This is a genomic window from Hydrogenophilus thermoluteolus, from assembly GCF_003574215.1.
Lineage (GTDB): Bacteria > Pseudomonadota > Gammaproteobacteria > Burkholderiales > Rhodocyclaceae > Hydrogenophilus > Hydrogenophilus thermoluteolus.
In genome coordinates, this window is sequence record NZ_AP018558.1 from 390,917 (window position 1) to 1,090,000 (window position 699,084).

Sequence of the window (699,084 nt, forward strand, 5' to 3'; positions counted from 1 at the left end):
AGTACGAGCACGCGAAGCGCCGCGGGGCGAAGATCTACGCGGAGTTGGTCGGTTACGGCATGAGCGCGGACGCGTTCCACATGACCGCGCCGTGTGAGGATGGCAACGGGGCGATGCGCTGCATGCAAAATGCCCTGCGGGATGCGCGCCTCGACCCAGACGAAATCGATTACATCAACGCGCATGGTACCTCGACGCCGTTGGGTGACGTCGCCGAAACGTTGGCAGTGAAGCGCGCGTTCGGCGACCATGCGAAGCGGCTGATCATGAGTTCGACCAAGTCGATGACGGGGCATCTGCTGGGGGCCGCAGGCGGCGTGGAGGCGATCTTTACGATCCTTGCGCTACACCATCAGATTGCACCGCCCACCATCAACCTCGACGAACCGGGTGAAGGGTGCGATCTCGATTACTGTCCGCACACGGCGCGGGCGACGAAAATTCGCGCGGCGCTCTCTAATTCGTTCGGATTCGGTGGCACCAACGCAACGCTCGTCTTCAAGCGGATTTGAAGCAGCGCGCGTTGGCGCGGCAACGGAAACGGGCGTGGAACACCCCACCGAGCGCGCTCCCGAAACCGTGCATGCTGCTTCCGAAGTAATCTTTTTCCCGCCCCCCACCCAGACGTTCGCGCTGCTTTTTGGCGCTCATGCGCTCGTGGCGGGGGTTGCGTTTACTTCCCTTGTCGGCAAGGCGCTCGCGCTGGCGGCGGTTGCGCTTGCCCTATCGGCGCTCGGGACGGCGTGGCGATGGCAGAAACACCGTTGCGCGGGGTACCTGCTCGAAGGGGACCGGTTGCGGAGGGTGCGGCGTCCGACGGGACCGCATGGCGCAACCCTGACCACCCAGTTCGCAGACAACACCGCACGGCTCGTTGCGCTTCAGCGCGTGGGGTTGTGGTGGCGACTCACCGCCCGTACGGTCAAGGGAGCCCATTTCACCATTTGGATCGAATGGTGGCGGCTCTCCGCTGCCGATGACTGGCGTCTTGCGGTTCGCGCGCACGGTTGGATCGGGGACGCTGCGCAACCGCTGGCTTGACGGGACGATGCGCCGAAAACGGGATCAAAGGATCGTTTTCAGCGGGGCCGCCGTGGGCGAAGCACCGTATTGCGCGCTTTCGGTAACGGTTCGGAGTAGTCACGTGAATAGTGCAGCCCTCGGCTCTCCTTGCGGCGCATCGCCGAACGGACGATCAGTTCGGCGACGAGCACGAGGTTGCGTAACTCGATGAGGTCGTTGTTCACGCGAAAGTGGGCATAGAACTCGTCGATTTCCCGTTTCAAGAGACGGATGCGGTGCATCGCGCGCAACAACCGTTTGTCGCTGCGCACGATACCGACGTAGTCCCACATGAAGCGGCGCAGCTCATCCCAGTTGTGGGAGATCACCACCTCTTCGTCCGGGTCGGTAACCTGGCTCTCATCCCATTCGGGGAGGACACAAGCAGGAAAGACCGGCTGCGCGAGGATGTCGTTCGCAGCCGCTTCGCCAAATACCACGCATTCCAAAAGGGAATTGCTGGCCAAGCGATTGGCACCGTGCAGCCCCGTACATGAGGTTTCGCCTACTGCATAGAGGTTGGGAAGGTCGGTGCGAGCGCGGAGATCGACCACGACGCCGCCGCAGGTGTAATGGGCCGCCGGTACCACGGGGATCGGCTCGCGCGTGATGTCGATCCCGAGCTCGAGACAGCGCTGCGTGATGGTGGGGAAATGGCTGCGAATCCATTCGGCGGGTTTGTGGCTGATGTCGAGATAGACGCAATCGAGCCCGTGTTTTTTCATTTCGAAGTCGATGGCCCGCGCGACGATGTCGCGTGGCGCAAGCTCCGCACGCGGATCGTGGCGCGGCATGAAACGCTCGCCGTTCGGAAGTTTGAGGATGCCGCCTTCGCCGCGCACCGCTTCGCTGATCAAGAAAGATTTGGCGTGCGGGTGGTAGAGGCAGGTGGGATGGAACTGGATGAACTCCATGTTCGCGACGCGACAGCCGGCGCGCCACGCCATCGCGATCCCGTCACCCGTTGCGATATCGGGGTTGGTCGAGTAGAGGTAGACCTTCCCGGCGCCACCAGTGGCAAGCACAGTGTGCGACGCTGCGACCGTTTTCACCCGGCCGGTGGTGCGGTCGAAGAGGTACGCGCCCACGCACCCCCGCTCCGGCATTCCCGCCCGCGCGCCGGTGATGAGATCGAGCGCGAGGTGATTCTCCCAAATGGTGATGTTGGGGTGGGCACGCACTTTCGCAGTGAGGGTCTCTTGGACCGCAGCGCCGGTGGCGTCGGCCGAATGGTAGATGCGCCGCTCGGAATGGCCCCCTTCGCGCGTCAGGTGGTAACTGCCGTCGGCGTCGCGCGTAAAGGGCACACCTTGCGCGATCAACCATTCGATCGCGCGGTGGCCGTGTTCGACGACGAAACGAACCGTTTCGACGTTACAAAGCCCGGCGCCGGCGATCAGCGTGTCTTGAATGTGCGACGCGATTCCTTCGGGGGTGTCGAGCGCAGCGGCGATGCCGCCTTGTGCCCATTGGGTGGCCGTGTCGGTGAGTGACCGTTTGGCAACAAGCAAGACGCGGCGCTGGTCGGCAAGACGAAGTGCTACCGATTGTCCGGCAAGACCTGAGCCAATCACCAAGACTTCGAAGCAATGCGCGGTCACAGCCTTTCCCCTAGCGAATTGCGCGCACCAATCCTAGCATATTCCGGAACATTTCCTGCGATCCATGGTCAGTACCCAGGGCAATCGCATGAATGCCACTGTCGTGGACTGCTGAAATAGTCGTTCACAATCAATGGGTTGCCAAGGGGGCTATACACAGTGTCTTGATTTGTGTAGTTTTCTGTCTTTTTGGGGTGGCCCATGGAGACGGGGAACAGGCTGCGGTTGGCGGATGTATTCGTATCGATCCGTGATCCGAGGCAAGCGGGCAAGGTCAAACACGACCTGGTCGAACTGTTGGTAGTGGCGGTCAATGCGGTGCTGGTTGGCGCCGACACCTTCGTCGAGATCGAGCTGTGGGCAAAGGAGAAGCTGGAGTGGCTGCGCCGCTACCTCAGGCTGGAGGCCGGCATTCCCTCGCACGACACCTTCGGACGGCTGTTTGGTCTGATCGATCCGACGGAATTCGAAGCGGCGTTCCGGCGCTGGGTCGGTGCGATCCTGCCGGCTCTGGGCGCAGACACGGTGGTGGCAGTCGACGGCAAGACCAGCCGACGCACGGGCAAGGTGGATGCCACGCCACTGCACCTGGTCAGCGCGTTTGCCGCAGGTGCGGGCTTGGTGCTGGGGCAGCGGGCAACAGCGGCGAAATCGAACGAGAAGACGGCGATTCCCGAACTGCTGGCCACGCTGGCGCTGGAAGGCTGCATCGTCACCATCGATGCGATGGGCACCCAGGCCAACATTGCCCAAACCATCCGGGATCGTGGTGCAGACTATGTTCTGGCGGTAAAGGATAATCAGCCGACGTTGGTCGCTTCGATACGAGACTTCTTTGCCCAATTCCAGGCACACCCGACACTTACCCCGCACACGGCGGCCGAAACGGTCGAGAAGGATCATGGCCGCCTGGAAACGCGCCGTTGCTATGCCTTTGATCAACTGGACTGCCTGGCCAGACCCGAGCAATGGCCGGACCTGAAATCCTTCGCAGTGATCGAGACGGAACGCTGTATCAACGGCAAGACCTCGCTTGAACACCGCTTCTACATCAGCAGCCTGCCTGCCGATGCCCACCGCCTGGCTCGGGCGGTACGCGCACATTGGGCCGTGGAGAACCGCCTGCATTGGTGTATGGATGTTGCCTTTGCCGATGATCAGATGCGCGTTCGCACCGGCCATGCTGCTCACAATCTCGCCGTCTTGAAGCACATCACCCTGAATCTCATCCGCCTCGATCCCGTCAAACGCAAGGGCGGTATCAAGGCCAGACGCCTCATCGCCGCTACCTCCGACATCTACCGCGCTCAGCTCCTCGGCCTGCAGTGAGCCGTTCATGCGATTGCCCTGGGTCAGTACCAGAGCACGGCGCGCCGCGTATAATGCGCGCATGGCGGCAAATACTTCGAAAACGGATCGCGGCGTGCAGGATACGCCTCGGGCGCTTACCGATGCAGCGTTGGTGGCACGCGTGCAGGCGGGCGACCAGGCAGCGTTTGGGTTGTTGGTGGAAAAATACCGCCGCCGGGTGGAGCGTTTGATCTCGCGGTTGGTGCACGATCCCGCTGAGGTAGAAGATTTGGCGCAGGAAGCATTTATCAAAGCGTACCGCGCCATCAATGCGTTTCGCGGCGAAAGCGCGTTTTATACCTGGCTCTACCGGATTGCGCTCAATACCGCGAAGAACCATCTGGTGAGCGCGAAACGCGAGGTGACTACGGCAAGCACGACCCAGGCCAACGACGAAGGAGAGTCGTTCGACCTTCTGGATGGACAGGGAACGGACGAGACGCCGGAACGGTTGCTGCTTTCGCAGGAGATCGCGCGGACGGTGGAGGCAGCGATGGCCGAGCTCCCGGAAGAATTGCGCACGGCAATCCAATTACGGGAGCTCGAAGGGTTGAGTTACGAAGCGATCGCAGAGGCGATGGGGTGCCCGATCGGAACGGTGCGGTCCCGCATTTTTCGGGCGCGGGAAGCGATTGCTCGCCGATTGCGCCCCCTTCTGGAAACCCCGCCCGATCGACGCTGGTAGTTCGGGGATTGCGATAACGACAAGGCAGACGAGGCGAAGATGGATCGGTTGAATGGCAACGAGGAAGTGCTCTCCGCGTGGTTCGACGACGAGTACGCGGAACCGGCAACGGATCTCGATCTCGAAGCGATCCTGCGCGACCCCAACACACGAAGCACCTGGGGAACCTACGCGCTGATCGGTGCAGCGCTGCGTGGCGAACCGCTCGCAACACCGTCGGACGGTTTCGTCGCTGCGGTGCTGCAGCGCATCGCAGAGCCCGGCTCCGAAGCACCCCCGCAAAGGGCACTGGCTCGCTTGGCAGACGCTGCAGGAGGGGACGGAACGACGCCCGTTACCGCAGCAAACGACGCGTGGTGGCGCTGGAGCGCGGTGGCTGCCACGCTCGTTGCGGTGGTGGTAACGGGCGTTTTGGCGTTGCAGTCGCCCCGTGAAGCGGGCGTGCGCGTTGCAGAACGGGAAATGGCGCTTCGCGCCGAGTCGGTGGCTTTCGCCCCTGCGGCAATGGGCGGGCAGCGGCGCTTGCCGACGCTGCCGATGGGCGTGCGTTCGGTCGTCGTGGCAGCAGACGCGGGGGTACAACCGGTACGATTCACTTCAGCCCCGTTTTACATGTTGGCGCACAACCCGGCGCAGCCCATGGGCGGCGTGACTGTGCGCGCCCTTGCCACGCCGCCGCGCGTTTCGACGAACGCCCGATGAGGGGAGGAAAGGGGGCGATGGGGCGCGCGCAGCGGCTGCTTGCGTTCCTCCTCTTGGTAGTTGGTCCGTCGTCATGGGGGATCGCGGCGGAGGCGAACGAAGCAGCGCAAACCGTACCGACGGCCACTTTCTCCGGGGTCGCGGTGTGGGTGCGTGACGAAACGCCCGTCGTCGTTCGGGTCGATTCGGGGCAAACGCCGCTTGGAGCCTATTATTGGACGACGGTCGAAGGACCGAACGAGCGGGTTACGTTGTGCTGGCGCAATCGCTGCCGAACCGAATTGGCTGCCGAACAGGTCGTGTTGGAAGCCGATTGGGACGTGCGCCATCAGAGCGTTCCCGCCCTGAGCCGTTCGCTCCGCGAATTGGCGCAGTGGTACGAAGTGACCCCGCTTCCCGAGCAAAGCTGGCAAGGCCACCCGGCTAACGGTTGGCTCTTGCAGCCGCGAGATGCCTGGCGCTACCCGCAGCGCTGGTGGCTGGACGCCGCTACCGGGGTGACACTGGAACGGACGATATTCGACGACGCGATGACCCCGCTCGAACGGTTTGCGTTCGTTCGATTCGAACGGCACGCCCAAGCCGATCTCACCGAAGTGCGCCAAGCGTGGAGCAGTTTGGGGCAGAGCGATAGGGTCGATTTCCGTCTCCATACCGTCGCCCCGGACGCGATGCCGTGGCGTCTCGATGATCTCCCGCCGGGGTTTGCGTTGCGCGCTTCAGGGTGGCGGCAAGGCCCCTCCGGCTCCCGCGTATGGCAATGGGCTCTGAGTGACGGCGCTGCGTCGGTCTCCCTGTTTGTCGAACAGGCGCCGTCGCAGCACGCGAGGGACACGGAAACAGAAACGGAGCGTCCGGGCGCAGCGATCGCGGAGTCTGCAGAACGTGGCTCTGCGCAGCGTTGGGGCGCAACCTTGATCGTGCGGCGAAACCGCAACGGGTGGCTGCAGACCGCTGTCGGTGAGGTTCCCGCGGCGACCCTCCACCGTTTATTGGATGGAATGCGGTATGTCGATGAGTAAGGTACACGTGGCTTCTTCGCCGTGCCCCGTATCGGATCGCGTCGCGGCGGTGGTCGAAGCCGTCGATGCAGCGGGGGCGTGGATCACGATCGTCGAACCGCGTGGCGGCTGTGGGCGCTGTCATGAGTCTGGGGGTTGCGGTGGGGTTTCGCTCGTCAATTGGCAGGGCACGAAACGGTTTTGGTTCCCCCGCGCACAGTGGGAAACCCCATTGGAAGCCGGGCAACCGGTTTGGGTCGTCACGGCTTCTGGGGCGCCGCTCGCCGCGGCGTGGCGGGTTTATGGGCAACCGCTCGTGATCGGTGTGGCGCTTGCCGCAGTCGGTCATGCGCTCCTTGCTCCCTTCTCTTCCTTCGTCGCCGATGGGGGAGCGGTTGCATTGCTCGTCGGTACCATGCTCTTCGTCTGGCGGCAAGCGGCGCGGCGCATTCGACCGGTCGTGCGCATCGTGGCACGCTAAACCGTTGCGGTTTCGGTACAATAGCCCTTTTCGCGGATCCCCCTGTGGGGCTTTTTTCTTTGGTGACCATGGACCACATCCGTAACTTTTCGATCATCGCCCATATCGACCACGGGAAATCGACGCTCGCAGACCGCCTGATCCAATTTTGCGGCGGGCTTCAAGACCGCGAGATGCAGGATCGGGTGCTCGATTCGATGGATATCGAGCGCGAACGCGGCATTACGATCAAGGCGCAAACCGCTACGTTGCAGTACCGAGCCAAAGATGGCAAGGTCTATGAGCTCAACCTGATCGATACTCCGGGGCACGTCGATTTTTCCTACGAGGTGAGCCGGTCGCTTTCGGCGTGCGAAGGGGCGCTGTTGGTCGTCGATGCGTCGCAGGGGGTCGAAGCGCAGACGGTCGCGAACTGTTACCTGGCGATCGATCTTGGCGTCGAGGTGGTTCCGGTGCTCAACAAGATCGATTTGCCGCAGGCTGAGCCGGAACGGGTGAAAGAAGAGATCGAAGAGGTGATCGGCATCCCGGCGTCCGATGCGATCGCCGCGTCCGCGAAAAACGGGATCGGAATCGAAGCGATCCTGGAGGCGGTGGTCGCGCGCGTGCCTCCGCCGCGGGGCAATCCGGAAGCGCCGACCCGGGCGCTCGTGATCGACTCGTGGTTCGACAATTACGTCGGCGTGGTGATGCTGGTGCGCGTTGTCGACGGCCGTTTGGCGCGGGGCGACACGATCCGCTTGATGGCCACAGGCGCCGAGCACGAAATCGACAAGGTGGGGGTTTTTACGCCGAAAGGGGTCGAGCGGGAATCGCTCGAGTGCGGTGAAGTGGGGTTCGTGATCGCTGGCATCAAGCTCCTTTCCGAAGCCAAAGTGGGCGATACGGTTACGCTAGCCGCTCGTCCGGCGGCGGAGCCGTTGCCCGGTTTTCGTGAAATTAAGCCGCAGGTGTTCGCTGGACTTTACCCGGTGGAATCGAGTGAATACGATCAGTTGCGCGAGGCGCTCGAAAAGCTCAAGCTCAACGACGCGGCGCTGCAGTTCGAACCGGAGACGTCGCAGGCGCTCGGCTTTGGTTTCCGTTGCGGATTCCTGGGACTGCTCCACATGGAGATCGTCCAGGAGCGGCTCGAGCGCGAATTCGACCAAGAGCTTATCACCACCGCACCCTCGGTGGTCTATGAGGTGGTCACGAAGAAAGGGGAGGTGTTGCGAATCGAAAACCCTGCCAAGCTTCCCGATCCGGGGCAGATCGAAGCAATTCGCGAGCCGATCATCACCGCGACCATTTTCGTGCCGCAGGACTACTTGGGGCCGGTCTTGACGCTCTGCAATCAGAAGCGTGGCGTGCAACAGGACATGCGTTACCACGGACGGCAAGTGGAGGTGCGTTTCGATCTGCCGCTCAACGAGGTGGTGCTCGACTTCTTCGATAAGCTCAAGTCGGTCTCCCGCGGCTACGCGTCGCTCGACTACGAATTCAAAGAGTACCGCACCGCCGATCTCGTCAAATTGGACATCTTGGTCAATGGCGAGCGGGTCGATGCGTTGTCGTTGATCGTCCATCGCAGTTCGGCGCAGCAGCGTGGACGTGAGCTCGCGGTGAAACTGCGGCAGTTGATTCCGCGGCAGATGTTTGACGTGCCGATTCAAGCGGCGATCGGTTCGCACATCATCGCACGGGAAACGATCAAAGCGCTGCGCAAGAATGTGTTGGCGAAGTGTTACGGGGGTGACATCACCCGCAAGAAAAAATTGCTCGAGAAACAGAAGGCGGGGAAAAAGCGGATGAAGCAGGTGGGGAGCGTCGAGATCCCGCAAGAGGCGTTCCTTGCCGTGTTGCGTACCGACGAAGGGTGACGGCGATGGATTTCGAGTTGTTCTTGTTTCTCTTGACGCTGGTCACCGGAATGCTTTGGGGGTTTGACCGCTGGTACGCGCGCCGTCGGCGGCCTGCGGGGGCGCCCGACCCGTGGTGGGTCGAATACGGCGCAAGCTTTTTCGGTGTGTTCGCTGCGGTTTTTCTCTTGCGGTCGTTTCTGGTCGAGCCGTTCAAGATTCCGTCGGGGTCGATGATTCCCACGTTGTTGCCCGGTGACTTCATTTTGGTGAATAAATTTGCGTACGGCATTCGCTTGCCGGTCGTGAAGACCAAAGTCATCGATTTGGGGAAACCTCAGCGTGGCGACGTCGTGGTCTTCCGCTACCCGGTCGATCCGTCGCTCGACTATATCAAGCGGGTGGTGGGGTTGCCGGGTGACTACGTCGAATACATCGACAAACGGCTGCGTATCAACGGCGTGACCGTACCGCTCGAACGCTTGCCGGATTACGTGATGCCAGATCGGCGTGCGTACCGAATTCAGTGGCGCGAGCAGCTGGGGAAACACACTCATGCGATCATCTGGGACGAAAGCGCACCGCCGTACGTCAGCCACCGCATGGATTTTCCGTATCGTGAGCTCTGTACCTACCACCGCCGCGGCTTCAGCTGCTCCGTTCCCGAGGGACACTATCTGGTGCTGGGCGACAACCGCGACGGCAGCAGTGATTCGCGCGTTTGGGGGTTCGTCCCGGACGAAAACTTGGTGGGTAAAGCCTTCTTGATCTGGTTCAATTTCGACGATCTGTCGCGCATCGGCGGATTCGAGTAAGCGGGGTGGCGAAAATGGGTACAAACGGCAGCAAGAGGCAGCAGGTGCGGGCAATCGCAGGCTTTTCACTTCTGGGGGTACTCTTTTGGGGGGCAATTGCTGGGATCGCGATCATTCTGGCGATGCGCGTCGTTCCGTTTTACACCGAATTCGCTGCGGTCAAGCGGGCGCTGGTTGCAGCCGCGGCCGAAGGGGAACCGCAGGCGATTCGGCAAGCGTTCGACCGCCGGGCGAGCGCCGACTACATCACCTCGGTTTCGGCGCGGGATCTCGAAATTCGCAAAGATGGGGAGCACGGGTACGTCGTCCGCGTCGCTTACGAGAAGGTGTTGCCCTTGGTCGCGAACGTCAGTCTCCTCTTTACTTTCGAGGCCAGCGCCCCCTGATGCGTCCGAACGGTTTTGCAGCGATCTTGTCGCAGGTGGAATCGGTGCTTGGGCACCGCTTTACGCAACCCGCGTTGGTGCGCCAAGCGCTCACGCACCGTTCCGCTGGAGAGCAGCACAACGAGCGGCTGGAGTTCTTGGGGGACGCGGTGTTGGGTTGTGCGGTGGCGTCGCTTCTCTACCGTCGGTTCCCGGATGCGAGCGAAGGGGACCTCTCGCGGGCACGTGCCCGGTTGGTGCGGCAAGAGACGTTGGCGGCACTCGCGGAACGCTTGGGCGTTCCCGATTGGTTGATCCTGGGCGAAGGTGAGCGTCGGGGTGCCGGGCATCGCCGCCCGTCGATCCTTTCCGACGCGCTGGAGGCGCTCATCGGTGCGCTCTTTCTCGACGCTGGTTTTACTACCGCGGCGGCTTGTGTCGAAGCGTGGTTCGCCCCGGAACTGGACAGAATCGGCGACCTGACAACCCTCAAAGACCCGAAAACCGCTTTGCAAGAGTGGTTGCAGGCGCGCCACCTGCCGCCACCGCGCTACGATTTGATCGAAGCGAAAGGGCCTGCGCATGCGCAACATTTTCGCGTCCGGGTGGTGAGCGAAGCGTTGAACGCGACTGCCGAAGGGGAAGGGGCGAGCCGCCGCCGTGCGGAACAAGCCGCAGCCTCCGTTCTGCTTGCGGGGTTGCGCCAAGCAAACGAAGGGGGAGGCTGATGCACACGAGCGAATCGCAAGTCGATAGCACAAAACCGTCTTTCCGCGCCGGGTACGTCGCCGTCGTCGGGCGACCGAACGTCGGCAAATCGACACTTACGAACGCGCTCGTCGGCGCGAAGGTGAGTATCGTCTCGAAAAAACAGCAGACGACGCGCCATCGCGTCCACGGCATCGTCACCACCGACGACGGGCAGATCGTACTTGTCGATACCCCGGGGTTCCAAACCCGCCACAAGCGGCTGCTCAACCAAGCGATGAACCGGGTCGTGACCCAAGCCCTCGCCGATGTTGATCTGGTCCTCTTCGTGATCGAAGCCGGAAAATGGACCGCGGACGATCAGAAAGTGATGCGCCTCTTACCGCAAGGGGTTCCGGTTTTTCTCGTGATCAACAAAGTCGATCGTTTGCCGCGCAAGGATCTCCTCTTGCCGTTCATCGCCGAACGCGCCAACGACTTTCCCTACGCGGAAATCGTCCCGATCTCCGCGGAAAAAAAACGCAATCTCGACGATCTGATCCAGACGATTGTGCGCTATCTGCCCGAATCGGAACCGATCTTCGATCCGGATACGATCACCGACCGCAGCGAGCGGTTTCTCGCGGCCGAGTACCTACGAGAAAAGGTGTTTCGGTTCTTGGGCGACGAGCTCCCCTACGGCACTGCGGTCGAAATCCGCCGCTACGAGGAGGAGGGGCGACTGCGGCGGATCTGGGCCGAGATCATCGTCGAGCGCGACGCGCACAAACCGATCGTGATCGGCGAAGGGGGGGAGCGGATCAAACGGATCGCGTCGGAAGCGCGCAAAGAATTGGAGGCGCTGCTTGACGCCACGGTCTATCTCGACGTCTGGGTCAAGGTCCGTGGCGGTTGGGCCGACGATCCGCGCGCGTTGCGCGAACTGGGGCTCGACGGGTGATTCGTTGCGCTGGCAATGAGTGAGACGCGGCGTGGCGGCAGCGATCGCGGGTTTCTCCTCCACGCGGAACCGTGGCGCGAAACCAGCCTCTTGGTCGATGCCTGGACCCGAGCGCATGGGCGGCTGTGGTTGGTGGCCAAAGGGGCGAAGCGGCCGCACTCGGCGTTGCGTTCGGTGCTGCTGCCGTTCCAACCGCTCCATCTGCGCTGGTCCGGGAAAGGCGAACGGCTGACCCTGACCGGGGCCGAATGGTTGGGCGGAATGCCGCTGCTTTCGGGCGAAGCGCTCTGGTGCGGGTATTATCTCAACGAATTGATCCTGCGGCTTGCGCCGCGTGAAGTCCCCCATCCGGAGTGGTTCGGCGCGTACGAAACTGCAGTGCGCGCGCTCGCATCGGGCGAGCCGGTTGCGCCGGTATTGCGCGCGTTCGAATGGGCGTCGCTTCAGGCAACCGGTCATGCGCCGCAGTGGCCGGAGACCGGACCGGTTGCGGTGCCGCTTTCGGCCGAAGCGTATGCGGCGATCACGCAAGGCGCATGGTCGGCGCCGATCGTCGCGCGCGAGGTCAAGCCGTGGTTGCGTGCGCTCATCGACCATTGCCTGGAGGGGCGGCCGCTGCGCACCCGCGCGTTCATGAAAGAGTGGGTTACGAACGGGAAGGGATGAACGATGTGCGAATTGGGTGTCAATATCGACCATGTGGCGACCGTTCGGCAGGCGCGCCGGACCTATGAGCCCGATCCCGTCTGGGCTGCAACCGTGGCGCAGCTTGCCGGCGCAGAGATCATCACGGTTCATCTGCGCGAAGACCGTCGCCATATTCAGGATCGCGACGTCTGGCTGTTGCGGGAATCGGTTCAAGTGCGCCTCAATTTGGAGATGGCGGCTACCGACGAGATGGTCGCGATCGCGTGTCGGCTGCGGCCCGAAATGGTGACGCTCGTTCCCGAAGGACGGCAGGAGATCACCACCGAAGGGGGGCTCGACGTCGTCGCGGAGCGGGCGCGGCTCAAAACGGTGGTCGCGAAACTTTCTGAAGCCGGTATTCGGGTCAGCCTCTTCGTCGATCCCGATCTGAAGCAGATCGAAGCCGCCGCCGAAGTGGGTGCAACGGTGTGCGAAGTCCATACCGGCCCGTACGCGCACGCCTTTTGGACGCATGGTCGCCGTGCCGACCATCCCGAAACCCGTGCGGCGATCGCGGCGGTGCGCCAGGCCGGGGAAGCGATCCGTGCCGCGGGGATGCAGTTCAACGCCGGGCACGCGCTCAACTACGCCAACGTTGCACCGATCGCTGCGCTGCCGGGCATTGCGGAACTGCACATCGGTCACGCGATCATCAGCCGAGCGCTCTTCGTCGGGCTCGAACAAGCGGTTCGGGAAATGAAGGCGTTGATCGCGGATGCAGCGCAACGCAACGGTTAGCGCTCCGGTTACATCTCTACGTGCGATGATTTTGGGGATCGGCGTCGACTTGGTGGCGGTGGCTCGGGTCGAACAAGTCTGGGGCCGACATCGCGATCGCTTGGCGTGTCGCATTTTGCAGCCAACCGAACAGGAGGTGTTCTTTACCCGGCTCGCCGCATGTGCGCCTCTGGAGCGAGACCGCTTCGCGGCGCGGTTCCTCGCCAAACGGTTCGCTGCGAAAGAGGCGTTCGCGAAAGCGTGGGGAAGTGGCATCGGCGCCGAGGTGGGGTTTCACGACATCGCAATCGCCCACCAACCCAGCGGGCAACCGGTGTGGCGTTTTTCCGCGTCGTTCGCGCAGCGCTTTGCCGATCGCGGCGCAACGGCAGCCCATCTCTCTCTGAGTGACGAAGAGACGCACGTCGTCGCCTTCGTCGTGATCGAAGGAGGAACCCGTGTCTGAGCGGTTTACGATCGCAGCGCCCCGGTGGTGGATCGGCGTCGAGGGTCCTGCGCTTACGGCGCGCGATCGGACGCGCCTCGTCCATCCGGCGGTGGGTGGCGTGGTCCTCTTTGCCCGCAATTGGCAGACGAGCGCGCAACTGCGCCGTTTGACCGAAGCGATTCGCAGCGTGCGCGACGACCTTCGGATCGCGGTCGACCACGAAGGCGGACGTGTACAGCGTTTCCAAGGCGAAGGTTTTACGCAGCTCCCGCCGATGCGCCATTTAGGCGTCCAGTGGACGACCGATCCAGAGGCGGCCGTGCAGACGGCGCGGCGTTGGGGGGCGCTCGCCGGTAGGGAGCTCGCCGCACATGGGATCGACGTCGATTTTGCGCCGGTGGTCGATCTCGACGACGGCCGGTCACGGGTGATCGGTGATCGCGCCTTTTCCGCCGACCCCCACATCACAGCGACGTTGGCGTTGGCCTTTGCCGATGGGCTCGCGCGTGCCGGCGTGTGCCCAGTGTTCAAACATTTCCCTGGGCACGGTGGTGTGGTCGAAGATTCCCACCTCGAACTGCCCACGGACTCCCGATCTTGGGATGCCCTCTGGGCTGCCGATTTGGTTCCTTATCGGCAGTTGGTGCGGGCAGTGGCAACGGACGGCGCGTTGTTGTCGGGCTGTGGCGTGATGGCGGCGCTCGTTCGTTTTCCCCATTGTGACGATGCGCCCGCTGCGTTTTCCCCGTTTTGGTTGCAGACCGTGCTGCGTGAACGGCTGCAGTTCGCCGGCTGGATCGCGTCCGACGACTTAGGCATGGCCGCGGCGAACTGGGCGGGCGCCACGCTCGCCGAACGGGGGCGCGCCTTTTTCGCCGCAGGGGGCGACGTGGCGTTGGCGTGTAACGACTTTGCTGCGATCGATCGCATGTTGGACGCCTGGTGACGATGTCGGCCGCGTTTGACGCCAAACGGTTCCTCGCTACCGCACCAGAAGCGCCGGGTGTTTATCGCATGCTCGGTGCAGAGGGGCAAGTGCTCTATGTAGGCAAGGCGAAAAACCTCAAAAAACGGCTCGCGAGCTACTTTCGCACGCAACTGCCGAGCCCACGCATCGCGCGGATGGTCGCACAGATCGCCGCGATCGAAGTCACCGTCGTGCGCAGCGAAGCCGAAGCGCTCATCCTCGAAAACCACCTGATCAAAACGCTGCAGCCGAAGTACAACATCCTCTTTCGCGACGACAAAACCTACCCCTACCTTCGGATCAGCGGAGGCGACTTTCCCGGCATCTACTACTACCGCGGCCCGTTGAAGAACAGTGACCGCTATTTTGGCCCTTACCCCAACGCGCTCGCGGCGCGGGAAAGCATCCAGTGGATCCAGAAAATCTTTCAGCTTCGCACCTGCGAAGACACGGTCTTTGCCCACCGCACGCGCCCCTGTCTGCTGCACCAGATCCACCGCTGTACCGCGCCGTGCGTCGGAGCGGTTTCGGTTGCCGACTACCAGGCTCAGGTGCGGGCGGCCGTGCAGTTCCTCTCGGGCAAAAGCTCGGAACTGATTTCGGAACTGACCGAAGCGATGCAGGCGGCGAGCGACGCGTGGCAGTTCGAACGCGCCGCGCAGTTGCGCGATCAGATCCGTCAGCTTCAGGAATTGCGCACGACGCAAGCGATCGACAGCCGCCGCGAAGAGAACGTCGATATCTTCGTCGCGGTGGTCACGGGCACCGACGCCGCGGTGAGTTGGGCCGCGGTGCGCGGCGGACGCCATCTGGGCGATCGCACCCTCTTTCTCGAGCGGACGGCGACGACGAGCGACGAACGCGCTGCGGCCGAGGATCTGCTCGCAGCTTGCCTCGAGCGCCATTACGCCGAACAGCCGGTACCCGACCGCATCCTCATCGCGCCCGCATCGCCCGCGTCGCTTCAGTGGTTGCGGGAGAGCCTCGAAGCGGTTGCTGAGGTGCCGCGCGTGGTGGTTGCGGCGCCCAAAAGCGAAATCGAGCGGGCATGGGTCGAGATCGCAGAAAAAAATGCCCGTTTGGCGTTGGTGGCGCGGCAAAACGATACCTTGCGTCAGGCGGCACGTGCCAAGGCCCTCCATGAAGCGCTGCGCGATTGGCTTCCCCTCGAGCGACCCCCCGAATGGATCGAAGCGTTCGACGTGAGCCACCTGGGCGGTGAAGCCACGGTCGCGAGCTGTGTCGTCTGGGCGAATGGTGCGCTGCAACCCAAGCGCTACCGCCGCTTCGCAATCCGCGACGTGAAACCGGGCGACGACACCGCCGCGATCGGACAAGCGGTCCGCCGCCGCTACACGCGTTTGTCGCAAGAGGGCGAACCGCTTCCCGATCTGATCTTGATCGACGGCGGCCTCGGCCAGGTGCGCGCGGCTGCCGAAGCGCTCGCTGATCTGGGTATGGGGTGCGAACGGTTGCTTGGGGTGGCGAAAGGCCCCGAACGCCGCCCCGGGGAGGAGCGGTTGGTGCGGCCCGACGGGGCCGAGCGGGTGCTGGGCGCGACGAGCGCGGCGCTGCATCTCATTCAAGAGATTCGGGACGAGGCGCATCGCTTTGCGGTGACCGGGAATCGCGTGCGTCGTGCGGCAGCGCGTGCCCGTACCCGGCTCGAAGAGATCCCCGGCATTGGACCGAAACGGCGGCGGGCGCTGTTGGCCGCTTTTGGTAGCCTCGAAGGCGTGCGCGCCGCGCCGCTCGAAGCCCTGTTGCGGGTGCCAGGAATCGACCGCAAGATCGCCACGATCCTCTATAATGCATTGCACGGGGAAAACCCGGACGGGGAAGGGGGTGCGCGATGACGTGGGCGCCGTTGCTGTGGTGGCATTGGGTGGTGATCGGGATCGTCTTGATGGCGCTCGAGCTCGTGATTCCATCGTTCGTCGTGATCTGGTTCGGTATTGCGGGCGTGGTGGTTGGCATCGCCGAAGCGATCGTGCCGATGACCCTCTTTGCGCAACTCGGGCTCTGGTTGGCGGTGGCGATCGCACTCTTGGTGCTGTGGTTCGCGGTGTGGCGGCCGCATGATCGCCGCACCGCAGCCGATTCCGTCACCGATGCGCAGAGTGTCGTGGGAGAGGTCGGCATCCTTACTCGGGCGGTCGCGCCGTTTCAACGCGGGGAAGTGTTGCTGCAAAAACCGGTACTGGGGAGTGATCGCTGGCCGTGTCGCTCGGAAAGCGCGATCGCGGTCGGAGAGCGGGTTGTCGTCGTCGCGTTCGACGGCGCTGAATTTACGGTTGCCCCGGCAAAAGCCCAACCTGGGAGGAAGTGAGATGGATCCGCAACTCATCGTGCTTATCGTCGCCATCGTCTTCGTCGTCATCACGCTCGCCAAAGGGATCCGGACCGTACCGCAAGGGGAGGAGTGGGTCGTCGAGCGTCTGGGTAAGTACCACAAGACGCTGACGCCCGGTCTCAATTTCATCATTCCCTATCTCGACGACGTGGCGTACCGCTTGGTCACCAAGGACATCATCCTCGACGTCCAGGAGCAGGAGGTGATCACCCGCGACAACGCGGTGATCCGTACCAACGCGGTGGCGTTCGTCAAAGTGACCGATCCCGTTCGGGCCGCGTATGGCGTGGTCGATTTCGCCGTGGCGATCCGCAATTTGGTGATGACTACGTTGCGCTCGATCATCGGCGAGATGTCGCTCGACGAGGCACTCTCCAACCGGGAAAAGATCAAGGTGCGCCTCAGGGAGTCAATCGCCGACGAAGCGGTCGACTGGGGGGTCACGGTGAAGACGGTCGAAATCCAGGACATCAACCCGTCCCCGTCGATGCAACAAGCGATGGAGATGCAAGCAGCGGCGGAACGGGAACGCAAGGCGACGGTGACCCGCGCCGAAGGGGCGAAGCAAGCAGCGATCTTGGAGGCGGAAGCGCGGCTCGAAGCGGCGAAACGCGACGCGCAGGCCCAAGTGACGCTCGCCGCGGCTTCCGCAGAAGCGATCCGGCGGGTTGCCGAGGCGGCTGCAGCCAACGACATCGCGATTCGCTACCTGCTGGGCGAAAAATATGTCACCGCGCTCGCAACCCTTGCCGAATCGCAGAGCGCCAAAACGGTCGTCCTTCCGGGCGATCTCCAAGAGGCGGTTCGCGGTCTCTTCGGTCGACAAGGGCGTTAGCGAAAAACAGGCGGAGCGCGGGCGCGATGCGCTGGAACTGGCCCAACCTACTGACCTGGCTGAGGATCGCGGCGATCCCGCTCCTCGTCCTCTTGTTCTACCTGCCCACTGCCTGGGTCACGGGCCATTTCGTCAATCTGGCGGCAACCGTGCTCTTCGTCGCCGCCAGTGTGACCGACTGGCTCGATGGTTACCTGGCACGCAAGCTCCAGCAGCAGTCGGCATTCGGGGCGTTTCTCGACCCGGTGGCGGACAAACTGATGGTCGCCGCCGCGCTCGTCGTGTTGGTCGATCTCGGGCGCGCGGATGCCGTCGCCGCACTCATCATCATCGGGCGCGAGATTACCGTTTCGGCGCTCCGGGAGTGGATGGCATTGGTTGGTGAGGCGCAAACCGTTGCCGTTGCGTTCGTCGGCAAACTCAAAACGGCCACGCAAATGGTCGCGATCCCCTTCCTCCTCTATGCCGACCCGCTCGGTACTTTCGAACCCCTCCTATGGGGGCGGTGGCTGCTGTGGCTCGCGGCGGTGTTGACGATCGTTTCGATGATTCACTACCTGCGCGCGGCGTGGCCGGTGTTGCGCAAAAATGGTTGATCCGATAAAATGTTAGGTTCCTTGCCTTACCCAGCTCGGGAAGGCTGTGGTCAACACATCCAGAAGGAGTCTTCATGCGTCATTATGAAATCGTCTTCATGGTCCATCCCGACCAGTCGGAAAACGTGCCGGTGATGGTCGAGCGTTATCGGAAATTGATCACCGAACGCGGCGGCAAAATTTATCGGTTGGAAGACTGGGGGCGTAAACACCTGGCGTACCAGATCCAAAAGATTCACAAGGCGCACTACATTTTGATGAACATCGAGTGCGACTTGGAAACCTTGCAAGAGCTCGAAACGGCGTTCCGCTTCAATGATGCGATCCTGCGTCATTTGACGATTCGCATGGAAGGGCCGGTGACCGAACCCTCTCCGATGATGAAAGGGGAAAAGGCGCGCTCGCTGCTCGACCCCAGCACCACCGCGGGGGCTGATCAGATCGTTGCGCCAGCGGCAGCCGAACCTGCAGCTTCCGCTGAGACCGCAACCGACGCGTAAGCGCGGGATCGACTGCATCGCGATGGGCGCCAATCGCTGTCGCCTCACTTTTGATGTCACTGCGCGTGATGCGTTGCGTTATACCCCTGCGGGGTTGGCAGTGAGCGAAGGGGAAGGGTGGCACCGCTCGATGCAGTGCGAAGTTGGACGTACACGCGAAGTCGATTTTCGATTCCATTGGGTTGCGATGGGGGAAGTGGCAACCGTGATGGATGCGCTGCCGATGGGTGCGGAAGTGACCGGGGAAGGTTTTTTCGCGGCACGACGCAAAGGCGGTCGGCAGTTGCAGCTCCACCTCACCGCAGTGCAATGGCATCAGGATGAAGAAAGGAAAGCACAATGAGTTTCGCTAAAGGTGGCCGCAACGCGCGGCGTCGTAAGTTCTGCCGCTTCACGGCGGAAGGGGTCGAGACCATCGACTACAAAGATATCGATACCCTGAAAGAATACATCATGGAAACGGGCAAAATCATGCCGGCGCGGATCACCGGGACTTCGTCGCGCTTTCAGCGCCAGTTGGCATTGGCGATCAAGCGCGCGCGATTCTTGGCGCTGCTGCCCTACACCGATCAGCACAAATAATCGGGAGCCCAACCATGCAAGTCATTCTGCTGGACAAAGTGCCAAATCTGGGGAATCTGGGCGATGTCGTCACCGTCAAGGATGGGTACGCGCGCAACTATCTGATCCCGCAAGGGAAGGCAAAGCGGGCAACTCCGGAAAACATCGCCGAGTTCGAAACCCGTCGCGCCGAGCTCGAACGGCAGGCTGCGGAGCGCTTGGCGCAAGCGCAGGCGCTTGGTAGTCAGATCGAAGGGATTACCCTTCAGATCGTGCGCAAAGCCGGTGTCGATGGCCGTCTCTTCGGGTCGGTCACCCATATCGACATCGCCGACGAGCTCAACCGGATGGGTTTTGCCGTATCCAAAGGACAAGTGCTCATGCCCGAAGGGCCGATCAAAGCGATCGGCGAAGTCGAAATCGAAATTTACCTGCACACCGACGTGCGGCCGAAAATCCATGTCGCAGTCTTGGGTGAGTAAGCGCCGTTTGCGAATCGGTCGCGAAGAAGGCAGCTTCGGCTGCCTTTTTCGTTTCGGGAGGTAAAAGATGACGTCGGAAGCGCTCGGGTATGAGACTGCGGCGCTACGCCTGCCGCCCCACTCGCTCGAAGCCGAACAGTCGTTGATCGGGGGGCTTTTGCTCGACAACGACGCGTGGGAGCGTGTCGCAGACATCGTCGCTGCGGAAGATTTCTATCGAGACGACCACCGCAGGATCTTTCGCCACATCACCGCGCTCATCCAGCAAGGAAAACCGGCGGACATCGTCACCGTTCATGAATCTTTGCAAAAGAGTGGGGAAGACGAAGCGGCGGGTGGGATCGCCTATCTTGCGGAGCTTGCGAACCAGACCCCTTCCGCTGCGAACGTGCGCCGTTACGCGGAGATCATTCGCGAGCGGGCGATCCTGCGCAAATTGATCAGTGTCGCCGACGAGATCGCCGCAAGCGCGCTCGCGCCGATGGGTAGGGACGCCAAAACGATCCTCGACGAAGCCGAGGCGAAAATTTTCGAAATCGCCGAAGCAGGCGCACGCGCCGTTACGGGCTTCGTCTCGATCGGTACCGCATTGAAACAGGTCGTCGACCGCGTTCAGGAACTCTATGATCGCAATGCAAGCAACGATGTTACCGGTGTGCCGACCGGTTACCTCGATTTGGACGAAAAGACGGCAGGGTTGCAACCCAGTGACCTCATCATCGTCGCGGGGCGTCCCGCGATGGGTAAGACTACCTTTGCCCTCAATATCGCCGAGCATGTGGCACTCCATCAAAAACTTCCGGTGGCGATCTTTTCGATGGAGATGCCAGCCACTCAGCTGGCGATGCGTTTCCTTGCCTCAGTGGGGCGCATCGATTTGCAGAAACTGCGTCGCGGCAAACTGACCGACGACGACTGGGCGCGGCTCTCGGCCGCGATGGGCAAACTCTACGATGCGCCGATCTTCATCGATGAGACCGGCGGGCTCAACCCGATCGATCTGCGCGCCCGTGCGCGGCGTCTGGCGCGGCAGTTCGGGGGTCGTTTGGGACTCGTCGTGATCGACTACCTCCAGTTGATGGTCGGCGCCAAGGAGAGCGACAACCGCGCGAATGAGCTTTCGGAGATCTCGCGCTCGGTGAAGACGCTTGCGAAGGAGCTCAACACCCCGATCATCGCGCTATCGCAGCTCAACCGCAGTCTTGAACAGCGACCGAACAAGCGACCCGTCATGTCCGACCTGCGGGAATCGGGCGCGATCGAACAAGATGCCGACATCATCATGTTCATCTACCGCGACGAGGTCTATCACCCGGACAGCCCCGACAAGGGGACCGCCGAGATCATCATCGCGAAGCACCGTAACGGCCCCACCGGAACGATCCGGCTTGCATTCTTTGGTGAATACACGCGCTTCGAAAACTATAGTGCGGGCGGTGACTTTTAGCGCGATTGTGCGTGATCGAAAAAATGGACGGCAGGAACGCAGAGCGGTAGAAAGGGAGTAAAGGTGTTGACCGTGTCTGTGAAATCCGGCATAATGCCGATTCTCTCGGAGGGGTACCCAAGCGGTCAACGGGAGCAGACTGTAAATCTGCCGGCTCAGCCTTCGTAGGTTCGAATCCTACCCCCTCCACCAGGTTTCAGGCTGGACAGGTTGCGGGTTTGAGCGGGTGTAGCTCAATGGTAGAGCAGAAGCCTTCCAAGCTTAAGACGGGGGTTCGATTCCCCTCACCCGCTCCAGTCGAAGGGTAAAGTGCCCATGTAGCTCAGTGGTAGAGCACTCCCTTGGTAAGGGAGAGGTCACGTGTTCGATCCACGTCATGGGCACCATGTTCTCTCGCACGCGGCAACGAAAAAGGGGAAGCAGATGGCCAAGGCAAAATTCGAGCGGACGAAGCCGCACGTCAATGTGGGGACGATTGGGCACGTGGACCACGGCAAGACGACGCTGACGGCGGCGATCACCACGGTGCTGGCGAAGCACTTTGGTGGTGAAGCGAAGAAATACGACGACATCGACGCGGCGCCGGAAGAAAAAGCGCGTGGGATCACGATCAACACCGCGCACGTCGAATACGAAACCGCGAACCGTCACTACGCGCACGTCGACTGCCCGGGGCACGCCGACTACGTCAAGAACATGATCACGGGTGCCGCGCAGATGGACGGCGCGATCCTGGTGGTCTCGGCTGCTGACGGCCCGATGCCGCAAACGCGCGAACACATCCTGTTGGCGCGTCAGGTTGGTGTGCCCTACATCATCGTCTTCCTCAACAAATGCGACATGGTGGACGACCCGGAACTTCTCGAACTCGTCGAAATGGAAGTTCGGGACCTGCTCAACCAGTACGGCTTTCCGGGCGACGACACCCCGATCGTCAAAGGCTCGGCGCTCAAAGCGCTCGAAGGCGACCAAAGCGAACTCGGCGAACCGGCGATTCTCAAACTGGCAGAGACGCTCGACAGCTACATCCCGACGCCGGAGCGCGACATCGACAAACCGTTCCTGCTCCCGATCGAAGACGTCTTTTCGATCTCGGGTCGCGGAACCGTCGTGACCGGCCGCGTTGAGCGTGGTACCGTGAAAGTCGGCGACGAAGTCGAAATCGTCGGCCTGCGTCCGACGCAAAAGACCACCGTCACGGGCGTCGAAATGTTCCGCAAACTGCTCGACGAAGGGCGTGCGGGTGACAACGTCGGGGTGCTGCTGCGCGGGACCAAACGCGAAGAAGTCGAACGGGGTCAAGTGCTCGCCAAGCCCGGCACCATCACCCCGCACACCCACTTCGAATGCGAAGTGTACGTGCTCACCAAAGAAGAAGGGGGCCGTCACACCCCGTTCTTCTCCAACTACCGTCCGCAGTTCTACTTCCGTACCACCGACGTCACAGGCTCGATCGAACTGCCGGAAGGGGTAGAAATGGTGATGCCGGGTGACAACGTCAAACTCACGGTGAAACTCATCGCACCGATCGCGATGGAAGAAGGTCTGCGCTTTGCGATCCGCGAAGGCGGCCGTACCGTGGGTGCCGGCGTCGTCTCCAAAATCATCGAGTGATGGTGCGGTAATCTCAGTTTGAAGTGGCGCCAGCGTTGCTGGCGCCGTAGGGGCATAGCTCAACTGGCAGAGCGTCGGTCTCCAAAACCGAAGGTTGGGGGTTCGATTCCCTCTGCCCCTGCCAACCATAAGACGCCAATGAACATCCTTTTCTATCTGCTCTCTGCACTTTTGTTGGCTGGCGGGATCGCTGGCTTTTATTATTTTGCGGACTGGCCAGGTCTGGCGCGCGCTGCGCTCGTCGTGCTGGGGGTCGTTGCCGCAGGGGGTGTGCTGCTCCTCTCTGAGCCAGGAAAGGCTTTCGTTGCGTTCGTTCGCGCTGCTGTTGCCGAAGTGCGCAAAGTCGTTTGGCCGAACCGCAAAGAGACGACTCAGGCAACTTTGGTCGTCTTTGCGTTCGTGGTGACGCTGGCCATTTTCATGTGGCTGGTCGACAAGACATTGGAGTGGGTGTTGTACGGATTGTTGCTGGGGTGGAAGTGATGGCCAAGCGTTGGTATGTCGTGCAAGCGCACTCCGGGTTCGAAAAGCAGGTGCAAAAAGCACTGCAAGAGCGGATCAAATTGGCCGGGATGGAAGACCAATTCGGTCAGATTCTCGTTCCGGTCGAAAAAGTGATCGAGCTGCGCGGCGGTGCGAAAAAAGAGACCGAGCGTAAGTTCTTTCCGGGCTACCTCCTCGTCGAGATGGAGATGAACGACGATACGTGGCACCTGGTCAATTCGTTGCCGCGTGTCTCTGGTTTCGTCGGCGGAAGTCCCACGAAGCCGGCTCCGCTTTCGGAGCGGGAAGTGCAGGCGTTGTTGGCGCAGATTCAGGAAGGGGGCGAGAAGCCGAAACCGCGCGTGGTCTATGAGATCGGAGAGACGGTCCGGGTCAAAGAGGGGCCGTTTGCCGACTTCATGGGGACGGTAGAGGCGGTCGATTACGAAAAGAGCCGGTTGTCGGTCGCGGTTTCGATTTTTGGCCGCTCGACACCGGTGCAATTGGAGTTTTCTCAGGTCGAAAAGGTCTGAGCAATCGAGGAGCGGCATTTGCCGCGTTAGCACTCACTAGGAGCAGTCATGGCCAAGAAAATCGTCGGCTACATCAAACTGCAGATTCCTGCAGGGAAAGCAAACCCGAGCCCTCCGGTCGGTCCGGCGCTCGGTCAGCGCGGCTTGAACATCATGCAGTTCTGCAAGGAGTTCAACGCCAAGACGCAAAATATGGAGCCCGGCTTGCCGATTCCGGTGATCATCACCGCCTATTCTGACAAGTCGTTTACCTTCGAGTTGAAGACGCCGCCGGCAACCGTCCTCATCAAGAAGGCGTTGAAGATCGAGAAAGGCTCTTCCAAACCCCACCTCGACAAAGTGGGCAAGATCACACGCGCGCAGCTCGAGGAGATCGCCAAGATCAAGATGCCGGACCTCACCGCGGCCGATATGGACGCAGCGGTGCGGACGATCGCCGGTTCCGCGCGGTCGATGGGCGTGGATGTCGAGGGGGTGTAAGATGGCAAAACTGAGCAAACGGATGCAAGCGTTGCGGCAAAAAGTCGACCGCAACCGCGTCTATTCCTTGGATGAGGCGCTGGCGCTCGCGAAAGAGACTGCGCAAGCCAAATTCGACGAGTCGATCGATATCGCCGTGAATCTTGGGGTCGATCCGCGGAAGTCGGATCAAGTCGTTCGTGGCGCAGTCGTGTTGCCGGCCGGGACTGGGAAAAAGGTCCGGGTCGCTGTCTTTGCGCAAGGGGCGAAAGCGGACGAAGCCCGTGAAGCCGGTGCCGATATCGTCGGTTTCGAAGATCTGGCCGAAACGATCAAAGCGGGGAATATCGATTTCGACGTGCTCATCGCCACACCCGACGCGATGCGTCTCGTGGGGCAGTTGGGGCAAATCCTGGGGCCGCGTGGCCTCATGCCCAACCCCAAGGTGGGAACGGTGACGATGGACGTCGCTACGGCGGTGAAGAACGCAAAGGCGGGGCAGGTCCAGTACCGCACCGACAAGAACGGGATCATCCACGCGTCGATCGGTCGCGCGTCGTTCCCCGTCGAAGCGTTGAAGCAGAATGCGCAGGCGCTCATCGAGGCGCTGCAACGCGCGAAGCCGCAGGCTGCGAAGGGAACCTATTTCAAAAAGATCGCGGTTTCCAGCACGATGGGGGTCGGAATCAAGGTCGATCCACAAAGTGCGCTGCCGCAGCAGGCGTAACGAACTTTGGGCCGTCGCGCCCGTTATCGAACGGCGCGGCGGGTTATCAAAGACCGTTGGGGGGCAACCTTAAATGCGGTAAAACCGCGCCCAACGTAGATGGCGTCACCCGAAGCAGGAGCACGCTCCTGATTGAAGGCCGCCAAAGCTGCCCTGGAAACAGGGTGTCCTAATTGGAGGTGAACCTTGGCACTCAAGCTTGAAAGCAAGCAGGCAATCGTCGCCGAAGTCTCCGCTCAAGTGGCTGAGGCAGGGGCGATCGTTTTTGCCGAGTACCGTGGTCTCACCGTCGCGGAGATGACCGAGCTGCGCCGCAAGGCGCGCGAAGCCGGCGTCTATTTGCATGTCATCAAGAACACCTTGGTCCATCGCGCAGTCGATGGGACCCCGTTTGCGTGCATCCAGTCGCAACTCGTGGGCCCGCTGATCTTCGCGATTGCCGCCGATCCGGTGGCACCAGCCAAGGTGCTTGTCGACTTTGCAAAAAGCGCCGAAAAATTGGTCGTCAAAGGGGGGGCAATGCCCGGTTCGCTCCTTGACGTCGAAGGCGTCAAGGCGCTGGCGAGCATGCCAAACCGCGACGAACTGTTGGCCACTTTGGTGGGGACGTTGCAGGCCCCGATCGCCAAGTTCGTGCGCACCCTCAACGAGGTGCCGGGCAAATTCGTCCGCACGCTTGCTGCCGTTCGCGACGCGAAAGAGGCTGCGTAATTTATTTCCGTTTCACAGGCATTCATTCAGGAGTCAAACATGTCGATGACCAAAGAGCAAATTCTGGACGCAATCGCCAATATGACCGTGCTCGAGCTCTCTGAGCTCATCAAGGCGATGGAAGAGAAATTCGGGGTTTCTGCTGCGGCAGCGGTTGCAGTAGCGGCAGCTCCGGCAGCTGGCGGTGCGGCGGCACCGGCGGCGGAAGAGAAGACCGAATTCGACGTCGTGCTGGTCGAAGCCGGTGCGAAGAAGGTCGAAGTGATCAAGGTGGTCCGTGCTGCTACGGGTCTCGGCCTCAAGGAGGCCAAGGATCTCGTCGACGGTGCGCCCAAGACGATCAAAGAGGGCGTCTCCAAAGACGAAGCCGAGAAGCTCAAGAAAGACCTCGAAGCGGCTGGCGCGAAGGTCGAGCTCAAATAATTTCCTTGCGGAATGTGGCGGGAGGCTGGTGCTTATGGCGCCGGCCTTTCGCCATTGGTAGTAGGCAGGGGGTCAACACCCAAAGGCTTGCGAGAACCCACAAGCTTTTGCGTCTTGATTCCTTTCGCGCGACATTAGCCTGGAGCACACATGGCGTACTCATACACTGAACGCAAGCGCTTGCGCAAGAACTTTGCCAAGCGCAAACCCGTTCTCGACGTTCCTTTCCTCCTTGCCACGCAGCTAGACTCCTACCGCGAATTCCTTCAACTCGACACGCCACCGATGGAGCGGAAAAATGTCGGGTTGCAAGCGGCGTTCAACGCGATTTTCCCCATCGTCTCTGTCAATAACAACGCGCGGCTCGAATTTCTCTACTATACCGTCGGTGAGCCGCAATTCGACGTGCGTGAATGCCAGTTGCGCGGGCTCACCTACTGTGCACCGGTGCGGGCGCGTGTCCGCTTGGTGATCCTCGACAAAGCCACCGGATATCAGACGGTCAAAGAGGTTCGGGAGCAAGAGGTCTTCATGGGGGAGATCCCCTTGATGACCGAAAAAGGCTCGTTCATCATCAACGGAACGGAGCGGGTGATCGTTTCGCAGTTGCACCGTTCTCCCGGTGTCTTCTTCGAGCACGACAAAGGCAAGACCCACTCCTCAGGAAAACTGCTCTTCTCGGCGCGGATCATTCCGTACCGCGGTTCGTGGATCGACTTCGAATTCGACCCGAAGGATTGCCTCTTCTTCCGGATCGACCGGCGGCGCAAGATGCCGGTGACGATCCTGTTGCGTGCGCTTGGGATGAGCAACGAAGAGATGCTGACCTTCTTCCACGATCTCGAAACGTTCGAGAAACGGGACGGTCAGTTCGTCTTCCGCTTCGACCCCGAGCGCCTGAAAGGGGAGGTCTCGCGGCTGGAAATTCGCGATGCCGCAGGCAAAGTCATCGTTGCGAAAGAGAAGCGGATCACCGCACGCCACGTGCGCGAGCTCAAGCAGGCGGGGATCGACCATGTGGTCGTCGACGATGATTTTCTGCTCGGGCGGATCATCGCGCGTGACCTCATCGATCCCGAAACTGGAGAGGTGATCGCCAAAGCAAACGACGAGATCACCGAAACGGTATTGGAGCGTCTGCGTGAATCGGCGATTACTCGATTCGAAACCCTGTTCGTGAACGAACTCGACCGTGGTGCATACCTCTCGCAGACGCTGCGACTCGATGACACGCAAGATGCCTGGCAAGCCAAGGTCGCGATCTATCGCATGATGCGCCCGGGTGAGCCGCCTACGGAACAGGCGGTCGAGCAACTTTGGGAGGGACTTTTCCGTTCGCCGGATCGCTACGATCTCTCTGCGGTGGGGCGGATGAAGTTCAACAGCCGCGCCTATCCGCCGCTTGAATCGCTCGACCCGGCGTCCCCCGAATGGATCAAGCGCTTTTTCGCGCAAGTGGGGCCGAAAGGGGAAGAGGGGCCGATGACGCTCACCGACGAGGATCTGCTCGCGGTGATCGCGATCCTCATCGAATTGCGCAACGGCCACGGTGAAGTCGACGACATCGACCATTTGGGCAACCGTCGGGTACGCAGCGTCGGGGAACTCACCGAAAACCAATTCCGTGCGGGGTTGGCGCGGGTCGAGCGTGCGGTCAAAGAGCGCTTGGTCCATGCCGAAAGCGAAAACCTCATGCCGCACGACCTGATCAACGCCAAACCGATTTCGGCGGCGATCAAGGAATTCTTCGGCTCGAGCCAGTTGTCGCAGTTCATGGACCAAACCAACCCGCTCTCGGAAATCACCCACAAGCGGCGGGTCTCTGCGCTGGGTCCCGGCGGGTTGACGCGCGACCGCGCGGGTTTCGAGGTGCGCGACGTCCACCCCACCCACTACGGTCGCGTCTGTCCGATCGAAACGCCGGAAGGGCCGAACATCGGGTTGATCAATTCGCTTGCCGTCTATGCGCGTACCAACCGCTACGGCTTCATCGAAACGCCGTATCGCAAGGTGGTCGACGGTCGTGTGACCGACGAAGTGGTCTACATGTCGGCAATCGAAGAAGCCAAATACGTGATCGCGCAGGCGAACTCCGAAGTGGGGCCGGACGGCAAACTTCTGGGTTCGCTCATTTCGTGCCGTCAAAAAGGGGAATTCGTCCTCGTTCCGCCCGAAGCGGTGCAATATATGGACGTGGCGCCGCAGCAGATCATTTCGGTCGCGGCCTCTCTCATTCCGTTCTTGGAGCACGACGACGCCAACCGCGCGCTCATGGGAGCGAACATGCAGCGCCAGGCGGTGCCCTGCCTGCGCCCGGAAAAGCCGCTCGTCGGTACCGGAATGGAGCGCATCGCTGCTAAGGACTCGGGAACGGTGGTCGTCGCGAAGCGCGGCGGGGTCGTCGACTACGTCGACGCGAAGCGCATCGTCGTGAAGGTCAACGACGACGAAACCCAGCCCGGCGAAGTTGGCGTCGATATCTACAATCTGGTGAAATTCCAGCGCTCCAACCAAAACACCAACATCAGCCAGCGGCCGATCGTCAAAAAAGGGGACGTGATCACTGCGGGTGACGTGATCGCCGACGGCGCATCGACCGACCTTGGGGAGTTGGCGCTCGGGCAGAACGTCCTCGTGGCGTTCATGCCGTGGAACGGGTACAACTTCGAAGACTCGATCCTCATTTCGGAACGGCTGGTCGCCGAGGACCGCTACACCTCGATCCACATCGAAGAGCTTACGGTCGTTGCGCGCGACACCAAACTGGGGCCCGAAGAGATCACGCGCGACATCGCGTCGCTGGGTGAAGCGCAACTGGCGCGTCTCGACGAGTGTGGGATCATCCACATCGGCGCCGAGGTCAAAGCCGGTGACGTTCTGGTCGGTAAGGTAACCCCTAAGGGCGAAGCGCAGCTTACCCCAGAGGAGAAACTGTTGCGCGCGATCTTCGGGGAAAAAGCGTCCGACGTCAAAGACACGTCGTTGCGCGTGCCCACCGGAATGAGCGGTACCGTGATCGACGTGCTGGTGTTTACCCGTGAGGGAATCGAGCGGGACAAGCGGGCGCAGTCGATCATCGACGAACAGTTGCGTGGCTACCGCAAGGACCTCAACGACCAGTTGCGCATCTTCGAACGGGATGCGTTCGAACGCTTGCGCCGCCTTCTCGTTGGGCAAACCGCTGCCGGCGGACCGAAGCGGCTCGCGAAAGGTTCGGAAATCACCGAGGCGTACCTCGATTCCCTCGAACCGTACCAATGGTTCGATATTCGTGTCGAGAACGACGCGGTGGCGCAGCAACTCGAAGCGGTCCGTGATGGGTTGGAAAAGACGCGCAAAGCGTTCGATGAGGCGTTCGAACACAAGCGCAAGAAGCTCACCCAAGGGGACGAGCTCCCGCCGGGCGTGCTAAAAATGGTCAAAGTCTACCTCGCGGTGAAGCGGCGGCTGCAGCCCGGGGACAAAATGGCGGGGCGCCACGGGAACAAAGGGGTGGTTTCGAAGATCGCGCCGGTGGAAGACATGCCCTTCATGGCCGACGGTACCCCGGTCGATATCGTCTTGAACCCGTTGGGCGTACCGTCACGGATGAATATCGGGCAAATTCTCGAAACCCACCTCGGGCGCGCCGCGCGTGCGTTGGGGGACCGCATTGCCGAGATGTTGCGGCGGCAAGCGAACATCGCGGAATTGCGGGAATTCCTCGAGAAGATCTACAACCAGCGCGGACAGAAAGAAGATCTGGCGGCGCTCTCGGACGACGAGATCCGGGAAATGGCGCAGAACCTCACCAAAGGGGTGCCGTTTGCGTCGCCTGCGTTCGAAGGAGCAAGCGAAGACGACATCGCCGAAATGTTCCGCCTCGCGGGTATCGAAGGCACCGAGCAGGTGACGCTCTACGACGGTCAGACGGGTGAGCCGTTCGATCGTCCGGTGACGGTGGGGTACAAGCATATGCTCAAGCTCCACCACCTGGTCGACGACAAGATGCACGCGCGCTCCACCGGCCCCTACTCGCTTGTGACGCAGCAGCCGCTCGGTGGGAAGGCACAGTTCGGTGGTCAGCGTTTTGGTGAGATGGAGGTTTGGGCGCTCGAGGCGTACGGCGCGGCCTATACGCTGCAAGAGATGCTCACGGTCAAGTCCGACGACGTCACGGGGCGGACCAAGATGTACGAGAGCATCGTGCGTGGCGACTACCGTTTCGTCGCGGGTATGCCCGAATCGTTCAACGTCCTCTTGAAAGAGATCCGGTCGCTGGCGATCGACATCGACCTCGAGCGGGACTAACCGATCGCGAATCATGCGCATGGAGTTGCTATGAACAATTTACTCGCCAACCTCTTTCGGCAAAGCGTCGACAACCCCACGGAGTTCGACGCGATCACGATCGGTCTTGCGTCGCCGGAGAAGATCCGCAGCTGGTCTTACGGCGAAGTGAAAAAACCGGAGACGATCAACTATCGGACGTTCAAACCGGAGCGCGATGGTCTTTTTTGTGCCAAGATCTTCGGCCCGGTCAAAGACTACGAGTGCCTCTGCGGCAAATACAAGCGGCTGAAATATCGGGGCGTGATCTGCGAAAAGTGCGGCGTCGAGGTGACCGTCTCCCGTGTTCGCCGCGAACGGATGGGGCACATCGAGCTCGCAGCGCCGGTATCGCACATCTGGTTCTTGAAGAGCTTGCCGAGCCGGCTTGGGCTCGTGCTCGATATGACGCTGCGCGACATCGAGCGGGTGCTCTACTACGAAGCCTACGTCGTGATCGACCCAGGGCTTACCCCGCTCCAGCGCGGGCAGATCATGTCGGAAGAGAGCTACCACCAGGCGTTCGAAGAGTACGCGGGGGACTTCCACGCGATGATGGGGGCCGAAGGGATCCGCGAACTCCTGCGCACCCTCGACCTCAAGCGCGAAATCGAAAAACTGCGGGGCGAACTCGAAACCACCGGGTCGGACGCCAAGATCAAGAAGATCAGTAAGCGCCTGAAAGTGCTCGAAGCCTTCTACCGCTCCGGAATGAAGCCGGAGTGGATGATCATGGACGTGATCCCGGTGCTGCCGCCCGATCTGCGTCCGCTCGTACCGCTCGACGGAGGGCGCTTCGCTACCTCCGACCTCAACGACCTCTACCGTCGGGTGATCAACCGCAACAACCGTTTGCGGCGGCTGCTTGAGCTCAAAGCGCCGGAAATCATCGTCCGTAACGAAAAACGGATGTTGCAAGAGGCGGTCGATTCGCTCTTTGACAACGGGCGCCGCGGCAAGGCGATGACCGGTCCCAACAAGCGGCCGCTGAAATCGCTCGCTGACATGATCAAAGGGAAAGGCGGTCGATTCCGTCAAAATCTCCTTGGAAAGCGGGTCGACTACTCGGGCCGTTCGGTGATCGTGGTGGGGCCGCAATTGAAGCTCCATCAGTGCGGATTGCCGAAACTGATGGCGCTCGAACTCTTCAAGCCGTTCATCTACCACAAACTCGAAACGCTCGGTTACTGCACCACCATCAAGCAAGCGAAGAAGATGGTGGAAAACCAAGAGCCGGTGGTGTGGGACATCCTCGAAGAGGTGATCCACGAACATCCGGTGCTTCTCAACCGCGCACCGACGTTGCACCGCTTGGGGATCCAGGCGTTCGAACCGGTCCTGATCGAAGGCAAAGCGATTCAGCTCCACCCGCTCGTCTGTACCGCGTTCAACGCCGACTTCGACGGTGACCAGATGGCGGTGCACGTGCCGCTTTCGCTCGAAGCGCAGGTCGAAGCGCGCACGTTGATGATGAGCTCGAACAACATCCTCTCGCCCGCGAACGGGGACCCGATCATCGTGCCGTCGCAGGACATCGTCTTGGGGCTCTACTACGCTACTCGCGAAGCGGTCGGCGCCAAGGGCGAAGGGATGATCTTTGCCGACGTCGCCGAAGCACGGCGCGCCTGGGAGCAGGGCATTGCAAGCCTCCATGCTCGCGTCACGGTGCGCATCACCGAATACGAATTCGACGAAAACGGTGAGCCGACCATCGCGAAGACCACACGACGGGAAACGACCGTCGGGCGGGCGATCCTCTCGGAGATCTTGCCGAAAGGCTTGCCGTTCGAACTGATCGACCGGCCGCTGAAGAAAAAAGCGATCTCGCAGCTCATCAACCAGTCCTACCGCAAGTGTGGGCTCAAAGCCACCGTGATCTTCGCCGACCAGTTGATGAACTGGGGTTACAAGCTCTCCACGCGCGGCGGACTTTCGATTGCGGTCAAAGACATGCTGATCCCACCGCAGAAAGAGGCGATCATCGCCCAAGCGGAAGAAGAGGTCAAAGAGATCGCGCAACAGTACGCCTCCGGTCTCGTCACCGCCACCGAGCGCTACAACAAGGTGGTCGATATCTGGGGACGGGCATCGGACCAAGTGGCGAAAGCGCTGATGGACCAATTGTCCAAAGAGCGCGTCACGCTGCCCAACGGCGAAGTGGTCGAGCAAGAGTCGTTCAACTCGATCTACATGATGGCGGACTCTGGCGCACGGGGTTCGGCGGCGCAGATCCGCCAGCTCGCCGGGATGCGGGGGTTGATGGCGAAGCCCGATGGCTCGATCATCGAGACGCCGATTACCACCAACTTCCGCGAAGGGCTGAACGTCCTGCAGTACTTCATTTCGACCCACGGGGCGCGGAAAGGGCTTGCCGACACCGCGTTGAAGACCGCAAACTCGGGTTACCTGACCCGCCGTTTGGTTGACGTCACACAAGACCTGGTGATCACCGAAAGCGACTGCGGCACCAGTAACGGCTTCTATATGAAAGCGCTCATCGAGGGCGGTGAGGTGATCGAAGCGCTGCGTGATCGGATCCTCGGTCGCGTGGTCGCCGAAGATGTCGTCGACCCCGATACGCGGGAAACACTCATCCCGGCGGGAACGCTGCTCGATGAACCCCTGGTCGAACTCATCGACGAGAAAGGGGTGGACGAAGTCAAGGTGCGCAGCCCCTTGACCTGTGAAACGCACTATGGCGTCTGTGCGAAGTGCTACGGTCGCGACCTGGCGCGCGGCGGCCTCGTGAACGTCGGCGAGGCGATCGGGGTGATCGCCGCGCAGTCGATCGGTGAGCCGGGGACGCAGCTCACCATGCGGACCTTCCACGTTGGGGGTGCTGCATCGCGGGCGGTCGCGCAGAGCGGGATCGAAGCGAAGGTTGGCGGTACGATCCGCTTTTCCCCCAACATGCGGTTCATCACCCGGTCGGACGGCGAGAAGATCGTCACCGCGCGGGCTGCTGAGGTCCAAGTGGTCGACGAGTCGGGGCGCGAACGCGAACGGCACAAAGTTCCCTATGGTGCGATTCTGCACGTCGACGAAGGGCAGCAGGTCGCAGCGGGGGTCAAATTGGCCAGCTGGGATCCGCATACCCGTCCGATCATCAGCGAATATGGCGGTACCGTGCGCTTCGACAACGTCGTCGAGGGGGTGACCGTCGCGAAGCAGGTCGACGAAATCACCGGGCTCTCCACGCTCGTGGTGATCGACGCGAAGCAGCGCGGCGCGTCGAAGGTGGGGCGTCCGTCGGTCCATCTGATCGGTCCAGACGGCGACTCGGTGAAGATTCCCGGGACCGAAACGCCGTTCCTCATCACCTTCCCGGTTGGCGCAATCATTACTGTGCGCGAAGGGCAAGAGGTGGCAGCAGGCGACGTCCTGGCACGGATACCGCAAGAATCGGCGAAGACCCGCGACATCACGGGGGGGCTGCCTCGGGTTGCCGAGCTCTTCGAAGCGCGCGAACCCAAAGATGCCGGGATGCTCGCAGAGGTCACCGGCACGGTTTCGTTCGGTAAAGAGACCAAAGGCAAACACCGCTTGATCCTGACCGAACCCGACGGGACGACGCACGAATTCCTGATCCCGAAAGAGAAGCACCTCTTGGTGCACGACGGGCAGGTCGTGAACCGCGGCGAACTGATCGTTGATGGGCCGGTGAACCCACACGATATCCTGCGCTTGCAGGGGATCGAAGCGCTCGCGCGCTACATCATCGACGAAGTGCAGGACGTCTATCGCCTCCAGGGGGTTCGGATCAACGACAAGCACATCGAAGTGGTCGTGCGGCAGATGCTGCGTCGCGTGGTGATTACCGACCCCGGTGACTCGCGTTTCCTTCCCGAGGAGCAGGTCGAGCGTGCCGAGGTGTTGATCGAGAATGCGCGCCTCGAGAAAGAGGGGAAAGTCCCGGCGAAATACGAGAACCTGCTGCTTGGGATCACCAAGGCGTCGCTCTCCACCGACTCCTTCATCTCCGCGGCATCGTTCCAGGAGACCACCCGGGTGCTCACCGAAGCGGCGATCATGGGCAAGCGCGACGAGTTGCGTGGCCTCAAAGAGAACGTGATCGTTGGCCGCCTCATCCCGGCGGGGACGGGGTTGGCGCATCACCGCGCGCGACGGCGCCGCAGTCGCATCGAGCAAGCGGAAGAGACTTGGAATGCAATCACCTCCGATGCGTCGTAAGGGAAACGTCCTGCGCTTGACGCGCAGGACTTTACAAGGTATGATTGCGCGTTTTATTGTCGGGCCAATCGTAGTCTGACTCGGATCTATTGGAGAACAGAAGATGCCAACCATCAACCAGTTGGTGCGTCGTCCGCGGAAAACGGCGCCCGAAAAGAGCAAAGTGCCGGCGTTGCAGGGATGTCCGCAAAAACGAGGCGTGTGTACGCGCGTCTATACCACGACGCCGAAAAAGCCGAACTCGGCCCTTCGTAAGGTCGCGAAAGTGCGTTTGACCAACGGTTACGAGGTGATTTCGTACATCGGCGGCGAAGGGCACAATCTGCAAGAACACTCGGTGGTGCTGATTCGTGGCGGCCGGGTGAAAGACCTGCCGGGTGTGCGTTACCACATCGTGCGCGGTTCGCTCGACTTGCAAGGGGTCAAGGACCGTAAGCAAGGGCGTTCCAAGTACGGGGCGAAGCGTCCGAAGCCGGGCGCCGCTGCGGGCAAGAAATAACCATTTTTGAAGGGAAACGGATATGCCGCGTCGTCGCGAAGTACCCAAGCGTGAGATTTTGCCGGATCCGAAGTTCGGCAACGTCAATGTCTCGAAGTTCGTCAATGTGATCATGGTCTCCGGCAAGAAGTCGGTGGCCGAGCGTATCGTCTATGGCGCTTTCGAGATCATCGCCAGCAAGACCAACAAAGATCCGCTCGAAGTCTTTTCGGCGGCGATCGAAAACGCCAAGCCGCTTGTCGAAGTGAAGTCGCGCCGGGTTGGCGGGGCGAACTATCAAGTTCCGGTCGAAGTGCGCCCGTCGCGCCAGCTGGCATTGTCGATGCGTTGGTTGCGGGAAGCGGCGCGCAAGCGGTCGGAAAAGACGATGGCGCAGCGTTTGGCGGCCGAATTGATGGAAGCGGCGGAAGGGCGCGGCGGCGCGATGAAGAAGCGCGACGAAGTGCATCGTATGGCCGAGGCCAACAAGGCGTTTGCCCATTTCCGCTTCTGATTGTCGATAAGATTACGTAAGCCCTCGGGTGAGGGCTTGAGTTGTTGTTCGTTCAAAGGATAGAACCGTGGCACGGAAAACGCCCATCGAACGCTACCGGAATATCGGGATCTCGGCGCACATCGACGCCGGGAAAACCACGACGACCGAGCGAATTCTCTTTTATACCGGCGTGAACCACAAGATCGGTGAGGTTCACGACGGTGCTGCAACGATGGACTGGATGGAGCAGGAACAAGAGCGCGGGATCACGATCACCTCGGCGGCAACGACCTGCTTCTGGCGCGGGATGGACATGCAATTCCCGGAATACCGGTTCAACATCATCGATACCCCGGGGCACGTCGATTTCACGATCGAAGTCGAGCGCTCGATGCGCGTGCTCGACGGTGCGTGTATGGTTTACTGTGCGGTCGGTGGCGTGCAGCCGCAGTCGGAAACGGTATGGCGGCAGGCGGAAAAATACCGTGTGCCTCGTCTCGCGTTCGTCAACAAGATGGACCGGCAAGGAGCCAACTTCTTCCGTGTCTATGAGCAGATGCGGGAGCGGCTCAAAGCCAACCCGATACCTATCGTCATTCCGATCGGTGCCGAAGAGAACTTCGTCGGGGTCGTCGACCTCATCAAGATGAAAGCAATTCACTGGGATGAGGCGTCGCAAGGGACGAAGTTCGAGTATTACGATATCCCAGCTGAGTTGCGCGACCAAGCCGAAGAGTGGCGGGAAAAGATGATCGAAGCCGCCGCCGAAGCGAACGAAGAGTTGATGAACGCGTACCTCGAAAACGGGACGCTGAGTGAGGAGCAGATCGTCGCTGGGTTGCGTCAGCGGACCATTGCGTGCGAAATCCAACCGATGCTCTGCGGCTCTGCGTTCAAGAACAAAGGCGTTCAGCGCATGCTCGACGCCGTGGTCGAATTTCTCCCCTCTCCGGTGGATATCCCGCCGGTGCAAGGGACCGACCTGGACGGCAATCCGGCTGAGCGTCGCGCCAGTGACGATGAGAAATTCTGTGCGCTCGCGTTCAAATTGATGACCGACCCCTACGTCGGGCAGCTCACCTTCTTGCGCGTCTATTCGGGGGTTTTGAGCTCCGGCGATACGGTCCTCAACTCGAACAAAAACAAAAAAGAGCGCATCGGTCGCCTCTTGCAAATGCACGCGAACAACCGAAATGAGATCAAAGAGGTGCGTGCGGGCGACATTGCGGCCGCAGTCGGGCTCAAAGAGGTGATCACTGGGGAAACCCTGTGCGATCCGGCCGCGCCGATCAAGCTGGAATCGATGCAGTTCCCTGAGCCGGTGATTCACGTCGCGGTCGAACCCAAATCGAAGGCCGACCAAGAAAAAATGGGGATCGCACTGCAGCGCCTTGCGATGGAAGACCCGTCGTTCCGAGTGCGTACCGATGAAGAGTCGGGGCAGACGATCATCTCCGGGATGGGCGAGCTCCACCTCGAGATCATCGTCGACCGGATGCGCCGTGAGTTCAACGTCGAAGCGAACGTCGGTGCGCCGCAAGTAGCGTATCGTGAAGCGATTCGCAAGACGGTCGAGCAAGAGGGCAAATTCGTCAAGCAGACCGGTGGGCGCGGTCAGTACGGTCACGTCTGGATTCGCCTCGAACCGAACGAACCCGGCAAAGGGTACGAATTCATCGACGCGATCAAAGGCGGTGTGGTGCCGCGTGAATACATCCCGGCGGTCGACAAAGGGATCCAGGAGGCGATGCAATCGGGCGTACTTGCGGGGTACCCGGTCGTCGACTTCAAAGTGACCCTCTTCGACGGTTCGTACCACGAGGTGGACTCGAACGAAAACGCGTTCCGGATGGCAGCGTCCATCGCATTCAAAGAGGCGATGAAGAAGGCCGATCCGGTGTTGCTCGAGCCGATGATGGCGGTCGAAGTCGAAACACCGGAAGAGTTCATGGGTAACGTGATGGGTGACCTTTCGGCACGCCGGGGCATCGTCCAAGGGATGGACGATTTGCCGGGTGGGATGAAGGTGATCCGCGCCGAGGTGCCGCTTGCCGAAATGTTCGGCTACGCAACGCAACTGCGGTCGCTCACCCAAGGTCGTGCTACCTACTCGATGGAGTTCAAGCATTACGCTGAAGCACCGCGTAACGTTGCCGAAGCGGTGATCAATGCGCGCAAATGATCGATGGTGACCATCTTTTGAAGGAGTGAAACGAAATGGCCAAGGCAAAATTCGAGCGGACGAAGCCGCACGTCAATGTGGGGACGATTGGGCACGTGGACCACGGCAAGACGACGCTGACGGCGGCGATCACCACGGTGCTGGCGAAGCACTTTGGTGGTGAAGCGAAGAAATACGACGACATCGACGCGGCGCCGGAAGAAAAAGCGCGTGGGATCACGATCAACACCGCGCACGTCGAATACGAAACCGCGAACCGTCACTACGCGCACGTCGACTGCCCGGGGCACGCCGACTACGTCAAGAACATGATCACGGGTGCGGCGCAGATGGACGGCGCGATTCTCGTGGTCTCGGCTGCTGACGGCCCGATGCCGCAAACGCGCGAACACATCCTGTTGGCGCGTCAGGTCGGTGTACCCTACATCATCGTCTTCCTCAACAAATGCGACATGGTGGACGACCCGGAACTTCTCGAACTCGTCGAAATGGAAGTTCGGGACCTGCTCAATCAGTACGGCTTTCCGGGTGACGACACCCCGATCATCAAAGGCTCGGCGCTCAAAGCGCTCGAAGGCGACCAGAGCGAAATCGGCGAGCCGGCGATCCTCAAACTGGCTGAGACGCTCGACAGCTACATCCCGACGCCGGAGCGCGACATCGACAAACCGTTCCTGCTCCCGATCGAAGACGTCTTCTCGATCTCGGGTCGCGGAACCGTCGTGACCGGCCGTGTCGAACGCGGCACCGTCAAAGTCGGCGACGAAGTCGAAATCGTCGGCCTGCGTCCGACGCAAAAGACCACCGTCACGGGCGTCGAAATGTTCCGCAAACTGCTCGACGAAGGGCGTGCGGGTGACAACGTCGGGGTGCTGCTGCGCGGAACCAAACGCGAAGAAGTCGAACGGGGTCAAGTGCTCGCCAAACCGGGCACCATCACCCCGCACACCCACTTCGAATGCGAAGTGTACGTGCTCACCAAAGAAGAAGGGGGCCGTCACACCCCGTTCTTCTCCAACTACCGTCCGCAGTTCTACTTCCGTACCACCGACGTCACGGGGTCGATCGAACTGCCGGAAGGGGTGGAAATGGTGATGCCGGGTGACAACGTCAAACTCACGGTGAAACTCATTGCACCGATCGCGATGGAAGAAGGTCTGCGCTTTGCGATCCGCGAAGGCGGCCGTACCGTGGGTGCCGGCGTCGTCTCCAAAATCATCGAGTGATCGATTTGTGATATGATTCGTGCCCTCGCATCTGCGAGGGCCTTTCTTTTGTTCTTTGAGGATATCGAGATGAAAACGCAAAAGATCCGGATTCGCCTCAAGGCGTTCGATTACCGGTTGATCGACCTTTCCGCGGCGCAAATCGTCGATGCGGTCAAGCGCACGGGCGCGGTCGTTCGTGGTCCCGTTCCGCTGCCAACCAAAATCGAACGCTACAACGTGTTGCGCTCTCCGCACGTCAATAAAAAGTCGATGGATCAGTTCGAGATTCGTACCCACCATCGCTTGCTCGATATCGTAGACCCAACGGACAAGACCGTCGACGCGCTTTCGAAGCTCGACCTTCCTGCCGGGGTTGACGTCGATATCAAATTGCTCTAAGCATAACCATTTTTGTGCTACAATGCTGCGTTCATCCGACGCAGCTTTTGTGTTTTGGTAACCTCCGGTCAATCGTAACCGGAATAGGAGATAAAAATGAGTCTTGGCCTTGTTGCACGCAAGGTCGGCATGACCCGCATTTTTACCGAGGACGGGCAGAGTATTCCCGTAACGGTATTGGCGGCTGCCGGCAATCGCGTTGTTCAGATCAAGTCTCCCGAAACCGACGGCTATGCAGCCGTGCAAGTGGGTTTCGGGGAGCGTCGCCCCATTCGGGTCACGAAACCGCTCGCAGGTCATTTTGCCAAGGCGGGTGTCACTCCGGCTAAGGTACTCCGCGAATTTCGTGTCGACCCGGCTGAACTCGAGCAGTTCAAGCCCGGTGACACCCTTTCGGTCGAACGCTTCCAGGTCGGGCAAAAGGTCGATGTTACCGGCCGCTCGATCGGGAAAGGGTTTGCAGGTGCGATCAAGCGACACAACTTCAGTTCGAACCGCGCGTCGCACGGCAACTCGATTACCACCAATGCACCGGGTTCGATCGGTATGGCGCAAGACCCGGGTCGCGTCTTCCCGGGTAAGCGGATGGCGGGGCATCTGGGTGACGAAACCGTCACGGTGCAAAACCTGGAAGTGGTGCGGGTCGATGCCGAGCGTCAACTCATCTGGGTCAAGGGGGCGGTCCCTGGCGCGAAAGGTCGCGAGGTGATCGTTCGTCCCGCAGTGAAGGCCAAAGGCTAAGCGAGGCGACGATGGAATTGAAACTACTCGATACGAATGGTCAAGAGGCAGGCGCAGTGACCGTCTCGGACCAGCTTTTTGGTCGCGAATTCAACGAGCCGCTCGTCCATCAGGTCGTGGTGGCGTACATGGCCAATGCGCGTCGGGGCACGCGGGCGCAAAAAGACCGTTCGCAAGTGAAACACTCCACACGCAAGCCCTGGCGGCAAAAGGGTACCGGCCGTGCGCGTGCCGGGATGACCTCGAGCCCGTTGTGGCGTGGAGGTGGGAAGGTTTTCCCGAGTACTCCGGACGAAAATTTTTCTCATAAAGTCAACCGGAAGATGTACCGCGCTGCGATGGCGTCGATTTTGTCGGAATTGGCGCGCCAGGGGCGGCTTGCGGTTGTCGATGGTTTCGATGTCTCGGCTCCGAAGACCAAGCTGGTCGTCGAAAAGCTCAGGGCGATGGGGGTCTATGATCGCAATGTCCTCCTTGTCACCGAACAGCTCAGCGAAAACCTGCTGTTGGGTAGCCGTAATTTGAAGAACGTGTTGGCGCTGGAAGCGCACGAGGTCGATCCGGTCGCGCTGGTTCATTTCGACTTGGTGTTGGTGACCAAGGGCGCCCTCGAAAAATTCCAGGAGATGTGGCAATGAGTGCGCTCAAGGAACGCCATTATCAGGTACTGCTGGCACCGGTGATTTCCGAAAAATCGACGATGCTGGCTGAGACGCGCAATACCGTCGTCTTTCGGGTAGCGCCTGATGCAGAAAAGCACGAAATCAAAGCGGCTGTGGAAGGCCTCTTCAACGTTCGGGTGCAAGGGGTGCGCGTCGTCAATGTGAAAGGCAAGGTGAAGCGTTTCGGCCGTTTTGCTGGTCGCCGCGCCAATGTTCGTAAGGCTTACGTGACGCTCGAGCCCGGTCAAGAGCTCGATTTCGTCATGGGTGGGAGTGCGTAATCATGCCGATCGTCAAGCTGAAACCAACCTCTCCGGGTCGGCGCCACGTCGTCAAAGTGGTCCATCCGCATCTGCACAAAGGTGAGCCGTACGCACCGCTCGTCGAAGCACAAACACGCAAAGCGGGCCGCAACAATGTCGGTCGCATCACCACCCGGCACAAAGGGGGTGGTCACAAACGCCATTATCGGATCATCGATTTCCGTCGCAATAAAGACGGCATTCCTGCCAAAGTCGAACGGATCGAATACGATCCCAACCGTACGGCGCACATTGCACTGATTTGTTACACCGACGGCGAACGTCGCTACATTCTCGCCCCCAAGGGACTCGAAGCGGGGATGGTGGTCGAAAGTGGCCCGCAGGCCCCGATTCGTGTCGGAAATGCGCTCCCGTTGCGTTCGATCCCAGTTGGGACCACGATTCACAACATCGAACTTCAGCCCGGTAAGGGTGGGCAGTTGGCCCGCGCTGCGGGCGCTTCCGCGATGCTGGTCGGTCGCGACGGTGGCTATGCTCAGATCCGCCTCCGTTCCGGTGAAGTGCGTCGCGTCCCGATGGAGTGCCGTGCCACGATCGGCGAGGTCTCCAACAGTGAGCACAACCTGGAGAAACTGGGCAAAGCCGGGGCCTCGCGCTGGCGCGGGATCCGTCCGACCGTCCGTGGTGTTGCGATGAACCCGATCGATCACCCGCATGGTGGTGGTGAAGGCCGTACGGGTACGGGTGGGCCTCCCGTCAGCCCATGGGGTTGGCAGACCAAAGGGTATCGGACGCGTAAGAACAAGCGTACGGACGGCATGATCATTCAAAGCCGTCATAAACGGTAAGGGGTAAGCAATGGCACGTTCAGTGAAGAAAGGGCCTTTCGTCGACGCCCACCTCCTCAAAAAGGTCGAGGCGGCGCGCGCGAAAAGCGACAAGCGGCCGATCAAAACCTGGTCGCGTCGCTCGACGATCCTGCCGGAATTCATCGGGTTGACCTTTGCGGTGCATAACGGTCGGCAACACGTTCCGGTTTTCGTCACCGAAGCGATGGTCGGCCACAAGTTGGGTGAATTCTCCTTCACCCGTACCTTCAAAGGGCACGCAGCCGGTAAGAAGGCGAAACGGTAAGGAGCGAAGCGATGAAAACCACACGAGCAGTGATTCGCGGCGTGCGCCTTTCGCCACAAAAAGGCCGCCTGGTTGCCGACGTGATTCGCGGCAAGCCCGTTGCCGAGGCGCTCAACATCCTCGAGTTCATGCCTCAGAAAGGGGCGAAGATCATCAAAAAAGCGTTGCTTTCGGCGATTGCCAACGCCGAGCACAACGATGGCGCCGACATCGACGCCCTCAAAGTGGTCCGCATCCACGTCGAGAAAGGCTTTGTGTTGAAGCGCTTCGCTGCGCGCGCCAAAGGGCGCGGGACTCGGATCTTGAAGCCGACGTCGCATATCTATGTGACCGTGGGCGAGTAAGGAGAAGCATCGATGGGACAGAAGATTCATCCAACCGGCTTTCGCCTCGCGGTCACGCGCGATTGGGTCTCGCGTTGGTATGCGCCGAGTAAAGCGTTTGCACCGACGCTCCAAGCCGACGTCGCGCTGCGCCGCTATCTCAAAGAGCGTCTCAAGCATGCGGCAGTGAGCCGGATCGTGATCGAGCGCCCGGCCAAAGCGGCAAAAATCACGATTCATACCGCTCGCCCAGGGGTTGTGATCGGCAAGAAAGGCGAGGACATCGAAAAGCTGCGTCAAGAGGTTTCCGAACGCTTGGGTATTCCTGCCCAGGTCTCGATCGAAGAGGTGCGCAAGCCGGAACTCGACGCGCAATTGGTCGCCGAGTCGATCGCCAATCAGCTCGAAAAGAGGATCCAGTTCCGCCGAGCGATGAAGCGCGCGATGCAAAGCGCGATGCGCTTGGGCGCCAAGGGGATCAAGGTGATGACCTCGGGGCGACTGAACGGGGCGGAGATTGCCCGTTCGGAATGGTATCGCGAGGGTCGTGTGCCGCTGCACACGTTGCGCGCCGACATCGATTACGGATTTGCGGAAGCGCGTACCACCTATGGGGTGATTGGCGTCAAGGTATGGATTTACAAAGGGGACGTGCTCAATCGTAACCAGTCGCCCGTTGCGGCGTCCTCTGAAGAACCGCGCAAATCGCGCCGTGCTACACGGGAAAACACGCGTCGTGCTCGGGCTGGCCGCGCGTCGGCAAAATCGGGAGTGAACCATGCTGCAACCGAAACGAACTAAGTATCGTAAGGTCCAGAAAGGGCGCAACAAAGGGATCGCTACGCGCGGGACCGAGGTCTCGTTCGGAGAGTTCGGTTTGAAAGCCGTTGGGCGTGGTCGCCTTACGGCACGTCAGATCGAAGCGGCACGTCGCGCGATGACCCGCCACATCAAACGGGGTGGTCGCATCTGGATCCGAGTCTTTCCGGACAAGCCAATCACGCAAAAACCGGCAGAGGTTCGGATGGGTAGCGGTAAAGGGAACCCCGAGTATTGGGTTGCGGAGATCCAACCGGGCAAAGTCCTCTATGAGATGGCCGGGGTCAGTGAAGAGTTGGCGCGTGAAGCGTTTCGCCTTGCCGCAGCGAAGTTGCCGTTCCGGACGATCGTCGTAACCCGACGGTTGGGGAGCTAAACATGAAAGCAAAGGATTTGAGAGAGAAATCGGTAGCCGAATTGAAAGAGGAGTTGCTGTCGTTGCGTAAAGCGCAATTCTCTTTGCGGATGCAGCTTGCAACACAGCAGCTCAGCAATACGGCGCAGATGCGCGCAGTGAAACGGGATATCGCGCGCGTCAAAACCGTGCTGGCAGAGAAAGGGGTACGGACATGACCGGGAATCAAGGGGAAAAAAACCGTCGCCGGTTGCAAGGGAAGGTGATTTCCACGGCCAGGCAGAAGACGGTGACGGTGTTGGTCGAACGCCGTGAAGCGCACCCGCTCTATGGCAAATATGTGACCAAATCGCGCAAGTTTCACGCCCATTGTGAAGATCCCAACGTGGCGCTGAACGATGTCGTCGAAATCGTCGAATCGCGCCCAATCTCCAAAACCAAGAGTTGGGTTGTTTCGCGAATCGTCACGAAAGCGGGTTTGGTGTAAGGTCTTGGCAAAATTCCGCAGCGACAGTATAATTGATGATTCTGGTTGTGCGCCCCGCGTGAGCGGGGCGTCTTGTTCCCAGTCCAATACTGTCCGCATTGCGGTATAAGTTGGAGTCAAAGATGATTCAAATGCAGACCCTTCTCGAGGTCGCCGACAACAGTGGCGCGCGCAAGGTGATGTGCATCAAGGTTTTGGGTGGTTCGAAGCGCCGCTATGCCAACGTGGGCGACATTATCAAAGTCTCGGTCAAAGACGCGGCGCCACGTGGTCGTGTGAAAAAAGGCGACGTGTATAACGCTGTGGTCGTGCGCACGGCAAAAGGGGTTCGCCGTCCGGACGGTTCGCTCGTCAAGTTCGACGAAAACGCAGCTGTGCTCCTGAACAATAAATTGGAGCCGATCGGAACGCGTATCTTCGGCCCGGTGACGCGTGAATTGCGTACCGAGCAGTTCATGAAAATCGTTTCGTTGGCTCCCGAAGTGATCTGAGGTGTGCCATGCAGAAGATTCGGAAAGGTGACGAAGTCATCGTCATCGCAGGAAAAGACAAGGGACGCCGTGGCGTGGTCCAGAAGCGCGTCGGTGCAGACCGTGTCGTCGTCGCAGGCATCAATGTCGTCAAAAAACATGTGCGCCCAAATCCGTTGAAAGGTGAGCCGGGCGGGATCGTACCGAAAGAGATGCCCATCCATATCTCGAACGTGATGCTGTTCAATCCCAAAACTCAGAAAGGGGATCGGGTTGGCATCAAGATTCTGGAAGATGGTCGTAAGGTGCGGTTTTTCAAGAGCACCGGTGACCTGGTAGAAGCGTGAGGACACGACGATGGCACGGTTGTTGAAGCAATATCAAGAAGAGGTGGTTCCCGCGCTGATGGCCCGCTTTGGCTATCGCTCGGTGATGGAGGTGCCGCGCATCGTGAAGATCACCCTCAATATGGGGGTAGGTGAAGCGGTTGCCGACAAGAAGGTGCTCGAAAACGCGATGAACGATCTGGCGAAGATCGCCGGGCAAAAGCCGGTGATCACGCGGGCGCGGAAGTCCGTGGCTGGCTTCAAGATTCGCGAAGGCTATCCCATTGGCTGTAAGGTCACCTTGCGCGGTGTGCGCGCGTACGAATTCCTGGATCGGCTGATTACGATCGCGCTCCCGCGCGTACGCGACTTCCGCGGAGTCGGCGGCAAAGGGTTCGACGGTCGTGGCAATTTCAACCTTGGGGTTCGTGAGCAGATCATTTTCCCTGAAATCGAATACGACAAGGTGGACGCCGTTCGTGGTCTGAACATCACGATCACGACGACCGCAAAGACCGATGAAGAGGGCCGGGCGCTTTTGGAAGCGTTCCGTTTCCCGTTCCGGACGTAAGGGTACGAGTATGGCTAAGAAATCGATGATCAACCGCGAAAAGAAGCGGGAAGCGCTGGTGGCGAAATACGCGAAGAAGCGCGCGGAATTGTTGGCGATCATTAACGATCAGTCATTGCCCCTCGAGGAGCGTATGGCTGCGCGTCTGAAGTTGCAGCAGTTGCCGCGTAACGCCAGTCCGGTACGTTTGCGCAATCGTTGTGCGTTGACGGGTCGCCCGCGTGGGACGTTCCGTAAATTCGGGTTGTGCCGTAATCAGTTGCGTGAACTGGCGTTCACGGGTCAGATTCCGGGCATGACCAAGTCGAGCTGGTAAGGAGAGCGCGATGAGTATGACCGATCCCATCGCCGATATGCTGACGCGTATCCGCAATGCGCAAATGGTGCAAAAAAGTCATGTCGAAGTGCCGCATTCCAAATTGAAAGAGGCGGTGGCGAAGGTGTTGCACGACGAAGGCTATATCGCTGGATACGAAGTCCTGCGCAATGGTCCGAAAGCAACCTTGAAAGTGGCGCTGAAGTACTATGCAGGCCGCCCGGTGATCGATCGCATCGAGCGCGTTTCCCGCCCCGGTTTGCGGATCTATCGCGGCGCCGATGAATTGCCGAAGGTTCAGAATGGCTTGGGTATCGCGATCGTTTCGACGCCCAAGGGCGTGATGAGCGACCGTGAAGCACGCAAAGCGCGCGTTGGCGGTGAAGTGCTCTGCATCGTCGCTTAACGGGGGAAGAGAAGATGTCTCGAATCGCGAAACAACCGGTCGTATTGCCCAAAGGTGTGGAAGTCACCGTGAGCGGTGACCTGGTGCGGGCCAAAGGTCCTCTGGGGCAACTGGAGATGAAAGTGCATCCTGCGGTGGCGATCGAAGTCGCCGACGGGGTTGCGCGGGTGCAGCCGAAAACCGATGTCGTTCGCAGCGCCATGTACGCAGGGACGATGCGTGCGCTTCTGGCCAATATGGTCAAAGGGGTTTCTGAAGGCTTCGAACGCCGTTTGCAACTCGTCGGGGTTGGGTACCGAGCACAAGCGCAAGGCAAACAGATCCAATTGTCGCTCGGGTTTTCTCATCCTGTGATCCACGCTTTGCCCGACGGGGTCAAGGCTGAGACGCCTTCACAAACGGAAATCGTCCTCAAAGGGATCGACAAGCAGTTGGTGGGTCAGGAAGCGGCCAAAATCCGTGCTTACCGTCCGCCAGAGCCCTATAAGGGCAAAGGGGTTCGCTATGCTGGCGAACAGGTGATCCTGAAAGAGACGAAGAAGAAATAAGGTGGTTAGACCATGAACAAGAGACTTGCACGTTTGCGCCGCGCCCGCAAAACCCGGGCCAAAATTGCGCAACTGAAGAAAATTCGTCTGGTAGTCTATCGCTCCAACGCGCACATGTATGCCCAGATCACCACGCCGGATGGAGCGAAGGTGCTCGCTGCCGCTTCGACGCTCTCGAAAGCGCTGCGTGAACAAGTAAAGAACGGCGGGAACGTCGCAGCCGCTGCATTGGTCGGCAAAGCGATTGCTGAAAAAGCCAAGGCGCTCGGTATCGAAGAGGTGGCTTTCGACCGTTCCGGGTATTTGTACCATGGGCGTGTCAAAGCGCTGGCCGAAGCCGCCCGCGAGGCCGGCCTGAAATTCTGACGGGGTGAAGCGATGAGCAGAAAAGCGAACAAAGGGCGCGATTACGAAGCGCAGGAAGAGTTGATCGAAAAGTTGGTCGCGGTCAATCGCGTCAGTAAGACCGTGAAAGGTGGGCGGATTTTGAGCTTTGCCGCACTCACGGTCGTCGGGGATGGCGATGGCCGTGTTGCGATCGGCAAAGGTAAAGCGCGCGAAGTTCCGGTGGCGGTCCAGAAAGCCATGCAGTACGCGCGCCGCAACCTGGTCGAAATTCCGCTGCGCAATGGCACCCTTCAGCACGAAATCATCGGAAAGCATGGCGCGAGCCGCGTGATCATGAAGCCGGCCCCTGCCGGTACCGGGATCATTGCGGGGGGTGCGATGCGTCTGTTGTTCGAAGCCCTTGGTGTCAAAGACGTCATTTGTAAGTCCTTGGGCTCGCGCAATCCGCACAACGTGCTGCGCGCCGCGATGAAGGGGCTCACCCGGATGCAAACACCGGCCGAAATTGCCGCGAAACGCGGGAAGTCGGTCGAAGAGATCCTGGAGTAAGCAAAATGAGCGCACAAACGATCCGCGTGACACTGGTCCGCTCCTTGATTGGCACGCGCCAGGACCACCGGGCAACCGTCCGGGGTTTGGGGTTGCGCCGCCTGAACCATACCGTTGAGTTACCCGATACGCCGCAGGTGCGGGGCATGATCCGCAAAGTAGGCTATCTATTGAAAGTCGAGGGGTAAGTGATGCGCTTGAATCAACTTCAACCCGCAGAAGGGGCCAAAAAACCGCGCCGTCGCGTTGGCCGCGGTATCGGTTCCGGTTTGGGGAAAACCTGTGGCCGCGGTCACAAAGGGCAAAAGTCTCGGGCTGGCGGTTTTCATAAAGTCGGTTTCGAAGGCGGGCAAATGCCATTGCAGCGGCGCTTGCCCAAGCGAGGCTTCACGTCTCCCAACAAAGGGCTCGTCCATGAACTGCGCTTGAACGACCTCGAGCGTCTGCCTGTCGATGAGATCGATTTGATCGTCCTGAAACAGGCCGGCCTCTTGCCAAACAACGCGATCGGCGCCAAGGTGATCGCATCGGGTTCGCTTTCCCGCCGCGTCGTGCTGCGCGGGATCAAGGCGACGCGTGGTGCGCGCGCAGCGATCGAGGCTGCGGGCGGTTCGGTCGAAACGGAGTGATCCCGCTGTGGCGACGATGACCGCCCCTGGCTTCGCGCTCGGTAAATTCGCCGACTTGAAACGGCGCCTGTGGTTTCTCGTCGGCGCGTTGATCGTATACCGGATCGGCGCGCATATTCCCGTTCCGGGGATCGACCCGGTGCAGCTCGCGAAGCTCTTCGAAACGCAACAAGGCGGGATCTTGGGGGTGCTCAACCTCTTTTCCGGTGGAGCACTCTCGCGTTTCACGATCTTTGCTCTTGGTGTGATGCCGTACATTTCGGCGTCGATCGTAATGCAGTTGATGACTTATGCATTCCCGCCCCTCGAGCAACTGCGCAAGGAAGGGGAAGCCGGGCGGCGCAAAATCGCGCAATACACGCGTTACGGTACCGTCGCTTTGGCCTTCGTGCAGTCGCTGGGGATTGCTGTGGCGCTGGAGAACCAGCCCGGATTGGTCCTCGAGCCCGGGTTCATCTTCCGGATGACGACGGTGGTTACCCTCGTCACGGGTACGATGTTCCTGATGTGGCTGGGCGAGCAAATTACCGAGCGCGGTATCGGTAACGGGATTTCGCTGATCATTTTTGCCGGTATCGTGGCGGGCTTGCCGACTGCGCTTGCGGGTACGTTTGAGCTTGTCTCGACGGGGTCGCTGCATCCCTTGGCAGCACTGCTTATCGTCATGCTCGTGATCGCCGTCACGGCGTTCGTGGTCTTCGTTGAGAAAGCGCTGCGCAAGATCCCCATTACCTACGCGAAGCGGCAAGTGGGAAATCGCCTCTATGGCGGTCAAAGCTCGCATTTGCCATTGAAGCTCAATATGGCTGGGGTGATTCCGCCGATCTTTGCGTCGTCGATCATTCTTTTTCCTGCGACTGCGGCGCAATGGTTCGGCGCATCAGAATCTCTCGAATGGCTGCGCAATATGGCCGCGGCGCTTTCGCCTGGGCAGCCCATCTATATCTTGCTCTATGCGCTTGCGATCATTTTCTTTGCTTTCTTCTATACCGCGTTGGTCTTCAACGCGAAAGAGACTGCGGAAAACCTCAAGAAAAGCGGCGCGTTCGTTCCTGGGATTCGCCCGGGTGATCAGACCGCACGGTATCTCGATCGGGTACTGACGCGATTGACGCTGGCCGGTGCGCTTTACGTGACATTGGTCTGTCTGATTCCTGAATTCCTCATTTTGGAGTGGAACGTTCCCTTCTATTTCGGTGGGACGTCGCTCCTGATCATCGTCGTCGTGACGATGGATCTGATGAATCAGGTGCAATCGCACATCATGTCCCATCAGTACGAGAGCCTCCTGAAAAAAGCGAACTTGCGCAGCGGTCGGACGAGGGGTTGACGCGATGGCCAAAGAAGATGTGATCGAGATGCAGGGAGAAGTGATCGAGAATCTGCCGAACACGACGTTTCGGGTTCGGTTGGAGAACGGTCACGAAATTTTGGGTTATATCTCCGGCAAGATGCGGATGAACTACATCCGGATTTTGCCCGGTGACAAGGTGACGGTGCAATTGACGCCCTACGATCTCACGCGCGGGCGGATCGTCTTTCGCAGCAAATAATTTTGGAGAGAAACGATGCGAGTACAACCTTCTGTCAAGCGGATCTGTCGCCACTGCCGGATCATCCGCCGCCATGGGGTCGTGCGGGTGATCTGTAAAGAGGCACGGCACAAACAGCGCCAAGGTTGATCCTGGTGCATCTTTCCGCTAGAATTGCATGTTTTTCATTGGGGTGAGTGGATATGGCCCGAATTGCTGGGGTAAACGTACCCAACCATAAACACGCCGAGATTGCGCTGACCCACATCTTCGGGATCGGTCGTTCGCGCGCGCGCAAAATTTGTGACGCGGCGGGAGTCTCACGGCAAGCGAAGATCAAAGATCTCACGGACGCCGAAATCGAGCGCTTGCGCGAAGAGGTGGCTAAGTATAAGGTCGAAGGGGATCTGCGCCGCGAAATCACGATGAACATCAAGCGGCTGATGGACCTCGGGTGCTACCGTGGGATGCGCCATCGTCGCGGTCTGCCGGTTCGTGGTCAACGGACGCGGACCAATGCCAGGACGCGTAAGGGGCCGCGCAAGACGATCGCGGGCAAGAAGAAGTAATGTGAGGGTCAAGTAGCATGGCGAAGAGTGGAGTCAAGGCGCGTCGTCGCGTCAAAAAGAACGTTTCCGACGGGATTGCCCATATTCAGGCAACCTTCAACAATACCATCGTAACCATCACCGACCGGCAAGGGAACGCGCTGGCGTGGGCTTCCGCAGGCTCCTCTGGGTTCAAGGGGTCGCGCAAGAGCACGCCTTTCGCAGCGCAGGTTGCTGCCGACGCTGCCGGAAAAGCTGCGATGGAGTGTGGTATCAAAAATCTGGAAGTCCGCGTGCAAGGGCCGGGACCGGGGCGCGAATCGACCATTCGTGCCCTTGCTGCGTTGGGTATCAAAATCACCGGGATCGCCGACGTGACGCCGATTCCGCACAATGGATGCCGTCCGCCCAAGAAACGTCGGGTTTGATGAGGAGAATGATCAGTGGCACGTAATCGTGATCCAAAATGCCGTCAGTGTCGGCGTGAAGGTGAAAAACTCTTCCTGAAAGGGGAGAAGTGTTTCACCGACAAATGTGCGTTCGAGCGCCGTTCCTATGCGCCTGGTCAACACGGGCAGAACTCGGGGCGTCGTCTCTCGGGTTACGGTCAGCAGTTGCGCGCGAAGCAAAAAATCCGTCGGATCTATGGCGTACTGGAAAACCAATTCCGGCGGATTTATGCAGAAGCCGAACGGCGCAAAGGGCAAACCGGTGAAAACCTGTTGCAACTGCTCGAAGGTCGCCTTGATTCGGTCGCCTACCGCATGGGGTTCGGTGCCTCTCGCGCCGAAGCGCGGCAACTGGTGCGTCACAATGGGGTATTGGTCAACGGCAAACGCGTGAATATCCCCTCCTATCTCGTACGCCCCGGTGACGTGATCGAACTCACCGAGCGTGCCCGCAAGCAGCTGCGCGTGCAAGCGGCGCTCAAAAGCGCGCAAGAGCGCGGTTTCCCTGAGTGGGTCGAGGTCAACGTCGAGGAAGGCAAAGGGGTCTTCAAGGCCTATCCGATGCGTTCGGAACTTTCGCCGACGCTCAACGAGCAGGTGGTGGTCGAGCTCTATTCGCGTTAACCTGACGAGAGGACAGCGCAATGCCGTTTGAATCTTATTTGACCCCGCGTTCGGTTCAGATCGAGATGCTGTCGCCGGTGACGACACGCATCACGTTGGAACCGTTCGAGCGCGGTTTTGGCCATACGCTGGGAAATGCGCTGCGCCGTGTTCTGCTCTCTTCTCTGCGCGGTTTTGCGCCGACCGAGGTGCGCATCACGGGTGTCCTCCATGAGTACAGCGCGCTCGAAGGTGTGCGTGAGGACGTCGTCGATCTGTTGCTCAACCTCAAAGGGGTGGTTTTTTGCCTTCACGACCGGGACGAAGCGATCGTCCGTTTGGAAGTGGTTGGCCCCGCAGTGGTGAAAGCAGGCGACTTTGCGTTGCCCCATGGCGTCGAGGTGATCAATGAAGAGCATGTGATCGCCCACGTCGAAGAAGGGGGGCGCCTGGAAATGGAAGTGGTCGTCGAGGCGGGCCGTGGGTACGTACCGTCAAGCAGCCGTGACAGTAAGGTGATCGGCGGTATTGCGATGGATGCTTCCTTTTCGCCGGTGCGCCGTGTCGCGTACGCGGTGGAAAGTGCCCGTGTCGAGCAGCGCACCGACCTGGATCGCCTGGTGCTGGAGGTCGAAACCAACGGTGCGGTCGATGGGGTCGAGTTGGTGCGTCAAGCCGCGAAGGTATTGATCGAGCAATTCCAGGTTTTTGCCAACCTCGAGGGACAAGAAGAAGCGGCAGCAGCGGAAGCGGAAGCGACGATCGATCCGATTTTGCTCCGTCCGATCGACGAGCTCGAACTGACCGTGCGTTCTGCCAATTGCCTCAAAGCCGAAAACATCTACTATGTGGGTGACTTGATCCAGAAGACGGAGCAAGAGCTGCTCAAGACCCCCAATTTGGGTCGGAAGTCGCTCAACGAAATCAAATCGGTACTTGCGGCGCACGGGCTCTCCTTGGGGATGAAGCTGGACAATTGGCCGCCTGCTGGGCTTGTGCGTGCGGATGCCGACAAACAGAAGGAAGTGTGATCATGCGACACAAAAAGGGTTACCGTAAACTCAACCGAACCTCGAGCCACCGTCAGGCGCTGTTGCGTAACCTCGCCAGCGCGTTGATCCGCGAAGAGCAGATCGTTACGACGTTGCCGAAAGCGAAAGAGTTGCGTCGCTATGTCGAGCCACTCATCACCCTCGCGAAGAAACCCACGGTGGCGAATCGTCGTCTTGCTTTTGCGCGCCTTCGTGACCGCGCCGCAGTGGTCAAGCTCTTCGACGATTTGGGACAGCGGTCCCTGAACCGCCCGGGCGGATATACGCGCGTGCTGAAGTTCGGCTATCGGGATGGCGACAACGCGCCGATGGCGATCATCGAACTGGTCGATCGTCAAACGGCAACCGAAAGCGGCGAGGCAACCGCCGCGCAATAAGCGCCGATGCGTCGCTTGGGCGATCGTGAAAGAGCCGGTAGCCTGTGCCACCGGCTCTTTTCTTTTGCCGTCACAAGAGAGGGGGTTAGCGATGAAAGTCGGTTTGGCGTTGGGATCGGGTTCCGCACGGGGATGGGCCCATTTTGGGGTCATCCGCGAATTGCGCGCGTTGGGTGTGTCGATCGATATCGTCTGCGGAACGTCGGTGGGTGCGCTGGTCGGCGCTGCGCTCGCTTCCGGAAACGAAGAAGCGATGGCGGAATGGGTGGCGCGCCTGGGTTGGACCGATGTCGTCGCGCTGATGGATGTGTCGTTGCGCGGCGGTGCGTTGCAGGGCGACAAGGTGGTCGAGTATTGTGCGGAACACTTTTTCGCCGACCGTTTCGAGGCGCTCCAACTGCCGTTTGCCTGCGTTGCGACCGAATTGAGTAGCGGGCGTGAGGTCTGGTTGCGCGAAGGGCTGCTCGCGCCGGCGTTGCGCGCGTCGATCGCGTTGCCGGGAATGTTTCAGCCGCAACGCTTGGGGGGGCATTGGTTGGTCGATGGCGGATTGGTGAACCCGGTGCCGGTCTCGCTCTGTCGCGCGCTTGGCGCGGACGTGGTGATCGCGGTCGAGCTCGGAGCGGGGAGAGCGACGCGCCACATGCGCAAAGCGCCACCCTTTCGGGAAAAGCCGGTCGAACCCGAGCGCAGTGGTTGGACCGAGCAGATGAAGGAGCGTTTTCTCTCTTGGGTTGGCGCCTCGTCACTCTTCGATTGGGTCGACGCGCGCGAAGCCGCCGACGAGATCCCCACGCTGGGTGCCGTCTTGGCAACGTCGATCAATATCATGCAGACGCGGATTGCGCGGGCGCGCTTGGCGGGTGACCCCCCCGACGTCCTCATTCAGCCGCGATTGACCGAATTTTCGATTCTCGACTTCCATCGCGGCAAAGAGGCGATCGAAGAGGGAGTCGCGGCTACCCGCCGAGTCCGGGCGCAAATCGAGGCGGTGCTCGATGGTTTCTGAACAGAAAAAGGAGCTCGTCGCCGCGCTGCTGGCAGAACTGCCTGAGGGTCGTGTCGTGGCGCCGGACGAACAGTCTGCGCTTCTGACCGATTGGCGCGGCCGCTATCAGGGTGACGCGATCGCGGTCGTTTTTCCGCGCACGACTGCTGAAGTGGCTGCTGTGGTCGCCTGGTGTCGTGCGCATCAGGTAACGATCACGCCACAAGGGGGTAACACCGGTTTGTGTGGCGGCGCAACTCCTTTGGGTGGGGAGCGGCCGCGGCTACTCCTCAATCTTCAGCGTCTCGACCGCATCCGTTCGCTCGACCCGTTGGGCGGTTTTCTGGTCGCAGAAGCCGGCGTGACCGTTGCCGCACTGCAAGCAGCGGCCGCCGAAGCGAATCGCCTTTTCGCGCTCTCGTTGGCTTCCGAAGGGAGTGCGACGTTGGGGGGCGTATTGAGCACCAACGCGGGCGGCGTCCATGTGGTGCGGTATGGGACGATGCGCGCGCAAGTATTGGGCGTCGAGGCCGTGTTGGCGGATGGTTCGGTGGTGGCGAACCTCTCGGGGCTGCGCAAGGACAATACGGGATACGATTGGCGGGATCTGTTGATCGGCGCAGAAGGAACGCTCGGGATCATCACTGCGGCCGCGGTGCGACTCTTCCCGCGGCCGCGGTGGCAGCAAACGGTTTGGGTGGCGCTTGCCGATCTCGACGCAGCTGCGGCACTCTTCGTCGCGTTGCACGAGACCTTTGGGGACAAGTTGACCGCGTTCGAATTGATGGGGCGGACGGTGTTCGAATTGGTGCTGCGCCATATTCCCGACGCGCGTGCTCCGTGGCAAGCAGAAGGTGTGCCGGAGTGGGCGGCGCTCGTGGAATTGAGCGATACGGCACCCGCTTCGGGGCTCGATGCGCTGACCGAATCGTTCTGGGGCGAAACGTTTGCGAACGGGTGGGTGCGTGACGCGGCGGTCGCGCTGAGCGAACAGCAGCGGGTGCGCTTCTGGCAGTTGCGCGAGTCGGCTTCGGAAGCGCAGCAGCGTGAAGGGGTGAGCATCAAGCACGACATCGCGTTGCCGCTTGCGCAGATCGTGCCGTTCATTCGCGCTGGTGAAGCCCATTTACCTGCCCGTTTTCCCGGTGTGCGCATCGCCTGCTTTGGCCATTTTGGCGACGGCAATCTCCATTACAATTGCTTTTTGCCGTCTGGGTTGGATCGTGCGGACCGTGCGGCCGCCGCAGCGGAGGTGACGCGCTGGATTCACGATGAGGTGGTGCGCCGTGGCGGTTCATTTTCTGCCGAACATGGCATCGGTCTGCTCAAGGTCAAGGAGATGGCGCGGTACAAGTCGGATGCCGAATTGGCTTTGATGCGACGGATCAAAGCGGCGCTCGATCCCGACGGTCTGTTCAACCCAGGAAAAGTGCTTCCCGAAGTAGGGTAAGGAGAAAAGATGGCTGCTGCTCTGCCGTTCTTGACCCCGGTGCGCGAGGCGTTTCGTGCGCTCGACGAAACGATCCGCGAGCAACTCCACTCCGATGTGGCGTTGGTGCGCACGATCGCCGATTATCTGATCGCCGCGGGTGGCAAACGGTTGCGGCCAGCGGTCCATCTCTTGGCGGCGGGGGCGTGCGGCTATGAAGGGCAGGATCGGGTCACGTTGGCCGCGGTGATCGAGTTCATCCATTCGGCAACGCTTTTGCACGACGACGTCGTCGATGAGTCCGATTTGCGCCGCGGTCGGCGGACCGCAAACGCGGTGTTCGGTAATGCTGCGTCGGTATTGGTGGGGGATTTTCTCTACTCCCGTTCGTTCGAGCTGATGGTTTCCGTTGGGCGGATGCGGGTGATGGAGATTTTGGCGAAGACCACGAATGCGATCGCCGAAGGGGAGGTGCTGCAGTTGATGAACTGCGGGAACCCCGAGGTGACCTGGGACGATTACTTCCGGGTGATCGACTACAAGACGGCAAAACTGTTCGAAGCGTCGGCGCAGCTCGGGGCGGTGGTGGCCGATGCCCCGCCTGCGGTGGAATCGGCTTTGGCGACCTATGGCCGCCATTTGGGGATCGCATTCCAGATCGCGGACGATGTGCTCGATTACACTGCGGACGAAGCGCAATTGGGGAAACACCTGGGCGACGATTTGGCCGAAGGGAAGCCCACTTACCCATTGCTCTACGTGCTCGAACAGGGGAATGATGCGCAAAAAAGACTCGTTCGCGAGGTGATCGAGACAGGGGCGCGTGAGCGACTCGATGCGGTGGTGGCTGCGGTAGAGGCGTGCGGGGCGATCGCGGCCAGTTACGACGCAGCACGTTGCCATGCCGAAACGGCCAAGAAGGCGTTGACAGCGCTTCCCTCTTCCCCTTGCCGGGAAAGTTTGCTACAATTAGCGGACTTCGCCGTTGAGCGAACGTTTTGACGATCGGGGAATAGCTCAGCCTGGTAGAGCACTGCGTTCGGGACGCAGGGGTCGGAGGTTCGAATCCTCTTTCCCCGACCAATCGAAATCGACGTAACAAAAAACCCACCGGATTCTCGGTGGGTTTTTTGTTGGGTTTTGAGTGCCGTGCCACCGCTGGCCGAGCACGGCCAGCGGCGAAACCGATTACGAAACCCGGCGTTTGTATTCGAACGTGTTGGTGTCGATTTCGATCTTGTCGCCGATCTCGACGAACGCCGGCACTTGGATTTCGAAGCCGGTCGGTTTGATACGCGCCGGTTTCATCACTTTTCCTGACGTGTCGCCGCGCACCGCCGGTTCGGTGTATTCCACTTCCCGAACGACCGAGGCGGGGAGTTCGACGCCGATGGGCTTACCTTGGAAGAAGACCAGCTCGGCGGTCATGCCGTCCTCGAGGAACGGCAAGACGTTCTCCATGTTCTCTTTTTCCACCTCGTATTGGTTGAACTCTTCGTCCATGAAGACGTACATCGGGTCGGCAAAGTAGCTATAGGTGCATTCTTTACGCTCGAGAATCACCGTTTCGAACTTCTCGTCCGCCTTATAGACGGTTTCGGAGACGTTGCCGGTGAAGAGGTTTTTGAGCTTGAGCTTCATCACCGCAGCGTTGCGCCCCGATTTGTTGTATTCGCCTTTGAGCACGATGTAGGGTTCGTCCTTGATCAAGACGACGTTACCGTGACGCAGTTCTTGCGCTTGCTTCATCATAGGGATTTCGCCTCTTTCCAAGCAAAAACAAAACGCTATTATCGCACGGTCGGTGAAATCATTCCAAGTACGGTTTGTCCAAGCTCTGGTAACTGCAGCAGCGTTTCGCGCCATGCGGCCGCATGGTTCGCCCAAGCCTCCCATTCGGTGAGCGCAAGACGCCAGTCGTGCGCGTCGGTAATCCGCGTTTCGGTATCGGTCAGTGGCCAGTGGCCGCCAAAGCGGGTGCGAAATGCTTCGGCGAATTGTACGTGTGCGCCGTCGGCACGCCGGTAGGGACTCCAGACGAACGGACGTGCGGCCCATTGCGCGCGTACGAACGAATCTTCTCCGCGTACCCAGTTGAGATGGCACAGCGTGAGGAGTCGATCGTAGTCGTCTGGGGCCAGGAAGGGGATGGGTTGCCAGACGTGTGGGGTACCCGGCCAGGCTTGCGGTGATTCGTCGAGCGCGATTCCGGCGGCGGCAAGCGCCTGCCGTGGCGCACCAGGTGGAACGAAGAGGAGCGTCGGTGTTGGGTCCGCAGCAAGTGTAGCAAGTAGCCCCGAGAGCGGCGCATCGGCGTAACAAAAGAGCGAGACGCGACGATAGCTCAGGGCAGACAGCGGGGTGAGGCGCGTGAAAAATACGGCTGCCTCTGTGTCGGACCATTCGGCAAAACGGGATAGGAGATCGGGTTCGCGCAAAAGCCCTCCGCATCTCGGTTCGAATCCGGGAATGCACCATTGGGCGTCGAGCGGCAGTCTCGGGTGGGGACTGCTGAGCCCGTGGACGCTGCCAGCCCAGGGCTCGGTAACCAGATGGTCGAGGACGATCCATCGTGGGGGGTGCGGGCGGCGTGCTGCGAATGCCGCTAGCCACGGGTCGCTGAATCCGCACGCAAACGCTTCGATCATCGCGTCGACTTGGGACACCTGGTCGCGATCTTCTGCCGTTGGCGCCGAACGGTGCCAACGGCGCACGGTGAGCGTGGGCGGACAGGAGATTCGCGCTACGAAAGATTGTGCCGCCTGCCAGTCGTCAATCCACCAGACAACCTCGTGTCCCTCTTGTGCGCAATATCTGGCCACACGCCAGGTGACGCCGATGTCGCCCCAGTTGTCGATGCGTGCGCAAAAAATAGCGATTTTTTTTCGGGAAATCAAAAGGGTGTCGATTGGTTGTTCCGGCAAGGAATGGGTGTATTATAGAAAAGATAAAGTTCAACAGGAGTGGTTCCAATGGTTCGAAAAGTGGGGATTGGGTGCGCCTTGTGGCTCATCGCGGCCCAGTGGGCTTACGGATCGGCTCAGAACGAGTCGGGCGAATTCACGCAACTCGATTTGCGCTTACCCACAGGGGTCTATCGCTGCGCCTACGGGGAACCTTTGGTGGGGATCGAGCGAAGCAGCGAACTCAACGAAAGGGTCAAAGTTCACTATCAAGGGCGAGTGCATGAGTTGCGGCGGGAGGTCTCGAAGTCAGGGTTGCCACGCTTTTCCGATGAAACGACGGGGCTTTTGTGGATCGATTTGCCGTGGAAGAGTGTGCTTTTGAATCTCAAGAACGAGCGCCCCATTGCCAACGACTGTACCTTTGCACCGGAGCTGGCCCTAGCGCAACTCGATAAGAGGGGTGCGGCAGAGCGTTTGCATCAAGAGAAGCGCGTCAAGAAGGTTGCGAAAAAACACTGATTCTCCTTTTGGCGTTGCTGCGAAAAGCGCCCGAGCGGCGGGCAGGGAGACAGCGGGTTCTCTTTTACCTCCTGGCGTACGGGTACGTTATAATCGCACTTTTTTGTGGAGAAGGAAGCATGGCAATCGAACGCACGCTCTCGATCATCAAACCCGACGCCGTCGCGAAGAATGTGATTGGCAAAATCTACCAGCGTTTCGAAGACGCCGGGTTGAAAATCGTTGCGGCGAAAATGGTGTGGCTTTCGGAGAAAGAAGCGGCGGCCTTCTACGCCGTTCACAAAGAACGCCCTTTCTTCAATGACCTGGTTCGCTTCATGACCTCCGGGCCGGTGATGGTCCAGGTGCTGGAAGGGGAAAACGCGATCGCGAAAAACCGCGAATTGATGGGGGCAACGGATCCGAAGAAGGCTGCGCCAGGGACGATTCGTGCCGATTTCGCCGAATCGATCGATGCGAATGCCGTCCATGGTTCCGACGGTCCCGATACGGCACGTACCGAAATCGCTTTCTTCTTCCCGGAAATGGCGATCTATTCGCGCTGACCGCCGAATGAAAGAGACCGAAGCTGCCGTGGCTGACGCGGTGCCGACCAATCTCTTGGAGCTGACGCGTGAGGAGCTCGAAGCCTGGTTCGTCGCGCAAGGAGAGAAGCCCTTTCGCGCGCGCCAGGTCTATCGCTGGATTCACCGCATGGGCGTTGCAGAGTTTGCCGCGATGACCGATGTCGCGAAAACCTTGCGGGCGCAGCTGGCGGAAACCGCGTCGATCACGCCGCCTCGGGTGATTTCGGACCGCGTCTCGAGCGACGGGACGCGGAAATGGCTCTTGGACGTCGGTCAGGGCAATGCGGTGGAGACCGTCTTCATCCCGGAACGCAGTCGGGGAACGCTCTGCATCTCGACCCAAGCAGGCTGCGCGCTCGAGTGCGCGTTCTGCGCCACCGGCAAGCAAGGTTTCAACCGCAATTTGACGACCGGCGAAATCCTAGGGCAATTGTGGCTGGCCAACCATGTGTTGGGGCCAGCGTACGAGCACGCTCGGCTCGACGACGGCGATTGGACCGACAACGGGCGCGTGGTGACCAACGTCGTGATGATGGGGATGGGGGAGCCGCTTGCCAATTACGATGCGGTGGTGCGCGCGCTCAAAGTGATGCTCGACGATTTCGGCTATGGACTGTCACGGCGCCGGGTGACGGTATCGACCTCAGGGTTGGTGCCGGCGATGGATCGGTTGCGCGTTGAATGTCCCGTGGCATTGGCCGTTTCGCTGCACGCGCCCAACGACCGTTTGCGCGACGAATTGGTTCCGATCAACAAAAAGTATCCGCTCAAAGAACTGATCGCGGCGTGCGAACGGTATCTCACCGCGTCGCCCCGCGATTTCATCATGTTCGAATATGTGTTGCTCGACGGGGTGAACGACAACCCGCGCGATGCGCAGGAGTTGGTCGAGCTGACCCGCGGCCTTTCGTGCAAATTCAACTTGATCCCGTTCAACCCCTTCCCGGGAAGTCCGTTCCGACGCCCAGCGCCGGAGCGTGTCCGTGCGTTTGCCGAGCGGCTGATGGCGGCAGGGCGCCTGACGACGATCCGTCGCACCCGTGGTGACGACGTCGCAGCGGCGTGCGGCCAATTGGCGGGACAAGTCCAAGATCGGACCCGTCGTTCGCTGCGCCTGGTTGCCGCGGAGGGGTGAATGAAGTGGAGACAGGTCGTTTGTGGGGTCGCAGCAGCGTTCGCGCTTGCGGGGTGCGCTTCCGTTGCGACGCCACCGCGCGCGGGAATCGCAGAGGGGGCTTATCCCGCCCCCCTCTTGGACCAAACGGCAGAGCGCCCTCAGGATAAGGAGCGCAAAGCCCGCATTGATCTCGCGCTTGCTTATCTCGAACTGGGGCGAGTCGATGTCGCACTCGACGAAATCGCAAAAGCGCGCGCGCTCGACGCCTCTGACCCGCTGGTGCCCTATGCATGGGGGTTGGCCCATCTGGCGTTGGGGGATCGTGCAACCGCAGAAAAGAGCCTAGAAGAAGCGCAGCGACTCGCGCCCAACGATCCGGACATTCTGCATGCGCTCGGCTCGCTCCGTTGTTCCGCAGGCCGTTTCGAGGAGGGGTTGGCGTTGCTGCACCAGGCGGCGATGAATCCCTACTATCCGCGGCGCGCCCGTTCGCTTGCGAACCATGCGTGGTGCGCTTGGCGTGCTGGCGATGAATCTGCGGTTCAGAACGAGATCGACATGGCGCTCGCGCTGCAACCCGACGATTTCCTCGTCCAGGTTCGTGCGTTGCAATGGGCGGCGCGTAAACGGCAGTGGGCGATTGCGGATCGCCATTTGGAACGGCTCGTCCAGCGCGCGCCCGACGACCCGATGGTCTGGTGGCTCGCGGCCAATCTTGCGCACGCCAAAGGCGATCGTCTGAACGAAGCGCGCTGGGCCGAACGGTTGCGCCAAGAGGCGCCCAACCGCTTGGAGACGCGCAAATTGGAGCGAGGAGAGTGGGAGTCATGGTGACAGAAGAACGCGGCGCTTCACCAGAGGCGGTTGGCGAAGCGATTCGTCAGCTCCGGGAGGCTTCTGGTTGGTCGCGTGAAGCGCTTGCCGCCGAGCTGAAGATCGCTGTCCGGCAATTGGCCGCGCTGGAAGCGGGTCAGTGGCGCGAACTCCCCAACGCGATTTTCGTGCGCGGCGTGCTCAAAGGGATCGCGCGCTGGGGGAATCGCGATCCGCAGCCCTGGTTGGAGGTGGCGCAAGCCTGTTTCGCCGAATCGACCGTTCGCCTGACGCCGCCCAGCAACGCTGAGGGCGAAATCGTCGTGCGTCGCCCTTTTTGGCGTCATCCGGTCGTGCGCTTCGCAGGCGGTGTCGTCGTGGTTGGTCTGCTGCTCGTCGGATATCTGCAGTGGTTCGGGGTTTGGGAATCGGATTCGTCGATGACCGACGGCGTATCGTTACGCACGCCGCTCGTTACACCCAACGGCGAGACCAACTCGGCAGTCGTGGTCCTGCCGCCTACCACGACACCGGGCGGCACGCATGCGCCCACGGCCGAGACCCCGCCCGACTCCGGCACCGAAAAAGCGGTCTCGTCCGGCGTCGCATCGCGATCCGACGCAGACGGAGCCGAGGCAGCCAGCAAGCCTGACACGGCCAATGCCAATGCGCGCGCACGCGAAACGGCAACCGGGGGTTCCGCAGACAGCGCCAAAATGAACGAACCAACTGCGGCGCATGGCCAAGCCAATCCGGTGCCGGCTCAGCAAACCGCGACGGCAGTGGAGACGCCGCGTGCAGCGAGCGACCAGGGGGCGGCAAGCGCAGCCAATGTAGCGCCTGGGGAAGCGGCTCAGCCGAAGCCAACCCCGTCGCCGCAGCAGGCTTCGGGGTTAGCAATCCGTGCGGAAACAGGGGACTCTTGGATGCGGATCACCGCCAAGGATGGAACGAAAGTCTATGACGGCATCCTCCGGCAAGGCGATAGCCGCACCTTTCCAACCGACGGCGCACCGTATGCGCTTCACCTGGGGAACGCCCAGGCGCTGGTGATCGAATGGAATGGCACCACCGTCGAACCCCCCAGCCGCGGGGTGGTTCGCTTGCATGTCCCGGCACAACCATGAGCGACGCGATGCTCAGACCGGAGCCGTTCGTTGCGCCGATGCCGTTTGGACCGGCAGCGCGCCGCCCCACCCATCAGGTCCGAGTTGGCCGGGTGACGATCGGTTCGAGCGCGCCGGTGGTGATCCAGTCGATGACCAATACCGACACCGCCGACGTGGCCGCGACGGCCCGGCAAGTCGCGGCGTTGGCGCATGCGGGTTCTGAAATCGTTCGCGTTACGGTGAACAGCGAAGCCGCGGCGAAAGCCGTCCCGGAAATCGTCGATCGTCTGCTGGCATGGGGTGTCGACGTTCCGCTGGTCGGCGACTTTCACTACAACGGCCACCGTCTGTTGCGTGACACGCCAGCCTGTGCCGAGGCGTTGGCGAAATGGCGAGTCAATCCCGGTAATGTCGGGTTTGGAGCGAAACGCGACGCGCAATTCGCTGCGATCGTCGAACTGGCGTGCCGTTTCGACAAACCTCTGCGGATCGGGGTCAATTGGGGCAGTCTCGACCAGTCGGTCTTGGCGCGGCTGATGGACGAAAACGCCCGCCGTAGCGAACCCTGGCCTGCAGACGCGGTGATGCGGGAAGCGCTCGTCACCTCGGCGTTGGAGTCTGCGGCGGAAGCGGAGCGCCTGGGGTTGGCGCCGGACCGGATCGTTTTGTCGGCGAAGGTCTCGAGTGTGCAAGACCTGATCGCGGTCTATCGTGCGTTGGCTGCACGCTGCCGTTATCCGCTCCATCTTGGTTTGACCGAAGCGGGAATGGGCAGCAAAGGGATCGTCGCGAGTACCGCGGCGTTGGCGGTATTGCTGCAAGAGGGGATCGGCGATACGATTCGCGTCTCGCTCACCCCCGCGCCTGGGGAACCGCGCACGCAAGAGGTGGTGGTTGCGCAACAGATCGTGCAGTCCTTGGGTCTGCGGGCGTTTGCCCCGACGGTGACGGCGTGTCCGGGGTGCGGCCGCACGACGTCGACCTTTTTCCAAGAGTTGGCGCAGCGTACCGAAGCGTTTTTGCGCGAGCGCATGCCCGAATGGCGACAGCAGTTCGACGGGGTGGAACAACTGAGCGTTGCGGTGATGGGGTGCGTCGTCAATGGTCCGGGAGAGTCGCGGCACGCCCATATCGGCATTTCGCTGCCCGGCACCGGTGAGGCCCCAGCAGCGCCCGTTTTCATGGACGGAGAGAAGGTGGCCACGTTGCGCGGCGACCGGATCGCCGAAGAATTTTTGGCGCTGATCGAGCACTACGTGACCACCCGTTTTGTGAAGAAAGGATGAGATGAGCCAGAAAGGGATCCGCGGTGTTCGCGGCATGAACGACATCCTGCCGCCCGAATCGTTGCTTTGGAACGAATTCGAGGCGCTGGTGCACTCATGGGCGGCAGCCTACGGCTATCGGCCGCTGCGCACGCCGATCGTCGAGCAGACGGCACTCTTCAAGCGGGCGATCGGCGAGGTGACCGATATCGTCGAAAAAGAGATGTACGCCTTCGAGGATGCACTCAACGGCGAGCACCTCACGTTACGGCCGGAGGGAACCGCGGGGTGCGTGCGCGCCGCGATCGAACACAATCTGTTGCACCAGGGGCCGCAGCGCCTGTACTACTGGGGCCCGATGTTTCGCCATGAACGGCCGCAGAAAGGGCGCTACCGGCAGTTTCACCAGATCGGCGTCGAAGCGTTGGGCTTTGCCGACCCCGAGATCGATGCGGAATTGATCGTGATGGGGGCGCGGCTTTGGGACGATTTGGGAATCACCGACGTTCGGCTCGAAATCAACTCGCTAGGGGATCCGGAAGAGCGCGCGGCGCACCGCGAAGCGCTGGTCGCCTATTTCACCGCGCACCAGGACGAATTGGACGAGGATTCCCGTCGTCGGCTCTCTCGCAACCCGCTGCGCATTCTGGACAGTAAAAACCCCGCGATGCAGCCCCTCATCGAAGAGGCGCCGCGGTTGTTGGACTATCTGGGGGCCGAGACGCGCGCCCATTTCGACGCGGTGTTGGCGCTGATCGAAGCGGCGGGTATTCCCTACCGGATCAACCCGCGGCTGGTTCGTGGCCTCGACTACTATAACCGTACCGTATTCGAGTGGGTGACGCCGAAACTCGGCGCCCAGGGAACGATCTGTGCCGGAGGGCGTTACGACGGGCTTTTCGCCCAGCTGGGGGGGAAACCGGCTCCCGCAGCCGGGTTTGCGCTCGGAGTCGAGCGGGTGCTGGCGCTCTGGGAGGCGTGTGGGGGGGAGCCGCCGCAACCGGAACTCGACGTCTATCTCGTCCATCAGGGCGAAGGAAGCGCGCCCGCGGCGTTTCGACTCGCCGAAGCGTTGCGCTCGAGCGGCTTTTCGGTGATCGTCCATGCTGGCGGAGGCAGTTTCAAGAGCCAGATGAAGCGTGCCGACGCCAGCGGCGCCGAGGTGGCGGTGATCCTGGGCGAATCGGAGCTTGCCAGTGAGACGGCCACGGTGAAACCGCTGCGGCGACCAGGCGCACAACGGCAAGTGCCGTGGACGCAGCTCGAGGAGGTCGTGGCGCACATCCAATTGGGATCGGAGGAAAGCGATGGCGCTGGTACTCTCGCATGAAGAGCTGGAGCAGCTTGACGCGCTCAAAGCATGGTGGCGGGCAAACGGCCGTTTGCTCATCGTCGCGGTGAGCGCGGCGCTCGTTTTTTCGCTCGGTTGGAACGGTTGGCAGTGGTGGCGGAGCGAACAGGTCCAAGCGGCGGCGCAGGCGTTCGAAGCGATCGATCAAGCCTTGGAAAAGCAGGCTTGGGCAGAAGCGCGCGCCGCGTGGGAGCGTCTCAAAGCTGTTCCGTGGGTTGGGAAAGCGCAGGCGGCTTATGCGGCGCTTGCGATCGCGGACCAGGCGGCAGCCAAGAATGCGGCCGCCGAGGCGATTCCCGTGGTGCGTGAGGCGGGGACGCTCGGGGTCGACGACGACGCGGTGCAACCGCTTCTGGCGTTCACGTTGGCGGAACTCCATCTGGCGCAAGGGGAATACGACGCGGCGGCGAAAGCCTTGCCGCAAGCGGTGCCGGCACCCTATCAGCCGCGATTGTGGGCACTCAAAGGCGATATCGCGCTCGCGCAAGGTGAGGCGCAACAGGCGGTTTCCCATTATGACAAAGCGCTTGCCGAGGTGCGCGGCGACCCCTCGTGGCAGATGGTGTTGCGCGCAAAGCGCGAGCAAGCGGCGATCGCGTCCGATCCCGTCAAGGAGCCTACCCAATGAAACGTTTCGCGCTTGTACGGCGTTGGCTGGTGTGCGCTGCGCTGGTGGTTGGGATTTCGGGGTGCGCCTCGCTCGACGCGATCAACCCGTTTGCCGCTTCGGGCCCAAAGCCGGCACCGTTGCCGGAGCTTCGTGACGCGCTCTCCCTCCCGGTGCGTTACACCGAACGGCTCTCCGCTGGCGAGCGCCGCTATCTCACGCCGGCGCCTGTTGCCGACGGAGTGGTCGCCGCGGGAGGTAAAGGGGAAGTGGTCTTGATCGACGCCAACGGCAAGGAGCAGTGGCGAACCGAGGTAGGCGCGCCGATCCTGGCCGGGGTGGGGAGCGATGGTCGGTTGGCAGCGGTGGTGACCGAACAGGGGGACGTGGTCGCGATCAACGTCAGTGACGGCTCCATCCGGTGGCGTCAAGCCGCTGCGCTGCCAGCGGTAACGCCGCCGCTGGTGCACGACGGGTTGGTGGTCGTTCGTGCTGCGGACCATCGGCTGATGGCGTTCGATGCGTTCGATGGCAAAACGCGCTGGCGGTACGAGCGGCCGCTGCCGCCGCTTTCGTTGCGGCAGAGTGCACCGCTCGTTGCCGCCGGTGGCGCGATTTTCGTCGGCTATCCCGGCGGAATCGTCGCGGCGCTCGATCCCAACCGGGGGCAGCCCTTCTTCGAGTTGACGGTCGCGCCACCCAAAGGGACGACCGAAATCGAACGGTTGACCGATATCGTGGGGCCCGTGGTGCTGGACAACCAAGAACTCTGCGCGGCAGCCTACCAAAGCCGTATCGCCTGTTTCGACCTGAACACCGGGCGGGAAGTGGTGACGAGTGCGATCGCGACGCGAGTCGGGATCGATCGCGATTTGCGTTCCGTGATCACCGTCGACGAAGTCGACCGGATCGTCGCGATCGACCTGTTCAACGGACAACCGCGCTGGCAAAACGATTCGCTCGTCTACCGACAGCTGACGCGTCCGGTGGTCTTTGGCGACGTTGCGCTGGTCGGGGACGCGCAAGGGTATCTCCACGCCGTCGATCTCAGTGACGGCCAGGTCCGCGCTCGCACCCGCATCGGCAGTGGCGCGATCGTCGTGGCCCCGCAGCGCCTTGCCGATGGTGCGGTTGTGGTCCAGAATCAAGACGGCACGGTAGCGGTGGTGGAGCGCGCACGGTGAGCGAGCGGCTGCCGACACTCGTTTTGGTCGGTCGTCCCAATGTGGGCAAATCGACCCTCTTCAACCGATTGACGCGGTCGCGTGACGCACTGGTTGCGAACGTTCCCGGTTTGACGCGCGACCGTCGCTATGGCCGCGGCAAAGTGGGGGGGCGCCCCTATCTGGTCGTCGATACGGCGGGATTCGATCCAACGGCGAAAGAGGGGCTGACCGCCGAAATGGTCCGGCAAGCGGAGCTTGCGATCCGCGAAGCCGATCTCGTGCTCTTCGTCGTCGACGGTCGCGCGGGCTTGACGCCACACGACGAAGCGATCGCGGACTATCTGCGCGCGCTGGGGGTAGCAGTACGCGTGCTGGTGAACAAAACCGAAGGGTTGGACCGCGCGATCGCGCGCGCCGATTTCTATGCGCTGGGGTTTGGCGAACCGTTGTCGATTTCGGCGTCGCACGGTGACGGCGTGCGTGAGATGATTCACGAGGTGTTGGCACCCTTCCCAAAGCCGAAGCCGAATAAAGACCCGCTGGCCGAAAGGGAAACTGAGGAGACGGAACGCGAAGGGATTCGCGTTGCGGTGCTCGGACGTCCGAACGTCGGTAAATCGACGCTCATCAATGCGCTGATCGGGGAAGAACGCCTGATCGCGTACGACATGCCGGGAACCACCCGCGACGCGATCGACGTGCCGTTCGAACACAACGGTCGCCCCTACACGTTGGTCGACACCGCGGGCGTGCGCAAAAAGGGGCGGGTGACCGACACCATCGAGAAGTTTTCGGTGATCAAGGCGTTGCAAGCGGTAGAAAACGCCAACGTCGCGATCCTGACGCTGGATGCGACGCAAGAGGTGGGGGAGCAGGATGCCCATTTGGGCGGTTTCATTTTGGAGACTGGGCGGGCGCTGGTGATCGCCGTGAACAAGTGGGATGCTGCCGACGCCTACCAGCGGCAGCGGATCAAGACGCAGCTTGCGCACAAACTCGCGTTCCTCTCGTTCGCGCCAGTGGTCTTTTTGTCGGCGAAAACTGGAAAAGGGCTCGACGCGCTGATGCGCGCAGTCGACCAGGCATACGCTGCAGCGATGAAAAAACTGCCGACGCCACAACTGACGCGGGTGTTGCAAGAACTGGTGAAGCGTCAGGCACCGCCGCGCCACGGTCTCTTTCGCCCCAAACCGCGCTATGCCCACCAGGGCGGGAGCAATCCGCCGATCATCGTGATCCACGGCAATGCCCTCGAACACCTGCCGAAGTCGTACCTCCGCTACCTGGAGCATGGGTTCACCGAAGCGTTCGGGTTGAAGGGTACGCCGTTGCGGCTCGAACTGCGCACGAGTCACAACCCATACGCCGAAAAGGGATAGTCGCGCCAAGGTGCACCACCCGTTGCGCAACTCGCGTACAATATCAGGTTCCGATCACACACCATCAGAGTCGAGAACGATGAGCAACAAAGCCCTCCAACTGCAAGACCCTTTCCTCAACCTGCTGCGCCGTGAGCGCGTGCCGGTTTCCATTTACCTCGTCAACGGGATCAAATTGCAAGGTCAGATCGAGTCGTTCGATCAGTACGTGGTGCTCCTCAAGAACACCGTGACCCAAATGGTCTATAAACACGCGATCTCCACGGTCGTGCCGTCGCGCCCGGTGACCTTGCGCGAAGTTCACGGGGAAAGCGAAGAAGCCTGATGTTCGAACGCCCGCGTTTCGGCGAGCGGGCCTGGCTCGTCCAAATCGATTTCGGCGAAGGGCGCGTTGCCGAGCGGCTGGAAGAGTTGCGCCAGCTCGTCGTGAGTGCCGGCGCGGAAATCGTCGGCGCACTGACCGTGCGTCGCGCCAAACCCGATCCCGCCACCTTCCTCGGTTCGGGTAAAGTCACCGAGTTGGCTGCGCTGGTGCGCGAACACGGGGCCGATCTCGTCGTCTTCAACCATGCGCTCTCACCGGCGCAACAGCGCAATCTCGAGCAAGCGCTCGCGTGCCGGGTGGTCGATCGCAATACCTTGATCCTGGACATTTTCGCGTTGCGCGCCAAAAGCGCCGAAGGGAAGCTGCAAGTCGAACTCGCACAGCTCGAATACCTGAGCACCCGGTTGGTCCGCGGTTGGACCCACTTGGAGCGGCAACGTGGGGGGATCGGCTTGCGCGGCCCTGGCGAGACGGAGCTCGAGACCGACCGGCGGTTGATCGGCGCGCGGGTGAATCGGCTCAAAGCGCGATTGCAACGGCTGGAAAAACAGCGGGCGACCCGCCGCCGCGGCCGGCAGCGATACGGCGTGCCACAGGTGTCGCTCGTCGGCTACACCAACGCGGGCAAATCGACCCTCTTCAACGCGCTCACCAAAGCGCAAACGTACGCGGCAGACCAACTTTTTGCCACACTCGACACCACCTCGCGGCGGATCTGGCTGCCGCAAACGGGTAACGTGGTGCTCTCCGATACCGTGGGCTTCATCCGCGATCTGCCGCACGACCTCGTTGCCGCGTTTCATGCGACGCTCGAAGAGGTGAAAGAGGCCGATCTGCTGCTGGTGGTGAGCGATCTCGCCAGCCCCGACAACGACGCGCAGCGCGAGGCGGTGACCGAAACGCTGCGGCAGATCGGTGCCGAGTCGGTTCCCGTCTTGGAAGTGGGGAACAAAATCGATCTCCTCGATCAAAGCCCAGAGGTGGTCCGTGACGGCTGTGGTACGATTCGGCGCGTCACCGTGAGTGCGGCAACCGGCGCTGGGCTCGAGCTGCTGCGCGCCGCGATCGACGAGCGGTTGCATACGGCTACCAACGCTTCGTCCGGCGAAAAGAACACCGAGACGAACAGCGCATCAACACAGGATCACACCGAACCATTCTGGGAACCGCTTGAGAGGGAAGTATCACCATGTCCTTGAACGATCCGCGTTGGGGCGATGACGATCCGCGGCAACGCCCCGAAGACGCATCGCACGGGCCGCAACAGCGGCCGTCTGGGCAACGGCCCGATGATGGACCGCCTGACCTCGACGAAGTGTGGCGCGAGTTCAACGAACGGCTGAACGCGTTGTTCGGAGGCAAAGGGGGTGGTCGTCGTCCGCGCGGTCCCCTAGCTGGCGGTAGTGGCGGCGATCCGCGCCGCGTCTCCCTGTTCATCGGGTTGCTGGCGGTCGCAGCGCTTGCCCTGTGGCTCGCTTCCGGTTTTTACAAAGTGGAAGCGAACGAGCGCGCCGTAGTATTGCGCTTCGGAAAATATGTCGAAACCACCGAGCCTGGGTTGCGCTGGCGGTTGCCGTGGCCGATCGAATCGCACCAACTGGTCGATTTCACCGGAGTGCGCACCGTCGAAGTCGGTTATCGGGGAAGTGAACGCAACAAAAATCTGCGCGAAGCGTTGATGCTCACCGACGACGAAAATATCGTCACGATCTTCTTTGCGGTGCAGTACCGCTTGAAATCGCCTGAAGACTACCTCTTCCGCGACCGGGCGCCGGACGAGACCGTGAAACAGGTTGCTGAAAGCGCGATGCGCGAGATCGTCGGGAAGAGCAAGATGGACTTCGTCCTCTACGAAGGGCGGGAAGAGATCGCGGTGCGCACCCAAGCGTTGATGCAACAGATGCTCGACCGCTATCAAACCGGAATTCAAATCGTGCGGGTGACGTTGCAAAACGCACAACCGCCCGAGCAGGTGCAAGCCGCGTTCGACGACGCGGTGAAGGCGGGGCAAGACCGTGAACGGTTGCGCAACGAAGGCGAAGCGTACGCCAACGCCGTGATTCCGCGCGCCCGCGGGACGGCGTCGCGGATGATCGAAGAGGCGCAGGCCTATAAATCGCGCGTGATCGCGCAAGCCGAAGGGGACACGCAGCGCTTCTTGAGCCTCTATGAGCAGTACCGGCAGGCACCGGCGCTCACCCGCGAGCGGCTCTACCTCGAGACGATGCAACAGGTCTTTACCCACACGAGCAAAGTGCTGGTCGACGTCGAATCGTCCAACAACCTGTTGATGTTGCCGCTTGCGGAGATCCTGGGGCAGCAGCGCGGTGCGGGCAGAGCCGCACCCGCCAGCGACGCCAGTCAATCTCCTGAGGATCTGTTGCGTGACGCCGTCTCAGGTGCGGTTTCGCCCCAAAGCAGCGGCGTCGCGTCCCCCTCGACGGGTTTGCTCGACCGCGCCCGAGACGCGGTCCGAACCTTGACGCGTGACCGGGAGAGCCGCCCATGAACCCAAGAGCCACGCTTTTGATTGGAGTGACGCTGATCGTTGCGGTATTGGCGTCGATGAGCCTCTTCGTGGTCGACGAGCGCCGTTATGCGATCGTGACGCAATTCGGTGAAGTGCGGCAGGTGATCGATCAACCCGGGCTCCATTTCAAGATGCCGCTGATCCAAAATGTCCGTTTTTTCGACAAGCGGCTTTTGACGATCGATACGCCCGATCCGGAGCGCTTTATCACCTCGGAGAAGAAAAACGTGTTGGTCGACCATTTCGTCAAATGGCGGATCGTCGATCCGAAGCAGTATTTCATTTCGCTGGCGGGTGATGAGCTACGAGCGCGCACCCGCATCATGCAAACGGTAAACGCCACGTTGCGTGAAGAGTTCGGTCTGCGCACTGTTCATGACGTCGTCTCTGGAGAACGGGACCGAGTGATGGAGGAGGTGCGGCAAAAAACCGACAAGGATGCGCGCACCTTTGGGGTTGCAATCGTCGATGTCCGGCTCAAACGCGTCGACTTGCCGGTAGAGGTTTCCGAATCGGTCTATCGCCGCATGGAGGCCGAACGCAAACGGGTGGCGAACAACCTGCGCTCCGAAGGGGCGGCGGATGCCGAACGGATCCGCGCCGAAGCCGACCGCGAACGTGAGGTGATCATCGCAAAGGCGTACCGCGAAGCACAGAAGATTCGTGGTGAGGGGGACGCCGAAGCGGCAAGGATTTTCAACGAGGCGTTTGGACGCGACCCTGAATTCTTCCGCTTCTACAGAAGCCTCGAAGCGTACCGCGCGAGCTTTGCCCGCCGCGACGACGTGCTCGTGCTCGATGCCACGAGCGAATTCTTCCGCCATTTCCGCGGCGACACCGCAGCGACCGAGGGGGCGCGATGACGCTGTGGACGGTGCCCGACCATTTCCGCGACGAACTACCGCCTGCGGCGGAGCGGCTCGAGTCGTTGCGGCGGCAATGGCTCGACCGACTGCGGGTGCACGGTTATCAGTTGGTGGCACCGCCCCTTATCGAGTATCTGGATGCGCTCACTGTCGGTTCCGGGCGGGACCTTGCCGAACGGACCTTTCAGGTGGTCGATCCGCTCACTGGCAAGCCGGTCGCGGTGCGTCCCGATATGACCCCGCAGATTGCGCGAATCGACGCCCATCTGTTGAACCGCAGCGGGGTGACCCGTTTGTGCTATGCCGGTCCGGTCGCCCACGCGCGCCCAGCCAATCTCCTTGCATTGCGTGAACCGTGGCAGTTGGGTGCGGAGCTCTACGGGCACGCGGGCGTCGAAGCCGACTGCGAAGTGGCGTGTTTGCTGCTTCGTCTCCTAGCGGAAGCCGGACTGCGGCACGTTCGTCTGGAGTGTGCGCACATGGCGATCTTCCGTGCGCTCACGCGGGGTTGGAGCGAAGCCGACGCGGAGACGCTCTTCACCCTGTTGCGCGCGAAAGATCGCGCCGATCTGCAACGTTTCCTCGCGGGACAGGAACTGCCTGCCGAGGTACGGGCAGCACTGCTCTGGCTGCCACACGCCTACGGTGGCGAGGAGGTCTTAGCCGAGGCGCGCCGCCGCTTGCCCGATTGGCCCGAGATCGCCGCAGCGCGCACGCAACTCACCGCGCTCGCTAAGGCGCTTGCAGCGGAAGGAGCTGCGGTGGGGTTCGATCTGGCCGATTTGCGCGGCTACTACTACCACACGGGCGTGATGTTCGCTGCATTCGCACCGGGAAGCGCCGCTGCGGTGGCGTTGGGTGGGCGCTACGACGGCATGGGCGCTGCGTTCGGACGGGCGCGGCCTGCTACCGGCTTTTCGATCGACTTGCGTGCGGTGGTGACGCTCTTACCGCTTTCTCCGCTCCCCGGCGCGATCCTTGCACCCGCGTTGGGTGCGGACGCCCCGGCAAAGCAGCGCACCGCGCTTGTGGAGCGGGTCGCTGCGCTGCGCGCAGCGGGAGAGGTGGTGGTCGACGAATTGCCTGGACACCCCCGCGAAAGTTGGTTTGAGGCGGGGTGCACGCGCCAGCTGGTTTGGGAAAGAGGCGCCTGGCACGTGGTGCCTTTTGCGGAATGAATCGAGTCGAGGAGTAGGGAGCGGTAGCGATGGCCAAAAACGTGGTCGTGGTGGGAACGCAGTGGGGCGATGAAGGGAAAGGGAAAATCGTCGACTGGCTCACCGATTCCGCACACGGGGTCGTTCGGTTCCAAGGCGGTCACAACGCCGGACATACGTTGGTGATCGGCGACCAGACCTTCAAGCTCAATCTGGTTCCTTCCGGGATCGTTCGTCCCAACGTGGCCTGTTTCATCGGCAACGGCGTGGTGCTGGACATCCACCACCTCTGCGAAGAGATTGCGACGCTCGAAGCGGGGGGGATCGAGGTGCGTTCCCGCCTCAAGGTGAGCCCCGGCTGTCCGCTGATCCTGCCTTATCACGTGGCGCTCGACCGCGCACGGGAAGCGGCGCGCACCGGTAACAGTAAGATCGGCACCACTGGGAAAGGGATCGGCCCGGCTTATGAGGACAAGGTGGCGCGGCGCGCGGTGCGTGTCTATGACCTCTTCGACCCGGTGCGGCTGCGCGATCGAATCGAAGCCAACCTGGCGTTGGTGAACCATCTGCTCACCACGGTGCTCGACGCCGAACCGGTGACGCTCGAATCGTTCTGGGAGCAACTCCTTGCCGACGCCGAAACGGTCAAGCCGTTGGTCGCCGACGTCTCTGCGGAACTCTACCGCATCAACAAAGCGGGCGGAAACCTGCTCTTCGAAGGGGCGCAAGGCACGCTCCTCGATATCGACCACGGAACCTATCCGTTCGTGACGTCGAGCAACTGTGTCGCGGGTGCCGCAGCAGCGGGCGCCGGGGTCGGTCCGGGGCGGTTGCACTATGTGCTCGGAATCACCAAAGCCTACTGTACGCGTGTCGGGGGTGGCCCATTCCCGACCGAGCTCGACATCGAAACCGAAGGGACGCCGGGTTGGCAGATGTCGACCAAAGGGCGTGAATTCGGCACCGTCACCGGGCGTAAACGGCGCTGCGGTTGGCTCGACCTCGCGGCGCTCAAGCGTTCGCTCATCATCAACGGGGTCACGGGACTCTGCATCACGAAACTCGACGTGCTCGACGGGCTCAAGGAGCTCAAACTCTGTGTCGGGTACGAAATCGACGGCAAGCGCGTCGATCTGCTGCCGATGGGGGCCGACGAAGTGGCCCGGTGCCGACCCATTTACGAGTCCTGGTCGGGGTGGCAGGCGAGCACCTACGGCGCGAAGCGGTGGGAGGAGCTGCCCGCAGCGGCGCGCGCCTATCTGCACCGCATCGAAGAGTTCTGTGAGGTGCCGATCGACGTGATCTCCACCGGCCCCGAACGGAGCGAGACGATCCTGCGTCAGCACCCGTTCGGCGCCTAGGTAAGCGGGGAGCGCTTACCTCACGGGTGCGCAAGCGCGCGGCCGCCGATCGTAGCAAAAGAGCGGGAAAGCGGCTTTGACCCAGGTCAACGTTGGTGCGCCTGGGCCATCGCTGCGATCTGCGCTTCACGCACCGTGTTCCAATAGCGTTGCGCCAAACGTTGCCAGGTGGTGCGGTCGTTTGCAGCGAGCAAACGGTCGATCGTCTGCTCGGTGGTTTCACCCGGTTGCGCTTCAGGAGCGAAGAATGCGGCGACTGGTGAGAGGTCCACTCCGTTTTCGCGCTGCCAGCGCCAGTAGTGGGCGAAGAGTTCGATCAAGCGGGGGGTCTCCCAAAAACGACTCGCTGCTTCTTCGGCAGCGAAGAGCTCTTGGGCGAGGCGCTTCACCCGTTCGTTGTAGTCGGCGGGAAGCCCGCGGTGGTTCGCCAAGAGTTGTTCGGCCATCGGTTCGCCCCAGGCGCGATGGAAGCGGCACATCCCGGCGTTGTCGGAGATGAGCTCGCCGATCATCCGTGCGACGTTCCATTGCCCGAGCGCTTCCGGCGAAAGGAGATCGTAGCCGTAGAAGACGTAGTATTTGCCCATGATCGGCATCGGGCTGAACATCCCTGGAACGAAATATTGGTTGGGGACGAGCGCGCCGCGTTCGCCGTGCGCGAGGTAAACCGCGCGGTCGCCCGGCCGCGTGTGCGGGTAGCGGGCGTTGAGGGTCTTCGCTGCAACGCGGATCCCTTCGCGCAGCGGGGCGGCGCGCTCATCCCAGAGGATCGCGTCGATCGTGCGCAGGGCGTAGTCGGCGTTCGCGGCGCTGTCGGCGACGAGGTCGAACTGCGCCGGGTCGGCGGTGAAGCCGCGAAAGCGCAGTTGGTGTGCTGGGGGGAGCCCGAGTTCAGTGGGGTCGAAATCACCCGCGGTGATCGCTTCGAAGAGCCAACCCAGGGTGCCGCCGAGCTGGATCGCGTCGAATCCCATTGCGTCGGCGACGTCATTGACCCGTTCAGCGGCGCGCTGGTCGAAGATCCCGATCTGCGGGCCCAGCGTATGGTACGGCTCGTAATCCTTTTTGTGCGGTCCGTTCATCTTTTTGCATGCGACCGAGCAGGGTTCGCCGCAGTGTTCGAACTGCTTGTTCGCGATGGTCTCTTCTTGGAACTGTTTCCAGTAGTGGCCGCGGACGAACCGTTCCATCTGCGCGAGACGCTCTGGTTTGGGGGCGAAAACGCTCTGGTAGTGGAACGAGAGGATCTTGTCGCCCATCGCGGCGTAGTTCGAACCGAAGGTGCCGCCGGTACCCGTCTTGGGGTCGAACGAGTATTTTACGGTGGTGCGCTGCTCGACTTTGACGTAGCGATCGCCAAATCGTGCTTCGAAATCGGGGTCGTATGCTTTCGTCGACTCTTTCGCAGGCTCCCATGCGCCGCCCACGAGAAGCGCCGCGATGTTGAAATCGCGGAACAGCGTCGACCCCATCCCGCCGCGGCCACAGAATTCGGTGACCCAGGTGATCGCCCCTTTTTCGACCGGGTTCGAGACGATCGTTCCCTCCCACGTGACTGCCGCAGCCGGACCGACCGCGAGCGCTCGCACCTGTTTCGGCGGAAATGCCACGCCGAAGCGGTCGAGCATCGCTTGCTGAACGGCGAGTGCGCCAGTGAGCTGGGCGCCGTCGCTGGCGCGCCGATACCCGTCGCGCCAAAGTGACTCGAGATCGGGGATCGGCTCCAGAGTGACGGTGGCTGCGTTGCCGTCGTGACGCAAGATCAGCACCGACGGTTGCGCCGCGCGTCCGACGAGCGTCACCCAGGGGATGCCGAAATGTTTGAAGGTGTACGCGACGCCGCCCGCGGAGGAGAGATAAAAGCTTTCCCATTGGTGGCTGTAGCCGCAGACGAAGAGACGGCGTGCGCCCGCAAGGGGCGAATCGGCAAGCCGCCCGATGCCGAACGTAAAGGCGTTGCGCCCATGCTGTTGGTAGGCGCGCCAACCGTATTCGATCGGTCCGGTGATCGCGTCCGAATGGTGTTCGGTCCGGGTGACGCTGCCGTCGTCGAGCGCGACGGTGAGGCTGTGCGCAGGAAGCCAGGATGACGGTTGGTGCAATTGCAGGGGTTGGGGTGCGTTCATGGTTTTTCCTCGTACGGTTTTTTATTGTCCATAATGATATGCTGAAATAGCCGTGCTGTCTTTGCGCTAGATCAATGTCACGGCGATCGCGCGCGTCTCCGCATGCGTTGTTTTTGCCAACGGTTTTTTGTTATAATTTCTTTCTGCGCCGTTGTAGCTCAGCTGGTAGAGCAACTGATTCGTAATCAGTAGGTCGGCGGTTCGAGTCCGCCCAACGGCACCATAGCACAGCCTATGGGATGCGGAGAGGTACCGAAGTGGTCATAACGGCGCCGACTCGAAATCGGATGGTCGGGTAAAACCGGCACGCGGGTTCGAATCCCGCCCTCTCCGCCAATCTTTCCGCTTGCCAATTGCGATGAGCAATGCAAAAGCTCCTATTCTGGCTGGGTGTTGCGCTCATTCTGCTTGCGCTCCTATATCCGTGGCTGAGTAAATTGCCCTTCGGGCGTTTGCCGGGGGATATCGTAGTCGAGAAGGAGCATTTCACCTTCTACTTTCCGATCACTACGAGCATCGTGGTGTCGCTCCTCCTTTCGCTCCTCTTCTGGTGGTGGCGCAAGTAAATGCGGGTTAGAATCGCGGGCGTTTCGGGTCACGGAAGGTTGTGATGCGCCTCTTTTCTTCCTGGTACGCGCGCGTGATGCAGTGGGTGCGCCACCGCCGTGCGCCGTGGTTTCTGGCGTTACTCGCTTTTGCCGAATCGTCTTTCTTTCCTATTCCTCCGGACGTGATGCTCGCGCCGATGGCGATGGCGCAGCCGCAGCGGGCGTGGCGCTTGGCACTGTTGACAACGGTGACCTCGGTATTGGGCGGATTGTTCGGCTACGCGATCGGGTGGGGGGCATTTGGCTTGATCGAGCCGTGGCTGCAAACCTCTCGCTATTGGGAGGCGTATCAGACGGCACACCGCTGGTTCGCGGAGTGGGGCGTCTGGGCGGTCTTCATCGCAGGGTTTTCGCCGATTCCTTATAAAGTTTTTACGATCGCCGCCGGGGTGCTGCAGATGGCGCTCATGCCGTTCACGATCGCGTCGTTCGTGGGCCGCGGGGCGCGCTTTTTCCTCGTTGCCGGGCTCATGGCGTGGGGCGGTCCCCGTTTGGAGGCGACGCTGCACCGTTGGGTCGACCGCATCGGCTGGGCAATGGTCGGGTTGGTCGCCGTCGGTCTCGGGTGGTGGTATTGGACGAAGGGGTGACCTGGGTCGGGAGGGTGCCTTGCCTCCGTTCCCGGTGAGGCTTGGTGTGCGGGGGTGACACTGCGGCGCGGTGGATCTTTGCCACCTATTGGCCTCGTAAGAAGAGGGCGTCCAGTGCGGCGAGCGGCAGTTCGATCCAAGTGGGGCGCCCGTGGTTGCACTGGCCGCCCCGTTCGGTCGCTTCCAGATCGCGCAACAGCGCGTTCATCTCTTCTTGCGTGAGCGCGCGGTTTGCTCGCACTGCGCCATGACAGGCTACGCGAGCAAGGAGCGCGTCCCGCCGCGCGGTGACCGCGTTGCTGGTGGGGGCATCGCGCAAGGTTTCGAGGAGTTCGGCAACGAGCGCGGGGATTTCCCGCGGCGCGACGAATGGCGGATGGGTGCGCACGGCGATCGTCTCGGTATCGAGCAGCGATGCTTCGAGCCCCAGCTGTGCCAACGTGACGCGGTGTTCGGTGAAGGTGGCGAGCGCCGCGCCGTTCAGCCGAACGGGGACGGGGTGCAGGAGCGGTTGCGCGGGAAGCGCCGCTTCGTCGTAGTGACGTTTCAGCCGTTCGTAGAGGATGCGTTCGTGTGCGGCGTGCATATCGACGAGCACGAGCCCGCGGCGGTTTTGCGCCAAAATGTAGATGCCATGCAGTTGCGCAAGCGCGTAACCCAGCGGGGGCTCCGTCGCAGACGGTTCGACGGGGGGCGGTGAGGGGGCTGCCACCTCAGGCGCCGCGTGCTCGTGCGCAGGGGCGAGCGGGGGAAGCGCGCCGGGCGGAGTCGTGGGTGCGGGGGTGGCGGTTTCCGATCGCGCGGTGTTTGCGTCTACAAAGGCGTGCGCGGCAAAAGCCAGGTAGCGGGCGTTGGCGCTGTCGCGCACGGTCGATGTGCCAAACGGCAGCCGTTGCTGGGCGGCCGGGGACGAAACGATGGCGCGGGTCGCGGGCGCTGTTGCGCGCTCCGTAGCAAGCGGAGGTTGCGTTTTACCAGCAGCTTCGGTGGTCTCGGTGCCGAGTGGCTGCGGGAATACCACCGTTGGTGCCAGCGCTTGCGCAATCGCACCGTTTACCAAGCGGAAGATGGCGTTGGGGTCGCGAAAGCGCACTTCGCTTTTTGCCGGATGGACATTGACGTCGACGAGTTCGGGCGCGACGGTGAGAAAGAGCACGTAGCTCGGTTGGCGGTGGCCGTGCAAGACATCGTGGTAGGCTTGGCGCACGGCTTGGGCGAGCAGCCGGTCGCGAACCGCTCGACCATTCACGAAGAGGTATTGAAGCGCCTGGCGCGCGCTTTCCCGGGCGAAGCGGGGCTCGATCACCCAACCCAGGAGTTGCGCGGCGGGGGTTTCGGCGTGTGCCAAGCGCCATTCGGCGGGGTCAGTGTGAAAAAGCGCCAAAAAGCGGGCTTCAGCAGATTGGGGCGCAAGCCGCCACACCAGTTTGTCGTTGTGGGTGACTTGCCAAGCGACCTGTGGGTGCGCAAGCGCCAGCCGCCGCGCGGCTTCGATCGCGTGGTGCGCTTCGGTCTGCGGCGTTTTCAAAAATTTGCGCCGCGCGGGGACCGTATCGAACAGGGCGCGGCAGTCCACCTCGGTCCCAGGAGCCATCGCATATGGAGTGAGCTCGCCACTGCGGGCATCGAGCTTCATGCCGTGCGGCGCTTCGCGGGGGCGGGACGCGATCGTGAGGTGGGTGACCGCTGCGATCGCCGCAAGCGCTTCGCCGCGAAACCCTTTGGTGGTGACGGAGAGGAGCGCCTTGAGCGAATCGATCTTGCTCGTAGCGTGGCGAGCTACCGCGAGCGGGAGTTCCGAAGCGGGAATCCCACAGCCGTCGTCACGGACGCAGACCCGTTCGATACCGCCCGCTTCGAGGTGGATCGCGATTTCGGTGGCGCCCGCGTCGAGGCTGTTTTCTGCGAGTTCTTTGACGATCGACGCCGGCCGTTCGACCACTTCGCCTGCGGCGATCTGGTTGATGAGGGTGTCGGGCAGAAGCTGGATCGGCATCGCCTGATTGTACGACAGGTGTACAATCGAGCGAAGCACGGACGATGAGGAGCGGCAATGGCTGCGGAGAAGCGCTTGGTGATCTTGATTTCGGGGCGGGGGAGCAACATGGAGGCGATCGTGCGGGCGCAGATTCCCGGCGCGACGGTTGCTGCGGTGATCAGCAACCGGCCCGACGCCGCGGGGTTGCGCTTCGCACAACAGCATGGCATCGCCACCGAGGTGGTCGATCACAAGGCGTTCCCGACGCGCGATGCGTTCGATAAGATGCTTGCCGAGCGCATCGACCACTATCGGCCCGATCTGGTGGTGCTCGCGGGGTTCATGCGCATTTTGGGCGAAGCGTTCGTTCGCCGCTACGAAGGGCGAATGATGAATATCCACCCGTCGCTCCTTCCAGCGTTTCCCGGCTTGCACACCCACGAGCGCGCGATTGCCGAAGGGTGTCGGGTGCATGGCGCAACGGTCCATTTCGTCACGCCGGCGCTCGATCATGGCCCGATCATCGTTCAAGCGGCGGTGCCGGTGTTGCCCGAGGATACGCCAGAGACGCTCGCCGCACGGGTGTTGCGCGAAGAGCACCGTATCTATCCGCAAGCGATCCGCTGGTTCGTCGAAGGTCGGATCTCGCTGACCCCGGAGGGACGAGTCGTGGTGGCGCAGGCGCGCTTTCCCGACACCGCCTTGCATGTGCCAGCAACGACGGAACGCGAGGAAGCACACATATGACGATCGGGTGGCGTGGGCATGGCCGGTGGGTGGCGCGTTTAGTGGCGCGGTTGGTGATGTTGCTCTGTGCGGTGGTCGCATTCGGAAATGCGGCACACGCGGCGTTCGTTCTGCCCAGCGAGGGGCGCGCCCAGTACGCGGTCAAGAAAGGGGGGATGACCCTGGGTATGGCGCAACTGGAATGGCACGTTGCGCCGGACGGCCGCTATCGCGTCGCCCTTTCGTCACAGACTACCGGGTTGGCTGCGCTCTTGAGTAACTATTCGGAAACCCGGGTGAGCGAAGGGCGCGTGGTGTCTGGGTGGTGGGTGCCCGAGCGGTCTTTGCGCGAGCGGCCAGGAAAGGACGATGAGGTGATCGCGCGTGCCGGGGACGCGGTCGTGGTTACCCGGAAAGGACGTACGCTGCGCTACGCAGCACCAGAGACGGCTCAGGATTTTTTGAGCCTTCTTTTGTCGTTACCCGCGCGCGCCGCAGCGGGAAAACCACACGGCAAGACGGTACTGCTTGGGGTCAAGCGCGCCAAAACCATCACCTACCGCGTCGCGGAAACGCAATCGGTGACGTTGCCGGACGGGCGGACGGTTCCTGGGTTGGCGTTCCAAGCTGAAACCGAAAATAAGGATTGGCAGGTGACCGTCGAGTGGCAGGTCGCACCGATCGTCCGTTTGGTGCGCCTGAACATTCACGGGGAAGAGGGTGATTTTGCCTATGAACTTACGCGCTGAATGGCATCCGCAACGGGTGCAGGCCGTGGTTCAGGCGCTATCGGAAGCGCTGACCTTTGCGGCACCGGCAGACAAGGTGCTTTCGGCGTTTTTGCGCGCCTGGCCCCGGTTGGGGCAGCGCGATCGCGCATGGGTTGCCGAAACCTATTACGGCGTGATTCGCCACTATCGCCGCCTCACCGTCTGGGCCGAGAGTACCGCGCCGCGCCATCTCCTGCTGGCATGGTTGGTGGTGGGACGAGGCGTTTCGGTGGCGCAACTGGCGCCGCTCCTCCGGCGAGAAGAGGGGGAGTGGTTGGCGCAGCGCAAAGCGGCGATTGCGGGCTACGCCTGGCGTGACGCCGAACGGCTGAGCATGCCCGATTGGTTGTGGGCACGGCTCGTGACCGCGTATGGGGTGGAGGAAACGCAGCGCATCGCGTCGAGTATGCTCCAGCCAGCGCCGCTCGATCTGCGGGTCAACACCCTCAAAGCGAAGCGCAGCGACGTGATGGCTACGTTCATGGCCGAAGGGCTCGAGGCGCACGAAACGCCTTGGTCGCCGTGGGGCGTGCGCCTGGCTGAAAAGGTGGCCTTGCAACGCCATCCGTTGTACCGCGACGGTATCGTCGAGGTGCAGGACGAAGGGAGTCAGTTGGTCACCCGGTTGGTCGCACCCAAGCGGCGACAGACGGTGGTCGATTTCTGCGCGGGCGCCGGCGGCAAGACGCTGGTGTTGGCCGCGCTGATGGTCAATAGCGGCCAGATTTACGCGTGCGATGCGATCGCAAAGCGCCTCGCGGGTTTGCATCCCCGTTTGGCGCGTGCAGGCGCAACGAACGTCCAACCGATGGCGATCGCCGATGAGCACGACCCAAAGCTTGCCCGGCTGGCAGGAAAAGCCGACCGCGTCTTGGTCGATGTGCCGTGCTCCGGGATCGGAACATTACGCCGTAATCCCGATTTCAAATGGCGCCAAACGGAAGCCACGGTGGCGGCGCTCACCGCGCAGCAAGCGAGCATCCTAGCGGCGGCGGCCCGGTTGGTGAAGCCAGGCGGGCGGCTGATCTATGTCACCTGTAGCATCCTGCCCGAAGAGAACGACCGCGTGGTGCAGACTTTTCTCGCGGCGCACCCTGCGTTCGCGCCGCTGCCATGGAACGAATTGACCGCGGATTGGCAGCACGGTACGCACGGCACCGCGTTCGTCAATGGCCCGTGTCCAACCGATGGTGTGCCCGAAGCGGTACGGCTTTTCCCCCATGTTCATGGTTGTGACGGCTTTTTCGCGGTGGTGCTCGAGCGCCGTTCCGTCTAGAATAGACAAGGTTTCGAGCCATTCTTTTGTTGACACACAGAGGAGTAGTGTGATGAGTGAGACCTTTACCGCATTGATGATTCGGGAAAACCCGGAAGGGGGGGTGCGCGCCGCGTTGGAGTCGGTGCCGTTTTCAATGCTCGACCCCGGTGAGGTGCTCATTCGGGTTCACTATTCGAGCATCAACTACAAGGATGCGTTGGCGGCAACCGGTAAAGGGAAGATCATTCGGCGTTTTCCCTGTATCGGCGGGATCGATCTCGCCGGAACGGTGGTCGAGTCGAGCGACGACCGTTTTCGGCCCGGTGATGCGGTGATCGCGACGAGCTACGACATCGGGGTGTCGCACCACGGGGGCTATGCCGAGTATGCCCGGATTCCCGCGAAGTGGATCGTGCCGTTGCCTGCAGGCCTCGATCTCTTCGAAGCGATGGCGTTGGGTACCGCGGGCTACACCGCAGCACTGGCGGTCGAGCGGATGGAACACGAAGGTTTGAAGCCGGATGCGGGACCCGTGGTGGTGAGCGGCGCGTCGGGTGGTGTCGGGATGTTGGTGATCCAGATGCTGGCGGGCCGGGGGTATCACGTGGTTGCGCTCACGGGTAAACCCGAAGAGGCCGAGCAATTGAAAACGCTGGGGGCAGCGGAGGTGCTCGATCGCAACACGATCGATTTCGCGGCGACGCGGCCGCTCGAAAAAAGCCGCTGGGCGGGTGCGGTCGACAACGTCGGCGGCCCGATCCTCCACTGGATGTTGGCGACGATGAAACAGGCAGGTACGGTGGCGTCGATCGGTAACGCCGCGTCGCCCAAGCTCGAAACCACGGTCTTCCCCTTCATCTTGCGCGGTGTGAGTCTCTTGGGGGTCGATTCGGCCTACACCGACTTCCCATTGCGCGGTAAGGTGTGGGAGCGGTTGGCGACCGACCTCAAACCGAAACACCTCAAAGCGATCACGCGCGAAGTGCCGCTCACGGCGCTACCCAAGATTTTCGACGAATTCATTTCCGGGAAGGCGAAAGGACGCACGGTGGTTCGTATCGGTGATGAATGATGCATAATTATGGCTAGTCTTGTTGTGCGTTCGAGGGAGGGAAGCCATGGGGGCATACGAAGCGTTTTACCGCCGTTCGATCGAGGAACCCGACGCTTTTTGGGCGGAGGAGGCGAAGCGGATCTACTGGCACAAAGCGCCGGAAGTGATCTGCGACTATTCGCGGCCGCCGTTCGTCAAATGGTTCAAAGGGGGGGAGACCAACCTCTGCTACAACGCGGTCGATCGCCACGCCGCAGAGCGCCCGAACGACACGGCGCTGATCACCGTTTCCACGGAAACGAACGAAGAGAAGCGCTATACCTTCGCGGAACTACAGCGCGAGGTGGAGCGCATGGCTGCGATCTACCTCAGCCTGGGCGTTCGGAAAGGGGATCGGGTGCTCATCTACATGCCGATGATTCCCGAAGCGGCGTTTGCGATGCTCGCGGCGGTGCGCATCGGTGCGATCCATTCGGTGGTCTTCGGTGGTTTTGCGTCGGCGTCGCTCGCCACCCGCATCGACGACGCGCAACCGAAGATCATGGTCACAGCCGACGCCGGAATGCGCAATGGCAAAGCGGTTCCCTATAAGCATCTGGTGGACGAGGCGTGTGCGTTGGCCAAAACGCCGCCCGAGAAGGTGGTGATCGTCGACCGTGGGCTCGACAAAGGGTTTCCGCGGATCGAAGGGCGCGACCTCGATTACGCGACCCTGCGCGCGCAGCATCTCGATGCTTCCGTGCCGGTGGCGTGGGTCGAATCGACCCATCCCAGCTACATTCTCTATACCTCCGGCACTACCGGTAAGCCCAAAGGGGTGCAGCGTGACACGGGCGGTTACGCGGTGGCGCTCGCGGCGTCGATGGACTACATCTTCTGCGGCAAAGCCGGCGAAACGATGTTCGCCACTTCCGACATCGGCTGGGTGGTCGGCCACAGTTACATCATCTACGGGCCGCTTCTGGCGGGCATGGCGACGATCCTGTACGAAGGGACACCGTTGCGCCCAGACCCGGGAATCTGGTGGCGGATGGTCGAGCAATACCGTGTCACTGTGATGTTCTCCGCCCCCACCGCGATTCGGGTGCTCAAAAAGCAGGATCCGAAGTATTTGAAATGTGCCGATCTCTCCAGCCTCAAGCATCTGTTCCTCGCTGGCGAGCCGCTCGATGAAACCACCCACCGCTGGATCCACGAAGCGCTGGGCAAGCCGGTGATCGACAACTACTGGCAAACCGAAACCGGTTGGCCGATGCTCGCGATCTGCCGCGGGATCGAAGAAAAGCCCATCAAGTACGGTTCGCCGGGGTTTCCGGTCTATGGCTACAACCTAAAGATCTTCCGCGAAGACGGCACCGAGTGTGGGCCAAACGAGAAAGGAATTGTCGGTGTCTTGCCACCGCTGCCGCCGGGGTGTCTGAGTTCGGTGTGGGGAGACGAAGCGCGCTTCATCAGCTCCTACTTCAGCCTCTTCAAAGAGCCGCTCGTCTATTCGTCGGCCGATTGGGGCATCAAGGACGAAGCGGGTTACCACTTCATCCTGGGGCGCACCGACGACGTGATCAACGTGGCGGGGCATCGTTTGGGAACGCGCGAAATCGAGGAGGCGGTGCAATCACATACCGCGATTGCCGAAGTGGCGGTAGTTGGCGTACATGACGAAGTGAAGGGACAACTGCCGGTTGCGTTTGCGGTGGTCAAAGACCCGACGCTGGTGGAAACCACGCAAGCGCGACAGAAGCTCGAAGCGGAAGTGAAGCAAAAAGTGGACGAACTCTTGGGCGCGATTGCTCGACCGCACCGCGTCTATTTCGTCTCCGGTTTGCCCAAGACCCGCTCCGGCAAGATGTTGCGCCGTTCGATCCAAGCGCTCGCCGAAGGGCGCGATACCGGCGACCTCACGACGATCGAAGACCGTTCCGCGCTCGACCAGATTGCGGAAGCGCTCAAGACGCAGTGAGCGGCGCGCGCTCGGCGCCGCGTTGAGTCGCGTCCGGTAACGCGCACCGCTTGGGGCTGAAGCCACAAGCGGTGCGTTCTTTTTCGAGGGGGCGATAAGCGGATCGGTTGGGTATTCGCGCTTGCCGCGCTAAAATGCCCGTTTTGGGGAACCCAGAGTTGGGGTTCCCTCTTTTCGTTGGGGAAGGAATGGCAATGACCCATCTGATGAACACCTACGCCCGCTTGCCTGTGGCGTTCGCGCACGGGGAGGGGGTCTGGCTCACCGACGAAGCCGGGAACCGCTATCTCGACGCCCTTGCGGGCATCGCGGTCTCGACCTTAGGGCACGCCCATCCGCGCCTTGCCGAAGCGATTTGCGCCCAAGCCAAAAAGGTGCTCCACACCTCGAACCTCTATCGCATTCCCGCGCAGGAGGCCCTCGCGGAACGGCTGTGCGCGTTGAGCGCGATGGAAGAGGTCTTCTTCGCCAATTCGGGCGCGGAAGCCAACGAAGGGGCGATCAAACTGGCCCGCCTCTATGGCCATCGGCGCGGCATTGCGCGGCCGAAGATCGTCGTGATGGAGCAGGCGTTTCACGGACGGACGCTCGCCGCGCTTTCGGCAACCGGTAACGTGAAAGCCCAGCAGGGTTTCGAGCCGCTCGTCGAAGGGTTCGTCCGGGTCCCGTTCGGTGATCTCACTGCGCTGACGGCTGCACTCGCCGATTCCGACGTCGTCGCGGTGCTCTTCGAAGTGATCCAGGGAGAAGGCGGGATTCGCCTCGCCGCGCCCGAGGTCGTGCGGGCGATCCGGGAGATCACCGCGGCGCGGGGCGTGTTGATGATGTGCGACGAGGTGCAGTGTGGCGTTGGGCGCACCGGCCATTGGTTCGGTTGGCAGTGGGCCGCTGCGGCGCTGGGGGTGGCGCCGGAGGCGCTGGCACCGGACGTGATGACGCTCGCAAAAGGGCTCGGTTCCGGCGTACCCCTAGGTGCGCTCCTGGCACGGGGGCCTGCCGCTGGGGTTTTCGGTCCGGGAAATCATGGATCGACGTTTGGCGGCAATCCCTTGGCGTGCGTCGCCGGGCTCACCACGCTCGCGGTGATCGAGGAAGAGGGATTGCTCGCGAACGCGGCGGCACGCGGCGCGCAACTCAAGAACGCACTGCAACAGGCGTTTGCTGACCTTCCCGCGGTTCAGGAGGTGCGCGGGGAAGGACTGATGATCGGAGTGGTGCTCGACCGCCCCTGTGGTGCCTTGGTGCGGACCGCGCTCGAGGAGGCGCGGTTACTGATCAACGTGACCGCCGAGCGGGTGATACGCCTTTTGCCGCCGCTCGTCATTTCGGAAGCTGAGACGGAGGAGATCGCCGCGCGGCTGGTGCCGTTGGTGCGGCGATTCGTGAGGGGAGGGGAATAGACGATGCCAGCGGTCCAACACTATTTGCAATTCCGCGATTTTTCCGCGGACGAATATCGTTACCTCTTCGATCGTGCGGCGTGGATCAAGCGTAAGTTCAAGCAGTACGAACCGTGGCATCCGCTCTTCGATCGCACGCTGGTGATGATCTTCGAAAAAGCGAGCACCCGCACCCGCCTTTCGTTCGAAGCGGGGATTCAGCAGTTGGGTGGCTTCGCCGTCTATCTCAATACCCGTGACTCACAGCTTGGCCGCGGCGAACCGGTCGAGGACGCGGCGGAGGTGATCTCCCGGATGAGCGATCTGGTGATGATCCGTACCTTCGAGCAGGCGATCGTCGAGCGCTTCGCGGCGCGTTCGCGGGTGCCGGTGATCAACGGGCTCACCAACGAATTCCACCCGTGCCAGGTGATGGCCGATATCTTCACTTTCATCGAGCACCGCGGTGCGATCCAAGGCAAGACCGTGGCGTGGATCGGGGATGCGAACAATATGTGCAACACCTGGTTACAGGCGGCGGAAGTGCTCGACTTCAAAGTGAACGTCTCGACCCCGCCCGGCTATGCGGTCGATCCGGCGGTCGCGCAAGTCACTCCGAACGGCCACTATGAGTGTTTTGCCGATCCGATGGACGCGGCGCGTAACGCCGACCTGATTACCACCGACGTCTGGACGTCGATGGGGTTCGAAGAGGAGTCCGAAGCGCGGCTCCAGGCGTTCCGCGACTGGCAGGTCGACGCCGAAATGATGGCTGTCGCCAAACCCGACGCGCTTTTCATGCACTGCTTGCCCGCGCACCGCGGCGAAGAGGTCACCGCCGAGGTGATCGATGGCCCGCAGTCGGTGGTCTGGGACGAAGCGGAAAACCGGCTGCACGTGCAGAAGGCGCTGATGGAGTACCTGGTGCTGGGACGGATGGAAGGGTAGGGTCAGCACGGTGTTACCGATTTCGCCGCCGAAGGGGGAAGTTGCGCCCGCCAGTGGGCCAGAAGCGCAAGCATCGCATCCGCGGCGGCGACCGTTGCTTCCCACACGGCCCAGCGCGCCTCGGGGTGATCCGGGTATTCGTGGGTGATGCGGTTGCACAAAGCGCGCCAGGTCAGCCAGGTATCGGCCTCCAGAAACCCGAGCTTCTCTAAGCGGTTGAGGCGGTCGCGCATTGCCATCGTCTCGATGGGTTCCGCAAGTACCTCGAGCGTGGCTGGGATCAAGCGTTCGCCCACTGCGTCTTGGAGTTTCAGGAATCGAAAAAGGATCTGATCAAGAAGGCGAAGCCGCTGCGCGTCACTTTCGACAACCTCGGGTTGGCGTTCACAGGCGGGAAGCGCAGACCAGTCGGCGAGCGCTGCTTTGAGCACTGCGGCCTGCCGATCGATTTCAGCCCATGCGGCGGTTAACCGCAGCTGGGGCAACGCGTAGGGGTCCTTTATAACCGACACAACTCGATTCCTTCTTCGGCAATGCGTCGCAGTATTGGAGACGAAGGGGTCTCTGGGGTAACGATCACGATATCGATTTTTTGTTCGTCAAGGATGGCTGCCAATCGTGCCCAGAAGCGGTTGGCAAGCGCTACCCGTTCCGAATGGCTCAGACGCACGGGTACGTGCAAGCAAAGGTCGATGTCTCCGCCGCGTCTCCCTGGGTCGGTGCGCGATCCGAAGAGTATGACACGGCTTGCTGGCGGCAAGAGTTGTGCCGCTGCGGTAAGAATCGCACGCCGCTCGGCTGGACTCAGGCGCGGTAAATCCTGTTTCGCAGGATGCGCCCGTAAGGCGCCATCCCGCGCAGAAGATTGGGTGGTTTGAGCGAATGTCATGCGCCAATGATAGAATAATTACCCTTACTTGACAATTTTCCCTTTTGGTTGCAACGACAGGAAAACACCCAAAAATGAGCGACGTGCGCAAAGTGGTGCTCGCCTACTCCGGTGGGCTCGATACCTCGGTGATTCTCAAATGGTTGCAGGATACCTATCGCTGTGAAGTGGTGACATTCACCGCCGACCTTGGGCAGGGTGAAGAGTTGGAACCTGCGCGGCAAAAAGCGTTGGCGTTGGGGATCAAGCCGGAAAATATTTTCATCGACGATCTGCGCGAAACGTTCGTGCGCGATTTCGTCTTCCCAATGTTTCGCGCCAATGCCATTTATGAAGGCGAATACCTGTTGGGGACCTCGATTGCCCGTCCGCTGATCGCCAAGCGCCAGATCGAGATCGCGCGAGCGACCGGAGCCGACGCGGTTGCGCATGGCGCGACGGGCAAAGGGAACGACCAAGTACGTTTCGAGTTGGGGTACTACGCGCTGATGCCCGAGATCAAAGTGATCGCGCCGTGGCGCGAGTGGGATCTCAACTCGCGGGAAAAATTGCTCGCGTATGCCGAAAAGCACGGGATCCCGATCGAACAGAAACACCGCGAAGGAGGTGCCCCTTATTCGATGGACGCGAACCTGCTCCATATCTCGTACGAAGGCCGCCACCTCGAAGATCCGACCGCGGAACCGGAAGCGTCGATGTGGCGTTGGACGGTCGCGCCTGAAGAGGCACCGGACACGCCTGAGTACGTCGAACTGACTTTCGAAAAGGGCGATCTGGTCGCGATCGACGGCGAACGGATGCGACCGCACGAACTGCTCGCGAAGCTCAACGAATTGGGCGGTAAACACGGTGTGGGGCGGCTCGATCTGGTGGAGAACCGCTACGTCGGGATGAAGAGCCGCGGCTGCTATGAAACTCCGGGCGGGACGATCCTGCTGAAAGCCCACCGCGCGATCGAGTCGATCACGCTCGACCGCGAAGTGGCGCACCTCAAAGACGATTTGATGCCGCGCTACGCCGCGCTTATCTACAACGGCTACTGGTTCAGCCCCGAGCGGCAAGCGTTGCAGGCGCTCATCGACTTCACGCAGCAGACGGTGAATGGTTGGGTGCGGGTGAAGCTCTACAAAGGGAGCGTGATGGTGGTGGCGCGCGACTCCGCAACCGATTCGCTCTTCGATCCGACGATCGCGACCTTCGAAGACGACCGCGGCGCGTACAACCAGAAGGACGCCGAAGGGTTCATCCGGCTCAACTCGTTGCGGTTGCGCATCGCAGCGAAATTGGCGGCAAAACGGCGTCGCTGACTGCCAACGCGAGTAGCGGCCCCCGGTGCATCGACAACATGAGGTCATGAAGCGCGAGAAACGGCGATGGGTGAGGACCTGATTCTGGGGCTGACGTTCGAAGAGTGGGAGGAGTGGGCGCTGCGCATCCTCATTCCAGCGTTCATTCTCTACATGATCTTCATCATCGGTAACCTGGCGTGGAAGTCGAAAGCCGGCAAATACGGGACCTTGTGGCTCTTCGTCGCGCTCGGTGTCGGGTTCATCGGGTTCATCGCCAAGGGGATCATCGAATGGTTCATGACCCATTAGCGGACGAGGGACCGCTCCACGCGCTCTTGGTGGACCCAGGCGAGGCGTCGGGAAAGTTCCTTGCGCGCACCCTGGACCGATTCGGATTGCGAATCCACCGCGCTTATGACGGTACGAGCGCACTCAGAATGGCCGGTGAGATCCGGTTTGATGTGGTGCTCACCACCTATGTGTTGCCCGACGACGATGGGATTTCGCTGGCGGCGAAACTCCGCCCGTGGCTCAAGGAAGCGGCGCCGGTGGTGATGGTTACCTCCGAGAATGACCAGGTGTTGCTGGAGCGCGCCTTTCGCAATGGGGTCACCGACGTCTTCACGCGCGACGACTTGGCGCAACTGGAAAACTTCCTCAACTATTTCCTCGCCCACCGCACCGATATGCTCGCGGGCGCGTCGCTGTTGTTGGTCGAAGATTCGCCGTTGCAGCAGCGCAGCCTGCAGGCGATCCTTGAGCGGCGGCGCTATCGGGTGGAAACGGTGGGCAGTGTCGCAGCCGCACGTGCGGCAATGACGCAGAACGAATACGAACTGTTCGTGATCGACCTCGTGCTCGCCGATGGCGAGAGCGGCTTGTCCCTCATTCGGCAGCTGCGTCGCCGTCCGGAAGATTTCGTCCTCAATCCAATCATCGTTTTGACGGGCTTTCACGATACCGCGCGCAAGAACGAACTCTACCGCTTGGGGGTGAACGATTACGTGGTCAAACCCCCGCACGACGTCGAGCTCTTGGCACGGGTCCACAATTTGGTCCTGATGCGCCGCCTCTACCTCCAGGCGCGCGAACGCGAACGGCTACTGCAGGTGATGGCGGTGACCGACAAACTCACCGGTATTCCCAACCGTCACGCGTACGAAGACGTGGCGCGCCGCTATTTCGAACGCGCAAAGCGCGATGGCAAGCCGCTTACGCTTCTGGTCGTCGATATCGACCGTTTCAAGCGGATCAACGATACCTTCGGACATGCTTACGGCGACAAGATCCTTATTGAGGTAGCACAGCGCATTGCCAAATCGGTGCGCGCAAGCGATTTCCTCGCCCGTTTCGGCGGGGAGGAGTTCGTCGTTTTGCTGCCCAACTGCGATCTTGCCCATGCGGCGAAGAAAGCGGAACGGATCCGGCGGGATATCGAGCAGCACGTGCGCGACAAAACGGGCGAATCCGTTACGGTGAGTATTGGCGTAGCGGAACTCGCGCCCCAAAAAGAAACGTTCGACGAAGGGTTTGCGCGTGCTGACGCCGCGCTCTATGCAGCAAAGGTGCAGGGGCGCAACCGCGTCGCGGTCGCTGCCCCGGCTACCCACTGATCGCTCTCCCTTTTCGGGTGACGGTTTTTCAGGCTGAGAGCATCGCGTCGGCAGGTGCGGTTGCGGGTAGGGCTTGCCCGAAGAAGCCTTCGGTGTGGATGCGTGCCTCGGGGGCGCCCAACGCCAGCGCCGCTGCCCGGCAATCGGCAACGAATTCGGGGCTTCCCGCGATGAAGACCGAATAGGCGGAAAGGTCGGGGAAGTACTGGGGTAGGAGCGCAGGGATCCGTCCGTGCCAGTAACCTTCGGCGGTTTCGCGGGTGAGTGTTGCCTTGTAGGTGAAGTTGCGGTGTTTCGTTTCCCAGTACGCCATCATCCCCAGTGCATAGCAATCGGCGCGCGTGCGGCCGGAGTGGATCAACGTCACCGGTTTGCGGTAGCCGCGTCGCAACGCCGCTTCGGTGAGCGCGAGCACCGGCGCGAGCCCCGTGCCCGCAGTGAGACACAGGACCGGCGTTTCTGCAGAAGGGTCGCCGATGAAGGTGCCGTAGGGGCCGTCGATCTTGACGATTTCGCCAACTTGAAGCTGCTCTGTAGCCCAGACGCTGGTGACGCCCCCGTCGATCTTTGCGATTTGCAATGCCAATTCCCCGTCGGGGCGCGGTGCATTCGCAATCGAATACGAGCGCGCTGGGTATTCGCCCCGCAGGTCGGAGAGCATCACGTACTGCCCAGGCCAGTACCGCATCGGTTGACCGACGGGGCGGAGGCGCAGTTCGACGACACGGGGCGTGCGCACGATCCGGTCGACGACGACAAAGCGTTGGTTTTCCCGCGGGGGAAAGAGTTTGGGTTTGGCGTCCGCGGTGCCCCATTCGATCACCAGGACTTTGGAAAGCGGTTTCGCCATACACATCAGGCCGTACCCTTCCCGGCGCTCGTCTGGCGAAAGCGCCATGTCGAGCACGACCCCTTGATCGAACTGCCCTTCCCGCACTTTGACTTTGCATTCGCCGCAAGCGCCAGCGCGGCAGTTGTTGGGCAGCGCATAGCCCGCCTTTTCCAGCGCGGTGAGGACGGTGTCGCCCGGTGCGCAGACCACCTCGCGGTTGGACGGGTAGAGACGAATGACCGTGGGTTCCATCGTGGGCTCTCCTGGGACGACGGGCGCCACCGGGCGCCCGGACGCAATGGTTTGTGGTTATTGGTGCGGATCAAAAGACTGGGATGATCGACGCCATGTCGACCTCGCTCACCTCTTCGCCCGAGATACCGACCTCCGGGATCGCGGGGAAGGGGATCCCGTAGCGGTCGAGCACCCCTTTGAGGTTGAGGATCGCGTTGCGCCAGTTCTCTTTCTTCGCCTCATAGGTGGGGATGCCGAATCCAGCTTGGCGCGCGACCTCTTCGGCTTCGCGCTGCGTCGGGATGAAGTCTTCGGGCAGATCCCAGAACTCCATCGGCGGTTCGAAGAGGACCGCCGAGAGGAAGAGGTACCCAGCGCGGATCTGTTTGGTGACGAGCGCTTTGTCCTCGACGGGGAGTTTCGGGTAGTCGCGCTCCATCAACGCCATGCAGATCGCCATGTGGCGCCCTTCGTCGCGGCCGATGTTGCGGAACGCCTCTTTGAAGACCAGTTCGCGGCTGTTGTCGTGCATCTGTTTGAAGATGGTCGCCGCAGCGATTTCGCCCATCAGGAACGAAGAGAAGAGCACCGCGAGCGAATACTTCGGCACCGCGTTCTTGTACCCGTTCCAGTAGCGGCCACCGTTGTAGTAGAGCCATTTCGCGTTTTTCTGTAGCCGTTTGCCGAGTTCCGTCTTGGGTTGATAGGTGAGCGGGTCGTGGTGATCGAGGAACTTCTTGATCGCCAGACCGCACATCTGCTCGTGGTTCTGTTCGTCACGGGTGATCGAGAAGAAGCAACGGCGGACCGGATCTTCTTCGTGCTCTTCGTAGGTCTTGATGAGCGCCGACGCAAAGACGGGCGGTGCCGAGGCGTCGAAAACCGAAAGGAGCGTCCACCAGTAGCCGATCGCTTCGCGCTCTTCCCAGCTGTAGGAGTCGACGTCGAGGGTATCCCACGGCAATTTTTTCGGATCCCAGTTTTCGCGTTGCGCGGCGTCCCAGATCTCTTCGAGCTTCATCGTCTGGGCGTGCCACGACAGCGGATAGACGTTGGGTTGTGGGGTTTGCGGCGGAAACTCCATTTTCAGCGCGAGTTTTTCGTTGTGTGCCATCGGACTTCCTCCTTGTGTGTGGGTTGTGCGGGTTCAAAAATCGCAAACTGATTTGCGTGTGTTGAATTTTATGCCGATGCGCCCAATTTTTCTTTGATCTAAATCAAAAAACATGCAAATAATCCGACCGGTCGGTCAAAAATAAGCGTAAGCGGTGACGGTGGGGGGAATGCTATACTGCGGAAACCCAAGCAAAGTGGGACGAATAGGGTGCAATGAGCGATCCAGAGCGGCAATCCGGGCAGGGTGGAATTGGCGATACGGAGCAGGGTGGAGCCGGGTGGACGCCCGAAGCGATCCGATCCGCGTTGCGTCTGCCACACACGTTTCCGGGGCCCTACGGTGATGATGGGGCGCGGGCCGAGCGTTGGCTCGCTGCGGTATTGGCCGTATTGACCCCACACCCCGAGCAGGGCGTTTCGGTGCTGCTGACGCGGCGCACCCCCCATCTCTACCACCACCCGGGGCAGATCAGTTTTCCTGGGGGCCGAGTGGAGAGGGGGGAGTCACCGGAACAGGCCGCGTTGCGCGAAGCGCAAGAGGAGGTCGGGCTTGCCCCCGAACGGGTGACAATCCTAGGTGCGCTTCCAGACTATGTGACCGTAACCGGTTACCGGGTGACGCCCTTGATCGCGTGGAGCGATGCGCTGGGACCGCTCGCACCCGATCCGTTCGAAGTGGCGGAGGTTTTTTTCACGCCACTTGCCCATTTCGCAGACCCCAACCGCTATCTGCGCCTGAGTCTCATCTATGACGGCCAACCGCGTTACTACTGGGCTGCGCCGTGGCGCCACTATTTCATCTGGGGCGCCACCGCGGCCATGTTGCGCCAGTTGGCGTTGCGGCTGGCTGCTTGTCGGGCGGGCGCGTCGGGTTCCCTTTCTCAAGATCGCGCTTCGGGTTCCTCTTCCGGATAAGGTCCTGCACCCAAACCGATGGGGGGCGGAGCATGCCGGACCAGTTTGTCGAAGATCGCTTGCCACTCGTCGCGCGTCGTGGTTCCGACCATAGGATCGCTGCCGCCTTGACGCCACCCTTCGGCGACCCATGCCCAGTCTTCAGGGGTGAAGTGGCGTTCGGCAATCGGTAACACCTCGCGCTCCTCGGTCATCATGTGCTGACGGTAGAAGTGGGCGTAGCGGTCGAATACGTCACGGAAACGGTCGAAACCGCCCGGTTCACGGCTTGCGAAGGCGTGCAGCGCCGCCTCGAGCTCGGCGATGCGCTGTTCCGCTGCGGCGTGCTCTTTTTCGAGACGGGCGATCACCGCATCCGCTTCGCTCGTTTTTTCTTTGAGCCGGGCGAAGAGGTAGCGATCTTCGTTGGGGTGGTGGCGCCGTTCGGGGTATTCGGTAAGGTAATAAAGCATCGCGCGCAGGAGGCGAAAGTCCGGTTCGATCCGGCCAGCGCCGATTTCGTCGAGCAGGAAACGGAGCGCGTGCAATACCGCGGCAAGCGCCTGGTGTTCGTCTTCGATGAGCCGCCACGCGCCATGAAAGCGCTGTGCAGCGTCGGCGTTCACGTTTTTCGCGTTCATCGGCAGATCCTTTTGCTTACACCGCAGCCAGTTTTTCTTGACGTTTGCTCATGCCCAGGTAGGTTTCGATCACCTGCGGGTCGTTCGCCAGCCGCTCTGCAGGCCCTTCCAGGGTCATTTCACCGGTTTCCAGCACATAGCCGTAGTCGGCAACCTGCAGCGCGGCGCGGGCATTCTGTTCGACCAGAAGGATCGATACGCCTTGTTCGCGCAGCCGCGCGATGGTGCGGAAGATCTCGCGGATGATGAGCGGCGCGAGCCCCAGAGAGGGCTCGTCGAGCATCAGGAGCTTCGGTTTGGCCATCAACGCACGCCCCACCGCCAGCATCTGCCGTTCGCCCCCCGAAAGTGTCGTCGCCAGTTGATTCCGGCGCTCTTTGAGGCGGGGGAAGAGTTGGTAGACTTCGTCGAGCGTTTCGGGGATCGAGCGATCCCCTTTACGATAGCGCTGGAACGCACCCAGAATGAGGTTGTCTTCGACGCTCATTTCACCGAAGAGTTCGCGCTTTTCGGGAACGAGTGCCATGCCGCGCTGCACCAAGTGTTCGACGTCGGGCACAGGGACAGCTGCTCCCGCGAAATGGATCGTTCCTTGGCTGGGCAGTAGCCCCATGATCGCGGAGAGCAGGGTCGTTTTTCCGGCACCGTTGGGACCAATCACGGTGACGATCGACCCGGCGGGAACAGTAATCGAGACCCCGTGCAGCGCTTCGACCTTGCCGTAGCGCACGTGGAGGTTTTCGACCGAGAGGATGGTGTCGTTCATCGCAGGCACTCCTTACTGCACGCCGCCCAGGTAAGCTTCGAGCACACGGGGGTCTTGCTGGACTTCGTCCGGTAACCCTTCGGCGATCTTGCGTCCGAACTCCATCACGACGACACGGTCGGCCAGGTTCATCACGAAGTCCATGTCGTGTTCGACCAAGAGAATGCCGATGCCTTCGGCACGCAGCGCTTTGAGGAGCTCCGCGAGCGCGGCCTTTTCTTTATGGCGCAGCCCTGCGGCCGGTTCGTCGAGAAGCAGCAACGACGGATCGCTCATCAGCGCGCGGGCGATTTCGACGATCCGCTGTTGGCCAAGCGCCAACGCGCCGGCTTCGGTGTGGAGGTACGCTCCTAAGCCGACCCGTTCGATCTGCCGCCGCGCTTCCGCGAGAATCCGCGCCTCTTCCCTCCGTTCCAGATGGAGCATCGCGGGGAGGACTCCCGCGTGGGTGCGCAGATGGGCGCCGATTGCGACGTTGTCGAGTACCGAAAGGTTGGGGAGTAGCCGAACGTGCTGGAAGGTGCGGCTCATTCCCAGCGCGGCGATTTCACGCGACGGTTTGCCGGTGATGTCGACGCCGCGGAAGGTGATCTTTCCTTCCGTTGGGGTATCGACGCCCGAAATCTGGTTGAAGAAGGTCGATTTGCCGGCGCCGTTCGGGCCGATGAGCGCGAGGATCTCTCCCGCATGGATGGTCAGCGACATCTTGTCGTTCGCTACCAGCCCTCCGAAACGGCGGGTGACCTGGTCCGCTACCAGCAATACCTCGCCGCGTTGCGGTTTGGCTTGGCTGGGAAGCGCCTCGGCCGTTTCAGGCATCCAGCGCGGCGTCGCTTTCACGGGGGCGTAGCGCCGCAGGATCGGCCAGATGCCGTCACGCGCTTGCTGCAGCACTACCACCATCACCAGGCCGAAGACGATGAGTTCGAAGTTGCCGCTCTGCCCAAGGAGCTGCGGCAGAATGTCCTGCAGCCACTGTTTGGTCAGGGTGATGATTACCGCCCCCAAGAGCGCGCCCCAGAGGTAGCCCGCACCGCCGACGACCGCCATGAAGAGGTATTCGATGCCGATCTGCAGCCCGAACGGAGTGGGGTTGACAAAGCGCTGCATGTGGGCGTAGAGCCACCCCGAGAGCGCCGCAAGGAGAGCGGCAAGAAGGAATGCGGTCCGTTTGTAATGGGCGGTGTCGACCCCCATCGCTTCGGCCATCACCACGCCCCCTTTGAGCGCCCGGATCGCGCGCCCGGGGCGGGAATCGAGCAGGTTTGCGGTGGCCCACATCGCCAGCAGGAGCAGTGCCCAGATGAGGGGATAGATCGCTTCGGGTTCGGCAAGCGTCCATGGGCCCACCGTGATCGGCGGGATGCCGCGCATTCCGGTGTGACCGCCCAGGAATTCCAAGTTACCGAAGAGGAAATAGAGGCTCAAACCCCAAGCGATCGTGCCCAGCGGCAGATAGTGCCCGGAGAGTTTCAGCGTGATCGCGCCGATCAGCAGCGCCGCGGCAGCGGTAAGGAGCAAGCCTAGGACGAGCCCCGTCCAGGGCGAAGGAGGGAGCCACGCGAACCATTCGGGGAGCTGCCCCGCGCTCACCACCGCGGTGGTGTAGGCACCCAGCCCGACAAAAGCGGCTTGCCCGAAGCTCGTGAGGCCCGCTACGCCTGTGAGCAACACGAGCCCAAGTGCCACCATCGCATAGAGCGCGATGTAGTTCATCAGAGTGACGTGATAGGTGCCCAAAAGGAACGGCGCGGCGGCTACGAGCACTAGGAACGCGATCAATACCGCCCGCGCGGGGATCGCCCCTTGGGGCGCGAGCGACGGCTTGTCCGGATGGTGAGCGGATAACGAGTTGGGCGCAGACATCACTCTTCCTCCACGTGGTGGGTGGTGAGCGAGCGCCAGAAAAGCACAGGGATGATCAAGGTGAAGACGATCACCTCTTTATAGGCGCTGGCCCAGAAGGAGCTGAAGGCTTCGATGAGACCGACGGCAAGCGCGCCGAGCGCCGCGATCGGGTAGCTCGCCAGCCCACCGATGATCGCAGCGACGAACCCTTTGAGCCCGATGAGAAAACCGGAGTCGTAGTAGAGGGTGGTGATGGGGCTCACCAGCACCCCCGAGATCGCGCCGATCGCAGCGGCAAGGAGCAGCGTCAGCCGTCCTGCTAAATTGGGGGAGATGCCCATCAGGCGCGCACCGTTGCGATTGACCGCGGTGGCGCGAAGCGCTTTACCGTAGAGCGTGCGGCTGAAAAACCACGCGAGGAGTGCGATCAAAACGAGCGAAGCGCCGATCACCCAAAGGGCCTGCCCAGGAATCAGCAGCGGGCCGACCGAAAAGCGATCGTCCCAGAGCGGTTCGGTCCGATACCCTTCGGCGCCGAAGATCAAAAGCCCCAAGCCGACCAGTGCGAGATGCACCGCGACCGAGACGATGAGAAGCACCAGCACCGGTGCTTCGGCAATCGGCTGGTAGAAGATCCGGTAGGTGATCGGTCCCATTGCGGCAATCAGCGTGACGGTGAGGAGAATTCGCGCCCATTGCGGCGTGGTTTGCCAGTCGAACGCATACGCGAATGCCAGGGTGAGCAAAGGCAGGGCGGCATACCAGAAGAGCGCTTCACGCCACGGAACGCTCCGGCCGCGAAAATGGGCGAATGCCTCCATCGCCAGCGCAACGGCACCACCGGCGACGAGCAACCAGACGGTGGCCGGGGTTTTGCCCAGTTCGAGCATCGCAAGCGTCAAGGCTCCGTACGAGACGTATTCGCCTTGTGGGATGAAAATGATGCGCGTGACGGCGAAGACCAGCACTAGGGCGAGTGCCAAAAGGGCGTAGATCGCTGCATTCACGACGCCGTCTTGCGTGAGGATGAGCGCGATTGACCAGTCCATCGCGGCGGTTCTCCTTGAGCGGGCGCAGACAACCACCGCGTTGCCCTAGTGGGGCGACGCGGCGATCGCAGTTCAATTTACCGAGCGGCTGATGCGCGCTTTTATTTGACGTATTTCCAGGTGCCGTTCTGGATCTGGACCATGACGCGCGCGCGCTGATCGAGCCCGAGGTGGTCGTCTTTGCTCATATTGAAGATTCCGTGTGCGCCGGCAACGTTCTTGACGTTTTCGAGCGCGTCACGCAGCGCGACGCGGAATTCCGGCGTACCCGGCTTCGCCTTCTTGAGCGCTTCCGGCAATGCCGCGGCCAGGAGTTTCCCCGCGTCCCAGGCGTGCCCGCCAAAGGTCGAAACCGACCCTTTGCCGTACTTCGATTCGTAGGCTTGGACGTACTCCATTGCTGAAGCTTTCACCGGGTGGTCTGCAGGCAGTTGCTCGGCAACGAGCACCGGCCCGGCAGGCAAGAAGGTGCCTTCACAATCTTTGCCGCAGACCCGGAGGAACGCGTTGTTCGCAACCCCGTGGGTTTGGTAGATCTTACCGCGATAGCCGCGCTCCTTGAGCGTTTTTTGCGGCAGCGCCGCGGGGGTGCCGGAGCCAGCGATCAGGATCGCGTCTGGGTTGGCCTGAACGAGCTTCAACACCTGACCGGTTACCGAGGTGTCGGTACGGTTGTAGCGCTCGTTGGCAATGATCTTGAGCCCACGGGCTTCTGCTACTTTACTGAAGTTTTCGAACCATCCCTCGCCGTACGCGTCGGCAAAACCGATGAACCCGACGGTTTTCACGCCGGAATCGACCATGTGTTCGACGATTGCCGTCGACATCTGGTGGTCGTTTTGCGGCGTTTTGAAGACCCAGTAGCGTTTGGCGTCGACCGGTTCGACGATCCGGTTGCTCGCAGCAAACGAGATCATCGGCACTTTCGCTTCCGCAACGACGTCGATCATCGCGAGCGAGTTGGGTGAAGTGGTCGAACCCATCACCAAGTCGACGTTGTCTTCGGTGATGAATTTGCGGGTGTTCTTCACCGCAGTGGTGGTGTCCGACGCGTCGTCGAGCACGATATAGGTGATTTGTTCACCCGCGATCTCTTTGGGCATCAGTTCGATAGTGTTTTTTTCCGGGATGCCGAGCGACGCGGCGGGCCCAGTGGCCGAAACGGTCACGCCCACTTTGACTTCGGCCCAGGCAGCACCTGCGGCGAACGCAACGCCCAATGCAACGGTCAGCGATTTGAGCACCGGTTTTTTCATGACACGTCTCCTCATTGCCTCCAAGTTGCCCGCACTGACCCGGCGGGGATGGGGTGGCTCTAAATTACCACATATCAAATAAATTTGACAATATCTAACTCAGACTTTTTCGAGCATCATCGCGATGCCTTGCCCGACGCCGATGCACATCGTCGCGACCGCCCAACGGCCGTCGCGGGCGTGAAGGGCGCGCGCCGCAGTGAGCGCGAGGCGCGCGCCCGAGGCGCCAAGCGGGTGACCGAGCGCGATCGCGCCACCGTGGGGGTTGACGTGTTCGGCGTCGTCCGGTAGTCCCAGTTGGCGCAACACCGCAAGTGCCTGCGCCGCGAACGCTTCGTTGAGTTCGATCACGTCGATTTCACTCAGTCGCATACCGGTACGCGCAAGGAGCTTTTGCGTGGCCGGCGCGGGACCGATGCCCATGATCCGCGGCGGCACACCTGCTGTGGCCATCGCGTGGATGCGGGCAAGCGGTGTGAGGCCGTAACGTTCCACCGCAGTGGCGCTGGCAATCAGGCATGCGACCGCGCCGTCATTGACGCCGGAGGCGTTCCCGGCGGTCACCGTACCGTCGGGGCGTACCACCCCTTTGAGTTTGGCAAGCGTTTCCAATGTCGTATCGGGGCGGGGATGTTCGTCGATCGCAACGGTCTGCGTTTCGTCTTTCTTGCCGGTCGGGGCGTCGATCGGAACGATTTCACCCGCGAAATAGCCCGCTTGTTGCGCCGCAGCGGTTCGTTGTTGGCTACGGTAGGCGAACGCGTCTTGGTCGGCGCGGGCAATGCCGAATTCGGCTGCGACGTTCTCGGCGGTTTCGGGCATCGAGTCGGTGCCGTAGCGCTCTGCCATCAACGGATTGATGAACCGCCAGCCGATGGTGGTGTCCTCGATCTTCGCGCTGCGGGAAAACGCGCTCGTGGCTTTCCCCATCACGAACGGTGCGCGGGTCATGCTTTCGACGCCACCCGCGATCATGAGCTCGGCATCGCCCGCGACGATCGCGCGTGCCGCGGTGCCGATCGCATCGAGCCCCGAGCCGCAGAGGCGGTTGATCGTGCTGCCCGGCACTTCGACGGGCAACCCCGCTAGGAGCGCCGCCATGCGGGCGACGTTGCGGTTGTCTTCACCTGCTTGGTTCGCGCAACCGAAAGAGACGTCGTCAAGCGTGGCCCAATCGATTTGGGGGTGACGGGCAACGAGTGCCCGGATGACGTGCGCGGCCATGTCGTCGGGGCGGACATGCGCGAGCGCCCCCCCGTAGCGCCCGAAAGGGGTTCGTACGCCGTCGACGAGATAGACAGGTTCTTTCATCGTGGATCTCCAACCAAATGGGTCACGGGATCAGGGGAAAGGGGATGTTGCGAAGACAACGCAGCGGAAACGGCAGAATTGGCCGTGTGGGCGTGCGCGGCTGCGGGGACGCCGCGCAAAAAAAGCTCGATGACGAGCGGGGCAAGGTCACGATGGGTGAGCGGCCCGTCCGGTCGCAGCCAGGTGAAGGTCCAGTTGATCATCCCGAAGAGGGTCATGGTGAGTGCCGAGACGGTGGTAGGGGAGGTATCGTGCGGGACGAGCGCTGCGATCACCCGTTCGAAGCCGTGCACCACCTGACGCTGTTTGGTGCGGATGACTTCGGCAAGCTCCGTGGGGAGGTGTTTCACGTCCTGCACCAGCACGATGTGGCGGTGCTGCGCATGAGCGTACTCGTCGAGAAACGCGGTGATGAGGGCAACGAGTGCCGCTTCGGCTTCTTGGGGTGTGGAGAGCGACCGGTTGGCCAGCGTCTCACGCACGAGCGTGCAGAGCCGTTCGACGTGGGCGTCGGCAACGTCGAAAAGGATGTGCTCTTTGTCCCGGTAATAGTGGTAGAGGAGCGCCTTGGAAACCCCGCACGCTTTGGCGAGCGTCGCCATCGAAGCCGCGTGAAAGCCCATGCGGGCAAAGAGCATCGCGGCTTTTTCGAGGATCGCTTCTCGCTGCTCTTCGAAGTTGGGGCTGCGCGTGCGGGCCATGGTGTCGGTATGACTCCTTCGTTTAGCGTTCGTCGAAACTGAGTGTCACCTGCTCGGTGAGCGGGTGTGCCTGGCAGGTGAGGACGAACCCTGCTTCGAGGTCTTCGCTTTCGAGCGAGTAGTTTTTGTCCATGCGGACCCGTCCCGCCACCACCTTGGCGCGACAGGCGCAGCAGACTCCATTTTTGCACGAATAGGGGAGCGCGATGCCTGCGGCCAACGCGGCGTCGAGGATCGGGGTGGCACCGCCGGGGTAGGGGAATTCGCGTGTGATGCCATCGACGATCACGCGGATGGTGGCGGAGGTAGCGTCTTGCGGTTCGGCGTGGGTGGGGGGCGCACTTTCGGGCGCGCCAAAACGCTCGTGGTGGATGCGATCCCGCGCGACCCCGTGCGCGAGGAGCGCCGCTTCGACGCCGTCGATCATCGCATTGGGGCCGCAGAGATAGACGATGTCGATCGCTTCGGGCTCCGGGAAAAAGGCGGAAAGGAGCGTGCGGGTTTTGGCTTCGTCGAGCCGACCTTCGAACAGGGGAAACTCTTGCGGCTCGCGGGAGAAGAGCGGAATGAGCAGAAAGCGGTCTGGGTAGCGGTTTTTCAGGTCTTCGATCGTTTCCAGGAACATCGCGCTCGCGCGGGTGCGGTTGCCGTAAAAAAGTGAGACGCGGCTCTGCGGCTCTTCCGCGAGCGCCGTCGCGACGATGGAGAGGATCGGGGTGATACCGCTTCCCGCGGCAAACGCGACGAGGTGGCGTTTTGCGTCCGGGTCAGGTCGAAACTGGAATCGCCCTTGCGGCGGCAGCGCTTCCACGGTCATGCCGGGGGCAAGTTGCTGATTCGCCCAGGTGGAGAAGCGGCCATTGGGGATTTTGCGGATCCCGACGATCCAGCGACCGCTGCCCGGGGTGCTCGCCAGCGAGTAGCTGCGGCGCACCTCTTCGCCGTCGAAGGTGTGGCGCAGGATCAGGTGTTGCCCGGCGGTGAAGGCAAACGCGGCCCGTTGGGATTCCGGTACGTCGAATTCGACCGCAACCGCGTCGGGTGCCAGGCGTTCGATCTGTTTGACGGTGAGGGGGACGAAGGATTCCATGGTGGGTTCAAATCGGTTTGAAGTATTCGAAGGGTTCGCCACAGGCGCGGCAGCGTAGGAGCGCTTTGCAGGCAGTGCTGCTGAATTCGCTCAGTGGTTCCGTATTGCGACTGCCGCAGTGGGGACACGGGATCGTAGGGTGGTAGGTGAGTGGTGCCGCGGTTGCGCGCTTGTCGTCTGATCCCGCGCCACCGCATGAAGGCGGCGCGATGCCCGCCGCTTCGAGTTTGGCGCGGCCTTCGGCGGTGATGCGGTCGCTCGACCACGCGGGGCTCAGCACGAAGCGGACCACCGCGTCGGGATACCCCGCTTGGGCGAGGGCGCGGCGGGTTGCTGCCGCGATCGCTTCGGTTGCGGGGCAGCCCGAATAGGTGGGGAGCAGCTCGATGAGCGGTGCGCCGTTTTCGGCAACGGTGACGCGATGCACCATCCCGAGGTCGACGATCGACAGGTTCGGGATTTCCGGATCGGGGACGGTGGCGAGCACCGCGTGGATCGCGTCTGGTGCGGTCACCATTTGCCTCCAGGATAGGCGCGCTGCAGGTATTGCATTTCAGGTAGCAGGTGGCCCATGTGTTCGCTGTGCCGCCCCCAACGGCCGTGGCTGCGAAAGGGGCTTTCAGGCGGAATGCGCAGTTGCGCTTCGGCAAGGGTCGGTGTCACCGTTTCGCGCCAAGGCGCGGCGAGTTCGCTCGGATGGGGAGCGATGCCAGCTTGCGCCAAGCGGGCGTCGTCTTCGTCGCCTTCGAACCACTCGGCGGTGTACGGCCAGAGGTCGTCGAGTGCCGCCTCGGTTTTGTCGTGGGAAAGCGCGGTGCCGTCGCCCAAACGTACGATCCACCCGCCGGCGTGGCGCTGGTGGTAACGCGCCTCTTTGACCGCTTTGCCAGCGATCGCCGCGAGGTGCGGGTCGGCGCTCGATTGGAGCCGCGCCCAGAGGAGCACCATCCAGCTGGCGAAGAGGAAATGGCGCACCATGGTTCGGGCAAAGTCGCCGTTGGGAAGTTCGGTCATGGTGACGTTGCGGTATTCGTGCTCATAGCGCAGGAACGCGAGCGTATCTTCGTCGCGCCCTTTTCCTTCAAGCGCACCGGCGTAGGTCAGCAGCATCCGCGCTTGGCCGATCAGGTCGAGTCCGAAATTGGCAAGCGCCATCTCTTCTTCGAGTACCGGCGCGTGGCCGCACCATTCGCTGGTGCGTTGCCCCAGGATCAACACGCTGTCGCCGAGCCGAAGGAGGTAGCGAAAGAGCGCCGCTTGCGTTTCGGGATCATAGTCCGGAAGCGTGAGCGCGGTTTCCGCGGCAGGATCTGGTGTGGTTTGCAGCAGTTCGGTGACGAGCATCGCTAACCCCTCACATGTGGTCGACTTCGGCTGGGAGCCGATAGAAGGTGGGGTGGCGATAGATCTTGTCGGCGCTTGGGTCGAAGAGTTCGGGTTTGGCGTCCGGGTCGGAGGCGACGATCTGGTCGGAGCGCACCACCCAGATCGAGACGCCCTCTTGCCGTCGGGTGTAGAGGTCCCGTGCGAGTTCGAGCGCCATGCGGGCGTCGACCGCATGGACGCTGCCGCAGTGTTTGTGTTCGAGCCCGTTCTTGGCGCGGACGAAGACTTCCCACAGCGGCCATTCGTCGCGACGTGGGGTGTCGGTTGGAGTTTGTGTCATCGGAACGACTCCTTTTTGTATCGTTCAGGCAGCGGTGGGGTGGGTGGTAGCCCGCCGGTTTGCTTTTTCGGCATACGCTTCGGCGGCTTCACGCACCCATGCGCCTTCTTCCCAAGCGCGGCGGCGTGCGGCCATTCGGTCGCGGTTGCACGGTCCGTGGCCGTTGATCACGTCCCAGAACGCTTTCCAGTTGATCGGGCCAAAGTCGTAATGTCCACGCTCCGGGTTCCATTTGAGGTGGGGGTCGGGAAGCGTCACCCCCAGCACTTCCGCTTGTGGCACGGTGGCATCGACGAATTTCTGTCGCAATTCGTCGTTCGAGACCCGTTTGATGCCCCAGCGCATCGATTGGGGGCTGTGCACGCTTTCGCTGTCGGGGGGGCCGAACATCATCAGAGCGGGCCACCACCAGCGGTTCACCGCGTCTTGGACCATCGCTTTCTGTTCCGGCGTCCCTTCGCGCATCATCACCAGGAGCGATTCGTATCCCTGGCGTTGGTGGAACGACTCCTCTTTGCAGATGCGTACCATCGCGCGCGCGTAGGGGCCGTAGCTACATTTGCAGAGCGGAATCTGGTTCATGATCGCTGCGCCGTCTACCAGCCAGCCGATCACGCCGACGTCGGCCCAGGTGAGCGTTGGGTAGTTGAAGATCGAGGAGTACTTCGCTTTCCCAGATAGGAGCGCTTCGATGAGTTCGGTGCGGCTGACCCCCAAGGTCTCTGCCGCTGCGTAGAGGTAGAGACCGTGCCCCCCTTCGTCTTGGACTTTCGCAAGCAGGATCGCTTTGCGTTTGAGCGTCGGAGCGCGGGTGATCCAGTTCCCTTCGGGGAGCATGCCGACTACTTCGGAGTGTGCGTGTTGGCTGATCTGGCGAATGAGCGTCTTACGGTAGCCTTCCGGCATCCAGTCTTTCGGTTCGATGAAGTCGCCGCGGTCGATCTTCGCGTCGAATTCGCGCTGGTAGGCTTCCGGCTCTGCCGCGGCGGGGGTAGCGGTTTTCGCCTCTTTCGCCATCAGGTCCATCGCTTGCGTGTACATCGTGGGCTCCTTGTCTCTGCAGGTTAGGCGAACAGAGATTCGCCTGTTCCAGCGTTGGTGATTCTCGTGTTTATTCTTTGGGTCGCTTGTCGATCACCCGGCGCGCCTTCCCGACGGTGACCCGTTCGATCGCAAACGGGTCGCCCACTTCGATCTTCGCGGAGATGCCAACAAAAGTCTTGATGAGGTAGGCAAGCTGTTTGGCCGCCTCTTCGCGAAGATGCTCCTTGCGCCCAACGCCCGCCTCGGGGTTGAGTTCCACTTTGACGGTGAGTTTGTCGAGGTGCCCCTCTTTTTCGACCACCAGCACGTAGTGCGGCGCCAGTTGCGGCACCCGCAGGATGAGCTCTTCGATCTGGGTAGGGAAGACGTTGACGCCGCGGATGATCAACATATCATCGGTGCGGCCGGTGATCTTCGCCATGCGGCGCATGCTGCGGGCGGTAGGGGGGAGCAGGCGCGTGAGGTCACGGGTGCGGTAGCGGATCATCGGCAGCCCCTCTTTGGTGAGGGTGGTGAAGACCAGTTCGCCCTCTTCGCCGTCTGGGAGGGGTTGGCCGGTGATCGGGTCGATGATTTCGGGGTAGAAGTGGTCTTCCCAGATCGTCGGGCCGTCTTTCGTTTCGATACATTCGTTCGCGACGCCAGGCCCCATGATTTCCGAAAGGCCGTAGATATCGACCGCGTCCATATTGGTGCGCGATTCGATGTTCCGGCGAATCGCCTCAGTCCAGGGTTCGGCACCGAAAATCCCGACTTTTAGAGAGATCGAATGGGTGTCGATTCCCTGGCGCGCCATTTCGTCGAGCAGGGTGAGGAAGTAGGAGGGGGTGACCATGATGATGTCGGGTTTGAAGTCGAGAATCAGTTGGATCTGTTTCTCGGTTTGCCCGCCCGACATCGGGACGACCGTGCACCCGAGCCGTTCGGCACCGTAATGGGCGCCCAGCCCGCCGGTGAAGAGACCATAGCCGTACGCGACGTGGACCATGTCACCGGGACGGCCACCCGCGGCGCGGATCGAACGGGCCACCAGATTCGCCCAGGTGTCGATGTCTTTTGCGGTATAGCCGACGACGGTGGGTTTGCCGGTGGTGCCGCTCGAAGCGTGGATCCGCACGATTTTTTCCCGTGGGACCGCAAAGAGTCCGAACGGGTAATGGTCGCGCAGGTCTTGTTTCGTGGTGAACGGGAATTTGGCGAGATCTTCGAGCGTCTTGAGGTCGTCGGGGTGCACGCCCTGCGCTTCACATTTCGCACGGTAGGGGGCGACGTTCTCATACGCGTGGCGAACGCTCCATTTGAGGCGTTCGAGTTGGAGCGCGCGCAGCTCATCGATGCTCGCGGTTTCGATCGGTTCGAGATCACCGGGTTGCGGTTTTTTCACGGGCATGGTGGTTTCCTCCTCATGGGTGTGGTTTCGATTCGACGGGACAGATCGGGTGACCTTTGCGGCGGTACGATTTGCCGCGCATCACCGCGATCAGTTTGCCGTGCTGATTGGTGACCGTGACATCATAAACGCCGGTACGTCCCGCTTCGCCAACGACGCGACATTCGGCGGTGAGCTGATCGCCTTCGTGCGCGGGCGCCAAGAATTCGGTGGCGATGCCTGCCGCAACGGTCATTTCGTTGCCGCTGTTGCAGGCGTAAGCAAACGCGGTGTCGGCCAGTGTGGTGAGGATGCCGCCATGCAGGATCGCAAAACCGTTCAACATCTCACGGCGCACGGTCATCGTCATGCGCGCGTAGTTGGGGGCGATCGCCTCGAGCGTGATGCCCAGGTGCTGGGCGCAATAGTCGCGCGCGTACATCGCTTCCCCGACCGCATTGGCGACGGTTTGTGGGTCAGGCGCAAACGTGGTCGAGCCGTGAGGCGTGTTCGTGTTCATCGTGGCTCATCCCAAGTGGCGCGGAGCCCGGTTGAGGGCCGCCTCTGCCGCGCGCAGCTGAAGGTAGGGGGAGACGCGATAGCGCGGGTCGCCCGTGAACTGGTGGAGATGGCGCAGCAGTTGGGTGACTTGGATGACGCCCACCCGTTCCGCCCACGCCAGAGGCCCTTCTGGGTAGTTGGTGCCGTAGCGCATCGCCAGATCGATCTCTTCGGCACTGGCTACGCCTTGATGGACGGCGTCCGCTGCTTCGTTGGCGAGCATCGCCTGCGTGCGGGCAAAAACGAGCCCTGCGGTGTCGGCGATCACCGCGGCCCGCAACCCGGCTGCTTGCAGGAGGGCGATCGCCTGCGCGCGCGCCGCGTCCGGTGTGGTTGCGGCGAACGCCACCGCGATGCGCGTCGCGCTCTTCCAGTCACGCACCCAGTCGAGAACGGCAAGCGACGGGTTTTGTTCTGCCAACGCGCGGAGCGTTGCAGGGCGACCGTCGGTCAGGACGATCCGCACGCCGTGGGTTTCGATGCAGGGTTCGGACGGGACGGTTGCCCGTTTGACCGCAACGCCGCCGTTGTGTAACCGGGTAGCCATGGCGTCGAGCGCGGGATGGTCGCCGATGAGCGAAGCGTTCGGGTCGGCGAGCGGGTGCGGTTCGGCTTCTTGTGGTGCCGGGTTGTGCGCCCCTTCACGGTAGTCGTAAAAACCCCGCCCGCTTTTGCGGCCAAGGTGTCCGGCACGGACCAACTCTTCTTGGATGAGGCTCGGTTGGAAACGGGGGTCGTAACCGTAGGCTTCCCAGACCGAGCGGGTCACCGCGGCATTGACGTCGTGGCCGATGAGGTCCATCAATTCGAACGGCCCCATACGGAAGTTACCGGCGTCGCGCAGGATCGCGTCGATGGTGGCGGTGTCGCTCGTCTGTTCGAGGAGTAGCCGCAGCGCCTCACCGTAGAAGGGGCGGGCGACGCGGTTGACGATGAAGCCGGGTGTCGATTTCGCGCGTACCGCAATCTTGCCCCACGCGCGCGCGGTGGCTTGGACGGTTTCCGCAACCGCAGGGTCGGTTTGTAGGCCGCTCACCACTTCGACCAATTTCATGTGGGTGGCGGGGTTGAAGAAGTGCATCCCGACCACCCGTTCGGGGTGGGTGAGCGGTGCTGCGATCGCGGTGATCGAGAGCGACGAAGTGTTGCTGGCCAGGATCGTGTGCGGCGCAACGAGCGCTTCGAGGTCGCGAAAGAGGGTTTTCTTGACCTCCAGGTTTTCGACGATCGCTTCGATTACCAGCGCAGCCAGCGGTGCCGTTTCGCGAAAGTCTTGGGTGTACGTCAGTCGCGCCTGCGTTGCTTCGGCAGCTTTAGCGGGGATCTTGCCTTTTGCGACGCCGCTGGCGAGGTCCCGCTCGATCGCAGCTTTCGCAGCGTCGAGTTGCGCTGCGTCGAGGTCGTAGAGGGTGACGGGGTGGCCCGCCGTGGCGGCAACCTGGGCAATTCCGCGGCCCATCGCGCCCGCGCCGATGACAAGTACCGGCGCGCTGGGCGGAAGGGCTTGGGATGGGGTTTCGGTGGCTTGGGTCATCGGAGAACTCCCTCCGCAGTGCGTTCAGCGGCCAAGATAACGGGGAGGACGTTTTTCCAAGAAGGCGCGAACGCCCTCTTGATAGTCGTGCGTTTGCCCACACGCGCGCATTGCGTCGCGTTCGCGGTCGAGCTGCTGCGCCAGGGCGTATTCGAAACTGGTCCAGATGAGTTTTTTGGTTTGGGCGTAGCCGTATGTGGGGCCCGCGGCAAGCTGTTCGGCAACCGCTGTGACCGTGGGGATGAGGGCATCATCGTCAACGCATTTCCAGATCAACCCCCACCGTTCAGCCTCTTCCGCCGAAAGTTTCTCACCCAAGAGCGCCAGCCCGAGCGCCCGCGCCGGACCCACCAGCCGCGGCAGCGTCCAGCTCCCGCCGGTATCGGGAACAAGACCAAGCTTCGCGAACGACTGAATGAAGCTCGCCGAGCGTGCCGCAAAGACCAGGTCACACGCCAGCGCCAGATTGGCCCCCGCTCCCGCAGCAACGCCATTGACCGCGGCGATCACGGGCAAATCGAGCTGTCGCAACGCGAGGACGAGCGGTTTGTAGTTTTTTTCGATCGATTCACCCAGATCCGGTGCGGCTTCACCCGGCGCGACTGCGCGATCGTTGAGGTCTTGACCCGCGCAAAAGCCGCGCCCCGCGCCGGTGAGCACCAGCGCGCGCACCGTACCGGCTTTCCGCTGTGTCGCAACGCGCGCCAGAGCTTCGCGCACTTCGGCGTGCATTTCGGTCGTGAAACTGTTGAGGCGCTCTGGGCGGTTGAGGGTTAGCCACGCCACGCCGTTTGCTTCACGATACAGAATCGTGCGCCAGGCCGTCTCCATCTGAGGTCTCCTCCGTCCTTTCGTGTGGGTTGTGCACTTGTTTGACCGACCGTTCGATAAATACTATACTTGACCTGCATCAAAGTCAACCGCTTTTTTCGATATTTTCTAACCGGTTTGTCTATGTTAAAGTTTGTTGCCACATATCCTGAAGGAGGAGATACCGTGTCTCAAGAATGGTTTACGCGCCATCAAGCGCTGCTCGAAGAGGCGGTGCGTGCGATTCACACGCGTGGCTACTGGACTCCGTTCCCCGAAATGCCCAGTCCGAAAGTCTACGGGGAAAATGCGATGGCCGAAGGCAAAGCGGCAGCGCTTGCCTACCACGACCGCGAATTCCCTTTGCAGGATCAAGGTACGCCCGAGCGGTGGGTCGCAACCGAGCGGTCGCCTTACGGGGTGGAATTGACGCCGAAGTACCCGGTCTTTGCGGTCGAAACCCTGGTCCGCCAGGCAGAAAACGCGATGCCCGCGTGGCAGCGTCTTGGCCCCGAAGGGCGGGTGGGCGTGCTGCTCGAAGCGTTGGTCCGTTTGAACCAGCGCAGTATGGAAGTGGCGCACGCAGTGATGTATACCACCGGCCAAGGGTGGATGATGGCGTTCCAAGCAGGGGGGCCGCACGCGCAGGACCGTGGGCTCGAGGCGGTTGCGTATGCGTGGGACGAAATGAGCCGGATCCCCAAAGCGGCGGTCTGGGAAAAACCCCAGGGCAAAAATCCCCCGATCAAGATGGAGAAGCGCTATGAGATCGTCGGCCGCGGCGTCGGCGTGGTGATCGGTTGCGGAACCTTCCCCACGTGGAATACCTATCCGGGGCTCTTTGCGGCGTTGGCAACTGGCAACCCGGTGATCGTCAAACCCCACAGCAACGCAGTGTTGCCTGCGGCGATCACGGTACGGGTGCTGCGCGACGTATTGACCGAGGCCGGGTGCGACCCGAACGTGGTGCAATTGGCGGTGTTCGACGATCGCCAGGCTACCCAGCAGCTCGTCCAGCACCCGGCGGTGAAGTCGATCGATTTCACCGGCGGCTGCGCGTTCGGGCAATGGCTCATCGACAACTGCCGCCAGGCGCAGGTCTATGCAGAACTGGCCGGGGTCAATACCGTCGTGATCGAATCGACGGACGACTACGCTGGCCTGTTGAAAAACCTGGCGTTTACGCTTTCCCTCTATTCCGGTCAGATGTGCACCACGACGCAGGCGATTTTGGTTCCCGCGCAAGGGGTACAGACACCCGACGGCGTGAAGCCGTACGAGACCGTGGTTGCCGACCTGGCCGCGGCAATCGACGCGTTCTTGTCCGATCCGCGGGTGGCGTTCGCGGTGCTGGGCGCGGTGCAGTCCGACGAGACGATGGCGCGCATCGATGCGGCGAACCGGGGCGATTTCGGTGCCGTGGCACTGGCGAGCAAAGCGCTCACCCACCCCGAGTATCCCAATGCCCGCGTGCAAACGCCGGTGCTCATCACCTGTGACGAAAACGACGAAGCGGCCTATCTGGAGGAGCGTTTCGGGCCGATCGCGTTCGTCGTGCGTTGCGCCGACCGCGACGCGGCGCTGGCGCGCGCCGAGCGGATCGTACGCGAACACGGCGCATTGACGTTGGGGTGCTACTCGATCGATCCCGCGTACCAGGAGCGGATGGTCGATGCGAGCCTGCGTGCCGGTGTCGCGCTTTCGTTCAATTTGACCGACGGCGTCTACGTGAACCAGTCGGCAGCGTTTTCCGACTACCACGGTACCGGTCTCAACCCGGCGGCGAACGCCAGCTACTGTGACGCAGCGTTCGTCGCGCGCCGTTTCGCTGTCGTGCAGCGCCGTTGGCATGTGAAGGAGTAACGCTGTGCCCTTTTACGAGATCGATGGGCTCAAGCCCGTGGTCCATCCCACCGCGTTCGTCCATCCGGACGCGGTGGTGATCGGGGACGTGTTTATCGGCGAAGGGTGTTACGTGGCGCCGCTCGCGAGTTTGCGTGGTGATTTCGGCCGCATCATCCTCGAAGCCGGGAGTAACGTCCAGGATTGCTGCGTGCTGCACGGCTTTCCCGGCTGCGACACGGTGGTCGGGGTCAATGGCCACATCGGGCACGGCGCGATTCTGCACGGCTGCCGAATCGGTGAAGACGCCCTGGTGGGCATGAACGCGGTGGTGATGGACGAGGCCGAAATCGGTGCGGGGTCGATCGTCGCTGCGCACGCGTTCGTCAAAGCCGGGTTCGTCGCACCGCCCCGTTCGCTCGTCGTCGGGGCGCCAGCGAAGATCGTGCGCCAGGTCACCGATGAAGAGCTGGCGTGGAAGCAGGAGGGGACGCGCACCTACCAAGATTTGACGCGCCGTTCCCTCGCGACGCTGCGCCCTTGTACACCACTGGCTCAAGCCGAACCGGGACGGAAGCGCTTCGAGATGCCGGGGGTGGTTCCGTTGGTGGCGAAGCGGCGGGAAGGGAGCTGAAGCGCGGGTTTGTACCACGCATTGGGGGCACTATGGCGTGGGAAATGGTGCGCCCCAGCCGTGTTCTGTTTGTCAACATACGTGTGTCTGGTTAGGTGATCGGTTGGCGTACGCTATAATTTTTTCATGATGAACCGACAACCGCCTTCTCGTGTTTTGGGGATGTTTTGCGCTGCGGTCGCGGCGTTGCTCCTTTCCGCCTGTCAGCCAGAGCCGCAAGACACCAAACCGGGGCAACCCGTCGCGACGCGGCAGAAGCTGTTCAAAGCGATGCTGCGCGAATTCGAGCCGATGGGGGTGATGTTGCGCGAAGGGCCGTTCGACGCCGCGCGCTTCGAAGGCCATTTCCGTCGCTTCCTCGATTTGGCCGAAAAGCCCTGGCCCTATTTCCGCGAGGACACCTGCTACCCGCCCGCAAAGGTCAAGCCCCAGACGTGTACCGACCTTGCCGGGTTCGAACGCCGAAAAGAGGCTTTCCTGGGAGCGGTTGCTGGGCTCAACACCGCGGTGCAAAAGGAGTTGGGCACACTCGCACCGCAAGGAAGTGCCAGAGCCGAAACGCAGGCGCGTGCGGCACTCAAAGCGGCGTACGACCGCGTCTATGACACGTGCCAAGATTGCCACCGTGACTACCGCAAAAAGTGATCCCGCGCAAACCGATTCGGAACGTGCCGCATGGGCGCAGGGGATCGCGCATGACCCGTGGCCGCAGCGGATCGTCTGCTTGACCGAGGAGAGCGTCGAAACACTCTACCTTTTGGGCGAGGAGCGGCGTATCGTCGGGATTTCGGGTTTTACCGTGCGGCCGCCGCAAGCACGGAAGGAAAAGCCAAAGGTCTCGGCGTTCACGAGTGCCAAGATCGACGAAATCCTGAAGCTCGAACCCGATCTGGTGATCGGCTTTTCCGACATGCAAGCGGAGATCGCCGCGACCCTGATTCGCGCCGGGGTCGAGGTCTGGGTGAGCAACCACCGGTCGGTGGCGGGGATCCTCGCCTACATTCGGCGCCTGGGGGCGTGGGTTGGCGCGTCGGAACGAACGGAGGCGCTCGTCGCGCAACTGACCGCGGGGTTGCACGCCGTGGCCGAGGCCGCGAACCGCCTGCCCGTGCGGCCCAAGGTCTATTTCGAAGAGTGGGACGAGCCGATGATCAGCGGCATCCTCTGGGTGCATGAGCTGATCGCGCTGGCGGGCGGTGAACCCCTTTTCCCGGAGCGGGCGCAGGCGCCGTTGGCGCGTGACCGGATCATCGCCGACCCGGCGGAGGTGGTGCGTGCCGCGCCCGATCTGATCATCGGTTCGTGGTGTGGCAAGAAGTTCCGCCCGGAGCAGGTGGCGGCGCGCCCGGGGTGGGGCGCGATCCCCGCGGTGGCGCGCGGGCAGCTCGTCGAGATCAAATCGCCGCTCATCCTGCAACCGGGACCCGCGGCGCTCACCGATGGGCTGCAAGCGCTGGCGCAGGCGATCGAGCGGGCGGCGCAGGCAGCTGCGCAATCTCGACCCGGTTGCGACCGGACCGTTTAGCGCGGTAGCGCGCTTGGTCAGCAACGCGAAGGATCTCTTATTATCGCGCGTCGGGCTGCGTCGCAGGTGCTGCTTTCTGAAACGCTGGGAGTTTCTGGCAAGCCGCTTCGATTGCGGTGAGTCGTGGATAGGGCGTGAGATCGCATTCGAACCGCCGCGCGTTGAAGAGTTGCGGCACGATGCAACAGTCGGCCAGCGTGGGGGAATCGCCCCAAGCAAAGGGGCCGCCCGGGTTTTCGGCTGCGGTGACCATCGCTTCGAGCGCTGCGAGCCCTTCGGCGATCCAGTGGCGATACCACGCCAATTTGTTCGCTTCGTCGACCCCAAGCGTCCCGGTGAGGTAGTTGAGAACCCGCAGGTTGTTGACTGGGTGGATTTCGCACGCGACGAGCTGTGCCAGCGCGCGAACCTGGGCGCGTGCGAACGGATCTGCGGGAAGCAGCGGAGGGGTGGGATGAATTTCGTCCAGGTATTCGATGATCGCGAGCGATTGGGTGAACCGCTGCGTATGGCCATCCGCTGTGGTCACTTCCAGTACCGGGACGAGCCCCGCAGGGTGGCGCGCTTTGTGGGTTTCGCGTTTTTGTTCGCCCTGAAGGAGGTTCACCGGCACGATTTCGTAGGGAATCCCTTTGAGTTCAAGTGCGATGCGGACACGGTACGCGGCGGAGCTGCGGAAGTAGCTGTAGAGGCGGTACATCGTCACCCCTCCGGCAGCGCTTCGACCCGGTTTTCGATTCGGCCAAAGATGTCGTTTCCGGCGTCGTCGGTCATCCAGATGGTGACGGTGTCGCCATCTTGCATGAAGGGGGTTTGCGGTTTACCGGTCTCGATGATTTCGAGCATGCGTACTTCGGCGATACAGCAGTAGCCGACGCCGCCATTTTCGACCTTCGAACCGTAGAGGCCCCCTTGTTTGTTCGAGACGGTGCCGGAACCGATGATCGAGCCAGCTTCGAGTTCGCGCGTCGTCGCCGCGTGGGCGATCAGGCGGCCAAAATCGAACTGCATGTCGACCCCGGCGTTGGGAAAACCGAAGGGCTTGCCGTTGAGGTTCACCCGCAGCGGCAGATGGACTTTGCCGTCCCGCCACGCGTCACCCAGTTCGTCCGGGGTCACCGCAACCGGTGAGAAGCTGCTTGCCGGTTTCGATTGGAAAAAGCCAAACCCTTTCGCGAGTTCGTTTGGGATCAGGTTCCGAAGACTGACGTCATTGACCAGCATCACCAGCGCGATGTGGTTGCGCGCGGCAACGGGGTCGATGCCCATCGGCACGTCGGTGGTGACGACGGTGACCTCCGCTTCGAAGTCGATGCCCCACGACACTTTGGCGCGGATGGGGTCGTACGGAGCGATGAAGCTGTCCGAGCCACCCTGGTACATCAGGGGGTCGTCGTAAAAAGCGGGGGGCATTTCGGCGCCGCGTGCTTTGCGCACCAGCTCGACGTGGTTGAGGTACGCGGAACCGTCCGCCCATTGGTACGCTCGGGGTAGGGGTGAGGCGCAGGTACGCGGGTCGAACGGTTGGGCGTGGCGGGCGGCGCCTGCGTTGAGGGCCTCATAGACCGCGGCGAGTTGCGGGGCGACGTTCGCCCAGTCATCCAACGCTTTTTGTAGGGTGGGAGCGATTTCGGGGACCGGTTGGCAGCGGGTCAGGTCGCGAGAAACGACGACCAGCGTGCCATCCCGGCCACCCGCTTTGAGGGTGGCCAACTTCATCGGCGGTTCTCTCCTTTATTGGCTTTCTGGGAACATCGTTTTGTAACGGCCGTCGTGCATCCAACGGGCGTGTTGCGGTGCCCGCTTCGTCTGCCGCCACGCTTCGAGCATCTCCCATTTCACTTTGTCCAGTGCTTCGAGCATGCCGGGGCGAAGGGTGTTTGCAGCGAGTTCAATGCGGTGGCCGTTGGGGTCGAAAAAGTAGATCGATTGGAAGAGCGCGTGGTCGGTGGGGCCGACCACTTCGATCCCTTCGGCTTCGAGTCGCGCTTTGGTTTCGAGAAGCACGTCCATCGATTCCACTTCGAACGCGATGTGCTGCGTCCACGCCGGGGTGTTGGGGTCGCGCCCCATCGGCGGACGGGTGGGGAGTTCGAAGAACGCCAGGATGTTGCCGTTCCCGGCGTCGAGAAAGATGTGCATGTAGGGGTCTGGCTCTTTGGTCGACGGGACCTCGTCTTCGGCGATCGACAAGATCAATTTCATCCCCAGGTGCTTTTCGTACCATTTGGCCGTCTCATAGGCGTCGTGGCACCGATACGCAACGTGGTGGATCTTTTTGATGAGGCTCATGATGGGTCTCCTCTTCGGTGGTGGGTGGTCACAAGTCGGCTTTTGCTGCGGTGATCGCTTCTTCGAGGATGCGCAGATCCCCGATGTGGTTTGCCAGGAGCAGTACCAGCCGCGCGTTGAGGAGCGCACTTTGCTCGTCGCTCAGGTCACGGTGCGCTTCGATCAACATCGCGTAGAAGTCGTCACCGGGGGAATAGTCGTAGAAAGTGTGTTTTTCCGGGTTGTGGAAGTTGGATTGGGTGTTGAGTGACATGATCGGCTCCTTTCCGAACGGCGCTTGGGTTCAGTCCGCCCAACGGTCGCGATAGGTGGCACGGGCAAGCGCGGCGTCGATCGCGTCTGGGTCGAGCGTACGCCAGCGTGCCGCGACGTGTTGATCCGGGCGCAGCAGATAGACCGAGCCGGGGGTGAGGTCGTAGCGCTCACGAACGCGCCCATTGCCGTCGTGCAGGGTTGCGATGTTGTCCGGCGCGGTGCCCTGAGTTGCGATCACGAGGGGTTCGATTGGCACCGGCGCAATCGCCCAGCGGGTGAGCGTTGCTGCGGTGGCGGGGTCGATCGTGCTGGCATCCTCGGTGTAATAGAGGAGTTGGAAGCGGTTGCCCATGTGGTTGAGTAGCCAACCCGGCGTGCCGGCCGGTGTGGTGACGGGCGCATCGTCCATCGGGGCGCCCGGCACCATGCGGCCGTTGAACGCGTCGCAGTCCGGCGTGTTGAGCGACGAGTCGACGTAGAAGCTGGGGACCGAGAGGCGGCCGGAGTTCACGAGTTTGCGCGCAAAGGGGTGGTGCCGCGCAAGCGTCAAAACGGCTTTACGCAGCGTTTTGCTCGCGTTGCCTTTTGGGGTGATGAAGTCGGTGCTGCGCGTCGAATTCATGATGTTTTCGTCCGCCGCGTAGCAGCGCTCTTCGCTGTAGGTATCCAGCAGCGTCGCCGGGGCTTTCCCTTCCAGCACCAGGTTGAGTTTCCAGATGAGGTTGTCGGTATCCTGGATTCCGGAGTTCGCGCCACGGGCACCAAACGGGGAGACTTGGTGCGCCGCATCGCCGACGAAGAGGACGCGCCCGTGGTTGAAGCGGTTCATCCGGCGGCATTGGAAGGTGTAGACGCTCACCCATTCGAGTTCGAATTCGCGATCGTCCCCCAGCATCGCCTGGATGCGGGGGATGACCCGTTCCGGACGTTTTTCCAGTTCCGGGTCGGCGTCCCATCCGAGCTGAAAGTCGATCCGCCAGACGTTGTCGGCCTGTTTGTGCAGCAAGACCGATTGGCCCGGATGAAACGGTGGGTCGAACCAGAACCAGCGCTCAGCAGGGAAATCGGCCTTCATCACCACGTCGGCGATCAAAAACCGGTCCATGAAGATCTTGCCTTCGATGTCGAGGCCAAGCATGTGGCGGATGGGGCTCCTCGCGCCGTCGGCGACGATCAGCCAATCACAGGTGAGCGAATAGGCCCCTTCCGGCGTTTCGACCCGCAACGCGACTACTGTCTCACTCGGCGTGACTGCGATCACCTTGTTTTTCCAGCGCATCTCGAGCCCTGGGGTGGCGCGGCACGCGTCGACCAGGTACTCTTCCAGGTAGTATTGCTGGAGATTGACCATGCCGGGGCGGTGGTGGTCGGGTTCGGGGACGAGGTTGAACGAAAAGACTTCGTCGTTGCGGTAGAAGGTTCGACCGACGTTCCAGGATACCCCTTTTTGGACGACCCGTTCGCCTACGCCCAAGCGGTCGAGGATCTCGAGCGCCCGTTTGGCGTAGCAGACGCCGCGCGAACCAATCGAAACCGTGTCGTCGTCGTCGAGGAGCAACACGGGTTTCCCCTTTTGCGCCAGGTCGAGCGCGGCACACATCCCCACGGGCCCGGCACCGACGACGACCACCGGGACGTGGCGCGTCTGCTCGGGGTGGTCGAGTTCGGCCGGTCGGACGAAGGGATATTTCGGATATTGGTACGTTTTGAGCATACGAATTACCTCCTCTGGGTGGGTCAGGATATGCAGCGCGCGGAGGCGGTTGGGTCTTCTGCTCTCTGCGTTAGTTATGCTTCTTCTTGGAGGGCGTGCCACATCTCCTGGTCGCGTTCCGCGGTCCAGATGCGGGGATCGCGAATGCCGCTCGCTTCGTCGTACGCGCGCGTGACGTCGAACGGCAAGCAGTGTTCGTAGATGAAGACGTGACCGAATTTCGGGTCCATCCGTTCGCGGGCGATGCGCATCGCCCCTTTGAGGTCGAGCCCTTGCGCCACCGCCGCTTTCGCCGAATCGAACAGCGTGGTGACGAAATCGTGCGTATAGGCGAAGGCGTTGCGGATCGATTCCGGTGTGGTCAGCGCCGGTCCGCGCCCCGGAACCACTTTTTCCGCGCCCAGCGCTTCGAGCCGCGCGAGGGTCTCCGGCCAGTCGCTGAGGTAGGCGTCGCCGGTATAGCACGCCGCCTCGGCTTCGAGCAGGTCACCGGCAAAGAGCACTTTTTCTTGCGGGAGCCAGACCACCGTGTCGCCTTTGGTGTGGCCGCGTCCGGGGTGCCAAATGCGGACTTCGAGATCGCCCATCCACAGGGTGATCTCCTCTTTGAAGGTCAGCGTGGGCCAGGTGAGACCGGGAATGCTGTCGACCGCGCGAAAGAGGCGCGGAAAGCGGCCGATCTCCGATTTCATGTCGGCTTCCCCACGTTCGCAGATCAATTCGTAGGTGGGGTAGCTGGCGATGATCTGCTCGAGTCCCTCCCCTTTGTAGCCCGACGCGCCAAGGACCCGAACGGCGTGGTAGTGGGTGAGGGTGACGTATTTGATGGGCTTATTGGTCACTTCGCGCACCTTGCCGATCACCTGCTGCGCCATCACGGGGGTTGCGGTGGCGTCGATGATCATCACGGCGTCGTCACCGATCACCACGCCGGTGTTGGGGTCCCCTTCCGCAGTGAAGGCCCAGGCGTGTTCCGAGAGTTGCACGAACGAGACCGCTTTCTCTTCCAGATCGGCAACGGAAGCAAAGGCTTTTTGTGTCATGATTCGTTCCTTTCCCGTATGATTGCAAACAGCTTAGCGCGCGATTCAACTATTGTCAATAGATTTGTTATTATCGAATTATCGCCGCAACGAACGTCGAGGTGACCATGTCAGGAGAACGGCGGGGCATTCAATCGGTCGAAGTGGGTGGGCAATTGCTGCGGGCGCTTGCCGATGCGGGCGTGCCGATGATGTTGAAAGAGCTGGCGGCCGCAGCGGGGATGACGCCGGCGAAAGCGCACCCCTATCTGGTCAGCTTTGGGAAGTTGGGGTTGGTCGAGCAAGACCCGTTGACCGGCCGCTACAAGTTGGGCGCGTTTGCGTTGCGCATGGGCCTAGCGGCGTTGCACGCGCTCAATCCGGTACGGGTCGCCAACGAAGTGGCGGCGCAGCTTGCCGACGAAGTGGGGCAAAACGTCGCGATCGCGGTGTGGGGGAACCTGGGAGCGACGGTCGTCGATGTCGAAGAGTGCCAACGCGCGATCCACGTCAATATGCGCCCCGGTACGGTGATGGGGCTCTTGACCACCGCAACGGGGCGGGTTTTCGCGGCGTATTTGCCGCCGCGGCTCATCGAACCGCTGATCGAACGCGAGTTGCAGCGGCTCGCGGTGGGCAGTCAGCGTTTGCGCATTTCGCGCCGTTTCGTCGAGGAGCAGGTAGCAGAGGTCCGGCGCCACGCGATGGCGCGGGTAGTCGGGCAGCCGATTCCCGGTATCAACGCCTTTTCCGCTCCGGTGTTCGACCACAACGGCCATCTGGCTTTGGCGCTCACGGTGCTGGGGCCGGAGGACAGTTTCGATCCGGATTGGGATGGGCCGATGGCGCAAGCGGTGCGTCGTGCGGCGCAAACGGTCACCGAGCGCGTCGGGGGCGACCCAAAGAAGCTCGTGCCGGACACTGCAGAGAAGGAGCCGGTTCCTGACGCGCTCGAGCCAACGCAGGGCGGCGCGCAGCCGTCGTCGACCGATCCGATCATTTCGTGGTAAATTGGCCCTATCTTTTGACCCAGGGAGGGAAAAATGGCACGTGAAGTCGTGGTTTTGAGTGCGGTACGTTCGGCGATTGGGACGTTCGGTGGGACGCTTTCGGTGATGGAGCCAGCCGACCTTGGCGGGATCGTGATGAAAGCGGCGATCGAACGCGCGCAGGTCGATCCGCAGACGATCGAGTACATCACGGTGGGCAACTGCATTCCCACCGAATCGCGCTACGCCTACACGCCGCGGGTTGCGTCGATTCAAGCGGGTTGTTCGATGAATTCGGTGGCGATGCAGGTGAACCGTTTGTGCGGTTCCGGGTTGCAAGCGATCGTTACCTCGGCGCAACAGATCTTGCTGGGTGACGTCGATCTGGCGATCGGCGGCGGGGTCGAAGTGATGTCGCGCGGCGCGTATCTGTTGCCAGCGCTGCGGAACGGCGCCCGGATGGGCGACACGCAAGCGATCGATGCGATGGTGGCAGTGCTCACCGACCCGTTCGGCGTGGGGCATATGGGTGTGACCGCAGAAAACCTTGCGGCGAAGTGGGGCATCACTCGCGAAGAGCAGGATGCGTTTGCGCTCGAATCGCAACGGCGCGCGGCCCGCGCGATCGCCGAAGGGCGCTTCAAGGATCAGATCGTCCCGGTGACGATCAAGAGCCGCAAAGGGGAGATCGTCTTCGATACCGACGAACATCCCAAACCGAACACGACGATGGAAAGCTTGGCGAAACTCAAGCCCGTGTTCAAGAAGGACGGGACGGTGACCGCTGGGAACGCCTCTGGGATCAACGACGCGGCGTCGTTCCTGGTGTTGGCCGATGCCAAACAGGCAGAGAAAGCGGGCGCCAAACCGCTTGCCCGGCTGGTTGCCTATGCGGTGGCCGGGGTGCCGAACGACGTGATGGGGGAGGGCCCCATTCCGGCGACCCAAGTGGCGCTGAAGAAGGCGGGATTGACGCTCGACGACATCGACGTGATCGAGTCGAACGAAGCGTTCGCGGTGCAGGCGCTGACCGTGCTCAAGCAGTGTGGCTTCGACCCTGAGAAGACCAACCCGAATGGCGGCGCGATCGCGTTGGGTCACCCGGTGGGGGCGACCGGCGCGATTCTCGCCACCAAACTCATCTATGAGCTCCATCGCATCCAGGGGCGCTATGGACTGGTGACGATGTGTATCGGTGGTGGGCAAGGGATTACCGCCATTTTCGAACGGCTCTGAGTTCCAACCGGATCGTTCGATAGTGCTGCCAACGCTCGGCAGCGATCGCTCCGTCGGCTACCGCCGCGGCGATCGCGCAGCCGGGCGTTTTTTCGTCGTGCGTGCAGTCGCGAAAGCGGCATTGCCCCAGGAAGGGCCGAAATTCCGGGAAATAGGTAGCGAGCGCCGTTTCCGCAACGTGCGCCAACCCAAAGCGCTGTAACCCTGGGCTGTCGATGATCCAGCCGTCGCGCAGCGGATAGAGGCGGGTAAAGGTGGTGGTGTGGCGACCGGAATTCAAAGCGCGGGAAATTGCCCCAGTTCGCGCCTGCGCTTCGGGCACCAGGGCGTTCACGATCGTCGATTTGCCCATGCCCGATTGCCCAACCAGCACCGAATGGCGTGCTGTCAAACGTTCGGCAAGGGGAGCGACCGATTCGTGCGCGGTCAAGGTAATCACCGGATAACCGGCCCGCGCGAACGGCATGAGTCGCGCCAGGGCGTCGTCGCGCTCCGGCAGGTCCCATTTGTTGAGTACGATGAGGGCGTCGATCCCTTGCGATTCGGCGGCCACCAGACAGCGGGTGAGCACTTCGGGAGAAAAGCTCGGTTGGGGTGCGGTCACGATCACTGTCAGATCGACGTTCGCGGCGATGAGCTTTTCCCGTACCGTATCGGCGCGATAAAGGAGCGTCGTGCGCGGCTCGAGTCCTTCGATCACGGCCTCGTCGGCAGCGATGCGGCGAAACGCGACGCGGTCGCCGCACGCGTAGTCGTTGCGTTTTCCTCGGGTCAGCGCGTGAATGAGTGGCGCGGTGAAATTGGGCGTTTCTTGGAGGCAAAAATGGCGGCCGTGCGCCGCCACGACGAGCCCCGATTCCAGCGGGGGCGTTGGATGCTTGGGCGGTGTCATTCAAGACCGAAACGGTAGAAACGTTGGTTGAGGTACCCGGCGATGTGGTATTCGTCCTCGGGAAAGAGATCAAGGCCCAGGTTGGTGGTACAGGCGGTCAGCATTTGGGTGAGCGCCTCTGGCCGATGCACTCGGCGATTCTCGCGCAGGTAAGCCCCGGAACCCTCGTCACCACCAAAACGGCGGGTGTGGCACGCGACGCACAGTTTCTCGTGATAAGCTTTTCCCTGTTCGAGGTCCGCATCGGGAAAAGGGTTGGCAAGCGCGGCGGGGGCGGTGGCAAAGCCTCCGAGAATACTCAGAGCAATGGCGCACGCGGCAGCGAAACGGTTCATCTTGCGAGCTCCTTTGGGCGGACGGATGATTTTATCTTAGCGTGTCGTGTGTCCAACAGCAAGAAAGGAAATAGGATGGGTACGAAAGAGCCGGTGAGTCCCTATCTCATCTGGATCGACATGGAGATGACAGGGCTCGATCCCGACACAGACCGGATATTGGAAGTGGCGCTGGTGGCCACCGACAACGATTTGAACGTCGTGGGCGTTTTGGAGCCAATCGCGGTGCATCAGTCCGACGCGGTGTTGGCCGCGATGGATGCGTGGTGCCAGAAGACCCACGGCGCCTCAGGGCTGATCGACCGGGTGCGCGCCTCGACCGTCACCGAAGCAGAAGCCGAAGCGCAGCTCGTTGCGTTCATGGCGCAGTATGTTCAACCGCGACAAAGCCCGATGTGCGGCAACTCGATCTGCCAAGACCGCCGCTTTCTCTACCGCTACATGCCGAAAGCGGAGCACTATTTCCACTACCGCAACCTCGACGTCTCTACGATCAAAGAGTTGGCCAAACGGTGGGCGCCAGAAGTGTTCGAAGGGTACGAGAAAGAGAGTGCGCACACGGCGCTGGCCGACATCATGGAGTCGATCGAGGAGTTGCGCCGCTATCGCGCGGCCTTTTTCAGCCAGGTGAGGAGCTGAGCGGTCGAAGGATCGTGTGGCGCGTCGCACCGTGTTTCGATTTGGCGCGCCATCTGTTTGCCCAATTCGACGCCGAACTGATCGAACGGGTTGACGCCCCAAAGCCAACCGCGCACGAAGGTCGCGTGCTCATAGAGCGCGAGCAGCTGCCCGAGCGTCTCGGGTCTCTGGCGGGACGCCAGTAGAAAGGAGCTGGGGCGGTTACCCGGGATCGCCAGAAAGGGCGCAAGCGCACGCGCGTCAGCTTCCGTCCGCCCCTGAGCGCGCACTTGTGTGAACGCTTCGGCTTCGCTGCGGCCGAGCAGCAGCGCTTCGGCTTGCGCAACCGCGTTGGCTGCCAGCGCCGCTTCGGCATCGGCTCGGGCACGGAGCAACGGATCGTCGTCTGCTGCAGCAGGTTCGGGTGCAAACGCGACGAACTCGATAGGAATGGGTTGCGTTCCCTGGTAGAACCACTGATGGAAAGCGTGCTGGCCCAGTGTGCCGGCCATTCCCCAGACGGCCATCGCGGTGGGATAGGGTGCGGTGGAACCGTCGAAACGCACCCGTTTGCCGTTGCTCTCCATTTCGAGTTGTTGGTACCAGGCTGGGAGCAGTTGCAGCCCGTGGGCGTAGGGGAGCACGGCCATCTGTTGCTGCGCCAGGTAGGTAGCGAGCCAGACGCTCAGGAGCCCGAGGAGCACCGGTACGTTCGCCTCGAGCGGCGCACTCTGAAAATGGCGGTCGATCTCGGCTGCGCCCGAGCGCAGCGCCGCAAAAGTTTCCCACCCGTACGCCAGCGCGATCGGTAACCCCACCGCCGACCAGAGTGAGTAGCGCCCGCCGACCCATTCGGGGAGCCAAAAAATCCGGTTGGAATCGAACCCGTGTGCTTCGGCCTTCTCGACCGCGTTCGTCACCGCGACGAAGTGGCCGTTGAGACGCGGATCGTCCGGCGTGACGCCGAAATGGCGCGCGAGCCACAATCGCGCCAGACGCGTGTTCGACAAGGTCTCCGCCGTGGAAAAGCTCTTCGAGGTGACGAGAAAGAGCGTACGCGCCGGATCGAGCTCCGCAGTGGTCGTTACGAAATCGCTCGGGTCGAGGTTCGCGACGAAGCGGACCGTGCCGTGGCGCGCGATGCCCCAATGGGCGAACGCCTCGCAGACGAGGCGCGGCCCAAGGTCGGAGCCACCGATGCCGATATTGACCACGGTGTCGAGGGGGGCGCCGCTGAACCCTTCGAGCGCACCACTACGGTACGCCGCAACGAAAGCAGCAAGGCGCGTTTCCTCGCTGACAAAACGGTCGCGCTGCGCGGCTGGGGGTTGCGCGCTTCCCCGGTACGCCATGTGCAATGCGGCGCGCCGTTCGGTGAGGTTCACAGGCTCCCCCGCAAAGAGTGCCGCGATCGCTTGGGGAAGCGCGGTGGCGTGTGTGAGGTCCAGTAATGCCTGCAAGACAGAGACGTCCCATGCCTGCTTACTGAGGTCGAGATGCCAGTCGCCGACGTGCCAGGTCAACGCCGAGACGCGCTGCCGGTCGTGTTGGAGTTGCTCGCGGATCGGAAATGCACGCCAGCGGGTCGCGTGTTCGCGCAACGTGCCGTGCGCCGCGGTCTGTTCTATGGGTTGCCAACCCAAAGCGAACGGTAATGCTTGCGCGCGTTGTGTCGCCATGGTGCGCTTCTCCTTCTTTTATTGATCACTCAGGGTGGCCAAGGGCGTGGCGCCGCGCGGTACCACCACCCACCATTCGGCGAGTTTACCGCGACCGCGCGTCGCATCCGCGAGCACCCACCGCCGCCATTCGGCCAACGCCTGCGGGGTGTGTTCCCGAACCCGCAAGCGAAGGGCGACCAACGGACAATCTGGTGCAACCGTTGCCGTGGGTGGAGCCGTGTATTGGAGTGCGGCGACGAGATCGGCGCCCATGCGCGGGCCGGGCGCCAGACAGCGGTGCGCGGCCACCACGGGGTTGTGCCATAGCGTGCGCACGGCTGGTACGAGATTGCGGGCGGCGTCGAGCCAGGGATAGAGAAGCGAAACGGTGAGCCACCAGAGGAGCACGACGCTCAACAGCCAATGCGCTGCGGCGCGCACGGCCTGGCGCGGGAGTCGCCAGACGAGTACGGCCCAAAGGAGCAGTCCGAATGCGGCGGTGGCCAGACGCATTGGCGCCGCGTCCAGAGCGAATTCGGGCGTGGCACGGGCGATGTGGCGCGCCAACCCAGGAGGCCAGGAGAAGAGTTGGGCGCTGAGCATCGCTGCAACCAGTACAACGAGCACGACGGTCATCGCGAGCGTGAACCACGCAAACGCTGCGGTGGTACTTGGCCCAAAGCGCAACAGGCGTAACGTGGCCACGTACGCCAGCGGCGGAGACAAAACCAGGAACGTGCTTTCGCCCACCGGAAAGCAGGTGAGCGTCACCGCAATCATCCAGAGTAGCCAAAGGAAGACTGGACGAATTTCGGGGACGCGCCACAATTCGTAGCAGCGAATGGGCCAAAACGCTACCAGCCACAAGGGCCATAGCGTCCACCCGCCTCGGCTGAACAGTCCCTCAAATTCTGGGGTAGTGGAAAATGACTGCAGCGTGGTTCGTGCCCACGCCTGAACCGAAGGGTTCCAAAGGAAGATTCCAACGGTGGCGATTCCAGCAAGGAGTGCGGCACCCGTCCAGAAGCGAAACAGCGCCCCCAAGGGAGCGGAACGTGGCGCGGTGTGGCTCGGTGCTGCGTCGGGTGGAGCGAAAAGGAAAGTCCATGCCTCGCGCTGTTCGGTGGTGCCGCGCGAGTACGCCAGCGGCAGTGCGCCGAGCGCCAAGACGACACCAGGCAGTCCACTGCTCCAAAAAAGCAAGAGTGTGCCGACGGTCCAACCGGTCAAACGGTCGCGCCGTGGTGCGCATACGGTAGTAGCCCAAAGGAGCACAGCGACGGAGGCGCTCGCTGCGGCAACGCTCGTGTGGACGTGGGCGAAAACCAACCAACCCAAAGGCGAAAGTGCTGCGATCGCGGCGACGATTGCGCCGGATTTGCCTTGTAGCCGTTTCACGGCGTTCGCGAGTAATCCGGTCTGAAGTGCCAACCACAGCGGCGTGGCCAGACGGCTGCCGTCATGGAACGGCAAGCCAAGTGCTTGGGCGACACTGCCCAGTATCGCGGCGCTCCAGGCGTAGAGCGGACCCCAAGGGGTCAGATCAGGATGGGAAAGGGACGCTGGGACGATCTGCCCTTGGAATACCATCCATGTAGGGAGAAAATGGCGCAGATCTTCTCCGAGCCAAGGGGCATGGAATTGGCCCAAGAGCAGATAGACCGTGATCAGCAGGACGATGCCGGCGGTGCCGAAAAGGTGCCGCACCCAGAGCGCAGGTTCGCGATATGGGGGCGGGTCGAAAAACATGGGTGGAGAAAGCAACTGGGCAGCCGAAGAGGAGCTGCCCAGCGTGTGACGTGCAGAAAAAACGGTTACCGTGCCATTTGCCCGTATTTCTGACGGAACCGTTCAACGCGCCCGGCGGTGTCGACGATCTTCTGTTTGCCGGTGTAGAACGGGTGGCAGTTCGAACAGACTTCGACGTGCAGCGTGGGTTTCCCGTATGTGGAACGGGTGACAAAGGTGTTGCCGCACGAGCAGGTGACGGTGACTTCGTGATAGTCAGGGTGGATACCTTCTTTCATGGGGTTACCTCGCAATAGGCCGACGGCGATTGTGGCCGCCGTTTGATGATGGAAAACCGGAATTATCACCAAAAAACGGAAAAAAAGCAATAAAATCGCGCCCCATGAGTTATGGCACATCACGTATTCCACAGAGCGCCCAACAGGGGGTTCATGAGCACCTGGTGGCGGTGGTCGATCGCCATCTCGCATCCCCGTTCCGAAAGCCCATTGCGCCCTACAACCAAGCGGCTTTCGAGCAGTTTTGCGCCCGTTGGGACGGGGCGCAACCGGTGATCCTCGATTCGGGGTGTGGGGTTGGGTGGTCGACGCTGCGCCTTGCGCAATCGCACCCGAAGGCGCTGGTGGTCGGCATCGACCAATCAGAGGTGCGCCTCATGCGCCGCAAACCGTTGCCACCCGCGCTCTGGCCAGAGAATCTCCTCTTTTTGCGTGCCGACGTGATCGACTTCTGGCGCTTGTTGGCGGCGCACGGCGTTCGCGTCGCGGCGCATTGGTGGCTCTATCCCAACCCGTGGCCCAAGATCGGTCATTTGAAACGTCGCTGGTATGCCCACCCTGTTTGGCCAACGGTGCTCACACTTGGCGGGCGCTTCGAATGCCGAACCAACTGGGCGATTTTCGCCGAAGAACTGGTCGTCGCGTTCGCGCGTAGCAGTATCGCGGCGCAGAAAAGCGTATGGGTGCCAGATGGTGAGCCGATGACCCCATTCGAGCGCAAATACCACGATTCGGGGCAAACGCTCTACCGGGTTACGGCCGATCTCACAAGGTGGTCGCCAGACCCCGTGCGTGGCCAACCCGGAGCAACGGAACCCCGGAACGCATGATGACGGCAAAGAAGTCATTGCCCGGGCGCAAACAAGCCGAGGGGCAGAATGCCTGTACGCGGTGTGGTGCGTGCTGCGCCGCGTTTCGTGTCGATTTTCACGTGAGCGAAGCGGCAACACTGAGCGAATGGATCGTGCCGGTGACGAAGCGGCTCGTCCGGATGCGCGGTACTGATGCGGCGCCACCGCGGTGCGCTGCGCTCATCGGCGAAATTGGCACCGCGGTGCGGTGTGCCGTGTACGAGCACCGTCCGTCGCCGTGTCGGGAATTCGCGCCGCTGGCGCCGCTTGGCATCGGCGACGAGGCGTGTGCCCGTGCGCGCCGCCGTCACGGATTACCCCCTTTGACGACGATGAGCAAGGAACCATGAGCACCCCGATTCTCGAATTTGCCACGGACGCCAACAATCCCTGCATGCACTGCGGTGTCTGTTGTACCCATTTTCGCATCTCTTTCTACTGGGCAGAGGCGGACGACGCGCCGAGCGGCTGGGTTCCCGCGTCGCTCACCGAACCGCTCAATCCGTGGCTGCGTTGCATGAAAGGGACGAACGGGAAAACGCGACGCTGCATTGCGCTTACCGGAACGGTCGGGCAAGCGGTGCGGTGTGCGATCTATTCCCAGCGCCCGTCGCCCTGTCGCGAATTTCCAGTCTATCTCGAAGACGGGCGTCCAAATCCCAAATGCAACGAATTGCGTGCCCAGGTGGGGTTGCCGCCGCTACCGGAACTGCCGATAGCGCCCGCAAACGACCCCGATGGGACGCCAACCGAACCGCCTACGGAACCGCCTGCCGCAGCCTGACCGCCCAGGACATCGCCCACCACCCCAATGCGATGCCGATTGCGTCGGCGAGCCAGTCGGCCCACTCCGCTTGGCGCGTGGGGGTCAGCGCTTGTGCCGTTTCGATCGCGCCGCCGTACCCCAAAAGCGCCACTGCAAGCAGCCCCCGAGTGTCGGGGTACGCCGTCGCGCCCAGACACCAAAGTGCGGTGAAGACAAGCGCATGTTGGGCTTTATCTGAGAGCGAAAAGGCAAGCGGAGGGAGTTCGGCAAGCGGCAGGAGTGCCAGACCGAAAACCGCGATGAGCGCGCCCCAAAAAAGGGCGCGCCAGACCGGTAAACCGACGCGCGCCATCTATTAGACCTTTGCGAGGATTTGCCGCAGCACGTAGGGAAGAATCCCGCCGTGGCGATAGTACTCGACCTCGATCGCGGTGTCGATCCGCGAGCGTACCGGTACGCGGACCACCTCGCCGTTTGCGCGGGTGATCGTCAGAGTCAGCTGTTGCTGCGGCGAAATCGTCTCCATGCCTTCGATCGTGAAGGTTTCGTCGCCGGTAATCTCCAGTTTTTCCCAAGAGTCGTCACCGAGGAACTGTAGCGGCAAGACGCCCATTCCGACGAGGTTGGCACGATGGATCCGTTCGAAACTGCGCGCCACCACCGCGCGTACCCCAAGGAGCGCAGTTCCTTTGGCTGCCCAGTCGCGCGACGAGCCGGTGCCGTACTCTTCGCCCGCGAAAACCAGGGTAGGGATCCCTTGGCGCTGGTAATGCATCGCAGCGTCGTAAACGGGGACGATTTCACCGTTCAGGAGGGTGTACCCCCCTTCGACGCGGCTTCCGTCCGGGCGAGGCGGGATCATCAAGTTCTTGATGCGAACGTTGGCAAAGGTGCCACGGATCATCACCTCATGATGACCGCGCCGCGCGCCGTAGCTGTTGAACTCCGCTTTCGGGACGCCGTGCGCAAGGAGCCACTGCCCGGCCGGAGACGACTCGGGGATCGACCCAGCGGGTGAGATGTGGTCGGTCGTCACCGAATCGCCCAAGAGGAGCAGCGCCCGAGCGTTCGTGATCGGAGGCACCGGCGCCGGGGTGAGGGAGAAATTACTGAAGAACGGCGGTTCGGCAATGTAGGTCGATGGCGGCCAGTCGTAGACGTCGCCGCTCGCCGCTTCGACGGCGTTCCAGAGGTCGTGGTGCGCGGTGAAATCTTGGTAGAGGCGTTGGAAGACCTCGGGGTCGAGCGCGAAGGGAAGCGCTGCGTGGATCTCTTCGCTCGTCGGCCAGAGGTCGCGCAGAAAGACCGGTTGCCCGGCGCGATCCGTGCCAATCGGCTCGCTGGTGAGGTCGATGTCGACGCGCCCGGCAAGCGCAAACGCAACCACGAGGGGCGGTGAAGCCAGGAAGTTGGCCCGAATGTTGGGGTGGATGCGCGCTTCGAAATTGCGGTTGCCAGAGAGCACCGCAGCGACCACCAAGTTTTCTTTCTGGATCGCTTCGTTGAGTTCCGGGGCCAAGTCTCCTGCGTTCCCGATACAGGTGGTGCAACCGTAACCCACCACCGCGAACCCAAGTTGCGCAAGCGGCGCCAGAAGTCCCGCTTTCTCCAGGTATTCGGTGACGACACGCGATCCGGGCGCAAGCGACGTTTTGACCTTGGGCGACACGGTCAAGCCCCGTTCGACTGCTTTCTTCGCGACCAGGCCCGCAGCGATCAAAACGGCGGGGTTGCTGGTGTTGGTGCAGGAGGTGATCGCGGCGATCAGCACATCCCCGTGACCGACCGTGGTTTCAAGGGTTTTGTCGCTCGGGGCGTCGCCTTCGAGTCGTCCCGCATGCGCGAGCGGCAGCGTCACCGGAACCCGTTTGGCGCGCGCTTGCGCGTCGAGGCCATACCCGTTTTGCTCGCGGGGCGCCGCAAGGAGCGATTCGAACTGCGCTTTCATCGCCTTGAGCGCGATCCGGTCTTGCGGCCGTTTTGGACCGGCAAGCGACGGCTCGACCGTGCGCAAGTCGAGCTGGAGTGTGCGGGTATAGGCGATTTCGCCCGCACGTGGCATGCCGAAGAGCCCTTGCGCTTTGAAATATTCGGCGAACGCTTCGACCTCCTCGGCGGTGCGCCCGGTGCGCGCCAGGTATTCGACCGTCTTGTCGTCGACGGGGAAGTACCCCATCGTTGCGCCGTATTCGGGTGCCATATTGGCGATGGTCGCCCGGTCGGGAACCGAGAGCGTGGCTGCCCCATCGCCGAAAAATTCGACGAATTTGCCGACCACCTTTTCCCGGCGCAGCATCTCGGTGATCGTGAGCACCAAATCGGTTGCGGTGACCCCTTCGGGCAACTGCCCCGTGAGTTCGACACCGATCACGTCGGGGGTGAGGAAATAGACCGGTTGCCCGAGCATCGCCGCTTCCGCTTCGATGCCACCGACACCCCAACCCACGACGCCGACCCCGTTGATCATCGTCGTGTGGCTGTCGGTTCCCACCAGCGTATCGGGAAAGAGCGTGGGGGTGCCATCCGTGTCTTGACCCCGGCGCACGCCGCGGAACAGATACTCCAGATTGACCTGGTGGACGATCCCGATGCCGGGTGGGACAACGCCGAACGTGTCGAACGCTTGCATGCCCCACTTGATGAATTGGTAGCGCTCACGGTTGCGCGCGAATTCCAGCTCCATGTTTTTACGCAGCGCAGCGGGGCTACCGAAGGTATCGACTTGTACCGAATGGTCGACGACCAGGTCGACCGGCACGATCGGTTCGATCGCTTGGGGCGATTTCTGTAACCGAGCTGCGGCGCTGCGCATCGCGGCCAAATCGCACAGAAGCGGTACGCCGGTGAAATCTTGTAAGACGACCCGTGCGACGACGAATGGGATCTCGCTTGTGCGTTCGGCGTTGGGTTGCCAATTGGCGAGCGCCGTGACCTGTTCTGGGGTGACACGCATGCCGTCGCAATGGCGCACCAGTGCTTCCAGAACCACGCGGATCGAGACGGGCAGTTGGCTGATCGGGCCGATGCCCGCTTTTTCCAGTGCGGAAAGGTCGAAAATGCGAAACCGTTTGCCCGATGGCAAGGTGATCTCACGTCGCGCCAGTTGTTTGGGGTCCATTGTCTGCTCCTTCGCGTCACATAGTGGGATCCATTCCAATATAGCGCAAAAGCGGGTGAATCGCGAGTGCATCCGGCAATCGCACTTTTTGTTCAGAAGGTATTGCCTTGCGGCGCAGAACTTCGTATAATTCGCACTCCACAGGCGCGTAGCTCAGTTGGTTAGAGCACCACCTTGACATGGTGGGGGTCGTTGGTTCGAGTCCAATCGCGCCTACCAGGATTCGATGAAATGCGGCCCATGGGCCGCATTTTTTGTTTGGGGGGTACGATGGTTGCAGTGACTTTGCCGGATGGCTCGGTGAAAGCGTTCGAAGGGGTTGTCACCCCGCTTCAAGTCGCAGAGGCGATCGGTCCGGGGTTGGCAAAAGCCGCGGTGGCCGCGAAGGTCAATGGCCGTTTGGTCGATCTGACCTATCCGATCACCGAAGATGCCAACGTCGCGATCGTCACCGAGCGCGACCCGGAAGGGCTGGAGGTAATCCGCCATTCGACCGCGCACCTATTGGCGCACGCCGTGAAGGAGCTCTACCCGGAAGCGCAGGTGACCATCGGCCCCGTGATCGAGAACGGGTTCTATTACGACTTTGCCTTTCCGCGCCCATTTACGCCCGAGGATCTGGAACGCATCGAGGAGCGGATGAAGGCGCTCGCGGCGCAACAGATCCCAGTCGTGCGCGAAGAGTGGGATCGAGACGAGGCGATTCGCTTTTTCCGTGATCAAGGCGAATACTACAAGGCGGAAATCATCGCGTCGATCCCGGAAGGGGAGACCATCTCCCTCTACCGGCAAGGCAATTTCATCGATTTGTGCCGCGGGCCGCACGTTCCCGATACCGGAAAACTCAAAGCGTTCAAATTGACCAAGGTAGCTGGAGCGTATTGGCGTGGCGATGCACGCAACGAACAGTTGCAGCGCATCTACGGAACGGCGTGGCCCGACAAAAAGGCGCTCAACGCGTACCTCAAGCAATTGGAAGAGGCAGAAAAGCGCGATCATCGCCGCTTGGGGGTTCAGCTCGACCTCTTCCATTTCGAGGACGTGGCGCCCGGTTCGGTCTTCTGGCATCCGAAAGGGTGGCGCATCTTCCAAAAGCTCATCAACTACATGCGCGAGCGGCAGCTCGAAGCGGGCTATATCGAGATCAACACGCCGGACGTGATGGACCGAACGCTGTGGGAACGTTCTGGCCATTGGCAGAACTACCACGATCACATGTTCGTGACCCAAACCGAAGACGAGCGGGTCTTTGCATTGAAACCGATGAACTGCCCCGGTGCGTGCACCTGGTACAAACATGGGTTGCACAGCTATCGGGATTTGCCGCTTCGCGTCGCCGAGTTCGGCAAGGTGCATCGGTACGAACCTTCGGGGGCGTTGCACGGCCTATTGCGGGTGCGCCACTTTACGCAGGACGACGCGCATATCTTCTGCACGCCGGAGCAGATGACGGCCGAATGTGCCGAAGTCGTGCGGTTGATCCTCGACATTTATCGTGAATTCGGATTCGAGCAGGTGCGCATCAAGCTCTCGACACGCCCGGAAAACCGGATCGGCAGCGATGCGGTCTGGGATCAACTCGAAGCGGCGCTTGCCGACGCGGTGACCGGGCTCGGACTGGAATACGAGCTCTTCCCAGGAGAAGGGGCGTTCTACGGACCCAAGCTCGAGTTTGTCCTGCGCGACGCGATCGGTCGGGACTGGCAGTGCGGAACCCTGCAGGTCGATATGAACCTGCCGGAGCGCTTCGATATCGAGTACGTCGCCGAAGACAATTCGCGTCGCCGTCCGGTGATGCTGCACCGGGCGCTCTTTGGTTCGCTCGAGCGCTTCCTGGGAATTCTCATCGAACACCATGCCGGGGCGTTGCCGCTCTGGCTCGCCCCCGTGCAAGCGGTGGTGTTGCCGATCAGCGAACGGCATGCCGACTACGCCGTCTCCGTGCAGAAGCAGCTGCGTGCCGCAGGGCTTTGGTGCGAAACCGATTTGCGCAATGAAAAAATTACCTATAAAATTCGCGAGCACAGTCTGCAAAAGGTCCCTTACCTGTTGGTAGTGGGGGACCAAGAAGCAGCCAGTGGCCAGGTTGCGGTGCGGGCCCGCGGCGGTGTCGACCTCGGAGCGATGCCGGTGGCGGCGTTCCTAGCGCGCGCCCAGGAACGGATAGCCAGTCGCAGCACCGAATGTTGAGGTTTTCATAGGGAGAAGACAGCCATCGCTCAGGAAAAGAAGGTGCGCGTCAATGACGAGATCGACGCGCCGCAGGTACGATTGATCGGCCCGGATGGGCAGCAGGTCGGGATCGTTTCGTTGCGCGAAGCGTTTGCTGCAGCGGACGAAGCGGGGTTGGATCTGGTGGAGATCGCGCCAATGGCCAATCCGCCGGTCTGCAAAATCATGGATTACGGAAAATACAAATACCAGGAACAGAAAAAGGCGCAGGAAGCGCGCGCCAAACAAAAACAGATCCAGGTCAAAGAGATCAAAATCCGTCCGGGTACCGACGAAAACGACTACCAAATCAAATTGCGCAATTTGCGCCGTTTTTTGACCGACGGGGACAAAGCCAAGGTGACCTTGCGGTTCCGCGGACGGGAGATGGCCCACCAAGAGCTTGGGCTACGCCAGTTGGAGCGAATCCAACAAGATTTGGCGGATATCGGCGTCGTCGAACAGATGCCCAAGCTCGAAGGCCGGCAAATGGTGATGGTGATCGCACCGATCAAAAAAAAGGTAAAATAGCGGGTCTTGCCCCTTGCGCGGGCAAGCGATTCGTTGAACAAGTGGCCGTCGGGCTCTCAAGCATCCGGTGCGATGCGCCTGGTGCCACATCGGAAAGGAGCAGAAACAATGCCCAAAATGAAGACGAAAAAAGGAGCCGCGAAGCGCTTCAAAGTGCGGGGTAGCGGTAGCATCAAGCGTTCCCAAGCGTTCAAGCGCCACATCCTGACCAAGAAAAGTCCGGACCGCAAGCGGCGGTTGCGTGGGATGGTCGAGGTTCATCCCAGTGACATGGGCTTGGTCAAACAGATGTTGCCGTACGCATAAGGGAGAAGCAAGATGCCTCGGGTAAAACGTGGGGTAACGGCGCGCGCTCGCCACAAAAAAGTTCTGAAGCTCGCGAAAGGGTACCGCGGTCGCCGCAAGAACGTCTATCGGGTAGCCAAACAGGCGGTGATGAAGGCGTTGCAATACGCCTACCGTGACCGCCGTCAGCGCAAACGCCAGTTCCGTGCGCTCTGGATCACTCGGATCAACGCGGCTGCGCGCGAACACGGCATGACCTACAGCGAATTCATCAACGGTTTGAAGAAAGCGCAAGTGGACGTCGACCGTAAAGTGTTGGCCGATCTTGCCGTCTTCGACAAACCCGCGTTTGGTGCGTTGGTGGAAAAAGCGCGCGCGCACCTGACTGCTTGATTGTGTTGCGCCATCGGAGGACGCGCAAGTCGCTAGCGACTGCGGTGGCGCGAAACGAAAAAGGGAGGCGCGCCTCCCTTTTTTTGTTGGTGAGGAACGAAGATGGGTAGCGAATGGGTTCGGGAGGCAGAAGCCGCATTTGCTGCGGCGACGACAGTCGCGGCGCTGGAAGACGCCAAAGCGCGTTTTCTAGGGAAAAACGGCGTCATCACGAATGCGTTGAAAGGCTTAGGTAAGCTCCCGCCAGAGGAGCGCAAAGCGCAAGGGGCGGCAATCAACGCGGCCAAAGCCGAGATCGAAGCGTTGCTCGAAGCGGCGCGGGCGCGTCTGGAAGCAGAACAGTTGGCACGGTCACTTGCCGCGCAAGCCATCGACGTCACGCTACCGGGACGCCGCCGTTCGGTCGGTGCCCCGCACCCGGTTTGGCGCACGCTCGAGCGGGTCGAGGCTCTCTTCGCGTCGTTGGGGTTTTCGGTTGCCGACGGTCCTGAGATCGAAGACGACTGGCACAATTTCACCGCGCTCAATACGCCGGAAGATCACCCCGCGCGCTCGATGCACGACACGTTTTACCTCGAAGGGCGCACGGACGTGGTGCTCCGCACGCATACCAGTCCCGTTCAGATCCGGGCGATGCGTGCTCATGTTGCGGCGCATGGTGCCGCGTCGGAGTTGCGTATCATCGCGCCGGGGCGGGTCTATCGCGTCGATTCGGACGCAACCCATTCGCCGATGTTCCATCAGTTGGAAGGGCTCTGGGTTGGGCCGACCATCGCCTTTACCCACCTCAAAGGGGTTGTGCAAGCGTTTCTGCACGCCTTTTTCGAAACCGACGCGCTCGAAGTGCGTTTTCGGCCTTCGTTCTTCCCATTCACCGAACCGTCGGCTGAGATCGACGTCCGGTTCATGAGCGGCGCGCTCAAAGGGAAGTGGTTGGAGATCGCTGGCTGCGGCATGGTTCATCCTACGGTGCTTGCCAACGGTGGCTTCGATCCCGAACAGGTCCGTGGTTTTGCGTTCGGTTTCGGTCTCGACCGGTTGGCGATGTTGCAGTACGGGATCAACGACCTCAGGCTCTTCTTCGAGAACGACGTGCGCTTCTTGGCGCAGTTCGCGTAGGGAATCGACGATGAAAATTCTGGTGAGTTGGCTGGAATCGTGGGTGAAGCACGCCGCGCCGCTCGACGTGGCGACGCTTGCGGAGCGGTTGACGATGGCAGGGCTCGAAGTAGAAAGTGTCGAGCCGGTTGCACCGCCCTTCACTGGCGTGGTCGTCGGCGAGATTGTCGAAGTGGCGCCGCATCCCAACGCGGACAAGCTGCGTCTCTGTACGGTCGATGTCGGGCAAGGCGAGCCGCTTGCGATCGTTTGCGGCGCACCGAACGCTCGCGTGGGGCTCAAAGCGCCGTGCGCGCTCGTCGGTGCGCAGCTGCCGGGCGGCTTGACCATTCGCCAAGCCAAATTGCGCGGGGTGGCGTCGTTCGGGATGCTCTGTTCGGCGCGGGAGTTGGGCATTTCCGACGACCACGCCGGGTTGATGGAACTCCCTGCCGACGCGCCGGTTGGTGCCGATATTCGCCGCTACCTGCAACTCGACGATGCGGTAATCGAGCTCAAGATGACCCCAAACCGCGCCGATTGCCTCAGTGTCTTGGGCGTTGCGCGCGAAGTGGCGGCACTTACGAATACGTCTGTGACCCCGCCGTGGGCGCCGGGCACGGTAACCGAGCGCGACCATCCCTTGTCGCCGCAAGCACCACTCGTGCCGTCTGCAGGCTTTACCGCCGGGCGAGCGGTGCGTCTCGACGCGCCAGAAGCGTGTCCCCGTTATCTCGGGCGCTGGATCCGCGGCGTCGACCCCACGCGGCCAACGCCCGAATGGATCGAACGGCGTCTGCGCGCTGCGGGTTTGCGCCCAATCCATTTTCTGGTCGATGTCACCAACTACGTGATGCTCGAATTGGGCCAGCCACTGCACGCGTTCGACGCGCAGCAGTTGGCAGGCGACATCACCGTGCGCTGGGCTCGAGACGGCGAGCGACTGACGGTGCTGACCGGTGACGAGGTGACGCTCGACGCCGCGACCCTCGTGATCGCCGACGCCCAAGGCCCGGTGGCGTTGGCCGGTCTGATGGGCGGGCTCGAAAGTGGCGTGCGCACGACGACGACCGAGATTTTTCTGGAAAGTGCCCATTTCACTCCCAGCGCAATCGCTGGGCGCGCCCGACGTTACGGGCTGAATTCGGACGCGGCGCACCGCTTCGAACGCGGTGTCGATCCAGAAGGGTGCCGCCGTGCGCTGGAACGGGCAACCGCGTTGATCCTTGAGATTGCTGGGGGCGAAGCGAGCGAAGTGGTCGTTGCCGAAACGCCCGCTCATTTACCGGTGCGGTCGGCGATCACCGTCACCGCGTCGCGGCTTGCCGCCCACTTGGGGGTTCCCGTGAACGCAGACGATGCCGCGCGGTGGCTCGAACGCGAAGGGGTGGCCACTCAGGTGGTCGGTGAGACGATCACCGCGGTGCCACCAAGCTGGCGCTTCGATCTGGCGATTCCGGAAGATTTGGCCGAAGAGGTGGCGCGGTTGATCGGCTATGACGCGATCCCAGCGCAAATGCCGGAGATCTCCGCAGTGATGGGGCAATCGCCCGAAACCCGCCGTGCGCGCCATGCGGTCCGCCATTTCTTGTGCACGCGTGGCTACAGTGAAGCGATCACCTACGCGTTCGTCGAGAAGCGTTGGGAGACCGAGGTGCTGGGCAACGCACAGCCGATCGCGTTGGCGAACCCCATCGCTGCGCCGCTTGCGGTGATGCGCTCTTCCCTCATTCCCGGGTTGGTGGAGGCGGTTGCGGCAAACCGCAAACGGCAAGTCGAAAGCGTGCGGCTCTTCGAAATCGGACGCTGCTTTCTTTCGGCAGAGCCGATTACTGCGGTGACCCAAGACGCGCTCGATGCCGCGCTCGCCCATCACCAGCCGCTGAAATTGGCGGCGATCGCTTGGGGAACCGCGGAGCCGGGGTGGACGGAGGCGGGGCACCGTGCGGTCGACTTCTTCGATCTCAAAGGGGATCTCGAAGCGCTCTTCACACCGGAAACGCTCGCGTTCGAACGGGTCGAACACCCGGCGCTCCATCCGGGGCGTTCGGCGTCGGTTTGGTTGGTTCAGGGCAAGGAGCGAACCCAGATCGGGGTGATCGGAGAGCTCCACCCGAAATGGGCACGCCACTGGGAGCTGAAACCGGCGCCGGTGGTTTTCGAGATCGAGCTGGAATGGGCGCTCGCGCGCCGCAAACCCGAATACCAACCGCTCTCGAAGCAACCGATGGTGACACGCGATCTGGCGTTCTTGGTGCCCGAAGGGCGCTCTGCCGCCGAACTGATCGCCGTGGCGCGTGCCGCTGCGCCGCAAGCGCTGCAATCGGTCTGGGTGTTCGACGTCTACCAAGGAAAAGGGTTGCCGGAAGGGATGAAGAGCGTGGCGTTGCGATTCCGCTGGCAGCATCCGGAGCGAACACTTACCGACGCCGAGATCGACGAAGCGGTGGTGCAGATCGTCGACGCGCTTGCCGCCCAATGTGCCGCAACCCTGCGTCAGTGATCGCGAATGCGTTGGAGCGACAGAGGATACGATGGCAGCAGAATTGACGAAAGCAGAACTGACCGAGGTACTGGTCGAGCAGGTGGGGATTCCCCGTGCCGAGGCCAAACAATTGGTCGAGTGTTTTTTCGAGACGATCACCGAACGGCTGGTTGCCGGGGAAACGGTGAAACTTTCCGGGTTTGGCGTTTTCGAGGTTCGGGACAAGCCGCAGCGCCCGGGGCGTAACCCGCGAACGGGAGAGGTCGTTCCGATCGAACCGAGGCGTGTGGTAACCTTTCACGCCAGCAACAAACTCAAAGAGGCAGTCGCCCACCATGACCTCGTCGAACGAAACCCGGAACGTGAACCCGCAGTGGTCTGATTTGCCGGAAGTGCCCGCCAAACCGTTTTTCACGCGGCAAGAGGCAGCCGAGCTCGTCGGCGTACCGGAGCGGCTCTTACGGCAGTGGGAACGGGAGTTTGCAGTGGACCACCCGCGCGGGCGGACGCGGCGTTTTTTTCGCCGCAGCGAAATCCTCTTGTTGCGGCGCATCCGGCGGCTGCTTTTGGGGGAGGGCAGGTCGCATGACGAGGTGCGACAATTGCTCGGGCTCAGCGCACTGGCGGATGAGGCGGTGAGTGAGCAACTGGCGAGCTGGTGCGGAGCGCTTGCCGAAGTCGAGCATGCGCTTGCGGCGGTGGTTCGGTATCTAAATGCCGTGCTGGAAAAAACCCCGACTCAACAACCTTGATCCTTGGTGAACTCGACTTCACCTGTTCCCGGCGTGCTGGGGAATGATGCTGCGTCACAGAAAGTGTGTAAAATACAATCGATCTCATTCGCAATGTAATTTTTGGTACAAGCACGGATATGGTGGTAAATCGTACTGATGAGCGATGCCGCTCGTGGATGCAAACGCTGCTGCCCAACAGCTCAAAGTGATCGGAACGTACATGGTCGGCCAAGGGGGAAGATGCTCGAGAAGAACAGTTCGCTCTCTCAGGCGGACGAACGGTACCGGTACGCGCGGCAAAACAGCTTTGACCATGACTCGTTGTGGCCGCGTCTTCGCAATGAAGTCGTAGTTGAATTGGCAGCCATACTTCGCGAAGTGACGCTATTCCGTAATGAAAGCGCATACCCCAGGAGACTGATCCGCTTTGGGTAGATGTCAGTATTCTGGTGGGAAGTTTGGCAGTTGGCGCGGTTGCTTGCGGTGTTGTTGTGTGGAAACAAAAGAGGAGACATAACCCCATTCGTTTTGGTGTTGACGATAACAATTCTCATTATCTATAATATTGACACTAACAATAAAGAGTACGCCATCATGATGCGGCACAGTGGATCAGGGGGCGCCGAACAGTAGATGATCGCTGGATCGAAGTTGGAACAGAGGTGCAGGATCGTACCGTTGAATCGTGCGTTGGAGTGCAGTCGATGCAGCAGAGGCTCCTTGGGCAGAAACGTGCGACTTCTCCTGTGGGCAGTTCTTCAATGAGCGAATGGCTCAATTGTGAATGGTTGCTAGTGAACACTTTGTGTGCAAAGGAGATAACGGTTTGGAAGATAGGCAACGGCGTTTGCATGAGCAGGTCGAAAGCGCGAAAAAATGGCAACGCCATCGAATATGGAATAAAAAAATGACAATGAACTGGATTATTGGAATTGTAGTAACTGCAGTACATGTAGCGGCGATACTTTTTATGATGTCGAAGACAACAGTGGCGATAGCAAATAATGTTGAAAAATCGCCAAAAATTGTGAACGTAACATTGATGAGTGTTGCCAAACATAATGATGTTGAAAAAAAGGCAGAGGTAGCAGAATTAAATGATAATAGCTTAATCAGTAATGAAAAAGATGTAAAAATAGATAATACCAGTAAAGATCAGGTAAAGAAAAAGGAAAGAAAGATCGAAAAAAAGACGAATAAGAAAAGAACCGAGAAAAAAAACGTGTTGAATAAAATGAATAAAAAAATTGAAGATAATGTTTCAAGTCAAAACGAATCTAATTTCGAAAGTAAAGTAAATGGTAGCGAAGTCAACGAAATTAAAAAAGAGTTCATGGTAGAACAGGCAGAAAATGCAATGCCAATAGTGGAGCAACCGTCGGCTTACGCAGCTTATCTCAATAATCCACCGCCAGATTATCCAACAGCCTCACGTCGTCTGGGTGAAGAGGGGACTGTGATCATTCGGGCGTTAATCGAGGAGGATGGGCACGCATCGATTGTTCAGGTAGAAAAATCGAGTGGTTACTTACGATTAGATCGTGCAGCAGAGGAGGCAGTAAAGAAATGGAAGTTTAAGCCTGGGAAGAAAAATGGGATTCCTGTCGCCATGTGGCATCTGATACCTATTAAGTTTGAGCTCAAATGATTGGGGAGAAAAAGTTGGAAGGTATGGTTAGCAAATTTGGAATCGAACATCTTTGGTGGCAAGGTGACGAAATCATTCGAGGCATAGCCATCGTCTTGCTGCTGATGTCCATTGCAAGCTGGATCGTTATTCTAATAAAATTGATAGAAATTGGTAGAGTAAAATTACAAAATAGGCGTGTAGATGTTTTTTGGCACTCTGAAGATGTTATTGAAGGAATAGAAAAGCTAGGCAACGAAAATGACAACCCGTTTGCAATGATTGCGCGAAATGCACATATAGCCGCTAATCATTTGCAGGGTGATAATAGTGCCGATAATAAAAAAACCCAACTTCATGACAAACTAGACCCAAGTGAATGGATTGGGCGAGCAATAAACCAAGCAATAGATAGATCAGTATTCAAGTTGCAATCTGGCTTGTGGATATTGGCATCGGTGGCATCGACGGCTCCATTCGTTGGGTTGTTTGGAACTGTTTGGAGTATCTATCACGCATTGATGAACATAAGTACTAATGGATCGGCATCTCTCGACCAAGTTGCTGGCCCAATTGGTGAGGCTTTGATCATGACCGCTCTAGGTTTGGCTGTAGCAATACCAGCGGCTTTGGGGTATAACGCAATAGTTCGCGGGCAAAAAATCGCGGTCCATATGATAAACCGCTTTGCGCATGAAATTCATTCCTATTATTTATCCGGTATGCGTTGGAAAAAGTGATATAACGCAATGCATGTGATGATAGAGGTAGCAATAGGTAAAAAGTGAATGGGGGATTAAATATGTCGCACGGGATAATAGATGAAAACGGGGGTGATCTTAACTCAGAAATTAATATGATTCCGCTTATCGATGTTATGCTGGTTTTGTTGATCGTATTCATCGTAACGATACCTGTTATCAGGCATTCTATATCCGTTTCATTGCCCAAGGCGACGATGGATGCTGATAAGACTGAAGAGCCTGTAAAAATTGTAGTGGCTAGTGATGGAACGTATTTTTGGAATAACGACGTGGTCGACCTTCAAGAGCTGGAAGCCCGTTTGGAAGACATCTCGAGTAAGTCTGATATTCCTGGAGTTCAAGTGCTGGGAGATAGATCTGTTTCGTACGAAAAGGTTGTTCAGCTATTGGCGCTAGTTTCTAGAAGTGGAATTCAATCTGTGGGGTTGGTAACCGAACCGGAGGTGAAATGATATCTTGAAATATGTTTTCTCATTTGTTGTTGTTAAAAAATTTTTTAATAAATAAAGGAGAGCCAGAGATGAAATCTGAGAAGAAAGTGTCGCCGAAATTTCTTTTAGGGTCAATTTTGTTTGCAACAAATACATACGCAATTGCTCAGGAAGGTATTGTCGATAATGAAGCAGTATTGGGAACAGTCAATGTCATTGCTGACTCGATTCCTGAAGAGATTGAGTCAAAAAATTCTCTTAAGGTCGATACTACTAGAATAGGAAAAGGGGTGCAAGCAATCCGTGATATTCCACAAAATGTTACAGTTATGACCGAAAAGCTTCTTAACGATCGGGAGTTGGACGATTTTCGAGATGTGCTCAAGTTTACGTCAGGTGTTACATTCCAAGCAGGCGAAACTGGAGAAGAAGATGTTCTGATGAGGGGTTTTTCTCTTGGGCAAGCAGGAGATATTTTACGAGATGGAATGAGGGAGGCCTCTCTGATCACGAGAGATACGTTTGCAACGGATCGAGTTGAGGTGATCAAGGGATCTGCATCGATGCTGTTCGGGAAAGGGTCGACTGGTGGTGTTGTGAACCAAGTTAGTAAAAGAGCCTTTTTTGCTGATTACTATCAGTTGGAGGCTAAGATTGGTGATGGACGTTTTGGCCGGTTGCAGGCTGACTTGAACAAAGATTTTGGAAAAAATGGTGCGGTACGTTTGAATTTGATGACCCAAAGTGCGGATCAATGGGGTTCAAAAGACAACAGAAATGGTGTAGCTTTGAATTGGCGAAACTTGCTCGGTAACGGTCACGAATTGATGGTCGATTTGTACCATCTAAAAACCGATCAACGTCCAATCTACAACCATCCATGGCTGCTCACGGGCAACAATGGAGAACTCAATAGGAAAATTGTTCCTGTTCTCGACTCGAAGAATTTTTATGGATTCAGAAGCGATTACAATCAGACCGAACAAACCGTTGTCACCGTTGGCCACACTGTAAAATTTTCAGTCGATGAGGAACTGAAAACCACGTTACGATATGGTAAATACGAACGTGACTTGTGGGCATCGGTAGTCCGTTTTGCTAATGCGTCGTTACAACCAGATGGAAAAGCAGTAAGTTTGGATAATATGCCAACCGACGCAACGGTTTTGACTAGGAATAGCTTCAAGGGGAGAAGAGGTATTAGTGATATCTTTCAATTGCAAAGTGATTATAGCAACAAATTCGAGTTAGGTGGGTTCAAACATCATCTAATGGCGGGTGTCGATATCACACATGAAAATGCAAAAAGAAACAATAATAATAGTGGCGGATCGTTGGCCTTAAGTGATCCTTTGGCGACAACCACCGTTGGTAATCCAAACGATGGAGCTTATCGTGCTGATACTCGGACGTGGATCTATAATGAATTCGAGTCCCAATCGATTGGTGTTTATCTACAAGATATCGTTTCGCTCTCTAAACAATGGAAAGTTGTAGCGGGCGTTCGTTTCGATCGATTCAATGCGGATTATTACGATTATGTGTCCACCAACAGTGGGTCGCGTGCCGATAATCTTTTTAGTCCTCGGTTTGGCTTAATTTTCGAGCCGAACACGTCTTCTTCTTATTATGTCTCTTATGGTGAGTCTTATAATACTTCTGGAGATACCTATCAGTTTTCTCTTGGGAATTTTGCTCCCGGTAGCAACAATGAAAAAGCTGCAAACACTCCCCCAGAAAAAAGCCGTAACTTGGAAGTTGGCGGAAAGTGGGAGCTATTCAATCAGAGAGCGCTTGTTGGTTTAGCCTTATTTAGGAGTGAGAAGTACAACGAGCGCAATACCGATCCTGATACTGCAGCCACTCAAATGCTGCTCTCTGGTAAACGGCATGCAACTGGAGTCGAGCTAAGCTTTGCAGGCCAGATTACGCCGCGATGGGAGTTTTTCTACAATCATACCTGGATTCCAGATGCTGAAATCGATGAATGCAATGAATCCACTTGCACCGGCAATGCTCAGAGGGAAGGCGACCGGCCGGGGTTGACTCCTCGAAACAGTGCCAGTGCATGGACGACCTATCGCATCGACAACAAATGGCGCGTCGGTCTGGGTATGACCCACCGAAGCAAACAAAGTCCGGTTGGGAACAGAAGCGTGGTTGCCTCGTCCTTCACCACTTGGGATGCGATGGTTGAATATCAACTTCATCCGAATACGGCGCTCAAGTTGACAGTGACGAACTTGACTGATGAGCTCTACGCCGATGCCCTATACCGTGGATTTTACAGCCCTGGGGAGCCGCGTAGGGTATATTTGAGCATCAATTCCGTTTTCTGATCCGTAGATGTTGTGTCGGGCGTAATGAGGAGTGCCAGATGATTATTCACCTGAAAGAAGTGATTAGCAAGGACGAACTCCAGTCGATGCGCACTATCCTCGAGTCGCCCGGCACGCCCTGGATCGAAGGCAAAAAAACTGCTGGCACCCAGGCTCAATTGGTGAAGAACAATGAACAACTTCAGTCTGGGAGCGAACAGGCAAAACGTTTGCGGAAAATAGTTCTTGATGCGTTAAAGAGAAATCCAATTTTTTTTGCAGCTGCTTTGCCTAAAAAAATCTTCAATCCAATGTTCAATAGATATCGCCCTGAGGCACCCACATATGGCCCACATATCGATGGGGCAATCTTGTATTCCCATGATGATAGTTTTTGGGTTAGGGGAGATATTTCGTGTACTTTGTTTTTGTCTGATCCTGACGAGTATGATGGCGGTGAACTTATTGTTCATGACGTTTCTGGTATAAATCGATTAAAGCTACCGGCTGGCGATGCCATTCTTTACCCAGGTGGATCTCTTCATTCTGTTTCACCTGTTGTTAGAGGGGTGAGGTTGGCAAGCTTTTTTTGGATTGAAAGCATGGTAAGAAATGTTGAGCAGCGCAAGATCTTGTTTGAGCTGGATAAGAATATTTTGAGTCTCAGAAGTGCTATTGGTGAGTGCGAGCAAACGGTTGCACTCACAGGAATTTATCATAATCTTCTCCGCCTATGGGGAGATACTCTATGAGCACAACGTATCAAAATTTGAAAGATATTCTTTCATCAGGAATTTATGAATATTTTTTTTCTGGTGCGGACGATTCTGTTACTTTGAGAGAAAATGAGCTGTCATGGAAAAGGTTTCAGATTGTACCTCGAGTGATGTCATCGCCAAGATCGGTCTCACTGGAGATCGATTTTTTTGAAAAAAAGTGGCCATCCCCTTTTTTGGTTGCTCCAATGGCATATCTTGGCATGGTCCATGAACATGGTGACCTTGGGGTTGCATTGGCTTCTGCTGCACAGCAATTCGGTTTTATACTCTCTTGTCATGCAACCACTCCGCTAGAACTTATTTCTAGTCATTTTTTACGCGAAGAACTTAGAGGCCCTCTTTGGTTTCAGTTTTACCCTTATGGATCTCACGCAGAGTGGCTGTCTTTGATCTCGCGAGTTCAGCGAGCTGGCTATGAGGCTCTGGTCGTTACTGTCGATGCGCCGGTCAAGTGGACACCTAAAGCGGCTATTGATGCTGGTTTTTCCGTTCCGGCAAACTGCCCGCAGCCTAATCTTTCCGGTGTTCCGCCTCGGGGGTCTCTTACTGATGTTCTGAAACAGGCATTTTCATGGAATGATCTCAAGTGGTTGCGTGAAAAATGTTCGCTGCCCATTGTCATAAAAGGGGTTCTCAATCCTGAAGATGCCTCTCGTCTCTGCGATGAATCATTGTGTGATGCAATTATTGTGTCGAATCATGGTGGACGTGTCATCGATCGAGTGATTCCAACTGCATATGTACTGAAAGAGATTGTCGCATCTGTGGCTAATCGTGTGAAAGTTTTGGTGGATAGCGGTATTCGCAGTGCTCACGATGTTGCGGTTGCACTGGCGTTGGGTGCAGATGCGGTTTTGATTGGACGGCCTGTTGTTGCAGCGCTTGCTGAAGGCGGTGCCCAAGGTGTTGCCCATCTCTTTTCCCGCTGGCGAGATGAGCTTTCTGCTATTATGGCTGTCTGCGGTTTTTCCACTATTTCTGATTTCAAACTAAATATCGATATTAGGTGGCCCAAAGAGCATTTAATTTGACTTGATTAGATTGCGAGGATAATGAAATTGATTTGTGTCAGCTTAGCTTGTAAATGACAGAAAAATACCGGTTTGAGACGTACTCCCTACGAAGCTGGGGCATCCTTGTGTTGTGTCAAGACGCAAGGAGTGCGTCATACTCAACCGAGCGGTCTTCCTCATGATACGCGAAACGCGACAAAAGGGGTGTTATCTCCATGAGATTGTTGAAGAGGTGTGATGCTTGCAGCGAACCGTGCGTCGTGCGCTGCGGCGCGTTGGGCCACCGAACTGTCGACGGCCATGTAAAAATGACCCACCTTGGCCATCGAAATTGACCCACCTTCGTTACCCTGCCTCTACAAGGGCACTGCATTCGTGCGATTGCCCGCATGACGTGGCACTCCCGCAATACCGTGTGCGCTATCCTGCGTCGGGATGAGCGGCAAAGCGAAGCGGTGCAACGTCGGGCAAGAGCGACGTTGATCAACCCCTATGCCGACTATGTCAAGCGGCGCATGGCGCAACTCCCTGGCATTTTTGCCAGCGTGCTCTATCGCGAGGTCGTGTAGCTTGGCTATGGCGGCAGCGCGCGCTCAAGGCGCTCAGCGTGCTTGAAACCCGTTTGTGCGCTTGCTTCTCCGTCAAGAGACCCAGTATCCCATGCTCAGCTGGTGTTCTAGACAAAAACCGCTGAATGTGACTCCGATTGCTACGCTTCCCTTCTAAGTCTTAGTCCGAGGGTGCAAATGCGATAGCCCTGACTGAACGAATACAAAACTATTGTGTGACCAGCGTGCTATGCTATAATTCGCAAGGTGTCGGGGCGTAGCGCAGCCTGGTAGCGCACCTGCATGGGGTGCAGGGGGTCGCGAGTTCAAATCCCGCCGCCCCGACCATCTTCTCTCAGTGGTAGAGAGAATCGATCAGTGTCCCAAGCGGGACTTTTTTTGGCGGCGGAGTATTAGAAAATGATAATACTCAGAAACGTTGTGATGCTGGGTGTGGTCGGTTTTTTGGCAGCGGGCGCTTGGGCGCAAACCGCGCCAGAGGCGGCGCAGGATGATGCGGCGCTTGCGGTCGGTGTCGTCGAACGGCAACAGGTTCGCGAACGCATCGTTGCCGAAGGGGTGATCGAAGCGGTCTTGCAGGCGCGGGTGGCGCCCGAGGTTGCTGGGCGCATCGTCGAGGTGCGCGTCGACGCGGGCACGAAAGTCAAAGCGGGCGATCTCCTTTTCGTGCTCGACGACACGGCGGTGCGCCAAGAGGTGGCTGCGGCCCGTGCGCGCTTGGCGCAGGCCGAAGCGAACCTGGCGCAGGCGCGTGCCGAATGGGAACGGGCGAAAAACCTCTTTGCCCAAAAATTCATCAGTGAATCGCGTCTCGATTCGGCGCGCACCGCACTCGATGCGGCCCAAGCGGAACGCAACGCGGCGCAAGCACAGCTGGCGCGCGCCGAAGCGGCGCTCGCCTATACCCAAGTGAAGGCGCCGTTCGATGGGATAGTCGCGGAGCGCTACGGGAACCAGGGCGATATGGCGCAGCCCGGGCAGCCGCTCCTCTTGCTCTACCAGCCGGGCGCGTTGCGCGCCGTGGCGCAAGTGCCGCAAGAGCGGATTCGCGCGTTGGGGCAGCCTCTTGCTGCCCGCGTCGAAGTCCCCGGGCAAGCGCGTGCTTGGAACGCTACCGCGGTGACGGTGCTGCCCGCGGTCGACCCGAAGACGCAGACGCAGACCGTGCGTGCCGATCTTCCGCCAGACGCAGGTGATGGGCTGGTTCCCGGGACGTTTGCCCGAATGGAGATCTCCGCAGCGGGTGGGGAACGGCTCGTCGTGCCGACGCAAGCGATCCTACGGCGTGGCGAATTGACCGCAGTCTATGTCGAAACCGCCAACGGTTGGCGCTTGCGCCAGGTTCGCCTGGGGGATCGCGTCGATGAGGCGCACGTTCAGGTTCTGGCTGGGCTCGCAGCTGGGGACCGTGTTGCGCTCGACCCGGTGAAAGCGGGGTTGATCGCTGCCGAAACGGCGCGTGACAGCGGTGATCGGTCGTGAGGAGCTTGGGATGAGTGCACCGATCTTACCTGGTGAAACCACGGGCAATCCGCTTGGCATTTCTGGGCGCACTGCGGCCACGTTTCAGCGCAATGCGATCACACCACTCCTTGCGCTCGTCCTTTTCTTGGTCGGGCTTTTCGCGATCGTCATCACGCCGAAAGAGGAAGAGCCGCAGATCGACGTGACGATGGCCAACGTCCTGGTGCCCTGGCCCGGCGCGTCGGCGAAAGACGTCGAAGCGATCATCGCGCGGCCCGCGGAACTGGTGTTGTCGCGCATCGCCGGCGTCGATCACGTCTATAGCGTTTCGCGTCCTGGGATTGCGGTGATCACGGTGCAGTTCCAGGTGGGCGTGAAGAACGAGACCGCGCTCGTGCGCCTCTACGACACTGTGATGTCGAACCGCGATTGGCTCAGCCCCAACCTGGGTGTCGGCGAACCGATCGTCAAGCCGAAAGGGATCGACGACGTTCCCGTCGCGGCATTCACGCTCTTTACGCGCGATCCCGAACGAGCCGGGTACGACTTGGAGCGGGTTGCGCACGCGCTGGAGCTCGAACTCAAACGGGTTGAAGGAACACGTGACGTGCGCACGATTGGCGGCCCGGGGCAGGTGGTGCGTGTGGTGTTCGACCCGGTGCGGTTGAACGCCTACAACCTCACCGTCGATGAGCTCAAAACGGCACTGTCGCTTACCAACGTCTCGCTGCCTGCCGGGATGCTCACGCAGGACAACCGCGAAGTGCTCGTGCGCACGGGGTTGTATTTCGATTCGGTCGAAGATGTCGCCAATATCGTCGTCGGCGTCGTCGAAGGGCGACCGGTCTATCTTCGCGATGTTGCCGAGGTGGCGCTCGGTCCAGACGAGCCACGCCGTTACGTCTGGTTTGGCGCCGGGCAAGCCGGGGCGGAGACGTTGGGCATGCCCGCGGGCGCGTCGCAGCCTGCGGTGACGATCTGGGTCTCGAAAAAACCGGGTGCGAACGCCGCAACCGTGGTCAATGCACTGGTCGAACGGATGCAGCTTCTGGAAAACCAGATCATTCCCGAAGGGATCGCCTGGCAGGTGACGCGGGACTATGGCGCTACCGCGACCGACAAAGCCAATACGTTGATCGGTAAACTGATTTTTGCCACCGGTGCGGTGGTGCTGCTGGTGCTCGTAACGCTAGGATGGCGCGAAGCGGTGATTGTCGGCGTTGCGGTGACCCTCACCCTCATGGCTACGCTCTTCGCCTCCTGGGCGTACGGTTTCACCCTGAACCGCGTTTCGCTCTTTGCCCTCATCTTCTCGATCGGGATTCTGGTCGATGACGCGATCGTCGTCGTCGAGAACATCCACCGCTGGCACCACCTCAAGCCCGGGGAACCGCTGTGGCGCGTGATTCCACATGCGGTCGACGAGGTGGGTGGGCCGACGATCCTCGCCACCTTCACCGTGATCGCGGCCCTCTTGCCGATGGCGTTCGTCACCGGCCTGATGGGGCCCTATATGAGCCCGATTCCGATCAATGCGTCGATGGGGATGTTCCTTTCGCTCCTTGTTGCGTTCATCGTCACCCCGTGGCTCGCGGGCAAATTGCTCCCCGGCGGGTTGGGGAACGTCGGTGCGTCAGCCGGTGACGCCCACCCGCACGAAACGAAGGACGATCGCATCACCGCGGCGCTCGACCGGCTCTTTCGTCGCATCTTCAACCCGATCATGCATCCGAAATACGGGGCGTGGGTCCGTTTCACCTGGGGCCTTGCGGTGATGGCGCTCATTGCGGTGGCGCTGGCGCTACCGGTGCTGCAAGCGGTGATCCTCAAGATGCTGCCGTTCGACAACAAGAGCGAATTCCAGGTGGTGGTCGATATGCCACTCGGCACCCCGCCGGAGATGACCAGCCGCGCGCTGCAAGAGATGGGTGAAGCGCTGGCGGCGGCGATCCCCGAGGTGCGCGATTGGCAAGCGTACGCGGGTACCGCGAGCCCGATCAATTTCAACGGGTTGGTGCGGCAGTACTATCTGCGGCAGATGCCGGAGATGGGCGACCTGCAGATCAACCTGGTCGACCGCCGCGATCGCCACCGCAAGAGCCACGAGATCGCGATGGCTGCGCGCCCGATCGTGCAGAGAATCGCGGCGCGCTACGGGGCGACCGCCAAAGTGGTCGAAGTCCCGCCGGGGCCGCCGGTACTTTCGCCGATCGTCGCTGAGATCTACGGGCCGAGCTATGAAGGGCAGATCGCGGTGGCGCGGCAAGTTCGGCAGGTGCTGGAGACGACGCCCGACGTGGTCGACGTCGACGACACTATCGAAGAGGTCGCGCCAGAACTGGTGCTGGTGGTCAATCAGGCGAAAGCGGCGCAACACGGCGTGGCGCAAGCGCAGATCGTTTCGACCATTCGGGTCGCCCTTTCGGGAGATTCGGCCACGTCGCTCTTTGGGGGCAACAACCAGTACGAAGTGCCGGTGCGCATCCAGATGAACGCGGCGCAAAAAGACCGCATCGAGCGGGTGCTGGCGCTCAAGGTCCGTTCGCGCGAAGGGCAGTTGGTGCCGATCGGCGAGCTGGTCGATCTGGTCGAGCGGCCGCGTGAGCAGGTGATCTACCGCAAAGACCTGCTGCCTGTCGTCTATGTGACCGCCGACGTCGCCGGTCGCACCGATTCGCCGCTTTACGGGATGTTTGCCGCGCGTGCGGCGCTCGATGGGCTGGCGTTCTCCGGCCCCGGTCTCTTCGGCAAGCTGAATGAATGGTTCATCCAGCAACCGAAGAATCCGTACGCGGAATACGCGGTGAAGTGGGATGGTGAGTGGCAGGTCACCTACGAGACCTTCCGCGATATGGGCGCCGCGTACGCCGTCGGGTTGGTGTTGATCTATCTCTTGGTGGTCGCGCACTTCAAGAGCTACGGAACGCCCCTCATTATCATGGCGCCCATTCCGCTCACGATCATCGGGGTGATGCCCGGTCATGCACTCCTCGGGGCGCAGTTTACCGCTACCTCGATGATTGGGATGATCGCGCTGGCGGGGATCATTGTGCGCAACTCGATTCTGCTCGTCGATTTCGTGATCCAGCAGGTTCGCCAGGGAATGGCGTTCGAAGAGGCGATCATCCGTTCCGCCGCGGTGCGCGCGAAACCGATCGCACTTACCGCGCTCGCCGCGATGATCGGGGCGTTCTTCATCCTCGACGATCCGATCTTCCAGGGGTTGGCGATCAGTTTGATCTTTGGCGTCTTCGTCTCAACTTTGTTGACGCTGGTGGTGATTCCGATGCTGTTTTACGCGGCGAAACGCAAACGAGTCGCTGAACTTGCCGCTGTTGCGGAATGATCCGTGATTGCGTAGCGTAACCGGTAACAAAATGGCGTTGGTCGTTGGGACAAAGGTTGGTTCAAAAACAAGGAGGCTGCAATGAAGCAAATGACCATCAATCAGTGGGTTCGCGCATTTGCCGGGTTTTTCGTGCTGTTGTCGTTGGCGCTCGGCGTGGAAGGTTCGCCCCTTTTCGTCAGCAAAAACTTTTTGTGGTTCACAGCGTTCGTGGGTGCGAACCTCTTCCAGAGTGCGTTCACTGGGCTCTGCCCGCTGGAGAACATCCTGCGCAAACTCGGAGTGCCCGAAAGCGCAGGAGGCTGCCGCTAAGAGACTTCTTGGGACACACTGATTTATTCGCAGATCGATGGGCCGAACTCATCCCTGACATGCGACAATTGAAGTACTGACATTTGATAGGCACTTGACGATGCAAGCGAGCTTTTCCGAACTTGAATATGCGAGCAAGAAGAAAGTGACGCGGCGCGACCGGTTTCTTGCCGAAATCGATGCGGTAACGCCTTGGTCGGCGCTGGTGGCTGAGATCGAACCGTTCTACCCGAAGGGAACCGGACGAGGCCGGCCGCCGATTGGCGTGGAACGCATGCTGCGCATGTATATTGCCCACCAGTGCTTCGGATTGTCCGATGAAGGGATCGAAGACGCCATCTACGACAGCCAGGCCATCCGGCGCTTCGTTGGCATCGACCTGTCGCGGGAGTCTGCGCCCGATGCCACCACCCTGCTCAAGTTTCGCCGCCTGCTGGAAAAGCACCATCTGACCGAGCGCATCTTTGCTGCCATCAATACCGTGCTGGCGCAGAAGGGTTTGATCCTCAAGGAAGGCACGGTCGTTGATGCCACGATCATCGCCGCACCGTCCTCGACCAAGAACCGAAGCGGCAAGCGCGATCCGGAAATGCATCAAACCAAGAAGGGCAATCAGTGGTACTTTGGCATGAAAGCCCACATTGGCGTCGATGCCGAAACCGGCATCACCCACACGCTGGTGACCACCCCGGCCAACACCAATGATGTCACCCAAGCCCATGCCCTGCTGCATGGAGAAGAGAAAGTGGCCTTTGGCGATGCGGGCTACCAGGGCGTCGAGAAGCGGCAAGAGAACCGCAACGGCAAGGTTCGATGGGAAGTCGCGATGCGTCCGGGCAAACGCAAGGCGCTGCCGAAGACGGCGATGGGCAGATTGATCGACAAGATCGAGCAACTCAAGGCAAGCGTGCGTGCCAAGGTCGAGCACCCGTTTCACATCGTCAAGAACCTCTTCGGCATGAAGAAGGTACGCTACAAGGGATTGGCGAAGAACACTGCGCAGCTCTACACGCTCTTTGGGTTGGCGAATCTGCTGATCGCCAAGCGGCAATTGTTTGCACTCAACGCCCAAGGTGCGTCCTGAGAGGGGCGAAATGAGGAAATTCGCCGAGAAACGGGGCGAAAGCCAGCCGAAAATGGCGGCAAAAAAGACATTTCTTGCCCACCGAGGTGTGAATGTCGAAGGGATGCGGTCACTCTCGCTCATTTCCAGTAAAATGCTGATTTGTTCAGCGTGTCCCTAGCCAGGTCAAGACGCTGGAGAAGGTGTTGCGCGCGCCGTTTTCCGACAAGGAACATCAGCGCCTGATCCAACTGGCTGCCAACTGGCGTTCGCTGCTGGCCTTTGACGACGGCGCCCCGAAACTGGCCGATGCGCTGGAGGTGTTCATCGCCGCCTACCGGCAGCGCTCACCCGACCAGGAGAGGCTGCACGACGAGGTGGTCTTCCAAGCCGGCGTCTACCGCATGGGCCATTGGGCGCTGGTCAAGCACTTCATCCCCGGCGTCACCGATTGCCTGGACAACTTCGGCAGCGTCCTGCCCAAGTACCGCGAAGCCTTCAAACGCCGATACGAGGCCGAGGGCAACCTGTCGGTCGAGGCGCAGTCGCAACTGCTCAAGGCCCAGTACGCCATGATCCCCAACCGCCGTGATCCGTACCGGCACGAGGAGATGAAACGCCGAGGGTTGGTTACCGCCGACGGCATCGTGCCGATGGGCGTGAAGGAAGCGCTGGCGTTGATTGAGCGCGAGGAGGCGCAGGCCGAGACACTCTTCACCATTCGCTGGGCCGTCGTCTGACGAAGCGACGCGCCCGCCAACGATTCAACAGGACCACCACGCAATGAGCCAGAAATACGAAAAACTGAAAACCCTGCTCAAGGAGCTGTTCCAGCTCGACCAGCCGGAGCTGGACTTCGGCATCTACCGCATCCTGCATGCACGGAACGCGGAGGTGACGCAGTTCCTGGACGAGGACCTGCTGCCGCAGGTGAAGCAAGCCTTCGCCCAGTACCACACCGCCGACAAGGCCGAACTGGACATGGACACCGGGGCGCTGGAAGCCGAGGTCTACGACCATCTCTACAGTTTCTTTCGCCGCTACTACTCGGAGGGCGACTTCCTCAGCAAGCGCGTCTACAAGCCCGGCGTCTACGCCATCCCCTACGAAGGCGAGGAGGTCAAGCTCCACTGGGCCAACGCGGACCAGTACTACATCAAGACCAGCGAATATTTGCGGGACTACGCCTTCCGCCTTCGCCCGGAGGATGAAGCCAACCCGATGCGCGTCCACTTCAAGCTGGCGGACGCCGCCGAGGGCGAGCACGGCAACGTCAAGGAACAGGCCGGCAAGGAGCGCCGCTTCCGGCTGGCCCCCGCGCCCTTTGCGGCCATCGAGGATGGCGAGCTGGTGATCCGCTTCACCTACAAGCCCGATCCGGCCAAGCAGAAGGACCTGAACGCCGAGGCCGAGGCCGCGATCCTGGCCCTCGACGACCCGGCGCTGGCCGACTGGATCAAGGCCCTGGGCGCGCAGCACGTGCGCGCCGACGGCACGGTCTCGGAGAACACCCGCCTGCGCGTGCATCTGGACCGCTACACCGCCCGCAACACCTTCGACTATTTCATCCACAAGGACCTGGGCGGCTTCCTGCGGCGCGAACTGGACTTCTACATCAAGAACGAGGTCATGCACCTCGACGACGTGGAAAGCGAAACCGCCCCGCGCGTCGAGCAGTACCTGTCCAAGATCAAGGTCATCCGACGTATCGCGCACAAGATCATCGACTTCCTGGCGCAGCTGGAAGAATTCCAGAAGAAGCTGTGGCTGAAGAAGAAGTTTGTCGTCGAGACCCGCTATTGCATCCGGCTGGGTGTGATTCCGGAGGAGTTCTATCCGGAGATAGCCGCGAACGACGCGCAGCGGGAGGAATGGGTACGGTTATGTGCGATAGACGAGATCAAAGGAGACTTGGCAACCCCCGAATACAGTTCGCCTCTCACGGTGGATTTCCTCAAGGCAAACCCTGCACTGGCAATTGACACCAGGCATTTTGATGCGCGCTTCACGGCACGCCTGCTCGAGCAGCTTGCGGATGTGGCGTCTCTGACAGACGGAGTACTGATTAACAGCGAAAACTTTCAGGCACTGTCGCTTATTCAGCGCACCTACAAATCCTCTATCAACACGATAACCATTGACCCACCCTACAACCGCCAGGGTGACGGCTTCCCCTACAAGGACAACTACAAGCACGCCTCTTGGCTCACGATGATGAATGACCGCGTGCAATTGGCGCACCAACTTCTGGCCACAAACGGCGCCTTGTTCTCGAACATCGACGAGAACGAGCGGGATTCGCTGCAGGCCGTCCTGGATCTCAACTTTGGGCGAGAGAACCGGATCGAGGAACTGATCTGGGCGCAAAACACGACGCACAGCCAGTCACCACTGTATTCAACCAACCATGAGTACGTGGAAGTTTATGCCCGTGACCGCGCCTCAGCCGAGCAGGCCCCGGACCTATTTCGCGAACCCAAGCCCGGGTATCGCGAGATGATGGAGCTTATCAATAGGCTCAATCCGCACTATCCGTCTATTGAGGACGTTGAGCAGGCAATCCAAGAGCTGTTTCAGCAGCACATTGCCGAATACAAGGCGGAACTTCAGGAACTGGGCCTTGAGTACAATGAAGAAACCAAGAAACAGGATCCGTGGCGCGGCATCTATAACTATTGCCATGCTGAGTATCGAGATATGCACGGGCAATTGGTACCCGAGAGCGAAGCGCGGATTCGAGATGCGCGGCTGGTAGTTTGGCAAGAAGCCGATGCGTCAGCGCCGGCTCAGAAGCAATCACCAAGCACACGGGATCCAGAAGACCCGAATTATCGCTTTTATAAACCATTACATCCAAAGACTGGCAAGCCGTGCCCTTCCCCAAAAACCGGGTGGCGGTGGCCATATTCATGGCCAACTAACAACCGAGATAGCTTTGAAGCCCTTGATCGCCAAGGAAGAATTGCGTGGGGTGACGACGAAACAAAGATACCCCGATACAAGCGTTTTCTTCACGAAGTAGAAACAAATGTAGCCAAGTCATTCTTTCACGACTATACGGACGGAGAAAAACAGATTGCCGCGCTTTTTGGGGCGACAGGGCTTTTCCCAACCCCCAAACCTACTACCTTGCCCGCCCGCTTCATATCGCAGACCGCGGGCCGGATTGGGGTAATTCTTGACTTCTTTGCCGGTTCTGGAACCGCTGGCCACGCCACCATCAACCTCAATCGCGAAGATGGTGGACGCCGCAAGTTCATTCTCATCGAACAAGCCGGATACTTCGATACCGTTCTGCTCCCCCGTCTGAAGAAGGTGACGTTCACCCCGGAGTGGCGCGATGGCAAGCCCGCACGTCTTCCCACCACCGAAGAAGCCGAACGCAGCCCCCGAATCATGAAAGTGATCCGCCTCGAATCCTACGAGGACACGCTCAACAACCTGGAGCTCAAGCGCACCGAGGCACAGCAAAGCCTGCTCGACAGCCCGCAGGCCCAGGGGGCGGACGGTTTCCGGGAGCAATACCTGCTGCGTTACATGCTGGACGTGGAAACGCGCGGCAGCCAGTCGCTGCTGAACGTGTCCGCCTTCATGGACCCCACGGCCTACAGGCTGAAGGTCAAGCGCCCGGGCTCGGACGAGTCCCGCGAGGTGAATGTCGACCTGCTGGAGACCTTCACCTGGCTGATCGGCCTCAAGGTGGACCACATCGCCGCGCCGCGCGCCTACAGCGCCGCGTTCCGCCGCGACGACGACCCGGACCTGCCGGCGGACGCGCCGCGCCGGTTGCTGCTGGACGGACGCCTGAAGGAGGACCCGGACGGCCCGTGGTGGTTCCGCACCGTCACCGGCACCACGCCGGACGGCCGCCGCACCCTCGTCATCTGGCGCAAGCGCCCGGGCGGGGAGGATCCGGAAGGCATCGAGCGCGACAACCTGGTGCTGGACGAATGGTTCCGCAAGCAGGGCTACTCCAGCAAGGACAGCGAATTCGACCTGATCTACGTCAACGGCGACAACAACCTGGAAAACCTCAAGGCCCCGGATGACACCTGGAAGGTGCGCCTGATCGAGGAGGACTTCTTCCGGCTGATGTTCGAAATGGAGGGGGTGTAATGGCTCCGGTCCATTACCACGAGGGCCGGTTCCCCCCGCGGGAGCTGGACTGGCCGCGGCTTATCCCGCTGATCGGTCCGGCGGCCGCGGCAGTCGCCCGTTATGATGGCATGCTGGCCGCCGTGCCGAACCCGGACATCCTGCTCTCGCCGCTGACCACCCAGGAAGCGGTGCTCTCGTCGCGTATCGAAGGTACCCAGGCCACGATGGGCGAGGTGCTGGAGTTCGAGGCGGGCCGGGAGGACATTTCCCCCGAGCGCCGCGAGGACATCCGCGAAGTACTGAACTACCGTGCGGCAATGCGCGAGGCCGAGCGACTCCTGGCAGAGTTGCCCCTGTCCCAGCGGGTGATCCGCGAGATGCACCGGGTGCTGCTAGACGGGGTGCGGGGCCAAAATAAGGCGCCGGGGGAGTACAGGCGCATTCCCAACTGGATTGGCCCAAGCGGCTGCGCCATCGAGCAGGCGAGGTTCGTCCCCATCGGCGCCGACAAGCTACCCGATGCCATGAGCGCCTGGGAGAGATACCTGCACGAGGAGGCGCCAGACCGGCTGATCCAGCTTGCCATCCTCCACGCAGAGTTCGAGGCCCTGCACCCGTTCCTGGACGGCAACGGCCGGCTGGGGCGTATGCTGGTGCCCCTCTTCCTGTGGCAGAAGGGCCTGATTCGGCGGCCCATGTTCTACCTCAGCGCCTGGCTGGAGGCACACCGGGACGAGTACTACGAACGGCTGCTGGCCGTCTCCCGGGACGACGACTGGACGGGATGGTGCGGCTTCTTCCTGGAAGCCGTGCGGACCCAGGCTGAGGAGAACCTGCGTCGTACGCAGGCCATCCTCGAACTGCATGGGAGCCTCAAACTCCGCCTGCCGGAGATGACCCGCTCCCAGTACGCGGTCCACGCCCTGGAGTGGCTGTTTGCCCGCCCCATCTTCAGCGCCTCGGACTTCGTCCAGATGGCCGGCATCCCGGCGCCGACCGCCCGGCGGTTTCTGGGCGTCCTCAAAAAACACAAGATTATCAAAGAGTTAATGGAGTCCAGCGGGCGCCGCTCAGCGGTGCTGGTCTTTCCGGCGCTGCTCAACATCGCCGAAGGCAGGGAGGTGTTTTGATGCTCACCCATTCACAACAAGGCGCCTTGTCGATCACTTTGTTATCAAAAATGATCAACAAACGCCGTAGCTGCTATCCAGTGAGCGACAAGCGGAAGGAGGCTGCCTGATGCCGCGCGGACGTCCTCGCAAGAACGATGCAGCTTCGCCCAAGGCGTCTGCGCGCGACCGGGCCGCCGCGGCCCGCGCGTCGTTGCCGTTCAACCGCAAGCTCGCCCTCAACCAGTGGCTGCTCGGCCTGTTCGGGGTCGAGCGTTTCGACCAGCTTGCCGTCCATTTGAAGGATGAGTCGCTGGAAGGACTGGACGCGGACAACATCCACCGCTTCCACCAGGCCCTTTGCCTGCATCTGCCCCCGGAGAACAGGCCGGAGCTGACGGACGAGCAGCTGCTGGAGTACGACCAGGCCATCGTTTCGGTCACGCAACACCTCAACGACCGGCGCATCACCCGGGGCGAAGAACCGATCGTCTGGAAGTACTTCCAGTACCTGGCGCTGCTGTTCACGGAGATCTACCTCGACCGCTACTTCCGCGACCCCGCCGGCCTGCGGCAGGCGCTCAACGCGCGCATTGCGGCGCTGAACGAGACGCTCCCGGAAGCGGACCGGATCACGGCACTGGAGGAGTCCGAGGATCCCCGTCTCCAGCTCAACAAGATCGCCTTCTGGATGGCCACCGGCAGCGGCAAGACGCTGCTCATGCATGCCAACATCCTCCAGTACCAGCGGTTTCTGGAAACACATGGTCTTTCGCGCGAGCTGAACCGGATCATCCTGCTCACGCCCAATGAGGGGCTGTCGCAGCAGCATCTGCGCGAGTTCCAGAAGTCGGGTATCGAGGCGGAGATCTTCAACAAGGACGGACGCGGCCTGTTCGCCGGTCGTGCGGTGGAAATCCTGGAGGTCACCAAGCTGAAGGAGGAGACGGGCGAGAAGACAGTGGCGGTGGATGCCTTCGAGGGCAACAACCTTGTCCTCGTCGATGAAGGGCACCGCGGTGCTTCGGCAGGCGGCGACGGGGCCTGGATGAAGTTCCGCAACGCGCTGTGCGAAAAGGGCTTCTCGTTCGAATATTCCGCCACCTTCGGCCAGGCCGTGGCCGGAAACCGACAGCTGACCGACCTCTACGCGCGCAGCACGCTGTTCGACTATTCCTATCGCTGGTTCTACGGCGACGGTTTCGGCAAGGACTATCACATCCTCAACCTGGAGGACGATCGCAACGAGGAATGGATGAGGACCTACCTCACCGCCTGCCTGCTGTCGTTCTTCCAGCAGCAGCGGCTGTACCGGGAACAGGAAGCGAGCCTGCGCCCGTTCAACATCGAAAAGCCGTTGTGGGTCTTCGTGGGCGGCAGCGTCAACGCCGTACGCAAGGAGGACAAGAAGGATGTGTCCGACGTCGTGGCCATCCTGAAGTTCCTGGCCACCTACGTGGCGAATCGCAAGGACAGCACCGAGCGCATCCGACGCGTGCTGAAGGAGGGGTTGGTGACGGCCACCGGCAAGAAACTGTTCACGGGCCGTTTCGCCTACCTGAACACCTGCGGTCTGTCGCCCGAACAGATCTTCGACGAAACACTGGCGACCCTGTTCAACGCTCCCGCAGGCGGCCTGCTGCACGTCGAGAACCTGAAGGGTGCCGCCGGCGAAATCGGCGTGCGCGTGGGCGACAACGCGTTCTTTGGCGTCATCAACGTCGGTGACGACACCAAGCTGGTGAAGCTGTGCGAAACCAGCGGCTTGCATGTCGCCGAGCGGGAATTCTCCGGATCGTTGTTCCACGAGCTGGACAAGCCGCACTCCGCCATCAACGTGCTCATTGGTTCGAAGAAGTTCACCGAGGGCTGGAGCAGCTGGCGTGTGAGCACCATGGGACTGATGAACGTTGGGCGCAGCGAGGGCGCGCAGATCATCCAGCTCTTCGGCCGCGGTGTGCGGTTGAAGGGTTACGGCATGAGCCTCAAGCGCAGCGTGCGTGCAACCCTCCCCGCGGCGCTGAAACGGCCCAGGTACATCGACCTGCTCGAAACGCTGCATATCTTCGGCGTCCGTGCCGACTACATGGAACAGTTCCGGAAGTTCCTGGAAGATGAAGGATTACCCGCCAACGAAGAACGCATCGAATTCATCCTGCCGGTCATCCGGAACCTGGGCACGAAGCCGCTCAAGACGATCCGTCTCAAGAAAGAGATCAACGGCGTCAAGACCGAATTTGGCGACGCCTTCCGCAAGCTGGGGCCGGTTCCGACCCTCCAGCCCCCGCGCCCCGACCTTGAGCCCGCCACGGCCTATCTGCAGAAGAACCAGGTGGTGCTGAACTGGTACCCGAAGATCCAGGCCATGAAGTCCGACGGGGTATCGGGCAGCGAGGACGAAGGCGCCCCCAATGAGGCGCACCTGACGAAGCAGCACATCGCCTTCCTGGACCTCGACCAGCTGTACTTCGACCTCGAACGTTTCAAGGCCGAGCGTGGCTGGTACAACCTCAACCTGCCCCGTTCCGGCATCGCTGCTTTGCTGATGGACACCAGCTGGTACCGGCTGCTGATCCCCGCGTCGGAGCTGGCCTTCGACGCGTTCGAAAAGGTGCGCGTATGGCAGGAGATCGCCCAGGCCCTGCTGCGCAAGTACGTGGAGCGCTACTACACCTTCCGCAAGCGCGAATGGGAACTTCCGCACCTGGAGTACCGTGAACTCACCGAGGACGATCCCAACTTCCCATCCATCCTGAGTGAAGATGGCGCCGAATGCGGCTATCGGATCCTGATCGAGGAATCGAAGCAGGAAATCGTCGCAAAACTGAAAGAGCTGAAAGAGGCCATCGAGCAAGGGAATCTGAAGGACTGGGAGTTCCGTGGCCTCAAAGCGATCTGGTTCGAGCGACACCTCTACCAGCCGTTGCTGTTCCTGGACGGCAGTGTAGTGGAAATCTCACCCGCCCCGCTCAACAAGGGCGAGCGCCGGTTCATCGAGGACCTGAAGGCGTTCCACGACGCCAACCCCGACTATTTTGCAGAACGGGAGCTCTACCTGCTGCGCAACCTGAGCAAGGGCCGTGGCGTCGGCTTCTTCGAGGCTGGCAACTTCCACCCGGACTTCATCATCTGGCAGGTCGAAGAGCAGCCCGAAGGCGAGCGGCAGCGCGTGACCTTTGTGGACCCCAAAGGCATCCGCAACGTCGGCCTCCAGGATCCCAAGATCAGCTTCTACGAAACGGTCAAGGAGATCGAGAAGCGGCTGGGGCAGCCTGATGTTGTGCTCGAGTCCTTCATCGTCTCGAACACGCCCTCGCATGAAATGAGCAAGCTTTGGGGCATCACGAAAGACGAAATGCAGAAAAAACACATCCTGTTTCAGGAGGAAGACAGGGAGACGTACATCCGCGAATTGCTCGAGCCGGTAATCCCCCCGCAAAACCAGTGCGCTGAGAAGTAGAGAGTCTCGAAGGAGAATCTCTACGATGAAGAAATCGCGTTTCACTGACAGCCAGATCATCGACGCGCTCAAGCGGGCGGAGGCTGGTCTGAGCGTGCCCGATCTGTGCCGCGAACTGGGCATCAGCTCGGCGACCTTCTACAAGTGGCGGGCCAAGTACGGCGGCATGGACGCCTCGCTCATGGCGCGCATGAAGGAGTTGGAGGAGGAGAACCGGCGGCTGCGCAAGATGTACGTCGAGGAAAAGCTCAAGGCCGAGGTCGTGGCGGAGGCTCTTGCAAAAAAGTGGTGAAGCCATCTCGCCGGCGCGAGATGGCACAACGAGCCGTGCAGCAGCGCGGGCTGTCGATCCGGGCGGCTTGTCAAGCCTTTCGGATCAGCCAGGCCTGCTACCGCTACGAGGCCCGGCGCGACACCGAAGACGAGGAGATCGCCAACCGTATCCTTGCCATCGACTACGACAATTTCAAAAACAGTGTCGAGATCATGACCTGCACGCAGCGTACGCGCGCGTCTGGGGGATCATGTACGCGTTGCAGCAAGGTTCATAAGTTCGATCTCATCATGCTCGCACTTACGTGGAGCGGCAAAGTATCGGAATGGAGTTGGCGAGTTTGGCGCATGAAGGAAGTTTTCTATTTGTGCGAAAATGGTCGCAACAGGCGGCTTGCAGGAAACGACCATGACCAGTAGCGCGGCCTCCCTTGTGCGTCGCAAACTCCCCATCGGGATCCAAACCTTTCGCGAAATCCGCGAAGAGGGCTACTACTACGTCGACAAAACGGCGTACGCCTGGCGGCTTGTCAGTGAAGGGAAATACTACTTCCTCTCCCGTCCGCGACGCTTCGGCAAAAGCCTCTTTCTCGACACGCTCGCCGAACTGTTTGCTGGCAACGAACCACTCTTTCGCGGGCTCTTTGTTCACGACCGCTGGAATTGGAACGTCCGCTACCCGGTGGTGCGGCTGAGCTTCGCCGAAGGACGGCTGCAAACGGCCACCGCGCTCGACGAACACATCCACGTGCTTTTGAGCGACAACGCCGACCGGCTGGGCGTAACCATCGAACCGCCCCCGATGGACACCCACCTGCGCTTCAAGCGGCTCATCGAACGCGTCGCGGAAAAAGCGGGCCGGCGCGTCGTGGTGCTGGTTGACGAATACGACAAACCGATCCTCGACAATCTCACCACGCCTGAGGTTGCCCGTGCGATGCGCGAAGGGCTACGCAACCTCTACTCGGTGATCAAAGGGCAAGACGCCCACATCCGCTTTGCGTTCCTCACCGGTGTTTCCAAATTCAGCAAAGTCTCGATCTTTTCGGGCCTCAACAACCTTGCCGACATTACCCTAAGCGTACCCTTTGCCACGATCTGCGGCTACACCGAAGCAGACCTCGACACCGTCTTCGCCCCCGAATTTGCCGCTGCTGCAGCCGAAGGGAAACCCCTTTCCCGGGAAGCGGTGCGCAGTTGGTACAACGGCTACTCCTGGGGCGGCAACGAACGAGTCTATAACCCCTTCGACGTACTGCAGCTATTCTTCTTTCGCGAATTTCGCGCCTGGTGGTTTGAAACGGGCACCCCCACCTTCCTCATCGATCTGCTCAAAGCGCGGCGCTTCTTCACCCCACAATTGGAAGGGCTCTATGCCACCGAGGAGCTCTTGTCGGCGTTCGACGTCGACGGGATCGAACCCGAAGCGATCCTGTGGCAGACGGGCTACCTGACGATTGGCGCCGTACACGTCACCGCAGGCGTTACCGAATACGAACTCAAGCTACCCAACCGCGAAGTGCGCATGGCGTTGAACCGGGCGCTTACGGCAGCGCTCATACCCACGCGCCCCACGGCAAGCGTCACAGCGCTCATCAACCTGATGCGCGCAGGCGACCTGGAACGGCTGCGTGACCACTTCCAGCGCCTCTACACCAGCATCCCGCACGACTGGTACCGCAAAAACCCCATCACCCACTACGAAGGGTACTGGGCCAGCGTCTTCTATAGCCACCTCGCGGCGCTGGGGCTGGAACTCATTGCTGAGGACGTCACCCACCACGGCTGCATCGACCTTACCGTGAAGCTTCCGGAGCGGATCTACCTCTTCGAATTCAAAGTGGTCGCGGACGAACCCGAAGGAGCGGCGCTTGCGCAACTTCGTGCCAAAGGCTACGCCGAAAAGTACCGCGGCCAGGGAGTACCGGTGCATCTTGTCGGCGTCGAATTCAGCAAACGCCAGCGGAACGTCGTTGCGGTGGCATGCGAGACATGCTAAGCGCACACCGTTTCGTCCGTCGTGACCGCGAGGCACGCCCAGGGGGCTTGTGCTTATGACTCGTGCTACCATCTGCGTATAATGGGTGCACCGTTTTCTTCGGGGAGTATTCGCAATGCCCCTTTCGCACGCAGAACGACGCCGAGACCGCCGTATCCCCGTGCCTGGAGGTGGGCTCAAGGCGCACCTCATCACGGCGCATGGCGAACGTCATGAGGCCACCTGTACGGAGCTATCGGTAGGCGGCCTGACGTTGCGCTGCAATTACGTTCCGGCGCTTCACGAAGTGCTGGCCGTTCAGGTCGATCAGCCACCGGCTACGCCCGGGGCTGACAGTCGGCCGCTGCGGGTGCGGCTCGAAGTGCGGCGTTGCGAAGCGTTGCCCAGCACGGAAGGGGAGGCTGCGCAATACCGCTACGAGCTGGGCGGCAAGATCGTGGAAGTGCTCTCGTAACTCCTTTCTTCGATGGTGGCTCCTGACCTTACGCAGGCGCCTAGCCGTAAGCGCGTGCCCGGAGTACCTATTCGGATAAGTGCTCTCCGGTAGTACGCGGCTGTTGCCCGTAGCTGCGAAAGGCGTCGAGCACGTCTGCCATCTCTGCGTCGCTCAACCAGACCGGTTCGCCGAGCGCGTGCGCGAAGAGGTATTGTTTGCAGAGCGTTTCCAGCGCTTCGGCCAGATGAAGCGCCTGCGCGAGGTCACGACCTACAGCGACTAGGCCATGGTTGGCCAAGAGACACGCCAGACGGTCTTCGAGCGCTTCGACGATCGCATCGGCAAGCGCTTCACTGCCAAAACGCGCATAGCGGGCGCAGCGCACCGTCTGCCCACCAAATTCCGCGATCATGTAATGGAAAGGAGGAATCTCGCGGCGGTGGCACGCGAGCGCCGTCGCTGCGAGCGAATGGCAATGGACCACCGCGCCGACGTCGGGCCGAGCGCGGTAGATCGCCAGATGGAAGTGCCATTCGCTCGAAGGGCGCCACGCGCCGTGCGCCTGCCCTGTGGCATCGACCCAGACGATCTGCTGGGGCGTGAGCGTCTCGGCAGAGATACCAGTGGGGGTAATCCACATGCCACTTTCGGGGTGGCGGGCGCTGGCGTTGCCCGCGGCGCCGACGTTGAGTCCGTGCGTGCGCATCGCTTGCATCGTCGCAACGAGCGCCGAGGCTATGGTGTTCTCGGAAGTTTCAGTTTGGGTCATCGTGCGTCTCACTACCATCTTCCGTTTTGGACGAAATCGGGCGCTTAGGCACGCCGTGGCGCCGTGGCCAGCGGCTTCGGGTCAGCGCGCGCCGTAATTGTCGCAGATCGCGCGCCAATTGCTGCGCCGTTTCATCGGCTGCGCCGAAGCGGTACGCCAAGTAGCGCTGCGCAAGCTGAGTAAAGCGCGCCGCCAGCGGTGGTGGCAGTGCGTCGCCAATTCGCGCCACGTACGCCAGCGGCGCTTCACCCGCGCGCGGCGCAAGATCGCGGCGCGTGAGCGTCGCGGTGAGCCGGGCCCAAGCGCGTTGCGCGGGGTCACGCGGTTTTTCTGGAAGGCGAACGAAGAGAAGGAGTGCCGTCGCTGCTGCGACGAGCACCGCGCCGCCTGCCGCCCAGCGCCAATCGCCGCTTTCCCACCCCAGACGGGCGAGCAGCGCGCGCTGCCGCACCGCGTCGAAACCGACCACCCACAAATCCCACTGCCGTTGCCACGCCCAGAGCTGTTGGCGCAGCGTTGCAAGCCACGGTTGATCGAGCCAGGCGGCGCGCACCAGTGGCAGTTCGCTGCGCAACGCGGCGTCGCTGCCCAGCGTGATGCGTGCGGGCGCGGCCCAGCGGGTGGGGTCGACGCGCCGCCATTCGCCGTCGAGCCATACTTCGGCCCAGGCGTGGGCGTCGGCGTGGCGCACCACCCAACTGCGATCCACCGGATTGAAGGTCGCTCCTTGGTAACCGGCAACGAGGCGCGTCGGCAGTCCTGCAGCACGGGCGACTACCGCGAACGCGTTCGCGAAATGTTCGCAAAAACCGGCTTGGGCGTCGAAAAGCGTCTGGTCCGCAGCGTTTTCCGTCATGAGGGGCGGGTAGAGGGTGTAGCGCAGGTTCACGGCGCGAAACGCGGCTTCGATCGCCGCAAGCCGCGCCGCGGGGCTTGCGTGGTCGGTGGCGATCTGCCGTCCGAGCGCTTGCGCCCGTGGGTTGTGGTTCGGAGGAAGCGCGGTGAGTTGCCGCGCCTGGGTTGCGGTCAGGGGCTCTGGCCAACGGTCGGTCAGTTGCGCTTCGCCAGACCAGAGGGTCCGTTCGATGAGGGGGTGGGCGCTCAACCACCGGCCGTCGCGCCAGGGGAGCGCGACCGAGGCTCCGCGAAGCGCCACCGTCCGTTCGGGGGCGGGAAGCCAAGGGATCGGCTGCGGGGCGAGCAGCAGCGCAAAGTGGCGGGTGGCCGAGGGCGCTTCGCCGCGGGCGCTGCGCTCGGCAACGGTTGCTGCCGCGGGGCCTTGGGACTCGAGGGCGGAAGTGAAGGATTCGCGAACGGCTTTGGGGGGTTCTTCCACTGCGGCAGGGGCGGTGCGGGCGCGCTGTTGCGCGATTTCGCGTTCGAGCGTCTCTTCGGGTGCGGGGCGCCACGTCGTACCGTCGTAATGGGTGAGGACCACGGCGCGAAAGTAGAGCTCAGAAGGGGCCGGGGCCGCTCCTTCCCAGGTCAGGGTGAACGCGACGGCGTCCGATAGCGCCAACGCGCTGACTGCACCGGGTGCGATCGTCTCAGATAGGCCGCTGCGCGCCTGCGCGGCGTCCTGCGGCACACCCCAGAGCGGGCGATCGAGCCGGGGCACGAGCACGAAGAGAAGGAGCACGAGCGGTAGACTTGCCACCAACGTCAGCGCGGTATGACGCGCCAACATGGGCAGCTGGCCCAAGGTCGTCGCCAACCCCCATTCCACCCGCGCCGCTTGCGCCCAGCCGACCACGACCACGAGCCAGCCGGTGAGCACCGCAACCGCATAAAAGGGTGATTGGCTGCGCAGAAACGCCGCAGCCAGGAGAAAGAGCGCGGTGAGCCCCCATGCGCGCAGGTCGCGCGCAGTCGTGGCTTCCCACCCTTTGAGCCAAAAAGCGGCAAAGAGGAGCGCCAGACCGGTCTCTTGCCCGAATCCGTACCCATAGATCGGTCGAATCGCGGCAAGCGCCGCCAGAGCAACCACGGTGGGCAGCCAGCGCGGCCAGCGTACGGCAAGCAGAAAGCGCGCCAGCGCCCCCGCCATCAGGAGCGCTACCACGGCGTTCCATAGAAGCGGCAGCGCCGTGGCGTGTAAACCCCATGCCAGGGTGCCCGCGGCAACGCACGGCAACCAGGCGGCGAATGGGAACGCGGGCGGCGCAAGTATGCCACCAAGGAGCCGCCACCGCTGGCGAATACGAAAACTTCCGCGGCTACTTTGCCCGCTCATCGCGGCTCCTGATATTGAGCCAACTGGATGAGTGCAGCCGTTTTGTGCGCCGCGCCGCGTTGAGGAGCCAGGGAAAAGCCGGGCAACGCCAACCCATACCGAAGCCCAAGCGCGTCGGCGTGCAGCACCCATGCCACAAGGCACGCCAACTTTTCCTCGAGGTTCGCACCGGCTGCCGCTTCGAACCGCAGCCAAACCGTGTCGTCGCTGGGCGCGGTAGGGGCGGTCGTTTCCGCGAGCCATAGGTTACCCCGGCGCGCCAACTGCCGCATGTGCACGCGGCGCAGGGGTTCGCCGGGCTGCGCGGCACGCCAATCGCCCCAATCCACCCCTTCGCCCGGCTGCTCGCGCCCGAGTGCCAAAGCGGTGGCGCGCGGCGTGAACGTGCGGGGCAGCGGTGGAGCGTCGGGCAACGGTCGTGGTACCGCCCATGCGGTAAGCGGCGGGTGCCAAACCGCCCAGGCACGAAAAAGCCCCCACGGTAAGGTCGTCGAAAGGGCGAAGCAGGGCGCCGGGTACGCACCGCGGCGGTGCGTAGGGAGCGCCAACGTCACGGCCCCTGCGGCGCCGTCGAAGAGCACCCGGCGGGCAACTACGTGACCGTCTGGCGTTACCGCACTCACGGTCAAGGCGCTTCCTTGCGCGTCGAGCGGGGCGTGCCAGTGCAGGGTCCAGGTGACGGGGTCGCCGGCGAAGACCCATTCGGGCGGTTGTGCCGTGAACGTGACACCGTGCGCGACGCGCACCGTCTGCACCGCAGCGGTGACCCCGAACGCCGAGGTGACGAAGAGGAGGAGATAGGCAAGCGACAACTGGTAGTTCGCCGCAAAAAGAAAGAGCGCAACGAGCGCACCGCCGTAGACCCAGCCAAACGGGGTGGGCAGCAGGAACACCTGCCATGCGTTCCACTGCCAGCGCGTACCGCGGTGGCGGCGGCGTACCCAGCGCGGCCAGTGGATCCAGCGGGGTGGCAAAGGCGATGCGGGGGCAACCGTGTCGGCAGAAGGCATCACAGGGTCTTGCTGATCACAAGGTTCGCTGGGTGGGCGTCAATGGGGTACCGGCGTGGTCGTGAGCAACTCGACGGCAACCGCTTCGGGCGTCTGGGCCGCGTCAGCCTTGGCCCACAGGCGATGGGCAGTGGCGGCACGAAAGACGGCCTGCAGGTCGTCGGGCAACACGAACGTCCGTTCACTGAGAAAGGCCCAAGCACGGGAAAGTTCCAGCAGTTGCACCACCGCGCGGGGACTCAACCCCAGCTTCAGCGCGGGATGACGGCGCGAAGCCGCCGCGAGATCGAGCGCGTAGTCGATGAGCGCCTCGCGAACGGTGACCGTGCGTACCTGCGCGCGCCACGCCAAAAACGTCTCCCGGGTCACATGCGCTGGTGGTGTGGCAACCGCTTCGCTGCAGTCCAACGCGTGGCGGACGAGTTGCCGCTCCGCGGCGCGCGGCGGGTAGCCGAGCGTCAGCCGCACCGCAAAGCGGTCGAGCTGCCCTTCGGGTAGCGGGTTTGCGCCGATCTGCGACAGCGGGTTTTGCGTCGCGATGAGCAGAAACGGATCGGGAAGCGGGTGGATTTGCCCTTCGATACTCACCTGCCGCTCCTGCATCGCCTCGAGGAGCGCGCTCTGCGTCTTGGGGTTGGCGCGGTTGAGCTCGTCGAAGAGCACCACTTCGCTGAAAATGGGTCCGGGGACGAAACGCAGTTCGGCTTTCGCCGCGTCCCAGACGAGTCCCCCGGTGATGTCGGCAGGCAACAAGTCTGGTGTCCCTTGGAGCCGCTGCCAAGAAAAGCCAAACGCGGTCGCGAGCGCCCGCGCCAGCGTCGTTTTCCCCACGCCGGGCAGATCTTCGATCAACACGTGCCCATCGGCAAGCCAAGCCGCGAGCGCTAAGCGCAGCGCTGCTCCTTTGCCAAAGAGCGTGGTTTCCAGCTGCGCGCACAGGGCTGCTGGGGTGGCAATGGTGGGCGTCTTCGAACCTGCGGCGGAGGTGTGGGGGGGTGCGCGCATGGTCGTCACCGTTGCTCCCCGTTTCGGCTCAATTGCGCCAGCGCCGCGGCGTCCCAGCGCAGCCGTCCTTTGCGCCGAGTGACGCCGGAAACGTTGGCGAGCGCCGCGGCGGCAAGCGGATGGCGGCTCTGGTGGGCATGGCAGATCGCGCAGGCAAGCGCGTCCGCGGCGTCGGGTGGTGGCGGTTCGGCAAGCGCCAAAAGCCGCCGCACCATCTCCTGCACTTGCACTTTCTGCGCTTTACCGTAGCCGACCACCGCCTGTTTCACTTGCAATGCGGTGTATTCCGCGACTGGCGCGCCGCTGCGGGTCGCTGCGGCAAGGAGCGCCCCCCGCGCCTGTCCCAAGAGGAGTGTGGCTTGCGCGTTGGTATTGACGAAGACCTGTTCGACCGCGATCGCGTCGGGGGCGTATTTGGTAATGAGCGCGGTGAGCGCATCGAAGAGCGCCGCGAGCCGCTCCGGGAGTGGTGCCGCGGTGGGGGCGGTGATCACGCCGTGCGCAAGGTGGGCAAGCTGCGCGCCGTCGCACCGAATCACGCCATAACCGGTGCGGCGCAACCCCGGATCGACACCCAAGAGCGTTTGCCCGCGCGTCATTCGCTTTCGTCGAAAACCGCCGAGGTATAGACGGCTTGCACGTCGTCCAGACTTTCGAGCGCATCCAGGAGCTTGCGCATCTTCGCGGCGTCGTCACCCGTGAGCTCGATCTCGTTCTGCGCTTTCCATACCACCTCGGCGGCAGCGGGCTCGAGCCCAGCCGCGACGAGCGCGGCTTTCACCTTGTCGAGCTCGTACGGCGGAGTGATCACCTCGATCGAACCGTCTTCATGGGTGAGCACGTCGTCTGCGCCTGCTTCCAGCGCCACTTCCAACACCTTGTCTTCGGGTGTCTCTGGCGGCAGGATGATTTGACCACAATGGGTGAACTGAAACGCCACACACCCTTCGGTACCCAGGTTGCCGCCATGTTTGGCGAAGGCGTGGCGCACTTCGGCCACGGTGCGGGTACGGTTGTCGGTCATGCAGTCGACGATCACCGCCGCGCCGCCCGGGCCGTACCCTTCGTAGCGCACCTCTTCGTAGCTGACCCCTTCGAGTTCCCCCGTCCCGCGCTTGATCGCCCGCTCGATGTTCTCCGCCGGCATGTTGTGCTCTTTCGCTTTTTCGATCGCTGCACGCAGCCGCGGGTTGAACTCCGGGTCACCGCCGCCGTTGCGCGCCGCGACGGTGATTTCCCGGATCAGCCGGGTGAAAATCTGTCCGCGCTTGGCGTCTTGGCGCTCTTTACGAAAGCGGATATTTGCCCATTTGGAGTGTCCAGCCATGACTCAAGCCTCCATTTCGCTCGTTGTCTTTGCGCTACCGCCCGATTATACTTCCCCTTTTGGCGCGCACTGCGAACGATCATGGCTGGCGAGCTTGGGCATCTGGTTCATCTCTTCCTGCACGGCCCTCAGGCGCAACAACCCAAAAAAGGGGCGAGCGCATCGCCACGTCCGGCGCGTGAATCGCTTGCGTTCGCGCAGCTTGAGCGCATTGCCGAAGCGCAGACCGAACCGCCAACCGACGGCGAACGGCTGGTCTTCGACGTCGACGTAATTCACCACGAAGTGCGCTGGAGCGCGTGGCGCACCCGGGCGCACAAACGCGACGCGCACCGCCTCATCCGCGGTACCGCGGTGAGTTGGGAGGCGCGTCATCTGCTCGTTGGCTTGGAGGGCCATCTGACCCTGGCCGATCTCTACGGCCTGCTCTTTGCCGAAGCAACCCAAGTAAGTGCGATGCTTTCCGTGCCGCAGTGGCTGGGTGAGGCGCTCAAAGCGATCGTCGCAAGCGGCCGCGCCTATTGGGGCGACCACACCTACGGCCTGCCCCTGACCTGGAGCGAAACGCAACCCGTCCTGGGTTGGCAATGGCGGGAAGACGCGCGCGGCCGCTTCTGCGGCGCGTACCGCATCCCGGACGAACTGGAAGGCTGCTTGCTGATCACCAACACCTGGCCGTGGCACTACCTCTGCCCCCGCACGCGCCGCGTCGGAGCGTTTGCGCTCCCCGAAGGAGTCTCATGGGCGCAATTTGCGCAGTTGCAGACGTTGCCCGCGATCCCGCCCGAGGTGGTCGATCCATTCGCGCGCCGCTGGCGCGAGGTGTTGCCCGCCGAACTGCCGCCCCCCAAACCGGTAGCGCAGATCTCGGTGCCCGACGCGCCGCGTTTTCTTCTGCATCTCACCACCAGCGACGGGGGGCAGCGGCAGATCGAACCGCAAGTGGTCTATGGCCCGGTGACGGTGTTCGCGGACGGAACGCTCAGCCACCCCTTTGGCGAAGCGGTTTTGACCGTCCCAAAACGGCGCCGCGACCGCGAACGGGTTTGGTTCGACGCGGTGGCGCTCTTTGCCGGCGAACCGCGCGCCGTGGCAACGGAGTACCGGCGCCTTACGCCGCGCTGGTCTGCTGCGCAGTGGCTCGAACTGCGTGACCAACCACCCGCTGCGTTGGCCGAGTTTGATCCCAGTATCGTCTCGGAACCCGATTTTTGGCCCGAAACGGTAGAAGCGCGCTTCACCGAAGTGAAACTCATGCCGCTTGTCGACGAACCGGACTGGTTCGAATGGCAAGGCAACGTCATCCTGGACGAATCGACGCGTGTGCCGGTGGAGACGATCGCCGCTGAGGTTTTCGCGCGCTACGGCGCAGACGGTTGGCCCGAAGCGCTCATCTTCGATCTCCCCGGGACAACCAACCGCTGCGCGCGCGTGCCGCTCGCGCCGCTCGAACCGGTGTTGCGCGTCGCGGCGGAGTTGCTGAGCCGCGAACCCCACCGCAAAGGGCGGGCGCGCGTTTCCCGCTTCGACGTGGCGCTGCTCGAAGCGATTCCCGAACCCCTCTGGCCCGAAAAACCGCCGGCATTCGCTTCGATGCTCGACGAGCTGCACACCCACGGTGGCCCCGCGCCGGTCGAGATCCCCGCGACGCTCACCGTGGCGCTGCGTCCCTATCAGCACCAGGGTGTGGCCTGGCTGCAATTCTGGCGGCGCCATCGGCTGCACGGAATTTTGGCCGACGACATGGGGCTGGGGAAGACGCTCCAGGCGCTCACCCATCTGGAGATCGAGCGGCTTGCGGGGCGGCTCACCGCGCCGGCGCTCGTCGTCGCCCCCACGAGCCTCATCGGCAACTGGCTGCGCGAAACGGCGCGCTTTGCCCCCGAACTGCGCGTCGCGGCGTGGCACGGCGCCGAGCGCGACAACACCCTAGCTACGCTCGGGGCGCACCACCTGGTGGTCACCTCATACGCCTTGTTGTGGCGCGACATCGAGCGGTTGCGCGCGCAGCGCTGGTCGGTGGTGATCCTCGACGAAGCGCAGGCGATCAAGAACCCGCGTGCACGGGTGGCGCAATGTGCGCGGCAGCTCTTCGCAGAACAGCGGTTGTGCCTCACCGGCACCCCGATGGAAAACCACCTGGGCGAACTCTGGGCGCTTTTCGATTTCCTCATGCCCGGTTTCTTGGGGCCGCGCGAATCGTTCACCCGCCACTACCGCACCCCGATCGAAAAACACCACGACACGGAGCGCTTGGCGCTTCTGCGTCGCCGCATCCGGCCTTTTCTCCTGCGCCGCACCAAAGCGGAAGTGGCGCAGGAACTGCCGCCCAAGAGCGAAATCGTCGAAAGCGTGATCCTGGGAGAAAAACAGGCCAAAATCTATGAGGCGATCCGCATCGCGATGGAGGCGCGTGTGCGTCAGGCCCTTGCCGAAAAGGGGCTTGCGAAAAGCCAGATCACGGTACTCGACGCGCTTTTGAAACTGCGCCAGTGCTGCTGTGACCCGACACTCGTTGACGCGCCGCAGGCGAAACGGGTGGATGAGTCGGCGAAACTCGATTGGCTCGACGCCACGCTCCCAGAACTGGTGGAAGAGGGGCGCAAAGTGCTCATCTTTTCGCAATTCGTGCAGCTCCTCAAACGGGTGGAAGCGCGCCTCGCCGCGCAGGGTATCCCCTACGCGATGCTCACCGGCACCACCCGCCGCCGCGACGAGGTAGTTGCCCGCTTTCAACGCGGCGAAGTGCCCGTCTTCCTCATCAGCCTCAAGGCAGGCGGCACCGGGCTCAACCTCACCGAGGCTGACACCGTGATCCTCCTGGATCCGTGGTGGAACCCCGCGGTGGAAGCGCAAGCGATCGACCGCGCCCACCGCATCGGCCAGGACAAACCGGTCTTCATCTACAAACTCATCTGCGCCAACACCGTGGAAGAGCAGATCCTGAAACTGCAAGCGCAGAAAGCGGCGCTCGCGGCCGCTGCAACCGGAAGCGAAGGGCAGGGCGGCTGGACGCTCACCGAAGCGGAGATCGCCGCGCTCTTTGCGGTGACGCCGGTGGGGGGGAGAGAGGCACGGTAGTGAAACGGCAGGGCACACCCTCAAAGACTATCTCACCCACGAAGGGATCACCGAACTGGTGGGCGCACGCAGCACCTTGCGCGAAGCGTTCCAACTGGGACTGATCGATGACGGCGAAGGGTGGCTGGCGATGGTCGACGCCCGCAACCGCACCAGCCACACCTACGACGAGGCGCTTGCCCACGCGATCGCCGACGCGGTGATCACCCGCTTTTATCCCCTCTTCCTGGTGCTTCAAGAGACACTTGCTGCGCGATGAAACCGACCGCCTCTGGAACCGCACCGCCCCTTGGCGGCTTCTCTCCGGGAACGCTCGAGATGCTGCGGGCAATCCTGGCAACGGAACCGTGCGTCGTGCGCGCGATTCTTTTCGGTTCCCGCGCCAAAGGCACCCACCGCCCCGGTTCCGACATCGACTTGGCGCTCGAAGCGCCAACGCTCGACCTCTTCGCGCTGGGGCGACTCGCACGTGCGTTCGAAGAGTCCCCCTTACCGTACCAAGTCGACCTCTGCTGGCTCGACGCGGTGACGAACCCCGACCTGCGCGCCCATATAGCGCGGGTGGGGAAGGTGGTCTATGAGCGGGATGCTGTTAACAAAAGTGCGCAGGATTGTTAACACGCACGACGCCTCCGCCACGCACAACACGGACGCCACCAAGCGGTACAAAACAAAAAATCTTTTTGCAAGAAGCAATTGGCTGTTATTGCCGCTAAGCATTCGTGTTTGGCACGGTTATTGCTTTACTCTAGGTGCGGACGCATGGGGCGTTCCGAACTGTTCTAACGCATAGGAGGTAATCATGAAACGGGTACAACAGGGTTTTACCCTTATTGAGCTGATGATTGTCGTTGCGATCATCGGGATTTTGGCGGCGGTGGCGATTCCCCAATATAGGTCTTATACGAAAAAATCAGCGGAAAATGCCTGTTTGGCGGAAGCAAAGGGCTACGCCAATGCGATTGTGGCGGCGATAGCAAATAACGATTCGTCGCTTCTACCTAATTCAGGTACACTACCAAATACTGGTGCTTGCCAATCGTGGAACCCGACAACAGTGACGCTCAGTGACACAACGCTCACCGGAACCCCAAGAAGCCCTGGAACAAAAACCGCGGTCTGTCAGCTTAATTCCGGTAACTGTAGCTTGAGTGGAACGTAACCGGATTTCCCCAAGAGCTCTTCACCTGCAGGGTGCCGGTAGGCACCCTGTTTTTTCTTGGTAATCAGCCATGATCGACCTAAAACGGCTTTTCTGCTTGTTTGCTGTTGCCGGGGCTGTGCTGCTGCTAGGACTCGCGTTCGTCTTCCCGCTCCACCTCGCGCCATGGACAACATTCCACAACGAATTTCTTTTCGCTGCCGCGGTACTGCTGCTGGCATCGGTTCACCTGGATCACGCCCCACGTATCGATATTGCCTTCCATAGTATTTGTGCAGTTATTATACTGATGGCAGCCATGCACACGATCTGGGGGGAATCGCCGCTGGATCAGGCGTGGATATTGGGGGTATATGTTTTTATCGCGCTGCTGTCATTCCATATTGGCGCGCAGCGGAAGGATGCCAGTCATATGGACGGCATTTTTTGGGCAGTAGCGTTATCCGCGGCTCTTTCCGCGCTGATTGCGTTTTTGCAATGGGTGGGCGTTTTTGCCAAAGGGGACTGGGATCCGGCATTTTTCTTTCCCAGCCCTGGCGGGGGGCGCACTGCTTCCAATATTGCCCAAGCCAACAATTTTGGCACGCTACTGATTCTCGGTCTCTGGAGTTGTTTGTTCTTGCTTCAGCGGGCGTATGAGCGACCGCACATGCGTCGGTTGGCGGAGTGGGCCACCGGAGGAACTCTGGTATTGCTGGTACTGGGTATATACCTGAGCGGCTCACGCACTGCAATGCTCAATTTGATTCTTGCCCCCATCTTCGTGGCAGGGTGGCTATGGATACGACAGCGCTCCATTCGATCTAAGCTACTGATTTGGACGATCGCGCCTATCGTTTTGTTGTTGGTATTGCAGGTGCTAATGCCGCCGTTGTCAGAGTGGCTTGGGTTGCCACAACCTCCTGAGGATCGATCCCTCACCAGCGATAGTTCTCGACTGCGGTTGTGGGCGATGGTCTGGGCCAGCATTCTGGATTCCCCTTGGTGGGGGCATGGCCTAACCGCGATGGCCGAGACGCATCTGCGTCTTAGCCCCATCTACGGTGCCTTCGACTATCGAATTGCGGCACACGCCCACAACACAGTGCTTGATTTGCTGCTCATGTTTGGTATTCCTGTGGGCGGAGCAGTTGCTGTCGGTGTGGTATGGCTGTGGTGGCGGGCATGGCGAGCGGCCCGAGAGCCGGCCCAACTGTTTGCATGGCTGATGTGCTCGGCCATGTTCGTACACGCTTTGTTGGAATATCCGTTGCACTACGGTTTTTTTCTGTGGTTGTTGTGCCTGCTTCTTGGATATCTAGTCGGTAAGTCGGGGCAGCCGGTGACGTTGCGCCGCTCTGTGCTGACTGGCGTGATGTGGTTGGTGTTGGTTGGTACAGTTGCGTACCCCTTTTGGCGGGGGTATGTGGAGGTAGAAAAGCTCTACACCCTGCTGCGTCAGCAAGGCCCTACGGCGGTTCAGGCGGTGTTGCCGCAAGCGCACCCGTTTTCTCGTACGCTGTATCCGGGGTTGCTGGATCGGCTTAACTGGATCAGCCGTCCAAGTGCCGATATGTCTTCACTGACTGACGAGGAATTGACCGCTTTGGTCCAGGCTACACGCCGCTATCCGCTACCTGGTTTACTTTGGCGCGCAGTCCTGGCTTATGCGTACCGGGGCGATGCCGAACAGGCTGCATGGTACGGCCAACGCCTGTGCAGCATGTTCCATCCTGGTCTGTGCGAAAAGGCTGCCGAAGAATGGCCAGAACTAGGGAAAGGCCGCATAGATTGGCCGGATCTGCCATGGCATGCATGGAGGGATGCTCAGGTATCCAGACGGGATAGCAGATGAAGGGCTTATTTAGGTACCGCCAGCATGCCAAACGAAACATTATTCGCCGGTATTTTGAAAGGGTTTGTGTTATGGGTTGCAGGTGCCGGTGGTAGAGTGGTTACTAGCTGATTACCCAAAACAAGAGGTCTTGCCAAAGCTGCCGCTATCTCGTTTAATCAATGAGACGACCCAAAAGTGATGTTACTAGGCCTTGCCGAACCAAGTAAAGTAGGGATGCTCGCCACCGGATCCATGTGCTCAATCACCGGTTTGATTGGTCAGTGCAAAGTCGTCGCAGTCGATGTGGTGTCCATGTAAGGATCCACTTTGGCGTAGGGTCGCATTCAGGAAGCAGGCGCGGCAGAATCTGGGTCGTTAGGCTGGTGAGCCAACAAGTACGCGGCAATCAAACCGTTTGCCAAGCCAAAGAGCGTCGCTGTGGCCAGAAACACCGGTAGCAGCCACCAGAGTCCGTCGTGGGGGACGAGCCAGAGGCGAGCCAGGATCAGTTGCCCCCAGATGTGCGCCCACGCCATGAGGAGCGATGCGGTGACTGGGCCAAAGAGACGCCGCGGAAGCCGCAGCGCGACGGCAAGCGTCGCAAGGCTTGCGATCGCGCCAGCCAGCGCGAGGAAGAACCCCGGCGCGAAAAGCTGCCCCAACGCGATGCTCGCGGCGAAGACGCGCAAAAGGCTCACCCATGCCGCCGCTTGCCAGCCGTGACGCCAGCCGACCCAGAGCACGACGATGTTCGCAAGCCCCGGTTTGACTCCGGGAATAGGCAGCGGAATCGCGGCCTCCGCAATGGAAAGCGCAATTGCCGCGGTGCTCCAGCGCGCGATGCGGCGGTCTTCCGCGGTGGGGGTGAGGTGAGCGTGTGTGGCCAAGCGTTTGGGTTTGCTATAGAATGGTTTCTGTCAAACTGTCAGTCGTAATGATAGCAATGTCCCTGCGTCTTTCCGACCATTATCGGGCAACCATCCGCGCAACCGTCAGTGAAGTGTTTGGGGCGGGGGTTCGGGTCTGGCTTTTTGGTTCTCGGGTTGACCCCACTGCGCGAGGGGGTGATATCGATTTGCTGGTGGAGTCGGCAACGCCCATTGCCGATCGCGAACGCAAGGCGTTGCGTTGTTTGGCCCGGTTGCAGATGCGGCTAGGGGAGCAACCGATCGATCTTTTGGTGCTCGATCCCTCGGTTGATCGCCTCCCGATTCATGCCGAGGCTTTACGAACAGGGAAGCTGTTGTGAGTGTGGCGTTGTTGCCGGTTGATCGCTTGGTTGCTACGCTCACGATTGTTTGGCGAGAAGGGGGGCATCTTGCCTTTAGCTGGAAGCGGCTCTTCCAAGATCCGATCACTGTCGATTGGGTCAGGGGATTAGCGGACGATTGGGAGCGAGCGGAACGGTTGGAAGCGTTCGTCTCGCGCTTTGGTCGGATGCAGGATACCATAGCCACGAAATTACTCCCCCGCTGGCTGTTGGCGATTGCCGAGACGCCAGGGAGTCAGATCGAGGTGCTCAACCGCGCCGAGCGGCTGGGGGTTTTGCCCAGTGCCGAGCAGTGGCTCGAGGTGCGTTTGTTGCGCAACCGGCTGGTTCATGAATATCTGGTCGATCCTGCGGCGTTTGCCGACGATTTGCTGCTGGCTCGCGAAGGTACGCTGCTACTCTTTGCGGTCTTCAACGCGGTTCGGGGGTTTGCCGAAACGCGCATGGGGATTGAACACACACTTTTGCCCCCATTGCTGGAGCTACCCCACGAATCACAGGGCGCGGGTTCAGAAAATACCCCATTTCCGTAAGCGGTAGCGCAGTTGGCTCAGCGTGATGCCCAACTGCTGCGCCGCGCGCGATTGGTTGCCGCCACACGCTGCCAACGCGGCACGCAGCCGTTCGGGGGTGAGCGGTGGCTCGTCGGCCTGAGGGGGCTGTTCCACAGGTTGGGGCTGTGCCGCAGGGTGCGCGCGGGTGCATTGGGTGAGGCACTGTGGCGTGATCGCGCCGTCACTGAGCGCGAGCGCACGGGCGAGTACGTTTTCCAGTTCGCGGACGTTGCCGGGCCAGGGTTGCTGCTGCAGCCACGCCAGCGCTTCCGGGGTGATGGGCGCCGGGGGGAGCTGGTCCCGTTCCGCGATGCGCTGGATCAGGTGTTCGGCCAAGAGCGGAATGTCCTCACGGCGCGCGGTCAGTGGCGGAAGATCGACCACCAGGACCGCCAGGCGGTAGTAGAGGTCTTCACGAAAGCGCCCTTCGGCCACTGCGGCAGCCAGATCGACGTGCGTTGCGGCAACGAATCGGACGTCCACAGGGATCTCTTCGGTGCCGCCAAGCGGGCGGATGGTGCGCTCTTGGAGCACCCTCAGGAGTTTGGGTTGGAGCGGCAGCGGCAATTCGGCCACTTCGTCCAGGAAGAGGGTGCCGCCCGCTGCGCTGGCGATGAGCCCGGTGCGGTCGCGGTGGGCGCCGGTATAGGCCCCTTTTTTGACGCCGAAGAGTTCCGCTTCGATGAGTTCTGCGGGGATCGCGCCACAGTTGACGGCAACGAACGGCCCGTGGCGGCGCGGGGAGAGGGCGTGCAGGAGGCGCGCGGTGCGCTCTTTGCCGGAACCCGAAGGCCCTTGGATGAGGACCGGCGCCAGGCTCTTCGCGAAACGGGTGATTTGTGCACGCACTGCGGTGATTGCTGCACTGGTGCCGATCAGTTGCGTCTGAGGGTCGGCCTCGTGCGATGGGGGGGGCGCTGTCGGCGCGGGTACTGCGTCGAGCAGTTTGGCCAACCGTTCACGCGCGACCGGTTTGGTGAGGAAGTCGATCGCGCCGAGCTTGGTCGCGCGCACCGCGGTGTCGATGTCGCCGTATGCCGTGATCACGGCAACGGGAAGCTCCGGTTTTTCTTGGCTCAGTGCTTCGACAAGCTTGATCCCGTTGCCGTCGGGCAGGCGCAGGTCGGTGAGCACCAGGTCGAAGGGTTCACGGCGCGCGCGTTCGAGCCCCTCGGTGCAGGTGGCGGCGGTGGCGGCCTCCCACCCCAAGCGGGCGAGCAACCCCTTCAGGGTGAGGCGCAGATCCGGTTCGTCGTCGATGATGAGCGCACGCATGGCGCTATTGTGCCCGATTTTGGCGCGATGGGCTCTATGCGATAATGGACCGTACCACCCGTGGATACGGCAGATGCAGGAGGGGATCACGATGGCAAAACAAAAAGTGGGATTTATCGGTCTGGGGCTGATGGGGCGGCCGATGGCGCTGAACTTGCTGAAGGCTGGGTTCGAAGTCCATGTCTGGGCGCGGCGTTCGGAGTCGATGCAGCCGTTGCTCGATGCAGGCGCGCACGGAGCCGCGTCGCCTGCGGCGTTGGCCGAAGCGGTGCCGGTGACGATTTCGATGGTGGCCGATGCGCCGGACGTTGCTGAGGTGACGTTGGGGCCGAACGGTGTCGTGCAAGGAGCGCGAGCGGGCCATATCCACGTCGATATGAGCACGATCGCGCCGGGTGCGGCGAAGGAGATCGCCGCGCAGCTTGCGGAACGAGGGGTGCGGATGCTCGATGCGCCGGTGTCCGGGGGCGAGGTGGGCGCGATCGAAGGCACGCTCACGATCATGGTGGGCGGCGACGAGGTAGCGTTTCAGGAGGCGTTGCCCTTTTTCGAAGCGATGGGCAAGAGGGTGACCTACGTGGGCGCGAGTGGCGCCGGGCAGGTTGCGAAAGCGTGCAATCAGGTGCTCACTGGGGTCACGGTGGTCGCGGTAGCGGAAGCGCTCAACTTGGCGCGCGCGGCAGGGGTCGATCCCGAGCGGGTTCGCGAGGCGCTCTTGGGGGGCTCGGCCTATTCCAAGGTACTCGAAAACCATGGCGCGCGGATGTTGGCGCGCAACTTCCGGCCCGGGTTCAAGGCGTGGATGCACCAGAAGGATATGAGAATCGTGCTCGACGAGGCGCACCGCTTGAACGTGCCGACGCTTACCTCTGCGGTGGCGGCGCAGCTCTTCAACGCGGTGGTGGGGTCGGGCAAAGGGGAAGAGGATTCGATCGCGGTGCTGCAAATCTTGGAGGCGATGAGTGGTGCCAATCCCGAAACCTGAACAGAGCGGTGCGCGGCTTACCGCATCGGTGACGCCGCGCAGTAAGCTCCCCGAGGTGGGTACGACCATCTTCACCGTGATGAGCGCACTCGCGCAGGCGCATGGGGCGATCAACCTGTCGCAGGGGTTTCCCGATTTCGACCCCGACCCGGCGCTGTTGGAGCGGGTGGCGTATTGGATGGGTGCGGGTAAGAATCAATATCCGCCAATGGCTGGGGTGCCGGCATTGCGTGAGGCGATCGCGGCGAAGCTCGCCCGCTGTTATGGGTTGAGCGTGGACCCTGAGAGTGAAATCACGGTGACCGCCGGGGCGACGCAGGCGCTCTTTTCGGCAATCCACGCCTTGGTTCATCCGGGCGACGAGGTGATCCTCTTCGAACCCGCGTACGACTCCTACGCGCCTGCGGTGCGTCTCGCGGGTGGTGTGGTGCGCTACGTGTCGCTGCTTCCCCCTACCTATACACCCGATTGGGGGACGTTCGATCGCTGCTTCTCCGCGCGGACACGCCTTGTGGTGGTGAATACGCCGCACAACCCCACGGGCGCAATCTGGCGCGAAGCCGATTGGGCGGCGCTCGCCGAGCGGCTCGACGGCAGTGACGCGATGGTGCTTGCCGACGAAGTCTATGAACACATCGTCTTCGATGGAGCGCGACACGAGAGCGTGTTGCGGCAACCGGGGCTTGCGGGGCGGGCGCTGGCGGTATTCAGTTTTGGCAAGACGTTTCACGTCACCGGTTGGAAGATCGGGTACGTGGTGGGCGCGGCACCGCTGATGGCGGAATTTCGCCGGGTGCATCAGTTCGACGTCTTTACGGTGAGTCACGCGGAGCAGTGGGCCTTGGCCGACTATCTGGCCGAACCGGCGCACTATGAGGGGTTGGCGGCGTTTTACCAGCAAAAACGGGATCGTTTGCGGGGTTGGCTGACGCAAGCGGGGTTCACCCTGCTGCCCGCACAGGGAACCTACTTTCAGTTGGCGCACCATCCCGATTTCCGGCACGAACCCGATACGGCGTTCGTCCGCTGGCTGACCGAGACGGTAGGGGTTGCGGCGATCCCGGTTTCGGCGTTTTACCACGACCACCGCGACGACGGCGTCATCCGATTTTGTTTCGCGAAGCGCGATGAAACGCTCGATGCCGCGGGGCAGCGGTTGGTTGCCGGTTGTGGCCGGAAAGGCAAGGAAGCGTGATGAAATACTTGGTTTTGCTTGTGGTGGTGGCGGGCGTACTCTGGTGGATCCAACGCCGTTGGCAGGCGCCGCAAGCGCCGAGGCAGGAGCGCCCATGGGGCTGGCGGTGGGGTCGGACGCAAGAACCCCCTGCTGCAGCGGACGCGCCGGAAAATGCGGTGCGGGAAGATGCGTTGGTGGCGTGCGCCCGTTGTGGTGTGCTGATCCCCAAGAGCGAAGCCAAGACGCGGGACGGGCGTTACTTCTGTTGTGATGAACACCGCCAACTTGGATCCCGGTGACGGCACTGCTCTGTCGCGTTCCGGGACGTTGAAACGCGCCAGCGACGCGCTGCGGTTGGTCATTGCCGGGTTGCTCTTGGTCGGTGGCCCGACGATGGGGTTGGGGCGGGAGGCGCCTTCGCTCTTTTTCTTCACCGCGGCGTGTTATCTGGCCGTTGCGGTGGCACTGACGGTCTGGCCCAGTGCGACACTCGCTGGCGCGCACAAGGCGGTGGCGGCCGCGGTGGTCGATGCCCTTGCGTTTGCGGTGTTGTTGGCTACGAGCGGCGGCTATGCGTCCGGGTTGCCGACGCTGTTGTTCGTGCTGGTTGTGGTAGCGGCACTCGAAGCGGTGCCGAAAATCGCGCTCTTTCATGCCGCGGTCGCGGCGCTCGCTTTGCTCGGGGAGAACCTGTGGCGGCTCTGGCAAGGGTGGGCGGCAACCGATCCGTTTTTGGTCGGTGCGGCCGGCGGTGCGCTTTTCGTTGCGGCGTGGTTGGCGCAGCGGTTGGGGACGCGGCTGCGGCAAACCGAGGCGGCGCACCAGGCGCAACAGGCGTTGCTCGCGTGGCAGCGTACGGTAAACGATCGCATCGTTCAGGAGCTCGCGGACGGAGTGTTGTGGGTCGATGCGCAGGGGGTGGTCCGCTACGCCTCCCCCCGCGTCGTGGCGTGGTTGGGGGAAGACCCGAGTGACAAGCCGCTTACCGAAGTCCTGCCTGAGCCGATTCATCCTGGTGAGGAGCGGTGGTGGCGCCAGAACGGGCGTTTGTGGCGACTGAAAGGCGGGATGCCGGATCGCAACGGGGTGTGGTTGCTCTTTCTCTCCGATTTTGCCGGAGTGCAGCGCGCGTTCCGGCAGGAGCGGCTGGCGTCGCTGGGTTTGCTGCTTGCTGGGGTGGCGCATGAGGTGCGCAACCCTCTGGCCGGGGTGATGCAGGCGCTCGACCTCTTGCGCGATGCCGCAACGAGCAGCGAGCGCGGGGAGCTGGTTGCGTTGGCCGAGCGCAACGCGGCGCGCATCGCCCATCTGATCGACGAGGTGCTGCTGCTGGGAAGACAGCAGCCCCCAAACCCTGAGGCGGTTCCGTTGGTAGCGTGGCTACGCCGTTGGTGTTCGGAGTTGCCCCAGCCGGAGCAAACGCGCGTTTCGGTGCAGGGCAGCGACGCGATCGCGGCGTGGGTGGATGTGCGCCATCTCCAGACGATCGTCGACAACTTGGTTCGCAACGCGTTGGCCTTTGCCTCGGCGCAACCGGGCGCGGTGCAGGTGACCGTCTCGGCAGCGAACGAGCAGGTGTGCCTCACGGTGGCCGATGACGGACCTGGTGTAGCCGACGAGCTTGCCGAGCGGCTGTTCGAGCCGTTCGTCTCCGGCCGCGCCAACGGGACCGGGCTTGGGCTCTACCTGGTGCATGAGCTGGTGCGCGTAAACGGCGGTGAAGTTCGCTATCGACGTGGCCCCAAAGGGGGGGCCGTCTTTACCGTGCTGTTGCCGCAAGCGGCGCGTTGCGGGTAACCGGCGGATTGGCGCCCCGGGGCCAAAGCAGCCACCAGGTGGCGTCTGCTTTGGTGCGTCCCGCGCGTGCGCCCGCCGCGTGCCCACTCCCCCAGTAGAAGTCGCCGCGCAGAGGCCCTTGGATCGCGCCGCCGGTGTCGAGCGCGACGACCAATTGCGCGAGCGGTTGGGGCGCGTTCGGGGCGTAGAGCCACAGCGGTGCGCCAAGCGGCAGGAACCGCGGGTCGACCGCGACGCTGCGTTGCGCAACGAGCGGCACACCGAGCGCGCCTACGGGACCGTCGGCGGGGTCGCTACTTGGGGGCGGAAGTTCGCGGAAAAAGACGTAGCTGGGGTTTTCCGCTAGGAGCGCATCGCGCGCGTGCGGGTGGGTTTCGAGCCACGCGCGGATTCCAGTCAATGACGCGCGTTCGAGGGGCAGTTCGCCGCGCGCGACCAAGAGCCGTCCGATCGAACGGTAGGGGTGGCCGTTGTGGTCGGCATAGCCGATGCGCGCTTCGCCTCCTTCCGCCAAGCGCAGGCGCCCCGAGCCTTGGATGTGGAGGAAGAAGAGGTCGAGCGGGTCTTTCGCCCAAAAGAGGACGGGAGCAGGAAACCGTGTGCCCATCGCGATGATTTCGCCGCGACTGTAGTACGGCACGACGCGGTTGCCGACCAGCCGCCCTTTGAGACGAAGGTGGCGGGTCTCGGGTACGACGCTTTCGAGCGCGACGGTGACCAGGTCCGGCGGCGGAGCGTGGATCGGAAAGGGGTAGTCCGGGCGTGGCGTGCGGCTTGCGGCGATCACCGGTTCGAAATAGCCGGTCAGGAGTCCCGTCGTGCGCTGGCCATCGGCGGTGTGGGCTGTGAGTTGCCACGGTTGCAGGTTGGTCTGGAGCCACGCCCGCTGCTCGGGTAACGGGGCGTTCGTGGGCAAACCCGCGCACAGAGGCTGCCATTCGCGGTACCGGTTGCTGAGGGTGGGGCAGGCGCGGGCCAACGCGGTGAGTGCGCCTTCTAGGGTGTCGTGCGCGGTGCCGGGAAGTTCCGCCCAGTCGCTGGGCTGTGCGGTGAGCGTGCCCGGAACCGGTTTGGGTGCCGCAGGCTGCTCGATCGGTGCGTGCGCCGTTTCGGGGAGGCAAAGCGGTGGCTGTTGAGCCGTTTGACAGCCGGTGAGCGCCGTCGCGACAAAGAGGAGGGGCGCAAGGAAGCGGCGTGCACGCGGAAAGCGCTGGGGCGGGAAACGGCGAATGCGTAGGCGAAAAGGCCCCTTTTGCGGTTCGATTGCGCGGCGTCGTATCACGGTTCGGGTTCCCAAACGGTTGGGTTTGTGGCGTATGATCGGGGCAGTATAAACGAACGCGGGGAGGATTGTGCGATGTGGGTGGCTGGGATCGAGTTGCTCGTGGTCGCGGTGCTGGTTGGGATCGTGTGGTGGGCGACGCGGCGGCGGCCGTAGCGCGTCACACGCGCCGGGATCGGTACAATGCGGCGTGTTCGTGTGGAGGAACGCAATGGTTTTCGATCGCAACATGATGGCATGGGAAGCGATGGTTCCCATTTTGGAGCGGATTGCGGTGGCGCTCGAAGCGACGAACCCTGGGGCCCCGCTCGTAGCGCCCGACTGGGCCGCTGCCGACGCTTTTTGGTTGCGGAGGGTTGGGGTTCGGGTGAGCTTGGAGCCCGTGCGCCATCCACACCGACTCCGTTTGGCCGATCTGCGTGAGATCGACGCGCAAAAAGCGCGTGTGGTGGCGAACACCGAGCAGTTTTTGCGCGGGTTGCCTGCGAACAACGTGTTGCTGACCGGAGCGCGCGGGTGCGGCAAGTCGTCGCTTGTCAAAGCGCTCTTGACCGAATATGCCGCGCAGGGGTTGCGCTTGATCGAGATCGAAAAAGGGGATCTCGTCGAACTGCCCCGTCTGTTGGAGCGGGTTGCAGACGCCCCGTGGCGCTTCGTGCTCTTCATCGACGATCTGTCGTTCGAGCCGGGAGAGGCAGCGTACAAGACGTTGAAGAGCGTGCTCGACGGTTCGGTTTGGGCGCAGCCCGAGAATGTGCTGATTTACGCGACGTCGAACCGCCGCCACCTGATGCCGGAGTATTTCAGCGAAAACGAAGCGACCCGACACGTAGGCGGCGAGGTGCATCCCGCCGAGGCAACGGAAGAGAAGATTTCGCTTTCGGAGCGCTTCGGGCTCTGGGTGTCGTTCTATCCCTTTTCCCAAGCGGCATACTTGGAGATCGTGGCGACCTGGTTGCGCCATTTTGGTGCGAGCGACGCCCAGATCGCGGCGGCACGGCAAGAGGCGCTGGTCTGGGCGATCGAGCGCGGGTCGCGTTCTGGCCGGGTGGCGTGGCAATTCGCGCGCGATTGGGCGGGACGGCATGGACTGGGTGCAGAGCGCACCGAAGGGCACGAGCGATGAAGCGCGTGGCGGTTGCCGCGGCCGTGCTGTGGAACGAGTCGGGTTCGGTGCTCCTCGGGCAACGTGCGCCGGACACCTTCTATCCCGGTTATTGGGAGTTTCCTGGCGGGAAAATCGAAGCGGGGGAAACGCCGCGTGAGGCGCTCATTCGCGAACTGCGCGAAGAGTTGGGGCTTGAGCTAACCGCAGCGCGCATCGCCCCCTGGTTGTGTCGCCGCCACCGCTACGCGCACGCCGATGTGACCTTGCACTTTTTCCAGGTCTGGGGGTGGCGTGGTACGCCGCAACCGCACGTCCATGCGGCGCTGACGTGGCAGACGCCCGGCGCGTGGTCGGTGGCGCCGATGCTTCCGGCGAACACGCCGGTAGCCGAGGCGCTTGTGCTGCCGCGGTTGATGGTGGTCTCTCAGGTTACGGCCGCATCGAGAGGCGCGCCGGTGGGTTCGCCGGCGTGGCACGACGCTGCGGCGCGATGGGCGGCGTCGATTCAGGCGGCGCGTACCCACGGCGCGGTGATCGCGCAAATTCGGGAAAAGCGGCTCGATCCGGGGGCGGAGGCGGGTGGTGACGCAGCGACAGCGTGCGCCCGGTTGGGAATCGAGCAGTTGGTGGCGATCGCACGCGAAGCGGGTGCGGAACGGATCGTCGTCAATGGGCCGCCCGAATGGGCGGAAGCGGTGGGTGCCGATGGGTGCCACCTCTCGGCGCAGGCGGCGCGGGCGCTTCTGGCATGCGGTGCGGGGCGGCCCGTAGCGCAGGACGGGATGCTTTTAGGCGTTTCGGTCCATGATGCCTCGGAACGGGCGGTGGCGGAAGCGCTGGACGCCGACTATTGGGTGGTGGGGCCAGTCGCTGCGACCCAGACCCATCCGGAGTGTTCACCGTTGGGGTGGTCGCGCTTTGCCCAGTTGATCGCGGCGCCCCCCGTGCCCGTTTTTGCGATCGGGGGGCTCACGGCAGCCGATTTGCCGCAGGCGCACATGCAGGGGGCACACGGGATTGCGGCGATCCGCGGTTGGTTGCGGGGTCAATAGCAGAGGGTGAGCGCGAAGGGAAAAGTTTGGGTGCTCACCGCTTCCGTGCCGATGCCGCCTTCGTCGGTCACGGGGATGAAGTGGAGGTTGAACTGGTATTTGTTCGCGGAAACCTTGGGAACGACGCGATGCGCGGCGTCGATCCACACTTGGATGAGGCGGGGGAGTCTCCCGTCGAGTGGTTGCTGGTAGCAGCCGTTGGCTGCGGTATGGGTCTGCGGCGTGCTTTGTGCCCGCAGGTGCGCCAAGACGCAGGCAATCGCGTCCAGGAGGGGGTGCAGCGGTTGCGCCCAGGCGTCGAGATCGGCGCGCCGTTTTTCGGCGCTCTGGTTGAGCCAGAAGTGGTAGGTCGGGAGGTCGAACGCGCAGACGCCGCCTGAGACGTGCGCGCGGGTGCGCAGCGCGTTCAAAAGCGGCTGCGCGCGCATCACGTGGTCGATCCGTCCGGGTTGCTGGCGCAACGCGTCGATCAGTGCCAACGCCTGGGCAACCGGTTCGTGCAGCGCGATGCGGCGCGGCCGTTGGCTCGTCGTTTCCTGAGCGGTCGGTGCGGCACAGAGGGCCTCCAACGCGGCGATGAGGTGCCGCTTGAGGTCGCTGCGTCCGGCGATATCGACGCATTCGAAGAGCGCCATCAGGGCGGCGTGGTGGTCGTCCGGGGTGTTCGCCTGAGCGAAGTGGCGCCAACGGCTCCACGTGGCCTCCAGTCGCAACCAGGTGCGTACCTGTTCGGTGAGCGGGAATTCGAAACGGATCATCGTACGGCTCCCCGCGTAGCGCCTTCTGCTGCTACGCCGCCTGGCGCTGCGCCTTCTGCCACAGTACCTCCCGCTGCAGCGAGGTATTGCCGGTGCAGCGCTTCGATCTGCGCTTCGAGGTAGGCGCGGTCGCCGCTATTGTCGATCACATCGTGCGCCGCGGCCAGCCGCTCGGCGCGCGAGGCTTGTGCCGCCAAAATTGCGGCGATCTGTTCCTCAGGTAACCCCGAACGCGCTTTGACCCGGCTGATCTGCTGTTCCTGCGGGCAATCGACCACCAGAAGGCGGTCGATGAGCGTTTGGTACGCCCCGGTTTCGACAAGAAGCGGCACGACCAAGATGAGATACGGGTGGTGGGGCGCCAGCGCGCTGATCCGGTGGGTGACGATATCGCGGATCATCGGGTGGAGAATCGCCTCCAGCCGTTTGCGTGCTGCCGGGTCGGAGAAGGCGAGTGCGCGCATCGCCGCTCGGTCCAACGCACCGGTTGGGGTGAGCACCTGGGTGCCGAACGCCTTACGAATCGCGGGGATCGCCGCGCCATTTGCGGCGGTGAGTTCGTGGGCGATCGCGTCGGTGTCGATCACACCCGCGCCCAGGTGCGCAAAGTGTTCGGCTGCCGTGCTTTTACCGGAGCCGATGCCGCCGGTGAGCCCGACGAGGTAGGGTTTTGGGGTCATCGGCACGCCTCCCAGTTGTGGCGGGGTAACCGGGCCTGCGCTCGACCCAAGAAGCGTTCCAGGGCCGGTTCGGGCCCTTTGGCCAGAATCGTGAAGTGCTCCGATTGGGTTCGGGGCAGAATCTCGATCTCGCTCACCCCTTTTTGCCGCAGCAGCCGCACCAGATTTTCGGCGCGATCACGGGTGCGGAAAATACCCAAGGAGATGCGCCACTGATGGGGGCCGGGGTCCCGCACGATGAAGAGATCGGTTACCCCTTTTTGCCGCAGGGTTTCCGCTTGTTGTCGGGCCCGTTTTTCATTGGCCGCTTTCGGAGTAGCCACCCACCACGATTCGACCACCGGTTCCGCCGTTGCGGTGAGTTGCACACCGGGTACGGTCTGGGCCAGTTCGTCCAAGATGCGGCGTTCGTCCGCAGTGGCGTCCGTTCGGCGGCAAAGCAGCACGGGCGTTTTGACTGTTGGTGTTGTTGGCGGTTGTGGTGCCACAGTGTTGGAAGCTGGATGCGTTTCGTGCGCGGCGTGCTCAGGCAAAGGGGATGCGGGCTGAGTCGGCGTGGATGGTGGTTGCGGTGCCGAAGCGGCGGCAGGTTCCTGTGCCGGCGCTACCGCTTCCAGAGAGGGTTGAGGCTTGTCTTGCGCGATCGTATCGTGCGTAATGACCGCTGGAGGGGGGGGTGCGGTAGGGGCCACCAGTGCGGCTGCTTCGGTTTCCGGCGCTGCGCCGGCCAGTGCCGCAGTGACCGGGTCGGCGGGGCGCGCAGCCACTTCCGATCGTGCAGTAGCGGGGGGCGTTTGGGGGGGTGTTATTGGCGATTGGGCTGCCGCTACTGCGTCGCGGTGGGTATGCGCGCCATCCGGCGTGTATTCGACTACGGTTGCGGCAACGAGTTGGAGCGCGTCGCTGCGCAGGGGTTGCGGCAGCGGTTGCGGCCGCGGCGGTTCAGGAAGCGAGACGAGGCCGCTTTGCGCGGCGAAAAGCAGCGCGTTGATCACCAAGAGGAGCGCGATCGCGAACCGCATTGCTTGCGACTGCCGCAACTGCGGTCACGCGGTCGGCGCAGCGACTTTGGGGAGATGCGCCAGCGACGCTTCGATGGCTTCGGCGGGGTATTCGAAGTCTTCGAGTTCGCCGCGCAGATATTTGTCGTACGCGGAGAGGTCGAAGTGGCCGTGTCCGGTGAGGTTGAAGAGGATCACCTTTGGTTCGCCGCTCTCTTTGCACGCCAGCGCTTCGTCGATCGCAGCGCGAATCGCGTGGCACGACTCCGGCGCGGGGAGGATCCCTTCGGTGCGGGCGAAGAGGACGCCCGCTTCGAATGTCGCGACTTGCGGCACCGCACGTGCCTCCAGCAACCCTTCGTGGTAGAGCTGGGAGACGAGGGGCGAATCGCCGTGGTAGCGAAGACCGCCCGCGTGGATGCCAGGGGGCATGAAGTCGTGTCCCAGCGTGTACATCTGCATGAGCGGCGTGAATCCCGACGCGTCACCGAAATCGTACGCATAGACCCCTTTCGTGAGGGTGGGGCAGGAGGCGGGTTCGACCGCGACACAGTGCAGTTGCTCCGCCCGTTTGTCACCCGCGATTTTGTCGGCCAAGAACGGGAAGGCGATGCCGCCGAAGCTCGAACCGCCGCCGCACGGACCAAAGATCACGTCGGGGTAAAGCCCCAGCAGTTCGAACTGTTTTTTGGCTTCTAGTCCGATCACGGTTTGGTGCAGCAGCACGTGGTTGAGGACCGACCCCAAGGTGTAGTTGGTGTCAGCGCGGCTCGCGGCTTCTTCCACTGCTTCGGAGATTGCGATGCCGAGCGAACCGGGATTGTCGGGTTCGCGTTCGAGGATCGCTCGCCCCGTCTGCGTGTGGGGCGATGGGCTGGGGAAGACCTCGGCGCCCCAGGTCTGCATGAGGATGCGGCGGTAGGGTTTTTGCTCGTAACTCACTTTCACCATATAGACCCGCACTTCGAGACCGAATTTTTGGCCGGCGAACGCGATCGAGCTGCCCCATTGACCGGCACCGGTCTCGGTCGTGAGCCGCTTGATGCCGACCAGTTGGTTGTAGTAGGCCTGAGGAACCGCGGAGTTGGGTTTGTGCGAACCAGAGGGCGAGACGCCTTCGTACTTGAAGAAAAGCTTGGCCGGGGTGTTCAGCGCTTGTTCGAGCCGGACCGCGCGCACGAGCGGCGAAGGACGCCAGATGCGGTAAGCGTCTCGCACCGCGTCCGGGATCGGGATCCACCGTTCGCTGCTCATCTCCTGCGCAAGGAGCGGTTCGGGAAAGATTGCACCCATCTGTTCGGGCGTCACCGGCTTGCCATCTGGCCCAAGCGGTGGTGCGGGGGGGTTGGGCATGTCGGCGACGATGTTGTACCAGTGAGTCGGGATCTCGTTTTCGGGGAGCAGGATGCGGGTGGGTTCGGTCATGATGTCTCCTCGTTGTGTGTTGACGGTGCAGAGGGGCCGGTCGGTGGTTCGGGCGGTGTCTGAGGGGGGTGCGACTCCGGCTGCGCGCACGCAAGCGCGGCAAGGCCCAGGAAAAGTAAATTATCGCGCACCTCATGCGGGATGTCTACGTGGGGGGAGAGGAGCGGTGCCGCGCCGCCGTGCAGGATCACGCGCGGCAGGATCGAAGTCTGTTTGGCTACCTGCGCCGTGAATGCCGCGATCGCCCCCTTTTGCGCCAGCCAGACACCGGTGGCGATCGCGGTTTCGGTATCGGTGGGGGGAAACGGAGCCGTCGCGATCTGGTCGACGGCGCGGCGCGGGTCGAGCTGTGGGAGTCGCGCGGTGCGGGCTGCGAGCGCAGCGAACATCGCGTCGATGCCAGGCAGAATCGCGCCACCGCGAAACGCGCCGGTTTCGTCGAGCCAGTCGAGCGTGGTCGCGGTGCCACAACCGACGATCACCGCTGGCGCCAACCCAGCGTGCCATGCTCCAACCGCGGTGACCCAGCGATCGGCGCCCAGCTGTTGGGGATTGCGGTACTGGTTAAGGACGCCCGCACCGTGCTGGCTCGGCGCGATCCAATGGCATGGGATGCGATGCGCGGCAAAGCGGGCAGTGATCGCCTGGGTACGGGACGGTGTGGTGACGCTGACACCGACGACGCACGGAATCGTGGACAGCAACGGGGTGAGCTGCTGCCACCATGCTTCGAGTGCCGTGTCGTCGTACGCAAACGCCCCTTGCGCGTCGTCCCGCCAATACCATTTGCCGCGACTGTTTCCCAGATCGAGGAGGAGCGGCACAGGGCGAATGCGCGCGGCGGCGGAGGTCAGCGTCTGGTGTGCCCCTGCCGCAGTGGTGACCTGGAGTTCCCCCCGGGCGTTGACGCCGCTCAAGCGGACGAGATGCGGTTCTGTCGTTTCGTGCGCGGGCAGCAGTTGCAACCAACGGTCGCGCCACGCCGCACGGGCCCACCACGCCGCTTGCCAAGGGGTGAAGCCTGCGCCGCAGCGGAAGTCTTCGAGTACGGCAACCACTGCGCCGACCAGCGTCTGCAGCAGGGTTTCAGCAGGGGGAACGAGCGTGAGGTGCTCGGCAAGCGCGGTGGGGGGCAATGTCCAGGGATCTCGGTCGTCGAGTCGTGGTGCCGCACGATGGTTCAGACCGACGCCGACGACGACGATCGGCGGCGCTTGCCCCCGCCATTGCGCTTCGACGAGGATCCCGCCGAGTTTGCGCTCCGCAACGAGCAGATCGTTCGGCCATTTGAGGCGAACGGGGAGGTCGAGCAGTTCCAATCGTTCGGCAAGCGCCGCGCCCACCGCAAGCGAAAGGCCTTCGAGGTTCGTCTGGGGCGGGAGGCGGGTTGCCACCGAGAATGCGATTCCGGCACCCTCCGGCATCGTCCAGCGTCGGCCGCTTTGTCCGCGGCCAGCGGTCTGCCGTTGGGCAGTGACGGCCAGGTAATGGCCGGGAGCGAGCGATTCGGCCTGCTGTGCGGCAATGTCGTTGGTCGAGGTGCACGCGTCAAGCGCAAGCCAGTGCAGCGTGGGTGCGGTTGGCATGGGGTTTGCTATTTGTTCGAACGGATGGGAACAGGAGATAGCGATGAAACAGATTGCGATTGTACGCTTTTCCCCGATCGAAGGGCCGGGAACCTTTGCCGATTTCGTCGCAGCGCAAGGAGGAGAAACGCACCTCATCGCGATCGATCAAGGGGCACCGCTTCCGAGGGATCCGGAACAGTATGACGGTTGGTGCTTGATGGGTGGGCCGATGAGCGTCAATGATCCGTTGCCGTGGATCGAGCCGCTCTTGGTTTTGTTGCGCCGCGCGATCGCGGTCGGCGTGCCGGTGATCGGCCATTGCCTGGGGGGGCAACTGTTGGCGAAAGCGCTGGGTGCGAAGGTCACGCGCAACCCGACGAAGGAGATCGGTTGGGGCGAGGTGTGGGTGACCGACCCGACCATGGGGGCGCGGTGGCTGGGAGCACGCGAGCGGTTCGTCGCGTTTCACTGGCACGGCGAGACCTTTGCGATTCCCGAAGGGGCAACTGGGTGGCTTGCGAGCGCGCATTGTGCGCGGCAGGCTTTTGCGATCGGTCCCCATCTGGCGTTGCAATGCCACGTGGAGATGACCGAGGAGATGATTCACCGCTGGTGTGCCGATTGGGCGAAAGAGGGAGTTGGGGCAAGCGCATCGGTGCAGACGCCCGAGGCGATCGTCGCGGCGATCCCCGACCATTTACCGCAGCTCACCGAGACGGCGATGCGGCTTTACCGGGAATGGTGGCGGGGGGTGTCCGATGTCCGCGCATGAGATGACACTCACCAGTGTCGCGCAACCGATTTGGAGTGTGCCCCACGGTCGCGTGGTGGGGTGGGAGGCGCTGCTACGTGTGCAGGACGGAACGCGTGTCGTTTCCCCGTCCATCTATCTTGCCGCGGAGGGAGACGACGAAGCGGCATGGGCGCGGGAACGGGCGGCCCGCTTACGTCATCTTGGGGTCTGGTCGCGGTTGCGCTTCGAGGCAACTTGGCTCTTTCTCAACGTCTCACCACATGCGATCCGGCACGACGTGGTCGATCCGGACCACTTCGCAGCCCTGCTACGCCAACTGGCGATTCCGCCCGAAACGCTGGTTCTCGAACTGTTGGAAGCGGCGATCGCCGATCTGACCGTGGTGCAGCAGGCAGTCGCTCAGTATCATGCGTTGGGGTGTCTGGTTGCGCTCGACGATTTCGGCGCGGGCGACTCGAATCTCGAACGTTTGTTCGTGCTCGAACCCGATATCGTTAAGATCGACCGTTCCCTCTTCGTCCGGGCAGGGGAGCGACGGTCCCTGCAACGGAGTTTGCGCCATCTCGTCGGTTTCATCCATGCAGCAGGGGCGTTGGCGCTGGCCGAGGGGGTGGAGCACTCCGACGAAGCGCAACGTGCGCTCGATGCGGGCGTCGATTTGGTGCAAGGGTATCGCTATGGGGTTCCGGCGCCGTGGGAACATTGGCTGTGCGAAGGCGCTGCGCGCGAACAGGAGTGGCTGCTCAGCGACCGGGACCGCCTGCCCGATCCGGTCGTGCCCCCCTCCCTTTTCGATTGGTTTGCCGAGATTGTGACGCGGTGGGCGAGGGGCGAACCGCTGGGGGCTTGGGTGTGTCACTCGGCGCCAGAGCCGCTCTTGCGCCTTTATTGCCTCAATCGGCACGGGATGCAGCTTGGAGCGACGATCCATTGCCGCTGGCGGCGACCGCTGGATCCTGTGCGCTACGCTCCGCTTGAAGCGGGTGAAGGGGCGTCGTGGGCGCATCGCAGCTATTTTCGCAGCGCGATCGCGCGACCGGGTCAAATCGTTGCTTCCGAACCCTATCTGGCGTTGCCCGACCGGGATTGGGAGGTGACACTGGCCTGTGCCCGCCGTGATGGCAGCGCCGTGTTGTGTGCCGACGTCGCGGTTGATGAGTCCTAACGCGTGTGTTGGTGCAGTGTGTGCATTTTTTTGGCGCACGGATTCTCGTCATGCACCGTTTTGGTGCAATGGTGCATCGCAATAAAACGGTGCGCTTCAATGGCGCGCACTCTGTGGCGAAATTCGTTGATTTCTCATCATTTTTTTCTTTGGCACGCCACTTGCTCACCTAAGGTTGCGATTGGTGCAACTGAGGAGAAAACCATGAAAGCGAAGGCTTTGGTTCTGGGATGCGGTGCCGTCGCGGTGGCCGCAGCGCTGTTTTCCCATGGTGCGGCGGCGCAAAGCGCGGTCACCGGCAATGTGGCGTTGGTGAGCGATTACGTCTACCGTGGCTTTTCGCAGACCAACGAGAAAGTGGCGTTGCAAGCCGGCGTCGATTGGACGGGTGCCGACGGTTGGTACGTTGGTCTTTGGGGATCGAACGTTTCCTGGCTCTCTGATGCGGCGCCGGGCAGTTCCAACAGCGTCGAGCTCGATCTCTACGGCGGCAAGCGCTGGTCGATGGGGGACCTTGCTTTCGACGTCGGCCTGCTCCAGTACTACTACCCGGGAAGTTACTCGGTGGCGTGGAAAGCAGCCTCTGGGCTCAAGACGCCTCATACCACCGAGGTCTATGGGGCAATGGGATACGGCCCGGCGACCTTCAAAATCTCTTATGCGCTCACCGATCTCTTCGGCGCGCCCAATTCCGACGGCAGTCAATATTACGACCTCACCGTGGCGCCTGAGGTAATGCCTGGCGTGAAATTGTTGGCCCACGTCGGACGGCAGGTGGTTCGCGGCACCGGCAACGCCGACTACACCGACTGGAAGGTAGGGGTGAGTGCCAGCTACGGCGGATTCGATTGGGGGCTTTATTACGTCGACACCAACGTCAGCGGTTCGAAACTTGCCGATTCGCGCGTGGTGTTCAGTGTTGGCAAAACTTTTTGAGAGGAGCGGATCATGAAAATGGTCAGCGCGATCATCAAGCCGTTCAAGCTCGACGAAGTGCGTGAAGCGTTGAACGAGGCGGGCATTACCGGACTGACGGTCACCGAAGTGAAGGGGTTCGGTCGGCAAAAAGGGCATACCGAGCTCTACCGCGGCGCCGAGTACGTGGTCGATTTCTTGCCCAAGGTCCGGGTGGATGTCGCAGTTATGGACGAGCAGCTCGATCAGGTGGTCGATGCGATCGTCCAGGCGGCGCGAACGGGAAAGGTGGGCGACGGCAAGATTTTCGTCATGCCGCTCGAGCAGGTCGTTCGGATTCGTACGGGCGAGACCGACGCCTCAGCATTGTGAGGAATGGATAGGAGCGAAACGATGGAAATGGTGAACAAAGGGGATGTGGCGTGGATGCTCACGTCGACGCTTCTGGTGTTGATGATGGTGATGCCTGGGCTCGCACTCTTTTATGGCGGGATGGTGCGGGCGAAAAATGTCCTTTCGGTGCTGATGCAGGTGATGACCACCTTTGCCCTTGCAGTGGTGCTGTGGGCCATTTATGGCTATTCGCTCGCTTTCACCGAAGGTAACCCGTATTTTGGGTCGTTCGCGAAACTCTTTTTGAGCGGCGTTACGCTCGAAAGCCTAGCGGATACCTTCAGCGAGGGGGTGAAGCTGCCGGAGATGGCCTTCATCGCGTTTCAAGGAACGTTCGCGGGCATTACCGCGGCGCTGATCGTCGGCGGGTTTGCGGAACGGATGCGTTTTTCCGCGGTGCTCGTCTTCACGGCGATCTGGCTTACTTTTGCCTATCTGCCGATCGCCCACATGGTGTGGGGACCAGGTGGTTGGTTGCTGGGCGACGGTGCGCTCGATTTCGCGGGGGGTACGGTCGTGCATATCAACGCGGGGATCGCCGGTTTGGTCGGCGCGTATCTCGTGGGTAAGCGCATTGGGTATGGCCGTGAGGCGCTGACGCCCCACTCTTTGCCCCTGACGATGGTCGGCGCTTCGCTGCTTTGGGTGGGTTGGTTCGGGTTCAACGCTGGTTCGGCGCTGGAGGCGAACAGCACCGCAGCGCTCGCGTTCCTGAACACCCTGTTTGCAACCGCAGCGGCAATTCTCCTCTGGTTGGCGGGTGAGGCGCTCCTCAAGGGGAAACCCTCGATGTTGGGCGGCGCTTCGGGCGCGGTGGCTGGGTTGGTGGCGATCACACCCGCGGCGGGCACCGTTGGCCCGATGGGCGCACTCGTCATCGGTGCGACAGCCGGCGTGGTGGGGCTCTGGGGCGTCAACCAGCTGAAGCGGTGGTTGGGTGTTGACGACGCGCTGGACGTCTTCGGTGTGCATGGGGTTTGTGGGATCGTCGGTGCATTACTCACAGGGGTGTTTACCGCACCGTCGCTGGGTGGTACCGGTAGCGCCGATTTTTCGATTGCGTCGCAACTCGTAATCCAGGCCAAAGGGGTAATCGTCACATTGGTTTGGTCCGGCGTGGTCTCGTTCGTTGCGTACAAAATCGCGGCGGCGCTTACGGGTGGTTTGCGCGTCGCGGAAGAAGAGGAGCGCGAAGGGCTCGATATCGTGGCGCACGGGGAAAGCGGCTACCGCTTCTGATTCCTCCTCTGCAGCGAGCAGAGTTCATTCTCGTTGCGTTTGCCCCTTGCGGGATTCCCCGCAAGGGGCTTTTTCGTGGAGCGCACGGTGGCGGACCAGTACCCGTGCCGATGGGATGAACCGGGCGGCCAAGCGTTCGACGAGGTAAACCGAGCGGTGTTGTCCCCCGGTGCACCCGATCGCGACGGTGAGATAGCTGCGCTGTTCTGCGGTGTAATGGGGAAGCCAGCGGGTGATGAAATCCGCAATATCCGCTTCCATCCGGGTGACCAAAGGCTGCGCGGCAAGAAACGCCTGAACCGGTGCATCGCACCCCGTGAGCGGGCGCAGTGTCGGATCGTAATAGGGGTTGGGGAGACAGCGGGCGTCGAAGAGCAGATCGGCGTCGAGCGGCACGCCTTGTTTGAACGCGAACGATTCGAAGGTAAGGGTGATCGGCGCGCGCGGGGCGCCGTCGGGGAGTAGCCATTCCCGCAGATATCGGCGCAACTGTTGCGCGGAGAGGTGACTGGTGTCGAGGCGTTGGGCGGCTTGCGCGATGGGTTCCAGACGATGCCGTTCGCGTGCGATCGCTTCTTCGACGGTCATCGTGCCCGTGGCGAGCGGATGGGCACGGCGGGTTTCCGAAAAGCGGGCAAGCAACACGTCGTCGCGTGCGTCGAGAAAGAGCGCGTCTGGGGCGATACCGGTGCGCTGCGTCAGTTCGGCGAGCGCTTCGGGGAGCGCGTCGAGGTTGCCGCTCCGGATGTCGACCGCGACTGCGATCCCTTCCCGCCGCTCCGCCGAAGGGGTAGCGAGCGCGTGGTGGAGGATGTGGGTCACCACCGGAACGAGGAACGGAACCGGCAAGTTGTCGAGCGCGATGAAACCGCTGTCTTCCAGCGCGCGCAGCGCCACCGTCTTGCCGGCACCGGAGACGCCGCTCACGACGACGATACGCGGTGGCCGCGGCGCCGTGGTCGCGGCTAAGCCGTTTGCTGAAACATTCACTGCGGTTCGCGCCATTTGATCGAGCAGCCGATCGATGGGGTCTGGTCACGCGGCCCTTGACCGGTCTGGGCGATCTGGACCATCGCTTCGAAGAGTTCGCGGCGCGCATCGGGTGGTGCGGGTTGCCGCCCCGAGGCGTCGAGTCGTCCGCGGTATTGCAGTTCGAGGTCTTTGTTGAAGCCGAAAAAGTCCGGGGTGCAGACCGCGCCGTAGGATTTTGCCACTTCCTGCGTTTCGTCCCAGAGATAGGGAAACGGGAAATTCTTTTCCCGGGCGATGCGTTGCATGTTTTCGAACGAGTCCTCCGGGTAGTCGGCCGGGTCGTTGCTCATGATCGCCACCGAACCGATGCCGTAGGCCTGGAGCTCGCGTGCGTCTCGGATGATCCGGTCGAGCACCGCTTTGACGTAGGGACAGTGGTTGCAGATAAACATCACGAGCAGACCGTTTTCGCCGCGCACGTCGGCCAGCGTGTAGCGTTTGCCGTCGACGCCGATGAGGTCGAAATCGACCGCTTTCCAGCCAAAATCACAGACGGGGGTGTTGAGCGCGACCATTGCTCTCTCCTTGGGTGGGGGATGGGATACTGTGATGTCGCCAGATTTTATTGTAGCGAACCGCAAGGAAAAGTGACGCGTACCCGGGTGCCGCGCCCGAAGGGTGGCTCGGTGATCGTGATCGTGGCTTGGTGCTGTTCGGCGATTTCGCGTGCGATCGCAAGGCCCAAGCCAGAACCCTCGCCCAATCGCTCCGAATCCAGAAGCCGGACGAAAGGTTCGAAGACGCGCGCGCGCGCCTCCGGTGGGATGCCCGGGCCGGTGTCGTCGACGGCGACGTGGATCGTTGCGCCCTCCTGCCAGACGCGGATCGTCACGTCGCCGCCGGGTGGCGTATAGGTGATCGCGTTGTCGATCACGTTCTTGAAGAGCTCCCCGAGCATGAGCGCATTGGCGTCGATGGTGCACGGGGTCTGTCCTTCTTCCAGCGCCAATGCGATCCGTTTGCGGTGCGCTTTCGGGTAGAGATCGGCAACGACCTCACGCAGCAACGCCACCAAGTCGGTGGGCTGGAAGCGGTGGACCTGTTCCGAGCTCGATTCGGTGCGGGCAAGCGTCAGCAATTGGTTGATGAGGGGGGCGGTGCGCTCCGCAGCGGCGATGATCTTTTCGAGGTCGGCACGCAGCTCTTCCGGGGTTTCGGCTTCCCGGGCGAGTTCGGCTTGCATTTTGAGCCCCGTGATCGGGGTCCGCATTTGGTGCGCCGCATCGGCAATGAAGCGGCGTTGCGCCGCCAAGTTTTCCTCGAGGCGCGCCATCAGGCGGTTGAACGCTTCGATGAGCGGGCGAATCTCTTCGGGTACCCGCTCCAGGTCGATCGGCGAAAGGTCCGTTGGGCGACGTCGGGTCAGGTGTGCCTGCAGGCGCCTGAGCGGTGCGAGTCCTTTGGTGAGGCCGAACCACACCAGCACGACGGCGATCGGGATCACGATGAATTGCGGCATCATCACGCCGGTGATCACCTCGGTGACGAGCGCCTGGCGCTGTTTTACCGTTTCCGCGACCTGTACCGCGACGAGTGTCTGCCCGCCGTCGTGGTGTTTGCGTTCTACCAAGGTGGCCAGCCGCAACGGTTCGCCGTGGTAGTCGATGTCTTGGAAGCGCACGTCGATGTCGGCCAGCCACGAGGGGGTAGGCAGTTGCGCGTTGCCCGCAAGGCGGGCTTCCGGGGTACGGACTTCGTAGTAGAGCGTGGCGTTGGTGCCCGCATGCAAGATCCATTGCGCCGGTGCTGGCAAGGTGAAACTGGGTTTTCCGTCGGCAAAGAGGACGAAACGCATCAAGAAACGGGCGCGTTCGGCAAGGGCCTGATCGTACGGCCGGTGGGCGATCTCCGTGGCGATCTGATAGGTGATGAAGATGGTGATCGGCCACAAGAGGAGCAGCGTCGCGAGCATCCAGTCGAGAATCTCACCGAAGAGCGAGTTGGGTTCGGCGCGTCGTTTAGGAATCAGAAACGGCATGGTCGCTGTCGAGACAATAGCCAACGCCGCGTACGGTCCGGATCACCGCACCGCTGCCGTCGATCTTTTTGCGCAACCGATGGAGGTAGACTTCGATCGCGTTGGTCGAGACCTCTTCGTGCCAGCCGCAGAGGTGCTCCAGGAGCTGCTCTTTGCTAACCAACCGCCCGGGACGCAACAGGAGGTATTCCAGAATCGCCAGCTCTCGTGCCGAGAGTTCGAGCGGTTCGTCGTCGAGATAGGCGCGGCGGGCGCCGGTGTCGAACGTGAGCCGCCCCACTTTGACTCGGGTGGGTGCCGCGGCGCCGCGGCGCGTGAGCGCACGCACGCGCGCTTCGAGTTCGCGCAGGTCGAACGGTTTCGTGAGGTAGTCGTCGGCGCCCGCGTCGAGCCCGCGTACGCGGTCTTCGATGCCGTCTTGGGCGGTCAGGATGAGGACCGGGGTGGTGTTTTGCCGCGCGCGCAACCGTTTGAGGACCTCGATTCCGGGTAATTTCGGCAATCCGAGGTCGAGGATCACGCAATCGAATTCGGTCGCGGCCAGGGCAGCGTCGGCAGCGGAGCCGTCGGCGACGAGGTCGATGGCGTATCCCGCGCGTTTGAGTGCCCGCGCCAACCCTTCGGCGATCACCGGGTCGTCTTCGACGATCAAAATGCGCATGAACCGATTGTAATGGGGTTGTCGGGTTCGAACAACGGGAGCCGCTTGGCGATTCGCTATAATGCGCCCCATGCCCTTTTTCGCGATTGGCCTCAACCACCACTCTGCGCCGGTGCCGGTGCGTGAACAACTTGCGGTTGCTCCGTCCGAGCTACCCGAGCTTTTGCGCGCGCTCGTCGCTGCGGGGATCGGCGTTCACGAAGCGGCGCTCTTGTCGACGTGCAACCGAACCGAATGTTACGTCGCGGCGAGCGACCCGCACGCGGTCTTCGCGTGGCTCTGTGCCCACCGCCACGCCGATCTGGCGCAGGTCACACCCCACCTCTTCATTCATCGGGATAGCGAAGGGGTGCGACACCTCTTTCGTGTCGCTTCGGGCCTCGATTCGATGGTCCTGGGCGAGACCCAGATCGTCGGGCAATTCAAAGAGGCGCTGCGTCTTGCGAAAGCGGCGGGGACGCTCGGCAAGCACGTCCAGACCGTGATGCAGATGGCGCTTTCGGTCGCGAAAGAGGTGCGCAGCCAAACCGCGATCGGTGCCAACGTCGTCTCGATGGCCGCCGCCGCTGTTCGCCTTTCCCAACGGGTTTTCGGGCCGGTGGCGGAGCAGCGGGTGCTCTTCGTCGGTGCAGGGGAGATGATCGAAACGTGCGTCGCCCATTTCGCCGCAGGGCAGCCGCAGCGGATCGCGATCGTGAACCGGACGGTGGCGCGGGCCGAGCAACTGGCTGCTCGTTTTGCCGCCGAGGCGCATCCGCTCGATCGGTTGCCCGAACTGTTGCCGGAGTTCGATACGGTCGTCGCCAGTACCGCCAGCCCGTTGCCGTTGATCGGGTTGGGGATGGTCGAGCGGGCGCTCAAGCAGCGGCGCCACCGTCCATTCGTGATGGTCGACCTTGCCGTGCCGCGCGACATCGAGCCGGAAGTGGGCGCGCTGCAGGACGTCTTCCTCTACGCGGTCGACGATCTGGCGCAAATCGTGCAGGAGGGACGGGAAAGCCGCGCGCAGGCGGTTCGGGACGCCGAAGCGATCATCGACGCCCGCCTGGCCGAGTTTGCCCAGTGGGTGAGCGCGCAAGAGATGGTGCCGCTCATTCGCCAGTTGCGCACCCACGCAGAGACGATCGCCACCGCAGAACGCGAGCGGGCATTGGCGAAATTGCGGGCGGGCGGGGATCCGGAAGCGGTGATCGCGGCGCTCACCCACGCGCTGACGAACAAATGGTTGCATGCGCCAACCACCTTTTTTCGTCAAGCCCCGCCGGAAGCACGTCAGGCGTTGAGCCGCTGGGCGCCACAACTCTTTGGTTGGGAGAAGACGCAACGATGAAGGCGTCGTGGATCGAACGCTTCCAACGCATAGCTGATGCGCTCGACGAGCTCGACCGGGCGTTGAGCGATCCGGAAACCGCGGCCAATCCCGAGCGGCTCCGCGCGCTCATGCAACAGCGGGCGCAGTTGGCGGAACCGGTGGCGTTGTGGCAACGCTACCAGGCGCTTCGTGATGAGATCGCCACGACGGAAAAGTTGGCCGCAAGCGGCGACGACCCGGAGCTTGCCGCGCTGGCGCGAGAAGAGTTGGCCGCGCTCAACGCGGAGCGCGAACGGCTCGAAGCGCAGCTAGCCGAAGCGTTGGTGCCCGTGGATCCCCTCGATGCGCGCGACGTCTACCTCGAGATTCGCGCGGGAACAGGGGGTGAGGAGGCCGCACTCTTTGCTGCCGATCTTTTCCGAATGTACGCCCGCTACGCGGAAGCGCAAGGCTGGCAGGTCGAGATCGTCTCGGCGAGCGAATCGGATCTGGGGGGATACAAGGAGCTCATCGCCCACGTTCGCGGCGAAGGGGTCTATGGGCGGTTGAAGTTCGAATCGGGCGGGCATCGCGTGCAGCGCGTGCCGGTGACCGAAAGCCAGGGGCGGATTCATACCTCAGCGTGCACGGTCGCGGTGTTGCCGGAGGAGGATCCCGAAGCGGTTGCCGAAATCGACCCGAAAGAGCTGCGCATCGACGTCTTTCGCGCTTCTGGCGCGGGCGGACAGCACGTGAACCGGACCGAGTCGGCGGTGCGTATCACCCACCTGCCTACCGGGATCGTGGTCGAATGCCAAGACGATCGCTCGCAACACCGCAACAAGGCGAAGGCGCTCGCGGTACTCGCGGCGCGGTTGGCTGAGCGGCGTCGTGCCGAACAACAAGCGGCCACCGCAGCGGTGCGGCGGCAGCTCGTCGGCAGTGGCGATCGCTCCGACCGGATCCGCACCTACAACTTTCCGCAGGGACGGGTGACCGACCACCGGATCGATTTGACCCTCTACCAATTGCCGCAGATTCTCGACGGTGCGCTCGATCTGGTGATCGAGCCGCTGCGCCGTGAGGCGCGTGCCGAAGCGCTCGCGGCCTGGGAAGCGAACGAAAATGGCTGACGCGGCGCACGATATTGCGTTGCCCACGTTGGGCGAGGCGTTGGCGTGGGCGCGGCAACGGATCGATCCGCTGGACGCACGCATACTCCTTGCGCATGCGGCGCGGGTGCGTACCGCGACGCTATTGGCCTATCCGGAACGGACGCTTCCGGAAGAGGCATGGCGCCGCTTTCGCGATCTGGTGACCCGCCGTGCCGCTGGAGAGCCGGTGGCCTATTTGACGGGCGAGCGAGAATTCTACGGCCGCACCTTTCACGTTTCGCCCGCAGTGTTGATTCCGCGTCCGGACACCGAAACCCTGGTCGATGTTGCGCTTGCGGTCGCCGATCAACGTGCCGGTGCCGCGTTGCGCATCCTTGACCTGGGCACCGGCAGCGGTTGTATTGCGATCACCCTGGCGTTGGAGCTGCCCCACGTGGAGGTGGTTGCGGTCGATCGCTCGCGTGCGGCGCTTCTCATCGCGTTGCACAATGCGCAGCGGTTGGGTGCGAGCGTCTCGTTCGTCGAAAGCGACTGGTTTTCTCGGCTGGGGGATGAGCATTTCGACCTCATCGTCGCCAATCCCCCCTACCTGGCCGAGGATGACCCCCACCTCAACGAAGGCGATCTGCGTTTCGAGCCGCGGCAGGCGTTGGTGGAGCAGCACGAAGGCCTTGCGGCGATCGCCCGGATCGTTGCAGAAGCGCCGCGTTATCTGGCGCCCGGCGGGTGGTTGTTGTGCGAACACGGCTATACCCAAGGATACGCGGTTCGTGGCCGACTTCTCGATGCCGGATTGTTGCACGTCCAGACGTGGCGCGACCTGGCAGGCCACGAGCGGGTCAGCGGCGGACGTAAACGGTGTCCGAACGAGTAAAATAGGTCGTTGGTTCAGAACAGGAACCGTCTGTTTTTCGATGCAAACCCCAATGGAGAACACGATGAGCGACGTACAAGAGACCATCCGCCAACAGATCGCTTCGCACCCGGTGGTGCTCTACATGAAAGGAACGCCGCAATTTCCGATGTGCGGTTTTTCCGCGACGGTCGTCCATATCCTCGACCTCTGTGGCGTCAAGGACTATTTTGCCGTGAATGTCCTCGAGGATGAGGCGATCCGGCAAGGGATCAAAGAGTACTCCAATTGGCCGACGATTCCGCAGCTCTATATCAATGGCGAATTCATCGGCGGCTGTGACATCACGCGCGAGCTCTACCAAAGCGGCGAATTGCAAAAACTGTTGCAAGAGGCGGGTGTGGTCGCCACCTGAGCCGCAACGCGCCGCTCCCGGAGGGTGTCGACGCGCCGTTCATCAGCCACCGGTGAGCCGCGCGATCAACCGCTCCGCCTCACGAGCGTACCCGCTGCCAAAGAGGTTGAAGTGGTTGAGGATGTGGTAGAGCGTGTAAAGCGGTTTTCGCCGTTCGTAGTCGCGGTGAAGCCCCGAAAGTTTTCGATAAGCGGCGTAAAACGCGGGCGGGAACCCGCCGAAGAGCTCCATCATCGCCAATTCGCTTTCGTGGTCGCCTTGATGGACCGCCGGGTCGATCAGCACCACCTCACCTGTGGCGCTCTCGGCGATGTTGCCGTACCACAGGTCGCCGTGCAGGAGCGCCGCTCGAGGGGCATATTCGAGAAAGAGTGCCGGCAGCCCCTCCAGCGCTTCTTCGAGGCGCGCCGCTGCGTCCCGGGAAAAGCCGTTGCGTTTGGCCCAGGAAAGCTGCGGTTTGATGCGCCGCGTTACGAAAAAGTGGGCCCAATTGGGTTCCCAACCGTTTTGCTGCGGCGTTGCCCCTAAATAATTGTCCCGATGCCAGCCGAAGCGGTCGGGAAAAGGGGCTGCTTCGTGCAACGCCACCAACGCCCGTGCCGCCGCTTCGGCGCGCGCTGCGGAAAGCGGCCGAAGGTCGAGCCACGTCAGGATCAAGTACGCCGTATCGCTGTCGGCATCGACTCCGTGCGCAATCACCTCCGGCACCCGCACCGCACCGGTTTGCGCGAGTGCCGAGAGACCATCGGCTTCGGCGGCAAAGCGGTCGGCCGCCGCCGCAGGGGCCGTTTTGGCGAACCACCGCGTTCCGTCCTGAAGGGTCAGGCGCCAATGGCGGTCGAACTGCCCGCCAAGCGCAGTGGCTTCGGCGACTTGGGTGGCGTGGCCGAACAGGGCCGGAAGGTATGTGGACCAGTCGATCATGACGGCTTGCCGTTTCTTCTCCCGAGCCCAATCGCGGGCTACCCGCGTTGCGCGATTCGTGCCCGCGCGTGCGCGATCGCCGCTTGCACCGCCTCGGGTGCGGTGCCACCGATATGGGCGCGTGCTGCAAGCGACCCTTCGATGGTGAGCACCTCGTACACGTCCTCTTCGATCTGGGGACAAAACTGCTGCAGTGTGGTGAGCGGGAGCTCGGCAAGGTCGATCCCCTGCCGTTCCGCGGCGCGCACGGCGCGCGCGACGATTTCGTGGGCATCGCGAAACGGCACCCCTTTTTTCACCAGGTAGTCCGCAAGATCGGTTGCGGTGGCGAACCCTTCTTGGAGCGCGGCGCGCATCGCTTCGGGCTTCACCCGGATACCCGCGACCATCTCGGCGTAGATCGCGAGCGTATCGTTCAGCGTATCCACGGCGTCGAAGAGCGGCTCCTTGTCCTCTTGGTTGTCTTTGTTGTACGCGAGCGGCTGCCCCTTCATCAGCGTGAGCATCGCGACGAGGTGGCCATAGACGCGTCCGGTTTTGCCCCGCACCAGTTCGGGAACGTCTGGGTTCTTCTTCTGCGGCATGATCGAGCTGCCGGTGCAGAAGCGGTCCGCCAAGTCGATGAAACCGAAGCGGGGCGTCATCCACAGGATCAATTCTTCGGAAAAGCGCGAGAGGTGCATCATCACCAGACTGGCCGCACTCAAGAATTCGATCGCGAAGTCGCGGTCGCTCACCGCATCGAGCGAATTGCGACACAACTCTTCGAACCCAAGCGTTTCGGCAACGGCCCACCGATCGATCGGGTAGGTGGTGCCGGCAAGTGCGGCAGCGCCCAGCGGCAAGCGGTTGGTGCGGCGGCGGCAATCGGTGAGCCGCTCCCAGTCGCGCTCCAGCATCTCCACGTAGGCCATGAGGTGGTGGCCGAAGGTGACCGGTTGTGCCACCTGCAGATGGGTGAATCCGGGCATCGGCGTTGCCGCATGCTGTTCGGCAAGGCCCAAGAGTGCCGTTTGCAGCGTGCGAATGCGGCTGCGGATCTCGTCGATCGCGTCGCGCAACCAGAGACGGATGTCGGTCGCCACCTGGTCGTTGCGGCTGCGGCCAGTATGAAGCCGTTTACCCGCATCCCCCACCAACGCGGTCAAGCGCCGTTCGATGTTGAGGTGGATGTCTTCGTCGTCGAGCGACCATTCGAACGCACCGCTTTCGATCTCTTGCGCGATTTGCGCCATACCGCGTTCGATCGCGGCAAGATCCTCGGTGCTGATGATCCCTTGCTTGGCGAGCATCCTCGCGTGCGCGAGCGACCCTTGGATGTCGTGGCGCCACAAGCGCCAGTCAAACGGGATGCTTGCCGTGTACCGTTTGACCCGTTCCGAAACCGGTTCGTCGAACCGGCCCGACCAGGTCTTGTGCGTTGCGTCGTTTGTCATCACGGTTTCCTTGCGCTTCTCTGCTCAGCCATAAGTCTACCGTAGCGGAACCCCTTCACGCTGGTTGCAACGTCCATTCTAACGCTACCCCTGGCACCGAGCCGCTTTTACCGCAACGCGGCATGCTAGAATAGTTCGAATCAAAACTGCGCATAGGGAGAACGCGATGGCGCGCAATTTCGCAGCCACTTTGGGGTACGACATCGCCGATTTGCAACCCGGAATGGTTGCCGAAATCGGCCGTACCGTTTCGGAAGCCGATATCTTGGCTTTCGCAGGGGTCTCTGGGGATACCAACCCGGTGCATCTCGACGCGGAGTTCGCGGCGCAAACCCAATTCAAAGAGCGGATCGCGCACGGGATGCTCTCGGCGGCCTTCATTTCTGCGGTATTGGGCACCAAGCTTCCAGGGCCCGGGGCGATCTACCTCAGTCAATCGCTGCGTTTCCGCGCGCCGGTCCATGTGGGCGATACCGTCGTCGCCCGGGTCACCGTGAAAGAGGTGGTGCCTGAAAAGCGCCGCGTCGTCCTCGAAACGCTCTGTCTGGTTGGTGAGACGGTTGTGGTCGAAGGAGAGGCGACGATCTATATCCCGCCGCGGCAGGGGTGAGTCACTCATGAGCGAGATGAAGCGGGTCTTTCTCGAATTCGAACGCCCGGTGGTCGAACTGGAAGAGCGCATCGGGGAATTGCGCCGTACCCAGGAGGGGAGTGCGGTCGACCTCAGCGAAGAGATCGAGAAGCTGGAAAAGAAGGCGCGCAAACTCCTCGAAGATCTCTACCGCAAGCTCGACGCGTGGCAAACGACCCAAGTGGCACGCCATCCCCTTAGGCCCTATACGCTCGATTACGTTGCGGCGCTCTTTACCGATTTCGTCGAGCTCAAAGGGGATCGCCACGTCGCCGACGATCCGGCGATCGTGGGGGGGCTGGCGCGCTTTCGAGGGCAGCCGTGTGTCGTGATCGGTCATCAGAAAGGGCGGGACACGAAAGAGAAGATTCGGCGCAATTTCGGGATGCCGCGCCCGGAAGGGTACCGCAAGGCGGTTCGCCTGATGAAATTGGCGGAGAAGTTTCGCTTGCCGCTTTTCACCTTCGTCGATACGCCGGGCGCCTTTCCGGGAATCGACGCGGAAGAGCGCAACCAATCGGAAGCGATCGGGCGCGCGATCTACGAGATGGCGCAGCTCGCAACCCCGACGATCGTCACGGTGATCGGTGAAGGGGGCTCGGGCGGGGCGCTCGCGATCGCGGTGGGGGATCACGTCGCGATGCTGGCGCACAGCATCTATTCGGTGATCTCCCCCGAAGGGTGTGCCTCGATCCTTTGGAAGAGCGCCGAAAAGGCGTCCGACGCAGCGGAGATCCTGGGCATCACCGCGCCACGGCTCAAAGAGTTGGGGTTGATCGACGCGGTGGTGCCCGAACCAGTTGGCGGCGCGCACCGCTACCCCGAAGAGATGTACGCGACGCTGGGCGCGCACCTGGCGCAGACGTTGTCCGAACTCCAGGCCCTTTCGCGCGAAGCCTTGTTGGCGCGCCGTCAAGAACGGCTAGCCGCGTATGGGCGCTTCCAGGTCGCCGCGTAGGCGCACCTCCCGGTTGCCGCCGTGGGCGGCGCTCGATACCGCGCAGCAAGAAAGCGACGCGTTCTTGGTCGCGTTTTCCGGGGGTGCAGACAGTACCGCGTTGCTGCATGGTCTCCTAGCAGCGCGACGCGCCGGTAAACCGCCGTTTCAGCGCCGGGCGGTGCCGCTTGCCGCTGCGCACGTCCATCACGGGCTGCAAGCGCAAGCGGACGCGTGGTTGGCCCATTGCGCCGAGCAGTGCGCCGCATGGGGGGTCCCTTTCTTTGCCGCGCGCGTCACGGTCGATGCGTACCTGTGCTCCCGTTTGGGGTTGGAGGCAGCGGCGCGGCGTGCGCGCTATCGGGCGCTCGCAACACTCGCGCACGATTGGGCAGCCGAGCTGGCGCGCTCCGAAAACCGGCTGACGCCGTTGCGCATCACCGTCGTCACTGCGCACCACCGCGACGATCAAGTGGAAACCTTCTGGTTCCGTCTGCTGCGTGGCAGCGGCGTTCTGGGGTTGGGCGCAATGCGCCCATGGGGGCCGTTTCCGCTGGTGTGTTCAGAACCTGAGTCCCGTGTGGCGTGCGACCCGTGCCTTGCGGCGTATGACGGTCGCACGGTTCGTCTCAATCTGTGGCGCCCGTTGCTGACCACTCCTAAAAGCGCACTCGTTGCCTATCTGCGCGAACAGAGAATCACCTGGCACGAAGATCCCACCAACCAGACGTTCGACACGAAGGCCCACGGCGGGATGCGTCGTAACGCGCTGCGGCATGCGTTGTTGCCCGCATTGCGCCGTACCTGGCCAGGGCTCGACGCCGTTAGCGAGCGTACCGCGCGCGTGATGCAAGAGGCGCACGCGTGCCTCATGGACCTGGCCGAAATCGACGCCGCGGCGATTGTGGACGGTGCGGGGCGGTGGCGACTCGATTCCTTTAGTGCCCTTCCGGCGCATCGCCAGCGCAATCTGCTGCGCTGGGCGCTACAGGCAAACGGTTGGCAGCCACCGCCTGAGGCGCGCCTTGACGAAGCGCTGCGGCAGCTCGCTGCGCACCGCAGTGCGCGAAAGCACGCTTGCTGGACGTTCAGGCTGACGGCGCAGGCGCTGCTGTGTGCGGATCGGCAGGGGGTGTGGTTGACGCCACCTCGTCCAACGCCGTGACCGCCTCAGGCGCAAGCAGAGCAACCACCGTCCAGCCAGCGCCCGGTTTGAGTGCGAAATGATCGTCCACCACCTTGAGGAGTCCCGACGGTGTCACCGTCAGGAGCACGACGCCGCGCGTTCCCAGGCGTTTTTGGTACGCTGCCCAGTCGAAGGTCTCGGTCAATTTGGTCGTCGAGATCTTGCCACCACCTTCTACCCATGAAAGTAGCTGCTCCAGCGTCACCGTTTCGCCAAAGAGCCGACGGCCCAACACCTCTTCGGTGAGACGCGCTTTCGCAGAACCGCTGCGTTCCCCTTCGGTTTGCAAAACGAAGACGTTACCGGTGCCGAACTCACGCTCATAGCGCAGGACTGCCAATGCGTTGAGCTCCGGCGAAGGGGAGAGCGCCAACAGGAAATTGATGTCGCTGAGGTCGAGTTTGCGGTCTGCCGCTTCGGAAACGGGGTTGCCGAAAAAGGTTTCCAGCCCAGACATTCGGGCCTGGCGGATCGCCAGGTAATCGGTATCGGCCAGGATCACGCGGTACCCAAGTTTCACCAGCACCTGAGCCAGCGCACGCGCAAACGCATGCGCACCGACAATCAACACCCCTTTCGGTTCGGGTTCGGCTACGCCCAGACGACGCGCGAGCGGCGCAGCGGTGAGGCTTGCGATCAATACCGTCCCGACGATTACGATGAAGGTGAGCGGCACGATCGTTTCCGCACCAGCGATCCCTTCGGCTTGTAGGCGAAACGCGAAAAGTCCCGAAATCGCCGCGGCGACGATCCCGCGCGGCCCGATCCAGGCGATCAACAGTTTTTCTTGCCAGCGCAAGGGGCTGCCGATGGCACTCACCCAAACTTTCAAGGGCTGCGCAACGAACTGGATCGCCGCGAGCACAAGGAGCGCGCCAAAACCGACGGCGCCCATCGTCGCGAAGTCGATCCGCGCCGCCAGTACGATGAAGAGCACCGAGATGAAGAGGATCGTGAGTGTCTCTTTGAAGTCGAGCACGTTGTCGAGCGGCACGCCGCGCATGTTCGCCAGACGGATCCCCATCACGGTGACCGCCAACAACCCCGATTCGTGCGCCAGCACATTGGAGATCGTGAAAACCGTTACGACCAGCGCCAAAACCACAGCGTTGATGAGGTATTCAGGCAGCAGATGGCGGCGCAGCAATTGCCCGAGGAATTGACCGCCGATGAACCCGAGGAGCGCGCCCGCTGCCACTACTTTGGCAAAGAGCCAGAAGATGTCGGTCCACGGTGCGCCTTGCGCGCGTGCGCTCATCACCAGAAATTCGAAGACGAGCACCGCGAGCAGCGCCCCGATGGGGTCGATCACGATCCCTTCCCAGCGCAGGATCGTGGCGATGGCGCGTTTCGGGCGCACCGACCTCAGAAGCGGTACGATCACCGTCGGCCCGGTCACGACGACCAATGCGCCGAAGAGTGCTGCCAAGCCGGGGCTCAGGTCGACGAACAGATACGCCGCGCCGCTCGCAACCGCCCAGGTGACGAGCATCCCCACCGAAACGAGCCGCCAGATCACGTGGCTCAACCCGCGGACTTCGGCAAAGCGCAGCGTGAGACTCCCTTCGAAGAGGATCACCGCGACCGCCAACGACACCATCGGAAAGAGCAGGTCACCGAAAAGTGCGTCAGGATCGAGAATGCCGGTGATTGGGCCGGCAACGATACCGAGCAACAAGAGAAACAGGATCGCGGGGATGTTGGTCCGCCACGCCAGCCACTGCGCAAAGATGCCGCTGGCGACGATGCCCGAAAGGGTGAGGAAGACGGTTTCGTTCATAAGAATAGGATGAAGTTTTAGTCAGACAATTGTACACATCGTGCACGCAAAAACCCCCACCCGGAGGGTGAGGGTTTCGGTGTGAATCGAATCGAGATGGGTCGATCAGTTCTTGCTCTGGTCGACCAAGCGGTGCTGCACCAACCACGGCATCATCGCGCGCAGCTTCGCCCCCACCTGTTCGATGGGGTGTTCGGCGTTGAGCCGCCGCCGAGCGGTCATCGCCGGATAGTTGAGCTGCCCCTCCTGGATGAACATCTTCGCATAATCGCCGGTCTGGATCCGTTTCAACGCGTTGCGCATCGCTTCGCGCGACTGCGCGTTGATCACTTCGGGGCCGGTGACGTACTCGCCGAACTCGGCGTTGTTCGAGATCGAATAGTTGAGGTTTGCGATCCCGCCTTCGTACATCAGATCGACGATGAGTTTCAGTTCGTGCAGACACTCGAAATAGGCCATTTCGGGGGCGTACCCCGCTTCGACCAGGGTTTCGAACCCTGCTTTGACGAGCTCGACGAGCCCACCGCAGAGCACCGCTTGCTCGCCGAAGAGGTCGGTTTCGGTCTCTTCACGGAACGTGGTTTCGATCACTCCGGCGCGCGCCCCGCCGATCGCCGCGGCATAGGAGAGGGCAAGATCGCGCGCTTTGCCGCTTTGGTCCTGATGCACCGCGATGAGGCACGGCACGCCACCGCCACGGAGGTATTCGGCACGAACGGTGTGCCCCGGACCTTTCGGCGCGATCATGATCACGTCGAGATCGGCGCGCGGTACGATCTGGTTGTAGTGGATGTTGAAGCCGTGCGCAAACGCGACCGCCGCGCCCTGCTTCAGGTTCGCTTCGATGTCACGGCGGTACACCGCGGGTTGCGCTTCGTCGGGAAGCAGAATCATCACCAGGTCGGCCTGTTTGACCGCGTCGGCGACCTCCATCACCGTGAGCCCCGCCGCTTCTGCTTTGCCCCACGAGGCGCCGCCGCGGCGCAACCCGACGATCACTTTCACCCCCGACTCATGGAGGTTCAGCGCATGGGCGTGGCCCTGGCTGCCGTAGCCGATGATCGCAACGGTCTTGCCTTTGATGAGCGAGAGATCGGCGTCTTTTTCGTAATAGACTTTCATGGTTACCCCTTTTGATTAGGAACAGCGAAAAAACGGTCAGGCTTTCAACATACGCTCGCCACGGGCAATGCCGCAGACGCCGCTACGCACCGTCTCCAAGATGAGACTGGGCGAGATCGCCGCCAGAAACGCGTTGAGCTTCTGCTGGTTGCCGGTGAGTTCGATCACGTAGGTGGTGTCGGTGACGTCGATGATCCGGGCGCGGAAGATGTCGGCCAGGCGTTTGAGCTCTTCGCGGTCTGATCCCACGGCACGGACCTTCACCATCATCAGTTCGCGCTCGATGTGCGCGGATTCGGAGAGGTCGACCACTTTGACCGTATCGATCAGTTTGTTGAGCTGCTTGGTGATCTGTTCGATCACGTCGTCCGAACCGGTGGTGACGATCGTCATCCGCGACAGGCTCTCGTCTTCGGTCGGTGCGACGGTGAGCGATTCGATGTTGTAGCCACGCGCCGAAAAGAGCCCGGCGATGCGCGACAACGCGCCCGATTCGTTTTCCACCAGCAGTGCAATCACGTGTCTCATGGTCTGATCCTCACAATTCTTCCGAACCGAGAATCATCTCGGTGAGCCCTTTCCCGCCCTGAATCATCGGGTAGACATTCTCCCGCGGGTCGACTTGGATGTCGAGGAAGACGAGTTCGTCTTTGTGGGTGGTGAACGCCGCTTCGAGTGCCGGGGCGACCGCTTCGGGGCGGTCGACACGAATCCCGACATGGCCGTAACTGCGGGCGAGCGCCGCAAAATCGGGGAGCGAATCCATGTACGATTCGCTGTAGCGGCCGCTATAAAAGAGCTCTTGCCACTGCCGAACCATCCCCAAATAGCGGTTGTTGAGGTTGACGATCTTGATCGGCAGCCGGAATTGCTTGCAGGTGGACAGTTCTTGGATACACATCTGGATCGACGCTTCGCCGGTGACGCAGACCACAGGCATCTCCGGAAATGCCAGTTTCGCACCCATCGCGTACGGCAACCCGACGCCCATCGTCCCCAGCCCCCCGGAGTTGAGCCAGCGACGCGGTTCGTCGAAACGGTAGTACTGCGCAGCCCACATCTGGTGTTGGCCCACGTCGGAGGTGACGATCGCTTCGCCTTTCGTGACTTCCCAGAGCTTTTCGATCACGAATTGCGGTTTGATCACGGTGTCGCTTGGCGTGTACGCGAGACAGTTGCGCGCGCGCCACGCTTCGATCTGTTGCCACCACGCGGTAAGCGCTGCCTCGTCCGGGCGACGATCGAGCGCTTCGAGCGCCGCGAGGAGATCACTCAGCACCACTTTGACGTCGCCGACGATCGGGATGTCGACCGGAACCCGTTTACTGATCGAGCTGGGGTCGACGTCGATGTGGATGATGGTGCGCGGTTCTTGCAGGAAATGGGGGACGTTACCGACCACGCGGTCGTCGAAGCGTGCGCCAACCGCCAAGAGGACGTCGCAGTGGTGCAGCGCCATGTTCGCCTCATAAGTGCCGTGCATCCCGGGCATCCCCAGGAACTGCTTGTCGCTTCCGGGGAACGCGCCCAACCCCATCAGCGTCTGGGTGATCGGGTAGCCGAGCTTCTTCACCAACGCGCGCAGCTCGGGTGCCGCGTTGCCCAGAACGACACCGCCGCCGGTGTAGATCATCGGCCGTTTCGCGGCAAGGAGCGCGTGCGCCGCTTTGCGAATTTGGCCCGGATGACCTTTCACCACCGGGTTGTACGAACGCATCGCGACCGTTTTCGGATAGTGGAATTCCGCCAATTGCGCGGTGATGTCTTTCGGAATGTCGACGAGCACCGGGCCGGGGCGTCCCGTGCGGGCGATGTGAAACGCCTTCTTGATCGTTTCGGCCAGTTGGTTGACGTCCTTGACCAGAAAGTTGTGTTTCACACACGGACGGGTGATCCCGACGGTATCGACCTCTTGGAACGCGTCTTCTCCGATCACCGGGGTGGGTACCTGACCCGAAAGGATCACGACCGGGATCGAGTCCATGTACGCGGTGGCAATCCCCGTCACCGCGTTGGTTGCGCCAGGCCCCGACGTGACGAGCGCAACCCCCACTTCGCCCGTCGCCCGTGCGTAGCCGTCCGCAGCATGGACTGCGGCTTGTTCGTGACGCACGAGCACGTGGCGGATCTCCCGCTCCGGTTCGGCTTGATTGATCTGAAAGAGCGCGTCATAGATATGCAGCACCGCGCCGCCGGGGTAACCAAAGACGAAACGCACCCCTTCTTCTTGGAGGCTGCGGATCACGATCTCTGCGCCGGTGAGTTGCATGGAACGATCCCTTGCTGATATGGATACGGGTAAACCCGTAACCATAACGGTTCCGCGTCGTTTGGTCAATCCCTGAAGGTTGCGGCATAATCGGTCGGTTGCGTTCGCAAGAAATGATCGTGCCCGAGCCTATCACTCAAGAAGCGGTGCTGGCGTCGCGTAGCCGGCGCATCGCCGCGATGCTCTATGAGCTGCTGCTTTTGATCGGTGTGGTCGGTGGTGGCGTGTTGTTGCCATGGATCGTCGTGGGCGTGGTGCGCCACGTTACGCCACCGGGCTGGCTCCTCTGGGTGCACCTCTTTGCGGTGCTCGCGCTCTATTTCGTCTGGCATTGGCGGCGGCGCGGTGCGACGCTCGCGATGAAGACCTGGAAATTACGCATCCTCTCGGCCGACGGACACCCGCCGTCCTGGGGGCAGTGCTGGCTCCGTTTTCTCTTGGCGTGGCCCAGCGTCGGCACCGGTGTGGGGATTCTCTGGTCGTGGTTCGATCCGGACGGGCTCTTTCTCCACGACCGCTTGGCAAAGACGCGGATCGTCCAGTGGGACTGGAAGGTGGGGTGAATGGCGATGACAGCAAGCGATAGCGACAAGGGGCTCGCGAACGTCGACACCCAGGCTGGCGTGGTTCGGCTCGAGGATTACCAGCCGCCGGCGTGGCGGGTCCGCGAGGTGGTGCTCGATTTTCGTCTCGACGCAAAAGCGACCGAGGTCCGTGCGTGGCTCGCGTGCGAGCGGGTCGCGTCGGATCCGAGCGCTTCGTTGCGCCTCGATTGCGATTTTTCGGCAGTGACCCTGGCTGAATTGACGGTTTGGCCAGCCGACCGTGTCGCCGTGCGTGACTTTGCGCGCCACGCATTGGCCGACACGCAGCCCGTGGGTTTGGTGAACCGGGTGCAAGACGCCATCGAGATCACCGGCACGTTGCCCGACCGGGTTTGGGTGGAAACGCGTGTGCAGTTGAATCCTTCGGAAAACAGCGCGCTCTCGGGGCTATACCAGTCGGCGAGCGGCCTCTTTACGCAGTGTGAGCCGGAAGGATTTCGGCGTATCGTTCCGTTCATCGACCGTCCCGATGTGCTGGCGCGCTACCAAGTGCGGCTCTGCGCGGAAAAGGCACGTTATCCGGTGTTGCTCGCCAACGGCAATTTGGTCGCGACGGGTGATCTCGAAAACGGGTGGCATTTTGCCGTTTGGCATGATCCGTTTCCCAAACCGAGCTACCTCTTCGCCCTTGTTGCTGCGGATCTGGTCGCGACGGAAAAAACGGTGGTGCGGGCCGATGGGCGCCCTGCGCTCCTTCAGGTGTGGACCGCAGCGGCGCACCGTGACCGTGCCAAGTGGGCGCTCGATTCGCTCGAAGCGGCGTTGCGCTGGGACGAACGGCGTTTTGGCCGGGTGCTCGACCTCGACCGCTATATGATCGTGGCGGTCGAAGACTTCAATATGGGCGCGATGGAAAACAAGGGGCTCAACCTCTTCAATGCCAAATATGTCTTGGTGACGCCAGAGACCGCGACCGATGCCGATTACGCCAACGTCGAAGCAATCGTGGGGCATGAGTATTTCCACAACTGGACCGGTAACCGGGTCACCTGTCGGGATTGGTTCCAATTGACCCTGAAAGAGGGGCTTACCGTCTTTCGGGATCAGGAGTTTTCCGCGGATCGGCTCGCCGAAGCAGCGGCGACGCCAGAAGCGGCGGCGAGTGCGCGGGCGGTGAAGCGCATCGACGACGTCGCGGTGTTGAAAGCGGTGCAATTTCCCGAAGACGACGGCCCGATGCGCCATCCCGTGCGGCCGCGGGCCTACCGCGCGATCGACAACTTTTATACCGCTACCGTCTACGAAAAAGGGGCGGAAGTGGTGCGGATGCTCCATACGCTGGTGGGGGAGGCAGGTTTTCGCCGCGGGTTGGACACCTATTTCGAACGGCATGACGGACAAGCGGTGACGTGTGAAGATTTCGTCGCCGCGATCGCGGATGCGAACGGCCGAGACTTGTCGCAATTCTTGCACTGGTACGACGCGGCTGGGACGCCGGAAGTGGTCGCGCATTGGCGCTGGGTCGAGACCGAGGGAGCGGCTGAGACGCCTGAGCCGTTGCACCACGGTGCCGAAAAGCGCGTGGTGTTGGAACTGACGCTCGAACAACGGCTCGCGGGGTGGGACGTTGCCGCGAAGCCGCTCGTGATTCCCGTACGCATGGGTTGGATCGATCGCAGCGGCAGGGCGTTGCCGTTTACTGCCGAAAGTCCGGGCGAAGCATCGCTTGCCGCTTCGGGACGCGACGCAAGCGCCGTGTTGGTGCTCGATCGCCCGCGCAAGCAGTGGCGCATCGTGGGGCCCATGCCAGAGGATGACCCAGTGCCGTCGTTGCTGCGCGGCTTTTCGGCGCCCGTGCGGGTACGCTGGGCGGAAACGGCCGACGGTCGGGAACCGATTGCGTGGCTGCTGCGTCGTTTTGCCCACGACCCCGACCCCTTCAACCGCTGGCAAGCCGGTGAGGTGCTGCACCTGGCGGCGCAGGGTGCGATCGACGACCATGGCCGTTTCTCCGCCGAGTGGGGCAGCTCGTTCCTCAACGCCTGGCACGCGGCGCTATGCGACGCGTCACTGGACGCCAATTACCGTGTGCGCCTCTTGACGCCACCCAGTGAAGCGGTGGTTCGGGACGAAACGCCACGGCCAGTCGATCCGGTGGCCGTCCGCGCGCGGCTCCTTGCGTGGTGGCGAATCCTGGCGCAGGCCATCCCCGCGGAGACGTTGTGGGCGCTTCTCGAACGCCAGGACACGACGGGACCCTACCGCTTTGAGCCGCAAGCGGCAGGCCGTCGTGCGTTGGTGGCGTTCGTGCTCAAATTGTTGGCGATTCGCAGTGGCAGCCCGATGGCGAGCGCGGCGGATGGTGCCGCGAGTGCCGTCGCCGCGCACCTTTCGGCGCGATGGCACGCGGCAACGAATTTGAGCGATCGGCTCGCCGTGCTCGACGCCGCACTGGCGCACCCCGACGAAGCGGTGGCCGAGAGCATCCTCGCGGCATTTGCCAAGCACTATGAGGACGATGCGATCGTCTTCGACAAATGGTTGCAGCGGCACGCGACGCGCTGGGCGTGGCAAGGGCAGTCGCCCGAAACCCTCTTTGCGCGCGTCCGGGACTTGACCCACCACCCGCGTTTTCGGTGGAGCAACCCCAACAAGGTCTATGCGTTGGTTTTGGCGTTTTTTGCGCACAACTTGCCGGTATGTGCCGCGACGGGCGAGGCGGCTTGGGCTTGGTGGACGGACGTGGTGCGCACGCTCGATGCGCGCAACCCGCTCGTTGCCGCGCGCATTGCGCGGACGCTCGAACACGCCGCAACCTGGTGCGAACCGTACCGGAGCGCCGCACTTGCCGCGGTGCAGCATGTTGCCCCCATGGTCCGCTCGAACGAAGTGCGCGAAGTCCTCGAACGGATCTTAGCGACGGCGCGGTAACGTCTTTTGCGGTAGGGAAGCGGTGTCGGTCGCTTCCCGGACCGGCGCCAGTTCCGCGCGTGCGCCGTAGCCCGCGATCACCGTTGCGTCTGACGGTGTGGTGCTGATGGACAGACCACGTTTTCGTTGGTGAGCGCGGCGCGCGTTCGCGCGTCGGGCCAACCGCTCGCGGCGGGATCGCCTAAGCATTCGAGTTGGAAACGGCGCAGGGCTTCGCGTGTGGTGGCGCCCATTACGCCGTCGACTGGTCCGGGATCGTACCCAAGGGCGGTCAATCGGGATTGGATCGTTTCGGTTTCGCTTCGCGTCAATGGGGGTTCGTCCGTCGGCCATGGCGTCCGAAACGGCTGCTTGGGGTCGAAATGGGCGGCTCGCGCTGGATCGCGCAGCGCGTCGAAGAGTAACCCTACCGCCAAGGTATAGCTTTCGGCCGCATTGTAGCGGTAAAGCACGTCGTAATTGGGAAAAACGAGGATCGCTGGACCGTTGCTGCCCGCGGGAAGGAGGAGTGCGGCGCGTTCCGGGAGCGTCGTGGGATCCCACGGCTTGCCGTCGGCACGGGTGAGCCCCAGCTCCAGCCATTCGCGTGTGGTGCGTTTCACTCGGCGACCGGTCGCCGTGCTCTGCCAGTGGGGAGGCAAACGCACTTCGATGCCCCATGGTTCCCCGTACCGCCATCCGGAGCGTTTGAGGAAGTTGGCGGTAGAGGCAAAGACGTCGGCAAGCGAGCCGTAGAGATCGCGGATGCCATCGCCGTCCCCGTCCACGGCATACACCGCGAAAGTGCTCGGCATGAACTGCGTGTGGCCAAACGCGCCCGCCCAAGAGCCCCGCGGCGGTAACGACGTGATGTCACCGCGCGCGATGATCTCGGTCAGCGTCACGAATTCACCGCGAAAGTACGCTTGCCGTCGCCCGAAGCACGCCAGTGTGGCAAGCGACTGGATGAGGTCGTAACGCCCCAAATTGCGTCCGAAATTGCTCTCGACGGCCCAAAACGCGACGATCAACTCCGCTTCGACCCCGAAGCGCTGTTCGATTTGCCGCAGGAGCGGCCCGTTTGCCGCAAGGGCCTCCTGCGCCTCGCCAATGCGTCGGCGGTCGACCAGGTTCGCCAAGTACTGCCAGATCGGCGTGACGAACTCGGGCTGGCGATCGAGGAGCGCCAGTACACGTGGATCGGGCTCCAACCGGGCAGTGAGGCGGTCGAAGAGCGCCGCGGGAATCCCACGCGCTGCTGCGGTCGGTTTGAGGTCGGCAAGGCACTGCTGAAAAGCGCTCTGCGAAGGTGCGTCAGGCGCCCCTTGGGCAGCCGCACCGGGTGTCGCCACCAGAGCAGCTATGTACGTCAGCGCGGCAAGTCGCATGTGGTGGCGCCGGGGGCGGGTTGTGTTCCAGGGGTGAAAGGGAATCATCGCTTGGACTCCGGAACAAACCACGCCGCGATCGTTTCCGGCAGGGGGACCCCAACCTGATGGGCCCGCGCAAGCACCATCCAGTAGTAGCGGTACGAGGCGCGGTCGTGCAAACGGCCCCGGTCGCGGATCGGGCCCCAATCGGCTGCAGCGGCGGCGAGCAAGATTCGTTCGGCGTCGCGGATCGCCTCGGCGTCCGGTGTGAAGGCGTCGACGATCGGTCCGATCTGACTGGGATGAATGCTCCACATCCGCGTGAATCCGAATTCGTCACGTGCGCGGCGGGCATCTTGGTAGGCGAGGTTGGGGTCGTCGAGTGCGACGCAGACGTTGTGCGCGGGCACTTTGCCAGCCGCGTGCGCCGCTGCCGCCACCGTGGTTTTCGCGCGCCGAATCAGCGGGTGTTCGAATTGCAACGGGGTGCGCATCGCGTCGGCGGGAATCGCGCCCAGGTGTTCGGAGACGAAATCCATCAACCCGAAGTCGAGACATTCGACGAGCGGATGCGCGGCGATTCGATAGGCGTCTCTGAGCGCCCCATGGGTTTCGATGAGTACGTGGAGTGGCGGGGTGCGTGCCGCATTGCGGCACAGGAAAGCGATGGCGTCAGCGACGACCGCAACGTCCTCATAGGCGCGCGCTTTGGGAAGCGTCACGAAAGCGATCCGTTCGGCGGTTACTGGGAGCAGCGTCGTCAAGTCACGCCACCAATGGGGATGGGTGCGATCGTGGATGCGTACGCCGACGCGACCAAAACGGTTCGTTTCACTCATCACGTATTCGACCGCGCGCGCGGCGTGCGCCGCTTCGTCGCCTGCGGGCGCGCCATCTTCGAGATCGAACGTGATGTCGAAGCGCGGTCCTTCTTGCGCTTGTAACGCGAGCGCCTTCTCCATGAAACGGGGTTGGCCACAATAGTGGACCACAGGGGGGATGAGTTGTGGTCGGCGGGTGGCGCCAAAGAGGATCGTGACGGGATTGGTGTATGGGGTCATCGCTGTCGCTTGCGGTCGACGGTTCTGCCGTCAATAGGGAAAAAATCCTACCATAGGGTGCCGTGAACGAAAAAAGCAGAAGGGAACTCCCTTCTGCTTTTTTCTATTCGGAAACGCCCCGATCAGCGCAAGAGGTCTTTTACGCCATTACGCTCTTCTTCGAGTTCGGCCAGGGTCTTGTTGATCCGCTCTTGCGAGAACTCGTCGATCGGCAACCCTTGCACGATTTGGTATTCGCCGTTTTCGCAGACGCAGGGGAAGCCAAAGACGATGCCTTCCGGAATCCCGTACGAACCGTCCGAAGGAACGCCCATGGTCACCCATTCCCCGTTCGAACCCAGCCACCAGTCACGAACGTGGTCGATTGCAGCGTTCGCAGCCGACGCTGCCGAAGAGAGGCCACGCGCTTCGATGATCGCGGCACCGCGCTTGCCCACGGTGGGGATGAAGACGTCGCGGTTCCACGCTTCGTCGTTGATGAGGTCTTTCACCGATTCGCCGTTCGACGTGCAGAAGCGATAATCGGGGTACATCGTTGGCGAATGGTTACCCCAGACGGCCAGGTGTTTGAACGAGTCGACCGGACGCCCCGTTTTTTTCGCCAACTGCGCCAGCGCCCGGTTGTGGTCGAGGCGCAGCATCGCAGTGAAGTTTTTCGCCGGCACCCGACCATATTTTTCTGCGGTTTTCATCGCGATGTAGGCATTGGTGTTGCACGGGTTGCCCACCACCAGCACTTTGCAGTTCGGGTCGGCGTACTGCCCGATCGCAGCGCCTTGAACGGTGAAGATTTTGGCGTTTTCCGAGAGCAGGTCTTTGCGTTCCATCCCAGGGCCACGCGGTTTCGCGCCAACGAGCAGGGCCACTTGGGCGTCTTTGAACGCCACGTTCGGGTCGTCGGTGGCGATCATCTCCTTGAGAAGCGGGAATGCGCAGTCCTCGAGCTCCATCATCACCCCTTGGACCGCTTTCTGTGCTTGCGGAAGGTCGAGGAGCTGCAAAATCACCGGTTGGTCGCGACCGAGCATTTCGCCGGCAGCGATGCGAAACAACAGGCTGTAACCGATTTGACCGGCTGCGCCGGTGACGGCGACACGAACAGGGGCTTTGGCCATGGTCTACTCCCTTTTTGCGTGGACAGAATGGAACGAAAACGGTGAAGCTGCGCTATGATAGGCAGAAGGGGTACTGATGTCAATTGTAACTTATGTCTTATATAAGACACAAGACATAGTAGACAACGCGTTTTTTTTGTGGTCCAATTCGCGCTATGGCACCGTCACCCGCATTCAGTCCGCTCTATCGCCAGATCAAGGCGCTCCTTTTGAAGTCGCTCGAAGCGCGCGAGTGGCGTCCCGGCGAAGCCATTCCCAGCGAGCAGGAGCTCGCGGCGCGGTTTGGTGTGTCACAAGGTACGGTGCGCAAAGCGATCGATGAGCTTGTTGCCGAAAATTTACTTGTGCGCAAGCAGGGAAAGGGGACGTTCGTCGTCTCGCACAGCGACCCCCGGCAGTTTTATCGTTTTCTGCGTTTGCGGCGCGACGATGGCGAATGGGTGCAGGCAACGAGCGTCCCCATCGACTGTTGGCGCGCCAAAGCGGGGCAGGAGGCTTCCCGAATCTTGCAGATTCCATTGGGGTCACCGATCGTGATCTTCCGGCGGGTATTGCGCTTTGCCCAAAAGCCGCTCGTTTTGGACGAGATCTACCTGCCGGGAGACCTCTTTGCGGCGTTTTCGTTGGATGCCCTCAAGGAGTGGCGCGGTTCGCTCTACAGCTTTTTCGAGAACCGTTTCGGTGTGCGCATGGTGCGTGCCGAAGAGCGGTTGAAGGCGGTCGCGGCGGATCGAGTGACCGCCGAAATGCTGGGTGTCGCGGAGCGCTCGCCGCTCCTTTTTGTCGAGCGGGTGACCTATACTTATAACGATCGACCCGTCGAGTGGCGCAAGGGTTTTTATGCAACCGAGTCGTATCACTACTACAATGAGCTGACGTGAGTGGTTTTGGGGGGCGCTCGAGTGAGCGCTCGAGTTGTGCAACCTGGGGAGTGACGATGATGCAGACCCAAGTGAAGAACCGGCCAAAGTTTCTCGATCTTCGAGAAATCCGGCTGCCGTTGCCCGGGATCGTTTCGATCCTGCACCGCATCAGCGGGGGCGGTCTCTTTCTCTTTTTGCCGTTCCTGATCTATCTCTTCGACCTGAGTTTGACCTCGCCGGAAACGTTCGCCACCTATAAGGCGATCGTCGGGCACTGGTTCGTGAAATTGATCTTGTTTGGGCTTCTCTGGGCCTATCTGCACCACTTTTGCGCCGGGGTTCGCTTCTTGCTCCTCGATCTGCACAAAGGCATCGAGCTGGAGCCGGCACGGCAGAGTGCCCGCGTGGTCTTGATGGTGAGCTTGGCGCTCACCGTGATTTTGGGAGTCTGGCTATGGTGAAGCGACTGGTGGTGGGTGCCCATTACGGCATCAAGGATTGGCTGATCCAGCGGATCACGGCCGCTTATATGGCGTTTTATACCGTGATTTTCGCGTTTGCCGCGCTGACGTTGCCAGCGATGACCTATGAACACTGGCATGCGCTCTTTTCGGGCCGTCTGATGCAGTTCCTCACCTTCCTCTTTTTCGCGTCGTTGTGCTACCACGCGTGGATCGGCGTGCGCGACATCTGGATGGACTACATCAAGCCACTCGGAATCCGGATCGCACTGCATGTGGCAACCGCATTGGTACTCATCGGCTATCTGGCATGGGTGGCCCGCGTGCTTTGGAGGCTGTAAACGATGAACGTCGAAAAGTATACGTTTGATGCCGTGATCGTCGGCGCGGGTGGCGCGGGGCTTCGTGCGGCGTTGCAACTCGCTGAAGCGGGGTTGCGCACCGCGGTGCTGACCAAAGTCTTTCCCACACGGTCCCATACGGTTGCCGCGCAAGGGGGGGTTGCCGCGTCGCTCGGCAACTCGACCCCCGACCACTGGCATTGGCACATGTACGATACCGTGAAGGGGTCCGACTGGCTCGGCGACCAGGATGCGATCGAGTTCATGTGCCGTAAGGCGAACGAAGTGGTGATCGAACTCGAGCACTACGGGATGCCGTTCGACCGCACCGACGAAGGGAAGATCTACCAGCGGCCGTTCGGTGGCCATTCGATGAATTACGGCGAAGCGCCGGTGATGCGCTCCTGCGCTGCGGCGGACCGCACTGGTCACGCGATGTTGCACGCGCTCTATCAGCGCAACGTGCGCGCGCATACTCAGTTCTTCGTCGAATGGATGGCGCTCGATCTCATCCGTGACCAGGACGGTGATGTGCTTGGCGTCACGGCGATGGAGATGGAGACCGGCAAAGTCGCGATCTTCCACGCGAAAGCGACCATTTTTGCGACCGGTGGCGCAGGACGGATCTATTACTCCTCGACCAACGCGTTCATCAACACGGGTGACGGGTTGGGCATGGCCGCGCGTGCGGGAATTCCGCTCGAAGACATGGAATTCTGGCAGTTCCACCCCACTGGTGTCGCGGGCGCAGGCGTGCTCATCACCGAAGGGGTGCGGGGGGAAGGTGGCATCCTGCGCAACTGTAACGGCGAGCGGTTCATGGAGCGCTACGCGCCGAACCTCAAGGATCTGGCGAGTCGCGACGTCGTTTCGCGTGCGATGGTGACCGAGATCAACGAAGGGCGTGGCTGCGGTCCGAACAAAGACTACGTGCTCTTGGACATCACCCATCTGCCGCCGGAAACGATCATGAAACGGTTGCCGGGGATTCGCGAAATCGCGATTCAGTTCGCGGGGGTCGACCCGATCAACGAACCGATCCCGGTGGTGCCGACGGTGCATTACCAGATGGGGGGGATTCCCACCAACTACAAGGGGCAAGTGGTGGTGCCCAAGGGGGACGATCCCGAAGTGCCGGTCGTCGGCTTTTATGCTGCAGGAGAATGCGCGTGTGCCTCGGTTCACGGCGCGAACCGGCTTGGGACCAACTCGCTCCTGGACCTCTTGGTCTTCGGCAAAGCGTCGGGTGAGACCGTGATCGAAGACATCCAAAGCGGCAACCTGCGTCTGAAGCCGTTGCCGAAAGATGCGGCCGATCTGTCGCTTGCGCGGATCAATCGCCTCAACACCGCAACGAGCGGCGAGCCAGTGGCCGACGTGTTGCTCGACATGCAGCGGACGATGCAAAAGCATGCGGGCGTTTTCCGCTTCGCGAATCTCCTCAAGGAGGGGGTCGAACGCATCCTGCAGGTCGAGGAACGGGTCAAGCACACCTTCATCAACGACAAGTCGATGGTGTGGAACACCGCGCGCATCGAGGCGCTCGAGCTCGAAAACATGATCGAGGTCGCGAAAGCGACGATGGTCTCGGCCGAGGCGCGCAAAGAGTCGCGTGGCGCACACGTGCGCGACGACTGCCCCGATACGCCGGAATTTCCGAACGGCCGCAACGACAAAGAGTGGCTCAAGCACACGCTGTGGTATCGCGAAGGGAATCGTTTGACTTACAAACCGGTGCATCTCAAGCCGTTGCACCCCGATACCCAGCCGATTGCGCTCGCGAAACGCACCTACTGATTGCGAAGGAGCCTTAGCCATGACCAACCGTGTGGTCCATTTCCGCATCTATCGCTACGACCCGGACAAGGACGAAAAACCGTACATGCAGGACATCTCGGTCGAAATCGAACCGACCGACAAAAAACTCCTGCAAGCGCTGGTGAAAGTGAAAGCCAAAGACGATTCGCTGGCGTTTCGGCGCTCCTGCCGCGAAGGGGTCTGCGGGTCGGACGCGATGAACATCAATGGCAAGAATGGCTTGGCGTGTCTCACGGACCTCGATTCGCTCGAACAGCCGATCGTCCTGCGTCCGCTGCCTGGTTTGCCGGTGATCCGCGACCTCATCGTCGACATGACGCAGTTCTTCAAGCAGTATCACTCGATTACACCGTACCTCATCAACAACGATCCGCCACCCGAGCGCGAACGGTTGCAGTCGCCGCAGGATCGCGAAGAGTTGAACGGCTTGTACGAGTGCATCCTCTGCGCTTGTTGTTCGACTTCGTGCCCGTCGTTCTGGTGGAACCCGGACAAATTCGTCGGGCCGGCAGGGTTACTCGCGGCATACCGCTTCATCGCCGATACCCGCGACCAGGCAACCAACGAGCGGCTGGACAATTTGAACGATCCGTATCGGTTGTTCCGCTGCCACACGATCATGAACTGTGTCGATGTCTGTCCGAAACACCTCAATCCGACGAAGGCGATCGGCAAGATCAAAGACCTGATGGTCTCGCGGATGGTGTGAGGTGCCGGCGATGGAGAAAGGGCGAATTCGATGGCGGTGCCGCAGGGCGTTGCTCGAGCTCGACCTCGTTTTTCGCCCCTTTCTTGCCGAAGGCTTCGACCAGCTGAGCGATGCCGAGTTGGCGGCGCTGGACGAAATGCTCGCGCTCGAAGACCACGACCTCTGGCCGATGGTCCATGGCACCAAACCCGCGCCGCGTAGCGATTGGCAAGCGCTGATCGCGAAGATTCAGGCGGCACATCGTCGCCAAACGCAGGAGCTCCTGGGGACACCAGGGGGTGAGACAAACGCATAAAGGAGTGAAGAATCATGACGCAACAACGCACCGCAACGGTGACCATCGACGGTAAGAGCTACGAGTTCCCGATCATGACCCCGACCTACGGGAACGAAGTGATCGACATCCGTAAGCTCGGTTCCGAAGCGAAGGTGTTCACCTATGACCCGGGGTTCCTCTCGACCGCGAGCTGTCGCTCGACCATCACCTATATCGACGGAGAAAAGGGTGAGTTGCTCTACCGCGGCTATCCCATCGAACAGTTGGCCGAACAGTGCTCGTTCCTGGAAGTCGCCTATCTCCTGAAGAAAGGGGAGCTGCCGAAGGCTGACGAACTCGCGAAATTCGAGCGCGACGTGATGCAGCACACGATGCTGCACGACCAGATGAACCACTTCTTCCGGGGCTTCCGGCGCGATGCCCACCCGATGGCCGTGATGGTCGGTGTCGTAGGGGCGCTTTCGGCGTTCTATCACGACGTGATGGACTTCTCCGATCAAGAGCACCGCGATCTTTCGTTCATCCGCCTGATCGCGAAGATGCCGACGATCGTTGCGATGGCCTACAAATACAACATCGGCCATCCCTTCATGTACCCGCGCAACGACCTCGGCTATACCGCGAACTTCCTCCACATGATGTTCGGCACGCCGTGCGAGAAGTACGAGCCGAATCCGGTATTGGTGCGCGCGATGGACGTGATTTTCACGCTGCATGCTGACCACGAGCAGAACGCATCGACCTCGACGGTGCGCCTTGCGGGCTCCTCCGGCGCGAACCCCTTTGCGTGTATCTCGGCCGGGATCGCCTGCTTGTGGGGCCCGGCGCATGGTGGGGCGAACGAAGCGTGTTTGCGCATGCTCGAAGAGATCGGCGACGTCTCGCGCGTTGGCGAATACATCAAGCGCGCGAAAGACAAGAGCGATCCGTTCAAGCTCATGGGCTTCGGTCATCGCGTTTACAAGAACTACGATCCGCGCGCGAAACTGATGCGTAAGATCTGCCACGAAGTGCTGGGCGAACTGGGGCTCGAAAACGACCGGCTCTTCAAATTGGCGATGGCGCTCGAGAAAATCGCGCTCGAGGACGAATACTTCGTCGAGAAGAAACTCTACCCCAACGTCGACTTTTACTCTGGGATCGTGCAGCGTGCGATCGGTATCCCCACTTCGATGTTTACCTGCATCTTCGCGCTCGCGCGTGCGGTGGGCTGGTTCGTTCAGTGGGAAGAGATGATCACCGACCCCGAATACAAGATCGGACGTCCGCGGCAGCTCTACGTCGGTTCGCCGCGCCGCGACGTCGTTCCGATGAGTGAGCGGTGATGCCAGACGAACCCAGGAGAAGAACGCCGTTTGACGGTTGACGACAAGGCGCCGCCCGCTGGGGGGCGCCTTGTGCCTTTTGTGTAACCAGGGAAGTGACGCAACGAGAGAGACCTGCCATGTATCGTGATTTTTTGGCGAACTCCGCCCTTTTTGGCAGCAACGCCCCGTTCGTGGAAGCGCTCTACGAACATTTCCTCGCCGACCCGATGTCGGTTCCGGAAGCGTGGCGCGCCTATTTCGAACAGATTCGTGCCCAAGGACCGCAAGTGGAAGAGCGGCCCCATTCGCCGATCGTCGCCGCGTTCGAGCAGCTCGGGCGGATGGGCCCGGTCCGCTTCGTCAAAACGGGCTCGGATGATGGGCAGTACCAGGTGGCGACGCTCCAACTCATCAACGCCCACCGCTTCATGGGGCACCGCATCGCCGATCTCGACCCGCTGAAGCGCTTCGAAAAACCGGCGGTTGCCGAGCTCGAACCTTCGACCTATGGCTTTACCGAAGCGGACCTCAACCGCGAATTCAACGTCGGTTCGTTCCAGGGGTTGGGGAAACAGACCGGGACGCTGCGTGAGATCCTCGACGCGCTGCGGCAGACCTACTGCAGCACCATCGGCGTCGAATATATGTACCTCACCAGCACCGCAGAAAAACGGTGGCTGCAGGCGCGTATGGAGCCGATCCGCAACCGGCCGAAGTTCGACGCCGACCAGAAGAAGCGGATCTTGGAGCGGTTGACCGCGGCAGAGACCTTGGAGCGTTACCTCCACACCCGTTATGTCGGTCAGAAACGGTTTTCCCTCGAAGGGGGCGAATCGGCGATCGTCGCGCTCGACGAAGCCATTCGTACTGCCGGGCGGAACGGGGCGCAAGAGATCGTGATCGGGATGGCCCACCGGGGGCGGCTCAACGTACTCGTTAATGTGCTCGGGAAGTCTCCAAAAATGCTCTTCGACGAGTTCGAAGGGAAGAAGGCCTCCGACCTCTCATCGGGTGACGTCAAATACCACATGGGTTTTTCGAGCGACGTCTTGACCCCGGGTGGTCCGGTCCATCTCTCGTTGGCGTTCAACCCGTCGCACCTCGAAATCGTGAACCCTGTGGTCTTGGGGTCGGTCTATGCGCGGCAAGTGCGGCGTGGCACTCGGACTGCGAAAGACGAAGTGTTGCCGATCCTCATCCATGGAGACGCTGCGGTTGCGGGGCAAGGGGTCAACCAAGAGGTGCTCAACTTCTCGCAAACGCGGGGTTATGGGGTCGGCGGCACGGTCCATATCGTGATCAACAACCAGATCGGGTTTACCACCTCGGACCCACGCGATTTGCGATCGACCACCTACTGCACCGACGTCTTCAAGATGGTCGAAGCGCCGATCTTCCACGTCAATGGCGATGACCCGGAAGCGGTCGCGTTCGTCACGCAACTCGCGCTCGAATTTCGCAAGGAGTTCAAGAAAGATGTCGTGATCGACATCGTCTGCTTCCGGAAACTCGGTCACAACGAGCAGGATGAACCGGCGGTGACGCAACCGCTGATGTACCGCAAGGTACGGCAGCATCCGGGTACACGCGCACGCTATGCCGAAAAACTGGTGCAAGAGGGGGTGATCCCGCAAGACGAACCCGACGCGTTCATCGCCCGCTATCGCGACGCACTCGATCGTGGTGAATTGTTGTACAACCCAGTGGTCAATAACGTCGTGCGCAAACACGCGGTCGATTGGACGCCGTTCCTAGGCCAGCCCTATACCGACGAGTGCGACACCGCAATCCCCGTTTCCGAAGTCGAACGTCTTGCGGAACGACTGACGGCCATTCCTGAAGGGTTTGCACTCCACCCGCGGGTGCAGAAGATCATCGAAGACCGCAAAGCCATGGGGCGGGGCGAAATTCCGGCCGACTGGGGGTTTGGGGAAAACCTGGCGTACGCGTCGCTCGTCGCGCAAGGATTTGGCATTCGCCTCTCCGGGGAAGACGTGGGGCGCGGCACCTTCTTTCACCGCCATGCGGTGTTGCACGACCAGAATCGCGAGCGCTGGGACGCCGGTACCTATGTGCCGCTGCAGAATATCCAGGAGGGGCAAGGGCCGTTTTACGTGTTCGATTCCACCCTCTCGGAAGAAGGGACGCTCGGTTTCGATTACGGCTATTCGCTCACCGAACCGAACCAACTGACGATCTGGGAAGCGCAGTTCGGGGATTTCGCCAACGGCGCGCAGGTCGTGATCGACCAGTTCATCTCTTCGGCCGAATCGAAGTGGGGACGACTGAGCGGCATCACCCTGTTGTTGCCACACGGCTACGAAGGGCAGGGGCCGGAGCACTCCTCGGCGCGCATCGAGCGCTACCTCCAGCTTTCGGCCGAGCTCAACTGGCAGGTGTGCCAACCCACCACCGCAGCGCAAATCTTCCATCTGCTGCGTCGGCAGATGCTGCGCCGGCTCCGCAAACCGTTGGTCGTTTTCACGCCGAAGTCGCTATTGCGCTTGAAAGAAGCGGCGTCGCCGCGTGAGGCCTTCACCCAAGGGGGCTTTCAGACGGTGATCGGCGAGGTCGAAGACCTCAATCCGAAGAAGGTGAAACGGGTACTCTTCTGTTCGGGTAAGGTCTATTACGAACTCGCCGCGTATCGCCGAGAGAAAGGGATCGAGGACGTCGCGATCATTCGGCTCGAGCAGTTCTATCCCTTCCCGGCGAAAGCGCTCGAGGCGGTGCTCGCGCCCTTTACCCAGTTGAAAGAGTACGTCTGGGTGCAAGAGGAGCCCCGCAACCAGGGCGCGTGGTACTGGCTGCTGTCGCGTCAGCATCTCGACAACATGCTCGGGAAAGGCAAGCGGCTGCTCCTCGTGGCACGGCCGGCTTCGTCGTCGCCCGCGGTCGGGTACCTCGCCAAACACGTCCAGCAACAGAAAGCCCTCATCGAAAACGCCTTTGGACCCATCGACGCCTAATAAAAGAGGAGAGTCACCATGTTGATCGAAGTGAAAGTTCCGCAATTGTCCGAATCGGTTTCCGAAGCCTCCCTCGTCACCTGGCACAAGAAGGAGGGGGAAGCGGTCAAGCGCGACGAAAACCTGGTCGATATCGAAACCGACAAAGTGGTGCTCGAAACGCCAGCTCCTGCTGATGGCGTGCTGGTGCGCATCATCAAAAAAGATGGTGAGGCGGTGACCTCGGGTGAGGTGATTGCCGAAATCGACACCGAAGCACAAGCAGCAGCCACGACGAACGCTGCTTCGGCTGAGCCCGCAGCAGCACCCGCTGCGGCGCCTGCTCCATCAGAACCGGCGGCCGAGCCTGCGGCAGCTGCGCCTGCTGCCGCTGCGCCTGCTGCCGCGGGTGTTGCCAGTCCTGCCGCGCGCAAGATCCTCGAAGAGAAGGGGCTCTCGGCGACCGACGTGACCGGAACGGGCCGTGGGGGGCGTGTCACCAAAGAGGACGCGCTTCAAGCTGCGCCGAAGGCAGCAGCGGCGGCGCCTGTAGCGGCGCCGGTCGCGGCGATGCCGGCGGGCGAGCGTCCTGAGCAGCGGGTTCCGATGACCAAGATCCGCAAGCGGATCGCGGAGCGCTTGCTGCAGTCGAAACAAGAGACCGCGATGCTCACCACCTTCAACGAAGTGAACATGTTGCCGGTGATCGAACTGCGCAAAAAGTACGGTGAGCAGTTCGAGAAAGAGTACGGCGTGCGGCTGGGTTTCATGAGCTTCTTCGTGAAAGCGGCGTGCGCAGCGCTCAAAAAATTCCCGATCCTCAACGCGTCGGTCGACGGCGACGACATCATCTACCACGGTTATATCGACATCGGTATCGCGGTGGGGTCGCCACGCGGATTGGTCGTGCCGATTCTCCGTGACGCGGATCAGATGAGTTTTGCCGAAATCGAAAAGAAAATCGCCGAATTCGGGCAACGGGCGAAAGATGGACGGCTCACCGTGGAAGAGCTCACCGGCGGTACCTTCTCGATCTCCAACGGAGGGGTTTTCGGTTCGATGCTCTCGACACCGATCATCAACCCGCCGCAGTCGGCGATCCTGGGGATTCACGCCACCAAGGATCGCCCAGTGGTCGAGAACGGCCAGATCGTGATTCGCCCGATCAACTACTTGGCGCTTTCGTACGACCACCGCATCATCGACGGGCGCGAAGCCGTACTCGGGCTCAGAACCATCAAAGAGGCGCTGGAAGATCCAGCACGCCTCCTTCTCAACCTCTAAAAGCCAGCGGGGCCAACACCAAGACAGGGAGTGAACAACAATGAGCCAACCATCAGAGCAGTATGACGTGCTTGTGATCGGCGGTGGGCCAGGCGGTTACGTGGCCGCGATTCGTGCGGCGCAGCTCGGCTTCAAGACCGCGTGCTGTGAGTCGAACCCGTACGACGACCCGAAAGGGGAACCGCGCCTTGGGGGGACGTGCCTCAACGTCGGTTGCATTCCGTCGAAGGCGCTCCTACACACCTCGCATCTTTTTGAACTCGCGGCGCACGACTTCAGCGCCCAAGGGATCGAAGTCGGCGCGCCAAAAATCGACGTCCCGAAGATGATCGCACGTAAAGACGCGATCGTCACGCAACTCACGCAGGGGATCAAAGGGCTTTTCCGCAAGAACAAGGTGACGCTGCTCCCTGGTCACGGTCGATTCGTCGGCCGTGAAGGCGACACATGGCGCGTCGCGGTGGGTGAAAAAACCGTCGCAGCAACCCACGTGATCGTCGCAACGGGTTCGAAAGCGCGCCATCTGCCCAACATCCCCGTGGATAACCAGGTGATTTGCGACAACGTCGGGGCGCTGAAGCTCCAGGCCGTGCCGAAGAAGCTCGCGATCATCGGTGCCGGTGTGATCGGTCTCGAGATGGGGTCGGTGTGGCGGCGTCTCGGCTCGGAGGTGACGATCCTCGAAGCGGCACCGCAGTTTCTTGCCGCCGCCGACCCAGAGATCGCGAAAGAGGCGCAGAAATTGCTCACCAAGCAGGGGCTCTCGTTCGCGTTCGGGGTCACGATCGACAGCGCCGAAGTCGAAGGCGACGGCGTGCTGATCCGCTACCGCACCGCCGACGGTGCAGAACAGCGGCTCGCAGCCGATCGGCTGATCGTCTCGGTGGGGCGGGTTCCGAACACCGACGGGCTCGACGCCGACAAAGTGGGTTTGACGGTCAATGAACGGGGACAGATCGTCGTCGATGACCATTGCCGCACCAATTTGCCCAACGTCTGGGCGATCGGGGACGTCGTCCGTGGGCCGATGCTCGCCCACAAGGCGATGGAAGAAGGGGTGATGGTCGCGGAGCGGATCGCTGGGCAGGCGGGTCACGTCAATTACGACGCGATTCCTTGGGTGATCTACACCGAACCCGAAATCGCCTGGGTCGGGAAGACCGAAACGGAACTCAAAGCGGCGGGCGTCGACTACCGCGCTGGGAAAATTCCCTTCTTGGCGAACGGCCGCGCGCTGGGTATGGGGGCCGGATATGGGTTCGTCAAGATGCTCGCCGACGCCAAAACCGACCGCATCTTGGGGGTGCATATCATCGGCCCGAATGCCTCCGAACTGATCGCCGAAGCGGTGGTCGCGCTCGAGTTTGCCGCAGCAGCCGAAGATCTGGCGCGGATCTGCCATGCCCACCCGACCCTCTCCGAGGTGGTGCATGAAGCGGCGCTTGCCGTCGACAAGCGACCGCTCCACTTCTAAATGGAGATGCCAACCGTTCAACCCCGCACCGCGACCGGTGCGGGGGCAGGGCCGCTTCTTGCCGCGTACGACGCGGCGATCGCTACCCGCGGCTACCAACCAGACCCAGCGCAGAAAGCAGCGCTCTTCAGGCTACAGCAATTGGCCGACGCGTTGCTTGCGCGCTCGGCGCAAGACGACGATCGGGTAGCATCCGGGCAGCAAACGCCGGGTGGTGCGGCGGCGCGTGCGTCGGGCATCAAGCGGCTCATGGGCAAACTCTTTGGGCGTAGCGGGACGGCGGAGTCCCTTGCGCCCGCCCCGGTGGCAGCGAACCAAACCCCCAAGAGCGTCTATCTCTGGGGTGGCGTCGGGCGGGGGAAGAGCTTCCTGATGGATCTCTTCTACGCCAACGTTCCCTTGGTGCGCAAACGGCGGGTCCATTTCCACGCCTTCATGCAAGAAACGCATGAACGGCTGAAACGGCACAAAAAGCAACCCGATCCGTTGCGTCTGGTCGCGGCAGAAATCCTCGAGACGGCGCAGTTGCTCTGTTTCGACGAATTTCACGTCAGTGACATCGCCGACGCGATGATCCTTGGGCGGCTCCTCGATGCGCTCTGGGCGCAGGGCGCCGTGCTCGTGATGACCAGCAATTACCACCCAGACGGGCTCTATCCCAATGGTCTGATGCGGGTCAATTTTCTCCCGACGATCGAGCGCATCAAAGCGATGTGCGACGTGATCGAAGTCGATAGCGGGACCGACTACCGGTTGCGGACGCTCGAAAACGTCGATCTCTATCTGACGCCGCTGACACCGGAAAACGACGCGAAACTCGCTGCCGACTTTCAAGCGTTGACCGGAGTATTGCCGCAACCCGGAACGATCACCCTGTTCGAGCGGACAATCCCCACGCGCGGCAATGCCGCAGGGGTGATCTGGTTCGATTTTGCCGCGCTCTGTGACGGGCCGCGCGGACAAGCCGACTATCTCGCGATTGCCAACGAGTACCATACGGTGATCCTCTCGAACGTTCCGGCGATGTCCCCGGCGCAGGCCGAAGCGGCGCGCCGCTTTACGTGGCTCATCGACGTTCTGTACGACCACCGAGTGAAATTGATCGTCTCCGCGGCGGTCGAACCGTACGACCTCTATCCGGAAGGGCGAAACGCGAACGAGTTCGCGCGCACCGTCTCGCGCCTCTTGGAGATGCGTACCCGAGCGTACCTCGAAGCGGCGCACGCCAGCGACTGATCGCGCAGGGTCTCTTCTGGCACAATACCGGGCATGGTGCCGGAAAAAGCCCTGCCGGAAATCGATTCGCCCACCACAGGCGCGCATGCCCCAGCCACCGACGCGTGGGTCGAGGCGGTGCGTGACCTTTTTGCGCCTTCGGGTCGGCTTGCGCAGAAACTGCGCGATTTCACTCAGCGCGCAGCACAACAAGAGATGGCGGTGGCGGTCGCGCACGCGATCGCCACACGCGCCATCCTGGTTGCCGAAGCGGGCACCGGTACCGGCAAGACCTTCGCCTATTTGGCCCCGGCTCTCCTTTCCGGCAAGCGAACCTTGGTGTCGACGGGTACCCGTACTTTGCAAGATCAGCTCTTTCACCGTGACCTGCCGCGGCTCACCGCGGCGCTCGGCGTACCTGTCAAACGCGCCCTCCTCAAAGGGCGCAATAACTATGTCTGTTGGTTTCATCTCGAGCGCAATCTCGAAGAAGGGCGCTTCCTAGAGCCGGAAACCGGTGGCTGGTTGCGCGAAATCCGCCGCTTTGCGCGGCACAGCCAAAGCGGGGACAAGAGCGAATGTGCTACGGTGCCCGAAAATGCGCCGGCTTGGTCCTACGCCACCTCGACGCGCGACAACTGCGTCGGCAGCGAATGCCCCCATTTCGACGACTGCTTCGTCTTCCGCGCACGCCGCGAAGCGCTCGATGCCGAATTGGTCGTCGTCAACCACCACCTCTTTTTCTCCGATCAGCAGATCAAAGAGGAGGGTGTTGCCGGGCTTTTGCCAGCGTGTGACGTGGTGATCTTCGACGAAGCGCACCAGCTTCCCGACCTGCTCCCCCATTACTACGGCGAGTCGGTGTCGACCTTCGAAGCATTGCGTCTCGCCCACGATGCGCGCGTTGAGTTGTCGACGCTGGGCGGTGATTTCCGTGACGGCGTGGCGGTGGTCGACCGCTTCGAAAAGACGACCCGGGACGTGCGTTTGGCGTTGCCACTCACTGGGACGCTGCGAGGGACGATCGCCGATCTGCCACAGAGCGCCCCTTTCGTCGCAGCGCTCGTCACTTGGCAAGCGGCGGCGTCGGCGGTGCATCAGGCGCTTGCGGCGGTTGCCGAACGCACCGAACTGTTGGCGAAGCTCGCGGAGAAGGCCAAACGGTTCGCCCGCGCGCTCGACACCTGGCAACAGGCCGCACCGACAGGAAACGGTGAAGAGGTGTTCTGGTTCGACGCCAGCGCGCACCATCTGACGCTCAACCGCACACCTCTTACTGCAACCGAAGCGGTGCGGGATCTGATCGCCGCGTCGCCCGCGGCGTGGATCTTCACCTCGGCTACCCTCACCGTCGGGGGGCGGTTCGACCATTTCCGGCATCAGATGGGGCTTACCCGCATCACCGAAAAACCGAGCACGGCGGCGCGGTGGGAAAGCCCGTTCGACTACCGAAGGCAGGCGCTCTTGATCGTTCCCGACGCGATTCCCGAACCGAACGCAGCCGGGCATCGCGAAGCGGTCGCTCAGGTGGCGCGGCGGCTTGCCACCGCTGCGAACGGACGGACGCTCGTGTTGTGCACGGCGCTTGCCGCGATGCGCGCGGTGGCCGAAACGCTGCGCACCCAGGGCGGGACCGACGACGCACCGTTCGTGGTGCTCACCCAAGGAGACGCCCCCAAAGAGACGCTGCTCGCGCGCTTTACCACGACGCCACGCGCTGTGCTCGTCGCCAGCCACAGTTTTTGGGAAGGGGTCGATGTCGTGGGCGAAGCACTCTCGGTGGTGGTGATCGACCGCTTGCCGTTCGCACCGCCCAACGAGCCGCTCCTAGCGGCCCAGATTGCGCGGATGAAACGCGCGGGCAGTGACCCCTTTCTCACCATCCAAGTGCCGCGCGCCGCGACGCTCTTGCAGCAGGGAGCGGGGCGGTTGGTCCGCAGCGAACGGGACCATGGCGTACTTTGCATTTGTGATGTGCGTCTGGCAACCCGTGGTTATGGCAAGGTTCTGTGGTCGAGCCTGCCCCCGTTCCGCCGCAGTCGCTCGCTCGCGGTCGCGGAAAATTTCTTGCGCACCCTGTTCCCGGAGCCGCGTGAAACGGCGGCACCAAGCGGCGTTCACTCCGACGGCGCGCCCTGAGCGCCTTCCCGCTGCCTCCTTTTTCCGCTATCCTTATCGCTTCATGAATTCGGATGAGGGGAATGCGCGTCATCGGTATCGCCGGCTGGTCCGGATCAGGAAAAACGACCTTGATCGAACGCATGATCCCGGTGTGGTGCGCCCAGGGGTTGCGCGTCGCGACGATCAAACATGCGCACCACGGCTTCGACCTCGATACCCCAGGGAAGGACTCGTGGCGTCACCGCGAAGCCGGAGCCAGCAAAGTGTTGATGCTTTCCGACGCGCGTTGGGTTTTGATGAGCGAATTGCGCGGTGCGCCGGAGCCCCCCTTCGCCGAGCAGCTGCGGTTGCTGGCGCCGTGCGATCTCGTCGTCGTCGAAGGCTTCAAACGGGCGCCGATCCCGAAAGTGGAAGTGTACCGCCCGGAAGTGGGCAAACCGCCGATCTGGCCAGAAGAGCCGATGATCCGTGCCGTGGCGACCCCGGGTGGCGAGCAAGCACGGTCGGCGCTTCCTGAGGAGTGCCTGTTGCCCTTGCTCGATCTGGACCACCCAGAAGCCGTTGCCGAAGCGGCGCTCGAATTGGCCTACAGTGCCGAGCAATGGGAAGAAGAGGAGATCGAGGACAACCATGAGTGACTTGATGCCGTTTGAGGCGGCTCGCGCCCAACTGTTGGCTGCAGTCCGACCGGTTTCCGAATACGAAGTCGTCGCGCTTGCGGCAGCGCGCAATCGCGTTTTGGCCGAGCCGATCCATTCGCCGATCGCGATTCCCGAGCGTGATACCTCGGCGATGGATGGTTATGCGGTACGCGCGGCCGATGTTGCCGAACCGGGCGTGACGCTCCCGGTGACGCAGCGCATCCCGGCCGGTTCCGTTGGTGTGCCGTTGCAGCCTGGGGGTGCGGCGCGCATCTTCACCGGTGCGCCGCTTCCCGAAGGCGCCGACGCGGTGGTGATGCAGGAGATGACCGAAGCGCACGGTGGCCACGTGACCTTCCACCACGCGCCCCGACCAGGGGAAGCGGTGCGGCGCGCCGGGAGCGAAGTGGCGCACGGCGCGCGGGTACTGGAAGCGGGAACCCGCTTGCGGCCGCAAGAGATCGCGATGGCGGCAAGCGTGGGCTGTGCGCACCTGCCGGTCTTTCGCCGGGTCAAGGTTGCGCTCTTGGCAACCGGGGACGAGCTGGTCGCTCCGGGTGAGCCGTTGCCGCCAGGAGGCGTCTACAACTCCAACCGCTATCAATTGATTGCGCTTCTTGAAGCGCTGGGTTGTCTGGTCACCCATTTGGGGGCGATTCCCGATACGCTCGAGGCCACTTGTGACGCATTGGCGCGTGCTGCCGAAGACGCCGACCTCATCCTCTCCACTGGGGGCGTTTCGGTGGGAGAAGCGGACCACGTGAAACCCGCGGTCGAACGGCTTGGGCGGCTGGACCTGTGGCGACTGCGGATCAAACCGGGGAAGCCGCTGGCGTTCGGTCACGTCGGCGCGACCCATTTCGTCGGCTTGCCCGGTAACCCCGTTTCGAGTTTCGTCACCTTTTTGCTGTTGGTCCGGCCGCTGCTGCTCCGACTCATGGGGGTCGATGACGTCTTACCGCACGTGATCGAAGTGCCGGCAGCATTCGCGTGGACGCGCCCGGACAAACGGCGGGAGTTCCTGCGCGCCCGGTTGAATGGGGACGGAGCCGCTGAAATCTTCCCCGATCAGGGTTCGGCAACGATCGCCTCGCTCGTCTGGGCGCAGGGGTTGGTCGAAGTGCCCGAAGGGACGCCGATCGCTCCGGGTGACCGCGTGCGCTTTTGGCCGATGAGTGAATTATTGGCGTAAGGAGCATCCCATGGCGCTTTCCATCAAATACTTTGCGCGCGTGCGCGACGCGCTGGGAACGAGCGGGGAAACACTCGCTTGGAACGCAACGTGGCAAACCGTCGACGATCTGCGTCAAGCGCTGTGCGCACGGGGTGGGGCGTGGGCCGAGACGTTGAGCCGCGAGGAGATCCACTGCGCGCGCAATCAGCAGATCGCCGCGTGGAACGACCCGATCGCCGATGGCGACGAGATCGCTTTCTTCCCCCCTGTGACGGGAGGCTGAGCGATGGCCAAGGACGCAGTGACGATCCGCGTTCAAAGCGAAGATTTCGACCCGGGGGTCGAAACGCAGCACCTTCACGAAGCCGACCCGACCGTGGGCGCTGTCGCCACCTTTCTGGGGCTCGTGCGGGCGCACCCGCAAGAGGATGGCGCGGTGACGACGATGACGCTGGAACACTACCCAGGTATGACCGAAAAGGCGCTCGCGGCGATCGTCGACGAGGCGCGGCGCCGTTGGCCGCTTACCGCGGTGACGGTGATTCACCGCGTCGGGCCACTTGCGGTGGGGGACCGCATCGTCTTCGTCGGCTGCGCCAGTAGCCACCGCGCCGCCGCGTTTGCTGCGTGTGAATTTCTGATGGATTATCTGAAAACCCGCGCGCCCTTCTGGAAAAAGGAGGCAACCGCGTCGGGCGAAACGCGCTGGGTCGACGCGCGTGCAAGCGACGAAGAACGCGCCTCGCGCTGGTGAGCGCGAGCGCCAGCGAACACTACCGCCCTGGGGCGGTGTTGCGCTTTAGCGGCGCGTGTTGTTCCGCCGCGGGGCGTTTTCAGCAACCGCGGCGCGTCCCCCCTTATTGCTGGGGCTTTTCGGATTGACCGATCCCTGCCATTTTTTGCCACATTTCTGTGGTCATCCGTGTGGCTTCTTGCATCGCTTCGAGCGTCTTGCTGGGGTCGGGCCAGAGCGGCTGGCCAGCCTGGGTAATTCCCCACGGGAAGGGCGAGACAGCACCTTTCTGTTCTGCGCTTCCCTGCTGCCACCACCGCTGCCAGAGTGCGCCGCTCGTTTCGAGTGACCGGGTAAGAAACTGATTCATCTCCGCTTGGCTCTTCACGGTGAGCTGCGTCACTTCGTTCATTGCCGCGATCACCTGTTGGGTGACGCGCTGCGCGAACGCTTGTTGCTGCTGCTGTTGCGCCGAAGGGTCACTGGTATCCGCGAGCGCTTGCGACGCGCGGATACTCTCCTCGAAAAGCGTCCGAGCCAACTCGTTTTGCAACGCGACGAGCCGCTGCGTCTGCGCCATCGCGCTTTGCGTCAGCGCAAGCCATTCGTTCATCATCGCTGCCCACGGTTCGTCCGTCGGGCTGGGCTTCGTGGTGGTTTTCTTGCTGCTCATGATCATCCCTCCCATTGATGGCCGCGCCTTTGCCGTTCAGTATAGCGAGCACCCACGGAATATACAAATCGCCCTTGAAATCGATTTTTTTGCCCCCACACTGTGAGATAGCTCTATTTCCGAACGAAAGGGAACGAACCATGCGTTTCGACAAACTCACCACCAAATTCCAGCAAGCGCTCCAGGAGGCGCAAAGCATCGCGGTTGGGAACGACAACCAGTTCATCGAACCGCAACACCTTCTGTTGGCGCTGATCGATCAAGAAGATGGTTCCACGCGGTCGCTGTTGCAACGGGCCGGGGTCAATGTTCCCGGCCTGCGCGCCGCGTTGCAAAAAGCGATCGAAGCGTTGCCGCAGGTCACGGGCACGGGCGGCGAAGTGCAAATCGGCCGTGATCTCGCGAATCTTTTGAACCTCACCGACCGCGAGGCGCAGAAGTGGGGCGATCCGTTCATCGCAAGCGAAATGTTCCTGCTCGCCCTCACCGAAGACAAGGGTGAAACGGGGCGGCTCGCCAAAGAGTATGGACTTTCGCGCAAAGCGCTCGAAGCGGCGATCCAACAGGTACGAGGCGGACAAAAGGTCGACAATCCTGAGGCCGAAGCGCAGCGCGAAGCACTCAGCAAATACACCATCGACCTTACCGAACGCGCGCGCCAAGGGAAGCTCGACCCGGTGATCGGCCGCGACGACGAAATCCGCCGTACCATTCAGATTCTCCAGCGCCGCACCAAGAACAACCCGGTGCTGATCGGCGAGCCCGGGGTAGGGAAGACCGCGATCGTCGAAGGGCTCGCGCAACGAATCGTGAACGGCGAGGTTCCGGAGACGCTGCGCGACAAACGGGTCTTGGCGCTCGACATGGCGGCGCTGATCGCTGGCGCGAAATATCGCGGCGAATTCGAAGAGCGGCTGAAAGCGGTGCTCAAAGAGATCGCGCAGGATGGCCGCGTGATCCTCTTCATTGACGAAATCCACACGATGGTGGGTGCCGGTAAGGCCGAAGGGGCGATGGACGCCGGCAATATGCTGAAACCGGCGCTCGCGCGTGGTGAGCTCCACTGCATCGGCGCGACTACGCTCGACGAGTACCGCAAATACATCGAAAAGGACGCTGCGCTCGAACGGCGCTTCCAAAAAGTGCTCGTCGAAGAACCGACGGTGGAACAGACGATCGCGATCCTGCGGGGGTTGCAAGAGAAGTACGAAATCCACCACGGTGTCGAGATCACCGACCCGGCGATCGTCGCGGCAGCCGAGCTTTCGCACCGCTACATCACCGACCGCTTCTTGCCCGACAAGGCGATCGACCTGATCGACGAGGCAGCGGCGCGGATCAAAATGGAGATCGACTCGAAGCCCGAGGCGATGGATCGGCTCGAACGCCGCATCATCCAGCTCAAGATCGAGCGGGAAGCGGTGCGCAAAGAGAAAGACGAGGCAAGCCAGAAGCGGTTGAAGCTGATCGAGGAAGAGCTCGAAAAACTGCAGCGCGAGTACAGTGAACTCGAAGAGATCTGGAAGGCGGAAAAAGCGCGGATCGAAGGCACGAAGCATCTCAAGGAGCGGATCGATCAGTTACGCGCACAGATTGCTGATCTGCAGCGTAAAGGGCAATGGGACAAGGTTGCCGAATTGCAGTATGGTGAGCTGCCGAAGTTGGAAGCGCAGCTCAAGCAAGCGGAAGAGGCGGAGCAAAGCGGCGCTCCGTTCAAACTCCTGCGCACGCAGGTGGGGGCGGAAGAGATCGCCGAAGTGGTTTCGCGCATGACCGGTATCCCGGTCTCGAAGATGATGCAGAGCGAACGCGAAAAACTCCTCAAAATGGAGGCGTATCTGCATCGTCGGGTCGTCGGTCAGGACGAAGCGGTGCGGCTCGTCTCCGACGCGATCCGCCGCTCGCGCGCCGGGTTGGGCGACGAAAACCGCCCCTACGGTTCGTTCCTCTTCCTGGGGCCGACCGGTGTCGGGAAGACCGAACTGTGCAAGGCGCTCGCGGAATTCCTCTTCGATTCGGAGGATCATCTGATCCGGATCGACATGAGCGAATTCATGGAGAAACACTCCGTGGCGCGGCTCATCGGCGCGCCGCCGGGGTACGTCGGTTACGAAGAAGGGGGGTACCTCACCGAGCAGGTGCGGCGCAAACCCTACAGCGTGATCCTGTTCGACGAAGTTGAGAAAGCGCACCCCGACGTCTTCAACGTCCTGTTGCAGGTGCTCGACGACGGCCGGATGACCGATGGGCAAGGGCGTACCGTCGACTTCAAGAACACCGTGATCGTGATGACGTCGAACCTGGGGAGTCAACGCATCCAACAGCTTGCGGACGAAGGGGACTACCAGGTACTGAAACTCGCGGTGATGGCCGAAGTGAAGAACTTCTTCCGCCCCGAGTTCATCAACCGGATCGACGAGGTGGTCGTGTTCCATCCGCTCAAAGACGAGCACATCGCCGGTATCGCGCGGATTCAGCTCGAGCGGTTGGAAAAACGGCTGGCGCGTCACGACATGGCGCTCAAGGTCACCGATGCGGCGCTCATGGAGATCGCCAAGGTCGGCTACGACCCGGTCTATGGCGCGCGGCCGCTCAAGCGGGCGATTCAAGAGCACATCGAAAACCCGCTGGCGAAGTACCTGCTCGAAGGACGATTCGGCCCGAAAGATACCATCGTGGTCGATGTGCGTGGTGGGCAGTTCGTGTTCGAAAAAGGCTGATTGCTGCGCGAACACTCTCCTTTCAGGGTGGTTGGGTTGGTAACGAAAGGCATCGAGCTGTGTTGAGATCCTGCACCTATGCGTGGGTACGGTTCCACCTGGTGTGGGCCGGTGCGCTCTTCTTTTGCCTTCTGGGCGTAGTGGGGACGCGCGCGGTGGCCCAACCGATCCAAGTCATCGACGACACCGGGCAGTCGGTGGCGGTCGCTACCCCGGCACAACGGATCGTGAGTCTGGCGCCACACGTCACGGAAAACCTCTTTGCCGCGGGGGTCGGCGACCGGGTCGTTGCGGCGGTCGACTATAGCGACACCCCGCCCGACGCGGCGCAGTTGCCGCGCGTAGGCGGTTATTCGCGATTGGATCTCGAGCGGATTTTGGCGTTTCAACCCGATCTGGTCGTCGCATGGGCAAGCGGTAATCCCGCGGACGTCGTGGCGCGCATCGAAGCGCTCGGTATCCCGGTCTATCGCTCCCAGCCCAACCGGCTCGACGACATCGCCAAGACCCTGCGCAATCTCGCCTACCTCGCGGGTAATCCCGCTGCGGGTGAACGGGCCGCACAGGCATTCTTGGCGCGTCGTGACGCGTTGGCTGCGCGGTATGCGGGGCGTGCCCCAGTCCGGATCTTTTACCAAATCTGGGATCGCCCGCTGCGCACGATTGGCGGGCAGCAGATCCTTACCGACGTGATGCGCCTCTGTGGTGGTGTGAACGTCTTCGGAGCGCTTGATGCGCTGGCGCCCACCGTTTCGGTCGAAGCCGTGCTCGCAGCGGACCCCGAGGTGATCGTCGCAAGCGGCATGGGGGAAGAACGCCCTGATTGGCTCGACGCGTGGCGCGCGTGGCCGCAACTCACCGCAGTTCGTGCGGACAATCTGGTTTTCATCCCCCCGGCACTCTTGCAACGTCCGACGCCGCGGCTACTCGATGGGGCGGAGCAGCTCTGTACGGCGCTCGAAGCGGCGCGCAGCCACCTAGCGGCGCTGCGTCACGAGCCCCTTTCAGCGGGGATGAAATGACGCAGGGGCGGATTGCCGCACGCAGCAAGCGAAAGGCCATAGAGCTGGCTCAACCGTTCCGCGGTCAAGAGGGTGGCGGCTTCGCCCACTGCGGTGTCGCCATCAGGGGAGAGCAGAACTGCATGGGTTGCGTAACGCGCCGCCCAGTTGAGATCGTGCAGTGCGGTGATCACTGCGGCTCCGGCGCGACAGCGTGCGGCAAACTGTTCGAGCACCTGGCGTTGGTGGCGCAGGTCGAGGTGGTTGGTCGGTTCATCGAGCAGATAGACGCGCGGTTGTTGCGCCAGGACGGTCGCGATCGCAACGCGCTGTTTTTCGCCGCCGGATAGGGTATGCAAACGGCGCGCTTCGAAATCTGCCAGATCGACCGCCGCGAGCGCCTCGCGGGCGATCGCGATGTCTGTCGCCGTTTCCCAACCCCAGCGTCCCAAATAGGGGTGACGACCGACGAGCACCGCTTCGAGCACCGTCGCTTCGCCCGGGAAAAAAGGGGTCTGCGCAAGCCATCCGCGCCATTGCGCTTGCTCGCGGACAGACCATTGCGTCAAGGGGCGACCCGCAAGCGTGATCGTTCCGGCGGTAGCCCCACGCAATCCGGCCAACGTCGCCAACAAGGTCGATTTGCCAACGCCGTTGGGGCCGAGCACGACCCACCATTCACCCGCATGGACGGAGAGGGAGAGGCCACGGCACAACGTGCGTTGCCCCAGCGTGAGCGTGAGGGCGTCGGCGGTGAGGAGCGGTGGGGTGGGCATCGCGCGTTTTTCGTCTTCGTTAGGTGCGCGCGCGCACCAGAAGCCACAAAAAGAACGGGACACCGAGGAGCGCCGTCACGATGCCCACGGGCAATTGCAACGGTGCCCATAGCGTTCGCGCTGCGGTATCGGCCACCATCAGGAGCGTACCGCCAGCAAAGATGCAGCAGGGAATCAGCCAGCGGTGATCGTTGCCGATCATGATGCGCACGGCGTGCGGCACGATCAGTCCGACGAAACCCACCGATCCGACGAGGGTTACCGCGGTTGCGGTCAGGAGCGACGCCAGCACGTAGAGTCCCCACCGCAACCGCGCAACGGGGACGCCGACTGCCTGCGCGGTCGCTTCCCCGTAGGCAAGCGCGTTGAGGTCGCGCCCCCAAGTGACGAGCAAAAGCGAAACCGCGATGAGCATCACCATCGGCCACGGCGAAAAGGTCGTGCTTGCTGCGTCACCCATCAGCCAAAAGAGCATCGAATGGAGTCGCTGCTCCGGCGCCAACGTAAGCAGCAGCGCGACCACGGCGCTTGCGCCCGACGCGACGATCACGCCGGTGAGGATGAGCCGCGTCGCCGACCAAGGGCCAGCACCGTGTGCGAGCGCGAAGACGAGCGCCATCACGACGATCGCGCCCGCAAAGGCTGCAGCGGCAACACCCAGCCCTGCCGCGCCGAGCACGATCGCCGCAAGTGCTCCCACCGCCGCGCCACTCGAAACGCCGAGCACGTAGGGGTCAGCCAAAGGGTTGCGCAATAGCGTCTGCATGAGGAGCCCGGCGAGTGCCAGCAGCGCGCCGGCACTCCACACCGCGGCAGCGCGGGCGCCGCGCAGCCCCCATACGACGGGAAACGCGGGATGGTCGTGATGCCACAATGCTGCCCAGACGGTTGTGACGGGGAGCGGCAGCGAGCCGACGCCAAGCGCCAAGAAAAAACTTGCACCGGTCAAACCCACGAGCAGGAGCAGTAGGGCGACACGGCGTTGCGCGAACGGCATCGGCGCACGAAGGCTTTAGTCGCGGTACCGCAAACCGACAAAGAACGTCCGCCCCGGTTGACGATAGGTGGCGGCAGTCTCGTAGGTTTGATCGAACAGGTTGCGGATTTCCGCTTCCAATCGCCACGACCGCGTCAGCGCGTAATGCCACCAGAGGTCGGTTCGGCCGTAGCCGTCGAGTCGTGTGGTATTGGCGACATCGTCCCAGCGGGCGCGTTGGGCGTTGAAGTCGATCCCCGCCTGCCACCGTTTCGCGTCGTAGATGAGCGCGGCAGAAAGCGCGGCAGGAGCGCGACGGGGCAACCGCTTACCTGTGGCTTCGTCGGTGGCGTTGAGCCAATCGGCGTTGATACGGAAATGCCACGCGCCGAATTGACTTGCATACGTCAGCTCCGCCCCCTTGATCCGGGCGCGTGCGACGTTTTCGGGCGGCCAGCCCGCGATGAGGTTTTTGACCCGTGCATCGAAGAGCGTCAGCTCCGCAGCGGTGACGCCACGCTGCCAGCGGATCCCCACCTCTTTTTGGTAGGCCGTCTCGGGTTTCAGGTCGGGGTTGCCACCGCCGAAACCGGTGTCTGGCCAATAGAGTTGATTGAAGGTCGGCGCTTTGAACGCGCTGCTCACGGCTACGCGACCTTGCCATTCCGGTGTGAATTGGTAGCGATAGGCGGCTTGGCCCGTGGTTTTACCTCCGAACTGGCTGTCGTCGTCGTGACGTGCGGTCAGCTGCCAACCGTGACGACCCTGTTCTGCTTGCCAGCCCAAGAGGTAGCCACGAACGATTCGGCTGGTCCGAGTGTATTGGGTTGTGGCGTCCACCTCAGTCGCGGTGAGATCGAACGCGGCAAGCAGTACCCCGAGCGGTAATGCCACCTCGTTCTGCCAGCTGAGTTGGCGTTGTGCCGTCGCGAAGCGACTCACGTTGCTGGCGCTCGCAAGCGCTTTCGACGTATCGCGGGTTTCGCCCAAGCGCAGCGTGGAGAGCCATGCTTCCGTGAGCGGCAGGCGGGTGGTGACTTGGTTGCTGGTCAGATCTTTGTGCAGTAACGCATTGAACGTTCCCGCACCCCAGGCGTCGTATTCGTTGCGGCCACGGGTCGCGAAACTGGCGAGCGCGATTTCGCCGCCATTGGCGAGCGACCAGGAGAGATTGGCGCTGGCGAAGCGGTTACGCCAACCGTCGCGGTCGGGTTGGTGGCTGAAATTGGCAGGTGTGGTCGCTTCGATCCCCTGGGTTCCTTCGGCACCCAGGTCGAGTGCGTACCGAAACGCGGGGTTACCCCCTGAGACGCCGACGCTCGTTTGGTATTGTTCGTGACTGCCCAGGCCGACGAACGCGCGGCGCTGGGTGGTTTCGGTCCCTTTGCGGGTAAAGATTTGAATCACGCCGCCAATCGCGTCCGATCCGTACAAAGCGCTTGCCGGTCCGCGAACGATCTCGATCCGCTCGATCAGCTCAAGCGGAATCGCTTCAAGCGTTGCGGTCCCCAAGGTTGCCGAACCGATCCGCATTCCGTCGATGAGCACCAGTGTATGACGCGCTTCTGCACCGCGCAGATAGAGTGATGCCGACGCTCCGGATCCGCCGTTTTGCACGATCCGTACCCCTGGGGTCTGACTCAATAAGTCGACAAGGGTGCGCGCACCGCTTTGTTCGATCGCGTCACGGGTGAGCACGGTGACCGCAGAGAGCGACGCCTCGGTACGCGTGGGGATACGGCTTGCGGTGACGGCGATCGTCGGCAGTACCGGGTCGAACGCCGACGATTGGGCAACGGCAAGTGGGTTTGTCGCGACGAATCCAAGGATCAAAAGCAGATGACGCCCCTTTTTCGGGCGCAAAAGAGCGATTGCCGACATGAACGAACACTCCCAACTCCAGCCATTCCCCCGTGGCTGTGGCGGTGGAACCCGTTCGCGGCCGGTCTCCGGGCTCGGGCGATTTTCCGCACCGCCTTCCCGGTCAGGCCACCCGATCCGAGCAGTGCTGCCAGTGGCGTGATGGTGCGGACGAAACCCTTACCGTTGCGGGGGCAGCAGCGGCTTTGCACCGGGGGCACCGGTGCGCACCGCTTTCCCGTTTCACCGCATCGACCAGAGGGGTGGATGCGGCACCGCGAACACGAATGGTATAAAAGAATGAAGTATACGATTCAGCGATTGCTCAGGTCAATATCGACCGCTTTCGCCGCACGCGCACCGCTTGCGAGCGCCGAGACGACATTGGGGAAATCGCGTTCGACGAGATCGCCTGCGGCGTAGAGTCGCAGCAGCGGCGTTCGCCCCCAACGGTCGGTGATGAGGTAGCCCGCCTCGTCGCGGGCAAGCGCCGTTGCGGTGTCGCCCAGCGCGGTGGCCAACCATTCGCTGTTAGGCGCGTAGCCGATCAAGACATGGAGGCGATCGACCGCTGCGGCTTCCGCTTTGTCGGGAGCGGTCTGCCATTGCGCAACGAGTTTCCCCGCTTCCCGACGAACGGCACGGAGGGTGGCGTGCATAACCACCCGTATCCGGTCGGCGAAGCGTTCGACCGCTTCGTGCAGTTGCCGTTGCGCGCGCGGACGGGATCGGCAGAGGATGATCGCGCACCCGCCCAGCTCGGCGACCATCTTGGCGTTTTCAAAGGCGTTGTCGCCGCCACCAACGATCAGGACGGTCTTGCCTTGGCAGAGATCGAGATCGCGGAACGCAAAGGGGCCATAAGCGAGTTCCGATGCGGACAACTGCCCAATCCCAGCAACGGTTGCGAGTGCCTCAGGTCTGCGGTAGCGCAAACCGGTGGCGACGATCACAGCGGCGGCATGTCGCGGTGTGCCGTCGTGAAGAAACAGGCGCCACCCGTTTGGGACCGGAACCAATCGTTGTACGCTGCTCGTGCATGCGATCGGGATCCCTGCCGCTTCGGCGTGAGCGACGAAGCGGGCACTCATCTCGGTGCCGGTCAGCCCGTGTTGCCCCAATACCCACTCGTTGGCCAAAAAATTGAAGCGTAGGATTCCACCCGGCGCTTCAGCCGCTTCGAGTACGAAAGGCGCATAACCCAGCTGCTTGAGCCACAAGGCCGCCGAAAGTCCGGCAGGGCCCGCGCCAACGATTGCGACACTCAGAGGATCTGACATGCCTCGTCGAACGTAAGACGGGGGTTGCGCGGAAATAGCTTACTCGGGTCACCGATGCCCAAGTTGACGAGAAAGAGGGAGCGGATCGTCGTGCCGGCAAAAAAGAGTTCATCGGCGCGCGCTTTGTCGAACCCGGCCATAGGGCCGCAATCGAGCCCTAGAGCGCGCGCGGCGAGGATCAGATAAGCGCCTTGCAGCGCAGCATCACGAAATGCGGTTTCGCGGGCGAGCGCCTCGTTGTTTGCGAACCAGGCGCGGGCGTCGGTATGGGGGAAGAGTTTCGGCAGCTCTTCGTAGAAGGCGAGGTCGTAGCCGATCAATACGGTGACCGGTGCCGCCATGGTTTTCTCGACGTTTCCGGGGTCCAGGGTCTCTTTGAGTTTGGCTTTCGCTTCGGGCGACTTGATGAAGCGAAAGCGGGCTGGGCACCCGTTCGCGGCCGTTGGCCCCCACTTGAGCAGATCGTAGAGCGCGCGTAACGTTTCATCTGGGATGGGGTTTGGCAGGAAACCGTTGTGGGTCCGCGCTTCGGTAAAGAGTTGCGCTAATGCCGCGTCAGGTAATGTGGGTTTCATCATGTGGCTCCTTTGGGCGCTTCGGTGCAGGATTGTGAAAAGGCTTGTCAGTTTTTGCCGGCAACCCATCGATCCCACGCTGCGCCATTGCGCAACACCGAGCGCGCACGGGCAGCGCCTTCGGCCAGCGATCCGGCTTTTCCGGTGTGCCAGAGCGCGATCGCCGCACCATAGACCAGCGCATCCGCGGTCGGGCCTGGCGCGCCTTGGAGCGCGGCGATTCCGGTTTGCGCCGCATAATGGGCGGCGTCGCGTTGCCAATCGGGCGAATCAGTGGGATCAGGCATGGCACGAGGCCATTCGGGGGCGCGGACTGCATGCTGGATTGCGAGCGCACCCGGATCGATCGATTCCGTGGTGTCCCCCTCGGTCGGCATGCGGACGACCACACTGGTCTTGTTCAACGGGGGAAGAAAGCCCCCTTCGACACCTTTCGTGATCGCGGCCGAGGTAAAACCGGCAGCGCGCGCCAGCAGGGCATAGAGGCGGGCATACGGGGAATGGACATATCCCGAGAGGTGATGGGTTTCGCGCTTGCCGAGCAACGGTTTGGCCAAGGTTTCGAGCGTGTTGAGCGCGGTGCGTTTGACGATTTCGTTGCGAAGCGGCACGAGCGCGGCGATTCGCGGTGCGTACTGGTGTTGATCGCAATAACTCCAGCCGCAATGCTCGACGGCTGCCGCGGCTTCCTGCGGTGTCCGCGCGACGGGGATCTCCGCGGCACTCAGAATCTGGGCGTGGGTCACTCCGTATTTGGGGCCCAAACGGGGCAGTCCAATCGCTAAAGTGGGAAGGCCGCAGGCTGCCAAGACCGCGGGGAGAAAGGGGGAAGCGGGCATCGAGCGCGCAAAGCCATCGAATGGATCGGCCAAAATCGCCAACGATTCGACCGCAACCGTGATCGGGTTCGTTTCACTGATGAGCGCATCAAGTAGCCCGAGAAATTCGTCGTCGGTCTCCCGTTTCATCCGCAGCGCGATCAGGAAAACGCCGATCTGCGCGGGCGTGGCATGTCCCGATAGGATCGCCGCGAATGCTTCGCGGGCTTCGTCACGAGTCAGTGGTTTGGAAAGGTGCGGCCCCGTGGCGATCTTTTCGATGGCTGTGCGAATGGCGTGCTGGGGTGTGTCAGAGGTCACGCATCATTCTCCAATAAAGCCACTTCATGGTGAGCGCGCTACCCGCGACGATACTGACGAGGGACAAAAATGACCCGACGGCAAGCGTCGAAACGCCGGTGATCCCTTGTCCGAACGTGCAGCCCATCGCCAGAATGCCGCCCACACCCATCAAAAACGCTCCGACTAGGTGGTTGAGCAGGTCGCTGCGGTCCGCAAACCACTCGATTCGAAACGAGCGTGTGACCAAAGCGTGGAGGAACGAACCCAGCGTGACGCCGACGAGCACCAGGATTCCAACGTTCAAGCGGTTCCAAGCGCTGGGCGCTTGCAAGTAATAGGCGAGATCGCCCAACGGCGCGATGAAGGTCATCGACTGGGTATTGACTCGGCTCAATTGCTCATCGGCAAAATCGGCAAAGTCACGCCACGCACTGCCCGTCGTTTCGCTACCGGTGAGCCACCACAAGAAGGTGACCACCAGGCCAATCACGATGCCCGCTCGGACAAGCTGACGGCTGGCGCGAAACGCGGCGTCCCGGAAGGCAAAAAGGAGCAAAGCGACCGCAAGGAGGAGGCCGATCACGTAGTGGGCCAATGGACTATCGCTGCCGGTCACGACACGCGCGAGTTCTTGCGGACCATCGAGGGAAATCGCTGTGGCAGCCAGCCACGGATAGAAAAGGGTGCCGTAGCCACCCAGCCAGTTGAGAGAGTAGGCGGTTACCGCAATGATCGCCAAGACGAGCAACGATTTGAGGTTTCCACCGCCCAGTCGGATCACATTTTTGTTTGCGCATCCCCCCGCAAGCGTCATTCCGACGCCGAAGAGCAGGCCGCCCAATACGTGGCGCAACCAGATCAGTTCGCTGCTCCGGTAGGGGGGGAAGGTGTCCGAGTCGAGATCGAGCCCTTGTGTGGCTTCCAGCGTCATCGTCCCCAAGATGGCTACTGCGATCGCCACGAACCACGAACGCAAACGCGAAAGATCCCCGATGTTGATCCAGTCGGAGATCGCACCCATCGTGCAGAAGTGGCTGCGCGCCGCAACGAAACCAACGATGCCGCCTGCGCCCAACGCGCTCAGCAAAATGGTGTGGTGGATCGTCCAGTCCAAGGCGTGCCCTCCGGGTGGGTTGCAGAAAAGCGATGCAACTGCGCCAATGGTAATCAAAGTAAAACGAGATTGTCACGATGAATCAATTCGGGCTCATCGATATAACCCAGCAGACTTTCGATCCGCTGGCTGGGTTGTCCTGCGATGCGGCGGGTTTCGTGCGCGGCGTAATTGACGAGCCCGCGCGCCACTTCGCGCCCGTCTGGCGCGCGGCACGAAACCACCGAGCCGCGCGGGAAATCTCCGTCACACCGCGTGACGCCAACCGGCAACAAGCTTCTGCCTGCTTTGAGCGCTGCCACCGCGCCTTCGTCGAGCCAGAGGATTCCAGCGGTTTTGAGGTGGTCGGCGAGCCACTGTTTACGGGCGGCAAGCGGCGTGGCGCGCGCTTTCAACCAGGTGCCGATCGGTTCGCCAGTGGCCAGGCGCACGATGACGTTCGGTTCGCGACCCGAGGCGATCACGGTGTGCGCGCCGCTGCGGCTCGCACGTTCTGCCGCACGGACCTTGGTGATCATGCCCCCTTTACTGATCCCGGTACCGGCGCCACCTGCCATCAACGCCAGCGCCGGATCGTCGGCGTTCGCTTCGGAGACCAACGTGGCTTTGGGATCTTTGCGCGGGTCGGCGGTAAAGAGCCCCGCCTGGTCGGTGAGGATGAAGAGTGCGTCGGCGTCGATCGCGTTCGCAACCAGAGCGCCCAGCGTGTCGTTGTCCCCAAATTTGATTTCGTCGGTGACGATCGTGTCGTTCTCATTGACGATCGGCACGATGCCAAGGGTGAGGAGCGTGGTGAGCGTGCTGCGGGCGTTGAGGTAACGGGTGCGGTCCGCCAGGTCTTCGTGGGTAAGGAGGATTTGCGCGGTGTGGCGGTGGTGCGGGCGAAACGCCTGTTCCCACGCTTCGACGAGCGCCGCTTGGCCGACAGCGGCGGCCGCTTGCAACAGGTTCAACGCCTTGGGCCGTTTGTGCCACCCCAGCCGGCGCATCCCGCACGCGATTGCGCCGGAGGAGACCACGCACACCTCTTTGCCTTGCGCAACGAGGTTGGCGATTTGTCCCGACCACTCCGAGAGTCGCTGTGTGTCCAATCCCGCGCCATCGTTGGTGACCAGGGCGCTCCCGACCTTGACGACCAGGCGGCGGGCTTGCGCGAGCGCAGCGCGTGGGGTCGTCAGACTGCCGGAGACGTCACGCGCGGGATGTCCGGTCATCGATCGTATCCCCGTTCATCGATTCGCGCGCCATCGGATCCGAATCCGCGTCGTCTGCTTCGGGGGGTGTCTGGTGTGCTTTCGCGGCGTCCACCGCGTCTTGAATCGCATAGACGAGCGCTTGGCACCCTTCTCCCGTTGCCGCGCTGATCGCAAACCAACGGTCGACGGAGCCGAACCGGTCGAGGAACGCGCGATAGCGCTCGGCACGTTCTGCTTCCGGGATCAGGTCGATCTTGTTGAAGACGAGCCAGCGCGGTTTCCGATAGAGCGTTTCGTCGTAACGGCGCAGCTCTTCGACGATCGCTTGTGCGTCGCGAACCGGATCCGCTTCCGGGTCGATCGGGGCGAGGTCGACCAAGTGCAGTAACAGCGCGGTTCGCTGCAGGTGGCGCAAGAAGCGGTGTCCCAGCCCGGCGCCTTCGCTCGCTCCTTCGATCAATCCCGGAATGTCGGCGACGACGAAGCTGCGATCGACGTCGGTGCGGACCACGCCCAGATTGGGGTAGAGGGTGGTGAAGGGGTAGTCGGCCACTTTCGGACGGGCCGCGGAAATTTGTCGGATCAAGGTCGATTTGCCGGCGTTGGGTAACCCCAGCAGACCGACGTCGGCGATCACCCGCAATTCGAGTTCGAGCCGTTTGTGTTCCCCGGGTTCACCTCGGGTGAATTGGCGCGGAGCACGGTTGGTGCTCGATTTGAAGTGGAGGTTGCCCAAGCCTCCGCGGCCTCCGCGCGCGATCAGCGCACGTTGCCCTGGGCGCGCCAAATCGGCGATGATTTCGCCCGTGTCGGCGTCGCGCACCACGGTGCCCACAGGGACGCGGACGATGAGATCGTCACCGGCCGCACCGTACTGATCACGTCCTCGGCCCGGCTCTCCGTTTTGCGCGCGAAAGATGCGGGTGTAACGGAAATCGATGAGTGTGTTGAGGTTGGGGTCGGCTTCGAAATAGATGCTGCCGCCACGGCCGCCGTCGCCGCCGCTTGGCCCCCCTTTGGGAACGTACTTTTCACGCCGAAAGGCGGCACATCCGTCGCCGCCTTTCCCTGCGATCACTTCGATGCGCGCTTCGTCGAAAAACTTCATGGCTACCTCTTACGCGGGGCGACGAAGCGCACCCGATCCGTACCGATCAGGCGTTGTCTTGCACCGGCCGGATGTTGACGAAACGGCGCTGCTTCGGCCCTTTCACGACGAATTCGACAACCCCGTCGGTCAGCGCAAAGAGGGTGTAGTCTTTGCCGCAGCCGACGTTTTCACCGGGGTGAAACTGCGTTCCCCGCTGACGCACGATGATGTTGCCCGCACGGACGAACTGCCCGCCGTAGCGTTTTACGCCAAGGCGTTTCGACTCGGAATCGCGACCGTTACGGGAACTCCCACCAGCTTTTTTGTGTGCCATTGCTTACTCCTTGCAAGAACCGGAAATCCGATCAACCTTCGATCGCGTCGATGCGGATTTCGGTGTAATTCTGCCGATGCCCTTGCCGTTTCATGTAGTGCTTACGGCGACGCAATTTGAAAATCCGGACCTTGGGGTGGCGTCCGTGCGCGACCACAGTGGCTTTGACAACGGCGCCGTCCACCAACGGGGTTCCGACTTTGACCGTGTCACCGCTACCGACCATCAAAACGTCGGTCAGCGAGAGCTCTGTGCCCACTTCTGCCGGTATCTGTTCTACTTTGATCTTTTCGCCGACGGATACGCGATACTGCTTGCCGCCGGTTTTTATGACCGCATACATGGCGCTGCTCCAGTCTATTCAATCTAAGGAATGAAGAACGCGCAATTCTATTGCTTTGTCGTTGTTTCGTCAATGGTTTGGTCTCGTCCTGGCATCTGGACGCAACAATGCCCGCCATTCGGTCCCCCTTCTGGCCCCAGCTCGATCAGCCAGTCGGCGTGGCGCAAAAAATCGGGGTCGTGTTCGGCAGCGATCAGCGTGTGTCCCGCGTCGCGCAACAGAAAGAGTGCGGTGAGCAGTTTTTCGATATCGGCGAAATGCAGCCCCGTGGTGGGTTCGTCCAGGAGGTAGAGCGTCGGTGAGGGGGCGGGTTTAGCGAGTTCGCGCGCCAATTTGAGCCGTTGCGCTTCGCCGCCGGAAAGGGTGGGTGCCGGCTGCCCCAACGGGAGGTAACCGAGCCCCAGCTGGACGAGCGTCGTCAAGACCCGGCGGATCTGAGGATGGTTGTCGAAAAGCTTCAGCGCGTCTTGTGCCGAAAGCGTGAGCGCCTCGCTGATCGTCACCCCCCGGTAGCGAATTTCCAAGGTTTCGCGGTTATAGCGAGCACCGTGGCATGCTGGGCAGGGTTCGATCACCGGTGGAAGGAACTGCATCTCGATTTTTCGCCACCCTTCGCCCTGACACACTTCGCACCGTCCACCCCGGACGTTGTAGGAAAATCGACTTGCGGTATACCCGCGGGCGCGTGCTTCTGGTGTCTGCGCAAAGCATTCGCGCAGCGCGGTCATGATGCCGGTGAATGTCGCGGGGGTGGAACGCGCGTTGTGCCCGATGGGCTGCTGGTCGACGGTGATGATGCGCTGCCAAGGCAGTGGTCCATCGCTCGTCGCGTCGGAACTGGGCGGTGCGGCACAGGTGCCGAGCATGAGTCGGCCCCATACAGGATCGCGGGGATGGTTGTCGAGTACGGCGCGAACGTAGGGTTCGAGCGCGTCGAAAAGCAGTGACGATTTTCCCGCGCCGGAAACTCCGCACACAGCGATCAGGGCGCCTACCGGGTAGGCGATGGGGTCGCCTTTGAGATTGTGCACGCGGACGCCGAGATGCCACACGGCGGGGTGCTCTGGCGCGATCGGTTTGCGGTGCGCGGAGAGATCGATCGGTTTGCGCAGAAAGTGGCCCGTGGGGGTGTTCGCGGCGGTGAGACCGCGATAATCGCCTTGATAGACCACTTCTCCGCCGTGTGCTCCGGCACCCGGACCGATTTCGATCAGGTGGTCGGCAGCGTGCATCGTCGTTGCGTCGTGTTCGACGACGACAACGGTATTGCCCGCGTCGCGTAACTGCTCGAGCGCGGTGAGCACTTTCCGGATGTCCCGCGGATGGAGTCCGCTCGTGGGTTCGTCGAGGACGAAGAGCACGCCCGAAAGCGCGTTACTCAGTTGGGTGGCGAGTCGCACCCGCTGCCGTTCGCCCCCGGAAAGGGTGGGGGTGCGTCGGGCCAAAGTCAGGTAGCCCAACCCCAACGCAACCATCTGTCGGAGGCGCACCTCGATCAACTGAAGGATCGGTTGCGCAACCGGATGGGTGTGGTAGTGCGCTGACCATTCGCGAACGGCAGAATGCAACGCTTCGAGAGGCAGCGCTTCGAGTTCCGGTAAGGTTGCGCCCTCGAATCGGACCGCGCGAGCGGCGGGGTTGAGACGGGTACCAAGACAATCGGGGCACAGGTGGGTGTGGTCCGCTGGTGGGGGGTCGGCTGGTGCCGTTTGGGGTGGCTGGGCGCGCTCGATCATGCCTAGGCCATGACACGTGGGGCAGGCACCTGCGGGGTGATTGAACGACAAATGGTGTGGCTCGAGTTCGGCCGCAGTGAAACCGCACCGCGGACAGGTGGGGTGGGTATCGAAGCGTAGCGTTGCGCTCTGGTCGAGGTCACAAACCAGCGCGGTTCCGGAACCGAGCGTCAAAGCGTGTTCCAGGCTGTCAGTGAGCCGCGCGCTCTGCTCGGGGCGAACTTTCAGACGGTCGATCACCACCGCCGCGTTTTCGGGGATGGGGCCGAAGCACGATTCGAGCTCGACCGTTTGCTGGTCATGCCAGAGACGTGCGTAACCAGCAGCGCGCAATGCCTCAAAGGTGGTGAGGTGGTTGGGAAGCGCGCGTTTCGGAACCAGCAGCGCAATCCGCGCTCCTTCCCAGCGGTTCAGTACGGTATCCCGGATTTCGGCCAGCGAATGACGGGCCAGGGGTTCGTCGGGATGGTGGGGGCAGTGCGGCGTTCCCAGCCGCGCGAACAGCAAACGCAACGCGTCAAGCACCTCGCTCATCGTGCCGACCGTCGAACGGGGGGAAGCGTTGAGGGTCTGTTGCGTCAGGGCGATCGCTGGGCGTAATCCGCTGATCCAGTCGACGTCGGGCCGTGGCAGTTGGTCGAGCCACTGTCTGGCGGAAAGCGAAAGGGCATCGAGGTAACGCCGCTGCCCCTCGGCAAAGAGGGTATCGAACGCCAGGGATGATTTCCCGGAACCGGATACGCCGGTGATCACCGTTATCTGGTTGTCGGGAATCGTGAGGGAGATATTTTTGAGGTTGTGGGTGCGAGCACCGCGAATGGTGATCATGGAACGTGACTTTGCTGGTGGGTCGTGCAGGATTCGAACCTGCGACCAACGGATTAAAAGTCCGCTGCTCTACCAGCTGAGCTAACGACCCACTCTGGTTTGCCCGGCGTTGCACCGTACGAAGAGCCGCTATGGTACGGATTTTTGTTTCGCGTGTCAACCCATTCCTGAAAGAGAGGCGCTGTGGAACAATAACACGTAACGAAAAGTTGAGGTATTCGCGATGCTCGATCGTGAGGGTTATCGCCCAAACGTGTGCATCGTCTTGGTCAATGCGCGTAATCAGGTTTTTTGGGGAAAACGGATCCGTGAGCATTCGTGGCAGTTTCCACAAGGGGGGATCAAGCAGGGGGAGACCCCTGTGGAAGCGATGTACCGCGAGCTCCATGAAGAGATCGGTCTCAGACCCGAACATGTGGAGATTCTCGGCCATACGCGCGATTGGCTCAAGTACGATGTGCCCCGCCGTTGGATCAAGCGCCAATGGCGAGACAGCTACCGTGGGCAGAAACAGTTGTGGTTTCTCCTGCGCTTCGTCGGACGGGATTTCCAGGTCAGCTTGCGCGCCACGCACCACCCCGAGTTCGACGCGTGGCGCTGGGCTTATTACTGGGTTCCGTTGGGTGGGGTGATCGCGTTCAAACGCCCCGTTTACCAGCAAGCGCTGGTCGAATTGGCCCGTTTCCTGCCCGTACCGCCCCCGCCGCAGCGTTCGGACTATGCCCAGTTGTGGCGCAAGCAAGCGGGGGATCGTGCTGAGCAGCAGCAGGAGGCGTTGCTGCCCATCTCGCAAGAACCGGTTTTTTGCTGATCACGTTTCGTCGATGATCTCCCACGTGTGCTCGATCTGCGCGGTCTTGCCGAGCATGATCGACGCGGAGCAATATTTTTCCGCGGAGAGTTCAACGGCACGCTTGACTTTGTTGGGGTCGAGGTTACGCCCCTTCACCAGGTAGTGGAATCGGATTCGGGTAAAGACTTTGGGGTCCTTCTCTGCGCGCTCCGCGGAGAGCGTGACCGTGCAGCCGGTCACCGGTTGCCGTCCTTTTTCCAGAATGGCGACGACGTCGAATGCCGTGCATCCCCCGGCACCAGCAAGCAGCAGCTCCATGGGCCGCGGGGCCAAGTTGCGCCCACCAGCCTCTGGCGCCCCGTCCATCACGACCGTGTGTCCCGAGCCGGTCTCTGCGAGAAACGTCTTTGCCGTTACCCAACGAACCGTACATTCCATGCTTTTCTCCTCTTTGATCCATGTTGCCGATTGTAACCAACGTGCTACCCCTCGCGTCTGCGATCGGGAATAAGCGATAGCTAATGATCAATAAAAATTATTATTGTGCAATGCACAAAAAAAGCTTGCATTCTGGCCCGCGGTTCAGTATAGTAACGCCTGAGCGCAACGGAAACGGTTTTTCCGGTGTGCATGGGTGTCTCCTCCACCTCCTCCTTTGGTGTGGATTGTGCGCCGCCACATTCAAGTGGCGGCGTTTTTTTTGCATAAAATGGGTGTGGGGCGCAATGGTGCGCACGGTGATCCATGCGCGTGGTCGAAAAAAACCCGCTTACCCAGTGGGCAAGCGGGTCGAACGGGGGGGAGAAGTCCCTAGGAAGGGTGAAAAAGCTTACCGGTGCTTCGGTTTGCGGTGTTCGCCCCGTTTCGGCATGAACTCCTGGTCGAAAATGCGTTTTTGCGCATCTGTGAGCTGATCGTAGAACGATTCGACGATCTGGCGCTCTTTGCGCGCATCTTCGATCATCTCTTGGAGCATCGTTTCGCGCAGTTTCAAGCGCTCCAGTACCTTATCTGTCTCCTGGAACGCATCTTGTTTCGCACGATGCGCTTCGAACCGTTTTTCGTGCAGCGCTTGCCATTCTTTGCGAAACGCTTGCCAAGCCGGTTTCTGCGCCTCGGTGAGTTGCAGGAGAACCTCCAGGCGGTCGAGTTTTGCCGCTTGCCGTTCCGCCATCCGCTCTTTCCACGCTTCGGGGTCGGCAGGCATGCGCGGCCCCATCTCTTTGGGCGCCATCATGCCGGGACCATGAGGCATTTCGTCCATCGGGGAACGTGCCCAGCTGGTCATTGCGGTGGCGACAAGGCCAGAAACCAGAAGGGATGTCAGAGTCGTACGTGCGATTTGCTTGCGTGCCATTTTGCGTTCTCCTGAAAAAGGTTATGGGGTTCGATCGGTCGGGTTAGTCCCGACGGTTGTCATTAGACCATTGGGCGGCAACAGAACGATTGCGCCGTTACGTCAAAACGTAACAAAACGTAACAGCGGCGATGCGTCGCGGAATTCTTTGTACACTTCGGGAAGTTCACGGACGAAAAGGAGCACGGATGGGGTTGCCCTCGGTCTTGGTCGTGGATGACGACCCGGAGTTGCGAACGCTTCTCGTTGCCGATCTCAATCGGCGCGGTTTCGCAGCGCATGCGGTGCGAGACGGTGCAGCGCTCGACGGGGTGTTGGCGCAAGGGCTGCCCGATATCCTCGTGCTCGACTGGATGTTACCCGAAGAGGACGGTCCGACCATTTTGCGACGGCTCCGTGCCAATCCCGCCACTGCCCACTTGCCGGTTTTGATGCTGACGGCGCGCGCCGACGATTTCGATCGGATTGCCGGCTTGGAGATGGGGGCCGATGACTATTTGACCAAACCGTTTCTTCCGCGGGAACTGGAAGCGCGGTTACGAGCGATTCTGCGCCGTACCCGTGGGCTGGGTGGGGGAGCAGCTGCAACGCCGCACGGGTTGGCGCCAACTGCTTGGCGGATTGGGCCGTGGCGTTTCGATGTGGCGCGTCGCTGTCTGGTTGCCGTAGATGGGACGATCCAGCCGCTCACCGGGAGTGATTTCGCGTTGCTCTCTTTGTTCGTGCACCATCCGGGTGAGGTGCTCCATCGCGACTACCTCATGCGCGCAACCCGGGGGCGTGAATCGGACGTTTTCGATCGTGCGATCGACGTTGCGGTGAGTCGGTTGCGGGCGAAGCTCGGGCACGATCGTGACGGGATGCCCCTTTTGCGCGCCGTTCGCGGACAAGGGTACGTGTTGAGCGCATCCGTAGCGGCGGAGGATTCGTGAGCAACGACTGGCAGCAGGCGTGGCGACGACTGCAGATCCGTTTGGTCGCGACGTTGACCCTCCTCATCGTGGTCTTGGTCGCTACCTCGTGGGGATTTTGGGTGACGATGATCGCCCAAGAACGGCAGGCCCACGTTGCCGAGCAGGTCAAAAACGCATTGACCCAAGCGGCCGAGTTGCTGGCAAACGGTGGATGGCTGTACGAAGGGGCGACGCCGTTCCCGCCCTTGCTCGTCTGGCAAGGGCTGCCCCCGCCGGGAAGCCAGGTGCAGCCGCTTCGCGATCCGTGGCCGGAGACGTTACCGGGAATCGGTGCACCTGTCGCGTGGGTGAGCGCTGAGCAGGAGGGGGTGACCGTACTGCTTCCGGACGGTCGCCCCCTTTCGGCGACGCTCTTGCTGCCCCCGCCGCCGTCCCGAGAAGGGATGGGCTGGGCGCTTTTGGCCTTGCTGGTCGTTGCAGCCGGAAGTGGTGCATTGGCCTATTGGGGTTTGCGTCAGGTCATGCAGCCGCTACTGTCCGCAATTTCGGTGGTGGCGCAGGGAACTGTGGCAGCCAACGACGATGCTGCCGCGCACGGTGGCGTTCCCAGGCACCGCGGGGCAACCGCCGCCACCATCGCCTGGTTGGAAGCACAGATCGAACGCCTGGTACGCGAACGCACCTTGCTGATCTCTGGTATCGCACACGATTTGCGGACGCCGCTTGCGCGGTTGCGCTTGCGCGCGGAATTGTTGCCTGAAGACGAGGTTCGGCAGGGAATCGTGCGCGACCTCGACGAGCTGACCTACCTTGCCGATCAAGCGAACGCCTACCTCCATTCGCTCGCACCGCCGCTTGCGGTGGAATGTCACGATCTGGTGCAGTGGCTGAAAACCCGCTATGGTGATTGGCCAGCGGTGACGCTTGTGGTACCACCATCCGCCCCGCTTGCCACTGACTTCGGTTTGTTGGCGCGCCTCATGGACAATCTGGTCGAAAATGGCCTTGCCCATGCGCAGCGGGTGTGGATTTCACTCGCTCCGGAATCCAACGAGTGGGTCGTGCAGGTCGACGATGATGGCCCCGGTATCCCGGAAGCCGAGCGCGAGCGGGTCTTTGCTCCGTTCGTCCGCCTTGACGCAGCGCGTAGCCGGGAAGCGGGGCGGGGTGTCGGGTTGGGGCTGGCGATCGTGCGCAATTTGGCCGAACGGTTAGGTGACGGGTTGGTGTTGTCGGAATCGCCTTATGGCGGTTTGCAGGTGCGTATTCGTTTGCGACAGTTGCGCGTACCGAACGATCCGGCATCGCTATCTCAGAGCGGAGGAAGCAGAGCGTGAGCAACAGAACGTGGCTGTTATGGTCGGTAGGTGCCGGTTTGCTGGGGGGGCTCGTTGCCCTCTTCGTTCGTCACCCTTTTCCCATCGATGAAACCCGCTACCTGGCCGTTGCCTGGGAGATGCACTGGCGTGATGTGTGGCTCATGCCTCTTCTCGAAGGGGAACCGTACGTGCAAAAGCCACCGCTTCTCTTCTGGTTGATCCGTCTGGGGTGGCTCGTTTTCGACGTCAATGCATGGTGGCCACGTTTGCTCATTGTGTTTTTTGCATTGGGGGTGCTGTGGGCGGTGGCGGCGCTGATGCGCCGTTTGACGGTGCGCTCGTCCGAAAAGCTTGAGCAGGGTGTGCCCAAAGTGCCTGCCGTGCCCTGGGGGGAACCGTTGCGTACCGCTCCTGCGCCGTGGTTGGCTGCTGCGGCACTGAGTGGTTTCATCGCGTGGCCGGCGTGGAGCAGTGCGCTCTATTTCGACGTGCCGCTGACCTTTTTTGTCGTGCTGGGCGCGTTGATGTTGCTGCGGCTGGCGGAAACGGGGCGTGGAGGGGGTTGGCTGGCGCTCGCGGCCGGATTAGGCGCACTGATGAAAGGGCCGCTCGTTGCCGTTCCCTTCGTCGGCCTCGTTCTGGGGCTGCCTTGGTGGGCCAGTCATTTGCCCTGGCGCGACCGGTGGCGCACCGTGGCGCGCGCCGTAGGGTGGGGTATGGTGGGCGCATTGTTGCCCCTGGCGTGGCTTGCGGCGGTCTACTGGCGCAATGGGGCAGAGACGTTTTGGGCGGTATTGGAAGCGCAAGGGATCGGACGGCTGGGCGCGGGTGCGGACCACGCAGCGCCGTGGTGGTGGTATCTGCCGGTGATCATCGCGATGGTCTGGCCTTTGGGATGGCGTGGCGTTCTTTGGAAGGGTGCCACGAGGGCATCGCGTCAGTGGGGGCTGCGGTTCGTGGTGGCGGCGCTGGCGCCCGGTGTGGTGCTGCTTAGTTTGATCGCGGGTAAGCGCGCGCAATATGTGCTGCCCTTTTTGCCGTTTCTTGCGGTAGCGTTCGCCTTTGCTGCGCATGCGGTCCAGCATGAAACGAACGAACGGGAAAAACGCGACGCTGCCTTCGCGGCTATTCGCCATTTCGTTTTGGTCTTGCCACTTGCCGCTGCCGCGCTCGTTTTGATGGTTGCTCCCTGGGTGCCCCGCTGGGAAGAGACGGTTGCGTGGCTGACCCCGCGTTGGGTCGTGGTCGGCGCGGGTCTGGGCGGGATCGCACTGAGTTACTTCTGGTGGTTGCGACGCAGCGAAACGAAAGCAAACGTTTCTGCTGCCGTAATCGCCGCGCTGATGGTGGCGTGGTGCGTGGTGGTTTGGCTGAGCGCCACCGCATCCTGGGCCAGTCAAGGGGCGTTCGATCCTCAGCCGATTGCTACCCGGATCACAGCGCTGCGCGACGCGGGGCGTCCGGTGGTCTTCGTCGATGGAAGGCACCATGGCGCGTGGCATTTCGCAGCGCGGCTCGAGGAGCCGTTGCCGCGCATCCGTGCCGAAGAGCTGTCGGATTGGTTCGCTGCGCACCCCGATGGGGTGGCGCTTGTCGTGGTGGATCATAAACGGCTGCGCCACGGCGAATGCTTGCCATGGCGCAGCGATTGGGTCTGTTATCGAATGGCCCACCAGGCACCTAAGCCAGCTGCCAGCAGCAGCGGGAAAAGTCCCCAGCCGTAAGCGGCTGTGATCGCCTCATCGGGGGTGGCCAGTTTTTTGCCGGTGATCATCGCCTTGGGAAGCGATTCGCGATGCGCAATACTCCCGACCGCAACGCCTGCCAGATGGATCGCGATCACGGCAAGGAAAAGGTTGGCCACCGCTTCATGGAGTTCTTCGAAAAACTCCCCACCGATTTCGTTGAAGGTGAACCAACCTGTGAGCGGTGTGACGATTGCGAACGCCAGTAACGCGAGCACCGCATAACCGCCAGCCGGGTTGTGGCTGGTGTAGTGTGGGACATTCCCAGTGGTCCAACCGGTGCTGAGCGTCTTCAGGTACGCGATCGCTTCGCTGGGCGGGCGGACGAACGCGCTAAACCGGGCAGGCGGGGAACCGATGAACCCCCAGACGATTCGGAAGAGGGCAATTCCCAACGCGGTGCCGCCAATAGCCGCGTGCCACAGACGGAAGGTTTCGCTCTCACCCGTTATCCAAGCCAATGCGACCGAGCCGGCCAACAGCCAGTGGCCTACGCGAACAGGCAGATCCCAAATCGGTACGGTCAATCGTTCTCGCGCCATTTTTCAACTCCTGATAGTTTGATCGTTTCGTCGTCAAAAATTCCTTGATCCGCTTGTTGGTGACAAGCGCCGCAATTGACTGGCGAGCGCACGTCGCTGCGCGACCAGATGGCGCGCGGGATTTTTCGGTGCTCTTTTTGAAAATAGCGTGTCTGGGTGAGTCTGGGCGGGTTACCGGGGGGCGAGCCTACTTTGCGCTCCGGTCCGGCCCAACGGACGAGGTACGCAGTGATGGCCTGCGCGGTATCGGCAGGAATTTCGGCGTTGTCGCCGTAGTGACGATCGAGCTGGGCCATTACCGCTTTCCATGCGTCAGCCGACAAGAGTTGTGGCGGGAACGGGATATGACAGCTGCCGCACTCCTGCTGGTATTGCGTTGGCGCTTGGGCGATCCAATTGCCCCGAATATCCGCATTCGCTACCGTGGTTGTCACGGTGGCTGCAAGAGCGAGTGGGATCGAGAGAAGATGCGTCGAACGGCTCATGGCTTTTGCTCCTTTACGTTCCTAAAAGAAACGCGATGAAATCGGCCCTTTCTGCCGCAGTGCATTCACGACCGACGACCTCTGTGCAGTTACGGTGAAACCATTTGGCTACTTTGCGCGGGTTCGTGAACCGTTCCGGGTTGGCGCGCGGGGCAAGCGGTGCGATCGTCTTACCCGTGATGACGTGCCTGCCCTCTTGAACGGGGTTTTCAGTATGGCAGGAGCTGCACGATGGCATGCGGTCGTTCTGAGCAAATCGTTTGCGAAAGAAAGCGCCGCCCCTTTGGGGATCCGGACGGAATTGCGGGTCTTGGCGCTGCGCCTCGGCGGTGAACGCGGTGAGAAAATCGCTCGGCGTCTGTAGCTCTTGGCCATAAGATCCGAAGCCGTTCGCCAGAAGCGCGATCATGGCGACAACATGTTTGGGTTTCATATGCTTCTCCCAGAAGACAGACGCTCGAATTGTGGAGGGACAAACTGAACGCGGGCTGAACGCCCTGTTCAGGTAGTGTTCACCCGTTGCGGCATACTATCGGCGTGTGTTCAACGAAAAGGAGAGAGGAAAAACCATGCGCAGTCGTTATCTTTTGGGCGCAATCGCTGTGGCAGTGCTCTCTGTTGGCATGACCCAGTGGAACAGCGACGGGTTGGGAGTCACGCTTGCTTACGCTTCCAAAAAAGCCGAACGGGTGCAGATGCTCGAGGCGATTCAACGCGGCGAGCTGATGCCGTTCGAAACGATCCTCACCAAGGTGCGGGAAGAGCTCGGCGGCCATCTCGTCGAAGTGGAGCTCGAAGACCAAGGCTGGTCACCGTCTGGCTGGGTCTATGAGGTGAAATGGCTGACTACCGACGGGCAGCTCATCAAGCGCTACTATGACGCCCAAAGTGGGGCGTTGCTCCGCGATAAGACCAAGTCCGTCAGAAAGGAATGGAAGCGCAGTGAAGAATGGAAGCACGATGCGCAGCGTCAATGAGCTAGGTAACCAAGATGCGCGTTTTGGTGGTCGAGGACGAACCCAGTTTGCGGGCACAGCTGGTCAAAACGTTACACGAGGCGTCGTTCGACGTCGATGGCGCGGCAACGGCAAACGAAGCGGACCTCTGGGTGCGGCAAGGGATACACGACCTGATCGTGCTCGATTTGGGCTTACCCGGCCGCGATGGACTCACGCTTCTCAAGGGGTGGCGCGCTGCGGGGGTGATGCTGCCAGTGCTGATTCTGACCGCGCGTGATGCCTGGTACGAAAAAGTGGATGGGATCGAAGCTGGTGCCGATGATTACCTTACCAAACCGTATCATCCCGCTGAACTGGTGGCGCGGGTGCGCGCCTTGTTGCGGCGCGCCACCGGCGAGGCCAGAGGGGTGATTCGGTGTGGCGATCTGGCGATCGATCTCATCGCCGGCCAAGTGACCCGAAACGGAACACCGATCGGCTTGACTGCGAAAGAGTGGTCGCTCCTCGAAGGGTTGGTGACTCGTGCTGGGCGTATCGTCAGCAAGGATTTTCTCCGGGAACGGCTTTACAGCGACGGCGAGGATCCCGAATCGAACACCGTCGAGGTCTTTGTCGCGCGGTTGCGACGAAAATTACCCGAACTGCCAATCGTCACCGAACGGGGAATGGGTTACCGGGTCACCTTGCCCAAGGGTGATCCGGAAAAGGGAGTGTGACCAACGTGACCATGTTGCGGTCGTTGCGCTGGCAGTGGTTTGTGGTGGCGATGGTCGTCACTGGGGTGACGATCGCCATGCTGGCCAAGTGGCTCCAGTATGAATTCCATGACCATTTGGAGGAACAGCAAGTCGCCGAATTGACCTTCCAGCTCGATGCCGTTACAGCCAATTTGCCCGAATTGGCGAAAAGCGCCCCGCTTGACCTTCCGGAACGGGTTGCCGAACGACTTGCCGACCCACGCTGGCGTCGCCCCTATTCGGGATGGTATTGGCAAGTCGAGCGGCTGGATCGAACGGACGCCGTGTGGTCGTCGCGGTCGCTGTGGGATTTCCGTCTGGCGTTCCCTGAGCGGGCTGACTGGGGGAAAGGGTCCCCGGTACTGTTGCGGGATCTCGCTGGCCCAGACGGACAAAAGCTTTTGGCACTGGTTCGTGTGGTTCGCTGGGAGGAGGAAGCGGGCCAGTTGTGGCGGGTGACCGTTGCTCGGGATCAGGCGCAGCTTCAAGCGATCGACGAGGAGTTTCGACAAGAGTTGTGGACGATTCTGGCTGGTGTCGTGGTGGTCTTGCTTGCCGGTGGCTTGGTGCAATGGGGGTTAGGGGTGCGACCATTGCGGCGGCTCGAACGCGCGCTCACTGCAGTAGAACGGGGCGAAGCGCACTTCGTTGCGGGGTCGTACCCCACGGAGCTCGCGTCCGTGGTCGCGACGTTCAACGCGTTGCTTCGGACCTTACGCGAGCAGAGTGAGACCGGGCGTCGCCAGACTGGGCAGTTGGCGCACGCGTTGAAGACGCCGTTGGCGGCGATCTTGCAGATTGCTCGGCAAGAGGCAAAACAGCCGTGGGCAGACGAAATCGTGGCGCAGGCAGAGTTGGCGCACGCCCACGTCCGCCATTATCTCGCGCTTGCCCGGGCGGAAGCGAGCCGCGGCGCATTGGGCAAGCGGTGCGATCTGGCCGAAGTACTCGAACGGATCGTAGCGGCGATGACGACGATTTTTGCGGAAAAAGCGCTGCAGTGGTCTTGCGATTGGCCTGCCCATTGCCAGGTAGTGGGCGATGCGCGTGACGTGACAGAGCTACTGGGAAATCTCTTGGAGAACGCGGCACGGCACGCCCGAGCCCGAGTCGGGGTTCGCGTCGTTCCAGAGGTCGTGCAGGGGCATTCGGGCTGGCGGATCGAGATCGAAGACGACGGCCCAGGCTTCGAGGGTGCGCACGAATCGTCAGGGTCGATGGGAGCCTGCGCGTCGGTGGAAGCAGCGAACGCGTCTGACGCGTCGTTGTTGCCGCAAGCCGGTCTGGGTTTGCACGTTGCGCAAACCATCGTCCGCGCCTTGGGAGGGTCGATCGCGTGGCTCGGCAGTGAGCGCTATGGGGGCGCACGGGTTTCGCTCTTCCTTCCCAGTCGATTCGTCGCCGAAAGCCATTGACAGCACAGCACCTTTTCCGTTATGATCTCGCTCTTTCTAGAAGAGGCTGCGCCCGCGGCCAAACAAGAGACAGTCAGAGGATGCACATGAAAACCTTTTCCGCCAAACCGCATGAAGTGAAGCGCGACTGGTACGTCGTGGATGCGTCCGGCAAGGTTTTGGGGCGTTTGGCCTCGGAAATCGCACGGCGCCTTCGCGGCAAGCACAAGTCGATCTATACCCCGCACGTCGATACCGGTGACTATATCGTCGTGGTGAACGTCGATAAGATCCGCGTCACGGGGAACAAGGCAAAAGACAAGAAGTACTATCGCCATTCGGGCTACCCCGGTGGGCTGTACGAAACCACGTTCGAAAAGCTTCTGGCCAAGCATCCGGAGCGGGTGCTGGAAAAAGCGGTCAAAGGGATGTTGCCAAAAGGGCCGCTTGGGTACCGGATGATCAAAAAGTTGAAGTGCTACGCAGGGCCGGAGCATCCGCACGCTGCGCAGCAACCGAAACCGCTCGATATCTGAGGAGCGCATGATGGCGGTCAATCAAAATTACGGAACCGGGCGTCGCAAAGAAGCAGTGGCGCGCGTCTTTCTGAAGCCGGGTAAAGGCAGCATCGTCGTGAACGGTAAGCCGGTCGATAGCTACTTCTCGCGGGAAACCGCGCGCATGATCGTGCGTCAGCCGCTCGAGCTCTTGGGCGTTACCGAGCAGTTCGATTTCACCATCACCGTGAAAGGTGGCGGTGAGTCGGGGCAAGCCGGTGCGGTGCGTCATGGGATCACCCGCGCGTTGATCGACTACAATCCGGAGTGGAAAGCGCAATTGCGCGCAGCCGGGTTCGTGACCCGCGACGCTCGTGAGGTCGAACGCAAGAAAGTGGGTCTCAAGAAAGCCCGCCGCGCCGAGCAGTACTCGAAGCGGTAAGCAAAAGATCTTTTCCAGACGAAAAAGCCACCTTGCGGTGGCTTTTTTGTTATCCTGTCACCAGACAATCAAGCAAGGAGTGACGATGATTCGCGTCGGTATCGTGGGGGGAACCGGTTACACGGGAGTCGAACTGCTGCGGCTGCTGGTTGGTCATCCGAATGTCACGTTGCATGCGATCACTTCGCGCGGCGAAGCGGGAACCCCGGTGGCGCAGCTCTTTCCGTCGCTGCGCGGACGGGTCGATCTGGCGTTTTCCCACCCGGACGAAGCACCGCTCGATGCCTGTGACGTCGTGTTTTTTGCGACGCCGAACGGAATCGCGATGCACGAGGCGCCAAAGCTCCTCGCGAAAGGGGTTCGGGTGATCGATCTCGCTGCGGACTTTCGCTTACGTGACGTCGCGGTTTGGGAACGCTGGTACGGGATGCGGCACGCTTCACCTGAATGGGTGGCGAAAGCGGTCTATGGGCTACCTGAGCTCTTCCGTGACGAAATTCGTACCGCACAGCTCGTGGCCAATCCTGGCTGTTATCCCACTGCGGTGCAGCTTGGCCTTGCCCCGCTCGTCAAAGCGCAGGTGGTGCGCTGCGAAGGGTTGATCGCCGATTGCAAATCGGGCGTTTCGGGCGCCGGACGTAAAGCGGAGGTGCATACCCTTTTTGCGGAAGCCAGTGACAATTTCAAAGCCTACGGTGTTGCCGGGCATCGCCACCAACCCGAAATCGTCCAGGGGTTGGCCCGTCTGGCCGGAACAGATGTCGAGCTCACGTTCGTGCCCCATCTCACCCCGATGATTCGCGGCATCCATGCCACCCTCTACGCGGAACTCACTACGGAAGTCGACCTCCAGGCGCTGTACGAAACGTTCTATCGCGAAGAGCCGTTTGTCGACGTTCTGCCCAGTGGGGCGCATCCCGAAACCCGTTCCGTACGCGCGGCGAACCTCTGCCGCATCGCGGTCCATCGCCCCGGTAACGGTCGCCGCGTGGTGGTTCTCTCAGTGATCGACAATTTGGTGAAAGGGGCCGCGGGGCAAGCGGTACAGAACATGAATCTGATGTTCGGTTTGCCGGAGACGACGGGGCTCATGCAGGTGCCGGTCAGCCCGTAAGGGGGTTGCAATTTTCCGACTAAAACGCTAAGTTATTGCTATCGGTACGAACAAGGAGTGACCCAATGAGCGAAGCAGTCGTCGACGATGTTCTGGTATTTACGGATGCCGCTGCCGCAAAAGTGCGCGAGCTGATCGAAGAGGAAGGTAACCCCAATCTGAAGTTACGCGTATTCATCACCGGTGGCGGGTGTTCCGGTTTTCAGTATGGATTCACCTTCGACGAGGAAGTGGCGGACGACGATACGGTGGTCGAAAAAGGCGGCGTGACGTTGCTGATCGACTCGATGAGCTACCAATATCTGGTGGGTGCCGAAATCGACTACGTCGAAGACATCAACGGTGCGCAATTCGTGATTCGCAACCCCAACGCGGTGACGACCTGCGGCTGTGGGTCGTCGTTTTCTGTCTGAATCGCGAGACCGCCGAACAGTGAACCGCCCCAAAGGGGCGGTTTTTTTGTGGTACGATGTGACGTTGACGTTAACGTAACAAAGGAGGAGCCGATGTTGATTTCGGATCGCGTTTTCGTGATCACCGGTGCCGCGTCGGGGTTGGGCGCAGCGACGGCCCAAGCCGCGGTGGCGCAGGGCGCCAAAGTGGTGTTGCTCGATCGCGATGCGAAAAAAGGGGCGGCGGTTGCCGGGCAACTGGGTGCCGCTGCGCGCTTTTGCCCGTGTGACGTCACCGACGAAACCTCGGTGCGGGAGGCGCTCGAGGCGGGCGTGGCAGCGTTTGGACGCATCGATGTCTTGGTGAACTGCGCCGGGGTTGCACCGGCGGAAAAATTGGTGGGTCGCGAAGGACCACACGCGCTCGTTTCTTTCGAACGCACGATTGCGATCAACCTGACCGGTACCTTCAACACGATGCGGCTTGCGGCAGCGCGGATGATCGGCAACGAGCCCAACGAACACGGCGAGCGCGGGGTGATCGTCAATACGGCGTCGATCGCAGCGTTCGAAGGGCAGATCGGTCAAATTGCGTATGCCGCGTCGAAAGGAGGGATCGTTGCGATGACATTGCCGGCAGCGCGGGAGTTGGCGCGGCACGGGGTGCGGGTGATGACCATTGCGCCCGGGATCATGGAGACCCCAATGCTCCTGGGGATGCCGCAAGAGGTGCAGCAGTCGCTGCACGCGATGGTCCCTTTCCCGCAGCGCATGGGCAAACCGGCCGAATATGCCGCGCTGGTGTTGCACATCGTGAGCAATCCGTATCTCAACGGTGAGACCATTCGCCTCGACGGCGCAATCCGGATGAGCGCGAAGTAAGGTGTGACCGGGGCGCGCCGATCCTACCGGCTGCGGAGTGCCCGGTGCAGGTGCCCGCAGCAAGGACGGGTCATCGGGTACAATCGCCACTTACGCCCGCGCGTGTGGCGCAATCCCGTCCGTTCATGAACGAAACCGCTAAAACCCAAGAGACCTGTTACCACTGTGGTTTGCCGATTCCCCCGGAAAGTCATTACTGGGTGACGATCGACGGCACGCCCCGGCGGATGTGCTGCGCCGGGTGTGAAGCCGTTGCCAACGCGATCGTTGCGGCGGGATTGACCAACTACTATCGCCATCGGGACGCGATGCCGGAGCCGGTGCGCGAAGCGTTGCCGGATGTCCTGAAAACCTTGGAGACGTTCGACGCGCCGGAGCTGGTCGAACAGCTTTCCCGTCCCGCGTCCCCTCATGAGCGCGAAGTTTCACTGATTCTCGAAGGGATTACCTGCGCCGCGTGTGTCTGGCTCAACGAACAGCATCTGCGGCGCCAAAAAGGGGTGACGCACGTCGAGATCAACTACGCAACCCGACGCGCGCTCGTGCGCTGGAACCCGGATGAGACGTCGCTTTCGCGGATTCTGCAGGCGGTTGCAGAGATCGGCTACCGCGCCTATCCATTCGATCCCCAAACGAGCGAAGCGGTAGCCCAGCGCGAGCGACGTGCGATGCTCTGGCGGGTTTTCGTGGCGGGCTTCGCGTCGATGCAGGTGATGATGTATCTGGTGCCCACCTACCTCGCAGGCGACGGCGAGATGGATCCCAGCTACCGTCAGCTCTTTTATTGGGCTTCGTTCCTGCTGACCCTTCCCGTAATGTTCTACTCGTGCGGCCCCTTTTATCGCAACGCGTGGCGTGATCTCAAGCAGCGTCGCATCGGAATGGACGTACCGGTCGCGCTCGGGCTGCTGATCGCGTTCGGCGCCAGTGTTTTCGGGATGCTCACGGGCTATGCCGACGTCTATTTCGATTCGGTGAGCATGTTCGCCTTTTTCTTGCTAACGGGCCGCTATTTCGAAATGGCGGCGCGCCAGCGTGCGGTCCGCGGGCTCGATGAACTGGCGCGCGCGCTGCCTGCGGTGGCCGAGCGGTGGAACGCCGAAACGCAAACGTTCGAGGTCGTGCCGGCGGTCCGCCTCACCGCTGGGGATCGTATCCGCGTCAAACCGGGCGAAGTCTTTCCCGCGGATGGCGTGATGGTCGAAGGAGAAAGTGACGCCATCGAGGCGATTCTGACCGGGGAGAGCCGTCCCGTGCCGAAACGGGTCGGGGACGAAGTAATCGGCGGCAGCGTCAATGGCAGCGGCGTGGTCGTGGTCGAAGTGACCCATGTCGGCGAAGCGTCCCGTCTGGCGAGTATTCGTCGGTTGGTCGAACGGGCGCAAAGCGAACGCCCCCGCATCGCGTCCGAAGCCGATCGACTTGCGGGACGTTTCGTGGGTACCGTGTTGGCGTTGGCCGTGGCCACTGCGCTCTTTTGGGCCTGGTGGGCGCCAGAAAAGATCGTACCCACGGTGGTTGCCGTGTTGATCGTGGCATGTCCCTGCGCGTTGGCGTTGGCGACACCGGCTGCAGTCACCGCTGCAACCGATGCGCTGTTGCGGCGTGGCGTTTTGGTCACGCGTGGTCATGTTTTGGAGACCGCAGCGCGTATGACCGACTGCATCTTCGACAAAACGGGGACGCTCACCGAAGGAGAGCCCGCGCTACGATCGGTGCGGTTGTTGGATCCTGCCCGCTGCGATGAAACGCAGGCACTTGCGTTGGCGGTCGCACTCGAAGCGGGAAGCAACCACCCGATCGCGCGTGCGTTGCGGCGCGCAGTTCCGGCTGACGTGGAAACAAAGCAACGGCACGCTGTGGTCGCGTTGCGGCACGAAACTGGCGGTGGGCTCTCCGCGTCGATCGGCGGGCGGCAGGTTGCGCTGGGTCGGCCGGCATGGGTCGAAGCGACGTTGGGGATCGCCCCGTTGTCGTCTTACGCTCAGGAATGGGCGGATGGGCAGACGTCAGAGACCGTCGTCGCGCTTGCCGACGAAGCCGGTTGGCTCGCCCTCTTTTTCCTCGAAGACCGGTTGCGACCGGAGGCGCCTAAGGTGATCTCCCGGTTCGTCCAGGCGGGGGTGACGCCCCACCTCTATTCGGGGGACCGTGCACCGGCGGTAGCTGCGGTCGCGCAAGCGGTCGGAATTGCCGATGCCGAGGGGGATCTTTTGCCGGAAACCAAACACGAACGCCTGCTTGCGCTGCGTGCGCAGGGGGCGGTCGTCGGGATGGTCGGAGACGGTGTCAATGACGCGCCGGTGCTTGCCGCAGCCGATGTCGGTATCGCGATGGGAAGCGGCGCCGATCTGACCCGCCATCATGCCGACGTGATTCTGGTGCGGGATTCGCTTTGGGGTGTGTGGCTGCTTTATCGGCAGGCGAAACGAACGCTTGCGATCATTCGGCAAAATTTGCGCTGGTCGTTCGGGTACAATCTCGTGGCGATACCGCTGGCGATGGCGGGCTGGGTGACCCCGTGGCTTGCGGGAATCGGCATGGCGGTCAGTTCTTTGCTCGTCGTGCTCAATGCACTGCGCCTACAGCGGCTTCCGGTCGATCCGGAACAAGGGGTGTGAGGTGGAACTCGAAATCTTGTACCTGTTGATCCCGCTTTCGCTGGTTTTGGTGGTGGTCATCGGAGGGGTCTTCTGGTGGGCGGTAAAACGTGGCCAGTTCGACGACCTCGAGGGGCCGGCCTACCAAATCCTTTTCGACGAGGAACCCACCAAACCGGAAAGCCGTCCAGACGCAGCGGCGCGCGAGACGAAAAAATGAACCTCTGTTGACCTGCGTCAAAGAACCGCAAAGGCGTTACGGATATAATGTTTCTGCGGTTCGCGCAACGTGGCGGCCGTTGGGTTTCTTGTCTCTCTGTTGGGGTTGGGGGTGCGAACGATTCGCACCCTTTTTTTTATCTGGAGTTTCAAATTCCCTGAAGGCAACACCCGAATCGCTTTGTTACAATCAGAACGCTTTGTTGATTTAGGTCAAAACTTCTTTTTGCAATCGGTGTATCCTAATGGGTGGCGGCATTGACGCCGGTGTTTTGGGTATCTCTGGATAGGAGAGGTCTTATGGAAGCGCAAACGACTTATAACTACAAAGTCGTGCGCCAGTTCGCCATCATGGCGGTGATCTGGGGCATCGTGGGGATGGCTGTGGGGGTGCTTATCGCCTCCCAGCTCGTTTGGCCGCAGCTCAACTTTACCGAGCTCGGTGAGTGGTTCCACTTCGGTCGCTTGCGGCCGTTGCATACCAACGCCGTGATCTTCGCTTTCGGCGGGTGTGCGCTCTTTGCTACGTCGTACTACGTGGTGCAGCGTACCTGCCATACGTCGCTTTTCGCGCCCGCGTTGGCCACCTTTACCTTCTGGGGCTGGCAAGTGGTCATTCTGCTTGCGGCGATCACTTTGCCGCTCGGGATCACCACAGGTAAGGAGTACGCCGAACTCGAATGGCCAATCGACATTCTAATCACGTTGATTTGGGTCGCGTACGCGATCGTCTTCTTTGGAACCATTGCGAAGCGCAAGACCAGCCACATCTATGTCGCGAACTGGTTCTACGGCGCGTTCATCATCGCGGTCGCGTTGCTCCACATCGTCAATAGCGGCGAAATGCCAGTGTCGCTGTGGAAATCCTATTCGTTCTATGCGGGTGCGCAGGACGCGATGGTGCAATGGTGGTACGGCCACAACGCCGTGGGCTTCTACCTCACCGCGGCGTTCCTTGGGATGATGTACTACTTCGTCCCGAAACAGGCGGGTCGTCCGGTCTATTCGTACCGCCTTTCGGTGGTGCACTTCTGGGCGCTCATCTTTACCTATATGTGGGCCGGTCCGCACCACCTTCACTACACCGCGTTGCCGGATTGGACTCAGTCGCTGGGGATGCTCTTCTCGTTGATTCTCCTGGCACCGTCCTGGGGCGGGATGATCAACGGGATCATGACCCTCTCGGGTGTCTGGTACAAATTGCGTGACGACCCGATCCTCAAGTTCCTGATCGTTTCGCTCTCGTTCTACGGGATGAGCACGTTCGAAGGGCCGATGATGTCGGTGAAGACGGTGAATGCACTTTCGCACTACACCGACTGGACCGTCGGTCACGTCCACTCCGGCGCGCTCGGCTGGGTGGGGATGGTCTCGATCGGCTCGCTCTACTACCTGATCCCGCGGCTCTACGGCAAGACCGAAATGTGGTCGAAAGAGCTCGTCACGCTCCACTTCTGGATCGCGACGATCGGGATCGTGCTCTACATCGCGTCGATGTGGATCTCCGGCGTGATGCAGGGGTTGATGTGGCGCGCGACCAACGCCGACGGTACGCTCACGTACGCGTTCATCGAATCGGTGAAAGCCTCTTATCCGTTCTGGGCGATTCGTGCGTTGGGTGGTCTTCTCTATGTCACTGGCATGGTGATCATGCTCTACAACGTGGTGAAGACGATTGCCGGTGCCCAGCCGGTGGAAGAGCGCATCCTGCCGGCCCCTGCTGCAGCGCACTGATCGGTTGAGGAGAAAAAAATGGCTCATTCGAAACACGACATCATCGAGCGCAGTCTGCCGCTTCTGATCATCTTCACGTTGATCGCGGTAAGTATCGGCGGTTTGGTTGAGATCGTGCCGCTCTTCTTCCAGCACTCGACCACCAAGCCGATTGACCGGGACGGCAAACCGCTCGACGTCAAACCTTATGACGCGTTGCGGCTCACTGGGCGCGATATCTACATCCGCGAAGGGTGCTACAACTGCCATTCGCAGATGGTGCGTCCGTTCCGTGCCGAAACCGAACGGTATGGCCACTATTCGGTCGCGGGCGAGTACATCTATGACCGCCCGTTCCAATGGGGTTCGAAGCGGACGGGCCCCGACCTGCATCGCGTTGGCGGGCGCTATTCGGATGAATGGCACCGCGCCCACCTCAACAACCCGCGGGACGTCGTGCCCGAATCGAACATGCCGGCGTTTCCGTGGCTGAACCGCCCGATCAAGCAGAGCGACATCGACACGATCCAAGCGAAGATGCGGGCGCTGCAAAAGCTCGGGCATCCTTACACGGAAGAGGAGATTGCCAACGCGCCGAAGATGCTCGAAGGCAAGACCGAAATGGACGCGGTGATCGCCTACCTCCAAGGGTTGGGTCGGGCGCTCTCCAACTTCCAATGACGGCAATGAGGCAAGGGAGCTGAGCCGATGGATCTCAATGATTGGCGCGCGTTGGTGACCGTATTGGCGTTCGTCTGCTTCTTGGCGATCGTCGCGTGGGCGTACAGTAGTCGCGCCAAAAAGGGGTTCGACGAAGCGGCTCAGATCCCTTTCCTCGACGAACCGGGTGAACGTCATAACGAGAGAGGATCGAATCATGGCTGATTTCATCAGTCCCTTCTGGGATATGTACGTGAAGGTGCTGGTGGCGCTGTCGCTGCTCTTCTGCGTCTTCGTGATCGCAACGAACATGCGCGCTACCGGCAAGGTTGGGGAATTGCAACCCCATAGCTGGGACGAAAACCTGCAAGAGTGGAACAATCCGCTCCCGCGCTGGTGGATGTATCTCTTCTGGTTGACGGTGATCTTCGCGATCGTCTATCTGGTGATCTACCCGGGTTTTGGGAGCTTCAAGGGGATCGCGGGGTGGAGTTCCGTCGGCCAGTGGGAAAAAGAGATGAAGGCAGCAGAAGAAAAGTATGGCCCGCTCTATGCCAAGTATCGCAATATGGACGTTAAAGCGATTGCGGCTGACCCTGAAGCGATGGGGATGGGTAAGCGCCTGTTCCAGACCTACTGCATGCAGTGCCACGGGGCCGACGCACGCGGCGCGAAAGGTTTCCCCAACCTCACCGACAACGACTGGTTGGGTGGTGACGGCTCTCCTGATTACATCAAGGCGACCATTACCAATGGCCGTATGGGGGTGATGCCGCCGTTCCCGCAGTTGGGTGAGGAGGGGGCGAAAAATGTCGCGCACTATGTCCGCTCCCTCTCGGGGCTTGCGCACGACGCGACTCGTGCGCAACTAGGGTCGAAAATTTTTGCCGAAAACTGCGCTGCGTGTCATGGTCCCGACGGGAAAGGTAACCCTGTGATCGGTGCGCCCAACTTGACCGACAATATCTGGCTCTACAGCTCGTCCGAAACGCAGATCATGAGCAACGTGATGAACGGTCTGAACAACCGGATGCCGGCTTTCGGCGAATTCCTCGGACAAGACAAAGTCCACCTCTTGACGGCGTACGTCTGGAGCCTCAGCCACAAGTGATCCTGCTGGGCGCTGCCTCCGGGCAGCGCCGGCAGGTGCATTGTTTCCAACCCCAAGGTTTTACTGCGATTTCGGTCGCAGTTAGAGAAAATAAGTAAAGAAGGAAATAATGATGGGTCTAGAAACGGAAAACCCGCAAACCGGGGAACCTCGCTCGACCTCAAGCAAAGCGCCTACCGCGCAAGCAGGTGGCTCTGCTTCATCTTACCCACAACCTGCGCGCAACGATCAACGCGCACAGACAGAAAACGAAGCGCAATCGCTCTACGCGAAACACAAAAAACTCTATGTCCGCTCGACGAGCGGCACATTCCAAAAGTGGCGGTGGTTCTTCGTTTTCCTCACGCAGGCGATCTTCTACGGCTTACCGTGGCTGGACTGGAATGGCCGTCAGGCGGTGCTTTTTCACCTGGTCGAACGGAAGTTTTACCTCTTCGGCTGGGTTTTTTGGCCGCAAGACGTCTTCTTCTTGGCCATTATCTTGATCCTTTCGGCGTATGCGCTTTTTTTCTTCACGACGATCGCCGGGCGGCTTTGGTGTGGTTACACCTGTCCGCAGACGGTCTACACCGAAATCTTCATGTGGTTCGAAGAGAGAATCGAAGGGGACCACATCAAACGGGGCAAACTCGACCAGGCTCCGTGGAACGCCGAAAAGATCCTTCGGCGCGGTGCGAAATATCTGATTTGGATTCTCTTTTCGTTATGGACGGGCTTTACGCTCGTGATGTACTTCACACCGCGTCAAGAGCTGTTGGCAGAGCTGGCAACACTCAGTTTTGGTCCGTGGGAGTGGTTCTGGATCTTTTTCTACGCCGGGTTCACCTATTTGCTCGCGGGCGTGCTGCGGGAACAAGTCTGTAAATATATGTGTCCATACGCCCGTTTCCAGGGCGTGATGTTCGATCCCGATACGTTGATCATCACTTACGATGAAGAGCGGGGTGAGCCACGCGGCCCACGGAAGAAGGGGGTCGATCCTCGATCGATCGGTAAGGGAGACTGTATCGACTGCGGGATTTGCGTCCAGGTTTGCCCAACGGGTATCGATATCCGCAATGGTCTGCAATATGAGTGCATCGGATGCGCCGCGTGCATCGACGCGTGCAACGAGGTGATGGACAAGATGGGGTATCCGCGCGGTTTGATTCGGTACAGTACCGAAAACGCCATGATCCACCACTGGAGCCGGGAGCAGGCGTGGCGTCGGGTTTTGCGGCCTCGCGTGCTGGTTTACGGTGTTTTGCTCGCGCTCTTTACGGGTATCCTGTTCTATAAGATCGCGACCCGCCCGGATGTTCGGGTAGACGTGCTGCGTGACCGTGCGGCGCTTTCGCGCGAGTTGCCGGGAGGGTGGATCGAGAACGTCTACACGCTGCGGTTGATGAACATGGCCGAGCGGCCACGGCAGTACACCATTTCGGTGAGTGGAATTCCGGGCATGAAACTGGAAGGCCCCACAACGGTCGCGATGCCCGCTGCGGCGACCGAATCGATCGTTGTTTCGGTGCAGGTGCCTGCGCAAGCGGTGAAACCGGGTCGTTACGATATCCTGTTCGAAATCCGTGTGGCGGACGAACCCGAAAATGTCACGCGTGAGCACGCAACCTTCTTGGTGACGGAGTAACGCTGCAATGAGCCGACCTGACACCAAAGGAACGCCTTGGTACAAGCAACGGTGGCCGTGGTTGCTGATGGCGCCACCGCTCGTGGCTGTCATCGCAGGGTTTTACACCTTGAAATTGGCGATCCAGAGTTGGGACGGATTGGTGTCGGACGATTACTACAAAGAAGGGTTGGCGATTCAACAGCGGATCGATCGTACTGCAAAGGCGGCTGAACTGGGTCTTGCCGCGTGGGTGCAATGGAACGATGGGCGTTTGACCCTATGGTTCGACCCGGCGCGTCTCAAGATCGATCCGCCGCATCTCATTACCGTGCGTTTCGTTCATCCGACGCAGAGCGGGAAAGACCAGCAGCTCAACCTGGTGCTCGATCAGGGACGCTACTGGGCCCCGCTCGCGTTGCCGACGATGGGGCGTTGGCACGTGATCATCGAAGACGAGTCCCGCCAGTGGCGACTGAGCGGAACCATTGTTGTCCCGACAGAGAGAGAGGAGCTCATCCAACCCATTGTTCCCAAAGAGTAAAGGAGGGTATCATGTCTGACGCACTGCGGGAGTTCTTCACCACCGATATCGGGTTGTTGAGCCTCTTTACGATAAGTTTTGTAATTGTGATGGCGAGCTTCATCTATCGTTTCGTCAAGCGGCATATGAACGACAAACCGGAAGCGTAACGAAAGACAAGCTGAGTCACGGACGCACGTACCGTGCACTACAAGGCCTTCCTTGTTCCGCAAGGAAGGCCTTGTTTTCGAGCGGATCCAGCGCGATCTGTTGCTGGTTAGCGATAGACCAGTACCGGCAGTTTGGTGTGCGAGAGGACCTTGTTCGTGACGCTCCCCAGAAGCAGTCGAGCGATGCCGCTGCGGCCATGGGACGCGATGAAGATGAGGTCGCAACCGTGCCGTTCCGCTGCGTCGATGATCGCATCGGCAGGGGCGTCGCTCACCACGGTATCGGTGTCTGCTTCGACTCCGGCCTCACTGGCCTTTTCCTTCGCTGAGTTGAGGATGGTGTTCGCTTCTTCTTGCGCGGCTTTACGAAACTGTTCGGGCGTGGTGGGGTCGATCAACGCCCCCTCGCCATAGACCGGAAGGGGAAAATCGGGTTGCGCATAGAAAAAGGTGATGCGGGCGTTGAGGGCTTTTGCGAACGCAACTGCCCGTTCGACCGCAGCAAGCGAGAGTTCGGAACCATCGGTGGGGACGAGAAGATGGCGAAACATGGCAAGGCTCCTTCCATTTGTGTTAGATTGAGCCATTATAGCCGAATGGTGAAAAGGGAAAGGGGAGTGCGGTGAAGACGCTCCAGTCGACGCCAGAACGGATGGCCGAAGTGCTCCACCACATGGCGGAGGAGAGTTGGGATCCGATCGGAATGAGCGCGCCGCTCCTTCATGCGCTGTTTGCTTGGGGTGCGCATCCGCTCGAGGCCAACGCGTTGTGGTGGCGCGCCGCCGAAGATAGCGCGCGGTGGCAGCAGTTCGTGTGGCAGCGTGTGCTTGGGGAAGCCGATGCGCCCCCACCGTTTCCGCCGGTTGCCGATGATACCCGCTGGGATCATCCCGCGTGGCAGACTCATCCATTCTGGGCTGGCTGGCAGCAGGCCTATTTGGGCGCAACGCGTCTCATGCAGGATGCCCTCTACGCGACACCGGGACTGAGCGAAAAGGAGCGCCGCCGAGCGGCGTTCTGGCATCGCACCTTTGCCAACGCGCTGGCGCCGACGAACTTTTTCTGGAGCAACCCAGAGGCGCAACGTCGCGCGTTGGCAACTAGCGGCGCATCGCTTTGGCAAGGCATGAAAAATTTCTGGGCCGATGTCGCTGCGGGACAGGTCCGGATGTCACGCACCGACGATTTTCGTGTCGGCGAGAACCTGGCGACCACCCCGGGGCAGGTGGTGGCCCGGAACGCGTTGGCCGAGGTGATTCGCTACCATCCGGCAACGCCCAATCAATACGCGCGGCCGCTCGTGATCGTTCCGCCGTGGATCAACAAGTTCTACATACTCGATTTGACACCGCAAAAAAGCCTGGTGCGCTTTTTGCGCGATGCGGGTTTCGACCTCTTCATCATCAGTTGGCGAAACCCCACTGCCGAAATGGCGGCGACCACTTTCGAGGAGTATTTGCGCTTGGGGATCGATTGTGCGGTGGAGACGGCACGGACCTTGAGTGGCAGCGACAAGGTCCAGGCAGTCGGCTATTGTCTGGGAGGAACGGCGCTGGCCAGTTACGCGGCCGCCAAGGGGGCGGAGCAGGGAAGCGAAACGCCGCTTGCCAGCGCGACGTTCTTTACGACCCTGGTCGATTTTTCTGCACCAGGGGATATCGAGGTATTCGTCGATCCCGGAACGGTACGCTATCTGTGCCACAAGATGCGGCTGACGGGGTATCTCGACGGCGCGGAGATGGCAGCAGCGTTTCGGTTGTTGCGCGCCAATTCGCTGATTTGGCATTACGTCGTGCACGGGTGGCTCTATGGCGAGGAGCCGTCGCCGTTCGACGTTCTTTACTGGAACATGGATACCACACGGATGCCAGCGGCGATGCACTGCTGGTATCTGCGCGAACTCTACCTGAAAAACCGCTTGGTACGTCCCGGTGCGTTGCAGTTGATGGGGCAGCCGATCGACCTACGGGCGATCACCGTGCCGGTCTACGCCGTGGGTGCGGAAGACGATCACATCGCGCCGTGGCGCCAGACCTATCAGTTGCTCAAACACGTGCGGGGCCCCAAACGGTACGTTTTGTCGAGTTCGGGGCATATCCTCGGTATCGTGAATCCGCCGAAGGATCCCCCCAAGCGCCACTACCGAGTGAGCGACTTTGCCATGCTCGTGCCGAAGGCCGAGGAGTGGTTTGCGGCGACCGACCCGCAGCCCAACAGTTGGTGGTCCGACTGGGTCCTTTGGTTACAACGGGAAGCTGGGGAGCGGAAAACGGCGGCGGATCCGGAAACCTGGCCCAACTTGGGTGCTGCGCCTGGGCGGTACGTCCATGAGTGACGAGGTGCATTCACCCACAAACGGGCGGGGACTTCCTTAGGGCGCGGTTGCGTTTGCCGGATCTGTGCGCTCTGGATAGAGGAGTTGGCGTAACCCTTCGCGATCCAACAGCACGATTTCGCGGCGATCCACGCGCAAATAGCCCGCTTCTTGAAACGCGGAAAGCGTACGCGAGACGGTCTCGAGTTTGAGCCCGAGGTACGATCCGATCTCTTCGCGGGTCATCCGAAGGCGAAACTGGTTGGGCGAGAACCCGCGGGTAGCGAAGCGCTGCGAGAGGTTGAGCAGAAACGCCGCAAGGCGCTCTTCGGCGCGCATCGAGCCCAGAAGGGTCATCACGCCCTGTTCGCGCACGATTTCGCGCGACAGCACTTTGTGGAACTGGGTCATCAACGCGGGAATCTCTTGCGCGAGCGCTTCGAGCTGCGCGTATTCGATCACGCAGACTTCACTGTCTTCGAGCGCAATCGCGGTGACCGCGTGGCGTCCGCTGCCGATGCCGTCGAGCCCGAGGAGCTCCCCGGTCATCTGAAACCCGGTGACCTGTTCGCGGCCGTCCGTGAGGGTGAGGACGGTTTTGAACGAGCCAAGGCGCACGGCATAGAGCGCTTCGAACGGGGCTTGGCTTTCGAACAGGGCTTGGTGGCGTTTCACCCGTTTGCGTACCGAGACCAGGGTGTCGAGCTTTTTGAGGTCGTTTGCCGGTAGCCCGACGGGTAGACAGAGCTCGACGAGGTTACATTGCGCGCAGGCGATGCGCAATTGTTCGGGTAGCGCCGCGGGTCGCATCGCGTTCTCCAGGGGTTGGGGTTTGTGGCCGCTCATTGAGGTGTGTCAAAGACAGTCGCACTTTTTTGTGCCATAGTATCGGATTGTGATCGAGTCCGCAAGGAGCGTGACCGTGAGCCAGTTTTCGCAAGCGGTGGTGTTCGACCCGGAGTTGATTCGCCGTTTCGACATCGCTGGGCCGCGTTACACCTCTTATCCGACTGCAGACCGTTTCGTCGAGGCGTTTGGCCCGGAGGCTTATGGGGAAGCATTGGCGAGTCGGGCCGTTGCCGGCGTACAGCGGCCGCTGTCGCTCTACGTCCATATTCCGTACTGCAACACCATCTGCTACTACTGTGCGTGCAACAAGATCATCACCAAAGACCATTCCCGCTCGTCGCGTTATCTCGATTACTTGGAACGGGAGATGGCGCTCGTCGACGAAAAACTCACGGGAAGCCGCACGGTTGCTCAGTTGCACTTCGGCGGCGGTACGCCAACCTTTTTGCACGAATCGGAAATGCGTCGGCTGTGGGCAGCGATCCGGCGCACCTTCACCTTGATCGAGCACGGGGAGTATTCGATCGAGGTCGACCCCCGAAAAGTGGGCCGTGAGCAGGTCTTTCTGTTACGCGAACTGGGGTTCAACCGCATGAGCATCGGGGTGCAGGATTTCGACCCGGTGGTGCAACGTGCGGTGAACCGCGTGCAGTCGCTCGAGGAGACGCAAGGGGTGCTCGAGGCTGCGCGTGCGGCGGGATTTCATTCGGTGAGTTTCGATCTGATCTATGGGTTACCGCATCAATCGGTCGCGCGCTTTGCGAAAACGCTCGACGCGGTGATCGCACTTGCGCCGGATCGGCTGTCGCTCTACAGTTACGCCCATCTGCCACGGCTCTTCATGCCGCAGCGCCGAATCGACGAAGCGACGTTACCCAGCGCAGCGGAAAAGTTGGCGATTCTCAAGATGGCGATCGAACGGCTGACCGACGCGGGGTATGTCTATATCGGGATGGATCACTTCGCGAAACCGGAAGACGAGTTGGCAGTGGCGCAGCGCGAAGGGCGGCTGCACCGCAATTTTCAGGGTTATTCGACGCACGCCGAATGCGATTTGGTCGCACTGGGAATTTCGGCGATCAGTAAGATCGGTCCGTACTACGCGCAAAACCACAAAACGGAAGAGCCTTATTACGACGCGCTCGACCGGGGTGAGTTGCCGACGTTGCGCGGGGTGGCGATGAGCCCGGACGATGTGTTGCGCCGTTCCATCATTCAAGCGTTGATGTGCCACTTCGAGCTTTCGATCGACGCGGTCGAAGAGGCGAATCTGATCGACTTCGCGCACTACTTTGCGCCGGAGTTGGCGGATTTGCGGGAAATGGAAGCAGCCGGCTTGGTGACGGTGAGCGACCGTTGGATTACCGTATTGCCGAAAGGGCGCCTTTTGGTGCGGGCGATCGCAATGGTCTTCGACCGGTACCTGCGCGCCGACCGCGAACGGACCCGTTATTCGAAAGTGATCTGAGCGGGGGGTGTGTTGGGTTCGGTCGGCGGTTATTTGGCGGTTTTTCTCATCGGCCTGTTGGGCGGTGTTCACTGCTTCGGCATGTGCGGCGGGATCGTCGGGGCGTTGTCGCTGCAGACGAACCCGGCCGCGGGTAGTGGCCCTGCGCGGTGGCTTTTGCACCTGACCTACAATCTGGCGCGGATCGCTACCTATACCGTGTTGGGTGCGGTGCTCGGCGGTTTGGGCGCGATTGCGACCGTACTCGAATCGGTGTTGCCCGTTCAATTGGGGCTCTACGTCGTGGCCAACTTGTTGTTGGTGGCGATGGGGCTCTATCTGTTGGGGCAGCCGCAGTGGTTGGCTCCGGTCGAACGGGTTGGGCAAGTTCTGTGGGTCCGGGTGCAGCCGCTCACCCACCGCCTCTTACCGGTCCGTTCCATTCCGCAGGCGGCGCTCCTTGGTGGGCTGTGGGGGTTTCTCCCCTGTGGCTTGGTCTATAGCGTGCTCGCTACAGCGTTGATGAGCGGTAGTGCCGAGCGTGGCGCGTTGGTGATGTTGGCGTTTGGGCTTGGGACGTTGCCCAATCTGCTGCTGGCTGGCTTGATGTTGCACCGTTTTCGGGGTTGGGTGCAGCATCCGTGGGCGCGGTGGGGCGCGGGGTTGGTCGTGGTCGCATTCGGGTTGTGGGGGCTGTGGCGGGCGCCGGAACTGGGCGGCGCGATCTGGCAAGGGGTGGTCTGCCATACGCCGTGATGAAACCGTTCGTGCGCTGCGCACGATCGGTGGCTGGGTTCGGACGGCTTTGCCCGTATAATTGCACACGGTTTTTTTAGCCACTAGGGAGTGATGTCATGGCGTTTGAACGCGTTTCCGCTGGCAAAGACGTGCCGAACGATGTCAATGTGATCATCGAAATTCCGGCGCAGGCCGACCCGATCAAGTTCGAAATCGACAAAGATAGCGACGCGATCTTCGTCGATCGCTTCATGGGGACGTCGATGCGGTATCCCCTCAACTATGGGTATATTCCCCATACCCTCTCTGACGACGGGGATCCGGTCGATGTGCTGGTGATGACGCCGTTTCCGGTTCCGCCGGGGGTGGTGATTCGCTGCCGCCCTGTCGGGATTCTGAAGATGGAGGATGAAAGCGGGGTCGATGCGAAGGTGATCGCGGTACCGGTAAGTAAATTGACGCCGCTCTACGACGCGATCCAGTCGCTCGATGATTTTCCCAAATTGATCCTTGAGCAGGTGAAGCACTTCTTCGAGCACTACAAGGATCTCGAACCGGGCAAGTGGGTGAAGGTCACGGGCTGGGGTGGCGTCGATGAGGCGAAAGCCGAGATCTTGAACGGCGTGAAAAACGCGGCGAAGTAAGGCGCATGAGCGGTCCCTTGCGGATTGCCGTCGCCCAATGCGATCCGGTCGTCGGCGATTTCGATGCGAACGTCGACCGGATCGTCGCCGCGGCTGAGGAGGCCGCGCAACAGGGCGCACACCTGCTGGTGACGCCGGAGTTGGCGCTGAGCGGTTACCCGCCGGAAGACCATCTGCTGCTGCCCGATTTCGCGCGGGCATGCGAACGGGCTTTCGCGACGCTCTGCGCGCGGCTACCGCGTTCCCTCGATGTGCTGGTCGGTTTGCCGCGCTGGCGCGAAAAGGGGTGCGAAAACGCAGCGGCGTGGATCCATGACGGTGCGTTGCTGGGATGGTACGCGAAACACCGCTTGCCCAATTCGTCGGTGTTCGACGAACACCGTTATTTCGTCCCGGGGGACGCGCCGCTTGTCGTCACCTGCCAAGGGGTTCGGGTTGCCGTCGCGATCTGCGAAGATCTCTGGCATCCCGAGCCACTCGCGGTGGCACAGCCGTTGGGTGTCGATCTGGTGGTGGCGTTGAACGCCTCTCCGTTCCACCTGGGCAAAGAGAAAGAGCGGGAGGCAGTGGCGCGCGCACGCGCCGAATCGTGTGGTGCAGGGGTCCTCTACGTCAATAGTGTAGGGGGGCAGGACGAACTGGTGTTCGACGGCGCGTCGTTCGCAGTTGCTGCCGACGGTTCTGTTGTCTGGCGCGCCCCGCAATTCGAGACGGTAACGGCGCTCTTGACCTGGGCGTCTGGCGGTTGGCAAACGGTTCCCGATTCGGCACCCCAGCTTGATGACGAGGATGTGCTCTATCGTGCGCTGACCAGTGCCGTGCGCGACTATGTGAGCAAAAATCGCTTCCGTGGCGCGGTCATCGGTCTTTCTGGCGGGATCGATTCTGCGCTGGTTGCTTGTTTGGCGGTGGGCGCGTTGGGCGCAGAACGGGTGCGGACGGTGATGATGCCGTCGCCCTATACGGCGGCAATGAGCTTGGAGGATGCGGCGCAACTCGCTCAGAATTTGGGGGTTCGGCATGAGGTGATTCCCATCGAACCCGCGATGGCAACGTTTGGTGCGTCGCTTGCGCCGCTCTTTGCCGGTTTGCCTGCGGATACCACTGAAGAGAACGTCCAGGCACGGATTCGCGGGTTGTTGTTGATGGCCATTTCCAACAAAACCGGTTCATTGGTGCTCACCACCGGAAACAAGAGCGAAATCGCAACGGGTTACTGCACGCTCTACGGCGATATGGCTGGGGGCTTTGCGGTACTCAAAGATGTCTACAAAACGTGGGTCTATCGTCTGGCGCGCTGGATCAACCGGGAACAGGAGGTGATCCCGTCGCGGATCATCGAGCGCCCACCATCCGCCGAACTGCGTCCGAACCAGGTGGACGAGGAGCGCTTGCCGCCTTACGCGGTACTGGACGCCATATTGACACGTTTCATCGAGGAGCGGCAGTCGGTAGCGGAGATCGTTGCTGCGGGTTTTGCGCCAGAGGTGGTCGATTCCGTGTTGCAGTTGCTGTTTACCAGCGAATACAAACGGCAGCAGGCACCTTTGGGGCCGCGGGTGACTCGGTGTGCGTTCGGTCGCGACTGGCGGCACCCGGTTACGTCCCATTTTCGGCCCCGAGCGGCCCAACCGTGATAAGGAGCAAGCGATGAAGAAGGTAGAGGCGGTGATCAAGCCGTTCAAGCTCGACGAGGTGCGCGAGGCGCTCTCCGAGGTGGGGGTGAACGGTTTGACGGTGACCGAAGTCAAGGGATTCGGGCGGCAAAAGGGGCACACCGAGCTTTATCGGGGTGCCGAATATGTGGTCGATTTCTTGCCGAAGGTGAAAGTCGAGGTGGTGGTGCCCGATGAGATGGTGGAGGCGGTGGTCGACGCGATCGTCAAAGCCGCGCGGACTGGCAAAATCGGCGATGGCAAGGTCTTTGTTTCCCCGGTGGAGCAAGTGATTCGGATTCGCACCGGCGAACTCAACGAATCGGCGATTTGATCGCGCGAGGTGGTGCGGTGCTACTCGGTGGCAGTGGGCGCGAAGTGGGTTTACCCGTCACGAAGTAAGCTTACCGGTTGGCGCTGGGGGCACGCAGGAGCACCAGCAACGCGCCACTTCCCCCTTGTCGGGGAGCCGCTTCGCAAAAAGCTAGGATCTCTTCGCGCCGGGTGAGCCATTGCCGCGAGAGGTGCTTCAAAACGCTCACGCCACCGGGTGAGCCGTACCCTTTTCCGTGAATGATCCGCACGCAGCGCTCCCCAGCGCGTAACGCCTCGGCAAGGAATGCGCTCATTGCAGTGCGCGCCTCTTCGCGGGTGAGGCCATGGAGGTCGAGCTGACGCCGAATGGTCCAACGGCCCCGCCGCATCTCCGTAATCATGCGCCGGGGAACCCCTGGCCGGAGGAAGAAGGTTTCGCTGTCGTGATCGAGCCAGTCGTCGAGCGTCAACGGCGACAAGAGCTCGGTTTTGATCTGCGCTTCGTCGCGTTCGCGTTGCCGCGGGGTCGGCGGCGGAAGCGGGCGCTCGAGCGTGACGCGATCTTGCGGCGGCAACGGCGCGACGCCGGTTTCGCGTAACCAGCGCTGCCACAGCCGGGCTTCAGCGGGCGAAAGCGCTGGGGATGGGGTTTGATCGGGCGCGGCCGTCGCTGCAGAATCCGCAGGGGAATTTTTGGCTTGTTGTGCTTGCGTGTTTTTGGTCGCTGCACGCGCGATCGCCGCTTGGGCCTTTTGGCGCCAGTAGCGGCGACGATCGGCGGGGGGCAGCGTGCCCGCTTCGACGAGCTGCTTCAGTTGATCCCGCCAATCACGCTTCGGTGGGGTCGCTCTGCTCATTTCCCAGTGGCGAGTGCGTCCAGGTACCGTTCGGCGTCGAGCGCGGCCATGCAACCAGTCCCCGCGCTGGTGATCGCTTGCCGGTAGACGTGGTCTTGAACGTCCCCAGCGGCAAAAACTCCTTCGATGCTGGTTGCGGTGGCATTCCCGTCACGACCGCCGCGCGTGACGATATAGCCATTTTCCATTTCGAGCTGCCCTTCGAAGAGCTGCGTGTTGGGTTGGTGGCCGATCGCCACGAAGACACCGTGGACGGCGAGTTCCTGCGTAGCGCCGCTGTCGCGGTGTTTGACACGGATTCCTGTGACTCCGGTGTCGTCGCCCAAGATTTCGTCGACGACATGGTTGAGCACCAATTCCACTTTTCCTTCGTCGACCCGTTTCATCAAGCGGTCGACGAGGATCTTTTCCGCTCGGAACTGGTCGCGTCGGTGGATCAAATAGACTTTGTTCGCAATATTGGCGAGGTAGAGCGCTTCTTCCACTGCGGTGTTGCCGCCGCCGATCACGCAGACGTCTTGCCCTTTGTAGAAGAAGCCGTCACAGGTGGCGCACGCGGAGACCCCGCGGCCTTTGAACGCTTCTTCCGAAGGCAGCCCCAGGTATTTCGCCGAGGCACCGGTGGCGATGATCAGCGCGTCACAGGTGTATGCACCGGCGTCACCAACGAGCCGGAACGGGCGTTCGGTGAGCACGGCGGTGTGGATGTGGTCGAAGACGATTTCGGTACCGAAGCGCCGAGCGTGCGCTTCGAAACGGGCCATCAGTTCCGGCCCTTGCACCCCGTCTGGGTCTGCGGGCCAGTTTTCGACGTCCGTGGTGGTCATCAGTTGTCCGCCCTGTTCGAGACCGGTGATCAACATCGGTTCGAGATTGGCGCGCGCGGCATAGATCGCTGCGGTGTATCCAGCGGGTCCCGATCCAAGGATGATCAAACGGCGGTGTTGTGCAGACATGGCGTACTCCTATTCGGTTGTGGTGAAGGGGATTTCGCTCATCGGCGGAGTGGGTTCGACGGCACGCGGCCCGACGTTCGCTTCGGCAACGGTGAGCGCCGTCATATTGACGATGCGCCGCACCGTCGAGGTGGCAGTAAGGATATGGACCGGCTTAAGCACCCCGAGCAACATCGGTCCGATTGCGATGCCGTTCCCAGCAGCGGTCTTGAGGAGATTGTACGCGATATTCGCGGCATCGATGTTGGGCAGCACCAAAAGGTTGGCTTCGCCGGTGAGTGTGGAGCGCGGCATGAGTTCCGCGCGCATCGTGGGGTCGAGTGCCAGGTCGCCGTGCATTTCCCCGTCCGCTTCCAGCCACGGCGCGATCTCGCGCAAGATTTTGAGGGCTTCGCGCATTTTCACGGCGCTTGCCGCGTCTGAAGAACCAAAGTTGGAGTGGGAGAGGAGCGCCGCTTTGGGTGTGATGCCGAAACGCATCATCTTGCGCGCGGCCATGCGGGTGATCGCGGCGATCTGTTCCGCGGTGGGGTCGTTGTTGATATGGGTATCCACCAAAAAGAGCTGGCGGTTCGGCAACAAAATGGCGTTCATCGCGGCGTAACAAGTGGCGCCGGGGCGTTTGCCGATCACTTGGTCGATGTAGTTGAGGTGCATCGTGGGCACGCCCCACGTACCGCAAATGAGTCCATGGACTTCCCAATGGCGCAGAAGCATCGCGCCGATCAGCGTATGCCGTCGCCGCATTTCGATCTTCGCCAATTGGGGTGTGACGCCGCGCCGCTCCATGATCTGGTGGTACTCTTGCCAGAGCGCGCGATAGCGCGGATCGTTTTCGACGTTGACCACTTCGTAGTCGACCCCTTCGCGCAGGCGCAGACCGAAGCGTTCGATGCGCTGCGCGATCACCGCGGGGCGGCCAATGAGCACCGGTCGCGCAATGCCTTCGTCGACCACCACTTGCGCGGCGCGCAACACGCGTTCTTCTTCGCCTTCGGCGTAGGCAATTTTCTTGAATTTCGCGCGTTTCGCGATCGCATAGACCGGTTTCATCAAGGTACCGGAGGCATAGACGAAGTTCTGGAGCCGTTCGCGATACGCGTCGAAATCCTCGATCGGGCGGGTCGCCACGCCGCTTGCGATCGCGGCTTGCGCGACCGCCGGGGCGATGGTGAGCATCAAACGGGGGTCGAACGGTTTGGGGATGAGGTAGTCGGGGCCGAAACGGAGTTTTTCCCCAGCGTAGGCCGCAGCGACCACTTCGTTCTCTTCGGCTTGCGCCAGTGCCGCGATCGCTTGGACCGCTGCGATCTCCATTTCGTCGGTGATCGTGGTTGCGCCGACGTCGAGCGCGCCGCGGAAGAGGTAGGGAAAGCAGAGGACATTATTGACCTGGTTGGGATAGTCGCTACGGCCGGTGGCGAGAATCGCGTCCGGTCGAACCGCTTTCGCGGCTTCCGGCAGGATTTCTGGGGTTGGGTTGGCCAGCGCGAAGATGATCGGTTTTTCCGCCATCTTCGCCACCATCTCGGGCTTGAGGACGCCACCTGCGGAAAGCCCCAGGAAAATGTCGGCCCCTTCGATGACTTCGGCAAGGGTGCGCGCCACGGTTTTTTGGGCGAACTGCGCTTTATCGGGGTCCATCAGTTCGGTACGGCCTTCATAGACCACGCCTGCGATGTCGGTTACCCAGATGTTGGCTTTCGGAAGACCCAGTTTGACGAGCAGGTTGAGGCACGCAAGCGCCGCAGCGCCCGCCCCGGCAGTGACCAATTTGACCGCGTCGATCTTTTTTCCGGTCAGGGTGAGCGCGTTCAACAGCGCCGCCGCGACGACGATCGCGGTACCGTGCTGGTCGTCGTGAAAGACAGGGATTTTCAGACGTTCGCGCAGCCTACGTTCGACGAGGAAGCAGTCCGGAGCTTTGATGTCTTCGAGGTTGATCCCCCCGAAAGACGGTTCCAGCGCGGCGATGACTTCGACCAATTTTTCCGGGTCTTTTTCGTTGATTTCGAGATCGATCGCGTCGATGCCGGCAAATTTTTTGAACAGGACCGCTTTGCCCTCCATCACCGGTTTCGCGGCAAGCGGCCCGATGTCGCCAAGTCCCAGGACCGCGGTGCCGTTGGTGATGATCGCAACGAGGTTGCTGCGGTTGGTATATCGTGCGGCGGCGCTCGGGTCTTCGACGATCGCTTCGCACGGCGCGGCGACGCCGGGTGAATAGGCGAGCGCCAGATCGCGCTGGTTCGACAGCGCTTTGGTCGGGACGATCGCCCATTTACCCGGGGTGGGATGTTCGTGGTAGTCGAGCGCAGCGCGTTTCAATTCTTCCCGCGCTTCCTGCACGGCTTCGGGGCCTTTGGTCGATTGCGTCACAATGTCACTCCCTGAGTTCCCGAGGTGGCGAAATAAGCGATTTTAGTACGAGTGGTTTGGCTGCGCGCGGATGCGCCAGTTCGTACCTTATTGCTCGGTATAATAGCCTGCTGTTGTGCGATCGACGAAATGGCGCGGTTTTGACGAAGAGACGTTTCGCCCGCTTGCTCCATGAGGGGAGTTGGCTGCTCCTGGCAGCGGTGGGTGCCTATTTCGCGCTCGTTTTGCTGGGGTACCACCCGGAAGATCCGGGGTGGTCGAAAAGCGGGACGGCGCTCACGGTCCAGAATCCGGGTGGGCGGCTCGGTGCCTGGATTGCCGATCTGTGGTTTTTCACCTTCGGTTGGTCGGCGCTGTGGTGGATCGGACTCTTCGTCCGTGGCGTCGTGGGGTGGTGGCGCGCCTTCACCCATCGCGCGTTGGAACCGGGCGACGCGCATCCGGATGGTTCGCTGGCCAACTGGTGGCAGTGGCGATGGTCGTGGGCGGGTACCACACTCGGTTTCCTGCTGTTGCAGGTGAGTTCCAGTGCGCTGGAATATTTGCGCTTTCATCGCTTTGGCGACAGCCTGCCGCAAGGGGCGGGGGGGGTGCTCGGGCATGCACTGGGTGAGTTCGTTGCGCTGCGGTTGGGGTTCGTGGGCGGAACGTTGCTCCTCCTGGCGCTTTTTCTCGTTGGGTTCAGCCTGACTTGGGGGGTGAGTTGGGGCGAAGTCACGGAGGCCATCGGGCGGTGGCTGGAGGCGCGTTGGCAACGCTGGCGGGAAGGCAAAGCGGGGCCGATAGTGGCCCCGTCGACGGATGCGCGGACGGGCAACGCCGATTCTCAGGGCGTGTGGCGACAGGGGTTGCAATCTCTGCAAATGGCGGCTTTTAGGGCCTATCGTGCGCTGCGTGCGTTGTGGTTGCGCTGGACGCAGCGCGCCAAACGATCGGCGCAACCGACACCGGCGTTCGGACCGATCGAGGAGCCGCGCTGGGCGGCGGAGCCCTCGCTCGACCCCTCCGGTGCGGACGCGGTGCCGCACGACGTTGAACCGATACCGACGGGTGCCCATGAACCGGATCGTTCAGAACCCGAACCAGACGCGAAACCGGAAGTGCACGCTGCATCTGCTGCGCCCGAAACGTCCGTCGCCTCGGACAGGATGCCTGTCGAAACCCACGCAGTTCGCGTTCAGGGGGCTGTAGAAAAAGGGGCACGCCTGGCGCCGAAACCGGGAGATTCCCCGATTCCACCGCTGGCGTTGCTCGACCAGCCCAAACCCCAACCCAGCTCGGTCACGCCGGAACGGATCGCGGAGACCTCGCAGCTGATCGAGTCGAAATTGGCCGAGTTCGGCGTGCGCGTCACGGTGGTGGGCGCAATCCCTGGCCCTGTGGTCACCCGCTACGAGATCGAGCCGGCCACTGGCGTGAAAGGGGCGCAGATCGTCAATCTGGCGAAGGATTTGGCACGCGCGCTTTCGCTGGTTTCGATTCGCGTGGTCGAGATCGTTCCCGGTAAGAGCTGCATGGCGCTCGAGGTGCCGAACCCCACGCGGCAGATCGTTCGGCTGCGGGAGGTACTCGACGCTTCGGTTTATCGCAATGCCAAATCGCCTCTGACCGTCTGTTTGGGCAAAGACATCGGTGGCGCACCGGTGGTCGCCGATCTGGCGAAGATGCCGCACTTGCTGGTGGCGGGAACGACCGGATCGGGCAAATCGGTCGGGATCAACGCGATGATTTTGTCGCTGCTCTACAAATCGGGACCCGAAGCGGTGCGGTTGATCATGATCGACCCGAAGATGCTCGAATTGTCGATCTACGAAGGGATTCCGCATCTTCTGGCGCCGGTGGTGACCGACATGCGGTTGGCGGCGCAGGCGCTCAACTGGTGTGTCGGCGAGATGGAGCGGCGCTATAAGCTGATGGCCGCGTTGGGCGTGCGCAACATCGCTGGGTTCAACGCACTGATTGCCGAAGCGGCTGCGAACGAGCAGTACGTCCCCAACCCCTTCTCGCTTTCGCCAGAGCATCCCGAACCGCTCGAGAAGCTGCCGTATATCGTGGTCATCGTCGATGAACTCGCCGACTTGATGATGGTGGCTGGAAAGAAGATCGAAGAGCTGATCGCCCGCTTGGCACAAAAGGCGCGCGCCGCGGGGATTCACCTCATTCTTGCGACACAGCGCCCGTCGGTCGATGTGATTACGGGTCTGATCAAGGCGAACATCCCCACCCGCATCGCGTTCCAAGTTTCGTCCAAAGTGGACTCGCGAACCATCCTCGACCAGATGGGTGCCGAAACGCTGTTGGGGATGGGCGATATGCTCTTTCTGGCGCCCGGGATGGGAACGCCGCAGCGGGTGCATGGGGCATTCGTCGCAGACGACGAGGTGCATCGCGTGGTGAATTACCTCAAATCCTTCGGGCCTCCGGAGTATGTCGAAGCGATCACCGCCGATGACGACGAAGTGCCAGGGTCGGAGTGGGGCGATGGCGCGGGGGATGCCGAGCGTGATCCCCTTTATGATCAGGCGGTCGAGATCGTTTTGCGGACGCGACGCCCTTCGATCTCGTTGGTACAGCGCCATTTGCGTATCGGGTATAACCGGGCGGCGCGCCTCATCGAAGCGATGGAGCAGGCAGGATTGGTTTCGCCGCCGGAAGCGAATGGCAACCGCAAGGTGTTGGTACCGGAGCAAAACGGATGAAGGCGTGTGGCGCAAAACGGTTTTTGAGGGGGTGGGTTGCGTTGCTTCTCTTTTCATTCGTGCTCATACCCCTAAGTGAGGCGCAATCGGCAGCGGACGAGCAGACGCAAAAGGCGTGGGCAACGCTCATCGCTTGGGGAGAAGGGGTTACCTCTGCAGAGGGGGTGTTTCGCCAGATCGAGCGCCGGAGTGACGGGCGGCGGCGGGAGTTGGAAGGGGTATTCGCATTCGTCAAACCGTTACGTTTTCGTTGGACGATCGAGCGCCCTTTCGTGCAGGTGACCGTGAGTGACGGCACGACCCTCACCGTATGGGATCCAGAACTTCGCCAAGCCACGGTGCAGCCACTCGATCCTGCTGCGTTACGCGCCGGGCCACTCGCTTTTTTTCTGGCACCCGAGACGCTGCCCGAGAGATTCACCTTGGAACGTTTTACCCAAGCAGGCGGGGTGCTTCGCTGGTCGTTACGGGCGCGAACCGATGACGCGGTGGTACGCCGCGTCGAGGTCACCATCGCAGACGAGCGTCTGCGTGCGCTCACGATCGAAGACGCGTTGGGTCAGACGAGCGAATTGCTGTTTACCCGCTTCGAACGCACAATGCCGCAACCGGAAGCGTTCCAACTCACGTTGCCTCCGGACGCCGTCGTGTTGCGCACCCCGCAGGGTGCTGCTGCTGCGGAGACGCCGCGGTGAGCCGTACGACAACGCCCCCCATCCAAACCGTTCCGTTGGCGGAACGGATGCGGCCGCAGCGGCTCGAGGAGGTGGTGGGACAGTCCCATCTCGTGGGGCCTGGAAAACCGCTCACGCTTGCTGCCGCGCGCCGACAGCTCTTTTCCATGCTCTTCTGGGGGCCGCCCGGCGTGGGCAAAACGACCCTTGCGCAGTTGGTGGCACGCAGTTGCGACGCGCAGTTCATTGCCCTTTCCGCAGTGACCGCAGGGGTGAAAGAGCTGCGCGAGGTGGTGGCGCTTGCCGAAGCGGCGCGGCAGAGCGGGCAAGCCACGGTGCTCTTTCTCGACGAGATCCACCGTTTCAACAAGGGGCAGCAAGACGCCCTGTTACCCCATGTCGAAAGTGGGGTGGTGACGCTGATCGGCGCAACGACAGAGAACCCCTCGTTCGAAGTGAATGCGGCGCTCTTGTCCCGCCTGACGGTGTTCCGGCTCGAACCCCTTTCGCCAGACGCATTGCGGCAGTTGCTCGACCGAGCGACGGCGCGCTTTCCAGACGAAGCGGTACCGCTCGACGACGCGGTCCGCGAGATGCTGGTTGCCCAGGCCGACGGCGACGCGCGGCGGCTTTTGAACGATCTGGCCTGGCTTTGGGCCGCCGCGAAAGCGCGCAGGATCGCCACAATCGACTGCGAGTTTGCCACCGAGACGCTCGGTGCGCGTCTGCGTCGTTTCGACAAGGGGGGCGATGCGTTTTACGACCTGATTTCCGCGCTGCACAAAGCGGTGCGCGGTTCCGATCCCGATGCGTCGCTCTACTGGTTTTGTCGGATGCTCGATGGCGGTGCCGACCCCCGCTATCTGGCGCGGCGCTTGGTACGAATTGCAAGCGAAGACGTGGGTTTGGCTGACCCGCGCGCGCTTTCGCTGACTGTGGCCGCGGCAGAGGCGTATGAGCGTTTGGGCTCGCCGGAAGGGGAGTTGGCGCTTGCCGAAGCGGTTGTCTATCTGGCGTGCGCGCCGAAATCGAATGCGCTCTATCGCGCTTTCAACTCCGTGCGCGCGTTCGTTGCGCAGGATGGTTCGCGTCCGGTTCCGATGCATCTGCGCAACGCGCCGACGCGCTTGCTCAAAGCGATCGGGGCGGGAAAAGGGTATCGCTATCCCCATGATGAACCCGGCGCGTTTGCGCCGGGAGTCGATTATCTGCCCGAGGGGATGCCCAAAACCCATTGGTACGAACCCACGGATCGAGGGTTGGAGCAGAAAATCGCAGAAAAATTGGCTCGGTTGCGCGCGCTCGATGCCGCGTGGCGCAACGAACACCATCAGTAACCGTAACGAAGATCAGGAAGGAAATCATGCTCGACATCCAATTGTTGCGACAAGACTGGGAAACCGTTCAGAAAGCGCTCGCTCGGCGCGGCGGGACGATCGACTGGTCCCGTTTCGAGACGCTCGAAGCGGAACGCAAAGCATTGCAAGCCGAAACGCAGACGTTGCAAGCGCAGCGCAACCGGTTGTCGAAAGCGGTGGGGCAGTGTAAAGCGAAAGGGGAGGATGCGTCGGAACTGCTGCGCGAGGTCGCCGAAGTGAAAGCGGCGCTCGAACGCAACGAAACGCGCTTGAATGCCTTGTTGGCAGAACTCGACGCGTTCTTGGCGCAATTGCCGAACGTGCCGCACCCCTTGGTGCCGGACGGCGCCAGCGACGCGGACAATCTCGAGGTTTCGCGCTGGGGGACGCCGCGTTCGTTCGACTTTCCGGTTCGCGACCATGTCGAGATCGCCGAAGGGCTGGGGGGATTGGAAAACGAGATCGCCGCGGCGCTTTCGGGGAGCCGTTTTGCGCTTTTGCGCGGGGACGTCGCGCGGCTCCATCGCGCGCTGGCGCAGTTCATGCTCGACGTCCACACCCGCGAACATGGCTACGAAGAGGTGGCGCCGCCGTTTCTCGTGCTGCCACGCACCCTGTTCGGAACGGGGCAGTTGCCGAAATTTGCCGAAGACCTCTTTCAGGTGCCACGCTCCGACGCCGAATCGCTTTACCTCATCCCCACCGCGGAAGTGCCGGTGACCAATATCGTTCGCGACCGCATCCTCGACGAAGCCGATCTTCCCCTCAAATTCGTTGCCTGGACGCCCTGTTTTCGCGCCGAGGCGGGTTCGCATGGCCGTGATGTACGCGGGCTGATCCGGCAGCACCAATTCGAAAAGGTCGAATTGGTTCGGATCGAACACCCAGACTGTTCGTACGACGCGTTGGAGGCGCTCACCGCGCATGCCGAAGCGATTTTGATTAAATTGGGCTTACCCTATCGTAAAGTGAAATTATGCGCTGGGGACTTGGGCTTCAGTGCCGCGATGACGTATGATTTGGAGGTCTGGTTGCCCGCTCAAAACACCTACCGGGAAATCTCCTCCTGCTCGAATACGGAAGCATTCCAGGCGCGGCGGATGCAGGCCCGCTTTCGGCCCGCAGGGGGCGGGAAACCGCAACCGGTGCATACGCTCAACGGTTCGGGGCTGGCGGTAGGGCGCACGTTGGTCGCGGTGCTGGAAAACTACCAGCAAGCCGACGGCAGTGTGGTGGTTCCCGAGGCGTTGCGCCCGTGGATGGGTGGGCAAGAGGTATTGGAGCCTCGCGCGCGCCGGTGACGCAAAAAGCGCGGCGCGGTCGGCGAGGTTTGGCTTCCCAGAAAGGAGTCATGCATGGTATGGACGCTGGGCATCGCCACCGCGCCCGTTCCCGAAGAACGGCGACTGGCGCTCACCCCGGAGCTGGTCGCGAAGTATGAGCAGTTGGGCGCCAGCATTGTGCTCGCGAAAGGGGCGGGGCTTCGCGCCCACTGGCCCGATGCGGCCTTTGAAGGTGTCACGTGGGTCGATTCTCCACAGGCGGTTTTCGCTCGCGCCGATGTCGTGGCGTGCGTGATGCCGCCGACACTCGACGAAATCGCAGCGATGCGTCCCGGTTCGGTGTTGGTGGGGGCGTTACGGCCTTGGGCGTCAGCGCAGCAGATCGACGCGCTCTGTGCGCAGCGGGTCACCGCATTCGCGCTCGAATTGCTGCCGCGGATCACCCGTGCGCAGCCAATGGATATCCTGTCGTCGCAAGCTACTGTTGCGGGTTACGAGGCTGCGTTGATCGCGGCCGACCATGCGCCGAAATTCTTTCCGATGCTGACCTTTGCGGCTGGGACGATCCGTCCCGCGAAGGTCTTCGTGATCGGTTGCGGTGTTGCGGGGTTGCAAGCGATCGCTACGGCCCGCCGCTTGGGGGCGATGGTCGAAGCGTACGATGTCCGTCCCGAAACGCGAGAACAGGTTGCGTCACTCGGCGCGAAATTCGTCGATACCGGAGTCGTCGCGGTGGGTGCAGGCGGTTATGCGCGCGAACTCACTGAAGCGGAGCAGGCGCAACAGACCGCGGTGCTCAGCAAAGCGGTTGCCGCTGCCGACGTGGTGATCACCACGGCTTCGGTTCCGGGGCGTCCCGCGCCCAAAATCGTCACGCAGGAGATGCTGGCAGCGATGCGACCGGGTGCGGTCGTCGTTGACCTCGCCGCTGAACAAGGCGGAAACGTCGAAGGGACGGTGTTGGGAGAAAAACGGTGGATCGGTGACGTGCTGGTGATTGGACCGGCCTTCATCCAGAGCCGCATGCCGGTGCACGCCTCCGAAATGTTCGCCAAAAACGTCTGGCATTTTCTTGCCCCGCACGTTCAGGATGGTGCGCTCGCGTGGCAGTGGGAAGACGAGATCGTGACTGCGACGTGTATCACCCGCGATGGCGCGCTCGTCAATGAGCGCGTCCGGGAATGGTTGGGGGGGTAGCAGCGAATGGATGGCATCTCTGCGCTCTTTATTTTCATGCTGGCAGCCGTCGCTGGGTACGAAATCATTGCCCGCGTGCCGGTGATCCTCCACACGCCGTTGATGTCCGGTTCGAACTTCGTCCACGGCATCGTCCTCGTCGGAGCGATGGTGGTGTTGGGCCACGCCGAAGGGGCGCTCGAGACCGCGATCGGCGTACTCGCGGTAGCGCTGGGTGCGGCGAACGCCGTCGGGGGGTATGTCGTGACCGATCGCATGCTTGCGATGTTCCAGAAAAAGGGGGACAAGCAGTGATCGAAATGATCTATTTCCTGGCGACGTTCGCGTTCATCATGGGGTTGCGGGCGATGAGCGCCCCCGCGACAGCGGTGCAGGGGATGCGCATCGCTGGGGTGGCGATGGTGGTCGCGGTGGGGGCAACCTTTTTCACCCCGGGGTTGCATAACCTGGGTTGGATGGTCGCAGCGATCGCTGTCGGGGGTGGTTTGGCTTGGATCTGGGCGCGTCGGGTGGCGATGACCGAAATGCCCCAGATGGTGGCGATCTATAATGGCCTGGGCGGGGGCGCTGCTGCGGCGATCGCGGCGGTGGAATTGCTCGGTGCTCAGACTGGTCTCCCGACTTCGGTGGGCGTTCTCGCTATTCTGGGCGCGGTGATCGGCGCAGTCGCGTTTTCCGGCAGCCTCGTTGCGTGGGCGAAACTCGACGGCCGCGTCCGCAAGGTGTGGCGGCTCAAACGTGGCCACAACGACGTCGTGCTGCTCTTGGCGATCCTGACTCTGGGGATCGGTTTGACTTTGGGGGTCAGTGGTGCGCCCAGCGCTGGCGGATTGCTGCTCTTCTTCGTGCTGGCGCTCGCGCTCGGTGCGCTTGTGACATTGCCGATCGGTGGCGCCGATATGCCAGTGGTGATCTCGTTGCTCAACGCCTTTACCGGGCTGGCGGTCGGCTTCGAAGGGTACGTGCTCGCGAACCCGATGTTGATCGTTGCCGGCATCGTCGTCGGGGCGTCGGGAACCCTCTTGACGCTCTTGATGGCCAAAGCGATGAATCGCCCAATCCGCAACGTCCTCTTTGCCCCGATCACCGGCGAAGCTGCGGAGCACGAGCCTGGTAGCGTCACGGGACGGTTGAAGACGTACGCCCCCACCGACGCCGCTGCGGCGCTCCGTTACGCGCAACAGGTGGTGATCGTGCCGGGTTACGGTATGGCGGTTGCCGGTGCGCAACACAAAGTCTGGGAGATGGCACAACTTCTCGAAGAAGCGGGGGTTACGGTGAAGTTTGCGATCCACCCGGTTGCCGGCCGCATGCCGGGCCATATGAATGTATTGCTTGCCGAAGCCGGGGTGCCCTACGAAAAGATTTTCGATTTGGACGAGATCAACGGGGAGTTTCCGCAAACCGACGTCGTGCTCGTGATCGGCGCCAACGACGTCGTGAATCCAGCCGCGCGCACCAACCCGTCGAGTCCGATCTACGGGATGCCGATCCTCGATGTCGATCGGGCGCGCGAAGTGATCGTGATCAAACGCGGACAGGGACGGGGGTATTCCGGAATCGAAAACGAACTCTTCTACCGTGACCATTGCCATTTGGTCTATGGCAACGCGCACGAGGTGGTTGCCGATATCATCGCGGAGTTGAAAACGATGGGATGAGGGGGTGGATTCGCATGCGGTACCGGTGGTTCGGGGCGGTCCTCGTGTGGTCGCTGCTTACTGCGCCGGTGTACGCGCAAAGCGATCCCCGCGGTGAACAGGTGCCTTTTATCGGTGACGAGCGCGCGCAAGTGATGCGCAATGCGCCGTTTGAGGGTGTCGCGCAAACAAGCTCGGCACTGCAACGGCTGGCGCTCGATATGCAACTTTTCGATTATTGCCAGAATCCGTTGCTCAGCGAGGAGACATTGGCGCCTCTCTTGGCGGAAGCAGCCCGGTTGACCGGGGACGAACCCACCTGTACCGCGGTGATGGCACGGCTCGGCTATCTCCAGCGTTCGCGTACGCGGCGCTGACCTCTGTGAGCTCAGAGTGTGCGCGTGGAAGTCGCACAGGGGCTCACAGCCGATGGGATGCTTGCGGGCTCGCGGTTTGCTTGAGGGTCAGTGGCTGTGTGCTCTCTTGCCAAGGACCGAATATCGGACCTTGTTGGAAACGGCAGCCGAGCGCGGCCAGGAAATCGCGTTGCGCAGCGGTCGCAACGCCTTCGGCGATCACCGTAAAGCCCATCGCGTTGCCGAATTGCAGTAAGCCGTCGAGCAGTTTTTCTACCCGTTCGTCGCGGCCAATCTGAGTGACCCACGTCGCGGCGAGCTTTATCGCATGAACGGGAAGGTGAGCGAGCAGACCAAAGTTGCTGGTGCCTTGTCCAACGTGATCGACGACGATCCGAACCCCCTTTTCCCCCATTTCGAGTAGCTGCGCACACTGATGCGTATCGAGCGCAGAAAATGCGGTTTCGTCGATTTCCAACATGAGCAGCGACCAAGGGAGCGACGCGGTCCGCCATGCGGTTTTGATCTGCGTGAGGGTTTCGCGATGCCGCAATTGCCGCGCGTCGAGGTTGAGCGCAAGCGGCGTCTGCCATCGGCGCGCCCAGCGGGTTGCATGCGTGAGCCATGCGGTCAGCCAGGCTCGGTTCGCGGTAGGATCGAGCAGGAGCGGTGCGACGGTTTCCGCATCGACCGAACCGCGATGCGGAGCGTGCCATCGTAAGACCCCTTCGGCGCCAACGAGCATGCCGGTAGCGACATCGACGCACGGGGAAAGCCACAGGGTGAAGTCCTCGGGGGTCGCAGCCGCCAATTGCTCCGTAATCGAATGCGATCCTGGCGCGCTTTTCGAGGACGCGGAAACGGTATCGGTTGCATACCGTCGCGGAGGATGTCGGTGTGGGGTAAACAACAACACACGCCAACCCGGGTTGGGACCGTTCAGGATACGCGCCCGCAACGGGTAGCGTCCGATGCCTTCGATCAGGGCCACCGGCGGTTCGTCTGCTTCCGGCCAATGCACCGTCACCGCTTCGGTGATCGGTTGGTGCAACAGAGGCTGCCATGCCGGCCAGCGCGCGCGTGCCGCGGCATTGACCGCGACCAGCCGCTCAGTTTCGTCGAGGACCCAGATCGGTTCAGTGCTCGCAGCGGCGAGTTGGATCCAAAACGTTTCGGCAAGCGACGTACTGCGGTACTGTTCGTGAAGCAAGTCCGGTGCGATGAGGATCGCGTGCATCCCCGGACGGATGCGTGCCGCTGCGGTGAAGCGAAATACCTTTTTGCGTCCGTGCGGCAACGCCAACGTGATGCTTCCTTTGGTTTCATTTTGAATGAACCAACGTGCCCGGGCGTGCAAAAAAGCTTGGGGGGAGGGAAACAGGGATTCCAGAGGCGCTTGGATCAATTCACGGTAATTGCGTTCGAGCCACCGGCACGCGGCGCTGTTGACTTCCAAGATACGCTCATCGCTGACGATCAACAAACCTTCGTCGATGAGTTCCAGGAGCGCCAAATAGACGCCGATTTCGACCCCTTCGGAAAAATCGGGGCGGAACGGTTCGTTCGTTTCGGGCAGCGACACCATCGGGGAAAGGTCCAGGAACGACACGGACAGCATACCCGACAGAGCCGGAAATCGAAACGAAGAAAAACGGGTTTTTCTCAGGCGATTTTTGCAGCGACTCAAGCTTCGGCCGACTCACGGCGACCAGAGCCCCCGAGCAAAACCGGGACGGGGTCGCGGCGGCGTCCCCCCCAGAGCGCTTCCATCGTCTGCCAGTCGAAAGGTTGCGTAGGGTCTCCTGCATCCGTTCGTTGTTGAGCCCCTCGCCACGTTGCTGGAATTTCGTCGCGGACCACCGTTGGCATCGCGTCGCTTTCCACCGCCATTTGGGCCTTCGGGGAACGGCGGTCTCGCACCCGTTCCCGTTTTTCGGGACGCGCCGGGGCTGCAGGGGACTCCCATTTCTCTCCTGGGATTTTCTGTTTCAGAAGCTTTTCGATCGCTTCCAATCGCTCCTCTTCGCTGGGGTCGACCAGCGAGATCGCGATTCCCGTGTGACCAGCACGGCCGGTTCGGCCAACCCGGTGGATGTAATCTTCTGGATTGGGCGGAAGCGCAAAATTGACGACGAACGGCAGCCCTTCGATGTCGAGCCCGCGCGCGGCGACATCGGTCGCGACCAAGACGCGCAATTTGCCGTCACGAAACGCTTCGAGGGTTTCCAGACGTTGCTGCTGGCTCTTGTCGCCGTGGATCGCTTGGGCGTTGACTTTGTTGCGCTGTAAGAATGCCGTGAGTCTGCCGCACGCCACTTTGGTGTCGACGAAAACCAGTACTTGGCCCTCCCGGTCGTGCAACAGCTGCAGGAGCGCGTGGCGTTTTTGCTCTTGGGCGACCCAGAAGACCTTGTGTTCGATGGTTTCGCTCACCGTATTGCGGCGGGCGACCTCGACGGTAACGGGGTCGTGGAGCCACTGTTCCGCCAATTTGCGGATCGCGGGTGAAAAGGTGGCAGAAAAAAGGGCTGTTTGGCGGGTTGCGGGCAGATGCTCGACGATGCGGCGAATATCGGGGAGAAATCCCATGTCGAGCATGCGGTCTGCTTCGTCGAACACCAGGAACGCCACCTGATTGAGGCGAACCGTTTTCTGTTCCAGATGGTCGAGGAGTCGTCCCGGCGTGGCGATCACGATCTCCACCCCTTGGCGCAGCGCTTCGACTTGCGCCTTGAAGTCGACGCCTCCGAAAATCGCGGTGCTTCTGAGCGGCAGGTATTTTCCGTACTGGGCAACCGCTTCGGCAACCTGAAGGACCAGCTCTCGCGTGGGCGCCAGTATGAGCGCGCGGGTCGGGTGGCGCGCCGGGCTGGGTGAGCGATTGGCGAAGGGTGCACGGCGCTCCAAAATGGGCAGTGTGAAGCTTGCTGTTTTGCCCGTTCCCGTTTGGGCGGCGCCCAGCAAGTCGCGCCCCGCGAGCAACACCGGGATCGCTTTCGCTTGGATTGGCGTGGGTTCTTCGTAGCCCAATTCTTCAACTGCGCGCAGCAGTTCGGGTCTCAGCCCCAAGTCAGCAAAACGCATGCAAGCAGCCGCTCCTTCGCAGCGAGCCAATGTCCAGTTGCCATTATACCGATAAGGTACAATCGTTCATGACAATACGGTAACGAAAAGAGGGATTCAAGATGGAATACCGCCAGTTGGGCAACAGCGACCTCACCGTTTCGGCCATTTGTCTCGGGACGATGACCTTTGGCGAGCAAAACGACGAAAAAGAAGCGCACGCGCAGCTCGATTGGGCGCTCGCGCACGGGATCAACTTCATCGATACCGCGGAGATGTACCCCGTGCCGCCGCGGGCTGAAACGTACGGAGAGACGGAGCGAATCATCGGCAACTGGTTGAAACGGCAAGATCGCAGCAAAGTGGTGCTCGCGACCAAAGCCGCCGGGCCTGCGCGAAGCCTCAACTGGATTCGCGGAGGTCCCAAGGCGTTCGACGAAGCGAATCTTCAGGCGGCGATCGACGGTAGTCTCAAACGGTTGCAAACCGACTATATCGATCTCTACCAGTTGCATTGGCCCGAACGCAACCAACCGATGTTTGGCGAATGGCGGTTCGACCCGAAGAAGGAGCGGCCTTTCACGCCGCTCATGAAGCAACTGGAAGCGCTCGCCAAATTGGTCGAAGCCGGAAAGGTGCGCTATGTCGGCGTTTCGAACGAGCACCCGTGGGGGGTGATGACGTTCGTTCAGCTGGCACAACAGTTCGGGTTGCCGCGGATCGTCTCGATCCAAAATGCGTTCAGCCTGCTCAACCGCACCTTCGAAGGGGGCTTAGCGGAGGTGTGTTGGCGCGAATCGGTGTCGCTGCTTGCCTATTCGCCGCTCGCTTTTGGCCACCTCACTGGGAAGTACCTCAAAGATCCCAATGCGTCCGGGCGGCTGACCCGTTTCCCCAATTTTGGACAACGATATACCAAACCCAACGTCCGCCCGGCGGTGGAAGCGTACGCTGCGCTTGCCGAAGCGTGGGGGATGAGCCCGGCAACGCTTGCGCTCAGTTGGTGTTACCACCATCCGCTCGTCACCAGCACGATCATCGGCGCCACGTCGCTTGCGCAACTGGAAGCGAACGTCCGCGCTTGGGAGACCAAACTCACGGACGAACAGCTGAGCGCGATCGACGCGGTGCATTTGCGTTACACCAACCCCGCGCCGTAAGCGGACGTCGTCAATGCCCGCCGCCTGCAGCGGCAGGGGCGGGTGCAGACGCGTTCTGTCCGTTTGCAGGGCGCGCAAGCGATGGGATCAATGGCTCGTTGCGTTCCAAAGGCTTGGCGGTGACTTGCGGCTCGTTCGGGACGAGTTGTGCCGGAACGGTAGGGAGCTCTTTTTCCAGCAAATATTCGTTCATCTCCCGCCATCCCTCGTAGATCGCGGCTTTCTCCAAGTCGGGGTGCAGGTAGTAGCAATCTTCGAGCGAACGTCCGGAATGACGGCATGCCGCGCCAATCGCTTTCGCCTCGGCCTTGGCTTTGTTGGGGTTGGGAATTTCCAGCGCGTCGTAGAGGGCGTCGCAGCCACTCACAAGCGCAACGAATGCGAAGAGGAGGAGGCGCTTTGCGGACATGAAAAAACCTCCGGAACCGATCTGGTTGGGAGGTTATCATAAAAATTGTGGTGCCCAGGAGAGGACTCGAACCTCCACGCCTTGCGGCACTAGAACCTGAATCTAGCGCGTCTACCAATTCCGCCACCTGGGCAGGCAACGAAGTACGCTATTATACGAAGTGTAGGCCAGCTGTCAAGGCGCTGGCATGCAGTGACAAATTGTGGATACGAATGAGTAAACGATGACCGAGAAAAGAAAAAAAACTTCGCTTTCGCGACGTTCCCGTAACCGAAAAGCGCGTGACAACGGGGTGAAACCGTCCCGCACGCCTGAACGTACCCGTGATGGCCGTGATGCTCAGGCTCTTCATCGAACAAAACGGCTTGCGGCAACCCAAGAAGCGGCGCGCGCGGCACCGCTTGACGTCGACCGTTTGGCCGAGATTGCCGCAGCACTTCCCCCAATACGGCGTGCAGACCCGTTTTTGGCACGCGAAGTGTTGCGCTACGGGGACAATCCGCTACCCAGTCGCGAATACATCATCGAGACGCTGGAGCGTGCCGGGCGTCCGCTCAAAATGAGCGAGTTGGCGAGTGCGCTCGAAATTCGCCCCTTTGAACTCGCGCTCTTCGAACGCCGCGTCACGGCGATGGAGCGCGACGGCCAAATCTTGACCAACCGCCGTGGTGCACTGATTTTGCCGGAGAAAGCGGCGCTCATCCGCGGCCGTGTCCAGGGCCATCCCGACGGATTCGGTTTCGTGATCCCGGATGACGGTGGTCCCGACATCTTCTTGGGGCCCAAGGAGATGCGTGAGGTCTTGCACGGCGATCGTGTCATGGTGCGGGTCACGGGTCGTGACCCACGGGGGCGGCCCGAAGGCAAAATCGTCGAGGTGCTCGAACGGCGAACCACGCGGGTCGTAGGGCGCGTGATCGTCGAGCACGGCGTGATGCTGGTAGCGCCAGAGGATAAGCGCATCGCGCAAGATATTTTGATCGCGCCCGAAGCCGGTCGGCGATCGCGAAAACCCAAAGCAGCACCGGGAGACGTCGTCGTTGTCGAGATTGTCGAACCTCCCAGCAAATACGCGCAACCAATCGGCAAGATCGTCGAGGTGTTGGGGCGATACGACGATCCGGGAATGGAGATCGAGATCGCACTGCGCAAATTCGATCTGCCTTTCGTCTGGAGTTCGGCGGCCAAGGCGCAGACGCGGCGATTGCCCGATGCGGTTCGTCCCCATGACCAGAAAGGCCGTGAGGATTTGCGCCATCTGCCGTTCGTCACGATCGACGGCGAAAACGCCAAAGACTTCGACGACGCGGTCTTCTGCGAACGGGTGGGGAGAGGGTTTCGGCTCCTGGTTGCGATCGCCGACGTCGCGCACTATGTGAAACCGGAAACGCCGCTTGACCAAGAGGCTTACGAGCGAGGGAATTCGGTCTATTTTCCTCGTCGCGTAATTCCGATGTTGCCAGAAAAGCTCAGCAATGGGCTCTGTTCGTTGGTGCCGCGCGAAGACCGATTGGCAATGGTCTGCGAGATGTTCGTGTCGCCACGTGGCAAAGTGGAGCGCTACCGCTTCTTCCCTGCGGTGATCCATTCGCATGCCCGCTTGACCTACACGATCGTTGCCAAAGCGCTTTACGAAGGGGACAAAACGGCGCGCGAAACGGTCGCCGATTTGCTGCCCCATTTGGAAACGCTCGACGCGGTCTTTCGGGTACTGCTTGCAGCGCGCAAGCGGCGCGGTGCGATCGAATTCGAAACCACCGAAGTGGAGTTTCTCTTCGACGACAACGGCAAGATTCGTGGCGTCAAACCGGTGGTGCGTAACGACGCGCACCGGCTCATCGAAGAGTGTATGCTCGCCGCGAACGTCTGTGCGTCACAATTCTTGGCCGAGCACGAACACCCCACGCTCTATCGCGTCCATGAACCGCCAGACCCAGAAAAAATTGCCAAACTGCGTGAATTTCTGGCGGGATTTGGCATCGAGCTTCCGGGCGGGGACGAGCCGTCACCGAAAGACTTTACCCGGGTACTGGAAAAGATCGAAGGCCGGCCGGATGCGCCGCTCTTGCAGATGGTGATGCTGCGTTCGCTCAAACAGGCGCGTTATGCACCGGACAATGCCGGCCATTTCGGCTTGGCTTATCCCTGCTATACCCACTTCACTTCGCCGATTCGCCGCTACCCCGATCTGCTCGTGCACCGCGCGATCAAAGCAGTGCTTGCGGGCAGCCAATACACCCCAAGTCGACCGTGGGAAGAGATCGGTGCGCATTGCTCGATGACCGAACGGCGTGCGGACGAGGCAACGCGCGAGGTGATGAACTGGCTCAAGTGCTACTACATGCAGGAGCACATCGGGGAGGTTTATACCGGTACCGTTTCGGCTGTCGTTCCGTTCGGGCTCTTCGTCACACTGGACGAAGTCTTCGTCGAAGGGTTGGTCCATATTTCCGATCTTGGCGCCGACTACTTCCAGTACGACGAAGTGGGTCATGCGCTCGTTGGCGAACGGACGAAGGTTCGCTACCGTTTGGCCGATCGCGTCAAAGTGCAGGTGGCACGGGCCGATCTGGCGACGAGCAAAATCGATTTTCACCTCATCGAGCGACTGGAGGGCGACGCGTGAAGGCGCGCAGCGATCGGGAAACTGCGCTGGCGTACGGCTGGCACAGCGTGACGACGATGCTGCGTGTCGCGCCGCAACGCATCGTGCAACTCCATGTGGCAGTGGAGCGCAAAAGCGATGCGCGTGTGCAAGGCCTGATCCAGAAAGCCGAGGCAGCTTGCGTACCAGTGGCGTGGGTGGATCGCGCGTCGTTGACGAAGTTGGCGGGGCATGGCCACCATCAAGGCATAGTGGCGACCCTTGATCCGGACGTCCAGACGATCACGCTCGACGCCGTGCTACCCAATAGTGCGGATTACCCGAATCCGGTGGGGCGTCAGTTGCTCACGCCCCCCCTCTACCTGGTGCTCGATGGCGTGACCGACCCACACAACCTGGGGGCATGTTTGCGTACTGCGGACGCCGCTGGCGTACGTGCGGTGATCGTCCCCAAGGACCGTTCGGTGGGGATCACGCCGGTGGTACGTAAAGTCGCAAGTGGTGCGGCCGAAACCGTACCCGTCGTCTTCGTCACCAATCTGGCGCGGGCACTCGAGCAGCTCAAAGCGTCGGGCATTTGGGTCGTCGGCTTAGCGGGTGAGGGTGACCAGTGGCTCTTGGCGTGCGATCTTTCCGGCCCTTTAGCGCTCGTCTTGGGTGCCGAAGGGGAGGGGCTTCGTCAATTGACGCGTGAACGTTGCGATTTGCTGGCACGCCTGCCGATGCTCGGCGTCGTCGAGAGTCTCAATGTTTCCGTCGCCGCGGGGGTCGCCCTCTACGAAGTGGTTCGCCGACGTTTCCCTGTGCGCTAGGGTATTGCGCTTCTACTCAATACAGCATCGGTATGGCCGTCGAACGATGGCCATTTTTTCCGGGTATTGACAATAATGATTCTCATTATCTATAATGTTCTCGAATCAAGGAACAGGGAGTGGTCGCAGTGGCAAACCGAGCGCGGACCGGTGCCGAACGGGTTTCACAATGGGTCACCCTGATTGCAGCGGTGGTTGCGGTAACGCTGTCTGTGTTGGATTGGCTCTACTGGGGGCGCTAGTGACCTATAGCGGGTGCGTAGAAGGAGCGACAGGGAAGCGGATGGGGCAAACTGCATCGGCGCTTGGCCCAGATTTTGCACCAGAGGTTCTGTTCGCTGCGGTAATCGAGGGTGTGCCTGCGGTCGAATATCAACCCATTGTTCGTGTCGAAGATGGTGCAATCATTGGATACGAAGCATTGGCACGTTTTTCAGCATGGGGTCGGGCGATTCCGCCAGATCAGCTTTTTGCGGCGCTACATTGCAATCCAATGCTGCTTCACTACGCCGAATGGAAGTGCAAGGCGATTCAATTGGCGTTGGCACCCAAGAAAGGGCTTCTGTTCCTCAATTTGGAGCCCGACGCGTGGCATCAAGGTCAATGCGGAAATTGGGTGGACCCCTATCTCGAATTGTTTGCTGCGGCACGCGAACGGTTGGTGGTCGAAATTGACGAAAGTTGCCATCTTCATGCTGCAACCATCTCCGGAACCCTTGCCGAACGGTTGGCTGAACGGGGCATTGCGGTTGCCATTGACGATTTGACCCCAACGCACGGCATCGCATTGCGATCGCTATACCAATACGCGGCATTTCTCAAATTTGATCGCGCCTTTCTGAGAGAGGGGAGCAAACACAACCCCTTTTTCGAACATCTTTTCGCTGTGGCAAAAGAGAGTGGTGCCACTTTGGTATTGGAAGGCGTCGAGCGGGCGGAAGACCTTGCGTTCGCGGAAGCGCTCGGCTTCGATTGCGTCCAAGGGTTCTATTTCGCCGATCGGATCGTTCGAAAACAAGGGACGACACAGCTTTGGCGACGTTTGTGGCGTGAGCGCCGCGCGTGCACGGGCTGTCAGATGACGTGTGCTGTATGTGATGAGGAGGTGATAGATGGATAGATCCACTGCGTCCCTGCCGATGAGCAGCGTCATGGTCGGAGTACGAAAAGGGCGCAAACGGCTCTGGGAGTTGGAGGAAAAGCTCCTTTGTCCCGTGATTGGTTCCTGCCTGACCGTGGCCGAGGTGGCAAAGCTGTTGAAACGTTTTGGCTACGTCAGTGGCAAAACGCATGCATTCGAAGTGCATGTGACGGCGGTTGGTCTTGCGAAGACGCGTAACGAGGTCAGTGAACGATTGCACCGGCGGCTGGACGAGAAATGGCGTGTTGCGCTGACTCAGATTGCCCAAATCAAAAATGACGAAGCATTGTGCTCGTACTGGACCGAATCGTTTGCGCGCGGAGAAGTGGCGGGCGCTTTCTGGGCCGTGGTGACGCATCCCTCGGTTACGCCTGAGTTGGCCCACCGTTGTTACGAAGACCTTCATATGCTCTCGCACCAAATCGGTGCTGGGCTAGCTGCAGATGTGCGCAGACTCAAATGGCTCGAGGAAGAACGGACCCGTCTTGTGCAAGAGAACCAAAAACTTCAGACGCGTGTCCATGACCTTTCCCAACAGCTGGGCGAGCGGGCTCAAGCTTTACTGAACCTCAAAGCACAGGTCGACCGCGCAGAAGAAGCGCGGGAGCGGTTGATACAGAAGTGGCGGGCTGAATGTGAAATGCTTCGTGATGCGGCAGCAGAAGGCGGCAAGGCTTTGGCGCGAATCGAATCGCTCAAAGCCCGTGTCGACACCTTAGAAGCTGAACTGGTCACGGTATTGCGGGATCGGGATTTTTGGCGCGAAGAGGCAGAGACGATACGCCAGGAACACGCGGTGCTCGAACAGATATTGGTATCGCAACAAACCGGATCGGTTTCGACAAGTTTTTGCGCGAACGAAGCGGAATGTGACGCATGTCAATATCGGTACCGGTGCGTATTGTGTGTCGGCGGGCGCACAAATTTGACCCCGCATCTTCGTGATTTGGCAAAACGCTTTGGGCTGGAGGTCCGGTTCCATGACGGCGGATTAGAAGATGCGCTTCAGCGCTTACCGGAGCAACTGAAAGGGGTCGACGCGGTCATGGTCACCGTTGGCGCCGTGTCCCACCAAGCTTATTACCGTGTCAAGCATTTTTGCAAACAGTTGGGGAAACCGTGCCTTTTGGTTCGAAATGCAAGCGTGGGTAGCTTTGCTGTTGCGATTCATTCTCTTCTGTATGGAGACATCGACCAGGCGACCCAAGGCTTGCCTGCAGTCAAGCGGCTGACGAATTGAGGAGAGTACCATGTACGCTTGCATCTGTTTCGCAGTCAAGGAGCGCGATGTGCGGGAAGCCGTCTCTGGCGGACCAGTACGCATGAGCGATTTGTGCGCCAATTTGGGCGTGGGGACAAAATGTGGTCGCTGCGTCTCTGCGCTGCGTGATATCCTTCGCCAAGCGACACAGGAGTCGCAACTGCGTGCGGTCAATTGCGAGGTCTATGACCAGAATTTTTGCCGGGAAGCTTAATTTGACTGTGTCACAAAATTTTTCTTCACCCTCTACCTACGCGCTCTCCCGCAGCAGGGACACCTCAGAAGCTGCCGGGCGATGTGTTGGGCAATCCAATAGCGAATCGTTGCGATCGAGTCGGGTACGTGGCGTTGTGCTCTTGGGGCTACCCCGGGGGATATACCCTTGGGGTAAGGGAGGCGCTTTGCTGAGCGCACGGTTTTTTTTGTCAGGGTCTTTGAGTCGTTGCAGGAGCAAAAAGCCGTAGGCGGCAATCGTGAGCGTAGCATGGTGGTGAAACCCGCGCCAGTTGCGCCCTTCGTAGTGGCCAAGCCCTACTTCCTGTTTGAGTTCGCGGTAATCGCGCTCGATGCGCCAGCGCATCTTGACGGTATGAACCAGCTGCGTCAATGAGTAGGTCTCGGGAAGCGTGCTCAGAAAGTAGTGGCTCGGTTCGCTTTCCGTTTCCGGCCATTCGATGAGCAGCCACTCGGGTTCGCGAAGGGTGGATCGCCAATAGTCACGGTGCGCGGCTCGTACCCGCACCGCCGCAAAGCGTGAGCGCAACACCCCATTGCTGCCTTCGCGCCAGGTGACCGTCCGGTAGGCGCTCTGCGGAAGGCTCAGTGCCAGCGCCTTGACCGATACCGGTTCGTGCCCAGGGCTACGACGCAGGTTTTTGGCCGGTCGCCCCCGTCCTGTGTACGGTTCCGGTTGTAAGGGTTCGACCCCAGGCGGCCACACGGTGGTCGCTTCCCGTACCGCTACCGCGTAGCGAAGACCCCACGCGGTGAGTTGATCGCGAAAATGGGTGGTGTCGCCATAAACCGCATCGGCAAGTACGACCCCAGGGGGAACGCCTGCGGCAAGCGCCTCCGAGATCTGACTGAGTGCGATTTCGGGTTTCGTCGCAAACGTCACCGTTTCCGGCACCCCCGCTTTGTTGCGCCGCTCGGGGTCATTGGCCCACGCTTCGGGTAGGTAGAGACGAAAGGCAATCGGTAGGCTTCCTTTCTCGCTTGCCAAAGAGAGCGACACAGCGACCTGGCAGTTTTCGTTTTTACCCACCTGCCCGCAGTATTGCCGGGCAACGCCCACCGAGTGGCGACCCTGTTTGGGAATGCCGGTCTCATCGACGATCCAGTAGCACGCCTCATCGAGTGCCAGGTGCGGAGCGACGATTTCGCGCACTTTGCGCAATACCGCTTCGTCCGACCACGGAGATTTCGCCACGAAGTGGTGTAGCGCCTGATGCTTGGCCTGAACCCGCTCAGGGTCAAGGTGCGCGGCAATCGGTTCGATGCTTTTGCGCGCAATCGGCAAAAGAAGCCCCCGGCAGTAGTCCTTGAGCCCCGCATGTCGATCGGCGTGGCCCAGCACCTCAGTAAGCTCTGTGAGGTAGCACTCCAGTTCATCGATTGGTGTCATCGGGGGGCTCCTTCGGAAGGGGTCAAGATAGGAAGAGTCTAGCATCTTTTTTGACACAGTCAAATTAACAGGATGTTGAACAAATGCTCTGTGCGCACCTGACCGCTCCCTTTTCTGGGAGTTTTTGCCAGCCGCTGGCAGGTGGCTCCTGCTCAGCTTGCCATGTTACCGGTGATCAGGGCCGAATGGCGTCGGAATTTCGCGCCAATCGGTCGCTTTTCCCATGCACAACACACACGTTCCTCTCTTTTCCCTCATGTTGCCTTGAGCGGCCAGCCGCTCAGCTTCGCAAGTCGTACGAGGTTGTAGGCGGCAAAAGCGATGAGCGCCTGGACTTTGACTTTGGCCAGTCCCACAAAGCGCGCTTTGCGCAACCCGCCCACGGTTTTGACCCAACCAAAGATCTCTTCGATGCGTTTGCGCACTTTGAGACTCGTTCGGTACGCTTCGCTTTGGGTGAGTGCCTCGGGGATGTTGCTGCCCACTTTCTTGCACGCAATATGCGGGGTGATTCCTTTGCGTCGAAGCACATCGAGAAACCGCGCCGCGTCGTATTTGCGGTCGGCCGCAAGCGTGGCGTTGGCCGGCACCGAGCGTTCGACCATCACTTCGGCCGCTTCGTATTCGGCAGTACCAGTAGCGAGCGTCACTTCGGCATCGACCACGAGCCCGTTTCGGTTTTCCATGAGCACATGACCGGCGTAACAAAGGTGCGCTTTGTCCCCGGCGCTTTTGCGAAAGAGCCGCGCATCCGGATCGGTCGTCGAGCGGTGGGTGGCGTTGCTGCGCTTTTCACCGGTGAAATCGACCGTCGGGTTTTTGCCTTGCCCCTGGTGCGGCCCCGTATCTTCGTCGATCGGGGCAAGACTTTTGTGCGAAGCCCACGCGTCGATCAGGGTGCCGTCGACCGAGAAGTGTTCGTGACTGAGCACCGCGCGCAATTCGGCGTAGTCACGCACCTGACGAAAGAATGCCTGCACGATCTCTTGATTGAGCAACCGCTCACGGTTTGCCGAAAAGGTGGAGTGGTCCCACACCGGTTCGTCCAAGCCCAAACCCACGAACCAGCGGTAAAGGAGGTTATATTCAATCGCTTCGACCAGACGCCGCTCCGAAGGAATCGAGTAGATCGCTTGCAAAAGAAGCGCACGCAGCAGCCGATGCGGTGGGATCGAGGGACGCCCACGCTTGGCGTAACAGGCGTCGATTCTGTCGTCCATTTGCCGCAGCAGGGCATCGACCACCGCCCGAAGCTTGCGGATCGGGTGGTCGGCAGGGATACGATCCTCGAGCGAAACGTAACTGAAGAGCGTCTCCGGGCGTTCCACTCCGCGCATGGCTGCCTCGCAATGCTTCCAGAACGAGATGGCGTTATTGTATCATAGAAATTGTGGATTTTTGAGGGATTTTTCAACGCCCTGTTAATTTGACTGTGTCAAAAAAGATGCTAGACTCTTCCTATCTTGACCCCTTCCGAAGGAGCCCCCCGATGACACCAATCGATGAACTGGAGTGCTACCTCACAGAGCTTACTGAGGTGCTGGGCCACGCCGATCGACATGCGGGGCTCAAGGACTACTGCCGGGGGCTTCTTTTGCCGATTGCGCGCAAAAGCATCGAACCGATTGCCGCGCACCTTGACCCTGAGCGGGTTCAGGCCAAGCATCAGGCGCTACACCACTTCGTGGCGAAATCTCCGTGGTCGGACGAAGCGGTATTGCGCAAAGTGCGCGAAATCGTCGCTCCGCACCTGGCACTCGATGAGGCGTGCTACTGGATCGTCGATGAGACCGGCATTCCCAAACAGGGTCGCCACTCGGTGGGCGTTGCCCGGCAATACTGCGGGCAGGTGGGTAAAAACGAAAACTGCCAGGTCGCTGTGTCGCTCTCTTTGGCAAGCGAGAAAGGAAGCCTACCGATTGCCTTTCGTCTCTACCTACCCGAAGCGTGGGCCAATGACCCCGAGCGGCGCAACAAAGCGGGGGTGCCGGAAACGGTGACGTTTGCGACGAAACCCGAAATCGCACTCAGTCAGATCTCGGAGGCGCTTGCCGCAGGCGTTCCCCCTGGGGTCGTACTTGCCGATGCGGTTTATGGCGACACCACCCATTTTCGCGATCAACTCACCGCGTGGGGTCTTCGCTACGCGGTAGCGGTACGGGAAGCGACCACCGTGTGGCCGCCTGGGGTCGAACCCTTACAACCGGAACCGTACACAGGACGGGGGCGACCGGCCAAAAACCTGCGTCGTAGCCCTGGGCACGAACCGGTATCGGTCAAGGCGCTGGCACTGAGCCTTCCGCAGAGCGCCTACCGGACGGTCACCTGGCGCGAAGGCAGCAATGGGGTGTTGCGCTCACGCTTTGCGGCGGTGCGGGTACGAGCCGCGCACCGTGACTATTGGCGATCCACCCTTCGCGAACCCGAGTGGCTGCTCATCGAATGGCCGGAAACGGAAAGCGAACCGAGCCACTACTTTCTGAGCACGCTTCCCGAGACCTACTCATTGACGCAGCTGGTTCATACCGTCAAGATGCGCTGGCGCATCGAGCGCGATTACCGCGAACTCAAACAGGAAGTAGGGCTTGGCCACTACGAAGGGCGCAACTGGCGCGGGTTTCACCACCATGCTACGCTCACGATTGCCGCCTACGGCTTTTTGCTCCTGCAACGACTCAAAGACCCTGACAAAAAAAACCGTGCGCTCAGCAAAGCGCCTCCCTTACCCCAAGGGTATATCCCCCGGGGTAGCCCCAAGAGCACAACGCCACGTACCCGACTCGATCGCAACGATTCGCTATTGGATTGCCCAACACATCGCCCGGCAGCTTCTGAGGTGTCCCTGCTGCGGGAGAGCGCGTAGGTAGAGGGTGAAGAAAAATTTTGTGACACAGTCAAATTAAGAGTGGTCATGGCTGTTTGGTAAAATGACCAACGCCCATTTCTCGGTGTGATTGAAAAAAGGAGCTCCATCATGAAAAGCGATCCTAAAGTGCTTCAGCTCCTCAATGAGGCGTTGAAAAACGAATTGACAGCCGTCAATCAATACTTTCTTCATGCGCGAATGTACCAGAACTGGGGTTACCATGCGTTGGCGCAAGTAGAGTACCGCGAATCGATCGAAGAGATGAAGCACGCTGATCGATTGATTCAGCGCATTCTCTTTTTGGAAGGGCTGCCCAATTTGCAAGATCTGGGTCGGCTGCGGATAGGTGAAAACGTTCCTGAATGCTTTGAAGCGGATCGTGCGCTGGAGCAAGACGCCATTGCGCAATTGCGTGATGCGATCGTTTATTGTGAATCGGTGCGTGATTTCGTTTCTCGCGATCTTTTGTGCGAACTGCTCGATGACTCAGAGGAGCATTACGATTGGGCTGATACACAGCTCGAATTGATCGAAGCACTTGGTTTGCAGAACTATCTGCAGAGCGCAATGGGAAAAATTGATTCCTAATTTTTTTGTGATATAGTTTAAATGATCTCGATAATCGTTATTGTTTTTATGTCAAAGTGAGGGTGATATCATGAAAAGTCGTCTGGCTGTCTTGTTTCTTGGTGTAAGCTTGGCATTCAATGGGATCGCCGTTCAGGCGTCTGAATCCGAAGGGCGAACTGCGCACCGTGAGGTGTCGATGCCGAGCTCGGCAGCAGAAGCGTGGGAAAATTTGCGCAAAGACGGAGCCGCGTTGCAGCGTTATCTCAAGAAGCAGACGTTGACCCCGATGGATCTCCATGAGGTTCATATGCTTTCCTACTCATTGGAAGTTGCAGTGCACCGTTTGCGGTCCGAATGGGAAACGATCGCGAACGACTTGGAAGAGATGCACCTCAATAGCGAATCGGGTAATGCCGAGAAGACGCGGCAACACGGTCAGGCTTTCCTGGACGCCGTTGCGCGCGTAAAAGGGTGTAAAAAGTAACAGCTGTGATTTTTCCTTTTCAAGGAAGAGATGAATGAACGGTTCACTATGGCAGCGTGTGGCCTTTGCGGCCGGTTTGATCGCCACTGGCTTGGCGTTTGCAGAAGCCCCAATGAGCGTTGACGATGCTGGCACGATGGATGCTGGCGGAAAGAAGGTCGAAGCGGGGTGGAGCAAAGCGGGAGATGTGCGTGCGTGGGAAGTCGCGGCGGGTTTCTCGCCAGCAGAACATTGGGAGATTGGTGTCGCGTGGGATCGGGAAAAGGATCACGCATCGCGGGAGCGGGATCGCGGTGGATCGCTTTCGGTGAAATGGGTGCCTGTCCAAACCGACACGGGATGGTCGGTCGGCGCGCTCTTCGAGCTGGGGCACCGGCAGTGGCGTTCGCACGCAACAGACGAAAAGGATACCTATCAAACGATGAGTGCATTGGGGTTGGCAACGTACCGTACCAACGCCCACGTCATCCATCTCAATGTTGGCGTGGCTCGGGATACGCAAAGCGACGAGAATACTGCGGTTTGGGGGTTGGGGTACGAATACGAACTCGCCGAGACCGTAGCGCTGCTCGCGCAATATTACGGGGAAGAGGGAAGTAGCCCTGTGCGTGGCGTTGGGGTGCGCTGGACCGTTGCCGAAGGGATGAAGGTCGGTGTAATGGTCGATCGTACCACTGGGCGCGACCGCGAAACGGCGGTCGCGCTCAGCTGGGCATGGGAATTCTAGGCGAAGCCAAAAGCTGTCTTCAAGACGGCGCGGTGGGGGATGAGGGAATTCCCCGCAGCGCCGCAAGCGCTTCTGGAGCCACCGAACGCAGGTGAAGATCTCGTTGCGGAAACGGTATTTCAATTCCGTTTTCGCGAAACGCTTTGTCGATCGCCAGCGCCAGCTCGGTGTGCGTCTGCACCCGAACGCCGATATCCGCAACGAAACAGCGCAGTTCGAAGTCGATGCTGCTTGCGCCGTATTGGATGAACGCGACGCTGGGTTCCGGATCTTTGAGGATGTTCGGATGCGCGTGCGCGACCTCTAGCAGCACGTGACGCACCTTGTCGAGATCACTGCCATATGCAACCCCAACCGGAATGACGATGCGCGATTGCAGGTCAGAAAGCGTCCAGTTGGTGACGTTCCCTGTGATGATCGCCTTGTTGGGAATGAGCACTTCCTGTTTGTCCCACGTCTCGATCACAGTGGCGCGAATCGTCATCCGTTTCACCTTGCCGCTGATCCCTTCGACCGTGACGATGTCCCCGACTCGGATGGGGCGCTCAAAGAGAATGATCAATCCAGAGACGAAGTTCGCGACGATCTCTTGCAAACCAAACCCCAGACCGACTGACAACGCGGCAACCAGCCATTGGAGTTTCGACCAGGGCATTCCCAGCCGACTCAGAATCCACACCATACCAACGGTGATGAGGAGGTAGCGGAAAAGGGTAACGATCGCGTATTTGGCGCCGTCGTCGAGTCGACGGGTTTGCGCTAGGAGCAATTCGAGCAGCGTGGGGGCGTTGCGGGTGAGCAGCGTGAGGACAAAGAGTGCCACCAAAGTAAAAAGCAAATCGGCAACCGTTACGGTGAGGGTCAACGTCTCGTTGCCACTCACTTCTTGATAACGCCACAACACCCACTCATCGAGCTGCGTCAATGCCGGTAACAGCGGCGCCCAGAACCAAAGGAGAAGCGCGCCCAGGGTGAGCCAAGCGCTCCAGCGGACGATCCGCTGCAATTGACGACTGCCGTTTTCGATCTCCTGGTTCGTTTCCGCCAGACGTTTTTGTTGCTCTTGCGCCGAGAGGGGTTCGGCAGTGGTGTCGGTCCGTGCTTCGCTCATTTTGCGCCGCGCAACGGTGCGCCAGCGGTCATCGAGAACGCCGCGGACGAGGTCGTAGCCCAGCGCGACACTCAAAAGCGCCCACATTGAACGCCAGTAGGCGATGAGAACGGCCTCGGCGGTATAGAGATAACCGATCACCAGCAATAGGGTGCTCGCCAACGGCGGCAGCAAAAGGACGAGCCACAGCATTCGTCGACCGAACGGGGGAAGCCGAGGAAAGAGGTCTGCGCGTTTCGTGGGATGGAAAAACCAGGCGAAAAAGAGCGTCAGCCACAGGGTTTCAATCAGGAGTGCCGATCGCAACGGTGTGCCCGATTCCTCATGAGGGGGAAGCGCATAGAGGTATGTGACGAGCGTGGCGATGAGTGCGGTTACCCATACGAAGAGAAGCAGGTTGCGTCGTATCCGTAAAGCATTGGTTTCCGGAATGCGATAGCGGTATTGCAGTAGCCCTCCGTGGTCGGTGAGCACGATGCGCCAAAAGTGCAAATTCCACCAGAGGAACGCGGTTTGGGTGAGCGCTTCGCCCAACGCGGGAAGGGAAGTACCCGGTGCGTGGCGCACCAGTTGCGCTAGGAAGAGAAGAAAGAGCGGAAAGCCTGCCGCTTGGAGCGCGGAGAGCAGCAGCAACGCAACCGTGGCGCGGCTTCCGGAGGCGTTTCTGGGGAACGTTTTGGGTAGGATCTGGGTGCATTGTCGCTTCAACGAGCGCAGAGAAAACCACCAGACCAACCACAGGACGAAAGGGATCGCTGCGGCGAATAATCCGTCCTGCCACGAGGAGGCCAGCTTAGGGAGTTCTTTGAGAAGCGGCAGCGTGAGCGTGACGATCGCACCCAGTTCATTTTGGGCTACCGACCACCACGGAAGGGCCGATTTCGCCCACAAGAGAAACCCTTGAAGGGTGGCGAGTGCCTCTTGGCTGAAGCGATCTGCCGCGGCTGTGGTCGCTTCCAGGTCGGAAGCCGTTTGGGTGATGGTGTTGCGCAACGCCGCAATCCGTGCCAGCGTCGCCTGCCGTGCCTCAAGGAGACGCTGAAAAGCTTGTCGCGCAGCGTTTTGCTCTTCTGGCGGCAACTGCGCAATGCGCGCTTCGACCGCTTGCGCAAAAGTGGTATGGCGTTGCTGCGCCTGTACCAGTTCGATCTCGATCTGCTGCCATTCGTTGAGGGCGTCGTTCGCCGTGCGGGCCATCTGTGCCAATTCATTGCGCCACTCGGTGAGCGCATTGCGCAGTTCGATCAGTTGAAAACCCAGAAGCGGTGTCAAACCGTGTGTTTTGGCGCGGGTTTCCAATCGCTTCAGTTGCTGCTGGAATGCTTCCAGTTTTTTTTGCGTTTGCTCTTGAGACTGTTTGAGCGCGTCGATTTTTTGGTTGATCTGTGTCAGGATTGCTTTCAAAGCGTCGTTGCGCTCGGCAATCTGTTGCCAGAGGGGATCGTTTTGCCAGCGTGCTTGCGCTTCGCTCGATTTGGGCCGCAAACGGTCGATTTCGGCAAGCGCGGCTGTGGCGATTTCAAGCTGTTTCTCAACGATCTGAAGCCGCAGGGATCGGGCTTGGGTTTCCAACTTTTGAACCGTCTGCCACAACTGTTGCGCTTTTTCCCAACGCAATTGGAGCAGCTGGGCAATGGTTTGCACCGCTTGCGCGGTTCCCGGCGGCGGGTCGATTGGGCGGGTGAGTTCTGCGGGCGGATCGTTGGTCTGTCGCTCAAGCGCCGCTATCTCGTTTTCCCAACGCGATTTCTCGTTGAGCCACTTCTCTTCTGTGCGTTGTAACCACTCTGCGGCGGCTTCAGGTTGCTTTTGAACCACTTCGCGGTATTGTTGCGTCAGGTTAGGCGTGCTGGTGTGACGCAGCGTGGCCCATTGTTCGCGTGACGCAGCGATGCTTTGCTCCGCGATCTGCTGCCGCAATTGCAGATCCATTTCCAGTTTTTGCAGCGCGATCGCGCGATCCCGCAATTTCAGGAGGAGATCCTTCGCTCGATTCGAAGCGGCGTCGCTTTGCAAGGCGCGGTCGATGAGCGAGATGGGGTCGCTGCCCTCCGCTGTGGTCGACGCGGTCGGCTGTGGATTATTGCCATTTTCTGCCGCGGTGCTCGGTAGTGCTGGAACGCCTAAGAGCAGGATCGAGAAAAGCAAGAGCGGTGCGGTTTGGTACCAAGGGGAACGCATATAATTTCAGGGTAGTCAGATCGTGAATGGTCTGGAATACTTTATCACAAGCAGCAACTTTCTCTGCGAATGCTGTTTTTCTCCAGCAACAGCTGCGTATCTCGAGAGGCTGGAGACGCCAAAGCGGTTGGCATGGGTGGCCTGAGGGCACATGCCCGGAGTGCAGGATGAAAAAGGTGACGGAAGGTACCAAGATGCCGCAGTGGTACATGATGACCAGCAAAGCGGTGGCGGAATACCTTGGCAGCGACCCAGAACGTGGCTTGCCTTTCGAAAGGGTTGCGGAGCGGCTGCGCCAATACGGCCTCAACCAGCTCGATCCCGGAAAACGAGAAGGGTGGTGGGCGCGATTGACGCGGCAGCTCAAAAATCCGCTTCTTTTCGTCCTGCTGGTTGCTGCGGTGGTTGCGTTTGCACTGGGGGAGCGCGTAGACGCGGCAGTGATTGTCGCCGTTGTTTTGCTTTCGGTGGCAATCGGGCTCTACCAAGAGGGGAAGGCACAACGCGCGCTCGACGCAGTTGCCGAATTGCTCGCTCCGCAAGCGATCGTGATCCGCGATGGGGTACGGCATGAGATCCCTGCGCGCGATCTCGTGCCGGGTGACCTTATCTGGGTCGAAGCGGGAATGAGGGTTCCCGCGGACGCGCGACTGGTGGTGGCGAACCGTCTGGCCGTGGATGAAAGCATTCTTACGGGCGAATCGGTTCCTGTGGAGAAACGGGCAGAACCGCTCTCTATTCCAGATCTACCCTTGGCAGATCAGGACAACTGCCTGTGGTCTGGAACCCTCGTTGTCCGTGGGCAAGCGACTGCGCTCGTCTTTGCGACGGGCAAAAACAGCCAGTTGGGAAGGCTGGGACTGATGGTGGGACGGGCAAAGCGAGCAGAGACGCCGTTGATGGAGCGCTTCTCCCGCTTCTCATGGCAGGTTGCTCTTGCCATTTTGTCGGTTTCAACGCTGCTTTTTGCTTTGGCCGTCTGGGGGCCGGCTCAGGTGCGCTTAGAGGACGCCTTCATGGCGACGGTGGGTATCGCGGTTGCCGCGATTCCTGAAGGGCTTCCCGCGCTGGTGTTGGTCATTTTGGCAATTGGCGCGGAGCGCCTGGCCAAGGTCCGTGCGCTGGTGCGCAAGCTTCCTGCGGTGGAGACGTTGGGCGCGGTGACCGTGATCGGATCCGACAAAACGGGGACGCTCACCAAAAACGAGATGACCATTACCGATGTGGCTACGCCAAAAGGGTTCTTCAAAAGTAGCGGCGTAGGCTACGCACCCGAGGGTCGATGGCAGCGCAGCGACGATCTCCAGGAAGGTTCTCTGCCGATTGCCCTTTTTGAAGCGGGCGTGCTCTGTAACGACAGCGCGCTCCAAGTAACACCGGACGGTTCTTTCCGTCCCGTAGGGGATCCACTTGAAGCGGCAATGATCACCGCGGCGATCAAAGCGGGAATCGTTCCGGAATCGGTCCAGCTCGAATGGCGGCGGGTTGATTCGCTCCCTTTCGATCCAGAGAAACGCTATATGGTGACGTTGCATCGTCATCGCAACGGCGATACGCTTCTACTCGTCAAAGGGGCGGTAGAGGTGATTGCGCCCCGTTGTCGCGGTGTGTGTCGCGCGTCGACGTTGGCGGAAATTTCTCGGAGAGCCGATGCACAGCCATTCTCTGATGACCATTGGTTGGCGGTTGCTGAATCGTTCGCGTCAAGAGGGTTACGCGTCATTGCACTGGCTTGTCGGCAATTGCCTAAACCTGAAGGGGATGAGGTACTCGACGAGCGCGTACTCACCGATCTTCTTTGGCTGGGGTTGGTTGGGGTACAAGATCCGCCACGGCCTGAGGCGACGCTTGCGGTTGCCGAATGCCTCCGTGCTGGTGTCCGGGTGGTGATGATTACGGGCGACCATCCCAAAACGGCGCAAGCCGTTGCGCAGTCGTTGGGGCTTGCGCGTGCGAAAGGGAGGCCGCTTATGGGAAGTGAAATCGACCAGCTCGACGATGCCGCACTTGCTGCGCGACTCAAAGAGACCGACGTGGTGTCCCGTGCAACGCCCGAACACAAGTTGCGACTGGTGAACCTTTGGGTACGAACTGGCGAAATCGTCGCGATGACCGGCGATGGGGCCAACGATGCACCTGCGCTTGCTGCAGCCCACGTAGGTATCGCAATGGGGCAACGGGGAACCGATGCAGCGCGTGCAGCGGCAAGTGTGGTGCTTGCCGATGACAACTTTGCGACGATCGTACGTGCGTTGCGCTGGGGTCGAATTGCTTACGACAATGTGAAAAAAACGCTCCTTTTCATCCTGCCAACCAACTTTGCACAGGCATTGGTGGTCGGGGTGGCGTTGGTTTTGGGGGAGACATTGCCGATTTCGGCGACGCAGATTCTGTGGGTGAACCTGGTTACCACCGTATTGCTGGCGACTCCGCTTGCGTTCGAAAAAGGGGAGCGTCGCGTCATGGAGCGCCCACCGCGCCCCCCCAACGAACCGCTCATCACGCGTTTGATCGCCTGGCGCGTTGCTGTGATCGGGATTCTCTTTGCGGCGGTCACCCATCAGGCATTTTTTTGGGCATTGCCTCTGTGGGGAGAGGAGGTGGCCCGCACATTTGCGGTCAATACCCTTGTCGCGATGCAGGTTGCTTACCTTTTTTCGTGTCGAACGTTCGTGGACAACCGGTGGCGAACCCTTTTGGTCGAAGCGCATCCCATAATGTATCTCGCAGTGACGGGAATCGTTCTGCTGCAAGGAGTTTTCACTTATGCGCCTCCGCTCCAGGCCCTTTTTGCGACGAACGCGCTTCCGATCCCGTTGCTGTTGCTGCTCATGCTGATTACCGTGGTTACATTTTTCGTGACAGAAAGTGAGAAGTGGGTGATGCGTCGCATAGGAGTCACCGTACTATGATCGAACTGCCAATCCGCTATGTCGAACCCGTCTTTCGTCCGCCATCAGAGGCGAATTCGCTGATTCTTCCCGTTACCGATGGCTGCTCGTGGAATCGGTGCACTTTTTGTGAGATGTACACGGCGCCACAGAAGAAGTTCCGGGCGCGCAGCGAGGATGAGGTATTGGAAACGATTCGCCGCTGTAGCGAGACGCTCGGGCCGTACGTCCGTCGTGTCTTCTTGGCCGATGGCGACGCGATGGTGCTACCTACCCGTCGGTTGGTTGCAATCCTGGACGAGCTGAACGCCGCGTTCCCCAATCTACAACGCGTTTCCAGCTACTGCCTACCCCGCAACCTGCGCAAAAAATCGGTTGCGGAACTCAAATGGCTCGCGGAACGCAAATTGACACTCGTCTATGTCGGCGCCGAATCGGGTGACGATACGGTGTTGAAACGGGTCCAGAAAGGAGAAACCTTCGCGACTACCGAAGATGCGCTGCTCAAGCTTGCCGAAGCCGGCATACGTCGCTCGGTGATGTTTCTTTTAGGGCTGGGTGGCAAGCAACTTTGGGCGCAGCATATCGCGGCAAGCGCGGCGCTAGCGAACCGGACGCAGCCGGAATATCTTGCGACGCTGGTCGTCTCGTTCCCGCTGGGTAAGGACCGGTTTTTGGCGGCATGGCCCGATTGGGAAGAGCAGGATCTGGTGGGTTTGCTCAAAGAGATGCGGGCGCTTTTACAGCAACTCGAGCTCAAGCAGACGATCTTTCGTTCCGACCACGCGTCGAATTGGCTCGTGCTCAAGGGAACACTCAACAAGGACAAAGCGAAATTGCTGCAACAGGTCGAAGCGGCGCTTGCCGATCCCGCGCATGCGCCGCTGCGGCCAGCGTGGGCAAGAGGGCTGTGATCGAAAAGCGAAGCAGCGGCACCGGGCGACGGACCCGTATCCTCAGGTAACTTGCCAAAATCCGGTGACGGTGGGTGAAAAGAAAAATGCGCGAGGAAATGGTGGTGAGGGAGGGAATCGAACCCTCGACCTACGGGTTATGAATCCGTCGCTCTAACCGCCTGAGCTACCTCACCACCGTAGGGGATGCGGCGCATCCGAGAGTCTGATAATATAGCGGGTTCTTGCAGTTGTTGTCAACCCTTGGAGCGTCACCACTCATGAAAAGCGTCTTTATCCGAACCTTCGGTTGCCAGATGAACGAATACGACACCGAAAAGATGCTCGAACTGATGCGAGCCCAGTTCGGTGCGGAGGTCACGGATGATCCCGCGCAAGCCGATCTGATTTTGTTCAATACGTGCTCGGTGCGCGAGAAGGCGCAGGAGAAGGTTTTTCATGAGTTGGGGCGCGTCAAAGCCCTGAAAAAACAGAAGCCGGGGTTGCTCATCGGGGTAGGCGGTTGCGTCGCCAGCCAGGAGGGAGAGGCGATCATCGCCCGTGCCCCATACGTCGATCTGGTCTTTGGCCCTCAGACGCTCCACCGCTTGCCCGAACTGATCGCGCGCCGCCAACAGGAAGGGAAGCCGCAGGTCGATGTTTCGTTTCCCGAACAGGAAAAGTTCGACGCGCTTCCCGAGGCCAAGCGGCACGGCCCAACGGCGTTCGTTTCGATCATGGAAGGGTGCTCGAAGTATTGCACCTATTGCATCGTGCCCTATACCCGGGGGGACGAGTTTTACCGACCGCTCGAGGAGATCCTGACCGAAGTGGCGACCCTTGCCGAACAAGGGGTGAAAGAGGTGACGCTCTTGGGGCAAAACGTCAATGCCTGGCACGCGCCGATCGCAGCCGGTAGCCGCGAGATCGCCGATTTTGCGTTTCTGCTCGAGTGCGTTGCGGAGATTCCGGGTATCGAACGGATTCGCTATACCACGTCACACCCTCGGGAAATGTCTCCCCGTTTGATTGCAGCGTATGAACGGATTCCCAAACTGGTCAGCCACTTGCATTTGCCGCTTCAAGCCGGTTCGGACCGTGTGCTCGCGGCGATGAAGCGCGGCTATACCGTTCTCGAATACAAGTCGATCGTGCGCAAACTGCGTGCTGTGCGGCCCGACCTTTCCCTTTCGTCCGATTTTATCGTCGGTTTTCCTGGCGAAACCGAGGCGGAGTTTCGCAAGACGCTTGCGATCGTCGAGGAGTTGGCGTTCGACACTTCGTTCAGCTTCGTCTTCAGTCCTCGGCCCGGTACGCCAGCGGCGGAAATGCCCGATCCCGTTCCGCTCGAAGTCAAACAAGGGTGGTTGCGTGAATTGCAAGCGAAAATCGACGCACAGGCCCGCGCCTACAGTGAAGCGATGGTAGGAACCGTGCAGCGGGTGCTCGTCGAAGGGCCATCGAAGAAGGATCCGAACGAACTTTCTGGGCGGACCGACAACAACCGTGTGGTCAATTTCCCTGCGCCGGCTCGTCTCATCGGGCAGTTCGTCGATGTCCGGATCACGCAGGCGCTACCCCACAGCTTGCGGGGTGAAGTGTTGGTGCGGGAGTCGGTTGCGTGATGGTCGAGCTCCATTGGCAGGCGCAGCCAGAGGACAACGTCCGACTCTCGAATCTCTGTGGAACGCTCGATGCCAACCTCCGTCAATTGGAGACGGCGTTCGACGTGGTCATCCTGCGCCGCAGTCACGACTTTCGCGTTCAGGGCAATGCCGAGACGGTACGGCTCGTCCGTACGGCGCTCGAACGGCTGTGGCAACGTGCCGGAAAAGCATTGACTTTGGACGACGTGCAACTGGCTTACGTCGAGACGCTCAACTGGCCGGATGAGGCGGAACCCCAAAGTGCGCCAACGCGCTGGACGCAAGCGGCGCCACGCGCCGAATCGGTGGAGCCCCCAACGGATTTTCCTCCGGAACGGACGGGCGAAGCCCCCGTACTGCGTAGCCGCAAAGGGCGCGTCATCGCGCGCACGCCACGTCAAGCGGCATATATCGAGGCGATACGTACGCACGACATCACCTTTGGCATTGGGCCCGCGGGTACCGGCAAAACCTTCCTGGCGGTGGCATGCGCGGTGGATGCGTTCGAACGCGAACAGGTCGAACGGATCATTTTGACGCGGCCTGCAGTGGAGGCTGGGGAGCGGTTGGGTTTTTTGCCCGGTGATTTGACCCAAAAGGTGGATCCCTACCTGCGGCCGCTTTACGATGCGCTCTACGATCTCATGGGATCGGAACGCGTTGCGAAGCTCTTTGAACGGGGTGCGATCGAGATCGCGCCGCTGGCGTTCATGCGGGGGCGCACGCTCAATCATGCCTTTGTCATTCTGGACGAAGCGCAGAACACTACGCCGGAACAGATGAAGATGTTTCTGACTCGCATCGGTATCGGGTCGAAAGCGGTGGTGACTGGCGACCTCACGCAGGTCGATTTGCCGCGTGGGGCCAAAAGTGGGCTTGCTGAGGCAGTCGAAGTGTTGGCCAACGTGCGCGGTTTGGCGTTTCAGCGGTTCGTGCGCGAAGATGTGGTGCGCCATCCGCTGGTGGCGCGCATCGTCGATGCGTACGAAGCGTTCGACGCGGCACGGCAGAGCGAAGCGCTTGGGGTGACGCGGTGAGAAAGCGCCTTTATCTTTCCTACCAGCGCGCAACCGAATGGCCGGTGCCGCCCCGGGCTTCGGTGTTGCGCTGGGCGCGCGCAGCGCTCCTATCGGGTACGATGCGGGTCACGGTGCGGTTCGTCGACGAAGCAGAAGGGCGGGCGTTGAACGCTGCGTACCGTCACAAGGACTATGCGACCAACGTGTTGTCGTTTCCCTACGATCCCGTTCCTGACGAAGCGCTGGGGATGACCATCGCGCACGGTGATTTGGTGTTGTGCGCGCCGGTACTTCATCGCGAAGCAGTGTCCCAGGGAAAAACCGTGGACGCCCATTGTGCCCATCTGGTCGTTCATGGTATGCTGCACTTGCAAGGATTCGACCACGAAACGGACGAGGAGGCCGAAGCGATGGAAGCGCTGGAGCGCCGCGTCCTTGCCCTTTTGGGGTTTCCCAATCCCTATCGCGACGTGAAATCATCGGTATGAGTGACTCGACTGAACCTTCGTCTACCAAGGGCCTTTGGGCCCGTCTCACGCACTTGTTTTCCTCCGAACCTGAAACCCGAGAAGAATTGCTGGAATTGTTGCGCTCCGCCTGCGAGCGCAATCTGCTCGACGCCGAAGCGCTTGCGATCATCGAGGGGGCGCTTGCGCTCTCCAACCTGACCGTGCGCGACGTGATGGTGCCGCGCAGCCAAATGGACGTGATCCGCGTCGACGACTCGATCGAAGCGATCACGCGGTTGGTGGTAGAGACCAACCATTCCCGCTTCCCTGTGGTTGGGGAAGACAAAGACGACGTCTTGGGGATTTTCCTGGCCAAAGAGTTGTTGCGCTATTACGCGGGGGAGCCGTTCGACCTACGCGACAGCCTTCGGCCTGCGGTTTTCGTCCCGGAGTCGAAGCGGCTGGATATTTTGTTGCGCGAATTTCGCGTTCGTCGTAACCACATGGCGATCGTTGCCGACGAATATGGCGGCGTCGCAGGGTTGGTCACCATCGAAGACGTTTTGGAGCAGATCGTCGGCGAAATCGACGACGAATACGACTTCGAAGCAGAAGAGGATGCGATCGTCGCGGAACAGGACGGCTCGTTCCGAGTTCGTGCGGACTTGGAGTTGGCCGACTTCGATGAGGCGTTTGCCACGCGGTTCGACGAAACCGAAGAAGCCGATACCGTGGGAGGGTTGCTGATCCACCACTTGGGCCGTCTCCCCCACATCCATGAGACGATCACCTTGAACGGGTGGCGTTTCGAAGTGGTGCGCGCCGATGGTCGCCGCGTCTATTGGGTACGGGTGCACAAGCTTCAGGCACCGGAAGCCGAATCTGCTCAAGATGCGTAGCGTCTATCCCCTAACCCCTTGTGTGACTCCGTGAACCGTTCGTTCGCCATCCCCGCAGCGCTCTTGCACCGCCCATGGGTGCTTTGGCTGGTGTGCTGGAGTGTGGGGGGCGGCGTTGCGCTCTTTTCGTTTGCGCCGTTTGGCTGGTGGCCGTTGTTGATGGTGGGGCTCGCGTGGCTCTTCCGCACACTCGCACGCGCCGCGTACCTCCGGGACGCGGCTGCGGCAAGTGGGTTTTTCGCACACGGATATTTTACCGTCGGCCTTTCGTGGCTCGCTGTGGCGCTGGCGCGTTACGGCGGTTTGCCTTGGGGCGTTGCTGCGGTTGCGGTCGCGCTCCTAGCTGCCTATTTGGCGCTATGGTGGGCAATCGCAGGCGGTATTACCCATTGGTTGTGGCGTCGTCTGGGGACTGTGCGCGCGCTCGTTCCTGCCGCGTTGTGGACACTCGCCGAATGGGGGCGGGGCGGGTTGCTGACCGGATTCCCCTGGCTCATGCCGGGATTTGCCGCAGCGCACGACGCCGGACCGTTGGCGCTTTTCAACGGTTGGTTTCCGATCGTCGGTGCGCTCGGTGTGACCTTTCTGATGGTTGCGCTCGCCGCTGCTTGGGGAAACGCACCCCGGCGGCTGCAGACCTGGGGCATTACCTTTGGGGTTTGTGTAGCGGGGTGGGGTTTGGGGCAGATCGCATGGAGCGAACCGGCTGCGCCACCCGTCACCGTGAGTGTGATCCAGACGGTAGTGGCGCAAGACGAAAAGTGGGATACGCGGCGCTGGCAGACCCATTTCACGGAACTGACCCGCAAGGTTGCGCGGGCGAAGGGGGCGGTGGTCGTCACGCCGGAAACGGTGTTGCCCCTTTTCGAAAGCGACTTGCCGCAAACCTGGCGAGCGGCGCTTGCGGCTGCGTTCGCACAAGGTAACGACGCGCACGCACCGGATGCGTCGAACCGAACGTTGTTGCTCGGGCTCTTTCGCCGCGACGCTACGGGAATCCACAATGCACTGACCACGCTCGACGGTCGGTGGCACTACGACAAGCGGCAGCTGGTACCCTTTGGCGAATTCGTCCCGCCAGGGTTTCACTGGTTTGTCCGCTGGCTGGCGATCCCGTTCGCCGACCAGGTGCCGGGTGTTGCGAATCCGTCGCTGGGGGCTTGGCAGCGGGCGCACTGGGCGGCGAACATTTGCTACGAAAGCGCGTTTGCCCGATGGGTGGTGCGTGATGTGCGCCGGGGGGCACAGATCTTAGTGAATGCCTCGAATTTTGCGTGGTACGGAAAAACCCACGGCCAATGGCAGCACGCACAGATTGGTCGCGCCCGTGCGCTCGAAACCGCACGCCCCTGGATTCAAGCGGTCAATGCGGGCGTGAGTGCCGTATTCGACGCACAGGGACGTACGGTGGCGATCGCGGCGCCGTGGCGCGACGCGGTGCTCGATGCGGTGATCGTCCCACAACAGGGTTTGACTCCGTTCGTGCGCTGGGGGGGAGAGGCGAGCGTGGTGTTTTTGGCGTTGGCGCTCTTGGGGGCTGTGCTGTCGCGTCGCGGGCGTAACCGGGTTCGGTGCTAAAATTGCCAGATTACGTACTGGATTGCACCGAGACCGTGATGAACGTCCCGACATTTCAAGAGATCATCCTGCGGCTGCAGACCTTCTGGGCCAACGAAGGGTGTGTGTTGCTGCAACCCTACGATTTGGAAGTGGGCGCGGGAACGTCACACACCGCGACCTTCTTGCGCGCGATCGGGCCGGAGCCGTGGTACGCGGCGTACGTCCAGCCTTCGCGCCGTCCCAAGGATGGTCGCTATGGCGAAAACCCGAACCGGTTGCAGCACTATTACCAGTTTCAGGTCGTTCTCAAACCCAGCCCGCTCGATATCCAAGAGCGTTACTTGAGGAGCCTGGTAGCGCTTGGAATCGACCTGAAGCAGCACGATGTGCGCTTCGTCGAAGACGACTGGGAAAACCCGACGCTCGGTGCGTGGGGATTGGGTTGGGAAGTCTGGCTCGACGGGATGGAGGTGACCCAATTCACCTACTTCCAGCAGGTCGGCGGACTGGACTGCAAGCCGGTCCTGGGCGAGATCACCTACGGTATCGAGCGTTTGGCGATGTACCTTCAGGGTGTGGAAAACGTCTACGATCTCCTCTGGTCGGTGACGCCGGATGGGCAGCGGATCACCTACGGCGACGTCTTTCACCAGAACGAGGTGGAGCAGTCCCGCTACAATTTCGAAGCGGCTAATGTGCCGTTGCTCTTCGAGTTTTTCAACCATTTCGAAGCAGAGGCGAAACGGCTGATGGAAGCGTCGCTTCCCTTGCCCGCGTACGAAATGGTGCTCAAAGCCGCACATACGTTCAACTTGCTCGATGCCCGCGGGGCGATTTCCGTCACAGAACGGGCGGGGTATATCGGCCGGATTCGGGCGCTGGCGCGTGCCGTGGCACAAGCCTATTACCAGAGCCGCGAAGCGCTCGGATTCCCGTTGCTTGCGAAGGAGACGCCCCATGCAGCGTAACGCATTGCTCGTCGAATTGGTCACCGAGGAGTTGCCGCCGAAGGCGCTCGCCAAACTCGGCGAAATGTTCGCCCGTGGGGTCGTCGAACGGTTGCGCACCGCGGATCTGGTCACTGAAGATGCGGCATGGCGGTGGTTCGCCTCGCCGCGGCGGCTTGCGGTTTGGGTGGAAGCGGTTGCGGCAAAGGGTGCGGACCGCGAACAGCAAGTGCGCTTGATGCCCGTCACGGTCGCGTACGACAGCGACGGGCAACCCACCACTGCGCTCGTCAAACGGCTTGCCGCAAAAGGTCTGACCCCGGGTGAGGCACCGCTCTTTCGTGCCCATGACGGCAAACAAGAACAACTCTTTTTGCGGGAGACGGTGCCGGGAGCAGACCTGTTTGCGCAACTGGCCGAATGGGTGCATGCTGCGCTCGATGCCCTCCCGATCCCGAAACGGATGCGCTGGGGTTCGGGAGACGAGACATTCGTTCGTCCCGTACACCGTCTGGTGATGTTGTGGGGCGATCAAGTGGTTCCGGGAACCGTACTGGGGCTGGAGAGCGGTCGCGAAACGCTGGGCCACCGCTTCCTCAGTCGCGGCGCGATCCCCCTCGCGCACGCCGATGCGTACGAACCCACCTTGTTGGCCGAAGGAAAAGTGATCCCCGATTTTGCCGCACGGCGCGAGGCGATCGCGAAGATGTTGGCAGAAGCGGCACAGAAGGCGGGGGCGCATCTGCGCGACGACCCGGATCTTTTGGACGAAGTGACAGCACTCGTCGAATACCCCGCGGTTTATCTCGGCACATTCCCTGAAGCGTTTCTGGCCGTGCCGCCCGAATGCCTGATCCTCACGATGCGGGCCAATCAGAAATATTTCCCGCTCTTCGATGCGGCAGACCGATTGACGAACCGTTTCCTGATCGTCTCGAACATGCGGATCGCGGACCCGAGCGCGATCATCCACGGTAACGAACGGGTGGTGCGCCCCCGTTTGGCCGATGCGCAGTTCTTCTTCGAACAAGACCGCAAAACGACGTTGGAGCGTCGCCTGCCTCGGCTTGCGGAGATCGTCTATCACAACCGCATCGGGACACTGGCGGAGCGGGTGGCACGTATCGAATCCCTGGCGGGCGAAATCGCCCATCGTTTGGGCGTCGATCCCGTTTTGCCGCAACGCGCGGCGCGGCTCGCCAAGTGCGACCTCGTCACCGAAATGGTGGGCGAATTCCCCGAATTGCAAGGGGTGATGGGGCGGTACTACGCATTGGCCGACGGCGAACCCCAGGAAGTAGCCGAAGCGATCGAAGATCACTACAAACCGCGTTTCGCTGGCGATGCGCTGCCGCGCCATCTGACCGGTACGATCGTCGCGCTCGCGGACAAACTCGACGCCCTTGCCGGCCTCTTTGCGTTGGGTGAAACCCCTACGGGCGAAAAAGATCCCTTTGCGTTGCGGCGCGCAGCACTTGGGATCTTGCGCATGGTGATCGAGCACCCCGTACCTTTGCCGTTCGATCCGCTTCTCGACGCGGCGTTCCAGCTGCAGCCGGAGGCAGTGCGCCGTGCGGCTGGGCAGCGCGACGTGGTCGCGGAAATGCGCGCATTCTGCGACGAGCGCTTGCGCCATTGGTTGCGGGAAAGGGGCCACGCACCGCTCATGGTCGACGCGGTGCTTGCGGTCACCCCACAACGTATCGATACGGTACCCGCGCGGTTGTCCGCTTTGACAGCATTTGCCGAGCGCCCAGAGGCGCAGCGGTTGGCGGCGGCGCGCAAGCGCGTGGTCAATCTGCTGAAGAAAGCGGAGCTTGCCCACGTCGACGTCGATGTCGCGCTCTTTGCCGAACCGGCCGAAAAAGCGCTCTTCGAAGCGCTCGTGCGGGTCGAACCGTACCTGGCGTCACACATCGACAACGAAGCGTTCGACGCGGCACTCACCACGCTGGTCGCATTGGCTGAACCGATCGATGCGTTCTTCGATTCCGTGATGGTGCTTACCGACGAACCGTTGCTGCGGATGAATCGGCTGGCGCTCTTGGCCCGTTTGCGTCGGGCGCTCGATCAGGTAGCAGATCTTTCGGTGCTTGCGGCATGAAGGTGATCGTGCTCGACCGGGATGGGGTGATCAACGAGCCGCGCAAACCCTTCTTGCGCGGCCCAGAGGACTGGGTGCCGCTTCCTGGGGCGATCGAGGCGATTTCGCTTTTGACCCAGTGGGGCTGGCGAGTGGTGCTCGCGATCAATCAATCGGTGATTGGCCGCGGCCTCATCACGGTCGACACGATGAACGCGATCCATGAACGGTTGATCAAACAGGCGGCGACCGAAGGGGGGCGGATTCACGCCATCTTCTTCTGTCCGCACGCAGCAGACGCCGACTGTGCCTGTCGGAAGCCCAAACCGGGGATGTTGCGCACGATCGCGCAACGTTTTGGTGTCGATATGGCGAAGGTGCCGGTGGTGGGGGACCGTCTGCGTGACCTCCGAGCGGCTGCGGCGATCGGGGCACAACCCTGGCTGGTGCGCACCGGCTTTGGCGCGGAAACGGAACGGGAAGCTGCGTCCGAACTGCCGCCCGGCACCCAGGTCGTCGATGATCTGCTCGCTGTCGCCAAAATGCTGATTGCCCAAGCATCGTCGCGGTAAAGGAAAGTCATGCGGTTCTCCTCCGTACCACGCCGCTTTCACTATCGTGCTCAGCCTGCGCCGCCGCCGCCCGATTTTCGCCCGGGGCGGCGCTCCTGCCCCAAATGGTGGGCAGCAGTGCGCTCCGCTTTTTTTCTCCTCTATCTTGCTGCGGTGACCGCGCCCTATTCGCTTTTTGCGCTGCTGGTTCGGCCGCTTTCGCCACAATGGCGCTACTACCTGATTTCCCGTTGGGCGGTGGTCATCAGCTGGGGCATTCGGTGGATACTGGGCATTCGCTGGCATTACGAAGGGCTTGCGCACTTCCCGCAGCAGCCCGCGGTGATCCTGACCAAACACCAGTCGGCGCTCGAAACGATCGTCCTGCCCGCAAAGCTCGCGCCGATGGTCTTCGTCTTCAAAAAAGAGTTGTTGCGCATCCCATTTTTTGGTTGGGGAATCGGCAGTTGCCCGATGATCCCAATCGACCGCAACGCCGGGCGCGACGCCATCAAGCAGGTCGTTTCGATTGGTAAAGAACGGCTACGTCAGGGGTTCTACGTGACACTCTTTCCCGAAGGCACGCGGGTGGCGGTGGGGGCGACGCGACGCTACAAAGCCGGGGGGGCGAAACTCGCGGTCGAAGCGGGGGTGCCCGTGGTTCCGATCGCGCACAATGCTGGTGAGATGTGGGCACGCAACGCGTTCGTGCGCTACCCGGGTGACGTGCTCTTCGTGATCGGGCCAACCATCGAAACGGCCGGGAAAGACCCCGATACGGTCATCGCTGAGACCGAATCGTGGATCGAAAGCGAGATGCACCGCCGTTTCCCTTGGCACTACCCCTCCTGATCGTGCTCGCTTGGCAAAGCGGACGAATTGTGCGATGATTGGAACGTTTGTTTGAAACGGACCATGCTCATGGCCAAAAACACCCGTGGATCGCAGCGTGCTCAAGCGGTATCGGGAGAGGTCGATACGCGTGAACGCATCCTCAACGTCGCGGAAGCCCTTTTTGCCGAACACGGTTTCGACGGGGCGTCGATGCGGATGATCACCGCCGCGGCGGGCGTCAATTTGGCTGCGGTCAATTACCATTTCGGCAGCAAAGAGAAATTGATCGAGGAGATTTTTCGCCGTCGTCTGGTTTGGCTCAACGAGTTGCGTCGGCAGCGCCTCGACCAGCTGCAGCTAGAGGCGGAAAAGCTCGGCAAGAGCGTTCGCCCCAGCCGCATCCTCGAAGCCTTTTTCGGTTCCCTTTTCGATTTGGCGCGTGAGCCGGGCGGCGAAGCGTTCCTTCGCCTATTGGGGCGCACGCTCACCGACCCGTCGTCGTTCGTGCGCCGCGTGCTTGCTGCCGAATATGGTGACGTACTTGAGCGGTATCTCCAAGCGCTCTACGCAAGCGTTCCGGATGTGCCGCACGAAGAGATCCTCTGGCGCTTTCACTTCATGCTGGGGGCGGTATCGTACGCGATCGCGGGTGTCGATGCGCTGCAACTCTTTGCTGGCGAACATTTTGACGACCGCAACCTCGATCACCTACGCGAACGGTTGATCAGCTTCCTGATCGGTGGGCTGCGCGCGCCGCTGCCGCAATTTTCCGATTGAAATTCAGTCATTCAAGGGGTGGCCGCTCTGCGATCGTGACGGCCACCGTAAGCGGCTTGCCGTTGCGTTCCAACGTGAGCGTCACCTGTTCTCCGGGCGGAAGCGTCGCTACGGCGTCCAGCGCTTCGGCAATCGCATGGACCGGCCGGTTGCCCACGGCGCGTAGGATGTCCCCTTTCGTGATCCCCGCTCGTTGTGCGGGCGAATCGGGTAGGACCTCAGTGATCAAAACCCCACCTCGCGCAGCTTCTTGGTCAGTCGCATCGATCCCTTCGGATAACGGTTCCAATTGAACCCCCAGCCAACCGCGGCGCACGCGGCCGTCGCGCACGAGCGCCGCAACAACCGGGCGCACCACGCGGCCGGGGATTGCGAATCCAATGCCGATGTTGCCGCCGGATTGCGAAAAGATCGCCGTATTGATCCCAACGAGTCGCCCCGCGGTATCGACCAAGGCACCGCCCGAATTGCCGGGGTTGATCGCCGCATCGGTTTGGATGAAATGTTCGAACGTCGAAATCCCCAATTCGGTCCGATCCAGCGCCGAGATGATCCCCATCGTTACGCTTTGGCCGACGCCGAACGGGTGGCCGATCGCCAGCACGATGTCGCCCACCGCATAACTGTCGTCGGGAGCGAATGGGAGGGGATGGAGCGGGATCGCGGAAAGCGCACGCAACCGCAATACGGCAAGGTCGGTTTCCGGGTCTTTCCCGATCACTCGAGCCGAAGCAGCCGTTCCGTCAGCGAAACGGACGCGCACGCGTTCTGCTTTCCCCACGACGTGGGCGTTGGTGACGATCAAACCGTCCGCACTGATCACCACACCCGAACCGATCTCACTGGGGAGCGGTTGGGGCAACGGGATCTGCGGGTGGTTGGGAGGGAGGGGTTTTGCGGTGGCGGACTGGGTTTGATCGGGCAAGACCGCAACGACCGCTGCCATCCCGGCGCGCGCCGCGGCCCGGAAATCTTTTTCGGTTTGCGGCGTTGCGGTGGCTGACGGCGCGGTACGTTCGACGACCACCACCGATTCGCGTGCCAACCACCACTCAGGTTTGAGGTGGGCGAGGACGAAACCCACGATCGCGACAGCAAGCACGGTGTACGCGATAATGTCCAACAAGCGACGACCGTTCATCTGAAAGGAATCCGGAATGCATTTGTGGGAACTCACGGCGACGCTCGACGAGTGGCTCGCGCCGCACCTTTTTCGCGATTATTGCCCAAATGGCCTGCAGGTGGAAGGGCGAAGCGAAGTGCGCCGCATCATGACCGCGGTGACGGCAAACCGCACCACGATCGAAGCGGCAGTCGCGGCCGAGGTGGATCTGCTGCTCGTGCATCACGGACTCTTTTGGAAAGGGGACGATCCGTGTGTCGTGGGTTTGAAACGCCGCCGCTTGCGCCTGCTTCTTACCGCAGAGATTTCGCTCGTTGCCTACCATTTGCCGCTCGACGCCCATCCCGAAGTCGGGAACAACGCGGTCTGGGCGCAGGCGATGGGGTGGGTGACGCTCGAGCGTTTTGGGGATCAGTCCCTCGGCTGTCTGGGAGAGTGGGGCAACGAAACGGATCGTGACTGTCCGCCCACCGTTGCGGTACTTGCGAATCGGCTGCAGGCAACCCTTGGCCACACCCCGCTCGTGGTGGGCGACCCGGATCGACCGGTGCGCCGTTTGGCGTGGTGCAGTGGCGCAGCCCAGAGTTTTTTTCTCGAGGCAGTGGCCAAAAGGGTAGATGCGTTCGTCACCGGGGAAATCTCCGAACCGTACGTTCATTTGGCGCGTGAAAGTGGCGTTGCTTTTCTTGCCGCAGGCCACCATGCAACCGAGCGCTTCGGTGTTCAGGCGCTCGGGGCGCGTCTTGCGCAACGTTACGGCATCACGGTCACTTTCTTCGACGACCCCAGTCCGGTTTGAACGCCGTCACCAACTTGCCTATAATGGCGGCATCGCAACCATACGGTACCGTATGTCTTATGAGCGAACAGACGAATCTGCCCAAGCAATCCGTAACCCGGCGGCGCATTCACCGCCGCACGATTACCATCGACGGCTTCGAACGCAGCGACGGTCTGTGGGAGCTCGAAGCGACGCTCACCGACGTCAAAGACGTCGACTATCCCATCTCGTCGGGTATGCGTCCAGCAGGAACTCCAGTACATGAGATGACGGTGCGCATCGCGTACGACAACACGTTCACGATTCGCGAAGCGCACGCGGAGAGTCGCTGGGTGCCCTTTTTCGGGGTGTGCGAAACCATTACCTATGCGTATAAGCAACTTGTCGGCCTGAATCTGCTCAAAGGGTTTCGTTTGGCGGTCAATGACCGTTTTCGTGGGGTTCGCGGGTGCACGCATATCACAGAGCTGCTCTATGCCCTGCCCACCGCGGCGGTCCAAACCTTTGCGACCTTTCGCCGCGACAACGAGGAGAGCGACGAAAAGCCGTTTCATCTCGATCAGTGCCACGCGCTCGACACCGACTCCTCACCGGTGGTCGCGCAGTATTACCCGAAATGGTTCCGGAACAAAGCGGTATAATTATCGCGGCGGCCGCGCGTGCGTGCTGTCAAAGACCAGGGAGCGGAGGGCGTGCCGTCAGGACGTCCCCGTAGCGATGCGTTTGGAACAGTGTCAAAAGGGCAACCATGAAGATTCACGAGTATCAAGCCAAAGAGATCCTGCGCCAATTTGGAATCCGGACGCCGCGGGGCGAACCGGCATTTTCGGTAGCAGAGGCAGTCGAGGTCGCCAAGCGGTTGGGTGGCCCGGTTTGGGTGGTCAAAGCGCAGATTCATGCCGGTGGGCGCGGCAAAGGGGGCGGGGTGAAACTGGCCCGCTCGCTCGAAGCCGTCGAAACCCTTGCCGGACAGATTCTCGGGATGCGTCTGGTTACCCACCAAACGGGGCCAGAAGGGCAGATCGTGCGGCGGCTCCTGATCGAAGAAGGGGCGGATATCCGCCACGAATACTATGTTTCGGTGCTCACCGACCGCAAGACGCAGCTGGTTGCGATGCTCGCTTCCAGCGAAGGCGGGATGGACATCGAAGAGGTGGCGGCCAAGACACCCGAGAAAATCATCAAAGTGTTCATCAACCCGCTCGATGGGATCTCTGACGAGCAAGCGCTGACCCTGGCCAAAGGGATCGGCATTCCCGAAGGGTCGATCCCCGCTGCGGTCGATACCTTCAAGAAACTCTACCACTGCTACATGGAGACCGATGCGTCCCTGGCAGAGATCAACCCGCTCATCCTCGAAGGGGACGGTGGCATCAAAGCGCTCGACGCCAAATTCAATTTCGACGACAACGCGCTCTTTCGTCATCCCGAAATCGTCGCCTACCGCGACCTCGACGAAGAAGATCCCGACGAAGTCGAAGCGTCGAAGTATGACCTTTCGTACATCTCGCTCGACGGCAACATCGGTTGCCTGGTCAATGGGGCGGGTCTCGCGATGGCGACGATGGATACCATCAAGCTTTTCGGGGGCGAACCGGCCAACTTCCTCGACGTTGGCGGTGGCGCAACCACGGAAAAGGTGACCGCTGCGTTCAAAATCATGCTGAAAAACCCGCGCGTGCAAGCCATCCTGGTCAATATCTTCGGAGGGATCATGCGCTGTGACACCATCGCGGAAGGGATCGTCACCGCCGCGCGCGAGGTGAGTCTGAACGTTCCGCTGGTCGTCCGGATGAAAGGCACCAACGAAGATATCGGTAAGAAAATTTTGGCCGAATCGGGGTTGCCGATCATCTCCGCCGAAACGATGGCCGAAGCCGCGGAAAAAGTGGTTGCCGCAGCGAAAGGCGCAGCCGCCTGACGAAACTCGAGCAGCAGAGGATAACCGCTATGTCGATTCTGATCAACAAAGAGACGAAAGTCATCACTCAGGGGATCACCGGGAAAACCGGTCAATTCCACACGCAAAAATGTATCGAATACGCGTTTGGACGCGACTGCTTCGTTGCGGGCGTGAACCCGCGCAAAGCGGGGGAAAAGATTTTCGATATCCCCATCTATGCCACGGTGAAAGAGGCGAAAGAAGCCACGGGAGCGACCGTTTCGGTGATCTACGTCCCGCCGGCTGGGGCAGCCGATGCGATCTGGGAAGCGGTCGAAGCCGATCTCGACCTCGTGATCTGTATCACCGAAGGGATTCCGGTGCGCGACATGCTGATGGTGCGCAACAAAATGAAGCGCAAAGTCGAGCAAGGCGGCAAAGAGACCCTATTGCTCGGCCCGAACTGCCCAGGCATCATCACGCCGGACGAACTCAAGATCGGGATCATGCCTGGCCACATCCATAAAAAAGGGCGCGTTGGCGTGGTCTCCCGCTCGGGAACCCTGACCTACGAAGCGGTGGCGCAATTGACCGAATTGGGGTTGGGGCAGTCGACCGCGGTGGGGATCGGCGGCGACCCGATCAACGGCCTCAAGCACCTGGATGTGATGAAGATGTTCAACGACGACCCCGACACCGACGCCGTGATCCTGATCGGTGAAATCGGCGGTTCGGACGAAGTGGATGCCGCGCTCTGGTGCAAAGCGCATTTCAAGAAACCGGTCGTGGGCTTCGTTGCCGGCGTCACTGCCCCTCCGGGGAAGCGCATGGGGCACGCCGGTGCGCTCATCTCCTCTGGCGCGGACACCGCAGAGGCAAAACTCGCAATTATGGAAGAGTGCGGTTTCAAGGTGACGCGCAACCCCTCTGAGATGGGTAAATTGATGAAACAGTTGCTCGGCTAAGCGTTACGCAACGGGTTCGAAACAGCACGCTTCAAAGCCAGTGAACTTCGGTTCACTGGCTTTTCATTTACAGTCACGGTGCGTTACGATACGATTGACGCAACTCGGAGGATCTGGGATGACACGTTTTCTCACCGAAGCGGATGTCCAGCAGTGCCTGACGATCTCGGAGGCAATCGAAGCTGTCGAATGGGTGATGGGGCAGCACGCGGAAGGGGCGGTCGTGGATCTCCCCCGGCAACGGGTACGACTGCCAGGATCGATCACCCATCTGCTGCAAGGCGCGGTACCGGCGCTTGATCTCACGGGGTTCAAGGTCTATACCTCCACACGTGAAGGCACGCGCTTTTGGGTACACCTCTATCGGATCTCGACCGGTGAACCGGTTGCCGTGCTTGCTGCCGATTGGTTGGGGATGATGCGCACCGGGGCGACGGGCGGCGTCGCGATTCGCCATTTGGCGCGTTCGGACGCCCAAGTGCTCACGCTTTTCGGTTCCGGTTGGCAAGCCGAAGGGCAGGTTCGGGCAGCTGCGGCGGTCCGCGCATGGCAAGCCATTCGTGTCGTCTCACGGCGGTTCGAAAACGCGCAACAGTTTTGTGCCCGGCTCGAAAAAGAGCTGAGCGTCCCAATGGTTCCTTTCGCTCCTGAGTCTGCTGCGGAAGCGCTTGCCGGGGCGGACGTCGTGGTCACTGCCACCACCTCCGCAACGCCCGTATTCGATGCCGCGTGGATCCGCCCGGGGATGCACATCAACGCGATCGGTTCCAACAGTTTGGCGCGGCAGGAGATTCCGGAAAAAACGGTCGTTGCCGCCGATCGTATCGTCGTCGACAGTCGCGCGGTGGCGCTCAAAGAGGCGGGTGATCTGTTACCCGCACGCGAAAAGGGGCGTACCCGGCCTGAACTGTGGGTGGAGCTGGGTGAGGTGCTCGCCGGGATCCGTCCGGGACGGCGGGGGCCTGACGCGATCACCCTTTTCGAATCACAGGGGATGGCGATTCAGGATATCGCGGTCGCCGCGCGCGTTCTCGAGCGTGCAACGGCTCTGGGGCTGGGTTCGGAACTCCCGTACTGAGGGCGTCTCGATTCGTGGGTACGACATCGCGCCTCGCTGATCTCCTCCGCTCTGCCCCCTCCGGCGGGTTGCAGCTCTCCTATCGGGAAACGTTCCTGTGGCAACTACCCCTGGTCTTGCCCCTTTATCGGGTGGGGCGTGACGAGCGCAACGACATTCGCTTGGATGACGCGACGGTGAGTGCGCGCCACGCCCTGCTTACCCCTTTCTTTCAAGAACTTTTGGTCGAAGATCTGGGGAGTAAAAACGGCGTCTGGTACCAAAACCAGCGCGTGACGCGGGCGCGCCTCAAACCGGGCGAAACCGTCCGGATCGGCCATTTCTGCTTGCGTTTCGTCGCTTCACCGCCCAACACCTTGTCGTGGGACGCGCCGGAGCAGTCGCCTACGAGCCCGCCGGTCCCGATCGCCCAACCGCGCTTGGTGGTGGAGCCGGGTGGCAAAGCGCTGCTTCTTTCGCGGCGCGTGACACGGTTGGGCAGTGACCCCAATCGCGATCCGATGCTCATTCGTGACGGCTACCGTGTTTTGCTCTTCGTTCCGGAAACGACGGAGGTCCGGCTGAACGGAGCGGTCACGTCTGGGCTGCAACTGCTGCGTCTTGGCGATCACTTCGAATGGCGTGATCGCATCTTCTCCTTGGACGCCGATTCGGTTTCTCATTAGCTCTCGAGGATGTGACGTGATGCAACGCTCCTACTTGCTCGCTCCCAGTATCCTATCTGCCGATTTCGCCCGCTTGGGCGACGAGGTGCAGAAGGTCTCCGCTGCCGGGGCCGACTGGATCCATTTCGACGTGATGGACAACCATTACGTTCCGAACCTCACCGTCGGGCCGCTTGTCTGTCAGGCGATTCGGCCGTATACCGAGAGACCGATCGATGTCCATTTGATGGTCAAACCGGTTGATGCTTTGATACCCGAATTCGCAAAAGCGGGCGCAGACATCATTTCGTTTCACCCGGAAGCATCGGAGCACATCGACCGTACGCTTTCGCTCATCCGCGACTGCGGTTGCCAAGCTGGTCTCGTTTTCAACCCCGCAACACCGCTGGTTTGGCTCGAACATGTGCTCGACAAAGTCGACCTGGTGCTCTTGATGAGCGTGAACCCAGGGTTTGGCGGTCAGAAATTCATTCCCTCGACCTTGCCGAAATTGCGCCAAGCGCGTGCGCTGCTCGATCGCTACGAAGCGGAGACGGGGCGCCACATCTGGTTGGAGGTCGATGGTGGCGTGAAGGTCGACAATATCGCTGCGGTGGCCGAGGCGGGCGCTGACGTCTTCGTTGCCGGTTCGGCCGTCTTTGGTGCGGCGAACGCGCACGACCCGAACCGGTACGACTCCGTGATCGCGCAGTTTCGCGCCGAGCTTGCGCGTATCGACCGGGAGGGTGCCTGATGCCAGAACGGTACGCGGCCGAAGTAGTCCTGTTCGACCTCGATGGCACGCTCGTGGATACCCTGCCCGATTTGACCGAGGCAGCGAACCGAACGCTCGTCGAACTGGGGTTGCCGCCCCGGACCCAGGGAGAGATCGCCACCTTCGTCGGGCAGGGGATCGGCGAACTCGTGCGGCGCGCGTTGGGCGCTGCGGTCGCGGCCGATTCGGCACGGCTCGAAACGGCGTTGCAGGTTTTTCGTCGCCACTATGCCCAGGTCAATGGCAACGATAGCCGCCTCTATCCCGGCGCGTTGGAAACGCTCGAAACGCTGCGTGACGCGGGGCGTAAGCTTGCCGTGGTGACCAACAAAGCGAGCCAATTCACGTTGCCCTTGTTGGAGCGGATGGGCATCCTGTCCTATTTTGCCGCTGTGGTAAGTGGCGACACGCTGCCGGTGAAAAAACCGGATCCCGCGATGCTGCGTTACGCGCTCACCCAACTGGGCGCCAGTAGCCCTATCGCCGCTGTGATGGTAGGCGATTCGCGCAACGACGCGTTGGCGGCGCGCGCGCTCGAAATGCCGGTGTTCTTGGTCACGTACGGCTACAGTGAAGGACAGCCCATTCACGAAGTTCCTTGTACCGCCTACCTCGAGTCGCTGCCGGAAGTGCTAAACTTCCTTGCTTAGCAACGGCGCAAGGGTAGGTACGGTGACTTTGAGCGAACAGGAATTCGACGCACTCGCAGAAGCTGGGTACAACCGGATCCCGGTAACGCGTACTACGTTCTGTGATCTCGATACACCACTTTCCATCTACCTGAAACTCGCCAACGAACCCTGGACCTACCTGCTGGAATCGGTTCAGGGGGGCGAGCGATTCGGCCGTTATTCGTTCATTGGGTTGGCGTCCCCCAGCCGCATCGAGGTCTATGGGCGCTCGGTGTTGTTGCTCACTGGGAACCGCTTGGTCGAGCGGCGCGACTACGGGGATCCGCTCAATTTCATCGCCGAGTACCTCAACCGAATCAAAATTCCGCCGCGCGAAGGGCTGCCGCGTTTCATCGGGGGGCTGGTCGGCTATTTCGGGTTCGACACCATCCGCTTTATCGAACCGCGGCTGGCGCGCAGCCCCCATGCCAAACCGGATCCGCTTCAGACCCCCGACATTCTGCTCCTCGTTTCCGAGGAGCTTGCGATCGTCGATAACCTCACCGGAAAACTGACGTTGGTCGTCTATGCCGACCCGGGGGTGCCCGGCGCCTACCGTCGGGCCGTCAAGCGGCTCGACGAACTGCAACGTAAATTGCGGCAACCGATCAGTTGGCCGGAAAGTCTGGAACGGACCGGTGCTGCTGCCGCGCAAGCAGGCTCAGCACCGACCGAAGACGAAGCGCTCGCGTTCGGTTTTCCGGAGGAGGCGTTCAAAGCTGCGGTGGCAAAAGCGCAACGGTACATCGTCGACGGCGACATCATGCAGGTGGTGCTCTCACAGCGGATGAGTCAGCCGTTTGCGGGTGCGCCACTGGCGCTCTATCGTGCGATCCGCTCGCTCAATCCGTCGCCCTACCTCTTCTATTTCGACTTCGAGTCGTTCCAGGTGGTTGGCGCCTCTCCGGAGATCCTCACGCGTGTCGAGGACGACGGCGAAGCCAAAAAAGTGATCGTGCGTCCCATTGCGGGGACGCGCCCAAGGGGGGCAACCCCGGCAGAAGATGCCGCGTTGGAAAAAGAGCTTCTGGCAGACGAAAAAGAGCGCAGCGAACATCTGCAATTGCTCGACTTGGGGCGTAATGACGTCGGGCGCGTGGCGCGGACCGGCAGCGTGAAGGTCACCGAGGCGTTCGCGATCGAACGCTACTCCCATGTGATGCACATCGTTTCGAACGTCGAAGGGGTGTTGAAAGAAGGCGAGTCGATGCTCTCGGTGCTCCGCGCTACCTTTCCTGCAGGAACCGTTTCCGGCGCGCCGAAGGTGCGGGCGCTCGAAATCATCGACGAATTGGAACCGCACGGCCGCGGCATTTATGCCGGTGCAGTCGGTTATCTGGGTTTCCACCAAGAGATGGACTTGGCGATTGCGATTCGCACTGCGGTGATCAAAGACGGCCAAGTCCATGTGCAGGCGGGGGCGGGAATCGTAGCCGATTCCCAACCCGACGCCGAGTGGCAAGAGACGCGTAACAAAGCGCTGGCGATGCTCAAAGCGGCACAATCGGTGAAAAGCGGCGCGTTCGACGAGTAACCCGCTGAAGTTGTCAGCCGGATTACCCGCCGGTCCGTTTACCAGCCGCTATTCCCCCAACCGGAATCGCCGCCGGTGGTGGCACCGCCACCACTCGTGCCGCTGCCTGCATCGCCCCAATCGCCTGCTTCACCGCCTTCGAACGGAATCTGAATGGTGTCGAGATCCACTTTTTTCTGCACGTCGAGGTTCGCGGTGATGATCCCTGGCCAGATGAGGACTGCGGCGACCATCAGTATCTGCAGTACGATGAAGGGAATCACCCCTTTGTAGATGTCAAACGTCGTCACCGGCGCGATCTGTTGCTTCGTGACCGGGTCTTCGTAATGTTTCACCGGTGCGACGCTGCGCAGATAGAAGAGCGCGAAACCAAACGGTGGCGTCAAGAACGACGTCTGCATGTTGATCGCGATAAGAACCCCGAACCAGACAAGATCGATCCCCAGATGTTCGGCAACCGGTGCGAGCAACGGCAGCACGATGAACGAAATCTCGAAGAAGTCGAGGAACATCCCCAAAATGAAAATGAGGGTGTTCACGAAGATCAAGAAGCCAAGTTCCTCGCCGGGTAATTGCGCAAAGAGCTCTTTCACCCACTCCTGTCCATTCGCGGAGACGAAGACGAAGCTGAAGACCGTCGAACCCAGAAGGATCGCTAGGACGAAGATCGACAGTTTCGTTGCTCCCTCCAGCGCCTCGCGCAACATCGCCATCGAGAATCGTTTGCGCAGTGCAGCCACCGCGATCGCACCGATCGCCCCCATCGCGCCCCCTTCGGTGGGCGTCGCGACGCCGATGAAGATCGTGCCCAAGACCAAAAAGATGAGTACGAGCGGCGGGATCATCACGAAAATGACACGATGCGTCATCTGGGAAAGGAAACGGCGGCCCAGCGCGGAGTCGATCGCCGCGAGCACCAGTGCGACGAACGCACCAAACGTGGTGGCCATCACCACTTTCTCGTCGGTTGGCGCGGTGACCGCTTCGCCTTTCCATTGCGTCAAAAGCGCGTCATAGTTCGCGGCGAAGAGGGTAGCGGCGGCCAGCACCCCCAAAAAGGTGAAGAGGAGCGAGCGGTAGCCACTACCCCCGTTGGGCTCATGAAACGTGCGCGCTGATTCCGGTAGTGCAGGGACCCATTTGGGGCGGATGAGCGCAATCGCGATCACGTAAAGGAAATAGACCGCAATCAACCCCAACGCCGGGATCAGCGCGCCTTTGTACATGTCACCGACGCTGCGGCCCAATTGGTCTGCGATTACGATCAGCACCAACGACGGCGGAACGATCTGCGCGAGCGTACCGGACGCCGTGATCACGCCGGAAATGAGCCCACGATGGTACCCATAGCGCAACATCACGGGGAGCGAGATCAACCCCATCGAAATCACCGATGCGGCAACGACCCCGGTCGTTGCGGCAAGCAGCGCCCCGACGACGATCACCGAAATCGCGAGCCCACCGCGGATCGGGCCGAAGACTTGGCCTGCCGTTTCCAGAAGGTCTTCCGCCATTCCGGACCGCTGCAAGATGAGGCCCATCAGGGTGAAGAAGGGGATCGCCAACAGGGTCTCGTTCTGCATGATCCCGAAAACCCGCAGCGGCAACGCGTGAAAGAGGGTTTCCGGAAAAATACCGAAATGAATCCCCAAAAAACCAAAAAGCAGCCCCGCTGACGCGAGCGAAAATGCAACGGGAAAGCCGGAAAGCAGAAAGATGACCAACCCCAGGAACATCAGCTGCGGGAAGTTGGCAGCAAGGAATTCGGCCATGAAGCGCTCCTCAGCCTCGCAAAATGGGTGAATTAGTGGGGGTTCGCTTGCTTCAGCGGGTCGGGGCCGTGACCCAGCAAGAATGCGATGCGCTTGATCAATTCAGAGAAGGCCTGAATGGCCAACAAGCCGTATCCGGCAGGCACCAGCGCATAGAGTGGCCAGCGGATCAAACCGCCCGCGTTCGACGACATTTCCCCCGTGGTATAGGCTTGGACGACGATCGGCCACGCGAAATTCGCCATGAAGTAGCACAGGGGAAAGACGAAGACGACGATGCCGATGGCGTCGATCAAATTGCGCGTCCGGGCACTCAGGCGGTTGGCGACGACGTCGATGCGGACATGGGCGTTTTCCAAAAAGCCGTAACCCAGCCCCAGCATGAAGACTGCAGCGAAGAGGTACCACTGGATCTCCAAAAAGGCGTTGGAGCTGGTATCGAAGAGTTTGCGCACCAATGCGTTCGCGGCGCTGATCGCAGTGGCTGCGAGCGTGAACCAGAAAAAGAGCCGCCCGAGTGAGCGGTTGAGCGTATCGATTACCGCACAGATTCTAAGGAGCGGTTGCATCGTCGTGACGCCTCATCAACAGGGTTGTAATCGGGGGGGTGAAAGAGAAGAACCCCCGCATGTTTCGGGGGTTTTCGATTTTAGAGTTTGACGGAAGCCATGTACTGGTCGAAACTCAGGTCCGCCAGGCGGAACCACGCGTACTGGTCACGCAGGAATTTTTCGAACTCGGTGTAGATTTTCTTCCAATCCGGGTTGGTGTCGTTGAGTTCGGCGTAGACTTCGTTGCGCGCTTTGAACGCTGCGTCCATGACGTCTTTCGGGAAGCGGTGCACCTGCGCCCCGTTTGCGATGAGCTGCTTCAACGCCTGCGGGTTGCGCGCGTCGTACTTCGCTTGCATGGTCACGTGGGCGTGCGACGCCGCAGCACGGATCATCTCTTGGTACTCTTTCGGGAGCGCCGCGAACTTCTCTTTGTTGATGTACAGCGTCAGCTGCGCACCACCTTCCCACCAGCCCGGATAGTAGTAGTGAGGCGCCACTTTGTAGAAACCGAGCTTGAGATCGTCGTACGGGCCAACCCATTCGGTGGCGTCGATCGTTCCCTTTTCGAGCGCTTGGTAGATTTCACCGCCCGGGATACTTTGCGGAACGCCACCGAGTTTTGTCAGTACTCGGCCCGCAAAACCAGAAATGCGGATCTTCAACCCCTTGATGTCGTCAACCGACTTGATCTCTTTGCGGTACCAACCCCCCATCTGCGTGCCGGTATTCCCCATCGGCAGGCTGACGATGTTGTATTTCGCATAGAATTCGTTCATCAGCTGGTTGCCGCCGCCGTCGTACATCCATGCGGTGAGCATCCGCGAGTTGAGGCCAAACGGTACCGCGCAGTCGAACGCGAACGCTTCGTTCTTGCCGAAGAAGTAGTAGGGCGCGGTATGGGCCAATTCGATGGTGCCTTGCTGAACGGCGTCCAACACCCCGAAAGCGGGCACCAGTTCGCCGCCAGCGAAGACCTGGACTTCGAATTTACCGCCGGACATCTGGTTGATGGCGTTCGCGAAGTCTTCCGCCGCGCCGTAGATGGTGTCGAGCGCTTTCGGGAAGCTCGACGCCAACCGCCAACGGATTACTTCTTGTGCATGGATGATCGCAGGCGCCGTGCCGGCAGCCAGAATGCCGGCAAGGCCGGCGCCTTTGAGGAAACGACGACGTTCCATAATCACCTCCTTGGATACGGGTTTGTTATGCGAACTGAACGGTTCAGTTGGCGGCGTTTATGATAACGCAAAAATTATTGACCCGCTATTTGCACTGCAGCAATCGCGGTGCTGCCCAACCGAAAGCGGCGGTCGGGGCGGGCGTCGTCGGCAACGCCGATCAACCCGGCAAAAAGCTCTGGGAGCGTGCCCGAGACCGTGATTTCATGCACCGGATAGGCGATCGCACCGTTTTCGAACCAGAATCCGGCCGCGCCGCGCGAGTATTCGCCGGTAACCGTATTGACCCCATGACCCAAGAGTTCGGTGATCAATAGCCCGTGATCGACCGTGGCCAGAAGCGCAGCGAGCGAATCGTGGGTGGTGGTGGGCAACAGGTTGTGCGCGCCGCCTGCATTACCGGTGCTGACCAACCCGAGTTTGCGCGCGGTGTAGCTGGACAAAAAGCGTCCGACCCATCGGCCCTGGTCGATCACAAGGCGTGGCGCCACGCGCACCCCTTCGGCGTCAAATGGGCAGGAGCCAAAACCTTGGGGCAGCCACGGATCCTCTTGGACCGAAAACCATTCGGGAAAAAGCTGCGTTTCGAACCGTTCCAGCAAAAACGTGGCACGGCGGTAGAGCGCGCCGCCACTTGCCGCGGCGACGAAGTGACTCAAAAGCGACGGCGCCACTTCGGGGCTGAAGACGACCTCATAGCGTCCCGTGGCGAGTTTGCGCGCGTTGCGGCGCTGCAATGTCCGCGTCGCGGCTTCAACACCAATCGCTTCGGGATCGGGCAATTGGTCGGCTACGCGGCGGCTTGCCCAGGCACCGTCGCGCACCAGCGAGCCGTCGTCACTTTGTGCCAGCAATACGCAAGAATAGGAATGGGCTGTTTCGGCGGTGACCCCTGAAAAACCGAGGGTATTCGCGATCGCACTCAGTTCCACTTCGGTGGTGCAGGTGGCTCCTTCGGAATTGACGATCCCCGTTTGCGCCGTTCCGGCCGCTTCGAGGCGCTGGGTAAGCGCGATCAACGTTTCAGGAGTCACCGACCAAGGGTGGTAGCAGCCGAGGTCAGGCGCGGCACTGGGGTCGGCAAGCCATGAAGGATCGGGAAGCCCGGCGGCAGGATCGGGTTCGGTGTGGCGCGCGATCGCCACTGCGGCTTGCACGGTTGCTTCGATCGCGCGCGGAGAAAGGTCACTCGTGGCGGCGTGCCCGGTACGCCCGTCGAGGTAAACGGTCACCGAGAGGGTGCGTTCGCGGTGGTGCTCGATGGTTTCGACTTCGCCGTGGCGTACCGTGATGGAGCGTCCCACTCGTTCCGAAACCCCTGTTTGTGCTGTTGCGCCAAGAAGGCGTGCCCGTTCGGCGGCATGTTCCGCAACGCGTTGGAGTTGCTGTTGCCAGTGCGGCAATGAAGGCAAGCCAGGGTTCATGCGTGATCCTCAGGGAAAATTTGCGATAATTCTATAATGGAACCGCAAGAACTCTCGAAAACCAAGCGCAAAGCGCGCATGCACCAACTGCAAGCGGTAGGGGAAGCGCTGTTGGCGCTGCCGGTGGAGCGGTTGCGCTGGTTGGCGCTCCCGCGCGATCTCGCGCAGGCGCTCGCGGAAGCGAGACGGCTATCTGGTCACTTCGAGGCCTACCGGCGCCAGATGCAGTATGTGGGGCGTCTTCTGCAACCGTACGAACTGGAACCGCTGCAGGCGCTGGTTGCTTCCCTGTGTCCCGGTGGGGCGGTCGATGCGCAGTGTCAACGGGAAGCGGAACGCCTTGCCGCCGAATTTCTTGCCGATGAGTCGGTGGTGGGGGAACTGTTGTCCCGCTTTCCCGAGTTCGACGTGCCCTATTGGCGGCAAATGCGACGCGCTGCGTTGAAAGGCTTGGCGGCAGAACCGCAAGACCTCTTGCCGCGCCGTCGCTTGGTGGCAGCGCTTAGGCACGCGATCGAGGCGACATTGGTACTGACGCTCCCGGAACGGAGCGCAGTGGAGACGGATCACGACGAGGAGACCGACGATGAGTGAACCCGAGGTGGTCATTGGGTTGGTGTCGATCAGCGACCGCGCATCGAGCGGCGCCTACGAAGACAAAGGAATTCCTGCGTTGGAGTCGTGGCTCAACCGCGCGCTCGTTACCCCTTGGCGGGCGGAAAAGAGGCTGATCGCCGATGAGCAGCCGGTGATCGAGGAGACGCTCAGAACGCTAGCCGACACGTGCGGTTGTTGCCTGATTCTGACCACGGGAGGAACGGGTCCTGCACCGCGCGATGTCACGCCCGAGGCGACGCTCGCGGTGGCCGATCGCGTCCTGCCCGGTTTTGGCGAAGAGATGCGGCGCATCAGTCTCAATTTCGTACCTACCGCGATCCTTTCACGCCAAGTGGCGGTCGTGCGCGGAAAAACCTTGATCGTCAATCTGCCTGGCCAACCGAAATCGATCGTGGAAACTCTGGAGGGGCTCCGTCATGAAGACGGCAGTTGGCGGCACAAAGGGATTTTCGCCGCGATTCCCTACTGTATCGACTTGATCGGCGGCCCGTATATTGAAACGGATCCCGACGTGATCCCCGCGTTTCGGCCGAAAAGCGCGCAACGTCCCACAACCAAGAAGGTCTCATAGCCATGAACCCTAGAAGTTCCGTTCGGTTTCATATCGACGACACTCGGATTCGCGACATCCAAGAGTTGGTTCCGCCCATCCATGTGCTGCGGGAATTCCCGGCGACACCGGCTTCGGCGCAAACTACGTTCGAAGCCCGACAGGCGATCCACCGTATTCTCCACGGTGCGGATGAGCGCTTGGTCGTCGTGGTGGGACCCTGTTCGATTCACGATCCGGACGCGGCGATCGAATACGCCACGCGCCTCAAAAAAGAGGCTGAGCGTCTTGCGAACGAGCTGTTGATCGTCATGCGGGTCTATTTCGAAAAACCCCGAACCACTGTGGGCTGGAAGGGGTTGATCAACGATCCGTACTTGGACGGTACCTATTGCATCAATGATGGCATTCGCATCGCGCGCAAACTCCTCTGCGAGATCACGGAGATGGGGCTCCCGGCTGGAACCGAATTCCTCGACATGATCACGCCGCAATACATCGCCGACTTGATCGCGTGGGGGGCAATCGGTGCCCGCACCACGGAAAGCCAAGTCCATCGTGAATTGGCCTCTGGGCTCTCCTGCCCGGTGGGTTTCAAGAACGGTACCGACGGCAACGTCAAGATCGCAATCGACGCGATCAAAGCGGCGCAGGCACCGCACCACTTCCTTTCGGTGACCAAGGCGGGCCATTCGGCGATCGTGAGTACCGCGGGGAACGAAGATTGTCATATTATTTTACGCGGCGGCAAAGCGCCTAACTACGACGCGGCAAGCGTGCAAGCGGCGTGCCAGGAGATGGCGAACGCCGGTTTGCCGGCGCGTATCATGGTCGATTGTTCCCATGGGAACAGCCGGAAAGATCACCGTCGTCAAGCAGAAGTGGCGCAAGCGGTAATGGATCAACTGGCGCAAGGGGAGGAGCGCATCATCGGCGTGATGATCGAATCCCACCTCAAAGAGGGGCGCCAGGATCTGATTCCGGGGCAACCGCTCGAATACGGCAAAAGCATCACGGATGCCTGCATCGGTTGGGAAGATACCGTCCATATCCTGGACGGTTTGGCGCATGCCGTGCAGTTGCGACGGGCGGTGCTGGCGCAACGCGGCGACTGACCGGTAGCCGCCCCGTCAGCGGGATTTCGGGGCGTCGAGCCGCTTCTGCCACAAGACATCCGGGGTACCGCTTCGCGCGTTGAGGGTGCGCGCCAGCACGAACAAGAGGTCTGAGAGGCGGTTGAGATAGCGCGCAACAACCGGACGCAGCCGCTCTTGGGGCTCCACACGTGCCAAGCGTACCACTTCCCGTTCCGCGCGGCGGCAGACGGTGCGCGCCAAATGCGCAAGCGCGGCGGCGCGCGTGCCACCTGGCAAAATGAAATCCTTGAGCGGCGGCAGCGTTTCGTTGAGCCGATCGAGCGCTTGCTCCAATTCATCGACCCGGCTTTCGGCAAAGAGCGCCATACCCGGTAGGCACAATTCTCCGCCCAGATCGAAGAGCTCGTGTTGGAGGCGGACGATCAGCGCAGCAAGATCCTCCGGAAGGGGTTCGCAAGCCAGTAGCCCCAAAATGGCGTTGAGTTCGTCTACGGTGCCGATGGCTTCGATGCGCGGATCGTCCTTGCCGGTGCGTTCGCCCGAACCCAAGCCGGTGGTGCCGTTGTCGCCGGTTCGTGTGTAGATTTTGCTGAGGCGATGTCCCATCGCGCTTCCTTCCCGAGTGGTCTGTACGCGGCGATTGTACCGGAAAGCCGATCGCGCAGCTTGGTGAAAACGACTGGCGTTGTGCTACAATTTCCCGCTCACGCGGAGAGGTGGGTGAGTGGTTTAAACCGCACGCCTGGAGAGCGTGTTCAGGGTGATACCCTGACGCGGGTTCGAATCCCGCCCTCTCCGCCAGCGCGAACGAAAAAGGGGTTTACAACAGACGATCGCGCCAGTATAATTCGCTTTCTCTGCTGTGGGGGTATAGCTCAGTTGGTAGAGCACTTGCATGGCATGCAAGGGGTCAGCGGTTCGAATCCGCTTACCTCCACCAGAATGGTTTGAGGCAGCGTCCCTATCGTCTAGAGGCCTAGGACACCGCCCTTTCACGGCGGTAACGGGGGTTCGAATCCCCCTAGGGACGCCAAAGGTTGAACGCGGAGCGGTAGTTCAGTCGGTTAGAATACCGGCCTGTCACGCCGGGGGTCGCGGGTTCGAGTCCCGTCCGCTCCGCCAGTTTTGGGCAGCGTCCCTATCGTCTAGAGGCCTAGGACACCGCCCTTTCACGGCGGTAACGGGGGTTCGAATCCCCCTAGGGACGCCAAAGGTTAAACGCGGAGCGGTAGTTCAGTCGGTTAGAATACCGGCCTGTCACGCCGGGGGTCGCGGGTTCGAGTCCCGTCCGCTCCGCCACCCACTCAGTGTCATGCAAAGAAAAAAGCCACCGGTCGGTGGCTTTTTTCTTTTGCGAAGCGTCGCATCGACGGTCACAGCCGATCGCCGCGTGCGAAAAAGGGGCCATTGCCGCTACGCTTGCTGCATGAAGCAACGCCGCGGCTGCACTGGCCACGGCCTGCAAAAGCGCCGCGGCATACTATGGCTATGCCCGCTGAAGCGCTACGGCCGCTACGCCCGCCGCATCGATTCGAAAAACTCGGCGTTGTTCTTCGTGGCTTTGATCTTGTCGAGCAAAAATTCGGTGGCCTCGAGATCGTCCATGCCGTACAGGAGTTTGCGCAGCACCCATATTTTCGGCAGGACCGAGGGGTCCAGAAGCAGCTCTTCGCGGCGGGTGCCTGAGCGGTTCACGTTGATCGCCGGATAGACCCGTTTTTCCGCCATGCGGCGATCCAGGTGCAGTTCCATGTTGCCGGTGCCTTTGAACTCTTCGTAGATCACGTCATCCATTCGGCTGCCGGTGTCGATCAGCGCCGTGGCGATGATCGTCAGACTTCCCCCTTCTTCGATATTGCGCGCGGCACCAAAGAAGCGTTTGGGCTTTTGCAGCGCGTTGGCGTCGACCCCACCCGTGAGCACTTTTCCGGACGCCGGCACGACCGTGTTATACGCCCGCGCCAAGCGCGTCAGCGAATCGAGCAGAATTACCACGTCCTTTTTGTGTTCGGTGAGGCGTTTTGCTTTTTCGATCACCATTTCGGCTACCTGCACGTGGCGCGTTGCGGGTTCGTCGAACGTCGATGCGATCACTTCTCCGCGCACGGAACGCTGCATTTCGGTGACCTCTTCCGGGCGCTCGTCGATCAAAAGCACCATGAGCACCGCTTCGGGATGGTTCGACGCGATCGCGTGCGCGATGTGTTGCAGCATCACGGTCTTGCCGCTTTTGGGGGGCGCAACGATGAGACCGCGCTGTCCTTTGCCGATGGGGGCAATGATGTCGATCACGCGGCCGGTGAGGTTCTCTTCGCCGCGGATATCGCGTTCCAGGCGAAAGGGTTCGTTGGGGTGCAGCGGCGTGAGGTTCTCGAAGAGGATCTTGCGCTTGCAGACTTCGGGCGGATCGCCGTTGATGTGGTCGATCTTGGTTAGCGCAAAGTAGCGTTCGCTATCTTTAGGGGTGCGAATCTCCCCTTCGATCGTGTCGCCGGTATGGAGGTTATAGCGGCGGATTTGCGAAGGGGAGACATAGATGTCGTCGGGGCTTGCGAGGTACGAAGTGTCCGGCGAGCGAAGAAAACCGAAACCATCCGGGAGAATCTCTAGGACGCCACCACCGTAGATCGGTTCTCCCCGTTTGGCGCGTTGTTTGAGAATCGCAAACACCAATTCGTGCTTGCGCAAACGGTTCGCGTTTTCGATCCCGGTTTCGCTGGCCAAGGTCAACAGTTCACTGACGTGAAGCGTTTTGAGTTCGGAGAGATGCATGATGGTTCGCTATCGGATACTCAAACTGAACAGTGAGGAACCCGAACACCACGGGTCCTGAACGATCAAAAAGTGAGCGGTTGGGGGAAAGCGAAGGCTGCCCGAACGAGGGTCGAGCAGCGCGTGTAAAATTTTAGAGGTGGCTATCGATGAACGCGGTCAGTTGCGACTTGGAAAGCGCGCCCACGCGGGTTGCTTCCACGTTGCCGTTTTTGAAGAGCATGAGCGTGGGGATACCGCGCACGCCGAACTTACTGGGCGTTTCCGGATTGTCGTCGATGTTGAGCTTGCAGACTTTGAGTTTGCCTGCATACGCTTCAGCGATTTCGTCCAGGATCGGCGCGATCATTTTACAGGGACCACACCATTCTGCCCAGAAATCGAGCAGCACCGGCATTTCGGATTTGACCACTTCCTGTTCGAACGTGGCGTCGCTCACGTGATGGATGTGTTCGCTCATGAGACACTCGAATCCAATGGGGTTGAGGAGGAATAAAAAGACGTGCCCGAACGATACGTCAGCGTGCGCGCTTTGTCAATGGTTGTATGCCCTCAGAAGCATAGAACGAAGGGGTGGGATGTGGCATCATGTGCACACCGTGTTCAAACAAGGAGCGTGCCATGACCTATGTCGTCACTGAAGCCTGCATCAAATGCAAATATACCGATTGCGTCGATGTCTGCCCGGTGGATTGTTTCCGTGAAGGGCCCAATTTTTTGGTGATCGACCCGGACGAGTGCATCGACTGTTCGTTGTGTGTCCCCGAGTGCCCGGTTGAGGCGATCTACGCCGAAGACGATGTGCCCGAGGATCAGCGCGAGTTCATTGCGCTCAATGCGGAATTGGCCAAACAGTGGCCGCCGATCGTCGAGCGCCATGAGCCGCTTCCTGACGCCGACCAGTGGGCGGGTGTGAAGGAGAAAAAACATCTGTTGCAGCGATAATCGGTTTCGATTATAATGAGTTCAAACGTTTGTTTGAACCTTCTTATTTAGGAGAAGGTGATGAAAGTTCGCGAAATTTTGGCGGTCAAAGGCAACGCATTGTTTACGGTCTCCCCGGCGGCGACGCTCAAAGAGGCGGTGGCAACCATGGTGCAAGAGGATATCGGCTCCTTGGTCGTTTTCGATGGGGGGCGCCTGGTCGGTTTATTGACCTTCCGGGAAGCGCTCAAAGCGATTGCCCAAGCCGGTGCGGCCTGGGAGCAGCGCCCCGTGCGGGAGACGATGCTTGCGGCGCCGATGACCGTTTCGCCGGACACCGAAGTCGAGCCGTTGCGTGAACAGATGGTGCGCGTGCACCAGCGCTATTTCCCCGTGATGGATGGGGAGACGTTGCTGGGTGTGGTGTCGTTTCACGACGTCGCGAAAGCGGTTCTCGAAGAGCAAAGTTTCGAAAATCGAGCGCTCAAGGCGTTCATCAAAGGGATTCAAGACGAAGAAGCCTCCCGCTGACGGGGACGTTGCTTGCGATACGGACGGCAGGGCGGCTTCGGTGTGCGTCTGAAACGAGTCGTTGTACCGGAGGAGAAACCCATGGAGAAAATCTGGCTCAAAAGCTATCCGGAAGGCGTGCCTGCCGAAATCGGACCACTTCCTTATTCATCGCTGGGTGACCTGTTTGCGCAATCGGTAGCCCGCTACGCCGATCGCCCTGCCGCGGCGTGTATGGGGCAGGTGCTGACCTATCGTGAGCTGGACGAGCAGTCGCGCGCTTTTGCCGCGTACCTGCAGCAAGTGATTCAATTGCCGAAAGGGGCGCGGGTCGCCCTCATGATGCCCAACGTCCTGCAATACATGGTTGCGCTCTTTGGCGTGCTGCGCGCGGGCTATGTGGTGGTGAACGTCAACCCGCTCTATACCCCGCGGGAGCTCGAGCACCAGTTGAAAGACTCCGGCGCAGAGGCGATCGTCATCCTAGAGAACTTTGCCCATACCTTGGAAGCGGCAATTGCGCATGGTGTTCGAGTGCCCCACATCATCGTCACGTCGTTGGGGGATCTTTTCCCAGGGCTGAAAGGGGCGATCACCAACTTTGTCGTCCGGTATGTGAAAAAGATGGTCCCAGCTTGGCGCCTGCCTCAGGTAACCCGCTGGCAGGAAGCGCTGGCGGCGGGTGCCAAAACCACGTTGCAGCCGGTTGCGGTTGGCCCCGAGGACATTGCGTTTCTGCAATACACCGGTGGCACCACCGGGGTTGCGAAGGGGGCGGTGCTACTCCATCGCAATATCCTTTCGAACGTCGCGCAGGCCACCGCATGGATTCGCGAGGCGGTCAAGGAAGGGGAAGAGATCGTCATCACGGCGCTGCCGCTCTACCATATCTTTGCGCTGACCGCAAACTGCATGACCTTTACTGCGCTGGGTGGCCTCAATGTGCTGATTCCCAATCCTCGGGACATTCCGGGGTTCGTCAAAGAGCTCGGCAAGTGGCGCTTCACGGTAATGACCGGGGTCAATACGCTCTTCAACGCGCTCTTGAACCACCCCGAGTTTGCCAAACTCGATTTTTCGGCGTTCAAAGTCACACTGGGCGGGGGCATGGCGGTGCAAGAAGCCGTCGCGAAACGGTGGAAGCAGGTGACCGGCAAACCCCTTTTGGAGGCCTATGGTCTGACGGAAACTTCGCCGGCGGTGACGATCAACCCGATGACGCTTCAAGAGTACAACCACTCGATTGGCCTGCCGCTGCCCTCGACTGAGATCTCCATCCGCTCGGATGCTGGAGCCGAATTGCCCGTTGGTGCCGAAGGGGAACTCTGTGTGCGTGGTCCGCAGGTGATGAAAGAATATTGGAACCGTCCAGACGAAACGGCGAAAGTGTTTACCGAAGATGGGTTCTTGCGGACGGGTGACGTGGCCAAAATCGATGAAAACGGCTTTGTCTATCTGGTCGACCGCAAAAAGGACATGATCCTGGTCTCCGGTTTCAACGTCTATCCCAACGAGGTCGAGGACGTGATTGCGCTCCATCCGGGCGTGCTCGAAGTTGCGGTGATCGGGGTGCCGGACGAAAAGAGCGGTGAAGTGGTGAAGGCGTTCGTGGTGAAGAAAGACCCGGCGCTTACCGAAGAAGCGATCATCGCATGGTGCCGCGAGCGGCTCACGGGGTACAAAGTGCCGAAACGCGTCGAATTCCGCGATGAGCTGCCGAAGACCAACGTCGGCAAAATTCTGCGCCGCGCGCTGCGGGAGAAACGGGCAGAAAAAGTCGCCAAGGGGCAATAACGGGATGGGGGCTCGTCCCCAACTCAGCACGTGCGGTTCGGCCAAAGGGCGAAATGCGATACCAGTGGGGTTTTCCCTACTATCGCACTCGCCCTTTTTTTCTTTATCCTTCGATTGCCCAACAGTTGTTGGGATGGAAACCTTGGAGGATAGGTGATGAAGCAAAAAACCCTTTTGGCAGCGGTTGGCGCTGCATTGGCGGTTGCGGCGGTGGCACCCGCACAAGCCGGCGAAACCATGGACGCGATCAAAGCGCGCGGCGAGATCCGTTGCGGCGTGAGCGACGGGCTCCCTGGCTTTTCGTACACCGATCAAAAAGGTGTGGTCCGTGGGATCGACGCCGACTTCTGCCGTGCGCTCGCAGCCGCGGTCTTCGGTGATGCGAACAAAGTGAAATTTACGCCGCTCACTGCCAAAGAGCGGTTCACAGCGCTGCAGTCCGGTGAAATCGATGTGCTCAGTCGCAATACCACCTGGACGATGTCGCGCGACACCGGCATGGGGATGGTCTTCCCGGCTGCGGTCGTTTACTACGATGGTCAAGGCTTCTTGGTGAACAAGAAGCTGGGCGTGAAGAGCGCGAAAGAGCTCGACGGCGCTACAGTCTGCATCCAGGCAGGGACGACCACCGAACTCAACCTGGCCGACTACTTCCGCACCCACAAGATGCAATATACGCCGATCACCTACGACAAATCGGACGAATCGGCGAAAGGGCTTGAAGCGGGCCGCTGCGACGTGCTGACCTCGGACCAGTCGCAGCTCTACGCGCAGCGGATCAAGATGGCGAATCCGGACCAATACGTCGTCCTGCCGGAAGTGATCTCGAAAGAGCCGTTGGGCCCCGTGGTGCGTCCGGGTGATCACGAATGGTTCAGCACCGTGCGCTGGACCCACTACGCGATGCTCATCGCCGAAGAGCTCGGCGTGACCTCGAAGAACGTCGATGAGATGAAGAAATCGAACAACCCTGAAATCCGCCGTCTCCTTGGCGTCGACGCCGATTTCGGCAAAGCGATCGGATTGCCGCAAGACTGGGCATACCAAGTGATCAAACAAGTGGGTAACTACGGCGAATCGTTCGAGCGTAACGTCGGCAAAGGAAGCCCGCTGAAGATCGAGCGTGGCCTCAACGCGTTGTGGACGCAGGGTGGCCTGCAGTATGCGCCGCCGATTCGCTGATTGCGATCGTTTGACCCTCTTCTGAGTGCGGACCCCCTGTCGGAATGGGCAGGGGGTTCCTTTTCGTTCCAGCCGCGAGAATGGCCATGAAACCTTCACGCAGTGCGTTTCTTTCCTGGATCTACGATCCCAAAATCCGAGGAATCATCGCGCAGGTCGTCACCCTCATCGTTTTAGGGCTTTTGGTTGGTTGGCTTGCGCACAACGCGATCGTGAACCTCGCTGCGCGCGGGATCGCATCGGGTTTCGATTTCCTGAACGACCCGGCCGGATTCGGCATTCTGCAAACCCTGATCCCGTACACGGAATCGGACACCTACGCGCGGGTTTTCGTCATCGGACTGTTGAACACCTTACTGGTTTCCGCGCTGGGGATCGTCGCCGCGACGATTCTGGGCTTCATCATGGGGGTGGCGCGCCTTTCGAAAAACGCGTTGGTTTCGGCGCTGGCAACCGTCTATATCGAAACCTTTCGCAACATCCCTCCGCTTTTGCAGATTTTCTTCTGGTATTTCGCAGTGTTGCAAGCGATGCCGTCTCCACGGCAGAGCTTGGGATGGTTCGATGCCGTTTTCCTCAATATTCGCGGTCTCTATCTGCCGCGCCCCATACCTACAGAAGCGGTCACCGCGTTTGTCGTTGCGGTGGTGCTGGCGTTCGTCCTCTGGTGGGTGATCGCACGCTGGGCCAAACGCCGTCAGGACGAGACGGGACAACCGTTCCCGGTTTTTTGGACCGGACTGGGGTTGGTGGTGCTCCTGCCGTACCTGGCTAGCCTCATCTTCGGTTCGCCGTTTACCTGGGAAGTCCCGCGCCTGCGTGGCTTCAACTTCGTGGGCGGCTGGGTAATGATCCCTGAGCTCGTGGCGTTGTGGGTGGCGTTGTCGATCTATACCTCCGCATTCATCGCGGAGATCGTGCGCGCAGGGATCTTGGCGGTGCCGCACGGGCAAACGGAAGCGGCGATGGCGCTGGGGCTGACGTCGCAGCAGCGGTTGCGGTTGGTAATCCTGCCGCAAGCGATGCGGGTGATCATTCCGCCGCTTACCAGCCAATACCTCAATTTGACGAAAAACTCGTCGCTGGCAGCAGCGATCGGCTACCCGGACATCGTCGGGCTATTTGCCGGTACGGTACTCAACCAGACCGGGCAGGCGATCGAAACCATCGCGATGGCGATGGCGGTCTATTTGACGATCAGCATCACGATTTCGCTGTTCATGAACTGGTACAACAAGCGCATGGCGCTGGTGGAGCGATAAGGAGCGACTGGGCTTATGACACACGAAACCGCATCCTCGCTGCAACCACCCAAAGTGATCTTTTCTCCCATCGGGTGGATGCGCGAACACCTCTTTTCCAGCGTCTGGAACTCAATCCTCACCCTGATCACCCTCTATATCCTATGGTTGCTGGTGCCGCCGGTGATCGAATGGGCGTTCCTCAAAGCCTCCTGGGTGGGGACATCCCGAGACGATTGCACACCTGGCGGCGCGTGCTGGGTCTTCATCGCGCAGCGCTGGTCGCAGTTCATGTACGGGTTCTACCCAGAGGCGTTGCGTTGGCGCGTCGACCTTGCCGGGATCTTGGCCGTGCTCTGGGGTGGGCCGCTCCTTTTCCAGCGCTTTCCTTGGAAAAAGCTGTTTGGCTTCTCATTCCTGATTGGGTACCCGCTGATTGCCTGGTGGCTGCTCTACGGCGGTGACCTTTTCGGCATGACTACGGTTCCCACCGATCAGTGGGGCGGCTTGATGCTGACCCTGGTGATCGCCGCTGTGGGGATCGCAGGCGCGATGCCGTTGGGCATTCTCTTTGCGTTGGGGCGGCGCTCCGAGCTGCCCGTGATCAAAGCGGTGTCGATCGCGTTCATCGAGTTTTGGCGCGGGGTACCGCTCATTTCGGTGCTCTTCATGTCCTCGGTGATGCTGCCGCTCTTCCTGCCGGAGGGGATGAACTTCGACAAACTGGTGCGTGCGCTCATCGCGGTGGTGCTCTTTCAGGCTGCCTACATCGCCGAAGTGGTGCGCGGCGGTTTGCAGGCCATTCCGAAAGGGCAGTATGAAGCGGCGCAGGCGCTGGGACTCAACTACTGGCAGATGATGGGGTTGATCATCCTGCCCCAGGCGCTCAAATTGGTGATCCCAGGAATCGTAAACACCTTCATCGCGCTCTTCAAAGATACCAGTCTGGTGATCATCATCGGCCTTTCCGACTTCTTCATGATCATTCACCGCGCCACTGTCGATCCGGCCTGGCTTGGCTTCGCCACGGAAGGGTACGTCTTCGCCGCAGCGGTCTACTGGATTTTCTGCTTCGGCATGTCGCGCTATTCGATTGCGCTGGAAAAACGGCTCAATACCGACCATCGTCGGTAATGGACGCAAGAGGAGAGTTCCAGATGAACGAAACGGCAACCGCCACTACGACGCCCAACCGGATCGCTTCGCACAAAACCGCGGAGGCGATGATCGTCATGGAGCACGTGAACAAGTGGTACGGTGACTTCCACGTGCTCAAAGACATCAACCTCACCGTTGCCCGCGGGGAACGGATCGTGCTCTGCGGCCCTTCCGGTTCGGGAAAATCGACCACCATTCGCTGCATCAACCGGCTGGAAGCGCACCAAAGCGGACGCATCGTCGTCGATGGCATCGAGCTTTCGGACGACGTGCGCCAAATCGAAGCCATCCGCAAAGAGGTGGGGATGGTGTTCCAGCACTTCAACCTTTTTCCCCACCTCACCGTGTTGGAAAACTGCACCCTGGCCCCCATTTGGGTGAAAAAGATGCCCAAAAAAGAGGCGGAAGCCATTGCGATGCACTTCTTGGAACGGGTGCGCATTCCCGATCAAGCGAACAAATATCCCGGTCAACTCTCAGGGGGGCAACAGCAGCGGGTTGCGATTGCCAGGGCGCTGTGCATGAAGCCGAAGGTGATGCTCTTTGACGAGCCCACCTCTGCGCTCGACCCTGAGATGGTGAAAGAGGTGCTCGACACCATGATCGAACTCGCGGAAGAGGGAATGACGATGCTGTGCGTCACCCACGAAATGGGCTTTGCGCGCACGGTGGCTGACCGGGTGATCTTCATGGACAAGGGCGAAATCGTCGAAGAAGCGCCGCCCGAAGTCTTCTTCACCAATCCGCAAAACGAACGGACCAAGCAGTTCCTGGGCCAGATCCTCAACCACTGATCCCCTCGAGCGCCACAAGCTTGTGGCGCTTGCCTTCTGTGAAGACGCGCCTACACTGTCCGCTATGGACAAAGGGCGCGATCGTTACTTGGTTGCCTACGACATTTGCGACCCTCGCCGGTTGGCCCGTGTCCACCGTTACCTCAATGGCTACAAGGTGGGCGGGCAAAAATCGGTCTATGAGGTGTGGGCAACGCCTGCAGAAATTGCCACGATCATTACCACCTTGCGCAAACTGATCGACGCAGAGGTCGATCGCGTGCATCTTTTTCGCCTTGACCCCCGGATGTCGATGCATGCCTACGGCATCCCAGTCGAGAGTTTTCCCAGCTACTTCGTGGTGGCATAAGGAGCAGAAGCATGAGTAGCCTCATCGTCGATCGCCGCGGCGTGCATTTGGCATTGGACGGCAATGCCATCGTCATCCGTGAAGACGAAGAACGGTTGGCAACCATCCCCATACAGCCGCTTTCCCGCGTTTTTCTCAAAGGGGATGTATCCGTCTCCGCAAACCTTCTGGGCAAATTGGGCGAGGCAGGCGTGGGGGTGATCATCCTAGCGGGAAGAAGGGGGAAACCCGCGTTGATGTTGGCGCGACCCCACAATGACGCGCGAAGACGCGTCGCGCAAATCCTCAAAGCGTTCGACGAACCCTTTGCGCTCGAATTTTCCCGAGCGCTTGTCCACCGAAAGTGTGAGGGGCAGCGCTACTTTTTGTTGGAACTGCGTCAGCGGTACCCAGGCGTGCGCCTGGAACTTACCCATGCCATCCGGCAAATCGAAAAAGCGGCAGTGGATGCACAAAGTGCCCAATCTATTGCCGCATTACGGGGCATCGAAGGGCACGCTGCGCGGTACTACTTTTCCGGGCTCAAAGCGGTTGTGCCGGATAGCTGGGGGTTTCATGGGCGGAACCGAAGACCACCGCGGGATCCGTTCAATGCGCTGCTCTCCCTCACCTATACCCTGATGCATGCCGAAATTGCTCTGTCTCTATTTGGTGCGGGGTTCGACCCATTCGTTGGGTTTTACCATGCGCTGTCGTTTGGCCGCGAATCGCTCGCTTCGGATCTACTGGAGCCCTTGCGCGTGGTTTGTGACCGCTTCTGTCTCGAGTTGATCCGGAACGAAACCGTTCGCAAAGAACATTTCAGCCAGACCGAAAGCGGGTGCCTTCTGGGTAAGGCGGGGCGGCAACATTTTTACGGTGCGTATGAACACGCTGGCAACGACTTGCGTTCAGCTATTGAGCAAGAGGTAGAATGGCTTTCCGATTGGCTCAAAGCCGCCGAAGAACCTTTGGCTGCAGCAGAGGAAGCTTGGGAGGCATTTGCTTCAGCAAGCGACAGTTCGGTAGCTTCAGACCCGCTCGAGTGAGTGGTTCACGATGGCAACTTTTCTGATCTGCTACGATATCACGGACCCCAAGCGGCTGGCACGGACGCACCGCTATTTCACACGCGTGGCTACCCCCATCCAGTACTCCGTCTTTATTTACCAAGGCGATGAACGGAGTTTGCGTAGAATCATGGAACGCGCCGTTTGCCTGATCAACCCCAAAAAAGATGATCTGCGGTGCTACCCATTACCCGCGGGAGGATGGCGTAAGCGAATCGGTCGGGCCGTGTTGCCGGAAGGGATCCATCTCAGTGTACTGCCACCAGATCTCTGAAGTACAATTAATTTTGTTTGCTCCTTGACAATTTGGTTTATCCAATGTCGCACAACCAACTGTACAAAACACACGTAGTCAAAGTGGTTAATTTTTTGGGAACAGTGGTTGTAACCCATTGTTCCAAAAAGCAGAAAAATGTGGATGCTGTTGGAATCATGCCCTGATTGAGAAGGGATTAAGACCCGCTCTCCAGGGCGAAGGTAATACTGCGTCTCTGGTTGGAATCATGCCCTGATTGAGAAGGGATTAAGACACAAGGACGGGAAGAAACTGGTGCGCTTGTTCTGCGTTGGAATCATGCCCTGATTGAGAAGGGATTAAGACGGTTCCATCCTCACTCAAACCACCGATACGCGCAGTGTTGGAATCATGCCCTGATTGAGAAGGGATTAAGACGTCAATCCCTTTCCATTCCTCATGTTTTTCCATGTTGGAATCATGCCCTGATTGAGAAGGGATTAAGACGGCCGTTGCCTTGCGGATGACGTCCACAGATGCAGGGTTGGAATCATGCCCTGATTGAGAAGGGATTAAGACAGCGCGCTAACGGGAATTATCACGCAAACCTCGTGGTTGGAATCATGCCCTGATTGAGAAGGGATTAAGACGCGATTCGACAAAGCATGTGCGTGCGTTTTCAAGTTGGAATCATGCCCTAATTGAGAAGGGATTAATTTGATTGTGTCAAAAAAACGCTATACTTTTTTTTCCGATTTGATTTCTGAAGGGACATTCCGATGACCCTCGCCGGCGAACTCGAATCCTACCTCACCCGGATTGCCAAGGTGCTGGGACACGCCGATCGTCATGCGGGGTTCAAGGACTACTGCCGCGGGCTCCTTTTGCCGATTGCGCGCAAAAGCATCGAACCGATTGCCGCGCAGATCGACCCCGAGCGGGTTCAAGCCAAGCATCAGGCGCTACACCACTTCGTGGCGAAATCTCCGTGGTCGGACGAAGCGGTATTGCGCAAAGTGCGCGAAATCGTCTCTCCGTACCTGCACTTGATGAGGCGTGCTACTGGATCGTCGATGAGACTGGGATCCCCAAACAGGGTCGCCACTCGGTGGGCGTTGCCCGGCAATACTGCGGGCAAGTGGGCAAGACCGAGAACTGCCAGGTTGCCGTGTCGCTCTCTGTGGCAAGCGAGAAAGGAAGCCTACCGATTGCTTTTCGTCTTTACCTGCCGGAATCGTGGGCCAATGACCCTGAGCGACGCAAAAAGGCGGGGGTACCGGAAACGGTGACCTTTGCCACGAAGCCTGAGATTGCGCTTGCACAAATTGCGGATGCGCTTTCAGCAGGCGTTACCCCTGGGGTGGTGCTTGCCGATGCAGCCTATGGTGACAGCACGGCGTTTCGCGACCGACTCACCGAGTGGGGTCTTCGCTACGCGGTGGCGGTGCGGGAAGCGACCACCGTCTGGCCACCTGGGGTAGAACCCTTACAACCGGAACCGTACACAGGACGGGGGCGGCCGGCCAGAAACCTGCGTCGTAGCCCCGGGCACGAACCGGTATCGGTCAAGCGGCTTGCCGAGAGCCTACCGCAGAGCGCCTACCGGACGGTCACCTGGCGCGAAGGCAGCAATGGGGTGTTGCGCTCACGCTTTGCGGCGGTGCGGGTACGAGCCGTGCACCGCGACTATTGGCGCGCTACCCTTCGCGAACCCGAGTGGCTGCTCATCGAATGGCCGGAAACGGAAAGCGAACCGAGTCACTACTTTCTGAGCACCCTTCCTCAGAGCTACTCATTGACGCAGCTGGTTCATACCGTCAAGATGCGCTGGCGCATCGAGCGCGATTACCGCGAACTCAAACAGGAAGTGGGGCTTGGCCACTACGAAGGGCGCAACTGGCGTGGGTTTCACCACCACGCCACGCTCACGATCGCCGCCTACGGCTTTTTGCTCCTGCAACGACTCAAAGGCTGGGATAAAAAAAACGGTCTTTTCCCACAAGCGCCTGCCTTACCCCACTGGTACGTCCCCCGGGGAAGCCCCAAGAGCACAACGCCACGTACCCGACTCGATCGCAACGATTCGTCATCGGATCACCCAAGCCATCGCCCGAGGACTCCTGCGATGTCCGTGCTGTGGGAGAACGTGTAGGTAGGAGGTGTGAGAGTGAAAGGTTTTTGTGACACAGTCAAATTAAGAGGGTGATGAAGAAAAATTTTTTGACACAGTCAAACTAAATTGAGGGCATAAAACAAAAAAACACCTGTTTGAACAGGTGTTTTTTTGTTTGGCTGTTTTTTTGTTATGTTTCGTTCGAAATTGCGCCAGGGCATTTCTTCTGTATTGCTACCTGTTGAAGCGCTTCGTACTCACCTCTGAGTCTAGCATATTCAGTTTCTTGTTCTTTGGTTCCACCCAGAGCAAACAATGCTGGCCAAAAAAGAATCAGTCCCACGCCTGTGAGAATTTTGTCGTTTTGCGCTGCTTCGTCCAAACGCCCAGCTAGCTGTAAAGCTCGGTTTTGTACGCGCTGCATTTCTGCCGTGATCTGTTCACAGTCGAATTGTTGATATTGTAGCGGTGAAACCTTTTGCCCATACGTGATAGCGCTTGTTGATACCACAAGCTTGTGCTAGCTGGCTGTGAACAGGCATGAAGAGGGTTGATGCTTTCTTTTTGCTTTTCTTTTGAACGAGGAGGAAGAATGGAGTTGTGCCTTTATTGGGAATGTGGCTTGTTCGGGAATTACGAATGCGCAAGCGTCAGGTGGTATTTTCCTAGACCAAAGGTGGCTTCTTTACCCACATGAACCCACTGCCCCAAATGAAGGAAAGGAGCAAAAGGGGTGAGGTCGCCCATGAGTTTCCATGTGCCCACTACGCCGCCTAGCGCCATGTGTTTTTTCTGTCGGGTGGAGTAGCGCGTCCAATCGTGCCAGCGTAATTGGGTTTCGCTGGTGATGAGGTTCGCTTGGTTTGCTAGTGCTTTGAGGTCGAGCACGAATGGTTCGTTTCCGTGGTAGGCGTTGAGCAGAGCAATGCGACGAATTAAAGCGGTAAGGAGTTTGCGTGCGGTGTGCTCTTCCCGAGTAGCTCGTCGACCGTTGGTCTGCAATCGCAGCGGTGTGTGAAACTGCAACGTGACCGTCCCGCGCAGATCGGGTGTTTTCGGAATGGCGGGATCATGCGGTTTGAGAGCCTTGCCCGGTGCTTCGAGCACGATGGTTTCGGTTTCGCCCATATGGATGGCTCGCAAAAGTTCCGCCGTACCGTCACCGCTGCCAACGCCGCGCCGGAACGCTTTGACATAGGCCCACAGGATGAGAGAGAGATGTTCCAGTGCGCGACCAACGAGTACGATATGAAAGGAGAAGCGTTCGCCCGGTATATAACTGCGTTTGCCCATTTGCGGAGGCTCGATCACGTAGGGGCGTGGCACGTGTGTGAAATTCTGCAAAAAGGATGCGCGGCGCTGATGCGGGCGCGTCTCGAAGATCGCTGCATAAGGGCAGGTATCGAGCAGCGGGCAGTTGTCACATACAGGTAAGCGCGTCATGCAGCAGATTGCGCGCAGTGCGCTCCCCCATGCGCCGCGAAGCGTGGAGCCAGCGTAGGCTGGCAGGTGCAAGTCCTTCGTGACTTCGAACTCGAGGCGGTAGCGCGCCACGGGAAGGGCGATGTCTGGAGCGTTCATGGGGTGTTGGTCAGTCGATTCAAGGTTGCTTCAAGCTCACGCGCAAGTTGCTGCGGGTTGCGCAAAAGCTGGGCGTGGCGGGCGTGGCTTGGCGGTGTGCCATGGGCACAGGAATTGCGCACATTTTTGAGCAGCCAAAAAGCTTCCCGTTTCCAATCAGGGTGCAAACCGTCCCGTGCTTGTTCTTGAAACCGTTCGTCGGCAGCTTTTCGCTGTGCGAAGTCAAGAGGGTCACCATCAGCGGTTTCCACTTCACGGGCAAGGAACGCTTCTAACCCAAAGATGCTGGCTCTTAGGGTGTCGCCGCGCTTCAGACTCTGAAGGGCAAGTCGGCGTAATTTTTCCGAAAGGGTGCTTTCTTGACTCCAGCGCAGCGCTTTAAGTAGGCGTGCCCGGAAAAGTTCTGATGCGCCCGAAAGCGGCTCGCCAAGCTGCTTTAGCACAGGTTGTAGGCTTTTGGCCGCATCATTGACGTTAGTGACCATGAGCAATTGCCACGCACGTTCGAGCGCATCCGCTGCCGTGCGGGGGAAGCCATCTTGGACCAGCAGCGGCGCGAAGCGGGAGAAGTCGCCGCTGGCTTCATAGGCTTCGAATGCCTCGGCCCATTCTTGTAGGTGTGCCAGCCCGTCGAGTGTGACCACGGGTGTGACGCCATTGTGCGTCATGTCGAGGGCGCCGTAGTAGAGTCCGTGCACGGTAACGCTGCGCGCGTGGACAAGATAGCGGGCTGCGGCAAAGCCCAACATCGCCAAGTGGCGAAAACCGTGGGTAAGGTCCAGCACGACGCACTCACCTTGATGGAGATGATCGGCCAGCCGGGTAAGGACTTCCTGCTGTTCTGCGAAAGTGGCACAGGACGGAATGAGCAGACTGGCAACGGGTCGTCCGAGCTGTGCCGCCATCGAAGGCGCAACGTCATCGAGTAGGGACTGGGTGACGCGACTTTCCTTCACGGCATCGAACAGTTCCAGACGGAGTTCATCCGCGGCGTGGTCACCTGCGACGTTTTCCACCAGCAGGTCCCACATGCTCGATTCGGTGCCCAGCAGGATGACGCGCTCGGCTGCAAGATGCTCGGCCAGTGCCAGGCCTAAGTAGGCGGTTTCGTGAATGGTGCCGTCCGGCATGCGGTAGCGGGCAGTGCGGTATCCGGTTTTGCTGTCGAGTTGGCTTTTGCCGAGAAAGGAGATCAGGGTGGTCATGATTGCGGTCACTCCTGCGCGATGTGATAGGCCTCTAAGCGGGCACCGTAGCGTTCGAGGTCGTCGGCGGAAAGTTCCAGGCCGCGTGCTTCAGGTGGTAAATCGAGTGATAAGTGGAGATAGCGCGCTTTACGTGCACAGACCTGTGCGGCCAAATGTACGGGCAGGGTGCCGATCACGGTGTCGCCTGCCTGGACCTCATCCGGATCGAGATGCGCCACTTGCCGATCTACCTTCAACCCTTGTCGCGCAGCCCATGCTACCGCACCGGGGTGACGGGAAACGAACCAGATCGTGCCTTCTGAAGTTTCCGGTTTGGTTGCTAGTTGGGCCTGTTCGAAGGTGTCGAGAAAACGTTGCAGTTTTTCCCTGATCGTTTGCGGCGGCAAGGGTTGCTGACGAAACCCTGCGTGTTCGATATCGTTGCGTAGGCCAGCAAGTTCCCGTTCGGTATTGCCCGCCAAACTCATGCGTTTTTCGGCTTTCTCACGTTCTTGCTTGTCGAACGATTGGCCAGGGCAAGTGGCTTGCGATGTGGCATAGAGATTCACCCACCCTTCACGCAGTACGATGCCGGTTTCGGCATAGCGGCCAAGGGAGAGATACAGCCGGGCAAGGCTGGCCATGAGCGCTTTTCCTTCGTCTCCGGTAAGATCCGTCCGCTCAGGGGTAAGTGGTTCCACCATGGCGCGCATTGCATCGAGCACCCGTGCAACCGGGGGTAAATGCTGGGTGAGGTCGGCCTTGGCTTCGTCGATGGCTTGAAGGAGTTGCGCCGCTTTGGACGGTTTTCGACCATTTGACAGGAGTATCTGTCCGACCCGGACCGTGGTGAGCGATTCACTGAATTCACGAAGTGCCTTGGCGAAATTGTCGAGCTTCGGGCGTGGCCCTTGTTTGGTGCGCGCCCATTCGCAGGCCAGCTTACGCCCGAGTTCTTCGATGTGGGCTGCCAAATTCTCTGCCTGACCAGATTGCAGGAAGATGTGGATGTTTTGGGTGATGTCCAACAGTTCGACGAATGGGGTCAAATCCCAAACAGGTGTTTGGTTGTTTGCGTCACGGGCTTCGAAGGCACCGTAGACGACGCGCACAGATGACGTTTTGTTGCGGATGGTGCGCAAGAACGCGACCACCGCCCCAGCGAAAAACGGCTGAGAACGAAATCCGTGGGTGATATCGAGGAGTGCGGGCTCTTCAGTGTCGAGCAGGTCGGTCAGGATGGAAAAGTTGTCCCACAGCTCATCTGGGGATTGGCCATTCCGGATGCGCTTGAATTGACAGTCAATGGCTGCGTTGGCAAAAGCGTCTGCCAACGCTTGACCATGGGTTTGTTCCGCTCCCTCTGTGGCGAGTATGACGGCGGAAGTGACATTGCTCAGACGTGCCAGCGCTTCAGCAACGAAACGTGATTCGTAGCGCTTGCCTTCCCAATGGTAGCAAACGCTTTCGTATTTGCCAGTACCGAGGAAACTGATGAGCTTCATTCGGCGATACCTTTCAATTCGAAATGGTTTCCTTGTTTGCGCACAATGACCGATACGTTGGCAAGCTTTTGTTTTTTCTTGAGCCGGTTGCGCCGTTCTTCACCAAGCTGATCCAGGAACTCCTGTGCCGCCTTTTGGCGCAGAGGAGCGGTTTTCTGGTTTTGGAAGGTTGCCATTACCTCTTGGGTGTTGGGTTTGTACTCGAGTGTGGCCTGTTTCCAGGTTTCGTTTGTTTTAGGGGCCACGTTACGGAACACTGACTGCTGCGTATTGTTCGTTGCTTCTTCGTCTGGTTTTGCTGTCATCGCGCCATAGCCAAGAGCGGTCTTGGCGCCAAAACCAAGCCATTCGAAGGCATGCTCGAAGGCGGTCTGCAGCAGTTGCTGCCAAAGGGGGCGGCCATCGCTTGTGGCAAGCAGATCTGGCGCGCCGTCCAGTTTGTGCGCCGTCAGACGCTTGAGGTGCGCAGTATCGCAGACGACGTAGAACTTAAACTCCGAGCCCGGCGGCACGGTGAGAAAGAAAATGGGTTTCGGCTGGCCACTGTCGTGGGGCGTGGTGCTGTTGCCGCTCTTCCGCTCCGTTTTTTGCTGGTAGTAATGCGACTGGTGCGGTGTCATGACCTCGACCATGAGGCTGTCGCCAGCAATAAGCGGGATTACGTCCCAAAACGAAAGTGCCCCGCGCACGGCGTTGGAGTCACCCGAAGGCGGTTCGCGGCCAAAGAGCACGTCGAGCACGGAAAGTTGGATGCGCGTCCTTTCTTTGCCGCTTTTCACTTCGATTTCATAACCTGGTTCCAGGCTCCAGCCGCGGGTATCACCCCATAGCCCCTCGGCGAGCTCTTGCGCTGCTCGGCGCACTACCCCTTTGACGCCACTACCCGGCAAGTAGGGAAGGCCATACGGCCAGAGAAAAGAAAAACCATTTTCCAGCGGGTGTTCGTTGCCCAAGCCCGTGACGAAGGGGGCGGTGGCTTTTGCTTCCAGAGAGAATCCGCGCGCCTTTCCACCCAAGGTCTCCTGACGCTGGGCGAGAGCCTGCATGAGTGCTTTATCCGCTTGTGAGAGTTTTTTGATGGCATCCCACGCTTTTCGGGCGGCATGATCGTTTTTTTCCCAGAGGCCGGGAAGCCGCTTTTGTCCGCACAGGTCGGCAATGGTTGCGTCCATGCCTTGCCTGCGTAGCAGTTCTCTCAATTCCTGGCCTTCTCTACTTTGGGCCTCAGCGCGCTTTTTGACTTGTGCTTCCTGGTCAGGTCGATCCGTCCAAATTGCAAGGTACATGCCAAAACGCATGCCCGGTGAGGCGTTCTTGAACTCCTGTCCCATATAGGCGGGTACCGCGGCGATCGGCATGAGAGAGCTCCTGTGTTAAGATGTCTTACAGTTGTCCCTGAGGTGATGAACCATGTCCACGACGCTGACCATCCGTCTCGACGAAACCCTCGATCGCGAGCTCAACCGCCTGGCCCGCGCGCTACACCGACCGAAGAGCGATCTGGCGCGTGAGTTCATCCGGCGGCAGCTGGCGCTGGCCCAATTTGAGCGCGCACGCACGCTGATCGAACCCGCCGCCGAACAGGCCGGATTCCTCACCGACGAAGACATCTTCCGCGAGGTTTCGTGAGGCTGTTTTTCGATACCAACGTCTGGATCAGTGCCTTTGCCGCCAAGGGCTTGTGTCGGGACCTGGTGCGGCTGGCGCTGGCGTTGCATGGTGGAACACGGGTGACACTTGTAACTAGCGGCTGTGTTGCGGCAGAAACCGCGCGCATTCTGGGCGATAAATTCAACTTGCACGGTGAGTCCGTCGATGCGGCGTTGCAGGTGCTGGCGTTGTGTGAGCAGGCTCAGGATGGAGCGATCTGGCAGCCACCAGAGAACTTCCCCGATGCGGACGATGTGGCGATCATTGCCGCCGCTCTCGCCGCACAGGCGGACTTGTTCATCACCGGCGACAAGGCGCTGCTTGCGCTCGGTGCAGTCGAGGGTATGCCCATCCTTGAGCCCCGCGCCGCCTACTTGCGTCTGCGCGGGCTGGGGTGAAATCGGTCCCATCGCGTGCTTCATTACCTTGTGTTGCGGGCGCTGGCCATCTGCCGCAGCCACTTGAGCCAGGCGAACGCTTCGGTGGTGGCCATCTGGTACTGGCGTGGTCCGGCCAGTAGCAGCATTTCCATGAAAACCTCGAAGCCCGGATCTTTATCCACGCCATTGAACCGACGGTTGAGCCAGTGGCGTAAATCCTGGGCGATCTCTTCGTGTTCGCCCCCTTTTTCGTGGCAAAAGGCGAGTACCTGCATCAGGCCCGAGTTCATGATGAGTGCCGGCATGCTTTTGGCGAAATTGCGGTGTTTGTCGGTATAGCGTGCGGATTTGTTCCAGGCATCCTGCGCGCGCTGTTGTTCTAACGTGAGTCGAGTGTGCTGGTTTTGGTGAGTTTGGGTGTGGGTGTGGGTGTGCGCACTCATCGTCATCCCTCCACCACTTTGGCAACCACAAGCCCCCGGCCGGTGGTGGCGTCGCCGCCGATCTGCAGCAGCTTGCCGTCGATTACCCCCTTGATGTGACCCATCACCGCTTCCGGCGCGATGTCGTCCTTACCCGAGCGGGTTCGGCTGACTAGGAGCGGCGCAACGAGCAGCGACTCCGGCGGCAGGTTTTCCGTGTAGAAGAGGCCGCCGTCATCGGCGGTACCGGTGGCGTCATTGATACGCACGTGGGGCTCCACAAGCGTAGCGTGTTCGCTGAAATAGGCAAAATCGGTGTCGGAGAGCACCACGAGGTCGCTGGCGATTTTGCTCCGGAAATATTCAAACGCTTCGTCCTTGCCGTTTTGTTGTGGCAGAGCATTGTCTTTGAGCCAATTACCGATGCTCTCGAGCGCTTCGCACTTCTCTTCTTTTACGACGTACTCGAAGGCTTCAAGGTGTAGCACGGACGCCTGCTTTCCGTTTTCCGTGCGTTTCGTGGTCAGAGCCGGGTTGGCAAGCAGGCATTCTCCCTCGTTCAAATCGGGCAGCGGCGGCCAGGTGACCTGCACGCCGATCAGGCTGAGCAGCCGCCGGGCACGCTCCAGTGCGGTCGGGCAGGTGGCATAGACGTAGCCACCCTTGAGGGAGCGCACGGGAAAGGCGACGAGCTGGGCATCCCCTACGCTTACCGCGCCGGCGTGCAGATCGCTTTTACCCGCCTCTGGCCCGAACAGTCGGTCGAGAAGCGATTTGTCGTCGCTGAGCGCTGCGAATCCGTGCCGCAGCGCACCCTTGATGCCGGATCCGGCAAAACAGGGATGGTTGGTGTGGCGCTCGCGCTGGATGGGGTTGTCGATGACGCCGATGGCCTGCCCGGCGCCCATGTGCACGGGGCTGACGGCGTAAAGAAAAAGGGCGGCGTGTTTCTGGAACATGATGTTTCTCCCGGGAGTCAGTATTTGGCCCAAATCAAGCGGTTGAATCCTTCCGCACGGCGCGGATCGCGCTCATAAGCGTCGTCCGTCCACAGCCCGCGCGCCACAAGCTTGCAGAGCGCCTCGGGCGTGGCCTCCAGGTCTTCGATCCAGTAAACGCTGCCAGCCGGCGCGGCGCGCTGCGCGGTTTTGGGCCGCCAGCGCGCGAGATCGAAGCCGGATACCACCTGTGAGCGCGGCACGGCCGCGCAAACGATGCGCCCGCGCACGCCGTTGAGCGCGAAGGGCGCGCCGCGGGTGGGGTCCGCCTCGCCTGCGCCGGTGGGCAGCCAGCCACGCTCGAAGATGCCTGGGCTGGTGAGCAGAAGCCGCGCGCGGCGCGCTTTGGAAATCGCCTCGTAATCGGGTTCGGGCCAGTCCACGCTGGCGGCCGTCAGGCATGCCCCGCGCCCGTCCCCGCCGAAGCGCAGGAGGCCGGCCGGCACTTCCGCACCGAGCACGCGCACGGCGAATCCCACGCCGGGCTTGAGGTGGATGGCCTGCAGGGAAAAGAGCTTGCCGTCGTCGGCGCGCCGCTTGTGCGCATCAAGCCCCACCCCTACGCGGGCTTCCAGATTCCACAGCTCGCTGCTCTCAACGAGGTGCTCATTGGGTTCGATGGCACGGCCCGCCAGCCAGGCGCGCAGTCCGCCGGAGGTGAGCCAGAGTCCACCCACCGGCTTGCTGCGCTCCGCTCCTTCCGCGAGCGCCGGCCAGCGCGGCAGCGGCGCGCTGCCCTTGAGCGCCGCGTCCACCCGCGTTGCTTGCAGTGAAACGACCCTGCGCTCGCCTTCCTTTTCGTGCACCACGAGATCGGCCGGAACCGGGTAGAGGGGCTCGATACGTCCGTCGGCCTGCCGGCGGGCGAGCTGGAAGGCAGCCAGGGTGAAGGGCCCCGGCTTGTCTGGCGAGCCGACCTGCGGGTCACTCACTGCTCCTTTGGCAAAGTCAGCGAGATCAACGCCGCGGTGGACAAGCAGGTGTGAGCGCAGGGCGCCGGCGGCGACCGACGGCGGGGGCGGCATCCACGCTTCGCCCCAGCTGCCCGGATCGCCGAAGAGTTTGTTGCCGCGCAGGCTCAGCACATCGAGCGCTTCGATGAAGGCATCGGTGGCAGTCATGCTTCCTCCCTTAGGCGCACATGGCGCTCTTCTCGCGCAAGGAATTCGGCAGCGAGCATGAAATCGGCCAGCCATGCCAGCGGTTCGACTTTATGTGGACGCTGGGTGTCGTCGAAAGCCAGTCCCACCAGCCGTGGCACGAGTTCTGCGACCTGCTGCTGGGCCTGGGTCGAATCGCACTGCCGCTGCATCTGGTAGGCAAGCAGGGACTTGACCATCTCGGGCTGGTCCGGCGGCACATCGTCGAGCCAATCCACCAGATGATAGGCCGCTCGGCGAGAGACGTCCTCGCGCGTGAGCAGCCTGCGCAGCGCGTCGAAAAGGTTCAGCGGCTCACCCCATCGGGCGGTGACAAAGAGCGCACCGCCGCCGCGCTTGAGGACCGTGAGACTCCAGGCATTTTTGCCTGGCAGTTGCTTGGCCCGCCGCTCCGCCGCGCGAAGTTCCCGCAGCACTGCGCCCAGTGGCGCCTGGTGATGCGCGATGACGAGGCCGGCGGAGGCCGTCGCCCGTTCCCCCATCAGCCGCAGCACCTTGCTGCCGAACTGCGCCCAGCCGTTGTCAAGGCGCTGCAAACGAACGGTGTCGGCCGCCGTGCCGCCCGCTGCGGTCAGTTCCTGACCGGAATAGGCCGCGCGCAGAGCTGCCGCCGCGGGCAGCAGGTCAGAGGCAGCAAGCATCGCCAGCACGTCGTCACCACCGGCGTAGATAAGGCGACCAAGATAGGCGCGCTCGACGATCTCCGGCACGAGGTGCAGCGCGAACTGGTTGAGCGCCTCGGAAATCGCCATGTGCCAGGCGGGGTTGGGCGCGCGGAGCTCATTCGCGTATGCGACGAAATTCGAATCGCCGTCAAAGCGCGTGTCGAGCCGCTGCTTCAGGGTAGGGTGAAAGCTCGTCTTCAACGGCAGGGTCTTGTCGGCGCCGGCGGACAGCCACGCCCCCATCTCGTCGCCGTCCATGAGGAGCAGCCCGTAGTAGGTGTCGGGTTTCGCGCCCAGAATGCGGGCTAGGCGCTGGCGCGCCGCCTCGCCCGCGCCTTCCTCGTCACGCTCCATCTGCGCTTCCAGCCAGCCGGGCACGCGGCGCCAGCCGTCGACTGCCTGGGAGCGGCGCAGTTTTTCATCGAGGCGTCGTGGCAGGGCCACGCGTTCGCCTTGGGTCATGTCGGGCTCCGGCTGCTTGCCCGCTTCGATGGCGCGCTCGATGGCGGAGGCGAGCGCCAGGGTGTGGGTGGAGACGACAAAGCGCTCGATGCCGCCCGCCTTGATCAGATCACGCACTTCTTCGATGTAGAGCGTGGGCCACAGGCGCTTGAGCATGGGCAACGCCGAGAGGTGCTCGCCCGCCTTGACCAAGCTGCGCCGCTTTGCACTCACCTTGGCCCAGAGTGTGTCGCTCTGCTGGCGGTAGGAGGTTTGAAGCTGGTTGGCGTCGGTGGTGATCCACTCCCCTTCGCCGGTCAGCGCGCAGCGCCAGCCTTTTTCCTCGGTCTGCCCGAAGCGGCGCGTGGCCTTGACCGCGGCCAGCGCCCGCTCCAAGAGTTCGTGCAGAGCGGGATAGAGCGCGCCGGGGTTGGGGCGGTAGAACCAGCCCTGTTCGAGCTCGAGTCCGCCCGAAAGGAGCTGCCAGGCCCGGCTGCCCAGCCAGCCCGGCTTACCCTCACCCGTGAAAAACGGCCGCATGGCCTCGGCCAGTTTCTCGTCGGAGGCGAGCACGCGGCCTTTTTCATCCTTCGCGCTGCTGGCAAGCGACCAAGGGACGGCCGCCCAGTGCACCTCGGGAAAGCCGTCGAGCTGGCGCTCGATCTGCCTGTAGCCGTAAAGCTCATCGCGGTCTTCGATCCCGGTTACCTGCAGCAGATGGCGGAAGGCCGCCTTGGTCTTTTCCAGGGCATAGGCGCGCACGGTGCTCTCGATACGGGCTGCGATTTTGCTTGCCTGGGAAGCCGGCACGAGGGCGGTGAAGCGGTTGGGGAGCGCCGCAGCAAACAGGGGGTTGGCGTCGGTGCTGCGCTTGCGCCATTCGCAACCATTGAAGTGCTCGACCGGCAGGCCGCACTCGCGCACGAGCCACACGTCCACCTGGGGCACGCCGCGCAGGCGTGGGAAGAGGATGGCCTCGGGGCCGAGCGCCTTGCAGATCACACGCATGGCCTCCCAAGAGAGGCGCGCGAGCAGATGGGAGCCCGCCCACAGGTCGGAGGTGGAACGGGCGGCGGCGATGAAGTCCTGCACCGGGCCGATGGACACGGCCAAGAGCGCGGGCTCCCCGTTGGGGTCGGCGGCAAACGCCCCGGCGAAGGCCGCGGTGAGGTCGAGATGGTCATGGATGGTGTGGTCGGGCACGCGGCTGTCGGCGGGCAGAAGCTTCCACACTTCAGCGAGATCTCCCGCAAGCTCGGGTGTGAAGCGCCACAGGGCAAGCGCGCTGCGGCGAAAGTCGATCTTGCCCTCCGCGTCCCGCTGCAGGAGCTCGCGTTGCTGCTCCGTGCCCAGGGCCTGGGCCTCGGCGGCGCTCACGTCGTCGGAAAACGGTTGCAGCCGGTGCGCCTCACCGGTGAGCGGATGGATCAGCACCGGGTCGTTCACGAAGACCACCTGTTGCCAGGCCGGGTAGCGCTCGTCACCTTCCCGGTTGGGGAAGGCCGCGCGGTCGGCGGCGGCTGCCCAGTGGTCGGCCTGTTTGGTAAGGCGCGCGATCTCCTCGGGCACGCCTTGCGGGAATATTTCCTGCAGTAGTGTCGCCACCGTGCCACCCTCATGGCCCTCGCGGGTGCGCAGCAGCACCAGCGCCTTCTCGGGTGGGTCGTGCAGGCGCGCGGCGAGTTTGGTTTGCCAAAGCTTTTCATCTTGCATGATTCACTCCGGAACACACTGCAGTCTGAGGCCAGACTGTGTCAGCGATTGCTTTTCGTCAATCAAGGCGATACGCATGGGCGTCTTCTCTGACATAACGGCTAAGGCGCTGGTCCAAAGCGCTTATGATCTTTTTCCAGGCAGCTTCAAGTTGTCGATCATCCATTCGCTCACCACTATCCGCAGGCAGCGCATGAGGAAAGGCGGCCACCTGTAGGCGAAATGATTCTCCTTCTTGCAGGACCTTCCAACGCAGCGGGCTCGGCATGCGTCCTCTGCCGGCGAACCCCAACGCCTTGCGCAGATCCGGCTGGCCTTTCAATGCGGTCCGGATCTCGCGCCTGATCCGTGCGCTCTGGGCTATAGCCTTGTCCCAGCTCGTGAAGGAGTTGCTGCTGTGCCAAACGCAGAGTTTTCCCTCATGGTCTTGAGCCAGTGATGCTGCCCATTCGCGTTTTAAACACTTTCCGATGGGCTGCGCGTAGTGCTCCAGCTCTGACGCCGTCAGCGGCGCTAGCCCCTCCAGATGCACCGACCCCCAGCCACTGCGGCTGCGACTGCCCAACGTGGCAAAGGTGTGGATTAGACGCAGCGCGTCGTGCAAGACTTTTTTGTGCTCATCAGGAAAAGCCAGCACGAGCACTCGTTCCTCCCTGGGCTCCAGCCGATTGCGATCCGGAAGGTTGGCTCCGCGCTTGATCAGCCCGAACCAGGCGTAACTGGTATCCAGCCCGGGATCAAGGGGTTTCACGCCATTGCTTGTCTTCCCCTGCCAGACGTCTTTCGGTTTAATACCCCCGGGCCCCAACAACCGCAGCCGAACTTGGCTCTTGCGGGCAGTGGTCTTCTCGCGACGGCCATTCTTTATGTAGTAATCGTCATCAAGCCACGCATGCCCAAACAACAACCCCTCCTCGCGCCGCATCTCGGACACATTGACGCGAAAGCCATGGTCCGCAGCATAAGCAACCCGCCACCAGTGGCGCAGTTCGTGCTTGATGGGTGGGGTACGCCAGCGGGCGTTCTGGTTGGCGTCGCCCAGGAAGGCCGGGGTGATGAACGTAAGGGTGTAGGTAGCGGTGTGCATCATCTTCTATTCCTCGCTCGATGGTGCAAGAGTAGCGCAATGGTTCGGAGTGATCGGGTGCTCACAAGCTTGTGGTTGGTGGTGGTTCTGCTTCGCTATTTCGATTTGTTGGGAGTCGAGGGGTAGCCCATTCATGCTGCCGGGTGGGATCTGATAGCGCTTTGCCGCGTGCGGGCCAAGCGCTTGTGCAATGGCGGCGTTGATACGCGATTTGTGCGGTTGAAAATATTCCGCGATGAGTTTTCCGTCGTTGCGATATCGGAACGCCTCTTCAATCCGTTGGTACTCGGTGCTCATCGGATGAAAGAGCGTTTTCGCGATATTGAGGTATTCGTCGCGCGCCTCTGTCGTCTTCCAGTCGATTGGCGGGTCGCCATGGCGCGCACGCTGTGCGAGCCAATAGAGGACGGCAAATTCGGTAGGCGTCAAATCGAGCGCGAGATCGTCCGCCCATGCGGTCCGTTTTTCAGGATCCAAGACCAACCGAGGCGGTTGTTGCGCCCGCTCTGCCGCGGCAACCACTTCGCTCATCGCGGCTTCGCCGGTGAGTAGGCGGGGCGGCAGGCCGTCACGCAGCCGCACGAACGGAATTTCGGCAAGGGTGACGGTTGCGTCCCGGCAGTCGACCAGTTTGCCGTCCCGCGTCTGGATGATCCGTTCGTACGGGGTGGGGTAGAAGAAGTCCCACGTCGATTCGAAGGGTTCTGAGACCAGGACGTGGGAAAGGCGATCTTGCGGACGGCCGTAGAGCGAAAGGGCGTACCCCAGGTAGTAGCCCATGGTTTTGCGACCACCGGCAATCGAGACGTGAAGGGCGCTTTCCGGGTCGGCAGTGAGGGTGCGGACCCAGGCAAGGATCTGATCCGCCGCAAGCCGGTTGTCCTCCGGTGTTCGGATATCTTCCAGCGGTTGTCCGGATGGGTGGGAGAGCACGTGGAGGCTGCGTTCGTCGAAATCGACGGGCGGCAGCGCATGGTCTTGGCAGAAGCGACGGAACCAACCGGGTTCTTGGGAAAACAGGGCAAGCCTGGCCCGTTTGGCGCCCTCGACGGTAGTGATGAGGTGGATTTCGGTTGGGATGAAGGGCTGCGGCTGATGGATCAGCGCGTAAAGGGTTTCGGTGACGATCTGAGGCGTGAGACCGCTTACCGCCAGCAAGATGCGTCGCGAAAAGGCTTGGGGTGCTTGGCTCGGCACCGGAATCCCCCTGTTGTGATGGCGTATTGTTTGTGATGGCGTATTGTTATTTTCGCTATCGGATCACAGTGGGGAGATTACCACAAGCTTGTGGGGAGAAGGTCTGGGATGTATCGACCTGAGATTGGCATGGTGCCGGGGAGGGGACTCGAACCCCCAAGGCTTTTGATCGCCGGCGGATTTTAAGTCCGCTGTGTTTACCGATTTCACCACCCCGGCATCGCACCGCAATTATACGCAAACCTGGCAGGGCCCGAACGAATGAACCCATGCGTCGACTTGTTATTTCGTCGGCTTTGTGGTGAAATTATGACTTGTTGGTCATTATCTGGTTACGAGCATGGACGTGACGCAGAACGAAGCGGTAACGATGCCAACCAAGCGGCGGCGGCGGAAAGAGGCGCGACCGCAGGAGTTGTTGGAAGCGGCGATGGCGCTCTTCATCGAGCGCGGGTACGCGGCAACGCGCTTGGAAGACGTGGCAAAGCGCGCCGGGGTGGTGAAGGGAACGATCTATCTCTACTACGCGGACAAATTGGCGCTTTTCACGGCTGTGGTGGAACAAGTGATTGCGCCGCTCTTGGGGGAAGACGAACAGTGGCTCACCGAAGGGGTGCCTGCCGACGCAGCCCCGTTTGATCGGTTGTGGATGTTGCTGCAACGGTGGGGGGAACGCATTTTTCACACGCCGTTGGGGGGACTCGCGAAGCTAGTGATGTCGGAAGCAAGCAATTTTCCGGAGATGGCCACCGTTTACCACGATCGGGTGATTCACCCCGCGATGGCGTTGGTGGAACGGGTGATCATCGACGGTCAGAAGCGGGGCGATTTTCCGGTGACGTTGCAGCCGAAAGCCACTGCGCGGTTGGTGGTGGCGCCGCTTTTGCAGCGTTCGTTGTGGCTTTCTTCATTTGCGGTGGTCTGTTCCGAAGCCTCCGAAGCGCTGGATGAGGCGGTCTTCTGGGCCAATTATCGGTTGCTGCTCAGAGACGGTTTGTTGCGGCGTGTGGAGTGATCGGGATTTTTGGAGCGCGCGACGATGACGACGAAATGGGTGATGGTGGGACCCCGATGGTTGCTGGCGGTGGTGCTGATCATGAGCGCTGCCGTGGCTAGGGGGGCAGAAGCGGGTGTGCGATCGGAGCCGCTTGCCCTTCCCATCGCAACGGTGCGGGCGGTTGCGGCGCCAGCGCGCACGTTTGCGGCAACAGTACGCGCGCGGTATGAGGTGGGCGTGGCGTTCCAGACAAGCGGCCGCTTGCTTGCCCGTACGGTGGAAGCGGGGGCTTCGGTCAAGAAAGGGGCGGTACTGGCGCGGCTCGATACGCGCGATCTCGAAGCGGCGTTGGACGCCGCGAAGGCACAGGCGCAACAGGCAAAAACGCAGTGGCAGTTGGCGCAGAATGAGCGCAAGCGCGTTGCTGCGCTCTTTGCGAAGGGGTTTGTGGGTGAGCAGCAGTGGGATCGCGCCAAAGCCAGCGAACAAGCCGCTTTCGAAGCAATGCAGGCGGCCGAAGCGCAGGTGCGTAGCGCCCGTTTGATGGTGGCGCACGCCGAGCTCAAAGCGCCGCAAGATGGGGTGGTGTTGTCGTGGTTGGCCGAACCGGGGCAAGTGGTGGCCGCGGGGCAGCCGGTGGTACAAATGGCGCTGGGTGCGGAGCGGGAACTGGAGGTGGCACTCCCGGAATCGTTCGCGCACCATCCCCCCAAGGAAGGGACGGCGGAATCGCCTTCCGGTGCGCGGTTTCCCGTGGTTTGGCGTGAGCAGGATGGGGCGCTCGATCCCCTGTCGCGGACGGTGCGGGCGCGCTATCGTTTCGCTGCTTCGCTGCCAGAAGACAACGCGTTGGTCTTGGGGGCGGTATGGCGGCTAACCTTGCCGTTTGCGGAAGCGGACGCGCAACGGGTGTGGCAGGTACCGGCTGCGGCGCTCGATGAACGGGGCAGTGGCGCGCGAGTCTGGCGCGTGGCACCGGATGGGCAAGTGACGCCTGTGCCGGTGACGGTGGTCCATTATGGGCGCCACGATGCGGTGGTGGCGGGCTCGCTCCAAGAAGGCGAACGGATCGTTTCCGGGGGAACCCACCGCTTGGTCCCGGGGGTTTCGGTGGTGGAGGCGAGGTAGATGGCTTTCCCCAATCTTTCCTCGTTGGCGGTCCGCGAACGCGCCGTGACCCTCTTTTTCTTGATTTTGGCGTTGGCAGGCGGTGCGTTCGCGTTTTTGCAATTGGGGCGCGCCGAAGACCCGGCTTTCACGGTACGGGTGTTGATGGTTTCTGCCGTGTGGCCGGGAGCGAGTGCGGAGGCGGTCGAAGCGCAGATCACGAAACGGTTGGAAAAGCGCCTGCAAGAGGTGCCCAACCTCTACCGGCTGGATGCGACGGTTCGCCCGGGGCGGACCGATATCAAGGTGGAATTTCACGATTACGTGCCGGAGCGCGAACTGCCGCAGCTCTTTTACGAGGTGCGTAAGCGCATGTGGGATGAGACGCGGTCGATGCCCGCGGGAGCGATCGGGCCGATCGTGAACGACGACTTTTCCGACGTCTATTTCGCGCTCCTTGCGCTTACGGGGCCTACCAAGACCCACCGGGAACTGGTCGAAATCGGCGAGGAGATTCGTGACCGGTTGCAGCGCTTGCCCGGTGTGCATAAGGCGCAATTGCTGGGTGAGCGGCCGCAGACGGTCTATCTGGAATTCGATTGGCCGCGGTTGCAGCGCTTGGGTGTTTCGCCGTTGCAGGTGATGCAGGCGATTCAGGCCTACAACGAAATGGCCCCTGCCGGGTTCGTCGAAACCGACGCGGCGCGGCTCTATGTGCGGTTGCCTGCGGCGGATCTGGCTGAGCTCGATCGTCTGGAAGCGTTGCCGTTGCGGATCGGTTCGCGGGTGGTGCCTTTGGGGGAAGTGGCGCGCGTCCATCTGCAGGAGGAGGATCCGCCCAGCTATCTGGTTCGTTCTCGTGGCGACGATGCGTTGTTGCTCGGGGTGGTGATGCAGCGCGGGGAAAACGGTCTGGCGTTGGGCAAGCGGCTCGAGTCGTTCTTGGCCGATGCGCAAAAGCGGCTTCCTGCGGGGGTGCATCTGGAGGTGCTCACCAACCAGGCCGAGGCGATTTCGGCTGCGGTCGACCGTTTCCAGGTGAAGTTTTTCATGGCGGTGGCGGTGGTGACGGTCGTGACCCTGTTGGCGCTGGGGTGGCGCGCGGGGGTGGTGACCGCGATCGCGATTCCGCTGACACTGAGTATCGTCTTCCTGATCATGCTCGCGCGTGGGATCAGTCTGGACCGCGTTTCGCTGGGTGCGTTGATCCTGGCGTTGGGGCTGTTGGTGGATGATGCGATCATCGTGATCGAGATGATGGTGGTCAAGCTCGAGGAAGGGTGGGATCGGGCGCATGCGGCGACCCACGCTTGGCACGCCACCGCGGCACCGATGCTCTTTGGGACGCTGGTGACGGCGGCGGGTTTTTTGCCGATCGGGTTTGCCAAATCGGGCGTGGGGGAGTATGCGGGCAACATCTTCTGGGTGTTGGCATACGCATTGGTGGTTTCGTGGTTTGTCGCAGTGCTCTTTACGCCCTACTTGGGCTTCAAGTTGTTGCCGCATTACCGAAAGATCGAGGGGGGAATCGATGCGATCTACGGCACGCCCGCGTATCAGCGGTTGCGGTGGCTCATCAGCGCGTGCGTGCGCTACCGTAAGAGCGTGGTGGCGGTGACGCTGGCGTTGCTGGTCGCGGCAGGAGTCGGCATGGCAAAAGCAGTGCCGAAGCAGTTTTTCCCGAGCTCCGACCGGCCCGAAGTGTTGATCGACATCCAGATGCCGGCGGGAACCAGCATCGCGACAACCGACGCACTCACCCGGCGCATCGAGGCGATGCTGGCACCGATGCCCGAGGTGAAGTCGATGATGGCGCATGTGGGGCGGGGTGCGCCGCGCTTTTTCATCTCGGCAAGTCCCGAACCACCCGATACGGCGTTTGCGAAAATCGTGGCGGTCACGCACGACGTTGCGGCTCGGGAACGGGTGATCGCCGCGGTGCAGCAGGCGGTGGATCGGGGCGAGTTTGCCGAGGGGCGGGTGCGCGTGCATCGGTTGCTCTACGGGCCGCCCGTGGCGTGGCCGATCGAGTTCCGGGTGATGGGACCCGATCTCAATGAGGTGCGTCGCATTGCGCATGAGGTGCGTGCGGTGATGGCGCAACACACGAACGTGGTCGATCCGCACCTCAATTATGACGAACGAACCCCGGTGTTGCAGTTGACTTTTCTGCCCGAGCGGTTGGCCAGTTACGGGTTGACACCGCTCGAGGTCAAGCAGCAGTTGCAATTCGCGCTCACGGGGGTTCCGGTGACCGAATTGCGGCGCGGCGATCGTACGGTGGCGCTGATTGCTCGCGGGGCAGACGCCTGGTTGCGCGATCCTGCTGCGTTGGCCACAGTGGAAGTTCGCAATGCGGCCGGGGCACGGATTCCGTTGCAATCTGTGGCGAAAATCGTGGTTGCTTACGAGGATCAGGTGATCAAACGGTACAACCGCGAGCGCTACATCGCAGTGCAGAGCGAAGTCGAAGGGGCACAGCCGCCTGATGTCACCAAAGCGCTCTGGCAAGCGCTTGAACCGCTTCGTGCGACGTTGCCGCCGGGGTACCATCTGGAGGTTGGCGGCACGGTCGAGGCCTCTGGTAAGGCGGATGCGTCGATCCAGAAATTGCAACCGATCATGGTGGCGGTGACGCTCATTTTCATCATGTTGCAGATGCGGGAGTTTGCCGGAACTTTCATGACCGTGGCCACGGCGCCGTTGGGGTTGATCGGCGCTACGGTGGCGCTGCTGCTTACGCAACGACCGTTCGGTTTCGTCGCGCTCTTGGGGCTCATCGGTTTGGGCGGGATTCTGATGCGCAACACGCTGATCCTGACCCAGCAGGTTCGTGACTTTCAAGAGCAAGGGTGGTCACCCGCAGAGGCGGTGATCGAAGCGGCGGTGCGGCGGGCGCGGCCGGTGGTACTCACCGCGTTGGCAGCCGCTTTGGCGTTTCTGCCGCTTGCTACCGACACCTTCTGGGGGCCGTTGGCGATCGTGTTGATCGGCGGCGTGGTGGTGGGAACGGCGATCACGCTCCTTTTCGTGCCGGCGCTCTACGCGATCTGGTATCGGTTGCCGAAAACGGTCGGGGTATAATCTTCATCAATATTTGCTAATAATCAGGAGGATCCGATGGATTGGGAAAAGGCGCGGTTCAACATGGTCGAGCAACAGGTGCGCACCTGGGAGGTGTTCGATTTGCGGGTGCTCGATACGCTGATGACGGTAAAGCGTGAGCGGTTCGTTCCGCCGCAACATTGCGCGTTGGCGTTTGCCGATGTCGAGATTCCGTTGCCGGAAGGGGAGCAGATGCTGCGTCCGGTGGTCGAGGCGAAAGCGCTTCAGGCGTTGATGATCCAACCCGACGCGCGCATCCTGGAAGTGGGGACCGGTTCTGGGTTCTTTGCCGCGTGTTTGGCCCACTTGGGCGGTTCCGTGGTGACCGTCGAGCGCAAAGGGGTGTTGGCCGAGTACGCGGCTCAGGCGCTTCAGGACCAGGGCGTGCGCAATGTCGAGGTGATGGTTGGCGACGCGCTGGTGGCAGACGACAGTGCCAAGTGGTGGCGCGAGGGGCCGTACGACGTCATCGTGCTTTCGGGTGGTCTTCGGCAGCGTCCTGACCATTTGCTGCGTTACCTGAAGGTAGGGGGTCGGCTGTTGGCATTCGTCGGAACGGCGCCGGTGATGGAGGCGGTCCGTTTCGTCTGCACGGCGCCGGGCGCGTATCGTGAAGAGGGGGTTTTCGAAACCGTAGTGCCGATGTTGGTGGAACCTTCGCCAGCGCTGGCGCAGGCCGCATGAGGAGCGTGCGATGTGGCAGACCATCCAAGAATGGACGGTTGCGCAGTTGCAGAAGGCGCTTGCGGAAGAAACGGAGACGTTGCGTCCCGAGGTGATCGATGTGCGGGAGGCGTGGGAGGTGGCGCAGATGCCGTTTCCGGGAGCGCGCCATCTTCCGATGCATCTGATTCCGTTGTCCTTGGATACGTTGCCGCGCGACCGGCCGATCGTTGTCGTCTGCCACAGTGGGGCGCGCAGCGCACAGGTAGTCTATTTCTTGCAGCAGAACGGTTTTGACGCGGTCTACAACTTGCAAGGCGGTATGGTGGCGTGGGTGCGTGAAGTCGGCGCCACGCAACCGGTAGCGCAGGGGGAATCACGATGAAGGCGAAGCGGTGGGTGCCGCTGCTAGTGAGCAGCGTTTGTGCAGGGTGGTTGGTTTCAGCGCATGCCGAACCGTTGGGAACGGTATTGCGCTGGGCGGAAGAGAACGATCCGGTGATTGCGGCGGCACGCGCAGCGCGCGAGGCAGGCAAAGAGAAGGAGGTGCAAGGGCGGGCGCTCTTGCTGCCCTCCTTGGGTGCTTCTGCGGATACCTTTTGGAACCGCGTCGAAATCGGGGGGTTCGAAAAACATTACAACACCAATCAGTGGGGTGTGAAGCTCACGCAACCACTTTATCGCCCCCAGAATTGGGCACAGGCAAAGCAGGCCGAACTGCAGTCGGAATTGGCTGAGTTGCAGTGGCGGGACGCGGAGCAGCAGTTGGTGTTGCGGGTGGCGAAAGCGTGGTTCGATGTCTTGAGCGCGCGGGCGGGCCTGCAAGCGGCAGAGGAGTTGCGCGCCGCGGCAGAGGGGCAATTGAAGCTGGCGAAGGCGAGTTTCGAGGTCGGTACCGTCACGGTGGTGGACGTCTATGAGGCGCAATCGCGGTATGACCTTGCCGAAGCCCAGGTGGTTGCGGCGAAGAACGGGGTAGCGGTGGCTGAAGCCGCGCTGGTCTCGATCACGGGCCAGGCTCCGCAGCGTTATCCGCGCTTGAAAATGGACGTGAAGCTGCTTCCTCCGGAGCCCGCAGAGTTGTCCGCTTGGGAAGCCGCCTCGCGCGCCGACAATCTGGCGGTGTTGCAAGCGCAGGTGGCAGAGCGAATTGCGAAAGAGGAGTTGGCGCGGCGGCGCGCTGGCCACCAACCGACGGTCGATCTGGAAGCGATGGTGGGCAATCAGCGGCTCTTTAACCAGTCGCGTTTCGCCGCTGTGGACGCCGATGCCGCACAGATCGGGGTGCGGGTGACGATTCCGCTCTATGCAGGCGGCGCGATCACGTCGCAGGTGCGCGAAGGGGTTGCGTTGCTGACTCAAGCCGAGCGCAACCGTGAAGCGGCCGAGAGGCAGGCATCGCTGGCGGCAAAACAGGCCTATCTGAACGTGACCAACGGGCTCACCCGGGTGAAAGCGCTCGAAGCGGCGCTTGCTTCGTCGCTCAAAAATTTGGAAGCGACGAAAACGGGGTTCGAGGTTGGGGTGCGCATCAATCTGGACGTGTTGAACGCGCAGGCGCAAGTGGCCGATGCGCGGACACAACTGGCGCAAGCGCGCTTCGATACGTTGCTGGCGCTGTTGCAACTCAAGGCCGCGGCGGGGCAGCTGGCGGCGTCCGATTTGACGCAGGTGGATGCGCTGTTCGAGGAAGAGTAAATGGGGTGACTCCGTCCACCGCTGAGTCGCGCTCTGCGGCGGAGGGGGTGAGGAGCGGCGCTACGATGGCCATCGTTCGATCGGTGGCGCCGCGGTGCGCCGCAAGGAAAAGTGCCCCTTGGGCGACGTGCTCTGCGTGAAGTTCCGCGCTGTGCAGTAGCCGCAATGCGTAACGAAGCCCCGCTTCCGGATCGGGGCATTGGACGATCGCACGGGAACGACGGCCCGTGGCAACCAAGTCTTCAAAGTGGAAGACGTGGGGACCGACTACCGGTGGGCAGCCGGCAGCAATCGCTTCCAGGGGGTTTTGTCCGCCGAAGGGTTTCCAACTGCCGCCGATGAGTGCGGCGCGTGCCATCGTATAGTAAGCGGTCATTTCGCCCAGGCTATCTCCCAACCAGACGTCCAGCCCTGGGTGGGGGAGCGCTTCGCTTCGTCTGGCCCACTGATAGCGGCGTTGGGTTAGGAGCGCCCCAACCGCGTCACACCGTTCGGAATGACGGGGAACGATCACCAAGAGCGGGGCGCGCCATTGCGGGGGAAAGGTTTCGAGGAGCCGTTCCCACGCGTCGAGCAGCAGTTTCTCTTCGCCGTCGCGGGTGCTTGCCCAGACCAACGCCGCCCGGTTGCCCAAGTGGCGTTGCCAGCTTTTGCCCAGCGCGACCAGTTCGGGGTTGGGCGTCTGGTCGAATTTGAGGTTGCCGGTGACCACCACGTGCTTTGCCCCCAGTTCGCGGAAACGTTCTGCGTCATCCGCGGTTTGCGCAGCAATCAGGGTGAGCGCTTCCCACGCAAGCGGTAGCCAACGCTGCCAGCGGCGGTAGCGGCGGAACGACCGTTTGGAGAGGCGGGCGTTGATGAGCGCAATCGGTATCGCCGTTTCCTGCGCGACGCGCAACCAGTTGGGCCACAGTTCCGTTTCCATCAAGAGGAGGGCGCGCGGGCGGGTGGCGGCAACGAACGCGGCGACCCATGCTGTGTGGTCATAGGGTGCCCAGGCTTGGCGCACCAGTGGGTCGCCGCTCCACGCGCTTGCGCCGGTTTCGCGGCCGGTAGGGGTCATGTGGGTGAGGAGTACCGGCAGCGAGGGGTACTGGCGGCGAAGCGCCGCGATGAGCGGTTGCGCCGCACGCGTTTCGCCAACGGAAACCGCGTGCACCCAAACGGGACGCGCCAGGGTCTCGGGCCACGTGACGACGCCGAATCGTTCCGCTATCCCTTCGGCGTAACCAGGGTGGCGCGACTCGGCAAGCCGTTTGAGCCGCTTTTCCAGCAACGGGCGCGCCCAGTGCCACAGGCGATCGTAGATATGGTAGGTTCGCACAGTTGTCAGTATAGCGCGAAGGGAGGGTTCGTGCGATGGCCACCTGGGTGGTGGGCGATGTCCAAGGGTGTTGTGCCGCGTTGGAGCGATTGTTGGCGTTGTGTCAATTCGACCCGCAGCGCGATCGTTTGTGGTTGGTCGGTGATTTGGTGAATCGCGGGCCGCAGTCGCTCGAGGTGCTGCGGTTGCTCACCTCGTTGCCCGAAAAGGCGGTGACCGCGGTGTTGGGCAACCACGATCTCTATGCGTTGATGCGCGCGGCGGGGCTCAAAAAAAGCGCGAAAGACGACACGCTCGATTCCCTTTTTTCCGCGTCGGGCCGCGACCGCTTGCTCGATTGGTTGCGGGCGCGGCCGCTGTTGGTCTGGGACGAGGCGTTGGGGTGGGCGATGGCGCACGCCGGCGTTCCACCGGTGTGGGATTGGGAAACCGCAGTAGCGGCCAACGCCGAAGTGATTGCGAAATTGCAGCACGACTTGGGCTGGTTGCGCCAACTCAAAGGGGGAGAATCGGTCTGGCACCCCGCATTGGAGGGGATGGCACGGATTCGCTACATCGTGAATGGTTTCACACGCATGCGTTTCGTCGATGCAATGAGCGGGGCCCTGGAGCTCAAAGCGAAAGGGCCGCCGACGAACGCGCCCAAGGGAACCGTTCCCTGGTTTCGCTATGCCAAACGGGTGGCGTTGCCGTATCGGGTGGTTTTCGGTCACTGGTCGCTGTTGGGGTTTTATGCCGACGCGGCGGTGATGGCGGTCGATACGAGTTGCGTCTATGGTGGACGGTTGACCGCGGTGCGACTGGAAGATCAGGCGGTGGTTTCGGTGGCGTGTACCGATTGTGGCGGCACGAAGGGGTGAGCGCTGGCACGCTCGGTGCACGGGCTACGCGGCTTCTTCCTGCGCGTGCGCCAAAGCCGCGCGGATCGCCTGTTCGGCGTTGCGGGTGAGCGTTTTGCGGTCGTTTCCGGTAAGGGGGGAAAGGAGTTGCACGCGGGCGGTGAGCGGTCGGGCCGCAAGGAGGTTTTCGAGGGTATCCCAGAAGGTCATTGCGCCGACGAACGCGGCCGCGGTGGTTGGGGTACCGTCTGCGCGGTGGTAACTGAGCGCGACCGGTTGCACGGGTGCGTTGGCGTGCACGGCGCTACTCAGTAACGCGCTGTGAAACGACCGCAGGGTGGTGCCGTCGGTTGTCGTTCCTTCGGGAAACAAGGCGACGGTTTCGCCGTTTTGGAGCGCCGCGGTGAGGGTTTTGCCGATGGTCGCAGCGTGGTGCTTGGAGCCGCGCGCAAGGAAAATCGTGCCGTGCTGAGCGGCGAGCCAACCCAACACGGGCCAGCGCCGTACCTCACTTTTGGCGACGAACCGCATGGGAGCCACGGCCATGAGGACTGGGATGTCGAGCCAGGAGATGTGGTTTGCGACGACGAGCGCACCTGGGTGGATGGCGCCGGTGACGACGAGCTCGACGTCGAGTGCGGCCAGAATCCGCCGTGCCCAGAAGGATCGGAGGCGCGCTCGTTGGCTTGGGCGAAGCCACGGGAAGAGGGCGATCGTGGCGAGTAGCCCGAAGAGGAGCCAGCCAAAGAGCCGCAGTTTGCACCACCACGCGGTGCGGTAGCGTTGGGCGGTAGTAGCGTTTTCGAAGGTCAAAGGCGGCAGCGCTTTACCCAGGCAAGGTTCGAAGCGATCAAGCGTAGCAGATGTGGGGGCAGACGCCAAGCGGTACCTGCTTGGGGTGGGCGTCGGGCGGTGCGGTGCAACCATCGTGTGCGCCACCGGTCACGCGTGACTCAACGATTCGCTACGAAGCGCATTTCGGGAGAAGTGTCGGCGGTAGCGCGGGGCGAGCCGTTCTCCGTCGAGTAGCACGGGAAAGTCGACGCAGTGGAAATCGGGGTCGATCGTCGGGTCGCCTGCAATCCAAGCACCTGCGGCCAAGTAGGCCAAGATGAGCGAGGGACAAGGCGCGGGTTCGACGCCGTCGAGCGGCATCGGTTCGATGCGGCGCCACGGGGTGACATGAAATTCGATCGGCGCTTCGTACTTTTGCCGCAGGGTCCGGTATTGCGCGAGCACGGCGTCGAGGCCGCCATGGTAGGGGAACGACGCCAGACCGAAAAGGTACCGGACACGAAAGCGCGCAAGGTACGTGGCAAGACCGCGAAAAAGCAGTCCGATCACCGCGCCAGTGCGGTGTTCGGGGGCGATACAGGCGCGCGACAGTTCGACGAAATCGAGCCGTTTGATGCGGGTGAGATCGTATTCGGCTTCGGCGCACCGTTCGCCGACGACCCGTGCGCTGCGGGACGGCAGCAGACGGTAGCAACCGACCACCGAATCGTCACTCTTGTCGAGCACGAGCAGATGGTGGCAGAAGGGGTCGAAAAGGTCGTGATCAAGGCCCGGCTTGCGGGTTTTGAGGCGAGCGCCCCACTCGCCTGCAAAGACACGGTAGCGCAGCCGCTGTGCGGCGAGCAGTTGCGCGTCGTCGTGGGCGAGGATGAGGCGATAGCGCGGGGTTTCGGCAAAACAGAGGGTGGGGTCGGTCGCGGTCATGGCTTGCTCCCTGTGTGACGGGGTTTCCCAGCTGCCCGCAGCCACTCAGGGGTGCGGGCAGGGGGTTGTGGCGTTGGCGTTCAGGCAGCGCCGAAGATCGGAGCGCCATCTTCCCGTTCGATCACGAGCGTGGCGCTGCGGGGCCGGCCACCGGTGATTTCCGGGAATTGGCTGTGTGGCCAGTCGGAAAAGAGCGTGGGTTGTTGGTTGAGCACTGTGTTAAGCATTTCAGCCGGAAAACCGGGGGCGCGCGGATGCCCTTCCGCTTCACCTGGGTGTTGGATGTTGATGAACATCGTGCGACCGTCTGGGCTGAAGGTGATGCCGGTGATTTCGCAACCCGACGGCCCGACGAGAAAGCGGCGGATTTCGCCGGTATTCGGGTCGGCAACCAACATCTGGTTGTTGCCTTGCCCCGCGAATTCGCCACGATTGCTGTAATTGCCGTCGGTCTGGATCCAGAGCCGCCCCATGCGGTCGAACGCGAGCCCATCGGGGGAGTTGAACATGTTTTCGCGAGTGACGTTGATCGAGCCGGCGCGGGGATCCGTTTCCGGGTAGACTGCCGGGTTGCCGGCTATGACGAAGAAATCCCACGCGAACTCGGTTGCAGCGGCGTCGTTTCCTGCCTCTTGCCAGCGGACGATCTGCCCCCAGAAGTTGGGCGCGCGCGGGTTCGCGGCGTCGACGGCATCGGCTTGACGTTTGCTGTTGTTGGTGAGGGTGACGAAGACTTCGCCGCTCGTTGGGTGGATCGCGATCCATTCGGGCCGATCCATTTTGGTCGCGCCTGCAACGTCTGCCGCGGCACGGGTGAAAATGAGGACCTCGGCGTCCGTGGGGAACCGGGGGTCTGATGCGATTTTCGGATTGGCGCGGGAAAGGAGATGCCAACGCCCGAGCAGGCGGCCGTTGCCCGTGTCGTTGCTCGTGAATTCCGCAACGAAGAGGTCACCGTCGTCCAAAAGATCACGGTTCGCCTCCGGATTGGTCGGGTCGAACGGTTTTCGGCTGACGAATTTGTAGAGGTATTCGAACCGTTCGTCGTCGCCCATATAGACGACCACCCGTCCATCTTTTGCGAGCGTCACCGCGGCGTTTTCGTGTTTGAAACGCCCAAGCGCGGTGCGTTTTTTCGGTGTGCTTTCCGGATCGAACGGGTCGATTTCGACCACCCAACCGAAACGGTTGGGTTCGTTCGGGGTGCGCGCCACGTCGAAACGGGGGATCGCTTCATGCCAGCGGTAACCGAAACCATTTGCGATGCCGTAGCGTTTGTGCATCGGATCGTTGGGGTTGCCATTACCGAAGTAGCCGTTGAAGTTTTCTTCGCAGGTGAGGTAGGTACCCCACGGGGTGACGCCGTGTGCACAGTTGTTGAGCGTTCCCAGGACGAGTCGGCCGCTGGGGTCGTCTTGCGTTTGCAGGAGCGGGTGACCTGCAGCGGGGCCGGTGAGCGCGCACGGGGTGGCGCCAGTGATGCGGCGGTGGTAGCGACTTTCCGGCACTTTGTCCCAGCCGTTTGGCCCGCGTCGCAGATGGATGATCGAGACACCGTGCGCCGCGATCGCTTTGTTCGCTTTTTCCTCACTCAGCGTCGCTTGGGGTAGGAAATCGGCGGGATAGAGGTATTCCAGATTGGTGTATTCGTGGTTGAGCGCAAGGAGTCCTTCGTCGCTTTTTCCGGGAAATGGAAAGAGGTGCATCCCGTCGTGGTTGTCACCGATCTGCTGCGCTTGCTCGGCGGCGGTGTTGCTGCCATCCGGTTTGAAATGGGCGTTGGGATGGGTCAGCGGGTCGCCCCAGGGGAGGATCGCGCGGATCTTGAAACCAGGCATCACGGTGACACGATCTTCGGAGTGTGTCGGGATGCTGGGGCCAAAAGGGGCAAGCAGCGTGCTGGTATTCGACACGCGTTGCGGTGCACCGGGCAGTGCTGCGGCGGTACCACGGGCGGTGGCGGCGTTCGTCCAGGGCGCAAAGAGGGCCAAAAGCGCACTACCAACCGCTCCTTTGAGGAGTGCTCGCCGCTTTTCCATCACGCACGCGGCAATTTCGTGGAACGTTGGATTGGTGCTGTCGTTGCTCAGCGGTTCGTCGTATGCTTTCATCGTTGCGCTCCTGTCGTGCAGACACGGGTAGCTTAGCGAATCGGTGTGACAACTTGATGACAGGATCTGATTGACCGGGGGGTGCCTTACCGCTAGAATGGCCCGGATTTTGGGCTTTGCTAAGGGGGAACCGTGTCTTTTCCGATTGCGGTGTGTGGGTCGATGGCCTACGATACGATCATGGTCTTTCCCGATCGTTTCCGCAACCACATCTTGCCGGAACAGATCCATATCTTGAACGTGGCGTTCCACGTTCCCGAATTGCGGCGAGAATTCGGTGGGTGCGCCGGAAACATCGCGTATGGGTTGCGGTTGCTGGGGATGGATCCGATCATTGTCGCGACGATGGGGCAGGATGCCGGGCCCTATTTGGAACGGTTGCGCCAGTTGGGGATCCGCGACGAGGGGATCCGTCTCTTCGCGGAAGAGATGACGGCGCAGGCTTATATCATCACCGACCTCGACGACAACCAGATCACGGCGTTTCATCCGGGTGCGATGCTGCGTTCGCACGCCGCATCGATCGAGCCGGGGTGGGGCGCTGTATGGGGGATCGTCGCGCCCGACGGGCGCGAAGGGATGTTGGTCCACTGCGAAACCTTTCACGAACTGGCGGTGCCGTTCGTTTTCGATCCGGGGCAGGGGTTGCCGCTCTTGACCGGCGCGGAGTTGGTGCGCTGCCTGGAATTGGCGCAGGTCGCGGTGGTCAACGACTACGAAGCGAAGCTGTTGGAGGAGCGCACGGGGTTGCGGCTGCCGCAGTTGGCGGAGAGGGTCGAGGCGCTGATCGTGACCCGAGGCGGAGAAGGCGCGGATCTTTTCTGTGATGGGCGGTGCGAACGGATCGAGGCTGTGCCGCCGCGAGCGGTGGTCGATCCGACGGGGTGCGGCGACGCGTTTCGCGCCGGACTCTTGTGTGCGAAAGCGCTCGGGGCCGATTGGGGCGATGCGGTACGGCTCGGGTCGGTGATGGGTTCGGAAAAGATCGCGGTGAGCGGCGCGCAGAACTATGCCCTTACCTTTTCTGAAGCGGTGGCGCGGTTGCGCACCCACTACAGGGTCGGGGCAGCATGGGCTAAAATGCCGTAGTCGGTACGTCGTGACAATGGTGGATCGGAAACGCGCAGCAGCAGGAGGTTTCGATGAACAAACGGTTTTTGACGGTGATCGTCGGGGTGGCTGGTAGCGCGCTGCTGGTGACCGGGTGTGCGCCCAGTTTGGGGAGCAGCGCCTACGCCCGTACTGAGGCGCGGCGGGTGATGGAGGTCAAATACGGGGTGATCGAAGCGATCCGTCCGGTGCAGCTCGAAGGGACGGAATCGGGCGCTGGAACGCTCACGGGTGCGCTTTTGGGGGGGCTTGCGGGGAACACCTTGGGTGGCGGACGTGGCCGAATTGCCACCACCGCGGTGGGGGCGGTTGCGGGTGCCGTGGCCGGTCAAGCCGTGGAGGGTGCCGTGACCGCTCGCCCAGGGGTAGAGATCACGGTGCGCCTCGACAATGGCCGCGTCTTGGCGGTGACCCAAGAGGATGAAGGTGAAGGGTTCCGCGTTGGCGAACGGGTTCGGCTTTTGACCGACCGTTACGGCAACGCGCGCGTTGCCCGTTGATGGCGCGGGTTACGGGCGGTTACGGGTAAAACGGGACGACTTCGAAACCGACGATCCCGCTTTCGACGATTTGTAGCGAAAGCGTGACCGCGATGCGGCGGTGGGGGGCAAACGGCGTCGTCTGCGGTGCCCCCCAATCGGCAGGCAGAAGGTTTTTGCGCACGAGTGCTCGGCCGAGTCCGTCGGTCAGGGTGAGGGCCAGGTGGGGCCACGGCATCGGGTAGTCGGCGCGGTTCGTCATGGTCAATTCGAGGGTATAACGCGCAGGGTCGGCTTCTTTGATGAGGCGGGCGTCATCGATCTGTATCCGTTCGGAGTCCGCTGGCGGTGTGAGCGTGCAGCCCAGCGCTTGGCAGATCGTTTCCCCGATGGGGTAGAGTTCGGGGAAGATGCGGATCAGTGTGGGGTGCGCAACCCATGCTGCTTGCCCAAGCGCGGTAAGGAAAAGGAGGAGCGCCAAAAGCAACGCGATCGCGTGCGCAAGCGGGTTGCGGGCTGCTGGCGGGGTGGGGGGGTCGCGATCCAGTGCGGCAGGGTTGCGATAGGCGGCCGTTACCGCGCTCGGGCTGAGCGATTCCGCGTCTGCGTGTTCGAACGGGGAGGGGCTGGGTTCGACGCGGTTTTCGGTTTCGTTTGGGGCTGCGGGCGGGGGTGCCGGTTCGTCCGAAGGCTTCAGGGCACGTTCTTCCGGGGGGAGTTCGGAAACGGTAGCACGGAGCGCGTTGAACGGTTCGAAACATTCGCCGCACAGTGCCCATCCCTGGGCTTTTGCCAGAACCCGGTCACTGGTGGCGAAGGTGGCACCGCAATGGGGACAACGGACGATGCGTTTGCCGCTGAACGGTTCATCACGCAGGCACCGATCGTCGGCTGTGGTCATGATCGGGTTCCCTCTAGCCGTACCCAGCCCTCCCGTTCGGCAGCGATTTCGAGCCGAATCCATGGGGCGTACGCAGCGATGACGGCATCGGCCTGTTCGGCAAGAATCCCTGCAAGCGCGATTTTGCCTTGCGATGCGACGCGTGTTGCCAAGGTCGGTGCCAGGACGATGAGCGGTCTGGTGAGGATGTTCGCAACCACCAAGTCGAACGTTTGGTTAAGGGGCGCATCGGCGGGCAGCACAGTGAGATCGACGCTGTTTGCTTCGGCGTTGGCGCAGGTGGCAGTGCGTGCGTCGGCGTCGATGTCGACCGCAGTGACTGCACTGGCGCCCAGCTTGGCTGCGGCGATCGCCAGAATACCCGATCCACACCCGTAGTCGAGTACCGAAGCGCCAGCGGTGACTTCGCGTACAAGCCATTCCAGGCAGAGGTGGGTGGTGGGGTGGCTACCGGTGCCAAAAGCCAATCCCGGGTCAAGACGGATTACGGGTGCCGTAGTGGCGGGGGGTTCGTGCCAGCTGGGTACGATCCAGAGCGCGCCGTCGGCAACCGCGATCGGCGGGAATTGGTTTTGGGTTTGCCGCACCCAATCGGTTTCGGCGATCGGCACGAGTTCGGGTTCGTCGGGGAGTGTGACCTGCGCGGCGCGGGCCATTTCGGCCAGACGTTGCGACCACGGGGCGTCGCTGTCGAAGAGGAGCGCGACGACGGATCGCCGCCACAAGGTGGCCGGGGCTTCGCCGGGTTCGCCGAATTGGGGGGTTTCGTCCGGGGTTCCGGCGTCGGCGTCTTCCAGGGTTGCCGAAAGGGCGCCGTGGTCGAGTGCGACTTCAGCGAGCCGTTCCGCGTCCTCGGCCGGTAGGACGATCCGGACTTCGAGCCAGCGTGCGGCGCTATTTTTTGCCGCGGGCATCGAGCCACTGCTCCAGGTAGTGGATCGAGACGCCCCCTTCGCCGAACGCAGCGTCGTTCATGAGTTGCAGGTGCAGCGGGGCGTTGGTCTGAATCCCCGTGACGACGAGCTCTTGCAACGCGCCGCGCATCTTGGCGATGGCTTGGCGACGGGTAGAGGCATGAACGATGAGTTTACCGATCATCGAGTCGTAGTGGGGGGGCACGGTGTAGCCGGAATAGACGTGGGAGTCGACCCGTACTCCCGGACCGCCAGGGGCGTGCCACTGTTCGACGCGTCCCGGTGAAGGGGTGAAGCGGTAAGGGTCTTCGGCGTTGATGCGGCATTCGATCGCATGACCGCGAAGGGAAACCGCTTGTTGGGGGAACCACAGCGGTTCGCCTGCCGCGATGCGGATTTGCGCCTGCACGAGGTCGATTCCGGTGATGAGTTCGGTCACTGGGTGTTCGACCTGGATGCGGGTGTTCATTTCGATGAAGTAGAAGCGCCCGTTTTCGTAGAGAAACTCGAAGGTACCTGCACCGCGGTAGCCGATACGACGACAGGCTTCGGCGCACGCTTCGCCGATTTCGGCAATCGCCGCGCGGTCGATGCCGGGCGCCGGGGCCTCTTCGATGATTTTTTGGTGGCGGCGCTGCATCGAGCAGTCCCGTTCGCCGAGCCAGACGGCGTTGCCGTGGGCGTCGGCGAGTACCTGGATTTCGATGTGCCGCGGTTGTTGTAAGAATTTTTCGAGGTAGACCGCGGCGTTGCCAAACGCGGCGCGCGCTTCGTTGCGTGTGGTTTCGACTGCGGAAAGGAGCGCGGCTTCGGTGTGCACGACCCGCATGCCGCGACCACCCCCGCCGCCAGCGGCTTTGATGATCACGGGAAAACCGATCTCGCGCGCGATGCGCACGATTTCGTCGGGGTCGTCCGGTAGCGCGCCGTCGGAGCCGGGGACGCAAGGTACGCCGGCATCGAGCATGGCGCGTTTCGCAGCGACCTTGTCCCCCATCATCGCGATCGTCTCTGGGCGCGGACCGATGAAGGTGAATCCGCACGCTTCGACGCGTTGCGCAAATTCGGCGTTTTCGGAGAGGAAGCCGTAGCCGGGGTGGATCGCTTCGGCGTCGGTCACTTCGGCGGCAGCGATGATCGCGGGGATGTTGAGGTAGCTTTTCCCCGCTGGGGCAGGGCCGATGCACACCGCTTCGTCGGCAAGACGAACGGGTTTGCTATCACGGTCGGCTTCGGAATAGACCATCACCGTGGCGATGTCGAGTTCGCGGCACGCGCGTAGGATCCGGAGCGCGATTTCACCCCGGTTGGCGATCAGGATTTTGTTGAACGGGGGACGTTCGGGCGCTGCGTCCAGCGTGGGTTGGATCGTGTGACTCATGGCCGGATCATCCGATCACGAAGAGGGGTTGGCCATATTCGACCGGCTGGCCGTTTTCGACGAGGATTGCTTTGACGACACCTGCGACGTCGGCTTCGATTTCGTTCATCAGTTTCATCGCTTCGATGATACAGAGCCGGTCGCCCACTGTGACATGGCTGCCCACTTCGACGAAGGGGGGCGCGGTGGGTGAAGGGGCGCGGTAGAAGGTGCCCACCATCGGCGATTTCACGACGTGGCCCGGGGGCAATCCCGGGTCGGCTGGGGCAGCGGTTTCGTTGGTGGGGGTGCTCACTGCGGGTGTGGCTTGTGGGGCGGTGGGTACCGGTGTGGCGTGGACGGTTGCGCCCGCGGGGTATGGGGCAGTGACCGACGGGAGGGTGACCGGCGGTTGCTTGGCGATACGAACTTTCTCTTCGCCTTCGGTGATCTCGATTTCGGCAATCCCGGACGCTTCGACGAGTTCGATCAATTTCTTGAGTTTGCGTAGGTCCATCGATCGGATTCCTTAAGAGGTTGCACGGTTAGGGTTCGTTTCACGCTCGAGCCAGTCCATCGCCGCTTCGAGCGCCGCCTCATAGCCAAAAGCGCCCAATCCTGCAATGACGCCCACGGCTTTGTCGGAAAGGTAGGAATGGCGCCGAAATGGCTCGCGCGCGTGAATGTTGGAGAGGTGGATTTCGATGAAGGGAATTTGCACCGCGGCGAGCGCATCGCGAATCGCGACGCTGGTATGGGTGTAGGCGCCTGGGTTGATGAGGATGAAATCGACGCCCTCTTCCATTGCCGCCTGGATTCGGTCGACAAGCGCCCCTTCGTGGTTGCTCTGATAGCTCTCGATGATCGCCCTTGCGCCAGCGCGGGCCGTCAACGCAGTGTGGATGTCGGAGAGCGTGGTGCGACCGTAGATTTCCGGTTCGCGCACGCCCAAGAGGTTGAGGTTCGGGCCGTGGAGTACCAAAATGCGCCACGGTTGGGCAGGGGAAGCAGCCATCGGGTCGTTCCTTTGCAGCGTTTCGCGGTGCAAAGCTGCAAGTTTGCCGCATTTCGCCGCTTTTGGCTAGAGGGCGACACCGATGCGATTCATCGATGGAGCGCTTCGGTGATGAGCGTTTCGAGCCGCTCGCGGGTGATCAGACCGACATGGTGCGCGACGGGTTGTCCGTTTGCGTCGAGAACCAAGGTAAAGGGCATGCCGCGGTTGGGGTTGCCGAGTTTCGTGGTCTGCCCCAGGGCAAAGCCGCCTGCGACCAGGGTGGGGTAGGGCAGGTCGAATTCGCGCGCAAACGCAAGGAGGTTGTCGCGTTCGTCGAGCCCCAAGCCTACGAAATGGACACGCCCAGCGTAGTGGCGGGCAGCCGCGGCGAAATCGGGGAGCTCTTTTTTGCACGGTGGGCACCAAGTGGCCCAAAAGTTGATGACCAACGGTTTGCCACGCCACTCGTTCAGGGTTCGTGGGCTACCCGTGTCGATATCCGGCATTTGAGCGGTGATGAGTTGCTGAAGGGCACGGGCGTCATAGCCCGAGAAGGTGGATTCGGTTGGGGTTTGAGTGGAAACCGTTTGACTGAAAAAGAGCCACAAGACGCCCGCGGTAAGGAGCCCGGCAATGACCCAATGGACGAGGGTTCGACGCGACGACGCACGAGCAGGCGTCGGGTTCGGCGCTTGGGGGGTGGAGTTTGGGGAGTTGAGTGGGTCGTTCATCACGCCTCCTGCAAGAGTTGTTCGAGCATCGCAAGGGTAAGGCCGCGCTCCGTTTTTTTCCGCCGCCGTTCGTCGACCGCGGGCCAGACGCGCAGCCGGACAGGATAGGGTGTGTCCTCGAGAATCAATTCGGTTTCTGGGCGGCGCGCGGCACTGGCTTTCGGCGTATGGACCCGGAAATGGCGATGTTCGTTGAGGAGAAAAATTTCGACCTCTTTACCGGATTCGGCAAAGAGGTCGATTTCGATTTCGCTTAGTGGACCAGCGGTGCCCTGGGCAACGGCGCCAACCAAATAGGCAGGCCACGGAAGCCACGCAAGCGTGTGCGCAGCTTCGCGACGCATCGCGGTGAGTCGTTCTGGAAGGTTTTCGATCTCGCCATATTCGGCGACGAATTCTGCCAGTGCCGCTTCGACCGCTTCGTTGCTGGGCAGCATCGTGCGCGGTGGCAACCCGAGTTGCTTCGCAGCCTTGCGCTTGGCAAACGCAAGGTCACGAATGCCTTCGTCGAAGATGAGCCGCGCAGCAACATGGGCGATCTCGTCGCGGTAGTCGATCGCCTCGTAAGTTTTGCGTTTCATGGGGATTGGGTATGCGAGAATTCGCCCTATTGTACCAACGGGACGGTTTCGCACGATGCATCTGCACATTTTGGGTATGGGCGGGGTGTTCATGGCCGGGGTGGCGATTCTGGCGAAAGCGCTCGGCTACCGGGTGACGGGGTGTGATGGGCCCCTCTATCCTCCGATGAGCGACGTGTTGGCAGCGCATGGGTTGACGCCGATCGAAGGGTATGACGCCGATCAGATTCGTTTGGGCGCCGATTGTTACGTGGTCGGGAATGCGATTTCGCGCGGCAACCCGTTGCTGGAGGCGATCCTGGACGCCGGTTTGCCTTTCGTCTCGGGCCCACAGTGGTTGGCCGAGACGGTGCTGCGCGGGCGGTGGGTGATCGCGGTGAGCGGTACCCACGGCAAGACGACCACTACGGCGATGACGGCGCATATTTTGCGCACGGCGGGGTTCAACCCTGGGTATCTCATCGGCGGCGCGGTGCCGGGGTTCGAAGCGCCGGCGGCGTTGGGGGATTCTCCATTTTTCGTGATCGAAGCCGACGAGTACGACACCGCTTTTTCGGACAAGCGGGCGAAATTCCTCCATTACCGCCCGCGGACGTTGGTGATCAACCATTTGGAGTACGACCACGCCGATATCTACCCCGATCTGGCTGCGATCGAGACGCAATTCCACCATTTGATCCGAACGATGCCGCGAAGCGGGGCGATTTTCGCGCGTGCGGGAATCCCGGCGATCGATCGGGTATTGGCGCGGGGGGTATGGTCGGAAGTGGCCCGTTTTGGGTTAGCAGAATCGTATCTAGGTGGACATAATGCCCAAGCAGACGACCGGGTGGAAGTGCCGCGCTGGCAGGTGCAGGTGGCAGGGGATCGGGCGCACTACGCGTTCGATGGGCGAGCGATCGGAAGTGTGACCCTTCCGTTGCCGGGAGTCCATAATGCGCTCAACGGGCTTGCCGCGGTAGCGGCGGCAAGCCACGCCGGGGTGCTTCCCGAGCAGGCGGTCGAGGCGCTGGCCAGCTTTCCGGGGGTGAAGCGGCGTCTCGAAAAGGTGGGGGAGGCGGCTGGGGTGACGGTCTTCGACGACTTTGCCCACCATCCGACCGCGATTGCCGCAACGCTCGATGCGCTGCGACCCCGGGTGACGGGGCGATTGATCGCGCTTTTCGAACCGCGGTCGAACACGATGAAGCGCGGGGTGATGCAAGCGGAGTTGCCCGCAGCCTTTGCACGCGCGGATCGTGTCTTCGGGTACGCGAAAGGGCTGTCTTGGGATCTGGCGGCAGCGCTGGCGCCGCTCGGTGCGAAGGCCGAGGTGGCAACTGAGATCGATTCGTTGGTGGCGCGCATCGTTGCCTACGCAGCGCCGGGTGACGCGGTGGTGGTGATGAGTAATGGGGCATTCGAAGGGGTGCAGCGCACCTTGCTGGCGGCACTGATGGCAAAGGAGCGACGCGTTGGTGTGTGATCCGGGCCCCGAAGCGTGGGTTCGTCCACCCTATTGGGAAACGGCGTGCGCCGAACTCAGGGCGCGAGACCCCAAAATGGCCGAACTGATCGCGCAGTATGATGGGGAGCTGCTGGGGTCACATGGCGATCCCTTCGTGACACTTGCGCGCGCGATCGTCGGACAGCAGGTATCGGTGGTGGCAGCCGATCGGTTGTGGGAACGGTTTACCGCGGCGGTGGATGGCGTGGTGTCACCCGAACGGGTTTGGGCGGTCGAACCTGAAGTGTTGCGCGGCGCGGGCCTTTCGGCGCGAAAAGTGGAATACCTGCGTGATTTGGCGCGACACGCGCAGGAGGGTTCGCTCGACCCGGAACGCTGGGCGGAGATGTCTGACGAGGCGATCATCGGCGCACTTACTGCGGTGCGGGGCATCGGGCGGTGGACGGCAGAGATGTTTCTTATTTTTCATCTGCTGCGCCCCGACGTCTGGCCAGCGGACGACTTGGGGTTGCGTAAAGCGTTGGTTGCGCGTTATGGGCTGCCGGCAAAGCAGCCCCTTGCGGCATGGCGCAGCGCTGGGGAGCGTTTCCGCCCGTGGCGCACCGTTGCCACCTGGTATCTGTGGCGTAGCCTCGACCCGGTGGCGGTGGCTTATTGAACGACGCGCGCTTCTAAGGTGATTTTCCGGATCTCTGGCAGGCAAGAGCCGCACACGGTGCCGCATCCGAGTTCCGCTTGTAGCCGTTCGAGGTCGGCGCCAGCCGCAACGGCACTGCGTATGGCCGTTTCACTGACCATACGACAGTTGCAGACGATACGGCTGGATGTGAGGTCGGCAAGTGGCGGTTCCGCCAACGGAGCGAAGAGCCAGCGGTGGAATGTATCGGTTTGGGTCCCGTTCTTGATCGCTTCGCAGAGCCAATGTGCCGCCGCGGTTTCTCCGCTCAGCAGGATACCGGTCAGTTGCCGCTCAGCGATGCGCGCCCGTTTGAGGATGTGGTTGCTGCGGTCTTCGTATTGCAGAAGCTCCGGCCCGCTGAGTGCGAGGAGCGATGCCAACCGTTCCAGGAGCTCGTCTTCGGGAGGAGTGCTATGGGCGAGGGTGACGCGCAGGATCGGCCAGCGTCCTTCGTCGAGGGTCAACGCCGCGTAAGGGAATTCGGCCACCAGGGGGCACAACGCTGCTTGCCATTGCAGCAGGGGTTCGATCGGGTCATCTGGGTGATCGCTTCGGCGCAGGATGACGGTTCGCCACGGCAGGTGGCATTTTTCGACGCGCACCGCTGCGTGTTTCAGGTGGGGCTGTCTGGAGAGGGGATCGGTGGCGGCCAAAGTGAGCGCGTTGCTCCCTTCGCCCGCAAGTGAACGCCTGCCCCAGTGCATGGCAAGGAACAGGTGGCCGCTGCGGACTTCGTCTGCGGTGGCTACCGGCAGGATAAGTTCGCCGCGTCGGCTGCGCAGACGCAACAGATCCCCTTCACGCCAACCGCGCCGTTCGAGGTCGGTGCGGTTCATGCGCACAACCGGTTCAGGGTCGTGGCGGAAGAGTTGCGGAATGCGTCCTGTGCGGCTCATCCCGTGCCACTGGTCGCGCAACCGCCCGGTGATGAGCAGAAAAGGGTGGCGCGCGTCGATTGGCTCGGGGAGACGGCTGCGATCGAGCGTTTGGAATCTGGCTTTGCCGTCGGGATAGGAAAAACGGTGATCGGAGAAGGGGCGCGCTTGACTTTGACCGGAGGTAAAGGGCCACTGTTGCGGCCCAAGCTGGTCGAGCGTGGCGTAGGTGAGCGTTTCGATGGCGATGTCGGTGCCTGCAGTGGTTCGGGCGTAATCGAGAAAGATCGCTTCCTCGGTGGGGAAGAAGAAGAGGCGCTCGGCCCGTTCCGATATGCCGAGGGCTTTGCCGAGATGCCGGGCGAAAGCCTGGACGATCCACCAGTCGGGTTTGGCCTCACCAGGAGGGGGTACGGCGGCGCGCACGCGGCTGATTCGCCGTTCCGAGTTGGTCATCGTTCCCTCTTTTTCACCCCAGGTGGCAGCGGGGAGAAGAAGATCAGCAAACGGAGCGGTTTCGGTATCCTGCCAGGCGTCCTGGAGGACGACCCATTCGGCGCGGCGCAAGGCTTCGGTAGCGCGTTCCAGGTGGGGGAACGAATGGGCCGGGTTGGTGCAGGCGATCCAGATGGCCTTGATCGTGCCCTCGGCAAGAGCGTCGAAGATTTCGACCGCGGTTTTTCCTGGACGCTCGGGCAGGGAGGGGATGCCCCAGAGGTGAGCGAGTTCGCTTCGGTCTTTCTCCGAGTTGGGGTCGCGGTGGCCGGGGAGCAAGGTGGCCATGGTGCCGGTTTCGCGGCCGCCCATCGCGTTGGGCTGACCGGTGAGCGAGAAGGGCCCCATGCCCGGTCGCCCGATCTTACCGGTGGCCAAGTGCAGGTGGATGAGCGCCACACCGTTGCTGGTCCCGTGGATCGATTGGTTCAGTCCCTGGCACCAGAAGGAGAGGGGGGCCTGCGCGTTTCCGAAGCGTCGCGCCGCGTCGACGATGGTTTCTGGGCTGAGGCCGCAGATCGGCGAGACGGCGCCGGGGGTGAGCTCGGCGAGTTCACGGCGCAGGGCTTCGAACCCTTCGGTGTGCGTGGCGATGAACGCCTCGTCGATCAGCCGTTCCCAGACGAGCACGTGGAGCATCGCCGCGAAGAGAAACGTGTCGGTCCCCGGTTGGATCGCCAGGTGCAGGTCGGCGTATGCGGCGGTTTCACTGCGGCGCGGGTCGATGACGAGGATTTGGCGTTCAGGATGGCGGTTTTTGGCCACCTCGATCCGGCGAAAGAGGATGGGGTGGGTGATCGCGGCATTGCTGCCCGCAAGGAGGTATAGGTCAGCGAGATCGATGTCTTCATAGCAGCAGGGAACCGTGTCACTACCCAAGGTGGTCTTGTAGGCGGTAACAGCCGAGGACATGCAGAGGCGCGAGTTGGAGTCGATGTTGTTGGTGCCCACCAGCCCCCGCGCCAGTTTGTTGAAGAGATAGTAGTCTTCGGTGAGGAGTTGCCCGGAGACGTAGAAGGCAACCGCATCCGGGCCGTGGGTGGCGATGATCTGCGCGAAGCGTTCGGCGTTGAGGCGCAGCGCCGTGTCCCAGTCGGTGGGCTGGAACGCGGCGCCCCGCTTTGGGCGTATCAGAGGCCGCGTGGCCCTGCCGGTGCGTACGTGCGCTGCTGCAAGGGTTTGCCCTTTGATGCAAAGCTGTCCGCGGTTCACGGGATGGTCGGGATCGCCGCGGACGTTGAGAAGGTGGACACCGTCGGTTTCGATGACCACCCCGCAGCCGGTGCCGCAGTAGCAGCAGACGCTCTTCACTTCGGTGATTTTGCGCCGATTCGTTACAGCGCGATCCATACCCACTCCTCTTCGACTTTGGTGGGGTAGCGTGTTACGCATCCCTTGTCAGGAGAAACCGCTTCACCGGTGGTGAGGTCGATCCGCCAACCGTGCAACGGACAGGTGACTTCATGGCCGGCGACGATTCCCTGCGAGAGCGGACCACCCTTGTGGGGACAGCGGTCGGTGACCGCGAAGAGCTGGTCGTCCCGTGTGCGAAAGAGGGCGATTGCGCCTTTGGGGGTCTCGATCCGCATTGCCCCGAGGCGTGGGATCTGCTCGAGCGGACAAACTTTTTTCCAAAGGTTCATTCGGTCATCTCCATGATGGCGTATTCTCGGTCTTGGGTTGCAACGGCTTTCTGCCAGGGATCTTCCACGCCCTGGAGCGAGTAGAGGAGCCGTTCGTAAAGTGCCTGCCTTTTCTCAGGGTTGTCGACGATCTGCGCTTTGACGTAGTCGAGGCCGACGCGGGCCAAGTAGTGGCAGGTGCGTTCGAGGTAGAAACCCTCTTCACGATAGAGTTGTAAAAAGGCCCCCACGTATTCGATGACCTCTTCTTCACTATTGACCTTGCAGAGGAATTGAGCCACTTCGGTTTTGATCCCGCCGTTGCCGCCGATGTAGATTTCGAAACCGGAGTCGACACCGATGATGCCCACATCCTTGATTCCCGATTCGGCGCAGTTGCGCGGACATCCCGAGACGGCCAGTTTGACCTTGTGTGGCGACCACATGCCGAAGAGCGCTTTTTCCAGACGAATGCCGAGTCCCATCGATTTCTGCGTGCCAAAACGGCAATGTTCGGCTCCAACGCATGTCTTTACGGTGCGCAACGATTTGCCATAGGCGTGGCCGGAAACGAGTCCAGCCTTACCCAATTCGGCCCAGATCTTCGGCAGGTCGCTCTTCTTGACGCCAAGCAAGTCGATGCGCTGCCCGCCGGTGAGTTTGATCGTTGGGACTCGGAATTTTTCTGCCACATCGGCAATCGCTCGCAGCTCCGTCGGGTTGGTCAGACCGCCCCACATCCGGGGAACCACGCTGAAGGTGCCATCTTTCTGGATGTTGGCATGCGCCCGTTCGTTGATGAAGCGGGACTGGGGGTCGTCTTGCGCTTCGTGGGGCCAGGTGGAGATCAGATAGTAGTTGAGGGCGGGGCGACAAGTGGCGCAACCGTCTGGGGTGCGCCAACCGAGCGTCTCCATCACCTGCGGAATCGAGAGGAGCTTCTGCTCACGGATTGCTTGCCGAACTTCGGCATGGGTGAGCTCAGTGCAGTCGCAGATCGGTTTTTCGCGGGTATTGCTCGGCTGGTAAACGCTGCCGAGTACATTGGCCAGGATCTGTTCTACCAAGCCGGTGCAAGAACCGCAACTTGAGGAGGCTTTGGTGTGTTTGCGCACATCTTCCAAGGTGAAGAGGCCGTGTGCCTTGATTGCCGCGACGATCGCCCCTTTGGTGACGCCGTTACAGCCGCAGACCTCGGCGTCGTCGGGCATGGCTGCGGCGCGGTTTTCACCGCTGTGACCTGTATTTCCGAGGTGATGGGGGCCGAACATCAGTTGGTGGCGGATTTCTGTGATCTTCTGCCGGTCTTTGATGAGCTGGAAGTACCAAGCACCATCGACGGTGTCGCCGTAGAGAACAGCGCCGACCAAGTGGTCGCCTTCGATCACCAGTTTCTTGTAAACGCCAGCTGACGGGTCGGTGAAGGTGATGAAATCGCTCTGTGGCGAGCCCATGAAGTTGCCCGCCGAGAAGAGGTCGATGCCGGTGACCTTGAGTTTGGTCGAGGTGACAGAGCCGGTGTATCGGGCGATGCCGAACTCTGCGAGATGGTTGGCGCAGACCTTGGCTTGTTCGAAGAGGGGGGCTACCAGCCCGTAGGTGACGCCACGGTGTTCGACACACTCGCCAACTGCGTAGATCTTCGGGTCGTAGGTCTGGAGGGTGTCATTGACGACGATGCCGCGACGGCAGTAGAGACCGGCGCGCTGCGCCAGTTCGATGTTCGGCCGGATGCCTACGGCCATGACGACGAGGTCAGCTTCCACTCGGGAGCCGTCGGCGAACTCGACGCTATGCACCCGCCCATCGGGACCTGGGTGAAGCGCTCGAGTTTCGGTCTGAAGCATGAAACGCAACCCTTTTGCTTCCAGCGATTTTTGCAGCAGTTCCCCGGCATAGCGGTCGAGCTGGCGCTCGAGCAACCATGCTCCGATATGGACCACCGTTACCGTCATGCCGCGCAGCGCCAGTCCGTTGGCTGCTTCCAGGCCGAGAAGCCCCCCACCGATGACGACCGCATGGCGGTAGTTTCGGCTGGCTTCGATCATCGCTTCGGTGTCGGCGATGTCACGCCAGCAGATCACGCCGGGAAGGTCGTTTCCAGGAACCGGCAGGATGGCTGGTGACGATCCGGTGGCAAGGAGTAGGCGGTCGTATTCGGCGCTCGTGCCGTCTTCGGCGACGACCCGTTGGGCAATGCGGTCGATTTCGACGACTCGCTTCCCGAGGTGCAGTCGGATGCCATGGGTTTCGTACCAGTTGGGGTCGTTGAGGATCGTCTCGTCGAACAATGTCTCTCCAGCAAGAACCGACGAGAGGAGGATGCGGTTGTAGTTGGGGTGGGGTTCGGCGCCGAACACGGTAATGTCGTAGCGGTCCGGCGCCAATTTCAGCAACTCTTCCAGGGTTCGGCAGCCGGCCATGCCGTTGCCGACCACGACAAGACGTGGTTTTTTCATGCGAGGACTCCTTCTTCGAAACGGCGAGCCTGTTTGGCGTAGAGAAAGTCGAGGACCTGCGCGCGCAGGGCGGCGTAGGTGGGATCTTTGGAAAGTGTCAGACGGTTGCGCGGCCGCGGTAAGTTGATGGGGAGAATTTCGCCGATGGTCGCCTCAGGTCCATTGGTCATCATGACGATGCGGTCGGAGAGCAGAACCGCCTCGTCTACGTCGTGTGTGATCATGATCACAGTGTTTTTGAGCGTTTCCTGAATTTCCATCAGCGAATCCTGGAGGTGGGCGCGGGTAAGGGCGTCGAGTGCGCCGAACGGTTCGTCCATCAGCAAGACCTCCGGTTGCATGGCTAGTGCACGGGCGATACCCACCCGTTGCTTCATCCCTCCCGAGATCTCGGCCGGATACTTGTGGCGGGCGTGGTCCATATGGACGAGTTTCAAGTTGTGCTCGATCCACTCCTTTTTCCATGAGGAGGGTTTGTCGTGAAACACTTGGTCGACGGCCAGTTTGACGTTTTCATAGACGTTCAACCAGGGCAGGAGGGAGTGGTTCTGGAAGACCACAGCGCGTTCGGGACCGGGTTCGCGCACCTCCTTGTTGTTGAGCAGGACCACCCCTTCGGTGAGCTGATAGAGACCGGCGATGATGTTGAGCACGGTCGATTTGCCACAGCCCGAGTGGCCGATGAGCGAGAGGAACTCGCCCTTGGCGATCTTGAGGTTGATGTCGCGCAACGCCCGGAATGGGCCTTTCGACGTGGGAAATTCGATGCTGACTTGACAGAGTTCGAGGTGGGGGCGAGGGGAATTCATGCGTGCCGCTCCTTTTCAGCGCAGTGTGGCCGTTTTGTCCCAGGAGACCCACCGTTGGGCGAGCAGCATCAACCGGTCGAGGAGGAAACCGATGATGCCGATGGTGACCACAGCCACCATGATCCGAGCCAGAGATTGGGAACTTCCGTTCTGGAATTCGTCCCAGACGAATTTGCCGAGCCCCGGGTTCTGGGCGAGCATCTCCGCAGCGATGAGCACCATCCAGGCGATTCCGAGCGAGATGCGCAGCCCTGTGAACATGCTGGGGATGGTGCAAGGCAGGACGATCTTGCGCAGATGGGTCAGGGGGCTCAGACGCAACACGCGGCTGACGTTCTGCATGTCACGGGTGACGCTGCCGACACCGGCCGCGGTGTTGATGATGGTGGGCCAGAGGCTGCAGAGCATTACGACGAACATCGAGGTGAGGTACGCTTTGTCGAACAGGGGCGATTCGCTCTCATAGACGGCCGAGATCACGATGGTCACCAATGGCAGCCAGGCGAGCGGTGAGATCGGTTTCAACACCTGGATGATCGGGTTGATCGCCGAATAGGCGGTTTTGCTGATTCCGATGAGCAACCCGACCGGTATGGCGATCAGCGAACCCAGCAGGAAGCCGGAGGCGACGGTGATGAGGCTGCGCTGAATTTTGTCGAGATAGGTCGGCATTCCTCTGTATTCGCGCCAGACGATTTTGGCATTCGGGTTTTCCTGCAGCTTTTTCTCGTTGCGAATGCGCTGCTGCTCGTAAAACTTTTGTTCACGAACCTTTTCCTGCTGGTACTCTTCGATCAGGTTGGTGAACTGTTGCCAAGTTTCGATCGGGCCAGGAAATTTCCCTAGCGAGGTATCGATTTGGCTGGCAACGCCTTGCCAAACGGCCAGAAATAGAGTGAGGCCGATTAGCGGAGCGAGCAGGGAACGCAGGGGGGGCAAGCGAAATGGGACCATATCGTTCCTCATGTGTCTTTTCTCTTTTCAGGCGTTACGCCTTTTCGTTTCCTTTGAGCCCAATCGGCAACGAATCGATGTAGCGGTTGGGAAACCTTCCGTCGTACGGGATTCCATCGATGAATCCCCGCTGGACAGGGCGAAAACCGTCGCTTTTCCAGACTTCTTCCGGAAAATCGGATTCATTCATGATCCCTTCTGCAATCAGGGATTCGGCTGCAGCTTTGTATAAGTCTGGGCGATAGACCTTTTTCGCCGTTTCGAAATACCAGTCGTCCGGCCGTTGTTCCGGTATCTGGCCCCATCGCCGCATCTGAGTCAAATACCAAATGGCGTCGGAGTAGTAGGGGTACGGAGCGTTGTAACGGAAGAAGACGTTGAAGTCGTGGGCCGCTCTTCTGTCTCCCCGCTCGTATTCGAAGAATCCGGTCATCGAGTTGGCGATCACGTCGTAGTCGGCACCAACATAGTAGGGGCGGGAGAGGATCTTGACCGCTTCCGGTCGGTTCTTGTTGTTTTCCTGATCGAGCCAGTATTGGGCACGGATCAGTGCGCGTACGATGCGAATGGTGGTATTCGGGAATTTTTCGGCAAATTCGCGGCGAACACCGAAGACTTTTTCGGGATTGTTCTTCCAGATCTCATAGTCGGTGATGACGGCTACGCCGATGCCGCGCATCACCGCTTGCTGGTTCCACGGTTCTCCGACACAGTAGCCGTCGATCGTTCCTGCCTCCAGAGTGGCCGGCATTTGGGGCGGTGGGGTGACCGAGAGGTGGACTTGCGCTTGAATGGTACCGGCGGTGTCCCCCCGTTGTGGGGCATAGTATCCAGGATGGAGTCCTCCGGCCGCCAACCAGTAACGCAATTCGTAGTTGTGGGTGGAGACCGGAAAGACCATCCCCATCTTGAACAACTTTCCCGCTTTCCGGTATTGTTCGACGACCGGCTTGAGGTATTCGGCGCCTATCGGGTGCTTCGGCTTGCCGTTTTCTTTGGGGATCGATGGTTTCATCATCTCCCACACCGCATTGGAAACGGTAATCCCGTTTCCGTTGAGATCCAGCGAGATTGGCGTGATGATGTCTGCCTGGGTGCCATAGCCGATGGTTGCGGCAATGGGTTGTCCAGCCAGCATGTGGGCGCCATCCAGTTGGCCATCGATCACCCGATCGAGCAAAACTTTCCAGTTGGCCTGTGCCTCGAGCTCGACGTAGAGCCCTTCTTCTTCGAAATAGCCGAGCTCTTTGGCGATGGCTAAAGGCGCCATATCGGTAAGCTTGATGAAGCCGAATTTCAGATCCGCTTTTTCGGGTTCCCCCAGCTTTGCCGAGGCCTGTGCCGGTGTGCGCACGAGCCCAGCGGAAAGGCCAAAGAGCGTTGCAGCCACGGCGGCCCCTCTTTTCATGAAGGTTCTCCGGCCGATCAGAGTGGTCAATTTCCCGTCTTGCTTGCTGCGCATTTTTCGCTGCTCCTCTTCATGGGTTTTGACTGGTTCCAACCACCTTTACAGCAAATACCGTGCCATTTATTGAGGACGTTGAAAAATCGATTTTTTTCGAGATTCGGGCGAATATTGCACCGCAGCAGTGCGTGATTGCGATGATTTCGTGCACCGGGTCACCATTTTGTTGCAGGGCGATTGTTCGTTGCTTACTGGTGCAACATGGGGTGGGTCAAAATCAGTACCAGCAGACAAAAAAAGAGAATGAATGAGACGGTTTTCCAAAAGAGGAGCGGGTCGCGGTCGTGGAACGATCGGTTATGCAGGGGGACGAAGTCGGGATTGGGGTGGCGCAAATCGTGGATAAATTCGGAGAGGCTCTCGTACCGTTTTTCCGCTCGGGGGTGGACGGCTTTTCGAATCGCTGCGTCGACCCAGAAAGGGACGGCGGCGCCCCGCTCGCGCAGTGAACGGTAGCGCAATCCGTAAAGCTCCTCTTTGCTCACGATCTTGGCGGCGTCAGTGCCATAGGGAAGGTGGCCACCGCTCAACATTTGGTAAGCGATGACGCCGAGCGAGTAGAGGTCGGATCGTTTCGAGCCCCGTTCCCCAAGGCGGTACTCTGGGGCTAGGTAGGGAACGGCGCCGGGTGGGACAGATTCGTCCTTGGGTATCTCTTCAACCCAACCTGCGATCTGCGCCGAGCCGAAGTCGATCACTTTGACGTTACCGTTGGGTTCGATGAGGATGTTCTGAGGACGAAGGTCGCGGTGAATGATCTCTTGCCGGTGGAGCGCCCGAAGCCCTTTGGCGATCTGTTCGACGATCACACGGACCGTTTCGAGATCGGGTGTGGGGTTGTCTTTCATCCACTGGTCGAGTGTCTGTCCATCGATGTAGGTAAAAACCGAATAGAGTGCGGTGGGTAGGGTGGTGCGTTCGGCGGCCTTGACCAGGTGGGGGCTGTCGATACGGCGAGCGATCCACTCTTCCATCAGGAAGCGTTCGAGGTAGTCGAGGTTGTGGGCGAATTCGGTTGCTGGCGCCTTGATGACGACTCGAGCGTCACTCCCGTCCTGCTGTGCGAGGTATAGGTGGCTGCGGGGGCCACGGTTTAGCTCGCGGATGATGCGGTAACCATCGAGCTCGCTCTGAGGGCGAAGCTCTCCTGGCAGTGGCAGACGAGCCGCCTCCTCGCTCAGCTCATCCTGCTCGGGGGGAGGAAGTTGCTCGATGCGTATGATTTGGATGGTGAGGTTATCGTCGCTGCCGCGATCGAGCGCTGCTGCAACGATCCGTTTTGCAGCCAGGTCGAGGTCGTTTGGGTTTTCCCGGATGAGCCGGGCGATTTCGGCGTCGGGAAGGTGCTCGTAGACGCCGTCGGTCATCAGGATCAGGATGGCACCCACCTCTACGGTGTAGCGCTGATAGTCCATCTCCAGTTGTTCGCGCATCCCGAGGGCACGAGTGAGGTAGCTCTTCTCTCCTTCCCAGACGCGATGTGCTTCGCTAAGGTGGACCAACTGGTCGCCGACGAGGTGGCAGATCCGCGTGTCGCCGATGTGAAACAGGTGCGCGGAGCGCGATTTGAGTACGATCGCGCTGAAGGTGCAGACGTATCCCTGGTCGAGGTCGAAGCGGCCTGGCCGATGGCGCGACTGGGCGTACAGCCAGGAATTGGTGGCCGCCATGACCCGACGCATGGCGTTTTTCACTGACCAAGCTTCCGAAGTGTCGTAATAGTCTGTGAGAAGACTTTTTACCGCCGTTTCTGCCGCGATATGGCTCACCGCACTACTGCTGATGCCATCGGCGATGGCCGCGGCGATCCCTTTCGTCCGGAGAAGATGGCGAGGGGGGCAAAGGTAACCGTGGAAATCTTGGTTGACCGCTTTGCGCCCCTTGTCCGAATACTGCCCGACACTGACCTGCAACATGTTCGCGTTCCGCCAAGGGGCCTCGTCCCCAGGTAGGGGGGCGAGGCGTGAGGAACTCAGAGGCTTGCCTTCAGCGTCTCTGCGTGCCGAGGGAGGGAGCTGCTGGGTTCGCGATCGCTTTTGCCAGCGTTCCGGCCATTCTTGAGCAGTCGCTCTGGGCTGGTCCGAACGTGGGTGTAGTAGAGCGGAAGTCCGACGAGGAGAAATCCGCCCACGAGGTTGCCCAGCGCGGTTGGGATTTCGTTCCAGATGAAATAGTCGGCAAGGGTGAAGCCGCCCCCCATGATCATAGAGAAGGGGAAGAGGAACATGTTGACGATCGAATGTTCGAATCCCATGTAGAAGAAGAGCATGATCGGCATCCACATCGCGGCCATCTTGCCGGTGGCGGAGGTCGAGATCATCGCGCCGACTACGCCCATGGAGACCATCCAGTTACATAGCATGCCCCGGATGAAGATGGTGAACCATCCTTCGATGCCATGTGCCTTGTAACCGAGCGTCCGCCCTTCGCCGATATGCCCCACTTTCTCGGCAATCACCCCACCATCGGTGGAGTAACCATAGGTGAGGATGAAGGACATCAGGAAGGCAACGAAGAGCGCACCGGCGAAATTGCCGATGAAGACCAGTCCCCAGTTGCGGAGTACTTCAGAAACGGTGACTCCAGGACGCTTGTCGAGCAGCGCAAGCGGCACCAGCGTGAACACCCCAGTGAGGAGGTCGAACTTCATCAGGTAGAGCATGATGAAGCCGACCGGAAAGAGGATCGCACCGAGTAACGGCGATCCCGTGTTGACAGTGACGGTGATCGCAAATATCGCGGCCAGCCCGAGGATGGCACCCGCCATGAAGGCGCGGATGAGCGTATCCTTGGTGGACATGTACACCTTGGATTCGCCCTGATCGACCATCTTGGTGACGAATTCGCTGGGTTCGAGATACGACATGGTGAAACCTCCTTCAATCCTTGTGAAACTGTGTCATTTCGGTGCGTACCCGTGGGCGGTTGGCCGACCTTAGGCCAAGTCTGCCCGAGTGTTTTTCAGCAAAATTGATGCCTAAGATGTATGTTATTGAAATAAAACAACAAAAAAATCGCGAGGTTGCGCTTTATAGGGGGGCGTTGTTGAAGTTTGGTGCACTGCACCAAAATCGTGCATGAAAGAAGCGCGGACGCGCACCTGAAAGTGGCCTGCTGGAGTCCGTTTATGGCTCCGGCAGGTCGCTTCGGTTGGCAACGATGAGAATCGAAAAGGGGCTGCGCCCAAAGCGCGTCCCCCTTTGCCGGGCGAAGGGGGGCGGTTGGCTTATTCCGGTGGATGAGGGAGGGAAGCGGTCGCCGTCAGCGCCCGTTTTGCGACTGCTTCGCTGCGTGATCGAGCCGTTTCGCCTCTGCCTCGCTGATGAATTCGAAGACGCGCACCACCCGCTTCACCCCCGAGGTGGTGCGAGCGACATAGGTGGCGGCGTCGCCTTCCCGACGCGTCACGAGCCCCATCAGGTAGACGACCCCCCCTTCGGTGACCACCTTGACGAGGTGGGCGGGGACATCACGGTTGCCGACCAACCGCGCTTTGACTTGCGTGGTGAGCGATGCGTCGTTGGCGCGTGACGCCAGAGACGACGGCGCAGCGATGATCAGTTCATTGACGACGGCGCGGACGTTTTCGGTTTGTTTGGCGAGCGTTTCCGCGCGTTGTTTGGCCGCTTCGTCGGGGACTTCGCCCGTCAGCAGCACGATGCGGTTGTAGGAGGTGACATTGACATGGGCGCGATCGCCGAGCGCTTTTTGGATTGCGCTACTGATCTTCCATTCCAGTTGTTCGTCTTCGACGACCGCGCCGGCAGTTCGCCGGTCCGCGGCAACCGCTGCGGTTGCCGCGACACCGGTGGCAATGGCAGGGAAGCAGCCCGACAACGTGGGGGTGAGCACCGCCAACCCCAGGGTGAGCAACAGGGTCGTTTTTTTCATACCAGTTCTCCAAACAAGAGTTGTTCCCAGGTTTCGGTCAGGGCGTTGAGCAGGAAAAGGAGCAGTTCGTCCTGCTGTGCGGGGGGAAGTTCCGGCAGCGCCACAGGAACGTCGCCACCGCGCAGTTGCGACCAGATGTGTTCGTCCGGGTCATGGCCGATCACGATCAAGGGAGATCCCGCTTCGAGTGCGGTGCGCATCGCGGCGCGTATGGTTTCGCTGGGTTCATGACCGAGCAGGATCATGACGCAGTCGCCCGGTTGCGCCAAAACGTCCAGCGGCTGTCCGTGCGGCGGCGTTGTAGCGGCGGGCAGGTGAACCGCGGCAAAAGGGGGGCGCTCGCGTTCGAGTCCGTACCAAAGCCGTTCGGTGAAATGGGCAGCAAGGTAGTGGGTCCCTGGGCCGCTCACGATCCACAGTCGGTGGCCGCTCAAGACCGTTTGCGCCAGAATTTCCGCTGCGGCAGCAAGCGGGGGCGCCAAGGCGTCGACGGTCTCCCGGTAGAGGCTTTGCTGAAACGCAAAGCGGTCGCTTAGGGCTTCGATCAGATCCATACGGCGCAGTTTACCAGGGGGAAGGGGCAAATGCGTTGGGGATCCACTCAGGCGTCTCAAGGGTCCCGGTAAATGCCAAAAGGTCGCAACGCATCGCGCGATGGGCATGCTGACGCCCTTCACGGCCGTTTAGCCAGTAGCGAATCGCGGCGGTCAGGCGTTGCTGCTTGGTAGGGGTGACGCTCTCTACTGCCGAGCCATAACGGGCGGAGCGGCGATGGCGGACTTCGATGAAAACCAGTGTTGCCCCATCCAGGGCAATGATGTCGATCTCGCCGCGTCGGCACCGGACGTTGCGGGCAATGACCGTCCAGCCGCGGTCATAGCACCATTGCGCCGCTCGGTTTTCGAAATGGGCGCCGGTGGTGCGGGAATCCGAAGAGAGGCGGGTGGCAGATGTGCGAGAATCGGACAATGGCATATGGGGAGGTGAAGATGCAAGCGGATTGGCGTGCGTTGGCGGAGGAGGCCTCATGGCGGTTGCCGACGGCTGCATTGTACGTAGTCGCAACCCCGCTTGGCAACCGGTTCGACCTCTCTGTGCGCGCATTGGCGGTGCTTTCGGGGGTGGCCGGGATTGCGGCAGAAGATACGCGCGTCACGGCGCGGTTGTTGGAAAGTTGGGGGATTCGCACGCCGCTTGTCGCGCTCCACGCCCACAACGAGCGCAGCGCCGCAGAGGTGTTGTGTGCGCGTCTCGCAGCTGGCGAGCACTGGGCGTTGGTGAGTGACGCGGGGACCCCTGCCGTTTCCGATCCCGGTGTCAAAGTGGTCGCCATGGTGCGCGAGCAGGGGTTCCCGGTGGTGGCGATCCCTGGGCCGAGCGCAGTGACCGCGGCGATTTCGATTTCGGGATGGGGAGAGTCGGGTTTTGCTTTTCGGGGTTTTTTGCCGGCAAAAGCGGCGCAACGCCGTGCAGCGATCCGCGAAGCAGCCGCAGGGGATTTGCCTACGGTCTGGTTCGAAACGCCACACCGGATCGACGAAGCGCTGGCCGATTTCGCTGCCACGCTGGGGACGAATCATCCCGTGTTCGTCGCGCGGGAGATGACGAAGCGTTTCGAAGAGAGTTTTCGCGGAACCGTAACCGAGGCCCAAGCGTGGCTGGCGGCACGGCGTGAGCGCAAGCATGGTGAATTCGTTTTGGTCGTTCCACCGGCGAACGACGACTCCGAACGTACGGCAAGGGCAAAGGCCTGGTGCGAACGGTTCATCGCAGCGGGGGTGGCTCGTTCGGAAGCGGTTCGCTGGGCTGCGGAGCTTTTCCAGATTTCCAAGAACCGGTTGTATGATTGGGTGGTTGCGCACGAAAGGATTCGCGATGACAGTTGAGCGGTTTGCTTTGCCCCGGCCTGACGATTGGCATTTGCATGTTCGCGACGGCGCAGCGCTTGCCGCGGTGGTGCCCCATACCGCGGCGGTTTTTGGTCGCGCGCTGATCATGCCCAATTTGAAACCCCCCGTGACCACGGTTGCCGCTGCGCTTGCCTATCGTGAGCGGATCCTTTCCGTGGTTCGTGCCCTATCCGGAGCGGCAGCGCGCTTCGAGCCGATCATGACGCTCTATTTGACCGAAACGACAACAGTGACCGAAATCGACCGCGCAGCAGCAACGCAGGGGCGCGTTCGCGCCGTGAAGCTCTATCCGGCTGGGGCAACGACCAATGCCGAGAGCGGCGTTCGGTGCATCGAGCGGGTCTATCCCGTTCTGGAACGGATGGAAGCGCGCGGGATCGTGCTCTGCGTGCATGGTGAAGTCACCGATCCGGAAATCGACCTGTTCGATCGTGAAGCAGTTTTCATCGAACGGGTGCTGGATCCGATCGTGCGCCGTTTCCCGGGGCTCAAAGTGGTGCTCGAACATATCACGACGGCCGATGCGGTGGCGTTCGTCGAAGCGGCGCCAGAAAACGTTGCCGCGACGATCACTGCGCACCACCTGCTTTATAACCGCAACGCGATTTTCCAAGGCGGGATACGTCCCCACTACTACTGCTTGCCGGTGCTCAAGCGGGAGCAGCATCGGCAGGCGCTCGTTCGAGCGGCTACGAGTGGCAACCCCAAATTCTTTTTGGGTACCGATTCGGCACCCCATGCGCGCAGTACGAAAGAGGCCGTCTGTGGGTGCGCAGGCTGTTACACGGCGTACGCCGCGTTGCCGCTGTACGCACAAGCGTTTGCGTCCGTCGGGGCGCTCGATCGGTTACCCGATTTCGCGGCACGCTTCGGCGCCGCATTCTACGGTTTCCCGCAGGCAACCGAGCAGGTGACGTTGGTGCGATGCCCCTGGACGGTACCGCAAACGTTTCCCTATCTTCCCGACGATCCTTTGGTGCCGCTCTGTGCAGGCGAAGCGCTCGAATGGCAGGTGGAGGTGAGTGATGGTGAGGAAAGCGAATGATCTGCGCGTGCGGTTGCTGACACCTTTCCTTCTGGGGGCAGCGGCGCTCGTTCTGACCGGTTGCGAGAATTCGGCGACGGCGTACCAGATCGAAGGGCGCGAGCACGCGTTGATCTTGGTGCGCGAGCAGCGGCTGCCGTTCGCGGCGATCGAACAGTTCGTTGTGGTGAGTCGTTTGCCGGTCTGTCAGCGCCGTTGGCGCATCCAAGAGGATGGCACGCCGATGACGCCGATGCGGGTCTATCACGCCGGTGATCTCCTTTGGGCGCTCGAGCAAAAGGGCCGTTGGTATTTGGCGACGACAGAAGATTGCAAGGTACAGCGTTGGCCAAACCCCAATCCGCAATCGTTGGGGCCGTTGGTGGGAACGTTTCAAGAAAAAGACGGTCAAGTGGTCTTTGTCGCGGCACAGTAAGCCCTTATAATACTTTCGGAAGTCCGCCAAGGCAGTCGCCGCCGTCGCAAGGACGGGGGAGGAAAGTCCGGGCTCCACAGAGCAGGATGCCGGTTAACGGCCGGGCGCCGTGAGGCGACGGAAAGTGCCACAGAGAACAGACCGCCGATGGCCCGTTTCTACGGGATCAGGCAAGGGTGAAACGGTGGGGTAAGAGCCCACCGCGGTCCGGGTAACCGGACCGGCACGGTAAACCCCATCCGGAGCAAGGCCGAATAGGGAAGCAACGGCGTGGCTCGCGCCGCTTCCGGGTTGGCCGCTCGAGCCTGGCGGTGACGTCAGGCCTAGAGGAATGACTGCCCCAGGCGGTGTTGCCGCCTGCGACAGAACCCGGCTTACTGGCGGGCTTCCACTCTCGCTTTTTTGTCTCTCCTTCCTCTTCAGTTGTACGCATGTGATTCCGCCCCGATTCGGCTAACCGGGGCGCGCACATGGTTCGTCGAATCTTTTTCGCTGGTGTGGATAGCGCCCCGCTGTTTCGTGCAGCGGGGTTTTTCGTTTGGTTGGTAGGATTTGTAAATTTGTTCAGTAGTTTTATGTGGGAACAAGTGGTAAAAAGTGGGGTAAAAGGGGTTTGGGTGGAGCAAGATGTTTCAAGGCGCGGTGGCGCTCACGCTGGATGCGAAAGGGCGGATGACGGTCCCGCAGCGGCACCGCGAACTGCTCTGTCCAGACGGGGCACCACTGGTGCTGACCGCGCATCCCCACCGCTGTGTCGTGCTCTATCCGCAATCCGTTTGGCAGCCGATCCGCGACGAGATCGTTCGCATGCCTGGGCTCGATCCGCGTGCCGCAGCGTTGAAGCGGCTCTTGGTCGGGTTTGCCGAAGAGCAGACGCTCGATGGCGCGGGTCGGGTGTTGTTGGCGCCATCGTTGCGGCAATGGGCCGAGTTGGAAAAGAACGTGTGGTTGGTGGGGCAAGGGAGTCATCTCGAGCTCTGGTCTGAAACCGGCTGGGCGAAACAGCAAGAGGCGATGCGGTCGATCTCCTTTGCCGACCTGCCCGAACCGTTCCAAGGGTTGGCTTTATGAACGTGCAGGGAGCGCACCAACCCGTAATGCTCGGCGAAGCCCTGGAAGCGCTGGCGGTGCGTCCGGACGGGTGTTATCTCGACGCCACCTTTGGCCGAGGGGGGCACAGCCGCGCCATCTTGGCGCGCTTGGGGGCGAATGGACGCGTGGTGGCGCTGGATCGCGATCCTGAAGCAGTGGCCGCAGGCATCGCATTGGCGAAAGTGGACCCTCGGTTTTCGATTGCCCACCGCCCCTTTTCGGAGCTGGGGCAGGCGCTGGATGCGTGGGGCCTTGCCGCGGTCGATGGGGTGCTGTTCGATTTTGGCGTTTCGTCGCCACAACTCGATACCCCGGAGCGGGGAATGAGTTTTCGTTTGGACGCTCCGCTCGACATGCGCATGGATCCGACGCGGGGTGAGCCGGTTCGGGTGTGGTTGGCGACAGCGGAACGCGACGCGATCAAGGAGGTGATCAAACAGTATGGCGAAGAGCGGTTTGCTCATGCGATTGCAAAGGCGATTGTCGCCGCGCGCACCAGAGCGCCCATTGTTTCCACGCGGCAGTTGGCCGAGATCGTGGCAAAAGCGGTCCCGCGCCGTGAGCCGGGGCAACACCCAGCGACGCGCACCTTCCAAGCGCTTCGGATTTTTGTGAACCGCGAACTGGAAGAGATCGAACGCGCACTGCCGCAAGCGGTCGCGCGGTTAGCCCCACGGGGGCGTCTCGTGGCGATCAGCTTTCACTCGCTCGAGGATCGGATCGTCAAACGGTTCATGCGCGCGCAGTGCGAACCGCCGCCGCTTCCGCCAGGTGTGGCGATTCGTGAGGACGAACGGCCCGAGCCCGCGATGCGCTGGGTGGTCAAACGCCTTTCACCGGCTGAAGCGGAATGTGCACAAAACCCGCGCGCGCGGTCGGCAGTGCTGCGGGCAGTGGAGAAGCGATGAGCGCAGGCTGGTGGGACGGCGTGTTGCTGGGGGCGGCGATCGGTTCGGCGATCGCGGTGGTCACCATGCACCACGAAGTACGGGGTTTGGTCCGGGCGGTCGAAGCAGAAAAAGCGACGACGGCACGGATCGAAAGTGAGTGGCGGCGTTTAGAGGTGGCGCGTGCAGCCGCAGAACGGCCGGAGCGGCTGAAAGCGGTCGCGGCGCAAATGGGGTTGGCGCCCCCTGCCGTGGCACGTATCCGGCGCTGGGAGGAGCAGAAACCATGACACACGATTTGGCGGTTGGAACGTTTCGTTTGGCGGTACCGTTGCCCCGCTTGGTTTTCGTTCTGAGCCTTTTCGGGTTGTGCGTCGCATTGGTGGTCGGGCGCGCCGGGTGGTTGGTCGCGGCCGAGCGTCAGTTTCTGCAAGCGCAAGCAGAGCAACGCTATGAGCGGGTGGTCACGGTACCAGCAGCGCGCGGCCGCTTGCTCGATCGCAATGGGACGATCCTGGCGCAATCGGTCGAAACCCATTCGATCTGGGTCGATCCCCAGTTGTGGCAAGCCGCTTCGTCCGAGCAGGTCGAAGCGCTTGCTCGACTGTTGGGAACGACACCCGATGCGATCGAAGCGCAGATCGCCCGGGGCGGAAGCCGTTTCGCCTATTTGAAACGGCATCTCGATCGTCGAACCGCTGAGGCCGTATTGGCGCTCAAAATCCCCGGTGTTTCGGCGCTTCAGGAGCCAAAGCGCGTCTACCCTTACCGCGAGCTCGTCGCGACCGTCGTTGGTATCACCGATATCGACGGAAACGGACTGGAAGGGTTGGAACGCGGTTTTGACAACCGGTTGCAGGGGCATCCTGGCAAGAAGGTGTTGGTGCAGGATCGCCAAGGGCGACCGGTTCGCGAGGGGGAATGGCTGGTGCCGGTTCAGTCCGGGGAAGATCTCATTCTCTCCCTCGACCTCCGCATTCAGGCAGCGGCGTTGAACGCGGTGAAAGACACCGTGACGCAATTTCAAGCAAAGGGCGGCGCGGCAGTGGTGCTCGACGCCAAGAGCGGTGAAGTGTTGGCGATGGCCAACTGGCCCACGTTCGATCCGGAAGCTAGGACGGAACTCGATTGGAACTTGGTGCGGAACCGCGCGATCACCGACAGTTACGAGCCGGGATCGGTGGTCAAGCCGATTCTCGTCGCGCTCGGGTTGGAGCAGAACGTGGTTCGTCCGGAGACACCGATCGACGTGCGTGGTGGGGTGATCAAAGTCTCCGGTTTTTCGATTCGCGACGCCCACGCAAGCGACAGGGTGTTGACCGTCTCGGAAGTGATCCAAAAATCGTCGAACGTCGGCGTGGTCAAAATCGCGCAGAAACTGGACCCCCAAGCGCTGTGGCAACACTATCGGCGCTTTGGTTTCGGCGAACGGCCTAAAATTCCCTTGAAGGGGGCAACGGCAGGTCACTTGTTCCCACCGCAGCACTTGAAACCGATCGAAGTGGCGACGATGGCCTTCGGTCATGGGATGTCGGCGTCGCTCCTGCAGGTGGCAGGCGCCTACCAGGCATTGGCGAACGATGGGTGTCGCTTGCCGATCACCTTCGTTCGGTTAGAATCACTCCCTTCGTGTTCGCAACACCAGCGCGTCGTCTCGGCACGTACGGCACGCACCGTGCGTGCGATGCTGGAGAAGGTGACGGACGTGGGGGGAACGGGAACGCGCGCGCAGGTTGCCGGCTATACGACTGCGGGGAAAACGGGGACGGCGCGTAAAGTGGAAAATGGGCAGTATGTGCAGAAGTATGTCGCGTCGTTCGTCGGTTATGCGCCAGCGACCGACCCGCGAATCGTCGTCGCGGTGATGATCGATGAGCCAAACGTGCAGAAAGGGTATTACGGAGGGACCGTTGCCGCACCCGCTTTTGCTGAGATCGTTCGCCAAGCGCTCCCCGCATTGGGTGTTTTGCCCGACCAACCCGTACAGGTGGTGGCCGAGTCGCGTGCTCCACGTGGGTGATTCTGGTCGATGAATGTTTCGACGATCTATCCGTGGCCCGATTGGCTCGAAGCGGTTTTTCGCGCGTGCCGTAACCGTTTTCCCAACGCATCGCTTGCGAGCGACTCGCGTCGGATCCAACCCGGTGACCTCTTTTTGGCGTTTCGCCACGACGGCCGAAACGGCTGGGACTATGTGGCCGATGCCATTCAGCGGGGTGCCGCGGCCGTCATTGCCGATCGCGATAGGGCAGGGAGCACCGAAGGAGAGATGGGCGCAGAGGGTACACCGGCTGACGCACCCGAAATCCTGGCCGGTCATGCGGGAGAAAAGTCGCTGTTGTGGCGCATCCCGGGTTTCCAGAACTGGGCGGGTGAGTGGGCCCACCGCTGGTACGATGCACCTTCGGAACACCTCTCGGTTTGGGGGGTTACCGGCACCAATGGCAAAACGACGGTGAGTCAGTGGTTGGCGCAGACGTTGGAACGGCTTGGACATGCAACCGGAGTGGTCGGGACTCTGGGCGCGGGACGGTTGGGCGCGCTCGATGCCACCGGGTTCACCACACCGTCTGCGGTGTTGCTACACACGTTGTTTGCCCGCTTTCGTGATGCCGGATGTCGCGTGGCAAGCCTCGAAGTTTCGTCGATCGGCGTCTGTGAGGGGCGCATCGACGGCGTACGGTTCCACGGGGCGATTTTCACCAACCTTTCGCGCGACCATCTGGATTACCACGGGTCGCTTGCGGCGTACGCCGAAGCGAAACGCCGTTTCCTTTTTCGCCCGGAGCTTGCCCATCAAATTTTCTGGGTCGATGATCCCTATGGAGCGCAATGGGGAAGCGCTGCGGCGCAAGAAGCCGAACGCACGGGGGACATACGCCAGCGTACGGTTTGGTGGGTCGGAACCGAAACGACCATTCGCCACCTGCAGAGAAGTGGCGCTGCTGCGCACGGTAGCGGTGTTGCTACGGTTGCGTTGACGGCGAAACCGCAGTGGATAGACGGGCGTTGGACCGTGCCGGTCACCATTCGCCTCCCTGAAACGGGGCATTTTGTCGGGAGAACGCAACCGCTGCAGGCGGGAACGCTCGAGGTGCCGGCAGCAGGGGCGTTTCAAATCGCAAACGGCGCGCTCGTCCTGGCCGCTTTGTTGGCGGAGGGCATCGCGTTGCCCGATGCGCTCGCCGCTTTGGCGCACGTGGTGTCGCCGCCTGGGCGGATGGAGGTGGTGGCGGATCGTCCGATGGTGGTCGTCGATTACGCGCATACGCCGGACGCGCTGGCACAAGCGCTCGAGAGCCTCCGCCCGATTGCCGCTGCGCGTGGCGGTGCGCTCTGGGTGGTCTTTGGGGCGGGCGGCAATCGCGATGCCGGGAAACGCCCGGAGATGGGACGGGCGGCGGCAGCGTGCGCCGATCGGCTGGTGGTGACGAGCGACAATCCCCGCTGGGAGTCGCCGGATGCGATCGCTGCCGCGATTCTGCGTGGGGTTCCTGCTGGCACTGACGTCACCGTGCAGTTGGATCGCGGCGAAGCGATCCGGTACGCGGTCGTTTCTGCCGCGGCTGACGATGTGATTTTGCTAGCTGGCAAGGGGCACGAGGGGTATCAGGAGATTGCCGGCGAGAAAATCCCCTTTTCCGATCACGAATGCGCGCGCGCTGCGTTGATGGCGCGTGATGCCAAGACGCCGTGCGCCGCGTCTTTTTCGCTTCAGGATCAACGATGAACACATCTTTGGCTGAAATCGCCGCGGCAATCGGGGTGCCGATGCCGCCAGAGGCTCAGGATCGGCGAATCGATGGTGTCACCACCGATTCGCGCGCAGCGTGTTCTGGGAAACTCTTCGTGGCCTTGACGGGGACGCGTTTTGACGGCCACGATTTCGTTGCGGCGGCGCTCACGCAAGGCGCCGTCGCGGCGATGGTTTCGGCAGCGCAATGGGCGCACCACCGAGACCGCACGTCGGTGCCTGCCGATCGCGTTTTACCGGTACCCGACACCTTGGCGGCATTGGGCGCAATCGGACAATGGTGGCGGCGGCAGTGGGGCGGCGCGGTGACCGCGGTGACTGGCAGCGCGGGCAAGACGACGACCAAAACCTTGCTCGCGTCCGCATTGGCTGCGATCTGGGGCGAAAGCCAAGTCTGGGCGACGCCCGGGAACTGGAACAACGCGATTGGCGTGCCACTCACGCTCTGTGGGATCGAAAGAAAGCATCGGGGTGTGGTCGTAGAAGTGGCGATGAATCAACCCGGGGAGATCGTTGCGTTGGGGCGGTTGGCCGAACCCAACGTCGCGGTGGTGTTGAACGCGCTGCGCGCCCACTTGGCCGGGCTGGGTAGCGTCGATGCGGTGGCGGCAGAGAAAGGGTCGCTCGTCACCACGCTCGCATCAGACGGGGTCGCCGTGCTGCCTGCCGATTCCCCTTTTTTCGCCGAATGGCGGGAGCGGGCGCAACCGCGCCAGATCGTGACGTTCGGGCGCGCGCCAGCGGCTATGGTGCGGTTGTGTCATGAGGTTGCCGATGCCGAAGGCATCCGCTGCGAGGTGGTCAGCGACCGGCAAGAAGCCACCGTGCGCCTGCCGTGGGTCGGGCGCCACTTCGCCGAATTGGCCTGTGCCGCGTTGGCGGTGCTCGATGCGCTGCAATTGCCGTGGGAGCCAGCGGTCGCTGCCTGGCAGGCTCTACCCCCCGTGGCGGGTCGGCTGCGGCGGCTGCAGACGCCCACCGGAACGGTCGTTCTCGACGACACGTATAATGCCAACCCCGACGCGATGCGCGCCGCGATCGACGCCCTGATGACATTGCCGCAGCCGCGCAAAGTGGTCGTGATGGGTGAGATGGCGGAACTGGGGGCGCATGGCAGCGAGCTGCACGAGGAGGTTGGCCGCTATGCCAAAGCGGCAGGTGTGACCCATTTTTTGACTTTGGGACCGAACGCCGAAGCGGCGGCTTCAGGGTTCGGCGACGGCGCAATGGCGTTCTCGGCTTTGCCGCGATTGTTGGACGCGCTGTTGCCGCTTCTCGATGCGCAGACAGCCGTTTTGGTGAAAGGTTCGCGCTCGAGTCGCATGGAGCGGGTCGTTACAGCGATCGCCCCATCGGCTGAGTGAGCGCGCAAGGAGAAGGGCATGTTGCTGGAATTGGCGCAATGGTTGGCGCACGAGGTGCGGGCATTCAACGTCTTTACCTACATCACGCTGCGCACGATGCTTGCGGCGCTCACCGCGCTCGTGGTCTCTTTCCTTCTGGGACCTGGTGTGATCCGCTGGTTGGCGGCAAAAAAGTTTGGGCAAGCGGTGCGCCAAGACGGACCGCAGAGCCATTTGATCAAGAGTGGGACGCCGACGATGGGCGGGGTGTTGATCCTGCTCTCCATGACGCTTGCAGTTCTACTCTGGGGGGATTTGCGCAACGCGTACGTTTGGGTGGTGCTTTGGGTCACGCTGGGTTTCGGTCTGGTGGGTTGGGTCGATGACTGGCGCAAAGTGGTGCACCGGGATCCGAAGGGGTTGCCGGCGCGGTGGAAGTACCTTTGGACTTCGGTGATCGCTTTAGCGGCTACCGGTTATCTGGCGTGGCAGGCAACGCTTCCGGTACATACCACGCTGATCGTTCCCTTCTTCAAAGAGGTATCGATTCCGTTGGGCACCGTTGGGTTGGTGGTGCTTGGCTATTTCGTGATCAACGGGGCAAGCCATGCCGTCAATCTCACCGACGGGTTGGACGGTCTGGCGGTGATGCCGGTGGTACTCGTCACCGGGGCGTTGGCGATTTTTGCCTATGTCGCCGGGCACGCGGTTTTTGCACGTTACCTGGGCGTCCCCTATGTGCCGGGAGCAGGCGAATTGGCGGTGGTTTGTGGCGCAATCTGTGGCGCTGGGCTTGGGTTCCTTTGGTTCAACGCGCATCCGGCGCAGGTGTTCATGGGCGATGTCGGTGCGCTGGCGCTGGGCGCAGCGATGGGGGCGATCGCGTTGATCGTCCGGCAAGAGATCGTCTTTTTCATCATGAGTGGGCTTTTCGTCGTCGAAGCGCTGTCGGTGATGCTCCAAGTGGGGTTTTTCAAATACAGCGGGGGAAAGCGGATTTTGCGGATGGCCCCGTTGCACCACCATTTCGAATTGGGTGGCTGGAAAGAGACGCAGGTGGTGGTGCGCTTTTGGATCATCACGATTATTCTGGTGCTGATCGGGTTGTCGACATTGAAACTGCGGTAGGTGGCGATGGATTTGGTCTTGGGCCTTGGGTTGAGCGGTGCGGCGATGGTGCGCTGGTTGGTGGCGCACGGTCTTTCTGTACGCGCTGCCGATACCCGCGCAGCGCCCCCAGAGAAGGAAGCGCTCATCGCCGAATGCCCAGGGGTCGAGTGGCGCTTCGGATGTGTGATGGACGCAGCGCTCCTCGATGGGGTCGATCGGGTCTGGGTGTCGCCGGGGCTGCCCACAGACCTCCCGTGCTTGGTCGCCGCCCGCGCGTGCGGTCTCTCGACTGGCGGGGAACTCGCGCTCTTTGCCGAAGTGCGGCGTGCCCGTGGCGATCGCGCGCCGATTCTGGCGATCACCGGCACCAACGGAAAAAGTACGACGACTGCGCTCGTTTCTCATCTGTTGACCGCGTTGGGGTGGGACGCGCCGCCGCTCGGCAATATCGGCAAACCGCTCCTAGCGGAGGCGTTGGAGCGGGAGCGAACGGGTCGTCCCTGGCCACAGGTATGGGTGGTCGAGCTCTCAAGCTTTCAGCTCGAGGCAGCTGGCACCTTTGCTGCGGATGCGGCGACGATTCTGAATGTGACCGAGGATCACCTCGATCGGCACGGCTCGATGGCCGCGTATGTGCGTGCCAAGGCGCGGATTCTCGAAGGGGCGGCGTGCGCCGTGTTACCGCGCGACGACGCAACGCTCTGGCAATGGCTCGGCGATGCCGCGCAACGCGTGCGAACCGTTACGTTCGGTCTCGACCAGCCGCCAACTGACGAAGACTGGGGCGTTGTTGAATCTGAGGGGCGTTCCTGGTTGGCGTGGGGGGATCGGCTGCTCGTGCCAACCGACCGTTTGCCGCTTCTGGGGCGTCACAACCAGCGCAATGTGTTGGCGGCGCTCGCGCTGGTGGTTCATCTTACGGGGTGGGACGATCGGTTGGCGGCAGCGGTGACCTCTTTCCGCGGGTTACCCCACCGCATGGTGTTGGTCGCGACGCGCAGCGACGGCGTTCGTTTCGTCGAAGATTCGAAAGGAACCAACGTAGGCGCGACGGTTGCGGCGATCACGTCGCTGGATGCGCCGATTCGCTTGCTGGCAGGTGGCGATGGCAAAGGGCAATCGTTCGTGCCCCTTGCTGAAGCGGCGCGGGGACGCGTCCGCTGTGCGTACCTGTACGGCCGCGATCGCACTGCGTTGGCCGAGGCGTTCACGGCAGCGGGTGTCGCGGTCCATTGTTGTGAAAGTCTTGAGGAGGCGACGGCACGGGCCGCCCGCGACGCAGAGCCCGGCGATATCGTGCTGCTGTCTCCTGCGTGTGCCAGTTGGGATCAGTTTCGGGATTACCGCGCACGCGCTGCGTGTTTCGTTGCTGCCGTCGAGCGCCATTTGACCACGGAGCAGATACCGTGATGAAGGTCTGGACCGCGTTGTGGCCTCGAGAACGCCAAGCGGTGGAAACGAAGCTGCCCACTCACGTTTGGCTCCCGGCGCAGTTGCGCCCCTACTTCGACCGGCCTGGCGCACCTGACCCGTTGCTGCTCTGGCCAACGCTTTTGCTTGTCAGTTGGGGCCTGGTGATGGTCTATTCGGCAAGCATCGCGGTGGCTGCGGAACAGTACGGGACCCCCTATTTCTTCTTGATTCGGCAGCTAGTCTTCGTTGCGATCGGTTTGGGCGTGGCGTGGTGGACCTATCGCTTGCCGTTGCGCTGGTGGGAAAGGAATAGTCGCTGGCTTTTTGCGGCGTCGCTCGTCTTGCTTGTCCTGGTGCTGATCCCTGGGATCGGGAAAACGGTCAATGGGGCGCAGCGATGGATTGCGCTGGGGCCGCTCAATCTCCAACCTGCAGAGATCGTCAAATTCACGATCGCGCTTTTTGCCGCCAACTACACCGTGCACCATTTCCATGCGATGGAGCGCTTCTTTGCCGGGTTTTTCCCGTTTTTGCTCATGGTCGCGGCGGTCGGTTCGTTGCTGCTTTGGCAACCCGATTTCGGCTCGCTCGTGGTGGTGAGCGCAGTGGCGTTTGGCATCCTTTTCATGGGCGGGCTCAGTTGGCGAATCGTCGGGTTACTCATAGCCGCGGCGCTTTTGTTGTTTGCCGCGTTGGTCGTCGTCTCCCCCTACCGGATGCAGCGATTCGTGGCGTTTCTTGATCCGTGGTCGGACCCGTTGGGGAAAGGGTATCAATTGACCCATGCCCTGATCGCCTTCGGTCGTGGGGAATGGTTGGGGGTTGGCTTGGGCGGCAGCATCGAAAAACTCTTCTATTTGCCCGAAGCGCACACCGATTTCATTCTGGCCGTGATCGGTGAGGAGTTGGGCTGGTTGGGGGTTGTGACCGTGGTGCTCCTGTTTGCGGTCTTGGTTTGGCGTATGGTGGACGTGGGGCGACGGCTGGTGCAGGTGGAGGCCTATTTCGCCGGTTTGGCCGTGATCGGCGTGGCGCTCGGCGTTGGTGTGCAGGCAGCGATCAACATGGGGGTCAATGTCGGATTGTTGCCGACGAAAGGGCTCGCGCTGCCGTTCATGAGTTACGGCGGTTCGGCACTGGTGATGAACCTGCTCGCGGTGGCGTTCGTGATGCGGGCAGAATGGGAGTTGCGATCGTTATGTCGTCGGAACCCCGTGTAGCTGCGCTTGCCGCCGGCGGGACAGGCGGACACATCTTTCCGGCACTTGCGGTCGCGCACGCGCTCGAACGCCGCGGCTGGACCGTGGTTTGGCTGGGGAATTCGGCTGGGCTGGAAGCGAAAATTGCGGCGGAAAACGGGATTGCGTTTTATGACGTGGCGTTCGGTCAGGTGCGGGGTAAAGGGTGGCGCCGTTGGTTGTCGTTGCCCGTGGCGCTTGGTAAAGCAACGGGGCGGGCAGTTCGGGGGTTGCGCGCCCATCGGGTTTCTGCGGTCGCAACGTTCGGAGGATACGTCTCGGTTCCCGCTGCGCTCGCGGCCAAACGGTTGCGGTTGCCACTGGTGATCCATGAGCAGAACGCGCGCGCGGGGCTGGCCAACCGGGTGCTCGCGCCACTTGCCAGCCGCGTGTTGACCGCGTTTTCCAATGGGTTGCGCCGCGCAGAAGTGGTGGGAAACCCGGTCCGCGATGCGATCGTCGCGCAACCGGAGCCATCGCTGCGCTATCGTGACCGGGAAGGGCCGTTGCGCCTTTTGGTGTTGGGCGGTAGCCTGGGGGCGCAGCGGCTCAACCGACTGGTTCCGGTTGCGCTTCGGTTGCTGGCGCCCTCGGAACGCCCGTTGGTGCGCCACCAAACGGGGGAACGCGATTACGAGGCAACGCTGGCTGCCTACCGCGATGCGGGTGTGACCGCACAGTGCGAACCGTTCATCGTCGAGATGGGGGCGGCGTTGGCGGGAAGCGACTGGGTTGTGTGTCGTGCGGGTGCGATGACGGTCTCTGAAGTGGCGGCGGTTGGGGTTGCGGCCCATTTTGTTCCCTATCCGTACGCCGTCGATGATCATCAATACGCGAACGCCCAATGGCTGGTGGCGCAGGATGCGGCGCTGGTAACGCGCGAGGCCGATTTGACGCCGGAGCGGTTGGCCGATTGGTTGCGTCACGCTTCGCGAGCCGACGCGGCCCGCATCGCGCAGCGAGCCTACGCGTTGGGTATCCGTGACGCCCAAGTGCGTATCGCTCAAGTGATCGAGGAGATAACCGACCGATGAAACATCGGGTACGAAAAGTTCATTTCGTAGGCATCGGCGGTGTTGGCATGAGCGGCATCGCGGAGGTTTTGGTCCAGATGGGGTTTGCGGTGAGCGGCTCCGATCTGACGCTCAGTCCAACGGTCGAACGGTTGCGCCAAATGGGGGTGACCGTGTTCCTCGGACACGACGCAGCGCACCTTCAGGATGCCGACGCGGTGGTCGTCTCTTCCGCAATCACGCCCGACAACCCCGAGTGGGTCGAGGCGCGAAAGCGGCGGATTCCGGTCGTGCCGCGTGCCGAAATGTTGGCCGAGCTGATGCGCTTTCGCCAAGGTATTGCGATTGCCGGCACGCACGGCAAGACGACCACGACCTCGCTCGTCGCTACCTTGTTGGCCGAAGCCGGACTCGATCCTACTTTCGTGATCGGTGGGCGGCTGTTGGCTGCGGGCAGTAACGCCAAATTGGGTTCAGGTGCTTATCTCGTCGCGGAAGCGGACGAATCGGACGCCTCTTTCTTGCACCTTTCCCCCGTGATCGCGGTGGTGACCAACATCGACGCCGATCATATGGCCACCTACGGCCACGATTTCGAGCGGTTGAAGGCGCACTTTCTGGAGTTTCTCCACCGCCTGCCGTTTTGGGGGGTCGCGGTCCTGTGTTGGGACGAAGCGCCGGTGCGCGAAATTGCCCAGCGGTGTAGCCGCGTGGTACTCTCGTATGGGTTCCATCCGGAGGCGATGGTCCAGGCAGAAGACGTGGTGGTGCGTGACGGCAAAACCCATTTCACGCTGGTGCGCCGCAACGGTCAGGCGCGGCGCACCGCAGTGACGATGTCGCTTCTGGGAACGCACAACGTGCGCAACGCGCTCGCGGCGGCTGCGGTGGCGAGTGAATTGGGGGTCGATGACGAAACCATCGCGCGGGGGCTTGCGACGTTTCAGGGAGTTGCCCGCCGGTTCGAACGCCATGGGTGGTTCGTGCTGACGAATCCAACTGGTGCGCGTGTGCGGTTCGAACTGGTCGACGACTACGGCCACCATCCGCGGGAGCTCGCCGCAACGATCGAGGCTGCTCGTTTGGCCTATCCAAACCGGCGTCTGATCCTTGTCTTTCAACCCCATCGCTATACCCGCACGCGCGACTGTTTCGACGACTTCGCCCAGGTGCTTTCCGAGGTAGATGGTTTGGTCTTGACCGAAGTCTATCCGGCGGGCGAAGAGCCGATCCCGGCAGCCGACGGCCGAGCGCTCGCTCGTGCCGTTCGGTTGCGCGGACGGGTCGAACCGGTTTTCGTCGATGCGATCGACGGGATTCCTGAGGCGCTTGCCGCGGTGGTCCAAGACCACGATCTCGTGCTCAGTATGGGGGCGGGGTCGATCGGGACGTTGCCCCGCTTGCTGGCACCTTACGCGGAGCAGGCATGATGCGCGAACGGATAGCCGTTTTGATGGGCGGGGCGTCCGCGGAACGGACGATTTCGCTCCGCTCCGGAAATGCCGTGTGTGCGGCGCTTACCCGAGCGGGGTTTGACGTGGTCCCGTTCGATCCCAAACTGCGCGACTGGCCGGAGTTGACGCAGGAAGGGGTTACCAAGGCGTTCGTCGTCCTGCACGGACGGGGGGGCGAAGATGGGACCGCGCAAGCGATACTCGAGTGGTTGCGCATTCCCTATACGGGAAGTGGTGTGTTAGCAAGCGCGCTGGCCATGGACAAATGGCGGACCAAGCTCGTTTGGCAGGCGGTGGGATTGCCGGTGATTCCTGGGATTCGCGTGACACGGGATGCGTGGCAGCGAGATGCCGACGCCGTGCTCGACACGGTGCGGGAAGCGGTTCCGGCACCGTGGTTCGTCAAGCCGGTCCATGAGGGTTCGAGCGTTGGGGCGGGGGCTGCTGCGAATCGGGACGCACTGGTTACGCGCATCGAAGCGGCGTTGGCGTACGACGACGACGTGCTCGTCGAGCAGCAGGTGCGGGGTCGGGAATTGACCGTGGCGTTCCTCGGCGATGAGGTCTTGCCTGTGATCGAGATCGAAGCGCCCGAAGGCAATTACGATTTTCACCACAAATATGAGAGTAGCGATACGCGCTACCATTGCCCGGCACCCCTTCCGGAGTCGATCTTGCGGGGATTGGAAACGCTCGTTGTGCAGGCGCGCGACGCATTGGGTTGTGAAGGATGGGGCCGTGTCGATCTTCTCTGGGACGGGAGCGAGGCGAAATTGCTCGAAATGAATACGGCGCCCGGTATGACCGACCATTCGTTGGTCCCGATGGCGGCGCGTGCCGTGTGTCTGGATTTCGACCAACTCTGTGTGCGCATTCTCGAAACGGCGCGGCTCAAAGGGGGCTTTTCGTGCGCGCACGGTTGAGTGGCGTGCAACGGTGGCGGTTGGGCGCGAAAGTTGCGTTCGCAGGGGCGTTGCTCGTCTGGGGGCTTGGCTTGTTGGCTCTGGTGCGGGAGCGGCTCTTCGTGCCGGTTCGAGAGGTTGCGCTGATGGTGGCCGAAGGGTCGGTTGCCCAGATCGATCCGGAACAGGTGGTCGAGACGGTGACGCAGCAGGTGCGCGGGCAGGCGCTCTGGGAAGTCGATCTGATCCGCATCGAGCGGCAATTGAAGGCGTTTCCCGTCGTCGATCGGGTTCGGGTGGAGCGCGTTTGGCCGGACCGACTGGTGATCGAGTTGGCGTTGCGCAAACCGGTATTGCGCTGGCGCAATTTGGATGACGGCACATGGCGCTGGATCGACGCGCAAGGGCGCCCATTCCAAGATCGGCTTTCCCCCGAAAATGGCGAAGAGATTTGGCTTGCCGCACACGAGGCGCAATTGGTCGACGCGTTTCGCAACCTTCGAGTGGTTGCACCAGTCTTGCCCGATACGTTACACCTCAGCGGAATCACGCTGTCCCCATTGGGTGCGATCACGGTGACCTTCGTCGAACCCGTCGAATGGTTCCTGGGAACCGTCGCCTCACCTGCAGCAGCGAAACAGCGGGTGGCGTGGCTGAGCCAGCGTTGGCCGCAGTTGGTCAGCCGTTTGGGGGCGATGCCAACCCGCGTCGACTTGCGCCACGATCAGGCTTTCGCGGTCTCGTTACCCCCTGCGCCCGCAGCCGAACAGGATAGACACGGATGAGCGAACGGACAGCCCCTTTTCTTGCCCTCGATATCGGTACCGCGAAAACCGTAGCGGTCGTAGCACGCCGACGCCCCGAGGGGGGCGTCGACGTCTTGCACCTGGTCGAAGTGCCCACAGGGATGGGGTTGCGGCACGGCATGGTCGTCAATATCGACGCCACGTTGGCCGTGGTTGCTCGCGTTGCCGAAACGTTGCAAGAGAAAATCGAAACGAACTTTTCGGAGGTACGCGCGACGATCAGCGGCGCACACCTCGCTTGCTTGGACAACGAAGGGATCGTGCCCGTGCACGGTGCGGAAGTCTCCGAACAGGATGTCGCGCGCGTCTTGGAGGCCGCCAAACAGCTGCCGCTTGCCGAAGATCGCCAATTGTTGCACGCGCTGGTGCAGGAGTTCGTACTCGACGATCTGGGCGGAATCGCGAACCCGGTGGGGATGAGCGGACGAAAACTGGCGGTACGGGTGCATGTCGTCACCGGATTGAAGAGCGCAACGCACAATTTGGTGAAATGTATTCGTCGCGCGGGGTTGAATTTGACCACGTTGATGGTGCAAGGGCTGGCTGCGGCGCAAGCGGTGCTTACCGAAGACGAAAAAGCGCTGGGCGTGTTGCTCCTCGATATCGGCGCCGGGACGACCGATATGGTGGTCTATGCGCAAGGAGCGGTTCGGTATTGCACCGCGTTGCCGCTGGGTGGGGATCGCATCACCCATGACATCGCGATGGCGCTGCGCACCCCCGCTGCCGACGCGGAACGGCTCAAATGTGCGTACGGCGCGGCATCCTACGACTGGGTGGCGATGGATGAGTTCGTCGATGCCCCGGCGATTGGCGACCGCCCCCCGCGGCGTTTGGCGCGGCAGCGGCTCGTCGACGTGATCCACCCGCGCGTCGAGGAGATTTTCGAAATGGCGTTGGAAACGCTGCGCGAGCAGGGGCTCGAAGAGCAGATCAGCGCCGGCGTAGTCCTGACCGGGGGAAGCGCGAAATTGAGCGGCATTTCGGATCTGGCGGAAGCCGTTTTCGGAGCACCGGCGCGAGTGGGAATTCCCTATTTGAGCAATGAAGCCGAAAAGTGGGAGGATCCTGCGTATGCTGCGGTCAGTGGTCTGCTGCACGCACAATGGGGGGATGCTGCGGTTTGGACCAAACGGCGGTCCGGGTGGTTCGCGCAGTTGCTGCGTTGGTTTTTTGGCACAGAAAATCGTTGATTGGCGATAAATCGGTTAGAATCGAACAAAGTCAGGGAGAAGGGTCATGGCACTGCACGCATTGGAAGAGGTGGTCGAATCGGCAGAGGCGAAAACAGTCATTCGTGTTTTGGGCGTCGGCGGGGCCGGGTGTAACGCGGTCGATCACATGATCCGTGAGGGGGTAGCTGGCGTCGAGTTCGTCGCGATCAACACCGACGCGCAAGCGCTCTCCCGTGCGCTCGCGCCAACCAAAGTCCAATTGGGACGCAGTGGTCTCGGTGCCGGGTCGAAACCGGAAGCGGGGCGGGAAGCGGCGTTCGAAAGTCGAGACCAAATCGCCGAAGCGCTCGACGGTGCGCACATGATTTTCATCACCGCCGGGATGGGTGGGGGAACAGGAACCGGTGCGGCGCCTGTGATCGCTGAGATCGCGAAAGAGATGGGGATCCTCACCGTTGCGGTGGTCACCAAACCGTTCGAATTCGAAAATCGCGACCGCGTTGCTGAAAGCGGGATCGAAGAGCTCACGCGCCACGTCGATTCGTTGATTGTGGTCTTGAACGATCGGCTGCTGGAAGTGTTCGGCGACGATGCCCCGTTCGAAGCGTGCTTCAAAGCCGCCGACGATGTCCTCAAAAACGCAGTTGCCGGGATCGCCGAAATCATCAATGTTCCCGGTATGGTGAACGTCGACTTCCAAGACGTGCGCACCGCGATGGCGGAGATGGGACGGGCGATGATGGGTTCGGCAGAGGCAAGCGGAGTCGATCGGGCCCGCGTCGCCGCCGAACAGGCAGCGGTGAGCCCGCTCCTTGAGGGGACCGAACTCTCTGGCGCTCGGTGTGTCTTGATCAACATCACCGCAAGCCGCAGCTCGCTCAAGATGAGCGAAGTGCGTGACGCCGTGCGGGCGATTCAGGGTTATGCCGCGCCGGAGGCGTTCGTCAAATACGGCACCGTTTTCGACGACGCGATGGAAGACCGAATTCGGGTCACTGTCGTCGCGACAGGACTGGGGGCGGGGCGTCGTCAGACTACGTCCGACCTTTGGGAAGAGGCCCGTGCGACGGGTACCTATGGTGCTGCGGCTACGCATGCCGTAGCGCCGAATGGTCGTTCCGCGAGCGCAGCGGCAGCGGAAGCGAGCAAAGTGATCCGCTCGTCACGTGCCACCGGGCGCAAACCGGTCCGCTCGTTCGCCGAGCAGTTGGCGAGCAAGGGCATGGACAAACTCGACATCCCTGCGTTCCTGCGCAAACAAAACGACTGAACGGGGCGCGTCCGTGATCCCGCAACGAACGCTCGCTCGTCCCGTCCAGACCGTTGGCGTGGGATTGCACAGTGGAGCCAAGGTCGCGTTGCGTCTGCTCCCGGCTCCCCCAGATGCCGGAATTCGATTCGTACGGATCGACCATTCCCCCGCGGTGGAGATCCCCATTTCCGCCGACGCGGTGGCGGAGACCCGTCTCTGCACCGGAATTCGTCGCGGGGATGTCGGGGTGGGAACGATCGAGCACCTCCTCTCTGCGCTTGCAGGGGTGGGTGTCGACAATGTTACGATCAAACTCGATGGCCCCGAAGTGCCGATCATGGATGGCAGCGCGGCGCCGTTCGTCTTGTTGCTTCTGGAGGCAGGGACGGTCGCACAATCGGTACCACGCCGTTTTGTCCGCGTGAAGCGTCCGGTTGTGGTCGAGGATGGCGACAAATGGGCGCGGTTGGAGCCGTTCGACGGGTTCCGGCTTTCGTTTCAGATCGAATTCGACCATCCAGCGATCGCCGCGTCGAAGACGGAAGCGGTCGTCGATTTTGCCGAAGAGAGCTACTTGCGCGCGGTGGCGCGTGCCCGTACGTTCGGTTTCGTCCATGAGGTCGAGCAGTTGCGCCAGATGGGGCTTGCGCGCGGTGGCAGCCTGGAGAACGCCGTGGTGCTCGACGAATTTCGGGTGCTCAATCCCGGCGGCCTACGGAGTCCCGATGAGTTCGTCCGCCACAAGATCCTCGACGCGATTGGGGATCTCTACGTGCTGGGGCACCCGCTGCTTGCCCATTACCGCGCGTACAAATCGGGGCATGCGCTCAACAACCGGCTTTTGCGCGCGCTTCTGGCCGACCAAACTGCGTGGGAGTGGGTGACCTTTACCGATTCCAGCTCCGCGGGTCATCGCGTTGGCTGGCCCCATCGCCGCCCCTCCCTCCTGCCGATACCTGACGCCGTTCCGGTTTCTTGACGGTGATTGCGTTTCGTATCGTCCTCGTCCTCACCGTTTTGGCTGTGCTCGTGGCGCTTGCTGCCTATTTCGTGACCGGTGAGCGGCGGTGGGTGCGCTGGGCGCTGCGCGGCGCGAGCGTAGGCGGCGCGATCCTGCTTCTCTACTTACTGCTTTTTCTGCTCGAGCGGCTCGTCGCGCTGTGACTGGGGGCTCGCAGCGGGCGCGTTTTCGGTCGCGCGGCGAAGCCACGCGGTGAGCGATTGTGCCAAGGGGTCGTCTGCGGGAAGTTGCGCGCGCAGCTCGGTGAGCGCCGCGATCGCAGCTTGGCTCAACCCGCGTGGCGCATGTGCCGGCGCTTGCGGGCGTTGCGCGAGCGTCTGCACGAGCTCTGGCCGCACCCGCCAGCGGATCGCCGTGACGGCAAAGCCGCGGCGACCCAGTTCCGCGATGAGCGTTGGGGTCATCTGTTTCAATTTCGCGACGACGAGTGCGGACGGACTCATCACCGTCAATTGTCCCCCCTCGAAGCGGCCGACGCTCAATTGCGCGCACCACTCGGGCGGCAGGATTTCGCTCAGCGCCTGCTGCACTTGCCACAACCATAACCCTTGACGCTGCAATTCGCGCAGACGCGATTCGCCCGCGAACGCCTCCGGAAGACGCTGAAAGGACATGATACACTTCACCTTTGACGCGTAATCGCCTTGGAATGTAGCATGATCGCGAAGCTTTTGAAAAAGATCTTTGGCAGCCGCAACGACCGGTTGATCAAACAGTACCGCGGAATCGTCGCGCGGATCAACGCCCTCGAAGAAGCAACCGCCCGTCTCTCCGATACCGAATTGCAAAACAAAACCACGGAATTCAAACAGCGCTTCGCCAACGGCGAATCGCTCGACACGCTGCTGCCTGAAGCGTTTGCAGTGGTCCGTGAAGCGGGCAAGCGCGTGCTGGGGATGCGCCATTTCGACGTCCAGTTGATCGGCGGCATTGCGCTGCACCAAGGGAAAATCGCCGAAATGCGCACCGGTGAGGGGAAGACTTTGGTCGCGACCCTTCCCGCCTATCTCAATGCGCTTACCGGCAAAGGGGTGCACGTCGTTACGGTGAACGACTACTTGGCCAAACGGGACGCCGAATGGATGGGGCAATTGCACCGTTTCCTGGGGCTGACCGTGGGTGTCAATCTGCCAGGGATCGACCACGCGGCGAAGCAGGCGGCCTATGCGTGCGACATCACCTACGGGACCAACAACGAATTCGGGTTCGATTTCTTGCGCGACAACATGGTCTATCGCCCCGAGGATCGAGTGCAGCGGGGGCTCCATTACGCGATCGTCGACGAAGTCGATTCGATCTTGATCGACGAAGCGCGAACCCCGCTCATCATTTCGGGACAGGCCGACGACAATACCGAACTCTACGTCAAAGTGAACGCCATCATCCCGCTGCTCTCGGAGCAGAAAATGGAAGGGGATGAGATCGTAACGCCGGGTGACTACACCGTCGACCTCAAAGCACGCCAGGTGCTCCTCACCGAACAAGGGTATGAAAAGGTCGAGCGCATCCTCACCGAACAGGGGCTGTTGTCGGAAGGGACGAGTCTTTACGATCCGCGCAACATCACCCTGATGCACCACGTCTTTGCCGCGCTGCGCGCACATGCGCTCTTTCATCGTGACCAACACTACGTCGTTCAGGATGGTGAGATCATCATCGTCGATGAATTCACCGGTCGTTTGATGCCCGGTCGCCGCTGGTCGGAAGGGTTGCATCAGGCGGTCGAAGCCAAGGAAGGGGTCCCGATTCGCGCCGAGAATCAGACGCTCGCGTCGATCACCTTCCAAAACTACTTCCGGATGTACGAAAAATTGGCGGGAATGACGGGGACCGCCGACACCGAAGCCTACGAGTTCCAGCAAATCTACGGCCTTGAAACGGTGATCATCCCAACCAACCGGCCGATGATCCGCAAGGACGAAAACGACCGGATCTACCGCACCGCAAAAGAGAAGTGGCAAGCGGTGATCGAAGACATCGAAGAGTGCCGCAAACGCGGTCAGCCGGTGCTGGTCGGGACGACCTCGATCGAAGTGAACGAATTCCTCTCTGGGCTCCTCAAAAAAAGGGGGATCCCACATCAGGTGCTCAACGCGAAGCAGCATGCGCGAGAAGCGGAGATCATCGCTCAGGCGGGGCGCCCGGGGATGGTGACGATCGCGACCAACATGGCAGGTCGGGGTACCGACATCATCTTGGGCGGGAATATCAAACCTCAGGTCGAAGCGATCCGCAACGACCCCAACCTTTCCGAAAGCGAAAAAGCAGCGAAGATCGAAGCGCTCGAGAAGGAGTGGGAAGAGAACCATCGCTGGGTGATCGAAGCCGGGGGGCTACGCATCATCGGGACCGAGCGGCACGAGTCGCGCCGTATCGACAACCAATTGCGCGGTCGCGCCGGTCGTCAGGGCGACCCCGGCTCGTCGCGTTTCTACCTCTCGCTCGAAGACCCGCTCCTCAAGATCTTTGCGGGCGACCGACTCAATGCGTTGATGGTGCGGCTCAAAATGCCCGAGGGGGAGGCGATCGAACATCCGATGGTGACGCGGGCATTGGAGACCGCGCAGCGGCGGGTCGAGCAGCACAACTTCGATATCCGCAAGCAACTGTTGGAGTACGACGACGTCGCGAACGAACAGCGCAAGGTGCTCTATGCGCTGCGTAACGAAGTGGTCGACGCCGCGAGCGTCGCGGAGATGATCGACGAGATGCGCGCGGGGGTTTTGCGCGACACGTTCCGTACCTTCGTACCGCACGACAGTATCGTCGAGCAGTGGGATCTTACCGGACTCGAGCAGACGCTTGCCAGCGAATTCGCATTGCCGCTCCCGGTCAAAGCGTGGCTCGAAGCGGAACCGGAACTGAGTGACGAAGCGATGCTGGCGCGGATCCTGGAAGCCGCAGATCACGCCTACGCCGAAAAGAAAGCACTCGTCGAGCCTGAAGCGTGGGCGCAGTTCGAACGTTCGCTGCTCCTGCAAAGCATCGACCAGCACTGGCGCGAACATCTTGCAGCGCTCGACCATCTGCGCCAAGGCATCCACCTGCGCGGATACGCGCAGAAGAACCCGAAACAGGAGTACAAGCGGGAGGCGTTCGAGCTTTTCGAAACGATGCTTGAGGCGATTCGCCGCGACGTCACACAAATCCTGATGACGGTTCGGATTCAAGCGCCGGAAGCGGTCGAGGCGGTGGCCCAACAGGAACCGGAACTCAAAGCGCTCCATTTCGAACATCCCGACGCGGGTGTTGCGACCGCAGCAGAATCGGAAAGCGACGGGCAACGCGCTGGCCAAGCGGAAACCAAGGGCGAACCGTTCCGCCATGCGCTTCCCAAGGTGGGGCGGAACGACCCGTGCCCGTGCGGATCGGGGAAGAAATACAAACACTGTCACGGCCGTTTGGTGTGAACCGCTCTGGGCAAGCGGTTGGATAGGAAAGGGTAAAGAGTGGCTGTTGGTCTGACGTTTCAACCAGAAATTTTGCAGGCGGTCCCGGGGGTTCGATTGGGGGTGACCGAAGCGGGGATTCGCAAAGCAAACCGCCGCGACCTCACGGTGATCGCGCTCGATCCGGGCAGTATCGCTGCCGGGGTGTTTACGCAAAACCGTTTCTGCGCCGCGCCGGTCCGGGTGTGCCGCGAACATCTTGCGGCAACGGGTGGAAAAGTGCGTGCGCTTGTGATCAACACCGGGGTGGCCAACGCGGGCACCGGAGCGCAGGGGCTTGCCGACGCGCGGACCACCTGTGCCGCGGTCGCAGAAGCGCTGGGCGTTACCGCAACCGAAGTCTTGCCGTTCTCCACCGGCGTGATTCTGGAACCGCTGCCGATCGCGAAAGTGCTCGCCGGGATCCCCGACGCGGTCGCAACCCTCAGCCCCACCGGCTGGGCGCACGCAGCGGAAGCGATCATGACCACCGACACCGTGCCGAAAGCGGCCAGCCGAACCGTGACACTCTCCGACGGCAGCACGGTGACGCTTACCGGCATCAGCAAAGGGGCCGGGATGATCCGGCCCAACATGGCGACGATGCTCGGGTTCATCGCCACCGACGCCCGGGTCGATCCCCACTGGCTCGAGGCATTGGTTCGCGAAGTCGCCGACGAGTCGTTCAACGCGATCACGGTCGATGGCGATACCTCGACCAACGATTCATTCGTCGTGATCGCGACGCAGCGCACCGGGCCACTCCTTCGGGGGAATGCGACCTGCACCGATTCGCGCCGCTTTCGCGAAGCGCTCCTGGCGCTGGCCCAATGGCTCGCGCAAGCGATCGTGCGTGACGGTGAAGGCGCGACCAAATTCGTCGCGGTCTCGGTAACTGGCGGCAAGGATCGTGGCGAGTGCCGTCAGGTGGGCTATGCGGTGGCCCAGTCGCCACTCGTCAAAACGGCACTCTTCGCTTCCGACCCCAACCTGGGCCGGATCCTCGCGGCGATCGGCTACGCTGGGATTGCCGATCTCGACGTCACTGGCGTACGGGTTTGGTTGGCGAATGCCGAAGAAGAGACGCTCGTCGCCGAACAGGGTGGTCGGGCTGCCTCGTACCAAGAGGCCGACGGCGTGCGGATCATGAAAGCCGACGCGCTCACGATTCGAATCGACCTGGGGCGCGGCGACGCCGCAGCAACCGTCTGGACCTGCGACTTTTCCTACGACTACGTGAAGATCAACGCCGAGTATCGCTCCTGAGGACTACGACGATGACCGAAACGACGTGCCCAACCGTTTCTCTTTTTCCCAACCCTGAGGTGCAGGAATCGCTGTCGCCGCACGCTGCGCTCTTCGCGCTTTCACCGCTCGACGGTCGTTACGCTGAAAAACTCGACGCGCTGCGGCCGATCTTCTCTGAATTCGGTTTGATGCACGCGCGCGTCTGCGTCGAGGTGGCTTGGCTCCTCCATTTGGCAGCGACGCCCGAGATCGCCGAAGTGCCACCGCTCGACGCGGCGACACGCGCCGAGGTCGAGCGGCTCGCGCGTGAATTTTCGGCCGCAGACGCCGCCCGCATCAAAGCGATCGAGCGCGAGACCAACCACGACGTCAAAGCGGTGGAATATTGGCTCAAAGAACGTTTGGCCGCGTTGCCCGCGCTTGCCAAGGCCAAGGAGTTCGTCCATTTTGCGTGCACCAGTGAAGACATCAACAACGTCGCGCATGCGTTGATGCTGGCGTCTGGCCGCAACGTCGTATTGGCGCGCCTTGATGCCGTGATCGAAGCGCTGCGCGCGATGGCACACACGCACGCCGATCTGGCGATGCTGTCGCGCACCCATGGCCAACCCGCTAGCCCGACGACGCTCGGAAAAGAGTTTGCGAATATCGTCGCGCGGCTCGAAAAAGGGCGCGCTGCGATCGCCGCGGTGACGCTTACCGCAAAATTCAACGGCGCGGTGGGGAACTACAACGCCCATACCGCCGCGTATCCGGAGCTCGATTGGGAAGCGATCAACCGCCGCTTCATCGAATCGTTGGGGCTCACGTTCAACCCCTACACCATCCAAATCGAACCGCATGACGCGATCGCCGAACTCTGCGACGCAGTTGCTCGCGTCAATACGGTCGTGATCGACGCTGCGCGCGACATCTGGACCTACATTTCGCTGGGTTATTTCCGCCAGCGGCTCAAAGCGGGTGAGGTGGGATCATCGACGATGCCCCACAAGGTCAATCCGATCGATTTCGAAAACGCCGAAGGAAACCTAGGGGTTGCGAACGCGCTCTTGCGCCATTTCGCGGAAAAACTGCCGATTTCGCGTCTGCAGCGCGACCTGACCGACTCCACCGTGTTGCGCAACCTCGGGGTGGCGTTTGGCCACACCCTCTTGGCGCTCGACAGTTTCGCGCGTGGCCTTGGGAAACTCGACGTCGATGCGAACGTGATCGTTGCCGATCTCGACGACGCCTGGGAACTTTTGGGCGAAGCGGTGCAAACCGTGATGCGGCGCTATGGCTTGCCCAATCCGTACGAACAGCTCAAAGCGCTCACCCGGGGACAGAAAATTACCGCGGAACGGCTGCGTGCGTTCATCGCGGACTTGCCGTTGCCGGAGCCGGTCAAAAACCGTCTGCTGGCGATGACCCCGCACGACTACACCGGTAAAGCGAGCGAACTCGCGCGGCGGATCTGAGCAGGACGCGTGCTTGCGGTCATGATGCTTCGATTTCCGCCCGCAGGTGGGGCGGCATCTGCGCTGCAAGTTCGAGCGCACTTTTTACCCCCAATTTTTCGAAAAGATGCCCGCGGTGCACCTCGACGGTACGCACCGCGATCCCCAAGCGATCGGCGATCGTTTTGGTGGGAAGTCCCTGTAGCGTCAGCCGCAATACCTCGCGTTCGCGTTCGGTCAGTTTGGCCAGCCCTTCTGCCCACTGTGCTTCACGCTGCCGTTCGGACCAGAGCTTCGCTTCGAACGCCAGCGCTTCCTGGATTCGGGCAACCAGGGCCTGGCCTTCGACCGGCTTTTCCAAAAAGTCGAACGCACCTTGTTTGAGCGCGACCACTGCACTGGGGACATCGCCATGGGCAGTGAGAAAAAGGATCGGGAGTTGAAAGCCCCGTTGCCGCAACAAGGCCTGGCCGTCCAGCCCGTCGATCTCGGGCATGCGCAGATCCATCACGATCACGCCGCGCGCTTGCGGCGTGACCGCGGCCAAAAAGTCGGCGACCGAAGCAAAGGTGGCGACGCAAAAGCGATGGGCGCGCAACAGCCACGAGAGGGCTTGGCGCACATCGGGGTCGTCGTCGATGAGGAATACGGTGATTTCAGACGTCATCACGGCTCCCTAATGCGCGGCAGCGGGTTGAGGAGAGGCGCTACGCGCGGCGTGGGTGGCTTGGCGCGGAAAGCGCAACATGACCTCGGTACCGCCGTCTGGGTGGCGGCGGATCGTCAGTCGTCCGCGATGGGCTTCGACCACCGAGCGGGTCACCCATAACCCCAAACCGAGCCCGTCGGGTTTGTGGGTGATGAACGCTTCGTCGAGGCGTTGCCATGCCGTTTCCGCAATCCCCGGCCCCCAGTCGCGGAGCACGATTGCGAATTGATCCCCATCCACTTGCCAGGTGAGCGCGACTCGCCGCGCCCGTGCTTCGGGCTCCGCGGCGGCTTCGATGCCGTTGATCAAGACGTTCGCAACCGCTTGTTGGAGCAAAATCGCATCGACCTCGACCGTGATCTCCGGTCCAGGGGTCACCTGAATGTGGACGCCGGATCGCTTCGCGAGCGGCTCGACCAGTTGAACGACTTCGGTCATCAGTTTCCCGATCGCATGGGGCGCGTAGAGGGGTTCGCGGTGGCGGCTGAATTGACGAATCCGCTGCACGACTTCGCCCGCGCGTAACGCTTGGCGTTCGATCGCCGTGAGCGCGTCGCTGAGCGCAGCGCCCGTTGGGTTGTCCCCAGCAGTGCCTCTGTTTGCGTCCTGCTGCAGCAGATGGCGCGCGCCACTGGCGTAGCTCGCGATCGCCAACAGCGGCTGGTTGAGTTCGTGCGCGATCGCTGCTGCCATCTCACCGAGAGTAACGAGTCGTGCTTGGGCGGCCAGGCGGTTGCGCTGCCATTCGATCTCGCGCTCCTTTTGCCGTTGCTCGGTGACGTCGATGATCGAAGCCATCCACCCGATCTGCTTACCTTCACCATCGACGAGCGGTGCCTCGAAAACCAACGCTTCCAAAGGTCGTCCATCCTTGCGACGAAACCCGATCTCGAAACCTGCCGTAGGGCCTTCGCCGGCAAGGATCTTACGGTGCAACGCCTCGGTCTCTTCTTGCTTCTGGGGGTCCCAATAGGGCATGGGCGGCGAACGGCCGATCAGTTCCCGTGCCGTAAAGCCGGTCATCGCGCAAAACGCGTCGTTGACGTAGAGGATCTTGCCTTCACGGTCGCGCGCGCGGAGCCCCACGCGCAACGAATTCTCCATCGCGCGGCGAAACGCCACTTCGTCTTTGAGCGCTTTGAGGGCCTGCAGACGGGCATTCGCCGCGCGGGCTGCAAACCCGATCGCGACGATCGCGGCCAACCCCAAGATGAAGCTTGCAGTGAGCAGGAGCCGCTGCGCAAAGGGCGTGACCGGCGGGTCACCAGCCAGCTCCACCATCCATTCGACCCCAGGGAGCGTGACGACGGTGCGATAGCGCGACTCCGGCGCCTCGGTAGTGGGTGCGCCGCTTAGCGCGAGCAGTTCGCCTTGCGCATCGTAAAGCGCTGCGTGGTAGTGCTGCAGCACCCACCACGGCGCTTGCGCCAAGAAGGTGGCAAGGTCGATGTGCGCAATGAGCGCCAGTCCGTCGGCAAGGGGGTGGCACCAAACCAGTTCGCTTTTTCCCGGGTCGGAGGCAACGAACGACCACGGTTGCTCAGCTTGGCAACGTAAAGCGCGCGATGCGTGTGGAACGATCTCGAGCGCCGTGAGCTCACGGTGCTGGCGAAAGAGCAAAGTTTTCGAAGCCGTAAACGAAATGGCTCCGTCGGGGGAACTGATCGCCTCGACAGTGCCTTTCAGCTTGGCAGCGAGGTCGTCGAGTTGAAACGTCAGATATTGCCGCAACCAGAGCGTATCTTGAATGCGCTGTTGGGTGCGTTGCGCTTCGAGACTCAGCCATTGGTACCCTGCGGTTGCCGCGAGCGCGAGCATCAGGGTCAGTACAGCGATGAGCGGGGGCCAAAAGAGTGGGTTGTGCTGAGCGAAGCGGCGCATAGTGGAATTCCACGATAGCGTTTCGCGGACGATTGTCGCACAATGCGCCGCATCTCTGGTCTGTTGGGGCATGACGATGCGTTTCCGGCAAATCCTGAACCACCTCGAAGAGTGGCTGATCGGTTTTCTTCTGGCATTGACGACCGGGGTGATTTTCGTCGCGGTTGTCCATCGCTATCTGAGCGGTGTGCCCATCCCTTATCTGCAAGATTGGCTGCTTGCGCGCGATTTGGGGTGGGCGCAGGAGTTCGCGCTCATCTGTGCCGCGTGGATGGCCAAAATCGGCGCGGCGTATGGGGTGCGGACGGGAATTCACGTCGGCGTCGATATTGTCACGGAGCGGGCTACGGGCAAGACGCGCGCGCTCCTCGTGACGTTGGGGCTTGGTGCCGGGATCCTCTTCAGTGCGTTGACAGCCTGGTTCGGGGCGTTGTTCGTGTGGGAGAACGGTTTGGCCTACGCTTTTTACGACACGTTGGGTTGGGACACGGGGCCCTATTTCGAAGGCTCGGTGACACCCGATCTCGAATGGCCGTCTTGGGCGGTCTATCTGATCATCCCCATCGGGGGAATGCTCATGGGGTGGCGGTTTTTGGAGGTGCTGATCCGTTTCTGGCGTACGGGTGAGTTGCCGCGCCACCAGGTCGCTCACGTTGCTGGGTTGGAGGAGTCGTAAATGAACGCGGCGATTCTTTTCGGTTTGCTTTTTCTCTTGATGGTTGTCGGGATGCCGATCGGGGTCGCGCTTGGCCTCACCGTCTTCCTCTTCATGGGGGTTTTGGCCAATGTGCCGCTCGAATCGGTCACCCTCAAAATGATGTCGGCGGTGGAAAAATTCGAGCTGCTCGCAATCCCGTTCTTCATTCTGGCCGGTAACTTTCTCACCAGCGGGGGGGTTGCGCGCCGGATGATCCGCTTTGCGAACGTGATGGTCGGTCACATCACCGGTGGATTGGGGATGACCGCGGTTGCCGCGTGCGCACTCTTTGCGGCCGTTTCGGGCTCCTCTCCGGCCACGGTGTTGGCGATCGGTTCGATCCTCATCCCTGCGATGCTCAAGCAGGGCTTTTCCCAGCGCTTTGCGATCGGTACGGTCGCATCCGCAGGTGGGTTGGGCATCCTCATTCCGCCGTCGATCGTGATGGTGATGTACGCGGTGACCACGAACTCTTCGATCGGTGCGCTCTTCATGGCGGGGGTCGTTCCCGGGATCGTGCTCACCCTGATGCTTGCCGCGACCACCTGGTGGCAGGCGAAGAAAAACCATTTCCCCAAGCAGCCGAAAGCGAGCTGGCGAGAGCGCTGGGAGGCCTTTCGCGACGCCATTTGGGGGTTGATGCTGATCCTGATCGTGATGGGTGGGATCTACGCGGGCATTTTCACCGCGACCGAGGCTGCGGCAATGAGCGCCGTCTATGCCGCGTTCATCGCACTCTACGTCTATCGCGACCTCACTTGGCGCGACGTGCCGCGGGTGTTCATCGAATCGGCGAACATGGCGTCGATGCTCTTTTTCATCATCTCGGGCGCGGTGGTTTTTTCGTTCATCCTCACCAGTGAGCAGATCCCGCAAATGCTGGCGCAGGCGATCATCGACATGGGGCTGGGTCAAATCGGCTTTTTGTTGATCGTCAATATCCTGTTGTTGGTTGCCGGTAATTTGATGGAGCCGAGCTCGATCATCTTGATCCTTGCGCCGATCCTTTTTCCGGTCGCGGTAGCGCTTGGGATCGATCCGATCCATTTCGGTGTGGTCGTTACCGTCAATATGGAGATCGGCATGATCACGCCACCGGTGGGACTCAACCTCTTTGTCGCAAGCGGCATCACCCGTGCGGGGCTCACCGAGGTGAGCGTCTCGGTGTTGCCGTGGCTCTTCACGATGCTGCTCTTTTTGATTTTGGTGACTTACTGGCCCACGCTCTCGCTTTGGCTGCCGCGAGCGCTGGGGATGATGTAAAGGCAGCCTTGTACAGGAGGTGACTATGAAACTGAAGACCGTTGTGTTTGCATTGGCTGCGATCGGCGTGATGGGCGCGGCGCAAGCGGCCGAACCGATCGTGATCAAATTCAGCCACGTGGTGGCAGATGACACCCCGAAGGGGAAGGGGGCGCTCAAGTTCAAAGAGTTGGCGGAAAAATATACCAACGGTGCGGTGAAGGTCGAGGTCTATCCCAACAGCACGCTCTACAAAGACAAAGAGGAGCTCGAAGCGTTGCAGTTGGGCGCGGTGCAGATCATCGCCCCGTCACTCGCCAAGTTCGGGCCACTTGGGGTCCGGCAGTTCGAGGTCTTTGACCTCCCCTACATTTTCGACGGCTACGAAGATCTGCACAAAGTGACCTATGGGCCGGTGGGTAAGAAACTGCTCGCTGCGCTCGAACCGAAAGGGATCAAAGGGCTGGCGTATTGGGACAACGGCTTCAAGGTCTTTTCGGCCAACAAGCCGCTACGCAAGCCGGAAGACTTCAAAGGGTTGAAGATGCGGATCCAGTCCTCGAAAGTGCTCGAAGCGCAGATGCGGGCGCTCGGGGCGCTGCCGCAGGTGATGGCGTTCTCCGAAGTCTATCAGGCGTTGCAAACCGGTGTGGTCGATGGCACCGAAAATCCGCCGTCCAATCTTTATACCCAGAAGATGCACGAAGTGCAGAAATATGTGACGCTGTCGAACCACGGGTACTTGGGCTATGCGGTGATCGCCAACAAACGCTTCTGGGATGGGTTGCCGGATACGATCCGTACCCAGCTCGAAAAAGCGATGAAAGAGGCGACGGAGTACGTCAACGACATCGCCAAGGAAGAGAACGAAAAAGCGCTTGAAGCGGTGCGGAAAGCGGGAACGAGCGAGATCATCGAATTGACGCCGGAAGAGAAATTGGCGCTCAAGAAAGCGCTCATCCCCGTGCATGAAGAGATGGCGCCGCGCATCGGTAAGAAAGTGATCGAAATGGTGTACGAAGGTACCGGCTTCGATCCGAAGAAATTGCGCTGATCACCGAGCAGGTTGCGTTGTTGCGTCATTGGGGTCGCTGCATGGGCAGCGACCTTTTTTTGCGCGGTTCAGACGACCGCTTCTTCTTTCTTGCGTTCCGGCTTGATGAGGCTTTCGCGAGTGACACCGAACCACATCAGGAGAGCCGACGAGACGAAGATCGACGAATAGATTCCGAAGAGAATGCCGATCGTCAATGCCAGCGCAAAATAGTAGAGCGTCTCTCCGCCGAAGAGAAGGATCGAGAGCACCATCGCCAAGGTGCTGCCGTGGGTGATCACGGTGCGGGACATCGTCGAGGTGATCGCATGGTCAAGGAGCGACGCGGTAGAGACCTTGCCGCGGCTTGCGCGCATCTTTTCCCGCACGCGGTCGAAGATCACCACGGTTTCGTTGACGGAATAGCCGAGCACGGCAAGTACCGCAGCCAGTACCGGCAACGAAAACTCCCATTGGAAGAGCGCAAAGAAACCAAGAATGATCACCACGTCGTGCAGGTTGGCGATGATCGCCGCTACAGAAAAGCGCCACTCGAAGCGGATCGCCAAATAGATCATGATCCCGATCACGACCAAGACGAGCGCGATTGCGCCGTTTTCCGCAAGTTCACGTCCTACTTGGGGGCCGACGAATTCCACGCGGGTAACTGTGATCTCAGGCAGGTGCTTGGCAAAAAGGGCGCGTAGGTTGTCTGCGACTTCATCAGGGGGGAGCTCATCGTGTCGCGCCAAGCGCACGATCGCTGCTTTCGTCGAGCCGAAATGTTGCACCTGCGCTTCGGGAAAACCGTTTTGCACAAGGGTTTCACGCAGCGGCGGCAGTGTGATCGACTGTTCGCTATGGATTTCGACCAACGTCCCCCCAGTCAATTCGATCGAGAGGTTGAGGCCGCGGACGATCAAACTGCCCACCGCAACCAGGAAAAAGAGGAGCGAAATGGCGTTGAAAATGGGCGCAAAGCGCATGAAGGGGATGTCGGCACGAGGACGAAAGAGTTCCATGGTCGAGACCTTTCAACCGATTCGAATACGCGAAATGCGTTTGTTGCCGCCGTAGATCAGATTGACCAGCCAGCGTGAGACCAGAACGGCGCTGAAGATCGAGGTGAGGATACCCAGGACATGGACCACTGCGAATCCACGTACCGGACCCCAGCCGAAAATCAGGAGCGCCAGACCGGCGATCAGCGAGGTGACGTTCGAGTCCAAAATGGTATCGAACGCGCGATCATACCCCGCGGCAATCGCCAATTGCGGGGAGACACCCGCGCGCAGCTCTTCACGAATCCGCTCGTTGATCAGCACGTTGGCGTCGATCGCCATCCCCAGCGTGAGCGCCACGGCTGCGATACCCGGTAGGGTCAGCGTGGCTTGAAGTAGCGAAAGGAGCGCGATCAGCAACACCAGGTTCACAAAGAGCGCGACCACCGAAACGATACCGATCACCTCATAGTAGACGATCATGAAAAGGGCGATCGCCAGGAAACCGTAGAGCGTGGCATTGACCCCGCGTTCGATGTTCTCTTTCCCTAGGCTCGGCCCGATCGTGCGCTCTTCGACGATCCGCATCGGGGCGGCAAGACTCCCCGCACGCAACAACAACGCGATGTCACGCGCTTCTGCCGTCGTCATCGCGCCCGAGATCTGCACGCGACCTCCGCCGATCTCCGTTCGGATCACCGGGGCGGTGACCACTTCGGCAACCCCGCGGTCGATCAAAAGGATCGCCATGCGTTTGCCGACATTTTCACGGGTGACGTCGCGAAAGATCCGGGCGCCAGCCGCATCGAGTGTGAGGTGGACCGCCGGTTCTTGCGTCTGGCTGTCGAACCCGGGTTGTGCATCGGTCAGCCGCTCACCCGTGAGAACCACGTCGCGCTTGACGAGAATGGGACGACCGTTGCGCTCGGTGAGCAGCTCCGTTCCCGGCGGAACACGACCCGCGAGTGCCGCTTCGAGCGCGCCGGGGGTGTCGTCGACCAGGCGCACTTCCAAGGTCGCGGTGCGGCCCAGAATGTCTTTCGCTTTGGCCACGTCTTGCACGCCCGGAAGTTGCACGACGATGCGGTTCGCCCCTTGCTGTTGAATCACCGGTTCGGCAACGCCCAGTTCGTTGATGCGGTTGTGCAACGTGGTGATGTTTTGTTTCAAAGCGAATTCGCGGATTTTCTGTTCCGCGCTGGGTGTCAGCCGCGCGATGAGGCGCGTTTCGTCGCCGTTTTCTTGGCGGTCGATGGCGAGCTCGGGAAACGTTTTCGTCAGTACCGTGCGCGCCTGTTGCGCAGTGGTGGGGTCCGAGAAACGGGCAACGATCGTATTGCCTTGGCGGGCGATACCCAGTGACCGAATCCGCTCGGAGCGTAGCGTGGACCGGATGTCCGCAGCGAGCGCGTCGAGCCGCTGCGCAATCGCCCCTGCCATATCGACTTCCAAGAGAAAGTGGACGCCGCCCCTAAGGTCGAGCCCTAGGTACATCGGTTTCGCGCCGATCGCCAATAACCACTTCGGTGCGCCGGGCAGGAGGTTCAGCGCTACGATGTAGCGCGGTTTTTTGGGATCGGGATTGAGCGCTGCGTCGATGAGGTCACGCGCTTTGAGTTGCGTTTCGGTTTCGGCGAAAAGGATCCGAAGTCCATCGGGGTCCCGTTCGAATCCGGTGGCTTCGAGGTGCGCGGAAGCGAGCGTTTCCCGAATGCGCGCCTCTACGGGCGCGGCGTCCCACGGAGCGCCCGCTTTGATCGGCGCAACCTGGACCGCGGGGATTTCACCAAATAGGTTGGGGAGCGCGTAAATTGTCCCAACGATCACCACGAGGACGATCAGGACACTTTTCCACAGCGGATAGCGGTTCATAGACGCAGCGCTTTCACGATCAGAGGTGTTTGACGGTGCCTTTGACGAGGACGGCGAGGATCGTCGGTTTTTGCACCACCACTTCGACCCCTTTGGCGATCTCGACCGTGACGAACTGGTCGTCGATCGCCCGGACGATCCCGATGATCCCACCTTGGGTGAGTACCTCATCGCCGACTTTGAGCGCTTCGAGCATCTGTTTGTGCTCTTTGGCGCGTTTCATCTGGGGACGGATCATCAGAAACCAGATGACCACGAACATCAAGATGAGCGGAAGCAGCTGCATCAACCCACCGGTGGGGTCGGCGGTAGCGCCTGGGGCTTGCGCGTAAGCGTTAGTGATCCACATCAGAACAACTCCTACGAAAAAAGCCCATTGTATCACTGCATGCGGTTCGGGTTGGCAGACGACCGCGGTGGCCTGTTTACCGGTGGACGAGCGCAAGCGGTAGTTCCGTGGTCTCTTTGACGCCTTGGAGACGGATGTGGGTTTCGATTCGCGCCACGCCGGGTAGGCGCAAAACCGATTCCCGGACGAAGCGACCCAAGGTTTCCAGGTCGGGGACGACGATTTTCAACCAGTAGTCGGCACTGCCGGTAATCGCGTGGCATTCGACGATGGGGGGTAGCAGCGCGACGGCGCGTTCGAACGCTTCAGGCCGGGTGGCGCTGTGGCGCTCCAGCCAGAGCGACGCGAACGCAACCACCCCAAACCCCAACCGCGCCCCATCGAGAATCGCTGGGGTCGCTTTGATGAAACCGCGTCGTTCGAGTTGTTGTTTGCGCCGGGCGACTTGCGACGGCGAAAGCCCGACCGCCTCCCCGATCGCAGCCAGCGCGTGCGTCGCGTCGCGTTGCAGGAGGCGCAAGATTTCCCAATCGACGGGGTCGAGCAATTCTTTTGCGTTCATATTGGGGAAAACAAAAATTTTGTGCGAATTTTAGCCCGATATTGTCGATCATGCGAATTTTTTGTCCGACGATTGCGCGATAATGACGCACCACATCCAAAAGGAGGCCACTGCGATGAACCTCACCACAGCGTTACTGCACGCACTCAAAGCCAATGGCGCCAAACAGATCTTCGGGATTCCGGGCGATTTTGCCTTACCCTATTTCAAGATCATCGAAGAGACCGGCATTTTGCCCCTCTATACCTTTTCTCACGAACCGGGCGTCGGTTTCGCTGCCGACGCAGCCGCGCGGTACCACGGCGGGTTGGGCGTTGCTGCGGTGACCTACGGCGCGGGGGCGCTCAACATGGTCAATGCCGTTGCGTCGGCGTATGCGGAAAAATCGCCGGTTGTCGTAATCTCCGGTGCGCCGGGGGCGCATGAAGCCAGTTCTGGGCTCTTTCTCCACCATCAGGCAAAGACGCTCGATTCGCAATACCGAATCTATCAAGAGATCACCTGCGACCAGGTGCGTCTGGACGATCCCGGAACGGCCCCCAAACAGATCGCGCGGGTGTTGGCCAATTGCAAACGCCATTCGCGCCCCGTTTATATCGAGATACCCCGCGATCTTGTCGCGGCGCCGTGCGAACCCGTTCCGGCGTTGCCCGAGGCGACGGTCGACCCCGAAGCGATCGCTGCGTGTGCCGACGAAGTATTGGCGCGACTCAAACAGGCCAAGCAGCCGGTTTTGCTGGTAGGTGTCGAAGTGCGGCGCTACGGTGTCGAGCAAGCGGTTGCGAAACTTGCCGCCCGCTTGGGCATTCCCGTCGTGACCAGCTTCATGGGGCGCGGCTTGTTGGCCGACGCCAATGCGCCCCTTTTGGGGACCTACATGGGGATCGCCGGGGATCCCGAGATCACCCAGTTGGTCGAGGAGAGCGATGGCCTGTTGTTGTTGGGCGTGATACTTTCGGACACCAATTTCGCCGTTTCGCAGAAACGGATCGATTGGCGGCGAACGATCCATGCCTTCGACGGTGCCGTTCGGGTGGGGCACCATCACTACCCCAACATTCCGCTCGATCGCCTGATCGATGCGTTGCTCGCACGTACGCCGGATCATGGGAATCGCTTTCAGCCGGCCAAACGGCAATATCCGACTGGGCTCAGCGCCGACGACGGCGAGATCACCCCGCAGGCGATCGCAACGGCGGTGAACGATTTGATGACCACCCATGGGAAGGTGCCCCTTGCTGCAGACACGGGCGATTGCCTCTTTACCGCGATGGATATCGTCCACACCGCGATGGTTGCGCCAGGTTATTACGCGACGATGGGGTTTGGGGTTCCGGCCGGGCTTGGGATTTGTGCCTGCGGCGAACGGCCGATCATTCTGGTCGGGGATGGCGCGTTCCAGATGACCGGATGGGAGTTGGGGAACTGCCGCCGTTACGGCTGGGATCCCATCGTGATCGTGCTCAACAACGCCAGTTGGGAGATGTTGCGGGCGTTTCAGCCGGAGTCGCACTTCAACGATCTCGACGACTGGAACTTCGCGGCAATGGCGGCAGGGATGGGCGGCGATGGCATGCGGGTGCGCTCCCGGCGCGAACTGAAAGCGGCGTTGGATCGCGCGTGGCGGACACGTGGGCGCTTCCAATTGATCGAGGCGATGATTCCCCGCGGCGTGATGTCGCCGACGTTGGCCCGTTTCGTCGCGGGCGTCAAGCGCCTGAGCATGCCGAAGAGCGCAACGTAGCCGAGCAGAGCGCAGGCACGGCGGGGTTGCCGTTTACTCGGATCGTCGCATTCCTTGTCGCTCGGTCGGTTGCGGTACAATTTCCCCTTTCCGAAGGGGAAACGGGCAATGACGATTTTGGTCACGGGTGGCGCGGGCTTCATCGGCAGCAATTTTGTCTTGGATTGGCTGGCAGAGCGGGATGAGCCCGTGGTGACGCTCGATGCGCTGACCTACGCGGGCAATCTCGAGAACCTCGCGCCCGTCCTCGACGATCCGCGCCATACTTTCGTAAAAGGGGATATTGGCGAATCGGCGCTGCTCCAACAGCTTTTGGCCTCACACCGGGTTCGCGCGATCGTCCATTTTGCCGCCGAATCGCACGTCGACCGCAGCATTCTTGGGCCAGAGGCGTTCGTCCAGACGAACGTCGTGGGCACTTTTCGCCTCCTCGAAGCAGCGCGCCACTATTGGCAGCAACTGCCTCTTTCGGAGCAGGAAGCGTTTCGTTTCCTCCACGTCTCCACCGACGAAGTCTATGGCACGCTCGAACCAGACGACCCGCCCTTTACCGAGACAACCCCTTATGCACCCAATTCCCCCTACGCGGCGAGCAAAGCGGGGTCCGACCATCTGGTGCGGGCCTACCACCACACCTACGGATTGCCGACGCTCACCACCAACTGCTCGAACAACTACGGGCCGCGGCAGTTTCCCGAAAAGCTGATCCCGCTTTGTCTTTTGCGCGCGCTTGCGGGCGAGCCGCTTCCGATCTACGGCGATGGGCAACAGATCCGAGACTGGCTCTACGTCGGTGACCATTGCGCCGCGGTGCGGCGCGTGCTCGATGCCGGTACGCCAGGTGAGACCTACAACATCGGCGGGTGGAACGAGCAGACCAACCTTGCGGTGGTCACCGAGCTCTGCACTTTGCTGGATCGCCTGGCCCCGCGTGGGGATGGCCGCTCCTATCGCGATCAAATCACCTTTGTTGCCGATCGGCCCGGTCATGACCGCCGCTATGCGATCGACGCGCGCAAAATCGCATGCGAACTCGGTTGGCAACCGGCGGAATCGTTCGCAACCGGCCTCGAAAAAACGGTGCGCTGGTATCTTGCCCATCGCGATTGGGTCGAGCGGGTGCAAAGTGGCGCCTACCGCGATTGGGTTCGCACGCAATACGGCGCGCGGCTATCCCAGGAGGGGCGATGAGCCGTTTGCGTGTACTGCTTTTGGGTGCCAACGGCCAGGTCGGTTGGGCGTTGCGACCTCGGTTGGCGCTCGACTACGATCTGGTCGCGCTCGACCGGCAGGCGCTCGATCTGAGCGACCTCGACGCGCTGCAAGCGCGCCTTGACGCCGAGCGTCCTGCCGCGATCGTCAATGCCGCGGCGTATACGGCAGTCGACCGTGCCGAACGCGAGCCCGAACTGGCGTATCGTTTGAACGCGGCGGTGCCAGAACGGTTGGCGCGCTGGTGCGCGGCAAACCACGCGGCGCTCTTGCACTATTCCACCGACTACGTCTTCGACGGGTGCCATGACCGCCCCTATCGCGAGACGGATACGCCGTCGCCACTCAATACCTATGGGGCCAGCAAACTGGCGGGGGAGCAGGCGGTGTTGGGCAGTGGTGCTCGTGCCGTCGTTTTGCGTGTTTCCTGGGTCTATGGCGTGCACGGCAACAACTTTCTCAAAACGATGCTGCGCTTAGCGCGGACCCGTGACCAATTGGCCGTGGTTGATGACCAAATCGGCGCGCCGACGAGTGCGGAATTGATCGCCGCAGTCAGCGAACGGTTGCTGACTCGGTTGCTCACAGTCGGTGATCGCGCCGCTCATGCGCCGTCGCCGTCACCCGATCGCGTGCCACCGCTGCTGCACCTCGCGCCGAAAGGGGCGGTGAGCTGGTTTGGTTACGCGCGCTTTCTACTGAAATGCGCAGCGCAATATGGGTGGCCGCTGCGGGTGCACCCGGACGCCATTCGCGCCATTCCGAGCACCGACTACCCGACACCAGCACCGCGCCCGCGCAATTCGCGGCTCGCCACCGATTTGCTCGAACAGACCCTGGGGGTGACGCTTCCCAGCTGGGAGACGGACGTTGCCCGCACCGTCGAAGCGCTGGTGCAATGCTGCTCCCTCAGTGGATGACCTGAAGGAACGAGACGATGACATTTTCCGTACCAACCGATTCGGCTGCCACTGTTGCGGTGGGGTTGCCGTATGCGTTCGAGCGGCGAACCAGCCAACGCAAAGGGATCGTCCTGGCGGGGGGGTCCGGAACGCGACTCTACCCCAGCACGTTGGCGGTTTCCAAACAGCTGTTGCCGCTTTACGACAAACCGATGGTCTACTATCCCCTCTCGACGCTGATGTTGGCGGGAATACGCGAAATACTCCTCATTTCGACGCCGCAAGACACGCCGCGCTTTGCGCAACTCTTGGGCGATGGCAGTCAGTGGGGGATCGCGTTGCATTACCACGTTCAGCCGAAACCGGAAGGGATCGCGCAGGCGCTGCTGTTGGCCGAAGCGTTCCTTGCAGGTGCGCCTTGTGCGTTGGTGCTCGGTGACAACGTCTTCTACGGGCACGATCTGCAAACGCTCCTCTTTTCTGCCGATATGCGTGAAACGGGTGCTACGGTCTTCGCGTACCACGTCACCGACCCGCAACGCTACGGCGTCGTGGCGTTCGACCAAGCGGGGCGCGCGATCGATATCGAAGAAAAACCGGCGCGGCCGAAATCGTCTTACGCCGTGACCGGGCTCTATTTTTACGATGGGTCGGCGAGTGAGCGCGCCAAAAGGCTTCGTCCCTCGCCGCGTGGGGAGCTCGAAATCACCGATCTCAACCGCAGTTATCTTGCCGATGGCACGCTGCACGTCGAGGTGATGGGGCGCGGGTATGCGTGGCTCGATACCGGAACGCACGATTCGCTGCTCGACGCCGGCCAGTTCATCGCCACCATCGAACGGCGACAAGGTCTCAAGATCTCTTGCCCGGAAGAGATCGCCTGGCGGCAAGGGTGGATCGATGAGGAGGCGCTCTTGGCGCAAGCCGAGCGGCTCGGCAAAAGTGGCTACGGCGCGTACCTGCGCCGGTTGCTGCAGCGATTGTGAACGGACACAAGGAGTTTGGGATGCGCATCGTTCCCACCGCACTTCCCGAGGTGCTGCTGATCGAACCCGTCGTGCATGGCGACGAACGGGGGTACTTCTTCGAAGCGTTTCATCAGGCCCGTTTCGAAGCGGCGCTGGGGTATCGGGTGACCTTCGTCCAAGACAACGAATCCCGTTCGAAGCGCGGGGTGCTGCGGGGGCTCCATTATCAGTTGCCGCCGCACGCGCAGGGTAAGTTGGTTCGATGCGCAGAAGGGGCAATCTACGATGTGGCCGTCGATATTCGCAAAAGCTCGCCCACGTTTGGTCAGTGGGTGGGGGTGGAATTGTCGGACACCAACAAGCGGCAGTTGTGGATTCCACCGGGTTTTGCCCACGGTTTTCTCACGCTTACGGACTTTGCGCGCTTGCTCTACAAGGCGACCGATTACTACGCGCCGGAATACGACCGCGCAATCGCTTGGAACGATCCCCAGTTGGCGATCGCGTGGCCCGAACTCGACGTCCCGTTGATTATCTCAGAAAAGGATCGCCGAGCGCCACGCTTTGCCGATGCCGAACGGTTCGACTGAGCGCGCGTGATCATCCCTTTGGTTGGGATGGCTGCGCTCGCTGTTGCGTTGCAACCAATTCGGGGCGGCGCGCAACCGCTGCCAGTTGGGTCAGCGTGGATCGCGTCTGCTCGAGAAACCGCGCCAACTCCGCTTTCGGTAGCGGCTCGGGTCCAGGGAGGCGAACGGTTTGGGGGTTGTAGGGTTTACCGCCGATGCGTACCTCATAGTGGAGATGCGGACCCGTGACGCGCCCCGTCGCGCCCGAGTACGCGATCACTTGGCCCTGTTGCACTTTCTGTCCAGGTGTAAGCCCCTTGGCATACGCGGAGAGGTGCCCGTAACGGGTCTCGTAGCCGTTGCGGTGCGCGAGGATCACCAGATTCCCGTATCCGCCTTTCCAACCGAGGAATGTGACGCGCCCGTCCGACGCGGCCAAAACAGGCGTTCCGGTCGCGGCAGCCAAATCGACGCCATAATGGTTTTTCATGCCGCCGGTTACTGGATGTTCCCGCAGACCAAATTGAGAGGTGACCCGGGTGAATTTGAGGGGGTAGCGCAAGAAACCGCTCCCCAGCGCTTTGCCGTCGGGGGTATAAAAGCCTGTTTCACCGTCTCGGTTGGTGTAGCGAAGAACCCGGTAGGTTTTACCCTGATTGGTGAATTCGGCGGCGACGATATCACCGACAGTTTTGTTTCCCAACGCGTCGATCGACGTCTCGTAGAGCACGACGAACGCGTCGCCTACACGCAAGTCGCGGGAAAAATCGATTTCGGTCCCGAAGACTTCCGCCAAACGGCTCGCGATTTCGTAGGGCAGCCCGATTTCGTCGGCAGTGGCGAAAAGAGACGACGAGATCACGCCTTCCCGTGCTTCAAGGAACGTGGTCGTGTCGCTGGAGTCGGCGTTATTTTTGACCGCAAAACGGTCACCGTCGCGTTCGATGGTCACCCGTTCACCGTGGGTGAGCGGAAGTTGTAGCGCAAAGACTTTGCCGGTTGGGTCCAGTTTGAGCGTGACCGTTCCGTTGCCCAAAAGGCGGCGATGGATCGGCTGGGCTTCCGGTGCCGCCAGCGCGTAATCGATCAATTCGGGGTCGTTCGCGCCGATTCGTTCCAACAATTCACTGAGTGTCTCTCCTTGTTGAACGCGGTCTCGGATCACAACCGGGGGGAGGGATGGCTCAGCGGCCGGGTGGAGAGAAATCGGGGGTAGCGAGGCGATGACCTCTTGCGGTGAGGGTGCCGTGCGGTTGGGATCGATTGCCGCAACGGCAAGACCCAAAGTGACGAATGCACCGGAAAGGGCGAACCAAAAAGGGGGGCGCAGCCAAATCGTTCGTTTCATCGCCTCCTCCGTTTTTCCTTTGCGCAGAATGCATCGAATTGTAGCGCATTTTTTTGTTGACATTGTGCGGGAAAGCGCGTATCGTGGAACCCGTGCTGCCGTGTTGCAGCACAAGCGAAGAGGGCTCTGCCCTGATTGATTGATGTTTGTAAGGAAGTAAAGCAATGGCAACAGGTACGGTTAAGTGGTTCAATGATTCCAAAGGCTTCGGGTTCATTACCCCGGACGAGGGCGGAGATGACCTCTTTGCGCATTTCTCCTCGATCAACATGCCCGGGTTCAAGACCCTCAAAGAGGGTGATCGCGTGCGCTTCGAGGTGACGCAAGGCCCCAAAGGTAAGCAGGCGTCGAATATTCAGAAAATCTGAGTTCGATACTGCCCTGGGCAGCAAAAAACCACCCGCAAGGGTGGTTTTTTTATGCTGTCCCGATCGCTGAAATGCCGACCGGGAGGCAAAGTACCGAAATGATTACTTCAACTTGGTCTCTTTGAACAGCACGTGTTTCCGGGCTTTCGGATCGTATTTTTTCAATTCCATTTTGCCCGGGGTGTTCTTTTTGTTCTTCGTCGTGGTGTAGAAATAGCCGGTACCGGCTGTGGATTCCAGTTTGATTTTTTCGCGGGCAGCTTTTGCCATGATGCGCTCCTAATCAGATCTTTTCGCCACGGGCGCGCAGTTCGGCAAGAACCGCATCGATCCCTTTCTTGTCGATCGTGCGCAGCGCCGCGTTGGAAACGCGCAGGCGTACCCAGCGGTTTTCCGCTTCGCTCCAGAAACGACGGTAGTGCAGGTTCGGCAAGAAGCGCCGTTTGGTTTTGATGTTGGAGTGGGAGACGTTGTGTCCCACCATCGGGCGCTTACCCGTCACTTGACAGACTCGAGCCATTGCTTTTGCTCCTCGAATTCCGATGAAATGCGGAATGTACCATAATTGCGCGTTTTTTTGCAAGAATCAGGTGGGGTCGAGCCATCCATGCTCGGCAAACGAAACGGCAGTGTCGCGGGTGACTAGGAAATGGTCGAGCAAGCGAACGTCGATCAACCGCAACGCGTTCTGGAGCCGCTGCGTCACCGCGATGTCGTCTCGACTGGGCACCGCGTGGCCGCTTGGGTGGTTGTGTGCGACGATCACGGCACTGGCGTTGAGCGTAAGCGCCAATTTCGCGACTTCACGGGGATAGACCGCCGCTTCGGCTACCGTGCCCCGAAAAAGGGTTTCGCTCTTGAGCAAGCGGTGACGCTGATCCAGTAGCAGTACCAGAAAGGATTCGTGGGGGAGCCCCCCGATTTGTAACCGCAGCCAATCCTTGACGGCTTGCGGCCGCTCGAAAGCTGGGACGGCTTGGGCTTCCTGCCACAACGCCCGGCGCGCCAGTTCCAGTGCCGCGAGCAGTTGCGCCGTTTTCGCCGGGCCGATACCTGGCATCTGGGCAAGCTGTTGGGGTTCGCAGTGAATGAGCCGAGCGATGCCGCCGAACGCGGCGATCAAGTCGCGCGCCAAATCCACGGCACTCTTGCCGCGTACGCCAACCCGTAGGAAAATCGCCAACAGTTCGGCATCGCTCAGAGCCTGCGCACCACGCGTCAAGAGTTTTTCGCGCGGGCGTTCCGCTTCGGGCCAATCGCTGATCGACATCGACAAGAGGAGCGAATTTCGACGATGGACAATCTTACCGCAAATGAAGGGCGCAACAGGGCGAAACCGCCGTTTGTGAACGGACAGCGGATCGTATTGGCGGTGACCGGTGGGATCGCCGTATACAAAATTGCCGAAGTGGTCCGCCGGCTCGTCGACCGTGGCGCAACGGTCGACGTGGTCATGAGCGACGCGGCAACCCGGTTCGTCACACCGCTCACTTTTCAAGCGCTTTCTGGGCGGACGGTTTGGACCGATTTGTGGGACGGACGCGCCGAAGACGCGATGGCGCATATCGATCTGACGCGTGGTGCTGCGCTGATGGTCGTTGCGCCTGCTACCGCCGACCATTTGGGGCGCTTCGCCCAAGGTCGTGCCGACGATTTGGTGAGCACTTTGGCGCTGGCGCGCACCTGTCCGCTTGCGGTAGTGCCCGCGATGAACCAGGCGATGTGGCACCACCCCGCTACCCAACGCAACGTGGCGCAACTGCAAGCGGACGGAGTTGCCATTTGGGGGCCAGCTGTTGGCGCCCAGGCGTGCGGAGAGGTCGGTGCCGGGCGGATGATCGAACCGCACGAAATCCTTGCGCGAATCGAAGCGGCACTCGCGCCCAAGTGGTTTCAGGGCAAGCGCGTCGTGCTCACGGCCGGGCCTACGTACGAGCCGATCGATCCGGTTCGCGTCCTCACCAATCTGAGTTCAGGCAAGATGGGCTTCGCGTTGGCCGAAGCCTTTGCAATGGCGGGCGCCGAGGTGACGGTGATCGCCGGTCCAACGGCGTTGCCGACCCCATGGGGGGTGACGCGTGTCGACGTCGTGACCGCGCAACAGATGCGTTCCGCTGCGCACGAGTATGCCCCTAGTGCGGATCTATTCGTTGGGGTGGCGGCGGTAGCCGACTACCGGCCGGAAACCCCGCAGGAACACAAGATCAAGAAGTCCGCGTCGACGCTGACCCTCACACTCGTCAAAAATCCCGATATCTTGGCCGAAATCGCTGCGTTGCCCCACGGGCCACTCTGTGTCGGGTTTGCCGCGGAAAGCCGCGATTTGGACCACTACGCCGAGTGCAAACGCCGTGAGAAAGGGTTGTCGTTGGTGGTGGGAAATCTTGCGCAGGAAGCGCTGGGACAAGATGAGACGCGTGTCGTCCTCTATGACGATTTTGGACGCCATCCCGTGCCGGCCGGGAACAAGTCCGAAGTGGCGTGGGCGATTCTTGCCCACCTCAAACGCATGATCTCGGTTCGTGATGAGGGAGCTACCTGTGAAACCACACCGTCGTAAAGTCGCGATTCGTTATCTCGACGAACGGATCCGGGAAAACCCGCCCCATTACGCTTCTGAAGGCGCCGCAGGCCTCGATCTTCGTGCTGCGATCGCCGCACCGCTCATTCTGGCATCCGGAGCGAGCGAGCTCGTTCCTACGGGAATCGCGATCCATCTGGCAGATCCCGGTTTGGCGGCGATGATTCTACCGCGCTCCGGGTTGGGGCACAAGCAGGGACTGGTCTTGGGAAATTTGGTGGGTTTGATCGACTCCGACTACCAAGGAGAGATTTTCGTTTCGGTCTGGAATCGCGGGCAACAGCCAGTCGTGATCGAACCGTTGATGCGCATCGCGCAGCTTGTCGTCGTCCCGGTGGTGCAAGTCGAATGGGACGAAGTCGATGCCTTTTCCCCGTCGCACCGCGGCGCCGACGGGTTCGGCAGCACAGGAAGCCAATGATGAAAGGTGGCGCGCTTGGGGGTGCCCGAGGCATCCCGACAGCGGTACAGGTGCTGCTCCTGAACCCGAAAAAAGAGGTGCTCTTTCAACTGCGGCGTGGAACCGGTTTTTTCGACGGTTACTGGAGTTTACCGGGGGGACACGTCGAACCCGACGAATCGTTAGGTGCCGCAGCGTGTCGTGAGCTGGCCGAGGAGCTGGGCATTACGGTGCAAGCGTGTGATCTGCACCCAATCGGCGTGATTCACCGCCGCTCCGATACCAACCGCATCGAATTCCTGTTTTCTCTTGTGCGCTGGCAAGGAACACCTCTTCTTTGTGAACCGCATCGAGCGCACGCTCTACAATGGGCGCCGCAGGATACCCCGCCTGCCCCATTGGTCCCTTACCTAGAGGCCATCTGGACAAAATTAGGGAAGCAGTGGTTCTTCGAATTGGGTTGGTAATCTTTTGCGGCGCAGCAAAAGAGTGCGCCTCCATTGCTTGACTTTGCCTCGTTTCTTTATACAATCATAACTATTAGATCATAACCTGACTCTATATTTAGGTATCGCGATGAAGAAGTGGGTTTTAGGGGTCGTGATTTTTGCCGCGGGTGCCGTTGCGGTGGGTGCCGTGAATGCCTTCTTCGAATACACGAACACCACGGAGTTCTGCACCTCGTGTCATACGATGCAGTGGAGCAAAGCAGAGTGGATGGAGACTGTCCACTATAAAAATCGGGTGGGAGTGAAAGCCGAGTACGCCGATTGCCACGTACCCAAGGAATTTTTCCCGAAGGTCGCAGCGAAGATCATCGCGGTGAAAGATATCTACCACCACTTGATCGGTACCATCGATACCAAAGAGAAATTCGAAGCGCACCGCTGGACCATGGCCAACCGCGTGTGGGAAAAGATGAAAGCAACCGATTCGCGCGAATGCCGCACCTGTCACGAATTCGCCGATATGGACCTCACGGAGCAGGTGCGCTCAGCGCGGCGTAAGCACGAAGCGGCGGCGATGGAAGGGAAAACTTGTATCGAATGTCATCAGGGAATCGCGCACAGCTTGCCCAAAGAACCCGAGTCGTGAGATTCTTACAAGTATCGGTAAGAGATTGGAAAGGAGCAAGAGCCATGAGGCGCTGGGTGACGCGAATCGCGATGGGGCTGTTGTTCTGTGCGATCACACCAGCGCTTCAGGCGTTGTCGAACGAAGAGAAGGCGCTCTTCGACGCTGCGCAGTTGGGTGACGCGGGCGCGGTGAAGCGCCTATTGGCTGCGGGGGTTTCGGCAAAAACCCAAGGCGCGTTCGGGGTGACCCCCTTGATGTACGCGGCAGAAAGCGGCGATTTGGAAACCGTCAAAATCCTTCTCGACGCGGGTGCCGACCTCCACGCCCGCTGCACGGTTGGGCGGACGGCACTTTTTTATGCGATCGAATCGGGGCGTATCGAAACCGCTGCGTTTCTCATCGAAGCGGGCGCGAAAGTGAATGTCAAATCCCGGAGTGGCGCCACCCCCTTGAGCCTTGCCACGGCACGGGGTTACCACCAACTGATTGGTCTGTTGCTCGCGCGCGGTGCCAACCCCGACAGCGCCGATCGGCACGGGGTCACACCGTTGATGCGCGCGGCGGAAAATGGGGATCTCAAAGCGGTCGAACTCCTGGTGAATGCTGGCGCCGATCTCGACTTGCGGGATCGTCACGGGATGTCCGCACTCCACTATGCGGCGCAAGCGGGGCGGCTGCACGTCGTGCATTGGCTGCTCGACCATGGGGCGCGTGTCGATGTCGTCGATGACGCGGGGCAGACGCCGCTCATCCTCGCTGCGGCGAAGGGGCATCTTCATACCGCCGAAGTGCTGCTCGACCGCGGTGCCGATATCAACCATCAGGACATCGACGGTCGAACGCCGTTGATCGCTGCAACCGAAAGCGGTCGGCTCGAAACGGTTCAATGGCTGGCGTCACGCGGTGCCGCGGTTTCGGTGCGGGACCGTAACGGAATGGACGCGCTTGCGATCGCCAAAAAGCGGGGCTATGAGGAACTCGCCCGCTGGCTGCAAGCGCAATAAGGGTTTATCGCGGCGAACTGGGGTTCGACGCGGTGAAGTAAGGGTCCCGTAACGGGGACGTTGGGCAACGAGAGGAGACCAAGATGAAGCAGTTCAAACCATTCGTATACGGGGCGGCTGCGGCACTGGCGTTCGCGCTGACGCCGCAAGCCCATGCCGTCGAAGTCGATTACGCGCAAGTCCTGGCCAATACCTGCGCCGGATGCCATGGCCCAGATGGCGCCAGCCGCGGACCAGCAGCGCCGACCATTGCGGGGATGAACCCTGAAATCTTCATCGAGGCGATGCAGGACTACCGTGAAGACAAGCGTCCGGGCACGATCATGCCTCGGATTGCGAAAGGGTACACCGACGAACAGATCAAACTGATGGCGGAATATTTTGCGAAACAGCCGTTTTTGCGGTTCGCGCAACCGCACGATGCCCAATTGGCGGCGAAAGGCGCGAAATTGCATGACCGTTACTGCGAAAAATGCCATGAAGATGGTGGGAAAGCCAGTGCGGTGGCGGGTGTGCTTGCCGGACAGTGGATGCCATACCTCCACTATCAGTTGGAAGATTATTTGGCAGAAAAACGTGAATACAAAGAGAAGAACATGAAGAAACGGCTCACGGAACTCGTCGAAAAAGAGGGGCAACAGGGGCTTGAAGCAGTGCTCCATTTCTATGCCAGTCAGAAATAACCGAGGAGGAAGGAAGATGAATCGGATGGATCGTCGGATATTCTTGCAAGGCCTGGGCGCGACCGTTGCAGTCGGAGCCGTGGGTGCACCGTCGCTCGCGTTGGGTGCAGCGAAGAAAGTGGTGATCGTGGGCGGTGGTACGGGTGGGGCAACCGCCGCGCACTACTTGCGCCGCTACGACCCCTCGATCGAGGTGACCTTGATCGAACCGAACAAAGAATATTACACCTGTTTTTTCAGTAATCTGGTGATCGGTGGGTTGCGCCCTCTTGACTCGATTCGCCATACCTACGACGGCTTAGCGAAGCGGGGTGTCAAAGTGGTGCATGACACCGTCACCGCCATCGACGGGGCGGCGAAACATGTCGTTACCGCAAGCGGTCAGAAATTCGCCTACGATCGCTGCATCGTCTCGCCTGGGATCGAGCTCGTCTATGGCGGCGTCGAGGGCTACAGCGCTGACGCAGAAAAAGCGATTCCGCACGCCTGGAAAGCGGGTGAGCAAACCGCGATCCTGGCCAAACAGCTCCAAGAGATGCCGGACGGTGGCTTAGTGGTGATGGTCGCGCCGCCCAACCCGTTCCGCTGCCCGCCCGGTCCCTATGAGCGTGCTTCGCTGATCGCGAATTACCTCAAGCAGCATAAACCGAAATCGAAGTTGATCATCCTCGATCCAAAAGAAAAATTTTCGAAGCAAGGGCTTTTCACCGCGGCGTGGAAGAAACATTACAGCGGCATCATCGAACGGTTGGGACCGGATTTCGCGGGCACCAAATTCACCGTCGATGTCAAGACGAAAACCGTGAAGTGCGACGCCGGGGAATTCAAAGCCGACGTCCTGAACATCATCCCACCGCAACGTGCCGGCAAAATCGCGCAGGTGGCCAGCCTTACCGACGAAAAAGGGTGGTGCCCGGTCGACCAGCACACCTTCGAATCGAAGTTGGTGCCTGGGGTGCATGTGATTGGCGATGCGTCGATCGCCGGGAAGATGCCGAAGTCCGGCTACGCGGCAAACAGCCAGGCGAAAGTGTGTGCGATGGCAATTGCGCTGTTGCTCAATGGCAAAGATCCGCTCAAACCGGCTTATACCAATACCTGCTACAGCTTCGTAGCCCCGGATCAGGCGGTGTCGGTTGCCGCGGTCTATGAACTCAAGAACGGAACCATTGAGGAAGTTGCAGGTGGATTGACGCCGGCCGATGCCTCTGAAGCGATCCTGCGTCGCGAAGCGGAGTACGCGAAGTCTTGGTACAACAACATCACCGCCGATATGTTCGGTTGATTCCTGCGAGGCGCATTGCCTCTGTGCAGCGCTAACAAAGAAGGGGCGTAAGCCCCTTTTTTTTTGCACTGCAGCACATGATGTTGTTGACGGTTTAGTAATAAGTATATAAACTCATAAGAGTATTGATCTACATCAATTTGCCCAAATTGGTTGGGAGGTATTTGGCAATGACCGAAGAACTGCGAAACCGAATCGGCCTGATTCGTAAGGCGCCGGAGAATTTTTTGACGCCGGAAGAGATCGAGGCCATCAAGAAGGGGCGGCGCGATTTCATTCGCAAAGCGTTTGCCACGGCAACCGCGTTGGCCGCGAGCGGACCGGTGATCAACGCCTACGGAGAAACGGTCGATCCCGGTAAAGGGGATCCCAACATCCTCAATCTTCCCGAATGGAGTACGACGCTCGGGATGCCGGTGGCAACGCGCGGCTATGGGATGCCTTCGAAATACGAAGCAGGTCTGATCCGCCGCCAGAGCCCGGGGCTGACGCAAACCGCGGCGGCGTCGGTCTCATTTTCCCCGCTACAGGGGATGTTTGGCATCATCACGGCGTCCGGGCTTCACTTCGAGCGCCACCACCAAGGGTGGCACGACATCGACCCCACCAAGCACCGTTTCATGATCAACGGACTGGTGAAGACCCCGATGGTCTTCACGATGGATGATCTGATGCGTCTGCCATCGGTTTCGCGAATCCATTTCATCGAGTGTGGCGCCAACACCGGGATGGAGTGGGCCAACGTCGCGGTGCCCACGGTGCAATACACCCATGGGATGCTCTCCTGTTCGGAATTCACCGGGGTGCGGTTGATCGACCTGCTGGAAATGTGCGGCGCCGATCTCAAGAAAGGGCGGTATTTGCTGGCAGAAGGCGCCGACGGTTCGTCGATGACCCGAACCATCCCGATGGAGCTGGTCGAATCCGGCGAAGTGCTCGTCGCCTACGGGATGAACGGCGAGATGATCCGACCTGAAAACGGCTACCCGCTGCGCCTGGTGGTGCCTGGTGTGCAAGGGGTCAGCTGGGTGAAGTGGCTGCGGCGTGTCGAAGTAGGGGACAAGCCCTATGGAACCAAAGACGAAGCGGTCCATTACATCGATCTGATGCCGGACGGGATGCACCGTCAATATACCTCGTTGCAAGAGGTGAAATCGGTGATCACGACCCCTTCGGGTGGGCAAATTCTGCTCGACAAAGGGTTTTACAACATTACCGGGTTGGCGTGGTCTGGGCGCGGCAAGATCGTTCGGGTTGACGTCTCGACCGACGGGGGCGTCAATTGGCGGCAGGCGCGTCTCGAGCAGCCCGTGCTGCCCAAAGCGCTGACGCGCTTCAATATCGACTGGGTATGGGACGGAAAACCGGCGATCCTGCAGTCACGTGCGGTGGACGAAACCGGGCATATTCAACCCTCCTACGGGCAACTGCGCAAAGTTCGTGGTACCCGTTCGATCTACCACAACAACGCGATCCAGTCGTGGTTGGTGAATGAAAATGGCGAGGTGAGCAATGTCCAAGTTCTCTAAAACGCTGATCGCGGTGGCGACCGCGGTGGTGTGTAGCGCAGCGGTCGCAGCGCGATACGAAGGGATCGGTCGGCCAGCAACGCCTGCAGAGGTCAAAGCGTGGGATATCGACGTGCGGCCAGACTTCGTCGGGCTTCCGCCCGGACGAGGAACACCAGAAGAGGGGGAAGCGATCTGGTTGCAGAAGTGTGCGATGTGCCACGGAGACTTCGCTGAATCGAACGAAGTCTTTACTCCGATCATCGGCGGAACGACACAAGAGGACATCCAAACCGGTCGCGTGAAAGCGTTGGTGACCGGTAGCGTGCCACAGCGCACCACGATCATGAAAGTCCCCACGGTTTCGACGCTTTGGGACTATATCCACCGGGCAATGCCGTGGACGAGCCCCAAATCGCTGACCAACGACGAGGTCTACGCGTTGGTGGCGTACCTGCTCAACCTGGCCGAGATCATCCCGTACGACTTCGAGCTCAACCAAGAGACGATCAAAGAGGTGCAAAACCGGATGCCCAACCGCAACGGGATGACTTGGGATCATGGGATGTGGCCGTGGGGACCGGGGGTCAAAGCGGGTGGTATCGGCAATGGCGGCAAACCCGACGTGCAGGGCAGCGACTGCATGAAAAATTGCAAAAAAGAGGTGGTCATCGCCTCGAACCTGCCAGAGTACGCCTGGGATGCGCACGGCAATTTGAAGGAGCAGAACCGCGTCATTGGCCCCGTGCGCGGCAAAGAGATCTCGGAGGCGGCTAAAGCAGAGGCGCAAACCGCTACTGGCAAGCAGCAATCGATGCTCGAATTGGCCAAGCTGAAAGGGTGTACGGCGTGTCACGGGATCGACAAGAAGATCGTCGGGCCCGCTTATAAAGATGTCGCCACCAAATATGCCGGTAAGCCTGATGCAGTTGACTATCTGGCGCAGAAAATTAAAAATGGGGGTGCCGGTGTGTGGGGCAACGTACCCATGCCTCCGCATCCCGCACTCTCTGAAGAAGAGCTCCGGTCGCTCGCGCAGTGGATCGTGAATGGAGCCGCGGTAGAGTAACTTTTTGTTCGCAAAGGAGAAGTGCTATGCAACGTCGTGAAGTGTTGAAAGCGGGTGTCGGTTTGGGCGTCTTCGGCGCCTTGGTGGGGAGCGGTTTCCTGCAGCCGCGTACCGTACATGCCGCGCGGCAAATGGAAAACGCGTTCCAAGCGAAGAAACTGGAGGAAGCGCTGCAAGCGCTCGGTGCCGCGAATGCCGCAGAAAGCGGTGATGTGGTCCTCACCGCGCCCGATATTGCGGAAAACGGGGCAGTGGTGCCGATGGAGATCGAAAGCAAACTGCCCAACACCGAAGCGATCGCGCTCTTCATCGAAAAGAACCCCAACCCGCTCGCTGCGGTATTTCACCTTACCCCGGACGCCCTGCCGCGTGTGAAGACCCGGGTGAAGATGGGGCAAAGCTCCGACGTGGTTGCTGTGGTGAAAGCAGGTGGCAAGTACTACATGACCAAGAAAGAGGTCAAGGTCACCCTTGGCGGCTGTGGCGGTTGATGGATCGTAGAGATCGAAAAGGATCAAGGTAATCAAGCGGGACAGAAAGGACGAAAGGAGTACGAAAAATGGCTGGACCGATGCGGATTCGTGCACAAGTAAACGGTGATGAGGTCAATGTTCGCGCATTGATGGCGCACCCGATGGAGACCGGGTTTCGCAAAGATTCGTCGGGTAATCCGATCCCGGCGCATTACATCACCGAAGTGATCGCGAGTGTGAACGGCAAAACCGTACTCACCGCGGAGTGGAGCGGCGCAATCTCCACCAACCCCTACTTTGAATTCGACGTCAAAGCAAAGAAAGGGGACAAGATCACTTTGAAATGGATCGACAACAAAGGGGAATCGAAAGAGGAAACCGTCGAGGTGAAGTGATCGTCATCAGGGATGGAGGTGGCGGCGCGGTCGCCACTGCTCATAGCTTGTAAAGGAGGGACCCAACGATGAAGAAAACCGTCACAGCTGTTGCGCTTCTCTGTGCGCTGAGCAGCACGGCGATTGCCCCAACGTTTGCTGCCGACGATGACGAAGCGGCCCGCTTGAAGGCGATCGAAGAATACCGCAAGCAGATCGCCGATGGTAACCCGTCTGACCTATTGGCGATGGAAGGTGAGGAGCTTTGGCGAACGCCGTATGGTCCAAAAAACCAATCGCTGGAGCAATGCGATCTTGGCTTGGGTCCAGGGGTAGTCAAAGGAGCAGCGGCCAAGTTGCCGCGCTATTTCCCAGACACTGGAAAAGTTGAAGACCTTGAATCGCGCTTGATGACCTGCATGGAACGGTTGCAAGGGGTTGAACGCCAAAAAGTGATCGATTCTCCTTGGCGCAAGGGCGAGAAACTTCGCATGGATAAGATCGTTGCGTACATCGTCACCGAAAGCAACGGGGAAAAAATCGACGTCGATATGTCGCACCCCAAGATGAAAGAGATGTACGAACTGGGTAAGCGGATGTTCTTTTACCGCACGGGTCCCTTCGATTTTTCCTGCGCCACCTGCCACGGCAAAGATGGCCAGCGGATCCGACTTCAAGAGCTCCCCAACCTTACCAAGCACGAGGGTGCTGCGGCAGGCTGGGGGTCATGGCCGGCTTATCGGGTTTCCAACAGCCAGTTCTGGACGATGCAAATGCGTCTGAACGACTGCTTCCGCCAGCAGCGCACGGCAGAACCCATTTACGGCTCCGACGCGACGATCGCGCTTTCGGTCTATATGGCGGCCAATGGAAACGGTGGGGTGATGCTCACCCCCGGCATCAAGCGCTGAGCAAGGAGGAGGTCTCATGAAAAAGGTAACGTTCGCGCTCGCTGGTGTGATGGGGTTTTCGGCTACCCTGGCATGGGCAGGCACTGCGGATCTGGACGCAAAATTCAAAGAGATGATCGACCGCTCGTTCAAAACGACGGGAATCGCGCAAAAAGAGCGGATGATTCAGCTCGATTTTCAAAAGGTCTGTTCGGCGCTCGAAGCAGGCGAAAAGGTCGACCCGAAAACAATCGAGCAGTTGCGGCAGGCCCAGGAGCAGACGGTCCGTTGGCCCTCCGACGGAAAGTTTTTGGGTAACTGGAAGGAGGGTGAAAAGATCGCACAAAGTGGGCGCGGGTTGACCTGGATCGACAAGCCCGATACGGTCAATGGGGGTGGCTGCTACAACTGCCATCAGCTCGACCCCAAAGAGCTTTCGTACGGCAATATCGGACCGTCGTTGGCTGGGTACGGCAAACTGCGCGGCAACTCGGAAGAGGTGCTCAAATACGCCTGGCGGCAGATTTGGAACAGTAAGAGCGTCAACCTCTGCTCCAGCATGCCGCGCTTTGGCGACGCGGGTATTCTTACCGAGCAACAGATCAAGGACGTGATGGCCTATCTCTTCGACCCTGAGTCGCCCGTAAACAAAAACCACAAATAATCCGAAGCGGTTGTTGAAACAGCTCACTCCGAGGTTATTCCGAGGTTATCCCTATGGCAATGAATCGACGTGAATTCCTGCAAGTGCTGGCGGTTGCGGCGGCTGGCGGCTGGAGTCTGACCAGCAACGCCGAGCAAGCGGCGAAAGAGGCCGAGCAGCTCTACAACTTGCCACCGTTTGGCAACGTGAGTTTGTTGCACATCACCGATTGCCATGCGCAGTTACGCCCCATCTATTTTCGTGAGCCGCAGGTAAACCTCGGGGTGGGGTCGATGGCGGGGCAGGTGCCCCATTTGGTCGGGGAACATTTCCTCAAGCACTACGGGATTCCCCGTGGCAGCATCGAAGCACACGCCTTCACTTATCTTGATTTTGTCGAAAAAGCAAAGCTCTACGGCAAAGTGGGGGGGTTTGCGCATCTGCGCACGCTCGTGAAGCGGCTCAAAGCGTCGCGTCCCGGTGCGCTGTTGCTCGACGGCGGTGATACTTGGCAAGGCTCTGGGTTGTCGCTCTGGACCAACGCGCAAGACATGGTCGACGCCTGCAAGCTTTTGGGTGTCGATGTGATGACGTTGCATTGGGAAGCCACGTTTGGTGCCGAGCGGGTCAAAGAGGTCGAAGCGAAGGATTTCGCGGGCCAGATCGACATCGTTGCGCAAAACGTCCATACCACCGATTTCGAAGACCCGGTCTTCAAACCCTATGTGATCAAAAATATCAACGGGGTGCCGGTGGCGATCGTCGGGCAAGCGTTCCCCTATACGCCGGTGGCGAACCCCCGTTGGCTCGTTCCCGAATGGAGCTACGGGATCAAGGATCAGCAACTGCAAGCGGCTGTCGACCAGGCACGCGCTGAAGGGGCGCAGGTGGTCGTGGTGCTCTCGCACAATGGGATGGACGTCGACCTCAAAATGGCGTCGCGCGTGACCGGTGTCGACGTGATTTTCGGCGGGCATACCCATGACGGGGTCTATCAACCGGTGGTGGTCGAAAATGCGGGGGGTAAGACGCTCGTCACCAATGCCGGTTCGAACGGCAAATTCCTGGGGGTGATGGACCTCGACGTGAAAAACGGGAAGATTCAAGGGTATCGCTACCGTCTGATCCCGATCTTCGCCAATCTCTTGCCGGCGGACCCCGAAATGGAAGCGTACATCGCGAAGGTGCGTGCGCCGTACGAAAGCAAACTGGCAGAGCCGCTTGCCGTTGCGGAAGGGTTGCTCTATCGCCGAGGGAACTTCAACGGAACGTGGGATCAGGTGATTTGCGACGCGCTCATTGCTGTGCGCGGTGCGGATATCGCGTTTTCGCCCGGGTTCCGTTGGGGAACGACGATCCTACCGGGGCAAACGATCACGATGGAGCATCTGCTCGACCAGACCGCGATCACCTACCCGTGGAGCACGCTCACCGAAATGACCGGGGCGCAGATCAAAAATGTGCTGGAAGACGTTGCCGACAACCTCTTCAATCCCGATCCCTATTATCAGCAAGGTGGGGACATGGTGCGCGTGGGGGGGCTCAAATACGCGATCGACCCGAACGCGCCCATGGGTCAGCGCATCCAAGAGATGACGCTCAACGGCAAACCGCTTGACCCGAACAAAAAGTACAAAGTGGCGGGCTGGGCCCCGGTTGCCGAAGAGAGCCGTGAGGCTGGGCCGCCGGTGTGGGAGATCGTCGCCGAATATCTGCGGGCACAGAAAACGGTCCGGATCAAAGAGCTCAACGTGCCGCGAATCATCGGTATGGAAGGGAACCCAGGGCTTGGTCTGTGATGCGGGACGTTTCTCCCCGCGTGGATCGGAGGGCGTTATGAAACGCGACAGCGGTTCGATCGATTGGCGTCGCCGTCGGCTGATCAAAGGAGCGGTTGCTGCTTCGCTCCTGGCAGGCGTTGGCGGTTATTGGCACGAGGAAATCCGTGCGTTTGCCAAAGACGCCGAACTCTTCATAAAAGGGCCGCCTGTTCCCGACATTGCGCCGGAACAGCTGAGCGACCACGTGTGGATGATCTACGCGAAAGACGGTTTTCCGACACCGGAAAACCGCGGGATGATGTCGAACATCACCTTCGTCGTCACCGACGACGGGGTGGTGATCTTGGACGGTGGCGGGTCGGTGCAGATCGGCGAGATGGCGATCCGCATGATCCGTACCGTCACCGACAAACCGGTGGTCGCGATTTTCGCAAGCCATTACCATGGCGACCACTACTTAGCCGCGCACGCCTATTTCGAAGCGTTCGGTGACCTTCCCTTCTATGCGCACCCGTTTACCAAAGAGGCGATTGCAAAGAAAGAGGGGAATTTGTGGCTGAACCTACTCGAGCGGTGGACCAATGGCGCGACTGCTGGAACGAAATTGATTCCACCCAACCGAGAAGCGAACCACGGTGACACGTTCCGCTTTGGCAATGTGACGATCCGTTGCCACCATTACAGTCGTGCCCATACGCCCGGTGATCTCTGCTTCGAAGTGGTCGAAGACAAAGTGACCCATGTCGGTGACGTCGCAATGGATCGCCGCATCGCCAACATGGACGATGGTTCTTACCCGGGGTCCCTGCATTTCATTGATGCGCTCAAAGCAGCTTGTCCCGGTCACCTTTGGGTCCCCGGACATGGCCGGCCGAGTCACACGGTGCTCGATTGGCAACGCGAACTTTTTGCCGGGATCTGGGAAAACGCGGTCAAAGCATTCGACGAAGGGCTCGACCCATCTGAGGCGAAAGCACTGGTGCTCAAAGATCCGCGGGTTGCGAGCAAATCGGCCGAGACCAAAGGGTGGCAAAACAACATCGGCAAATACGTGAGCCTGGCGGTGCTCGAAGCGGAACGCTTGGCGCTCGAAGGTAAGCTCGACTGACGTCCTTCCCTCACAATGGCTTTGCGGACCATTCGTCAGCTTTGGTTCTGCTGGATGGTCAGGGGCAGCTTTCGCAGATTGCTTGATCCCAATGTTTCGACAGGCGGATTGCGCATTGCACGATACCCGCCATGCTGTAGGTTTGCACGAAGTTGCCCCACAGTTCTCCCGTTTCGGTGTCGGCATCTTCCGAAAGCAGCCCCAAGGGGTTTCGCAGCGCGAGAATGCGTTCGAAGTGTGCGCGCGCTTCCTCTTTTCGGCCCATTGCGGTGAGCGCATTGATGTACCAGAAGGTACAGACGAGAAACGCCGTTTGCGGTGTGCCGAAATCGTCGGCTTCGGTATAGCGGAAGATGAAGTCACCACGACGCAATTCGCGCTCGATCGCTGCAACGGTTGCGACGAAGCGGGGGTCATCCGCGGGAAGAAAACCGAGTTCAGCGATCAACAGCAGGCTGGCATCCAGCGACTCGCCCTCGAAAGCGGCGGTGAAGGCCTGTTTCGGCTCATTCCAACCCCGTCTCAGGATCACGCTTTTGATGGTATCGGCGTGGTGGTGCCAATAGGCGGCCCGTTCGGTTCGCCCCAGATGGGTGGCAATGTGCGCCAAACGGTTACACGCCGCCCAGCACATGATCGCGGAAAAGGTATGGACGCGCTGGTGGTTGCGTAATTCCCAAAGTCCGGCATCGGGTTGGTCGTAAAGGGCCACGGCGCGCTCACCCAGCGGTTCGAGTTGCTCGAAGAGCGCAACGTCACCGCGACGCCGCAGGCGCTTGTCGAAAAAGGCGTGGGCAACGGCCAAAATCGCCGCACCGTAAACGTCGTTCTGGCGCTGAACAAACGCTTGATTGCCCACCCGAACCGGGCCCATGCCGCGATAACCGGACAGCGTATCGAAGGTTCGCTCAGTGAGGTCGGCGCGGCCGTCGATCCCATAGACGGGTTGCAGTTCGTGGTGGTGCGCGTTCGCGGTGACGCTCAGCAGGTAGCCCAAGTAGTGTTCGAGTGTGGTCGTCTGTCCCAAGCGGTTCAGGGTGTTGAGCACGAAATAGGCGTCGCGCAGCCAACAGTAGCGGTAGTCCCAGTTGCGGACGGTGTTCGGTGCTTCCGGGATCGAGGTGGTCATCGCAGCGATGATCGCTCCGGTATCTTCGAATTCGTTGAGCTTGAGCGCGATCGCCGCGCGGATGACCGCTTCTTGCCATTCGAACGGAATGGCCAGATGGCGCACCCAGTCACGCCAGTATTCGACGGTATTGTGGTAAAAGCGGTTGGCCGTTTCGCGCAGATCGTCTTGGAGCGATTCGTCTGGCCCCAAGAGGAGCACGATCCGGTCGTTGAGAAAGAAGGGGAGCTCTTCGGCAACCGCGGTGATCGGTGCGTTGGTCGTGAGGCGCACGACCAGGTTGGGTCCGATATAGCGGATGTGGTGGCTGCCGTAGGTACGCTCCGAGTCCGTCGCGCCATAATCCCAAACCGGCCGGATCCGGATGCGAATACGGGGGGATCCCGCAAGGGGTTTGACCATCCGGACGAGCATCATCGGGCGGAAGAGGCGGCCGAATTGCAGGAAGCGCGGACAGAAATCGGTGATTTCGATGGCGCCGCCGTGGGTATCGAAGAGCCGGGTGACCAAGACGGCAGTGTTTTCCAGGTAGTGTTGTTCCGAACGCACGCAGTCGACCAGTTCGATGCGGTAAAACCCCTGTTGGCGTGATGCCACCGCGTCACCGTCGTGGCTCAGGAGTGAACAGAAGATCGGATCACCGTCGAAGCGCGGAAAGCAGCTCCAGACGACTTCACCCAGGGGGTCGATCAGCGCGCTGATCGAACAGTTGCCGACAAGGCCAAGATTGAGCGTGTGCATGATGGAAAAAATTCAATGGGTGAGTGATTGTAACCAAGTAAGCGCCGCTTCGATATTTGGGAGACGATAACGGGCAAGGGTTTGTCCGGGGCCCACCTTGATGCTGAGGCCACCCAGCTGGTTGATGCGCTCGAAACCGTATTCGTCGGTCACGTCGTCGCCCAGAAAGACGGGTGTTCGTCCGCAAAAAGGAGGTATTCTCATGAACGCGGCGATCGCTTCGCCTTTGTTCGCAACGTGGGGTTTGAGCTCGAAGACGTATTTTCCTTTGAGTACGGTGAGTTCGGGAAAAGGGGCAACGAGGCGTTTGATCGTATGCGACAGGTAGCCTCCCAGCCGCGGGGCCTGTCGGTAGTGGAGTGCCAGTGCGATCCCTTTGTCTTCGAGCAGCAGTCCGGGGAAACGGGCAGCCAACGCTGAGAGCGCCGGTAAGAGCTGTTCTCGTCCGGGCAGGCGATCGATCACGCGTTGGTAGGTGCCGTCCGGATCCCGGCGTTCTAGGCCGTGGAGTCCAGCGGCGGGGAGAAACGGGAGGTGAAAAAGTGCGTCGATCGATGCCAACGAACGACCGCTCACGAGAGCCACCGCCCCGTGGGTTACGCAAAAGAGCTGTTGTAAGACGTGGCGTGCCTCTTCGCGGACTTCTACTGCGTCTGGATGCTTTGCAAACGCTACGAGGGTGCCATCGATGTCACAAAAATAGGCCCAGTCGGCTTTGGGGGTAGGCGGACGCGCAAGCATCATCTTTTCGGCAGACGGCGATTCGCGATCAAGTCGTCGAAAGGGGAAGTTCCGGCAAGCGACTGCGTTGACGCATGATCGCCGCATCGAGCAGCATCCGTCCCGCCCAGCGATAGACGTTGAATTCACTGATGAGCCGCCGCATCAGGCGCATGCGCAACGCTTGTTCTTCCGCGGGCATCGTGAGCGCCAAATGGAGCGCCGCGGCGCACTGATCGGCATTGTAGGGGTTGATGATCAAAGCTTCGGGCATTTCGCGCGCGGCGCCTGCGAATTGCGAGAGGATGAGCACCCCTTGTTCGTCGTCGCGTGCGGCGACGAACTCTTTCGCGACCAAGTTCATGCCATCGTGCAAACTGCTGACGAAACAGAGATCGGCGGCGCGGTAGTAGCGATAGACTGCTTCTGGGGGATGGTGCTCGATTTTGAGGATGATCGGGGGTGGTCCGGAACGTCCGGAGGGGCAGAAGCGTTCATTGATCCGGGTGGCCAATGCGCGCACTTGCGCTTCATAACTCTGGTATTCGTCCAAACGCGACCGGCTTGGCGCAGAAATTTGGACGAAGGAGAAGCGGCCGATCCATTCCGGGTTGAGTTCGAGCAGGCGCTCGATGGCGCGAAAGCGTTCGATGATGCCTTTGGTGTAATCGAGGCGATCGACCCCGACGCCCAAGCGGCAATCCAGCGGGAGATTGTTTTCCGCACGAATTTCCCGATGGCAGACCTCGACCGGATGCGCCGTCATCGCCGCAGCCGGAGGCCATTCGATCGAAATCGGGTAACGGCGCACCGCGGTGGTGTGCTGATCATGGGTGACTTCGTACGTTTCACGGTCGACACGGGCTTCGAGCAAGCGATCCACCGTATCCATGAAGTTGAGGCAGTGGGCTTGGGTGTGGAAACCGAGGATGCTCGATCCAAGTAGCCCTTCGACCAGTTCGGTAGCCCAGGGACTGATCGTGAAGACTTCAGGGTTTGGCCATGGGATATGCCAGAACGTGATGATCGTCGCTTTGGGTAAGCGCTTGCGAATCATGCGCGGCAGCAAGGCGAAATGGTAGTCCTGCACCAGTACGATGGGGTCGTTCGTCTTTGCTTCTTCGACGACGGCGTCGGCAAACCGTTGATTGACGGCCAGGTACTGCTCCCAGTCCGAGTTACGGAAGGTGGGGCGAACGTGCGCGATGTGGCACAGGGGCCACAACCCTTCGTTGGCAAAACCGTAATAAAACCCTTCCTCTTCCAACGGGGAAAGCCAGATCCGGCGCAGTTCATAAGCAGGGTTATCCGGCGGGACAGCCACATGGTCGCGCGCATCGACGACATCCCGGTCGGCAGAGCCACTTCCGTGCGCGATCCAAACACCAGAACAGGCCCGCATCACCGGTTCGAGTGCAGTCACTAAGCCGCTTGCGGGACGGTTGACGACGATGGTGTCACCGCGTCGTTGGTGGACATAAGGTTCGCGGTTGGAGACGACCAAAACCTCTTCACCGCGGAGTTCGCCGCGCAAAACCGATTTGAGGGTGGCCGCGGTCCAGGTGGTTTGGCTTTCGTCACGTGCGCGCTGGCGAAGTTCTTCTTCGAGATCAGCGACCAACCGTTTCAGGTCACGTTGCGGCGGGCGAAAGGTGTCCCCGGATGGGTTCGTCGCGGATGCCCCCGATGATTCCGTTTGTTTCGCTTGAGTGGGGGGAAGTGGTGTGGCGGGCAGCCGATCGACGATGAAGCGTGAGGTGACTTCCGCGGCGACTGCGACCCCCACAAAAACCAGGGCGAACGTCCATAACGCCAGGATGAGCCGACCGTGAAGGGGGGAGTCTTGATCCGCCAAGAGGAGATGGGCAAACGAAAAGGCAAAAAACGCCGTGACCAGAGCAAAGCCGATCGCCAAAGGGAGTACCCGGCGGCGAAGGGTCTTGTGCAGGAGTTGCCGTAGGGGTTCCACGCGGATCACTCCTTGTTTATACCCAGATTGGCATTGTACCGTTGGTAAGCGGCGGTCACCAAAAGGTGTGCCGCGATCGGGATGCTAAGTCGGAGCGGATAGACATCGCGTTTATGATCAAAAGACATAAAAACCAAATCTTTAGTAGCTTAAATTGTCTAAGCTCGATCGCTACACTTGCCATAACCTCATTCGAAAAAGGCAAGGGCACCGATGTACCGTTACGATACGTATGACCGACAACTGGTTGCTGAACGTGTGGCGCAATATCGCGATCAGTTGGCGCGTTACCTGTCAGGCGCGCTGCGCGACGAAGAGTTTTTGCCGCTTCGTCTCCAAAATGGACTCTACATTCAACGGCATGCGCCGATGTTGCGGGTGGCGATCCCTTATGGGCTCCTTTCCGCGGATCAGTTGCGCGCATTGGCAACCGTTGCCGAACGCTGGGATCGAGGCTACGGGCACTTCACGACCCGTCAGAACATCCAGTTCAATTGGGTTCGGCTTGAGGAAACCGCTGAGATTTTGGCGTTTTTGGCCGAACACGATCTGCACGCCATTCAAACCTCGGGCAACTGCATTCGGAACATCACCACCGATGCGTTGGCTGGGGTTGCCGCTGACGAACGGGTCGATCCCCGGCCGTGGTGCGAATTCATCCGCCAATGGGCGACGTTTCATCCGGAGTTTGCTTTTCTGCCGCGGAAATTCAAGATCGCAGTAAATGGCGCCAAGGAAGATCGTGCTGCGATCCGAGCGCATGACATCGGCTTGGACCTGTACCCAACCGATGATCCGTTGGCGCCCGAGTTCGACGTCTACGTGGGCGGCGGTTTGGGTAGAACCCCGATGGTGGGGCAGCGCCTCTACGCGCGTGTCCCCGCGGCAGAGCTCATTCCAACGTTGGAAGCGATTCTTCGGGTCTATAACCGTTTTGGCCGCCGCGACAACAAGTATAAAGCGCGCATCAAAATTTTGCTGCAGGCGTTGGGTGTCGAGGCATTTCGTGCCGCGGTCGATGCCGAGCGGGCGCGTGGCGACACGGTGGTCGCAGCATACCGCGACGGCTGGCGGGATGAGGTTGCGCGTATCGCAGCCCATTTCGCAGAGGACGACGAACGGGCGGCGCGCACGGCGTCGAAATGGCGCGCGGAGCAAGCACAACCTACGCTCCGCGATGCTGGTGAGGAACGGGCGTTCGCACGCTGGCGGAGTCGCAACGTCCTACCGCATCGGGTGCTGGGATTCGTCGCGGTGGCTCTGGTGACGAAACGGCATGAGCGTGCTCCGGGTGATGTGACCGCTGAAGAGATGCGTGCGATCGCCGATTGGAGTGAGCGCTATGCCGACGGTGAAATTCGGGTAACGCACGAACAAAATTTGGTATTGGCGTGGGTTCCGGAAGCGGCGCTCCCGGCGTTGTGGCGGGAAGTCCGCGCGTTGGGGTTTGGCCGACCCACGTTCCGGTTGGCAACCGACGTGATTTCGTGCCCGGGGGGGGATTACTGCGCGTTGGCGAACGCCCGTTCGATTCCGGTTGCGCAAACGGTGATCGCGCAGTTGGATCGGGATCCGAAACGTTTGGCAGCGCTCGGCAAAGTGGCGATCAACCTTTCCGGTTGCATGAACGCGTGTGGACACCACCATCTGGGTGCGATTGGTGTCCTCGGTGTCGACAAAAAGGGGGAAGAGTGGTATCAGATCACGATCGGCGGTCAAGAGGGGAACGATTTGCGTTTGGGACAGGTGATCGGGCCGTCGGTGCGCGCAGAGGCGGTCGCGCCGGCGATCGAGCGGTTGCTCGATACCTACCTGGCGTTGCGGCGTCCCGAAGAACGGTTTGCCGAGACGGTGGCCCGTGTCGGGGTCGAACCGTTCAAAACGGCGGTTTATGGTGGCGAATCTGGCTTTTCCCCGCAACAGAATCAGGAGCACGACCATGTGGTGGCTTGATCTCGAGGGTGCGGTACATCCCTTCGACCGCGAACGTTTCAAACCGATGACCGAACCGAGCGCGGCGGTGTGGATGACCGTCGAGGACGATCCCGCATGGCTTCCCGACGAAGCGTTGGCGCACGTGGAAGCGATCGCGATCGAATTCCCCAAATTCACCGACGGACGACCGTTTTCTCTCGCGACAATCTTGCGCGCGCGGGGTTGGCACGGACCACTCTTTGCCGTTGGCCATTTTCTGCTCGATCAACTCGATTACCTCCGTCGCTGCGGATTTACCGGTTTTGCGCCGGATCCGGAACGCTATCCGTACGAAACGTTATGCGAACTGGGGCCCCGCTTGCTGCGAGTCTTTACCGAACCCTATCAGGCGAGCAGCGCCGTACCGCAACCCCTGTGGTTACGCGTGCGTCGTGATCGAGCCGAGCAACCCGTTTCTGAAATCGAGGTGTGACGATGAGTCATCCGTACATGCATCCCAATCTGGACGATCCCCAATTGCGCGAACAGGTGCGAGCAAAGCGCGCCAGTGCCCTTCGCTTGCTCGAAGAGGCGGTTGCCGAGTGGGGAAACGTCGTTTTTGCTTCCAGTTTGGGCGCAGAAGATCAGGTCGTGATCGATTTGGTGGCGAAAAGTCCTTTCCGCGATCAAGTTGCACCGTTCGTTTTGGATACCGGGCGGCTTCCGGAAGAGACCTACGCGACGTTGGCGAAGACCGAGGCCCACTATGGGCTGCGTTTCGCCGTTTATGCGCCCGAAGCCGCCGATGTGGAACGGGTGGTGCGCCGCTACGGAATCAATGGTTTTTACCACAGCCTGGAAGCCCGCCACGCGTGCTGTGAAGCCCGTAAGGTGTTGCCGCTCAAACGTGCGCTTGCCGGGCAAAAGGCGTGGGTCACTGGGTTGCGGCGGCAACAAAACGTGACACGCGCGCAGCTCGAACCCAAAGCGTGGGACGAAGCGCACGGTTTGTGGAAAATCAGCCCCCTTTGGGATTGGACCCACGAGGAGGTTTGGGCCTATATCCGGCTCTATCAGGTTCCCTACCATCCTTTGCACGACGCGTTCTATCCCAGCATCGGCTGTGCGCCGTGCACGCGTGCCGTCGCGGTGGGTGAAGACCCGCGCGCGGGGCGCTGGTGGTGGGAGCACGCGGAAACGCGAGAGTGTGGCTTACACCGTCGCGATCCCGTCGCGGTGGTCGAACGGTAAGCGAGACGAAAGGACAACCATGAGTGAAACAACCATGACGCGAACCCATCAGACGGCTACAGAGCCCCAGCTTTGGGACGACGAAACGTTGGATTGGTTGGAAGCAGAAGCGATTTATATTTTGCGGGAAGTGGCTGCGCAATTTCAGCGTCCGGCGCTTCTCTTTTCCGGGGGCAAAGATTCGGTCTGCCTGTTGCGCTTGGCAGAAAAGGCCTTTCGACCCGCGCGTTTTCCCTTTCCCCTGTTGCACATCGATACCGGCCACAACTATCCGGAGGTGATCGCGTTTCGCGACGCGCGTGCGAAGGAGCTCGGTGAGCGGTTGATCGTGCGCTCGGTCGAGGACTCGATCCGCCGAGGTACGGTGCGTCTTGCGCATCCGTTGGAATCTCGCAACCGCCACCAGTCGGTGACGCTTTTGGAAGCGATCGAGGAGTTCGGTTTCGACTGCTTGATCGGGGGCGCCAGACGTGACGAAGAGAAAGCGCGGGCAAAAGAACGGGTTTTCAGCCTGCGCGACGAGTTTGGACAGTGGGACCCGAAGGCGCAGCGCCCGGAATTGTGGAATCTGTACAACGGGCATATTCCACCGGGATGGCATGTGCGCGCGTTTCCGATCAGCAACTGGACCGAACTCGACGTTTGGCGGTACATCGCGCGTGAACGGCTCGCGTTGCCATCGATCTATTTTGCGCATGAGCGTCCCTGTGTTCGCCGCGGACGTTTGTTGGCGCCCGTGACGCCGCTCACCCCGCCCAAAGAGGGAGAAGTGGTCGAGCCGGTTTGGGTCCGTTTCCGCACTGTAGGTGACATGACGTGTACCGCGCCGGTGGAAAGTCGGGCGACCACGGTGGAAGCGATCATTCGCGAGACGGCCGAGACGATGATTTCGGAACGGGGCGCGACGCGGCTCGACGATCAAACCCATGAGGCATCGATGGAACAACGCAAACGCGAGGGGTATTTCTGATGAGTGACGTATTGCGGTTCATGACGTGCGGGAGCGTCGATGATGGCAAGAGCACGTTGATTGGGCGGCTGCTCTACGATACGCGAGCCGTCTTGGTCGATACGTTGGAAGGGGTGAGTCATGCCAGCGAACGGAGGGGGTTGTCGCGGATCGATTTGTCGCTCCTCACGGATGGGTTGATCGCGGAGCGGGAGCAGGGCATCACCATCGACGTGGCGTACCGCTATTTCAGTACGGGACGACGCAATTTCATCATCGCCGACGCACCGGGTCACGAACAATACACGCGAAATATGGTCACCGCAGCCAGTACGGCTGAGCTGGCCGTGTTGATGGTCGACGTGCGTCAGGGATTGACGACGCAAACGCGGCGGCACGCGTTGTTGTGCGAGCTGATGGGAATTCCCCATCTGGTGATCGCCGTGAACAAGATGGATTTGGTCGGTTACGACCCCGAACCGTTCGCCGCGGTGCAAGCGGCGTTCGAAACCTTTGCGGTGCAGGCGCAATTGCGGGCCGATCGACGCTATCTGCCGATTTCGGCGCTCGAAGGGGACATGGTAGTCGAACGGGGGGAGCGGATGCCTTGGTATCACGGCCCCACCCTGCTCGAAGTGCTGGAGTCGGTCCCTTCTGCCCACACGGGCAAAGCAGAGTCTTTTCGATTCCCTGTGCAATGGGTGTGCCGACCCCAAGCCGCGGACGATCCCACACTGCACGATTACCGGGGCTATGCGGGAATGGTGGCTTCCGGTTCGGTTGCCGTAGGGGATGCGGTGACTGTGTTGCCAGCAGGGTTAGCGACGACGGTGCTCGCGATCGAATTGGGGGGACGGTCCTTGACGGCTGCACGGGCGGGCCAGTCGGTGATGCTCCGGCTGCAAGACGATTTGGATGTTTCGCGCGGCGACATGATCGTGCGCAGCGACGAACCCCTGCCGGCGGTAACGCGCACGTTGGTAGCCGATCTGGCGTGGCTTGCGAATGGTCCGCTCGATCCACGTCGCGTTTACGGGTTGCGGCAAACGACCCGTGAGGTGAAAGCGAAGATCGATTCGATCGAATATCGCTGGGACGTGGCGTCGATGCGGCGTGAGGATGTCGATACGCTCACCGCGAACGACATCGGGCGGGTGCGCGTGAAGCTTTCGGCGCCGATCGTCGCGGAACGTTACGAACAAGACCGCGCTTTGGGGGCGTTCATCCTTTTCGATCCCGCAACGGGCGACACGGTCGCAGGCGGTGTGATTCGTGAATGGGCGTGAACGAAAAAAAGCCCCGCTTTCGTGAGCGGGGCCAACACCAGGGAGTGATCGGTTATTTGACGCCGTAGTAGTAGCGAGCGGCTTCTTTGAGTGGCATCGGTTTGATCTTGTCGGCCATGCCAGTGCACCCGAACGCTTGGTAGCGCGCCACGCAAATTGCTTTCGCGGCGGCGCGGGCGGGTTTCAAATATTCGCGTGGGTCGAACTTCGACGGATTTTCGGCAAGAAAACGACGAATCGCAGCGGTCATCGCCAAACGAATATCGGTATCGATATTGACCTTGCGAACGCCGTATTTGATTGCCGTTTGGATCTCTTCGACCGGCACGCCGTAGGTCTCTTTCATCTCGCCGCCGAACTGGCGAATCTCTTCGAGCAGTTCCTGCGGGACGCTCGAAGAGCCGTGCATCACGAGGTGGGTGTTGGGGATCTTGGCATGAATTGCTTTGACCCGGTCGATCGCGAGGATATCCCCGGTGGGTTTGCGGCTGAATTTGTACGCGCCGTGGCTGGTGCCGATCGCGATCGCAAGCGCATCCACACCCGTCTGGTCGACGAAATCTTTTGCTTGGTCGGGGTCCGTCAGCAGCATCGAGTGGTCCAGCGTCCCTTCTGCGCCGACACCATCCTCTTTCCCCGCCTGGCCGGTTTCGAGCGAACCCAGGCAGCCAAGCTCGCCTTCGACCGAGACGCCCACCGAGTGGGCGATTTCCGATACTTTGCGGGTGACCTCGACGTTGTATTCGTAGGAGGAGGGGGTTTTCTGGTCTTCAAGGAGGGAGCCGTCCATCATCACACTGGAAAAGCCCAAGCGAATCGCCTGCACGCAGACGGCAGGGGAGGCGCCGTGGTCTTGATGCATGCAGACCGGGATATCGGGGTAGGCTTCGATCGCCGCCGTGACGAGGTGCGCAAGGAACGTCTCACCGGCGTATTTGCGCGCACCGGCCGAGGCTTGCAGGATCACGGGGCTGCGGGTTTCTGCGGCCGCTTCCATGATCGCCTGAACCTGTTCGAGGTTGTTCACGTTGAACGCGGGAACGCCGTAGCCGTGTTCGGCGGCGTGGTCGAGCAGTTGTCGCAACGAGATGAGTGCCATCGGGTACCTCCTTAGCTTGAAACGGAGCCCGCACGATGCGAGCGCCCTTGGGTGAAAACCGGTCAGTCCACAGCGCGTTTGGCGAGGATTTCGATCGCGGGCAGCACTTTGCCTTCGAGCATCTCCAAAAAGGCGCCACCGCCGGTCGAGATGTAATCCACTTGGTCAGCAATCCCGAATTTTTCGATCGCAGCGATCGTGTCGCCACCGCCGGCGAGGGTGAAACCGGGGCAGGCAGCGATCGCGCGCGCGAGCCGTTCGGTGCCTTTCGCGAACGCGTCGAACTCGAACACCCCGAGCGGTCCGTTCCAGACGACCGCGCCGGTGCACGCTTCGATGGTTTGCGCAACTCGCTCAGCGAATTGCGGGCCGACATCAAGGATCATCTCGTCGGCAGCGACGGCGTCTGTGGGTTTGACCGTCGCGGGGGCGTCGGCACGGAACTCCGGAGCGACGACGACATCTTCGGGTAGCGGCACATCCGCGCCGCGCGCCGCCATCTTCTCTTGGACGGCTTTCGCTTCGCCGACGAGATCGGGTTCGACAAGGCTCTTCCCGACCGGTTTTCCGGCCGCCATCAGGAAGGTGTTGAGAATGCCGCCACCGACGATCAGGGTATCGACCTTTTCGGCCAGGTTTTGCAGTACGGTGAGTTTGGTCGAAACCTTGGAGCCAGCAACGATCGCGATCAAAGGCCGCGGTGGATTTGCGACCACTTTTTCGATCGCTTCGACCTCTTGCACCAAGAGTGGCCCGGCGCACGCAACGGGTGCGTATTCGAAGACGCCGTAGGTGGTCGCTTCGGCGCGATGCGCGGTGCCAAACGCGTCATGGACGAAGATATCGGCCAGTTTGGCGATTCTCTGCGCAAGTTCCGGGTTGTTTTTCTTTTCGCCGACGTTCACCCGGCAGTTCTCGAGCAGCACTACTTCGCCGGGTGCCGTGGTGAATTGGCCGTCGACCCAATCGGTGACGAGGCGCACGGGGCGGCCAAGGAGTTCCGCCATTCGGGCCGCGACCGGTGCCAGTGAGTCTTTGGCTTGGGGCTCCCCCTCTTTGGGGCGACCCAGGTGGGAAGTGACCAACACCGCTGCGGCGCCGCCTTCGAGCGCCATTCGGATCGCTGGAAGGCTAGCGCGGATGCGGGTGTCGTCCGCGACCGTGCCATTTTCGGCAAGCGGCACGTTGAGGTCGGCGCGGATGAAGACGCGCTTACCCCGTACTGCCCCTTGGGCCACCAATTCCGCAAATTTTTTCGCTTTCATGATCCATTCCTCTCCCTCTTTGCCCCGCGCACTCGCAGTGGGTGCGCAGGGTGCAGCCGCTCAGTGGTTCGTCGCGTGCGGCTCAGTTCTGTGCGACGTGACGGACGAAGCGGAGCATGTTGCAGGTGTAGCCGTATTCGTTGTCGTACCAGGAGACCACCTTGACGAAAGTGGGGTCGAGCATGATGCCCGCTTTCGCGTCGAAGATTGACGGCTGCGGGCAGCCCCGGAAGTCGGTGGCGACCACCGCGTCTTCGGTATAACCGAGCACGCCTTTGAGTTCGCCTTCACTTGCGGCTTTCATTGCCGCACAGATCGCCTCATAGGTGGTCTCTTTTTCGAGTTGAACGGTGAGATCGACCACCGAAACGTCGGAGGTGGGAACCCGGAACGCCATTCCGGTAAGCTTCTTGTTGAGCGACGGAATCACTTTTCCGACCGCTTTCGCTGCACCGGTGGAGGAGGGGATGATGTTTTCGAGAATGCCGCGACCGCCGCGCCAATCTTTTGCCGACGGACCATCCACCGTCTTCTGCGTGGCGGTTGCCGCATGCACGGTGCTCATCAGCCCGCGCACGATGCCGAACTGGTCGTGGAGCACTTTCGCGACCGGTGCCAGGCAGTTGGTGGTGCAGCTCGCGGCCGAGACGATCGTTTGTCCGGCGTAAGAGGTGTGGTTGACGCCATAGACGAACATCGGGGTGTCGTCTTTCGACGGTGCCGATTGCACCACTTTCTTCGCGCCCGCGTCGAGGTGCTTCTGACACGTTTCGCCGGTGAGGAAGAGCCCAGTCGATTCGACGACGACATCGACGCCAACCTCGCCCCACGCCAGTTGTGCGGGGTCTTTGTGCGCAGTGACACGGATGGTTTTGCCAGCGACGACGAGGTTCCCGTTTTGCACTTCAACGGTGACAGGCAACCGGCCATGCACCGAATCGTATTTGAGCATATATGCAAGGTAGTCAGGTTCGAGCAGGTCATTGACCGCTACGACCTCGATGTCTTGAAACTCTGCTTCTTTGACCACGGCGCGCAATACCATGCGGCCGATTCGGCCAAAGCCATTGATACCAATGCGAATCGTCATGACGGACTCCTTCACAATACAAGAATACAAGAATAAAAACGCCCTGGTTGTTTGGTCTCTCAGCGGCCAAGAAGCGCTTGTGCGGTTGCCACCACGCGCTCGACCGTAAAGCCGAAGTGCGCAAAGAGTTCGTTGGCAGGTGCCGATTCACCGAAGCGGTCGATACCGATCACGGCACCGTTCGCTCCCACCCAGCGGTACCAAAGGTCGGGGTGTGCCGCTTCGATCGCCACCTTCGGCAACCCTTCGGGCAGGATACTCGCCCGGTAGTGTTCGGGTTGCGCCGCAAAGCGTTCGACACACGGTATTGAGACCACGCGCGATCCTACCATCATTTCCGCGAGCCGTTCGGCAGCTTGGAGCGCCAGACTGACTTCAGAACCGGTGGCAATGAATACGATTTGGGGGGTACCGTGTTCGGCGACGACGTAGCCGCCGCAAGCGATTTCGCTGGCTTTGCCCGGATCCGTGTGGATCTTGGGCAGGTTCTGCCGAGAGAGGACAAGCGCGGTGGGACCGTCCGCCCGTTCGATCGCTGCGGTCCACGCGACTGCGGTTTCGAGCGCGTCAGCCGGGCGCCACACATCCAGGTTGGGGATGAGCCGAAGGCTCGGGATGTGTTCCACCGGTTGGTGGGTCGGGCCATCTTCGCCCAGACCGATCGAATCGTGCGTGAGCACGTGCACCACCCGCTGCTGCATCAACGCCGCCATGCGGATCGCGTTGCGGGCGTAGTCGGAGAAGACGAGGAAGGTGCCGCCGTAGGGGATGAGTCCTTTGTGCAGTGCGATCCCGTTCATGATCGCAGCCATCGCGAATTCGCGAACGCCGTACGAGAGGTGGCGCCCGAACTGGTCGCGGCGCACCGGCGTTGCCCCTTTGAAGTCAGTGAGGTTCGAGTGGGTGAGGTCTGCCGACCCGCCGAAGAGTTCGGGTACTGCTGGCCCCAGCACATTGAGTGCGTTTTGGCTCGCCTTGCGGGTGGCCGGGTTGCCTTCGTCCGCTGCCGCAGCCGCGAAAAGCCGCGCTTTGATGTCCTTCCAGTCCGCCGGGAGTTCTCCAGCGAGTCGCCGCTTGAGTTCCGACCCTTTTTCCGGGTAGGCGGCGCAGTAGGCGGCCAGTTGTGCTTCCCACTCGGCAACGAGCGTTTCACCTTGTGCCCGTTTGTCCCACGCCGCGTAAATCGCTTCGGGAATCTCGAACGGGGCGTAGGGCCAGCCGAGCGCCTCGCGCATTTTCGCTGCAGCTTCCGTGCCGATCGGTGCGCCGTGGATGTCGCAGGTGCCTTCCTTGACCGGGGAACCTTTGCCGATCGTGGTGCGGCAGATGATCAGCGTCGGTTTTCCGTCTGGGGTTGCCGCTTGCGCTTTGGCTTGCGCGATCGCGGCGGAGACCGCGGCGACGTCATGCCCGTCGATCGGGCCGATCACGTTCCAGTGGTACGCAGCGAAGCGCTGCGCGGTGTCGTCGCTGAACCAATCGCTGACCGCACCGTCGATCGAGATCCCGTTGTCGTCATAGAGGCAAATCAGTTTCGACAACCGAAGCGTTCCGGCAAGCGACGCCGCTTCGTGGCTGATCCCCTCCATCAGGCAGCCGTCCCCCAAAAAGACGTAGGTGAAGTGGTCGATGAGGGGGTGTTCGGGCGTGTTGAACTCCGCCGCAAGCAGCTTTTCGGCCAGTGCCATACCCACCGCGTTGGCAAAGCCTTGTCCAAGCGGGCCGGTCGTGGTTTCGACACCGGGCGTGTGGCCGTATTCGGGGTGACCGGCGGTTTTGCTGCCCAGCTGGCGAAAGCGCTTGAGTTCGTCGAGCGGCAGGTCGAACCCGGTGAGGTGCAGCAGCGCGTAGATCAACATCGACGCGTGGCCGTTCGAGAGGACGAAACGGTCCCGGTTGGGCCAGGTTGGGGCTTGTGGTGCGACGCGCAGGTGGTCCCGCCACAGCGCCACCGCCATTTCGGCCATGCCAAGGGGCGCACCAGGGTGCCCCGAGTTTGCAGCGTTCGTGGCGTCGACGGCCAAGAAGCGCAATGCGTTGGCCATCTGGGTTTGGATCGGTTCGGTCACGAGACACTCTCCCCAAGTCAAAAGGTGAATTTTACGCGATTCCCAATGCGCGCTTGCGCCGTTCCATGAAGCGCCAGACAAATGGCGTGAAGATGAGTTGCATCGCCAGCTCCATCTTGCCACCCGGAACGACGATGGTGTTGGCGCGGCTCATGAACGAGCCGTTGATCATGTTCAAGAGGTACGGGAAGTCGATCCCTTTGGGGTTGGCGAAACGGATGATCACAAGGCTTTCGTCGGCGGTGGGGATGTCACGGGCGATGAAGGGATTGGAGGTGTCGACCACCGGCACGCGCTGGAAATTGACGTGCGTGCGCCCAAACTGCGGCACGATGTAATGGACGTAATCGGGCATGCGGCGCAAAATGGTATCGGTCACTGCTTCGGTGGAGTAGCCGCGCTCTTTACGGTCGCGCCACAGCTTTTGGATCCATTCGAGGTTGATCACCGGAACGACCCCGATCAAAAGGTCCGGGTACTGCGCGATGTTGTGTTCGGGGGTCACCACCGCGCCGTGCAGCCCTTCATAGAAGAGCAGATCGGTGTCTTCGGGAATCTCTTCCCAATCGGTGAAGCAGCCGGGAGCAACGCCGTACTGTTTGGCTTCCTCTTCATTATGAACGTAGTGGCGAATGCGGCCGCGGCCCGTTTCGCTATAGGTTTTGAAGAGGTTTTCCAGCTCACCGAAGAGGTTCGCCTCCGGGCCGAAATGGCTGAAATGGCGGTTGCCCTTGGCCTCTTCTTCGGCCATTTTCTGCCGCATCGCGGCGCGGTCGTACGCGTGGAACGAATCGCCCTCGACGAGTACGGCTTTGACCCCTTCACGGCGGAAGATATTGACGAAGGTGCGCATCACGGTGCTTGTGCCAGCACCGGACGAGCCGGTGATTGCGATGATCGGGTGTTTTGCGGACATCGTTTGCTCCCAATGGTGAAAATGCGGCGGTGTTAGAGGGTTTCGTCGCGAAAGAGGGTTCGTTCGGCAAAGAGCGGCAGATCGACCGGGCTCGCGTCCGGGTCGTTGTGGTACTGTTCGATCCGTTCGACCTCTTCGCGGGAACCGAAGACGAAACCGATGCGCTGATGGAGTTCGGTGGGCTGCACTTCGAGCACCGGACCGTAACCGGTCGAGGCGCGTCCGCCAGCCTGTTCGACGATCATCCCGATCGGGTTGCATTCGTAGAGAAGCCGCAGCCGCCCCGGTTTCTTGGGTTCCTTGTTGTCGCGCGGGTAGAGAAAGACCCCACCCCGGGAGAGGATCCGGTGCGTTTCCGCAACAAGCGACGCGACCCAGCGCATGTTGAAGTCTTTGCCGCGGGGGCCGGTTTTCCCTTTGAGGCACTCATCGACGTAGCGCTTCACCGGTGGTTCCCAGAAGCGGGCGTTGGAGGTGTTGATCGCGAACTCCTTGGTGCTTTCGGGAATCCGAATGTTCGGGTGGGTAAGCATGAATTCGCCGAAATCGGGGTCGAGCGTGAAGCCGACGACCCCCCGCCCGACGGTGAGAACGAGCATCGTCGTCGGGCCGTAGATCGCGTACCCGGCCGCCACCTGTTGTGTGCCGGGTTGCAGGAAGTCGTCGACGGTGATCTCCGTTTTGCCTTCTGGGGCGCGCAGGACCGAGAAGATCGATCCCACCGAGACGTTGACGTCGATGTTGGACGAACCGTCGAGCGGATCGAAGAGGAGGAGATAGCGCCCGCGCGGATATTGTTCCGGAATGAGGTAGGGTTCGTCCATCTCTTCCGAGGCCATCGCGGCGAGGTACCCCCCCCACTCGGTGAGACGCATGAAGCATTCGTTGCTGATCACGTCGAGCGGTTTTTGTTCTTCGCCCTGCACGTTGATGGTGGTGGTCACGGCATGGTTGGACTTGGCGAGCGCCCCGTAGGCCACTTGCCGCGCGATCGCTTTGCAGGCGCGCGCCATGTCGAGAATCAACGCGTTGAAGTCGCCGCTTGCTTGTGGGTAGCGGCGCCGCTCCTCGATCAGGTATTGCGTGAGCGTTGGCGTGTGGGCCCAAGACATGGAACAACTCCTCTCCGCTATTGTCATTGCTGCGAAGATAAAATAAACTTGTGATAAAGTGAAGTTGAATTTTTTTATTTTTTCTTCAGGAGAAATTAATGAAACACGTGACGATGCGTCAGTTGCGCATCTTCGTGACGGTCGCCAAGGAGGGGTCGATCACCAAAGCGGCGGAGCGTCTGTTTTTGACGCCACCCGCGGTATCGATGCAGATCAAGGAGTTGGAGACCCAGTTGGGGATGGTGCTCTTCGAGCGTAACGCGCGGCGTTTCGAATTGACGACGGTGGGGGAGTATTTTCTTCTGTATGCCAAAAAAATTCTTGATCTGGTGACCGAAGCCGAAGAGCTCGCGAAACGGTTGCAAGAAGGTGCGGTGGGCGAGCTGAAGATCGGGATGGTGAGTACCGCGCAATATTTCGTCCCGCAAATGCTCGGGGATTTCCGTCGCGAGCACCCGGGTATCTCGTTGTCGTTGCGGGTGGGCAACCGCGCGCAAGTGGTGGCGATGTTGGAGTCGCGCGAAATCGACATCGCGGTGATGGGGCGTCCCCCAGAAGGGTTTGCGGTGCGCGCCGAAGCGTTCGCGGGTCATCCGAGTGGGTTCGTTGCCCCGCCCGACCATCCGTTGGCGGATGAAACGCGTTCGATCGACCCCAAGGTTATCCGCCGCGAACCGTTGATCGTGCGCGAGGCGGGGTCGGGAACCCGGGCCGCGATGGATCTCTTTTTCGCCGAGCGGCGGGTGACACCGACGGTCGCGATGCAGATGGAGAGCAACGAAGCGATCAAGCAGGCGGTGATCGCCGGCTTGGGGGTCGCGTTTCTCTCCTTGCATACGGTGGGGGGCGAATTGGCGCGGGGTGAACTCAAGGTGATCCCGGTGCGCGGCACACCGGTGGTGCGCTCTTGGTATGTCGTGCACCGCACGAGTCAGTTCGTTGCGCCCACCGTCGAAGCGTTTCGCTATTTTCTGCTCGAGCGGGGGCAGAGCTTTTTGCAGCAGCACTTTCCCCACGTTGCCGCGATTTGCGAAAGGTTGGGGGCGGCCTAGGGCACAAAAAAGCAAGCGGTACGCTACCGCCCCAGACTGTAGAACTCGTCGTTCGGCCGCATCGCGCTCATGTTCGCCAAGCGGTTGCTCATCGCAAAAAAGGCGGCAATCGCACCGATTTCCCAAATGTCGTCTTGGGTGAACCCGTGGGCGATGAGCGGCTCCCAGTCGGCTTCGGTGATGCGCGCGGAGTCGAGCGCCACTTTCATCGCGTAGTCGAGCATCGCCCGCTGCCGTGGGGTGATCTCGGCACGACGGTAGTTGGTGGCGATCTGCTCCGAAAGGCGCGGATTTTTGCTGCGCACGCGCAGGATCGCACCGTGGGCGACCACGCAATAGAGGCAGTCGTTCGCCGCGGAGGTGGCGACGACGATCATCTCTTTTTCCGCTTTGCTGAGGTTCGAGGGGCGCTCCATCAGCGCATCGTGGTAGGCGAAGAAGGCGCGAAATTCTTCGGGACGCGCCGCCAGCGCCAAGAAGACGTTGGGGATGAAGCCCGATTTTTCCGCGACCTTTTCGATCCGTTCGCGGATATCGGCAGGGAGCGCGTCGAGGGTTTCGGGGACGGGGAAGCGGCTGATCGGGTTTTGTTGTTGCGCTGACACGGTTTTTCCTCCTCCTGGTACGATTGGAATCTTGCCCAATGCTACCATCCCCGTATCCCTCAGGCTAGAGGGTAACGATCTTCAACGTGTTGCTGCCGCCGGGTTGTCCCATCGGTTCGCCGAAAGTGACCGCGATCGTTTCCCCTGGTGCAGCCCAGCCGTTCGACACAAGGAGCGTGCGTATCTGTGTGAGGAGCATTGCCGGGTCGGACGCGGGGTTCAGGTCGAAGCGAACTGGCGTGACTTGGCGGAAGAGGGTGAGGTGGCCGAAGGTCACCGGGTCGGGGGTGAGGGCGTAGATGGGGAGAATGCTTGCGATGCGGCTCATCCAGAGTGCGGTCGCGCCCGATTGGGTGAGCGCGACGATCGCTTTCACCCCTAGGTGGTAGCCCGACCAGACGGCGGAGACCGCGATCGCTTCGTCGACGCGGTGAAAACGCCGCCCCAGGAGCTCCTGGTCGAGGTGGGCGTCGTTCGACGCGTCGGCTTCGGCGCAGACGCGCGCCATCGCTTCGACTGCCTCGACCGGGTACTGGCCCGCTGCGGTTTCGGCCGAGAGCATCACCGCGTCGGTGCCGTCGAGCACCGCGTTCGCGACGTCGGAGACCTCGGCCCGGGTCGGGACGGGGCTATGCACCATCGATTCCATCATTTGGGTGGCGGTGATCGACAGGCGGTTCATTTCCCGTGCGCGGCGCAAAATGCGCTTTTGTAACGCCGGCACAGCAGCATCGCCCACCTCGACCGCGAGATCCCCACGCGCGACCATCACGCCGTCGCTCGCCTCCAGAATCGCGTCGAGGTTAGCGATCGCTTCGACCCGTTCGATTTTGGCGATCAAACGGGCGCGGCTCCCGGCAGCGCGCGCCAAGTGCCGCGCTTCGTGCATCTCTTCGGCGTGCTTGACGAAAGAGACCGCGAGGTAATCGACGCCGATTTCGGCAGCGAGCGCGATATCGGCACGGTCTTTCGCAGTGAGCGCTGGCGCCGAAAGCCCGCCACCCAGTTTGTTGATCCCTTTGTGGTTCGAGAGGGTGCCGCCAACAAGCACCTGCGTGATGAGCGCGTCTGCGCACTTTTCGACGATCTGCAAGCGAATTTTGCCGTCGTCGAGGAGCAAGATGTCGCCGACCTCGACGTCGTCGATCAGTTCCGGGTAGTCGAGCCCAACCCGGGTGGCGTCACCCGGGGCGAGGTCGCAGTCGAGCCGAAAGCGTTGCCCTTTGCTCAGAGTAACAGCGTTGGTGGTGAACCGGCCGATGCGGATTTTCGGTCCTTGGAGGTCGCCCAGGATGCCAACGGGGCGTTGGGTCTGCTGTGCGAGCGCACGCACGAGCGACGCCCGGGCGCGGTGCTCGTCCGCGGTTCCGTGCGAAAAGTTGAGGCGAACGACGTCGACGCCGGCAAGGAGCAGCCGTTCGAGCGTGGCGGGATCGCTCGAAGCGGGGCCTAGCGTCGCGACGATTTTGGTGTGGCGCATCTTCCGTTTCCGTAAGTGAGATGAAAGTCGATGGTGATCCGTTCCGATGCAAACGGGCGAAAACGACTGTCGGCGAAACGTTGGTGTTCGGGGTGGGTGCGGAAATGGGCGAGTGCCTCTGGGGTGGCAAACGTCATCGCCCAGAGGTAAGGATAGGGGGCGTTGGGGGTTTCGGCAACCCCGGCAGCGATGCGCCGCACTCCGGGGAGCGCCCCGAGCGTTGCGACCCCCTCTGCCTGCATCGCGGCGACGTCCGATACGTCCGATGACCAGCAGTGAAAGATCACATGTTCGACCGGTGTGACCATGGGCGCGACATCGAGCACGGCATTGGCGTGCCCCGCCGCACCCCAGACGCGGCAGGTGCGTTCCACTTCAGCGGCGATCGCCTCCCGCGCAGCAAGGCGCTGTTCGTCCCAGCGCCGATAGTCGATAGCCGCTGCTGCTGCCGTTTCGACCAGTGCGGTATAGTAATTGATCTTGTTCGCGCCCGCGGCAACGAGCGCACGAAACTGTTCGTCCGAAAGGCCGGTGCCGCCATGGATCACGAGTGGCGTTCTGGGCAACCGGGCGCGGATTGCAGCAAGCCGTTCCAAGTCGAGTTGCGGTTCGCCACGAAAGCGGCCATGCACGGTGCCGATCGAAACGGCGAGCCAGTCGCAACCGGTCTCGGTGACGAACGCTTCGGCCTCGTCCGGTTCCGTATAGCGGATGGCACCCGGGTGGAGTTCGGCGTCCTTCCCCTCTTCCCCAGGAACATAACCGATTTCACCCTCCAACGGGAAGCCGACGGCATGGGCAAGCGCGGCGGCGCGGCGGGTGAGCGCAACGTTTTCTGCCCATTCGAGGTGCGAACCGTCGATCATCAAACTGGTGTATCCGAGTTGCGTCGCGCGAACCAGACGGTCGAGCGTCGTGCCGTGGTCGTAGTGGATCGCAACCGGTACCGGGGCGGCAGCAGCGGCTTCGACGACGGCCGCAAGCAGGGTCGCTTCGTCGAATTGGTCGGTGTGGACCTCGGCGATGCTGATCAGCACGGGTGCTTCAGCACGTTGGGCACCCAGGAGGACGCCTTCGAGCATCGTGGTGTCGAGGATGTCGTACGCGCCGATCGCATACCGGTTCGCGACGGCGTGTTGCAAAAGGGCGCTGGCTGCGACGAGCACGGTGTTGGACTCCTCTTCGGTATGCTTCTCCGTCAGGCTGTGGTTGGTGGGACGGCGCTCGCGGCCCAGCGCGTCAGCAAGGCCCAGGTGACGACCCCTTCGCCGCGCCCCTGGGGGGTGCGGAGCCAACGCGCCGGAAGGTCAGGTTCCCCGAGGTGGTCGACCACCGCAAAGGCGCCGGGATACTCCGGCGCTTTGCCGTATTCGCTTTCGGTGACGAGTACCGGGATTCCCGCGGCGGCAGCGGCTTGTGCGCCGTGTGCGGTGTCTTCGATCGCGATCGCCTCACTGGGCGCAATGTCCAAGCGTGCAAGGGCGACGTGGTAGGCTTGCGGATCGGGTTTTTTCTGCGGCGCTTCGCGCGCGGTGATGATTGCGGCAAAGGGGGGCGCGTCGTCCGGCCACAACGCCGCGAGCAGTGCGGCGACGTTTTCCGGGCTGGTGGTGGTGACGATCGCAACGCGCGCACCGCTTGCGGCGGCTTCCTGCGCCAAGCGAACGACGCCGGGGCGCAACGGCAGCGCGCCCTGCGCGAGCATCTGCGCATAGCGCACGTTCTTGTCGCGGTGGATCGTCGCGATCGCATCGGGGTCGAGCACGATCCCAGCGGCTTCGTGCGGATAGGCGCTTTGAAAGTGGGCGATTCGCTCGCGCCCGCCCGCAACGCGCAGAAGCTCGGCGTAGCGCTGCGGCGTCCACCGCCAGGGAAGCCCTGCTGCGGCGAAGGCTTCGTTGAAGGCGCGGCGGTGGAGCGCTTCGGTTTCAGCGAGGGTACCGTCGACGTCGAAGAGTAGGGCTTTGACCATAAGAAGTCCTTGTCAGCGAGTCAGCGCCGCAAAAAGCCGCGGCAACCGTTCGGGAAGTTTGTCCACCCGGTCGATCACGGTGTAGTGTTTGCCGAAGATCTGCGCGACGTAACGGTCGGCTCCGGGGTCGAGGGTGAGGCAGTAGGTATAGACGCCGTTTCCCCAGAGTTCATCGACGGCACGGCGCGCGTCTCGCCGCAGGTGGTTGGGGTCCCGTTCGTCGATGTCGGCCGGCTCTCCGTCGGTGACGAGCAAAAGGAGCTTGCGCTTTTGCGGTTGCTGCTTGAGCAACGTTCCGGCGTGGCGCAACGCCGCGCCCATCCGCGTGGAAAACGCGCCGTTGATCCCTGCAAGCCGTTTTTTCGCGTTTTCGCCCCACCGTTCGCCGAACCGTTTGATCGGGTAGAGGCGCACGTCTTCCCGCCCGTCGGAATGGAAACCCAGAATCGCAAGCGGATCGCCGATGCGTTCGATCGCTTCGGCCAGAAGCAGCGTCGCGGCGCGGGACGCGTCGAGTACCGAGTGGTGCGCACCGTGCGGCGTCTCGTTCGTCGACGCCGAGAGGTCGAGGAGCAGGCAGACCGCGATGTCGCGTTTAAGCAGCTTATGGCGCAACGTGATCCGTGGGTCGAAGGGTAGCCCCGCGCGGGCGTGGACCATTGCGTCGATCGCCGGGGTGAGGTCGAGTTCGTCGCCATCTTCGAGTTTGCGCTCGCGCTGTACCCCTTGCGGGCGCAGCCGTTCGACGATTTTCCGTAGCCGCTTCACTACCGGCAGGTGTTCACGGTAGAGGGCGTCGAGCGGTTCGAGTTCGCCCAACGGCGCAGGGTATTCGAAGCAACTGACCCAGTCCGGTCGATAGCATTGGGCGCGCTCGTCCCATTCGTCGTAGAAGAAGGGGCCAGCGATGCGCGGGCTGCCGTATTTTTCCTGAAAGGTGATGCCGTCGTCGTCGTAGATTGGGGTGGCGGGAACCCAGATTTCGTCGGGGGTGTCGCTCTGGGTTTCGGTGTCGACCTCGTTGATGAATTCCATCAGCGGAACGATGCGCCGCAGCGGCTGGCGCCGCATCGCGTGGAGTTTCCGGGTCAGCGACTCAGCGTCGAAGTGCCAGACGATCCGGTTGTCGTCGCGGTAACCCAGCGGGAGCGCTTCGACGTCGCGCGCCATCGGGGTGCCGGCGTCGGTGGCTTCGAGCGCGGCGCGCAGGGGTTCGAGCAGCATCCGCACGTGCTTTCGGCTCGCTTCTGCAGGGCAGGCGATCGCATCGACGATGCGCTCGGCACACGCGGCAAGCGGTTCCGGTAGCGGCGCGTCGACGGGGTCGGTACGCCAGCCCCAGCGGTGGTAACAGTGGTCGATGAGGGTAAGGAGCCACTGCGCCGCAGGATGGCGGTTTGGGGGTGGGGCGCTGTGGCGGGCGAGTTCGGCCCACGCGTGGCCAAGGCCAGGGAAGGCCTGGGCGGCGGCATATTCGACGCGCAGATCTTCGAGGAACCCGTAGAGCGCACGCTCGAGCGAACCCAAGCCGCGCGGGTCGTGCGCACCACCTCCATAGACGAGGTGCGCCGCCATGTGGGCGGCGATCGCGCGATAGACGGCGGCCCCATCCAGCGCGCCGACGCGATCGACGGCGTCTGGAAGGTGCAGGACGAAGTCGTCGATATAGGGGCGAAATTCGTTGCGGTCGGCTTGGTTCGGTTTGAGCCAGAAGTCGCGCCCCCAGAGCGCCCGCAGGTAGGCGTTGAGTTTGCGATGGATATCGACGAAGAGGGTGCCGCGTCGCTCCTCCTGCAGCTTCGCTTTCGCTTCGGCGCTTTCGAGCGAGAAATAGGCGGTGAGTGCTGCGGTATCCTGACGGTGGAGTTCGGCGCCGAAGAGCGCCCAGCGGCGCAAACCCCCAAGCGTCAAGGTATCCAGAAGCGGTTCGAGATGGGCAAAGAGCGGGCGCAACGCGCGTGGGGCAAGGCTCGCCAATTGGTGGACGAAGGTGAGGTAGTTGGTGAACAGGTCGGCGTCGCCAAGCCGCCGTGCAACCAACGGGAGGGTAGCCAGAAAGCGCTCGATCACTTCGCCTGAGGTCATCGAAGCTAATTTCGCCGCTTCACGCCGAGCTGCTTCCGCCGCGTCTTCGCCAACTTCCCGCGCGATCGCAGGTGCGGCTTCCAGGTAGGCGAGCGCAAGTTTTTCGCCCCGCCCGAGGTTGAGGAGTGCTTCCACCCCGCGGCGGTAGTATTCGCAACCCGCCGGAGAGAAGTGCTTGGGCGCTTCCAGCGCAAAGCGCACGACCAGTTCGCGGTGGGGTTCGGCAAAGCGCGCGACGAGCGCTTCCCATTCGGTGGGCGGTTGCATCGCTTCGCTCCTTGGGTTTCCGTTCAGGCAAAGAGCGTTTGCGCGGCGGCGCGCAGCGCGTCACGCAGGTCGGGGTCGTCGGTGATCGGGCAGATGAGCGCCATTTCGCACGCGATGAGGGGCGCGATCCCTTTGGTGATCAGCGACCCGGCATAGACGAGGAGCCGTGTGGAGATCCCTTCGTCGAGCCCATGCCCTTTGAGGTGGCGCGACCGGATCGCCACTTCGACGAGCTTTTTCGCAGTGGCCGCATCGACGCCCGATTCGTGCGCGACGATCTCGCTCTCCACTTCCGGCGCGGGATAGTCGAAGTCCATCGCCGCGAAGCGCTGTTTGGTCGAGGTTTTGAGGTCCTTCATCGCCGATTGGTACCCGGGGTTATAAGAGATCACGATCTGAAAGTCCGGGTGGGCTTCGACCACTTCCCCTTTTTTGTCGAGCGGCAGGATGCGGCGATGGTCGGTGAGCGGGTGGATCACCACGGTGGTGTCTTGCCGCGCTTCGACCACTTCGTCGAGGTAGCAGATCGCTCCGATGCGCGCCGCGGTGGTGAGTGGTCCGTCTTGCCAGCGGGTGCCCTCTTTGTCGAGGAGAAAACGGCCGACGAGGTCGGCAGCGGTCATGTCTTCGTTGCACGCGACCGTGATGAGGGGTTTGCCGAGCTTCCACGCCATGTATTCGACGAAGCGTGATTTGCCACAGCCAGTGGGGCCTTTCAGCATCATCGGGATGCGGTTCGCGTACGCGGCTTCGAATCGTTCGATTTCGTCACCGACCGCATGGTAATAGGGTTCAGAACGGACGAGGTACTGGTTGCGAAGGTCCATAGCAGGCCTCCTCTCAGCAATGCAGCAAGTAACGCCCCGGGGCACGCGAGCGACCCGGGGCAGCTTTCGATTACTGCGCCGGACGGTAGACGAGCATCGCGGTGCCCTGCGTCTGGCGAATGTTGTCGTAGCCGATCAATTTGATCAGATGGTTCGGGTTGGAGCGTTTGCACGCTTCGATTTCGGCGATGATCTTGTCGACGTCGGTTTCACCGAACATCGGCAATTTCCACATGTACCAGTAGTGGAGTATCGCGTTTTCCGGCTCGCAATGTTCGATTGCCGGGTTCCACCCTTTACTGACGATGTATTCGATCTGCTTGCGGATCTCCTCAGCGCTCATCTGCGGCAGGTAGGAGAAGGTCTCGAAGCGTTTGCTCTTCGGGTCGTTCAAGCGGCTGGGGTAGTCTTGCACGTCCCGGATCATATCTTGTGTTTCGCTCATCGTTGGCTCCTTTAGCGGTGTTGCACGTCGAGTTTATCGACGGTGTCGAAATCGAATTTGACCTCTTTCCAGGTCTCCATCGCAACCTTGAGCTCCGGACACGATTTCGCGGCTTCGGTGAGGATCTCGCGCCCCATCTTCTCGATCGGCAAGCCTTCGTTGCGGGCTTTGACGCACGCTTCGAGCGCGACGCGGTTCGCGCACGCACCGGCGGCGTTGCCCCACGGGTGGCCGATCGTGCCACCACCGAATTGCAGCACCGAGTCGTCACCGAAGATCGAAACGAGCGCGGGCATGTGCCAGACGTGGATCCCGCCGGAAGCGACCGGGAACATCCCCGGCATCTGCCCCCAGTCTTGGTCGAAGAAGATGCCGCGGCTTCGGTCGGCCTTGACGTAGCGGTCGCGCATCAGGTCGATCCAGCCGAGGGTCGCGGCGCGGTCACCTTCGAGCTTGCCGACTACGGTACCGGAGTGGAGGTGATCGCCGCCGATGAGCCGCATGATTTTTGCGAGCACGCGGAAGTTGATCCCGTGTTTCGGGTTGCGGTCGATCACCGCGTGCATCGCACGGTGGACGTGGAGCAACATCCCGTTGTCGCGGCACCATTTCGACAAGCTTTGCGTCGCGGCCCAGCCGACGGTGAGGTAGTCGATCATGATGATCGGGGTGCCGATCTCTTTCGCGAATTCGGCGCGCTTGTAGATCTCTTCCATCGTCGGGCCGGTCACGTTCATGTAGTGGCCCTTGCGCTCGCCGGTTTCCGCTTGCGCCTTCTCGATCGCTTCCTGGCAGAAGAGGAAGCGGTCGCGCCAACGCATGAAGGGTTGCGAGTTGACGTTTTCGTCGTCTTTGGTGAAGTCGAGTCCACCGCGCAGACACTCATAGACCGCACGGCCGTAGTTCTTCGCCGAAAGGCCGAGTTTCGGTTTGATGGTGCAGCCCAAAAGCGGACGGCCGTATTTGTTGAGTTTGTCACGCTCCACATAGATGCCATGGGGTGGCCCAGGGCAGGTGGTGACGAACCAGAGGGGGATCCGAACGTCTTCAAGGCGCAGGCTGCGCACCGCTTTGAAGCCGAAGACGTTGCCGACGAGCGACGTGAAGACGTTCACCACCGATCCCTCTTCGAAGAGTCCCATCGGGTAGGCGATGAACGCGTAGAAGGCTTCGTCGTCGCCAGGAACGTCTTCGATCGCGTAGGCGCGCCCTTTGTAGTAGTAAAGGTCGGTCAACAGGTCGGTCCAGACGGTGGTCCAGGTGGCGGTGGAGGATTCCGCAGCGACCGCAGCCGCAGCCTCTTCGCGCGGAACGCCCGGTTGCGGCACGATCTTGAACACGGCAAGGAAATCGGAATCTTTGGGAACGTAGGTCGGTTCCCAATAGGTTTCGCGGTACTCTTTTACCCCCGCTTCGTAACGTTTGGGTTGGCTCATCGGTAACCTCCTGACTGGTGGATCGTTCATGCGCCGTGGGGCGCTGAGAAGAACTATACGGCAGAATGTTTTTTTTGTAAATTTTATTGTTTTGTCTATTTTTTTAATTTTTACTGAATAATGGCCCATTCGATGTGGTGCGCGGAGCGGGTGGCTGCTTCCTAAAAGTGGTGTCGTCTGCGGGACGATCGCCACGCCGTTATAATTGCAGCCACATTATGGGAGTGTTGGCTATGAGCGAACGGTGGCGCCCCGGTTTGACGGTGGCGGCGGTGATCGAACGCGAAGGGCAGTTTCTGCTGGTTGAGGAAGAGACGCCAGAAGGGGTGCGCTTCAACCAACCCGCTGGCCATGTCGAACCGGGTGAGACGTTGGTCGCGGCGGTGGTCCGTGAGACATTGGAAGAGACGCGATTTCATTTCACCCCGAAAGCGGTGGTGGGGGTCTACTTGTGGCAAAAGCCCGGGTCCGAGACCGCGTATCTGCGTTTCGCGTTCAGTGGTCAGTTGGGGACTGAGGAGCCGAACCGCGCGCTCGACTCCGGGATCATTCGCCCGGTGTGGTTGTCGCGCGACGAGGTCGCAGCGCTCGCGCAAGCCGGGCGAACCCGCAGTCCGTTGGTTTTGGCAGTGATCGACGATTGGCTTGCGGGGCGTCGCTACAGCCTCGATGTGGTTCGGTTGTGGCGGGACGGAGTTGGGTTGGTCGTGTGACGGTGTGCGGATCGCCGCAGCCTGTTGGATGCGCCTGTTCGTTGCGAATTGCTGGATAACGGAGTATCGAGGAACACGATGACGCAAGAACACGGGGCCACGGTGGTGGCCGAGTTGGGATTGACCGAAGCGTGGCAGACGATTCCCGAGGGGGAGGGTCGCCATGTGGTCGTGGGGCTTTCCGGTGGCGTCGATTCGGCGGTCACCGCCTGGTTGCTCAAAACGCGCGGTTGGCGTGTCACCGGCGTCTTCATGAAAAATTGGGAGGACGACGATACCGAAACCCATTGCACGAGCCGTGCCGACTGGATCGACGTGGTGAGCGTCGCTGATCGGTTGGCGATCGAGGTCGAGCACGTCAATTTTGCGGCGCAATACCGCGAACGGGTCTTTCAGGAATTCCTCGACGAGTATGCGGCAGGGCGTACGCCGAATCCCGACATCCTCTGCAATTCGGAGATCAAATTCGCCGCGTTTTTGGATTACGCATTGGGGTTGGGTGCCGAGGCGATCGCGACCGGCCACTACGCGGCGGTTCGTCCGTGGCGCAATGAGGATGGTTCGGTGACCTATCAGCTCCTGAAAGGAACCGATAGCACCAAGGATCAGAGTTACTTCCTGTACCGCCTCAATCAGGCGCAACTCAGCAAAGCGCTCTTTCCCTTAGGGGCGTTCTACAAACGGGACGTGCGTAGGCTGGCGAAAGCGATCGGTTTGCCGGTCGCGGAGAAAAAGGACTCGACCGGGATCTGCTTCATCGGGGAGCGGTCGATGCGGACCTTCTTGAGCCGCTATTTGGCAGCGCAACCCGGGGAGATTCGTGACCTGGAAACGGGCCAGGTCCTGGGGCAGCACGCAGGGTTGATCTACTACACGCTGGGGCAGCGTCAAGGGTTGGGCATTGGGGGCGTCAAGGGGCGCGACACGGACGGGAACCACCAACCATGGTTCGTCGCGAAGAAAGATTTGGCGAACAATGTGCTCTATGTGGTCCGCGGTCACGACCATCCGGCGCTTTTCGCCGATCGCTTGCGTGCGGTTCGTTGCCATTGGATCAGTGGTCGTTTACCGCATACCCATTGGGTCTACAGCGCGAAACCGCGTTACCGAACGCCCGATGCGCCGTGCGAGATCGAAGCCGTTTCGGAGGCCGGCGAGATGACGCTGGCGTTTGCCACACCGCAGTGGGCATTGACGCCCGGGCAGAGCGTCGTCGTCTATGAGTCGCGGGTCTGTTTAGGCGGTGGCGTGATCGACAGTGCCAGGTCCGCCGAGGGGTGAGCCCACCGAAGCAGTTACTGCCGAAGCCGGTTGCGGGACGGCTGCGAGGGAGAACGGGGCGGTTGCGCGGTCGCCAACGATCAGATGGTGGGTGGTGATCTGCAGCTGCCCGGACGCGAAGTGTTCGCACCGCTCCAAGAATTGTTCGGTGCTCTTCGGCATCGGGGTGCGCGCGCGGGTGATGTGCGAGATGAGCGCCTGACCGTCGCGAACGAGCCGCTCCCCGTCGGCGATCAAGAGCAGTTCGTCACGAGACGGGGGATGGTTGAGTCGCGGTTTGTAGTGGAGCACGTTTTCACTGGCTACGACGAATTCGGACCAGACTTCGAAAATCTCGGGGTCGGTTCGTAGCGTCTCGACTTTGACTTTGGCAGCGGTGGCCAACCGGTGCAGATGCGCAGTCAACCCCTGGAAAAAGGGGTGGGTGCCGATGGTTCGTACCATGGTGTCGACGATGCGGTCGATATCGCGCATCGTCCAGGCGATTTTGAGGTAGCGCGTTTCATAGAAATCGGCAATCGGCACCGAAAAGGCGCGAAACGGTTCGCCCCACAGTTCGTCGATCCCCTCTTCGCCGCTGCGGTGTAACACAAGGCGGCCGAGCGCAAGCGCTTCTCTGAGGCAATTGCCGCATTCGCGCATCAGTTCGTTCGACGAGCTGATCTGGACGCCCTGTTCCTGGAGTTCGACCAGATGGGTGAAGATGTCGGTGGCGCGGTTGAAGAGCGCACCTGCGAGCATCGCGCCTTTGACCCGCTTCTTTTGCGGGTCGGTTTCGCTTTCGAATGCGGCACGCGCCTCCTCCAGCCGTTTGCCCGGGACGTTGAGGCCATGTTCGACGTGGTTGAAGAGTCGCCGGGTCAGGTCGCGAATCAGCGTCTTTCGTGCCCACAGTTCATCTTTCGGGATCGGGTAGGTCTTGACCCAATACCCGTCGTAATAGACCCGTTCGACGCCGTCGATGACGCGGCGAGTACCGTTTTCTACCAGGGACATGGCGGTTTCGGTCCATTCGCTGTGATGGAACGAGTGTACTCCGGTTGATGCTGCGCTGCAATATGTCCCTGCCCCCTCATTCTGCAAGGTCCGGATGGATCACCGCGCGCAATTGGACTGGCCGCGGGTGGAAGGGGCGGACGCGGAACCACCAAAGGCTGGCCCGAGGGAAAGCCCAGGGTAGGGGCGATTCGGTCAAGAGATACGCTGCAGTCTGCCCGATCCCGGGTTGGTGACCGACCAAGAGCAGTGACCGTTGCGGTGCTGGCCATCCCAGTACGTCGAGGACACGGCTCACTGGCGAACCCGGCGCGATCGCGGGTTCGGTGGTGAAATGCGCAGCGAAGTGTTGCAGGGTTTCTTGCGCGCGCCGCGCGGGGGAGGCAAGCAGCGCCAGATTTTTCGGCGCATGGCGTTGCAACCAGTGCGCGACGCGCTTCGCCTGTGTGTGTCCTTCCGGTGTCAGGGGGCGAGCCAAGTCGTCGTCGAATCCCGCTTCGGCTTCGGCGTGGCGCCAAAGCAACAGGTCGATCACGGTGGTCATTTCGTCGTTTCCTCCCAAGATTCGTGAAACCAGGTGCGCAAATCGTTTCTGAGCGTTTCGCATGGCAATACCGAGCGCGCATGGTGCCACGCGAGCACCGCGGCAGCGCCAACCGCCAGCCGGTCGCTGCGGCGCAGATAGGGGGCGAGCTGGTGCTGCGCGCCCTCCCAGTCTTGGGCGGCGCCAAGGAGATCGAGCGCATGTTTGACGCGCGCCATTTCCCGCCGGTAGGCCCGTTTGGGAAGGAGCGCGCGGCTCCATTCCAGCAGGTAGCGCCACGATTTGAGCGCGATGCGAACCCGATGGCGGCGCTCGGAAGTGGGATCGGCTTCCCACTGGTCGATACGGTGACGGACGCGGCGGCGGGTTCGGTGCCAGAGGGTGCGTACGAACGGTTCCAGGGGGTCGGAAGAGAAGCTCGATGGTTTTGCGGCAAGAAGGCGCAGGCTCGTGTCAAGCCAGAGCTGTCCGAGTGCGCGGTAGGGAAGCGCAGCGGCACGGTGGCAGGGTGGATGGAGGACTTCGGCCAGGCACGCGATCTCCTGCTGTGCCACCGGGCACGCAGTGTGTGCCGGGCGGATGATCGCATCGACGAGCACGTCACGATCACGCCGTGTGCCCAATGGGCGCGCCACGGATGCGATGTACGCGCGCAGCGCATCGGCAAGTGGCGCGCCAAGCCACGGTGCGAAATGGGCGAGCAGCGTGCGGCTGCGCCGCAGCGCAATGCGCAGTTGATGCAGCGCTTCTGGGTCGTGGTGTTGGGCGTACAAGGTCATGTTGGCGCCACCATGGGCGACGCAGGACCACCACGCGGTGAAAAAAGCGTCCGCGATCGACATCTCGGCAGACCACCGGGGCGGTTTGGTTTTGAATGCGGTTGCGGCGTCGCCTGTAAGGAGCGCAAAGCCCCGGGCCGCTTTGGAACGAGGTTCCGGCCAGAGCGCCACCGTTTCGGCAAGGGTTCGCGCGAATTCCAAAAGGGAGGGGAATGGTGCAGTGGGGCTTTCGATTTCGAGCTCGCACAGTGGCACCGTTTGAGTGCCGGTGGTGATCACGCCGCGGTCGAATGCCACTTCCGCTTCGCCGCCTACCAATGCGATCGGCCAGGTGGTGCGGCGAAAGCGGGTCGACAGGATGGGGCGGAGCTGAAGAGCGGTGTGATGCAGAAGGTCACGAATGGCCCGTGGGGCGACCCGTTCGAAGAGCGGTTCCAGCCAGGGCGGGAAAGCGGAAAGCTCCGCAGGTTCCGCAAGTGCCGCTTCGGCGAGCGGAGCGGGTATCGCGCATTCCCACTCCCCCCGTTCGGTAAAGCCGCTTTGGTCCGCGCTTTCGGTTTTCACCGTCGCAGAATAGTGGTCCTCGATGCGACGCAGCCGCACCGCGACGCCAGCACGAGCGAGTTGGTGGTCACCGGTGTCGAAGTAGTGGGTTTCGATCTGCCGGGTGGTGGCGGGTGCCGCGGCAAGCAGCGGATGGTTTTTGAGTTTGCCCGCGTCGCGCGGCAAAAGGGAGAGCTTCAATTCACGTTCGGTCGCCATCGATGGCTTTCTCCCAGTGCACCGCTTCAGGGTTACGGTAGGTCCGTTTCGCTGCGCCCAATTTGGACGCAGGCACGGTATGTGCGAAGAGATGGTGCCAAAGTGCTCGGACTGGTTCGGTTCGGTCGGTGATGTTTTCGGCAGGGACGACCGCCGGTTTTTCGTCGAGGCGCAAGCGGTGTTGTTCTCGCCGCAAATGGCGGTAGGTTTCGGCAACCGCTTCGGCGAGGGCCGTGGGGATCAAATGGTGTTTGGCTGCACGCAAAAGCAGCGCGATGTTCCCAGCGTTTTCGGCAAGTTCCGGATCGTGGGGCGCATGGGCAAGTACCAGGTATTGCACCAGGAATTCGACATCGATGAGGCCGCCAAAGTCGTGCTTGAGGTTGAATTGACCCGCTTTGGCCGGGTGTTCGGCGCGTATCTTTTCCCGCATCGCAACGATTTCGCCCGCCAAGCGGGTTGTGTCCCGTTCGATCGCCAAGATGAAACGGCGCAGCGCTTCGAAGTGCTTTCCCAGTGCCGGGTCGCCAGCGGCAAAGCGGGCGCGGGTGAGTGCCTGATGCTCCCAGGTCCATGCCGATTCGATGAGGTAATCGACCATGCGAGCGAACGGGGTTGCTGGCAATCCGGATTCGCCGTCGGGGCGGAGCCGCAGGTCGATCTCGAACAGCTCCCCTGCTGCGGTGCGGGTGCTCCACCAGGTGGCGAGCCGCTGCGCGAACCGGCAGTAGCTGTCGAGCGCGTCGGGGTGGTCGTCGTCGAAGAGATAGACCAGATCGAGGTCGCTGGCGTAGCCGAGCTCTTTGCCGCCCAATTTTCCATAGGCGATCACCGCGAAGTGTGGGGTTTCGGTATGGCGACGGCGAAGCGTTTTCCAAACGAAAGGCAGACTTGCGTCGAGCACCGCATCGGCAAGTGCCGAGAGGTGGTCACTGAGCCGTTCGACGGTCAGTCGCCCTGCCAGGTCTTTGAGGAGCAAGCGAAAAAGTTGCGCGTGGTGCGCTTCGCGCAACCAGTTCATCTGCGCTTCGGTATCGTCTGCGCGCAACACGAGTTGCTCCGTGAGGGCGCGTTGAAATTCGGCCCAATTGGGTACCTCGTCCAACGCACGGGCGTCCAACGCTTCGTCGATCAAGATCGGATGGCGGGCCAAATAGGTGGCGGCCCAGCGGCTGCTCGCAACGATCTTGGCGATCTGCTCGAGCGCTTGCGGGTATTCGTCGAGGAGCGCAAAATAGCTGGTGCGTCCGCCAATGGCTTCGAACAGGTCGATGAGGCGCGCGAGGACCGTATCGGGTGCTGGAAACTGCGCGGCCGCGGTGAGTGCGTGCGCCACGATTTGATCGCGGCGGCGGCGCGAAGCGGGTGAGATCGCCTGCAGTCGCGGATGGTTTTTGAGCGCTTCCAAGCGAAGTGCGAGGGGGCGGGGGTCGGCATAACCCAGCGCTTCCAGAGCCTGAGCGTATTCCGCCTGGTCACCCGCGGCGAACCAAGCGCCGTCGTATGCCTGCTCCGTCTCTTCTTTGCCAAAGAGTGCATCGAACGCTTGGCTGACGAATTCCCGATGTTGATCGAGCGCAGCACGAAACGCATCCCAATCCGCAAACCCCATCGCTTCGGCAAGCAGGGTTTGACGTTCGGTTTCTTTGGGGAGTTCGTGCGTCTGCGCGTCGTGCCAATATTGCAAACGGTGTTCCACACGGCGCAGAAAGCAATATGCGGCATCCAAACCGGCTTGGGTTTCGGGAGTGATCAGCCCGCGTTCGGCAAGCAGGCGCAACACGGTACGCGTCGGCCGAACCTGAAGCGCCGGATCGCGGCCGCCTCGGATGAGCTGATGCACCTGGGCGATGAATTCGATTTCGCGAATGCCCCCGCGCCCCAGTTTGATGTGGTCTTGGCGGTCTTTGCGCGCCACTTCACGGCGGATTTGAGCGTGGAGGTCGCGCACCGCTTCGATCGCGCCGAAGTCGAGATATTTTCGGTAGACGAACGGCCGCGTGAGATTTTCCAACTCCTGCCAACGCTCACCGGTGATCGCTCGGGCTTTGATCCACGCGTACCGCTCCCAGGTACGGCCTTGGGTCATCAGGTAGTCTTCGAGCATCTCGAACGAAACGACGAGTGGGCCGGAGTCCCCATGAGGGCGCAGGCGCATATCGACGCGAAACACCCACCCGTCTCCTGTGGGCTCAGCAAGGGTTTGGATGAGGCGCCGCCCCAATTTGGTGAAAAATTCGGCGTTGCTGATGATCCTGGGGCCAGCCGTTTCCCCCTCTTCGGGATAGACGAACACCAGATCGATGTCGGAAGAGACGTTGAGTTCGCCGCCCCCCAACTTCCCCATCCCTACGATCAGGAGCTCTTGTTCCCACCCCCCTTCCGATTGCGGGCGGCCGGTGCGCTCGGCGAGCGCGGCGTAGTGGTGCTCGTACGCGTGGCGAATGGCACATTCGGCGAAGTGGGTCATTGCGCCGGTGATCTCTTCGAGCGGCGCAGCCAACGCCAGATCGCGTATGGCACAGTGGGAAAAAACCGCGGCGCGCATCTGTCTGAGGCGCGCATCGAGAGGGATTTCGGAAGCATTCGGCGCAAAAGGAGGGTTTTGCAGAAAATCCTCTAGGATTGCGGTCGTCAGCGGATGCATGACGGTTTTTTCAAGCCACTCTTCAAGCCAAGACCGGGCCGAAAGGAGGTGCGCCAGGTGCGGGGAATAGCGGACGGCTGTCGACAGCCAGCTGGAAAAAGCAACGGTCACGGTCGTTACGTCTCATCCCAAGGGAGTGCGCCCATTATAATGGGTAGCAGCGCTACAAGGATGACAGCAAGGAGGATCGACGCATGACGGAAGTGCGCACGTGGCACGGTGCGTGGCGCCCATTCGCGCTTGCTTTTGCAACGGTCGGCGTGGTGGCGCTGCTTGCGCTTGCCGGTGTGCGCTGGGTGGTGTGGCCCAATCTCGACTGGTTTCGTCCCGCAATCGAAGCGTGGTTGCGCGCAACGGTGGGGGTGCCCATCGCGCTCGAGGGGGTGCAAGGAGAGTGGCACGCGTGGGCGTCGCCTCAGTGGCGCATTGCGCGCTGGCAGATGCGGGACGACGCAGGTGACAAACCGTTTCTCTGGGGAAGCGCTGAAGGGCGTTGGTCTTGGCAGGAGGGATGGCGGATCGCATTTACCGCGCAAGGGGTCGGACTAGAAAAACTTTCCGGAACGCTCCACCTCTTCGATCGGCAATGGCGGGTGCAATGGCATGCGGTTGGGGTCACGGGGCGCGCGTGGCAGCCGTTCTTGGCGACCTGGACGAAAAGCCGAGCGGGGGAAACCGGCCACGCACCAGAGGCGTTCGTCCTACCCAATTTCGTGGAATTGGCAGGGACGGTGCGGGGTGCTGAGCGCACGATCACGCAGGTGGCGCTGCAATTTTCCGAATTGTCACTGCCCGCTACGCCGGAATTCCCTGGTGTGAGCGGGATCTCCGGTGCGTTGCGCGGTAGTCGCGCAGAAGGCGTTTTTTCCGTTCGTGCGGCGAAAAGCGTGTGGCGGTGGCCCGAAGGGTGGTTTGCCGAAACCGAGCAAACGTTTACCGACGTGGTTTGGCAGGGGCGCTGGCACTATGATTCCGCTACCGGGTATACCGTGCAAACCGAACATTTCCATGCGGTTACCCCGGAAGGTCGTGTCACCGCAAGTGGCGTGCTCGATGCACTCGAGCGCCCTGCCGCGCGGCGGGTTGCGATGCACGCGGTGATCGAAGCGGTCGACCTGGCACGGTTTACCCGCTATTTTCCTCCCGCTGCGGTGGGGCAGACCACCGTCGATTGGTTGGGTCGCGCTTTTGTCCAAGGGAAGATCCCTGCAGCTCATTTGGCGATCGAAGGGCCGTTGGCCGCGTTCCCCTTTCGTCATGGCAGGGGGGTGTTTCTGGTCGAAATTCCGGTGCAAGGGGTTACTTTGCAGTTCGATTCCCGTTGGCCTGCAGTGACGATCGAACGTGCCATGGTGCGTTTCCGCAACGAAGCGCTTCATATCGAAGTCCATGACGCGCGCGCGGAGAAACTGCGCTTTGCACCCGTTGTCGCGACGATCCCGGACCTGGGGGCAGATGCGCCGGTGCTCATGGTGCAGGGAACGGTCGAAGGGCGCTGGTCAAACGTGTTGCGTTACCTCGTGCAATCGCCGCTTGCCAATGACCTCCCTCTCGCGCAGCTCCTATCATGGCAAGCGCAAGGGGATGCGCACCTCGACCTTGCGCTCACGATCCCGCTTTCCGAAGGTGCCGTGGGCGTTGCGGGAACCTTGGTGTTGGATCGCTTTTCCGTACCGGCTGCGGTCGCTGCTTGGCCATTGACCCAGGGCAAGGCGACGATCCGTTTCGACGCAAACGGCGTTCGCTCCGCGGAAGGTACTGGCGTGTGGGGTGAGATCCCGATTCAGATCACTTGGCCGGACGGTGCCCGTTCCGAAGTGGCAGTCACGGCAATGCTGAGTGGCAAAACGTTGGCCCAGCAGCTGGGCTTGCCATCGGCTGCATTGCAAGGCACGACGCCGGTGCGCGCACACGTGACCTGGACACCGGAGGGAGTGATTCGCTGGCGTGTAACGAGTAGGGCCGATGGGTTGGCGCTGGCGTTTCCTGCGCCGTTTGCAAAGACAGAAAGCGAACAGTGGCCGCTGCAGGCGGACGGGGTGTTGACGAAAACCGGGTGGCAGGCATCGGTGGCACTGGGCGATCGGTTGCGTTGGCAACGAACGCAAACGGGCGCGTGGGCTTTGGCGATTGGCCAAGTAGCGCTTCCGCCGGCAACACCCAACGGTGCGATCGCGGTTGCGCTGGAACGACTCGATCTCGACGCGTGGGATGCGTTGTTGGACGAAATGGGGCAAGCGCAGCAGGCAGTTTGGCCGTCGCTCACACTTTCTGTCGACCAATTGACCGCGATGCAGCGCGAGTGGCATCAAGTCCGGTTCACGGGGCGTGCGCACGCCACGCAGTGGAATTTCCAAGTTCGTGCAGCGGAGGTAATCGGCAGTGGTACGGTGACGCAGCGTGGGGATCGGATCGACCGTTTCGAAGCCGAATTCGACCGCTTGTGGGTTGCGCCGCAGCAGAAGAGATCCCAGAACGATTCGCGCGCTTCCTCGGGAAACGCAACGCACGATTCCAACCGGATCGCGGCTCTAGATCCCAGTCGCTGGCCTACGGCGCGCGTCACGGTTGCCGATTTGCGCGTTGCCGATGCTCCGTTGGGGCGGTTCGCGCTGGTTGCGGCGCAAGATGGCGCTACCTGGCGGGTTCAGGACGCGCTTTTGGTGCAACCCGGTCGCTATCGGCTTCGCGGGCGTGGTTCCTGGCGGCCGCATGCATCGGGTGGTCAGACACGTACGCGCAGCACTTGGCATATCGAAGCCCAGATCGGCGATTTTGGCGCCACGTTGGCAACCCTGTGGCAATTGCCTGGGATTGAGAAGGGACAGGGCACCATCGACGCGACGCTTTCTTGGCCAGGGAGCCCGCTCGACTTTACCTGGCGCACATTGGAAGGTACCGGGTCGATTGCTCTTGAAAAAGGCGTATTTTCCGAAATCGAGCCCGGTGCCGGAAAGTTGCTCACCGTTTTCAGTTTGCCGATGCTCTTTCGTCGCTTGCAGCTCGATTTCCGCGATCTCACCCAAAAAGGGTTGGCGTACGACCGCTTGATGGGCAGTTTCGCCGTCGCGAACGGTTATCTGACCACATCGGATCTCACGATCGATGCGCCGGTGGCATTGACCCAGCTTGCCGGCAGCATCGATCTCGATGCCGAGACGCAAGAATTGGAGATCCGTGTGGTGCCGCGCCTGGGCAACACTGCTGCGACGGCGATCGCGTTTGTCAATCCCGTAGCGGGGTTGCTCACGTTCCTGGGGCAACAGATTCTAGGCGACCCGTTGGGTCAGATCCTTGTGCAACGCTATCGGGTCAGCGGCTCATGGCGTGCACCGCAAGTGACCGCTTTGCGGGACAATCCACCCAACGAGCGATGAGGAGTCACGCGATGTCATCCGATTTGGCAACCTTGCAGGTGGCGGTGGTGCAAATGGTGAGCACCCCCCGGGTCGAGGAGAATGTGGCAACCGCGGAGCGGCTGGTTGCCAGTGCCGCCCAAGCCGGCGCGGACGTTGTCGTATTGCCGGAGTACTGGCCGATCATCCATCGCGAAATGGCGGTGCGGCTTGCGCTTCGCGAACGCTGGGGCGATGGGCCGTTGCAGGCTGCGATGGCACGATGGGCGCAAACGTATGGCGTTTGGTTGATCGGCGGCACGATTCCGCTCGAAGCGAACGACCCGGATCGAATGCGCAACAGCTGCCTCGTGTTCGATCGCTCTGGAAACGTGCATGCCCGTTACGACAAGGTCCATCTCTTCCGTTTTCAAAAAGGGGCGGAATCGTACGACGAAGCGCGGGAAATCGAAGCGGGCACGGAAGGGGTGACCTTTCTTCTCGAAGGGTGGCGTTTTACCCTTGGCGTTTGTTACGACCTACGGTTTCCCGAATTTTTCCGCCGCGTGGCACCGGTTGATGCGATCGTTTTGCCCGCTGCGTTTACCCACACCACCGGTCAGGCGCACTGGGAAGTGTTGCTGCGCGCACGGGCGATCGAAAACCTCTGCTATGTCGCGGCGAGTGCGCAAGGGGGGCGGCATGAGAGCAGTCGGCGCACCTGGGGCCACTCGATGCTGATCGATCCCTGGGGGACTGTCCAAGCGCTCTATGCCGAAGGCACGGGTTGGGTGATGGCTGAGTGGCGCCGTGACGTGCTCGACGCGGTGCGTGCGCAACTGCCAGCGCTCACGCACCGGGTGTTCTGACGCGGGTACGCACGCGCCCGTGCCCGTCGAAACGTCAGGAGGACAAAACCTCTGGATTCAACAGGTTGGGGGGACGGCGCCCTGCCAATGCCGCCAGCAGATTGTCGGCAGCCAGCGAGGCCATCGCGAAACGGGTTGCCCGTGTCGATGAGCCGATGTGGGGCGTGAGGACGACGTTCTCTAACGCGAAAAAGCGGGGATCGACGTGCGGCTCGTTTTCGAAAACGTCGAGTGCTGCTCCTGCGATCCGGTTGTGTTGCAGCGCTTCGATGAGTGCAGCCTCATCGACGATCCCTCCGCGTGCCACGTTGATGAGGTGCGCGGTGGGTTTCATGCGCGCAAACGCTTCGACGTCGATGAGATGGTGCACGGCCGGCGAGTACGGAATCATCACGACCAAAAAATCGCTTTGCGCCAGCAGTTCGTCGAACGCTACCCACTGCGCTCCAGCTTCCGACTCAGGCGGTAGGCGATGGCGGTTGTGATAGAGCACCCGCATCGCAAATCCACTGGCGCGTCGCGCAACCGCGCGTCCGATGCGCCCCATGCCCAAGATACCGAGTGTCGCGTGGTGAACGTCCTGTCCATACCACGGATCGTGGAACTGCCAACCTTTCCAATTTCCTGCCCGTACCCATTTGTCAGCGGCAACCACACGACGGGCACTGGCCAACAGCAAGGCCCAAACCGTGTCGGCAGTAGTCTCCGTCAGCACGTCGGGCGTATTGGTCGCCATCACGCCAGCGCGCGTCAGCGCGTCCAAGTCGAAATTGTTGTAGCCAACCGCGACGTTGCTCACCACTTTCAAGCGCTTGGCGTGTGCAAGGACAGTGCCATCGATGCGATCGGTGAGAAAGGTGATGGCACCGTCTTTGTCAGCGAGGCGATCCGCCAACGTTTCTGGGGGAAGCGCGGTGTCTTGGTCATGAAAGTCGACCACGCACGACGCGGCAAGCCGTTCGATGATTTCGGGAAAAATCCAGCGGGTAACCAGGATCTTCTTTTTCATCGCTGCCATTCTTTGTCGCGCTAGGCAATCATAACCAATCACCGTCGCTTTGCGAAGATTATGGCCGGAGATCGTAGCGGTCTGCGTTCATCACCTTGGTCCAGGCCCGCACGAAGTCGCGAACGAACTTTTCGTGCGCGTCGTCTTGCGCGTACACCTCCGCATAGGCGCGCAAAATCGAATTGGAGCCAAAGACCAGATCGACGCGAGTTGCCGTGAATCGCGTTTCTCCGCTTTCCCGGTCGATCAGCGCATACCGGTTGTCAGCAAGCGGCGCCCAACGGTATCTCATGTCGGTGAGATGAACGAAGAAGTCGGTGCTCAGGGTACCAACGCGATCCGTGAAGACCCCTTCGGGCGCGTTTTTGTAATTGGCACCCAACACACGCAAGCCACCGACCAATACGGTCATCTCGGGAGCGGTCAAACCCAGCAAATGGGCTCGGTCGATGAGCAATTCTTCCGGCCGTTGTCGCGTCGGAAGTCGATGGTATTGTGGGCTCAAATAATTGCGAAAACCATCGGCGAGCGGTCGCAACCATTCGAACGAATCGACATCGGTCCATTCTTGCGTGGCGTCGCCACGACCAGGCGCGAAGGGGACTTCGATCGCATAACCGGCGCGTTCGGCGGCCATTTCGATGGCCACGTTGCCGCCCAGTACGATCACGTCCGCGACACTGGCACCATAGTGGTGCGCGATGGGCTCCAGGACAGCAAGGACCTTTTCCAGCCGTTCCGGCTCATTGGCTTCCCAGCGGCGCTGTGGTTCGAGGCGAATGCGCGCACCGTTTGCTCCACCACGGTAATCGGAGCAGCGGAACGTTCGCGCGCTGTCCCAAGCGGTGGCGATCAGCTCTGGCACGGTGAGGCCGCTGGCGCGAATCGCCCGTTTCACCGCTCCTACGTCGTAGTCGCGTGGTCCGGGTGGGACAGGGTCTTGCCATAGGAGGTCTTCTTGCGGCGCTTCCGGGCCGATATAGCGTGTCCGCGGCCCCATGTCGCGATGTAGGAGTTTGAACCAGGCTCGGGCAAAGACCTGGCTGAAATACTCCGGATCACGCCAGAAGCGCTCGGCGATCGGGCGATAGATTGGATCTACCTTGAGCGCCATGTCCGCGTCCGTCATCATCGGCATGGTCCGCTTGCTGGGATCTTCCGGGTCTGGCGGCATATGCTCCGGACGAATGCCGATTGGCTGCCACTGCCACGCTCCTGCCGGGCTTTTGGTCAGTTCCCACTCGTAGCCGAAAAGCAGTTCGAAGTAACTGCTGTCCCATTGCGTCGGCGTTGGGGTCCAGGCGCCTTCGAGTCCGCTCGTCACGGTATCACGGCCGACGCCTCGTGTGGTTTTGTTGAGCCAGCCCAATCCTTGGTCTTCGATTTCGGCGCCTTCGGGGGCAGGACCAAGGTGCGCGGGGTTGCCGTTACCGTGCGCTTTTCCGACAGTGTGTCCGCCAGCGGTGAGCGCAACGGTTTCTTCGTCGTTCATCCCCATGCGCGCAAAAGTGATGCGAACGTGCTGCGCGGTTTTGCTCGGGTCGGGTTGGCCATTGACCCCTTCGGGGTTGACGTATATCAGACCCATCTGCACCGCGGCCAGTGGATTCTCGAGCGATTCCGGGTTGTCGAGATCCACGTAGCGCTGGTCGCTCGGCGCAAGCCACTCCTGTTCCGATCCCCAATAGACATCCTTTTCTGGCTGCCAGATGTCTTCGCGCCCAAAGGCGAAACCGTACGTTTTGAGTCCCATCGACTCGTACGCGACGTTTCCTGCCAGCACGATGAGATCGGCCCACGAAATTTTGTTGCCATATTTCTTTTTGATCGGCCACAAAAGCCGCCGCGCTTTGTCCAAGTTGGCATTGTCCGGCCAGGAATTGAGCGGAGCAAAACGCTGATTACCGGTGTTGGCGCCACCGCGTCCGTCCGCAGCGCGGTAAGAGCCAGCCGCATGCCATGCCATGCGGATGAATAACCCACCGTAATGTCCATAATCGGCAGGCCACCAGGGCTGACTCTCGGTCATCAGCTTGCGCAGATCGGCTTTGAGCGCTTCGACGTCCAAGGTCCGAACCGCTTCGCGGTAGTTGAATCCCGGTAAGGGGTTGCTTTTCGTGTCGTGCTGGTGGAGTATTTCGACGTTGAGCGCCGAAGGCCACCAGGCGTAGGGATCGTTTTTGGGATCGGCTGTGGTTGCCGCGCCGGTATGAAAGGGGCAGCCGCTTGCCTTTTCGGTATCACGCATCTTCTTTCTCCTGTCCACGTTGATTCGGTTTTGAGGTACAGCCAGGGCATCAGCAATGGCCTTGGGGCAGTATAGAAAAGGGTCGATGAAAATCCAATCGATTTTGGCAATCGTTCCGATAGGGTACGGACAGTCCGATAGCACGCTCCTCTCGGGTTGTGGCTGTTGGATCTCTTCGTGGATCGTGCTACCCAGCGATTGACAATCCGTCGGTGATTCAGTAATATCTCGGTCTTCCGGGGTGTAGCGCAGTCTGGTAGCGCGCTTGCTTTGGGAGCAAGATGTCGGGGGTTCGAATCCCTCCACCCCGACCAGACTGCCTGCCGTCGTTCCGACGGGGAAGAGCTTCGGTGATCTGCCCGTAGCTCAACTGGATAGAGCACCGGCCTTCTAAGCCGGGGGTTACAGGTTCGATCCCTGTCGGGCAGGCCACGGACAAGGTTTCTGGATTGTGGCGGCATTAGCTCAGTTGGTAGAGCACTGGATTGTGGCTCCAGGTGTCACCGGTTCGAATCCGGTATGTCGCCCCACCGAATTGCGCAAGGCCGGATTTGCCGGCCTATTTTTTTGAGGAAAAGCGATGATCCTCGACGGCAAAGCGCTTGCGGCGCGCGTTCGCGCCGAACTCAAAACCTCCGTTGCCCGATTGACCGCTCAAGGCGTGAAACCCACGCTGGCGGTGATCCTGGTCGGTGACGACCCCGCCTCTCAAGTCTATGTGCGCAACAAGATCGCTGCTTGCGGCGACGTCGGCATCGAATCCCGAGCTTTTCGCTTTCCTGCCGATTGTGCGCCGGCAGAGGTCTTTGCGGCGATTGACGCGTTGAACGCCGACCCAACGGTGCATGGCATTCTGGTACAACTGCCGCTTCCGCCGCAGTTCGACGAAACCGAGGTGATCGAACGAATTGCGCTGGCCAAAGACGTCGACGGGTTCCACGCCGAAAACCTCGGACGGCTTTGGCAGGGTCGTCCCTGTTTTGCGCCCTGCACCCCGGCTGGGGTGATGCGGCTTTTGGCCGAAGCCAACGTCGATCTCGTCGGTGCGGAAGCGGTGATCGTTGGGCGCTCGAATATCGTCGGCAAACCGATGGCGGCGTTGTTGCTGCAAGCAGGTGCTACGGTGACCCTCGCGCATTCGCGAACGCGTGACCTCGCCGCTGTAACGCAGCGCGCCGACGTGCTGGTGGTGGCTGTGGGGCGCCCCGGTTTGATCACCGGTGCGATGATCAAACCGGGGGCGGTGGTGATCGACGTCGGGATCAATCGCCTGGACGATGGTCGGCTCGTTGGGGATGTCGATTTCGCCTCGGCCCAACCCGTTGCCAAAGCGATCACGCCGGTGCCGGGCGGTGTGGGGCCGATGACGATCGCGATGTTGTTGGCCAATACCGTCACCGCAGCGGAACGTCAATTGCAATCCCAGGATGCATCGTGATGGGCGCAATCGCTTCCGAAGTTAACGACGCGCACAACGTGGCTTTGCCCGAAACGTTGCGTGCCGTACTGCGCGACGAACGGGTAAAGCGTTTTGGTGCAAACCCGCTTGTGGGTATCGTGATGGGTTCGGAATCGGACTGGCCGACGATGCGCGCTGCGGCCGCGGTATTGGAACGTTTCGCAGTGGCTTTCGAAGCGTTGGTGGTCTCGGCACACCGAACCCCGGACTGGATGTTCGCCTATGCGGAGACCGCGGCGGTGCGTGGCTTGCGGGCCATCATTGCGGGAGCTGGCGGCGCCGCCCATTTGCCGGGGATGGTCGCGGCGAAGACGACCCTTCCCGTTTTGGGAGTGCCGGTGCAGAGCCGTGCGCTTTCCGGGGTCGATTCGCTCTATTCGATCGTGCAGATGCCCAAAGGGGTTCCCGTTGCAACGTTCGCGATCGGCGAAGCGGGCGCGGCGAATGCGGCGCTCTTTGCCGTGGCGATGTTGGCGACCACCGACAACGGACTTGCCGAAAAACTGGCGGCGTTCCGGAACGAGCAGGTGGCCGCAGTAGATGCGATGACGTTGGTGGATCGCTGAACGAAGATGGACGCGAAGGGTAAGCCGCAACCAATCGTTCCGCCAGCAACGCTGGCGGTGTTGGGGGGTGGGCAGTTGGGCCGCTTTTTCGTGCGCGCCGCGCAGGAGCTCGGTTTTCGCGTCTGGGTGCTCGATCCGGATCCGAACGCACCGGCGGGGCGGATCGCCGACCGTCATCTGGTTGCGCCGTACGACGATGCCGACGCGCTTGCCGAAATTGCACGACATTGCGCTGCGGCCACCACGGAATTCGAAAACGTTCCGGCTGAAGCGTTGCGTGCGTTGGCGCGCGCGATTCCGGTGCGTCCGGGGGCGGATGCGGTCGAAGTGTGTCAAGATCGTCGTAAGGAAAAACGGTTCCTTGCGGCCAATGGCTTGCCTTATGGTCCGTTCTGGGTGATCGAGTCGGCTGACGATTGCGCTGCGGTACCGCCGTCGGCTTATCCTGCGATTTTGAAGACGGCTCGGCTGGGGTACGACGGTAAAGGGCAGCGCTCGGTCCAGACCTCTGATGCGCTCCTTTCCGCTTGGGAATCGCTGGGTCGCGTTCCGTGCGTGCTCGAAAAGCGGTTGGGGTTGGCAGCCGAGCTCTCTGTTGTCTTGGCCCGTGGTGTCGATGGGACTGCCGAGGCGTTTCCGCCCGGGGAAAACGTTCATCGCAACGGCATCCTCGATACGACGACCGCGCCGGCTTCTTTGCCGGAAGCGATCCGAGTACATGCGCTCGATGTGGCGTTGCGTCTCGCTGCGGCGCTCGACTACGTTGGGGTGTTGGGCGTCGAGTTTTTTTATACGGACGACGGGCTCCTCACGGTCAATGAGATGGCGCCGCGCCCGCACAACAGTGGGCACCATACGATCGACGCCTGTTCCGTTTCGCAGTTCGAGCAACAGGTGCGCGCGCTTTGTGCGCTGCCGCTTGCCCCGGTTCGGACCCACTCCCTCGCAGTGATGAACAACCTCTTGGGGGATCTTTGGTTCGCCGCCGATGGAACCCGGCGGGAACCCGAGTGGGAGCGGCTCCTGGCGTTGCCCGGAGTGGCGCTGCACCTCTACGGCAAGCACGAACCTAGGCCTGGGCGCAAAATGGGGCACTTCACCGTTACAGGTTCCTCATGGGAAGCAGTTCGGCAAACGGTGTGTGCCGCGCGCCAACAACTGGGATTGCCGACGAACGGGTGGGCGTGAGGGGCGCATGGTGCATCCTGATCGGCCCACCCTGATACCGGCAACTGCGGATCGCGTCGATGCGGTTGCGTCCCGTTTGGCCTCAGGCGCTCTGGTCGCGCTGCCTACGGAAACGGTCTATGGTCTTGCCGCAGATGCCGAGCATCGGGCCGCGGTTCGAGCGGTCTTTGCCGCGAAGGGTCGCCCGGCGGATCATCCTCTGATCGTCCATTTGGCCTCAGCTGCGATGGCAGCACGCTATGCGGCCGTTTGGCCACGTGCTGCGGCGGTGCTCGCAGAGCGTTTCTGGCCGGGGCCGCTGACGCTGGTCGTGCCGGCACAGTCGACGGTACTGCGTGAGGTGACCGGAGGGCAACCAACCGTCGCGCTTCGCGTTCCGCAACAACCCTTCACGCTGGCGGTGATCGAAAAGCTTGGCCGAGGCGTCGTGGCCCCTTCGGCCAACCGCTTTGGTCGGGTCTCGCCGACTGCGGCGCAACACGTCGTGGAAGAATTTCCGACGCTTGAGCTTTGGGTTGCCGATGCGGGTCCGACGCCGGTCGGGGTCGAGTCGACGATCGTCGATTTGAGCCGTCTTGCATCGGTCGGTGCCGTGGTGCTACGACCCGGTGCTGCGAGTGCGGACGAGATCGCGCAGACGTTACAGGCGGCCGGGCTATCGATCACGGTGCGCGCTCCTGTGCATGAGAGCGTGAAACCGGCGGTTGTCGGTTCTGAGCGCGCGGACGATCCGCGCGTTCCTGGGGCGTTGCCTTCGCACTATGCACCAACGACGCCGCTGCGTCTGTGGTGTCGGGAAGCGTATCGACGCTTTGTGGAAACGGCAACAGGTGCTGAAGCGGTCGCGCACGCGGTTTGGTTTCCTCCCGATTGGCCTCAAACGCCTGGAGAGACGTTACGCCTACCCCAACCCGAAGCGGACGCGGCGATCGCGCAGCAGCTCTACCAGGCGCTGCGCACCCTGGATGCAAGCGGAGCGCAGGAGCTGTGGGTTGCGCTCCCTGAAGGCGATAGCCCGTTGCTCACCGCGGTGCGAGACCGGCTTCGCCGTGCGGCCAGCCGCTGACGAGACGTAAGGAGAGACGATGAGCGTTCGAACCCGTTTTGCGCCCAGTCCGACTGGCTATCTTCATCTCGGGGGTGCGCGTACCGCGCTCTTCAATTGGGCCTACGCGCGCCACCACAAAGGACAGTTCATCCTGCGGATCGAAGACACCGATCGCGAGCGTTCGACGCCGCAAGCCGTTCAGGCGATCCTCGACGGGATCCATTGGCTCGGCCTTGATTACGACGAAGGGCCGTTTTATCAAACGCAGCGTATGGACCGCTATCGGGAAGTGATCCAGCGGTTGCTGAACGAAGGGAAAGCCTATTACTGCTATGCTACGCCCGAAGAGCTCGAAGCGATGCGCGAGGCGCAGCGGGCGCAGGGACTGAAACCCAAATACGATGGGCGCTGGCGTCCCGAACCGGGCAAAGTGCTTCCTCCGCCTCCCGACGGCGTTCCCCCGGTGGTGCGTTTCAAAGCGCCCACGAGTGGTAAGGTGGGGTGGCACGACCTGGTCAAAGGGTGGATCGAATTCGACAACAGCGAACTCGACGACTTCGTGATCGCGCGCGCCGACGGTACACCTACCTACAATTTCTGTGTGGTGGTCGATGATTGGGACATGGCGATTACCCATGTGATCCGGGGTGACGACCACGTCAACAACACGCCGCGGCAAATCCATCTCTATCATGCGCTGGGGGCAACGCTGCCGCACTTTGCCCACCTCTCGATGATTCTGGGACCCGACGGACAGAAATTGTCGAAACGCCACGGCGCCGTTTCGGTGATGCAATACCATGCGGACGGGTATCTGCCCGAGGCGATGGTCAATTACTTGGCGCGCCTCGGTTGGAGCCACGGCGACGACGAACTGTTCACCCGCGAGCAACTGGTTGCGTGGTTCGATCTCGACCACATCACACCTTCCGCGGCGCGTTTCGATTTCGACAAATTGCGTTGGGTCAATGCCCATTACATCAAAGAGACCCCGATTGCGCGGCTGGCAAGCGAGGTGGCGGAGCGCTTGGCGCGCCGCGGGGTCGATCCCGAGCATGGCCCTCAGCTTGAAACGGTGGTCGCACTCTACCGCGACCGTGCCGACACACTGGAGGTCCTCACCGATTTGGTCCTACCGTTCTACCAGCCGGTGCATCCTCCTGCCGAACTGGTTGCGGCGCAGGTAGATGACCTAGCGCGAACGGTGTTGCGTGATTTTCGCGCCCGATTGGAAACACTGCCCGAAACGGATTGGACGCCCGAAACGATCGCCGCGGCCATGAAAGCGACGTTGGCTGCGTGTGGTGTGAAAATGCCCAAATTGGGCATCCCATTGCGGGTGGTGTTGCTGGGGACGAAACAGTCGCCTGCGATCGATCAGGTGGTGGCGGTATTGGGCAAACGGGAGACTCTGGCGCGTCTTGATCGGCTGGTGTGAGCGGACAATGCGCGACTGGCGCTGGGTCGATGGCGCGGCGTTTTCAGAACGCTTCGGTGACGTTTACCATACCCGTGCTGGCGCGCTGGGGCAAGCCGAAACGGTTTTCTTGCGCGGCGTCGGATTGCCCGAGCGGTGGCGGGGTCGTCGTCATTTCGCGCTACTGGAAAATGGGTTCGGTTTCGGCGTCAATTTTTTCGTGACCTGGCGCGCGTGGCAGCACGATCCCGGACGATGCGCCGCGCTCGACTACGTTGCGATCGACGCCTTCCCGCGCGATCGTGAGGAGATGGGCGCATTTTGGCGTCAGTACGAAAACGACCCGCGCTGGCGACCGCTCGTTGCCGAACTGCTCGAACAGTATCCGTTACCGATTCCCGGGTTTCACCGCTTGTGGCTGGATGGCGGCCGCGTGCGGCTGACGTTGGTCTGGCATGAGGCCATGACGGCAGTCGAGGCACTTGCCGGTCGCTTCGATGCGCTCTATCTCGATGGCTTTTCGCCAGCAAAGAATCCCGAGATGTGGTCGGAGTTCCTTTTGGGCGCGTTCGCGAAACGGCTTGCCTCGGGCGCGCGGGTCGCGTCGTGGTGTACGGCGGGACGTGTGCGCCGTGCGCTTGCCGCGAATCGGCTCGAAGTGCGGCGGTGCCCCGGGTTCGGAGGAAAACGGGAGCGGCTCGAAGCAGTAGCGCCAGCATACGGACCACCACCGCGCACCGTGCCCAAGCAGGTTGCGGTCGTCGGTGGTGGGCTTGCCGGGGCGAGCGTTGCCGTTGCGCTTGCCGAACGCGGAATCGCGGTGACCCTGTTCGACGCACACGCTGCGCCCGCCCAAGGTGCGTCTGGGAATTGCGCAGGGGCCGCGCGTTGGTTGCCCAGTTTCGACGACAACCTTTGGGCGCAATGGACGCGAACGGGGCTCCTCACTTTGCGCAGCCGCTGGCCGCGGTGGGCGGCACTCGGCGCGATCGGGCGGTGGTGTGGCGCGCTTCAGATCGCGAAATCGGAAGCGCACGAGGCGCGGATGCGCGCGGTCGTTGCGCAACTGGCGTTGCCCGAATCGCTGCTCACTTGGGTGACACAATCCGAGGCGAGCGCCCGCGCAGGCGTCACGACCCGTTTCGGCGGTTGGTGGTTTCCGTGTGGCGGCTGGGTGACCCCACCCGCATTGGTGGCTGCGTGGTTGCGTGCTTATCCGCTTGCGACGATCTGGTCGGCACAGGTCACGGCGATTACTCCTACCGAGAACGGTTGGCGGGTCGCGTGGCGGCCCGCGTCTGCGGCAGACACCCAGGGCGCATCGGTTCGCTCCATGGATTGCGACGCAGTGGTGTTGGCTACGGGGGCAGGTGCGGTTCCATCCTGGCCACGGTCTTTTGTTCAGGACGGGATGATGTGGGGTGCGATGCCCGCGTATCCGGGCGCACCGCTTCCGCTGCATGCGGTCCGAGGGCAAGTGAGTTGTCTGCCCCATCCGCGCGAAGCGCGCCCACGCGTGGTCGTGACGGGAAGCGGTTATCTCATCCCGCCCGAACGGGGTTTCCTGCTCTTCGGTGCGACGGCGACACCGGACGATTGGCATCCTACCCTGCGCCAAAGCGACCACGAAGCCAATTGGCAGCGCCTGCAGGCGATGGTCGATTGGCAACCTACGGACCTCGCGATGCGGAACGCTGGCTTGGCCGGTCGAGTCGCCTGGCGCGCCGCAACGCAGGATCATCTGCCGATCGTCGGCGCGCTCGCGCCGAGTGGCCGTTGGGACGATCCGAAGCGGTGGCACAGCGGCCTGTGGGTGTTCAACGGCTTGGGTGCACGGGGAATTGCGATCGCGGCACTCGCTGGCGAGCTCCTTGCGTCACAAATCGCCGACGAGCCGTGGCCGGTGAGTCGTCGCTTGGCAGCGGCAGTCGATCCCGCCCGTTTTGTGCGCCGCCGCAATTTGTTACACTCACCGTTTTCCGATTCCTAAAGGGTAGGGGCTTGACATGGCGTTGATCGTCCAAAAATATGGCGGGACGTCGGTGGGTTCGGTCGAACGGATCCAGAACGTTGCCCGTCGGGTTGCGCAGTACCACCGCGAGGGTCACCGGGTGGTGGTCGTCGTTTCCGCGATGAGCGGGGAAACCAACCGTTTGGTGGCTTTGACCCAAGCACTTTCCGAAAATCCTGACCCGCGTGAGGTCGATCAAGTGATCGCAACCGGTGAGCAAGTCACGATCGGTCTTCTGGCGATCGCGCTGCAAGAGATCGGGGTGCCTGCAAAGAGCTTCACCGGTTGGCAGGTGCCGATCCATACCGACAGCGCGCACACCAAAGCGCGCATCCTTTCGATCGAGCGCGAGGCGATCGAACGGGAGCTCGACGCCGGGAAAGTGGTGATCGTTGCGGGCTTCCAAGGGATCGACGTCGAGGGGGACGTGACGACGTTGGGCCGCGGCGGTTCGGACACGACTGCAGTGGCGGTTGCCGCGGCGCTTCAGGCCGACGAGTGCCAAATCTACACCGATGTCGATGGGGTCTATACCACCGACCCGCGGATCGTTCCGGAAGCGCGCAAACTCGACTGCATCACGTTCGAGGAGATGCTCGAAATGGCGAGCATGGGCTCGAAGGTGCTGCAGATCCGCTCGGTCGAGTTCGCCGGCAAATACAAAGTGAAATTGCGGGTCCTCTCGAGTTTCGAGGAGGGCGGTGAAGGGACTTTGATTACCGTTGAGGAAGGACAATCCATGGAACAGCCGATCATCTCTGGAATCGCGTTCAACCGCGACGAAGCGAAAGTAACCCTTTTGGGTGTGCCCGACAAACCGGGGGTGGCGTACCAAATCCTTGGCCCGATCGCTGAGGCGAACATCGACGTCGATATGATCGTGCAAAACGTCGGTCACGACGGAACGACCGATTTCAGTTTCACGGTTTCGAAAAACGATCTCAAAAAAGCGTTGGGTATTCTCGAAGAGGTGAAGCGCGCGCTCGGCGCGCGCGCGGTCGAAGGGGATCGCAGCGTCTGTAAAGTGTCGATCGTCGGCGTGGGGATGCGCTCGCATCCCGGGGTTGCGGCGAAGATGTTCAAAGTGCTGGCCGACGAAGGGATCAATATCCAGATGATTTCGACTTCCGAGATCAAGATTTCGGTGGTGATCGACGAAAAATACCTCGAGCTTGCGGTCCGTGCGCTGCACAAAGCGTTCGATCTCGACGCACCGCAAGAGTAATCCTGGCCTCGTGGTATAATTCGGCGCCCCTTCTTTCGGAAGGGGCAAATCCACACGCCCGTGTCGCACAAGGGTCTCAGGTTACTGAGCGGCTGTGCGGGCGGAGGTTCAACCCTTGTCAAGGAGTCTTTCATGAACGTTTCGATGCGTCAATTGTTGGAAGCCGGTGTCCATTTCGGTCACCAAACCCGTTTCTGGAACCCGAAGATGGCGCCGTTCATCTTCGGTGAACGCAACAAAATCCATATCATCAACCTCGAACATACTGTCGAGCGGTTGCGCCGCGCTACCGAATTCGTGCGTCGGCTCGCGCAAAACCGGGGTACGATCCTCTTTGTTGCAACCAAACGGCAAGCAAAAGAGATCATCGCCGAAGAGGCCGAGCGTTGCGGCATGCCCTACGTCAATGAGCGCTGGCTCGGTGGAATGCTCACCAACTTCAAGACCGTCCGCCAGTCGATCAAGCGGTTGAACGAACTCGAACAGATGTTCGAAGACGGTACCGTCGCACAGCTTTCGAAGCGCGAGCAACTCGGGCTGGAGCGGGAGATCGCCAAGCTCGAAAAGAGCCTTGGTGGTATTCGTGAAATGGAACATCTGCCGGATGCGATCTTCGTGATCGACGTCGGCCACCATAAGATCGCGGTCTCCGAAGCGAACAAACTGGGGATTCCGGTGGTTGGGGTGGTCGACACCAATCATTCGCCCGACGGTATCGATTACGTGATTCCGGGTAACGACGACTCGGCTCGCGCCGTGCGCCTCTACGCGCGTGCGATCGCCGACGCGGTGCTCGAAGGGCGCGCGATGGCGCTCGAAGAGGTGGTCACTGCGGTCTCGGACGACTTCGTCGAAGTGGAAGAAGAGACGGTCGTCGAAGAGGGGATTGAAGAAACGTTCGATGACGAGGCGTAACGTCCACAACCTTGCCCCCGATCAAAAACCCATTGCGGATATAAGAGAATTCAAGGAGTCGAAATGACAGCGATTACAGCGCAAATGGTGAAAGAGCTGCGTGAGCGCACCGACGCGCCGATGATGGAGTGCAAAAAGGCGCTCACTGAGGCCAACGGCGATCTGGCGAAGGCCGAAGAGATTCTGCGGGTGCGCTTGGGGAATAAAGCAGCGAAAGCGTCGACGCGGATCACCGCGGAAGGGGTCGTTGCGACCTACCTCTCCGAAGACGGCAAATTGGCTGCGATGGTCGAACTCAACTGCGAAACCGATTTCGTCGCGAAGAACGAAGACTTCCAAGCGTTTGCGAAGCAGGTCGCGGAGCTGGTCGCCCGGCACAACCCGGCCGACCTCGACGCGTTGGCACAATTGCCGCTCGAGGGCAAAACGGTCGACGAGGTGCGTCGCGAGTTGATCGGCAAGATCGGGGAGAACATCACCATTCGCCGCTTCGTTCGCATCGAGGCCGAAGGGAAGGTCTTCCCCTACATCCACGGCGGCAGCAAGATCGGCGTGCTGCTCGACCTCGTCGGTGGCGACGACGAGCTGGGGAAAGACTTGGCGATGCACGTTGCCGCGTTCAAGCCCAAAGCGCTCGACGCCACCAGTGTGCCGAGTGAGCTGATCGAATCGGAACGTCGTGTTGCGGCGGAAAAGGCGCAGCAGTCCGGAAAACCGGCCAACATCGTCGAAAAGATGGTCGAAGGCGCAGTGCAGAAATTCCTCAAAGAGGTCACCCTTTTGGGGCAGGGCTTCGTCAAGGACGACAAGACCACTGTCGAGCAGTTGTTGAAGAGCCGCGGGGCACGGGTCGCGACCTTTGCGCTCTACATCGTCGGCGAAGGGATCGAGAAGAAGAGCACCGACTTCGCGGCCGAAGTCGCCGCGCAAGCCGCTGCCGCCAAATCGTAACCCGAGCTGGAGTGCGCCGATGACCGCCGTTGCCGCCTACCGCCGAATTCTCCTCAAACTCTCTGGCGAAGCTCTGATGGGAGAGCGGAGCTACGGGATCGACGAAGCCGTCGTGGCGCGCATCGTCAAGGAGATCGGCGAGGTCACGGCGTTGGGTGTCCAGGTAGGGGTGGTCATCGGGGGCGGCAACATTTTTCGCGGGATGCAGGGGGCTGCCGGTGGCATGGACCGTGCCACCGCCGACTACATGGGGATGCTCGCCACCGTGATGAACGCGATGGCGCTTGCCGACGCGTTCGCGCGCACGGGGATTGCGGCGCGGGTGCAGTCGGCGCTGCGCATCGACCAGGTGGTCGAACCCTACATCCGTGCCCGTGCGATCCGCCACTTGGAAGAGGGGCGGGTCGTGATCTTTGCCGCGGGTACCGGAAACCCGTTTTTCACAACCGATACCGCGGCGGCACTTCGGGGCGCCGAGATCGGCGCCCAAATCGTGTTGAAGGCGACCAAAGTCGATGGCATCTATTCCGCCGATCCCACCAAGAACCCGGACGCACAGCGTTTCGCGCGGATCTCGTTCGACGAGGCGATCGGACGCAACCTTCAGGTGATGGATGCCACCGCCTTTGCGCTGTGTCGTGACATCAAACTGCCGATCAACGTCTTTTCGATCTTCAAGCCCGGCGCACTGTTGCGCGTGGTGTGTGGCGAAGACGAGGGAACGCTCGTGCATTCCTGAAGAGGAGAACGATCGATGAGCGTAGCAGAGTTGAAAAAGGATGCCGAACGACGGATGCAAAAAGCCGTCGAGACGCTCAAGGAAGAGTTGACCAAAATTCGTACCGGTCGTGCCCACACGGGGATCCTCGACCATGTGATGGTCGAATACTATGGGACGATGGTGCCCATTCCCCAGGTGGCGAACGTGACGCTCTTGGATGCGCGTACCCTTGGCGTGCAGCCGTGGGAAAAGAGCATGATGAGCAAGGTGGAGAAGGCGATTCGCGAAAGCGATTTGGGTCTCAACCCGGCGAACATGGGGGAGATCATCCGTGTGCCGATGCCGCCGCTCACCGAAGAGCGTCGTCGCGAGCTGACCAAAGTGGTTCGCCACGAAGGCGAGCAGGCGCGCGTTGCGGTGCGCAACGTCCGCCGCGACATCAACCAAGCGCTCAAAGAGCTGCAGAAGAAAAAAGAGATCACGGAAGACGAACTGCGTCGCGCCGAAGAAGAGGTGCAGAAACTGACCGACCGGTTCGTCAAGGTCATCGACGAGACGATCGAGAAAAAAGAAGCCGAATTGATGCAGATCTGATCCCGTGCACACCTCTTCGACCTTAGCGATACCGGAAGTCGGCGAGATTCCTCGCCATATCGCGATCATCATGGACGGCAATGGCCGCTGGGCAAAGACGCGAGGGCTGCCCCGAATCGAAGGGCATCGGCGCGGGGTCGAAGCAGTGCGAACGGTCGTTCAACACTGTGCCGAATTGGGGGTTGAACACCTCACCCTTTTCGCGTTCAGTTCCGAAAATTGGCGCCGTCCGCCGGAAGAGGTCCATTTTTTGATGGGGCTCTTTCGTTTGATGCTCAAGCGCGAGGTCGCTCGGCTCGACAAAAATGGCATCCGGTTGCGGATCATCGGCAACCGTGACGGGTTGAGCGATGAGCTTCGCGCGCTGATCGAAGCGGCAGAAACGAAAACGGCGTGCCATACGCGGCTCACCCTCAACGTTGCGGTCAATTATGGCGGGCGCTGGGACCTCCTCAACGCGTTCAACCGCTTGCTGAGTGACCGCCCGGAATTGGCGGGAAGGGTGAGCGAAAGCGATCTTTGGCCTTACTTGGCGCTCGGCGACGCGCCAGAGCCCGATCTTTTCATCCGAACCGGCGGCGAACAGCGGATCAGCAATTTCCTGATTTGGCAGTTGGCCTATACCGAACTCTATTTCACACCGGTCTTCTGGCCCGATTTCGACGCCGCGGCGCTCGATGCGGCGATCCAATGGTACCGCGAACGGGAGCGGCGCTTCGGGCGGACGAGTGAACAGCTTACGACAACACAAGGGGGTGAGTGATGAACGAATTGCTAGTACGTACGGCGACAGCCGTGGTTGCTCTGGTCGTTTTCTTGTTGCTGACATTCTTTGCGCCGGACTGGCTCTGGGCGCTCTTCATCGCGAGCGTGATCGGCGCAGCTGCGTGGGAGTGGGGGCGACTCGTCAAGCTGACGTCGATCGAAGCAATCGGTTACGCTGGTGTCACCGTTGCGCTCCTGGCAGTCCTGTGGCGGGTAACGGGCATCGCCACCGGTGCGATCCATGCGCCCGTTGCTGCGGCTGCAGTGATCCCTGCGCTCTTTTTCTGGGTCGCGCTCGCGCCGGTGATGGTGCAGTTCCAAATTCCCCTTTGTTCTCGCTTGATTGGTCTCGTTTTGGGGTGGGTGACGCTGTTGGGCGCTGGGATCGCTGCGTTGGGGCTACGCGAGGTCTCGAGCGGGTTTTTGTTGGCTGCGGTGACACTGGTATGGATTGCGGATACCGCGGCTTTCTTCGTCGGCCGCCGTTATGGGTCGCGCAAACTTCTTGAAGCGGTGAGCCCCGGGAAAACGTGGGCGGGTTTTTGGGGCGCGTTGGGTGCTGTCGCCGCGTACGGTGCGGTACTCTATCCTGTGATGGGGGTCGGGCAGGGTGTGTTTGGTTGGGTGCTCGCGTTCGTTGGCGTAGCGCTCCTTGCCGTCACGGGCGATCTCTTCGAATCGTGGTTGAAACGCAACGCTGGGGTCAAAGATTCGGGCGGGATCCTTCCGGGGCACGGTGGCGTGCTCGATCGTATCGACGCCCTCTTGGCGGTTTTACCGATTACCGCATTGTGGTGGCTCCATTGGTGAGGCGTATGCCCGTTGGCGTTTGGTGATATGGCGCACGGTAGCGTGATGCCGCAAAGCGTCGCCGTCTTTGGCGCAACCGGGTCGATTGGTGCAAGCGCCTTGGCGGTGATTCGCCGTCATCCCGAACGTTTTACCGTCGTCGCGGTCTCTGCGCATCGCCGCTGGGCGCCGCTTCTCGAGATCTGTCAGACGTTCCGACCGCGCTGGGCGGTCGTCGTCGATCCCGATGCGGCGAATGCGTTGCGTGCCCACCTTGCGGCAGAGGATCTGCCGACCGAGGTGCTCTCCGGTGCCGACGCGCTCGTGACGGTTGCGCAAGCAAGCGACGTCGACACCGTGATTGCAGGGGTAGTCGGTGGGGCGGGGCTTCCGAGTACCTACGCGGCGGTTGCCGCGGGTAAGCGCGTGTTGTTGGCCAACAAAGAGGCGCTGGTAATGACCGGGGCGCTGCTCACCGAAACGGCGCGCCGATCGGGGGCCGTGCTGTTGCCGATCGACTCGGAACACAACGCGCTGTTCCAATGTTTGGGTTCGCTCGTCGTCACCACCGAATCGGGGGGGTGGCAACTCAAAGACGCGCAGCAGATGATCCGGCGCCTTGTGCTTACCGCCTCTGGCGGCCCCTTTCGGACGCGTGACCCGGGCACGTTCGCGTCGATTACCCCCGAAGAGGCGTGTGCGCATCCCACCTGGTCGATGGGGCAAAAGATCTCCGTCGATTCGGCAACGATGATGAACAAAGGCCTCGAAGTGATCGAGGCGATGTGGCTCTTTGGCTTGCCGCTCGAGCGAATCGAGGTGTTGATCCATCCGCAAAGCATCGTGCATGCGCTCGTCGAGTATTGCGATGGCTCGGTGCTTGCCCATCTTTCGGAACCCGACATGCGGGTGCCGATCGCGCACGCGCTGGCGTGGCCGAGGCGCATCACCTCAGGGGCTTCGTGGTTGGCGCTGGTCGTTCGGGAAACGCTCACCTTTGCGGCACCCGACTTCGACCGTTTCCCCTGTCTGCGTCTGGCCTTCGAAGCGGCACGAACGGGCGATTGTGCACCCACGGTGCTCAATGCCGCGAACGAAGTGGCGGTTGCGGCGTTTTTGGAGCGGCGTTTGGCGTTCGATCGCATCCCCGCGGTAATTGCCGAAACGCTAGCGGAAATCCCTGTGACGGCTGTGACCAGCGTCGAGGCGGCGCTTGCGATCGATCAGGCAGCGCGGGAAAAAGCGCGCAGGTGGGTCTCCCGCTGGAGCATTGGATGAGCGTTTTGCATACGGTCGTGGCCTTTGTGCTCGCGCTGGGGATTCTGATTTGGTTCCATGAGCTGGGCCACTACGGGGTTGCGCGCGCGTTTGGCGTGCGGGTCCTTCGCTTTTCCGTGGGGTTTGGCAAACCGCTATTGAGCTGGCGTGATCGTCGTGGTACCGAATGGGTCGTTGCGGGTATCCCGCTGGGGGGGTACGTCAAGATGCTCGATTCCCGGGAAGCGCCCGTCCCGGAATCGGAAAAACCCTACGCGTTCGACAGTCAACCGCCGCTTGTGCGGATCGCGATCGTCGCGGCGGGGCCGCTTGCGAATTTCGTTCTGGCGATCCTTTTTTACGCCTGGGTGGCGGTGATCGGGGTCGAAGAGCCGCTCGCGTTCGTCGATCCCCCTGAAGCCTCGCTCGCGGCATCGGTTGGAATCCCTCCCCGGGCACAGATCGTCGCGGTGAATCAGACGCCTGCCGATACTTGGCCGCAGGTTCGTTGGACAGTGTTGCAGGCGATCGCCGATGGTCAGGATGTGGTGACGCTCACCCTCCGCGATCAAGCCGCAGCGACCTACGAGGTGGTCTTGCCGCTCTCCCAAGTCGAACTCGACCCCGATCGTGGCGACCCGTTGCACCAACTGGGGCTGGTGGCTGCGCGTCCCCAGTTGCCGCCGGTGATCGGTGCCGTGGCGCCAGATAGTCCAGCGGCCGCCGCCGGCCTCCGCGCGGGGGACGAGATCGTTGCATTGGCGAACACCCCGATCACCGATTGGGATACGCTTGCCGAAACGGTACGGCGTCATCCAGGGGAAACCGTCGCGATCGAATGGCTCCGCGCGGGTCAGCGGATGCGCGCCCAGGTGACTTTGGAAGTGGTGCCAGAGCGGGATGGGCGCCGCTTTGGGCGTTTGGGGGTTCAGGCGCGTGCGCCCGATCGTGACGCGTTCGTCCGTCGCGTCGTCTATGCGCCAACGGAAGCGCTCCTCTATGGATGGGAACAAACGCTCGAGATGGCGGGGTTGACCCTCAAATTGATCGGTAAGATGCTCGTCGGCGAAGCGTCGGTGAAAAACCTCTCTGGGCCATTGACGATAGCGACCGTCGCGGGACAGAGCGCGGAACTGGGCTGGGCGCACTACCTCAGTTTTTTGGCGCTGGTCAGTGTGAGCCTGGGCGTGCTTAACCTCCTGCCGATTCCGATTCTCGACGGGGGGCATTTGCTGTATTATTCGATCGAGTGGTTGCGCGGGCGGCCATTGTCCGACACGGCGCAAATCCTCGGACAGCGCATCGGAATGGCGCTTTTGGTCTTTCTGATGGGGTTGGCGCTCCTCAATGATTTTTTACGTTGGTTGAGCTGATTTATGAGCAGGGTCTCTCTTTTGCTGCGTGCGCGATCGATCCAGCGTCATGCGCTTGTTGCGGGCGCGCTTGCGTGTTGGGCATTGCCCGGTTGGGCGCTGGAGCCGTTCGTCGTCCGCGATATCCGCGTCGAAGGGATTCAGCGTGTCGAGCCGGGTACCGTTTTCAGCTATTTGCCGGTCCGTATCGGTGATCGGATCACGCCCGAGTTGGCCGACGAAGCGGTGCGGCGCCTCTTCGAAACCGGTTTTTTCCGTAACGTCTCCGTCGAACGCGACGGCGACGTCCTGGTCGTCGTCGTCGATGAACGTCCCGCAATCGGTGAAATCCTTTTCAGCGGGATGAAAGAGTTCGAACCGGACCAGATCAAAAAAGCGCTGCGCGCCATTGGGATCGCTGAGGCACGTATCTACGATCCTGCGCTGGTACGGCAGGCGGAACAAGAGTTGAAACGCCAATATCTGGCGAAAGGGAAATACGCCGCGCAAGTGCGCGCGGAAGTGGTCCCGCTTCCCCGGAACCGCGTCGCACTGCGTTTCGAGATCAACGAAGGGGAAGTCGCAAAGATTCGCGAAATCAAGATCGTGGGTGCGCGCGCCTTTGCCGAAGACGATCTCCTCGATCAGTTCCAACTGACGACACCCGGGTGGTTCACCTGGTACACCAAGGCGGATCAATATTCGCGCGAAAAGCTTTCGCAGGATCTCGAAAACCTGCGCGCGTTCTATATGAACCAAGGGTATCTCGATTTTCGTATCGAATCGGCGAACGTCGCGATCTCACCCGACAAGCGCGACATCTTCATCACGATCGCGATCCACGAAGGCAAACCCTACCGGGTGAGCGGCGTCAAGCTCACGGGTGAATTCCCTGTGCCGGCGGAGGAATTGGTCGAGCGGGTGCAGCTCAAACCGGGTGACACCTATTCGCGGGAAAAACTGGAGCAGTCGATTCAGGGAATCACCGAGCGTTTGGGTGAGGAGGGGTATGCGTTCGCCAACGTCACGCCGGTTCCGCAAATCGACCGAGAAAAACAGACCGTGGCCTTTGCCCTTGCCGTTGACCCGGGACGGCGAATGTACGTGCGCCGCATCGAAATCGCTGGCAACAGCAAAACGCGCGATGAGGTGATTCGGCGTGAACTCCGGCAATTGGAAGGGGAATGGTACAACGTCGCGAAACTGAAGAAGTCGAAAGAGCGGGTGGAGCGGTTGGGCTATTTCGACGAGGTGCGCGTCGACACCCAGCCTGCGCCGGAGGTGAGCGACCAGCTCGACGTCAAGGTTCAGGTGAAGGAGCGCCCAACGGGGAACTTGATGATCGGTGCCGGTTTTTCGAGTGCGGAAAAATTGGTTCTCTCAGGTTCGATCTCGCAAGAAAATTTCCTGGGCACAGGCAAATCGGTGTCGCTCGGTCTTGATACCAGTAAAGCAAGCCGCACCTTTTCGCTCTCTTTTACCGATCCCTACTATACGATCGATGGGGTATCCGTCGGCTACGACCTCTATCATCGCACGTACGATCCCTCGAACGTGAGTTCGCTTTACGTTTCGAGCTACAAGACCAAATCGCTCGGCGCGGGGATACGGGTTGGCTGGCCGATTGCCGAAGAGGATCGCATCAACTTCGGCCTTTCGGTCGACCGCACCGAGATCGTCACCTACGACACGAGTCCGCAACGCTACATCGATTTTTGTACCCCCGGCTTGAGCGAATACGATTGTGGGGGGATTTTGACCCTTGCCGCTACCGCAGGTTGGGCACGCGATACGCGCGATTCCCGGTTATTGCCGACCAAGGGGATCTACCAGCGGCTGGTGGGCGAAATTGACCTCCCGCCGGGTGACGTCAAATTGTGGCGGATCACCGCGCAACACCAACACTGGTTCCCGGTGACCCGTAAAACCGCACTGATGCTCAACGCTGAGTTCAGTTACCAGAAAGCGTACGGCGGTAAAGCGGTACCGTTTTACCGCAACTTCTACGCCGGTGGCATTACCACCGTGCGCGGTTTTGCTGCTTCGTCGCTCGGGTTGAAAGACGAATACGGGGACGCGTACGGCGGGACGCGTCGCCTCATCCTCAACGCCGAATACTTCTTCCCGATGCCCGGGAGCGGCAGCGACCAATCGTTCCGTTGGTCGGTCTTCGTCGATTCGGGGTATGTCTGGGGTGAAGAAGAGAAGATGCGTTTGCAGGATTTGCGCGTGAGCGCTGGGGTTGGATTGACCTGGGTGTCGCCGATCGGTCCGTTGCGGTTCGCAGTAGCGGTACCGGTGCGGAAAGACATCAACGGGGTGCCGGACAAAACCGAGCGCTTCCAGTTCCAGTTGGGTGCGGTATTCTAAGATCTGTAGATGTATCACAACCACGAAAAAGGAGCATCATGAAACGTCGTTGGCAGCAAGCCGTAATGGCGGTGGCATTTTCGCTCGCGAGCCTTTCGGTGATGGCGCAAGCCAAAATCGGCTTCGTCAATTCGGAACGCCTGATCAAAGAGGCGGCGCCTGCGGTAGCAGCACAGAAGCGGCTCGAAAAAGAGTTCGAACCGCGCGACCGCGAGCTGAAGCGGATGGCGCAAGAGTTGCAGCAGCTACAACAGGAGCTCGACACCAAAGGCGCGTCGATGAGTGAGAACGAACGGCAACGCAAAGAACGGGCGTTTGCCGAGCTCAGTCGGGAATTCCAGCGCAAACAGCGCGAATTCCGCGAGGATCTCAACCAGCGCCGCAACGAAGAGTTGGTGCAGGTGCTTGATCTCGCGAACCAAGCGATCAAGCGCGTTGCGGAAAAGAAAGATCTCGATATCGTTTTCCAAGACGCGGTTTATGCCAACCCGCGGATCGATATCACGGATGACGTGATCAAAGCGCTGGAAAACGTCCGCTGAGCGAGACGGATGGCATTGACCGCAGCGGATTTGGCGACACGGCTCGGTGCCGTTCTCAACGGGGACGGTGCCGTAGCGGTGGAGCGAATCGCACCCCCTGACCGCGCCGATGCGCGGTCGTTGGCATTCATCGCCAACCCCCGTTACCTGGCGCAAGCGGCGACCACGCACGCGGCGATTCTGATCCTGCCCGAAGGGGTCGAAGCGCATGTTTCGCCGAACGTGCAAGCGGTGCTCTACTGTAGCGACCCATATCTGGCGTATGCCCGCGTCGCGCAGTGGCTCTATCCGTCACCGGAATTTCCGCCTCGAATCCACCCGACCGCCGTGGTGGAAGGGAAAGTGGCCGCAAGCGCCCATATCGGCCCGCAGGTTTATGTGGCCGCGGGCGCGGTGGTCGAAGACGATGTCGTGCTGGAAGCGGGCGTCAAAGTGGGAGCAGAAGCGACGATCGGTGCCGGAAGCTGGTTGGGTGCAAACGTCGTCGTCGGTGCACGGTGTCGACTGGGCGCACGGTGCCGAGTGCACCCCGGCGCGGTGATCGGTGCGGATGGTTTCGGTTTTGCCTGGGACCGAACCCACGCGCGGTGGGAGAAGATCCCGCAAGTGGGCCGGGTGGTGATCGGTGATGACGTCGAAATCGGCGCGAATACGACGATCGACCGTGGCGCGCTGGAAGATACCGTGATCGAAAGCGGTGTGAAGATCGACAACCTGGTGCAGATCGCGCACAACTGTCGAATCGGGCGCGCCACCGCGATCGCCGGGTGTGCTGGGTTGGCGGGAAGTACCGTGGTTGGCGCGCGGTGTCGGATCGGTGGCCAAGCCGGATTGGCGGGGCATCTCTCGATCGGTGACGATGTGACGATCGGTGCGGCGACGCTGGTGACGAGTTCGCTTCCCGACGGTGGCTTTTACGCGGGGCATCTCCCGGCGTTGCCGTACCGGGAATGGCAGAAGAACGCCGCGTGGTGGAAACGGTTGGCGGAAATCGGCAAATGGTGGCAGCGGAACAAGGACAAGCGATGATCGATATTCAGGAGATTCTGACCTATCTTCCCCATCGATACCCCTTTTTGTTGGTCGATCGGGTGCTCGAGTTGGACAAAGGGAAACGGATCGTCGCGCTCAAAAACGTGACCGTGAACGAACCCTTTTTTCCGGGCCATTTCCCCAACCAGCCGATTCTACCCGGTGTCTTGATCCTCGAGGCGCTCGCGCAAGCTGCAGCCGTGCTCTCTTTTGTGACGATGGAGCGCAAACCGACGCCCGACTCCGTCGTCTATTATGCCGGTATCGACAACGCGCGCTTCAAGCGGCCGGTGGTGCCAGGCGACCAACTGTTGCTCGAAGTGGAAATCCTGCGAACGATGCGCCACATCTGGCGCTACGCCGCCCGCGCACGGGTCGGCGAGGCATTGGCCGCAGAAGCGGAGATCCTCTGTGCCCTCAAAGAAGGGAAATGAGGCGCGTTCCGTGGGCGTTTCGATTCATCCCACCGCGATCGTCGACCCGAAAGCCGAACTGGGGCGTGGCGTTACCGTCGGTCCCTATGCAGTGATCGGCCCCCATGTCGTGTTGGGGGAGGAGTGTCACGTCGGCGCGCACTGTGTAATCGACGGCCATACGACGGTCGGCGCGCGCAACCGTTTCTTTCCGTTCTGCGCGATCGGGCTCGAACCGCAGGACAAGAAGTACCGCGGTGAGCCTACCCGCGTGGAGATCGGCAACGACAATACCTTCCGGGAATACTGCACCGTCAATAGCGGGACGGTGCAAGACCGCGGCGTGACGACGATCGGCGATGACAACTGGATCATGGCGTACGTTCATATTGCGCACGATTGCGTCGTTGGCTCGCACACGATCTTTGCCAACAACGCGACGCTCGGTGGTCACGTTCAGGTGGGGGATTGGGCGATCCTCGGGGGGTTCACGGGGGTGCATCAGTTCGTGCGCGTCGGTGCCCACAGCTTCTGCGGCGTGGGGACGGTACTGACGCAAGACCTGCCTCCGTACGTCACGGTAGCCGGGAATCCAGCGGTACCGCACGGCATCAACAGCGAAGGTCTGAGGCGGCGCGGTTTTTCGCCCGAGGCGGTTCGGGCGATCAAGCGTGCGTACAAGACGCTCTACCGTCAGGGGTTGTCTCTGAACGAAGCGATCGCGCAGATAGCGGCAGCGAGCGCCGAGTTCCCGGAACTCGAACCGCTCGTCGCATTTCTGCGCACACCGGGACGGGGTATCGTGCGCGGATGAGGGTTCCGTCGCCTCGCGTGGCGTTGGTTGCGGGCGAAGCGTCGGGTGATGCGATCGCGGCACCCGTGGTCCGTGCGTTGCGCGCCCAATTCCCCAAGATTTCCCTGTTTGGCGTAGGTGGTGAGCAACTCGCGGCTGCCGGCTGTGCCGTTCGCTGGTCGTATGAGCCGCTCGCGGTTCATGGTTTCGTCGATGCGATCCGACGGCTCCCTCAATTGTTGGCGTTCCGCCAGCAGCTTGCGCACACCTTCGCAGCGCAAGCGACCCATTTCCTGGGCGTCGACGCGCCCGATTTCAATTTGGGACTGGCTGAGCGGTTGCGCGCCCAAGGGGTGCGCACGGCACAGCTCGTGAGCCCTTCCGTTTGGGCGTGGCGGCGCGGACGCATTTCCAAGATCGTCCGGGCAGTCGAACTGCTCTTTTGTCTCTTTCCCTTCGAACCCAAGTGTTATGCCGGCACGGCGCTGCGCGCCGAATATGTGGGTCATCCATTGGCCGATCTCATTCCTCTGGAGCCCGATCGGAGTGCCGCGCGGCAACAGCTCGGGGTGGCCGATTCAGCACCGCTCTTGGCGTTACTGCCTGGCAGCCGCGAAGGGGAGTGGACACGTCTGGGGGCGATCTTCTTCGCGGCGGCGGAACGGGTGGCGCACGCGCTTCCCGGGCTTCAGGTGGTGGTGCCCACCGCGAACCCGCTCGGTGATCGGTACGCGGAAGCGCTGGCAGCGCGCTGGTCGGGGCGGGCACCGCTCAAGATCGTTCCGCGGCAAGCACATGCGGCGCTTGCCGCGGCCGATGTCGTATTGGTCGCGAGCGGCACCGCGACGTTGGAAGCAGCGCTCTTCAAGCGACCGATGGTGATTGCGTACCGTGTTTCCCCATGGCAGTATCGCTGGATGAAGCGCATGGCCTATTTGCCGTGGATCGGCCTACCCAATATCTTGTGCAACGAAACCGTGGTGCCGGAATTGATCCAAGACGCAGCCACTCCAGAGCGGCTAGCGAACGCCGTGCTTGCCTGGTTCGACGAACCCGAGCGCCAAACCGAGCTGCGTGCGCGGTTCATGGCGCTGCATGTGCAGCTGCGTCGCCAGATGGCCGAGCGTACCGCGGCGCTGCTCTCCGAGTGGGTCGCAGAAGGAGGGCACGGCGCCTCACGGGGTGGCCGATGATGGAGGCCAAGGGGATGGGATGTTTCTGCAATCCGTGGCAGATCGGTGTCGACGAGGTGGGGCGTGGCCCTTGGGCCGGACCGGTCTGTGCCGCCGCGGTAGTTTTGGGGGAACGGGGCTGCGCGCTTACTGGGTTGGTCGATTCGAAGCGTCTGAGCGCTCCCCGTCGGGAAGCATTGGCGGCAGCGATCGAGGCGGAGGCGCTAGCGGTCACGCGGGGCTGGGCAACCGTCGCCGAGATCGATACGTTGGGCATTTGGCCGGCGACGGCGTTGGCGATGACGCGTGCCGTTTCCGCGCTTTGGCACGCCCTCGACGCCTCCCCCGAACACAAGGCACAGGTTGCGCATTATCCGATCGCTGTCGATGGCAACCGCTTGCCGCAGTGGTCGTATCGTGCCGAGGCGGTGGTGCGCGGTGATGCGACGGTGGCAGCGATCGCTGCCGCGTCGATCGTCGCAAAAGTGGCGCGCGACCGACTGATGGTGGCGCTCGACGCCGACTACCCTGGCTATGGTTTTGCGCAGCACAAAGGGTATGGAACGGCGCAGCACCGCGAGGCGTTGCGCCGCTTGGGGGTGACGCCGGAGCATCGCCGGTCGTTCCAACCGGTAGCCGCGTTCCTGCAGGGCGAAGCGCCGTGAGAGACGACGCGGCGGTTCTGATCACGTCGCGGCATAACCCGCGTGTCAAGCGGTGGCGGGCCTGGCTCGAAAAAGGGAGCGTTCGCCGCATTGCCGATTGGGTCCTCTTGGAAGGCCCGCACCTCATCGAGGCTGCGCTCGCCGCAGGGTGGTGCATCCGCGAAGTGTGGTATGACGAGACGGGTGCCACCCGTCACGCAAGCCTGCTCGATCGGCTTCGCGCGCAGCATGTCGCACTGGTGCGCGTCACTGCCGCGGTGCTTACCGCAGTGAGCGACACGACCACACCGCAGGGGCTCATTGCCGAGGTGGCGAAACCGCAGTGGGACGTGGTGCATTGGGGTGACGGGGATCTCGTTATTATCGACGGCGTGCAAGAACCGGGCAATGTCGGCGCATTGCTGCGCGTTGCGGCGGCCGCTGGGTGCGCTGCGGCGTGGCTCGCACCCGGTTCGGCGCACGCGTGGTCGCCGAAGGTGTTGCGCGCAGCGATGGGGGCGCACATGGTCCTGCCCATCTTCGAAGGAGAGGTGCCCGACGCGGTCTGGCAGCCGTACGCGCGCCACCGCATGCTTTTTGCCACTGTGTTGTCGCCTGAGAGCCGCTCGCTCTATACACTCGATCTCACTGCCCCCGCCGCGTGGGTGTTCGGCAACGAAGGGGCAGGGGTGCGCTCGATCTGGCACGAACGAAGGGCAACCCCGGTGATTTTGCCGCTGGCGCCAGGCATCGAGTCACTCAATGTGGCTACCGCTGCTGCCGTTTTCCTCTTCGAAGCACGTCGGCAACGCACCGCACGCCGCGATTCTGTGGATCGGTCCCATTCGCCTCGTTCTCGTGATCGCTGAATTGGAGGAGAAACCCCGATGTTGATCGTCATTTCCCCTGCGAAAGCGCTCGATTTCGAAACCCAGGCGCCAATGCCTGCGCGGCAAGCCCCTGCGTTCGTCGATCGCGCCGCGATTTTGATCGAACGGTTACGGGCGCTCACCCCGCAGGAGGTGGCGCGGTTGATGGATCTTTCGGATGCACTTACCGCGCTCAACGTCGCACGATACCGGGCGTGGCAACCCGAGCATACGCCCGAAAACAGCGCGCCGGCGCTCTTTGCCTTCAACGGTGACGTCTATGAGGGATTGGCGGCGCGGACCTTGCCACCGGATGCGATCGAGTGGCTCGAAGACCACCTGCGAATCCTCTCGGGGCTCTATGGGGTGTTGCGACCGCTCGACGCGATGCAGCCCTACCGTCTGGAAATGGGCAGCCGTCTGGAGAATCCGGAAGGGAAGGATCTCTACGCGTTTTGGCGTACGACGGTGACGGAAAACCTGAAGCGCACGCTCGCCGCAATGGCCGCTACCGGAGAACCAGCGGTGCTCGTCAATTTGGCGTCGCAAGAGTATTTCAAAGCGGTCGACCCCAAGACGCTAGGCTTTCCAGTAATCACGCCGCAATTCGAAGACGAAAAGGGCGGGCAGTACCGGGTGATCAGCTTCTATGCGAAACGGGCGCGCGGTTTGATGGTACGTCACTTGGCCGAGTGTGCGCTCGCGCAGGGCCGTCTCGAACCGGAAGCGATCCTGCGTTTCGCCAAAGCGGGATACCATTACGTTCCAGAAATCTCTCGTCCGGATGCGCCGGTGTTTCGCCGTGAGGAAAAAGCAAGGAGCGTCGGCGATGCGTAAAAAACTGCCGATCGGTATCCAGAGTTTCCCTCAGATCCGCCGTGAAGGGTACTACTACGTCGATAAGACCCCTTTTTTGGCACGCATGGTCGAAAGCGGCGGCAAGTACTATTTTCTCTCCCGTCCGCGGCGCTTTGGCAAGTCGTTGCTGCTTGACACGATCGCGTGCGCCTTTTCCGGGCAGCGCGAACTCTTTGCGGCGCATGATGGGCGTGACGGCAGCGCGCCGCGCGAAGCGCTCTACCTGGCGGACCATTGGGACTGGAACCAACGCTACCCAGTGGTTCGGCTCTCGTTCGTCGAGGGGCCTTTGAACGACGAAGCGGAGCTAATCGAAGCGATCACACTGCAACTGAGCGAAAACGCACGGCGGTTGCAGGTACCGTTCGAGCCGACCCTACACCATTTCCGCAGCCAATTCGATCAGCTCCTCTGCCGCACCGCGGAGCACTACAACCAACCGGTGGTGGTGCTGGTGGACGAATACGACAAACCGATCCTCGACCATCTCACCAACCCCGAAGTCGCCTCCGTGATGCGCAACGCACTGCGCAACCTCTATAGTGTCCTCAAAGCGCGCAGCGACTGTCTGCGCTTCGTCTTCCTCACCGGAGTCTCCAAATTCAGCCAGGTGTCGCTCTTTTCCGGGCTCAACAACCTCAACGACATCACGGTCGATGACGACTTTGCGGCGATCTGTGGGTACACCGATACCGACCTCGACACCGTCTTTGCGCCGGAGTTTGCTGCGGCGGCGGCAGACGGGAAGCCGCTCGATCGCGAACGGGTGCGCTTCTGGTACAACGGCTACTGGTGGGGTGGTGTGGAGCGGGTCTATAACCCGTTCGACGTGCTCCTTTGCTTGGCCAAGCGCGAATATCGCCCGTGGTGGTTCGAAACCGCAACGCCGACCTTTTTGATCGAGCTCCTCAAAGCGCGTGGCTTTTTCACACCGCAACTGGAGCGCACCTACGCCACCCACCAACTGCTGGGCAGCTTCGACGTCGGGACGATGCCAAGCGAGACGCTCTTGTGGCAGACTGGGTACCTGACGATACGCAGCAAAGAGCAAGACCCAGCCGGCGAGACGACTTACTGGCTGGGGCTACCCAACCACGAAGTACGCAAAGCGCTCAACGAAGCGCTGGTCAATGCGCTGCTGCCTGAACCGCCCTATGCGCTTGCGCGCGACGTGGCGCGGGCGCTCTTCGAAGGGGATAGTGACACGCTCCAGGCACACATGAACCACCTCTTTGCCAGTATTCCCAGCTACTGGTACGACAAAGCAGGGAACTACGAAGGGTATTACGCAAGCGTTTTCTACAGCTTTCTGGCAAGCACCGGAGTGGCGCTTACCGCGGAAGCGGTGAAAGCGAAAACGCGGATCGACCTGGTGGTTCAAGCGGGTGCGACTGTCTGGGTGATCGAGTTCAAGGTCATCGAGGGCGATGAGGCCACCGGCGCGGCGCTTGCGCAGCTACATGCGCGCGACTACGCCGCTGCGTATCGCAACGCGCCGGGCGTGACGCGGGTGATCGAACTTGCGGTGGAGTTCAGCAAAACCACGCGGCAGATCGTGGGGTGGGAGGCACGTTAGCGGCAAAGCCACAGCGGGAGCGCTAGGCCGGCGGTCATCGAGATCAGGTTGAGTTCGGGCAGCAGCACCGCTTTCGGACGGTAACCAAGGCGAAGTCCCGCTTCCTGGAGCATCAAAAGGTCGTTCGCGCCGTCCCCTGCGGCAAGGATAGCGTCCGAGGTGCAGCCGAGCTTCGCCTGTGCGGCTTGGAGTGCCGATCGTTTCGCGGCAGCGTCGATGATTGGGCCGCGCAACCGTCCGGTGAGGCGTCCTTCAGGATCCACCTCCAGTTGGTTCGCTACATGGGCGTCGAAACCGAGCTCCGCTGCGATCGGCGCAGTGAAGTGGGTGAAGCCACCGGAGACCAGAAGGCAATAGACGCCCTGGGCTTTGAGCGCCGCGATGAGTTCCCGTGCCCCAGGTGTGTAGCGAACAGACTGGTGAAAAATGGGCGTGAGCGCTGCTTCGGGTAAGCCTCGTAAAAGAGCAACCCGAGCCGTGAGCGCTTCGCGAAAGTCGAGCTTCCCCTCCATTGCCGCTTCGGTGATTCGCGCCACTTCGGCTTTTTTGCCCACCGCTTCGGCGATTTCGTCGATGCACTCGACGGTGATGAGTGTCGAATCCATATCGGTGACGAAAAGGCGCAGCGCAGCAAAGTTCCACGAGGGAGACCACCAGCCCCAATCGCAGCGCGCTGCCGCGAGTTCATGGTCGAGCGCATGGGTTCGTGGAAGCGGCGCCGTGACTTCCAGTACGGCAGCGGGTTGCGGCAGCGGGGCAGCCGTGTGCGCGGTCGGAGTGCGATCCAGCGTTTGGTTCCCGAGATCGGGCGTAACGGGCAACCGGCGGTAGGGGAAACCTCGGGCGGTGAGCCACGCGGTTGCCGCGGGGGTTTCGAGGAGTCGCAGCTGTTGCGTCACGATACCGATCCGTTCCGTTTCCGTTCCGGCAGGACGTGCTGCAAGACCTCGTGTGCCGAGCGGATCATCGTCTCGGTGGTCGCCCAATCGACGCACGGGTCGGTGATCGAGCAGCCGTATTTCAGCGCTTCGCGCGGGCGCAGCGGTTGGTTGCCGGCCTCCAAGAAGCTTTCCACCATGAAACCGACGATCGAACCGTTCCCTTCCCGGATCTGATGGACGATATCTTTGAGCACAAGCGGTTGATACTCGGGTTTTTTCCACGAGTTGGCGTGCGAACAGTCGATCACGATGTTCGCCGGAAGCCTCGCTTTGGTGAGCGCTTGTTCGGCAAGGGAGACCGAGACCGAATCGTAGTTGGGGCGTCCGCCGCCACCGCGCAAAACGAGGTGGCCGTAGCGGTTGCCTTTGGTGCGGACGATCGCGGTGCGGCCGCTTTCGTCGATGCCCAAAAAGGCGTGGCGGTGCGAGGCGGAGAGGATCGCGTTGATCGCAACCTCGAGGCTACCGTCGGTGCTGTTTTTGAAGCCCACGGGGGTGGAGAGGCCAGAAGCCATTTCGCGGTGGGTTTGCGATTCGACCGTACGGGCGCCGATCGCCGTCCAACTGACCAGGTCACCATAGTACTGCGGTCCGATCGGGTCGAGCGCTTCGGTGGCCGCAGGAAGCCCCAGTTCGTTCACCGCCAAGAGGAACGCGCGCGCGCGCTTCATCCCGACGTCGATGCGAAACGAATCGTCTAGGAAAGGATCGTTGATGAACCCTTTCCAGCCGACGCTGGTGCGGGGTTTTTCGAAATAGACGCGCATCACCAGAACGATCGTCTCAGCGACTTCGTCGGCCAGCGCTTTGAGTTTGCGTGCGTAATCGAGACCGGCTTCGGGGTCGTGAATCGAACAGGGGCCAACGACCGCGAAGAGGCGACGGTCGGTTCCGTCGAGGATCGCGGTAAGCGTTTGTCGCGCGGTGGCAACGGTGGTTGCGGCGCGTTCCGTGAGCGGCAATGCGGTTTTGATCTCCGCAGGCGTCGGCATCGGCTCGAACGCCTCGATGTTGGTGTTTTCCAATAGGAATTGGATCATGGTCGCTCCCTGGTGGATGATTTTTGGCGTGGCACGGCAAAAGGGCAATTTTACGCAATTGTGGCGTGATTGGTTTGGGCCATTACCGATTGCACCAGGCGCTCAACGGCCGCGGCGCGCTCGGCATGCGTGGGAAACGTGCCGGTTCGGACCAAGGTGTCGCTGCCTTTGATCTGCACCGTTCGGTCGCTTTGGATGAGCGCGACCACTTTGGTCGGGTCTACGGGGGCATCGGTGGCGAATCGCACCAGGATCCGTTGCGCGTTGGCGTCGACGCGGGCTACCCGATACGGGAGCAACCGAATGCGCAGCCGATGGGTCGCGATGAGCGCAACGGCTTGCGGTGGCAGCGGCCCGAAGCGGTCGATCAGTTCGCTTTTGAGCGCATCGACCGCCTCGTCGTCGGCAGCGTCGGCGAGCCGTTTGTAGAGGTCGAGGCGCACCGCGATATCGGGACAATAGGTTTCGGGAAGCAACGCCGGTTCGCCCAAGGTGATTTCAGTGGTTACCGCAAACGCAGCAAGGAGCGACTCTGAGGCAGACGCATCGCTCTGTGCCGCTTTACCGGGCGCTTCTGACGTCGCGTTCTGCGCTTTGAGGCGACGAACCGCGTTTTGCAGCATCTGGGTAAAGAGCGCGAATCCGACCGATTCGATCGCGCCCGATTGCGCTTCGCCCAAGATTTCCCCTGCGCCGCGAATCTCCAGATCGTGCATCGCCAGGGTGAAACCGCCGCCGAGCGATTCCGCTTGCGCGATCGCCTCCAACCGCCGCGCACCGGCAGCGGTCGGCTTGATGTGTGGGTCGAGCATCAGATAGGCGAACGCTTGGTGGTGGCTGCGACCGACCCGCCCCCGCAATTGGTGCAGTTGCGCCAGTCCAAAGCGGTCGGCGCGTTCGATCAGGATGGTGTTCGCGTTGGGGATGTCGATACCGGTTTCGATGATGGTGGTGCAAAGAAGCACCTGCAACCGCTGGTGGATGAAGTCGCGCATCACCCGTTCGAGCTCGATTTCGCTCATTTGGCCGTGCACGACGCCGATCCGGACGTTGGGCAGCAATTTTTGCAACGCTTCGAGCGCATTGCCGATGGTGCGCACCTCGTTGTGCACATAGAAGACTTGACCGCCACGCCGCAATTCACGCGCAACGGCTTCGCGAATGAGCGCGTCGCTCTTTTTGACGACGAACGTTTTGACCGCAAGCCGTTTCGCCGGGGGGGTGGCAATTACCGAAAAGTCGCGCACCCCTTCGAGCGCCATCCCGAGCGTGCGGGGAATCGGTGTGGCCGAAAGGGAAAGGGTATGGACGTGCGCGCAGAAGGTACGCAGCGCCTCTTTCTGGCGCACGCCGAAGCGATGCTCTTCGTCGATGATCACCAAGCCGAGCCGCGCAAAGCGCACGTCGGGCTGAATGAGGCGATGAGTGCCGATGACGATGTCGACGGTACCATCGGCAAGCGCCGCCAACGTCGCTTTCTGGTTTTTGCTGCTGGTAAAGCGCGAGAGCTCGGCAATTTGGAGCGGCCAACCGGCAAAGCGGTTGCGAAAGGTTTGGGTGTGCTGTTCGGCCAACAGGGTAGTTGGCGTGAGGATCGCCACCTGGCGCCCGTTCATCGCGGCAAGGAACGCGGCGCGAAGCGCCACTTCGGTTTTCCCGAAACCGACGTCGCCGCACACCAACCGATCCATCACTTTGCCAGAGGTGAGGTCGGCGATCACCGCGTCGATCGCGGCTTGTTGGTCGGGCGTGGTTTCGAACGGAAAACCGGCGGCGAACGCTTCATAGCTGGCGGCGTCGAATGCGAACCGTTCGCCACCGCGCGCGGCCCGCTCAGCATAGAGCGCCAGGAGCTCTGCCGCGGTATCGTGCGCTTTTTCCGCCGCTTTGCGTTTCTCTTTTTCCCACTGACCGGAACCGAGTTCGTGAAGCGGCACCGTTTCGGGGTCGGTTCCCAGGTAGCGGCCAATGAGCGCCAGTTGGGTCACCGGGACGTAGAGCGCGGCGCCCCCCGCATATTCGAGGTGGAGGAATTCCGCTTCACCCTCAGGGCCGGCAAGGCGCACGAGGCCTCGGTAGCGTCCGATTCCGTGTTCGAGGTGCACGACAGGGGCACCGGGGGTGAGTTCGGTGAGGTCGCGAATCCACGCCTCGGGATCGTGTGCGGCGTGTTTGCGTTTCGTTCCCCCTTTGCGCCGCACCAGATGCGCGAAGAGCTCCGCTTCACCGAAAAAGGCGAGGCGCCGTTCCGCGTCGAGAAAGCCGTTTTCCACGGGCGCGACCGTGAGCGCAAGTGGCGGTCTTTCTGCCAGGAAGGTTTCCCACTCGCGCACGTCGCTCGGTTCCCAGCCCACCGCGCGCAATTTTTCGCGCACCGTTTCGCGACGTCCTTCGCTGGAAACGGCAAGGAGCACGGTCCAGTCGCGGTGGGTGTCGAGCCATGCGGCCAATGCAGCAGCCGGTTGTTCGGCGCGCGCATCGAGGGCGATGGGGGGGAGTTCGTCCTCAGCGTGTTCGGGAAGCGCGAGGTCGATCCGCGCACAGGCAGAGAGCCGTCCGTGAAATGCCTCGGGCGGCGCCATCCAGGCGTCTGGTGGCAGCAGCGGGCGATCCGGGTCGGTGTTGAGCAGCCGGTAGCGGTCGAGCGCTTCTTGCCAATCGGCCGTGACGGTTTCGGCAACGGGGCCCAAGGTAACCCACAACGCGTCGGGCAGATAGTCGAAGAGCGTGGCGGTCTTGTCGAAAAAGAGCGGCAGATAGTATTCGATCCCAGCGGGCAGCAACCCCTGACTGACCTGTTTGTAGAGGGCCACTTTGCTGGGATCGCCCTCGAAGGTTTCGCGAAAACGGCGGCGGAAGGTCGTGCGGCCGTCGTCGTCGGTCGGGAATTCGCGTGCCGGCAAGAGTTCGATCGCCTCCACCGGGTAGAGCGTGCGCTGGGTGTCGGGGTCGAACGTTTTGATCGTTTCGATCTCGTCGTCGAAGAGTTCGAGCCGATAAGGAAGCGCTGCGCCCATCGGGTAGAGGTCGATGATCCCGCCTCGGATCGCGAACTCTCCTGGGCGAAGCACCTGGGCCGCCGGTTCGTATCCGGCCAGGGTCAGTTGGGCTTTGAACGCCGCAAGGTCGAGCGTTTCCCCCTTGCGGATGCGGAACATGCGGCCGGCGACAAACGCCGGTGGCGTGAGCCGCGGCAGCGCAGCGGCCACCGAAGTGACGACGACGTCGACCCCCTGCTGCGTGATGGCAAAGAGCGTCGCCAGCCGTTCGGAGATCAGGTCTTGGTGTGGGGAAAAGGGATCGTAGGGTAGCGTTTCCCAGTCGGGAAAGTGGCAAACGCGGAGCATCGGTGCAAAAAAGGTGAGTTCGGCTTGGATCCGGAGCGTCTCGGCGGCATTTGCCGCCAGCAGAACGAGCGGTGCGCGTGTGCGGCGCTTCAATTCCGCAAGGTAGGGAGCAGCGAGTCCAGAGTAGGGGAGCGGCAGTTTCGCCCGTTGCCCCGCTTTTGGGAGATGAAAGGAGTCAGGAATCATGGGCGGGGATTATACCGCCCAGCCATTCGGAGACGACGGTGACGACGCGATCCGCGACTGCCGGTGAGACCATTTCGGGATCCGTATCTGTCTCGATTTCCGTCCATACCTTTTGTTGGGCAGGGATCAATGCCCAGGCACTCTGATTGGGTAGGTTGAGGTTGCTGTTCGCTGCGGTAACGAGCTGAATCGGCAAATCCCACTGACGCAAGACCGACGCGCCCGCAAGATCGAGTCGCCCAAAGGGGGCCGAGAGCGCGCGAAAGCGCGCCGGGGCGTGATCGATGAGCCGCATCGCTGCTGCGGCAGCAGTGCCCCAACCGACTGCGACCAGAAGGTCGGCAATCGGAGCCAGGAAGGGTTGGTGGTCGAGCCATTCCAAGGTCTTATGGCACCGTTCGGTAAGTTCAGCGATCTGAAAACTGCGCTCTTCGCTGTGTTCGGCCTCGATCGTAGGAATGAGCGCAACCGTGAGCGTTGCCCATCCTTGTGCTTTGAGGGGTTCGACCAAGGGAGTGAGAGGCAGGTCGATCAACCGCGGAACGACGGTTGGGTCGAAAAGAAGCGCCAAGCCGTGGCATTCATCGTGATAGGCAAGCTCGGCATCGAGCCAGAGTCCGCGCTCGATCTTGATCCCAACGGCGAGGTGGCGGTGTCGTTTCATCGCGGTTTCCAAAGAAAACGGGGGTTTCTGAGTCGCTTGCTTACGCCGTCAGCCGGATGGGGATGCGCCGATTGCCGAAGTGCCCCGGTGCGCGGGGGAAACGCCCTTCCAAGGGTCGGTGACAGTCGGGACAGTCTCCTTCGGGGGTGAGGCGATAGGCGGAGATCGCGTAGCCGTCGCGCGTGATCAACGCAGCGCCGCACCCGGGACAGAAGGTCGTACTGCCTTCGCGATCCCAGATGTTCCCGGTATAGACGTGCCACAATCCTTCTGCTTTGGCAATCGCTTGAGCGCGTAGGAGCGTTTGTGGCGGGGTGGGCGGAAGGTCGCGCAATTTGAAATCGGGGTGGAACGCGGTGAGGTGGAGCGGAACGTAGGGTGTCAGCGCGTCGCGGATCCAACGGGCGAGCGCGCGGATTTCGTCGTCGCTGTCGTTGAGCGTGGGTATGATGAGTGTGGTGACCTCGACCCAGACCGTGGTGTGATGGACCAGGTATTTCAAGGTCTCTTTGACCGGTTCGATGTGGCCGCCGCAATAGCGTTGGTAAAAGTGTTCCGTGAATGCCTTGAGATCGACGTTCGCGGCATCCATGACACTGAAGAACGGAGCATACGCTTCGGGCTCGATATAGCCGTTCGTCACCGCAACGGTGTAGAGCCCCACTTCGTGTGCGGCACGCGCGCAATCGATCGCATATTCTGCAAAAATGATCGGGTCGTTGTAGGTAAAGGCGATGCCCGCGGCGCCCGTGGCTTTCGCTGCGGCGACGATGGTTTCTGGGGTGCCTTCGTCGCCAATCGTCGCGTCGAGCGCTTTCGCAGCGGAAATCGACCAGTTCTGACAGTATTTGCATGCCAGGTTACAGCCCGCGGTGCCGAAAGAGAGCACGGCGGTACCGGGGTAGAAGTGGTTGAGGGGTTTTTTCTCGATCGGGTCGAGACAAAAACCGGTAGAGCGGCCGTAGGTGGTGAGCACCATGCGTCCGGCGTCGTTTGCGCGCACCAGACATGCGCCGTGTTGCCCCGGGCGCAGTTTACACCGCCGTGGGCAGAGGGTGCATTCCAGACGACCGTCGGCAAGCAGGCGCCAAAATTGTGCCGGGTAGCTCATTGTGGTGCTCCTTTTGGTGACGCCCCATTGGGCTGAGCGGGTTCGTGCCACGCGGTCACGGAGTAGCGCCACGCCTTCAGTCCCGGAACGGGACGAAAGGGGTCGAGCCCAGCCTTCTGTTTGAGCGCAGCCAGAAAGGCTTCTGGATCCGGGAGTTGCTTCCAGACTTGGGGGAGAAAGGTGGCGCGGTAGGGACCAGCCGCGAGGATCAATCCGTCCTGGTGGGGGCGCAGTTGCGCAATCAGCGCCGTTTCGTCGGTGAATGTGAGGGGTTCTGGCGGAGAGAGTAGGGACACTTCCAGCGTGATCGACGGCCATTCGTGGCGCGAGAGGGGCGGAAAGCGGGGATCTTCGAACGCGGCAGCGAGCGCGTTGGCGCGCACGTCTTCGCGAAGGGGGCGGTAGGCTTCCAGAGAACCGATGCACCCTCGGAGTTGGTGGTTCTGAGTGAGCGTGACGAAGGTCGCGCCAGGAGTGTCGAGTCGTGGGTCTTCCGGCACGCTCAGTGATTCGCCCGTCAGTGCGTGATGGATCGCGGCACGCGCATGCGCAAGCAGCGCATACCCGAGTGAGTCGTCGATGGTGGGGGCGTCGGCGATTGGCTTCGCGGTCATTTTTTCCTCAATGCAGGTGCGTGGCGGCGCCGTGTGCGGGAAACCACGCGACACTGGCGTAACCGACGACGCGGTCGAGTGGCCCTTCCGTGTCGGCACTCGTGCCGTACGCGATCAGTTCCGGGGTGAGACCGTGCTGCTTGGCAGCGATCAGCAGTGCGTCGATCGCGGTCGAACCGCAGGCGTCGTCGGGTTCCAACGTCGGATCGAACGCCAAGATGCGTTGCAGTGTTCGTTGATCGAGCGCACGCGCCTCGGCGTCGGGGTGGTAATGGGAGAGGTCGGAACTCACCACGATCAGGGTTTCCGGCCCGCCCCACAACTGCGTCATCACCTCAGCCACTTTGTGCGGTTCAACCCAGCCGACGACGAACGGGACGATCGCGAAATCGTCGAGGATTTGCTGCAGGAACGGGAGTTGGACCTCGAGCGCGTGTTCCAGCAGGTGCGCGCGCTCGCTCCGTTCGACGTCGGGATGCTGCAGCGCAACAGCGGAGGCTGCGACATCGACTGGAACGTCACCGAGTGGCGTTCGGAAAGCCGAAGTTTCCGGTAGCGCCAGACCCAACACGGGGACCCGGTGGGCTGGACCGAAGAGCACCACGCGCCGGATGCGATCCGAAAACGGGATGAGTAATCGATAGGCTTGCGCTGCGATCGGCCCCGAATAGACGTAACCGGCGTGGGGGACGATCAAAGCCTTGGGCGGAACGTCGGACCGTGGAACGGGAGGGGTTCGCCGCAAAAACGCGGCAATTTGCGCTGCGAGCGTCGTCGGGTCGGAAGGGTAGAAGAGCCCGCTCACAGCAGGTTGCCGGGTCGTTGCTCTTTGATGCATCGCGCTTCGTATCCTAAGGCTGGGATACGAATCAATATAGTGCTAATGCGCGCCGATTTCCAGCGGATAATCGGCCCAGCAGTTGGGGGTTTCGTACAGGCGGACGCGCGCCAGACGCAAATGGCGGCCGTAACGCGCGCGGAAATGGGGTGCTAGGGTAGTGAATGCAATGCGCGCCAGGTTCTCTGCGGTCGGGATCACATCGAGACGCACGGTGCGGTGGTTTGGCAATACCGCATCAATTGCGTCGGCAACCGGGTCTTCGTTCCACACCAGGAACGCATGGTCCCAGTGGCCGACGAGTTGCTCCCACGCGATTCGCTTGACGTCGCCGAAATCCATCACCATTCCCCGTTCGGGAGACCCCGGCGTTTGGTCGGGCATGCCGACGAGCGTCAATTCGAGGACGTACCGGTGGCCATGGACGTGGCGGCAGAGGCTCCTGTGGTCTGGAATCCGGTGGCCAGCGTCGAACTCGAGCCGCCGGGTGATCGCAAATTCGGCTTCAACGCCAGGGGGCAGATCCGGTTGCCGTTCAAGTGTCACGATGCAGTCCCTTCAGCCATGCGCTTCCGGCCGCATCGCGGGGAAGAGGATCACGTCGCGAATGTTCGGCGAATCGGTGAGCAGCATCACCAGACGGTCGATTCCTACCCCGCAACCGCCCGTGGGGGGAAGGCCATACTCGAGCGCGCGGATATAGTCGGCGTCGAAATACATCGCTTCGTCGTCCCCCGCCTCTTTGGCGCGCACTTGGGCGCGAAAGCGTTCGGCTTGGTCGTCGGGGTCGTTGAGTTCCGAAAAACCATTGGCGATCTCGCGCCCGGCGATGAAGAGTTCGAACCGTTCTGCGATCTCTGGGTTGGTGTCGCTGCGTCGCGCCAGCGGTGAGACTTCAGCGGGGTAGTCGACGATGAAGGTGGGGTCGAAGAGTTCGCTTTCGGTGGTCTCTTCGAAAAGCGCCAGTTGCAGCGCGCCCACCCCTTGCTCGGGGCGGGTTTCGACTCCCAATTCGTGGAGTTTTGCGCGTAACCAGTCGGGGTCGTTGAGCTGAGCCAGCGACCAACCGGGATGGACGTGGTGAATGGCTTCGACGATCGTCATGCGCGCAAAGGGGCGAGAAAGGTCGAGGGTGCGCCCCTGATAGACGAACGTTTCGCTGCCGAGTGCCACCCGCGCGGCGTGGCGCAGCAACCCTTCGGTAAAGTCCATGATTTTGCGGTAGTCGGCGTACGCTTCGTAGAACTCCATCATCGTGAATTCCGGGTTGTGGCGCGGGCTCAACCCTTCGTTGCGGAAGTTGCGGTTGATTTCGAAGACCTTCTCGAAGCCGCCCACGACCAACCGTTTGAGGTAGAGCTCTGGCGCGATGCGCAGGTACATCGCCATATCGAGCGCGTTGTGGTGGGTGACGAACGGGCGCGCGTTCGCGCCACCGGGGATCGGGTGGAGCATCGGTGTCTCCACTTCGAGGAACCCATATTCGACCATGTAGTTGCGGATGGCCTGGATGAGGCGACTGCGCGCAACGAACCGCAGCCGCGTCTCTTCGCTCATGATGAGGTCGACGTAGCGTTGCCGATATTTGAGTTCTTGATCGGCGATCCCATGGTACTTGTCGGGAAGCGGGCGCAGGTTTTTCGTCAGCAACCGGATCGATTCGGCGTGGATGGTCAGTTCCCCGGTGCGCGTTTTGAAGAGCGTCCCCGAAACGCCGACGATGTCGCCGATGTCCCAATGTTTGAAGTCTGCATAGCAGTCTGCACCGACCGAATCCCGTGCGACATAGACCTGGATGCGGCCCGACATGTCCTGAAGGGTGATGAAACTGGCTTTGCCCATCACCCGTTTGAGCATGATGCGGCCGGCAACGACTGCCGAAACGCGCAATTGCTCGAGTTCTTCCTGGCTTTTTTCCTCGTAGGCCTCCGCCAGTTTTGCGGCATAATGAAGACGTTCGAAATCGTTGGGGTAGGCAATGCCCTGTTCACGCAACGCAGCCAGTTTGCGCCGGCGCTCTTCCATCACGGTGTTGAGTTCGTGTTGAGCGGTGGATTCGTTCATCGTGCCAACCATTCCGGGAAAAGAGACCGACGCGAATTGTCGCACGCGGCGCCCCTTTGCGCAAAGTGAGGTGTGAGATGGAACTCTTTTGGCGTCTCTATCGCTGGGTTGAGGCAACCTTCTTCAATACGCTCACCAAAAAGCTCGCGAGCATCGTTTCGGTTGCCCTCTTTGCGGGTGGGTTTTGGTGGTTGTTTACCGCGCTGGAGTCTCGTTTGGTTGCGGCGGGTGTCGAAGCCGCGCAGGTATCGCAAATCTTTGCCGAGGTCACGCCGTGGTTCTGGGGGCTTTGGGGCGCACTCCTGCTGTACGCCGTTTTTCTGGTCTGGTACCTGCGCTATCTCATCGTGCGTCCGGTGCGTACGATGACGCACATCTTCGAGACGTTGGGCAACGACCGGCGTCTCGGAGATCTTTCGATCGATTTGCCCGAATTGTCGCAAGACGAACTCAGCGAACTCGCGCGCGCGTACAACGCGTTCGCCAAGCGGATGCGGCAGATGATCGTCGAGCTGCGTGCGTCGGGGCTCGAAACCGGTCAAGCGGCAGTGGTTACCGAAAACGAAATCGAAACGGCGGCGAAACGGGTAGAGGCACAGCGCAACGCAGCAGCCGATGCGCAACGGGCAAGCGAAGCGATCGTTTCGGCGAACCGTTCGGTCTTGGCGAAGACGGAACATCTCGACGAAATGATGCATCGCAATTTGGATCGGGTTGCCGAGGCGGTCGAAGCGCTGCGTGGTTCCGTGGCGAAGGTGAAGGTGGCGCGCGAAGGCGTGGCCGCGTTCAATGGGCAAGTGGAAGAGATCATGGCGCGTGCCAAGGAAGTTCGCGGAATCGCCGACCTGATCCGCGACATCGCGGATCAGACGAACCTATTGGCGCTCAATGCGTCGATCGAAGCGGCACGTGCCGGGGAGATGGGGCGTGGCTTTGCGGTGGTCGCCGATGAGGTGCGCAAACTCGCCGAGCGGGTCAATGTCGCGACGAGCGACATCTACCGCGATCTCGATTTAATGCTTACCGAGGTGCAGAAGACGCAAGCTCAGGGGGAGACGATCGTCGATCGTGTCCGTCAGACCGAAGCGGACATCGAAGCGACCAATACGCTTTTCGAATCGATGGCAGCGGAGTTGAACGCGAGTCGCGTTGCCCTCGACGAGATCGTCGACGCCTCGAAGACGATGAGCGTGGCCAACGAGGACGCCGCGAAACAGGTGAAGGAAATCGTGCAGGCGAGCGAAGCAGTCACCCAAGTGATCGACACAAGCCGCCAGCATATGGAGCAGCTGGAAGCACGAACGGAGCAAACGCTCGAACTGCTTTCTCGCTACCGGATCGGCTTTGGACGGCTCGACCACGCAGTGACCGAAACGCGGCGCTTCCGCGATCGTGTCCAAGACATTCTGACGGAAATGGCGACAGAGGGCATCGACATTTTCGATCGCAACTACCAACCCTACCTCAATTGCGAACCGCCCAAATTCAAATTGGCTTGGAGTGACGAGTTCGTGCGACGGGCGCAAGGGTTGCTCGATGAGACGCTACTGCGCATCCCGAACGCAGTATTTGCCGTTGCGGTCAATACCGATGGCTATCTTTCTGCGCACAACAAGAAGTTCAGCCAGCCGCTCACCGGTGACCCAGCCAAAGACCTGGTGGGAAACCGGACATATCGCAAGTTTACCAACCACCACGAGTTGCGGGCAGCGCAAAACGAACGGCCGATCCTGTTGCAGACGTACCGGCGCGACACGGGCGAAATCCTTGCCGACATCGCGATGCCGATTTACGTCAATGGTCGTTTGTGGGGCAACGTTCGGGTCGGTCTCCCCATCCCCGTACTGCTGGAACAATGAAACCGCATTGCGGCTTGAGCCATCGGAGGGCCTTCTCCGCGTCTTAACCGCTCTTTTGCCATAACTTTCTTGCGCGTATGCTGTTTCCTACTATAATGGAAAAATGATGAGACGATAATGGCAATAGGCCATGGCCGAAGCGACTGACCAAAACGGCTCGACAACACCGGTTCCCATTTTGCGCCAGGTTTTCGCAGTAGTTCTTGCTGGAGGGGAGGGGAATCGCCTGAAGCACCTCACGCGCTGGCGCGCCAAGCCTGCGGTTCCTTTTGGCGGAAAGTACCGAATCATCGATTTCCCATTGTCGAATTGCGTCAATTCCGGGATTGCGCGCGTTGCGGTTCTCACACAGTACAAGGCGCAATCGCTGATTCGCCACCTTCAGCGGGCGTGGAATTTTCTCCGCCACGAAGTCGGGGAGTTCATCGAGATCGTTCCTGCGCAGCAACGGATGGGGAAGGAGTGGTATCTGGGCACCGCTGACGCGGTGGCACAAAATCTCGACCTGCTGCGCCGCCACCGTCCGCGTTATATCCTCATTCTGGCCGGCGATCACGTCTATACGATGGACTACGCGCGGATGCTTGCCAGCCACGTCGAACGACGTGCGGAAATCACCATCGCGTGCATTCCCGTGCCGCTTGCACAAGCCTCCCATTTCGGGGTGATGGCGGTGGATGAGGAGAACCGGGTGGTCCGCTTCGTGGAAAAGCCATCGCAGCCGGAGCCGATCCCAGGCCAACCCGAGATGGCGTTGGCGTCGATGGGTATCTATCTCTTCGACGCGGAATATCTCTATGCGCTTCTTCTCGAAGATCGCGACCGTGCCGATTCCACCCACGATTTCGGGCGCGATCTCATCCCGCACGCGTTGCAGCGGGGCGATCGCCTTTTTGCCTACCGTTTCGTCAATGAAGCGGGAAAACCCGACTACTGGCGCGACGTGGGGACGATCGAATCGTACTGGCGAGCCAACATGGATCTCTGCGCGATCGAGCCGCCGCTCAACCTCTACGATCGCAACTGGCCGATTTGGACCTACCAGGCGCAGCGGCCGCCAGCGAAATTCGCATTCGACGACGAGGGGCGGCGTGGCATGGCGGTGGACTCCCTCGTCTCCGCCGGTTGCATCCTCTCCGGCGCGGTCGCGCGCCGCTCGATCCTCTTTACCAATACCTTCTTGCACAGTTACTCGACGGTGGAGGAATCGGTGCTGTTGCCCAATGTCGAAGTGGGGCGGAATGCGAAGATTCGCCGCGCGATCATCGACAAACATTGCCGCATCCCGCCGGGGATGGAGATCGGTTTCGATCGGGAAGCCGATCGCGAACGATTCTACTGCTGCCCCCAATCGGGTCTGGTCGTCGTCACGCCGGAAATGCTTGGTCAGTCGTTTCGCCACTACGATCCGCAGGAGGATTTCTGATGGGCAATCGGTTGGGGGTGGCACTGCTCTGGCATCTGCATCAGCCCTATTACAAAGAGCCGGACGGGCGCTACCGTTTGCCATGGGTCTACCTCCATGCCATCAAGGACTACGCCGAGATGGCGGCGCATCTCGAAGCGCACCCGGCGGCGAAAGCGACGGTCAATTGGACGCCGACCCTCTTGACGCAGTTGTCCGATTACGCTGTGCGCCTTGCCCGTTTTCTCGACCATGGCGAACCGGTCGGTGACCGCCTGCTCGACTGGCTGAGCGGTGCTGTCCCGCTTCCCGAGGATCTCGAAGGCAGACGTCAAGTAGTTCAAGCGTGCCGCCGCGCCAATCCACCGACGATGGTCCATCCCCATCCCCACTTCCACCACCTCCTGGCTTGGGTCGAGGAGGGGGGGTTCGGTTGCTGTTGCGAACGGTTGCGCTACCTCAACGATCAGTTCCTCTACGATCTCCTCACTTGGTACCACCTGGCGTGGTGCGGGGTGTCGCTGCGGCAAAAGGAGCCGACGCTGCAAAGGCTCGCCGCGCAAGCCGCTGCTTTTTCTGGGGAAGATCGGCGTGCGTTGGTGCGCGTCATCGCCGAGACGATCGCAACGCTCCCCGAGCGCTATCGGCGACTTGCCGAACGCGGACAGATCGAGCTTTCTTTGACCCCTTACGGCCATCCGATCGCGCCGCTGCTCCTCGATTTTGCCGCGGCGCACGAAAGCCGCCCGCAAGATCCGCTCCCTGAAAAGAATTATCCGGGAGGAGCGGAACGCCTGCGCTGGCATCTGGATGCCGGTTTCGCGCTGTTCGAGGAGCTGTTTGGCTTCAGACCGAACGGTCTTTGGCCAGCCGAAGGGGCGATTTGCGAGCGTTCGCTCGCGCTTTTTGCCGAATACGGCGTACAGTGGTGCGCAAGTGGCGAAAAGGTATGGTTCGCATCGGCGCAGGCAAGCGGCTGGGACACCGACTATCTTGCGAGCAAACACGGGCTCTTTGCGCCGATCGCCTGGCGCGATCAACCGCTCCGCCTTTTCTTCCGCGACGACGGTCTGTCCGACATGATCGGATTCACCTACCAGCATTGGCGCGCCGAAGACGCGGTAGAACACCTGGTTGCCGCGCTCGAGCGAATTGCTGCCAGCTATGGCGCGGAAGCGGGCGAGCATACGGTCCTCATCGCGCTCGATGGGGAAAATGCCTGGGAGTACTACCCGAACAACGGCTGGGATTTCCTCACGCTCCTTTATGAGCGGCTAAGCCACCACCCGAAACTTGTGATGCGTACCGTCAGCGAGGCGGTCGCGGCACGGCACGAACCGAATCGCCTGGAACGGGTCCGCGCAGGCAGCTGGGTTCAGGGCAACCTGGCCACGTGGATCGGCAGCGACGCGAAAAATCGTGCGTGGGCTGCGCTGGTTGCGCTCAAAGAGGCGATCGACGCCCGGTGGGCGACGTGGGACGAAGCGCGACGTGCGGTGGTTGCCCAGCAGCTTGCTTATTGTGAGGCGTCGGATTGGTTCTGGTGGTTTGCTGACCACAATCCCTTGGAGGCGGTCACCGAGTTCGATTTCCTTTTCCGCGCGCATCTTGCCGAGGCGTACCGTTTGCTCGGTTCGGCGCCGCCGGAAGCGCTCGCGCAGCCATTTGCGACCGGAGGGGGGGCTGCGGAGCTGGGAGGGACGATGCAGCGCGCACAATGACGATTCGCCAAAAAAGGGGGGGAGGATGGTCCGGGAATGGCTGGAGCGGCGCGCAGCGGGGGTGCTGCTGCACCCCACAGCGCTTGCGGGGGACGACGGACTCACCGAAGCGCGGGTGCGCGCGTTCGTTGCGTGGATGGCGCAGGCGGGGCTGCGGTTGTGGCAGATCCTGCCGATCCATCCGCCGCGTCATGTCTCTCCTTACGAGTGCGTGACCAGTTTCGCGGTGAATGAGCGGCTTTTTGCCGCCGAGTGGTTGCAGCGCACCTTGCCGCCGCAGGAGACGGTGGAATCGGCGCTGCAGGGCGAGGTGTGGCTGAGCGGAGAGAGCGGTCTGGCCTCGCCGGGGCTTGCCCCTTTTGCGCCGGTAATCGCGCGTGAGCGGGTGAAATACGCGCTCTTTTGTTATTATGCGCACCAATTCCCGGATCGCCCATTCTGGGCATGGCCGCCTGATCTGGCGCTGTTTCGGGAGGACGAACAGCTCCCCCCCGAAGCGCGCGGTTGGTTGACGGCGAAAATGGCGCGGCTCCTTGCTGCCGAGCGCGCATGGCAGCAGGTCCTGGCGCTGGTTCATGAGGCGGGCATCTGGGTAGTTGGTGATCTCCCTTTTTTCGTCGCAGCCAATAGCGCCGACGTCTGGGGCAACCGCGCTTACTTCTTGCTGCAATCCGACGGCTCCCCCGCTTTTGTTGCCGGGGTTCCGCCAGACTATTTCAGCGCCAGCGGTCAGCGCTGGGGGAATCCCCAGTACGACTGGGGCATGCTGCGCGAGACCGAATTTGGCTGGTGGCGCGCCCGGCTCGCCGCTCAACTGTCGTGGTGCGACGGGGTACGGTTGGACCATTTTCGCGGTTACCAAGCGGTCTGGTCGATCCCGGAAGACGCGCCGACAGCCGAGACGGGCTGCTGGGTGCCGGTTCCGGGTGACGCGCTCTTTGCGCGCGTTCGCACCGATTGCGGCGGCGAACCGCTGCCGTTCATCGCCGAGGACCTCGGGATCATCACCGACGAGGTGCGCGCGCTCCAAGCGGCATTCCATCTCCCCGGCATTTCGGTGTTGCAGTTCGGCTTCGACGGTCTGCCGGGTAATCCCCATGCGCCGCACGCGATTCCCGAATGGCAGTGGGTGATGACCGGGACGCACGACAACGCGACGACGCTCGAGTGGTGGAACGGGATCGAGGATGGGGGCTATCGCGAGTGGATCCTGGCGCAGTTGCCTCATAGCGACGATCCGATGCCGTGGCCGATGATCGACGCGGCGCTGGCAAGCCGCGCACGCTGGGCGGTGATCCCGATTGCCGATTGGCTCGGTTTGGGGGCTGAGGCGCGCTTCAACGTTCCGGGCACGGTGAATGAGCGCAATTGGCGTTGGCGGGTTCCGGAAGGGGCGTTGCGTGTCGAACTGGCACAGCGCATCCGCGACCGCGTCGAACGCTTTGCGCGCGGCTGAGCAGGGAGGGGGGTGTTGAGCGAACTGGAGCCCGTTTGGCAGGCATTGAACGCTGGAACGGTACACGACCCTTTCCGCGGGTTGGGGTGGCGCATCGAAGAAGGGGATCACTGGGCGCTTTACGAGTGGCTGCCAACGGCAACCGCGGTCGAGGTGGGGGGTAAGCGGTTGGCAATGGTCGCGCCAGGGGTGTGGCGCGCTCGTTTCACGGCAGACGAGCGGAAAACGCTGTTGCCCCACCATACGGTGCGCTGGCAAGAGGGCGACGAAATGTGGCACAGCGTCGTTTCGCCCTGGACTTTTCCCACGTTGCTTGGCGCGTTGGACTGTTACCTCATCGGGATCGGCGAGCATTGGCGGTGGTGGGAGAAGTTGGGGGCGCACTGCGTCGAGATCGACGGTGTGGCGGGTGTCCATTTTGCCGTTTGGGCGCCCAACGCCGAACGGGTTTCGGTGGTTGGGGACTTCAACCAATGGCACGGGTTGCGCCATCCGATGCGCGTATTGGGCAGCAGCGGAATCTGGTCGCTTTTCATTCCAGGTCTTACTGTTGGGGATCGCTATCGATTCGAGATCCGCACCCGTTCGGGAGCGATCGTCACCAAGAGCGACCCATCGGGACAGTGGTTCGAACTGCGGCCGCAAAATGGTTCGAAGGTGTGGCGCAGCCGTTATACCTGGGGCGATGAAGCGTGGTTGGCCGCGCGAAACGCCTGGGATCCCTACCACGAGCCGATCGCGATCTACGAGGTCCACGCCGGTTCCTGGATGCGACACGCCGACGGACGTTTCTACAGTTACCGCGAACTGGCCGAGCGGCTGATCCCATACGTGCAGTCGTTGGGATTCACCCATATCGAACTCCTGCCCCTTGCCGAGCATCCGCTCGACGAGTCGTGGGGGTACCAGGTGACCGGCTTTTACGCCCCAACCAGTCGCTACGGCACCCCGGACGATCTCAAAGCGTTCGTCGATGCGGCGCATCAGGCAGGAATCGGCGTGATCCTCGACTGGACGCCCGCCCATTTCCCGAAAGACGAATGGGCGCTTGCCCGCTTCGACGGTACGGCGCTCTTCGAGCATGAGGATCCCCGCCTGGGCGAACATCCCGACTGGGGGAGTCTGATTTTCAATTATGGTCGCCATGAGGTGCGCAATTTTCTGATCGCCAACGCCCTCTTTTGGCTCGTCGAATACCACTTCGACGCGTTGCGGGTCGATGCGGTAGCCTCGATGCTCTACCTGGACTATTCGCGTCGCCCTGGGGAGTGGTTGCCCAATCATTATGGTGGGCGTGAAAATCTCGAAGCGATCGAATTCTTGCGTCGTTTGAACACGCTGATCCACGCCGAGGTTCCTGGTGCGCTGGTGTTCGCCGAAGAGTCCACTGCCTGGCCGATGGTGTCGCGTCCAGTATGGATGGGGGGGCTTGGCTTTTCGTTCAAGTGGAACATGGGGTGGATGCACGACACGTTCACTTATTTCGCGCACGATCCCCTCTTTCGCCGTTACCATCAGGATAAGCTTACCTTCTCTCAGTGGTATGCCTACAGCGAGAATTTCGTCCTTCCGCTCTCGCACGACGAAGTGGTGCACGGCAAAGGATCGCTCGTGGCGAAAATGCCCGGCGATGCCGATGCGAAACGGGCACAGGTGCGTCTTTTGCTGGCGTGGCAGTGGTGGCACCCTGGCAAAAAACTCCTCTTCATGGGGGGGGAGTTTGCGCAGTGGCGTGAGTGGAGCGAACGGCGCGAACTCGATTGGGGGTTGCTCGCCGAGGCGGGGCACCGTGGCGTGCAACGGTGGGTTGCCGATCTCAACGCGACCTACCGTGCGCTGGGCGCGCTGCATGACTTCGATTGTGACGCAGAGGGCTTTGAGTGGGTCGATTGTCACGACGCGGAACAGTCGGTGATCGCTTTCTTGCGTAAGGGAAGAAAAGGTGAAGTTGTGTTGGCGGTGCTCCATTTCACGCCGTTGACGCGAACGAACTATCGGGTGGGGGTACCGTTTGGCGGTCTCTGGCGCGAGCGGCTGAACAGCGACAGCCGCTTCTACGGAGGGAGTGACGTCGGCAATTGCGGCGCTGTACGGGCCGAAGCGGTTCCGTGGCACGGCTTTCCGTACAGCGTCGCGCTGACGCTTCCGCCGTTCGGCGCGCTTCTGCTGCAACCGGTTGGAAGAGAAGAGGAGGGGTAGCGTGCGAATCGTTCAGGTCGCTTCCGAATGTCATCCGTTCGTCAAGACGGGGGGACTTGCCGATGCAGTTCAGGGTTTGAGCGCAGCGCTCGCTGCACGTGGTCACGAGGTGCGCGTCGTGCTTCCTGCGTTTCGAGGCGCACTTCCGGATGGGGCGAGACGGTTGGGGACGCTCGCGGTAGCAGGTGCGGGCCGGACATGGGAAGCGACGATCTGGGAGGCGGCGCCCTTCTGGTGCGAGGCCGATACTTTTCCGTCGCCCCTGCCGCAACGCGGCCGCCGGTGGGGAAAGGCTCCACCATCGTCCTGCGACGAGGAGCGTTCGTCACTATCGGAACAGACCTGCCGGGTCTGGTTTGTCGCGATCCCACCGCTCTACGATCGAGACGGCTCTCCTTATTTCGATCGCGACGGACGGGCGTGGTGGGACAACGGCGAGCGCTTTGCCGTCTTCTCCCGCGCCGCAGCGATGTTGGCGCTCGGGTTGGGCCCGGGCGCGATCGCCGGTTGGCGCGCCGCGGTAGTCCATGGCCACGACTGGCACGCAGGTCTTACGTCGGCGTTTCTTCGGCTTGGCGCGGAAAAGGAGGGGATCGCGGTGCCGCGAACCGTTTTTACCATCCACAACGCGGCGTTCCAGGGTTGGTTTCCCTACTCGCTCTTTCGCGCGCTCGATCTTCCCGATCGCTGGTGGGACTTTCGCTTTCTCGAAGCGTGGGGGGAGCTCAATTTCCTCAAGGCGGGAGTGACGCTCAGCGACGTAGTGACGACCGTCAGCAACGGCTATGCTCAAGAACTCCTTGCAGGAAAAGGGGATTACGGCTTGCAGGGCGCGTTGGCGCAGCGGGCGGCCGAGAAGGCGTTCCTCGGTATCGTAAACGGTATCGATCCGGTGGCGTGGAATCCGTTGCGCGATTCCCACCTTGCGTCCCCGATCGTCCCGGGTCGCGGTTTTACTGCGGCGAAGCGATCCAACCGCGCAGCGCTGTTGGCGCGTTACGGTTTGGGCGATACGCTGGAGGGCAACCGAGCGCTGCTTGTCGGTTTCGTCGGGCGCTTGAGCGAACAGAAAGGGGTCGATTGGCTGCTTGCTGCGCTACCGGAGACGTTCGAGCGCACGCCGATGCGCGTCGTCCTCTTGGGTAGCGGCGACCCGTTGCTCGAACGGCAGGCGCAAACGCTTGCGGCGCGCTACCCGCAACGGCTCTTGGTGACGATCGGTTACGACGAATCGCTCGCGCATCTGATCTATGGTGGTTGCGATCTTTTCGTGATGCCTTCCCGATTCGAACCGTGCGGTCTGGCGCAACTCTACGCGATGCGTTATGGCGCGGTGCCGGTGGTGCGTGCAGTCGGGGGGCTGCGCGACACGGTGATCGACGAGTCGCTCGGTGCTAGCGCAAATGGGTTTCTTTTTACCGGTGACGGGCCGCAGGCGCTCGGAGCGGCGTTGCTGCGGGCGTTTCACTGTTGGCGCGATCGTCCGCGTCGTTGGCGCACGCTCGTGAAAAACGCGATGGAAGGTGACTACTCCTGGGCGTCGCGGGTTGCGGCATACGAAGCGCTATATCGGAGTGAAGGAGGCGAACGTGGGGGTGAAACTTGAAGCGATCTTGGCAGAACTCACGGAGCAGACGGGAAACGATGCGGAGCGGCTCGCACGGGACATCGCACACTATCTGTTCAAGACGCAAGGGCGGACGCTCGCCGCTCCGGTCGAATACCTCTTCGAGGCGGTGGCGTGGGCGGTGCGCGACCGGGTAATGCCAGACTGGCACGCGACGTGGCAACGCCTCAAACGGCAACCCACCCGGCGCCTCTATTATCTGTCGATGGAGTTTCTGATCGGCCGTTCGCTGGCGGCGATCGCGTTCAATCTCGATCTTGCCGAGCCGTTGCGCGAAGCGCTGCTGGTACTGGGAAAGGAAATCGAGGCGATCGAAGAGGCGGAGCGTGATGCGGGGTTGGGCAATGGCGGTCTGGGCCGGCTTGCCGCCTGTTTTCTCGAAAGCGCCGCGACGCTCGCGTTACCAGTGATGGGGTACGGGCTGCGTTACGAATATGGGATGTTTCGCCAAGCGATCCGTAACGGCTACCAAGTGGAAGAGCCGGAGCGGTGGCTGCGCCAACCCGCGTTCCCATGGGAGTTGGAGCGGCGGGAATATACCCGAAAAATCCGATTCGGCGGACGGACGCACCACTACATCGACCCGGAGACGGGGCGGTTCTACGTCCATTGGGATCATGCAGAGGTAGTTCTGGCGGTACCGTACGATATTCCGGTTCCCGGATACCGCAACGGGGTGGTCAATACATTGCGGCTGTGGTCGGCGCAGGCACCCAACGAGTTCAACCTGGACAAATTCAACGAAGGAGACTATTTCGAGGCGGTCGATGCGCGAATCGCTGCGGAAAACCTCACACTTGTACTTTACCCCAACGACGCGAGCGTCTTGGGCAAAGAGCTTCGGTTGCGGCAGCAATATTTCCTCGTTGCGGCGTCGTTGCAGGATGCCGTGACGCAGTGGCTCGACCACTGTGGCCCCGAGTGGCACCGTTTTGCCGAACTTCACTGTTTTCAGCTCAACGATACCCATCCCGCGCTGGCAGTGGCTGAACTGATGCGGATTCTGATCGATGAGCACCATTTCGGTTGGGACGAGGCGTGGCGTCTCACGACGCGGGTGACGGCCTATACCAACCACACACTGCTTCCCGAAGCGCTCGAAACGTGGCCGGGCGAGATGGTGCGGCGTATTCTGCCCCGCCATTGGGAGATCATCGTCGAGATCGATCGCCGTTTCCGGTTCTCGATCCAGTTGCGCTGGCCCGATGAACCGAGCCGCCAGGAACGGCTGGCAATTGTCAGCAGCGATCGGGTGCGGATGGCGCACCTTGCGGTGCACGGCAGTTTTGCGGTCAATGGTGTTTCCCGTCTCCATACCGATCTGCTCGTCACGACCCTCTTCCCTGATTTCGCCGAACTCTCTCCTGGGAAGTTCACAGCGATCACCAACGGAGTGACGCCCCGGCGCTGGCTTGCCCTTTGTAACCCTGGTCTCAAAACGCTGCTCGACGAGGCGGTGGGTAGCGGTTGGGTTACCGACCTCGATCGCCTCACAGCGCTGCTTCCCTTATCGCAAGACGCGGCGTTTCGCGAACGGTTCGCCGCGGTAAAACGGGAAAACAAAGTGAAGCTGGCGCAGCAAATCGCGCATGAAGGGGGAATCAAGGTAGATCCCGCGGCGCTCTTCGACGTGCAGGTCAAGCGCATCCACGAATACAAACGGCAGCTTTTGAACGCCCTGCACGTGATCCACCTTTACGATCGGATCAAGCATGGCGAGACCGACGGCTGGACGCCGCGCGTGGTCATTTTCGGCGGCAAAGCCGCTCCGGGGTATGCGTTCGCCAAACTGATCGTCAAATTCTTGAACAACGTCGCCGAGGTGATCACTAAAGATCCGCAAACGGAAGGGTTGTTGCAGGTGGTCTTTTTGCCGGATTACCGGGTGAGCGCAATGGAAAAGATCGCGCCCGCAGCCGACCTTTCGGAGCAGATCTCTACCGCGGGTGCCGAGGCTTCCGGTACCGGCAATATGAAATTGATGATGAATGGAGCGATCACGATCGGTACCTACGACGGCGCAAACATCGAGATTCTGGAAGCGGTCGGGGAGGCGCACTTTTTCCGCTTCGGGCTGCTTGCCGACGAAGTGCAAGCGCGCCGCACCGATTACGATCCAATAGCGATCGTCCAGCAAGATGGGGCGCTCGCGCGCGTGATCGGCTATCTGCAACGGGAGTTTTTCAATCCCTTCGAGCCGGGAATCTTTCAGCCAATCCTCGATCGCCTTTTCTCACCCAACGACCCGTGGCTGGTGCTGGCCGATTTTGCGTCGTACCGTGCTGCGCAGGAGGCGGCAGCGGCGCACTATCGCGCCCCGGCGCGTTGGTTCGAAAGCGCCGTGCGCAACGTCGCCATGAGCGGCCGTTTCTCTTCCGACCGAACGCTGATCGAGTACAACCAGCGGATCTGGCACTTGGCGGCGATCGGTGAGCCAGCGCGAAGCGCGACGTGATCGCCTGCGGCGGTAATCGCTGCGCAGGCACCTGGTCACGGTGCTTGAAACGTGTCTGCGCGGATAAACTTCAGGGGGAGAAGGATCTCCCCGGTCAGCCGCTACCCGTGCGTTCGTTGAGTGTGATATTGACTTCGAGCATCTCGACGTTTTCCTTGCGCTCGAGATGGACCTTGATCGCGTCGGCGTCAACCGGGTAGTATTTTGCGACGACTGCCAGGATCTCTTCCTGAAGTTGTTGCAGGCGCGCGCTTTCTTCAGGAGAGCTCGCTTGTCCTTCGGGCAGCTCCCGCATCAAAACCATGGTGAGCCGCTCTTTGGCGATGCTTGCGGTCGAGCGCGGTTTGCGCCCCAACCAGCGGTCGAGCAGAGACAACCCAGCCATTTCAACCACCTCCCAGTAGGCGCTTCAATAGCCCCGGTTTTTCGTAGGTGGTGAAGCGCAGCGGTCGGTTCTCCCCGAGGAAACGACCGACGACGTCGTCGTAGGCCTGAGCCGCCTTGTCCTCTTTGATGAGGATCACCGGTTCGCCCTGGTTGGAAGCGTGCAGCACCCCTTCCGATTCGGGAATCACACCGATCAAGGGGACGCGCAGAAGCTCCAAAATGTCTTTGTAAGAGAGCATTTCGCCCTCTTCGACCCGTTTCGGGTTGTACCGGGTGATCAAAAGGTGCTCTTTGATCGGTTCCCGGCCTTCGATCGCGCGCCGTGTCTTCGACTGCAACAATCCCAGGATGCGGTCGGAGTCGCGCACCGAAGAGACCTCCGGGTTGGTCACGACGATCGCTTCGTCGGCAAACATCATCGCCATCAACGCGCCATGCTCGATTCCGGCGGGCGAGTCGCAGACGACAAAATCGAAGCCCATCTGCTGCAATTCGTGCATCACCGCTTCGACGCCCGCTTCGGTGAGCGCTTCTTTGTCCTTGGTCTGCGAAGCGGGTAGGATATAGAGCGATTCGACCCGTTTGTCTTTGATCAGCGCTTGGTGGAGCTTCGCGTCTCCTTGGATGACGTTCACGAAATCATAGACGACGCGGCGTTCGCAACCCATGATGAGGTCGAGATTACGCAACCCGACGTCGAAATCGATCACGGCCGTTTTGTACCCGCGCAACGCCAAGCCGGTAGCGAACGCGGCGCTGGTGGTGGTTTTTCCTACGCCCCCTTTCCCCGAGGTCACGACGACGATGCGCATGATGTTCGATCCGTAAATTCAATTTCAGGGTTCGATGATTTCGAATTGTAACCGCATTTCCGTTTTTTCTGATTGGGGTTCCAAGCGGACCTGTACGGGCTTACCCGAAAAGGCAGAAGGGACACCCTGTTCGAAGGTTTTGAAGATCCCCGCGATCGCGACGAGCTCGGGTTGGAAGCGCTGCGCGAAGATACGTGCCGATTCCAAGCCATACGCGCCTGCGATCGCTCGCCCGGCAAGGGGCCCCCAGCAAATGATGTGCCCTCCTGCGATCACTTCGCCACCGGGATTGACTCCGTTCATGAGGATCACGTCGCCGTCGGGATGATGGATCTGCTGCCCGGAGCGAACGGGACGGTCGATGATACGCGTGGCGCTCGTGGGCGATTCGCTGGGTTCTGCTTTCGCTCCCTCAGGCGTTGCCGCAAGCGGGCCATTCCATTCGGGTGTGACCGCTCTAGTGGCTTGTGGCATTGGGGAGGCGGTACGCTCCGCAGGAATGGCATCGAGCAGCGCCAGGTTGGTGCGCGCAAGCGCCGTATGAAACGATTCCGGAACACTGCGCACCCCAACCGGTTGCAGACCGATGCGGCGCATCAACGCAGCGATTCCCGCCCAATCGACCTGAGTGGGCCACTCGGGCACTTCGCTAAAATCGAGCACCGCCACTTCGCCAGCAAAGTAGCGGTTGGCGCCAGCGAACACCTTGTGGAGTTCGTCTGCCAAACGGGCGGGGCTGGTTGCGGCGAGTGTCACGACGAAACCGGCAAGGTTCGTCGGAGTGAAGCGGACGATCGGTTCCGGCATCGCAATACCTCAATGAATGCGAGGGGAAGAGGGAAGGTCGTTCGCGAACGCGGCAAGCGCTTCGTTGCGCTCGAGCCGGTAGGTGTGTCCTGAGAGTTCGTCGTGGATCTCCACGACACCCTGTTCAGCCAACATCGCCTCCACTTCGTCACGTCCGATCAAACGCAAGAGCCGTTGGATCCGTTCGGGTTCGACCCGGTCGTACGGCAGGATCGGCACCGAGGGGAATGCGCGAATGGTCTCTTCGGCAAAGAGCCGCGTCAAAAGGGTGCTGGCGTCGAGTTGCACGAGTTCCGTTTCGCGCAAGGTTTCGGCTAAAAGAACGGTACGCCGCCAACCATCGGGGTCTTTTTCGTCTGCGGTGGGCAATTTCTGGATCATCAGGCCGGCTGCGGTCTGGTCGTCGGCGCTCAGCCAAAGTCGCGTGGGCTGTTGATCCGATTGCGCAAGGAACGCTTCCAGGGCGTCGTTGAGGGTCGTCCCTTCCCACGGGACGATACTGATATACGGGGTATGCGTCGCGGGCAGTTCCATGATCAGAGCGAGTTGCGCCGCTTCGCCCAACAGTTCGCGGAGTTCCGCGTCGTCGGCGATCGGGATCGCTTCGTCGCGCCGTTGCGCGACGGCACGCAGCTCGCGTTCGAGCGAAAGATCGACGACCACGAGCGGAACGAGCCCTTTTCCCTGCGCCTGCAATGTGATCCGCGTGGGGGTTTTGAGGCGTGCCGATAGGAGCGCCGCAAAAGCGGTGAGTTGCCCAAGGGCGCGCCGAATCGCCGGAGGGTAACGACGGTGCGCCAAAACGCGCTGCCACACCTGGGTCAGTCGCACATGGGCGCCACGGATGTCCGTATTTTCGAGTAGGAAAGGGGTCACGCAATCGGTCGATTCTGGGGTCATCGCGCGGATTTCTCCTGTTGCGCGCGGGCAAGGGCCAGCGCGAGCGCCGTTACCGGTTCTTGGGGTCGAGTGGGGTTGTGTTTGGCAGGTGTGGCGGTACGGGAACGGTTGTGCGCGCCGTTGTGCGCTGTTACGGTCGTGCCGGAGGGGACACTGTTGGGTTTCCCGCTACGTTCGTGTTGGGCACGCATCGAGAGCGCAATGCGCTGCCGTGCTTTGTCCACAGAGAGCACCCGTACGCGAACGATTTGCCCCGGTTTGACGACGGTCAACGGATCTTTGACGAAGCGGTCGGCAAGTTCGGAGACATGTACCAACCCGTCTTGATGCACGCCGATATCGACGAATGCGCCGAAATGGGTGACGTTGGTGACCACCCCTTCGAGCCACTGCCCTTCTTGGAGGTCGTCGAGCGATTCGACCCCTTCGGCGTAGCGGACGGTGCGAAACTCGCCGCGTGGATCGCGCCCCGGTTTTGCCAGCTCTTCGAGCACGTCCTGCACGGTAAAGAGGCCGAATTGCGCGTCGGTGAATTCGTTGGGGTCGATCGCGTCACGCCAGTCGCTTCGCCCCATCACCTCTTTCACCGTTTTCTGGATGCGCGCGAGTATCCGTTCCACCAGCGGATAGGCTTCGGGGTGGACGGCAGAGGCATCGAGCGGTTCGTCTCCGTCGCGAATGCGTAAGAAACCAGCACACTGTTCGAAGGTTTTTGGGCCCAGCCGGGGCACTTCGAGGAGTTGCGCGCGGCTGCGAAAGGGGCCGTGCTGGGTGCGCCACGCGACGATCTCCCGCGCTAGCGTGCGATTGAGCCCGGAGACGTAGGCGAGGAGCGCGGGCGAGGCGGTGTTGAGATCTACCCCTACGGCATTGACGCAGTCCTGAACGACCGCGTCGAGCATCCGCGCGAGTTCCACTTGATCGACGTCGTGTTGGTATTGCCCGACACCGATCGATTTCGGGTCGATCTTCACCAACTCTGCCAGGGGATCCTGCACGCGGCGGGCGATCGAGACCGCGCCTCTGAGGCTGACATCGAGTTCCGGGAGCTCTTCACTGGCGAGTTCGCTGGCCGAATAGATCGAAGCGCCCGCTTCCGAAACGATCAACTTCATGGGGCGTGCGTCGTGGGGCAAACGCGCAAGGAGTGTGTCGATCAGCTTTTCGGTTTCCCGGCTCGCGGTGCCGTTGCCGACTGCGATGAGTTGCACTCGGTGTGTCGTTACCAATTCGGCGAGGCGCGCAAGTGTTGGCTCGACGTGGCGTTTCGGTTCGAACGGGTAGCAGGTTTCCGTGGCGACGACGGCGCCGGTGGCGTCGATCACCGCGATTTTGATCCCGGTGCGAATGCCTGGGTCGATTCCCATCACGACCTGGTTGCCGGCAGGCGGCGCAAGGAGCAGCTCCTTGAGGTTCGCCGCAAAGATGCGGATCGCTTCCCGTTCCGCGTTTTCACGCATCTGGTTGAGCGCGTCGCGTTCGAGTTGCGGGTGGAGTTTGGTGCGCCAGATGCGCGCAAGGGTCTGGGTCCGCCACGCTGCTGCCGGGTCGTCGAGTCGATCCCACCCGATCCGACGGGCGATCCACGCCAGGAAGGGATGGGGCTGGTCTTCCGCGGTAGGGATATCGACGGCAAGGTGCAGCACCCCCTCGTTGCGCCCGCGTAGGAGCGCCAATGCGCGGTGTGAGGGAATAGAGCGGATCGGCTCTTCGAACGCGAACCAGTCGCGAAATTTTGCGGCGTTCGGGGCGTTGGAATCGAGCACCTGCGACCGGATCACCGCCTCGCTCCAGAACCGTTCGCGCAACGGTTGCAACAAAGCGGCGTCTTCGCTGAGGCGTTCGCTCAAGATCGCGCGGGCCCCTTCGAGCGCCGCAGCGGCGTCGGCAAACCCTTTTTCCGGAGCGACGAACGGTGCGGCAAGCACCTCCGGCGGCGCTTCGACACGGCTCATGAGCTGTTCGGCAAGCGGTTCTAAACCCGCTTCGCGGGCAATACTCGCTTTGGTCCGACGTTTGGGTCGGTACGGCAGGTAGAGGTCTTCGAGCGCCTGTCGTGTCTCAGCCGACCGTACGGCCTGTTCGAGTTCGGCCGTGAGATGTCCCGCCTCACGGAGGGTGTTGAGGATCGTTTCCCGTCGTGCTTCGAGCGCGCGCAGTGCAAGCAGCAGGGTTTCGATTTCGCGCAGTTGAGCGTCGCTCAGCCCCCCAGTCGCTTCTTTGCGGTAGCGCGCGATGAAGGGAACCGTTGCCCCTTCGTCCATCAGCCGCACCGCGGAGATCACTTGGTGCGGCGAAACGCCAATCCGCTCGGCGATACGGGCTTCGATCGAAGGCAAGTGTGTCGTCGTCATGGTATTCGGTTCGATCCAGGCAAGGGGCGATTATAGCGAGGGAAGGGCGACGAGCGACTGTCGTCCCGCCCATTCGGCTCGGGGGTCAAGGGTGATCGGTGCGGTGAGTTGCGCCGCTTCGACGCAAAGGAAACGCCGAAACCCATCTGCGGGCAGATCGGCCAGGTTGTGGTGTTCCCCGGGGTTCCAGACGACGAGATTGGCAAAGCCCGCTTGGTCGATGCCCGTGGCCACTTTGCCACTTTTCCAGAGCAGCGCGCGCGTAGGCGCTGGATAGACGCGGTTCACCGCGCGATCGACGACCAGTTCGGGCGCGGTCTCTTTGACCGCTTGCCATTGGGCATTGGCGTCCTGGTAGGTGAGCCCGTACAAACCGGAGAGTTGGGAAAGTTCGAGTTCCGGAGTGGCCAGATAGGTATGCAATCCACCGGTGAAAGAGAGGGGGGTGCTTCCGTCGTTTCCTACCGCCAACTCGACATCCAAGCGGTCGGGGGAGAGCATTACGGTAACTTCCGCCCACCAGCCTGAGGGGATTTCGTCACGATAGGACGCAGGGAGCGCGTCCGGCGTGAGCCGCCACGTTGCGAAGACGAACGCTGGGTCTTGTTTCTGTTCTGTCATCTGCCACAGGACGCGCCGCGCAAACCCGTGGCGTGTGCGGGGGCCCTGGTCGGCCCACTGCGGAAAGATCACTGGGATGCCGCCGCGAATGGGGGTAACGCCATCCCCTGGGTTTTTGGGGCTCAGGTAGAGCCGTTCGATGCCGTCGGTGGGGATCCAGGAAAGCACGTGCGCGCCCCAGTGGCTCACCGTGACCTGAGCACCGCCAATCTGAAGCCGCACGACGTCGAGCCCGCACCAGCGGTCGGTGGTGATTGCGGTCGGAGTCATCTTCGATTGCCTCAATGCAGCGGTTGCAAGGGAAGGACACCGTGCTTGATCGTTCGATCTTCGGGGTCGTCGGAGAGGGTGAAACCGAGACTCGCGACGAACCGCAGCATCCGTTCGTTGTTTGCGAGAAAGACACCGCGCATCTCTTTGAGGCCTCGGTTGCGTGCCGTTTCGATCAGCACCTGCATCAGTTTGCGCGCAAGCCCCCGGTGCTGCCACGCATCGGCAACGACGATCGCGAATTCGCACGTTTCGCCGTCGGGGTTTACCGCGTACCGCGCCACCCCCAGTTCGATCTCTTTGCCGTTTTGTGTCGTGACCGCGATGAACGCCATTTCGCGGTCGTAGTCGATTTGGGTGAGGCGCGCGAGCATCGCGGGCGGCAGCTCGTTGAGCGTGGTCATGAAACGGAAGTACTTCGTCTGTGGCGAGAGGTTGCGGACGAACTCCGCTTCCAGTTCGGCGTCTTCCGGCCGGATGGGGCGGATCAGCACGTCGGTGCCGTCAGGCAGCGTCCAATGTTGGACGAGGTGAGACGGGTAGGGGTGGATCGCCATGTGCGCGTAGCGATCCTGTGACGGGTTCGTAGGGGTGAGCGAAATTTTGGCGTCGAGCGCGATCGCGTCGTGTTCGTCGACGATCAGCGGGTTGATGCTCAGATATTCGATCCACGGCAATTCGCAGACCATTTCTGAAACCCGCAGCAGGACGTATTCCAGCCGTTCGAGCGCTACCGCGGGCATGTTGCGCCACTCCTGCAGCATCGGATAGATGCGGCTCGACCGAACCAGGTCGTGCGCCAGGTATTTGTTGAACGGCGGCAGCGCAACCGACATGTCCGCTTCGGGAACGGCCCGTTTGCCCCCTTCGCCGAAGTAGATCACCGGCCCGAAGACGGGGTCGCGTTTGACGCGGATCATCACCTCGCGGCCGTAACGACGAATCACCATCGGTTCGATCACTACCCCTTCGATTTCCGCTTCAGGCGCATTTTTTTGCACTTCGGCGACGATCTCCTGAAACGCGGTGCGTACCGCCGCCATGGTGGTGAGGTTGAGTCGCACTCCGCCGCTGTCGGCTTTGTCGATGACGTTTTTCGCCTGAATTTTCATCGCCACCGGCAGTCCAATCTCTTCGGCGAGCACGATCGCTTCGGTGACGGTGCGCGCCAGCATCGCTTGGGCAATCGGGATGCGAAACGCAGAAAGGACCGCTTTGGCCTCCATCTCGTTGAGGCGTAGCCGCCGTTCGGTGAGCGCGGCTTCGATGATCAGTTCGGCGCTCTCGATGCGCGGCGCTTCGAAATGGGTGAGCGGCGGGGGGGTCTGCGCCAGCAGTTTTTGGTTTCGGTAGTACGACGAGACGTGCGAGAAGAGCTCGACCGCAGGTTCCGGCGCACGGAAGGTGGGGATCCCCGCCGCTTGGAATTTTTGCCGCGCTTCCTGGACGTGCGCCTCTCCCATCCAGCAGGTGACGACCGGTTTGTCGGCTTTCGCTTCGAGTGCGATGATCCGGTCTGCGACCGCGGTGGGGTCGGTCATCGCCTGGGGCGTGAGAATCACCAGGATCCCGTCGACCTCTTTCGCAGCCAGAAGGGTTTGAAACGCAGCGCCGTAGCGTTCGGCGTCGGCGTCGCCCAAAATATCGACCGGGTTGGCGTGGGACCAGTTCTGGGGCAGCAGTTTGTCGAGTGCTTCGCGGGTGGTATCCCCGAGTTCCGCAAGCGGAATGCCCAGGTCCGCGGCGCGGTCGGCAGCCATCGCGCCGATTCCGCCGCCGTTCGTGAGGATCGCCAAGCGGTTGCCGCGCGGACGAAGTCGGGCAAAAAGCGCGGAGAGCGCGGCGTAGAGCTGCGAGATGTTATAAAGACGAATCACGCCACTACGCCGCAAGGCCGCGTCGAACACTTTGTCGTCACCCGGTTGATGGGCAGCGTGGAGATGAATCGTGCGCATCACCTCGGGGTGACGCCCTGCTTTGAGCACCAAAACCGGTTTGACGCGCGCCGCGGCGCGTAGCGCACTCATGAAGCGGCGGGCATTCTTGATCCCTTCGATGTAGAGCACGATCGCTTCGGTGCGGTAGTCTTGCGCCAGGAAGTCGAGCACTTCGGCAAAATCGATATCGACGCTTGCGCCAAGCGAGACCACTGCCGAAAACCCGACCCCCGCCGGTTTTGCCCAGTCGAGTACCGCGGAACAGAGCGCACCGGAGTGGGAGATGAACCCGATCGACCCTTTGAGCGGAGCAGTCAGGGCAAATGAAGCGTTGAGCCCGATCTGCGGGCGCATCACGCCCAGGCAGTTTGGGCCCAAAAGGCGCATCCGGTAGCGGCGTGCGGTTTCGATCAGTTGCCGCTCCAACCGTTCACCGCGAGCACCCGTTTCGGCAAAACCGGCAGAGAGTACCGCAACCATCTTGACGCCAGCCCTGCCGCACCCTTCGACCACACCGATCACCTTTTCCGCCGCGACGCAGATCACCGCAAGATCGATGCGGTGGGGAACCTCTTCGATCGACGGATAAGAGGGGAGATCGAAGATTTTTTTATGTTTGGGGTTGACCGCAAAGAGGCGGCCGGTGTACCCACTGTCGATCAGGTTGCGGATCACGGTTCGACCCAATGACCCGGCACGTTCGGAAGCACCGATCACGGCGACCGAGCGCGGTTCGATCAACGGTTGCAAGTAGTGGTTCTCCTGCACGGCGAAACTCTCCTAGGGCATTGCGGCGAAGTGTACCGCATCGCACCGACTCTGTGCGCGTACAATCCCACTTATTCGCAAACGATTCGTTCGAACGACCAGGGAGATGACGATGCACGAATGGCTGAACCACTTGACGCAAACCCGGTGTTGGCAAACGAACGCCTATTGGGGTGGTGCGTGGCATCCGGGATCGGGCCGATTTCCAGTGCGGAACCCCGCAACCGGAGAGGTGATTGCCGAAGTGGCCGACTGTGGGCGCAACGAGACCGAAGCGGCGATCGCCGCGGCGGCGCAAGCCTTCCCCGCCTGGAAAAATGCCCTCGCGAAAGAGCGTTCGGCGCTGTTGCGCCAATGGCATGCGCGCATCATCGAAAACGCCGAACCCCTGGCGCAATTGATCACGCTCGAGTGTGGCAAACCGCTTGCGGAATCGCGGGGTGAAATCGCCTATGCGGCGTCGTTCGTCGAGTGGTTCGCCGAAGAGGCGAAACGGGTTTATGGCGATCTCATCCCAACCCCGCAGGCGGATCGGCGACTCATGGCGTGGAAACAGCCCGTTGGGGTGTGCGCGGCGATCACACCGTGGAATTTTCCCGCCGCGATGATCACCCGTAAGGTGGCTCCGGCGCTTGCGGTGGGGTGCACGGTGGTGGTGAAGCCGGCGGAGCAAACCCCGCTCACGGCTCTGGCTTTGGCGGCGCTGGCAGAAGCCGCTGGTTTTCCCACCGGGGTGTTCAATGTGATCACCGGCAGTCGGCCGGATGTGATCGGCGAGACGCTCACCGCGAGCCCGATCGTGCGCAAACTCTCCTTTACCGGCTCGACCGAAGTCGGTCGCCTCTTGATGGCGCAATGCGCACCGACGTTGAAGCGCCTCTCGTTTGAACTGGGTGGCAACGCCCCGTTCATCGTGTTCGACGATGCTGACCTGGACGCGGCAGTGGCCGGGGCGCTGGCGTCGAAATACCGGAACGCCGGGCAGACGTGTGTCTGCGCCAACCGGTTGATCGTCCAAGAGGGGATCTACGACGCTTTTGCGGAACGGTTCGCTGCGGAAGTGGCCAAGTTGCGCGTCGGTCCCGGGTGGGAAGCGGGGGTCGCGGTGGGGCCGCTCATCGATGCTGCGGCAGTCGCCAAAGTGACGCGCTTGGTCGAAGAGGCGGTGTCTCGCGGGGCGCAAGTACGTTGCGGCGGGCATCTGCTCACGGAATTGGGCAACCAGTTCTACGCCCCCACGGTGCTCACGAACGTCACCGCGGAGATGGCGATCGCCAGTGAAGAGATCTTTGGCCCCGTCGCGCCCATCTACCGTTTTCGTACCGACGACGAAGCCGTCGTGCTTGCGAACGCGACCGAATATGGCCTTGCAGCCTACTTCTACGCGCGCGACGTGGGGCGCGTCTGGCGGGTAGCCGAGCAGCTCGACTACGGGATGATCGGGATCAACACCGGGATCATCTCGAGCGAGGTTTTCCCCTTTGGCGGCGTCAAACAGTCGGGGTTTGGCCGCGAAGGGTCGAAGTACGGGGTCGACGAATACCTAGAGGTGAAGGCGATCTGTCTTGCCGGCGTGTGATCGTTGTAGAACCCGAGTAAGGGAGGAACCATGAGGGAAAGGAGCCGTAATGTGGGGTGTGGATCGGTCGGTTCGAGCAGAGGCAGTGCTTGGCGCGACCTTTGGGTGGGCGCGCTCGTTTTGACCCTGTTCTCAGGGGGTGTCACCGCATCGGGTCTTGAGCCCTCGACGCGCGGCGCTGCGCCGCTTGCTGAGGGTTCCGCGACCCTGTCTGCCGAAGCTGCGGCGGAATGGGAGGGGCGGCAAACGGTTACCGAAGCCGAAGTCGAGGCGGCGATCGCGACCCTTCGTTGCGGGCAAACCCCGTTCTTTTGGTGTGCCGGTGGGATCGGCTTGGAGGAGCGGGTGGCGTTACAACGGCTCAGAGACCGTTTTACGGTCTGCGTCGAGTGGGCGCAAAAGGAGCGCCCTTACCTTGCTGAAGCGACCTTGACCCTCGAAAACGACTCCGGCGCGGTGGTTTGGCAAGGCGGCGGGTTGGGGCCGCTTTGGTGTGCGCAGTTGCCAACAGGGCGTTATCGGTTGGTCGCCTCTGCGCTCCCAGTCGTCGAATATCCCCCTCAGGATCGCTGGGTCGAGGTGACGCCGCAAGCACCCCTTAGGCGCGTGACGTTTCTCTGGTAACAGTCGCCACTGGTCGGAAAGAGGCGGCGATGGCGATGAGCTGCGCGGCCAAATCGGCGAACGTCGCCTCAGAGAGCGTGGAAAAGGAAAAGTGCGCCACGATCGGGCCCGACCAGGTGGCAAGCCCTTTGCGGTAACGGGGGTCGTAGTGGCGCACCATCAGGTCACGGTAGAGCGCGGCGAAATCGCCCCGATCGATCCATTGCTGCCAGTGCGCGAGCACGGCGTTCGGGACCACCCCTTTGAGGCGGAGCAACTGCGCCTTGAGGGTTTCGCGGTCGTGGCGCCAGAATCCGTACTCGGCCAAGACCAGCGACAGGCGTGCATCAAGCGGGGCTTCCAACGTGACGCGCGGCGCTGCGCGCATCTGCTGCCACAGCGTCTCAGGCAGGTGGCAGGTGCCGATGCGGCGATTCTCCGCTTCCACGAAAACCGGTTGGGTGGGATCGAAGCGGCGCAGTGCGGACCAGAGCGCCGTCTCGAACGCTTTCTGGGTCGGTTGTGGCGCGCCGTCCGGCGCTCGCCCCAACAGCGAACCGCGATGGCGCGCCAACGCTTCCAAGTCCAACACCTGTGCGCCCAGTTGTGCCAGAGTGTGCAGCAGCTTCGTCTTGCCACAACCCGTAGGACCTGCGAGCACGAAAAGCCGCAACCGAGTCGGCAACGTATCGAGTTGCGCTAGGACATGACGGCGAAACGCCTTGTACCCGCCTTCGAGCTGCGCGGCGTCCCAACCAATCAACCGCAGCCAGGTGACGAACGCGCCGCTTCGCTGCCCGCCGCGCCAACAATAAACCAACGGGCGCCACGAACGCGGTTTGTCCTGAAACTGGTTTTCGATGTGGTGCGCGATATTTTTCGCCACCCACGCCCCCCCGATTCGCCGCGCTTCGAACGGGGACTGCTGTTTGTAGATCGTACCGACGATCGCCCGTTCCCGGTCGTCCAGCACCGGGCAACTGATCGCGCCGGGAATGTGGTCTTCGGCGTATTCGGCGGGACTACGGGCGTCGATCACCGTATCGAACGCGTCGATCTCCGCTACCGAAACGAGGGGGGCAGTTTCGCGGGGCATTGGCGAACCATGGAGTGGACTCGGGTACTATTATCGCGCAATTCGAACGGGTGTTTTCAAGGAGCGAGCTGGGAATGACAGCAGCGGTACGGTTGACAGCGCTCGCGCACGGTGGCGGCTGCGGGTGCAAGATTGCGCCCGGCGTACTCGAACGGCTCTTGCGGGAGATTCCAACGGGGTGCGTTCCCCCTGAGCTCTTGGTGGGTTATGACAAAACCGACGACGCTGCGGTATGGCGATTGAACGAGACGCAGGCGCTCATCGCCACCACCGACTTTTTCCTTCCCGTCGTCGATGATCCGTTCGACTTCGGCGCGATCGCTGCGACCAATGCGCTTTCCGACGTCTATGCGATGGGGGGACGCCCGATCCTGGCGCTTGCGGTCGTCGGGATGCCCGTCGGAAAACTGCCCGAGGCGGTGATCGCGCAGATTTTCGCGGGCGGCGCTTCGGTGTGCCGCGAAGCAGGGGTGGCGCTTGCCGGGGGCCATTCGATCGACTGCGTCGAGCCGTTTTACGGCCTGGTCGCGCTGGGGCTGGCACACCCCCGGGAGATCAAGACCAACGCCGGGGCGCGGCCGGGCGACCAGTTGATCCTGACCAAACCGCTTGGGATTGGCATCCTCTCCGCGGCGCTCAAGAAGGGATTGCTGACTCCAGACGAATATGCGGAAATGCGGCGGTGGACCACCTGTCTCAACCAGGTGGGAGCCCGTTTGGCCGCCGACCCGGAGGTGCATGCGCTCACCGACGTCACCGGTTTCGGCCTGGCGGGACACGGATGGGAGATGGCGCGTGCAAGCGGTGTGGTGGTGCGTTTCCACGCAGCGGCGCTGCCGGTGTTGCCCGCAGCGCTCCGTTACCTTCGCGAAGGGATCAGCACGGGCGCTGCAACGCGCAACTGGCAAAGCTACGGCAACGCGATCGACCTCTCTGCGCTGCCGGAAGCAAAGCGCGCCTGGTGGCAAGCGGTCGTCACCGATCCGCAAACGAGCGGTGGTCTTTTGATTGCGTGCGCCCCTTCTGCGGTGGAGCGGGTGTTGCGCGCGATCTCGGAGACGCAAGGCGGAGGTGGGGTGGTGATCGGTTCGGTAGTCGCCGGAACGCCAAAAGTTGAGGTATTGCCGTGAACGGATCGGCGCATCGGGCGGTAACCGGTTGGGGGCGTCGCGCGCTGCTGTTAGCAACCCCGATCGTTCTGCTCTGGGGAACTGTCCTCTCCCTCAAACTCACGCCCGCCTTTTTTGCGGGTGTGCTCACCTTTGGTGCCTCTCAGGCGATGACCCAGCGTTTTGCTCGCTCGCCCGCTTTTGCCCGCCATGCGCGTCTCTATTCTGCCGCGGTGGTGGCCGTGGTGACGCTCCTTTTGATCGTCGGATTGGTCGAGTTCGTCTTGTGGGCGCCGCAAGCGATCCCAAAGCTCTTCAAACAGTTGGCGACCACGCTCGAACAGTTACGGGTTCTGCTGCCCGCCTGGGCGAGCTATCTGCCCGATTCGGTTGATACCGTGCGCCGCGAGGTGATCGTATGGCTCAAAGCGAACGCAGCGGCGGTGCAGAGTTGGGGGCTGCACACCGCACGGGGGATAGGGTACGTGATCCTGGGGCTCGTCATCGGTGGGCTGGCGGCCGTTCAGGTTGCCTGGTCTAGCAGCGATGCCCCCAATCCCAAACCGCTTCCCCCTTTGGCGCAGGCCATTTTCGACTACACGCGCGAGCTCGTCGCCAGTTTTACCCAGGTCGTTTTTGCCCAGGTGAAGATCTCTCTGGTGAACACCGCGCTCACCGCCGTTTTTTTGGTGGGGATTTTGCCACTTCTAGGGCGAACGTTGCCGCTCACCCCAGTCCTGCTGGTCGTCACTTTTGTGGCGGGGCTGCTTCCTGTGGTGGGTAATCTCATCTCGAACACCATCACCACGTTGGTGGCGTTGAGCGTCTCGGTGATCGACGCGGTACTGGCCCTGGGTTGGCTCGTTTTCATCCACAAACTGGAGTACTTTTTGAACGCCCACATCATCGGCAACCGCATCCGCTCCCACGCGTGGGAGATTTTGACGATGATGGTGGTGCTGGAGGCGGCATTTGGGGTGGCTGGGGTGGTGAGCGCCCCCGTTTTCTTCGCGCAACTCAAATCGACCCTGCGGCGCGAGGGGCTGCTGTGACAACAGACGCCCATCCGTCACCGCGACCCGGTGCGGCGCGAAAGTTCCTGACAGGGGATGAGCGGCGCGAGAGCAGGCCAGACCGTTTCGAGAAGGAGCGGCTGCGCTTCCGCGGTGGGATGGAGCCCATCGGCTTGGAACGCGTCACGGTTGAGCGCAATGGGCGCCAAAAGGAACGGAACGAAACCGGCGACCCGTTTTTCCGCTGCCAATTCCGCAAAGGTCGCGGCGAACGCTTCGCTGTAGTCGGGGCCAAGGTTTGGCGGGATCTGCATGCCAACGAGTACCACTTGCGCGCCAGCACCGTGCGCTGCGTCGATCATCGCAGCCAGGTTTTCCCGCATCGCCGTGAGTGACAGACCGCGCAATCCGTCGTTTGCGCCAAGTTCAAGGATCACCAACCGGGGCCGTTCGCGGGCGAGCAGTTTCGGTAGCCGCACCCGACCGCCGTGGGTCGTCTCTCCCGAAACGCTGGCGTTGACCACGCGCCACTGCGGCGCGCAGGCGCGCAATCGTTCGGCAAGGAGATCGACCCAACCGTTACCGGCGCGCAGACCATAGCCTGCCGAAAGGCTGTCGCCGAAGACGAGGAGCGTAGGTGCCTCGTTACGCGGCGCTGAAGCACTGGTCGTGGTCGCCGGGTCGGGGTTGGCCAGCGCCAGACTGTTCGATAACCGGTTGAGGAACCCAACCGTTATCATCGCACTCAAGAGACGACGACGATTAAGAGAGCAACGCGACATATGATCGAAGCCATCCATCTCACGAAAACGGTCACCCTGCCGAGCGGAACCACCTTGACCTTGCTCGATGCGGTAGACTGTACCATCAACGACGGCGAGGCGGTCGCGATCGTGGGCGCCTCCGGTTCCGGCAAGACGACGCTCCTTGGCCTGCTCGCCGGGCTCGACCTGCCTACGAGCGGAAAGATCGTCGTCGATCGCGCCGATATCGCCACGTGGGACGAAGAGGCGCGCGCCCGTTGGCGGCAGCAAGCGGTTGGGTTCGTCTTCCAGGATTTCCAGCTCCTCTCCCACCTCACCGCGTGGGAGAACGTAGCGCTACCACTCTGGCTCAAGGGCGACGGGAATGCGGAAAAGCAAGCCAAAGCGTGGCTCGCTCGTGTCGGTTTGGCCGAACGGCTCAGTCATCGCCCGGAGACGCTCTCCGGTGGCGAACAGCAACGCGTCGCGTTGGCGCGCGCTTTTGCGTGCAACCCGCGCTATCTCTTTGCCGACGAACCCACGGGAAACCTCGACGCCGCTACGGGCGAAACCGTGATCGAACTTCTCTTTTCTCTGCAGCAAGAGAGCGGGGCGACGCTCGTTCTGGTCACCCACGATCCGGCATTGGCCGCGCGCTGTCAGCGGGTATTGACCTTACAGCGGGGCAGACTCGTCGCGAACGACCATCCTTCACTGGGATGAGAGCGCGGCGCGTACCGCGCGCGCGGTGGTCCAGCCACTAGCCACCGCGCTTTCCAGCCCGGGAAGCGCGCCGATGGGGGGCAACCAGTCGCCGGCAAGCCACAAATGGCTGGCGATGCGAACCGGTTTGGCAACCATCTGCGGAAGCGCCCGTGCGCTACCCCAGCGCAGAACCTGCGGCCACTGGTGCAGCCGCGCCGCTGTTCGGCCCAATTCAGCGGGCAAAAGCGGCGCTGCGTCCTGCGGTTCGGTTGCCACGACTACCGCTGCTGCGGTGAAGTGCAGTTGCCCGACCGTGGTCACCCGCCACCCCGAATCGCCGTGTGGGGTGAGCGTCATTACTGGGGACGCGATCTGTACCACCTGTCCGAACAGACCGATCCGCCGCGCGAGCGCCACCGCAAACCATTCGCTGGCAGCTTCCGCTACCTGCCACGCATGTCTTTGCGGCGCCGAAAAACGCATGATGGCGCGAAGCAGCGGCGCGAGACGTGGCCAGGTCAGGGTTGTGACTGACTCTCCACACCATTGGGCAGCCAATTGTGTGAGCGCAGCGCTGAGCGGCGCGGGCGGAGTGGCGATACGGAACCAGGCATCGAGCGGCGTATCCGGATGGCGACGCCCCCACGCCCGCAACCGCCAAAGCCAAAAGAGGGGGTGGGGAACGGGCGTTCCCTCGATTTTGGGCCAACCGGTTGCGGGGATTGACCACTGCTGCGTTCCGGCGTCATCCCCCCAGGTGAACGGAAGCGAACGGAGCGGTTGCAGGGAAAGCACACCCGTACGCATGAGTTGTTTCAACGTCGGAGCGGCGGCTGGGAAACGAAGCGCATTTTCTGCCAGTTCGGCGAGCGCCCCGCCCAGTTGCGCACGCTTTTCCAGTACGATCACGGAATACCCCCAACGCGCCAACCGCCAACCAGCGGTCAGTCCCGCTGCGCCCGCCCCGATCACGACGATTCGTTTCACTGCGCTCCTTTTCGAGGGGTGATCGTTCCTGCCACACGGTGGTATGATCGCACGCATCGTTCGCATTCGACAAGGAGCCGCGCGACATGGCGATCACACAAGAGGCTGTTCGAAAGGTCCTCGCGCAAACCCTCGACCCCAATCGCGGAAAAGATTACGTGACCACCGGTGCTGTTCGGCAAATCGCGGTCGACGGCGACGCCGTTTCGGTCCAGATCGCGCTCGATTACCCCGCAAAGAGTCAATGGGTAGCGATCCAGCAGCAGATCGAAACCGCGCTTCGTGACGCGTTGCACCCTTCGGCGCTTTTTGTCGAAGTGACCAGCCAAATCGGCATCCACAAGGTGCCGCCCGGGTTACGGCCGCTGCCCGGTGTCGCGAACATCGTCGCGGTCGCGTCGGGTAAAGGGGGTGTGGGGAAGAGCACCACCGCGGTCAATCTCGCGCTCGCGTTGGCGGCAGAAGGGGCGAAGGTCGGGATTTTGGATGCCGACATCTATGGCCCCTCGATTCCGCAAATGCTCGGGCTTGGCCATCACAATCCGGTCTCGGAAGACGGGAAGAAGATGCAGCCGCTCACCGCGTATGGGATCGAAGCGATGTCGATCGGCTTCATGGTGGACGTCGAAACGCCGATGATTTGGCGCGGCCCGATGGCTTCGCAGGCGCTGGTGCAACTCCTCACCGAAACCGCGTGGCACGACTTGGACTACCTCATCGTCGATATGCCACCGGGAACGGGGGATATCCATCTCTCGCTCGCGCAGAAAGCGCCGCTCACCGGCGCGGTGATCGTCACGACCCCGCAGGAGATCGCGCTGTTGGACGCGCGCAAAGGGCTCAAGATGTTCGAAAAAGTCCAAGTCCCCGTTTTGGGGGTGATCGAAAACATGAGCCTGCATATCTGCTCGCACTGCGGTCACGTCGAACCGATCTTCGGCGAAGGGGGGGGCAAGAAGTTGTGCGCCGACTACGGCGTGCCCTTTTTGGGGGCGTTGCCCTTGGATCGTCGCATCCGGGAAGAGACCGACGGCGGCAAGCCCACCGTGGTCGCCGAACCCGATGGCCCGATCGCCGAAAAATATCGAGAAATCGCCCGGCAGGTGGCGATCGCGATCGCCGACCGCGGCAAAGATTTCACCCACAAAATGCCCACGATCGTGGTCAAGAACGACTGAACGCAACGATGAGCATCAAATCGGACCGCTGGATACGCCGCATGGCAGAAGCGTATGGGATGATCGAACCGTTCGAACCCGAACTCGTGCGGCAAGTCGACGGCGCGCGCGTCGTCTCGTTCGGCACCTCGAGCTACGGCTACGACGTGCGCTGCGCCAACGAATTCAAAATCTTCACCAACATCAATTCGACGATCGTCGACCCCAAGAATTTCGATGAACGCAGTTTCGTCGACTTCGTCGGTGACGTCTGCATCATCCCGCCCAACTCGTTTGCGTTGGCGCGCACCGTCGAATACTTTCGCATTCCGCGCAACGTACTCACGGTCTGCCTTGGGAAGAGCACCTACGCGCGCTGCGGCATCATCGTCAACGTCACACCGCTTGAACCGGAGTGGGAAGGGCATGTGACGCTCGAATTCTCCAACACCACGCCGCTGCCAGCCAAGATTTATGCCAACGAGGGTGTGGCGCAGATGCTCTTCTTCGAATCGGACGAGGTGTGTGAAACGAGCTACCGCGACCGGGGCGGTAAGTATTTGGGGCAACGCGGCGTGACCCTGCCGCGCATGTGAAGCGACAACGACAAAGGGCGACGCGATGCGTTTTCATTTTCCGATCGTCATCATCGACGAGGATTTCCGTTCGGAAAACGCCTCCGGCTTGGGGATTCGAGCGCTCGCGCAGGCGATCGAAGCCGAAGGAATGGAGGTGCTGGGGGTGACGAGTTACGGCGACCTCACCTCGTTTGCCCAGCAACAGAGCCGGGCGTCGGCGTTCATCGTCTCGATCGACGACGAGCAGCTGCAAGACCCGCTGCAGGCGGCTGAGGTGATCGAACAGATTCGCAATTTCGTCGCCGAGATCCGTTTTCGTAACGCCGACATTCCGATCTTCCTCTACGGGGAGACCCGCACCAGCCGCCACATCCCCAACGACGTGTTGCGCGAACTCCACGGCTTCATCCATATGTTCGAGGATACCCCGGAATTCATCGCGCGATACGTGGTGCGCGAGGCGCGCAACTACCTCGACAGCCTCGCTCCCCCCTTCTTTCGGGCGCTTACCCATTACGCTGCCGATGGATCCTACTCATGGCACTGCCCGGGGCATTCGGGTGGGGTGGCATTCCTCAAAAGCCCCGTCGGTCAGATGTTCCACCAGTTCTTCGGCGAAAATCTCCTGCGCGCCGACGTCTGCAACGCCGTAGAAGAGCTGGGGCAGTTGCTCGATCACACCGGGCCCGTTGCGGCGAGCGAACGCAACGCCGCGCGCATTTTCCACTGTGACCATCTGTTTTTCGTCACCAACGGAACCAGCACCTCGAACAAGATGGTCTGGCACTACACCGTTGCGCCGAACGATATCGTCGTGGTCGATCGCAACTGCCACAAATCGGTGCTGCACGCGATCATCATGACCGGCGCGATTCCGGTCTTTCTCACCCCGACGCGCAACCACTACGGGATCATCGGCCCGATCCCGGAACGCGAATTCGCGCCAGAAGCGATCCAGGCGAAGATCGACGCACACCCGTTCGCCCAACTGGCAAACGACCGACAACCCCGCATCCTCACGCTGACGCAATCGACCTACGACGGCATCCTCTACAACGTCGAACGGATCAAAGCAGAGCTCGACGGCTACATTCCGACGCTGCATTTCGACGAAGCGTGGCTACCGCACGCCGCTTTTCACGACTTTTACGGCGACTACCATGCAATTGGCGCAGACCGCCCGCGCTGCGAAACTTCGCTTATCTTCTCCACCCAATCGACCCACAAACTGCTTGCGGGGCTGTCGCAGGCGTCGCAAATCCTGGTTCAAGAGGCGAAACAGGGTGGGTTTGACCGGGACCTCTTCAACGAAGCGTACTTGATGCATACCTCGACCTCGCCGCAATACGCGATCATCGCCAGTTGCGACGTTGCCGCGGCGATGATGGAACCGCCTGGGGGTACCGCGCTCGTCGAAGAATCCTTGATGGAAGCCGCCGAATTCCGCCGTGCGATGCGCGAAGTGGCGCGCGACTATCCCGATTGGTGGTTCCGCGTCTGGGGGCCGGATCGGCTCGCGGAAGAGGGGATCGGTTCGCCCGAAGACTGGATGCTGAGACCGAACGAACGGTGGCACGGTTTTGGCGAAATCAGCGAAGGGTTCAACATGTTGGACCCGATCAAAGCGACGATCATCACCCCAGGGCTCGACGTCGATGGCGATTTCCACGACTGGGGTATCCCGGCCGGGGTCGTGACCCGCTACCTTGCGGAACACGGCATCGTCGTCGAAAAAACTGGGCTTTACTCGTTCTTCATCATGTTCACCATCGGCATCACCAAAGGGCGGTGGAACACGATGGTGACCGAATTGCAGCAGTTCAAGGACGATTTCGACCGCAACCAACCTCTGTGGCGGGTGATGCCGGAGTTCATCGCGAAGCACCCGAGATACGAAAAATGGGGGCTACGCGACCTGTGTCAGCGCATTCACGCGTTTTACAAAGCACACGACGTGGCGCGCCTTACCACGCAGATGTACCTTTCGGAGATGGAACCGGCGCTGCGCCCTGCGGACGCCTGGGCCAAACTGGCGCATCGCGAAATCGACCGCGTCCCCATCGACGCGCTCGAAGGGCGGATCACCGCGATGCTCGTCACCCCGTACCCACCGGGAATCCCGCTTTTGATTCCGGGCGAGCGCTTCAACGCAACGATCGTCCACTACCTGCAGTTTGCCCGCGCGTTCAACCGGGCGTTCCCGGGGTTCGAGACCGACGTGCACGGCCTCGTCAAAGGCGAGGATGGGGAATACTACGTCGATTGCGTGCGCGATTGAACGCGGCGGTAGGTGACGAACGCAAACGGATAGGGGTGGTTCGCGTCCGCCGGGTGTCGCGTGCGTGCAACTTCGACGAATTCCGTTTTGGGCCAAGGCGGAAAGAACGCGTCGGCAGAGACTTCGGCGTCGACCTCGGTGAGCTCCAAGCGGTCCGCAAAGGGAAGTGCCGCGGCGTAGAGCTGCGCGCCGCCGATCACGAACACGGTGGGCGCCTTCGCCAATGCCGCCAATGCCGCCTCGAGCGTTGGAAAGCATAGCACCCCAGAGGGAAGCGTCGATTCCGGTTCTCTTTCGGTGGGCGCGGCGTCCGTTTGCGATCGCGCAAGCGTTCGACTCACCACCACATTGGTGCGCCCCGGCAGCGGCCTCCCAAGAGAGTGCCACGTGTTGCGCCCCATCACCACCGGCGCCCCCAGCGTGAGCTGCTTGAAGCGTTTGAGGTCGTCCGGCAGATGCCACGGAAGCGCATTGCGGTACCCCAGTTCCCCATTTCGCCCCATTGCGGCGATGATCACGATTTCGCTCATACCGCCACCGGCGCCGGAATATGGGGATGGGGGTCGTACCCCTCCAGGGTGAAGTGCTCGTAGCGAAAATCCTCGAGCCGTGTGACCGTCGGGTCGAGCCGCATCCGCGGCAACGGGCGTGGCGTGCGGGTGAGCTGCAGACGCGCTTGTTCGATGTGGTTGCGGTACAAGTGGCAATCGCCGCCCGTCCAGATGAACTCGTGCGCGGTGTAGCCGCAAACCTGCGCCACCATCATCGTCAGGAGTGCATAGGAGGCAATGTTGAACGGAACCCCCAAAAAGACGTCGGCGCTGCGCTGATAGAGTTGGCACGAAAGCCGCCCATTCGCGACGTAAAACTGAAAAAGTGCGTGACAGGGCGGAAGCGCCATCTTGTCGACATCGGCGGGGTTCCACGCCACGACCAGGTGGCGTCGCGAGTCTGGATTGTTCTTGAGCGATTCCACCACCTGCGCGATCTGGTCGATCACCCGCCCGTCTGGTGCCTCCCAGCGCCGCCACTGTTTGCCGTAGATCGGCCCCAAGTCACCATTTGCGTCGGCCCATTCGTCCCAGATCGTCACCTTGTTTTCATGAAGGTAGCGAATGTTGGTGTCGCCGCGCAAAAACCAGAGCAGCTCATGAATGATCGAGCGCACATGGAGCTTTTTCGTGGTGAGGAGCGGAAAGGTCTCCCCGCCGTTGAGTGGAAACCGCATCTGATAGCCGAAGACCGACAGCGTGCCGACGCCGGTGCGGTCGCGTTTTTCCACGCCGTAGGTGAGGATGTGGTCGAGAAGCGCCAGATAGGTCTGCATACAAAAACTCGCCGGTTTTTTGATCCAGGTCAAAGAAGCCCGTGAATAACTATGGTAATGTGAAAAATACCACACGTGCCATGGGGTGGCGTATGCGCAATCTAGAACTATACCGCGATTCGAACCACCTGTGCGTGCTTTTGCACGAAACCGAAGGGAATGAAGAGGAAGGCATTCACTCGAATCAGTATCTCATTTTGCACCGGGAGGAGGGGGTATTGCTCGACCCCGGCGGTTTCGGCGTGATGCCCGACGTGCTCGAAGCGATGCTCGACTACTGCACGCCGGAGCAGATCAAGGCGATCATCCTTTCGCACCAGGACCCGGACATCGTCGGCGGGTTAGCTTCCTGGCTCGAGATCACACAAGCTCAGGTGTGGATTTCGCGTTTGTGGACCCGCTTCATTCCCCATTATGGTCTCCCACCCAAGGCGGTCGAGCGCCTTATCGCGATTCCCGACGAAGGGGCACGCTTCACCTGGAACGACGGTACGGAACTGGAGCTCCTGCCGGCTCATTTCCTCCATTCCGAAGGCAATTTCCACGTCTATGACCCCACCAGCCAGATCCTCTTTTCAGGCGACCTCGGTGCAGCGGAGATGAGCAGTGCGGCACTCAGCCCATTTGTCGATGACTTCCCCGCTCACGTTTGCCAAATTGCCGGATTTCACCGTCGCTACATGGTGAGTCACCGTGCGGTTGCCGTATGGCGCGCGACCCTGGGGGATCGACCGCTCTCGATGATCGCCCCGCAGCACGGAGCGATCTACCGTGGTCGTGCGATCACTGATTTCCTTGCCTGGATCGACGAACTGCCTTGCGGCGTCGATTGCCTACAGCCAGGCGGGAGATTCCTTCCGTGAACCGTTTCGTCCCCAGTAATCTGGTCGTTTTGCGCCGTGACGTGCTTCGCGCCGCGAGCGCGCTCCTGGAAGAGCAGGTTCGGGCTAGCCAGGCCTTCTCGGCAATCGCCAAGACGCTTCACCGCGTTCACGGAGAACTGGCCAATTCGCTTGCGGAATTGGCTGGGAGAGCCGATGCGGACCTTACCGTTCGGCAATTGGCCAGACGGTGCCAAACGCTGAGAACGACTCTTGCGCTCGTCGAGCAACACTATCAGGCCGATGTCGTCCGGCAGCGCGATGCGTTGCGCGCCCTTCTTGCGGCGTTCAACGAAAGCAGCAAAGTGCTGGCGCAGACGTTGGTAGAAAAGGATCTTCTCGATCGCCACCGGATGGTGCTCGAGCGGGTTGTCCTCTCCTACGAACGGGTGATCAACTGGCTGCCCTTCATCGAAGAGGTGCTCAAGGAGTTTCACGCGATTTTTCCGTTCGACCTCTTTTTCGTCGCGTTTGCGGAAAAGCATGGGTTGACCGCGCACCTCTTCTACCCAGGGCGACCCACAGCGGCACAGCGATCCGATCTGGAACCACAACTCGTGCGCGAACTCCTTGCGCGTTTGAACCAACCGTTTGATGCCGCTGTCGACCTGGCGGTCCATTACCTGGATTGGACGCCGTGGTTTGGGATCGCGACAGCGCAATGCTATCAATTGCTCACCGAGAAGGTGCCCGATCATCGCTCAGGACTGGCCGGTATTCTTGGTGTTGGCTTTGGCACCGCGCAACCGCTCAGCGCGCAAGAGCAAACCGTGATCCGCTCGCTCTTGGCAATCCTGGTGATCGTCGTCGGGTCTAGCCGGGCGCTTTCAGACACGCTGCGCGAGCTTGAGTATTTTTCGATGCACGATCCGCTCACCCACCTCTACAACCGCCGCCATTTTCTCCACATGCTCGAGTACGAGATCGGTCGCAGCGAACGGCACCAGCATGCGTTTAGCCTCATCATGATCGATCTCGACGATTTCAAGGAGATCAACGACACCTACGGTCACCCCGCAGGTGACCTGGCGCTCACAGAGCTTGCGAACGTGCTCCAGGCGCAAGTTCGGCAAGGCGACCTCGCTTGCCGGATTGGCGGCGATGAGTTCATCTTGTTGCTTCCCGAAACGCCGCTGGAGGGTGCTAAGGCGCTCGCGCGCAAACTCTGTGATCGGTTGCGCGCCCATCGTTATTTCTATCAAGGGACCTCATTTCATGTGACCTGTTCACTGGGCATTGTGAGCTACCCGCAAGACGGAAAGTCGGTCCATGAACTCCTAGCGCACGCCGATCTGGCTGCCTATGAGGCAAAACGGCGAGGAAAAGACGAAATCTGCGCTTATGACGACCTCAAAACGCGCCGGACGGGCGGCGCTTTGACGCGTGACTCCCTTGCCGAGCAGCGCAGCGAGGTGGAAGCGCTTCGCGAAGCGCTCGCCGAGCGACGCATTGTTCCGTTTTTTCAACCGATCGTCGATATGGCAAGCGGTCAGGTGGTTGCGTTCGAGGTGCTCGCCCGCCTCATCCCGTCGGTAGGCGACCCGATCCCAGCAGGACGGTTCATCACGGTAATCGAAAAATATGGTTTGGGACGCGAACTCGACCGCCAGATCATTGCAGCAGCGCTCGCGGCGTTGCGTGACTTTCCAGGGGAAAAACCCACCCTTTTTCTCAACCTATCGGTACAGGAGATCCAAAACCGCAACGTGCTCGGTTTTGCGGCACGCCTTTGCCACCAGTGGGGGCTGGATCCCGGCCGCATCGTCTTCGAGCTCTTGGAGCGGCACGCCGTCGACGATCTCGAGAAGTTGCGCCAGTTCATCCGGCAATTGCGCAAAAGAGGGTTCCGGTTTGCGCTCGACGACTTTGGCAGCGGCTACAACAGCTTGCACTATCTGCGGGAACTGGAGCTCGATTTCGTCAAGATCGACGGCGCGTTCGTGCGGGGCATGCAAACGTCGCGCATCGACGAGGCGCTGGTGCGTAACCTCTCCAATCTCTGTGCGGATCTCGGCATGCAGACGGTAGCGGAATTCGTCGAAAATGACGAAATGTTTGCCATGTTGCAGAAGATGGGGATCACCCATGCGCAGGGCTACTACCTCGGTTTGCCGCTGCCTCGCCTGCCGGTGGTAGAATCGCTACCGCGCACTAGCTCCCCGTAGTTCAATGGACAGAACGAGCGCCTCCTAAGCGCTAGATCCAGGTTCGATTCCTGGCGGGGGGACGAAAGTGGCTATGAAAAAACATCAAAAAACCCCTCAACTTTTCCCACCGTGTGTCGATAACCCAATTAGAATTGCAAAATTCGGGCATCCAACCAAAGGGGGAAACGATGCGCATCAACCAGCCTGTGACCCAGCGTGAATACCCGGTGCGCGACGACTGCGCGATCATCAGCCATACCGACGAGAAGGGTCGCATCACCTATTTCAACAAAGATTTTCTGGAGTATTCCGGCTTTGCGCCCGAAGAGCTGATGGGGCAGCCGCACAACATCATCCGCCATCCGGATATGCCGCCCGAAGCGTTTCGCGACCTCTGGGCCACCCTCAAAGCGGGACGTCCTTGGCAGGGCATGGTGAAAAACCGGCGCAAGGATGGTGACCATTACTGGGTCAAGGCCACCGCAACCCCGAAACCGGGGGGCGGTTATATGAGCGTGCGGATGAAGCCCACGCGCGAAGAGGTTCAAGCCGCGGATGAACTCTACGCGCGGATGCGCGCCGGGGAAAAGATCGCACTCGAAGGGGGTAAAGTCCGCGCAGGCGCCATCACCCGCTTTTTGCGGCGCATTACCCTCAAGCAGCGGGTCGTACTCCTCATGCTCTTTCCGGTGATCGGTTTTGGGTTGTTGTTGGGTCTGGAGTGGTATGAATACGGGCAACCGTCGCTGCTTTCTTTTCTATTCACGCTCCTTGGTGTGGTCGTGACGCTGACGGTCGGTGGGTGGACGGTCAGCCGCCTCTCGCACGGTTTTGCCGAAGCGCTGCGCATCGCCCGTGCGGTGGCAAACGGCGAAATCAAAGTCGAGTTCGACGACATGGGGCGGGACGAGCTCGGCGAACTCTTCGACGCGCTTCAGATCATGCGCAACCGCCTCTTCGAATTGGTCTTTACGCTCCAGCAACAGCTCAAAGCGGTGCAGGAAGCGCAGCACGCGGCAGAGTCCTCTGCGCAAGCGATTGCCGCCAGCGCGCACCAACAGGCCGAAAATACCCAGGCGATTGCTGCTTCGGTCTCGCAGAATACCGCTTCCGCTCAAAAAATTGCCGAACACGCTACCGTTACGGCCAAAGCGGCCGTTGCGGCGCAGCAGGCGGTCGACACCGGCGCGCGAGTCGTTCACCGTGCCGCCGACGAGATCGCGCGTATCGCCCTTTCCGTCCGAACGTCGGCAGCGAATCTCACTAAGCTCGAAGGCATTGCAGGTGAAATCGGCCAGATCATCCAGACGATCCGTGAGATTGCCGACCAAACCAACCTCTTGGCGTTGAACGCCGCGATCGAAGCGGCGCGCGCAGGCGAACAGGGGCGCGGTTTTGCGGTAGTCGCCGACGAGGTGCGGAAACTGGCCGAGCGCACCGCGAAAGCAACGCTCGAAATCGGGACGATGATCGAACGCATTCAGGAAGAGACGCGCGTCTCGGTAACCAGCATGCAGGAGGGGGTGGCGCTCGTTGAAAAAGGGGCGGAGAGTGCCCACGAAGCGGGGAACTCGGTCGAGGAGATCAAGCGGGAAGCCGAAAAGGTGATCTCCGCTGCGCAGGAGATTCAGCGGGCGATGCACGAGGAGCTCGAAGCGCTGCGCGAAATCGAAACGCACGCCAAGCAGATTGCCGAAGACAGTCAACTGGTCGAGGAAAAAGCGCAAACCGTCGTTGCAGCCGCAGGCCAGGTGGGGCGTGCGACGCAGCAAGTCATCAACACCGCGTCGCTCTTCAAGACGTAGACAGCATCCCGAAACGCGTTTGCCACCGTTGCCAAAAGGCGTCGGGTACCGGCGCCTTTTCCCGTTTCGCGTAATCGAAGGTGACAACGCCGTGTTTGCCCCGCGCCACTTCGCGCCCGCTTGATGATTCCGTCAATTGCCAAACCAGGTCGAAACCGTAGCGGTGGAGGTCCGCGATGCCCATCGCGCAAAGCAGCCGTTCGCCATGAAAAGCTTCGCTGCGGTACTGTGCCGCCACGTCCGCGAGGATGATCCCTGCGCCGCCAATGTCTACCTGGGAAAAGCCCAATTCGGCCAAAAGCCTGCAGCGCGCTTCCGCGACCAGCCCCAAGAGCCGCGCATTGTCGAGGTGCTGCCCTTCGTTGATGTGTTCGATGTAGATCATGAGTTCGGTGACGAACGGCAGATGTTCGGGTAGAGCGATCTTGATGCGTGCCATGATGTGTGTAACCCATTCGTATCGGAACCTGGAAAGCCGATGATGATAACAGGAAAGCGCTGTACCACTTTTCCTTGCCGCACAGGCCGGCCGCGCTATAATGGATGTGGTGCTAACCCCAATCGAACCGGTGTCCATGCCGAAAACGATCGCGCTCCTGCGAAACGTCCCGCTTTTCTCGTTGCTCGAGGATGAGACTCTGACCCAGGTGGCCGAGGCTGCGCAGCCCGTGGTCCTGGAACGAGATCAAGTGCTTTTTTTCCGCGGCGACGCTTCGCGGGGGTTCTACGTGGTCGTGCAAGGGCGGATCAAACTCTATATCGACGGGCCGAATGGCGTGGAAAAGGTGATCGAAACGGTAGGGCCCGGCGGTACCTTCGGCGAAGCGGTGATGTTTCTGCGCCAGCCTTACCCAGTAAACACCGCCGCGCTGACACCGGCAGAAGTGCTTTTCATCCCGCGCGATGTGATCGAACGGTTGCTCGACGCGAATCGCGATTTCTGCCAACGGATGCTCGCCGGGATGGCGATGCGGTTGCGATCCCTCATCCACGATATCGAAACCTATTCGGTCTGTTCGGCAACCCAGCGCGTGATCGGTTACCTCCTGCAATTACTGCCGGAAGCAGGGGTGGCGACCAACGATGGCCCCATCTTGCTCGAATTGCCGGTGCAAAAATATGTGTTGGCCTCTCGCCTCAACCTGAAGCCAGAGACGCTCTCAAGGGTCTTTTCCGACCTTGCAGCCGAAGGTCTGTTACGCACCAGCGGGCGAAAAGTGTGGATTTTGGATTTGGAAGGACTGCGCGCCTTTGCGCCCCAAGAGGCGTTCTTGCCGCCTTGCCGCTGACTCTGATGACGCCAAAGTTCTGCCAGCGGTGTCCATTGGTCACCCAAGAGGTCTTGCACACTGCGCGCGACACTGGACGGATCGAAAAGTGTCCCATAAGCGTCGAAAACACACGCAGCAATTCCGTGCAGGCGTTTGGGGGGCATGGCGTTCGTCTCCTTGAGCGATCGTTCAAGGAGATTTTACACAACCAACGCGACTAGGAAGAAAAACGCAAAAATACCGTCGATCTTCTGCGTCAAGCTTCCAGGGATGCGCTGTAGCAACGACATGCGGGTCAAAGTAAGGAGGGCGAACGCGCCGATTGTGGCCGCTTATAAACCTTCGGTCAAGAGGGCGTAGATTTTCGGAAGCCGTTCGGCAAGCGTCGCCATGCGGGGGATGAGCAGATAGCCAGATTGGCCGAAGAGATAAGGGAGGTAGTCCGAAGCGTCTTTGTCGATGGTGAGGCAGAATGGGCGTACGCCCGCACGTTTGGCCTCACTGATCGCCATGCGGCAATCTTCGATTGCATAACGCCCTTCGTAACCGTCGAGGTCGTTCGGTTTTCCGTCGGAAAGGATCAACAGCAGGCGCAAACTGTGGGGTTGCTGTTCCAGCTGCCGAACAGCGGCACGTATCGCCGCGCCCATTCGCGTGTAGTAACCGGGTGTGATCGCTGCGATGCGCGCACGTACCGAGTCGGTTCGTCGTTCAGAAAAGCGTTTGAGCCAATGGAACAAGATCTCCGAGCGGCGGCGCGAAGAAAACGTGGCGATCGCGTAATCGTCGCCCGTGGCCGCGATCGCTTCGGAAAAGACCCACAGGGTGTCGCGGATGAGGTCGATTACCCGAAGGTCGTCGGACGCATGGGCATCGGTAGAAAGGGAGGTATCGGCCAAAAGCAGCGTCGCGATATCCCGGTGGTGGGCGCGCTTAGCCAGATAGAGACCGCGGTCGGCTTCCGCAAACCCTGCGATCCGATCCGCGCGAAAACGGACGAACCGTTCCAGATCGAGTTCGTCACCGTCGGGTTGGTCTGTCAAGGTGACGCGAATGGGAGCAAGCAGTTCGAGCTGCGCGCGTAGACGGCGAATCATGCGCCGAAGATGTTCCGGGATCTCGGCCGTAGCGTTGTCACTGGGTGGGGTTGTCATCACGACACGGCAAAAATTTTCCCGGTAGGATTGGGTGCGGTAATCCCATTCGGAAAGCAGCAGTTCGCCGTGCAGTGTCTCGTCCGATTCGGTGCCTGGTGCGGTTTCGACTTCCATGCGAACCCGCGCGGCAACCCGTTCGTCGTCGTCGGCGAAATGGAGCGTGTCGAGCGTCTCTGTGACGCGGCTGGGGTCCGCTTCCGGCTCGTCGTCCTGCGATCGATTGACTTTGACGTATTCGGCCCAAGAAAGAAGACTTTCTGCCCGGAATACGAGTAGCATTCCGTGCTCTTCTTTTGGCGCGTCGGTGCGTTCCGCGCGCAGGGTTCTCTGCTCCGTTTCCGTGTCGCGCGCTTTCGCATCAGAAGCGGCGTCGCGATGCTTTTTCGCTTCGGGCGGTGCCGCAGGATCTTCCAGAAACCAGAGCCACACCGGAAATGGTGCCTTTTTGCTACGATTGGGCTCTGGAAACGAGGTGAGTGCCCCGGGAGTGGTGAGCGCGAGCCGAATGGCGTTTTCCACTTCCGCTTCGGCAGGGGGAAGTCGTGCCGGATCGGGTCGGTATGCGATCAGAGCATGGACCAGTCGCCGATAGCGCGCTTCCCACGCCGGGAAGCGCGCAAGGGCAACGACCGTAGCACGCTGATTGGCAAGCCATAAGGGTTCGCCTTTCGGGACATAATGGGCAGCCGCCAGGGCCAGCCAGAAATAGGCGTCGCGGTTGAGCCTCGGATCGGGAAACCAGTCGATCGTCGCCGGGAGGTAGCACGCGTCTTGACCGATCATCGGCAGGGTATAGCGATCGCCGACACCCGCGATCCGTTCGACGAGGCTTCGCCGGTGATGACTTTGGCGCCGCACCGCCGGTTTAAGGACGCGCGCAGGGATTCCGCCGCAACCCCGATAAAAAACCGCAAGCGGGCGCACCCAATCGCTGAGCGCGACCGTCGCTTCCGGATGGTTGTGCTCGGCGACCCGCGTGATCCAGCGATCCCAGAGTGCACCGATCCACTCTTCCATCGCGACCGCTATCCTTCGAAAACGGAACGGACGATCTCTTCCAACCCGAGTGCGACTTCACGTTCATCGGTGAGCGCTTCGATGATCGCGGCATGGCACGCAAGCAACGGTTCGACGCCGCTGGCGATCAAGCGGGCGGCATAGACGAGCATGCGTGTCGAGATCACCTCTTCCAAATCGATTTGCTTGAGACCACGGATCGCTTGCGCCAAATGGACCAGTTTTTGTGCGACCCAAGGTTCGCAACCCGTCTCGGCAATGAGGATCTCACGCTCTTTTTCGGGTACGGGAAAATCGAAGCGCAGCGCGACGAAGCGTTGTCGGGTAGAGGGCTTCAGCCCTTTGAGAAAATTTTGATATCCAGGGTTATAGGAGACCACCAGCATGAACGTTGGTGGCGCCGTCAGATGCTCTCCGGTGCGTTCCAAGAAGAGTTCACGGCGATGGTCGGCGAGCGGATGGAGCACCACGGTGACGTCCTTACGCGCTTCGACCACTTCGTCCAGATAGCAGATCCCCCCTTCGCGAACCGCGCGGGTCAATGGACCGTCTTGCCAGACCGTTTCGTCGCCACGAATGAGGAAGCGGCCCACCAGGTCGGCAGCGGTGAGGTCGTCGTGACACGCTACGGTATAGAGCGGGACGCCCAAGCGTTCCGCCATATAAGCGACGAAGCGGGTTTTGCCCACACCGGTTGGTCCTTTGATCAGCACGGGGAGCTGGTTCGCGAACGCCTTTTCAAAGAGGGCGATTTCGTTGCCTTGGGGGTGGTAGTGGATGCTCATCGGCTAACCTTGTCCGCGGTTTGTGTTGTGTGGCTGGGGTTCGTCTCTTTTGGGGCAGCACTGGCAAACGGGCGCATCGCTTCAAGTCCTTGCGCCACCCGAATCACTTCGCCAACGACGATGAGCGCAGGGGGGTGGACTTCAGCTGCTTTCGCGATTGCGGGGAGCGTTGCCAACGAACCGACGATGCGCCGTTCCTGCGGCGTGGTGGCGGCTTCGATGATCGCTGCCGGTGTTTCCGGCGCACGCCCATGTGCGATGAGTTGCGCGCAGAGCTCAGGCAACGTGGAAACGCCCATGTAGAAAACGACGGTCTGTTTGGGGCGAGCCAATGCGGGCCAGTCGAGGTTGAGCTTACCGTTTTGCAAGTGGCCGGTGACGAAGAGGCAGGCTTGTGCCACACCGCGATGCGTCAGCGGCAGTGCGTTGCTCGCGGCCATGCCACAGGCCGCAGTGATGCCAGGAACGATCTCGAACGGCACGCCGGCCGCGGCAAGTGCCCATGCTTCCTCACCGCCGCGACCGAAAATCAATGGATCGCCACCCTTGAGACGGATGATGCGCCGCGGCGTTTCTTGCCACAGACGAACGAGCAGTTGGTTGATCTCTTCTTGAGGCAAGGTGTGATTTCCGGCGCTCTTGCCAACGAAGATGCGTTCGGCTGTGGGGGAGATCAGCGCCAGGACGCCATCGGAGACGAGGTTGTCATAGACGACCACGTCGGCGTGCTGCAAGAGCTTTGCTGCGCGCAGCGTCAGCAACTCGGGGTCGCCTGGCCCGGCGCCAACCAGATAGACTTGCGGTGTGGGGAGATCGCTCATCGGAGAACCCTCGTTTTTCTCTCATATCGGTGTTGTACCACTGTGGTGGTTGATTCGCTATGACCTACGTCAATTTGTTCATGTTTCTATCCCGGGCGACCATCTGGGCGGGGACGGATCAGGCGCGGGATGAAGCGGGTGAGGTAGAGCACGAAAGCACTGGCAAAAAAGAGTGCTGAAAGCCGTAAGCTCCAACCGGCCCATGACACAGGGGCTGCGGCAAAGAGGCGGGTAGCGGTTGCGGCGCCGATGAGGAAGAAAGCAAAACGCAAACCGCGGGGTGCGCGGTTGGGGTTCCCGCCGGTGTGTCCCAACGCGGTGCGGGTGATCATGCCCAGGATCATCCAACCCATGCCGCCGACGGTGATCAGATGGAGCACTGCGCTCCGCCAGCCCGATTCGCTCCAAACCGCCAAACCGAACGCGAGAATACCCAGACCGGTTGCGGCAAAGCCAAGATGAAGCACCCAAACCATCGGGTTTTCCCAAATGCGCGGGTGGTACCAGCGGACAGAGCGTTCGAGATAGGCGACTCCGGTGGCGACGCTGAGCACAAGCACCACAAAGCGTGGCGCGTCGAAGAGGAGCGCGCAGGCGAGCGCTTCCGCGCCGAGCACGGTCAGTCCAAGCGAATAAGCAGGTGTCGGTACTTGCTCCAGCGACAATGCTCGGCTGGTAAAAAAGGAGATGACCCGCAACCCCATGAACGCGATGATCGCCGCGATCGCAAATACGCCCGCTTCCAGAAAAGCGAGCGGGTTGCTCCATACGGATTGATCCCCGATTGAAGCGAGGAACCCCAACTCCAGTGCCCCGAGCACGAGGACCAAAAGCGGAACGGGGTAGTTACGCACTTGCTGTCGCTTCCAGACGCGAAACCAAAGCGTTTCAGCCGCAGCCAACCAGAAGAGCGCCGCGGGAATTGCGATCCCCAACAGAGACGGGGAGAACGTGGCGGCAACTCGGGTGATGAGCCAGAGTAGAACCAGCGCTCCCAAACGGATCCCGGCTAAAGGGGGTAACCCCGTCCAGTTGGTGACCGCGGTATGTAAGAAGCCGACGACGATCGCGCCGCCAAAACCCCAGACCATTTCGTGGCCGTGCCAAAAAAGGCTGGTTAGGAGGGGATCGACGCGCAGCGTGGTCCCGCCAAAAGGAGGAGCGATGCCCCAACCCCACAGCAAGACATTGACCACGACAAGTAGGCTGCCCAAGAGGTAAAACGGGCGAAAGGCCATCGCGAGCCATGCCGAGACGCTGGGCGCGAGTTGGGTGTGCATACGGTTCGGATCCATGCGCGTCCTTTGCAAAGATTTGGTTGTTCCCCAATTATGACGCAGGCGTTCTGTCCCTGCCTTGAGCTGCAACAGTTTTACCAAAACCTGAAAAATTGACAGGGATCAAGGCAAAGCAGACGCAGAAGCGCTAAAGTGCCCCATGCCATACCTTCATTGGGAAGGTGGCTTTCGTGGAATTAGGGGAGTAATGACCATGAGGATGAAGACCTTGACATTGGCACTGCTGGCGCTGCCTTGGGCAACCAGTGTCGCGTTTGCGCAGCATAAGGATGTATCGAAACCGGAAGTGAACTACCAAGCGGGCGGCTCTTCGTTGCAAGGCGTCGAGATGCACCAGGACATCAATCCGAAGGCGCCGCCAATGACGAAGGCGGAGTTCGAAAAAGCGCGTAAGATCTATTTCGAGCGCTGCGCCGGTTGCCACGGCGTGCTGCGCAAAGGGGCGACCGGGAAACCGCTGACACCCGACATCACCCTCGAAAAGGGAATACCTTATCTGGAAACGTTCATCAAATATGGGTCACCCGCCGGGATGCCCAACTGGGGAACGTCGGGTGAGCTCACCGACGAAGAGGTCAATCTCATGGCGCGTTACATCCAGCAGACCCCGCCGCAACCGCCGGAGTTTGGCCTCGCTGAGATGAAAGCGACCTGGAAAGTGATCGTTCCGCCCGAGAAGCGGCCAACGAAGAAGATGAACAACTACAATCTGGACAACCTCTTCTCGGTGACGTTGCGTGACGTTGGGAGGGTGGCGCTCATCGACGGGGATACCAAGAAGATCATCAACATCGTCCCCACGGGCTACGCGGTACATATCTCGCGCCTTTCCGCCTCGGGTCGGTACCTCTACGTAATCGGGCGCGACGCCAAGATCAACATGATCGACCTGTGGATGGAGAAGCCCGACAACGTCGCAGAGATTCGCATCGGTCTGGAGGCGCGTTCGGTCGAAACCTCCAAGTTCAAAGGGTATGAAGACAAGTACGCAATTGCGGGCTCCTACTGGCCGCCGCAATACGTGATCATGGACGCGGATACCTTGGAACCCCTCAAGATCGTCTCGACGCGCGGGATGACGGTCGACACGCAAGAGTATCATCCCGAACCGCGCGTTGCGTCGATCGTCGCGAGCCACTTCCGGCCGGAGTTCGTCGTCAATATCAAAGAGACCGGGAAGACCCACCTGGTCGACTATTCCGATATCGACAACCTGAAGATCACCGAGATTCCGCTCGCGCGATTCTTGCATGACGGTGGTTGGGACGCCTCGAAGCGCTACTTCCTCGTCGCGGCGAACAAGTCGAACAAGATCGCGGTAATCGACGCGAAAGAGGGTAAGCGCGTCGCGCTGATCGATGTCGGCAATATCCCGCACCCGGGCCGTGGCGCGAACTTCGTCGATCCGAAGTACGGACCGGTATGGGCAACGGGACATTTGGGTGACGAAACGATCGCGGTGATCGGTACCGACCCCGAGAAACACCCGCAGTATGCGTGGAAGGTGGTGCGCACCCTCAAGGGGCAAGGCGGGGGGAACCTCTTCATCAAGACCCATCCGAAGTCGAAGCACCTCTACGTCGATACGCCGCTCAACCCCGATCCGAAGGTATCGCAGTCGGTTGCGGTTTTCGATCTCACCAACCTCGACGCGCCGCCGAAGATTTTGCCGATCGCCGAATGGGCCGGTTTGGATGACGATGGAGCCAAACGTGTGGTTCAGCCGGAATTCAACAAAGATGGCGACGAAGTGTGGTTCTCGGTCTGGTCGGCGAAAGACAAGAAATCGGCAATCGTCGTGGTCGACGACAAAACGCTGCAACCGAAAGCGGTGATCCAAGATCCGGCATTGATCACACCGACGGGCCACTTCAACGTCTACAATACGCAACACGACATCTACTGAGCGGTATGCGCGATGGTGGCGAAGCAAAGCAATTTGGCTATCGTGCATTTTGCTGCGCAGGCCATCGCGCTGCTCGCACTGCCTATTGCACACGCTGGTGCGGGCGATGTGATCTCGCCCGCGCCCACATCTGAGCGCCAGCGCGCGATCGTCCATCTGGTGCGCCAGGACTGTGGCGCGTGTCACGGAATGACCCTGCAGGGCGGGTTAGGGCCGCCGTTGACGCCCGAAGCGTTGGCGGAAAAGCCGACGGAGAGTTTGGTGGCGACGATCTGCCAAGGTCGCGCTGGAACGCCAATGCCCCCTTTTGCCCCTTTTCTTTCTGAGGATGAAGCAAGATGGATCGTCGAACGCCTGAAGCAGGGCTTTCCCAGCGAATGAAACGGGTTGCCCTACTCCTGCAAGCAACCCTTTTGTTTTTCGGGGGTGCGCTTGGGACACACGCGCACGAATCTGGTGGGCACGATATGCTCGGCGCCTCGGTTTTGGCGTTACCCACTGGGGATCTTGGCGTCGTGATCGAACGTGCAACCGGCAGTGTATTGTTGGTGGCGCATTCACAACCCCGCATCATCAAGCGTCTGGAAGGATTGGGCGATCTTTCGCACGCTTCGGTGGTCTTCTCCCGTGATCAACGCTATGCCTATCTTTTTGGCCGTGACGGTGCGCTCACGCAGATCGACTTGCTGACGCAGCAGGTCAAGAAACGGGTTGCGCAGGCGACGAACAGCATCGGCGGTGCGGTTTCCAGTGACGGCAAACTTGTGGTGGCGCAAAATTACGCGCCGGGAGGTATCAAAGCGTTCGACGCCGAGACGCTGGCGTTGGTCGCCGATATTCCTGCGCAACCCGGCGCAACGGGAGCACCTTCGAAAGTCGTTGGGTTGGCCGACTTGCCGGGGCGGCGTTTTGCCTACGCGCTCTTCGATGCCAACGCGCTCTGTTTGACCGATCTCTCCAATCTGGCGCAACCGAAAACCGAATGCCACCTCGCTGGAAAACAGCCTTACGACGGCTTGGTCTCCAACGACGGCCGGTTCTACCTGGCGGGCCTGTTTGGTGAAGACGGCATCGCATTCTACGACGATCTCTACCCGGAACGGGGGGTGCAAAAGATCCTTGCGGGGTATGGCCGCGGCGAACAGCCGTTACCGGTATATAAGATGCCCCATCTCCGCGGTTGGGCGGTCGCCGGAGATTTTGCGTTCTTGCCGGCGATCGGTCGGCACGAAGTGTTGGTGGTCGATACCCGCACCTGGCAGGAAGTCGGTCGCGTGCCGGTCAAAGGGCAACCCGTTTTCGCGGTTGCGCGTCCTGATGGGCGTGAAGTTTGGGTCAATTTCGCTTTCCCTGATAACGGTTGGGTGCAGGTGATCGACCGCAAGACGCTTGCGGTGACCCATACCTTTTCACCGGGAGAGGCGGTGCTCCATCTCGAGTTTACGCCAAAGGGTGATCAAGTTTGGGTCTCGGCACGCGACAGCAACGCGGTGGTGGTTTATGACACCTCGACCAAAACGGAGGTTGCGCGGCTTCCTGCCCGTGCTCCGAGCGGGATCTTTTTTACCTATCTCGCTGCGCTGTTCGGTCGGTGAGGGGAAAGGCGTGACCAGTTATCTCAGTGCGGACCGAAGTGTGCAGATCCTTCTCTCCTCCGGGTGTAACCCCTCGGCAGATGACCTCGTATCGACTTGGACGCTTCACCTCGTCAATGCGTGGCAGCGTGGTTTTCCGCTGGTTTCGCGGCCATTTGCCGAAATCGCGAAAGCGCACGGCGCATCGGAAGCCGAAGTTCGATCTGCTTTTTGCAGCGCCAAAGCGAACGGATGGATCGATCGGATCGGCCCGGTTTGGGCGCCGCGGACCGTCGGATGGAGCACTCTTGCTGCTGCCCCCGTCCCCGCGGAGCGGCTGCACGAAGCGGGTTCGATCATCGCGCGCTACCCGGAAATCAACCACAACTATGCCCGTAGCGGCGCCGAACTCAACTTGTGGTTCGTACTGACCGCCCCCACCGAAAACGCGGGTCGATCGCTTTTGGTAACCCTCAGTCAGGAAATCGGCGCCCCGATCTACCTTTTTCCGCTGGTACGCGAATACCACATCGACCTAGGGTTCGACTTCGTCCAAGGGGGCAAGGCGCAAGCGCGCGAACGCGTGCCGAAGACACCGTGCGACCGCTGGCGTACACAGGCGTTGTCCAAACGGGAACAGCAATTATTTGCGATTCTGAGTGAGGGATTGCCGCTCGTTCCCCAACCGTATCGGCAGATCGCCGAGCAATGCGGTTGCGTGGAAAGCGACGTGGTGCAGCAGATTGCGCACTGGCTCGCCGAAGGGACGATGCGCCGTTTCGGTGCCGTGGTTCGTCATCGGGCGTTGGGATGGACGGCCAATGCGATGGCGGTCTGGGCCGTGCCGCCGGCATTGGTGGACGAACTGGGGGTGCAACTGGCTGCAGAGCCGGAGGTGCATCTCTGCTATCGACGCGAACCGGTGCCCGAAGTCTGGCCTTATACACTCTATGCGATGGTCCACGGCAGCGATTCGACCCACGTTGCGCAAGTGGTCTCAGCGATCCAGCGCCGCTTGGCACTCGACCGTTTTTCCCATCGACTGCTCTTTAGTACCCACTGCTTCAAACAGACCGGAGCGCGCTATGTCCGTTCCCGCGCCGCATGAGCTGTGCGAACGTGAGCGACTCCTCCTTTGGGCGCTTCAAGATCATCTGCCTTTGGCAACGCGCCCGTTTGCGCGTTGGGCTGAATGGCTCGGGATGCCTGAAAGGGCGATTGCCGCGCAGATTGCCCAATGGTTGCAGGAGGGGTTGATTACCCGGTTTGGTCCGTTCATTCAAGTCGAGCGCAGCGGTGGCGCGTTCGTCCTCGCGGCGGTTGCTGCGCCTGAATCGGCGCTGGAGCAGACGATTGCGGCGATCAATGCGTTTCCCGAAGTGGCCCACCACTATCTGCGCACCCATTTGCTCAACTGTTGGTTTGTGATCGCTTGTGAAAACGAGCGCGCGGTGACGGGGGTTGCGCGGGTGATAGAGCAGGCAACCGGATATCGGGTTTGGCTCTTCCCCAAAGAGCGTGAATATTTCGTCCGTTTGCGTTTGCTGCCGTGGACGCCGCAAACGGCCCCTGACGAGGTTACATTGGCGGACTGGTCGGGACTCCTGGCGCAAACGCGGCCGACAGAACCCTCGGAAACGTCCCAAACGGAAGGGATGGTGCCGCGCCCTTTGTCGGCGCGCGAACGGGCGTTGCTCATCGCGACGCAAGCCGGGTTACCGTGTGTCGTCGAACCGTTTCGCACCGTCGCAGACCACCTGGGGTGGCGGGAAAACGAGGTGATCGATACCTTTTCCGCGCTGATTGCACGCGGCGTGGTTCGTCGTCTGGGCATCGCGGTCAATCATTACGCATTGGGTTATCGTGCGAATGCGATGTGCGTCTGGGATGTCGCCGACGAAGCAGTGGACGCGGTCGGATCCTGGCTGGCGGCAACCGGTGCGGTCAGTCATTGTTACCGGCGACCGCGCCATCTGCCCCATTGGCGCTTCAATCTCTTTGCGATGTTGCACGGTCGCACGCGGGATGAAGTGGAAGCGCAACGTGCGCGGCTGATCGAGGCCTGTCACCAGCGCTTTCCCCAGGCGCTCACGGCACACGATGCGCTCTATTCGACACGGATTCTGAAAAAAAGCGGCGTTCGCCTGCGCCCAACAGCGATCGCGTAAATAGTCCCCCAAGGAGCCCAAAAATGTTTCGCATTTCCGCTTTCATTGCTGAACTCTTCGAACCGACACCCGTTCGGGAGCGCCGTCGCTTGCCTGGGCCCGTCGTGATCTGGAACCTCATTCGCCGCTGTAATTTGCTGTGTGCCCACTGTTATTCGCTTTCCGCCGACACCGATTTTCGCGGCGAACTGACCACGGAAGAGGCGCTTGCGGTGATCGATGACTTGGCCGCGATGCGTGTGCCGGCGTTGATCCTTTCCGGCGGGGAGCCGCTTTTGCGTCCCGATCTCTTTCTCCTGGCCGATTACGCCAAGGAGAAAGGACTTTACACAGCGCTTTCCACCAACGGGACGTTGATCGACGACGCGATGGCCGAGCGGATTGCCGCGACCCATTTCGACTATGTCGGCATCAGCCTCGATGGCCTCGGGGAAACGCATGACCGTTTTCGGCGCAAAGCAGGAGCGTTCGATGCGTCCCAACGAGCGCTCTTGGCTTTACGTGACCTGGGGGTGAAGGTGGGGGTGCGCTACACGATGACCGAGGACAACGCGCACGATTTCGTACCCCTGCTCGATTGGGTTGCCGAGGCAGAGATTCCGCGCTTTTATTTCTCACACCTCAATTACGCCGGGCGGGGCAAAAAAAATCGCGGGCGTGATGCGGTTGCCCAAACGACGCGCCGCGCCCTTACGACCCTTTTCGAACGGGCGCTTGCCGATTATCGTGCTGGAACGGGCCGGGAATACACCACAGGCAACCACGATGCCGACGGTCCGTTCTTTCTCTTGTGGGTGCAGGCCAATTTCCCTGAGCGTGCCGAGCATATCGCTGCGAAGCTGCGTCAATGGGGGGGCAACGCCAGTGGCGAAAACATTGCCAATATCGACAACTTAGGGAACGTTCATCCCGATACGATGTGGTGGCATGTCACGCTGGGCAACGTGCGCCACCGCCCATTCTCGGCGATTTGGCGCGATGAAACCCATCCGTTGCTTGCGGCATTGCGTCGCTATCCACGTGCGATCAGCGGGCGTTGTGGTGCGTGTCGTTATTTGTCGCTCTGCAACGGCAGCTCTCGGGTTCGCGCCGAAATGGCCGCCGGTGACCTGTGGAGCGAAGACCCCGCATGCTATCTGAGCGACGAAGAGGTGGGGGTGACTCCGAGTTCGGGCGGCGTTGCTGCGCAGTCCAAAACCGCTGAGCTTGTGACGCACTAAGGGGCGAATCCGATGACGCTGCGAACGAAAAAGAAAGCGGTAGCGATCGTGCTGGCATTATGGGTTTTTGGCCATCCCCCGTCGCTTTTCGCGCAAGGGCCAGAAGCCCTGTATCGTGATCTGTGTGCGCAGTGTCATGGTCGTGACCGTACCGGTGGCTTGGGTCCTGCGCTGTTGCCCGAGAGTGTGGAGCGGCTGCGGTTGCCGAACGTGGTCGATGTGATCGCGAAGGGGCGCTTGGCAACGCAAATGCCAGCATTTGCTGGGCAACTGACGCCGGAGCAGATCACGTCGCTGGCCCAATGGCTGAAGACCGCCCCAGCCGAGATCCCGGAATTTACGTTGGCAACGATGCGGGCAACCCACTGGTCGAAACCGGTGTTGCCGCTCGACGGCCCGAAGGATGGGGGAGACCGTTGGAACCGTTTCGTGGTGGTCGAGCAAGGTGACCACCATTTGACGGTGCTCGATGGAGAACGATTCCAGGTCTTGGCTCGGCTACGTACCCACTACGCCGTGCATGGTGGACCCAAATTTTCACCGGATGGGCGTTTCGTCACGGTTGCCTCTCGAGACGGCTGGGTCGAGAAATTCGACCTCTGGGCGTTGGAGAAGGTGGCAGAGATCCGCGTCGCGGTCAATACCCGCAACGTCGCGGTCTCCAGCGATGGTTGTTATGTCGCGGTGGCAAACACCCTGCCCGAAACCCTCGTGATCTTGGACAGCAACCTGGCACCGATCAAAATCCTGCCTGGGCAAAGTCTTGACCGCAAAGAGCATTCGCGGCTTTCCGCAGTCTATGACGCGCCGCCACGCAAGAGTTTCATCGTCGCCTTCAAAGAGATGCCCGAGTTGTGGGAAGTGAGTTACGATGAGGCAGCCGAACCGGTTTTCGACGGCTTGGTCCATGATCACAAAATGGCGGAAGGCTTGGCCGTGCCGGGGTTTCTCCATCCGAAGCGGACCCGTCTTCCCGCGGTACTGGATGACTTCTTCTTTGCGCCGGGGTACCGCAATCTGATCGGCGCGTCCCGAAGCGGGGAGAGTTTCGTGGTCAATCTCGATGTTCGGCAGGCGATTGCGTCACTGCCACTCGAAGGCATGCCCCATTTGGGGTCGGGCATTACGTTCGAGTACGCCGGTCGGCGGGTCATGGCAACCACCAATTTGCGCCGTGCCGAACTTTCGGTGATCGACCTCGATCGGTGGGCGTTGGTGAAATCGGTACCGCTTTGTGGTCCGGGCTTTTTCGTCCGAAGCCATGAAAAGAGCCGGTATCTCTTCGTCGATTCGATGATGGCGCCGAACTGTCGCGATACCCTCACCGTGATCGACAAAACCACACTAGAAGTCGTCAAAACACTACGCCCGAAACCCGGTAAGACGTTTGCCCACGTGGAATTTACCGCTGATGGACGCTATGCGCTGGCGAGTGTGATGGAACCGGCGCCGGATGGCGCGCTTTTGGTGATCGACACCGAGTCGCTCGAGGTGGTGCGTGAGATTCCGGCGCACAAGCCGATCGGGAAATACAACGCCTGGAACAAGGTGCATCGTTCCGAAGGAACCAGTTGGTGACTGGGGAACAACCCGTCGCAACGCAAAAGGCCCTCTATCCGCCGGGTGACTTGGCGATCTGGTTCTTCATTTTTGCCGAGTTGAGCGCGTTTTTTGCCCTTTTCGTCACCTATGCGGCGAGTTATCGCGGTCACTATGAACTCTTTGCGACGATGCAACAAACCCTGGATCCGGAGTGGGGGCGGTGAATACGGTTTTGCTTCTGGTGGGCAGTTGGGCGGTTGCCCGGGGCGTGGTGGCAGCAGAGTCGTTGCCGCAACAAAAAGCAGCGCGCCCGGTGGGCGCATGGTTGCTTGTCGCGACCCTCTGTGGGGTGGGATTCCTGGTCAGCAAAGGGGTGGAATATGCCGCGAAATATCGCGCCGGGATCGACCTCGACACCAACCTCTTTTATACCTTCTACTATTCGCTGACCGCTTTTCACGCTATGCATGTGGTGTTGGGGGTCGTGATCTTGACGATCGTCACGGTGAAAGCAGCGCGTGGGGCGTACCACATGGGCGCAACGGTGGGGATCGAGACCGCAGCCAGTTATTGGCATATGGTTGATCTGGTATGGCTTATCCTCTTTCCGCTCCTTTACCTTCTGGCGATTCCGGCATGAAAAACGCGAAGAAAAACCCTGCAGTAGCAAAGCGCAGTCGCCTGATCGATGTCACCGCGCTGGTCTTACTTGTCGCCACGGTGGGAGCTGCCGCCCTGAGCGAATGGGGGCGGCATCAGGTTGCTGGCGAATGGCTCTCGCACCTCCTCTTACTCTTGGCGGTGGGTAAAGGGTTGGCGGTGGTCGATGTCTTCATGGACCTTCGTTCGGTAGTGTGGCGTTGGCGGGGACTGATCTGGGCATGGGTAGCCGGTGTCGTCGCCATTTGCGGCGTACTGATCCTGGGCAAAAGCTGAGAGCGTTTGTGTATTGTGTGTTGTAGGAGGAACCCATGTTTGAGTTTCTTTTCAGGAGAAAGAGTGCGGGTCAGATGCAGCCTAAGCAATCCGAACCGCAGCTGCATCAAGGGACAGCGCCAGGTACTCATCTGCACTACGATCCCAGCCTCGTGCCGTCACTGATGGCCGATCACCGCAAGTTATTCGAAATCTTCGGGTGTGCATAAAAAAAGCCCCGGTCGGCAGTGCCAGCCGGGGTCAATTCCCACGATAGGAGAGCCCAACTCGGTTATGCCGACGCCTCTTGGGCGAGCGGTCGATATTCGGGTGAACCTTCCACGCCTTTGAAGAAGCTGGTGATGTAGGCGAGCAGGCCGGCGAAGAACGCGACGCCCGCGATCACGCGCAACCAGTAGAAGAGCGCGAGTTGCTCTTGCACCTCCATGAAGGGGAGCGGATTCGCGCCCATGCGTTGCAGCCACACTTGGAGGATCCCCGCGGCGGTGAGGAAGAGCGCGATGAAGGTCATCGAGATGGTCATCACCCAGAATCCCCACATCTCGAGCACTTGCGAACGGTTGCCGTTGGCTTCGCGACCGTTCAATTTCGGCCAGACGTAGGAGATCATGGTCAGCACCACCATCGCGTACGCCCCGTAGAAAGCCAGGTGACCGTGCGACGGGGTGATTTGTGTGCCGTGGGTGTAGTAATTGACGGGTGAGAGGGTATGGAGGAATCCCCAAACACCCGCGCCCAGGAAGGCCATCACACCCGTTCCCAGCGCCCAGAGCGTAGCGGCGCGGTTGGGATGGTTCCGCCGCCGACGGTTGACCATGTTGAACGCAAAGAGGGTCATCGCGAAGAACGGAATCGGTTCGAGCGCGGAGAAGACCGAGCCCCACACTTGCCAGTAGCCCGGTGTGCCGATCCAATAGTAGTGGTGCCCCGTTCCGATGATGCCGGTGACCAGGGTCAGGGTGATGATCACGTAGAGCCACTTGTCGATCACCTCGCGGTCGACCCCGGTCACTTTGATCAGGACGAACGCCAGGATCGCACCCATGATCAATTCCCAGACCCCTTCGACCCAAAGGTGCACGACCCACCACCAGTAGAATTTGTCACGGACGAGGTTATCCGGGTTGACGAAGGAGAAAAGGAAGAAGATCGCCAGCCCCCAAAGCCCGAGCAGCAGCACCGAGCTGATCGCGGTTTTACGTCCTTTGAGGAAGGTCATGCTGAGGTTATATAGGAACGAAAGCGCGACCAAGACGATCCCGATCTTGGTGATCGTCGGTTGCTCCAGGAATTCACGCCCCATCGTCGGCAGGACGTCGTTGCCGGTCATCTCGGCCAGCTTCGCGTACGGAACCAGCAGATAGCCCAATACGGTGAGTGCGGCTGCGACGAGGAAGATCCAGAAGGTGGCGATCGCCAGCTTCGGAGCATGCAGTTCGCGTTCCGCCTCTTCAGGGACGAGGTAGTAGGCGGCACCCATGAACCCCATCAACAACCAGACGATCAGCGCGTTGGTATGGACCATGCGCGCCACGTTGAAGGGAATTGCCGGGAAGAGAAAATCGCCGACGACGTACTGAATGCCCATGATCAGGCCAAAGAGCACCTGCGCGACGAAGAGCGCGATCGCCGCGACGAAGTAGGGCTTGGCCACCGCTTGTGATTGGTACTTCATGAGAAGGTCCTCCTGATGGATTCGTTATCGGCAAAAGAACGGATCGTCAACCCTCGATGTTGGGCGGCCAGCCGTTGGTATCGATCTCCGAGGCGTAACGGAGGAATTCCACCAACGCGTCGAGCTCTTCCTCGGTGAGGTTGAACTGCGGCATTTGGCGCCGCCCCGGTGTGCCGGTCGGTTGTGCCTTGATCCAAGCCTTGATGAACTCAGGACCCCGCCGTTTGTAGACGTTGCCGAGTTCCGGCGCGAAGTAGGCGCCTTCCCCCAAAAGCGTGTGGCAGCCGATGCAGTTGTTTTCTTCCCAAACCCGTTTGCCTACGGCTACTTGGGGGTTGGCTTCGAGCAACGCACGGGCGTCACGCTGCGGCAACGCGCTTTCGGTATGGAACGTCAGCGCGAGAAAGAGCAAAAAAGAAAAAAGGGCGCCGCCATAGAAAATATTGCGGGCCGTTGTCGTGGAAAAGGTACTACTCATCATTTGGCTCCTTGTCACAAAACCCGACAATGGGTTGGCAAGGAGCAGTCTAATGATTCGTGCGGAAAGATGCCTTGACCCGCGTCAATTTATGGCAAAGCGTGGTGTCAGCCAACTGAGTGGGTGGTGGTAGATTGCAGTGCCGACGAGCATCGCAACGCACACCAACGCCACGACGCATGCACACCACTGTCCGCGACGTGTCTGCGCGCGTTTGAGCGCAAAGTGCCCTGCGATGATGTAGGCGAGTAACCAAAAGAATTTCGCCGTCAACCACGGGGTGATGAAGGGGTATTGGCCGATCATCGCTGCCATTCCGAGCCCAGAAGTCAGCAGTAGGGTGTCGTTGATGTGGGGAAGGACGCGGGCGAGCGGCGTGTGCAGCCAAGGATGGGAGCGAAGCCTCCAGGTAAAGCGAAGGAGAAACCCTACGATCGTGAGCGTAACGGTGGTGAGATGCAGGTGTTTGAGCAGAATGTAACTCATGACGTAGCGATTTGAGCGGATTCTGTGGGGTCGAGATGTTTCCGTTCCCATTCGTTGAAGAGTTGCCACGCGTGCCAGAGGATGCGCGCGAGTTGCACTGCCGTGGCAATCACCGCGATGCCCGCAACGCGGCTCATCGGTTCCGGCAGGAAAACGGCGGCGAAAAGAAGCAAAAGCGTTGCCAGCCAGAGCCAACGCAACCGTTCGCCTTCCTTTTCCGGGGTGATCTTGAGCATCGTCGGCGGAAAACCTTTGCGGTTGGGCATCTGTTGGATGTTGAGCCAGGTAAGGAAGGGAATGATCTTGATCCACATCGCGCAGATCACCCCGGCGAATCCGCCCCAGAAGACCATGATGCCGACAAGGAATGGAGAAAACTCAGGCAAAGTGGCACTGGCAAAGGCCATCGCCACGGCAAGACATAGGGCGATCATCGCGCTCCGCCAAAGGTGCCCTGTGGTCTCCCGTTTTTTGCGTTTGCTGCGATCTTGCAGGGCGAGCGTTTGTGCCGCGAATGCCCACGCCAACCAGCCAACGCCAAGGACTACCCAGAGCGGTGTCTTTTCCGGATGGATGACGCTGAAGATGAATGTGATGAGTGCGGCTCCCCAGAGCGCAGTGGTGAAGCGCCGGCGCGTGGTGGGGGGATAAACCGGCGTGAGTTGAAACATCGGGACGACGACGAACCCCACCGTGGCAACCAGCGCCAAGCCCCACAGCCCCCACGCCGCGCTCAGATGCAGCGTAACCCATTGCAGATGGTCGAAAGCGAAATGGTCTGGGGCGATGCGCTGAAGGAGGAGCAGTGCACCGAGTGTCAGCGTGAGGCCAAGCCCCGCGGCAACCCAGCGCAGATCGCGGATGCTGTCGGAAAGCGAGGGGATGCGCAGCAGCAACCACAGGGTGAGGAACGCAACTGGAGCCAGTGCGGCAAGCAGCAACGCGAGCGCAACGCCAGCGAGCGCGTGGGCGACGCTGAGCGAACCGGTCCAGAGGAAGTGCGCAGCCAACGCCAAGACCCCACCAGCAAAAGCGGCACGCGGCCAGCGGCTTCGACGCCATCGTGGGGGCCAGCTGTGCCCGGAGAGCACGGGGATGACCTGCATCAATGCGCCGACCATCACCGAACCCATGAAACCGAGCGCAAAAAGGTGGGTGAGCGCCAACGCAGCAGGATGCCAGCGACTCAAAAAGAGCTCAGATCCTTCGCTGAGGAGCAAAACGCCCGCAAGTACCAGAAAAAAAGGCGCAAGCGCAAACCAACGCATCGGCATCCGGTACGCGGGTGCGGCTTCGATACGCAGATCGGCGGTCTTCACGGAAGGGGTTTCCAGATATGTATTTCAACCGTGCCGTCGCCGTGGTCGTGGCAGGAATAGCGCCAACCCCATTCGTCCAACGCGTCGAAGAGCGGGAGAGGATGGCGATAGAGCAACAAGCGGATCCACTGGTCAGGGTGCAGCGTCTCTAACGTCTCGATGGTCCGGTTGAAGGGTTCCGGTGGCAGCCAAGTGCGGGCGTCGATCGTGACACATCCGACTTCGGTAAAGCCGGGCGGAGGTTCCGCCCAAGGCTTGTCGTGCGCTACCGCGGGATCACTCATACGGTCTCCTGAAGTTGGGTGACGAATTCGGTGCCCAAGAGTTGGTCACACATCGGGTAGAGCACGTTTTCCTCTTTGAGGTTGTGCTGCTGATTCATGATGAGTAACGTCTCGACCACACCGCGCAAATTTTCTGCATCGTGTTCGGCGACTGCGGCGTCACCTTCTGCCAGCAGTTCGCGCATCTGATCGTGTTCCATGCGCATCACGCGGGTGGGACCTTGCGTGATTCCGCTTTTCGCTTCGAACGCGGGAAAGAGGGTTTCTTCCTCCACCGCAAAGTGGCGTAAGAGTTCATCGGCGAGCGCCCGCCACGCGGTCGTGATCGCGTCCCAGTCCTCGTTGTCCAGGACGTTTTCCAACTGGGAAAAGAGCGTATCACAATGGCGGTGTTCCGCGGTGAGGTGTTCTGCGATCGACATCTTTTGGCTCCTTGAGAGAGAGCAACATCCTTGAATCGATTTTACAGGGCAAAACCGCGTTCGACTATGATTTGCATCAAGAAAGCGGAGGGAGTTGGGCGCGATTGGCGTGCGTGCCGGGTAGAATCGCAACAGGATAAAAAAAGGAGAATCGAATGAAGCTCGCAGTGATCGGAACGGGGTACGTGGGATTGGTGACGGGTGCCTGTTTTGCCGAAATGGGCAACTCGGTTTGGTGCGTCGATATCGACGCAGAGAAGATCGAGGGGTTGAAGGCGGGGCGGTTGCCGATTTACGAACCCGGACTTGATGAGATCGTCGAGCGCAATGCGCGGGAAGGTAGGTTGCACTTCACCACCCAGCTTGCGGATGCTGCCAGCGCGTGTGACCTCTTTTTCATTGCGGTAGGCACGCCGCCGCAAGAAGACGGTTCGGCCGACCTGCACCATGTGCTCGCGGTGGCGCGGCAGATCGGCGCGGTGATCGAACGCGATGCGATCGTCGTCGACAAATCGACCGTCCCAGTGGGCACTGCCGAACTCGTGAAAGCGGAGGTGGAGGCGGCGCTCGCCGCGCGCGGCAAATCGTTGGCGGTTGCGGTGGTCTCCAACCCTGAGTTCCTCAAAGAGGGTGCGGCGATCGAGGATTTCATGCGTCCCGACCGCATCGTGGTGGGCACCGACGACGAGCGGGCGCGCTCGGTGATGGCAGAGCTCTACGCGCCGTTCAACCGCAGCCATCAGCGCGTGATCTATATGGGGGTGCGCGACGCCGAAATGACCAAATACGCGGCCAATGCGATGCTCGCCACCAAAATCAGCTTCATGAACGAGATCGCGACGCTCTGTGAGCAGTACGATGTCGACGTCGAAAAGGTGCGTATCGGGATCGGGTCTGATTCGCGCATCGGCTACCATTTCATCTACCCAGGCGCGGGTTACGGCGGCTCGTGCTTCCCCAAGGATGTCAAAGCGCTCGTGCAGATGGCACGGCGCGTCGGAGTAGAACCGCTCGTGCTCGACGCGGTGGAAGCGCGCAATGCGGCGCAAAAACAGACGTTACTCAACAAGATCGTCGCGCGTTTCGGTGAATCGCTTGCTGGGCGCACGTTTGGTGTTTGGGGGCTGGCATTCAAGCCGGGCACCGACGACATGCGCGAAGCGCCGTCGATTCCGCTCATCACGGGGCTCATCGAACGGGGCGCGTGTGTGAAGGCCTACGATCCGGTGGCGATTGCGAACGCTCAGAAGGTATTTCCGCAGGATTGGCAAACCGAAGAACGGCTCATTTTCACGACGCACCAGTATGGCGCACTCGAAGGGGCGGATGCGATGGTGCTCGTCACCGAATGGAAGCCGTTCCGCCACCCTGACTTCGAGGCGGTGAAGCGGTTGCTGAAATCGCCGGCGGTGATCTTTGACGGCCGCAACCAGTACGATCCGGAGGCGCTTGCGCGCGAAGGGATCGTCTATTACGGAATCGGACGGCGCAACCGCCTTGCCCAGTGAGGTGCGTCCCGAATAGGCCGCTGGTTGTGTGCAAAGTCCGGTAAGCGGTCGTGGTGATGCCCCTTTTGGCTGCGCACGCAGCCAAAAGGGGGTGACGGTCTGAAAGCGCCGTTACGCAGCGGCAAGGGCTTGATCGAGGTCTTCGATCAGGTCGTCGACGTGTTCGATCCCGATCGAAAGCCGGATCATGTCCTCACTGACACCTGCTTTTTCGAGCTCTTCCGGTGCCAGCTGACGGTGGGTGGTCGATGCCGGGTGGCACGCGAGCGACTTGCAGTCGCCGATATTGACCAGCCGCGTGAAGAGTTTGAGCGCGTCTTGAAAGCGGGCGCCCGCTTCTCGTCCCCCTTTGACGCCGAAATTGAGGATGCCCGAAGCGCGCCCGTTCATGTATTTCTGCACGAGCGGATAGCTGGGGTGGTCGGGAAGCCCGGCGTAGTTGACCCACGCCACTTTCGGGTGGTTTTTCAGGAATTCGGCAATCTGAACGGCGTTTTCGCAGATGCGGTCCATTCGCACGGCGAGCGTTTCGATGCCTTGCAGGATGAGGAACGCGTTGAACGGGCTGATTGCCGCGCCCATATTGCGCAGCGGCACCACGCGCGTGCGCCCGATATAGGCGGCCGGCCCCAGCGCTTCGGTATAGACCACGCCGTGGTAGGAGACGTCCGGTTCGTTGAGGCGGCGGAACTTCTCCGGGTAGTCGGCCCAGGGGAATTTGCCGCTATCGACGATGATGCCACCGAGCGTCGTTCCGTGTCCGCCCAGGTACTTGGTGAGGGCATGGACGACGATATCGGCACCATACTCGAACGGACGGCAGAGGTAAGGGGTGGGAACGGTGTTGTCGACGATCAGGGGAATCCCGTGGCGGTGCGCGATCTCTGCGAGCTGTTCGAAATCGGTGACGTTGCCGAGCGGGTTGCCGACCGATTCGCAGAAGAGCGCTTTGGTTTTGGCATCGATCAACCGTTCGAACGACGCGGGGTCACGGTAGTCGGCAAAGCGGACTTCGATGCCGAACTGCGGCAACGTGTGCGCAAAGAGGTTGTACGTACCGCCGTAGAGCGTCGAACTCGTCACGATGTTGTCGCCATTTTCGGCGATCGTGAGGATCGCGTAGGTGATCGCGGCCATCCCCGAAGCGAGCGCAAGCGCGCCAACGCCCCCTTCGAGCGCTGCAACCCGCGCTTCGAGCACCGCTTGGGTCGGGTTCATGATGCGGGTGTAGATGTTGCCTTCGACCTTGAGATCGAAAAGGTCGGCGCCGTGCTGGGTGTTGTCGAACGCATACGAGGTGGTTTGATAGATGGGTACCGCGACCGCTTTCGTCGTGGGATCGGGGGAATAGCCGGCGTGGATCAATTGCGTTTCGAGCCGCATACGTCTCTCCTCTTGACTGGTATTTCGGTGGTTGATACTTTATCATGGGAAAAAAGCGTCATGTCTTGGACGGCATCACGTGTGATAAGCATATCCCCCACGCGACCACGAAAGGAGCGCCCATGGAGGAGAAAGCGTTAGCGGTTCGAACGGTGGGCATCGACGCCCCGCTGCGTTGGTTACGGAAAGGGTGGGAGGATCTCCGCTACGATCCCCTTTCGTCGTTGGGTTTTGGCGTGGTGTTTGCGATCGGCGGTGGGCTGATCGTCTTGGCTACCCTTCGCGCGCCGCACCTGATGGCGGTTGCGTTTTCCGGGTTTTTTCTGCTTGCGCCGCTCTTGGCGGCAGGACTCTACGCGTTGAGTCGGTTGCGGGGCACGGTCGAGCGGCCAGCCTTTTTCGACGCGCTGGCGTTGGTCAAAGCGAAAAAAGCGAGTCTGGCCCAAGTGGGGCTGGGGTTGCTCTTGGTGATGTTGGTCTGGGAGCGTTTCACCGCGATGCTCTTTGCGGTTTTCGCTTCACCGGAAACCGCGTCGCCGACCATCGCGGCGTTGATCGTTTCGGGAGAGGAGTGGCCGCTCGTCGTCGCGTGGTTCGTGACCGGCGGGTTGGTTGCTGCGGGGATATTTACCGTGACCGTGGTTTCCGTTCCGCTGCTTTTGGATCGCGACGTCGATCTTTTTACTGCGGTCGCGACCAGTGTCCAAGTGGTGCGCACGAACCCTTGGCCGATGGCGGTCTGGGCGGCTTGGATCGTAGGCTTGACATTGCTGGGGTACGCGCTGGTGCTCTTTGGTTTGGCGGTAACCCTGCCGCTTCTTGGTCACGCCACTTGGCACGCTTATCGCGAGTTGGTGGGTGACGCGTCGTCCCAAACAGCAGGCAGCAACCCATGAAGGGCGTTTCCCAGGTAGAGCTGTTCGGCGCGCGTGAGGTCGGCGGGGGTGAGGGGTCGCTCGACTGCGTCCCCTTCCGCAAGGAGTTTTGCCCGTAAGACCCCAGCTAGACAACCGGTTGCCAAGGGCGGGGTTGCGAGCTTCGGTTCACCCGGAAATTGCACGAAAAGCGTGGTGCGGCACCCTTCGACGAGTTCGCCACGGGTATTCGTCACCAGGTAATCGAAACAGCCGTGGGCGAGGGCCTCGGCAAGTAGGCGGTCATAATGCGCGCGGCGTGTCGTTTTGTGGCGCTGCAAGGGATCGCTGGGGTTGATAGCAGGTTCGCGCGCGATGCGGAAGCGAACGGGCGTTGCGGGCTGTTGCCAATGCGTTGCGGTTGCGCGCACCGTTCCGTCGGGGGCGAGTTCCGCTCGGATGCGCAACGGGTGGTTGCCGTCGGGGTCTTCTTGTGCGGCGGTTGTGACCGCATGGGCAAACTGGGCTTCGTCGAAAGGGATGCCCAACGCTTTGGCGCTGGCACGGATCCGCGCAATGTGGTACGGCCAAAGCACGCAGCCGTCCGCCGGTTCCCAGCGCAAAGTCTCGATGAGACCGACCATCGCGGGAAGTCCCTGGACGAACCGTCCCTTGAGGAGACACTCTTGCCATTCGGAGGCGGGCTTGGAATCGATCACGATCCCGCTGCCAACCGAGTAGGTGGCGCCGCCGTTCCGGTCGATCGTCAGGGTGCGGATCGGGACGACGGCTTCGACGTCGCCGCCAGGCAGAATATACCCGATTGCGCCGCAGTAGATCCCGCGCGGGTGGGGTTCCAATTCGGCGATGATCTCCATCGCGCGGCGTTTGGGGGCGCCCGTAACCGAACCGCACGGAAAGAGCGCCGCCAGAATTGCCCATAGCGGGGCGTCGACGCCTTCGGCGACGATCGTCGAGGTGAGTTGGGTGACCGTCGCGTAGCGCTCTTCCTGGAAGAGGTTGGGAACCTGGACGCCGCCAGCGGGTGAGAGGCGGCTGAGGTCATTGCGGATCAGGTCGACGATCATCACGTTTTCGGCGCGGGTTTTGTCGTCGATCCATCCGGAGGCATTGGGTGGTGCGGTTCCTTTCATGGGGCGGCAGGAGATCCGTCTGCCACGACGCAGGAAGAAGCGCTCCGGTGAGCGACAGAGGATCGCGCCGCCGTTTGGGAACGGTAAGTAGGCGCCATGGGGCACCGGCTGCTGCGCGTGCAAACGGAGGTAGAGGGCAAGGGGGTCGCCATAGGTCTCCGCGTACCAGGGAAAGGTGAGGTTGACTTGGTAGCTGTCGCCTTCGCGCAGGTAGTGGAGGATCCGTTCGACAGCTTGGTAATAGTGGGTTTGATCCCACGCGCAGCGCCAATTCAAAAGTCCCGCGATGGGGTCAGAGACGCGACTGTGCGCGCTTTGCGTCGCGACTCGGTCTGACAGGGTCTGGTAACGTGCAAAGCGCCAGAGGCGAAGGCGCCCGGCGGGGCGCGCCGTGAACGCCGAGGAAAACGCGTGGTCGAACCACGGGGCGCATTCGTAGTCAAGCGCAAACGCCCAAAAGGGGCCGTCGGATGAGGCAGGGGATTGCTTCGCCTCGTCTTCGGCTGTGGTAAGGAGGGTGCGCGCGGCAGCGGCGTCGCTCGTTTCGTGAAACGCAGTGAGCGGTTCTGCCCACAGCGCGCGGCGTTGGACGTTTCCGTTTTCGGCAGGAAGGTCAAACCACGCGAACACTTGAGTCTTTGGCAATAACCGAGAGGGTGGAGTATACCGAGGGTTGCACCCAAAGCAATTTTTTCGTATCATTCAAACAAACGTTCGATCCATTCGGATAGGAGATGGTCATGGCTTGGCTCTTGTTGCTCTTCCTCCCTCCCTTGGTGGTCGCGCTCGCCTACGGGCGAGCGCCTCTTTTTCTCTGGGGTGGAGCGATCCTGGTTTGGTGGTTGGCGTTGGCCATCACCGCAGCGTTTCCGGTATGGGTCACGGTTGTCGTGGCGCTTGCCTGGTGTGGCGTGGTCTTTTTGTTGGGGCATCGGCCGACGCGCAAACGTCTGATCACGGTGCCCATTTTCAAAGCGTTTGCGAAAGCGCTGCCGCAAATGTCGCAGACGGAGCGGGATGCGCTTGAGGCGGGCACCGTTTGGTGGGAAGGGGAGCTCTTTCGTGGGAACCCGGATTGGCAAAAATTCCTGAGCTACCCGTGGCCGAAACTGACGCCGGAAGAGCAAGCGTTCCTCGAAAACGAAACCGAGGAGCTCTGCCGCATGGTCGACGATTGGGAGTGCAGCCTCAAGAAGGACATGCCCGATGCCGTCTGGCAGTTCATCAAGGAAAAGGGGTTCCTCGGGATGATCATCCCGAAAGAGTATGGCGGGAAAGGTTTTTCCGCGTACGCCCATTCGCAGGTGATCACCAAACTCTCGACCCGTTCGAGCGCTCCGGCAGTGACCGTGATGGTGCCCAATTCGTTGGGGCCTGCAGAGCTGCTGCTCCACTATGGGACGCCGGAACAGAAAGCCTACTACTTGCCGCGCCTGGCGCGCGGGGAAGAGATTCCCGCATTTGCGCTCACCAGTCCTTGGGCCGGTTCGGACGCCGCGTCGATTCCCGATGCCGGTGTCGTCTGCCGCGGCGAATACCAGGGCAAAGAGGTGATCGGTATTCGCGTGAGCTTCAACAAGCGCTATATCACGCTCGCGCCGGTGTGTACGGTCTTCGGGCTGGCGTTCCAGCTTTTTGACCCGGAAAACTTGTTGGGTAGAGGGAAAGAGATCGGGATTACGCTCGCGCTCATTCCGGCAAACCATCCGGGCGTCGAAATCGGGCGTCGGCACCTTCCACTCGACGCGGTGTGGATGAACGGACCGATCCGCGGGGAAGAGGTCTTCATTCCGCTCGATTTCGTGATCGGTGGTGAGGCGATGGTGGGCAAAGGGTGGCGGATGCTGATGGAGTGCCTGGCGGCTGGGCGCTCGATCTCGTTGCCCGGCTCCAACACTGGGATGCAGCAGGTCACGGCGCGCGCGGTCGGTGCGTACGCGCGGATCCGATACCAATTCAAGACGCAGATCGGTCGCTTCGAAGGGGTGGAAGAGGCGCTCGCGCGCATCGGTGGCAACACCTACCTGTGTGACGCTGCGCGGGTATTTACTGCTGGCGCGGTCGATCTCGGTGAGAAGCCGTCGGTGGTTTCGGCGATCGTCAAATACCACGTGACCGAACGGGCACGCCAGACCGTCAACGACGGGATGGACGTGGTCGGTGGTAAAGGAATCTGTTTGGGTCCGCAAAACTTCCTGGGGCGGGCGTACGAGCAGATTCCCGTGGGGATCACCGTCGAAGGGGCGAACATCCTCACCCGCAGCCTCATCGTTTTCGGGCAAGGGGCGGTTCGGTGCCATCCCTACGTGCTCGAAGAGATGCGTGCTGCGCAAAACGGTGACCTCGATGCGTTCGACCGCGCGTTCTGGAGTCACATCGCCTATACGCTCAACAACGGTGCCCGTGCGCTGGTGATGGGGCTTACTGGGGCCCGTTTCGTGAAGGTGCCAGCAAACGTTGCGCCGGAGTGCCGTCGCTATTACCAACAGCTGACCCGTTTTTCCGCAGCGTTCGCGTTCTTGGCCGATGTCTCGATGGGCGTGTTGGGGGGTGCGCTGAAACGTAAAGAGCGGCTCTCTGCCCGTTTGGGTGACATTTTGTCGCAGCTCTACTTGGCGAGCGCTACGCTCAAGCGCTTCGAAGTCGACGGCCGCCCCGCTGGTGATGCGCCGTTCCTGCACTGGGCGATCTGGGATGCGTTTTTCCGCGCTCAAGTGGCCTTTACTGGCGTGATCGACAATTTCCCATTCGCGCCGGCGCGGGCGCTGGCGCGGTTCGTCACCTTCCCGCTGGGTCGTCCGTTCCGTACGCCGGACGATCGTCTTGGACATCGGGTGGCGATGGGTCTGATGGAGCCCGGTGCAACCCGTGACCGTTTGACCTCGCTCGTCTATTTGCCCCAATCGCTCGACGAGCCGCTGGGGGCGTTGGAAGCAGCACTCTTGGCCACCCAAGCGTGTGAGCCGATCGAAGCGAAATTGCGCGACGCGCAGAAAGCGGGACGCTTTGCACCGAGCATCGAAGCACTCACCAGCGGCAGTGTCGATGCGATTTGGGATGAAGCGTATGCGCAAGGGGTGATCACCGAGGCCGAATACCGCAAAGTGATCCAGCGCAATCGGCTGCGTGACCTGGTGATCCGTGTCGATGACTTCCCCTACGATTTTGGGGTCAAGGCGGCCGCGCAGGCGATTCCGGACGATCGTATCGCGCGCACCGCGGCCATTCCGCCCGCGATGCGTCCGTGGCCGGAAAAGCGGCGCGTCGGAGGGGATGTGGCGGTGCAGGATGCGCCAGCGGTTTCGGCTTCGACCGTCGATGCGTAAGCGTGCGCACACCGGGAGCATAGCGTGGCGGATCGAGCAGTCTATCTGGTAGATGGCGTACGGACGCCGTTTCTCAAAGCGAAGAACGAGCCGGGGCCATTTCGTGCATCCGACTTGGCGACCCGGGCGTTGCAGATGTTGCTGATGCGTCAGCGCCTTGACCCCGCGGTGCTCGACGAGGTGATTCTGGGTTGCGCCGCACCGCGCGCGGACGAGGTCAATATCGGTCGCGTGGTCGCGCTTCGCGCCGGCTGTGGGCGCAAGGTTCCCGGCTGGACGGTGATGCGCAATTGCGCCTCGGGCATGCAGGCGATCGATTCGGCAGCGGCACAGATCCTTTCGGGGCGGGCCGATCTGATCGCTGCGGGTGGGGTGGATGCCCTCAGCCACGCCCCAGTGCTCTTCTCCGACGAATTCGTCCGTTTTCTCGGTCGTTTCGCTGCAGCCAAATCTCCGGCTCAGAAGCTCGCAGCGCTGCGCCAGTTGCGCTTGCGCGACCTCAAGCCGGTGATCGGACTGATGAAAGGGTTGACCGACCCTGTGGTGAAGCAGTTGATGGGGCAAACGGTAGAGGTGAAAAGATTAGATGTGACATAGACGATGCGACAAAATAGCGGGAAGAAGCGGGACGAAGCGGGAAATATCGCAACCAAGTCGTTGAAAAGACAAGAAAAACTGAGAAAAAACGGCCGCAACGACAAAAAACCAGCAGTGCGCACATTACGTGCGACAAAAAACATCCTTACGACTGCTCCTGAAGGGTTTTTTTCGAGCGACGTACGATCTTGTTCTTGCGAGTTCTTCGTTCGTAAGATCGGCGAGCGATTTCTTTCCAAAACGCGCGATATATGGCATGTAGGCGAACGCGTCGCCGAGATCGTTCTTGCAGTGAGCCTTGATGTAGGCTATCTGGCGAGCACGCCAGGATGGATCACGTGCCGCGGCGGACTTCATGCTATCGATCTTGGCGCGTTGCTGCTGAAGCCAACGGACGGCTTCAGCGTAGCGCGCAATTGGCAGCAAATGGTAGCTCGTGACAGAAAATTTCCTTTGAAATGAAGCCCATGCGGCGGCATGAGTGAGCGGCTTGGCGCGCGTGCGGACAGTGTTGTGGACGGTAACCCATTCGTTGATCAGTTCGCGCAGGCGCAGTTTTTGTGCCTCGGACAGCTCGCTGGCGCGTGGATCGATGGTGTTGCGCGGGCGAACGGTTTTGGCATGAATGACGATGTTGCCGTCTCCCACGATGTTGTGGCTGCCCTCGATGCGCACAGCAAGTGAAGACTGGGCAGGCTTGCGGCGAGACGTATTCCCGGATGCGCCGCGCACGATTTCGATGAGTTTTTGTTTTTTGTCTTCCATCGGGTACTCCCCTTGCCGGTTGATGAAAGGTGGAAAGTTCGGCGGAAAAACTCTCCACCGATAACTCTCCACTTTTGCGAAACTCTCCACCGATAACTCTCCACTGCTCAGGCCGAACTCTCCACTGCTCAGGCCGAACTCTCCACTGCTCAGGCCGAACTCTCCACTGTTCACGCCACGCGGCGAATGAGCTCGATGACTGTGGCGCGGGTGGCGGTAGGCTCTGCAAGCAACTCGTAGGCGAGCAAAATAGCTTCAGCCTTCTTGTCTGGCGGCAGGCGCTTGTCGCCTAGCCCCTCTTCGATGACTTCGATGGCGGCCTTGAGCCGTGCCCTGTCGGTCAGTTCCGAAGCCGGACGCTCGCGGCGGCCGGTGAGGATGTAGGTGACGTCCGCGCCTACGGAAGCGATTGCTTCGAGGTATCTCGCGCTTGGTTCTCGTTCATCTTGTTCATAGCGAATCTGTGCGCGCCGCTGGACACCTGCTATGCGTGCGAAATCTTCTTGACTCAAACCAAGACGCAGTCTCTCGTCTCTTAGACGTGATCCTATAGACACACAACCCCCTTGACATGTGTCCATTTGGGCACTATACTTCACACCATCACATCACAACATGCACGAGGTGAAGTATGGCAGAAACGGTTCGGATTGATAAGGGGCGGGCTGCCCGCGCTCGAGCAGCACTGGAGCGGCTTGGTGTTGGCAAAACGACGCTTGCGCGGATGCTGGGGGTGCACCCCAGCATCGTAAATGAGGTGCTGCGCGGGCGGCTCATTGGCGTGCGCGGCGACGCGCACAAGGTTGCCGTGGCGCTTGGGTTGAAAGATGGAGACATCTTGCCGCCCGGGGCTTCTTCTGATGAGGTCATCGCCAGGCTGCGGCAGGCGGCGAAGGGAAGCGACGCATGAAACGCCGCATTTTGCGCTATCCGTGTGCGCGCCCCTGTGATATCGGCGGCCCTGCCCTGCCGCACATCCAAGTGGCCGATGCCGACGATCCGGCTGGCGAAACGGCAATGATCCCCATCGGACTCGCTGCGGAGGCGCACGATGAGTGAGCTTGTCGATTTGGCCACCATCGCCGAGGCGGTTGAGGTCGATTACAGAACAGTGAGAGAGAAGTGGGCCACCTCCCCCGACTGGCCGCCACACTACGACCGGGCTGGACTGGGCGGCGCGAAGCGCTGGCGGGTGGCGGATCTGCCCACCGCATTCGTGCGGCGGGGCAGAAAGATCGATGTGCGCGCAGCGGTGGAGCGGCTTTTGGCTGTTCAGGCCGCGAAAAGCCTTGACAGGATCGCAAGCGCCCAGGCCGGGGGCGCGATCAAATACCCGGCCACATCCCAATTCGCCCCCGGCGGCGAGCTCATCCCGGCGGGGCGTTGCCCTCTCCCTGCCGACACCAGCCCGGCGGCCACCGGCGCGGGTGGGCTCACCGGCGGGGGTGGCGCTGGATGCGCCTTGGTATCACGGGACGTGGGCTCGCGTCGCCGTGACGGCACCGGTGGCAGAGCAGGCGACGGCCTGCCGAGCGCTGGCAAAGGGCAGCTAACCCTGGGGGCCGGTTCGATTCCGGCCACCCCCGCCACCGATATGGACGACGCGATCCTCGTCGGCCAGCTGATGGGCGCGTCGCCGCGCGACGATGCCGAGGAGCGGCTGGCGCGGGCGCGGCTGATCATGGCGGCGATCCGGCCGCTCATCGATCTTCCGGAGCGTCACCGGGGGCGGCGGACGATGGCCGAGCAGATCGCGAAAGATCTGGGCTGCTCGTTCCAGCACGTCTATCGGCTGGTGGACAAGGCGCGCGAGGGCGGCGTGATGGCGCTCGCGCGCATGGGCGAGCGGCGCGACCGGGGGCAGGCGCGCACGCTGATTTCCGGGCAGTGGCTTGAGTGGGCGCAGCGGGTGGCCGAGGCGTGGCCGCAGACGGATGTGGCGCAGCTTGCGGACAGGACGCGGCAGTTGGTGCGCGCGGCCTGGGTGGGCGGCGCGCCCAGTGCGTTGCAGTGCTGGCTCAAGGCCACGGCGGCGGTGGCGCGGGAGTTGATCGACGCTGGATGCCCATCGGATCTTGCCGCGTCGCTTCTTTCGGTGCGCTGCCCGCGGCGGTTCGTCGAGGCCGAAGGCAAGCATTTTCGGGTTGCAGGCCGGGCGCTGCGCGACGGCAAGGGGGTGTATGACCACCACATCACGCCGGTGCGTCGCACCGCGGCGGGGTTGAAGCCGGGCGACCTGGTGTGCGGGGATATCACCCCGCTCGATATCCCGGTGCTCAGAGACGATGGCAGCGTGGCCTATGCGCGGCTCATTTCCTGGCACGACGTGGCTACCAACTGGTTGTGGGTGGATATGGTGGTGCTGCCAAAGGGCCAGGGCATCCGCCGCGACGACGTGGCGGCTTCTTTTGTGCGCATGGCCGAGCAGGCGCCGTTTGGGATGCCGCGCTGTCTGTATTTGGATAACGGCTCGGAATACAAATGGGACGAGATGCTCGTTGCCTGCAAGCACCTGGCGGACCTGACCGGTCAGCAGTTCGCGGCGGACGAAGCGGAGACGGCTCCCGCGGAACGGCGGGTGGTGCGCTCGATTCCGTTTCACCCGCGCGGCAAGCGCATCGAGGGGGCGTTCGGGCGGCTCTCCCACTGGCTGGCCTGGTGGTTTGGCTATGTGGGCGGCAACCGGATGACGAAGAAGGTGGCGACGCTCGGCAAGGGGGTGCAGCCATCGCCTGAGGCTGAGGTGCGCGCGTGGCTGGCGCGCACGCTGGCGGACTACCACGTGACGCCGCAGCCACGCGCCGAGCACATGGGCGGGATGAGCCCGAAGGATCGGCTTACCTGGCACATGCAGGCCGGGTGGCAGCCATGGCGGGTGGATCGGCTGGTGCTGGCGCTGGCGTTTGCTGACCGGCACGTGCGCAAGGTGACGCGCGGCGCGGTGAGCGTGGATGGCGTGACCTACACCGCGGATTTCTTGATGCACGTCGATGGGCGGGTGACGGTTGCGGTGCCGCGGATTTTGTTGGGCAGCCCGGTGCGGTGCGTCTATGTGCTCGATGGCGTGCGGGTGCTGGGCGTTGCGGTCGAGGAACAGGCCTATGCGCTGCTCGATACCGCAGGCGCGAAGGAGGCGGCGCGGAGACGGCGGGTGTTCCGGATGCTGACGAGCGAGCGGGTGGCTGCCGTTGGTGGTCCGCTCGACGAGGCGAAGTTGGCAGGGACGCGGGCGGAACTGCTCGGTTTAGAGGCGACGCTGGACGCCGCGGATGCGGCAGCGCAGCAGGTGACGCTTTCGGAAGAGGGTCAGCGGCTGGTAGCAGGCTATCTGGCTGCCCAGGAGCGCGCCATTGCCGAGATCAACCGGCGGCGCGAAGTAGCGCTTTCGGCGGAAAAGCTCACCCGCTGGGCCGATGAGGACGAGGAAACGAAACAGGCCCGCGCCATGGGGTTATGACGCGGGCCACAAGGGCGCCCGGCGGCAAACCGGGCAGTGTGCCATTGAATGGTGGCAACTGAAAGGAGCGGCAATTATGACACGAAAAGGCGAAATTCGTGAAATTCGTGAGACGAAAACCGTAAAAGAGGCTCTGGCGCTTGCTGAACAGGTGCTCGATGCCGAGTGGCCGATCGGCGAGATTACGGGGCCGGCGGGTACGGGTAAGAGCGTTGCGGGCTGGGCGGTTGTCAACCGGCTCGGCGCGGTGCGCGTTGCGGCCTGGGACGGGATCACCCGCCACCAGATGCTGGTGGCGGTGGCACGCAGCTTGGGGATGGACGGCGCAGGGGTTGCCGAACGGCTGCTCACGCGTGGGCCTGGCGCCGAGCGGCGGCTGCTGGTGGTCGATGAGGCGAACAAGCTCAGCTGGCGGGTGCTGGAGACGCTGCGCTATCTGGCCGATGAGTGCGGCATTGCGGTGATCCTCATAGGCACCGAGCTCTATTCGCGCAAGTTTTCCGAGGCGAGGACGCGCCCGCTGCTGTTGCAGTTGGGTAGCCGCATCGGGGCGAAGCGCATCTCGACCCGGCATCTGGATCGCGCCGAGACGTATGCGCACGTGATCCGGCCTATCTTCGGTGAAATCGCGGACAAGGACCTGATCACGGCGTTTTGGACGGGCTGCCGCAAGGGGAATTTCCGCGAGGCGATGGAGCTTGCTGGCGAGTGCCGCCGGATCATGGAGACCAACGCCTTGCAGACGCTCACGCCCGCGGTGTTGGAGGCGGCGGTGAGGTGGATGGCGAACCGCTATGCCGTTGATGCGGTTGCGTGACGGTTCCGTTGAGGGAGCATTGCAGTGAGTCGGGATTATCTGGTTTCGCGCGCGGAGGCTGCGCGCATCCTGGGCGTGTCGGACGCCGCAGTGGGCCGTATCCGCGCAGGAAATTATCCGGACGGGGCGTTGACGGAGCGTTACCGGTTGCTGGTTGCGGTGTTGCAGCGGGCCGCAAGCAAAGTGGAGACCGAACAGATTTGCGCCTCTTGCCCCCGTGAGGAGTGCACGGGGTGCCGGATTGCGGAATTGGATTGACGGAACGACGAGAGGGCTTACACCGCCTTGGCCGAGGCGGATTTGGGAGTCGATCATGGTAGCAGTAGCGAAGAAAGTGAAGCAGGATGAGGTTGTGGTGAAAAAAACCGGGCAGCCAGCCGGTGAGAGAATCGTGCGCGACACCGGCGAGGTCGTGCCGCTTTCGCCTGCCGAGATCCAGTTGGTGATGCAGGGTTGGGCGCTCAAAAAACAGATCGACGAGCTCGAAGCGCAGCTCAAGGAGATCAGCGCAAAGCTCATCGAGGCGCACGGCGTGGGCGCGTCACTGGTGGTGCATGGGGTGTGCCGCGCCAGCATCACTGAGCGCGAGGCGGTAAAAATCCAGGACGCCGAGCGGCTCAAGAAGGTTTTGGGAGCGCGCTTTTCCGATTTGGTGCAGGTTGTTGTGACCTACAAGCCGGAACCCAGGCTCGTCGAAATGGCATGCGACGGTGACGAGCCGTTGCAGCCAGCGATCAGAGCGTGCCTGACGGTGGGCAAAAGCGCCGCCGTTTCGTGGAGGGCGGAGAAATGACGGCGTCGGGCATCGTCGAGCGCATCGCGCAGGGTAAAACGACCGTGGGCGATGCGATGCTGGTGGCGTTCATCATTCGCGAGCGGGATCGGTTCGAGGCGGCGTTGCGGCAAATTGCCGCGCACGGTGACGACGGCGCGGCGATGTTGGCGTCCGTGGTGTTGGCCAGGGACGTCGTTCTGGGCCAGACCGCGGCGTGACCCAGCCCATGCCTGTCCGTTCGGGCGGGCATGCACGGGGTCATGTTCGGAAACGAGGAGAAGGAGCGACTATGGGGATGAGTTTGAGCGCAGACCGCCGCCGGGCGCTGCTTGGCTTGGCGCACAAGGCGGCGATCGATCTCGGCATGGATGAGCAGACTCGGCGCATGGCCCAGGCGGCGTTTGCGGGGCATGAGAGTTTGCGGGATTTTTCCGATGAGCAACTCGTGGCGTGGTGTTGGGAGTTGAAGCGCCGCGGCGCGGATATCGGCATCCCTGCCCCTGCGCCACTTGGCGGCTCTGGGTTTGGTCGTCCCACCCCAGCGCAGTGGGCGACGATCGAGCGGTTGGTGGCGTCGCTTGGCCTGTCCGATGATGGGTTTCGTTCGTTCGTCAAACGGACCACTGGTCTGGATTTGCCCCGGTTCATGACGCGCGCCGATGCGTCGAAGGTGATCACGGGCCTTGAGCGCTGGGCACGCAGTCGAGGCGTGGATACGCGCAGCAAAACCAGGCAGGCGATCGAGGCGCTGATGGGAGACGGCGATGTCTGACCAATCGCATGCACCTTTGTGGTTTGAGCGGCGTATCCGCCGGGGGCTTGCGGCGCTCATGACGTTGCGCATGGAGGGGCATCCGCCGGCCGACACAGTACAGGCTACTGCGCTGGTTTGGGTTCAGGCATTGTGGCCGGGCCGGGCGTGGGACGAGACGCTGGACGCGCAGCGCATTGGTGAGGCGTTCCGGTTGATCGCGCTCTACGAAACCCGTTGGCCTACGCCCGCGGTCTTTTTGCGTTATCTGCCGGCGCGTGCGCCGCAAAAGCGTTTGCCGGCTCCCCCTCTCACCGATGAGGAAAAGCAGCGGGCGCGTGAGGTTTTGGCTAAAATCCAGGAGATGCTGAAGGGTAAGCGGTTCGGTCCTTCTGTAAGGAGCAGCGATGGCGCTGGCAGACACGACGTTACTGACTGAGCTGATCGGCCACGAGGCGGTCGTTCTTTTGGTGCGTGCCGCTGGCGGGCTTTCGGTGTATGTGCCCAAAAGCCCGCCGTTTTCTGGGCCGCTTAGTGTCTTGCCGCCTGAAGCGCAGAAGCGGTTGGCGAGTTACGCCGGAGGGGATTTGTTGTATATTCCCAAATGCGATGGGGCGCTACGCGCGGCTCGCGACGCAGAGATCCGTGCCGCGTACGACGCCGGCGCGCGTGTCTCTGAGATCGCCCGTCGTTGGGGGCTTTCTGAGCGCTGGGTTTATGAGATTCTGGGGCGGCCAGAGGTGCGCCAGCCAGAACTCTTTTGATGCGATCCTGAACTGATTCAAGCTGCCGCAAATCGGCAACTCTTTTCATACTCGCGGCATGAAGCCGCGTCTTTTGCCTCTTTATCTTGTCGTTTCTGCTGCCGCAGTCGCTGGTATCGCCAGTTTCGAGGGGTACCGCTCGCGCGCGTACGATGACGGGGCGGGCGTTCAGACGGTCGGGTTCGGCACGACCCGCCGTGATGACGGCAGTCCGATCCGGGCAGGTGACACCATCACCCCGCAACGCGCCGTGGTGCGACTGGCTCAGGATGCCGACCGCATCGGGCGCGAGATCGCTTCCTGCATTGGAAGTGTGCCGCTCTATCAGCACGAGTTCGACGCGTTCGTGAGTCTGGCCTACAACATCGGCAGCACGGCGTTTTGCCGATCTACTCTGGTCAGGAAGCTCAAGGAGACCCCACCGGACTATGCCGGGGCTTGCCGCGAAATCCTGCGCTGGACGCGCGCAGGCGGCGTCGAACTGGCCGGGCTCAAGAGGCGCCGCGAGGCGGAATACCGGCAGTGCATCGGGGAGGAGACGCCGTGAGGCCGCAGCGTTGTTTATTGGCCGTACGGCAGCGGGATTTGCGGTTCGCCCATGCGGTGCTCCAGAACTTTGAGCACCGTGTAATCGGTGCGCAAGCCGCCCGATGCAGTATGCCAATGCTGCACGCGAGTTTTGGCGATCAGGATATCGCCTTTGGCGAAACGCTCCAGGTTGCGGTGCACTCGTTCGAGAAATTCTTGGTCGGCCATTGTCACGAACACCGTGGCCTGCCCGTCGTACATTCGCCACTTGTTGTCATCACGGAAGGAGAGCGAGACGATCGAGAATGGAATCAGGCGTGTTTCTTCCTGGATCAGCACGTCCTCGGCTTGCGGGGCGCGGAAAAAAGCCGCTTCCCGTCGTTCGATGACAACAAGCACAGTCTCGTCGCTGCCAAAGGCTACACGCTCGATCCCATCACGCTCGATTGGGTCGATCACGCGTTGCAAACTTTCGCGCACCTGGCGATTTTGCAGCAGCACGACTACGCGTTCTTCGACGTCCACAGCGTCGTCGTCTTCCGTAATGACGCGGCGACCGTTGGCGGTGGTCTCGACGCGCTTGATACGCCGGTTCCTGAGCCAGCGCAACAGCCCGATCAGGCTAAGCGAGCCGCCACTGGTAACGCCGATGAGTTCAAGCACTGCTTTGGCGTTGGCTGCCGCGGTGGCGCCATCACCTGTGAGCCAATCGATGATCTGCTGCGTCAGTTGCTGCACTACGGAGAGATCGATGCCGAAACTCCCAGTGCGAAAGCTTGCCTTGACCTCCACGCGCAGTGCGAAAGTGTCACCGAAGATGGCTCGCCCCGCTTCTTCGCACAGGTCGCCAAATGCCAGCAATGCCGGCGCAAGTTGGCGCACGTCCATCGTGTGGTTGGCGAGCGCGGGTCCGTCGTAGGTGATGCGCACATGCTCAGTCATGCAAAGCATCATACCACGAAAGGAACGGCATGATCCAAGGGTTCTCTGTCCTGGCGGCTGCGCTCGTCTGCGTGGGTGCTGGATTTGCAAGCGGTTATGCGTTCAAGGGGCGGCTCGATGAGGGAAGAATCGCCCGCGCCGAGGCCGCCGTCGTCCAGTGCCAGCGCGACCGTGAGGCCGATGCCAGACACGCTGCCGAGGAGGCGGCCCGCAGGCTCGCTGCCGCGCAAGAGGCCGAACGCGCCGCCGTGCACGCATTGCAGGCGACGAAAGCGCGTCTTGCCGCCACCGAAAAACGTCTCAAGGAGTCCCTCTATGCCCTGCCGACCGCTCAGTCTTGCGGCCTGTCTGGCGCTGCTCGCGGGCTGCTCAACGCCCGGATTGCCGCCAGCGACCTGCCCGCGGGTGCCGCCGAGTTTGATCGAGCCCATACCGAATCTGCCGCCGATTCCGGCAGCCGCGCAGGCGTGGACGAAGCCGCGCTCGGCGGATGGATTGCCGACGCCATCAGCGCCTACGACGCGTGCCGCGCCCGCATCGACGCGATCCGAGCGTGGGACGAGGTGACCCATGGAAGGTGATGTTTTGCTCTCGCAGGCCTGGCCGATCCTAGTGGCCGTCGGCGGCGCGGTGGTTGGCGGGGTGTTCGCACTCTTGAAATGGTTTGCCGCACGCATGCTCGAAGAGATCGAGCAGCGCTTGAAGCGCATCGACGACCTGGAGAGCCGCTTCGAGCGGCTGATCGCCGAGCTGCCGCTGCACTATCAGCGGCGCGAGGATTTCGTGCGCGAGATGCAGCAGGCCGACGGCCGCTACCAGCGCATCGTCGAGAGCGTGATCGACGCCATGCGCGAGGAGGTCGCCTTGCATCGCAGGCGCATCGAAGAGCTGGAGAAGCAGCGCGAGACGGACGTGATGCGCTACCAGCTGCGCGACGACGCCATCCGCGAATACACCAGCCTCAACGCGAAGATCGACCGCGTTTATGAGGTGCTCATGGAGATGAAGCATGACCGATAAACGGCTCGATGCGCTGATCGACACGGCGCGCGCCGAGCGCGAGTTTTTGCGCTGGGTGATTCTGTCTGCGCTTTGGCACGCACGGCCCTACGGCACCACCGAGGCGGTGATCATGGGTGCGTGCCGGGACATTCCGTTACGGGTAACGGCTGACCAGGTGCGCGCTGAGTTGAAGAGCTTGGCCAAGCGCGGGCTCGTCGACCTGGTGGATGATCTGCCCATTTGGTCGGCCGAGCTGACCCCAGAGGGTGAGGCCGTGGTGGACTACCGCGCCGATTGCCCGCCGGACATCGCTCGCCCGCCGAGGTGGTGAGCCATGCGCCGCGATTGGGACAAAGTCCGCCTCATCCTGGAGGCTCTGGACGAGCAGATCAAGGATGAAGCCAAGCGGCGTGGCGTGGCGCTCACGCTCGATGCGATCGCGCAGATCGCGCGCTCCCTGATCGCCGGAGGCGGATGATGGCGCGCCGCAGCAAGGTAGATGCCCTCCCCCCTGCGCTCAAGGCCGAGCTGGAGCGCCTCTTGGCCGACCGCACCCACGGCGGCTATGAGGCACTGGCCGCGTGGCTCAAGGAGCAGGGCTACGAGATCAGCAAGAGCAGCCTGCACCGCTACGACCAGCGGGTGCAGGCGGTGATGCTGCGCATCAAGGCCAGCACAGAGGCCGCGCGCCTGCTGGCGCAGGCCGCGCCGGATGAGGCCGACGAGCACTCGGCCGCCGTGCTGCGCATGGTGCAGTCGGCGCTGTTCGACGCCATGGCGCGGGTGACGGAGGCCGCCGAGGAGGCCGACCCCGAACGGCAGGTCAAGGTGCTGGCCCAAGCCGCGCGCGCCATTGCCGAAGCGAGCCGCGCGTCCATCGGGCAGAAGAAGTGGGCCGATGAGGTGCGGCAAAAGCTCGACGAGGTGGAACGCGTCGCACGCAATGCGGGCAAAGCGCTGGACGCCGAGACGCTCAAGACCATCCGGGAGGGGTTGTACGGTGGGTGATGCCACCATACGCATCGCTGCGCCCGTCCTCTACCCCTACCAGCGCCGCTACCTGGCGGACAAAAGCCGCTGGAAGGCCGCGTGCTGGAGCCGGCAGACCGGCAAGACCTTCACGACGACCCTCGAGGCGGTGCTCGACTGCCTCACCGCCGAGGCCGAAGGGCGCATCGCGCGCTGGACGATCCTGTCGATCTCCCGTGACCGCGCGATCGATGCCATCCGCACCGGCGCTGCTTTGCACGCCCAGGCGATTGGCGCGGTCTACGAGCTGCTGATGGACGACAGCTTGGGCATCGAGCAGCAGGCGGCGATGGTGAAATTCCCCGGCGGCTCCTACGTGCGGGCGATCGCCGCGCGGCCCGAGACGGCGCGCGGCATGAGCGACAACCTGATCCTCGATGAGTTCGCCCACCACAAGGACAACCGGGCGCTGTGGCGGGCGCTCGTTCCCGTGGTCTCCAAGCCCAGCCTGAAGATTCGCGTCATTTCCACCCCGAACGGGGTTGGCGACATGTTCCACGAGATCATGACCGCCGACGATGGCCTGTGGAGCCGCCATGTGGTGACCATCCACGACGCGGTGGCCGACGGTCTGCCGCGCGACATCAATGAATTGCGCCGCGCCGCCCGCGACCCGGACACCTGGGCGCAGGAGTTCGAGTGCGTGTTTCTGGATCGCGCGGGCCGGGAGTGGCTCACCTATGAGGAAATCCTCGCCGCGCTGGAAGCGCAGCCGCTGCCGCCCTACGACGGGCGGCCTGTCTATGTGGGCATGGACATCGCTGCGCGGGGCGACCTGTCGGTGATCGCGGTGCTCGAAGACGTGGGCGCGGGCGTCTTGGCGCTACGCGAGATGCAGGTGATGCGGGGCGAATCGTTCGCCGCGCAGCTCGCCCGGCTCGATGGCGTTTTCCGCGCCTACCGGGTGGCGCGCTGCTGCATCGACCAGACCGGCATGGGCGAAATGCCGGTGCAGGAGGCGCAGCGGCGGCATGGGCAGTATCGCGTCGCCGGGGTGCTGTTCACCGCCCCGGTGAAGCTCGACCTGGCGGTGGCGCTCAAGGACCGCATGCAGGCGCGGCGGCTGCTCTTGCCGCCGGGTGCGCTCGCTGAGCCGAAAGAGGCGCTGATCGACGACCTCAGGGCCGTGCGCATGGAGCCGGGCGCGGGCGGCGTGCCAAAGCTTCTGGCCGACCGGGATGGCGCGGGCCATGCCGACCGCTTCTGGGCGCTGGCGCTTGCCGTTGCGGCGGCTGGCGAAGGTGTGCCGGTGTATGGGTATGAGAGTGTCGCGCGGCGAACCTTCGCGCCGCGTTTCGATGATCTGGATGGCGCTCGAGGCGCCTGGGAGTGGGCAGGATGGTGACCCCGAAAAAACAGGATTTGACCGGCGAGATCGCCCGCCCGTCGCAAACGGGCCTGCGCTCCGTCTGGCAATGGCGGCCGCTGGCCTCGATGACACCGGCGATGGTCGCGGACATCTTGCGCCGCGCCGCGATGGGCGATGCACACGACTTCTTGCTCGCCGCAGACGACATCGCGGAAAAAGACCTCCACTACCGCGCCGTGCTACAGACGCGCACGCTGGCGGTGGCCGGGCTGCCCATCGACATCCAGCCATGGGACGATTCGCCCGCCGCGAGGCGCGCCGCCGAGCTGGTGCAGGATGCCGTGCGCGAAAGCGACCTTGCGGTGCTCATCACGCATCTCATGGACGCGGTAGCCAAGGGCTATGCGGTGGCCGAGATCGTGTGGGAGACCTCCGGCGATGTGTGGTACCCGAAGCAGATCCTCCGGCGCGAAGCGCACTGGTTCACGTGGGATCGCGACACCGGGCGGATCTTGCGCCTGGTAGATGGCAGCGCGGAAGGCGCGGAGATTCCGCCGTACCGTATGATCGTGCACGCCCCGCCGGTGGCCGCGGGCATTCCGCTTTTTGGCGGGGTGGCGCGAAGCGCGCTGTGGGCCTGGGTGTTCAAGTCGTATGCAATGAGGGACTGGGCGCGGTTTTGCGAACTCTTCGGTCAGCCGATCCGCGTGGGCAAATACCACCAGGGCGCGAGCCCCGAGGATGTGGCCGTGCTCAAGCAGGCCGCCTTCTCGCTCGGCTCGGATGCCGCCGCCGTGATCCCGCAGGAGATGGCGCTGGAGTTGATCGAGTCCGGCTCCAAGTCGGCCAGCGCCGACCTGTATCACAGGCTGATCGACTACCTGGACCGGCAGGTGAGCAAAGCCGTGCTCGGGCAGACGATGACCACCGACGACGGGTCGAGTCTCGCGCAAGCGAAGGTGCACGCCGAAGTTCGCGCCGACATCATGCGCGCCGACGCGCGGGCCCTCGAGGCCACGCTCATGCGCGACCTCATCGCGCCGATCGTGCGGCTCAACCTGGGCGACGACGCGCCGCTGCCGATCCTGCGGCTCATCGTCGAGGAGCCGGAGGACATGGCGGCGCTTGCCGACCAGGTGGTCAAGCTCTCTGCTGCCGGGATGCCGATTCCGCAATCCTGGGTGCGGGAGAAGTTCGGTATCCCGGAGGTAGCCGAGGGCGAGGCGGTGCTCAGTCCGGCTCAACCGGGTCAAACTGGGCCAAACCAGAATGGCGAACCCATGGCGAACCGAATCGCGGACCGCGCCGAAACTTCGGGTTCGTCTGTCGCCGTGCACGCATTGCATGCGACAAGCCACGCGGCCGAGGCCGCCCAGGACGACCCGATGGATATCGACGTGGCCGGCCTCATGGCCGACCGGATGGAGGTCGAGGCCGAGCCAGCCTGGCGCGCGATCATGGCCGAGGTGCAACGAATCGTCGATGAGGCCGAGAGCCTGCCCCAGCTTCGCGACGCGCTGCTTTCGGCTTACGGTAACTTGCCCACCGAGGAGCTGGCGCAGGTGATGGCGCTGGGCTTTGCCGCGGCGGAGCTGGCCGGGCGCTTCATGGTGCGGGAGGAGTCGGCCTGATGGACATCGCAGACATTGCGGACGAGGTCATCCGCATACAGCTAGAGGCGACGCTGCGCCAGCGCTACCCTGCGGGACCATCCCCGACCGGACGGTGCCTGTGGTGCGGCGAGCCGCTACCCGAGCCGCTGCGTTGGTGCGATGCGGCCTGCCGCGATGACTGGGAGCGCCACTATGCCCGCCGCGCCTGATCTTTCCGCCGTCCTCCGCCAGCCATTCGCCGAGCAGGCCGCATTCTTCCGCGGCAAGCTGGGCAACCTTGTGCCCACGGCCAAATGGGACGACCTGTGGAAAAGCCAGCACGACCGTGCGTTTATGGTCGCGGGGGCGGCCAAGGCGGATTTGCTCGCCGATCTGGCCGAGGCGGTGGACAAGGCCATTGCCGATGGCGAGACGCTGGATAAGTTTCGCCAGCGCTTTGGCGAGATCGTGCAAAAGCACGGCTGGCACGGCTGGACCGGCGAAGACAGCAAGGCCGGGCGCGCTTGGCGCACGCGCATCATCTACCAGACGAACCTGGCCACCAGCTACGCCGCCGGGCGGCTGGCGCAATTGCGCCAGGCCGGGTTCAAGTACTGGGTGTATAAACACTCCGGCGCCGAGCATCCGCGCCTGCAACACAAAGCCTGGCACGGCCTGACATTGCCCGCCGATCACCCCTTCTGGCAGGCGCACTATCCGCCCAATGGCTGGGGCTGCGGCTGTCGGGTGGTGGGGGCCAACGGCCCGGCGGGCGCGAAGCTACTGGGCGGAGATCCATCCTACGATACCCCGCCACCCGGATGGGATGCCATCGACCGAAGGACCGGAGAGCCGCCCGGCATCGACAAGGGCTGGGGGTATATGCCGGGCGCGACGGCGGCCGACCGCCTGCACGGGCTGGTGCCGCGCATGGCAGACAATCCGCCTGCTGGCCGCCCGGTGTTGCCGCCGATCTGCCCGGATTCCGGCGCGCACGCCAAGGGCGAGTGCCCTGGGCCGCTGCCGCGCCCGCGCCCGTTCGATCCCGGCCTGCTGCTGCCGGACGGCAAGCCGGAGCGCTACTACATCGACGCCTTCCTGGAGGTTTTCGGCCTGCGCTTCGGTGAGGACAAGATCATCGAGGACGTGACCGGCGAGCGGCTCGTCATCGGCACATCGCTATTCATCGACCGGGCAAAGTCGGCCAGGAAAGGGGAGCCGGTCTACAAGGTGTTCAAGGACGGCATCCGCCGCCGCCACATGCGCATGCTGGCCGAGACGATCCTGCATCCGCAGGAAATCTGGGAGCAGTGGGAGTGGATCGCGGCGCGGGAGTGGATGGGGGCGCGCGAAGCCATGGCGCTGCGCCGCCGCTACATCGCGCTGTGGGATGTGGGCGGGCGGGATCGCCCGGCGCTGTCGGTGTTCGAGTTCAGCCCCAAGCGCTGGTGGACTGGGGTGACGACGTTTGTGCCGAGAGACAGGCCGACTATGACCGCTGACGAGTACATCGCGCAGCAGCGCACCGGGAAGCGGCGATGGCCGAAATGAAAACGCCACGGCGCGGCGTCACCGTGGCGTGCCCGGCAGTCCTTGGGGGCGCTCGCCGCGCAGTGGCTGCCGATGGCTGTTTGCAGTATACCCTACCCCGCCAGCGCATCAAAGCGCGCCGTCTGGCTAAGGAGGCCCATTGAAAAAGAGTGAGGCGGCACCTGGACCGCCTCGTGGGGCTGGCGCGCCGGACTCCCGCGCCCGGCGACGACACCTTTGGGCCCCAGGTCTGCCCTCACCAAATGGAGGGAGATTTTGCCGCCAGCCCTTACAGGCCAGTATAGCCTGTCCCGTCAGTGCAGCAAGCAGGAGGTTGCATGATCAAAATCGAGGTCGACGATAAAGCCGTGCGCCGGGCGCTCGATGACCTTTCGCGCCGCCTGGACGATATAACCCCTGCCATGCACGCCATCGGCCAGGCGCTGGCGGAGGGCAGCCGCGAGCGCATCCTTTCCGGGCGCGACTGGACCGGCACGCCGTTTGCCCCCAACAGCCCCGTGACCCTTGCCCGCAAGAAAGGGGAAAAGCCCCTCATCGACAGCAAGAGCTTCGTCACCACGCGGCTCCACTACGAGGCCGGGCGCGACTCGGTGGCCGTGGGCAGCTCGGCGGCGCAGGCCGCGGTGCTCCAGTTCGGCGCGAAAAAAGGCGCGTTCGGCAAGACCAAACGCGGCGCATCCATCCCCTGGGGCGACATCCCGGCGCGGCGCTATCTACCGGTGACCCAGGATGGGCAGCTCGATGCTGCCGCCCGCAGCCTCATCCTCGACACGCTCACCGACTACCTTGCCGAGGCGCTTTGAGCAAAACCGCGTAAAACGCGCGTAGCGCGATTTTCTGGGTTAGGTAGCTACCTACCTATGGGCATCGGGTAGAAAAACGATTGGGCGAGGCTTTATCCCCTCGATAACAGGGGGATAACAGGCACGCCGTCAGAAATAGATTACTGCGTGGTCCGTTTTCAGCGGGCGTCGCACCCAAAATATGAACCCGTTCAGGCTATGCGGCACCATCCGAATGCGGGATGATGCCAGGCATGAACGCTCCACATCAAGCCCAGCCGATCGAGATGCGCATTGCGCGCTTGGCCGAGCGCCGAGCCTCCCATGTGGTTTCATTGCCGCTTCCTCCTACCCCCGACTTGGAACCGCCGGAATGGGTCGAACTCGTTCCGGCGGGGACTTTTTCCGGGCGGGACGGACGCGGGCCGTTCATTTTGGATATAGACGCCGTGCTCGCGGCGTTCGTCAAGGGTGGCATCGACCTGCCCATCGACTACGACCATCAGACGCTTGATGCCGACGCCAAGGCCGGTCCGGTGCCCGCCGCGGGCTGGATCAAGGAACTGCAGGCGCGCGATGGCGCGCTGTGGGGGCGCGTCGAATGGACGCCGCGCGCCGCAGAGCTGATCGCCAATAAAGAATACCGCTACCTGTCCCCGGTTTTTCGCCATGACAAAAGGGGGAGAGTGCTCGCGCTCGAGGGCGCGGGGCTTACCCACTATCCGAACCTCTATCTGCAACCCGTCGCGCACACGAAAGGAGACACGATGGACATTACGCTGCTTGCCGAAGCGCTGGGCGCAGCGCCCGACGCCGACCTCGATGCGCTGGTGGCGCACGCTAAGACCCTCAAGGAGGCCGCCAGCCGTCAGCCCAACCCCGCCGAGTGGGTGCCAATGAGCCAGCACAAAGCGGTGGCTGAAGAACTTGCCAGGCTACAAGCCGAAATCGCCGCCGAAAAAGCCGAGGCCGCGGTGCGCGCCGCGATGAGCGCTGGCAAGCTCGCCCCGGCGATGAAAGAGTGGGCGCTTGAGTATGCCAAGCGCGACCCGGCAGGCTTTGCCGCCTTCGTCGAGAAAGCCCCGGTGATCGTCTCTGCGGATGCGCCCGTCGCGGCGCATTCTGTCGCCCCGAATGCGGACGCGCTCAGCGACGAGGAGCGCTACGTATGCGCCGCTCTGGGTATCAGTGAGTCCGATTTTGCCGCGCACAAGCGCGCCGTCGTCAAGGAGTAACGTAAATGGCCATCATCACCCCGCAATTGATCACCGCGCTGCGCACCGGCTACAGCAAGGCGTTCCAGGACGCGCTTGCGGCCACGCCCACCGACTGGCAGAAGGTCGCCACGCGCGTGCCGTCCTCTAACACCAGCAACACCTACGGCTGGCTCGGGCAGTTCCCGAAGCTGCGCGAATGGATCGGCGACCGTGTGATCAAGGGCATGGCCGCGCAGGGCTACCAGATCACCAACAAATTGTTCGAAGCGACGGTCGCCGTCAAACGCACCGACATCGAGGACGACAACGTTGGCATCTATACGCCGCTCTTTGCTGAGATGGGTCGCGCGGCAGCGGCACACCCGGACGAGCTGGTGTTCGGCTTGTTGGCCGCCGGTGAATCGTCGGCCTGCTACGATGGGCAGAATTTCTTCGACACGGACCACCCGGTCTATCCGAACGTCGATGGCACCGGCACGGCAGCGACGGTTTCGAACTTCGTTGCCGGCACCGCTGGGCAACCGTGGTACCTGCTCGACTGCTCGCGCTCGCTCAAGCCGTTGATTTTCCAAGAGCGCTCGCGCCCAGAGATCGAGAGCCTCACGAGCACGCAGGACGAAGGCGTGTTCATGCGCGACGAGTACCGCTTCGGCATTCGCTACCGCTGTAACGCCGGTTTTGGTTTCTGGCAGATGGCGTTCAAGTCCACCGACACGCTCGATGCGGCGAACTTCAACGCGGCAGTTGCGATGATGATGAGCATCAAAGCGGACGGTGGCCGCCCGCTCGGAATCCGGCCCACCCATCTCGTGGTGCCGCCCGCTCTGCGCGCCGCGGCGCTCGAGATCGTCGAGGCGCAGCTCATCAACGGCGGTAACTCGAACCCGAACTATAAGGCTGTCGAGGTGATCGTCAGCCCGTGGGTGGCGTAACCGATGGCGCGCGCGCGCAAGGCTACCGACTCTGCTGCCACTGACCGCGTGCGTCTTTCTGTGCGCACCGTGGCGTCGATGGGTGATCGGCGCCGCTACCGCGCCGGGCTTGGGCCATTTACCCGCGAGGCTCAGGTGGTCGAAGCCACCCAAGAGCAGGCCGAGGCTTTGCGCGCCGATCCGATGTTGGAGGTTGTCGAGGCGAAGGAGTGACGCATGGGCTACGCGACGGCGGCTGAGCTGGCGACGCGCTACGGCGCGGATCGGCTGATCGATCTGACCGACCGCGACGGCGATGGCATCGGCGATGACCCGATGATCGCGCAGGCGCTCGCCGACGCCGACGCCGAGATCGACGGCTATTTGGCCAGCCGCTACCGGCTGCCGCTGCCGACCGTGCCGGCGCTCTTGACTCGCATTGCGTGTGACATCGCCATCTACCGGCTGCTGTCCCTGCGCCGCATGGGCGATATCGAGGACGCTCGCCGCCGCTACGAGGACGCACGGCGGCTTCTGGAGGCGATCGCAAAAGGCCATGCAAGCCTGGGGCTGCCCGCCAGTCTGCCGCTAGACGAGCAGCCTGCGCTGTCGCTTGCCGCGGCTAAATCTGGCCCCGCGCCAGTGTTTGGCCCAGACCAAATGGGGAGCTACTGATGTTGCTAGCGGCCGAGCGCGCGATCGTCGAGCGTCTCAAGACTGCACTCGACCCGCTCCCAGTGGAGGCATTGCCTGCCCGTGGCTACCGCTTCAGCCATGCAAAGGGCGCCGCGGTCGTTGCTGCTGTGGAACTTAGCGCCGGTGGCGTCGAGGATACGGGCGCGTCTGCGCAGAGCGCGACAGCGACGTTCGAGGTTGCGCTCTTTTCCCGTAGCTTACGCGATGGCGCGGGCGTGTGGGAACTGTTCAATGCCGCACGTTTGGCGCTGCTCTCGTTTACACCAGTTCCCGGCGCAACGCCGCTTCGGTTGCATTCAGCGCGGCTTGCGGATGTTGATGCTGACACGTGGGCGCTTGTGACGCGCTGGCAATGTTTGCTGCCGCTCATTCCTGATTTGGACTACGACGGCGGGCCGCTTTTGACCCGCGTCACTTTCGAGGAGGTTTGACATGCTTTACCGCTATACCGGCCCGCTGACGGCCATGACCATGCCCGATGGGCGCGAGATGATCTTAGCCGACGGCCAGACGGTGGACGCGCCAGAGGACAACCCGGTGATCCAGACGCTTGCGGCGCTTGGGCGCCTGACGCCAGAGCCGCAGCCGAAAGCAAAGACCAAAGACATGCAACCGAAGGAGTAAGCCATGCCTGCAAACTTCCTGCACGGCGTCGAGACCATCGAGATCGACCGTGGGCCGCGCCCCATTCGCACCGTGAAGACCGCCGTTGTCGGCCTGGTTGGCACCGCGCCGTCCGGCCCCGTCAACACGCCCACCATCGTGCTGTCCGCCAAGGATGCCGCGCAGTTTGGCGACATCACCGACCCAAGCAGCGCCGGGCACACCATCCCGCAGGCGCTCGATGCAATCTTCGACCACGGCGCGGGCACGGTGATCGTGGTCAATGTGTTTGATCCGTCCATCCACACCGTGACGGGCGAGTCGGGCAAGACGCCGATTGCCGCCAGCCACATCATCGGCACCGTCACCGCCGGCGGCGCGCGCACCGGCCTGAAGGCGCTCGAGGACACCTATAACCTTTTTGGCTTTAATGCCAAGCTGCTCATCGCGCCAGGCTATGCGACGCTGACCTCGGTCACCACCGAGCTGATCGCGCTCGCCGGGAAACTCCGCGCGATGGCGATCATCGACGCGCCGGCCGGCATCACCGTGCAGCAAGCGATAAATGGCCGCGGGCCGTCCGGGGCCATCAACTTCAACACCAGCAGCGAGCGGGCGATCCTGTGCTACCCGCACCTGAAGGTGTATGACCCGCGCACCAACGCCGAGCGCCTGGAGCCGATGAGCGCGCGACTGGCTGGGCTGATCTGCGCCACTGATGTGGAACGCGGCTACTGGTGGAGCCCGTCGAACCAGGAGTTCAAAGGCGTGGTGGGCGCAGAGCGGCCCATCACCGCTCGGGTCAACGACCCGCAAAGCGAGGCCAATCTGCTCAACGAAAACGGCATCGTCACCGTGTTCAACTCGTTCGGCACCGGCTACCGCGCCTGGGGCAACCGTTCCGCCGCGTGGCCTTCCGTGAGTCACCCGAAGAACTTCATCAACGTGCGCCGCACCGCAGACGTGCTGCATGAGTCGGTGGAGTACGCGATGCTGCAGTTCATCGACCGGCCGATCAATGACGCGCTGATCGACGACATCAAGGGCTCGGTCAACGCCTTCATCCGCACACTGATCGGGCGCGGCGCGCTCATCGACGGGGCCTGCACCTACGACCCGGCGAAGAACCCGCCGACGGAGCTCGCGCTTGGGCATCTGACCTTCGACATCAGCTTCATGCCGCCCACACCGGCCGAGCGCATCAGCTTCGAGAGCTTCATCGACATCAACCTGCTGGCCACGCTGGGCGGCGGGCAATAAGGAGTAAGCCATGGCGAAGATCGAAATCCACCGCATCACCAACGCCAACGTCTATTTGGACGGGCAGAGCCTGCTCGGGCGCGCCGAGAGCGTCGATCTGCCGCAGATCAAGGCCAAGATGGCCGAGCACAAGGCGCTCGGCATGGTCGGCACCATCGAGGCATTCGCGGGCTTCGAGAAGCTCGAAGGCAAGATCAAGTGGGCGAGCTACTACGCCGACGTGCTGAAAAAAGTCGCCAACCCTTTCAAGGCGGTGCAGTTGCAGGTGCGCGGCTCGATGCCGATCATCGTCGGCGGCTCGGTCAACCGCGAAGCGCCGATCGTGGCGATGCTGACCGTTGTGTTCAAGAGCCTGCCCGGCGGCGCGTTCCAGCAGCATGAGAACGTGGAGCTGGAGACGGACTTCACCGCCTATTACATGAAGCTCACTGTGGACGGCCAGGATGTGGCCGAGATCGACGTGCTGGAAAACATCTACAAGGCTGGCGGTGTCGATCTGCTGGCGCAGTACCGCAGCAACATCGGAGGCTGATGAATGGACATCACGCTCAAGCACCCGGTAAAGCTGGCCACCGGCCAGACCATAGGCAAGGTCACGCTGCGCCGCCCCAAGGTGAAAGACCTCAAGGCCGCGCAGCGCGTCTCGGACAAGGCCGAGGAGCAGGAACTGGCGCTGATCGCCCTGCTCGCGGGGCTGACGCCCGAGGACATCGAGGAGCTGGATCTCGCCGATTACAAGGCGATCGCCGAGTCCTTTCGCGCCATGCTGGATACCCAAGGCTGAGCTGTGGGAGGCGGCGGCGCTGCTGGCGCGGTGGTTTCGGTTTCCGCCATCGGAGATTGACGGGCTGGAGGTGGAGGAGCTGCTCGCCTGGGTGAGAGCGGCGCAGCGGCAGATCAGGGACGAAGGGCGCGCCGGATGAGTTCGATGCCCACCGCCAGCGCGGGCGCGAGCAGCAGGACGGCGGCGCCGACGATGGGCGCGGCCCACCACGGCGCGGCCATGGCGACGGCGGCGGCGATGACGAGCGCAGCGATGACGGCGGCGGTATCCATGTAGGTCATTATGGCACAAGAATTCTTCCTTGGCATCAAGCTCGGCGTGACCGGCGCGTCAGCCATCGGCGCGGCGCTTGGCTCCGTGCAGTCGTCGCTCAAGGGGCTGGGCGATGCGGCGCGTCGCCTGCAATCCGAGCAGGATCGGCTGGGCGAGGCCATCCGTCGCCACATGGGCACGCTCGCGCCGCAGACGCTGGCCGCGCTCAATCGCGACTACGAGCGGCTTGGGCGCACCATCGAGGCCGTCACCAGGCGGCAGGAGGCGCTCTCCCGCGCCATGCAGCGCCGCGCCGATCTGGCCGCCGAACGGCAGCGCATCGGCGGCGAGATCATGGGCGCCTACGCCACGACGCTGGCCGTGGGCGCGCCGGTCATGGGCGCGGTGCGCGAGGCGGCAGGCTTTGGCGATGCGGTCAAGGACATCGCCATCGTCGGCGAATTGACGCGCGACGAGGAGCGCAAGCTCGGCGCGAGCCTGCGCGCGGTGGCGCGCGAGGTGAACCAGACCGCCGCCGACATGGCGCGCGGCGTGGGGATGCTCATCGCCAACGGCATGGAGGCGAAGAAAGCCGCCGAGCAGGCGGCGCTGCTGGGGCGCTTCACCACCGCCACGCGCGCGAGCTTCGACGACGCGGCGAAGATGATGGTGAGCTTCGATCTGCTTGGCGTCTCGGCCAAGGACATGGAACTGGCCTTCAGCCAGGCGGCCAAGGCGGGCAAGCTCGGCAGCTTCGAAGTGCGCGACATGGCCAAGTGGTTCCCGCAGCTCGGCGGCTACCTCAAGGCCATCGGCGTCACCGGAAACGAAGCCGTGGTCAACATGGCGAGCCGCCTGCAAATCGCCATGAAGACGGCGGGCTCTACCGACGAGGCGGCCAACAACTTCCGCAACTTCCTCGCCAAGCTCACCAGCCCGGATACGGCCAAGGACTTCGAGAAGCTCGGCATCGACCTGCAAGGATCGATGCTGCGCATGGCGCGCCAGGGGCTGGACCCCATCGAGGGCGCGGTCAGCGTCATCATGGGGCAGATGGCCAAGACCTCGCCTAAGGTGGCGGCGGAGCTTCAGGCGCTCTCGAAGGAGATTGCGGCGATCCAAGATCCGGCCGAGCGCGCCGCAGAGCTCGAACGCCGCCGCGCGATGATCGAGGCGCTGGGGGCGAGCGCGGGCCTTGGACAAATGTTCCAGGACATGCAGGCGGTGGGCTATTTGCTCGCCGAAATCCAGAACCGCGACGAGCTCCAGCGCATCCGCGCGGAGACCGCCAGCGGCCGCAACGCCGATGGGCAAATGAGCCTGGACGCGGATTTTGCCAAGCGCATGGAGTCGCCACTGGAGCAATTCAAGCGGCTCAAGATCGAGGTACAGGAACTGGGCATGAGCGTGGGCGAAGCGCTCTTGCCCGCGCTGCTCGACATCGTGCAGGCCATCCGTCCTGTGGTGACCGGCTTTGCTGCCTGGGCACGGGAGAACCCGGCCCTCATCAAGGGCGCGGTGGGCTTCGCGCTCGGGCTGGCGACTGTCAAGGCGGGCGTGTTGTCGCTCGGCTGGCTCATCAACTTCTTCGTCAAGTCCCCGGCGGCCACGCTCATGACCGCGTGGCATTCCATTGGCGCGCGCATCCTCATCGCCCGCGCGGCCATGGCCGCTGGCGGCACCGGCTTGCAGGCCATCGCGGCGGCGGCTGGCCTGTCGGGCGGCGCGGTTGCGCGGCTTGGTGCGCTGCTTGTCTGGTTCAGGGGCGCTGCAACCGCTGCGCTCATGGCGGTTGGCCGCGCGGTGCTGTGGCTGGGCCGCGCGGTGCTGCTCAATCCCATCGGCCTGGTGTTGACCGCCATCGCGGGCGCGGCCTACCTGGTGTGGCGCAACTGGGATCGCATCGGCCCGGCCCTGGGCAAGGCGTGGGCAGCGCTCAAGGCTGGCGCTGCGGCGGCGCTCGATGGGCTCAAGGCGCTGCCAGGCCGCCTGCTCAGCATCGGCCAGCAGCTCGTTCAGGGGCTGATCGACGGCATCAAGGCCAAGCTCGGCGCGGCGGGCGAGGCCATCAAGGGGCTTGGGCAGTCGGTGGTGTCGGGCCTCAAGAACCTGCTGGGCATCCGCTCGCCGTCGCGCGTGTTTGCCGAGCTCGGCGGCTTCGTCGGCGATGGCTTCGCGCAGGGCATGGGCGCAAGCATGGGCGCTGTGCACAAGGCGGCGATGGGGCTATCGGCTGCAGCGATGATCGCCACGCCAGCGGTGCAGGCGCGTCAACCGTCGGTGTTGCCGCAGGTGATGCCCATCGTGCGGCAGACGGTCGATCCGATGGTGCAGCCCGTCGCGCTGCCGCAGATCGCCGACGCCCCGCGCGCCATTCGCCAGACGGTCGAGCCCGTCGCGCTGCCGCAGATCGCCGACGCCACGCGCACCATTCGCCAGACGGTCGAGCCCGTCGCGCTGCCGCAGATCGCCGACGCCACGCGCACCATTCGCCAGACGGTCGAGCCCGTCGCGCTGCCGCAGATCGCCGACGCCACGCGCACCATTCGCCAGACGGTCGAGCCCGTCGCGCTGCCGCAGATCGCCGACGCCACGCGCACCATTCGCCAGACGGTCGAGCCCGTCGCGCTGCCGCAGATCGCCGACGCCACGCGCACCATTCGCCAGACGGTCGAGCCCGTCGCGCTGCCGCAGATCGCCGACGCCACGCGCACCATTCGCCAGACGGTCGAGCCCGTCGCGCTGCCGCAGATCGCCGACGCCACGCGCACCATTCGCCAGACGGTCGAGCCCGTCGCGCTGCCGCAGATCGCCGACGCCACGCGCACCATTCGCCAGACGGTCGAGCCCGTCGCGCTGCCGCAGATCGCCGACGTCAGCGACGCCGTGCAGACCATCCGGCAGGCCACGGCGCAGGCCGCGCCCGCATTCGGCGCGACAAAACCCGGCGCTGGCGGCACGGCAGGCGGCATGACCATCACCTTCGCGCCGGTGATCCACGTCGCCGCAGGCGCGCAGGCAGGCGAGGTGCGCGAGGCGGCGCAGCAGGCGGTACAGCTGAGCTTTGCCGAGTTCGAACGGCTGATGCGCCGCTACGAGGCTGAACGCAAGAGGATCGCGCCATGAGTCTGTACGCGGTGCTCGACGACATCGAGCTGGAGATCATCACCTGGCTCGACGGTCTGGAGATGCGCTACGGCGCGTCCTATGCCGAGCAAGGGCTCATTGGCCGCAAGAGCATCATTCAGCACACAGGCTACGCGCCGGATGAGGTGACGATCGACGCGCTGCTGCATGCCTCGTGGTGTAACCCAGCGGATGAGGTGGCGCGGCTGCGCGACGCTATGAACGAGGCCAGGCCGCTCGCCTTCGTGCTCGGCACCGGCGAATACCGTGGCGTGTTCGTGATCGAGTCGCTCGAAGTCACCACGCGCCAAACCGACGGCTATGGCGCAGTGCTGGCGTTCGAGTGCCGCATCCGGCTCAAAGAGTACATCGGCGACCCGGCCGAGCCGCTGCCGCCAGGAGTGATCCGCGAGGGTTTCCGAATCCCCATTGCCGCCGAAGGCGCGGCCGACTGGACGGTGGCGGATATGGCCCTGCGCTGGCCGGAGGATGGCGGCGGCTCGCCGCTGGCGTCGGTGGCACGCACGGTTTCTAGCGCAGTGTCGGCGATTGGCCAGGTCACGCAGGCAGCAGCAGGCGTGGCCATGCTTGCGCGCATCGCAGGATCAGACACAGCATCCGCCATGCTGATGCTGCCTGGCGTTTCGTCCAGCGTGAACGCAGCGGCATCCGCCCTGCCCATTGCCGGTATGGATGCGCTGGCCGATGTGGCGTCCCTTGCTGCCGACGCAGTGCAGGCGGCATCGGCGATGCGCTCGGCGCAAAGCCTGCTTGCTGGCGCATCTGGCGCGCTGGGCGGCGGGCTGGCGGGCGTGTCCTCGGCGCTGTGGAGCGTCAACGCCGCCGTCTCGACGCTCGATGCCGCGCGCGGCGCGGTGGCGCGCATCGGGCGCTCGGTTGCGCTCAAGGAGGTCAATATATGGCCCACTTGATCCACTATACCGCAGACGGCGATCGCTGGGACTTGATCGCCTGGCGCTACTACCGCGACGTGCGGCAGGTGCCGATGCTGATCGCCGCCAATCCGCACGCCCCGAACGCACCGGTGCTGCCCTCTGGCCTGCGCCTGCGCGTGCCGCTCATCCCACGCGCCACGCAAACCCAGGCGCTGCCGCCGTGGAGGCGCGATGCCTGACGCCCGCGTTCGCGCCATCGCGCCGGTGGTGGAGGTGACCTACAACGGGCGCGACATCACCACAGACCTGACGCCGTACCTCACACGATTCGTGTTCATTGACCGCATGACTGGCGAAGCCGATACGCTCGACCTGGAGCTCGGCGAGGTCAAGGCCGATGCCACCCGGTGGCTCGCCGAATGGTATCCGGATAAGGGCATGGAACTTTCCGCCCGCTTTGGCTGGTCGCACCAGGAGCTCGTGCCCGCCGGGGCGTTCGACGTGGACGAGATCGAGATCGAGAGCCCGCCGATGGCCATCCGCATCCGCGCCCAGTCGGCAGGGGTCTCCCGCGCGGTGCGCAGCCGCATTGGGCGTAAGTATGAAAACACCACGCTCAAGGGCATTCTCGCGGACGTGGCGCAGCGCCTCGGGGCTAAGCTCTCCGGCAAGATCGAGCCTGACCCGGCCATCGAGCGCGCCACGCAATACGGCGAGACGGCCTGGCAGTTCGCTGTGCGCATCGCGCGCGAGTACGGCTACACGGTCAAGCTCACCAACAACAACCAGACGCTGGCGGTCTCCCGTCTGGCCGACGACCAGCCGCCGGTGCGCGTGCTGCGTCCATCCGACATGACGCGCTTTTCCTTCCGCGACCAGATTGCCGATGTGCCGGCGCGCGCCACCGTGCGCCGTCATGACGAAAAGACCGGCGAGCTGATCGTCTATGGGCTCGACGCCAAAGGTCAGGCCGTGCCGGTGGACAAAGTGTCGGTGGACGAGCGCGTCAAGGTCACCCGCGCCGCCAACGCGCAGGACGCCGAAGCCCGCGCCCGCGCCGAGATGGAGCGGCACGCGTTGGACAAGACCAGCCTCGATGTCGAGCTGCCGGGCGATCCGCTGCTGGCGGCGGGGCTTGCGGTGGACGTGACCGGCTGGGGCCGGGTCGATGGCCGCTACGTGATCGTGGTGGCCGAGCACGTCATCGAGCGCGGCTCGGGCTACACCACCCGGCTGCAACTCAAGAGGATTGCTGATGCTGCCTGAAACCTTCGCCGAATCGGCGGTGACGCTCAAGTTCGGCTTCGTGACCGCGCTGGACGAGGCGCTGGGGCGGGTGCGCTGCCGCGTGCCGGATCTGGACGACCTGGAAACCTGGTGGCTGCCGGTGCTGCGCCCCAAAACCCACCGCGATCGCCACTGGAGCCTGCCCGACGTGGGCGAGCACGTTGCGCTGCTGCTCGATGCGCGCGGCGAGGTGGGGGTGGTGCTGGGGGCGATCTTTAGCCAGCGCGACACGCCGCCCGTGCAGAACGTGGACAGGCACCATGTCCGCTTTGACGACGCCACATGGATCGAGTACGACCGTGCCGCGCACAGGCTCACCGTCTCGTGCCGGGGGGACATCGAGATCCTATCCGACACCCACATCACCCTGCGCGCACCCAGAATCGACCTGAACTAGGAGAAAAAATGCCAGCAGCTGTCCGGCTTGGCGACGTGTGCTCTGGTCACGGCTGTTTCCCCAGCCGGGCCAACAGCGCAGCAAGCCAAAACGTGTTCGTCAATGGTCTTGGTTGGCATCGCGTCGGTGATAGTTGGCAACCGCACGGGTGCCCGGTCTGCGCCCCGCACGGGGGCATGCTTGCCGCGGGAAGCTCAACTGTATTCGTCAATGGATTTGCCGCCGGGCGCGTTGGCGACCCTGTGAGCTGCGGTTCGGTATGCGCAACCGGCAGCACGAACGTGTTCGCTGACGACTGAACCCGTTCAGTCTGGCCGTTTCCGCGCACCATTGCCATCATGGCTATATGAGCGCGCAGTCTATCCCGACCAGCCTGCACTGGCAGCCGTCCTGCGGCGGCGATGGTTTTGCCGTGGCCTACGACGACCTGCGGCAGGCGATCCGCACAATCCTCGCTACGCGCGTCGGCTCCGACCCGCTGCGGCCTGATTTCGGATCGCGCGTGCCGGACTATCTCGACTGGCCCATCGACCGCGCCCGCCCTCATGTAGTGCGCGAAACGGTCGCTGCGATCCGCAAGTGGGAGCCGCGCGTCTCGGTCAAGCGCGTGCGGGTCTCTGTCGCGGAGGGCAACCCGGCGCAGATCGTGGTGGCGGTGTACTTCATCGCCGCCGACGGCGTTGAAGTCTCCGCCGAGGTGCGGCCATGACGCAGCTTTTCGACGTCATCCCCAACGACCCGCAGACGATCACCAATGAGATCGTCGCGCAGTACGAGGCGGCGACCGGGAAAACCCTCTACCCGGCGCAGGTCGAGCGGCTGCTGATCGACCTGATCGCCTACCGCGAGACGCTGCTGCGCGCCGCGATCAACGACGCCGCCCGGCAAAACCTGGTGCGCTTTGCCCGCGCGCCCATGCTCGACTACCTGGGCGAGCTGGTGGGCGTGACGCGCCTGCCCGGCGAGGACGACGAGCGCCTGCGCGCGCGCATCCGCGAAGCGCCGGAATCGTTCTCGGTGGCCGGGCCGCGCCTCGCGTACCGCCACCACGCGATGAGCGCGCACGCCTCCATCGTCGATGTGGCCGTCACCAGCCCGGAGCCCGGGCTGGTGCGCCTGTACCCGCTCACCGACACCGGGCTGCCGTCGGCTGCCATCAAGTCGATGGTGCTGGCTGCCTGCTCGGCCGAGGATGTGCGTCCGATCTGCGACGCGGTGGAGGTGGCCGACCCCATCGACATGCCATTCGCCGTCGATGCGCGGCTCACCGTCTTGCAAGCGTTCGACGCCGAGACCGTGCGCCAGGCAGCGCTTGCATCCGTCACCGCTCGCTGCGCCGAGATTGCCTCTCGCCTGGGGCGCGACGTTGCCCGCTCCAGCCTGATTGCCGCGCTGCATGTGGAAGGCGTGGCCAGCGTGCGGCTTGTCGCACCGATTGCGGACATGAGCGTGCCTGCGCACGCCTGGGCGCACGCCACCGGCATCACGGTCACCGTGGAAGGAGCGACCGATGGCTGACCGGCTCGCGCCTGACCTGCTCGCGCTCGATCCGCGCTTTGGCCCGCTTGCGGAAGCCACGCAGCGCATCGAGGCGCTGCCGCTCGACGGGCTGCTCACCTACCTCATCGACACGGTTCCTGCGCACTACCTGCCGGAGCTGGGGCGGCAGTTTCACATCATGCCGCTCGAAGGCTGGCAGTTTGCCGCCACCGACGCTGAGCGGCGGCGGTTGATCCGCGAATCGATTGCGCTGCACCGCAGGAAGGGCACGCCGTGGAGCATCCGCAGGATGCTGGAGATCGCTGGCTTTGGCGCGGGCTTGCGCATCAGCGAAGGCCGCGTCGCGCGGCGTTTTGATGGCACGATCTTCGCCGACGGATCGGAGATTTACGGCGGACACTCGTGGGCAGAGTTCGCCATTGATGTCGATCTGGGCGATACAGCTGGACTGGACGCCGAAACCTCCGCGCGCATTCGTGAGATTGTCGAAGAGTGGAAGCCAGAATCCCGGCATCTCACACGGCTGGCGTTTCACGCTGACACGTCGGACGCTGCGCCCAGCAGCGAAGCCGCGCAAACCAACGCCTCCTGGTCGGGCGCGTCGCTGCGCCCCTGGCGGCGCTGCTACGACGGCGCGCTCTTCTACGACCAGGGGGCGCTGCTTGCATACAACGGCGCGACGCGCGCCGACGGCAGCAGCGCCTACCAGGGCTGGACGGCACGGGGTGCAACATGGCTTGCGGGCGCACCGGAGTCGGATACCACGCTCGCGCTCATCTGGACGGACACTGACCGCCAGCAGGCGCTGCCGACCTACGACGGCGCAACGCAGGCCGACGGCACGACCGACTACGGCGACACCGCGCCGGTGGCGCAGGATGCGGTCATGCCTATCACGGTCACTCGCCATGTGCGCTACGACGGCCGCTACCGCTACGGCGCAGACAACCTGTTCGACGGCTCGGCACGATTCGACGGCGCGCGGCGCTACATCGCGGGCCGCGTCGCCAGTGGCAACGAATCGTTTTATCTGGAGGCTGCATGAAGCTCGCAGACACGCAAGCCCTGCGTGGCGAGTTCCGCCTGGCGATCTACCGCCACGGCGCGCTCGTCGATGAAATCATCGAACCCAACCTCATCGTCAATGGCGCGAAAGACCAGCTCGCCAGGCTGGTAGGCGGCAACGGCGCCAACCGCCATGTCACGCAGATCGGGTTTGGTACTGGCACTGCGGCCGCAGCGCCCGGCAATACGGTGCTGACGGGCGCGTACTGGAAGCCAGTCACCAGCGTGAGCTACCCGGCCACGGGGCAGGTGGCATTTGCCTGGAGCCTCTCCACCGCCGAGGCCAACGGCATGGCGATCACCGAGTTCGGCCTGCGCTGCGCCGACGGCACGCTCTTCGCGCGCAAGGCGCGCGCCCCCATCCACAAGTCCGACGACCTGTCGCTCACAGGAACGTGGACGATCATCTTCTAAAGGAGGCCTTGCATGGCAAACGTCACCGAGTCAGCGGTCTGGGAATCTGGCGTCTATCGCATCGAGACGACCGACCCGATCCTGGGCGGCGAAAACGGCACCGCCAACATTCAGGCCAAGCAACTCGCCAACCGCACGCTCTGGCTGAAGGTGCGCGCGGATCAAGTCGATGCCGCCGCGGCTGGATACGGTTCGCTGCAAGCGCGCCTTGCCGCGCTACAAGCCAACGTCGAGGCGGTTGGCACCGAGATGGTCAATATGGACCACACCGCCGTGATGCAGGCGCTCTCGCTCGCGCACATGGCGCACCAGGCTATCGATGCGATGCGCTTCGGTCCGGTGCGGCAAACCGGCGAAATCACGATCAAAAATCGCGGCGTGGTTTCGGGCTGCACGATCAGCAAGTCGACCACTGCTGCGCGCAACCTCAACATCGCGCCGGGCGTCTGCTTTGCCAACGGCCAGACCTACCCGGTGGTCGAAGGGACGAACGCCGCGAGCGTCCCCGCCAACACCAGCACGACGAGCGCCGTGGTGGTCTCGGCCTACCTCTACCCACACAGCGACGGCCAGACCTACCGTCTGGCGGTGACCGCCATCGGCCAGAGCGTGCCAGACAACGGCATCGAGATTTATCGATTGACGATCCCGGCCAACAACACCGACGCCACCGATCCCAACCTCACGAACGTGACGCTAACTGACGTGCGCCGCATTGAGCCAAATTTTCCTGACATGCTGGACGCCCCCGTGTCGCAGTCGGTGAGCTTTGCTCGTCCGATGAAAGGCGCAGACTGGCGGCTGCACGTAGATGTGGTATCGGCCACCGGCGCGCCGTGCCGCGCCGATCAGGTTGTGGTCGGCAACCGCGCCACGAACGGGATGACGCTGCTCCTGGCAAGCGCCGCTGACGCCGTGACGCTGCGCTGGACCGTCGAACGCCTCAACGACTAACCAAAAGGAGGTCTGACATGCCACAAATCACCATGATCCAACCCGGCGCGCCCGTCGCGCCCATTGCCATCAGCGCCGATCGCCTGACGGTAGGCGACATCACCATTGATTATGCTGTCGAGCAGCAGGACGAGGCGGTCGAGATCGCCATCCGCCACTCCGCTGGCGCGTTCACCCGTGACGGCGCAGACGGCGCGTTCGTCGCCATCGTGCGCATCCCGCCTCGGCAATACACCGAGCAGCCGGGCGAAACCGACCCCATGACCGGCGCGCCCCGTATCGAGCGCGTAGCGCTGCCGCTCGATCCGTCTGCCGTATCCGTCGAACTCTGGCCGTTTGCTGGCTGACCACTGCTAAGCACTCCAGGAGAACCCCATGCCCACCATCTTCATCCGCGACGAACTGCGCGCCGCTATCGAAGCCGCCACCGGCGGCCTGTGCACCGTTCACTACACCGCCAGCGGTCAACCCAGCTACTTCCGCTGGATTCCGAAATTCACGTTGGATGCCATCGATCCCAGTCTTGGCGCCGGCGTCCACCCCGCATTTGTGGTTGATGGCGTCACACGCGATGGTCTGTGGATCGGCATGTATCCGGGTGTTGTCAAAAACGGCGAATTGCTGAGCCTGCCCGGCGTCGATCCGACCACATCGCAGCCCTATACCTATTTCGTGAGCGCTGCCCGCGCTTGCGGCGCCGGCTTCCACGTCATGACCAATGCCGAGTGGGCGGCAGTGGCCTTGCTCACCGCCAAGAGCGGCCACCAGCCGCGAGGCAACACCAACTGGGGTCGCGCGCATGACGCCACCTGGGAGACCGCTCGCCGCGTGGATAACGGCACACCGGGCAGCACCAGCGGCGTAGGCCGCACGCTCACCGGCACTGGCCCTGTCACTTGGCGGCACGACGGCACGCCTGCCGGGATCGCCGATATCGTGGGTAATGTGTGGGAATTCACCCCCGGCCTGCGCCTGGTGGATGGCGAAATTCAAATCCTCGCCAACAACGACGCCGCGACCGCCAGCCTGTTCGACGACAGCGCTCCGTGGAAGGCCATTCTGCAGGATGGCTCGCTGGTTGCCCCGGGCACGACCGGCACGCTCAAGCTCAACTCGCCCAGCGCGTCCAACAATGACACCACTGCGGTCAACCTCGGCGCTCCGACCATTGCCACCAGTGTGACCAATTACACCGGCCCGGCAGGGGATAGCAATCACAGCTACGACTATTGCTACACATCGTTCGCCTCGTTATCCGCCGCAACGGGTGTTACCGTCCCCGCCATCATGCGCGCCCTCGCGCTGGCCCCGCTGTCATCGCCGGCGCTTGCAGGGGGATTCTGGATGCGCAACAACGGCCAGCGCTATCCGCTTCGCGGCGGCGACTGGATCAACGGCGCGGGCGCGGGTCTCGGGGCGTTGAACCTCTACTACCCGGCCTCGAACGCGTACTGGCACCTCGGCGCCCGCCCGGCGAAGGTGTAATGGATCACGACGTGACGAGTCACGACCTAAGCGCCGCGCCGACGCGCGGCGCGTCACTGCCGCAGGCGTATGTGGAGTTGCTGAGCAGGCTGGAGGATATGGACGTGTACGTGCACCAGATCACCGTGCATTGGCCTAAGTCAGAGCGTCATGGCCTGGCCGCCGATGTGCGGCGGCAGATCACGCAGCTGCACCGGCTGTGCGCTGTGGCCTGGAAGCGTAAGTCCAAGTCCGGCGCGCTATTCGACCTCGATGTCGAGCTGTACGTGCTGAAAACACTGATTCGCAAGGCGTACCGGCTGGAATACATCAATGCCGACCGGCTGGCGGTGTGGATGCGTCACGCCGACGAACTAGGGCGAAGAATCGGCGCGTGGATTCGTCACGAAAGCAAACAGGGTGCTGGCGTATGAACGGCGGCGACTGGAACAACGGCGCGAACGCGGGTCTCGGGGCGTTGAACCTCAACAACCCGGCCTCGAACGCGAACTGGAACATCGGCGCCCGCCCGGCGAACGAAAAACTGGCCAGACGCGGCGCGGCCAAGGCTGCGCCGACCGTGCCATTTCCTTCGGCGTCACCATCCTTTCCGTATGGATAAATCACCTGCATCCGGCGCGGGCGACCTGCTGGCGCCGGATACCCTATTCGATCGCATCGTAGCCTGGGGCAACATCATCGCCGCATGGCAAGAGGCGCGCAAGGGCAAGCGACAAAGCGCAGAAGTGCGCCTATTCGAAGCAGACCTTGAGGCCAACCTCGTCAGCCTGCACGAGCACCTGCTGCGCGGCACATGGCGACCAGGCGAGCCGCGCCGTTTCTATGTGCGCGACCCCAAGTGGCGTGAAATCACCGCGCCGCCCTTCGCTGACCGCATCGTCCACCATGCCATCGTGCGCGTCATCGAGCCTCTGTTTGAGCGTCGATTCATTCACGACAGCTACGCCTGCCGCCCCGGTAAAGGTGTCCATGCCGCCGTGGATAGACTGCACCGCTTCATGCGTGGCGCCGCCAGGCGATGGCCGAACGCTTACCTGGTGCGCTGCGACATCAGCAAGTACTTCGCCAGCATCAGGCACGATATTTTGATGCACATGGTGACGCGCGTGCTGCCGTGTCCGCGTACACTGGCGCTGATGCAGTCCGTCATCAGTGGCTACGGTTTCGATGGCGTTGGGCTGCCAGTCGGCGCGCTTACCAGCCAGCTGCTCGCCAACGCCATGCTTGACCCGCTGGATCACTACATCAAGGACGACCTTGGCGTGCGCGGCTATGTCCGCTACATGGACGATTTCGTCCTGATTGCGCACGACAAGCACGCAGCGCAGCGCCTATTGGCGCAGATCGACGGCTTTGTCTCGGCCATGGGCCTGGTGCTCAACCCCAAAAGCGGAATCTGGCCGCTCAAGCGCGGCTGCACCTTCTGCGGCTACCGTGTGCTGCCAACCCATGTAGCTGTCACCCAGGCCGCCAAGCGTCGCTGGCGACATCGACTAAGAACGACCGCCTACGAGTACCGCCGTGGGCGCATCAACCTCTCTCGCTGCCGAGAGACTGTCCTTGCCATGACCGCCGTATTCAAGCATGCCCGAGCGGCGCGATCTCAGGCGGCGATGCTGCGGTCTTTTACCATATAGTGCACGCATTCCATGCGGCGTGTTTTGTCGCGTGGAATGCGATCATGTCGCATGGAATCCGTGCACGCGTCGCATTTAATTTGTGCAAGCCCAACGGCGGAAACGTTGGCCACCCGTTTTGGCATTACGCGCGAAGAGATGGACGCGTTCGCAGTCGAGAGTCATCGCCGTGCGGCCGCTGCACACGAGGCGGGCCATTTCGCGCACGAAATGACTCCGCTTTTCGACGCGCAAGGCCGCTTCTACGCCCACGACGATGGGGTGCGCCCCGATTCATCGCTCGAAAAACTCGCGAAACTCAAACCCTTTTTCGACCGCTATGGTCGTGTCACGCCCGGAAACAGTTCTCAAATCACGGACGGCGCGACGATGCTGCTCGTCGCATCCGAAGCGGCGGTGAAGCGCTATCGACTGGAGCCGGTGGCGCGGCTCGTCGATACCCACTGGGCCGGACTCGACCCTGCTCAAATGGGTTTGGGGCCGGTTCATGCCGCGACCCCGCTTCTGCAGCGTGCGGGTTGGGCTTTGGACGATGTCGATTTTTGGGAGATCAATGAAGCGTTTGCCGCGCAGGTGTTGGCGTGCCTCAAAGCGTGGGAAAGTGACGATTACTGCCGATCTGAGCTGGGGCTGCCGATGGCGTTGGGGCCGATCGACCGCAGCCGCCTCAACGTGGATGGTGGCGCGATCGCGCTCGGGCATCCGGTGGGCGCGAGCGGCGCACGTATCGTCTGGCACTTGGTCGAAGTATTACAGCGACACAACGCGAAGCGTGGAATCGCCGCGATTTGTATCGGTGGCGGTTTGGGTGGCGCGATGCGCATCGAACGGCTGTGAAGGATAGGCGATGAACGAGACGCAGATGAAACACCTCAGCTGGTCGGTCAACGAGCGCGGTATTGCGTGGATCTGGCTCGATTGCGCCGAAAAAAGCGCCAATACCCTTTCCGAACCGGTGTTTGCGGAGATCGAATCGGCGCTCGATGCGATTGCCGCAACGGGCGCGAAAGGAGTGGTGTTCGCGTCGCGCAAAACTGCTGGTTTCGTCGCGGGCGCTGACGTCGAGACGTTTGCAGCGCTTCCCGACGCGGCGGCTGCCCGCGCGTTGGTGGAACGGGGTTGGCGGTTCATGGAACGCCTCGCGGCATATCCGTTGCCGACGGTGGCGCTCATTCACGGTCATTGCCTGGGCGGCGGTTTGGAATTGGCGTTGGCGTGCCGAGCCCGGGTGGCGGTGCGCGACCGCAAGACCCGTTTGGGGCTCCCAGAGATCATGCTGGGGATCTACCCGGGCTGGGGTGGCATGATGCGGTTGCCGGCGCTGATCGGTCCCAGTAAAGCGCTGCCGATGATGCTCACTGCGAAAAGCGTCAACGCCCAACGGGCGAAGCGGATCGGGCTCGTCGATGAAGCCGTACCGGAGCGCGTCGCAGCGTTGGCTGCCGAGGCATTGGTTCTGAACCCCCCGAAACGCAAAGGGCTGCCGCTCGTGGAGCGGTTGTGGGCTGGGCCGTTGCTTGCGCTCTTCGTGCGGCAGGCCGAAAAACAACTGCGCGCGAGGGTTCGAGCGGAACACTACCCGGCCCCTTACGCAGTGTTGCGTTGCTGGAGTCAGTACGGTGGCAACCCTTTGCGGGCTCCTGCCGACGCCCCCGCCAGTATCGAATCTCTGGCGGCGCATCCAACGACCAAAAACCTTTTGCGCGTCTTTTTCTTACAAGAGCGGCTCAAAAAGTTTGCCAAAAGGGAAACCGCACCGATCACCCGGGTTCATGTGATCGGGGCCGGAGTGATGGGCTCCGAAATCGCGATGGTCTGCGCCGCAAGCGGATTGACGGTGACGCTTCAGGATTTGTCGCTCGATGCGCTGGCGCGTGCCCAGCAAGCGGCAACGCGCTGGTTCCAGCGGCGTTTTCGTGACGACGAAACGGCGCTGCGCGCGGCGCTCGACCGCTTCATCCCCGACCCGCAAGGCGTGGGTGTCGCGCAAGCCGACGTGATCATCGAAGCGGTGGTCGAAAAGCTCGACGTCAAGCAACGCCTCTTTGCCGAACTCGAACAGCGCGCCAAACCCGACGCGCTTCTGGCGACCAATACCTCCAGTTTGTCGCTGGAGTCGATTGCCGAAGGGATGGCTGCGCCGCACCGGCTGGTCGGCATCCACTTCTTCAACCCGGTGACCAAAATGCCGCTCGTCGAAGTGGTGCGAGGCGCACAGAGCGACGCGCAAGCGGTCGAACGTGCGCTGGTTTTCGTCGGAAAAATCGACAAATTGCCGTTACCGGTTCGTTCCGCACCTGGTTTCCTGGTCAATGCCGTGGGTTGTGCAACCTTTTTTCTGTAAATTTCCGTGGTGTTGGTCATGACGCCGGGGTTACGGGTTGAGGTTGAGATAGACCTTGCCGGTCATCCACTCGTCGTCGAGTTCGGCCAGCAGCGCCGAGACCAGGCGCAGGCAGGAATCCATGTTGGGGAAGATGCTGGCCACCCGGGTGCGTCGTCGCAGTTCCCGGTTGATGCGTTCCAGCCCGTTGGTGGTACGCAAACGGATACGGTGCGCAGCGGGGAAGTCGAACACCGTCAGGGATTCAGGAATCGCGGTTTCGGCCCACTCGGCCAGTTTCGGATGCTCCTTGCGCCAGGTGTCCAGGGCGGCTTTCAAAAGCCGCTCGGCTTCTGCCTTGTCCGGAGCATTGAAGATCGCGCGCAGTGTCGCGGCGACGTGCTTTTTCGCCTCCTGTCGGGTGACGAACTGGCCGGCGTTTTGCTGCAGATGGAACTGGCAACGCTGCCAGGGAACAGAAGGGAACACCGCTTTGCGGGCAGCTTTGAGGCCCGCATGATCATCCGCGATGATGAGCTTGATCCCGTGCAACCCTCTGGCCAGGAGGGATTCCAGGAAACGTCGCCAATTGATCTCGGCTTCCGACGTGGCCACCGTGCAACCGAGCACCCGCCGTTTGCCCGTCGCATCGACGCCGACGGCGATCAAGACGGCACAATCGACGATTCGCCCTTCCAGCCGCACTTTCTCGTAACGGGCATCCAGAAAGAGATAGGGCACTTCGCCCAGAGGACGCTCGCGCCAGGCCGCAAGCCCCTCGTCGAGCCTGGCGGCGGCACGGCTCACCTGGGCGGTGGAGAGCGAAATCTCCGGCCCCAGCAGGCGCTGCAGTACCTCGATCACCCGGCGGGTGGAGACCCCCTGGACGTACATCTCGGCCAGGGCCAGATGCACCGCCTGATCGGTGCGGGTGCCTTTTTCGAGGGCAGAAGGGTAGAAGTCGCCGCAACGCACCTGGGGCACCTGAAAGGTCAGCTCACCAAGGCGGGTGAGTACCGTCTTGGGTTTGTACCCGTTGGCGTAGTCACGCCGTCGCTCACTACGTTCATAGGGCGCCGCTCCAAGGAACTGGGATCGTTCGATCTTGGCGGCTTCATTGACGAGGATGCGCAGAGCCTCGCCGGCACCCTCCAGTCCGTGTTCGAGCAACACAGCATAAGCCATTTCCAAAGGATTGGTTTCGACACGCATCGCCATGATGGGCATACTCCTTTCTCGAAGTCATGGCGTCAGACCGAGCGCCGCGCACTTCCTGCCAGAGGCGCTAAACGGAATTTACAGAAAGGATGGTACACAACCAATGCCGTGCTCGCACCCTATTTGATCTCAGCATTGCAATGCGTCGAAGCGGGCACTGCGCCCGAAGTGGTCGATGCGGCACTGGAAGCCTTCGGGATGCCGATGGGGCCGATCGAACTGGTCGATACCGTAGGGCTCGATGTTGCGCTTTTGGCTGGGCAGCAATTGGTGCCCGATGAACCCACGCCTCCCCGGCGCTTGCAGCAGTTGGTTCAGGAAGGCAAACTGGGGAAAAAGACTGGGGAAGGCTATTACCGCTGGGAAAAGGGAAAAGCGGTCAAACGCACGGTCAAACCCAGCGAGATCCCGGAGGGGCTGGCAGAGCGCATCATCGCGCCGCTCATCGCCGCAACCGAACGGTGCGTGGCCGAAGGGGTGGTTGCCGATGCCGATCTTGCCGACGCTGGGGTGATCTTCGGCACGGGGTTCGCACCGTTTCGCGGGGGGCCGTTGCATTGGCGCAACACAGAAAACACCGAAAACCGGGAAACACAAGCGCGTTCGGCGTAACCGTTCAAACGTTCGTTCGTAATCGGATATGATCGAGTCGATGCCCCAATCGATCTGAGGAGCGTGCCAGCGATGACCACGCAACTGCCTGACAAACAGCCCGAACTGCGGGTGATGCCGATGCCAGCGGACCTCAACCCGGCTGGTGACGTCTTTGGCGGCTGGGTGATGGCGATGGTCGATATCGCCGGATCGCTCCCGGCGCGCAGGCGCGCCAAAGGGCGGGTTGCCACCGTGGCAGTGAATAGTTTCGTCTTCAAGCAACCCATCGCGGTCGGCGACGTGGTGAGCTTTTACGCCGAGGTGGTTGCAGTCGGAAGGACTTCGGTCACCGTGGACGTCGAGGTCTATGCCGAACGGCACCCCGAGTCGCCCATGGTGGTGAAGGTGACGGAAGCGCGCCTGACCTATGTCGCACTCGATGCGCAAGGCAAAAAACGCGCGATTCCGCAGGAAATGCCCTCTGATGCTTGAGCAAGCAGATGGGGGTTTTGGTTCGTTGTGGTAACAGTGGAGGAGTCTCACTCATGAAAAGAAATACGTTTCGTTTGACGACGCTTGCCAGCGCGCTTTTTGTTGCAGGTCTTTCTTCGGCGCACGCCGGTGGCTTCCAGCTGCTGGAACAGAACGCGAGCGGGATCGCGAACGCCTACGCCGGTTCGGCGGCGGTGGCCGACAATGCGTCGACGATCTTCTTCAACCCCGCTGGGATGACCCAGCTTTCCGGCGCGAAAGAGGTTTCGCTGGGGTTGGCGGTCGTCAAACCCAGTTTCAAATTCGCTAACCAAGGTAGTTTGGCTGCAGTGCCGCCGCTGACCCCGGTTGCGGTTCCTTTGACGGGGTCTAATGGGGCCGACGCCGGGGATTGGGCGGCGATCCCGAACGGCTATTATGCGCAACGCATCAACGATCGCCTTTCGGTAGGGGTTGGGTTTGGCGCGCCGTTCGGGTTGAAGACCGAATATACCGACGATTGGGTTGGCCGGTTCCAGTCGACCCTGTTCGATATCAAAACGATGAACGTCAACCCGTCGGTCGCGTACCGCGTCAATGACAAAGTTTCGGTCGGCGCTGGCGTCAGCATCCAGAAGATGGAAGCGACATATGATAGGTACGCAGCTACTTTGACTACTCCAATTAATCTCTCAGGAACTAAACTGCGGCTCAAGGCGGACGATGTCTCGTTCGGCTGGAACGTAGGCGTGCTGTTCCAACCGACGGCTGCGACCCGTGTCGGTCTGTCGTACCGCTCCAAAGTCAAGCATACGCTCACCGGTACGCTGACCGCAAGCGGCGGTGCTGCCGCCGTGCTTTCCAACCCTGCGATCGGTGCAGCCGGGGTCAATGCGAAGGTCGATGTCGATCTGCCCGACACCTTCATCGTCAGCTTCACCCATCAGCTCAATCCGCGTTGGGAAGTGCTGGCGGACCTTTCGTGGACGGGTTGGAGCAGTCTCGACGTCTTGCCAATTTATCGCACCAGTGGTGTACAAGCAGGGACGACTGCCGACTTGCTCGAAGCCCATTTCCGCGACACCTGGCGCGTTGCGCTCGGCGCCAATTATCACTACAACAACGCGTGGACCTTCAAATTCGGGATCGCGCACGACGAATCTCCGGTCAAGAATGCCGATACGCGTTTGGTTTCGTTGCCCGACAACAACCGCATCTGGCTCTCTTTGGGCGCGCAATGGCGGCCCGATCGCGCAACGCGCGTCGATTTCGGCCTGGCGCACCTCTTCATCAACGACACGCGTATCAGCCACAACCAAACCTCCAGTGATCCCACCAAAAATAAAGGTTGGGTGATCGGCGAATATACCGGCAACATCTGGCTGGCGGGCGTTCAGTACTCCCGCTCGTTCTGACCGGATCGTCATTTTCTGCGAACCGCCCCTTGCGTGGGCGGTTTTTTTGTGCTATCTTTCAAACAAACGTTTGAACCAACCGATGGAGGCACCAGTGGAACGCATCATGATTCGTAAAGTAGCCGTGCTCGGGGCTGGGGTGATGGGGGCGCAGATCGCTGCGCATTGCACCAACGCGAATGTCCCGGTGGTGCTCTTCGATCTCCCCGCGAAAGAGGGGGACAAGAACGCGATCGTCAAGAAGGCGCTCGCAACCTTCGCCAAATTGGATCCGAAGCCGTTCGCGGCAAAAGATCGGGTGCAGTTCATCGAACCCGCCAACTACGAGACCGATCTCGCGAAATTGGCCGAGTGCGATCTGGTGATCGAGGCGATCGCCGAGAAGATGGAGTGGAAGCGCGATCTCTACGCCAAGATTGCGCCGCATTTGGCACCGCACGCGATCGTCGCGTCGAACACCTCGGGGCTGTCGATCGAAACGTTGGCCGAAAGCATTCCGGAATCGCACCGCGCCCGCTTTTGCGGGATCCACTTCTTCAACCCGCCGCGCTACATGCCGCTCGTCGAACTCATCCCCACCGCACGCACCGACGCGGCGCTCATGGATGCGCTCGAGACGTGGCTCACGGTGCGCCTGGGCAAGTCGGTGGTGCGGGCAAAAGATACGCCGAACTTCATCGCGAACCGGATTGGAGTGTTCTCGATCCTGGCGGTGATGCACCATACCGAACGGTTGGGGTTGGGCTTTGACGAGGTCGATGCGCTTACCGGACCGAAGATCGGTCGCCCGAAGAGCGCGACCTACCGTACCGCCGACGTCGTCGGGCTCGACACCCTGGCCCACGTGATCGATACGATGGCCACCCACCTCACCGACGACCCGTGGCACGGTTACTTCGGCAAACCCGCTTGGTTGCAGGAGTTGATCGCCAAAGGGCAGCTGGGGCAAAAGACCAAAGGTGGGATCTACCGTAAAGAGGGCAAAACGATCCTGGTCCTTGACGTGCAGAAGGGCGAATACCGCCCGGCAGCCGGTGAAGTGGCGCCTGAGGTCGATGCGATCTTGGCCGAACGCGACCCGAAGGTGAAATTCGAGAAATTGCGCACCAGTACCCATCCGCAAGCCCAATTCCTGTGGTCGATCTTCCGCGACGTCTTCCATTACTGCGCCGTGCACCTCGAAACGATCGCCGACAATGCGCGCGACGTCGATTTGGCGATGCGTTGGGGTTTCGGCTGGGCGATGGGGCCGTTCGAAACGTGGCAAGCAGCGGGCTGGCAAGCGATCGCCGAGGCGATCGCGGCCGACATCGCTGCGGGTAAGGCGATGGCGAACGTTCCGCTGCCGGCGTGGGTCGAAAAGGTCGCTGGCGTGGTCCATGGTCCGCAGGGTTCCTATAGCCCCGCCAAAGGCAACTGGGTGGGTCGGCGTGCGTTGCCAGTCTACGAGCGTCAGCTCTACCCCGATCGCGTCCTGGGCGAAGCGATCATTGACCGCGGCGAGACGCTGTGGGAGAACGACGGGGTTCGGCTGTGGCGTCGTCCCGATCAGGATCCGCGCATCGGGATCGTCTCGTTCAAAAGCAAGATGCACGCGATCGGTGACGAAGTGCTCGACGGCGTGCTCGAAGCGGTGGCGCGCGCGGAGCGTGAACTCGACGGACTGGTGATCTGGCACGAAGCACCCTTTGCCGTAGGGGCGAACCTCAAGCAAGTCGCGGAAGCGTGCGCGGCAGGGCAATTCGATCTGCTCGAGCGCACGGTGGCGAAGTTCCAGGAAGCGAGCATGCGTCTCAAGCACGCCACGGTGCCGGTGGTCGCTGCGGTAGAGGGAATGGCGCTCGGTGGCGGGTGCGAATTCGTGATGCACGCGGCGCACCGCGTCTTCGCCCATGAGTCCTATGTAGGGCTTGTCGAAGTCGGGGTCGGATTGATTCCCGCAGGTGGTGGGTGCAAAGAGTTCGCATTGCAGGCGCACCGGATGGCGCAACGCGCAGCAGGCGGTGACGTCTTCCCGTTCATCCAGACCGCGTTCCAGACCATCGCGCAAGCGCAAGTGGCGAAGAGCGCGCTCGAAGCGATCCAGATGGGCTTCGGCCGCTTGGGTGACGACATCGTGATGCATCCGCGCGAGCTCCTCTACGTTGCGATCCGCCGCGCCCGGGCGATCGCGGAAGCGGGCTATCAGGCGCCGCTTCCCGAGCGTGAGATCGTCGTCGCGGGACGCAACGGGATCGCCACTTGTCAGATGTTCCTGATCAACATGCTCGAAGGCGGCTTCATCAGCGAATACGACTTCCGCGTGGGCACTGCGGTGGCACGGGCGCTCTGCGGTGGCGATGTCGAAACCGGGATGCGGGTCTCGACCGAATGGATTTTGGAGGTCGAGCGCCACGAATTCGTCGAACTCCTCAAACAAGAGAAAACTCAGCAACGGATTCAGCACATGCTGACCACCGGTAAGCCATTGCGCAACTGATCGAGAAGGGGAAGAGAAGATGAGTAAAGCGATTCAAGACGCCTATATCGTTGCGGCCGTTCGCACACCGGTCGGGAAAAAAGGCGGGATGTTCCGTCATGTGCGGCCGGACGACATGCTCGCCCATGTACTCAAAGCAGTAGTGGCACAAGTGCCTGAACTCGATCTCAACGAGATCGGTGACGTGATCGTCGGTTGCGCGATGCCGGAAGCCGAGCAGGGGATGAACGTCGCCCGCATCGGCTTGCTGTTGGCTGGCTTTCCGAACAGCGTCCCGGGGATCACCATCAACCGGTTCTGTTCCTCTGGAGTGCAGGCTGTTGCCGATGCCGCGGCACGTATCCGTTTGGGAGAGGCCGATGTGATGATTGCGGCGGGTACCGAATCGATGTCGGTGATGCCGCAGATCATGGGGAACAAAGTCAGTCTCAACCCGGCCGTGTTCGAGAAAGAGGAGAACTACGCGATCGCGTTTGGGATGGGGCTCACCGCAGAGAAGGTCGCCCAAAAATGGGGCATTTCCCGTGACGACCAAGACGAGTTTGCGCTGGCGTCGCATCAGAAAGCGCTCGCTGCGATCGACCAAGGGTTGTTCCGCGACGAGATCGCGCCCTATCCCGTGAAAACCCACCTGCCCGGTGCGCAGGGGGTAGCCCGTGTCGTCGAACAGGTTGCCGATACCGACGAAGGACCGCGTCGCGATACTTCACGCGAGTCGCTGGCGCGCTTGCGGCCGGTCTTTGCGGCACGGGGTACCGTCACGGCGGGGAACAGTTCGCAGATGTCGGACGGTGCGGGAGCGGTGCTCTTGATGTCGGAAGCAGCGGTGAAGCGCTACAACGTGACGCCGATTGCGCGGGTCGCCGCGTATGCGGTTGCGGGGGTTCCGCCCGAAATCATGGGAATCGGGCCCGTCGCGGCCATTCCCAAGGCGCTCGAACGCGCGGGCATCCGGCAAGACGATCTTGACTGGATCGAACTCAACGAAGCGTTCGCGGCGCAATCGCTCGCGGTGATTCGCGAGCTGGGGTTGGACCCCGCGAAGGTTAACCCGCTGGGTGGCGCGATCGCGTTGGGCCACCCGTTGGGCGCAACCGGCGCGATCCGCACCGCGACGGTGATGAGCGCGATGAAGCGCGACCCCAAAGTGAAATACGGAATGGTGACGATGTGTATCGGTACCGGTATGGGGGCTGCGGGCATCTTCGAACGCGTATGAAAATTGGCCAACTGAGCATCGGGGGGGCGCGATGCGCTCCCCGCTGATGCGCCATATCCCCCGCCGCTATTGGCACCACGTGCTGCGGTGGGGGTTCAACTTTTACCCCTCTTACCGGACGATTGGCGCGCGGGTCGAACGCATCGACCCCGATCTGCGCCGCATCGTCGTACGCCTGCCGCACACGTGGCGGACACGAAACCCCGCCGGTGCAACCTTCGGCGGCGCCCTTTACGCGGCCGCTGACCCCATGTTTGCGGTGATGCTGGCGTACAATCTCCCGGAGCGTACCGTGGTTTGGGACAAAGCCGCGTCGATTCGCTACCGGCGTCCCGGACGAACCACGCTGTGGGCCGAATTCGTCCTGCCAGAGACTGTCTTAGAGACGGTGGCGCACGAACTGGTCACCGTCGGCCGTTCGGAACCCACGTTCGTCGCTGTTTGGCGCGATGAGGAGGGACTTGAGTACACCACCGTGGAGAAGACGGTATTTGTCGCAACACCAGAATACATGCGCGCACGGCAAACGGCATAGCAAACCCTACGCACCAGAAAGAGGGATTTACGCATCATGAAAACGTACGAAACCTTGGTGATCACCGAAAAAGCGCCGGGGGTCTGGGCGCTGCAACTCAACCGTCCCGAATCGTTGAATGCGCTGTCGATGCAGATGCTCGAAGAGCTGGCCGACGCAGCGGGGATGCTGTACGACCTCCCAGAAGTTCGGGCGCTCATCATCATTGGCGCGGGTGACCACTTCATGGCCGGTGGGGATATCCGTGATTTTCACCGTTCGTTGGCGCTTTCTCCTGAAACCCGCAAAGCGCAATACCGCGCGGTGATCGAACGGGCGGCGAACGTCCTGGTCGAGCGGTTGACCCATGCGCCGTTCCCGGTGGTTTCCGCTGTGCGCGGCGCGTGCGCGGGTTTTGGGCTTTCGCTTGCGTTGATGGCCGATCTGGTGGTGGCAAGCCGCACGGCCTACTTCACCACCGCGTACCTCAACATCGGGCTTTCCGCCGACGGGGGGATGTCCTATCTTTTGCCCCGCGCGGTCGGTGCGAAGCGCGCGGCGCGGTGGCTGCTCCTTGCCGAACGGTTTTCAGCCGAAGAGGCGCTTGCTGCGGGTGCGGTGAGCGAAATCGTCGCGGATGACCAGCTCGAAGCGCGGGTCATGGAAATTGCGACGCGTTGGGCACATGGTCCGCGCCATGCGTTGCTGCGCATGAAGCGGCTCTTGGCCGAGTCGATGGAACATACGTTGGAGGCGCAGCTGCTCGAAGAGGCGGATGCGTTTTCGGCATGTAGCGCAACCGAGGAATTTGCCGAAGGCGTCACCGCCTTTTTGGAAAAGCGCCCGCCGCGCTTTCCCGGGTGAGTCCTAAAACGCCGTATCGTACCCAGTGCGCATGACTGCCTCCTTGCCCGAATCGATCCAGGTCCTTGAACGCGGCTGGTTGTCGTCGAACAGCGTTTTGCTCTTCGACGGCGAGACGGCAACGCTTGTCGATAGCGGCTACGTGACCGAAGCCGGCGAAACGGTGGCGATGCTGAACGCCGCGTTGCGGGGCCGAACCCTGACGCGCCTCATCAATACCCATTCCCATTCCGACCATATCGGGGGTAACGCGGCGGTCCAGCGCGCCTTTGGTTGCCGAATCGCGGTACCCGAAGCATTGGCTCCGATCGTCGCCCGTTGGGACCGCACCGCGCTGTTACTCGATGTCGCCGGACAAAACGCCGAGCCCTTTTCCGTCGATGAGACGATCGCGCCTGGTGACACGTTCGTGGCGGGTGGGTTGTGCTGGGAGGCGATCGCGGCACCGGGGCACGACGCGACCGCGCTGGTCTTCTACAACCGGGAACACGGCGTTTTGCTCTCTGGCGATGCGCTCTGGGCCGATGGCTTCGGAATCCTCTTCGGGAACGTGCTGGGGAGTCATGACGCGCTACCGGATGCCCGCAATACGCTCAAGAGATTGCAGTCGCTGGCAGTCCAATGGGTGATTCCCGGGCACGGCGCCCCGTTTCAGGACTTTGCAGGCGCGCTCGACCGTGCGTGGGGGCGACTCGAAGCGTTTGCCAAGGAACCCAAGCGGATCGCGCGCAACGCGCTTCGCGCCTGTTTCGCGTTCTACCTGTTGGAACACCGGCGGTTGACGCGCGACGCGATCCACAGCGCACTCGCCACGATTCCGCTCTTCGTGCAGGCCAACGACCGCTTTCTCCACCAATCACCGGAAGCACTCACCGAATGGGTTGCCGCGGCGCTGGTTGCTGCCGGGCGAGCGCGCTGGGAAGGGGAGACGTTGGTCGCGCTCATCTCTTGATCGGGTCACGGGTTTTTCTGCCGTTTCGCTGCCTCTTCGTCACGCAATACACGCCGTTGGATCTTGCCAGTGGTGGTCATCGGGAGTTCGGCGCGAAATTCGATCTCCCGCGGCGTTTCGTACGGGGCAAGATACTGACGCACGTGGTTGCGCAGCGTCTCGACCAGCGCGTCATTGCCTTGCCAGCCCGGTTGCAGGACGACGAACGCTTTGACGTAGCTGCCTTTCGTCTCGTCGGGCACGCCGATCACCGCGGCATTCACTACGGCCGGATGCTTCATCAAGCAGTTCTCGATTTCGTTGGGTCCGATGCGGTAGCCGCTGCTTTTGAAAACGTCATCGAGCCGGCCGCGATACCAGAAATAGCCGTCGGCGTCGCGGACCGCAAGGTCGCCCGTTCGTCCCCAGGCGTTGGGGTCGGACGGGTCGCCGAAGAATTTCGCTCGGGTCGCTTCGGGGTTGCGCCAATATTCGAGGAAGAAGATCGGGTCGAGCGTGCCGTGGCAGCTGCGTCGGACGCAGATCTCGCCCTCTTCGCCAGGTGGCAGTTCGTTTCCTTCGTCGTCGAGCACCGCAATCTCGTGTCCCGGATAGGGCAAACCGACTGCGCCGGGCTTCGCCGGCCAGATCGCGCGACATCCGCCCAGAAGGTAGTTGATCTCGGTCTGACCGAAAATTTCGTTGATCGTCACCCCCAGTTGCGTTTGCGCCCACCCCTGCAACGTTTCGCCCACCGCTTCGCCGCCGCTCATGATCGTGCGCAGATGCAAGCGGAAGTGGCGTTTGGGTTCCGGGCAGTGTTTCATCATCATTTTGAGCGCGGTGGGGAAAAGGAAAGTATTGCGTACCTCGTAGTGCGCCAAGAGCCAATAGGCTTTTTCCGGATCGAACCTTCCCCGGTATGCCAAGAGCGGCTGGCCGAAATACCAGGTGGGGAGGAGACCATCGAAAAGCCCCCCGGTCCACGCCCAATCGGCCGGTGACCAGAAGAAGTCGCGACGTTGGGGATAGAAATCGTGCGAGCAAACGAAACCGGGTAGGTTGCCCAGCAGCGTGCGATGGGCCATCAACGCCCCTTTGGGGTTTCCGGTGGTCCCACTCGTGTAGATGATCACGGCCGGGTCGTCGGCTGCTGTGGTCACTAGGGAAAAATCGTCGGCAGCGGTGTCGAGCAACCGTTGCCAGTCCTTGATCCAACCATTTGCGGCACAGGCCGTCTGGGCGCGCACCAACAGGACGGATTCCAACTGGGGTAATTGTTCACGCAGCGCTTCCACTTTGGGCAGCGTCGATTCGTCGACGATCGCCACCTTCGCGGCAGCGTGGTTCAACCGGTATTCGAGCGCTTCGGGGCCAAAGAGATGCGAAAGGGGCAGGGCGATTGCGCCCATCTGGTACGCTGCGATGTGCGCGATCGCGGTTTCGGGGCGCTGCGGCAGGATGATCGCAACGCGCTCTCCTCTTGTGACACCCAACGAACGCAATGCATTGCTGAGGCGGTTGGCCGCTTTTTGGATCGCCCAAAAGCTCCACGTTTCCCGGTGGCCCGTTTCGTCCTCATAGAGCAGCGCCAGACGGCCACGGTCATCCGCCCAGCGCCGACAGCAGGCGTGCGCGATATTGAACCGCTTCGGGATTTGCCAGCGGAAATTGTCCCATAGCGCTTGCCAGCTGCCCGCTTTGCGGTCGAGTTTCATGGTTGTCTCCTCTTTTGGTGTGAAAATGCATTGGGGTGATTCCATTCGGTCAGACGTCTGGGTAGAGCCAATGAACGGCTGCCACGGCTGCGGCGATCCCGGCCAGATCCGCAAGGAGCGCCGCAGCGAGCGTATGGCGGATCCGCTTGACGCCTACCGCTCCGAAATAGACCGCGAGCACGTAAAAGGTGGTCTCCGTCGATCCTTGGAGGGTTGAGACGAGCCACCCCACCAACGTATCCGGCCCAGTTGCCGGGTCGCTCAGGATGCTTGCCATCAACGCATACGCGCCAGACCCAGAAAAGGGGCGAAGCAGCGCCATCGGCAAGGCTTCGGCAGGTAACCCGATTGGCGTGGTGATCGGGGCAAGCAATGAGACGAACCCCGTGAGCGCCCCGCTTGCCCGCAGCATCGCAACTGCTACCAAGATCGCGACCAAGTAAGGAATGATGCGCAACGCCACCTGAAAACCGTCTCGCGCTCCTTCGACGAATTGCTCATAGACCGGGACGCGGCGCACCGCACCAAACAGGAGGAAGAGGACGATCAACCCGGGAACCAGCCAGGCCGAAAGCGCAGCGCCAACCGCGAGTGAAAGCGGGATAAGCGCGAGGATGCCTGCAAAAAAAAGACCTGTCGCCCAAAGGGGGTAGGGCGGTAACGAAGGGGTTTCTTCTAGCGCTGCTTGGGTTTGCGGGTCCAGCGTCGCCTCGGGCGGCGGTGGAAGTACCTGAGTTGCCGCTGCCCCGTGCACGTCACTGGGTGCTTCGTCCATTGGCTTTACCACAGTCCGTCTGCTTCCCGCAGGAAAAAAACGCGCCAATCCCCACGCTGCAAACCCAGCGGTAAGCGTCGCGCAGGTCGTCGCGATCAGCGTGGTGGGCAGGATCGCGGCCGGATCGCTCGACCCCAAGCTGGCACGCAGCGCGATCACCCCAGTGGGCAACAAGGTCAGTCCCGACGTATTGAGCGCCAGAAACATCGCCATCGCGTTCGTCGCCGTTCCCGGGTGGGGGTTCAACCGCTCGAGCGCCTCCATCGCGCGAATGCCAAAAGGGGTGGCGGCGTTCCCCAACCCGAGAAGATTGGCGGAAAAGTTCATCACCATCGCACCCATCGCCGGATGGTTCGCCGGTACGTCCGGGAAGAGGCGTACCATGAGCGGTTGCAACAAGCGCGCGATGATCAAAAGAAGCCCCCCTGCTTCGGCGATGCGCATCAACCCCAAAAAGAGGCTCATCACTCCGATCAACCCGATCGCCAAGGTCACCGCTTGCCCCGCGCCGTCGATCGCCGCTTTGGAGAGCGCTGCCATCGTTCCCGGTGCAGACGTGGTTTCCCGCCAGGCCGCGGTGGCGAACGCAGTGACGACCAGAAAAAGGAAAAATCGATTCATCGCAGAATTGCCCGGAGAAATCCTCGGTATTTTGCCCGCGATCGACTCGATGGGCTTTCTACAATCCTAACATCGGAAAGCCAGAATCGAAGCGGGGAGCGGGTGCGATGACAGCGTTCGTCATGGTGGTGATGGCGGTTTCCTTGGCGTGGTTGCTCGTCGAAGGGTGGCGGTGGTGGCGCGCCGGTCAAGCGCTTGCCGCCCATGCCGGTAACCCTTTCGCGACCCATCTGGAAACGCGTGCGTGGCAACAGGAGATTCAGCAGTTGCGGGTGGTCATTGCAACGCAGCAGCAGCAGATTGCCGCGTTGCAAGCGGAAATCGAAGCAATCAAAGCGAGCGCGGGCAACGCCGCTTCCCATGCCGACGCTGCGCGAACGTCCGAAGCCCCTTCAACTCCAGCGAACCGAACGGCTTCCGACCTCGAACGTTCGGGGGCGAACGTCTCACCGGAATACGCTGAGCCGTTGGCGTTGGCACGTCGAGGGGCCGAACCGGAAGAACTGGTGAAACGGTGTGGCGTGTCGCTTGCTGAAGCGCAACTCATCTGGGCGCTGGCCAACGGCCCGCAGGAGGTTCGCCAAGAGGCGTGATCGCGAGCCATTTCGCGGGTGCTGGTGTATGATCGTAAAATAGAGGAAAAAAGGAGCACACCATGAAACTGACGAGTCCGGTGCTGGGGGAGATCGAGGTCGATGACTCGAAAGTGATCCACTTTCCCAATGGATTGGCGGGTCTCGGGCATCTCAAGCAATTCGTGTTGGCCCACGAAGAGCCGGCGCAGGGAGAAACGCCGCGCGTGTTCATTTTGCAGTCGGTCGACGACCCAGAAATCTCTTTCTCTTTGGTCGTGCCCGAAGCGTTGGGGGTGCGCTATGAACTGGAACTCTCCGACGAAGAAGTGACGCTTCTTCAGGCGACGGCGCCAGAAGAGGTCGTGATCGCAGTGATCGTCCGTCGCGACGATGCGCACCCTGATAGCCATGGGCTCAAAGCCAACTTCATGGGGCCGATCCTCATCAACACCAACACCCGGCAAGCGATGCAAAAGGTGTTGGACCGCTTCAACTGTGACATCGTGATTCGTGGCTAAGGAGCATTTCGTCGATGAAACGAACGATCCACACCGCCAACGCCCCTGCGGCGATTGGCGCCTATTCGCAGGCCGTGCAAGCGGGTGATTTCCTTTATATCTCTGGCCAATTGGGGCTCGACCCGGCCACGATGGCGCTCGAAGAGGGGTTCGAAGCGCAGTGCCACCGGATGTTCCAAAACCTCAAAGCGATCGCCGAAGCGGCGGGCGCGGGACTCGATCGCGCGGTGAAATTGACCATCTACCTCACCGATCTGGCCGATTTTGCGCAGCTCAACACGATCATGGCGCACTATGTTCCCGAACCTTTCCCGGCTCGGGCTGCCGTTCAAGTCGCGGCACTCCCCAAAGGGGGACTGGTCGAAGCGGACGCGATCCTCTACCTTGGGCAGTGAGCGCATCGCCACCGCCACGTAGCCCCCTCGAGCAGTGGGCCGGCATCGGACCGGCAACGGTTGAGCGGCTTGCGCGCTTGGGCATCGAACAGCCAGAGGATTTCCTCTGGCTGTTGCCTTTGCGCTACGAAGACCTCACCCGCGTGACCCCCATTGCGGCACTGACTGCGGGGAGCGAAGCGCTCGTCGAAGGGGAGATCGTGCGGGTGGAAGAGCACACCCGCGGAGCGGGCGCGGGGAAGCAGTTGATCGTGCATTTGGCGGACGCAAGCGGAACGCTCGTCGGACGGTGGTTTCGGTACTACCCCAGCACGCAACAAAAACTGAAGGCCGGGCGGCGTTGGCGGTGGTATGGCGAGGTGCGTTGGCACTACTTCGGTGGGGTCGAGATGATCCACCCGCGCCTGATCGACCCCAAAACCCCGCTTCCTGCGACGCTCACCCCAATCTACCCCAGTGTCGAGGGGCTGAATCAACCCCACTTGCGGCGCTGGGTGGCCAAAGCACTTGCGGTGGTTGCGCTTGACGAATGGCTCGACGACGAAACGCGGCAACGGTGGCACTTCCCCGCGTTACCCAACGCCGTTCGCCTGTTGCACCAGCCGCCAGCTGGGCTTGTCCCCGAAAAGCCCGAGTGGCGCGCGGCCCGTGCCAGACTGGCGTTCGACGAGCTCGTCGCGCAACAAGCGTCGATGCGCCGCGCCCGTCTGGCGCGTCTGACGTGTGCAGCGCCTGCGATCAGCGGCACGGATGCCGATCGGGCGGAGCGGGCGCTTGCAGCGCGCCTGCCTTTTACCCTGACCAACGCCCAACGGCGGGTTGTGGGCGAAATCGCGCACGACCTGGCGCTGCCCACTCCGATGCATCGGTTGGTTCTGGGCGATGTCGGTAGCGGCAAGACCGTGGTGGCGGCGCTTGCGATCGCCCGCGCCGTTGGCGCGGGCTTTCAAGCAGCGCTTGCAGCGCCTACCGAAATCCTTGCCGAACAGCACGCGCAGAAGCTTGCGCCCTGGTTCGAAGGGGTCGCGCCGGTGGAACTGATCACCGCGAGCACCCCAGCGCGCGTGCGCCAGGCGCTGAACGAACGGCTCGAGCAGGGGGAACCGATGGTCGTCGTCGGAACCCACGCACTTTTTGAAACGCGCACGCCGCTGCCGCGCTTGGCGCTTGCGGTCATCGACGAACAGCACCGCTTCGGAGTGCGGCAGCGCGCCCGGTTGCGGGAAAAGAGTAGCGCTTGGCGGCCCCACCTCTTGATGATGTCGGCAACGCCCATCCCGCGTACGTTGGCAATGGCCTGCTACGCCGATCTCGACCTCTCGTTCCTCGACGAGCGGCCGCCTGGCCGCAAACCGGTGACCACGACGCTCCTGCCGCTGTCGCGAAAAGCAGAACTGATCGCGCGGGTACGCGCCTGGTGCGCCAGTGGCAAACAGGTCTATTGGGTCTGTCCGCTCATCGAGGAGAACGAAACGCTTGCGCTCAACGCTGCCGAAGCGGTTTTCGAGGAACTGCGGCATGCGATGCCCGAGATCGCGATCGCGTTGTTGCATGGTCGGATGGGGCACGACGAAAAGCAGCAGGTGATGCGCGCGTTCGTTGCCGGAACCGTCTCGATTCTGGTGGCGACGACGGTGATCGAAGTGGGCGTCGATGTGCCCAACGCAAGCCTCATGGTGATCGAACATGCCGAACGGTTCGGTATGGCGCAACTGCACCAACTCCGGGGGCGCGTCGGGCGGGGAAGTAGTGAATCGTTCTGCGTTTTGCTATATGACGAACCGCTTTCGGCGGTTGCGCGCGAACGGTTGGCAACACTGAAGCGTGAGAGCGATGGCTTTCGCATTGCCCAAGCCGATCTCAAATTGCGGGGCCCAGGGGAGCTCACAGGCGTGCGACAAAGTGGCGTGCCGATGATGCGGGTTGCCGATCTGACGCGCGACGAAGCCCTGATTCCAGCGGCGCAGGCGTTGGCCGACAAGCTGGTCCAAACGCAGCCGGAGCTGGTCGATCGATTGATCGCCCGTTGGGTACCCCACGCGCGGTGGGCACCCCATGCGTGAGGCATCCGCTGCTGGCTTCCCTGCACACTGGTATGGGAATGCAGTTGCCGTTCTTCCTGCGTGGCGCCGTTGGCTCTTTGGCAGCGGCTCCCTTACCGCCCGTCTCGAAGCACGTTGCCAGCAGTTGCTTCGTGTGGCGCCAATCGCGCAAGGGCGTGCGCCCGTTGCCGCCGACGAGCGGTCGCTCTTGGGCGTCTCAACGCGCATCGCCTGGGTGCGCGAAGTCGCGCTCATCGCAGACGATGTTGCGGTGGTCTTTGCCCGGTCCGTGCTCGTACCCTCGGCGCGCGCCGCCTGGCCGCTCTTTTTCCGTGTCGGGACTCGGCCGCTTGGGGCACTGCTCTTCGAAGATTCTGCGGTATTTCGCGGTCCGATCGAAGCGGCGCGCATCGATTCACGACATACCTTGTGGCGCCGCGCCGCGCACCATGCGCTGTTGCGCTCGGGTGAGGAGCGCGCCGCGCTCTGGGCGCGCCGTTCGTGCTTTTGGCGGTTTGGTAAGCCCTTGCTGGTCCAAGAACTCTTTTTGCCCGGTATCGCGACACTCGATCCGGGGTTGCGCCAAGCGGGTGCGTGGCCGTCGCATCGCGCTGTGAACCCGGTAGAATGACTGCTTTGTTCGTGCTTTCCCGATCCATGACGACCCGTTTCGCTGCGCTGTCCGCCTATTGGCGGTTGATCCGGGGTGATCGGCCCATCGGAACGCTGTTGCTACTCTGGCCGACCTTCGTCGCGCTCTTTTTCGCGGCGCGTGGGCAACCGCCCGCCTGGACATTGACCGTATTCCTCATGGGAACCTTTCTGATGCGCTCTGCGGGCTGCGCGATCAACGATTGGGCGGATCGTGATTTCGATCGCAACGTCTGGCGCACCGCGGATCGTCCGCTGGCATCCGGTGCGATCCCGCACCACCACGCACTGTGGGTGGCAGCCGGGCTTGCGTCGTTGGCTGCGGTTTTTGCCGCAACGCTTGGGGATGCAGTCTTGGTTTGGGCCGTTCCTGCTGCGCTCGTTGCAGCGATCTACCCGTTTATGAAGCGCTTTTTGCCGATCCCCCAAGCGGTTTTGGGCATCGCGTTCTCGTTTGGCATCCCGATGGCGTTTGTCGCGGTGCGCGACGCGGGGCTCTGGGGTTCGCTCGACGCCACGACGTTCTGGCTCTTTGTCGGCAATCTCTTTTGGGTGATCGCCTACGACACCGCGTACGCGATCGCGGATCGTCCCGACGACCTCAAAATCGGGATTCGCAGCTCGGCGATTTTCTTCGGCCGCTGGGATGTCACGGCGATCGTCGCGTTGGAGCTCGCCGCGCTCTTTTGCTGGGCAGTTGCGGGGCGGATTGCGGCGGTAGGTCCCAGCTATTCGGCTGCGCTCGTCGTGATCGCGCTTTTTTGGACGACGCAATTGTCTGCGTTGAGTACGCGCGATCCGAAAGCGGCTTTCCAGGTTTTCCTGGATCACAACTGGGCCGGACTGATCTGGTTTTTCGGTACCGTCTTTGCTTGGGCGTGACCGATTCGAAAACGAGGAGTAAATGATGAACGCGGTAACCCACCGCCCTCCCTTTCGTGAGCAGTTGGCCGCGTTGTGGGCAAAAGATCCACAGCGGCTCTTGTGCGTCGGGCTCGACCCGGATCCAGAGCGGCTCCCGCAGCCGTTACGGTCACTGCCCATCGCCGAAGCGGTGGAACGGTTTCTCGTTGGGGTGGTCGAAGCGACACTTCCGTATGTGTGTGCGTTCAAACCGCAATTCGCCCATTTTGCCGCACACGGTTGGGAAGCGGTGCTGACCCGGGTGATCGCGGCAATTCGCCACCATGCGCCGGAGATCCCTGTGATCCTCGACGCGAAACGTGGGGACATCGGCTCGACTGCCGCGTTCTATGCACAAGAGGCGTTCGCGCGCTACCAGGCCGACGCGCTCACCGTCAATCCCTACCTCGGCACTGATTCGCTCTCGCCCTACTGGACGCGTTATCCGGACCGGGGGCTCTTCGTCCTGTGCCGAACCTCGAATCCCGGCGGTGACGACTTGCAATTTGTCTGTCTGGCTTCGGGCGAGCGGTTGTACGAACACGTGGTCCGCTGGACGGTCGAACGCTGGAACCCGCATGGGCAAACGGGTCTGGTCGTCGGTGCCACCTATCCGGAAGAGATCGCTCGTGTCCGCGCAATCGCTTCTTCTGCGCCGCTCCTCGTCCCTGGCATCGGCGCACAGGGGGGCGACATCGCAGCAACCGTAGCGGCCGGATTTGCGTCGCGAACGTTTCCCGCGCTCCTCCTCAATTCGTCGCGGGCGATTCTCTATGCCGATAGCGGTGACGATTGGCAAAGGGCGGCAGGCGCCGCGGCGCAGACCACCGCGCAGGCGATCGCTGCAGCGCTTCCCAGCGTGTGAGCACAGGAGGTTTGCGCGATGCTCGGCTATCTTCTGCGGCGGTTGCTGTGGTTGGTACCGACGCTCTTGGGGATTACCGTCGTCGTCTTCGTCGTGATGGCCGCTGCGCCGGGGGGGATCTCGGCGGCAACCTTGGTCGAAGGGCAGAATCTCGAACCGGAAGCGAAGCAGGCCCTCACCGAGTACTACAACCGGCTCTACGGCCTCGATCAGCCGCTCACGGTGCAATACCTGCGCTGGCTCAACCACATATCGCCGTTGGGTTGGGAAAGTGACGAAAGCGGGGCGCTTACCGGGTGGCCGACGTTCAAAATGCCCGACCTCGGCGTGAGTTTTCGGTACGGAAGACCGGTCGCGGAGCTTCTTGCGGAACGGGTCCCGGTAACAGTCCTATTGAATCTCCTCTCTGCGCCCCTCATCTATTTGGGAGCGATCGCAATCGGTGTCGCCGCGGCGGCGCGTCGCGGTAGCCGTTTCGACCATCTTTCGTCGCTGCTGCTCTTGGTGTTGTGGTCGGCCCCGCCGATGCTGGTCGGAGTCCTGTTGATCGGCTTTTTTGCTTCCGCCGAATATTGGCACTGGTTTCCCACCGGCGGCCTCTCTACGCGCGAGGCGCTCGATGCGCCGTTTTGGCCGGTGACGCCGTCCTTTGGCGCTTGGTTGCTGCTCTTTGTGTTGCCGCTTGCGACGACCGGACTGTTTGTCGCCGCCGCGCGGCGCAGCAAACGTGCTGGGTTACGCCATCCTGTGGTCGCTGGGCTGGTTGGGTTGGCCGTCGGGTTCTTGCTCGTCCGGGTCACCGTGCCCATCTTGGCGCCGGGATTCCTCTTCGATCGCATTTGGCATCTGATCTTACCGGTCGTTACCCTCTCTTATGGAGGGATCGCGTTTTTGGCCAAACTCACCCGGGCGTCGCTCCTTGAGCACCTTGCCGCTGATTTCACCCGAACGGCCCGGGCCAAAGGGGTGCCGGAGCAGGTGGTGCTGTGGCGGCACGTGTTTCGCAATTCGCTCTTGCCGTTGATCACCGTCGCGGCGTCGCTGCTGCCGTCGCTGATCGCCGGGTCGGTGATCGTCGAAACGCTCTTTTCGATCGATGGGATGGGTCGGTTGGCTGTCGAGGCGGTTCAAACGCGGGATCGAGAATTGGTGCTCTCTTTGACGCTCATTTCCGGTCTCTTGACCCTGATCGGCTATCTCGTCGCCGATATCGCGTACGCGATCGCGGATCCCAGGGTGCGCTATGAAGGGTGACGTGACTCAGAACACGCTCCTAGGGCGAATCGCGGGAATGGGTGGCGCGGTGCGCTTTGCGCTCGTGTGGTTGGGGTTGCTTGCAACCGTCGCGGCCTGGGCACCGCTTTTGGCCAACTCACTGCCGCTCTGGGTCGAGCGCGCCGATGGTCGGTGGGCTTTTCCGCTTTTCGCGCAATTCACTGCCGAAGACGTCGCGTGGTGGGTCGGGTGGTGGAGCGCGGTCGTGTTGCTGCGTTGGCGCCGTATCCCAGCTGCGCGTCGATTGGGGATCGCTCTTGGGGTGGTTGGTGTCGCGTGGGGCATCGGCAGTGCGTATCTCAAACCCGCACCGCTCGTGGTCTATGACGCCTGGCGGCAGGCAGAACGTGCGGGGGAATTGCGTTCCGCCCTGTGGGCGCCAATTCCCTATTCGCCGAAAGATTATTTGCGCGATTTTGGGGTAACCGCGCTCGAACCGCCGCTTGCCGCGATCCCAGAGCGGTGGCACTGGCTGGGAACCGACGACCAAGGCGGAGATGTCGCGTCGCGGATGATCCACGCGAGCCGCATCGCGCTATCGATCGGTTTCATCGCCACTGGCGTCGCGCTCGTGATCGGGGTAACGATCGGCGCTGCAATGGGCTATTTTGCGGGTTGGATCGACCTCATCGGGATGCGCTTGGTCGAAATCTTCGAAGCGGTGCCCACTCTGTTTCTCTTACTGACTTTCGTCGCCTTTTTCGAGCGGTCGCTCCCGTTGATGATGGTGATCATCGGGCTCACCGCCTGGCCCGGTTACGCCCGCTACACCCGGGCCGAATTCTTGCGCTTGCGCGGGATCGAGTTCGTGCAAGGGGCGATCGCTTCGGGATTGCCCCTGCGTTCCGTGCTCTTTCGCCACATGTTGCCCAACGCCGTTGCGCCGCTTGCCGTTGCGGCGGCGTTTGGCGTCGCGTCGGCGATCCTGGCGGAAGCGACGCTCTCTTTTCTCGGACTGGGGCTCGTCGATGAACCCTCTTGGGGTCAGATGCTCAATCAGGCGGTGAAGAGCGCGGCATTCAACTGGTGGCTGGCACTTTTTCCCGGTGGTGCGATCTTGATGACCGTCTTGGCCTATAACCTCTTGGGTGAGGCGTTGCGCGACGCGCTCGACCCGCGCCTGGAGCGGAACGGGCGATGACGTTAGACCCTTTGCTCACGGTCGAAGGGCTCACCATCACACTGGCCAATGGTACAGAGCCGCTGGTTTCGGACCTCACCTTTTCGATTGCGGCCGGCGAAACGCTCGCACTCGTCGGGGAATCGGGGTCGGGGAAGTCGCTCACCGCGCAAGCGCTGTTGGGCCTTTTGCCTACGGGGGTTTTCGCGCCCGCGCTTGGGCAGGCGACCCTTTCCGGGATCAGCGGTAACCTCTTGGTGCCGGATGTCGCGGCACGAGTGCGCGGAGCGCACGTCGCGATGATTTTCCAAGAGCCGATGAGCGCGCTCAACCCAGTGATGACAGTCGGCGCGCAGATCGCTGAAGTGCTCGAATTCCACGCGCCGCACCTCTCGCCCCTCGGGCGGCAAGCGGCGGTGGCCGCTGCGCTTACCGAGGTGCAACTCGACGCCGAGCGCATCGCGGCCAGTTACCCCCATCAACTCTCGGGCGGCCAGCGGCAGCGGGCGATGATCGCGATGGCGCTGGTGGCGCAACCGAAACTGCTCATCGCCGACGAGCCGACTACCGCGCTCGATGTCACGGTGCAAGCGGAGATCCTGCAGCTTCTTCGCACGTTGCAACGCCGCCATGCGATGGCGATGCTCTTCATCACCCATGACCTGGACGTGGTCGCGCAAGTGGCCGATCGCGTCGCGGTGATGCAAGCCGGGCGCATCGTCGAAATGGGCACGGTGGCGGAGGTCACGCAAGCGCCCAAACACCCTTATACCCGGCGTCTGTGGGCCGCGCAGCCGCGTCATCTTCCTCCCCGCCCGAAAGGGTGCCGCCAAACGGGCATGAGTACGAGTGCATCGCCCAATGAGGCTGACACCGCGTGTGCAGCTGTGCCCAGCGACGCCTCCATTCTGGACGCACGCAATCTTCGGGTCTATTTCCCGATTCAGCGTGGCGTGCTCCGGCGTACGGTTGGATACGTCAAAGCGCTGGACGGCGTGGATCTTACGATTCGGCGCGGTGAAGTGGTCGCCGTGGTCGGAGAGTCGGGATCAGGCAAGAGCACGTTGGGGCGCGCGGTACTCGGTTTGCAGCCGCTCACCGCTGGGACGCTTTCGCTCTTTGGTACCCCGATGCAAAACCGTCCGCGCCACGCGTGGCAACCCGTGCGACGTCGTGTCCAGGTGGTTTTTCAAGATCCGTTCGCATCGCTCAACCCGAAACGGCGCATTGGTGCGCTCATCACCGAACCCATGGCGGTGCATCGCATCGGCGTCGACGACGCCGATCGGTGGCAACGGGCCCAAGCGTGGGTGACGGCTTTGGGTTTGCCGGCAGAGACGTTACAGCGTTATCCGCACGAATTTTCGGGAGGACAGCGGCAACGGATCGCGATCGCGAAGGCATTGGCGCTTGAACCGGAGCTGCTCGTCTGCGATGAGATCACCAGTGCGCTCGATGTCACGCTGCAAGCGGAAATTTTGCAACGGTTGGCGCACCTGGTGGTCGAACGTGGCCTGTCGCTCCTTTTCATCACCCACAACATGGCGGTGGTCGAGTACTTGGCCGATCGGGTGGTGGTCCTCTACCGCGGAAAAGTGGTCGAAAGCGGGGAGACAGCCACAGTGCTCAATCGTCCGGAGCATCCGTACACCCAACAGCTCCTGACCGCAGCTGGATTCAATCGCTAGTAGACGCTTTGATGCGCGCATACGCGGCAAGCGCTCGGGCGCGGGAAGCGACGAGCGAAACGATTGGCTGAGGGTAATTCTTTCCCAAAAAGAGTCCGGCCGCTTCCCGAGTTGCCTCGGATGCCGTCCACGGCGCGAAACGCGCGGGTGTCGGGAGCTTAGCGAGTTCGGGAAGGTAGGTAGCGATGAACGATCCGTCCGGGTCGAATTTTTCCGCTTGTAACACGGGGTTGAAGATGCGAAAGTAGGGCGCTGCATCGGCGCCACATCCTGCGACCCACTGCCAACTGGCTACGTTGCTGGCCAGAGTGTAATCGACGAGCGTATCGCGAAACCACGCCTCACCCACGCGCCAGTGAAGCAGCAGATTCTTGGTCAGGAATGAGGCGACCACCATCCGCAACCGGTTGTGCAGGTAACCGGTGCGCCAAAGCGCGCGCATCGCGGCGTCTACGATCGGGATTCCAGTTTCGCCCCGTTGCCAGCGACGACACAGCGCTTCGTCCTCCTCCCAGGGAAAGGCGGTGAATTCGGGGCGGAACGGTTCGGTGACCATCTGGGGAAAGTGAACCAAGAGGTAGTGTGCGAACTCTCGCCAAGCGAGCTCAGTGCGGAATTTTGCGACATCGCGGGCCGAAGCCCGTCCTGCTACCGCGTACCACAGGGTGTTCGGTGAGATCTCTCCGTGCGCCAAATAGGGGGAAAGGCGCGAGGTATGGGGGCGTGCCGGAAAGTCGCGCCCCGAGGCATATCCGGCAAGGCCGTTTGCCAAAAAGGCGTCGAGCCGAGTGTGGGCAGCTGCTTCACCGATCGTCCACTGCGTCCCCAGCTTTCGCTCCCATTCGGCTTCCGGTGCTGGCTCGACGCCCGGTTCCGACGCGGCACGGGGAATCAGGGTAAGGTCTGGCGCGGGAAGCGGCGTGCGGGGCGATGGCGCAGCGAGGCACCCCTTTTGAAAGAACGGCGTGAAGACGCGGTATGGCGTACCGTCCGGCTTGGCGATCGTTTCTGGGTTCCAGAGCAGGGACCCGTTGCGGCGCACCACTTCAACCCCAAGCTCGGTCAAGGAAGTGGCGAGCAGGGTGTCACGCGCGCGGACGCACGGTTCATGCGCTTCGGTCCACGTCACCCGACGCACCCCGTAGCGGCGCACCAAATCGGGAAGCAGCACGGACGGATCGCCACGAAAAAAGCGAAGATTTCCTTTCAGCGCGTCGTCGAGTGCAACGAGCGAACGGCGTGTCCACCATCGATACGCGGCGCCCGGCGCTTCGTTTGGTGGGATCGTGGTATCGTCGATCCAGACCGGAACCACCGCACCAAAACGCGCGGCTTCGGTCAAAGCCGGGTTGTCGCGCAGCCGGAGGTCATTCCGGAACCAGTGCAGGGCCACCGGGGCGTTTTCTGAAGCGAAGGCAATCATGGGTGTGATCTCGGTGAGCAATTCCCCAACAAGCGGTTTGCTATCAAGCGGTTCGAGACGGGCACGCAGCGATCCACTGCGCGATCTGACGCCGCATCGCTTCGAGTTCGTGACTGGCGACTGGAAGCAATAGCAACGACATGCCATAAACGTAAGCGTAGAGGAGCGCTGCGCGGGCTGTCGCGGTCGCTTCGTCCAGACCACACGCCAAGAACAAGCGCCGTGCCCGGTCGAGTCGCACCGCATCGACTTCACTCACGACCGCAGCCGCTGCTTCGTCACGCCGTGCCCATTCACGTACCGCCAATTCGATCAGAATACCTCGGGGGTTCCGGCTTGCGCTATAGACATCGATCACGTGCAAAAGTTGTTCTGCTTCCGTACCGGATGGACACCGGGTTTGCTTGTCGATATCGGCAATTCGCCCCGCTTTCCAGTGTTCGAGCACGGCCAGATGGAGATCGCGGCGATCTTTGAAGTGCCAGTAAAAGCTCCCTTTGGTGACGCCCAGGCGGTGCGCGAGCCGTTCGACCCGTAAACCGGCAATCCCCTCTTTGGCCAAGAGGTCGATCGCGGCGCGAATCCACGCGTCGCGGTTGAGCGATTTGCTCGGCAGGTTTTGGGGTTGATTCATATCAAACAGTTGTTCGAAAACCTCTTGACGCAACGGTGTAACTGCGCTATCGTATCTTCCATACGATACCGTATGGTAAACCGTCGTTCATCCAAAAGCAAGGAGCAAGCGCGATGAAAATTTTGGTTCCTGTCAAGCGCGTGGTCGATTACAACGTCAAGATCCGGGTCAAACCCGACGGCAGCGGTGTCGATACCGCGAACGTCAAAATGTCGATGAACCCCTTCGACGAAATCGCCGTCGAAGAGGCGGTGCGTCTCAAAGAGAAAGGCGTCGCCAGCGAAGTCGTCGCGGTGAGTGCTGGGGTTGCCGCGTGTCAAGAGACGCTGCGCACGGCGCTCGCACTGGGTGCGGATCGCGCGATCCTAGTCCAGACCGAAGTCGAGCTGCAGCCGCTCGCGGTGGCCAAGCTTTTGGCCGCGCTGGTCGCCAAAGAGTCGCCGCAGCTTGTGATCATGGGTAAGCAAGCGATCGACGACGACGCGAACCAAACCGGACAGATGCTCGCGGCGTTGCTCAATTGGCCGCAAGCGACATTCGCGTCGAAAGTCGAGGTCGACACGGGTGCGCAAACCGTCACCGTCACGCGTGAGATCGACGGGGGTTTGGAAACCCTGAAAATGGCGCTTCCTGCGGTGATCACCACCGATTTGCGCCTCAACGAACCGCGTTTTGCGTCGTTGCCCAACATCATGAAAGCGAAAAGAAAGCCGCTCGATACCGTCACCCCAGAGGCGCTCGGTGTCGATGTCACCCCGCGGATCCGAACGCTCAAAGTCGAAGAACCCCCGAAACGGCAAGGCGGCGTGAAAGTGGCCGACGTCGACGAGTTGATCGCGAAGTTGAAGAACGAAGCCAAAGTCATCTAACCGAATGCGAAGGAGCGTGCAATGGGACATTCTGTATTGGTGGTCGCGGAACACAACGACGAAACCTTGGTGTCAAGCACGGCGCATGCGATCGCAGCGGCCAAGCAGCTTGGCGATGTGACGGTTTTGGTTGCGGGGACTAATTGTGGCGGCGCCGCTCAAGCAGCAGCGCAATGCGACGGCGTGGCGAAAGTGCTTCAAGCCGACGCGCCGGAACTCGCGGGCCACACCGCCGAAGCGGTGACCGACGCGGTGCTCGCTTCGGCGCAGGGGGCACGATATATCGTTTTCCCCTCGACGGCGTTCGGCAAAAACGTCGCACCGCGTGTCGCAGCCAAACTCGATCGTGCGCAAATCTCCGACGTGATCGGCATCGTCGATGAGAAAACCTTCGTGCGCCCGATCTACGCGGGTAATGCGCTGGCAACCGTCACCTGCGACGATGAGCCGCTCGTCCTCACGGTGCGGACCACCGCGTTCGACGCAGTTGCGCAAAGGGACGCGGCGGCACCGATCGAATCGTTGTCCGTGACCTTTACCGGCCCCAAAGTGGAATTGGTAAGCCGTGAATTGACTCACTCGGAGCGTCCGGAACTCACTGCGGCGCGTGTCGTGGTGACCGGTGGGCGTGGCTTGGGCAGCGCCGAGCAGTTCCACGCGTTGTTGGAACCGCTTGCCGACAAACTCAACGCCGCGATCGGCGCGTCGCGCGCCGCGGTCGATGCTGGCTACGCACCGAACGACTGGCAAGTGGGGCAAACCGGCAAGATCGTCGCGCCGGAACTCTACATCGCGATCGGCGTTTCGGGTGCGATCCAGCACCTGGCCGGTATGAAGGATTCGAAAGTGATCGTCGCGATCAACAAAGACCCCGATGCCCCCATTTTCCAGGTTGCCGATTACGGCTTGGTCGCCGATCTTTTCCAAGCGGTCCCGGAATTGACCCAAAAACTGTAATCCCAAGGAGTGTGCGAAATGAGTGAATACCGTGCGCCGTTGCGCGATATGCGCTTTGTGATGGAAGAGTTGTGCGGTCTGGAACAGATCAGCCAGTTGCCGGGTTGTGAAGATGCCACCCCAGACGTAGTGCAAGCGATACTCGAAGAGGGTGGGAAATTCGCAACCGAGGTGCTCTCACCGCTCAATCGCGTGGGCGACCAAGAAGGGTGCCGCTGGGAAGATGGGCGTGTGATCACCCCGAGCGGGTGGAAAACGGCCTACCAGCAGTTCCGCGAAGCGGGCTGGACCGCGGTGGCCTGCGATCCCGAATATGGTGGCCAAGGATTGCCGAAGTTGGTCTCCACTGCGGTGATGGAGCTGTGGAAATCGGCGAACATGGCCTTTTCCCTCTGCCCGATGCTCACCCAAGGTGCGATCGAAGCGCTGATGCTTTGCGGCACCGACCGGCAAAAACAGCTCTACCTGCCCAAAATGGTGAGCGGGGAGTGGACCGGCACGATGAACCTCACCGAACCGCAGGCAGGTTCTGACCTCTCCGCGGTACGGACCCGTGCCGAACCCATCGGCGATGGACGCTTTAAACTCTTCGGGCAGAAGATCTTTATCACCTACGGCGAACATGAGATGAGCGACAACATCGTCCATCTCGTTCTTGCCCGGCTTCCGGACGCGCCGGAAGGGGTAAAAGGGATCTCGCTCTTCGTCGTGCCCAAATACCTCGTCAATGAGGATGGTTCGCTCGGGGCGCGCAACGATGTGCGCTGCGTCTCGATCGAACACAAACTCGGGATTCATGCCAGCCCCACCTGCGTGCTCGCATTTGGTGACCAAGGTGGTGCGATCGGCGAACTCGTCGGTGAGCCGAACAAAGGGCTTCAGTACATGTTCATCATGATGAACGAAGCCCGTTTTGCCGTGGGGATGGAAGGGCTGGCGCTTGCCGAACGCGCTTATCAGCAAGCCCTTGCCTACGCGCAAGAACGCATTCAAGGGTTCGAGGTGGGGCAAAAGAGCGATGAGCGCGTGCCGATCATCAAACACCCCGATGTCCGCCGGATGCTTTTGCGCATCAAGGCCCATACCGAAGCGATGCGGGCGATGAACTACCATGTCGCCGCAGCGTTCGACCTTGCCCGTCACCACCCCGACGAAAAAGTCCGGCAGCGCAGTCAGGCGTATGTCGAACTGATGATTCCCGTGGTGAAAGGGTGGTGCACGGAACGGGCGGTGGAGATGACCTCGCTCAACATCCAGGTGCATGGCGGTATGGGGTTCGTCGAAGAGACCGGCGCGGCGCAACATTTCCGTGACGCCCGCATCACCCCGATCTATGAAGGGACGACCGCGATTCAAGCGAACGACCTCATCGGTCGTAAAATCGCGCGCAACGGCGGGATGGTCGCGCAGGGATTGGCGCAAGAGATGGAAAAAACGGTCGTCGAACTGCGTGCCACCGGTGATGCGGCGTTGGGGCGGATTGCGACGCGTCTCGAAGCGGGGATCGCTGCGCTGCGTAAAGGGGTCGAGTTCATCGTCGCGAACTACCAGAGCAATCCGAAATCGGCGCACGCCAGCTCGGTACCACTCCTTGAGCTCTTCGGCATCGTCTGCGGTGGTTGGCACATGGCGCGTGCGGCGCTCGTTGCCCATCAGCGTCTCTCCCAAGGAGATACCGCCGATCCGCGCTTCTACCAAGGCAAACGCGACACCGCCCGGTTCTATGCCGACCATATCCTGCCGCACGCAACGGCGCTTGCGGAAACGGTGGTCGATGGGGCCGAGGTGACCGTTGCGTTCACCGACGAAGCGTTCGCGCTGGGCATGTGAGCCATCGTGCTGCTGGGCGTTCCCAGCAGCAGGAACCAAAAAGCCCACCCGGAACGGGTGGGCTTTTTGCGTACGGGATCGTGCCGTGCGCTGATTCACAAAACCGTAACGGTTTTATCCTTCGGCCAACGGGTTTTTTCAGGTGGTTCGACGACGCGGTAACCGAATGCGACAAAGACCGCAAGTCCCCATGTTGTCCAGTCGATCGGATGAAAGCGGCTCAAAATCGCTTCGGCTTGTTCGCGATCGAACCCTTCGATCGGGCAGGAGTCGATCCCCAGAAGCGCCGCAGCGGTCATCATGCTCGCCAATGCCAGGTAGCATTGGCGCGCCGACCACTCGAAAAGCCCTGTGGGTGTTTCGAGCAGTTTGAACTCACGCTCCTGGAAATTGCGCACACGGGTTTGCCTTTGGTCAATGGTTGCGTCATCGAGACGCTTCACCTCGCGCATGTGTGCAGCAAGGTAAGGCGAATCCCAACGCACGTCCTTGCGCGCCAGGATCGCCACGACGTGGCTGGCCGTGGGAAATTGTCCCTGTGCGCCCCATGCCACAGGAAGTAACGCTTCCCGAACCGCACGATTTTGGAGCACCAAAAAGTGCCACGGTTCGAAGCCGAAAGAGCTTGGCGAAAGGCGAGCAGCCGTTAGGATTGCCTCCCAATCGTGCTCCGGGATGGTACGGGACGCATCGAACTGCTTGCATGCGTGACGAAAACGCCAAACCTGCTCGATCGCGTCGGCTTCCAACCAGCGAGCCATCGTACTACCTCCTCAAGAGCCGCGGTCGATCGTTATTGAACCTTCGCTTTCGCGACCAACTCCTCGATGTGGCGCTCCATCTTCTGCTGTTGCAGTTGTTGCGTGAGTTGCTCGCGAATCGACTCGAGCGCTGGTGGCGTTTGCGGGCGTACGTCGTCTAAGCGAATCACGTGCCAACCGAACTCACTTTTCACGGGCTGTTCGGTCATTTCCCCCTTCTTCAACTGGGTCATCGCGTCACTGAACGGTTTGACGAACATCTCGGGGGTCGCCCAGCCCAGATCGCCCCCTTTTTCACGGCTACCCGGGTCTTTCGACTGTTTGGCCAGTTCTTCCCACTTCACCTTGCCCGATTTCAGATCGGCAATCGCCTGCTTCGCGGCAGATTCGCTCTCGAAGAGGATATGGCGTACGTGGTACTCGTTGCCCGCAAACGCTTTTTTGATCTTTTCATACGCAGCCTGGAGCTCCGCGTCAGTAACCGGATGGTCTTTCATGTATTGAGTGAGATAGTGGCGCAGCAGCACGCCTTGCTTGGCCAGTGCCATTTCCGCTTGGACTTTCGCATCTTTGTCGAGCCCTGCTTTTTTTGCCGCCTGCTCGATCGCGACACGGCGGACCAGCTCCTCCCGAATCGCTTCGCGAAGCTCCGGCGTGTCTTTTTGCCCTTGCTCGATCTGTTTGTCGAGAATCGCTTGAAGGTGGGATTCTGGGATCGCCTGTCCATTGACCTTGGCAACGTCTCCAGCCCAGAGGGGGAGTGCGAAGGCACCCGCAAAGACGGATGCAGCGGTCAAACGGATCATGCGCTGGCTAATGGTTTTCATCGCTTTCCTTTCGAAGTCAATTGAACGTACCAAAATATGTCTTACAAACTCTGTGTTACACCCCAATAAAAGTGTCACGGTTCATCCGGCGTTTTCGCGGTGATTGCCAACGCGTGGATCGAGGCCATCACCGAACCCAACGCGTCATAGACCATGCGATGCCGCTCGATGCTGCGTTTGCCCGCAAACTGGTCGGAGACGATCGTCACTGCATAATGGGTGCCGCCGTGCTGCGCGGCGGGGTTGTGCCCGGCGTGAAGATGGCTTTGGTCTTCGACCTGCAACCGACAAGGCGCAAGTGCGGCGGTAAGCCGTTCTCGGATCGCTTGTGTCTTTTCTGTCGGATTCATACTAACTTTCTTCACCCTGTCTCGAACCGGTGGCGTTCGGCGCATTCGCCGAAGGATCGGGCAGCGCGTGGCGGTGTAGCCAAAGTGCCTGTCCCACGACGAAAAGCAGCGTCAATCCCAACGTCCCGAAGAGCTTGAACTGGACCCATACCGCTTCGCTGAAGTGGCTGGCCACCCACCAGTTGAGCGCGCCCAAAAAAAGAAAGAAACCAGACCACGCATCCGAGAGGCTACGCCACTTTCGCGGCGGCAATTGGACATGGTGGCGCAGCGTAAGTTCCATCAGGTTGCGGCCGCTCAAACGCGCAATCCATAACGCGAGCGCCATGAACCAATAGACCGCAGTGGGTTTCCACTGAATGAAACGGGGATCGTGAAAGAAAATCGTTGCTCCACCCAAGAGCGTCACGAGGAAAAAGGTGACCCAGAGCGTTTTGTCGACGGGTTTGCGTCGTACTTTGAGCCAGACGATCTGCAACGCAGTCGCGCCGATGGTGACTGCGGTGGCCGCAAGGATGGGCACCCGATCGGGTGCAATCCCGTCACCGAACCAAGGCGCCAGCGCGTCGCGCCAGTCGGGCAGGACATTCAGCACCTGGTAGGTGAGAAAGAACGCGATCAGCGGAAAGAGGTCGAAAAGAAACTTCATGGTGACACGATTGTACCTGCTTTTCTCGGTACAATCGCAGGCATGAAAATCTTGGCTTTCGATACCGCTTCTGACCATGCGTGCGTCGCCGTCCAGTGGGATGAGGCGGTGCATACCCGTAAGCTTCAGGGCTATGCACGCCACGCCGAGCACTTGCTCGCGGCCATTGCCCAGACTTTTGCGGAAAAGGGGCTTGGCAACTGGCAGCAGGAGATCGATGCGATCGCGTTCGGTGCGGGACCCGGGGCATTCACCGGGGTTCGCTTGGCGTGCGCGGTGGCGCAGGGGATGGGGATGGCGTTGGGCAAACCTCTGTTGGCGCTCGACGCGCTGGCACTGGTCGGGCGCTCGGCATACCCGGAGGGCCCGAGTGGCCGCGTCTGGGTTGCTGCCGACGCCCGCATGGGTGAGTGGTACCACCGTTGGTTCGAAGTGACCGCGGGCGGGGAATGGCAACCACGTTCGGAACCAGCACTCGTCTCACCGCATACCGCCCGCTGGGATGAGATCGCGATTGATCCCGATGGTACCGAATTTCGTTTCGCGGGGTTTCGCCTCGCAGAGGGTTGGCCGGAATCGTGGCCAGCGCCATTCGAAACGCGCTGGATCGACGCGATCGCGCCCGAAGCGCTCCTTGCCGCGGCGCGCGCAGCCGCCGCGCAGGAGCAATTCGTCGCCGCCGATGCAGCGCAACCGGTTTATGTCCGGGAGCGCGTCGCGCTGACCCTGGAAGAACAGCAAGCGTTACGGGCAAAGAAACGCGAAGCGGCAACACAGAGTAGGGCATGAACGCGGTCACGATCGATCCGCTTACCCGTGCTGATCTCGATTGGCTCCTTCCTCTTGAGGCAGCATGCCAGCCCATGCCTTGGCAAGCGGACCATTTTGTGGCCTGTTGGCAACCCAATGCGTGCCAGCGAGGTTGGGCGCTTCGCTGCAATCACAGTCCTGTCGGTTATCTCGTGGGCCTGTGGGTCACTGACGAAGCCCATTTACTCAATCTGGTCGTAGCGCAACCCTATCGCCGACAGGGGTTTGGCGCGCGCCTACTGGCCCATTTCTTCGCCCATAACCAGGAAACGGCCACCTTTTGGCTCGAAGTCCGAGCCGACAATCGACCGGCAATCGGTCTCTACGAACGGCATGGTTTCCAGCGGGTAGCGCTCCGCAAAGCCTACTATCGCCTACCCGATGGCCAGCGCATCGATGCCTGGGTGATGCGCAAGGATCGCACCGCAGACGGGAGCGCGCGATGACCGATCCGTTGCGCCGTTTCGCATGGCTCGACGCGATGGAACTCACGCCGCTTTGGCGGTTGCGGTCCCGTTGGCTTATCTCCGATCGTTCTGCGCAGACGCAGACCGATACCCAAACCAACCCCCAGGACGTCACGATCGATACCGACCGTTCGGCGCCGCGCTACCCGTGCCAGCAGACACAACGGCAGGCGTCCCGCCAACCAACCCCACCCCAAGCGCCGCCAGAGCCCCCTTCGTCGCGATTCCCTGAGCGGGCCGAGCAGATCGCCACGATGGATTGGGAGGCGCTCGAAGCGGCGATTCGCCGCTGTCAAGCCTGTCCGTTGTCGCGTGAGCGAACCCAAGCGGTGCCGGGTGTAGGGGATCACCGTGCCCGCTGGCTCTTTGTCGGCGAAGGGCCGGGACGCGAAGAGGATCGCCAGGGAGAGCCGTTCGTCGGACCGGCAGGGAAGTTGCTCGATGAGATGCTCTTTGCCCTTGGGCTCAGACGCGGTGCGGATGTCTATATCGCCAACGCGGTGAAATGCCGCCCCCCTTTGAACCGAACGCCGCACCCGGAAGAGATCGCCGCCTGCAACCCGTTCCTCGCGCGTCAAATCGCACTCCTTGCGCCCCGCATCATCGTCGCGTTGGGCAAGCCAGCTGCTTTTGCGCTCCTCGACGAAGAGGTGAAAATCGCCCAAGCGCGTGGTCGTCGCTTCGATTACCACGGGATTCCCGTTGTCGTCACCTACCATCCCGCCTATTTGTTGCGCAACCCGGCAGACAAACGAAAGGCGTGGGAAGACTTGCTCTTTGCGCGCCGAATTTTGATGCAGCAGGTATAATCGTTTTCTATGACCGCAAAGCGAATACCGCTCCATCCCCGCAATCCGCAACCCCGTGGGATTGCGCAACTCGCCCAAATGTTGGCGAACGGGGGGATCGTCGCGATTCCTACCGACGCCAGCTATTCCCTGGTCTGGCCGGTGGGGGACGCCAACGCGCTCGTGCAAGTCCGCCGTTTGCGGGGGGTTGACGACAATCACCTCTTCACCCTCTTTTGTCCCGACCTCTCTATTTTGGGGCAATACGCCCGGGTCGACAATCAACAATATCGTTTGCTCAAACTCGGTACGCCAGGGCCATTTACTTTCATCTTGGAGGGATCGCACGAACTTCCTCGTCGTGTGCTCCATCCGAAACGGCGAACCATCGGCCTGCGCGTGCCCGACCACCCGGTCGTGCAGGCATTGTTGGCAGCGCACGGTGCGCCGCTACTAGCAACGACCGTTCAACCCGCCGGTGCCGAAGAACCACTTTCCGACCCCGATGCGATCCTCGACCAGTTGGGGCACGTACTCGCGGCGGTCGTCGACACCGAAGAGATACCCCAGGGTGCGACCACGATCATCGACCTGACGGAACGCCCGCCTGTGATCCGTCGCCTGGGCTTGGGGGATCCGGCTCGCCTCGGGCTCGAAGTGGTTGAAAGCGAAACGTGATGGCAGAACTCATCGCGACGCTCGCGATTTGGGCGATTCCGGTCTTACTTGCCATCACCTTGCACGAAGCGGCGCATGGTTACGTGGCGCGCGCTTTCGGCGATCGCACCGCGGAGCGGCTCGGGCGTATCACGCTCAACCCCATCAAACACATCGATCCGGTCGGAACGGTCGCGGTTCCTGTCGGTATCCTCACGTTATCGACCCTGTTCGGTGGCCCCGCGATGCTCTTTGGCTGGGCGAAACCGGTTCCGGTCGATCCGCGCTTCCTGCGCCGCCCCAAGCAGGACATGTTTTGGGTCGCGGGGGCTGGTCCGATGATCAACCTCGCCCAAGCGCTCGTGTGGGCGCTCCTTTTCAAAGTGGCCTTCCTGTTCGGGCCGGGGGGCAGTTGGCTGGCGCTGGCTCGAATGAGCGACGCGGGCATTCACATCAACCTGATTTTGGCGCTCGTCAATCTCTTGCCCATTCCGCCACTCGACGGGGGACGCATGTTGGTTGCGGCATTGCCGTACCGTTTGGCAAGTTGGGTTGCGCGTTTGGAACCCTACGGCATGGTGATCGTATTGCTGCTCTTGTTCTCTGGCGGCCTGTCGATGATCCTCTGGCCGCTCTATGCGCTCTTTCGACAGTTTTTTCTCTCATTGGTCGGCATAGGAGTCTGATGTTCATGTACGCGGAACGCGTCGTCTCTGGCATGCGCCCCACCGGGCGACTGCATCTTGGACATTACCACGGCGTTTTGAAAAACTGGGTGAAACTTCAAGACGAGTACCCCTGTTTCTTCTTCGTTGCCGATTGGCATGCGCTGACCACGCAATACGATGAACCGCAATCGATCGCGCAACACACATGGGATCTTATCATCGACTGGCTTGCTGCTGGGATCAACCCGAACCAAGCCACGATCTTCATCCAATCGCGCGTGCTCGAACATGCCGAGCTCCATCTGCTCCTTTCGATGAGTACGCCGCTCGGGTGGCTGGAACGGGTTCCTACCTACAAAGATCAAATCGAAAAACTGTCGCACAAAGACCTGACCACTTACGGATTTCTGGGCTATCCGGTGCTGCAGGCAGCAGACATTCTGATCTATCGAGCCAACTTGGTTCCTGTTGGTGAAGACCAGGTGCCGCACATCGAACTCACACGGGAAATCGCTCGCCGCTTCAACCATTTCTACGGCCGAGAACCGGAATTCGAAGCCAAAGCGCTCGAAGCGGTGAAAAAACTGGGTGGGAAGCGGGCAAAACTCTACCTGGAGTTGCGAACGCGTTACCAGCAAAACGGTGACGACGAGGCGCTCGCGCAAGCCAAAGCGATGTTGGAAGAGGCGCAAAGCCTCACGTTAGGGGATCGGGAGCGGCTGTACGGTTATCTGGAAGGGCGGCACCGGTTGATCCTCGTCGAACCGGAAGCGCTTTTGACCGAAGCGGCGAAAATGCCTGGCCTCGACGGACAGAAGATGTCGAAAAGTTACGGCAACACGATCGCTCTCCGCGAAGAGCCCGAAATCGTCACCAAAAAAGTGCGCACGATGCGGACCGATCCTGCCCGTGTGCGTCGGACCGACCCCGGTGAGCCAGAGCGCTGCCCGGTGTGGCAATTCCATAAAATCTACACCGACGCCACCTGTCACCAATGGGTCCAAGAAGGGTGCCGAACCGCGAAAATCGGCTGTCTTGAATGCAAACAACCGGTTCTCGACGCAATTCTCAAGGAACAGGCGCAGTTTCGCGAACGGGCGCAACCTTATCTGGACGACCCGTCGCTCGTGCGGGCGATCGTCGCTGACGGCTGCGAAAAAGCGCGTAAAGTCGCCCAAGAGACGATGCGCGACGTCCGGGAAGCGATGGGAATCGACTACACCTGATGTGAGATCCACCGTGTCTACCTCTGCGGCGAACGCAACGCGCGACGAAGCGCAGCATCCGGTTGCGCGCCTCTATGGCGCGCCGCTTGCGGAGCTCCCTGAAGATCTCTATATTCCGCCGCAGGCTTTGCGTCTATTGCTGGAAGCATTCGAGGGCCCTTTCGACCTCTTGTGGTTCCTGATCCGCAAGAACCGGATCGACTTGCGGGACATTCCCGTGGCGAAGCTCACTGAGCAGTATTTGGAATACGTCGCGGCGATGAAGGCGCTCGACCTCGATCTTGCCGCAGAGTACCTTGCGATGGCGGCGACCCTCATCGCGCTCAAAGCGCGGCTCCTGCTACCACGCGCTGCGGAGGCAACTTCGGACGAAGATGCGTCGGAAGACGATCCGCGGGCCCGGCTCGTGGCGCAACTCCTGCGGTATGAGCAGTACCGCCAGGCGGCAGAGATCCTGGATCGATTGCCTCGCGCCGGTCGCGATTTCACCTGGGCGCACCCTGTCGAAGTGGCAGAACCGATCGAACCCTCTCCGATACCGGCACCCTCGCTCCAAGCGCTTGCGCGCGCATGGTGGGGGCTCCTGGCGCGACAGGAGCAGCGGCGTCCCCACGAAGTGGTCGAAGAGCCGCTCACCGTCGCCGTGGTGACTCAGGCGCTTTTGGAGACGCTTCGGCTGGCGCGCCGGCCGCTGACGTTGTCGGAACTGCTACCCCCGTCCGCTGACCGACGGTACCTGGTCAAGGCGTTTTTCGCGTTGTTGGAACTGACACGTCTCGGTGCGGTGGACCTGACCCAAGAGGAACCCCTTGCGCCCATCGTCGTCGTGCTCAGTGAAGCCGCAGACGAAGCGCTTGTCCCTGTGGTTTGGGAAAAGGGGAAGGGATGATGCGGTGCAACCAGGAACCCTCCGCTCACTGGACGGTACGCCGTATCCTCGAAGCGATTCTTTTCGCTGCCGATCGGCCGCTGACCATCGCGGAACTACGCCAATGCTTCGACCCCGACCCCGGTAGCGACATCATTGCGTCGGCGCTTGCAGAATTGCAGCGAGAATGGGAAGGGCGGGCGCTCTCCCTTGTGTGCGTCGCGGAAGGGTGGCGTTTTCGCACCGTTGCTGAGGTTCAACCTTATCTCGCGCGTCTCTTTGCGCAGCAAAACCGACACCTGAGCCGCGCCATGCTCGAAACCCTTGCGATCATCGCCTACCAGGGCCCTGTGACGCGCGGCGAAATTTCGGAGATTCGCGGTGTCGAGCTCTCACCCAATCTGTTGCGACAACTCGAAGCGCGCGGGTGGATCGAGATCGTCGGACATCGGGACGGCCCGGGTCGGCCGGCGTTGTGGGCGATCACGCCGCGTTTGTTGAGTGATCTCGGTCTCAAGAGCCGTGACGAGCTGCCGCCATTGCCCGAAGTCGCTGCAGAGAATGCGGCCAAAATCAGGAATGCCATCGACCATGACACGCAATAACACACATTCCGTCCGTGACGGTGCCGCACCAGCGTCAGCGGCGCAACCGGGAGAGCGTCTGCAAAAAGTGCTGGCTCGATTGGGGCTTGCGTCGCGCCGAACCGTCGAAGAATGGATTCGCGCCGGGCGCCTTCGGCTCAACGATCGGCCCGCCCAACTGGGTGACCGGGTCAAACCCGGAGACCGCATCAAACTGGACGGGAAACTGATCGAATGGCGCCGGGCAACGGCGTTTCCGCGGGTGATTCTCTACCACAAACCCGAAGGGGAGCTCGTTACGCGCGACGACCCGGAAGGGCGTCCCACGGTTTTCGATCGCTTGCCCGTTTTGCGCCGCGGCCGCTGGCTCGCGGTGGGGCGGCTCGACCTCAATACTTCTGGTTTGCTGATTTTCACTACCGATGGCGATTTGGCCAACCGCTTGATGCATCCCCGCTATGGGTGGGAAAGGGAATACGCCGTCCGAATTCTGGGTACCTTGACCCCTGAGGATCAAACGCAATTGCTGGAGGGGATCGTGCTCGAGGATGGCCCTGCTCAGTTCAATACCCTTGTCGATATCGGTGGACAAGGCGCGAACCACTGGTATCGGGTGACGATTGGCGAAGGGCGTAACCGCGAAGTGCGGCGTATGTTCGAAGCACTGGGGTATACGGTAAGTCGCCTGATCCGCGTGCGTTACGGTCCGATTGCGCTACCGCCCCGACTCAAACGCGGCATGTGGCAAGAATTGCCTCCGGAAGAGGTCTCCCGCCTCTTCGGGATTCCATTGCCCAAAGGGTTGGCAACGGCTGCGAAATCGCCCACCCCGCGTCCGCGTGCCTCGCGGCCCAGCCGTTCGTACAACGACAAAAAGAGAGGAGGATAGACCATGGCAGATCGCCGTTTGCGTGTTTTCTATACCGTCGTCAAATCGGGTTCCTTCACCCGTGCCGCGGAACGGCTGGGCATGACGCAACCTGCGGTGACCTTTCAGATCAAACAACTCGAAGAGCATTTCGACACTACGCTCATCGATCGCAGCCACCGCAAATTGCGGTTGACCCCCGCCGGTGAGATCGTCTTTGCTTATGCCGAGCGGATGATTCTCTTGGACGACGAGCTCGAAACCCGAATCAGTGAATTGACTCAAGAGCTGCGCGGGCCACTGACGATCGGCTGTTCAACGACGCTTGCCGCTTACTGGGCGCCCCGGCTCATCGAAGAGTTCAAGCGGCGCCATCCCAACGTGACTCCGCGCCTGATCGTCGGGAACTCGGAACTGACTCAGAATCGGGTCGCAAACCGCGAACTCGACATGGGGATGATCGAAATCGTCGCCGACGACCCT

At 61.4% G+C, this 699,084-nt stretch carries 681 protein-coding genes, 23 tRNA genes, 1 other RNA gene, 4 pseudogenes, 1 CRISPR repeat array and 1 riboswitch (2 of these 711 only partly in view); of the genes and pseudogenes, 490 read left to right on the forward strand and 219 right to left on the reverse strand.

Features of this window, described 5'->3' with window-relative positions; genetic code table 11:
• On the forward strand, positions 1-512 hold the final stretch of the coding sequence (gene fabF / locus HPTL_RS01790; protein ID WP_119334440.1) for a beta-ketoacyl-ACP synthase II. 724 nt of this gene lie to the left of the window's left edge; the window shows 512 of its 1,236 coding nt (coding positions 725-1,236); its start codon lies off the left edge, out of view; the stop codon is at positions 510-512.
• Positions 513-546: 34 nt separating this feature from the next.
• The gene (locus HPTL_RS01795; RefSeq protein WP_119334441.1) at positions 547-1,041 is read left to right on the forward strand and encodes a hypothetical protein; all 495 of its coding nucleotides are present in this window, start codon (positions 547-549) and stop codon (positions 1,039-1,041) included.
• A gap of 38 nt (positions 1,042-1,079) precedes the next feature.
• On the opposite strand, the gene nadB is transcribed toward HPTL_RS01795, so the two are convergent.
• A complete protein-coding gene (gene nadB, locus HPTL_RS01800) occupies positions 1,080-2,663 on the reverse strand; it encodes an L-aspartate oxidase (protein ID WP_119334442.1) in 1,584 nt (527 codons plus the stop codon).
• 201 nt (positions 2,664-2,864) lie between these two features.
• Between nadB and HPTL_RS01805 the strand changes: the two genes are divergently transcribed.
• The 73 genes from HPTL_RS01805 (at position 2,865) to HPTL_RS02165 (ending at position 56,364) form a co-directional block, all read left to right on the forward strand.
• Positions 2,865-3,992: an ISAs1 family transposase gene (locus HPTL_RS01805; protein ID WP_119334443.1), complete on the forward strand. Its 1,128-nt coding sequence runs from the start codon at positions 2,865-2,867 to the stop codon at positions 3,990-3,992.
• A gap of 61 nt (positions 3,993-4,053) precedes the next feature.
• On the forward strand, positions 4,054-4,698 hold the full coding sequence (gene rpoE, locus HPTL_RS01810; RefSeq protein WP_119334444.1) for an RNA polymerase sigma factor RpoE: 645 nt from the start codon (positions 4,054-4,056) through the stop codon (positions 4,696-4,698).
• A 39-nt stretch (positions 4,699-4,737) separates the two neighbouring features.
• Positions 4,738-5,400, forward strand: a complete 663-nt coding sequence (locus HPTL_RS01815; protein ID WP_119334445.1) for a sigma-E factor negative regulatory protein — start codon at positions 4,738-4,740, stop codon at positions 5,398-5,400.
• A complete protein-coding gene (locus tag HPTL_RS01820) occupies positions 5,397-6,422 on the forward strand; it encodes a MucB/RseB C-terminal domain-containing protein (protein ID WP_119334446.1) in 1,026 nt (341 codons plus the stop codon). Before HPTL_RS01815 ends, HPTL_RS01820 begins: the two co-directional genes overlap by 4 nt.
• Positions 6,415-6,882, forward strand: a complete 468-nt coding sequence (locus tag HPTL_RS01825; protein ID WP_170141243.1) for a SoxR reducing system RseC family protein — start codon at positions 6,415-6,417, stop codon at positions 6,880-6,882. The genes HPTL_RS01820 and HPTL_RS01825 overlap by 8 nt, the downstream gene beginning before the upstream one ends.
• 68 nt (positions 6,883-6,950) lie before the next feature.
• Complete coding sequence (gene lepA, locus HPTL_RS01830; protein WP_119336027.1) at positions 6,951-8,744, forward strand: translation elongation factor 4; 1,794 nt, start codon at positions 6,951-6,953, stop codon at positions 8,742-8,744.
• 5 nt (positions 8,745-8,749) lie between these two features.
• Complete coding sequence (lepB, locus tag HPTL_RS01835) at positions 8,750-9,538, forward strand: signal peptidase I (RefSeq protein WP_119334448.1); 789 nt, start codon at positions 8,750-8,752, stop codon at positions 9,536-9,538.
• A 44-nt stretch (positions 9,539-9,582) separates the two neighbouring features.
• Positions 9,583-9,924 carry a DUF4845 domain-containing protein gene (locus HPTL_RS01840; protein ID WP_197713739.1) on the forward strand — a complete coding sequence of 114 codons (342 nt, stop codon included), beginning with the start codon at positions 9,583-9,585 and terminating at the stop codon, positions 9,922-9,924.
• On the forward strand, positions 9,924-10,631 hold the full coding sequence (gene rnc, locus HPTL_RS01845; RefSeq protein WP_119334449.1) for a ribonuclease III: 708 nt from the start codon (positions 9,924-9,926) through the stop codon (positions 10,629-10,631). The genes HPTL_RS01840 and rnc overlap by 1 nt, the downstream gene beginning before the upstream one ends.
• On the forward strand, positions 10,631-11,551 hold the full coding sequence (era, locus tag HPTL_RS01850; RefSeq protein ID WP_119334450.1) for a GTPase Era: 921 nt from the start codon (positions 10,631-10,633) through the stop codon (positions 11,549-11,551). Before rnc ends, era begins: the two co-directional genes overlap by 1 nt.
• 15 nt (positions 11,552-11,566) lie before the next feature.
• Positions 11,567-12,217 (forward strand): DNA repair protein RecO, encoded by a 651-nt coding sequence (recO, locus tag HPTL_RS01855; RefSeq protein ID WP_119334451.1) that lies wholly within the window; start codon positions 11,567-11,569, stop codon positions 12,215-12,217.
• A 3-nt stretch (positions 12,218-12,220) separates the two neighbouring features.
• Positions 12,221-12,976, forward strand: a complete 756-nt coding sequence (locus HPTL_RS01860; RefSeq protein WP_119334452.1) for a pyridoxine 5'-phosphate synthase — start codon at positions 12,221-12,223, stop codon at positions 12,974-12,976.
• A gap of 25 nt (positions 12,977-13,001) precedes the next feature.
• A complete protein-coding gene (gene acpS, locus HPTL_RS01865) occupies positions 13,002-13,421 on the forward strand; it encodes a holo-ACP synthase (RefSeq protein WP_119334453.1) in 420 nt (139 codons plus the stop codon).
• Positions 13,414-14,349 (forward strand): beta-N-acetylhexosaminidase, encoded by a 936-nt coding sequence (gene nagZ, locus HPTL_RS01870; RefSeq protein WP_119334454.1) that lies wholly within the window; start codon positions 13,414-13,416, stop codon positions 14,347-14,349. Before acpS ends, nagZ begins: the two co-directional genes overlap by 8 nt.
• A 2-nt stretch (positions 14,350-14,351) precedes the next feature.
• Complete coding sequence (uvrC, locus tag HPTL_RS01875) at positions 14,352-16,226, forward strand: excinuclease ABC subunit UvrC (RefSeq protein ID WP_119334455.1); 1,875 nt, start codon at positions 14,352-14,354, stop codon at positions 16,224-16,226.
• Positions 16,223-16,699, forward strand: a complete 477-nt coding sequence (locus tag HPTL_RS01880) for an NfeD family protein (RefSeq protein WP_119334456.1) — start codon at positions 16,223-16,225, stop codon at positions 16,697-16,699. The genes uvrC and HPTL_RS01880 overlap by 4 nt, the downstream gene beginning before the upstream one ends.
• A 1-nt stretch (position 16,700) precedes the next feature.
• On the forward strand, positions 16,701-17,558 hold the full coding sequence (locus tag HPTL_RS01885) for an SPFH domain-containing protein (protein WP_119334457.1): 858 nt from the start codon (positions 16,701-16,703) through the stop codon (positions 17,556-17,558).
• Between the two features lie 26 nt (positions 17,559-17,584).
• On the forward strand, positions 17,585-18,154 hold the full coding sequence (gene pgsA / locus HPTL_RS01890; protein WP_119334458.1) for a CDP-diacylglycerol--glycerol-3-phosphate 3-phosphatidyltransferase: 570 nt from the start codon (positions 17,585-17,587) through the stop codon (positions 18,152-18,154).
• Positions 18,155-18,228: 74 nt separating this feature from the next.
• Positions 18,229-18,654: a 30S ribosomal protein S6 gene (gene rpsF, locus HPTL_RS01895; protein ID WP_119334459.1), complete on the forward strand. Its 426-nt coding sequence runs from the start codon at positions 18,229-18,231 to the stop codon at positions 18,652-18,654.
• Positions 18,655-18,676: 22 nt separating this feature from the next.
• Positions 18,677-18,997 (forward strand): primosomal replication protein N, encoded by a 321-nt coding sequence (locus HPTL_RS01900; RefSeq protein ID WP_119334460.1) that lies wholly within the window; start codon positions 18,677-18,679, stop codon positions 18,995-18,997.
• On the forward strand, positions 18,994-19,236 hold the full coding sequence (rpsR, locus tag HPTL_RS01905; protein ID WP_119334461.1) for a 30S ribosomal protein S18: 243 nt from the start codon (positions 18,994-18,996) through the stop codon (positions 19,234-19,236). Before HPTL_RS01900 ends, rpsR begins: the two co-directional genes overlap by 4 nt.
• 14 nt (positions 19,237-19,250) lie before the next feature.
• On the forward strand, positions 19,251-19,697 hold the full coding sequence (gene rplI / locus HPTL_RS01910) for a 50S ribosomal protein L9 (protein WP_119334462.1): 447 nt from the start codon (positions 19,251-19,253) through the stop codon (positions 19,695-19,697).
• A 67-nt stretch (positions 19,698-19,764) separates the two neighbouring features.
• Positions 19,765-21,144 carry a replicative DNA helicase gene (gene dnaB / locus HPTL_RS01915; RefSeq protein WP_119334463.1) on the forward strand — a complete coding sequence of 460 codons (1,380 nt, stop codon included), beginning with the start codon at positions 19,765-19,767 and terminating at the stop codon, positions 21,142-21,144.
• A 107-nt stretch (positions 21,145-21,251) separates the two neighbouring features.
• A tRNA-Tyr gene (locus tag HPTL_RS01920) sits at positions 21,252-21,336 on the forward strand.
• A 30-nt stretch (positions 21,337-21,366) separates the two neighbouring features.
• Positions 21,367-21,440: transfer RNA gene (locus HPTL_RS01925), tRNA-Gly, on the forward strand.
• Positions 21,441-21,455: 15 nt separating this feature from the next.
• Positions 21,456-21,530: transfer RNA gene (locus HPTL_RS01930), tRNA-Thr, on the forward strand.
• Positions 21,531-21,567: 37 nt separating this feature from the next.
• The gene (gene tuf, locus HPTL_RS01935; RefSeq protein WP_119334464.1) at positions 21,568-22,758 is read left to right on the forward strand and encodes an elongation factor Tu; all 1,191 of its coding nucleotides are present in this window, start codon (positions 21,568-21,570) and stop codon (positions 22,756-22,758) included.
• A gap of 48 nt (positions 22,759-22,806) precedes the next feature.
• A tRNA-Trp gene (locus tag HPTL_RS01940) sits at positions 22,807-22,882 on the forward strand.
• Positions 22,883-22,896: 14 nt separating this feature from the next.
• Positions 22,897-23,241 carry a preprotein translocase subunit SecE gene (gene secE, locus HPTL_RS01945; RefSeq protein ID WP_119334465.1) on the forward strand — a complete coding sequence of 115 codons (345 nt, stop codon included), beginning with the start codon at positions 22,897-22,899 and terminating at the stop codon, positions 23,239-23,241.
• Positions 23,241-23,774: a transcription termination/antitermination protein NusG gene (nusG, locus tag HPTL_RS01950; RefSeq protein ID WP_119334466.1), complete on the forward strand. Its 534-nt coding sequence runs from the start codon at positions 23,241-23,243 to the stop codon at positions 23,772-23,774. The genes secE and nusG overlap by 1 nt, the downstream gene beginning before the upstream one ends.
• 48 nt (positions 23,775-23,822) lie before the next feature.
• A complete protein-coding gene (rplK, locus tag HPTL_RS01955; protein ID WP_119334467.1) occupies positions 23,823-24,254 on the forward strand; it encodes a 50S ribosomal protein L11 in 432 nt (143 codons plus the stop codon).
• Between the two features lies 1 nt (position 24,255).
• A complete protein-coding gene (rplA, locus tag HPTL_RS01960) occupies positions 24,256-24,960 on the forward strand; it encodes a 50S ribosomal protein L1 (protein ID WP_119334468.1) in 705 nt (234 codons plus the stop codon).
• 186 nt (positions 24,961-25,146) lie between these two features.
• Complete coding sequence (rplJ, locus tag HPTL_RS01965; RefSeq protein WP_119334469.1) at positions 25,147-25,671, forward strand: 50S ribosomal protein L10; 525 nt, start codon at positions 25,147-25,149, stop codon at positions 25,669-25,671.
• Between the two features lie 39 nt (positions 25,672-25,710).
• Complete coding sequence (gene rplL, locus HPTL_RS01970; RefSeq protein WP_119334470.1) at positions 25,711-26,094, forward strand: 50S ribosomal protein L7/L12; 384 nt, start codon at positions 25,711-25,713, stop codon at positions 26,092-26,094.
• 150 nt (positions 26,095-26,244) lie between these two features.
• Positions 26,245-30,384 (forward strand): DNA-directed RNA polymerase subunit beta, encoded by a 4,140-nt coding sequence (rpoB, locus tag HPTL_RS01975; RefSeq protein WP_119334471.1) that lies wholly within the window; start codon positions 26,245-26,247, stop codon positions 30,382-30,384.
• Between the two features lie 30 nt (positions 30,385-30,414).
• On the forward strand, positions 30,415-34,593 hold the full coding sequence (gene rpoC / locus HPTL_RS01980; protein WP_119334472.1) for a DNA-directed RNA polymerase subunit beta': 4,179 nt from the start codon (positions 30,415-30,417) through the stop codon (positions 34,591-34,593).
• 103 nt (positions 34,594-34,696) lie between these two features.
• Complete coding sequence (gene rpsL, locus HPTL_RS01985; protein ID WP_119334473.1) at positions 34,697-35,092, forward strand: 30S ribosomal protein S12; 396 nt, start codon at positions 34,697-34,699, stop codon at positions 35,090-35,092.
• 22 nt (positions 35,093-35,114) lie between these two features.
• Positions 35,115-35,585, forward strand: coding sequence for a 30S ribosomal protein S7 (gene rpsG, locus HPTL_RS01990; protein ID WP_119334474.1), 471 nt, complete (start codon positions 35,115-35,117; stop codon positions 35,583-35,585).
• 67 nt (positions 35,586-35,652) lie between these two features.
• Entirely contained in the window at positions 35,653-37,749 is a 2,097-nt protein-coding gene (gene fusA, locus HPTL_RS01995; protein ID WP_119334475.1) for an elongation factor G, read from the forward strand.
• Between the two features lie 35 nt (positions 37,750-37,784).
• Positions 37,785-38,975, forward strand: a complete 1,191-nt coding sequence (gene tuf / locus HPTL_RS02000; RefSeq protein WP_119334476.1) for an elongation factor Tu — start codon at positions 37,785-37,787, stop codon at positions 38,973-38,975.
• Between the two features lie 69 nt (positions 38,976-39,044).
• Positions 39,045-39,356 (forward strand): 30S ribosomal protein S10, encoded by a 312-nt coding sequence (gene rpsJ / locus HPTL_RS02005; RefSeq protein WP_119336029.1) that lies wholly within the window; start codon positions 39,045-39,047, stop codon positions 39,354-39,356.
• A 96-nt stretch (positions 39,357-39,452) separates the two neighbouring features.
• Positions 39,453-40,097, forward strand: coding sequence for a 50S ribosomal protein L3 (gene rplC, locus HPTL_RS02010; protein ID WP_119334477.1), 645 nt, complete (start codon positions 39,453-39,455; stop codon positions 40,095-40,097).
• 11 nt (positions 40,098-40,108) lie between these two features.
• Positions 40,109-40,735, forward strand: a complete 627-nt coding sequence (rplD, locus tag HPTL_RS02015; protein ID WP_119334478.1) for a 50S ribosomal protein L4 — start codon at positions 40,109-40,111, stop codon at positions 40,733-40,735.
• Positions 40,732-41,040: a 50S ribosomal protein L23 gene (gene rplW, locus HPTL_RS02020; protein WP_119334479.1), complete on the forward strand. Its 309-nt coding sequence runs from the start codon at positions 40,732-40,734 to the stop codon at positions 41,038-41,040. Before rplD ends, rplW begins: the two co-directional genes overlap by 4 nt.
• A gap of 2 nt (positions 41,041-41,042) precedes the next feature.
• Complete coding sequence (gene rplB / locus HPTL_RS02025; RefSeq protein WP_119334480.1) at positions 41,043-41,870, forward strand: 50S ribosomal protein L2; 828 nt, start codon at positions 41,043-41,045, stop codon at positions 41,868-41,870.
• Positions 41,871-41,880: 10 nt separating this feature from the next.
• Positions 41,881-42,156, forward strand: coding sequence for a 30S ribosomal protein S19 (gene rpsS, locus HPTL_RS02030; RefSeq protein ID WP_119334481.1), 276 nt, complete (start codon positions 41,881-41,883; stop codon positions 42,154-42,156).
• 11 nt (positions 42,157-42,167) lie between these two features.
• On the forward strand, positions 42,168-42,500 hold the full coding sequence (rplV, locus tag HPTL_RS02035; RefSeq protein ID WP_119334482.1) for a 50S ribosomal protein L22: 333 nt from the start codon (positions 42,168-42,170) through the stop codon (positions 42,498-42,500).
• A gap of 12 nt (positions 42,501-42,512) precedes the next feature.
• Positions 42,513-43,280, forward strand: coding sequence for a 30S ribosomal protein S3 (gene rpsC / locus HPTL_RS02040; protein WP_119334483.1), 768 nt, complete (start codon positions 42,513-42,515; stop codon positions 43,278-43,280).
• Positions 43,258-43,674 carry a 50S ribosomal protein L16 gene (gene rplP / locus HPTL_RS02045; protein WP_119334484.1) on the forward strand — a complete coding sequence of 139 codons (417 nt, stop codon included), beginning with the start codon at positions 43,258-43,260 and terminating at the stop codon, positions 43,672-43,674. Before rpsC ends, rplP begins: the two co-directional genes overlap by 23 nt.
• 2 nt (positions 43,675-43,676) lie before the next feature.
• Positions 43,677-43,871, forward strand: coding sequence for a 50S ribosomal protein L29 (rpmC, locus tag HPTL_RS02050; protein WP_119334485.1), 195 nt, complete (start codon positions 43,677-43,679; stop codon positions 43,869-43,871).
• The gene (gene rpsQ / locus HPTL_RS02055) at positions 43,868-44,140 is read left to right on the forward strand and encodes a 30S ribosomal protein S17 (protein WP_119334486.1); all 273 of its coding nucleotides are present in this window, start codon (positions 43,868-43,870) and stop codon (positions 44,138-44,140) included. The genes rpmC and rpsQ overlap by 4 nt, the downstream gene beginning before the upstream one ends.
• Positions 44,141-44,262: 122 nt before the next feature.
• On the forward strand, positions 44,263-44,631 hold the full coding sequence (gene rplN, locus HPTL_RS02060; protein ID WP_119334487.1) for a 50S ribosomal protein L14: 369 nt from the start codon (positions 44,263-44,265) through the stop codon (positions 44,629-44,631).
• 8 nt (positions 44,632-44,639) lie between these two features.
• Positions 44,640-44,957, forward strand: coding sequence for a 50S ribosomal protein L24 (rplX, locus tag HPTL_RS02065; protein WP_119334488.1), 318 nt, complete (start codon positions 44,640-44,642; stop codon positions 44,955-44,957).
• 10 nt (positions 44,958-44,967) lie between these two features.
• Positions 44,968-45,507, forward strand: a complete 540-nt coding sequence (gene rplE, locus HPTL_RS02070; RefSeq protein ID WP_119334489.1) for a 50S ribosomal protein L5 — start codon at positions 44,968-44,970, stop codon at positions 45,505-45,507.
• Between the two features lie 10 nt (positions 45,508-45,517).
• Positions 45,518-45,823 (forward strand): 30S ribosomal protein S14, encoded by a 306-nt coding sequence (rpsN, locus tag HPTL_RS02075; protein ID WP_119334490.1) that lies wholly within the window; start codon positions 45,518-45,520, stop codon positions 45,821-45,823.
• 10 nt (positions 45,824-45,833) lie between these two features.
• Positions 45,834-46,229, forward strand: a complete 396-nt coding sequence (gene rpsH, locus HPTL_RS02080; RefSeq protein ID WP_119334491.1) for a 30S ribosomal protein S8 — start codon at positions 45,834-45,836, stop codon at positions 46,227-46,229.
• Positions 46,230-46,243: 14 nt separating this feature from the next.
• Positions 46,244-46,777 carry a 50S ribosomal protein L6 gene (rplF, locus tag HPTL_RS02085; protein ID WP_119334492.1) on the forward strand — a complete coding sequence of 178 codons (534 nt, stop codon included), beginning with the start codon at positions 46,244-46,246 and terminating at the stop codon, positions 46,775-46,777.
• A gap of 12 nt (positions 46,778-46,789) precedes the next feature.
• Positions 46,790-47,143, forward strand: coding sequence for a 50S ribosomal protein L18 (gene rplR, locus HPTL_RS02090; RefSeq protein WP_119334493.1), 354 nt, complete (start codon positions 46,790-46,792; stop codon positions 47,141-47,143).
• A gap of 12 nt (positions 47,144-47,155) precedes the next feature.
• Positions 47,156-47,674, forward strand: coding sequence for a 30S ribosomal protein S5 (gene rpsE, locus HPTL_RS02095; RefSeq protein ID WP_119334494.1), 519 nt, complete (start codon positions 47,156-47,158; stop codon positions 47,672-47,674).
• Between the two features lie 5 nt (positions 47,675-47,679).
• Positions 47,680-47,862, forward strand: a complete 183-nt coding sequence (gene rpmD / locus HPTL_RS02100) for a 50S ribosomal protein L30 (protein WP_119334495.1) — start codon at positions 47,680-47,682, stop codon at positions 47,860-47,862.
• 3 nt (positions 47,863-47,865) lie between these two features.
• Positions 47,866-48,303, forward strand: coding sequence for a 50S ribosomal protein L15 (gene rplO / locus HPTL_RS02105; RefSeq protein WP_119334496.1), 438 nt, complete (start codon positions 47,866-47,868; stop codon positions 48,301-48,303).
• 16 nt (positions 48,304-48,319) lie between these two features.
• Positions 48,320-49,633, forward strand: coding sequence for a preprotein translocase subunit SecY (gene secY / locus HPTL_RS02110; RefSeq protein ID WP_119336030.1), 1,314 nt, complete (start codon positions 48,320-48,322; stop codon positions 49,631-49,633).
• Between the two features lie 4 nt (positions 49,634-49,637).
• On the forward strand, positions 49,638-49,856 hold the full coding sequence (gene infA / locus HPTL_RS02115) for a translation initiation factor IF-1 (protein ID WP_119334497.1): 219 nt from the start codon (positions 49,638-49,640) through the stop codon (positions 49,854-49,856).
• A gap of 15 nt (positions 49,857-49,871) precedes the next feature.
• On the forward strand, positions 49,872-49,985 hold the full coding sequence (rpmJ, locus tag HPTL_RS02120) for a 50S ribosomal protein L36 (RefSeq protein ID WP_119334498.1): 114 nt from the start codon (positions 49,872-49,874) through the stop codon (positions 49,983-49,985).
• Between the two features lie 53 nt (positions 49,986-50,038).
• The gene (gene rpsM / locus HPTL_RS02125; protein WP_119334499.1) at positions 50,039-50,404 is read left to right on the forward strand and encodes a 30S ribosomal protein S13; all 366 of its coding nucleotides are present in this window, start codon (positions 50,039-50,041) and stop codon (positions 50,402-50,404) included.
• Positions 50,405-50,421: 17 nt separating this feature from the next.
• On the forward strand, positions 50,422-50,811 hold the full coding sequence (gene rpsK, locus HPTL_RS02130; protein WP_119334500.1) for a 30S ribosomal protein S11: 390 nt from the start codon (positions 50,422-50,424) through the stop codon (positions 50,809-50,811).
• 15 nt (positions 50,812-50,826) lie between these two features.
• Entirely contained in the window at positions 50,827-51,456 is a 630-nt protein-coding gene (rpsD, locus tag HPTL_RS02135; protein WP_119334501.1) for a 30S ribosomal protein S4, read from the forward strand.
• A gap of 20 nt (positions 51,457-51,476) precedes the next feature.
• Positions 51,477-52,466 carry a DNA-directed RNA polymerase subunit alpha gene (locus HPTL_RS02140; RefSeq protein WP_119334502.1) on the forward strand — a complete coding sequence of 330 codons (990 nt, stop codon included), beginning with the start codon at positions 51,477-51,479 and terminating at the stop codon, positions 52,464-52,466.
• Positions 52,467-52,468: 2 nt separating this feature from the next.
• A complete protein-coding gene (rplQ, locus tag HPTL_RS02145) occupies positions 52,469-52,864 on the forward strand; it encodes a 50S ribosomal protein L17 (protein ID WP_119334503.1) in 396 nt (131 codons plus the stop codon).
• A 91-nt stretch (positions 52,865-52,955) separates the two neighbouring features.
• A complete protein-coding gene (gene rssA, locus HPTL_RS02150; RefSeq protein WP_119334504.1) occupies positions 52,956-53,873 on the forward strand; it encodes a patatin-like phospholipase RssA in 918 nt (305 codons plus the stop codon).
• Positions 53,863-55,302, forward strand: coding sequence for an FAD-binding oxidoreductase (locus HPTL_RS02155; protein ID WP_119334505.1), 1,440 nt, complete (start codon positions 53,863-53,865; stop codon positions 55,300-55,302). Before rssA ends, HPTL_RS02155 begins: the two co-directional genes overlap by 11 nt.
• A 9-nt stretch (positions 55,303-55,311) precedes the next feature.
• A complete protein-coding gene (locus HPTL_RS02160) occupies positions 55,312-56,283 on the forward strand; it encodes a polyprenyl synthetase family protein (protein WP_119334506.1) in 972 nt (323 codons plus the stop codon).
• 4 nt (positions 56,284-56,287) lie between these two features.
• Positions 56,288-56,364 (forward strand) — tRNA-Pro (locus HPTL_RS02165).
• Positions 56,365-56,469: 105 nt separating this feature from the next.
• Here the strand turns inward: HPTL_RS02165 and efp are convergent.
• Both efp and earP read right to left on the reverse strand, forming a co-directional pair.
• The gene (gene efp / locus HPTL_RS02170) at positions 56,470-57,030 is read right to left on the reverse strand and encodes an elongation factor P (protein WP_119336031.1); all 561 of its coding nucleotides are present in this window, start codon (positions 57,028-57,030) and stop codon (positions 56,470-56,472) included.
• A gap of 41 nt (positions 57,031-57,071) precedes the next feature.
• A complete protein-coding gene (earP, locus tag HPTL_RS02175; RefSeq protein ID WP_170141244.1) occupies positions 57,072-58,178 on the reverse strand; it encodes an elongation factor P maturation arginine rhamnosyltransferase EarP in 1,107 nt (368 codons plus the stop codon).
• A gap of 75 nt (positions 58,179-58,253) precedes the next feature.
• Here earP and HPTL_RS02180 point away from each other — a divergent pair, with 75 nt between their 5' ends.
• From HPTL_RS02180 to HPTL_RS02255, 16 genes are all read left to right on the forward strand, one after another.
• On the forward strand, positions 58,254-58,706 hold the full coding sequence (locus tag HPTL_RS02180) for a hypothetical protein (protein ID WP_119334508.1): 453 nt from the start codon (positions 58,254-58,256) through the stop codon (positions 58,704-58,706).
• Positions 58,707-58,825: 119 nt separating this feature from the next.
• Positions 58,826-59,251 (forward strand): nucleoside-diphosphate kinase, encoded by a 426-nt coding sequence (ndk, locus tag HPTL_RS02185; RefSeq protein ID WP_119334509.1) that lies wholly within the window; start codon positions 58,826-58,828, stop codon positions 59,249-59,251.
• Positions 59,252-59,258: 7 nt separating this feature from the next.
• Positions 59,259-60,407: a 23S rRNA (adenine(2503)-C(2))-methyltransferase RlmN gene (gene rlmN, locus HPTL_RS02190; protein ID WP_119334510.1), complete on the forward strand. Its 1,149-nt coding sequence runs from the start codon at positions 59,259-59,261 to the stop codon at positions 60,405-60,407.
• Positions 60,408-61,223: a tetratricopeptide repeat protein gene (locus HPTL_RS02195; RefSeq protein ID WP_119334511.1), complete on the forward strand. Its 816-nt coding sequence runs from the start codon at positions 60,408-60,410 to the stop codon at positions 61,221-61,223.
• Complete coding sequence (locus HPTL_RS02200; protein ID WP_119334512.1) at positions 61,217-62,329, forward strand: helix-turn-helix domain-containing protein; 1,113 nt, start codon at positions 61,217-61,219, stop codon at positions 62,327-62,329. Before HPTL_RS02195 ends, HPTL_RS02200 begins: the two co-directional genes overlap by 7 nt.
• Before the next feature lie 8 nt (positions 62,330-62,337).
• Positions 62,338-63,597 carry a flavodoxin-dependent (E)-4-hydroxy-3-methylbut-2-enyl-diphosphate synthase gene (ispG, locus tag HPTL_RS02205; protein WP_119334513.1) on the forward strand — a complete coding sequence of 420 codons (1,260 nt, stop codon included), beginning with the start codon at positions 62,338-62,340 and terminating at the stop codon, positions 63,595-63,597.
• 1 nt (position 63,598) lies between these two features.
• Positions 63,599-64,906, forward strand: coding sequence for a histidine--tRNA ligase (hisS, locus tag HPTL_RS02210; RefSeq protein ID WP_119334514.1), 1,308 nt, complete (start codon positions 63,599-63,601; stop codon positions 64,904-64,906).
• Complete coding sequence (locus tag HPTL_RS02215) at positions 64,884-65,555, forward strand: YfgM family protein (RefSeq protein ID WP_119334515.1); 672 nt, start codon at positions 64,884-64,886, stop codon at positions 65,553-65,555. The genes hisS and HPTL_RS02215 overlap by 23 nt, the downstream gene beginning before the upstream one ends.
• Positions 65,552-66,718, forward strand: coding sequence for an outer membrane protein assembly factor BamB (gene bamB / locus HPTL_RS02220; protein ID WP_119334516.1), 1,167 nt, complete (start codon positions 65,552-65,554; stop codon positions 66,716-66,718). Before HPTL_RS02215 ends, bamB begins: the two co-directional genes overlap by 4 nt.
• Entirely contained in the window at positions 66,715-68,079 is a 1,365-nt protein-coding gene (gene der, locus HPTL_RS02225) for a ribosome biogenesis GTPase Der (RefSeq protein WP_232000004.1), read from the forward strand. Before bamB ends, der begins: the two co-directional genes overlap by 4 nt.
• Positions 68,080-68,158: 79 nt before the next feature.
• Entirely contained in the window at positions 68,159-68,404 is a 246-nt protein-coding gene (hfq, locus tag HPTL_RS02230) for an RNA chaperone Hfq (RefSeq protein WP_119334517.1), read from the forward strand.
• Positions 68,404-69,603 (forward strand): GTPase HflX, encoded by a 1,200-nt coding sequence (gene hflX / locus HPTL_RS02235; protein ID WP_119334518.1) that lies wholly within the window; start codon positions 68,404-68,406, stop codon positions 69,601-69,603. Before hfq ends, hflX begins: the two co-directional genes overlap by 1 nt.
• Positions 69,594-70,913 (forward strand): FtsH protease activity modulator HflK, encoded by a 1,320-nt coding sequence (gene hflK / locus HPTL_RS02240; RefSeq protein WP_119334519.1) that lies wholly within the window; start codon positions 69,594-69,596, stop codon positions 70,911-70,913. Before hflX ends, hflK begins: the two co-directional genes overlap by 10 nt.
• Positions 70,910-71,797, forward strand: coding sequence for a protease modulator HflC (gene hflC, locus HPTL_RS02245; RefSeq protein WP_119334520.1), 888 nt, complete (start codon positions 70,910-70,912; stop codon positions 71,795-71,797). Before hflK ends, hflC begins: the two co-directional genes overlap by 4 nt.
• Positions 71,794-72,978, forward strand: a complete 1,185-nt coding sequence (locus HPTL_RS02250) for an ATP phosphoribosyltransferase regulatory subunit (RefSeq protein ID WP_119334521.1) — start codon at positions 71,794-71,796, stop codon at positions 72,976-72,978. The genes hflC and HPTL_RS02250 overlap by 4 nt, the downstream gene beginning before the upstream one ends.
• 29 nt (positions 72,979-73,007) lie before the next feature.
• Positions 73,008-74,318: an adenylosuccinate synthase gene (locus HPTL_RS02255; protein WP_119334522.1), complete on the forward strand. Its 1,311-nt coding sequence runs from the start codon at positions 73,008-73,010 to the stop codon at positions 74,316-74,318.
• 86 nt (positions 74,319-74,404) lie between these two features.
• On the opposite strand, the gene HPTL_RS02260 is transcribed toward HPTL_RS02255, so the two are convergent.
• Positions 74,405-76,444 carry an aldehyde ferredoxin oxidoreductase C-terminal domain-containing protein gene (locus tag HPTL_RS02260; protein ID WP_119334523.1) on the reverse strand — a complete coding sequence of 680 codons (2,040 nt, stop codon included), beginning with the start codon at positions 76,442-76,444 and terminating at the stop codon, positions 74,405-74,407.
• Between the two features lie 147 nt (positions 76,445-76,591).
• On the opposite strand from HPTL_RS02260, the gene HPTL_RS02265 reads away from it, so the two are divergent.
• From HPTL_RS02265 to HPTL_RS02280, 4 genes are all read left to right on the forward strand, one after another.
• Positions 76,592-76,667: transfer RNA gene (locus HPTL_RS02265), tRNA-Thr, on the forward strand.
• A gap of 20 nt (positions 76,668-76,687) precedes the next feature.
• Positions 76,688-76,780 (forward strand) — tRNA-Ser (locus HPTL_RS02270).
• A 29-nt stretch (positions 76,781-76,809) separates the two neighbouring features.
• On the forward strand, positions 76,810-77,010 hold the full coding sequence (locus tag HPTL_RS02275) for a DUF2905 domain-containing protein (protein ID WP_119334524.1): 201 nt from the start codon (positions 76,810-76,812) through the stop codon (positions 77,008-77,010).
• Between the two features lie 44 nt (positions 77,011-77,054).
• Entirely contained in the window at positions 77,055-77,642 is a 588-nt protein-coding gene (locus HPTL_RS02280) for a YqaA family protein (RefSeq protein WP_119334525.1), read from the forward strand.
• Between the two features lie 85 nt (positions 77,643-77,727).
• Here HPTL_RS02280 and mutL read toward each other — a convergent pair whose 3' ends face one another.
• Positions 77,728-79,638 carry a DNA mismatch repair endonuclease MutL gene (mutL, locus tag HPTL_RS02285; RefSeq protein WP_119334526.1) on the reverse strand — a complete coding sequence of 637 codons (1,911 nt, stop codon included), beginning with the start codon at positions 79,636-79,638 and terminating at the stop codon, positions 77,728-77,730.
• Between the two features lie 57 nt (positions 79,639-79,695).
• On the opposite strand from mutL, the gene purN reads away from it, so the two are divergent.
• The 7 genes from purN to argF all read left to right on the forward strand — a co-directional run bounded on the left by purN (position 79,696) and on the right by argF (position 87,715).
• A complete protein-coding gene (gene purN, locus HPTL_RS02290) occupies positions 79,696-80,367 on the forward strand; it encodes a phosphoribosylglycinamide formyltransferase (RefSeq protein ID WP_119334527.1) in 672 nt (223 codons plus the stop codon).
• Positions 80,364-81,095: a DUF3108 domain-containing protein gene (locus HPTL_RS02295; RefSeq protein ID WP_119334528.1), complete on the forward strand. Its 732-nt coding sequence runs from the start codon at positions 80,364-80,366 to the stop codon at positions 81,093-81,095. Before purN ends, HPTL_RS02295 begins: the two co-directional genes overlap by 4 nt.
• Positions 81,079-82,392, forward strand: coding sequence for an RsmB/NOP family class I SAM-dependent RNA methyltransferase (locus HPTL_RS02300; RefSeq protein WP_119334529.1), 1,314 nt, complete (start codon positions 81,079-81,081; stop codon positions 82,390-82,392). The genes HPTL_RS02295 and HPTL_RS02300 overlap by 17 nt, the downstream gene beginning before the upstream one ends.
• Before the next feature lie 52 nt (positions 82,393-82,444).
• Positions 82,445-83,446 (forward strand): oxidoreductase, encoded by a 1,002-nt coding sequence (locus tag HPTL_RS02305; RefSeq protein ID WP_119334530.1) that lies wholly within the window; start codon positions 82,445-82,447, stop codon positions 83,444-83,446.
• Positions 83,447-83,492: 46 nt separating this feature from the next.
• Positions 83,493-85,388, forward strand: a complete 1,896-nt coding sequence (locus HPTL_RS02310; RefSeq protein ID WP_119334531.1) for a propionate--CoA ligase — start codon at positions 83,493-83,495, stop codon at positions 85,386-85,388.
• A 194-nt stretch (positions 85,389-85,582) separates the two neighbouring features.
• Positions 85,583-86,788, forward strand: a complete 1,206-nt coding sequence (locus HPTL_RS02315; RefSeq protein WP_119334532.1) for an aspartate aminotransferase family protein — start codon at positions 85,583-85,585, stop codon at positions 86,786-86,788.
• A gap of 3 nt (positions 86,789-86,791) precedes the next feature.
• The gene (gene argF, locus HPTL_RS02320) at positions 86,792-87,715 is read left to right on the forward strand and encodes an ornithine carbamoyltransferase (protein WP_119334533.1); all 924 of its coding nucleotides are present in this window, start codon (positions 86,792-86,794) and stop codon (positions 87,713-87,715) included.
• A 2-nt stretch (positions 87,716-87,717) separates the two neighbouring features.
• Here the strand turns inward: argF and HPTL_RS02325 are convergent, their stop codons facing one another.
• Both HPTL_RS02325 and HPTL_RS02330 read right to left on the reverse strand, forming a co-directional pair.
• Positions 87,718-88,227 (reverse strand): hypothetical protein, encoded by a 510-nt coding sequence (locus tag HPTL_RS02325; RefSeq protein ID WP_197713742.1) that lies wholly within the window; start codon positions 88,225-88,227, stop codon positions 87,718-87,720.
• Positions 88,215-88,604, reverse strand: coding sequence for a nucleotidyltransferase domain-containing protein (locus HPTL_RS02330; protein WP_119334535.1), 390 nt, complete (start codon positions 88,602-88,604; stop codon positions 88,215-88,217). Before HPTL_RS02330 ends, HPTL_RS02325 begins: the two co-directional genes overlap by 13 nt.
• A gap of 74 nt (positions 88,605-88,678) precedes the next feature.
• On the opposite strand from HPTL_RS02330, the gene HPTL_RS02335 reads away from it, so the two are divergent.
• From HPTL_RS02335 to HPTL_RS02345, 3 genes are all read left to right on the forward strand, one after another.
• Complete coding sequence (locus HPTL_RS02335; protein ID WP_119334536.1) at positions 88,679-89,911, forward strand: argininosuccinate synthase; 1,233 nt, start codon at positions 88,679-88,681, stop codon at positions 89,909-89,911.
• A gap of 66 nt (positions 89,912-89,977) precedes the next feature.
• Positions 89,978-90,202 (forward strand): DUF2788 domain-containing protein, encoded by a 225-nt coding sequence (locus HPTL_RS02340; protein WP_119334537.1) that lies wholly within the window; start codon positions 89,978-89,980, stop codon positions 90,200-90,202.
• A complete protein-coding gene (locus HPTL_RS02345) occupies positions 90,184-91,506 on the forward strand; it encodes a diguanylate cyclase (RefSeq protein WP_119334538.1) in 1,323 nt (440 codons plus the stop codon). Before HPTL_RS02340 ends, HPTL_RS02345 begins: the two co-directional genes overlap by 19 nt.
• Before the next feature lie 28 nt (positions 91,507-91,534).
• On the opposite strand, the gene HPTL_RS02350 is transcribed toward HPTL_RS02345, so the two are convergent.
• Both HPTL_RS02350 and HPTL_RS02355 read right to left on the reverse strand, forming a co-directional pair.
• Positions 91,535-92,590: a 2Fe-2S iron-sulfur cluster-binding protein gene (locus HPTL_RS02350; RefSeq protein WP_119334539.1), complete on the reverse strand. Its 1,056-nt coding sequence runs from the start codon at positions 92,588-92,590 to the stop codon at positions 91,535-91,537.
• Between the two features lie 70 nt (positions 92,591-92,660).
• On the reverse strand, positions 92,661-93,686 hold the full coding sequence (locus HPTL_RS02355; protein WP_119334540.1) for a hypothetical protein: 1,026 nt from the start codon (positions 93,684-93,686) through the stop codon (positions 92,661-92,663).
• Between the two features lie 215 nt (positions 93,687-93,901).
• Between HPTL_RS02355 and HPTL_RS02360 the strand changes: the two genes are divergently transcribed.
• Positions 93,902-94,603 (forward strand): NUDIX hydrolase, encoded by a 702-nt coding sequence (locus tag HPTL_RS02360; RefSeq protein WP_119334541.1) that lies wholly within the window; start codon positions 93,902-93,904, stop codon positions 94,601-94,603.
• On the opposite strand, the gene HPTL_RS02365 is transcribed toward HPTL_RS02360, so the two are convergent.
• The 16 genes from HPTL_RS02365 to paaG form a co-directional block, all read right to left on the reverse strand.
• Positions 94,570-95,223 carry a hemerythrin domain-containing protein gene (locus tag HPTL_RS02365; protein ID WP_119334542.1) on the reverse strand — a complete coding sequence of 218 codons (654 nt, stop codon included), beginning with the start codon at positions 95,221-95,223 and terminating at the stop codon, positions 94,570-94,572. The genes HPTL_RS02360 and HPTL_RS02365 overlap by 34 nt on opposite strands.
• A 16-nt stretch (positions 95,224-95,239) precedes the next feature.
• The gene (locus tag HPTL_RS02370) at positions 95,240-95,989 is read right to left on the reverse strand and encodes an ABC transporter ATP-binding protein (protein WP_119334543.1); all 750 of its coding nucleotides are present in this window, start codon (positions 95,987-95,989) and stop codon (positions 95,240-95,242) included.
• Between the two features lie 12 nt (positions 95,990-96,001).
• A complete protein-coding gene (locus HPTL_RS02375) occupies positions 96,002-97,855 on the reverse strand; it encodes a branched-chain amino acid ABC transporter ATP-binding protein/permease (RefSeq protein WP_119334544.1) in 1,854 nt (617 codons plus the stop codon).
• On the reverse strand, positions 97,855-98,886 hold the full coding sequence (locus tag HPTL_RS02380) for a branched-chain amino acid ABC transporter permease (RefSeq protein WP_119334545.1): 1,032 nt from the start codon (positions 98,884-98,886) through the stop codon (positions 97,855-97,857). Before HPTL_RS02380 ends, HPTL_RS02375 begins: the two co-directional genes overlap by 1 nt.
• Before the next feature lie 101 nt (positions 98,887-98,987).
• Positions 98,988-100,142, reverse strand: coding sequence for an ABC transporter substrate-binding protein (locus HPTL_RS02385; RefSeq protein WP_119334546.1), 1,155 nt, complete (start codon positions 100,140-100,142; stop codon positions 98,988-98,990).
• 99 nt (positions 100,143-100,241) lie between these two features.
• A complete protein-coding gene (pcaF, locus tag HPTL_RS02390) occupies positions 100,242-101,453 on the reverse strand; it encodes a 3-oxoadipyl-CoA thiolase (RefSeq protein WP_119334547.1) in 1,212 nt (403 codons plus the stop codon).
• A complete protein-coding gene (locus HPTL_RS02395) occupies positions 101,450-102,154 on the reverse strand; it encodes a TetR/AcrR family transcriptional regulator (RefSeq protein WP_119334548.1) in 705 nt (234 codons plus the stop codon). The genes pcaF and HPTL_RS02395 overlap by 4 nt, the downstream gene beginning before the upstream one ends.
• Positions 102,155-102,176: 22 nt before the next feature.
• On the reverse strand, positions 102,177-103,244 hold the full coding sequence (gene paaE / locus HPTL_RS02400; protein WP_119334549.1) for a 1,2-phenylacetyl-CoA epoxidase subunit PaaE: 1,068 nt from the start codon (positions 103,242-103,244) through the stop codon (positions 102,177-102,179).
• A gap of 7 nt (positions 103,245-103,251) precedes the next feature.
• The gene (gene paaD, locus HPTL_RS02405) at positions 103,252-103,761 is read right to left on the reverse strand and encodes a 1,2-phenylacetyl-CoA epoxidase subunit PaaD (RefSeq protein ID WP_119334550.1); all 510 of its coding nucleotides are present in this window, start codon (positions 103,759-103,761) and stop codon (positions 103,252-103,254) included.
• The gene (paaC, locus tag HPTL_RS02410) at positions 103,755-104,588 is read right to left on the reverse strand and encodes a 1,2-phenylacetyl-CoA epoxidase subunit PaaC (protein ID WP_119334551.1); all 834 of its coding nucleotides are present in this window, start codon (positions 104,586-104,588) and stop codon (positions 103,755-103,757) included. Before paaC ends, paaD begins: the two co-directional genes overlap by 7 nt.
• Positions 104,589-104,598: 10 nt before the next feature.
• Positions 104,599-104,910, reverse strand: a complete 312-nt coding sequence (paaB, locus tag HPTL_RS02415) for a 1,2-phenylacetyl-CoA epoxidase subunit PaaB (RefSeq protein WP_119334552.1) — start codon at positions 104,908-104,910, stop codon at positions 104,599-104,601.
• Positions 104,911-104,934: 24 nt separating this feature from the next.
• Positions 104,935-105,951, reverse strand: a complete 1,017-nt coding sequence (gene paaA, locus HPTL_RS02420) for a 1,2-phenylacetyl-CoA epoxidase subunit PaaA (RefSeq protein WP_119334553.1) — start codon at positions 105,949-105,951, stop codon at positions 104,935-104,937.
• A gap of 70 nt (positions 105,952-106,021) precedes the next feature.
• A complete protein-coding gene (gene paaK / locus HPTL_RS02425) occupies positions 106,022-107,344 on the reverse strand; it encodes a phenylacetate--CoA ligase PaaK (protein ID WP_119334554.1) in 1,323 nt (440 codons plus the stop codon).
• A 13-nt stretch (positions 107,345-107,357) separates the two neighbouring features.
• Positions 107,358-107,843 (reverse strand): hydroxyphenylacetyl-CoA thioesterase PaaI, encoded by a 486-nt coding sequence (gene paaI, locus HPTL_RS02430; protein WP_179949081.1) that lies wholly within the window; start codon positions 107,841-107,843, stop codon positions 107,358-107,360.
• 6 nt (positions 107,844-107,849) lie between these two features.
• The gene (locus tag HPTL_RS02435; protein WP_119334555.1) at positions 107,850-109,418 is read right to left on the reverse strand and encodes a 3-hydroxyacyl-CoA dehydrogenase; all 1,569 of its coding nucleotides are present in this window, start codon (positions 109,416-109,418) and stop codon (positions 107,850-107,852) included.
• Positions 109,419-109,442: 24 nt separating this feature from the next.
• A complete protein-coding gene (gene paaG, locus HPTL_RS02440; protein ID WP_119334556.1) occupies positions 109,443-110,249 on the reverse strand; it encodes a 2-(1,2-epoxy-1,2-dihydrophenyl)acetyl-CoA isomerase PaaG in 807 nt (268 codons plus the stop codon).
• Positions 110,250-110,414: 165 nt separating this feature from the next.
• On the opposite strand from paaG, the gene paaN reads away from it, so the two are divergent.
• The 4 genes from paaN (at position 110,415) to HPTL_RS02460 (ending at position 114,229) form a co-directional block, all read left to right on the forward strand.
• Positions 110,415-112,091 (forward strand): phenylacetic acid degradation protein PaaN, encoded by a 1,677-nt coding sequence (gene paaN, locus HPTL_RS02445; RefSeq protein WP_232000005.1) that lies wholly within the window; start codon positions 110,415-110,417, stop codon positions 112,089-112,091.
• A gap of 4 nt (positions 112,092-112,095) precedes the next feature.
• The gene (gene paaY / locus HPTL_RS02450; RefSeq protein WP_119334558.1) at positions 112,096-112,704 is read left to right on the forward strand and encodes a phenylacetic acid degradation protein PaaY; all 609 of its coding nucleotides are present in this window, start codon (positions 112,096-112,098) and stop codon (positions 112,702-112,704) included.
• Positions 112,705-112,830: 126 nt separating this feature from the next.
• Complete coding sequence (locus HPTL_RS02455) at positions 112,831-113,349, forward strand: c-type cytochrome (RefSeq protein ID WP_119334559.1); 519 nt, start codon at positions 112,831-112,833, stop codon at positions 113,347-113,349.
• Positions 113,306-114,229 carry a cobalamin-binding protein gene (locus tag HPTL_RS02460; protein WP_119334560.1) on the forward strand — a complete coding sequence of 308 codons (924 nt, stop codon included), beginning with the start codon at positions 113,306-113,308 and terminating at the stop codon, positions 114,227-114,229. The genes HPTL_RS02455 and HPTL_RS02460 overlap by 44 nt, the downstream gene beginning before the upstream one ends.
• 40 nt (positions 114,230-114,269) lie before the next feature.
• Here the strand turns inward: HPTL_RS02460 and maiA are convergent, their stop codons facing one another.
• From maiA to HPTL_RS02490, 6 genes are all read right to left on the reverse strand, one after another.
• On the reverse strand, positions 114,270-114,929 hold the full coding sequence (gene maiA / locus HPTL_RS02465) for a maleylacetoacetate isomerase (protein WP_119334561.1): 660 nt from the start codon (positions 114,927-114,929) through the stop codon (positions 114,270-114,272).
• Between the two features lie 2 nt (positions 114,930-114,931).
• Positions 114,932-115,948: a fumarylacetoacetate hydrolase family protein gene (locus tag HPTL_RS02470; RefSeq protein ID WP_119334562.1), complete on the reverse strand. Its 1,017-nt coding sequence runs from the start codon at positions 115,946-115,948 to the stop codon at positions 114,932-114,934.
• 15 nt (positions 115,949-115,963) lie between these two features.
• Positions 115,964-116,521 (reverse strand): VOC family protein, encoded by a 558-nt coding sequence (locus HPTL_RS02475; protein WP_179949082.1) that lies wholly within the window; start codon positions 116,519-116,521, stop codon positions 115,964-115,966.
• 28 nt (positions 116,522-116,549) lie between these two features.
• A complete protein-coding gene (locus HPTL_RS02480; protein ID WP_119334563.1) occupies positions 116,550-116,774 on the reverse strand; it encodes a DUF2783 domain-containing protein in 225 nt (74 codons plus the stop codon).
• A gap of 30 nt (positions 116,775-116,804) precedes the next feature.
• Complete coding sequence (locus HPTL_RS02485) at positions 116,805-118,490, reverse strand: FAD-dependent oxidoreductase (RefSeq protein WP_119334564.1); 1,686 nt, start codon at positions 118,488-118,490, stop codon at positions 116,805-116,807.
• A 74-nt stretch (positions 118,491-118,564) separates the two neighbouring features.
• Positions 118,565-119,533, reverse strand: coding sequence for an MBL fold metallo-hydrolase (locus tag HPTL_RS02490; RefSeq protein WP_119334565.1), 969 nt, complete (start codon positions 119,531-119,533; stop codon positions 118,565-118,567).
• Positions 119,534-119,640: 107 nt separating this feature from the next.
• Between HPTL_RS02490 and HPTL_RS02495 the strand changes: the two genes are divergently transcribed.
• Positions 119,641-120,522, forward strand: coding sequence for an IclR family transcriptional regulator (locus HPTL_RS02495; protein ID WP_119334566.1), 882 nt, complete (start codon positions 119,641-119,643; stop codon positions 120,520-120,522).
• 33 nt (positions 120,523-120,555) lie between these two features.
• Positions 120,556-121,737, forward strand: a complete 1,182-nt coding sequence (locus HPTL_RS02500; protein WP_119334567.1) for an acetyl-CoA C-acyltransferase family protein — start codon at positions 120,556-120,558, stop codon at positions 121,735-121,737.
• Here HPTL_RS02500 and rsgA read toward each other — a convergent pair.
• Both rsgA and HPTL_RS02510 read right to left on the reverse strand, forming a co-directional pair.
• Positions 121,712-122,629: a ribosome small subunit-dependent GTPase A gene (gene rsgA / locus HPTL_RS02505; protein ID WP_119334568.1), complete on the reverse strand. Its 918-nt coding sequence runs from the start codon at positions 122,627-122,629 to the stop codon at positions 121,712-121,714. The genes HPTL_RS02500 and rsgA overlap by 26 nt on opposite strands.
• Positions 122,626-122,964, reverse strand: a complete 339-nt coding sequence (locus HPTL_RS02510) for a c-type cytochrome (RefSeq protein WP_119334569.1) — start codon at positions 122,962-122,964, stop codon at positions 122,626-122,628. The genes rsgA and HPTL_RS02510 overlap by 4 nt, the downstream gene beginning before the upstream one ends.
• A gap of 75 nt (positions 122,965-123,039) precedes the next feature.
• Here HPTL_RS02510 and orn point away from each other — a divergent pair, with 75 nt between their 5' ends.
• Positions 123,040-123,603, forward strand: coding sequence for an oligoribonuclease (gene orn / locus HPTL_RS02515; protein WP_119334570.1), 564 nt, complete (start codon positions 123,040-123,042; stop codon positions 123,601-123,603).
• Here the strand turns inward: orn and pgi are convergent.
• From pgi to rpmE, 3 genes are all read right to left on the reverse strand, one after another.
• Positions 123,567-125,261, reverse strand: coding sequence for a glucose-6-phosphate isomerase (pgi, locus tag HPTL_RS02520; RefSeq protein ID WP_119334571.1), 1,695 nt, complete (start codon positions 125,259-125,261; stop codon positions 123,567-123,569). The genes orn and pgi overlap by 37 nt on opposite strands.
• A gap of 18 nt (positions 125,262-125,279) precedes the next feature.
• A complete protein-coding gene (locus HPTL_RS02525) occupies positions 125,280-126,992 on the reverse strand; it encodes a hypothetical protein (protein ID WP_119334572.1) in 1,713 nt (570 codons plus the stop codon).
• Positions 126,993-127,057: 65 nt separating this feature from the next.
• Positions 127,058-127,270 (reverse strand): 50S ribosomal protein L31, encoded by a 213-nt coding sequence (rpmE, locus tag HPTL_RS02530; RefSeq protein ID WP_119334573.1) that lies wholly within the window; start codon positions 127,268-127,270, stop codon positions 127,058-127,060.
• Positions 127,271-127,374: 104 nt separating this feature from the next.
• On the opposite strand from rpmE, the gene trmB reads away from it, so the two are divergent.
• The 3 genes from trmB to HPTL_RS02545 are packed head-to-tail and all read left to right on the forward strand — an operon-like array spanning position 127,375 to position 128,905.
• Positions 127,375-128,100 (forward strand): tRNA (guanine(46)-N(7))-methyltransferase TrmB, encoded by a 726-nt coding sequence (trmB, locus tag HPTL_RS02535; protein WP_119334574.1) that lies wholly within the window; start codon positions 127,375-127,377, stop codon positions 128,098-128,100.
• On the forward strand, positions 128,097-128,471 hold the full coding sequence (locus HPTL_RS02540; protein ID WP_219972227.1) for a YkgJ family cysteine cluster protein: 375 nt from the start codon (positions 128,097-128,099) through the stop codon (positions 128,469-128,471). Before trmB ends, HPTL_RS02540 begins: the two co-directional genes overlap by 4 nt.
• On the forward strand, positions 128,468-128,905 hold the full coding sequence (locus tag HPTL_RS02545) for a YkgJ family cysteine cluster protein (protein ID WP_119334575.1): 438 nt from the start codon (positions 128,468-128,470) through the stop codon (positions 128,903-128,905). The genes HPTL_RS02540 and HPTL_RS02545 overlap by 4 nt, the downstream gene beginning before the upstream one ends.
• Here HPTL_RS02545 and HPTL_RS02550 read toward each other — a convergent pair.
• Both HPTL_RS02550 and acnA read right to left on the reverse strand, forming a co-directional pair.
• Positions 128,880-129,239, reverse strand: a complete 360-nt coding sequence (locus HPTL_RS02550; protein WP_119334576.1) for a VanZ family protein — start codon at positions 129,237-129,239, stop codon at positions 128,880-128,882. The genes HPTL_RS02545 and HPTL_RS02550 overlap by 26 nt on opposite strands.
• 3 nt (positions 129,240-129,242) lie before the next feature.
• The gene (acnA, locus tag HPTL_RS02555; RefSeq protein ID WP_119334577.1) at positions 129,243-132,005 is read right to left on the reverse strand and encodes an aconitate hydratase AcnA; all 2,763 of its coding nucleotides are present in this window, start codon (positions 132,003-132,005) and stop codon (positions 129,243-129,245) included.
• 142 nt (positions 132,006-132,147) lie between these two features.
• Here acnA and HPTL_RS02560 point away from each other — a divergent pair.
• The 28 genes and pseudogenes from HPTL_RS02560 to HPTL_RS02710 all read left to right on the forward strand — a co-directional run bounded on the left by HPTL_RS02560 (position 132,148) and on the right by HPTL_RS02710 (position 164,821).
• Positions 132,148-132,224 (forward strand) — tRNA-Val (locus HPTL_RS02560).
• Positions 132,225-132,275: 51 nt separating this feature from the next.
• Positions 132,276-134,195: a threonine--tRNA ligase gene (gene thrS / locus HPTL_RS02565; RefSeq protein ID WP_119336036.1), complete on the forward strand. Its 1,920-nt coding sequence runs from the start codon at positions 132,276-132,278 to the stop codon at positions 134,193-134,195.
• Positions 134,196-134,219: 24 nt separating this feature from the next.
• On the forward strand, positions 134,220-134,747 hold the full coding sequence (gene infC / locus HPTL_RS02570) for a translation initiation factor IF-3 (protein ID WP_119334578.1): 528 nt from the start codon (positions 134,220-134,222) through the stop codon (positions 134,745-134,747).
• 108 nt (positions 134,748-134,855) lie between these two features.
• Entirely contained in the window at positions 134,856-135,053 is a 198-nt protein-coding gene (gene rpmI, locus HPTL_RS02575) for a 50S ribosomal protein L35 (RefSeq protein WP_119334579.1), read from the forward strand.
• A 12-nt stretch (positions 135,054-135,065) separates the two neighbouring features.
• Entirely contained in the window at positions 135,066-135,425 is a 360-nt protein-coding gene (rplT, locus tag HPTL_RS02580) for a 50S ribosomal protein L20 (protein ID WP_119334580.1), read from the forward strand.
• Positions 135,426-135,527: 102 nt separating this feature from the next.
• On the forward strand, positions 135,528-136,544 hold the full coding sequence (gene pheS / locus HPTL_RS02585) for a phenylalanine--tRNA ligase subunit alpha (RefSeq protein ID WP_119334581.1): 1,017 nt from the start codon (positions 135,528-135,530) through the stop codon (positions 136,542-136,544).
• A gap of 10 nt (positions 136,545-136,554) precedes the next feature.
• A complete protein-coding gene (gene pheT, locus HPTL_RS02590; RefSeq protein ID WP_119334582.1) occupies positions 136,555-139,026 on the forward strand; it encodes a phenylalanine--tRNA ligase subunit beta in 2,472 nt (823 codons plus the stop codon).
• A gap of 31 nt (positions 139,027-139,057) precedes the next feature.
• The gene (locus HPTL_RS02595) at positions 139,058-139,390 is read left to right on the forward strand and encodes an integration host factor subunit alpha (RefSeq protein ID WP_119334583.1); all 333 of its coding nucleotides are present in this window, start codon (positions 139,058-139,060) and stop codon (positions 139,388-139,390) included.
• The gene (locus tag HPTL_RS02600; RefSeq protein ID WP_170141245.1) at positions 139,371-139,760 is read left to right on the forward strand and encodes a MerR family transcriptional regulator; all 390 of its coding nucleotides are present in this window, start codon (positions 139,371-139,373) and stop codon (positions 139,758-139,760) included. The genes HPTL_RS02595 and HPTL_RS02600 overlap by 20 nt, the downstream gene beginning before the upstream one ends.
• Before the next feature lie 808 nt (positions 139,761-140,568).
• Positions 140,569-141,390: an energy transducer TonB gene (locus HPTL_RS02615; protein ID WP_170141246.1), complete on the forward strand. Its 822-nt coding sequence runs from the start codon at positions 140,569-140,571 to the stop codon at positions 141,388-141,390.
• Positions 141,391-141,413: 23 nt separating this feature from the next.
• Positions 141,414-142,109, forward strand: coding sequence for a MotA/TolQ/ExbB proton channel family protein (locus HPTL_RS02620; RefSeq protein WP_119336037.1), 696 nt, complete (start codon positions 141,414-141,416; stop codon positions 142,107-142,109).
• A gap of 62 nt (positions 142,110-142,171) precedes the next feature.
• Complete coding sequence (locus HPTL_RS02625) at positions 142,172-142,585, forward strand: ExbD/TolR family protein (protein WP_119334588.1); 414 nt, start codon at positions 142,172-142,174, stop codon at positions 142,583-142,585.
• Between the two features lie 68 nt (positions 142,586-142,653).
• Positions 142,654-144,903 carry a TonB-dependent receptor gene (locus tag HPTL_RS02630; protein ID WP_119334589.1) on the forward strand — a complete coding sequence of 750 codons (2,250 nt, stop codon included), beginning with the start codon at positions 142,654-142,656 and terminating at the stop codon, positions 144,901-144,903.
• Between the two features lie 38 nt (positions 144,904-144,941).
• Positions 144,942-145,634, forward strand: coding sequence for a Fe2+-dependent dioxygenase (locus HPTL_RS02635; protein WP_119334590.1), 693 nt, complete (start codon positions 144,942-144,944; stop codon positions 145,632-145,634).
• Entirely contained in the window at positions 145,631-146,692 is a 1,062-nt protein-coding gene (locus HPTL_RS02640; protein ID WP_170141247.1) for an alpha-hydroxy acid oxidase, read from the forward strand. Before HPTL_RS02635 ends, HPTL_RS02640 begins: the two co-directional genes overlap by 4 nt.
• Before the next feature lie 371 nt (positions 146,693-147,063).
• The gene (locus tag HPTL_RS02645; RefSeq protein WP_119334592.1) at positions 147,064-147,243 is read left to right on the forward strand and encodes a hypothetical protein; all 180 of its coding nucleotides are present in this window, start codon (positions 147,064-147,066) and stop codon (positions 147,241-147,243) included.
• A gap of 250 nt (positions 147,244-147,493) precedes the next feature.
• A tRNA-Pro gene (locus HPTL_RS02650) sits at positions 147,494-147,570 on the forward strand.
• A 96-nt stretch (positions 147,571-147,666) separates the two neighbouring features.
• Entirely contained in the window at positions 147,667-148,725 is a 1,059-nt protein-coding gene (locus HPTL_RS02655; RefSeq protein ID WP_170141248.1) for an efflux RND transporter periplasmic adaptor subunit, read from the forward strand.
• A gap of 10 nt (positions 148,726-148,735) precedes the next feature.
• Positions 148,736-152,053, forward strand: a complete 3,318-nt coding sequence (locus HPTL_RS02660; protein ID WP_119334594.1) for an efflux RND transporter permease subunit — start codon at positions 148,736-148,738, stop codon at positions 152,051-152,053.
• Between the two features lie 90 nt (positions 152,054-152,143).
• The gene (locus HPTL_RS02665; RefSeq protein ID WP_119336038.1) at positions 152,144-152,365 is read left to right on the forward strand and encodes a YgaP family membrane protein; all 222 of its coding nucleotides are present in this window, start codon (positions 152,144-152,146) and stop codon (positions 152,363-152,365) included.
• Positions 152,366-152,465: 100 nt separating this feature from the next.
• Positions 152,466-153,449, forward strand: coding sequence for an IS5 family transposase (locus tag HPTL_RS02670; RefSeq protein WP_119334595.1), 984 nt, complete (start codon positions 152,466-152,468; stop codon positions 153,447-153,449).
• Between the two features lie 185 nt (positions 153,450-153,634).
• Positions 153,635-154,168, forward strand: a complete 534-nt coding sequence (locus tag HPTL_RS02675) for a hypothetical protein (RefSeq protein WP_119334596.1) — start codon at positions 153,635-153,637, stop codon at positions 154,166-154,168.
• A 43-nt stretch (positions 154,169-154,211) separates the two neighbouring features.
• Positions 154,212-157,544 (forward strand): site-specific DNA-methyltransferase, encoded by a 3,333-nt coding sequence (locus HPTL_RS02680; protein WP_119334597.1) that lies wholly within the window; start codon positions 154,212-154,214, stop codon positions 157,542-157,544.
• Positions 157,544-158,656, forward strand: a complete 1,113-nt coding sequence (locus HPTL_RS02685; RefSeq protein ID WP_119334598.1) for a Fic family protein — start codon at positions 157,544-157,546, stop codon at positions 158,654-158,656. The genes HPTL_RS02680 and HPTL_RS02685 overlap by 1 nt, the downstream gene beginning before the upstream one ends.
• 109 nt (positions 158,657-158,765) lie before the next feature.
• On the forward strand, positions 158,766-162,095 hold the full coding sequence (locus HPTL_RS02690) for a DEAD/DEAH box helicase family protein (protein ID WP_119334599.1): 3,330 nt from the start codon (positions 158,766-158,768) through the stop codon (positions 162,093-162,095).
• A gap of 25 nt (positions 162,096-162,120) precedes the next feature.
• Positions 162,121-162,548 (forward strand): annotated as a pseudogene (locus HPTL_RS11425) (transposase); the annotation flags it as partial.
• A 229-nt stretch (positions 162,549-162,777) separates the two neighbouring features.
• Positions 162,778-164,367, forward strand: coding sequence for an ATP-binding protein (locus HPTL_RS02705; RefSeq protein ID WP_119334601.1), 1,590 nt, complete (start codon positions 162,778-162,780; stop codon positions 164,365-164,367).
• 115 nt (positions 164,368-164,482) lie between these two features.
• The gene (locus HPTL_RS02710) at positions 164,483-164,821 is read left to right on the forward strand and encodes a PilZ domain-containing protein (RefSeq protein WP_119334602.1); all 339 of its coding nucleotides are present in this window, start codon (positions 164,483-164,485) and stop codon (positions 164,819-164,821) included.
• Between the two features lie 67 nt (positions 164,822-164,888).
• Here the strand turns inward: HPTL_RS02710 and HPTL_RS02715 are convergent, their stop codons facing one another.
• Genes HPTL_RS02715 through HPTL_RS02740 form a run of 6 tightly spaced genes read right to left on the reverse strand, consistent with a single transcriptional unit; the run spans position 164,889 to position 171,147 of the window.
• Positions 164,889-165,572, reverse strand: a complete 684-nt coding sequence (locus HPTL_RS02715; RefSeq protein WP_119334603.1) for a class II aldolase/adducin family protein — start codon at positions 165,570-165,572, stop codon at positions 164,889-164,891.
• A complete protein-coding gene (locus tag HPTL_RS02720; RefSeq protein WP_170141249.1) occupies positions 165,559-167,805 on the reverse strand; it encodes a transglutaminase TgpA family protein in 2,247 nt (748 codons plus the stop codon). Before HPTL_RS02720 ends, HPTL_RS02715 begins: the two co-directional genes overlap by 14 nt.
• Complete coding sequence (locus HPTL_RS02725) at positions 167,802-168,815, reverse strand: DUF58 domain-containing protein (protein WP_119334605.1); 1,014 nt, start codon at positions 168,813-168,815, stop codon at positions 167,802-167,804. Before HPTL_RS02725 ends, HPTL_RS02720 begins: the two co-directional genes overlap by 4 nt.
• Positions 168,816-168,854: 39 nt before the next feature.
• Entirely contained in the window at positions 168,855-169,820 is a 966-nt protein-coding gene (locus tag HPTL_RS02730; protein ID WP_119336039.1) for an AAA family ATPase, read from the reverse strand.
• A gap of 5 nt (positions 169,821-169,825) precedes the next feature.
• A complete protein-coding gene (ruvC, locus tag HPTL_RS02735; protein WP_119334606.1) occupies positions 169,826-170,419 on the reverse strand; it encodes a crossover junction endodeoxyribonuclease RuvC in 594 nt (197 codons plus the stop codon).
• Positions 170,416-171,147, reverse strand: coding sequence for a YebC/PmpR family DNA-binding transcriptional regulator (locus HPTL_RS02740; protein ID WP_119334607.1), 732 nt, complete (start codon positions 171,145-171,147; stop codon positions 170,416-170,418). The genes ruvC and HPTL_RS02740 overlap by 4 nt, the downstream gene beginning before the upstream one ends.
• 81 nt (positions 171,148-171,228) lie before the next feature.
• Between HPTL_RS02740 and HPTL_RS02745 the strand changes: the two genes are divergently transcribed.
• The 5 genes and pseudogenes from HPTL_RS02745 (at position 171,229) to HPTL_RS02765 (ending at position 177,224) form a co-directional block, all read left to right on the forward strand.
• On the forward strand, positions 171,229-174,228 hold the full coding sequence (locus HPTL_RS02745; RefSeq protein WP_119334608.1) for a DEAD/DEAH box helicase: 3,000 nt from the start codon (positions 171,229-171,231) through the stop codon (positions 174,226-174,228).
• Positions 174,229-174,241: 13 nt separating this feature from the next.
• A pseudogene (locus HPTL_RS02750) lies at positions 174,242-174,487 on the forward strand (HI0074 family nucleotidyltransferase substrate-binding subunit); the annotation flags it as partial.
• Entirely contained in the window at positions 174,484-174,846 is a 363-nt protein-coding gene (locus HPTL_RS02755; RefSeq protein WP_119334610.1) for a nucleotidyltransferase family protein, read from the forward strand. The pseudogene HPTL_RS02750 and the gene HPTL_RS02755, both read left to right, overlap by 4 nt.
• Positions 174,847-175,030: 184 nt before the next feature.
• Positions 175,031-175,390, forward strand: coding sequence for a pilin (locus HPTL_RS11530; RefSeq protein WP_119334611.1), 360 nt, complete (start codon positions 175,031-175,033; stop codon positions 175,388-175,390).
• Positions 175,391-175,460: 70 nt separating this feature from the next.
• Positions 175,461-177,224 carry a PglL family O-oligosaccharyltransferase gene (locus HPTL_RS02765; RefSeq protein ID WP_119334612.1) on the forward strand — a complete coding sequence of 588 codons (1,764 nt, stop codon included), beginning with the start codon at positions 175,461-175,463 and terminating at the stop codon, positions 177,222-177,224.
• A gap of 326 nt (positions 177,225-177,550) precedes the next feature.
• On the opposite strand, the gene HPTL_RS02770 is transcribed toward HPTL_RS02765, so the two are convergent.
• Entirely contained in the window at positions 177,551-178,093 is a 543-nt protein-coding gene (locus HPTL_RS02770) for a Gx transporter family protein (protein WP_119334613.1), read from the reverse strand.
• Between the two features lie 62 nt (positions 178,094-178,155).
• Here HPTL_RS02770 and HPTL_RS02775 point away from each other — a divergent pair, with 62 nt between their 5' ends.
• Both HPTL_RS02775 and HPTL_RS02780 read left to right on the forward strand, forming a co-directional pair.
• A complete protein-coding gene (locus tag HPTL_RS02775) occupies positions 178,156-178,455 on the forward strand; it encodes a nucleotidyltransferase domain-containing protein (protein WP_119336040.1) in 300 nt (99 codons plus the stop codon).
• Entirely contained in the window at positions 178,452-179,009 is a 558-nt protein-coding gene (locus tag HPTL_RS02780; protein ID WP_197713747.1) for a hypothetical protein, read from the forward strand. The genes HPTL_RS02775 and HPTL_RS02780 overlap by 4 nt, the downstream gene beginning before the upstream one ends.
• Here the strand turns inward: HPTL_RS02780 and HPTL_RS02785 are convergent.
• Positions 178,986-180,305: a sigma-54-dependent transcriptional regulator gene (locus HPTL_RS02785; protein WP_119334614.1), complete on the reverse strand. Its 1,320-nt coding sequence runs from the start codon at positions 180,303-180,305 to the stop codon at positions 178,986-178,988. The two genes, HPTL_RS02780 and HPTL_RS02785, sit on opposite strands and share 24 nt — an antisense overlap.
• 91 nt (positions 180,306-180,396) lie before the next feature.
• Here HPTL_RS02785 and HPTL_RS02790 point away from each other — a divergent pair, with 91 nt between their 5' ends.
• The 4 genes from HPTL_RS02790 to HPTL_RS02805 are packed head-to-tail and all read left to right on the forward strand — an operon-like array spanning position 180,397 to position 184,264.
• Entirely contained in the window at positions 180,397-181,290 is an 894-nt protein-coding gene (locus HPTL_RS02790; RefSeq protein WP_119334615.1) for an NAD(P)-dependent oxidoreductase, read from the forward strand.
• The gene (locus tag HPTL_RS02795) at positions 181,271-182,485 is read left to right on the forward strand and encodes a methionine aminotransferase (protein ID WP_408610108.1); all 1,215 of its coding nucleotides are present in this window, start codon (positions 181,271-181,273) and stop codon (positions 182,483-182,485) included. The genes HPTL_RS02790 and HPTL_RS02795 overlap by 20 nt, the downstream gene beginning before the upstream one ends.
• On the forward strand, positions 182,485-182,766 hold the full coding sequence (locus HPTL_RS02800) for a PP0621 family protein (RefSeq protein ID WP_119334616.1): 282 nt from the start codon (positions 182,485-182,487) through the stop codon (positions 182,764-182,766). The genes HPTL_RS02795 and HPTL_RS02800 overlap by 1 nt, the downstream gene beginning before the upstream one ends.
• A complete protein-coding gene (locus HPTL_RS02805; protein ID WP_119334617.1) occupies positions 182,738-184,264 on the forward strand; it encodes an ATP-binding protein in 1,527 nt (508 codons plus the stop codon). The genes HPTL_RS02800 and HPTL_RS02805 overlap by 29 nt, the downstream gene beginning before the upstream one ends.
• On the opposite strand, the gene mltA is transcribed toward HPTL_RS02805, so the two are convergent.
• Positions 184,227-185,777 carry a murein transglycosylase A gene (gene mltA / locus HPTL_RS02810; protein ID WP_119334618.1) on the reverse strand — a complete coding sequence of 517 codons (1,551 nt, stop codon included), beginning with the start codon at positions 185,775-185,777 and terminating at the stop codon, positions 184,227-184,229. The two genes, HPTL_RS02805 and mltA, sit on opposite strands and share 38 nt — an antisense overlap.
• Before the next feature lie 16 nt (positions 185,778-185,793).
• On the opposite strand from mltA, the gene HPTL_RS02815 reads away from it, so the two are divergent.
• Together HPTL_RS02815 and HPTL_RS02820 are read left to right on the forward strand one after the other, a co-directional pair.
• The gene (locus tag HPTL_RS02815) at positions 185,794-186,672 is read left to right on the forward strand and encodes an ATP-binding protein (protein WP_408610109.1); all 879 of its coding nucleotides are present in this window, start codon (positions 185,794-185,796) and stop codon (positions 186,670-186,672) included.
• On the forward strand, positions 186,669-187,706 hold the full coding sequence (locus tag HPTL_RS02820) for a Nudix family hydrolase (protein WP_119334620.1): 1,038 nt from the start codon (positions 186,669-186,671) through the stop codon (positions 187,704-187,706). The genes HPTL_RS02815 and HPTL_RS02820 overlap by 4 nt, the downstream gene beginning before the upstream one ends.
• On the opposite strand, the gene zapD is transcribed toward HPTL_RS02820, so the two are convergent.
• The 5 genes from zapD to HPTL_RS02845 are packed head-to-tail and all read right to left on the reverse strand — an operon-like array spanning position 187,700 to position 193,156.
• Entirely contained in the window at positions 187,700-188,464 is a 765-nt protein-coding gene (gene zapD, locus HPTL_RS02825; RefSeq protein ID WP_119334621.1) for a cell division protein ZapD, read from the reverse strand. The two genes, HPTL_RS02820 and zapD, sit on opposite strands and share 7 nt — an antisense overlap.
• The gene (gene coaE, locus HPTL_RS02830; protein WP_119334622.1) at positions 188,461-189,144 is read right to left on the reverse strand and encodes a dephospho-CoA kinase; all 684 of its coding nucleotides are present in this window, start codon (positions 189,142-189,144) and stop codon (positions 188,461-188,463) included. Before coaE ends, zapD begins: the two co-directional genes overlap by 4 nt.
• The gene (locus HPTL_RS02835; protein ID WP_119334623.1) at positions 189,141-190,166 is read right to left on the reverse strand and encodes an SPOR domain-containing protein; all 1,026 of its coding nucleotides are present in this window, start codon (positions 190,164-190,166) and stop codon (positions 189,141-189,143) included. The genes coaE and HPTL_RS02835 overlap by 4 nt, the downstream gene beginning before the upstream one ends.
• 24 nt (positions 190,167-190,190) lie before the next feature.
• Positions 190,191-191,570, reverse strand: a complete 1,380-nt coding sequence (locus HPTL_RS02840) for a TrpB-like pyridoxal phosphate-dependent enzyme (protein WP_119334624.1) — start codon at positions 191,568-191,570, stop codon at positions 190,191-190,193.
• The gene (locus HPTL_RS02845; protein ID WP_170141250.1) at positions 191,567-193,156 is read right to left on the reverse strand and encodes a biotin--[acetyl-CoA-carboxylase] ligase; all 1,590 of its coding nucleotides are present in this window, start codon (positions 193,154-193,156) and stop codon (positions 191,567-191,569) included. Before HPTL_RS02845 ends, HPTL_RS02840 begins: the two co-directional genes overlap by 4 nt.
• A gap of 43 nt (positions 193,157-193,199) precedes the next feature.
• Between HPTL_RS02845 and HPTL_RS02850 the strand changes: the two genes are divergently transcribed.
• The 5 genes from HPTL_RS02850 to HPTL_RS02870 all read left to right on the forward strand — a co-directional run bounded on the left by HPTL_RS02850 (position 193,200) and on the right by HPTL_RS02870 (position 197,604).
• Positions 193,200-193,910, forward strand: coding sequence for a type 1 glutamine amidotransferase (locus HPTL_RS02850; protein ID WP_119336042.1), 711 nt, complete (start codon positions 193,200-193,202; stop codon positions 193,908-193,910).
• Positions 193,897-195,057: a sensor domain-containing phosphodiesterase gene (locus tag HPTL_RS02855; RefSeq protein ID WP_119334626.1), complete on the forward strand. Its 1,161-nt coding sequence runs from the start codon at positions 193,897-193,899 to the stop codon at positions 195,055-195,057. The genes HPTL_RS02850 and HPTL_RS02855 overlap by 14 nt, the downstream gene beginning before the upstream one ends.
• A gap of 204 nt (positions 195,058-195,261) precedes the next feature.
• The gene (locus HPTL_RS02860; RefSeq protein ID WP_119334627.1) at positions 195,262-195,993 is read left to right on the forward strand and encodes a TorF family putative porin; all 732 of its coding nucleotides are present in this window, start codon (positions 195,262-195,264) and stop codon (positions 195,991-195,993) included.
• A gap of 12 nt (positions 195,994-196,005) precedes the next feature.
• The gene (gene glnK, locus HPTL_RS02865; protein WP_119334628.1) at positions 196,006-196,344 is read left to right on the forward strand and encodes a P-II family nitrogen regulator; all 339 of its coding nucleotides are present in this window, start codon (positions 196,006-196,008) and stop codon (positions 196,342-196,344) included.
• A 30-nt stretch (positions 196,345-196,374) separates the two neighbouring features.
• A complete protein-coding gene (locus HPTL_RS02870) occupies positions 196,375-197,604 on the forward strand; it encodes an ammonium transporter (RefSeq protein WP_119336043.1) in 1,230 nt (409 codons plus the stop codon).
• Positions 197,605-197,628: 24 nt separating this feature from the next.
• Here HPTL_RS02870 and rapZ read toward each other — a convergent pair whose 3' ends face one another.
• The 4 genes from rapZ to HPTL_RS02890 are packed head-to-tail and all read right to left on the reverse strand — an operon-like array spanning position 197,629 to position 201,275.
• Complete coding sequence (gene rapZ / locus HPTL_RS02875; RefSeq protein ID WP_197713749.1) at positions 197,629-198,594, reverse strand: RNase adapter RapZ; 966 nt, start codon at positions 198,592-198,594, stop codon at positions 197,629-197,631.
• Positions 198,591-199,151: a thioredoxin family protein gene (locus HPTL_RS02880; RefSeq protein WP_119334630.1), complete on the reverse strand. Its 561-nt coding sequence runs from the start codon at positions 199,149-199,151 to the stop codon at positions 198,591-198,593. Before HPTL_RS02880 ends, rapZ begins: the two co-directional genes overlap by 4 nt.
• Before the next feature lie 47 nt (positions 199,152-199,198).
• On the reverse strand, positions 199,199-200,614 hold the full coding sequence (locus tag HPTL_RS02885; protein ID WP_119334631.1) for a sensor histidine kinase: 1,416 nt from the start codon (positions 200,612-200,614) through the stop codon (positions 199,199-199,201).
• Positions 200,595-201,275 (reverse strand): response regulator, encoded by a 681-nt coding sequence (locus HPTL_RS02890; protein ID WP_119334632.1) that lies wholly within the window; start codon positions 201,273-201,275, stop codon positions 200,595-200,597. The genes HPTL_RS02885 and HPTL_RS02890 overlap by 20 nt, the downstream gene beginning before the upstream one ends.
• Before the next feature lie 70 nt (positions 201,276-201,345).
• Here HPTL_RS02890 and hemA point away from each other — a divergent pair, with 70 nt between their 5' ends.
• The 4 genes from hemA to grxD all read left to right on the forward strand — a co-directional run bounded on the left by hemA (position 201,346) and on the right by grxD (position 204,949).
• Positions 201,346-202,605: a glutamyl-tRNA reductase gene (gene hemA, locus HPTL_RS02895; protein ID WP_119334633.1), complete on the forward strand. Its 1,260-nt coding sequence runs from the start codon at positions 201,346-201,348 to the stop codon at positions 202,603-202,605.
• Positions 202,602-203,699, forward strand: a complete 1,098-nt coding sequence (gene prfA, locus HPTL_RS02900) for a peptide chain release factor 1 (protein ID WP_119334634.1) — start codon at positions 202,602-202,604, stop codon at positions 203,697-203,699. The genes hemA and prfA overlap by 4 nt, the downstream gene beginning before the upstream one ends.
• On the forward strand, positions 203,692-204,555 hold the full coding sequence (prmC, locus tag HPTL_RS02905) for a peptide chain release factor N(5)-glutamine methyltransferase (protein WP_119334635.1): 864 nt from the start codon (positions 203,692-203,694) through the stop codon (positions 204,553-204,555). The genes prfA and prmC overlap by 8 nt, the downstream gene beginning before the upstream one ends.
• A gap of 64 nt (positions 204,556-204,619) precedes the next feature.
• On the forward strand, positions 204,620-204,949 hold the full coding sequence (gene grxD / locus HPTL_RS02910; protein ID WP_119334636.1) for a Grx4 family monothiol glutaredoxin: 330 nt from the start codon (positions 204,620-204,622) through the stop codon (positions 204,947-204,949).
• A 42-nt stretch (positions 204,950-204,991) separates the two neighbouring features.
• On the opposite strand, the gene HPTL_RS02915 is transcribed toward grxD, so the two are convergent.
• Both HPTL_RS02915 and argH read right to left on the reverse strand, forming a co-directional pair.
• A complete protein-coding gene (locus HPTL_RS02915; protein WP_119334637.1) occupies positions 204,992-205,873 on the reverse strand; it encodes a fructosamine kinase family protein in 882 nt (293 codons plus the stop codon).
• A 38-nt stretch (positions 205,874-205,911) separates the two neighbouring features.
• Positions 205,912-207,309: an argininosuccinate lyase gene (gene argH, locus HPTL_RS02920; protein WP_119334638.1), complete on the reverse strand. Its 1,398-nt coding sequence runs from the start codon at positions 207,307-207,309 to the stop codon at positions 205,912-205,914.
• 166 nt (positions 207,310-207,475) lie between these two features.
• On the opposite strand from argH, the gene HPTL_RS02925 reads away from it, so the two are divergent.
• Genes HPTL_RS02925 through tilS form a run of 3 tightly spaced genes read left to right on the forward strand, consistent with a single transcriptional unit; the run spans position 207,476 to position 210,042 of the window.
• On the forward strand, positions 207,476-207,919 hold the full coding sequence (locus HPTL_RS02925; protein WP_119334639.1) for a MaoC family dehydratase: 444 nt from the start codon (positions 207,476-207,478) through the stop codon (positions 207,917-207,919).
• A 16-nt stretch (positions 207,920-207,935) separates the two neighbouring features.
• Positions 207,936-208,898 (forward strand): acetyl-CoA carboxylase carboxyltransferase subunit alpha, encoded by a 963-nt coding sequence (locus HPTL_RS02930; RefSeq protein WP_119336044.1) that lies wholly within the window; start codon positions 207,936-207,938, stop codon positions 208,896-208,898.
• Positions 208,899-208,911: 13 nt separating this feature from the next.
• Positions 208,912-210,042 carry a tRNA lysidine(34) synthetase TilS gene (tilS, locus tag HPTL_RS02935; protein WP_170141251.1) on the forward strand — a complete coding sequence of 377 codons (1,131 nt, stop codon included), beginning with the start codon at positions 208,912-208,914 and terminating at the stop codon, positions 210,040-210,042.
• Here the strand turns inward: tilS and HPTL_RS02940 are convergent.
• From HPTL_RS02940 to ilvB, 4 genes are all read right to left on the reverse strand, one after another.
• Positions 209,966-211,843 carry a cation:proton antiporter gene (locus HPTL_RS02940; RefSeq protein ID WP_119334641.1) on the reverse strand — a complete coding sequence of 626 codons (1,878 nt, stop codon included), beginning with the start codon at positions 211,841-211,843 and terminating at the stop codon, positions 209,966-209,968. The genes tilS and HPTL_RS02940 overlap by 77 nt on opposite strands.
• Positions 211,844-211,948: 105 nt before the next feature.
• On the reverse strand, positions 211,949-212,965 hold the full coding sequence (gene ilvC, locus HPTL_RS02945) for a ketol-acid reductoisomerase (protein ID WP_119334642.1): 1,017 nt from the start codon (positions 212,963-212,965) through the stop codon (positions 211,949-211,951).
• A 36-nt stretch (positions 212,966-213,001) separates the two neighbouring features.
• Complete coding sequence (gene ilvN, locus HPTL_RS02950) at positions 213,002-213,493, reverse strand: acetolactate synthase small subunit (protein ID WP_119334643.1); 492 nt, start codon at positions 213,491-213,493, stop codon at positions 213,002-213,004.
• Positions 213,494-213,503: 10 nt separating this feature from the next.
• Positions 213,504-215,234, reverse strand: coding sequence for a biosynthetic-type acetolactate synthase large subunit (gene ilvB, locus HPTL_RS02955; protein WP_119334644.1), 1,731 nt, complete (start codon positions 215,232-215,234; stop codon positions 213,504-213,506).
• 113 nt (positions 215,235-215,347) lie between these two features.
• On the opposite strand from ilvB, the gene HPTL_RS02960 reads away from it, so the two are divergent.
• Complete coding sequence (locus HPTL_RS02960; protein ID WP_119334645.1) at positions 215,348-215,797, forward strand: RDD family protein; 450 nt, start codon at positions 215,348-215,350, stop codon at positions 215,795-215,797.
• Positions 215,798-218,710, forward strand: a complete 2,913-nt coding sequence (gene pepN, locus HPTL_RS02965) for an aminopeptidase N (protein ID WP_197713752.1) — start codon at positions 215,798-215,800, stop codon at positions 218,708-218,710.
• 77 nt (positions 218,711-218,787) lie between these two features.
• On the opposite strand, the gene HPTL_RS02970 is transcribed toward pepN, so the two are convergent.
• From HPTL_RS02970 to HPTL_RS02980, 3 genes are all read right to left on the reverse strand, one after another.
• Positions 218,788-220,125: a lytic murein transglycosylase gene (locus HPTL_RS02970; protein ID WP_119334646.1), complete on the reverse strand. Its 1,338-nt coding sequence runs from the start codon at positions 220,123-220,125 to the stop codon at positions 218,788-218,790.
• The gene (locus tag HPTL_RS02975; RefSeq protein ID WP_119334647.1) at positions 220,122-221,120 is read right to left on the reverse strand and encodes an HpcH/HpaI aldolase/citrate lyase family protein; all 999 of its coding nucleotides are present in this window, start codon (positions 221,118-221,120) and stop codon (positions 220,122-220,124) included. The genes HPTL_RS02970 and HPTL_RS02975 overlap by 4 nt, the downstream gene beginning before the upstream one ends.
• Before the next feature lie 122 nt (positions 221,121-221,242).
• Positions 221,243-222,235, reverse strand: a complete 993-nt coding sequence (locus tag HPTL_RS02980) for a malate dehydrogenase (RefSeq protein WP_119334648.1) — start codon at positions 222,233-222,235, stop codon at positions 221,243-221,245.
• Between the two features lie 155 nt (positions 222,236-222,390).
• On the opposite strand from HPTL_RS02980, the gene HPTL_RS02985 reads away from it, so the two are divergent.
• From HPTL_RS02985 to moaE, 16 genes are all read left to right on the forward strand, one after another.
• A complete protein-coding gene (locus HPTL_RS02985) occupies positions 222,391-223,116 on the forward strand; it encodes a GntR family transcriptional regulator (RefSeq protein WP_119334649.1) in 726 nt (241 codons plus the stop codon).
• Positions 223,117-223,172: 56 nt separating this feature from the next.
• Positions 223,173-223,559 (forward strand): succinate dehydrogenase, cytochrome b556 subunit, encoded by a 387-nt coding sequence (gene sdhC / locus HPTL_RS02990; RefSeq protein WP_119334650.1) that lies wholly within the window; start codon positions 223,173-223,175, stop codon positions 223,557-223,559.
• Positions 223,553-223,900 carry a succinate dehydrogenase, hydrophobic membrane anchor protein gene (gene sdhD / locus HPTL_RS02995; RefSeq protein ID WP_119334651.1) on the forward strand — a complete coding sequence of 116 codons (348 nt, stop codon included), beginning with the start codon at positions 223,553-223,555 and terminating at the stop codon, positions 223,898-223,900. The genes sdhC and sdhD overlap by 7 nt, the downstream gene beginning before the upstream one ends.
• Before the next feature lie 3 nt (positions 223,901-223,903).
• Complete coding sequence (gene sdhA / locus HPTL_RS03000; RefSeq protein WP_119334652.1) at positions 223,904-225,697, forward strand: succinate dehydrogenase flavoprotein subunit; 1,794 nt, start codon at positions 223,904-223,906, stop codon at positions 225,695-225,697.
• A 19-nt stretch (positions 225,698-225,716) separates the two neighbouring features.
• Positions 225,717-226,427 (forward strand): succinate dehydrogenase iron-sulfur subunit, encoded by a 711-nt coding sequence (locus HPTL_RS03005; RefSeq protein WP_119334653.1) that lies wholly within the window; start codon positions 225,717-225,719, stop codon positions 226,425-226,427.
• A 10-nt stretch (positions 226,428-226,437) separates the two neighbouring features.
• The gene (locus tag HPTL_RS03010) at positions 226,438-226,722 is read left to right on the forward strand and encodes an FAD assembly factor SdhE (protein WP_119334654.1); all 285 of its coding nucleotides are present in this window, start codon (positions 226,438-226,440) and stop codon (positions 226,720-226,722) included.
• Between the two features lie 14 nt (positions 226,723-226,736).
• Positions 226,737-228,029 carry a citrate synthase gene (gene gltA / locus HPTL_RS03015; RefSeq protein WP_119334655.1) on the forward strand — a complete coding sequence of 431 codons (1,293 nt, stop codon included), beginning with the start codon at positions 226,737-226,739 and terminating at the stop codon, positions 228,027-228,029.
• A 119-nt stretch (positions 228,030-228,148) separates the two neighbouring features.
• The gene (locus HPTL_RS03020) at positions 228,149-230,980 is read left to right on the forward strand and encodes a 2-oxoglutarate dehydrogenase E1 component (protein ID WP_119334656.1); all 2,832 of its coding nucleotides are present in this window, start codon (positions 228,149-228,151) and stop codon (positions 230,978-230,980) included.
• Between the two features lie 18 nt (positions 230,981-230,998).
• Positions 230,999-232,243: a 2-oxoglutarate dehydrogenase complex dihydrolipoyllysine-residue succinyltransferase gene (gene odhB, locus HPTL_RS03025; protein WP_119334657.1), complete on the forward strand. Its 1,245-nt coding sequence runs from the start codon at positions 230,999-231,001 to the stop codon at positions 232,241-232,243.
• Positions 232,244-232,283: 40 nt separating this feature from the next.
• Positions 232,284-233,717, forward strand: coding sequence for a dihydrolipoyl dehydrogenase (gene lpdA / locus HPTL_RS03030; RefSeq protein ID WP_119334658.1), 1,434 nt, complete (start codon positions 232,284-232,286; stop codon positions 233,715-233,717).
• Between the two features lie 6 nt (positions 233,718-233,723).
• On the forward strand, positions 233,724-234,953 hold the full coding sequence (gene zapE, locus HPTL_RS03035; protein ID WP_119334659.1) for a cell division protein ZapE: 1,230 nt from the start codon (positions 233,724-233,726) through the stop codon (positions 234,951-234,953).
• Between the two features lie 33 nt (positions 234,954-234,986).
• A complete protein-coding gene (locus tag HPTL_RS03040; RefSeq protein ID WP_119334660.1) occupies positions 234,987-237,071 on the forward strand; it encodes an ATP-dependent DNA helicase in 2,085 nt (694 codons plus the stop codon).
• Positions 237,072-237,133: 62 nt separating this feature from the next.
• Positions 237,134-237,691 (forward strand): molybdopterin-guanine dinucleotide biosynthesis protein B, encoded by a 558-nt coding sequence (gene mobB, locus HPTL_RS03045; RefSeq protein ID WP_119334661.1) that lies wholly within the window; start codon positions 237,134-237,136, stop codon positions 237,689-237,691.
• Positions 237,684-238,886, forward strand: a complete 1,203-nt coding sequence (locus HPTL_RS03050) for a molybdopterin molybdotransferase MoeA (RefSeq protein ID WP_119334662.1) — start codon at positions 237,684-237,686, stop codon at positions 238,884-238,886. Before mobB ends, HPTL_RS03050 begins: the two co-directional genes overlap by 8 nt.
• Before the next feature lie 10 nt (positions 238,887-238,896).
• Entirely contained in the window at positions 238,897-239,151 is a 255-nt protein-coding gene (gene moaD / locus HPTL_RS03055) for a molybdopterin converting factor subunit 1 (RefSeq protein WP_119334663.1), read from the forward strand.
• A gap of 3 nt (positions 239,152-239,154) precedes the next feature.
• A complete protein-coding gene (moaE, locus tag HPTL_RS03060; RefSeq protein WP_119334664.1) occupies positions 239,155-239,622 on the forward strand; it encodes a molybdopterin synthase catalytic subunit MoaE in 468 nt (155 codons plus the stop codon).
• A 103-nt stretch (positions 239,623-239,725) separates the two neighbouring features.
• Here the strand turns inward: moaE and HPTL_RS03065 are convergent, their stop codons facing one another.
• On the reverse strand, positions 239,726-240,274 hold the full coding sequence (locus tag HPTL_RS03065; RefSeq protein ID WP_170141252.1) for a phasin family protein: 549 nt from the start codon (positions 240,272-240,274) through the stop codon (positions 239,726-239,728).
• A gap of 140 nt (positions 240,275-240,414) precedes the next feature.
• Here HPTL_RS03065 and clpB point away from each other — a divergent pair, with 140 nt between their 5' ends.
• Positions 240,415-242,994: an ATP-dependent chaperone ClpB gene (clpB, locus tag HPTL_RS03070; protein ID WP_119334666.1), complete on the forward strand. Its 2,580-nt coding sequence runs from the start codon at positions 240,415-240,417 to the stop codon at positions 242,992-242,994.
• A 62-nt stretch (positions 242,995-243,056) separates the two neighbouring features.
• Positions 243,057-244,016 (forward strand): cobalamin-binding protein, encoded by a 960-nt coding sequence (locus HPTL_RS03075; RefSeq protein ID WP_197713753.1) that lies wholly within the window; start codon positions 243,057-243,059, stop codon positions 244,014-244,016.
• Here HPTL_RS03075 and HPTL_RS03080 read toward each other — a convergent pair.
• The 13 genes from HPTL_RS03080 to HPTL_RS03140 all read right to left on the reverse strand — a co-directional run bounded on the left by HPTL_RS03080 (position 243,986) and on the right by HPTL_RS03140 (position 257,315).
• Entirely contained in the window at positions 243,986-244,771 is a 786-nt protein-coding gene (locus tag HPTL_RS03080) for an ABC transporter ATP-binding protein (protein WP_119334667.1), read from the reverse strand. The genes HPTL_RS03075 and HPTL_RS03080 overlap by 31 nt on opposite strands.
• Positions 244,772-244,790: 19 nt before the next feature.
• Positions 244,791-245,768, reverse strand: a complete 978-nt coding sequence (locus HPTL_RS03085) for a FecCD family ABC transporter permease (RefSeq protein ID WP_119334668.1) — start codon at positions 245,766-245,768, stop codon at positions 244,791-244,793.
• Positions 245,769-245,783: 15 nt separating this feature from the next.
• Positions 245,784-247,628: a TonB-dependent receptor domain-containing protein gene (locus HPTL_RS03090; RefSeq protein WP_119334669.1), complete on the reverse strand. Its 1,845-nt coding sequence runs from the start codon at positions 247,626-247,628 to the stop codon at positions 245,784-245,786.
• A 42-nt stretch (positions 247,629-247,670) separates the two neighbouring features.
• Positions 247,671-247,902, reverse strand: a riboswitch (cobalamin riboswitch).
• A 19-nt stretch (positions 247,903-247,921) separates the two neighbouring features.
• Positions 247,922-248,887 carry an NAD(P)/FAD-dependent oxidoreductase gene (locus tag HPTL_RS03095; protein WP_119334670.1) on the reverse strand — a complete coding sequence of 322 codons (966 nt, stop codon included), beginning with the start codon at positions 248,885-248,887 and terminating at the stop codon, positions 247,922-247,924.
• Complete coding sequence (locus tag HPTL_RS03100) at positions 248,872-249,462, reverse strand: malonic semialdehyde reductase (protein WP_119334671.1); 591 nt, start codon at positions 249,460-249,462, stop codon at positions 248,872-248,874. Before HPTL_RS03100 ends, HPTL_RS03095 begins: the two co-directional genes overlap by 16 nt.
• A 47-nt stretch (positions 249,463-249,509) precedes the next feature.
• Complete coding sequence (locus HPTL_RS03105) at positions 249,510-250,601, reverse strand: anthranilate phosphoribosyltransferase (RefSeq protein WP_119334672.1); 1,092 nt, start codon at positions 250,599-250,601, stop codon at positions 249,510-249,512.
• Entirely contained in the window at positions 250,591-251,697 is a 1,107-nt protein-coding gene (locus HPTL_RS03110) for a YeeE/YedE family protein (RefSeq protein WP_197713754.1), read from the reverse strand. Before HPTL_RS03110 ends, HPTL_RS03105 begins: the two co-directional genes overlap by 11 nt.
• 53 nt (positions 251,698-251,750) lie before the next feature.
• Positions 251,751-252,911 (reverse strand): glutamate 5-kinase, encoded by a 1,161-nt coding sequence (gene proB, locus HPTL_RS03115; RefSeq protein ID WP_119334673.1) that lies wholly within the window; start codon positions 252,909-252,911, stop codon positions 251,751-251,753.
• Positions 252,889-254,001: a GTPase ObgE gene (gene obgE, locus HPTL_RS03120; protein WP_119334674.1), complete on the reverse strand. Its 1,113-nt coding sequence runs from the start codon at positions 253,999-254,001 to the stop codon at positions 252,889-252,891. The genes proB and obgE overlap by 23 nt, the downstream gene beginning before the upstream one ends.
• A 46-nt stretch (positions 254,002-254,047) precedes the next feature.
• Positions 254,048-254,317 (reverse strand): 50S ribosomal protein L27, encoded by a 270-nt coding sequence (gene rpmA / locus HPTL_RS03125; protein WP_119334675.1) that lies wholly within the window; start codon positions 254,315-254,317, stop codon positions 254,048-254,050.
• A gap of 31 nt (positions 254,318-254,348) precedes the next feature.
• A complete protein-coding gene (gene rplU, locus HPTL_RS03130) occupies positions 254,349-254,660 on the reverse strand; it encodes a 50S ribosomal protein L21 (protein ID WP_119334676.1) in 312 nt (103 codons plus the stop codon).
• 47 nt (positions 254,661-254,707) lie between these two features.
• Entirely contained in the window at positions 254,708-257,224 is a 2,517-nt protein-coding gene (locus tag HPTL_RS03135; RefSeq protein WP_119334677.1) for an excinuclease ABC subunit UvrA, read from the reverse strand.
• Between the two features lie 15 nt (positions 257,225-257,239).
• Positions 257,240-257,315 (reverse strand) — tRNA-Lys (locus tag HPTL_RS03140).
• A 132-nt stretch (positions 257,316-257,447) separates the two neighbouring features.
• Between HPTL_RS03140 and HPTL_RS03145 the strand changes: the two genes are divergently transcribed.
• Positions 257,448-258,035, forward strand: coding sequence for an RNA pyrophosphohydrolase (locus tag HPTL_RS03145; RefSeq protein WP_119334678.1), 588 nt, complete (start codon positions 257,448-257,450; stop codon positions 258,033-258,035).
• Here the strand turns inward: HPTL_RS03145 and HPTL_RS03150 are convergent, their stop codons facing one another.
• The gene (locus HPTL_RS03150) at positions 258,036-258,455 is read right to left on the reverse strand and encodes an OsmC family protein (RefSeq protein ID WP_119334679.1); all 420 of its coding nucleotides are present in this window, start codon (positions 258,453-258,455) and stop codon (positions 258,036-258,038) included. It abuts the gene before it with no gap.
• A 391-nt stretch (positions 258,456-258,846) separates the two neighbouring features.
• The gene (locus HPTL_RS03155; RefSeq protein WP_119334680.1) at positions 258,847-259,374 is read right to left on the reverse strand and encodes a Spy/CpxP family protein refolding chaperone; all 528 of its coding nucleotides are present in this window, start codon (positions 259,372-259,374) and stop codon (positions 258,847-258,849) included.
• A gap of 188 nt (positions 259,375-259,562) precedes the next feature.
• On the opposite strand from HPTL_RS03155, the gene HPTL_RS03160 reads away from it, so the two are divergent.
• From HPTL_RS03160 to HPTL_RS03170, 3 genes are read left to right on the forward strand one after another with little or no spacing between them, the layout of a single operon-like run.
• Positions 259,563-260,306 carry a response regulator gene (locus HPTL_RS03160; protein ID WP_119334681.1) on the forward strand — a complete coding sequence of 248 codons (744 nt, stop codon included), beginning with the start codon at positions 259,563-259,565 and terminating at the stop codon, positions 260,304-260,306.
• Positions 260,303-261,625, forward strand: a complete 1,323-nt coding sequence (locus HPTL_RS03165; protein WP_119334682.1) for an ATP-binding protein — start codon at positions 260,303-260,305, stop codon at positions 261,623-261,625. The genes HPTL_RS03160 and HPTL_RS03165 overlap by 4 nt, the downstream gene beginning before the upstream one ends.
• Positions 261,622-263,331, forward strand: a complete 1,710-nt coding sequence (locus tag HPTL_RS03170) for an ArnT family glycosyltransferase (protein WP_119334683.1) — start codon at positions 261,622-261,624, stop codon at positions 263,329-263,331. Before HPTL_RS03165 ends, HPTL_RS03170 begins: the two co-directional genes overlap by 4 nt.
• Here HPTL_RS03170 and HPTL_RS03175 read toward each other — a convergent pair.
• Genes HPTL_RS03175 through HPTL_RS03185 form a run of 3 tightly spaced genes read right to left on the reverse strand, consistent with a single transcriptional unit; the run spans position 263,265 to position 264,812 of the window.
• The gene (locus HPTL_RS03175) at positions 263,265-263,894 is read right to left on the reverse strand and encodes a cytochrome b/b6 domain-containing protein (RefSeq protein WP_119334684.1); all 630 of its coding nucleotides are present in this window, start codon (positions 263,892-263,894) and stop codon (positions 263,265-263,267) included. The two genes, HPTL_RS03170 and HPTL_RS03175, sit on opposite strands and share 67 nt — an antisense overlap.
• Positions 263,876-264,379 carry a diheme cytochrome c gene (locus HPTL_RS03180; RefSeq protein ID WP_119334685.1) on the reverse strand — a complete coding sequence of 168 codons (504 nt, stop codon included), beginning with the start codon at positions 264,377-264,379 and terminating at the stop codon, positions 263,876-263,878. The genes HPTL_RS03175 and HPTL_RS03180 overlap by 19 nt, the downstream gene beginning before the upstream one ends.
• 13 nt (positions 264,380-264,392) lie before the next feature.
• Entirely contained in the window at positions 264,393-264,812 is a 420-nt protein-coding gene (locus HPTL_RS03185; RefSeq protein WP_197713755.1) for a DUF1924 domain-containing protein, read from the reverse strand.
• A gap of 136 nt (positions 264,813-264,948) precedes the next feature.
• Between HPTL_RS03185 and HPTL_RS03190 the strand changes: the two genes are divergently transcribed.
• The 17 genes from HPTL_RS03190 to HPTL_RS03270 all read left to right on the forward strand — a co-directional run bounded on the left by HPTL_RS03190 (position 264,949) and on the right by HPTL_RS03270 (position 279,398).
• Positions 264,949-265,356 carry a PepSY domain-containing protein gene (locus HPTL_RS03190; protein ID WP_119334686.1) on the forward strand — a complete coding sequence of 136 codons (408 nt, stop codon included), beginning with the start codon at positions 264,949-264,951 and terminating at the stop codon, positions 265,354-265,356.
• 14 nt (positions 265,357-265,370) lie between these two features.
• Positions 265,371-266,054 carry a response regulator gene (locus HPTL_RS03195; RefSeq protein ID WP_119334687.1) on the forward strand — a complete coding sequence of 228 codons (684 nt, stop codon included), beginning with the start codon at positions 265,371-265,373 and terminating at the stop codon, positions 266,052-266,054.
• Positions 266,051-267,490 (forward strand): sensor histidine kinase, encoded by a 1,440-nt coding sequence (locus HPTL_RS03200; RefSeq protein ID WP_119334688.1) that lies wholly within the window; start codon positions 266,051-266,053, stop codon positions 267,488-267,490. The genes HPTL_RS03195 and HPTL_RS03200 overlap by 4 nt, the downstream gene beginning before the upstream one ends.
• An 86-nt stretch (positions 267,491-267,576) precedes the next feature.
• Complete coding sequence (rplM, locus tag HPTL_RS03205; protein ID WP_119334689.1) at positions 267,577-268,005, forward strand: 50S ribosomal protein L13; 429 nt, start codon at positions 267,577-267,579, stop codon at positions 268,003-268,005.
• A gap of 10 nt (positions 268,006-268,015) precedes the next feature.
• Positions 268,016-268,408 (forward strand): 30S ribosomal protein S9, encoded by a 393-nt coding sequence (gene rpsI, locus HPTL_RS03210; protein WP_119334690.1) that lies wholly within the window; start codon positions 268,016-268,018, stop codon positions 268,406-268,408.
• Between the two features lie 85 nt (positions 268,409-268,493).
• Positions 268,494-269,522, forward strand: coding sequence for an N-acetyl-gamma-glutamyl-phosphate reductase (gene argC, locus HPTL_RS03215; protein ID WP_119334691.1), 1,029 nt, complete (start codon positions 268,494-268,496; stop codon positions 269,520-269,522).
• A gap of 65 nt (positions 269,523-269,587) precedes the next feature.
• A complete protein-coding gene (gene erpA, locus HPTL_RS03220; RefSeq protein ID WP_119334692.1) occupies positions 269,588-269,935 on the forward strand; it encodes an iron-sulfur cluster insertion protein ErpA in 348 nt (115 codons plus the stop codon).
• A gap of 93 nt (positions 269,936-270,028) precedes the next feature.
• Positions 270,029-270,796, forward strand: a complete 768-nt coding sequence (locus tag HPTL_RS03225) for an SDR family NAD(P)-dependent oxidoreductase (protein ID WP_119334693.1) — start codon at positions 270,029-270,031, stop codon at positions 270,794-270,796.
• A 125-nt stretch (positions 270,797-270,921) separates the two neighbouring features.
• Complete coding sequence (locus HPTL_RS03230; RefSeq protein WP_119334694.1) at positions 270,922-273,417, forward strand: heavy metal translocating P-type ATPase; 2,496 nt, start codon at positions 270,922-270,924, stop codon at positions 273,415-273,417.
• Between the two features lies 1 nt (position 273,418).
• The gene (gene ccoS, locus HPTL_RS03235; protein ID WP_232000011.1) at positions 273,419-273,616 is read left to right on the forward strand and encodes a cbb3-type cytochrome oxidase assembly protein CcoS; all 198 of its coding nucleotides are present in this window, start codon (positions 273,419-273,421) and stop codon (positions 273,614-273,616) included.
• 299 nt (positions 273,617-273,915) lie between these two features.
• Entirely contained in the window at positions 273,916-275,349 is a 1,434-nt protein-coding gene (gene ccoN / locus HPTL_RS03240) for a cytochrome-c oxidase, cbb3-type subunit I (protein ID WP_119334696.1), read from the forward strand.
• A gap of 18 nt (positions 275,350-275,367) precedes the next feature.
• Positions 275,368-276,009, forward strand: a complete 642-nt coding sequence (gene ccoO / locus HPTL_RS03245; protein ID WP_119334697.1) for a cytochrome-c oxidase, cbb3-type subunit II — start codon at positions 275,368-275,370, stop codon at positions 276,007-276,009.
• A 27-nt stretch (positions 276,010-276,036) separates the two neighbouring features.
• On the forward strand, positions 276,037-276,213 hold the full coding sequence (locus HPTL_RS03250; protein ID WP_119334698.1) for a cbb3-type cytochrome oxidase subunit 3: 177 nt from the start codon (positions 276,037-276,039) through the stop codon (positions 276,211-276,213).
• On the forward strand, positions 276,206-277,099 hold the full coding sequence (gene ccoP, locus HPTL_RS03255) for a cytochrome-c oxidase, cbb3-type subunit III (RefSeq protein WP_119334699.1): 894 nt from the start codon (positions 276,206-276,208) through the stop codon (positions 277,097-277,099). The genes HPTL_RS03250 and ccoP overlap by 8 nt, the downstream gene beginning before the upstream one ends.
• A 112-nt stretch (positions 277,100-277,211) precedes the next feature.
• Positions 277,212-278,726 (forward strand): cytochrome c oxidase accessory protein CcoG, encoded by a 1,515-nt coding sequence (gene ccoG, locus HPTL_RS03260; protein ID WP_119334700.1) that lies wholly within the window; start codon positions 277,212-277,214, stop codon positions 278,724-278,726.
• Positions 278,727-278,733: 7 nt separating this feature from the next.
• Positions 278,734-279,249, forward strand: a complete 516-nt coding sequence (locus HPTL_RS03265) for a FixH family protein (protein WP_119334701.1) — start codon at positions 278,734-278,736, stop codon at positions 279,247-279,249.
• 11 nt (positions 279,250-279,260) lie between these two features.
• Complete coding sequence (locus HPTL_RS03270) at positions 279,261-279,398, forward strand: DUF3149 domain-containing protein (RefSeq protein WP_119334702.1); 138 nt, start codon at positions 279,261-279,263, stop codon at positions 279,396-279,398.
• A 107-nt stretch (positions 279,399-279,505) separates the two neighbouring features.
• Here HPTL_RS03270 and HPTL_RS03275 read toward each other — a convergent pair whose 3' ends face one another.
• Positions 279,506-279,949 (reverse strand): universal stress protein, encoded by a 444-nt coding sequence (locus HPTL_RS03275; protein ID WP_119334703.1) that lies wholly within the window; start codon positions 279,947-279,949, stop codon positions 279,506-279,508.
• A 71-nt stretch (positions 279,950-280,020) separates the two neighbouring features.
• Between HPTL_RS03275 and HPTL_RS03280 the strand changes: the two genes are divergently transcribed.
• Positions 280,021-281,733 carry a PHA/PHB synthase family protein gene (locus HPTL_RS03280; RefSeq protein ID WP_197713757.1) on the forward strand — a complete coding sequence of 571 codons (1,713 nt, stop codon included), beginning with the start codon at positions 280,021-280,023 and terminating at the stop codon, positions 281,731-281,733.
• A gap of 36 nt (positions 281,734-281,769) precedes the next feature.
• Here the strand turns inward: HPTL_RS03280 and HPTL_RS03285 are convergent, their stop codons facing one another.
• On the reverse strand, positions 281,770-282,522 hold the full coding sequence (locus HPTL_RS03285; protein WP_119336050.1) for a helix-turn-helix domain-containing protein: 753 nt from the start codon (positions 282,520-282,522) through the stop codon (positions 281,770-281,772).
• Between the two features lie 112 nt (positions 282,523-282,634).
• Between HPTL_RS03285 and hemN the strand changes: the two genes are divergently transcribed.
• The 5 genes from hemN (at position 282,635) to HPTL_RS03310 (ending at position 287,379) form a co-directional block, all read left to right on the forward strand.
• Positions 282,635-284,029 carry an oxygen-independent coproporphyrinogen III oxidase gene (hemN, locus tag HPTL_RS03290; protein ID WP_197713758.1) on the forward strand — a complete coding sequence of 465 codons (1,395 nt, stop codon included), beginning with the start codon at positions 282,635-282,637 and terminating at the stop codon, positions 284,027-284,029.
• A gap of 9 nt (positions 284,030-284,038) precedes the next feature.
• On the forward strand, positions 284,039-284,764 hold the full coding sequence (locus tag HPTL_RS03295; protein ID WP_197713759.1) for a sulfite exporter TauE/SafE family protein: 726 nt from the start codon (positions 284,039-284,041) through the stop codon (positions 284,762-284,764).
• Between the two features lie 98 nt (positions 284,765-284,862).
• Complete coding sequence (ppa, locus tag HPTL_RS03300) at positions 284,863-285,390, forward strand: inorganic diphosphatase (RefSeq protein ID WP_119334704.1); 528 nt, start codon at positions 284,863-284,865, stop codon at positions 285,388-285,390.
• A gap of 5 nt (positions 285,391-285,395) precedes the next feature.
• Positions 285,396-287,027, forward strand: a complete 1,632-nt coding sequence (locus HPTL_RS03305; protein ID WP_119334705.1) for an NAD+ synthase — start codon at positions 285,396-285,398, stop codon at positions 287,025-287,027.
• A 13-nt stretch (positions 287,028-287,040) separates the two neighbouring features.
• Positions 287,041-287,379 carry a P-II family nitrogen regulator gene (locus HPTL_RS03310; protein WP_119334706.1) on the forward strand — a complete coding sequence of 113 codons (339 nt, stop codon included), beginning with the start codon at positions 287,041-287,043 and terminating at the stop codon, positions 287,377-287,379.
• Positions 287,380-287,449: 70 nt separating this feature from the next.
• Here the strand turns inward: HPTL_RS03310 and HPTL_RS03315 are convergent, their stop codons facing one another.
• From HPTL_RS03315 to HPTL_RS03325, 3 genes are read right to left on the reverse strand one after another with little or no spacing between them, the layout of a single operon-like run.
• Positions 287,450-288,217 (reverse strand): Smr/MutS family protein, encoded by a 768-nt coding sequence (locus tag HPTL_RS03315; protein WP_119334707.1) that lies wholly within the window; start codon positions 288,215-288,217, stop codon positions 287,450-287,452.
• Positions 288,214-289,173, reverse strand: coding sequence for a thioredoxin-disulfide reductase (gene trxB / locus HPTL_RS03320; protein WP_119334708.1), 960 nt, complete (start codon positions 289,171-289,173; stop codon positions 288,214-288,216). The genes HPTL_RS03315 and trxB overlap by 4 nt, the downstream gene beginning before the upstream one ends.
• Before the next feature lie 9 nt (positions 289,174-289,182).
• Positions 289,183-291,552 carry an NADP-dependent malic enzyme gene (locus HPTL_RS03325; RefSeq protein WP_119334709.1) on the reverse strand — a complete coding sequence of 790 codons (2,370 nt, stop codon included), beginning with the start codon at positions 291,550-291,552 and terminating at the stop codon, positions 289,183-289,185.
• Positions 291,553-291,692: 140 nt separating this feature from the next.
• Between HPTL_RS03325 and HPTL_RS11535 the strand changes: the two genes are divergently transcribed.
• Genes HPTL_RS11535 through HPTL_RS03365 form a run of 8 tightly spaced genes read left to right on the forward strand, consistent with a single transcriptional unit; the run spans position 291,693 to position 300,780 of the window.
• The gene (locus tag HPTL_RS11535) at positions 291,693-294,251 is read left to right on the forward strand and encodes a DNA translocase FtsK (protein ID WP_197713760.1); all 2,559 of its coding nucleotides are present in this window, start codon (positions 291,693-291,695) and stop codon (positions 294,249-294,251) included.
• Positions 294,248-294,946, forward strand: a complete 699-nt coding sequence (locus HPTL_RS03335) for a LolA family protein (protein ID WP_119334710.1) — start codon at positions 294,248-294,250, stop codon at positions 294,944-294,946. The genes HPTL_RS11535 and HPTL_RS03335 overlap by 4 nt, the downstream gene beginning before the upstream one ends.
• 47 nt (positions 294,947-294,993) lie before the next feature.
• Positions 294,994-296,262, forward strand: a complete 1,269-nt coding sequence (locus HPTL_RS03340; protein WP_119336054.1) for a replication-associated recombination protein A — start codon at positions 294,994-294,996, stop codon at positions 296,260-296,262.
• A 26-nt stretch (positions 296,263-296,288) separates the two neighbouring features.
• Entirely contained in the window at positions 296,289-297,584 is a 1,296-nt protein-coding gene (serS, locus tag HPTL_RS03345; RefSeq protein ID WP_119334711.1) for a serine--tRNA ligase, read from the forward strand.
• A gap of 54 nt (positions 297,585-297,638) precedes the next feature.
• Positions 297,639-298,763 (forward strand): NAD(P) transhydrogenase subunit alpha, encoded by a 1,125-nt coding sequence (locus tag HPTL_RS03350; protein WP_119334712.1) that lies wholly within the window; start codon positions 297,639-297,641, stop codon positions 298,761-298,763.
• Between the two features lie 6 nt (positions 298,764-298,769).
• Positions 298,770-299,057 (forward strand): NAD(P) transhydrogenase subunit alpha, encoded by a 288-nt coding sequence (locus HPTL_RS03355; protein ID WP_119334713.1) that lies wholly within the window; start codon positions 298,770-298,772, stop codon positions 299,055-299,057.
• Between the two features lie 5 nt (positions 299,058-299,062).
• Positions 299,063-300,424 carry an NAD(P)(+) transhydrogenase (Re/Si-specific) subunit beta gene (locus HPTL_RS03360; protein ID WP_119336055.1) on the forward strand — a complete coding sequence of 454 codons (1,362 nt, stop codon included), beginning with the start codon at positions 299,063-299,065 and terminating at the stop codon, positions 300,422-300,424.
• Positions 300,425-300,438: 14 nt separating this feature from the next.
• On the forward strand, positions 300,439-300,780 hold the full coding sequence (locus tag HPTL_RS03365; protein WP_119334714.1) for a hypothetical protein: 342 nt from the start codon (positions 300,439-300,441) through the stop codon (positions 300,778-300,780).
• Between the two features lie 43 nt (positions 300,781-300,823).
• Here the strand turns inward: HPTL_RS03365 and HPTL_RS03370 are convergent, their stop codons facing one another.
• Both HPTL_RS03370 and HPTL_RS03375 read right to left on the reverse strand, forming a co-directional pair.
• Positions 300,824-302,368 carry a sensor domain-containing phosphodiesterase gene (locus HPTL_RS03370; protein ID WP_170141253.1) on the reverse strand — a complete coding sequence of 515 codons (1,545 nt, stop codon included), beginning with the start codon at positions 302,366-302,368 and terminating at the stop codon, positions 300,824-300,826.
• A 74-nt stretch (positions 302,369-302,442) separates the two neighbouring features.
• Complete coding sequence (locus HPTL_RS03375; RefSeq protein ID WP_119334716.1) at positions 302,443-303,843, reverse strand: DEAD/DEAH box helicase; 1,401 nt, start codon at positions 303,841-303,843, stop codon at positions 302,443-302,445.
• 101 nt (positions 303,844-303,944) lie between these two features.
• On the opposite strand from HPTL_RS03375, the gene HPTL_RS03380 reads away from it, so the two are divergent.
• On the forward strand, positions 303,945-304,982 hold the full coding sequence (locus HPTL_RS03380) for an aldo/keto reductase (RefSeq protein ID WP_119334717.1): 1,038 nt from the start codon (positions 303,945-303,947) through the stop codon (positions 304,980-304,982).
• Between the two features lie 10 nt (positions 304,983-304,992).
• Here HPTL_RS03380 and HPTL_RS03385 read toward each other — a convergent pair whose 3' ends face one another.
• Positions 304,993-305,391 (reverse strand): hypothetical protein, encoded by a 399-nt coding sequence (locus HPTL_RS03385; protein ID WP_119334718.1) that lies wholly within the window; start codon positions 305,389-305,391, stop codon positions 304,993-304,995.
• A gap of 48 nt (positions 305,392-305,439) precedes the next feature.
• Positions 305,440-305,524 (reverse strand) — tRNA-Leu (locus tag HPTL_RS03390).
• 90 nt (positions 305,525-305,614) lie between these two features.
• Between HPTL_RS03390 and rnr the strand changes: the two genes are divergently transcribed.
• The 6 genes from rnr (at position 305,615) to HPTL_RS11615 (ending at position 311,424) form a co-directional block, all read left to right on the forward strand.
• Positions 305,615-308,017 carry a ribonuclease R gene (gene rnr, locus HPTL_RS03395; protein WP_119334719.1) on the forward strand — a complete coding sequence of 801 codons (2,403 nt, stop codon included), beginning with the start codon at positions 305,615-305,617 and terminating at the stop codon, positions 308,015-308,017.
• A gap of 56 nt (positions 308,018-308,073) precedes the next feature.
• Complete coding sequence (gene rlmB / locus HPTL_RS03400) at positions 308,074-308,808, forward strand: 23S rRNA (guanosine(2251)-2'-O)-methyltransferase RlmB (RefSeq protein WP_408610110.1); 735 nt, start codon at positions 308,074-308,076, stop codon at positions 308,806-308,808.
• Positions 308,809-308,927: 119 nt separating this feature from the next.
• A complete protein-coding gene (locus HPTL_RS11540) occupies positions 308,928-309,050 on the forward strand; it encodes a hypothetical protein (RefSeq protein WP_269461302.1) in 123 nt (40 codons plus the stop codon).
• Between the two features lie 41 nt (positions 309,051-309,091).
• Positions 309,092-309,928 carry an EAL domain-containing protein gene (locus HPTL_RS03405; protein ID WP_170141254.1) on the forward strand — a complete coding sequence of 279 codons (837 nt, stop codon included), beginning with the start codon at positions 309,092-309,094 and terminating at the stop codon, positions 309,926-309,928.
• A 70-nt stretch (positions 309,929-309,998) separates the two neighbouring features.
• Positions 309,999-311,189 carry a DUF2325 domain-containing protein gene (locus HPTL_RS03410; protein ID WP_170141255.1) on the forward strand — a complete coding sequence of 397 codons (1,191 nt, stop codon included), beginning with the start codon at positions 309,999-310,001 and terminating at the stop codon, positions 311,187-311,189.
• A gap of 10 nt (positions 311,190-311,199) precedes the next feature.
• Positions 311,200-311,424 carry a (2Fe-2S)-binding protein gene (locus HPTL_RS11615; protein ID WP_119334722.1) on the forward strand — a complete coding sequence of 75 codons (225 nt, stop codon included), beginning with the start codon at positions 311,200-311,202 and terminating at the stop codon, positions 311,422-311,424.
• A gap of 36 nt (positions 311,425-311,460) precedes the next feature.
• Here HPTL_RS11615 and HPTL_RS03420 read toward each other — a convergent pair whose 3' ends face one another.
• Both HPTL_RS03420 and HPTL_RS03425 read right to left on the reverse strand, forming a co-directional pair.
• Entirely contained in the window at positions 311,461-312,834 is a 1,374-nt protein-coding gene (locus HPTL_RS03420; RefSeq protein WP_119334723.1) for an IS701 family transposase, read from the reverse strand.
• 254 nt (positions 312,835-313,088) lie between these two features.
• Positions 313,089-314,171 (reverse strand): IS5 family transposase, encoded by a 1,083-nt coding sequence (locus tag HPTL_RS03425; RefSeq protein WP_119334724.1) that lies wholly within the window; start codon positions 314,169-314,171, stop codon positions 313,089-313,091.
• 152 nt (positions 314,172-314,323) lie between these two features.
• Here HPTL_RS03425 and HPTL_RS03430 point away from each other — a divergent pair, with 152 nt between their 5' ends.
• The 4 genes from HPTL_RS03430 to HPTL_RS03445 all read left to right on the forward strand — a co-directional run bounded on the left by HPTL_RS03430 (position 314,324) and on the right by HPTL_RS03445 (position 317,481).
• On the forward strand, positions 314,324-315,697 hold the full coding sequence (locus tag HPTL_RS03430; RefSeq protein ID WP_119334723.1) for an IS701 family transposase: 1,374 nt from the start codon (positions 314,324-314,326) through the stop codon (positions 315,695-315,697).
• 111 nt (positions 315,698-315,808) lie between these two features.
• The gene (gene bfr / locus HPTL_RS03435; RefSeq protein ID WP_119334725.1) at positions 315,809-316,288 is read left to right on the forward strand and encodes a bacterioferritin; all 480 of its coding nucleotides are present in this window, start codon (positions 315,809-315,811) and stop codon (positions 316,286-316,288) included.
• A 70-nt stretch (positions 316,289-316,358) separates the two neighbouring features.
• Positions 316,359-316,754, forward strand: coding sequence for a DUF6746 family protein (locus HPTL_RS03440; protein ID WP_119334726.1), 396 nt, complete (start codon positions 316,359-316,361; stop codon positions 316,752-316,754).
• 34 nt (positions 316,755-316,788) lie between these two features.
• On the forward strand, positions 316,789-317,481 hold the full coding sequence (locus tag HPTL_RS03445) for a porin (protein WP_119334727.1): 693 nt from the start codon (positions 316,789-316,791) through the stop codon (positions 317,479-317,481).
• Between the two features lie 19 nt (positions 317,482-317,500).
• Here the strand turns inward: HPTL_RS03445 and HPTL_RS03450 are convergent, their stop codons facing one another.
• Positions 317,501-320,773 (reverse strand): mechanosensitive ion channel domain-containing protein, encoded by a 3,273-nt coding sequence (locus HPTL_RS03450; protein WP_119334728.1) that lies wholly within the window; start codon positions 320,771-320,773, stop codon positions 317,501-317,503.
• Between the two features lie 167 nt (positions 320,774-320,940).
• On the opposite strand from HPTL_RS03450, the gene HPTL_RS03455 reads away from it, so the two are divergent.
• Together HPTL_RS03455 and HPTL_RS03460 are read left to right on the forward strand one after the other, a co-directional pair.
• Positions 320,941-323,685, forward strand: a complete 2,745-nt coding sequence (locus tag HPTL_RS03455; RefSeq protein WP_170141256.1) for a cation-translocating P-type ATPase — start codon at positions 320,941-320,943, stop codon at positions 323,683-323,685.
• The gene (locus tag HPTL_RS03460; protein ID WP_119334730.1) at positions 323,682-324,578 is read left to right on the forward strand and encodes a radical SAM protein; all 897 of its coding nucleotides are present in this window, start codon (positions 323,682-323,684) and stop codon (positions 324,576-324,578) included. The genes HPTL_RS03455 and HPTL_RS03460 overlap by 4 nt, the downstream gene beginning before the upstream one ends.
• Positions 324,579-324,677: 99 nt before the next feature.
• Here HPTL_RS03460 and HPTL_RS03465 read toward each other — a convergent pair.
• Positions 324,678-324,754, reverse strand: a tRNA-Met gene (locus HPTL_RS03465).
• 84 nt (positions 324,755-324,838) lie between these two features.
• Between HPTL_RS03465 and miaB the strand changes: the two genes are divergently transcribed.
• The 10 genes from miaB (at position 324,839) to HPTL_RS03515 (ending at position 335,322) form a co-directional block, all read left to right on the forward strand.
• Positions 324,839-326,182, forward strand: a complete 1,344-nt coding sequence (miaB, locus tag HPTL_RS03470; RefSeq protein ID WP_119334731.1) for a tRNA (N6-isopentenyl adenosine(37)-C2)-methylthiotransferase MiaB — start codon at positions 324,839-324,841, stop codon at positions 326,180-326,182.
• On the forward strand, positions 326,182-327,240 hold the full coding sequence (locus tag HPTL_RS03475) for a PhoH family protein (protein ID WP_119334732.1): 1,059 nt from the start codon (positions 326,182-326,184) through the stop codon (positions 327,238-327,240). Before miaB ends, HPTL_RS03475 begins: the two co-directional genes overlap by 1 nt.
• Entirely contained in the window at positions 327,237-327,710 is a 474-nt protein-coding gene (ybeY, locus tag HPTL_RS03480; RefSeq protein WP_119334733.1) for an rRNA maturation RNase YbeY, read from the forward strand. Before HPTL_RS03475 ends, ybeY begins: the two co-directional genes overlap by 4 nt.
• Positions 327,707-328,570 carry an HlyC/CorC family transporter gene (locus HPTL_RS03485; RefSeq protein WP_119334734.1) on the forward strand — a complete coding sequence of 288 codons (864 nt, stop codon included), beginning with the start codon at positions 327,707-327,709 and terminating at the stop codon, positions 328,568-328,570. Before ybeY ends, HPTL_RS03485 begins: the two co-directional genes overlap by 4 nt.
• Before the next feature lie 30 nt (positions 328,571-328,600).
• Entirely contained in the window at positions 328,601-330,148 is a 1,548-nt protein-coding gene (lnt, locus tag HPTL_RS03490) for an apolipoprotein N-acyltransferase (protein WP_119334735.1), read from the forward strand.
• 38 nt (positions 330,149-330,186) lie between these two features.
• Complete coding sequence (glyQ, locus tag HPTL_RS03495; protein ID WP_119334736.1) at positions 330,187-331,098, forward strand: glycine--tRNA ligase subunit alpha; 912 nt, start codon at positions 330,187-330,189, stop codon at positions 331,096-331,098.
• On the forward strand, positions 331,088-333,181 hold the full coding sequence (gene glyS, locus HPTL_RS03500; RefSeq protein ID WP_119334737.1) for a glycine--tRNA ligase subunit beta: 2,094 nt from the start codon (positions 331,088-331,090) through the stop codon (positions 333,179-333,181). Before glyQ ends, glyS begins: the two co-directional genes overlap by 11 nt.
• On the forward strand, positions 333,178-333,732 hold the full coding sequence (gmhB, locus tag HPTL_RS03505; RefSeq protein WP_119334738.1) for a D-glycero-beta-D-manno-heptose 1,7-bisphosphate 7-phosphatase: 555 nt from the start codon (positions 333,178-333,180) through the stop codon (positions 333,730-333,732). Before glyS ends, gmhB begins: the two co-directional genes overlap by 4 nt.
• A 9-nt stretch (positions 333,733-333,741) precedes the next feature.
• Positions 333,742-334,563: a lysophospholipid acyltransferase family protein gene (locus HPTL_RS03510; RefSeq protein ID WP_119334739.1), complete on the forward strand. Its 822-nt coding sequence runs from the start codon at positions 333,742-333,744 to the stop codon at positions 334,561-334,563.
• 69 nt (positions 334,564-334,632) lie between these two features.
• Positions 334,633-335,322, forward strand: coding sequence for a TetR/AcrR family transcriptional regulator (locus HPTL_RS03515; RefSeq protein WP_119336057.1), 690 nt, complete (start codon positions 334,633-334,635; stop codon positions 335,320-335,322).
• A 7-nt stretch (positions 335,323-335,329) separates the two neighbouring features.
• On the opposite strand, the gene HPTL_RS03520 is transcribed toward HPTL_RS03515, so the two are convergent.
• On the reverse strand, positions 335,330-336,463 hold the full coding sequence (locus tag HPTL_RS03520; protein ID WP_119334740.1) for a S1C family serine protease: 1,134 nt from the start codon (positions 336,461-336,463) through the stop codon (positions 335,330-335,332).
• A 16-nt stretch (positions 336,464-336,479) separates the two neighbouring features.
• On the opposite strand from HPTL_RS03520, the gene HPTL_RS03525 reads away from it, so the two are divergent.
• The 9 genes from HPTL_RS03525 (at position 336,480) to trpE (ending at position 344,775) form a co-directional block, all read left to right on the forward strand.
• The gene (locus tag HPTL_RS03525; RefSeq protein WP_119334741.1) at positions 336,480-337,244 is read left to right on the forward strand and encodes a Nif3-like dinuclear metal center hexameric protein; all 765 of its coding nucleotides are present in this window, start codon (positions 336,480-336,482) and stop codon (positions 337,242-337,244) included.
• Positions 337,245-337,303: 59 nt separating this feature from the next.
• Positions 337,304-337,867 carry a DUF2889 domain-containing protein gene (locus HPTL_RS03530; protein WP_119334742.1) on the forward strand — a complete coding sequence of 188 codons (564 nt, stop codon included), beginning with the start codon at positions 337,304-337,306 and terminating at the stop codon, positions 337,865-337,867.
• A 107-nt stretch (positions 337,868-337,974) separates the two neighbouring features.
• The gene (gene sucC / locus HPTL_RS03535) at positions 337,975-339,147 is read left to right on the forward strand and encodes an ADP-forming succinate--CoA ligase subunit beta (RefSeq protein ID WP_119334743.1); all 1,173 of its coding nucleotides are present in this window, start codon (positions 337,975-337,977) and stop codon (positions 339,145-339,147) included.
• A 29-nt stretch (positions 339,148-339,176) separates the two neighbouring features.
• Entirely contained in the window at positions 339,177-340,073 is an 897-nt protein-coding gene (sucD, locus tag HPTL_RS03540) for a succinate--CoA ligase subunit alpha (RefSeq protein WP_119334744.1), read from the forward strand.
• A gap of 118 nt (positions 340,074-340,191) precedes the next feature.
• Entirely contained in the window at positions 340,192-341,151 is a 960-nt protein-coding gene (locus tag HPTL_RS03545) for an ornithine cyclodeaminase family protein (protein WP_119334745.1), read from the forward strand.
• Positions 341,152-341,165: 14 nt separating this feature from the next.
• Positions 341,166-341,816, forward strand: a complete 651-nt coding sequence (locus HPTL_RS03550; protein ID WP_170141257.1) for an FHA domain-containing protein — start codon at positions 341,166-341,168, stop codon at positions 341,814-341,816.
• A gap of 19 nt (positions 341,817-341,835) precedes the next feature.
• Entirely contained in the window at positions 341,836-342,549 is a 714-nt protein-coding gene (rpe, locus tag HPTL_RS03555; RefSeq protein ID WP_119334747.1) for a ribulose-phosphate 3-epimerase, read from the forward strand.
• The gene (locus HPTL_RS03560) at positions 342,549-343,220 is read left to right on the forward strand and encodes a phosphoglycolate phosphatase (RefSeq protein WP_119334748.1); all 672 of its coding nucleotides are present in this window, start codon (positions 342,549-342,551) and stop codon (positions 343,218-343,220) included. The genes rpe and HPTL_RS03560 overlap by 1 nt, the downstream gene beginning before the upstream one ends.
• A gap of 28 nt (positions 343,221-343,248) precedes the next feature.
• On the forward strand, positions 343,249-344,775 hold the full coding sequence (trpE, locus tag HPTL_RS03565) for an anthranilate synthase component I (protein ID WP_119336058.1): 1,527 nt from the start codon (positions 343,249-343,251) through the stop codon (positions 344,773-344,775).
• A gap of 38 nt (positions 344,776-344,813) precedes the next feature.
• Here the strand turns inward: trpE and HPTL_RS03570 are convergent, their stop codons facing one another.
• The 4 genes from HPTL_RS03570 to HPTL_RS03585 form a co-directional block, all read right to left on the reverse strand.
• On the reverse strand, positions 344,814-346,547 hold the full coding sequence (locus tag HPTL_RS03570; protein WP_119334749.1) for a TRAP transporter large permease: 1,734 nt from the start codon (positions 346,545-346,547) through the stop codon (positions 344,814-344,816).
• Positions 346,548-346,579: 32 nt separating this feature from the next.
• Positions 346,580-347,116 carry a TRAP transporter small permease subunit gene (locus HPTL_RS03575; protein ID WP_119334750.1) on the reverse strand — a complete coding sequence of 179 codons (537 nt, stop codon included), beginning with the start codon at positions 347,114-347,116 and terminating at the stop codon, positions 346,580-346,582.
• 80 nt (positions 347,117-347,196) lie between these two features.
• The gene (locus tag HPTL_RS03580; protein ID WP_119334751.1) at positions 347,197-348,279 is read right to left on the reverse strand and encodes a TRAP transporter substrate-binding protein; all 1,083 of its coding nucleotides are present in this window, start codon (positions 348,277-348,279) and stop codon (positions 347,197-347,199) included.
• Between the two features lie 74 nt (positions 348,280-348,353).
• The gene (locus HPTL_RS03585; RefSeq protein WP_119334752.1) at positions 348,354-349,703 is read right to left on the reverse strand and encodes a metallopeptidase TldD-related protein; all 1,350 of its coding nucleotides are present in this window, start codon (positions 349,701-349,703) and stop codon (positions 348,354-348,356) included.
• 36 nt (positions 349,704-349,739) lie between these two features.
• Between HPTL_RS03585 and yjgA the strand changes: the two genes are divergently transcribed.
• The 3 genes from yjgA to aroG are packed head-to-tail and all read left to right on the forward strand — an operon-like array spanning position 349,740 to position 351,986.
• The gene (gene yjgA / locus HPTL_RS03590) at positions 349,740-350,297 is read left to right on the forward strand and encodes a ribosome biogenesis factor YjgA (protein ID WP_119334753.1); all 558 of its coding nucleotides are present in this window, start codon (positions 349,740-349,742) and stop codon (positions 350,295-350,297) included.
• Positions 350,290-350,892, forward strand: a complete 603-nt coding sequence (mog, locus tag HPTL_RS03595; protein WP_119334754.1) for a molybdopterin adenylyltransferase — start codon at positions 350,290-350,292, stop codon at positions 350,890-350,892. The genes yjgA and mog overlap by 8 nt, the downstream gene beginning before the upstream one ends.
• A 2-nt stretch (positions 350,893-350,894) precedes the next feature.
• Positions 350,895-351,986 carry a 3-deoxy-7-phosphoheptulonate synthase AroG gene (aroG, locus tag HPTL_RS03600; RefSeq protein WP_119334755.1) on the forward strand — a complete coding sequence of 364 codons (1,092 nt, stop codon included), beginning with the start codon at positions 350,895-350,897 and terminating at the stop codon, positions 351,984-351,986.
• A 15-nt stretch (positions 351,987-352,001) separates the two neighbouring features.
• Here the strand turns inward: aroG and HPTL_RS03605 are convergent, their stop codons facing one another.
• The gene (locus tag HPTL_RS03605) at positions 352,002-352,574 is read right to left on the reverse strand and encodes a cob(I)yrinic acid a,c-diamide adenosyltransferase (RefSeq protein ID WP_119334756.1); all 573 of its coding nucleotides are present in this window, start codon (positions 352,572-352,574) and stop codon (positions 352,002-352,004) included.
• A gap of 104 nt (positions 352,575-352,678) precedes the next feature.
• Here HPTL_RS03605 and HPTL_RS03610 point away from each other — a divergent pair.
• The 6 genes from HPTL_RS03610 to HPTL_RS03635 all read left to right on the forward strand — a co-directional run bounded on the left by HPTL_RS03610 (position 352,679) and on the right by HPTL_RS03635 (position 353,267).
• A tRNA-Ser gene (locus HPTL_RS03610) sits at positions 352,679-352,769 on the forward strand.
• Positions 352,770-352,832: 63 nt separating this feature from the next.
• Positions 352,833-352,908, forward strand: a tRNA-Ala gene (locus HPTL_RS03615).
• A 17-nt stretch (positions 352,909-352,925) separates the two neighbouring features.
• A tRNA-Glu gene (locus HPTL_RS03620) sits at positions 352,926-353,001 on the forward strand.
• 12 nt (positions 353,002-353,013) lie between these two features.
• A tRNA-Asp gene (locus HPTL_RS03625) sits at positions 353,014-353,090 on the forward strand.
• Between the two features lie 12 nt (positions 353,091-353,102).
• Positions 353,103-353,178: transfer RNA gene (locus HPTL_RS03630), tRNA-Glu, on the forward strand.
• 12 nt (positions 353,179-353,190) lie between these two features.
• Positions 353,191-353,267: transfer RNA gene (locus HPTL_RS03635), tRNA-Asp, on the forward strand.
• A 213-nt stretch (positions 353,268-353,480) separates the two neighbouring features.
• On the opposite strand, the gene rho is transcribed toward HPTL_RS03635, so the two are convergent.
• Both rho and trxA read right to left on the reverse strand, forming a co-directional pair.
• On the reverse strand, positions 353,481-354,740 hold the full coding sequence (rho, locus tag HPTL_RS03640; RefSeq protein WP_119334757.1) for a transcription termination factor Rho: 1,260 nt from the start codon (positions 354,738-354,740) through the stop codon (positions 353,481-353,483).
• A gap of 133 nt (positions 354,741-354,873) precedes the next feature.
• Positions 354,874-355,200, reverse strand: coding sequence for a thioredoxin TrxA (gene trxA, locus HPTL_RS03645; RefSeq protein WP_119334758.1), 327 nt, complete (start codon positions 355,198-355,200; stop codon positions 354,874-354,876).
• Positions 355,201-355,361: 161 nt separating this feature from the next.
• On the opposite strand from trxA, the gene fdxA reads away from it, so the two are divergent.
• The 11 genes and pseudogenes from fdxA to HPTL_RS03700 all read left to right on the forward strand — a co-directional run bounded on the left by fdxA (position 355,362) and on the right by HPTL_RS03700 (position 366,128).
• A complete protein-coding gene (fdxA, locus tag HPTL_RS03650; RefSeq protein WP_119334759.1) occupies positions 355,362-355,685 on the forward strand; it encodes a ferredoxin FdxA in 324 nt (107 codons plus the stop codon).
• Between the two features lie 60 nt (positions 355,686-355,745).
• A complete protein-coding gene (locus HPTL_RS03655; protein WP_119334760.1) occupies positions 355,746-356,195 on the forward strand; it encodes a CBS domain-containing protein in 450 nt (149 codons plus the stop codon).
• An 81-nt stretch (positions 356,196-356,276) separates the two neighbouring features.
• Positions 356,277-357,968, forward strand: coding sequence for a long-chain-fatty-acid--CoA ligase (locus HPTL_RS03660; RefSeq protein ID WP_119334761.1), 1,692 nt, complete (start codon positions 356,277-356,279; stop codon positions 357,966-357,968).
• A 156-nt stretch (positions 357,969-358,124) separates the two neighbouring features.
• The gene (locus tag HPTL_RS03665) at positions 358,125-359,150 is read left to right on the forward strand and encodes an amino acid ABC transporter substrate-binding protein (protein ID WP_119334762.1); all 1,026 of its coding nucleotides are present in this window, start codon (positions 358,125-358,127) and stop codon (positions 359,148-359,150) included.
• Positions 359,151-359,236: 86 nt separating this feature from the next.
• The gene (locus HPTL_RS03670; RefSeq protein WP_119334763.1) at positions 359,237-360,412 is read left to right on the forward strand and encodes an amino acid ABC transporter permease; all 1,176 of its coding nucleotides are present in this window, start codon (positions 359,237-359,239) and stop codon (positions 360,410-360,412) included.
• 15 nt (positions 360,413-360,427) lie between these two features.
• Positions 360,428-361,525 carry an amino acid ABC transporter permease gene (locus tag HPTL_RS03675; RefSeq protein WP_119334764.1) on the forward strand — a complete coding sequence of 366 codons (1,098 nt, stop codon included), beginning with the start codon at positions 360,428-360,430 and terminating at the stop codon, positions 361,523-361,525.
• Between the two features lie 89 nt (positions 361,526-361,614).
• Entirely contained in the window at positions 361,615-362,343 is a 729-nt protein-coding gene (locus tag HPTL_RS03680) for an amino acid ABC transporter ATP-binding protein (protein WP_119336059.1), read from the forward strand.
• Positions 362,344-362,407: 64 nt separating this feature from the next.
• On the forward strand, positions 362,408-362,692 hold the full coding sequence (gene cas2, locus HPTL_RS03685) for a CRISPR-associated endonuclease Cas2 (protein WP_119334765.1): 285 nt from the start codon (positions 362,408-362,410) through the stop codon (positions 362,690-362,692).
• A gap of 11 nt (positions 362,693-362,703) precedes the next feature.
• Positions 362,704-363,720, forward strand: a complete 1,017-nt coding sequence (cas1, locus tag HPTL_RS03690) for a CRISPR-associated endonuclease Cas1 (RefSeq protein ID WP_119334766.1) — start codon at positions 362,704-362,706, stop codon at positions 363,718-363,720.
• A gap of 10 nt (positions 363,721-363,730) precedes the next feature.
• A complete protein-coding gene (gene cas2, locus HPTL_RS03695; RefSeq protein ID WP_119334767.1) occupies positions 363,731-364,015 on the forward strand; it encodes a CRISPR-associated endonuclease Cas2 in 285 nt (94 codons plus the stop codon).
• Positions 364,016-364,164: 149 nt separating this feature from the next.
• A CRISPR array of direct repeats spans positions 364,165-364,695; the repeat unit is 36 nt; unit sequence GTTGGAATCATGCCCTGATTGAGAAGGGATTAAGAC.
• Positions 364,696-364,755: 60 nt separating this feature from the next.
• Positions 364,756-366,128: pseudogene (locus tag HPTL_RS03700) on the forward strand (IS701 family transposase).
• A 594-nt stretch (positions 366,129-366,722) separates the two neighbouring features.
• Here HPTL_RS03700 and cas6 read toward each other — a convergent pair.
• Genes cas6 through cmr6 form a run of 4 tightly spaced genes read right to left on the reverse strand, consistent with a single transcriptional unit; the run spans position 366,723 to position 371,720 of the window.
• Positions 366,723-367,670 (reverse strand): CRISPR system precrRNA processing endoribonuclease RAMP protein Cas6, encoded by a 948-nt coding sequence (cas6, locus tag HPTL_RS03705; protein ID WP_119334768.1) that lies wholly within the window; start codon positions 367,668-367,670, stop codon positions 366,723-366,725.
• Positions 367,667-368,875 carry a TIGR02221 family CRISPR-associated protein gene (gene csx2, locus HPTL_RS03710; RefSeq protein ID WP_119334769.1) on the reverse strand — a complete coding sequence of 403 codons (1,209 nt, stop codon included), beginning with the start codon at positions 368,873-368,875 and terminating at the stop codon, positions 367,667-367,669. Before csx2 ends, cas6 begins: the two co-directional genes overlap by 4 nt.
• A gap of 8 nt (positions 368,876-368,883) precedes the next feature.
• Positions 368,884-370,362: a CRISPR-associated protein Csx16 gene (gene csx16 / locus HPTL_RS11320; protein ID WP_197713766.1), complete on the reverse strand. Its 1,479-nt coding sequence runs from the start codon at positions 370,360-370,362 to the stop codon at positions 368,884-368,886.
• A complete protein-coding gene (cmr6, locus tag HPTL_RS03720) occupies positions 370,359-371,720 on the reverse strand; it encodes a type III-B CRISPR module RAMP protein Cmr6 (protein ID WP_119334770.1) in 1,362 nt (453 codons plus the stop codon). The genes csx16 and cmr6 overlap by 4 nt, the downstream gene beginning before the upstream one ends.
• Before the next feature lie 52 nt (positions 371,721-371,772).
• Between cmr6 and HPTL_RS03725 the strand changes: the two genes are divergently transcribed.
• Together HPTL_RS03725 and HPTL_RS03730 are read left to right on the forward strand one after the other, a co-directional pair.
• The gene (locus tag HPTL_RS03725; RefSeq protein WP_119334771.1) at positions 371,773-371,991 is read left to right on the forward strand and encodes a CopG family ribbon-helix-helix protein; all 219 of its coding nucleotides are present in this window, start codon (positions 371,773-371,775) and stop codon (positions 371,989-371,991) included.
• Positions 371,988-372,410: a putative toxin-antitoxin system toxin component, PIN family gene (locus HPTL_RS03730; protein ID WP_170141258.1), complete on the forward strand. Its 423-nt coding sequence runs from the start codon at positions 371,988-371,990 to the stop codon at positions 372,408-372,410. Before HPTL_RS03725 ends, HPTL_RS03730 begins: the two co-directional genes overlap by 4 nt.
• A 23-nt stretch (positions 372,411-372,433) precedes the next feature.
• On the opposite strand, the gene HPTL_RS03735 is transcribed toward HPTL_RS03730, so the two are convergent.
• From HPTL_RS03735 to HPTL_RS03765, 7 genes are all read right to left on the reverse strand, one after another.
• Entirely contained in the window at positions 372,434-372,835 is a 402-nt protein-coding gene (locus HPTL_RS03735; RefSeq protein ID WP_119334773.1) for a type III-B CRISPR module-associated protein Cmr5, read from the reverse strand.
• A gap of 2 nt (positions 372,836-372,837) precedes the next feature.
• Positions 372,838-373,773, reverse strand: coding sequence for a type III-B CRISPR module RAMP protein Cmr4 (gene cmr4, locus HPTL_RS03740; RefSeq protein WP_119334774.1), 936 nt, complete (start codon positions 373,771-373,773; stop codon positions 372,838-372,840).
• 17 nt (positions 373,774-373,790) lie between these two features.
• A complete protein-coding gene (locus HPTL_RS03745; RefSeq protein ID WP_170141259.1) occupies positions 373,791-374,933 on the reverse strand; it encodes a type III-B CRISPR module-associated Cmr3 family protein in 1,143 nt (380 codons plus the stop codon).
• Positions 374,930-377,791 (reverse strand): type III-B CRISPR-associated protein Cas10/Cmr2, encoded by a 2,862-nt coding sequence (gene cas10, locus HPTL_RS03750; protein ID WP_119334776.1) that lies wholly within the window; start codon positions 377,789-377,791, stop codon positions 374,930-374,932. The genes HPTL_RS03745 and cas10 overlap by 4 nt, the downstream gene beginning before the upstream one ends.
• 58 nt (positions 377,792-377,849) lie before the next feature.
• A complete protein-coding gene (locus HPTL_RS03755; protein ID WP_119334777.1) occupies positions 377,850-378,881 on the reverse strand; it encodes an RAMP superfamily CRISPR-associated protein in 1,032 nt (343 codons plus the stop codon).
• A gap of 3 nt (positions 378,882-378,884) precedes the next feature.
• Positions 378,885-380,075 (reverse strand): CRISPR-associated ring nuclease Csm6, encoded by a 1,191-nt coding sequence (gene csm6 / locus HPTL_RS03760; RefSeq protein WP_197713767.1) that lies wholly within the window; start codon positions 380,073-380,075, stop codon positions 378,885-378,887.
• Between the two features lie 130 nt (positions 380,076-380,205).
• Positions 380,206-380,294: transfer RNA gene (locus HPTL_RS03765), tRNA-Leu, on the reverse strand.
• 127 nt (positions 380,295-380,421) lie between these two features.
• Here HPTL_RS03765 and HPTL_RS03770 point away from each other — a divergent pair.
• The 6 genes from HPTL_RS03770 to HPTL_RS03795 are packed head-to-tail and all read left to right on the forward strand — an operon-like array spanning position 380,422 to position 387,645.
• Positions 380,422-381,090 carry a TetR/AcrR family transcriptional regulator gene (locus tag HPTL_RS03770; protein ID WP_170141260.1) on the forward strand — a complete coding sequence of 223 codons (669 nt, stop codon included), beginning with the start codon at positions 380,422-380,424 and terminating at the stop codon, positions 381,088-381,090.
• A 24-nt stretch (positions 381,091-381,114) separates the two neighbouring features.
• On the forward strand, positions 381,115-382,200 hold the full coding sequence (locus HPTL_RS03775) for an efflux RND transporter periplasmic adaptor subunit (RefSeq protein WP_119334780.1): 1,086 nt from the start codon (positions 381,115-381,117) through the stop codon (positions 382,198-382,200).
• Positions 382,201-385,263, forward strand: a complete 3,063-nt coding sequence (locus tag HPTL_RS03780; protein ID WP_119334781.1) for an efflux RND transporter permease subunit — start codon at positions 382,201-382,203, stop codon at positions 385,261-385,263. It begins immediately after the preceding gene.
• 36 nt (positions 385,264-385,299) lie between these two features.
• Positions 385,300-385,968, forward strand: a complete 669-nt coding sequence (locus HPTL_RS03785) for a protein-L-isoaspartate O-methyltransferase family protein (protein WP_119334782.1) — start codon at positions 385,300-385,302, stop codon at positions 385,966-385,968.
• A gap of 10 nt (positions 385,969-385,978) precedes the next feature.
• A complete protein-coding gene (locus HPTL_RS03790) occupies positions 385,979-386,332 on the forward strand; it encodes a rhodanese-like domain-containing protein (protein ID WP_119334783.1) in 354 nt (117 codons plus the stop codon).
• Positions 386,329-387,645, forward strand: coding sequence for a TolC family outer membrane protein (locus HPTL_RS03795; RefSeq protein ID WP_119334784.1), 1,317 nt, complete (start codon positions 386,329-386,331; stop codon positions 387,643-387,645). The genes HPTL_RS03790 and HPTL_RS03795 overlap by 4 nt, the downstream gene beginning before the upstream one ends.
• On the opposite strand, the gene HPTL_RS03800 is transcribed toward HPTL_RS03795, so the two are convergent.
• Positions 387,575-388,969 (reverse strand): 3-deoxy-D-manno-octulosonic acid transferase, encoded by a 1,395-nt coding sequence (locus HPTL_RS03800; protein ID WP_170141261.1) that lies wholly within the window; start codon positions 388,967-388,969, stop codon positions 387,575-387,577. The genes HPTL_RS03795 and HPTL_RS03800 overlap by 71 nt on opposite strands.
• Positions 388,970-389,004: 35 nt before the next feature.
• Here HPTL_RS03800 and HPTL_RS03805 point away from each other — a divergent pair, with 35 nt between their 5' ends.
• Complete coding sequence (locus HPTL_RS03805; RefSeq protein WP_119334786.1) at positions 389,005-389,829, forward strand: symmetrical bis(5'-nucleosyl)-tetraphosphatase; 825 nt, start codon at positions 389,005-389,007, stop codon at positions 389,827-389,829.
• A gap of 24 nt (positions 389,830-389,853) precedes the next feature.
• Here the strand turns inward: HPTL_RS03805 and HPTL_RS03810 are convergent, their stop codons facing one another.
• From HPTL_RS03810 to HPTL_RS03820, 3 genes are all read right to left on the reverse strand, one after another.
• The gene (locus HPTL_RS03810) at positions 389,854-390,735 is read right to left on the reverse strand and encodes a lysophospholipid acyltransferase family protein (RefSeq protein ID WP_119334787.1); all 882 of its coding nucleotides are present in this window, start codon (positions 390,733-390,735) and stop codon (positions 389,854-389,856) included.
• A gap of 15 nt (positions 390,736-390,750) precedes the next feature.
• Positions 390,751-391,527, reverse strand: a complete 777-nt coding sequence (locus tag HPTL_RS03815) for a GNAT family N-acetyltransferase (RefSeq protein ID WP_119334788.1) — start codon at positions 391,525-391,527, stop codon at positions 390,751-390,753.
• Positions 391,528-391,607: 80 nt separating this feature from the next.
• Positions 391,608-393,638, reverse strand: coding sequence for a PhoX family protein (locus HPTL_RS03820; protein WP_197713768.1), 2,031 nt, complete (start codon positions 393,636-393,638; stop codon positions 391,608-391,610).
• 162 nt (positions 393,639-393,800) lie between these two features.
• Between HPTL_RS03820 and HPTL_RS03825 the strand changes: the two genes are divergently transcribed.
• Both HPTL_RS03825 and HPTL_RS03830 read left to right on the forward strand, forming a co-directional pair.
• A complete protein-coding gene (locus HPTL_RS03825) occupies positions 393,801-394,727 on the forward strand; it encodes a carbohydrate kinase family protein (RefSeq protein ID WP_119336062.1) in 927 nt (308 codons plus the stop codon).
• A gap of 53 nt (positions 394,728-394,780) precedes the next feature.
• Complete coding sequence (locus HPTL_RS03830; protein WP_119334789.1) at positions 394,781-395,248, forward strand: outer membrane lipoprotein; 468 nt, start codon at positions 394,781-394,783, stop codon at positions 395,246-395,248.
• A gap of 19 nt (positions 395,249-395,267) precedes the next feature.
• Here HPTL_RS03830 and HPTL_RS03835 read toward each other — a convergent pair whose 3' ends face one another.
• The 7 genes from HPTL_RS03835 to HPTL_RS03865 form a co-directional block, all read right to left on the reverse strand.
• The gene (locus HPTL_RS03835; protein ID WP_170141262.1) at positions 395,268-396,128 is read right to left on the reverse strand and encodes a zinc-ribbon and DUF3426 domain-containing protein; all 861 of its coding nucleotides are present in this window, start codon (positions 396,126-396,128) and stop codon (positions 395,268-395,270) included.
• The gene (gene prmA / locus HPTL_RS03840; protein ID WP_119334791.1) at positions 396,125-397,042 is read right to left on the reverse strand and encodes a 50S ribosomal protein L11 methyltransferase; all 918 of its coding nucleotides are present in this window, start codon (positions 397,040-397,042) and stop codon (positions 396,125-396,127) included. The genes HPTL_RS03835 and prmA overlap by 4 nt, the downstream gene beginning before the upstream one ends.
• Positions 397,023-398,423, reverse strand: coding sequence for an acetyl-CoA carboxylase biotin carboxylase subunit (gene accC, locus HPTL_RS03845; RefSeq protein WP_119334792.1), 1,401 nt, complete (start codon positions 398,421-398,423; stop codon positions 397,023-397,025). Before accC ends, prmA begins: the two co-directional genes overlap by 20 nt.
• 7 nt (positions 398,424-398,430) lie before the next feature.
• Positions 398,431-398,919, reverse strand: coding sequence for an acetyl-CoA carboxylase biotin carboxyl carrier protein (accB, locus tag HPTL_RS03850; protein ID WP_119334793.1), 489 nt, complete (start codon positions 398,917-398,919; stop codon positions 398,431-398,433).
• Positions 398,920-398,931: 12 nt separating this feature from the next.
• The gene (gene aroQ / locus HPTL_RS03855) at positions 398,932-399,417 is read right to left on the reverse strand and encodes a type II 3-dehydroquinate dehydratase (RefSeq protein WP_119334794.1); all 486 of its coding nucleotides are present in this window, start codon (positions 399,415-399,417) and stop codon (positions 398,932-398,934) included.
• A gap of 89 nt (positions 399,418-399,506) precedes the next feature.
• Positions 399,507-400,130 carry a TlpA disulfide reductase family protein gene (locus HPTL_RS03860; protein ID WP_119334795.1) on the reverse strand — a complete coding sequence of 208 codons (624 nt, stop codon included), beginning with the start codon at positions 400,128-400,130 and terminating at the stop codon, positions 399,507-399,509.
• The gene (locus tag HPTL_RS03865) at positions 400,130-400,711 is read right to left on the reverse strand and encodes a hypothetical protein (RefSeq protein ID WP_119334796.1); all 582 of its coding nucleotides are present in this window, start codon (positions 400,709-400,711) and stop codon (positions 400,130-400,132) included. Before HPTL_RS03865 ends, HPTL_RS03860 begins: the two co-directional genes overlap by 1 nt.
• A gap of 55 nt (positions 400,712-400,766) precedes the next feature.
• Here HPTL_RS03865 and mpl point away from each other — a divergent pair, with 55 nt between their 5' ends.
• Complete coding sequence (gene mpl / locus HPTL_RS03870; RefSeq protein ID WP_119334797.1) at positions 400,767-402,176, forward strand: UDP-N-acetylmuramate:L-alanyl-gamma-D-glutamyl-meso-diaminopimelate ligase; 1,410 nt, start codon at positions 400,767-400,769, stop codon at positions 402,174-402,176.
• A 76-nt stretch (positions 402,177-402,252) separates the two neighbouring features.
• A complete protein-coding gene (locus HPTL_RS03875; protein ID WP_119336063.1) occupies positions 402,253-402,816 on the forward strand; it encodes a DNA-3-methyladenine glycosylase family protein in 564 nt (187 codons plus the stop codon).
• Here HPTL_RS03875 and HPTL_RS03880 read toward each other — a convergent pair.
• The 11 genes from HPTL_RS03880 to HPTL_RS03930 all read right to left on the reverse strand — a co-directional run bounded on the left by HPTL_RS03880 (position 402,810) and on the right by HPTL_RS03930 (position 416,382).
• On the reverse strand, positions 402,810-405,557 hold the full coding sequence (locus tag HPTL_RS03880) for a nitrate reductase (RefSeq protein ID WP_119334798.1): 2,748 nt from the start codon (positions 405,555-405,557) through the stop codon (positions 402,810-402,812). The two genes, HPTL_RS03875 and HPTL_RS03880, sit on opposite strands and share 7 nt — an antisense overlap.
• On the reverse strand, positions 405,542-405,850 hold the full coding sequence (gene nirD, locus HPTL_RS03885) for a nitrite reductase small subunit NirD (protein ID WP_119334799.1): 309 nt from the start codon (positions 405,848-405,850) through the stop codon (positions 405,542-405,544). Before nirD ends, HPTL_RS03880 begins: the two co-directional genes overlap by 16 nt.
• Positions 405,847-408,288: a nitrite reductase large subunit NirB gene (nirB, locus tag HPTL_RS03890; protein ID WP_119334800.1), complete on the reverse strand. Its 2,442-nt coding sequence runs from the start codon at positions 408,286-408,288 to the stop codon at positions 405,847-405,849. The genes nirD and nirB overlap by 4 nt, the downstream gene beginning before the upstream one ends.
• Positions 408,285-409,097, reverse strand: coding sequence for an ABC transporter ATP-binding protein (locus tag HPTL_RS03895; RefSeq protein WP_119334801.1), 813 nt, complete (start codon positions 409,095-409,097; stop codon positions 408,285-408,287). Before HPTL_RS03895 ends, nirB begins: the two co-directional genes overlap by 4 nt.
• A gap of 15 nt (positions 409,098-409,112) precedes the next feature.
• Positions 409,113-410,051 carry an ABC transporter permease gene (locus HPTL_RS03900; protein ID WP_197713771.1) on the reverse strand — a complete coding sequence of 313 codons (939 nt, stop codon included), beginning with the start codon at positions 410,049-410,051 and terminating at the stop codon, positions 409,113-409,115.
• Between the two features lie 34 nt (positions 410,052-410,085).
• The gene (locus HPTL_RS03905; protein ID WP_119336064.1) at positions 410,086-411,459 is read right to left on the reverse strand and encodes a CmpA/NrtA family ABC transporter substrate-binding protein; all 1,374 of its coding nucleotides are present in this window, start codon (positions 411,457-411,459) and stop codon (positions 410,086-410,088) included.
• A gap of 245 nt (positions 411,460-411,704) precedes the next feature.
• A complete protein-coding gene (locus HPTL_RS03910) occupies positions 411,705-413,432 on the reverse strand; it encodes a bifunctional protein-serine/threonine kinase/phosphatase (protein WP_119334803.1) in 1,728 nt (575 codons plus the stop codon).
• A 56-nt stretch (positions 413,433-413,488) separates the two neighbouring features.
• Positions 413,489-414,382, reverse strand: a complete 894-nt coding sequence (locus HPTL_RS03915) for a formate/nitrite transporter family protein (RefSeq protein WP_119334804.1) — start codon at positions 414,380-414,382, stop codon at positions 413,489-413,491.
• 395 nt (positions 414,383-414,777) lie between these two features.
• Positions 414,778-415,407: a BON domain-containing protein gene (locus HPTL_RS03920; protein WP_119334805.1), complete on the reverse strand. Its 630-nt coding sequence runs from the start codon at positions 415,405-415,407 to the stop codon at positions 414,778-414,780.
• Positions 415,404-415,961, reverse strand: coding sequence for a phosphoheptose isomerase family protein (locus tag HPTL_RS03925; protein WP_119334806.1), 558 nt, complete (start codon positions 415,959-415,961; stop codon positions 415,404-415,406). Before HPTL_RS03925 ends, HPTL_RS03920 begins: the two co-directional genes overlap by 4 nt.
• Positions 415,962-415,971: 10 nt before the next feature.
• On the reverse strand, positions 415,972-416,382 hold the full coding sequence (locus HPTL_RS03930) for a YraN family protein (protein ID WP_170141263.1): 411 nt from the start codon (positions 416,380-416,382) through the stop codon (positions 415,972-415,974).
• Between the two features lie 14 nt (positions 416,383-416,396).
• On the opposite strand from HPTL_RS03930, the gene rsmI reads away from it, so the two are divergent.
• The 21 genes from rsmI (at position 416,397) to HPTL_RS04035 (ending at position 437,380) form a co-directional block, all read left to right on the forward strand.
• Positions 416,397-417,293, forward strand: coding sequence for a 16S rRNA (cytidine(1402)-2'-O)-methyltransferase (gene rsmI / locus HPTL_RS03935; protein ID WP_119336066.1), 897 nt, complete (start codon positions 416,397-416,399; stop codon positions 417,291-417,293).
• The gene (pyrC, locus tag HPTL_RS03940; RefSeq protein ID WP_119334807.1) at positions 417,283-418,362 is read left to right on the forward strand and encodes a dihydroorotase; all 1,080 of its coding nucleotides are present in this window, start codon (positions 417,283-417,285) and stop codon (positions 418,360-418,362) included. The genes rsmI and pyrC overlap by 11 nt, the downstream gene beginning before the upstream one ends.
• Positions 418,343-418,777, forward strand: coding sequence for a hypothetical protein (locus tag HPTL_RS03945; protein WP_197713772.1), 435 nt, complete (start codon positions 418,343-418,345; stop codon positions 418,775-418,777). The genes pyrC and HPTL_RS03945 overlap by 20 nt, the downstream gene beginning before the upstream one ends.
• Before the next feature lie 18 nt (positions 418,778-418,795).
• An RNA gene (rnpB, locus tag HPTL_RS03950) (RNase P RNA component class A) lies at positions 418,796-419,170 on the forward strand.
• A 234-nt stretch (positions 419,171-419,404) separates the two neighbouring features.
• On the forward strand, positions 419,405-419,848 hold the full coding sequence (mraZ, locus tag HPTL_RS03955) for a division/cell wall cluster transcriptional repressor MraZ (protein ID WP_119334808.1): 444 nt from the start codon (positions 419,405-419,407) through the stop codon (positions 419,846-419,848).
• Positions 419,845-420,777, forward strand: a complete 933-nt coding sequence (gene rsmH, locus HPTL_RS03960; protein WP_119334809.1) for a 16S rRNA (cytosine(1402)-N(4))-methyltransferase RsmH — start codon at positions 419,845-419,847, stop codon at positions 420,775-420,777. Before mraZ ends, rsmH begins: the two co-directional genes overlap by 4 nt.
• Positions 420,774-421,046 carry a cell division protein FtsL gene (ftsL, locus tag HPTL_RS03965; protein WP_170141264.1) on the forward strand — a complete coding sequence of 91 codons (273 nt, stop codon included), beginning with the start codon at positions 420,774-420,776 and terminating at the stop codon, positions 421,044-421,046. The genes rsmH and ftsL overlap by 4 nt, the downstream gene beginning before the upstream one ends.
• On the forward strand, positions 421,043-422,776 hold the full coding sequence (locus tag HPTL_RS03970) for a peptidoglycan D,D-transpeptidase FtsI family protein (RefSeq protein WP_119334811.1): 1,734 nt from the start codon (positions 421,043-421,045) through the stop codon (positions 422,774-422,776). The genes ftsL and HPTL_RS03970 overlap by 4 nt, the downstream gene beginning before the upstream one ends.
• Positions 422,777-422,785: 9 nt before the next feature.
• Positions 422,786-424,486 (forward strand): Mur ligase family protein, encoded by a 1,701-nt coding sequence (locus HPTL_RS03975; protein ID WP_119334812.1) that lies wholly within the window; start codon positions 422,786-422,788, stop codon positions 424,484-424,486.
• A complete protein-coding gene (locus tag HPTL_RS03980; RefSeq protein ID WP_119334813.1) occupies positions 424,483-425,874 on the forward strand; it encodes a UDP-N-acetylmuramoyl-tripeptide--D-alanyl-D-alanine ligase in 1,392 nt (463 codons plus the stop codon). Before HPTL_RS03975 ends, HPTL_RS03980 begins: the two co-directional genes overlap by 4 nt.
• Before the next feature lie 18 nt (positions 425,875-425,892).
• On the forward strand, positions 425,893-426,981 hold the full coding sequence (gene mraY, locus HPTL_RS03985; RefSeq protein WP_119334814.1) for a phospho-N-acetylmuramoyl-pentapeptide-transferase: 1,089 nt from the start codon (positions 425,893-425,895) through the stop codon (positions 426,979-426,981).
• A gap of 6 nt (positions 426,982-426,987) precedes the next feature.
• Complete coding sequence (gene murD / locus HPTL_RS03990) at positions 426,988-428,373, forward strand: UDP-N-acetylmuramoyl-L-alanine--D-glutamate ligase (protein WP_145981786.1); 1,386 nt, start codon at positions 426,988-426,990, stop codon at positions 428,371-428,373.
• Positions 428,373-429,596, forward strand: coding sequence for a putative lipid II flippase FtsW (ftsW, locus tag HPTL_RS03995; RefSeq protein WP_119334816.1), 1,224 nt, complete (start codon positions 428,373-428,375; stop codon positions 429,594-429,596). Before murD ends, ftsW begins: the two co-directional genes overlap by 1 nt.
• The gene (gene murG / locus HPTL_RS04000) at positions 429,575-430,648 is read left to right on the forward strand and encodes an undecaprenyldiphospho-muramoylpentapeptide beta-N-acetylglucosaminyltransferase (protein ID WP_119334817.1); all 1,074 of its coding nucleotides are present in this window, start codon (positions 429,575-429,577) and stop codon (positions 430,646-430,648) included. The genes ftsW and murG overlap by 22 nt, the downstream gene beginning before the upstream one ends.
• Positions 430,645-432,057, forward strand: a complete 1,413-nt coding sequence (gene murC / locus HPTL_RS04005) for a UDP-N-acetylmuramate--L-alanine ligase (protein WP_119334818.1) — start codon at positions 430,645-430,647, stop codon at positions 432,055-432,057. The genes murG and murC overlap by 4 nt, the downstream gene beginning before the upstream one ends.
• Positions 432,057-433,004: a D-alanine--D-alanine ligase gene (locus HPTL_RS04010; protein ID WP_119334819.1), complete on the forward strand. Its 948-nt coding sequence runs from the start codon at positions 432,057-432,059 to the stop codon at positions 433,002-433,004. Before murC ends, HPTL_RS04010 begins: the two co-directional genes overlap by 1 nt.
• Complete coding sequence (locus tag HPTL_RS04015; RefSeq protein ID WP_119334820.1) at positions 432,989-433,768, forward strand: cell division protein FtsQ/DivIB; 780 nt, start codon at positions 432,989-432,991, stop codon at positions 433,766-433,768. Before HPTL_RS04010 ends, HPTL_RS04015 begins: the two co-directional genes overlap by 16 nt.
• A complete protein-coding gene (ftsA, locus tag HPTL_RS04020; protein WP_119334821.1) occupies positions 433,765-434,982 on the forward strand; it encodes a cell division protein FtsA in 1,218 nt (405 codons plus the stop codon). The genes HPTL_RS04015 and ftsA overlap by 4 nt, the downstream gene beginning before the upstream one ends.
• A gap of 46 nt (positions 434,983-435,028) precedes the next feature.
• Positions 435,029-436,234, forward strand: a complete 1,206-nt coding sequence (ftsZ, locus tag HPTL_RS04025; protein WP_197713773.1) for a cell division protein FtsZ — start codon at positions 435,029-435,031, stop codon at positions 436,232-436,234.
• Between the two features lie 13 nt (positions 436,235-436,247).
• Complete coding sequence (gene lpxC / locus HPTL_RS04030; protein ID WP_119334822.1) at positions 436,248-437,195, forward strand: UDP-3-O-acyl-N-acetylglucosamine deacetylase; 948 nt, start codon at positions 436,248-436,250, stop codon at positions 437,193-437,195.
• A 2-nt stretch (positions 437,196-437,197) separates the two neighbouring features.
• Positions 437,198-437,380 carry a hypothetical protein gene (locus HPTL_RS04035; RefSeq protein ID WP_145981787.1) on the forward strand — a complete coding sequence of 61 codons (183 nt, stop codon included), beginning with the start codon at positions 437,198-437,200 and terminating at the stop codon, positions 437,378-437,380.
• Here the strand turns inward: HPTL_RS04035 and HPTL_RS04040 are convergent.
• The gene (locus tag HPTL_RS04040; protein WP_119334824.1) at positions 437,342-437,851 is read right to left on the reverse strand and encodes a DciA family protein; all 510 of its coding nucleotides are present in this window, start codon (positions 437,849-437,851) and stop codon (positions 437,342-437,344) included. The two genes, HPTL_RS04035 and HPTL_RS04040, sit on opposite strands and share 39 nt — an antisense overlap.
• Positions 437,852-437,893: 42 nt before the next feature.
• Between HPTL_RS04040 and secA the strand changes: the two genes are divergently transcribed.
• From secA to purB, 3 genes are all read left to right on the forward strand, one after another.
• On the forward strand, positions 437,894-440,647 hold the full coding sequence (gene secA / locus HPTL_RS04045; RefSeq protein WP_119334825.1) for a preprotein translocase subunit SecA: 2,754 nt from the start codon (positions 437,894-437,896) through the stop codon (positions 440,645-440,647).
• Positions 440,648-440,686: 39 nt separating this feature from the next.
• Entirely contained in the window at positions 440,687-441,931 is a 1,245-nt protein-coding gene (gene argJ / locus HPTL_RS04050; protein ID WP_119334826.1) for a bifunctional glutamate N-acetyltransferase/amino-acid acetyltransferase ArgJ, read from the forward strand.
• Between the two features lie 71 nt (positions 441,932-442,002).
• On the forward strand, positions 442,003-443,370 hold the full coding sequence (purB, locus tag HPTL_RS04055; RefSeq protein WP_408610111.1) for an adenylosuccinate lyase: 1,368 nt from the start codon (positions 442,003-442,005) through the stop codon (positions 443,368-443,370).
• Between the two features lie 19 nt (positions 443,371-443,389).
• Here the strand turns inward: purB and HPTL_RS04060 are convergent, their stop codons facing one another.
• A complete protein-coding gene (locus tag HPTL_RS04060) occupies positions 443,390-444,016 on the reverse strand; it encodes a response regulator transcription factor (protein WP_119334828.1) in 627 nt (208 codons plus the stop codon).
• A gap of 9 nt (positions 444,017-444,025) precedes the next feature.
• Positions 444,026-445,939: a sensor histidine kinase gene (locus tag HPTL_RS04065; RefSeq protein ID WP_170141265.1), complete on the reverse strand. Its 1,914-nt coding sequence runs from the start codon at positions 445,937-445,939 to the stop codon at positions 444,026-444,028.
• A gap of 70 nt (positions 445,940-446,009) precedes the next feature.
• On the opposite strand from HPTL_RS04065, the gene HPTL_RS04070 reads away from it, so the two are divergent.
• The 3 genes from HPTL_RS04070 to HPTL_RS04080 are packed head-to-tail and all read left to right on the forward strand — an operon-like array spanning position 446,010 to position 448,932.
• Complete coding sequence (locus HPTL_RS04070; protein ID WP_119334830.1) at positions 446,010-446,615, forward strand: TRAP transporter small permease; 606 nt, start codon at positions 446,010-446,012, stop codon at positions 446,613-446,615.
• Positions 446,616-447,899 (forward strand): TRAP transporter large permease, encoded by a 1,284-nt coding sequence (locus HPTL_RS04075; protein WP_119334831.1) that lies wholly within the window; start codon positions 446,616-446,618, stop codon positions 447,897-447,899. It abuts the gene before it with no gap.
• A 25-nt stretch (positions 447,900-447,924) separates the two neighbouring features.
• Positions 447,925-448,932, forward strand: a complete 1,008-nt coding sequence (locus HPTL_RS04080) for a TRAP transporter substrate-binding protein (protein WP_119334832.1) — start codon at positions 447,925-447,927, stop codon at positions 448,930-448,932.
• A 68-nt stretch (positions 448,933-449,000) separates the two neighbouring features.
• Here HPTL_RS04080 and secF read toward each other — a convergent pair whose 3' ends face one another.
• The 4 genes from secF to HPTL_RS04100 form a co-directional block, all read right to left on the reverse strand.
• Positions 449,001-449,933, reverse strand: coding sequence for a protein translocase subunit SecF (gene secF / locus HPTL_RS04085; RefSeq protein WP_119334833.1), 933 nt, complete (start codon positions 449,931-449,933; stop codon positions 449,001-449,003).
• Positions 449,934-449,945: 12 nt separating this feature from the next.
• Positions 449,946-451,784, reverse strand: coding sequence for a protein translocase subunit SecD (gene secD, locus HPTL_RS04090; protein ID WP_119334834.1), 1,839 nt, complete (start codon positions 451,782-451,784; stop codon positions 449,946-449,948).
• A 19-nt stretch (positions 451,785-451,803) separates the two neighbouring features.
• The gene (yajC, locus tag HPTL_RS04095) at positions 451,804-452,133 is read right to left on the reverse strand and encodes a preprotein translocase subunit YajC (RefSeq protein ID WP_119334835.1); all 330 of its coding nucleotides are present in this window, start codon (positions 452,131-452,133) and stop codon (positions 451,804-451,806) included.
• A gap of 76 nt (positions 452,134-452,209) precedes the next feature.
• Positions 452,210-452,695: an Lrp/AsnC family transcriptional regulator gene (locus HPTL_RS04100; protein WP_119334836.1), complete on the reverse strand. Its 486-nt coding sequence runs from the start codon at positions 452,693-452,695 to the stop codon at positions 452,210-452,212.
• Between the two features lie 115 nt (positions 452,696-452,810).
• Between HPTL_RS04100 and ipdC the strand changes: the two genes are divergently transcribed.
• The 5 genes from ipdC (at position 452,811) to rfbC (ending at position 458,111) form a co-directional block, all read left to right on the forward strand.
• Positions 452,811-454,439 (forward strand): indolepyruvate/phenylpyruvate decarboxylase, encoded by a 1,629-nt coding sequence (gene ipdC / locus HPTL_RS04105; RefSeq protein WP_119334837.1) that lies wholly within the window; start codon positions 452,811-452,813, stop codon positions 454,437-454,439.
• Between the two features lie 108 nt (positions 454,440-454,547).
• A complete protein-coding gene (gene rfbB, locus HPTL_RS04110; RefSeq protein WP_119334838.1) occupies positions 454,548-455,630 on the forward strand; it encodes a dTDP-glucose 4,6-dehydratase in 1,083 nt (360 codons plus the stop codon).
• Positions 455,627-456,571, forward strand: coding sequence for a dTDP-4-dehydrorhamnose reductase (gene rfbD, locus HPTL_RS04115; RefSeq protein ID WP_119334839.1), 945 nt, complete (start codon positions 455,627-455,629; stop codon positions 456,569-456,571). The genes rfbB and rfbD overlap by 4 nt, the downstream gene beginning before the upstream one ends.
• A gap of 17 nt (positions 456,572-456,588) precedes the next feature.
• Positions 456,589-457,539, forward strand: coding sequence for a glucose-1-phosphate thymidylyltransferase RfbA (rfbA, locus tag HPTL_RS04120; protein WP_119334840.1), 951 nt, complete (start codon positions 456,589-456,591; stop codon positions 457,537-457,539).
• Between the two features lie 20 nt (positions 457,540-457,559).
• Positions 457,560-458,111 carry a dTDP-4-dehydrorhamnose 3,5-epimerase gene (gene rfbC / locus HPTL_RS04125; RefSeq protein ID WP_119334841.1) on the forward strand — a complete coding sequence of 184 codons (552 nt, stop codon included), beginning with the start codon at positions 457,560-457,562 and terminating at the stop codon, positions 458,109-458,111.
• Positions 458,112-458,121: 10 nt separating this feature from the next.
• Here rfbC and HPTL_RS04130 read toward each other — a convergent pair whose 3' ends face one another.
• Complete coding sequence (locus HPTL_RS04130; protein ID WP_170141266.1) at positions 458,122-459,438, reverse strand: M23 family metallopeptidase; 1,317 nt, start codon at positions 459,436-459,438, stop codon at positions 458,122-458,124.
• A gap of 164 nt (positions 459,439-459,602) precedes the next feature.
• Here HPTL_RS04130 and HPTL_RS04135 point away from each other — a divergent pair, with 164 nt between their 5' ends.
• Positions 459,603-459,806 (forward strand): cold-shock protein, encoded by a 204-nt coding sequence (locus HPTL_RS04135; RefSeq protein ID WP_119334843.1) that lies wholly within the window; start codon positions 459,603-459,605, stop codon positions 459,804-459,806.
• A gap of 102 nt (positions 459,807-459,908) precedes the next feature.
• Here HPTL_RS04135 and rpmG read toward each other — a convergent pair whose 3' ends face one another.
• From rpmG to radC, 3 genes are all read right to left on the reverse strand, one after another.
• The gene (gene rpmG / locus HPTL_RS04140; protein WP_119334844.1) at positions 459,909-460,076 is read right to left on the reverse strand and encodes a 50S ribosomal protein L33; all 168 of its coding nucleotides are present in this window, start codon (positions 460,074-460,076) and stop codon (positions 459,909-459,911) included.
• 13 nt (positions 460,077-460,089) lie between these two features.
• A complete protein-coding gene (gene rpmB, locus HPTL_RS04145; RefSeq protein ID WP_119334845.1) occupies positions 460,090-460,326 on the reverse strand; it encodes a 50S ribosomal protein L28 in 237 nt (78 codons plus the stop codon).
• 66 nt (positions 460,327-460,392) lie between these two features.
• Positions 460,393-461,076, reverse strand: coding sequence for a RadC family protein (radC, locus tag HPTL_RS04150; protein ID WP_119334846.1), 684 nt, complete (start codon positions 461,074-461,076; stop codon positions 460,393-460,395).
• 24 nt (positions 461,077-461,100) lie between these two features.
• Here radC and coaBC point away from each other — a divergent pair, with 24 nt between their 5' ends.
• The 15 genes from coaBC (at position 461,101) to HPTL_RS04225 (ending at position 474,682) form a co-directional block, all read left to right on the forward strand.
• On the forward strand, positions 461,101-462,366 hold the full coding sequence (gene coaBC, locus HPTL_RS04155; RefSeq protein ID WP_119334847.1) for a bifunctional phosphopantothenoylcysteine decarboxylase/phosphopantothenate--cysteine ligase CoaBC: 1,266 nt from the start codon (positions 461,101-461,103) through the stop codon (positions 462,364-462,366).
• A complete protein-coding gene (gene dut / locus HPTL_RS04160; protein WP_119334848.1) occupies positions 462,332-462,808 on the forward strand; it encodes a dUTP diphosphatase in 477 nt (158 codons plus the stop codon). The genes coaBC and dut overlap by 35 nt, the downstream gene beginning before the upstream one ends.
• Complete coding sequence (locus tag HPTL_RS04165; protein ID WP_197713775.1) at positions 462,805-463,254, forward strand: NUDIX domain-containing protein; 450 nt, start codon at positions 462,805-462,807, stop codon at positions 463,252-463,254. The genes dut and HPTL_RS04165 overlap by 4 nt, the downstream gene beginning before the upstream one ends.
• Positions 463,255-463,363: 109 nt before the next feature.
• Positions 463,364-463,882, forward strand: coding sequence for a NapC/NirT family cytochrome c (locus tag HPTL_RS04170; RefSeq protein WP_119334850.1), 519 nt, complete (start codon positions 463,364-463,366; stop codon positions 463,880-463,882).
• Positions 463,883-463,926: 44 nt separating this feature from the next.
• A complete protein-coding gene (locus HPTL_RS04175; RefSeq protein WP_170141268.1) occupies positions 463,927-464,868 on the forward strand; it encodes an ankyrin repeat domain-containing protein in 942 nt (313 codons plus the stop codon).
• An 83-nt stretch (positions 464,869-464,951) separates the two neighbouring features.
• Complete coding sequence (locus HPTL_RS04180; protein ID WP_119334852.1) at positions 464,952-465,551, forward strand: c-type cytochrome; 600 nt, start codon at positions 464,952-464,954, stop codon at positions 465,549-465,551.
• Between the two features lie 16 nt (positions 465,552-465,567).
• Positions 465,568-466,836 (forward strand): NAD(P)/FAD-dependent oxidoreductase, encoded by a 1,269-nt coding sequence (locus HPTL_RS04185; RefSeq protein ID WP_119334853.1) that lies wholly within the window; start codon positions 465,568-465,570, stop codon positions 466,834-466,836.
• 170 nt (positions 466,837-467,006) lie between these two features.
• Complete coding sequence (gene soxC, locus HPTL_RS04190) at positions 467,007-468,365, forward strand: sulfite dehydrogenase (protein ID WP_119334854.1); 1,359 nt, start codon at positions 467,007-467,009, stop codon at positions 468,363-468,365.
• Positions 468,349-469,413 carry a c-type cytochrome gene (locus HPTL_RS04195; protein ID WP_119334855.1) on the forward strand — a complete coding sequence of 355 codons (1,065 nt, stop codon included), beginning with the start codon at positions 468,349-468,351 and terminating at the stop codon, positions 469,411-469,413. Before soxC ends, HPTL_RS04195 begins: the two co-directional genes overlap by 17 nt.
• A gap of 26 nt (positions 469,414-469,439) precedes the next feature.
• A complete protein-coding gene (gene soxY / locus HPTL_RS04200) occupies positions 469,440-469,904 on the forward strand; it encodes a thiosulfate oxidation carrier protein SoxY (protein ID WP_119334856.1) in 465 nt (154 codons plus the stop codon).
• A gap of 68 nt (positions 469,905-469,972) precedes the next feature.
• On the forward strand, positions 469,973-470,281 hold the full coding sequence (soxZ, locus tag HPTL_RS04205; RefSeq protein ID WP_119334857.1) for a thiosulfate oxidation carrier complex protein SoxZ: 309 nt from the start codon (positions 469,973-469,975) through the stop codon (positions 470,279-470,281).
• Positions 470,282-470,349: 68 nt separating this feature from the next.
• Positions 470,350-471,171 carry a sulfur oxidation c-type cytochrome SoxA gene (gene soxA, locus HPTL_RS04210; RefSeq protein WP_119334858.1) on the forward strand — a complete coding sequence of 274 codons (822 nt, stop codon included), beginning with the start codon at positions 470,350-470,352 and terminating at the stop codon, positions 471,169-471,171.
• Positions 471,172-471,187: 16 nt separating this feature from the next.
• Positions 471,188-471,814 (forward strand): sulfur oxidation c-type cytochrome SoxX, encoded by a 627-nt coding sequence (gene soxX / locus HPTL_RS04215; RefSeq protein WP_119334859.1) that lies wholly within the window; start codon positions 471,188-471,190, stop codon positions 471,812-471,814.
• A gap of 53 nt (positions 471,815-471,867) precedes the next feature.
• On the forward strand, positions 471,868-473,592 hold the full coding sequence (gene soxB / locus HPTL_RS04220; protein WP_119334860.1) for a thiosulfohydrolase SoxB: 1,725 nt from the start codon (positions 471,868-471,870) through the stop codon (positions 473,590-473,592).
• A gap of 37 nt (positions 473,593-473,629) precedes the next feature.
• Complete coding sequence (locus HPTL_RS04225) at positions 473,630-474,682, forward strand: MBL fold metallo-hydrolase (RefSeq protein WP_119334861.1); 1,053 nt, start codon at positions 473,630-473,632, stop codon at positions 474,680-474,682.
• Positions 474,683-474,740: 58 nt separating this feature from the next.
• Here HPTL_RS04225 and HPTL_RS04230 read toward each other — a convergent pair whose 3' ends face one another.
• The 3 genes from HPTL_RS04230 to HPTL_RS04240 are packed head-to-tail and all read right to left on the reverse strand — an operon-like array spanning position 474,741 to position 479,241.
• Complete coding sequence (locus HPTL_RS04230; RefSeq protein ID WP_119334862.1) at positions 474,741-476,552, reverse strand: glycoside hydrolase family 15 protein; 1,812 nt, start codon at positions 476,550-476,552, stop codon at positions 474,741-474,743.
• Between the two features lie 12 nt (positions 476,553-476,564).
• Positions 476,565-477,296: a trehalose-phosphatase gene (gene otsB / locus HPTL_RS04235; RefSeq protein WP_119334863.1), complete on the reverse strand. Its 732-nt coding sequence runs from the start codon at positions 477,294-477,296 to the stop codon at positions 476,565-476,567.
• A 25-nt stretch (positions 477,297-477,321) separates the two neighbouring features.
• The gene (locus HPTL_RS04240) at positions 477,322-479,241 is read right to left on the reverse strand and encodes an alpha,alpha-trehalose-phosphate synthase (UDP-forming) (protein WP_197713776.1); all 1,920 of its coding nucleotides are present in this window, start codon (positions 479,239-479,241) and stop codon (positions 477,322-477,324) included.
• 213 nt (positions 479,242-479,454) lie between these two features.
• On the opposite strand from HPTL_RS04240, the gene HPTL_RS04245 reads away from it, so the two are divergent.
• Genes HPTL_RS04245 through HPTL_RS04265 form a run of 5 tightly spaced genes read left to right on the forward strand, consistent with a single transcriptional unit; the run spans position 479,455 to position 484,641 of the window.
• Complete coding sequence (locus tag HPTL_RS04245; RefSeq protein WP_119334865.1) at positions 479,455-481,194, forward strand: nitrite/sulfite reductase; 1,740 nt, start codon at positions 479,455-479,457, stop codon at positions 481,192-481,194.
• A complete protein-coding gene (locus HPTL_RS04250) occupies positions 481,181-481,648 on the forward strand; it encodes a DUF934 domain-containing protein (protein ID WP_170141269.1) in 468 nt (155 codons plus the stop codon). Before HPTL_RS04245 ends, HPTL_RS04250 begins: the two co-directional genes overlap by 14 nt.
• 2 nt (positions 481,649-481,650) lie before the next feature.
• A complete protein-coding gene (locus HPTL_RS04255; RefSeq protein WP_119334867.1) occupies positions 481,651-482,406 on the forward strand; it encodes a phosphoadenylyl-sulfate reductase in 756 nt (251 codons plus the stop codon).
• A gap of 34 nt (positions 482,407-482,440) precedes the next feature.
• Positions 482,441-483,376: a sulfate adenylyltransferase subunit CysD gene (cysD, locus tag HPTL_RS04260; RefSeq protein WP_119336069.1), complete on the forward strand. Its 936-nt coding sequence runs from the start codon at positions 482,441-482,443 to the stop codon at positions 483,374-483,376.
• Positions 483,376-484,641, forward strand: a complete 1,266-nt coding sequence (locus HPTL_RS04265; RefSeq protein ID WP_119334868.1) for a sulfate adenylyltransferase subunit 1 — start codon at positions 483,376-483,378, stop codon at positions 484,639-484,641. The genes cysD and HPTL_RS04265 overlap by 1 nt, the downstream gene beginning before the upstream one ends.
• 52 nt (positions 484,642-484,693) lie before the next feature.
• On the opposite strand, the gene fba is transcribed toward HPTL_RS04265, so the two are convergent.
• From fba to HPTL_RS04295, 6 genes are all read right to left on the reverse strand, one after another.
• Positions 484,694-485,740 carry a class II fructose-bisphosphate aldolase gene (gene fba / locus HPTL_RS04270; protein ID WP_119334869.1) on the reverse strand — a complete coding sequence of 349 codons (1,047 nt, stop codon included), beginning with the start codon at positions 485,738-485,740 and terminating at the stop codon, positions 484,694-484,696.
• A 62-nt stretch (positions 485,741-485,802) separates the two neighbouring features.
• Entirely contained in the window at positions 485,803-487,005 is a 1,203-nt protein-coding gene (locus HPTL_RS04275; RefSeq protein ID WP_119334870.1) for a phosphoglycerate kinase, read from the reverse strand.
• An 82-nt stretch (positions 487,006-487,087) separates the two neighbouring features.
• A complete protein-coding gene (gene gap, locus HPTL_RS04280; RefSeq protein WP_119334871.1) occupies positions 487,088-488,095 on the reverse strand; it encodes a type I glyceraldehyde-3-phosphate dehydrogenase in 1,008 nt (335 codons plus the stop codon).
• Between the two features lie 59 nt (positions 488,096-488,154).
• Positions 488,155-490,140: a transketolase gene (gene tkt / locus HPTL_RS04285; protein WP_119336070.1), complete on the reverse strand. Its 1,986-nt coding sequence runs from the start codon at positions 490,138-490,140 to the stop codon at positions 488,155-488,157.
• 55 nt (positions 490,141-490,195) lie between these two features.
• Positions 490,196-491,080 carry a phosphoribulokinase gene (locus tag HPTL_RS04290; RefSeq protein ID WP_119334872.1) on the reverse strand — a complete coding sequence of 295 codons (885 nt, stop codon included), beginning with the start codon at positions 491,078-491,080 and terminating at the stop codon, positions 490,196-490,198.
• A 32-nt stretch (positions 491,081-491,112) separates the two neighbouring features.
• Complete coding sequence (locus HPTL_RS04295; protein ID WP_119334873.1) at positions 491,113-492,192, reverse strand: class 1 fructose-bisphosphatase; 1,080 nt, start codon at positions 492,190-492,192, stop codon at positions 491,113-491,115.
• Positions 492,193-492,290: 98 nt separating this feature from the next.
• Between HPTL_RS04295 and HPTL_RS04300 the strand changes: the two genes are divergently transcribed.
• A complete protein-coding gene (locus HPTL_RS04300; protein ID WP_119334874.1) occupies positions 492,291-493,244 on the forward strand; it encodes a LysR family transcriptional regulator in 954 nt (317 codons plus the stop codon).
• A gap of 23 nt (positions 493,245-493,267) precedes the next feature.
• Here HPTL_RS04300 and HPTL_RS04305 read toward each other — a convergent pair whose 3' ends face one another.
• From HPTL_RS04305 to HPTL_RS04340, 8 genes are all read right to left on the reverse strand, one after another.
• Positions 493,268-493,849, reverse strand: coding sequence for a peroxidase-related enzyme (locus tag HPTL_RS04305; RefSeq protein WP_197713777.1), 582 nt, complete (start codon positions 493,847-493,849; stop codon positions 493,268-493,270).
• A gap of 64 nt (positions 493,850-493,913) precedes the next feature.
• A complete protein-coding gene (gene pyk, locus HPTL_RS04310; protein ID WP_119334876.1) occupies positions 493,914-495,329 on the reverse strand; it encodes a pyruvate kinase in 1,416 nt (471 codons plus the stop codon).
• Entirely contained in the window at positions 495,299-496,495 is a 1,197-nt protein-coding gene (locus tag HPTL_RS04315) for a class II fructose-bisphosphate aldolase (protein ID WP_197713778.1), read from the reverse strand. The genes pyk and HPTL_RS04315 overlap by 31 nt, the downstream gene beginning before the upstream one ends.
• A 32-nt stretch (positions 496,496-496,527) precedes the next feature.
• The gene (locus tag HPTL_RS04320; RefSeq protein ID WP_119334877.1) at positions 496,528-497,301 is read right to left on the reverse strand and encodes an HAD-IA family hydrolase; all 774 of its coding nucleotides are present in this window, start codon (positions 497,299-497,301) and stop codon (positions 496,528-496,530) included.
• A gap of 12 nt (positions 497,302-497,313) precedes the next feature.
• The gene (locus HPTL_RS04325; RefSeq protein WP_119334878.1) at positions 497,314-499,653 is read right to left on the reverse strand and encodes a nitric oxide reductase activation protein NorD; all 2,340 of its coding nucleotides are present in this window, start codon (positions 499,651-499,653) and stop codon (positions 497,314-497,316) included.
• A 23-nt stretch (positions 499,654-499,676) separates the two neighbouring features.
• Complete coding sequence (locus HPTL_RS04330) at positions 499,677-500,480, reverse strand: CbbQ/NirQ/NorQ/GpvN family protein (protein WP_119334879.1); 804 nt, start codon at positions 500,478-500,480, stop codon at positions 499,677-499,679.
• A gap of 70 nt (positions 500,481-500,550) precedes the next feature.
• The gene (locus tag HPTL_RS04335) at positions 500,551-500,904 is read right to left on the reverse strand and encodes a ribulose bisphosphate carboxylase small subunit (protein ID WP_119336071.1); all 354 of its coding nucleotides are present in this window, start codon (positions 500,902-500,904) and stop codon (positions 500,551-500,553) included.
• Positions 500,905-500,936: 32 nt separating this feature from the next.
• On the reverse strand, positions 500,937-502,361 hold the full coding sequence (locus HPTL_RS04340) for a form I ribulose bisphosphate carboxylase large subunit (RefSeq protein ID WP_119334880.1): 1,425 nt from the start codon (positions 502,359-502,361) through the stop codon (positions 500,937-500,939).
• A gap of 233 nt (positions 502,362-502,594) precedes the next feature.
• Here HPTL_RS04340 and HPTL_RS04345 point away from each other — a divergent pair, with 233 nt between their 5' ends.
• Positions 502,595-503,074 carry an NUDIX hydrolase gene (locus HPTL_RS04345; protein WP_119334881.1) on the forward strand — a complete coding sequence of 160 codons (480 nt, stop codon included), beginning with the start codon at positions 502,595-502,597 and terminating at the stop codon, positions 503,072-503,074.
• A gap of 78 nt (positions 503,075-503,152) precedes the next feature.
• Positions 503,153-504,355: a tRNA 2-thiouridine(34) synthase MnmA gene (gene mnmA, locus HPTL_RS04350; protein ID WP_119334882.1), complete on the forward strand. Its 1,203-nt coding sequence runs from the start codon at positions 503,153-503,155 to the stop codon at positions 504,353-504,355.
• Here the strand turns inward: mnmA and HPTL_RS04355 are convergent.
• The 4 genes from HPTL_RS04355 to glnE all read right to left on the reverse strand — a co-directional run bounded on the left by HPTL_RS04355 (position 504,311) and on the right by glnE (position 510,194).
• Entirely contained in the window at positions 504,311-505,351 is a 1,041-nt protein-coding gene (locus HPTL_RS04355; RefSeq protein ID WP_197713780.1) for a hypothetical protein, read from the reverse strand. The two genes, mnmA and HPTL_RS04355, sit on opposite strands and share 45 nt — an antisense overlap.
• 76 nt (positions 505,352-505,427) lie before the next feature.
• On the reverse strand, positions 505,428-505,895 hold the full coding sequence (locus HPTL_RS04360) for a SixA phosphatase family protein (RefSeq protein ID WP_197713781.1): 468 nt from the start codon (positions 505,893-505,895) through the stop codon (positions 505,428-505,430).
• The gene (locus HPTL_RS04365; RefSeq protein ID WP_119334883.1) at positions 505,892-507,436 is read right to left on the reverse strand and encodes a CYTH and CHAD domain-containing protein; all 1,545 of its coding nucleotides are present in this window, start codon (positions 507,434-507,436) and stop codon (positions 505,892-505,894) included. The genes HPTL_RS04360 and HPTL_RS04365 overlap by 4 nt, the downstream gene beginning before the upstream one ends.
• The gene (gene glnE, locus HPTL_RS04370; RefSeq protein ID WP_119334884.1) at positions 507,420-510,194 is read right to left on the reverse strand and encodes a bifunctional [glutamate--ammonia ligase]-adenylyl-L-tyrosine phosphorylase/[glutamate--ammonia-ligase] adenylyltransferase; all 2,775 of its coding nucleotides are present in this window, start codon (positions 510,192-510,194) and stop codon (positions 507,420-507,422) included. Before glnE ends, HPTL_RS04365 begins: the two co-directional genes overlap by 17 nt.
• An 83-nt stretch (positions 510,195-510,277) precedes the next feature.
• Between glnE and HPTL_RS04375 the strand changes: the two genes are divergently transcribed.
• Positions 510,278-513,460 carry a YhdP family phospholipid transporter gene (locus HPTL_RS04375; RefSeq protein WP_119334885.1) on the forward strand — a complete coding sequence of 1,061 codons (3,183 nt, stop codon included), beginning with the start codon at positions 510,278-510,280 and terminating at the stop codon, positions 513,458-513,460.
• 11 nt (positions 513,461-513,471) lie between these two features.
• Entirely contained in the window at positions 513,472-514,287 is an 816-nt protein-coding gene (locus HPTL_RS04380; protein WP_119334886.1) for a carbon-nitrogen hydrolase family protein, read from the forward strand.
• Positions 514,288-514,321: 34 nt separating this feature from the next.
• Here HPTL_RS04380 and HPTL_RS04385 read toward each other — a convergent pair whose 3' ends face one another.
• Together HPTL_RS04385 and katG are read right to left on the reverse strand one after the other, a co-directional pair.
• Positions 514,322-515,296 (reverse strand): 2-hydroxyacid dehydrogenase, encoded by a 975-nt coding sequence (locus HPTL_RS04385; RefSeq protein ID WP_119334887.1) that lies wholly within the window; start codon positions 515,294-515,296, stop codon positions 514,322-514,324.
• A 58-nt stretch (positions 515,297-515,354) separates the two neighbouring features.
• Entirely contained in the window at positions 515,355-517,544 is a 2,190-nt protein-coding gene (gene katG / locus HPTL_RS04390) for a catalase/peroxidase HPI (RefSeq protein ID WP_119334888.1), read from the reverse strand.
• A gap of 237 nt (positions 517,545-517,781) precedes the next feature.
• On the opposite strand from katG, the gene HPTL_RS04395 reads away from it, so the two are divergent.
• From HPTL_RS04395 to HPTL_RS04530, 28 genes are all read left to right on the forward strand, one after another.
• Positions 517,782-517,858: transfer RNA gene (locus HPTL_RS04395), tRNA-Pro, on the forward strand.
• Positions 517,859-517,899: 41 nt separating this feature from the next.
• Positions 517,900-517,976 (forward strand) — tRNA-Arg (locus tag HPTL_RS04400).
• Positions 517,977-517,998: 22 nt separating this feature from the next.
• Positions 517,999-518,074, forward strand: a tRNA-His gene (locus tag HPTL_RS04405).
• Between the two features lie 50 nt (positions 518,075-518,124).
• Complete coding sequence (folD, locus tag HPTL_RS04410; protein ID WP_119334889.1) at positions 518,125-518,982, forward strand: bifunctional methylenetetrahydrofolate dehydrogenase/methenyltetrahydrofolate cyclohydrolase FolD; 858 nt, start codon at positions 518,125-518,127, stop codon at positions 518,980-518,982.
• 122 nt (positions 518,983-519,104) lie between these two features.
• Positions 519,105-519,569: a 5-(carboxyamino)imidazole ribonucleotide mutase gene (purE, locus tag HPTL_RS04415; RefSeq protein WP_119336073.1), complete on the forward strand. Its 465-nt coding sequence runs from the start codon at positions 519,105-519,107 to the stop codon at positions 519,567-519,569.
• Positions 519,570-519,575: 6 nt separating this feature from the next.
• A complete protein-coding gene (locus HPTL_RS04420; protein WP_119334890.1) occupies positions 519,576-520,757 on the forward strand; it encodes a 5-(carboxyamino)imidazole ribonucleotide synthase in 1,182 nt (393 codons plus the stop codon).
• Positions 520,758-520,764: 7 nt separating this feature from the next.
• Complete coding sequence (locus HPTL_RS04425) at positions 520,765-521,823, forward strand: L-threonylcarbamoyladenylate synthase (protein ID WP_119334891.1); 1,059 nt, start codon at positions 520,765-520,767, stop codon at positions 521,821-521,823.
• A gap of 19 nt (positions 521,824-521,842) precedes the next feature.
• On the forward strand, positions 521,843-523,243 hold the full coding sequence (gltX, locus tag HPTL_RS04430) for a glutamate--tRNA ligase (RefSeq protein WP_119334892.1): 1,401 nt from the start codon (positions 521,843-521,845) through the stop codon (positions 523,241-523,243).
• Positions 523,244-523,250: 7 nt separating this feature from the next.
• Positions 523,251-525,212, forward strand: coding sequence for an FAD-dependent 5-carboxymethylaminomethyl-2-thiouridine(34) oxidoreductase MnmC (gene mnmC / locus HPTL_RS04435; RefSeq protein ID WP_119334893.1), 1,962 nt, complete (start codon positions 523,251-523,253; stop codon positions 525,210-525,212).
• Between the two features lie 16 nt (positions 525,213-525,228).
• Positions 525,229-526,458: an aspartate kinase gene (locus HPTL_RS04440; protein WP_119334894.1), complete on the forward strand. Its 1,230-nt coding sequence runs from the start codon at positions 525,229-525,231 to the stop codon at positions 526,456-526,458.
• Between the two features lie 132 nt (positions 526,459-526,590).
• Positions 526,591-527,373, forward strand: coding sequence for a 30S ribosomal protein S2 (gene rpsB, locus HPTL_RS04445; protein ID WP_119334895.1), 783 nt, complete (start codon positions 526,591-526,593; stop codon positions 527,371-527,373).
• A gap of 63 nt (positions 527,374-527,436) precedes the next feature.
• The gene (gene tsf, locus HPTL_RS04450; RefSeq protein WP_119334896.1) at positions 527,437-528,324 is read left to right on the forward strand and encodes a translation elongation factor Ts; all 888 of its coding nucleotides are present in this window, start codon (positions 527,437-527,439) and stop codon (positions 528,322-528,324) included.
• A gap of 19 nt (positions 528,325-528,343) precedes the next feature.
• The gene (gene pyrH / locus HPTL_RS04455; protein WP_119334897.1) at positions 528,344-529,063 is read left to right on the forward strand and encodes a UMP kinase; all 720 of its coding nucleotides are present in this window, start codon (positions 528,344-528,346) and stop codon (positions 529,061-529,063) included.
• Between the two features lie 15 nt (positions 529,064-529,078).
• Positions 529,079-529,639, forward strand: coding sequence for a ribosome recycling factor (frr, locus tag HPTL_RS04460; protein WP_119334898.1), 561 nt, complete (start codon positions 529,079-529,081; stop codon positions 529,637-529,639).
• A gap of 4 nt (positions 529,640-529,643) precedes the next feature.
• Positions 529,644-530,402: a polyprenyl diphosphate synthase gene (gene uppS / locus HPTL_RS04465; protein ID WP_119334899.1), complete on the forward strand. Its 759-nt coding sequence runs from the start codon at positions 529,644-529,646 to the stop codon at positions 530,400-530,402.
• On the forward strand, positions 530,402-531,214 hold the full coding sequence (locus tag HPTL_RS04470; RefSeq protein WP_119334900.1) for a phosphatidate cytidylyltransferase: 813 nt from the start codon (positions 530,402-530,404) through the stop codon (positions 531,212-531,214). The genes uppS and HPTL_RS04470 overlap by 1 nt, the downstream gene beginning before the upstream one ends.
• A 45-nt stretch (positions 531,215-531,259) precedes the next feature.
• Positions 531,260-532,471 (forward strand): 1-deoxy-D-xylulose-5-phosphate reductoisomerase, encoded by a 1,212-nt coding sequence (gene dxr, locus HPTL_RS04475; RefSeq protein ID WP_119336074.1) that lies wholly within the window; start codon positions 531,260-531,262, stop codon positions 532,469-532,471.
• Positions 532,468-533,823 (forward strand): RIP metalloprotease RseP, encoded by a 1,356-nt coding sequence (gene rseP / locus HPTL_RS04480; RefSeq protein ID WP_119334901.1) that lies wholly within the window; start codon positions 532,468-532,470, stop codon positions 533,821-533,823. Before dxr ends, rseP begins: the two co-directional genes overlap by 4 nt.
• A 3-nt stretch (positions 533,824-533,826) precedes the next feature.
• Positions 533,827-536,172, forward strand: a complete 2,346-nt coding sequence (bamA, locus tag HPTL_RS04485) for an outer membrane protein assembly factor BamA (protein WP_119334902.1) — start codon at positions 533,827-533,829, stop codon at positions 536,170-536,172.
• Positions 536,173-536,210: 38 nt separating this feature from the next.
• A complete protein-coding gene (locus tag HPTL_RS04490; RefSeq protein WP_197713784.1) occupies positions 536,211-536,714 on the forward strand; it encodes an OmpH family outer membrane protein in 504 nt (167 codons plus the stop codon).
• A gap of 9 nt (positions 536,715-536,723) precedes the next feature.
• Entirely contained in the window at positions 536,724-537,743 is a 1,020-nt protein-coding gene (lpxD, locus tag HPTL_RS04495) for a UDP-3-O-(3-hydroxymyristoyl)glucosamine N-acyltransferase (protein ID WP_119334903.1), read from the forward strand.
• Positions 537,743-538,180 carry a 3-hydroxyacyl-ACP dehydratase FabZ gene (gene fabZ / locus HPTL_RS04500; RefSeq protein ID WP_119336076.1) on the forward strand — a complete coding sequence of 146 codons (438 nt, stop codon included), beginning with the start codon at positions 537,743-537,745 and terminating at the stop codon, positions 538,178-538,180. The genes lpxD and fabZ overlap by 1 nt, the downstream gene beginning before the upstream one ends.
• Positions 538,181-538,190: 10 nt before the next feature.
• Complete coding sequence (lpxA, locus tag HPTL_RS04505) at positions 538,191-538,973, forward strand: acyl-ACP--UDP-N-acetylglucosamine O-acyltransferase (RefSeq protein ID WP_119334904.1); 783 nt, start codon at positions 538,191-538,193, stop codon at positions 538,971-538,973.
• Positions 538,970-540,145 (forward strand): lipid-A-disaccharide synthase, encoded by a 1,176-nt coding sequence (gene lpxB, locus HPTL_RS04510; protein ID WP_119334905.1) that lies wholly within the window; start codon positions 538,970-538,972, stop codon positions 540,143-540,145. Before lpxA ends, lpxB begins: the two co-directional genes overlap by 4 nt.
• The gene (locus HPTL_RS04515) at positions 540,142-540,789 is read left to right on the forward strand and encodes a ribonuclease HII (RefSeq protein WP_232000017.1); all 648 of its coding nucleotides are present in this window, start codon (positions 540,142-540,144) and stop codon (positions 540,787-540,789) included. Before lpxB ends, HPTL_RS04515 begins: the two co-directional genes overlap by 4 nt.
• Positions 540,786-541,637, forward strand: coding sequence for a TrmH family RNA methyltransferase (locus HPTL_RS04520; RefSeq protein ID WP_119334906.1), 852 nt, complete (start codon positions 540,786-540,788; stop codon positions 541,635-541,637). The genes HPTL_RS04515 and HPTL_RS04520 overlap by 4 nt, the downstream gene beginning before the upstream one ends.
• A gap of 18 nt (positions 541,638-541,655) precedes the next feature.
• Entirely contained in the window at positions 541,656-542,474 is an 819-nt protein-coding gene (gene yaaA, locus HPTL_RS04525; RefSeq protein WP_119336078.1) for a peroxide stress protein YaaA, read from the forward strand.
• A complete protein-coding gene (locus tag HPTL_RS04530; RefSeq protein WP_197713785.1) occupies positions 542,467-544,071 on the forward strand; it encodes an ATP-binding protein in 1,605 nt (534 codons plus the stop codon). The genes yaaA and HPTL_RS04530 overlap by 8 nt, the downstream gene beginning before the upstream one ends.
• Here the strand turns inward: HPTL_RS04530 and serB are convergent.
• Genes serB through lysS form a run of 9 tightly spaced genes read right to left on the reverse strand, consistent with a single transcriptional unit; the run spans position 544,068 to position 554,876 of the window.
• Positions 544,068-544,970, reverse strand: a complete 903-nt coding sequence (serB, locus tag HPTL_RS04535; protein WP_119334908.1) for a phosphoserine phosphatase SerB — start codon at positions 544,968-544,970, stop codon at positions 544,068-544,070. The two genes, HPTL_RS04530 and serB, sit on opposite strands and share 4 nt — an antisense overlap.
• Positions 544,967-546,052: a 3-deoxy-7-phosphoheptulonate synthase gene (locus HPTL_RS04540; protein ID WP_119334909.1), complete on the reverse strand. Its 1,086-nt coding sequence runs from the start codon at positions 546,050-546,052 to the stop codon at positions 544,967-544,969. The genes serB and HPTL_RS04540 overlap by 4 nt, the downstream gene beginning before the upstream one ends.
• Positions 546,053-546,102: 50 nt before the next feature.
• Positions 546,103-549,585, reverse strand: a complete 3,483-nt coding sequence (gene mfd / locus HPTL_RS04545; protein WP_119334910.1) for a transcription-repair coupling factor — start codon at positions 549,583-549,585, stop codon at positions 546,103-546,105.
• Positions 549,575-550,249 carry a hypothetical protein gene (locus HPTL_RS04550; RefSeq protein ID WP_119334911.1) on the reverse strand — a complete coding sequence of 225 codons (675 nt, stop codon included), beginning with the start codon at positions 550,247-550,249 and terminating at the stop codon, positions 549,575-549,577. The genes mfd and HPTL_RS04550 overlap by 11 nt, the downstream gene beginning before the upstream one ends.
• A gap of 40 nt (positions 550,250-550,289) precedes the next feature.
• Complete coding sequence (gene amrS / locus HPTL_RS04555) at positions 550,290-551,360, reverse strand: AmmeMemoRadiSam system radical SAM enzyme (RefSeq protein ID WP_119334912.1); 1,071 nt, start codon at positions 551,358-551,360, stop codon at positions 550,290-550,292.
• Positions 551,357-551,974, reverse strand: coding sequence for an AmmeMemoRadiSam system protein A (gene amrA / locus HPTL_RS04560; protein ID WP_119334913.1), 618 nt, complete (start codon positions 551,972-551,974; stop codon positions 551,357-551,359). Before amrA ends, amrS begins: the two co-directional genes overlap by 4 nt.
• Before the next feature lie 7 nt (positions 551,975-551,981).
• Complete coding sequence (amrB, locus tag HPTL_RS04565; RefSeq protein ID WP_119334914.1) at positions 551,982-552,812, reverse strand: AmmeMemoRadiSam system protein B; 831 nt, start codon at positions 552,810-552,812, stop codon at positions 551,982-551,984.
• A 42-nt stretch (positions 552,813-552,854) separates the two neighbouring features.
• Positions 552,855-553,358: a 6-pyruvoyl trahydropterin synthase family protein gene (locus tag HPTL_RS04570; RefSeq protein ID WP_197713786.1), complete on the reverse strand. Its 504-nt coding sequence runs from the start codon at positions 553,356-553,358 to the stop codon at positions 552,855-552,857.
• A gap of 12 nt (positions 553,359-553,370) precedes the next feature.
• Positions 553,371-554,876 (reverse strand): lysine--tRNA ligase, encoded by a 1,506-nt coding sequence (lysS, locus tag HPTL_RS04575; protein ID WP_119336080.1) that lies wholly within the window; start codon positions 554,874-554,876, stop codon positions 553,371-553,373.
• 77 nt (positions 554,877-554,953) lie between these two features.
• Here lysS and HPTL_RS04580 point away from each other — a divergent pair, with 77 nt between their 5' ends.
• From HPTL_RS04580 to HPTL_RS04610, 7 genes are all read left to right on the forward strand, one after another.
• Positions 554,954-556,735: a methyl-accepting chemotaxis protein gene (locus HPTL_RS04580; protein WP_119334915.1), complete on the forward strand. Its 1,782-nt coding sequence runs from the start codon at positions 554,954-554,956 to the stop codon at positions 556,733-556,735.
• 130 nt (positions 556,736-556,865) lie between these two features.
• Positions 556,866-558,161 carry a glucose-1-phosphate adenylyltransferase gene (gene glgC / locus HPTL_RS04585; RefSeq protein ID WP_119334916.1) on the forward strand — a complete coding sequence of 432 codons (1,296 nt, stop codon included), beginning with the start codon at positions 556,866-556,868 and terminating at the stop codon, positions 558,159-558,161.
• The gene (locus HPTL_RS04590) at positions 558,161-559,861 is read left to right on the forward strand and encodes a glycoside hydrolase family 57 protein (protein ID WP_119334917.1); all 1,701 of its coding nucleotides are present in this window, start codon (positions 558,161-558,163) and stop codon (positions 559,859-559,861) included. The genes glgC and HPTL_RS04590 overlap by 1 nt, the downstream gene beginning before the upstream one ends.
• A 25-nt stretch (positions 559,862-559,886) precedes the next feature.
• Positions 559,887-561,317, forward strand: a complete 1,431-nt coding sequence (locus HPTL_RS04595; protein WP_119334918.1) for a 4-alpha-glucanotransferase — start codon at positions 559,887-559,889, stop codon at positions 561,315-561,317.
• Between the two features lie 15 nt (positions 561,318-561,332).
• Positions 561,333-563,516 (forward strand): 1,4-alpha-glucan branching protein GlgB, encoded by a 2,184-nt coding sequence (gene glgB, locus HPTL_RS04600; RefSeq protein WP_197713787.1) that lies wholly within the window; start codon positions 561,333-561,335, stop codon positions 563,514-563,516.
• 1 nt (position 563,517) lies between these two features.
• Positions 563,518-565,122, forward strand: a complete 1,605-nt coding sequence (locus tag HPTL_RS04605; protein WP_170141270.1) for a glycogen synthase — start codon at positions 563,518-563,520, stop codon at positions 565,120-565,122.
• Complete coding sequence (locus HPTL_RS04610; RefSeq protein ID WP_197713788.1) at positions 565,106-567,598, forward strand: glycogen/starch/alpha-glucan phosphorylase; 2,493 nt, start codon at positions 565,106-565,108, stop codon at positions 567,596-567,598. Before HPTL_RS04605 ends, HPTL_RS04610 begins: the two co-directional genes overlap by 17 nt.
• Positions 567,599-567,692: 94 nt before the next feature.
• Here HPTL_RS04610 and minE read toward each other — a convergent pair whose 3' ends face one another.
• Genes minE through HPTL_RS04645 form a run of 7 tightly spaced genes read right to left on the reverse strand, consistent with a single transcriptional unit; the run spans position 567,693 to position 576,454 of the window.
• Positions 567,693-567,974: a cell division topological specificity factor MinE gene (minE, locus tag HPTL_RS04615; RefSeq protein ID WP_119336083.1), complete on the reverse strand. Its 282-nt coding sequence runs from the start codon at positions 567,972-567,974 to the stop codon at positions 567,693-567,695.
• A 10-nt stretch (positions 567,975-567,984) separates the two neighbouring features.
• On the reverse strand, positions 567,985-568,797 hold the full coding sequence (minD, locus tag HPTL_RS04620) for a septum site-determining protein MinD (protein WP_179949085.1): 813 nt from the start codon (positions 568,795-568,797) through the stop codon (positions 567,985-567,987).
• Between the two features lie 24 nt (positions 568,798-568,821).
• The gene (gene minC / locus HPTL_RS04625) at positions 568,822-569,604 is read right to left on the reverse strand and encodes a septum site-determining protein MinC (protein WP_119334921.1); all 783 of its coding nucleotides are present in this window, start codon (positions 569,602-569,604) and stop codon (positions 568,822-568,824) included.
• 9 nt (positions 569,605-569,613) lie between these two features.
• Positions 569,614-570,504, reverse strand: coding sequence for an Hsp33 family molecular chaperone HslO (gene hslO / locus HPTL_RS04630; RefSeq protein ID WP_119334922.1), 891 nt, complete (start codon positions 570,502-570,504; stop codon positions 569,614-569,616).
• Complete coding sequence (locus HPTL_RS04635; protein WP_119334923.1) at positions 570,501-572,858, reverse strand: Tex family protein; 2,358 nt, start codon at positions 572,856-572,858, stop codon at positions 570,501-570,503. Before HPTL_RS04635 ends, hslO begins: the two co-directional genes overlap by 4 nt.
• A gap of 30 nt (positions 572,859-572,888) precedes the next feature.
• Positions 572,889-573,749, reverse strand: coding sequence for a D-hexose-6-phosphate mutarotase (locus tag HPTL_RS04640; protein WP_119334924.1), 861 nt, complete (start codon positions 573,747-573,749; stop codon positions 572,889-572,891).
• Positions 573,750-573,760: 11 nt separating this feature from the next.
• Entirely contained in the window at positions 573,761-576,454 is a 2,694-nt protein-coding gene (locus HPTL_RS04645; RefSeq protein ID WP_119334925.1) for a bifunctional acetate--CoA ligase family protein/GNAT family N-acetyltransferase, read from the reverse strand.
• A gap of 112 nt (positions 576,455-576,566) precedes the next feature.
• On the opposite strand from HPTL_RS04645, the gene HPTL_RS04650 reads away from it, so the two are divergent.
• Entirely contained in the window at positions 576,567-578,033 is a 1,467-nt protein-coding gene (locus HPTL_RS04650) for an NAD-dependent succinate-semialdehyde dehydrogenase (protein ID WP_119334926.1), read from the forward strand.
• A gap of 30 nt (positions 578,034-578,063) precedes the next feature.
• Positions 578,064-578,657 carry a hypothetical protein gene (locus tag HPTL_RS04655; protein WP_145981788.1) on the forward strand — a complete coding sequence of 198 codons (594 nt, stop codon included), beginning with the start codon at positions 578,064-578,066 and terminating at the stop codon, positions 578,655-578,657.
• Here HPTL_RS04655 and mnmH read toward each other — a convergent pair.
• Complete coding sequence (gene mnmH, locus HPTL_RS04660; RefSeq protein ID WP_119334928.1) at positions 578,632-579,732, reverse strand: tRNA 2-selenouridine(34) synthase MnmH; 1,101 nt, start codon at positions 579,730-579,732, stop codon at positions 578,632-578,634. The genes HPTL_RS04655 and mnmH overlap by 26 nt on opposite strands.
• 74 nt (positions 579,733-579,806) lie before the next feature.
• Here mnmH and selD point away from each other — a divergent pair, with 74 nt between their 5' ends.
• Positions 579,807-580,862: a selenide, water dikinase SelD gene (gene selD, locus HPTL_RS04665; protein ID WP_119334929.1), complete on the forward strand. Its 1,056-nt coding sequence runs from the start codon at positions 579,807-579,809 to the stop codon at positions 580,860-580,862.
• The gene (locus HPTL_RS04670) at positions 580,859-581,893 is read left to right on the forward strand and encodes an AI-2E family transporter (RefSeq protein ID WP_119334930.1); all 1,035 of its coding nucleotides are present in this window, start codon (positions 580,859-580,861) and stop codon (positions 581,891-581,893) included. Before selD ends, HPTL_RS04670 begins: the two co-directional genes overlap by 4 nt.
• 17 nt (positions 581,894-581,910) lie before the next feature.
• Here the strand turns inward: HPTL_RS04670 and HPTL_RS04675 are convergent, their stop codons facing one another.
• Positions 581,911-582,594 (reverse strand): arylesterase, encoded by a 684-nt coding sequence (locus HPTL_RS04675; protein WP_119334931.1) that lies wholly within the window; start codon positions 582,592-582,594, stop codon positions 581,911-581,913.
• Between the two features lie 42 nt (positions 582,595-582,636).
• On the opposite strand from HPTL_RS04675, the gene HPTL_RS04680 reads away from it, so the two are divergent.
• Positions 582,637-583,320 (forward strand): ABC transporter ATP-binding protein, encoded by a 684-nt coding sequence (locus HPTL_RS04680; protein WP_119334932.1) that lies wholly within the window; start codon positions 582,637-582,639, stop codon positions 583,318-583,320.
• Here the strand turns inward: HPTL_RS04680 and HPTL_RS04685 are convergent.
• Positions 583,309-584,289 carry an FAD-dependent oxidoreductase gene (locus tag HPTL_RS04685; protein ID WP_197713790.1) on the reverse strand — a complete coding sequence of 327 codons (981 nt, stop codon included), beginning with the start codon at positions 584,287-584,289 and terminating at the stop codon, positions 583,309-583,311. The two genes, HPTL_RS04680 and HPTL_RS04685, sit on opposite strands and share 12 nt — an antisense overlap.
• 86 nt (positions 584,290-584,375) lie before the next feature.
• Here HPTL_RS04685 and apbC point away from each other — a divergent pair, with 86 nt between their 5' ends.
• Genes apbC through HPTL_RS04700 form a run of 3 tightly spaced genes read left to right on the forward strand, consistent with a single transcriptional unit; the run spans position 584,376 to position 588,302 of the window.
• A complete protein-coding gene (apbC, locus tag HPTL_RS04690) occupies positions 584,376-585,467 on the forward strand; it encodes an iron-sulfur cluster carrier protein ApbC (protein ID WP_119334934.1) in 1,092 nt (363 codons plus the stop codon).
• Between the two features lie 8 nt (positions 585,468-585,475).
• Positions 585,476-586,042, forward strand: coding sequence for a dCTP deaminase (gene dcd, locus HPTL_RS04695; RefSeq protein ID WP_119334935.1), 567 nt, complete (start codon positions 585,476-585,478; stop codon positions 586,040-586,042).
• 25 nt (positions 586,043-586,067) lie between these two features.
• Positions 586,068-588,302: an arginine/lysine/ornithine decarboxylase gene (locus HPTL_RS04700; protein WP_119334936.1), complete on the forward strand. Its 2,235-nt coding sequence runs from the start codon at positions 586,068-586,070 to the stop codon at positions 588,300-588,302.
• On the opposite strand, the gene HPTL_RS04705 is transcribed toward HPTL_RS04700, so the two are convergent.
• Positions 588,278-588,832, reverse strand: coding sequence for a dihydrofolate reductase (locus HPTL_RS04705; RefSeq protein WP_119334937.1), 555 nt, complete (start codon positions 588,830-588,832; stop codon positions 588,278-588,280). The genes HPTL_RS04700 and HPTL_RS04705 overlap by 25 nt on opposite strands.
• Positions 588,829-589,629 carry a thymidylate synthase gene (locus HPTL_RS04710; RefSeq protein WP_119334938.1) on the reverse strand — a complete coding sequence of 267 codons (801 nt, stop codon included), beginning with the start codon at positions 589,627-589,629 and terminating at the stop codon, positions 588,829-588,831. The genes HPTL_RS04705 and HPTL_RS04710 overlap by 4 nt, the downstream gene beginning before the upstream one ends.
• Positions 589,630-589,721: 92 nt before the next feature.
• Between HPTL_RS04710 and HPTL_RS04715 the strand changes: the two genes are divergently transcribed.
• The 4 genes from HPTL_RS04715 to HPTL_RS04730 all read left to right on the forward strand — a co-directional run bounded on the left by HPTL_RS04715 (position 589,722) and on the right by HPTL_RS04730 (position 594,462).
• Complete coding sequence (locus tag HPTL_RS04715; RefSeq protein WP_119334939.1) at positions 589,722-590,492, forward strand: oxygen-binding di-iron domain-containing protein; 771 nt, start codon at positions 589,722-589,724, stop codon at positions 590,490-590,492.
• Positions 590,489-592,675: a putative bifunctional diguanylate cyclase/phosphodiesterase gene (locus tag HPTL_RS04720; protein WP_119334940.1), complete on the forward strand. Its 2,187-nt coding sequence runs from the start codon at positions 590,489-590,491 to the stop codon at positions 592,673-592,675. Before HPTL_RS04715 ends, HPTL_RS04720 begins: the two co-directional genes overlap by 4 nt.
• A tRNA-Arg gene (locus HPTL_RS04725) sits at positions 592,666-592,737 on the forward strand. Before HPTL_RS04720 ends, HPTL_RS04725 begins: the two co-directional genes overlap by 10 nt.
• A 108-nt stretch (positions 592,738-592,845) precedes the next feature.
• Positions 592,846-594,462 carry a methyl-accepting chemotaxis protein gene (locus HPTL_RS04730; protein ID WP_119334941.1) on the forward strand — a complete coding sequence of 539 codons (1,617 nt, stop codon included), beginning with the start codon at positions 592,846-592,848 and terminating at the stop codon, positions 594,460-594,462.
• Here HPTL_RS04730 and HPTL_RS04735 read toward each other — a convergent pair.
• Positions 594,452-594,901, reverse strand: coding sequence for an acyl-CoA thioesterase (locus HPTL_RS04735; RefSeq protein ID WP_119334942.1), 450 nt, complete (start codon positions 594,899-594,901; stop codon positions 594,452-594,454). The genes HPTL_RS04730 and HPTL_RS04735 overlap by 11 nt on opposite strands.
• A gap of 136 nt (positions 594,902-595,037) precedes the next feature.
• On the opposite strand from HPTL_RS04735, the gene HPTL_RS04740 reads away from it, so the two are divergent.
• The gene (locus tag HPTL_RS04740) at positions 595,038-595,751 is read left to right on the forward strand and encodes a Crp/Fnr family transcriptional regulator (RefSeq protein ID WP_170141271.1); all 714 of its coding nucleotides are present in this window, start codon (positions 595,038-595,040) and stop codon (positions 595,749-595,751) included.
• A gap of 314 nt (positions 595,752-596,065) precedes the next feature.
• Here HPTL_RS04740 and HPTL_RS04745 read toward each other — a convergent pair whose 3' ends face one another.
• The 4 genes from HPTL_RS04745 to HPTL_RS04760 all read right to left on the reverse strand — a co-directional run bounded on the left by HPTL_RS04745 (position 596,066) and on the right by HPTL_RS04760 (position 600,808).
• Positions 596,066-597,907, reverse strand: coding sequence for a nitric oxide reductase activation protein NorD (locus tag HPTL_RS04745; RefSeq protein WP_119334944.1), 1,842 nt, complete (start codon positions 597,905-597,907; stop codon positions 596,066-596,068).
• An 8-nt stretch (positions 597,908-597,915) separates the two neighbouring features.
• Positions 597,916-598,692 (reverse strand): CbbQ/NirQ/NorQ/GpvN family protein, encoded by a 777-nt coding sequence (locus HPTL_RS04750; protein ID WP_119334945.1) that lies wholly within the window; start codon positions 598,690-598,692, stop codon positions 597,916-597,918.
• Positions 598,689-599,513: a uroporphyrinogen-III C-methyltransferase gene (gene cobA / locus HPTL_RS04755; RefSeq protein ID WP_119334946.1), complete on the reverse strand. Its 825-nt coding sequence runs from the start codon at positions 599,511-599,513 to the stop codon at positions 598,689-598,691. Before cobA ends, HPTL_RS04750 begins: the two co-directional genes overlap by 4 nt.
• A gap of 86 nt (positions 599,514-599,599) precedes the next feature.
• Complete coding sequence (locus HPTL_RS04760; protein WP_119334947.1) at positions 599,600-600,808, reverse strand: NnrS family protein; 1,209 nt, start codon at positions 600,806-600,808, stop codon at positions 599,600-599,602.
• Positions 600,809-600,998: 190 nt separating this feature from the next.
• Here HPTL_RS04760 and HPTL_RS04765 point away from each other — a divergent pair, with 190 nt between their 5' ends.
• The 10 genes from HPTL_RS04765 (at position 600,999) to HPTL_RS04805 (ending at position 610,157) form a co-directional block, all read left to right on the forward strand.
• Positions 600,999-602,717, forward strand: coding sequence for a nitrite reductase (locus tag HPTL_RS04765; RefSeq protein ID WP_119334948.1), 1,719 nt, complete (start codon positions 600,999-601,001; stop codon positions 602,715-602,717).
• Positions 602,718-602,729: 12 nt separating this feature from the next.
• Entirely contained in the window at positions 602,730-603,098 is a 369-nt protein-coding gene (locus tag HPTL_RS04770) for a c-type cytochrome (protein WP_119334949.1), read from the forward strand.
• Between the two features lie 86 nt (positions 603,099-603,184).
• Positions 603,185-604,312 carry a cytochrome D1 domain-containing protein gene (locus tag HPTL_RS04775; protein WP_408610112.1) on the forward strand — a complete coding sequence of 376 codons (1,128 nt, stop codon included), beginning with the start codon at positions 603,185-603,187 and terminating at the stop codon, positions 604,310-604,312.
• A gap of 10 nt (positions 604,313-604,322) precedes the next feature.
• The gene (ahbB, locus tag HPTL_RS11545) at positions 604,323-605,399 is read left to right on the forward strand and encodes a siroheme decarboxylase subunit beta (protein ID WP_145981789.1); all 1,077 of its coding nucleotides are present in this window, start codon (positions 604,323-604,325) and stop codon (positions 605,397-605,399) included.
• Positions 605,377-606,459: a siroheme decarboxylase subunit beta gene (ahbB, locus tag HPTL_RS04785; protein WP_119334952.1), complete on the forward strand. Its 1,083-nt coding sequence runs from the start codon at positions 605,377-605,379 to the stop codon at positions 606,457-606,459. Before ahbB (HPTL_RS11545) ends, ahbB (HPTL_RS04785) begins: the two co-directional genes overlap by 23 nt.
• A 23-nt stretch (positions 606,460-606,482) precedes the next feature.
• On the forward strand, positions 606,483-607,679 hold the full coding sequence (gene nirJ / locus HPTL_RS04790; RefSeq protein ID WP_119334953.1) for a heme d1 biosynthesis radical SAM protein NirJ: 1,197 nt from the start codon (positions 606,483-606,485) through the stop codon (positions 607,677-607,679).
• A gap of 12 nt (positions 607,680-607,691) precedes the next feature.
• Positions 607,692-609,257, forward strand: coding sequence for a nitrite reductase (locus HPTL_RS04795; protein WP_119334954.1), 1,566 nt, complete (start codon positions 607,692-607,694; stop codon positions 609,255-609,257).
• On the forward strand, positions 609,254-609,445 hold the full coding sequence (locus tag HPTL_RS11360; protein WP_197713792.1) for a hypothetical protein: 192 nt from the start codon (positions 609,254-609,256) through the stop codon (positions 609,443-609,445). The genes HPTL_RS04795 and HPTL_RS11360 overlap by 4 nt, the downstream gene beginning before the upstream one ends.
• Positions 609,442-609,861, forward strand: a complete 420-nt coding sequence (locus HPTL_RS04800; RefSeq protein ID WP_197713793.1) for a cytochrome c oxidase subunit 3 — start codon at positions 609,442-609,444, stop codon at positions 609,859-609,861. The genes HPTL_RS11360 and HPTL_RS04800 overlap by 4 nt, the downstream gene beginning before the upstream one ends.
• Positions 609,858-610,157, forward strand: a complete 300-nt coding sequence (locus HPTL_RS04805; protein WP_170141272.1) for a cytochrome C oxidase subunit IV family protein — start codon at positions 609,858-609,860, stop codon at positions 610,155-610,157. The genes HPTL_RS04800 and HPTL_RS04805 overlap by 4 nt, the downstream gene beginning before the upstream one ends.
• A gap of 271 nt (positions 610,158-610,428) precedes the next feature.
• Here the strand turns inward: HPTL_RS04805 and HPTL_RS04810 are convergent, their stop codons facing one another.
• The 6 genes from HPTL_RS04810 to HPTL_RS04835 form a co-directional block, all read right to left on the reverse strand.
• On the reverse strand, positions 610,429-611,832 hold the full coding sequence (locus HPTL_RS04810) for a cbb3-type cytochrome c oxidase subunit I (RefSeq protein WP_119334956.1): 1,404 nt from the start codon (positions 611,830-611,832) through the stop codon (positions 610,429-610,431).
• Positions 611,833-611,878: 46 nt separating this feature from the next.
• Positions 611,879-612,310, reverse strand: a complete 432-nt coding sequence (locus HPTL_RS04815; protein WP_119334957.1) for a c-type cytochrome — start codon at positions 612,308-612,310, stop codon at positions 611,879-611,881.
• A gap of 84 nt (positions 612,311-612,394) precedes the next feature.
• Entirely contained in the window at positions 612,395-612,796 is a 402-nt protein-coding gene (locus HPTL_RS04820) for a SirB2 family protein (RefSeq protein WP_119334958.1), read from the reverse strand.
• Complete coding sequence (locus HPTL_RS04825) at positions 612,793-614,115, reverse strand: hypothetical protein (RefSeq protein WP_119334959.1); 1,323 nt, start codon at positions 614,113-614,115, stop codon at positions 612,793-612,795. Before HPTL_RS04825 ends, HPTL_RS04820 begins: the two co-directional genes overlap by 4 nt.
• Positions 614,112-614,399 (reverse strand): DUF2249 domain-containing protein, encoded by a 288-nt coding sequence (locus tag HPTL_RS04830; protein WP_119334960.1) that lies wholly within the window; start codon positions 614,397-614,399, stop codon positions 614,112-614,114. The genes HPTL_RS04825 and HPTL_RS04830 overlap by 4 nt, the downstream gene beginning before the upstream one ends.
• Entirely contained in the window at positions 614,396-614,821 is a 426-nt protein-coding gene (locus HPTL_RS04835) for a hemerythrin domain-containing protein (RefSeq protein WP_119334961.1), read from the reverse strand. Before HPTL_RS04835 ends, HPTL_RS04830 begins: the two co-directional genes overlap by 4 nt.
• Before the next feature lie 155 nt (positions 614,822-614,976).
• Here HPTL_RS04835 and HPTL_RS04840 point away from each other — a divergent pair, with 155 nt between their 5' ends.
• Positions 614,977-616,329 carry a UDP-glucose dehydrogenase family protein gene (locus HPTL_RS04840; protein ID WP_119334962.1) on the forward strand — a complete coding sequence of 451 codons (1,353 nt, stop codon included), beginning with the start codon at positions 614,977-614,979 and terminating at the stop codon, positions 616,327-616,329.
• Positions 616,330-616,440: 111 nt separating this feature from the next.
• On the opposite strand, the gene HPTL_RS04845 is transcribed toward HPTL_RS04840, so the two are convergent.
• Entirely contained in the window at positions 616,441-617,712 is a 1,272-nt protein-coding gene (locus HPTL_RS04845) for an O-acetylhomoserine aminocarboxypropyltransferase/cysteine synthase family protein (RefSeq protein ID WP_119334963.1), read from the reverse strand.
• Between the two features lie 122 nt (positions 617,713-617,834).
• On the opposite strand from HPTL_RS04845, the gene HPTL_RS04850 reads away from it, so the two are divergent.
• Entirely contained in the window at positions 617,835-618,608 is a 774-nt protein-coding gene (locus HPTL_RS04850) for a DUF2189 domain-containing protein (protein ID WP_170141273.1), read from the forward strand.
• Here the strand turns inward: HPTL_RS04850 and HPTL_RS04855 are convergent.
• Positions 618,554-620,350, reverse strand: a complete 1,797-nt coding sequence (locus HPTL_RS04855; protein WP_170141274.1) for a chorismate-binding protein — start codon at positions 620,348-620,350, stop codon at positions 618,554-618,556. The two genes, HPTL_RS04850 and HPTL_RS04855, sit on opposite strands and share 55 nt — an antisense overlap.
• Positions 620,351-620,460: 110 nt before the next feature.
• Here HPTL_RS04855 and HPTL_RS04860 point away from each other — a divergent pair, with 110 nt between their 5' ends.
• Positions 620,461-623,046 (forward strand): acyl-CoA dehydrogenase, encoded by a 2,586-nt coding sequence (locus HPTL_RS04860; protein WP_119334966.1) that lies wholly within the window; start codon positions 620,461-620,463, stop codon positions 623,044-623,046.
• Between the two features lie 24 nt (positions 623,047-623,070).
• Positions 623,071-623,619, forward strand: a pseudogene (locus HPTL_RS04865) (thiolase family protein); the annotation flags it as partial.
• 147 nt (positions 623,620-623,766) lie between these two features.
• Here HPTL_RS04865 and HPTL_RS04870 read toward each other — a convergent pair.
• A complete protein-coding gene (locus HPTL_RS04870) occupies positions 623,767-624,408 on the reverse strand; it encodes a hypothetical protein (protein ID WP_119334968.1) in 642 nt (213 codons plus the stop codon).
• A 170-nt stretch (positions 624,409-624,578) separates the two neighbouring features.
• Entirely contained in the window at positions 624,579-624,989 is a 411-nt protein-coding gene (locus tag HPTL_RS04875) for a helix-turn-helix domain-containing protein (RefSeq protein WP_119334969.1), read from the reverse strand.
• Between the two features lie 50 nt (positions 624,990-625,039).
• Between HPTL_RS04875 and HPTL_RS04880 the strand changes: the two genes are divergently transcribed.
• The 11 genes from HPTL_RS04880 to HPTL_RS04925 all read left to right on the forward strand — a co-directional run bounded on the left by HPTL_RS04880 (position 625,040) and on the right by HPTL_RS04925 (position 631,519).
• Positions 625,040-625,318, forward strand: coding sequence for a helix-turn-helix domain-containing protein (locus HPTL_RS04880; protein ID WP_119334970.1), 279 nt, complete (start codon positions 625,040-625,042; stop codon positions 625,316-625,318).
• On the forward strand, positions 625,315-625,467 hold the full coding sequence (locus HPTL_RS11250; protein ID WP_170141275.1) for a hypothetical protein: 153 nt from the start codon (positions 625,315-625,317) through the stop codon (positions 625,465-625,467). Before HPTL_RS04880 ends, HPTL_RS11250 begins: the two co-directional genes overlap by 4 nt.
• Positions 625,460-627,865, forward strand: a complete 2,406-nt coding sequence (locus HPTL_RS04885; protein ID WP_197713795.1) for a hypothetical protein — start codon at positions 625,460-625,462, stop codon at positions 627,863-627,865. The genes HPTL_RS11250 and HPTL_RS04885 overlap by 8 nt, the downstream gene beginning before the upstream one ends.
• A 76-nt stretch (positions 627,866-627,941) precedes the next feature.
• Entirely contained in the window at positions 627,942-628,682 is a 741-nt protein-coding gene (locus HPTL_RS04890; protein WP_119334971.1) for an ATP-binding protein, read from the forward strand.
• A gap of 24 nt (positions 628,683-628,706) precedes the next feature.
• Positions 628,707-628,940 (forward strand): hypothetical protein, encoded by a 234-nt coding sequence (locus HPTL_RS04895; RefSeq protein WP_197713796.1) that lies wholly within the window; start codon positions 628,707-628,709, stop codon positions 628,938-628,940.
• A 55-nt stretch (positions 628,941-628,995) separates the two neighbouring features.
• On the forward strand, positions 628,996-629,475 hold the full coding sequence (locus HPTL_RS04900) for a hypothetical protein (protein ID WP_119334972.1): 480 nt from the start codon (positions 628,996-628,998) through the stop codon (positions 629,473-629,475).
• Positions 629,472-629,675, forward strand: a complete 204-nt coding sequence (locus HPTL_RS04905) for a hypothetical protein (RefSeq protein ID WP_119334973.1) — start codon at positions 629,472-629,474, stop codon at positions 629,673-629,675. The genes HPTL_RS04900 and HPTL_RS04905 overlap by 4 nt, the downstream gene beginning before the upstream one ends.
• A gap of 77 nt (positions 629,676-629,752) precedes the next feature.
• The gene (locus HPTL_RS04910) at positions 629,753-630,229 is read left to right on the forward strand and encodes a phage protein GemA/Gp16 family protein (RefSeq protein ID WP_170141276.1); all 477 of its coding nucleotides are present in this window, start codon (positions 629,753-629,755) and stop codon (positions 630,227-630,229) included.
• Complete coding sequence (locus HPTL_RS04915; RefSeq protein WP_119334975.1) at positions 630,222-630,647, forward strand: hypothetical protein; 426 nt, start codon at positions 630,222-630,224, stop codon at positions 630,645-630,647. The genes HPTL_RS04910 and HPTL_RS04915 overlap by 8 nt, the downstream gene beginning before the upstream one ends.
• On the forward strand, positions 630,616-630,972 hold the full coding sequence (locus tag HPTL_RS04920; RefSeq protein ID WP_119334976.1) for a Mor transcription activator family protein: 357 nt from the start codon (positions 630,616-630,618) through the stop codon (positions 630,970-630,972). Before HPTL_RS04915 ends, HPTL_RS04920 begins: the two co-directional genes overlap by 32 nt.
• Positions 630,973-631,045: 73 nt before the next feature.
• Positions 631,046-631,519 (forward strand): lysozyme, encoded by a 474-nt coding sequence (locus tag HPTL_RS04925; RefSeq protein WP_197713797.1) that lies wholly within the window; start codon positions 631,046-631,048, stop codon positions 631,517-631,519.
• Between the two features lie 14 nt (positions 631,520-631,533).
• Here HPTL_RS04925 and HPTL_RS04930 read toward each other — a convergent pair whose 3' ends face one another.
• Positions 631,534-632,442 carry a hypothetical protein gene (locus tag HPTL_RS04930; RefSeq protein ID WP_119334978.1) on the reverse strand — a complete coding sequence of 303 codons (909 nt, stop codon included), beginning with the start codon at positions 632,440-632,442 and terminating at the stop codon, positions 631,534-631,536.
• A 29-nt stretch (positions 632,443-632,471) separates the two neighbouring features.
• Between HPTL_RS04930 and HPTL_RS04935 the strand changes: the two genes are divergently transcribed.
• From HPTL_RS04935 to HPTL_RS11620, 21 genes are all read left to right on the forward strand, one after another.
• On the forward strand, positions 632,472-633,023 hold the full coding sequence (locus HPTL_RS04935; protein ID WP_119334979.1) for a hypothetical protein: 552 nt from the start codon (positions 632,472-632,474) through the stop codon (positions 633,021-633,023).
• Positions 633,013-633,462, forward strand: a complete 450-nt coding sequence (locus HPTL_RS04940) for a hypothetical protein (RefSeq protein WP_119334980.1) — start codon at positions 633,013-633,015, stop codon at positions 633,460-633,462. Before HPTL_RS04935 ends, HPTL_RS04940 begins: the two co-directional genes overlap by 11 nt.
• Complete coding sequence (locus tag HPTL_RS04945) at positions 633,452-633,775, forward strand: cytoplasmic protein (RefSeq protein ID WP_119334981.1); 324 nt, start codon at positions 633,452-633,454, stop codon at positions 633,773-633,775. The genes HPTL_RS04940 and HPTL_RS04945 overlap by 11 nt, the downstream gene beginning before the upstream one ends.
• A 3-nt stretch (positions 633,776-633,778) precedes the next feature.
• Entirely contained in the window at positions 633,779-633,922 is a 144-nt protein-coding gene (locus tag HPTL_RS11255; RefSeq protein WP_170141277.1) for a hypothetical protein, read from the forward strand.
• Entirely contained in the window at positions 633,919-634,452 is a 534-nt protein-coding gene (locus HPTL_RS04950; protein WP_197713798.1) for a phage protein Gp27 family protein, read from the forward strand. Before HPTL_RS11255 ends, HPTL_RS04950 begins: the two co-directional genes overlap by 4 nt.
• Positions 634,445-635,818 (forward strand): phage terminase large subunit family protein, encoded by a 1,374-nt coding sequence (locus tag HPTL_RS04955; protein ID WP_197713799.1) that lies wholly within the window; start codon positions 634,445-634,447, stop codon positions 635,816-635,818. The genes HPTL_RS04950 and HPTL_RS04955 overlap by 8 nt, the downstream gene beginning before the upstream one ends.
• Complete coding sequence (locus HPTL_RS04960; protein WP_119334984.1) at positions 635,812-637,413, forward strand: DUF935 domain-containing protein; 1,602 nt, start codon at positions 635,812-635,814, stop codon at positions 637,411-637,413. Before HPTL_RS04955 ends, HPTL_RS04960 begins: the two co-directional genes overlap by 7 nt.
• A complete protein-coding gene (locus HPTL_RS04965) occupies positions 637,413-637,604 on the forward strand; it encodes a hypothetical protein (RefSeq protein WP_119334985.1) in 192 nt (63 codons plus the stop codon). Before HPTL_RS04960 ends, HPTL_RS04965 begins: the two co-directional genes overlap by 1 nt.
• Positions 637,588-638,925, forward strand: a complete 1,338-nt coding sequence (locus tag HPTL_RS11260; protein WP_170141278.1) for a PBECR2 nuclease fold domain-containing protein — start codon at positions 637,588-637,590, stop codon at positions 638,923-638,925. Before HPTL_RS04965 ends, HPTL_RS11260 begins: the two co-directional genes overlap by 17 nt.
• Positions 638,913-639,068, forward strand: coding sequence for a hypothetical protein (locus HPTL_RS11265; RefSeq protein WP_170141279.1), 156 nt, complete (start codon positions 638,913-638,915; stop codon positions 639,066-639,068). Before HPTL_RS11260 ends, HPTL_RS11265 begins: the two co-directional genes overlap by 13 nt.
• Before the next feature lie 174 nt (positions 639,069-639,242).
• Positions 639,243-639,728 (forward strand): phage virion morphogenesis protein, encoded by a 486-nt coding sequence (locus HPTL_RS04975; RefSeq protein WP_119334986.1) that lies wholly within the window; start codon positions 639,243-639,245, stop codon positions 639,726-639,728.
• Between the two features lie 233 nt (positions 639,729-639,961).
• Positions 639,962-640,942, forward strand: coding sequence for a phage protease (locus tag HPTL_RS04980; RefSeq protein ID WP_170141280.1), 981 nt, complete (start codon positions 639,962-639,964; stop codon positions 640,940-640,942).
• A 5-nt stretch (positions 640,943-640,947) separates the two neighbouring features.
• The gene (locus tag HPTL_RS04985; RefSeq protein WP_119334988.1) at positions 640,948-641,856 is read left to right on the forward strand and encodes a Mu-like prophage major head subunit gpT family protein; all 909 of its coding nucleotides are present in this window, start codon (positions 640,948-640,950) and stop codon (positions 641,854-641,856) included.
• Positions 641,857-641,934: 78 nt separating this feature from the next.
• Entirely contained in the window at positions 641,935-642,069 is a 135-nt protein-coding gene (locus HPTL_RS11550) for a hypothetical protein (RefSeq protein ID WP_269461306.1), read from the forward strand.
• 3 nt (positions 642,070-642,072) lie between these two features.
• Entirely contained in the window at positions 642,073-642,510 is a 438-nt protein-coding gene (locus tag HPTL_RS04995; RefSeq protein ID WP_119334990.1) for a gp436 family protein, read from the forward strand.
• On the forward strand, positions 642,510-642,962 hold the full coding sequence (locus HPTL_RS05000) for a Gp37 family protein (RefSeq protein ID WP_119334991.1): 453 nt from the start codon (positions 642,510-642,512) through the stop codon (positions 642,960-642,962). Before HPTL_RS04995 ends, HPTL_RS05000 begins: the two co-directional genes overlap by 1 nt.
• A 1-nt stretch (position 642,963) precedes the next feature.
• Positions 642,964-643,155, forward strand: a complete 192-nt coding sequence (locus HPTL_RS05005; protein ID WP_119334992.1) for a hypothetical protein — start codon at positions 642,964-642,966, stop codon at positions 643,153-643,155.
• 3 nt (positions 643,156-643,158) lie between these two features.
• A complete protein-coding gene (locus HPTL_RS05010) occupies positions 643,159-644,394 on the forward strand; it encodes a phage tail sheath subtilisin-like domain-containing protein (protein WP_119334993.1) in 1,236 nt (411 codons plus the stop codon).
• Between the two features lie 10 nt (positions 644,395-644,404).
• A complete protein-coding gene (locus tag HPTL_RS05015) occupies positions 644,405-644,926 on the forward strand; it encodes a phage major tail tube protein (RefSeq protein ID WP_119334994.1) in 522 nt (173 codons plus the stop codon).
• A gap of 3 nt (positions 644,927-644,929) precedes the next feature.
• Positions 644,930-645,178, forward strand: coding sequence for a phage tail assembly protein (locus tag HPTL_RS05020; protein WP_119334995.1), 249 nt, complete (start codon positions 644,930-644,932; stop codon positions 645,176-645,178).
• A 22-nt stretch (positions 645,179-645,200) separates the two neighbouring features.
• Complete coding sequence (locus HPTL_RS11620) at positions 645,201-645,317, forward strand: GpE family phage tail protein (protein WP_408610113.1); 117 nt, start codon at positions 645,201-645,203, stop codon at positions 645,315-645,317.
• On the opposite strand, the gene HPTL_RS11270 is transcribed toward HPTL_RS11620, so the two are convergent.
• Complete coding sequence (locus tag HPTL_RS11270) at positions 645,292-645,459, reverse strand: hypothetical protein (protein WP_170141281.1); 168 nt, start codon at positions 645,457-645,459, stop codon at positions 645,292-645,294. The two genes, HPTL_RS11620 and HPTL_RS11270, sit on opposite strands and share 26 nt — an antisense overlap.
• 1 nt (position 645,460) lies before the next feature.
• Here HPTL_RS11270 and HPTL_RS05030 point away from each other — a divergent pair, with 1 nt between their 5' ends.
• Genes HPTL_RS05030 through HPTL_RS05115 form a run of 18 tightly spaced genes read left to right on the forward strand, consistent with a single transcriptional unit; the run spans position 645,461 to position 660,535 of the window.
• Positions 645,461-648,556 (forward strand): phage tail tape measure protein, encoded by a 3,096-nt coding sequence (locus HPTL_RS05030; RefSeq protein WP_119334996.1) that lies wholly within the window; start codon positions 645,461-645,463, stop codon positions 648,554-648,556.
• Entirely contained in the window at positions 648,553-649,488 is a 936-nt protein-coding gene (locus tag HPTL_RS05035; RefSeq protein ID WP_119334997.1) for a phage tail protein, read from the forward strand. The genes HPTL_RS05030 and HPTL_RS05035 overlap by 4 nt, the downstream gene beginning before the upstream one ends.
• Positions 649,476-649,691 (forward strand): tail protein X, encoded by a 216-nt coding sequence (locus HPTL_RS05040; RefSeq protein WP_119334998.1) that lies wholly within the window; start codon positions 649,476-649,478, stop codon positions 649,689-649,691. The genes HPTL_RS05035 and HPTL_RS05040 overlap by 13 nt, the downstream gene beginning before the upstream one ends.
• Entirely contained in the window at positions 649,684-650,718 is a 1,035-nt protein-coding gene (locus tag HPTL_RS05045; protein ID WP_119334999.1) for a phage late control D family protein, read from the forward strand. Before HPTL_RS05040 ends, HPTL_RS05045 begins: the two co-directional genes overlap by 8 nt.
• Positions 650,708-651,136, forward strand: coding sequence for a phage baseplate assembly protein V (locus tag HPTL_RS05050; protein ID WP_197713800.1), 429 nt, complete (start codon positions 650,708-650,710; stop codon positions 651,134-651,136). The genes HPTL_RS05045 and HPTL_RS05050 overlap by 11 nt, the downstream gene beginning before the upstream one ends.
• Positions 651,137-651,144: 8 nt before the next feature.
• Positions 651,145-651,435, forward strand: a complete 291-nt coding sequence (locus tag HPTL_RS11625) for a PAAR domain-containing protein (RefSeq protein ID WP_119335000.1) — start codon at positions 651,145-651,147, stop codon at positions 651,433-651,435.
• A 47-nt stretch (positions 651,436-651,482) separates the two neighbouring features.
• The gene (locus tag HPTL_RS05060) at positions 651,483-651,845 is read left to right on the forward strand and encodes a GPW/gp25 family protein (protein WP_119335001.1); all 363 of its coding nucleotides are present in this window, start codon (positions 651,483-651,485) and stop codon (positions 651,843-651,845) included.
• Positions 651,842-652,654, forward strand: a complete 813-nt coding sequence (locus HPTL_RS05065; protein WP_119335002.1) for a baseplate assembly protein — start codon at positions 651,842-651,844, stop codon at positions 652,652-652,654. The genes HPTL_RS05060 and HPTL_RS05065 overlap by 4 nt, the downstream gene beginning before the upstream one ends.
• A complete protein-coding gene (locus HPTL_RS05070) occupies positions 652,647-653,681 on the forward strand; it encodes a phage tail protein (RefSeq protein ID WP_119335003.1) in 1,035 nt (344 codons plus the stop codon). The genes HPTL_RS05065 and HPTL_RS05070 overlap by 8 nt, the downstream gene beginning before the upstream one ends.
• A complete protein-coding gene (locus HPTL_RS05075; RefSeq protein WP_119335004.1) occupies positions 653,678-654,115 on the forward strand; it encodes a hypothetical protein in 438 nt (145 codons plus the stop codon). Before HPTL_RS05070 ends, HPTL_RS05075 begins: the two co-directional genes overlap by 4 nt.
• 12 nt (positions 654,116-654,127) lie before the next feature.
• A complete protein-coding gene (locus HPTL_RS05080; RefSeq protein WP_119335005.1) occupies positions 654,128-655,069 on the forward strand; it encodes a hypothetical protein in 942 nt (313 codons plus the stop codon).
• Positions 655,070-655,086: 17 nt separating this feature from the next.
• Positions 655,087-655,416 carry a hypothetical protein gene (locus tag HPTL_RS05085; RefSeq protein ID WP_119335006.1) on the forward strand — a complete coding sequence of 110 codons (330 nt, stop codon included), beginning with the start codon at positions 655,087-655,089 and terminating at the stop codon, positions 655,414-655,416.
• 28 nt (positions 655,417-655,444) lie between these two features.
• A complete protein-coding gene (locus HPTL_RS05090; protein WP_119335007.1) occupies positions 655,445-656,554 on the forward strand; it encodes a hypothetical protein in 1,110 nt (369 codons plus the stop codon).
• Entirely contained in the window at positions 656,554-656,967 is a 414-nt protein-coding gene (locus tag HPTL_RS05095) for a four helix bundle protein (protein WP_119335008.1), read from the forward strand. The genes HPTL_RS05090 and HPTL_RS05095 overlap by 1 nt, the downstream gene beginning before the upstream one ends.
• On the forward strand, positions 656,964-657,155 hold the full coding sequence (locus tag HPTL_RS05100) for a hypothetical protein (RefSeq protein ID WP_119335009.1): 192 nt from the start codon (positions 656,964-656,966) through the stop codon (positions 657,153-657,155). Before HPTL_RS05095 ends, HPTL_RS05100 begins: the two co-directional genes overlap by 4 nt.
• Positions 657,148-658,191, forward strand: a complete 1,044-nt coding sequence (locus tag HPTL_RS05105; protein WP_119335010.1) for a reverse transcriptase/maturase family protein — start codon at positions 657,148-657,150, stop codon at positions 658,189-658,191. The genes HPTL_RS05100 and HPTL_RS05105 overlap by 8 nt, the downstream gene beginning before the upstream one ends.
• Positions 658,192-658,227: 36 nt before the next feature.
• On the forward strand, positions 658,228-659,028 hold the full coding sequence (locus HPTL_RS05110; RefSeq protein WP_408610103.1) for an acetyl-CoA C-acyltransferase: 801 nt from the start codon (positions 658,228-658,230) through the stop codon (positions 659,026-659,028).
• Positions 659,029-659,038: 10 nt separating this feature from the next.
• Positions 659,039-660,535, forward strand: coding sequence for a 3-hydroxyacyl-CoA dehydrogenase NAD-binding domain-containing protein (locus HPTL_RS05115; RefSeq protein ID WP_197713802.1), 1,497 nt, complete (start codon positions 659,039-659,041; stop codon positions 660,533-660,535).
• Between the two features lie 30 nt (positions 660,536-660,565).
• Here the strand turns inward: HPTL_RS05115 and HPTL_RS05120 are convergent, their stop codons facing one another.
• Entirely contained in the window at positions 660,566-661,732 is a 1,167-nt protein-coding gene (locus HPTL_RS05120; RefSeq protein ID WP_119334379.1) for an IS256 family transposase, read from the reverse strand.
• Positions 661,733-661,840: 108 nt separating this feature from the next.
• Between HPTL_RS05120 and HPTL_RS05125 the strand changes: the two genes are divergently transcribed.
• From HPTL_RS05125 to HPTL_RS05160, 8 genes are all read left to right on the forward strand, one after another.
• A complete protein-coding gene (locus HPTL_RS05125) occupies positions 661,841-662,344 on the forward strand; it encodes a 3-hydroxyacyl-CoA dehydrogenase family protein (protein WP_197713803.1) in 504 nt (167 codons plus the stop codon).
• A 72-nt stretch (positions 662,345-662,416) separates the two neighbouring features.
• Positions 662,417-662,818 carry an acyl-CoA thioesterase gene (locus HPTL_RS05130; protein ID WP_119335012.1) on the forward strand — a complete coding sequence of 134 codons (402 nt, stop codon included), beginning with the start codon at positions 662,417-662,419 and terminating at the stop codon, positions 662,816-662,818.
• Between the two features lie 53 nt (positions 662,819-662,871).
• Positions 662,872-664,212: an OmpP1/FadL family transporter gene (locus HPTL_RS05135; protein WP_119335013.1), complete on the forward strand. Its 1,341-nt coding sequence runs from the start codon at positions 662,872-662,874 to the stop codon at positions 664,210-664,212.
• Positions 664,213-664,306: 94 nt separating this feature from the next.
• Positions 664,307-666,691 (forward strand): 3-hydroxyacyl-CoA dehydrogenase/enoyl-CoA hydratase family protein, encoded by a 2,385-nt coding sequence (locus HPTL_RS05140; RefSeq protein ID WP_119335014.1) that lies wholly within the window; start codon positions 664,307-664,309, stop codon positions 666,689-666,691.
• A 19-nt stretch (positions 666,692-666,710) separates the two neighbouring features.
• Positions 666,711-667,910 (forward strand): acetyl-CoA C-acyltransferase, encoded by a 1,200-nt coding sequence (locus HPTL_RS05145; RefSeq protein ID WP_119335015.1) that lies wholly within the window; start codon positions 666,711-666,713, stop codon positions 667,908-667,910.
• Positions 667,911-667,941: 31 nt separating this feature from the next.
• Complete coding sequence (locus HPTL_RS05150; RefSeq protein WP_119335016.1) at positions 667,942-668,445, forward strand: DUF4442 domain-containing protein; 504 nt, start codon at positions 667,942-667,944, stop codon at positions 668,443-668,445.
• A 36-nt stretch (positions 668,446-668,481) separates the two neighbouring features.
• Positions 668,482-669,288: an enoyl-CoA hydratase/isomerase family protein gene (locus HPTL_RS05155; RefSeq protein ID WP_119335017.1), complete on the forward strand. Its 807-nt coding sequence runs from the start codon at positions 668,482-668,484 to the stop codon at positions 669,286-669,288.
• Between the two features lie 31 nt (positions 669,289-669,319).
• The gene (locus HPTL_RS05160) at positions 669,320-670,240 is read left to right on the forward strand and encodes an MBL fold metallo-hydrolase (RefSeq protein WP_119335018.1); all 921 of its coding nucleotides are present in this window, start codon (positions 669,320-669,322) and stop codon (positions 670,238-670,240) included.
• 5 nt (positions 670,241-670,245) lie between these two features.
• On the opposite strand, the gene HPTL_RS05165 is transcribed toward HPTL_RS05160, so the two are convergent.
• Together HPTL_RS05165 and HPTL_RS05170 are read right to left on the reverse strand one after the other, a co-directional pair.
• Positions 670,246-671,937, reverse strand: a complete 1,692-nt coding sequence (locus HPTL_RS05165; protein ID WP_119335019.1) for an acyl-CoA synthetase — start codon at positions 671,935-671,937, stop codon at positions 670,246-670,248.
• Between the two features lie 49 nt (positions 671,938-671,986).
• Positions 671,987-673,333, reverse strand: coding sequence for a nucleoside recognition domain-containing protein (locus HPTL_RS05170; protein WP_119335020.1), 1,347 nt, complete (start codon positions 673,331-673,333; stop codon positions 671,987-671,989).
• A gap of 107 nt (positions 673,334-673,440) precedes the next feature.
• On the opposite strand from HPTL_RS05170, the gene HPTL_RS05175 reads away from it, so the two are divergent.
• The 10 genes from HPTL_RS05175 (at position 673,441) to HPTL_RS05220 (ending at position 683,365) form a co-directional block, all read left to right on the forward strand.
• Positions 673,441-673,926, forward strand: a complete 486-nt coding sequence (locus tag HPTL_RS05175) for a DUF2802 domain-containing protein (protein ID WP_119335021.1) — start codon at positions 673,441-673,443, stop codon at positions 673,924-673,926.
• Positions 673,927-673,988: 62 nt separating this feature from the next.
• Complete coding sequence (gene fliW, locus HPTL_RS05180; protein WP_119335022.1) at positions 673,989-674,426, forward strand: flagellar assembly protein FliW; 438 nt, start codon at positions 673,989-673,991, stop codon at positions 674,424-674,426.
• A gap of 14 nt (positions 674,427-674,440) precedes the next feature.
• Positions 674,441-674,821 (forward strand): RidA family protein, encoded by a 381-nt coding sequence (locus HPTL_RS05185; protein ID WP_119335023.1) that lies wholly within the window; start codon positions 674,441-674,443, stop codon positions 674,819-674,821.
• Complete coding sequence (gene recG, locus HPTL_RS05190; RefSeq protein WP_119335024.1) at positions 674,818-676,884, forward strand: ATP-dependent DNA helicase RecG; 2,067 nt, start codon at positions 674,818-674,820, stop codon at positions 676,882-676,884. The genes HPTL_RS05185 and recG overlap by 4 nt, the downstream gene beginning before the upstream one ends.
• Positions 676,877-677,494, forward strand: coding sequence for a chorismate--pyruvate lyase family protein (locus tag HPTL_RS05195; protein ID WP_119335025.1), 618 nt, complete (start codon positions 676,877-676,879; stop codon positions 677,492-677,494). Before recG ends, HPTL_RS05195 begins: the two co-directional genes overlap by 8 nt.
• A 26-nt stretch (positions 677,495-677,520) precedes the next feature.
• On the forward strand, positions 677,521-678,396 hold the full coding sequence (ubiA, locus tag HPTL_RS05200) for a 4-hydroxybenzoate octaprenyltransferase (RefSeq protein WP_119336090.1): 876 nt from the start codon (positions 677,521-677,523) through the stop codon (positions 678,394-678,396).
• 25 nt (positions 678,397-678,421) lie between these two features.
• The gene (gene pyrF, locus HPTL_RS05205; RefSeq protein WP_119336091.1) at positions 678,422-679,282 is read left to right on the forward strand and encodes an orotidine-5'-phosphate decarboxylase; all 861 of its coding nucleotides are present in this window, start codon (positions 678,422-678,424) and stop codon (positions 679,280-679,282) included.
• A gap of 18 nt (positions 679,283-679,300) precedes the next feature.
• Positions 679,301-680,536 carry an ABC transporter permease gene (locus HPTL_RS05210; RefSeq protein ID WP_119335026.1) on the forward strand — a complete coding sequence of 412 codons (1,236 nt, stop codon included), beginning with the start codon at positions 679,301-679,303 and terminating at the stop codon, positions 680,534-680,536.
• A gap of 37 nt (positions 680,537-680,573) precedes the next feature.
• Positions 680,574-681,698, forward strand: coding sequence for an ABC transporter permease (locus tag HPTL_RS05215; protein ID WP_408610114.1), 1,125 nt, complete (start codon positions 680,574-680,576; stop codon positions 681,696-681,698).
• Positions 681,695-683,365, forward strand: a complete 1,671-nt coding sequence (locus HPTL_RS05220) for an ABC transporter ATP-binding protein (protein WP_119335028.1) — start codon at positions 681,695-681,697, stop codon at positions 683,363-683,365. The genes HPTL_RS05215 and HPTL_RS05220 overlap by 4 nt, the downstream gene beginning before the upstream one ends.
• Here HPTL_RS05220 and HPTL_RS05225 read toward each other — a convergent pair.
• Complete coding sequence (locus HPTL_RS05225; protein WP_197713806.1) at positions 683,355-684,758, reverse strand: cryptochrome/photolyase family protein; 1,404 nt, start codon at positions 684,756-684,758, stop codon at positions 683,355-683,357. The two genes, HPTL_RS05220 and HPTL_RS05225, sit on opposite strands and share 11 nt — an antisense overlap.
• A 73-nt stretch (positions 684,759-684,831) precedes the next feature.
• Positions 684,832-685,422, reverse strand: a complete 591-nt coding sequence (locus HPTL_RS05230; RefSeq protein WP_119336092.1) for a TetR/AcrR family transcriptional regulator — start codon at positions 685,420-685,422, stop codon at positions 684,832-684,834.
• Positions 685,423-685,535: 113 nt separating this feature from the next.
• Here HPTL_RS05230 and HPTL_RS05235 point away from each other — a divergent pair, with 113 nt between their 5' ends.
• The 3 genes from HPTL_RS05235 to HPTL_RS05245 are packed head-to-tail and all read left to right on the forward strand — an operon-like array spanning position 685,536 to position 689,078.
• Positions 685,536-686,291: an electron transfer flavoprotein subunit beta/FixA family protein gene (locus HPTL_RS05235; protein ID WP_119335030.1), complete on the forward strand. Its 756-nt coding sequence runs from the start codon at positions 685,536-685,538 to the stop codon at positions 686,289-686,291.
• A gap of 21 nt (positions 686,292-686,312) precedes the next feature.
• Positions 686,313-687,248, forward strand: coding sequence for an electron transfer flavoprotein subunit alpha/FixB family protein (locus HPTL_RS05240; protein WP_119335031.1), 936 nt, complete (start codon positions 686,313-686,315; stop codon positions 687,246-687,248).
• A gap of 18 nt (positions 687,249-687,266) precedes the next feature.
• A complete protein-coding gene (locus tag HPTL_RS05245; protein ID WP_119335032.1) occupies positions 687,267-689,078 on the forward strand; it encodes an acyl-CoA dehydrogenase in 1,812 nt (603 codons plus the stop codon).
• A gap of 95 nt (positions 689,079-689,173) precedes the next feature.
• Here HPTL_RS05245 and HPTL_RS05250 read toward each other — a convergent pair whose 3' ends face one another.
• The 4 genes from HPTL_RS05250 to HPTL_RS05265 all read right to left on the reverse strand — a co-directional run bounded on the left by HPTL_RS05250 (position 689,174) and on the right by HPTL_RS05265 (position 691,665).
• Entirely contained in the window at positions 689,174-689,839 is a 666-nt protein-coding gene (locus HPTL_RS05250) for an NAD(P)H-dependent oxidoreductase (RefSeq protein WP_119335033.1), read from the reverse strand.
• Positions 689,840-689,871: 32 nt separating this feature from the next.
• Complete coding sequence (locus tag HPTL_RS05255; protein WP_119335034.1) at positions 689,872-690,666, reverse strand: peptidylprolyl isomerase; 795 nt, start codon at positions 690,664-690,666, stop codon at positions 689,872-689,874.
• 74 nt (positions 690,667-690,740) lie between these two features.
• On the reverse strand, positions 690,741-691,016 hold the full coding sequence (locus HPTL_RS05260; RefSeq protein ID WP_119335035.1) for a BolA family protein: 276 nt from the start codon (positions 691,014-691,016) through the stop codon (positions 690,741-690,743).
• Between the two features lies 1 nt (position 691,017).
• Positions 691,018-691,665, reverse strand: a complete 648-nt coding sequence (locus HPTL_RS05265; protein WP_119335036.1) for a septation protein A — start codon at positions 691,663-691,665, stop codon at positions 691,018-691,020.
• Between the two features lie 42 nt (positions 691,666-691,707).
• Between HPTL_RS05265 and tsaB the strand changes: the two genes are divergently transcribed.
• The 10 genes in view from tsaB to HPTL_RS05315 are tightly spaced (at most 13 nt apart) and all read left to right on the forward strand, a layout consistent with a single transcriptional unit that may run on beyond the window.
• On the forward strand, positions 691,708-692,454 hold the full coding sequence (tsaB, locus tag HPTL_RS05270) for a tRNA (adenosine(37)-N6)-threonylcarbamoyltransferase complex dimerization subunit type 1 TsaB (protein ID WP_119335037.1): 747 nt from the start codon (positions 691,708-691,710) through the stop codon (positions 692,452-692,454).
• Positions 692,451-692,921 (forward strand): ribosomal protein S18-alanine N-acetyltransferase, encoded by a 471-nt coding sequence (gene rimI / locus HPTL_RS05275; RefSeq protein ID WP_119335038.1) that lies wholly within the window; start codon positions 692,451-692,453, stop codon positions 692,919-692,921. The genes tsaB and rimI overlap by 4 nt, the downstream gene beginning before the upstream one ends.
• Positions 692,918-693,751 (forward strand): uracil-DNA glycosylase, encoded by an 834-nt coding sequence (locus HPTL_RS05280; RefSeq protein WP_119335039.1) that lies wholly within the window; start codon positions 692,918-692,920, stop codon positions 693,749-693,751. Before rimI ends, HPTL_RS05280 begins: the two co-directional genes overlap by 4 nt.
• Positions 693,752-693,760: 9 nt before the next feature.
• Positions 693,761-694,408: an L-threonylcarbamoyladenylate synthase gene (locus tag HPTL_RS05285; protein ID WP_119335040.1), complete on the forward strand. Its 648-nt coding sequence runs from the start codon at positions 693,761-693,763 to the stop codon at positions 694,406-694,408.
• A complete protein-coding gene (locus tag HPTL_RS05290; protein WP_119335041.1) occupies positions 694,408-695,073 on the forward strand; it encodes a site-2 protease family protein in 666 nt (221 codons plus the stop codon). Before HPTL_RS05285 ends, HPTL_RS05290 begins: the two co-directional genes overlap by 1 nt.
• A gap of 5 nt (positions 695,074-695,078) precedes the next feature.
• Positions 695,079-696,281: a tryptophan--tRNA ligase gene (locus HPTL_RS05295; RefSeq protein WP_119336093.1), complete on the forward strand. Its 1,203-nt coding sequence runs from the start codon at positions 695,079-695,081 to the stop codon at positions 696,279-696,281.
• A gap of 13 nt (positions 696,282-696,294) precedes the next feature.
• Entirely contained in the window at positions 696,295-697,170 is an 876-nt protein-coding gene (locus HPTL_RS05300) for a segregation and condensation protein A (RefSeq protein WP_170141282.1), read from the forward strand.
• Positions 697,167-697,754, forward strand: a complete 588-nt coding sequence (gene scpB, locus HPTL_RS05305; protein ID WP_119335043.1) for an SMC-Scp complex subunit ScpB — start codon at positions 697,167-697,169, stop codon at positions 697,752-697,754. The genes HPTL_RS05300 and scpB overlap by 4 nt, the downstream gene beginning before the upstream one ends.
• A complete protein-coding gene (rluB, locus tag HPTL_RS05310) occupies positions 697,741-698,622 on the forward strand; it encodes a 23S rRNA pseudouridine(2605) synthase RluB (protein ID WP_197713807.1) in 882 nt (293 codons plus the stop codon). The genes scpB and rluB overlap by 14 nt, the downstream gene beginning before the upstream one ends.
• A 3-nt stretch (positions 698,623-698,625) precedes the next feature.
• Positions 698,626-699,084, forward strand: partial view of a LysR family transcriptional regulator gene (locus HPTL_RS05315; RefSeq protein WP_119335045.1) — the start only. The gene runs 483 nt beyond the window's last position; 459 of the gene's 942 nt are visible here — the first part of the coding sequence; its start codon is at positions 698,626-698,628; its stop codon lies off the right edge, out of view.

Excerpts from the sequence above, each read along its gene's own strand:
- HPTL_RS01805 (WP_119334443.1), top strand. The coding sequence starts at position 2,865 with ATGGAGACGGGGAACAGGCTGCGGTTGGCGGATGTATTCGTATCGATC.
- rpoE (WP_119334444.1), top strand. The coding sequence starts at position 4,054 with ATGGCGGCAAATACTTCGAAAACGGATCGCGGCGTGCAGGATACGCCT.
- HPTL_RS01815 (WP_119334445.1), top strand. The coding sequence starts at position 4,738 with ATGGATCGGTTGAATGGCAACGAGGAAGTGCTCTCCGCGTGGTTCGAC.
- HPTL_RS01820 (WP_119334446.1), top strand. The coding sequence starts at position 5,397 with ATGAGGGGAGGAAAGGGGGCGATGGGGCGCGCGCAGCGGCTGCTTGCG.
- HPTL_RS01825 (WP_170141243.1), top strand. The coding sequence starts at position 6,415 with ATGAGTAAGGTACACGTGGCTTCTTCGCCGTGCCCCGTATCGGATCGC.
- lepA (WP_119336027.1), top strand. The coding sequence starts at position 6,951 with ATGGACCACATCCGTAACTTTTCGATCATCGCCCATATCGACCACGGG.
- lepB (WP_119334448.1), top strand. The coding sequence starts at position 8,750 with ATGGATTTCGAGTTGTTCTTGTTTCTCTTGACGCTGGTCACCGGAATG.
- rnc (WP_119334449.1), top strand. The coding sequence starts at position 9,924 with ATGCGTCCGAACGGTTTTGCAGCGATCTTGTCGCAGGTGGAATCGGTG.
- era (WP_119334450.1), top strand. The coding sequence starts at position 10,631 with ATGCACACGAGCGAATCGCAAGTCGATAGCACAAAACCGTCTTTCCGC.
- recO (WP_119334451.1), top strand. The coding sequence starts at position 11,567 with ATGAGTGAGACGCGGCGTGGCGGCAGCGATCGCGGGTTTCTCCTCCAC.
- HPTL_RS01860 (WP_119334452.1), top strand. The coding sequence starts at position 12,221 with ATGTGCGAATTGGGTGTCAATATCGACCATGTGGCGACCGTTCGGCAG.
- acpS (WP_119334453.1), top strand. The coding sequence starts at position 13,002 with ATGATTTTGGGGATCGGCGTCGACTTGGTGGCGGTGGCTCGGGTCGAA.
- uvrC (WP_119334455.1), top strand. The coding sequence starts at position 14,352 with ATGTCGGCCGCGTTTGACGCCAAACGGTTCCTCGCTACCGCACCAGAA.
- HPTL_RS01880 (WP_119334456.1), top strand. The coding sequence starts at position 16,223 with ATGACGTGGGCGCCGTTGCTGTGGTGGCATTGGGTGGTGATCGGGATC.
- HPTL_RS01885 (WP_119334457.1), top strand. The coding sequence starts at position 16,701 with ATGGATCCGCAACTCATCGTGCTTATCGTCGCCATCGTCTTCGTCGTC.
- pgsA (WP_119334458.1), top strand. The coding sequence starts at position 17,585 with ATGCGCTGGAACTGGCCCAACCTACTGACCTGGCTGAGGATCGCGGCG.
- rpsF (WP_119334459.1), top strand. The coding sequence starts at position 18,229 with ATGCGTCATTATGAAATCGTCTTCATGGTCCATCCCGACCAGTCGGAA.
- HPTL_RS01900 (WP_119334460.1), top strand. The coding sequence starts at position 18,677 with ATGGGCGCCAATCGCTGTCGCCTCACTTTTGATGTCACTGCGCGTGAT.
- rpsR (WP_119334461.1), top strand. The coding sequence starts at position 18,994 with ATGAGTTTCGCTAAAGGTGGCCGCAACGCGCGGCGTCGTAAGTTCTGC.
- rplI (WP_119334462.1), top strand. The coding sequence starts at position 19,251 with ATGCAAGTCATTCTGCTGGACAAAGTGCCAAATCTGGGGAATCTGGGC.
- dnaB (WP_119334463.1), top strand. The coding sequence starts at position 19,765 with ATGACGTCGGAAGCGCTCGGGTATGAGACTGCGGCGCTACGCCTGCCG.
- tuf (WP_119334464.1), top strand. The coding sequence starts at position 21,568 with ATGGCCAAGGCAAAATTCGAGCGGACGAAGCCGCACGTCAATGTGGGG.
- secE (WP_119334465.1), top strand. The coding sequence starts at position 22,897 with ATGAACATCCTTTTCTATCTGCTCTCTGCACTTTTGTTGGCTGGCGGG.
- nusG (WP_119334466.1), top strand. The coding sequence starts at position 23,241 with ATGGCCAAGCGTTGGTATGTCGTGCAAGCGCACTCCGGGTTCGAAAAG.
- rplK (WP_119334467.1), top strand. The coding sequence starts at position 23,823 with ATGGCCAAGAAAATCGTCGGCTACATCAAACTGCAGATTCCTGCAGGG.
- rplA (WP_119334468.1), top strand. The coding sequence starts at position 24,256 with ATGGCAAAACTGAGCAAACGGATGCAAGCGTTGCGGCAAAAAGTCGAC.
- rplL (WP_119334470.1), top strand. The coding sequence starts at position 25,711 with ATGTCGATGACCAAAGAGCAAATTCTGGACGCAATCGCCAATATGACC.
- rpoB (WP_119334471.1), top strand. The coding sequence starts at position 26,245 with ATGGCGTACTCATACACTGAACGCAAGCGCTTGCGCAAGAACTTTGCC.
- rpoC (WP_119334472.1), top strand. The coding sequence starts at position 30,415 with ATGAACAATTTACTCGCCAACCTCTTTCGGCAAAGCGTCGACAACCCC.
- rpsL (WP_119334473.1), top strand. The coding sequence starts at position 34,697 with ATGCCAACCATCAACCAGTTGGTGCGTCGTCCGCGGAAAACGGCGCCC.
- rpsG (WP_119334474.1), top strand. The coding sequence starts at position 35,115 with ATGCCGCGTCGTCGCGAAGTACCCAAGCGTGAGATTTTGCCGGATCCG.
- tuf (WP_119334476.1), top strand. The coding sequence starts at position 37,785 with ATGGCCAAGGCAAAATTCGAGCGGACGAAGCCGCACGTCAATGTGGGG.
- rpsJ (WP_119336029.1), top strand. The coding sequence starts at position 39,045 with ATGAAAACGCAAAAGATCCGGATTCGCCTCAAGGCGTTCGATTACCGG.
- rplC (WP_119334477.1), top strand. The coding sequence starts at position 39,453 with ATGAGTCTTGGCCTTGTTGCACGCAAGGTCGGCATGACCCGCATTTTT.
- rplD (WP_119334478.1), top strand. The coding sequence starts at position 40,109 with ATGGAATTGAAACTACTCGATACGAATGGTCAAGAGGCAGGCGCAGTG.
- rplW (WP_119334479.1), top strand. The coding sequence starts at position 40,732 with ATGAGTGCGCTCAAGGAACGCCATTATCAGGTACTGCTGGCACCGGTG.
- rplB (WP_119334480.1), top strand. The coding sequence starts at position 41,043 with ATGCCGATCGTCAAGCTGAAACCAACCTCTCCGGGTCGGCGCCACGTC.
- rpsS (WP_119334481.1), top strand. The coding sequence starts at position 41,881 with ATGGCACGTTCAGTGAAGAAAGGGCCTTTCGTCGACGCCCACCTCCTC.
- rplV (WP_119334482.1), top strand. The coding sequence starts at position 42,168 with ATGAAAACCACACGAGCAGTGATTCGCGGCGTGCGCCTTTCGCCACAA.
- rpsC (WP_119334483.1), top strand. The coding sequence starts at position 42,513 with ATGGGACAGAAGATTCATCCAACCGGCTTTCGCCTCGCGGTCACGCGC.
- rplP (WP_119334484.1), top strand. The coding sequence starts at position 43,258 with ATGCTGCAACCGAAACGAACTAAGTATCGTAAGGTCCAGAAAGGGCGC.
- rpmC (WP_119334485.1), top strand. The coding sequence starts at position 43,677 with ATGAAAGCAAAGGATTTGAGAGAGAAATCGGTAGCCGAATTGAAAGAG.
- rpsQ (WP_119334486.1), top strand. The coding sequence starts at position 43,868 with ATGACCGGGAATCAAGGGGAAAAAAACCGTCGCCGGTTGCAAGGGAAG.
- rplN (WP_119334487.1), top strand. The coding sequence starts at position 44,263 with ATGATTCAAATGCAGACCCTTCTCGAGGTCGCCGACAACAGTGGCGCG.
- rplX (WP_119334488.1), top strand. The coding sequence starts at position 44,640 with ATGCAGAAGATTCGGAAAGGTGACGAAGTCATCGTCATCGCAGGAAAA.
- rplE (WP_119334489.1), top strand. The coding sequence starts at position 44,968 with ATGGCACGGTTGTTGAAGCAATATCAAGAAGAGGTGGTTCCCGCGCTG.
- rpsN (WP_119334490.1), top strand. The coding sequence starts at position 45,518 with ATGGCTAAGAAATCGATGATCAACCGCGAAAAGAAGCGGGAAGCGCTG.
- rpsH (WP_119334491.1), top strand. The coding sequence starts at position 45,834 with ATGAGTATGACCGATCCCATCGCCGATATGCTGACGCGTATCCGCAAT.
- rplF (WP_119334492.1), top strand. The coding sequence starts at position 46,244 with ATGTCTCGAATCGCGAAACAACCGGTCGTATTGCCCAAAGGTGTGGAA.
- rplR (WP_119334493.1), top strand. The coding sequence starts at position 46,790 with ATGAACAAGAGACTTGCACGTTTGCGCCGCGCCCGCAAAACCCGGGCC.
- rpsE (WP_119334494.1), top strand. The coding sequence starts at position 47,156 with ATGAGCAGAAAAGCGAACAAAGGGCGCGATTACGAAGCGCAGGAAGAG.
- rpmD (WP_119334495.1), top strand. The coding sequence starts at position 47,680 with ATGAGCGCACAAACGATCCGCGTGACACTGGTCCGCTCCTTGATTGGC.
- rplO (WP_119334496.1), top strand. The coding sequence starts at position 47,866 with ATGCGCTTGAATCAACTTCAACCCGCAGAAGGGGCCAAAAAACCGCGC.
- secY (WP_119336030.1), top strand. The coding sequence starts at position 48,320 with ATGACCGCCCCTGGCTTCGCGCTCGGTAAATTCGCCGACTTGAAACGG.
- infA (WP_119334497.1), top strand. The coding sequence starts at position 49,638 with ATGGCCAAAGAAGATGTGATCGAGATGCAGGGAGAAGTGATCGAGAAT.
- rpmJ (WP_119334498.1), top strand. The coding sequence starts at position 49,872 with ATGCGAGTACAACCTTCTGTCAAGCGGATCTGTCGCCACTGCCGGATC.
- rpsM (WP_119334499.1), top strand. The coding sequence starts at position 50,039 with ATGGCCCGAATTGCTGGGGTAAACGTACCCAACCATAAACACGCCGAG.
- rpsK (WP_119334500.1), top strand. The coding sequence starts at position 50,422 with ATGGCGAAGAGTGGAGTCAAGGCGCGTCGTCGCGTCAAAAAGAACGTT.
- HPTL_RS02140 (WP_119334502.1), top strand. The coding sequence starts at position 51,477 with ATGCCGTTTGAATCTTATTTGACCCCGCGTTCGGTTCAGATCGAGATG.
- rplQ (WP_119334503.1), top strand. The coding sequence starts at position 52,469 with ATGCGACACAAAAAGGGTTACCGTAAACTCAACCGAACCTCGAGCCAC.
- rssA (WP_119334504.1), top strand. The coding sequence starts at position 52,956 with ATGAAAGTCGGTTTGGCGTTGGGATCGGGTTCCGCACGGGGATGGGCC.
- HPTL_RS02155 (WP_119334505.1), top strand. The coding sequence starts at position 53,863 with ATGGTTTCTGAACAGAAAAAGGAGCTCGTCGCCGCGCTGCTGGCAGAA.
- HPTL_RS02160 (WP_119334506.1), top strand. The coding sequence starts at position 55,312 with ATGGCTGCTGCTCTGCCGTTCTTGACCCCGGTGCGCGAGGCGTTTCGT.
- efp (WP_119336031.1), bottom strand. The coding sequence starts at position 57,030 with ATGAAGCAAGCGCAAGAACTGCGTCACGGTAACGTCGTCTTGATCAAG.
- HPTL_RS02180 (WP_119334508.1), top strand. The coding sequence starts at position 58,254 with ATGGTTCGAAAAGTGGGGATTGGGTGCGCCTTGTGGCTCATCGCGGCC.
- ndk (WP_119334509.1), top strand. The coding sequence starts at position 58,826 with ATGGCAATCGAACGCACGCTCTCGATCATCAAACCCGACGCCGTCGCG.
- rlmN (WP_119334510.1), top strand. The coding sequence starts at position 59,259 with ATGAAAGAGACCGAAGCTGCCGTGGCTGACGCGGTGCCGACCAATCTC.
- HPTL_RS02195 (WP_119334511.1), top strand. The coding sequence starts at position 60,408 with ATGAAGTGGAGACAGGTCGTTTGTGGGGTCGCAGCAGCGTTCGCGCTT.
- HPTL_RS02200 (WP_119334512.1), top strand. The coding sequence starts at position 61,217 with ATGGTGACAGAAGAACGCGGCGCTTCACCAGAGGCGGTTGGCGAAGCG.
- ispG (WP_119334513.1), top strand. The coding sequence starts at position 62,338 with ATGCTCAGACCGGAGCCGTTCGTTGCGCCGATGCCGTTTGGACCGGCA.
- hisS (WP_119334514.1), top strand. The coding sequence starts at position 63,599 with ATGAGCCAGAAAGGGATCCGCGGTGTTCGCGGCATGAACGACATCCTG.
- HPTL_RS02215 (WP_119334515.1), top strand. The coding sequence starts at position 64,884 with ATGGCGCTGGTACTCTCGCATGAAGAGCTGGAGCAGCTTGACGCGCTC.
- bamB (WP_119334516.1), top strand. The coding sequence starts at position 65,552 with ATGAAACGTTTCGCGCTTGTACGGCGTTGGCTGGTGTGCGCTGCGCTG.
- hfq (WP_119334517.1), top strand. The coding sequence starts at position 68,159 with ATGAGCAACAAAGCCCTCCAACTGCAAGACCCTTTCCTCAACCTGCTG.
- hflX (WP_119334518.1), top strand. The coding sequence starts at position 68,404 with ATGTTCGAACGCCCGCGTTTCGGCGAGCGGGCCTGGCTCGTCCAAATC.
- hflK (WP_119334519.1), top strand. The coding sequence starts at position 69,594 with ATGTCCTTGAACGATCCGCGTTGGGGCGATGACGATCCGCGGCAACGC.
- hflC (WP_119334520.1), top strand. The coding sequence starts at position 70,910 with ATGAACCCAAGAGCCACGCTTTTGATTGGAGTGACGCTGATCGTTGCG.
- HPTL_RS02250 (WP_119334521.1), top strand. The coding sequence starts at position 71,794 with ATGACGCTGTGGACGGTGCCCGACCATTTCCGCGACGAACTACCGCCT.
- HPTL_RS02255 (WP_119334522.1), top strand. The coding sequence starts at position 73,008 with ATGGCCAAAAACGTGGTCGTGGTGGGAACGCAGTGGGGCGATGAAGGG.
- HPTL_RS02260 (WP_119334523.1), bottom strand. The coding sequence starts at position 76,444 with ATGAACGCACCCCAACCCCTGCAATTGCACCAACCGTCATCCTGGCTT.
- HPTL_RS02275 (WP_119334524.1), top strand. The coding sequence starts at position 76,810 with ATGCAAAAGCTCCTATTCTGGCTGGGTGTTGCGCTCATTCTGCTTGCG.
- HPTL_RS02280 (WP_119334525.1), top strand. The coding sequence starts at position 77,055 with ATGCGCCTCTTTTCTTCCTGGTACGCGCGCGTGATGCAGTGGGTGCGC.
- mutL (WP_119334526.1), bottom strand. The coding sequence starts at position 79,638 with ATGCCGATCCAGCTTCTGCCCGACACCCTCATCAACCAGATCGCCGCA.
- purN (WP_119334527.1), top strand. The coding sequence starts at position 79,696 with ATGGCTGCGGAGAAGCGCTTGGTGATCTTGATTTCGGGGCGGGGGAGC.
- HPTL_RS02295 (WP_119334528.1), top strand. The coding sequence starts at position 80,364 with ATGACGATCGGGTGGCGTGGGCATGGCCGGTGGGTGGCGCGTTTAGTG.
- HPTL_RS02300 (WP_119334529.1), top strand. The coding sequence starts at position 81,079 with ATGAACTTACGCGCTGAATGGCATCCGCAACGGGTGCAGGCCGTGGTT.
- HPTL_RS02305 (WP_119334530.1), top strand. The coding sequence starts at position 82,445 with ATGAGTGAGACCTTTACCGCATTGATGATTCGGGAAAACCCGGAAGGG.
- HPTL_RS02310 (WP_119334531.1), top strand. The coding sequence starts at position 83,493 with ATGGGGGCATACGAAGCGTTTTACCGCCGTTCGATCGAGGAACCCGAC.
- HPTL_RS02315 (WP_119334532.1), top strand. The coding sequence starts at position 85,583 with ATGACCCATCTGATGAACACCTACGCCCGCTTGCCTGTGGCGTTCGCG.
- argF (WP_119334533.1), top strand. The coding sequence starts at position 86,792 with ATGCCAGCGGTCCAACACTATTTGCAATTCCGCGATTTTTCCGCGGAC.
- HPTL_RS02330 (WP_119334535.1), bottom strand. The coding sequence starts at position 88,604 with ATGACATTCGCTCAAACCACCCAATCTTCTGCGCGGGATGGCGCCTTA.
- HPTL_RS02335 (WP_119334536.1), top strand. The coding sequence starts at position 88,679 with ATGAGCGACGTGCGCAAAGTGGTGCTCGCCTACTCCGGTGGGCTCGAT.
- HPTL_RS02340 (WP_119334537.1), top strand. The coding sequence starts at position 89,978 with ATGGGTGAGGACCTGATTCTGGGGCTGACGTTCGAAGAGTGGGAGGAG.
- HPTL_RS02345 (WP_119334538.1), top strand. The coding sequence starts at position 90,184 with ATGGTTCATGACCCATTAGCGGACGAGGGACCGCTCCACGCGCTCTTG.
- HPTL_RS02350 (WP_119334539.1), bottom strand. The coding sequence starts at position 92,590 with ATGGAACCCACGGTCATTCGTCTCTACCCGTCCAACCGCGAGGTGGTC.
- HPTL_RS02355 (WP_119334540.1), bottom strand. The coding sequence starts at position 93,686 with ATGGCACACAACGAAAAACTCGCGCTGAAAATGGAGTTTCCGCCGCAA.
- HPTL_RS02360 (WP_119334541.1), top strand. The coding sequence starts at position 93,902 with ATGAGCGATCCAGAGCGGCAATCCGGGCAGGGTGGAATTGGCGATACG.
- HPTL_RS02365 (WP_119334542.1), bottom strand. The coding sequence starts at position 95,223 with ATGAACGCGAAAAACGTGAACGCCGACGCTGCACAGCGCTTTCATGGC.
- HPTL_RS02370 (WP_119334543.1), bottom strand. The coding sequence starts at position 95,989 with ATGAACGACACCATCCTCTCGGTCGAAAACCTCCACGTGCGCTACGGC.
- HPTL_RS02375 (WP_119334544.1), bottom strand. The coding sequence starts at position 97,855 with ATGTCTGCGCCCAACTCGTTATCCGCTCACCATCCGGACAAGCCGTCG.
- HPTL_RS02380 (WP_119334545.1), bottom strand. The coding sequence starts at position 98,886 with ATGGACTGGTCAATCGCGCTCATCCTCACGCAAGACGGCGTCGTGAAT.
- HPTL_RS02385 (WP_119334546.1), bottom strand. The coding sequence starts at position 100,142 with ATGAAAAAACCGGTGCTCAAATCGCTGACCGTTGCATTGGGCGTTGCG.
- pcaF (WP_119334547.1), bottom strand. The coding sequence starts at position 101,453 with ATGAAAGAACCTGTCTATCTCGTCGACGGCGTACGAACCCCTTTCGGG.
- HPTL_RS02395 (WP_119334548.1), bottom strand. The coding sequence starts at position 102,154 with ATGGCCCGCACGCGCAGCCCCAACTTCGAAGAGCAGCGAGAAGCGATC.
- paaE (WP_119334549.1), bottom strand. The coding sequence starts at position 103,244 with ATGGAATCCTTCGTCCCCCTCACCGTCAAACAGATCGAACGCCTGGCA.
- paaD (WP_119334550.1), bottom strand. The coding sequence starts at position 103,761 with ATGGTGACCGCACCAGACGCGATCCACGCGGTGCTCGCCACCGTCCCC.
- paaC (WP_119334551.1), bottom strand. The coding sequence starts at position 104,588 with ATGCTCGTCACCGAACTGCTGCAAACCACACCAGATCCTGCCGCGGAA.
- paaB (WP_119334552.1), bottom strand. The coding sequence starts at position 104,910 with ATGACACAAACTCCAACCGACACCCCACGTCGCGACGAATGGCCGCTG.
- paaA (WP_119334553.1), bottom strand. The coding sequence starts at position 105,951 with ATGTACACGCAAGCGATGGACCTGATGGCGAAAGAGGCGAAAACCGCT.
- paaK (WP_119334554.1), bottom strand. The coding sequence starts at position 107,344 with ATGCCCGTGAAAAAACCGCAACCCGGTGATCTCGAACCGATCGAAACC.
- paaI (WP_179949081.1), bottom strand. The coding sequence starts at position 107,843 with ATGAACACGAACACGCCTCACGGCTCGACCACGTTTGCGCCTGACCCA.
- HPTL_RS02435 (WP_119334555.1), bottom strand. The coding sequence starts at position 109,418 with ATGACCCAAGCCACCGAAACCCCATCCCAAGCCCTTCCGCCCAGCGCG.
- paaG (WP_119334556.1), bottom strand. The coding sequence starts at position 110,249 with ATGGAGACGGCCTGGCGCACGATTCTGTATCGTGAAGCAAACGGCGTG.
- HPTL_RS02455 (WP_119334559.1), top strand. The coding sequence starts at position 112,831 with ATGATGAACCGACAACCGCCTTCTCGTGTTTTGGGGATGTTTTGCGCT.
- HPTL_RS02460 (WP_119334560.1), top strand. The coding sequence starts at position 113,306 with ATGACACGTGCCAAGATTGCCACCGTGACTACCGCAAAAAGTGATCCC.
- maiA (WP_119334561.1), bottom strand. The coding sequence starts at position 114,929 with ATGTACCGCCTCTACAGCTACTTCCGCAGCTCCGCCGCGTACCGTGTC.
- HPTL_RS02470 (WP_119334562.1), bottom strand. The coding sequence starts at position 115,948 with ATGAAGTTGGCCACCCTCAAAGCGGGTGGCCGGGATGGCACGCTGGTC.
- HPTL_RS02475 (WP_179949082.1), bottom strand. The coding sequence starts at position 116,521 with ATGAGCCTCATCAAAAAGATCCACCACGTTGCGTATCGGTGCCACGAC.
- HPTL_RS02480 (WP_119334563.1), bottom strand. The coding sequence starts at position 116,774 with ATGTCACTCAACACCCAATCCAACTTCCACAACCCGGAAAAACACACT.
- HPTL_RS02485 (WP_119334564.1), bottom strand. The coding sequence starts at position 118,490 with ATGCTCAAAACGTACCAATATCCGAAATATCCCTTCGTCCGACCGGCC.
- HPTL_RS02490 (WP_119334565.1), bottom strand. The coding sequence starts at position 119,533 with ATGACACAAAAAGCCTTTGCTTCCGTTGCCGATCTGGAAGAGAAAGCG.
- HPTL_RS02495 (WP_119334566.1), top strand. The coding sequence starts at position 119,641 with ATGTCAGGAGAACGGCGGGGCATTCAATCGGTCGAAGTGGGTGGGCAA.
- HPTL_RS02500 (WP_119334567.1), top strand. The coding sequence starts at position 120,556 with ATGGCACGTGAAGTCGTGGTTTTGAGTGCGGTACGTTCGGCGATTGGG.
- rsgA (WP_119334568.1), bottom strand. The coding sequence starts at position 122,629 with ATGACACCGCCCAAGCATCCAACGCCCCCGCTGGAATCGGGGCTCGTC.
- HPTL_RS02510 (WP_119334569.1), bottom strand. The coding sequence starts at position 122,964 with ATGAACCGTTTCGCTGCCGCGTGCGCCATTGCTCTGAGTATTCTCGGA.
- orn (WP_119334570.1), top strand. The coding sequence starts at position 123,040 with ATGGGTACGAAAGAGCCGGTGAGTCCCTATCTCATCTGGATCGACATG.
- pgi (WP_119334571.1), bottom strand. The coding sequence starts at position 125,261 with ATGGCGACACAACGCGCGCAAGCATTACCGTTCGCTTTGGGTTGGCAA.
- HPTL_RS02525 (WP_119334572.1), bottom strand. The coding sequence starts at position 126,992 with ATGTTTTTCGACCCGCCCCCATATCGCGAACCTGCGCTCTGGGTGCGG.
- rpmE (WP_119334573.1), bottom strand. The coding sequence starts at position 127,270 with ATGAAAGAAGGTATCCACCCTGACTATCACGAAGTCACCGTCACCTGC.
- trmB (WP_119334574.1), top strand. The coding sequence starts at position 127,375 with ATGAGTTATGGCACATCACGTATTCCACAGAGCGCCCAACAGGGGGTT.
- HPTL_RS02540 (WP_219972227.1), top strand. The coding sequence starts at position 128,097 with ATGATGACGGCAAAGAAGTCATTGCCCGGGCGCAAACAAGCCGAGGGG.
- HPTL_RS02545 (WP_119334575.1), top strand. The coding sequence starts at position 128,468 with ATGAGCACCCCGATTCTCGAATTTGCCACGGACGCCAACAATCCCTGC.
- HPTL_RS02550 (WP_119334576.1), bottom strand. The coding sequence starts at position 129,239 with ATGGCGCGCGTCGGTTTACCGGTCTGGCGCGCCCTTTTTTGGGGCGCG.
- acnA (WP_119334577.1), bottom strand. The coding sequence starts at position 132,005 with ATGGACCCCAAACAACTGGCGCGACGTGAGATCACCTTGCCATCGGGC.
- thrS (WP_119336036.1), top strand. The coding sequence starts at position 132,276 with ATGGTTGCAGTGACTTTGCCGGATGGCTCGGTGAAAGCGTTCGAAGGG.
- rpmI (WP_119334579.1), top strand. The coding sequence starts at position 134,856 with ATGCCCAAAATGAAGACGAAAAAAGGAGCCGCGAAGCGCTTCAAAGTG.
- rplT (WP_119334580.1), top strand. The coding sequence starts at position 135,066 with ATGCCTCGGGTAAAACGTGGGGTAACGGCGCGCGCTCGCCACAAAAAA.
- pheS (WP_119334581.1), top strand. The coding sequence starts at position 135,528 with ATGGGTAGCGAATGGGTTCGGGAGGCAGAAGCCGCATTTGCTGCGGCG.
- pheT (WP_119334582.1), top strand. The coding sequence starts at position 136,555 with ATGAAAATTCTGGTGAGTTGGCTGGAATCGTGGGTGAAGCACGCCGCG.
- HPTL_RS02595 (WP_119334583.1), top strand. The coding sequence starts at position 139,058 with ATGGCAGCAGAATTGACGAAAGCAGAACTGACCGAGGTACTGGTCGAG.
- HPTL_RS02620 (WP_119336037.1), top strand. The coding sequence starts at position 141,414 with ATGGTTAGCAAATTTGGAATCGAACATCTTTGGTGGCAAGGTGACGAA.
- HPTL_RS02625 (WP_119334588.1), top strand. The coding sequence starts at position 142,172 with ATGTCGCACGGGATAATAGATGAAAACGGGGGTGATCTTAACTCAGAA.
- HPTL_RS02630 (WP_119334589.1), top strand. The coding sequence starts at position 142,654 with ATGAAATCTGAGAAGAAAGTGTCGCCGAAATTTCTTTTAGGGTCAATT.
- HPTL_RS02635 (WP_119334590.1), top strand. The coding sequence starts at position 144,942 with ATGATTATTCACCTGAAAGAAGTGATTAGCAAGGACGAACTCCAGTCG.
- HPTL_RS02640 (WP_170141247.1), top strand. The coding sequence starts at position 145,631 with ATGAGCACAACGTATCAAAATTTGAAAGATATTCTTTCATCAGGAATT.
- HPTL_RS02645 (WP_119334592.1), top strand. The coding sequence starts at position 147,064 with ATGACGTGGCACTCCCGCAATACCGTGTGCGCTATCCTGCGTCGGGAT.
- HPTL_RS02655 (WP_170141248.1), top strand. The coding sequence starts at position 147,667 with ATGCTGGGTGTGGTCGGTTTTTTGGCAGCGGGCGCTTGGGCGCAAACC.
- HPTL_RS02660 (WP_119334594.1), top strand. The coding sequence starts at position 148,736 with ATGAGTGCACCGATCTTACCTGGTGAAACCACGGGCAATCCGCTTGGC.
- HPTL_RS02665 (WP_119336038.1), top strand. The coding sequence starts at position 152,144 with ATGACCATCAATCAGTGGGTTCGCGCATTTGCCGGGTTTTTCGTGCTG.
- HPTL_RS02670 (WP_119334595.1), top strand. The coding sequence starts at position 152,466 with ATGCAAGCGAGCTTTTCCGAACTTGAATATGCGAGCAAGAAGAAAGTG.
- HPTL_RS02680 (WP_119334597.1), top strand. The coding sequence starts at position 154,212 with ATGAGCCAGAAATACGAAAAACTGAAAACCCTGCTCAAGGAGCTGTTC.
- HPTL_RS02685 (WP_119334598.1), top strand. The coding sequence starts at position 157,544 with ATGGCTCCGGTCCATTACCACGAGGGCCGGTTCCCCCCGCGGGAGCTG.
- HPTL_RS02690 (WP_119334599.1), top strand. The coding sequence starts at position 158,766 with ATGCCGCGCGGACGTCCTCGCAAGAACGATGCAGCTTCGCCCAAGGCG.
- HPTL_RS02705 (WP_119334601.1), top strand. The coding sequence starts at position 162,778 with ATGACCAGTAGCGCGGCCTCCCTTGTGCGTCGCAAACTCCCCATCGGG.
- HPTL_RS02710 (WP_119334602.1), top strand. The coding sequence starts at position 164,483 with ATGCCCCTTTCGCACGCAGAACGACGCCGAGACCGCCGTATCCCCGTG.
- HPTL_RS02715 (WP_119334603.1), bottom strand. The coding sequence starts at position 165,572 with ATGACCCAAACTGAAACTTCCGAGAACACCATAGCCTCGGCGCTCGTT.
- HPTL_RS02720 (WP_170141249.1), bottom strand. The coding sequence starts at position 167,805 with ATGAGCGGGCAAAGTAGCCGCGGAAGTTTTCGTATTCGCCAGCGGTGG.
- HPTL_RS02725 (WP_119334605.1), bottom strand. The coding sequence starts at position 168,815 with ATGCCTTCTGCCGACACGGTTGCCCCCGCATCGCCTTTGCCACCCCGC.
- HPTL_RS02730 (WP_119336039.1), bottom strand. The coding sequence starts at position 169,820 with ATGCGCGCACCCCCCCACACCTCCGCCGCAGGTTCGAAGACGCCCACC.
- ruvC (WP_119334606.1), bottom strand. The coding sequence starts at position 170,419 with ATGACGCGCGGGCAAACGCTCTTGGGTGTCGATCCGGGGTTGCGCCGC.
- HPTL_RS02740 (WP_119334607.1), bottom strand. The coding sequence starts at position 171,147 with ATGGCTGGACACTCCAAATGGGCAAATATCCGCTTTCGTAAAGAGCGC.
- HPTL_RS02745 (WP_119334608.1), top strand. The coding sequence starts at position 171,229 with ATGGCTGGCGAGCTTGGGCATCTGGTTCATCTCTTCCTGCACGGCCCT.
- HPTL_RS02755 (WP_119334610.1), top strand. The coding sequence starts at position 174,484 with ATGAAACCGACCGCCTCTGGAACCGCACCGCCCCTTGGCGGCTTCTCT.
- HPTL_RS11530 (WP_119334611.1), top strand. The coding sequence starts at position 175,031 with ATGAAACGGGTACAACAGGGTTTTACCCTTATTGAGCTGATGATTGTC.
- HPTL_RS02765 (WP_119334612.1), top strand. The coding sequence starts at position 175,461 with ATGATCGACCTAAAACGGCTTTTCTGCTTGTTTGCTGTTGCCGGGGCT.
- HPTL_RS02785 (WP_119334614.1), bottom strand. The coding sequence starts at position 180,305 with ATGCGTGCGCTCATCATCGACGACGAACCGGATCTGCGCCTCACCCTG.
- HPTL_RS02790 (WP_119334615.1), top strand. The coding sequence starts at position 180,397 with ATGGCAAAACAAAAAGTGGGATTTATCGGTCTGGGGCTGATGGGGCGG.
- HPTL_RS02800 (WP_119334616.1), top strand. The coding sequence starts at position 182,485 with ATGAAATACTTGGTTTTGCTTGTGGTGGTGGCGGGCGTACTCTGGTGG.
- HPTL_RS02805 (WP_119334617.1), top strand. The coding sequence starts at position 182,738 with ATGAACACCGCCAACTTGGATCCCGGTGACGGCACTGCTCTGTCGCGT.
- mltA (WP_119334618.1), bottom strand. The coding sequence starts at position 185,777 with ATGTTGCGATCGAAAACCATTGCGTTCCTCCACACGAACACGCCGCAT.
- HPTL_RS02815 (WP_408610109.1), top strand. The coding sequence starts at position 185,794 with ATGGTTCCCATTTTGGAGCGGATTGCGGTGGCGCTCGAAGCGACGAAC.
- HPTL_RS02820 (WP_119334620.1), top strand. The coding sequence starts at position 186,669 with ATGAAGCGCGTGGCGGTTGCCGCGGCCGTGCTGTGGAACGAGTCGGGT.
- zapD (WP_119334621.1), bottom strand. The coding sequence starts at position 188,464 with ATGATCCGTTTCGAATTCCCGCTCACCGAACAGGTACGCACCTGGTTG.
- coaE (WP_119334622.1), bottom strand. The coding sequence starts at position 189,144 with ATGACCCCAAAACCCTACCTCGTCGGGCTCACCGGCGGCATCGGCTCC.
- HPTL_RS02835 (WP_119334623.1), bottom strand. The coding sequence starts at position 190,166 with ATGCGGTTCGCGATCGCGCTCCTCTTGGTGATCAACGCGCTGCTTTTC.
- HPTL_RS02840 (WP_119334624.1), bottom strand. The coding sequence starts at position 191,570 with ATGACCGAACCCACCCGCATCCTGCTCCCCGAAAACGAGATCCCGACT.
- HPTL_RS02845 (WP_170141250.1), bottom strand. The coding sequence starts at position 193,156 with ATGCCAACCGCACCCACGCTGCACTGGCTTGCGCTTGACGCGTGCACC.
- HPTL_RS02850 (WP_119336042.1), top strand. The coding sequence starts at position 193,200 with ATGAAACAGATTGCGATTGTACGCTTTTCCCCGATCGAAGGGCCGGGA.
- HPTL_RS02855 (WP_119334626.1), top strand. The coding sequence starts at position 193,897 with ATGTCCGCGCATGAGATGACACTCACCAGTGTCGCGCAACCGATTTGG.
- HPTL_RS02860 (WP_119334627.1), top strand. The coding sequence starts at position 195,262 with ATGAAAGCGAAGGCTTTGGTTCTGGGATGCGGTGCCGTCGCGGTGGCC.
- glnK (WP_119334628.1), top strand. The coding sequence starts at position 196,006 with ATGAAAATGGTCAGCGCGATCATCAAGCCGTTCAAGCTCGACGAAGTG.
- HPTL_RS02880 (WP_119334630.1), bottom strand. The coding sequence starts at position 199,151 with ATGGTCGCGCTCAACACCCCCGTCTGTGATTTTGGCTGGAAAGCGGTC.
- HPTL_RS02885 (WP_119334631.1), bottom strand. The coding sequence starts at position 200,614 with ATGCCGTTTCTGATTCCTAAACGACGCGCCGAACCCAACTCGCTCTTC.
- HPTL_RS02890 (WP_119334632.1), bottom strand. The coding sequence starts at position 201,275 with ATGCGCATTTTGATCGTCGAAGACGACCCGGTGATCGCCGAAGGGTTG.
- hemA (WP_119334633.1), top strand. The coding sequence starts at position 201,346 with ATGCCCTTTTTCGCGATTGGCCTCAACCACCACTCTGCGCCGGTGCCG.
- prfA (WP_119334634.1), top strand. The coding sequence starts at position 202,602 with ATGAAGGCGTCGTGGATCGAACGCTTCCAACGCATAGCTGATGCGCTC.
- prmC (WP_119334635.1), top strand. The coding sequence starts at position 203,692 with ATGGCTGACGCGGCGCACGATATTGCGTTGCCCACGTTGGGCGAGGCG.
- grxD (WP_119334636.1), top strand. The coding sequence starts at position 204,620 with ATGAGCGACGTACAAGAGACCATCCGCCAACAGATCGCTTCGCACCCG.
- HPTL_RS02915 (WP_119334637.1), bottom strand. The coding sequence starts at position 205,873 with ATGATCGACTGGTCCACATACCTTCCGGCCCTGTTCGGCCACGCCACC.
- argH (WP_119334638.1), bottom strand. The coding sequence starts at position 207,309 with ATGACAAACGACGCAACGCACAAGACCTGGTCGGGCCGGTTCGACGAA.
- HPTL_RS02925 (WP_119334639.1), top strand. The coding sequence starts at position 207,476 with ATGGCGCGCAATTTCGCAGCCACTTTGGGGTACGACATCGCCGATTTG.
- HPTL_RS02930 (WP_119336044.1), top strand. The coding sequence starts at position 207,936 with ATGAAGCGGGTCTTTCTCGAATTCGAACGCCCGGTGGTCGAACTGGAA.
- HPTL_RS02940 (WP_119334641.1), bottom strand. The coding sequence starts at position 211,843 with ATGAACGAAACCGTCTTCCTCACCCTTTCGGGCATCGTCGCCAGCGGC.
- ilvC (WP_119334642.1), bottom strand. The coding sequence starts at position 212,965 with ATGAAAGTCTATTACGAAAAAGACGCCGATCTCTCGCTCATCAAAGGC.
- ilvN (WP_119334643.1), bottom strand. The coding sequence starts at position 213,493 with ATGAGACACGTGATTGCACTGCTGGTGGAAAACGAATCGGGCGCGTTG.
- ilvB (WP_119334644.1), bottom strand. The coding sequence starts at position 215,234 with ATGCAACTCACCGGCGCAGAGATCGTGATCCGCAGCCTCCAAGAAGAA.
- HPTL_RS02960 (WP_119334645.1), top strand. The coding sequence starts at position 215,348 with ATGATCGTGCCCGAGCCTATCACTCAAGAAGCGGTGCTGGCGTCGCGT.
- pepN (WP_197713752.1), top strand. The coding sequence starts at position 215,798 with ATGGCGATGACAGCAAGCGATAGCGACAAGGGGCTCGCGAACGTCGAC.
- HPTL_RS02970 (WP_119334646.1), bottom strand. The coding sequence starts at position 220,125 with ATGATTCCCTTTCACCCCTGGAACACAACCCGCCCCCGGCGCCACCAC.
- HPTL_RS02975 (WP_119334647.1), bottom strand. The coding sequence starts at position 221,120 with ATGACCCCATACACCAATCCCGTCACGATCCTCTTTGGCGCCACCCGC.
- HPTL_RS02980 (WP_119334648.1), bottom strand. The coding sequence starts at position 222,235 with ATGGCCAAAGCCCCTGTTCGTGTCGCCGTCACCGGCGCAGCCGGTCAA.
- HPTL_RS02985 (WP_119334649.1), top strand. The coding sequence starts at position 222,391 with ATGGCACCGTCACCCGCATTCAGTCCGCTCTATCGCCAGATCAAGGCG.
- sdhC (WP_119334650.1), top strand. The coding sequence starts at position 223,173 with ATGATGCAGACCCAAGTGAAGAACCGGCCAAAGTTTCTCGATCTTCGA.
- sdhD (WP_119334651.1), top strand. The coding sequence starts at position 223,553 with ATGGTGAAGCGACTGGTGGTGGGTGCCCATTACGGCATCAAGGATTGG.
- sdhA (WP_119334652.1), top strand. The coding sequence starts at position 223,904 with ATGAACGTCGAAAAGTATACGTTTGATGCCGTGATCGTCGGCGCGGGT.
- HPTL_RS03005 (WP_119334653.1), top strand. The coding sequence starts at position 225,717 with ATGACCAACCGTGTGGTCCATTTCCGCATCTATCGCTACGACCCGGAC.
- HPTL_RS03010 (WP_119334654.1), top strand. The coding sequence starts at position 226,438 with ATGGAGAAAGGGCGAATTCGATGGCGGTGCCGCAGGGCGTTGCTCGAG.
- gltA (WP_119334655.1), top strand. The coding sequence starts at position 226,737 with ATGACGCAACAACGCACCGCAACGGTGACCATCGACGGTAAGAGCTAC.
- HPTL_RS03020 (WP_119334656.1), top strand. The coding sequence starts at position 228,149 with ATGTATCGTGATTTTTTGGCGAACTCCGCCCTTTTTGGCAGCAACGCC.
- odhB (WP_119334657.1), top strand. The coding sequence starts at position 230,999 with ATGTTGATCGAAGTGAAAGTTCCGCAATTGTCCGAATCGGTTTCCGAA.
- lpdA (WP_119334658.1), top strand. The coding sequence starts at position 232,284 with ATGAGCCAACCATCAGAGCAGTATGACGTGCTTGTGATCGGCGGTGGG.
- zapE (WP_119334659.1), top strand. The coding sequence starts at position 233,724 with ATGCCAACCGTTCAACCCCGCACCGCGACCGGTGCGGGGGCAGGGCCG.
- HPTL_RS03040 (WP_119334660.1), top strand. The coding sequence starts at position 234,987 with ATGGTGCCGGAAAAAGCCCTGCCGGAAATCGATTCGCCCACCACAGGC.
- mobB (WP_119334661.1), top strand. The coding sequence starts at position 237,134 with ATGCGCGTCATCGGTATCGCCGGCTGGTCCGGATCAGGAAAAACGACC.
- HPTL_RS03050 (WP_119334662.1), top strand. The coding sequence starts at position 237,684 with ATGAGTGACTTGATGCCGTTTGAGGCGGCTCGCGCCCAACTGTTGGCT.
- moaD (WP_119334663.1), top strand. The coding sequence starts at position 238,897 with ATGGCGCTTTCCATCAAATACTTTGCGCGCGTGCGCGACGCGCTGGGA.
- moaE (WP_119334664.1), top strand. The coding sequence starts at position 239,155 with ATGGCCAAGGACGCAGTGACGATCCGCGTTCAAAGCGAAGATTTCGAC.
- HPTL_RS03065 (WP_170141252.1), bottom strand. The coding sequence starts at position 240,274 with ATGAGCAGCAAGAAAACCACCACGAAGCCCAGCCCGACGGACGAACCG.
- clpB (WP_119334666.1), top strand. The coding sequence starts at position 240,415 with ATGCGTTTCGACAAACTCACCACCAAATTCCAGCAAGCGCTCCAGGAG.
- HPTL_RS03080 (WP_119334667.1), bottom strand. The coding sequence starts at position 244,771 with ATGCCCACCCCACCGCTCCTCACCGCCGACGCCCTCACGCTCACGCTG.
- HPTL_RS03085 (WP_119334668.1), bottom strand. The coding sequence starts at position 245,768 with ATGCCGTTCGCGCAACGCCGTGTCGCCCTACTGCTCCTGCTCGTGGGT.
- HPTL_RS03090 (WP_119334669.1), bottom strand. The coding sequence starts at position 247,628 with ATGTCGGCAATCGCTCTTTTGCGCCCGAAAAAGGGGCGTCATCTGCTT.
- HPTL_RS03095 (WP_119334670.1), bottom strand. The coding sequence starts at position 248,887 with ATGTCAGATCCTCTGAGTGTCGCAATCGTTGGCGCGGGCCCTGCCGGA.
- HPTL_RS03100 (WP_119334671.1), bottom strand. The coding sequence starts at position 249,462 with ATGAAACCCACATTACCTGACGCGGCATTAGCGCAACTCTTTACCGAA.
- proB (WP_119334673.1), bottom strand. The coding sequence starts at position 252,911 with ATGACCGGACATCCCGCGCGTGACGTCTCCGGCAGTCTGACGACCCCA.
- obgE (WP_119334674.1), bottom strand. The coding sequence starts at position 254,001 with ATGAAGTTTTTCGACGAAGCGCGCATCGAAGTGATCGCAGGGAAAGGC.
- rpmA (WP_119334675.1), bottom strand. The coding sequence starts at position 254,317 with ATGGCACACAAAAAAGCTGGTGGGAGTTCCCGTAACGGTCGCGATTCC.
- rplU (WP_119334676.1), bottom strand. The coding sequence starts at position 254,660 with ATGTATGCGGTCATAAAAACCGGCGGCAAGCAGTATCGCGTATCCGTC.
- HPTL_RS03135 (WP_119334677.1), bottom strand. The coding sequence starts at position 257,224 with ATGATCACCATTCGCGGTGCTCGCACCCACAACCTCAAAAATATCTCC.
- HPTL_RS03145 (WP_119334678.1), top strand. The coding sequence starts at position 257,448 with ATGCTCGATCGTGAGGGTTATCGCCCAAACGTGTGCATCGTCTTGGTC.
- HPTL_RS03150 (WP_119334679.1), bottom strand. The coding sequence starts at position 258,455 with ATGGAATGTACGGTTCGTTGGGTAACGGCAAAGACGTTTCTCGCAGAG.
- HPTL_RS03155 (WP_119334680.1), bottom strand. The coding sequence starts at position 259,374 with ATGGCACGCAAGCAAATCGCACGTACGACTCTGACATCCCTTCTGGTT.
- HPTL_RS03160 (WP_119334681.1), top strand. The coding sequence starts at position 259,563 with ATGGGGTTGCCCTCGGTCTTGGTCGTGGATGACGACCCGGAGTTGCGA.
- HPTL_RS03175 (WP_119334684.1), bottom strand. The coding sequence starts at position 263,894 with ATGGCGCGAGAACGATTGACCGTACCGATTTGGGATCTGCCTGTTCGC.
- HPTL_RS03180 (WP_119334685.1), bottom strand. The coding sequence starts at position 264,379 with ATGAGCCGTTCGACGCATCTTCTCTCGATCCCACTCGCTCTTGCAGCC.
- HPTL_RS03185 (WP_197713755.1), bottom strand. The coding sequence starts at position 264,812 with ATGAAACCCAAACATGTTGTCGCCATGATCGCGCTTCTGGCGAACGGC.
- HPTL_RS03190 (WP_119334686.1), top strand. The coding sequence starts at position 264,949 with ATGCGCAGTCGTTATCTTTTGGGCGCAATCGCTGTGGCAGTGCTCTCT.
- HPTL_RS03195 (WP_119334687.1), top strand. The coding sequence starts at position 265,371 with ATGCGCGTTTTGGTGGTCGAGGACGAACCCAGTTTGCGGGCACAGCTG.
- rplM (WP_119334689.1), top strand. The coding sequence starts at position 267,577 with ATGAAAACCTTTTCCGCCAAACCGCATGAAGTGAAGCGCGACTGGTAC.
- rpsI (WP_119334690.1), top strand. The coding sequence starts at position 268,016 with ATGGCGGTCAATCAAAATTACGGAACCGGGCGTCGCAAAGAAGCAGTG.
- argC (WP_119334691.1), top strand. The coding sequence starts at position 268,494 with ATGATTCGCGTCGGTATCGTGGGGGGAACCGGTTACACGGGAGTCGAA.
- erpA (WP_119334692.1), top strand. The coding sequence starts at position 269,588 with ATGAGCGAAGCAGTCGTCGACGATGTTCTGGTATTTACGGATGCCGCT.
- HPTL_RS03225 (WP_119334693.1), top strand. The coding sequence starts at position 270,029 with ATGTTGATTTCGGATCGCGTTTTCGTGATCACCGGTGCCGCGTCGGGG.
- HPTL_RS03230 (WP_119334694.1), top strand. The coding sequence starts at position 270,922 with ATGAACGAAACCGCTAAAACCCAAGAGACCTGTTACCACTGTGGTTTG.
- ccoN (WP_119334696.1), top strand. The coding sequence starts at position 273,916 with ATGGAAGCGCAAACGACTTATAACTACAAAGTCGTGCGCCAGTTCGCC.
- ccoO (WP_119334697.1), top strand. The coding sequence starts at position 275,368 with ATGGCTCATTCGAAACACGACATCATCGAGCGCAGTCTGCCGCTTCTG.
- HPTL_RS03250 (WP_119334698.1), top strand. The coding sequence starts at position 276,037 with ATGGATCTCAATGATTGGCGCGCGTTGGTGACCGTATTGGCGTTCGTC.
- ccoP (WP_119334699.1), top strand. The coding sequence starts at position 276,206 with ATGGCTGATTTCATCAGTCCCTTCTGGGATATGTACGTGAAGGTGCTG.
- ccoG (WP_119334700.1), top strand. The coding sequence starts at position 277,212 with ATGGGTCTAGAAACGGAAAACCCGCAAACCGGGGAACCTCGCTCGACC.
- HPTL_RS03265 (WP_119334701.1), top strand. The coding sequence starts at position 278,734 with ATGAGCCGACCTGACACCAAAGGAACGCCTTGGTACAAGCAACGGTGG.
- HPTL_RS03270 (WP_119334702.1), top strand. The coding sequence starts at position 279,261 with ATGTCTGACGCACTGCGGGAGTTCTTCACCACCGATATCGGGTTGTTG.
- HPTL_RS03275 (WP_119334703.1), bottom strand. The coding sequence starts at position 279,949 with ATGTTTCGCCATCTTCTCGTCCCCACCGATGGTTCCGAACTCTCGCTT.
- HPTL_RS03285 (WP_119336050.1), bottom strand. The coding sequence starts at position 282,522 with ATGCGACCCGCGGCGCTACCCGAACAATTGCGCATCGCCTGCGCGCAA.
- ppa (WP_119334704.1), top strand. The coding sequence starts at position 284,863 with ATGGCGTTTGAACGCGTTTCCGCTGGCAAAGACGTGCCGAACGATGTC.
- HPTL_RS03305 (WP_119334705.1), top strand. The coding sequence starts at position 285,396 with ATGAGCGGTCCCTTGCGGATTGCCGTCGCCCAATGCGATCCGGTCGTC.
- HPTL_RS03310 (WP_119334706.1), top strand. The coding sequence starts at position 287,041 with ATGAAGAAGGTAGAGGCGGTGATCAAGCCGTTCAAGCTCGACGAGGTG.
- HPTL_RS03315 (WP_119334707.1), bottom strand. The coding sequence starts at position 288,217 with ATGAGCAGAGCGACCCCACCGAAGCGTGATTGGCGGGATCAACTGAAG.
- trxB (WP_119334708.1), bottom strand. The coding sequence starts at position 289,173 with ATGTCTGCACAACACCGCCGTTTGATCATCCTTGGATCGGGACCCGCT.
- HPTL_RS03335 (WP_119334710.1), top strand. The coding sequence starts at position 294,248 with ATGAAGGCGTGTGGCGCAAAACGGTTTTTGAGGGGGTGGGTTGCGTTG.
- HPTL_RS03340 (WP_119336054.1), top strand. The coding sequence starts at position 294,994 with ATGCGGCCGCAGCGGCTCGAGGAGGTGGTGGGACAGTCCCATCTCGTG.
- serS (WP_119334711.1), top strand. The coding sequence starts at position 296,289 with ATGCTCGACATCCAATTGTTGCGACAAGACTGGGAAACCGTTCAGAAA.
- HPTL_RS03350 (WP_119334712.1), top strand. The coding sequence starts at position 297,639 with ATGGTATGGACGCTGGGCATCGCCACCGCGCCCGTTCCCGAAGAACGG.
- HPTL_RS03355 (WP_119334713.1), top strand. The coding sequence starts at position 298,770 with ATGGATGGCATCTCTGCGCTCTTTATTTTCATGCTGGCAGCCGTCGCT.
- HPTL_RS03360 (WP_119336055.1), top strand. The coding sequence starts at position 299,063 with ATGATCTATTTCCTGGCGACGTTCGCGTTCATCATGGGGTTGCGGGCG.
- HPTL_RS03365 (WP_119334714.1), top strand. The coding sequence starts at position 300,439 with ATGCGGTACCGGTGGTTCGGGGCGGTCCTCGTGTGGTCGCTGCTTACT.
- HPTL_RS03375 (WP_119334716.1), bottom strand. The coding sequence starts at position 303,843 with ATGCGTTTTGCTGACTTGGGGCTGAGACCCGAACTGCTGCGCGCAGTT.
- HPTL_RS03380 (WP_119334717.1), top strand. The coding sequence starts at position 303,945 with ATGGAATACCGCCAGTTGGGCAACAGCGACCTCACCGTTTCGGCCATT.
- HPTL_RS03385 (WP_119334718.1), bottom strand. The coding sequence starts at position 305,391 with ATGTCCGCAAAGCGCCTCCTCCTCTTCGCATTCGTTGCGCTTGTGAGT.
- rnr (WP_119334719.1), top strand. The coding sequence starts at position 305,615 with ATGACCGAGAAAAGAAAAAAAACTTCGCTTTCGCGACGTTCCCGTAAC.
- rlmB (WP_408610110.1), top strand. The coding sequence starts at position 308,074 with ATGCTGCGTGTCGCGCCGCAACGCATCGTGCAACTCCATGTGGCAGTG.
- HPTL_RS03405 (WP_170141254.1), top strand. The coding sequence starts at position 309,092 with ATGGGGCAAACTGCATCGGCGCTTGGCCCAGATTTTGCACCAGAGGTT.
- HPTL_RS11615 (WP_119334722.1), top strand. The coding sequence starts at position 311,200 with ATGTACGCTTGCATCTGTTTCGCAGTCAAGGAGCGCGATGTGCGGGAA.
- HPTL_RS03420 (WP_119334723.1), bottom strand. The coding sequence starts at position 312,834 with ATGACACCAATCGATGAACTGGAGTGCTACCTCACAGAGCTTACTGAG.
- HPTL_RS03425 (WP_119334724.1), bottom strand. The coding sequence starts at position 314,171 with ATGCGCGGAGTGGAACGCCCGGAGACGCTCTTCAGTTACGTTTCGCTC.
- HPTL_RS03430 (WP_119334723.1), top strand. The coding sequence starts at position 314,324 with ATGACACCAATCGATGAACTGGAGTGCTACCTCACAGAGCTTACTGAG.
- bfr (WP_119334725.1), top strand. The coding sequence starts at position 315,809 with ATGAAAAGCGATCCTAAAGTGCTTCAGCTCCTCAATGAGGCGTTGAAA.
- HPTL_RS03440 (WP_119334726.1), top strand. The coding sequence starts at position 316,359 with ATGAAAAGTCGTCTGGCTGTCTTGTTTCTTGGTGTAAGCTTGGCATTC.
- HPTL_RS03445 (WP_119334727.1), top strand. The coding sequence starts at position 316,789 with ATGAACGGTTCACTATGGCAGCGTGTGGCCTTTGCGGCCGGTTTGATC.
- HPTL_RS03450 (WP_119334728.1), bottom strand. The coding sequence starts at position 320,773 with ATGCGTTCCCCTTGGTACCAAACCGCACCGCTCTTGCTTTTCTCGATC.
- HPTL_RS03455 (WP_170141256.1), top strand. The coding sequence starts at position 320,941 with ATGAAAAAGGTGACGGAAGGTACCAAGATGCCGCAGTGGTACATGATG.
- HPTL_RS03460 (WP_119334730.1), top strand. The coding sequence starts at position 323,682 with ATGATCGAACTGCCAATCCGCTATGTCGAACCCGTCTTTCGTCCGCCA.
- miaB (WP_119334731.1), top strand. The coding sequence starts at position 324,839 with ATGAAAAGCGTCTTTATCCGAACCTTCGGTTGCCAGATGAACGAATAC.
- HPTL_RS03475 (WP_119334732.1), top strand. The coding sequence starts at position 326,182 with ATGGTCGAGCTCCATTGGCAGGCGCAGCCAGAGGACAACGTCCGACTC.
- HPTL_RS03485 (WP_119334734.1), top strand. The coding sequence starts at position 327,707 with ATGAGTGACTCGACTGAACCTTCGTCTACCAAGGGCCTTTGGGCCCGT.
- glyQ (WP_119334736.1), top strand. The coding sequence starts at position 330,187 with ATGAACGTCCCGACATTTCAAGAGATCATCCTGCGGCTGCAGACCTTC.
- glyS (WP_119334737.1), top strand. The coding sequence starts at position 331,088 with ATGCAGCGTAACGCATTGCTCGTCGAATTGGTCACCGAGGAGTTGCCG.
- gmhB (WP_119334738.1), top strand. The coding sequence starts at position 333,178 with ATGAAGGTGATCGTGCTCGACCGGGATGGGGTGATCAACGAGCCGCGC.
- HPTL_RS03510 (WP_119334739.1), top strand. The coding sequence starts at position 333,742 with ATGCGGTTCTCCTCCGTACCACGCCGCTTTCACTATCGTGCTCAGCCT.
- HPTL_RS03515 (WP_119336057.1), top strand. The coding sequence starts at position 334,633 with ATGGCCAAAAACACCCGTGGATCGCAGCGTGCTCAAGCGGTATCGGGA.
- HPTL_RS03520 (WP_119334740.1), bottom strand. The coding sequence starts at position 336,463 with ATGAACGGTCGTCGCTTGTTGGACATTATCGCGTACACCGTGCTTGCT.
- HPTL_RS03525 (WP_119334741.1), top strand. The coding sequence starts at position 336,480 with ATGCATTTGTGGGAACTCACGGCGACGCTCGACGAGTGGCTCGCGCCG.
- HPTL_RS03530 (WP_119334742.1), top strand. The coding sequence starts at position 337,304 with ATGAGCGAACAGACGAATCTGCCCAAGCAATCCGTAACCCGGCGGCGC.
- sucC (WP_119334743.1), top strand. The coding sequence starts at position 337,975 with ATGAAGATTCACGAGTATCAAGCCAAAGAGATCCTGCGCCAATTTGGA.
- sucD (WP_119334744.1), top strand. The coding sequence starts at position 339,177 with ATGTCGATTCTGATCAACAAAGAGACGAAAGTCATCACTCAGGGGATC.
- HPTL_RS03545 (WP_119334745.1), top strand. The coding sequence starts at position 340,192 with ATGACACGTTTTCTCACCGAAGCGGATGTCCAGCAGTGCCTGACGATC.
- rpe (WP_119334747.1), top strand. The coding sequence starts at position 341,836 with ATGCAACGCTCCTACTTGCTCGCTCCCAGTATCCTATCTGCCGATTTC.
- HPTL_RS03560 (WP_119334748.1), top strand. The coding sequence starts at position 342,549 with ATGCCAGAACGGTACGCGGCCGAAGTAGTCCTGTTCGACCTCGATGGC.
- HPTL_RS03570 (WP_119334749.1), bottom strand. The coding sequence starts at position 346,547 with ATGGCCGAATTCCTTGCTGCCAACTTCCCGCAGCTGATGTTCCTGGGG.
- HPTL_RS03575 (WP_119334750.1), bottom strand. The coding sequence starts at position 347,116 with ATGCAACCGCTCCTTAGAATCTGTGCGGTAATCGATACGCTCAACCGC.
- HPTL_RS03580 (WP_119334751.1), bottom strand. The coding sequence starts at position 348,279 with ATGGAACGTCGTCGTTTCCTCAAAGGCGCCGGCCTTGCCGGCATTCTG.
- HPTL_RS03585 (WP_119334752.1), bottom strand. The coding sequence starts at position 349,703 with ATGAACCCTGGCTTGCCTTCATTGCCGCACTGGCAACAGCAACTCCAA.
- yjgA (WP_119334753.1), top strand. The coding sequence starts at position 349,740 with ATGGAACCGCAAGAACTCTCGAAAACCAAGCGCAAAGCGCGCATGCAC.
- mog (WP_119334754.1), top strand. The coding sequence starts at position 350,290 with ATGAGTGAACCCGAGGTGGTCATTGGGTTGGTGTCGATCAGCGACCGC.
- aroG (WP_119334755.1), top strand. The coding sequence starts at position 350,895 with ATGAACCCTAGAAGTTCCGTTCGGTTTCATATCGACGACACTCGGATT.
- HPTL_RS03605 (WP_119334756.1), bottom strand. The coding sequence starts at position 352,574 with ATGGGACATCGCCTCAGCAAAATCTACACACGAACCGGCGACAACGGC.
- rho (WP_119334757.1), bottom strand. The coding sequence starts at position 354,740 with ATGCATCTCTCCGAACTCAAAACGCTTCACGTCAGTGAACTGTTGACC.
- trxA (WP_119334758.1), bottom strand. The coding sequence starts at position 355,200 with ATGAGCGAACACATCCATCACGTGAGCGACGCCACGTTCGAACAGGAA.
- fdxA (WP_119334759.1), top strand. The coding sequence starts at position 355,362 with ATGACCTATGTCGTCACTGAAGCCTGCATCAAATGCAAATATACCGAT.
- HPTL_RS03655 (WP_119334760.1), top strand. The coding sequence starts at position 355,746 with ATGAAAGTTCGCGAAATTTTGGCGGTCAAAGGCAACGCATTGTTTACG.
- HPTL_RS03660 (WP_119334761.1), top strand. The coding sequence starts at position 356,277 with ATGGAGAAAATCTGGCTCAAAAGCTATCCGGAAGGCGTGCCTGCCGAA.
- HPTL_RS03665 (WP_119334762.1), top strand. The coding sequence starts at position 358,125 with ATGAAGCAAAAAACCCTTTTGGCAGCGGTTGGCGCTGCATTGGCGGTT.
- HPTL_RS03670 (WP_119334763.1), top strand. The coding sequence starts at position 359,237 with ATGAAACCTTCACGCAGTGCGTTTCTTTCCTGGATCTACGATCCCAAA.
- HPTL_RS03675 (WP_119334764.1), top strand. The coding sequence starts at position 360,428 with ATGACACACGAAACCGCATCCTCGCTGCAACCACCCAAAGTGATCTTT.
- HPTL_RS03680 (WP_119336059.1), top strand. The coding sequence starts at position 361,615 with ATGATCGTCATGGAGCACGTGAACAAGTGGTACGGTGACTTCCACGTG.
- cas2 (WP_119334765.1), top strand. The coding sequence starts at position 362,408 with ATGGACAAAGGGCGCGATCGTTACTTGGTTGCCTACGACATTTGCGAC.
- cas1 (WP_119334766.1), top strand. The coding sequence starts at position 362,704 with ATGAGTAGCCTCATCGTCGATCGCCGCGGCGTGCATTTGGCATTGGAC.
- cas2 (WP_119334767.1), top strand. The coding sequence starts at position 363,731 with ATGGCAACTTTTCTGATCTGCTACGATATCACGGACCCCAAGCGGCTG.
- cas6 (WP_119334768.1), bottom strand. The coding sequence starts at position 367,670 with ATGAACGCTCCAGACATCGCCCTTCCCGTGGCGCGCTACCGCCTCGAG.
- csx2 (WP_119334769.1), bottom strand. The coding sequence starts at position 368,875 with ATGACCACCCTGATCTCCTTTCTCGGCAAAAGCCAACTCGACAGCAAA.
- csx16 (WP_197713766.1), bottom strand. The coding sequence starts at position 370,362 with ATGAAGCTCATCAGTTTCCTCGGTACTGGCAAATACGAAAGCGTTTGC.
- cmr6 (WP_119334770.1), bottom strand. The coding sequence starts at position 371,720 with ATGCCGATCGCCGCGGTACCCGCCTATATGGGACAGGAGTTCAAGAAC.
- HPTL_RS03725 (WP_119334771.1), top strand. The coding sequence starts at position 371,773 with ATGTCCACGACGCTGACCATCCGTCTCGACGAAACCCTCGATCGCGAG.
- HPTL_RS03735 (WP_119334773.1), bottom strand. The coding sequence starts at position 372,835 with ATGAGTGCGCACACCCACACCCACACCCAAACTCACCAAAACCAGCAC.
- cmr4 (WP_119334774.1), bottom strand. The coding sequence starts at position 373,773 with ATGTTCCAGAAACACGCCGCCCTTTTTCTTTACGCCGTCAGCCCCGTG.
- HPTL_RS03745 (WP_170141259.1), bottom strand. The coding sequence starts at position 374,933 with ATGACTGCCACCGATGCCTTCATCGAAGCGCTCGATGTGCTGAGCCTG.
- cas10 (WP_119334776.1), bottom strand. The coding sequence starts at position 377,791 with ATGCAAGATGAAAAGCTTTGGCAAACCAAACTCGCCGCGCGCCTGCAC.
- HPTL_RS03755 (WP_119334777.1), bottom strand. The coding sequence starts at position 378,881 with ATGATGCACACCGCTACCTACACCCTTACGTTCATCACCCCGGCCTTC.
- HPTL_RS03775 (WP_119334780.1), top strand. The coding sequence starts at position 381,115 with ATGACGACGAAATGGGTGATGGTGGGACCCCGATGGTTGCTGGCGGTG.
- HPTL_RS03780 (WP_119334781.1), top strand. The coding sequence starts at position 382,201 with ATGGCTTTCCCCAATCTTTCCTCGTTGGCGGTCCGCGAACGCGCCGTG.
- HPTL_RS03785 (WP_119334782.1), top strand. The coding sequence starts at position 385,300 with ATGGATTGGGAAAAGGCGCGGTTCAACATGGTCGAGCAACAGGTGCGC.
- HPTL_RS03790 (WP_119334783.1), top strand. The coding sequence starts at position 385,979 with ATGTGGCAGACCATCCAAGAATGGACGGTTGCGCAGTTGCAGAAGGCG.
- HPTL_RS03795 (WP_119334784.1), top strand. The coding sequence starts at position 386,329 with ATGAAGGCGAAGCGGTGGGTGCCGCTGCTAGTGAGCAGCGTTTGTGCA.
- HPTL_RS03805 (WP_119334786.1), top strand. The coding sequence starts at position 389,005 with ATGGCCACCTGGGTGGTGGGCGATGTCCAAGGGTGTTGTGCCGCGTTG.
- HPTL_RS03810 (WP_119334787.1), bottom strand. The coding sequence starts at position 390,735 with ATGGTTGCACCGCACCGCCCGACGCCCACCCCAAGCAGGTACCGCTTG.
- HPTL_RS03815 (WP_119334788.1), bottom strand. The coding sequence starts at position 391,527 with ATGACCGCGACCGACCCCACCCTCTGTTTTGCCGAAACCCCGCGCTAT.
- HPTL_RS03820 (WP_197713768.1), bottom strand. The coding sequence starts at position 393,638 with ATGAAAGCATACGACGAACCGCTGAGCAACGACAGCACCAATCCAACG.
- HPTL_RS03825 (WP_119336062.1), top strand. The coding sequence starts at position 393,801 with ATGGCCTACGATACGATCATGGTCTTTCCCGATCGTTTCCGCAACCAC.
- HPTL_RS03830 (WP_119334789.1), top strand. The coding sequence starts at position 394,781 with ATGAACAAACGGTTTTTGACGGTGATCGTCGGGGTGGCTGGTAGCGCG.
- HPTL_RS03835 (WP_170141262.1), bottom strand. The coding sequence starts at position 396,128 with ATGACCACAGCCGACGATCGGTGCCTGCGTGATGAACCGTTCAGCGGC.
- prmA (WP_119334791.1), bottom strand. The coding sequence starts at position 397,042 with ATGCCCGCGGCAAAAAATAGCGCCGCACGCTGGCTCGAAGTCCGGATC.
- accC (WP_119334792.1), bottom strand. The coding sequence starts at position 398,423 with ATGAGTCACACGATCCAACCCACGCTGGACGCAGCGCCCGAACGTCCC.
- accB (WP_119334793.1), bottom strand. The coding sequence starts at position 398,919 with ATGGACCTACGCAAACTCAAGAAATTGATCGAACTCGTCGAAGCGTCC.
- aroQ (WP_119334794.1), bottom strand. The coding sequence starts at position 399,417 with ATGGCTGCTTCCCCTGCCCAACCGTGGCGCATTTTGGTACTCCACGGC.
- HPTL_RS03860 (WP_119334795.1), bottom strand. The coding sequence starts at position 400,130 with ATGAACGACCCACTCAACTCCCCAAACTCCACCCCCCAAGCGCCGAAC.
- HPTL_RS03865 (WP_119334796.1), bottom strand. The coding sequence starts at position 400,711 with ATGAAACGCAAAACTTACGAGGCGATCGACTACCGCGACGAGATCGCC.
- mpl (WP_119334797.1), top strand. The coding sequence starts at position 400,767 with ATGCATCTGCACATTTTGGGTATGGGCGGGGTGTTCATGGCCGGGGTG.
- HPTL_RS03875 (WP_119336063.1), top strand. The coding sequence starts at position 402,253 with ATGGCCGAACTGATCGCGCAGTATGATGGGGAGCTGCTGGGGTCACAT.
- HPTL_RS03880 (WP_119334798.1), bottom strand. The coding sequence starts at position 405,557 with ATGGATCGCGCTGTAACGAATCGGCGCAAAATCACCGAAGTGAAGAGC.
- nirD (WP_119334799.1), bottom strand. The coding sequence starts at position 405,850 with ATGAACCTTTGGAAAAAAGTTTGTCCGCTCGAGCAGATCCCACGCCTC.
- nirB (WP_119334800.1), bottom strand. The coding sequence starts at position 408,288 with ATGAAAAAACCACGTCTTGTCGTGGTCGGCAACGGCATGGCCGGCTGC.
- HPTL_RS03895 (WP_119334801.1), bottom strand. The coding sequence starts at position 409,097 with ATGAATTCCCCTCGCCCCCACCTCGAACTCTGTCAAGTCAGCATCGAA.
- HPTL_RS03900 (WP_197713771.1), bottom strand. The coding sequence starts at position 410,051 with ATGGTCCCATTTCGCTTGCCCCCCCTGCGTTCCCTGCTCGCTCCGCTA.
- HPTL_RS03905 (WP_119336064.1), bottom strand. The coding sequence starts at position 411,459 with ATGAAAAGAGGGGCCGCCGTGGCTGCAACGCTCTTTGGCCTTTCCGCT.
- HPTL_RS03910 (WP_119334803.1), bottom strand. The coding sequence starts at position 413,432 with ATGTTGCAGGTCAGTGTCGGGCAGTATTCGGACAAGGGGCGCAAAGCG.
- HPTL_RS03915 (WP_119334804.1), bottom strand. The coding sequence starts at position 414,382 with ATGTCGTATCTCGAACCCAGCGAATTCGTCACCAAGATGGTCGATCAG.
- HPTL_RS03920 (WP_119334805.1), bottom strand. The coding sequence starts at position 415,407 with ATGAAAAAAACGACCCTGTTGCTCACCCTGGGGTTGGCGGTGCTCACC.
- HPTL_RS03925 (WP_119334806.1), bottom strand. The coding sequence starts at position 415,961 with ATGGATCTGATCGAAGCCCTAAGCGACCGCTTTGCGTTTCAGCAAAGC.
- HPTL_RS03930 (WP_170141263.1), bottom strand. The coding sequence starts at position 416,382 with ATGCCATTGTCCGATTCTCGCACATCTGCCACCCGCCTCTCTTCGGAT.
- rsmI (WP_119336066.1), top strand. The coding sequence starts at position 416,397 with ATGCAAGCGGATTGGCGTGCGTTGGCGGAGGAGGCCTCATGGCGGTTG.
- pyrC (WP_119334807.1), top strand. The coding sequence starts at position 417,283 with ATGACAGTTGAGCGGTTTGCTTTGCCCCGGCCTGACGATTGGCATTTG.
- HPTL_RS03945 (WP_197713772.1), top strand. The coding sequence starts at position 418,343 with ATGGTGAGGAAAGCGAATGATCTGCGCGTGCGGTTGCTGACACCTTTC.
- mraZ (WP_119334808.1), top strand. The coding sequence starts at position 419,405 with ATGTTTCAAGGCGCGGTGGCGCTCACGCTGGATGCGAAAGGGCGGATG.
- rsmH (WP_119334809.1), top strand. The coding sequence starts at position 419,845 with ATGAACGTGCAGGGAGCGCACCAACCCGTAATGCTCGGCGAAGCCCTG.
- ftsL (WP_170141264.1), top strand. The coding sequence starts at position 420,774 with ATGAGCGCAGGCTGGTGGGACGGCGTGTTGCTGGGGGCGGCGATCGGT.
- HPTL_RS03970 (WP_119334811.1), top strand. The coding sequence starts at position 421,043 with ATGACACACGATTTGGCGGTTGGAACGTTTCGTTTGGCGGTACCGTTG.
- HPTL_RS03975 (WP_119334812.1), top strand. The coding sequence starts at position 422,786 with ATGAATGTTTCGACGATCTATCCGTGGCCCGATTGGCTCGAAGCGGTT.
- HPTL_RS03980 (WP_119334813.1), top strand. The coding sequence starts at position 424,483 with ATGAACACATCTTTGGCTGAAATCGCCGCGGCAATCGGGGTGCCGATG.
- mraY (WP_119334814.1), top strand. The coding sequence starts at position 425,893 with ATGTTGCTGGAATTGGCGCAATGGTTGGCGCACGAGGTGCGGGCATTC.
- murD (WP_145981786.1), top strand. The coding sequence starts at position 426,988 with ATGGATTTGGTCTTGGGCCTTGGGTTGAGCGGTGCGGCGATGGTGCGC.
- ftsW (WP_119334816.1), top strand. The coding sequence starts at position 428,373 with ATGAAGGTCTGGACCGCGTTGTGGCCTCGAGAACGCCAAGCGGTGGAA.
- murG (WP_119334817.1), top strand. The coding sequence starts at position 429,575 with ATGTCGTCGGAACCCCGTGTAGCTGCGCTTGCCGCCGGCGGGACAGGC.
- murC (WP_119334818.1), top strand. The coding sequence starts at position 430,645 with ATGAAACATCGGGTACGAAAAGTTCATTTCGTAGGCATCGGCGGTGTT.
- HPTL_RS04010 (WP_119334819.1), top strand. The coding sequence starts at position 432,057 with ATGCGCGAACGGATAGCCGTTTTGATGGGCGGGGCGTCCGCGGAACGG.
- ftsA (WP_119334821.1), top strand. The coding sequence starts at position 433,765 with ATGAGCGAACGGACAGCCCCTTTTCTTGCCCTCGATATCGGTACCGCG.
- ftsZ (WP_197713773.1), top strand. The coding sequence starts at position 435,029 with ATGGCACTGCACGCATTGGAAGAGGTGGTCGAATCGGCAGAGGCGAAA.
- HPTL_RS04040 (WP_119334824.1), bottom strand. The coding sequence starts at position 437,851 with ATGTCCTTTCAGCGTCTTCCGGAGGCGTTCGCGGGCGAATCGCGTCTG.
- secA (WP_119334825.1), top strand. The coding sequence starts at position 437,894 with ATGATCGCGAAGCTTTTGAAAAAGATCTTTGGCAGCCGCAACGACCGG.
- HPTL_RS04060 (WP_119334828.1), bottom strand. The coding sequence starts at position 444,016 with ATGACGTCTGAAATCACCGTATTCCTCATCGACGACGACCCCGATGTG.
- HPTL_RS04065 (WP_170141265.1), bottom strand. The coding sequence starts at position 445,939 with ATGCGCCGCTTCGCTCAGCACAACCCACTCTTTTGGCCCCCGCTCATC.
- HPTL_RS04070 (WP_119334830.1), top strand. The coding sequence starts at position 446,010 with ATGACGATGCGTTTCCGGCAAATCCTGAACCACCTCGAAGAGTGGCTG.
- HPTL_RS04075 (WP_119334831.1), top strand. The coding sequence starts at position 446,616 with ATGAACGCGGCGATTCTTTTCGGTTTGCTTTTTCTCTTGATGGTTGTC.
- HPTL_RS04080 (WP_119334832.1), top strand. The coding sequence starts at position 447,925 with ATGAAACTGAAGACCGTTGTGTTTGCATTGGCTGCGATCGGCGTGATG.
- secF (WP_119334833.1), bottom strand. The coding sequence starts at position 449,933 with ATGGAACTCTTTCGTCCTCGTGCCGACATCCCCTTCATGCGCTTTGCG.
- secD (WP_119334834.1), bottom strand. The coding sequence starts at position 451,784 with ATGAACCGCTATCCGCTGTGGAAAAGTGTCCTGATCGTCCTCGTGGTG.
- yajC (WP_119334835.1), bottom strand. The coding sequence starts at position 452,133 with ATGTGGATCACTAACGCTTACGCGCAAGCCCCAGGCGCTACCGCCGAC.
- HPTL_RS04100 (WP_119334836.1), bottom strand. The coding sequence starts at position 452,695 with ATGAACGCAAAAGAATTGCTCGACCCCGTCGATTGGGAAATCTTGCGC.
- ipdC (WP_119334837.1), top strand. The coding sequence starts at position 452,811 with ATGAACCTCACCACAGCGTTACTGCACGCACTCAAAGCCAATGGCGCC.
- rfbB (WP_119334838.1), top strand. The coding sequence starts at position 454,548 with ATGACGATTTTGGTCACGGGTGGCGCGGGCTTCATCGGCAGCAATTTT.
- rfbD (WP_119334839.1), top strand. The coding sequence starts at position 455,627 with ATGAGCCGTTTGCGTGTACTGCTTTTGGGTGCCAACGGCCAGGTCGGT.
- rfbA (WP_119334840.1), top strand. The coding sequence starts at position 456,589 with ATGACATTTTCCGTACCAACCGATTCGGCTGCCACTGTTGCGGTGGGG.
- rfbC (WP_119334841.1), top strand. The coding sequence starts at position 457,560 with ATGCGCATCGTTCCCACCGCACTTCCCGAGGTGCTGCTGATCGAACCC.
- HPTL_RS04130 (WP_170141266.1), bottom strand. The coding sequence starts at position 459,438 with ATGAAACGAACGATTTGGCTGCGCCCCCCTTTTTGGTTCGCCCTTTCC.
- HPTL_RS04135 (WP_119334843.1), top strand. The coding sequence starts at position 459,603 with ATGGCAACAGGTACGGTTAAGTGGTTCAATGATTCCAAAGGCTTCGGG.
- rpmG (WP_119334844.1), bottom strand. The coding sequence starts at position 460,076 with ATGGCAAAAGCTGCCCGCGAAAAAATCAAACTGGAATCCACAGCCGGT.
- rpmB (WP_119334845.1), bottom strand. The coding sequence starts at position 460,326 with ATGGCTCGAGTCTGTCAAGTGACGGGTAAGCGCCCGATGGTGGGACAC.
- radC (WP_119334846.1), bottom strand. The coding sequence starts at position 461,076 with ATGTCGATCAGCGATTGGCCCGAAGCGGAACGCCCGCGCGAAAAACTC.
- coaBC (WP_119334847.1), top strand. The coding sequence starts at position 461,101 with ATGGACAATCTTACCGCAAATGAAGGGCGCAACAGGGCGAAACCGCCG.
- dut (WP_119334848.1), top strand. The coding sequence starts at position 462,332 with ATGAGGGAGCTACCTGTGAAACCACACCGTCGTAAAGTCGCGATTCGT.
- HPTL_RS04165 (WP_197713775.1), top strand. The coding sequence starts at position 462,805 with ATGATGAAAGGTGGCGCGCTTGGGGGTGCCCGAGGCATCCCGACAGCG.
- HPTL_RS04170 (WP_119334850.1), top strand. The coding sequence starts at position 463,364 with ATGAAGAAGTGGGTTTTAGGGGTCGTGATTTTTGCCGCGGGTGCCGTT.
- HPTL_RS04175 (WP_170141268.1), top strand. The coding sequence starts at position 463,927 with ATGAGGCGCTGGGTGACGCGAATCGCGATGGGGCTGTTGTTCTGTGCG.
- HPTL_RS04180 (WP_119334852.1), top strand. The coding sequence starts at position 464,952 with ATGAAGCAGTTCAAACCATTCGTATACGGGGCGGCTGCGGCACTGGCG.
- HPTL_RS04185 (WP_119334853.1), top strand. The coding sequence starts at position 465,568 with ATGAATCGGATGGATCGTCGGATATTCTTGCAAGGCCTGGGCGCGACC.
- soxC (WP_119334854.1), top strand. The coding sequence starts at position 467,007 with ATGACCGAAGAACTGCGAAACCGAATCGGCCTGATTCGTAAGGCGCCG.
- HPTL_RS04195 (WP_119334855.1), top strand. The coding sequence starts at position 468,349 with ATGTCCAAGTTCTCTAAAACGCTGATCGCGGTGGCGACCGCGGTGGTG.
- soxY (WP_119334856.1), top strand. The coding sequence starts at position 469,440 with ATGCAACGTCGTGAAGTGTTGAAAGCGGGTGTCGGTTTGGGCGTCTTC.
- soxZ (WP_119334857.1), top strand. The coding sequence starts at position 469,973 with ATGGCTGGACCGATGCGGATTCGTGCACAAGTAAACGGTGATGAGGTC.
- soxA (WP_119334858.1), top strand. The coding sequence starts at position 470,350 with ATGAAGAAAACCGTCACAGCTGTTGCGCTTCTCTGTGCGCTGAGCAGC.
- soxX (WP_119334859.1), top strand. The coding sequence starts at position 471,188 with ATGAAAAAGGTAACGTTCGCGCTCGCTGGTGTGATGGGGTTTTCGGCT.
- soxB (WP_119334860.1), top strand. The coding sequence starts at position 471,868 with ATGGCAATGAATCGACGTGAATTCCTGCAAGTGCTGGCGGTTGCGGCG.
- HPTL_RS04225 (WP_119334861.1), top strand. The coding sequence starts at position 473,630 with ATGAAACGCGACAGCGGTTCGATCGATTGGCGTCGCCGTCGGCTGATC.
- HPTL_RS04230 (WP_119334862.1), bottom strand. The coding sequence starts at position 476,552 with ATGCACACGCTCAATCTTGGCCTTGTCGGCAACTGTTCGATCAGCGCG.
- otsB (WP_119334863.1), bottom strand. The coding sequence starts at position 477,296 with ATGATGCTTGCGCGTCCGCCTACCCCCAAAGCCGACTGGGCCTATTTT.
- HPTL_RS04245 (WP_119334865.1), top strand. The coding sequence starts at position 479,455 with ATGTACCGTTACGATACGTATGACCGACAACTGGTTGCTGAACGTGTG.
- HPTL_RS04250 (WP_170141269.1), top strand. The coding sequence starts at position 481,181 with ATGTGGTGGCTTGATCTCGAGGGTGCGGTACATCCCTTCGACCGCGAA.
- HPTL_RS04255 (WP_119334867.1), top strand. The coding sequence starts at position 481,651 with ATGAGTCATCCGTACATGCATCCCAATCTGGACGATCCCCAATTGCGC.
- cysD (WP_119336069.1), top strand. The coding sequence starts at position 482,441 with ATGACGCGAACCCATCAGACGGCTACAGAGCCCCAGCTTTGGGACGAC.
- HPTL_RS04265 (WP_119334868.1), top strand. The coding sequence starts at position 483,376 with ATGAGTGACGTATTGCGGTTCATGACGTGCGGGAGCGTCGATGATGGC.
- fba (WP_119334869.1), bottom strand. The coding sequence starts at position 485,740 with ATGGCACTCATCTCGTTGCGACAACTGCTCGACCACGCCGCCGAACAC.
- HPTL_RS04275 (WP_119334870.1), bottom strand. The coding sequence starts at position 487,005 with ATGAAAGCGAAAAAATTTGCGGAATTGGTGGCCCAAGGGGCAGTACGG.
- gap (WP_119334871.1), bottom strand. The coding sequence starts at position 488,095 with ATGACGATTCGCATTGGTATCAATGGCTTTGGCCGAATCGGCCGCATG.
- tkt (WP_119336070.1), bottom strand. The coding sequence starts at position 490,140 with ATGGCCAACGCATTGCGCTTCTTGGCCGTCGACGCCACGAACGCTGCA.
- HPTL_RS04290 (WP_119334872.1), bottom strand. The coding sequence starts at position 491,080 with ATGTCCGCAAAACACCCGATCATCGCAATCACCGGCTCGTCCGGTGCT.
- HPTL_RS04295 (WP_119334873.1), bottom strand. The coding sequence starts at position 492,192 with ATGTCTTGGGCCCACACGCCAACGCTCACGCAATACCTGATCGAGGAG.
- HPTL_RS04300 (WP_119334874.1), top strand. The coding sequence starts at position 492,291 with ATGAAACACGTGACGATGCGTCAGTTGCGCATCTTCGTGACGGTCGCC.
- pyk (WP_119334876.1), bottom strand. The coding sequence starts at position 495,329 with ATGCGCCACACCAAAATCGTCGCGACGCTAGGCCCCGCTTCGAGCGAT.
- HPTL_RS04320 (WP_119334877.1), bottom strand. The coding sequence starts at position 497,301 with ATGGTCAAAGCCCTACTCTTCGACGTCGACGGTACCCTCGCTGAAACC.
- HPTL_RS04325 (WP_119334878.1), bottom strand. The coding sequence starts at position 499,653 with ATGCAACCGCCCACCGAATGGGAAGCGCTCGTCGCGCGCTTTGCCGAA.
- HPTL_RS04330 (WP_119334879.1), bottom strand. The coding sequence starts at position 500,480 with ATGGACCTTCGCAACCAGTACCTCGTCCGTTCTGAACCCTATTACCAT.
- HPTL_RS04340 (WP_119334880.1), bottom strand. The coding sequence starts at position 502,361 with ATGAGCCAACCCAAACGTTACGAAGCGGGGGTAAAAGAGTACCGCGAA.
- HPTL_RS04345 (WP_119334881.1), top strand. The coding sequence starts at position 502,595 with ATGAGCGAACGGTGGCGCCCCGGTTTGACGGTGGCGGCGGTGATCGAA.
- mnmA (WP_119334882.1), top strand. The coding sequence starts at position 503,153 with ATGACGCAAGAACACGGGGCCACGGTGGTGGCCGAGTTGGGATTGACC.
- HPTL_RS04355 (WP_197713780.1), bottom strand. The coding sequence starts at position 505,351 with ATGTCCCTGGTAGAAAACGGTACTCGCCGCGTCATCGACGGCGTCGAA.
- HPTL_RS04360 (WP_197713781.1), bottom strand. The coding sequence starts at position 505,895 with ATGACCACCGTGATCGACCTGTTGCTTTGGCGCCACGCCGAAGCCGAA.
- HPTL_RS04365 (WP_119334883.1), bottom strand. The coding sequence starts at position 507,436 with ATGGCGACCGAACGTGAATTGAAGCTCTCCCTTTTGCCGCGCGACGCG.
- HPTL_RS04375 (WP_119334885.1), top strand. The coding sequence starts at position 510,278 with ATGACGGAAGTGCGCACGTGGCACGGTGCGTGGCGCCCATTCGCGCTT.
- HPTL_RS04380 (WP_119334886.1), top strand. The coding sequence starts at position 513,472 with ATGTCATCCGATTTGGCAACCTTGCAGGTGGCGGTGGTGCAAATGGTG.
- HPTL_RS04385 (WP_119334887.1), bottom strand. The coding sequence starts at position 515,296 with ATGAAAAAGAAGATCCTGGTTACCCGCTGGATTTTTCCCGAAATCATC.
- katG (WP_119334888.1), bottom strand. The coding sequence starts at position 517,544 with ATGCGTGATACCGAAAAGGCAAGCGGCTGCCCCTTTCATACCGGCGCG.
- folD (WP_119334889.1), top strand. The coding sequence starts at position 518,125 with ATGATCCTCGACGGCAAAGCGCTTGCGGCGCGCGTTCGCGCCGAACTC.
- purE (WP_119336073.1), top strand. The coding sequence starts at position 519,105 with ATGGGTTCGGAATCGGACTGGCCGACGATGCGCGCTGCGGCCGCGGTA.
- HPTL_RS04420 (WP_119334890.1), top strand. The coding sequence starts at position 519,576 with ATGGACGCGAAGGGTAAGCCGCAACCAATCGTTCCGCCAGCAACGCTG.
- HPTL_RS04425 (WP_119334891.1), top strand. The coding sequence starts at position 520,765 with ATGGTGCATCCTGATCGGCCCACCCTGATACCGGCAACTGCGGATCGC.
- gltX (WP_119334892.1), top strand. The coding sequence starts at position 521,843 with ATGAGCGTTCGAACCCGTTTTGCGCCCAGTCCGACTGGCTATCTTCAT.
- mnmC (WP_119334893.1), top strand. The coding sequence starts at position 523,251 with ATGCGCGACTGGCGCTGGGTCGATGGCGCGGCGTTTTCAGAACGCTTC.
- HPTL_RS04440 (WP_119334894.1), top strand. The coding sequence starts at position 525,229 with ATGGCGTTGATCGTCCAAAAATATGGCGGGACGTCGGTGGGTTCGGTC.
- rpsB (WP_119334895.1), top strand. The coding sequence starts at position 526,591 with ATGAACGTTTCGATGCGTCAATTGTTGGAAGCCGGTGTCCATTTCGGT.
- tsf (WP_119334896.1), top strand. The coding sequence starts at position 527,437 with ATGACAGCGATTACAGCGCAAATGGTGAAAGAGCTGCGTGAGCGCACC.
- pyrH (WP_119334897.1), top strand. The coding sequence starts at position 528,344 with ATGACCGCCGTTGCCGCCTACCGCCGAATTCTCCTCAAACTCTCTGGC.
- frr (WP_119334898.1), top strand. The coding sequence starts at position 529,079 with ATGAGCGTAGCAGAGTTGAAAAAGGATGCCGAACGACGGATGCAAAAA.
- HPTL_RS04470 (WP_119334900.1), top strand. The coding sequence starts at position 530,402 with ATGAACGAATTGCTAGTACGTACGGCGACAGCCGTGGTTGCTCTGGTC.
- dxr (WP_119336074.1), top strand. The coding sequence starts at position 531,260 with ATGCCGCAAAGCGTCGCCGTCTTTGGCGCAACCGGGTCGATTGGTGCA.
- rseP (WP_119334901.1), top strand. The coding sequence starts at position 532,468 with ATGAGCGTTTTGCATACGGTCGTGGCCTTTGTGCTCGCGCTGGGGATT.
- bamA (WP_119334902.1), top strand. The coding sequence starts at position 533,827 with ATGAGCAGGGTCTCTCTTTTGCTGCGTGCGCGATCGATCCAGCGTCAT.
- HPTL_RS04490 (WP_197713784.1), top strand. The coding sequence starts at position 536,211 with ATGAAACGTCGTTGGCAGCAAGCCGTAATGGCGGTGGCATTTTCGCTC.
- lpxD (WP_119334903.1), top strand. The coding sequence starts at position 536,724 with ATGGCATTGACCGCAGCGGATTTGGCGACACGGCTCGGTGCCGTTCTC.
- lpxB (WP_119334905.1), top strand. The coding sequence starts at position 538,970 with ATGAGGGTTCCGTCGCCTCGCGTGGCGTTGGTTGCGGGCGAAGCGTCG.
- HPTL_RS04515 (WP_232000017.1), top strand. The coding sequence starts at position 540,142 with ATGATGGAGGCCAAGGGGATGGGATGTTTCTGCAATCCGTGGCAGATC.
- yaaA (WP_119336078.1), top strand. The coding sequence starts at position 541,656 with ATGTTGATCGTCATTTCCCCTGCGAAAGCGCTCGATTTCGAAACCCAG.
- HPTL_RS04530 (WP_197713785.1), top strand. The coding sequence starts at position 542,467 with ATGCGTAAAAAACTGCCGATCGGTATCCAGAGTTTCCCTCAGATCCGC.
- HPTL_RS04540 (WP_119334909.1), bottom strand. The coding sequence starts at position 546,052 with ATGATCCAATTCCTATTGGAAAACACCAACATCGAGGCGTTCGAGCCG.
- mfd (WP_119334910.1), bottom strand. The coding sequence starts at position 549,585 with ATGATTCCTGACTCCTTTCATCTCCCAAAAGCGGGGCAACGGGCGAAA.
- HPTL_RS04550 (WP_119334911.1), bottom strand. The coding sequence starts at position 550,249 with ATGAAACGACACCGCCACCTCGCCGTTGGGATCAAGATCGAGCGCGGA.
- amrS (WP_119334912.1), bottom strand. The coding sequence starts at position 551,360 with ATGAGCTACCCGGCACAATTTTGGCGCCTGCTTGCCGACGGTCGTCTG.
- amrA (WP_119334913.1), bottom strand. The coding sequence starts at position 551,974 with ATGACCGCGAAGCCAATCGCCGACGCCCCCACCATCGACGACTCACTC.
- amrB (WP_119334914.1), bottom strand. The coding sequence starts at position 552,812 with ATGCATCAAAGAGCAACGACCCGGCAACCTGCTGTGAGCGGGCTCTTC.
- lysS (WP_119336080.1), bottom strand. The coding sequence starts at position 554,876 with ATGAACGAATCCACCGCTCAACACGAACTCAACACCGTGATGGAAGAG.
- HPTL_RS04580 (WP_119334915.1), top strand. The coding sequence starts at position 554,954 with ATGGAACTCTTTTGGCGTCTCTATCGCTGGGTTGAGGCAACCTTCTTC.
- glgC (WP_119334916.1), top strand. The coding sequence starts at position 556,866 with ATGGCCGAAGCGACTGACCAAAACGGCTCGACAACACCGGTTCCCATT.
- HPTL_RS04590 (WP_119334917.1), top strand. The coding sequence starts at position 558,161 with ATGGGCAATCGGTTGGGGGTGGCACTGCTCTGGCATCTGCATCAGCCC.
- HPTL_RS04595 (WP_119334918.1), top strand. The coding sequence starts at position 559,887 with ATGGTCCGGGAATGGCTGGAGCGGCGCGCAGCGGGGGTGCTGCTGCAC.
- minD (WP_179949085.1), bottom strand. The coding sequence starts at position 568,797 with ATGCGCATCGTCGTCGTGACCTCGGGGAAAGGGGGCGTAGGAAAAACC.
- minC (WP_119334921.1), bottom strand. The coding sequence starts at position 569,604 with ATGCCGGAACCGATCGTCCGCTTCACTCCGACGAACCTTGCCGGTTTC.
- hslO (WP_119334922.1), bottom strand. The coding sequence starts at position 570,504 with ATGACCCCAGAATCGACCGATTGCGTGACCCCTTTCCTACTCGAAAAT.
- HPTL_RS04635 (WP_119334923.1), bottom strand. The coding sequence starts at position 572,858 with ATGACGACGACACACTTGCCTTCGATCGAAGCCCGTATCGCCGAGCGG.
- HPTL_RS04640 (WP_119334924.1), bottom strand. The coding sequence starts at position 573,749 with ATGACTCCGACCGCAATCACCACCGACCGCTGGTGCGGGCTCGACGTC.
- HPTL_RS04650 (WP_119334926.1), top strand. The coding sequence starts at position 576,567 with ATGCACGAATGGCTGAACCACTTGACGCAAACCCGGTGTTGGCAAACG.
- HPTL_RS04655 (WP_145981788.1), top strand. The coding sequence starts at position 578,064 with ATGAGGGAAAGGAGCCGTAATGTGGGGTGTGGATCGGTCGGTTCGAGC.
- mnmH (WP_119334928.1), bottom strand. The coding sequence starts at position 579,732 with ATGCCCCGCGAAACTGCCCCCCTCGTTTCGGTAGCGGAGATCGACGCG.
- selD (WP_119334929.1), top strand. The coding sequence starts at position 579,807 with ATGACAGCAGCGGTACGGTTGACAGCGCTCGCGCACGGTGGCGGCTGC.
- HPTL_RS04675 (WP_119334931.1), bottom strand. The coding sequence starts at position 582,594 with ATGATAACGGTTGGGTTCCTCAACCGGTTATCGAACAGTCTGGCGCTG.
- HPTL_RS04680 (WP_119334932.1), top strand. The coding sequence starts at position 582,637 with ATGATCGAAGCCATCCATCTCACGAAAACGGTCACCCTGCCGAGCGGA.
- apbC (WP_119334934.1), top strand. The coding sequence starts at position 584,376 with ATGGCGATCACACAAGAGGCTGTTCGAAAGGTCCTCGCGCAAACCCTC.
- dcd (WP_119334935.1), top strand. The coding sequence starts at position 585,476 with ATGAGCATCAAATCGGACCGCTGGATACGCCGCATGGCAGAAGCGTAT.
- HPTL_RS04700 (WP_119334936.1), top strand. The coding sequence starts at position 586,068 with ATGCGTTTTCATTTTCCGATCGTCATCATCGACGAGGATTTCCGTTCG.
- HPTL_RS04705 (WP_119334937.1), bottom strand. The coding sequence starts at position 588,832 with ATGAGCGAAATCGTGATCATCGCCGCAATGGGGCGAAATGGGGAACTG.
- HPTL_RS04710 (WP_119334938.1), bottom strand. The coding sequence starts at position 589,629 with ATGCAGACCTATCTGGCGCTTCTCGACCACATCCTCACCTACGGCGTG.
- HPTL_RS04715 (WP_119334939.1), top strand. The coding sequence starts at position 589,722 with ATGCGCAATCTAGAACTATACCGCGATTCGAACCACCTGTGCGTGCTT.
- HPTL_RS04730 (WP_119334941.1), top strand. The coding sequence starts at position 592,846 with ATGCGCATCAACCAGCCTGTGACCCAGCGTGAATACCCGGTGCGCGAC.
- HPTL_RS04735 (WP_119334942.1), bottom strand. The coding sequence starts at position 594,901 with ATGGCACGCATCAAGATCGCTCTACCCGAACATCTGCCGTTCGTCACC.
- HPTL_RS04740 (WP_170141271.1), top strand. The coding sequence starts at position 595,038 with ATGCCGAAAACGATCGCGCTCCTGCGAAACGTCCCGCTTTTCTCGTTG.
- HPTL_RS04745 (WP_119334944.1), bottom strand. The coding sequence starts at position 597,907 with ATGGAAGAGTGGATCGGTGCACTCTGGGATCGCTGGATCACGCGGGTC.
- HPTL_RS04750 (WP_119334945.1), bottom strand. The coding sequence starts at position 598,692 with ATGAGCATCCACTACCACCCCCAAGGCAACGAAATCGCCCTCTTTGAA.
- cobA (WP_119334946.1), bottom strand. The coding sequence starts at position 599,513 with ATGAGCGATCTCCCCACACCGCAAGTCTATCTGGTTGGCGCCGGGCCA.
- HPTL_RS04760 (WP_119334947.1), bottom strand. The coding sequence starts at position 600,808 with ATGGATCCGAACCGTATGCACACCCAACTCGCGCCCAGCGTCTCGGCA.
- HPTL_RS04765 (WP_119334948.1), top strand. The coding sequence starts at position 600,999 with ATGACCATGAGGATGAAGACCTTGACATTGGCACTGCTGGCGCTGCCT.
- HPTL_RS04770 (WP_119334949.1), top strand. The coding sequence starts at position 602,730 with ATGGTGGCGAAGCAAAGCAATTTGGCTATCGTGCATTTTGCTGCGCAG.
- HPTL_RS04775 (WP_408610112.1), top strand. The coding sequence starts at position 603,185 with ATGCTCGGCGCCTCGGTTTTGGCGTTACCCACTGGGGATCTTGGCGTC.
- ahbB (WP_119334952.1), top strand. The coding sequence starts at position 605,377 with ATGTCCGTTCCCGCGCCGCATGAGCTGTGCGAACGTGAGCGACTCCTC.
- nirJ (WP_119334953.1), top strand. The coding sequence starts at position 606,483 with ATGTTTCGCATTTCCGCTTTCATTGCTGAACTCTTCGAACCGACACCC.
- HPTL_RS04795 (WP_119334954.1), top strand. The coding sequence starts at position 607,692 with ATGACGCTGCGAACGAAAAAGAAAGCGGTAGCGATCGTGCTGGCATTA.
- HPTL_RS04805 (WP_170141272.1), top strand. The coding sequence starts at position 609,858 with ATGAAAAACGCGAAGAAAAACCCTGCAGTAGCAAAGCGCAGTCGCCTG.
- HPTL_RS04810 (WP_119334956.1), bottom strand. The coding sequence starts at position 611,832 with ATGAAGTACCAATCACAAGCGGTGGCCAAGCCCTACTTCGTCGCGGCG.
- HPTL_RS04815 (WP_119334957.1), bottom strand. The coding sequence starts at position 612,310 with ATGAGTAGTACCTTTTCCACGACAACGGCCCGCAATATTTTCTATGGC.
- HPTL_RS04820 (WP_119334958.1), bottom strand. The coding sequence starts at position 612,796 with ATGAGTTACATTCTGCTCAAACACCTGCATCTCACCACCGTTACGCTC.
- HPTL_RS04830 (WP_119334960.1), bottom strand. The coding sequence starts at position 614,399 with ATGAGTGATCCCGCGGTAGCGCACGACAAGCCTTGGGCGGAACCTCCG.
- HPTL_RS04835 (WP_119334961.1), bottom strand. The coding sequence starts at position 614,821 with ATGTCGATCGCAGAACACCTCACCGCGGAACACCGCCATTGTGATACG.
- HPTL_RS04840 (WP_119334962.1), top strand. The coding sequence starts at position 614,977 with ATGAAGCTCGCAGTGATCGGAACGGGGTACGTGGGATTGGTGACGGGT.
- HPTL_RS04845 (WP_119334963.1), bottom strand. The coding sequence starts at position 617,712 with ATGCGGCTCGAAACGCAATTGATCCACGCCGGCTATTCCCCCGATCCC.
- HPTL_RS04850 (WP_170141273.1), top strand. The coding sequence starts at position 617,835 with ATGGAGGAGAAAGCGTTAGCGGTTCGAACGGTGGGCATCGACGCCCCG.
- HPTL_RS04860 (WP_119334966.1), top strand. The coding sequence starts at position 620,461 with ATGGCTTGGCTCTTGTTGCTCTTCCTCCCTCCCTTGGTGGTCGCGCTC.
- HPTL_RS04870 (WP_119334968.1), bottom strand. The coding sequence starts at position 624,408 with ATGGAAGACAAAAAACAAAAACTCATCGAAATCGTGCGCGGCGCATCC.
- HPTL_RS04875 (WP_119334969.1), bottom strand. The coding sequence starts at position 624,989 with ATGGACACATGTCAAGGGGGTTGTGTGTCTATAGGATCACGTCTAAGA.
- HPTL_RS04880 (WP_119334970.1), top strand. The coding sequence starts at position 625,040 with ATGGCAGAAACGGTTCGGATTGATAAGGGGCGGGCTGCCCGCGCTCGA.
- HPTL_RS11250 (WP_170141275.1), top strand. The coding sequence starts at position 625,315 with ATGAAACGCCGCATTTTGCGCTATCCGTGTGCGCGCCCCTGTGATATC.
- HPTL_RS04885 (WP_197713795.1), top strand. The coding sequence starts at position 625,460 with ATGAGTGAGCTTGTCGATTTGGCCACCATCGCCGAGGCGGTTGAGGTC.
- HPTL_RS04890 (WP_119334971.1), top strand. The coding sequence starts at position 627,942 with ATGACACGAAAAGGCGAAATTCGTGAAATTCGTGAGACGAAAACCGTA.
- HPTL_RS04900 (WP_119334972.1), top strand. The coding sequence starts at position 628,996 with ATGGTAGCAGTAGCGAAGAAAGTGAAGCAGGATGAGGTTGTGGTGAAA.
- HPTL_RS04905 (WP_119334973.1), top strand. The coding sequence starts at position 629,472 with ATGACGGCGTCGGGCATCGTCGAGCGCATCGCGCAGGGTAAAACGACC.
- HPTL_RS04910 (WP_170141276.1), top strand. The coding sequence starts at position 629,753 with ATGAGTTTGAGCGCAGACCGCCGCCGGGCGCTGCTTGGCTTGGCGCAC.
- HPTL_RS04915 (WP_119334975.1), top strand. The coding sequence starts at position 630,222 with ATGTCTGACCAATCGCATGCACCTTTGTGGTTTGAGCGGCGTATCCGC.
- HPTL_RS04920 (WP_119334976.1), top strand. The coding sequence starts at position 630,616 with ATGGCGCTGGCAGACACGACGTTACTGACTGAGCTGATCGGCCACGAG.
- HPTL_RS04930 (WP_119334978.1), bottom strand. The coding sequence starts at position 632,442 with ATGACTGAGCATGTGCGCATCACCTACGACGGACCCGCGCTCGCCAAC.
- HPTL_RS04935 (WP_119334979.1), top strand. The coding sequence starts at position 632,472 with ATGATCCAAGGGTTCTCTGTCCTGGCGGCTGCGCTCGTCTGCGTGGGT.
- HPTL_RS04940 (WP_119334980.1), top strand. The coding sequence starts at position 633,013 with ATGGAAGGTGATGTTTTGCTCTCGCAGGCCTGGCCGATCCTAGTGGCC.
- HPTL_RS04945 (WP_119334981.1), top strand. The coding sequence starts at position 633,452 with ATGACCGATAAACGGCTCGATGCGCTGATCGACACGGCGCGCGCCGAG.
- HPTL_RS11255 (WP_170141277.1), top strand. The coding sequence starts at position 633,779 with ATGCGCCGCGATTGGGACAAAGTCCGCCTCATCCTGGAGGCTCTGGAC.
- HPTL_RS04950 (WP_197713798.1), top strand. The coding sequence starts at position 633,919 with ATGATGGCGCGCCGCAGCAAGGTAGATGCCCTCCCCCCTGCGCTCAAG.
- HPTL_RS04960 (WP_119334984.1), top strand. The coding sequence starts at position 635,812 with ATGGTGACCCCGAAAAAACAGGATTTGACCGGCGAGATCGCCCGCCCG.
- HPTL_RS04965 (WP_119334985.1), top strand. The coding sequence starts at position 637,413 with ATGGACATCGCAGACATTGCGGACGAGGTCATCCGCATACAGCTAGAG.
- HPTL_RS11260 (WP_170141278.1), top strand. The coding sequence starts at position 637,588 with ATGCCCGCCGCGCCTGATCTTTCCGCCGTCCTCCGCCAGCCATTCGCC.
- HPTL_RS11265 (WP_170141279.1), top strand. The coding sequence starts at position 638,913 with ATGGCCGAAATGAAAACGCCACGGCGCGGCGTCACCGTGGCGTGCCCG.
- HPTL_RS04975 (WP_119334986.1), top strand. The coding sequence starts at position 639,243 with ATGATCAAAATCGAGGTCGACGATAAAGCCGTGCGCCGGGCGCTCGAT.
- HPTL_RS04980 (WP_170141280.1), top strand. The coding sequence starts at position 639,962 with ATGAACGCTCCACATCAAGCCCAGCCGATCGAGATGCGCATTGCGCGC.
- HPTL_RS04985 (WP_119334988.1), top strand. The coding sequence starts at position 640,948 with ATGGCCATCATCACCCCGCAATTGATCACCGCGCTGCGCACCGGCTAC.
- HPTL_RS11550 (WP_269461306.1), top strand. The coding sequence starts at position 641,935 with ATGGGTGATCGGCGCCGCTACCGCGCCGGGCTTGGGCCATTTACCCGC.
- HPTL_RS04995 (WP_119334990.1), top strand. The coding sequence starts at position 642,073 with ATGGGCTACGCGACGGCGGCTGAGCTGGCGACGCGCTACGGCGCGGAT.
- HPTL_RS05000 (WP_119334991.1), top strand. The coding sequence starts at position 642,510 with ATGTTGCTAGCGGCCGAGCGCGCGATCGTCGAGCGTCTCAAGACTGCA.
- HPTL_RS05005 (WP_119334992.1), top strand. The coding sequence starts at position 642,964 with ATGCTTTACCGCTATACCGGCCCGCTGACGGCCATGACCATGCCCGAT.
- HPTL_RS05010 (WP_119334993.1), top strand. The coding sequence starts at position 643,159 with ATGCCTGCAAACTTCCTGCACGGCGTCGAGACCATCGAGATCGACCGT.
- HPTL_RS05015 (WP_119334994.1), top strand. The coding sequence starts at position 644,405 with ATGGCGAAGATCGAAATCCACCGCATCACCAACGCCAACGTCTATTTG.
- HPTL_RS05020 (WP_119334995.1), top strand. The coding sequence starts at position 644,930 with ATGGACATCACGCTCAAGCACCCGGTAAAGCTGGCCACCGGCCAGACC.
- HPTL_RS11270 (WP_170141281.1), bottom strand. The coding sequence starts at position 645,459 with ATGACCTACATGGATACCGCCGCCGTCATCGCTGCGCTCGTCATCGCC.
- HPTL_RS05030 (WP_119334996.1), top strand. The coding sequence starts at position 645,461 with ATGGCACAAGAATTCTTCCTTGGCATCAAGCTCGGCGTGACCGGCGCG.
- HPTL_RS05035 (WP_119334997.1), top strand. The coding sequence starts at position 648,553 with ATGAGTCTGTACGCGGTGCTCGACGACATCGAGCTGGAGATCATCACC.
- HPTL_RS05040 (WP_119334998.1), top strand. The coding sequence starts at position 649,476 with ATGGCCCACTTGATCCACTATACCGCAGACGGCGATCGCTGGGACTTG.
- HPTL_RS05045 (WP_119334999.1), top strand. The coding sequence starts at position 649,684 with ATGCCTGACGCCCGCGTTCGCGCCATCGCGCCGGTGGTGGAGGTGACC.
- HPTL_RS05050 (WP_197713800.1), top strand. The coding sequence starts at position 650,708 with ATGCTGCCTGAAACCTTCGCCGAATCGGCGGTGACGCTCAAGTTCGGC.
- HPTL_RS11625 (WP_119335000.1), top strand. The coding sequence starts at position 651,145 with ATGCCAGCAGCTGTCCGGCTTGGCGACGTGTGCTCTGGTCACGGCTGT.
- HPTL_RS05060 (WP_119335001.1), top strand. The coding sequence starts at position 651,483 with ATGAGCGCGCAGTCTATCCCGACCAGCCTGCACTGGCAGCCGTCCTGC.
- HPTL_RS05065 (WP_119335002.1), top strand. The coding sequence starts at position 651,842 with ATGACGCAGCTTTTCGACGTCATCCCCAACGACCCGCAGACGATCACC.
- HPTL_RS05070 (WP_119335003.1), top strand. The coding sequence starts at position 652,647 with ATGGCTGACCGGCTCGCGCCTGACCTGCTCGCGCTCGATCCGCGCTTT.
- HPTL_RS05075 (WP_119335004.1), top strand. The coding sequence starts at position 653,678 with ATGAAGCTCGCAGACACGCAAGCCCTGCGTGGCGAGTTCCGCCTGGCG.
- HPTL_RS05080 (WP_119335005.1), top strand. The coding sequence starts at position 654,128 with ATGGCAAACGTCACCGAGTCAGCGGTCTGGGAATCTGGCGTCTATCGC.
- HPTL_RS05085 (WP_119335006.1), top strand. The coding sequence starts at position 655,087 with ATGCCACAAATCACCATGATCCAACCCGGCGCGCCCGTCGCGCCCATT.
- HPTL_RS05090 (WP_119335007.1), top strand. The coding sequence starts at position 655,445 with ATGCCCACCATCTTCATCCGCGACGAACTGCGCGCCGCTATCGAAGCC.
- HPTL_RS05095 (WP_119335008.1), top strand. The coding sequence starts at position 656,554 with ATGGATCACGACGTGACGAGTCACGACCTAAGCGCCGCGCCGACGCGC.
- HPTL_RS05100 (WP_119335009.1), top strand. The coding sequence starts at position 656,964 with ATGAACGGCGGCGACTGGAACAACGGCGCGAACGCGGGTCTCGGGGCG.
- HPTL_RS05105 (WP_119335010.1), top strand. The coding sequence starts at position 657,148 with ATGGATAAATCACCTGCATCCGGCGCGGGCGACCTGCTGGCGCCGGAT.
- HPTL_RS05110 (WP_408610103.1), top strand. The coding sequence starts at position 658,228 with ATGCGATCATGTCGCATGGAATCCGTGCACGCGTCGCATTTAATTTGT.
- HPTL_RS05115 (WP_197713802.1), top strand. The coding sequence starts at position 659,039 with ATGAACGAGACGCAGATGAAACACCTCAGCTGGTCGGTCAACGAGCGC.
- HPTL_RS05120 (WP_119334379.1), bottom strand. The coding sequence starts at position 661,732 with ATGGCGATGCGTGTCGAAACCAATCCTTTGGAAATGGCTTATGCTGTG.
- HPTL_RS05130 (WP_119335012.1), top strand. The coding sequence starts at position 662,417 with ATGACCACGCAACTGCCTGACAAACAGCCCGAACTGCGGGTGATGCCG.
- HPTL_RS05135 (WP_119335013.1), top strand. The coding sequence starts at position 662,872 with ATGAAAAGAAATACGTTTCGTTTGACGACGCTTGCCAGCGCGCTTTTT.
- HPTL_RS05145 (WP_119335015.1), top strand. The coding sequence starts at position 666,711 with ATGAGTAAAGCGATTCAAGACGCCTATATCGTTGCGGCCGTTCGCACA.
- HPTL_RS05150 (WP_119335016.1), top strand. The coding sequence starts at position 667,942 with ATGCGCTCCCCGCTGATGCGCCATATCCCCCGCCGCTATTGGCACCAC.
- HPTL_RS05155 (WP_119335017.1), top strand. The coding sequence starts at position 668,482 with ATGAAAACGTACGAAACCTTGGTGATCACCGAAAAAGCGCCGGGGGTC.
- HPTL_RS05160 (WP_119335018.1), top strand. The coding sequence starts at position 669,320 with ATGACTGCCTCCTTGCCCGAATCGATCCAGGTCCTTGAACGCGGCTGG.
- HPTL_RS05165 (WP_119335019.1), bottom strand. The coding sequence starts at position 671,937 with ATGAAACTCGACCGCAAAGCGGGCAGCTGGCAAGCGCTATGGGACAAT.
- HPTL_RS05170 (WP_119335020.1), bottom strand. The coding sequence starts at position 673,333 with ATGAATCGATTTTTCCTTTTTCTGGTCGTCACTGCGTTCGCCACCGCG.
- HPTL_RS05175 (WP_119335021.1), top strand. The coding sequence starts at position 673,441 with ATGACAGCGTTCGTCATGGTGGTGATGGCGGTTTCCTTGGCGTGGTTG.
- fliW (WP_119335022.1), top strand. The coding sequence starts at position 673,989 with ATGAAACTGACGAGTCCGGTGCTGGGGGAGATCGAGGTCGATGACTCG.
- HPTL_RS05185 (WP_119335023.1), top strand. The coding sequence starts at position 674,441 with ATGAAACGAACGATCCACACCGCCAACGCCCCTGCGGCGATTGGCGCC.
- HPTL_RS05195 (WP_119335025.1), top strand. The coding sequence starts at position 676,877 with ATGCGTGAGGCATCCGCTGCTGGCTTCCCTGCACACTGGTATGGGAAT.
- ubiA (WP_119336090.1), top strand. The coding sequence starts at position 677,521 with ATGACGACCCGTTTCGCTGCGCTGTCCGCCTATTGGCGGTTGATCCGG.
- pyrF (WP_119336091.1), top strand. The coding sequence starts at position 678,422 with ATGAACGCGGTAACCCACCGCCCTCCCTTTCGTGAGCAGTTGGCCGCG.
- HPTL_RS05210 (WP_119335026.1), top strand. The coding sequence starts at position 679,301 with ATGCTCGGCTATCTTCTGCGGCGGTTGCTGTGGTTGGTACCGACGCTC.
- HPTL_RS05215 (WP_408610114.1), top strand. The coding sequence starts at position 680,574 with ATGGGTGGCGCGGTGCGCTTTGCGCTCGTGTGGTTGGGGTTGCTTGCA.
- HPTL_RS05220 (WP_119335028.1), top strand. The coding sequence starts at position 681,695 with ATGACGTTAGACCCTTTGCTCACGGTCGAAGGGCTCACCATCACACTG.
- HPTL_RS05230 (WP_119336092.1), bottom strand. The coding sequence starts at position 685,422 with ATGAATCAACCCCAAAACCTGCCGAGCAAATCGCTCAACCGCGACGCG.
- HPTL_RS05235 (WP_119335030.1), top strand. The coding sequence starts at position 685,536 with ATGAAAATTTTGGTTCCTGTCAAGCGCGTGGTCGATTACAACGTCAAG.
- HPTL_RS05240 (WP_119335031.1), top strand. The coding sequence starts at position 686,313 with ATGGGACATTCTGTATTGGTGGTCGCGGAACACAACGACGAAACCTTG.
- HPTL_RS05245 (WP_119335032.1), top strand. The coding sequence starts at position 687,267 with ATGAGTGAATACCGTGCGCCGTTGCGCGATATGCGCTTTGTGATGGAA.
- HPTL_RS05250 (WP_119335033.1), bottom strand. The coding sequence starts at position 689,839 with ATGGCTCGCTGGTTGGAAGCCGACGCGATCGAGCAGGTTTGGCGTTTT.
- HPTL_RS05255 (WP_119335034.1), bottom strand. The coding sequence starts at position 690,666 with ATGAAAACCATTAGCCAGCGCATGATCCGTTTGACCGCTGCATCCGTC.
- HPTL_RS05260 (WP_119335035.1), bottom strand. The coding sequence starts at position 691,016 with ATGAATCCGACAGAAAAGACACAAGCGATCCGAGAACGGCTTACCGCC.
- HPTL_RS05265 (WP_119335036.1), bottom strand. The coding sequence starts at position 691,665 with ATGAAGTTTCTTTTCGACCTCTTTCCGCTGATCGCGTTCTTTCTCACC.
- tsaB (WP_119335037.1), top strand. The coding sequence starts at position 691,708 with ATGAAAATCTTGGCTTTCGATACCGCTTCTGACCATGCGTGCGTCGCC.
- rimI (WP_119335038.1), top strand. The coding sequence starts at position 692,451 with ATGAACGCGGTCACGATCGATCCGCTTACCCGTGCTGATCTCGATTGG.
- HPTL_RS05280 (WP_119335039.1), top strand. The coding sequence starts at position 692,918 with ATGACCGATCCGTTGCGCCGTTTCGCATGGCTCGACGCGATGGAACTC.
- HPTL_RS05285 (WP_119335040.1), top strand. The coding sequence starts at position 693,761 with ATGACCGCAAAGCGAATACCGCTCCATCCCCGCAATCCGCAACCCCGT.
- HPTL_RS05290 (WP_119335041.1), top strand. The coding sequence starts at position 694,408 with ATGGCAGAACTCATCGCGACGCTCGCGATTTGGGCGATTCCGGTCTTA.
- HPTL_RS05295 (WP_119336093.1), top strand. The coding sequence starts at position 695,079 with ATGTACGCGGAACGCGTCGTCTCTGGCATGCGCCCCACCGGGCGACTG.
- scpB (WP_119335043.1), top strand. The coding sequence starts at position 697,167 with ATGATGCGGTGCAACCAGGAACCCTCCGCTCACTGGACGGTACGCCGT.
- rluB (WP_197713807.1), top strand. The coding sequence starts at position 697,741 with ATGACACGCAATAACACACATTCCGTCCGTGACGGTGCCGCACCAGCG.